The organism is Jannaschia sp. W003 (assembly GCF_025144335.1).
Taxonomy (GTDB): domain Bacteria; phylum Pseudomonadota; class Alphaproteobacteria; order Rhodobacterales; family Rhodobacteraceae; genus Jannaschia.
This window is the reverse complement of the sequence record NZ_CP083539.1, coordinates 1,509,543-2,406,274: the sequence shown is the minus strand read 5'-3', so window position 1 is coordinate 2,406,274 and position 896,732 is coordinate 1,509,543. Positions and strand designations below refer to the sequence as shown.

Genomic DNA, 896,732 nt, shown 5'->3' with positions numbered 1-896,732 from the left:
CGACGAAGCGATGGCGCTGCCCTCGGAGACGTCCAGCCGCATAGCCCGCAATACCCAGTTGATCCTGCAGGAGGAGACGGGCGTCACCAACGTCGTCGACCCCTTGGCGGGCTCCTACTACGTCGAGAAGCTGACCCACGACCTCGCCGAGAAGGCCTGGGCGCTGATCGAGGAGGTCGAGGCGATGGGCGGCATGACCGAGGCCGTGGCCTCCGGAATGCCCAAGCTGCGGATCGAGGAATCGGCCGCGCGCCGGCAGGCCGCCATCGACCGGGGCGACGAGGTAATCGTCGGCGTGAACAAGTACCGCCGCGAGACCGAGGACGCGATCGACATCCTCGCCATCGACAACGACCTCGTGCGCGAGGGGCAGGTGCGGCGGCTGGAGCGCATCCGCGCCGAGCGCGATGACGTGGCCTGTCGCGCGGCCCTCGACGCGCTGACCGAGGGCGCGAAGGGCGACGGCAACCTTCTCGAGCTGGCCGTGGACGCGGCCCGCGCCCGCGCCACGGTGGGCGAGATCTCGGACGCGATGGAGGCCGCGTTCGGCCGCCACCGGGCCGAGGTCCGCACGCTGTCGGGTGTCTACGGGTCCGCCTACGAGGGCGACGAGGGCTTCGCCGCGATCCAGCGCGACATCGAGGCGTTCGCCGAAGCCGAAGGACGCCGCCCGCGGATGTTGGTGGTCAAGATGGGCCAGGACGGGCACGACCGCGGCGCCAAGGTCATCGCCACCGCCTTCGCCGACCTCGGCTTCGACGTGGACGTCGGGCCGCTGTTCCAGACCCCCGAGGAGGCGGCGCAGGATGCCGTCGACAACGACGTCCATGTCGTCGGCATCTCCAGCCAGGCCGCCGGGCACCGTACGCTCGCGCCCAAGCTGATCGAGGCGCTGCGGGCGCAGGGCGCCGGCGAGATCCTCGTGATCTGCGGCGGCGTGATCCCGCAGCAGGACTACGACTTCCTTCGCGAGGCCGGGGTGGCGGCGATCTTCGGGCCGGGCACCAACATCCCCGAGGCGGCGCGTCGCATCCTTCGCCTGATCGGCGAGGCGCGCGGCTGAGGAGCCTTCGCCCTCCGCTTGCGCGCGGGCGCGGCGGGGGGCATGGAGGCCCCCGGAGGGACGTGCATGGGCCTGCCGCTGCGCCATCAGGGCATCTACTGGGGCATCGCCGCGGCGGTGTTCCTCGTGCTGCTGTGGTACCTGGGCGAGGTGATCCTGCCCTTCCTCGTGGGCGGCGCCATCGCCTACATCCTCGACCCATTGGCCGACCGCCTGGAGAAGCTCGGGTTGCCGCGCGTCGCGGCGACGGCCGTGATCACGCTGGTCGCGGTAATCATTCTCGCCGTGGCGCTGGTGCTCCTGATTCCAACGCTCGTCCGGGAGACGACCGCATTGGCGAAGGAGGCTCCGACCTACATCGACGCCCTGCGCGACTGGCTGACGCTGCGCTTCCCGGACCTCTTGGTCGAGGACGGCGCCGTGCGCCGCGGCCTCTCGGACCTGGGCGAGCTGGCCCGCGCCCGCGGCGGCGAGCTGGTCACCTCAGTGCTGGCCGGCCTCTTCGGCGTGGTCAACGCGCTCCTGTTCGTGGTCGTCGTCCCCGTGGTCGCCTTCTACCTCCTGCTCGACTGGGACCGCATGGTCGCGCGCATCGACGAGCTGCTGCCCCGCGACCACGTCGGCACCGTGCGCCGCCTCGCGCGCGAGATCGACGCGACGCTCGCCTCGTTCGTGCGCGGACAGCTCACCGTCTGTCTGATCCTCGGCACCTACTACTCCGTGCTGCTGATCCTCGTGGGCCTCCAGTTCGGGCTCGTGGTGGGGGCCGTCGCGGGCCTCATCACCTTCATTCCTTACGTCGGCGCCCTCGTGGGCGGCGCCCTCGCCATCGGGCTGGCCCTGTTCCAGTTCTGGGGCGAATGGCTGCAGATCGGCCTCGTGGCCCTGATCTTCGCCTCGGGCCAGTTCCTCGAGGGCAACATCCTGACGCCGAAGCTGGTGGGCGAGAGCGTCGGCCTCCATCCCGTGTGGCTCCTGTTCGCGCTGGCCGCCTTCGGGGCGATCTACGGCTTCGTAGGCCTGCTGGTCGCCGTGCCCGTGGCCGCATCGCTGGGCGTGATCGCGCGGTTCCTCGTCGCGGAGTACAAGACCAGCCAGCTCTATCTCGGCGCCCGCCCGCCGGCCGAGCCACGGGATCCGGTCGAGTGATGCAGCTCGCGCTGCCCATTCCGCACCAGGAGGCGCTCGGGCGCGACGACCTGATGGTCACCGAGGCCAACGCCGACGCCGTGGCGCTGCTGGACGGGTGGCAGAGCTGGCCCGACGCGCGGCTGGCCCTCGTCGGCGCGGAAGGGGCGGGCAAGACCCACCTCGCGCACATCTGGGCCGCCGAGACCGGCGCGCGGGTGATCGCCGCGCGTGACCTTGCGGCGCCCGACGCGCCCGCGATCGCGGAGGCCCCCGTGGCGGTGGAGGACGCCGACCGCGGCGTCGACGAGACCGCGCTGTTCCACCTGTGGAACGCCTGCGCCCGTTCCGGCGCGCCGCTGCTGCTGACGGGCCGCCGCGCGCCCGCCGAATGGGACGTGGCCCTGCCGGACCTGCGCTCGCGCCTCGCCTCGCTGACGCCCGCCCGCATCGGCGACCCGGACGACGCGATGCTGTCGATGCTGCTGGTCAAGCTTTTCGCGGACCGGCAGGTGGCCGTGCGCCCGGGGCTGATCGGCTGGCTCCTGCGCCGCATGGAGCGCTCGCACCGCGCCGCGCGCGAGGTGGTGGAGCGCCTCGACGCCGCCGCGCTGGCGGAGGGGCGCGCCGTGGACGAGCGTCTGGCCCGGGCCGTTCTGGACAACCCGGGGGCAGGGGCCTAGCGTCGCCCCCCATGCTCGACAAGTCCGCGCCCCCAGCCGATTTTCTCCGCGCCGCTCGCCCCGACCCGGTGGAGCTGGACGAGCCGCGCGTCGTGGGGCCCGGCCGCTTCTTCAACCGCGAGCTGAGCTGGCTGGCCTTCAACTGGCGCGTGCTGGAGGAGGCCGAGAACCCGCGCGTGCCGCTGCTGGAGCGATTGCGCTTCCTTTCGATCTCTGCGGCCAACCTCGACGAGTTCTACACCGTGCGCGTCGCCGGCCTGCGCGAGCTGGCCCGTGCCGGCAACACCACCCCCGCTGCCGACGGCCGCACGCCCGCCGAGCAGCTGGAGATGATCGACGAGAACGCCGCCCGCCTGCTCTCCCGGCAGCAGGAGGTCTGGAAGGCGCTTCGCTGCGAGATGGAGGCGGCCGACATCTGCCTGCTCGACCCCGGCGACCTTTCCGAGGCCGAGCGAGCGGCGATGGACGACCACTTCCTCCACTTCGTGTTCCCGGTGATCTCGCCCCTCGCCATCGACCCGGCGCATCCGTTCCCGTTCATCCCCAACGAGGGCTTCGCGCTGGCCATCGAGATGGAGCGCATCTCCGACGGGCGCACCCTGCGCGCGCTGCTGCCGATCCCGGCGCAGATCGACCGCTTCATCCGCCTGCCCGGCGGCGCGACCCGCTTCCTGCCCCTCGAGGCGCTGCTCCTGATGCAGGCCGGGCGCCTGTTCCCCGGCTACCGCCTGCGCGGCCACCTCGCGTTCCGGGTGCTTCGCGACAGCGACCTCGAGGTCGAGGAGGAGGCCGAGGACCTCGTGCGCGAGTTCGAGACCGCCTTGAAGCGCCGGCGCCGGGGCGAGATCGTGCGCATGAAGCTGACCGCGGATGCCCCGAAGGCGCTGCGGCGTACCATCCTAGAGGAGATCGGCGTCGACGAGTCCGAGGTGATCGAGGTGGACGGACTGATCGGCCTCGCCTCGCTCAAGGAGCTGGTTGTGGGTGACCGCAAGGACCTGCTCTGGCCCACCTTCACGCCCCGCGTGCCCGAGCGGGTGCAGGACTTCGACGGCGACATGTTCGCCGCCGTCCGCCAGAAGGACATGCTGCTCCACCACCCCTACGAGACCTTCGACATGGTGGTGCGCTTCCTGAACCAGGCCGCGACCGACCCGAACGTGGTGGCGATCAAGCAGACGCTCTACCGCACGTCGCGTGACAGCCCCATCGTGGCCGCGCTCTGCGAGGCGGCCGAGGCGGGCAAGCAGGTGACCGCCCTCGTGGAGCTGAAGGCCCGCTTCGACGAAGCCGCGAACATCCGCCAGTCCCGGCGGCTGGAGCGCTCGGGCGCGCACGTGGTCTACGGCTTCACCTCGCTCAAGACTCACGCCAAGATCTCCACCGTGGTGCGGCGCGAGGGCGACCGGCTGGTGACCTACTCCCACTTCGGGACGGGCAACTACCATCCCATCACCGCGCGCATCTACACCGACCTCAGCCTCTTCACCTGCTCGCCCGCGCTGGGGCGGGACGCGACCAAGGTGTTCAACTACATCTCGGGCTACGCGCCGCCCGAGGGGCTGGAGAACCTCGTGATCTCGCCGATGGCGCTGAAGGACCGGCTGCTGGAATCCATCGCGGCCGAGGCCGAGCACGCCCGCGCCGGGCGGCCGGCGGTGATCTGGGCCAAGATGAACGCCCTGATCGAGCCCGACATCATCGACGCGCTCTACGATGCTAGCCGCGCGGGCGTGCGGATCGACCTGGTGATCCGCGGCATCTGCGGCCTGCGCCCCGGCGTGCGGGGCCTGTCGGAGACGATCCGGGTCAAGAGCATCGTCGGCCGCTTCCTGGAGCACCCGCGCATCGTGTGCTTCGGCGGCGGCGGCGGGCTGCCGGGCAAGCGGGCCCGGGTCTACATATCCTCGGCGGACTGGATGGGACGCAACCTCAACCGCCGGGTCGAGACGCTGGTGGAGTGCGTGAACCCCACCGTAAAGGCGCAGATCGTGGACCAGATCATGTCCGCCAACATGGCCGACGTGGCCCAGAGCTGGGTGCTGCAGCCCGAGGGCGAATGGCACCGGGCGGCCGCGGCGGAGGAAGGCGAGGCGGAGCCGTTCTCGTGCCACCGGTTCTTCATGGAGAACCCCTCGCTCTCGGGGCGCGGCAGCGCCGGGGGCGGCGACGTGCCGGAGCTGGCGCACCGGCGTCGTTGACCGGGCGCGCCCCGCCGTGCCAAGCGGGTCGCATGGACGGAACCGCCTCTCCCGACGACGATCCCGAAGGCTACGGCCCCTTCGGCAAGCCCCTGTTCGACGGACCCGAGGCGCGCGCGTTGCGGCGCGTCGGCGTGATCGACGTCGGCTCAAACTCGGTGCGCCTCGTGGTGTTCGACGGCGCGGCGCGCTCGCCGGCGTACTTCTTCAACGAGAAGATCCTCTGCGGCCTCGGCGCGGGGCTGGCCGAGACCGGGCACCTGAACCCCGCGGGCCGCGAGCGCGCCTTCGCCGCCCTGCGCCGCTTCGCGATCCTGGCGCGCGGCATGGAGGTGAACTCTCTCACGGTGGTGGCCACCGCCGCCGTGCGCGAGGCCACGGACGGCGCCGCCTTCGCCGAGGAGGTGCGCGCGTCCACCGGCCTCAAGCTCTGGATCATCGACGGCGCCGAGGAGGCGCGGTTGTCGGGGCAGGGCGTGCTCCTGGGCTGGCCCGAGGCCGAGGGCGTGATGTGCGACATCGGCGGCTCCTCGATGGAGCTATCGGTGCTCCCCGGCGGCGGCGAGGTCGGCGCGGCCGTCTCGGGCAAGCTCGGCCCCCTCAAGCTTCAGAGCATCGCCTCGAAGTCGAAGCGCCACGCCGAGATCGAGCGCGGCGTGGCCGACATGGCCGAGCGATTGGGGCGCGACCGGACCGACCGGCTCTACCTCGTGGGCGGATCGTGGCGGGCCATCGCGCGGATCGACATGGAGCGGCGGGGCTACCCTCTGCACGTCCTGCACGAGTACACCATGACGCCGCGCGACCTGCGCGCCACGATCGAGCTCGTGGGCGCCTGCGAGGACATGACCGCGCTCGGCAAGGCCACGGGCACATCGGCCGCGCGCATGGCGCTGGTGCCGCTGGCCTCCGAGGTGCTGGCGCGGGTCGTGAAGCAGTTCCGCCCCAAGACCATCGCCGTGTCGTCCTACGGCATCCGCGAGGGGCTGCTCTACGAGCAGATGCCCGATGTGCTGCGCGCCCGCGATCCCCTGATCGAAAGCGCACGCTTCGCGGAGGCGAAGGACGCGCGCCTGCCGGGCTTCGGGCGCGTGCTCTACCGCTTCCTCAAGCCGATCTTCGCGCGGGCCAGCGAGCGGCGGCTGCGGCTGATCCGGGCGTGCTGCCTGCTCCACGACGTCTCCTGGCGCGCGCATCCCGACTACCGGGCCGAGGTCTGCTTCGACAACGCGACCCGCGCCAACCTCGGCGGGCTGACCCATTCCGAGCGCGTGTTCCTCGGGCTCGCGCTCCTCCACCGCTACAAGAACAAGCGCGAGGGTACCTCGTTCGAGCCGCTCGCGCCGCTGCTCGACGTGGAGGACACTGCCCAGGCCGAAGTGGTGGGCAAGGCGATGCGCTTCGGGGCGATGTTCTCGGCGCAGGATCCCGCGCTGATGGGCACGTTCCGGCTCTATCCGAAGAAGCAGGTGCTGGAGCTGACGCTCCCCAAGGGCGACGGCGAGGCGCTGTTCGGCGAGGTGGCCGAGGCGCGGCTCAGGTCGCTGGCCTCCTCGCTCGGGGCCGAGCCGGTGGTGCGGGTGCGCTGATGCCCCTGCAAGCGGGGCCGGCGACCATCGAGGACTGGGAGATCACGGAGCAGTTCGTGCGCAGCTCCGGCCCCGGCGGGCAGAACGTAAACAAGGTGAACACCGCCGTGGAGCTGCGCTTCGAGGCGGAGCGCTCGCCCAACCTCGCCGCGCCCGTAAAGACGCGTCTGCGCCGCCTCGCGGGGCGCCGCTGGACCGACGGCGGCGCGGTGGTGATCTTCGCGCAGGAGACCCGCAGCCAAGCGCGCAACCGCGAGATCGCCCGCGAGCGGCTGGCCGACCTGATCGCCCGCGCCCACGAGAAGCCCCGCCGCCGCATCGCCACCAAGCCCACGCGCGGGTCGGTGCGGCGGCGGCTCGACGGCAAGACCCGGCGCGGCGAGGTCAAGAAGCTGCGGGGCTCGGTCGACCCCTAGGGAAGCGCGGGCAGGGGCATCGCGTCCGGGTTCAGGGGCCGCAGGTGCCGCGCCACGGTTTCGCGGAACCACCGGTGGTCCGCGGCGCGCGTCATGCGCTTGTGCCAGTGCATCTTCAGCAGCGGCACCGGCAGCGGGACCGGCGCGCGGTAGCAGCGGAGGTCCAGGCGTGGCGCGACCCGCCGGGCGAGCTGCTCGGGCACGAGCGCCACGAGGTCGGTCTCCGCCACGATCCGCATCACGCCCGAGAAGAACGGCATGGTCATCACCACGCGGCGCCGTCTCCCCGCCGCCTCGAGCGCGTCGTCGCCCATGGCGCGCAGCTTGCCGTCGGGCGAGCACAACACGTGGCCGAGGTCGCAGAACAGATCGAGCGGGATCTCCCCCTCGGGGGCGACATGCGCACGCGCCAACCGCGCATGACCGGCGCGCGCGACCGCCACGAAGCCCGCATGGAACAGCGGCGCGCTCTCGACCCAGTCGGGCAGGTCCAGTGCGGGCAACAGCGCGAGGTCGAGCTGGTGGCGGTCCAGCATCTCCACCTGCAGGTCGGGCACGAGGTCGAGGTGCTGCACCCGAACCCCCGGCGCCTCCGCCAGCAGGGTCCGGGCGAGGGCGGGCATCAGCATCTCGGCGAAGAAGTCGATGCCCGAAAAGCGGAACACCGCGTCCGAGGTCGCAGGGTCGAACTCCGGCCCCCGCAACGCCAGCTCGAGCGCGCTGAGCGTCTCGTGGATCGGGCCGGCCAGGGTCTGCGCGTAGGCGGTGGGCACCATGCGCTGCCCCTGCCGCACGAACAGCGCGTCGCCGAGCGCGTGGCGCAGGCGTCCCAGCGCCGACGACACAGCGGGCTGCGACAGGCCCAGCCGCTCGCCGGCGCGCGTGGTCGAGCCCTCGCGCATCATGGCGTGGAAGACCCGCAGGAGGTTGAGGTCGAGGGTGTTGAAATTGACCATGCCGATACTTGGCATGACGGCAATCGATTGGGCAAATGCCCCTTGCGGTGGCACACTTTCCCCGTGCCGCCGCAGCGCGCGCGACGCTGGCAAGGGCCCGCGATGCGGCCTGCGCCGACCGGCGGTCGGATCGGCGAAGCAAGGGGGAATCGGATCATGAAGGACACGTTGGCACAGGGCGATGCGGTGGAGTGGCTGGGGGTCACCTACCGCACGATCCTCGACGCGGCGGACAGCGGGGGCGCGATGTCGATCGTGGACAGCGTCTCGCCGCCGGACAGCGGCCCGCCGCGGCACGTGCACGAGCGCGAGGACGAGGCGTTCGTGGTCCTGTCGGGCGAGATCGAGTGGTGGATGGAAGGCCGGCGCGGCAACGCGGGGCCGGGCGACACCGTCTTCGTGCCCCGCGGCTGCGAGCACACCTTCCGCGTGGTGGGCGACCTGCCGTGCCGCCACCTCGTGATCCTGACGCCGGGGGGCTTCGACGGGTTCTTCCGCGAAATGGCGGAGGGGGGCTACGCGATCCCCGAGGACATGGAGGCGATCGAGGCGAGCGCCACGCGCCACCACCTGCGCTTCACCGGCCCGCCCCTCGCGGCGGACGGCGCGGAGGGGGACGGGGCATGAGGATGGCCGCCTCCGACGCGCACGTCTACCTGCCGACGCGGGGCGCGGTGCGGGGCGCGGCCTTCGCCTTCTTCGGCTTCGGCGCGCTCTGCGTCACCGGGGGGATGCTGTGGGGCATCGCCATGGCCGCCACGGGGGACCATGCGGCGGCCGGCGCCCACGCGCATCTCAACCTCGTGGGATGGGTGACGATGGGACTGTTCGGCCTCTACTACGCGCTGACCCCGCCGGCGGCGGCCTCGCGGCTGGCCTGGGTGCACTTCGCCTTCGCCGCCTCGGGGGTGATCCTCTTGGTGCCGGGCATCTTCATGGCCGTGACGGGCCGGAGCGAGGGGCTGGCGATCGCCGGCAGCTTCGTGACGCTCGCCTCGATGCTCCTGTTCCTCTTCGTGCTGGCGCGGCACGGCTTCGGCCGGGGGGACTGACCGCGCCTCAGGCGGGGGGCGGGGGCAGCCGGTCGGCCACCACCGCGCCCCGCAGCCCCCGCGGCCGGTCCCGGCCGCGGGTGCTGTCGCGCCGGGTCTGCAGCTCGATCTCGGCGTTGACGATGCCGCCGACCGCGATGGCGAGCGCCGAGTAGTAGATCCACAGCATCAGCACCGCCGCTACCGAAAGCGTGCCGAAGGTGGCGCCGTAGAAGTCCGACCACTCCACGTAGGCCGAGAACGCAACCGACAGCCCGATCCACAGCAGCGTCGACAGGAGCGCGCCGGGCATGAGCCAGCGCCACTTGGCGGGCCGCCGGTTCGGGGCGCGCCGGTAAAGGAGCGCGAGGCCCGCGAACACGAACACCGCCAGGATCGGCCAGCGCAGCCAGAGCGTCAGCCGCTCCGTGCCCGAGCCGATCGGCAGCTCGGAGAGCACGAGGGGCAGGGCGGCCACGGTCAGCAGCACCACCGTCAGCCCGATCATGGAGAACATCGTCATGCCGACAGCTAGGCCGAAGCGGCGCAGGAAGCTGCGCGGCTCCTCCTCGTGGTAGGTGAGGTTCAGGAGGTCGATCACGGCATTCGTGCCGCGCGTGCCGGTCCACATCGCCACCGCGAGCGAGAACAGGAGGCCCACCGTCAGGCTCTGGGCGTCATTGCGGGCAAGGGCGGCAAGGCGGTTCACCAGCAGCTCGTACACGCCGCCGGGCATGATCGGCTCGAGCGCGCCGAGCTGGCTGTCGATCTCGGCCGCGTCGAACAGCAGGCCGTAGAGCAGCACGAAGATCGCCAGCACCGGGAAGATCGATAGGAAGCCGAAGAAGCCCACGCACCCGCAATTGGTCCACAGCTTGCCGTCGACGATGTCGATCCAGACGCGCCCCGCGATCTCGCGCCATCCCGTGGCGGGGATCGCGGCGGGCGTGGAGGCGTCGTGCCCGGTGCCCGGATCTTCGGCCGTGGGCGCGGTCTCCTCGCTCAGCGCGGGAACGTCGTCGTCGGTCTGGCTCATGCGCGTCCTCCCGCCGCGGCAACGCGCGAGCCTGCCCACGCGATCCCGCCCCCCTCCTGCCTGCCGCGGGTCGCCTTGCCCCCCTCCGGCCATGCCGCTATCGCGGGCGGCGACCCCTTCCGGAGCTGCCTGCGATGCGCCTCACCCGCTACTTCCTGCCCGTCCTCAAGGAGACGCCGGCCGAGGCGCAGATCGCGTCGCACCGGCTGATGCTCCGCGCGGGCATGATCAAGCAGTCCTCGGCGGGCATCTATTCGTGGCTTCCCCTGGGATGGAAGGTGCTGCGCCGGATCGAGCAGATCGTGCACGAGGAGCAGATGCGCGCGGGCCACCATCCGATGCTGATGCCCACGCTGCAGCCCGCCGACCTGTGGCGCGAGTCGGGCCGCTACGACGCCTACGGCCCCGAGATGCTGCGCATCCGCGACCGGGGCGACCGGGACATGCTCTATGGTCCCACCAACGAGGAGATGATCACCGACATCGTGCGCTCCCACGTTTCGAGCTACCGCGACCTGCCGCTGACGCTCTACCACATCCAGTGGAAGTTCCGCGACGAGGTGCGCCCCCGCTTCGGTGTGATGCGGGGCCGCGAGTTCCTGATGAAGGACGGCTACAACTTCGACCTCGACGAGGCCGGCGCGCGCCACGCCTACAACCGCCACCTCGTCAGCTACCTGCGCACCTACGAGCGCCTCGGGCTGCAGGCGATCCCCATGCGCGCCGACTCCGGCCCCATCGGCGGCGACGACACCCACGAGTTCCTCGTGCTCGCCGAGACCGGCGAGTCGGAGGTGTTCTACGACAGCGAGGTCACCGACATCCGCTTGGGCGCGCGCGAGATCGACTACGACGATGCGGATCAGTGCCGCGGCGTGCTCGAGGAGTTCACCTCGCGCTACGCGCGCACCGACGAGACCCACGACGAGGCGGTCTTCGCCGAAGTGCCCGAGGCGCGCCGCCGCACCGCGCGCGGCATCGAGGTGGGGCAGATCTTCTACTTCGGCACGAAGTACTCCGAGCCCATGGGCGCCACGGTGCAGGGCCCCGACGGCAAGCCCGTGCCGCTGCACATGGGAAGCCACGGCATCGGCGTGAGCCGCCTCGTGGGCGCGATCATCGAGGCGAGCCACGACGATAAGGGCATCGTCTGGCCCGAGGGCGTGACGCCGTTCCACGCAGGGATCGTGAACCTCAAGCAGGGCGACACGTCCACCGACTCCGCCTGCGAGGGCATCTACGCCCAGCTTCGCGCCGAGGGCCTCGACCCGCTCTACGACGACCGCAAGGAACGGGCGGGCGCGAAGTTCGCCACCATGGACCTGATCGGCCTGCCCTGGCGCGTCACCGTCGGCCCGCGCGGGTTGCAGGCGGGCAAGGTGGAGCTGACCTCCCGGCGGACGGGCGAGAGCGAGGAGATGTCGCCCGAGGCCGCGATCGCTCGGTTGAAGGCGGTTTATGGGGTGGGGGTGTAGGAGAGGCCCGGGCGTACAGTCGTCGCGTCGGTGGGCATCCATCCCCCCTGCTGTCCGCCCGGGAACGAGCAGCGGGCTGACATTCCAGTGACGAAAATTCGATGACCTACGTGATCACAGTTTCGTCCGTCAATCCGCGTGGTGGTTTCATCAAGGCGGGCAACGCTGAATGGATGAAGCATGTCGTGAGCCTCGATTTCGATATCTCCGATGTGATCCAGGGAAAGGAGAACAGGCTCCTCAGTCTGGACGACGTTCCGGAATACTTCGTTCTCAAGCGAGCGAGGACGGACCTTCCCGACATGTTCTGGGGATCGGCCCAGCTTATAATCGTATCGGAGAGGTACAGGGACATCATCGAGGACCTCGATCCGGGGGTTCACCAAATGTGGCCGATGGAAATCCGCCGCAGGCGAGCCGGCCCGGTTCCAGGCAAGTGGTTCGGTCTCAATGTTCGTGCGAGGGCGAAAACGATAGTGAAGGAGCGAAGCTCGGTGCAGGTCTCGCGGGGTGGTACGCAAGTGTTCGGAATCGTTACCCGTTCGATGACATTCATCGACCACATGAAGTTCAACCTCGCGGTCGACGAGACGATCGAGGTGGGTCACAACCTCTGGTGGGACAACACGTTGGACGAGGCCGCGTTGTTTTGCAGCGACGCGTTCCACGACGCCGTCGTCGAAGCCGGCTTGAAGTCCATTCCGTTCAAGAAGTGCGTGAGCTGACCGGCATCATGCGCGAGGCGCAGGATGGCCGAGGGCGCGCCGAGGGCTCATCTGCGGAACCCCGGCCCCGCCACGTGTCTCTCTTCTTGACCCCGCCCCGCAACCCCCGCACCTAGAGCCCCGAACCGCCGCCCGGAGGCCCCATGTTCAAGCCGTTCGAGTGGACCATCGCCTGGCGCTACCTGCGCGCACGGCGCTCCGAGGGCGGCATCAGCGTGATGACGTGGATCAGCCTCGTGGGCATCGCGCTGGCCGTCTTCGCCCTGATCGCCACGCTCGCGGTCCGCTCTGGCTTCCGCCACGAGTTCGTGGACACGATCATCGGCGCGAACCCCCACATCAGCGTGTTGGCGACGTCGCGCTTGGACGAGCGGGGCACCGTGGTCCGCACCATCGCCAACTACGACGAGGTGGCCGCGCGCGTCGCGACGGTGCCGGGCGTGCGCCACGCCGCCCCCGTCGTGGTGGGCGAGGTCATGGTGTCGGCCAACGGCCGCAACGCGGGCGTGCAGGTGCTGGGGATGCGCGAGGCGGACCTTCGCGCCGTGCCGCGGGTGGCCGAGCCCGAGGAGTCGCAGGGCTCGATCGACGCGTTCGAGCAGGGCATCGCCATCGGCGACGGCGTGGCGCGCAAGCTCGGGGTGCGGGCGGGCGACACCGTCCGCCTGATCTCGCCCGACGGGGTCAAGACGGCCTTCGGCACCTCGCCGCGGGTGAAGGCCTACCCGGTCACCTACGTGTTCAAGGTGGGCCGCTACGACATCGACGGGATTCGGGTCTACATGCCGTTCGCGGAGGCGCAGACCTACTTCAACCTCGCCGAGCAGGCCGAGGAGGTGCAGGTCCTGCTGGACGACCCCGAGGCCGTCGAGGAGATGCGTCCCGCACTCGCGGCGGCGGCGGGCGAGGACGTGCTGCTCTGGTCGTGGCGCGACAGCAACGGCGGCTACCTCCAGGCCCTGCAGATGGAGGACAACGTGATGTTCATCATCCTGTCCCTCCTCGTCATTATCGCCACGCTCAACATCACCTCGGGGCTGGTGATGCTGGTCAAGAACAAGGGCCGCGATATCGGGATCCTGCGCACCGTCGGCATGACCGAGGGCACCGTGCTGCGGGTGTTCTTCCTGTGCGGCGCCTCGATCGGCGTGGCCGGCACCGTGATCGGCGTGGTGATGGGCTGCCTCTTCGCGCTCTACATCGACCCGATCTTCGAGGCCGTGAACGCGCTCGCCGGGGGCGGGGTGTGGGACGAGTCCCAGCGGCTGCTCTCGCGCCTGCCCGCGCGGCTGGAGGCGGAGGACGTCCTTTCGGCGGTGGCGCTGTCGCTCGTGCTCAGCTTCGTGGTCACGATCTTCCCGGCCCGCCGTGCGGCGCGCATGAACCCCGTGGAGGCGCTGCGCTATGAGTGAGGCTCTGCGGCTGGAGGGGATCCGCAAGGGCTACGCCCTCGGCACCCCCGGCGAGATCCGGGTGCTGAACGGCGCCGACCTCGTGCTGCCGCGGGGCGAGGTCTGCGCGCTCGTGGCGCCCTCAGGGGCGGGCAAGTCGACTCTGCTGCACATCGCGGGTCTGCTCGACACGCCCGACGCGGGCCGCGTGGTGATCGGCGGCGAGGACATGGCCGGAAGCTCCGACCGGGCGCGGACGCGGGTGCGGCGGCGGCAGATCGGCTTCGTGTACCAGTTCCACCATCTGCTGCCCGAGTTCACCGCCGCCGAGAACATCGTGCTGCCCCAGCGCGCCGACGGCGTGTCCGCCGCGGCGGCGCGCGAGCGGGCGCTCGCGCTGCTCGGCACCGTGGGTCTCGCCCACCGCGCCGACCACCGCCCCGCCGAGATGTCGGGAGGCGAGCAGCAGCGCGCGGCGTTCTGCCGCGCGCTCGCCAACGCGCCCGCCCTGCTGCTGGCCGACGAGCCGACGGGCAACCTCGATCCCGGCACCTCGGACACGGTGTTCGCGGCGCTCATGCAGCTCGTGCGCGAGACCGGCATGGCGGCGCTGATCGCCACGCACAACCTGGAGCTGGCAGCCCGCATGGATCGGCAGCTCCGCCTCGAAGGCGGGCGGCTGGAAGACGTGGATCGCTAGGGCGCGGTCAGGTCGCGCCGAGATGGGCGACGATGCGCGCCATGGCCGGGCCCCGCAGGGCGTCGCGTTCCATCAGCACCTCGTGGCGCCCGCCCTCGACCTCGTGCAGCGCGCCGTCCGGCCAGCGCGCTATGCGGCGGCGCACGGCGGCGGGATCGACGATGCGCTCGTCGGTGCCGAGCAAGGCCAGCGCCGGCACGGGGGGCGAGGCCATGCCCCGCACCGTCAACATCTCGCGCAGGGCCGCGCGCAGCCACGACAGCGACGGCGGCCCGAGCGCCAGTTCGGGACGCGCGCGGAGCTGCCCCTTCATCCAGGCGAAGCGCCCCGGGTCGGTGGTCAGGAGGTTGCCGTGGAACGGTGCGCCGGCGGGATCGCCCGACTTGCCCGAGGCGGGTGCCAGCGCCTCGCCGTAGCCAAGGAAGTGGCCGGCGTGGCTCATGGCCCACGCCAGCGCGCGCATGTGGGGCGGCACGCCGAGGCCCCACATCGGGGCCGAGAAGGCCGCGCGCTCGAAGGGCATGCGGCGCAGGAGCGCTCGCAGGCCGATCATCCCGCCCATCGAATGGGCCAGCAGGTGGAACGGCTCGGGCATGCCTTCCGCGCGCAGGAGCGCCACGAAGGCGTCGGCGTCGCGCTGGTACTCGGCGAAGTCGCCGACGTGCCCGGCCAGCCGGTTCTGCGGCAGCCGCTCGGTCAGCCCCTGGCCGCGCCAGTCGATCGCGGCCGAGGCGAAGCCCTGGCCGTGTAGGTCGCGCGCGACCTCGGCGTACTTCTCGACGTACTCGGTGCGCCCCGGGAACAGCACCACCGTGCCGCGATGCCCCTCGGGCCAGAGCGCCGCCCGCAGGCGCACCCCGTCCGCGGCGTCGGTCCAGAGCGCGCGGACGCGGGGCCCGCGCGCCGGCTCGTGGAAGGGCGCGTCCGCGCTCACCCGAGCTGGGAGCCCAGCCGCATCGCCTGGCCCATGTCGCCATCGACCTTGAGCTTGCCCGACATGAAGGCGCCGGTGGGGTTCACGGAGCCGTCGAGGATGCCGCGGAACGTCTCCTCGTCGGCCGTGAGGGTGCACTCGGCCGACTCGTCGCCGGCGCGCACGCCCGCGTCGTCGACCATGATCGAGCCTTCGTCCTCGACCACGAACTTGACGGAGCCGTCGAACGACCCGATCTTTTCGCTAAGCTTGACGACGGCCTCGTCGATGATGTCGCTCATGATGTCCTCGCCGGTTGGTTCAGGAACGGTACATGATTGACCCACGCGTCACCCTCAAGGCCCTCGCGGTCGCCGCGCTCGCGTTTTACGCGACGTCTCCGAGCGCGCAGGAGCTGTCGGACGACCCCGAGGTGCTGCTCGATCAGCTCGCCGACGAGGCCGATCCCGCCGAGGGTGCGCGCCTCGCCGCCGAGGTGCTGGAGCGCTGGTCCCACTCCGGCTCCGCCGCCATGGACCTGCTGCTGCGCCGGGCCCAGGACGCTATGGCGGACGACGACTATGTGCGCGCCGTCGCGCACCTGACCGCGCTGACCGACCACGCGCCGGACTTCGCGGAGGGCTGGAACAAGCGGGCCGAGGCGTTCTTCATGATGGAGCAGTACGGCGCCGCGCTGACGGACATTGAGCAGGCGCTGATCCTCCAGCCGCGGCACTTCGGCGCCTGGGCGGGCCTCGGGATCATGCTCGACCGCATGGACCGTAAGGACGCGGCCCTGCGGGCCTTCCGCCGGGCCGAGGAGCTCTATCCCGCCGAGGAGAACGTGGCCGGCGCCGTGGAGCGGCTGGAGCTCGAGACCGGCGGGCGGACGCTCTGATTTGGCACGCATCGCGGCGGTCCTCGGGCCGACCAACACCGGCAAGACGCACTATGCCCTCGAACGGATGCTCGCGCACCGCACGGGGGTGATCGGCCTCCCGCTGCGCCTTCTGGCAAGAGAAGTGTACGACCGCATCGTCGCCGCGCGCGGCCCATCCGTGGTAGCGCTCGTCACCGGCGAAGAGAGGATCGTGCCGCCTCGCGCCGCCTACTGGGTCTGCACAGTGGAGGCGATGCCGCAAGGCCTCGGCACGGACTTCGCTGCCGTCGACGAGATCCAACTCTGCGCCGACCCGGACCGAGGGCACGTGTTCACGGATCGCCTGCTAAACATGCGCGGGCTGCACGAGACGCTGTTCATGGGCTCGGACACCATGCGCCCGGCGATCCGGCATCTGGTGCCGGAGGCGGAGTTCATCCGGCGCGAGCGGTTCTCGGAGCTCACTTACACCGGGCCGCGCAAGATCAGCCGCATGCCGGGGCGCACCGCGATCGTCGGCTTCTCGGTCGACAACGTCTACGCCATCGCTGAGCTTTTGCGCCGCCAGAAGGGCGGGGCCGCCGTGGTGATGGGCGCGCTTTCCCCCCGCACCCGCAACGCGCAGGTGGCGATGTACCAGAACGGCGACGTGGACTACCTGGTCGCTACCGACGCCATCGGCATGGGGCTGAACCTCGACATCCGCCACGTCGCCTTCTCGGCCACCTCGAAGTTCGACGGACGCCGGATGCGGCCCCTCATGCCGCACGAGCTGGCGCAGATCGCCGGGCGGGCGGGGCGCTACACCGAGCCGGGCACCTTCGGCGTCACGGGCGAGGCGTCCGCGCTCGACGAGGACGTGGCCGAGGCGATCTGCGAGCACCGCTTCAAGCCCATCGAGCGCCTGACCTGGCGCTCCGACCGGCTGGAGTTCGGCACGCCCGACGCGCTGATCCGCTCGCTGGAGGCGCCGGCGCCCGACGAGATGCTCCAGCGGGGGCGCGAGGCTGACGACCTCGCCGCGTTCCGCACGCTTACCGACTTCGAGGGGGTGCGCGCGCGGCTCGGCCACGCGCGCGACGTGCGCCTGCTGTGGGACGTGTGCCGCATCCCCGACTTCCAGGGCATCAGCCACGGCGAGCACACCAACCTGCTCGCGCGGATCTACGACTTCCTCCACGAGCGGGGGCGCGTGCCCGAGGACTGGTTCGCCCGGCAGGTGAAGCGCATCGACCGGACGCAGGGCGAGATCGACACGCTGTCGAAACGGCTGGCCTACATTCGCACCTGGACCTACGTCGCCCAGCGCAAGGGCTGGGTCGAGAACGATGCCCATTGGCGCGAGGCGACCCGCGCTGTAGAGGACCGGCTGTCGGATGCGCTCCACCGGGCGCTGATGGCCCGGTTCGTGGACCGCAGGACCAGCGTGCTCCTCAAGCGGTTGAAGATGAAGGAGGGCCTCGTGGCCGAGATCAGCAAGGACGGCACCGTCACGGTGGAGGGCGAGGCGCTTGGGCGGCTCGAGGGCTTCCGGTTCCAGCAGACCAAGGCCGCCACGCCCGACGAGGCGAAGACCGTGCGCCAGGCCGCCGAGGCCGCGTTGCGGCCCGAGCTGCACCTGCGCGCGGACCGCTTCTACAACGCCCCCGACACGGAGATGGACTTCACGGAGCAGGGCGGCCTCATGTGGGGCTCCGACGCCGTGGGCCGCATCGCCAAGGGCGCCGAGCCGCTCAAGCCCGGCGTGGTCGCCTTCGTGGACGACGAGGCCGGCCCGGAGGTCGCCGAGAAGGTGCGCCGCCGGCTCCAGCACTTCGTGGACCGCAAGCTGGCCGCCGCCTTCGAGCCGCTGGTCGCCATGGAGCGCGACGAGGCACTGACCGGCCTCGCCCGCGGCTTCGCGTTCCGCCTGCGAGAAGCGTTCGGGGTGCTGCCCCGCGCGCAGGTCTCGCAGGAGGTGCGAGAGCTGGACCAGGAGGCGCGCGCGCAGCTTCGCCGCCACGGCGTGCGCTTCGGCCAGTTCACGGTGTTCCTGCCCGCGCTGCTGAAGCCCGCGCCGACGCGCCTGCGGCTGGTGCTCTGGTCGTTGTGGGAGGGGCTCGAGGAGTTTCCCGAGGCGCCGCCGCCGGGCCTCGTGACCGTGCCCGAGGCCAAGGGCGCGCCCGCGGGCTACTACGCCATGGCCGGCTACCGCGACGCCGGCGCCCGCGCGATCCGCATCGACATGCTGGAGCGGCTGGCCGACATGATCCGCCAGGCCGACACCCGCGGCGGCTTCGAGGCCTCCGCCGACATGCTCTCGATCACGGGCATGACGCTGGAGCAGTTTGCGGGGCTGATGGAGGGGCTGGGCTACAACGCGGAGCGCGGCGAGCGACCCAAGGCGAAGCCCGCGGCGCAGGCGCAGGTGCCCGACCAGCCGGGCATGCCGGAGCCGGCCGCGCCGCCGCCGGGCGTGCCGGGCGACGTGCCCACCGAGACGCCCCCCGCCCCGCCGCAGGAGGCCCCGGGCGACGTGCCGCAGGAGCGGCCCGCCGAGGCCCCGCCCGCCGAGACGCCCCCGGACGTGCCCCAGGAGACGCCCGTGGAGGAGCCGCCCGCCGAGATGCGGGCTGAGGGCGCCGAGGCGGACGCGCTAGCCGAAGCTGAGGGCGAAGGCGCGGTCGCGGACGCCGCTGCCGAACCCGCGGAGACCGAGGTCTTCTACACCTTCGCCTGGGCGCCGAAGCGGCCCGCGCGCGGCAACCGCCGCGAGGGCGGGCGCGGCCGGCCCGAGGGCGCGGAGCGCAGCGCGGCCAAAGCCGGCGGCGGGCGCAAGGAAGGCGGCAAGCCGCGCGGCAAGGGCGGCCCCCGCCGCGATGCGAAGCCCGCCGGCCCGCGCGCCTTCGAGGCCCGGCCCGAGCGCAAGCCCGCGCGCATCGACCCCGACAACCCCTTCGCCGCGCTGGCGGCGCTGAAGGACCGCTGACGACGGTGTCGCGGCTGCGCGTCGACAAGTGGCTGTGGCACGCGCGGTTCTTCAAGACGCGCTCCCTCGCCGCCCGCATGGTGGGCGAGGGCGGCGTGCGCGTGAACGGCGCGCGGATCGAGAAGAGCAGCCACGCCGTGGGACCGGGCGACACGCTGACGTTCTCGCAGGGCCGCCAGGTGCGCGTGGTGGAGGTGGCCGCGCTCGGCACCCGGCGCGGGCCGGCCGAGGAGGCGCAGGCGCTGTTCGTCGACCATTCGCCCGCGCCGGTGCCCCGCGCCGGACCGCGTCCCACGGGACGCGAGCGGCGGCGTCTCGACGCGGACCGCCAGCCCTCGCTTGAACCTCCCGGGGGGCGGGACTAGGTGGGCCGCGCACACGCGAGGAACGCCCCATGACCTACGTCGTCACCGACAACTGCATCGCCTGCAAGTACACCGACTGCGTCGAGGTCTGCCCCGTGGACTGCTTCTACGAGGGCGAGAACATGCTGGTGATCCACCCCGACGAGTGCATCGACTGCGGCGTGTGCGAGCCCGAGTGCCCCGCGGACGCGATCCGGCCCGACACCGAGCCGGACATGGAGAAGTGGGTGGAGTTCAACCGCAAGTACTCCGAGGCCTGGCCGGTCATCATCACCAAGAAGGATCCGCTGCCCGAGGCCGAGGCGATGGACGGCAAGGACGGCAAGATGGAGCTGTTCTCGGAGGCGCCCGGCGAGGGGGGATGAAACCTTTCCGGCCCGGCGATGGTTACGTCAGGTAACTTGCGAATTGGCGATATGTCAGCGGTGGTGACGCTTTCTCGAATCCCGTTTTTCTGATATGAATGACGGAATCCGGCCGTGGTCGGAGCAACACTCACGGGCCCCGGGAGCACTCACCCAAGGGGCCGATACAGACGGCGCGAGGAAACCGGCGCCCGCCGATCGGCGGGGCAGCGATGAGGTTTCGCCGCGCGGCCCGGACGGGCCCCTGCGACGCGCCGCGAAACCAAGAGGCCCCGAATGTCCAAGAAGTCCGAATTCCACCCCGACGACTACGTCGTGTATCCCGCCCACGGTGTCGGACAGATCGTCTCGATCGAGAAGCAGGAGGTGGCGGGCTTCGAGCTCGAGATGTTCGTGATTACCTTCGTGAAGGACAAGATGACCCTTCGGGTGCCGACGAACAAGGCGACCGACGTGGGCATGCGCTCGCTCTCCTCGCCCGACGTGGTGACGAAGGCCATGACGACGCTGCGGGGCAAGGCCAAGGTGAAGCGGGCCATGTGGTCGCGCCGGGCCCAGGAATACGAGGCGAAGATCAACTCGGGCGACCTGATCGCCATCGCCGAGGTGGTGCGCGACCTGCACCGCAACGACGAGCAGCGCGAGCAGAGCTATTCTGAGCGCCAGCTCTACGAGGCCGCGCTCGATCGCCTGACCCGCGAGCTTGCCGCCGTGAACGACATGGACGAGGCGCGCGCGCTCGCCGCCGTGGACGAGATCCTCTCGGCCCGCGCCGCCTGAACGTCGGCCACGCCGCTTGATCGGGCGCCCCTCGGGGCGCCCGATCACGTTTTTATGCTACTCCCACCAGCGGTCGATCTTCGCGATGTCGTCGTCGCTCCATCCGAAGTGGTGGGCGAACTCGTGCACCGTGACGTGGCTGACCAGCTCCGCCAGCGTGACGTCGCCGCGGTCGATCCACTCGTCGAGGATCGGACGGCGGAACAGCAGCACCGCCGAGGGCGGGTCGGGCCAGTCGGCGCTGCGTTCGGTGAGCGACACGCCCTCGTAGACGCCCGTCAGGTCGTAGGGGTCCTCGATGTCCAGCTCCTCCAGCACGTCCTCGGCGGGCCACTCGTGCACCTCCAGCCGAACCTCGCGCGCGAGCGCGGCGAAGGGGGCGGGAAACGCGGCGCGGGCCGATTCGGCGAGCGCGGCGATGCGCTCCGCCGAGGGCGCCCTAGAGAAGGTCGCGGGGGCCATCGGGCGTCGCGAAGCGGGCCGCGAGCGCGGCGGCGGGGCCGGGCTCGACCGTGATGCGGGGGTCGGAGACGAGGGCGCCCAGGCGCGTGCGCAAGGCGTCGGCCTCGGGGTGGCGCAGGATCAGCCGTTCGAGCCGCAGGCCCGACGAGGGCAGGGCGGGCGGCGCGGTGTCCCACTGCATCAGCGCGGGAAAGCAGCCCCCGAAAGGCAGGCGCCCGTCGTCCGGCACCGCCATGCGCCAGCGGAAGGGGCCGCGCTCCAGCGCGAGGATGCGCCCGGCGTCGGGGTTCGCGGCGACGACCAACTCCAGGTCCTCGCAGCGCAGCACCCAGTTCGAGAGCCGGGGCTGCCCTTCGAAGTCGTCGAGCGCGAACCAGCGCGCGCGGCCAGGCGGCGCGGCCTCGGGATCGGGCGCGATCGCCTCGACGTAAAGCCCGTCCTCGAGCCCGAGGAGACGGTTGTGCGTGCCCATGACAGCGTGGCGCCCGCCGGGCCCCGGGGGCAGGCCGAGCGAGGCGGCGAGGTGCACCGCCCCCTCTTCCGTCGTTGCGGCGGCGACGGCGATGTGATCGAGGGAAGGCATGGGCGAGGGGGCTAATCTGCACGAGGCGAAGGCGCAAGCGCGGGCTCACTGCGCGGCCGCGCGCGAAGGGGTCGGACCGCGACAGCGGGCGGCGGCGGCGGTGCGTCTCTACGCCATGCTGCGCGAGCTGCGCGGCCGTACCATCGCAGGCTACCTTCCCATCGGCTCCGAGGTCAGCCCGCTGCAGTGCATGCGCGTGCTTGCGCGCGACAACACCATCTGCGTGCCCGTGGTGACCGCGAAGGGCGCGCCGCTGCGGTTCCGCCAGTGGTGGCCCGGATGCCCCACCGAGACGGGAACCTTCGGCGTGCCGGTCCCCACCGAGGGCGGCTGGCGCGTGCCGCAGATCCTGATCGTGCCGCTGCTGGGCTTCGACGCGGGATGCAACCGGCTGGGCTACGGTGGCGGCTTCTACGACCGCACGCTGCCGGGCCTCGGCGACGCGCCGGCCTTCGGGCTCGCCGTGGAGGCACAGCGCATGGTGCAGGTCCCGCGCGAGGCGACCGACGTGCGGCTTACGGGCGTGATGACCGAGGCGGGGCTTTATCGGCAGGGCGCGGTGGAGTAGGGCGCCCCGAAAGGAGCCCCCCGATGTCCGACCGCCCCGTCAAGATCGCCCCCTCGATCCTCGCCGCCGACTTCGCCTGCTTCGGCGCCGAATGCCGGGCCGCCGAGGCGCAGGGCGCCGACTGGATCCACGTGGACGTGATGGACGGGCATTTCGTGCCGAACATCAGTTTCGGCCCCGCGGTGGCAAAGGCGCTGCGGCCGCACATTGGCGGGGTCATGGACGTGCACCTGATGATCGCGCCGGTCGATCCCTACATCGAGGCCTTCGCGGACGCGGGCGCGGACTACCTGTCGGCGCATGTCGAGGCCGGCCCCCACGTGCACCGTACGATGCAGGCGATCCGGGGCGCGGGCATGAAGGCCGGGGTCGCGCTGAACCCCGGCACGCCCGCGGAGGCGGTGCTGCCGCTGCTGGACGACGTGGACCTCGTGGTCGTGATGACCGTGAACCCCGGCTTCGGCGGCCAGCGGTTCCTCCACGGGCAGCTCGGCAAGATCGCCGCGATCCGCGCCGCGATCGGTGACCGTCCGGTGCATTTGGAGGTGGATGGCGGGGTGGACCCCTCGACAGCGGGTGCGGTGGCCGCGGCCGGGGCGGACGTGCTAGTGGCCGGCTCGGCGGTGTTCGGCAAGGGCAGCGCCGACGCGCCCGAGGGCTACGGCGCGGCGATCCGCGCGATCCGCGAGGCAGCCGCGGGGCGCTAGAGTCGGCGGAACAGGTCGTCCTCGGAGCGCCACCAGCGCAGAAGCTGCGCGAGGGAGGGCGGTCCGCTCGCCTCGGCCAACTGGGCGATGTCCTCCCTCAGAAGCCCGGCCATGCGGCGCAGGGCGAGCGCTTCGCCGGTCGGTCCCCCCTCCTTCTCGAGCGTGTGGTCCACGGCCTCCGCGGCGCCGAGAAGCGCGGCCGCGAGATCCGCCGCGGGACGGTCCGGATCGCGTTCGGCGAGCGCGTGGATCGCCATCCGCATCTCCTCCGGGCGCGTCCGCATCACCTCGATCACGTCCGCCACAAGATCGTCACTCATTACCGCACCTCTCGCTGATCGGGGCATGGGTGGGGGACGGTTGTGAACAGCACGTGAACCGCGTGCGGCACCGGCGGGGAAATGTCGGAAAACCGGACGTTATACCGGCAATCGCGCCTTCGCGTCGTTCGAGGCGTAACAGGCCTCCAGCAAGGCGAGGTTGCGCAGGTAGCCTCGCGCGTCCGTCTCCAGCCGGGCGCCGTCCCGCAGGTGCGCGACGAGGTGCGACTGGAACGCGTGGACGCTGTCGCCCGCGAAGCCCGGCCATGCGCGAGGGGCGAGCAGCGTCTCCTCCTCGATCTCGCCGTGACGGCGCAGCGCGAGGCGGCCGTCGCCCGTGAGGTGGATCGTGGCCGCGTCGCCCTCGGCCATCGCCTCGCCGAAGGTGAGGCGGGGGTCGTCCGAGGCGTGGTCCACCAGCCGGTTGCCGTCGAGCACGCAGCGCAGACCGTTCCGGTGGTCGAGGATCACCAGACCTGCATCCTCGCCTCGGATCGCAGGGTTCAGACGGCGCAGGTCGGCGTAGACCCCGTCCGGCTCGCCGGCGAGGTAGCGGAAGGTGTCGAGGTAGTGGACGCCGGTCTCGTGCAGCAGGAAGCGCGGCATGGTGCGGAAGTAGGGCTGGCGCGCCCGGTAGGCGTCTGGTTCGCGCCCATCGCCCGGGCGCAGGCGCATGGTGATCTGCAAGGGGCGTCCGATGCGGCCCGCATCCAGCGCGGCGCGCAGGGCGCGGAACCAGGGCTGGAAGCGGAAGTTCTCGTGCACCGCGAGGGGGATGCTTGCCGCCTCGGCTTCGGCGGTAACGGCTGCGGCCTCCTCCAGCGAGGTACAGAACGGCTTTTGACAGATGACGAGGCGGGGGCGGGCCCGCAGGGCCTCGCGGATCGCCACCGCGTGGGTGTCGGGCGGCGTGGCGATGTCGACGACGTCGGGTGCCGTCTCCAGCAGGCCGGCGAGCGTCGGGTGGTTGGCGCCGCGCGCGGGGTCGGCATCGGCGGTCGCCGTTAGTGTCGCGCCCTCGATCCGCCCCCAGGCCTCGCGGTGGAACTGCGCGAAGTAGCCCAGCCCGAGGAGCCCGACGCGCAGGGTCACAGCCGCGCCATCACCGCGTCGGCGGCGGCCTCGGTCCCGAGCGGGCCGCCGAGGTCGCCCGTGGTCTCGCCGGCAGCGAGGCAGGCGTCCACGGCGGCCTCGATCCGCGCGGCGTCGGCGACGAGCGCGGCATCGCCATGGCGGCGGCCCAGCCAGTCCAGCATCATGCCCGCCGACAGGATCATGGCGAACGGGTTGGCGATGCCGCGCCCGGCGATGTCGGGGGCGGAGCCGTGGCAGGGCTGGAACACCGCATGGTCGTCGCCGATGTCGGCCGAGGGCGCCACGCCGAGCCCGCCCATCAGCCCCGCGCCGAGGTCGGACAGGATGTCGCCGAACATGTTCTCGGTGACCATCACGTCCCACTCCCAGGGCTTGGTGACCATCCAGAGGGCCATTGCGTCGACGTAGGCGTGATCGGCCCGCAGCGTAGGGTGCGCCACCGCCACCTCGTCGAAGATCGCGCGCCAGAAGGCGAAGGCGCGGAACACGTTGGCCTTGTCCACCGAGGTCACGCGGCCCGTCCCCCGCCCCGCGGCGCGCCGCTCCTCGCCCAGCGCGAAGGCGAAGCGGCAGACCTTCTCGGTGGTGGCGCGGGTGATGCGCAGCGTCTCCCCTGCCATGTCCGCCTCGACGCGGCCCGTCCCTTGCGTGTGGAACAGCCCCTCGGTCGACTCGCGCACGAGCACGAAGTCCACCCGCCGCCCCTCGGGCAGACGCAGGGGCGAGGGCATGCCGGGCACGATCCGCACGGGGCGCACGCCCGCGTAGAGGCCGAGCGCGATGCGGATGTCGATCTGCGGCGTCATCTCGGTGCCGTCGGCCCGGCGCACCGCCGGGTCGCCCAGCGCCGAGAGCAGGATCGCGTCCGCCTCGCGCGCCGTCTGCAGCGAGCGGTCCGGCAGGTCGGTGCCCTCGGCGAGATAGCTCGCCGCCCCCGCCGCGCAGGGCTCGAACCGGAAGTCGTGGCCGAGCCCGCGCAGGAGGCGGAGCGTCGGGGCAGTGATCTCGGGGCCGATCCCGTCGCCCTCGAACACCGCGATGCGATAGCGCTTGCCCATGCGTCCCCCCCGCGCGCACCCTGCACCGGGGCCACCGGGAGGGAAAGATGTTCGCCGTGACCGTCACGTTCGCCGTCGCCGAGGGAGGCATGCCGCGCTTTCTCCCACTGATGCGGGAGAACGCCCGGGCCTCGCGCGAGGAGCCGGGGTGCCTGCGCTTCGACGTGGCGACCGACCCGGAGCGTCCCGATACGGTGTTCCTGTGGGAGCTGTACCGCGACGAGGCCGCCTTCGACGCCCATCGCGGGACGGACCACTACGCGCGCTTCGCGGAGGTGGCCGCGCCGCTGGTGGCGTCGAAGCGGGTCGAGACATGGGCCGAGGTCGGCCCGTGACCTGGGAGGTCTTCGCCCTGCGCTACGGCGAGCGGGCGGGCCGCACCCGCGCCGACAGCTTCATCTTCGACGACGACCACGCCGCGCCCCACGACATCGACTACTTCCTGTGGCTCCTCCGGCGGGGCGAGGAGACGATCCTCGTGGACACCGGCTACGACGCCGCCGAAGCAGGCGCGCGGGGCCGCCCGATCCTGCGTGACCCGCGCGAGGCGCTGGCCCCCTTCGGCCTCGCTGCCGAGGACGTGCGGACGGTGATCTGCACGCACCTGCACTACGACCACGCCGGCGGGCTGCACCTGTTCCCGAACGCCGCGATCCACCTCCAGGTGACCGAGATGGCCTACGCCACCGGCCCCTGCATGTGCCACGACGCCCTGCGGATGCCGTTCACCGGCGACCACGTCTGCGAGGCGGTGCGTCGGCTCTTCGCGGGGCAGGTTCGGTTCCACGACGGCGACGCCGAGGTGGCCGAGGGCGTGACCGTGCACCGCATCGGCGGCCACTCGCGGGGACTGCAGGCGGTGCGGGTGCGCACCGAGGCGGGCTGGCTGGTGCTGGCGTCCGATGCGACGCACTTCTACGAGAACGTCGCCCTGCATAAGCCCTTCCCGATCGTGGTGGACGTGGCCGACATGCTGGCCGGCTTCGACACCCTGCGCCGCCTCGCATCGCGTCCGGAGCTGATCGTGCCGGGGCACGACCCGCTGGTCCGATCGTTGTTCCCTGCCCACGAGAACGCCCCCGAGACGTGGCAGCTGGACCGCGGGCCTCACAAGCCTTCGCCGTTCCCCTCCGGGGCGACATAAAGTTTCGTCAAGAATCGGCTTGGCAGGAACAGGGGTGAATCGGTAAGGAAACCTTACCAAGCGTGCCGGGAGAGCGCGCTGCGAGGCCTCCGGGCCAGCGATGACGACCAATCAGGGAGAACGAACCGCATGACACTCAAGGCAATCGCCCTCGGCTCCGCCGCCGCCCTCGTCGCCACCGGCGCGCAGGCACAGGAGATGTTCGAGATGACCTCGGCCTTCGGCAGGAACCTTCCCATCCTCGGAACCGCCGGCGTGGACTTCGTGAACAAGATCAACTCGATCTCCGAGGAGGTCGAGTTCGAGCAGTTCGATCCGGGCGAGCTCGTCCCGACCCTCGAGGCGCTGGATGCGGTGTCGAACGGCTCGGTCGACGCCGCCTACACCACCTCCGGCTACTGGCAGGGCAAGATCACCGCCGCCTCGCTGTTCGCGGCCGTGCCCTTCGGCCCCGAGGCCGGCGAGTTCCTGGGCTGGATGCTCTACGACGACGGCGCCGAGCTGTTCCAGCGCATGTACGACGAGAACGGCTACAACGTGCACGTCCTGCCCTGCGGGATCATCGCGCCCGAGACCTCGGGCTGGTTCAAGAACGAGATTAACTCGCTCGCGGACCTGGAAGGCCTGAACATGCGCTTCTTCGGCCTCGGCGCCGAAGTCATGCAGAAGCTGGGCGTGTCGACCTCGCTGCTCGCGGGCGGCGACATCTTCCCGGCCCTCGAGCGCGGCGCCATCGACGCGACCGAGTTCTCGATGCCCCGCATCGACGCGCGTCTGGGCTTCCACAACATCGCGAAGTTCAACTACTTCCCCGGCTGGCACCAGCCCGCCACGCTGTTCGAGCTGCTGGTCAACAAGGACCGCTGGGAGGAGCTGGACGAGCGCGCCCAGAAGCAGATCGAGGTCGCCTGCCTCGCCAACATCACCACCAACTTCGCCGAGGGTGAGGCCACCAACTTCACGGCCATGAAGGAGAACGTCGAGCAGAACGGCGTGACCATCAAGACGTGGTCGCCCGAGATCCTCGCCACCTTCGAGGAGACCTGGAACGAGGTCGCCATGGAGCTGGCCGAGGAGGACGCGTTCTTCAAGGAGGTCTGGGACGACCTCCAGGAGTACCGTGAGGGCTACAAGACCTGGGGCAACACGATCTACCTGCCGCGCCCGCGCGACTGATCCAAGCCCATAGCCGGGCGGCGCCGTGCCGCCCGGCCCACCCACGCGTGCGGCGCAGCGCTCCGCCGGAGGTTCCCCCATGTCACACGGCGCCCCCGAGGAGACCGTCCTCGCCGATCCCGCGCATCCCCAGACGCCGCTCGTCGCGATCTCCGACCCCGGCGAGGTCGGCCGGGCCGAGCACACGCGCGCCGACCGCTTCGTGATCCACGTCTCGAACGTCTTCGCCTGGCTGTTCCCGATCCTGATGATCGCGATCTGCTCGCAGGTCGTCCTGCGGGGCATGGGCAACAACCAGGCGTGGCTCGACGACGCGCAGTGGTGGCTCTACGGCGCCGCGGTGCTGGTGGGCGTGGCCTACGCGGTGACGACGAACTCCCACGTGCGCGTGGACATCTTCTACGACGGCTTCGCGCCCGCCAAGCAGCGGCGCACCGACATCTTCGGCCTCGCCTGGCTGTTCCTGCCCTTCATCATCATGTGCTGGGACGTGACGCTGGACTACGCCATCTCCTCGGTGATCGCGCGCGAGGGGTCGGACAGCCCCAACGGCCTGCACCGCCTCTACCTCCTCAAGGTCTTCATGAACCTCAGCTTCCTGCTGATCGCCTTCGCCACGTGGTCGGCCTACGTGCGGATGCTGTCGCGGCTCACCTGGCCGCACTGGTGGAAGCGCCTGCTCTTCGCGTTCCCCGCCGTGTGGTACGCGGTGCAGCTCGCCATCTGGTACGCCGCGCTCGGCATCGTCCTCGCCTTCGCCGACGCCGAGAACGCCCGCACCGCCGGCCGCCATCCGTTCTACGACGAGATCGAGCTGCTGCCGGGGCAGGAGGCCAAGTACACCGTGATCCTCGCCCTGTTCGTCACCCTCGCCATCATCGGCGTGGCCTACCTTCTGCGCGACAGGTCGCGCGACCATGACGCGGCGGAGACCGTCTGATGGGCATTCTTTCGGCCATCGGCCAGGTCCTCACCCTCAATGAGCTGGCCGTCGCGGCCATGTTCCTGGCCTTTATCTGGATGCTGTTCCGCGGCATCCCGGTCGCCTTCGCGCTGGTGGGCGTGAGCCTGATCTTCGCGCTGCTCGGAGAGATCTTCCTCGACCCCTACCGCCGCGCCTTCGACGACGTGATCGAGTTCGACCGCATCGGGCTGGAGTACCGCAAGTTCCTCGTGGTCTCGGGCCGCATTTTCGGCGGCATCGTCAAGAACCCGGTGCTCGTGGCGCTGCCGATGTTCATCTACATGGGCCTGATGCTGGACCAGTCCGGCGTGGCGCAGCGGATGATGCAGTCGATGCAGCGCCTGTTCGGCGGCCTGAAGGGCGGCCTGTCGCTGACGGTCCTGCTTATCGGCATCATCCTCGCCGCCTCCACCGGCGTGATCGGCGCCTCGGTCACGCTGCTGGGCGTCATGGCCCTGCCGCAGATGATGGACCAGAACTACTCGAAGCCCATCGCCACCGGCACGATCGCGAGCGCGGGTACGCTTGGCATCCTGATCCCGCCGTCGATCATGCTGGTCATCATGTCCGACCAGCTCGCGATCTCGCTGGGCGACCTGTTCATGGGGGCGCTGTTCCCCGGCCTGATCCTCGGCGCGCTCTACATCGTGTTCATCGTGCTTTACGGCCTCGTCTCGCCCGCCTCGATGCCCGCGCCCGCGCAGACCGATGCGGTGGGATGGGACGTGGTCAAGGACGTGGCGCTGGCCGTCGTGCCGCCGCTGTTCCTGATCCTGCTGGTCCTCGGCTCGATCTTCGCGGGCATCGCCACGCCGACCGAGGCGTCCGGCCTCGGCGCGTTCGGCGCCACGCTGCTGGCGATCCTGAACCGGCGGCTCACGTGGAAGGTGCTCAAGGAGGTGGGGCGGTCCACGCTGAACACCTCGGGCTACATCGTAGGCATCTTCCTCGCCGCCAACTTCTTCGCCTACGTGCTGCGCGCCTACGGCGGCGACGAGATCGTGGAGCACCACGTACTCGCGGCTTTCGACAACCCCTACGCCATCGTCGTGTTCATCCTCTTGATCGTGTTCCTTCTCGGCTTCCTGCTCGACTGGATCGAGATCACGATCATCATCATGCCCCTGATGCTGCCCATCATCAAAGGGCTGGAGCTGGCCGTGCCGGGCTTCGGGCAGGTGGCCGACCCGAGCGTCGTGTGGTTCGCGATACTGGTGGCCGTGACCCTGCAGACCTCGTTCCTGACTCCGCCCGTGGGCTTCGCGCTGTTCTACCTCAAGGGCGTGTGCCCGCCGGGGGTGACGCTGGCGCACATCTACCGCGGCGTGATCCCGTTCGTGATCCTGCAGCTGATCGGATTGGCCATCGTGTTCGTGTTCCCCGGGCTGGTCACCTGGCTGCCGTCGGTGGCCTACGGAAACTAGGTCGCAGGCGGCGGCCCTTGGCATCCGCTCCAGCGGATGCCACCTGCGGGGCGACATCCGGAGGTTCCTTTGATCCGTCTCGCCGCCGCCCTCGCACTCCTCGCCACGCCCGCCGCCGCGGACCTGCGGATCGACCACGCCATGCTGCGCGCCGCGCCCGCCGCGGTGGGCGGGGGCTACATGGTCATCCACAACGACGGCCCGGGGGACGACGTGCTGCTGGGGGCCGAGGCGGAGGTCGCCGAGGTCCAGCTTCATGCCATGACGATGGCGGACGGGGTGATGCGGATGGATGCGATCCCCGAGATCCCGTTGCCCGCCGGCGAGGCCGTGGCGCTCGCGCCCGGCGGCCTGCATTTGATGCTCGTGGGGCTGGAGGACGGCCTGCGCGAGGGCGATGTCCACGCCGTGACCTTGCACTTCCGCGACGCTGGCGAGCGGGTGGTGGAGATGCCGGTGCGCGTCTTCGCGGAGGTGCGGGCCGCCTTCGCAGACGTCATGGCCCCCATGCACGGCGAGGGGCACTGAGATGGCGTCCCGCGCCGTCACCCTTGCCGTGGGCGCCGCCGTCGCTGCGCTGGCGCTCGGCGCAGGCGTCGCGTTGCGGCAGGCGGTGGGGCCCACGGATCCGTCCTCCGTCGCCGGGGCGGAGCTGGGCGCCCCCTTCACGCTGGTGGACCACCGGGGCGCGCCGATCACCGAGGCCGCCTTTCAGGGCCAGCCTTCGCTCCTGTTCTTCGGCTTCACCCACTGCCCCGAGATCTGCCCGACCACGGTCTACGACATAGAGACGTGGCTCTCGGACCTCGGCGCCGACGACGTGCGGGCGTTCTTCGTCTCGGTCGACCCCGAGCGCGACACGCCCGAGGCGCTGGCCGACTACCTGGAGCCGCAGTCGGACCGCGTGACCGGCATCTCCGGCCCCCCGGAGGCGGTGTTCGACATGGCCCGAAGCTGGCGTGTCTACTGGAACCGGCGCCCTTTGGGCGAGGGCGACTACACGGTGGATCATTACACCGGCGTCTTCGTCCTCGACGACGAAGGGCGACTTGCCGACCTGATCGGCTACGGCGAGGACCCCGAGAGCGCGAAGCGCAAGATCGCGGGCGTCCTCTAGCGGCCCGGTTCCCCCCCGGCGGGAGGCTGCAGGTCGGGCAGGCTGGTCTGGCTCGACGGGTAGACGAGACCGGCTGAGATCACGAGCTTGGCCGCGTCCTCGACGCTCATGTCCAGCATCACCACGTCGTCCTCGGGCACGAACAGGAGGAAGCCCGAGGTGGGGTTCGGCGTGGTGGGCAGGAACACCGACAGCATCGGCTGTTGGGCGCGGGCGCGGATCTCGCCCTTCGCGGTGGTGGAAATGAAGCCGATCGCCCAGATGCCGCGGCGCGGATACTCGACGAGGCAGGCCTTCTCGAAGCTCTGCTGGTCCTGGGCGAGGATGGTCTCGGCGATCTGCTTGATGCCCGCGTAGATCGAGCGGACCACCGGCATCGTGGAGACGAGCTGCTCCGCCGAGCGCAGGATGGCGCGGCCGATGAAGCCCTTTGCCAAGGTCCCGACGAACACCGTGAACACGAGGAAGAACGCCACTCCGATGCCGCGGATGTCGACGTCCACGTCGAGGTTCTCGAGCAGCCAGATCTCGGGGTTGTAGCGCCGCGGCACGAAGGGCAGCACGAAGCCGTCGATCCACCCGATCACTGACCAGATCAGCCAGAAGGTCAGGCCGATCGGGGCGATCACGATCAGGCCCGTCAGGAAGTTGTTACGGATGCGCGCGAAGGGGCTCGTCCGCGGCGGGCGCGGAGGCGTGTCGTCACCAAGTTGCATGGGGGGCATCCGTCATGTCGCGCAGCACATACGTTCGCGAGGCACGGGCGACAACCCGCCGGGCCTCAGCCAGTCCACGCGCGGGCGGCGAGCACGACGCGCCAGCCGTCGGGATCGGCGTAGGTGCGGCCCGAGCGGTCCCAGTAGGGGTTCGACGCGGGGACGGGCACGTGGCCCGCCGCCTCCATGCGCGCGCAGGCGGCACGGTGCGCCTCCGGGTCGGGCAGGTAGAAGACGAGCAGGTTCTCCGGGCTCGGCGGCAGGGGCGGATGGTCCGGGTGGCGGGTGAACTCGAGGTGCCACGGGGCGCGCGGATGGCCGAGCACGGCGCCGTCGAAGCCGTCGTGATCGCGGAACTCGGCGAGCACCCGGAAGCCCAGCCCGTCGCGGTAGAACGGCACGAGCCGCGCGATGTCCGCTGTGGGGCGCGCCACCCGCAGGACCGGCGCGGCGGTCAGTAGGTGTCCCCCGACACGTAGGTCGCCGCCGCCTGCACCGCGCGCGACAGCGCCTCGGCGGCGCTGGCGCCTTCGGCTTCCGCGGCGACGTGGGCCGCCATGAAGGTATCGCCCGCGCCCGTCACGCGCGTGACCATCACCGCCGGCGGACGCTCCGACACCGTGCCGTCCGGCCCCGCGCAGGCGGCGAGGCGCGGGCCGTCGGTGACCACCGCGCGATGGAGGCCGCGGGCGCGCAAGGCCTCGGCGGCCTCGGCGGCATCGCCGGCCCCGCGGTGCAGCAGAAGCCCCGCCTCCTCGAGGTTCACGTAGAGCGTGGCCGACGGGTGCTCGAGGAACGGCAGGAGCCGCTCGGCCTTGCCGGGGCTGGCGGGCGCGACGCGCAGGTCGGCGGCGCGGAAGCGCGGGTCGGCGGCGATGCGGCCCAGCAGGTCCTCGGTCAGGTTGCCGTCGAGCGCGATCGGGCCGCGGAAGCCCAGCGCATCCAGGGGCGCGAGGATCTTGTCGCCCGCCCGCTCCAGGCTGTGCGCGTCGGCGACGGCGGCGATCAGGCCGTTGGCGCCCTCCACGGCCATGTAGACGTCCGTGGGCAGGTCCTCGGAGCGGTAGAGGGTGGAGGTCACGAGGCCCATCCGGTCCAGCGCCCCCACCAGGTCGTCGCCCGCGGGATCGCGGCCCACCACGGACAGGAGCGCGGGGCGCATCCCGTAGGCCCGCGCCGCCATGGCGATGTTGAGCGCCACGCCGCCGGGCAAGCGGCTGATGCGGCCCGGCACGTCCGAGCCGACCCGCATGTGCGCGTTGGAACGCCCGATCACGTCCCACAGGACCGAGCCGATGCAGAGCAGATCGGGTTCGCTCACGTCGTCCTCCTCGTCCTGCCGGGACTACCTTGGGGGTGCAGGGACGGCGCCCCCGCGGCTCAGCGTCCGCCGCCGCGGGCCATGAAGGCCAGCCGCTCGAACAGCGCCACGTCCTGCTCGTTCTTCAGCAGCGCGCCGTGGAGGTGCGGCAGGCCGTGCCGCGCGTCGGCGCGCAGATCCTCGGCCGTCAGGTCCTCGGCCAGGAGCAGCTTGAGCCAGTCCAGCACCTCGGAGGTGGAGGGCTTCTTCTTCACGCCCGCCTGCTCGCGGATCGCGTAGAAGCGCGTCAGCGCCTCGGCCAGCAGGTCCCGCTTGATGCCGGGATGGTGCACCTCGACGATCCGCTCCAGCGTCGGGCGGTCGGGAAAGCGGATGTAGTGGAAGAAGCAGCGGCGCAGGAAGGCGTCGGGCAGCTCCTTCTCGTTGTTGGAGGTGATGATGACCACGGGGCGGTGGCGCGCGCGCACGGTCTCGCCGGTCTCGTAGACATGGAACTCCATGCGATCGAGTTCCTGCAGGAGGTCGTTCGGGAACTCGATGTCGGCCTTGTCCACTTCGTCGATCAGCAGCACGACGCGCTCGCCCGCGTCGAAGGCCTGCCAGAGCTTGCCGCGGCGGATGTAGTTGCCGACGTCGGCGACCCGCTCGTCCCCCAGTTGACTGTCGCGCAGGCGCGACACCGCGTCGTACTCGTAGAGGCCCTGCTGCGCGCGGGTGGTGGACTTCACGCCCCACTCGATGAGGTCCATGCCGAGGCCGCTGGCCACTTGGCGCGCCAGCTCGGTCTTACCGGTGCCCGGCTCGCCCTTGACCAGCAAGGGCCGCTCGAGGGCGATCGCGGCGTTGACGGCGACTGCGAGGTCGTCGGTGGCGACATAGGCGTCGGTGCCTTCGAAGCGCATGATATCTCCGGGATCCGGGTGGGGAAGGGGCGGCGCGCGGCACCGTATCAGCCGCGCGCCGGGGCGCAACCGAGGGCGGCGCGGCGCGTGACAAGCCGCAACGTCTCGTGTAATCGCGCGGCAGTAAACCGTTGGCGGAACGCAGAAGCTGGAATCAACTGGCACCGTCGGCGGGCGAGGGAGCGCGACCATGAAAGTAGAGACATTCCTGCCGAACGACTACCAACCCGCGGAAGGCGAGCCGTTCATGAGCGAGCAGCAGCTCGAGTACTTCCGCCGGAAGCTCCTCGCGTGGAAGGCGGACCTTCTCGGCGACACGGCCCTGACCATCGAAGGACTCCAGGACGCGGCCCGCAACATCCCCGACGTGGCCGACCGCGCGTCCGAGGAGACCGACCGCGCGCTGGAGCTGCGCACCCGTGACCGCCAGCGCAAGCTGATCTCCAAGATCGACTCGGCCCTGCGCCGCATCGACGAGGGCGAGTACGGCTACTGCGAGGTGACCGGCGACCCGATCAGCCTCAAGCGTCTCGACGCCCGGCCGATCGCCACCATGAGCCTCGAGGCCCAGGAGCGTCACGAGCGCCGCGAGCGCGTCCACCGCGACGAGTGACGGACCGCAGATCCGCCGGCGCGGGGCAGGGCGACGCCGGAGGCGTCACCGTGCTCGGCGCCGGCATCGCTGGGCTGGCCTGCGCGCTTGCCCTGGCGCGGCAGGGCCGCCCGGTACGGGTGGTCGAGCAGGCGGCCCGACTCGCCGAGGTCGGCGCCGGCATCCAGATCGCCCCGAACGGCGCCCGCGTGCTCGACGCGCTCGGCGTCGACGTCCCCCACATCGCCTCCGAGGCGCTGCACCTCGTCGACGGTCCCTCGGGCCGCACGCTCCTGCGCGCGCCCCTTGGCCCCGGTTTCCGCCTCGTGCACCGCGCCGACCTCGTAGGCGCGCTGGCGGCGTCGGCCTCGGCGGCGGGCGTCCGGCTGGCGGCCGGGCGCCGGGTGCTGGCGATCCGTCCCGGCGCGCTGGTCACCGACCGCGGGCCGATCCCCGCCGCGGGGCGCATCGTCGGGGCCGACGGCGTCCACGGCGCCGCGCGCGCGCACGTCGCGCCGGAACACGCGCCGCGCTTCACGGGGCAGGTCGCGTGGCGCGCGTTGGTCCCTCTCGCCATGCCGTGGCCGCACGAGGCGCAGGTGCACGTGGGACGCGGCCGGCACATTGTGCTCTACCCCCTGCGCGACGGTCTGACGCTGAACGTCGTCGCCGTGGAGGAGCGCGCCGCGTGGGCCGCCGAAGGCTGGAGCCAGCGCGACGATCCCGCGAACCTCCGCCACGCGTTCCGCAGCTTCGCGGAGCCGGTGCGCGCGCTGCTCCAGCGGGTGGGCACGGTGTATCTTTGGGGGTTGATGGACCACGGCGCCACGGCGCGCTGGCACCGGGACGACGTCACGCTGATCGGAGACGCCGCGCACCCCACGCTGCCGTTCCTCGCGCAGGGGGCCAATCTCGCCTTGGAGGATGCCTGGACGCTGTCGCGTTCGCTCGACGACCCCGAAGGGTGGGAGCGGCGGCGGCGCCCGCGCGTCGAACGCGCGCTTGAGGCGGCCGCTGCGAACGCGCGCCGCTACCACCTCGCCGGTCCGCGCCGTCTCGCCGCCCACGCCGCTCTGCGCCTCGCGAACCGCACGGCGCCGGGGCTGCCGCTGCGCGGCTACCGCTGGCTCTACGACCACGACGCGACGCGCTAGGATCCGACGGATCTGCTCTGAACCATGATCGGCGGGGGGTGGTGGTGCTGCCGGAGAGATTCGAACTCTCGACCTCTCCCTTACCAAGGGAGTGCTCTACCCCTGAGCTACGGCAGCCACGGGCGCCGCGTAGCCCGTCGCGCGGGGGGGTGCAACCCCTTCGCTGGACGGGCGCGGGCCGAGTGCCTAGGTGTCGCGCGAACATTCAATCCGGTGGGGGAACGACGTGGCGCGCAAGGGCGGCGGCAAGGACGACGGCGACCGCGCGGCGCGGCTGAAGGCTGCGCTGAAGGCCAACATGGGACGGCGCAAGGCGCTGACCCGGGCCCGCGGCACCGTGCCGAACACCCATGGCCGCGCGCAGGGCGACACCGATCCGGACGGGACCGAACAGGAAGGCGACGAGCGATGACCGAGGACGCGCGATTCGAGGATGGGGCGGCCGACCGGCCCCTGCGGCTCTGGGCGGCGGATGCCGACGACCTGCGGGTGATCTCCGCGCTGTGTCAGGATGCGGTGCTGCCCGCCTCGGAGATGCGCTGGCTTGCGTCGGAGCGGCGCTTCGCGATGCTGGTGAACCGCTTCCGCTGGGAGGACCGCGCGGCGGAGCCGGAGCGGGTGCGCGCGCTGCTGGTGGCGAGCGACGTGCGCCGGGTGCGGGGACAGGGCGTGGTGCCCGGCGACGGCGACACGGTGTTGTCGCTGCTCGGGCTCGAGTGGGAGGCGGGCGAGGACGGCGCGGGCGCGCTAGTTCTCACCTTCGCCGGCGACGGGGTGGTGCGGGTCGAGGCCGACTGCCTGGACCTCCGGCTCCACGACGTCACGAAGCCCTACGTGGCCCCGTCTCGGCGTGCGCCGTCGCACGAGGCGTGAGCTTCAAACTACCGAGCCGCCGGGGCCCGGACGCCATCACTCAGATCGACGCCCAGTCGGTGAAGCGGACCGAGGGCCGCGGCTTGCGCTTGACGGGCGACTGCGGCGGGATCTGCGGGGTGGGCTTGGTGTGGGTCATTGGATCGCTCCGATGCGAGGTGCTCGCCCCTTAAACTCGCACGAAAGGAAGAGGTTCATTTGTTCGAATGTTGACCCAATCCGGGCGGACTGTGTCCCCGCGATGGCGCAGTGGCCGAATTGTCTCGAACGAGCCCTCTGATGCTGTATTTTTAGGCCTCGCAACTTGGCCTCCGTCAGGTCCGCGCGCGCCGGCGCAACGAGCGCCAGGCGAGCGCGACGAGGAAGGCCGCGGTCAGCACCACCACGATCGTCGCCGCAGGTGCCGAGTCGAGGGTGACCGACAGCCACAGCCCCGCGACGGTGCAGAGGAGCGCCGTGGCGACCGAGGCCAGCAGCATCGCCCCGAACGAGCGGGTCACGAGGAAGCCCACGGCGCCGGGCGTGATCAGCAGGGCGATCACGAGGATGATCCCCACGGCGCCAAGGGCGGCCACGACGGCGGCCGAGATCATCGCCAGAAGCGCGTTCGTCATCCAGCCCACGCGCAGGCCGACGGCGCGCGCCTGGATCAGGTCGAAGGCGTGGAGCAGGTAGTCGCGCCAGCGCAGTCCGATCACCAGCGACACGGAGGCGGCCACGGCGCCGGCAGTCCAGAGCTCGTGCGGCTCGACGCCGAGGAGGTTGCCGAACAGGATGTGCTCGAGGTGAATGTCGGACGGGGTCGCGGCGACCAGCACCAATCCGGCGGCGAACATGCCCGCGAAGACCACGCCCATCAGCGTGTCGCGCTTCACCCGGCTGTGGCGGTCGAGCCAGCCGGTCAGCAGGGCCGAGCCCATGCCCGCGGCGAAGGCGCCTGCGATCAGCGGCAGGCCGAGGATGTAGGCCAGCGCCACGCCGGGCAGCACGGCATGGGAGATGGCGTCGCCGATCAGGCTGTAGCCCTTGAGCACGAGGAACGGCGACAGGAGCGCGCAAGGAAGCGCGACCAGCAGCGCGGCGAGGGTGGCGTCGCGCAGGAACGGGAGCTGCCAGAGGAGCGCGAGCGTCTCCATCAGCGGCTCCGCGCCAGCAGGCCGTGGACCGGCGCGAACACGAAGGCGAGCGCGAAGACCAGCGTCTGCAGCACCACGATGACGCCGCCCGTGGCGCCGTCGACGAAGTAGCTCAGGTACGCACCCACGGCGCAGGTGATCGCGCCCATCGCCACGGCGATCACGATGAGGTGGCCGAAGCGGTCGGTCAGCAAGTAGGCGGTGGCGCCGGGCGTGACGACGAGGGCGACCACGAGGAACGCCCCCACGGTCTGCATCGCGGCCACGGTGGAGGCGGCGAGCAGGGTGAACAGCAGCGCGTCCCACAAGCGCGGGTTCAGCCCGATGGCGCGGGCGTGGCCGGGGTCGAAGGTCACGGCTAGGAAGTCCTTCCAGCGCCACGACAATATGGCCAGCGTGATGGCGGAGACGATCACCACCTGCAGGCGGTCGCCCGGCGTGATGGCGAGGATGTTGCCCAGCACGATGGTTTGCAAGTCCACCGACACGGGGGACAGCGAGGCCATGAAGAGGCCGACGCCGAAGAAGCCGGTGAAGATCACGCCGATCACGGTGTCGGCCTTGAGGCCGGACCGCTCGGTCAGGAGTAGCATGGCCGCGGCGGCCAGGCCGCCCGAGATGAAGGCACCGAGGGCGAAGGGCAGGCCGAGCATGTAGGCGCCGGCCACGCCGGGGACCACGGAGTGCGAAAGGGCGTCGCCGATCAGGCTCCAGCCGCGGAGCATCAGGAAGGCCGACAGGAACGCGCAGGTCGCGCCCACCAACGCGGACACCCAGACGGCGCTGCGCATATAGTCGTAGGCGAGGGGTTCCAGAAGCACGTTCAAGGTGTTGCGGACCGATCTTCAAGCCGCGCGGGTGCGTCACTCATCGCGGTCGCCGTAGATCACGAAGGGCCGCTCGTCGTCGGTCAGCACGGTGACGCGGCGGGCGTCGTCGTCGTCGTGGAGGTCGGCGCCGCCGAGGTCGTAGCGGCGCAGGACGCCGCCGAAGGCGCGCTTGAGGTTGGCGGCGGTGAACACTTCGTCGGTGGGGCCGGCGGCGAGCACGGTGCCCTTCACCAGCACCACGCGGTCGCAGAACTCGGGAACCGAGCCGAGGTTGTGAGTGGAGACGAGCATCACGCGACCTTCGTCGCGCATCTCCTTGAGAAGCTTGACGATCGCCTCCTCGGTCTTGACGTCGACGCCGGTGAAGGGCTCGTCGAGCAGGATCACCCGGCCCTCCTGTGCGAGCGCGCGGGCGAGGAAGACGCGCTTCTTCTGGCCGCCCGAGAGCTGGCCGATCTGGCGGCTCGCATAGTCCGTCATCGAGACGCGGGCGAGGGCGGCTGCGACGGCGCGGCGGTCGGCCTCGGAAGGGCGGCGCAGGAGGCCCATGCGGCCCTGGCGGCCCATCATCACCACGTCGCGGACGAGGACCGGAAAGCTCCAGTCCACCTCCTCAGCCTGGGGGACGTAGGCGACGAGGTTCTCCTTGAGCGCCTGTGCGACCGAGCGGCCGAGCATGGTGACGGAGCCCTCGCGCACCGGAAGGAAGCCCATCAACGCCTTGAAGAGCGTAGACTTTCCGGCGCCGTTCACGCCGACGAGGCCGGCGATGGTGCCGGTGGGCAGGGTGAAGGTGGCGTCGCGCAGCGCGGTGACGCCGCCGGGATAGGTGACCGTGAGGCCGCGGGCGTCGATGCCCTCGCTCATCGCGAGAGGCCCGCGAGGATGGTCTCGGAGGTGACGCGCAGGAGGTCGAGGTAGGTGGGCACGGGGCCATCCGCCTCGGACAGGGAGTCGACGTAGAGGACGCCCGCGTACTCGGCTTCGGTCTCGCGCGCGACCTGCATCGCGGCGTCCGGCGAGATGGTGGACTCGCTGAACACCGCCTTGATATCGTTCGATCTTACGGCGTCGATCACTGCGCGGACCTGCTGGGGGGTGCCCTGCACGTCGCTGTTGATGGGCCAGAGGAATAGCTCGCGCAGGCCGTAGTCTCGGGCGAGGTAGCTGAAGGCGCCCTCGGAGGTGACGAGCCAACGGTCCTCCTCGGGCAGGGCGCGGATGGCGTCGCGGAGGGGGCCGATGGTGGCGGCGATCTCGGCCTTGTAGGTCTCGGCGTTGGCACGGTAGGCCTCGGCGTTGTCGGGGTCGTGCTCGGCCAGCGCGGCGGCGATGTTGTCGACGTACACCAGCGCGTTGTCGAGACCCATCCAGGCGTGGGGGTTGGGGAGGCCGTCATAGGTGCCCCCCGTGATGGCGAGCGGCTCGATGCCTTCGGAAATAACGGCTTGGGGCACGTCCCGAAGGTTGCGGAAGAACTGCTCGAACCATAGCTCCAGGTTCAGGCCGTTCCACAGGACGAGGTCCGCGTCGCGCACGCCGAGGATGTCGCGGGGGGTGGGCTGGTAGCCGTGGACCTCGGCGCCGGGGCGGGTGATCGAGACAACCTCGGCGGCGTCGCCGGCGACGTTGCGGGCCATGTCGGCGATCACCGTGAAGGTGGTGGCGACCTTGAAGTCGGCCGCCGCGGCGGGCGTGGCGAGGCCGAGGGCGGCGGCGAGAATGACGGCGAGGCGCATGGATGCTCCGGTTGGGCTAGTTGCGAGCTAGTCGCAACTAGGGGCCTCGACAAGGGGGCGCCCCCCGTGCACCCCCCGTACACCCCCCGTGCATACCGAGAGGCGCCCCCGGTCAGTGCGAGGCGGTGCCCGAGAAGAGCTGCATGACCACGATCCCGGCCACGATCAGCGTCATCCCGGCGACCGCCCCGGCGTCGAGGCGCTGGCCGAAGGCGAACCAGCCGATGGCGGCGATGAACACGATGCCGAGGCCCGACCAGATCGCGTAGGCGATGCCCACGGGGATGACCCGGAGGGCGAGGGCGAGGAGGTAGAACGACGCGCCGTAGCCGACGACGACCAGGAGGGAAGGCCAGAGGCGGGTGAAGCCGTCGGAGGCCTTGAGCGCGGTGGTGCCGACGACTTCCGTGGCGATGGCGAGGACGAGCAGGAACCAGGGCATGGGCGGGACTCCGGAAGGCGCCCCCGGGTGGCAGGGATCGCGCCCCGGGTCCAGCGGGGCGCGGGCGGGGGGCGCCGTTGCGCGCTCAGTCCTCGTCCACCACCTCGAACAGCGAGGGCACCGCGGGGCAGGGCGTCAGGTCGTTGCCCACCACGTCCGAGAGGCGGGTCTGGTGCAGGAACACGTAGACGTGGGCCGAGAGCGACTCCCACAGGCGGTTGGTCATGGACTGCGCGCGGCTGCCCGACTGGGCGCCCGACATGGCGGCGCCCTTGTGCATGGCGCTGACGGTCTCGTCCACGGCGGCGAGGATGTCGGCGACCCGGATCTCGGAGGCGGGGCGGGCGAGGCGGTAGCCGCCGCCGGGGCCGCGCGCGCTCTCGACCAGGCCGGCGCGGCGGAGCTTGACGAAGAGCTGCTCGAGGTAGGGGAGCGAGACGTCCTGGCGGCGCGACACCTCGGCGAGGGGCACGCGGCCCTCGTGGGTGGCGAGGTCCACCAGGGCGACCATCGCGTAGCGTCCCTTGGTGCTGAGCTTCATGGCGCCCCCCATCGTTTCCCGGCCGCGCGTTGACGGGCCGCGGTGCCCCGGATACCTGTCCGCGCACGCGCGCAGCAAGGGGGCGACGATGCCAGAGGTGATCTTCCCGGGGCCCGAGGGCCGGCTCGAGGGGCGCTACCATCCCCAGAAGGTCAAGGACGCGCCGATCGCGATCATCCTGCACCCGCACCCGCAGTTCGGCGGGACCATGAACAACCGGGTCGTCTACAACCTTCACTACGCGTTCCAGGAGATCGGCTTCACGGTGCTGCGGTTCAACTTCCGCGGCGTGGGGCGCAGCCAGGGTGAGTACGACCAGGGCATCGGCGAGCTGTCGGACGCGGCCTCGGCGCTGGACTACCTGCAGTCCATGAACCCGAACTCGAAGCACTGCTGGGTGGCGGGCTTCAGCTTCGGGGCGTGGATCGGGATGCAGCTGCTGATGCGGCGCCCGGAGATCACCGGCTTCGTGTCGGTGTCGCCGCCCGCGGACCGCTACGACTTCAGCTTCCTCGCGCCGTGCCCGGCCTCGGGGCTGATGATCAACGGGCTGGCCGACCGCGTGGCGCCGCCCGCGGACACCCGCGCGCTGGTGTCGAAGCTGCACGAGCAGAAGGGCATCACCATCACCCACGAGGAGGTGGAGGGCGCGGGGCACTTCTTTGAGGACCCGCACATGGACCCGATGATCGAGAGCGTGAAGGGCTACGTGTCCCGCCGCCTCACCGAAACCTCGCGCTGACCCGTGTCGCGCCTCGCCGAGAAGCTTGCCGACCAGATCGCCGCCGAGGCGATCCGCCACGTGGAGCGGACCGGCGACGAGGACGTGATCTCGGTGCTGGCCCAGAGCATGGGCGACAGCTCGCAGACGCTGCAGGAGGCGTTCATCACCTCCGTGCGCGTGCAGCGCGCCGCGATCCGGGCGCAGCGCCTCCTGGCGCGGCGTGTGAAGGAGCACAGCGGCGGGGACGCGGCCGGCTAGGCGGCGGATGACGTTTCCGTGATCGTGGGGCGCGGCGGTGCAACTTCGCGCAGATCCTCCCGTGTCTGGGGGCGAGCAGGACGAACCTGCCGTTCAACAGGAGATTCTTCATGCGTACCCTTTCGCTCGCCCTCGCCGCCACCGCGCTGTCCGCCGGCGCGGCCTTCGCCGATGCCCACACCGCCATGACCCCGATGGTCGAGGCGATGGACCAGTCGGTGTCGAACGGCGTCGTGTCGGCCGACAAGATCGCCGCCACCGAGAACGGCTGGCTGGTGGTGCACCGCACCGACGCTGAGATGAAGCCCGGCCCGGTGGTCGGCTACGCGCCCCTGCGCGCGGGCGAGAACACCGACGTTGCCGCCATCCTGCAGGAGGACGTGGCCGCGGGCGACATGCTCATGCTGATGGTGCACACCGAGGCGATGGGCAACGAGACCGGCGTGTTCGAGTACACCCTTGGCGCCACCGAGGACGGCCCCTACAAGGTCGACGGCGAGCTGGTGATGACGGTCGTCACCGCCCAGTAGGCCCATGCGCCGGGCCGCCCTCAGGGGCGGCCCGCGTCGCGCACCAGAGCTGCCACGTCGAGAGGCGCGTTGCCCATCGCGAGCATCCCCCGCGCGTCCCGCGGCCAGTCGGCAGGCGGGCGGTCGCGGTAGAGCTCGATCCCGTTGCCATCGGGGTCGTCGAAGTAGACCGCCTCGCTGACGCCGTGGTCGGCGGCGCCGGTCAGTTCGATCCCCGCCTCCAGCACTCGGCGCACCGCCGCGCCCAGGGCGGCCCGGTCGGGGTAGAGGAAGGCCGCGTGGAAGAGGCCCGTGTGCCCGCGCGGCGGCGGCGTGCCCCCCAGCGAATCCCACGTGTTGAGCGCGACGTGGTGGTGGTAGCCGTCCCAGCCGAGGAACGCCGCGCCGGTGCCGAAGCGCTGCTGCTCCTCGAGCCCGAGGGCGTCGCGGTAGAAGGCGACCGCGCGATCCAGGTCCGAGACGCGCAGGTGGACGTGGCCGACGCGGGGGGCGGGGTGTGTGGGGTGCCGTTCCATGTCCGCGACCTGCGCCCGGCGGCGGCGCATCGCAATTCCGCACCGGCGCACGGGCGCGGTGCGCGCCTCGGTATGCCGCCGCATACCGCTGGCCCCCGCCGCCTGCCTGCGCTATGGGCGCCGCGAACCCATCCGGCGGAGGCCCAGCATGTCCAAGATCAAGGTAGAGAACCCGGTCGTCGAGCTCGACGGCGACGAGATGACCCGCATCATCTGGGACTTCATCAAGCAGAAGCTGATCCTGCCCTATCTCGACATCGACCTTCTCTACTACGACCTCGGCATCGAGGCGCGCGACGAGACCGACGACCAGATCACCGTCGATGCCGCCGAGAAGATCAAGGAGGTCGGCGTCGGCGTGAAGTGCGCCACGATCACCCCCGACGAGGCCCGCGTCGAGGAGTTCGGGCTCAAGCGCATGTACCGCTCGCCCAACGGCACCATCCGCAACATCCTGGGCGGCGTGATCTTCCGCGAGCCGATCATCTGCTCGAACGTGCCGCGCCTCGTGCCGGGCTGGACCCAGCCGATCATCGTCGGCCGCCACGCCTTCGGCGACCAGTATCGCGCCACCGACTTCCGTTTCCCGGGCAAGGGCAAGCTGACGATCAAGTTCGTGGGCGAGGACGGCGAGACCATCGAGCACGAGGTGTTCGACGCGCCGGGCGCCGGCGTCACCATGGCGATGTACAACCTGGACGACTCGATCCGCGACTTCGCGCGCGCCTCGCTGAACTACGGCCTGGCCCGGAACTACCCGGTCTACCTGTCCACCAAGAACACGATCCTGAAAGCCTACGACGGGCGCTTCAAGGACATCTTCCAGGAAATCTTCGAGGCCGAGTTCAAGGCCGAGTTCGACAAGCGCGGCCTGACCTACGAGCACCGCCTGATCGACGACATGGTGGCCGCCGCGATGAAGTGGTCGGGCGGCTACGTCTGGGCCTGCAAGAACTACGACGGCGACGTGCAGTCCGACACCGTGGCGCAGGGCTTCGGCTCGCTGGGCCTGATGACCTCGCAGCTGATGACGCCGGACGGCAAGATCGTCGAGGCCGAGGCCGCCCACGGCACGGTGACGCGCCACTACCGCCAGCATCAGGCGGGCAAGGAGACGTCGACCAACTCGATCGCCTCGATCTTCGCCTGGACCGGGGGCCTCAAGCACCGCGCCAAGCTGGACGGCAACGAGCGGCTGAAGACCTTCGCGGAGACGCTGGAGAAGGTGATCGTGGACACCGTGGAGTCGGGGCACATGACCAAGGACCTCGCGCTCCTCGTGGGGCCGGACCAGAAGTGGCTGACCACGATGGGCTTCCTGGAGAAGATCGACGAGAACCTGCAGGCGGCGCTCTAGGGCGAGCGGGGAGGGGGCTTTGCCCCCATCGCCTCCGGCGATTCCCCCAAGGTACTTTTGAATCGAAGATTTGGGGCGGGGCTGGATGGGCCTCGCCCTTGACGTTTAAGGGCGATGACGATGGTGGAACGCGTCTATCTGGACTGGAACGCCTCGGCGCCGCTGCGGCCCGAGGCGCGCGAGGCGATGATCGCGGCGATGGACGTGGTGGGGAACCCCTCGTCGGTCCACGCCGAGGGACGCGCGGCCAAGGCCATCGTCGAGCGGGCGCGGCGGCAGGTGGCGGCCGCCCTTGGCGCGGACGGGTCGGACGTGGTGTTCGTGTCGGGCGCGACCGAGGCGGCCGCGCTCGCCATGGCGGGGCGGGGGCTGCGTACCGCGCCCGTGGAGCACGAGGCGGTTGCGGCGTGGGGCGACGGGTCGCTCGCCGTGGCGCCGAGCGGGGCGGTGGCGGTCGATGATCCGGCCGCCAGCGCGGTGCAGGTCGCCAACTCCGAGACCGGCGTGGTGCAGCGGCTGCCCGAGGGGGTGGCCGTCAGCGACTGGACGCAAGGATTCGGCAAGCTGCCCCTCGCGTTCGACTGGTCGGGCAACCAGATGGCACTCGTGTCCTCGCACAAGATCGGCGGGCCGAAGGGCGTGGGCGCGCTGGTGCTGCGGCGCGGGCTCGAGGTCGAGGCGCACATCCGCGGCGGCGGGCAGGAGATGGGGCGGCGCTCGGGCACCGAGAACGTGGCCGCCATCGCCGGCTTCGGGGCGGCGGCCGAGGCGGCGGCGCGCGATCTGGCCGAGGGGGCCTGGGACGGGGTTGCCCAACTTAGAACTTTTCTAGAAACAGGTCTTGAGGGGGCGGATAGTCCGACTATTTTAGTCGGAAAGGAATCGCCCCGGCTGCCCAACACCCTCTGCCTCGTCACCCCCGGATGGCGCGGCGAGACCCAGGTGATGGCGCTGGACCTCGCGGGCTTCGCCGTCTCGGCGGGCTCTGCCTGCTCCAGCGGCAAGGTACGCGCCAGCGCGGTGCTGGGGGCGATGGGATACGGGCCCGGCGAGGCCGACTGCGCGATCCGCGTCAGTCTCGGGCCGGGCGTGACGGAACGGCAGGCGGAACGGTTCGTGGACACGTTCCGGCGCCTGCGATCGAGGAGACGGACATGACGGCTCTGGACGACGTGGTGAAGGACGGCGTGGACGCCGAGACCGTGGAGCAGGTGCGCGCCCTGTCGGGCACCTACAAGCACGGCTGGGACACCGAGATCGAGATGGAGTTCGCCCCCAAGGGGCTGAACGAGGACATCGTGCGCCTCATCTCCGAGAAGAACCACGAGCCCGAGTGGATGCTCGAGTGGCGCCTGGAGGCCTACCGCCGCTGGACGCGGATGGAGGAGCCCAAGTGGGCGATGGTCCAGTACCCGGCCATCGACTTCCAGGAGCAGTACTACTACGCGCGCCCCAAGAGCATGGCCGAGAAGCCCAAGTCGCTCGACGACGTCGATCCCAAGCTCCTGGAGACCTACAAGAAGCTGGGCATCCCGCTGAAGGAGCAGGCGATCCTGGCGGGCGTGGAGCCGGCGCCCGAGGACCGCAAGGTGGCCGTGGACGCGGTGTTCGACAGCGTCTCCGTGGGCACGACGTTCAAGGCCGAGCTGGCGAAGGCGGGCGTGATCTTCTGCTCGATCTCGGAGGCGATCCAGGAGCACCCGGAGCTGGTGCGCAAGTACCTCGGCTCGGTCATTCCGCAGTCCGACAACTACTACGCGACGCTGAACGCGGCCGTCTTCTCCGACGGCTCCTTCGTCTACATCCCCAAGGGCGTGCGCTGCCCGATGGAGCTGTCGACCTACTTCCGCATCAACGCCGAGAACACCGGCCAGTTCGAGCGCACGCTCATCATCGCCGACGAAGGCAGCTACGTGAGCTACCTCGAGGGTTGCACCGCGCCGCAGCGCGACACCGCGCAGCTGCATGCGGCCTGCGTCGAGCTGGTGGCCCTCGATGATGCGGAGATCAAGTACTCCACGGTGCAGAACTGGTATCCGGGCGACGAGAACGGGAAGGGCGGCATCTACAACTTCGTGACCAAGCGCGCGGACTGCCGCGGCGCCCGGTCCAAGGTGATGTGGACGCAAGTCGAGACCGGCTCGGCGGTGACCTGGAAGTACCCGTCGTGCATCCTGCGCGGCGAGGAGAGCCAGGGCGAGTTCTACTCGATCGCCATCGCCAACAACATGCAGCAGGCCGACACCGGCACGAAGATGATCCACCTCGGGAAGAACACCCGCAGCCGGATCGTCTCCAAGGGCATCTCGGCGGGGCGGGCGCAGAACACCTATCGCGGGCAGGTGTCGATGCACCCGCGGGCCAAGAACTCGCGCAACTACACCCAGTGCGATTCCTTGCTGATCGGCGGCCAGTGCGGGGCGCACACGGTTCCCTACATCGAGGTGCGCAACAACAGCTCCCGCGTGGAGCACGAAGCGACAACCTCCAAGGTGGACGACGACCAGCTCTTCTACTGCCGCCAGCGCGGCATGGACGAGGAGGAGGCCGTGGCGCTCGTGGTCAACGGGTTCTGCAAGGAGGTGCTGCAGGCGCTGCCCATGGAGTTCGCCATGGAGGCCCAGCAGCTGGTGGCGATCTCGCTGGAAGGCTCGGTGGGCTGAGGCCCGCCCCATAGGACAGGACGCGCCACCGGGCGCGGGAAGGATGACGACATGCTGAAGATCGAGAACCTCCACGTGAAGCTGGAGGAAGAGGACAAGCGCATCCTGCGCGGCGTCGACCTCACGGTCGAGGCGGGCAAGGTGCACGCCATCATGGGGCCGAACGGGTCGGGCAAGTCCACGCTCTCCTACGTGCTCGCAGGCCGCGACGGCTACGAGGTGACGGAAGGCTCCGCCACGCTCGAGGGCGAGGACATCCTCGATATGGAGCCCGAGGAGCGCGCCGCGGCCGGCCTGTTCCTGGCGTTCCAGTACCCGGTGGAGATCCCCGGCGTCGGCAACATGACGTTCCTGCGCACGGCCGTGAACGCCCAGCGCAAGGCGCGCGGCGAGGCCGAGCTGTCGGCGGGCGAGTTCCTGAAGGTGATCCGCGCCAAGGCGGCGGAGCTGAAGATCGACGCCGACATGCTCAAGCGGCCCGTCAACGTGGGCTTCTCGGGCGGCGAGAAGAAGCGCAACGAGATCCTGCAGATGGCGATGCTGGAGCCGCGCATGTGCATCCTCGACGAGACCGATTCGGGCCTCGACGTGGACGCCATGAAGCTGGTGGCCGAGGGCGTGAACGCCCTGCGCTCCGAGGGGCGCGCGTTCCTGGTGATCACCCACTACCAGCGGCTGCTCGACCACATCAAACCGGACGTGGTGCACATCATGGCCGAGGGCCGCATCGTGAAGACCGGCGGCCCGGAGCTGGCCTTGGAGGTCGAGCGGAACGGCTACGCGGGCATCATGGCGGAGACGGCCTGATGCTGCCGCGCAAGGTAGAGGCGACCGAGGCGCGGCTGGACGGCCTCGCCCTGCCCGAGGGCGGCGGATGGCTGCGGGCCGCGCGCGAGGATGCGCTGGCGCGGGTGCGGGCCGTGGGCCTGCCCGATCGCCGCGACGAGTACTGGCGCTACACCGACCCGGCGCCGTTCAACGCCGCCGCGCCCGGGGCGAACGGCGCCGCGGGCGAGGACGTGTTCGGCGGCGTGGACGCGCTGGTCGTGCGCGTGACCGCCGACGGTGCGTCGTGGGACGGCGCGCTGCCCGACGGGCTGGAGATCACGACGCTGACGGAGGCCGGCGCGGCCGACATCCACTGGGCGCGCGACCTCTACGGCGTGCTGGAGGCGGCCGGATCGCGGCCCGTGTCGCGGCCGCATGCGATGATGAACACGGCGTTCGCCACCGGCGGCGTGGTGATCCGCGCGACGGCGGAGGTCAAGCGGCCCGTGCACCTGCGCTACGAGGGCGCGGGCGACGCGGTGCTGCATCACGTCGTCAAGGTCGAGGCGGATGCCGCGCTCGTGCTGCTGGAAACCGGTTTTGCCGGCGCGCGCCACGCCACCGTGGCCGAGGTCGACGTGGCGGCGAACGGATCGTTCCACCACGTGCGGGTGCAGGGCCGCGGCGACGACCGCCATGCCCACACGCACCTGTTCGGGCGGCTGGGCGAGGGGGCGGCGTTCCGCTCGTTCACCCTGTCACAGAACGGGACCGTCATGCGCAACGAGGCCGTGCTGGACCTCGCGGGCGACGACGCGCTGGCCCATGTGGGCGGCGCGGCGATCGGCGAGGGCAAGTTCCACCACGACGACACCGTGTTCGTGACCCACGGCGCCCTACGCGGCGAGTCGCGGCAGGTGTTCAAGAAGGTGCTCCGCTCCGGCGCCACGGGCGTGTTCCAGGGCAAGATCCTGGTGAAGGAGGGCGCGCAGAAGACCGACGGCTACCAGATCAGCCAATCCTTGCTGCTGGACGACGACGCCCAGTTCCTGGCTAAGCCCGAGCTGGAGATCTACGCCGACGATGTCGCCTGCTCCCACGGCTCCACCACCGGGGCGATCGACGAGACCGCGCTGTTCTACCTGCGCTCGCGCGGCGTGCCGGAGAAGGAGGCGACCGACCTCCTCGTCCTCAGCTTCCTCGCGGAGGCCGTCGAGGAGATCGAGGAGGAGGACCTGCGCGAGCGGATCACCGAGACCCTCGCGGAGTGGCTGCGGGGCTGATGCCTGTCTCGCGCGACATGATCCGCGCCTGGGTCCGCCCCGGCGCGGTGATGCGCGAGCGGCTGGCCGAGCCGGTGCGCGAAGACCGGGCCTTCCTGTTCCTGCTCGCCGCCTGCGGTCTGGTGTTCGTGGCCCAGTGGCCCCGGCTGGCCCGGCAGGCCTATCTCGAGGGCGAGGCGCTGGAGCCGCTGATGGGCGCCGCGCTCATGGCCTGGGTCTTCATCGCCCCGCTGCTGTTCTACGGGCTGGCCGCCCTCTCGCATCTGGTGGCCAGGCTCGCGGGCGGGCGGGGCAGCTGGTACGGCGCACGCCTCGCCCTGTTCTGGTCGCTTCTATGCGTCGCACCCGTCTGGCTGCTGCACGGATTGACCGCGGGGTTCATAGGGCCATCTGCGGCACTGACGGGTGTGGGCCTGGCGCTGCTGGGCCTCTTCCTCTGGATTTGGATCGCATCGCTGGCCGTGGCCGAGCGGGGCATGGAGGCGGCATGATCGACGTTGACGCGGTGCGCGCGCAGTTCCCCATCCTCGCGCGCGAGGTGAACGGCAAGCCGCTGGTCTATCTCGACAACGGGGCGTCGGCGCAGAAGCCGCAGGCGGTGCTGGATGCCGTGATGCGCGGCTACGCCGAGGAGTACTCGAACGTCCACCGGGGGCTGCACACGCTGTCCACGCTCTCGACCGAGCGCTACGAGGCCGTGCGCGGGACCGTGGCGCGGTTCCTCGGCGCGCCGTCCGCGGATCACATCGTGTTCACCTCGGGCACCACGGAGGGCATCAACCTCGTTTCCTACGGCTGGGCGGCGCCGCGGATGGAGGCGGGCGACGAGATCGTGCTGTCGGTGGCCGAGCACCACGCCAACATCGTGCCCTGGCACTTCCTGCGCGAGCGGCAGGGCGTGAAGCTGGTCTGGGTCGACACCGAGGCCGACGGCGCGCTGCCGGCGGAGGCGGTGCTGGATGCGGTGACCGAGCGCACGAAGCTGATCGCGATCACCCACTGCTCCAACGTGCTGGGCACCGTGGTGGACGTGAAGGCCATCTGCGCGGGCGCGCGAGAGCGGGGCGTCCCGGTGCTGGTCGACGGGTCTCAGGCCGTGGTGCACATGCCCGTCGACGTCTCGGACATCGGCTGCGACTTCTACGCCTTCACCGGCCACAAGACCTACGGGCCGTCGGGCTCGGGCGCGATCTACATCCGGCCCGAGCGCATGGCCGAGATGCGCCCCTTCATGGGCGGCGGCGACATGATCCGCGAGGTGCACCGGGATGCCATCACCTGGAACGCGCCGCCGATGAAGTTCGAGGCCGGCACGCCCGGCATCGTCCAGACCATCGGCATGGGCGCGGGGCTGGAGTGGATGATGGACCTCGGCATGGACGCCATCGCCGCGCACGAGGCGGGGCTGCGGGACTACGCGACCGAGCGCCTGGGCGGGCTGAAGTGGCTTCAGGTGCAGGGCACGCGGCCCGGCAAGGCGGCGATCTTCTCGTTCACGCTGGAGGGGGCGGCGCACGCGCACGACATCTCCACGGTGCTCGACAAGCGCGGCGTGGCGGTGCGCGCGGGGCACCACTGCGCACAGCCGCTGATGGAGCACCTCGGGGTCACTGCGACCTGCCGGGCGAGTTTCGGCGTGTACAACACGCGGGCCGAGGTGGACGTGCTGGTCGACGCGCTGGAGCTTTGTCACGAGTTGTTCGCCTGACGGGCACCATCACTCGACGGTGACGCCCCGGCCTTGAGCCGGGGCCTCCGGCTGCCATTGGCGCTGCCGTTCCCGAGCGTTGCGCTCGTTCGACGTCGAGGCCCCGGGTCAGGCCCGGGGCGGGATTTCTTGGTTTCCCGCGGACCGCGTCGCCCCGGCCTTGCGCTGGGGTCTCTGGCTGACGTTGGTGCTGCCGTTCCGGAGCGGTAAGCACGCTCCGACGCGGTGGCCCCGGCGCGGGGCCGGGGCGCGGACGACGCTCGCCCTTGCCCGACAGGGGCGCATGGCGGACATGTCGGCCCAGGAGGCCCGCCATGCGACCGACCCGAGCGCCGATCCCCTTCGACCCCGATGCCGGCGCGCGGGGCGTGGCCGTCTGCGCGCCGCCGGACGACTGGGCCGAGGTAGTGCGCGGCGCGGCCGGCTCCGCCCCCTACCTCGCCGGGCTGATCGAGCGCGAGGCGGCGTGGCTGGAGGGCGCGTGGGACGCGGACCCCGGCGCGACGCTGGACGCGATCCTCGCGGAGGCCGCCACCGACGACGACGTCGGCCCCGCCCTGCGCCGGGCCAAGCGGCGCGCGGCTCTTCTCGTGGCGCTGTGCGACCTGGGCGGCGTGTGGACCACGATGCAGGCGACCGCCGCCCTCACGCGGCTGGCGGACGCCGCCCTCGACCGGGCGCTCGCCCACGCCTGCGCGCGCCAGAAGGGGCTGCCCGAGGATCACGGGCTGGTGGCCTTCGCGATGGGCAAGGGGGGCGCGTTCGAGCTGAACTACAGCAGCGACATCGACGTGATCCTGCTGTTCGACCAGTCGCGCCACGACCCCTCGGACTACGCCACCGTGCGCGCCGCGCTCCTGAAGGCGGCGCGGCGGGCGGTGGCGCTGATGCAGGACGTGACGGCGGATGGCTACGTCTTCCGCACCGACCTGCGTCTGCGGCCCGACCCGGCCTCGACCCCCATCGTCATGGCGATGGAGGCGGCCGAGCGCTACTACGAGGGCTTCGGGCGGGCCTGGGAGCGGGCTGCCTGGATCAAGGCCAGACCTTGCGCGGGCGACCTCCGGGCGGGCGAGGCGTTCCTGGAGACACTGCGGCCCTTCGTGTGGCGCCGGCATCTCGACTTCGCCGCCGTGGAGGACGCCCATGCCATGCGGCTCGGCATCCGCGCCCACAAGGAGATCCGCCAGGACTGGGCCGTGCCGGGGCACGACCTGAAGCTGGGGCAGGGCGGCATCCGCGAGATCGAGTTCTTCACCCAGACCCGCCAGATCATCGCCGGCGGGCGCGACCCGAGCTTGCGGGTCCGCGGCACGCTCGAGGGGCTGGAGCGGCTGGCCGCGGCGGGCTGGGTGCCGGACGACCATGCGGAGCGGCTGGCGGCGGCCTACGGGCGCCTGCGCGACGCCGAGCACCGGATTCAGATGGTGAACGACCAGCAGACCCACCGGATGCCGAACGATGCCGAGGGGCTGCGCCGGATCGCCTGCCTCGCGGGCGAGGACGTGGAGCCGTTCGTGGCGAACCTGCGCGAGACGCTGCGGGGCGTGGAGCGCATCGTCGATCCGTTCTTCGCCCCCTCGGAGCCGCGCGAGGCCGAGGCGATCCCCGAGGCCGAGGCCTTCGAGGAGCGGTGGCTCACCTATCCCGCGCTGCGCTCGGAGCGGGCGCGGGGGCACTTCGCGCGGCTGCGCCCGGCGCTGATGGCCGGGTTCGCGCGGGCCGCGAAGCCCGCCGAGGCGCTGCAGGCCTTCGACGGCTTCCTGCGGGGGCTGCCGGCGGGCGTGCAGCTCTTCGCGCTGTTCGAGGCGAACCCGCAGCTCGTGTCGCTCATCGCCGACATCTGCGCCACGGCGCCGTCGATGGCGCGCTACCTGTCGGACCACGCGGAGGTGATGGACGCGGTGCTGGACGGCTCGTTCTTCGCCGGGCTGGGGGCGTTCGAGGCGCCCCGGGCGGAGGGCGACTTCGAGACGCGGCTGGACACGCTGCGCCGCTGGCAGGCCGAGACGCACTTCCGCATCGGCGTGCATCTCCTGCGCCGGCTCGTCAGTCCCGACGACGCGGGCGCGGCCTATGCGCGGTTGGCCGAGGCGACGCTGAATGCCGCGTGGGAGGCCGCCGAGGCCGAGACCGCGCGGCGCTACGGGCGCGTGCCGGGGCAGCGGCTGGCGGCGATGGGCATGGGCTCGCTGGGCGCGGGGCGCCTGACCGCGGCGTCGGACCTCGACCTCGTGGTGCTCCACGACGGCGGCGAGGGGCCGTCCGACGGGCGCCGCGCGTTGGAGCCGGGGCAGTGGGCGGCGCGGTTCACGCAAGTGCTGATCACGGCGCTGAGCGCGCAGATGGGGGCGGGGCGGCTCTACGAGGTGGACATGCGCCTGCGGCCCTCGGGGCGGCAGGGCCCCGTCGCGGTGCCGCTGTCGGGCTTCCGCTCCTACCAGGCGAGCGAGGCCTGGGCGTGGGAGCACCTGGCGCTGACGCGCGCGCGCCCGGTGGCGGGCGATCCCGCCTTGCGCGAGGCGGCCGAGGCGGCGCGGTGCGAGGCGATCGAGGGGAGCCGGTTCGCGCCCGGGGAGGTGCTGGACCAGACCGCCGCGATGCTGGAGCGGCTGAAGACAGCGCGCCCCGGCGGCGGGCTCGACGTGCGCGGCGGCGCGGGCGGCATGCAGCGGATCGAGCTTGCGGCGCAGGCGCACGCGCTGCTGGCCCGCTGCTTCGAGCGCACGGCGGACGCGCAACTGGCGGTCGAGGGCTGGCTCCTGCCGGACGAGCGCGCGGCGCTGCGCGAGGCGCACCGGCTGCAGTGGGACGTGCTGTCGGTGATGCGGCTGGTGGGGGCGCGCGAGGCGCCGCCGGGGCGGGGCGCGGCGGACCTTCTGGCCGACACGGTGGGGATGCGGGGCGCCGAGGCGGTGGCCGAGGCCTGCGATGTCGCCGCCGGGCGCGCCGAGGACGCGATCCGGCGCGCGCTCGCGCGCGGGGCGGGGTAGAGGGCGCCATGGAACGCGATCCGCTCGATCCCAAGACCCTCGTCGCCGACGCCTACGCCATGCCGGGGCTGTCGGAGTCCGAGGCGCGCTCGATCTTCCTCGACTGGGCGCTCAGCGTCGACGACGCGCGCGCCGCGATCCCCGTGCTGCTGGAGCGCCACGGCGCGCCCGACCACCCCATGACCGCCGTGCTGCGCGAGGGGCTGGGCGAGGCGCGGCCCGCGCGCCGCGGCGGACGGGCCGCGCGGCGCAGCTAGGGCCGGGTCGGACGCTCCTCGCCCGGTGTCTGGCGGGTGCCGCGCTCGCGGTAGGGGGTGGTGCCGTACTGGGCGCGGTAGCACTTCGAGAAGTGCGACGGCGAGGTGAAGCCGCAGGCAAGCGCGACCTCGATGATGCTCAGATCGGTCTGCATCAGCAGGTTGCGCGCGCGGGCGAGGCGCAGCTCCATGTAGTAGCGCTTCGGGCTCCGGTTCAGGTAGCGGCGGAACAGGCGCTCGAGCTGGCGCGTGGACATGCCGACCCGCTCGGCGAGGATCGCGGGCGAGACCGGCTCTTCGATGTTCTCCTCCATGGCGCGGATCACCGTGCCGAGGCGCGGGTGGCGCACGCCGATGCGGGTGGGGATCGAGAGGCGCTGGCTGTCGCGGTCGGTGCGGATCGAGCTGTAGATCAGCTGGTCGGCCACGGCGGTGGCGAAGCCCTCGCCCATGTCGTCGGAGATCAGCTTGAGGAACAGGTCCACCGAGGCGGTGCCGCCCGCGGTGGTCATCCAGCGCCCGTCGATGGTGTAGATGCCGCCCGTGAGGTCGACGTCCGGGAAGGCCTCGGCGAATCCGTCCGCGTTCTCCCAGTGGATCGTGGCGCGGCGCCCGTCGATCAGGCCGGCCTCGGCCATCGGCCAGGCGGCGGTGCACAGGCCCGCGACGGGCCCGCCGCGGCGGGCCTCGCGGCGCAGCCAGGACAGGAGCGGCCGGCTCGTGGCGGCACGGATGTCGGTGCCGCCCACCACGACCAGCACGGCGTCGCGGCGCAGCTCGCCGAGGGGGCCGTCGAGCGCGACCTCGACGCCGCTGGAGCTGCGCGCCGCGCCGCCGCCCTCGCCCACCACGTCCCAGCTGTAGGGCGCCGCCTCGGCCATGTGGTTGGCGAGCCGCAGGGTGTCGACCGCGCAGGCGAAGCTCACGAGCGTGAAGTCCCGCATCAGGGCGAAGGTGAAGTGACGGCTCGGCTCGGGCATCGGTGGGCCTCCCACGGCCGGGAAACCGCGATTCCCCCACCCAATCAATCGGAATCTGCGCCCCCCAGCCTTTCCGCGCCCCTGCGGATGGGGTAGGGCGCCTCCCGCGAACCTCTGGAGGACGGATCATGGGCTGGACCAGGAGCGATTGGCGCGCGAAGCCGCGGGTGCAGATGCCCGAGTATCCCGATGCGGACGCGCTGGAGGCCACCGAGGCGCGTCTGCGCCGCTACCCGCCGCTGGTGTTCGCCGGCGAGGCGCGCACGCTGCGCTCGGAGCTGGCCGCCGCCGGCCGGGGCGAGGCGTTCCTCCTGCAGGGCGGCGACTGTGCCGAGAGCTTCGCGGAGTTCTCCGCCGACACCATCCGCGACACCTTCAAGGTGATGCTGCAGATGGCGATGGTGCTGACCTACGGCGCCAAGGTGCCGGTGGTGAAGGTGGGCCGCATGGCCGGCCAGTTCGCCAAGCCCCGCTCGGCGCCGACGGAGGTGAAGGACGGCGTCGAGCTGCCTTCCTACCGCGGCGACATCATAAACGAGCTGCCCTTCACGCCCGAGGCGCGCATCCCCGCGCCCGCGAAGATGCTGGAGGCCTACACCCAGGCCGCCGCCACGCTGAACCTCCTGCGCGCCTTCTCGAAGGGCGGCTTCGCGGATGTGCACCAGGTCCACGCCTGGACTCTGGGCTTCGCCGAGGGCGAGCGCGCGGCGCAGTACCGCGACATGGCCGGGCGCCTCCAGGACACGCTGGACTTCATGACCGCCGCGGGGCTCACGGCCGAGAACAACGCCGAGCTGGCGACGGTCGACTTTTACACCTCGCACGAGGCGCTGCTGCTGGAGTACGAGGAGGCGCTGTGCCGCCGCGACTCCCTTACCGGGCAGTGGCTGGCCGGGTCGGGGCACATGATCTGGATCGGCGACCGCACGCGCCAGCCGGATGGCGCTCACGTGGAGTTCGCGCGCGGCGTGCTGAACCCGATCGGGCTCAAGTGCGGCCCGTCGATGGAGGCGGACGACCTCAAGCGCCTGCTGGCCACGCTGAACCCCGACAACGAGATGGGCAGGCTGACGCTGATCGCGCGCTTCGGCGCCGGCAAGGTCGGCGACCACCTGCCGCGCCTCGTGCGCACGGTGCAGGAGGAGGGCGCCAACGTGGTGTGGTCGTGCGACCCGATGCACGGCAACGTCATCAAGTCGTCCACGGGCTACAAGACGCGGCCCTTCGACTCGATCCTGCGCGAGGTGCGCGAGTTCTTCGCGGTGCACCGCGCCGAGGGCACCGTGCCGGGCGGCGTCCACTTCGAGATGACGGGGCAGGACGTCACCGAGTGCACCGGCGGCGTGCGCGCCGTCACCGACGAGGACCTGAGCGACCGCTACCACACGGCCTGCGATCCGCGCCTCAACGCCTCGCAGTCGCTGGAGCTGGCGTTCCTCGTGGCCGAGGAGCTGCAGGGCCGCCGCGAGGAGGCGCGCGCCGTCTCCTGACGCGTGGCGGAGCCGTTCCGTCGGGCGTGGCGGATTTCGCCGCGTTGCGGCGGAACTTCGCCCAATGCCCGGACGTTGCCGCGCTTATGTCATGGATCGTAGCGCGGCGGCCTTGAAGGCGCCCCTATCCCCCCGCAGGCACGCGGTAGCCTGAAACGCGAAACAGTTCTCCGCCGAACGGGGGACGCCCGCGGAAGCGGGGGGATAGAGGGACGACCTGCCATGACGAACGCCGATAGCCTCGAAATCGCGATGCTGAACATGCTCAACGACCTGCGCCGCAAGAACGGCAAGGCGGAGCTGACGCTCGAGAAGAACCTCAACGAGGCCGCCGAGGACTACGCCGAGACGCTGCTGGCCCGGAACCACTGGAGCCACACCGGACCCGACGGCTCCTCCGCGCGCGACCGCGCCACCGCGGCGGGCTTCGACTTCGTGGCGCCCTCGACCGTGGGCGAGAACCTCGGCATCGCCGGCGCCGACGGCGACGCCGACCAGCTCGACGAGGTGCAGAAGGTGTTCGACGCGCTGGTGAACAGCCCATCGCACTACGAGAACATGCTCAAGGACAAGTACACGCATGTCGGCATCGGCATCGAGACCGGCACGCACACCATCCTCGGCGGTGCGCAGTCGATGCTCGGCGTGCAGCTGTTCGGCGGCACCGCGGGCTCCGTGGACGAGCAGATCCTCGGCGGCGGCGGCACCTCCCGGACGGAGACTGCCGACGCCGACGACGACGCGTCGCCGACGGCCGGAAGCGGCACGACCAATAGTGGCGCGACCGAGAAGGGCAACGCGGACGACCGCATCGTCACCGGCGACAAGGCGGACGTGATCCGCGCCGGCGGCGGCGACGACGTGGTCGACTCGGGGCGCGGCAACGACCGCGTCGAAGGCGGCGCGGGCGACGACCTGATCCGCTCCGGCGCCGGCCACGACAAGGTGCGCGGCGGCGACGGCGACGACCGGATCGTCACGTCGGACGGCAACGACCAGGTCTGGGGCGACGACGGAAACGACGTCATCAACGCGGGCGACGGCGACGACGTCGTGAACGCGGGCCGGGGCCGCGACCGGGTGGAGCTGCGCGACGGCGACGACGTGTTCCGCGACGTGTTCGAGCGCGGGCCCGACGGCGCCGACTGGGTCGACGGCGGGCGCGGCAACGACGTCATGCACGGCGGCGGCGGCAACGACGTGTTCCGCGGCAGCGACGGCAACGACCGGCTCAACGGCGGCCACGGCGACGACAAGCTGATCGGCGGCCGCGACGACGACACGCTGAACGGCGGGGCGGGCGACGACCGGCTCCACGGGCAGGCGGGCAACGACAAGATCGTGGGCGGCGCGGGCTTCGACCGGCTGCTGGGCTACAACGGCGACGACGTGCTGTGGGGCTACAACGGCCGCGACCTGATGAACGGCGGCGGCGGCGACGACATCCTCGCGGGCGGCTCGGGCAACGACGCCATGACCGGCAGCAAGGGCAACGACACGTTCATCTTCCGCAAGGGCTACGACCGGGACGTCGTCAACGACATGACCGACGGCGAGGACATCCTGAAGCTCGACGACAACCTGTGGGGCAACGCGAACCTCGGCATCTGGCAGGTCGTGGGCCGGTACGGCGAGATCACCGACGACGGGCTCCTGCTGGACTTCGGCGAGGACGAGCTGCTGCTGCGCGGCCTCGACCGGTTCCACCAGATCTCGGACCAGGTCGAGTTCGTTTGAGACCCTGCCCGCCGCCGCGTCGGATCGCGGCGGCGGGCATCACCTTCGGGATCGCACGCGCACGCCCGCGGCCCGAGGGCTACTTGACCACGCGCAGGTGCGGCGGGCCGGGACGGTAGGGCGCCTGCGCCTCGGCGGCCTCGGCGAGCACGGGGCGGCGCGCGGGCCGCGGGGCCAGCAGCGGCGCGACGTGGTCGCGCAGGATCGCGAAGCGGCGCGGCCCCTCCACCACCACCCGGTCCGGCACCAGCACCCCGAGCGCGCGGCACACCCGGCCCGACGCCTCGCACAGGGGCAGCACCAGCATTCGCGCGGCCAGCGGCCCCTCCGCGCCCGGCGAGATGAGGTCCAGCTCGAGCGAGGCCGATTCGGCGAAGGGGCGCTCGAACAGCCGCACGGCGCGGGCGCGCTGGTCGGTCTCGAAGAAGGCGCGCACGGGCAGGCCGCGCAGCTCCATCCCCATCACGCCGTTGGCGACGCGCCCCCCGAGGCGCACGCGCACCGTGCCGGGGCGCACCCGCTCCAGCATCACCGCGTGGCCGAGGATCGTCCGCATGGCCATCGGGTCGAGATCCGTGCGCAGGGGCAGGGCGCCGTCCTCGCGCATCGCGGACCAGAGCGCCCAGGCGCGGGCGAGGATCGGCGAGGCGGGCGCCGCGTCGCCGCCCGGCGCGCCCGGACCGCGGGAGGCGCCGAAGCTGCCCGCGCCGCCGTACCCTCCGTAGTCGAAGTCGCCCATGATCGCCCCCTCCGCATTCGGCCCGCGTGCGGACCCCGAACGGGAGCCGCGGTCGCAGGACCCGAAAGGTAGCCCTCGTCCGTTCGAAATGCCCGCAATTCCTTGACTGCTGGTTAACGTGTCTCTCGCCTTCCGGGCGAGCGCGGCCCCGCTTGCCGCCGCCGGGGCCAGGGGCTAGGCGGGGCCGGTGAAGTCCATGACGGGATACGCGGCGCTGGATGCGCCGGGGCGGCGCTGGGAGCTGCGGGGCGTGAACGGCCGCGGGCTGGACCTGCGCTTCCGCCTGCCCGACCGCCCCGCGGGGCTGGAGCCCGAGGCCCGCCGGCTGCTGCAGGCGCGCGTCGCACGGGGCAGCCTGACGCTCTCGCTGCGCCTCGGCGGCGACGAAGCCGCCGGGCCGCGCCTCGACCCTGCCGCGCTGGAAGCGGCGCTCGATGCCGTCGCCGCCGTGTCGGACCGCGCCGCGGCGCGTCATCTCGACCTCGTGGCCACCGACCCGGCCCGCATCCTCGCGCTGCCGGGCGTGTGGGGCGCGGGTGCCGCGGCGGAGGTGTCGCTCGGGGACCTGAAGGCCGAACTCGCCTCGCTGGTCGAGGCGTTCGACGCCGCGCGCGCGAAGGAGGGCGAGGCGCTGCGCACGATCCTCGCCGCGCAGGTGGACGCGATCGAGGCCCTCGTGGCACGGGCCGACGCGCTCGGCCCCGAGCGGGCCGAGGCCGCCGCCGCGGCGCTGCGCGAAGCGCTCGCGCGGCTCGGCGCGCAGGCGGACGGCGCGCGCATCGAGGCCGAGGTGGCCCTGCTGCTCGTGCGCGGCGACGTGGCCGAGGAGCTGGACCGCCTGCGCGTCCACGTGGCCGCCGCGCGCGACCTGCTGGACGCCGAAGGCCCCGTGGGCCGCCGCCTCGACTTCCTCGTGCAGGAGTTCGTGCGCGAGGCGAACACGCTCTGCTCGAAGTCCGCGCACGCAGGGCTCACTGCCGTGGGGCTTGAGATGAAGGCCGCCATCGACCGCCTGCGCGAGCAGGCCATGAACGTCGAATGAGCGCCGCCGCCGCCCGCCGCCGCGGCCTCGCCGTGATCCTCTCCAGCCCGTCCGGGGCCGGAAAGTCCACCATGGCGCGGCGCCTGATGGCCTGGGACCCGACGCTGACCTTCAGCGTCTCGGCCACTACGCGCCCGCCGCGCCCCGGCGAGGTGGAGGGCATCCACTACTACTTCCGCTCGCGCGACGAGTTCGGCCGCCTCGTGCTTGACGGCGAGATGCTGGAGCACGCCGAGGTGTTCGGGAACCACTACGGCTCGCCCCGCGCGCCCGTGGAGACGGCGCTCGGCGAGGGGCGGGACGTGATCTTCGACATCGACTGGCAGGGCGCCCAGCAGATCGCCAACTCCGCGCTGCGGGCCGACGTGATCTCGATCTTCATCCTGCCGCCCTCGATCCGGGAGCTGGAGCGCCGCCTGCGCGAGCGCGGGCAGGACAGCGACGACGTGATCCGGGGCCGCATGGAGAAGTCGGCCGTAGAGATCAGCCACTGGGCCGAGTACGACTACGTGCTGGTGAACGACGACGCCGACGCCTGCGAGGAGCGGCTGCGCACGATCCTGCGCGCCGAGCGCCTGCGCCGCGTCCGCCAGCCCTGGCTCACCGCCCACGTGGGCGGCCTGATGGAGGAGTTCGCGGCCCGATGATCTACTCGCTGGACGGCATCGCCCCCGAGATCGCCCCCGACGCCTGGGTGGCGCCCGACGCCAACGTGATCGGCCGGGTGCGGCTGGAGGCCGAGTCCTCGGTCTGGTTCGGCGCCACCCTGCGCGGCGACAACGAGCCGATCGTGGTCGGGCGCGGCTCGAACGTGCAGGAGAGCTGCGTCTTCCACACCGATCCGGGCTGCCCGCTCACGGTGGGCGCGGACGTCACCGTGGGCCACCGGGCCATCCTGCACGGCTGCACCGTCGAGGACGGCGCGCTGATCGGCATGGGGGCGACGGTGCTGAACGGCGCGGTTATCGGGGCGGGGGCGCTGATCGGGGCGAACGCGCTGATCCCGGAAGGAAAGGTGATCCCGCCGGGCGCGCTGGTCGTGGGCGCGCCGGGCAAGGTGGTGCGCCAGCTCGACGAGGCGGCGGTGGCGGCGCTGCTCGGCTCGGCGGCGGGCTACCGCGCGAAGGCGGCGGCGTTCCGCGCCGGCCTGCGTCCGATGGGCTAGACCACCAGCGCGAGGCGCCGCTCGTCGGCTTCCACCGAGACGGGTCGGCGCAGGGCGCGCGACTCGGCGGCGAGCAGGCCGAACTGCACCTCGGCGCCGCGCAGGTCCGCGGGCAGGGCGGCGCGGCCCAACGCCTCCCACAGCAGGTGGTCGATGCGCAGGCGCTCGGCCTCGGCCCGGATCGCCCAGGCCTCTGCGTCGCGCCGCACTTCGATGCGCCCGCCTCGGGGCATCGCCGTCTCGACGCACAGGAGGGCCAGCAGCGCCAGCCGCATCTCCGCGCGAGGGCGGTCGCCCGCGTCGCGCCATGCCGCCTCGATGCGCGTGTCCCCGTAGACCGACGTCAGCAGTGCCGACACCTCGCGCGCGGGCACCGGGCCGTCGCCGCCGCCCGCGCCGAAGGCGAGGCGGAACAGCCGCAGCCGAGCCAGGCCCGCGTCCACCGCGCCCCGCACCAGCGCCAGCTCCTCGCTTTCGCCGTGGGCCATCTCCAGCAGCTCCAGCCCGTTCGCCACGGCGCCCAGCGGTCCGGCGAGGTCGTGGCAGATGCGCGAGCCGAGCAGGGCGGCGAGGTCGGGCTGGCCGGCGGCATCGGATGCGCTAGGACGTGTGTCTGACATGGAGGCCTCCCCGTGGTGGATTCGCACGATCTCAACGCCTTTCTGGAGCCCGGAATGCTCGTGCGCCACCCCGGCGCCGAGGATTGGGGGCGCGGGCAGGTGCAGTCCAACATCGGCGGCAAGGTGACCGTGAACTTCGAGCATGCGGGCAAGCGCACCATCGACGGGAGGCACGTGCAGCTCGTGGTCGATCCGGGCTAACCGGCGCGGTTGCGCGGGGCGGGGGCGGGCGCTACTGCGCCGCCATGCTGCCGCACGCCCCGCACGTCGCCTCCGGCCCCGAGATCGCGGCCGCCGCCGCGCTGCGCCGCGCGGTGTTCGTGGACGAGCTGGGCGCCGATGCGGGTGCCGAGGCGGACCGCTTCGACGCCGAGGCCGAGCACATGGTGCTGCGCGGCGAAGGCGGCGCGGTGATCGCCACGCTGCGGCTGGCCGAGGGCGCGCGCTACACGGCCGGCGAGTTCGACATCTCGAAGCTGGAGCGCAGCGGCAGGCGCATGGGCGAGCTGGGACGCATGTGCGTGGCGCCCGCCTACCGGGGCGGGGCCGGTGCCGTGGCGCTGCTGGCGGCCGCGGTGGAGCGCCTGCGGGCGCGCGGAGTGGAACTGGTGGTGGGCACCGGCTCGCTGCCCGGCGCGGACCCCGAGGCGCACATGCCCGCCCTGCGCGCCCTGCGGGCCGCGGCCCTTGCGCCCGATGCCCTGCGCCCCCGCGCCCGCGGACCCGAGGCGGTGACGGTGGGCGAGGGCGGGCGGCCCGGCGACATGCGGCGGGTGCCGCCGATCCTCAAGAGCTACCTGCGCGCGGGCGCCTGGGTGGGCGAGGGGGCCTGGGTCGACCGCGCCATGGACTGCGTGGACGTGTGCCTCGTGCTCGACCTCGCGCGCCTGCGGCCGCCGGCGGCGCTGCGGCGCCTTGCGGAGCGCCCGCGGTGATCTCCTGGGACGCGGCGCCGCAGCTCGCGCCTCCGCAGCTCGGCGCGCGGGACTGGCTGCGGGTGCTGCGCCGGGGCGTGCCGCTGGCGCTCGTGCTGGCCGGTGGGCTCGCGGTGCTGCTGCTCCTGCGCGTGGCGGAGCGGCCCCTATGCGGTCTGCGCCGCCCGGTGACGCCCTACGTGACCCAGTTCGTGTGCCGCGCCGCGTTCCGCCTCCTCGGCCTGCCGCGCCGCGTGCGGGGCCGGGTGATGCGGCGCGACGGGATCTGCGTGGCGAACCACGCGTCGTGGCTCGACATCTTCGCGCTGAATGCGTCGAAGCGCATCTATTTCGTGTCGAAGCACGAGGTGGCGGGATGGCCCGCGATCGGCTGGTTGGCCCGCGCCACCGGCACCGTGTTCATCCGCCGCGACCCGCGCGAGGCGGCCCGGCAGGCCGCCCTGTTCGAGCGGCGCCTCCGCGCCGGCCACCGTCTCCTGTTCTTCCCCGAGGGCACCAGCACCGATGGCCTGCGCGTCCTCGCCTTCAAGCCCACGCTCTTCGCCGCGCTGTTCTCGGAGACTTTGCGCGAGCGGATGCACGTGCAGCCCGTCACGCTCGCCTACCACGCGCCCGCGGGCGCCGATCCGGCCTTCTACGGGTGGTGGGGCGAGGCGGGCTTCGCCGAGGCGGTCCTGCGGGTGCTGGCGCGGCGGCGGCAGGGGCACGTCGAGGTGATCTATCACGAGCCGATGCCGGTCGCGGCGTTCGAGGGGCGCAAGGCGCTCGCGCGGGCGGCCGAGGAGCGGGTGCGCGAGGGACTGCGCGAAGCCCTGGACGCGCGGGCGGGGGGAACGGCCGCGGACCGCGAGGTGCCCGAATTGTGCTAGGTTCGGGCCGCGAGGGGCAATGGACGGGCCGCGGGCGCGTCCGGAGTTGAACCGATGACCCGATACCCGAACCGACTGGCGGCGTGCCTCCTGGCTGCCGCCGCCGTCCTCCTGCTGGCCGGCTGCGGCGCCGCGATCCCCTCGCTGGAGGACCGCGCGGCGTTCATGCACTCCGACATGCACTTCGACACGAGCAAGTAGCTCACCGCAGCGGCGCGAGGATCTCCGCCAGCCGCGCCGCCGCGTCCTCGGCCGACCACACCTCCTCGCCGAGCGCGAGGAAGTCGGTGGCGTCGCGCAGGGATTCCACCGCGGCCGGGTCGAGGTTGCCCTCGGCCACCACCGGCACCTCCACCATCTCGGACCACCACGCGAAGAGATCGCGCCCCGCGGGCTCGCCCGCGCCAAGGCTCGCGCCCACGGGGCCGAACGCCACGTAGTCGGCTCCGTTCTCGCCGGCCACCATCCCGTCGTGGCGGGACGTGCCGCAGAACGCGCCGATGATCGGGTCGTCGCCCCAGTCGGCGCGCAGCTTGCGCAAGGATCGGGGGTCGGTGAGGTGCACGCCGTCCAGTCCCAGCGGCTCCACCAGCGCGGCGTGGTCGGCGATCACCAGCGGCACCTCGAACGGGTGCGCCACCTCGCGCACCATGTCGGCGGCGCGGGTGATGCGGTCGCGGTCCTGCGTGGCGAGAGCGAGGCGCAGGCAGGCCACGTCGTGAGCGTCGAGCACGGCGCGGAGGCGGCCTGCGAAGGCGGCGTCGATCTCGGGCGGCGTGACGAGGTAGATCCGGGGGGCGTCCATGGGGCGGGGGGTATCGCGCGCACCGTTGCGCCGCAAGCGCGGCGGCGCTAGGCGCGGCGGCCATGGACACTCCCGACTTCGTGCTCGTGCGCCCGCAGATGGGCGAGAACGTCGGCGCCGCCGCGCGCGCCATGCTGAACTTCGGGCTGGAGCGCATGCGCGTCGTCGCCCCCCGCGACGGCTGGCCGAACGAGCGCGCCGTGGCGCTGGCCTCCGGCGCGGGCCGGGTGCTGGACGCCGCCGTGGTCTCGGACACCACCGCGGACGCCGTGGCGGGGGCGCACTGGGTTCTGGCAACGACCGCACGCGACCGCGACCTGACCAAGCCGGTGTACGACCCCGAGGCGGCCATGCGCGAGGCGGCACGCCGCATCGCGGAAGGCCAGCGCGTGGCCGTCCTCTTCGGCCCCGAGCGCACGGGGCTGGAGAACGACGACGTGGCGCTCGCCAATGCCATCGTCTCGGTGCCGACCAACCCCGCCTTTCCGTCGCTGAACCTCGCGCAATGCGTGCTCCTGATGGGCTACGAATGGCGCCGCACCCGGGGCGTCGCCGCCCCCGCCGTCGAGATGGCCGGGACCGAGTGGGCCAGCGCGGCCGAGATGGCGGCGCTGGGGGACCACTTCGAGGAGCGGCTGGACGAGGCGGGCTTCTTCTTCCCGGCGGGCAAGGCGCCCGCGATGAAGCGCAACCTGCGCAACCTCTGGTCGCGGATGCCGCTGACGCGCGCCGACGTGCAGACCTTCCACGGCATGATGCGCCAGATGGTCCGCTGGGCCGGCCGCGACGCGGCGCCGCGCGACGCGGGGGATGCGCCCCCGCCGCGAAACCCTTAAGTCCTCCGCGACGGAGGTGGACATGGCGAAACGGGCGATCTTCGAGGATGTCGGTACCGGCGCGCGGGCCGAGGCGCGGGCGGGCGGCATCGACGCCGGCAGGCGCGGCGACCGGGGCGCGGTGCGCGTCTTCCTCGCGGTCCTCTTCGCGCTGGTGGTCGCCATGATCGCCGTGGGCGGCCTGACGCGCCTGACCGACTCCGGCCTCTCGATCACCGAATGGCGACCCGTCACCGGTGCACTGCCGCCCCTGTCGGCCGAGGCGTGGGAGGCGGAGTTCGCGCTCTACCGCGCGATCCCCGAGTACCAGCTCCAGAACCGCGGCATGACGCTGGCCGAGTTCCAGACCATCTACTGGTGGGAGTGGGGGCACCGGCAGCTCGGCCGCGTGATCGGCCTCGTGTGGCTGCTGGGATTCGTCGGTCTGCTGGCGACGAAGAAGATCCCGCCCGGCTGGACCGGACGCCTCGTGCTCCTGGGCGCGCTCGGCGGCCTCCAAGGGGCGATCGGCTGGTGGATGGTCTCCTCGGGGCTGGAGGGCACGATGCTCGACGTGGCGTCCTACCGCCTCGCCACGCATCTCGGGCTGGCCTTCGTGATCCTAGGGCTCATCGCGTGGTTCATGCTCGACCTGTCGCGCTCCGCCGCGGACCTCCTGCAGGCCCGCCGCTTGGCCGAGCCGCGCCTCGCGACGTGGGGCACGGTGCTGATCGCCGCGGTGCTGTTCCAAGTGATCTTGGGCGCGCTGGTCGCGGGGATCGACGCCGGGCGCAACTACACCGACTGGCCGCTGATGGCCGGGGGCCTGACGCCGCCAGACATGTGGGCGCTGGAGCCGTGGTGGCGCAACCTGTTCGAGAACGACGGCACGGTGCAGTTCTTCCACCGCCTCTGGGGCTACGCGCTGCTGGGGCTGGTGATTGCCGCCGCCGTCGCCGCGCGCCGCTCGGCCCACCGCAAGACGCGGCTGGCCTTCACCGCCGCGCTGCACATGACCGTGCTGCAGATCGTGCTCGGGGTCGTGACGGTGATGTACTCGTCCCCGTGGTACTTCGCGATCGTCCACCAGCTCGGCGCCGTGGTGCTGCTGGTGCTCGTGATCCGCGCGCGGCATCGTGCCGGCACACCGCTCCCCCAATCCGTGAGACAGCCATGAACGCGCCCACCCGCACCTCGCCCTACGACCAGCTCATGGCGTTTCAGCGCACCACCGAGGCGCTGGCGGCCGTGGCGGGCCGCACCGGCTGGGACCAGGAGACGGTGATGCCCCCCGGGGCCGCGCCCCAAAGGGCCGAAGAGATGGGCGCGCTGGAGGAGGTGCTGCACGCACGCCGCACCGACCCGCGCATCGGCGCGTGGCTGGAGGCCGCCGAGGCGCCTGACCTCGCCGCCGAGGCCAACCTGCGCGAGCTGCGCCGCTCGTTCGAGCGCAACCGTCGGGTCCCCGCCGCGCTCGCCTCCGAGATCGCCCGCGTCACGTCGTTGGCCCAGGGACAGTGGGCCCGCGCCCGCGCGAACGAGGACGCCGACGCCTTCCGCCCCGTGCTCTCAGAGGTCGTGCGCCTGCGCCGCGAGGAGGCCGCAGCCCTGTCCGAGGGCGATCCCTACGACGCGCTGGTGCAGGACTACGAGCCGGGCGGGAACGGCGCGCTGATGGCCGCCATGTTCGCCGAGATGCGCCCCCGGCTGGTGGAGCTGCGCCGCCGCGCCCTGGCCGCCGAGCCGGCGCCTCGGCTGGCGGGCCACTTCCCGAAGGACGCGCAACTGGCGCTCTCGCGCGAGATCGCCGAGCGGTTCGGATACGACTTCGGGCGCGGGCGGCTGGACCTTGCGGTGCACCCGTTCTCCTCCGGCTCCGGCCTCGACGTGCGGATCACCACGCGGGTGGACGAGGCCGATCCGTTCAGCTGCCTCTACTCCACGATCCACGAGGTCGGCCACGCCGCCTACGAGCAGGGCGTGGACCCCGCGCACCTGCTGACGCCGATCGGGCGTGGGGTGTCGATGGGCGTGCACGAGTCCCAATCGCGCTCCTACGAGAACCAGATGGGCCGGTCCGAGGCGTTCTGCGGCTGGCTGTTCGGACGGATGCGCGAGACGTTCGGCGACATCGGCGTCGGCAGCGAGCGGGACTTCTACCGCGCGGTGAACGCCGTGCGCGCCGGCTACATCCGCACCGAGGCGGACGAGGTGAACTACAACCTCCACGTCATGCTGCGCTTCGACCTGGAACGCGCGCTGATCCGAGGAGAGCTGGAGGTGGCCGACCTGGAAGCGGCCTGGAACGAGCGCTTCGCGGCGGACTTCGGCGTGGCGGTGGACAGGCCGTCCAACGGGTTCATGCAGGACGTGCACTGGTCGGTGGGGCTGATGGGCTACTTCCCGACCTACAGCTTGGGCAACCTCTACGCCGGCTGTCTTTTCAGTGCCTTGCGCGGCGATCTTCCCGGTCTCGACGCATCGCTGGCCGCGGGCGATCCGTCGCCTGCGACGAAGTGGTTGCGGGACCGTCTGCAGCGCTTCGGGGCGCTGCGGATGCCGGGGGACACGATCCGCGAGGCGACGGGCGCGGAGCCGTCGGCGGAGCCATTGTTGAGGTACCTCGAGGCGAAGTTCGGTGACCTCTATCCCTGAGGGGCCATTTCCTTCGGCAAGGAAATGGCGGGGGCAAACTCTTCGGAAGAGTTTGCGGGGTCAGGCGCGCATGCGCTCGCCGGTAGGGTCGTACATCGGGCGGAGCGACGCCTCCGCCGCCACGCGCGTTCCGGCGATCTCGATCTCCCACTGGCTGGCGACCAAGTCTGCGACCTTTTCCCCCGCGCAGGGCACGTAGCCCAGCCCCACGGCCGCCCCAAGGGCATGGCCGTAGCCGCCCGAGGTGAGGTGGCCGACCATCTCGCCGTCGCGCAGGATCGGCTCGGCGTGGTGCAGCTCGGGCTCCGGGTCGCGGAGGCGGAACTGAAGGAGGCGGCGGGCGGGGCCGCTCTCGCGCTTGGCGGCAACCGCATTCGCGCCGACGTAGTCGCCCGACTTGCGGCAGGCGAAGGCTAGGCCGGCCTCGACGACGTGGTCCTCGGGGGTGATGTCATGGCCCATGTGGCGGAACGCCTTCTCCATGCGCAGGGTGTCCATGGCGTGGAGGCCGACGAGGCGCAGCCCGTGCGGATCGCCTGCCGCCACGAGTGTCTCGAAGGCATGGGCGGCCATGTCGGCGGAGACGTAGACCTCGTAGCCCAACTCGCCTACGTAGGAAACGCGGTGAAGGCGCGCGAGGCCGAGGCCCAGCTCGACGTTCCGTGCCGTTCCAAAGGGTTGCGCGGCGTCGCTCATGTCGTCCGCGCAGGCATCGGCCAGCACCGCGCGGGCGTCCGGGCCCATCACGGCCATCACCGCCTCGCCGGCCGTGACGTCGGTGATCGTGACCGCCATGTTACCCGCGAGGCGGCGCAGGCGGGTCTCGTCGCGCAGGCGGGTGGCGGCGGGGGTGACCATGAGGAAGGCGGTCTCGGAGAGGCGGGTGACGGTGACGTCGGCCTCGATGCCGCCGCGGGCGTTGAGCATCTGGGTGTAGACGATGCGGCCCGCGGCGACGTCCATCTCGGCGCCGCAGGCGATGAGGAGGAGGCGCAGGGCGTCGCGGCCCTCGATGCGCAGCTTGCCGAAGCTGGACATGTCGTAGAGGCCGACGCCCTCGCGCACCGCCATGTGCTCCGCGCGGCGGTTCTCCCACCACGCGGGGCGGTGCCAGTCGTAGTCGTAGACAGCCGCTTGACCTTCGCGGGCGAACCAGTTGGCGCGCTCCCAGCCGGCCAGTTCGCCCATCACCGCGCCGCGGTCGAGCAGCTCGCGGTGGATCGGCGAGCGGCGCACGCCCCGGGCCGTCGCCTTCTGGCGGAACGGGAAGTGGTCCGCATAGAGCAGGCCCAGCGTCTCGCTCGCCCGCTCGCGCAGGTAGCGGCGGTTGCCCTGGAACGGCTCCATCCGGGCGACGTCGACGTCCACAAGGTCGAAGGGCATCTCGCCGCCCTCCATCCACTGCGAGAGCGCCAGCCCCGCACCCCCGGCGGACTGGATGCCGATGGAGTTGAAGCCCGCCGCGACCCAGACGTTGGCCGTGCCGGGGCACGGTCCGAGGTGGTACGCATCATCGGGGGTAAAGCTTTCGGGACCGTTAAAGAACGTGTGGATGCCGGCGGATTCCAGCATCGGCATGCGGGCGACGGCGCGTTCCAGGATCGGCTCGAAGTGGTCGAAGTCCTCGGGGAGCTGGTCGAACTCGAAGTCCTCGGGGATCGGACCCCACGGTTTCGCCACCGGCTCGAAGGCGCCGAGCAGCATCTTGCCCGCGTCTTCCTTGTAGTAGGCGCACTCGTCGGGGACGCGCAGGACGGGCAGCGTTCCAAGGTTCTCAATGGCTTCCGTGACGATGTAGAAGTGCTCGCAGGCTTGTAGGGGGACGTTGGCGCCGAGCATCCACCCGAGGTCGCGGGCCCACATGCCGCCGCAGTTGACGACGTGATCGCAGGCGATGGTGCCGGTGTCCTCACCCTGCCGCCACTCGACGTGGGTGACGCGGTCGCCCTGCCGCCGGACGCCGGTCAGGGCCGTGTTCTCAAACACTTGCGCGCCGTTCTGGCGCGCCCCCTTGGCCAGCGCGTGGGCGATGTTGGCGGGGTCGCCCTGACCGTCCTTCGGCAGCCAGACGGCGGCCTGCACGTCGTCGGTGCGCAGGTGTGGGTAGCAGGCCTTCACGTCGGCGGCGCCGATCTCCTCGACCTCCACGCCCCAGGCGCGGGCCATGCCGGCCTGGCGGCGGATTTCCTCGGCGCGGGCGGGGGTTAGCGCGACGGTGATGGAGCCGCAGCGACGGAAGCCGGTGGCGACGCCGGTCTCGGATTCGAGGGTGCCGTAGAGTTCCTGGCTGTACTTGGCCAGCCGCGTCATGGCGGGGGTCGCGCGGAGCTGGGCGATGAGGCCGGCGGCGTGCCATGTGGTGCCGGAGGTGAGGCGCTTTCGCTCCAGAAGTACCGGATTCCACCCGAGTTTCGCCAGATGATAGGCGACCGAGCAGCCAACGACGCCGCCGCCGATGACGACGACGCGGGCGGTGGTGGGAGGGGTCATCGGAGGGCCTCCAGAGCACTGGATTCAGGGGGGCGCCCCCCGTGCACCCCCCGTACACCCCCCGTGCATACGCAGGGGCACATCACGGCGGGGCGGGTCACGCGCGGATCCGGGCGAAGTCGGCGTCCCATGCGGGGCCGGCGAGGACGTTGGCGGGGACGGATTCGCCGAACACGTCGATGATGAGCGCCGTGCCCTCGTCCAGCCCGGCGGGGATCATGGCGAGGGCGAGGGCCATGCCGCTGCGGTGGCCCCAGCCGGCGGAGGTGACCTCGCCGACGATCGCGCCGCCCGCGCTGACGTTCGCCATGTAGAGGGGATCGAGGTCGCCCTCGTAGCGGAGCAAGGCGAGGCGGCGCTCCGGCTCGGGGCCGGGGTCGCGCATGAAGCGCGCGAGCCCGAGTTCGCGCAGGGTGTAGTCGGTGGACAGGTCCTGCTTCCACGCGAGCCAGCCCTTCTCGAGCCGCATGGAGTCGAGGGCGATCATGCCGAAGGGGCGGGCGCCCGCCGCGGACACGGCGTCCCAGAGGGCGGGGACGTGCTCGTTCGCGGCGTGGATCTCCCAGCCGAGGTCGCCGGCGAAGCTGACGCGGACGAGGTGGCAGGGCCGGCCCGCGACCGTCGCCGTGCCGTGGGTGAGCCAGGGCTTCGCGAGGTCGTAGTCGGTGGCGATGCGCTGAAGCAGGACGCGGGCCTCGGGGCCGGTGACGAGGAGGGTGTCGAAGGCATCCGTGTGGTCGGTGAGGGTGACGCCCTCGGGCATGTCCCGCGTCAGCCAGTCGCGGTCGTGGAGCTGGGCCACGGCGGCGGTGATGAGGGTAAAGTGGTCCGTGCCGTGGCGAATGACGCTCATCTCGGTCACGCAGCGGCCCCGGTGGTCGGCGAAGTAGGCGAGACCCACGCGGCCGGGCTTCGGCAGGCGGCCGGACATCTTCGATTCCAGCCACGCGGCGGCGCCCTCGCCATCGAGGTTGAAGCGCGAGAAGCCGCAGATGTCGATCACGCCCACGGAGTCCCGCACGGCGGCGCATTCCTCGGCCACGGCGTCCCACCACGGGCCCTTCCGATCAAAGGTTTCAGAGGCGGCTTCCGACGTGTCGTCGCCGGGGCGGGCGTACCAGAGGGCGCGCTCCCAGTCGCCGAAGCTGCCCATCTGGCCGCCGGCGGCGCGGATGCGGTCGTCCACGGGCGAGAGGCGCAGGTCGCGGCCCGCGGGCCAGGCGTGGCGGGGGTGGTGGATGGCGTATTCGTGGCGGTAGACCTGCAGGCCGCGCGCATTTACGGCGTCCTGGCCGAGGTGGCCTCCGTAGCGGCGGGGGTCGACGGCCCACATGTCCCACTCGGTGGCGCCCTCGGTGATCCACTCGGCCAGCACCTTTCCGGCGCCGCCCGCTTGGGCGATGCCGAAGGTGAAGACGCAGGCCTCGAAGGCGTTCGGCACGCCGGGCATGGGGCCGACCAGCGGCAGGCCGTCGGGGGCGTAGGGGATGGGGCCGTTGATGACCTTGCTGATGCCCGCCGAGGCCAGCAGGGGGACGCGGGCGCAGGCGTCCTCGATGTACGGCTCCAGCCGGTCGAGGTCGTCGGGGTAGAGCTGGAAGCTGAAGTCGTCGGGCATCGAGCCGTCCATCCACGCGCCCTGGCCGCCGCGCTCGTAGGGGCCGAGGTTCAGGCCGGCCTTCTCCTGGCGCAGGTAGTAGGAGACGTCGGGGTCGCGCAGGAGGGGGACCTTGCGGCCGTTCTCGTGCGTCCACCCCTCCAGCTCGGGAATCTCTTCGGTCAGCAGGTACTGGTGCTGGAGCACGCACATCGGGACACGGCGGGCGCCGAAGGGCTCGAACCACGCGCCGACGCGCTGGGCGTAGTAGCCGGCGGCATTGACGACGATCTCGCAGCGGACGTCGCCCTGCGTCGTCTCGACCACCCACTCGTCGCCTTCCCGGCGGATACCCGTCGCGGCCGAGTGGCGGCGGATGCGGGCGCCGAGGGCGCGGGCGCCGGTGGCGAAGGCCTGCGTCAGGCTGGCAGGATCGGCGTCGCCGTCGTGGGCGTCCCAGAAGCCGCCCCGGAGGTCGTGGGTCTCGATGAAGGGGTAAGCGTCTTCGATGTCGGCCACGCTCATCATCTCCACGGGCATGTCCTCGCGGCGGCCCCAACTGCGGACGTGCTCGAACTCGCGCATCCGGTCCTCGGTGTGGGCGAGGCGGACGGACCCGGTGACGTTGTAGGTGAAGGGGGTGCCGGTCTCCCGCTCCAGCCGGCGGTAGAGGTCGGCGGAGTAGCGCTGCATCTTCATCACGCCGAGGGAGCCCGCGAAGGTCGGGCAGTTGCCGGCGGCGTGCCATGTGCTGCCGGCGGTCAGCTCGTTGCGCTCGAGCAGGAGGGCGTCGGTCTGGCCCATCTTCGCGAGGTGCCACAGGGCCGAGCAGCCGACGGCGCCGCCCCCGATGATGACGATGCGGGCCTGATCTAGCATTGGCTGTCCTGCGAGTAGAGGGCGGGTGTGATGGTCCAGATGGCGACCGCCGGCTCCCGGTAGGGGTTGGCCCAGGTGAAGGGCTCGCCGCGGATGCGGGCGGTGTCGCCGGGGGCGAGCGAGAAGGGGGCGCCGCCGATGGTGAGGTCGAGGCGGCCCGAGACGAGGTGGGCGATCTCGGTGGTGGCGCGGGTGACGGGGTCGTCGCGCCAAGCACCGGGGGCGAAGGTGGAGTGGATCACCTCGAAGCCGTCGGTGAGGTCGGGGGAGAGGAGGTATTCGGTGAGGCCGAGGACGCGCTCGCCGAGGGGGCGGCGGTGGGCTGTTCGCACGATGCGGCCCCGTTCGGCCTCGGGGCCGCGGGGGGCGAGGAGGGACAGGGGGGCGTCCATGGCGCGGGCCAAGCTGGCGAGGTCGTCCGGGTCGGGGGTGGAGCGGCCGCGTTCGACCTGACTGAGCCAGCCGATGGAGCGGCCCACGCGGCCGGCGGCCTCGGCGAGGGTGAGGCCGCGGGTGCGGCGCAGGGCGCGGAGGTCGTCGCCGGTGGGCATGGGGTGTCCCGTGAAATCTGGGGGGAGATTTTCACGGTGGTGGGATTCGGTCAAGGCTCGGCTGGGTTGGAGCCTCGAAGCGGTTCACGGGATGACCCCGTTCGAACCGTGTGTTTGCCCCCGGACCTACGTCCGCTGGCAACGCCTCGCCGCGGTACCGCAACGACGATCGTAGGGGTTGCTGGTTGGATTCGATCCCGTCGGGCCCGGCCAACTTAGCCGAAGTACATTCGCCACAAGCGGCGCCCCGCATAGCCCATCGCCGTAAGGAAGAGCGACATGGCCAGGGCAAGTGCGGGAAGGTTCGGCAACCCGGCGTGCAGCAGGAGGTTGCGTCCGGGAATGACCAGTTGGTGCAGCACGTATATCGGCAGGGCCAAGCTGCCGGCGACGACGAGGAACTTAAGGGGCAGACGGACCGCGTGCGAGAGCCGTTCCCAGTACGGCAGGATCCGCATCCCGCCGCCGATGAGCGTCGCCGCGGCCGCGACGTAGAACATCAGGCCGGGTACTGAGGTGAAGGCCATACTATCTCGATCGCCAAGGTTGTCGAAGCCTCCCACCTGGCCCATCGCTAGGAAGCAGAGCGCCGCGGCGGACCCCCCTCCCAGCAGGAGGGTGCCGGACAATGCGCGGGTATCGTCCTGACGTGCGATCCAGTAGCCGATCGCGGCTCCCGCCGCCGCTACCATGGTCATCTTGAAGACGTTGTAACCACCTTGCCCTGCCATGAGGCGCGCGATCTCGAGAATGTCGAACTGATCACCGGGCAGGATGACCGCGGAGCCTTGCCACGCGATCCAGAACGCTGGAACCAGCGGCACGAGGACGATGCGCGGGTCGCGCAGCGCTGCCAGCGCCGGCAGCCAGTACCGAGCCGTGCCGAGGATGAAGGCATAGTAGGCCAGCACTCCGTAGAACGCGTTCGCGAACCTGCGCGTGCCGATCTGTTCGCCGGCCATGTATCCGTTCAGGAGATCGATGAAGGCGAGCAGTACGAGGCCGGTCGCAACGAGGCGGAACGAGGTCGCCATGCGCCGGAAGATTCCTTCGCGCCGCGCCGCGAAGTCCGGAAGCATGTAGAAGCCGACGCCGATGCCGAACACCGCGGCGAAGCCGGGTGTGCCTGCGCGATAGATCGTGGAGAACCAGCGTTCGACGAAATCTCCGACGCCGAGTGCGCCGAACAGGCCCGGACCCCAGTGCGAAACGAGCACGGAGAGGGCCATCACCCCGCGTGCGATCGAGACCGACCAGTTGCGCACGGTCCGATCCGGCAGGGTATCCGACGCGTGGGCTGGTGCGGCGGTTGCGGGATCGGCCCCCAAGGGTTCTTCGGAGAAGGGGACCACCCCTTCCAAGCCTGCGATCTCCCCGATCGTGCGGCCCTCGAGGGTCGCGCGCACCGATTTCCGCGACCACCTTTCGGCCTCCATCACCAGGCCGATCTGGACGGAGGACAGCGAGTCCCCCCCCGCATCGTAGTATGAGGATTCGGGCGAGAGCGGCACCGGTCCGAGCACACGCTGCCACACCGCCGCGACGCGCGCTTCGTCGTCGGTAAGGTCCGCGCCCGGAGTCACATCCGTGGCGACCGCGTCGCCTTGGATCTCTTCCCACAGGGCCGGCAGCGCCGCGCGCCGGATCTTGTCTGTTCCAGTGCGCGGCAGGGCGTCCACGGCCATGACGCGGAGGGCTCCGGGTGCTTCGATTCCTCTTCGCGCGAGCACCGTACGCGCTGCGGCCTCAATGACCGGGGCCAACTGTGCGGTGTCCTCCTCGTAGGCCAGCAGGACGACCTCGCCGCGCGCGGGATCGGAGAGGGCGGCGGCGGCGATGCGCCCCGCAGCCGCAGGTACGATTTCGGCGACCGCCCGTTCGATCATCTCGGCACCGACCTTGATGCCCGCCAGGTTGATCTGGTCGTCGAGGCGGCCGAGGTACCAGAGGTGGTCCTCGCGGATCTCGCCGCGATCGCGTGTGGCCAGCCAACCTTCTCCTTCGGTCAGCGGAACGACCGTGCCGCCCGGTCCGAGGCGTCCAAGGGCGATGTGGTCGCCGCGGATGTGCACGGCGCCGTCCTGCGCGATCTTCAGCGCGACCGATCCCGCCGCACGGCCCACCGAGTCCAGAAGCATCTCGGGCGCACGCGAGACGTCGAGGAAGGTCGAGCGCGAAGCCTCGGTCAGGCCGTAATGCTGGACGATCCGCGCGTTGGGGAAGAGTTCGCGCATCGCCGACTTGTCCGGGCCGGACATGTACTGGCTGCCGATCTCGATCCAGCGCATCTGCGAACCCGCGGCGCCGATCGCATCGCGGTTCGCGAGCACGAGCCGCCAAAGCGAGGGCACGGCCGAGGCGGCGTTGATCTCGCCGCGCGCGAGCATCCGGCCGATCTCCGCTGGGTCGAACCGTTCGGGCAGATAGATCTGGCCGCCCACCGCCGCCACGGCGCGCGCGCGCCCAAGGCCGAAGGAGTAGGTCACCGGAACGCCGACGTACTCGCGTACCTCCCCGGTCAGTTCCATGATGGCGTTGAGGCGTTCCACCACGTCGGCGAGATTGCGGTGGCTAAGCACGATGGCCTTCGGCGGGCCTTCGGTGCCCGAGGTGAAGACGATCTGCGCGGCGTCCGTCGCGTCGGACGGCTCGTGGGAGGGATGGCCCCATCCGAGGCGGGGCCGTTCGGGAAGCTCCAGCCGCTCGACCGAACCCACCATGCCGCGGAGCGACGTGTCGGGCCGCGAGATCGCGAAGACTTGCCGGCGCGCATAGGCTGCGAACGCCGCGTCGAGAAAGTCGTGCGAGCTCTGGGCGGCGATTTCGAGGACGCGGGTGCCACCCAGCTCGGTGACCGCGGAATCGGCGGGTGCGCGACGGGAGTCCTGACCGAAGCCATGGTCGTTGAGCATTCGGCAATCCTCCTGGACGCGTCGCGAGAGCGAAACCGGCATCGGCGGACTAGATCGCCTTTCTGTCCGCAACAAGGTACGGCTATGGTGATCTCTTTGCGCTGCGGGAGGAATTTGGCCGGCGGTGCCTAATGGCACACCGTCCGCGTGGCGCCGGGAAGGACGGCGCGGAGCGGGTGACATTGTCACGCGCAGCGCATTCCAAGGCCGTCCGTTCAAAGAGGTCTGCGCGAAAGCGGCGTCGCGCCTTACGCCGCCTGCCGGTCCAGATGCGCGCCGTAGTAGAGGCCCACCACGTGCTCGGCCTCGGCGAAGAACAGCCAGCGGGCGACGCCGACGCCGGCGATGTGGAGGAGGACGGCCACCGCCGCCGTCCAGTGGTGCAGGGTCAGCAGCATCATGGCCGCCGGGATCAGCGAGGCGAGGAGGATCGCAATGATCCGCAGCTTGGCGGCGTGGCGGCGGGCGACGGTGAAGACCATCTCGCGGGTCAGGTAGTTGTCGCCGGTGTGGGGCTTCTCGAACAGGGTGACGGTGCCGTCGAGGCGCGTCGCGGTGCGGATCGTGGTGCCGGCCTCGGCGAAGCGCCGGTCGCCCTTCCACCAATGCCAAACGTTTATCGCGCCGGCGAGGAGCAGGAGCACGCCCGCCAGCGTGGCCTGACCGGCGAGCAGCGCGCCGCCGGCGAGGCTGTAGGCGAGGAACATCGCCGGGGTCGCGGGCTGGTTCCAGCGCGGCACGGCGCGGAGCTGGGCGTAGATCATCGAGGTGGTGAACACGGTCAGCATCGAGAGCGCGGCGCCGAGCCAGCCCAAGGGGGCGACGTGCAGGTCGAGGAACACGAGGGCGGCGGCGTAGAGGCCCATGGTCAGCAGCGCGGCGATGGCGGCCCACATCTCGCGGCTGAGCCACGAGGTGCGCCACTCGCGGTAGGCCTTCCAGGCGTTGCGGGGGTTCTTGAGGTGGAAGGTGGCCGCCAGCAGGCCGCCCACGGCGAGGGCGTAGGCGACCAGGAAGAACACGAAGGCCACCCAGCCGCGCGGCGGGTCGGGCATGAGGCCGAGGAAGAACAGGAGGCCGAAGCCGGCGCCCGAGAGCGACGAGAAGAGGATGACGGAAGGCGCGGGGTGCATCTCAGATCCGCTCCAGCGCCCGGTCGAGCCAGCCGAGGAAGCCCGCCGGCTCGGCATCGCCGGTCTCGGCGTAGACGGGGGCCAGGAACGGGGCGAGGACGTCCTCGTCGCCCTCCATCACGGGGGCGCCGAGCGTGTCCTTGGGGCGCGGGGGGAGGTACTTGTTCACGGGGCGCGTGCCCTGCTCGGGCATGAGGTCGACGCCGCCGCGCGCCGCGACCAGCTTCGAGACGTCCGACTCCGCGTCGCCAAGGTCGCCGAAGTGGCGGGCGCCGGCGGGGCAGGTGCGGACGCAGGCGGGGACGCGGTCCACCTCCTCCAGCGTCTCATTGTAGATGCGGTCCACGCACAGGGTGCACTTCTTCATGACGCCGGCCAGCTCGTCGACCTCGCGCGCGCCGTAGGGGCAGGCCCAGGCGCACAGGCCGCAGCCCATGCAGGCGTCCTCGTTCACCAGCACGATGCCGTCCTCGGCGCGCTTGTAGGAGGCGCCCGTGGGGCAGACCGTGACGCAGGGCGCGTCCTCGCAGTGGAGGCAGGACTTCGGGAAGTGGACGGTCTGCGCGAGGCGCGGGGGGACGGCCTCGGCGAGGGTGGGGTCGGGCTGCACCTCGTAGGCGTGGATGCGGTTGAGGAAGGTGCCCTCGCTGTCGCCGTAGGCGTTCCGGTCGCTGAGGGGCGCGCCGTAGTTCTGCGTGTTCCAGCCTTTGCAGGCGATCACGCAGGCGTGGCAGCCGACGCAGGTGTCGAGGTCGATGACGAGGCCGAGCTTCTTCTGGGACGGCGGGGGCAGGGCGGTCATGGCTTGGTCCCGCATATGGGAAGCGCCGGGGGCTCCGCCCCCGGGCCCCCGAGGTATTTCGGGCAAAATGAGGGGCGCATCGGGGTCAGACCTTCCATGCGACGACCTCCGGACCTTTGCCCACCGGGCTGGCCTGCGGCGCGACGTGGGGCTGGCTGCGGGCGTCCGCGGGGGCGGGACAGTGGCGCACCTCGACCTTGAGGTCGAACCAGGCGGCCTGGCCGGTGATCGGATCGGAGTTCGACCAGCGCATCCCGTCGGCCCGGGGGGGCATCAGTTCGTGGATGAGGTGGTTCAGGAGGAACCCCTTGTTCACTTCCGGAGCGTCGTCGTGGAGCGCCCAGGCGCCCTTGCGCTTGCCGATGGCGTTCCAGGTCCAGACCGTGCGGGCGTTCAGGGCGGGCATGTGGGCCACGGGCACGACGATCTCGCCGTGGGGCGAGGCGACGCGGGCCCAGTCGCCTTCGCGGAACCCTTCGCGCTCCCAGATCGCGGTGGGGACGTAGAGCGGGTTGCGGCCGTGGATCTGGCGCAGCCAGGCGTTCTGGGTGCCCCAGGAGTGGTACATCGCCATGGGGCGCTGGGTCAGCGCCACGGTGTCGAAGCGCGCTTCGGTCCCGTGCGCCTCGGTCGGGTCCCACCAGATCGGCAGGGGGTCGAAGGTCTCGCGGATGCGCGCGCGCAGGTGGTCGGGCGGCTGGCGCTCCCCAAAGCCCTCGGCGGCGAGCTGGAAGCGGCGCAGGGGCTCGCACCATAGGGTGAAGAGGTAAGGGGTCGGCTTGTCGTAGAGGCCGATCCGCACGGCCCAGTCCTGATAGGCCTTGTTCCACGGCTTCATGAACTGCGCCTCGTCGGGGATGTCCGCGACCGCGAAGCCTCCGTTCTCGATGTAGCGGGCGAGCTGGTCCGGGTTCGGCGCCCCGCGCCCGGTCTGCGCGCCGTCCTCGCCGCGCCAGCCCATGAGGGGGCCGACGCCGGGGCGCCGCTCGTGGCGGACCATGTAGTCGGCGAAGTCCGCGAACTTCTGGCTGCCGTCGTCTTTGACGAAGCCAGGCAGGCCAAGGCGGGCGCCGATGTCGATCATCGCGGACTGGAAGCCCCGCACGTCGCGGTCCGGCTCGACCACGGGCCAGCGGATCGCGTCGGCGGCGGCCTCGGCCTCGCAGATGGGGCGGTCGAGGAGCGAGATGCAGTCGTGGCGCTCGAGATACGTGGTGTCGGGCAGCACGAGGTCGGCGTAGGCCACCATCTCCGACGAGTAGGCGTCGGAGTAGATGATGTTCGGGATCACGTAGGAGCCGTCGGGGTTCGTGTCGGCCAGCATCGCCATGGTGCCGGACGTGTTCATGGACGAGTTCCACGCCATGTTCGCCATGTAGAGGAACAGCGTGTCGATCCGGTAGGGATCGCCCGCGTGGGCATTCGAGATCACCATGTGCATCAGCCCGTGGGCCGACATGGGGTTCTCCCAGGAGAACGCCTTGTCGATGCGCGCGGGCGTGCCGTCCTCCATCAGGGCGAGGTCGTCGGGGCCATGCACGAAGCCGAGATGCGGGCCGTTCAGCGGCGCGCCGGGGTTGAAGCCCGCGTGGGGCTTCGGGTGCGCCGTGGCCGGCTTGGGATAGGGCGGCTTGAAGCGGAAGCCGCCGGGCGCCTCCACGCTGCCGATCAGCACCTGCAGCATGTGCAGCGCGCGGCAGGTCTGGAAGCCGTTGGCGTGGGCCGAGATGCCGCGCATGGCGTGGAAGCTGACGGGCCTGCCCTGCATCGTCTTGTGGACGCGGCCCCGGAAGTCGGTCCACTCGCGCTCCAGCTCGAAGGCCTCGTCGAAGGCCACGCGGGCGATCTCGGCGGCGAAGGCGCGGATGCGGGGGGCGGGGATGCCGACGCGCTCGGCCACCGCCTCGGGGGCATAGTCGGCGCGCAGATACTTGTGGGCCATGTGGTGGAACACGGTGCGGTGGGTGACGCCGCCGTCCTCCCACGCGCCGTTGAGGTCGGGGTCCACGCCGTCGCCGTCGAAGCAGCGGGGGCGCTGCTCCCGGCGGCACCAGACCAGCGCGTGGCCGTCGTCGTCCTTCAGCGGCAAGCCCTTCGTCGGCCCCTCGCGCGCGTCGATCAGCACGGGGGCGTCGGTGAAGTCGCGCAGGTAGGGCAGGTCCACGCGGCCCGCCTTCAGGAGGCAGTGGACCACCGAGAGGATGAACAGCCCGTCTGTGCCGGGGGTGACGCCGAACCAGTCGTCGGCCACCGCGTTGTAGCCCGAGCGCACCGGGTTCACGCCGACCACGCGGGCGCCGCGCGCCTTGATCCGCCCGATGCCCATCTTGAGGGGGTTCGAGTCGTGGTCCTCGGCCACGCCGAACAGCACGAACAGCTTGGTGCGGTCCCAGTCGGGCTGGCCGAACTCCCAGAAGGCGCCGCCGATGGTGTAGATGCCCGCCGCCGCCATGTTCACCGAGCAGAAGCCGCCGTGCGCCGCGTAGTTGGGCGTGCCGAAGGCCTGTGCCCACCACGAGGTGAAGCTCTGGGACTGGTCGCGCCCGGTGAAGAAGGCGAGCTTCGAGGGGTCGGTCTCACGGATCGGTTTCAGCAGGCCGACGGCGATCTCGTAGGCCTCGTCCCAGGTGATCTCCTCGAACTCGCCGGAGCCGCGGGGGCCGGTGCGCTTGAGGGGCGCGCGCAGGCGCGAGGGCGCGTTGTGCTGCATGATGCCCGCGGAGCCCTTCGCGCACAGCACGCCGCGGTTCACCGGGTGATCGCGGTTGCCGTCGATGTAGGCGACGCGCTCCACGCCCTCGGCGTCGCGCTTGACGTGCACGTCGATCCCGCAGCGGCAGGCGCACATGTAGCAGGTGGTCTTGCGCACCGCGTCGCCGGTCCGGGGGTGCAGGTCGATCTCGGGCTCGGTCATAGCGGTCCCCTTCCGGCGCCACGCATGTAAGCGCGCGGGTGCGCCGCCCGAAAGGGGGCGCGGCGGCGGGACGCGGCGCTCACCGGTCCTCCAGAGGCACCCACGGGCGCGCGTCCGGGCCGTCGTAGAGCGTCAGGGGCCGGATCAGGATGTTGCGGCGCCGCTGCTCGAGGCATTGCACGATCCAGCCGGGCATGCGGCCGATCGCGAAGATGGGCACGTAGAGGTCCATCGGGATGGAGTGGAGCTGGTAGATCACGCCAGAGTAGAAATCGACGTTCACGTTCAGCCCGTGGCGGCTGTAGGGCTTCATCGCCTCCACCACGGCCTGGAGGATCTCGTACCATTCCGGCGCGCCCATCTCCTCGCCCAGTTTCCGCACGCCCTCGCGCATGTGGCGGGCGCGGGGGTCCTCGGCGCGGTAGACGCGGTGGCCGAAGCCGGTGACGGGCTCGCGCGCGGCGCGCTTCGCCTTCACGTAGTCGGCTGCGTTCTCGGGCGCGCCGATCTCGCGCACCATCTTCATCACGTCCTCGGCGGCGCCGCCGTGGGCCGGGCCGGCGAGGGCCGCGAGCCCGGCGGTGATCGCGCCATGAAGGTCGGCGTCGGTCCCCACCACCACGCGGGCCGCGAATGCGGATGCGTTCGCCCCGTGCTCGGCGTGGAGGATGAGGTCCACGTCCGCGAGGCGCGCGGCGTCCTCGGACGGGCGCTCGCCCTTCAGCATCCACAGCCAGTTCGCGGCGTGGCCCAGCGCGGGGTCCGGCGCCACGGGGTCGCGACCGTTCCGGATCGCCTCGTGGGCGGCGATCAGCGTCGGCACCTGCGCCATGAGGCGCATGCCGTTGCGAAGGAAGCCTTCCTCGGATGCGTCGTCGGTGCCGTCCTCCAGCGCGGCAAGGGCCGAGACGGCGGTCCGCAGCACGTCCATCGGGTGCCCCGCCTTGCAGGTCGCGATCACGTCCAGCACGGCGTCCGGCACGGCGCGGCCCTGCCGCAACTCGGCGTCGAACGCCTCCAGCGCGTCGCGGTCCGGCAGGTCGCCGTGGATCAGCAGGTAGCAGACCTCCTCGAAGGTGGCGTGCTCGGCGAGGTCGTGGATGGTATGGCCGCGGTAGAGCAGCTCGCCCTTCGCGCCGTCGATGTGGCTGACGCCGGAGCGCTCGAAATAGATGCCCTTCAGCCCGCGGTTGATCTTGACGGTCTCGGTCATCTTGGGTCTCCCGGGGCGATGAGCGTGATGGACGAGGCGAGGGCTGCGGCCCGGAGGCGCGCGGCGCGCGTGGTGTTCCCCGAGCTGGCGGAGCCGCGGGTGGCCGAGGCGGCCGCGCGGCTGACCGCGGAAGGCCTGTGCCTGGCCGTGCCGCTGGCGGAGCCGAGCGAGGCACAGGTCGCCGCGCTGGTCGAGGCGCGCGGCATGGCCGAGGGCATGGCCCGGCGGCTCCTGCGCAAGCCGCTGATGCGCGCCGCGGCGATGGTCGCCGCCGGTGAGGCCGACGCGATGGTGGCCGGGGCCGACGCGCCCACGCGTCGAGTGATCGAGGCCGCCGCCATGGGCATCGGGCTGGCCGAGGGCATCGCGGCGCCCTCGTCGTTCTTCCTCATGCGCCTGCGCGACGGGCGCGAGATGATCTGGGCCGACTGCGCCGTGACCGTGGCGCCCGACGCGGAGGGACTGGCGGCCATCGCGCAGGCGTCGGCCGCCAGCGCGCGGCGCCTGCTGGGACGGGCCGAGGTGGCGCTGCTCAGCTTCTCCACCGGCACGTCCGGCACGGGGCCGAGCGTGGACGCCGTGCGCGCCGCCGCCGAGGCGACCGGCTTCGCCGGGCCGGTGCAGGCGGACGCCGCTCTCGACCCGGAGGTGGGCCGGCGCAAGGGCGTGGCGGTGGAGGCGGTCAACGTGCTGGTCTTCCCTTCGCTGGACGCGGGCAACATCGCCTACAAGCTGGCGCAGGAACTGGCGGGCGCGCAGGCGGTGGGCCCCGTGCTGCAGGGCTTCCGCCGCCCGGTCTGCGACCTGAGCCGGGGCGCGCGGGTGGACGACATCGTGGACGCCGCCGTGATCACCTGCGCGCTGGCCTGAGGCCCGGCCCCCCGGCGGATCACTCCGCGGCGATCCGCATGTCGTCCTTCGAGATGCCCGCCACGCGCACCGGCTTCTTCATGGCGTCGCGGCGGAAGGGCTCGCCCAGCTCCTGGTTCAGCAGCACCTCGATCAGCGTGGTCTCGCCGCGCTTCATCTGCGCGTCGATGGCCTCGGACAGCGCGTCGCGCAGTTCGTCCTGGGTCCGAACGCGCACGCCGCGCAGGCCGCAGGCCTCGGCGATCTTGCTGTAGTCCACCCCGTCGTCCAGCTCGGTGCCCACGAAGTTGTCGTCGAACCAGAGCGTGGAGTTCCGCTTCTCGGCGCCCCACTGGAAGTTGCGGAACACGATCTGGGTGATCGCGGGCCATTCCTCGCGCCCGATCGCGGTCAGCTCGTTCACCGCGATGCCGAACGCGCCGTCGCCGGCGAAGCCCACCACAGGCACGTCCGGCTGCCCGATCTTGGCGCCCACGATGGAGGGCAGGCCGTAGCCGCAGGGGCCGAAGAGGCCGGGAGCCAAGTATTTCCGGCCCGCGTCGAAGTCCGGGTAGGCGTTGCCGATGGCGCAGTTGTTGCCGATGTCGCTGCTGATGATCGCATCGCGCGGCAGGGCCGACTGGATTGCGCGCCACGCCATGCGGGGGCTCATCCAGTCGGGCTTGTCGGCGCGGGCGCGCTCGTTCCAGGTGGTGCCGGGATCGTCCTCCTCGTGGTCGAGCGAGGACAGCTCCTGCTTCCACCGGGACTTGGTGTCGGCGACGAGGCCGCGGCGGTCGTCGCGGCCCGCGTCCCCGGCGCCGTCCGCGAGGCTCTCGAGGATGCCCTCGGCGACCTGCGCCGCGTCCCCCACGATCCCCACGGCGACCTTCTTGGTCAGGCCGATGCGGTCGGGGTTCAGGTCGACCTGAATCACCTTGGCGTCCCGGGGCCAGTAGTCGATGCCGTAGCCGGGCAGGGTGCTGAAGGGGTTCAGACGGGTGCCGAGGGCCAGCACCACGTCGGCCTTCGCGATCAGCTCCATCGCCGCCTTCGAGCCGTTGTAGCCCAGGGGGCCGGCGAAGAGGGGGTGCGAGCCGGGGAAGGCGTCGTTGTGCTGGTAGCCGACGCAGACTGGCGCATCGAGCCGCTCGGCGAGGCGCCGGGAGGCGTCGATGCCGCCCTCGGACAGCACCACGCCGGCGCCGTTCAGGATGACCGGGAACTTGGCCGAGGACAGCAGCTCGGCGGCCTGGCGGATGGACTGGCGGCCCCCGGGCGAGCGCTCGAACTCGACCGGCTCCGGGATCTCGATGTCCACGACCTGGGTCCAGAAGTCGCGGGGGACGTTGATCTGGGCCGGGCCCGACAGGCGCTTGGCCTTGGCGATCACGCGCGCCAGCACCTCGGCGATGCGCGAGGGGTCGCGGACCTCCTCCTGGTAGGCGACCATGTCCTCGAACAGCTTCATCTGCTCGACTTCCTGGAAGCCACCCTGGCCGATCGTCTTGTTGGCGGCCTGCGGCGTCACCAGCAGCAGCGGCGTGTGGTTCCAGTAGGCGGTCTTCACGGCCGTCACGAAGTTGGTGATGCCCGGGCCGTTCTGGGCGATCATCATCGACATCTCGCCGGTGGCGCGGGTGTAGCCGTCGGCCATGAACCCCGCCGAGCCTTCGTGCGCGCAGTCCCAGAAGGTGATCCCGGCCGTGGGGAACAGGTCCGAGATCGGCATCATGGCCGAGCCGATGATGCCGAAGGCGTGGCGGATGCCGTGGCGCTGGAGGACTTTCACGAAGGCCTCCTCGGTGGTCATCTTCATGGCTGTCTCCCCTCGCCGGGCGTGCGCCGGCCGTGCCGCGTCTGCAGGAAATCGGGGCCCGGTCGCCGGCCCGCTTCCCCACGGTCTGCCGTCCTCTACCGGGGCGGTCAAGCGGCCGATAGGGCCAGCGCGGCGGGGCCGGTCGGTCCAGATCAGGCCATGCGCGCGGCGGTCTCGGCGATGCGGCGGATGCCCTCGGGGATGCGGTCCGGGCCGATGGCGCCGTAGCCCAGGCGGTAAAAGGGGCCGGGCGCGGGCGCGGCGCGGAAGGCGTCGGCCGGCTCGATCAGCACGGAGGCGGGGCGCAGGCGCTCGGCCAGGTCGCGCGCGCGCACGTGGATGGGGGCGCGCATCCACAGCGAGGAGCCGCCGAAGGCGCTGCTGCTCTCGGGGGCAAGGCCGCAGTCTGCGAGGGCCGAGACGGCGGCGGCGCGGCGCTCGCGCAGGGCGCGGGTCATGCGCGTGACCTGCGCGTCGTAGTGCCCCTCGGCCAGGAAATGCGCGGCGGCGCGCTGCAGGTGGCCCGGCGGGTGGCGCAGCACGAGGGAGCGCAGGCGCCGCAGCTCGGCCACCAGCGGCTCGGCGGCGGCGACGTAGCCGAGGCGCAGGCCCGGAAAGAGCGACTTCGCGAAGGAGCCGATGTAGATCACCCGCCCCGCGCGATCGAGCGACTTGAGCGCCGGCGAGGGCGGGGCGAGGAAGGCCAGCTCGAATTCGTAGTCGTCCTCGACCACGAGGAAGTTCTCGGCCTCGGCCCGCGCGAGGAGCGCGCGGCGCCGGGCGGTGGGCATGGTGACGGCGGTGGGGCAGTGGTGCGAGGGGGTGACGAAGAGCACGTCCGTGGCCGCGGGCACGGCCTCGGGCGGCAGGCCGTCCGCGTCCACGGCCACGGCGCGCAGGGAGCAGCGCGACAGCTCCAGGATCTCGCGCAGGGCGGGGTAGCCGGGGTCCTCCATCACGGCGAGGCGGCGCTGGGTCAGCAGCACCTGCGCCACCAGCCACAGGGCGTTCTGCGCGCCCATGGTCACGAGGATCTCGCCCGGCCCGGCGAGGATGCCCCGGCGCGGCAGGATGCGGGTGGCGATCTGCTCGACCAGCAGGGGGTCGTCGCGGCCGTAGCTGTCCTCGGTCATGGCGTTGAAGTCGCGCGCGCCCAAGGCCTGCAGCGCGCAGCGGCGCCAGTTGGCGTGGTCGAACAGGCGCGCGTCGGTCTGGCCGTAGATGAACGGGAAGCGGTAGCTGCGCCAGTCCGCGGGCCGCTCGGGGGCGCGGGGGGCGGGGAAGCGCGGGCCGAGGGCGCGGCTCCAGTCCACCCGCGCCTCGGGCGGCGGCGGGGACGCGGGGCGGGACGGCGCGGCGGCGGGACTCGGGGCGTCGCGGCTGACGAAGGTTCCTGAGCGGCCGCGCGCGTCGAGGTAGTCGCCCGCCACGAGGTCGGCATAGGCGAGCGTCACGGTGATCCGGCTGATCCCGAGGTGCCGCGCGAGGCCCCGGGTCGAGGGCATCCGGTCGCCGGGCCGGAAGCGCCCCGCGAGGATGCCGTCCACCACCAGCTCGCGCACCTGCCGCTGGAGCGTGCCCGGATGCGCGGGGTCTAGCGCGAAGGATTCGGCCGGGATGGGCATCGGGGCGAGGCTAGCGCCCGCGTCCGGGCGCCCGCAACGGCACGGGCGGGCCGGGGCCCGCCCGCCCGCGGGTCAGGCGAACACCCGGCCCAGCGCCTCGTCCACGGCGCCGGTGATGGCGTCGATGTCGGACTCGGTGGCGATGAGGGCGGGCGAGAACAGCAGGCAGTTGTTGAAGCCCGGGAGCGAGCGGTTCGAGGCCCCGAGGATCACGCCCTGCGCCATGCAGTCCGCGACCACCGCCTTGACCTGCGCCTCGGGCACCGGCTCGCGGGTGGTGCGGTCGGCGACCAGCTCGGCGCCCGCGAAGAGGCCTTTGCCGCGCACCTGGCCGATCACGCGGTGCTTCTCCGACAGTGCCTCCATGTTGGCGACGAGGCGCTCGCCCATTCGGACGGTGTTCTCCAGGAGGCCTTCGCGCTCGATGATCTCCATGTTCTTGAGGCCCGCGGTCGGCCCGGCGGTGCAGCCGCCGAAGGTGGACACGTCGCGGAAGTAGCCCATCGGGTCCGAAGGGTCGTCCTTGAACATCTCGAAGACCCGCTCCGAGGTGGCGAGGCAGGAGATGGCCGCGTAGCCCGAGGCCACGCCCTTCGCCATCGACACGAAGTCGGGCTCGATGCCGTAGTGCTGGTAGCCGAACCACTTGCCCGTCCGGCCCACGCCGCAGACGACCTCGTCGATGTGCAGGAGCAGGTCGTACTTGCGCACGATTTCCATCACCCGCTCCCAGTAGCCGGGCGGGGGCGTGATGACGCCGCCGCCGGCGGTGATCGGCTCGAGGCACAGCGCGCCCACGGTGTCGGGGCCCTCGGCGAGGATCACCTCCTCGATGGCGTCGGCGGCGCGGCGGCCGTAGGCCTCGCCCGAGAGGTCGCCCCAGCCCTGCGCCTCGGCGCGGTACTCCAGGCAGTGCGGCACGCGGACGAAGCCGGGCGTGAAGGGGCCGTACTGCGCGTTGCGCTCGTCCTGGCCACCGGCCGAGAGGTTGGCGATGGTGGTGCCGTGGTAGTCGCGCTCGCGGTAGAGGATCTTCCACTTGCGGCCGCCGTGCTGGCGGTGCGCGATCTGGCGCACCATCTTGAAGGCCTTCTCGTTCGCCTCGGACCCGGAGTTCGCGTAGTAGATGCGGCTCAATCCGGGCATCTTCTCGATCAGCCGCTCCGCGAAGAGCGAGCCGGGAATGGAGCCCATGGTCTGCGCGAAGTAGTTGAGCTGCACGAGCTGGTTGCGCACGGCGTCCGCGATCTCGGTGCGCCCGTAGCCGACGTTCACGGTCCACACGCCGCCCGAGGTGGCGTCGAGATGCTCCTTGCCGAGCCCGTCCCAGACCCGCATGCCCTTGCCCTCGACGATGATCCGCGGATCGGTCGTCTCCAGCGGCTTGTGGGGCAGGAGGTGGTGCCAGACGTGGCGGCGGTCGGCCTCCACCACGGCGCTCAGGTCGTTCTGCGTGAAATCCTTCATGGGTGTCCTCCCCGCGGGCGCGCCCGCGCGCGCCGCTCATGCCCTGCGCCTAGCACCGAAGCGGGGCGCGCCGATGATGCCAGCCGATCAATTGCCTTGAGTCCAGTCTGCCGGCGCCGTTGCGCGAACGGAAGGCGTCTTCCTAGGATTTCGCGGACCGGCCCTCCCCGCGGGGGCCTCCGGTCTGGACAGGGGGGGCCGCGCCGGTCACTCATGGACCCGAGGGGGGCGACCCCCCAACAACGACCCGGCCCGAGCCGGGCACCGGGAGCCGCGGCGGCCGCCGCCGGCTCCGATCCAACAAGGAGAGCCCCATGCTCAAGAGAACCTTCCTCGCCGCCTCCACGGCCCTCGCCGCGATCGCCGCCGCCCAGGCCGCCCACGCCGACGCCCACCTCGAGGAGCTGACCGTCGGCTACTTCCTGGAATGGCCCATGCCCTTCCTCGCCGCCAAGGCCGACGGCGCCTACGACGAGGCGCTCGGGATCCCCGTGAAGTGGGTCAGCTTCGAGACCGGCACCGCGATGTCCGCCGCCATGGCCTCGGGCGACGTGCACATCTCCGTCTCCCAGGGCGTGCCGCCCTTCGTGGTCGCCACCTCCGCGGGCCAGGACCTCGAGATCGTGGACGTGGCCGTGAGCTATTCGGAGAACGACAACTGCGTCGTGCGCTCCGACCTCGAGATCGACAAGGACACCGTGGCCGACCTCGCCGGCCAGAAGGTCGCCGTGCCGCTGGGCACCGCCGCCCATTACGGCTTCCTGCGCCAGATGGACCACTTCGGCGTGGACGTGGCCTCGCTCGACGTCGTCGACATGGACCCGCCGACCGGCGCCGCGGCCCTGAACCAGGGCGACGTGGGCATGGCCTGCGGCTGGGGCGGCGGCCTCGCGCGCATGAAGGAGGCCGGCAACACGCTGCTGACCGGCGCCGAGAAGGAGGAGCTGGGCATCCTGGTCTTCGACGTGACCTCGGCGCCCGCCGACTTCATCGCCGAGAACCCTGAGCTGATGGCCAAGTTCGTGAAGGTGACCGCGGACGCCAACGCCGAGTGGGCCGAGTCCCAGAGCGACGAGATGCTCGCCAAGATCGCGCAGGAGTCGGGCATGGAGCCCGAGGCCGCCGCGCAGTCGATGTCGACCTTCGAGTTCCCCACCATGGAGGAGCAGCTTTCCGAGAAGTGGCTCGGCGGCAACGCGGCCACCTTCATGAAGGGCGTCTCGGACGTGTTCGTGGAGGCGGGCTCGATCCCGTCCGCGCTCGACAGCTACGAGGACGCGGTGAACACCGGGCCGCTGAACGACGCCTCGAGCATGTGATCCGCTCCGCCGGGGGGCGACGCCGCCCCCCGGCACCCCATCCACCCGCGCGCCCCGCCCGCGGGGCGAGGAAGGGACCGCCATGACGACAGGCCCGGCAACCGGCCTCGCGATCGAGAACCTCTCGATGCGCTTCGACCTCCCCAACGGCTCCCACGTGCAGGCGCTCAAGGACGTCTCGCTGCAGTTGCAGGCGGGGGAGCTGATGTCGGTGCTGGGGCCCTCGGGCTGCGGCAAGACCACGCTCCTGAACATCGTGGCCGGCTTCCTGGCCCCCACCGAGGGACGCGTGATCCTGAACGGCCACGACGTGCGCGGCCCCGACGCCGAGCGCGGCATGGTGTTCCAGCAGGGCGCGCTGTTCGAGTGGATGAGCGTGCGTGAGAACGTGGAGTTCGGGCCCCGCATGCGCGGCACGCCCGTCGCCGAGCGCCGTGCCACCGCGGACCGCCTGCTGGAGATCACCGGGCTGGCGGACTTCAAGGACAAGGCGATCTACGAGCTGTCGGGCGGCATGCAGCAGCGCGTGGCCCTGGCCCGCTGCCTCGCCAACGACCCCGACGTGATCCTGATGGACGAGCCGCTCGGCGCGCTCGACGCGCTGACGCGCGAGAAGATGCAAGGCCTGGTGCTGGAGCTCTGGAAGGAGACCGGCAAGACCATCATCCTCATCACCCACTCCGTGGAGGAGGCGCTGCTGCTGGGCGAGCGTCTGCTCGTGATGGCCCCGCGGCCGGGGCGCATCCACCGCGAGTACCGTCTGCCCTTCGCCGAGGCCGGCGTCAGCGCCGACCTGCGCCAGGTCAAGAAGGACCCCGAGTTCGGGCGCGTTCGCGAGGAGATCCTCTCGATGATCTGGGAAATGGAAGAGGAGATCATGGGCCGGACGGAGGACGCCTGACATGACCGGACTGCTGATCGCCGCCGCCTACGTGGCCCTCTTCGTCGCCTCCATGCTCGTGGTGGGCGCCGCGACTGCGCGCTTCCGGCGGCGCGACTACACCTCGCTCAAGACCGTGACCTTCGGCGACGAGAGCGCCGTGCGCCCGAACCGCTGGGCCTCGGTGATCTCGGTGCTGGTGCTGTTCCTGATCTGGGCCGCCTTCACCGGCTCGGCCCTGTCGCCGCTGCACGTGCCCGGCCCGTTCCAGGGCGACGCGCGCTTCACCTACACCGCCGAAACCGCGGCCGGGGACCGCGACGACGCCGAGGTGGTGGTGCGCGTCCACGAGGTGGGCGCCGACGTCGAGACGCCGGTGGTCGAGCCGGGCGACGGCTTCGCCCTCAATGATGCGGACACGCTGGGCATCTACCGCTCCAAGATCCTGCGGGTGGAGCGCAACGACGCGGGCGGCGACGTCGACGGCTACCGCGTGGTCGCCGTGAACGGCGAGCCGATCGAGGCCAACGCCACGGTCCGCTTCCCCGAGGGCCGCGTGACCATGACCGAGCGTGGCTCGCTCAACTTCGTGCCCTTCCAGGGCTACCAGATGCAGCCCCTCTACCTGCCCAGCCCCGAGCGGGTGGTGCAGGCAGCCGTGGAGGTGGCCACCGACGGCTTCCGCAACTCGACGTTGTGGGAGCATCTGGGCTACTCGCTGTTCCGCGTGCTGGTGGGCTTCGCCCTCGGCGCCCTCGTCGGCATCCCGCTGGGCTACGCCATGGGCCTAAGCGACTGGTTCCGCGGCTGGTTCGACCCCATCGTCGAGTTCATGCGCCCGGTGCCTCCGCTGGCCCTGATCCCGCTGGTCATCATCTGGTTCGGCATCGACGAGACCGGCAAGATCGTCCTGCTGTTCCTGGCCGCCCTCTGGATCATGGCCATCGGCGCGCGCGCGGGCGTCTCGGGCGTGAACATCACCAAGGTCCACGCGGCCTACAGTCTTGGCGCCTCGAAGTGGCAGATCCTGCGCCACGTCATCATCCCCAACAGCCTGCCGGAGATCTTCACCGCCGCCCGCGTGGCGATGGGGGTCTGCTGGGGCACCGTGGTGGCCGCCGAGCTGGTGGCCGCGAACGTGGGCGCGGGAATGATGATTACCACCGCGTCGAAGTTCCAGCAGACCTATATCGTGGTCATGGGCATCATCCTGATCGGCGTGATCGGCTTCGGCATCGACATCCTGATGCGCAAGGCCGAGTCGGTGCTGGTCCCGTGGAAGGGCCGCAGCTAGCCCTCCAGCCAGAGCAGCAGCGCGAAGGCGGCGGCGCCGAGGAGGAGCGCGGAGAACCGGGACTCCCGCTCCTTCGGCAGCTCCTCCTTCAGCACGTTGAGGATCACGCTGCCGCCGAGGGCCGCCATCACCAGCGCGATCCACAGCTCGGGCACCTCGGTCGCCGCGCCGATGCCCCAGCCCAGCAGCACCGCCGCCGAGAGGATCGGCCGCCCGTGGCGCAGGTATCCGGCGCGGAACGCCTCAAGCAGGCCGAAGTCGGTGATGAGCAGGTGCAGCGCCATCGCCACGGCGTAGGTGACGAGCGGCAGCAGCCCGTGCTCGCCCGCGCCGCGATCCACCAGAAGGTAGCCGGTAACGAGGTTGTAGAGCGCGAAGCTGGCGAGGTGGACGCGGTACACGCCGGGGTGGGACTCGTGGTCCTTCTCGGCATCCGCGCGCAGTTCTCGCGACTGGACCGCCCGCTCCACACCGTAGAAGGCGAGCAGCGCGCCCAGCGACACGAGCCAGATGCCGAAGCCGCCCAGCGGGGCCTCGCCCGTCTCTTCGACCAACAGCTCGTGTCCCTCGGCGATCTCGGGCAGGAGATGGAGGAAAACGTAGGCGATCGACGCGCCGCCCGCGAAGCTGAGCCAGCGCGAGCGGGGGCGGTTCGACAGGAAGCGCAGCTGCGGCGTGATCCAGTGGACGAGGACGAGGGCGAGGGCGGCGAGGAGAGAGGGAAGCATGGGGCCGCAACGGCGCGGCCCGCCGAGGGTTCCGCCGTCAGGCCGTGCGGCGGCGCATCCAGACGAGCGACCCGGCGGCGAGCGCCAGGAACGGCACCATCGCGAGGTTCACGGCCGTCCACCCCGCCACCGTAGAGGCGGCCGCGTTCATCAGCCCGCCCGACGACAGCGAGGCGACGGTCACCATCCCCATCACCAGCGCGTCGTTCAGCCCCTGGACCGTGCCCCGCTCCTCGGGGGCGTGGTGGCGCGTGAGCATCGTGGTCGCGCCGATGAAGCCGAAGTTCCAGCCGAGCCCGAGCAGGATCAACGCGCCGTAGAAGTTCACGAGCTCCGTGCCGGCCAGCGCGAACAGCCCCGCGCCCGCGAGGAGGGCCAGCCCGGTGCCCACGATCCGCGCGGTGCCGAAGCGGGCAATCAGGTGGCCGGTGAAGAACGAGGGCGCGAACATCGCCAGCACGTGGGCGGACACGATGTCGGCGGCGTGCCCGGTGGCGAAGCCGCAACCAACGACGGCGAGGGGCGTGGATGTCATCACGAGGTTCATCAGCGCGTAGGCCACCATGGCGCACACGATCGACACCGCGATCGCCGGATCGCGCAGCAGTTCCCGCCGCGTGCGGCCCCGCCGCGCCCCCGGCTCGGGCCGGGGTGGGCGCGGGATGCGCAGCCCGAAGAACAGGAGCAGCCCCACGAGGTTCACCGCCACGGCGGCCACGTAGGTCAGCACGAAGGGGACGGCGGTCACGTCCGCCGTGGCCTTCACGAGCTGAGGTCCGATCAGCGCGCTCAGGAGGCCCCCGGCCATCACGTAGGAGATCGCCTTGGGCTTGAACGCGTCCGACGCGGTGTCGGCAGCGGCGAAGCGGTAGAAGCCCTGCGCGCTCATGTAGACGCCGATGCCGAACGACCCGAGCAGGAACGTGGCGAACGAGGCCCAGAGCAGGCCGAAGGCGCACAGGAGCGCCCCCGCCGCGCCCGCCAATGCGCCGATCACGAAGCCCGCGCGGCGCCCGAAGCGCTGCATCAGCGGACTGATCCACGGCGCGGTGGTCATCGACGCGAACACCGTGACCGAGATCGGCATCGTCGCCAGCAGCGGCGTGGGCGCCAGCGACATCCCGGCCAGCCCCCCGGCCACGAAATGCAGCGGCATCTGCGCCCCGAGGAACGCCTGCGCGGCCACCAGCACGGCGACGTTGCGCCGCGCGGCGCGGTCGTCCGGGGCATTGAGTGAATCGGGGATCGCCGTCATTCCCGAGGCTTACGGGGCCGCCGCGGCAGGGTCCAGCGCGGGCGCGGGCGCGATCAGATGCGCGAACGAGCCGAAGGCCGGCCCCTCGCGCAGCCCCATGGGCGCCAGCCGCGCGCCGGCCGCATCCGAGGCCTCCTCGAATAGCGGCACGCCCTCGGCACGCAGCGTGGTGGCGTAGTGGAACTCGTGCGCGGCCCAGCGGCCCTCCAGCGGGCCGTGCCGCGCGCGCAGAGCACGATAGCCGAGGTGGAGGCGGCGCTCGGCGAAGCTCGTCTCCAGCCGCAGGAGGCCCGCCATGCGGTGCGCGTGGCCCTCAGCGTCCGTCAGCGCGTCGCCCATCACCATGAAGCCCCCGCACTCGCCCCAGACCCGCCGGCCCCGCAGCGAGCCGAGGAAGTGACCCGCGGCGGCGATGCGTCCCGCATGGAGCTCGGGGTAGCCGCCGGGCAGGTAGACCAGCCCCGCCTCGGGCGCCGGCTCGTCGGCGAGGGGCGAGAAGACCGCGATCTCGGCGCCCGCCCGGCGCCAGCCTTCGAGCAGGTGCGGGTAGCTGAACGCGAAGGCCCGGTCGCGGGCCACGGCGATGCGCTGCGCGGGCGGCGCGAAGAGCGGCGGCGGGGCGTCGGGTAGGGGGCGGGCGAGGGCGAGCAGGTCATCGAGGTCGACCGCCTCCGCGACCGCTTGTCCGGCGCGGGCGAGGAGCGCGTCGAGATCGTCCCGCTCCTCGGCCTGCACCAGCCCGAGATGGCGCGAGGGCAGGGCGAGCGCCCGGTCGCGGCGGATCGCGCCCAGCACCGGCAGCGGGCAGGCCTCGCGCAGCATGGCTTCGTGACGGTCCGACCCGACGCGGTTCAGGATCACGCCCGCGACCTCCGTCCCGGGGTCGTGCGCCGCGAACCCCGCCACGAGGGGCGCCACCGACTGCGCCATGCGCGCGGCGTCGATCACCAGCACGACGGGGATGCCAAGCGCTTTCGCCACGTCCGCCGCCGAGCCGCGCCCGTCCGCGCTCGCGTCGAACAAGCCCATCGCGCCCTCGACCACCAGCGTGCCGGGCCCGGCGGCGAGGCCCCGCAGGGTGGCGGCGTCCATCGCCCAAGCGTCGAGGTTGGGGCAGGGGGCGCCGCTAGCCGCCTCGTGGAAGCGCGGGTCGATGTAGTCCGGCCCCGATTTGGCGCCGCGCACCGCCTCGCCCCGGTCGCGCAGGGCGCGCAGGAGGCCCAGCGTCACGGTGGTCTTGCCGGCGCCCGACGCGGGCGCGGCGATCAGGAGGCCGGGCATGGGTGGGGGCGCGGGAGGGGGCTTTGCCCCCGCGCTGCACACGTCCGGGGCTTCGCCCGTCCGCAGGCGGATCGGTCCACTGGACCGATCCCGAGAAGCCTGCGAACCCCCTCGGTATTTCCGGCAAGATGAGGGAGGGGGACGGTTCGCGTCACACGCCCCGGCCTCGAGCCGGGGTCTCGGCCATCGACATGCACCGTCGCCCGACCGGAAGCGCTACCCCTCACCTCGCCCCCCGTCACGCACTCTCCGCCGGCCGCCCGCGCCCGAGCGGATCGAGGTCGCGCGGCGCCTCCCCCGCCGCCTGCGCCTGCCAGTCCAGCACGTCCCGCAGCCGCACCACCCGCCCCACGCAGATGATCGCCGGGGGCGCGAGTCCCGCCGCCTCCCCATCCTCGACGCAACGCGCCAGCGTGGTCTCCACGGTGCGCTGTTCCGCGAGCGTGGCCGTCGACGTGATCGCCACCGGCTCGTCCGCCGCGCGGCCCCCGGCGACGAGCGCGTCGCGGATTGCCCCGAGGTGCTTCATCCCCATGTAGATCACGATCACCTGCGACCCGCGCGCGATCGCGCCCCAGTCCAGCGAGGCTGGCGCCTTGCCGGTGGCGTCGTGCCCCGTCACGAAGGTCACGGACTGGTTCACGTCGCGGTGCGTCACCGGGATGCCCGCATAGGCAAGCCCCGCGATGCCCGCGGTGATGCCCGGCACGATGCGGATCGGGACGCCGTGCTGCACCAGCGTCTGCGCTTCCTCCCCGCCGCGCCCGAACACGAAGGGATCGCCGCCCTTCAGCCGCAGCACCCGCCGCCCGGCCCGCGCCAGGGCCACCAGCCGCAGCGAGATGTCGCGCTGCTTGGGGGAAGGCTTGCCGCCGCGCTTGCCGGCGTAGATGCGCTCCGCCCCCGGCGCGGCCCATTCGAGCACCGCCTCCGAGACCAGCGCGTCGTACACCACCACGTCCGCCTGCCGCAGCGCGTGCAGCGCGTGGAGCGTCAGCAGCCCCGGATCGCCCGGGCCGGCCCCCACGAGCCAGACCCAGCCGGGCAGCATCTCGGGCCAGTCGAAGTGGGGCAGGTCGGTCATGTCCCGAGCCTTAACGGGGAGGCGCGGCGCGCGGAAGGGAGTTGGCGACCGTGCGCGCGCGTGGCACGACATGGGGCATGGAGACCAAGCCCCTCCGGCGCGGCTGGACCACCGGCGCCTGCGCGACCGCGGCCTGCGCCGCGGCGCTGGAAGGCCTGTGGGGCGAGGGCATCCCCGGGACGGTCTCGATCGTGCTCCCGCGCGGCGAGCGGCCCACCTTCGCGGTGGTGCACCCGCGCATCGGCGACGGCTGGGCCGAGGCCGGCATCGTCAAGGACGCCGGCGACGACCCCGACGTGACCCACGGCGCCGAGATCCGCGTGCGCGTCGCCCCCTCGGCGGGCGGCGTCGTGTTCCGCGCGGGCGAGGGCGTCGGCACGGTCACCAAGCCGGGCCTGCCGATCGCCGTGGGCGAGCCCGCCATCAACCCCGTGCCCCGTGCCATGCTGGACGAGGCGGTGGCCGCCGCCGCCGCCCGCCACGGGCGCGGCCCGGACGTGGAGATCACCGTCTCCGTCCCAGGCGGCGCCGCATTGGCGCTGAAGACCTGGAACCCCCGCCTCGGCATCGAGGGGGGGCTGTCGATCCTCGGCACCACGGGCATCGTGCGCCCCTTCTCCTGCGCCGCCTGGATCGCCTCAATCCACCGGGGCGTGGACGTGGCGCGCGCCTCCGGCCTCCTCCACGTGGCGGGCTGCACCGGCGCCACCTCGGAGCGGACCGTGCAGGCGCTCCACCGCCTGCCCGACGGGGCCATGCTCGACATGGGAGACTTCGCGGGCGGGCTGCTCAAGTATCTCGCCCGCAACCCCGTTCCATGGGTTACGATCGGGGGGGGGATCGGAAAGATGACGAAGCTCGCTCAAGGGGCGGCCGACCTGCACTCCGCGCGCAGCCGGGTGGACTTCGCGTGGTTGTCGCGGCTCGCGGGCACGGACCTGACGGGCTGCAACACCGCGCTGGAGGCGGCGGGCCGCGTGCCCGGCCTCGGCCAGCGCGTCGCCGAGGCGGCGCGGGCGGAGGTGGCCCGGCGCCTGCCGGACGCGCGGGTGGACGCCGTGGTGGTGGACCGGGCCGGAACGGTGCTCGGACATGCCTAGGCCCAACCGCCGCCGCGCGCTGGTACTCGCCGGCACGTGGGAGGCGCGCGAACTGCTCCTGCGCGTGCGCGACCGCGAGGTGGTGGGATCGCTGGCGGGGCTGACGCGCGCGCCCGCGCTGCCCGGCGAGATGCGCATCGGCGGCTTCGGCGGCGACGGGGGCTTCCGCGCCGCCCTCGCGGAGTTCTCCGCCGTGGTGGACGCGACCCATCCCTTCGCCGAGCGCATAACCGAGCGCGCCGCGCGCCTGTGCGCCGAGACCGGCACGCCCCACCTGCGCCTCACCCGCCCCCCCTGGGAGGCAGAGCCGCACTGGCATCACCACGCCACCCTCGCCGAGGCGGCCGAGGCCATGCCGGAAGGCGCGCAGGTGCTCGTGACCGCGGGCCCCGGCGGGCTGTCGCCCTTCCTCGGACGCGGCCTGCATCTCTGGTGCCGGCGCGTCGACCCGGCGCCGCCGATGGAGGGCGTGGAGTGGATCGTCGGCGGCCCCGCCGAGATGGCCGAGGAGGTCGCCACCATGCGCGAGCGGGGCATCACCCACCTCGTGGCCCGCAACTCCGGCGGCTCGGGCCGCTGCAAGCTCGCCGCGGCCCACCTCGTGGGTGCCGAGATCCACATCGTCGACCGCCCGGCCCCGCCCGCCGGGGGAGAGGAGACCCATGACATCGATGCCGCCGTCCGCTTCGTCGCCGCCCACGCGGATCATCGCGACGCTTGAGGACGTGAGGGAGGGCGCGGCGTGGCTGGCTGCGACCGAGCCGCGCTTCGCCCACGCGCTCGATCTCACCGGACCGCTGCCGCTGCGGCGGCGCCGCGACGGCTTCGCGGCGCTGCTCGCGGCGATCGTCTCGCAGCAGGTCTCGGTCGCCGCCGCGCGCGCGATCCTCGCCCGCTGCACCGCCGCCGGCATCACCGGCCCGCGCAAGGTGATGTGGGCCACGGACGAGGAGCTGCGCGCCTGCGGCCTGTCGCGCCAGAAGGTCCGCTACCTGCGCGAGCTGTCGCAGGCCGGCATCGACTGGAAGTCTTTGCGCACCGCGCCCACCGACGCCGTGGTCGAGGAGCTGATCCGCGTGCCCGGCATCGGCCGCTGGACCGCCGAGATCTACGCGATGTTCTCGCTGGGCCACGCGGACGTGTTCGCGCCCAACGACCTCGCCCTGCAGGAGGCGGCGCGCCTGCTGTTCGCCATGCCCCACCGCCCCAAGGAGCGCGAGATGCGCGCCATGGCCGAGGCATGGTCGCCCTGGCGCGCGGTTGCGGCACGCCTGCTGTGGTCCTACTACCACGTCGCCAAGAGCCGGGAAGGAACCCTATGACGCTGCGATACGAACGGCGGGGCCCCGATGCCCCCGAGCGACTGGTGATCTTCCTCCATGGCTACGGGGCCAACGGCGCCGACCTTATCGGGCTGGCCGACCCCCTGGCCGAGCACATGCCCGGCACGGCCTTCCTCGCCCCCGATGCGCCCGAGGCAAGCACCGCCAATCCCGCCGGCCTCCAGTGGTTCCCGATTCCCTGGATCGACGGGTCGAGCGAGGAGGAGGCCGCCGCCGGCATGGAGCGCGCCGTGGCCGACCTCGACGCCTTCCTCGACGAGACGCTGGCGCGCGAGGGCGTGGCCGCGAAGGACGTGGTGCTCGCCGGTTTCAGCCAGGGCTGCATGATGGCCCTCCACGTGGCCCCGCGCCGCGCCGAGGCCGTCGCGGGCGTCGTGGGCATCGCGGGCCGCCTGCTTGCGCCCGAGCGGCTCGCCGACGAGGTGCGGGTGCGCCCGCCGGTGCTGCTGGTCCACGGCGACATGGACGACGTGGTGCCGCCCCAGTCGCTGCCCGAGGCCGCCGAGGCGCTGGAGGCCGCGGGGTTCGAGCGCATCTACGCCCACGTCATGAAGGGCACCGGCCACGGCATCGCCCCCGATGGCCTTTCCGTGGCGCTGGCCTTCATGCGCGACGTGCTGAAGCTCGAGGGGTGACGCGACGTTCGCCAGGTTTCACGCGGACTTACGGGACGAGGACGCCGCTCGTTAACCATTCGTTAACCTTTTAGGCATAATCCCGGACCAAGGCACTCCTCGTTGATCCGATCCGTGCCATGGGGGTTTCAGGACCTTCGCCTCCGGTCCGGCGTGCGGCAGTCCCGCCGTACCGGGGGCACCCCACCTTCCACCGCGGACGACGCGATCGCTCCGGCCCTGTCGGAGCCGTGATCGGCCACGTCATCTGGAAGGTTGCACGGCTTCCGACGCGATATATAGTTTCCACCGAGGGCCCGCCGCATCGCAGATGCGCCCCTGGCCCCGGAGGATTGCGCGATGCCCGCCCCCAGCCCGTCCGGCGCCCCACGCAGCGGCGACTTCCGCTCCGCCTTCGTGCGCGAGGCGGCGGGCACGCGGCACTTCCCGGCGCTGGTGCTGAACGCCGACTACCGCCCGCTCAGCTACTACCCGCTGTCGCTCTGGCCCTGGCAGGAAGCGGTCAAGGCGGCCGTGCTCGACCGCGTGACCATCGTCGCCGAGTACGAGGAGGTGGTCCGCTCGCCGAGCATCGAGATCCGCATCCCCTCGGTGGTGGTGCTGCGCGACTACGTGGCGCCGCAGCGGACGGCGGCGTTCACGCGCTTCAACCTGTTCCTGCGCGACGAGTTCCGGTGCCAGTACTGCGGCTCGCGGGGCGACCTGACCTTCGACCACGTGATCCCCCGCGCCCGCGGCGGCATCACCTCGTGGGAGAACGTGGTCGCCGCCTGCGGGCGCTGCAACCTGCGCAAGGGCTCGAAGTCGCTGCGCCAGGTGGGCTTCACCCTGCGCCGCCCGCCGCGCCGCCCGTCGCCCGCGCAGCTCATGAACCTCGGGCGCAAGTTCCCGCCCGGGCATCTGCACGAGAGCTGGATGGACTTCCTCTACTGGGATGCCGAGCTGGACGCCTGACGCCGCCAGCCCCGCATCGCCGCCCACGCCGTCGCCAGGACGGCCAGTAGGCAGAGCGCGGCCTTCGACACGGTGCCCATCGTCCCCTCGATCAGCAGCGCGTGCGCCGCCGTGCCCCCGACCACTGCCGCGCCCAGCGCGAGGTGCGCCCGCCGCCACGTGGCAGGGCGCAGGCGTCGCCGACCCACCGCCACCACGGCGGCGGCGAAGGCGGCCCACATCGCGGCGACGCCCCAGGGCGAGAACGGCGTGGGCGAGCGCAGGAGCAGGGCGTCGACGACGTCCGGCGGGCTGGTGACCCATAGGCCGCCCACGTGCACGAGGATCGCCGCGATCAGCAGCACGCCCGCGGCGCGGTGCACCCGGCGCCCCCGCCGCGCGCCGAGGCCGGGCAGCGCCCCGGTGGCCAGCAACGGCTGCAGGAGGAGGCACGCCAGTCCCACCACGCCCGCGAGCCCCGCCGCGACGTAGACCGGCTCGCGCCAGGCCAGCAGCGGGCTGGTGGACGCGATCCAGAGGGGGACGGCGATCGCGGCGGCGAGCGCTCCCCAGATCAGGGCGGCACGCGCCACGATGCGCGGGTCAGGCAGGTTGAAGCACGAAGTCGACGTGCAGCGCCGTCTGGTCGGGGCGAGCCATGACGGGGCGCAGGAACACGGTCTCGAAGCCGCCGCCGCCGAAGGCCGCATCCTGTTCTGCGTCGAAGGCGAGATGGCCGTGGGGCTGGCCGAAGGCGGGCACGATCTGCGGCATGTCCATGCGGAAGCTGCCGTCCGCCGCCGTAAGGGTGGCGCCGTGGCTGCGGGCGTCGCGCTCGTGGCCCTCGGTGGTGTGGGCCCAGATCTGGATGCGCCGCCCCGGCAGCGGGGCGCCGTCGCCCGCACGGCGGACCGTGCCGGTCATCAGGAACCCGCCGGCCCCGATCCGCTCCACCACCGGGGCGCCGGGGCGGTAGTTGTTGGCGCCGCCGCGCATGGTCGGCGTGGGCGCGAGCGCGCCGTAGGCGGGCACGGCGAGGCCCGCGAGCGCGGCGGCTCCGGTGGCGAGGACGCTGCGGCGGGTGGCGGGGATCATGGCGAGGCTCCCTTGCGGCGGGGTGAGACCCCAGAGGTAGGGCACGGCCCCGGCCCCGTGAACCGTGCACACGAGAATGGGAACGCCTAGCCCACGTCCAGCTCCGGCTCGCCGCCCAGGCGGCGGGCGAGGGGCGCGACCGTCAGGCCCTGCACGATGATCGAGAAGAGGACCACCATGTAGCAGGCGGTCAGCATCAGCGGCTTCCACTCGTTCTCGGGCAGCGCCAGCACGAGGGCCACCGAGATCCCGCCCTTGAGGCCGCCCCAGGTCATGATCCGCGTCACGCCCTGCTCGAGGTTGGCCGAGAAGGGCTTCAGGATCGCCACCGGCACGGCCACGGCGGCGAAGCGCGCGACGAGGTGCAGCACGATCGCCCCCAGCCCGGCCACGAGATAGCTCGCGTCGAAGGCCACCGCGAAGACCTCGATGCCGATCAGGAGGAAGAGCACGGCGTTCAGGATCTCGTCGACGAGCGTCCAGAAGGTGTCCACGTGGGCGCGGGTCTCGGCGCTCATGCCGTGGCGCGTGCCTACGTCGCCGATCAGGAGGCCCGCCACCACCGCCATGATCGGCGCCGAGACGTGGAGCCAGAGCGAGAGCTGATAGCCCCCGAAGGCGAGCGCCAAGGTGATCAGGACCTCCAGCGGCGGGTCGTCGATGCGCCGCATGATGCGGAACGTCACGAAGCCGAGGGCGGCGCCCAGCAGCGCCCCGCCGAACGCCTCCTGCGCGAAGAGGAGCGCGGCGCCCGACAGGCCCGAGCCGTGGGCGTCGTCCGCCGGAAAGGCGATGCCGACGAGGACCAGGAACACCACGTAGCCTACGCCGTCGTTGAACAGCGACTCGCCGGCGATCTTGGTCTCCAGCGACTTCGGCAGCTTGGCCGCGCGCAGCACGCCCAGCACGGCCACGGGGTCGGTGGGCGAGATCAACGCGCCGAACACGAGGGCCACGAGGATCGGCGTGCCGGTGAGCCAAGAGAAGCCGACGCCCGCGATGGCGGTGGAGAGGCCGACGCCGATGGTCGCCATGAGGAGCACGAGCAGCCACTCGCGCCGCAGCGCCTCGACCTTCACGTGGAGCGCGCCGGCGAAGAGGAGGAGGCCGAGCATCCCCTCCAGCAGGGCGTCCGAGAACTCGATGCCGAGCACGACCTCCTCGATCGACTCCTCGACCGTGAGCCACGGGAACACGGCGTCCGCGCCGATGATCAGGAACGAGGCGACGAGGGCCACCACGAGGATGCCGATGGCCGAGGGCAGCTTGAGCACGAGGTGGTTCACGGCGCCGAAGAGGGCCGCGGCCACGAGCAGCAGCGAGGCGATGGCGAGGATGTCCATGGGGGCGTCCTAGGGTGTCGGGGCGCGGGCGGGCGCGGCCTCGGGGGCCGCACGCGCCTCGCGCCAGAGGATGTAGAGGCCGGTGGCGACCGTGACGGCGATGCCGAGGTTGGCGAGCGGGTCGGGCCAGTCCCCGAACAGCCACAGCCCCACCAGGGCCGCGACGGGGATCTCGACGTACTGCATGGGCGCGAGGGTGGCCGCGGGCGCGAAACGCAGCGACCACGTCATCATCAGATGCCCAAGGGTGCCGAGAAGGCCCATGAGGAGCAGGAGCGGCCAGTCGCCGCCCACGGGGGCGAGCGCGACGAGAGGGCCGCCGCCCAGCGCGTAGCCCGCCCCGAGGAGGGCGAGCGCGACGATACCCGCGTCGGCCTGCATCGCCACCGGGTCGGCCTCGCGGGCAAGCGCGCGGGTGGCGAGGATGAAGAGCGCGAAGACGACCGCGACGCCGAGCGGCAGCAGCACCGCCCAGCCGGCCTCGGCGAAGGTGGGCTGCATCACGAGGAGCGTGCCGCCGAAGCCCACCGCGCAGGCGAGCAGGCGGTGGGGACCGACGGTCTCGCCGAGGAGCACGTGGCCGAGGAGCAGGAGCACGAAGGGCATCACGAAGGCGATCGCGATGGCCTCGGCGAGGGGCAGGACGCGCAGGGCGGAGATCATCAGGAAGATGCCCGCGATCTGCAGCACGGCGCGCAGGGCAGTCAGCATCCAGCCCCGGCGCGACAGGGCGAGCGTGCGGCGCGTGGCGAGCGCGAGGGGGACCAGCACCGCCACCTGCGCGGCGAAGCGCGCGAGCACGAGCTGCAGGACGGGGAAGGTGCCGGCGAGGATCTTGGCGGCGGCGTCGGCGAGCGGGGCGGCCACGCAGAACCCCATCATCAGAGCCACGCCGAGGACCGGCCGGTCGGAGGGACGGAGGAGCGCGGTCATGGCACGGGGTTACGCGGGGCGCGGGCGGGGGGCAATGGCGAGGGCCGGTCCGCCTCCGGCGGACGGATCGGTCCGGTGGACCGATCCGAGGCCCGAGCGCGCCCCCGCACCGGCGGGGTCGCCGGTGGAAGCGCGACGGCAGCCTCGCCCCGGGCCCGACCCGGGGCCTCGGGGTGACGGTGGAGGTGGTGCTGCGGAGCGGGGACGGACGTCGGGGCGCCATATGCCATCGCCCCGTTCCGGAGGGCTGTTCCAACAGCGCCCGGAGGCCCCGGATCAGGTCCGGGGCGTGTCGCGCTTCGTTGCAGGCGACGCCCGTCGCTCGCTACGCCCCGGCCCCCGCGTCGGGGCCTCGGGGTGCGGTTGGCGGTGGCGTTGCGGAGCGGGGCGGAAGCGGCGCCACACGCCGTCGCCCCTCCACAGGAGGAAGCTCCGACGGCCCCCACAGGCCCCGGGCCAAGCCCGGGGCGCTCCCAGCCCAGCCCTCAGCGCAGGATCGACCGCCCCGCGTACCGCCCGCGCTCGCCCAGCATCTCCTCGATGCGGATCAGCTGGTTGTACTTCGCGAGCCGGTCCGAGCGGGCCAGCGAGCCGGTCTTGATCTGCCCGCAGTTGGTGGCGACGGCGAGGTCGGCGATGGTGGCGTCCTCGGTCTCGCCGGAGCGGTGCGACATCACGCAGGTCATGCGGTTGCGGTGGGCCATGTTCACGGCCTCCAGCGTCTCCGACAGGGTGCCGATCTGGTTGACCTTCACCAGCAGCGAGTTGGCCGCGTTCTTCTCGATGCCCTCGGCCAGCCGCGCGGGGTTGGTGACGAAGAGGTCGTCGCCCACGAGCTGCACCTTGCCGCCCAGCGCCTCGGTCAGGGCCACCCAGCCGTCCCAGTCGTCCTCGGACATGCCATCCTCGATCGACAGGATCGGGTAGTCGCGCACGAGCGCGGCGAGGTAGTCGACGTTCTCGTCGGGCGACAGGGTCTTGCCCTCGCCGGCGAGGTGGTAGGCGCCGTCGCGGTAGTACTCGGTCGCGGCGCAGTCGAGGGCGAGCCAGACGTCCTCGCCGGGCTCGTAGCCAGCGCGCTCCACGGCCTTGAGGCAGAAGTCGAGCGCCTCGCGGGTGGAGGGAAGCTCGGGTGCGAAGCCGCCCTCGTCGCCGAGACCCGTCGAGAGGCCCGCCTGCGTGAGGTCCTTCTTGAGGGTGTGGAAAATCTCGGAGCCCATGCGGACCGCCTCGGCGACGGAGTCCGCCGAGACCGGCATGATCATGAACTCCTGGATGTCGATCGGGTTGTCGGCGTGCTCGCCGCCGTTGATGATGTTCATCATCGGCACGGGCAGGGTGCGCGCCGCCGTGCCGCCGACGTAGCGGTAGAGCGGCAGGCCGGCGGCCTCGGCGGCGGCCTTGGCAGCGGCGAGGGAGACGCCGAGGATGGCGTTGGCGCCGAGGCGCGACTTGTTGGCCGAGCCGTCCAGCTCGATCATGCAGGCGTCGATGTCCTCCTGCTCGGTCGAGTCGAAGCCCACCAGCGCATCGGCGATCTCGCCGTTCACGGCGGCCACCGCCTCCAGAACGCCCTTGCCCTTGTAGCGGGCGGCATCGCCGTCGCGCTTCTCAACCGCCTCGTAGGCGCCGGTGGAGGCGCCCGAAGGCACGGCGGCGCGGCCCATGGTCCCGTCCTCCAGCGTCACGTCGACCTCCACGGTCGGGTTGCCGCGGCTGTCGAGGATCTCGCGGGCGTGGACGTCGGTGATGGTGAACATGGGGGAACTCTCCGGGTCAGGGTCGCGCGCCTCTTAGCGCGGCGGGTCACGTTGGGGAAGCGGGCGCCGCGCCCGGGCCTCGCGCAGGAGGGTGAAGACGCCGGCGCCGACCACGACGGCGATGCCTGCGAGGGTGAAGGCGTCGGGGCGCTCGCCGAAGAAGATCGCGGCGAGGACGAGGGCGAAGACCATGCGCGCATATCGGAACGAGGAGATCACCGCGATGTCGCCGGCGCGGGTGGCGCCGACGATGGCGACGTAGCCGGCCAGCCCGAACACGAGGCAGCCCGCCATGGTCAGGAGCTGGAGCGCGGTGGGCACCACGAGGGGCTGGGCGAGGGCGAGCTGCAGCAGGAGGCCCGCGGGCACGATCGCGGCGAAGGCGACCATGGACAGGAGCAGCCCCGAGAGCGCGTTGGGCAAGCCGCGCGTGGCGAGGTCGCGCACGGCGAGGCAGAGCATGCCGCCCACGGCCAGCAGCACCAAGGGATCGAAGCTGTCGGCGCCGGGGCGCAGGATCAGGAGCACCCCGCCGAAGCCCACCGCGATCGCGGTCCAGCGCCGCCAGCCCACCGTTTGCCCGAGGAACAGGGCGGCGCCCATCGCCACCACGAGCGGCGTCGCCTGGATAACGGCGGAGGCGGTGGCGAGCGGGATCAGAACGACGGCGGGCACGAAGAACGAGGCGCCCACGGCGTCGGCGGCGGAGCGCAGCAGCACGCGGGGGTGGCGCAGCTCGGGGACCCACAGCGGCTCGCCGCGCAGGGCGAGGATGAGGCCGAGGACGAGCGCGCCGCCGAGGCCCAGCATCCAGATGATCTGCGCCGGCGGCAGGGCGCCGCCCAGCGACTTGATGAGCGCGTCTTCGCAGGCGAAGCCGGCCATCGCGGCGGTCATCAGCGCGCAGCCGCGCAAGGTGGCCGCGCGCTCACCGGCTTCGGGATCGAGGGGGGCGCCGGCGGAGCCGGGGGGCAGCGCGCTCACGGGCGGCGCACGCCGAACAGCTCCAGCCGGTGGCCGCGCAGCTCGTAGCCGAGGCGGCGGGCGATGCGCTCCTGCAGGGCCTCGATCTCGGGGTCGCAGAACTCGATGACCTCGCCGGTCTGCACGTCGATCAGGTGGTCGTGGTGCTCGCGCTCGGCGTCCTCCCAGCGGGCACGCCCGTCGCCGAACTCGCGGCGCTCGAGGATGCCGGCCTCCTCGAACAGCTTCACGGTGCGGTAGACCGTGGCGACCGAGATCGCCGGATCGACCGCGGCGGCGCGGGCGTGGACGGTCTCGGTGTCGGGGTGGTCGTCGGCGGCCTCCAGCACCTCGGCGATCACGCGGCGCTGGCCGGTGAGGCGCATGCCGTGGCTCTCGGCGCGGGCGAGGATCGGGGGACGGGTCATGGCGCCCCAATACGGCGCGGGGGCCGTGGGCGGAAGGGCCGAAGCCGTCGTGCTCGTGGTCCGGGATCGGCGCCGCGTTCGAGGTCGAACGGACGGATCGGGCGGCCCGGACGGACGTCCGGGGTGTCCTCGGGGGCGTCATCCCCCCCTCGTTGCATGCGGTTCGGACGATGGGCCCCGTGCCAAGGGGGCCCCGCCATCTCCGTCATTCCGGTCGGGGCCGAGGCCCCTGCGCGCGAGGACGGGTTGTCCGGGGGAGCGGTTAACGGGGGGTGAATGGGCCGCCCCGGACTCGATCCGGGGCCTTCGCCATCCGCATTCGCATCGCTCAGCAGTTCCAGCGCCGACGGGTCCCGGAGGCCCCGGCTCAGGGCCGGGGCGGGGCGGGTGGCAGGTCCAGCGGCGCGGCGTCGGGCGCGGGCGGGTTGCGGAAGCCCATGCGCGCCCAGGCCACGAGGAGGCGGGCGTAGAAGCCGAGGGAGTGGGTGCGCAGGTTGGGCACGTCGTGGGGCAGGTCGCGATCCCCGGTCATGGTGCGGAACTCCGTGCGGGGGCGGGCGCTCTCGGTCCAGATTGCCGCGTAGAGGCTGAGCCAGTGGCCGCCGGGGAACTCCAGGAACACGGGCGTGCCGCAGCAGGTTGCCACCACGCGGCGGGTTCCGCCCTCGGCGAGGCGCAGGGCGCGCAGGTGTTCGGTGCCCCGCTCGAAGCGGACGCGGTCCTTGCGCTGCATGACGAAGGCGGTGCCGCCGCGGGCGTCCAGCACGGGCAAGGCGTCGGGAAGCGCCTCCAGCATCGCGCCGGCGCGGCGGCAGCTTGCGCAGTGGCACTCGACGGCGGCGATGGGCGGCCCCTCGACAGCGAGCGCGACCGCGCCGCACCGGCATCCTACCTGCGTCATTGTCACGTGCCGCAGAACGTCCGCTCCACCCGTTCCTCGGGGCGGGCGGGGTCGCGGAAGGGGCGGTTGGCGGCGGTCTCGGTCCAGGGGTCGCGCAGCACCTCGTGGAGGCGGTGGAAGGGCGCGAGGTCCCCCGCGTAGGCCGCCTGGATCGCCTCCTCGACGCGGTGGTTGCGCGGGATCACGGCAGGGTTCGCGCGGCGCATGGCCTCGCTGTCGGGGGCGAGGCCGCGCCAGCGGGCGAGCCAGTCCTCCAGCCGGGGCGGCGCGTCCACCACGTCGCCGTCCACGGCGAGGGCGCGGAATGTAAGGGTGAAGTCGAGGCGGTGCTCGGCCATGATCGCCAGCAGCTCCGATCCGAGCGCGGGGTCGTTGACGCCGATCTTGGCACCCAGCACCCGCCGCCACGCCGCGTCGAAGAGGTCCGCGAACCCCTCCAGCGTCTCGGTGGCCTCCCGCACCGCGGCCTCGCGCTCGCCCATCACCGGGAGGAGGGCCGTCGCGAGCTGGGCGAGGTTCCAAAGCGCGATGTCGGGCTGCTTCGACCACGCATAGCGGCCGAACTGGTCGATCGAGGAGAATACGGTGTCGGGGTGGTAGGCCTCCATGAAGGCGCAAGGCCCGTAGTCAATGGTCTCGCCGGAGACGGCCATGTTGTCGGTGTTCATGACGCCGTGGATGAAGCCGAGGCCCATCCACTGCGCGACGAGCTCCGCCTGCCGCTCCATCACCGCGCGCAGGAAGCCGAGCGGGCCGCCGGCCGTGGGATGGTGGCGGGCGGTGGCGTGGTCCAGCAGCAGCCGCACCGCCTCGGCGTCGTCGCGTGCGGCGAAGACCTGGAAGGTGCCGACGCGGATGTGGGAGGCCGCCACCCGCGTGAGGATGCCGCCCGCCACGTCGCCCTCCTGCCGCAGCACGGTCTCGCCCGTGGTGACGGCGGCCAGCGCCCGCGTCGTGGGCACACCGAGGGCGTGCATGGCCTCGGACACGAGGTACTCGCGGATCACCGGCCCCAGCGCGGAGCGGCCGTCGCCCATGCGGCTGTAGGGGGTGGGGCCGGAGCCCTTGAGCGCCACGTCCCAGCGCCGGTCGCCGTGCACGTGCTCGCCCAAGAGGATCGCGCGGCCGTCGCCGAGCTGGGGCGACCAGCCGCCGAACTGGTGGCCGGCGTAGAGCTGCGCCATCGGCTCGGCGCCCTCGGGCACGCGGTTGCCGGCGAACACATCCAGCGAGGCCTCCACCTCCGCCGGGTCGAGGCCCATCTCCGCGGCGAGCGCCCCGTTCCATGCGACCCAACCGGGATCGGCCACGGGCGCAGGGGCCATCTTGGTGCCGAATCGCTCGGGCAGGCGGGCGTAGGAGTTGTCGAAGCGGAACATCACTCGTCCTTCGCGATCAGGCCGAGGCCCCGCAGGTAGATGCCGATGCCGGCCTCCAGCAGGTCCTCGGGCGGGTAGGGCGCGTTGCTGCCCGGCTCGCCGCGCGCGAACAGCTCCACCACGCCGTGGCTCATGGCCCATATATGGGCCGTCACCATCGCGGCGGGAGGGCGGCGGCCCTCCGGAATGCGCTCCGACAGCGAGGCGGCCGCCCGGTCCAGCACCTCGCGGGAGCGGGCGTAGGCGCGCGCCAGCTCGGGCGTCGCGTTGCGGTTCAGGCCGGACTCGAACATCGCCGTGTAGTGCCCCCGGAAGCGGCGCGCGAAGGCGAGGTAGGCGCGGCCGGTCGCCTCGAACGAGGCCAGCGCGGAGGGCTGCCCCTCCTGCCAGGCGTGGGCCATGAGGTCGGCGAACATCGCGTGGCCCTGGAGCGCGCACTCGATGATGAGGTCCTCGCGCCCCTCGAAGTGGCGATAGACGGCGGCGGGCGTGACGCCGGCGGCGCGCGCGGCCTCGGAGAGGGTGAAGCCGGTGGGGCCCTTCTCCTCGATCAGGCTGAGGGCCGCATCCACCAGCGCCTGCCGGAGGTTGCCGTGATGGTAGCCCTGCTTAGGCACCATTCAGCCAGAGATCGGGGCCGCCGGCGATCTGCGGATCGGGCGCCGTCAGCGCGTCGTCGCGGCCCTCGTAGGGAACGGCCGAGAGCACGGTGCGGATCGCCTCGAGCCGGGCGCGGCGCTTGTCGTCCGAGCGCACGACGGTCCAGGGCGCGTAATGAAACGAGGCGCGCTCCAGCGTCTCGCCGATGGCGGCCGTGTACTCGTCCCACTTGGCCAGCCCCTCGACGTCGATGCGGCTCAGCTTCCACTGCTTGAGGGGGTCGCCCTCGCGGCGGAGCATGCGGCGCAGCTGCTCCACGCGGCCGACGTTCATCCACAGCTTCACGAGGATGATGCCGTCCTCGACCAGCAGGTGCTCGACCTCCGGGACTTGCGCGAAGAACGCCTCGCGCTGGGCGGGGGTGCAGAAGCCAAAGACATGCTCGACCACGGCGCGGTTGTACCAGGAACGGTCGAAGATCGCCATCTCGCCGGCGGTGGGCAGGTGCGCGAGGTAGCGTTGGAAGTACCACTGGCCGGCCTCGGTTTCGGTGGGCTTCGACAACGCCACGACGCGGGCCGAGCGGGCGGAGAGGTTGGCGGTGAGGCGGCGTATGGTCGATCCCTTGCCGGCCGCGTCGCGGCCCTCGAACACGACGGCGAGGCGAGCGCCGCTCTCCTGCATCCAGCGCTGGCACTTCACCAGCTCGACCTGAAGCGCATCCAGATCGCGCTCGTAGCGCTTCTTGGACAGCCATTCGGGGTAGGGGTAGCCCTCGGTCGCGATCTCCTTGCGGCCCGCCACGGCGAGGGCGCGGCGCACGGGCTCGGGGGCCTCGGTCTCGGCGTAGCGGGAGATGGCGCCGTCGAAGGGCTTGGTCATGGAAGGGCTCCGGAGGCTCGGGTTGCCGACAGCTAGCAGGCCGTGCGGCGGGCGGCGAGGGCGCTACTGCGCGGCCGCTGCGGCGCGCAGGCCCGCGCGGGCGGCGGCGCGGTCGATGGCCGCCACCGTCTCCTTGGGGCGGACGTGGTGGGGCATGTGGCCGACGCCTTCGAGCATGGTGAGATGCGCCGAGGGGACGGCTTCGGCTAAGGGCACGGCGTGGATCGAGGGCGGCACGATGGTGTCGCGGGCGCCGTGGACCATCTCGATAGGCAGGCGGAGCGCGTCGTAGCGCGGCTGTTGGGCGGCGATCTGCGGCTTCAGGTTGCGCAGATGGCGGGCGTTGGCGCGCATGGCGCCGAGGCGCAGGGCGAGCGCGCCGCCGACGTGGCGGGCGTAGCCCTCGGGCACCGGGTCGGGGTGGAAGATCGCAGCCACGGCGGTGCGCACGCGGCGGGCCGGGACCGTGGCGGCGAGCACGGGCGCGACCAGCCCGCCGCCGAGCGCGGAGCCGAGCGTGCCGTAGAGCGGGCCGATCGAGCCGGGCCAGACCCGCGTGACGGCGCCCAGCAGCACAAGCGCGGCGGGCGGCGACTGGAGCGCCCAGGCGAGGGCCACGGCGCCGCCGAAGGAGTGGCCGACGACGATGGGGTTCTCCGCGCCCAGTTGCGCGGCGGCGCGGCGCAGGAGGCTCGCCTGCTCCTCGATGGTCTCGGCGCGGCGGGAGAAGCCTCGCGCGTAGGCCGAATCGGTGCGGCCCGTGTGGCCGAGGCCGGGGCGGTCGAGGGCGATCACGCGGTAGCGCGCGGCGAGCAGGTCCACGAGGCGGAACGTGAAGTCGCGCAGGTTGCCCGACGCCCCGTGGATCAGCACCACGTCCGGCCCCCGTCCGCGCACCAGCGCGTGGACCGGCACGCCGCCGACGTCGATCACCTCGCCCTCGGGCGGGAAGCGCCGCTCGTGGTCCAGCGCGCGGCGGGCGGCGCGGCGCAAGCTCAGCGGCACGGCAAGGCTCAGCTTCGCCAGGATCACGAGCGCGGCCCAGAGCATGCTACCCTGCGCGCTCCACCCCGATCTCCGCGAGGTCGAAGGGCGTGGTCTGGTAGATCTGGTTGATCCAGTTGCCGTAGAGGAGGTGCGCGTGGCTGCGCCAGCGGTTCAGCGGCGGGCGCGCGGGGTCGTCGCCCGGGTAGTAGTTGCCCGGAACGTTGATCGGCACGCCCGCGGCCACGTCGCGGTCGTACTCGCGCTTGAGCGTGTCGGTGTCGTACTCGAAGTGGTTGAAGATGTGCAGCGCCCGGCGGGCCGGGTCCTCGACGAGGCAGGGGCCGGTCGCCTCGGAGCCGAGCAGCACGCGCATCCCCGCGGCCTCCAGCTCGGCGCGGCGCATCTCGGTCCAGCGCGAGACGGGGATCACGCACTCGTCGGAGAAGCCGCGCAGGTAGGGCGAGGCGGGCGCCTCGTTGGCGACCGGGAAGCAGCCGAACGCCTTGGCGTCCAGCTCGTGCTTGGGCACGCCCGCGAAGTGCCAGGCCATCGCCATGGCGCCCCAGCACACGGCGAAGGTGTGGTGCACGTTCGTCTGCGTCCAGTCCATCACCTCGCGCAGCTCGGGCCAGTAGGTGACGTCCTCGAAGGCGAGGTGCTCGATGGGCGCGCCGGTGATCAGCAGGCCGTCGAAGCGCTGGTCGCGGACCTCCGAGAAGGGGTGGTAGAAGCTCTCCATGTGCTCGGGCGCGGTGTGGCGCGACTGGTGCTCGCTCATGCGGATCAGCGTCAGGTCGATCTGCAGCGGCGTGGCGCCGATCAGCCGGGCGAACTGCGTCTCCGTGGCGATCTTCATGGGCATCAGGTTCAGGAGGCCGATCCGCAGCGGGCGGATGTCCTGGCGGGTCGCGTCGTCGTCGCTCATGACCATCACGCCCTCGCGCTCGAGGATGCGGTAGGCGGGCAGGTCGCGGTGCAGGGTGATGGGCATGGCCTAGCCCTCGGCGCGCCGGGCGAGGGCGCGGGCGACCATCTCCACGGCGTCGGCGGCGTCGCGGACGCCCGACACCTCGTTCACATCCACGGAGACGCCCCAGCGGGCGGCCATCGCGCCGTAGATCGGCTCGCGGCGGCGCATGGCGCGCTCGTAGGCGAAGGCGGCGAAGGCGTCGGGGTCGCCGTCCGTGCCGTGCTCGGCGGAGAACTCGGCCCAGAGCGCCTCGTTCACGGCGCGCGGGTAGCACATGGGCTTGGGGTCGGCGCGGAAGCGGCGGACGAGGCGGTCCACGTGGTCCTCGCCGCCGCGGATCCAGACCATGAGGGCGCTGTCGTGAAGCGTGTTCAGCACCGGGTCGGCGGGGTCGTCCGGGTCGACCACCTCGCAGATCGAGCCGCCCGTGTCGCACACGAAGTGGTCGTAGCCGTAGAGGTCGGCGGAGCGCTCCACGAAGAACGGCGTGTCGAGGAGGGCGCGGCGCTCGGCCTCGACGTGGAGGTCCTGCCGACGCAGGTACTCCGGGAAGGCTAGGCCGCCCCGCACAGGGTCGCCCGGCTTGCCGAGGAAGGCCGAGAGCGGCGAGAGGTTCTCGAAGCTCATGTTGGCGCCGATCCAGATGCCGTCGCCGCGTAGCAGGTCGCGCAGGAACGGGACCTTCATCGCCTCGCGCTTGAGGTTGTCGTTGATGAACTCGCCCATGTGGGCGGTGCCGATGCGGTAGTCCACGGAGTAGTGGAACCACTCGCCGGACGCGCGCAGGATGCGGGCGAGGTGGGTCTTGCCCAAGCCGGACATGCCGAAGAAGGCGACCCGCTTGCGGGGCGCGCGGCGCCAGTCCTCTGGGGTGCGGTAGAGCATGGGGCGCGGGTTAGCGGCGTGCGCGGGGAATCGCAACGCGGCGCAGAAGACGGCCGTCGAGCACGAGGAGGCCGAGGGCGAGGACCGCGAAGCCCCCGAGGGCGTGCGGCCCCAGCGTCTCGCCGCGCACCACGGCGCCCAGCACGATGGCGACGGGGGCCACCAGCAGCGTGACGAGCATGGTGTTGCCGGACCCGGCGACGGCGAGGACGCGGAAGTAGAGGAGGTAGGCGAAGGCGGTCGCCACGAGCGCGTAGTAGGCGATGGCGGCCCAGGTCGCTGGCGCCGCGGGCAGCGCGAGGCCTTCGGTCAGTGCGGCCACGGGCAGCATCACGAGGGTGGAGCCGGTCAGCATCCCGGCGGCGGCCACCTCGGGGGCGAGGCCGCGCAGGTGCAGCCGCGCCCAGACGCCGGCGAGCGCGTAGCCCACCGTGCCCGCCACCACGGCGAGTTGCGCGAGGGAGCGGAGATCCAGCGCGGCGAAGCTGCCGAAGCCGATGGCGGTGGCGACGCCGGCGAAGCCGATGGCGACGCCCGCAGCGCGGCGGGGCGTGAGGCGCTCGTCGGCGAGGAACAGGGCGGCGAGCAGCACGCCCCAGACGGCCGTGCCGGCGTTCAAGATCGAGACCAGCCCGGTCTCGATGCTCAGCTGCCCCCAAGCCATGAGCGTGAACGGCACGACGTTGTTCAGGACGCCCATCACCAGGAGCGCGCCCCAGACACTCAGGGCGCGGGGCACGGCGAGCCCGCGCCACAGCACCACGGCCCAGAGCGCCAGCGCCGCCGGGGCCACGCGCCAGGCCACGGAGGCGAGGAACCCGATCTCGTCGAGCGCCACGCGCACGGCGAGGAACGAGGCGCCCCAGACCAGGGCGAGGAGGCCGAGCTCGGCCCAGGCGCGGGGGGACATGTCGGGCATGGGGCGGGCCTACCGCGCGCCGCGCGCCGGGGCGACCCGGATCGTGCGGTCCAAGACGCGAAACGCCCCGCCGGTGAAGGCGGGGCGTTCCAAAGCCGTCGGGGGCCGGATCAGAACTCGTAGGTGAGCCGCAGGCCGACGCCGAGCGCGTCGTTGTCGCGGAACGCGGCCACGGGGCGGCCGGCGACGCCCGCGTCGGCATCGCCCAGCTTGGTGTAGTTGAGGCCGCCCGAGACGTTCATGTTGGCGGTGCTGTAGCGCCCGCCCAGCGACAGGCCGATCTGGCCGTCGTTCGGGCCCAGCGGCGAGACCGTCGAGGAGCCGTTGTCCTCCTCGTAGGTCACCGTGGCGAGGCCCACGAAGTCGGGCGTGAAGCGCCGCGCGACGCCCAGCGAGACGCGGTACACGTCGTCGATGTCGGCGAGGTCGGTGCCGAGGTTCGGCGGGATCACATCGAAGTCGTCCCAGTCGGCCCAGCGCAGACCGGCGATCAGCAGGGTCTGCTCGTTGATGCCGGTCTGGAAGTCGACGTTGATCGACTGCGGCGTGGAGAACGAGGTCTCGCCGACGATGGGCGCGCCGCCGCCGATGAAGCCGAAGCGCTCCACGGAGTTGCCGTCGTGGACGACCTCGGAGTGGTAGGTGACCGCGAGGCGCAGGGCGATCTCGGGGATCTCGTAGGCCGCGCCGAGGGTGAGGCCCGCGCCCCAGCTGTCCTCGATGTCGACGGAGTAGCCGCCACCCGCGACGAACGCGCCGGTCGGGCCGGCGATGGCGCCGAAGGTGCCCTGGGCCGTGGCCACGTCAGCACCGAAGCCGGCGGCGGTCAGCTGGCCGCCCAGCGCGGCGGCGCGGGGATCGCCGGTGGCGACGCCCGCGAAGGCGGTTCCGGCGCCGTCGCCGAGCGCGCCGAGGATCGCCTGCGCGGCGGCCTGGTTCGGGGCGCCGGGCGTGGCGGCGGCAGTGCCGACCGCGGTGCCGAGCGGACGGGCCGCGGCGCGCGCGCCGAGGGCGGCGGCATAGGCCTGGCCGTTCAGCTTCACGGTGCCGCCCGCGCGCTGGGCGCGCACGCCGCCGAACACGCTGACGTTCTCGTTGACCTCCATGCGGGCGATAAAGCTCAGGGCCTCGGCGCTGAGGTCCGCGGCGGTGCCGCCGAGGTTCGAGGTGCGCGGGTCGAAGTCGTAGTCGATGTCGGCGCCGAAGGGCTGGTCGGCGATCACCGAGTAGGTCACCCGCTCGTTCAGGCGGTTGGTGAAGCTCAGCTGGGTGGAGCTGTAGTTCTCGCCCACGTCGTAGGAGCCGCGGCCCGCGCCGAAGTCGGTGCCGGTGACGTCGGGCATGACGTAGTTGAAGGTCAGCGACACCGTGTCCTCGGGGTCGAAGATGCTGAGCACGCTCTGCTGGGAGCGGTCGAGCCCGCCGGCCTGGGCGCCGGTGGCGATCGCGGTGGTGGCGAGCAGCGCGGTTGCGATGCGGATCATGTGTGGTCTCTCCCTGTGGGCCCGTGGGGGCTGCGCGCCGGCCCTCTCCCGAGGCGGACGCGTCCGTGTGCCGCGATGGATGCCGAGCGCCCCGGAGGGGTCAAATCGGACCCTACGTCACGACCCGGGGGGAAACGCTTTCGCCGCATTCGGTTGCGCCGGCGCAACATTCCCCGCGGGCGCGCGGGCCGCGAGGCGCAGGTTGGCCCAGGACGCCCCGACGATCAGGGCCGCCCCGAAGGCGACTTCGGGCGCGAGCGATTCGCCGTAGGCGAGGGCGCCTACGGCGGCGATGACGGGCAGGCGCAGGAAGTCCACGGGCATCACCGTGGAGGCGGGCGCGAGGCCGAGCGCCTTGGTCAGGCACAGGTGCGCGCACAGCCCCGCCACGCCGATCGCCGCGAGCCAGGGCGCGGTGGCGGCGGTGGGCGGGGCGATCTGCCCGTCGTGGCCGGCCGCCACCAGCCCGAGCAAGAGCTGGATCGCGGTGAGCCAGAACAGGATCGACACGAGGCCGTCGGTGCGCGTCAGGCGCCGGGTCATCAGGTTGGTCAGCGCGAAGAACACCGCCGCGAGGCCCGCGAGCAGCAGCCCCGGCTCCACTGCGCCACCCCAGGGGCGGGCCACGGCGAGCACGCCCGCGAAGCCGAGGGCCGCCACCGCGTACTGCGCGGGGCGCACCCGCTCGCCCAGCAACGGCGGGGCCAGGAGCAGCACCCAGAGCGGCGAGGTGAACTCCATCGCGAAGACCTGCGCCAGCGGGATCATGGCGAGCGAGGCGAACCACAGATTCTGGCCGGTGAAGTGGGCGAAGTTGCGGACCGTGTGCAGGCCCAGCCGCTCGCGCCGCACGTCGCGGAGCGTGCCTGTCGCTGCCGCGGCGCCCACCACCAGCGCGAGGCCGAGCGCGGAGCGGTAGAGCATGATCTCGAACGTGTCGTGGGCGCCCGCGAGCTGCCGCCCCGCCACCGCCATCAGGGTGAACGAGACGATGGAGCCGATCATCCACAGCGCGGCGCGGGCGCCGGCGGTCATGGGCGCATCACTCCAGCGGCCGGATGCGGAGCTGGGTGATGCGGTTGGCCTCGCGGCCCGAGACCTCGAAGCGGAAGCCGTGGAAGCTGAACACCTGCCCCACGGTGGGGATTGTCTGCGCCTCGTGGATCACGAGCCCGGCGATGGTGTTCGCCTCCTCGTCGGGCAGCGACCAGTCGGTGGAGCGGTTCAGGTCGCGGATCGTCATCTGCCCGTCGACCACGTAGGCCCCCGTGGCATCGGGCTCGAGCTGGGGGGCATCGGGCTCGTCGTACTCGTCGGTGATCTCGCCCACGATCTCCTCGAGGATGTCCTCGAGCGTGATGAGGCCTTGGAGGGCTCCGTACTCGTCGACCACCAGCGCGAAGTGGGTGTGCTGGCGCAGGAACTGGCGGAGCTGGTCGTCGAGCGTGGTGGTCTCGGGGATGAAGTAGGGATCGCGCATCACCTCGGTAACGTCGAGCGAGGACAGCCGCGTCAGGTCGCCGCCGGAGCCGCGCACTAGCCCGTCGATGTGGCGCAGGAGATCCTTGGCGTGGACGACGCCGATGATGTTCTCGGGCTCGCCGCGGTAGACGGGCAGGCGGGTGTAGCGCGAGGCCAGGCACTGGTCGAGGATCGCGCCCGGCTCGGCCTCCACGTCCACCATCTCGATGCCCGAGCGGTGAAGCATGATCTCCTCGACGTAGCGCTCGCCGAGGTCGAGGGCGCCGAGCAGGCGGTCGCGGTCCTCCTTCTCGACGGAGCCCTCGGTGTGGCCCAGGGCGATGGCGCCCATGATCTCCTCGTGGGCGGACATGATCCGGCTCTCGGGGTCGATGTCTACGCCGAAGCCCCGCAGGATCAGGCGCACCAGCGCGCGCACCACGTCCACCACGGGCGCGAACAGGCGCACCACCACGACGATCGCGGGCGCGACGCGGCTGGCCGCCGTCTCGGGGTTCGAGATCGCGTAGGTCTTCGGCAGCACCTCGGAGAAGACGAGCACCAGCGCGGTCATCACCAGCGTGGCGATGGCCACGCCGCCCTCGCCGAAGAGGGCGGTGAAGAGCGCGGTCGCCAGCGAGGCCGACAGGATGTTGACGATGTTGTTGCCGAGCAGCACGGCGCCGATCAGGCGCTCGCTGTCCTCGGTCACGAGCAGCGCCTTGTCGGCGCCCTGCGCGCCCTTGTCGGCCTGCATCCGCAGCTTGGCGCGGCTGGCGGCGGTGAGCGCGGTCTCGGAGCCCGAGAAGAACGCGGAGGTCATCAGGAGGAAGAGGATGGCCCCGGCGATGCCCCAGGCGGTCCCCCATCCCATGGTTGCGGCGGCTGTTTCCATGCGGCGGGCTTAGTGCCGGGGCGGCGCGTCGGCAAGCGCGTCCACGCCCCTCGTTTCCGTTTCGCAGATACCTCGGGGGAGGCCGCAGGCCGGGGGCGGCGCCCCCTAGTCCCCCGCCATCGGATGATGCGTCATCACCAGCTCCCGCAGCCGGCTCTCCAGCACGTGGGTGTAGATCTCGGTGGTGCCTATGTCGGAGTGCCCGAGCATCGTCTGGATCGCGCGCAGGTCGGCGCCGCCCGCCAGCAGGTGCGTGGCGAAGGCGTGGCGCAGCACGTGGGGGCTGACCTTCGCGGGGTCGAGCCCGGCGGCGGCGGCCAGCGCCTTGACCCGGCCGTGGAACCAGATGCGCGTGAGGTGCGCCGCCTTGCCGTGAGACGGGAACAGGAAGGCCGAGGGCGGCGTGCCCCTGGCAGTGCGCGCCTGGGCCTCGGCGGCGTCGCGGACCCCGAGCCAGGCGACCAGCGCCTCGCGGGCCGGGGGCGAAAGGGGGACCATGCGCTCCTTGCCGCCCTTGCCGCGCACGAGCAGCATCCGCGGATCGCCCCGAGCCGCGGAGGCGGGCAGCGATACCAGCTCGCTCGCACGCATGCCGGTCGCATAGAGGAGCTGCATCAGGCAGGCGTCGCGCACCCGCTCGGCTTCGGTCCTGCCGAGGGTGCCGGCGGCGGCGAGCAGGGCGTCGACGTCTCCCTCGCTCATGGTCTTCGGCAGCGCCTTGCGGCGGGCCGGGCCGGTGACGCGGATCGCGGGGTCGTCGGCGCGCAGCCCCTCCTCGTAGGCGAAGCGGTAGAGGCCGCGCACGGCCGCCAGTCGGCGCGCGCGGGTGGAGGCGGCGAGCCCCTCGGCCTCGCAGGCCACGAGGAAGCCCTCCACGTCGGCGCGCCGCGCCGTCTCCACGTCGGCCTTGCCCCGGTGGGCGAGATGCGCGGCGTAGGCTTCCAGATCGCGGCGGTAGGCGAGCAGCGAGTTCAGCGCCGCGCCCCGCTCGGCGGCCTGCGCCTCGAGGAAGCGGTCGATCCACGCGGTCACAGCAGCAGCGCCTCGAGCGCGACGCGCCGGGCGAGTGAGGGCAGGCCGGCGGCCCGCAGCGTGGCGATCGCGTCCTCCAGCTCGTCCGGGGGCGTGTCGGTGCCGCCCCGGAGCGCGTCCGCGACGTCGAGCAGGGCCTCGCCCAGCCGTCCCTCGCGGGCCATCCGCTCCAGCCGCTCCGGGGTCGGGCGGGCGAAGCCGTCCGCGACCGCACGCTCGATCGGGGTCGTCGGGTCGACGGGCTCGCCGCGCGCCACGCCGGCGGCGAAGGGGTGCGTCTCTGCGGCCGCGTCGGCCACCGACTCGGCGCCGGGCGACAGGAGACCGAGCCGCGCCGCGTGGGGGTCACCCGGCAGCGCGCGGGCCGCGCGCTCGCCGAGCAGCGTGGCGAGAGGCAGGAGCAGGTCGGCCGCGCCGAGGCGCTCCACGGCGTCGGGCAGCGCGGCGGCGAGGGCCGCCCGGTCGCCGCCGAGAAGGGCGGCGTCGACGCGCTGCACCGCCTCGGCCCGGTCCCACACACCGCCCGAAGCCGAGGGCCGCCGTTCGGTGTAGAGCGCAAGCAGGCGGTTCGGGTCGAGCGCGCCGGCTCGCACGAGGCGCTCCGCGGCCTCGATCTGCGCCTTCCAGCCGACGTTGGGGCGCAGGTCCGCGAACGAGAAGGCCAGCGGCAGGCCCCGCGTGGCGGGCGTCTCGCCGATGCCGTCGAGCAGGCGGTAGGCGAGCGGGGTCATGGGACGCGGCGTGGGCGGGGGCGGCTCGCCCTCGAAGGATTCGGGGTCGAGGAAATGGGCTAGCAGCAGCTCGTCCGCGGGGGCGATGGCTCCGAGCGCGCGACCGGTGTCGAGCGTCAGCGCGGCGGCGGCCCAGTCGCCGGCGCGGGCGAGGCAGAACACGCGGGCCTGCAACGTGGGGGCGATGCCGGGGTTGGCCGCCATCGCCTCGCAGGCGCGGGTGTCGTCGCCGGTCAGCAGCGACACGTCGAACCAGCGCAGGAAGGCCCCGCGGTCCGCGGCACCCGCCCGCTCCAGGAAGGCCTGCGCGTCGTCCAGCGCGCCCCGGCGCAGCAGCGCGTCGATCCGCGCGAGGAACAGCGCGTCGGGATCGCCCGCGGCGCGGGGCGGGTCTAGCTCGGCCACGAGCAGCATCCGCACGAGTGCCTGCGCCGCCGGCAGCGCGTCCACCGGCGCCGCGGAGAGGCGCTCCGCGAGGCGCACGGGGTCGGACCCGGCGAAGAGGTCGCGCGGCAGGCCGAGCGCCTGCGCGGGGCGCAGCCCGACCGCATCGCGCCGCACCGTGCCGATCGGCATCACCGCGATCTCGCTGCCGGACACGGCGGTCGCCGCGGGCTCGCCGGCGGCGGGGGCCGCGCCGCTCGCCGCGGGCGGCACGGCGGCGGACGGCGCGCGCAGGCTGTCGGACAGCCACGGGATCGCCGAGCGCGGCGCGTCCCCGGCCGCCGGTGCCGCCACCGCCGAGGCGAGAAGCAGCAGCGCCGCGGCGCGGAGGTCAGCCCGCATCGATCTCGATGGTTCGGGTTACGGGGGCGCCCTGCGGCTCCAGCAGGTAGGAGTAGCCGAACAGCGCGACGACGGCGACCACCGCCAGGATCAGCAGGTACTTGAGCAAACGCAGCATGGAGGTCCCGTCTCGTGCAGATTCTCGGCCCGCGCGCGAGGGCGCCGGCGCGGCGCGACCTTGGCATCGGGGGCCGCAACAGGCAAGGAAGCGCCATGGTCGAGTTGGGCGAAGACGCGCCGGGCCTCCGCGCCCCGGTCGTTCTGGTGGGCATGATGGGTTGCGGCAAGACGGCGGTGGGCACAGCCCTGGCCCAGCGCCTCGGCGTGCCGTTCCGCGACACCGACGAGGCCATCGTCGCCGCCTCGCGCATGACCATCCCCGAGATCTTCGAGCGCGACGGCGAGCGCTTCTTCCGCGACCGCGAGACCGAGGTGCTGCGCCGTCTGCTGGCCGCGGGGCCGGGCGTCGTGTCCACGGGCGGCGGGGTGTTCCTGCGCCCCGAGAACCGCGCCGCCATCGCCGAGGCCGGTACCGCCGTGTGGCTGCGCGCCGAACTGGACCTTCTGTGGAGCCGGGTGCGCCACAAGACCACGCGGCCGCTGCTGATGACCGACGATCCGAGGGCGACGCTCGCTCGCCTCCTGCGCGAGCGCGGGCCGAGCTACGCCGAGGCGCCGCTGGTGGTCGACGCGGACCCGGCCTACACGGTCGCCGACATGGTCTCGCGGGTGATCGACACCCTGCGCGGGGCCGACCTGATCGCGGAGCGCGCATGACCCACGTCGTCCCGGTGCCCCTCGGGGACCGATCCTACGAGGTCCACGTGGGCGCGGGCCTGATCGCCCGTGCCGAGCCGCTGGTGGCGCCCCAGGCGCCGCGCGGCCGGGTGCTGGTGCTGACCGAGGAGCGGGTCGCGCCCCTCTGGCTGGACCGCCTGCGCGCGGGGCTGGGCGGGATCGAGGCGCCCGCGCTGGCGCTGCCGCCGGGCGAGGCGACCAAGGGCTGGGACGGGTACGCACGCGCGGTGGAATGGCTGCTGGATCAGCGCCCGGAGCGGGCCGACGTGGTGCTCGCCCTCGGTGGCGGCGTGATCGGCGACCTCGCCGGCTATGCGGCAGCAACGCTCCTGCGCGGCGTGCCGTTCGTGCAGGTGCCGACCACGCTGCTGGCGCAGGTCGACAGCTCCGTGGGCGGCAAGACCGGCATCAACACGCGCCACGGCAAGAACCTTGTGGGCGCGTTCCACCAGCCGCGGCTCGTGCTGTGCGACACGGGCGCGCTGGGTACGCTGCCGGACCGCGACTTCCGCGCGGGCTACGGCGAGGTGGCGAAGTACGGGCTGCTGGGGAACGAGGGGTTCTTCGCGTGGCTGGAACGGCACGGTCCGGGGCTGCGCGGCGACCCGGCGGCACTGTCCGAGGCGGTGCGCCGGTCGGTCGAGATGAAGGCCGCCATCGTCGCGCGCGACGAGCGCGAGGCGGGCGACCGGGCGCTGCTGAACCTCGGCCACACCTTCGCGCACGCGCTGGAGGCGGCCACGGGCTACTCGGACCGGCTGCTGCACGGCGAGGCGGTGGCGGTGGGCTGCGCGCTGGCCTTCGACCTGTCGGCACAACTGGGCATTTGTGCGCAGGAGGCGCCGGGGCGGGTTCGGGCGCACCTGGAGGCGATGGGCCTGCCCCGCGAGCTGCGCGACGTTCCGGGACTGCCGGGGCCGGAGGCGCTGCTGGACCTCATGGGGCAGGACAAGAAGGTGCGGGACGGCAAGCTCCGCTTCGTGCTGGTGCGCGGCGTGGGCGAGGCCTTCGTGACGGCGGACGTGCCACGCGAGGCCGTGCTGGCGGTGCTGGCGGCGTCTGGCGACGCGAAGTCTTGAGCCAAGACTTCGCTGCGGAGCCTTCGCGAAGGCTCCGTGGGGCGAACCCTTCGCGAAGGGTTCGCGGGCGTCAGACGACGCGGCGCAGCGGCTCGCGGTTGCAGAAGATGACGTACTGCCCCGCATTCTCCACCACCCCGAACCCGCGGCGCCGCATCTCCGCGAGGAACGGCGCGCGCCCGACCCGGCGATCGACGTCGCGCATCTTGCGCCGGATCACCGCGCCGTCTCGCGCGGCCCGGCTCTCGAACAGTTGCGCGAGCCACTGGGTCGCCGCGGGGCTGAGCAGGTATTCCGCATCCATCCGCGAATCATGAACCGGTGAGGGTTAATCCTCGGCTAACGCACGGAGCCGCTTGAGGACGGCGACCCGCAGCGCCGAGGCGAGGCCGGCGGAGACGCCGCGCTCGCGGTCGATGCGGGCGGCGAGGGCGTTGATCGACAGCCCCTCGTCGCGGGCCATCTCCTGCAGTTCGATCCAGAACGGCTCCTCGAGCGATACGCTGGTGCGGTGGCCGTGGAGCGTCAGGCTCCGCTTGCGGGGCCGGGCGGCGGTCACGGCTCGTCCCGCCGGTGGCCGTCGAGGCGGCGGCGGGCCGCCTCGGCCTCGGCCGCCTCGCGCGCCTTCTCGACCTTGGTGCGCCCGTGGCGCGCGGCGTTGGCGTCGGCCTCGGCGCGGCGGGCATCGCGGGCGCGCGCCTTGCGGGCCGCCCGCAGCGAGACGACCGTTCCGCTCACTTCGGGCCGATCATCAGCTCGGGGCGCACCACGCGGTCGAAGGTCTCCTCGTCCACGAAGCCGAGGGCAACGGCCTCCTCGCGCAGCGTCGTGCCGTTGCGGTGGGCGGTCTTGGCGACCTTGGTGGCGTTGTCGTAGCCGATGGTCGGGGCGAGCGCGGTGACCAGCATCAGGCTCTCCTTCATCAGCCGGTCGATGCGCTCCACGTTGGCCTGCGTGCCCACCACCATGTTGTCGGTGAAGCTGGCGGCGGCGTCGCCGAGAAGCTGCATGGACTGGAGCACGTTGTAGCTCATCATCGGATTGTAGACGTTGAGCTCGAAGTGGCCCTGGCTGCCGGCGAAGCCGACGGCGGCGTCGTTGCCCATGACGTGGGCGCAGACCATGGTTAGCGCCTCGGCCTGCGTGGGGTTCACCTTGCCCGGCATGATCGAGCTGCCCGGCTCGTTCTCGGGCAGGATCAGCTCGCCCAGACCCGAGCGGGGGCCGGAGCCGAGCAGGCGCATGTCGTTGGCGATCTTGAACAGCGAGGCCGCCACGGTCTTAAGCGCGCCCGAGAACATGACCATCGCGTCGTGGGCGGCGAGGGCCTCGAACTTGTTCGGCGCGGTCACGAAGGGCAGGCCGGTGATCGCGGCGATCTCGGCGGCGACCTTCTCGGCGAAGCCCTTGCGGGTGTTCAGACCCGTGCCCACGGCGGTGCCGCCCTGGGCCAGCTCGTAGATGTCGGGCAGGCAGGCCTCGACCCGCTCGATACCCTTGGCGACCTGGTGGGCGTAGCCACCGAACTCCTGGCCGAGGGTCAGCGGCGTGGCATCCTGGGTGTGGGTGCGGCCGATCTTGATGATGTCGGCGAACTCGGCCGACTTCGCCTCGAGGGCCTCGTGCAGCGTGCGAAGCCCCGGCAGCAGCACGTCGCGGGCGGTCATGCCGATGGCCACGTGCATCGCCGTGGGGAAGGTGTCGTTGGACGACTGGCCCATGTTGCAGTGGTCGTTCGGGTGCACGGTGTCCTTGGACCCGACGGTGCCGCCGAGGATCTGGATCGCGCGGTTCGCGATCACCTCGTTGGCGTTCATGTTCGACTGGGTGCCCGATCCGGTCTGCCAGACCACGAGCGGGAAGTGGTCGTCGAGGCGGCCCTCGAACACCTCGCGCGCCGCCTCGCGGATGGCGTTGGCGCGCTCCGCGTCGAGGTCGCCGAAGCCCTCGTTCACGGTGGCGGCGGCGAGCTTCACGGCGCCCAGCGCCCGCACGATCGCGACCGGCTGGCGCTCCCACCCGATCGGGAAGTTGCGGATGCTGCGCTGGGTCTGCGCGCCCCACAGGCGGTCCGCGGGGACCTCGAGGGGACCGAAGCTGTCGGTCTCGGTGCGGGTGTCGGTCATGGGCGCCTCCGTGTCACGGGCGGAGGCATAGCGGGGGCGGGAGGGCAGCGAAAGGCGTCTGTCGCCCGCTGCCTCAGTGCTTGCGGAACTTGTCGAGCGAGACGACCTCGGCCGACCCCGCGGGCGTGTCGGGCTCCGCCTCGACCTCGGCGAAGGGGGCCTCCTCCTCGAGGGTCGCGTCCTCGCGGGTCTCGAAGCGCAGGCCGAACTCGACGGAGGGGTCTACGAAGGTCACCAGCGCGCCCCAGGGCACGACCAGCGGCTCGGGGCTGTCGCCGAAGTTGAGCGTGACGGTGAAGCCGTCGTCGCGCACCTCGAGGCCCTGGAACCAGTGCTGGAGCACGATGGTCATCTCGTCGGGATAGCGCTCGCGCAGCCAGTCGGCGATGGCGACGCCGGGGTGGGTGGTGTCGAAGGTGATGAAGAAGTGGTGCTCGCCGGGCAGCCCCTCGCGGGCGACGCGGCGCAGGACGCGCGCGATCAGGCCGCGCATGGCGTCGTGCATCATCGTTCCGTAGTCGATGGCCGGCTCGTCGCTCGCGTCACTCACCGTCACACCCCCAAGACCGTCACGGAAACCATGATAGACCAGACGGGCCCGGGGCAGACAAGGCGGGATCGCCCCCACGGGAGCGGGGAATGGCCGGATGCCCGAATCGGTGGCGGAACGCGGGGGGAAAGGTGCAGGCTTCTGTTGCCAGGTGCCTGCGGACCCCGCCTTACGCTGCTAGGCGCAAGGGCTTAAGGTTTTGGTCTTGCGCACTGCTTACGCAGCGAGCGCGACCGGAGCTTTGTTGTCATTGGCAACTATAAAGCTTGAACCGATAACGGTGGTATCTCACCGGGCAAAAGCTAACCCCTTTAGACGTCCGTCGATCCTGTTTCGGCCCCAAGATCCCCCAATGAGGGTGTTTGGTGGAGCCGCCGGGTACCGCCCCCGGGTCCGATCCGCTTATTACGGGCGCGTTTATCACCATAGTCCCCGAAGGAACGAGACGAATGTAGGCCCCCGCGGGCCGACGATCAAGGGGCATGGGAGGGGGGGCGCCATGCGTACACCCCCCGTGCACCCCCCGTGCATACGCAGGGGCGCCGTCCGTACGATTGGTTAACGGCCGGAACGCGAAAAGGCCGCCCACGGGGGGCGGCCTTCCGCGGCGATCTCCGCCGGCTCAGAAGCCAGCCTTGATCCGCTCGAAGGTCTCCGACTGCTTCTGGCGGAGCTGGCCGTCCATGGGGAGCTGCGCGAGCACGGGGGCGTCGATCTCGCCGAGGCCGCCGGCAACGCGCTGCTCCTCGGTGATCTGCTCGGACATGGCGGCGGCATTCGAGGAGCCGTAGCCGGCCTCCATCAGCGGCACGGCCGAGGAGGGGGCCAGCATCGCGTTGACGTAGTCGTAGGCGAGGTCCTCGTCGCTGTCGGATTCCTTCATGTTGACGTAGCCGCAGAGCCAGAGCGAGGAGCCCTCGGCGGCCTCGCGCTCGAAGCCGATCGGGAAGCCCTCGTCGGCCATGGTCGGCAGGGTCTCGTTCCAAGCCCAGGCCACCTGCACCTCGCCCGAGGCGAGGAGCTGCGACAGCTCCGCCGGGTCGGTCCAGTAGGTGCGCAGGTTGGGGTGCACCTCGCGCAGCCAGTCGCTGGCGGCCTCGAACTGCTCGTCGGTGGCGTTCGTCCAGTCGGTGGTGCCGGTGGCGAGGTAGGCCAGCGCGTAGGCGTCGTCGACGTTGTCGGGCAGGGCGACGCGGCCCTGGTACTTCGGGTCCTTGAACACCTCGAGGGTGGCCACGTCCTCCTCGGGCACGTCGTCGGCGTTGTAGGCCGTCGCCGTCGATCCGTAGTCGGTGGGGATGAAGTAGACCTCGCCGCCGCCGGCCACGTCCGTGCCCGTCAGGTCGGTGTTCAGATCGCCGTAGGCGTCGATGCGGCTGGTGTCCCACGGCTCCACGAGGCCGGATTCCACGAACTTCGTGACCGAGCCCGCGCAGATGTGGGTGACGCCCGGGGCGCGGAAGCCGGAGGACAGCTTCTGGAACGCCTCCTCCTCGTCGCCGAAGAACGCAAAGTCGGGGCCCGACCCGTGCTTCTCGACGTAGTCGGCGTGGAAGGCGGCGTCCTCGAAGCCCGAGTAGTCGAACACGGTGAGGGTCTGGGCGCCGGCGGGCAGCGCGGCGGTGGCCGCGAGGAGGGCGGCGAGGCGGACGGTCATGGCGGTTTCCCTGTTGGTCGTTTCTTTGCAGGGGAAGCTAGGCGGGCGCCACGGGCGCCGCAAGGCGGCGGTGGTAGAGGGCGACCATCGCCGCCTCCTGCGCGCGCAAGGAGGCGCGGGCGGCGTCCGCGTCGCGCCGCCGCACGGCGTCCACCAGCGCGTGGTAATGGCGCAGCATCGCGTGGCGGTCGCGCAGGCGGTAGGTGATCATGTTCATCAGGGGCTGCATCGCCTCGATGGCGCCGGCGAGGTGGTAGCCGAGCACCGGGTTGCGGGCCGCATCGGCGAAGGCGCGGTGGAAGGCGACGTCGGCGGCGCAGAAGGCGCGGTCGTCGCAAGGAGCCTCGAGCGCGGCGACGCCCGATGCCAGCGCGGCGAGGTCGGCGTCGGTGCGGGCCGTGCAGGCGAGGTCGCAGCAGGCCGATTCCAGCGCGTAGCGTGCCTCGGCGGCGGTCTCGAAGTCGACGGCGTTCATGCTGAGGAGCAGGGTGGAGGTGGCGACGTGCGCCTCGACCGCGGCCTCGAAGGTGAGGCGGCTCACGAAGGCGCCCCCGGCGGCGCCGCGCCGGGTGCGGATCAGGTTGCGGGCCGCGAGGATCTTGAGCGCCTCGCGCACGGTCGCGCGCGAGCAGTCGTGAGCGGCGGCGAGGTCGGTCTCGGAGGGCAGGCGCTCGCCCTCGGCCAGTGCGCCCGAGGCGATCCGCTCGTGGAGCGCACCGGCGATGATCTGCGGAAGGGGATCGGGCATCGAAAACCATTTGTCAGACAATTCGCGCTCTGCCAGTAAACGGCGTGAGTGACGTTCGAGCAAGGCCGGGGAGGGGCGATGCGCGATCTGGGCCGAATGACCGCGCCGCACTGGTTGGCGCTCTACGGCGCGATCCTCGGGGCGTGGGCGGTGCTGTGGCTCTGGGCCGCGCCCGCCGCTCCGGATTTCGGCGCGCTGCTGGTCTCGCTCTGCCGCGCGACGCCCGAGGCCGCGGGCTGGGGCGGCGCCTTCGCGATGTGGGTGCTGATGGCCGCGGCGATGATGCTGCCCACCGCGCTGCCCGCCTTCGCCACCTACGACGAGATCGCCCACGCCCACAGGCTGGGCGGCGGGGCGACGTTGGTGGCGGGCTACGGCGCCGTGTGGCTGGGCTTCGCGGGGGTGGCGACGGCGGCGCAGATGCTCGCCGCTCCGGAGGCGTTCTCGCCCGCCTTCGCCGCCGCGATGCTGGTGCTGGCTGCCGCCTATCAGGTTTCGCCGCTGAAGGAGGCGTGCCTGAGCCGCTGCCGCATGCCGCTGACCTTCTTCATGGCGCACTGGAACGACGGCCCCTGGCGCATGGGGCTTCGCCTCGGCGCGGTGTGCCTGGGCTGCTGCTGGGCGCTGATGGCGCTCGCCCTCGTGGGCGGGGCCATGTCGCTCGGGTTCATGGCGCTGGCGACGGTGCTGATGACGCTGGAGAAACTGGGCCGGGGGACGCTGGTCCCTCGCGCCATCGCAATCGCCTGCCTCGCCGGGGCGGGCTTCCTGATCGGAGGTCTTTCGTGAGCAATCGCATTCCGGCGCCGGTGGTGTCGAGCCGCATGTCGCCCAGCCCGAAGGGGGGCATGACGCCCTGGGCCATCAAGGGCGAGCTGATCCTGAACTGCAACTGCACGGTGTTCTGCCCCTGCGTGGTCTCCCTGGGCAAGCACCCGCCCACGGAAGGCGTCTGCCAGGCGTGGTCGGGCGTGCGCATCGACGAGGGGCACTACGGCGACAGCGACCTTTCTGGTCTGAACGTCGGCCTCCTGCTGGAGATCCCCGGCATGATGGCGCGCGGCGGCTGGAAGGCCGCGGCCTTCATCGACGACCGCGCCGACCAGGCGGCCTACCTCGGGCTGATCGAGATCTTCTCGGGACGGGCCAAGGGGACGACGGGGCTGTTCAAGATCCTCGTCTCCGAGTTCATGGGCGCCGAGCGCCAGCCGATCACCTACGAGAACGAGGGCAAGACGCGCCGCCTGACCGTGGGCAAGAAGATCGCCGGCGAGGTGGTGCCCGTGAAGGGCAAGCGCGAGGGCGAGGACATCGTCGCCACCAACACCGAGTACTGGATGGGCCCCGACATCACCGTGGCGCAGGCCAACCGGGGGCGCGTGCGCGCTTATGGCCGCGTGTGGGACTTCGAGGGCCGCTCGGCCGAGATCTGCCAGATCGACTGGTCGGGGCCGGAGGTGCCGCGGTGAGCGAGGCGCTCGTCACGCCCGGCTGGGTGCGGATGATGGCCCGCTACAACGCGTGGCAGGACGAATGGCTGGTGCCCGCGGTGGAGGGCCTCGGCGAGGACGAGGCCCGGCGCGAGCGGGGCGCGTTCTTCGGCTCGATCCTCGGCACGGCGAGCCACCTGCTCTGGGCCGACGAGGTCTGGCTCGGCCGCTTCCGGGGCGCGCCGATCGAGGCGGGCGGCATCCCCGAGTCGGTTGGATGGACCGGCACGGTCGCGGACTGGGCGGCGCGGCGGCGGGACGCCGACGCGGGGCTCGTGGACTGGGCCGAGGGCCTGGAGAGCTGCGAGGGCGAGGTGCGCTGGTGGTCCGGCGTGATGGAGCGCGAGGTGAGCCGGCCGCGTTCGGTGCTGCTCACCCACCTGTTCAACCACCAGACCCACCACCGCGGGCAGATCCACGCCATGCTCACCGCGGCGGGCGTGCCGACCGGGACCACGGACCTGGCCTTCATGGCGGAGGCGGCATGAGCGCGCTGGCCCGGTCGAACCGGGTGCGCCGGACGTGGTGGACCTCGGCCGTGGATGCGGCCGGGTGCTCGGCCTACACGGTCTACAACCGCATGATGCTGCCGGCGGCCTTCGCAGGCACGGACGTGGACGCCGCGCACCTCAAGCGCGCGGTGCAGGTCTGGGACGTGGCCTGCGAGCGGCAGGTGGAGATCACCGGGCCGGACGCCGACACGCTGATGCAGATGCTGACGCCGCGCGACCTGTCGGCGATCAAGCCGGATCAGTGCATGTACGTGCCGATCTGCAACCGCTCGGGCGGCATGCTGAACGATCCCGTCGCGTTCAAGCCGCGCCCCGACACGTGGTGGGTCAGCCTCGCCGACGGCGAGCTGCGCCTGTGGATCGAGGGCATGGCCGAGGCGGGCGGCTACGGCGTGACGGTATTCGAGGCCGACGTGCAGCCCCTCGCCATCCAGGGGCCGAAGTCGGACGAGCTGGCGGCGCGGGTGTTCGGGGACGCGGTGCGCGACCTCAGGTTCTTCCGCTGGGGGCGGTTCCCGTTCCGCGGCACGGAGATGATCGTCAGCCGGTCGGGCTACTCCAAGCAGGGCGGCTTCGAGATCTACGTGGAGCGGCAGGAACTGGCCGCGCCCTTGTGGAACGCGCTGTTCGACGCAGGCGCCGACCTCGACGTGCGCGCGGGCTGCCCGAACCTCGTGGAGCGGATCGAGGGCGGCATGCTCAGCTACGGCAACGACATGAGCGACGTGGACACGCCGTTCGAGGTCGGGCTGGACAAGTACGTGCAGCGCTTCGACTGCATCGGAGGGGCGGCGCTGGAGGCGCACGTCTCGGACCGCCGCCTCATGGCGGTGGAGATGGAGGGGCCGGTGCCCGTGTGCGACCGGGCCTGGCCGATCACGGAAGGGGACACGCGCCTGGGCGTGGTGACCTCGGCCGCCTGGAGCCAGGAGTTCGGCTGCGGCGTCGCGATCGGCATGATCGACCGCCGCTGGGACGCCGGCACCGAGGTGGTGGTACACACGCAGGACGGGCCGAAGCGGGCGCGCTTGCGCGAGACATTCTGGAGGTAGCGACAATGGCGACGATCAGGGCCCTCGTGGTCGAGAAGGGCGAGGACGGCGAGACCGCGGCCTCCGTGCAGCGCATCGACGAGTCGCGGCTGCCCGAGACCGAGGTCACGGTGGCGGTCGAGCACTCCACGGTGAACTACAAGGACGGGCTGTGCATCGGCCCCGGCGGCGGTCTGGTGCGCAACTATCCCCACGTGCCGGGCATCGACTTCGCGGGCACCGTGGAGGCCTCCTCGGACGACCGCTACAAGGCGGGCGACAAGGTGGTGCTGACCGGCTGGCGCGTGGGCGAGGCGCACTGGGGCGGCTACGCCGAGAAGGCGCGCGTGCGCGCCGACTGGCTGGTGCCGCTGCCCGAGGGGCTGACGACGCGGCAGGCCATGGCGATCGGGACCGCCGGCTTCACGGCGATGCTCGCCGTCCAGGCGCTGGAGGACCATGGGCTCAAGGCCGACCCGATCCTGGTGACCGGCGCCGCGGGCGGCGTGGGCTCGGTGGCGGTGGCGCTGCTCGCGGCGATGGGCCACGACGTGGCCGCCGTGACGGGGCGCCCCGAGCAGGAGGAGTACCTGCGGAGCCTGGGCGCCACGCAGATCGTGCCGCGCGCCGATCTGGCGGAGACCGTGAAGCGCCCGCTCGAGTCCGAGTCCTGGGGCGGCTGCGTGGACGCCGTGGGCGGCGCGATGCTGGCCCGCGTGCTGGGGCAGATGCGGTATGGGGCGAGCGTCGCGGCCGTGGGCCTCGCCGGAGGGGCCAACCTGCCCGCCACCGTGGTGCCGTTCCTGCTGCGGGGCGTGAACCTCCTGGGGATCGACAGCGTGATGCAGCCCTACGAGTCGCGGGTCCGCGCGTGGACGCGCATCGCCGAGCTGCTGCCGATGGAGAAGCTGGAGGCGATGGTGGTGCCCGCCACCTTGGACGACCTGCCGCGGCTGGGCGCCGACATCCTGAAGGGCCAGGTGCGCGGGCGCGTCGTGGTGGACGTGAAGGGGTAGGGCGGGGCGGGGAGGGGGCTCTGCCCCCGCCGCCTCCGGCGGCGTCCCCCGAGATATTTGGGGCCAGAGGAAGGGCCGGTCGTCGGTCGTCGATGATGGAGCGCGGGTCGTCCCGCGCTCCGTCGCGTTTCAGGCCGCGCGCTGGCGGGTGCGCTGGCGCTTGAGGCGGTTCGGCTTGCCGTGGACGTTCGCGGGCTTCGCGTCGTCCTGCGGCTTGCGGCCCGCAGGCTTGGCGCCTTGCGGACGCCCGCCGCCGCCACCCTGGCCGCGGCGCTGACCGCCGCCCCCGCCGCCGCCGCGACGCCCACGCTTCTCGCCGGGGCCGGTGGGCGCGGTGCCCGAGGCCACGGGGATCTCGGTCTTCAGCACCTTCTCGATCTGGCGGAAGAGGTCGGCCTCCTCGGGCGAACACAGTGCGATGGCCTCGCCCTCGCGGCCCGCGCGGGCGGTGCGGCCGATGCGGTGCACGTAGTTGTCGGCCACCTCGGGCAGCTCGTAGTTCACCACGTAGGCGACCCCGGGGATGTCGATCCCGCGCGCGGCTACGTCCGTCGCCACGAGGATGTTCACGGAGCCGTCGCGGAACGCCTTGATGGCGCGGTCGCGCTGACCCTGGCTCTTGTTGCCGTGGATCGAGGCGGCGTTGAAGCCGTCGGCTACGAGCCCCTTCATCAGCTTCTCGGAGCCGTGCTTCGTGCGCCCGAACACGAGCGTCAGCGCGCCGGGATCGGCCGAGAGGATCTCGCGCAGCTTGGCGGGCTTGTCGGCCTTGTCGAGGAAGTGGATCGACTGCTCGACCTTGTCGGCGGCCTTGCCCGGGGGCGAGACCTGCACGCGCACCGGGTCGGAGAGGTAGGCGGAGGCCAGCTCCTCCATCTGCTTCGGCATGGTGGCCGAGAACAGCATGGTCTGGCGCGGCGTGCCGAGCTTGGGCGCGATGCGGCGCAGGGCGTGGATGAAGCCCATGTCGAGCATCTGGTCGGCCTCGTCGAGCACGAGGTGGCGGGCCGACGACAGGTCCACGGCGCGGCGGTCCATGAGGTCGATCAGGCGGCCCGGCGTGGCGACGAGGATGTCGCAGCCGCGGCTCATGCGCTCGATCTGCTTGTTGATGGACTGCCCGCCCACGACCGTGACGACGCGCACCTTGGTGCCGGCGGTCAGGCCGCGCAGGGAGTCGGCGATCTGGTTGATCAGCTCGCGCGTGGGCGCGAGGATCAGCGACTTCGCGCATTTCGGCGCGGGCTTGCCGGGCTGCGCCATCAGCGCGTCGATCAGCGGCAGGCCAAAGGCCAGCGTCTTGCCGGTGCCGGTCTGCGCGAGGCCGAGCACGTCGCGGCCCTGCATCGCCAGCGGGATCGCCTGCGCCTGGATCGGGGTGGGGGTCTCGAGCTTGGCGTCGCGCAGCGACTGCAGGATCGCGGGCGCGAGGCCCAGCTCTTCGAAGGTGGCGGTCAAATGGTATCCTTTCGGACGCACGGAGGTGCGCCGGATCGCGCCCGCACGGACGCTGGGGGGTTCGCGCAGACGCGGCGCGGCGGGCGGATCCCGGGGCGTCGGCCTTCGCGTCGGGAACCCTGCGTGATGGGGAACTCGGATGGGGACGCCGATGCACCCCTCGGGGTGCGGCTTGCTCACGCGGCAGCGCGGCGTCGGGGGGACAGGTGGGGGAACGCGGGTGGGTTGTCAAGCGCGGGGAAGGGGCGCCGGGGCGCTTGCCCCCGCCGGACGGTCCCGCTAGACCCGCCCGCGGACAGGTGGCCGAGTGGTCGAAGGCGCGCGCCTGGAAAGTGCGTAGGCGGGAGACCGTCTCGAGGGTTCGAATCCCTTCCTGTCCGCCACCCCCCCTTTTACCGCTTCCCCGCTGGACCTCGGCGCGCGATCGGGCATTCTCGGCTGCGATCGGGAACGCTGGGAGGCCCCACCATGAACCTCGCACGACTGGCCGCCGAGGCGGCGGAGCGCGGCGGCCCGGTGCGGGCGGGCCTCGTCGGAGCGGGCAAGTTCGGCTCGATGTTCCTGGCGCAGGTGCCGCACATCGCGGGGCTGGAGGTCACGGCCGTCGCCGACCTCGACCCCGCGCGCGCCCGCGAGGCGTGCCGCGCGGTGGGCTGGGACGAGGGGCGCATCGCCGCTTGCGCCTTCGAGGAGGACGGCGCGGCGCTGGCCGCGCGGGGCGACGTGGACGTGGTGATCGAGGCGACGGGCAACCCCCGCGCCGGCATCCGCCACGCCGAGGCCGCGATCGCCGCCGGCGTCCACGTGGTGATGGTGAACGTCGAGGCCGACGTGCTGGTGGGGCCGCTGCTTGCGAAGAAGGCGAAGCGGGCCGGCGTGGTCTACTCCATGGCCTACGGCGACCAGCCCGCGCTGGTGTCCGAGATGGTGGACTGGGCCCGCGCCACGGGGTTCCGCGTCGCCGCCGCGGGCAAGGGCACGAAGTACCTGCCGAGCTACCACGCGGTGACGCCCGACGACGTGTGGTCGCACTACGGGCTGATCCCGGCGGAGGCGAAGGCGGCGGGCATGAATCCGCAGATGTTCAACAGCTTCCTCGACGGCACCAAGAGCGCCATCGAGATGTGCGCCATCGCCAACGCCTGCGGGCTGGACGTGCCCTCGGCCGGCCTCGCCTTCCCGCCCTGCGGCGTCGACGACCTCGCCCGCGTGCTGCGCCCGCGCGAGGTGGGCGGCCAGCTCGAGGGGCGGGGCATCGCGGAGACCGTCTCCTCGCTGGAGCGCGACGGGCGGCCCGTCTTCCGCGACCTGCGCTGGGGCGTCTACGTGGTGCTGGAGGCGCCCACGGACTACGCCGCCGCGTGCTTCCGCCAGTACGGCCTGCCCACGGACGACACGGGGCGGTTCGCGGCGATGTACAAGCCGTTCCACCTGATCGGGCTGGAGCTGTCGGTCTCGGTGCTGTCGGCGGCGCTGCGCGGCGAGCCGACGGGGCAGGCGCGCGAGATGCGCGGCACGGTGGCGGCGGTGGCCAAGCGGGCCTTGCGCGCGGGCGAGGAGTTGGACGGCGAGGGCGGGTTCACCGTCTGGGGCAAGGCGCAGCGGGTTGCGGACGCGCGGGATGCGCTGCCGATCGGGCTGGCCCACCGGGTTCAACTGAAGCGCGACGTGGCCGAGGGGGCGGTGGTCACCTTCGCGGACGTGGAGCTGGACGACGACCCCGTGGCGGCGATGTACCGCGAGGCGGTGGGTGCCGGGGCTTGCGCGGACGGGCCGGGCGCGGGATGAGCCGGGCATGACATGCGCCTCCACCCCCAGCCCGCGGCGCGCGCCGTGACCGACGACGCCCCCCGCGGACCGCTCCACGGCGTGAAGGTGCTGGACCTCAGCCGCATCTTGGCCGGTCCCACCGCCACGCAGATGCTGGGCGACCTGGGCGCGAGCGTTCTGAAGATTGAGAACCCGGATACGGGCGGCGACGACACGCGCCAGTGGGGGCCGCCCTACGTGGAAGGCCCCGAGGGGCCGACCGACCTGTCGGGCTACTTCATGGCCGCGAACCGCAACAAGCGGTCGGTGGCGCTCGACATTGCCACCGCGGAGGGGCAGGCCGCCGTGCGCCGACTGGCGGGGTTGGCCGACATCCTGGTCGAGAACTTCAAGCCCGGGGGCCTGCGCAAGTACGGGCTGGACTGGGAGGCGATGCGGGCGGTGAATCCGCGCCTCGTCTACTGCTCGATCTCGGGCTTCGGGCAGACCGGGCCGAACAGCCACAAGCCTGGCTACGACCTGATGGCGCAGGGCTTCGGCGGAATCATGTCGCTGACCGGGGCGCCCGATGGGCTGCCGATGAAGGTGGGCGTGGGCATCGCGGACGTGATGTGCGGGATGTACGCGGCCATCGGCATCTTGGCCGCGCTGCGCCACGCGGAGGCGACCGGCGAGGGGCAGCAGATCGACCTGGCGCTGGTGGACGCGCAGGTGGCCTGGACCATCAACGAGGGCGTGAACACGCGCCTTTCCGGCGAGGCGCCGCTGCGCCGGGGCAACGACCACCCCAACATCGTGCCGTACGGCGTGTACGAGACCGCCGACGGCCACGTGATCGTCGCGGTGGGCAACGACGGGCAGTTCCGCCGCTTCGCCGCCGCGGTGGGGCAGGGGGCGCTGCCCGGAGACGAGCGCTTCGCCACCAACCCCGCCCGCATCCGCAACCGGGGCGCGCTGGCGGACGTGCTGGAGCCGGCGCTGCGGGCCATGACCACCGCCGCCGTCACCGAGGCGCTGGAGGCGGGGGGCGTGCCGGTGGGGCCGGTGCTCACCCTCCCGGAAGTCTTCGAGACCGAGCAGGTGCGGGCGAGGGACATGGCCGTGGACATGGAGTCGGACGGCCTGCGCCTGCCGCTCCTGGGCAACCCGCTGCGCTTCTCGGCGACCCCGGTGCGCTACCGCCTTCCGCCGCCGCGCTTCGGCGCCCACGGGGACGCGTTGGAGCGCGACGACCCGTTCGAGGACTGACGCGGCGTCACGTCTGCGTCAGGCAGGGGGGCGCGGGTCTGGAGCGCGAGGGCGGAGGGGCGCTAGGCGTGGAGGCGGACGCTCCCGGAGACGCCATGCCCGCCCTCGACGCCTTCCACCAGCCCGTCGCGCTGCCGCCCGAGGCGGTTCCGGCGTGGGATGCGACGCTGCGCGCCTTCCTCGCCCACGGGGCCTCCGCGCCCGACCACCTCGCGCGGCTGCGCGCGCTCGCGCCCGAGGCAGTCGGTCCCGAGCTGCTGCGGGGCCTGTTCCTCGCGCTGCTCGCGCGGCGCGAGACGGTGGCGGACGCCCGCGCGGCCCTGCGGCTCGCGGAGCCGCGCCTCCCGGCGGCGGGTGTGCGCGAGCGGACGCTCGCCGAAGCCCTGCGCCTGCTGCTCGCGGGCGAGCCCGGGGAGGCGGCCGCGGCCGTGGAGGCCCGGCTCGCCGTCGCCCCGGGCGACACGCTGCTGCTGAAGATCGGCCAGCTCATGCGGTTCCTGCGTGGCGACGCGGCGGGGATGCGCCGCTCGGCCGACTGCGCCGCCGCTGCCCACGAGGCGGGCCATCCGGGGCGGGGCTACGCGTTGGGCTGCGCGGCCTTCGCGCGCGAGGAGACGGGCGACTACGCCGGCGCGCGCATCGCGGGCCTCGGCGCCCTGCGCGCGGCGCCCGACGACGCCTGGGGCCTCCACGCGGTCGCGCACGTCCACGACATGAGCGGCGACGCCGACGGGGGGCTGCGCTGGCTCGACGGGCACCGCGCCGCATGGGCGCACTGCAACAATTTCCGCTTCCACGTCTGGTGGCACCGGGCGCTGATGCTGCTGGATCTCGGGCGCCATGCCGAGGCGCTGGCGCAGTACGACCGCGACGTGCGGCCCGAGCGGACCGACGACTACCGCGACATCGCCAACGCCACCTCGCTGCTGGTGCGGCTGGAGCTGGAAGGCGTGGACGTCGGCCGCCGCTGGGAGGAGCTTGCCGCTCTGGCCGAAGCGCGCTGCGCGGACGGCTGCCTCGCCTTCGCGGACCTCCACTACATGCTCGCCCTCGTGGGCGGGGCGCGCGCGGAGGCGGCGGACCGGCTCGCCGCGCGTCTCGCCGCCGCGCGGGGCGGCTCCGAGACCGCGGCGGTCATGGGGCATCCCGGCGCGGCCGTGGCGCGGGGCCTCGCGGCCTTCGGGGCAGGGCAATACGGCGCCGCCTTCGACGCGTTCGCCGCCGCGCGGCCGGCGCTGCCCGCGATCGGCGGCAGCCACGCCCAGCGCGACGTGTTCGACCGCCTCGCCGTGGAGGCGGGACTGCGGGCCGGGCGCTTGGACGAGACCGAGGCGCTGCTGCGCGAGCGCACCCGCCGGCGCGGCCACGCGGACGGCTACGCCGCGCGCCGGCACGCGGCGGTGGCACGGGCGCGTGCCGCTTGCATCCGCCGGGCCCGCGCGTGACCCTCGGGCCATGACCGCCGCAGCCCCCTTCGACACCTTCACCGCCCCGGCGGCGCGCCGCGGGGCGCCGGAGGCCGCGGCGCGCGACCCGCGCCTCGACGTGTTCCGCGGGCTGGCGATGTTCATCATCCTGCTCGCCCACACGCCAGGCAACGCGTGGACCCTGTGGATCCCGGCGCGGTTCGGGTTCTCGGACGCCACCGAGATCTTCGTGTTCTGCTCGGGCATGGCGTCGGCCATCGCCTTCGGGCGCTCGTTCGACCGGGCGGGCTGGGGAATGGGCACGGCGCGGGTGGGCTACCGCATCTGGCAGATCTACTGGTGCCACATCGCGATGTTCCTCGCGATCGCCACGCTGCTCGCCGCCGTGGACGCGAGCGGGCTGCGGCCCGGGACGGTCTACATCGGCACGCTGAACCTCTGGCGGTTCTTCAAGGACCCCGCGCCGCAACTCATCGGGCTGATGACGCTGCGATACGTCCCGAACTACTTCGACATCCTGCCCATGTACATGGCGGTGCTGGCGATGATGCCGGTGGCGATGCTGCTCGCGCGGGTCTCGCCCGCGCTGGCGATGGCGGCCTCGGTGGCGGTCTGGGCGCTGGCGCAGGAGGCGCTGCTGGTGCGCCTCGGGCTGGGGGCGTGGTACCTCGCCCTGCCGGCGGAGCCGTGGTCGGACCGGCCGTGGTTCTTCAATCCGTTCGGCTGGCAACTGGTGTTCTTCACCGGCTTCGCCTTCGCGCGGGGCTGGCTGCCCGCGCCGCCGGCGCGCGCGTGGCTGCTGGGCCTCGCCGCCGCGGTGGTGATCCTGTCCGCGCTCCTGTCGAACGCCGGCTTCCGGCTGTTCGAGATGGGGGCGGTGCAGGACGCCTACGTGGCCCTCACGGGCTGCGCCGAGAGCGGCTTCGGCGCCTGCAACCCGGTGTTCGACTGGCGCGCCGCGCACGGCGCGTGGTTCCACAAGACCGACTACGGCGTGCTGCGCCACGTGCACTTCCTCGCGCTGGCCTACCTCGCTTGGGCCGCGGCGGGCGAGGGGGGGCGCAGGCTGCACGCGACGGGGCGCGGAGCCGGGCTGTGGAACGGTCTGGTCGGCATGGTCCGCAAGGTGGGCCAGCAGAGCCTCGCGGTGTTCGTGTTCTCGATGGTGCTCGCGCGGGCGAGCGGTCTGGTGCTGGACGTGGTGGGGCGGGACGCGGGGACGTGGGCCGCGGTGAACCTCGCCGGCTTCGCGCTGCTCGTCGCGTGCGCGCACGTGGCGGCGTGGTTCAAGGCGCAGCCGTGGCGGGCCGCGCGATGACGGGTGCGATGCCGCCCGAGAGCCCGCTGCCCCACCCCCGGCAGGACTTCGCGGAGGCGTTCCGCGACGGGGCGGCCCCGGCGGAGGGCACGGGCGACGGGAACGTGACGCTCTGGCGCCTCGCCGTGTTCCTGCCCGCCGTCGCCGCGGCCGCCGCGGTGCTGTGGATCGCGCCCTCGCTGTTCGCGCCGGGCGGCGCGCGGGGGGCCGAGATCGCGATCTCCATGCTCATCGCGCTGGGGTTCTTCCCGATCGCGCTCGCCGTCTGCACGGCGCTGGGCGGCGCGGTCTCGATGCTGCGGCGGCCTGCGCCGAGGCGCGCAGCAGCCCCGGCGCGCGGCCTCGACGTGGCCCTTCTGGTGCCGGTCCACGGCGAGGCGGCCGCGGCGGTGTTCGGCCGCGCCGCCGCGATGCTCGAGGCGCTGCGCCGGCGTTCCGGCCCGCACCGCTTCGCGCTCTACGTGCTGTCGGACACGCCCGAGGGTGCCGCCGCCGACGCGGAGCGGGCGGCCTTCGCCGCCCTGCGCGCGGGCGGGCTCGGCCCCGTGTGGTACCGCCGCCGGGCGCGCAACGTGGACCGCAAGGTGGGCAACCTCGCCGACTGGCTGGTGCGGTGGGGCGGCGCGCACGACGCGATGGTGGTGCTCGACGCGGACAGCCTCATGGGGCCGCGGGCGCTGCGCGACCTTGCGGACGCGCTCGCCGCCGATCCCGCCGCGGGGCTGATCCAGAGCTGCCCGCGCATCTTGGGGGCGCGTACGCTCTTCGCCCGCTCGCAGCAGTTCGCGGGCGCGGTCCACGGGCGCGCGTTGGCCGAGGGGCTGGCGCGCTGGGCCGGGGCCGAGGGCACCTACTGGGGGCACAACGCCATCGTGCGCACGCACGCCTTCGCCCGCTCGGCGGGGCTGCCGCATCTGGGCGGCGCGCTGATCCTCAGCCACGACGTGGTCGAGGCGGGCCTCCTGCGCCGTGCGGGCTGGGCCGTGCGCGTCCTGCCCCGCGTCGCCGAGTCGTTCGAGGAGACGCCGCCCACGCTGGTCGACCACTGCCTGCGCGACCGGCGCTGGTGCCGGGGCAACATGCAGCACCTGCGCCTCGTCCACGCGCGGGGCTTCCGCACCGCGACGCGCGTCCACCTCCTGCAGGGGGCGATGGGCTACCTGCTGTCGCCCCTGTGGCTCGCGCTGCTGCTCCTGTGGACCGTGTCGGGCGCCGCCGCGCCGGCGGCGGGCGGGCATCTGGCGCTGATGACGGCGGTCTATGCCCTGCTCGCCGCGCCGCGCCTGATCGGGGCCACGGCGCTGCTGCTGTCGGGGACGCCGATGCGGCGCCTCGGGGGGGCCTGGCGCTTCGCGGGCTCGCTCCTGGCCGAGGCGGGACTCTCGATGCTGTTCGCGCCGATCCTGATGGTGCAGCATACCGAGGCCGTCGCGCGGGCCGCGCTGGGGCGGCGGCAGGACTGGCAGCCGAGCAGCGGTGCGCGGCGGAGCTTGGGCGCGCTCCTGCGCTTTCACCGCGCGGAGACCGTGCTGGGCGCCGCCGCGCTGGCGGGCATCGCGGCGGGCGCGGTGTCGCCGTGGCTCCTGCCGGTGGCGGTGCCGCTGGCGCTCGCGGTGCCGCTCTCGGCGCTGTCGGGCATGGTCTGGCCGCCCGCGGTGCTGCGCACGCCGCAGGACCTGCACGTGCCGCCCATCGCCGTGCGCGCGGCGTGGTGGGGCGAGGCGCTGCGCGTGCCCGCGGCGTCCGAGGCCGCCGCCTAGTCCGCCGCCCGCACGGGAAGGCCGCGCGCGAGCCAGCCCGGCCCCGCGGCCGATCCGAGCATCCCCTCGGGGACGTCGAGCACCGCGCCGAACCCCTCCGCATCCAGCAGCGCCGCCACGCGCGCCGAGCGCACGCCGCGCGCGCAGATCAGGGCGACGGGACGGCTCGGGTCGCCGCCCGCGGCCTGGAGCACCGCCGCAGCGAAGTCCGGGCGGCGCATGTCGATGGCCCAGGCGCCCTCGGGCACGCCGGTGCGGCGCCATTCGTCGGGGCGCCGGATGTCGACGAGTGTGAGCGTGCCGGCCCGGACCCGCTCCAGCGCCTCGGGGGCGGCGAGCGTGGGGCCGTCGAACGCGGCGCGGTGGAGGAACGCGCGGGCGGGCAGGGGCGCGGCGAGGGCGCCGAGGAGGATCGCGCGGCGGGTGAGGGGCATGGCGGCTCCTGTGCTGGCCCTTGCCCTACCGCACGCGGGCGCGGCCCCCAACTCACGACCCGGTGCGCGATCGTTGCGGATCGGCGCGCGTTGGGGCATTCCCCCGCTCTCGCTACGCCGAAGGCCCCCCGATGCCCCACGCCCCCGACCTCGACCGCAACGCCCGCCTATCCGTCGCGCCGATGATGGACTGGACCGACCGGCACTGCCGGGCGTTCCACCGCGTGCTGAGCCGCGAGGCGCTGCTTCATACCGAGATGGTGACCTCGGCCGCGCTGGTGCGGGGCGGGGCGACGCGCCTCCTCGACTTCGACGCCGCCGAGCATCCCGTGGCGCTGCAACTGGGCGGCTCCGACCCGGGTGAGCTGGCCGAAGCTGCCGCGATGGGGGCGGAGCGGGGCTATGCGGAGGTGAACCTCAACTGCGGGTGCCCGTCGGACCGGGTGCAGTCGGGCAGCTTCGGCGCGGTGCTCATGGAGCGGCCCGCGCTGGTGGCGGACTGCGTGCGGGCGATGCGCGAGGCCGTCGCCGTGCCCGTCACCGTCAAGTGCCGCATCGGCGTGGACGAGCAGGATCCCGAGGCGGTGCTGCCCGACTTCCTGGCCCGCATCGCGGATGCGGGGGTGGAGCGGGTCACGGTGCATGCGCGCAAGGCGTGGCTGCAAGGATTGAGCCCGAAGGAGAACCGCGAGGTCCCGCCCCTCGACCACCCGCTCGTCCACCGGATGAAGCGGCGCTTCCCGGCGCTGCACGTCTCGATCAATGGCGGCATCGCCACGCTGGACGACGTGGAGGCGCAGCTCGACCACGTGGACGGCGCGATGGTCGGGCGCGCGGCCTACCACGACCCGGCGGCGATCCTCCTGCGGGCCGACAGCCGCGTCTTCGGGCGCCCCAATCCCTGCGCCGCGCCCGAGGACGCCGCGCTCGCGATGATCCCCCACATCGAGCGGCACCTCGCCGCGGGGGGACGTCTGCACCAGGTCACGCGGCACATGCTGGGGCTGTTCGCCGGGCGGCCCGGGGCGCGCCTTTGGCGGCGGACGCTGAGCGAGGGCGGCGCGAAGCCGGGTGCCGGGGCGGCGGTGTTGCACGAGGCGCTGGCGCATGTCACGCGGGCGGCGGCCTGAGGGGGAACGCGCCATGCCAGAGATCTCCGCACTCGCTCCGCTGGTGCTGTTCCTGCTCCTCGTGGGCGCAGGCGCCGGCGTGCTGGCGGGCCTCCTGGGCGTGGGCGGCGGCATCGTGCTGGTGCCGGCCTTCTTCTACGTGTTCGCCGCGCTGGGCTACGAGAGCGCGCAACTCATGCAGATCTGCGTGGCGACCTCGCTCGCCACCATCGTGGTGACCTCGCTGCGCTCCGTGCGCTCGCACGCGCGGCGGGGTGCGGTGGACGGCGAGACGCTGCGCCGCTGGGGGCCGGGCATCGCGGTGGGCGCGCTGGTCGGCGTGCTGGTGGCGACGCGGCTGCGCTCCGACACCCTGACGGCGATCTTCGCGGTGCTGGCGCTGGTGGTCTCGGCCTACATGGGCTTCTCACGGGCGCACTGGCGGCTGGCGGAGCGGATGCCCGAGGGCTGGCGGGTGTGGCTGTATTCGCCGGCGACGGGCTTCCTGTCGGTGCTGATGGGGATCGGCGGCGGCTCGTTCGGGGTGCCGCTGATGACGCTGCACGGGGTGCCGATCCACCGGGCCGTCGCCACGGCGGCGGGGTTCGGGATGCTGATCGCCGCGCCCTCGGCGGCGCTGTTCCTCCTGATGCCCGTGGACGCGGTGCGCCCGCCCTTCACGGTGGGCTACGTGAACCTGCCGGCCTTCGCGGTGGTGATCGCCATGACGCTGCTGACCGCGCCCCTGGGGGCGAAGCTGGCCCATGCGATGGACCCCGCGCCGCTCAAGCGCGTGTTCGCGGCGTTCCTGTTCCTCGTCGCCCTCAACATGCTGCGCCGCGCGCTGCTCTAAGCGCGCCGCGCCCCGCGCCCGCCGCGGCGGACCTTGTGAAGGCCCGCCCGCTCGGGCAGCGCGTCCATCACCGCGCGCCGCGCCTCGGGGGTCATGCCGGACCACGCCGTGATCTCGTCGATCGTGCGGTGGCAGCCCACGCACAGGCGGGTCGCGGGGTGGATCGAGCACAGCTTGATGCAGGGCGAATCCACCTCCGTGCGGCTCCAGGTCTGGTCGGTCATGTCGCTCCCAAGTGGCGAAGGCGGTCCAGCGCGCCTTGGAGGATATAGCCGGCGGCGACCGAGTCGATGACCTCGGCGCGACGCTTTCGCGACGTGTCCGCCTCCAGGAGCGCGCGTTCGGCGGCCACGGTGCTGAGGCGCTCGTCCCAGAAGGCGATGGGGAGCGGCCCGCGCCGCGCCAGGTTGCGCGCGAACGCCTCCGTGGACTGGAGGCGCGGTCCGCCCGAGCCGTCCATGTTCAGCGGCAGGCCCAGCACCAGCCCCACGGCGGCGCGCTCGGCCACCAGCGCCTCGATGGCCTCGGCGTCGAGCGTGAACTTGCGGCGCTTCAAGGTCCGCAGCGGCGAGGCGACGGAGCGGGTGGCGTCGGAGATCGCGAGGCCGATGGTCTTGGTGCCGAGGTCCAGCCCCACGAGGGCGCCGAACGGGGGCAGGGCAACGGCGAACCCCTCGATGGTGTCGTGGATCACGGCGCGATGCCCGCCCGCTCGGCCGCCGCGCGCAGCACGTCGCGCGCGCCCGGATCGTCCGCGAACACCGTGCGCGCCTCGGCGTAGACCTCGGCGGCCGCGTCGCCGCGGCCCAGCACGCCGAGCGAGGTGATGAGCCGCGCCCAGTCCGCGGGCGGGCCGCCGTCCGAGGCGAGGCTGGCCGCGAGGCCGTCCACCATGCCGCCGATCATCTCCATGCGCGCCTCGGGGTCGAGGTCCGCCGCCGCCGTTACGTCCGCCTCGGACGGCCCGCGCGCCCCGGGGCGCGGCAGGTCGGCGAGCGGCGTCGGCTGGCCGGCGAGCTGGCTGATCTCCTCGATCTGCGCGTAGATCGGCTCCAGCCACGGGTCGCCCGGCGCGCTGTCGGCCACGAGGCGGCGCCACATGGGCCAGGCCCGGTCGGGCCGGCCCCCTTGCGCGAACATCAGGCCCGCGTGGTAGCGGGCCGATCCGTCGCGCGGGTCGAGGCGCAGCGCGGCGGCCAGCGCCCGCTCGGCCTCGAGCGAGACGAAGCCGCCCGCGGCGCCGATCATCAGCTCCGCCAGCAGCGCGTGGTCGGTCGCGGTCGCCGCGTCCCCGAGCAGCGCGATCACGCGCTCCTGCGCCCGCCACGCGGCGCGCAGGTCGCCGAGCCCCGCCTCGATCCGCACGCGCAAGCGCCAGCCCTCCAGATCGTCGGGCCGCTCCTCAAGCACGGCGCGGAGCTGCTCGGCGAGGCGCAGGGTCTCCGGGTCCGCGGCGGCGGGCGAGACGGGCACGGCGCTCTCGGCGACGGCCTGCGCGGGGCGGGCGGCGCGCCGCTCCTCGATGCGCGCGATGCGGTCCGCGAGGGGCAGGTCGGGATAGCCCGGCGCGCCGACCGCGAGGTAGGTGAGCATCGCCACGGCGACGACGATGCCGCCCGCGAGGAGCCCGCCCGCGACCGTGCGCCCGCCCCTCCGCGCGGCATGCGGGGCGGCGTCGGCGGCAAGGAGGCGGCGGGCGACCTCGGCCCGCGCGGCCTCGGCGGCCTCGGGGGCGAGCGTGCCGCGGGCCACGTCGCGCTCCAGCTCGCGGAGCTGGTCGCGGTAGACGACGACGTCGGCGGTGGCGGTCTCGGCCTCTGGCGGGGTCGCCAGCGCCCGCACGAGGAGCGCGACCACGGCGGCGGCGAGCAGTAAGGCGGCGATCCAGAACATCGACGGACTCCTGCGCCGAATGCGCGCAGCGCCGCAAGGGGTGCGCCCCGCCGCTTGCGGCGACGTGAACGCGCGCGCATGTCGCAATCGGCGCCCGCAGCGCCGCGCCGGAGGGATTCCCGGAACGGCCGGCGCCGCAGAAGGCGGGCGGAGGGGGAACTGCATGCGACGCTACTCGGTCTTCGCCATCGCCCGCGAGGCGGCGCGCTACCACCAGGGGTGGGAGCGGGCCTGGGCCAAGCGTGCGCCGAAGCGGCGCTACGACGTGGTGATCGTGGGCGCCGGCGGGCACGGGCTGGCCACGGCCTACTACCTCGGCAAGGAGCACGGCATCACGGATGTCGCGGTGATCGAGAAGGGCTGGCTGGGCGGCGGCAACACGGGCCGCAACACCACCATCATTCGCTCGAACTACCTCCAAGACCCGTCGGCCGCGATCTACGAGAAGGCGCGCAGCCTCTACGAGACGCTGAGTCAGGAGCTGAACTACAACGTCATGTTCAGCCCCCGCGGCGTGCTGATGCTGGCGCAGACCCACCACGAGGTGCGGGGCTACAAGCGTACGGCACACGCGAACGCGCTGCAGGGGGTCACGACCGAGTGGATCGGCCCGCAGCGGGTCAAGGAACTCTGCCCCATCATGAACATCGAGGGGCCGCGCTACCCGGTGCTAGGCGGCCTCTGGCAGGCGCGCGGCGGCACCGCGCGCCACGACGCGGTGGCGTGGGGCTACGCGCGCGCGTGCTCGGACATGGGCATGGACATCATCCAGCAGTGCGAGGTCACCGGCATCGACACCACCGGCGGCCGGGTGCGCGCCGTGGAGACGACGCAGGGGCGGATCGAGTGCGAGAAGCTCGGCGGCGTGGTGGCGGGGCACTCCTCGGTGCTGGCGGGCATGGCGGGCTTCCGGCTGCCGCTGGAGTCGGTGCCGCTGCAGGCGCTGGTCTCCGAGCCGATCAAGCCCTGCATGGACATCGTGGTGATGGCGAACACGGTGCACGGGTACCTCAGCCAGTCCGACAAGGGCGAGATGGTGATCGGCGGCGGCACCGACGGATACGCCGGCTACACCCAGCGCGGCAGCTTCCAGCACGTCGAGGAGACGCTGCGCGCGCTGGTCGAGACCTTCCCGATGCTCTCGCGCCTCAAGATGCTGCGCCAGTGGGGCGGGATCGTGGACGTCACGGGCGACCGCTCGCCGATCCTGTCGCGCACGCCCGTCGAAGGCATGTTCCTGAACTGCGGTTGGGGAACGGGCGGCTTCAAGGCGATCCCCGGCTCGGGCTTCGGCTTCGCGGAGCTGATGGCGACGGGGCATTCGCCGCTTACGGAGGCGTTCGGGCTGGAGCGGTTCCGCGAGGGGCGCTTCATCGACGAGAGCGTCGCGGCCGGAGTGGCGCACTGATGCGCGCGGACGCGGATGCGGGATCGCGATCGTTCCCCCCCGGTGGGGGGATGCGGAACGGAACGGCCGGCTGGTATGTTGGCCTCATCTCACCAAGCAGATGCGAGACCCCATGCTCCGACCCCGCCAGCGCCGGCCCCGCGGCCTCAACTTCCTTCTGGGAGGTTCGGTGGTCGCGATCGCGGTGGTGGTCTATCTCGCCGTCGGGGGAGAGATCGACCTCGGCGGCCTCGGCGCGCCGCAGGTCCGCATCGACGATCCCGCCATGCACGTCTTCCAACGCTGAGCCGGCGGCCTCCGCCGAGGGGGCCCCATGCTTCTGCTGACCTGTCCGTATTGCGGGCTCGCCGTCGAGGAGACGGAACTCGCGCCCGGCGGCGAGGCCCATCTGAAGCGCCACGGACCGGAGTCGTCCGACGACGACTTCGAGCAGTACCTTTTCCTGCGCGACAACCCGAAGGGTCCGCATCTCGAGCGGTGGCGCCACGCCTACGGCTGCGGCAAGTGGTTCCTCGCTGCGCGCGACACGGCGACGATGCGGGTCTTCGGTACCTACCCGGCGCAGACCGAAGCGCCCCCGGTTGAGATCCTGAACCGGATGCGGGGCGAGGCATGAGCGCGCGGCTCCGGACCGGCGGGCGGCGCATCGACCGCTCGAAGCCCTTGCGCTTCCGCTTCGACGGGCGGGAGGTGCGGGGCTACCACGGCGACACGCTGGCTTCGGCGCTGCTGGGGTCGGGGCAGTTGCTCATGGGCCGCTCGTTCAAGTACCACCGCCCGCGCTCCGTGGTGGGCAGCGGGCCGGAGGAGCCGAACGCGCTGCTGGGCGTGGGCGAGGGCGGGCGGTTCACGCCCAACGTGCGCGCCACCACCGAGCCCGCGCGCGACGGCGCCCTCGTGCGCTCGCAGAACGCCTGGCCCTCGCTGGAGCGCGACGTGGGCATCCTGAACGACCTCGGCGCGCGCTTCCTGCCGGCGGGCTTCTACTACAAGACGTTCATCCACCCGCGCCCCTTCTGGAAGCACGTGTTCGAGCCGGTGATCCGCCGCGCCGCGGGCCTCGGCGCCGCGCCCGACCGGGCCGACGCGGATCGCTACGAGCAGATCTACGCGTTCTGCGACGTGCTGGTGGTCGGCGGAGGCGTCGCGGGCCTTCTGGCGGCGCGCATCGCAGGCGAGCGGGGCGAGCGCGTGATCCTGTGCGAGCAGACGTCGCGCTGGGGCGGGCGGGCGCCCGTCGACGGCGCGCGGATCGACGGGCAGGCGGCGGATGCGTGGGTGAACGACACCGTGCAAGCGCTTGAGGGGATGGAGAACGTCACGCTCCTCCTCGATTGCCAGGGTGCCGGCGTCTACGACCACGGCTACGTGCTGCTGAACGAACGGCTGGAGGGGGACGGCCCCCGCGAGCGGCTCTGGCGCGTGCGGGCGGGCCGCACCGTGACGGCGACGGGGGCCATCGAGCGCCCCCTTGCCTTCGCCGGCAACGACCGGCCCGGCGTGATGCTGGCCTCGGCGGTGCGCGACTACGCGGTGGACTACGGCGTGGGCGTGGGCGAGCGGACGGTGATTGTGACCAACAACGACGACGCCTACCGCACCGCGCGCGTGCTGCGCGAGGCGGGTCTCCAAGTGCCGGCGATCCTCGACGTGCGCCAGAACCCCTCTGGGCCATTGGTGAACGAAGTCAAGGCGTTGGGGGTCAAGGTTCATGCGGGCCGCGGCGTCGCCCACGTGATCGGGCGCGACCGGGTGCGCGGCGTGGCCGTGTGCGACCAGGCGGGCGAGGGTGGCGCCGTCCTGCAGGAGATCCGCTGCGACTGCTTGGGCATGTCGGGCGGCTGGTCGCCGGTGGTGCACCTGTGGTCCCACTGCGGCGGCAAGCTGCTGTGGGACGAGGCGAACGCCATGTTCGTGCCCGACCCGGACCGCCCGCCCCGCGGCGCGGACGGCGAGGGCTTCGTGGTCGCCGTCGGCACGGCGGCGGGCGCGATGACCACCGCCGAGGTGCTGGAGAGCGCCGCCGATGCGATGGACGGCGAGGCGCCCGAGGCGGAGGACGAGCGCGAGGGCGCCATGACGCCCGCGTGGCTCGTGCCTGCTCGCGCGGGGCCCGCGCTGCGGATGAAGGCGTTCCTCGACTTCCAGAACGACGTGAAGGTCTCCGACGTGCGGCTCGCCGCGCAGGAGGGCTTCGAGAGCGTCGAGCACGCCAAGCGCTACACCACGCTCGGGATGGCGACCGACCAGGGCAAGCTGAGCAACATCAACGGTCTGGCGACGCTCGCGGATGCGCTTGATGCGCCTATCCCGCAGGTCGGCACCACCACCTTCCGCCCGCCCTGGACGCCCGTCACCATAGCCGCCCTGACCGGCGAGGCGAAGGGCGCGCTGTTCCAGCCCGTCCGCAAGACGCCGCTCCACCGCTGGCACGAGGCGAACGGCGCCCACTGGGAGCCGGTCGGCCAGTGGCGGCGCCCCTACTGCTACCCCCGCGGCGGCGAGAGCCCCGAGCAGGCGGTCGCGCGCGAGGTCCGGGCGACGCGCGGCAGCCTCGGCCTGCTCGACGCCTCGACGCTGGGCAAGATCCTCGTGAAGGGGCCCGATGCGGCCAAGTTCCTCGACCTCATGTACACCAACATGATGTCGACCCTGAAGCCGGGCCGCTGCCGCTACGGATTGATGTGCGACGAGAACGGCTTCCTCATGGACGACGGCGTGGTGGCGCGCCTCGGCGACGACAGCTTCCTGTGCCACACCACCACGGGCGGCGCCGACCGCATCCACGCGTGGATGGAGGACTGGCTCCAGTGCGAGTGGTGGAACCTGAAGGTCCACGCCGTGAACCTGACGGAGCAGTTCGCGCAAGTGGCCGTCGTGGGACCGAACGCCCGCAAGGTGCTGGAGAAGCTGGGCGGCATGGACGTGTCCGCCGGCACCCTCCCGTTCATGACGTGGGGCGCGGGCACGCTCGCCGGACACCGCGTCCGGGCGTTCCGCATCTCCTTCTCGGGCGAGCTGAGCTACGAGATCGCGGTCCCCGCGAACGAGGGCCGGGCGCTGTGGGACAAGCTGCTGGAGGCGGGCGCGGCGTTCGACGCCACGCCGTACGGCACCGAGGCGCTCCACGTGATGCGCGCCGAGAAGGGGTTCATCATGATCGGCGACGAGACCGACGGGACCGTGATCCCGCAGGACCTCGGGCTGGACTGGGCGATCTCGAAGAAGAAGGCCGACTTCCTCGGCAAGCGCGGCCAGCAGCGCACCCACCTCGCCGACCCCGACCGTTGGAAGCTGGTCGGGCTGCACACGCTCGACGGCTCGGTGCTGCCCGACGGCGCCTATGCGGTGGATGAGGGCGTCAATGCCAATGGACAGCGCAACGTGCAGGGCCGCGTCACCTCCACCTACCACTCGCCGACGCTGAACCGCGGAATCGCCATGGGCCTCGTGCGGCGCGGCCCTGAGCGGATGGGCGAGGTGCTGCGCTTCACTGGCGAGGGCGGTGGCGAGGTGGAGGCGCGCATCGTCTCGCCGGTGTTCTACGACCCCAAGGGGGAGAAGCAGGATGTCTGACGTCCGCATCGAGCGCCGCACCGGCGTCGGCATGGTGACCCTGCGCGGCGACCTCGGCCTGCTGTGCGGCGCGATCGGTTGCGCCGTGCCCGGGCAGCGGCTGTCGGTGCGCGAGAGCGGCGAGCACGTCCTGTGGATGTCGCCCGACGAACTGCTTCTGATCTGCGACGACGCGCCTGCAAGGGCCGCTGCACTGGCGAAGGCGCTCGCTGACGAGTTCGCCACCGTGGCAGACGTCTCGGACGCCCGCGCGGTGTTCGACGTGGAGGGCAGGGACGCCGCCGCGACCCTCGCCAAGCTGATGCCCGTGGACTTCGCGCGGCTCGACCCCGCGGAGGTGCGCCGCACCCGCATGGCGCAGGTGCCCGCGGCCCTCTGGCGCAAGGGCGAGGGCTGGCGCGTGGTATGCTTCCGCTCGGTCGCGGACTACGCCCACGCGCTGCTCCGCAACGCCGCCGACGCGCCCATGCCCCGCCTGCACGGGGCTTGACCGCCCGCCGCCCGGCGCGACATGGGAGGGCGGACACATCCCGAAAGGAGTCACGCCATGGCCTTCGAGCTTCCCGATCTGCCTTACGCCCACGACGCCCTCGCCTCCAAGGGCATGTCGAAGGAGACGCTGGAGTACCACCACGACCTCCACCACAAGGCCTACGTCGACAACGGCAACAAGCTGATCGCCGGCACCGAGTGGGAGGGCAAGTCTGTCGAGGAGATCGTGCGCGGCACCTACCAGAAGGGCGCGGTGGCCCAGAACGGGATCTTCAACAACGCCTCGCAGCATTGGAACCACGCCCAGTTCTGGGAGATGATGGGACCGAGCGGCGGGGCCATGCCGGGCGAGCTGGAGCGGGCGATCACCGAGAGCTTCGGCTCCGTGGACGACTTCAAGAAGGAGTTCGCCGCCGCCGGCGCCGGGCAGTTCGGCTCGGGCTGGGCGTGGCTCGTAAAGGACGAGGGTGGCGCGCTGAAGGTCACCAAGACCGAGAACGGCGTGAACCCGCTGTGCTTCGGCCAGACCGCGCTCCTGGGCTGCGACGTATGGGAGCACTCCTACTACATCGACTACCGCAACAAGCGCCCCGCCTACCTGCAGAACTTCCTCGACGAGCTGGTGAACTGGGAGAACGTTGCCTCGCGCATGTGAGGAACCGGTCGCAACCTTCTGATTCCGCTTGCCCGACGTCGGGCTGCCGGGGCCCCATGCGGGGCCCCGGCGCGTTTCGGAACCGCCTCCGGCGCGGGGCGTTGGCCCGGTGAACCAGCAAACGGAGGCACGACATGGCCGAGCGACACCGCTCCAACGACGGCACCCGCGAGACCGACCAGTTCATCGAGGACATGCCCGAGACCCCCAGCCACCAGGGCCGGGCCGGCGGCGACGTCGCGACCGAGGTGGGCACCCGCGATTCGCTGCTGCGCGCCACCACGCAAGGCACGCGCGGCGTGACCCGCGTGGGCAAGACCAACGAGGACCGCGACGAGGACGGCAATCACGGCGGGCCGCACGGGGGCTCGAAGGACTGATGGCCAAGCTGCGCAACGGAACCCTCGTCGTCGTCACCGACAGCGAGAAGGCCCTGTTCCTCGTGAACCGGACCGACGACGAGAACCCGAACCTCGAGGTCGTCTCGAAGCGCGAGGAGGACAATCCCCCCGACCGCGAGCAGTCCGCCAACCGCCGCGGCCGCGTGGGCGAGAGCGCCCAGCCGGGCAAGCACGCCTACGACGAGACCGACTTCCACGAGCTCCAGAAGGAGCGCTTCGCCTCCGATCTGGCCGACCGGCTGTACAAGATGGCGCACCGCGGCGAGTACGACCACCTCGTGCTGGTGGCCTCGCCGCAGGTGCTCGGGGTCGTGCGCGACGAAATGCACAAGGAGGTCTCGGACAAGCTGGTGGCGACGATCGACAAGACGCTGACCAACCATCCCTTGAGCGAGATCGAGAAGGTCGTCGTGGACAGCCTGCACGAGCAGGCCTGAATCCCGCGGACGTGGTATGGTGGGGGCGGCGTCCGGAAACGGGCGCCGCCCCCGCGCGTTTTTGCATCGACGTTTCCCCGCTGATAGCCTGACGCGCGGTCCGCCATCCGGCGGGATTCGCCACCCGAGCGGGAGGGCCGGTCATGGGACGCAAGACGAGCGCGGTTCTGGGCGGCGGCGCGGCCCTCGGCGTCGTCTTCGTCCTGCTGTTCGCCCACGGGGTCTGGAACGAGATGCGGAACGGCTCCGCCGCCGCGATCCGGCCCGAGGCCGGTGGTGGCGACGGGCGGGGGGACGTCGAGGGCAATTCGGGAGGCGTCGCGCGGATCACCGATCCTGCGCGTTCCACGGATGCGGCGTCGGGCGACGACGCCGTGACGGTGATCTCGGAACCGTCCGCCCAGTCGGCGGCCGTGGACGAGAACATGGTGATCCCTGAGGGCGTATCGCCCGATGCTGACCAAACCATCGCCGGTGCTCCTACGCCGACTGATTCCGACGCCGCGCAAACGTCGGTTCCTGCGCCCGAACCGGAAGCCGCGACGCCCGCTTTCGAGGCAACCGCCTCCGCCACTCCGCCGGAACCCGACGCCGCGCAGACGCCGTCCGCCACGCCCGAACCGCCCGCCGCCCCCGACGGCACCGCGCTCGCGAACCTCGCGCCGCTTCCCGGCGGCGCCCCGACCACGGCCGACCGCACCCCGGTCGCGCCCCCCGCCGATCCGCCCTCGGGACCGGCGCTCGACCTCGTTCGCGTGGACGCCGCGGGCGCCGCCGTGCTGGCCGGCCGCGCGCCCGCCGGCGGCACCGTGACGCTGCGGCTCGACGGCGCGGCGGTGGGGCGGGCGCAGGCGGACCTGTCCGGCAACTTCGTGGCCTTCCTCGACCTGCCGCCCTCGGAGGCGCCGCAGGTGCTTGCGATCGAGTCCGAGGACGCCGACGGCCGCTTCCTGCAGGGCGCGGAGAGCATCATCATCGCGCCCGCCGCACCCACTGCAGCCGTGATTCCCGAGGCCCCGGAGATCGACACCGCGGCGGACGGGGCCCTCGACGGCGCGCTGGATGGCGCGAAGTCGGCAGGCGTCCTGAACGACGCGCCGGAGCCGGTGCGTCCCGGCGAGGCGTTCGCATCGGCTCCGCTTCCGCAAGTCTCCCCCGAAGGCAGCGCGCGCGTCGACCCCTTGGTGGAACCGTCCTCGCGTCCCGACGTCCCCGGCGTTGACGCGAAGCCCGCCTTGCGCCCCGAACCGCCCCCCACAATCACCTCCGCCGCCCCGCTCGCGATCGATGCGCCCGGCGATCCGTCCGCCGGGTCACCCGCCGCATTGTCGGACGCTCCCCTTGGCGCCTCCCGCGAGGGCGCCCAGCCGCAGGCGCCGGACGCGCTGACCGCGGGCATTTCGCCGGGCGGGGACGGGTCATCCGCCGTCGAGCCGGACACTCCGATGTCGCCTTCCGCCGCGACCGCCGGGCCGGCGGAGCTGCGGCCTTCTGCTACAACCTCGCGCACGGACCCTCCGCCCGCCGCGCCCGGAGGCGACGCGCTGGCCTCCGCGGCCCCCGCGCCCCCCGCCGCGCCGCGCCTGTTCCGCGCCGGCCCGGCGGGCATCCGGCTGGAGACGGCCGCCGAACGTCCGCCCGAGGCGGCCGAGAGCCTCGGGCTCGACGCCATCGCCTACGACGAGGGCGGCGCGGTGCAGCTCGCCGGGCGGGGCGACGCGGGTACGGCGCTGCGGGTCTACCTCGACGGGCGCCCCGTGCGCGACGTGGCCGTGGGACCGGACGGGGCCTGGGCCTCGCCGCTGCCCAAGGTCGACGAGGGCGTCTATACCCTGCGGATCGACGCGCTCGGCGCCGACGGCACCGTGGTGGGCCGCCTCGAGACGCCGTTCGAGCGCACCGCCCCCGCGGTCGCCGCCGCCGCCCGCCGCGAGGGGCGCCGCGCGATCACCGTCCAGCCGGGCTACACGCTCTGGGCGCTGTCCGAGGGCTACTTCGGCGAGGGCACCCAGTACGTGCAGATCTACGAGGCCAACCGTGGCCTGATCCGCGACCCCGACCTCATCTACCCGGGACAGGTCTTCGCGCTTCCCCAGGTCGAGGGCGCCGAGCCGTCCGGCGCCGCGGAGGCCGCCGCCGACTGAGGTGGCGCCCGGGGCGCGGCGATCCTAGAAGGACCGGATGCCGAGCCAGATCACCCAGACCGAGCCGCCCGCGGGCAGCCTCGACATCATCCGCCGCGTGCTGCCCTACCTCTGGCCCGACGGCGAGGGGTGGGTGAAGCGCCGCGTGGTCTTCGCGCTGACGGCCCTCGTTCTGAGCAAGATCATCGCCGTGCTCACCCCGTTCCTCTACAAGGCCGCCGTGGACGGGCTGACGCCCGAGACCGCGACGCCCGCCTGGGCGCTCGGGGCGGGGGCCGTGGCGCTGACGGTCGCCTACGGCGGCGCGCGCGCCTTCAACATCGGGTTCCAGCAGCTCCGCGACGTCGCCTTCGCGCGGGTCGGCCAGCGGGCGCTGCGGCGTCTGGCCTCGCAGACCTTCAGCCACATGCACCGCCTGTCGATGCGCTACCACATCACCCGCAAGACCGGGGGTCTGAGCCGCATCATCGAGCGGGGCGTGAAGGGCGTCGACTTCCTCCTGCGCTTCCTCCTCTTCTCGATCGGCCCGCTCGTGCTGGAGCTGCTGCTGATCTCGGCGATCCTCTTCTTCGTGTTCGACGTCTGGTACCTCGTGATCGTGCTGGCGACGATCTTCGCGTACGTCGTCTTCACGTTCCGGGTCACCGAGTGGCGGGTCCGGATCCGCAAGGCGATGAACGACCAGGACACCGACGCTAACCAGAAGGCGATCGACAGCCTGCTGAACTTCGAGACCGTGAAGTACTTCGGCGCCGAGGCCCGCGAGGCGCGGCGCTACGACGGCGCGATGGAGGGCTACGAGGCGGCGGCGCTCAAGACCGCCTACTCCCTCGCGTTCCTCAACTTCGGGCAGGCGCTCATCATCACAGCCGGGCTGGTGGGCGTGATGGTTCTGGCCGCGATGGGGGTGCAGGCGGGCGAGCTGACGGTCGGGGACTTCGTGCTGGTCAACGCTTACATGATCCAGATCACCATGCCGCTGAACTTCCTCGGCACGGTGTACCGCGAGATCCGCCAGGCGCTCGTGGACATGGGCGAGATGTTCGGCCTGCTGGAGCAGCCCGAGGAGGTTCAGGACGCGCCGGACGCTAGGCCCCTCGCCGTGCCCGAGGGCCGCATCCTGTTCCGCGACGTGCGCTTCGGCTACGAGGCCGCGCGGCCCATCCTGCGGGGCGTGACCATCGAGGTCGGCGCGGGCGAGACGGTGGCCGTGGTGGGGCCGTCGGGTTCCGGCAAGTCCACGATCGGGCGCCTGCTGTTCCGCTTCTACGACGTGGACGCGGGCGCGGTGGAGATCGACGGGCAGGACGTGCGCTCGGTCACGCAGGACAGCCTCCATGCCTCGATCGGGGTGGTTCCGCAGGATACCGTGCTCTTCAACGACACCCTGCGCTACAACATCGCCTACGGGCGCCCCGACGCCTCGTTCGCCGAGATCGAGGAGGCCGCGCGCGCCGCCAAGATCGACGGCTTCATCCGCGACCTGCCGCAGGGCTACGAGACCGCCGTGGGCGAGCGGGGCCTGAAGCTGTCGGGCGGCGAGAAGCAGCGCGTGGGCATCGCGCGCACGCTGCTGAAGGACCCGCCGATCCTGCTTCTGGATGAGGCGACCAGCGCGCTCGACACCGAGACCGAGCGCGAGATCCAGGCCGAGCTGCGCGCCATGAGCCGCGGGCGCAGCGTCATCACCATCGCGCACCGCCTGTCCACGGTGGTGGACGCGGACCGGATCGTGGTGCTGGAGGCGGGCGAGATCGTCGAGCAGGGCACGCACGAGATGCTGCTGGCCCATCGCGGGCGCTACGCCTCGATGTGGTCGCAGCAGCAGCGCGAGGAGGAGGAAGCGGCGTGAGACAGGTCTCGCCCCGGCCTTGCGCCGGGGCCTCCGGCTGCCGTTCGCGCTTCGCTACGGAACGGAGCGCCGTCGTCTAACGGAGGCCCCGGCTTAGGGCCGGGGCGTCTTGGCGCAATCTACCCCGCCAGCTCCCGGAGGTGCGCCGCGCACCCGGTGAGAGCGGCGTAGTCGTCCTCCACGAGGCTCACCGCGAAGTTGCCCATGAAGCCGGCGAAGCGGCCCTTGTCGCGGAAGCCGTCGGCGAAGCCCATCTCGCGCAGGTGCGGACCCATGGCCCGCGCCACCCCACCCACGAGGAACACGCCCCCGAGCGGCAGGTGGATCAGGGCGAGGTTCCCGGCCACGGTGCCGAGCATCCCGCAGAACAGCCGCACGGCGGCCTCCGCGCGGGCGTCGCTGCCGAGGCGCGCCATGATCTCGGCGGCCCCGAACTCGTCGAAAGAGCCGGCCTCGGAAGCGAGCCAGTGATAGACCTGCTCCAGCCCCCGGCCCGACAGCACGTCCTCCACGGCGGCGAAGCCGTGGGCGGTGGACAGGAAGGTGGCGAGGCGCAGGTCGGCCTCGGTGCGGATCGGCAGGTTGGCGTGGCCCGCTTCGCAGGGCGGCACGAGCCGGCCCGTGGGCACGACGTGCACCGGCGCGGCGTTGAAGCCGGTGCCCACGCCGATCACGAGGCGCGCGGCGCCCTCGGGGGCGGGGCCCTCGACGATCGGGCGGACCTGGTCGGGATCGAGATGCCCCAGCGCGAAGCCCTGCGCCTGCAGGTCGTTGAGGATCGCCGCGCCGCGCGCGCCGGTGGCGTCGATCAGCCGGGCGGCGTCGATCGACCAGTCGAGGTTGGTCAGCTCGGCCCGACCGTCGCGCACGGGGCCGGCCACGGCGACGCAGGCGCCGTCGGGGGCGGGGCCGCCCTCCTCCTCGCGGTAGCGGCGCAGCACCGGGGCGAGGTTGGCGAAGTCGCGGTTGCGGTAGCGGCGCACCGTCTCGGGCAGCACGATGTTGCCGCGCGCCATGCCGACGCGGGTGTTCGTTCCGCCGACGTCGGCCACGAGGAAGAGTCTGGGATCGTCCATGCCGGGCCCCCTAGGCGCGCGCGAAGGCGCGGGCAAGCGCGTGGTAGCTGGCCTTCGGCGTGCGCTCCTGCGTCTCGAAGTCCACGTGGACGAGGCCGAAGCGCTTCTCGTAGCCGAAGGTCCACTCGTAGTTGTCCATGAGCGACCACGCCGTGTAGCCGGCCAGCGGCACGCCCGCGCGGATGGCATCGAGGCAGGCGTGGAGATGCGCGTCGGTGTAGGCGATGCGCTCGCGGTCGGGGCGGCCCGGCTGGTCGGCGTTGGCCAGCCCGTTCTCGGTGATGAACAGCGGCACGTCGCCGGTGAACTCGCCGTGGAGGCGCTTGAGGATGTAGGCGAGCCCCTCCGGGCAGATCTCCCACCCCATCGCGGTCTTCGGCAGCGGTCCCGGCACGGGCTGATAGCCCGGCCAGTCCCCGGCGCCTGCCGCGAGGCGCTGGCAGGTGTAGTAGTTGACCCCGAACCAGTCGAGCGGCTGGCGGATGGTGGCGAGGTCCGCCTCCCAGCCCTCCGGCATGTGCGGCGCGAAGCCCTCGAGCACGTCCTCGGGGTAGGTACCTTGCGTCATCGCCTGCACGAACCAGCGGTTGTAGATGCCGTCGTAGAGGCGCGCCGCAGCGCGGTCCGCATCCGTGTCCGAGGCCGGCAGCGCGTACTCGAAGTTGCAGGCCGCGCCCACGCCGCGCTGGCCCATCCCGTGAAGCACCTCGGCGGACAGCCCGTGGGCGAGGGCGACGTGGTGCATCGCCCGCACGCCCGCCTCCAGCGAGGCGTGCCCGGGGGCGTGGAAGCCGTGATAGTGCGACAGCCACGCGACGCACCAAGGCTCGTTGATCGGGGCGACCGCATGGAGCCGGTCGCCGATGCGCTCGGCCACCACGCGGGTGAACTCCGCGAAGCGCTCCGGCGTCTCGCGCACGAGCCAGCCGCCGCGCTGGTTCAGGGCCTCAGGCAGCTCCCAGTGGTAGAGCGTGCCCATGGGCGCGATGCCCCGCTCAAGCATCCCGTCCACGAGGCGGTCGTAGAAGTCGAGGCCTTCGGGGTTCACCGTCACGCCGTCGGGCATGACCCGCGCCCACGAGGTCGAGAAGCGGTAGGCGTCGAAGTTGCCGGCGGCGATGAGATCGAGGTCCTCCTCCCAGCGGTGGTAGTGGTCGCAGGCCACCGCCCCGTCCTCCTCGCGCGCCACCTTGCCGGGGATCGAGGCGAAGGTGTCCCAGTGCGTCGGCCCCGCGCCGCCGAAGGCATGGCCCTCGATCTGGTAGGCCGAGGTGGCGGTGGACAGTCGGAAGCCCTCGGGAAAGTCGGCGCGTCCGACCGAGAGCTCGGGCAGGGGGTTGGTGTCTTTCACGGGGTGCGCCCTCGGTTGCCTGTGCGGCGCCCCTTAACCCACTAATCGCCACGGGTGGAAAGGGCGCCGGCCCGCAGAGGCCCGGTCGAGGCGCCGAGCACGAGGTCGCAGTCCCACACCTCCTGCTCGAGCGGCGCGTCGGGCCGCGCGATCTGCGCGAGCAGGATCTCGGCGCAGCGGCGTCCCGCCTCCATGGCCGAGGAGCGGGTGGCGGTGAACACCGGCTCCGCCTCGCCGTTGCCGAAGTAGCCCAGCATGTCGTCGTGGGCGGCGATCGACACGTCGCGGCCCGGCAGGAGCCCGGCGGCGTGGGCGGCGCGGCGCACGCCCACCGCGGTGATCACCGAGCCGCAGACGAAGGCGGTGGGCGGGTCGGGCAGGGCGAGCAGCTCGGCTGCGAAGCGGTGCCCATTGCCTTCGGACATGGGCCCGGCGCGGACCAGCTCGGGGTCGGGTGCGAGGCCCGCGGCCCCGTGCGCCTCGGCCCAGCCCTCATGACGGCGGCGCGCGAACTCGAGCTGCGGCTCGCCGTTCACCAGCGCCACGCGCCGGTGCCCGAGGTCCAGGAGGAACGAGGTGAGGCGGCGGAAGGCGCGGCGGTTTGCGATGTCCACGAACGGGTAGTCCAGCGGCTCGCCTGGCACGCGGCCGTGGACCACGAAGGGCAGGCCGCAGGCGCGCAGGAACGGGACGCGCGTGTCGCCGACGCGGGGCGCATGGACGATCACCCCGTCCGCCGAGCGCGCCGAGACGATCTGGCGGTAGACCCGCAGCTCGTCCTCGTCGGGCACGAACGAGATCGCCATGTCGTAGCCGGCCGCCGAGTAAACCTCGCCCGCGCCGGCCATGAAGTCGCCGAACACCGGGTTGAGCATCTCGCGGCCCATCTGTGCGGGAATCACATGGCCGATGGTCATGGCGCGCCCGGTGGCCAGCGCCGCGGCGCGGCGGTCGGGGCGGTATCCCTGCTCGCGCGCGGCCTCCTGCACGAGGCGTCGGGTGCGGGGCGAGACCTCGGGGTAGCCGCCGAGCGCGCGGCTGACGGTGGTGGGCGAGAGGCCGAGGGTCTTGGAGAATTCGCGCAGATTCACCTGTCCGCCTTCCGTCCGCGTGCCGCCTCGCAACCGCTTTCGAGCACCCCGTCGCCACCCTTGGGTGACTCACCGGAAGCCTTCGTGGCAAGGGATTTCACCGCCGCGGCGCAGCATCGCGGTTGGACGATTGACAAGGGCCGGGGCGGTCGGGCTAGGTGCGGGGTGAAAGCGGTTTGGGTCCCGGGAGAGGGCCCCGCCACGTTCAGCAGGGGCGGCCCCGCCGCCCGCAAGGGAGAGATCATATGACCAACACGCGCACGCTGCTCGCGGCGAGCACTGCGATCGGGCTGGCCACCGCCGGCGCCGCCTTCGCCGACGCCCACGCCGACTTCCAGCCCGGCTCTGGCGACTTCGACTGGAGCGGCTACGAGGGCTTCGCCGAATCCACCGACCTCACGGGCCAGTCGCTCTCGATTACCGGCCCCTGGACCGGTGACGAGAAGGCCAAGTTCGACGCGATCGTCGCGCTCTTCGCCGAGGCCACCGGCGCCGACGCCGAGTATTCCGGCTCCGACAGCTTCGAGCAGGACATCGTGATCGCCGCCGAGGCGGGCTCCGCGCCCAACCTCGCCGTGTTCCCGCAGCCGGGCCTCGCCTCCGACATGGCCGCGCGCGGCCAGCTCAGCCCGCTGCCCGAGGGCACCGCGGACTTCGTCGCCGAGAACTTCGCCGCCGGCCAGTCCTGGGTCGACCTGGGCACCTACGAGGGCCAGGACGGCGAGGAGGACCTCTACGGAATGTTCTACCGCGTCGACCTCAAGTCGCTCGTCTGGTACGTGCCCGAGGCCTTCGAGGAGATGGACTACGAGGTCCCCGAGACGATGGAGGACCTCAAGGCCCTCACCGACCAGATCGTCGAGGACGGCGGCACCCCGTGGTGCATCGGCCTCGGCTCGGGCGCGGCCACCGGCTGGCCGGCGACCGACTGGGTCGAGGACATGATGCTCCGCACCCAGTCCCCCGAGACCTACGACGCCTGGGTCGAGAACGAGCTGCCCTTCGACAGCCCCGAGGTCGTCGCCGCGATCGAGGAGTTCGGCTACTTCGCACGCAACGAGGAGTACGTTTCGGGCGGCGGCGAGACCGTGGCGTCGACCGACTTCCGCGACAGCCCGAAGGGCCTCTTCGAGGTGCCGCCCGACTGCTACATGCACCGCCAGGCGTCGTTCATCCCGGCCTTCTTCCCGGAAGGCACCGAGGTGGGCGAGGACGTCGACTTCTTCTACTTCCCCGCCTACGCCGACAAGGACCTCGGCCAGCCGGTGCTGGGCGCGGGCACGCTGTTCTCGATCACCAACCCGTCGGACACGGCGAACGCGTTCATCGAGTTCCTGAAGCTGCCCATCGCCCACGAGATCTGGATGGCCCAAGGCGGGTTCCTCACGGCCCACGGCGGCGTGGACCCGGAACTGTATTCCGACGACGCGCTGCGCGGCCAGGCGGAGATCATCCAGAACGCCACCACATTCCGCTTCGACGGCTCGGATCTGATGCCCGGCGAGATCGGCGCGGGCGCGTTCTGGACCGGCATGGTGGACTACACCACCGGCGCGGACGCGCAGACCGTGGCGTCCGAGATCCAGCAGCGCTGGGACGCCATCAAGTGATCGGCTGACCCCGCCGGGGGCGCGCCCGCGCCCCCGGCACCGCGGCCCCGCGCGGGCCGCCGCACGACCCACGACACGCAACGCACCGGGGAGGGGAGCGCGCGATGCCGCCGATCGTACAGGGCCTGATCACGATCGTCCTCGGGGTGGGCGGATGCATCGCCTACTTCTGGGCGTCGAACCTCGTGCTCGACCGCTACATCTTCCCGCCCCGCGGGCCGAACGCCGGGCGCAACATCAACCGCGCCAACCAGATCCGCCCCTGGCTGTTCCTGTTCCCGGCCATCTTCGCGCTGGGGCTCTATCTCGCCTACCCGGTGGTGGGCTCGTTCATCCGCTCGCTCTACGACCGCTCGGGCAACACGTTCATCGGCCTGGGCAACTACCAGTGGCTCCTGGGCGAGGGCGAGTTCCGGCAGGCGGTGTTCAACAACATCCTCTGGGCGCTCTTCGTGCCCGCCGGCTCGACGTTCTTCGGACTGATCGCGGCGCAGCTCACCGACCGCCTGAGCTGGGGCAACATCGCGAAGTCGCTGATCTTCATGCCCATGGCCATCAGCTTCGTGGGCGCCTCGCTGATCTGGAAGTTCGTCTACGCCGTGGACCCCGAGATCGGCATCATCAACGCGTTCCGCGCCTGGGCCTTCGGGTCCGACCCGCTCGACCCGCTCCAGGTGTCGTTCTGGAACAACTTCTTCCTGATGTTCATTCTGATCTGGATCCAGACCGGCTTCGCCATGGTGATCCTCTCGGCCGCGCTGCGCGGCATCCCCGAGGAGACCGTGGAGGCGGCCATCGTCGATGGCGCCTCGCCGCTGCAGGTGTTCTTCCGCATCAAGGTGCCGCAGATCATGGGCACCATCGTCGTGGTCTGGACCACGATCACCATCCTCGTCCTCAAGGTGTTCGACATCGTCTACACGATGACCGGGGGCAACTTCGGCACCCAGATCCTGCCCTCCTACATGTTCGAGTTCATGTTCCGCGACGACGGGCGCGCCACCGCGGTGGCCTTCGTGATCATGCTGATCGTCTCGCCCGTGATGATCTGGAACATGGTCCAGACCCGCAAGGAGATGCGCTGACATGGACAACATCGCAGGTCAGAAGTCCTCGCTCGGGTGGGCCGTCAACATCGCCGTGGTCTTCATGGTGCTGGTATGGGTGATCCCCACGGTCGGCCTGCTGGTCTCCTCGTTCCGCGACCGCGACCAGATCAGCGCCTCGGGCTGGTGGATGGCGCCGTTCTCGGCCGAGCAGAGCTACCGCGCCCGCGCCGGCTCGGAGCCGACCTCCTCGGACGCCGGTCTCTACGTGGTCGAGGGCAACCTCTTCGACGAGTCCGACGCCACGGGCACCATCTCGGCCTTCGGCACCCGCGCCGTGGACCCGGGCGAGTTCGCCGTCGGCGAGACCGCCGCTTTGGGCGACGACGAGTCGCTCGTCGTGAACGCCGACGGCACCTACCGCTACGTGACCCCCGAGGAGCCGGGGCGCCGCGGCCAGCGAATCTACTTCTTGGCCGAGACGCCGCCCTCGTTCTCGCTCGACAACTACCGCACCGTGCTCGGGGCAGGGGGCATGGGGCAGGCCTTCATCAACACCCTCACGGTGACGATACCGGCGACCATCATCCCCATCCTCGTGGCGGCCTTCGCGGCCTACGCGCTGGCGTGGATGCAGTTCCCGCTGCGGGGCCTCCTGATCGCGCTCGTGGTCGGCCTCCTGGTGGTGCCGCTCCAGCTCGCGCTCGTGCCGCTCCTGAAGCTCCACACCGAGATCGGCATCGGCCGCTCCTTCGTGGGTGTCTGGCTGGCACACACCGGCTTCGGCCTGCCCTTGGCCATCTACCTGCTGCGCAACTACATGGTCGGCCTGCCGCGCGACATCATCGAGAGCGCCAAGGTCGACGGCGCCACCGACTTCCAGGTGTTCACGAAGATCGTGCTGCCGCTCAGCTTCCCGGCGCTCGCCTCGTTCGCGATCTTCCAGTTCCTGTGGACCTGGAACGACCTCCTCGTCGCCAAGGTGTTCCTGCCCGACGGCGACAGCGCGATGGTGATGACCCGCAAGATCGCGGACGACCTGCTCGGCTCGCGCGGCGGGGACTGGGGCATTCTTGCCGCAGCGGCATTCGCGTCCATCGCCGTGCCCCTTGTGGTCTTCTTCACGATGCAGCGGTACCTCGTCCGCGGCCTGCTCGCAGGCTCGGTCAAATGAGGCACACCGCATGACGGCATTGGCAGAGGGCGCGGAGCCCGCACCGGCGCAACTTCCCGAGACGGCGGGCAACCCCGAATGGTGGCGCGGCGGGATCATCTACCAGATCTACCCGCGCTCCTACCAGGACACGGACGGCGACGGCGTGGGCGACCTCGCCGGCATCACCGAGCGGCTTCCCTACGTCGCCGCGCTCGGCGTGGACGCCATCTGGATCAGCCCGTTCTTCACCTCGCCCATGAAGGACTTCGGCTACGACGTCTCGGACTACTGTGACGTGGACCCGATGTTCGGCTCGCTCGCGGACTTCGATGCACTGGTGGCCCGCGCCCATTCGCTGGGCGTGCGGGTGATGATCGACCTCGTGCTGTCGCACTCCTCGGACGAGCACTCCTGGTTCCAGGAATCGCGCTCCAGCCACACGAACCCCCGCGCCGACTGGTACGTCTGGGGCAACCCCAAGCCCGACGGCACGCCCCCCAACAACTGGCTGTCGATCTTCGGCGGCGGGGCGTGGGAATGGGACGTGCGGCGCCAGCAGTACTACATGCACAACTTCCTGGTCTCGCAGCCCGACCTGAACCTCCACCACCCGGACGTGCAGGACGCGCTGCTGGACGTGACGCGGTTCTGGCTCGACCGGGGCGTCGACGGCTTCCGCCTCGACACCATCAACTTCTACTTCGCTGACAAGGACCTGCGCGACAATCCGGCGCTGCCGCCCGAGCGGCGGAACGCCACCATCGCGCCCTCGGTGAACCCCTACAACCACCAGGAGCACATCTACTCCAAGAACCAGCCCGAGAACCTCGCGTTCCTGCGCCGCTTCCGCACGCTGCTCGACGAGTACGGCGCCTGCGCCGTGGGTGAGGTGGGCGACGCGCAGCTCGGCATGGAGCTGCTCGGCCAGTACACGCGCGAGGGGCAGGGGGTGCAGATGTGCTACGCCTTCGACTTCCTCTCCTACGATCGCCTGACCGCGGCGGGCGTGGTCGACGTGTTCCGCCGCCTGCGCGAGGCGGCGCCCGACGGCTGGGCCTGCTGGGCCTTCTCGAACCACGACGTGGCCCGCCACATCAGCCGCTGGAACCTCGACCTGCGCGGCGCGCGCTGCTTCGCCACGCTGATCCACGCGCTGCGCGGCTCGGTCTGCCTCTACCAAGGCGAGGAGCTGGGCCTCGTGGAGGCGCGCATCGCCTACGAGGACCTGCAGGATCCCTACGGCATCAAGTTCTGGCCCGAGTTCGCGGGCCGCGACGGCTGCCGCACGCCCATGGTGTGGGAGTCCGACAACCGCTCGGGCGGCTTCACCGACGGCAAGCCCTGGCTTCCGGTCGCCTCCGAGCACCTCGGGAATGCGGTGAACGTGCAGGAGATGCGCGCCGACGCGCTGCTGCACCACTACCGCGCGGTGATCGCGCTCCGCCGCGGCTCCGCGGTGCTCCAGCGCGGCGATCAGGTGGACGAGGCGGCCCACGGCGACGTGCTGACCTTCACCCGCGTGCTGGAGGGCGAGCGCATCTTCTGCGCCTTCAACCTCGGCGGCGAGACCACGACCGTGCCCGCGCCCGCCGGCGCCGGCTGGGCGCTGATCGACGGGATCGGATGCGAGAACCCGCAGGACGGCTCCGGGGGCATTCACCTCGGACCGTGGAGCTACACGATGCTGCGCCTCCGGGACGCGGCGCGACCGACATAGGGGGACTACGATGGCCAACCTGAAGCTCACCGACGTGGGCAAGGTCTACGGCGGCAAAGTCGAGGTGCTGAAGGACATCGACCTCGACATCTCGACCGGCGAGCTGATCGTCTTCGTCGGTCCCTCGGGCTGCGGCAAGTCCACGCTCCTGCGCATGATCGCGGGGCTGGAGCAGATCAGCTCGGGCACGCTCGAGATCGACGGAATGGTGGTCAACGACGTGCCGCCATCGCAGCGCGGCATCGCCATGGTGTTCCAGAGCTACGCGCTCTACCCGCACATGACCGTGCGCGACAACATGAGCTTCGCGCTCCAGATCGCCAAGAAGTCCAAGGAGGAGATCGACGAGCGGGTGAACGCCGCGGCGCGCAAGCTGCAGCTGACCGAGTACCTCGACCGCCTGCCGAAAGAGCTGTCGGGCGGCCAGCGCCAGCGCGTCGCCATCGGCCGCTCCATCGTGCGCGACCCCAAGGTCTACCTCTTCGACGAGCCGCTCTCGAACCTCGACGCCGCCCTGCGCGTCGCTACCCGGATCGAGATCGCCCAGCTCAAGGAGGCGATGCCCGACTCCACCATGATCTACGTCACCCACGACCAGGTCGAGGCGATGACGCTAGCCACCCGGATCGTGGTGCTCGATGCCCTCAAGGACAACGGCGGCAAGTACTCGATCGCCCAGGTCGGCACGCCGATGGAGCTTTACGAGACGCCGCGCAGCGAGTTCGTGGCCCGCTTCATCGGCTCGCCCGCCATGAACCTGTTCCGCGGCACGATCGTCGGCACCGGCGAGCGCACCGTGCTTCGCCTCGACCACGGCGGCACCGTGGAGTCGGCAGTGCCCTCGCGCCCGGAGGACGAGGGCGCCGAGGTCAAGGTCGGGGTGCGCCCCGAGGACGCCCAGCTCACCGACGGCGAAAGCTACGCCTTCGAGGGCGAGGTGGAGTACAGCGAATCGCTGGGCGAGGTGACGCTGATGTACTTCGAGTCCGAGCACGAGGGCGGCGAGCCGATCATCGCCAAGCTGCCCGGCATCCACCCCGACATGCGGGGCCGGCGCATGCGCATGACGGCCGATCCGCGCAAGGTCCACGTGTTCAGGAACGGAACGTCCCTCCTTTATCGCTGACCTGCCGCACCGCCGCCGCATTCCTCTCCCCAAAACGGGGGGGACGGAACAGGTGGAGGCGCCCATGTCGGACAGGATCGCCAAACCCGGCCGCGCCGCCCCGGTGGCGCTGCCGAACGTAGGCCCTTTGATGAAGGCCTATCGCGCGGTGGACTGGGTCATGCTCCGCATCCTCGGCCTGGGACTCGTGGCGCTCGCCTGGGCGATCCGCACGCTGGCCGACCCCGAGAAGTGCGCCGCGGTGCTGCACGGGATCACCCCGCAGACCGCGACCGTCGTCTACTTCGTCTGGGGCCTCCTCCTGGCCTTCCCGGTCCTCCTGCCGCGCGGGATCGCGAACCCCCACACCGTGCTGGCCGGCGCGCTCAAGGCGGCGCTGATCCTCGCCGCCACCGCCGCGCTCCTGCCGGCGCTCGACCTCCTGGTGGAGATGCAGGTGCCGCGCGACTACCGGAACGCGGTCGCGGGCGCGGTTCCTAACGTCGTGAAGGCGGTCGCGGGCCTTGCCGTGCTGTCCACGGTGGCGGTCGCCTTCTTCCGCCAGCTCGGCGCCGGCTCCCGCGGGGGCGCGGTGCCCGACAAGCGCGCGGCCGGCCCCACGGCCGAGGAGCTGCGCGAACTGCGCCGGTCCCGAATGGCCACCTGATCGGGCACTCTCCGCCTCGACAGCGGGATCGAACCGCGCGAAGACGCGTTCGACCCGAGAGGCCGCCGGGAGAGAACATGCCACGACACTCCGAGACCCGCGTGCTGCCCTACACGGCGGCGCAGATGTACGACCTCGTCGCGGACGTGGAGCGATACCCCGAGTTCCTGCCCTGGACCGGCGCCGCGCGCATCCGCTCGCGCAAGCCGCGCGGCGACGGGGAGGTGCTGCTCGCCGACCTCGTGATCTCGTTCAAGGTGTTCCGCGAGAGCTTCGGCAGCGAGGTGACGCTCCACCCCGACGAGCGCCGCATCGAGACGCGCTACATCGACGGCCCGTTCCGCCACCTCCAGTCCGAATGGCGCTTCGAGGACGTGGAAGGCGGATGCCGCGTCTCGTTCTGGGTCGACTTCGAGTTCCGCAACCGCATCCTCGGGCGCGTCATCGGCACCGTGTTCGACGAGGCCATGCGCCGTGTGGTCGCCGCCTTCGAGCGCCGCGCGCGCCAGCTTTACGGACCCGAGGCGGCGTGATCCTCCGCGCGCTCCTGGATGCGCCGGGCGGCGACCCCGAGGGGCGCGCGATGCTGCGCCTGTCGATCCTGGACTGGACCGCATGCGCCCTCGCCGGCGTGGCGGAGCCCTCGGCCCGCGCCGCCCGCGCGCTGGCCGATCCGGGCGCGGCGGCCCTCGTCGGCGGCGGCGCGGCCACGCCCGCCCGCGCGGCCCTCTTCAACGCCACCGCCGGGCACGCGCTCGATTACGACGACACCCACTTCGACCACGTGGGCCACGTCAGCACCGTGGTTCTGCCCGCCGCCCTCGCGCTGGCGGGCGACTGGGAAACGTTCGAGGCCGCCGCCCTCGCGGGTGCCGAGGGCGCCGTGCGGATGGGCGTCTGGCTCGGCCGCGCGCACTACGACGCTGGCTTCCACGGCACCGCTACCGCCGGCGCCTTCGGCGCCACCCTCGCGGCCGCCCGTTGCTTGGGGCTGGACCGGGAGCGCACCGCCCACGCGCTCGGCCTCTGCGCCACCCGCGCGTCGGGCCTGAAGTCGCAGTTCGGCACCGACGGCAAGCCGCTCAACGCCGGGCTGGCCGCCTCGGCAGGCGTGGACTGCGCCGCGCTCGCCGCCGCCGGGGCCGGCTCCGCGAGGGACGCGCTCGACGGCCCGCAGGGCTTCGGCGCGACCCACGCGGGCGAGGGGGCGCGGGTCCCCGACGCGCCACGCTTCCACCTTGTAAGCCACAAGCTCCACGCCTGCTGCCACGGCCTCCACGCCGCCTTGGAAGCCGTGCGCGCCCACGCGGGCCCCGTGGACGCGATCGAGGTCACCACCCACCCCCGCTGGCTCCGCGTCTGCGACCAGCGGTCCCCCGACACCGGCCTCGGCGCGAAGTTCTCGTACCGCCACGCGCTGGCCCTCGCCGCCCTCGGCCATGATACCGCCGACCCGGCGACCTTCTCGGACGCGCTCGCCCGCGACGCGGCGGCCGTCGCTCTGCGCGAACACGTCACCGTCGTCACCGACCCCGCGCTGCCCGACACCGCCGCCCGCGTCCGCGCGGGCGACCGCGTCACCGCGCACGACCTCGCCGAGCCGATGGACCGGGACGCCCTGCGCGCGCGGCTGATGGGCAAGGCCCGCCTTCTGATCGGAGACCTCGCCGACACCGTGCAGGCCGCGATCGACGCCCGCGACCTCGCCGCCTACCGCGCCGCCATCACCGCCTGAGCCAGCAGCCCCAGAGCATGGTCGCGCGCCGCCCGGCGCACCGCGTCGCGCCCCAGCGCGCCGAAGTCCACCGTCTCCGCCACAACCCCGTCCGCCGTGGCCAGCCCGAAGCACACCCGCCCCACGGGCTTCGCCTCGGTCCCGCCGTCCGGCCCGGCGATGCCGGTCACGCCAACCGCCACGTCGGCCCCCGAGCGGGCCCGCGCGCCCGCCGCCATCTCGCGCGCCACCGCCTCGGATACGGCGCCGTGCCGGTCCAGAGTGTCGCCCGACACCCCCAGCAGGAGCCGCTTGGCCTCGTTCGAGTAGGTCACGACGCCCCAATCGAACGCCGCCGAAGCGCCCGGCGGATCGGTCAGGGCCGCCGCCACCATGCCGCCGGTACAGCTCTCGGCGGTCGCCAGCTTCAGCCCCCGCGAGCGCGCCGCGAGCACGAGGTCGGCGGCGCTCAGATCCATGCGTGCGCCACGCCCGCCAGCACCACCACGCCCACGGCCGCCATCGCGCCCGCCACCGCGTCATCGAACAGCACCCCCGCCACGTCGTTGCGGCGGTCCAGCCAGCCCACGGGGCCGGGCTTCAGGATGTCGAACAGCCGGAACAGCGCGAACGCCGCGATCCAGCCGGGCCAGAGCGCCAGCACCGGCACGCCCGCTTGCGCCGCGCCCCAAGCAACAGGCAGCAGCGCGATCCACATGCCCAGCAGCTCGTCGATCACCACCATGCCGGGGTCGTGGTCCGCCATGCCCCGCGTCGTCTCGCGGATCGACCACCAGCCGAGCGGCACCACCAGCGCCGTCAGCACCGTGAACAGCACCGGCCCGCCCTGCATGGCGAGCCAGCCGAGGGGCAGGGCGGCCAGCGTCCCCCAGGTGCCCGGCGCGGGGCGCAGGAGGCCCGACCCGAACACCGTGGCGACCATGCGCGCGGCGGTCATCGGACCACCGTCGCGGTGGCCTGCGCCGCGATCCCCTCGCCGCGCCCGGCGAAGCCGAGCCGCTCGGTCGTGGTCGCCTTCACGCTTACGCGCGCCACGTCCATTCCGGCGATCTCCGCCACCCGCGCGCGCATCGCCTCGGCGTGCGGGCCGATCTTCGGATGCTCGCAGATCAGCGTCACGTCGAGCGCGGTGATGCGGAAGCCCCGCGCCTCGGCCAGCCGCGCGGCGTGACGGAGGAAGCGCGCGCTGTCGGCGTCCTTCCACGCGTCCTCCGAGGGCGGGAAGTGCCGCCCGATGTCGCCCTCGCCCATTGCCCCGTAGAGCGCGTCGCACAGCACGTGTAGCCCCACGTCGGCGTCGGAATGGCCCTGCAACCCGCGCCCGTGGGGCACCCGCACGCCGCACAAGGTGACGTGGTCGCCCGGCCCGAAGCGATGGACGTCGAAGCCGTTGCCCACCCGCACGTCCGGCCCCAGCAATCCTTCCGCCCGCGCGAAGTCCTCCGGCCCGGTGATCTTCATGTTCCGCTCGTCTCCCGGCACGATCCGCACCTCCATCCCGGCGGCGCGCGCCACCGCCACGTCGTCGGCCGCGTCCTCCGACGCCCCGGCATGGGCGGCGCGCAGCCGGTCCGTGCGGAACCCCTGCGGCGTCTGCGCCCGCCACAGCCCCTCGCGCGGGACGGCGGCCTCGACCGCCCCCGCACCGCGCCACAGCGCGTCCGTGACCGCAAGCCCCGGCGCCGCGGCCTCGGCGCCACCTTCCAGCGCCGCCACCACCCGCTCGATCACCGCACGGGGCAAGAGGGGCCGCGCGCCGTCGTGGATCAGCACGTAGGGCGTTTCGACCGCCGCCAGCCCCGCCGCGACGGACGCGGCGCGCGTGGCTCCGCCCTCGACGACGCGGGCGTCCGGGAACGCGGCCTCGGCCCGCACGCGCTCCTCGGGGTGGACGACCAGCACCACCGGCATCCCCCGGAACGCCGCGACCGCGTGCGCAAGCACCGTCCGCCCCCCGAGCATCCGCCACTGCTTCGGCGGCCCGCCCGCGCGGGTGCCGCGGCCGGCGGCGACGAGAAGGGCGGTACAGTCGATCATGGAACCTCGCGGGAACGCGCCGGGCCGGTCTACGCAGACCGGCGCCGGGCAGCAATCGGGCAGGGGGCTGGCGCACTGCTCAAAAATTAGGCAAACGCCGCCTCGCATCCGTGCAAGCCTCGCGATCCATCCCGTCCCGCTCCGGCCACACCTATGGTGCCCCCCATGACCGACGCCGCGCCCCTTCCGCTCGACTCCCGCCTGGCGGCGCTGGGACTGCGCGCGCCGGTGACGCTGGCGCCCATGGCGGGCATCACCGACCGGCCCTTCCGCGACCTCGTGCGCCGCTTCGGCGCCGGCCTGGTGGTGTCAGAGATGGTGGCGAGCCGCGAGATGGTGGAGGCCAAGCCCTCGGTCCGCGCCCGCGCCGAGCTGGGCGGCGGCGCCGAGGGCGCCGCGGTGCAGATCGCCGGCCGCGACGCGCACTGGATGGCCGAGGCGGCGCGCATGGTCGCGGGCGAGGGCGCGCGCGTCATCGACATCAACATGGGCTGCCCGGCCAAGAAGGTGACGGGCGGCCTGTCCGGCTCCGCGCTTCTGCGCGACCACGACCACGCGCTGCGGCTGATCGAGGCCGTGGTCGGGGCCGTCGACGTGCCCGTGACGCTCAAGACCCGCCTCGGCTGGGACGACGAAAGCCGCGACACCGCCGCGCTCGCCCGCCGGGCCGAGGCCGCCGGGGTGGCGATGCTGGCGATCCACGGCCGCACCCGCTGCCAGTTCTACCGCGGGAAGGCCGACTGGGCCGGGATCCGCCCAATCGTGGACGCCGTCTCGATCCCCGTGCTCGCCAACGGCGACGTCCGCGACCACGCCTCCGCCCGCGAGGCCCTGCGCCTCTCGGGCGCGGCGGGCGTGATGGTGGGCCGCGCCGCCGGGGGCGCCCCTTGGCTGCTGGCCGAGATCGCGGGCAGCCCCGCACCGGCCCCCACCGGCGCCGCGCTCGCCGCCCTCGCGGTCGAGCACCTCGACGCTTCCATGCGCTTCTACGGCGAAGCCTTGGGCGCCCGCGTCGCGCGCAAGCACCTCGGCTGGTACATGGACCGTGCCGCCACGCCCCCCGCCGTGCGCCGCCGCGTCCTCACCGCCGCGCCCCGCGACGCCGCCGCACTCCTGTGGGACGCCCTCGCGCCCGCCGAGGCGCGCGCCGCATGAGCCCCCACGCCGACGTCTGGAACGCGCTGCCCCTGCCGGCGGTGTCGCTGGACGCCGGCGGGCGCATCGAGACCGCCAACGCCGCCGCCGAGACCTTCCTGAACCGCGCCCAGCGCGCCCTCGCGGGGCGCGAGGCGGACGCCGCGCTCGGCGTGGAGGGCGGCCTCGGCACGGCCCTCGAAAGGGTCCGCCGCACCGAGGCGCCGCTCACGCTGCACGACGCCCGCATGGCGCCCCCCGGCGTGACCCCGCAGCGCTGCGACCTCCACGTGGCCCCGAACGACGACGGCTTCGTGGTCCTCATGGCCCCTGGCGACGTCTCGGGCCGGCTCTCCGGCACCCGCGACACCCGGGGCGCCGCGCGCTCCGCGGTGGGCATGGCCGAGATGCTGGCCCACGAGATCAAGAACCCGCTCGCCGGCATCACCGGGGCCGCCCAGCTCCTCGGCATGGGGCTGGAGGGCGAGGACCGCGAGCTCACGGACCTCATCGTCGCCGAGAGCCGCCGCATCGTCTCGCTGCTCGAGGAGGTGGAGCGCTTCGGCGACCTCTCGCCCCCCGACCTGCGGCCCGTGAACCTCCACGACGTGCTCGACCGCGCCCGCCGCTCCGCCGCCGTGGGCTTCGCCGCCCACATGGAGATCGAGGAGCGCTACGACCCTTCGCTGCCCTTCGCCTGGGCCGACCCCGACCGCCTCCTGCAGGTCGCGCTGAACCTCCTCAAGAACGCCGCCGAGGCCGGCGCGCAGGGCGGGCGCATCACGCTGCGCACCTACTACGACCCGGGCTACCGCGTCCGCCGCCCCGACCGCTGCGTGCCCGTGCCCCTGCAGGTCGAGATCGCCGACGACGGCCCCGGCATCCCCGAGGACATCCGCGCCACGATGTTCGAGCCCTTCGTGTCGGGCCGCGAGAACGGCACCGGCCTCGGGCTCGCCCTCGTGGCCAAGATCATGGCCGAACACGACGGCCTCGTCGCCCTCGAGAGCCGCCCCGGACGCACCGCCTTCCGCCTGTCGCTGCCCATGCCGCCGCGCACCCCGAACCCCTAGAGGCCCCCATGGACGGAACCATCCTCGTCGCCGACGACGACCGCACCATCCGCACCGTGCTGACCCAGGCGCTGACCCGCGCCGGCTGCAAGGTCCACGCCACCGCGTCGCTCGGCACGCTCATGCGCTGGGTCGACGAGGGCAAGGGCGACCTCGTGATCTCGGACGTGGTCATGCCCGACGGCAACGGGCTGGAGACGCTGCCGCAGATCGCGCAGCGGCGACCCGGCATGCCGGTGATCGTGATCTCGGCGCAGAACACCATCACCACCGCGATCCGCGCCGCCGAGGCCGAGGCCTACGACTACCTGCCCAAGCCCTTCGACCTGCCCGACCTGATGCGCCGCGCCGCCCGCGCCCTAGGCGAGAAGCGGCGCCCCGCCGCCGCCGCGCCCGCCGCGCAGCCCGCCGCCGAAGCGGCCCCCGCCGCCCCCGCGGCGGCGCCCGCGGACGACCTGCCCCTCGTGGGGCGCACGCCGCGGATGCAGGCGCTCTACCGGCTGGTGGCCCGCGTCATGAACACCGACCTCCCTCTGGTCGTCACCGGCGAGTCCGGCACCGGCAAGAGTCTCGTGGCCCGCGCCGTGCACGACTTCTCAGACCGGCGCGCGCAGCCGTTCACGGTGGTCTCCGCGCTCGACTTCGCCGCGCCCGGAACCGCCGCCGACCTCCTCGACCGGGCGCGGGGGGGCACCATCGTGGTGGACGAGGTGGCCGACCTCGACGCCGAGGCGCAGGGCCGCCTCGCGCGCCTGCTCGACGCCGCCTCGGGCGAGGGCGGCCCCCGCATCGTCGCCACCGCGCTCCACGATCCCGTGCCCACCCTCGATCGCCCGGGCGGGCTGCGCTCCGACCTCTGGTACCGCCTCGCCGGCGCCGTGCTGGAGATCCCCGCGCTGCGCGACCGGGTCGAGGACATCCCCCTCCTCGCGAACCACTTCCTGGCCCGCGCCGAGCGCGAGGGCGGCAGCCTTCGGCGCTTCTCGCCCGCGGCCATGGACCGGGTGCGCCGCCATCCCTGGCCCGGCAACGTGCGCCAGCTCGAGAACGCCGTGCGCCGCCTCGTCGCCACCTCGCCGGCCGAGGAGATCGCGCCCGCCGAGCTCGACCTCGCGGTCGGTCCCGCCGCGCCGCCGGGCCCGCAGGCCGAGGCGGCGGGCGATCTGGGCGAATCCGTCGCGCGCCACCTCCAGCGCCACTTCGCGCTGCACCCCGGCGGCCTGCCGCCGGCGGGCCTCTACGGCCGCGTCCTGCGCGAGATCGAGGTGCCGCTGATCGAGATCGCCCTCGACGCCACCGCGGGAAATCAGGCCCGCGCGGCCGATCTTCTTGGAATCAACCGCAATACCCTGCGCAAGAAGATCACCGACCTCGAAATCTCCGTGACACGGCGCCGCAAACTGATGTAGATCGGCCACAGGACGTTGCAGATCGGGCACAACCCCGGCGGGACCGACGTTCGGCGGATAGGCCGGCACCTGCCGGTGGCATTGGGACGAGGCAACATTTGCAGGCTCCGGACACGCCCGAAGCGCTGCCGCGCGGCTTCCTGTGGAGCGGCCGGCGGGGTCTACAGACCGGACTGACGCTCACCCTCGTGGCCGTCGGCCCGGTGCTCGTGATCGTCACCTTCCTCGCCCTGTCGGTGCGCGGCCCGGGGGCGAGCCAGGCCCTCCTGCGCGGAATCCTGCTCGCCGACCTCGTCTACATCGTCGCCATCGCCGGGCTGGTGATCCGCCGCGTGACCCGCATCATCGCCGCGCGCCGGGCCCGCTCCGCCGGCTCACAGCTCTACCTGCGCCTCACCTCCATCTTCACCGGCATCGCGATCATCCCCACGGTGCTGACGGCCGTGTTCGCCACCATCACCATCAACATCGGCCTCGAGGGCTGGTTCTCGGACCGGGTGCGCTCCGCGCTCGGCAATTCGGTCGCCGCCGCCGAGGCCTACGCGCAGGAGCACCGCGACGACCTCGCCGAGGACGCCCGCGCGCTCGCGGGCTATCTCGACATCGCCAAGCAGGCCTCGTTCTTCATGACCGACGGCGACCTGCGGCAGGTGCTGGCCCAGGGGCAGGAGCAGGTGCAGCGCGGGCTGGAGGAGGCGTTCGTGATCGACGGCGCCGGCGAGATCCGCGCCCGCGGCGAATCGAGCTACCTGTTCGACTTCGAGCCCGTCGACGAAGCCCAGCTCGACCGCGCCCGCGAGGGCGGCGTGGTGCTTATCGAGGACCAGGCGATCGACGAGTTCCGCGCCCTCGTGCGCCTCGACAGCTACATCGACCGCTACCTCTACATCACCCGCGACGTGGACGGCGGCATCCTCGAGCTGCTCGACGAGACCACCGCCACGGCCCAGCTCTACCATCAGCTCGAGCAGGACCGCGGGCGCCTCCTGTTCGAGTTCGGCCTCCTCTACCTCGGCTTCGCGATGATCCTGATCCTGGCCGCCACTTGGACCGGCTTGTGGGTGGCCGAGCGCCTCTCGCGCCCCGTGGGCCGACTCACGGGCGCCGCGCAGCGGGTCGGGCAGGGCGACCTCGACGTGCGCGTGCGCGAGGAGCAGGGCGACGACGAGATCGCCATGCTGGGCCGCATCTTCAACCAGATGACCCGCCAGCTGAAGGGCCAGCGCGATGCCCTGGTGGAGACCAACCAGCAGACCGAGCGCCGCCGCCGCCTGTTCGACAGCGTGCTCTCCTCGGTCACCGCCGGCGTGATCGGCCTCGACGAGGCGGGCCGCGTGGACTTCATGAACCGCTCCGCGCTGGAGCTGCTCAATATCGACGCGCCGCCCTACGGCCGCCCCCTGGCGGAGGTGGTGCCCGAGTACGGCGCGCTCCTGGAGCGCCTGCGCGGGCAGGGCGCCCAGACCCTGCAGGAGGAGATCCGCCTCCTGCGCCGCGGCGCCCTCGAGACCCTGCTCGTGCGCATCGCCACCCGCCACGGCTCCGACGGCGCCCCCGAGGGCTACGTGGTCGCCTTCGACGACGTCTCGGAGCTGGTCTCCGCGCAGCGCATGGCCGCCTGGGGCGACGTGGCCCGCCGCATCGCCCACGAGATCAAGAACCCGCTCACCCCCATCCAGCTCTCGGCCGAGCGCGTGAAACGCCGCTTCGGCCGCGAGCTGGGGGAGGAATCGGCCACCAAGCTCGCCGAGCTCACCGACGTGATCGTGCGCCAGACCAACGACCTGCGCCGCATCGTCGACGAGTTCTCGCGCTTCGCCCGCATGCCCGAGCCCGAGCGCCGCCGCCACGACCTCGGCGCGCTCCTGCGCGAGACCGTGACGCTCCAGCGTGCTGCGCTCGATCCGGTCGAGGTCGAGCTGGAGCTTCCCGAGGCGCCCGTCTGGGCGGAGTTCGACGCCACCATGATCGGCCAGGCGTTCACCAACCTCATCAAGAACGCCGGCGAGGCCATCGAGGCGCGGGGCGAGGGCGAGCACCCCCGCCGCGTCACCGTCTCGCTCGCCGAGGAGAACGGCACCGCCACGGTCCGCATCGCCGACACCGGCTGCGGGCTGCCGGAGGACCGGACGCGGCTCTTCGAGCCATACGTGACCACCAGGGCGAAGGGCACCGGACTGGGCCTCGCCATCGTCAAGAAGATCGCCGAGGAGCACGGCGGCACCCTCTCGCTCGAGGATGCCGCCCCGGACGCGACGGGACACCGGGGCGCGGAAGCCGTGATGCGGCTGCCCGCGACCCCAGAGGGAGCATGAAAATGGGCGACATCCTGATCACCGACGACGAGAGCGACATCCGCTCGCTGATCTCGGACATCCTCGAGGACGAGGGCTACCGCACGCGCACCGCCGGCACGGCGACCGAGTGCATGGACGCGCTGCGCGACGAGGAGCCGGCCGTCATGATCCTCGACATCTGGCTGAAGGACAGCGAGATGGACGGCATCGACATCCTGAAGGTCGCGCGCCGCGAGTATCCGGACGTGCCCGTCATCATCATCTCGGGCCACGGCAACATCGAGATCGCGGTCGCCGCCATCAAGCAGGGCGCCTACGACTACATCGAGAAGCCGTTCAACATCGACCAGCTCATGGTGGTGGTCGGCCGCGCCACCGAGACCGCGCGCCTGCGCCGCGAGAACTCCGAGCTGCGCCGCAAGGACGCCGCCTCGGCCGAGATGATCGGCCAGTCGCCCGGCTTCCGCACGCTCGTGTCGAACCTCAAGAAGGTCACCAACTCCAACGCCCGCGTCATGCTGTCGGGGCCCGCCGGGTCGGGCAAGGAGGTGGCCGCCCGCTGGATCCACGCGAACTCCAGCCGCGCCGGCGCGCCCTTCGTCACCGTCAGCAGCGCCTCGATCGAGCCCGAGCGCATGGAGGCCGTGCTGTTCGGCCGCGAGAGCCCCGAGCGCGGCATCGAGCAGGGCCTCCTGGAGCAGGCCCACGAGGGGGTGCTCTACTTCGACGAGGTGGCCGACATGCCCATGGCCACCCAAGGAAAGATCCTGCGGGTGTTGGTGGAGCAGGCGTTCCAGCGCGTGGGCGGCTCCGAGAAGGTGCGCGTGGACCTGCGCGTGCTCTCCTCCACGAACCGCGACCTGGAGGGCGAGATCCGCGCCGGCCGCTTCCGCGAGGAGCTCTTCCACCGCCTCAACGTCGTGCCCGTCGAGGTGCCCGCGCTCGAGGACCGGCGCGAGGACATTCCGGTGCTCGCGGACCACTTCATCAACGCGCTCAACAAGGCCCAAGGCTTGCCGCTCCGCCCCCTGGGCGACGAGACCCGCGCGCTGCTGCAGACCATGCGCTGGCCCGGCAACGTGCGCCAGCTGCGCAACATGATCGAGCGGGTGCTGATCCTGGGCGAGGGCACGGGGCCGATCGAGCCGTCGGAGCTGCCGAACCCCTCCGAGGGCGGCGGCGACACCGGCGACGTGACCTTGTCGGGCTCGCTCGCCTCGCTGCCTCTGCGCGAGGCGCGCGAGCTGTTCGAGCGCCAGTACCTGATGACGCAGATCAACCGCTTCGGCGGTAACATCTCGCGGACGGCCAGCTTCGTGGGCATGGAGCGCTCGGCGCTGCACAGAAAGCTCAAGAGCCTCGGCGTCGTCACCGCCTCGCGCGGCGGCGCGCGGGTGGCCCGGGTGGACACCTAGGGGGAGGGCGCCCCCGGGCGCTTCGGCCCCCACGGTCCGTCATCCCCGGGTCGGGCCCGGGGATGACGGGCCGGGCGGCGAACGCCCCTCAGACCGGCTCGGCGATCACCTCGCCCCGGGCCACGCACAGCCCCGTGGTGTCGAACGGGTGGCTCTGCAGCGCCCGCGCGGGACCGGTGCAGCGGGGTAGGGTGGTCAGACCGTAGCCCTTGGCCCCCATGCAGGCCCCGATCGCCTCGCCGCGCAGGGGCGCGTTGCGGTCCACCCGCGCCGTGGGGAAGCGCTCGTAGCCCAGCGGCCCGACGCGCGCGCCGATGCCGCCGCCCAGTCCCTGGCTGGCGCCGACGCAGACGCGGCCCGAGCACCGGCTCACGCCCACCGAGATCGTGGGCTGCACCGAGACCGGGACCGACCGCCGCGGCACGGCGCGCCGCGCCTCCTCGCGGCAGATCGCCACGTCCTCCAGCGCCTGCCGCGCCGAGACCGAGGGCTTGAGGTAGACCGGCACGGGCGGCCCGGCGGCGGGGGCGCCCGCGCAGGCGGCGAGGGCAAGAAGGGCGGGGAGGGTGGCGATGCGTCTCATGCCGCAACCCTAGCGACGGCGCGCCGCACTGCAAGATATCTCGCGCCGTCAGCGACTTGCGCCGGCCGCCCCCGGCGCGCTCCCCGTTCGATTGACCCCCCCGCGCCCCCGCTCTAGGAAAGCGGGTCGGGAAACGGCGCGGGGCGCGTGCATGAAGGTCATCATCTGCGGCGCGGGCCAGGTCGGCTGGCAGATCGCCCGCCACCTCTCGGGCGAGCGCAACGACGTCACCGTGGTCGACAACGACCCCGACCTCGTGCACCGCGCCACCGACACGCTCGACGTGCAGGGCATTACCGGCTTCGCCTCCTACCCGGACGTGCTGGAGCGGGCAGGCGCCGAGGACGCCGACATGCTGATCGCCGCCACCCATTCCGACGAGGTCAACATGGTCACCTGCCAGGTGGCCCACTCGGTGTTCACGGTGCCGCGCAAGATCGCGCGCCTGCGCGCCCAGAGCTACCTCGCCGCCATGCGCGCCGACCTCTACCGCCGCGACCACATGCCCATCGACGTGGTGATCTCGCCCGAGCGCGAGGTGGCCCAGGCCGCGCTGCGCCGGCTGCGCGCGCCCGAGGCCTTCGACGTCGAGAGCTTCATGGACGGGCAGGCCCAGCTCATCGGCCTCCTGCTCGGCGAGGACTGCCCCGTTCTCGACACGCCGCTGCGCCAGCTCTCGGAGCTGTTCTCGACCTTGCGCGCCGTCGTGGTCGGCGTGCGCCGCCGCGGCAAGCGCCTCTTCGCCCCCGAGCCGGGCGACCAGCTCTACGCGGGCGACCAGATCTACGTGATGTGCCACGAGGCCGACCTCGCCCGCACCCAGGAGATCTTCGGCAAGGACGTCCGCAAGCAGGAGCGCGTGGTCATCATCGGCGGCGGCAACGTCGGCCTCGCCGTGGCGCTGGCGCTGGAGGAGGCGCCCGACCGCATCCGCGCCAAGATGATCGAGAAGAACCGCCAGTCCGCCGAGCGCGCCGCCGAGGCGCTGGAGCGCACCATCGTGCTGTCGGGCGACGGCCTCGACATGGAGCTGCTGCGCGAGGCCTCGATCGACCGCGCGGATGCGGTGCTCTGCGTCACCGACGACGACAAGACCAACATGCTCGCCGCGGTGCGTGCCAAGGCGAGCGGATGCCCCAAGACCATCGCGCTCATCAACGACCCCACGCTGGTGCCATTGATGGAGCCTCTGCGCATCGACGCCTACATCAACCCCCGCCAGACCACGGTGTCCTCGATCCTGCGCCACGTGCGCCACGGCCGGGTGCGCAACGTCTACTCCGTGGGCGACGCCGAGGCCGAGATCATCGAGGCGCAGGTCATGGGCACCTCGCCCCTCTCGGGCCGCACCATCTCCGCCGTCGGCTTCCCCGAGGGCGCCCTCGTCGGCGCCATCCGCAAGCGCGGCGGCGCCGTCGAGAAGCCCACCGGCTCCACCCGCATCGAGGAGGGCGACACCGTGGTCATCTTCGCGCTCGCCGACGACGTCCCCGAGGTGGAGCGTCTCCTCCAGGTGCAGGTGGACTTCTTCTGACGTGGAGCGCCTCGAACGCCTCCCCCTCCTGGTCGCCCTCGCGGCGGTGCTCACGCTGTCCATGCCGGTGCCCGCGCTCCACGCCCTCGCGCGCGACGCCCACGAGGAGGCCCGCGCCTTCTTCTACTGGACGCTCATCTCCGGCGCCCTGATCGCCGCGGTCGCCCTCGCCACCATGCGCACCCGGCGCGGCAGCATCGCCCGCTCGCACCTCCTGGCCCTCGTCGGCACCTACGTCCTGCTGCCCGCCCTCGCGCTCCAGCCCATGCGGGAGGTGATCCGCGACACCTCCACCCTCAACCTCTACCTCGAGATGACCGCCGCCCTCACCACCACGGGCGGCACCCTCTACGACCCCGACCGCCTGTCGCCCACGCTCCACCTCTGGCGCGCCCTCGTCGCCTGGGAGGGCGGCCTCCTCGTCTGGGTCGGCGCCGCTGCCATCCTCGCGCCCATCCGCCTGGGCGGCTTCGAGGTCACGTGGTCGCCCCGCACCGGCCAGTCCGCGCGCCTCTCCTCGCTGATCCAGGAGGCGCTGCCGTCCCAGCGCATCGCCCGCTACGCCGCGCAGCTCACCCCCATCTACGCCGGCCTCACGCTCGCCTTATGGATGATGCTCGCGGCCAGCGGCATGGATCCCACCGAGGCCGCGATCCGCGCCATGTCCACGCTCTCCACCTCCGGCATCGTCGGCAACGACGAGCCCTTCGGCCCCTGGGGCGAGATCGCGGTCTTCGCGTTCCTCTTCTTCGCCGTCTCGCGTCTGACCTTCGCCACCGACCTGCACCGCGAGCAGGTGCAGCGTCTCGTGGCCGACCGCGAGCTGCGCCTCGCCGTCGCCATCGTGCTCGCCGTCCCGACGCTCCTGTTCCTGCGCCACTGGATCGGCGCCTTCGAGGTGCGCGGCGGCGAGAACCTCGCCGAGGCGGTCAAGGCCTACTGGGGCGCCACCTTCACCGTGCTCAGCTTCCTGACCACCACAGGCTTCGAGTCGGGCGGCTGGATCGAGGCCCGCGCCTGGTCCGGGCTCGAGACGCCCGCCGTGCTCCTCGTCGGCCTCGCCATGTTCGGCGGCGGCGTCGCCACGACCGCGGGCGGCGTGAAGCTCCTGCGCGTCTATGCCCTCTACGCCCACGGGCGCCGCGAGATGGCGCTCTTGGTCCACCCGCACTCGGTCGGCTCCCACGCGCCGCAGTCGGGCCACCTGCCGGCGCGCGGGGTCGAGGCGGCCTGGGTCTTCTTCATGCTCTTCGCCACGTCGATCGCCGTCGTCACGCTCCTGCTCGGGCTGACCGAGCTGGATTTCCGCGAATCCATCGTCCTCGCCTCCGCCGTGCTGACCTTGTGCGGCCCCCTCGCCACCATCGCGCTGGAGGGCGGCACCGCCGCCGTGTCCGACCCCGCCAAGGTGATCCTGTGCGCCGCGATGCTCGTGGGCCGGCTGGAGGCGCTGGCGCTGATCGCGCTGTTCAACCCCGATTTCTGGCGAAAGTAGGCGCAAGCGGGCACCATTCGGGCCGAAACGCGCGATTCGGCACTGGAAACCGTGCGGCCCCCCCCGCATAACGATCCGGACCAACGGGAAAGACGGCCCGGTCAAGGGCCGCACGCAAGGAACGACTCATGGCCTCGGACAAGCAGAACCTCCAGGACGCCTTCCTCAATCATGTCCGCAAGACGAAGGTGCCGGTCACGATCTTCCTCATCAACGGCGTGAAGCTTCAGGGCGTGATCACCTGGTTCGACAACTTTTGCGTGCTCCTGCGCCGCGACGGTCAGTCCCAGCTCGTCTACAAGCACGCCATCTCCACCGTGATGCCCTCGCAGCCCATCTCGCTCTACAACGGCGACGACGCTGCCTGAGGCCTTCGACACCGCGGCCCGGCCGACCCGCGCGCTGATCCTGCATCCCGACACGCGGGGCGCCGACCGCTCGGGCCGCGACCCGCGCCTGGCACTCGCCGAGGCCGTCAGCCTCGCCCACGCGCTTCCGGGGCTGGAGGTCGTGGGCGACGAGGTGGTGCGTCTGCCGCGCCCCCATCCCGGCCGCCTGTTCGGCTCCGGCAAGCTGGAAGAACTTGGCCGCCGCATCGAGGCGGACGAGGTCGAGCTGGTGCTGATCGACGGCAACGTCAGCCCCGTGCAGCAGCGCAACCTGGAGAAGGCCTGGAAGGTCAAGCTCCTGGACCGCACCTCGCTCATCCTCGAGATCTTCGCCGACCGCGCCGCCACCCGCGAGGGCGTGCTGCAGGTGGAGCTGGCCGCCCTCAGCTACCAGCGCACCCGCCTCGTGCGCGCCTGGACGCACCTGGAGCGCCAGCGCGGCGGCCTCGGCTTCGTGGGCGGCCCCGGCGAGACCCAGATCGAGGCCGACCGACGCGCCATCGACGAGCAGATCGTCCGCATCCGCAAGCAGCTCGAGAAGGTCACCCGCACCCGCGAGCTGCACCGCGCCGCGCGCGCCAAGGTGCCGTACCCCGTCGTGGCCTTCGTGGGCTACACCAACGCCGGCAAGTCCACGCTCTTCAACCGCCTCACCGGCGCCGAGGTCATGGCCGCGGACATGCTGTTCGCCACGCTCGATCCGACCATGCGCGCCGTGAAGCTGAACACCGGCGGCACCCGCGACGCCCTCGACGTGATCCTCTCGGACACGGTGGGCTTCATCTCGGACCTGCCCACCCAGCTCGTCGCCGCCTTCCGCGCCACCCTCGAGGAGGTGCTGGAGGCGGACCTGATCCTCCACGTCCGCGACATCTCGCATCCCGAAAGCGAGGCGCAGGCCCGCGACGTGGAGACGATCATGGAAGCGCTCGGCGTGGGCGCCGACGTGCCCAAGCTGGAGCTGTGGAACAAGCTCGACGCGCTCGCCCCCGAGGAGCGGGCCGTGGCCGAGAACCGCGCGGGACGCGACGATGCGGTGTACCTCGCCTCGGCCCTGACCGGCGAGGGGCTCGACGCCGTGCTCGCCGAGATCGCGGAGCGCCTGTCGGCCTCCATGGTCGAGGGCACCGTCGCGCTGCCCTTCGCGGCCGGCGCCGCGCGCGCATGGCTGCACGAGGCGGGCGTGGTCACGGGCGAGCGGCAGGGCGAGGAGGGCTTCGCGCTGCGCGTCCGCTGGACCGCCCGTCAGGCCGAGCACTTCGCCCGGCGATTCCCGGATGACACACCCGAGGCCGCGCGCGCCCCGGAGGCGTGACAGGGCAGGGGGCCGCGCGCTAGTCTCGCCGGCGTCGAAGGGGCACCAGACCCCGGACCGAGCAGACAGACACAGGTGACCCCATGACCGCACTCTCGCGTCGCCGCTTCCTCGCGGCCGCATCCGCCCCGCTGGCCCTCGCGGCCTGCGGCAACGGCGTCGGCTCCAACGGCGCGGGCCGCATCGACGCCCGCACCGACGCCGCCTTCTCCTTCATGTACCGGGAGCTTCCCGAGACGCGGACCCTCGCCGACAAGTCCGTGGGCGTGCTGATGCTGCCCCTCGTGACCGAGGCCGGCGTCGGCCTCGGCGGGGCCTTCGGCCGCGGTGCGCTGCGCGTCGACGACGCGACCGTCGACTACTACTCGGTGGCCAACGCCTCCGTTGGACTCCAGCTCGGGGCGCAGCAGTACAGCCACGCGCTGTTCTTCATGACCGAGCGCGCGCTGTCGGACTTCCGCACCTCGCGCGGCTGGGTGGCCGGCGCCGACCTGGAGTACGCGATGGCGTCCCGCACCGGCGCGCTGACCACCGACACGACCACGCTCCTGACCCCGGTGGTCGCCGTGGTGTTCGGCCAGGCCGGCCTGATCGCGGGCGCCACCATCGAGGGCCAGAAGTACACCCGCATCCTGCCCTAGGGGCGACGCGCGGTATGCACGGGGGGTGTACGGGGGGTGCACGGGAGGCGCCCCCCCGATTCCGCGCTTGCCGCCGCCGCCCCGATCCACTAGATCGCGCGCACTTCGCAGGCGGGGGCGGGCCGCTCCGGGGAGACATCCCGGACGGTCCACCGGTTGGGCACCATGCCCTTGATCCCCCGCCGAGGCTCAAACCGGAAAGGTAACCTACTGATGGCACTGCCCGAATTTTCGCTGCGCCAGCTCCTCGAGAGCGGCGTCCACTTCGGCCACCAGACCCAGCGCTGGAACCCCCGCATGGGGCCGTACATCTACGGCGCCAAGGGCGGCATCCACATCATGGACCTCACCCAGACGGTCCCGATGCTCGACCAGGCCCTCCAGGTCGTCCGCGACACCGTCGCCAAGGGCGGTCGCATCCTCTTCGTCGGCACCAAGCGCCAGGCCCAGAAGCCGATCGCCGACGCCGCCGAGCGCTGCGCCCAGTACTACATGAACCACCGTTGGCTGGGCGGCACGCTCACCAACTGGAAGACCGTGTCGAACTCGATCAACCGCCTGAAATCCATCGACGAAGCGATCGAGCAGGGCGGCGAGGGCCTCACCAAGAAGGAGCGGCTCGGCATGGAGCGCGACCAGCAGAAGCTGACCGCGACCCTGGGCGGCATCCGCGAAATGGGTGGACTGCCGGATCTGCTCTTCGTTATCGACGTCAACAAGGAAGACCTCGCCATCGCCGAGGCCAAGAAGCTCGGCATCCCGGTGGTGGCCGTGGTCGACACGAACTGCTCGCCCGACGGCGTTGACTACGTGATCCCGGGCAACGACGACGCGGCCCGCGCCATCGCGCTCTACTGCGACCTGATCGCCCGCGCGGCGCTCGACGGCATGAGCGCCCAGCTCGGCGCCGCCGGCGTCGACCTCGGCGAACTCGAGGAGGGCGTGGACGAGGGCGAGGCCGTCGAGCCCGCCGCCGAGGACGCCCCCGCCGCCGAAGAGGCGCCCGCCGAGGCGTAAGCCGCGGACGGCGAACGACAATCAGGGCGCGGGGCAGGGGCCCCGCGTCCGCGCACCCCATTTCAGGAGAGAGCAGATGGCAGTCACCGCAGCTCAGGTGAAGGAACTCCGCGACACGACCGGCGCGGGCATGATGGACGCCAAGAAGGCGCTGACCGAGACGGACGGCGACATGGATGCCGCCGTGGACTGGCTGCGCACCAAGGGTCTCGCCAAGGCCGCCAAGAAGTCGGGCCGCACCGCCGCCGAGGGCCTCGTGGCCGTCGCCGTCGACGGCGGCAAGGGCGTCGCCGTCGAGGTGAACTCCGAGACCGACTTCGTGGGCAAGAACGCCGAGTTCCAGTCCATGGTCGGCGACATCGCCCGCACCGCGCTGAAGGTCCCGGACCTCGGCGCCCTGACCGACGCCGAGATCGGCGGCCGCACCGTGGGCACCGTGATCACCGACGCCATCGCCAAGATCGGCGAGAACATGACCCTGCGCCGCATGGAGTCGCTCTCGGGCGGAAGCATCGTCACCTACGTGCATAACGCCGCCGCGACCGACATGGGCAAGATCGGCGTGCTGGTGGCCCTGTCCTCGGCCGACGAGGCCTTCGGCAAGCAGGTCGCCATGCACATTGCCGCCACCAACCCCGCCGCCCTCAACGAGGACGAGCTGGACGCGGCCGTGATCGAGAAGGAGCGTCAGGTCCAGATCGACATCGCCCGCGAGAGCGGCAAGCCCGAGCAGGTCATCGAGAAGATGATCGAGGGCCGCATGAAGAAGTACATGGCCGAGGTCACGCTGCTGAACCAGCAGTTCGTCGTGAACCCCGACGTGACCGTGGGCCAGGCGGCCAAGGACGCCGGCGTCGAGATCACCGGCTACGTGCGCCTGGAAGTGGGCGAGGGCATCGAGGTGGTGAAGGAGGACTTCGCCGCCGAGGTCGCCAAGACCGCCCGGGGCTGAATGCGAGGCGGCGCCGGGGAAAGACATCCCGGCGCCGCTCTCCGTGCCTGCCAGTACGCGGCGGCACAAGTCGCATCGCGGATGGGATGCGCGACGCGGCTCTCCGGTCCACGCCTCACGAGGCGCGGGCCAAGCTGTTCGCGACCGCGGGCGAAATGGCCCGCGCATCGCGCCGCCGGAATTCACCGGCCCGACCGGGAAGCGATCGCGTAAATATTCGGAACGACCCCCCGTCCGACTAGTCCAACGACGCAATTGCCGCCACTCACGAGACGTCTCCAAGGTGCACCCGCGGCCCCGATCGGGCCAGTGGGGAAAACCTTACCTCGACACGTGATCGGGGTGGTAGGTGAAGAACTGGTTGTGGGTGCTCATCTTTCGAATCGCCTGCGCCGTGGTCTCCACCCCCAGGGCCTCGCGTGCGAGGCGCAGGTGCTTCTCGACCGTGGCGGCGTTGATCTCCAGCAGCACCGCGGCATCCTGCACCGTCTTGCCGTCCGACACGAGCTCGAGCACCTCCCGCTGGCGCTTCGTCAGGCTGCGGACGTGGTCGCCGTGCGGAAGCGAGAGCAGCTTGAGATGCGCGACGCCCGCGACCAGTTCGATCTCCTCGCCATGACGCGCCCAGAGCGCGTCGATCTCGTCCTGGGACATGGTCGCGGACGACAGGCCGAGACCCGCGCCGGCGCGGGGCGATGAGCGCGGGAAGCTGATCGCGTAGCCCGCGACCACGCCGTGGCGCTGGTTGAACGCGACGACTTCCAGCTCGTCGGCGCTCAGCAGCCCCGCGCGCGCGTCCTCGGCGACCCGGCGCCAGGACGTGGTGCCGATCTCGTTCATGGCCCAGCGAACCAGCGGCGCCTTCTGGAACAGGCCCGCGCCGACGTACTCGTCGGTGTAGGAGGTCGGATAGTTCGTGAGGATCAGCGCGTCGCGGGCATCGCCGGCGCTGTGGAGCGTGAGGTAGTGCGAGGCCGCGTAGAGCATCCGGTCGAAGCCGAAGGCCGCCGTGTAGGCCTCGAGGCGCGACCACACCGCGTCGACCGTCTCGTCGGCGATGAGGCCGCGGAGCACTTCGGAGGGCAGGGTCACGGATCCTCCGCGAGCGCACGGATCGCGAGCTCGTATCCCGCCACCCCGAAACCCGCGATCACGCCCCGGCAGACGGGCGCGATCACGGAATGATGGCGGAAGGCCTCGCGCGCGTGGACGTTGGAGACGTGGACCTCCACGCAGGGCAGCGCGACGCCGGAGATCGCGTCGCGCAGGGCGATCGACGTGTGGGTGTAGGCGCCGGCGTTCAGCACGATTCCGGCATGGCGCCCGCGGGCGTCGTGGATCGCATCGACCAGCGCGCCTTCGTGGTTGGATTGGAGGCAGTCGATCGAGCTTCCCAGGCTCTCACCGAGCGCGCGGCATCGTCGCTCGACGTCCGCCAGCGTGTCCGCGCCATAGATCGCCGGCTCGCGCGTGCCGAGCAGGTTGAGGTTGGGGCCGTTCAGGACGAGGATGGATGGCATGAGGTCTCCCGCGTTCCGCCTAGCTAGGCAGCACGGGGGAACCGTGTCGATACCGGACCGGTGGGGTCAGGGGCGTAAAGGTGCGATAGGCAGGCGGACGAGCGACCTCGGCACCTTCCGGTTAGCCAATCGTTTACATAATCTGCCTTACAGGATGACGGTGGCCGCGAAGTGGTGGATGGGTCAGACCCCGTGCCCGCCGCTTTCTCACCACGAAACGCCACGCCGAAGTCCGCCCCGCTCTCCGGAACATATCGCAACCCAAAGGCGATTCACGTGGCAACTCGTCCGCCTCGCGATGTAAATCACTGGAAATACTCATATTTGCCTTTTGGGTATTCCAGCTTTGCGCTAACGATGGTTCGAGGGATGGCGCCGCATCATGCGGCCCGCCCGGTCATGGCACAGGGGTGGGCCGATGGCAGCATCGCAGATCGACGCGGCGCGGATCGGTCCGAAGTCCGGTACAGCCCGCGCGGAACGGACGGACATCCTTCTCGTGGGCCTCGGCCCGAGGGAACGCGAGACGGTTCCGTCGCGCCTGTTCGGAGCACTCGCACCAGGCGCGCGGAGCGTCGGGTTCGACGCCCTCGATCCGGAGCGGGTCCACGGCGCGATGGTGGTGCTGTCTCCGCTCGTCGCGCCGGAGTTCGATGCGTTCGAGCTGGCGGAACGCCTCGGTGCGCTCGGGTTCACCGGACGCTACGTGGCCTATGCCACGGACGTCGCGCACGAGGCGGTCATCCGCGCCGACGTGGCCGAGGTCGCCCCCAGCCTCGCGTTCGACCTCGTGGCGATGGGCCGCGGTCCCCGGCTCGCGACCTCCTAGGGGCGCACCGCGCCCCGGCCCTCGACCAGGTATTTGAAGCTGCAGAGCTGCTCGGCCCCGACGGGGCCGCGCGCATGCAGCTTGCCGGTCGCGATGCCGATCTCCGCGCCCATGCCGAACTCGCCGCCGTCGGCGAACTGGGTGGACGCGTTGTGCATCACGATGGCGCTGTCGACCCGCTCGAAGAAGCGCGCCACGGTGGCCGGGTCCTCGGCAAGGATGCAGTCGGTGTGGTCCGAGCCGTGGCGCCGGATGTGCGCGATGGCGCCGTCCACGTCGTCCACCACGCGCGCGGCGATGCGCATGTCGAGGAACTCGGTGCCCCAGTCGGCCTCGGTCGCAGCCACCGTGCCACGAAGCCCCTCGCCGGCCCGCACCTCGACGCCCGCTTCCACGAGCATGTCCACCAGGTCCTGTCCCAGCCCTTCGGCCACGTCGCGGTGGACGAGCAAGCACTCGGCGGCGCCGCAGATGCTCGTGCGGCGGGTCTTGGCATTCAGCACCACGCGGCGCGCGGTCTCCGGGTCGGCGGAGCGGTCCACGTAGACGTGGACGATGCCCTCGAGATGCGCGAAGACCGGCACCCGCGCCTCGCGCTGCACGAGGCCGACGAGCCCCTTGCCGCCGCGCGGCACGATCACGTCGATGTGGTCCGTGGCCGTCAGCATCGCCGCCACCGCGGAGCGGTCGCGAGTCGGCACGAGTTGGATGGCCGCCTCGGGGAGGTTCGCGCAGCGCAGCCCCTCGACCATCGCGCCGTGGATCGCGCGAGCGCTGTTGAGGCTCTCGGAGCCGCCGCGCAGGATCACCGCGTTGCCGGACTTGAGGCACAGCGCGCCGGCGTCGGCGGTGACGTTGGGCCGGCTCTCGTAGATCACGCCCACCACGCCGAGGGGCGTGCGCACGCGGCGGATCCGCAGGCCGTTGGGACGCCCCCACTCGTCCAGCACCGCGCCCACCGGGTCGGGCTGCTTGGCTATGGCGCGCAGACTGTCGACGATGCCGCGGATGCGGTCCTCGTCGAGGGCGAGGCGGTCGAGCATCGGACCCGAGACGCCCTTCCCGCGGGCGAACGCGAGGTCGCGGGCGTTGGCGTCCAGCACCTCCGCGCGGCGCGCCCAGAGCGCCTCCGACGCACCGATCAGGGCGGCATGCTTGCGTTCCGCCGAGGCGTGGGCGAGCGCGGCCGAAGCCTCGCGCGCGGCTTCGCCCATGGAACGGATCAGCGCATCGGCGTCGCCGTCGAAATCCTTCATGTCTCGGCCCTTCTCAGATCGCCATGTCGTCGCGGTGGATCAGCGCGGCGCGGCCCGGATAGCCGAGCACGCGCTCGATGTCACCGGAGCGGCAGCCGCGGATCGCGCGGGCCTCCTCGGCGGTGTAGCGGATCAGCCCCTGCCCCATCGCGCGCCCGTCCGGCCCCTCGATGGCCACCGGCTCGCCGCGCCCGAAGCGCCCGCCGACCCAGGTGACGCCCGCCGGCAGCAGCGACTTGCCGCCGCGCAGCGCCTCGACGGCGCCCGCATCCACGGCGACCGTGCCGCGCGGCTTCATCGCCCCGATCCAGCGCTTGCGCTGGGTCTGCGGGTCGCCCTTGGCGCGGAACCACGTGGCCCGCGCGCCGGCGTCCAGGGCCGCGAGCGGCCGGTCCACCGCACCCTGCGTGATCGCGAGCGCGCAGCCCGCCTCCATCGCCGTGCGCGCGGCCATCAGCTTCGTGACCATGCCGCCCTTCGACAGTCCGGAGACCCCCTCGCCCGCCATGGCGGCGATCTCGGGCGTGATCTCGACCACCTCCGGCAGGTGCTCGGCCGACGGGTCCAGCCCCGGGTTCGCGGTGTAGAGACCGTCCACGTCGGACAGGAGCACGCAGACGTCGGCGCCCGCCATCACGGCGACCTGCGCGGCCAGCCGGTCGTTGTCGCCGAAGCGGATTTCGTCGGTGGCCACGGTGTCGTTCTCGTTGACGACGGGCACCGCGCCGAGGGACAGCAGCGTCTCGAACGTCGCGCGCATGTTGAGGTAGCGGCGCCGGTCCTCGCCGTCGTCGAGGGTCAGCAGCACCTGCGCCGAATGGAGCGGCGCCAGCGCCTCGTCGTAGGCCCGCGCGAGGCGGATTTGGCCCACGGCGGCGGCGGCCTGCGCCTGTTCCAGCGACAGCGGCGGCACGAGCCCCAGCACGCCGCGTCCCAACGCGATCGAGCCCGAAGAGACGAGGATCACGTCCGCGCCCCGCGCCCGCAGGCTCCGCACGTCCTCGGCCAGCCCGCGCAGCCAGTCCGCCCGCAGCGCGCCCGTCGCGCGGTCCACCAGCAGCGCCGAGCCGATCTTGACGACGACCCGGCGCGCGTCGCTCAGAGCGGCGTCCACGCGGCGCCCTCGGGCTCGGCCGCCTCGGGGCGGATCATGCGCCGCAGGGCCCGCAGGACCTCGGTGACCCCCTGCCCCGTGGCGCCGGACATCTGCATGACCTCCGCGCCGCAAGCCTCGGACAACGCCTGCAAACGCACCGGCAGCTCGTCCTCCGCCACGGCGTCGGCCTTGTTGAGGACCGTCAGCCGCGGCTTGTCGACCAGCCCGCCGCCGTACATCTCCAGCTCCGTGATGACGGTGCGGTAGTCGCCCGCCACGTCCTCGGAGGTCCCGTCCACGAGGTGCAGGAGCGCGCCGCAGCGCTCCACATGGCCGAGGAAGCGGTCGCCGATCCCCCTGCCCTCGTGCGCGCCCTCGATCAGGCCAGGGATGTCGGCCACCACGAACTCGCCCCCGTCCACGCCCACGACTCCGAGGTTCGGGACCAGCGTCGTGAACGGGTAGTCCGCGATCTTGGGCCGGGCGTTCGATGTGGCCGCGAGGAAGGTGGACTTGCCGGCGTTGGGCAGGCCCAGCAGCCCGACGTCGGCGATCAGCTTGAGGCGCAGCCAGAGCGTGCGCTCCACGCCCGGCTGGCCGGGGTTGGAGCGGCGAGGCGCCTGGTTGGTCGACGTCTTGAAGTGAAGGTTGCCGAAGCCGCCGTTGCCGCCCTTCGCCAGTACCACGCGCTGGCCCACCTCGGTCATGTCGGCGACCACGGTCTCCTCGTCCTCGTCGAGGATCTCGGTGCCCACGGGCACGCGCAGCACGATGTCCTCGCCGCCCCGGCCGGTGCGCTGACGGCCCATGCCGCCCTGCCCGTTCCGGGCGAAGAAGTGCTGCTGGTAGCGGAAGTCGATCAGGGTGTTCAGCCCGTCCACGGCCTCGACCACCACGTCGCCGCCGCGCCCGCCGTCGCCGCCGTCGGGGCCGCCGTGCTCGATGTACTTCTCGCGACGGAACGAGATCGCCCCGTTCCCGCCCGCGCCCGAGCGGACGTACACCTTGGCCAGGTCCAGGAACTTCACGGGGCCGTCCTCTCGTGCATCTGCCGGATGTAGGTCCACATCGGCAGCACCGCGCCGCGCGCGACGCAGAACGCCTCGGCGTCGCCGATGTAGTCGAAGCCGGCGTTGGTCAGCACCCGCGCCGAGGCGGGGTTGTCCTGGAACACCTTGCCGAAGATCTGGGAGGCGCCGAGCGGGTTCGCCTCCATCAGCGCGCGCACCGCCTCCGTGGCGAGGCCCGTGTTCCACACGACGGGCGCGACCCAGTAGCCGATCTCGAGCTGCGCGCGGTCCATCGGGTCGAGCGTCACGAGGCCGATCAGGTCGCCGAGCCCGGCGCGGGTCGCGTCCATCGCCCACACGACCTCGTCCCGCTCCCCGGCGAGGGTGCGGGTGACGAAGTTGTCGGTCATGCCGGGCGGCAGCGGGTGCGGGATCGACGAGGTGCTGCCGGCTACGCGGATGTCGCCGGCATACAGCTCGATCGGCCCCATGTCGGAGCGGCGCAGCGGGCGCAGGGTGAGGCGGTCGGTCTCGATCACCGCCTGGGCGCCGCCGCCCGGGGGGTCGATGCGCACGGGGGACTTCTGAGGGGTCATGTCGCTCCTCCTGCGAACAAGACGATGAGGACGCTGGCGACCGTGAGGGCCGCGAGGGTCCACATGAGCCAGCGCTCGGCGGGCCGTCCGCGCAGGCGATGCGCAGCGAGGCTGCCGCCCCAGCACCACAGCGGATGCAGCACGAGCTGCGCGGCGAGCAGGATGGCGGCGATGGTCGCCGTCGCCTCCAGCGCGGGCGTTCCGGGCGCGGTGAAGGCGGTGAAGCCGCCCGTGATCATCGCCCAGGCCTTGGGGTTCAGCGGATGCACCACCAGCCCGGCCAGGAAGCCCGGCGCCTGCGCGCCCCGCGCCTCGCCCAGCCGCAGGTTGGCGACCCGCCACGCCAGCCAGACGATGTAGGCGGCGGAGACCCATTTCAGCACCTCGAAGGCCCACGGCGCGCGGCCCGCCAGCTCCATCAGTCCGAAGCCCACGGGCCAGATCACGAGCTGCTTTCCCAGCGCCACGCCCAGCACGAAGGGCAGCGCCGCGCGCAGGCCGTGGGCCGCGCCCGTGGCCATCAGCGCCATGTTGGCCGGGCCGGGCGTGCCGACCTGGCTCAGGGCGAAGGCCGCGAAGGGAAGCACGGCGACGCTCATGACGCGGGGGTGCGGTCTGCGCGCATGATGGGCTCCGGAACGACGAAGGGGCCGGCACGGCCGACCCCCCGGGGAAACGCTTCGAGGACCGGCCTACTCGGCGGCCTCGGCCACCGGCAGCACGTCGATGAAGGTGCGCCCCTTGAGGCCCTTGCGGAAGGTCACCGCGCCCTCGACCACGGCGAAGATCGTGTGATCCTTGCCCATGCCGACGCCGTTGCCCGGGTACCACTTGGTGCCGCGCTGGCGGACGATGATGTTGCCCGGGATGGCGGCCTGGCCACCGAACAGCTTGACCCCGAGACGGCGGCCGGCGGAGTCGCGGCCGTTGCGGCTGGAGCCGCCCGCTTTCTTGTGTGCCATGCGTCCTTACTCCTGCTCTGCGGCGAATTTCTTCGCCTGCTCGATCCAGCCGTCACGCTCGATGCGGCCCTTGAACGAAAGGCGATCGTCCATGTAGGCGATCTCCTCGGGGCCCCAGGCGACGATCTGGTCGAAGTGATAGACCCCGTTCTTGTGGAGAAGCCCCTCGAGCTTCGGACCCACGCCCGAGATCTTCTTGAGGTCGTCCGCCTTGCCGTCGCGCGGGGCGTCGAGAAGGTTCGCGGGGCGCGCGCCGGGGGCGGCGGCCTCGGCGATCTTGTCGGCGTCCGAGGCGGTCTCGGGCACGCCGAGGTCGGACATGCCGGCGGGCGCTGCGGCGCTGGCAGCGGCTTTCGGCGCGGAGCCGGCGCCCTTGGCGGCCTTCACGCCCGACCCGTCCGCGCCCGAGGCGAGGATCGAGGTCACGCGCAGCAGGGTCAGCTGCTGGCGGTGGCCCTTGGTGCGCTTCGACGAGTGCTTGCGGCGGCGCTTCACGAAGTGGATCAGCTTCTCGCCCTTGATCTGGTCGATCACGTCGGCCTGCACGGCCGCGCCGGCGACCAACGGTGCGCCCACGGTGAGCGTGTCGCCGCCCACCATCAGGACCTCGTTGAACTGGACCCGCTCGCCCGCGCTCGCAGCCAGCTTCTCGACCCGCAGGACGTCGCCTTCGGCGACACGGTACTGCTTGCCGCCCGTCTTCATGACAGCGAACATGCGCCATCTCCTTCGTGTTGTCGCGCCCTGCGGTCCCCCCGAAGGGGCGTTCGCGCCTCGCGGCACCTCGGACAGCGGCCCCGCATAGGGGCGTTGCGAATAAGCGAGGGCCGCAAGCGATGCCTGCGGCCCAGTGCGCGCGGATTCCCACGGCGGGCGAGGAATGTCAACCGGATGGGCGACCCTGCGCCCTCAGGCGTCCTCCGAGACGATGAAGCCCGCCGCGGCCAGCCCCAACTCGTAGGACGTGCGCTCGAACACGGCGCCGAACCCTGCGAAGAGCGCGGCGTTCGTGCGCCGCCCCACCGCCGAGGCCGCCCAGTCCACGTAGGACCGCAGCTCCTCCTCGCTGAGCGCCCCATAGGCCAGCGTCAGGTAGGCGTCGAGCCAGCGCGACGTCGTCTCGCGCACCTCGCCCTCCTGCTGCCAGACCATCGCGAGCAGCTCGCTCTCGGATAGGCGCCGGGTCATGGCGCCGCCGTCGCCCAGCCCGCGGTAGAAGGCGTAGTTGGCGTTCAGCCCGCCCGACACGTTGGCGCCCACGAGGTCGAGCCCGTCGATCAGTTGAGCGACAAGGGCCGACCGGGGGTCGTCCTTCGGCGCGGCGTCGGCGACGTTGAGCGCCTCGGCCTCGACCGCCCCGTCCAGCATGGCGCGCCGCGAGTCCACCTCGGCCCGCGCAACCTTCGCGCCCAGGGGCGATGCGTAGAAGCCCGCGGCCTCGCGCATCTCCGCCGCATCGAGCTCCGTCGCCAGCACGCCGGCCAGCATCCGCGAAAGGCGCTCCGGCGACTGGATGCGCGCGACCGCCCGGCTCCAGGCCCGTCCGCCGCGCCCGGGAAAGAGCGCGGCCTCCAGCCCCGCGCCGTGGCGCGCGCCCTCGGTCGCCACCACCGCCATGAGCGGCCCCAGCCGCGCGGCGTCCATCAACGCGTCCACCGCCGCGCTCTCGGCCGCCTCCACGCCCGCGCCCGGCCGCGGCGCGTCGGCCCAGGCGGCGCCGCCCATCAGGGTCGCGCCGCACAGGAACGCCAATAGAAGTCTCTGCTTGCCCGTCATCACTGCCACCTCGGAGTTTCTTGATTATGTGCAAGGAGTGAACACCGCGTTGCCGCCGGCGGGCAAGTCTTCGGGTCGCGCGCGCGCGATTCCCCGCGCAGGGTTCCGGTTCCATGCATTCGTTGCGGGCACCCCGCCGCACCCCCTTGCGCCCATCGCACGCCTTTGCGAGAAGCCGCGCCACGACCCCGCGCGGAGAGGTGCCGGAGTGGTCGAACGGGACGGTTTCGAAAACCGTTGTGGGTGCAAGCCTACCCAGGGTTCGAATCCCTGTCTCTCCGCCACTTTTCCCCCGCGCGACAACGAGATGATGCCGCTCCGCGGCGCCCGGAGGACCGATGCTCTACCGCCTGCTCGCCAACGCCGCCATCGTCGAGCCCGAGGACGGCGTCGCCGCGAAGCTCCGCCTCGCCGAATCCGAAGGTCGCCCCCTGCGCGTGAAGCTGGGCTTCGACCCCACCGCCCCGGACCTGCACCTCGGCCATGCGGTGGTGTTGCAGAAACTCCGCGACTTCCAGGAGGCCGGGCACCGCATCGTCGTGATCATCGGCGACTTCACCGCCTCGATCGGCGATCCCACGGGCCGCAACAAGCTGCGCCCGCCGCTCACCGCCGAGGAGATCGACGCCAACGCCGAGACCTACCTCGCCCAGCTCGGCAAGGTGGTGGACACGGACGACATCGAGGTGCGCCGCAACTCCGAATGGCACGGCAAGCTCGACCTCGCCGCCACGATCCGTCTCATGGCCTCGGTGACGGTCGCGCAGATCATGGCGCGCGACGACTTCCGCAACCGCTTCCAGGGCGGCCTGCCGATCCACCTGCACGAGCTGCTCTACCCGATCCTGCAGGGCTACGACTCGGTGATGATCGACGCCGACATTGAGCTCGGAGGCACCGACCAGCTCTTCAACAACCTCATGGGCCGCCACCTCCAGGAGGCCGCGGGCAAGCCCGGGCAGGCGGTGATGTGCATGCCGCTGCTGGTGGGCACCGACGGGTCCGACAAGATGTCGAAGTCGAAGGCGAACTACGTCGGCCTGACCGACGCGCCCGAGGACATGTTCGGCAAGCTCATGTCGATCTCGGACGCCATGCTGCCGAACTACCTCGACCTCACCACCACCTTCGACGCGGATGCGAAGCGCGAGATGCTTCGGGCGCTGGAGGCGGGCGAGAACCCGATGGCGCTGAAGAAGGCGCTGGCCGAGAACGTCACCGACCGCTTCCACGGCGCCGGCGCAGGGAGTGAGGCGCGCGGCCACTTCGAGCGCACCGTGCAGCGCAAGGCCCCCGCCGAGGAGGACCATGCGCCGCTCGCCGTCGCCGACCTGCCCGATGGGGCGACCCTTCTGGACCTCTGCGCCGCCGCCCTGCCCTCGCAGTCCCGCGGCGCGCTCAAGCGCCTGATCGCGGGCGGCGGCGTGCGGGTGGACGGCGACAAGGTCGAGGATCCGGGCGCGCCGGTGATTGCTGCGCCGGGGCGCAAGGTGTGGATCGGCAAGCGGGATCGGTTCGTCCTGAGCTAAGGGGATTTGGGGACTCCGCCCCCGGCCCTGCAAGCCTCCCCCGAGGTATTTCTCGAACAGAGACGGACGGGCGCTTGCGGGCGCCCCGCCTCCGGGCTACTCCGGCCCCACACGCGCCCATAGCTCAGCTGGATAGAGCGCTGCCCTCCGAAGGCAGAGGTCAGAGGTTCGAATCCTCTTGGGCGCGCCATTCCCACCCCGCGACGACGATTTCTGCATTGGACCCAATCGCTCGTCTGCATTCGGCGCGGCGCGGAATTCTTGCGCGCCCTTCGGATCACGCCCGGGATGGCGCCCCTCCAACCGAAAACGCCACCCGGACCTGTCGGTCCGTGTGGCGTTCGGGGGAGCCGGCGGCGGGATGCCGCCGCCGGCTGCGATCGTGATGAGTGGCGCCGGCTTCAGAAGCCGACGACGAGGGACACGCCGAGGGTGTTGTCGGCGTTGCGGAAGCCCGGCAGGGGATCGTCGTTGTACTCGGTGCGGTAGCTCACGCGGGTCGACAGGTTGTCGCTCACGCGGAAGTTCACGCCGAAGTCGTTGGTGACCAGGGTGTTGATGTCCGAGGTCAGCACGTCGGTGTCGTTGGTCAGCGAGACCGCGTCGGTCAGGCCGTAGAAGAAGCGCGACGACAGGATGCCGGCGCCTTCGGTCTCGTCGGTGCCGCTGGCGAGGTCGGTGTAGCGGATGCCGGGGCCGGCCTGCACGCGCCAGGCGGCTTGGGGCGTGTTCAGGATCCGGTAGCCGAGGCCGCCGCCCAGGAACGCGTCGCGCTCCACGGTGGCGAAGCCGTCGTACTCGAAGCGGCCCGTGCCGAAGGCGTAGAGGGCGGGCGTGAAGGCGCGGGTGCCCTCGTAGGTGGCGAAGAACTTCTCCTCGTTGCGCGTGCCGTTGGCTTCGCCGAACTCGGCGGCGAGGCCGAAGCTGTGCGAGAACTGGCCCACGCCGTAGGTCATGCGCGCCGCGGCCGAGAGCTCGCCGGTGTCGGTGTTGCCGTTGGCGCCCGAGAAGGTGAGCGCGGCCGAGCCGCGCAGGCCCTGGGGCACGCCGAGCGTCGAGAAGCGCTCCGCGTCCTGGCCCTCGGCGAGGTCGTCCTGCGCGTCCTCGGTGATGTCGTCGATGCGGTCGTCGAGCCGCTCCACGCCGGTGAGGTTGGTGGCCTGCGCGTGGGCCTGCGCGCCAAGAACGAGGGCGAGCGCGGCAGTGGTTGCGAACAGCGTCTTCATTGAAGCGGTCCCTTAAGGTGAGGATGGCCGCCGGTCGGATCATCCGTTCCAGCGCTTCCCGTCCGCTGCCACATAGGGCCGACCTTCCGGGAAGTGAATTTCAAAAGCGCGACGTTCTACCCGATATGCATTCATGTTTCATTTCAGCTCTGTAGTCTCCCCATTGGCCCCGTTCCCATTCCCCCCTTGCATGTCCTCCCATTCCAACTGGAATGCCATCGACACTTCGCCGGACATGCGTGCAAGAACCACTTCACGCGTGCTGCCGCAGCTGATCGACCGATGAAAAATGCGGCATCCAGTTTGACGCTGAGGCGTTCCGCATCGAACCCGGAGGTCGCTTCATCGAAGGACGCGCAACCCGCGGACCTCGGGTTCGCCATGCGCTGGGACGCAGTCTAACCGGGGCCGGGTCGTCCGGCCCTCGGCGCGCCGTCGCTAAGCCTCGATCCGCGCAAGGACCGAGCGTGCCGCCCGCAGACCGGGCGCCTCGCCGCCGCGGCCGAGCCGGTCCATCGTCATGTCCAACGCATCGCGCTGCGCCTCGCGCAAGCTCGGGACCGTGAGGAGGCGGGCGAGCGCGTCGCCCACCGGGCCGGGCTTGCAGGCGGCGCCGAGGAACTCCGGCACCGCGCGGGTCTCGCTGACCAGGTTCACCAGCGTCACCGTGTCCACGCGCAGGAGACGGCTCAAGACCACGCGGCTGAACCACGCCATGTCGTAGGCGATCACCATCGGCACGCGGTTCGCGGCCAGCTCCAGACTGACGGTGCCCGAGGCGGCCAGGGCGGCATCGGCGGCGGCGAAGGCGGCCCGGCGGCGCGAGGGGCGGTCGACGATCACGGGCTTCACAGGCCAGTCCGCCACCGCGTCGTCGATGCGCTCGCGCAGGTGCGGCAGCGTGGGGACCACGGGGCGGACGCCGTCGGGCAGCCGGCGCAGCGCCGTGCCGAAGACCGGGGCGAGCCGCGCGATCTCGCCGCCGCGCGAGCCGGGCAGCACGAGGGCGGTGCGGCCGTGGCGGGCGCGGAAGGCGGCCACCTCGTCCTCGCTCGCGCGCGGCTCGGCCACCACGGGATGGCCCACGAAGTCGCAGGTCATACCGGCCGCTTCCATGTAGGGAGGCTCGAAGGGTAGCAGGGCCAGCACGTGGTCGATGCTGCGCGCCATGCGTTCGGCCCGGCCCGGACGCCACGCCCAGACCGAAGGCGCGACGTAGTGGACGGTGCGGATCGCGGGGTTCGCGGCCCGCACCTTCGCGGCGACGCGCAGGCCGAAGTCGGGGCTGTCGATGGTGACCAGCGCGTCCGGTGCCGCGTCGAGCACGGCCCGCACCGTGCGGTCGCGCAGGGCGAACAGCTCCGGCAGGCGGGGCAACACCTCGGCCAACCCCATGACCGACAGGCGCTCCATGGGGAACAGGCTCCGCAGCCCCTGCGCGGCCATGGCGTTGCCGCCCACGCCGGCGATCTCGACCTCAGGAGCGAGCTGCTGCAACCCGGCCATCAGCGCGGCCCCGAGGCGGTCGCCCGAGGGCTCGCCGGCGACGAGGAAAAGCTTCACGGCGCGAAAGCGTGGAGGAAGAGACCGGCGGCAGCGGCGGCCTCGCCGGTGCCATGGAGGATCACCGTGCCGCCCCGCTCCACGGCGATGCCGCGCAGCCCCGCGGCGGTGGCCCGCCGCACCGTGTCGGGGCCGATCGCGGGAAGGTCGATGCGCCGGTCCTGCGCGGCCTTCGGCGCCTTCAGGAGCACGCCGCCCTCGGGCCGTCCGTAGGCCGAGGGTCGCTGCAGGCTTTCGAGCATCCAGTCCGTTCCCGGCTGCGCCTCCACGGCGAGCACCTGCCCGCCGGCCACCACCACCCCCTGCCCGATGTCGAGCGCCCCCAGCGCGGCGTGGACCTCGCGCGCCCTGGCGACGTCGCGGACGTCGCGGTCGGTGGGCGTGCCGATCTCCGGGACCTCCAGCAGCGACGGCGCCGCCTCCGCCAGCCCCGCGACGGCGATCCCGCGTTCCTCGAACACCGCGATCACCTCGCGCAAGGCTCCGTCGTCGCCCCGCGCCACGGCGGCGGCGATGCGGGGCACCAGCGGCATCGTGGCCGCGTCGAGCTTAGCGGGGTCGATCGGGGGCCGCGCGATGCGTCCGGCGAAGATGGCGCGACCGACGCCCTGCCCCGCCAGCTCCTCCAGCAGCGTGCCGAGGCGCTCGATCCGGAACGGCTCGGAGGCGATCCCCTCCGGCACATGCCCGTCGAGGTGCCGCGCGATCCACGGCGTTCCAGCCGCGTCCAGCGCCGCCGTCACCGCGCGGGGCAAGGCCCCTTCGCCCGCCACCAGCACGGTGCGCCTCACCGCGGCACCAGGAACGAGCGGTCCGAGGCCCCGGTGATGAACGCGACCATGCGCTGCACGTAGTCGCTGTCGCTCTCGTCGCCGAGGCGGCGGGCCCGCTCCAGGAACGTCCCCTCGCCCTGCTTGAGCGTCAGCAGCGCCACGCGCAGCGCCTGGATGTCGGCGCGCGCCACCCCCCGGCGCTTGAGCCCGACGAGGTTGAGGCCGTCCAGCTCCGCCCGCGGCCCCTGCACGAGGCCGTAGGGAACGACGTCGTTGGTCACCATCGACAGCGCGCCGATGATGGCCCCGGTGCCGATGCGCACGAACTGGTGGATGCCCGACAGGCCGCCGATGATCACGTCGTCCTCGACCACGCAGTGACCCGCCACGGCGGAGCTGTTCACCACGATCACCCGGTCGCCGATCTGGCAGTCGTGGGCCACGTGGCAGCCCGCCATGAACAGCCCGTCGTAGCCGATCCGGGTGACGCCGCCGCCGCCCTCGGTGCCGGGGTTGATGGTGACGTGCTCGCGGATGCGGTTGCGGGCGCCGATGCGCAGGGACGTGCGCTCGCCGCCGAACTTCAGGTCCTGCGGCACCTCGCCGACACAGGCGAAGGGATAGACGGTCGAGCCCTCTCCGATCCGCGTGTCGCCGGCGACGACCACATGGGACTTCAGCTCCACCCCTTCGGCCAGCTCCACCTCCGCGCCCACGACGCAGAACGGGCCGACGCGGGCGCCGGGGCCGATCCGCGCGCCCGCCTCGACCACCGCCGACGGGTGGACCTCGGCGGCGGGATCGACGGCCATCAGCCGCGCACGTCGATCATGGCGGTCAGCTCGGCCTCGGCGGCGACCTCGCCCTCGACGGTTGCCACGCCCTTCAGCTTCCAGACCTTGCCGCCGGGCCGCCCGCGCAGCACCTCGAGCCGCATCTCCACCACGTCGCCGGGCACGACCTTGCGGCGGAACTTGGCGCCGTCGATGCCCATGAAGTAGACCAGCGCGTCGCGCCCCTCGAGCTCGTCGCTCAGACCCACCAAGAGCGCCGCCGTCTGCGCCATCGCCTCGACGATGTAGACGCCGGGCATGATGGGCGTGCCGGGAAAGTGCCCCTGCAGATGCGGCTCGTTCATCGTCACGCACTTGATGCCGGTGGCCGATTTGTGAGCGACGATGTCGCGCACCTTGTCGATCAGCAGCAGCGGATAGCGGTGCGGGATGATCCGCTGGATCAGGTCGATGTCGGCTTCGGTGGAAATGGGCAAGGCAGGCTCCGTCCGGTTGCGCGCGCCCCTTCGCTAGCAAGCGCCGGGGGGGCGGTCCAGCGCGGTTCCTAGCGGTCCGGGTCCGTCCGCGCGCCCGTCTCCGGCGCCGTCTCCGCACCCGGCCGCGGCGTGGGGGCCGACGGTTCCAGCCCCGCGCCGTCGGCGAGGGCCGCGTCGATGCGCGCCAGCGCCTCCTCGGTGATGTCGACCTCGCCCGTGGCGGCGATCACCATGCGCCGGTCGAGGATCACCTGCGCCCCGACCTCGCGGGTGAACGCGGAGAGCACCGGCCCGATCTCCTCGAGGAAGACCTGCTGCGCCCGGTCCTGCTGGTCCTGGATCGCGCGCGCCTTCGCGTCCTGGGCCTCGCGGATGCCCTCGACGCGGCGGTCGAACGCGGTGGCGAGCTCGCGGAACACCTCGGCCGCCTCGGCGGGGCGGCGCTCGGTCAGCGCGCGCTCCTCGGCCTCCAGCATCGCCTCGATGCGGCGGTTCTCGGCGCCGAGCTGCGCGAGCGCAGCTTCCACGTCCGCGCGCACCCGCTGGCCGAACATGGAGCGGGCGTAGAGCGCGTCGCGGTCCAGCACCACCACCGGCAGCGCGGGCGCCACGGCGGGCGCCGGGGCCTCCTGGGCCTGTCCCGCCGTCGCCGCCATCACGGCGAGGGCCGCGAGGCGGGCAGCGGCGCGCATCAGAAGCGGGTCTGGATCGTGAGGTCGAAGTTCTGCTCGCGGTCGAAGTCGCGCTTGCGGATCGCCTCGGTGAAGTCGAAGCGCAGCGGCCCGATCGCCGTGTCCCACAGGATCGACACGCCCACGGAGGAGTTCAGAAAGAACCCGTCGTCCACGATGCCGACGCCGTCGCCCGAGACCGCCCCGCCGTCGGTGTCGTCCAGCCCCCAGACCGAGGCCGCGTCCACGAAGGCGGCACCGGAGATGCCGTACTCCTCGGGCAGGATGCCGATCGGGAACAGCGCCTCGGCGCGGGCCTGCACGAAGCGGTTGCCGCCCAAGGGGTCGGAGGGCGCGAAGGTGTCGCGCGGACCGATGCCGCCCGAGCGGAAGCCGCGGATCAGGTTGCCGGTGCCGAAGTAGCGGTTCGAGCGGGTGGACACGGTGTCCTCGAGCTGCACGAGGGCGCCGAAGCTCAGGGTGCCGCGCAGCGTCACCTCCTCGTTGAGGACCAGCTGCTCGCCCTGCGCGGTCACGGCGGACTTCACGAACTTCTCGTCGCCGCCGAGGCCCGCGACCTCCTGCTCCAGGGTCAGGCGGTAGCCGCGCGTCGGGTCGAGCCCGTCGCCGATGGTGTTGTAGACGTAGCGGTAGCCCACCGAGGAGGTGATGCGCTCCTCGTTGGCCTCGCGCGCGAGGATCGCCGAGACGTTCGCCAGCCCCTCGCCCGGCGAGATCACGCCGTCGCCGTTCACGTCGCTGCCCGGATCGTCGGAGATCAGCGTGGCGCGGTCGATGTTGTAGAACACGCCGAGCCGCGCGTACTCGCCCACCGGGAACTCCAGCCCGGGGCGGAAGCCCAGCTGCTCGAGCGCGAAGTTCTCGTCGTCGGGATCGGTCTCGCTGTAGTAGAGCGACGTCGACAGCGCGAGGTCGCGTCCGAGGAACGCGGGCTCCACGAAGGTGAGCTGCGAGTTGCCGGCGGTGCTGCCGACGTTGACGGCAAGGTTCAGCGACTGCCCGCGGCCGAGGAAGTTCGTCTCCGCGAAGGTCAGCGCAAGCGAGGCGCCGGCGTCGACCGAGAAGCTGAGGCCGAAGCCGAGGCTGCCGGTGGGCTGCTCCTCGACGTCGACGTCCACGATCACCTGATCGGCGGCCGAGCCGTCGCGCGCCTCGACGGAGGCGTCCGCGAAGTAGCCGAGCGCTCGGATGCGCTCCGCCGCGGCGCGGATCTCGCGGGGGTCGAAGGGATCGCCCTCGGCGATGCGGAACTGGCGGCGGATCACGCGGTCGAGGGTGGTGGCGTTGCCCTCGATGTCGATGCGCTCCACGAAGACGCGGGGCCCGCGCTCGATCACGAAGGCCACGTCGAGGGTGCGCGCCGCCTCGTTGCGGGTCACGCGCGGCACGACCCGCACGAAGTTCAGGCCCTTGCGCGTGGCCAGCCGCTCCAGCCGCTCGATGGTGCGCTCCACGGCCTGGGGGCTGTAGACGTCGCCGCGCTGCACCGGCACCTCGGCGCCGAACTCGGCCGCGTCCACGCCGCCGAGGTTGGTGGCCGCGCCGACCTGCCCGAAGCGGAACTGCTGCCCCTCGCGGATGCGGAACGTCAGGAAGAAGGCGTCGCGCGTGGGCGCGAGCTCGGGCGTGACCGACAGCACCTCCACGTCCACGTAGCCGCGGCTGAGGTAGAAGTCGCGCAGGAGCTGGCGGTCGAACTCCAGCCGCTCGGGCACCAGCGTGTCGGAGCCGATCACCGCGCGGAAGATGCCCGCTTGGGTGGTCTCGAGCACCCGGCGCAGGCGCCGGTCCGAGAAGGCGCGGTTGCCGACGATGCCCACGCGCTCGACCTCGGTGACGCGGCCCTCGGCCACCTCGAACACGAGATCCACGCGGTTGTCGCTGCGGCGGATGATCTTGGGCGACACGGTCGCCGCCAGACGACCGGCCTGCCCGTAGGCGGCGGCGATGGCGGCGGCGTCGGCCTCGGCCTGCGCGGGGTCGTAGACGCGGCGCGGCGTGGAGCGGACCAGCTCCAGGAGCTGGTCGTCCTTGATGCGCGCGTTGCCCTCGATGGCGATGCGGCTGATGGTCGGGAACTCGCGCACCACCACCACGAGGCGCTCGCCGCTCGGCACGATCTCGACGCTCTCGAACAGGCCCGAGGCCTGGAGGCGCTGGAACCCGTCGTTCAGGGGGCCCGCGCCGATCGGCTGGCCGGGCGTCACGCCGAGCGTGGAGATGACGGTCGCGTCGTCGATGCGCTGGTTGCCCTGCACGTCGAACGAGGTGAAGCGGAAGGTCTGTGCCTCGGCCGCGCCGGCGAACCAGAATGCCGTGGTGCCGGCCAGGGCGACCGCCCCGAGCGTGCCTGCCGCCGTCGCACCGAACCGGCACGCCCCTCGCGCGAAAACCTGCATGCCCCTGCCCCCCGGTGCCTCGTTTTGCCCGAGGGGTTAGCGGCTGGCAGGGGGGTTGTCAAAGCGCGGCACCGTTCCGTGCCGCGCGTCGGGGGCGTCCGTCAGAGGCCCTGGATCCAGCTCGCGCACAGGATCGCCGCGAGGATCGCGAAGACCGAGAGGAAGCGGTCGATGTTCATTCCGAGGAACAGGGAAAGTCCGCGGTATCCGTCCTGCATGTGGCGCATGGCCTCGCCTCCTTCTGAAGGTCCGTCGATGACACGAGGACTGAAGGGGGAATGGGGCGCGACTTGGGCGGGCGTGGGGCGCGTTCGGGGAGTCAGGCGGCGGCCCCGCGCCGGATCAGGGGCACATCACGTCGTTGAACAGCGCGAACAGCATCAGCGCCCCCATCAGCGCCACGCCGAGGGTCATCAGCACCCGCACCGCGTCGTCCGATGGCGGACGCCCGCGCACCGCCTCGTAGGCGTGGAACACGAGGTGGCCGCCGTCGAGCACCGGGATCGGGAAGAGGTTCAGCAGGCCCACCGCGGTGGAGAGCACGGCGATGAACCAGATGAAGTTCGACGCGCCCAGGGTGGCCGCGGCGCCGGACGTCTCGGCGATGCCGATCGGCCCCGACAGGTTGCAGGTGGAGATCGCGCCCGACACGATGTGCCCCAGCGCCGACAGCGACGAGCGCACGATGAACAGCGTCTGGCTGACGCCGTAGCTCAGGGCCTCGATCGGGCCGGCAGCCTCTGTGGGGCTCTCGAACACCAGCCCGCCAGACAGGCCCATCAGCCAGCGCGTCTCGAAGCCGCCGTCGGGCAAGGGCAGGTCCATGCGCCGCGGCACCACGGTGAGGGTCAGCTCGCGCGCCTCGGAGGGGCGCCAGACGCGCAGCTCCATGGGGCGCCCGTCGCCGGCGGCGGTGCGATCCTGCATGTCGCGGAAGGTCGTGATCGGCTCTCCGTCGATGGCGAGCACGTAGTCGCCGGGACGCATCCCCACCTCCCAGGCGGCGGAGCGCGGCTGCACCGACGCCGCCAGCGGCAGGAACGGCGCGGAAGCGTCCACCTCCAGCCGCTCGCCGTCGCGCAGAACCTCGTAGCGCACGGTCTCGGCATCGGTCAGCTCGCCGGCCAGGGTGTTCAGCTCCGTCAGGGACCCGACGGGCGTGCCGTCGATCGACACGACCTCGTCGCCCTCCTGGAGGAACTCCACGCCCGGCGGCAGCTCGGCCACGGCGCCGATCACCGGCGTCTCTATGGCGCGGCCCGAGGCCAGCACGAACGCCGCGAATACGAGGATCGAGAGAATGAAGTTGAAGACCGGCCCCGCCGCCACGGTCGCGGCGCGCTTCCAGAGCTTGGCGCCGGTCATGGTCGTCTCGCGCTCGGCGGCCGTCATCGCGGCGACTTGGCCGTCGGCGCCAACCGAGGCGGCGTTGGCGTCGCCGCGGAACTTCACGTAGCCGCCGAGGGGCAGCGCGGCGAGCTGCCAGCGCGTTCCGTGGCGGTCCATGCGCGACACGAGCACCGGGCCGAAGCCGATCGAGAACACCTCCGCCTTGATGCCGCACCAGCGGCCGACGATGTAATGGCCGTACTCGTGGATCGCCACGATCACGCTGAGCGCGGTAACGAAGGCCAGCAACGTCCAGAGAAGCCCCCCGAACTGGGCGATGCCGCCTAGGTCCATGCCGTATCCTCCGCAAGGCTTCGGGCGACCCGCCGGGCCTCCTCGTCGATCTCAAGCACCATATCGAGCCCTATCGTGTCCGCTTCAAGGCGGGGGTCCAGCCGCGTCATCACCCGCTCCACCAGCGGCGCCATGTCCGTGAAGCGGATCGCGCGGCCCAGGAACAGGTCCAGCGCCGCCTCCTTGGCCGCGTTGAACGCCGCCCCCGCCAGCCCGCCGCGGCGGATCACGTCGTAGGCCAGCGCGATCGCCGGGTAGCGCGCGGGATCCGGGGCGCTGAAATCGAGGCGCCCGAGGGCCGCGAGGTCGAGCCGCTCGACGGGCAGCATGCGCCGCTCGGGCCAGTGCAGGGCGTAGCCGATCGCGTGGCGCATGTCGGGCATCCCCATGTGCGCCATCACGCCCCCGTCGCGGAACTGCACGAGCGCGTGCACGATACTCTGGGGGTGGATCACCGCGTCGATCTCGTGCGCGCCGAGGTCGAACAGGGCGTGGGCCTCGATCAGCTCCATCGCCTTGTTGAACATCGACGCGGAGTCGACCGTGATCCGCTGGCCCATGTCCCAGTTCGGATGCCGCCCCGCCTCCTCGGGGGTGGCGTCGCGCAGCCGCTCCAGCGGCCATTCGCGCAGCCCCCCGCCCGACGCGGTGAGCGTGACCTTCTCCACGTCCGCCCGCCGCTCGCCCGCGAGGGCCTGGAAGACGGCGGAATGCTCGCTGTCCACGGGCAGGATCGTCGCACCGAACCGCGCAGCTTCGGCGCGCAGCAGCGGGCCGGCGCAGACGAGGCTCTCCTTGTTGGCGAGCGCCAGCGTGCCGCCGTGGCGCAGAGCGCGCAGTCCGGGCTCCAGCCCGGCGGCGCCGACGATGGCGCTCATGGTCCAGTCGGCGGGCCGGTCGGCGGCCTCCAGCACGGCAGTGCGCCCGGCGGCGGCCTCCACCCCCGACCCGGCGAGCGCGTCGCGCAGATCGCCCAGCCGCGCGTCGTCGGCCGTCACGGCCACCTGGGCCCGCAGGCGCCGGGCGTCGGCGGCGAGCTGCGCAACGTTCGACGCCCCCGTCATGGCCACGACGCGGTAGCTCTCGGGCTCGCGCGCCACGAGGTCGAGCGTCTGTAAGCCCACCGAGCCGGTGGCGCCGAACACGCTGAGGCGGCGGGTCAAAGGGCGGGCGCGGGCGGGAACGGCGTCATCGACGTGATGACCAGCAGCATCAGGGCGGCGCCGAGCATCGCATCGAAGCGGTCGAACAGGCCGCCGTGGCCCGGCAGGAGATTGGAGCTGTCCTTGACCCCGTGCCGCCGCTTCACGGCCGACTCCGCGATGTCGCCCATCTGCGCCATCATGGCGATCGCCACCGAGATGCCCACCGTGCCCCAGGGGGCGTCGAGCGCGAGCACCCAGATCACGCCGACGACCGCGGCGCCGATCCAGCCGGCGATGGTGCCCGACCAGGTCTTCTTGGGGCTCACGCGCGGCCAGAACTTCGGCCCGCCCAGCATCCGGCCCGCGAAGTAGCCCAAGACATCCGAGGCGACCACGATGGCGATCAGCCACAGCATCCAAGCCAACCCGAAGTTGGTCAGGTGCTCGATCAGCGAAAGGCCCGCGAGGATGATCCCGAGCGGCAGGAACACCATGAGGCGCCGGCTCTCGCGGATCACGGCGATGGCGAGCATCGGGGTCAGCATCAGCAGCGGCAGGCCGAGGCCCACCGGCACCAGCCCCGCGAGGAAGAGCGAGCCGCCCCCCGTCCCTGCCAGCAGCATGGCGCGGCGCGGCCCGGTGCGGACGATCGTCGCCAGCTCCCAGATCATCACGCCCACGCAGACCGAGATGAGGGCCGCGAACACCACGCCCCCCAGCCAGACAGCGACGCCGCCCACGATCAGCAGCAGGATCGCCGTGATCAGACGCGGCGCGAGGTCCTGGAACCTTCCCGCCACGGTCGGGGCGACGGGCGCCACGTGCTCGAACTCGAACAGCGGCGGCTCGTCCTCGGGCGCCACCGGCTCGGGCGTGTCGCGCCGTTCGCTCATGCGGAGAGGACGCCGCCGAAGCGCCGCTCGCGGCTCCCGTAGCGGCGCAGCACCGCGGCGAAGGCCGCGCGGTCGAAGTCGGGCCAGAGCGTGTCCACGAACTCGTACTCCGCATAGGCCGACTGCCACAGCAGGAAGTTCGAGATCCGCGCCTCGCCCGACGTGCGGATCACGAGGTCCGGGTCGGGCAGCACGCAGGTGTCGAGATAGCGCGGCAGCGTCTCGTCGCAGATCGCATCGGGGTCGAGCTTGCCGTCTGCTACGTCGTGCGCGAGGCGCTTCGTGGCCCGGGCCACCTCGTCGCGGCCGCCGTAGTTGAGCGCGATGGTGAGGTTGCAGCGCGTGTTGTGTGCGGTCATCGCCTCCAGCGAGTCCATGAGGCGGCGCAGCTTGGCATCCAGCCGCAGCCGGTCGCCGATGAAGCGCACCCGCGTGCCCTGCTCCAGCAGCGTCTGCGCCTCGGACTGGATGTAGCGGCGGAACAGGCTCATGAGGCCCGAGACCTCCTCTTGCGTGCGCTTCCAGTTCTCGGTCGAGAAGGCGAAGATGGTCAGGTAGTCGACGCCGAGGTCGGGGCAGGCCTCGACGATCTCGCGGACCCGCTTGGCGCCGGCGCGGTGGCCGAGGAGGCGCGGCCGCCCCCGCTGCTGCGCCCAGCGGCCGTTGCCGTCCATGATGACGGCGACGTGCCTCGGTCCGCCCTCGTGCGAGTTGCCTGACATGATCCGTTCCTCGTCCTCGTGCCCTCGCGGGCGCAGCGAGCCGAAGGCCCCGTGGGGGATGCCGGCTCCTTGATCGGGGCGCGCGGACGTGGCCGCCCTGCCCCGTGCGCCGGCCCGTCGGGCGGCGCCGCTCGTCGGTCGTCCCGCCCGCCGGTCGGCAGTCGCGGCCCCGAAGGCGCATCGGGATGCCGCGGACCGGCGGACATGCAATAACAGCGCGGCATCGCCCCGCCGCCTCCCGTCCGGTCGGACGGGCATAGCGGGTCAGACCTGCATGATCTCCGCCTGCTTCGTCTCCAGCGCGTCGTCGACCATCTTGATGTGCCGGTCGGTCATCTCCTGGACCTCCTGCTCCCAGAACTTGCGCTCGTCCTCGGGGAGGTCGGACTTCTTGATCCGGTCCATGCCGTCGCGGCGCACGTTGCGGATGCCGACGCGCGCGCTCTCGGCGTAGTGCCCGGCCACCTTCGTGAGCTCGCGGCGGCGCTCCTCGTTGAGCTCGGGGATCGGCAGCATGATGATCGTGCCGTTGGTCTGCGGGTTGATGCCCAGCCCGCTCTCGCGGATCGCCTTCTCGACCTTGCCGACCAGTCCCTTGTCCCAGACGTTGATCGTCACCATCCGCGGCTCTGGCACGTTGATGGTACCCACCTGGTTGATCGGCGTCTGCGCGCCGTAGGCGTCCACCGTGACCGGCTCGAGCATCGAGCCCGAGGCCCGCCCGGTGCGCAGCGAGCCGAACTCCTGTCGCAGGTTCGCCAGCGCGCCGTCCATGCGGCGCTGAAGGTCGTCGGTGTCGAGCTCGAACGCGTCGGCCATGGGGTCCTCCGGGGGGGCCTCGTTTCACGGCGTCCTAGCCATTCGCCTCTCCGAAGGCTAGGGGCTCGGCCCAGCGGCGCGGCGGGCGTGTCTCGGGGGACGCGCTTCGAAGCCGCCGCCCCCCGGAGACCACGCCGATGCTGCGCGCCCTTCTCGCCTTCACCTACCGCAAGCGCCTGCCCGCCCGCTTCGGCGGCGCCCGCGTGCGGGTCACGCCGCGCGCCGACGCGCGCCTCCTGCGGCGCGGGTGGGAGGGCATCGCCCGCGACCTCATGCTCGTGGCCGACCGGATGGTGCGCCCCGGGGACGCGGTGTGGGACATCGGCGCGAACCAGGGGATCTTCGCCTTCCTCGCCGCGTACCGGGCGGGCCCCGGCGGCGCGGTGCGCGCGCTGGAGGCCGATCCGGCCTATGCCGACATGGCGTTCCGCTCCGCCGCGGCCCTCGGCCCGTCATACGCGCCGGTCGAGGTGCTCTGCGCGGCGATCGCGGATGCCCCCGGGGTGCTGCTCTTCGCGGTGTCCTCGCGCGGGCACGCCCGCAGCCATCTCGTGGGCCACGGCGGCGGCGACGCGGCGCCCCCCGCCGCCGCGATCCGCTCGGTGGTCGCCGTGACGGGCGACGGTTTGCTCGCCCACTGGCCCGCGCCCGCCCTGGTCAAGATCGACGTCGAGGGCGCCGAGCTGGCGGCGCTCGAGGGTTGCGCCCGCCTCCTGCGCGACGTGCGCCCCGTGCTCTACGTCGAGGTCAGCGAGCGCAACGCCGACGCGGTCACCGCGCGCCTCCGTGCGGCCGGATACGCGCTGGGCGACCTTCAAGGCGACGGATCGGTGCGGCCCGCCCCACGCTGCACCTTCCACACCGTGGCGTGGCCCGAGGAGCGCGGCGACCCGGCCGCGCGCGCTCAGTCCGCGACCCGCGTGTAGGTGCCCTCGCCCGCGAGGATGCCGCGGAAGCCGCCCGGCTCGTCGAGCGAGAACACGATGATCGGCAGCTTGTTCTCGCGCGCCAGCGCGATCGCCGAGGCGTCCATGACCTTCAGGTGCTTGGTCAGCACCTCGTCGTAGCTCACCCGGTCGTAGCGCACCGCGTCGGCGTGCTGGACCGGGTCCTTGTCGTAGACCCCGTCCACCTTCGTGCCCTTGAAGATCGCCTCGCAGGACATCTCCGAGGCGCGCAGCGTGGCCGCGGTGTCGGTGGTGAAGTAGGGGTTCCCGGTGCCGGCCGCGAACACGACGATCCGCTTCTTCTCGAGGTGGCGCACGGCGCGGCGGCGGATGTAGGGCTCGCAGACCTGGTCCATCGGGATCGCCGAGATGACGCGGGTGTGCAACCCAAGGCTCTCCAAGGCGCCCTGCATCGCCAGCGCGTTCATCACCGTCGCCAGCATGCCCATATAGTCGGCCGTGGTGCGCTCCATCCCCTGCGCGGAGCCCTGGAGCCCGCGGAAGATGTTGCCGCCGCCGATCACCATGCAGACCTCGACGCCCAGCTCCTGCACCGAGGCGACTTCGCGTGCGATGCGCTCCACGGTGGGGGGATGCAGGCCGTAGCCCTGCGGGCCCATCAGGGCCTCGCCGCTGATCTTCAGCATCACGCGCCGGAAGGCCGGCCCTCCGTCGGCGCCTCGCGCCGCCTTCTCCCCGCCTGCCCGCATGTGCCCGCCCCCGTGCCGCCGTTGCGCCGCCGGGTGTAGGAGATTAGCCCGGAGCGCACAACCGCGCCGCACCGCGGCAAGAGGGGGATCGGCGCCGCCGCGCACCATGCTGGACTGGATCGACGATATCCCCCCCGATCGCCCCGTGCTGATCGCCGGACCCACGGCGAGCGGCAAGTCCGCGCTGGCCCTGCGGATCGCCCGGCGGGGGGGCACGATCGTGAACGCCGACGCGCTGCAGGTCTTCCGTGACTGGCGGGTCCTGACCGCCCGCCCCTCGCCCGAGGAGGAGCGTGCCGCGCCTCATGCGCTCTACGGCTACGTGCCTTGGGAGGCGCGCTTCTCGGTCGGCGACTGGCTGCGCGACGCCGCCGGGGTGCTTGCGGGCGGCACGCGCCCCATCGTGGTCGGCGGCACGGGGCTGGCGTTCCGCGCCCTCACGGAAGGGCTGGCCGAGATCCCCGCGACGCCCCCCGAGATCCGCGCCGAGGCCGAGGCGCGGCTCGCCGCCATCGGGCTGGAGGCGATGGGCCGGGAGCTGGACGCCGCCACCCGCGCGGGCCTCGACATGGCGAACCCCGCCCGCGTCCTGCGCGCGTGGGAGGTCGCGCGCCACACGGGCCGCCCGATCCGCGCGTGGCAGGCGGAGACCCCGCCGCCCCTCCTGCCCTTGAGGCGCTGCGCCGCGCTCGTGCTCGACGCCCCCGCCGCGTGGGTCGACCCGCGCATCGCCCGGCGCTTCGACCTTATGCTGGAGGCGGGCGCGCTGGACGAGGCGCGCCGCGTGCTGCCCCGCTGGGACCCGGCGCTGAACGCGGCCCGCGCCATCGGCGCGCCCGAGCTGGTCGCCCACCTGCGCGGCGAGATCACGCTGGAGGAGGCACGGACCCGCGCCGTGCTCGCCTCGCGCCGCTACGCCAAGCGCCAGCGCACGTGGTTCCGGCGCCGGATGCGCGACTGGACCCGGGTGGACGCCGAGACCCTCGGGTGACGCCACGGATGCCGCCGGCGTGACGATACCGGCGGTTGCGCCGCGCGCCACCGCTCCCCCCGAGGATGATTCTCCAATTTCGCGCGTCGGTTGCGTTCGGTCTCCGGTCGCCGCGCCCCCCAGAAGCGATGCCTTCCGCGCCCCGATCCGACGCCCCCATGTCGCTTTCGAACCGCCATGTGCCGATAAACCGCGTTGACGCCCCCCATCCCATCGGGTCCGATGCGGCCACCACGAGAGAGCGGGCAATGAACCCGTTCCGACGACCGCGCGGCCGAACCGTGCGGCGATCAACCGGGAGAACGCCATGAAAGACCTGCACAACGCCCCCCATCCGGGCGCCGTGATGTACGCCGAGGAGCATCTCGACGGCCAGATGGACCGCCGCGAGTTCCTCGCCCGCGCCACTGCCCTCGGGGTCTCGATCCCCGCCGCCTACGCGCTCATCGGCGCCGAGCCGGCCCGCGCCGACGCCCACGCCATGCCCCAGCAGGGCGGCACGCTTCGCATGCAGATGGAGGTCCGCGCCCTCAAGGACCCGCGCACCTTCGACTGGACGCAGATGAGCTACGTCGCCGGCGGCTGGCTGGAATCCCTTGTCGAGTACAACAACGACGGCACCTTCGGCGGCTGGCTGCTGGAGAGCTGGGACGTCTCGGACGACGCCACCGTCTACACCCTGCGCGTCCGTCCGGGCGTGAAGTGGTCGAACGGCGACGACTTCACCGCCGAGCACGTGGCCCACAACTTCCGCCGCTGGGCCGAGGCCGACGCCGAGGGCAACTCCATGGCCGCCCGCGTCACCTCGATCGTGGACCCCGAGACCAACATGGCCGCCGAGGGCGCCATCGAGGTGGTCGACGACATGACCGTGCGCCTCAACCTGCTGCAGCCCGACATCACGCTGATCCCGGGCATCGCCGACTATCCGGCCCACGTGCTGCACCCCGACCAGGATCCCGACGACCTCCTGGGCAACCAGATCGGCACCGGCCCCTACATGTCCGAGAGCCACGAGGTCGGCGTGAAGTCCGTGCTCGTCCGCCGTCCCGACTTCGAGTGGTGGGGCACCGCCGAGGGCAAGGGCGCCTATCTCGACCGCATCGAGTACCTCGACTACGGCACCGACCCGGCCGCCTGGATGGCCGCCGCCGAGGCCGAGGAGATCGACACGATGTTCGAGAACGTCGGCGAGTTCGTCGACATCTTCGACTCGATCGGCTGGGACCGCTCCGAGGTCGTCACCGGCTCCACCATCGTGATCCGGCCCAACCAGCTGGCCGAGGTCGACGGCAAGCGCCCCTACGAGGACGTGCGCGTCCGCCGCGCCCTCGCCATGGCCTGCGACAACGCCGTGCTGCTGGAGCTGGGCTACGCCGGCCAGGGCACACCCGCCGAGAACTGCCACGTCGGCCCCGTGCACCCCGAGTACGACGACTCGGTGGAGCGCATCCCGTTCGACCCCGCGGGCGCCAAGGCGCTGATGGAGGAGGCCGGCATGGCCGACTTCGAGCACGAGCTGATCTCGATCGACGACGACTGGCGCCGCAACACCACCGACGCCGTGGCCGCGCAGCTGCGCGACGCCGGCATCCCGGTGAAGCGCACGATCCTGCCGGGCTCCACGTTCTGGAACGACTGGGTGAAGTACCCCTTCTCGTCCACCAACTGGAACCACCGCCCCCTGGGCACCCAGGTGCTCGGCCTCGCCTACAAGTCGGGCGTGGCGTGGAACGAGTTCGGCTGGTCCAACGAGGAGTTCGACGCGCTGCTCGCCGAGGCAAACGCCATCGCCGACGCGGCGGCCCGCAAGGTGGTCATGTCCAAGATCCAGCGCATCGTGATCGACGAGGGCGTCACCATCCAGCCGTACTGGCGCTCGCTTTACCGCCACTCGCGCCCCGGCGTGGTGGGCGTGGACATGCACATCGCGTACCTGCCGCAGATGTACAAATGGGGCCTCGCCGAAGGCTGACCCCGCCCCGGGGGACGCGCGAGCCGCGTCCCCCACCCCGCCCCCGTCCGGGGGCTCTCGACTGACCGGAGGCGGCGCGAATGCTGGGCTTCATCGCACGACGGCTGGGGGTCATGATCCTCACGGCGCTGTGCCTCACCTTCATCGTGTTCTTCCTCACGAACCTCTTCCCGAACCTCGAGAAGCTGGCCAAGAACCAGGCCAACAACCGCATGTCCGACGAGCAGGTTGTCTCCTGGCTGGATGACCGCGGCTACCTCGACCCGATCCCGCTGAAGTACGCCCGCTGGCTGGGCGCCGCCCCGGCCTACCAGCGCGTCGAGGACGGCGCGGTGGTGTTCAGCCGCTGCGCCCGCCCCGGCGAGGATCCGGCCACCGCGCCCCGCTTCTGCGGCATCCTGCAGGGCGACTGGGGCTTCTCGACCGTGTTCAAGGACGACGTGCTCTCGATCCTGGGCACGCGCGGCTGGCAGACCGCCAAGCTCATGTTCTGGGTGACGCTCGTGATGGTGCCCGGCGCCCTCCTCCTCGGCGTGCTGGCCGGCATGCGCGAGGGCTCCAAGCTGGACCGCACCCTCTCCACGGTCTCGATCGCCACCACGGCCACGCCGGAATACGTCTCGGGCGTGATCTTCATCGCCGTGTTCGCCTCCTCGGCGGTGGGCCTGAAATGGTTCAAGGGCTCGGCCGCCTCGGCGATGGACGACATCACCTTCGCCAACTTCACGCTGCCCGTGCTGACCGTCGCCCTCTACGGCATGGGCTACATCGCCCGCATGACCCGCGCGTCCATGACCGAGGTGATGACCGCGCAGTACATCCGCACCGCCCGCCTCAAGGGGGTGAGCTTCGGCAACATCGTCCTGAAGCACGCGCTGCGGAACGCGCTGATCGCGCCCTTCACGGTGATCATGCTCCAGTTCCCCTGGCTCCTGAACGGCGTGGTGATCGTGGAGACGCTGTTCAACTTCAAGGGCATCGGCTGGACCCTCGTTCAGGCCGCCGGCAACAACGACGTGGACCTGCTGCTCGGCGTCTCGATCGTCTCGGTGGCGGTCGTGCTGGTCACGCAGCTGATCTCGGACGTGGGCTACGTCTACCTCAATCCCCGCATCAGGATGGCCTGACATGGAACAGCTGACCTGGACCGGCGCGATGGGCGAGGTGCTCGACCCCATCCTTGCTATCTCCGCCACCGCGCTCGGGGTGACCACGGTGCTCGCCATCGCCGCCTCGCTGGTGACGACCGGCCCCCGCGTCGTCATCAACCCCGACGGCACCGCCGCCATGGCCGAGGGCTTCCCCGGCCTTGTCACCCGCGCGCAGCGCTACTCGCTCTGGGCCGTGCTCGCCACGCTGGTCGCCTACGTCGTCACCGGCGTCGTGGTCGACTGGCAGGGCGGCGGCATCGTCGGCGGCATGTGCCGGCAGTTCCTGCCCGTGTGGCTCAGCCTCGTGGCCCTCTTCGCGGTGTCGATCTGGACCAAGCGGAGTACGGGCCTTTACGGCAAGCTCTTCGACTCGACCATCGGCATGATCGGCTTCGCGCTGGTGATGTTCTGGGTGTTCACCGCGTTCTGGTCGGGCGCCTTCGACCTGATCCTGACCCACGACCCGCTCTCCCAGGTCTCGGGCATGAAGAACGAGCCCCTCGGCTCCCCGGTCGCGGACGAGGGCTACCCCTACTACCTGCTCGGCGGCGACAACCTCGCGCGCGACGTGTTCGCGCGCATGGTGGTCGGCTCGGTCACGGTGATGCTGATCGCGCCCCTCGCGACTGTGTTCGCCTTCATGGTCGGCATCACGCTGGGGCTTCCGGCGGGCTACTACGGCGGGCGCTTCGACACGGTGCTGACGTTCCTCGCGAACCTGATCCTCGCCTTTCCGGTGATCCTTCTGTTCTTCCTCCTCGTCACCCCCGAGATCCGCCTTACCGGCCTGCCCTCCTACATGGCCGCCGTGCTCTTCGTGGCGCCGGTGGTGTTCGCCGCCGTGCTGATCTGGAGCCGCTACCGCACCCAGCCGCCCAAGGCCTACGCGTTGCTCGCGGTCGTCTGCACGCCCATGGGGCTGGCCTACCTGTCGGTCATCAACGCCCCCGACAGCCCGTTCGAGTGGCTGCCCCTCGACCTCTTCGACCTGCCGGGTGGCGCCGGCATCCTCACTGTCTTCGTGGCGGTGGTCTTCGTGAACTCGCCCACCGTGTTCCGCATCGTCCGGGGCCTCACGCTCGACATCAAGACCCGCGACTACGTGGCCGCCGCCCAGACCCGCGGCGAGACCCCGTGGTACATCATGCTGTGGGAGATCCTGCCCAACGCCCGAGGCCCGCTGATCGTCGATTTCTGCCTGCGAATCGGCTACACCACGATCCTGCTCGGAACCCTGGGCTTCTTCGGGCTCGGCCTGGAGTCGGAGAGCCCCAACTGGGGCAACACCATCAACGACGGCCGCCGCCTCCTCACCATCGCGCCCCATCCGGCCATCGTGCCCGCGCTGGCGCTGCTAAGTTTGGTGCTGGGGCTGAATCTGTTGGCGGACGGGTTGAGAGAAGAAAGTCTACGGGATTGATGGAAAATTTGCCTGTAATCGTAACGGCCGTCGCGAATTTCGTTGGCACCCTCGCTTCCGCTGGAGCAGCCTTCTTTTGGTTCAGGAGCGCTATGGTGAAACTACCTGCCGATGCCTTCCAAGTCCGTTTGGATGCCGATGGCGCTCCGGAGCGGGCTTGGGCCGAAGCAGTCGCGAGCAACAACAAAGTTGCAGCAATATTGTCCGCCCTAGCGGCAGCGGCATTTTCTATCGGTTCACTGGATATCTAGATGAAGATCGCCCCCGACCACGACGGCCCCATCCTCGAGATCGACCGCCTGTCGATCTCGTTCTTCACCCGCCTGCGCGAGATCCCCGCCGTGATGGACTTCTCCGTCTCGGTCCAGCCGGGCGAGGCGGTGGGCCTCGTGGGGGAATCGGGATGCGGCAAGTCCACGGTCGCCCTGGGCGTCATGCAGGACCTCGGCGTGAACGGCCGCGTCGTCGGCGGCTCGATCAAGTTCAAGGGCCGCGACCTCGCCGACCTCTCGGCCGAGGAGTTGCGCGACATCCGCGGCAACGAGATCGCCATGATCTACCAGGAGCCCATGGCCTCGCTGAACCCCGCCATGCGCGTGGGCCGGCAGCTCATGGAAGTGCCCATGCTCCACGACGGCGCCTCCGAGGAGGAGGCCCGCGCCATGGCCCTCCAGACCGTCACGGACGTGAAGCTCCCCGACCCCGCGCGCATCCTCGACAGCTACCCGCACCAGCTCTCGGGTGGGCAGCAGCAGCGCATCGTGATCGCAATGGCGCTGATGTCGAAGCCCTCGCTCCTCATCCTCGACGAGCCGACCACCGCGCTGGACGTCACGGTCGAGGCCGGCATCGTCGACCTCGTGAAGGATCTGGGCCGCAAGTACGGCACCGCGATGCTGTTCATCTCCCACAACCTCGGGCTGGTGCTGGAGACCTGCGACCGCATCTGCGTGATGTACTCGGGCGAGGCGGTCGAGGACGGCGAGATCGCCGAGGTCTTCGACCGCATGCGCCACCCCTACACCCAGGCGCTCTTCCGCTCGATCCCGCTGCCGGGCGCCTCCAAGACCGCGCGCCCCCTGGTCGCTATCCCCGGCAACTTCCCCCTGCCCCACGAGCGCCCGCCCGGCTGCAACTTCGGCCCCCGCTGCGAGTACTTCGTCGCCGGCCGCTGCGACCAGGGCAAGATCCCCATGGAGGAGGCGGGCCGCCCCGACCACCATTCCCGCTGCATCCGCTGGGACGAGATCGACTGGGCGCACCCGCCCGAGGTGGTCGACAAGCCCGCCGGCGCGCCCCCCGGCGCCACGGTCCTGCGCGTGTCCAACCTGCGCAAGTACTACGAGGTCGCCGCCAACGCCCTGTTCGGCGGCGGCGAGGCGCGCGTGGTCAAGGCCAACGAGGAGATCGATTTCGAGGCCCGCGAGTCCGAGACCCTCGCCATCGTGGGCGAATCGGGCTGCGGCAAGTCCACCCTCGCCAAGCTCCTGATGGGGCTGGAGACCGCATCCGACGGCACCATCCTGCTCGACAACGACGAGATCCAGGACAAGCCCATCGAGCAGCGCGGGCCGGGGCAGGTCTCGAAGATCCAGATGGTGTTCCAGAACCCCTTCGACACGCTCAACCCCTCAATGACCGTGGGCCGCCAGATCATTCGCGCGCTGGAGGTGTTCGGCGTGGGCAAGGACGACGCCGCGCGGCGCGAGCGGATGCTCCAGCTCCTCGACCTCGTGAAGCTGCCACGCGAGTTCGCGGGCCGCATGCCCCGCCAGCTGTCCGGGGGCCAGAAGCAGCGCGTCGGCATCGCCCGCGCCTTCGCCGGGGACGCCCGCATCGTGGTGGCCGATGAGCCGGTCTCGGCCCTCGACGTCTCGGTGCAGGCCGCCGTCACCGACCTCCTGATGGACATCCAGCGCGAGCACCGCACCACGCTCCTTTTCATCTCCCACGACCTCTCGATCGTGCGCTACCTGAGCGACCGCGTGATGGTCATGTACCTCGGCCACGTGGTCGAGCTGGGCACCACCGAGGAGGTGTTCTCGCCGCCCTACCACCCCTACACCGAGGCGCTGCTGTCCGCGGTCCCCATCGCCGACACCCACGTCGTGAAGAAGCACATCGTGCTGGAGGGCGACATTCCCTCGGCCATGGATCCGCCGCCCGGCTGCCCGTTCCAGACCCGCTGCCGCTGGAAGTCCCAGGTGCCCGGGGGCCTGTGCGAGCGCGAGGTGCCCCCGATGAAGAAGTTCGGCGGCCACGCCATCAAGTGCCACCTTTCCGACGAGGCGCTGCAGGGCATGGAGCCGGTGATCCAGATCGCCGCCGAATAGGCTGAACCCCCTCCCTCCGGGGCGCGTTGACCTCGGCACAACCCGGAGGGCGGCATGGCCGAACGCGACACCGAGACCGACTACAAGTGGGCGATCCCCGTGATGCGCGCGGGCTACGCCGGGCGCGGCGTCACCTACCTCGCCGTCGCGGGCCTGTCGCTCTGGGCGATCTGGCACGGCGGCGAGGCGCAGGGCACCGGCTCGGCGCTGCGCTCGCTCGGCGACAGCACGTGGGGCGTCGTCGTGCTGTGGCTCATCGCCATCGGGCTCGTCGCCTACGCCATCTGGCGCGGGCTCGATGCCATCAAGGACCTTGAGGACTACGGCACCGAGGCCAAGGGCCTCGTCGCGCGCGCCGGCATGGTCGTGACCGGCCTCGTCCACGGCGTCATCGCCGGCCTCGCCCTGTCGATCGTGTTCGGCCGCAGCGAGGAGGACGGCGGACGCGGCGGCGTCTCATCCGTGGTGGCCCGCGTGCTGGAGCTGCCCGGCGGGCGCTGGATCCTCGCCTTTGCCGCGCTCGCGACGATCGGCGCGGGCATCTACTACGTAATCAAGGGCTGGAAGGCGAAGTACCGCGAGAAGCTTGCCGCCAACCGCTTCACGGGCCGCTACGACTGGGCCCTGCGCGCGGGCGTGATCGCCAACGGGGTCATCATCCTCGTGGTCGGCGGCTTCCTCGGCGCCGCCGCCTGGGCCGGCACGCCCGAGAAGGCAGGCGGCATGGGCAAGGTGTTCGACTGGCTCGCCTCGCAGCCCTTCGGCAACGTGCTGGTGATCGTGCTCTGCCTCGGCCTGCTGGGCTTCGCGTTCTTCTGCTTCGTGAACGCCGCCTACCGGATCGTCGAGAAGGTGCCCCACGACGACCTCGAGAGCCTCGCCCGCCGCCGCAAGCGCGAGATGGAGGCGGCCTGACCGCCTACGCCACCCGCGCCGTCCAGAGCCGCACCTTGATGCCGCCGTGGTCCACCACCGGGCCCGGCGGCCCCCAGTCCAGCCCCGCGGCCTTCGCCAGCCCGGCCTCGCTCGTCACCATCGCCACGCGCCATCCCGTGAACCGCTCGCGCATCACCGCGCCGAACGCCGCGTGGAGCGGTTGCAGCCCCTTGCCCAGACGCCCCCCGTAGGGCGGATTGACGATCACCAGCCCCGGCGGCCCTTCGGGCGGCACCGCGTCCGACACCGCGGCCTCGCGGAACGCGCAGGACACCCCGGCCCGCTCCGCATTCGCGCGAGCCATCGCCACCGCGCCCGCATCGCGGTCCGACCCGTGCATCGTCACGGCCCGTCCCTCGGGCGCCTCGGCCCGCAGCGCGGCCCACCGCTCCGGGTCGTGCGAGGGCAACGCCTCGAACGCGAAGCTACGCTCCCGCCCCGGTCGCAGCCCCGCCGCCATCTCCGCCGCCTCGATCGGGAACGTCCCCGACCCGCACATCGGGTCGAGCACCACGCCCCCGTCCCACTCCGCCATCCGCAGGAACCCCGCCGCCAGCGTCTCGCGCAGGGGCGCACGGTTCACGGCCTGCTTGAAGCCCCGCCGGTGCAGCGGCTCGCCCGAGGTGTCCATCGAGATCGTCGCCTCGTCCCGCTCCACCCGGGCGAAGACGCGGAACGCGCCGTCGCGGTCCGCCACGTGCCCCGCCCGCTCCAGCGCCTCCGCCACCCGCCCCGCCACCGCGCCCGCATGCGCCGTGCGCGAGCGCGCCACCGAGGCGTCGACGCGCACCCGCGAGTGTGGCGGCAGGACGCTCCAGTCCACCTCGCGCAGCCCCGCATCCAGCGCCGGCCACCCGGCGGCCCGGAACTGCAAGATGCGCGCGAGGACCCGGTTCGCGATCCGGCTGCGCAGGTTCGCCCGCCGCACGGCCTCCCAACCGCCCCCGCACTCCACGCCCCCGGGCACGAGCTTCGGCCCCGGCACGCCGATCCCGCGCGCCTCCGCGAGGAGCTGCGGCTCGAGGCCGGGGGCGCAGGCGAGGAAGACGGAGACGGGTTGCATCGGGGTGCCCTACTGCGGGCGCGTCCCCGCGTCGAGCGCCGGGGCTCCGCCCCGGACCCCGAGGTATTTCGGGCAGGATGAGGGGAGGAACGGGAAAGGGGGGCCGCGAGGCCCCCCTTCCGGTCGTAAGATGCGTCTGGTGCTCAGCTACACCCGCTCGTCGACCCGCAGGTGTTGCACTTCATGCAGGTGCCGTTGCGGACCAGCGTGTAGTTGCCGCACTCGCCGCAGGCCTCGCCCTCGTAGCCCTGCATCTTGGCCTTCACGCGCGCGTCCATCGACACCGCCACCGTGGTCGACGTCTCGCTCGAGGTCTCGACCTCGACGGTCCGCGTCTCGCCGCCTGCCAGCTCAGCCGCCACGCGGTCGGCGCCGCCCCGCAGCGCCACCAGGTCGCGCGGCAGGCGCTTGCGCAGGTAGCCCGACGAGGTGACCTGACGGATCACCGCCAGCGACTTGTCGCCCGCCTCGCCCACCGGCGCCACGTTGCCGTCCGCCTCGGTGTGGAGGCTGTCGAACGTCGCGCCCTCGGGCTTCACGTGCGCCAGATCGGTGCGGTCCAGGTAGCTCACGGCCAGCTCGCGGAAGATGTAGTCGAGCACCGAGGTCGCGTTCTTGATCGAGTCGTTGCCCTGCACCATGCCCGCAGGCTCGAACTTGGTGAACGTGAACGCGTCCACGAACTCCTCGAGCGGCACCCCGTACTGGAGGCCCACCGAGACGGCGATGGCGAAGTTGTTCATCATCGCCCGGAAGCCAGCCCCCTCCTTGTGCATGTCGATGAAGATCTCGCCGAGCTGGCCGCCCTCGTACTCGCCGGTCCGCAGGTACACCTTGTGCCCGCCGACCACGGCCTTCTGGGTGTAGCCCTTGCGCCGCTCGGGCATCCGCTCGCGGCCGCGGGCGATCTCGCGCACCACGATCCGCTCCACGATCTTCTCGGCCAGCACCTCCGCCTTCTGCGCCGGCGTGCCGGTCTCCAGAACCTCGGCGGCCTCCTCGTCGTCCTCGACGAGGCTGGCTGCCAGCGGCTGGCTCAGCTTCGAGCCGTCGCGGTAGAGGGCGTTCGCCTTCACCCCCAGCGACCAGGACAGCTCGTAGGCCTTCTGGCAGTCCTCGATGGTGGCGTCGTTGGGCATGTTGATCGTCTTCGAGATCGCGCCCGAGATGAACGACTGGGCCGCCGCCATCATGCGGATGTGGCTGTCCACCGAGAGGTAGCGCCGGCCCTTCTTGCCGCAGGGATTGGCGCAGTCGAACACCACGAGGTGCTCCTCGCGCAGGTGCGGCGCGCCCTCCAGCGTCATGGTCCCGCAGACGTGGTCGTTGGCCGCCTCGATCTCGGCCTTCGTGAAGCCGAGGTGGCGCAGCAGGTCGAAGGACGGGTCCGCCAGCTTCGCCGCCGGGATGCCCAGCGTCTTGGTCAGGAACCCCTCGCCCAGCGTCCACTGGTTCATCACGAAGCGGATGTCGAACGCCGAGGGCAGGGCCTTCTCGATCGCGTCGATCTCGCGCTTGCCGAAGCCGTGGCCGATCAGCGCCGTGTGGTTGATTCCGGGCGCGTTGCCGAGGCTCCCGTGGCCCACCGCGTAGGCGATGATCTCGCCGATCTCCGCCTCGCCGTAGCCCAGCTTGGCGAGGGCCGCCGGAACCGACTGGTTGATGATCTTGAAGTAGCCGCCGCCCGCGAGCTTCTTGAACTTCACCAGCGCGAAGTCCGGCTCGATGCCCGTGGTGTCGCAGTCCATCACGAGGCCGATCGTGCCCGTCGGCGCGATCACGGTCGACTGCGCGTTGCGGTACCCGTGCTTCTCGCCCAAGGCGACTGCCCGGTTCCAGACGTCGCCCGCCAGCTTGGCCAGCGCCGCATCGGGGCAGTTGGCGACGTCCAGCGCAACCGGGTTCACGTTCAGCGCCTCGTAGCCGTCGATGCGCCCCTGCGCTGCCGCGCGGTGGTTGCGCATCACCCGCAGCATGTGGGCGGCGTTCTTCTCGTAGCCGGGGAACGGCCCCAACTCGCCCGCCATCTCGGCCGAGGTGGCGTAGCTGACGCCGGTCATGACAGCGGACAGCGCGCCGCAGAGCGCCCGACCCTCGTCGGAGTCGTATCCCAGCCCGAGGTTCATCAGCAGGCCGCCGATGTTGGCGTAGCCCAGTCCCAGCGTGCGGAAGTCGTAGGAGCGCTGCGCGATCTCCTTCGACGGGAACTGCGCCATCATCACGCTGATCTCCAGCGTCACGGTCCACAGGCGCGTGGCGTGGCAGTAGAGCTCGGCATCGAACTGGCCGTCCCGCAGGAAGGTCAGCAGGTTCATCGAGGCCAGGTTGCAGGCGGTGTCATCCAGGAACATGTACTCCGAGCACGGGTTCGAGCCCCGGATCGGCCCGTCCTCGGGGCAGGTGTGCCAGCTGTTCACGGTGTCGTGGAACTGGATGCCCGGATCGGCGCAGGCCCAGGCGGCATGGCCCACCTTCTCCCAGAGCGCGCGTGCGTTCACCGTCTGCGCCACCTTGCCGTCGACCCGGTTCAGGAGAGGCCAGTCGGCGTCCTTCTCGACCGCGTGGAGGAAAGCGTCCGTCACCCGCACCGAGTTGTTGGAGTTCTGGCCCGCGACCGTGTTGTAGGCCTCGGAGTCCCAGTCGGTGTCGTAGGTCGGGAACTCGATCGTCTCGTAGCCCTGCCGCGCGTACTGGAGCACGCGCATCACGTAGGCCTCGGGGATCCGGGCCTTCTTGGCGGTGCGGATGGCCTGCTTCAGCCCCTCGTTCACGGCCGGGTCCACGGCATCGTCCAGCGCGCCGTCCCAGGCGCGCACGGCGGCCATGACCTTGTTCAGCTCGGCTTCCATGGACTTGGAGCCGGCAACGAGGGCCGCGACCTTCTGCTCCTCGACCACCTTCCACTCGATGAACTTCTCGATGTCGGGGTGGTCCATGTCGACGATCACCATCTTCGCCGCGCGGCGCGTGGTGCCGCCCGACTTGATGGCGCCCGCCGCCCGGTCACCGATCTTGAGGAAGCCCATGAGGCCACTCGACTTGCCGCCGCCCGAGAGCTTCTCGCCCTCGCCGCGCAGCGCCGAGAAGTTGGTGCCCGTGCCCGAGCCGTACTTGAACAGCCGCGCCTCGCGGACCCACAGGTCCATGATGCCGCCGTCGTTCACCAGATCGTCCCCGACCGACTGGATGAAGCAGGCGTGGGGCTGCGGGTGCTCGTAGGAGGACGTCGAGCGGGTCAGCTCGCCCGTGAACGGGTCCACGTAGTGGTGGCCCTGCGCGGGGCCGTCGATGCCGTAGGCCCAATGGAGGCCGGTGTTGAACCACTGCGGCGAGTTCGGCGCGGCCATCTGGCGGGCGAGCATCGCGCGCATCTCGTCGTAGTAGGCGCGCGCGTCCTCCTCCGAGGAGAAGTAGCCGCCCTTCCAGCCCCAATAGGCCCAAGCGCCGGCGAGACGGTCGAAGACCTGCCGCGCCGAGGTCTCGCCGCCGAAGCGCTCCTCCTCGGGTAGCGCGGCCAGCGCCTTCTCGTCGGGCACCGAGCGCCAGAGGAACTCGGGAACGCCCTTCTCCTTCACTGCTTTCAGCTTCGCGGCGACGCCGGCCTTGCGGAAGTACTTCTGCGCGATCACGTCCGAGGCGACCTGGCTCCAGCCCTCGGGCACCTCGACGGCGTCGAGCTTGAACACGGTGGTCCCGTCCGGGTTGCGGATCTCCGAGGTGGTGGTGGTGAAGCCCAGGGCCCCGTAGGCGCCCTCCTCGGCGGTGGTCAGCTGGCGTTCGATCCGCATCGGTCTCTCCCGTATCCTTCCGGCCCCGCGGGGGCCCTCTGTCGCCCGGCCCCGCCCCCGCATCCGGGGTGCGGCGGCTTGCGGCGCGCCTCTGTCGTGACCCCGTGTCTGCCACCATATCTGGTGGTCCCCCCGGGTGCCGGCACAAACTGGAGCGCGGAAGCGGCCTTGGTCAACGATTCGGGAAAAGGAATCGGGGAGGAAATCTGTGGAGAACTTTCCGCGAATCGCGGATGCGCGGCGCCGGCCGGCGGACGCGCCCCGCGCGCGGCGGCGATTCCCCCAAGCGGGCTTGATCGCGGCGGGTTCCCCCCCCTGTGGACAGGTTCCGGGGAAGCTCTGCGGCGTCCGTGCCTTCGTGGCGCCACGATCACATGCGCCACGCCTTTCGCGAATCGGGGTGTCCACGACGCGCGAGGCCGCCCGGAGGCGGCCCTGATCGGAGGAATCGGCGGGGGGAGGTGGTCGGGGCGGCGAGACTCGAACTCGCGACCCCCTGTTCCCAAAACAGGTGCGCTACCAGGCTGCGCCACGCCCCGACCGTGCCCGCGCCCTAGCAGGCGCCCCGCCTATTGGGAAGCGTCCGCACAGGGCCAGGCGGCGGCGTCCTGCGGCATCACGGGCGAGCGCAGCTCGTCGCCCGCCTCGATCCCGAGCCGTTCCGCCATGCCGCCGTTGATCTCCAGCACGGCGCGCGCCGGATCGCCCGAGGGGATCGGCGTCTCGTCGCCCGGCACCGCCTCGGCGTGGACCTTGGTGACGGTCCCGCTCTCGTCCACGAAGATCATGTCGAGCGGGATCAGCGTGTTGCGCATCCAGAAGGCGACGGGCTGCTCGCGGTCGTAGACGAACAGCATGCCCGCCATGGACGGCATCGACTCGCGGAACATCAGCCCGCGCGCCTGGTCCTCCGGCGACAGCGCCAGCTCCGTCGCGAAGCTCGCCGTGCCGAAGTCGCCGCGCAGGTCCACGCGGTCGGCCCGGCACCCGCCGGCGGCCGCGGCCTGCGACAGCAGCCCGAGCAGCAGCCCCGCGAGCGCCGCGCCCCTCAGAGCGCCTGGGCGTATTCCCACCGCCGAACCTCCACCGCCAGCTTGCCCCGCGCGCCGTCCACGACCCGCAGGCAGATCGCCTCGCCGGGCACCAGGTCGGTCAGCCCGAAGCGCCGCAGCACCTCGGCATGGACGAAGATGTCGCCCGCCGCGCCGTAGACGTTCGCAAAGCCGAACCCCTTGGCCTTGTCGAACCACTTCACCCGCGCCGGCTCGTAGGGCACGTCCTCGGGAATCGCCTGCAGGTATTCCGGCACCTCGCCGTCCGGGCCGGCGGCCGGGTCGGGCTCAGGGGCGGTGATCGCCACCACCTCGACGGCCTGCCACCCGCGCGCATTGTGCGCCGCGCGCAGCTCGATGGCGCTGCGTTCCGCGACCGAGCTTTGACCGAAGTCCCGCAGCACGTTGGCATGGAGCAGGATGTCCCTGTCCACCTCGTCCGATACCACGAAGCCGAAGCCCCGCGTCTGGTCGAACCACTTGACCGTTCCGGCGACGGACCGGACCGTTTCTTGAACTTCGTTCACTGTTCTCCCCCGTGAGTGTCGGGCGGTAAGGATTGCGACGTCAGTAATGCGGCGCCGCGCGAGACGAGCATGCCCGCACGTTCGGGTTGCAGCAAGCGGATCGTTCTCGAACCGTCAACGACGGCGAGGATGCTCCATCAACGGTAGGTAGGAACTGCTTCCCTCAAGGAAACAGTCGCGCGACCGTCCAGCCGGAAATTCGTTCCCCGGTAATCGCGTCGTTTTCGCCACTTGCGCCGCCTTCGCGCACCCAGCGGAACCGGTCATGGAGCCGCGCCGCGCCGTCGGCCCAGAACTCGATCTCGGTGGGCCGGATGCGGAATCCACCCCAGAATGGCGGGCGCCCGGGATTCGGCCCCTGCGTCGCGGCGGCCTTCGCCACCGCGCCCATCAGCGCCGCCCGGCTGGCGAGGGGACGCGACTGCCGCGAGGCCCAGGCCCCCAGCCGCGAATCCAGTCCGCGCGAGCGGTAGTAGGCGTCGGCCTTCGCGTCCTCGACCCGTTCCACCCGGCCGCGCACCCGCACCTGACGGCGCAAGCTCTTCCAGTGCATCACGAAGGCCGCCTGCGGGTTGGCAGCCAGCTCCTGCCCCTTCGTGCCCTCGAAGTTGGTGTAGAACACGAACGCCCCATCCGGCCCCGGCTCGATCTCCTTGAGCAGCACCATCCTCACGTTCGGCATGCCGTCCGCGTCCGCGGTCGCCAGCGCGATGGCGTTCGGATCGTTCGGCTCGGTCCCCGCCGCCTCGTCCAGCCACGCCTGCGCCAGCGCGAACGGATCGCTCCCCGCGAAGATCCCCCCGCGCCCACCGGTATCGCCCATGCCGCACTCTCCCGCCGATGCCTGCCCGCGCCTTGTCGCACCGGGGCACTTCCCCTAACACCCCCCCTAACGCAAGCGGAGGGGCCGATGACTGGACTGATGGCGGGAAAGCGCGGCCTCATCATGGGGCTGGCCAACGACAAGTCGATCGCTTGGGGCATCGCCAAGGCCTGCCGCGAGCAGGGCGCCGAGCTGGCCTTCACCTACCAGGGTGAGGCCCTCAAGAAGCGCGTCGGCCCCCTCGCCGAGAAGGTCGGCTCCGACATCCTCGTGCCCTGCGACGTGGGCGATGGCGCCTCGATCGACGCGGCCTTCGACGCCCTGCGCGAGCGCTGGGACGGCCTCGACTTCATCGTCCACGCCATCGGCTTCTCCGACAAGTCCGAGCTGCGCGGCCGCTACCTCGACACGTCGCTCGACAACTTCCTGATGACCATGAACATCTCGGTCTACAGCTTCACCGCCGTGATGCAGCGCGCCGAGAAGATGATGTCGGCCGGCGGCTCGGCCCTGACTTTGTCGTACTACGGCGCCGAGAAGGTCATGCCGCACTACAACGTCATGGGACTCGCCAAGTCCGCGCTCGAGATCAGCGTGAAGTACCTGGCCGAGGATCTCGGCAAGGACGGCATCCGCGTCAACGCCATCTCGGCGGGCACCATCAAGACGCTGGCAGCTTCCGGCATCGGCGACTTCCGCTACATCCTGAAGTGGAACGAGAACAACAGCCCCCTGCGCCGCACCGTCACGCAGGAGGAGGTGGGCCGCTCGGCCATGTACCTCCTCTCCGACCTCTCCTCGGCCGTCACGGGCGAGATCCACCACGTCGACGCGGGCTACAACGTGGTCGGCATGAAGAACCCCGAGGCCCCGGACATGACGCTGGAGCGCCGCGGCGAATGATCGAGGGCGGCGCGACCCCGCTCGGCCTCGGCCACGTCGCCGCCTTCAACGTCGCCCTGTTCTTCGCCGTGGCCGCGCCCGGCCCGGCCTTCATCCTGTGCTCGCAGGCCGCCATGCGCGGCGGCCGCGCCGAGGGCGCCGCCGTGGGCGCGGGCCTCGCCGTGGTCGCGGGGCTCTGGACCCTCGCCGCCCTCGCCGGACTCGACGCCCTGTTCGCCGCCCTGCCCGCCCTCTACGACGCCATGCGCATCGGCGGCGCCGCCCTGATCCTCGTCTTCGCCGTGCTGATCTGGCGCGACGCGCCCCGCCCCGTGGAGACAACGGCGCCCGTGTCGGCGCGGCGCGCCTTCCTGCGCGGCGCGGCCCTGAACCTCGCCAATCCGAAGTCGATCCTCTTCTCGGCGGGTGTGCTGATCGTGATCTTCCCGCCCGCGCTGACGCCCGCGCAGATGGCCGCGATCACGCTGAACCACATCGCGCTCGAAATCGCCGTCTATTCCACTGTCGCCGCGATCCTCGCGCAGCCCGCGGTGCGCGAGCGGTACATCGGCTGGAAGCCCATCATCCAACGCGGCATGGCGGTGGTGCTGGCCGCCCTCGGCCTGCGCCTTCTCGCGACGACCTAGACCACCGGAGGACCACGATGGCGAACCCCCAACTGCCCCACGAGAAGGGCTTCCACATCAGCTGGGACCAGATCCACCGCGACAGCCGCGCGCTGGCCTGGCGCCTCGACGGGCGCGGCCCCATGGAGGACGGCGCGTGGAAGGCCATCGTCGCCATCACCCGCGGCGGCATGGCGCCTGCCATGATCATCGCGCGCGAGCTCGGCGTCCGCCTCGTGGATACCATCTCGATCAAGAGCTACGACCACCAGTCGCAGGGCGAGGCCCAGGTCCTTTCGCGCCCCGACCCCGACATGATGGGCGAGGACGGCACCGGCGTCCTGATCATCGACGACCTCGTGGACACCGGCAAGACGCTCGAGGTCTGCCGCAGCCTCTACCCGAAGGCTCACTTCGCCACGGTCTACGCCAAGCCCAAGGGCGAGCCGCTGGTCGACACCTTCATCACCGGGGTCAGCCAGGACACCTGGATCTTCTTTCCGTGGGACATGGCGCTCCAGTACGTGGAGCCCTACCGCGGCAAGGACTGAGCGCCCCGTTCGGCGGGCGTTTCCTGCTCTGGATCGGTCCAAGGTAGGGGTGCCTTCCGGTATGCACGGGGGGGTGAGCGGGCTTCCCGGAAACGATCCAGTGGATCGTTTCGCCCGCGAACGCGCGAAGCACCGGAGAAGACAGCGCCCAAGTTGATGACAGTCGCGTATGCACAGGGGGTGTACGGGGGGTGCACGGGGGGCGCCCCCTGCATCAGCGCACCGAACGGTGCCGAAGCCGCAGCCTTATCCCGTCCCGCGCACGGACCGTCAGATGCGCCACGGGCACCGGAGGCGGCCCCACCGCTCCCACCTCGAACGCCCCGACGATGCGGGCGAGCAGCAGCACCCCCTCCGCCATCGCGAAGCCCGCCCCCGTGCAGACCCGCGGCCCGGCGCTGAACGGCATGTAGGCCCGCCGCGCGCTCTCCTTGGCTGCCTCGGTCCCCCAGCGGTCCGGATCGAAGGCGTCGGGCGCGTCCCACAGGCGCTCGTGACGATGCAGATGCCAAGGTGACAGAACCACTTGCGCGCCGATCTTCGCGTGGCGGCCCCGGAACGTCTCCGCCCGCGTCGTCTCGCGCACCATCATCGGCACCGGCGGATAGAGCCGCAGCGTCTCGCGGAACACGTCGCGCGTGAACGCCAGTTCGGAAAGCCTTGAGAACGCGAAACCTTCCCAGTCCCGCGCGCCCTCCGCCGCCACCCGTGCCTGCGCCTCCGGGTGGGTGGCGAGCAGGTAGAGCGCCCACGCCAGCGCCGAGGCCGACGTCTCGTGCCCGGCCAGGAAGAAGATCGCCACCTGGTCGATCATCTCCTCGCGCCCGAACCGGTGCCCCGTCTGCGGGTCGTCGTAAGTCATTATCTTCGTTGCCAGATCGTCGGGCGCCACGCCGTCCGCGATCTCCCCCATCCGCCGATCCACGAGCGCCGCGATCGCCCCCCGGATCGCTCGCGCCGCCTCGCGCGTCGCCCTCTTGTGGAACCGCGGCATCCACCGCGGCCAGGGCAGCAGCGCGGCCACGTTCAGCAGCGGCGACGTGCGCTGGTAAGCCCGGAACTCCCGGAACACCGCCGCCGCCAGCCGGTCCTCGATGGGCACCGAGAACAGGGTCCGGAAGATCACGTCCGCGGCCGCATGGCTCGCCTCCGCCTCGATCTCCACCTCGCCCTCCCGCAGCCTTGCCACGCAGGCCTCCGCGGCCTCCAGCATGGCCGGGAACGCCTCGCGCAGGCGCCCCTTGCCAAAGGCCGGGTCGATGATCCGCCGCTGGCGCTTCCACTCCTCGCCGTTGGTCGTGAACACCGACCGACCGAGCAGCGGCGCCAGCCCCTCGCGCACCTTGTCCGACTTCGGAAAGTCGTCGGGCCGCTCCTTCAGCACGAGGTCGAGCAGCGCCGGATCGTTGGCCATGAACGAGTGGAAGAACGGCGTGCGGAACTCGGCCATCCACGCGCGGTAGAGGCGCGCGGGCTGGGCCCCGAGGATGTCCTCGCGGAACAGCCGCCCATAACGCAGGAGGCCCACCCGCTCGGGACGAGGCGCGGGCTTGGGCGGGATCACGCGGCCTGCGAGGTGTAGCGGTTGGCCGGCAAGGTCAGGCGCGAGGGGCTGTGGCTCCGCCCCGCAAAGCGCTCCGCCAGCCGCTCGGGCCCCGCGGTGATGCGGAAGTAGTCGTAGTCCGAGGGCGTGCCCGGCAGCGCGTCGAAGGCGCAGAGGTACTGGAAATGGAGGCGGAAGTAGCGCCGGCGCAGCGCGGCCCAGGTCTCGGGGCGTAGCGTCTGGGTGAAAGCGGCCGAGATCACCAGCGGCCAGCGGTGCCCCTCGGGGGCGACGCCCGACACGGCCACGGGATCGCACAGCGCGAAGGCGCAGCCGTCGCCGGGCGCGGTGACGTCGACCCACGGCACGACGTCCTGAGCGCCCATCACGTGAAGGTCGCGTCGCAACCTGTTGGCGTCGGGAAGAAAGCTGACCATGGGCACCACGTGCCCGAGCGACAGGAACGACACCCGCCCCGCCGGCAGCCCGGCCCGCACGAGGTCCGCCAGGATCGACACGCCCAGATGCGCGCCCGAGGAGTGGCCGACGACGAGTACCTCGTCCCACCCGGCGGTCGCCGCCTCGGCGATCCCCGCGCCGAACGCATCCATCCGCCGCTCCAGCTCCGGCGGGTTCGCCCCGCGCCAGCGCGCCGAGAAGGCGTAGTCGTGCATCAGGTAGTAGGCGAAGACCTTGTTGTCGTGCCGCTTGAACGTCCGCAGCACCGCCCACGCGGCCAGCAGCCCCGCACCGAGGCCGGCGGCCCGCGCGGTCCAGTAGCCGTCGAAGAGGCCGTAGCCGAACACGAACCGCTCCAGCGCCCACACCCCGAGCGCCGCCACGCCCGCGCCGACGGCCACGGCGACGATCGCCTGCAGGATCAGGAAGATCACCGGGTAAAGCGCTGCGATGACTGGACCTTTGCGCAGCCGCATGAGCCGGAACAGCGCGCCCGAAGCAATGTAGGTCCAGGCGGTACGGGCCAGTTGCGCGTAGGTCGCGGGGATCGAGGCGTCCATGCTGCCCGACACGATGTCGGACCAGACGAGCACCTCCATCTCGGTGTGCACCTCCGCCCCGTCGATCTCGGCCTCCACGTTCCACGAATACGGCCCCGCGCCCTTCGTCTGCGCGATCCGGTAGCCCGACAGCGCCGCCTGCGCGGCCCCTTCCTTGCGGTAGAGCTCGCGGTAGCGGCGCGGGTGGAACGGGTCGTAGCCCGGGATGTAGAACACCTTGCGGCGCTGGACGGGACGGGCTTGGACTGTCATGGCGCCGCGATCATGCCCGAGCGGTGCGGCGATATTAAGGACCGATATGAACGCGCAGGACGTGGACCTCGAAGTGGACGCCCTCGGGCTGCTCTGCCCCCTGCCCGTCCTGCGCCTGCGCAAGCGGATGGAGGGCGCGGCGCCGGGCGCCGTGGTCCGGCTGCTCGCGGACGATCCGGCCGCGCACGTGGACGTGCCGCACTTCTGCGCCGAGGCGGGTCACGGGTTCCTCGGGGCGGAGGGGACGACGTTTTTGGTACGGAAACGCGGGGGTTAGGAGCAGACGCCCCGGACTCGATCCGGGGCGTCTGGTTAGCGATGGCGCTGCAGGTTCGGAGCGCAGCACCCGTTAGCAGCAGAGGCCCTAGCTCGAGGCCGGGGCGTGTATCGCTAGCTGAGCCGGCTCACTCCGCCGCGTGGGCCATCTCGGGGCCGCCGGCGCGGATCGTCGCGAGCAGCACCTCGCGGCGCTTCTCGGCCTTGGCCGCGTTCGCCTGCTTCACCGGGCCGAAGCCGCGGATCGTCAAAGGCAACTCCGCCAGCGCCACGACGGCGTCGCGGGTGCGGTCCGAGACGAGGGGAAGCACCTCGGCCATGTCGCGCTCGTACTGCGCGATCAGGGCACGCTCCATGCGGCGCTCCCCGGTGCGGCCGAACGGGTCGACCGGGGTACCCCGCAAGACCTTGAGCCGGGCCAGCAGCGGGAAGCCGCGGCGGATCCACTCGCCGAAGGCCCGCTTGGCGGGGCGCCCGTCGGGCCCCTCCTTCGCGATCACAGGGGGCGCGAGGTGGTGGGTGAGCTTCAGGTCGCCGTCGAAGGCCGCCTCGACCTTGGCGCGGGTGGACTGCAGGAGGCGCGCGACCTCGTACTCGTCCTTGTAGGCCAGCAGCTTGTGGTAGCCGAGCGCCACCGCCTCGCGCAGCCGCCCGTCGGGCGCCTTCGCCACTAGATCGGTGTAGCGCCGGGCGTAGGCAGCGTTCTGGTAGTCGGTGAGGTGCCGCTCGCGGAAGGCGATGCGCTGCTCCAGCGTCTTCGGCATCTCCACCACTGCATCGCCGGCGAGCAGCTTGGCCGCGCGCTCCGGGTGGACCATGGCCCACCGGCCCAGCTCGAACGCTTCCTGGTTCTTGGCGACCGCGGCGCCGTTCAGCTCGACGGCCCGGAGGATCGCCTCGCGCGACAGGGGCACCACTCCTTGCTGCCAGGCGGCCCCGAGGATCGCCATGTTCGAGAAGATCGAGTCGCCCAGCACCTTTTCGGCCAGTCGCGACGCGTCGAACATGTGCAGCCGGTCGCGCAGGCGCGCCTCGAGCGACAGGCGAAGGCGGTCGGCGGGCAGCTTGAAGTCGGGGTTGCCGGTGAAGTCGCCGGTGACGATCTCGTGGGCGTTGACCACGGCGCCCGTGCGCCCCGTGGAGGTGAGGCCCAGCGTCTTGCGGCCCGCCGAGACCACGAGGTCGCCGCCGATCAGCGCGTCGGCCTCGCCGGTGGCCACCCGGATCGCGTTGATGTGCTCGGGCTTCTCGGCCAGGCGCAGGTGAAGTTGGACCGCTCCGCCCTTCTGGGCGAGGCCGGCCATCTCCATGAGGCCTGCCGCCTTGCCGTCGAGGTAGGCGGCCATGGCCGACACGGCGCCGATGGTCACGACGCCCGTGCCGCCGACGCCGGTGACGACCACGTTCCAGGTGCCGTCGATGGCGGGCAGCGCGGGCTCGGGCAGGCCGCCCGTGTCCACGTCCGCGAGTGCGACCTGCTTCTTCTTCGCGCCCTCCACGGACACGAACGAGGGGCAGAAGCCCTGCACGCAGCTGTAGTCCTTGTTGCAGGTGGACTGGTCCACGGCGCGCTTGGTGCCCAGCTCGGTGTCGACGGGGACCAGCGAGACGCAGTTGGACTGCACACCGCAGTCGCCGCATCCCTCGCACACGTCGGTGTCGATGAAGATGCGGCGGTCCGGGTCGGGGAACAGGCCGCGCTTGCGGCGGCGGCGCTTCTCGGCGGCGCAGGTCTGGATGTAGAGGATCGCCGACACGCCCTCGACCTGCTGCATCCGCTCCTGCACGGCGGGCATCTCGGCGCGCTCGTGCCACGTCAGGCCCGACGGGAAGAGCGTGCGGTCCACGTCCTCCTTCTCGTCGTAGACGACGGCCACTTCCTTGACGCCCATCGCCTTGAGTTCGTGCGCGATCTGCTGGGGCTGGAGGTCACCCTCGTTGTGCTGGCCGCCGGTCATGGCGACGGCGTCGTTGTAGAGGATCTTGTAGGTGATGTTGGTGCCGGCGGCGAGCGCGGCGCGGATCGCCAGGCTGCCGGAGTGGTTGTAGGTGCCCTCGCCGAGGTTCTGGAAGACGTGGCGACGCGTCGAGAACAGCGACTCGCCGATCCAGTTGACGCCTTCGGCGCCCATGTGGGTGTAGCCCTCGGTGTTCCGGTTCATCCACAGCGCCATGACGTGGCAGCCGATGCCGGCGCCGGCACGGGCGCCTTCGGGTACCTTGGTCGACGTGTTGTGCGGGCAGCCCGAGCAGAACCACGCGGTGCGGCCCGCGATTTCCTCGGCATTGTCGGCGCGGCGGGCCTCGCGCGTGCGGCGCAGGCCCTCCTCCATGCGGTCGGTGCTCATGCCCTCGCGGCCCAAGAGCTCGCCCAGCTTCACGGCGATGTCGGTGGGGTCGAGCGCGTAGTGCTGCGGGAACATGATCTCCCCGCGCTCGTCGTGGTAGCCGAGCACCCGGCGGCCGTGGCGGTCGTCGAAGATGGCCTCCTTGACCTGCACCTCGATCAGCTTGCGCTTCTCCTCGACCACCACGATGGTCTCGAGCCCCTCCGCCCACTCGTGCATGGACTCCATGTCCATGGGCCAGATCTGGGCGACCTTGTAAGTGGTGATGCCGAGGCGCTCGCAGGTCTCGTCGTCCAGCCCGAGCAGGTGCATGGCGTGGACGAGGTCGAGCCAGTTCTTGCCGTGGGACACGAGGCCGATCTTGGCGCCCGGCTTGCCGTGCATCCGCTTGTCCATGCGGTTGGCGCGGGCGAAGGCCTCGGCGGCCCACCGCTTGTGCTCCAAGAGGCGCTCCTCCTGGGGAATCCAGTGGTCGTTCAAGCGGATGTTGAGGCCGCCCTCGGGGATCTCGAAGTCGGCGGGCTCCACGAAGTCCATGCGGCCCGGGCGGCCGTCGACCACGGAGGTGACCTCGATGGTGTCCTTCATGGTCTTCAAGCCGACCCAGAGACCCGAATAGCGCGACAGGGCGTAGCCGTACTGGCCGAAATCGAGGATCTCCTGCACGCCCGCGGGGGACAGCACGGGCATGTGCACGTCGATCAGCGCCCAGTCGGACTGGTGGCAGGTGGTGGAGGACTCGCCGGTGTGGTCGTCGCCCATGGCCATGAGCACGCCGCCGTGGCGCGAGGTGCCGGCCATGTTGGCGTGGCGCATGGCGTCGCCCGAGCGGTCCACGCCGGGGCCCTTGCCGTACCACAGACCGAACACGCCGTCGTAGCGCCCCTCGCCCCGTAGCTCCGCCTGCTGCGCGCCCCAGTGCATGGTGACGCCGAGATCCTCGTTCAGCGCGGGGCGGAACTGGATGTCGTTCTCGGTCAGCAGCTTCTCGGACTTCGCCATGGTCAGGTCGACGGCGCCGAGGGGCGATCCGCGGTAGCCCGCCACCAGCCCGGCCGTGTTCAGCCCGGCGCGGCGGTCGCGCTCCTTCTGCATCAGCACGAGGCGCACGAGCGCCTGCGTGCCGTTGAGCAGCACGGTGTCCTTCCCGAGGTCGTAGCGATCGCCCAATGTCACGTCATGACGCATGGTTTCTTCCTCCCTGAACCGATAGTAGGTCAACCTTCCTGACCTTTGAAGCACCTTTCCGTTCACGTTTTGCGGCTAAGCGCCTATGCAGGCGGGACTCGGATCGCGGGAACGCCGAAGCGGCGCGTCCGGGCCGGAGGGAGGGACGACGTCATGGACTGGGACAAGCTGCGCATCTTCCATGCGGTGGCTGACAAGGGATCGCTCACCCATGCGGGCGAGGTGCTGCACCTGTCGCAGTCGGCGGTCTCGCGCCAGATCCGCGCCCTCGAGGACACGCTGAACGTCACGCTGTTCCACCGCCACGCGCGCGGCCTGATCCTGACGGAGCAGGGCGAGCTGCTGTTCGACGCCACGCAGTCCATGAACAAACGGCTCGACGCGGCCACCGCGCGCATCCGCGACAGCGAGGAGGAGGTGTTCGGCGACCTGCGGGTCACGACCACCATCGGCTTCGGCTCGATCTGGCTCGCGCCGCGCCTGCCCAAGCTCTACGCCAAGTACCCCGAGCTGAAGCTCGACCTCATGCTCGAGGAGCGGGTACTCGACCTGCCCATGCGCGAGGCGGACGTGGCCATCCGCATGAAGGAGCCGAGCCAGGCCGACCTGGTGCGAAAGCGGCTAATGGACATCCGCATGCAGCTCTTCGCAACGTCCGACTACCTCAAGGCGGCGGGCACCCCGCGGGGGCCGCAGGACCTCTCGCTGCACCGGCTGATCTGCCAGAACATCGGCGCCACCCAAGTCTCCGCTGGCGCCGCGCTGGTGCGCGAGCTGATGACCTACGAGATCCCGCGTCTGCTCACGGTGAACAACTACTTCGGCGTGCTTCAGGGCGTGCTGTCGGGCCTCGGAATCGGGGTGCTGCCCGACTACCTGCAGCAGGACTTTCCGGACCTCGTGCAGGTGCTGCCGGGGATCGAGTCGAACGAGGTGCCGGTATTCCTGGCCTTCCCCGAGGAGCTTCGCGGCTCGCGCCGGATCGAGGCGTTCCGGGACTTCGTGGTGGAGGAGGTGGTGGCCTACCGGCGGGCGCGGCGCGACGCCTAAGACACAGGCAAGCATGCGCACCCATGCATGTGCCGCATGGCGGCATTGCACCGAACGGTTCAGTTCTGCGCTTGCCGGAGCGGCCCCGCGCCCCTAATTTCGTCGGTGAAGCGGGCTTCGGCCCTCTTCACCTCCCTGTTGGACTCGGCCGGACCTCGCGTCCGGCCATTTTTCTTTCCGCTCCCGTCAGGTCGCCGGCTCCCCCGCCTCCGCTTCCGCCGCCGCCCGGATGCGGGCCACCATGGCGCGCACTCCGTTGGAGCGCTGCGACGACAGGTGATCGGCCAGCCCCAGCCGCGCCAGTTCCGCCGGCGCGTCCACCGCGGCCACGTGGCCCGCGGGCAGCCCCGCGTAGAGGGCGTGCAGCACCGCGATCAGGCCCCGCACGATCATGGCGTCGGACTCGCCCGCGAAGTCGAACCGGGCGTCCGCGCCCGTGCCATCCCAGCGGGGGTGGAGCCAGACCTGGCTCGCACAGCCCTCCACCTTCGTGGCGGGCACCTTCAGCGCTTCGTCGAGCGGCGGAAAGGCGCGGCCCATCTCGATCACATGGCGGTAGCGGTCCTCCCACTCGTCGAGGAACTCGAACGTCTCCACCAGGTCTTCGAAGGCCGGTTGCGCCATGGGTCTCCTTCCGCTCGCTGCGCCCGAGGTAGGGTGCGCGCGCGGCGAGGTCCAGCCCCCCGAGCGCGCAGGCTCGCTTTCCAAGGGGAACGCGATGGGCTAATGCGCGATCCGGCAGCACCGGGAGGGGTCATGCGCGTCATTTCAGCAATCGCCGCGGCGCTCGCGCTCGGGGCCTGCGCGTCTGGCGGCCCTGGCGGTGGCGGCATCGGCTCGAACATCGGCTGGCTGGGCGGCGACCGCTCGGTGCCGATCGCGGCGGGCGCGCCGCGGGCGAACCTCGCGGCGGAGATCGTGGGGCTCGACGCCGCGCCCACGCCGGGCGGGCTGATCGTCAGCGCCATCGCGCTGCCTCCGACCCAGGGCTACTACGACGCGCGCCTGGTGCGCCTGCCCTCGCCGGACGCCTCGACCTACCTGATGGAGTTCCAGCTTTCGGGCCCGCCCGGACCGCGGCCCGCGGGCACGCCCGCCTCGCGCGAGGTGCTGGGCGGCACGTTCCTGACGCCCGGCGACCTGCAGGGCATCACGCAGATCGCGGTGCAGGGCACGGCGAACCGGAGGGTCATCCGGCGACAGTAGCCCCGCGTCAGGCCTCCAGCTCGACGATCCGGACCGCGGATCCCTGCGCGGCGAGGGCGATGCGCCCCTCGCACAGGCGCAGCGCGTCGCGTCCGAACACCTCGGCCCGCCAGCCCCGGTTCCAGTCGCCGTCGCGCGCGCCCGCGGCGATGTCGTCGAGATCGGCGGCGTTGGCGATCAGCTTCTGCGCCACGCCCGCGCCCTCGGCCTTGGCCTTCAGCAGGACGCGCAGGAGGTCCGCGAGCGCCTGGTCGATCTGGTCGCGCGCCTTCGAGGCGGGCAGCTCCGGCAACGCCTCCTTCGGCACCTCGGAGCCGGTGCGCACGGCCTCGACGATGCCGTCCGCGATCGCACCCTTGCGGGCCTCGCGCAGCAGCAGGCGCGCCTTGCCCAGCTCGGCGTGGTCCTTGGGCCGCAGCGAGACCAGCTCCAGCAGCGCGTCGTCCTTGAAGATGCGCGAGCGCGGCACGTTGGTCTGCTGGGCATGCTCCTCGCGGAACGCGGCCAGCTCGCGCGCGACGGCCACGAACCGCGGGTTCGGATTGCGCATCTTCAGGCGGCGCCAGGCCTCGCGGGGCTCCGTCTCGTAGGTGGAGGGGTCGCGCAGCACGGCCATCTCCTCCTCGACCCACGGCGTGCGGCCCGACTGCTTCAACTGCCTAGCCAGCGCCTCGTAGATCACCCGCAGGTGTGTGACGTCCGCCAGAGCGTAGCGCTTCTGGGCGTCCGAGAGCGGGCGGCGCGACCAGTCCGTGAAGCGGCTCGACTTGTCGATCTGCGCCTTCGCCACCTTGCGGGCCAGCGTCTCGTAGCCGACCTGCTCGCCGAAGCCGCAGACCATCGCGGCGACCTGGGTGTCAAAGAGCGGCGCGGGAATCACCCCGCCCTCGCACCAGAAGATCTCCAGATCCTGGCGCGCGGCATGGAACACCTTGGTCACGCGCTCGTCGCGCAGCAGGTCGTAGAGCGGCGCGAGGTCGAGGCCGTCCACCAGCGGGTCCACCAGAACCGCGTCGACCTCCTCGCCGTCGCCCGGGAAGGCGAGCTGCACAAGGCAGAGTTTGGCGTAGTAGGTCCGCTCGCGCAGGAACTCGGTGTCGACCGTCACGTAGGGCGCAGTGGCGGCACGCTCGCAGAACTCGGCCAGAGCGGCGGTGTCGGTGAGCGTGATGATCTCTTGGGCGGAAATGGCGGGTCCCTCCGGTTGCGCGCCCCTTGCTAGCCCGGCGCCGGGGCGGGGAAAAGACCGTGCCTCAGAGGAGGAGCGGCTCGCGCTTCCCCTCGCAGACGCGGCGCAGCACCGCGGGGTAGAGGCGGTGCTCGGCCCGCAGGACGCGCGCGGCGAGGGTGGCGGGGGTGTCGTCCGCCTCCACCGGCACACGGGCCTGCCCGAGGATCGGTCCGGCGTCGAGCTCCGGCACCACCTCGTGGACGGTGCAGCCCGCCTCGCGGTCGCCGGCGGCGAGGGCGCGGGCGTGGGTGTCGAGGCCGCGGTACTTCGGCAGGAGCGAGGGGTGGATGTTGAGCATCGGCCAGCGCGCGACGAAGCCGGGCGTGAGGATCCGCATGAACCCGGCGAGGGCCACGAGGTCGGGGGCATGCTCTTCGATCCGCGCGCCGAGCTCCGCTTCGAACGCCTCGCGGGTGGGGTGGGCGCGGTGGTCCACGGCGGCGGTGGCAACACCGAGCGCCTCGGCGCGGGCGAGGCCTCCGGCGGCGGGATCGTTCGACGCCACGAGCACGGGGCGCGCGGGATGGTCGCCCTGCATCGACTCGATCAGTCGCACCATGTTGGAGCCCCCGCCCGAGACGAGGATCGCCACCCTCACCGGAGGGCGTTCCGGTAGCGGACCCCCTCGCCCGCCACGACCGTTCCGATCCGCTCCGGACGCTCGCCGGCCGCGGAGAGCGCGGCGCGCACGGCGTCCACCCGATCCGGCGCGACCGCGAGGATCATGCCGATGCCGCAGTTGAAGGCGCGCAGCATCTCGGCTTCCTCGACCCCGCCCGCGGCGCAGAGCCAGCCGAACACGGGATCGGGCGTCCAGGCGCCCAGGTCGACCTCGGCGCCGAGGCCGGCGGGCAGGACGCGGGGCAGGTTCTCGGTGATGCCGCCGCCCGTCACGTGGGCGAGCGCGTGCACGCCGCCCGCGCGGATCGCGTCCAGCGCGGCGCGCACGTAGAGCCGGGTCGGCCGCAGGAGCGCCTCGCCCAGCGTGCCGTCGGTGAAGGGGGCGGGGTCCGACCAAGCGAGCCCTGCCCGTTCGGCCACGCGGCGCACGAGGCTGAAGCCGTTGGAATGGACGCCGTCGGACATGAGGCCGAGCAGCACGTCGCCCTCGGCCACGCCCGCGGGCAGCACGGCGCCGCGCTCCACGGCCCCCACCGCGAAGCCGGCGAGGTCGAAGTCGCCGCGGGCGTACATGCCGGGCATCTCGGCGGTCTCCCCGCCGATCAGCGCGCAGCCAGCCCCGGCGCAGGCGCCCGCGATGCCCTCCACCACGCGCGCCGCCGTGTCGGTGTCCAGCGCGCCGGTGGCAAAGTAATCGAGGAAGAACAGCGGCTCGGCGCCTTGGCACACGAGGTCGTTCACGCACATCGCCACGAGGTCCTGCCCCACGCCGTCCACGGCCCCCGTGTCGATGGCGACGCGCAGCTTGGTGCCCACGCCGTCGGTGGCGGCCACGAGCACCGGATCGGCGTATCCGGCGGCGCGGGGGTCGAACAGGGCGCCGAAGCCACCCAGCCCCGCCATCGTGCCGGCGCGCTCGGTGCGCTTCGCGGCGGGCTTGATCCGCTCCACGAGCGCGTTGCCCGCCTCGATGTCCACGCCTGCCGCGCGGTAGGTCAGTCCATCGGTCACTCTCGCCTCCTCGCGCCCCGCCGTGGGCGGGGGGCTAGCGTGGCGGCGGCGCGGCGTCTAGCGCGCGCCGCGCAGCTGGCTCGAGGCTCCGTAGGTCACGAACAGGCGATTCACCCCGACGAGCGCGGCCCCGAAGATCGCGACCGAGCCCGTCAGCGCGACCACGGTCGTGCCCGTCGCCGGCACCGCGGCGCCGTAGGCCGTGGCGATCACGAGCCAGACGCCGAGGTTCACCAGCAGCACCGCGCCCGCGGCGCGCAGGGCGAAGCGCCAGGCGGCGGACGACGAGGGCACGGAGCCGTGGCGCGCGGCCCACCGCTGACCGGCGAGAAGCGCTGCGACGATGGGGGCGACAATGCTGGTCGCGGCGCCGGGCATCTGCACGCCCACGAGCGCGTCGAGCGCCCAGAGCGCGACGGCGATGCCGGCGGCGATCGCCACGTAAGCGACGCCGTAGAACGCGACGGACGGCTCCTCGGCGTCCGCGTCGTCGTGGAGGTGATCTGAAGGGGAGAGCGTATGGGAGTGGGGCACTTGACCGACGGGGTCCCTCTGGTATCGCCTCGGCCTCGGAGGGCCTGTAGCTCAACGGTTAGAGCAGAGCGCTCATAACGCTTTGGTTGCAGGTTCGAATCCTGCCGGGCCTACCATGCCGACACGGGTTTGCACGTCCCCCCTCCCCCACGGGACCGGCGGATGGCCGCCCTTCGCCCGGAACTGTCGCGCGCGAGACACGAATCCCCGTCGGGAGCGGCGGAACACTGCCGATTAGCGGGGGAGGACGACCTCGGCTTTCAGCCCACCCAAGGGAGAATCGCCCAGGCGGAGCGTGCCGCCGTGGGCGCGGGCGATGTCGCGCACGATGGCGAGGCCGAGGCCGACGTTGCCCTCGGTGCTGCCCCGTGCCGCGTCGAGGCGCGAGAAGGGCCGCATGGCCGCGTCGCGGTCGCCGTCCGGGATGCCGGGGCCGTCGTCCTCCACGGCGACGATCGCGGCTGCGGCGCCGGCCGACACCTCCACGCGCACCCGTCGGCCGTAGCGCAAAGCGTTGCCCACGAGGTTGGCGACCGCCCGCCGCAGCCCCTCGGGCAGCACCGGCATCACCACGCCTTCGGGACCGCTTACCGGCACCTCCGCCTCGGGCGCCGCCAAGGACACCGCCTCGCGCACCAGCGCGGTGAGGTCGTGCGGCGCCAGCGCGTCCGTGGCCCCGGCGCGGGCGAAGTCGAGGAAGGTGTCGATGATCCGCTCCATGGCCCGCACGTCGCCTGCCAGGGCCTCTGCCTCGGGCCCATCCATCATGCCCAGCTCCAGCTTCATGCGCGTGAGCGGCGTGCGCAGGTCGTGGCTGACCCCCGATAGCAGGAGCGTGCGCTGCTCGATGTGCCGCTCGATGCGCGCGCGCATGGCGAGGAACGCGGTGCCGGCCTGCCGCACCTCGGTGGAGCCGGAGGACCAGAAGTCCGCATGCTGCCCGCGCCCGAAGGCCTCGGCCGCCGCGGCGAGGCGGCGGATGGGGCGGATCTGTCCGCGCATGAACAGGACCGAGATCGCGGTCGCCACCAGCGCCACGGCGACCATCCACACGATCAGCTGGTGCGGGTTCGGCGCCGACACCGCGTCGCGCGGAAAGGCGAGCCCCGTGCCGTCCGCGAAGCCCAACCGGACCTCCTTGCGCGCCGCCACCGTATCCACTGCGGCGAGGTCGGGCAGCGCCTCGGCGAGGCGCGCGCGCATGACGCGCCCGCCGAGGTCCCAGATGCGGATGCGCGTCGCATCGGGGGCCTCGGCCTCGAAGATTCCCAACAGCGCGGCCAGTTCGGGGTGGGTGCGGACCAAAGCGACCTGTCGGGCCATCGTAGCGGTCATCGACGCGGTGACGTCCTCGACGTGGCGCTGTAGGAACAGCACGGCGACGGCGAGCTGGATCGTCAGCACCGGAACGATCAGGATCAGCGCCGCGCGGGCGTAGAAGCTGCGGGGCAGCCACCGGCGCGACTGCGCGCGGGTCTGGGGGGAGAACGCCATGGACGGGTCCTACGGCGCCGCGGAGCAGCTTGGAAGCACGGTGGTGCGCGTGCTGGCGCCCAACCCCTCGCCCATGACCCATCGCGGCACCTGCACCTACGTGCTGGGCGAGGGCGCGGGCCGTGCGGTGATCGACCCCGGACCGCCCGACGCGGCGCACATGGAGGCCGTGCTCGGCGCCTGCAGCGGGGCCCGGGTCGAGGCGATCCTCGTCACCCATGCCCATCTCGACCACTCGCCCGGCGCCGCTCTCCTCGCCGCGCGCACCGGCGCCCCGGTGCTGGGCTGGCGGTTCGACCGGGGCCGGTCGGAGACCATGCAGGCGCTCGCGGGGATCGGCGGGGGCGAGGGCGTGGACCGCGCCTTCGCCCCTGACCGCGAGCCGGCGGACGGGGAGCGGATCGAGGGCGACGGATGGGCAGTGCGCGCCCACTGGACCCCGGGCCACATGGCCAGCCACCTGAGCTTCGAGACCCCGGACGGCGACGTGCTGTCGGGCGACGTGGCGATGGGCTGGGCTTCCACGATGATCTCGCCGCCCGACGGCGACGTCGCGCAGTTCCTCGGCAGCATGGACCGGTTGGCGGCGCTGGGGGCGCGCCGCTTCCTGCCCGGACACGGGGAGCCGGTCGAGGCGCCGGCGGAGCGGTGCCGGGACCTGCGGGCGCACCGTCTCGCGCGCGAGGCGGCGATCCTCGCGGCGCTGGACGGGGGCACCACGATCCCGGACCTGGTCGCGCGGGTCTATGTGGACACGCCCCCCGCCCTCCATCCGGCGGCAGCACGCAACGTGCTCGCGCACCTGATCCGGCTGGCGGAGACGGGCGCCGCGACCGCCGATCGGCTCGCCCCCGACGGGCGGTTCCGGCGGGCGTGAAAAACCGCGCCCGCCCCCTTGCGCGGCCCGGAGGCCCCGGCTAAGTCCGCCCCCGGTGTTCCGGCGTAGCTCAGCGGTAGAGCAGTTGACTGTTAATCAATTGGTCGTAGGTTCGATCCCTACCGCCGGAGCCAAATCCCCCTTCCACACGTAGCGTGCGCCTAGTCAGGGGCCGGCGGCTCCGTGGTCTCGACGATCCAGTCCACCACCGCGCGCTGGGCTTCGCGCTCGTCCGCGCCCCGTTCGGTCGCCTCAGTGAAGATGCGGCGCTGGGCGTCGGCCGAGGTGCCCCGGGCGGCGATGTCGCGGCAGCGCTCGACTTCCCGGACGCATCCCGCGGCTTCGGCGTGGGGGCGCACCAGCTCCACGAGCTCGTCGACGAGCCCGGCGAAGGGCCGGGCCTCGCGGCGGCCCCAGTCGGCCATCTCGCAGTTCACGCCGGAGCGCATGGCCCGCCATTTGTTCTCGGCGAGCAGCAGGGTGCGGAAGCGGCGCCGACCCTCGTTGCGGCCCCGCAGGGCGCGCAGGTAGCCCACGATCGACTGGAACAGCGCCGCCACGCTCAGCGCGTCCTCCACGTCCGTGCACACGTCGCAGACGCGCATCTCCACGGTGGGGTGGCGGATCGAGGGGCGGATGTCCCACCAGATCTTGGAGGGGTCGTCGAGCATTCCCGTCGCGGCGAGATCCTCCACGAGGTCGGTCCAGTCGCTCCACCGCTCCAGGGGCTCGGGAAAGCCCGAACGCGGCAGGTCGCCGATGATCACGGGGCGGAACGCGCGCAGGCCGGTGTCGCGTCCCTCCCAGAAGGGCGAGGAGGCGCTGAGGGCCAGGAGGTGCGGCAGGAAGTAGGCGGCACCGTTCATCACCGCGATGCGCTCGTCCCGGTCCTTGATGCCCGCATGGACGTGCATCCCGCAGATCGCCATCCGCCGGACCAGGGCGCGGTGCTCGTGCGCGAGGATGCGGTAGCGCTCCATGTCGGTGCGCTCCTGGTCCGCCCAGCGTGACCAGGGATGAGTGGACGCGGCCATGAGGCGCATGCCATGGGCGCGGGCCGCTCCGGCCACCGTGCGGCGCAGGTGGACTAGCTCGGCCCGCGCCTCGTCGATCGTGGCGCAGACCCCGGTGCCGATCTCGACCTGCGCCTGGAGGAACTCGTGGGTGACCTTCTTGCCCAAGGCGTCCCGGCAGTCCTCCATGAACCCGTCCGGCGGACTGGCGGCGAGGGCGCCGGTGCCGGCGTCGACGAGGAGGTACTCCTCCTCGATGCCGATGGTGACCGGCGTCACTGGCACAGGCGGAAGCCACCCTGCCGCTCGACGATGTCGAAGTGCAGGTGATCGGCATGGGCCTCGTCGGTGCGCGGACCGAGCACGGTCGTGAACTCGAGGCAGCCCGAGGCGCGCACCGCATCCTGGAACGCCTCGGCCATGGTGCCGTCGCGCTCGCGCGGCTGCACCGCGACCGGATCGCCGTCGGCGAAGCGGAAGCCCATGATGTCGATCGCGTTGCCGAACGAATGCTCCGAAGGCTTGCCGTCGGGGGCGTTGTTGCGGCGGCGGCAGACGTAGGTCGAGCCGTGGTCGATCGCCGTGATCGCGCCGCGTCCCAGCCGTTCGGCGGCCGGCTCCGCGAAGTCGCGGGTCCACTCGGCCAGCGCCAGCGCGGCGGGGCAGCGCAAGGGGGCGGGCGGCGAGAAGGCGACGCCGGGGCGGACTGCCTCAAGCTGCACGGGGCGCAAGATGCCGCAGTCGGGATCGCCCTCCTCGATGATCGGCTCGGCTTCGGCGAACACCGCGCCCAGCGCGTCCAGCGCGGCGAGGCAGGCGGCATGATCGGCGTCTCCGAGCGCCAGAGCGTCGCGCACCCCCGCGCCCGCGGGACGCACCGCGTCGGGCGCGCCTTCGGGTTCGGGCACGACGGCGGGCGCAGAGGTCCCGGCGCCGACGTTTGCCGGTCGCTCCTCCGGTGCGGGCGAGGTCTCGATGGGGTTTTCCGCAGGATCGGCGGCGGTGCCCCCGTTGGTGAGGTCGGTCTCCTGCGCCCCGGCCGGCAAGGCCGCGGCGAGCAGGAGCGCGAGCGCGGCCGCTCTCATTCCATGAACTCGACCGTTGTGCCCACCTTCACGAGCTGCGCCAGCTCGCCCGCGTCCCAGTTCGTCAGGCGCACGCAGCCGTGACTCGCCGCCTCGAACAGCGAGGCCGGCTCGGCGGTGCCGTGCAGCCCGTAGGTCGGCTTGCTGAGGTCGATCCACATTGAGCCCACGGGGCCGTTCGGGCCGGGCGGCACGATGAGCACCTCGTCGTTGTCGCCTTGCGTGAAGTTCTCGTCGGGATCGTAGGTGTAGTTCGGGTCGGGCGCGATCGCGACCACCTCCACGGTGCCCGAAGGCGACGGCGTCTGCGCGGAACCCACCGTAACGGGGTAGTTCGCGATCATGTTGCCGTCGGCATCGAAGGCGGCGAGCCGCTGCACGTCCTTGCGGACCTCGATTCGCGCCACCTCGCCCTCCGCGGCGAGGTCGTCGCCCGGGGCCGCGACGAGGATCGTCTCGCCGGGCGCGAAGTCCGTGCCTTCGTTCAGGGCGACGAGGGTGTCCTCGTCCATGTGGAAGCGCTCGGCCAGCTTCTCGGAGACGCGCACATATCCCTGACTCTCCATTTTCGCCTTCTCGGCGTAGTCCTCGGGGATCGCGTCGACGAGGCCGGAAGCGTCCTCCTCGGTGATCGTGTAGTCCTGAAGCACCGCACCCGCCGAGGGGCCGCCGAGGGCCTCCCAGACTTCGGGGTCGAGCTGACCGTCGGGCTCCAGCCCTTCGCGTCGTTCGAAGGCCTCGATGGCGCTGACGGTCATGCCGCCGCCCCAGCCGTCGATCACGCCGGGGCTGACGCCGGCGCGGTCGAGCAGCACCTGCACGGTGAAGGCGAGGCCGGTCTGCTCCTCTGACAGCGCGCCGCCGTCGTATGAGGCCGAGCGGATCTCGTCGGGGGTAAGGGCGAGCGCGGGGGCGGTGGTGGCAAGGAGGATCGCGGTGGCGGTGCGGAGCATGGAGACCTCGGGTTGAGCGGTGGGGCGTCGATCCAACGCCCCTCCCCCCGGATCGTTGCACGGCTTGCGGAAGCCCCGCGCCGGAGCTAGACCGCGTCCGTCGGCGTGCGGGTATGGTGAAAAGGTATCACGAAAGCTTCCCAAGCTTCAGTTACGGGTTCGATTCCCGTTACCCGCTCCGACCCGTTCCCCCCATACGCAGAAGGCGACGCCTTGCGGCACCGCCCCCCGGCCGCAGCCTTCGCGGCGGCTACATCTGCTCCTTCTGCGCGCCGGACTTGGGCCGCGCCTTGCCGAGGTCGGGCACCTGCCCCATCGGCTCCGCTTTGTCCTTCGCGGTGTAGGTCCCGCGCCCGTCCATGGCCTTGCCGCCGTTGGTCCACACTCCCTGAGGCGTCTCCTCGTCGATCGAGGTGTTCAGGAAGTAATAGGAGTGCTCCATCGCCTCGTGGCTCTCGGGCGTGGAGTTCGGCACGGGCATGCAGGCCTCGATGCCGCCGAGGTCCTCGATCACGGCGAGCCACTGCTGCTGGTGCATGGTGTCGCGGGCGATCAGGAAGCTGAGCATGTCCTTCATGCCCTTGTCGTCGGTCATATTGTAGAGGCGCGAGGCCAGCACCCGGCCGCCGGACTCCGCGGTGGCGTTCGCCAGCATGTCGGCGCCGATGTTGCCGGTGGCGTAGACGTGGCTCATGTCGAAGGGAACGCCGTTGGCGTTCACCGGCATGGCCGAGAGGCCCGAGGACAGAACGTGGCGCGGGTTCATGCCGCCCATGATCGCGCCTACCACGGGGTCCGTGGCCGCCGCCTCCTGCGCGTCGAGCGGCGCGTTCTGGAGGTTCAGGGCCACCGCATGGCCGAGGAACTCGATGTGGCTCAACTCCTCGGTGGCGGTCATCATCAGCATGTCGCGGTACTTCGAGTCGCCGCGCGCGCCCATGGCCTGGAACATGTACTGCATGGCCACGCGGATCTCGCCCTCGACGCCGCCGATCGCCTGCTGGAGGTACTTGGCGAAGACCGGATCGGGATTGTCCACGCGGACTTCGTACTGCAGCTTGCCGGAATGGTAGAACATCGCATCGCCCTCGGTTGGTCTGACCGGGACGAAATGCACGCGGCCCCGCGCGGGTTGCGAGAACGGATCGAAATTTATTACCTTGTCAGAGTCTTACCGGGAACTAGCGCTGCTGCGCCCCCTACCCGTCGCCAAGCTCCGCGCCTGCGGCGTGCCCGAGCCCATCACCTTCGGACAGGCCGACCGGGTGCGGTTCCGCGAGCTGGACGTGCTCGATCACGTCAACAACGCCGTCTATCTCGGCTGGTTCGAGACCCTGCGCATAGCCTACCTGCGCGCCTACGGGATCGGCGACTACGAGCCGGACGGCGAGCGCCCCGCCCTGGTCCTCCGCTCGGTGTCCGTGGACTACCACAGACCGCTGCATCTGGAGGACGTGTACATCGTGACCGGGCGCACGGTGGCGTACCGGCGCACGTCGTGGACCATGGAGTACCGGGTGTACTCCGGGGGCCACCACTGCACGACCGGACACGCGGTGATCTGCCTGATGGCCCCCGACCATGCGACGCGGATGCCGCTGCCCGAAGCCTACGTGGCGACGTTCCGGGACCGCGACGGGGCCGAGCGGGAGGGGTAGACGTCCCCTCCCCGGCGGCCGGCGCCTAGTCGGCGCCGCGCCACGCGCGAAGCTGCGCGAGCAGGGTGCGGGTGCTGGCGTCCTTCGCAGAGGCGTCCTTGCCCTCGATCATGGGGGCCAGAGCTCCGGCCAGCTCCTTGCCTAGCTCCACGCCCCACTGGTCGAAGCTGTTGATCCCCAGCATCGCGCCTTCGACGAACACCCGGTGCTCGTAGAGCGCCACGACGGCGCCGAGCGTGAACGGGTCCATCCGCTCGTAGATCAGCATCGTGGAAGGGCGGTTGCCGGCGAAGACGCGGTGCGCAGCCTGCCGCTCCAGTTCCTCGCCCTCGAACTGGCCCGCGACCTTGCCGCGCGCCTCGTCGAGATCGCGGCCCCGCAGCAGCGCCTCGGACTGGGCGAGGCAGTTGGCGATCAAGAGGCGGTGGTGGTGGTCCAGCTCCGGCTCGTGACCCTTCGCGGCGACCATGAACTCGCAAGGCACCGGCGTCAGGCCCTGGTGGATGAGCTGGTAGAAGGCATGCTGCCCGTTGGTGCCCGGCTCGCCCCAGACCACGGGACCGGCGGGGCCTTCCAGGGCCTTGCCGTCCATCGTCACGCCCTTGCCGTTCGACTCCATCTCGAGCTGCTGCAGGTAGGCCGGCAGGCGGGCGAGGCGGTCGTCGTAGGGCAGCACGGCGCGGGTCGGGTAACCGCAAACCTGATGGTGCCAGATGCCCACGAGGGCCAGCAGCACCGGCATGTTGTGCTCGAGGGGCGCCTCGCGGAAGTGCTCGTCCATGGCGCGGGCGCCGGCGAGGAAGCGGTCGAACTGATCGGGACCGATGGCGAGCATCAGCGAGAGGCCGATCGGCCCCCACATGCTGTAGCGCCCGCCGACCCAGTCCTCGAAGCCGAACACCTGTGAGGGGTCGATGCCCCAGTCGGCCGTCTTGTCGGCCGCCGACGATAGGGCAGCGAACTGGGCCGCGGGGTCGTCCACCGAGGCGGCCATCAAGTCCCACGCGGTGCGGGCGTTGGTCATGGTCTCCTGGGTGGTGAAGGTCTTGGATGCGACGACGACGAGGGTGGTGGCCGGATCCAGCCCCTTGCGCGTCTCCGCCCAGTCGGCGCCGTCGACGTTGCTCACGAAGTGGCAGCGCGGCCCGTCGTGGAACGGCGCGAGCGCCTGCGCCGCCATGGCCGGCCCGAGGTCGGAGCCGCCGATGCCGATGTTGACCACGTCGGTGATCCGGCCCCCCTGCCCCATGAAGCGGCCCGAGCGCACGTCCTCCGCGAAGCCGCGCATTCGCGCGAGCGTCTCGCGCACGGGCGGCATCACGTCGGCGCCGTCGACCTCGACCGAGGCATCGTCGCCCGCGCGCAGCGCGGTGTGCAGCACGGCGCGGCCCTCGGTCTCGTTGATGCGCGCGCCGCCGAACATGGCGTCGCGCCGCTCCGGCACGCCGGCGGCCATGGCCAGCAGCGTGTCGAGCGCGCCGTCGTCGATCGCAGTCTTGGAGAAGTCGAAGTGGAGCCCCGCGGCCCGCGCCGTGAACCGCGCGAGGCGCGCGTCCGTCAGCAGGTCAGCGATGCGGGCACCCGCGTGGTTGCGCTTCAACGACGCGACCCCGTTCCAGAACTCCATGGCTTTCTCCTTCTCCAGCGGGGCTTCAGGGGGCCCAGTGCACCGTGGCGCCGCGCAGGAAGGCGGCTGCGGGGGCGTCCATCGGGTCCGAGGTGCGCGCCACGTCGAGCGCGCTGCGCTTGGCTTCGCCCATCACGAGGAAATGGGTGTCCAACGCGCCGGCCAGCACCGGCGCGGTCAGCGTGACCCGCGCCTCGGCCTTGCCGGGCGGGCGCGCGGCCATCAGCACCGGCGCGTCGTCGGCCATCGCGGCGGCGAGGTCGGCGGAGCCGGGGAACAGGCTCGCGGTGTGCATGTCCTCGCCCATGCCGAGCAGCAGCACCGAGATCGGCAGCCGCCCCTCGAAGCCGGGCAGGAGCGCAGGGATGCCCGCCTCGGGGTCGGGCGCGTCCACGTGCATCGGCACCCAGCGGGCCTTGGCGGCGAGATCGGTCAGCAGCGTGGCCTTCACCATCGCGGTGTTCGACAGCGGATCGCTCTCGGGCACCCAGCGCTCGTCGTTGAGGAACACGTCCACGCGGTCCCAGTCGAGGCGGGTGCCCGACAGTAGAGCGAACACCTCGCGCGGCGAGGAGCCGCCGGGCACGCAGAAGCTGGCGCGGTCGTGGGTGGAGAGGGCGCCGCGCAGCGACGAGGCCAGCGCGTCGGCCAGCCCCATGCCCAGCATCTCGCGGTCGGCGTACTCGATCAGCTCCACGGCTCAGTCCTCCAGCGAGCGCCAGGAGCGCCCGTCGCGGTGCATCAGCTTCATCGCCTCGTCGGGGCCGGTGGACCCTTGCGCGTACTGGAACGGCTTGTCGCCCTTCTCCTCCCAGCGCTCGATGATGGGGTCGGTCCAGGCCCAAGCCGCCTCCACCTCGTCGCCGCGCATGAACAGCGTCTGATTGCCGCGGATCACGTCCATGATCAGGCGCTCGTAGGCGTCGGGGATGTCCGAGCCGGTCGGCCCCAGCGCGTCGGCAAAGGTCATGTCGAGCGGCACCGTGGTCAGGCGCATGCCGCCCGGCCCCGGCTCCTTGATGGTCACGGCGAGGTCGATGCCCTCGTCGGGCTGGAGGCGGATCACCAGCGAGTTCGGCTCCTGGCCCTCCTCGCGGTCGAAGATCGAGTGGGGCGTGTGTTTGAACACCACCGCGATCTCCGAGAGCTGGCGCGACATGCGCTTGCCGGTGCGCAGGTAGAACGGGGTGTGCTTCCAGCGCCAGTTCGAGATGCCGACCTTCAGGGCGACGAAGCTCTCGGTGGTCGAATCGGCGTTCTCGGCGTCCTCGGGGTAGGACGGGTTCTCGCCGTTCGCCTTGTACTGCCCGCGCACCACGTCCTTCGCGGAGACGGGGTCAAGCGCGCGGATCACCTTCAGCTTCTCGTCGCGCAGGCGGTCCGGGTCGAAGTGGGCCGGCGGCTCCATCGCGGTGAGGCACAGGAGCTGCATGAGGTGGTTCTGCACCATGTCGCGCATGGCACCCGACGTGTCGTAGTAGCTGCCGCGCCCGGCCACGCCCATCGGCTCGGCCACGGTGATCTGCACATGGTCGATGTAGCGCTCGTTCCACAGCGGTTCGAACAGCACGTTCGCGAAGCGCACCGCCATGAGGTTCTGCACCGTCTCCTTCCCAAGGAAGTGGTCGATGCGGTAGATCTGATGTTCCTCGAAGGCGCATTCGAGGTCGTGGTTCAGCTTGCGCGCGGTCTCGAGATCGACGCCGAAGGGCTTCTCCACCACGAGGCGCGAGTCGTCGCAGGCGATGCCGTGGGCGCGCAGCTTCTCGGCGAGCGAGCCGAACAGCGAAGGCGCGACCGAGAAGTAGAACGCCTTGACGACATCGTCGCGGACCAGCTCCTTCAGCCGGTCCCAGCCGCCGTCGCCCTTGGCGTCCACGGCCACATAGGAGCACTGCCCGCAGAACCGGTCGATGGTCTCCGCGTCTCGCTTGCCTTCGGAGACGAACGCGTTGAGCGCGTCGCGCACAAGCTTGCGGAACTCGTCGTCGGACAACTCCGAGCGTGCGGCGCCGATCAGGCGCGCCTCGGCGGGCATCTGTCCCGCCAGGAAGCGGCGGTAGAGCGAGGGAATGATCTTGCGGGCGGCCAGGTCGCCGGTCGCGCCGAACAGCACGAGGTCGAAGGGGTCCACGGGGATCGTTCGGGATACCATGGCATCTCCAGTTCCGGGCCGGCTGGCCCTGCCGTTAGCGCTATCAGGCGCCGTGTAGCGGGCGCCCCCCGTGGTGTCTAGCACCCGCTACCCGAGGGGCAACCGACCCCGCCGGATGCGACACCTGCCCGCCGCCCACCGCAGCGGCGACGCCCGTGGTACGGGGGAACGACGTCGGCAGGCCGCGCATGACCCGCACGGCGAGGAAGCCGAAGGCCTGCGCTTCCAGCATGTCGCCGTCGAGTCCCACCGCCTCGACCGGCTCCACCGCACAGGGCACCGCGCCCGCGAGCGCGGCCATGATCGCCGGGTTGCGGCGCCCGCCACCTGTCACGAGCAGCCGTTCCGGCGTGGCGGGGCAATGCTCCAGCCCCCGCGCCACGGAGGCGGCGACGACGGCCACCCAGGTGGCGGCGGCGTGCGACGGGGGCAGCGCGTCGATCGGCGCGCCCGCGCGGCGGAAGGCATCGCGGTCCAGCGACTTCGGGGGGGCGCGGCGGAAGAACGGGTCTTCGAGCACGGCTTTCACCAGCGCGGCGTGCGCCTCGCCCTCGCGCGCAAGCTGCCCGTCGCGGTCGAAGGGCTCCCCCAGCCAGTCCATGCACAGGTCGTCGATGGGTGCGTTCGCGGGGCCGGTGTCGAAGGCCAGCATGGCGGCGCCAGGGTCGGGTTCCGCGGGATCGACCCAGGTGAGGTTGCCGACGCCGCCGAGGTTCAGGAAGGCGACCGGACGGCGGGCCGAGACGTGGCGGGCGCAGGCGTGGTGGAACACGGGCGCGAGGGGCGCGCCCTCGCCGCCCAGCCGCACGTCGGCGGTTCGGAAGTCCCAGACCACGGGCACGCCAAGCACCTCGGCCAGCACCGCGCCGTCGCCGGCCTGATGGGTGCGCCGACGCTCCGGCGCGTGGGCGAGGGTCTGGCCGTGGAAGCCCACGGCATCGGGGGTCTCGAAGCGCGTGAGCAGCCGGGCGTGCGCGGACTCGACCACCTCGGCGGCCTCGGCCACGCCCGCCTCGCCGGGCCAACAGCCGAGGGCCGCGCGCAGCACCTCTCGCTCCGCGGGCGCGTAGGGGCGGAAGTCCGAGGCGCCGAACGCGGCGATCCGCTCGCCGTCGGTCACGATCTCGGCGGCATCCACCCCGTCGAGCGAGGTTCCCGACATGGTGCCGAGGGCGCGGATCGGTTGCATGGCTTCTCCGGCGACGCGAGGGAACCGAGGCCCCTCCCCCCACGTTCCATAGGGAACCACACCGCCGCAAGGAAGACCGCCATGAGTGCCCCGAAGACGAACGTCGAGAAGCAGGAACGCCTCCATTCCGGACCGCTCATGATCATGGCGGCGTGCCTCGCGTTCGTGGCGGTGATCCTCGTGGCCTACTTTGTGTTCATAGTGGACGACGTCGAGGACGGTGCCACGGAGGTGGAGGGCGTGGTCGCCCCCGCTGTCACCGAGTAGCGCACCCACCATTCGCGCTGACCGAAGCCCCGGCCCCCGCGCCGGGGCTTTCGCGTTCGCGGCAACGCTAGTCCAGCATCCACGTCCCGTCGGGGTGGAATGCGTGGAACGCGAACGCGAAGGGCACGTCGTGCACCACGTCGGCGCCCGCGGCATCCCGCACGCGCACGAAGCCAACGTCGCGCCCCTCCGCGAGACGCCCCGCATCGAGTGGGGACGCAAGCCCCGCCTCCCACGCGATCTCAAGCCCCGCCTCGCGGATCGTGCCCGCGCGGCGCACGCGCTCGAGCGGCCAGGCGCGGTCGCCCACGGCGACGACGCGAGCGAGCGGCGGGATGCCGTGGGGCGGATCCTCGCCGCGATAGAGGAACGGGTCGCCCGACGTGTCGTAGCCGCGGTAGGGATTGCTCCCGTAGGGCCGCGCCGCCGCCGGCGCCTGCATGACCAGCCCGCCGGGCTCGCGCGCGAGGAAGGCCGAGAGCGGCTCCATCCACGCGGGCAGCGCCCGCAGCCGCGCGCCGGCATGGACCCCCGCGATCCCCTCGCCGGTCGCCTGCTGCCACCAGCTCTCGGTCTCGCGGTCGTACATGATCATGTCGGAGTTCCGCAGCCGTCCCGTCACGCCGAACCGCAGCACCTTGCCGTCCACGCGCCGGTCGAAGGCCAGGAAGGCGTTGCACAGCGGGCAGTAGGTCACCGCGACAGGGACCTCGCCGATGCGGTCGTTCGCGATCTCGTGCCACAGGAGGTAGCGCACCGGGTAGGCTCGCGCGGACTCGCCCGGGAGCGCAAGCGTCACAACCGGCTCGCGCGGGTCCAGCCCGGAGGCGCCCGGGCCGAAGGCGGGGTCGTCGAGCGCGGGGATGCCGTCGCGCGGGGGGCCGCCCGAGACGATCTCGGAGAGGTCCACGGTGCTGCGCGAGAAGTCGGCGCGGGGGAACTCGCGCGTCCAGTCCGCAGGCTGGGCGGAGACCAGCGCGGGCGCGAGGATCAGGAGTACGAGGAGGCGGAGCATGGGCGGAAGCCTAACGCCCCCGCCCCGCTCCGCCGAAGTGACATGGGCGTGAGATCAGTCCGCGACGACCCGCACCGCCTCCATGCGGTCGGGCGTACCCTCGATCGCGCCATTGCGCGCGGCCGAACCCTTCTTGATGGCGTCCACCACGTCCATGCCTTCGACCACCTGACCGACCACGGTGTACTGGCCGTCGAGGTGGGGTGCGGGCTCGAACACGATGAAGAATTGGGCGTTCGCCGAGTTCGGATCGCTGGAACGAGCCATCCCCACCACACCGCGCTCGAACGAGCGGTCCGAGAACTCCGCGTCGAGGTTCGGCAGCTCGGAGGAGCCGGTGCCCGCGAGCGCGAGGTCGCCGCCCTCGCGCCCGTGCTGGACGTCGCCGGTCTGGGCCATGAAGCCGGGAATCACGCGGTGGAACACGACGCCGTCGTAGGCACCGGACTCTGCAAGTTCCGTGATGCGCGCGACATGGTTGGGGGCCACGTCCTCGAACAGGTCCACCACCACGGTGCCGGACGCCTCGCCGGCGACGTCGATCTCGATCTCGGTGGCGAAGGCGGGCGCGGCGGCGAGCAGGGCCGCGGCGGAGGCGAAGAGGACGCTACGCATCGGCGGCCACCTTCATCGAGACGATCTTGTCGGGATTCGCGGGCGGCTCGCCCCGGGTGATGGTGTCGACGTGATCCATGCCGCCGATCACGCGGCCGTAGACCGTGTACTGGCGGTTCAGGAAGTGGTTGTCGGAGAAGTTGATGAAGAACTGCGAGTTCGCGCTGTCCGGGCTGGCCGAGCGGGCCGCGCCGATAGTGCCGCGGTCGTGGGGGATGCCGGAGAACTCGGCCTTGAGGTCGGGCTTTTCGGAGCCGCCGGTGCCGGCGCGGCGGGTGTCGCCGCCGCTCCTGCCGTGCTTCACGTCGCCGGTCTGGGCCATGAAGCCGTCGATGACGCGGTGGAAGACGACGTCGTCGTAGGCGCCCTCGCGGGCCAGTTCCTTCATGCGCTCGACGTGGCCGGGGGCGATGTCGGGCAGCAACTCGATGGTGACGGTGCCGCTCTCGAGCTCGAGCAGGATGGTGTTCTCGGGATCTTTGATCTCGGCCATGGGAGCCTCCGTGGTGTCGTTCAGCGGGACACCTAGGGTCTCGGGGGCCGGAGGGAAAGCGGAGGTGGGCGTGCGGCAGGCCGCGCGGGGGTCGAACCGCGCGGCCCGGCGCCGATCAGGCCATGCCGTTCCGACGGGGCGCGGCGCCCTCGAAGCGGCTGTGGCTCAGCGGTCCCGCCGCGCGCGCCACGGAGCCGGTGCCCCGCACGAGGGCGAAGGGCGCGGCGATCACCAGCAGGGTCACGCCAACGGTGAGGATGCTCCAGCCCGCCTCGCTGCCGAGCGCGGCGCCGACGATGGCGAGACCGCCGGCCAGCATCATCATCATGCGATTGCGGACGCCGCTGAGCAGGGCGAGCGCCACGTTGGTCATCCAGATCGCGTAGGCGAGCATGATGCCCTCGGGCAGCGACACGGCGCTGGCGATCGCCGGCCCCCCGCCGAGGTCGAGGATCGCGGCACAGGCCGCGGCGGCCTCGCTGCCCACGACGGCGGCGATCAGCATGCGTGTGCGTGCGTTCGTCTGTCGGTCTCGTGTCTCGGCCATCTGTCCTATCTCCGTGGCGACCCTTGCTTACACCCCGCATCGGGGGGGGAGACCGCGGCACCGATGGGGCGGCACTGCCCCGGGGTCGCCCCATTCGGGGCCGAACGGGGGCAGTGCGCGCTCCCCGGCGCCGGGCGTGGAGAAACGCGCGTTTCCACCACGGCCATAACGCCAGCATCACAAGGGGTTGATCGAAAACGATTGACGCGTCCACGAAGGGCGAGGGCATTCCGACGTCGGGCTGCCATTTTTTTGCAAACCCACCTTCAGATCCGACGTTCCAGCGAAAATTCCGCTGGGTCAACGCGTTGGCGGGCAAGTCGAGGGGGCCCGTCCCTCCCCCGATTCTACCGACGGGAGAGCGGCGCAGGCGATACGCAGCGCGTGGATGCGAATCTTCCCTCCCCCGCCGCAGGAACGCCGCGCTGGGTTTCGACTCCTGCGATGATCGGTGGGACCGCGGCCCAGCCGAGCCGGTCCCGGCAAGGCGCGCCTCAGTTGCTGGGCAGGAGGTCGGGCACGATCGTGACGATGCCCGGGAAGAGCCACAGCGCGCCCAGACCCAGGATCTGGATCAGCACGAAGGGGATCACGCCGCGGTAGATGTGGCCCGTGGTGACCTGCGCCGGGGCGACGCCTCGCAGGTAGAACAGCGCGAAGCCGAAGGGCGGCGTCAGGAACGAGGTCTGCAGGTTCACGGCCACCATGATCGTCACCCACTTCGGATCGAGCGTGCCGCCATAGATGACCGGGCCCACGATCGGGATCACGATGTAGATGATCTCCAGGAAGTCGAGCACGAAGCCGAGCACGAAGAGCACGAGCATCACGATCAGGAAGACCTGGATCTCGCTGTCGAAGCTCTTGAGGAACGTCTGAATGTAGTGCTCGCCGCCGAACGAGATCAGCACGAGGTTCAGGAGCTGCGAGCCGATAAGGATGGTGAACACCATCGACGTCACCTTGGCCGTCTCGCGCACGACGGGGCCCAGCACGCCGGTCCGCAGGAGCACCCAGCAGGCGTAGAGGAGGCCCAGGAAGGCGGCGTGGTAGGCGATCGTCGCGATCACGTTGGCGATTACGTCGGCGGCGGTGGTCGTCGCCAGCCCCATGCGCAGGTCGAAGTTGATGCCGAAGAGCAGCATCACCACGAGGGCGAGCGAGGCGAGCAGGATCGTCGCCCCGGTCCGGTTCTCGTCCTTCAGCTTGCGGTAGGCGGCGAGCATGATCGCGCCCGCCGCACCCAGCGCGGCGGCGGGCGTGGGGTTGGTGATGCCGCCGAGGATCGAGCCCAGCACGGCCACGATCAGCACGAGCGGCGGGAAGACCACGCGCAGCAGCTCGTTGCCCGCAAGGCGCTTGAGCGCGGGCCACAGGCCGAAGGCCACGATCACCATTGGGATCGCCATGAGCGCGAAGGTGGTGCCGGGCGAGGTCAGCGGCCCGATCAGCGTCACGTCGATCAGCAGCGCCAGCGCGACGCCGCCGGCGCCGACCAGCAGGGGCCGCGGGTCGGCCAGCGGGTTCACGCCGCGGGCGACGGCGAGCACGAGGCCGAGCCCGAGGAACAGGATCGCGATGCCGACGCCGATGGGGGCCGCGTCGGCCACGGCGAGGGTCCGGAGCTCGGCGATCTCCTCGGCGGTCAGCTCGCGGGCGAGCTGCTGCCCGCCCGAGGCGTCGATCGCGGCCTGCTGCTCGAGCGCGAGGTCCCAGGCGAACTGGCCGTGCAGCTCGATCATGGCGGCCTGGCAGGCGGGCGAGACGTTGGTGCGAAGGGACGCGGAGTCGCCGGCGGCCGAGAAGGACCCAACCGCAACGTCCTGCCCGCCGATCACGCCGGCGAAGCCGAGGGCGATGCCGCCCACCACGATGGCGGCCGGAACGGCGAGGAACCATACCAGCGCGTCGTTGCGGGTGGTCGGCGTGCCCCGGCCACCGTCCAGCGTCACCGGCGGAGCCTTCGACGGGTTCAGGAGGGCGAAGCCGAACGCGTAGGCACCATAGAGGAACGCCAGCAGGATGCCCGGCAGCAGGGCGGCCTGGAACAGCGTGCCCACGGAGACGACCGCCGGCTCGCCGAGGTAGGTCAGCGCGTCGGAGCACCCGACGGCGGCGGCGCGCTGCTCCTGCGCGGTGGAGTAGATGTCGCCCGCGAGCGTGCCGAGCAGCACGATCACGATCGACGGCGGGATGATCTGCCCCAGGGTACCCGACGCGGCGATCACGCCCGTCGCCAGCTCCGGCGAGTAGTTGTTGCGCAGCATGGTCGGCAGGGCCAGCAGGCCCATGGTTACCACGGTCGCGCCGACGATGCCGGTGGAGGCGGCCAGGAAGGCGCCCACAATCACGATCGAGACGGCGAGGCCGCCGGGCAGCGGGCCGAACACGCGGGCCATGGTCTGCAGCAGGTCGTCGGCGATGCGCGAGCGCTCCAGCGTAATGCCCATCATCACGAACATCAGCACGGCCAGCAGCGTCTCGATCGAGGCGCCGGCGATGACGCGCTCGTTCATGCGGTTGACGATGAAGCCGATGTTGCGGTCGAGCGCCTGCTCCCAGCCTTGCGGGAACAGGGACTCGGTGACGCGCGGCAGGTCGGGGTAGCGGAACTTGGATATGGCGTCACGGGCCACACCCTCGGCCACCAGCGCGCGGTACTCCGCGGAGCCCGCGTCGATGGCCTGGTGCACCAGGATTCCGGCCTCGTCGAGCCCGGCGATGACCGCGAACGAGATCACGCCCGCCCCGGCGATGGCGAAGGCCACCGGGAAGCCCGACATGATCCCGCCGAAGAGGCAGAGGAACACGATGATCAGGCCGATCTCGACCCCGTCCAGTCCGAAAAGCATCCGCGTCAGGTCCCCTGCGGTCTAGTCTCGCGCCCCCTCCCCCGGGGGCAGATACGGCGGGCCGGTCGGCCCGATCAGGCGGTGTGGGCCTTGCCCTCTTCGCCGACCTCGTCGCCCATCACGTCGCGGTCGAGGTAGCGGCCGGCCGACAGCTCGCCCTCGCGCCGCTCCAGCCAGGAGCGCCAGAAGAACACCATCGCCTGCCAGAAGGCGGTGGCGACAAAGAGCAGGATCAGCACCTTGAACAGGAAGTAGGCGTCGAAGCCGTTGGGGCTGAAGCCGATGGTCTCGACGTTCCAGCGCACGGCGCGGGCCTTCATCAGCAGCCGGTCCAGCGGGTCCGAGGCGGACGACGCCGGCGTGATCATGGAGCGCCAGAAGAAGTACCACGCGTAGAGCCAGATCAGCCCCAGCGCCGGCATCATGAAGACGAGCGAGCCGAACATGTCGATGCTGCGCTTCTTGCGGTGGCTCACGGCGCCGTAGACGAGATCGACGCGCACGTGGCCGCCCTGTATGAAGGTCCAAGCGACGCAAAGGCACACCACGATGGCGTTGTAGAGCTTCAGCTCCTCCGAGTACCACGACAGGTCGCGCGTGAACGCCGTGCCGAAGGGCCCGACGGTGATGTCGGAGACGCGGAAGATGCGCTGCAGGAACACGATCATGACCTGCTGCAGGACCATGATCAGGCCCGCCCAGGCGGCGATGCGGCCCACGAGGTTCAGCACGGTCTCGGACCCACGCACCACGCCCCACAGGAAGCGCGCCGACAAGGCGCCGGCGATCGTGATGGCGAGGAACACGAACAGGATCACGAAGGCCAGCTCGCTCGACGCCCCGTAGTACACGAAGCGCATGAGGCTCTCGTTGGCCTCGGGCGAATCCAGCCCCCCGGTCCAGAGCAGCCAGCTGTCCGGGTTCGCCACGGCCATGGCCACGCGCCAGGGCGCGAGCACGAGGTCGAGGAGGAAGGCTCCGATGGCATCGAGCATGAGGGGGTCCCCGCGGTCGGAAACGGGCGGCCCGCTCGGGGCCGCCCGGGTCGCGTGTCGGCCCGCCTGGCGGGCGGACCGGGCGGCGTCAGCCGCGGTTCAGGTAGGCGTCGCGCTGCACGCGGTAGGTGCCCTCGGACTTCTGGATCCACTCCGAGGATTTGCGCAGCGAGTCGTTGTAGCTCTCGCGGATGCGCGCGAACAGCTCGTCGTCCATGTACTGGTCGAGCGTCTCCTGCGAGGCGGCGCCCATGGCCGACCACACGGCGTCGGGAAACTCGCGCAGGGTGACGCCGGCCGACTGAAGGCGCTCCAGCGCGGCGCCGTTCTCGCTGAGGAACTGCGCGAGGTTCCACTGGTGCCCCTCGGCGGAAGCGATCTCGACGATCTTCTGGTGGGCGGGCGACAGCTCGTCGAACACGTCGCGGTTCACGGCCACCGACAGACCCGCGCCCGGCTCGTGGAAGCCGGCGGTGTAGTAGGTCTTGGTGATCTCCTGGAAGCCGGCCTTCTCGTCGGCCCAGGGGCCGATCCACTCGGTGCCGTCGATCGCGCCCGAGCTCAGGGCCTGGTACACTTCGGCGCCGGGGATGTTCTGCACGGAGGCGCCCATCTTGCCGAGCGCCTCGCCGCCGAGGCCGGGCATGCGGAACTTGAGGCCCTGGAAGTCCTCGGGGCCGTTGATCTCCTTCGAGAACCAGCCGCCGGCCTGGGCGCCGGTGTTGCCGCCGAGGAAGCTCTTGAGGCCGAAGATCTGGCCGAGCTCGTCGTGCAGCTCGTGGCCGCCCATGTGGTAGTACCAGTTGGCCAGCTCCTGCGCCGTCATGCCGAAGGGCACGGACGTGAAGAAGGCGTAGCCCGGATGCTGGCCGACGAAGTAGTAGTCGGCGCCGTGGTACATGTCGGCCTGGCCCGATGTGACCGCGTCGAACACCTCGAAGGCGCCGACCAGCTCGCCGGCGGCCTTCAGGTCGACCGTGAGGGTGCCGTCGGTCATGGCGGTGATGCTGTCGGCCACGTGCTGCGCGCTGTCGTGCACGCCGGCGAGGCCGCGGCCCCAGGTGGTGACCATCGTGAGGGTGCGGTTGCCCTGCGCGTAGGCCGGCGCGGCGAGCGCGGCGGCGCCCGCGGCGGCCCCGGCGCCGATAGTGGAATTGCGGAGGAACGAACGACGATCCATGTGTGGAACCTTCCCTGTTATCTTATGCAGGCCCCGCCTCTCCTCGGACGGACCCGGCACACCCGTTCCGGGCGTGGCGGCGACCGTAACGTCGCCCCCGCCGGTGTCAAACGCCTGTTGGCGCCAGCGGACTGTCAGCTTCCGAGAATCGCGCGCACGTAGCCGCGGGTCTCGCGGAAGGGCGGCACGCCGCCGTGGCGCTCCACCGCGCCGGGGCCGGCATTGTAGGCTGCGAGCGCCAGCCGCCACGACCCGAAGCGGCGGAACTGCTGCGCGAGGTAGCGCGCGCCGCCGTCGAGGTTCTGCAGGGGATCGTGCGGATCGACGCGCAGGAGCCGCGCGGTGCCCGGCATGAGCTGCGCCAGTCCCAGCGCGCCCTTGTGGCTGCGCGCGCGCGCGTTCCAGCCCGATTCCTGGCGCACGAGCCGGAGGAACAGGTCCTCGGGGACGCCGTGTCGCCGGGCGGCGGCGCGCGCCGGCTCCAGCCAGCGCGAGCGGGCGCCCCGGTAGCGCGGCACGGTCTCGGCACCGCTGGTGGAGCGGCCGGTCTCGAGCCCAGGGGTCACAGGCACGAGCCGCGTCGAGTTGCGGTACTGCCCGGACAGCCGTCCGTCGATCAGCGCGGTCTGGCGCGAGAAGCTGTCGCCGCGCGCGCGGGTGGAGAGGGTCTGCGCGTATGCCTCCGCGCCGAGCCCCAGCATCAGCGCCCCCGCGAGCGTCACTCGTCCGATCATCGCCGTCTCCGCTGTCCCGTGCGTCCGGGCGCGCCGTTGCCCGGCACTGCCGGCGCGCAGCCTACGCGGTCGGGTGCAATCTGCCAACTCGTGTCGGATTCGCCTCCGTTCCCCCTTCGTTCACGCGGCTCGAATGCCTATATCGGTCGGCGAAACGGGTCGCGCGTCCTGCGCGGGGGTGCGCGATGCGCCGCCCCGCGCTAGACGGGGCCGGGAATCGAGACGAGAGGGCAGCATGGCCGGAAGCGTGAACAAGGTGATCCTGATCGGCAATCTGGGGCGCGACCCCGAGACCCGGTCGTTCCAGAACGGCGGCAAGGTCTGCAACCTGCGGATCGCCACGTCGGAGACCTGGCGCGACAAGAACTCGGGCGAGCGCAAGGAGCGCACCGAGTGGCATTCGGTCGCCATCTTCTCGGAGCCGCTGGTGCGCGTCGCCGAGCAGTACCTCAAGAAGGGCTCCAAGGTGTACATCGAGGGCCAGCTCGAGACCCGCAAGTGGCAGGATCAGAGCGGCAACGACCGCTACAGCACCGAGGTGGTGCTGCGGCCCTACCGCTCGGAGCTGACCATGCTCGACGGCCGCGGCGAAGGCGGCGGCGGCGGAGGTGGTGGCTCCTACGGCGGCGGCGGCGGGGGTGGCGGCGGTTACCAGGACGATCGCGGCGGCGGGGGCGGCTACGGCGGCGGCGGGGGCGGCGGCGGCTACGGTGGGGGCGGCGGCAGCGGCGGCTCCGACATGGACGACGAGATCCCGTTCTGATCCGATCCGCGTATCGGGGCCGCCCCCGGGCGGCCCTTTCGATTCTTGCGCGGACGGCGCGGCGCCCCTAACGCTCGCCGCCATGAGCCGTCCGCACCCCCTGAACCCCGCCCTCGCCGCGACGATCCCGCCCCCGGTCATGGAGGCGCGGCGCTGGCTCGACGGCGTGGCGTTCCCCGAAGACCGCCCCCTCCTGAACCTCAGCCAGGCCGCGCCCGCCGATCCGCCCCCGGAAGGGCTGCGCCGCGAGATCGCGCGCCTCGCCGTGGACGTGCCCGAGGCACACCTCTACGGCCCCGTGCTCGGCCTGCCCGCGCTGCGCGAGCGTCTCGCTGCCGACTGGTCCGCGCACTACGGCGGCACGGCGCGCCCCGCGCAGGTGGCCATCACCGCCGGCTGCAACCAGGCCTTCGCCGCCGCCGTCTCGACGCTGGCCGCGCGGGGCGACAACGTCGTGGTGCCGACGCCCTACTACTTCAACCACGCGATGTGGCTGGCGATGGAGGGCATCGAGGCCCGCCTTCACGAGACCGGCCAGGACCTCCTGCCCGATCCCGAAGCCGTCGCCGCGGCGATCGACGACCGCACCCGCGCGATCCTGCTGGTCACGCCCAACAACCCCGGCGGCGTCGAGTACCCCGCCGCCCTCGTGGCCGCCTTCCGGGACCTCGCCCGCGCCTGCGGCATCGCCCTCATCCTAGACGAGACCTACCGCGACTTCCACGCTGCCGAGGGCGCGCCCCACGCGCTGCTGGAAGATCCGGACTGGGACCGTACGGTGATCCAGCTCTTCAGCTTCTCCAAGAGCTACCGCCTGACCGGCCACCGCGTGGGCGCGATCGTCGCCGCGGCGGACCGCTTGCGCGAGGCCGAGAAGTGGCTCGACACCGTCACCATATGCCCCGCGCAGCTCGGCCAGCACGCGGCCCTGTGGGGCATGGAGAACCTCGGCGACTGGCTCGCGGGCGAGCGGCGGGAGATCCTGGCCCGCCGGCGGGCGATGGACGCGGGCTTCCGCGACCTCGCCGAATGGGAGGTGCTGGGCTGCGGCGCCTACTTCGCCTACGTGCGCCACCCCTTCCCGGAGCGCTCCGACGCGCTGTGCCGCCGCCTCGTGCGCGACGCGGGCCTCCTGCTCCTGCCCGGCACCATGTTCGGCCCCCTGCGCGAGGCGGGCGGCTCGGGCCGCGCCGAGGCGACCTTGCGCATCGCCTACGCCAACGCCGACCTCGGCGGCATCGAGGAGCTGTTCCGCCGCCTCCGGGACGTCGCGCCGGCCTGACGCTCGCTTGCCCCTGCCCTGCCCCCGGCCTATCACGCCGCCGGACCACAAGGGGGGCGGCCCATGGCGCGCGAAAAGAAGAAGACAAACGCCATCGTCTGGGCGGTGCTCGGCCTCCTCGTGCTGTCGCTCGGCGGCTTCGGGATCTCGGGCTTCGGCGGCGGTACGCTGTCCGTGGGCGAGGTAGGCGACCGCGAGATCGACACCCAGGACTATGCCCGCGCCCTGCAGGCCGAGCAGCGCGCCTTCTCGGAGCGCGCGGGCACGAACCTGACCCTGCAGCAGCTCAAGCTCTTCGGCCGCGACCGGGCCGTGATGGACCGCCTGCTCGCCGACGCCGCGCTGGCCGAGGAGGCCGACGCCCTCGGCCTTTCGGTCGGCGACGCCGTCGTGGCCGAGCGCATCCGCGCCACGCCCTACTTCGGCGGCCTCTCGGGCGGCTTCGACCGCGAGGCCTACGCCTTCGCCCTGCGCCAGGCCGGCTTCGACGAGGCCGGGTACGAGGCCCGCATTCGCGACGAAGCCGCGCGGGAGATCCTGCAGGCCGCCGTGATCGGCGGCGTGGATGCCCCCGCGGGCTACGCCGAGACCATCGCCCGCTGGTTCGAGGAGCGCCGCGACGCCACCGTGGCGCAGGTGACGATGGACCAGCTCGACGCGGGGCCCGCCGCGCCGACCGACGCGGAACTGGAGGCGTTCCTCGCCGAGAACGCCGCCGACTTCGAGGTACCCGAGCGCCGCCGCATCACCTACGCCTGGGCCTCGCCCGACCTCCTGGCCGAGCGCATGCCCGTGGAGCGCGCCCAGCTCGAGGCCCTCTACGAGGCGCGCGCCGACGAGTACCGCCTGCCCCGCCGCGTGATCGCCGAGCGCCTCGCCTTTCCGGACGCCGAAGCCGCCGCTGCGGCGCGCGCGCGCATCGACGCGGGCGAGACCACCTTCGAGGCGCTGGTCGAGGCGCGCGGCCTTACGCTCGCCGACGTGGACCAGGGCGAGCTGGCCGCGGACGACCTCGACGCGCCGGTCGCGGAGGCCCTGTTCGCGCTGGACGAGCCCGGCCTCGTCGGCCCCGTCGACACCGAGCTCGGACCGTCGCTCTTCCGCGTGAACGCCGTGCTGGAGGAGCGCGTGACGCCGCTCGCCGACGTGGCCATCCCGCTCGCCCGCGAGGTCGGTCTGGACGAGGCCCGCCGCGCCATCGAGGCGCAGCGCGACGCGGTGGACGACCTGCTGGCGGGCGGCGCCACGCTCGAGGAGATCGCCGCCGAGACCGACCTGGAGCTGGGCACGGTCGCCTGGGACCCGTCGGTCAGCGAGGGCATCGCCGGCTACGAGGCGTTCCGCGAGGCCGCCTCCGCCGCCGAGGAGGGCGACTTTCCGGAACTGGTCGAGATGGCCGACGGCGGCGTGTTCGCGCTGCGGCTCGACGGCGTGGACCCCGCCGCCCTGCCCCCGCTCGCCGACATCCGCGCCGAGGTCGAGGCCGCCTGGCAGGAGGATAGCCTGCGCGCCCGCCTGCTCGCCCGCGCCGAGGAACTGGCCGAGCGCATCCGCGCCGGCGAGACCTCCGAGGCCCTCGGCCTGCGCGCCGAGAGCGTGACCGGGATAGAGCGCGACGGCGGCATCGCCGACGCGCCGCGCGATCTCGTGGACGCGATCTTCGATGCCGAGCCGGGCGAAGTCTTCGCCGCGCCCGCCGACGCGCAGCGCGCCTACCTCATCCGAGTGGACGGCAGCACCGTGCCCGAGGCGGACGATCCGGCGGCCGCCGAGACCCTGAATGCCATCCGCGCCCAGACCCGCGGCGAGCTGGCCGCCGACCTCTTCGCTCTCTACGGAACGGCCGCACAGGAGGCGGCGGGCTTCTCGGTGAACGGCGCCGCCGTGCAGGCGGTCGAGGCACAGCTCCTCGGCGGGAACTGAGGCGGTGATCGAGCCGGGCTTCCCCGCCTTCGAGGCCATCCACGCCGAGGGCCGCAACCAGGTCCTCTGGACCCGCCTGCCGGCGGACCTCGACACGCCCGTGAGCCTGATGATGAAGCTCGCCGAGGCGCAGCCCCATTCGTTCATGCTCGAATCGGTCACGGGCGGCGAGGTGCGGGGGCGCTACTCGATCGTGGGCATGCGCCCCGACCTCGTGTGGGAATGCCGCGGCGCCGCGTCCCGCGTGAACCGCGCCGCGCGCTGGGACCCCGACGCCTGGGAGGACGCAGGAAGCCCCCTTGATGCCATCCGCGCGCTGCTGGACGAGAGCCGCATCGACCTGCCCGAGGGGCTGCCGGCCGCGTCGGCGGGACTGTTCGGCTTCCTCGGCTACGACATGATCCGCCTCGTGGAGCGCCTGCCCACGCCCAATCCGGACGTGCTGGGCCTGCCCGACGCGGTGCTGATGCGCCCCTCGGTGGTGGCCGTTCTCGACGGCGTGAAGGGCGAGGTGACGCTGGTGGCGCCGGTCTGGGCCGCCGGAGGCCAGAGCGCCCGCGCCGCCTACGCGCAGGCCGCCGAGCGGCTCCAGGACGCGCTCGCCTCGCTGTCGCGCGCGCCCGCCGCGGCCCGCGACCTGGCCGAGCCGTTCGAACTGCCCGAGGGCCGCTCGAACTTCACGCCCCAAGGCTACCGCGCCGCCGTGGAGCGCGCGCGCGAGTACATCGCCGCAGGCGACATCTTCCAGTGCGTGCCCTCGCAGCGGTGGAGCTACGACTTCCCGCTGCCGCCCTTCTCGCTCTACCGCGCGCTGCGGCGCACGAACCCCTCGCCGTTCATGTTCTTCTTCGATTTCGGGGACTTCCAGGTCGTGGGGGCAAGCCCCGAGATCCTCGTGCGCGTGTTCGGGCAGGAGGTCACGATCCGCCCCATCGCCGGCACCCGCCCCCGCGGCGCCACGCCCAAGGAGGACCGCGCGCTGGAGGCCGACCTGCTCGGCGACCCCAAGGAGCGGGCCGAGCACCTGATGCTGCTGGACCTCGGGCGCAACGACGTGAGCCGGGTCGCGAAGTTCGGCACCGTGCGCCCCACGGAGCAGTTCGTGGTCGAGCGCTACAGCCACGTGATGCACATCGTCTCGAACGTCGTGGGCGAGCTAAGGGACGATCAGGACGCCCTGTCGGCCCTGCTGGCTGGGCTTCCGGCGGGCACCGTGTCGGGGGCGCCGAAGGTGCGGGCGATGGAGATCATCGACGAGCTGGAGCCCGAGAAGCGTGGCGTCTACGGCGGGGGAGTGGGCTACTTTTCCGCGGGTGGGGACATGGACATGTGCATCGCGCTGCGGACCGGCGTGGTGAAGGACGGCACGCTCTACGTGCAGTCGGGCGGCGGCGTGGTGCACGACTCGGACCCCGAGGCGGAGTTCCAGGAGACCGTGAACAAGGCCCGCGCGCTGGTCGCCGCGGCGCGCGAGGCGGGGCGGTTCGCGGGGGGCGGGAACCGCTGAGTTGGGGGGGTGCCGGGCGTGCACCCCCCGTACACCCCCCGTGCATATCGGGAGGCGCCAGTCGGGGGCTCTGCCCCCGCCGCCTGCGGCGGCTCCCCCGAGGTATTTCGGGCAGGATGAGGACTAGAGCCGGAGGCGCGTGAGCGTCCTGTCCAGCGCGTTCTTGAAGGCGGCCCGGTCGGCCTGGGTGTAGGGCTTGGGGCCGCCGCCCTGCTCGATGCCGCCGCGCAGGTCGGCCATGAGGTTGCGGGTGGCGGTGGTCTCGCCGATCGAGGAGGGCGTGAACTCGCGGCCCCTCGGGTCGATCACGGCGCCGCCCGCCTCGATGATGCGGCCCGCCAGCAGGATGTCGGCGGTCACGGTCACGGTGCCGGGGCGGGCCACGGCGGCGATGGCGTCGTCCGCGGCGTCGAAGCCGTCGCCGGCGGCGAAGAACGAGACCAGCGGGTGCTCGGGCAGGCGCAGGTAGCTGCCGGCCACGAACACGGCACGAAGGTTCCGGCGGATCGCCACGTCCACGATCTCGCGCTTCACGGGGCAGGCGTCGGCGTCCACGAGGATCATGCGAGGTGGCTTCCGTCGAAGGGGACCGCGAGGGGCCCGGTGTCGGTCTCGAAGGTGGCCGCCTCGGGGGAGAGGGTCACGCCCGTGATCTCGTGACGGCCCGGGAGGCGGAGGATCGCGTGGGGGATCGCGTGGCGGCCCGGCGGGAAGGCGGTGGGGACGTCCGCGCGCCACGTGCTCCCAAGCGCGGCGGCGAAGCCGTCGGCGCCGGCGCAGCGGGCATCCTCGATGCCCAGCACGCCGCGGCGGCCGTTCCACGGCGGCGCGGTGCGGCCGCCGTTGCTGATCCACAGGCAGGTCAGGGGGAGTTGCTCGGCGCGCTTGAGGGTGACGACGGTGTTGCCCTCCGCCTCGCGGGCCAGCGCCGTGAAGGCGAGGCCGGGCGGGTGGACGAGGGCGACGAAGTCCTCGCAAGGCTCGGCCGGGTAGTCGCGCCAGTCGCGGGGGCCTTGGGGCGTGTCCAGCGTCCAGCCGGTGGCGTGCTGGTCCGGGTGGTAGCGCGGCGCGTCGGCGCCCGCGAAGGTCAGCACCGCGACGGGGGGCGTGGTGGAGAGGCGCCCGCCCGCGGCCATCCCGAACATCGGGTGGTGCGCGAAGGTCGAGGACGCGTCGAGCGCGAGGACGTGGTGCTGGTAGAGCGCCGGGTGGCCATCCCGCAGGGCGAGGCGGGCGCGCACCCTGCCCCGCCCGAGGCGCCGCTCGGCCACCAGCGCGCCGGGGGCCGCGCGGACGGTGCGCCACGGGGCGTTCGCCGACAGCCCGTGTGGCGGGCCACCGTCCGCATCGTCGCGGCCGAAGGGGGCGCAGGCGAAGGTGCCACCGAGGCGGCGGTCCACGAGGGGGATCGCGGCGTCGGCCTGCACCGCAAAGTTCTCGCGCCACGGGGCGGCGTGGAGCACGGGGGCGCCGTCGATCCAGAGTTCGGGCAGGTGTCCGCAGCACGGCTCCCACGTGGCCCGCGCCCCGCGCGCGGCGAGGCGGATCACCGGGGCAGCGCCGCGAGGGCGGCGGCGAGCGCGGTGCCGTCGGCGCCCGCCGCCAGCACGTTGGCGCCTAGGGCGCGCCAGCGGTCCATCAGGTCCGGCGGGCCGAAGGCGCCGCAGGGGATGCCGGTCGCCGCGAGGCGCGCAATGGCGTCCTCGACGGCGGCGATCACCTCGGGGTGACGCGGCTCGGTGGCGAACCCCATGTCCGCGGCGAGGTCGGCGGGTCCGAGGAACACGCAGTCCACGCCCGGCACGGCGGCGATAGCCTCGAGATTGCCGAGCGCGCGGCGGCTCTCGGCCTGCACCCAGACGGAGGTGCGGGCGTTGGCCTCGGCGACGTAGCAGACGTCCCGTCCGTAGCCGGACGCCCGGGCGACGTAGGCGCCGTTGCCGCGGATGCCCTCGGGCGGATAGCGGGCGGCGCGCACGGCGGCCTCGGCCTGCGCGGCGTCGTCCACCATCGGGACGAGCACCGTGCGCGCGCCGAGGTCGAGGGCCTGCTTGACCAGCCACGCCTCGTTCGCGGGCACCCGGATCACGCCCTCGGTGCGCGACGCCGCAAGGCGCGTGCGGAGGTCGGACGGGTCCCACGGCCCGTGCTCGCCGTCGTGGACCAGGAAGTCGAAGCCGGCGGCGCCGGCGATCTCGGCGGCCACGGGGCCGGGCAGGACCTGCCATAGGCCCGTGAGGGCCTCGCGGGCCAGGATGCGGGATCGGAGCGTCATGGGGCGTGGGTGGCACCCGGCGCGCGCCCCCGCAAGCGGGGTTGGCCCGCCACGTCCGGCGCGCTAGCGTCGCGGCACGCGGGGCGGGATGACCCCGAACGGGAGGAATACGATGAAACTCTTCACCACCGCCGCCACGGCGGCGCTCACGCTCGCCTTCGCCGGCGAGGCCCTCGCTGTCGAGTGGAACGTCTCGGTCTGGGGCACGCGGCGCGCCTTCACCGAGCACGTCGAGAAGCTGGCCGAGCTGGTCGCCGAGAAGTCGGGCGGCGAGTTCACCATGAACGTCAGCTACGGCGGCCTGTCCAACAACCGCGAGAACCTCGACGGCATCTCGATCGGGGCCTTCGAGATGGCCCAGTTCTGCGCCGGCTACCACCGCGACAAGAACCGCGCGATCACCGTGCTGGAGCTGCCCTTCCTTGGCGTCGAGAACCTGGAGCAGGAGGTCGCGGTCGCCAACGCCGTCTACGCCCATCCGGCCGTGGCCGACGAGATGGCCCAGTGGAACGCGCGCATCCTGATGACCTCGCCCATGCCCCAGTACAACCTGGTCGGCACCGGCGAGCCGCGCGACACGGTCGAGTCCTTCGAGGGCATGCGGGTGCGCGCCACGGGCGGCATCGGCGAGGTGTTCTCGGCGGCCGGCGCGGTGCCGACCTCGGTGACGTCCTCGGAGGCCTACAATGCCATGGAATCGGGCGTCGTGGACTCGGTGGCCTTCGCGCAGCACGCGCACCTGAGCTTCGGCACCATCGACATCGCCGACTGGTGGACCGAGAACCTGAACCCCGGCACCGTGAACTGCCCCGTGGTGGTGAACGTCGACGCCTACGAGGCGCTGTCGGACGAGCACCGCGCGATCCTCGACGAGAGCGTCGCGGAGGCCATCGACCACTACCTCGCCAACTACGCCGAGCTGCTGGAAGGCTGGGAGGCGACCTTGCAGGAGAAGGGCGTCCAGAAGGTGACCGTGGCCGAGGAGGAGATCGCCAAGCTGCGCGAGAACGCCGCCCCGATCCACCAGGCCTGGATCGCCGACGCCGAGGCCAACGGGCTGCCGGGCCAGGAGCTCTACGACCTGACGGTCGAGGCCGTGGACGAGAACGCTCCCTCGAACTGACGCGTCCCTGACCCGCCGCGCCCCGGCCCCCGTGCCGGGGCGTGGCATGCCCGGAGGCCTCCCATGTCCACCCCGTCCAACGTGCGCGAGGATACCACGCGCCTGTCGCGCATCGACCGCGCGGTGCTGCGCGTGGAGGCCGCGCTGAACCTCGGCTCGGGCGTGGTGATCTTCGCGCTGGTGCTGCTGGCCATCGCCAACGTGCTCCTGCGCAAGCTCGCGAACATGCCGGTGCCCGGCTACATCGACTGGACCGAGCAGTTCATGGCCGTGTTCGCGTTCCTCGGGCTCGCCTACGTGCAGCGCGAGGGGGGGCACATCCGCATGGATCTCCTGGTGGGGAGCCTCAAGGGGCGGATCCTGTGGCTGTTCGAGTTCGTCTCCGTCCTGTTCATGCTCGTCGTCGTGGCGGCGCTGGTCTACGGGACGTGGTTCCACTTCGCGCGCTCGTTCGACTGGAACGCGCCGAACTTCTCGACCGATTCCTCGATCGACATCGCGCTGCCACTGTGGCCCTCGAAGCTGGCCGTTCCGGTCGCCTTCGCGCTGCTGTTCCTGCGGCTGCTCCTGCAGCTCTGGGCCTACGGGCGGGCGCTGCGCACGGGCGCGGCGGAGCCGGTCGCCGTTCCGCTGCCCGAGGACCCGGCGGAGCAGGCCTCCAAGGAGGCCCACGCCGTCGAGGGGGCGGACTGACATGGATTCCGTGATCGACATGAAGGCGCTGCTTCAGGACGTGGACGTGTTCACGACCTCGCTGTGGCTCTCGGGGCTGCTGCTGGTGCTCGTGCTGATCGGGGTGCGGGTGGCCTTCGCCGCGGCGTTCATCGGGTTCCTCGGGCTCTGCCTGTTCTTCATGCAGAAGCAGGGCTTCGACCGGGGGCTGGTCACGGCAATGAAGCTGGCGGGGCAGATCCCGCACTCGAAGTCGACCACCTACGCGCTGTCGCTGATCCCCACGTTCATCCTGATCGGCTACCTCGCCTACTACGCGGGACTGACGCGCTACCTGTTCGAGGCGGCCAAGCGCTGGATCGGCTGGACGCCGGGGGGCCTCGGGGTGGCCACCGTGTTCGCAACGGCGGGCTTCGCCGCCGTGTCGGGCGCCTCCGTGGCGACCTCAGCGGTGTTCGCGCGCATCGCCATCCCCGAGATGCTGCGCGAGGGCTACGACAAGCGCTTCGCCGCCGGCGTGGTGGCGGCGGGGGGCACGCTGGCCTCGCTGATCCCGCCCTCCGCGATCCTCGTGATCTACGCGATCATCGTGGAGCAGTCGGTGGGCAAGCTGCTGCTGGCGGGCTTCCTGCCTGGCATGGTCTCGGCGCTGATCTACGCCGCGCTCGTGATCGGGCTGGCGAAGCTGAACCCGAAGCTCGGGCCGCCCATCGGCGGCTTCACCTGGCGCGAGCGCTTCGCCTCGCTGCCCGGCGCGATGCCGATCCTCCTGGTCGTCTTCATCATCGTCTACTCGATCTACTTCGGCTGGGCGACGCCCACCGAGGCGGGCGCTCTGGGCGCGGGCGTGGTGCTGGCGATGGCCGTGTGGCGGGGCATGCGGTGGGGCCAGCTCAAGGGCGCGCTGATGGAGGCGGCGAAGCTCACGGTCATGATCTTCGCGATGATCTGGGGCGTGCTGATCTTCGTGCGCTACCTCGGCTTCGCCAAGCTGCCTTCGACCTTCGCGGCCTTCATCGCCGGGCTGGACTATCCGCCCTACGCGATCCTCCTCGTGATCCTGCTGGCCTACGTGGTGCTGGGCATGTTCATGGACGCGATCGGGATGCTGATCCTCACCCTGCCCGTGACCTACCCCGCCGTCATCGCCTTGAACGGGGCCACGGGCGACGAGGTGGGCAGTCTCGGCATGACCGAGACCGAGGTGGCGATCTGGTTCGGCATCATCGTGGTGAAGATGGCGGAGCTGTGTCTCATCACGCCGCCCATCGGGCTGAACTGCTTCGTGGTGGCGGGCGTCGCGCAGGACGCGAAGATGGATATCTCGGTGCAGGACGTGTTCCGCGGCGCCTCGCCGTTCTTCGTGGCCGACGTGGTGACGGTGGCCGTGCTCATCGCCTTCCCAGGAATCGTGCTGTGGCTGCCGGGCTTGCTGGGGTGATCCTGCGGGTGCTGGACGCCGGAAACGCGGACCGGCTGCTCGGCGCGGCGGTGTTCGACGAGCCGGTCGACGACGCGCAGTTGCAGGCCTTCGCGGAGGATCCGAACAGCTTGCTGGTGTTCGCCGAGGAGGCGGAGGCGGTGGTCGGCTTCGCGTCGGGCACCGTGCTCCTGCATCCCGACAAGCCGCCGATCCTGTTCGTGAACGAGGTGGGTACCCTGCCCGCCCATCGCCGCCGGGGCATCGGAGCGCAGCTCGTGCGGCGTCTGCTGGCCGAGGCCCGCTTCCGCGGGGTGACGCAAGCGTGGCTGGCGACCGAGGAGCACAACGAGGCGGCGCGCGGCCTCTACCGCGCGATCGGCGCGCGCGAGACCGGCGGGCTGGTGATGTACGACTGGGGGCTCGAGCACCCGTGACCCGCCCCCGCCTCGTGACGCCGGACGACGTGGAGACGCTGCGCGAGCGGCACCGCATCCGCATCTTCCCCGCCCCGGACGGCCCCGTGCGGATGCGCGGCACCGATGCGCGGTTCGAGGCCTCCACCCAGCACCCGCCCGAGGGGATGATGCCGTTGGGCGCCTACAGCTACTCGGCCAGCCTCGCTCCCGGCATCGCCAGCGTGGGTCGCTACTGCTCGATCGGCCGGGGCCTGCGGGTCATGGGATACGGCCACCCCGCCGCGTGGGCCTCGACCAGCCCGGTGTTCTACAAGCCCCGCCGCTTCCGCATTATGACGGGCGCGGCCCCCGGCCCGATGCCGGACTTCGCGGAGGACCCCGCGCCCGCCGTGATCGGCAACGACGTATGGGTCGCGGACGACGTGACGCTGTCGGGGGGCGTGCGCGTCGGCGACGGGGCGGTGCTGGCCTTCGGCGCGGTGGTGACGCGGGACGTGCCGCCCTACGCGGTGGTCGGCGGCGTGCCGGCGCGGGTGATCCGGATGCGCTGGGACGCGGCCACCTGCGCGCGCGCCGCCGCGCTCGCGTGGTGGCGTTTCGACGCACCGGGCCTCCAGCGCCTGCCGGTGGAGGACCCGGAGGCCTTCCTCGACGCGGTGGAGGCGGGGCAGGACGACCTCGCGGCCCTGCCGGAGCGGCGCATGACGCTGGCGGAGGCGCTTGCCACGTAACTTTCGGCAAGTCCCGCCCCCCATGCGCGAAACTTTTCTCGGGGCGGTTGACGTCGCCGGGCGGTCGGGTAGAACCGCACCCATCGTATCGGGGACAGTCATGGGCGCACTTCTCATCATCGTAACGAACGGGTGCATGGGCCGCTGAACGCGGACGCCACGTCGGCAACCATGCGCCCCCGGAGATCGCCCCTCCGGGGGTTTTTCGTGGGCGCGGCAGAGGGAACGGAACGGATGACCACCAAGCAGATGACCGGCGCGCAGATGGTCGTGCGCGCGCTGAAGGACCAGGGCGTGGACCGCGTCTTCGGGTATCCCGGCGGCGCGGTGCTGCCGATCTACGACGAGCTGTTCCAGCAGAACGACATCCGCCACCTCCTCGTGCGCCACGAGCAGGCGGCCGTCCATGCGGCCGAGGGCTACGCGCGCTCCACCGGCAAGATCGGCGTGGCGCTCGTCACCTCCGGCCCCGGCGCGACGAACGCGGTGACGGGCCTGACGGACGCCCTGATGGACTCGATCCCAATCGTGGTGCTGTCGGGCCAGGTGCCGACCTTCATGATCGGCTCCGACGCCTTCCAGGAGGCGGACACCGTGGGCATCACCCGGCCCTGCACCAAGCACAACTGGCTGGTGAAGGAGACCGACCGCCTGGCGCCCGTGCTGCACGAGGCGTTCCACGTCGCGCGCTCGGGCCGTCCCGGCCCGGTGCTGGTGGACATCCCCAAGGACGTGCAGTTCGCGTCGGGCGCCTACGTCGGCCCGAAACAGACCGAGGTCTCGCACTACCAGCCGAAGCTCAAGGGCGACCCCGAGGCCATCGAGCAGATGGTGGCCATGATCGAGACCGCCGAGCGGCCCGTGTTCTACACCGGCGGCGGCGTCATCAACTCCGGCCCGGCCGCGAGCCAGCTCCTGCGCGAGCTGGTGGAGGCGACGGGCTTCCCGATCACGTCGACGCTGATGGGGCTGGGCGCCTACCCCGCCTCGGGCCGGCACTGGCTGGGGATGCTGGGGATGCACGGCCTCTACGAGGCCAACATGGCGATGCACGGCTGCGACCTGATGCTGAACATCGGCGCGCGCTTCGACGACCGGATCACCGGGCGGATCGACGCGTTCAGCCCCCGCTCGCGCAAGGTCCACGTCGACATCGACCCCTCGTCGATCAACAAGGTCGTGAAGGCGGACGTGCCCATCCTGGGCGACGTGGGCCACGTGCTGGAGGACGTGCTGCGGGTCTGGAAGGCGCGGGGCCGCAAGGTGAACCGCGCCGCGCTGCAGTCGTGGACCGCGCAGGTGGAGCAGTGGCGCGAGGTCCGCTGCCTCGACTTCGAGCAGTCCGAGCAGACCATCAAGCCGCAGCACGCCATGCGGCGGCTCGAGGCGCTGACCAAGGACCACCCGGCCCGCTACATCACCACCGAGGTGGGGCAGCACCAGATGTGGGCGGCGCAGTACCTCGGCTTCGAGGCGCCGAACCGCTGGATGACGTCGGGGGGTCTCGGGACGATGGGCTACGGCTTCCCCGCCTCGATCGGCGTGCAGGTGGCGCACCCCGAGGCGCTGGTCATCAACGTGGCCGGCGAGGCGTCGTGGCTGATGAACATGCAGGAGATGGGCACGGCCATGCAGTACCGCCTGCCCGTGAAGCAGTTCATCCTCAACAACGAGCGGCTGGGCATGGTGCGCCAGTGGCAGGAGCTCCTGCACGGCGAGCGCTACTCGCAGTCGTGGTCCGAGGCGCTGCCCGACTTCGTGAAGCTGGCCGAGGCGTTCGGCGCCAAGGGTATCCGGGTCTCGGACCCGGCCGACCTCGACGAGGCGATCCGCGAGATGCTGGCGCACGACGGCCCCGTGGTCGTGGACTGCCTGGTGGAGAAGCACGAGAACTGCTTCCCGATGATCCCGTCGGGCAAGGCCCACAACGAGATGCTGATGGCCAACGCGGAGACGCAAGGCGCCATCACCTCCGTGGGCGCGGTGCTGGTCTAGCGGCCCGAAACGGAAAGGGGCGGCCCGGGGGCCGCCCCTCGTCGCGCGGGGAGTGGGATCAGCGTGCGATGACCTGGTTCACCTCGCCCTGCATGGTGGTGAACTCGGCCTCGTCGATGTCGCCCGACTCGTCCTGGTCGTAGAGCGTCAGGAAGCCTTCCTCGAACTCGGTGCTGGCCACGAGGCCGTCGGAGTCCTTGTCCCAGTCGGTGTAGGCGTAGGAGCCGAAGGTGGTGTCGGCAAGGATGGTCGGGTCGCCGAAGGCGGCCTGGTATTCCATCTCGGAGATGAAGCCGTCGGCGTCGGTGTCGAGGTCGGCCATCATCGGGTTGTCGTTGAACAGGCCGCGGAACTCGGCGCCGGTCAGCTTGCCGTCGCTGTTCACGTCGTAGCTCTTGAGCACCATCTGCGCGGCGGCGGGGGTGGCGAGGGCGATCGCAGTGGCACCGGCGGCGAGGATCTTGGCGAGGGTCATGTGCGTCTCCTAATTCGTTGCGGGGCGGGGATTTCCCCGGCCCGGACGCGCTCTCAACGGCGTGCACCGGGGGACCGGTTCCACGGCGGGCTTCCGCTTTCGGCGGCTTTCTGCGACACCGCGCCGACGCCACGCCCCCACGCCCCGGAGGAACGCCCCATGTCCGCACTGCGCCTGAAGAAGGGCTCGACCAGCCACTCGGCCTACAACCTGCGCCCGAACTTCTCGGACGTGCAGGAGCGGCACACCCTCGCGGTGCTCGTGGACAACGAGGCCGGCGTGCTCGCGCGGGTGATCGGGCTGTTCTCGGGGCGGGGCTACAACATCGAGAGCCTCACCGTGGCCGAGGTGGACCACGAGGGGCACACCAGCCGCATCACCGTGGTCACCGTCGGCACGCCGCAGGTGATCGAGCAGATCAAGGCGCAGCTCGGCCGCATCGTGCCCGTGCACGAGGTGCACGACCTCACGGTCGAGGGCCCGGTGGTGGAGCGCGAACTGGCGCTGTTCAAGGTGCAGGGCACCGGCGACAAGCGCATCGAGGCGCTGCGGCTGGCCGAGATCTTCCGCGCCAACGTCGTGGACTCGACGCTCGACAGCTTCGTGTTCGAGATCACCGGCGACGTGGGCAAGATCGACGCCTTCGCCGACCTGATGCGCCCCATCGGGCTGGTGGAGATGGCCCGCACAGGCGTGGCGGCGCTGGGCCGCGGCTCGGAGTAGCGCGCCGCCCGCGGCACGCGCCCCGTCGCTGGGGGGCGAGACGCCCCGCTCGGGGCGCGCCACGCTCGCCCCCGCATGCGGGGAGGGCGCGGCCATGGCGGACATCTCGGAACTGGATGCGGTCCGCCGCCCGATCGAGCGGGCCCGGGGCCTCGCGAACCGGCACTACGCGGACCCCGAGACCTGCCGCGCGGACGACGCCGCCCTGCTCCTCGGCGGCTGGGCGGGCCTCGCCGTGGCGTCCCAGGTGCCCTGCCCCGGCGACGCGCGGCCCATCGACTTCGCCGGCGTTCCGCTGCTGCTCCTGCGCGACCGGGAGGGCGCGGTGCGGGTGTTCCAGAACGTCTGCCGCCACCGCGGCATGATCCTCGTGGCCGAGCCGCGGCGCATCGAGGGCGCGATCCGCTGCCCCTACCACTCCTGGTGCTACGCCACCGACGGACGGCTGGTCGCGACGCCGCACGTGGGCGGCCCTGGCCGCAACAGCGACCGAGCCGTGGACCGCGCGGGCTTGGGCCTGATCGAGGTCCGCTCCCACGTCTGGCGCGACGTGGTGTTCGTAGACCTCGGCGGCGCGGCGCCCCCGTTCGGAACGGTGCACGCGGCGGCGGTCGCGCGCTGGGCCGAGCTGGACGCGGCCCTGCACCACGACGGGCGCGACTTCGTGCTGGAGGTGGCTTGCGACTGGAAGCTCGCGGTCGAGAACTACTGCGAGAGCTACCACCTGCCCTGGGTGCATCCCGGGCTGAACGCGTACTCCCGGCTGGAGGACCACTACCCGATCATGGGCGAGAACCATGCGGGACAGGGGACGACCGTGTACCGGCAGCTCCGCGAGGGGCGCGCGCGGATGCCCGACTTTCCCGGCCTCTCCAATCGCTGGAACACGGCGGCCGAGTACGTGGCGGTGTTTCCCAACGTCCTCTTGGGCGTGCACCGCGACCACGCCTTCGCGATCGTGCTGCGCCCGATGGGTCATGCGCGGACCGCGGAGCACGTGCACTTCTTCCACGCCGCGCCGGCGCCCGATCCGGGGCTGGCGGACCGGAACGCGGCGCAGTGGCGCGCGGTGTTCGAGGAGGACGTGTTCGTGGTCGAGGGCATGCAGCGGGGCCGCGCCGCCCCGGGCTTCGACGGCGGCCGCTTCAGCCCCGCGATGGACGGCCCCACCCACGCGTTCCACGCCTGGGTGGCGGACCGGCTGGCCGGGTGACCGACCCGGGCACGCTCGACGCGGCGATGCGGGCGGCCCATGCACGGGGCGACGGGCGCGCGCTGATCGGACTCTACGAGACGGCCGCGCGGCGGGACGCTTCGTCGGAGGCCTTCTTCCTCACGCAGGCCTGGGTCCACGCGCTGGAGGCGGGCGATCCGCGCGCGCCGGCGCTGGGGGAGCGGCTGCGCACGATGGGCCGCGCCTGAAGCTCAGTCGTCCGCCTCGTCGTCCGCGGCGCCGCGGAAGCCCTGGGCGACCACGAACTTCTCGGCCGAGTCGGCGCGGCTGGCGCCGGGCTTCACGTTCGCCACCTTGCTGAACCGCCGCTTCAGCTCGGCCTGAAGCCCCTGCTCCGCGCCCCCCGCCAGCACCTTGGCCACGAAGGTGCCGCCAGGGCGCAGCACGTCGAAGGCCAGCTCGGCGGCGGCCTCGCAGAGCGCCACGATCCGCAGGTGGTCGGTCTGGCGGTGGCCCGACGACGCGGCGGCCATGTCCGACATGACCACGTCGGCGGGCCCGTCGAGCCACGCCTTCACCTGCTCGTCAGCGCCCTCGGAGAGGAAGTCGAGCACGTGGATCTCGGCGCCCGGCACAGGCTCGACCTCCTGCAGGTCGAGGCCAACGATGCGGCCCTGCGGCCCCTTGCCCGTGCCGAGCGCGTTGATGCGGGGCACGGCGACCTGCAGCCAGCCGCCCGGCGCGCAGCCGAGGTCGACCACGCGGGCGCCGGGCTTCAGGAAGCCGAAGCGGTCGTCGAGCTCCATGATCTTGAAGGCGGCGCGGCCCCGGAAGCCCTCGGCGCGGGCGCGCTGGACGTAAGGATCGTTGAGCTGCCGCTCCAGCCAGAGCTTCGAGGACATGGTGCGCCCGCGCGCGGTCTTGACGCGCACGCGCAGGTCCCGGCGGCCGCGGCCGGAGGTGTTGGGGGTCTTCGCCATGGGCAGGGGGATACGCCGGGCGCGGGGCGGGCGGAAGGGGTGGCTCAGAAGGGGCCGTCCTCCAGGACGCCGTCGGCGGTCATCTGGGCGTAGAGCAGACCCTCGCGCAGGCCGCGGTCGGCGACGGAAAGGCGGTCCGTGGGCCAGACGCGCAGGAGGGCCTGGAGGATGGCGGCGCCCGACATGATGAGGGAGTGCCGGTCGCGGCCGATGCGGGGGTCGTTGCGCCGCCCCTCTGGACCTTGCGCGAGGTAGCCGCGGATCACGCGGTCGATCTGCGCGCCGGTCATGCGCAGGCCGTCCACCTTGTTGCGGTCGTAGCGGCGCAGGTTGAGGTGGGTGGCGGCCACGGTGGTGACGGTGCCCGAGGTGCCGATGATCTGGAAGCCGGGGTCGATGTGGCCTTCCGCGTCGGCGTAGGGCGAGAACTCGGCGAGGCATTCCTCGAAGTGCCAGGACATGAGAGCGAAGCGGGCCGCGTCGTCGGTCACGTCGCGGAACTGGTCCTTGAGGGTGGCGACGCCGAGGGGGATCGAGATCCAGTCCACCACACGCGCGCGGGGGAACGGGTCGTCCTCCTTGCCCGCGAAGCCGGCGTGGAGGCGCATGATCGCGCGCGCCTTTTCCAAGGGGGCCACGCGGGTGAGGTCGATCCAGACCAGCTCCGTGGAGCCGCCGCCGATGTCGACCACCATGACCTGCTCGGCCTTCTGGCTGACGAGAGGCGCGCAGGAGACCACGGCGAGGCGCGCCTCCTCCTCGGGCTCAATGATCTCGAGGTCCAGCTCCGCCTCGCGCGCCACCAGCGCGATGAACTCGGCGGCGTTCACGGCGCGGCGGCAGGCCTCGGTGGCGACGAGACGCATGCGCGAGACCTCGTGAGTCTCCAGCTTGCGGCGGCAGATCTTGAGCGCGCCGACGGTGCGGGCCATCGACGAGCGGCTGAGGCGGCCCGACTGCTCCAGCCCGTTGCCGAGCTGGACCGACTTGTGGAAGCTGTCGACGACGTGGAGCTGGTTGCCCTTGGGCTGCGCGATCAGCATCCGGCACGAGTTGGTGCCGAGGTCGAGCGCCGCATACAGCTCGGCCGGATCGGGGCGCGCGTCGGCCTGCGGTCGCACGAGCGCGGCACGGTGCGGGACCTCGCCGCGCAGGGTGCGCCGGTCCGGATGTTCGGGGGGCATGGTGCCTCCGGCTGACTGGTTGCATCGACCCTATGCGGCGGGGCGGCCCGTGGGCAAGCGGGCTTCAAGTCGTACATGAACATAATGCGGGTTCGCCGGCCTCGCAGGCCGGCCCGGCGCGCGGTAGGGCGTCGTCATCGGGCGTCGCGGTGCCGCAATCCGCGCCCGCACCGCCCCGGCCCTTCGGTATGGGCCGCCCGAGGGAGGCGCGCATGGGCAGGATCACGGTCGTCTACTGGCGGGACATCCCCGCGCAGGTCATCGCGGGCTCGGGCCGGCGCGCGGCCAAGGTGCCGCTGCCCGAGCGCTTCGAGCAGGCCATCGACCGCGCCGCGATGCGCTCCGGCGCCGCCGGCACGGACGACTACCTCGCCGAATGGCGCAAGGTGCCCGAGGGCGAGGCCGAAGGCGACGACCGCGCCGCCGCCGAGGCCCGCGCCGCTGCCCTCGAATCGGAATGGCCCGACAGTCGCCTGCGCGCGGCGGCGATGGCGGGCGGGCGCGAGGAGAGCTGACGATGGCGCTTTTGAACTTCCGCCGCCAGCCGGCGCAGCCCGAGGAGCGGAACGCCGCCCTCGCCGCGTTCCTGCAGGGCGCCTCGATCGAGGTGATGCCGCGCACCGCCGAGAAGGTGGAGGACTTCGCGGCCCTGCTGCCCGCGGGCACGCGCGTCTACGTGGCCCACATCGCCGGCACGCCCATCGAGGACATGGTGGCCACCGCGGCCCGCCTGCGCGCCGAGGGCATGGAGCCGATGCCGCACTTCCCGGCCCGCATCATCGCGGACCGCGCGACGCTCCTCGACTGGGTGGCGCGCTACCGGGGCGAGGCGGACGTGCGCGAGGCGCTGGTGCTCGCGGGCGGGGTCACGGACCCGGTGGGCGACTACTCCGATTCCATGCAGCTCCTCGGGTCCGGCGCCTTCGACGGCTTCCGCCGCCTCCACGTGGCCGGCCACCCCGAGGGCAACCGCGACATCGACCCCGACGGCGGCGTGCTGACGGTCTCGAACGCGCTCGCGTGGAAGCAGGCCTTCGCGGAGCGCACGGATGCCACGGTCGCCATCGCCACCCAGTTCGCCTTCGAGCCGGCGCCGGTGATCGAGTGGGCGCAGTCGCTGCACGCGGCCGGCATCACGCTGCCGATCCACATCGGCGCGGCCGGCCCTGCGAAGCTTCAGACGCTCATCAAGTTCGCGATCGCCTGCGGCGTCGGCCCCTCCCTGCGCGTGCTCCAGCGCCGCGCGGCCGATCTGACGAAGCTGGTGGTGCCCTTCGAGCCGACCGAGTTCCTAGGCGCGCTGGCCGAGCACAAGGCGGCCGACCCCGCCTTCGGGATCGAGAGCGTCCACATCTTCCCGCTGGGCGGGATCAAGGCGTCGGCCGAGTGGCTGCGCACCCATTCCGAGGATCCCGAATGACCCGCACCGTACTGGAATCGAAGTCGAAGACCGTGGTAATCGGCTTCGACGAGCCGTTCTGCGTGATCGGCGAGCGGATCAATCCCACGGGCCGCAAGAAGCTGGCCGCCGAATTGGAGGCGGGCGACTTCTCGACCGTGGAGCGCGACGCGGTGGAGCAGGTGGCCTGCGGGGCCATGGTGCTCGACGTGAACTCGGGCGCCGTGTTTACCAACAAGATGGCGGACGACCCGCGATACGCGGACAACAACTTCGTGGAGCCCATGCTGATGCCCCAGCTCATCGAGCGGGTGCAGGCGATGGTCGACGTGCCCCTGTGCATCGACAGCTCCGTGCCCGGCGCGCTGGAAGCGGGGCTGGAGGCGGCCAACGGGCGGCCCCTCCTGAACTCGGTCACGGGCGAGGAGGAGCGGCTCGAGGTCGTGCTGCCGCTGGTCAAGAAGTACAACGTTCCCGTGGTCGCCATCTCGAACGACGACACCGGGATATCCGAGGACCCGGACGTGCGGTTCGCCGTGGCGAAGAAGATCGTGGAGCGCGCCGCCGACTTCGGGATCTCCGCCCACGACATCGTGGTGGACCCGCTCGTCATGCCGATCGGCGCCATGGCGACGGCCGGGCAGCAGGTGTTCCAGCTCGTGCGGCGCCTGCGCGAAGAGCTGGGGGTGAACACCACCTGCGGCGCGTCCAACGTCTCGTTCGGCCTGCCCAACCGCCACGGCGTGAACGCGGCCTTCCTGCCCATGGCGATCGGCGCGGGCATGACCTCGGCAATCATGAACCCCGTGCGCGCCGTCGAGATGGAGGCGATCCACGCCGCCAACATGCTGATGAACCACGACCCGAACGGCGGCGCCTGGATCGGCTTCAGCCGCGTGATCGAGGCCGTGCGCGCGGGCGAGCCGTTCGCCGAAGCCGCCAAGGCCGCGCAGGCGTCCGGAGCGCGCTCCGGCGGGCGCCGCGGCGGGCGGCGGCGCGCGTGAGCCGCGGGTGACGGGGCGCGCACGGAGGGACGGATGAGCGATCCGCTCGTGGTCTTCACGCCCTCGGGCAAGCGCGGGCGCGTGCCGGCGGGCACGCCCGTGCTGGATGCCGCGCGAAAGCTCGGCGTCGACCTCGACTCGGTCTGCGGCGGGCGGGGCATCTGCTCGAAGTGCCAGGTGGCGCCGGGGCGCGGGGCCTTCCCGAAGCACGGTGTCACGGTCGCCGACGATGCGTTGTCGCCCGTGAACGCGGTCGAGCGGCGCTACGACGAGAAGCGCGGCCTCGCGCCCGGACGCCGCCTCGGCTGCCAGGCGCGGATCGAGGGCGACGTGGTGATCGACGTGCCGCCCGAGAGCCAGGTCCACCGGCAGGTGGTCCGCAAGGCCGCCTCGGACGCGCTGGTGGAGATGGACCCGGCCACGCGCCTCCACTTCGTCACCGTCGAGGAGCCGGACATGGACGCCCCCACGGGCGACCTGGAGCGCCTGCGCCGGGCGCTGCGGGACCAGTGGGCGCTGGAGGGGCTGCACGTCCCCCTGCCCGTCCTCGCCACGCTCCAGACCGTGCTCCGCAAGGGCGAATGGGGCGTCACGGTCGCGGTGAACCACGCCGAGGGGTCCGTCGCCGCCGTGTGGCCCGGCCTGCGGACCGCGGCGCCGCTGGGGCTGGCGATCGACCTCGGGTCCACCACGGTCGCGGCGCATCTGTGCGACCTCGGGGACGGGTCGGTCAAGGCGTCGGGCGGGATCATGAACCCGCAGATCCGCTTCGGCGAGGACCTGATGAGCCGGGTCAGCTACGCGATGATGAACGCGGGCGGCGCGGCGGAGATGACGGCGGCGGTGCGCGCCGCCCTGCAGGCGCTGGCGGCGGAGCTGTGCGCCGAGGCGGGCGTGATCCCCGGCGACGTGGTCGAGGCCGTCGTGGTCTGCAACCCGGTGATGCACCACCTGCTGCTCGGAATCGACCCGACCGAGCTGGGACAGGCGCCCTTCGCGCTGGCGACCTCGGACGCGCAGCACCTCGCCTGCGCCGAGCTGGGCCTCGCGCTGGCCCCCGGGGCGCGGCTCTACCTGCTGCCCTGCATCGCGGGCCACGTGGGTGCCGATGCCGCCGCCGTGGCGCTGGCCGAGGCGCCCGACCGGGCCGAGGCGATGACGCTGATCGTCGACGTGGGCACCAATGCCGAGCTGATTCTCGGCAACCGCGAACGCCTGCTCGCCTGCTCGTCGCCCACCGGGCCGGCCTTCGAGGGCGCCCAGATCAGCCACGGCCAGAGGGCGGCGCCGGGCGCCATCGAGCGGGTGCGGATCGACCCCGCGACCAAGGCGGCGCGCTTCCGGGTGATCGGCGACGAGCGGTGGTCCGACGAGCCGGGCTTCGACGTGGTGCCCACGGGCATCTGCGGATCGGGCATCATCGAGGCGGTGGCCGAGATGCGGATGGCCGGGCTGCTCGACGCCTCGGGCCTCGTCGGGTCGGCCGAGGCGACCGGAACGCCGCTCTGCGTGCCGCAAGGGCGCACGCACGCCTACCGCCTGTGGTCGGACGGCGAGCGCGAGATCCTCGTCACCCAGGGCGACGTGCGGGCGATCCAGCTCGCGAAGTCGGCGCTCTATGCGGGCGCGCGGCTGCTGATGGACGAGGCGGGCGTGGACGCCGTGGAGCGGGTGACGCTGGCCGGCGCCTTCGGGGCGCACATCTCGCCGCTCCACGCGACCGTGCTGGGCATGATCCCGGACGCGCCGCAGGGGGCGGTGACCTCGGCGGGCAACGCGGCCGGGCACGGCGCGCGGGTCGCCTTGTGCAACCGCGCCGCGCGGGACCGGGTGGAGGCGCTGGTGCGGCAAATCACGAAGGTCGAGACGGCCGTGGCGCCGCGCTTTCAGGAGCACTTCGTGGCCGCCAACGCGATCCCCCACGCGGTGGACGCCTTCCCGCACCTCGCGGGCGTGGTGACGCTGCCGGACGTACACTTCGGCGCGGGCGGCGGCGGCGGGCGGCGCAGGCCCCGGCGCTAGCGCAGCATGTGGCGCGCGTTCAGGACGCGCGCCGCGGCCGACACGATGCACAGCGCGCCGAAGGTCCACGCCAGGGGCGCGAACCAGTCCGGCACGAGGCAGACCAGCACGAGGAACAGGATCGTCTCGGTGCCCTCCAGAAGCCCGGCCGAGTAGTAGAGCGACTTGATGCCCTGCCGGTCGGTGGAGATGCCGCGCTTCTCGGCGACGATCGCGAAGCCGAGGAAGGCCGTGCCCGACAGGTAGAACGAGAACAGAAGGAACGCGGCCGCCACCGCGTCGGGCGGCATGCGCAGCGCGAAGGCCAGCGGGATCGCGCCGTAGAAGGCGAAGTCGCACCAGATGTCGAGGAAGCCGCCGAAGTCGGTACGCTCCGTCGCCCGCGCCACCGCGCCGTCGAGGCCATCCAGAAGGCGCGACAGCAGCAGCGGCACCACGGCCCAGAGCGGCGCGTCGGCCCAGATCAGCGCGGCGGCCAGCAGCCCGAGGGCGAGCCCCCCGAGCGTGATGCCGTCCGCCGTGACGCCCCTTGCGGCGAGGCCCCGGCCCGCGCGGTTCAGCGGCGGGTCGATCACGGGGCGGAGGTAGCTGTCGAGCATGGGGCGCTTCCACTGGGGTCGCACCGGCATGTCGCCCGCGGGCGCCCGCGGTCAACCCGTCCCACGGCAACGTGCGCGGCGCCTTCCCCTGCCCCGCCGCCCGCGCTATCCCGGCCGCGCCGGGGGTGTGGCCGAGCGGTCGAAGGCACCGGTCTTGAAAACCGGCGGGCGCGAAAGCGTCCCGTGGGTTCGAATCCCACCGCCCCCGCCACCCCTGCCCATTGGCGCCCTCCGGGCGACGTTCGGCCTACGACCATGGGATCGTTGCCCGGACGGGAACCTGTGCCTAGGCTGGCGGGGCTTCCGCACCGCGTCGGACCTGCTCCGCCGCGGGCGGGGCATTCTTGCGATGTGGGAGGACATCATGACTGCAATCCGGAACAACGGCGCCGCGCGTTGGCTCGCGCCGTGCGCCGCCGCCGCGCTGCTGGCGGCCTCGTCGGGGCTGGCGCTCGCCCAGGGCATGAACACCACCGCGCTCCAGCACGAGGCGGTGCTGGAGGGGCTCGAGAACCCGTGGGACATGGCGTTCCTCGACGACGGCACGATGTTCTTCACCGAGAAGTGCAAGGGCCTGTCGGTGCGGATGCCCGACGGCACCGTGAACGCGCTCTACGGCGTGGGGGAGACCGAGGGCTACCCGTCGAGCGGCGACGACCTGTTCTGCGAGGGGCAGGCCGGGATGATGGGGGTCGCGGTCGACCCGGACTTCGCGGACAACCGGCGCCTCTACGTGTACTCGACGTCGAACATGTCGGACCCGCACACCAACCGGCTGATGCGCTTCACGGTGGCCGACGACTTCTCGGGGGTCTCGGACCGGACCGACATCGTCGACGACGTGCCCTACAAGATGGCGGCCTCGGACCACCCGTTCGGCGGCCCCGGCGCGCACAACGGCGGGCGGGTGCGGTTCAACCCGGCGGACGGCTACCTGTACCTGACCACCGGCGACAACCACAACAGCGAGGTGCCGCAGAGCCCGACCATGATGGGCTCGAAGGTGCTGCGGATCGACACGGACGGCAACGCCGCGGCCGAAAACAGCCCGCCCGAGGGCTTCGACCAGCGCACCTACACCTACGGCCACCGCAACGTGCAGGGCATCGCCTTCAACGCGACGGGCACGCCGATCACCGCCGAGCACGGGCCGTGGCACTCGGACGAGATCACGGTGCTGGAGAACGGCGGCAACGCCGGCTGGGATCCGCGGCCGAACATGGCCGGGCGCGAGGACTGCCCGGACGACTACTGCGGCTACAGCCCGAACCAGGCGGAGGGCATGAACCGCTTCGAGCGGGCGGCCTACATGCCGATGACGGACTTCGACACCTACCCGGACGCGATGCCCCCGATCTGGAACAACAACGGCTGGTCGCAGGGCACCTCGTCGATCGACTTCCTGCGCGGCGAGCAGTGGGGCGACTGGCAGAACGCCGCGGTCGTGGGGATCATGGGCATCGGCTTCGGCGGCACGCCCATCGGGCAGCGGATCGACGTGATCCAGCTGAACGAGGACGAGACCGAGGTGGTCGACGTCACCGAGATGACGCTGCCCATGGACTCGGCCCGGTTCCGCTCGCTCGTGCTCGGGCCCGACGGCAGCCTCTACACCGCGGTGGACGAGGGCACGATCCACAAGCTCACGCCCGGCGGAAACTGAGCGCGGGCCGCGCCGCCTCCGGGCGGCGCGGCGCCGGGCGGCCCCGCGGGGCCGCCCTACCCGTCCGGCGCCACGAGCGCGGCGGGGATCTCGAAGCGCTGGTCGTCCACGCGGATGCGGTGCGCGCCCTGCACCTCCATCCAGTCGACGTCGGTGCCCACGCCCGACATCGTGGCATCGCCGCGCACGAAGCGCCCCGCCTCGAAGCTCAGGCGCCGGCGGAAGCCGCTGGGGAAGGTGACGACCACGGCCGCATCGCCCGCCGCGCCGCGTGCGACGGCCGCCTCGCACGGGACCATCGCCTCGCCGATCTCCTGCGCGCAGCGGACGGTGGCGTAGGCGTCGAAGTCGCCCGCCCGGGCGCGGCGGTCCGCGTCCTGCGCGGCGGCGGGCGCGGCGAGCGCGAGCGCCGCCGCGAGACCGGCGGCTGCGCGCATCTCAGCCCAGCTCGTCGACGATGTAGGCGGCGAGGCCGGCGATGTCGTCGTCCGTCAGCTCCTCGGCCACGCCGTACATCAGCGCCGAGTTCGGCCCCACCTTCTCGCCCGCCCGATAGGCTTCGAGCTTCTCGATGAGGTAGGCGGCATCGTGGCCCACGAGCTTCGGGAAGCTCGCCATGCCCTTGCCCGTCGGCCCGTGGCAGTTCTTGCAGACCTCGTCGTAGATCGCGGCGCCGACCTCCGGGTCGCCGGCGGCCGCCGTCTCGGTCGACGCCGCCTCGTCCGCGCCGCCCTCGGCCGCATCGGTCCCACCCGTGCCGTCGCCCGCGCCGGCTTGCGCCGCGACGAGCGACAGCATGGCGGCGGCCAGCAAAGCTCTGATTTCCATGTCTCGCTCCCTGAACTCCCGGGCTCGCGCCGGGACTGGGGTGGACGCTCGGCCATCGCCCCCCGTCCGGTCAAGCGGGACGAAGGGCCCACCCCGCCACGTAGACCTGCCGCACGGCGCGGTCGTCGCCCATCATGATCGTCGGGAACGCCGCCTCCCAGACGTCGCCCGCCCGCGCGGCGCGCTGGGCGATGGCGGGGGTGGAGGCGAGGTCGAGCACGGCGAGGTCGGCCTCGGTGCCCGGCTCCAGCGTGCCGATGCGGCCCTCGGCGTGGAGCGCGCGCGCGCTGCCTTCCGTTGCCAGCCACAGGAGCTGCGCGGGGTGGAGCGCGCTGCTGCGGAGCTGCGCCACCTCGTAGGCGGCCGCCATGGTGCGGAGCATCGAGAAGCTCGATCCGCCGCCGGTGTCGGTGGCGAGTCCCACGGTCATACGGCGCGCGAGCCCCATGTCGAACAGCCCCGAACCGATGAAGGTGTTCGAGGTCGGGCAGTGGATCGCCGCGGCGCCGACCTCGGCCAGCCGGTCGCGCTCGCGCTCCTGCAGGTGGATCGCGTGGCCGTAAAGGCCGCGGGCGCCCAGCAGGCCGTGGCGCTCGTAGGTGTCGAGGTAGTCGCGGGCGCCCGGGAACAGGTCCTTCACCCAGTGCACCTCGTCGTGCTGCTCGCTCAGGTGGGTCTGCATCAGGCAGTCCGGGTGCTCGCCCCAGAGCGCGCCGAGGGCGTCGAGCTGGTCGGGCGTGGAGGTGGGCGAGAAGCGCGGCGTGACCACGTAGCCCGCCCGGCCCTGCCCGTGCCAGCGCTCCAGCAGGCGCTTCGAGTCGTCGTAGGCGGACCGGGCCGTGTCGCGCAGGTCGTCCGGCGCGTTGCGGTCCATGCAGGTCTTGCCGCCCCAGACGCGCATGCCGCGCTCCGCGGCCGCCTTGAACCAGGCGTCCACCGATCCGGGGTGGATCGTGCAGAACGAGCAGAGCGACGTGGTGCCGTGGGCGAGCGCGAGGTCGAGGGTGCGGCCGGCGATCTCGGCGGCGAAACCGGGGTCGCCGAAGCGAGCCTCCTCTGGGAAGGTGTAAGTGTTCAGCCAGTCGATCAGGCGCTTGCCCCACGACGCCACGATGGCAGTCTGGGGATAGTGCATGTGGGCGTCCACGAAGCCCGGCAGGATCAGCGCGTCGCCGTGATCCTCGACCGCCGCCTCCGGATGGGCGGCGCGGATCGCGTCGGCGTCTCCGACCGCGAGGATGCGCCCGTCCCGCACGGCGACGGCGCCGCGGCGCTCGTGCCGGGCGGCCTCGGCGGGGGGCACCGCGAAGGGATCGGCGTGGAAGCGCAGGAGCTGTCCGAGGATGAGCGTGGTCATGCCTCCGGGCCTAGCGGGCCGCCGCCGCGCCGTCCAGAACACCGCTCGCGCTCGCGTCGCGCCCGCGCTAGGGCAGCGCCAGCAACCCCGCACCGGAGGCGCGCCATGTCCGACCCGCACGACGATCTCGACAGCGCCGAGGGGGCGCGGCCCGAGGAGGAGGAGCGCGAGGAGGAGCAGGAGCTGGACCAGCCCCGCATCCGGCTGATCGCCCGCGCCATCGAGGCCGAGGACGGCGCCGCGGTCGACGCGCTGCTGGAGCCGCTGCACGAGGCCGACATCGCGGACCTGCTGGAGCAGCTCGGCGACGTGCAGCGGCGGCGCCTCCTGCAGCTCTGGTCCGGCTCGATCGACGGCGAGATCCTCTCGGAGCTCGACGAGTCGATCCGCGAGGAGGTGCTCGACGACCTGCCCGACGCCGAGGTCGCCACCGCCGTGCGCGAGCTGGAGACCGACGACATCGTCGACCTCATCGAGAACCTCGAGGACAGCAGCCGCACCGGCGTGATCCTCGGCGCGCTCGACGAGGCGGACCGGTATGCCGTGGAGCAGGCGCTGGCCTTCCCGGAGTACTCCGCGGGCCGCCTGATGCAGCGCGAGGTGGTGACCGCGCCGTCGCACTGGACCGTGGGTCAGGCCATCGACCACCTGCGCGCCTCGCGTGACGTGCTGCCCGAGCAGTTCTACCACGTGATCCTGGTGGACCCGCGCTTCCGGCCCGTGGGCTACGTGACGCTCGGCAAGCTGCTGTCGTCGGACCGCGACACGGAGCTGAGCGAGATCGAGGAGGACTCGTTCCGCACCTTCGAGGCCACCGAGCCCGAGGGCGACGTGGCCTACGCCTTTTCGCAGTACCACCTGATCTCGGCCCCCGTGGTGGACGAGAACGACCGCCTGCTCGGCATCGTCACCATCGACGACGCGGTGCGGATTCTCGACGAGGAGGCCGAGGAGGACATCCTGCGCCTCGCCGGCGTGGACGCCGAGGAGAGCATCGCGAATCGCACCCGCGACGTGGTGCGGCGGCGCTTCCCGTGGCTTGCCGTGAACCTCGTGACGGCGGTGCTGGCCTCGCTTGTGATCGCGCAGTTCGAGGAGGTGCTCCAGCAGATCGTGGCGCTGGCCGTGCTGATGCCCATCGTCGCCTCCATGGGCGGCAACGCGGGCACCCAGTCGCTGACGGTGGCCGTGCGGGCGCTGGCGACGCGCGACCTGACGGGGGCGAACGTCTGGCGGGTGATCCGGCGCGAGGTGACGGCCGGGCTGGTGAACGGTCTGATCTTCGCTGTGATCATGGCGCTCGTGGGCTTGGCCTGGTTCGGCTCGCCCGTGCTGGGCGCGGTGATCGCGGTGGCGATGGTGATCAATCTTGTGGTGGCGGGACTGGCGGGCGTGGGCATTCCGGTGGTGCTGGAGAAGCTCGGCGTCGACCCGGCCCTGGCCTCGGGGGCCTTCGTGACCACGGTGACGGACGTGGTGGGCTTCTTCGCGTTCCTCGGGCTGGCGGCGGCTTGGATGCTCTAGGGCGCATCGCCCGCGCTCAGACCGCCGCTTCCTCCTCCGCGCCCGCGGCGGCCTCCCATGCCGGCACGGCGGCACCGCGGGGGGCGTAGGGCAGCGCAGTGGGGTGGATGCGCTCCGAGGCGTCCGCGCCCACGGTGCGCCGCCGCCGCGCGAGGAACCAGCCGCCGAAGCCGCGCCACGTGCCCACCGACGGCCCCGTGGGATCGGCCGGGAACCGCGAGGCCCAGTCCGGGGGCAGCGGCAGGCCGTTCGCCTCGAGCCGCCCGAGCATCCAGCGCAGGGGCACGTTGGCGAGGGGGCGGAAGCGCGGATCGCCCGAGGTCTGCCCGCCCACGTCCGCGTGGGCGCCGCGAAACCACACCTGCTCCACCGTGAGCGTGCGCGCGCCGTGGGTGCGCCAGAGGTCGGGGCGGAACGCCTGCCGCGTCTCGTTGAGCGCCAGCGCGTGGAAGCCCCGTTTCACGTGTCGCCCGAGGCGGTGCGAGCGGAAGGCGTGGACCTTGGGGAACAGGCGCCAGAGCACGGGCCAGCGGATGCCCACGGCGCGCACCGTGTCGAACACCGCCACGGCCTCGATCGCGGTTCCCAGGTGGCACAGGCGCGCCGCGAAGGAGCGGGCCTCGGCGCGGGTGGGATCGCCGCGGTAGTGCTCGTAGGCCCGGTCTAGCGTCCACGGGTTCAGCGCGTCGGCGCGCAGCAGGCCGACGCGGTCGATCATGCCCGCCAGCGCCCGCACCGCGTAGGCCCCGCGCGAGTAGCCCACGAGGTAGATGCGGTCGCCCGGCACGTAGCGCCGGGCGAGCGAGGCGTAGGCCCGCTTGATCTGGCGGTTGATCCCCACCCCGGCCATCAGTTCGGGCGCGCGGCGCCAGCCGAGCCACTGGAGGCCGGGCTCGTAGTAGAGGCTCGCGTCGTCGGCCGCAGAGAGCATCCTGTAGATCAGCCCGACCGAGGTCTCGTGCCCCGGCTCCAGCGACGACAGCGTGCCGTCGAGCAGGACCACGTGGACGGCGGACTCCGCATGAAGCTCCTCGCGGGGGGTGCGGGGGCGCAGCCAGGCGCGAAGGCGCCGCAGGGGATTGGCGCTAGCGGGCAGCGCCGTGGGCCCCGGCGGCCTGGATCATCGCCCAGACGCGGGCGGGCGTGAACGGCATGTCCGCGCGCACCACCCCGAGGGGCCGCAGCGCGTCGGCCGCCGCGTTGCCCACCGCGGCCATCGCGCCCACCGTCCCCGCCTCGCCGCAGCCCTTCATGCCCAGCACGTTGGCGGTGGAGGGCACCGGCTCGGAGTGGAACGCGATGTGCGGCACCGCGACGGCGCGGGGCATGCCGTAGTCCATGAACGAGGCGGTCAGCAGCTGGCCGTCGGCGTCGTGGACCACGTGCTCGCTGACGGCCTGCCCGATGCCCTGCGCCACGCCGCCGTGCACCTGCCCTTCGGCCAGCATGGGGTTCATGAGGTTCCCGAAGTCGTCGGCCACGGTGTAGCGCACCACATGGAGCGCGCCGGTCTCGCGGTCGATCTCCACCTCGCAGACGTGGCAGCCGTTGGGGAAGGAACGCGCGGGCAGCGTGGCCTTCTCGCGCACGCGCAGGAGGTCGTCGCGCCCCGCGGCGCGGGCGGCCTCGGCGGCCTCCATCACCGTCATGGTCCGGTTCGAGCCGGCGGCGCGGAAGCGGCCCTCGTCGAACGCGGCCTCCTCGACGCCGAGCCGCTCGGCCACGAAGGGCGCCATCGTGGCGACGACCTTCTGCGCCATGGCCCGGTTCGCGGAGCCCTGCGTCGTCACCGAGCGCGAGCCGCCCGTCCCGCCGCCCGTCGCGATGCGGTCGCTGTCGCCCTGCACCACGTCGATCAGTTCGGGGTCGATGCCGAGGTCGGTGGCCACGAACTGGCGGTAGACGGTCTCGTGCCCCTGCCCGTTCGACTGGGTGCCGACGTAGAGAACCGCGCGGCCCTCGGCGGTGAACTCGATCTCGGCGTGCTCGGTGGGGCTGCCGAGGATCGACTCGATGTAGCAGCAGACCCCAAGGCCCCGCAGGCGGCCCTCGGCCTCGCTGGCCGTGCGTCGCGCCTCGAAGCCCGCCACGTCGGCCTCGCGCAGGGCGCGGTCCATGACGCGCGCGAAGTCGCCCACGTCGTAGACCTCGCCCACCACGGTCTCGTAGGGGAACTGGTCGGGCCGAACGAAGCTGCGGCGGCGCAGGGCGAAGCGGTCGACGCCGAGCACGGCGGCGGCGTGGTCCATCGCCCGCTCCAGCACGTAGATCGCCTCGGGACGCCCGGCGCCGCGGTAGGCGTCGACCTGCGTGGTGTTGGTGTAGATGCCGGTGGAGCGCATGAACGCGGCCTGCACGTCGTAGCAGCCCGTCAGAACGCGGCTGAACAGGTCGGACTGGATGTTCTGCGAGTAGCCCGAGTTGTAGGCGCCCATGTTGGCGCGGTTCTCGCAGTGGTAGGCCACGAGGCGGTGATCGGCGTCGAAGCCCAGCCGCGCGGTGCACACGAGGTCGCGGCCCGCGTTGTCGGACAGCATCGCCTCGGAGCGGGTGCTCATCCAGCGCACGGGCGTGCCCAGCGTGCGTGCGGCATGGGCCACGAGCACCGTCTCGGGGTAGTCGGAGGCCTTCATCCCGAAGCCGCCGCCCACGTCGGGATTGGTGACGCGCACCAATTCCGGGTCCAGCCCGAGCCCCTTCGCGAGCGTGCGCTTGGGACCCCAGACCCCCTGTCCGTTCACGCAGACGTGGAGGCGCGCGCCGTCCCATTCGGCCCAGGCGCCGCGCGGCTCCAGCGAGGCGCAGATGATGCGGTTGTCGTCGACCTCCAGCTCGACCACGTGGGCCGCGCCGGCGAGCGCTGCCTCGACCGCGTCCTCGTCGCCCTTCTCCCAGACGTAGGAGATGTTGTCGGGGGCGTCCTCGTGCAGCACGGGGCCGCCGGGCGCGACGTCGGTCTTGGCGGGCAGATCCTCGACATCGAGCGTTACCGCCTCGGCGGCGTCGCGGGCCTGCGCGGCGGTGTCCGCCACCACCATCGCCACCGGCTCGCCCACGAAGCGCACGCGGTCCCGCGCCAGCAGCGGGCGGCCCGGATCGGCCCCGAGGGTGCCGTCGCGGGGGTTCTTCGCGCGCGTCTGGGCGAGGTCGTTGCGCACGCGCGCCGCCTCGATGCTCTGCGCCGTCAGCACCAGCCGCACGCCCGGCATCGCCTCGGCCGCCGAGACGTCCACGCCGCTCAGCACCCCGTGCGCCACGTCGGAGCGCACCACGCAGGCGTGGAGCGCCTCCGCCGGCGCGCCGTCGTCCACGTAGCGGCCCGCGCCGCGCAGGAAGCGGTCATCCTCGACCCGGCGGGTGCTCCGGCTCAGGCCGAACTTCGGGGCGGGGTGGTTCATGGGGGCGGCTCCGGACCAGGGTTCGGGCGGACCTTGGCGCCCCGCTCGGGCGAGGACAAGCGGACGGGGTGCCGCGCCCCCCTGCGCGCCCCGGTCTTGGCCTCCCCGCGCCCCTCGGCTATCCCGCCGGGCGACCCCGAGGAGGCCCCCATGGACAAGACCTTCGACGCCGCCGAGGCCGAACGGCGCATCACCCAGGCGTGGCTTGACGCGGGCGCCTTCCGCGCCGGCGCCGCCGCGCGCCGCTCCGAGACCTTCTCGATCGTGATCCCGCCGCCCAACGTGACCGGCTCGCTGCACATGGGCCACGCGTTCAACAACACCCTGCAGGACATCCTGGTGCGCTGGCACCGAATGCGCGGCTTCGACACGCTCTGGCAGCCGGGCACCGACCACGCGGGCATCGCCACGCAGATGGTGACCGAGCGCGACATGGCGGCCAACGGCGAGCCGACCCGGCAGGAGATGGGCCGCGACGCCTTCTTGGAACGCGTCTGGCAGCAAAAGGCGAAATCGCGCGGCACGATCATCGGCCAGCTCCAACGGCTCGGGGCGTCCTGCGACTGGGACCGCGAGGCCTTCACCATGGGCGGCGCGCCGGGCGACCCCGACCCGACCACACAGAACTTCCACGACGCAGTGATCCGCGTCTTCGTCGAGATGTACGAGCGGGGCCTGATCTACCGCGGCAAGCGGCTGGTGAACTGGGACCCGCACTTCGAGACCGCGATCTCCGACCTCGAGGTCGAGAGCCGCGAGGTTCCCGGCCACATGTGGCACTTCCGCTATCCGCTCGCCGGGGGCGCGACCTACGAGTACGTGGAGCGCGGCGAGGACGGCGAGGAGCTGTTCCGCGAGACCCGCGACTACATCGCCATCGCCACCACCCGGCCCGAGACGATGCTGGGCGACGGCGCCGTCGCCGTCCACCCGTCGGACGAACGCTATGCTGCGATCGTCGGCAAGCTCTGCGAAATCCCGGTGGGGCCCAAGGAGCACCGGCGCCTGATCCCGATCATCGCCGACGAGTACCCCGACCCCGCGTTCGGCTCGGGCGCAGTGAAGATCACCGGCGCGCACGACTTCAACGACTACGCGGTGGCGAAGCGCGGCGGCATCCCCTGCTACCGCCTCATGGACACGCAGGCGGCCATGCGCGACGACGGCGCGCCCTACGCCGAGGCTGCCGCCGTGGCGCAGCGGGTCGCGCGCGGCGAGCGCACGCTCACCGAGTCCGAGGTCGACGCGCTGAACCTCGTGCCCGACCACCTGCGCGGGCTGGACCGGCTGGAGGCGCGCCGGCGCGTGGTCGAGGAGATCACCGCCGAGGGCCTCGCCGTGATGGTGCCCGCCACCGACCCGCGCCTCGGCGCGGGCGCTGCCTCGGCGGGCGCGGACGTCACCGGCGAGCCGCCCCTCGCTCCCGAGGAGGGCGGCGAGGCGCGCACCGCGGCTCCCGCGCTGGTCCCCCTCGTCGAGCCCAAGCCCATCATGCAGCCCCACGGCGACCGCTCGGGCGTGGTGATCGAGCCGATGCTGACCGACCAGTGGTTCGTGGACACGGACCGGATCGTCGGCCCGGCCATCGACGCGGTGCGCGACGGCACGGTCCGCATCTTCCCCGAGGGCGACCGCAAGGTCTACTTCCACTGGCTGGAGAACATCGAGCCGTGGTGCATCTCGCGGCAGCTTTGGTGGGGGCACCGGATCCCGGTCTGGTACCATCCCGACCCCTCGGGCGGCGACGACTGGCTGCCGGTCTGCGCCGCCTCCGAGGCCGAAGCGCTGGAGCACATCCGCCTCGTCCACGGCGAGGACGCCGACATCCAGTTCGTGGACAGCGAGATCGACGCCGCCGAGATCCTCGCCCGCGACATCGAGGGAATGCATACCCGTACCGAGGGGCGCATCCGCCAGCCCGAGGCCCCCTTCGTTATCCCCGCCTGGCGCGACGCGGACGTGCTCGACACCTGGTTCTCGTCCGGTTTGTGGCCGCTGGGCACGCTCGGCTGGCCCGAGGACACCGAAGAGGTGCGGAAGTACTTCCCCACCAGCGTCCTCGTGACCGGCTTCGACATCCTGTTCTTCTGGGTCGCCCGGATGATGATGATGCAGCTCGCCGTGACCGACCCGGCGAAGCCGGTCGCCGAGCGGGTGCCCTTCCGCGACGTCTACGTCCACGCGCTGGTCCGCGACGAGAAGGGAAAGAAGATGGCGAAGTCGGTGGGCAACGTCGTCGACCCGCTCGACCTGATCGACGAGTTCGGTGCCGACGCGGTGCGCTTCACGTTGTCGTCCATGGCCGCCATGGGCCGCGACCTGAAGCTGTCGACGCAGCGGGTCGCGGGCTACCGCAACTTCGGCACCAAGCTGTGGAACGCCTGCCGTTTCGCGGAGATGAACGGCGCGCAGTTCGGCGCCTCCCGCCCCGCGCTGGGGGCCGATGCCGCGGCAACCAACCGCTGGATCGTGGGCGAGACCGCGCGCGCGCGCGCCGAGGTGGATGCCGCGCTGGAGGCCTACCGCTTCGACGACGCCTCGGCCGCCCTCTACCGCTTCGTGTGGAACGTGGTGTGCGACTGGTACGTGGAGCTGGCCAAGCCGCTGCTCGACGGCCCCCACGCCGAGGAGACGCGCGCGACGCTGGGCTGGGTGCTCGACCGCTGCATGGCGATGATGCACCCGTTCATGCCCTTCGTGACCGAGGAGCTGTGGCGCACGACGGCGGTGCGCCCGACCATGCTGGTCCACGCCCCCTGGCCCGACGACCTGCTGCCCGAGCGCGTGGTGGACGAGGGCGCCGAGGCCGAGATGCGCTGGGTCGTCGCCTTCGTGGAGGCGGTGCGCTCGGCGCGCGCGCAGATGAACGTGCCGGCGGGCATGCACGTGCCCGTGCTGCGGCTGGAGGAGGACGCGGCGGGCCGCGAAGCCTACGCGCGCAACGCGCCGCTGATTGAGCGGCTGGCGCGGATCGAGCCGGTCGCGGACGCCGATGCTCCGCCGAAGGGCTCGGCCTCGGTGACCGTGGGCGCGGCGCGCTACGCCCTGCCGCTGGAGGGCGTGATCGACGCGGGCGCCGAGAAGGCGCGGCTCGCGAAGTCGCTCGCGAAGCTTGAGAAGGAGATCAAGGGGCTGGCGGGACGCGCGCACAACCCGAAGTTCGCCGCCTCCGCGCCTCCCGAGGTGGTCGAGGAGACCCGCGCCAACCTCCGCGCCCGCGAGGAGGAGGCCGAGGCGCTGCGCCGCGCCCTCGCCTCCGTGTCGGAGATCGCCTGACGCCGGGTCACGCCTGCGTGGGCGGGGCTTCGGCGGGTCGCGGGGCGCGGCTAGGGTCGCGGGCAGGAGGACTGCCCATGATGACCCGACGCCGCGCCCTGCTTCTCGCCCTTGCCGCCCTGCCCGCCTCGCCCGCCCTCGCCCTGTTCCACGGCCCCTCGGGCGCCGTGTTCACGGACGGCGGGCTGGCGATCCGCGGCACCGATCCGGTGGCCTACTTCACGGAAGGGCGCCCCGTAGCGGGGGACCGCGGCATCACCTACGACTGGATGGGGGCGACCTGGGCCTTCGCGTCCGAGGCGAACCGCGACCGCTTCGCGGCCAACCCCGAAGCCTACGCGCCCCAGTACGGCGGCTTCTGCGCCTGGGCGGTGGCGGCCAAGGGGAGCCGCGCGACGACGCAGCCCGAGAACTGGGCGATCGTGGATGGGCGCCTGTTCCTGAACTACGACGACCGGGTGCAGGCGACGTGGAACGCGGACCGGCCCGGCTTCATCGCCGCAGCCGACCGCCGCTGGCCGGAGCTTCGGGACGAGTGAACAAGACACAGCCGACCGACGCCGACGTCGCGGCCTTCCTCGCCGCCCAGCCGGGGCGGCGGGCCGCCGAGGGTGCCGAGCTGGACGCGCTGTTCCGCGAGGCGACCGGCTTCCGGCCCCGCATGTGGGGCGACGCGATCGTCGGTTATGGGGCCTACGACTACCGCTACGCCTCGGGGCGCGAAGGAACGTGGCTCGCCACCGGCTTCTCGCCTCGCAAGGCGGCGATCAGCATCTACGTGATGCCGGGGTACGCGGACTTCGGACCGATCCTCGATCGGCTCGGGCCGCACCGGAAGGGCGTGTCGTGCCTCTACGTGACGCGGCTGGACCGGATCGACGTGGCGGTGCTGGGGGAGCTGATCCGTGCGGGCCTGCGCGATCTGGCGACGCATTGGCCCGTGCGGGCGGAGGCCTGAACGGCCCGTCTTCGTTCCGGAAATACCGCGGGGGAATCGCCGCCGGCGATGGGGGCAGAGCCCCCTCGGACTTCGCAAACGCGCATCGCGCGGCAACGGCGGCGCCAACGGAAGGCGGAGGCCCCGGCGCAGGGCCGGGGCGTCGCTTGGCGAGGCGGACGCGCCTCAGAGCATTAACTGGTAGCTCTCGGGCACCCAGCGGAAGCCGTCGTCACCGCCGCGCTCGACGAAGCCGATGGCCGGGAACGGCATGTGGTAGCCGATCATGGGAATGCGTTCGTCGGCGATCATGCCGAGCACGCGGCGCCGGGTCTCGGCCGCCATCTCCTTGTCCATGTCGAAGCGCACCTCCCAGTCGGGGTGGGCGAGCGACCAGACGTAGTGGTTGGTCATGTCGGCCGTGAGCATCGCCTGACGGTCGCCCGAGGACATGCGGTAGCCCATGTGCCCCGGCGTATGGCCGAACATCGCCTCCGCCGTCAGGCCCGGCGCCACCTCGGCGCCCTCGGAGATCAGCTCGAACTGGTCGGCGATGGGCGCGACCTTGGCGCTGAACGCGTCGTTCGGGTTCTCCTGCCAGGCGTTCATCTCGGTCTCGCCGGTCACGTAGGCGGCGTTCGCGAAGGTGGGGCCATCGTCGCCCATCAGCCCGCCGATGTGGTCGGGGTGCATGTGGGTGATGACGACCTTGGTGACGTCGCCGGGGGTCATGCCGGCGCCTTCCAGGGCGGCAACGATGCCTTCCGCGTTCAGGCCGGTGTCGAACAGCACCACCTCGTCCCCGGTCCGCACCACCGTGGGCTGGAAGAAGAACATCGAGGCGTCGGTGGGGATGAAGGCGTCCTGGCTGACGGAGGCGAAGGTGTCCGCGTCGACGTTCATGCCGAATGTCTCCTGCATGTCGCCCTCGGCCTTGTTGGTGCCGGCGAGCAGGACGGTGACGTTCAGGTCGCCCAGGGTGAAGCTGCGGTTGCGGGGCATGGGACCGGACATCGTGTGGGCGTCGGCGCGGGCGGCGCCGGGGCGGAGCGTGGCGGCCAGGGGCAGCGCGGCCCCGGCGGCGAGGGCCTGGCGGCGGGAAAGGGTCATGAACTGTCTCCTCGTTTGAGCGCGCGGAGACGGCCGCTTCACGGCGGCTCCCCACGGAGGCGCAACGGCCGAGGGCGCAGCTTGGTTGCGCCGGTCTGGACACGCGGGGGCGGCGCTGGCAGGGGACCGCCAACAGGAGCATTCCCATGACCGTCACCCGCTTCGCCCCCTCGCCCACCGGATACCTCCACGTGGGCAACCTGCGGGCCGCCCTCATGAACTGGATGATCGCGCGGAAAGAAGGCGGCACCTTCGTGCTCCGCCTCGACGACACCGACCCCGAGCGCAGCCGCGACGAGTATGCGGACGCCATCCGCGAAGACCTCCGCTGGCTGGGCCTCGACTGGGACCGCGAGGAGCGGCAGTCGCTCCGCCTCGATCGCTACGAGGCCGCCGCCGAATCCTTGCGCGCCTCGGGCCGGCTCTACGAGGCGTGGGAGACGCCGACCGAGCTGGACCTCAAGCGCAAGAAGCAGCTGAACATGGGCAAGCCACCCGTCTACGACCGCGCCGCCCTCGCCCTGGCCGAGGACGAGAAGGCCGCCCTGCGCGCCGAGCGCGGCGCCGGCGTTTGGCGCTTCCGCCTCGACCACGAGCGGATCGAGTGGGAGGACGGCATCCTCGGCCCCCTGTCGATCGACGCCGCGTCGGTCTCGGACCCGGTGCTGATCCGCGCCGACGGGCAGGTTCTCTACACCCTTGCCTCCGTGGTGGACGACACGGAGATGAGGATCACGGACGTGGTGCGCGGCTCGGACCACGTGACCAACACCGCGACGCAGATCCAGATCATGGCCGCGCTGGGCCACGGCCACCCACGCTTCGCCCACCATTCGCTGCTGACGGGGCCGCAGGGCGAGGCGCTGTCGAAACGGCTCGGCACGCTCGCCCTGCGCGACCTGCGCGCGCGCGGCGTGGAGCCGATGGCGGTGCTGTCGCTCATGGCGCGGCTCGGCTCGTCGCAGCCCGTGGAGCTGCGCGACGCCCCCGCCGAGCTGGCCGAGGCGTTCGAGCTGTCGCAGTTCGGCGCGGCGCCCACCAAGTTCGACGAGCGCGACCTCGTGGACCTCTCGGCAGGCGTGCTGCAGCGCACGCCCTTCGCCGCCGTCCGGGACGAGGTGCTGGCCCTCGGCGTGCCCGAGGCCGAGGCAGAGGCGTTCTGGACCGTGGTGCGCGACAACATCGAGCGCCGAGCCGAGATGGCCGACTGGTGGACCGTGGTGCGCGGCGAGGCCGAGCCCGTGGTGGCGGACGAGGACCGTGCCTTCGTGGACGAGGCCCTCGCGATGCTGCCCGCGCAGCCCTGGGACGGGGGCACCTGGAAGGCCTGGACCGGCGCGGTGAAGGCCGCGACGGGCCGCAAGGGCCGTGGCCTCTTCATGCCGCTCCGCCTCGCGCTCACGGGCTGCGAGCGCGGCCCCGACATGGGCGACCTGCTCGCGATCATGCACGGCGTTCCGGAGCGCTGACGCGCCAAGGCGCGCCTGAGCGAGCGCCGCTACCCCATCGGTGCGCGGTTCCCACATGTGGGAACCGGAAACGCCGTCGCAGCCGATGCGACGGCCGTTCTCACAAGCTGTTGTATCTCAAGAAGATTGGGTGGTGCCCGGGGGCGGAATCGAACCACCGACACGCGGATTTTCAATCCGCTGCTCTACCCCTGAGCTACCCGGGCACGGGTGCCTCCGGCGGTGCCGTCGGCGGGGTGGCGCGGTGTTAGGACAGGCCCGGTGGGGTGTCCAGACCGAAACGCCTCAGTTCGGGCGCGACCTGCGCTCCAGTTCCTCGGCCGCCTTCTCGGCCGCTTCGATCGCGTCCTCGGGATCGGCGGAAGGCACAGCGTAGGCCCCCGTCATCCAGCGGCCCAGGTCGACGTCGGCACAGCGCTTCGAGCAGAACGGACGGACGGCGGGGTCGGTCTCGCGGCGGCAGATAGGACAGGTCATGGCAGCTCCAGGGGACGGCGGGCCCGCTTGCGGGTCAACTCGTAATGTCCCAGCGGGGTCCATCCGATCAGCGAAGTCTCGACGGGGTCGCCCCGCAGCGCGCCACGCATCGCCGCCTCCCAGCCCTTGCGCTCGCCCTTCGCCATGGGTGCCAGGTCGAGCACGATCTGGCCACCCAGCCCGCGCAGGCGCAGCTGGCGCGGCAGCTCGCGCGCGGCGGCGAGGTTGGCGCGCAGGCCCGCGGCGGGCGAGGCATCGGCGGTGTTCACGTCCACGGCGATCAGCGCGCGCGTCGGCTCGATGAAGAGCATCGCGCCGCTGAGGGCGACTTCCGGGCCACGCAGCGCCTCCACCAGGTCGGCGGCGTCGTCCCAGTCCTCGCTGACGGAATCAACGTCGGACCAGTCGCGCCATGCAGCCTCGTGGGCGTCGGGGCCGTCGAGCAGCAGCTCCGCTTCGCGGCCGTCGTCGGCCAGCACCTGCGCCGCCGCCTCCCAGGTGGCGGCCACGTCGTCAGCCACGGCGTCCCCGTCGGTGCCCTCGGCGGCGGAGCGCAGGATCACGCCGGTGGTGCCGCGGTCTTCGGGCAGCGCGTCGTGGGCTGCCTCCAGCAGGCGGTCGCGCTCCTCCTCGTCGGCGATGGAGCGGGCGACGTTCAGGCCGGGCGCGCCGGGGGTCACGATGCAGAAGCGCGAGCGCAGGAGCACGCGGTCGGTGACCGGGACCGCCTTGCCCGGCTCGGCATGGCCCGAGACCTGCACCAGCATCGGCTCGCCGGGGCGGCGCCCCTTCGCGCCGCGCAGGAAACCCGTCAGCCCGCCGCCGAGGCGGACGAACATGCCGCCCTGCCCCTTCACGGGCCGGTCGCAGATGCCGCGGAAGATCGCGCCGGGCGCGGGCTCGCCCTCGGGGCCGTCGACCAGCAGGTCGTCGAGCCGCCCGTCGCGCAGGAGCGCCGCCGCCGCCCGGTCCCCGATCCGTCCCAGCACCACTTGCGTGCCCTTCATCGCCACACCTCAACGCCGGCCGCCTGTAGCAGGTTGGCCGTCTCGTGCAGCGGCAGGCCCACGACGCCCGAGAAGCTGCCTTGCATCCACGCCACGAAGGCCCCCGCCGGTCCCTGGATCGCGTAGGCCCCTGCCTTGCCCTGCCAGTCGCCGGTGCGGAGATACCCGTCGATCTCCGCGTCCGAGAGGCGCTTGAGCTTCACGGCCGACTCCACGACGCGGTGCCACGTCCGGTCGCCCCGGCGCACGCCTACGGCCGTGTAGACGCGATGGCGGCGGCCCGAGAGCTTGCCGAGGAAGTCGCGCGCCTCGGCCTCGCCCTCGGGCTTTCCGAGGATGCGCCGGCCCAGGGCCACGGTGGTGTCGGCGCACAGCACCACGTCGTCCGCCTCCGCCGCCACGGCCGCGAGCTTCTCGGCGGCGACGCGGACGCAGTAGGCGCGAGGCAGCTCGCCCCGGCGCGGCGTCTCGTCGACGTCGGGAGGGCGCACCGCGTCCGGCTCCAGCCCCAGCTGCGCGAGCAGCTCCAGCCGCCGGGGCGAGCCGGATCCCAGGACGAGCACCGCGCTACTTGAAGCGGTAGTTGATGCGGCCCTTCGTCAGGTCGTAGGGCGTCATCTCGACCTGGACGCGGTCGCCCGCGAGCACGCGAATGCGGTTCTTGCGCATCTTGCCTGCCGTGTGCGCGATGATCTCATGGCCGTTGTCGAGCTCGACCCGGAACGTCGCGTTGGGCAGGAGTTCCTTCACGACGCCGGGGAATTCGAGCATCTCTTCCTTGGCCATGGTCTCTCCTTGAATTGCGGCCCCTTCTCGGGGATGCGCCTAGATGGGCGGGAATCGCGAGTGATTCAAGGGCGGAAACGGCAGGGCGGCAGGCCCCCTGCGGCGCCCCGCGGGGGCGCGCTCCCGCCGACCGCCGGGACCGGGGACCGGATTTGTCCACAGGCCGTCCGGGGCAGTGTATGGTGGCACCCCGGGGATCGGTGGCCCTGCGACGCTTCGGAGCCCCGGGCAAACAGCCAGGGAGAAGACGATGGAGGCATCCAGAGTGACCGGCTACGCCCACGCGCTCTATCATGCGCATGGCGACGTTGCCGAAGCCGAGGCCGCGCAGAAGGCGCGCCGCTTCGCCGAGGCCGGACGGGCCAACGAGGCGGAGGACTGGCGCGCGGTGCGCATCGCGATCCGTCAGATGCGGGGCGCATTGCAGAGTTGAGGCAAAGGGAGCGCGGGGCACGCCGCCCCGCGCCCTCATGTGGGAAACCGCGCGCGCATCCGGTCCGCGATCTGGTCGCGCGCGGCACGGTAGGCGCGCAGCTTGGCCTCGCGCCCCTCGCCGAGGCCGGTGGGGTCCATAATCGGCCAGTACTCGACGGGCGTGTGGGCGTGGCGCGCCAGCTCCTGCGCCATGCGCTGCGAGGCGGGGCTCAGCGCCACGATCAGGTCGAACTGCTCCAGGTCGTCGCCCCAGGCGCGCATCTCCTCGAAGGAGCGCGCGCGGTGGCGCGACAGCTCCACGCCCACCTCCTCGCACACGGCGATGGCGAAGCCGTCGATCTCGAGGTCGTTCCGCACGCCGGCCGACTGCACGTAGATGTCGTGCCCGTGCAGCTGCTTCATCAGCCCTTCGGCCATAGGCGAGCGCACCGCGTTGTGGTCGCAGCAGAACAGCACCGACGTGGGAAGCGGGATCTCAGCCACCGTGGTGGAGCACGCAGACAAGCGTGAAGAGGCGCCGCGCGGTGTCGATGTCGACCTCGGCCTTGCCCTCGAGCCGCTCCTGCAGGAGGCGCGCTCCCTCGTTGTGGATGCCGCGCCGGGCCATGTCGATCGCCTCGATCTGGCTCGGCGGCAGCTTCTTCACGGCGTCGAAGTAGGCCGCGCAGATCTGCCAGTAGTCCTTGACCACCTGCCGGAACGGCCCGAGCGAGAGGATGATCTCGCCCGCCTCGCCGGCGCGTGCTGAGATGCCCATCACGAGGCGGCGGTCGCGGATGCCGAGGTGCAGGTCGTAGGGCCCCTCGGGCGCGCCATCGCGGGCGAGCGCGAAGCTGTTGTCCTCCAGCAGGTCGAACACGGCGACGGCGCGCTCCTGCTCGATCTCGGGCGTGGGCGGCGGCAGGTTGCCGTCGTCGATCTCGATGTGGGCGATGCGCGCGGTCATGGCGCCTCCTGGAGTTGTACGGCTTCCCACTCGGCGAAGGTGCGGCCATCGGGGGTGCGCCAGTCGATGCGGCCGTTGGCGGCTCGGCCATTCAGGATCGCGGCGGCTGCGGATGGACTGGAGAAGGCGTAGTCGGAGACGAAGATCGCCGCGCCCTCCTTCTGCGCGATGATGCCCTCGGACACGAGCTTCTCGTAGAGGGCCTGATAATTATGCTTCTTCACCGCCTTCGATGCCCAGGCCCCGCGCGGCTTCGACCCCGCAAGCACGACGAAATCGGACCCTTCCATGCGCGCCTGTCCCTCTACGTCGTGGGCCGGCGTGCGGAGATGAAATACGGCCCCGAGCTCCGGCATCTCGCGCTGCCTCTCGTGCACCCGCCGCCCCGTCCGCAGCAGGTCGATCCCGAGTGCCGGAAGCACCACCCCGACGTTGTCGAGGTACTCCTCCATGTTCGCCACCGCCGCCTCGCTCAGGCCCGGCGTGCCCGGCTGGTTGCCATTCTCCAACCGCGCGTTTCCCGCCTCGCGCGCCTTTTGCAGCAGGGCCGCCTCCAGCCAGCGCACGTGCGCCTTGTGGAGATGGTCGGCCGAGGTCGTCAGGATCACCGCCTCGTCCCACCAGTCGCGTGCGGCATCGTGCTGGCGGATCCGCTTTGCCACGTTCTCGGCCTCGCCCATGTAGGCGACGGGGCCGTCCTCGCCCTCGCCGCACAGCAGGTACACGCCGGTGTGCGCCGCCTCGCGCCGGGCCAGCCCGTCGACGAGGCGCAGGCGCGGGATGCGCAGCACGTGGCCGGTCCAGCCGAACAGCTCGGCCGTGGTCAAGCCGTCGGGCAGGCCGTCGACGAAGTAAAGTTCAAGGGACCGCCCGCGCGCCATGACGCCTGCTTACGGCGGCGGCGCGGCGGGGCCAAGGCGCGCTCAGCGGTTCAGGCGGTCGAGGCGGGCCTGTACGCTCAGGGCATGGGCCTCCAGGCTCTCGGAGGTGGCGAGGGTCACGGCGGCGGGGCCGATGGCGCGCAAGGATTCGGGGGTCATGGCGGCCAGCGTGGTGCGCTTGAGGAAGTCCATCACCGACAGGCCCGACGAGAACCGCGCCGAACGGGCCGTGGGCAGCACGTGGTTCGGGCCGCCCACGTAGTCGCCGATGGCCTCGGGCGTCCAGCGGCCGAGGAAGATCGCACCGGCGTGGCGGATGCGGGCGGCGAGCGCGTCGGGGTCGGCGACGCACAGTTCCAGGTGCTCGGGGGCGATGCGGTCCGAGACGGTGGCGGCCTCCTCGAGGTCGCGCACGGCGATCACAGCGCCGTGGTCGCGCCACGAGGGGCCGGCGATGGCGCGGCGGTCGAGCGTCTCCAGCCGGCGCTCCACGGCCTCGGCCACGGCACGCCCGAAGGCGGCGCCGGGGGTCACGAGGATCGACTGGGCGCTCGCGTCGTGCTCGGCCTGACTCAGGAGGTCCACGGCGATCCAGTCGGGGTCGTTGTCGGCATCGGCAATCACGAGGATCTCGGAGGGCCCCGCGATCATGTCGATGCCCACGCGCCCGAAGACGCGGCGCTTGGCGGCGGCCACGTAGGCGTTGCCGGGGCCGGTGACGACGTCCACGGGGGCGATTGTCTCGGTGCCGTAGGCCATGGCCGCGACGGCCTGCGCGCCTCCGATGCGATACACCTCGTCCACCCCGGCGAGGCGCGCGGCGAGCAGCACCAGCGGGTTCAGCACCCCGTCCGGGCAGGGCACGCACATCACCAGCCGCCCCACCCCGGCCGCGCGAGCGGGGACGGCATTCATCAGTACCGACGACGGGTAGCTGGCCAGCCCGCCGGGCACGTAGAGGCCGGCGGCGTCCACGGGCGTCCAGCGCCAGCCGAGGCGGGCGCCGGCCTCGTCGGTCCAGGAGGCATCCTCGGGCAACTGGCGGGCGTGGTAGGCGCGGATGCGGGCGGCGGCGAGTTCGAGGGCCTCGCGCTCGGGCGCGGGCACGGCGGCGACGGCGGCGTCGATCTCGGCTTCGGTGACGCGCATGGTGGCCGGCGTGAGGGCGAGACGGTCGAAGCGCTCGGTCATCGCGCAGACGGCGGCGTCGCCGCGCGCGCGCACGTCGGCGATGATGGCGGCGACGGCCTCGTCCACCTCGGGCGCGTCCTCGCGCTTGGCACCAAGGAGCGCTTGGAAGCGGGGCTCGAAGTCGGCGTCGGCGGTGGAGAGGAAGGTGGGCATGGCGCGGCTCCGGCGAGGGTCGCGCCCCCTTACCGGCGCCGCCCGCGGGCCTCAATGCGCCGGGACGCCGCCCCGTGGCGCGCCCTCCTCATCCTGCCCGAAATACCTCGGGGGAGGCGCGAAGCGCCGGGGGCAGGCCCCCCCTGCCCCGTCCTTCCCTAGTGCGCCGTCTCCTCCACCCCCTCTAAGGTGAAGAAGAACCCCTCGCCGTGCTCGCCGAACACCACGTCGTCGGGCACCGCCTCCGGCCCGGCCAGGAACACGTTGGCGCCGAAGGCCGCGTGTATCCGGCTGAGCCGCCGCATCCGTGCGCCGGTGATGTCGCCGTAGAACGCCCCGAAGGCCTCCGTGGCGCGCAGCGCAGCGATCTTCGCGCGGTGCGCTTCGACGCAGGCGCGGTGCTGCGCCTCGACGCCTGGCATGGCCAGCAGCCGCGCCATCTCGCGCTCCAGCGCGGGGACGTGGCGCAGCATAGAGCGACTCTCCTCGGCGTTGTTGTTCATGCGGAACCAGTAGCCGAGGCCCTGGTCGCGCTCGACGTGGTTCACGCGGCCCCGGTCGCGCTTCACGAGGAAGCTCTCGGCGTCGCGCACCGCGTAGTGGTTCAGCGCCACGAGGTCGTAGCCGTAGGTGTCCACCGTGGAGCGCCAGCCGTTGCGCAGCATCTCCTTGGGCATGGGCTGGCCCGACCCGTTGACCCAGCGGATCTCCTCCCACAGTTCGGGGCGCAGGCCCTTGGGGCGGTGCACGCCCATCTTGCGGTAGATGTCCATGTTGCGGAACAGCGTCTTGAAGCCCCACGCCTGGTGCGGCTTGCGGATCAGCTCGGGCGCGCAGCGGGTGAAGCGCGCGGGCGTCGGGACCTCATCGTAGGTGGCGAGGTCGGCGTTGCCGAAGAGGCGCCAGGTCATCGAGATCATGTTGGCGTCGCCGACGGCCGCGTAGAGGTCGCGCAGGTGGCCCGCTCCGACGCGCACGTCGATGAACTCGTCCACGTCCATGCAGACCGCCCAGCCGGCACGGTCCATGATGCCCTCGCGCTCGGCGGCGGCGAGCGCGGCGTGCTGGGGCTTGAAGCCCTCGTACTCCGGTTCGCGGAACGGGTTGGCACGGTGCTGGACGATGCCGTGGGACTGGAGGAGGTCGAGCAGCGCGTCGGTGCCGTCGGTGCAGTCGTTGGTGTAGACGAGGAAGTCGTCCACCCCGATGGCGCGGTGGTGGGCGAGCCATTCCAGAACGAACGGCCCCTCGTTCTTCATGCAGGTGACGATCGCGGTGCGCCCCGGCGCGGCGGCGGGCAGAGCGTCGGGGCGGGTCTCGGGCGCGGCGGGGGGCAGGACGGGCTTGTGGTCCCAGACCTCGGCAGCCATGGCGAGCAGCCCGTCGTCGGGGGTGAGCGAAGACTTCGGGGCCAGCGGCAGGTCCAGCGTCTCAGCGCGCATGGCCATGGCGCGGAGGAAGAACTGGGCAGCGGCCGGGTCCGCCGCCGCCCCGCCAACGCGCACGAGGCGCCAGGCGTCGGTGGCCTCGACGCGGGCAGGCACGCAGGCCCAGCGGCGGTTTCCGCCCTCGGCGTCGAAGCGGTCGCAGATGTGGTCGCCGAAGCGCGCGGGCTCACCCTTGCGCACGCGCCAGGGGTAGATGCGCCGCCCCAGCAGCGGCACCACGCCGGACGCCGCCGCGCGCGCCGCCGCGAAGGGCGCCGCGCCGGGGGCCAGCAGGTCGTGGCAGTCGAGCGAGCAGACCGCGGTGGCGCGGGCGAGGAAGCGCCAGCGCATCGCCTCGTAAACGCCGATCTGCGCGAGCGGCGCGGTCCACGGATCGTCGGCGGGCCGCTCCATCCGGTCCTTGCCGGGGGCGTCGGGCGCCTGGATCGGGTGCCGCTCCGAGGGGGCGTCCGCGCCGAGGGGGCCGCCCGCCTCCAGCACCACGACGCGGGCGAGGCCGGGGACCGCGAGGCCCGTCAGCGCCCCCTGCAGCGGCGGCTCGTTGGGGCGGCGGCGGTCGAGGATCAGTGCGGTTTCGGCGCCGAAGCGTTCGGCGTGGTAGCGCAGCCAATCCGCGACGGCCTCGGCGTCCTCGCCGTTGCGCGTGGCCATCAGCGCATCGGTGCCTGCGAAGAGATCGTGTTCTGGATCGGCCAGGGCCAGGTCGCCGGCTGCGCAGCGCAGCGGTCCCCCGCCGGGGGCGATGCCGGTGACGAACGGGCAGCCGCCGACGGTGCGCACCACGCCGCCCTGCAGGCCGCTCGCCTCCAGCCCCAGCGCGCGGGCGTCGGCGCCCTGCGCCATCACGATGCAGATCGCTCCCGGTACGCCGGCGTCGCTTAGGCGCACGGCCTCGAGGATGCGCTGGCCGCCCACGATTGCCGCGTCCATGCGGCGGTGGAGGATCTCGGTCATCGCGCGGTCTCCCGCAGCAGTTCGAGTAGGCGCCGGGTCTGCGGCGCGGGCGGCGCGGCGCTGGTGCGCGTCATCAGGAGGCGCCCGGCCAGCGTCACGCCCGCTTCGGTGGCGAGGATCGCGGCGGCGCGCTCCCGGTGCCACCGGCGGCCTCGCGCCTCGGCCTCGGCCACGCCGGGCAGCGCGCGCAAGGACGCGGCCTCGCGGTGCATGGCGGCCAGATGGGGGTCCATCGCGTGGTCCTCCACGGTGTTGAAGTTGCGCTCCACCCAATAGGTGAGGTCCACGGCCTTCGCGGCGCGGTTGGGCAGGCCCCGCTCGCGCTTCACCAGGAACTCCTCGACCGAACGCAGCGAGTAGTGGTTGAGCTGCGCGCGACGGCCCTGCGGGGGGCGGCCGCCGGTCCAGTCCACGATGCGCCCCGGCGCGGCCGCCAGATCGGGACGCTCGGTGCCGCAGGCGTCGTGGAAGCGGGGCGGCGCGCTCTGGCGGGGGCGGTGAATGCCGAAGCACTCGAACGGCCCGTCGAGTTGGAACAGCGTCTTGAAGAAGCTCGCGAGCAGCGGGTAGGCGACCGCCGGCGGCGCGGCGCGGCGGAAGCGCTCGGGGACGGGCGCATCGCTTGCGGTCATCCGCCCGGCCGATCCGAAAAGGCGCCACGGCAACGCGATCGCGTCGGCGCCGGGCATCCCCGCGATCAGCGCGGGCAGGCCGCCCTCGTCCACAGGGCAGACGTACTCGTCCACGTCGAGGTGGATCGCCCAGTCGCAGGCGGTGCGCAGGGGGTGGTCCCAGGCGGCGGCCATTGCGCGCCACTGGGGCGCAGGCTCGGTGCCGCGCACGGCGCCCTGCGGCACATGGACCACCCTGGCGGGGGCGAGCGCGTCGAGCAGCGCCTCGGTGCCGTCTGAGCAGTCATTGGTGTATACGAGGAAGTCGGTTACGCCCTGCGCGCGGTGGTGGGCGATCCAGTCCACCGCGTAGGGCGATTCGTCCCGCATGCACCCGAGCGCCAGGATCCGCACCGTTTCCACCTCCGCGGGCAATGGCGCCCGCCCCTTCCGATTGTGGCGCGTATCGCGGCGCCAGGGGCAGATCGTCAACGCATCGGCGCCGGAATCCGCCCGAATTGCGTGTAATCATGCATCCATCATCGGTAGTCTCGGGGGCGATTGCGTCACCAGCGTGACCCGGATCGGAGGTTGGCATGGCGGAGGACAGCGCGGGCGCGGACGGCGGCGGGACGACGACGGACCCGCTGATGCGGCGGCTCGTCGAGACGGCGCGGGACGGCGGATGGCTGCGCGACGTGGGCGACCGGCACATGGCGCATCACCGGCCCGGGGGCGCGACGCTGCTGGTCGGCTTCGAGGAGCTCGAGACCGCGCGCGAGCGCGACGAGCCCGCTCCTTGGACAGCGCGACTCGCGGCGAAGCGGGGCTACGCCACACTCACCATCCTCGCCGACGGGCGGACCTGGTACCGCGACCCGGCGCTGGAGGCGCTGTTCGACGAGCTGACCGACGAGGGGTTCTTCGACGAGTTCGACACGGTGATCTTCGCGGGCGGCGGCGCCGAGGGGTATGCGGCGTCGGCCTATTCGGTGGCCGCGCCCGGAGCCACGGTGTTCGCGGTGCAGCCCCTCGCCACTCTGGACCGCGCGCTCACCCCCTGGGAGCGGCGCTTCCGCTCGGCCTGGGCGCTGGCATGGGGCCCGCGCTATGCCTACGCACCCGATCTCGTCGGCGGCGCCGAGCGCGTCTACGTGGTGTCGGACCCGACCGAGACCTTCGACGCGATGCACGCGAGCCTGTTCCGCGGCCCTCACGTGATGCACTTGCCCGCGACCCATGCTGGCCCCGAGATCTGGCAGCGGTTGGAGACCATCGGCATCCTCGACCGGCTCGTGGCGGGCGCGGAGTCTGGCGCGCTGACGCCCCTGCGCTTCGCGCAGCTCTGGCGCGGGCGGCGACGCGATCGGGCCTGGCTCGGGGGGATGCTGCGCAAGCTGGACCGGCGCGGGCGGCCCTGGCTCACAGGCCTCTTCGCGCGCTACGTGGCCGACCGCCACGACAGCGCCCCCGCGCGCCGGCGCCTCGCGGATGCCCGTGCGCGCCTGTGCGAGGAGGGCCGCGCCCTGCCCGGCGAGGAGCCGCCCGCCGAGCCGGTGCGCGAGGCGGGCTAGGTGCCCGCCGCCCGCTCCAGCGCAGGGTAGCGGGCCCCGAGGGTGATGCCGCGCGCGGCGAAGGAGATCATCAGCGCGGCCCAGAGGCCGTGGTTGCCGAAGGGCGGCACGAGCACCAGCAGCGCGGCGAGGTAGACGGCTGCCGACACGACCATCATGTCGCGCATGTCGCGGGTGCGGGTCGCGCCGATGAACACGCCGTCGAACATCCACGACCACACGCCGACGAGGGGCGCCGCCACCATCCACGGCAGGTACGCCCGCGCCTCGGCCCGCACCGCCGGGTCGGTCGCCATGAGGTCCACGATGCCCCCGCCACCGGCCGCGAAGGCAAGCGCGAGAACCGCCACCGTGCCCGCACCCCAGCCGAAGCACATCGCCACGGCACGCCGCAGCCGCGCCCGGTCGCCTGCGCCGAAGTAGCGCCCGACCAGCGCCTCCACCGCGAAGGCGAAGCCGTCGAGGGCGTAGGCGGTGATGTAGAGGAACTGCAGCAGCACCTGGTTGGCGGCCAGCGTCACGTCGCCGAACGCACCACCGCGCAGGAGGAACGAGGTGAAGGTGGCCTGCAGCAGCACGGAGCGGATCATGATGTCGGTGTTCACGGCCAGCATCCGCCGCAGACGCGGACCCTCGAACACCCGCGCGGGGTCGCGCCAGGCCGGGTGGCGGAAGGCGTCGCGGCAGAACCACAGGGCGAGCGCGGCCCCGCCCCACTCGGCGAGGAAGGTGGCCGCGGCCACGCCCTCCACGCCCCAGCCGAGGCCGAGCACGAACCACAGGTCCAGCACGATGTTGGCGCCGTTCATGGCGAGCTGGATCGCCAGCACGGCCACGGTCCGCTCCTGCGCGATGAGCCAGCCCGTCAGCCCGTAGACCGCGATGGCGGCGGGCGCCGACCAGATGCGGATCTGCATGTAGCTCCGTGCGAGGCCCTCGACCTCCTCGGTCGCGGGCGAGACCCGGAACGCGCCCCAGAACAGCGCCGCCTGCCCCGCGATCAGCAGCAGGCCGGCGGCGGCGGCGATCAGCAGCGCGCGGGAGAGGAGCGCCGACATCTCGGCGGTCTCGCCCCGCCCGAGCGCCTGGGCGGCGAGGCCCGTGGTGCCCATGCGCAGGAAGCCGAACACCCAGTAGACGGAGGTGAGCACGATCGCCCCCACCCCCACGGCGGCGATCGGCGCCGCCTCGCCGAGCTGCCCCACCACGCCGGTGTCCACGGCGCCCAGGATCGGCACGGTGGCGTTGGACAGCACGATCGGCAGGGCGACCCGCAGGATGCGGCGGTGCGTGAGCGCCCCCCCGCCCGCCGCGGCGGCGTCAGTCACCGCGCGGCGGCATCACGAAGTGGCCGGTGCCTTGCGCGAACAGCCGCGCGCGGTTGTCCTGCCAGCCCTCCACGTGCACGGACGCGTAGCGCCGCCCCGAGCGGTTCACGCGCGCGCGGGCGTAGGCGTCGCGCGGGAGCCCCGAGCGCAGGTAGTCCACCGAGAAGTCCACGGTCTTGGGCAGGCGCGGCGGGCTGGAGGGATCGAGCGCCGCGGTGTCGAGGCGCCCCGCCTCCACGTCGTCCCAGATGATCGACCAGCCCAGCGTGACGATCGCCGTCACCTCGAGGAACGCCGCCGTCACCCCGCCGTGGATCGCCGGCAGCGCGGGGTTGCCGATGAGCTGGGGCGCGTAGTGCAGCACGCCGGTCAGCTCGTCGCCGCGGCGGTCGAAGGTGATGCCGAGGAAGCGGATGTAGGGCACCCCGTCCACCAGCGCAGCGAGCGCGCCGTCACGGCGGCGCTTGATGTCGCCCACCGGCTCGGGCGGGGGCCTCACCGTCGGCGCTCCACGGTGAAGGCGCCGTTGGCGACGGCCACCAGCCCCTCGGCGTCGGCGGCCTCGGCGCGCACGAAGGCGACCGAGCGGGTGATGTGGAAGCAGCGGGCGGTAGCGGTGATGCGGTCGCCCGGGCGCGCGGGGCGCATGTAGTCGATCCGCAGGTCGAGCGTGGCCGTGGCGAGGGTTGCCTCGGGGTGGCACATCACGGCGGCGCCGCCCGAGGTGTCCATGAGCGCGCTGACGGCGCCGCCGTGGATCACGCCCGTGCGCGCGTCGCCCACCAGCTCGGGCGCCCAGGGCATGGAGATCACCGCCTCGCCGTCGGCCACCCGCTCCATGCGCATCCCCAGTGCCACGCAGTGCGGAAGGGCGGCGACGAACGACCGGGCGACGTGGGCCTTCTGCTCTTCGGAATCCATGCCTCCTGCTGACCGAACCGGCGGCATCCGGCAAGGCCCCATCGCCGGCGTGGACAGGAGGCGCGCGGCCGTGGCAACGTGTCTTTCGGGAGAGCACGATGACGGACCGACTGGACTTCAAGGCGATGTGCGCGCGTTTCGACGTGACGCCGCGGACCTTGCGTCACTACGAGTACATCGAGTTGCTCGCCCCCGACCGCGAGGGGCGCGCGCGCTTCTACGGCCCGCGCGAGGTCGCGCGCATGAAGCTGATCCTGCGCGGGCGGAAGTTCGGCTTCGGGCTCGAGGAGATCCGCCAGTGGCTTGAGCTCTACGACGCCGACCCCGACGGGCGGGTCCAGATGCGCCGCTGGATCGAGATCGCCGACGCCCAGCTCGCCGAGCTCGCCGAGCGGCGCCGTCATCTCGAGGAGGCAATCGCCGAGCTTCGGACCCTGCGCGACGGGGTGGCCGAGGGGCTCGTGACCGCGGCAGCCGACTAGGGCGCCGGCGGGTTTCCGCGCCTTGTCCGATGGCCTACGTCCCGTGACGCCACGTCGCCCCTTGGATGACGCGGCGTCTCGCTTACGTCAACGTCACCCACCGTCCTACAAACCGCAGCGAGGCTTTTTCTCGGCGGCCCGGGACGACCACTCACACCGGAAGGCCCCGACATGTCGAAGGACACCATGACCATTCGCGAGATGTGCGATCTCTACGGCGTCACGCCGCGCACCTTGCGCTTCTACGAGGCGAAGGAGCTGCTGTTCCCGATCCGCCAGGGACAGCGCCGCCTGTTCACCCGCCGCGACCGAGCCCGCCTCAAGCTGATCCTGCGCGGCAAGCGCTTCGGCTTCTCGCTCGAGGAGATCCGGCAGCTGCTGGACCTCTACGACCTGGGCGACGGCCAGTTCACCCAGTTCGCCCGCACCCTGGAGATCGGCCGCGCGCGGCTGGCCACGATGGTGCGCCAGCGCGACGAGCTCAACGAGGCGATCGCCGACCTCCAGGAGCAGCTGCGCTGGGGCGACACGATGCTTCAACGGATGCAGCCGGACCGGAAGGCCGGCTGATCCCCACACCCCGCCCGCGATCCCGACCCGGAGGTTCCCGATGACGACCTACACCGCCCCCACGAAGGACATGCAGTTCGTGCTCCACGACACGCTCGGCGTCGCCGCGCAGGACGTGCCGGGCTACGCGGACCTCGACCGTGACTTCACTGGGGCGATCCTGGACGCGGCCGGCCAACTGGCGACGGACGTGCTGCATCCCCTCAACGCGGTCGGCGACCGCGAGGGATGCCGGCTCGAGAACGGCGTGGTGCGCACGCCCACGGGCTTCCGCGAGGCCTTCGACCAGGTGCGCGAGGGCGGCTGGACCGCCCTTGACGCCGACGAGGCCTACGGCGGCCAGGGACTGCCTTACGTGATGCAGACCGCGGTGGGCGAGATCCTGTCGTCGGCCAACATGGCCTTCAACATGTACCAGGGCCTGACCCACGGGGCCTACTCGGCGATCCACGTGCACGGCACCGAGGCGCAGAAGGCGAAGTGGCTTCCCAAGATGGTGTCCTGCGAGTGGACCGGCACCATGAACCTGACCGAGCCCCATGCCGGCACCGACCTCGGCATGATGCGCACCAAGGCCGTGCCGCAGGAGGACGGGACCTACCGCATCACCGGCCAGAAGATCTTCATCTCGGCGGGCGACCACGACATGGCCGAGAACATCGTCCACCTCGTGCTCGCCAAGATCCAGGGCGGCCCCGAGGGCATCAAGGGCGTGTCGCTGTTCATCGTGCCCAAGCGGCTGGTGGACGAGGACGGCAACGTGGGCGAGCGCAACGGCGTCTCGGTCGGCAAGATCGAGGAGAAGATGGGCATCCACGGCAACTCGACCTGCGTCATGAACTACGACGAGGCCGAGGGCTACCTGCTGGGGCAGGAGCACAAGGGCATGCGCGCCATGTTCACCATGATGAACGAGGCGCGGCTGGGCGTGGGCCTGCAGGGCTACGCGCAGGCCGAGGTCGCCTACCAGAACGCCCTCGCCTACGCGCTCGACCGTCTCCAGGGCCGCGACGTGACCGGCACCAAGAACCCCGACGGGCCGGCCGATCCGCTGATCGTGCACCCTGACATCCGCCGCAACCTCATGGACCAGAAGAGCTTCGTCGAGGGCGCCCGCGCGTTCACCTTCTGGGGCGCGAGCATGATCGACCGCGCGCACCGCAACGACGACAAGGCGGCGGACGGGCTGATCTCGCTGCTGACCCCGATCATCAAGGGCTTCCTGACCGACAAGGGCTACGAGAGCGCGACCAACGCCCAGCAGGTCTACGGCGGGCACGGCTACATCGAGGAATGGGGCATGTCGCAGTTCGTGCGCGACGCCCGCATCGCCATGATCTACGAGGGCGCGAACGGCGTGCAGGCGCTGGATCTCGTGGGCCGCAAGCTCGCGCAGGACGGCGGCAAGCATGTCATGGCGTTCTTCGAGATGGTGAAGGCGTTCTGCAAGGAGCACGGCGAGGACGAGGCCATGCGCGGCATCGTCGAGCCGCTCAAGGACGCGTCCAAGGACCTCCAGGCTGCCGGCATGTACTTCATGCAGGAGGGCATGAAGAACCCCAACGCCGCGCTGTCGGGCTCCTACGACTTCATGCACCTGTTCGGGCACGTCTGCCTCGGGCTGATGTGGGGCCGCATGGCCAAGGCGTCGCTCGATGCGCTGGCCCAGGACGGCGCGGACCGCGACTTCCACGAGGCCAAGGTCGCCACGGCGCGCTACTACATGGCGCGCCAGCTCCCGGCGACGAAGATGCACCTGGGGCGCATCCGGACCGGCGCCGAGACGGTGATGGCGCTCGACTCGACCGCGTTCTAACCTCGCGGGCGGGCGCCGGAGGGGCGCCCGCCGCTTGAGCCGGAGGCCCGATGCCCAGACCCCAGCGCCTGACCCGCCGCTTTCCCGCGCAGATGAGCGAGGCCGCCTACCGGCGCCTGCGCCGCTTCGCGGACGGCGCGGGCATCAGCGAGGGCGAGGCACTGAGCTTCCTGTTCGAGAACTTCGACAGCGTCACCGACGCCGAAAACCTGCCCCACCGGCTGCGCCTCCACCAGCAGATGCTGGCCGGGCGCGCGGCGCGCGGGGCGCCCGACGAATGACGCCGCAGCGGGCCCTGCCCCGCCGCCGCCACTGCCACCCTGGGGAGATCCGATGATCCAGCTGCATTGCTTCGGCGAGTCCGGAAACAGCTACAAGGCTGCGCTCGCGCTGGAGTTGGCGGGCGTCGCGTGGGAGCCGGTGAAGGTCGACTTCTTCGCGGGCGCCGCCCGGAACCCCGAGTTCCGCGCCCTCAACCCCATGGGCGAGGCGCCGGTGCTGGTGGAGGGCGAGACCCGCCTCACCCAGTCGGGCGCGATCCAGCAGTGGATCACCGACCGCACGGGCCGGTTCGGCGGCGACGAGGACGAGCGCTACGAGGTGCTGCGCTGGGTCTTGTGGGACAACCACAAGCTCTCGTCGCAGGCCGGCATGACCCGCTTCCTCATGAACTTCCTGCCCGAGGAGAAGCGCCCCCAAGAGGTGATCGCCTTCAGCCAGGGGCGCCTCAAGGCCGCCTACGAGACGCTGGACCGTCATCTCGAGGGCCGCGAGTGGATCGTCGGCAACGGCGTCACCAATGCCGACCTGAGCTGCTGCGGCTACCTCTTCTACCCCGAGCCCTTCGGCTTCACCCGCGCCGACTGGCCCCACATCGACGCTTGGCTGGAGCGCATCGCCGCCCTGCCCGGCTGGAAGCACCCCTACGACCTGATGCCCCGGGCCCTGCCCGGCGGCGAGAGCTGAGAGGCCATCTCATGACCGAAGCCTACATCTACGACGCCGTCCGCACCCCGCGCGGCAAAGGCCGCAAGGACGGCTCGCTCCACGAGGTCACCGCGGTGCGCCTGTCGGCGCAGGTGCTCGACGCGCTGGCCGAGCGGTCCGGCTTCGAGGGCCACGCCGTGGAAGACGTGATCTGGGGCAACGCCACGCAGGTCATGGAGCAGGGCGGCTGCCTCGCGCGGACCGCCGTGCTCGCCTCGAACCTCGACGAGCGCATCCCAGGACTGTCGATCAACCGCTTCTGCGCCAGCGGAATGGAGGCCGTGAACCTCGCCGCCAATCAGGTGCGCGGCGGCGCGGGCGACGGCTACATCGCCGGCGGCGTGGAGTGCATGAGCCGCGTGCCCATGGGATCCGACGGCGCCGCGGTCGCGGTCGATCCGTCGGTCGCCATGAACCAGTACTTCGTGCCCCAGGGCATCTCCGCGGACATCATCGCCACCGAGTACGGGTTCAGCCGCGACGACGCCGACCAGTTCGCGGTGGAATCCCAGCGCCGCGCCGCGAAGGCTTGGGAGGAGGGACGCTTCGACGGCTCCGTGATGACCGTGCGCGACGTGAACGGCCTCGCGATCCTAGACCGCGACGAGTACATCCGCCCCGGCACGGACATGCAGTCGCTCGGCGCGCTGAACCCCGCCTTCGAGGCGATGGGCACCACCATGCCCGGCTTCGATGCCGTGGCGCTGATGAAGTACCCCCATCTCGAGCGCATCCGCCACGTGCACACCGCCGGCAACTCGTCGGGCATCGTGGACGGCGCTGCCGGCGTGCTGGTCGGGTCCAAGGCGTTCGGCGAGCGCTGGGGCCTGAAGCCCCGCGCCCGCATCCGGGCCACCGCGAAGATCGGCACCGACCCGACCATCATGCTCACCGGTCCCGTGCCCGTGACCGAGAAGATCCTCGCCGACAGCGGCATGGCGATCGGCGACATCGACCTGTTCGAGGTCAACGAGGCGTTCTCGTCCGTGGTGCTGCGCTTCATGCAGGCCTTCGACGTGGACCACGACCGCCTGAACGTGAACGGCGGCGCGATCGCCATGGGCCACCCGCTGGGCGCCTCGGGCGCGATCATCATCGGCACGCTGCTCGACGAGCTGGAGCGCTCCGACAAGGAGGTCGGCCTCGCCACGCTATGCGTCGCCTCGGGCATGGGCGCGGCCACCGTGATCGAGCGGGTCTGAGCGGGTGGCGGACGCACGCGACATCTACCAGGCGCATCTCGACCGCACGTCCCAGATGCTCTGGGACCGGGACTACGACGCCCTCGTCGCGTGCATGCGCTACCCTCACGCGGTGCGCACGCCGGAACGGACCGCGATGGTCGCGGGGCCGGACGCCCTGCGCGCCTTCGCCGGCGACTTCCGCGACAACCTCGCCGCGCTCGGCGTCACCGCCTTCCTGCGCATCTGCGAGGAGGCCGCGATGCTGACGCCGGACACGCTCGCGGGCGTTCACACCACCTACGCCCTGCGCGGCGCGACGCCGGTGATCGAGCCGTTCCGTACGCGCCTGCGCCTCGAGCGCGTCGACGGGCAGTGGATCGGCGGCGACATCGAGACAGCGGCCCGCAACGCCGACATCCGCGTCAACGTCGCGCGCACCGAGACGGGCGCGGCGTGACGGGCGCTTCAGAACGGGGATGCGGGCGGGCGGCCCCCGGGCCATACCGGGCCGATGCCCCGCCGGCGGCGCTCCGCCGGCACGCCCCCTCCAGGAGAGACTGACCGATGCAGCAGGCCCCGAAGGCGATCTACCAGCAGATCCTCGACGAGAACTCGCGCTTCCTTTGGGAGCGGGACTTCGACTCCATGGCCGCGCAATGGGTGCTGCCGGCCGAGATCGGCGCCTACGACAAGGTGATCGAGGTCGAGACGCCCGCGGACCTCAAGGCCTTCGCCGCCGACTTCCGCGACAACCTCGATACGATGGGCGCGACCGCCTACTACCGCTACGGCCTCGGGGCCGACTACATCGACGGCGGATGCATCGTCGGCACGCACACGGTGTTCGCCATGCGCGGCGCCGAGGTCGTGATCGAACCCTTCGGCAGCGAGATGACGCTCCTGCTCCAGCCCGACGGGCTCTGGAAGGTGAAGGGCATCATCACCCAGGCCAACCTTTCCGACATCCGCTCCAGTCCGGGCAATCCCCGGATCGAGCAAGACTGACACCGAGCGCGGCGCCGCGGCGCGCGCGAAGCCCCCGTGGGAGACGAACGCATGAGTGACTTCACGATGGAGAAGGGCGACGACGGCGTCGCCGTGATTACCTGGGACGTGCCGGGCAAGAGCATGAACGTCATGTCGCTCGAGGCCTGGCCCCTGCTGGACGGGCTGATCGACGACGCGCTGGCGGACGGCGCCGTGCGCGGCATCGTCATCACCTCCGGCAAGGCGGGCAGCTTCGCAGGCGGCATGGACCTCAACGTGATCGCCACCATGAAGGAGCAGGCCGGCGACGACCCCGCTAAGGGGCTGTTCGACGGCATCATGGACTGCCACGCGATCCTGCGAAAGATCGAGCGCGCGGGCATGGACCCCAAGACGCTGAAGGGCGGCAAACCCATCGCCGCCGCCCTGCCCGGCACCGCGCTCGGCATCGGGCTTGAGCTGCCGCTCTCGACTCACCGCATCTTCTGCGCCGCGAACCCGAAGGCCAAGATCGGCCTGCCCGAGATCATGGTCGGCATCTTCCCCGGCCTGGGCGGCACTACGCGCCTCGTGCGCAAGATGGGCGCCATGACCGCCTCCCCGTTCCTCCTTGAGGGCAAGATGCTGGCACCCGACAAGGCCAAGTCCGCGGGCCTGATCGACGAGGTGGTGGAAGACCCCCTCGCCGCCGCCCGCGCCTGGGTGCTGGAGGCCAAGGACGCGGACCTCGTGAAGCCGTGGGACGCGAAGGGCTACAAGATGCCCGGCGGCGCGCCCTACCACCCCGCGGGCTTCATGACCTTCGTGGGCGCCTCCGCGATGGTGAACGGCAAGACCAAGGGCGTCTATCCGGCCGCCAAGAACCTGCTCTCGGCGGTCTACGAGGGCGCGCTGGTGCCCTTCGACACCGCCCTCAAGGTCGAGGCGCGCTGGTTCGTGCACACGCTGATGAACCCGTCGTCCGCGGCCATGATCCGCTCGCTCTTCATCAACAAGGAGGCGCTGGAGAAGGGCGCCAACCGGCCCGACGTGCCCGACCAGAAGGTCGCCAAGCTCGGCGTGCTGGGCGCGGGCATGATGGGCGCGGGCATCGCCTACGTGGCAGCCAACGCCGGCATCGAGGTGGTGCTGATCGACCGCGAGCAGGAGGCGGCCGACAAGGGCAAGAGCTACGGCGAGGGCATCCTCGACAAGGGCATCTCGCGCAAGAAGGTGACGGCGGAGAAGAAGGCCGAGGTGCTTGGCCGCGTCCATGCCACGACCGACATCGAGGCGCTGCGGGGCTGCGACCTCGTGGTCGAGGCGGTGTTCGAGGATGTGGGCGTCAAGGCCGAGATGACGCGAAAGGTCGAGGCCGTGGTGGGCGAGGACTGCATCTTCGCCACCAATACCTCGACGCTGCCGATCACCGAGTTGGCCAAGGCGTCGGAGCGGCCCGAGCAGTTCATCGGCATCCACTTCTTCTCGCCCGTCGACAAGATGCTGCTGGTGGAGATCATCCGCGGCAAGGCCACGGGCGACCGCGCGGTGGCCAAGGCGCTCGATTTCGTGCGCCAGATCCGCAAGACGCCGATCGTGGTGAACGACGCGCGGTTCTTCTACGCCAACCGCTGCATCATCCCCTACATCAACGAGGGTATCCGCATGGTCGCCGAGGGCGTCGAGCCCGCGCTGATCGAGAACGGCGCCAAGTTGCTGGGCATGCCGCTCGGCCCGCTGCAGCTGGTGGACGAGACCTCGATCGACCTCGGCGTGAAGATCGCGAAGGCGACGAAGGCGGCGATGGGCAACGAATACCCCGACGGCGCCGTGGACGAGGTGCTGTTCTGGATGGCCGACCAGGGACGCATGGGCCGCAAGACCGCCTCGGGCTTCTACGACTACGACGAGAAGGGGAAGCGCGGGGCGCTCTGGGAGGGGCTGCGCGCGCAGTATCCCGTCCGGGACGAGCAGCCAGACCTCCACGAGGTGCAGAACCGCCTGATGTTCGCGCAGGCGCTGGAGGCGGTGCGCGCGCTGGAGGACGGCGTGCTCATGGACATCCGCGAGGGCGACGTGGGCGCGATCCTCGGCTGGGGCTTCGCGCCGTGGTCGGGCGGCCCGTTCGGCTGGCTCGACATCGTGGGCGCGGCCTGGGCGGCGGACAAGACAGCGGAGCTGACCGAGAAGTTCGGCGCCCGCTTCGAGACGCCGCGCACCATCCGCGAGATGGCCGAGTCGGGCGACACCTTCTACGGCGGCGCGGCGGCGGCCGCGGCCGCCTGACCTTCCGGGCGCGCCCCCGCGAGGGCGCGCCCATTGTCCCCGGATGGCGGCAAATCACCACCTCGGGGCGCGGATCGTTTCACCGTTCCGCCGGATTCGATGGCCATGCCGGGGACAGTCGCGCCTCCGGAGACCCGTGCCATGACCCCTGCCCGCCTCGCCCTCGTCGCGCTCGCCATCGCCGCCACCGCCACGGCGGCCGCGGCGCTCGACTTCACGCGCATCCGCTCGGAGCGCGCGTTCCGCGACTTCGTGGCGGACCGCACGCTGGTGGACGAGTTCGGCGGAACGCTGGTCTTCGCGGCGAACGGCGGAGTGGGCGGCACCAAGGACCGGCACCGGGTGTCGGGCGGCTGGCGCTGGACCAACGAGGCGCTGTGCCACGCCACGCGCCTCGACGGCATCGTGGTCGAGCAGGATTGCAAGCACCTCTACATCCTCGGCGACATGGTGGTGATGCGCGCGAAGGAAGGACGCTCCAGCCAGGAGACGTGGCGCCTGCGCTAGCGGCGCGTCACCGAACCGGCCGGCCCGTGGCCGTGGCGAAGGCGGCCCGCGCCTCATCGCGCGGGGTCTCGGGCCGCACGGCGCGGGGGCCTTCGGGAAAGCTCTCGATCAACGCGCCCTCGGCCTGCACCAGCGCGTGCTCGGGCAGGTGCAGCTCGAAGTAGCGGATGTCGGCCATGGGACGGTCGCGGGCGATGCCGCCGATGCCCACGAGGTCGGCCACCCGCACGAACGCGCCGTCCTCGCCCGGCAAGAGCACCCGCATCCCCGGCGAGACCCGCATCGGCGTGTGGTTGCCCAGCGTGCCCACCGGAACGCGGATCGGCCAGAGCGCGGGGGCGTAGGCCCAGTCCGCCCGGGCCAGCACCACCCGTTCCACGGCGCGCAGGCTCATCACGTCGGAGCCGCTGCAGCAGATCCGGTCGCCGGCCTGCAACGTCTCCACGGCGCGCGGACCGTCGGGCGTGTCGATGCGCGTGGCGGCGTGGACCATCGGGCGCGTGTCGGGCTTGCCTGCCGCGGCCGGAGCGGGCTTGGCCGCGGCCTTCGGGGGGGCGGCGTCGGGCGCGACGGGAGGCGGCGCCGAGAAGATGCGTTTGCTCATGTAGTGTCCCGCTCCAGGCCCGGTCGTTCGGTCCTTCATGCCGCGCCGCGCCGCCGGACGTAAGCCGCGCCGCGCCGCGGCGGCGGGCGAGCGGGATCATGCCGAAGGGGGTGCGTAGCCGAAGCGCTCGCAGTCGTCGGCGCAGATGGCGGCGACCTGCGCGACGGTGTCGGGATCGTAGATCGCCGCCAGGTCGCGCGGACGGGTCGACACGTTAGCGCTGGGGACGTCGAGGCGGAAGCCGAGCAGCGCCTCGAAGGGCGCGAGATCGCCGGCCAGATGCTCCAGCCGCACGAAGATCGGGTCGCGCCCCCCGGCCACGTGGGAGCGGAGCGGGTTCGCCCGGAAGGCGGCGGCGGTCTGGGGGTGCAGCACGAAGTCGCGGAACGTCGCGCGCTTCGCCAGCGCCACCGCGGGATGGGAGAAGTCCTGGGCGCGGGCCCAGTGGTAGTAGCTCGCCATCCGGTCCCACGGGTCGCGCACCAGCGTCACGGGCCGCAGGGCATCCAGCACCCCGTCCGGCAGCAGCCCCCGGATGTCGGCGAGCGTGGAGTGCTTCCAGAGCCGCCCCGCCGTGCGTACGCTCCGGACGCGGCCTCGGCGCGCGCGGCCCTTCGGCGTGTCCGAGACGATGATGTCGTCCGCGTGCGCCCGCGCCTCCAGCGCCAGCGTCAGCGCGGTGCCCCCCGTCTTCGGCGCGTGCACGAAGACGTAGCCGCGGCCCGGCGAGACGATCACGGGGCCGCGGCCGGCGCTTCCGCGTCGCCCCCGCGAAGCGCGATTAGGCTGCCGGCGAAGGCGATCAGCGCCAGCCCCGCCAGTCCCAGCGGCCCTGTCGCCTGCCCCGCCACCAGCCAGCCGAACAGCGCCGAGAAGCCGAGCACCGAGAACTCGAACACGCTCGCCAGCGAGGCCTCGGCGAGCTGGTAGCCCCGCGCGAGCAGCGTGACCGCTACGAGGCTGCCCGCCGCCTGCACCGCGGTCCAGAACCACACCTCGCCCGTGGGCGGGACCCAGCCGCGGGTGAGGTAGCTCGTCCCCTCCCCCAGCACCCCGGCGACGACGATGCCCCCCGCGCCCCAGAGCGCCAGCCCCGCGAACACCCCCAGCGCGATGGCGAGGGGCTGCTCGGCGCCGCACCACTCGCGCGTGGCGATGGCGGCCACGGCGTAGAACGCCCCCGACGCGATCGGAACGAAGGTCAGCGGCCCGATCGTCGCCGGGTCGGGCGACAGCACCAGGAGCACGCCCGCGAAGCCGATCAGCGCGGCGACGACGCGCACGGGGCCGATCCGGAGGCCGAACAGCGTGACCGACAGCACGAGGATCCAGATCGGCGCCGAGAACAGCCCCGCCGCCGCCTGCGCCACGGGCAGGAAGCCGAGCGCGCCGAAGTAAATCACCATCGCGGTGGACATGAACAGCGAGCGCCCCGCCAGCCCGCGCCACGAATGCACCCGCAGGCGCGCGCCGCGCAGCCACAGCCACGCGCCGGCCATGGCGAACATCATCGCCGCGCGCAGCAGGTGGAAGGTCCAGAGCGAAGAGGTGCGCGCGATCACCTGCACGAACTGGTCGATCAACCCGATGATGGCCATGGCGGCGAGGATCGAGGCCGCCGAGGCGAGGGTCCGGTTCTGCATCGCGCGCCCTTGCCCTCCCTGCGCCCCGCGGCGACTATCGCCGCCTTGCGGGAAAGTGCAACGGGAGGCGCGCATGGGGTGGCTGGCGGACGAGACGGGGCTGGACCGGTGCGCGGCGAACTTCGTGCCCCTCACGCCGCTGTCGCACCTGAACCGCGCGGCCCGCGTCTGGCCGGACCGCGAGGCGTTGGTGCATGGCCCCCACCGCCGGACCTATGCCGAGTACCGCGAGCGCGTGACGCGCCAGGCCTCGATGCTCCAGCGCCTCGGGGTGCGGCCAGGCGACGTGGTGGCGACGCTCCTGCCCAACGTGCCCGCCCAGGTGGAGGCCAGCTTCGGCGTGCCTGCCGCGGGCGCGGTGCTGAACACCGTGAACGTCCGCCTCGACGTGGACACGGTGCGCTACATCCTCGGCCACGGCGGCGCGGTGGTGGTGCTGGTCGACAGCGCCTTCGTCGCGTTGGTCGAGGAGGCCATCGAGGACATGGAGGCGCCCCCGACGCTGGTGGAGGTGCCCGACGACGTGGCCGGCATCGAGGCCACCGGGCGCCATCCGCTCTACGAGGCGCTGCTGGCCGGGGCCGACGCAGACTTCGCCTGGGTCATGCCCGAGGACGAGTGGGAGAGCCTCGCGCTCAACTACACATCGGGCACCACGGGCCGCCCCAAGGGCGTCGTGTACCACCACCGGGGCGCCTACCTGATGACCATGGGCACCGTGGTCTCGTGGCGCCTGACGCTGCACCCGCGCATCCTGACCGTGGTGCCGCTGTTCCACTGCAACGGCTGGTGCCACGCCTGGATGATGCCCGTGCTCGGCGGCACGGTCGTGTGCCTGCGCGACGTCACCGCCGGGGCCGTGTTCGCGGCCGTGGCCGACGAGGGCGTGACCCACTTCGGCGGCGCGCCCATCGTGCTCAACGCCCTCGCCAACGCGCCCGCCTCCGAGCGGCGCCCCTTCGATCATGCGGTCGAGGTCTACACGGCGGGCGCGCCCCCGCCCGCCGCCACGCTCGCGCGCACGGAAGCCCTCGGGTTCAACGTCACCCACGTCTACGGCCTGACCGAGACCTACGGCCACGTGGTCGAGAACGTCTGGCAGGCGGACCGCTGGGACAGCGCGGCCCCCGAGGCGCGCGCGGCGCTCAAGGCCCGACAGGGCGTGGCCTACCCGATGATGGAGGGCGTGGACGTGTTCGGCGAGGACGGCGCGCCCGTTCCCGCCGACGGCGAGACGCAGGGCGAGGTGGCGATGCGCGGCAACGCGGTGATGAAGGGCTACCTCCGCAACCCCGAGGCCACCGCCGAGGCGTTCCGGGGCGGCTGGTTCCGCTCGGGGGACCTGGCCGTGAAGCACCCCGACGGCTACGTCGAGATCCGCGACCGGGCCAAGGACATCATCATCTCGGGTGGCGAGAACGTCAGCAGCGTCGAGGTCGAGGGCGCGCTGATGCACCACGACGCGGTCTCGCTCTGCGCCGTGGTGGCCCAGCCCGACGACAAATGGGGCGAGGTGCCGTGCGCCTTCGTGGAGCTGCGCGACGGGGCCGAGGCCTCCGAGGCCGAGCTGATCGCCTTCGCGCGCGCGCGCCTCGCGGGCTTCAAGACACCCAAGCGCGTCGTGTTCGGCCCCCTGCCCAAGACCTCCACCGGCAAGGTGCAGAAGTTCGAGCTCAGGGCGGGCCTGCGCCGGTGACCGCGATCGACGGGCTGGAGCGGCTCGAGACCACCGCGCTCTGGCGCCCCGCGCCGGATGCCGAGGCGCGCGCGGTCTACGTGTCCATCGGCGAGGCGGAGCTGCGGGTGTTCGGCGACGACGAGGCGGCGCTGTCGCACTGGTCGCTGCCCGCCATCCGGCGGCTCAACCCCGGCGTCGTTCCCGCGCGCTACGCGCCGGGCGGCTCGGCCGACGAGGAGCTGAGCATCGACGAGAGCGCGATGATCGACGCGCTGGAGCGGGTGCTGGCGGCGGTGGAGCGGGGGCGCCCCCATCCGGGCCGCCTGCGTTGGCTGCTGGTCGCCGCCGCTCTCGGGATCGGCGGGCTGGTAGCGGCGTTCTGGATGCCATCCGCCTTGCGCGAACGGGCGGCGGTCCTCCTGCCCCCCGTGCAGCGCGAGGAGATCGGCGACCGGCTGCTGACGGAGTTGTCCGCCCTGACCGGCCCCCCCTGCACCGGCGTGCTGGGCCAGGAGGCGCTCGACCGCCTGCGCGAGCGCATCCTGCCCACCACGCCCGTGCGCCTGCGGGTGGTGCGCGACCTGCCGATCCCCGCGCTCGCGCTGCCGGGGGACATCCTGCTGGTGTCCAACGAAACCCTGCTGGCGCAGGACGACCCGGCCATCGCCGCGGGTCACGTGCTGGCCACCCGCGTCAGCGCCGCGGCCGCGCCGCCCCTGGCAGCCTTCCTGGAGGGGATCGGGCTGCGGGGCATCGCCTCGTTGCTGACCTCGGGACAGGTGCCGCCCGTGGCCTATGCGCGGCACATCGAGTCGCTGCTGCTCGACCCGCCCGCGCTCGCGCCCGCGTCGGTGCTACGGCCGGCCTTCTCGCAGGCGCGGCTCGACTGGGCGCCCTGGGCGGCGGCGGTGGGTCTGGATGCGGGCTCGGGCGCGGGGCCCGGGGCGATGCCGCCGGCGCTCGACGACACGGACTGGCAGAGCCTTCGCGGCATCTGCGAGTAGGCTGCAGGCCGCCCCGCGGGGCGGCCCGAAGATGCGGTCAGTCGGCGACCACGATCACGCGGCGCAGGCGGCGCGGCACGCCGTTGGTCCAGACCGCCTGGGACTGCAGGTCGCCCTGCAGCGTGCGGGGGCCGCGCAGCGGGTTCAGCCGCCCGTCGCGCCATGCCATGCGGTAGCCCCGCGGCGGCGTCGCCGTGGAGAACGTCGTGCGGGCCGCGGGCACCACGACGGGTGCGGCGACCCCGCGGGACGAGCGGTCGGTGCGCAGGCCGGCGCACTGGAGGTCCGCCCCGAGCGCGCAGCCGGCGGCGCGCGGCGAGGGCGTCGTGGGATCGACGCGCAGCGCGTTGGCGGGGCGCGCGACGCGCACCACGGTCTGCTCGGTCAGCGGCAGCCGTCGCGCCACGGCGCCGTCCGGCGCGCGGCGCACCACGAAGCCCTGCCGCTGGAGCGCCACGATGCAGGCGCGCGAAGCGCGCGCGGCTCCGCCATCGTCCGCGCGGACGTCGCCGCAGGCCCGCGGCAGGCCGCTCGGGTCCACGGCGGGGCCGGCGGCCATCGCCTTCACCGCGGGGCGCCGCGCGACCGCCGCCTGGCGGCGAACGGCGCGGGCCGGTGCGGCTGCGGCGGCGACCGGCGTGGCCCGCGGCGCGTCGGGCGCAACCGCGGCCGCGGGCGCGCCGGGGCGCGAGGGCGCCGCGGAGGCGATGCGGCGCGGCGCGGCGGGCGCGGGCGCCCGGCGGATCACCGGCTCCGCCTCGGCGACAGCCGCCGCCGGAGGAGCCGCGGGACGCTCGGTCGCCACGACCGCGTCGGGCGCCGCTTCCGGCCGCGCACCGGCGAAGGTCGGCTCCCGTCCGCAGACCACGGAGCGGTCGCGGGCCACGCGCGGCACGTAGCGCACCGCGTCGCCCACGCCGGCGCGGATGAACACGCAGCCCTCGCTGTCGACGTACTCGCGTCCGTCGAAGCCGGCGGGCGGCGGCTCGGCCGGGCCGTCGGTGTTTCGGATGGTCCGGTCCTGCGCCGCGGCGCAGGTGGTCAGGGCCAGCAGCGCGCAGGCTGCGGCGGTCAGGGTTTCCCTGATCATCATTGGTTCTGCTCTCCTCAGGCCGTCCCCCCGGACGGTCGCGAGGACTGTGGCGCCCCGTCCCGGGCCTGTAAACCCTAGGGCAACCTGCGCCTACTTCGTGCCGAACATCCTGTCGCCCGCATCCCCCAGTCCGGGCACGATGTAGCCGTGCTCGTTCAGGCGCTCGTCGATCGCGGCTGTGACGATGGGCACGTCGGGATGGGCCTCCTCCATGCGCGCGATGCCCTCGGGCGCTGCGAGCAGGCACAGGAAGCGGATGTCGGTCGCACCGGCCTCCTTCAGCTTCGTGATGGCCGCCACCGAGGAGTTGCCCGTGGCCAGCATCGGGTCGACCGCGATCACCAGCCGCTCGCCCAAGTGGTCGGGCACCTTGAAGTAGTACTCCACCGGCTCCAGCGTCGTCTCGTCGCGGTAGAGGCCCACGAAGCCGACGCGGGCGCTCGGCACCAGCTCCAGGATGCCGTCGAGCAGCCCGTTGCCCGCGCGCAGGATCGACACCAGCGCCAGCTTGCGGCCCGCCAGCGTCGGCGCCTCCATCGGCGCGACGGGCGTCTCGATGTGCTTGGTCTCCATCGCGAGGTCGCGGGTGATCTCGTAGGCGAGCAGCTGCGAGATCTCGCGCAGGAGCTGGCGGAACACGGCGGTGGGGGTGTCCCGCTCGCGCATGATGGTCAGCTTGTGCTGGATCAGCGGGTGGGTGACGTGGGTGACGTGGCTCACGGGAAGGTCTCCAGCAGCTTGGCGCGGGTGGCGTCGTCGCAGAAGGCGGCCTCGGCCGAGATGCGGTTCAGGGCGCGGAAGTCGTCCTCGGTCCAGCCGAAGGCCTCGGCTAGCGCGTCGTACTCGCGCGTCATGGTGGTGCCGAAGAACGGCGGGTCGTCGGTGGAGACGGTCACCTTCACGCCCCTGTCCCGCAGGCGCTCGATGGGGTGGCGGCGCACGTCCTCGTAGAGCCCGAGGCGCACGTTCGACAGCGGGCAGACCTCCAGCACCACGCCGTCCTCGGCCAAGCGGTCGACGAGGGCCAGGTCCTCGATGCTGCGCACCCCGTGGCCGAGGCGCGAGGGGCGCAAGGCCAGCGCGTCGCGCACGCTCTCGGGGCCGCCGAACTCGCCGGCGTGGACGGTGATGCCCAGGCCCGCCTCGCGCGCGCAGTCGAACGCCCAGGCGAAGTCGGCGGCCTTCCCCATCCCCTCGTCGCCGCCCATGCCCCATCCCGTGACGAAGCGGCCCGCGGTCTCAGCGGCGCAGCGGGCGGTCTCCCTGGCGGCGTCGGGGCCGAAGTGGCGGATGCAGGTGACGATGCCGCGCATCTCGATCTCCGGCACGGCGGCGGCGGCCTCCTCGATGGCGGCGAGGTACTCGGCCCAGGCGCCCCGGTCGCGCCCGCCGCAGAAGTCGGGCGACAGGAACGCCTCGGTGTAGATCACCCCGTGGCTCGCGCTCTCCTCCAGCACGGCGCGGGTGAGGCGCGCGAACTCCTCGGGCCCGCGCAGCACCGAGGTGGCGCCCTCGTAGGTGCGCAGGAACTGCCGGAAGTCCTCGAAGCGGTAGTCGCCGCGCTCGTCGAACAGGGCGTCGAGCCGGGTGCCCTGCTCGGAGGCCAGACCGCGGATGAAGGCGGGCGGCGCGGCGCCCTCGAGGTGGAGGTGCAGCTCGGTCTTGGGGATCACAGGAAGCTCCGTCCGGGGCCGACGGCGGGCACGCCGAGATGGTCGCAGACCGAGGCGGCCACATCCGCGAAGGCGACCAGCCCCGCCTCGCCCGCGGGCGCGCCGGCGACGAGCACGGGCACACGCTCGCGCGTGTGGTCGGAGCCGCGGAAGGTCGGGTCGTTGCCGTGGTCGGCGGTGAGGATCAGCCGGTCGCCCTCGCGCATGGCGCCAAGTATCGCAGGCAGGCAGCCGTCGAACCACTCCAGATGCCCGGCGTAGCCGGCGGGGTCGCGGCGGTGGCCGAAGTCGCTGTCGAACTGCACGAAGTTGGCGAAGGTGAGCGAGCCGTCGGGCATGTCGCGGATCGCGTCCTCCAGGTGCCGCATAAGGGCGGCGTCCGGTCCTTTGGCCACCGTTTCGATGCCGCGCATGGAGAAGATGTCGCCGATCTTGCCGATGGCGTGGACCCGGCGCCCGGCCCCCTGCACCGCGTCGCAGAGCGTCGGCGCGGGCGGCATGATGGCGAAGTCCTTGCGGTTCGGCGTGCGTTCCCACGGCCCCTCGCCGATGAACGGGCGCGCGATGACGCGGCCCACGCGCATCTCGTGCAGCGTCGGCGCGAGGGCCTTGCAGAGGTCGAGGAGGCGTTGGAGGCCGAAGTGCTCCTCGTGAGCGGCGATCTGGAACACGCTGTCCACGGAGGTGTAGCAGATCGGCCAGCCGGTGCGGATGTGCGCCTCGGCCTCGTCCTCGATGATCAGGGTGCCGGACGCGTGACGGTTGCCGAGGATGCCGGCGGTCCCGGCCTCGCGGCAGACCAGCGCGACCAGCTCGGGCGGGAAGCACGGCTCGGTGTCCGGGAAGTAGGTCCATTCCCACGGCACCGGCAGGCCCGCCAGCTCCCAGTGGCCCGAGGGCGTGTCCTTGCCCCGGCTCACCTCGGTGGCGGCGCCCCAGAGCGCCTCCGGCTCGGCGTCCATCCCCGGCGTCCCGGCCCCCGAGGCGAGGCGCACGGCCGCCCCGAGGCCCAGCCGGTCCATGTTCGGCAGGCGCAGCGGTCCCTCGGGGCGCTCGGTGGCGCACCACTGGGCGACGTGGGCCAGCGTGTTGGCGCCCTCGTCTCCGAACTCGGCGGCGTCGGGGGCGCCGCCGCAGCCCACGGAGTCGAGCACGGCCAGGAAGACGCGGCTCATCGGATCACCTCGCGGATCAGCTCGGGGGCGGTGACGGCGCGGGTCGCCAGCTCGATCGCGTCGGCGACGCGGCCCGCGGCCTCCTCGGCCTCGTCGGGGTCGGCGGCGTGGACGCGGGCGATGGGCTGGCCTTCGGTCACCACGGCGCCGATCTGGGCGATGTGACTGATGCCGACCGTGGGGTCGATGCGGTCGTCCTCGCGCCGGCGCCCGCCGCCGAGGTCGACCACGATCTCGCCCAGTGCCCGGGTGTCGATGCTGCCGATCACGCCCGGCGCGTCGGCCCGCAGCTCGGCCACGACGGGGGCGGCCGGCAGGCGGTCGCGCCAGCGGTCGGGGAAGTCCGAGGGGCCGCCCTGGGCGTGCACCATGCGGCCGAAGCGCTCGGCGGCGGCGCCCGAGGCGAGGGCCGAGCCGATGCGCGCGGCGCCCTCCTCGCTGTCGGCGACGAGGCCGCAGAGCGCGAGGCACTCGCCCCCGAGAGCCTTCGTCAGCGCCACGAGGCGCGTGGACGGGCGCCCGCCGGGATCGGTCAGCGCCTCCATGGCGGCGATCACCTCGAGCGCGTTGCCGGCGGCGGTGGCGGCGGGCTGGCTCATGTCGGTCAGGATCGCGGAGGTCATCACCCCCGCCGCCTGCGCCGTCTCGGCGAGGTCGCGGGCGAGCGCGGCGGCCGCGGCGGGGTCGGGCATCAGCGCGCCGGAGCCGGTCTTCACGTCGAGCACGAGCGCCTCCAGCCCCTCGGCCAGCTTCTTCGACAGGATCGACGCGACGATCAGGTCGGTGCTCTCCACGGTGCCGGTCACGTCGCGCACGGCGTAGAGGCGGCGGTCGGCGGGGGCGATGTCCTCGGAGGCCGAGCAGATCACGCAGCCCACCTCGGCCACGATGCGCTGGAGCACGTCGGTCTGCAGGTCGGCGCGGAAGCCGGGGATCGCCGACAGCTTGTCGAGCGTGCCGCCGGTGTGCCCGAGCCCGCGTCCCGAGATCATCGGGACATAGACCCCGCAGGCGGCCAGCGCGGGCGCGAGCACGAGGCTTACGCAATCGCCCACCCCGCCCGTGGAATGCTTGTCGGCCACGGGGCCGTCCACGTCCCATTCCAGCACCTGGCCGGTGTCGCGCATGGCGCGGGTCAGGGCCGCGCGCGCGTCCGCCGTCAGAGGAGCGCGGCAGATGCCCATGGCGAAGGCGCCCGCCTGCGCGTCGGAGACCGAGCCGTCGGCGAGGCCGTCCGCGAACTCGGCCAGCGCCCGGCGCCCCGGCGCGCGCCCCTGCCGCAGGGCAGCGAGCGTGTCGCGGACGCTCACGCGCCCTCCATGTGCGCCGCGCCGAAGGCCCCCGGCAGCAGCGCCGCCACGGTGGTGCGCCGCTCGGCGCCGTCCACGGTGGCCAGCGTCACCGGCACGTCGCCGCCCGCGAACTCCGCCAGCTTCTGGCGGCAGCCGCCGCAGGGGGGCACGGGGTCGGGCGAGCCGGCGACAACGTAGGCCTCGGCGATCCGGCGCTCGCCAGCGGCGACCATCGCGGCGATGGCGCCGGCCTCGGCGCAGGTGCCCTCGGGGTAGGCGACGTTCTCGACGTTGCAGCCCAGGAAGACCGCGCCCGAGGTGGTGCGGATCGCGGCGCCGACGTGGAAGCCGCTGTAGGGTGCGTGGGCGTTCTCGCGCACGGCGAGCGCGGCGCGGCGCAGGTCTTCGGTGTCGCTCATCGCCGGTCCTCCATCCCCCGCTTGCTAGGCGCGCGGCCCGGCGGGGGCAAGGCGGGGCCTACTCGGCGGCCAGAGCCGGAGCCAGCCGCCCCGCGCGCCAGTCGCGGCAGGCCTGCCCGAAGGCCTCGAACAGGGGGCGCGAGACCGGATCGGCGGCGGCGTTCCACTCGGGGTGCCACTGAACGGCCAGCGCGAAGCCCGGGGCGCCGTCGACGTAGATCGCCTCGGGCGTCCCGTCGGGCGCGCGGCCGTCGATCACGACGCGGGCGCCGGCCTCGTCGATGCCCTGCCCGTGCAGCGTGTTCGTCATCACCCGGTCGCTGCCGAAGATGCGTGCGAAGGGGCCGCCGGGCGTCAGCGTCACCTCGTGACGCAGCGCGAACTTCTCCTCGAGCGTGCCGTCGGGCGGCATGCGGTGGTTGCTGCGCCCCGGCAGGTCGCGGATCTCGGGGTGGAGCGTCGAGCCCATCGCCACCGCGACCTCCTGGAAGCCCCGGCAGAGGCCAAGCACGGGCTGCCCCCGCTCGACGCAGGCGCGCACGAGGGGCAGCGCCACGCGGTCGCGGTTCCGGTCGAAGGCGCCGTGGGCGGGCGTGGCCTCGTGGCCGTACTCCTCGGGGTGGACGTTGGGCCGGCCGCCGGTGAGCAGGAAGCCGTCGAACGTGTCCAGCAGCTCGTCCAGCGGCGAGACGGCGGGATCGGCCGGGAAGCACAGCGCCATGCAGTCCGAGACCTGCGCCACCGCCTCGGTGTTCGACGCGCCGTTGGCGTGGGCCGGGTACTGGTCGTTCAGGAGGTAGGCATTCGAGATGATGCCGACGATGGGTCTGCGTGTCATGGCCCCGAGGAATAACGGCACCCGGCCCTCGCGGGAAGCCCGCCGGGGGTGCGCGGGCGCACAGGCGGGCCGCCGTGTGGCCGGGGGGCCTATGGCTCGCCGGTCAGGCCCGCCGCCTCGATCCCGGCCATGCCCGCCGCCTGGTCGTTGTCGGAGCTGTCGCCCGTGACGCCCACGGCGCCGATGACGTTGCCCTTCGCGTCCCGCACGAGGATGCCGCCGGGCACGGGGATCACCGCGCCGCCGAAGGCGCCGTTGGCGGCGGTCATGAAGTAGGCTTGCGCCTCGGCGCGGGCCATCTGCGCCTGCCCCGCCATGCCCAGCATCACGGCGCCGTAGGCCTTGCCGTGGGCGATCGCGTAGCGCCCGGGGCTGGCGCCGTCCTCGCGCTCGAAGGCGCGGGGGTGGCCACCGGCGTCGAGCACCACGACCGAGAGGGGCTTCAGATCCATCTCGCGCGCCTTGGCGAAGGCGTTCTTGATGATGGCGCGCGCGCGGCGCAGCGGGATGTCGGTCATGGGGTCCTCCGAGGGGCTTGGGGGCGTGTTACGAGTGGCGCGCGGGCGCGGCCAGCGTCACCAGCGGCGGGTGCGGGCGAAATACCGCTCGGCCTCGGGGCCGAAGGCGGCCCGCAGCGCCGCCTCCTCGCCGCGCACGAAGCGTTGCGTGATCACCGCGACGAAGGCACCCGCCAGCAGGAGCGCGGCGAGCGTGCCGAACATCGCAGCGAGGCCCAGCAGCACGAGGGCCATCGCCGAGTAGATCGGGTTGCGGTTCACGCGGTACGGGCCTTCGACGATCAGCGCGGTGGGCCGCTCGCGGGGCATGATCGGCGTGCGCTTGTGCCGGAACCACCACGCCGACCACGCGGCGAGGGCGAGGCCCGCGAGCGCCAGCGCCCCGCCCAGCGCGTCGAGCCACGCGGCGTCGACGCGCACCAGCGGCACGACGGCCGAGGCCGCCCACTGGGCGAGCGCCGTGCCCGCCGCCCAGACGGGCGGCAGGTCGGGGAAGCCGTGCAGATGGCTCACCGGGCGGCCTTGGCCTCCTGCCGGCGGCGGTGGAGTACCGGCTCGGTGTAGCCCGAGGGTTGCGCACGGCCCTCGAACACCAGATCGCAAGCGGCCTTGAAGGCGACGCCGTCGAAGTCCGGCGCCATGGCCCGGTAGGTCGGGTCGTCCGCGTTCTGGGCGTCCACCTTGGCCGCCATGCGCTTCATGGCCTCCATCGTCGTGTCCCGGTCGATCACGCCGTGGTGCAGCCAGTTGGCCAGCGCCTGGCTGGAGATGCGGCAGGTGGCGCGGTCCTCCATCAGGCCGACGTCGTGGATGTCGGGCACCTTGGAACAGCCCACGCCCGCGTCGACCCAGCGCACCACGTAGCCGAGGATGCCCTGGGCGTTGTTCTCGACCTCGGCGCGCACCTCCTCGTCCGACAGGTTGCGGCCCTCCATCACGGGGATGGTCAGGAGGTCGTCCAGCGTGCCCCGCGCGCCGCCGGCGGCCAGCTCGTCCTGCCGGGCCATCACGTCGACCTCGTGGTAGTGCGTGGCGTGGAGCGTGGCCGCGGTGGGCGACGGGACCCAGGCGCAGGTGGCACCCGATTGCGGGTGGCCGACCTTCTCGCGCAGCATAGCCTCCATGCGGTCGGGCATGGCCCACATGCCCTTGCCGATCTGCGCCCGGCCCTTCAGCCCGCACGCGAGACCGATGTCCACGTTGCGGTCCTCGTAGGCCTCGATCCAGGGGGTCGACTTCATCTCGCCCTTGGGCAGCATCGGCCCCGCCTCCATGGAGGTGTGGATCTCGTCGCCCGTCCGGTCGAGAAAACCGGTGTTGATGAACGCCACCCGCTCGCGCGCGGCGTGGATGCAGGCGGCGAGGTTGGCGGAGGTGCGGCGCTCCTCGTCCATGATGCCCAGCTTCACGGTGTTGCGCGGCAGGCCGAGCATGGCCTCCACGCGGTCGAAGATCTCGACCGCGAAGGCGACCTCCTCGGGGCCGTGCATCTTGGGCTTCACCACGTAGACGCTGCCGTGGTGGGAGTTGCGGGGGCCGTCCGTCTTGGCGATGTCGTGCATCGCGCAGAGCGTGGTGACGGCGGCGTCCATCAGGCCCTCGGGCACCTCGGCGCCGTCGAAGGTCACGGCGGGGTTGGTCATCAGGTGGCCGACGTTGCGCACCAGCATGAGGGCGCGGCCCTTCACGACGAGGACGCCGCCCCCCGGAGCGTTGAACTCCATGTCGGGGTTGAGCGCGCGGGTGAAGGTGCCGCCGCCCTTGGCCACCTCCTCGGTCAGGTCGCCGCGCATCAGGCCGAGCCAGTTGCCGTAGGCCAGAACCTTGTCCTCGGCGTCGACGCAGGCGACCGAGTCCTCGCAGTCCATGATGGCCGACACGGCGGATTCCAGATGCACGGCGTCCAGCCCCGCGGGGTCGTCCTTGCCGATGGCCCCATCGGGGGCGACCACGAGCACGATGCCGAGGCCGTTGTGGCGCAGGAGGATGCGGAGCGTGTCGCCGTCGCGGACCCAACCCTCGTAGGCCGCCGGGTCGCGCAGGGCGACGTCGCCCGAGGCGGTGCGCAGACGGAGGGCGCCGCCTTCCTCCGCGATGGCGGTGAGGTCGCGCCACGCCGCCCCGTCCAGCGGCACGGCGCGGTCGAGGAAGCCCTTGGCGCGGTCGATCACGCGCGCGCCGCGGGCGGCGTCGTAGCCCCGCCCCTCGGGCAGGTCGCCCAGCGCGTCGGTGCCGTAGAGCGCGTCGTAGAGGTTGCCCCAGCGGGCGTTGGCCGCGTTCAGCGCGTAGCGGGCGTTGGTGATCGGCACCACGAGCTGGGGGCCGGAAGTGGAGGCGATCTCGGGGTCGACGTTGGTGGTCTCTATGGTGAAGGCGGGGGCTTCCGAAACCAGGTATCCGATGCGCTCGAGGAACGCGCGGTAGGCGGCGCCGTCGCGCACGGGGCCGGGGTTCGCGCGGTGCCAGGCGTCGATCTGCGCCTGCAGGTCCGCGCGCTTGGCCAGCAACTCCGCGTTGCGCGGCGCGAGGTCGCGGACCAGCGCGGCGAAGCCCTCCCAGAAGCGGTCCGCCTCGACGCCGGTGCCCGGCAGGGCCCGGTCCTCGACGAAGCGGGCGAGTTCCTCGGCGACCTGCAGGCCGGCCTTGTCCACATGGCGCATCGGGGTCTCCCTCGGGGTTGGATCGCCCCGGCGTAGCGCGGGGCGCGGAGCGGGGCAATCGGGATTGGTCAGGTTTTCTTACCACGCTCCCGGCGGCAGCGGTCCGAGCAGTAGCGCACCTCGTCCCACACCGCGGCCCACTTGCGGCGCCAGGCGAAGGGGCGGCCGCAGGTGGCGCAGGTCTTGGCGGGGAGGTCGGCCTTTCGGCGCATGGGGGGCATGGGCGGGTCCGTGCATCGGTGCGGAGGCGGAACGCGCAACGGGGCGATTTGGTGCCGTGGTGCGGGGGGCGCCCCCCGTACACCCCCCGTACACCCCCCGTGCACCCCCCGTGCACACGAGCGTGCGCCGGCCGAGGGAGCGATCCGCTGCGGCGGGTGCCGCAAGCGCGGCCCCGCAGGCGCCCCCCGTTGCGCGCCCCCGGCGGCGGGCCTACCCATGCCGCCCAAAGGAGCCTCTCCATGCGCGACGCCGCCCCCGCCTCCCCGTCCGAGACCGTCTACTTGAAGGACTACGCCCCGCCCCCCGTCGCGGTGCGCCACGTCGCCCTGCGCTTCCGCCTCGACCCCGAGGCGACGCGGGTGGTCGCGCGGCTGGACTGCGAGCGGACCGGGGACGGCCCGATGGTGCTCGACGGCGAGGGGCTGAAGACGCTGCGGGTGGAGATCGACGGCGCCGCCCTGCCCTTCGCGGACCTCATCGACGGCCACCGCATGACGATCCCGGAGACCCCTGACCGCTTCGTGCTGGAGACCGAGGTCGAGATCGCGCCGGTCCGCAACAAGGCGCTGTCGGGGCTCTACATGTCGAACGGCATGTACTGCACCCAGTGCGAGGCCGAGGGCTTCCGCCGCATCACCTGGATGCTGGATCGCCCCGACGTCATGGCGACCTACGACGTGGAGATCGAGGCGGACCTGCCGGTCCGTCTCTCGAACGGCGACGAGGCGGGGCCGGGCCGGTGGCACGACCCGTGGCCGAAGCCGACCTACCTGTTCGCGCTGGTCGCCGGGAACCTGGTCGCCACCTCGGACCGGTTCACCACCATGGAGGGGCGCGACGTGGCGCTGAACGTCTGGGTGCGCCCGGGCGACGAGGGGCGCACGGGCTTCGCGATGGACGCCCTCAAGCGCTCGATGCTCTGGGACGAGCGGGTCTGGGGCCGGGCCTACGACCTGTCGGTGTTCAACGTCGTGGCCGTGGACGACTTCAACATGGGAGCGATGGAGAACAAGGGGCTCAACGTCTTCAACGCCTCCTACGTGCTGGCCTCGCCCGAGACCGCCACGGATACCGACTACGCCTTCGTGGAGCGCATCGTCGCGCACGAGTACTTCCACAACTGGACCGGCAATCGCATCACCTGTCGCGACTGGTTCCAGCTGTGCCTGAAGGAGGGGCTGACGGTCTATCGCGACCAGCAGTTCATGGCCGACACGCGCTCCGCCCCGGTGCAGCGGATCGGCGAGGTGCTGACGTTGCGCGCGCGCCAGTTCCGCGAGGATGCCGGCCCGCTGGCCCATCCGGTGCGGCCCGAGAGCTTCGTGGAGATCAACAACTTCTACACCGCCACCGTCTACGAGAAGGGCGCCGAGGTGATCCGCATGCTGCGCGTGCTGGTGGGCGACGCTGCGTTCGAGCGCGGCGCGCAGCTCTACTTCGAGCGCCACGACGGCGAGGCCTGCACGATCGAGGACTGGCTCGCCTGCTTCGAGGAGGCGTCGGGGCGGGACCTCGCGCAGTTCGCGCTGTGGTACAGCCAGGCCGGCACGCCGCGCGTCACGGTGCGCGAGAGCTTCGCGGACGGCACGTATCGCCTCGAGTTCGGACAGGCCGTGCCGCCGACGCCGGGCCAGACCGAGAAGCGTCCGATGGTGATCCCCCTCGCCTTCGGCCTCCTGTCCGAGGACGGGCGGGAGATCGCCCCGACCCAGGTCTTCGAGCTGACCGAAGCGACGGGTTCGTTGGAGATCGCCGTGGCCGAGCGCCCCGTGCCGTCGATGCTGCGGGGGTTCTCGGCGCCCGTGATCCTGGATGCCGGGCAGTCCGACGCCGACCGGCTGGTGCTGCTGGCCCATGACACCGATCCCTTCGCCCGCTGGGAGGCGGGGCGCGCGCTGTCCAAGGACCGTCTGGTGCGCCACGCCGCCGAGGGACGCGCCTTCGACGCGGGCTGGCTGGACGCTATGCACCGGGTCGCGACCGACGCGGAGGCGGACCCGGCCTTCCGCGCGCTCGCCCTGTCGCTGCCGAGCGAGGACGATCTGGCGCAGGCGGTGCACGAGGCGGGCGTGGTGCCCGACCCGGACCGCATCCGCGCCACCCGCGAGGCGGCGCAGCGCGCGCTGGCGGAGCGGCTCGGGGACGACCTCGACGCGTTGCGGGCGGCGTGCCGCGTGAAGGTGCCCTACTCGCCGGATGCGGCGGACGCGGGGCGGCGGAGCCTCGCGGGGGTGCTCCTGCGCCTCCGCACGCGGCTCGACGGCGGGGAGGCCGCGCGCGTGGCCTATGCCGAGGCCGACAACATGACCGACCGGATGGCGGCCTTCGCCTGCCTCCTGGAGGCGGGCGACCCGTCCGTGGCGGCGGCGTTCGAGGCGGACTGGCGCCACGACCGGCTGGTGATGGACAAGTGGTTCTCGGCGCAGGTCAGCCACGCCGCGCCCGACGTGGCCGTCGCGGTTGCCGAGACGCTGATCCGGCGACCGGACTTCGACCCGTCGAACCCGAACCGCTTCCGCGCCGTGATCGGGGCGCTGGCGGGCAACATGGCCGGGTTCCACCGCGCGGACGGGTCGGGCTACCGCTTCGTGGCGGAGCGGCTGGTCGAGATGGACGCGACGAACCCGCAGATGGCCGCGCGCCTGAGCAGCGCCTTCTCGACCCGGGCGCTGTGGGACGCGGACCGGCAGGCGATGATGCGCGACGCGCTGGAGCAGCTGGCCCGCGAGGCCGGAAGCCGCGACCTGCGCGAGATGGTCGGGCGGATGCTGGCCGATTGACGCGGCGTCGGGGGCGTGCAACGGCGCCTCGCGGTTGCACGGTGGGCGAAGTGCGGCAGGGTGTGGGCATCCAAGGGAGGATGCCCATGAAACTCGCCACCTTCGCCCTGTGCGTCGCCGCCACGCCGCTGGCCGCCCAGAACCGCATCGACGAGATCCGCCCCGACGCGCCGGAGCTCGCGCCGCACGGAAGCCTGCCCGTCGGCGTGCAGACGATGGAGTTCACCGACCCGGGACGCATCGACGTGGTGAACGCCACCGAGGCCGAGGCCCCGACCTACGACCGCACGCTGGTCGCCGAGGTCTGGTACCCGGCCGCCGAGGGCACCGAGGCGGGCGGCACCTACACCGCGCTGCTGCGCGACGGGGTGACGGAGGTCTCGCTGGAGGGGATCGCGGCGCGGGACGCCGCGCCGGCGGAAGGCTCGTATCCCCTCGTCCTGATCTCGCACGGCTACCCGGGCAACCGGTTCCTGCTGAGCCACCTCGGCGAGAACCTGGCATCCAAGGGCTACGTGGTGGCCTCGCTCGACCATCCGGATTCGACCTACGACGACCAGACCGCCTTTCCCTCGACGCTGGCGAACCGGCCCGTGGACCAGGCCTTCGCGGTGGACGCGCTGCAGGCACTGGAGGGGCCGGTGGGCGCGATCATCGACGACGACCGGGTGGGCGTGGTGGGCTACTCGATGGGCGGCTACGGGGCGCTGATCTACGCGGGCGGCGGGCTGTCGCAAGCTGCCGTGGACCGGCGCGAGCCGGCGGCGTTCAACGCGCCGGGCGACCTCTTGGCGCGCAACCTCGCGGGCAGCGAGAGCCACGCCGCGCTGGCGGACGAGGCCGTCCGGGCCGTGGTCGCCATCGGGCCATGGGGGCGCAACCGCGACTTCTGGGACGCCGAGGGGCTGGCGGGGGTCTCGAAGCCGCTGATGATCGTGGCCGGCTCGGTGGACGACGTGTCGGAGTACCCGGCGATGCGTTCGATCTTCGAGGAGACCACGGGCACGGACCGCCTACTGCTGACCTTCGAGAACGCCAACCACAACGCCGCCGCGCCGATGCCCGCGCCCGCCGAGAGCTACGAGGTGTCCGAGGCCTTGGGGCGCAAGACGTTCGACCACTACGGCGACGCGGTCTGGGACACGGTGCGGATGAACAACGTGCTGGCCCACTTCGTGACGGCGTTCATGGACACCCACGTGAAGGGCGAGGCGGACAAGGCCGCGTTCCTCGACGTGGCCGTGGAGGAGGCCGCGGAGGGCGTCGTGGACCGGGCCGAGGACGGATCCGAGAACGCCGGCCACACCTACTGGCCGGGATTCCCGGACCGGACGGCGGTGGGCCTGCGGCTGGAACGGCGCGCGGCCGGGGAGTAGGTCGCGGGCCGCGGAAACGGCGGCCGGGCGGCGGGCACGGGCTGCGCCGCGCGCCCGCCGGTGCGGTGCCCGGACGGGGGCGCGGGGGGCGCCCCCGCGTAATTTGTGCTAGCCTCGGGGGGTCTTGCGACATACCTCACCCGCACGGCAGGGGGTTTCCCTGCGACGGCCATGCGAAAGGAAGCGCCATGCGCGACCGTCTCGACCCGCTGATCGCCGAGCGCGCCCCCTGGTTGTTCCGCGGCGGACTGGCCGCCCGCTCCGCCTGGGTGGTTCTCGGCCGGCTGCTGGCCTACGAGCGCTCGGTCGAGATCGGCACGCACTACGTGGACCGCGCCGTGCCCGAGATCATGGCCGACCTCGCCCGCCGGATCGCGCGCCGCGTCCACGTCACGGGGCTGGAGAACGTGCCGGCGAGCGGCCCGGCCCTCGTGGTCTCGAACCACCCCACCGGCATCGCCGACGGCATCGTCATGCACGACCTGCTGCTGCGCCGGCGCTCCGACGCCTTCTACTACGCCAACAGCGACATCCTGCGGGTGCTGCCCCAGTTCCGCGACATCATCGTGCCCGTCGAGTGGCGCGAGAGCCTGCGCACCATGGCCAAGACGCGCGAGACCATGGCCCAGACGCGGGCCTTCCTCGACGCGGGGCGCCTCGGCGTGATCTTCCCGGCGGGGCGCCTGGCCAAGCGGCGGGGGCTGCGGCTGCACGAGCGGCCCTGGATGGCCTCGGCGGCGATGATCGCGCGCAAGAACGCCCTGCCGGTGATTCCCTGCCACATCCGGGCGCGCAACTCGGCGATGTTCTACGCCTTCGACGCGATCCACCCCACGTTGCGCGACATCACCCTGTTCCACGAGACGCTGAACAAGGACGTGCAGCCCTTCGAGATCTCGTTCGGGCGGCCCATCGACGGGGCGAGCCTGCCGAAGGGCGCAGAGGAGGGGATCGCGGTGCTTCGCGAGGCCACCCTGCGGCTCGGCGACGGGCGCGGCGGCGCGATCGACCTGCGGCGCCACCGCCCCGGCTCGCGGCCCCTGCCCGCCGGAGCCTAGAACACGAAGTGATCGCAGATCGGCCGGGGCGCCGCCGCCGGCGCGACGGGGCGCGCGCCCGCGTGGGCGGGCATCGGCGGCACGGGTGGCGTGGCGTCGTCGGACGAGGCGGCGACGGCGAGGGCGGCGGTGACGCGGTGCATCTCGATCGAGAACATGGGCGGACCTTCCGGGTTCGGGCGCCGGGCGGCGCGGTTGACCCGGGAAGGATGCCGCGCGCGGGGCGGCGGGATTGCGGCACGAGGCCGGTGAAGGTCGGCCCGCAAGATACTGTTTTAGATAATGTTTAGGTATCGGCGACGCGCGGCCCCGGAACGCGAAAGCGCCGCCCCCCTCGTCGGGGGACGGCGCTTTCGAATGGTGCGGTCGAGAAGACTCGAACTTCCACGGGAGTTACCCCACAGCGACCTCAACGCTGCGCGTCTACCAATTCCGCCACGACCGCACGGGTTGGTGCGGGCCTCTTAGCGAAGGGGGGTTTCGGCCTCAAGCGGGAATCTGCGCGCGCGGATCGCTTGCATTCCGGGGCCGTTCGGGCGCTATCGGGCCCCATGTCCCGCGCCCCCGAATGGATCACCGCCCCCGCCCCCGTGCCCTACCCCGAGGCGCTTGCGTTCATGGAGCGGCGGGTGGAGCGCATCCTCGAGGGCACGGCGCCCGAATGCCTGTGGCTGCTGGAGCATCCGCCGCTCTACACCGCCGGCACGTCGGCGCGCCCCGAGGACCTCCATGCGCCGGACCGCTTCCCGGTCTTTGAGGCGCGGCGCGGCGGGCAGTACACCTATCACGGGCCGGGGCAGCGCGTGGTCTACGCGATGCTGGACGTCGGGAATCGCGGCCGCGACGTGCGCCGCTTCGTGGAGACGCTGGAGGGCTGGGTGATCGCCGCGCTCGCGGAGTTCGGGCTGCGGGGGCACATCCGCGCTGGGCGCGTGGGCGTGTGGATCGAGCGGCCCGACCTCGCCCCCCTGCCCGACGGCACGCCGCGCGAGGACAAGATCGCCGCCATCGGCATCCGGCTTCGGCGCTGGGTCAGCTTCCACGGGATCAGCATCAACGTGGAGCCGGACCTCGGCCATTTCGACGGGATCGTGCCCTGCGGCATCCGCGGGCACGGCGTGACTTCGCTGGTGGACCTCGGCCTGCCGGTGGGCATGGCGGATCTGGACGCGGCCCTGCGGCGCACCGCGCCCTGGTAGGCGTTTGCGCGGGCGCAACGCCGCCTGCCGGGGCTCGCCCGGTTTCCGCCACGGATCGGCGCGCCTCGCGCCGCGGTTCACCGGCCCTCTCCTCCCATGGACACTCGCATCATCGCCCGCTTCCTTCGCGACCCCTCGGGCCGGGTCGACCTCGACTTCCTCAGCATGACCGGCGCCGTCGTGGCGCTGACGCTCGCCCTCCTCGGCCTCGCCGACGGCGCGCTGGAGCGCGGGGCCTCGGCCAACGCGGCGACCGCGGTGTCGCCGGTGGCCGCCGCGCCCGCCGAGTAGCGCCGCGCCCGATCACGCGCTCGCGCCTTGATAGGGGGCGCGCGTGCGCCATGTGGCCCGCGGACCCCATTCCCCGAGGCCCCCATGTTCGATTCCTCCCCGCCGCTGCCGGTCGCGATGCGCGGCCTCGCCACGGCGCTCGCCCCCCACGCGCTGCCCCAGGACGTGGTGGGCCGCCGCGCCGAGGAGGTGCTCGGGCCGCGCTACCCGCAGCTCAAGCGCCTGATGACCACCTTCGCCAGCGCCGGGATCGACGCGCGCCGCTCGGTGGTGCCGTTCGAGTGGTTCGACGACCGGAGCATCGGCTGGAAGGAGCGCAACGACGCCTACCTCTCGGGCTGCTCCGCGCTGTTCCGCGACGCGGCCCGCGCGGCCCTGGCCGAGGCCGGGTGGGAGGCGGACGCGGTGGACACGATCGTCACCGTCTCCTCCACCGGCGTCGCCACGCCGACGTTGGAGGCGCTCGTGGCCTCGGAGATGGGCTTTCGCGCCGACGTGCTGCGGGTGCCGGTGTTCGGGCTGGGCTGCGCGGGCGGGGCCTCGGGGCTGTCGGTCGCCGCGCAGCTGGCGCAGGGCGCGCCGGGCACGAAGGTGCTGCTGGTCGTGGTCGAGGCCTGCACCGTCTCGTTCCGCACCGACCGGCTGGAGAAGGCCGACATCATCGCCACCGTGCTCTTCGGCGACGGCGCCGCGGCGGCCTGCCTCGAGTGCGGCGAGGGCGCGGTGACCTGCGCGCCCGGCGCCCAGCACCGCTGGCCCGACACGCTGGGCATCATGGGCTGGGACGTGGACGACGAAGGGCTGGGCGTGGTCTTCGACCGCTCGATCCCCGACTTCGCCACGCGCCACATGGCGGGCGCCGTGGCGGCGTCCTTCGCGCGCATGGGCCGCAGCCGCGCCAGCGTCGACCGGCTGATCTGCCATCCCGGCGGGGCCAAGGTGATCCAGGCGCTCGAATCGTCGCTGGAGCTGGGACAGGGCGCGCTCGACATCGAGCGCGAGGTGCTGCGCGCCCACGGCAACATGAGCGCACCCACGGTGCTGTTCGTGCTCGACGCGGCGATCCGCGCCGGGCGCACGGGCCGGATGATGACGGCCGCGCTGGGCCCGGGCTTCACGGCGAGCTTCGCGCCGGTGGACGTGGCTGCATGACCACGGCGATCCTGTTCCTCGTGTTCCTCGCCGTACAGCGGCTGGCGGAGCTGATGATCGCCCGCCGCAACACCGCGCGCCTCCTGGAGCGCGGCGCCGTGGAGCACGGCGCGGCGCACTACCCGCTGATCGTGGCGATGCACGCGGCGTGGCTGGTGGCGATGGTGGTGCTGGGGTGGGACCAGCCGGTGCACCTGGGATGGCTGGCGGCCTTCGCGGTGCTGCAGGTGCTGCGGGCCTGGGTGCTGGCGACCCTGGGGCCGCGCTGGACCACGCGCATCGTGGTGCTGGACGAGCCCTTGGTGGCGCGGGGTCCGTTCCGGCTGATTCCCCATCCGAACTACGCGGTGGTGATCACCGAGATGTTCGTGGCGCCGATGGTGCTCGGACTCGGCTCGGTGGCGCTGTTCTTCGGGGTGATGAACATCCTCGTGCTGGCGCTGATCCGCATCCCGGCCGAGGCGAAGGCGCTGGCGCCGCTGCGCCGGCGGGACTGAGGCCGGGCGCCCCGCGCCCGCGCGGCCTGCGACGATTTTCCCGCGGCCCGTCCGTTGCCCCGCCCCGCCCCGGGCGATAGAACCTCGCGGGAACACCCAGGGCCGATCCGTGCCCGCCCACCAGCATCGGAGCACGCGAATGGCAGACGCCGCCATCTCGGGCCACGACCACCACGAGAAGCCAGGCTTCTTCACGCGGTGGTTCATGTCCACGAACCACAAGGACATCGGCATCCTCTACCTGATCGTCTCCGGCATCGCCGGATTCATCTCGGTGGCGATGACGGTGTACATGCGCCTCGAGCTCATGGAGCCCGGCGTCCAGTTCATGTGCCTCGAGGGCGCGCGCCTGTGGGCCGCCGAGCCGGGCACCTGCACCCCCAACGGCCACCTGTGGAACGTGCTGATCACGGGCCACGGCATCACCATGATGTTCTTCGTGGTCATCCCCGCGCTGTTCGGCGGCTTCGGCAACTACTTTATGCCGCTGCACATCGGCGCGCCGGACATGGCCTTCCCCCGCCTCAACAACCTGAGCTTCTGGCTGTTCTTCGCGGGCACCTCGCTGGCCGTGCTGTCGCTGTTCGTGCCGGGCGGCAACGGGCAGACCGGCTCGGGCATCGGCTGGGTGCTCTACCCGCCGCTGTCGACCTCCGAGGCGGGCATGTCCACGGACATCGCCATCTTCGCGGTGCACGTCTCGGGCGCCTCGTCGATCCTGGGCGCGATCAACATCATCACCACGTTCCTGAACATGCGCGCGCCGGGCATGACGCTGCACAAGGTGCCGCTGTTCGCCTGGTCGATCTTCGTGACCGCGTGGCTGATCCTTCTGGCCCTGCCCGTGCTGGCCGGCGCCATCACCATGCTGCTGACGGACCGCAACTTCGGGACCACGTTCTTCGACCCCTCGGGCGGCGGCGATCCCCTGCTCTACCAGCACATCCTGTGGTTCTTCGGGCACCCCGAGGTCTACATCGTGATCCTGCCGGCCTTCGGCATCATCTCGCACATCGTGTCGACCTTCTCGAAGAAGCCGATCTTCGGCTACCTGCCGATGGTCTACGCCATGGTCGCCATCGGCGCGCTGGGCTTCGTCGTGTGGGCGCACCACATGTACACCGTGGGCATGTCGCTGACGCAGCAGAGCTACTTCATGGTCGCCACCATGGTGATCGCGGTGCCGACGGGCGTGAAGATCTTCTCGTGGATCGCGACGATGTGGGGCGGCTCGGTGGAGTTCAAGACGCCGATGCTGTTCGCGATCGGCTTCATCTTCCTGTTCACCCTCGGCGGCGTGACCGGCATCGTGCTGAGCCAGGCCGGCATCGACCGCGCCTACCACGACACCTACTACGTGGTCGCGCACTTCCACTACGTGATGTCCCTGGGCGCCGTGTTCGGGATCTTCGCGGGGGTCTACTACTGGATCGGCAAGATGTCGGGCCGGCAGTACCCCGAGTGGGCGGGCAAGGTGCACTTCTGGATCTTCTTCATCGGTGCCAACCTCACCTTCTTCCCGCAGCACTTCCTGGGCCGCCAGGGCATGCCCCGGCGCTACATCGACTACCCGGACGCCTTCGCGCTGTGGCACGAGGTCTCGTCCTGGGGCGCGTTCCTGAGCTTCGCCTCGTTCCTCTTCTTCATCGGCATCGTGGCCTACACGCTCCTGCGCGGCCGCACCGTGGAAGAGCCGGCCTACTGGGGCGAGCACGCCGACACGCTGGAGTGGATCCTGCCGAACCCGCCGCCGGAGCACACCTTCGAGCAGCTTCCCACCCGCGAGGTCTGGGAGCGGCACGCGCACCACTGATGCCGTTCCGCGTCGAGCACAGAAGTCTGGAGGCCCCGGCATCGTCCGGGGCCTCCTCTTGCGTGCTGCGGCTCTCGCTGTGGCCGCACCAGTCGCTGCCGCCCGTGGGCTTCGTCTGGGCCATCGGCGTGGCGCTGGCGGTGATCTCCCTGCCGCTGCTGGCGCTGGTGGGCACGGCGGCGCTCTGGGGCATCCTGCCCTTCGCGCTGGGCGCCGTGGGCATCCTGTGGCTGGCGCTCAAGCGCTCGTGGCGCGACCGCCGGATCCTGGAGACCTTCGCGCTGACCCGCGAGCGGGCGAGCCTGCGCCGCGAGGCCGCGAACGAGGCAGCGCGCGAGTGGGAGGCGAACCCCTACTGGGTCCGCGTGGAGCTGCGCCACGAGGGCGGCCCCGTGGAGGATTACGTCACGCTGGAAGGCGGCCCGAGGGCCGTGGAGATCGGCGCGTTCCTGACCCCCTCCGAGCGGCGCGAGCTGGCAGCCGTGCTGCGCGAGGGGCTGCGGGCGGCGAAGGCCTAGTCGCCCGCGCCCGCCTCGGCGCGGCTCTTGCCGGCGACGTCGTGGGCCAGCACGCTGGCCATGAGGCCGTCGAGGGCGCCGTCGAGCACGCCGCCCGTGTCCGAGGTCTCGAAGCCGGTCCGCAGATCCTTCACCATCTGGTAGGGCTGCAGCACGTAGGAGCGGATCTGGTTGCCCCAGCCCGCCTCGCCCTTGGCCTCGTGGGCGGCGTTGATCTCGGCGTTCCGGCGGTCGAGTTCCAGCTGGTAGAGGCGCGACTTCAGCGCCTTCATGGCGATGTCGCGGTTCTGGTGCTGGGACTTCTCGGAGCTCGTCACCACGATGTTGGTGGGCAGGTGCGTGATCCGCACCGCCGAGTCGGTGGTGTTCACGTGCTGCCCGCCCGCGCCCGAGGAGCGGTAGGTGTCGATGCGGATGTCGTTCGGCTGGACGTCGATCTCGATGTTGTCGTCGACCACCGGGTAGACCCAGACCGAGCAGAAGCTGGTGTGGCGCCGGGCCGACGAGTCGTAGGGCGAGATGCGCACGAGGCGGTGGACGCCCGACTCGCTCTTGAGCCATCCGTAGGCGTTCTTGCCGCTGATCTTGTAGGCGGCGGACTTGATGCCCGCCTCCTCGCCGGGGCTCATGGACTGCAGCTCCACGTCGTAGCCGCGCTTCTCGGCCCAGCGGGTGTACATGCGCGCGAGCATCGCGGCCCAGTCGCAGGACTCGGTGCCGCCGGCGCCGGAGTTGATCTCGAGGAAGGTGTCGTTGCCGTCAGCCTCGCCGTCGAGCAGCGCCTCCAGCTCCTTCTCGGCCGCCACGGCGACCAGCTTGGCGATGGCCGCCTCGGCCTCGGCCACCACCTCCTTGTCGCCTTCCATGTCGCCGAGCTCGATCATCTCGACGTTGTCGGAGGTGTCGCGCTCCAGCGCCTCGATGCCCTCGATGGAGTCCATGAGCTGCTGGCGGTCGCGCATGAGGGTCTGCGCGCGGGCCGGATCGTCCCACAGGGTGGGATCCTCGATCATCGCGTTGAACTCCTCCAGCCGGTGCGGCGCCGTCTCCCAGTCGAGACGGCGCTTGAGCAGGTCCACCGACCGGGCGATCTTCTCGACGTTGGCTTGGACTTCCGCGCGCATGGGGTTCCTCCGAAGGGGTCGAACGGCACCTAAAGGCGCGGCGGGGCGGTCACAAGTCAGGCCGCCGCGATCGCGCGCTCCACCGCCTTCAGCGCCGCCTGCGCCTGCGCGATGTCCGCGCCGCCGCCCTGCGCCATCTCGGGCCGCCCGCCGCCGCCGCGCCCGCCCAAGGCTTCCACGGCGACCTTCACGAGGTCGGGGGCGGTGATGCGGCCCGTCAGGTCCTTGGTCACGCCCACGGCCACCGCCGGCTTGCCGCCCGTGTCCGCGATCAGCGCCACGATGCCCGAGCCGAGCGCCTGCTTCTGCGCGTCGATCATCGCGGCGAGGTCCTTGCCGGACACGCCCTCGACCACCTGAAGGACGGCCTGCATCCCGTTGATCTCGCGGGCGTCCGCGCCGCCGCCCATGGCCGCCTCGCGGCGCAGGCGCGCGACCTCGGCCTGGAGCGCCTTGCGCTCGTCCATCAGCGCGCGGACCCGGTCGCCCACCTCCTCGGGCGCGGCGCGGAACAGCCCGGCGAGCTGGCCCATCCGGTCGGCCTGCGCGCGCAGGTGGCGCATTGCCGCGTCTCCGGTCAGCGCCTCGACGCGGCGCACGCCCGAGGCGATGGCGCTGTCCCCGAGGGTCACGAACGCCCCGATCTCGCCGAGGCGCCGCACGTGGGTACCGCCGCACAGCTCGATCGAGTAGGTCGCGCCGTCCGCGCCCTTGCCCGAGCCCTCCTGCCGGCCCATCGACACCACGCGCACCTCGTCGCCGTACTTCTCGCCGAACAGCGCCTGCGCGCCCAGGGCGCGGGCGTCGTCGGGGGTCATGATGCGGGTGGAGATGCCGCCGTTCTGGCGGATCATCGCGTTCACCTCCGCCTCCACCGCGGCGAGCGTCTCGGCGGGCACCGCCTCGCCGTGGCTGAAGTCGAAGCGCAAGCGGTCGGGTGCGTTGAGCGAGCCGCGCTGCACCACGTGCGCGCCCAGGGCGGAGCGCAGCGCCTCGTTCAGGAGGTGCGTGGCGGAGTGGTTGGCGCGGATCGCCTGCCGGCGCGCGCGGTCGACTGCCAGCTCGGCGGCCTGCCCGGTGCGGACCTCGCCCTCCTCGACCTCGCACATGTGGACGAACACGCCGGCCACCTTGCGAGTGTCGGTGACGCGGGCGCGGCCGGTGTCGGTGCGCACCGTGCCGGTGTCGCCCACCTGCCCGCCCGCCTCGGCGTAGAACGGCGTCTGGTTCGCGACCAGCCCGACGCTTTCGCCCGCCTTCGCCGCGTCCACGCGCGCGCCGTCGCGCACGAGGGCCTGCACCTGCCCCTCGGCGGTCTCGTCGTCGTAGCCGAGGAACTCGGTGGTCCCCAGCGCGTCGGCGATCTCGAACCACACGGCCGCATCCGCCGTCTCGCCCGAGCCGGACCACGCCGCCCGCGCCCGCGCGCGCTGCTCCTCCATCGCCGCATCGAAGCCGGCGGTGTCGACCGTCCGGCCCTGCTCGCGCAGCGCGTCGGCGGTCAGGTCCAGGGGGAAGCCGTGGGTGTCGTAGAGCCGGAACGCCGCGTCGCCCGGCAGCGCCGCACCGCCGGGGAGCTTGGCCAGCTCGTCGTCCAGGAGCCGCAGGCCGCGGTCGAGGGTGCGGCGGAACCGCTCTTCCTCGCCGCGCAGGGTCTCCTCGACCAGCGCCTCGGCGCGGCGCAGCTCGGGGTAGGCCTGCCCCATCTCGCGCACGAGCGCCGGTACCAGCCGGTGCATCAGCGGGTCCTGCGCGCCGGCCTGGTGGGCGTGGCGCACGGCGCGGCGGATGATCCGGCGCAGCACGTAGCCGCGGCCCTCGTTCGACGGCATCACCCCGTCGGCGATCAGGAACGACGTGGAGCGCAGGTGGTCGGCGATCACCCGGTGGTGCATCCGGTCCGGCCCGTCGGGGTCGGTCGAGGTGGCGTGGGCCGACGCCTCGATCAGCGCGCGCATCAGGTCGGTGTCGTAGTTGTCGTGCTTGCCCTGCAGCAGCGCGCCGATCCGCTCCAGCCCCATGCCGGTGTCGATGGACTGCATGTCGAGCGGGCGCATGGTGCCGTCCGCGAACTGCTCGTTCTGCATGAACACGAGGTTCCAGATCTCGATGAACCGGTCGCCGTCCTCGTCCGGGGAGCCCGGGGGGCCGCCGGGGATGTGGTCGCCGTGATCGTAGAAGATCTCGGTGCAGGGGCCGCAGGGCCCCGTGGGCCCCATGCGCCAGAAGTTGTCGTCGGACGCGATGCGGATGATGCGCTCGTCGGGCAGGCCGGCAGCCTTCTTCCAGATCGCGGCGGCCTCGTCGTCGGTGTGGTAGACCGTGACGAGCAGGCGGCTCGGGTCGATGCCGAACTCCTTGGTGATCAGCTCCCAGGCGAAGGGGATCGCGTCGGATTTGAAGTAGTCGCCGAAGCTGAAGTTGCCGAGCATCTCGAAGAAGGTGTGGTGGCGCGCGGTGTAGCCGACGTTGTCGAGGTCGTTGTGCTTGCCGCCCGCACGCACGCACTTCTGGGAGGTGGTCGCGCGGTCGTAGGGCCGGCTCTCGACGCCGGTGAAGACGTTCTTGAACTGCACCATGCCGGAGTTCGTGAACATCAGCGTGGGGTCGTTGCGGGGCACCAGGGGCGAGCTGTCCACCACGGCGTGGCCCTGCCGCTCGAAGTATCCGAGGAAGGTCGAGCGGATGTCGTTCAGGCTGGGCATGGGGCGCGTCTCCGGAGGTGCGCGCGCGGGTCTAGCGGGGGGCGTGGGGGCTGTCCACCGCGGGCGGAAGGCCCCCGAACGCGAAGGGGGCCGCCCGAAGGCAGCCCCCTTTGGTCGTCCCATGGGACGCGATCACTCGTCGAGGATCTCGTCCTTCTCGGACTTCGTCATCTGGAAGTCGAGGCCGTGGGCGGCCCGGATCTTGTCCTCGATGTCGTCGGCGATGTGCCGGTTCTCCTTGAGGAACGTCTTGGCGTTCTCGCGGCCCTGGCCGATGCGCTCGTCGCCGTAGGAGAACCAGGCCCCCGACTTCTCGACCACGCCGGCCTTGACGCCGAGGTCCAGCAGCTCGCCGGTCTTGGAGATGCCCTCGCCGTACATGATGTCGAACTCGACCTGCTTGAACGGGGGCGCGACCTTGTTCTTGACCACCTTCACGCGGGTCTGGTTGCCCACCACCTCGTCGCGGTCCTTGATGGCGCCGATGCGGCGGATGTCGAGACGCACCGAGGAGTAGAACTTCAGCGCGTTGCCGCCCGTGGTCGTCTCGGGCGAGCCGAACATCACGCCGATCTTCATCCGGATCTGGTTGATGAAGATGACCATGCACTTCGAGCGGCTGATCGAGCCGGTCAGCTTGCGCATCGCCTGGCTCATGAGGCGGGCGTGGACGCCGACCGAGCTGTCGCCCATGTCGCCTTCCAGCTCGGACTTCGGGGTCAGGGCCGCGACCGAGTCGACCACCACCATGCTGACCGCGCCGGAGCGCACCAGCGTGTCGGTGATCTCGAGCGCCTGCTCGCCGGTGTCGGGCTGCGAGATCAGCAGCTCGTCGAGGTCGACGCCCAGCTTGCGCGCGTACTGCGGATCGAGCGCGTGCTCGGCGTCAACGAAGGCGCAGACGCCGCCCTTCTTCTGCTCCTCGGCGATGGCGTGGAGCGTGAGCGTGGTCTTGCCCGAGCTTTCGGGGCCGTAGATCTCGATGATGCGGCCCTTGGGCAGGCCGCCGATCCCGAGCGCGATGTCGAGGCCGAGCGAGCCGGTCGAGGTCGACTCGATGTCCTGCAGAGGGTTGTCGACCCCCAGCTTCATGATCGAGCCCTTGCCGAACTGGCGTTCGATCTGAGCGAGGGCGCTGTCGAGCGCCTTCTGCTTCTCCGCGGACTTCGCCGCAGCCTTCTTGTCGTCTGCGCGCTTGTCGCCCATGTCGAGTAGGTTCGCCGTTGCCATGGTTTCGGCCCTTGTTGCATGCTGCCGCAAGGGCGGCAACGTCGGTTTCGTTCTTGTCCCGTTCTGTTCTTCAGATATGGTACGAATGGAGAACATTTGCAAGGTTCCCGGCCCCCCGAGGGTGGCCGAAGGGGCGTTAATTTTCGGTTAGCGGGGCGGCATCTTGCTCATCTTCTGGAAGGCGCGGCTGGTGCTGCTGTCGATGCCCAAGACGGGCACCACGGCGCTGGAGGCGGCCTTCGGCCCGCATGCCGACGCCGCGATCCACAACCCGCCCGGGCTCAAGCACATGGGACCGGCGAAGTGGCGCCAGAGCCTCGCGCCGGTGTTCGAGCGCCGGGGCAAACGGCCCCTGGAGACGATGGCGCTGGTGCGCGAGCCGGTGGACTGGCTGGGCAGCTGGTGGCGTTATCGTGCCCGAGAGGGGCTGCGGGGGCAGCCGAACTCGACCGAGGGGGTTGGGTTCGACCCGTTCGTGGAGGGCTGGCTTTCGGACGCGCCGCCCCCGCACGCTGACGTGGGCCAACAGTCGCGGTTCCTGCGGGGCGGCGTGGATCACCTGTTCCGCTACGAGCGCTTCGACGCGGCCCTCGCCTTCCTGAACGCGCGGCTCGGGCTGGAGGTCGCGCCGGACCGGCTGAACGTCTCGCCCGAGGCAGAGGCCGCGCTGTCCCCCGCCCTGAATGCGCGGCTGCGGCGCGAGCGCGCCGAGGAGTTCGCGCTGTGGGACGGGGCGGGCTGAGGATCACGGCTCAACCCGCCCGGCGCGTCCCCTCGCCCACCGCCTTCTGCACCGTGCGGGTCAGCTCTGCGAGCGAGAAGGGCTTGGGCAGGAAGTAGGAGTTCGGCACCGGCGCCGCCGTCTCGGACATGGTGTCCTGGGTGTAGCCGGACACGAAGATGGTCCAGACGTCGGGCCGCCGCTCGCGCGCGCGGCGCACCCAGGTCGGCCCGTCGAGGCCCGGCATCATCACGTCGGTGACGAAGAGGTCCACGTCGAGCGTCTCGTCGTCGAGCCGCGCGAGCGCGTCCTCGGCGCAGGACGCCTCGAGCACCCGGTAGCCCTTGAGCCGCAGCGCGCGCGACGCGAAGGCCCGGACGGGCGCCTCGTCCTCCACGAGCAGTACGGTGCAGCCGGAGGGCGCGGCGGGCGAGTGATCCGAGGGATGTGACGCGGGCGCGGGTATCTCCCGGACGGGCGCGTCACCGTCGTCGCCCACGTCGAGGCGGCACGGCATCTCGTCGCCGTCGCTGGTCGGGTCCGCAACGGATGCCTCGCCCAGATCGACGGTGGCGGCGATCACCCGATCCAGGTCGACGGGCGTGTCGCCATCCTCGGCAACGGGCCGGCCGGTTTCCTCGCGGTCATCGGTTGCTGCGCCGTCGCGGCCCTCCTCCGGCGGGAGGTCGGGGGCTGAGGGCAGGCCTGCGACCGGGCGCGGCGCGGGGGCGGCGAAGTCCGCGGCGGGCTCGTCCTCCGGGATCGCGACCTCCGCGGGGAACGGCGCCACCGCGTCGCGGCCCGCCGGGAAGTAGAGGCTGAACGTCGCCCCTTCGCCCGGGGTGCTGTCGGCGAAGATGTAGCCGCCCGACTGCTTCATGATGCCGTAGGCCATGGAGAGGCCGAGGCCCGTGCCCTCGCCGGGGCGCTTCGTGGTGAAGAAGGGCTCGAAGATGCGGCCGATCTTCTCGGGCTCGATGCCGGCGCCGCCGTCCGAGACCGAGACCACCACGTACTGGCCCGGTGGGATGGTCACACGGTCGCGGGTCATGCCGGATTCGAGGTAGCGGCATTCGGTGGCGATGCGCACCTCGCCGCCCTCGGGCATGGCGTCGCGCGCGTTCACCACGAGGTTCATCACCACCTGCTCGAGCTGCCGGCGGTCGCCTCGGATCGGGATCAGGGCCGGGTCGTGGCTGACCACAAGGCGCACCCGCTCGCCGAGGAGGCGGTTCAGGAGGTGGGTCATGTCGCCGAGCGTGTCGCGCAGGTCGAGCTGCTGCATCTTGAGCGTCTGCTTGCGCGAGAAGGCTAGCAGCTGCCCCACCAGCGCCGCGGCGCGGTTGGCGTTCTGGTTGATCTGGCTGAGGTCCGCAAAGTCCGGATCGTCGTCGCCCCGGCGCAGAAGCAGGAGGTCGCAATGGCCCGAGATCGCGGTCAGCAGGTTGTTGAAGTCGTGCGCCACGCCGCCGGCGAGCTGGCCGATGGCCTGCATCTTCTGACTCTGAACGAACTGCGCCTCGATGGACTTCAGCTCGGTCGCGTCGTTGAGGAACGCGATGAGGCCCCGGTCGCCGGACTGGAGCGGCCGGCCGAGGGTGATCTGCAGGTACGCCTCGCCCGCGCCGGTCACGCGCACCACCTCCGGGCGGTAGAGGCCGCGGCCCTCGGCGCCGTCGGCGACCCATTCGCTGACCGACCGCCCCAACCCCTCGACCAGGGCGGCCAGCGGCGGATTGCCCTCGGTGGAGCGCGGCAGGAGCCGCAGCGCGAGGCGGTTCGCAGAAACGACGTGCCCCTTCTCGTCGATGTGCACGAGAGCGATGGGAAGCTGGTCGAGCACCGTCTCCACGCCCGCCTTCTCGCGCTGCGCGACGCCCTCCTCGACGGGAAGAACGAAGATTTCGCGGCGGTCCGCCACGGGCCGCGATGCGGCGATCCGGACCGGGCGGGCGCCGCCCTCGGCGCGCATCGCGTGGATGCCGCCGTCGCGCAGGGGCAGATCCTCGAACACGTCCTCTAGGCGCTTGGCGCGGCGGCCGATGGCCCGGCGCAGGGTCTCGTTCATGTAGAGGATGGTGCCGCTGGCGCTGGCGGTGAGCATGGGCAGGCCGATGCCGTCGCCCGTGCGCGCGGGGCGGTCGGCCATGTCCTCGACGCGCCAAAGCTCGCCGCCCGGGATCGCCCCGGCCGAGACGCGCACGTGGCCGCGCCGCGTGACCACGTCCTCGCGGGCGCGCCCGTCGCGGCGCAGCCCCTCGCGCACGCGGTGGACCACGGCGTCGGGGTTGGCGAACAGCGGCTCGAACACGCGGCTGAGGGCGTCGCCCCGCGCGGCGCCGAACCGGTCGGCGGCGGCGCGGTTCTGCAGCACCACGGCGCCGAAGGCATCGGTGCAGAAGGCGGGCGCGGCGTCGTGCTCCACGAAGACCATGATGTCGTCGAGGCGCCGCCGCTCGCGCCGGGCGCGCAGCAGGGCGGCGATGCGCAGGCCGCCGGCGAGGAGGATCAGCGCCGCGGCGACGGCACCGGCCGCGACACGGACGGCCATGTCGGGGGCGAGCATGGCGGCCACCGCGGCGAGGGCCGCCACGGCGAGCAGGTGACGCCCGCGCAGGCCGGACGTGCGCGCCCCGCCGGCCCCGGGCACGGCATCCCGCGTGTCTAGCTGCAAGTCGAGCAAGCTCACCTCCGACGCCGGTTCCCACCGCCCTACACGGCGAATCGTTAACCGAGGCTTAAGCGCATGCCCATCGCCTTGCGGCCCCGGCGGTCAGGATCGCGCGAGGAGCTGCAGCGACAGGCCGTCAGCCCCGTCGTCGGGAAGGCTGGCCCAGCGCGAGCGCTCGCGCAGCCCTTCGGCGGCGCCCCACCGCTCGCCGTCAAGCACGGAGCAGGTCACGAGCGCGACGTGGCCGCCCGGTCGGACCAGCGCCGCGGCGCGGGCGAGGATTGCGGTTTGAGTCGCTTTCAGCTCGGCGAGACGGTCGGAAGTGAGTCGCCAGCGCGCCTCGGGCTGACGGCGCCACGCCCCCGAGCCGCTGCACGGCACGTCGCAGAGCACGAGGTCGAAGGGGGAGTCGTCTTCGGGGCGTTCGGTGATCGTCACCTCGGCCCCTGCCCTCCCGGCCCGCGCGGGGAGGTCCCGCATACGTTCCGGGGCGGCGTCGTGGGCGGTGAGGGACAGCGGCATTCGGGCCGCCATGGCGAGCGCCTTGCCCCCGCCGCCCGCGCAGAGGTCGAGGACGCGCATCCCCGGCTCCAGCGGCAGACGGTCGACCACGGCCTGGCTCGCAGCGTCCTGCATCTCGAACAGGCCGGCGGCGAAGGCGTCCGAGGCCGCGAGGCCGCGGGCGGGCGCGGCGACCTCCACGGCGGAGGGCGACAGGGGGTGCGGGCGGACGTCGAAGCCGGTCTCGGCCAGCGCGGCGACGAGGTCGTCGCGCGAGGTGCGCGCGAGGTTGGCCCGCAGGTGGATCGGGGCGCGGTGGCGCAGGGCCTCGCAGACGGGTTCGATGCGGTCCCCCAGCGAGGCGTGGAGGTCGGGCAGCAGCCAGTCGGGCACGTCGAAGCGCACGCCCTCGGGCGCATCCTCCAGCGGCGGCGGCAGGGGCGCGTCCTCCAGCGGGGCCGGGCCGTAGCGGCTGCCGTCGAAGAGCGGCGCGGGGTCGGTGCCCTGCCCGCGCAGGAGGCCGGCGATGACCGCGCGACCGGTCATGGCCTCCGGGGGCACGTCGCCCAGCCCGCCGAGCCAGGCCGAGGAGCGCAGGCGCCGCAGGGCGTCGAACACGTGGTCGCGCACGGCGGCGCGGTCCTTGGACCCGGCGAAGCGCGAGCGGCGGCCCCATGCGGTCAGCTCGCGCTCGGCGGGGCCGCCGGGGAGCACGGCGTCCAGCACCTCGATCGCCGCCTGGAGGCGCGCCGCGGGGGTCATGCGCCGCGGTAGTTCGGGGCTTCGCGGGTGATCTGCACGTCGTGCACGTGGCTCTCGGACAGCCCCGCGTTCGAGATCCGCACGAAGCTGCAGTTCCGGCGCATCTCCTCGACGGTGGCGCAGCCGGTGTAGCCCATGGCCGCGCGCAGGCCGCCCACGAGCTGGTGGATCACGGTGCCGGCCGGGCCCTTGTAGGGCACCTGCCCCTCGATGCCCTCGGGCACCAGCTTGTCGGAGGCCGCGTCCTTCTGGAAGTAGCGGTCGGCCGAGCCCCCGGCCATGGCGGCGAGCGAGCCCATGCCGCGGTACGACTTGTAGGAGCGGCCCTGGTAGAGGATCACCTCGCCCGGGCTCTCGTCGGTGCCGGCGATCATGGAGCCGACCATGGCGCAGGAGGCGCCCGCGGCGATGGCCTTGGCGAAGTCGCCCGAGAACTTGATGCCGCCGTCGGCGATCACCGGCACGTCGCCCGCCGCCCCGGCCGCGTCCATGATGGCCGTGAGCTGCGGCACGCCCACGCCCGCGACGATGCGGGTGGTGCAGATCGAGCCCGGACCGATGCCGACCTTCACCGCGTCCGCGCCCGCGGCGATCAGGGCACGCGTGGCCTCGGCGGTGGCGACGTTGCCCGCCACCACCTGCACGTCGTTCGACAGGCGCTTGATGCGCTCCACGGCGATGCCGACGCCCTCGGAGTGGCCGTGGGCGGTGTCCACCACGATCAGGTCCACGCCGGCGGCGATCAGCGCCTCGGAGCGCTCGTATCCGGCATCGCCCACGGTGGTGGCGGCGGCGCAGCGAAGGCGCCCCAGCCCGTCCTTGCAGGCCTGCGGGTTCAGCACCGCCTGCTCGAGGTCCTTGATGGTCAGGAGGCCGGTGAGGCGACCTTCGGCGTTCACTACCAGCAGCTTCTCGATGCGGCGGGCATGCATAAGGCTGCGGGCCTCGGCGGTGTCCACGGGCTCGCGCAGGATGGCGAGGTCGTCGGAGGTCATCATCGCACGCACCGGCGTCGCGTCGTCGGTGGCGAAGCGCATGTCGCGGTTGGTGAGGATGCCGACCACGCGGCCCCCGTCCACCACCGGGAAGCCAGTGACGCGGTAACGCTCCTGCAGGGCCTTGGCGTCGGCGAGCGTCTCGTCGGGGCGCAGGGTCACGGGGTTGTAGACGATACCGCTCTCGAAGCGCTTCACGCGGCGCACCTCGCGCTGCTGGGCGTCGACGTCGAGGTTGCGATGGATCACGCCCATGCCGCCGGCCTGCGCCATGGCGATCGCCATGCGGCTTTCGGTGACGGTGTCCATGGCCGAGGACAGCAGCGGGATGTTCAGCGCGATCCGGCCCGTGACGCGGGTGCGCGTGTCGGCGCCGGCGGGCAGGACGCGGCTCTCGGCCGGGACCAGCAGCACGTCGTCGAAGGTGAGGGCCTCGCGAATCTCCATGGGGCGCGTCTCCGGGAGCGGTGTCGGTTGGCGCGTCGCTCTCTCACGGATCGCGGCGGAGCGGAAGGGCGCGGGCCGCGCGTCGCGTCAGCGCTTGCCGGCGCAGGCGCCGAACTTCTCGCGCAGGGCGTCGTTCACGGGCGGCGTCACGAAGGCCGACACGTCGCCGCCGAGGCGGGCGATCTCCTTGACCAGCTTCGAAGCGATCGCCTGGTGCTGGGCCTCGGCCATGAGGAACACCGTCTCGATGCGGTCGTCGAGCACGCGGTTCATGCCGACCATCTGGTACTCGTACTCGAAGTCCGCCACGGCGCGCAGGCCCCGCACGATCATTTGCGCCCCCACCTCGCGGGCGCAGTCGATCAGGAGGTTCTCGAAGGGATGCACCACGATCCGGGTGCCGGTCTGCTCGGACCAGCGCGCGGCCTCGGCCTCGACCATCGCCACGCGCCGCTCCAGCGAGAAGAGCGGGCCCTTGTCGCGGTTGATCGCGACGCCGATCACCAGCCGGTCCACGAGGCCGCAGGCGCGCTTGATGATGTCGATGTGCCCCTTCGTGATCGGATCGAAGGTGCCGGGATAGAGGGCTGTGCGCATCGGGACTCCTCGCCGCGTGGCTCAACGGCTCGCACGCGGCGCGCGGCGGTTCAAGCGCGCCGCCCGGCCCGCCACGCGAGGCTGCGGCGGTTCCACAGGCCGAGGTCGCCCTCGCCCCGCAGCGCCGCCTCGCCCATCTCGACCGCGCGGCGCAGGAGCGGCTCGTCGGCGTGGCGGTAGGCGGGCCGCTTCGGGATCGCGTCGTACCAGACGCCGCCCGCGGCCCCGTCGAGCAGGATGCGCTGGAAGCAGTGGTCGAAGCGCACCGGCCACCCGCGCGCGGCGGCGACCCCGGGCAGCGCGCGGCGCGTCAGGTCGAGCCAGCGCGCCTCGAGCGCGGCGCGGTCCCCGCCCCCGTTCAGTGCCCCGTCACCATCGCCTCGAGCGCGTCCTTCTCCATGGAGACCTCGGACAGCCGCGCCTTGACCACGTCGCCCAGCGAGATCAGCCCCACGAGCGTGCCGTCCTCCATCACAGGCATGTGGCGGAAGCGGCCTTCGGTCATGCGCTCGAGCACGCTCTCGGCGCTGTCGCCGGGGCGCGCGGTCTGCACGTCGCGGGTCATGAGTGTGGACACCTTGCCGGCGAGCACTTCGCCGCCCCGGCGCGCCAGCTCGCGCACCACGTCGCGCTCCGACAGGATGCCGTCGGCGGTGCTGCCGTCGGCGGACACCACAAGCGCGCCGATCCGGCGCTGCGCCAGCTCGGACACGGCGTCGGCGATCGAGACGTCGGGCGCGATGGTCAGCACGCCCTTCGTGCCCTTGGATTGCAGGATCTTGGTGACGAGCATCGGTGCCTCCATGGCGTCGTGGTCCGGTGATGCTCCGCGCGCGGGGGGCACGTGTCAAGGAATCGCGGTGGCGCCGGGTTCGCTCACGGCCATCGCGCGCAGGCAGCCGTCGGCGGTGAGCGCCGCGTAGAGGCGCGTCATGCCCTGCCACTCCGCCGCGCTGCGCGGGCGGGGCGCGTCGTAGACCCCGTTGACGATGGCGCGGAACAGGTCCGTAAGCGGCCCGGCCTGGGCGCTCTCCAGCGCCTCGCCGCGCACGATGCCCCGCCGGCGGCCGTCGGCGACCACGGCCGCGAAGGCGGCGAGGCCGCGGCAGGTCTCGGGCCCTCCGGCGAAGGTCGGCGCGGGATCGGGCAGCCCGGCCCGGGGCGCGGGCGCGCAGGCGCCGAGCGCCGCGAGGGCGGCGGCGAGGAGGAGGAAGCGCATGGGGAACGTCTCCGGTTGGGCTGGCACCCATCCTCGCTCCGCGATTGCACGAGGGCAATGGGATCGCGGGCGCGCGGGCCTCGCCCCCGCTTCCTCGCGACGTTAAGACACGCCCGAGGAACCAGGGAGGTCATCATGAACAGCATCGGTCACTACGTGGACGGCGCGCGCGCGGACGGCGCATCGGGGCGCACGGCAGACGTCTTCAACCCGGCGACGGGCGAGGTGCAGGCGCGCGTGGCGCTCGCCTCCGCGGCGGAGCTGGACCGCGCGGTCGAGATCGCCGCCGCCGCGCAGCCCGCCTGGGCTGCCACCAACCCGCAGCGCCGCGCCCGCGTGCTGATGCGCTTCGTGGACCTCCTGAACCGCGACATGGACAAGCTGGCCGAGGCCCTGAGCCGCGAGCACGGCAAGACCCTGCCCGATGCCGCCGGCGACGTGCAGCGGGGGCTGGAGGTGGTCGAGTTCTGCATCGGCGCCCCGCATCACCTGAAGGGCGAGTTCACCGACTCCGCCGGCCCGGGCATCGACATGTACTCCATGCGCCAGCCGCTCGGCGTCTGCGCGGGCATCACGCCGTTCAACTTCCCCGCCATGATCCCGATGTGGATGTTCGCGCCCGCGATCGCCTGCGGCAACGCCTTCATCCTCAAGCCCTCGGAGCGCGACCCTTCGGTGCCGATGATGCTGGCCGCCCTCATGGAGGAGGCGGGACTGCCCAAGGGCATCCTGCAGGTGGTGAACGGCGACAAGGAGGCCGTGGACGCGATCCTCGACCACCCCGTGATCCAGTCGGTGGGCTTCGTCGGCTCCACCCCGATCGCCGCCTACATCTACGAGCGGGCCGCCGCGAACGGCAAGCGCGCCCAGTGCTTCGGCGGCGCCAAGAACCACATGATCGTCATGCCCGACGCCGACATGGACCAGGCCGCCGACGCGCTGGTGGGCGCGGGCTTCGGCGCCGCCGGCGAGCGCTGCATGGCCATCTCGGTCGCGGTCCCCGTGGGCGACGAGACCGCCGACCGCCTGATCGCCAAGCTCGCCCCGCGCGTCGAGGCGCTGAAGGTCGGGCCCTACACCTCCGGGGGCGACGTGGACTTCGGCCCCGTGGTGACGGCCGCCGCCAAGGCCAACATCGAGCGGCTGGTGCAGTCCGGCATCGACGCCGGCGCCGAGCTGGTGGTCGACGGGCGCGGCCTGCGCGTGCAGGGCTACGAGGACGGGTTCTTCGTGGGGGCGCACCTGTTCGACCGCGTGACCCCGGACATGGAGATCTACACGAAGGAGATCTTCGGCCCCGTGCTCTCGACGGTGCGCGCCCAGAGCTACGAGGAGGCGCTGGCGCTCGCCACCGACCACGAATACGGCAACGGCACCGCCATCTTCACCCGCGACGGGGACGCCGCGCGCGACTTCGCCAAGCGCGTCGACGTGGGCATGGTCGGCGTGAACGTGCCGATCCCCGTGCCGCTGGCCTACCACACCTTCGGTGGCTGGAAGAAATCCATGTTCGGCGACCTGAACCAGCACGGGCCGGATAGCTTCCGCTTCTACACCCGCACCAAGACCGTGACCGCGCGCTGGCCCTCGGGCATCAAGGAAGGCGGCGAGTTCTCGATCCCCGTGATGGAGTGACACGCATGTCCGGCGCGGCGCGCGGATGCGTGACCGCGTCGGCACACCCCCGCCGACCGGAGGGGGACCTCACGCGCTGGTGACTGGAATCGGCGCCGGAGCGGTGGAATCTGGGGGCAGAGCGCGCCAAGCGTCCCCGAAGCAGCCACCGGAGTTCCGCCCGCATGATCCCGCAGTCCCGCCGCACCCTCCTCCTGGGCGCCGCCGCCGCGCTCGCGACCCCCTCGCTGGCCCTCGCGCAGGCCGACATCCGCGGCAGCGGCGCGACCCGCCGCAACATTTCGTCGTTCGAGCGCATCGAGTGGCGCGACCACTTCGACTCGCTCGGCGTGGCCACGATCATTGCCGACACCAACAGCCGCGCCCTCCACTACTGGAGCGGCGACGGCGCGGACTACCGCCTCTACCCCACCTCGGTGCCGCGCACCGACGAGCTGACCCGCCGCGGCTACACCCAGATCGTGCGCAAGAAGGTCGGCCCGACCTGGACGCCCACCGCCTCGATGCGCGCCGAGGATCCGAGCCTCCCTGAGTTCATGCCCGCCGGTGCCGGCAACCCGCTCGGCACCCACGCCATGTACCTCGACTGGCCGGCCTACCTGATCCACGGCACCCACGACACGCGTAAGATCGGCCGCCGCTCCTCGTCGGGCTGCATCGGCCTCTACAACGAGAAGATCGCGGAGCTGTTCGCGATCACGCCGATCGGCACACAGGTGAAGCTGCTCTGAGGGCCGGCTTCGCCCCCTTTCCCTAACGCTTCCGAAGGCCCGTCGCACCCCCGCGGCGGGCCTTCCGATTCCGCCCCATTCGGGGGTTGATCCCCTCACCCGCCCTCGCTATTCCGCGCCCCACGGGTGATTAGCTCAGTGGTAGAGCGCTTCGTTCACATCGAAGATGTCGGGGGTTCAAATCCCTCATCACCCACCACCCCCCGCCCCCAGTCGTGACGATATCGGTCCGCGATGGCCCGCGCGGTCAGGTGACCGGCTTGGGCATCCGGCCCTGACGCAGGGCGCGCACCGCCTCGGGGGTGTCGTGGACGTCGATGGGCTGCTTCGGCGTCATGTACCGCTCCAGCCCCCGCGGAACGGCGGGCTTGCCCCGCGCCACGCCGCCCCAGCGGTTCGGAACGGGCTCGGGGCCCTTCGCGAGCAGCAGGGCAAGCCAGAGCGGACCGATCACCGGCACGAGCATCAGCAGCAGCGACGTCGTGCCGCGGCCCGTGTCGTGGAGGCGCCGCGCCGCCGCGGCGAGGAATGCCAGCAGGGGCAGCACCGCCGCGGCCGCGACGTAGGGGGCCGGGGCGGGCAGCGGGACGTCGAGGAGCGGAAGCAGCGCGAAGGGGTCGGCGGTGGCGACCGCCTCGCCAATCGCGGCCTCCGAGCGCCTCGCGTACGCGATCAGCTGGCCGCGCATCAGATGGCCGCCGTAGGCGAGCGCCACGGTGCCGACCAGCACGAAGCCCCAGAACTCGGAGCGCGGGGCCCGCGTGGTCCAGCGGTGGGGGCGCGAAAGGCACAGGATGGTAGCGCGGATCGGTCCCATGGGCGGCCTCCGAGTGACGTGCCGCCTCCCCTGCCCCGCGATTCTGGCGATGCCGGGGCGATGTCGGGGCGTCAGGCGCGCAAGGAGGCCCTGTGTCGCGCGAGCCACTGGGCCGAGAGGATCAGCGGTGCGGCGGCCGCCTCCCCGCTCCGCACCATCTCCATCAGGGCGTCGAAGCTCAGGACGTGGACGCGGATGTCCTCGGATTCCGACGCCAGCCCGCCGAGCCCGCCGGCGTCGTTGGGCAGGTCGCAACGGGCCACGTAGCTCCAGATCACCTGGGCGAGGAAGCCCGGCGTCGGGTAGTAGCGCGCCACGAGATGCAGCGCGTCCGGCGCGACGCGCAGCCCCGCCTCCTCCCACGTCTCGCGGATCGCCGCCGCCTCGGCGGTCTCGCCCGCGTCCACGATGCCGGCCACCGGCTCCAGCAGCCAAGGTTGCGGATCGCCCAAGGCGACGGCGCCGGCGCGGACCTGCTCCACCAGCAGCACGCGGTCGCGGCGGGGGTCGTAGGGCAGCAGCGTGGCCGCGTCGGGCGAGATCACCACGTCGCGCTCCACCGTGTCCGACAGCCCTCCCCCGAAGCGCGGGAAGCGGAAGCGCATCGTCTCCATGGAGATGAAGCCGTCGTGGACCGGCTCGGCGCGAAGGTCGGCGAGGTCCGCGCGGCGCAGCTCGCCCCCGGCGGTGGCGGGACGGGCGCGCGCCGCGGCGGCGACCTGCGCGGAAGCGCGGGCCTGCAGGACGCCTCGCCGCGCGGCGAGGCTCGCCGCATCCTCGCGGCCCATCGCGCGCATCACCTCGGCGGCGGCGAGGCGGGTCCGCGCGCCGTGCTCGCGCCGCCAGCGGTCCAGCGACCACGGGCCGCCGCCGCCGTCCGCCCCGCGGTAGACCTCGGCCTCCACGGGGCCATCGGCGGCCTGCGCCGTCACCCGCTCCCGGTCGTAGCCGAAGCCGCCCTCGTACCAGTCGATGCGGGCCAGCGCTCCGGCATCCAGCGGCTCCGTCACGGCGCAGGCCGCACGGGCCGCCGGGTCGCGCAGGAGCACCGGCCAGTCGCCGTCCGGCGCGCGCGCCACGCGGCGGCCCTCCAGCGTGGCCGGCACCGTCCGCACGGGGCGGCCGGCGACGAAGTCGAGAAGTTCGGGCCAGAGCAGCGTCCCGAAGAGCGCGAGGCGCATCTAGCGCCAGACCCGTCCCGCGACGCCCGACAGCAGCCCCGCCACGGCGCCGCCGCCGAAGAGCATCACGAGCACGTACGGGTTCCAGGCGATTGCCGCATCCCTCATCACGAAGCCCATCCAGCCGCTGAACGCCTTGCCCGGGGAGTTGTAGGCGAGGTCCATGGATTCGAGGATCATCACGTAGAAGGCATGGAGGAACACGGCCAGCACCGCCAGCGACAACGCGCAGGCGAGACCCATGGTCAACCCGTTCACGAGGCGGTCCCCGCGGCCGCGGATGCCGGTGGCCTGCCGGCCGATCATGCGCCAGCCCATCACGAGGCCCATCGCGGCCAGGATCTCGCGGCCCCTGCCGATCGAGACGCCCTCGGGCAGGGCATAGCGGTGCACGGCCTCGGCGGTGAGCCAGGCGATGATGGCCATCGCCACGGCGGCGACGAGCTTGGCGGGGGTGGGCATGACGTCCTCCGGTCGAATCGCGCCCCCGGTGCTATCGGGCGAATGGGGCGCGACCGGGGCGACCGGAATCAGCGGTCGCGGAATTCCTGCATGGCCTCCAGCGCGCGGGCGCGGCCCTCGGCCATGCCCACCACGGGGGCCTCCGGATAGGGTTGGTCGGGGGACTGGCCCCAGCGCCGGGGGATCGCCTCGAACCACGCCAGCGCCTCCTCGGACGGCGCGTCCGCGCGCTCCGCCAGCCAGTGCCCGCGGTAGCGTCCGCCCCGGTCGAAGCGCTCGGCCTGGGTCTCGGGATTGAAGATGCGGAAGAACGGCGAGGCGTCGGGGCCGCAGCCGCCCACCCACTGCCAGTTCAGCGCGTTATTGGCCGGGTCCCAGTCGGTCAGGGCGTCCGCGAACCAGTCGCAGCCCACGCGCCAGTGGGTCAGCATGTGCTTGGTCAGGTAGCTCGCGGTCAGCAGGCGCCCGCGGTTGTGCATGGTGCCCGTGACGTACATCTCGCGCATGGCCGCATCCACGACCGGCACGCCGGTGATCCCGCGGCGCCACACCTCGGCGGCGTCGTTGTCGCCCCGCCACGGAAAGGCGTCCCACTCGGGCTTCCAGTTGCCCTTCGTGAGCTTCGGCGTGTGCCAGGCGAGGTGGTGCGCGAAGTCGCGCCAGAGCAGCTCCTTCGCGAAGGTGTCCCGCCCGGCGCCGGCAGGCGCCTCGGCGCGCACGGCGGCGAGGCACTCGCGCGCGGAGATCTCGCCGTAGGTGAGGTTCTCGCCCAGCTTCGAGGTGCCGTCCTCGGGCAGTTTGTCGCGCGCCTCGGCGTAGGCGCGGATGCGCCCCTCGACGAACTCGACCAGCCGCGCGCGCGCGGCCAGCTCGCCCACGCGGGCGTGGCGCTCCAACACCGCGCCGCCCCGGTTCATGGCGCCCCCGAGGTTCCAGTCCGCGAGGGCGTCCGACGGGGGCCACGTGTCGGGCGCGGGCAGCTGCTCCACGGGCGGCAGCGGCGGCTCGGGGTCGCGCGCGGCCACGTTGCGGTAGAACGGCGTGTAGACCTTGTAGAAGCCGCCCGAACCGGTGGCGACGTCCTCGGGGCGGAACACGATGTGGCCGTCGAAGACGTGGGCGTCCGCGCCGCGCCGCTCCAGCATCGCCAGCACGGCCTCGTCACGCGCGCGCTCGTCGTGGACGTAGAGGCGGCTCCAGACCACGTCGCCCGCGCCGGTCTCGTCGAGGAGCGTGGAGAGCGCCTCGGCGGCGGGGCCGCGGCGCAGAATGAGCCGGCTTCCGATGCCCTCCAGCCGCTCCGCGTGGGCCTCCAGCGACCGCCCGATGCGCCACTTCGAAGCCGCGCCCCAGTCCGCGACAACCTCGTCGAGCAGGAACACGGGGATCACGGGACGCCCCTGCCCGGCCGCCCAGTGCATCGCGGGATTGTCGGTGAGCCGCAGGTCGCGGCGGTGCCAGAGCAGGATCGGTGTCATGGGGGCGGACCTAGCGGCACCCCCGCCCGCGGCAACGATTCGGGCGGGGGCGCGCCGGCGCCCCCGCCCCCGGGGTCATTCGGCGGGCGCCGCGCGGCCCTCGCCCAGCATCACCTTCCGCTCGGTCCGCAGCCCGAGGAAGATCGACACGCACATCACCACGAGCACCACGCAGAACAGGAGGCCCGTGGAGATGACCATCGCCTGGAGGCTCTGCAGGCCCTGCGTGCCGGTCGCTCCAAGCAGCAGCACCGCGGCCACCGCGCCCTCGAAGATGCACCAGAAGATACGCTGGATGACGGGCGCATCGACCTTGCCGCCGGCAGTGATCGTGTCGATGACCAGCGAACCGGAGTCCGACGAGGTCACGAAGAACACCACCACGAGCACGATCGCCAGCGTCGAGGTGATCGCCGCGAGCGGCAGGTCCGCCAGCATCGCGTAGAGGGCGATCTCGGGCTTGTAGGACGCGATCACGTACTGGAACACGCCCGACTCCGCCCCGCCCGCGATCACCTGGCTGATGGCGGTGCCCCCGAAGGTGGCCATCCACAGCACGCAGACCAGCGAGGGGATCAGCAGCACGCAGGTCACGAACTCGCGCACCGTGCGGCCGCGGCTGACGCGGGCGATGAACATGCCCACGAAGGGCGACCAGGAGATCCACCACGCCCAGTAGAAGGTGGTCCAGCCGTGGAGGAACCCGGTGTCCTCGCGCCCGATCGGGTTCGAGAGCGGCACGATGTTGGCCGCATAGGCCCCCAGCCCGCCGAACACGTCCGCGACGATGTCGCCCGTGGGGCCCACGAGGAACACGAACAGGAGGAGGAGCGCCGCGAGCACCATGTTGATCTCGGACAGCACCTTCACGCCGCCGTCGAGACCGCGCACCACCGACACGAGGGCGATGGCCGTGATCGCCGCGATGATCAGCGCGAGCAGCACCGAGCTGTCGTTCGCGGTCTCGATGTTGCCCCACAGGAAGCCCGCGAAGTTGCGCGTGCCCTCCTCGGCCACTCCGGAGCCGAACACCTCCGTCAGGCCCGAGGCGACCTGCGTCGCGCCGATGCCGAGCGAAGTGGCGAGGCCGAACAGCGTGGCGAAGGCGGCGATGGTGTCGATGGCGTTGCCCCAGAAGCCCCAGATGCGCTCGCCCAGGAGCGGGTAGAAGGCGGAGCGCAGTGTCAGCGGCAAGCCCTTGTTGTAGCTGAAGAGCGCCAGCGCCAGCGCCACCACCGCATAGATCGCCCAGGGGTGCAGGCCCCAGTGGAAGATCGTGGCCGCCATGGCGCGGCTGCGCGCCGCCTCCACGGTGGCGGCGTCGGCCACCGTGCCGTCGACGATGCCGATGGCCCCGTTCAGCGGCTGGTCGTCCCAGGGTGTGCCGAAGTAGTAGACCGGCTCGAGCACCCCGAAGAACATCAGCCCGATTCCCATGCCGGCCGCGAACAGCATCGAGAACCACGCCGCGTAGGTGAAGTCGGGCCGCGCCTCGCTGCCGCCCAGCCGGACCGAGCCCCATGGGGTCACGATCAGAAGCAGCGAGAAGACGACGAACAGGTTGGCCGCCGACAGGAAGAACCAGTCGAACGAGCTCTTGGCGAAGTTGCGCATCGCCGTGAACGTGAGCTGCGACCATTCCGGCGCGACCAGCGCCACCACCACGAACACCAGCACCATCGCGGCCGAGACCACAAAGACCGGGTTGTGGATGTCGAGCGCGATGGGCCCCAGCCGGGGCTCGATGTTGTCCTGACCGACCTCGTAGTCCGTCTGGATCGGCGCGGCGCGGCCCTCGGGATCGGGGATCCCGTGGGCGTCCGGTTCGTCGGATGTCGTCGACATGGTCGTCCCCTCCGTGTCGTGGATGCGGTCCGCCGGGGACCGCGGATTCCCTGCACCCTAGCATGCCCGCTCCGGCGAGGGCCAACCGTGCCCCCGCGCCACCCCGCTGGCGCTTCGCGACACCGCGCGGCTATGGAGGGGCCATGCGCCCGCCCCCCGCCATCCTCGTGCTCGCCGCCGGCGCCTCCCGGCGGATGCGGGGTGGCGACAAGCTCCTGGAGACGGTGGACGGCGCGCCCTTGGTGCTGCGGGCCGCGCGGGCCGCGCTAGGCGTTGCCGCGGAGGTGATGGTCGCGCTGCCCGAGGGCGACCGGGACCGCTCGGCGTGGCTGGGCGACCTCGCCGTCCGGCGCCTCGCGGTGGCGGAGCGCAGCATGAGCGCCTCGATCCGCGCGGGCGTGGCCGCCTGCCGGAGCGACGCGCTGATGATCCACCTCGCCGACATGCCCGAGATCGGGGCCGGGGAGCTGTGGCAACTGTCGGAGGCGTGGCGCGCCTCGGACGCGCCGATCCTGCGCGCCGGGGCCGAGGACGGCACGCCCGGCCACCCGGCGGTCTTCGCCCGAAGCCTCTTCCCCGAGTTGCTCGCCTTGCGCGGCGACCGGGGCGCGCGGGCGGTGGTCGAGACGCACCCCTGCGCCGTCCATCCGCTGCCCGGTCGCGCGGCGCTCACGGACCTCGACACGCCCGAGGATTGGGCGCGCTGGCGCGCCACGGTTCGCGGGGCGCCCAAGCCTTAGGCGAAACCCGTTCCCCAGCGCCTCCCGTGCGGGCATCCGGCGGATCGACCCCGCTCCGCTGCAACGGCGCCTTCCGACCCCCGTCCCCGGCTGGCACCTGCCCCCGCAACCGAAGGGAGAACGCCATGGTCGGAGCCGACACCGCCTGGATCATCGTCGCCACGGCGCTGGTCCTGTTCATGACATTGCCGGGGCTCGCCCTGTTCTACGGCGGGCTCGTGCGCTCGCGGAACGTGCTCAGTGTGTTCATGCACTGCTACAGCATCGCCGCCCTGATGAGCGTGCTGTGGCTGGCACTGGGCTACTCCATCGCCTTCGGCGGCGAGGGGCCGTTCTGGGGCGGTCTGTCGAAGTCGTTCCTCGCCGGCGTCGACGCCGACGCGGTGGCCGGCACGATCCCCGAGATCCTGTTCTTCGCGTTCCAGATGACCTTCGCAATCATCACGCCCGCGCTGATCGTGGGCGCCTACGTCGAGCGGGTGGGTTTCGGCTTCGTGCTCGCCTTCTCGTCGCTCTGGATGCTGATCTGCTACGCGCCCGTGGTCCACTGGATCTGGGGGGGTGGCATGCTGGCCGGGGGGGAAGGCGCCCTGTTCGAGGCGCCCGTGCTCGACTTCGCGGGCGGCCTCGTGGTGCACGAGACGGCGGGCATTGCCGCCCTCCTGATCGCCGTGGTGCTGGGCCCGCGGTCGGATCGCACGAAGCCGCCGCACAACCCTGGCTTCGTGATGCTGGGAGCCTCGATGCTCTGGGTCGGCTGGTTCGGCTTCAACGGCGGCTCGCAGCTCGCCGCCGACGGGGGCGCCGCGATGGCGCTGACGGTCACGCACCTGTCGGCCGCCGCCGCCTCGCTGAGCTGGGCCGCGTGGGAGCGCATCCGCTTCGGCAAGGCGTCCCTCGTGGGCATCGTGACGGGCACCATCGCGGGCCTCGCCTCGATCACCCCCGCCTCGGGCTTCGTCGGCCCCGTGCAGGCCCTGATCATCGGCGGCGTCGCGGGCGTGCTGTGCCAGGAGGCCGTGGGCCTGATCCGCAACCGCCTGAAGATCGACGACACGCTCGACGTGTTTGCGGTGCACGGCGTGGGCGGGCTGTTCGGCACGGCGATGATCGCCGCCTTCGGGCTGGGCTCCTGGGCCTCGCAGCTCGGCGGCATGCTGGTGGTGGGCCTCTGGACGGTCGTGGTGACGCTGGTGCTGATCTACGCGGTGAAGCTGGTCTTCCCGCTGCGGGTCTCCAAGGAGATCGAGCAGGAGGGCCTCGACCTCGCCGTCCACGGCGAGCAGGCCTACCCCTCGCCGAGCTGACGGCCTTCGCACGGGCGCCGGTGCACGGCGCCTGTGCGCGATCGGCGGCTTGACCGATCCGCTCCGTTGCCCGACCCTCGCGGCGTCCAACCGGAGAGACGCCATGAAGACGATCATCGCCGCCACGCTCGCCCTCGGCTTCGCCGCCCCCGCCTTCGCCGAGAGCCACGAGGAGAAGGTGCCCCAGGCGGTCGAGGCGCGGCAGGGCGTGATGCAGGTGCAGGGCATGAGCCTCGGCGTGGTGGGCAACATGGCGCGCGGCAACGCGCCCTACGACGCCGCGGCGGCGCAGGCGGCGGCCGACGACCTGCTCGCCGTGAGCAACCTCACGATCCAGTCGCTCTGGCCCGAGGGCACGTCGAACGAGGAAGTACCGTCCAGCGACGCGCTGCCGGCGATTTGGACCGACTGGGAGGGCTTCGAGACCGCCTATGGCCAGCTCCAGCAGGCCGCGGCGAACCTCGCCGAGGTGGCGGGCGACGGGCCCGAGGCGCTCGGCGAGGCGGTGGGCATGCTCGGCCGGACCTGCGGCGGCTGCCATGACGACTACCGCCTGAAGCGCGAGTGATGCGCCGCGCCGCGCTCGGGCTGGGCGCGCTCGCGCTCCTCGCGGGCGCGGCGGGCCTCTGGATCACCCGCGCCGAGGGGCTGGGGGGGTCCGCGAAGGCGGCCATCGCCGCCGCGCCCGCCGACGCCGCGCTCGGCGAGCAGGTGTTCTGGGCCGCGGGCTGCGCCTCGTGTCACGCGGCCGAGGACGCCGAAGGGGAGGCGCGGCTGGTGCTGGAAGGCGGTCAGCGCTTCGCCTCGGACTTCGGCACCTTCGTCGCGCCCAACGTCTCGACCGATCCGGTCCACGGCATCGGGGCGTGGACCCCCGAGCAGTTCGCCGACGCCGTGCAGCGCGGCGTCTCGCCCGAGGGCGCACACTACTACCCCGCCTTCCCCTACACCGCCTACGCGCTGATGGAGCCTCCCGAGGTCGCGGCGCTCTGGGCGTTCTGGCAGACCCTGCCCGCCTCGGATGCGGCGTCGCAGCCCCACGAGGTCGGCTTCCCGTTCTCGATCCGCCGCGGCGTGGGGGCCTGGAAGATGCTCTACGCGGGCCGCGGCTACGTGGTGGAGGAGGAGAGCCGGGGCCGCCACCTCGTGGAGGCCATGGGCCACTGCGGCGAGTGCCACACGTCCCGCGATCCGATCGGCGGGCTGCGGCGCTCGGCCTGGCTGCAGGGCGCGCCGAATCCCGACGGCGAGGGGCGCGTGCCCGCCATCGCCGGGCTGGACTGGTCCGAGGCGGAGATCGCGAGTTACCTCGCCGACGGCTTCACGCCGGAGTTCGACGTGGCGGCGGGGTCGATGGCCTCGGTGGTGAAGAACCTCTCGCATCTTCCGGACGAGGACCGCCTCGCCATCGCGCGCTACGTCAAGGCGGTGCCGGCGGCCGTCGAGTGACCCCGCCCCGGCCTTGCGCCGGGGCCTCTGGACGAAACTGCGCGGAGGCCTTCGTGGTTGGCGCAACAGGCGAAGGACGTACCTATCCGCCAATCCCCAGAGCAACGCGCTGACCCCATACCGAGGCCTCGGCGCAGGGCCGGGGCGTAGAGCGCTACTCCGCCTCCACCAATGCCACCTCGACATCGCGCGTGCGGCGCCCCGACCGCACCCGCAGCGTGACCGCGTCGCCCACCGCGCGGCGGTCGAGCTGCGCGAGCAGCCCGTCCAGCCCCGCCACGGGCACGCCGTCCACCGCCTCGATCACGTCGCCGGGAATCACGCCGCGCGCGGTGACCTGCGCGGGCTCGATGCCCGCGCGGTCGGCCGGCCCGCCCGGCACCACGTCGAGCACCATAACGCCGGGCGCCTGCCCGCTCGCCCGCAACATCGCGTCGGCGCGCGGATCGCCCGAGATGCCGATGGCCGGCGGGCGGTAGCGCCCCCGTGCCACGAGCTGCGGCACCACCCGCGCGACCGCGTCCACGGGCACGGCGAACCCGATCCCGGCGCTGGCCCCCGAGGGCGAGTAGATCGCCGTGTTCACTCCGATCAGCCGTCCCGCGCTGTCGAGCAGCGGGCCGCCCGAGTTGCCGGGGTTGATCGCGGCATCGGTCTGGATCGCGCCGCGGATCGTGATGCCCGCCTCGCCCGGGACGTCGCGCCCAAGGGCCGAGACGACGCCCGTGGTCAGCGACTGGTCCAGCCCGAACGGGTTGCCGATGGCGAACACCTTCTGCCCAACGGCGAGGTCGGCGCTGGTCCCCACCGGCAGGGGCCGCAGGTCCAGCCCGTCGATCTTCAGGACGGCGAGGTCGTGGCGCCGGTCCTGCCCCACCAGCCGCGCCCGGAACGCACGCCCGTCGGCGAGCTGCACCGAGGCCGAGGTCGCGCCCTCGATCACGTGGGCGTTGGTGACCACGTGGCCCACCGCGTCCCAGATCAGCCCGGAGCCCGAGCCGCGCGGCACCTCGACCCCGCGCCCGAACATGCCGCGCGCCGTGGTGGAGATCGAGACCACCGAAGGCGAGGCCGCCTGGAACAGCGCGACGGTCGATCGCTCGTCGGCGGCCAGGTCGCCGCGGGGCGCCACGACCACCGGCTCGGGCGCCGGGCGCAGGGCGCGCTCGATCCGCGGCACGGCGAGCGATCCGAGGATCCCGCCCAGCGCGGCGAGGAGGACGATGGAGAGGGCGCGCACCTCAGGCCTTGGCCAGCGCCTTCTCGCGCGCCGCGCGCAGGCGCGCGAAGTCGTCGCCCGCGTGGTAGGACGAGCGCGTCAGCGGCGTGGCCGAAACCATCAGGAAGCCCTTGCCCCAGGCGGCCTTCTCGTAAGCGGCGAACTCCTCGGGCGTCACGAAGCGGTCCACCGCGTGGTGCTTCGGGGTGGGCTGGAGGTACTGGCCGATCGTCAGGAAGTCGATGTCGGCGGCGCGCATGTCGTCCATGACCTGGAGCACGGCCTGGCGGTCCTCGCCGAGCCCCACCATGATGCCCGACTTCGTGAACATCGAGGGGTCCAGTTCCTTCACGCGCTGCAGGAGGCGCAGGGAGTGGAAGTAGCGCGCGCCGGGGCGCACCTCGGGGTAGAGGCCGGGCACGGTCTCGAGGTTGTGGTTGAAGACATCCGGGCGGGCGGCGACGACCGTTTCCAGTGCGGACCGATCGCAACGGATGAAGTCAGGCGTCAGGATCTCGATGGTGGTGCCCGGCGCGCGGTGGCGCACGGCGCGGATGGTCTGGGCGAAGTGCTCGGCCCCGCCGTCGGTCACGTCGTCGCGGTCGACGCTTGTGATGACGACGTGGTTCAATCCGAGCTTCGCCACCGCGTCCGCCACGCGCCCCGGCTCGAAGGCGTCGAGCGGCTCGGGCGGCTTGCCGGTGGCGATGTTGCAGAAGGTGCAGGCGCGGGTGCAGACCTCGCCCATGATCATCATGGTGGCGTGGCCCTGGCTCCAGCACTCGCCAACGTTGGGGCAGCCGGCCTCCTCGCATACGGTGACCAGGCGGTTCTCGCGCATGATCTTCGCGGTGCGCTTGTAGCCCTCGCCCACCGGGGCCTTCACGCGGATCCACGACGGCTTCTTCGGCTGGGCGTTGTCGGGACGGCGCGCCTTCTCGGGGTGGCGCTGGGCCGGGATCTTCAGATCGCGCATGGGACCTCCGGGTGGTTGCGCAGCATCTAGGCGATCCGCACGCGCGGTTCCACCCCGCGCCTTGACGCGGGGTGGTCCATCGCAGGGCGGCCGGAGCGTCAGTTCAGCCCGACGCCGACGGAGGCCTTGGCCACGCCCGCGTCGACGTTGACCTCGGCGGGCTTGTCCTGCTGGGCGAGGCTCACGTCGACCATGCGGCCCGACGCCTGCCGGCCCGCCTGCACGTCCACGACCGGGTCGCTGCTGCGCCCGTCGCTGCCGCGTCCCGCACCGACCCGGGCGACCGATGTGCCCTTCGCCGTCGCCTGCACATCGGCCGAGGTGCCGGTACCGCGCGTGGCCGACGCGCTCACCCCGGTGCTCCGGGTTCCGCCGCCGGTGTCTGCCCGGATGCCCGCGGACACGCCGCTCCCGGTCCGGGCCGCACCGACCGAGACGCGGGTACCCTGCCGCGACGACGCGGTTCCACCGGTATCGCGGGTACCGCCGCCCGCGCTCGCTTGGACGCTCGCGTTCGTCCGACCGCTTGCGTTCGTCTGGCCGCCCGCGGAAGCGCTCGCAGTGCTCCGACCGCCCGCGGAAAAGCCCCCGCCGGACCGATCGTCGGACCGATCCGCGGCGAAGGTGCGCTGCCGGTCGCGCGCCGCGTCGTTGGAGCCGCGCGCGGCCTGCGTCACGGACCCGCCGCCCTGACCGGTTCCGCGACGGTTGCCCCGCGCCGGGGCAAGTTGAAGGTAGGTCGCCATGCGCTGCGCCGCCTCGCGGTCGCCGATGTTGGACAGCAGCCCCACGCAGCGGGCATGCGCCTCGACGCGGATGAAGCCCGGTCCGAGTTGCAGCGCCTGGTGGCACGTCATTCGGGTGATCCTCTGGGCCGAGGCCGGCGTGGCTGCGGCCAGACCGCAGGACGCGGCGAGCGCGAGGGCCAGGGGGGAAGCGGTGATGGAGCGAATGGACAGTTTCATGTCGAGGTCTCCTTCCAATGCGATGGCCGTTTTGACCGTCGTCGATTGAACGCTACGCCCCGAACGATGCGCCGTATCGCGGAAACAGTTCGCGCTATTGTCCACCGAGCTTCGCTGACGCAGGAACTCATTACTCCGTAATTCGCACTTAATGAGCGAGACTACGTTTCGACGTCCGCGGGACAGTCGGAACGCCCATGTTATGAACGCGATACGGACGACGCCGATCGAACGTCCACTCCCGAATGCGAATTGCCTTACTCGCTCGCGGTCGCAGCAACCGCGATTCCGCAACAGCGCCTGATGATTTGCGGCAGAAGCCCTTTCCAAATGCGGATTGGCTAAATTTCCCGCCGGGGCCACTCAAGTAGTTAACAAATAGTTAATGGAATGGGGCGGACCTGCGACGGTTTGATCGCCATTTCGTGGCCGGCGAATCGCCGGCGGCAATTGGCGCGTCAGCGTCCGGCCAGCGATCCGAAGAAGGCGAGCGCGTCGTCGACCAACCGGGTCCGCGTCGCCTCAGTGTCCTCGAACATGCAGTGCCGCGCCTCCGCGTAGCGGACCTCCTCGCAGGCGGGCATCGCCGTGCAGAGCGCCGAGGCGGCCTCGGTGCGCACGACCCGGTCCGCGCCGGCGGTGGCCATCAGGATCGGCGCGCCGATCTCGTCCGCTCGCGTCTCGAGCACGGCCTGCCCCCGGTAGGTGGCCGCCACCCAGCGCGCCGAAGGTCCGCCCACGCGGAGCGCCGGCTCCAACGCGAACAGCGCCTCGCGCAGATGCGCACGCCCGGCGTCGCGGGCGCAGTCGGTGCCCTCGGCCAGCACGGCTGCGTCGTCGAACATCGCCGCGTCGTTCCACTGCCCGCGCCCCGGCGCGTAGGTGTCGCCGAGCCCGAGCGCCGTGAACGTCCGCCCGATGCCGCGCGCGACCGGCGCGGGAAACGGCGCGGTCTCGACCTCCACCATCGGCGCGACCAGCGCGTAGCCCAGCACCCCGGGCTGGTGATCGAGCGCCGCGCGCAGGGCGACGTGGCCGCCCATCGAGTTGGCCAACACCCCTACGGGGCCGTCGAGCGTGGCGAGGAAGGCGGCGAGGTCGGCGGCGTGGGTGGCGAAGTCGTCGACCCACCCCATCTCGGGGTCGGGTCCGAAGCGCGGCGAGCGCCCCTGCCCCCGCGGCGTGATCGCGGCCACGTTCCAGCCCGCCGCCTGCAGGCGTGACAGCTCCGCGCCGTACATGTCCACCGGCGCCGAGTAGCCCGGCACGAACGCGATCGTGCCCTTGGCCTCGCCCGCGGCCGGGGCGCGCCCGACCTCCAGCGCGACGCCGGGTTCGGGCTCGAAGGTCGCCCACGTCCAGCCCTCGGGCATCGGCGCGAGGTGCGCGTCGAGATAGGCCCGCGCCGCCTCGGCCTGCGCGTCCGAGACGGGCACTGGCGCGCCGGACGGCCCCTGCGAGACCCGCAGACCCAGCCAGACGCCGACGACCAGCGCGAGCACGAAGGCGAGCAGCGTCTTCACCGGCGGGTCCAGCCCCAGAGGCACAGCAGCTCCATCGCTACGTGGGCGCCCGCGATCGCGGTAGCGCCCGTCGTGTCGTAGGGCGGCGAGACCTCGACCACGTCGCCGCCCACGAGGTTGATGCCCGCGACGTCGCGCAGGATCGCCGCCGCCTGCCCGCTCGACAGCCCGCCCCAGACGGGCGTGCCGGTGCCCGGCGCGAAGGCCGGGTCGAGGCAGTCGATGTCGAAGGTCAGGTACACGGGCCGTTCGCCCACCCGCTCGCGGATGCGCCGCGCCACCGCGCCGGGCGCGGCCTCGTGCACCTCGCGGGCGCTCACCGTCTCCACGCCCAGCGTGTCCTCGTTCACCGTGCGGATGCCGACCTGGATGCTGGTCGCGGGGTCGATCACACCGGACTTCACCGCCTTGTAGAACATCGTGCCGTGGTCGATGCGCTCCATGTCGTCGTCGGGCCAGGTGTCGCTGTGCGCGTCGAACTGCACGAGGCTCAGGGGGCCGTGCACCTCGGCGTGGGCCTGCAGGATGGGGAACGAGCAGTAGTGGTCGCCCCCGAGCGCGATGCAGGCGGCGCCTTGCGCGAGGATACCGCGCACGTGGGCACGCAAGGCTCCGGGGAACTCCGCCACCCGCGCGTAGTCGAACCCGCAGTCACCGTAGTCGGCGATGGCGAGCTGCTCCAGCGGCGAGTAGCCGTCCCAGCCCCAGGGCGGATCGAAGGGCTGAAGCGCGGAGGCCTCGCGGATCGCGCGCGGGCCGAAGCGCGCGCCGGGGCGGTGCGTCACGGCGCCGTCGAAGGGCACCCCGGTGATCGCCACGTCGTAGCCCGCGAGGTCCTTCGCGTAGCGCCGCCGGAACATCGAGGTCGCGCCACCGAAGGCGTTCTCGAAGTCGAGGCCCCGCGCCGCGCCCGTGAACGCCCGGTCCACCTGGTCGCGCGCATCCTGAAGCAGTGCCATGTGCCGCCCTCCCCGCTTCCCCTCTAGCGGCGAGCGCGCGAGGGGTCGACACCCCTCGGGGGTGGGTTACTTGGGGTCCATGGATACGCTCCGCGACCGCTTCGTCCACGCCATGAGCCGCTGCGCCGCCAGCGTCAGCGTGGTCACCACCGACGGGCCGGCGGGGCGCGCCGGGATCACCGTGTCCGCCATGACCAGCGTCAGCGCCGACGGCGGCACGCCGACCATGCTGGTGTGCATCAACAAGGGCGCGTCCGTGGCGACCCCGATCCTCGGCAACGGTTGCTTCGCGATCAACGTGCTGGAGGCGCACCAGCAGGACGTCGCGGACCGCTTCGCGGGGCGCACGGAGGCGGCGGACCGCTTCGAGGGCGTGGCGTGGGACGCGCTGGAGACCGGCGCGCCGGTGCTGCGGGGGCTGGCGGGCTTCGACTGCACGCTCCAGTCGGCGGACCTCGTGGGGACGCATCATGTGATGATCGGGGCGGTGCGAGCGGTTCGCGTCACCGAGGACGGGACGCCGCTGATCTACGGGATGCGGGGGTATCTGCGGGCGGAGCGGGCGTAAGGGGGCTCTGCCCCCCGCGCTACGCGCGTCCCCCCGAGGTATTTCCGAAACGAAGACTCAAGGGCGATTAAGGGCGGCGCGCCATCCGATGGACAGGCGCGTTCCAAGTGGTAGGTCCGCCGGCGCCGGATCGACCACGCTTGCCGGATCGCGAGCGATGCGGCGGAGGGCAGCCTCCGCTTCGGGCAGCACGAGGAAGACCGGGCGCGCCTCCTTCGGCACGCGGGCTGCGCGGAACCGGCCGAGGGCTGCCAGCCCCTCCTCCGCCAGCGCGGCGGCGTGCTCGGCCGGGTCTCCGTGTGGCAGCGGATGACGGCCGCGCTTCACCAGCTCAGGCACGGCGAGCAGCAGGTTCGCCGCCCCCTGCGCCCGGCCTGCGTCGCGCGCGGCGGCCTCGTCCTCCGCGCCGGCGAGGCGGGCGGCGGTCCAGAGCAGCGTGCCGGCGGTGCGGTCCACGTGGGCGAGCAGTTCGGCCACGTCCGCAGGCGGCTCGGCGTCGAGGTCGCGCTCGCGCGCCGCCACCGCGTCGTCGAGGGCGCGCGCGCCCTTCGGGTCTAGCACGGCGGCGAGCGGCGTGACGACCTCGTGCCGCCGCACAGGCTTGCCCTCGGCGATCTCGCCAAGCGCGTCGCGCCACCACTGGAGGCGCATGAGCGCTATCAGCTGCTCCTTCGTGACCCAAGGTGCCCGGGCGACCTCGAGGTTGAACGCGTAGAGCGGCAGCAGCATCCGCCGCAGCGCCACGGGGGCGGCCATCGCGGCGCGGAAGCGCGGCGGGTCGCCCCGCGCCACCAGTGCGGCGCAGGCGGCGATGTCGGCGTCGAGGCTCACAGCGGGCGCACCACGCGCAGGGCATAGCCCACCCGGTCCCGCAGCCGGCGCCATGCGGCGATCTCGCGCCGCTCCGCCTCCACGGCCTGCCGGATCGCGGGCGCGGCGCAGCGGGCGAGCGCGTCGCACCGCTCCTCGATCCCGCCGTAGTAGGCTTCCCAGCCGGCATCCGAGACGCGGCTGCGCGCGACCACGCCCCAGCCGGCGGCGTGGATCGCCGCATCCAGCGACGCCTCGTCGTGGACGTCGGACTGCCAGAACGCGCGGGTCTCCCGGTCCGGGGTGCCGAAGGTGACGGGCTCCGAGAAGGCCACCGCACCGACGGGCCGCAGGGCGGCGCTCCAGCGGCCCAGAATGGCGGGAACGCCTACGAAGTAGGCCGCGCCCGCGCACCAGACGAGGTCGAACGGGCCGAGGTCCACGGGGTCGGGCAGCGCCTCGTCCGGCCCCACCAGCGTGCCTTGCGTGACCGTGACGCGCTCGTCGCGGCGATGGCGGCGGGCGGCCTCGCCCACGAAGGGCAGATGCCGGTCGAAGGCCGTCACGGTGCCGTCCGGCGCCGCGGCCCGCAGCGCGGCGATGTCCGCGCCCGGCCCGCAGGCCGCGTCGCAGAGGGCGGCGTTCCGTTGCACACCTGCGGCGGCGCAGACCCAGGCCACGTCCGCCTCGGTGCCCGGCCCCTCGCGGTGAAGGCCAGCGTGGATCGCCCAGAAGCCCCCGGTCATGCCGCCGTCTCCGCGCAGAGCTTCCATCGGATCGCGTCGAGCAGCGCCTCGAACGAGGCGTCCACGATGTTGGCCGACACGCCGACGGTGCTCCAGCGGCGGCCTGCGGCGTCCTCGTGGTCGATGATGACGCGGGTCACGGCCTCGGTGCCGCCTTGCATGATGCGGACCCGGAAATCGACCAGCGCCATGTCGGCGATCCGGTCCTGGAACCGCCCGAGATCCTTCAGCAGCGCCTTCGACAGCGCGTTGACGGGGCCGGCGTCCGCGCCCGCTTCCATGCTGTCGGACACGCTCATGCGCTTCTCGCCGTCGACCTTGACCACCACCACGGCCTCGGACAGCGAGATCGTCTCGTCGCGCTTGTTCTTCCGCCGCTCCACGGTGACGCGGTAGCGCTTGACCTCGAAGAAGTCGGGAAGCTGACCGAGCAGGCGGCGGGCCAGCATCTCGAACGAGGCCTGTGCGCCGTCGTAGGTGTAGCCGCGGTCCTCGCGCGCCTTCACCTCCTCGAGGATGCGGCGGAGCTGGGCGTCGGTGCCCTGGAGGCCGGCGGAGGCCAAGCGCTCGCGCAGGTTCGACAAGCCGGCCTGGTTGGACATCGGCACGATGCGGGCGTTGCCGACCGCCTCGGGGGGGACGTGCTCGTAGAGGGTCGGGTCTTTGGCGACGGCGCTGGCGTGGAGGCCGGCCTTGTGGGCGAAGGCCGAGGCACCGACGAAGGGGGCTTCGCGGCGGGGCACGCGGTTGAGGATGTCGTCGAGGCGGCGCGAGGCGCGCAGGAGGCCCTCCAGCGCGCCCTCGGGGACGCCGGTCTTGAACCGCGAGACCCAGGGTTCCTTGAGCGAAAGCAAGGGGATGAGGGTCGTGAGGTTGGCGTTGCCGCAGCGCTCGCCGAGGCCGTTCAGGGTGCCCTGGATCTGGCGCGCGCCGGCCTCCACGGCGGCCAGCGAGCCGGCCACGGCCTGTCCGGTGTCGTCGTGGCAGTGGATGCCCAAGGAGTCGCCCGGAATGCCCGCCGCCACCAGCTTCGCCACCGTGGCGCCGATGCGGGCGGGCATGGCACCTCCATTGGTGTCGCAGAGCGCGACCCAGCGGGCGCCGGCCTCCAGCGCGGCGCGGACGCAGGCCTCGGCGTAGGCGGGATCGGCGTCGAAGCCGTCGAAGAAATGCTCGGCGTCGAAGATCGCCTCGCGGCCCTGCGCGACCACGTGGGCGACCGACTCGCGGATGTTGTCGAGGTTCTCGTCGTTCGTGATTCCAAGGGCTTGCGCGACGTGCTTCACGTGGGTCTTGCCCACGAGGCAGACCGCCGGGGTGCCCGCGTTCAGGACCGCGGCGAGCACCTCGTCGTTCGCCGCCGAGCGGCCCGCGCGCTTGGTCATGCCGAAGGCGGTGAGGGTCGCGCGGAGCGCGGGCGCGGTCTCGAAGAACTCGGAGTCGGTGGGGTTCGCGCCGGGCCAGCCGCCCTCGATGTGGTCCACGCCGAGGGCGTCGAGGAGCCGGGCGATCTCGCGCTTCTCGTGGGCCGAGAACTGGACGCCCTGCGTCTGCTGGCCGTCGCGGAGGGTGGTGTCGAAGAGGTGGATGCGGGCGGTCATCGGGACGCTCCGGAGGGCCGATTTCGGGGGGTGCCCCGCGTACACCCCCCGTGCTCCCCCTGTGCATACCGGGAGACGCCGGGGCGAGGGGCCAGCTCCTCGCGCTCCCCGAGGTATTTACGGCCAGAGGAAGGGGGGGTCACGCGACGCCCTCGAGCTTGGCGGGGTCGAAGCCGGGGCCGGCTTCCCAGCCCTTGCCCTTGCCGTCGGTGACGACGACGCCCGCCGCGACCAACGCGTCGCGGAGCGCGTCTGCGCGGGTCCAGTCCTTCGCGGCGCGGGCCTCGGCGCGGGCGGCGAGCGCAGCCTCGACCAGCGCGGCATCGTCCCGGCCCGTCTCGGTCCAGCCGCCCAGCGCGGGGGTGAGCAGGCCGAGCAGCTCGGCGGACGCGCGCAAGGTGGCGCCGTCGCCGGCCTTGGCGATGCGGTGCAGCTCGGCGAGGGCCTGCGGCGCGTTGAGGTCGTCGCGCAGCGCGTCGAGCACGGCGGCGTCGGGGGTGCCGCCGGGGGACGAGAGCGCGCGCCACTTGCGCAGGATCGCCTCGGCCTCGCGGGCCTTCTCGTCGGTCCAGTCCATGGGCTTGGCGTAGTGGGTCTGGAGGAACACGAAGCGGATCACCTCGCCCGGAACGCCGCGATCGAGCAGGTCGCGCACGGTGAAGAAGTTGCCCAGGGACTTGGACATCTTGCGGCCCTCGACCAGCAGCATCTCGTTGTGGAGCCAGTGGCGCGCGAAGCCCGTGCCGGGGTCGGCGCAGCAGCTCTGGGCGATCTCGTTCTCGTGGTGCGGGAACAGCAGGTCGTTGCCGCCGCCGTGGATGTCGAACTCCGTGCCCAGCAGCGCCTTCGCCATGGCCGAGCACTCGATGTGCCAGCCGGGGCGGCCCCGGCCCCAAGGGGAGTCCCAGCCGGGCTCGTCGTCCGCGCTCGGCTTCCAGAGCACGAAGTCCATCGCGTCGCGCTTGTAGGGCGCGACCTCGACGCGGGCGCCGGCAATCATGTCGTCGGTGGAGCGACCCGAGAGCCTGCCGTAGTCCGAGTAGGTGGCGACGGCGAAGAGCACGTGGCCCTCGGCCTCGTAGGCGTGGCCGCGGGCGATCAGCTCGGCGATCATGGCGGTCATGCCGGCGACGTGATCGGTGGCGCGGGGCATGTGGGTGGGGCGCAGGTTTCCGAGCGCGTCCATGTCCTCGAGGTACCAGGCGGTGGTCTCGCGGGTGATGGAGTCGATGGGGCGGCCGGTCTCGCGGGCGCGGGCGATGATCTTGTCGTCCACGTCGGTGAAGTTGCGCACGTAGGTGACGGCGTCCGCCCCGTGGTCGTGGCGCAGGAGGCGGAACAGCACGTCGAAGACGATCACGTTGCGCGCGTTGCCGAGATGCGCGCGGTCGTAGACCGTGGGGCCGCAGAGATAGAGGCGCACGTTCCGGGGATCGAGCGGCGCGAAGGGCTCGATGCTGCGTGTGGCGGTGTTGCGCAGGCGCATGGGGCGGCTCCCGGGAGTGTGCGGACCTCGGGAGCGGACGCGGGCACCCGGGGCCCGCCGAGCGTGTCAGCGGGCGGCGGTGATGCGGATGATGCAGCGCCGGTCCATGGGCGCGGGCGGTATCATGGGGGGCGCACGGCGTCTAGGGATCGGTCCAGTGGACCGATCCAGCCGTGCGCGGGCGAAGCCCCGGGAGGCGTGGGTCGGCGATAGGGAGCAGCGGCGCGGCGCCCCGGAGCTGCTCCGGGGCCTCGGGGTGCGGTCGCCGCTGCCGCTGCGAACGGAGCGCTGGTCGATGGCCGAGGCCCCGGCGCAAGGCCGGGGCGCCGCGCGCGATCTGGACCGTCCCGCCCCCCGTGCTATGCCGCCCCCGACCCATACGGAGACGCGCCCATGACCTTCCGAGAGCTGCACCGCCCCGGCGATCCGTTCGTGCTCGCCAACGCCTGGGACGTCGGGTCGGCGCGGATGCTGGCGGCGATGGGGGCGAAGGCGATCGCGACGACCTCGTCCGGATACGCCTTCACGCGCGGGCTACCCGACGGGGGCCGCGTGGGTCGCGAGGAGGCGGTGGCCCATGCGGCGGACCTTGCGGCCCACGTGGGCGTGCCGGTCAGCGCCGACCTGGAGGACGGCTACGGGCCGGAGCCGGCGGACGCGGGCGACACGGTGGGCGTGGCCGTCCGCGCAGGGCTGGACGGGTGCTGCATCGAGGACGTGGACGGGACCGGCACGCCTTACGGCTTCGCCGCCGCGGTGGCGCGGATCGAGGCCGCCGTGTCCGAGGTGCGGGGCGACTTCGTGCTCTGTGCGCGGGCCGACGGGGTGATGCATGGGGCGTATGACCTCGACGAGGCGATCCGGCGGCTGAACGCCTTCCGCGAGGCGGGGGCCGAGGTGGTCTACACGCCGGCCTGCGGCGACGCGGAGGCGCTCGGCCGGGTGGTGCGCGAGACGGGGGCGCCGGTGAACGCGCTGGCCGTGGGGGCGCTGGCGGGGCTGTCGCTGCGCGACTTCGCGGAGGTGGGCGTGGCGCGGGTGTCCGTGGGCTCGGGGCTGGCGCGCACGGTGCATGCGGCGATCCGCGACGCGGGCGGCGCGATGCTGGGGGGTGATTTCTCGGGGCTGTGGGGGGCCTCGGGGGCCGAGATCGACGCGATGCTGGAGCGGGGCGCATGAACCACGACGACCTGAACGGATGGGCAAAGCGGGCCGCGGACTGGGTGCGCGACTACCACGCGGGGCTGCGGGACCGGCCCGTGCGCGCGCAGGTGGCGCCGGGCGCGTTGCTGGCCGCCCTGCCCTCCGAGGCGCCCGAGGCGGCCGAGCCGATGGAGCGGATCTTCGCGGACTTCGAGCGGCTGATCCCCGGCGCGACGACGCACTGGCAGCATCCGCGCTTCTTCGCCTACTTCCCGGCCAACGCCTCGCCCGCCTCGATGCTAGCCGAGCAGCTGGCGAACGGGATCGCGGCGAACGGGATGATCTGGCAGGGCTCGCCCGCGGCGACCGAGCTGGAGCTGGCGATGATGGGCTGGCTGCGCGGGGCGCTGGGGTTGCCAGAGGGCTTCGCCGGTACGATCCACGACACGGCCACCACGGCGACGCTGTCGGCGGTTCTGACGATGCGCGAGCGCGCCCTAGCGTGGCGCGGGCTGGAGGACGGGCTGGCGGGGGGGCCGGTGCTGCGGCTTTACGCCTCTGCCCAGTGCCATTCGAGCATCGACAAGGCCGCGCGGCTGGCGGGGATCGGGCAGCGAAACCTCGTGAAGGTCGCCGTCGCGGACGATCTGTCGATGGACCCGGAGGCGCTGGGTCGCGCGATCGCCGAGGACCGGGCGGCGGGGCACGTGCCGTGCGGCGTGATCTTCTGCGCGGGCGGCACCGGGGTCGGCGCGTTCGACCGGATCGCGGACTGCCTGCCGCACTGCGAGGGGCTGCCGACGCACGTGGATGCGGCGTGGGCGGGCTCGGCGATGGTGTGCCCGGAGTTCCGGGGGCTGTGGGCGGGTGCGGAGCGGTGCGACTCGATCGTGTTCAACCCGCACAAGTGGATGGGCGCGCAGTTCGACTGCTCGGTGCAGTTCCTGCGCGACCCGGCGGCGCAGGTGAACACGCTCGGGCTGCGACCCGAGTACCTGCGCACGCTCGAGGGCGAGGACGTCACGAACTTCAACGAGTGGACCGTACCGCTGGGCCGCCGGTTCCGGGCGCTGAAGCTGTGGTTCGTGCTGCGGGCCTACGGGCTGGAGGGCGTGCGCGCGAAGGTGCGCGATCACGTGGCGTGGTCGGAAGCGCTGTGCGAGCGGCTGCGGGGGATGCCGGGCGTGGAGATCACGTCGGAGCCGCGGCTGTCGCTGTTCTCGTTCGCGCTGGGGGACGACGCGGCGACGGAGGCGTTGCTGACGGCCGTGAACCGCGAGGGGCGGGTGTACCTGACCCAGACGCGCCACGCGGGGCGGTTCGTGATCCGGGTGAGCGTGGGATCGTGGGACTGCACCGAAGCGGACGTGATGGAGGTGGCCGAGGCGGTGGAGCGCCTGCGGTAAGGCCCTCCCCCTCATCTTGCCGGAAATACCTCGGGGTCCGGGGCAGAGCCCCGGTTCCGAACGTCGCCCACAGACACCCGTGTCGCAAACGAGCGAGACGGGCGACGAACGGCATCTCACCATCCCCCTCATGGACGCAGTCTCGATCCGCACGGACCGGACGATCGGCGCCCGCCGGGGGCGGGCGGCGCGGGGGCGCCCTCGGGGGATCTGAGCCCTCCCCCTGCCCCCTCGGAGCCTGCCCCCATGTCCAGCCGATCCGGCGGCCGCGCCGCCCGCCACCTCGCCCGCCGCTCCGCCCTGCCCGAGGCCGTGCGCCCCGTGCGCCCGGGGCTCGAAGGAGGCCGCTACGCCCCGCTCACGGACGAAGAGGTGGAGCGGGTCCACCGCACCGCGCTGCGCGCGCTCGCCGAGATCGGGCTGGCCGACGCCCCGCCCTCGGGCGTGGAGGCGATGACGGCGGCGGGGGCGGAGCTGGGCGCGGACGGACGGCTTCGGTTCCCGAACGCGCTGGTGGAGGACATGCTGGGACGCGCCGCGCGGGGCATCACGCTGCACGGGCGCGCGCCTGAGCACGATCTGCTGCTGGAGGGGGCGCGCGTCCACTACGGCACGGCGGGGGCCGCCGTCCACTACGTGGACATGGAGACCGGCACCTACCGCGAGTCTCGGCTGGCGGACCTCCATGAGGCGGCGCGGCTGGCCGAAGGGCTCGACAACATTCACTTCTTCCAGCGGGTGATGGTGGCGCGGGACATGCCGTGCAACCGCTCGCTCGACCTCAACACGATCCACGCCTGCGTCACGGGCACGCGCAAGCACGTCGGGACCAGCTTCGCGGAGCCCGAGAGCGTGAGGCCGGCGCTGGACTACCTCCATGCGGTCGCGGGCGGCGAGGCGGCGTGGCGGGAGCGGCCCTTCGTGTCGAACTCGAACTGCTTCGTGGTGCCGCCCATGAAGTTCGCCACCGAGAGCTGCGAGACCATGGAGGCGTGCATCCGGGGCGGCATGCCGGTGCTGCTGCTGTCGGCCGGCCAGGCCGGGGCCACGGCGCCGGCGCCGCTGGCGGGCGCGGTGATGCAGGCGGTGGCGGAGTGCCTGGCGGGCGTCGTCTACGTGAACAGCGTGGCGCCCGGGCATTCGGCGGTGTTCGGGACGTGGCCCTTCGTGTCGGACCTTCGGACCGGGGCGATGTCGGGCGGCTCGGGCGAGCAGGCGCTGCTGACGGCGGCCTGCGCTCAGATGAGCCGCTTCTACGGGCTGCCGGGGGGCGCGGCGGCGGGCATGGCGGACGCCAAGCTGCCCGACATGCAGGCCGGCTGGGAGCAGGGCATGTCGGACGTGCTGGCCGGGCTGGCCGGGCTGAACATGGTGTACGAGAGCGCGGGCATGCACGGCTCGCTGATGGGGTTCTGCCCGGAGAGCCTCGTGCTCGGCGACGACATGATCGGGGCGGCGCTGCGCTGCGTTCGGGGCGTGGAGGTCGACGACGACGCGCTGTCGCTGGAGACGATGCGCGGCGTCTGTCTCGGGGGGCCGGGGCACTACCTCGGGACCGATGCCACGCTGTCGGTGATGCAAAGCGAGTACGTGTATCCGCGGGTGGCGGACCGGAGTTCCCCCAAGGAGTGGGAGGAGCGGCAGCGGCCCGCGCTGGTGGCGGGCGCGCGGGCGCGGATGGACGCGATCCTGGCGGGGCCGAACCCGGCGGCGCTGGCGCCGGACGTGGAGCGGGTGGTGCGGGGGATGTTTCCGGAGTTGGTTTAGGTGCTTCGCTACGGGGCGGGTGCCCTCTTGGTGGGCTGGGGCCCCGGCTCGGGGGCCGGGGCGTGCGTCGCGTAAGGGCGGGCGGAGTGCCCTGCCCTGCTCAGAACGGCCAGATCAGCGGGACCAGCAGCACCGTGACCGCGCCGCAGACGAGGTTCATGGGCACGCCGATGCGCAGGAAGTCCGAGAAGCGGTAGCCGCCGGCGCCGTACACCATCGTGTTGGTCTGGTAGCCGATCGGGGTCGCGAAGGAGGCCGAGGCGCCGAACATGACCGCCACCACGAAGGGGCGCGGGTCGAGGCCGAGCTGCGCGGCGAGCGCCGCCGCGATGGGGGCCAGGACGACCGCGACGGCGTTGTTGGTGGCGATCTCGGTGAGGATCGAGGTCAGCGCATAGACCGCCGCCAGGGCGGCCAGCGGGCCGACCGCGGCGAGCGCGGGGGCGAGCGCGTCCACGATCATCGTGAGCGCGCCCGAGCGGTCCAGCGTGCCGCCGAGCAGGAGCATGGAGACCACGAGCAGGAGCAGGCGGCCGTCGATGGCGCCGATGCCCTCGTCGGGGTCGATGCAGCCGGTGATGAGGACGATGGCGACGCCGACCACGGCGAGGGGCAGGATCGGCGCGAGGTTCAGGGCGGCGCCGATCACCACCCCGGCCAGCACGGCGAGCGCGATCGGCGCGCGCCCGCGCCGGAAGGGTCGCGCGTCGGTGGGGGCGAGGACCACGAGGCCCTCGGCGCGGGCGAGGGCTTCGATGCTCTCGGGGGGGCCGTCGAGCAGCACCACGTCGCCCGGCTCCAGCGCGTTGGGCGCGCCGGCGTCCATGCTGAGCGCCCCGCCGCGGCGGTGCACGGCCACGGGATGCACGCCGTGGAGGCGGCGCCAGCCGAGGTCGCTCAAGGCCCGGCCCACGGCCACGGAGGCGGGGCCGACCAGCACCTCCATGACGGCGTGGCGGCGGGCGTCGCGCATCTCGGCGCCGGGGATCAGGAGGCCGTCGGGGCGGCCCTCGCGCAGGCTCATGACCTCCTCGCCGGTGGTGCGCAGGACGACGCGGTCGCGCGGCTCGAGGCGCACGGTGGACAGCGCCTCGCGCAGGGAGCGGCCGGCGCGCACCACGTCGATCACGCGGCCGCCGCCGCGGCGGAACTCGGGCACTTCCCCGAGGGCGCTGCCCGCGAGGCGCGAGCCCTCGGGGATCTCCAGCTCCAGCGTCCAGGCCTTGCGGCCCGAGCGGGCGGCACGCTCGCCCACGCCTTCGCGATCCGGCAGGAGGCGCGGCGCGGCCAGGGCCAGGAAGCCGCCGCCGACGACGGCGAGGACGATGCCGAGGGGGGCGATCTCGAACAGGCCGAAGGGGGCCATCCCGAGGTCGCGCGCCACGCCGTCCACGAGGAGGTTGGTGGAGGTGCCGACCAGCGAGCAGGTGCCGCCCAGGATCACCACGTAGGAGAGCGGGATCAGGAAGCGCGAGGCGGGCGCGGCCAGCTCGCGCGCGATGGTGTAGACCACGGGGATCAGCACCATGACGACGGGCGTGTTGTTCATGAAGGCCGAGGCGGCGGCGGCAACGACGAAGAAGGCCGCGACGGTGGCCTTGGGGCGGGCGGAGGCCCCGCGCAGGAGGCGCAGGGACACGAAGTCGAGCACGCCGGTGCGCACGAGCGCGGCCGAGAGCACGAACATGGCGCCGATGGTGGCGGGCGCGGGGTTGGCGATGGCGGCGAGCAGCTCGTCGGTGCCCGCGAGGCCGAGGAGGAGCGCGGCGCCGGCGCCCGCGAGGGCCACCACCTCGGGGGGGCGCCGCTCCAGGATGAAGCCGGCGAACACCGCCAGCAGCAAGGCCAGGGCCACCCAGGGCGCGAGGGCGCCCAGATCGAACAGCATCCGCGTGACTCCAGAGGGCGCGCGCGCCGATTAGGGCGCGCGGCGCGCCGTTCGCAAGAGGCTAGCTGCGGGCCTCGCGGGCCAGCGTCTCGATGCCCGCCCAGTCGCCCGCGGCCACCTTGTCCGCCGGCGCGACCCAGGAGCCGCCGACGCAGACCACGTTGGGGAGCTTGAGGTAGTCGGCCTTGTTGGCGGGCGTCACGCCGCCCGTGGGGCAGAAGCGGATCTGGGGGATCGGGGCGCCGATGGACTTCACCGCGGGCGCGCCGCCGGCGGCCTCGGCGGGGAAGAACTTGAGCATGTCCCAGCCGCGCTCCAGCAGGCGCATGGCCTCGGAGGCGGTGGCGGCGCCGGGCAGCAGCGGCAGGTCCTCGTCGATGCAGGCCTGCAGCAGCGTGTCGGTGGCGCCGGGCGAGACGCCGAAGCGGGCGCCCGCGGCCTTGGCGGCACGCACGTCCTCGGGCGTCAGCAGGGTGCCGGCGCCGACGATGCCGCCCTCGACCTCGGCCATGGCGCGGATGCAGTCGAGTGCGGCGGGGGTGCGCAGCGTCACCTCCAGCGCGGGCAGCCCGCCGGCGACGAGCGCCTCGGCGAGGCTGCGGGCCTTGTCGGCGTCGTCGAGCACCAGCACCGGCACCACGGGGGCGCGGGTGCAGATGTCATGGGCGGCCTTGGACTGGTCTTGCGGGGTCATGGCGGTCTTCCGTGCGGTTGGGTGCGGCGAGGTTAGCGGGGGGCGGCCTAGACCACCACGCCTGCGCCCTGGTCGGCGGGGCCGGCGGTGGCGCGGAACACCTCGAAGAGCTCGCGGCCCACGCCGTAGGCGTTGGCTTCCGGGTCGTAAGGAGCGGGATCGCGCGCCTCGATGCCCTCCGCCACGACCTCGAGCACGCCCGATTCCGCGTCGACGCGCATCAGGTCGCCGTCGCGGACCTTGCCGATCAGGCCGCCGGCCACCGCCTCGGGAGCGACGTGGATCGCGGCGGGCACCTTTCCGGAGGCGCCCGACATGCGGCCGTCCGTGACGAGGGCGACCTTGTAGCCGCGGCCCTGGAGGATCGAGAGCGTCGGGGTCAGCGAGTGCAGCTCGGGCATGCCGTTGGCGCGGGGGCCCTGGTGGCGGACGACGACGACCACGTCGCGGTCCAGATCGCCCCGCTTGAAGGCGTCCTTCACGGCGTGCTGGTCGTCGAAGACAGCGGCGGGGGCCTCGATGACCCGGTGGGCGGCGTCCACGGCCGAGACCTTGATGACGCCGATGCCGAGGTTGCCGCGCAGCTCGCGCAGGCCGCCCGTGGGGGCGAAGGGATCGGCGGGGGTGCGGAGGATCTTGTCGTTCAGCGTCTCCTGCGGGCCGTCGGTCCACGACAGGCGGGCACCGTCGAGCTTCGGCTCCTGGGCGTAGGCGCCGAGGCCGCCGCCGGCGGCGGTGGCGACGTCCTCGTGGAGGAGCCCCGCGTCGAGCAGGCGCCCGATCATGAAGGGCAACCCCCCGGCGGCGTGGAAGTGGTTCACGTCCGCGAGGCCGTTCGGGTAAACCTTCGCCATGGTGGGCGTGATCGCGGAGACGGCGTCGAAGTCCTCGCAGGTCAGCACCACGCCCGAGGCGCGGGCCATAGCGACGAGGTGCAGCACGAGGTTCGTGGAGCCGCCCGTGGCCATGAGGCCGACGAGGCCGTTCACGTAGGCCCGCTCGTCGAGCACGTCGCACACGGGCGTGTAGGCGTTGCCGAGCGCGGTGATCTGGGTGGCGCGGGTGGCGGCCGCGTCCGTGAGGGCGTCGCGCAGGGGGGTGCCAGGGTTCACGAAGCTGGCGCCGGGCAGGTGGAGGCCCATGAACTCCATCAGCATCTGGTTGGAGTTGGCGGTGCCGTAGAAGGTGCAGGTGCCGGGGCCGTGGTAGGAGGCCATCTCCGCGCGCATCAGCTCCTCGCGGCCCACCTTGCCTTCGGCGAACTCGCGGCGGACGCGGGCCTTCTCCTCGTTGGGCAGGCCGGAGGTCATGGGGCCGGCGGGCACGAAGATGCCGGGCAGGTAGCCGAAGGTGGCAGCGGCGATCACCAACCCGGGCACGATCTTGTCGCAGATGCCGAGGTAGAGGGCCGCGTCGAAGGTGTCGTGGGAAAGGGCCACGCCGGCCGCGAGCGCGATCACGTCGCGGGAGAACAGCGACAGCTCCATGCCGGTCTGGCCTTGCGTCACGCCGTCGCACATGGCCGGCACGCCGCCCGCGACCTGCGCGGTGCAGCCCGCGGCGCGGACCGCCGCCTTGATGCGGTCGGGGTAGTCCTTGTAGGGCGCGTGCGCGCTCAGCATGTCGTTGTAGGCGGTCACGATGCCGACGTTGGCGACCCGGTCGGCGGCGAGGTCGCCCTTCTGGTCGCCCATCGCCGCATAGGCGTGGGCCTGGTTGCCGCACTGGAGGTGGGCGCGGCGGGGGCCCTTCTCGGCATGGGCGCGCATGCGGCGCAGGTAGCCGTCGCGGCGCTCGCGGGAGCGCTCGCGGATGCGGTCGGTGATCTCGTCGATGCGGGCGTCGAGGGGCATGGGGCGTCCTCCGTCATGGGTTGCCGGGGCAATGCCATGTTAGCGGTAACGGTTCAAGTGGGGCTGGGTTCGGGCGCCATGATCTCGCGCTCCCCGCCGTCCCGGACGGCCACGTAGAAGCACGAGCGGCGGTTGGTGTGGCAGGCGGGGCCGCGCTGATCGACGCGCAGGAGCAGGCAGTCGCGGTCGCAGTCGACGCGCATCTCCACGAGGCGCTGCACGTGGCCCGAGGTCTCGCCCTTGCGCCACGGGGCCTGGCGCGAGCGCGACCAGTAGCAGACGCGGCCCGTGGCCAGGGTCTCGGCGACGGCGTCGGCGTTCATCCACGCCATCATCAGCACCTCGCCCGTCTCGTGGTCCTGGGCGATGGCGGGAATCAGGCCGCGGTCGTCGTAACGCAGGGTGGAGGGATCGAAGGACATCGCGTCGCCTTTTCCTGTGGACCTCGCGCCGCTACGTAGCAGGCCGGCGGCACGGAAGGGAACGGCATGTCGGACGACCTGATCAAGCTCTACTCGGGGCGCATCCTGGCGCTCGCGGCCGACATGCCCGCGACGGAGCCTCTGGATGCCCCCGAGGCCACGGCCAAGGCGCGCTCGCCGCTGTGCGGGTCGACCGTGACGGTGTCGCTGGACCTCGACCCGCAGGGCCGGATCGCGCGCTACAGCCAGGACGTGAAGGCCTGCGCGCTGGGGCAGGCCTCGGCGGCGGTGTCGGGGGCGGCGATGGTGGGGCGGACGGAAGGCGAGGTGCGGCGGGCCCGCGACGAGCTGCGCGCGATGCTGCGCGAGGGCGGGCCGGTGCCTTCGGCCCCGTTCGACGGGCTGGAGGTGCTGGTCCCGGCGCGCGACTACCGAAACCGCCACGCGTCCATCCTCTTGGCGCTGGACGCCACCGTGGACGCGATGGAGCAGGTGATGGCGGCGCGGGCCGAGGCCTAGGGCCGCTCGTTCGCGCCCTGCCCCGCCATGATGCGCGGGCGCAGGCGCGCGATGCGGGCGCGGCGAGTCTCGGGCTTCTTGGCACCGCCGATCACGATTGCATGGCTGCGGCGGCGGCCGGGGGTCAGGGCCTCGAAGGCGGCCGCGAGTTCCGTGTCGGCTGCGAGGGCGTCGCTCAGTTCATCGGGCAGGTCGAGGGGACGGTCCTCGCGCGGGGCGCGGGTGCCCGCCTCGGCGTGGATCATGGCTTGGCGGAGGAGGGCAGTCACCGGGCCGGCCATCGCGGCAACGGCGCCGGCGTCCGCGAAGCGCACCGCGTCGGGGTGGCGGGCGTTCGGCCCCTTGCGCTCCAGCACCCCCGCGGGGTCGCGGAGCAGCGCGGCGTGGAAGAAAGTCAGCCGCGCGCCCTCGCGGTGGGCGCCGAGGATCGCGACGTTGCGGCCCGCGTGGGCGTAGCAGGGATGGCCCCACTTGGCGGCCTCCTCCAATCCCGCGTCGAGGCAGAGGCGGCGGGCCGCCGCGAGCGCGCCCGCGTGGCGGCGCGCGCCGCAGTCCGGCGTCGCGTGGCGGGCGCAGCGGCCGCAGCCGTCGGCGAAGAACTGAGCGACGTCGGTGATCATGGGCCAGGCTACCGCGCGGCGTCGCCCCCCGCAAAGAAAGACCGCCGCCCCCGCATGGCGGAGACGGCGGCAAGTGACGTCCCTTCGTGCGGTCCGGGGTGGACCACGGCGGCGCGCTCGGGGCAGCGAGCGCGGAAGCCTCGGGGCCGGTGGACGACCGGCCGTGGGGGACGCGGGCAGAAACGTGTGGCGCCGGGGCGGCGCCGGAATGGGTCAGGCCAGCAGCGCGGGCAAGTTCAGGAGGCCGAGCAGCAGCGTCACGAGCCAGACGCCGCCGAGCACGTCGAGCACCGCATCGTCGCGGCGGAGGATCTGGCGCAGGCGGGCCGCAGGGCGACGGGCGGGGCGTTCGGTGCGGAAGAAGGTGCGGGCCATTTGCGGCTCCTGTGCTGCTGCTCTCGTTGCCCTTCTGTTCCCATACCCTCCCCCTCCCTGTCCAGAACTTTCGGAGAACAGATGCGAACGATCCGTGTTCGTTCCGCCCTGCGGCGCGGACGCAACAGGTCGCGGTCAGCCCACCGAAAGGAGGCGGAGGGCGCGGTCCTGTTCGGTCAGCCACAGGAGGAGGCGCGCCGCCTCGCCGCGCGGGGACCGCAGCGTGGGGTCGGCGGCCAAGAGCGCGCGGGCGTCGGAGCTGGCGGTCTCCATCAGCCCCGCCTGCCCCTCCAGATCGGCGATGCGGAAGCGCGGCAGGCCCGACTGGGCGGTGCCGATCACGTCGCCGGCGCCGCGCAAGGCGAGGTCCTCCTCGGAGATGCGGAAGCCGTCCTCGGTCTCGCGCAGGATGCGCAGGCGGGCCTCGGCGGTCTTGCCCAAGGGAGGCTTGTAGAGGAGCAGGCAGGTCGAGGCCGCGGCCCCCCGCCCCACACGACCGCGGAGCTGGTGGAGCTGGGCCAGCCCGAAGGTCTCGGCCCGCTCGATCACCATGATCGAGGCGTTGGGCACGTTCACGCCCACCTCGATCACCGTGGTGGCCACCAGCACGCCGGTCTCGCCCCGGACGAAGCGCGCCATCGCGGCGTCCTTCTCGGCGGGCGGCATCTGGCCGTGGACTAGGCCGACGGCGCCCTCGCCCAAGGCCGCGCGGAGGCTCCGGAACCGCTCCTCGGCGGAGGTGACGTCCTGGGTCTCGGACTCCTCGACCAGCGGACAGACCCAGTAGGCCTGCCGCCCTTCGGCCACGGCGCGGCGCAGGCGCTCCGTCACGTCGCCCATGCGGCCCACGGGCACGGCGGAGGTCGTGACGGGGGTGCGGCCCGGCGGCTTCTCGTCGAGCACCGAGAGGTCCATGTCGCCGTACTGCGTCAACGCCAGCGAGCGCGGGATCGGCGTGGCCGTCATCACCAGCACGTCGGTCCGCTCGGACTTCTCGCCGAGCAGCAGGCGCTGGCGGACGCCGAAGCGGTGCTGCTCGTCGATCACCGCGAGGCGCAGGTCGTGGAAGGCCACGTCGCGCTGGAACACGGCGTGGGTGCCGACGAGGATCTGGATGTCGCCGCGGGCCACGGCGGCGAGCTTGGCCGCGCGCTCGGCGCCCTTGTCGCGGCCCGTCAGCAACTCAAGCACGGCGCCCGCCTCATCGGCGAGCGGGCGCAGGCCCTCGTGGTGCTGGCGCGCGAGGATCTCGGTGGGCGCCATCAGCACCCCCTGCCCGCCCGCCTCGGCCGCCGCGAGCAGCGCCATCAGAGCCACCAGCGTCTTGCCCGACCCGACGTCGCCCTGGAGCAGGCGGTTCATGCGGCGGTCGCGGCCCATGTCCGCGTCGATCTCGTCGATCGAGCGCATCTGCGCGCCGGTGGGCTGGAACGGCAGCGAGGCGAGCACGCGCCGGCGCATCCGTCCGTCGCCGCTGGTGGCGACGCCGGGGCGGGTGCGGGCGGTGGCGCGGGCCAGCGCGAGGGTGAGCTGGTGGGCGAACAGCTCGTCGTAGGCGAGGCGCTGGCGGGCCACCGACTGCGGCGACAGATCGCCGGGGCCCTCGGGCCCGTGGGCGCGGGCCAGCGCCTCGGCGAAGGCGAGCCAGTTCCGCTCGGCCACGAGGGGACCGTCGATCCATTCAGGAAGAGGTGGAAGCCGCGCGAGCGCGCCCTTCGCGGCCCGGATCATCAGCTTGTTCGTGATGCCTTGCGTCAGCGGATAGACCGGCTCGAAGGGCGGCACGGCCTCGCCCTCCCCCAGCACGTGGTCGGGGTGGGGCATCTGGGCCAAGCCGTCGTAGAGCTCGACCTTGCCCGACACGGTGCGCCGCTCGCCCACGGGCAGCAGCTCCTCGAGCGCCTTCGCGTGGCCGCGGAAGTAGACCAGGTGGAAGGTGGTGCGCGCGTCCTCGACCTCGACGCGGTGGGGCTGGCGGTTCGAGGGCGCGCGCATGTGGCGGCGCACGGTCACGGGCACGGTGACCACGCCCGGCAGCGCGGCGTCCTGCACCGAATCCACCGGCGCGCGGTCGATGCCCTTCTCGGGCAGGGTCAGCAGCAGATCCTTGGGCGTGGCGATCCGCAGGTTGGCGAGCAGCTTGGCGGTCTTCGGGCCGATGCCGGGCAGCGTCTCCAGCCCGGCGAAGAGCGGGAACAGCGGCTCGGGGCGGCCTGTGCTCACGCGCCCTCGATCAAGCTGAGCCAGCCGTCCTCGTCCAGCGTCTCGATGCCCAGCTCGGCCGCCTTCGCCCCCTTGGCGCCCGCGCCCGGGCCGGCGACCACGAGGTCGGTCTTGGCCGAGACCGAACCCGACACCTTGGCGCCCAAGGCCTCGGCGCGGGCCTTGGCCTCGGCGCGGGTCATCCGCTCCAGCGAGCCGGTGAAGACCACCGTGAGGCCGGCCACGGGGCTCGCGCGGACAGCCTCGGGGGCCTGGATGTCAAGCTCGGCCACGAGCGCCGCGATGGCGACGCGCTCGGCCTCGGCGCCCATGGCGTCACAGACGGCCGTGGCGAGGGTGGCGCCGATGCCGTCGATGCCCACCAGCTCGGCCCAGGCGGCGCGGGCCTCCGGGGGGGCGGATTCCATCGCCGCATCGCGGACCTTCTTGACGCTCGCGCGGCGGCCTTCGGCGGCGGCGGCGGCACGCTCCGCGCGCTCGGCCTCGTCGGCGGCGTGCCAGGCGCGGGCGGCCGGGGCGGCCGTGTCGACGCCGCGCGCGAAGCTCTCCCAGTCGCGGTAGTGGCGCGCGAGGTCGGAGGCCGCCACCTCGCCGAGGTGCCGGATGCCGAGGCCGAAGAGCACGCGCGCGAAGGGCTGGCGGCGGCCCTCACGGATCGCGGCGAAGAGGTTGCGCGCCGAGGTCTCGCCCCACCCTTCGAGGGCGGCGACGCTCTGCAGGCCCGAGCCGTAGCGCTCCTCCAGCCGGAAGATGTCGGCGGGGGCGGCGACCCAGCCGAGTTCGTGGAATCGCTCCACCTCCTTGTCGCCCAATCCTTCGATGTCGAGCGCGGGGCGGCTCACGAGGTGCTTGAGGCGCGCGACGCGCTGTGCCGGGCAAATGAGGCCGCCGGTGCAGCGGCGCACGCTCTCGCCCGGCGCGCGCGGCGCGGGGCTGCCGCATTCGGGGCATCGGTCGGGAAAGCGGTAGGGCTCGGCGCCCTCGGGGCGGGCCGTGACGTCCACGTCGCGCACCTTGGGGATCACGTCGCCGGCGCGGTAGATCTCCACCCGGTCGCCCACCCGCAGGTCGGCGCCGCCGCGGATCGGCGCGCCCGAGGCGTCGCGGCCTGCCACGTAATCCTCGTTGTGGAGCGTGGCATTGGAGACCACCACGCCGCCCACGGTCACCGGCTCCAGACGGGCGATCGGGGACAGCGAGCCAGTGCGACCGACGTTGATCTCGATCGCCGTGAGGCGCGTCCACGCGGTCTCGGCGGGGAACTTGTGGGCGATGGCCCAGCGCGGCGTGGTGGAGCGCGCGCCGAGGCGGGCCTGCCAGTCGAGGCGGTCGACCTTGTAGACGACGCCGTCGATGTCGTGGCCCAGCTCCGCCCGCTCGGCGGCGATGGCGCGGTAGTGGGCGAGGAGGTCGGCCACGGTTCCGCAGCGGGCGGTGCGCCCGTTGGTCTGGAAGCCGAAGGCGCGCAGGCGCTCCAGCGCCTCCCACTGGGTGGGGGCCAGCGGCTCCGACACCTCGCCCCAGGCGTAGGCGAAGAAGCGAAGCGGGCGCGCGGCGGTGATCGCCGGGTCGAGCTGGCGCAAGGAGCCCGCGGCGGCGTTGCGGGGGTTGGCGAAGACCTTGGCGCCCGCCTCGGCCTGCCGCGAGTTGAGGGCGGCGAAGTCGGGGTGGGACATGTAGACCTCGCCGCGCACCTCCAGTACCGCGGGCGCGCCCTCGATCCGCTCGGGGATGTCGCCGATGGTGCGGGCGTTGCGGGTCACGTCCTCGCCCACGGCGCCGTTGCCACGGGTGGCGGCATGGACGAGCGCGCCGCCCTCGTAGCGCAAGGAGAGCGACAGGCCGTCGATCTTGGGCTCGGCGGTGTAGGCGAGCGCGTCGTCCGCGGCGAGGCCGAGGTAGCGGCGGATCGAGGCGTCGAACTCGGCCACGTCGGCATCGTCGAAGGCGTTGCCGAGCGAGAGCATGCGCTGGGAGTGGGCGATCTTCGCGAAGCCCTCGGCGGGCGCGGCGCCGACCTGCGCGGTGGGCGAGTCGAGCACGATGAGATCGGGGAACCGGGCTTCGAGGTCTGCCAGACGGCGCTTCAGCGAGTCGTACGCGGCATCGTCGATCTCGGGCGCGTCCTCGGCGTGATAGGCCTCGTTGGCGCGCGCGACGGCGGCGGCGAGGCGTTCCATCTCCGCCGCGGCCTCGTCCGGTTGCATGTCCTCCGGCGCGGTCGCCGGCGTGTCGGGGTGCGCCTTGCTCATGGGCTTGGGTGTAGGGTCGCGGGGGGTGCGTTTCCAGCGATTCGCCCGGCGCGCGGGCGAAAGCGCGGGCGGCCATGCGGTCGGTGCGGCCCGATGCTTCCCGGCGTCACGAGGCGAAGCCGTCGATGAGTGGCGGTCCGTCGCGTTCCCCCGGGCCGCATTCGCCCCGTCCGGGACGGGGCGGCCGCGCGGTCAGGCGGTGGCCAGGTTCGCCGTGGTGCTGCGCTCGGGGTCGCGCAGAACGTAGCCCCGGCCCCAGACCGTCTCGATGTGGGTCTCGCCGCCCGTGGCCTCGCTGAGCTTCTTGCGCAGCTTGCAGATGAAGACGTCGATGATCTTCAGCTCCGGCTCGTCCATGCCGCCGTAGAGGTGGTTGAGGAACATCTCCTTCGTGAGCGTGGTGCCCTTCCGCAGACTCAGGAGCTCCAGCATCTGGTACTCCTTGCCCGTCAGGTGCACGGGCTGGTCGTCCACCTCCACCGACTTGGCATCGAGGTTCACGGCCACGCGGCCCGTGCGGATCACCGACTGCGAATGGCCCTTGGAGCGGCGCACGATGGCGTGGATGCGGGCGACCAGCTCGTCGCGGTGGAACGGCTTGGTCATGTAGTCGTCGGCGCCGAAGCCGAAGCCCTTGATCTTGCTCTCGGTGTCGTCCGAGCCCGACAGGATCAGGATCGGCGTCTCGATGCGGCTGAGGCGGAGCTGCCGCAGCACGTCGTGGCCGTTCATGTCCGGCAGGTTGAGGTCGAGGAGGATCAGGTCGTAGTCGTAGAGCTTCGCCAGGTCGATGCCCTCTTCGCCCATGTCCGTGCAGTAGACGTTGAGGTTGGCCGATCCGAGCATCATCTCGATGCTCTTCGAGGTCGTCGGATCGTCTTCTACCAGCAGGATGCGCATCGCTCTCTCCAGGTGATCAGAACTCGGATGCGAGATTACGCAGCCATTCGTTAAGACACCGTTACCTTGCGTCGCCCGGGGGCCCGGGAGCAAGGCGGAGGGACCGCGCGGGGACCCGTCGCCTACGGCACGCGGAACTGCTGCAACAGTGTGGTCTTGAGCCCGTCGGTCCCGTAGCGCGAGATCATCTCGCGCCAGGAGGCGTACTCTTCCTCGCTCAGCCCGTAGCGCTCCACCGCCTCGTCCATGGTGATGAGGCCGGACTCCACGCCCCGCACCACGGCTGCCTTGCGCCGGGCGACCCAGCGCGTGGTCCCGGGCGGCGGCAGGTCCGCCCGCGTCATCTGCGTGCCGTCGGGCAGCGTCACGACCCGCGGACCGGGCCCCTTCCTGAGGTACATCGCTCCCTCCTTGGTTGCGCGCCCCCCGGTTGGGCCACGCCGCGTTACCGCGAGGTGAAGGCGCGGGTTGAGAATACCGGGGATTTTCCTATATCTGCGGCCGATTCCCGGAGATGCCCCCATGCCCCTCGACGCCGAGCTGAACTCCCTCGGGCTGCCCAAGGCGCCCGCCGACACCCGCGTCGTGGTCGCCATGTCGGGAGGCGTCGACAGCTCCGTGGTGGCCGCCGAGCTCGCCGCCGAGGGCTACGACGTGGTGGGCGTAACGCTGCAGCTCTACGACCACGGCGCCGCGCTCGCCAAGAAGGGCGCCTGCTGCGCCGGGCGCGACATCCACGACGCGCGCCGCGTGGCCGAGGCGATGGGCTTCCCGCACTACGTGCTCGACTACGAGAACGCGTTCCGCGAGGCGGTGATCGACGAGTTCGCCGACAGCTACCTCGGCGGCGCGACCCCGGTGCCCTGCATCCGCTGCAACGAGCGGGTGAAGTTCCGCGACCTCCTGGAGACGGCGAAGGACCTCGACGCCGACTGCATGGCGACGGGCCACTACATCCAGCGCAAGATGGGCGCGCGGGGCCCCGAGCTGCACCGCGCCGCCGACCCCGTGCGCGACCAGAGCTACTTCCTGTTCTCCACCACGGCCGAGCAGCTCGCCTACCTGCGCTTCCCGCTCGGGCACCTGCCCGACAAGGGCGCGACGCGCGCGCTGGCCGCGCGGCATGGCCTGTCCGTGGCCGACAAGCCCGACAGCCAGGACATCTGCTTCGTGCCGAACGGCGACTACGCCTCGGTGATCGAGAAGTTGCGCCCCGGCGCGGGCGAGCCGGGCGAGATCGTCGACACCGCCGGCCGCGTCCTGGGCACCCATCGCGGCGTGATCCACTACACCGTCGGCCAGCGGAAGGGCCTCGGCATCGGCGGGCTTGCCGATCCCCTCTACGTGGTGAAGCTCGACCCGGACGCCCGCCGCGTCGTGGTCGGGCCGAAGGACGCGCTCGCCACCCGCATCGTGCCGGTGCGCGAGGTGAACTGGCTCGGCGACGCCCCCTTCGACAGCCGCCCCGCGTGGGAGCTTGGCGTCAAGGTCCGCTCCACCCGCGCCCCCGCCGAGGCGGTCGTCCGCCCCACCGGCCCCACCACCGCCGAGGTCGAGCTCGCCGCCCCCGAGGAGGGCGTGAGCCCGGGCCAGGCCTGCGTGTTCTACGGCGCGGACGGCAGCCGGGTGTTCGGCGGCGGGTGGATCTGGCGGGGGTGAGGGTTTTCGGTTCGGGGCGGACGTTCGTGCGCTGCGCGGCGAATGTCCGCTCCGGGCCCATCTCACCCAATGCCGCGCCAACCTCAGACGACTGCTATTTGCGACTGGCGGGGCAATGCAGGTCGCGCAATCTCTCGGATTTCACCCGGCTCGATTTTCGCGCAGCAAGAACCGCTGAACCTTCCCGCTCGGTGTCTTGGGCAAGGCGTCCACGAACGTGATCTCTCGCGGGTAGGCATGGGCGCCGAGCCTGTTCCGAACATGTAGCCGCAATTCCTCCGACAGATCATCCGTGGGCTCGCTCCCCTTGCCGAGCACCACGAACGCTTTGACGATATGCCCGCGCTCTGCATCCGGTTTGCCGACGACCGCGGACTCCAGCACTGCGGGATGCTCGATCAGGCTGCTTTCCACGTCGAAGGGACCGATGCGATACCCGGCAGATGAAATGATGTCGTCGGAACGACCGACGAAACTGAAATCACCCGCTTCATGCCGCTCCACGGTATCGCCCGTCAGGAAGTAGTCGCCGGTCCAATCCTCGCCTTCACGTCCCCAATAACCGAGAAAGGAAAACAGCGGCGACCGCGTCATGTCCACGGCCAGATTGCCGGGGCTTCCATCGGGGACCTCGGCCCCGTCCTCATCCAGAACGGCGAGGTGAAAGCCGGGCGTCGCCAGCCCCGCGCTGCCGGGCCGCACGTCATGATCGATACCGTGATGGTTCATCATGACCATGCCGACTTCCGTCTGCCCGTATTGGTCGTGCAGCGGGACCCCGAGTTCCTCCCGAAACCAGCGGATGACTTCGGCGTTCAAAGGCTCGCCCGCGCTGGAGGCGACGCGGAGTTGGCCCCTGAGCGCGTCGACCGTTTCATCGCCGGCCGCTTTCAGCAATCGGTAGACGGTCGGTGCAGCCGCGAAATTCGTGATGTTGTGCTCGCGGATGATCCTGCACGTCGCTTCGACGGAAAACCCTGCTTCCTGAAACGTAGTGGTATTGCCCAGCAACAGAGGGCCGATCGCCGAATAATAGAGCCCATAGGCCCATCCCGGATCGGCGATGTTCCAGAAGCGGTCGTCAGGGCGAAGATCGAGGCCATGGGTCATGTAACCTCGAAAAGCGCGCAGCGCCTTGAGCGGCACGCCGACCCCCTTCGGCGCGCCCGTCGTCCCGCTGGTGAACAGCATGAGGAACAAGTCGTCGCCGCGCAAACGGACCGGCGCGAACTCACTCGATTGCCCCTCCAGCGTCGCCCGGAAATCGAGGTCCGTTTCCCGGGGGTCTGAAATAGACACGACGGTCGGGCAGTTCTGGACGTCGTCCAGCTTGGGTCGGTTCGCAGCATCCGTCACGATCAGTTTCGCTTCTGATCCTGCGAGACGTTGCTCGATGGCCGAGGGGCCAAAAGCCGTAAACAGAGGCTGATACACGGCGCCTGCGCGCAGCGTACCCAGCATGGTCACCAAAAGCTCCGGCACCCGCGGCAGCAGGCAGGCGACGCGGTCGCCCGGTCCCACACCCTGTGCCTTGAGCACGTTGGCGAAACGGGCGGATTGTTCCTGGAGGTAGTCATACGAGACCGATCGCGACCCGCCATCCGACCCGATCCAGTTGAGGGCCGCACGACCGCTGCCGACATGTCGATCACAACACTCGATACAGGCATTCACACCATCCGAGAAACTGCCTTCGAAAGTGGTATCGATTTCCGCCAAATCGAAATCATCGCGTGCCGCAGCATAGGTTTGCCTGGTCGTCATGCTTCCCCCCCGACGGTATCGCCGCCACATCCCAAAGCGCGGCGATCCAGCAATCAGTATGCACTTGGGAGGTGCGGCGTAACTGCGACTGCCATGCGTTCACGATCACGTACCGGCCCATCCTAGCGCTCATTCAAGCATGCTTTCGGCGCACAGGATATAGCGGCGTGCAAACCTTGCAGCGGAAGTCTGCCCCTCCCGGAGAAACGGGCAATCATTATTTCGTGGAAGCAGACGTTTAACCTGCCCGCGACGAATTTCTCCTTTGTCCCGCAGAGCGGGCCTTCGCGTTCCTCGCGGCGAATGCCTCCCCCTTGACCCCCACCCCGCTCCGCCTCCCGCGGTCCGCTGCAACAGAGGTTAACGTCCCGGCCCCGTTCGACGCCCGTCTGCACGGGGGGTGTACGGGGGGTGCACGGGGGGCGCCCCCCTCCTGAACCCGGCCCCGGCGACTGTCCGAATCGCCCAACCCCCTGATCTCAAACGCCGAACCGCTTGCTATGTGAAAGTCGTTAACTTTTTCGCCCCCGCCCCTTGCAGGGCCCACCGGGCGCTCCCATCTCCCTTCATGTGAAGAGCATTCACATCGACCCGAACCGCAACCGAGGAGAGACCCATGCAATCCGCCCCCGCCTTCGCCGGACGCCCCGGCGCCTTCCTGTCCCGCGCCGAAAGCTGGCTCGACGCCCGCGGCCGGGGCGCCTGGATCGCCGCCATGGTGCTCGGCTTCATCCTGTTCTGGCCCGTCGGACTGGCCTTCGTGCTCTACATGACCATGAGCGGCAAGTGGTCGCTCGGCCGCGGCGCGGTCCGGTCCGTGAGCCGGATGGGCGGCACCGGAAACGCCGCCTTCGACAGCTACAAGGAGGCCACCTTGCGCCGTCTGGAAGACGAGCAGCGCGCCTTCGAGGAGTTCCTCCAGCGCCTGCGCGAGGCCAAGGACAAGGCCGAGTTCGACCAGTTCATGGACGAGCAGTCGAAGCCCCGCGGCGACGACGACGCGCGCGAAGTCGCCTGATCCCGAGGGCGCCCCATGCCGGGGCGCCCCCACCGCCACCCCGACACGGAGCCCTGCGATGACCCTTCTCGACCATCACACCGCCCTGCCCTCCCCTCACGACCAGCCGGAGTTCTACGAGGGCGTGGTGGTGAAGCGCGGTCTCGCCTGGGTGGTGGACGCGCTAATCATCACCCTCATGAGCCTGCTCGCCGGCATCCTGACGCTGGGCGTGGGCATCCTGATGTGGCCCTTCGTGGTGCTGGCCGTGGGTGGGCTCTACCGGGTGGCGACCCTGACGAGCCGCTCCGCCACGCTGGGCATGCGCCTGTTCGGCATCGAGCTGCGCGACGCGCGCGGCGAGCGGCTCGACGGCATGACCTCGGTGCTGCACGTCGGCGGCTACTACGCCTCGGTGAGCTTCATGCTCCTGCCCGCGCTGGCCTCCGTGGTGGCGATGCTGGCGACCGAGCGACGCCAGGGCCTGACCGACCTCGTGCTCGGCACCGCGGCCATCAACCGCCCCGACTGACGCCCCCGCCCCCCGCGGCGGCATGATCCGGCCGGCGCGCCCCCTCCCGCGGGGCGCGCCGATTTAGGCGTTGACGGGTGCGGCGGGCATGCACAAGTCTGGGTCCGATCCCTCGGACGCGACCGGAGACCCGATGCGACACAGCCTGCCGCTGACGCCGCAGTTCTACGTGACGGCGCCGCAGCCCTGCCCGTATCTCGACGGGCGGCGCGAGCGGAAGCTGTTCACGGCCCTCCAGGGATCGGGCGCCGCGGACTTGAACGACAAGCTGTCGAAGCAGGGCTTCCGACGCTCGCAGAACGTGCTCTACCGGCCCTCCTGCGCGGACTGCTCGGCCTGCCTGTCCGCGCGCATCGTGGTCGGGGCGCACGAGCCTGGGCGCACCCAGCGGCGGATCGCCGCCCGCAACCGCGGCCTGCGCCGCGAGGTGAACTCGCCGTGGGCCACCGACGAGCAGTACGCCCTGTTCCGCCGCTACCTCGAGGCCCGGCACGGCGACGGCGGCATGGCCGACATGGACGTGTTCGAGTTCGCCGCCATGGTCGAGGAGACCCCGATCCGAACCCGCGTGATCGAGTACTGGGACGACGAGGCCGAGGATGGCCCCGCCCTCGTGGGCGTGTGCCTGACGGACGTGCTCGATGACGGGCTGTCCATGGTCTACTCGTTCTACGACCCCGGAGCCGGGCGCCGCTCGCTCGGCACCTACGTGATCCTCGATCACATCGAGATCGCCCGCGCCGCGGGCCTGCCTTACGTCTACCTCGGCTACTGGGTGCCGGGCTCCCCGAAGATGGGCTACAAGGCGGCGTTCCGGGCGCTGGAGATCTACAAGAACCACCGCTGGAGCCCGATCGGCGATCCGGTGGAGCACGCCGCCGAGATCCATCCCCTGTCGGTCGCGCCGATCGCGGAGCAGGTCGCGCAGATCGAGCTGCCGGAGCTGCGCTAGGGGCCGGTCAGGGGGCCAGCAGGACCGCCGACAGCGGGGCCGGCTGCACCACCTCCGCCCGACGCCCCAGCGCCCAGGAGTAGAGGCCCGTCACCGTCTCGGGCCGGGTCCGTCCCACGACCACCACGGTGCCGTCCTCCTCGGCCTCGAAGGTCGCGCGGTCGAGGAACCGGGCGATCACCGACGACCGCTGGTCGTCGTCGTCCAGCACGCGGTAGGCGGTGGCGGCGGGCACGCCCGCCTGCTCCGCCGCGGCGACGTCCGCGCCCGGAGGCGCCAGGAGGCCGCGCCCGGCTTCGGCGAGCGCCGGCAGGGCGCTGCCCTCCCCCACCCGGCCGTCCGGCGCGTCGACGAGCGCCGTGGTCTCGGGGAGGGCGTCCCCCACGGCGCGCAGGGCGTCCGCATCGCCGCCGGGGGGCATCGCGCTGCCGAGAAGCGCGACCTCGTGGCCGGCCTCGCGGTAGACCGCTGCGCGCGCGGCGGCGTCGGGCAGCGCGGGGTCGATGGCGAAAGTCACGGGAAAGTCGAAGGCCGCGAGCGCCTCGGGCTCCACGCCCGTGCCGTCGTCCACGAGCACCACCGCGAAGAGGGGTCGCCCGTCGGCCCCGTCGAAGGCGCCGGCGTAGCGCTGGATCGCGGGGCGGTCCGGGTCGTCTTCGCCGGCGCCCTCGCCGGTTTCGCCACCGCCGCTGGCCGCCTCGACGGGCTCGGACGGCGTGGGGGCGGCGTCCGCCGTCCCTTCGACCGGCACGTCCGCGACCGCGCCAGCATCCGCCTCGGGGCGTGGACGCGGTGCGACGACGCTCGCGGTGCGCGCCGGCGCCGGTTCGGCGGAGGGCGGCGTCGGCTCGGGGTCCGCCGCGTCCGGGGCTTCGGGGCGCGCGGCGTCCGGGGCGGGCGCTTCGTCGGCGCGGACCGCGAACTCCTCGCCCCGTGCGCTGTCGGACGGCGCTGCGAGACCCGGAGCCGCGGTCGCGGGCGAGTCCGCAAGGCTGGCCGATGTGGAACTGACGGGCGCCACGTCCGCGGGGGCGGGATCGAGAGCGTCCGGTCGGTCGCCTGCCTCGACCGGCGCGTCGGCGGAGGTCGCGACCGGGCCTTCGCCTTCGGGCGCGGGGCCGACCGGGGCCGGCGCGAGCACGGCCACCTCGAACGACGCCACCGCCGGCGCGGAGGGCTCCGTCGTGTCTTCCTGCGGACCCGGCGCGGCGGCCGCGTCGGAGGCGGCGGGCGCGAGGGGGACCGTCGCGGCCACCGGGGCGGCGTCCGCCTCCGCGGCTGGCGCGGCGGGCACGTCCTCGGATGCGGAGGGCGCGGTACGGCCCGGCGTCTCCACGTTCGCCACGATCGCGGAACCGTCGCCGCCTGTTCGGGCAAAGGACGGCTCGGGGTCGGCTTCCGCGCCGATCCCGCCGGGTGCAGCCTGAAGGGCGACCGCGGTGTCGGCCGAGGGAGCGGCGGGCTCCGCGTCGTCGGGGCCCAACGCCACCGCTTCGGGTGCGTCCGTGCCCGCGCGCGGCGTGCCGTCGGCTTCGGCCTCCGCCTCGGGGTCGAGGATCGGCACGGTCCGCTGAACGACGTCGTCGGCGGTCTCGCCCGCGTCCGCGCCCGGGGCGTCCGCGCCGGGGCGCGCGAAGGTGGCGGGCATCCCGTCCGACGGCGCCGCGGCACGCAGCTCCGGCGCCTCGTCGCCGCCCCCGGGGGGCCGCACGCCTTCCAGCGCCGCCACCACGTCGGGCGCGCGGGCGCTGCGGTCGCCGCGGTTCGGCGCATCGGGGGCAACCGCGTCGCCCGCCGCCGGCGGCTCCGTGCCGAGGGTCGAGGGCGCGTCCGACCGGGGCAGGACCGCGGCGCCTTCGCCCGAGAGCTGGCCGAACTCGGCGGTGCGCGGGGTCTGCGGGTCGGTGCGCGGCGGCATCGCCGCTTCCGTGCCGCCGCGGGGCGGCGGCGGGGCGACGAGCGCCACCGCGCCCACGAGCAGCACGGCGAGTCCGGCGGCGCTGGCTCCGCCGAGTGCGATGCTTCTGATCATCATCCGGTGGTCCCCCGTCGCCAGACGTTCCGCGCGCGGGGGTGGTTGACCCCGCCCCGCGGGCCCGTCCATCTATAGCCCGGCCTCGCGCAGCGGAACCCCCCGGCTCGCATGGCCCGGATGGGGTGTGGCCGTGCTACTGCTGATCGACAACTACGACAGTTTCACCTGGAACCTTGTGCACTACGTCGCCGAAAGCGGCGTCGAGGTGCACGTGATCCGCAACGACGAGATGTCCGCCGCCGAGGCGCTGGCGCTGCGCCCCGCGGCGGTGCTGCTCAGCCCCGGCCCCTGCGACCCGGACCGCGCGGGCATCTGCCTCGACGCCGTGCACGCCTGCGCCGACGCGGGCACGCCGCTGCTGGGCGTCTGCCTCGGCCACCAGGCCATCGGTCAGGCGTTCGGGGGGCGGATCGTGCGGGCGCGCGAGATCGTCCACGGCAAGCTCGGCAGCCTGAGTCACGACGGCACCGGGGTCTTCGAGGGCCTGCCCGAGCGGTTCGAGGCCACGCGATACCACTCGCTCGTGGTGGACCCGGACACGCTTCCCGCGGACTTGCGCGTGAACGCCCGGCTCGACGACGGCACGATCATGGGCCTGCGCCACGAGAACCTGCCGATCCACGGCGTGCAGTTCCACCCCGAGAGCATCGCGTCGGCCCACGGCCACGCGATGATCCGCCGGTTCCTCGACCTCGCCGCGGCGCCCGCATGACCGACATCAAGCGCCTGATCGCCGCCGCCGCCGAGCGGCCCCTCGCCCGCGCCGAGGCCGAGGAGGCCTTCGCCGCCTTCTTCGAGGGCGACGCGACCCCGGCCCAGATCGCGGGCTTCCTCATGGCCCTGCGCGTGCGCGGCGAGACCGTCGAGGAGATCGCCGCCGCAGCCTCGGCCATGCGCGCACGCATGCGACGCGTGGAGGCCCCCGAGGGCGCCATCGACATCGTCGGCACCGGCGGCGACGGCAAGGGCACGCTCAACATCTCGACGGCCGCCGCCTTCGTGGTGGCGGGCTGCGGCGTGCCGGTGGCCAAGCACGGCAACCGCAACCTGTCGTCGAAGTCGGGCGCCGCCGACGTGCTGGGGCAGATGGGCATCGAGGTCATGCGCGACGCGGCCTTCGCCTCCCGCGCGCTGCGCGACTGCGGCATCTGCTTCATGATGGCGCCGATGCATCACCCCGCCACGAAGCACGTCATGCCCGTCCGCGGCGAGCTGGGCACCCGCACGGTGTTCAACGCCCTCGGCCCGCTCACCAACCCCGCCGGGGTGAAGCGGCAGCTCACGGGGGCCTACTCGCTCGCACTGATCCGGCCCATGGCCGAGGTGCTCCAGTCGCTCGGATCCGAGGCGGCCTGGCTGGTTCACGGGAGCGACGGCACCGACGAGATCTCGATCGCCGGACCCACGCATCTGGCGGAGCTGCGGGGCGGCGCCGTGACCGAGCGCACCATCCGCCCGGGTGACGCCGGCCTTCCCACCCACTCCTTCGAGAGCATCGTCGGCGGCGAGCCCGAGGCCAACGGCCTGGCCTTCCGCGCGCTGATGGACGGAAAGGCGAGTGCCTACCGGGACGCGGTGCTCTTGAACGCCGCCGCGGCCCTCGTGGTCGCGGGCCGGGTGGCGGAACTGGGCGACGGCGTGCAGATGGCGGCGAAGTCCATCGACGACGGCGCGGCGTGGGACAAGGTCCGCCGCCTCGCCGCCCTGAGCCGCGAGGAGGCCGACGCATGAGCACGATCCTCGAGCGCATCCGCGCCTACAAGCTGGAGGAGGTGGCCGCCCGCAAGGCCGCCCGCCCCCTCGCCGAGATCGAGAAGGCAGCCACGGCCGCTCCCCCCGTGCGCCCCTTCGAGGCCGCCCTGCGCGCCCGCGCCGCGGACGGCTACGCGCTTATCGCGGAAATCAAGAAGGCCAGCCCGTCAAAGGGTCTGATCCGGGCCGACTTCGACCCGCCCGCCCTCGCCCGCGCCTACGAGGCGGGCGGCGCGGCCTGCCTCTCGGTGCTGACCGACGCGCCCAGCTTCCAGGGTCACGAGGACTTCCTCGTCGCCGCCCGCGCCGCCACCGCGCTGCCGGTGATCCGCAAGGACTTCCTCTACGACCCGTGGCAGGTCGCGGAATCGCGCAGCCTCGGGGCCGACTGCATCCTCGTCATCATGGCCAGCGTGTCGGATGCGGAGGCCGAGGCGCTGGTCGCCGCCGCCCGCCGGTGGGGCATGGACGCGTTAATCGAGGTCCACGACGGCGCCGAGCTGACCCGCGCGCTGCGCCTCGACTCGGCGCTCGTCGGCGTGAACAACCGCAATCTCAACACCTTCGAGACCGATCTTCAGACGACGCGCGACCTCGCCGCCCGCATTCCCGCGGACCGCCTGCTCGTCGCTGAGAGCGGCCTCTCCACCCCGGCGGACCTCGCCGACATGGCCCGCCACGGCGCCCGGACCTTCCTGATCGGTGAGAGCCTCATGCGGCAGGCCGACGTCGAGGCCGCGACCCGTGCGTTGCTCGCCGACCCGGTGCCCGCATGACTCTCACGCACTTCGACGAGGGCGGCGCGGCGCACATGGTGGACGTGTCGGGCAAGGCCACCACCGACCGCGTGGCGACCGCGGAGGGCTGGATCCGCATGAAGCCCGAGACGCTCGCGCTAATCGAGGGGGGAACCGCGAAGAAGGGCGACGTGGTGGGCGTGGCGCGCCTCGCCGGCATCATGGCCGCGAAGCGCACCAGCGACCTGATCCCGCTGTGCCACCCCCTGCCCCTGTCGAAGGTCTCGCTCGACCTGCGCGCCGACCCCGCGCTGCCGGGCCTTCGCATCACCGCCACGGTGGGCACCGCCGGGCGCACCGGCGTGGAGATGGAGGCGCTCACGGCGGCCTCGGTCGCGTGCCTGACGGTCTACGACATGGTGAAGGCGGCGCAGAAGGACATGGAGATCGGCGGCATCCGCCTCCTCGCGAAGTCGGGCGGCAAGTCGGGCGACTGGACCGCGTCGTGATTCCGGTCGCCGAGGCGCGCGCGCGCTTGCTGGCGCTGGTCGCGCCGGTGGGTGCCGAGACCGTAGCCTTGCGCCGTGCGGCAGGCCGCGTGCTGGCCGAGGCGCTGGTCGCGCGCGACGCCGCCCCGCCCTTCGACGCCTCCGCCATGGACGGCTACGCCGTGCGCGGCACGCCCGCGGTCGGCGACGGCTTCGCGGTGGTGGGCGAAGCGGCGGCGGGCGCGCCGTGGACCGAAACGCTGGAGTACGGGGAGGCGGTCCGCATCTTCACCGGCGCCCCGATCCCCGCGGGCGCGACCCGCGTCGTGATCCAGGAGGACGTGCGCCGTGTGGACGCGCGCATCGTGGTGGAGGCCCCGCAGGACGAGGCCACCCACGTGCGCCCCGCGGGCGGCGACTTCGCGGCCGGATACCGCTTCGATCCGCGCCGTCCCCTCGGTCCCGCCGACGTGGCCCTCGCGGCGGCGATGGGGTTCGACGCAGTGCCTGTACGCCGCCGTCCCGTGGTCGCGGTCGCCATGACGGGCGACGAGCTGCGCCACCCCGGCGAGGCGCTGACGCCCGGCGCCATCCGCGCATCCAACGGCTACGGCATCGCCGCCATGCTCGAGGCGGCGGGCGCCGAGGCGCGGCTCCTGCCCATCGCCCGCGACCGGGCGGAGAGCCTGCGGGACGTGCTGGCACTCGGTGCGGATGCGGACCTCGTCGTCACGGTCGGGGGGGCGTCGGTGGGGGACCACGATCTCGTGGCGGAGGTGGCGGGCGATGCGGGCCTCGATCTCGCGTTCCACAAGGTGCGGATGCGCCCGGGCAAGCCGCTGCTGGCAGGGCGGCTGGGAAACGCGGCGCTGGTGGGGCTGCCCGGCAACCCGGTCTCGGCCCTGGTCTGCGCGATGCTCTTCGTCGTGCCGATGGTGGAGCGGATGCTCGGACTGGACCCCGGACCGCGCATCAGGCGCGCGCCGCTCGCCGCGCCGGTCGGCCCGAACGGCCCGCGCGAGCACTATGCGCGCGCCACGCTGACGCCGGACGGCCTGCGCATCGCGGAGCGGCAGGACTCCAGCCTCCTCACGGTGCTCGCCGAAGCGGACGCCCTCGCGATACGCCCCCCGGACGATCCCGCGCGCGGGGCCGGCGAGGTGCTCGACTACGTTCCGCTTCGGCTAGTCTGACCGGATCCCAACGCCTCCGTACGAGCCCTCGGAAGCGGCCGTCCCGCCTCGTTGACACGAAACGGGAACCAACCTAGAACGGTTGCGAACACGGGCAGGACGGGAACACGACATGCTGACGCGCAAGCAACGGGATTTGCTGGCCTTCATTCACAAGCGGATGCAACGGGACGGCGTGCCCCCCTCGTTCGACGAGATGAAGGTGGCGCTGGACCTGCGCTCGAAGTCGGGCATCCACCGCCTGATCACCGCGCTCGAGGAGCGGGGCTTCATCCGCCGCCTCGCCCACCGGGCCCGCGCCATCGAGATCGTGCGCCTGCCCGACGACCTCGCGGCGCAGGGCGGCGGGGGTTTCCAGCCCCGGGTGATCGACGGCGACCGCCCCGACACGGCGCAGCCCGATGCCGCCTTGCCGTCCCGCGCGCGGCCCGTGGCCGTCGATGCGGTGGAGCTGGCCGTGATGGGCCGCATCGCCGCCGGTGTGCCGATCGAGGCGATCTCCGAGGTCTCGCACCACGTGGCCGTGCCCGGTCAGATGGTGGACCGCGGCGGCTCGCACTTCGCGCTCGAGGTCAAGGGCGACTCGATGATCGACGCGGGCATCAACGACGGCGACGTGGTGGTGATCCGGGAGCAGGACGCGGCCGACGACGGCGACATCGTGGTCGCGCTCGTCGAGGATCAGGAGGCGACGCTCAAGCGCTTCCGCCGCCGCCGCGGGATGATCGAGCTGGAGGCGGCGAACCCCGCCTACGAGACCCGCATCCTGCCCCCCGACAGCGTGCGCGTGCAGGGCCGGCTCGTGGGCCTGATCCGCAGCTACTAGGCCGCATCGGCGGGGGCGCGAGGGAGGCGCCGCCGCCGTGCCGCCGTGCCGGGGAGGTTCGGCGCGGCGGCTCCAGCGCACGACCGTTAGTCGTTTGCGCCCCGACCCGGACCGTCCCAAAGCCGTCCGTGCCCGGTCCAGGGTCGGCGGCCCTGCGCGGCGCGGGCGCTCCGCTCCACCCACCCGCCGCCGCTGCGCGCGAACGACAACGCCCCGCTTCGGCGCAGCGCGTCGATGCCGATCACGCGGCAGGGGGCGGCGTCGGGCGTCGGCTGGTCCGTCACCACGATCCCAGTGCACCCGTCCATCGACGCCGCGAGCGCGCGCTTGCCCCGCGCCACCGTGATCGCGAGGGCGTTCGCATTCGGGGTGCGACCCGCGGCGAACTCCTGTCCCGCCCCGTCGCCGTCGTTCTCCAGCCAGGCGCCCGCGACGAAGCCGGCCCCGCGCGGATGACTCAGCGCGCGGCCCTGCGGACCCAGCACGCCCACGAGACGCCCGTCGTCGCTGACGAGGATCGCGGGCCGCTCGACCTCGACCCAGAGCCACGTCGCCGCGAGGGCCGGCAACAGTGCCACCGCCCGCCATCGACCCGCGGCGGCGGCGCACCAAGCCATCGCCGCGCCGACCAGCGGCAGAACGGCGGCGGGCGGCGCGGGTACGCGGCTCGCCGCCTCGGGCCACGCGGCGACGGAACGGGCCACGCCGAGGATCCAGTCGATCCCCGCCCCGGCCACGGCCAGCGCAGGCGCCTCGAGACCCAGCGGCCAGAGCACGAAGGCTGCCAGCATTGACGGCATCACCACCGCGCCCATGGCCGGCACCGCGAGCATGTTCGCCACCAGCCCGTAGTGCCCGACCCGTCCGAAATGCGCGGCCGCGATCGGCGCCGTCGCCAGCCCCGCGACGAGCGACGAAATCACCAGCGCCACGACCCATCCCAGCGCGCCCCGTCGCCAACGCGGGTCCGCGCCGCGCAGCCAGCCGAAGGCGAGCACCAGCGCGCCGGTCGCGGCGAAGCTCATCTGGAAGCCGGGGCCGACGAGGCTCTCGGGGCGCCAGAGCAGCACCGCGAGCGCGGCGATGGCGACGGAGCGCATCGACAGGGCGCGGCGCCCGGCCAGGATCGCGCCCAGCATCACGACGGCCATCACGAAGGCCCGCTGCGTGGCGATGCCGCCGCCCGAGATCGCGAGGTAGCCCGCCGCCACGGGGAGGGCCGCCAGCGCCGCCCAGGCGCGGGTCGGATGCCGCAGCGCCACCGCGGGCCAGAGCGCCAGCCCGCCCCGCACCAGCCAGAACACGCAACCGACCAGCAGTCCCATGTGGAGGCCCGAGATCGCCAGGAGGTGCGCGAGGTTCGAGACACGCAGAGCCTCGACAGCGTCCTCCGGCAGCCCCGAGCGGTCGCCGGTGGTGATCGCCGCCGCCACCGCTCCCGCGGGATGCGGCATGCGTGCGTGCAGACCTTCCGCGAGATGGCGGCGCAGGCGGGCGACCTGCGCACCCTCGCGGGCCTCCTCCGCCAGCAGGAGCGGCGCACGCCCGTAGCCCAGGGCGCCGAGGCCGAGGAACCAGACGTGGCGCTGGAAGTCGAAGCCCCCAGGCTCCACCGGGCCGGGGGGCGGACCGAGATGCACGGTGGTCATCACGCGCATGCCCGGCAGCGGCTCCAGCGCGCCCGGCTCCTGCAGCGAGATGCGCACGCGGCGCGGCGTTCGTGCCGGTTCCATCCGGTCGAGGCGCACCCGGTCGAGAGTCAGCCGCGGCGCCCCCGAACCGGACCGGTCGATGCCCACGATCCGCCCCTCCACGGGGCCGTAGTAGCGGAAGGCGAGGACCGGACTGGCCACGAGGTTCGTGCGCAGTTGCGCCGCCAGCGCGCCTGCCAGCACCGCCGCCGCGAGCAGCCATAGCAGCCCGACGCTCGCCCAGGCGAGCCGGGCCGAGACCGCGAGCATGGCGGCGCCGAGGAGCATGGCCCCCGCCACCGCCGGCGACGGCTCCATCGGCAGCCCGAAGTAGAGCGCCACGCCCCCGCCGAACGCCGCCGCGACCCACGGCAGCCGCCGGCCGCGCAGGGCGTGGAGGCGCACGGCGAGGCGGTCCGATGCCCCCCCCTCGGGGGGCGTGATGTCGCCGGAGAGGGCCGTCACGTCGCCTCCGCTATCGCGTTGTCCCCCCGGGTCCCCGCGCCTAGAACCCCCCCGACCCTCGGCGCCGCAGGGTTAAGAATTCGTTACACGCGACCCCGGAGCCGCCCCCATGACCGCCGAAGCCCCCGCCCGTCCCGTCGTCACCCGCATCGCCCCCTCGCCCACGGGCACGATGCACATCGGCACGGCACGCACGGCGCTCTTCAACCGGCTGTTCGCGCGCCGTCACGGGGGCCGGTTCCTGCTTCGGATCGAGGACACCGACCGCGCGCGCTCCACGCCCGAGAACACCGAGGCGATCCTGCGCGGCCTGCGCTGGCTGGGGCTGGACTGGGACGGCGACGCGGTGAGCCAAGCGGAGCGTGCGGACCGCCACGTCGCGGTGGCGCACGAAATGCTGGAGGCCGGGCACGCCTACCGCTGCTTCTCCACCCAGGATGAGATCGAGGCGTTCCGCGAGGCCGCGCGCGCGGACGGCCGCTCCACGCTGTTCCGCTCGCCCTGGCGCGACGCGGACCCCGCCACCTTTCCCGACGCGCCCTCCGTGGTGCGCCTGCGCGCGCCGCGCGAGGGCGAGACCGTGATCGAGGATGCCGTGCAGGGCCGGGTTGTGACGCGCAACGACCAGCTCGACGACATGGTGCTGCTGCGCGGCGACGGCACGCCCACCTACATGCTCGCCGTGGTGGTGGACGACCACGACATGGGCGTGACCCACGTGATCCGGGGCGACGACCACCTGAGTAACGCCGCACGGCAGGCGCAGATCTACCGCGCGATGGGCTGGGCGGAGCCGGTCTGGGCGCACATTCCGTTGATCCACGGCGCCGACGGCAAGAAGCTGTCGAAGCGCCACGGGGCGACGGGCGTCGAAGAGTACGCGGCGATGGGCTATCCTGCCCGCGCCCTGCGCAACTACCTCGCGCGCCTGGGCTGGAGCCACGGCGACGCGGAGTTCTTCACCGACGCCGAGGCCGAGGCCTGGTTCGACCTGGAGGGAATCGGGCGCGCCCCGGCGCGGCTCGACCTGAAGAAGCTGGAGAACCTCAGCGGCCAGCACATCGCGGCGATGGAAGCCGACGAGCTCGTCGCAGCAGTGCTCGACTGGGCCGAACGTGCAGGCGAGGCCCCGGTGGACGCGGAGCGCCTCGCCCGCGCGGCGCCGCTGGTGCGCGATGCAGCGCGTACCCTGCCGCAGGCGCTGGAGCGGGCGCGGTTCGCGATGATCGACCGCCCGGTGCAGCCCGACGAGAAGGCGGCCAAGGCGCTGGATGCCGCGGCTTGCGGAATGTTGCGCGAATTGACGCCGCACCTGCATAATGCTAGCTGGACGCGCGACGCGCTGGAGGCTGCGGTCGGAGAGGTCGCCGCGGCTCATGGGGTCGGGCTCGGCAAGCTGGCCGCCCCGCTGCGCGCGGCCCTCGCCGGACGGACCGCAACTCCCAGCGTCTTCGACATGATGACGGTGCTGGACCGCGACGAGACGCTGGCCCGCATCGAGGACGCCGCCGCCCGGGCCTGATCCCGGAGCCTGGCACCCGCGGCGCGCGAGGCGCGCCGGACGCAACGTTTCATGCGGTTTTCGCCGCGATCCGACCGGAAAGGACACCCATGGCCGAGACCGAGAACACCGCCAAGCTGCAGCTCCACGGCAAGGAATACGACCTGCCGGTGCTGCAGCCCTCCGCCGGCCCCGACGTGCTCGACATCCGCAAGCTCTACGGTCAGGCGGGCGTGTTCACCTACGATCCCGGCTTCACCTCCACCGCCGCCTGCGAGAGCGCGATCACCTACATTGACGGCGAGGAGGGGGTCCTGCTGCACCGCGGCTATCCGATCGATCAGCTGGCCGCGAAGTCGCACTATCTCGAGGTCTGCTACCTCCTCCTCTACGGCGAGCTGCCGTCGGCGACGCAGATCGAGGACTTCGAGACCCGCGTCACGATGCACACGATGCTGCACGAGCAGATGCAGTACTTCTTCCGCGGCTTCCGCCGCGACGCGCACCCCATGGCGGTCATGGTGGGCGTGGTCGGGGCGATGGCGGCCTTCTATCATGATAGCACTGACATCAACGATCCGTGGCAGCGCGAGGTCGCCTCGATCCGCCTGATCGCCAAGATGCCGACGATCGCGGCCTGGGCCTACAAGTACTCGGTGGGCCAGCCCTTCGTGTACCCGCGCAACGACCTCGATTACGCGGCCAACTTCCTGCACATGTGCCGCGCCGTGCCGGCCGAGCCCTACCACGTCGATCCGATCCTGGCGCGCGCCATGGACCGCATCTTCACGCTCCATGCGGACCACGAGCAGAACGCCTCGACCTCGACGGTGCGTCTCGCCTCGTCTTCGGGCGCCAACCCCTTCGCCTGCATCGCCGCCGGCATCGCCTGCCTCTGGGGGCCCGCCCACGGCGGCGCCAACCAGGCGTGCCTGGAGATGCTGCGCGAGATCGGCACCGTGGACCGGATCCCCGAGTTCATCGCCCGCGCGAAGGACAAGTCGGACCCGTTCCGCCTGATGGGCTTCGGCCACCGGGTCTACAAGAACTTCGACCCCCGCGCGACGGTGATGAAGGAAAGCGCCGACGAGGTGCTCGACCTGCTCGGCGTCGAAAACAACCCCACGCTTCAGGTCGCCAAGGAGCTGGAGCGACAGGCGCTCGAGGATCCGTACTTCGCCGACAAGAAGCTGTTCCCGAACGTGGATTTCTACTCGGGCATCATTCTCGAGGCGATGGGATTCCCCACCTCGATGTTCACGCCGATCTTCGCGCTGTCGCGCACGGTGGGCTGGATCTCGCAGTGGAAGGAGCAGCTGAGCGATCCGGCGCTCAAGATCGGGCGCCCGCGCCAGCTCTATACCGGCGCGACGCAGCGCGACTACGTCGAGGTCGAGGACCGATGAAACCTCGGAAGGCCCCGTCCCCGGACGGGGCCTTCCGCCTTCACGGACGGCTTCGGGCGAAACGCGCCGTTTCCCCACGCCCCCTTCCTCCGCCCCTCTGCACCGCGTATCGTGTTGATCTTGCGTGGGGGCGCGTTCCGGGGTGACCATGTCCGCATCCGATCCGCCCGGGGCCGCCTCGCGGTGCCCGTTCCTCGCCAAACTCTCCGAGATGCCGCGCCTCACCGAGGCGCGCTACGAGGATGGCCTCGGCGCGCTCTACGAGGGCGCCGACCCCATGGAGATCGCCCAGAAGGTTTTCGACCAGGAGGTGTCGACGCCCGAGCCGGGCGGCGCCAACGCCCTGTTCACCACCTGGGGTCAGTTCATCGACCACGACATGACGCTCGTCTCGGACCGGGGCGAGGAGATCATGGACTCCTCGGCCTTCCCGCACGGCGTCCACCGCTCCGAGTACCGCCACGACAGCGGGGCCGACGGTCCGCGCGAGTACGCCAACATCGTCACGCCCGAGATCGACGGCTCCATGATCTACGGCTCCACCGCGGGGCGGGCGGCGGACCTGCGTGCCTTCGAGGGCGGGCGCCTCGCCATGCGCGAGGGGGCCGACGGCGAGTACGACCTCCTGCCCTTAGCCGCCGACGACCAAGTGATGGCGGGGAACGAGGATGGCGAGGACGACGGCATCGCGCTGGCCGGCGACGTGCGTGCCTCCGAGAACCCCAACCTCCTGTCGCTCCACACCCTCTGGGCGCGCGAGCACAATCACTGGGCCGACCGCCTTGCCGCCGAGAACCCGGACTGGACCGATCAGGAACTCTACGAGGCGGCTCGGTCTGTGGTCGAGTACGAGATCCAGAAGATCACCTACGAGGAATGGCTGCCGCGCCTCCTCGGCGAGGCCGCGCCCGCCGACCTCGACCACGACCCGGACGTGGACACCAGCGTCTCGCTGGAGTTCTCCACCGCCGCCTTCCGCTTCGGCCACACCCTCGTCGCCTCCTCGCTGGAGCGGCGCGACGACGACGGAACCATGTCCGAGGGCGGGGCCGTCTCGCTGATGGACGCCTTCTTCGACCCCTCGCTGGTGAACGGGCACGGCATCGACGAGCTGCTGCGCGGCATGGGCGCCCAATCCGCCGAGGCGCTCGACGCCAAGGTGGTGGACGACCTCAACTTTTTCCTCACCACCCCCGAGGGCGTCGCGGGCTTCAGCCTGCCGGCGCTCAACCTCATGCGCTCCGCCGATCACGGGATGGGCTCCTACGTGGACGTGCGAGCGGCCCTGCTGGGCGATATCGACCCCGCGGCGCTGGACCCGACGGACTTCTCGGTCATCACCCCCGACGCGGAGCTGCAGGCGCAGCTCGCCTCGGTCTACGGCACCGTGCACGAGGTGGACCTCTGGGTCGGCGGGCTGGCCGAGGCGCCCGCGCCCGGCGCCATGACGGGTCCGCTCTTCACTCACATCATCGCCGGCCAGTTCTCGGCCGCCGCCCGGGGCGACGAGACCTTCGGGCAGCTCTCCGACCTCCTCGGCCCCGAGATCGCCGCCGAGGTCGAGGCGCAGACCCTCGCCGACGTGATCGTCCGCAACACTGAGATCGACCACTTCTCGGCCGACCCGTTCCAGGTGGCGCCCCCGGGCCTCGCAGACGCCTGCCCCAAGGGAACCGACGGCGCGGACCTCCTGGAGCTGATCTCGGCGCGCGCCTGCGCGGACGTCCACCTCGGGGGCGGCGACGACACGGTCACGGCGGTGGGAGGCACGCGCTTCGAAGGCGACCTCGTGCTCGGGCGCGGCGACGACGTGGCGCAGCTGTCGTCCGGCTCGGTCGCGGGCGCAATCCGCGGCGGCGGCGGGAACGACGCGATCAAGCTGTCGGGCACGGCGCGGGCGGGCGAGATCCGCGGCGGCGCGGGCGACGACGTCGTCGTCGTCTCCGGCAAGGCCGCCGTGGGGTGGGTCGACGCGGGCGACGGGCACGACACGGTGGCGGTGGGCGAACACGCCGCCGTGGACGCGGTCGACCTCGGCGCGGGCGACGACCTCGCCCTGCTGGACGGCCCCGGCGTCGGGACGATCCGGGGCGGCGCGGGCCGCGACACGCTCGCGGTGCGCGGTGGAACCATCCGCTACGACGACGGCTCTGCCACGGACGGAACCGTGGAGTGGCGCGGCGGGGGCGCGACCCGGTTCGAGAGCTTCGAGAAGGCCACCGCCGTGCCCTGCTTCACAGCAGGCACGCTGGTGGTCACGGCGCTCGGCAAGCTCCCCATCGAGACCCTGCGCCCCGGCGCGCGCGTCCTGACGCTGGACCACGGGTTGCAGCGCGTCCGATGGGTCGGCCGCACCGAGGTCGCCGCCGAGGGCCGCTTCGCCCCGATCCGCATCGACGCCGGGGCGCTGGGAAACACAAGGTCGCTCGCCGTCTCTCCTCAGCACCGGATGCTGCTGGCGTCGGCCCACGCCGCGCTGCTGTTCGGCGCCGAGGACGTTCTGGCGCCCGCGCTCGCCCTCGTGGGCCGGGCCGGGATCGCCCGCGCCGCGGGTGGAATCGTGACCTACGTCCACGTGCTGTTCGACCGCCACGAGATTGTGCTTGCGGAAGGCATCCCGTCCGAGAGCTTCCACCCCGGCGCGGCGGTGCTGTCGGGAATGAACGGGGCCGCGCGCGACGAGGTGCTGGCGCTGTTCCCCGCCCTGCGGACCCGGGGCTACGGCGCCCCGGCCCGGCCCGCCTTGCGGGCGCGCGAGGCGCGCCTGCTCGCACGCCTCGACTGAGCTACATCCGGCCCGAGTCGATGTAGTGCATATGGAGGCGTTGCAGCGCGATCCGCAGCACCACCTTGCCCGAGCGGGCCGCCCAGCCCATGCGCTTCTCGGCCGCCTCGATCCCCTCGAGGTAGCAGCATACCCGCAGGGCCACGTCGCCGAGGCCCGGTCCCAGCGCGCGAAGCGCCGCGGCCACCTGCGCGCGGGCGTCCGACGGCCCCTCGCAGGGCCCGCGGGCGCCGAAGTCGCCGCGCGTCCCGGCGGTGAGGAACCGCTCCCAGTTCTGCCCGAGCCGCGGCCCCATCTGCGCGGCCTCGAAGTCGCCGCGCAGCGTCTCGCCGGCGACGAGCAGGTCGCGCGGGAGGAAGGGCCGCCCGTCCCGGTCCTTGCGCCGCGCCAGCGCGCCCAGCGGCGATTCCGCGAGGTTCACCCGCAGCGTCTCGTCGCCCTCGGCGCCGGGGCGGGTGATCTCCGCGTAGTCGCCCTGCTGCGCCAGGAACGGCGAGTGCGCCTCCGCCATGCCCCGCGCCTCCGTGCGCCGGGCGCGGTGCTCGCCCAGCAGGCGGCGCAGCGCGGCGCGGCCCGCGTCGGTGATCCGGTAACGGGTGACCCGACCCGCCTGCGTGCACCGGACCCAGTCCTTGAGCACGAAGGCCTGCGCCACCGGCCGGGGCAGCGTGGCTATGCGCGCGGGATCCCCCGCACCACCCCCCCGCAGCACGGCGGCCTGCGGCATGCCCTGCGCGACGGCGAGGAACGCATCCCCCTCGCAGAGCCGGCGCAGGACGCGGCGCGCCTCGCGGTCCAGCGTCTCGTCGTCGAGCAGTTCGGCACGCGGGGGTAGCATGGACATCGAATGGGACCTCTCGGGTTGCAGGACTTCGGCGGCGCGCGCGAGGCGCTCGAGGGCGTCGTCCACGTTGGGATCGTCCCGCATCGCCTCGACGCGACGGACCTTGCGCATCACGGTCGCCGCCGAACACCCCCCCTCGTCGGCGACGTCGCGCAGCGGGCGACCGCCGCAGGCATGGGCGATGTAGAGGCGCGCGGCTTCGGGAACCCAGCGCGGCAGGACGGGGGATTCGGCGGTCGACGGGCGGGGCATGGAGAACGATTCCAGTTCGCGGAACAGCCCGGCCAAACAATCCCCGATTGGTTACCAGAATGTTAAATCGCCCGCTGCGCGAGCCGTTTGCTAACCGGGGGTTAACGGCGATCGGCCACCGCGCGCGCCTGCCCCGAATCCTGAAACACCAGCCCCGGCGCGCCCAGTCTCTGCGGCATCCACAGCCCCCGGGAGACCGCGATGCCGACCGACGAAGACACCCTTGCCCGCCTCCGCCGCCCTGCCATGATGGTGGCAGCAGCCCGCCACGGCGCGGCGCTCTACCGCCGTCGCCGCGACCTGCGCCGGATGCTGCGCGTCGCGATTCCGCCGACCCCCCGCCTCGCGCTGGAGCGGCTCGTGCCCATCGAGGCGGAGCTGGAGATGCGCCGCCGCACCCGGGCCAAGGGCTACAGCGTCGCGCGCCACGTCGACATCCTCGCGGCGCTCATGGCCGAGGCGGTGGCGCTGCGGACCGCCCGGGGCTGAGGCCACTCACCGCGCGCTACATCACGGCGTCGGGCAGCGATTCCTTGCGGCGCGCGACGAAGGCCAGCAGGCCCTCGCGCGTCGCGGGGTCCATGGGCGGTTCCTCGTAGGCCGCCAGCAGCTTCTCCTTGCGCGCGGTGGCGAGCGCCCGCGTGTCGCGCCCGCCTTCGTCGGCCCAGGTCTCGTAGGGCTTGTAGTCCAGCAGCTCCGAGCGCCAGAACGCCTCCTTGAAGCGTGCTTGGGTATGCGCGGCACCGAGGTAATGCCCGCCCGGTCCCACCTCGCGGATCGCGTCCAGCGCGTCAGGGTCGGCGGCGACGCCCGCGGCCATGCGGTGCAGGATGCCGAGCTGGTCGGCATCCATCACGAACTTGTCGAAGTCGGCGACGAGCCCGCCCTCGAGCCAGCCGCAGGCGTGGAGCATGAAGTTCACGCCCGCGAGCAGTCCTGCGTTCAGCGAGTTCGCCGTCTCGTAGGCCGCCTGTGCGTCGGGAAGCTTGGATCCGCAGAAGCTGCCGGCGGAGCGGTAGGGAAGGTTCATCCGCCGCGCGAGCTGCCCCGCCCCGTAGGTGATCTGCGCCGCCTCGGGCGTGCCGAAGGTGGGCGCGCCGCTTCCCATGTCGATCGAGGTCACGAAGGCGCCGAAGATCACCGGCGCCCCGGCGCGCACGAGCTGGCTGTAGGCCACGCCCGCCAGCACCTCGGCCAGCACCTGCACCAGCGTACCCGAGACGGTCACGGGCGCCATCGCGCCGCCCACGATGAAGGGCGAGACGATGCAGGCCTGGTTGGCGGCGGCATAGACCTCGAGAGCGCCCATCATCACCGAGTCGAAGGTCAGCGGCGAGTTGATGTTGATCAGCGAGATCATCGCCGTGCGGTCGTCCAGCCCGCCGAACAGGATGTCGGCCATGGCGACCGAATCGTCCGCCCGGCTCGGCTCGGTCACCGATCCCATGAACGGCTTGTCGGTCAGCGTCATGTGCGCGAGCAGCATGTCGAGGTGGCGCTTCGAGACGGGAACGTCCGTGGGCTCGCAGACCGTGCCGCCCGAATGGTGGAGCCAGCGGCACATGTGCCCGAGCTTCACGAAGGTCTCGAAGTCGGCCATCGTGGCATAGCGTCGTCCGCCCGCGTCGCGCACGAAAGGCGGGCCGTAGACCGGTGCGAGCACGAGGTTGCGCCCGCCGATCTCGACCGACTTCGCGGGGTTGCGGGCCACTTGCGTGAACGTGGACGGCGCCGTGCCGCAGAGCTTGCGGGCCAGGCCGCGCGGGATGCGGACCCGCTCGCCGCGCACGTCCGCGCCGGCCGCGCGCCAGCGGTCGAGGGCCGCAGGATTGTCCACGAATGCGACGCCGATCTCCGCAAGCACGGTCTCGGCTTCGTACTCGATGGTCTCTAGCGCCTCGTCGTCCAGGATCTCGAAGTCGGGGATGCGGCGGACGATGGTGGGCGCGGTCTCCACGTTCATCGTACCGCGCTCGGCCCGCCGCGCCGCGCCGCCGCCGCCGCGCTTCCTGCGCGCCTGTTCCATGCCGTGCCCTCCGGGGTTCCCTCGCCGTGGCGGATACCCCGCGCGCACCGCGCACGGATGCCCGGTTTGCGGCGCCCCGCGGCCGTTCCCGACATGGGCGCCGCTTGCGACCGCGCCCCCGCGCGGCTACCCCGCCCCCATGGAACACGCCCCCGGCACGCCCGACCCCGCCCAGCACCAGCGCCTGCTGATCGTCGACTTCGGCTCGCAGGTGACGCAGCTGATCGCCCGCCGCCTGCGCGAGCTGCGCGTCTACTGCGAGATCCACCCGTTCCATAAGGTGGATGCCGCCTTCCTGCGCGATTTCGCTCCGGAGGCGGTGATCCTGTCGGGCGGTCCGGCGTCGGTGCCCGACGAGGGCTCGCCCCGCCCGCCCGCCGAGTTGTTCGAGATGGGCGTGCCGGTGCTGGGCATCTGCTACGGGCAGCAGGTGATGCAGGCGATGCTGGGCGGTGAGGTGCGGCGCGGCGAGGGCACAGCCGAGTTCGGCCGCGCCTTCGTGGTCCGCGACCGCGAGACGCCGCTGCTGGAGGGCTGGTCGGAGCGCGAGCAGGTCTGGATGAGCCACGGCGACCACGTCAGCCGCCTCGCTCCGGGCTTCGAGGTAGTCGCCACCTCGCCCGGCGCCCCCCTCGCCGTCACCGCCGACGAGGCGCGCCGCTTCTATGCCGTGCAGTTCCACCCCGAAGTGCACCACACCCCCGGCGGCGCCACCCTTCTGGGCAACTTCGTGCGCCTCGCCGGCTTCCGCGGCGACTGGACCATGGGGGCCTACCGCGAGCAGGCGATCGAGGCGATCCGCGCGCAGGTGGGCGATGCCAAGGTGATCTGCGGCCTCTCGGGCGGCGTCGACAGCTCGGTCGCCGCGGTGCTGATCCACGAGGCCATCGGCGACCAGCTGACCTGCGTTTTCGTGGACCACGGCCTCCTGCGCGAGGGCGAGGCCGAGGAGGTCGTGGAGATGTTCCGCGACCACTACAACATGCCTTTGATCCACGCCGACGAGCAGGCGCTGTTCCTCGATGCCCTCGACGGCGTCTCGGACCCCGAGACCAAGCGCAAGACCATCGGGCGGCTCTTCATCGACGTGTTCCAGAAGCACGCGGGCGCGGTGGGCGGCGCCGAGTTCCTGGCGCAGGGCACGCTCTATCCGGACGTGATCGAGAGCGTCAGCTTCTCGGGCGGGCCCTCGGTGACGATCAAGTCGCACCACAACGTAGGTGGCCTGCCGGAAAAGATGGGACTGAAGCTGGTCGAGCCGCTGCGAGAGTTGTTCAAGGACGAGGTCCGCGCCCTGGGCCGCGAACTCGGCCTGCCCGCCAGCTTCATCGGCCGCCACCCCTTCCCCGGCCCCGGCCTCGCGATCCGCTGCCCCGGCGAGATCACCCGCGAGAAGCTGGCGATCCTGCGCCGGGCCGATGCGGTCTACATCGATCAGATCCGCCGCCACGGCCTCTACGACGAGATCTGGCAGGCCTTCGTTGCCATCCTACCAGTCCGCACCGTGGGCGTGATGGGCGACGGGCGTACCTACGACTTCGCCTGCGCCCTGCGCGCGGTCACATCGGTCGACGGCATGACCGCCGACTACTACCCCTTCACCCACGAGTTCCTCGGCGAGACGGCGACGCGGATCATCAACGAGGTGCCGGGGATCAACCGGGTGACCTACGACATCACGTCGAAGCCCCCGGGCACGATCGAATGGGAGTGACTTTGCGAAGGCAAAGTCACTCGGTGGCAGGGTGATGGTCGCGCAGCGACCGTCACGGCCACACCGCGCAGACGAGGGCGGTGGTTCATTCCCGCGCCACGCTTGGCGTTAAGGAGCACGCCCCGGCCCTGAGCCGGGACCTCCGGGTTCCGTCGACGCTCCGCTGCGGCATAGGGCACCAACCGACCCCCGAGGTTCCGGCGCATGGCCGGGGCGCGGTACCGCCGCCCTACAAGACAACCCGCGCGGGCCGCTCCGCAGCCACCGGCATCGCACGCCCGATCAGCCACGCCTCCGGCAGCACCACCGTCCCGTAGCCCAACCCCCGCGCCTCGCGGTCCAGCCGCGCCGCGCGGAATGCCTCGCGTGCCTCGCCGCCCAGCGCGGCGGCCTGCGCCAGCACCGCCGTCTCCTCCGCGAAGGCCCGCGCCTGCGCCTCGTCCAGCGCGCCGGGGGCGAGCCAGCCTTTCCACCGCGCCAGGGCCGGGTCGCCCTCCAACGCGCCGTCGAGCCACGCCACCAGCGCCTCCACCGCCGCGCGTTCCCTTGCGAGCACGCGCAAGAGGTCCAGCGCGATCACGTTGCCCGAGCCCTCCCAGATGGCGTTCAGCGGCGACTGGCGGAACAGGCGCGCCATCGGCCAGTCCTCGACGAAGCCGTTGCCGCCGTGCGCCTCCATCGCCTCCTGCACCACGCCGGCCTGCCGCTTGCAGACCCAGTACTTCGCAGCCGGCACCAGCGCGCGGGCGAGCGGGCTGACCGCGTCCACCTCGGCGGCGCAGCGCATCATGAGGGCCACCGCGGCCTCCACCTCGAGGCAAAGGTCGGCCAGCAGCGCGCGCATGGCCGGCTGGTCCACGAGCCGCCGCTGGAACGCCGTGCGGTGCGCCGCGTGGTGCAGCGCGCGCGTGACGGCCATGCGCATCCCCGCCGCCGATCCGGCCACGCAGTCGAGCCGTGTCGCCATCACCATCGGCATGATCGCGGCGACCCCCCGCCCCTCCTCGCCCACCAGCTCGGCCCGTGCGCCGTCGTACTCGATCTCGGCGGAGGCGTTCGAGCGGTCGCCCAACTTCGGCTTCAGCCGCTGGAGGCGGATGGCGTTCGCACCCTCGTCGGTCCAACGGGGCACCAGGAAGCATGACAGGCCCGCCTCGGTCTGCGCCAACGTCAGGAACGCGTCCGACATGGGCGCGGAGCAGAACCACTTGTGCCCATGAAGGCGCCACGTCGCCCCATCGGCCTCGGCGCGGGTGACGTTGGCCCGCACGTCCGAGCCCCCCTGCCGCTCGGTCATGGCCATGCCGATCGTCGCGGCCCGCTTGCCGTCCGCGGGGACCGCGCGGGGGTCGTAGGCGGGCTCGCAGGCGAGCGGCGCCCATGTCGCGGCGATCTGTGGTGCGGCGGGCAGCGCGGCCTGCGCGGCGTGGGTCATGGACATCGGGCACACCACGCCCGCGTCGGCCTGCGTCATCAGGTAGAGCAGCGCGGCGTGGGTGGCGTGGGTGCCGCCCTCCTCCCACGCGGCCGAGGCCACGCCGCCCTCCAGCCCCAGCGCCATGAGGTCGTGGTAGGCGGGGTGGAACTCGACCGCGTCGATGCGGCGGCCGAAGCGGTCGTGGGTGCGCAAGGTCGGTGGGTTCTCGTTGGCGAGGCGCGACCACTCTCGTGCCTCGCCCCGCCCCGCCCGGAGGCCGAAGGCGCGCAAGCGGTCTGCGTCGGCGCCTGCGGCGGCGATTCCGTCGCGGAGGGCGGCGTCGCCTGCCGCGAGGTCCACGTCGCCGAGGCGCGGGGGCTGGTTGAGGACTTCCATCACCGCCCCCGGAACAGGCCGCCCAGCACGCCGCGCACCAGCGCCCTTCCTGCGCGGCTGCCGACGGAGCGGGCCATGGACTTCGCGAAGGCCTCGCCGACCGAGTCGCCCCGGCGCCCCCGCGACGACGAGCGGCCCACCCGTTCGCCCGACCAGCGGCGCCCGGCACTGTGCTCACGCTTCGCCGCATCGGCCTCCCGCTCCTCCGCCGCCTCGGCCTGCTCCGCGGCCTCGGCCGCGGCCTCGGCACGGCGTGCGAGCACCTCGAACGCGCTGTCCCGGTCGCGCGGGGTCTCGTACTTGCCTGCCATCGGCGAGGCCGCGATCACGGCAGCCCGCTCGGCGTCCGTGATCGGGCCGAGCTGCGAAGCCGGGGGGCGGATCAGCGTGCGCTCGGCCACGCCGGGCACGCCCTTCCGCTCCAGGAGCGAGGTGACGGCCTCGCCCACGCCCACCTCGCGGATCGCGTCCTCGACGTCGAAGCGGGGGTTCTCGCGGTAGTTGCCCGCCGCCTGCCGCAGCGCGCGCTTGTCCTTGGCGGTGAAGGCGCGCAGGGCGTGCTGGATGCGGTTGCCAAGTTGGCCGAGCACGTCCTCGGGCACGTCCTCTGGGTTCTGGGTCACGAAGTAGACGCCCACGCCCTTGGAGCGGATCAGCCGCGCCACCTGCTCCACCTTATCGACCAGCGCCTTTGGGGCATCGTCGAACAGCAGGTGCGCCTCGTCGAAGAAGAACACCAGCCGGGGGCGGTCCGGATCGCCCACTTCGGGCAGCTCCTCGAACAGCTCCGACAGGAGCCAGAGCAGGAACGTGGCGTAGAGGCGCGGGCTGCCCATCAGCCGACCTGCGTCGAGGATGCCGATGCGGCCCCGCCCGTCGGGGTCGGTGCGCAGCATGTCCGCCAGTTCCAGCGCCGGCTCGCCGAACAGCCGCTCGCCGCCCTGCGTCTCGAGAACGAGGAGCGCGCGCTGGATCGCACCGACGCTGGCAGTCGAGACGTTGCCGTAGCGCGCCGAAAGGTCCTTCCGGCGCTCGTTCACTGCCACCAGCAGCGCCTGGAGGTCTTTCAGGTCCAGGAGCGCCAGCCCCTCCTCGTCGGCAAGGCGGAAGGCGATGTTGAGCACCCCCTCCTGCACGTCCGTCAGCTCAAGCAGGCGGGCGAGCAGGAGCGGCCCCATCTCGGAGACGGTGGTGCGGACGGGATGGCCCCGCTCGCCCCAGAGGTCCCAGAAGGTGACAGGCGCGGCACAGTAGGCGAGGTCGAGCCCGATGGTCGCCGCGCGCTCCGCGAAGGCGCCGTGGAGGGGGTGGGACGCGCTGCCCGGCACCGCCAACCCCGCGAGGTCGCCCTTCACGTCCGACAGGAAGACCGGCACGCCCGCCTCCGAGAAGCCCTGGGCGAGGACCTGAAGGGTCACCGTCTTGCCCGTGCCGGTCGCCCCGGCGACGAGGCCGTGGCGGTTGGCATAGCGCAGGAGCAGGTGCTGCGGCTCGGCGTGGTCCGCTCCGCCCCCGCCCACGAAGATCGCCCCGTCATCCATCGCCCGCCTCGTTCGCCGTTCGTTAACCTCCTCGTGGCATAGCAGGTGCCGGGTCCGGCGCACAGTTCGGGCGAACCGGTCCCATCCTCCCTGTCGACTGGCCGCGCGGGCTTCCCGCGCGGCTCTTTTCGCGCCGACCCGACGTGCCCTGCACCTGTCCCTCGCACGCGAAAAGTGAATTGACGTGCCGCCCCGCGTTGATAAAGTCGCGCCACAACAAGTCGGCCAGTCCGACGGGGAGAATACGAACACGAAAAAGGGCCCCGTCTGCGGGCCCTTTTTCCTGTCCGATCCCCCCCTGCCGTCCGTTCCCCCGCCATGCTATCGGACCGCCGATCCGCTCTCATGCAGCCATCTGGAGACATCGAATGACTGCCCTCACCCGCGTTCTCGCCGCATGCGCGCTCGGGCTGCTGCCCCTGCAGGCCACCGCGCAGGACACCAATGCCGACGAGACCCCGCCCGCGGCCGAGCAGCCCGCGCCCGTGGCCGAGCCCGGCACCACCGCCGAGACCGACGACACCCCCGCGCCCGCCGGGGACGATACGATGACGCCGGCCCCCGGCGGCGCGCTCGCCACGGGCGAGACGCTGGGTGCCGCGCCCGAGGCCGCGGGCGCGTCCGAGGAGCCGCCGATCTACGTGCGCGAGACGCATGGCGACTTCGAGGTCCGCTGCCTGCGCGCCGCCGATGGCCAGGAAGACCCGTGCCAACTGTTCCAACGGCTCGAGGACCAGCAGGGCAATCCGACCGCGGACGTGAACTTCTTCGACCTGCCGGACGGCGCCGAGCTGGCTGGCGGTGCCACGATCATCACGCCGCTGTCGACGCTGCTGACCGCCCAGGTGACCCTGTCGATCGACGGCGGGCAGGCGCGGCGCTACCCGTTCGCGTTCTGCGACGGTGGCGGCTGCTATGCCCGCCTCGGCTTCACCGCCGACGACATCGCGCGCTTCCGCCGCGGGGCCATGGCGCGGATCGTGGTGGTGCCCGCGCTCGCGCCCGACCAGCCGGCGGAGCTCGACCTGTCGCTGCGCGGGTTCACCGCGGGGTACTCAGCCGTCGAAGTGGACGGCTGACGCCGCCACCTCTCTGCGATGCGAACGCCCGCCCCTTCGGCGGGCGTTCCGCATTCAGGGGGCCCGGCGCAGGGCGAGAACGCTGTTGGCGCCGCCGAAGGCGAAGGCGTTGCTGAGGCAGGCCGCGACGTCCGCCTCGCGCGCTTCGTTCGGCACCACGTCCGCGAGGCAGTCCGGGTCCGCCACCTGCCAGTTCGCGGTGGGCGCGATCACGCCCTCGCGCAGGGCCATAAGGCAGGCGAGCAACTCGATCGCCCCGGTGGCGCCGATGCAGTGGCCGTGCATGGCCTTGGTGGACGACACGGGGGGCGGCGCAGCGCCGAACACGGCGCGGATCGCGGCGCTCTCGGTGCGGTCGTTTGCCGCCGTGCCGGTGCCGTGGGCGTTCACGTAGCCGACCCCCTCGGGCGCCAGCTCCGCGTCGCGCAGGGCCGCCCGCATGGCCCGTTCGGCGCCCGCCTGCGAGGGCTGCACGATGTCGTGGGCGTCCGAGTTCATGGACGCGCCTGCCAGCTCGGCCAGCACCTCCGCGCCCCGCGCCCGCGCCGCGTCCATCCGCTCCAGCACGAACACCGCCGCCCCCTCGCCCTGCACCATGCCCGAGCGGTTGGCCGAGAACGGGCGGCAGGTGTCGGCGCTCATCACGCGCAGGCCTTCCCACGCCTTCACGCCGCCGAAGCACAGCATCGCCTCGGCGCCGCCTGCCAGCACCACGTCCGCCTGCCCCGTCCGTATCAGCCACATGCCCTGCGCCAGCGCGTGGTTCGAGGAGGCGCAGGCGGTGGCTACGGTGAGGGACGGCCCCAGCAGGCCCCAACGCATCGACAGATGCGCGGCGGCGGCGCTGTTCATCAGCCGCGGCACGGTGAAGGGATGCACTCGGTCTCGCCGGGCCTCGTAGACCGCGCGGTAGGCATCGTCGGAGGTGGTCAGCCCCCCGCCGGAGTTGCCGAGCACCACCGCGCCCCGCTCGCCCAGCGCGCTGGCGTCGAGACCCGACTGGGCCACCGCCTCGGCGGCCGCGACGAGGGCGAACTGCGCGTAGCGGTCGAGGAGGCTCAGCGTACTCCGATCGAGATGGGCGGCGGGATCGAAGCCGCGCACCTGCGCGCCGACCGGCGCGGCGAGGCGCTCGGCGTCGCGGATCTCCAGCGGGCCGATGGCGGAGCGGCCCTCGCGCATGGCCCAAAGCGTCGCAGGCACGTCCGCTCCCAGCGCGTTCACCGTCCCCGCGCCGGTGATCGCGACCCGCGGCCACGCGGTCATGCGGATTGCTGCGCCCGGAGCTGCCGCACGGCCTCGACGATCCGGCCGACCGACGAGACGTCGAACTCGGACTTGCCCGGCTCGTTCGCGTTGAAGGGCACCGAGATGTCGAACGCCTCCTCGATCGCGAAGATCGCCTCGACCACGCCCATGGAGTCGATGCCGAGGTCGGCCAGCGATTGCGCGTCGGTCACCTCCTCGGGCGGGATCATGGCCAGCTCGGCCAGGATCGCGTGGACGCGGGCGCGGGTGTCATCCATCGGAGCGCCCCAGCTTCGCCACCGCCTCGCGCAACTGGCTGAGTTGCTCGGCCATGCGCGGCAGGCGGCGCACGGCGCGGTCCGCGGCCATGCGCTTGTCCATGTCGATGGCGGGGCTCCCGAGGATCACCTTGCCCGCGGGCACCCGCGTGAAGATGTTGGAGCCGCCGCCCGCGACCACGTCGTCGCCGATCTCGATGTTGTCGTTCACACCCACCTTGCCGGCCAGCACCACGCGGTCGCCGATGCGGGTGGAGCCGGCCACGCCGACATGGGCGCACAGCAGGCAGTCCTCGCCCACCTGTACGTTGTGGCCGAGCATCACGAGGTTGTCGATCTTGGTGCCCCGCCCGATGCGCGTGTCGGCCACGGTGCCCCGGTCTATGGTGCAGTTCGCACCCAGCTCCACGTCGTCGCCGATCTCCACGGCGCCGAGCGAGTGGATGCGGGTCCAGTGCTGCTCGCCCACGGCGCCGCGGTCGCCGAGCGTGCGGCGGGCACGCTCCACGCCGGACTCCTCGGGGGTGACGAAGCTGAAGCCGTCGCCGCCCACGCGCGCGCCTGCCTGCGCGATGAAGCGGTCGCCGATGCGGCAGCGGGCGCCGATCGAGACGTGGGGGTGCAGGAACGCGTCGTCGCCGATCCGCGCGTCCGCCTCCACGACCGCGAGCGGCCCGATCCGCGCGTTCCGCCCGATCCGCGCGCGCGGCCCGATCACGGCGCCCGCCCCGACCACGGCTCCCTCGCCCAGCGAGGCCGAGGGGTCGACCGTGGCGGCGGGGTGCACACCCGCGCCCCAGTCCGGCCCGGCGTCGAGCGCCCGCGTGATCCCCGCCATGGCGAGACGCGCGCGGGGCACCGTGACGGCACCCTCCAACCCGAACGATTCCCAGTCGGCCCCCTCCCAGAGGATCGCGGCGCGGGCGCGGCCATCGCGGAGCGCGTCGCCGTAGGCGGGCGACATGGCCAGCGCGAGGTCGTCCGGTCCGGCACGTCCCGGCTCGGCGGCGCGTGCGAAGCGCACCGAGCCGTCGCCCAGCACGGGGCGGCCCAGCAGCGCGGCGATCTCGCTCAGTGTCGGCATGGCGCCCCCCGGTGTCGCGGAGGCGTCTCTAGCTTCCCAGCCCGTCGGGGGCCACCCCGGCCGCGCGCAGGGCGTCCAGCACTGCCGCGTCGCGCCCATAGGGATCGGAGCGGTAGCGCATGGCGCCGTCCTCGCCGGCCCATGCGGTCCAGTACACCAGATGCACCCCGATCGGCGCCTCGAGGTTCACCCGCCGCTCGCGGCCCGTGGCGAGGATGCGCTCGAACGCGCCCTGCGGGTCGACCTCCTGGGGGGCGAGCAGGTGGTGGGCCAGCTCGAACGGCTTGCCCACGCGCACGCAGCCGTGGCTGAAGGTGCGCAGCTCGCGCCCGAACAGTGACTTGGCGGGGGTGTCGTGAAGGTAGATGTTCCACTTGTTCGGGAACATGAACTTGACCTTGCCGAGCGCGTTGCTCGGCCCCGGAGGCTGGCGCAGCGAGAACGGGAAGGTGCGCGCCGTGTACTGGCCGAAGTCCACGCGCCGGGGATCGACCGTGCGGCCCTGGTAGGTGACCTCCAGATGCCGCGCCCCGCCTCGCTTGAGCTGGGGCAGGTACTCGTTCGTCGCGATCGAGCGGGGCACGTACCACGACGGGTTCACCACCATGTGCGTCATGGTGTGGCTGAACTCCGGGGTCTGGCGGTCGGATTCGGGTGCGCCAACGACCACCACGGTGTCGAAGGTCACGGCACCGTCGTCGACCACGTAGGCGTGCTGCTCGGCCAGGTTCACGAGCACGTGCCGCGACTCCAGCGGCTTATTCATCCAGCGCTGCCGCTCGAGGTTCACGAGAACCTGCGCAAGGCGCGCGTTGGCGGTGCGGTTCACGACGGCCAGCGTGGCGGGCCCTGCGGCGCCGTCGATGGCGAGGCCGTGGTCGCTCTGGAAACGCCGCACGGCGGCTTCCATCACTCCGTCGAAGGTCGGGGAAAGGCCGCGCTCGAGGTATCCCATTCCCTCGAGGCGACCGCGCAGGGCGATCACGGCGGCACCGCCGTCGCCCCGGCGCAGGATGCCCACGGGCACCTGCGCGCCCCAGCCGCCCGCGGCGGCGGCCTGCTCGAGTCGCCGCTTCTCGCGCAGGAGGCGCGCATAACGGGGCGAAGTCGGCGCGAGGCCGCGCAGGAACGCGAGGGGGTCGGCGACGAACGCCTCGAGGTCCGCGCGCGCGTCGCGGCGGGGACGCTCCAGATGGATAAAGGGACTGGCGGCGCCCGGCTTCACGACGCCGCCGCCGAGGTCGCTCGCGAAGCGCAGGAGGCGCCGCGTCATGTCGACTTCCAGCGCGCCGAGCGACTCCGCATCGTGGGCGGCGTCGAAGGCGGCCCGGATCTCCACCGGATCGTAGCGCGCCGCCGGCAGCCCGTGCGCGCCGGCCTCGGCGATCGCCGCCAGAAACGCCATGCGCCGCGGTCCGGCCTCGTCGCCCAGCCAGATCGGCGCGAAGGCCCGCTCGCGGTAGAACGCGGCGACGCCTTCCTCGCCGGCCCCTGCCGCGGCCTCGGCCACCGCCATGCGGGTCGGCGACAGGAGCGGCGCCGCCACCGACGTCGCACCCGCAGGAACGGCCACCGCGAGGGCGAGGGCGACGAGCGAGGCTCGGACGTGAAGGGTCATCGGCGAGGTCTCCGAGAGGGGCGGGCGGCGCCCGTGTCCTGCTTATCGGTGAATAGGTTGGTGTCCATTCACGTTCCGTCAAAACCTCCGCGTTATGCAGCCCCGCAACAGGGCACGCCGCCCGGCATGCAGGCCGGGCGCGATCGGTTCCACCGCCCTCACGATTACGGCGGTAATCCGCCTAAAATATCGCAACCGTTTCGAGGTATGGGCGCATGGCCACATTCATGACACATCCGAGGCGCTACCTGGGGATCGGACACCTGAGGCCGCGGAGACGGCCCAAGTTCTATGGGGCAGACGTGAAACATACAGACAAGAACGATGCCGCGGGATGCATGTCCCGCAGGGGTCTCCTGACCGCCTTCGCCGCAGTCGCGGTCTCGGCGGCTCCGACATACTCCAAGGCCGCCGGCTTCCTTCGCGGGGCCGGTGACATTCGCCGGCTCAAGATGACGAACGCGCGGACCGGCGAGTCCCTCGACACGATCTACTGGATCGAGGGCACCTACCTGCGCGACGCGCTGGCCGAGGTGAACTTCTTCTTCCGCGACTGGCGGCGGAACGAGGTGATCGGCATCGACAACCGCACCCTCGACATTATCGCCGCCACGCATAAACTGCTCGACGCGAACGAGCCGTTCATGCTGCTGTCGGGATACCGCTCGCCGGCCACGAACCGGATGCTGCGGGCGCGCTCGGGGGGCGTGGCGAAGAACTCGCTCCACCTCAGCGGCAAGGCCGCCGACCTTCGCATCGACTCGCGTTCGGTCGGACAGGTCGCCCGGGCCGCCGCGTCCTGCGGCGCGGGCGGGGTCGGCAAGTACTCCGGCTCGAACTTCACCCACGTCGATTGCGGCAAGGTCCGCAACTGGGGCCGCTAGGCCCCGATCCGAAAAGGATCGCTGCGCCCCGCGTGGGCGCAGGCACGAGCAAGGGCGCGATGCCCGAGCCTTCCAAGCGTCCGTCCGGGTAGCATCGGGGCGCGGCAGGGGTTCAGGTTTCGCGCTCGGTTCGGAAGCGGTCCCGTGAACCGATGATCGGTTGGCTGATCGACCGGGTCCGGAACGCGCGTCGCTGACCGGCACGTCCGCATGAGATGTGCCAGCTACTCATGCCGAAGTTCAAACCGAATCGCGCCGCGGTTCGCAGCCGCTGTGCCTTGTGCCGAACCGGAAGATTTGCGCGTTTCGCCACCGTCGCTGTCGCTTCCGCCGCTGCTGCCCGCACGTGCCGGAACCGCGCGCCTACCCCTTCCGCGGAAACACGAAGCACCGGTCGCGCCGGATCGACAGCCACATCGGCGTGTCGGGCTTGGGCAGGAACACTGCCGGCACGGTTGCGGTCACGCTCTCGCCGCCGTGGTCGGTGCGGAACTCCACCAAGCTCTCCTTGCCCATGAAGCGCGCCCGCACGACGCGGGCGCGAGCCGGGGTGCCCTCGGTAGCGGTGGGCGCGGGGCCCCGCCCCTCGCGGTCGAAGTCGAGCCGCACGTGCTGGGGCCGGAACACGATGTCCACCTCGGTGCCGTCCGCGTAGCCGGGGGCGAGGAACTGGCCGAACGGCGTGTCGCACAGCGCGCCGCGCACCGTGCCGCCGAGGCAGTTCACGTCCGAGAAGAACGCCGCCGCCTCGCGGTCCGCGGGCTGGTTGTAGATGTTGTAGGGCGCTGCCCGCTGCACCACCCGCCCGTCCCGCATCAGCGCGATCTCGTCGGCCATGCGCATGGCCTCGTCGGGCTCGTGGGTGACGAGCAGAACCGCCGTGCCCTCCTCCTTCAGCAGTCCGAGGGTGGCGTCGCGGATGCCGTCGCGCAGGCGGTTGTCGAGGCCCGAGAACGGCTCGTCCATCAGCAGGATCGGCGGGCGCGGCGCGAGCGCCCGGATGAGCGCAACGCGCTGCTGCTCGCCGCCCGAGAGCTGGTGGGGATGCTTGCGCCCGTAGCCGCCGAGGCCCACGCGCTCCAGCAACTCCTCGACCCGGCGCGGGTCGCCGCGCAGGCCGAAGGCCACGTTGTCGGCGACGCTGAGATGCGGGAACAGCGCGAAGTCCTGGAACATCAGCCCCACGCCGCGTGTCTCGGGCGGATCGTGGCGGTGCGGGCCGGACACCTCGCGACCCATGAGGTGGACCGTTCCGGCATCCTGCCGGTCCACCCCGGCGATGATGCGCAGGGTGGTGGACTTGCCGCAGCCCGAGGGCCCGAGCAGGCAGGTCACCTGTCCCGCGCCCACCTCGAGGTCGATGCCGTCCACCACCCAGCGCCCGCCCAGGCGCCGGCGCAGTCCCTCGACCCGAAGGGGTGGCGCGTCCATCATCGCAATCCCGAGCAAAACCGTCGGGCGGTGCTAGCGCCCCCGCCCGGCGGCTTCAACCGCCCGGGGGCGCGCGATCAAAGCATGTCGCCGTGGCGCTTCTCGCCGCGCGCGTACAGCCAGATCAGGCCCGACAGGGCGACCACCAGCAGCGTCACCCCCACCGACAGCATGCCGCCCGAGATCGACCAGAGCGGCGGCGCGGCGAAGACGTGGGACCAGAGGGCCAGGACCACGATGCCGACCCAGCTCAGCCCGAGCATCCAAACCGCGGCGCGCACGTGCGCCACGAGGCACAGCGCCCCGACGAGCGCGAGCGTCGCGTGGGCGCCCCAGACGCCGTGGACCCAGCCGGGCAGCGTCGCGAGCCATTCCAGCTGCTGGGGCGGGTACATGTCGAGCCAGCCGGCCTGCAGCCCGTAGGAGACCATCGTGTACTCGGCCAGCGACAGGATGCCCCAGATCGTGGCGATCGCGCCCATCAGGTAGAAATGCCATCGGCGCATCGCGCCCTCCCCTCGTGGTTTCCGGAGTCCTTAGCACGCATGCCCCCACGGGAAAGGGGGCGCCGCGGCGCGCCCCCTGCCCCCGTGTCCGCGCGGTGCCGCTACTTCGCGAGCAGCTCCGCCTCCTGGCGCTTCAGCATCCGGCGCGCCGCGGTGTACTCGGCGCGGCCCCGTGCGGTGCGCAGCTCCGGGAAGACCGCGAAGATCTCCTCGGCCTGCGCCGTCCCGACGCCCTTGAGCGAGCCGTCGCCCGGCTGGAAGCTCTCGGTCCAGGCGCCGTCCGACAGGATCACCTCGTGATTGTCGAACATCACGTGGACGTAGGTGAGCGCCTCGGTGCCCATCCGCTCGATGCCCGGTCGGCCGACCAGATGCTTCGCCGCGACCAGGACCTCGCGCTCGTCGAAGTAGAGCATGGTCTCGTCGTTGGCGATCAGCACCCGGTGTTGGGGCGAGACGCGCATGTCCCGTTCGGGCAGGCCGTGGCCCAGGGCGCCCTGGCGGATCATGACGGGCCGCAACGCGCCGTTCGCCTCCAACTCCGCCGCCTCGAGGCGCTTGTGGCCGACCCAGCGGATCACTTGGATGCCGTTGTCGCGGGTGATGACCCGGTCGCCGACCTCCAGCGTCTCGACGGGGACCTCGCCGCGCGGCGTGGCGATCAGCGTGCCCGGGGTGAAGCAGGGGATGATCTTCTCGATCTCCTCGAACTTCGCCGTGCCGCCGTCGCGGAAGTGGATGATCCCGTCTTCCCGGTCCGCCGAGGTGTACTCGATCCGCGCCACGTTCGAGCCGGTGAGGTCGAGGATGTCGCAATCCTCCTCGCCCTCGCAGATGCCCGAGCCGCCGTCGATCATGTCGCCCGCGGTGGCGCCGAAGATCACGTCCTCGTCGTCGCCGGTGTCGATCATGTCGGCGCCGTCGCCGCCCGTGACCGTGTCGCGCCCGGTGCCGCCGAAGATCGTGTCGTCGCCGTCGCCGCCCTCGATGACGTCGTCGCCGAAGCCTCCGTGGATCTCGTCGTCGCCCGCGCCGCCCGACAGGTAGTCGTCGAAGGTGCCCTTCGCGGCGGAGCCGGAGCCCGACGCCTTGCCCGACCCGGACCCCGTGCCCGAGGCCTTGCCGGAGCCCGAACCCGAGCCGCTGCCGGACCCCGAGCCGGCATGCTTGCCGGAGCCGCTGCCGGACCCCGAGCCGCTGCCCGCGCCGCCGTGCTTGCCCGAGCCGCTTCCCGATCCCGAGCCTGACCCGGACCCGGCGTGCTTGTCGTCTTCGCAGTCCGGCTCCTCGGAGACGCCGCCCTTCTCGTTCGGCCCGTCGCCGTAGATGACGTCGTCGCCGTCCTGACCGCGGATGGTGTCGTTGCCGGTGCCGCCGATCAGCGTGTCGTCGCCGCCCCGGCCGCCGTCGATCACGTCGTCGCCGCGACCGCCGTAGACCTCGTCGTCGCCCATGCCGGCCCAGAGGTCGTCGTTGCCGTCGCCTCCCTCCACGCAGTCGTCGCCACCCGAGGCCTCGACCTTGTCGTCGCCGTCGCCGCCGCGGATCGTGTCGTTGTTGGCGTGCCCGAAGAGCATGTCGTTGCCCTTGCCGCCCTCGAGAACGTCGTTGCCGCGGCCGCCGTTCAGCACGTCGTCGCCGTCGCCGCCGTCGAGGGTGTCGTCGCCGAGACCGCCCATCAGGGTATCATTGCCCGCGCCGCCGATCAGTGTGTCGTTGCCGTCGTCGCCCTCGATCAGGTCGTCGCCGAGCTGGCCGTCGATGTAGTCGTCGCCCGCCCCGCCCGAGAGGTAGTCGTCGAAGGTGCCCTTCGTCGGCGCCGATCCGGAGCCGGAGCCCGACGCCTTGCCCGAGCCGGACCCCGTTCCCGACGCCTTGCCCGAACCCGAACCGCTGCCGGAGGCCTTGCCGGAGCCGCTGCCGGACCCCAAGCCGCTGCCGTCGTGCTTGCCCGACCCGGAGCCCGAGCCGCTGCCCGAACCGGACCCCGTGTCCTTGCCCGAGCCGCTCCCCGAACCGGCGTGCCCGCCGGAGCCGTCGCCCGCGTCGCCGTCCTTCGCGTTCGGCCCGTCGCCGAAGATCACGTCGTTGCCGTCCTGGCCCCGGATCGTGTCGTTGCCGTCGCCGCCAATCAGCGTGTCGTCGCCATCCGCGCCGCCGTCGATGACGTCGTCGCCACGGCCGCCATAGACCACGTCGTTGCCCTGCCCCGCCCAGAGGTCGTCGTCGCCGTCGCCCCCCTCCACGCAGTCGTCGCCGCCGGAGGCCTCGACCTTGTCGTCGCCGTCGCCGCCCCGGATCGTGTCGTTGTTGGCGTTGCCGAACAGCATGTCGTTGCCGGCGCCGCCCTCGAGCAGATCGTCGCCGCGCCCACCGTCGAGCACGTCGTCGCCGTCGCCGCCGTCGAGCGTGTCGTTGCCGAGGCCGCCCAAGATCGTGTCGTCGCCGCCGCCGCCGATCAGCGTGTCATCGCCGTCGTCGCCGCTGATGGAATCGGCGCCCGCACCGCCGAGGATGCTGTCGTCGTCCTCGCCGCCCTCGATCTCGTCGTCGCCGTCGCCGCCCTCGATCGTGTCGTTGCCCTTGCCGCCGTAGAGCTCGTCGTCGCCCGCGTCGCCGAAGATCAGGTCGGCGCTGCCCGCGGCGATGATCGTGTCGTCGCCGGCGCCGCCGTGGATCGTGTCTTCCTTGCGGTTGCCGTTGATCTTGTCGTCGCCGTCGCCGCCTTCGATCAGGTCGCGGCCCTCGTTGCCGTGGATCAGGTCGTCGCCCGCCCCGCCCAGGATGGTGTCGTCGCCCGCCCCGCCGAAGATCGTATCGTCGCCGTCCTCGCCGAGCAGCAGGTCGTTCCCGTTGCCGCCGTCGATGACGTCGTCGCCCGCGCCGCCGTACACGTCGTCGTCGCCCTCGCTTGCCAGCACGGTGTCGTTGCCCGCGCCGGCCTGCACGATGTCGTCGTCGGGCGCCTCGCCGTCGAGGATCGCGTCGCCGCCGTCGATGACCTCGCCGTCCTCGTCCACGAAGGTCCCGTCGATCAGGTCGTCGCCGTCGTCGCCGGTGATGATCCCGTCGGGACCGGCGCCCTCGGTCGAGAACACCAGGTCGTCCACCGCGCCCGAGCCGCCGAGCTTCACGACCATCCAGCAGATGCCGTCCTCGCCGATGTCGACGACCTTCTCGCCGTTGTCGGCCGTGCGAACGTCGATGGTGCGAACGAGGCAGCCCTTGGAGTCGTAGAGCTTGATCCAGGCCCCCTCCTCGACGTCGAGCACCGTGAGCTGCTCGACCGTGCTCGCCTCGTGGAACGCGAACACGAAGCCCGCGCCGTGGGCGTTGTCGTCGGGCGCCTGGCCCACGGTCTCCTGGGCGATCAGGATGCCGCCGCGACCGTCGTAGGCGAGGTCGGTGTCGCCGCCCGTCGGGTTCTCGGCATCGAAGATCGTGGCCGGATGGTCCTCGTCGGGCCGGAAGCTCTTGCGCAGGTCGGCGTTCCACACGGTCACGCCGTCCAGCTTGAAGAACCCGTCCTGGCGGTCGGCGTTGTCGACGTCGTCGAAGTCGATCACGGTCTGATGAGTCATGGCAGTGGCTCCCTATGCCGCGCCGTGGCGCGCGCGCCGCGCGGCATACCGGCAGGATTGGTCCTGGTACGTGTGTCGTGCCGGGGCGATCGACGCGGGACCGGTGCATCGCGCGGCCGTCCCGGGGCGGTCGCGCCCCGTGTGGCCGTGGTGTCGACGCATGGTCATCGTGTCGCTCTCCGGTTGGGTCCTCGACGTATCCGCGCCATCGCGAAGGCCGATGCCGCGTGGACCCGAACGGCGCACCCGCTCCGCCGGCGCGCCGAAGCGCGCCGCGAACGCTGGACATGTGAAGCTCCCCCCCAGGGCGCCGCGACCGGCGAGAGACCTCGCCGTCACACGTCGAACGATCCGCCCGACATGGAACGTCGAGCGTGAAGCTGTGCGGCCGCCCCCGTGGCCAGCAGACATCGCCCCCCAGTCAGGCGTGGCCCAGAATTAGCCCAAGTGATGCGACAGGAAAAGCACGCTCTGCGCTTCCACGGCCCGTGCGATGGCGCTCTTGCCTTGAAATCCGGCGCGGTTGGGATGGGGTCGTTTCCTCGCGGGGGACAGTTCCCGAAAGCCGGCGGTCGCGTAGTTGGCCCTCCCCCGCGCGTAAGGGTCTGTCGAACCGGTCCTCCGGCCCGCGCTCCGCCGTCGCTGGAAGGGCGCGCCTGTTTCCGAATGGGAAACCCAATTGCGGCACGTTAGGGGCGTCGCATGAACCCACTGTTTCTCTGGGGATTGAGAAGGAGGGTGCCGGATCGAACCTAGACGCCCCGCCACGCCGTCTTGACGGATCTAATCCAACGGGGGCGAAAGACAGATCCCACGCCGGGGTCCGAACATCGCTGAAGGTGGCGCGCGTACCCGTGGCCGGACTCGAACCGGCAAGGATTGCTCCGGCGGATTTTGAATCCGCTGCGTCTACCAATTCCGCCACACGGGCGCACGCCCCGCCGCCCTAAGGCGGGGGCGCGCGCCCGTCAACGGCGCCCGTGGCGGAACCGCGGCGGACTAGAGCGAGGCCGCGCCGAAGGTGTCGCAGGCGCGTAGGTCGCCCGTCTCCCAGCCCTGGCGGAACCAGCGCGCGCGCTGCTCCGAGGTGCCGTGGGTGAAGGTGTGCGGCGCGGGCACCCGGCCCGCACGGCGCTGGAGGTAGTCGTCGCCGATGCGCCGGGCCGCATCGATCGCCTCCTCGACGTCGCCGCGCTCCAAGGTGCCGAAGCGCTCGTTCGCGGCGCGCGCCCAGATCCCCGAGTAGCAGTCGGCCTGCAGCTCGAGGCGCACCGAGATCGCGTTGCTCTCCGCCTCGGAGACGTGGCGGCGCAGGGCGTTGGCCTCGGCCAGCGTGCCCAGCTCGCCCTGCACGTGGTGCGCCACCTCGTGGGCCACCACGTAGGCCGCCGCGAAGTCGTCCTGCGCGCCCATGCGCTCCTCGAGCGTGGTGAAGAACGCGGTGTCGAGGTAGATGCGCTCGTCGGCCGGGCAGTAGAACGGCCCCGTGGCGCCCGAGGCGCCGCCGCAGGGCGACGAGGTGACCTCGGAGTAGAGCACCAGCTGCGCGGGGTCGTAGGCCCCGTCGACCTGGCGCGCGAAGAGGTCGGCCCAGACCTCCTCGGTGTCGGCCAGCACCACGGACACGAACTCGCCCTCGGCGCGCTCGGCCTCGGACAGCGGGCGCGCGGGACCCGCGGGCTCCGAGGTGACCACTGTGCCGCCGCCGCCGCCGAGGAACGGCGTCACGTCGATCCCGAAGAACCAGCCGATCAGCAGCACGGCGATGAGGCCGAAGCCCCCGAGCCCGCCCGCGCCTGCGACGCGCATGCCGCCTCCGCGCCGTCCGCCCCGGCCCCGCCGGTCGATGATGTTCGCGCTTCCGCGCCGCCCTCTCCAACGCATGGTACGCCCTCCCCTTCAGGAGCAATCGCGCTTGACCCGGCCGGGGTTCCGTGGGACCGCCACCGCCCATGATCCGCCGCCTCTACGACTGGACCATCGGATGGGCCGCCCATCCGCGCGCCCTGTGGGTGCTGGCCGTGGTCAGCTTCCTGGAATCGTCGTTCTTTCCGATCCCCCCCGACGTGCTGTTGCTGCCGATGGTGCTGGCCCGCCCCTCGCGCGCCTGGGTGATCGCGGGCGTCTGCACCGCGGCCTCCGTGGCGGGGGCGCTCCTTGGCTACGCCATCGGCTACTTCGCCTACGAGGGGCTGGGTGCGCCGATGCTCGCCGCGCTCGGCAAGGCCGCCTACTTCGAGGAGTTCCAGCTGCGCTTCAACGAGTGGGGCGCCTGGGTGGTGCTGGCCGCGGGCGTCACGCCGTTCCCCTACAAGGTCATCACCATCCTGTCGGGCGCGACGGCGCTCAGCCTGCCGGTCTTCGTGGTCGCCAGCATCGTGGCGCGGGGGCTGCGCTTCTTCCTCGTCGCCGGTATCCTCTGGGCCGTGGGCGATCCGGCGCGCGCCTTCATCGAGCGCCGGCTCGGCCTCGTGTTCACCGCAGCCGTGGTGCTGCTGTTCGGCGGCCTCGCCGCGGTGCGCTTCCTGTGAGGGCCGGACGGATGAGATACGTCGCACTCGCCACCGCCGGGCACGCGGGCCTCCTGGGCGGCGCGTTCCTGTTCCAGCTCGCGGGCTTCGCGCCCTGCGCCATGTGCCTGTGGCAGCGCTGGCCCCACGCCGCCGCGATCCTGCTCGGCGTCGCCGCGCTGGCGGGCCTCTGGCCGCGCGCGATGGCCGCGCTGGCCGCCGCGGCCGCGCTCGTCACCGCCGGGATCGGGGCGTTCCACGCCGGCGTCGAGCAGGGCTGGTGGGAAGGTCCCTCCAGCTGTACCGGCGGCGGCGCGGGGCTGGGCGGCCTGTCGGGCGCCGACCTCTTGAGCACGGACGCCCCCGTCGCGCTGGTGATGTGCGACGAGATCGTTTGGCAGTTCGGCCTCACCATGGCCGGCTGGAACGCCGTGCTGTCGCTCGCGCTGGCGGCGGTGTGGCTGCTGGCCGTCCGCCGCCTCGCGGCCTGACCGCGGCGGGCCTTCGGGCCGTGTGATCCGCCCCTAGTGCACCGTGAACTCGCCGCGCACGTGGCGCCACTCGCCCGGCGCGATCAGCTTGCGATGCGTGAAGCGCACGGAATGCAGCGGGCCCTCGATCTCCTCGCCCCAGAACTCCACGAACTTCAGGAGCCTGGGGTGATCGGGCGCCACGTCGTAGTCCTGCCAGACGAACGTGTTCAGCACGTGCGGGTGGTCGGGCATGCGGTAGAACATCTCGGCCGTGGTCAGGCCGTAGCCCTTGAGCATCATCTCCATCTCGGTCATCGAATGCCTCGGTCTTTTGTTGTTGTGAGACCAGATTGCTCCCGTTCTCCCCGCGCTCAAAGAAAACAATTCGTTGGCACCCGGAGGGGGCGGCTGACAGGGTTGGACGGCGGGGTGGTGGAACCCATATGGAGTGGGTGCTAGACCTGCCCGAGACGAGATGTTGCGCGACCGCGCCGGAGACCCGATGACCGACACCCCCGAGATCCCCGACGACGTGCCGCCCCACCGCGAGCCGATGGCCCACGACGGCCCCCAGGTCTCGATCGTGGACGAGATGCGCACCTCGTTCATCGACTACGCCATGAGCGTCATCATCTCGCGCGCGATCCCCGACCTGCGCGACGGCCTCAAGCCCGTGCACCGGCGCATCCTCTACTCCATGCACGAGACCGGGAACACGTACGACAAGAGCTACCGCAAGTCGGCCCGGCCCGTGGGCGACGTGATGGGCAACTACCACCCCCACGGCGACTCGGCGATCTACGAGGCCCTGGTCCGCATGACCCAGGACTTCTCGATGTCGCTGCCCCTGCTCGACGGGCAGGGCAACTTCGGCTCCATGGACGGCGACAACGCCGCCGCCTTCCGCTACACCGAGGTCCGCATGGACCGGCCGGCCAGCTTCCTGCTGGCCGACATCGACAAGTCCACGGTCGACTTCGTGCCGAACTACGACGGCAAGGACACCGAGCCGTCGGTGCTGCCCGCGCGCTTCCCCAACATGCTGGTGAACGGCGCCGGCGGCATCGCGGTCGGCATGGCCACCAACATCCCGCCCCACAACCTCGGCGAGGTGATCGACGCCTGCCTGCTGCTGATCGAGGAGCCCGACGCCTCGGAGGAGGCGATCATGGAGGTGGTGCCCGGTCCGGACTTCCCCACCGGCGGCGTGATCCTGGGCCGCTCCGGCATCCGCAAGGCGTATCTGGAGGGGCGCGGCTCGGTCATCGTGCGCGCCAAGACCCGCGTCGAGGAGGCCGGCGGCCGCGCCTCGATCGTGGTCGACGAGATCCCCTACCAGGTGAACAAGGCGGTGATGGTGCAGCGCATCGCCGAGGCTGCCAAGGAGCGGCGCATCGAGGGCATCGCGGGCGTCGCCGACGAGTCCGACCGGGTCGGCGTGCGCGTGGTCGTGGACCTCAAGCGCGACGCCACGCCAGAGGTGGTGCTCAACCAGCTGTTCCGCTTCACGCCGATGCAGTCGAGCTTTCCCTGCAACATGCTCGCCCTGAACGGCGGGCGCCCCGAGCAGATGACGCTTCGCGGCTTCCTCACCGCCTTCCTCGACTTCCGCGAGGAGGTGGTGGCCCGCCGCACCGCGCACCTCCTGAACGAGGCGCGCGACCGCTCCCATGTGCTCTGCGGCCTCGCCGTCGCCGTCACCAACGTCGACGAGGTGGTCGCCACGATCCGCGCGTCCGCCGACGCCGCGGATGCGCGCGCCAAGCTGATGGAGCGCCGGTGGCCCGCGCGCGACATCGCCGCCTACATCGAGCTGATCGACGATCCCTCGCACCGCATGAACGAGGACGGCACCTACAACCTCTCGGAACGGCAGGTCCGCGCCATCCTCGAGCTGCGCCTCCAGCGCCTGACCCAGCTTGGCGTGAAGGAAGTGACCGACGAGCTCGAGGCGCTGGCTGCGAAGATCAAGGACTACCTCGACATCCTGTCCTCCCGCGCCCGCATCCTCGGCATCATCTCCGACGAGCTGCGCGAGGTGCGCCAGCTCTTCGCCGTGCCGCGCCGCACCGAGATCGCCGACTGGTCGGGCGACATGGAGGACGAGGATCTCATCGAGCGCGAGGAGATGGTCGTGACTATCACGGCCTCGGGCTACGCCAAGCGCACGCCGCTGGGCGAGTTCCGCTCGCAGCGCCGCGGCGGCAAGGGGCTGGGCGGCATGGCCACGAAGGAGGACGACGTGGTCACCACGCTGTTCGTGGCCAACACCCACACGCCGCTCCTGTTCTTCACGACCGACGGGATGGTCTACAAGATCAAGACCTGGCGCCTGCCCCAGGGCGGGCGCACCGCGAAGGGCAAGGCGCTGGTGAACCTCCTGCCCGTTGCGCCCGGCACCGGCATCGCCGCGGTGATGCCCGTGGACCGCGACGAGGCGCACTGGGACGAGCTGCAGGTGGTGTTCGCCACCGACCACGGGACCGTGCGCCGCAACGCCCTGTCGGACTTCGCCAACGTCATGCGCAACGGCAAGATCGCCATGAAGTTCGAGGGCGACAGCGAAGGCTGGAAGCTGATCGACGCGCGCATCGCCTCGCACGACGACGACGTTCTGCTGGTGACGCGCTCGGGCCGGGCGATCCGCTTCCCGGCGACGGACGTGCGCGTCTTCAATTCGCGCGCCTCGGTGGGCGTGCGCGGCATTCGGCTCGGCGAGGACGACGCCGTGGTCTCCATGGCCGTGCTGCGCCACTTCGAGGCCACCTCCGACGAGCGCGCCGCCTACCTCAAGATGCGCCGCGCCATGGCCGGGCTGGCGGACGACGCCGAGATCGAGGAAGGCGAGGAGGGCGACAGCAACGCCACCCTGCCCCAGGAGCGCTACGCCGAGATGTCGGCGGCCGAGGACCTCCTGGTCACCATCACCGAGGCCGGCGCGGGCAAGCTGTCCTCCAGCCACGACTACCCGGTGCGCGGGCGGGGCGGCATGGGCGTGGGCGCGCAGGACCGTGCGGCCCGCGGCGGCCCCATCGTGGCGGCCTTCCCGGTCGAGCCGGGCGACCAGATCATGCTGGCCACCTCCACCGGCCAGTCGATCCGCACGCCCGTGGACGAGATCAGCTTCCGCTCGCGCTCCGCGGGCGGCGTGAAGGTGTTCCAGACCCGCGCGGGCGAGCGCGTCGTGTCCGTCGCGCGCGTGGCCGATCCGGGTGACGCGACGGCGGATACCGGGCTCGGCCAGGATGCACAGGCGCCCGAGGGCAACGCCCCGTAGCCGCGGGGAACCGGGGGGGCGTATTTGCTTGCGCCCTGCCCACCTCACGGTCAGGTTGCGTACAAAAGCGCCGGTGCGGCGATAGCGATGGACCCACCGGGCAGCGGGCACCGCGCCCGGCCGAGGACGACTGATGGAAAACTGGGACGACCTTAAATTCGTGCTGGCGATGATGCGGCACGGCACGATGTCCGCCGCGGCGCGCTACCTCAACACCAACGTGGCCACGGTGTCGCGGCGGCTGGAGCGCATGGCGCTGTCGCTCGACACGCCCCTGTTCGAGAAGCGCGGCCAGAACTTCGTGGCCACCGAGGCGGCGCGTCGCCTCTCGGCCCTGGCCGAGGAGGTGGACCAGAAGCTGCGCGCCGAGCTGAGCTCGCTCCACGCCGGCGACTTCTCGGCGCCCGTGCCGCTGGAGCTGGCCGCCCCGCCCGCCGTCCACGCCCACTACCTCGTGCCGCGCCTCACCGCCCTGTCCGAGCACCTGCCCCACGTCCTGCTGACGCTGACCGACAAGGTGTTCGCGCAAGGCCTGGGCGAGGCCGACATCCAGATCCGCATCGGCCGCCCCGAGGGCGGGCGCCTCAAGGCGCGCAAGTTCCGCGACTACGCGCTGCGGGTCTTCCACGCCGAGGACAAGCCGCTGGGCAACGAGTGGATCGGCCTGAGCCACCGCTACCCCGATTCGGACTACCTCACCCGCATCCACCCCGCCGCGCAGCAGATGCCCCGCTACCGCGTCGAGGAGATGCCGATGCTCTACGAGGCGGTGCGCGCCACGGGCCTGCCGGGCCTCCTGCCCGACTTCATGGTGGTCGAGGGCGACGGGCTGGTGCAGGCCGACCTGCCCGACAACGGCCTGCCCGACGAGCTGTGGATCACCTACCACGAAACGCGCCACGGCGACGTGACCCTGCGCGCGGTGGTGGACTGGCTCTGCCGGACCAGCACCTGAAGCCCTTCCGCCGGCGCCCTCGGGCGCGTATCTGCGGGGGATGACAGAGACACTCCACATCGTGGGCGGCGGCATGGCCGGCGCCGAGGCCGCATGGCAGGCCGCCCGCATGGGCCGCCCCGTCGTGATCCACGAGATGCGCCCCCGTGTCGGCACCTTCGCGCACCGCACCGGCAACCTCGCCGAAATGGTCTGCTCCAATTCGCTGCGCTCCGACGACGACGAGCGCAACGCCGTGGGCCTCCTCCACTGGGAGATGCGGCAGGCGGGCGGCCTCATCATGGAGATGGCCGACCGCCACAAGCTGCCCGCGGGCGGCGCGCTGGCCGTGGACCGCGACGGCTTCTCGGAGGCCGTGACCGAGCGCCTGCGCGCGCACCCGCTGGTCGAGGTGGTGGACGAGGAGGTCGCCGCCCTGCCCGAGGCGGGGCACTGGATCGTGGCCACCGGTCCGCTGACCGGATCGCGCCTGGCCGAGAGCATCGCCGCCGAGACCGGCCGGGACTCGCTCGCCTTCTTCGATGCCATCGCACCCATCGTCCACGCCGATTCCGTGGACATGTCGGTGGCCTGGCGACAGTCGCGCTACGACAAGGGCGAGACCGAGGAAGAGCGCACCGCTTACGTCAACTGCCCCATGGATCGCGAGCGCTACGAGGCCTTCATCGACGCCCTGCTCGTCGCCGAGAAGGCGGAGTTCCACGAGGGCGAGACGGCGGGCTACTTCGACGGCTGCCTGCCGATCGAGGTCATGGCCGAGCGGGGCCGCGAAACCCTGCGCTTCGGTCCCATGAAGCCCGTGGGCCTGACCAATCCCCACGATCCGCAGCGCAAGGCCTACGCCGTGGTTCAGCTGCGCCGCGACAACGCGCTGGGCACGCTCCTGAACATCGTCGGCTTCCAGACCAAGATGAAGTACGGCGCGCAGAAGGCTGTTTTCTCGATGATTCCCGGGCTGGAGAACGCGGTGTTCGCGCGGCTCGGCGGCATCCACCGCAACACCTTCATCAACTCGCCGACGCTGCTCGACGCGCAGATGCGCCTGCGCTCGCGGCCGAACGTCCGCTTCGCCGGGCAGATCACCGGGGTGGAGGGCTACGTGGAATCGGCCGCGATGGGCTTGCTCGCGGGCCGCATGGCCGCCGCCGAGATGGCCGGCGGCGCTCTGCCCCCGGTGCCCGCGACCACGGCGATGGGCGCACTCGTGCACCACATCACCGGCGGCGCCGAGGCCAAGACGTTCCAGCCGATGAACGTGAACTTCGGACTGTTCCCGCCCGTGGAGGCAAAGGGGGGGCGCCGGGGCCGCAAGGACCGCTACCTCGCCTACACCGAGCGGGCCAAGGCGGACTGGTCCGCGTGGCTCGAGGGCATGCGGGCGGCGGCGTGACAGGCCTGCCCGAGAACCTCTGGTCCGAGGGCCGCTCCGAGGCCGAGCTGCGCGCGCTCTACGACGGCTGGGCCGACCGCTACGACGCCGACATGGCGGCGGGTGGCATGCTGGGGCCGGCGCGCAGCGCCGAGATGATGGCTCGGTTCGTCGACCCCAAGGCGCCCGTGCTGGACTTCGGTTGCGGCACGGGCGCGAGCGGCGCGGCGCTGTGGGCTGAGGGTTTCCGCAAGATCCACGGCGTCGACCTGAGCGCCGGCATGCTCGAGAAGGCGCGCGAGCGGGGGTGCTACGCCTCGCTCACGCTGTCGGAACCCGGCGCCCCCGTCACCGTGCCCGAAGGCGTACAAGGGGTGAACGCCTGCGGCTCGATCTCGGTCGGCGCGGCTCCGCCCCATGTCCTGACAGACCTCCTGCGCACCATGTCGCCGGGCGCGGTGCTGGTGGCGACGTTCAACCAGGACGCGCTGCGCAGTCGCGCCTACATGCACGCGCTGGCGGACGTGCAGGTGGACGGGCTCGCCGTGCTGGAGCGGGCCGAATGGGGTCCGCAGCTTCGCGATCTCGGCCGCTTCGCTACGGTGCTGGCGCTGCGCCGCGCGTGAGGACGCGCTTCGCGCCGTCGCCCACCGGGCCGCTGCACCTCGGGCACGCTTGGGCGGCCGTGGTGGCGGCGGAGCACGGGGCGATGCAGCTCAGGATCGAGGACATCGACCGCCAGCGATCGAAGCCCGAGTGGGAGCAAGCGATCCTCGATGACCTCGCCTGGCTAGGGATCGGATGGTACGGACCCTTGGTCCGCCAGTCGGACCGGATGGACGCCTACGCCGCCGCACTCGACCGCCTGTGGGCGGCGGGCCTGCTGTTCCCCTGCACCTGCAACCGGCGCGACATCCTCGCCGCCGCCTCGGCCCCGCAGGAGGGCGCGCCGCTGCTCGGCCCGGACGGCGTGGTCTATCCCGGGACGTGCCGGGGTGCGTCGCGCGAGGGCTCGAGGCCGGAGGGCGTGGCGCTGCGGCTGGACGCGCGTGCGGTGGGCAACCTCGCGTGGCACGACGAGCGCCTCGGGCCGGGCCGGATGGACGGCGCGGCGTTCCGGGCCGGGATCGGCGACGTGGTGGTGGCGCGGCGCGACTTCGGCACGAGCTACCACCTCGCCGTGGTGGTAGACGACGCGTGGCAGGGGATCGACCTCGTCACGCGGGGCGAGGACCTGGCGGAGGCGACCCCGATCCACGTGGCGCTGCAGGGGCTGCTGGGGTTGCCGGTGCCGCGCTACCTGCACCATGACCTCGTCCGCGACGGGGCCGGCCGGCGGTTGGCGAAGCGCGACGACGCGCAGAGCCTGGAGAGCTATCGGGCGGCGGGGTGGACGGCGGAGGGGCTGTTGGCTCGGTTGCGGGAAAGCCGGGTGGCGCCGGAGTGCGATCACGCCAAGCAGTGAATGCTATTGGCTCGCCGAGGCCCCGGATCAAGTCCGGGGCGTGTCACACATAGTCATGGTGCGCCCCGGCCTCGAGCCGGGGCCTCCGGGGGCCATTGGCGCCTAGACTCGGAGCAGCGCGACCGCTGCGGGCCAGAGCTCCGACACTGCGCCCCTCACCCCAGCGGCTGCGCCGTCTCCACCAGCCGCGCGAAGAAGCTCGCCCCGACCGGCGAGATCCGGTCGTTGTAGTCGTATTCCGGATGATGGAGCACCGGGCCGTCGCCGGCGCCGAGGAACAGGTAGGCGCCTGGACGGACGTTGAGCATGTACGAGAAGTCCTCGGCCCCCATCTCGCGGTTGCTCTCGGCCTCCACGGCATCGGCGCCCACGACGTCCGCCGCCACCTCGGCAGCGAAGGCGGCCTTCTCGGCGTCGTTCACGGTGGCCGGGTAGCCGCGCTCGTAGCGCAACGTGGCCTCGACGCCGTAGGCGGCTGCGGTGCCGGCGACAATCTCCTTCATCCGCCGCTCCACCATGTCCTGCACGGTGCCGTCGAACGTCCGCACCGTGCCGCCGAGGTAGGCCGTGCCGGGTATGATGTTGTCCGCCGTTCCAGTGTGGATCTGCGTCACCGACACCACGAGGTCGTCGAGCGCGTAGTTGTTGCGGCTGACGATGGTGGGCATGGCCGCCGCGATGGCGACGGCCGCGGGGATCGAGTCGCGAGTCTCGTGGGGCATGGCGCCGTGGCCGCCCACGCCGCGGATGTCCACGTGCCAGGAGTCCACCGCCGCCATGATCGGACCCGGCGTCGTGCGGAACGTGCCTTCGGGAAAGTTCGGCGCATTGTGGATGCCGTAGACCTCCTTGATGCCGAAGCGGTCCATGATGCCCTCGTCCACCATCACGGCGCCCCCGCCGCCGCCCTCCTCGGCGGGCTGGAAGATCAGCGCGACGCGGCCCCGGAAGCGGCGCGTCTCGGCCAGGTACTTCGCGGCGCCCAGCAGCATCGTCGTGTGCCCGTCGTGGCCGCAAGCGTGCATCTTGCCGGGGGTCTCGCTCGCGTGCTCGACGCCCGATGCCTCCTCAATCGGCAGCGCGTCCATGTCGGCGCGCAGCCCGATCGTGGGGCCGTCGCCCTGCCCCTCGATGATCGCCACGATGCCGGTCTCGGCGATGCCCTCGTGCACCTCGTCGACGCCGAAGCTCCGCAGCTTCTCGACCACGAAGGCCGCCGTGCGGGGCAGCGCGAACTGCAGCTCGGGGTTGCGGTGGAGCCAGCGGCGCCACTCGCGCATCTCGGATTCCATCGCGGCGATGGAGTTGATCACGGCCATGTTGTCCTCCCGGGCTGGCGCGGCGACAAGACGGCAAACCGGAGGGCGGCGCAATGGACGAGGCGAGGGACGGCAAGGGGTTGGCACGGCTCCGCGCGATCATGGCGCGGCTGCGCGACCCCGAGACGGGGTGCCCCTGGGACGTCGAGCAGGATTTCCGCTCCATCGCGCCCTACACGATCGAGGAGGCCCACGAGGTCGCCGACGCCATCGAGCGCGAGGCGTGGGACGAGCTGGAGGGCGAGCTGGGCGACCTGCTGCTGCAGGTCGTCTACCACGCGCAGATGGCCGAGGAGCGGGGGCTGTTCGGCTTCGACGCGGTGGTGGACAGGGTGGCGCAGAAGATGTGGGACCGTCATCCGCACGTGTTCGGCACGGAGAGCAACGCCAAGAGCGCCGAGCAGCAGGTCGCGGACTGGGAGGCGGCCAAAGCGCGCGAGCGGCGGGGCCGCACCCTCGACGGCGTGGCGCTGGGGCTGCCGGCGCTTATGCGCGCCGAGAAGCTGCAGAAGCGCGCCGCCCGCGTGGGCTTCGACTGGCCCGAGGCGGCGCAGGTGGTGGACAAGATCGCCGAGGAGGCGCGCGAGGTGGCCGAGGCCGAGACCCTCGCGCACCGCGAGGAGGAGGTGGGCGACCTCCTCTTCGCTTGCGCCAACCTCGCGCGGCATCTCGGCGTCGACCCGGAGGTCGCGCTGCGCCGGGCGAACGCGAAGTTTGAGCGGCGTTTCCGCAGCATAGAGGACGCACTCGCCGCGCGAGGCCGCACCCCGGCCGAGAGCGACCTGGCGGAGATGGACGCCCTGTGGGGCGAGGTGAAAACCCGCGAACGCGTTTCCGACTAAACTTATCGGGATTGACCATACCAAAAGAGTCGGAAATACCGCGGCCATCCGAACCAAGGAGGCCGCACATGCCGTCCCGCACCCTTCTCGCCGCCCTCGCCGCCACCGTCGCGGCCCCCGCCCTCGCCGGCGAGGTCAACGTCTACTCCTACCGTCAGCCCGAGCTGATCGCCCCGCTGGTGGAGGGCTTCGAGGCCGCCTCGGGCCACGACGTGAACATCGTCTACATCGACCAGGGCATCACCGAGCGCCTCGTCGCCGAGGGCCGCCGCTCGCCCGCCGACCTCGTGTTCACCGTGGACATCGCGCGGCTGACCGAGGCCAAGGAGGCGGGCGTCACGCAGGCCGTCGAGAGCGACGCCATCGCCGCCAACGTGCCCGAGGCCATGCGCGACCCCGAGGGCCACTGGGCCGGCGTCAGCGTCCGGGCCCGCGCCGTCTACGCCTCGAAGGAGCGCGTGGCCGACGGCGAGGTGACGACCTACGAGGACCTCGCCGACCCGAAGTGGCGGGGCCGCATCTGCACCCGCCCCGGCACCCACGACTACAACATTGCCCTGATCTCGGCGATGATCGAGCATCATGGGCCGGACGAGACCCGCACCTGGCTGGAGGGGCTGAAGGCGAACCTCGCCAAGGCGCCCGAGGGCAACGACCGCGCGCAGGTGAAATCGATCTGGGCCGGCGAGTGCGACATCTCGCTGGGCAATACCTACTACATGGGCGCGATGCTCGGCGATCCCGAGCAGCAGCCCTGGGCCGACTCCGTGCGGCTGGTGTTCCCGACCTTCGGCGAGGATGGCGGCACCCACGTGAACGTCTCCGGCGTGGCGATGACGCAGGGTGCGCCCAACCGCGACGTGGCGCTCGAGTTCATGGAGTACCTCACCTCCCCCGAGGCTCAGGAGATCTACGCCGAGGTGGTGAACGAGTATCCCGTGGCGCCCGGTGCGGCGCCGTCGGAGTTGGTCGCCGGCTGGGGCGACTTCACGCCCGACGCCACCAACCTCGTGGACATCGCGGCCCACCGCGCCGAGGCGCTGAAGCTGGTCGAGGAAGTGGACTACGACGCCGGTCCCGCCTCTTAAGGAGACGGCCGCGCTGGCGGAGCCTCCGCGCCCCGCGAACGGGCGGCCCGGCGGCGCGCGCTCTGGACTTTCCGGGGCGCGCGCCGTCCATCTCGGCCCATGACCCAGAAGATCATCATCGACACCGACCCGGGGCAGGACGACGCGGTCGCGATCCTGCTCGCCCTCGCCTCGCCCGAGCTGGAGGTGCTGGGCATCACCGCCGTGGCCGGCAACGTGCCGCTGGCGCTGACGGCGCGCAACGCCCGCGTGGTGTGCGAGCTGGCAGGGCGCACCGACGTGCCCGTCCTCGCCGGCTGCGACCGGCCCCTGCGCCGCCCGCTCGTCACTGCCGAGCACGTGCACGGCAAGACCGGCCTCGACGGCGCCGACCTGCCGGACCCTTCCATGCCTCTCGGGGACGCCCATGCGGTGGACTTCATCTTGGACGCCCTGCGCCGCGAGCCGCCGGGCACGGTGACGCTCTGCCCGCTGGGGCCGCTTACCAACGTCGCCGCCGCACTGGAGCGGGCCCCCGACATCGCGGAGCGCATCGCGCGCATCGTCTTGATGGGCGGCGCCTACTTCGAGGTCGGAAACATCACCCCGGCCGCGGAGTTCAACATCTACGTCGACCCCGAGGCGGCGGAGATCGTGTTCCGCTCGGGGGTGCCGATCACCGTGGTGCCGCTGGACTGCACCCACAAGGCGCTGACGAACCGTGCGCGCAACGACGCGTTCCGCGCGCTCAGCACCCCCGTGGGCAATGCCGTCGCGGGCTGGACCGGCTTCTTCGAGCGGTTCGACATGGAAAAGTACGGCTCCGAGGGCGCGCCGCTGCACGACCCCTGCGTCATCGCATGGCTGCTGCGGCCCGACCTGTTCTCGGGCCGCGAGGTGAACGTCGAGATCGAGACCGGCTCGGAGCTGACCCGCGGCATGACCGTCGCCGACTGGTGGGGCGTGACCGACCGCGCGCCCAACACGCTGTTCCTCGGAGACGTGGACGCGGACGGGTTCTTCGCGCTGCTGACGGAACGGTTGGGGCGGTTGTAGGACTCCCGACACGCCCGGACTCGATCCGGGGCCTCGGCTCGACAATCGCGCTTCGGCCCGCAATGGAAGCGCCGACGGTCGTCGGAGGCCCCGGCTCGGGGCCGGGGCGTCGCGGGTGGAGACTGCGCCGCCCTACCCCTCCCGCAGCCGCCCGAGGGTCCGCGCCCAGGACCGGATGCCCTTGTGGAAGCTCTCCACGTCGTACTTCTCGTTCGGCGAGTGGATCCTGTCGGTCTCCTTCGAGAAGCCGGCGAGCAGCGACTGCATGCCCAGCACATCCTGGAAGTGCCCCGCGATGGGGATCGAGCCGCCGCCGCCGATGAAGGCCGCCTCGATGCCCCATTCCTCGGTCAGCGCCTCGCGCGCCGCGACGAAGGCGGGGTGGCCCGTGTCCATCGCGGAGGCCGCGCCCGCCCCGTGGCCCTCGAAGCGCACCGTGCAGTCGGGCGGCATCTGCGCGCGCACCCAGTCTCGGAACGCATCGCGCACCTTCACGGGATCCTGCCCCGCCACCAACCGGAAGCTCACCTTCGCGCGCGCCTCCGAGGGCAGCACGGTCTTGAAGCCCGCGCCGGTGTAGCCCGAGACGATGCCGTTGATCTCGGCGGTGGGCCGCGCCCAGAGCTGCTCCAGCCCCGTGCGCCCCCGCTCGCCCGCGGGCGTGGACAGACCGACGCCGCCGAGAAAGCCCTCCGCCGAAAAGCCCAGCTGCTCCCAACTGTCCCGCCGCTCCGCGTCGATGTCCGCGACGCCGTCGTAGAAGCCGGGCACCTGCACCCGGCCCTCGTCGTCGTGCAGCGCGCCGAGCACCTTCGTGAGCGCCCGCGCCGGGTTCATGGCCAGCCCGCCGAACAGCCCCGAATGGAGGTCGCGGCTTGGCCCCTGCACGACGACCTCCTCGCCTACCAGTCCGCGCAGCGAGGTGACGATCGACGGCACCCGGTCCCCGAACATGCCGGTGTCGCAGATGAGTGCGATCTCGGCGCGCAGCTCTTCCGCGTTGGCTTCCAGGAACGGGACCAGCGAGGGCGAGCCCGATTCCTCCTCGCCCTCCAGCAGCACCGTGATCCGGCAGGGCAACGCGCCGGTCTCGGACTTCCACGCCCGGCAGGCCTCCAGGAAGGTCATCAACTGGCCCTTGTCGTCGGAGGCCCCCCGCGCCCGGATCACGGGGCCGGCGGGGGTCTCGTCGATCGCGGGGTCGAAGGGGTCGCGGTTCCACAGCTCCAGCGGGTCCACGGGCTGCACGTCGTAGTGGCCGTAGAACAGCACGTGCGGCCCACCCTCGCCGCCATGGGCCACCACCATCGGGTGCCCCGGCGTGGGGCGCTTCGAGGCGTCGAAGCCCAGGCCGGCAAGCTCCGCCACCAGCCAGTCGGCGGCAGAGTCGCAGGCCTCCGCGTAGGCCGGATCGGTGGAGATCGAGGGAATGCGGAGAAGCGCGAACAGCCGCTCTTGCGCGTCACCCAGTCCGGCGTCGATGCGGTCGAGGATGGCGGGCGTGGGATCGGACATGGCGGCCTCCTTGGGTCGGGGCGACGGTGCCGCGCCTGCCGGGCGGCGGCAAGGGTGCCGCGGAGGCCGCGGCGCGCGACAATCTGCATCTGTTCTAATTCGCGCGGAGCCTCTAGATGAAGGGGGCACCGATGGCAGCGGAAGGCGGACGGATGACGGATCACGACGGCGCGCTCGACCGGGCCCTGGACGCTCTGCACCGTGAAGGCCGGTACCGGACCTTCATCGACATCGAGCGGCGCCGCGGCCAGTTCCCCCGCGCGGTCTGGACCCGTCCGGACGGCACCGAGACCGAGATCACCGTGTGGTGCGGCAACGACTACCTCGGCATGGGCCAGCATCCGGCCGTGCTGGGCGCGATGCACGAGGCGGTGGACGCCGCGGGCGCGGGCTCGGGCGGCACGCGCAACATCTCGGGCACCACCGTCTACCACAAGCGGCTCGAGGCGGAGCTGGCGGACCTGCATCGCAAGGAGGCGGCGCTGCTGTTCACCTCCGCCTACATCGCCAACGACGCGACGCTGTCGACGCTGCCCAAGCTGTTTCCCGGCCTCATCATCTACTCCGACGCCCTGAACCACGCCTCCATGATCGAGGGCGTGCGGCGCAACGGCGGCGCCAAGCGCATCTTCCGCCACAACGACGTGGCCCACCTGCGCGAGCTGATGGCGGCCGACGACCCCGCGGCGCCCAAGCTTGTGGCCTTCGAGTCGCTCTATTCCATGGACGGGGACTTCGCCCCCATCGCCTCGATCTGCGTTGCGGCCGAGGAGTTCGGCGCGCTGACCTACATCGACGAGGTCCACGCCGTCGGCCTCTACGGCCCCCGCGGCGGCGGCATCACGGAGCGCGATCGGCTCGCCCACCGCATCGACATCGTGAACGGCACGCTCGCCAAGGCCTACGGCGTGATGGGCGGCTACATCGCCGCCTCCGCCAAGATGTGCGACGCGATCCGCTCCTACGCGCCGGGCTTCATCTTCACCACCTCGCTGCCGCCCGCCGTAGCCGCCGGCGCCGCCGCCTCGGTGGCCCACCTCAAGCGCGACCAGGGCTTGCGCGACCTCCACCAGGAACGGGCCGCCGTGCTGAAGCTGCGCCTTCGCGGCCTCGGCCTGCCGATCATCGACCACGGCAGCCACATCGTGCCCGTCCACGTGGGCGATCCGGTGAAGTGCAAGATGATCTCGGACCGCCTGCTGAGCGATCACGGCGTCTACGTGCAGCCCATCAACTTCCCCACCGTGCCGCGCGGCACGGAGCGCCTGCGGTTCACGCCCTCGCCGGTCCACACGCCCGGAATGGTCGATGGCCTCGTGCGCGCGATGGACGATCTGTGGTCGCGGTGCGCGCTTTCGCGTCAGCGAGCATCCGCCTGACCGCATCCCGATAATGCCGTGCATTGCGAGGGATTGGATGCTAGTTTAGCGCATAGGCAGGGGGAACGCGCCTGGGGAGGATGCGTTCTCATACGGGACACGGGGAATCGTCCGGGAGAGGCGTAACCCAACTATCAAGCGGGGCAGCGGTCCATGTTCGGCCGGAAGAACAAGGCTCTTTCAAGAGTCGAGCAACCCGACAGCGGGTACGACAGCTTCGACCTCAGGCTCGGCGACGAGATGCGCGGCGAACGCGCGACCCAGGGCAAGAGCCTGATGGACGTGCAGCGCGAGCTGCGCATCAAGGCGTCCTACATCGCTGCCATCGAGAACGCCGACCTCTCGGCCTTCGACAGCCTCAGCTTCGTGGCGGGCTACGTGCGCTCCTACGCGCGCTACCTCGAGATGGACCCCGAGATCGTGTTCGCGCGGTTCTGCGAGGAGTCGGGCTTCGGCGGCATCAAGGCCCTCAAGCCCATGGAATCCGAGGTCTCGCGCCGCACGGCCCTGACCTCGGCGCTGGTCGCGCCCGGCCCCGGCATGGCGCTGCAGCAGCGCAACGTCGCCGCGGTGGACCCGCTCGCCGGCACCGGCAACCCCTTCGCGCGCCGCGCCACGCCCGTGTTCGCCGGCTTCGAGCCCGGCGCGCTGGGCAGCCTCGCGGTGCTGCTGCTGCTCGTGGGCGGCATCGGCTACGGCGGCTGGACCGTGATGCAGGAGATCCAGCGCGTGCAGGTCGCGCCCGTGGAGCAGGAGCCGATCGTGGTCGCCGAGCTCGACCCGATCGCGGCCCAGCCCGCGGCCGACGAGGGCGAGACCGCGGCGCTGGCGAGCCGCGCCGAGGCGCTGACGCAGCTTTACCGGCCGCAGGCGCTGGAGGCTCCGATCCTGACGGCGCGCGACGCGCCGATCTCCACGATTCGCCCCGGCACCGTGGGCGCGCTGGCCTCGGCCACGCCCTCCGGCCTTGCCGGCCCCGATGCGGGCGCAGCTGCTGGCGATCCGCGCGAGACCGGGGCCAGCGGCACCGAGATCGCCATGGCCGTGGACGCCGCCCTGCTGGAAGCGGTCGCCGAGGTCGAGGCGACGCCGGACACGCCCCGCGTGCTGGCCGAGGAGCCCGACGCCGTGGTGCTGGTTGCCGTGCGCGACACATGGGTGCGCGTGCGCTCAGCCGACGGCTCGACCCTGTTCGAGAAGGTCATGAAGCCCGGCGAGACGTGGGAGGTGCCCGTCGCCGAGACGGCGCCGACCTTGCGCACCGGCAACTCCGGCGCGGTCTACATGTCGGTCGCGGGACAGACCTACGGCCCCGTGGCCCCCGGCCCGCAGGTCGTGTCGGGCGTGGCGCTCGCCTCCGCGCAGGTCACGGGCAGCTACGAGGTCGCGGACCTCACCGGCGACGCCGACCTCGCCCGCGTGGTGGCAGAGCTGCAGGAGCCTGCGCCCCTGCCCGGAGCCGCGCCCGCCGAATAGCGCCGCCACGGCGCACGATCCAGAACGCCCCGGCCCCCGTGCCGGGGCTTCGCACGTCCGGACCCCGGTTGCGCCGTCCCCTCGCCGCCCCTAGCTAGCCCCCCGAGGAGGCCCGCCCCATGTCGCTCCATGCCATCCGCCCCTGGCGGCAGATCGACCGCCGCCCGTCCCGCCGGATCATGGTGGGCGGCGTGCCCGTGGGCGGCGACGCGCCCATCTCCGTGCAGACCATGACGAACACGCTCACCACGGACGTGAAGGCGACCGTGGGGCAGGTGCAGCGCTGCGCCGAGGCCGGCGCCGACATCGTGCGGGTGTCGGTGCCCGACGAGGCGTCCTCGAAGGCGCTGCGCGAGATCGTGGCGGAAAGCCCCGTGCCCATCGTGGCCGACATCCACTTCCACTACCGCCGCGGCATCGAGGCCGCCGAGGCGGGCGCGGCCTGCCTGCGGATCAACCCCGGCAACATCGGCAGCGCGGACCGCGTGCGCGAGGTTATACAGGCTGCGCGCGACCACGGCTGCTCGATCCGCATCGGCGTGAACGCCGGCTCCCTGGAGCGTCACCTCCTGGAGAAGTACGGCGAGCCCTGCCCCGATGCGATGATCGAGAGCGGGCTCGACCACATCCGCATCCTCGAGGACAACGACTTCCGGGAGTACAAGATCTCCTGCAAGGCGTCCGACGTATTCATGGCCGCCGCAGCCTATCAGGGGCTGGCCGAGGCCACGGATGCCCCGATCCACCTCGGCATCACCGAGGCGGGCGGCCTGACCTCGGGCACCATCAAGTCCGCGATCGGACTCGGCAACCTCCTGTGGATGGGGATCGGAGACACGATCCGCGTCTCGCTGTCGGCCGATCCGGTCGAGGAGGTGAAGGTCGGCTTCGAGATCCTCAAGTCGCTGGGCCTGCGCCACCGGGGCGTGAACATCATCTCCTGCCCCTCCTGCGCGCGTCAGGGCTTCGACGTGATCAAGACCGTGGAGACGCTGGAGCGGCGGCTGGAGCACATCAAGACGCCGATGTCGCTGTCGATCATCGGCTGCGTGGTGAACGGCCCCGGAGAGGCGCTGATGACCGACGTGGGCTTCACCGGCGGCGGCAACGGCGCGGGCATGGTGTATCTGGCCGGCAAGCAGAGCCACAAACTCGGCAACGACGCGATGGTCGATCACATCGTCGAGCAGGTGGAGCGCCGTGCCGAGGCCATCGAGGCAGAGCGCGCGCGCGAGGCCGCCACCGCCGCCGAGTGACCCGCTTGCCCCCGCCGCCGGGCGCACATACCTCTGCGTCACACTCACGAGGAGACGCGACATGGCCATGAAGGCCCACGAGATCGAGGACCTGATCCGCGCGGCCTTTCCCGAGGCAAAGGTGACGATCACGGACCTCGCCGGGGACGGCAACCACTACGCCGCCGAGGTGGTCGACGAGAGCTTCCGCGGCCAGTCCCGCGTGGCGCAGCAGCGTGCCGTCTACGCGGCCCTGAAGGGCAAGATGGACGGCCCCGCAGGCGAGCTGCACGCCCTTGCCCTGACGACCCGGGCGCCGGCGTGAGCTGGCTCGCCGCCATGCTCGGGGGGGCGATCCTCCTGGTGCTCGTCGTGCGGGCCTGGTGGATCATGCGCGCCGAGGACGGCGAGCGCCCCCGCGGCGTCGATCCCGGCGCGGGCTACACCGAGCTGCGCAGCGAGTACTTCTCGGGCGTCGGCGGCGGCTCCGACCAGACCACGCGCGTCCCGCGGGACCCGCAGGAATACGCGAGGGCCTTCGTGCCCAGAAAGGACCGGACATGAGCGACGACGCGAACCAGCGCATCGAACAGACCGTGAAGGGCAGCGACGTTGTGCTGTTCATGAAGGGCACCAAGGCGATGCCCCAGTGCGGCTTCTCGGCCAAGGTGGCCGGGGTGCTCAACTACATGGGCGTGGACTACGCGGACGTGAACGTGCTGGCGGACGACGCGATCCGCCAGGGCATCAAGGACTACTCGGACTGGCCCACGATCCCCCAGCTCTACGTGAAGGGCGAGTTCGTGGGCGGCTGCGACATCATCACCGAGATGACGCTGTCGGGCGAGCTGGACGCCATGCTCGAAGCCAAGGGCGTCGCCTTCGACAAGGACGCCGCCGACAAGATCCGCGAAGCCAACGCGTGATCGCGGGCGGGCGGGGCACCGGCCCCGCCCGCCTTGCCGCGCCCTAGAACGGGGGCGTGGTGTGATCGGTGCTCAGGTGGGTGGTGATCCGCGTCGCCGCGGCCTCGACGCCGCTCGAGACGACGCCCATCACGGCGAGGCCGAGGCCGACCAGCGCGGCGGTCAGCACCACCCAGTCCACCGTGACGGCGCCTGCCTCGTCTCGCACGAACCGCGCGAGGCAGCCTTCGGTGCTCCATTCCATCAAGGTCGCTCCTGCTTGGTGACCCCTCGGGATTCGCTGCCGCGCGCGTCCGCGGCGGGCGCGGCTTGGGGCGGGACGATGACCTTCCGCCCGCATTCGCCGCGATTGGTTCAGTCCCGCCGCCCCTCCAAGTGCTTTCGCAGCTTCGACGGCGGCGCCTTCTTGCGGTTCTTCCACGGGTTCGCGTCGCCCTGCCCGCGCAGGTAGAGGCGGATCGGCGTGCCGGGCATGTCGAAGTCCTCGCGCAGGCCGTTCACAAGGTAGCGCTTGTAGGCCTCGGGCACCGCGTCGGGATGCGAGCACATCGCCACGAAGCCCGGCGGCCGGGTCTTGGCCTGGGTCATGTAGCGCAGCTTGATGCGGCGCCCCCCCGGCGCCGGCGGCGGGTGCGCGGACACCACGTCGCCGAGCCAGCGGTTCAGCGCGGCCGTGGGCACGCGCCGGTTCCAGACTTCGTGCGCCTTGACCACCGCGCGCTGCAGCCGGTCCAGCCCCCGCCCCGTCTTGGCCGAGACCGTGACCAGCGGCGCGCCGCGAAGCTGAGGCAGGAGGCGCTCGAACGCCTCCTTCAGGCCGGCCAGCTTCTCCTGCCGGTCCTCCTCCAGGTCCCACTTGTTGACGGCCACCACCACCGCGCGCCCCTCGCGCGAGGCGAGGTCGGCGATGCGCAGGTCCTGGCTCTCGAAGGGAATGGCCGCGTCCAGCAGCACGACCACCACCTCAGCGAACTTCACCGCGCGCAGGCCGTCCGAAACCGAGAGCTTCTCCAGCTTCTCCTGCACCTTCGCCTTGCGCCGCATGCCGGCCGTGTCGAACAGGCGCATCGGCACGCCGTCCCAGTCGAAGTTCAGCGCGATGGAATCGCGGGTGATGCCGGCCTCGGGGCCGGTCAGCAGGCGGTCCTCGCCGACGATGCGGTTGATGAGCGTGGACTTGCCAGCGTTGGGCCGGCCCACCACGGCGACCTGGAGGGGGCGCTTGCGGGTCGGGCGCCAGTCCTCGACGTCCTCGCCTTCGACGATCTCCACCCCCGCCTCGGCCTCGTCGTCCACGTGGCCGTCGATGAGGGGGCGGAGGGCGGCGGCGAGCTCGGCCATGCCCTCGCCATGCTCTGCCGAGAGGCGCAGCGGCTCGCCGAGGCCCAGCTCCCACGCCTCGATCAGCCCGGACTCGCCTGCCTGCCCTTCGGCCTTGTTGGCGGCCAGCAGAACGGTGCGGCCGCGACGGTGGAGGAGCTCGGCGAAGTCGCGGTCCACCGGGGTGAGGCCCGCGCGGGCGTCTACGAGGAACAGGGCGGCGTCGGTGGTGTCCACCGCCCGCTCGGTCAGGCGACGCATCCGGCCCTGGAGGCTGTCGTCGGTCGCGTCCTCGAGGCCAGCGGTGTCGACCACCGTGAAGCGCAGGTCGCCGAGGCGCGCGGGCGCCTCGCGCAGGTCGCGGGTCACGCCGGGCTGGTCGTCGACCAGGGCGAGCCGCTTGCCGACGAGGCGGTTGAACAGCGTGGACTTGCCGACGTTGGGGCGGCCGACGATGGCGAGCGTGAACATGGGGGCGGCCTCCGAGATCAGAGGCGCCCCCTAGCGCACTTAGCGGAAGGCGTGAAGCTGTCCCTCGCGTCCCACGACGTAGAGCGCGTCGCCGAAGGCGATGGGCCGCGACGCCGCGCCGCCGGGCACCGGCAACGCCGTGCGCAGCGCGCCCGACACCGGGTCGAAGCCCCGCAGCGCCCCGTCCGAAGACGCGACCCAGAGGCGCCCGCCGGCCAACACCGGGCCGTAGTGGGCGAAGATGCCCTCGCGCTTGGCCGCGCGCGCGTCCTTGTAGAACGGCAGGTCGGCCCGCCAAGTCACGTCGCCCGTGGCGGCGTCGAGGCGGATCAGCTGGCCCCTGTCGGTGACCTGGAACAGCGCACCACCCACGGCGGCGAGCGGGCTGACCGCGCCCTCGAGCGCGGTCCACAGCCGCTCGCCCGTGCCGAGGTCCAGCGCCACGGTGCGCCCCGCAGTGGTGCCCGCGAAGACGCGGCCGCCGCGGATCACGGGGTCGCCGGTGATGTCGCCGATGTCGCCGTAGGCCACGCCGCTGCGCTGCCCGATCACCGCCGAATCCCACAGGCGCAGGCCCGAATCCTGCAGCGCGGCCACGAGCTGTCCCGACCCGAAGGGGAACACCGCGAGGCGACCGTCGAGCGCCGGCGCCGGGGCCGCCGTGGTGACCGAGCCCGCGGGGATGCCCTGGGTCTCCCAGCGCACGCGCCCGTCGCCGGCGTCGATGGCCCAGGCGCGGCTGTCGCGGCTGGTCACGAACACCGTGCCGCCCACTGGCTTGGGCGTGGTGATCGGCGCGTCGAGGCGCTGCACCCAGCGAGTGCGCCCCGTGGCGGCGTCCAGCGCGTGAAGCTCGCCGAAGCCGGTCGAGGCGTAGAGCGTCCCGCCCACCACCGCGAGGCCCCCACCCGAGGCGTCCGAGGCCCGGTCCCAGCCGGGCACGAGGTCGCGGCTCCAGATCGCGGCGCCGCCCGTGGAGACGGCGGTGACGCGGGCGCGGGCATCCATCGCGAAGAGGCGCCCGCCGTCGCTCACGGGGTCGGCGGTGATGATCTGCCGGCGGCTATCGCCCTCGCCCACGGCGGCGCTCCAGCGCAGGGCGGGCGCGGCAGCGAGCGAGGCGTGGGGCGGGTCGTTGCGGGCGTCGAACACCCGCAGGGGCCAGGCGGCGAGGCGCTGGGGCGCAGGCAGCGCCAGCGGCGCCGCGCCCTCGGTGTCGGACGCGGCAACGGCCAGCACCGCGAGCCCGGCTTCGGGAACGACCGCCTCGCGCGCGCCCGGCAGGATCGGCTCGCGTTCGGCGCAGGCGCCGGCAGCGAGGATCAGCGCGGCGGCGGCGCCTGCGCGCATGGACGTCGGTGATGGCATCGCTCGCGCCCCCGTCAGGCCGGCTCGGTGGGCTGGGCGCCCAGCGCGACCATCAACTGCTGCGCCCGGGCGCGCAAGGCGGCGGAGGCCTCGGCGTCCTCGGCCAGCAGGCGCAAGAGCGTCACCGCCGTGCCCTCGTCGCCGGCCTCCAGCGCGCGGAGGGCCTGCATCTCCACCGCGATAGGGCGGTACGGCGCGCCGGGGGTGGCCAGCTCGGCGAGGATCTCGCCGTCGCGGATCACGTCGCTGGTGCCGCCCGCGAGGATCGCCTTGAGGAGGGCGAGGTGCCGGTGGCGCGGCGCGAGGCCCGGGGTCTCGGCCAGCTCGAGCAGGCGTGGCGCGGCCTCGGCGGCGTCCGCCCCGCCGCCCTCGGCGTCGGGCGCGGCCTCGGCGGCGGCGAGGAGCATCGCGCGCAGGAACGCCTGGCCCTCGCCGTCCGCATCAAGGGCGGCGAGCGCGGCAGCGCGCGCCTCGGCCGTGTCCGCGCCGACCGCGGCGATCACCCCGTCGCCGAACCGCTGGGCGGACGCCTCGGCGCGGCTGCGCTGCCACTCGGTCCAGGCCGCCCCCCCCACGAGCAGGATCACCGCGAGGATCGCCACCCAGCCCCAGCGCCGCATGAGCGCATAGAGGCGGTCGCGGCGGACCTCCTCGCTGACCTCGTCGATGAAGCTGTCGGTGTCGGACATCTCTCGCCCCTCGTTGTGCGCGCCACGGGTATCGCCCCCGGGGCCGGGGCGAAAGCCCCCCGGCGCGTTTGATGCCGCGCAAACGGGCACCGTGCGACCGATCCGCGCGCCGCGCCGCGGCGGGGGCCGCATGGTGACACGCAGGGGTTGTCGCCCCCGGCGCCAAATCATAATTCTGAACCGGTCCGTTCAGCGCGGTGCTGGCAGCGGACCCTGCCGTGCGAGACGCCCATGCGCCCGTTTTCCGTCTTTCTCGCGGTCGCCGTCTGCGTCGCGTTGTTCTTCCTCGTGCTGCAGCGCGAGGCCCTGCTCGATTGGGCCCGTGCGGTCACGGGCGACGGCGAAGAGACCGCCGTGGCGGCGTCCGTGGTCGCCGAGGCGCCGTCGTCGATCCTGGAGGAGGGCGCGGGCGAGGCGGCGCGCGCCGTCCACGTGGTCGCCCTGCGCTCGGTCGCGCGCGAGGTCGAGGACGCCGTGATGGTGCGCGGCCAGACCGCCCCGGCGCGCGAAGTCGTGGTGTCGTCCGAGACCTCGGGCACGATCGTCTCGGAGCCCCTGCGCAAGGGCACCTTCGTGGAAGCCGGCGAGACCCTGTGCGAACTGGACCCCGGCAGCCGCGTGGCGGCGGTCACCGAGGCAGAGGCCGGTCTCGCCGAGGCCCGCGCGCGTATCCCCGAGGCCGAGGCGCGCATCATGGAGGCCGAGGCGCGCCGCCCCGAGGCGGGCGCCCGCCTGCGCGAGGCCAAGGCCCGCCTTCCCGAGGTCCGCGCCCGCGTCACCGTGGCCGAGGCGGGCCGCGCCGATGCCAGAGCCCGCATCGCCGAGGCCGAGGCCCGGCTCGAGGAGGCCCGCATCAACCAAAACGCCGCCGCGCGCTTGAGCGAGGACGGCTTCGCCTCGCAGACCCGCGTCGCCAACGCCGACGCCGCCCTGCGCGCCGCCGAGGCCGGGGTCGCCGCCGCGCGCACCGGGCTCGAATCGGTGGAGGCCGACATCGAGAGCGCCCGCGCGGTGATCGAGGGTGCGCTCGCCCAGATCGAGAGCGCCGAAGCCGGGGTCGTGGCCGCCGAGGCCGGGGTCGAGAACGCCCGCGCCGGCCTGGCCGCCGCCGAAGCCGCGGTGCAGTCCGCCGAGGCTGCCGTGGAGAACGCCCGGCTCGACATCGCCAAGCTCGCCATCACGGCCCCCTTCGACGGCCTCTTGGAGACCGACACGGCCGAGCTGGGCGCCCTGCTGCAGCCCGGCTCGCCCTGCGCCACGGTCGTCCTGCTCGACCCGATCAAGCTTGTGGGCTTCCTGCCCGAGGCGCAGGTCGCCCGCGTGGAGGCCGGCGCCCCCGCCGGCGCGCGCCTCGCCTCGGGGCGCGAGGTCGCGGGCCGCGTCGCCTTCGTGTCGCGCTCTGCCGACGAGACCACCCGCACGTTCCGCACCGAGGTGACCGTGCCGAACCCCGACCTCCTGCTGCGCGGGGGCCAGACGGTCGAGATCGTGATCCGCACCGATCCCATCCGCGCCCATCAGCTTCCCGCCTCGGCGCTGACGCTGAACGATGCCGGCACCCTGGGCGTGCGCGTGATCGAGGACGGCCGCGCCGCCTTCGCGCCCGTCGACCTCGTGCGCGACTCGGCCGAGGGCGTGCTGGTCGCGGGTCTCGAGGACGAGGCGGACGTGATCGTGGTGGGGCAGGAATACGTGACCGACGGCGTGCCCGTGCAGGCGACCTTCCGCGGCGCCGCGGCGGAGCCGACCCAATGACCGGCATCATCGACTGGGCCGCCACGCGTGCGCGCATGGTGCTGGCCTTCGTGGTTCTCTCAGTGCTCGCGGGCACCTTCTCCTACGTGAACCTGCCGAAGGAGGGTGAGCCGGACATCGACATCCCCGGCATCTTCGTGTCGGTCCCCTTCCCCGGCATCAGCGCGTCCGACAGCGAGAAGCTGCTCGTGAAGCCGATGGAGACCCGCCTCAAGGAGCTGGACGGCCTAAAGAGCATGTCCGCCACCGCCTCCGAGAACTACGCCGGCATCTTCCTCGAGTTCGAGTTCGGCTGGGACAAGTCCGCCACCATCGCCGACGTGCGCGACAAGATGAACCAGGCCGAGACCGAGTTTCCGGACGGCGCCGAGCAGTACACCATCGACGAAATCAACTTCTCGGAGTTCCCGATCCTGATCGTCTCGCTCTCGGGACTGGCGCCCGAGCGCACGCTCCTGCGCCTCGCCAAGGACCTGCAGGACCGGCTGGAGGGCATGAGCGCGCTGCTGGAGGCCGGGCTAGCCGGGCACCGCGACGAGATGCTCGAGGTGCTGATCGACCCTCTCGCGCTCGAGAGCTACAACGTCACCGCCGGCGAGCTGATCGACACCGTCAACAACAACAACCTCCTGGTCGCCACCGGCTCGGTCGAGACGGCGAGCGGCGCGTTCCCGGTCAAGATCCCCGGCTCCTTCGAGGAGCCGCGCGACGTCTACGACCTCCCGGTGAAGCGCTCCGGCGACCGGGTGGTGACCTTGGGCGACCTGGCGGAGATCCGGCTGACCTTCGAGGACCGCGAGGGCACCGCGCGCTACAACGGCGAGACGACCGTCGCGCTGCAGGTGGTGAAGCGGAAGGGCTTCAACATCATCGACACGGCCGCCGCCGTCCGCGCCGAGGTGGCCGCCGAGGTGGCGACCTGGCCGCCGGAACTGCGCGAGGCCGTGGACGTGCAGGTGACGCTCGACCAGTCGCGCACCGTGAAGTCCATGGTCACGCAGCTCGAGGGGTCGGTGCTGACGGCCATCGCGCTGGTGATGATCGTGGTCCTCGCCACGCTGGGCACCCGGTCCGCCCTGCTGGTGGGCTTCGCGATCCCCACCTCGTTCCTCTTGTGCTTCGCGCTGCTCGCCGTGATGGGCATCACCATCTCCAACATCGTGATGTTCGGCCTGATCCTCGCCGTCGGCATGCTGGTGGACGGCGCCATCGTGGTGGTCGAGTACGCCGACCGACGCATCTCGGAAGGCTCCGGCCCGATGGCGGCCTACACCGAGGCGGCCAAGCGCATGTTCTGGCCCGTGGTCTCCTCCACCGCGACCACGCTCTGCGCGTTCCTGCCGATGCTGTTCTGGCCCGGCGTGCCCGGCGAATTCATGGGAATGCTGCCCGTCACGCTGATCTTCGTGCTGTCGGCCTCGCTCGTGGTGGCCCTCGTCTACCTGCCCGTGCTCGGCGGCGTGGCGGGGCGGCTGACGCGCCTCTTCGACACCGGCGCCGGCGCCCTGCGCGCCCACGTGCCCTGGATCGTGCGCGCCGTGCTGGCGGCCGCCTCGGCCTGGGCGCTGGCGGTGGCGATCCTCCAGACGCTGAACCCGTCCTACCTCCTGCCGATCCCTGCCTCCGAGGTCCGGTTCGTCCACTCGCTGCCCGGCGCCGTCGCCTTCGTGTTCGCATGCTTCGCTCTGGCGACCACGCTCGGCTCGATCCGCTGGCACCGCAAGCCGCGCCGGGTCGAGGCGGGCTATCGTCGCTCGCTCTTCGGCCGGGCCGTGCATCTGATGGTGGGCAACCCGATCGGCCCCCTCGTCGCGATCGGCATCGTCGGCTTCGCCGTGGTGACGACCTTCGGCATCTTCGGGCGCGAGAACAACGGAGTGGAGTTCTTCGTCGACAGCGAACTGGAGAACGCCAACATCTACGTGCGCGCGCGCGGCAACCTCTCGCTCGAGGAAAAGGATGCGCTGCTGCGCGAGGCCGAGGCCATCGTGCTGGCCACCCCCGGCATCCGCTCGGCCTTCGCCTTCGCCGGCGACGGCGGCCTGAGCACCGGCGGGCCCGCGGGCGGGGCCGGCGCACCCGGCGACACGATCGGCCAGGTCCAGATCGAGATGATCCCATGGGAGGAGCGGCCCACCGTCGAGGAGCCCTGGTTCAGCGTCGCCGGCCTCTTCACCGTGAACAAGACCGTGGTGGATCCGGCCTTCGACGGCGACCGCATCGCCGACGCCTTGCTCGCGCGCCTGCGCGAGATGCCGGGCGTGAAGGTCGACCTGTCCGCCCAGGATCGCGGCCCAGCGCAGGGCAAGCCGATCCACCTGCGCCTCCGGGGCAGCGACTGGGAGGCCCTGCGCGCCATCACCGCCGAGATGGCCGCGCTGTTCGAGGCCACCCCCGGCGTCGTCGACGTGGAGGACACCCTGCCCCTGCCCGGCATCGACTGGGAGATCGACGTCGACGTCGAGAAGGCGGGCCGCTTCGGCGCCGACGTGGCCACCGTGGGCGCCATGGTGCAGCTCGTGACGCGCGGCATCCTGCTGGACACCATGCGCGTCGACAGCTCAGACGAGGAGATCGAGATCCGCGTGCGCCTGCCCGAGGAGGACCGCGTGCTGTCCACCCTCGACAGCCTGAAGGTGCGGACCTCGGACGGACTGGTCCCCCTCGCGAACTTCATCGAGCGCCGCCCCGTGCCGCGCCTCGCCCAGATCGACCGCGAGGGCGGCGAGCGCTACTTCGACGTGAAGGCGGACGTGGCGCCGGGGCTGGTGAAGCTGGTGGACGGCGCGGGCGCGACGCAGGCCATCGTGCGCGAGGACGAGGCCGCCGGCTCCGACCTCGCCGCCCTGCCCCTCACCGCGACAGAACGGATCGAGGCGCTGACGCCGCTGATCGAGGAGCGCCTGCCCGCGAGCGTGAGCTATGAGTGGACCGGCGACCAGGAGGAGCAGGCCGAGAGCCAGGCGTTCCTGCAGACCGCCTTCATGGGCGCGCTGGGGCTGATGTTCATCATCCTGCTCGCGCAGTTCAATTCGGTCTACAACGCCGTGCTCGTGCTGCTGGCGGTGGTGCTGTCCACCACCGGCGTGCTGATCGGGATGCTGGTCATGGACCAGGCGTTCTCGATCATCATGACCGGCACCGGGATCGTGGCCTTGGCCGGGATCGTGGTGAACAACAACATCGTGCTGATCGACACCTTCCAGGAATACGCCCGCTACATGCCCCGGATCGAGGCGATCACCCGCACCGCCGAGGACCGCATCCGCCCCGTGCTCCTGACCACGCTCACGACCATGGCGGGCCTGATGCCGATGATGTTCGGCATCTCCGTGGACTTCCTGGCGGGCGGCTACTCGATCGGCTCGCCCACCTCGCTGTGGTGGATCCAGCTCGCGACGGCGGTGGTCTGGGGACTCGGGGTCGCGACCGTCCTGACGCTGCTGTTCACGCCGGCGATGCTGGCGGTGCGGGTCTGGCTGGCGGTCTACGCGCTGAAGCTCGCGGCGCTGCTGGGCTACGTCGGGATGGGCCGGGGCAGCCGGGTCGCCCGGGACCGGGCGCTGCGCCGCAAGGCCCGCCGCGTGCGCGCGCCGCTTCTGCTCTGGGCCGAGGAGGACGTGGCGGAGGCCGCTGCCGCCGCCGCGCCGGCACGCCTCGTGACCCCCGCCGCCGAGGAGACCGCCCCGCCGTCGCCGCCGCTCCGCGCCGCGGAATAGGCTGCATTCCGAAGGCGCGGCGACGAAGAAGGGGCCCCGAACCGGCGTTCGGGGCCCCTTCTCGTACCTTCAACCAAGCACTCCGATCGGGGCGGCGGTCCCTAGTAGAGCCCGCCCGAGGACAGCGATCCGAACGAGGCCCGCGGCGGCACCACCACGCGGCGGCCCGTGGAGGTCTGCACCTGCTTGGCCTCGACGCCGCCGCCGTCGCTGTCGTCGCTCTCGCCGCGGCCGAACAGCGGAAGGTCGCCCGCCATGGCGAAGCCGCCGTCGATCACCACCGAGCCCCCGGCGAAGCCGGCCATGAGCGACTCTCCGTCGCGGAAGTACTCCGAGACCACGTGCTCCCCGGTCGCGGAGTCGGGCAGGCGCGCGCCGGTATAGCGGTCGATCTTCACGAAGTGTCCGCCCGGGGGCACCTCGAAGTCGCCGCCGCCGTACTTCCGGATCGCCTCGGTCATGAAGCGCTGGAACACCGGGCCGCACATGCCGCCACCCGAGGCGCCCGAGCCCAGCGAGCGGGGCTGGTCGTGGCCGATGTAGCAGCCCGCCGCGATGGTCGAGGAGAAGCCCACGAACCACACGTCCTTGGCGTCGTTGGTGGTCCCGGTCTTGCCGGCGATGGGCACGGGCAGGTTCACCGTCTTGGAGGCGGTGCCGCGCTCCACCACGCCGCGCATCATCGAGGTCAGCTGGTAGGCGGTGATCGGGTCCATCACCCGGTCGCGGTTCGACACGATCCGCGGGCCGTAGCCGTCGCTGAGCGACGCAAACTGCTCGCAGTCGGTGCAGACCCGCTGGTCGTGCCGATAGACCGAGCGGCCGTAGCGGTCCTGGATGCGGTCCACGAGCGTGGGCTCCACCCGCTCGCCGCCGTTGGCGAACATCGCGTAGGCGGCCACCATCTTGAACAGCGTGGTCTCCTGCGACCCCAGCGAGTTGGCCAGAAGCTCGGGCATGTCGTCGTAGACGCCGAACCGCTCCGCGTACTCGGCCACCACGTTCATGCCCACGTCCTGCGCGAGGCGCACCGTCATCAGGTTGCGCGAGCGCTCGATACCGGTGCGCAGCGGCGAGGGGCCGTAGAACCGGTTGGACGCGTTCTTGGGCCGCCACACGGAGCCGTCGCCGGCCTCGATCTCGATCGGCGCGTCCACCACGATGGTGTTGGGCTGGTAGCCCGAGTCGAGCGCCGAGGCGTAGACGAAGGGCTTGAAGCTCGAGCCGGGCTGACGTGTGGCCTGCGTGGCGCGGTTGAACACCGAGTCCTGGTAGGAGAAGCCGCCCTGCATCGCGAGCACGCGGCCCGTGTTAACGTCCATCGCCATGAACCCGCCCTGCACCTCGGGGATCTGGCGCAGCGACCAGCCGTCTCCCTCGGGGCGCACGTGCACCACGTCGCCGGGCTCGAAGTTGGCGAAGAAGTCGCCCCGCATCCACTGGATGTCGGAGCGCGGGACGCCGGCCGATGCGGGCCCGTCCTCGACCCCCACCGTCAGAGTCTGGTCTGCCACGTCCAGCACCACCGCGGGGTGCCAGCGGCCGTCGAGATCGACGTCGCGGGCCACGTCGGCCTTCGACAGCGCCTCGCGCCAGAGCGCCTCGTCGCCGAGGGTCTCGGCGGGGATCGTCTCGTCGGTGCCGCGCCAGACGCCCCGCGAGCGGTCGTACTTCTCCAGCGCCTCGCGCAGGGCGAGCGCCGCCACCTCCTGCATCTCGGCGTCCACGGTGGCGCGCACCGAGAACCCTTCGGTGAAGAACGCCTCCTCGCCGAAGTCCTGCACGAGCCGGCGGCGGATCTCGTCGGTGAAGTAGTCGCGGTCAGGAAGCGAGGCGCGGAACGGCGGGTAGTGGCCGGACTGCACGGTCAGGAGCGGCTCGCGCTGCGCCTCCTCCATCTCGCCGCGAGTGATGTAGCCGTTCTCCCACATCTCGCGCAGCACGAAGTTGCGCCGCTCGATGGCGGTCTCGGCCTGGCGCACGGGATGGTAGTTGGACGGCGCCTTGGGCAGGATCGCGAGGTAGGCCGCCTCGCCGATGGTCAGCTCGTCGAGCGACTTGTTGAAGTAGGTCTGCGCGGCCGCGGCCACGCCGAAGCTGTTCTGCCCGAGGAAGATCTCGTTGAGGTAGAGCTCCAGGATGCCCTCCTTGTCGAGCGTCTCCTCGATGCGGCTGGCGAGGATGATCTCCTTCACCTTGCGCTCGGCGGAGCGGTCCGAGGACAGCAGGAAGTTCTTCATCACCTGCTGGGTGATGGTCGAGGCGCCGCGCAGGCGGCCGCCGCGGGCGGCATCCACGGCCGCCTTCACCATGCCCACAGGGTCGTAGCCGGCGTGGACGTAGAAGTTCTTGTCCTCGGCGGAGATGAACGCCTCCTTCACGAGGGCGGGTATCTCCTCGGCGGGGGCGAAGAGGCGGCGTTCCTGAGCGAACTCGTCGATCATGCGCCCCTCGCCCGAGTAGATGCGGCTGATCGTGGGGGGCGTGTACTGGGCGAGCTGCTCGTGGTTGGGCAGGTCGCGGCCGTACATCCACAGGATCGCGCCGATCGTGAGCGCCAGCGCGACCACGCCCAGCGTGACCGCCGAGAAGATGCCCCCGATCGTCGAGAGAATGAACATGAACACGCCCCAAACGGCGTTGCCTGCTGCCCGCACCATCGTTCCGTCCCACCATGTCTGGGGTTCCCGGCTCCCCCCTTAGCATCGGGGCGCGGCTGCCGGAAGCGCGCGCAACCGCGCACCGAGGAACGGGCGGCTCAGCGCCGCCGGCGCTCGGCCTCGGCGGCGTCGGCCACAGCCCAGGCGTCGATGCCCCGCGCGACGGCCGTGGCCATGCGCGCGCGCCAGTCGCGGCTCAGAAGGTTCTGCAGGTCGCGGGGGTCGGACATGAAGCCGAGCTCCAGGAGCACGGTGGGGATATCCGGCGTCTTGAGCACGGTGAACTCGGCCCCGAGGCGCGGGCGCTTGTGCAGGGCCAGCCCCGCCGCCCGCAGCGCCTGCACCAGCGAGCCGGCCAGCGTCTCGGCGCGCGGCGCTGTCTCGGCCCGGGCGAGGTCGATGAGGACGCTTGCGATCTCGTCGCCCCGGTCCTCCAGCTCCACGCCGAGGAGACGGTCGCCGCGGGCCTGCCGCTGCGCCAGCTCCGCCGTGATGGCGTCGCCGTCCTCGGGTGCGAGGGTGTAGACCGTGGCGCCCGACGCGCCGCCTCCCTCCACGGCGTCGGCATGGAGCGAGATCATCACGTCCGCACCCGCCGCCCGCGCCACGCTCGCGCGGCCCCGGAGCGAGACCAACTCGTCGGCCTCGCGGGTCAGCACCACATGATGGCCGGAGCGGCGCAGCACCTCGGCTAGCTCGCGCGCGAAGCGGAGCATCAGCCGCGCCTCGCGCGCCCCGCCACGCTCGGCGCCGGGATCGACGCCGCCGTGGCCCGGATCGAGCGCCACCACCAACGGGCCGCCCGGCGCCCGTTCGCGGGCACGCAAGGAAACCGTGGGCGCTCCGGATTCGGGGCGGACCACCGGCTCCACGTCGCGGTCGAGGCGCACGCGGATCACGGCGCCGCCTCCGTCCGTCTCCATGCCTGCCTCGGCCACGCCCATCGGCGCGGGCAGCGGCACCACGAGGCGCGTGCGCCCCGGCCCCACGCGGCCCCAGCGCGCGCCCTCGCCCAGCGCGTCCGCCTCCAGGCCCGAGAAGTCACCCTCGGACAGGTCCAACGTCAGGCGCGGCGGGTCGAGCCGCACCCCCACGCGCCACGGCACGGGCTGCGACAGCGCGAGGCGCAGCGTGGCCTCGTCCGCGTCCACCTCCACCGCGCTGCCGGCCGGGTCGACCACGGCGCGGGCCACGAAGTCCTGCGCCGCCGCCGGCAGGGCCATCGTTGCCAGGAGCGCGAGGAGCCGGATCACCACGCGTCTCCGAAGCGGCGCAAGCGCTCCAGCCCTTCGCAGATGTCCTCGGTGGCACGGGCGTAGGAAAAGCGCAGCGTGCCCGCGCCGCGCCCCGGGTCGAAGTCCAGCCCCGGAGTGACGGCGACGCCCGCCTCGTCGAGGATGCGCCCCGCCAGCGAGAGGCTGTCGTCCGTGCGGTGCGAGACGTCCGCGTAGACGTAGAACGCGCCGTCGGGCGGCGCGATGCGGTCGAAGCCCGCGTGGGGCAGCCCCTCCAGCATCAGGCGGCGGTTCTCGGCGTAGACCGCGCGGTTGGCTTGCAGCTCGCCCTCGGCGTCCATCGCGTGGAGCGCGGCGATCTGGCTGGCGTGGGGGGCGCAGATGAACATGTTCTGGGCCAGCCGCTCGTAGGTGCGTACGTGCGCCTCGGGCACGACCATCCAGCCGATGCGCCAGCCGGTCATGGAGAAGTACTTCGAGAACGAGTTGATGACGGTGACGTCGTCCGAGATCTCCAGCGCCGAGACGGCGCGGCCGCCGTACTGGATGCCGTGGTAGATCTCGTCCGACACGAAGTGGGCCCCGGCCTCGCGCGCGCCCTCGATCAGGGCGCGCAGGGCGTCCGTGTCCAGCATGGTGCCGGTGGGGTTCGCGGGGGACGCGACGATGACGCCGTCCAGCCCCGCCATGTCGGCGGCGCGCGGCTGGAAGCGGTCCTCGGAGCGGGTCTCGATACCCACCGGCTTCAGCGAAAGGGCGCGCAGGATCTGGCGGTACGAGGGGTAGCCCGGCAGGCCGAGGCCGACCTGGTCGCCCGCGTCGAAGAGTGCGGTGAAGGCCAATAGGAACGCCGCCGACGAGCCTGCGGTCACGACCACGCGGTGGGGGTCGAGGTCGACGCCGTACCACTCCGCGTAGAGGCGGGCGATGCGCGCCCGCAGCTCCGGCAGGCCGAGCGCCACGGTGTAACCGAGGCTGCCGCGCTCCATCTCCCGGGCGAGCGCCGCGCGGGCGGCGGCGGGCGCGGGCGTGCCGGGCTGGCCGACCTCCATGTGGATCACGGAGCGGCCTGCCGCCTCAGCGGCGCGAGCGCGCTCCATCACGTCCATGACGATGAAGGGGTCGACCGCCGACCGCCCCGAGACGCCCCTGCCGCTCATCCCGTGTCCTCCTGCCTGCGCGCGATCCATGCCGGGCGCGCCTCGGGCCGTCAACGGCGGGGGCGGAACGCGAAGCGCCCCGGCAGTGCCGGGGCGCGAATCGCGCGGATCGTCGCCGGCCTCAGCGGCCGAACGACCACCAGCCGCGCTTCTTGGGCTCCTCGGGCGCCTCGGCGGCCTCCGCGGGGGCCTCGGACGGAGTGTCCGCGGCCTCGGCGGGTGCCTGCTCCTCGGACGCTTCGGGCTCGGGTTCGGGCGCCGCCTCGGGCTGCGCCTCGCCGGACTGCTCCGACGCGGCGTCCGCCGCCTCGGCCGCATCAGCGACCTCGGGCGAGGCCGTCGGCGCCGGGGCCTTGGCGCGCGCACGCGGGCGCCGCTTGGGCTTGGCGTCGTCGGGCTTGGCTTCGTCGGCCGCCTCCGCCGCGGGGGCCTCCTCCGCAGCCGGAGCTTCGGAGGGCGTGGCATCCGCCGCCTGCGGCGCGTCGTCCTGCGCCGCAGAGCCGTCGTCCGACCCTTCGTCGCCGGAGGACTTGCCCCGGCTGCGGACGCGGGTGCGCGACTTGCTGCGCTTCGGCGCCTCTTCGTCCTGCGGGGCCGCCTCGGGCGCCTTGGCGTCGGCCTCGCCCTCGTCGCCCTGCCCGCCCGCGTCGTCCTCGTCCGAGCCGTTGTCGCCCGAGCCGCCGCCCTTGCCGCCGCGACGGCGCGAGCGCCGGCGACGCTTCTTCTTGGGCCGGCCCTCGCCGTCGTCCGAGCCGTCGGCGTCCTCGGCCCCGTCGTCGGAGCTTTCGGCGGCCTCAGCGGCGTCGTCCTCCGCGGCCTCGTCGGCGACGTCATCCTCGTCCTCGACCTCGCCGCCCTCGGGGGTCCAAGACGTGTCGAGCTGCACGACGTTCGCCAGCGCCTTCGGCACGACGCGCGTCGCGGTCTTGAACTTCTCGAGATGGAAGTCCGTGCCCGAGAGCGAGGGGTCGGCCTCGATGCGGACCGCCATGTCGTAGCGCGCCTCGATCGTGGCGAGGTGCTCGCGCTTCTCGTTCATCAAGTAGTTGGCCACCTTCACGGGCAGCTTCACCAGCACCTCGCGCGAGCGCTTGCGGGTGCCCTCCTCCTCCAGCGCGCGCAGCACCTGCAGCGCGATCGAGTCGTCGGAGCGGATCAGGCCCGTGCCGTGGCAGTGGGCGCAGGGCTGCGTGGTCGCCTCGAGCATACCCGGGCGCAGGCGCTGGCGCGACATCTCCAGAAGGCCGAAGCCCGAGATGCGGCCCACCTGGATGCGCGCGCGGTCGTTCTTCAGCGCATCCTTCAGGCGCTTCTCCACGGCGGCGTTGTTCTTGCGCTCGTCCATGTCGATGTAGTCGATCACGATGAGCCCGGCGAGGTCGCGCAGGCGCATCTGGCGGGCCACCTCGTCGGAGGCCTCGAGGTTGGTCTTGAGGGCGGTCTCCTCAATGGAGCCCTCCTTCGTGGCCTTGCCCGAGTTCACGTCCACGGCGACCAGCGCCTCGGTGATGCCGATCACGATGTAGCCGCCCGACTTCAGTTGCACGGTCGGGTTGAACATCGAGTCGAGGTAGTTCTCGACCCCGTGGCGCGCGAAGAGCGGCATCGGGTCGGCGTAGTGCCGCACGTTCTTGGCGTGGGACGGCATGATGAGCTTCATGTAGTCCTTGGCCTGCCGGTAGCCCTCGGCGCCTTCCACGATCACCTCGTCGATGTCGCGGCTGTAGAGGTCGCGGATCGAGCGGTGGATGAGGTTGCCTTCCTCGTAGATCGGCGCGGGCGCGATCGACCGGAGGGTCAGCTCGCGGATCTGCTCCCACTGGCGCAGGAGGTACTCGTAGTCGCGCTTGATCTCGGTCTTGGTGCGCTTGGCGCCTGCGGTGCGCACGATCAGGCCGGCGCCCGCGGGCACCTCGATCTCGGAGGCGATCTCCTTGAGCTTCTTGCGGTCCGCGGCGTTGGTGATCTTGCGGGAGATGCCGCCGCCGCGCGCGGTGTTGGGCATCAGCACGCAGTAGCGGCCCGCGAGGCTGAGGTAGGTGGTGAGGGCGGCGCCCTTGTTGCCGCGCTCCTCCTTGACGACCTGCACCAGCATGATCTGCCGGACCTTCACGACCTCCTGGATCTTGTAGCGGCGCGGGCGCGGCTTGGGGACGGGACGGACCTCCTCGGGCTCGTCGTCGTCGGCCACGGTCTCGACGCGGTCGTCCTTCTCGGCGGCCGAGCGCTTCGACGAGGAGGAGCGGCGGCGCGAGCGCTTGCGCGGCGCCGGGTCCTCCATCGGGCTGGCGTCGTCCGAGGCGTCGCCCGAGCCGTCGGCCAGCTCCACCACGTCCATGCCGGCGGGCGCGGCGGCCTCGGGGGCTCCTTCCGCGTCGACCTTGGGTGCTTCGTCTTCGGCGGCCGGCGCTTCGGGCGCGTCGCCCTCGCCCACGGTCTCGTCCTCGAGGCCGGCGCCTTCCGCGATGGTGCGGTCCGGGTCGTCGTTGCCGTCTTCGGGGGCGTCGTCCCCACCCTCGGGCGCCGTCTCGCGCTCGTCCGCGGCCTCGGCCGCCTCGCTCAGCTCGGCGCCGGTGCCGGACACGGCCTCGGGCACGTCGCCGCCGGGCAGCGCGGCCTCGGCGGGCTCGCCCGCGCCCTCGGGGACCTCGCCGCCCGCCTGCGCGTCGGGGCTTCCGTCCCCGGACGGCTTCTTCTTGCGGCGGCTGCGCGAGCGGGACTTGCGCTTGGGCTTGTCCTCGCCCCCCTCCTCGGCCGCGTCGGCGTCCGCGGCGGCCTCCGCGTCCTCCTCGATCTCGGCGGCGTCGGCGTCGTCCTCGGTCTCCTGCTGGCGCGCCTGCTGCGCGGCGTAGGCGCGCTCCTCGGCGAGCAGCGCGTCGCGGTCGGCCTTGGGGATCTGGTAGTAGTCGGGGTGGATCTCGCTGAAGGCGAGGAAGCCGTGCCGGTTGCCGCCGTAGTCGATGAACGCGGCCTGGAGCGAGGGCTCCACGCGCGTGACCTTGGCCAGGTAGATGTTGCCCGCAAGCTGACGCTTGTTCAGGCTCTCGAAGTCAAATTCCTCGACGCGGTTCCCATCCGCCACCACGACCCGGGTCTCTTCCGGGTGGGTGGCGTCGATCAGCATTTTCTTCGCCATGTGTTCCTTGCAGGCCGAACGCAGGCGACGCCCCGGGGGGCGCGAGCGTGCGGACCTGTCCAATTTTTGCGGACGCGGCAGTGGCATGCGCGAGACGGATCGCCCGCCTCCCGTCCAGCCTGTACTGCCCATGCGTCATCGCGCTTCACCTCGGCCCGTGGCGCGTGCCGCGAGCCCGTTCACGTGCCCGGCGGGCCGGGCGTGTCTTCCGGGGCGCGGAGCCCCAAAACGCTCCTCTCGGGCATGGCCACGTGCGAGGGCCGAACTGCGCGGAGGAGAATCCGAACCGGTCCCGACCCGCGAGCGTCCGCGGGCACGACCGTGCGGCACCTTAGGAACGAATCCGCTCGGGGCGCAATCGGAATCGCCCCCGCTCCGCCGCTCCGGCACGGTTGCGCGCCTCCTCGGAGCCGTGCAGGCACGAGGACGGACCCGCGAGGAGACGCCCCCATGACCCTTCCCGACACCATGAGCGGCGTGGTGCTGCTCGGCCATGGCGGCCCCGAGATGCTCCAGGGGCGCGACGATCTCCCGGTGCCGCGCCCCGCGCCCGGTGAGGTGTTGGTGCGGGTGGGCGCGGCGGCCGTGAACAACACCGACATCAACACCCGCGTGGGCTGGTACGCCCGCGCGGTGCGCGGTGCGACCGATGGGGCGGGCGCAGGCACCGTGGAGGCCGGCGGCTGGAGCGGCGCGCTGCGCTTCCCGCGCGTGCAGGGGGCGGACGGCTGCGGGCGCATCGCCGCCGTGGGCGAGGGCGTGGACCTGGACCGCATTGGCGAGCGCGTCGTCCTGCGCCCGATGCACCAGCCCCTCGGCGACCCCGATCCGATGGCACTGCACACCTTGGGCTCCGAGCGCGACGGCACCTTCGCCGAGTACGTCGCCGCGCCCGCCCGCGACGCCTACGCCGTACGGTCGGACATGACCGACGCGGAACTGGCGTCGTTTCCCTGCTCCTACTCCACCGCCGAGGGGATGCTCGCGCGTGCCGAGCTGGCGCAGGGTGAGAGGGTGCTCGTCACCGGCGCCTCGGGGGGCGTGGGCGCGGCGGCGGTGCAGCTCGCCGCGCTACGCGGGGCCGAGGTCGTCGCCGTCTCCTCGCCCGCGAAGGCGGACGCGGTGCGCGCGCTCGGGGCCACCGAGGTCGTGGGGCGGGACGCGGCCCTGCCCGAGGGCGGTTTCGACTGCGTGATCGACCTCGTGGGCGGCGCGCGCTGGCCGCTCCTGCTCGACGCGCTGCGCCGGGGCGGCCGCCTCGCCACCGCGGGCGCCATCGCCGGACCCGTGGTGGAGCTGGACCTCCGCACGCTCTACCTGCGCGACCTGACCCTCCTCGGCTGCACCCACCAGCCGCCGGAGGTGTTCGCCGCCCTCGTGGCCCACATCGAGTCGGGCCGCCTCGCCCCGGTGGTGGCCCGGACCTTCCCGCTGCGCGAGATCGCCGCGGCGCAGGAGGCCTTCGCCGCCAAGGCGCACGTGGGCAAAATCGCGCTGCGTGTCGCGGACTGACTAGGGTCCGGGACGCCTAGAGGTAGTTCGACCGGCTGAGCCCGTGCTTGGCCATCTTCTCGTTTAGCGTCCGGCGCGGCAGCGACAGCTCGTCCATCACCGACTGGATCGAGCCGCGGTGACGGCGCATGGCGTTGTCGATCAGCATCCGCTCGAAGGCCTCCACGTACTCCTTCAGCGGCTTGCCCTCGGTGGTGACCTGCGGCGTCTGCCCCTGCTCCTCGGTGTCGGCCATGAGCAGCGAGGAGATCGAGCCCGTGCCGCGCCGCTGCTGGAGCACGGCGCGCTCGGCGAGGTTGATGAGCTGGCGCACGTTGCCCGGCCAGGGCGCCTGCAGCAGCTGCGCGGCCTCTTGCGCGGTCAGCTGCGGGGGCGTCGCGCCATACTCGTCGCCGAAGGTCTCGGCGTAGTGGGTGAACAGCGTCAGCACGTCCTCGCCCCGCGCGCGCAGGGGCGGCAGGTTCAGGCGCATGGCGGCGAGGCGGTAGAACAGGTCGGTGCGAAGCGACTCCTCGCAGGAGCCCGAGGGGTCGGACGCGTTGGCGATGGCCACGATGCGCGTCTCGGCGGGCACGCCCTGGTCGTTGATGAAGGTCAGGAGGCGCGCCTGGAGCGTGTTGGGCAGGCTTTCGATGTCCTCGAGCACCAGCGTGCCGCCGCGGGCCTCCTCGACCAGCGGCAGGCCGTCCTGGCAGGGGCCGAAGAGCCGGGCCGACAGCTCCTCCTCGCCGAGGGCGGCGCAGCTCACGAGGCTGAAGGTCTTGCCCGCGCGGGGGCCGACGGCATGGAGCGCATGCGCCACGAGGGTCTTGCCGGTACCGGTCTCGCCGTCGATCAGCACGTGGGTGTCGGCCTGTCCGAGGTCGAGGATGTCCTCGCGCAGCCGCTCCATGGCGGGCGAGGTGCCGATCAGCTTGCGCATGAGCACGGTGCCGTCGGACAGCTCGCGCCGCAGGGCGCGGTTGTCCAAGGTGAGCTTGCGGGCCTGCGCGGCGCGCCGCGCGAGGTCGGTCAGGCGGTCGGGATTGAACGGCTTCTCCATGAAGTCGTAGGCGCCCAGCTGCATGGCCTCCACAGCCATGGGCACGTCGCCGTGGCCGGTGATCATGATCACGGGCAGCGAGCTGTCCGACGACATGAGCCGCTTGAGGAACGCCATGCCGTCCATGCCGGGCATTCGGATGTCCGAGATCACAATCCCGGGATAGTCGGCGCCGATCTGGCGCAGGGCGTCCTCGGCCGAGGCGAAGGTCTCGGTCTTGAACCCCGACAGCGCCAGCCACTGGCTGATCGACTGCCGCATGTCCTGCTCGTCGTCGACGATGGCGATGCGCATCTGTTCGGCCATGGGGCCTCCTGTTCGGCGGGCGGACCTACTCTGCCGCGTCCACCCGTTTGTCCACGCAAGGTAGCCGCACTTCGAAAACGGCGCCGCCCCGCGTCGAGTTTCGTGCCGTGAGGCGTCCGCCCATGTCCTTCACGATCCCGGACGAGATGGCCAGCCCCAGCCCCGTGCCCTCTCCGGGGGCCTTGGTCGTGTAGAACGGCTCGAACAGCTGTTCGCGGTCGGTGATGCCGTGGCCCGTGTCGCGCACCGTGAGCACAGCCTCGTCGCCATGCGATAACAACATCTCCAGCTCGCGCTCCTCGGCGCCGAGCATGGCGTCGAGGGCGTTGCGCACGAGGTTGATCACGACCTGCTCCAGCCGCAGACGGTCGGCCTCGATCCAGACGGGGTGGTTCGGAACGGCCTGGGTCAGGCGCACCTTGTGCTGGCGCAGCTGCGGCTCCATCAGCGCCAGGGCGGCGGCCACGGCATCGCGCATGTCGAAGCGCTCGAAGGCCTGGTCGCCCTTGCGCGCGTAGGACTTCAGCTGCCGCGTGATGGCGCCCATGCGCTCGATCAGGTCGTCGATGCGCTGGAAGCTCGACAGCGCCTCGTCGGGTCGCCGCCTCTGGAGCAGGAGCTTGGCGCCCGCGAGGTAGGTCTTCATCGCGGCCAGCGGCTGGTTCAGCTCGTGGGACACCGCGGCCGACATCTCGCCGAGCGCGGCCAGCTTCGAGGACTGTGCGAGGCTCTGCTCGGTGACCTTCAGCTCCTCCTCCACGCGCCGCCGCTCAGCGATCTCGGCCGACAGGCGGTCGTTGAGGGCGCGCAGGGCGGCCGACTCCCGCTGGAAGCCCAGCGAGCGCATCGTGGCGCGCCGGTTCAAGAGGTAGAAGCCCAACGCCAGAAGCAGCGCGAAGACGGTGATGATGAGGGCGAGCACGCCGTTCACCCGCTCGCGCACGCTCTCGTAGGAGGTGAACGACACCAGCCGCCAGCCGCGGAACGGCACCCGCGTCTCGAGCTGCATCAGCGCGGTGGACGAGAAGAACCCCTCGTCCACGCCCGGACCGAAGGCGCCCGCGGACTGGAGCGCCCGCTCCAGCGCGGTGGGCACCGACAGCGAGGCCAGCGCCTGGCCCAGCGCCTGGCCCCGCCAGCGCGGCTCGGTCGAGATGATGACGCGGCCCGAGGCGTCGGTCACCACCACGGCGGCGGTGGTGCCGCGCCAGCGCCGCTCGAACTGGGCGAGGTCGACCTCGACCTGGATCACCCCGAGCGAGGTCGCACCGTCGCGCACCTCGCGGCTGAAGCTGGCCTGATAGGCGCCTCCGGGGGTGGGGTTGAGGGTGAACACCGTATCCGATCCGCGGATCGCCTCGGCGAAGAACGGCGCGTCGCCGTAGCTCGCGCCCAGCTCGGCGCGGTCGGTGGCGGCCACCACGCGGCCCTCGGTGTCCATGAGGGTGAGCGCGGCGGAGCCGATTTCGTCGACGAACGAGATCAGCCGCTGCGAGGAGGCCGAGAAGTCGCGCGCCTGCAGCGCGGTGATCAGCGTGGGATCGCGGGCCAGCAGAAGCGGCACCACGGAGTTGCGCTGCAGCTCCGACAGGATCGCCCCGGCATAGAGCGACTGGCGCAGCTCGGCGCGCTGGCGCGTGGCCTCCACGAAGCGCTCCGTAAGGAAGGCGTTGGCGATCCAGACCACGGCCACCAGCACGGCGAGGCTGACGGCGATCATGACGCGGACGGTTCCCGGCAGGCCCGGGAAGAGCCGCTCCTGCGCGATCCTGCGCCCGGTGACGTCGCGCGTGAACATGGGGCGCGGATACCGCGCGGGGGGGTGTGGGTTCAAGCGCCGCGGTCGCGCAGGCGCTTCAGGCCGCGACCAGCGCCTCGGCCAGCCCCCGGAACATGACGGCACCATCGGTGTTGCCGTGCGCCGCCTCGACCGCGCGTTCGGGGTGCGGCATCATCCCCAGGACGCGGCGGTTCTTGCTCAGCACGCCCGCGATGTCGTCCACCGCGCCGTTGGGCGCGTCGAGGTAGCGGAACGCCACCCTACCCTCGCCGTCGAGGCGCCGCAGGGTGTCGCGGTCGGCGGTGTAGTTGCCGTCGTGATGGGCGATCGGGATGCGGATCGTCGCGCCCTTGGCATACCCGGCGGTGAACGCACTGTCAGCGGTCTCGACCCGCAGGGCCACGGTGTCGCAGATGTACTTCAGCGAGGCGTTGCGCAGCAGCGCGCCGGGCAGGAGGCCCATCTCGCACAGGATCTGGAAGCCGTTGCACGGGCCCAGCACGTAGCCGCCGCGCTCGGCGTGGGCGCGCAGGGCCTCGGACACGGGCGAGCGCGCGGCGATGGCGCCGCAGCGCAGGTAGTCGCCGTAGGAGAAGCCGCCCGGCACGCCCACCACGTCGGTGCCCGCGGGCAGCGCGGTCTCCTTGTGCCAGACCATCTCCACCGTGAAGCCCGCCTGCCGGAAGGCTACGGCGAGGTCGCGGTCGCAGTTCGACCCGGGGAAGACGAGGACGGCGGCTTTCATGGGCGGGCTCCTTGCTGGCGCCGCCCATAGCGCGGCGCAGGCGGGATGTGTAGCTGTCAGAGCGGGGCGCCGAGGCCCCGCAGGAGCGGCACGAAACCCGGGAACGAGGTGGCGATGGCGGCGCCGTCGTCGACAGTCACGGCGCGCTTGGCGGCCAGTCCGCACACGAGGAAGCTCATGGCGATGCGGTGGTCGAGATGCACCGCGACCGTGGCGCCGCCCTCGACGCCCCCTGCCCCGCGGCCGTCCACCTCCCACCAGTCGGCGCCGTCGCGCACCTGGACGCCGCAGGCCCGCAGCCCGGTGGCCATGGCGTCGATGCGGTCCGATTCCTTGACCCGCAGCTCCGAGACGCCGCGCATCACGGTGGTGCCTTCCGCGTTCGCCGCGACCACCGAGAGGATCGGGTACTCGTCGATCATCGAGGCCGCGCGGTGGGGCGGCACCTCGATGCCGCGAATCGCGGGCGAGAAGCGGGCGCGCAGGTCGGCGCAGGGCTCGCCGCCCTCCTCGCGCTCGTTCTCGTAGGTGAGGTCGGCACCCATCTCGCGCAGGGTCTCGAACAGGCCCGCGCGCGTGGGATTGAGGCCAATGTTCGGAACCAGCACGTCGGAGCCGGGCACGATCAGCGCGGCGCAGACCGGGAACGCGGCGGAGGACGGATCACGCGGGACTGCGACGTTCTGCGGACGCAGCTCGGGTCGACCCTCGAGGCGGATCACGTGGCCCTCGTTCGTCGCCTCCGTCTCCACGTGGGCGCCGAAGCCGCGCAGCATCCGCTCGGAGTGGTCGCGCGTCGCCTCGCGCTCGATCACGACGGTCTCGCCGGGGGCGTTGAGGCCTGCCAGCAGCACCGCAGACTTCACCTGCGCGCTGGGCACCGGAGTGGCATACCGAACCGGAACCGGGTCCGAAGCGCCCACCACGGTCATCGGCAGGCGCCCGCCCGACCGGCCGAAGCTGCGTGCGCCGAACAGCGACAACGGGTCGGTCACGCGGGCCATGGGGCGCGACCGCAGGCTCGCGTCGCCGGTGTAGGTAACCGCGAAGCCGTGGGTGGCCGCGGCGCCCATCAAGAGGCGCACGCCGGTGCCGGCGTTGCCGCAGTCGACGACGTCCTCGGGCTCCAGCAGCCCCCCGGTGCCGACGCCGTGGACGTGCCACGTCTCGCCGCGCTTTTCCACGGTGGCGCCGAAAGCCCGCATGGCGCGCGCGGTGGCCAGCACGTCCTCGCCCTCCAGGAGGCCGGTCACGCGGGTCTCGCCCACGGCCATGGCGCCGAGGATCAGCGCGCGGTGCGAGATCGACTTGTCGCCCGGTACGCGGGCCTCGCCGCGCAGGGGCTCCGAGGGGTGCGCGGTCAGCGGCGCGGGGGCGGCATCATGGGTCATGGCAGGGGCGCTCCTTGTCGCGGCGGCGACTAGCGCGCGGCGCGGGCGGGGTCCACCGCGCCCCTACCCGAACATCGGCACGTGGGGCGCGGCGTTCCGCGCCAGCACGCCCGCATGGCGGGGGTCGCGCAGCACCTCCACCTCCTGCGCGACGGGGCGGAAGCCGGTGCGGCGGTAGAAGTCCAGCGCACGGGGATGATCCAGCGTGCAGGTGTGAAGCCGGAGGCGGCGCAGGGGGCGCTCGAAGGCCAGGCGGAGGGCCTCGTTCATCAGCCACCGCGCGGCGCCGGTGCCCTGCAGGGCGGGGACCACGCCGAAGAAGGCCAGTTCGGCGTCGGGCGCCTCGCGGAAGTCCAGCTCCAGCAGGCCGGCCTCGCGGCCCTCGTGGTCCAGCGCGAACACGGCCACCGCCGGGTCGTCGAGGACTGCCCGCAGGTCCCCGTCCTCCATCGCGAGGCGCGACTGCCAGAGCCAGTCCTCGCCCACCCGGCGGAACAGGGCGCGGTACCAGTCCGACGCGGGCGACGGGACGGGGCGCAGCGCGAGCGGCAGCGAGGGCGCAGGGCGCGGCGCGGGCCGCGCGCGCAGCTCCAGGTGCGTGACGACGGTGGCCAGATCGCCGGGGGCGACGGGGTGGAGGCCTCGGGGGAGCGGTTCGGTCATGCGCCCCGCGTAGCGCGCCGGGCGGCCGGGCGCGAGGGCGTGCGCGGCGGGGCGGTGTCGCCCCCCTGCCCCGCCGCCGGGCGCAAACGCATTCCCCTCGCAGCGCAGCCCTTTTCCAAGCCTCGCCGCGCCTCTATAGCGCCGCGATGCGTCACGCCCGCACCCTGAAGGCATCGGCCTGGCTCTGGCCGGCCCTGCTCGTCCTCCTGGCGGCGGGCATCTGGATGCTGCCGTGGGAGGGCTGGGTGGTGCCGCTCCGCCAGTGGGTCGAGAGCCACGGGGCGATGGGCTGGGTGGTGTTCGTCCTTGCCTATGCCGGTGTCGTGGTGCTGCCCTTGCCGGCGGCGGCCATGAGCGTGGCGGGCGGTCTCGCCTTCGGCTGGTGGGGCGTGCCGCTGTCGCTTCTGGGTTCGCTCGTTGGATGCGTGCTGCCGTGGTGGGCCACGCGGCGCTGGCTGCGCGGGCCGATGCTGCGCCGCTTCGACGGTCCGCGCGTGGCCGCCGCCGACCGCGCGGTGCGCCGCAACGGCTTCCTCTTCGTGGCGCTGCTGAGGGTCACGCCGATCCTGCCGTTCACGCTGCAGAACTACCTCCTGGGCCTCACCGGCGTGCGCATCGGACCCTACCTCGCGGCCACCCTCGTGGGCCTCGCGCCGGGCACGCTGGCGATGGTGTGGGTGGGCGAGATGGGCGGACTGGCCGCCGCCGGGGCCGACCGCGCGAAGCTCGTGGTCGCGGCGGGGGGGCTGACGCTGCTGGGCCTCCTGATCCTCGTCATGATCCGCCGGGCACGCGTGGAGCTGCGACGGGCGGGCTTCGACGGGGCCTGAGGCGTGACAGCGCGCCGCTCCCCGGCGCGGAACCTTCGCGCGCGCCCGCGCTTGCCTTCCCGGAGGCGCGCCCATGACCCGCGAGACCGACATCACAAGCGATCGCGATCCGCATCAGACGCGCCACCGGCTCATGCTGATGGGGCTGATCTGGCTCGCGGTATACCCGACCGTCACGCTGATGACCTACCTCACGGGCGATCTCGAGGTGCCCACCTTCGTGCGCACGCTGATCACCACGGCGCTGACGGTGCCGCTGATCACGTACCTCGTGGTGCCCAACGCCAAGAGCCTCATCGCCCGCGCCGACTCCGACGCCTGACACCTTCCCGAAGCGAGAGACCCCACCATGGACCTGAAGATTTCCGGCCGCACGGCCGTGCTGAGCGGCGCCGCCGGCGACATGATCCTCGAGACCGCCAAGCTGCTCGAGGCCGAGGGCTGCAACCTCGTGCTCACCGACATCGACGAGGAGGAGCTGCGCGAGGCCGCCGCCAAGCTGGGCGACAAGGTCGTCACCGTGATCGCCGACCTCTCCGACCAGGCGGGCGCCGACAAGGTCGCGAAGGCCGTCGAGGACGCCGGCTGGGAGGCCGACATCCTGGTGCACGGCGCCGGCGTGACGGGCGCCAAGGGCGATCCGCTCGACGACATCACCGAGGAGGACTGGCACCACGCCTGGAACACCGACTTCATGACCGCGGTGCGGATGTCCAAGGCGTTCATCCCCGGCATGTGCAAGCGCGGCTGGGGCCGGGTGGTGTTCGTGACCTCCGAGAACGTGGCCCAGCCCTACCCCGACGAGGTGGTCTACAACGCCTCGAAGTCGGCCGTGCTGTCGTTCTCGAAGGGCATGAGCCAGGTCTACGCCCAGCAGGGCGTGCTGGTGAACTGCTGCGCGCCCGCCTTCATCGAGACCGACATGACCGACGGCATGATGGAGAAGCGCTCCGAGGAGCGGGGCGAGAGCTTCGACGAGGCGGTCGAGAGCTTCCTCGAGGAGGAGCGCCCGCACCTGTCGCTGAAGCGCCGGGGCCGCCCCGAGGAGGTCGCCTTCGTGCTGGCCTGCCTGTGCTCGGAGCGTGCGAGCTTCGTGAACGGCTCGAACTGGCGCGTCGATGGCGGCGCCGTGCAGTCCATGAACATCTAATGTTCGCGGGCGCGGTGGACCGGGCGGCGATCGTCGCCCGGGTCGAGGCTCACCCGATCGAGGGCGACGCGCATTCGATGCGCGCCGCCTTCCACGCGCTCGCCACGGACGGCGCGCCGGTGCCCGAGGCGTTGGACGGCATGGCTGTCCGCGTTGACGTGGCCGGTGCGGTGCTGGAGCCGGACGGTGCCACCGGTGCCCCCGTGCTGTGGCTCCACGGCGGCGGCTACGGCTTCGGCGCGCCGGAGACGCACCTGCGCCCCGCCGCACGGTTGGCGGCGCAGGCGGGCCGCCGCGTGGTCCTGCCCCGCTACCGCCTCGCGCCCGAGCACCGCTGGCCCGCCCAGCGAGACGACGCGATGACGGCGGTCGAGGCGCTCGGCACGGTCCCGGTGCTGGCCGGCGACAGCGCGGGTGGGCACCTCGCGCTCGTGCTCGCCCTGCGCCTCGCGCGCGCGGGCACGCCGCCCCCGGCCCTGCTGCTGTTCTCGCCCAACACCGACCGCTCAGGCCTGAACCGCGCGCGCGCCGCCACCAGCGCGATCGACCCGATGGTGGACGACGCCGGCGACACGGCTTTGGCGCGCGCCGCCTTCGGCGACTTCGACCCCGCCGACCCCGAGGTCTCGCCCCTGCTCGACGACCTGTCGCTCCTGCCGCCGACCTGGATCGAGGTGGGCCGGCCCGAGGTGCTGGAGGGCGACGCGGTGCTCCTGGCCGAACGGGCGGCGGCGGCGGGCGCGGACGTGACGTTGCACGTCGCCGAGGGGCTGCTTCACATGGGGCAGCTCTGGGCGCCGTGGTGGGACGAGGGGTGCGCCTCGCTGGACCGGGCGGCGGCGTTCCTGCGGGGGCGGACGGGGGACGCCGTCCCCCGGACCCCCTGAGGTATTTCTTACCAGAGGAAGGGGGTCAGCCCTTCCGGAACGGTGCGAGCTGATCCCAGTCGAACGCGACGCCGGTGCCGGGCTCGTCGGGTGCCACCGCCATGCCGTCCTCCATGACGAGGGGGCGTTCGGTGTAGCGGTCGATCGGGAAGGCGTGGACCTCCAGCAGCCCTGCATTGGGCTGCGCGCTCACCAAGCTCACGTGCAGCTCCTGCATGCCGTGCGAGCAGACCGGAAGGCCCTCGGCGCGGCACAGCTCGGCCACGCGCAGCCATCCGGTGATCCCGCCGCAGTTCGACGCATCCGGTTGCACGTAGTCGAGGCAGGCCCGATCCACGGCGCGCCCGAACTCCCACAGGGTGTGGAGGTTCTCGCCCATCGCAAGCGGGCAGCCCGTGGCGGCGGCGATGTCGGCGTAGCCCTCGATGTCGTCGGGGTCGGTCGGCTCCTCGAACCACAGGATGTCGTGGTCCATGAACTCGGGAGCGACGGCGATCGCCTCGTCCACGCTTAGCGCGTAGTTGGCGTCCACCATCAGCGCCACGTCCGGCCCGATCGCTCGGCGCACCGCAGCCACGCGGGCGGCGTCGTCGCCTTGGGGCCGGCCCACCTTGATCTTCACGCCGGTGAAGCCCGCGTCCACCGCAGCCTCCTGCGCGCGCACCAGCGCGGCTTCGTCGTAGCCCAGGTCGATGCCCCCCCGATAGGCGCGGCACCGGTCCGCGGTGCCGCCCGCCATGGCGAGCAGCGAGCGCCCCTCGCGCCGGCCCCGCAGGTCCCACAGCGCGATGTCCACGGCCGACACCGCGAAGGCAAGGATGCCGCCCCGGCCCACGTAGTGCATGTGCCAGTTCATCGCGTCGTGCATGGCTTCCGGCTCCGCCGACCGGCCCACGAGCCACGGTGCGAGGTCGTCGCGGATCAGGCTGAGGACCGCGCCGCCGCCGCGCCCGCCGGTGTAGGTGTAGCCCGTGCCCTCCAAGCCGTCGGTGTCGCGCACGGTGCAGGTCACGAGCTGGAAGTGGGTGTGGTCGCCGTGCTTGGCGTCCACCAGCAACTCGTCGAGCGGCACGGCATAGAGCCGCGCCTCGACGGAGGCGATGCGGGGGCCGGCGGCCCCGGCGGCGAAGCCCGCGTCAGCCACCGGCGCATTCCGGCACCGGCGTCTCGACCGTGCCGTCGTCCAGCCACCGCACGAGGTTGCGCACCGCGAGGTCGCCCATCGCGGCCCGCGTCTCGTGGGTGGCCGAGCCGACGTGCGGCAGCAGCACCACGCGCCCCTCGATGCGCTTGAGCGCGTCCGGGATCACCGGCTCCGCCTCGAACACGTCGAGGCCGGCCATGCCCAGGGCGCCCGACTCCAGGGCCGCCACCAGCGCCGCCTCGTCCACCACCGAGCCGCGGGCCACGTTCACGAGGCAGCCCTCGGGCCCCAGCGCGCGCAGGACCGCGGCGTTCACGAGGTTGCGCGTCGCCGCGCCGCCGGGGGTGATGACGACGAGCACGTCGACCGCCTCGGCCAGCGCCTCGGGGGTCTCGTGGAACTGCCAGGGGACGTCCTTGGGCGAGCGGGCCGTGTAGTGGATCTCTGCCCGGAAGGCGCCTGCCATCTCGGCGATGGTCTTGCCGATGCGCCCCAGCCCGAGGATGCCCACGCGGCGGTCCATGGGCGAGCGGGTGAGCGGAAAGCCCCCCTCCTCCCACGCACCGGAGCGGGCGTGCGCGTCGGCGGCCACGATCTGGCGGTAGCAGGCGAGCCAGAGCGCGATGGCGGTCACCGCCACCTCGTCGTTCAGCACGCCCGGCGTGTGGGCCACCAGCACGCCGCGCGCGGCGTAGGCGTCCGCGTCGATGGCGTCGTAGCCCACGCCGTAGGAGGAGATGACGCGCACGTTCGGCGTAGCCGCCGCCACGTCCTCGGGCACGCCCCAGTGCCCGTTGGTAAGGATCGCCTCGTACCGCGCGCCGTGCTCGGCGAGGAAGGCCGTGCGGTCCGCCTGCTCGAACAGCACGTCGATGGCGAAGCGCGCCTCCAGCGCCTCGCGCATGCGTTCGGTGATCTCGCCGATCTGCAGCAGCGGGGCCCTATCCATCGGCGCGCACGGTCTGGCGCTGGCGGCCGAGCTTCTCGATCTCCAGCTCCATCACGTCGCCGGCCTTCAGGTAGCGCGGCTCGGGCTTGATCCCCATGCCGACGCCCGGGGGCGTGCCGGTCGAGATGACGTCGCCTGGGTGCAGCGTGAACATCTGGCTCAGGTGCGAGACGATCTGCGCCACGGTGAAGATCATGGTCGAGGTCGAGCCGGTCTGCATCCGCTCGCCGTTCACGTCGAGATGCATGGCGAGGTCCTGCACGTCGCCCACCTCGTCCTTCGTGACCAGCCACGGCCCGGTGGGGCCGAAGGTGTCGCAGCTCTTGCCCTTGGTCCACTGCCCCGTGAGCTTGGTCTGGAAGTGCCGCTCGGACACGTCGTTGACGACGCAGTAGCCGGCGACATGGTCGAGGGCGTCGGCCTCGGAAACGTACTTCGCGGTCTCGCCGATCACCACGCCCAGCTCTACCTCCCAGTCGGTGTGGGTGGAGCCGCGGGGCATGACGACGTCGTCGTTCGGGCCGACGACCGCTGAGTTAGCCTTCATGAACAGGATCGGGTGCTCGGGGATCGCCGCGCCGGTCTCGGCGGCGTGGTCCGAGTAGTTGAGGCCGATGCACATGAACTTGCCGATGCCGCCCACGCAGGGGCCGTATCGCACTGGGCCTTCGACCTTGGGCAGCGCCATCTGATCGAGCTTCGACAGGATATCGAGCGACTTGGCACTCAGCACCTCGTGCGCGACGTCGGAGACCTCGCGGCTGAGGTCGCGCAGGTCGCCGTTGTGGTCGATCAGGCCGGGCTTCTCGTGGCCGGGCCTGCCGTAGCGGCAGAGTTTCATTGGCGTCTCCGTTGCGTGGCGTGGGTATCAGTGATTGTCGCGGGGCAGGATGCGGGCGGTGCCGCGGTACTTGTCGGCGCCGCGCAGTGTCATGCCCTCGGAGAGCTGGCCGACCCGCTCGCGGAAGATCTCCTGCCACGGGGTCTGGCTCTCGGGAACGTAGGCGCTCGCGTCGAAGGCGGCGCGGCGGCGCTCCCACTCCACCTCGTCCACCTGCGCGTCGGCGGTGCCGGCGCGCAGGTCGATGCGGATGCGGTCGCCGGTGCGCAGGAAGGCGAGCCCCCCGCCCGCCGCCGCCTCCGGGGACGCGTTAAGGATCGAGGGGCTGCCGGAGGTGCCCGATTGGCGCCCGTCGCCGATGCATGGCAACGCGTGGATGTCCTGCTTCAGGAGGTAGGCGGGGGGGCGCATGTTCACGACCTCGGCGGCGCCCGGGTAGCCGATGGGACCGGCGCCGCGCATCACCAGGATGCAGTGCGCGTCGATCCCGAGGGATTCGTCGTCGATGCGATCGTGGAAGTCCTCGGGGCCGTCGAACACGATCGCGCGGCCCTCGAAGGCCTCGGGATCCTCGGGGTCGCTGAGGTAGCGCTCGCGGAACTCGGGCGAGATCACTGAGGTCTTCATGATCGCGGAGTCGAACAGGTTGCCGCGCAGGTTCACGAAGCCCGCGTCGGCCAGCATGGGCTGCGCCACGGTGCGGATGACCTCGGGCAGCGCCGAGCGCACGCCCTCGCAGTTCGCGCCGAGGCTCCGCCCGTTGGCGGTCGGCGCATCCGGGTGCGGCAGGAGGCCCCCGGCCATCAGCTCGCCCACCACGGCTGGAACGCCGCCGGCGTGGAAGTAGTCCTCGCCGAGGTACTCGCCCGCAGGCTGGAGGTTCACGAGGAGCGGCACGTGGTGGCCGATGCGCTGCCAGTCGGCGGGCGTCAGCTCGATGCCGAGGTGCCGGGCGATGGCGTTGAGGTGCACGGGCGCGTTGGTGGACCCGCCGATGGCCGAGTTCACCACAACCGCGTTCTCGAACGCCTCCCGCGTCATGATGGCCGAGGGGCGCAGGTCCTCGCGCACCATTTCCACGATGCGCTGCCCGGTGTGGTAGGAGACGTGGCCCCGCTGGCGGTAGGGCGCGGGGATCGCGGCCGAGCCGGGAAGCTGCATGCCCAGCGCCTCGGCCAGGGAGTTCATCGTGGTCGCCGTGCCCATGGTGTTGCAGTAGCCCACCGAGGGCGTGGAGCTGGCGACGATCTCCATGAAGCCCGCATCATCGATCTCGCCCGCCGCGTGCATCTCGCGCGCCTTCCACACGATGGTGCCCGATCCAGTCCGCGCGCCCCGGAACCAGCCATTCAGCATCGGGCCGACCGAGAGCGCGATGGCGGGGATGTCCACGGTGGCGGCGGCCATCAGCAGGGCCGGCGTGGTCTTGTCGCAGCCGATGGTCAGCACCACGCCGTCGAGCGGGTACCCGTTCAGCGTCTCCACGAGGCTCAGGTAGGCGAGGTTGCGGTCGAGCGAGGCCGTGGGCCGCTTGCCGGTCTCCTGGATCGGGTGCACGGGCACTTGCAGCGGCACGCCGCCGGCGGCGACGATGCCGTCGCGCACCCGCTTCTCCAGCTCCAGGTGGTGGCGGTTGCACGGGGAGAGGTCCGAGCCGGTCTGGGCGATGGCGATGATCGGCTTGCCGCCCTGCAGCTCCTCGCGGGTAATACCGTAGTTCAGGTAGCGCTCGAGGTAGAGCGCGGTCATCTCGCGGTTCTCGGGGTTGTCGAACCACTTGCGCGAACGGAGCTGGGTCATGGGGCGGGCCTGTTAACTATCTGTTATGACTTGACTGCAGGCAAGTCGGGTCACTGCCCCGACCAGCCGCCGTCGATCACGTGGGGGTGGCCGGTGGTGAAGGCGCTCTCGTCCGAGCCGAGGTAGACCACGAGGGCCGCGATCTCGGCGGCCGAGGCGACGCGGCCCATGGGCTGGCGGGAGACGAACTGCTTCAGGGCCTCCTCCTTGGAACCGAGCTGCCGGCCCAGCGCCTCGACCCGGTCGTGCCAGGACGGGCTCTCGACGGTGCCGGGGCAGATGCAGTTGCAGCGGATGCCCCGCGCCACGAAGTCGACCGCGACCGACTTCGTCAGCCCGATCACCGCGGCCTTGGTGGCCCCGTAGATGAAGCGGTTCGGCGCGCCGATCACCGACGAGCACGCCGAGGACATGTTGACGATGGACCCGCCGCCCCGCTCCAGCATCCCCGGCAGGGCCGCGCGGATGGTGCGGAACATGGAGTGGACGTTTAGGTCGAAGCCGAAGGCGAAGTCGTCGTCCGAGGCCTCCAGCACCGAGCCGTGGTGCACGAAGCCCGCGCAGTTGAACAGGATGTCGGGGCGTGCGGCCTCGACCCCGGCGCGGACGCTGGCGTCGTCGCGGGCATCGAGCGCCATGCGGTGGCAGTCCAACCCCTCTAGGAGCCCCGCGTCGAGGTCGGTGGCCCAGACCTCCGCGCCTTCGCGCAGGAACGCCTCGGCGGTCGCCCGCCCGATCCCCTGCCCCGCCGCCGTGATCAGCGCGCGCTTGCCAGTCAGCCGTCCCGCCATGATGCTTCCCCCCGTCGCACCGAGGCGTAGGCCAAGACGCGGGGCGGCGCAAACCTCGCGGAGCACGCCATGACCGAGATCGCATTCCTGGGCACCGGGCTGATGGGCGCGCCCATGGTCCGCAACCTCCTGCTCGCGGGGCACGCGGTGCGGGCGTGGAACCGCTCCGCGCCGAAGGCGCAGGCGCTGGAGGCGGACGGGGCCACGGCCTGCGCCACCCCGGCCGAGGCGGTGCGCGGCGCGCCAGTCGTGGTCTCTATGTTGTCCGACGGTCCGGCCTCGGCCACGGTGCAGGACGCGATCGGAGATGCCTTCGCGGAGGGCGCGATCTGGGTCGAGATGGGCTCGATCCGGCCCGCGGAGGCGCGGGCGCACGCGGAACGCTTCGCCGCGCGCGGAATGGCCTACGTGGACGCGCCCGTGTCGGGTGGCACGAAGGGCGCCGAGGCGGGCACGTTGGCGATAATGGCGGGCGGCGACGCGGCGGCGTTCGAACGGGTCCGCCCGGTGCTGGAAGCGATGGGGCGGCCCGTCCACGTCGGTCCGGCAGGTGCGGGCCAGCTCGCCAAGCTCGCCAACCAGGCGATCGTCGCCTGCACCATCGGCGCCGTGGCCGAGGCCACGCTGCTTCTGGAGGAGGGCGGCGCCGATCCGGCGGCGGTGCGCGAGGCGCTGCGGGGGGGCTTCGCCGACTCCGTCATCCTTCAGCAGCACGGCGCGCGCATGGCGGGGCGCGACTTCGCGCCGGGCGGGCTGACGAAGTTCCAGGTCAAGGACCTCGACAACGTGGCCGAGGAGGCGGCGGCGCTCGGGCTGGAGCTTCCGGCGGTGGAGGCGGTGCGCCTGCGCTTCACGCACCTGCGCGACGTCATGGACGGGGGCGATCTGGATCACAGCGCGCTCTACCTGGAGCTGCGTTCGCGGAACGGGCGCCTCTAGCTGCGGGAATCCCTTGGCAGACGCCTCCCCTCCTGCGTAGGCTTTCACCGGACGGGCGGCGCGCCCCGGCAGGGAGGCCGGCGTGCGGAGATGCGCCCGCGCAAGGGAGGACTTCGATGACCAGAACCACCACGGCGCTCGCCGCCGCGGCCGCGCTGATGGGCGGCACGACGCTCGCCGCGCCCGCCTTCGCCGATGCCCACGCCACCAACCTGCGGATCCAGACGCACTACGCGCCGGAATCCACCTCGGGCGAGCTGATCCAAGGCTTCATCGAGAACGTCGAGACCATGTCCGACGGCGCGATCACCATCGAGATGTTCTGGTCGTCCTCCGTGGTCGGCTCCACGGAAGGCTTCGACGCCGCCGCCACCGGCATCCTCGACTGCGAGATGCACGGCGGCGCCTACCAGACCGGCAAGAACCCCGCGTTCCAGTTCGTGGGCGACATCATGGGCGGCTACGACACGCCCTATCAGCAGCTCTCGTGGCTCTACTACGGCGGCGGCCTCGAGGACGCGCAGGAACTCTACAACCAGTACGGCATGCAGCTCGTGGGCTGGTGGATCTACGGCCAGGAGAGCCTCGCCTCCACCGCGCCGATCTCCGGGCCGGAGGACCTGCAGAACTGGAAGTTCCGCTCGCCCCCCGGCATGGAGACCAAGATCTTCGAGAAGCTCGGCGCCTCGCCGATCGTGATGGACTTCACCGAGATCTTCACCGCGCTCGAGACCGGCATCATCGACGGCGCCGACGCGTCGAGCATCGCCAACAACAAGGGCCTCGGCCTCTACGACATCGCCAAGCACACCAACTACCCGGGCTTCCACTCGATGCCCTCGGACCACCTCGCGTGCAACAAGGCGGTGTGGGACGGCATGAGCGACGCCCAGCGCGCGATCCTGTCGACGGCGATGGAGAGCCTCGCGCTCAAGACCGCGCTCTTCACCGAGAAGGCCAACGCCGAGGCCGTGGCCGAGCTGACGGAAGCGGGCGTGACCATCTACGAGTGGTCGCCCGAGGACCTGCAGGCGTTCCGCGACGCCGCCCAGGCCACCTGGCCCGAGTTCGCCACCACCCCCGAGGCCGAGGCGCTCGTGCAGTCGCACCTCGACTACCTCGGCCAGCTCGGCCTCGTGTCGGCCAGCGAGTGACGATTGCGGCGCGGCCCCTCGCGGGCCGCGCCGACCCCTCTCCCCCGGACCGGGAGCGATCCGTGACCGCCCAGAACCCCACCCCCGTCGAGACCGCCGGCGACGCCGGGCCGCTGGTCTACAAGCCGACCGCGACCGAGGTGCTGGTGCCGCTCGGCTTCATCGCCGCCTGGGCCTGGATGATGTGGAACGGCCCCGCCTTCCTCATGGTGTTCAGCGAGCCCGGCCCCACCGTGGACGCCCTCGCCCGCCGCTACGCGCCGGCGAACCTGCTCGACTGGCTGAGCGTGGTGCTGGTGGTGGTGCTCTTCGTGCTCGGGGTGCGCACCGTGAAGCGCGCGCCGTCGGAGTGGCAGGACTGGGGCGCCTTCGACCGCGTCTCGGTGTTCATCGGGCGCGTGACCATGGGGCTGGTGGTGATCCTCGTCTCGGTGATGGTCTGGGAGGTGGTGCTACGCTACGTGTTCGAGGCGCCGACGCTCTGGGCCAACGAGCTGTCGCTCTGGCTCGCGGGCTTCGTGTTCCTGCTCTCGGGCCTCTACGCCATGCAGCAGCGCAGCCACATCCGCATCTTTCTGCTCTACGACGCCGTGCCGAAATGGCTCCAGCGCACGTTCGACGTGATTTCCACTGCGATGATCGTGATGTTCGCGCTGGCCCTGATCTACGGCGGCTGGGGCGAGGCCAGCCAGAAGTTCATGCGCTGGGAGACCTTCGGCACCGCCTTCGACCCGCCGCTGCCGGCGACGCTCAAGCCCATGGTGCTGCTGGTCGTCACCCTCGTGGCGGTGCAGGCCATCGCCAACCTCGTGCGCGACTGGAACCTGGAGCCGGTGATCCACACCGCCGCCGACGACATCGACCCCGAGGAGCTGGAGCGCCTGCGCCGCCAGGTCGGCTCGGACTGACGCGCGCGCGCCCCCGCGGCGCCGCTGCCTGAAGGAACGTATCCATGGACGTCGGAACGATCTCGCTCGTGCTCCTCCTGGGGCTGATGCTGCTCCTCGCCATCGGCATGCCGCTGGGCCTGGCCTCGGCCGCCCTCGCCGTGCTGGTGCTGGTGATGAAGTTCGAGCCCACGCTCCTCTGGGCGCCCTGGGAGTTCGGCGAGGGGCTGCTGACACGCTCCTTCGGGACCGGGCCGCTGAACATCCTCGCCCAGAAGATATACGGCCTGATCACGGGCTACGTGCTCATATCCATCCCGCTCTTCATCTTCATGGCGGCCCTCCTGGAGCGGTCCGGCATCGCCAAGGGCATGTACTCCTCGCTCGACGTCTGGCTGTCGAAGACCCGCGGCGGCATCGCCATCGTCACCTCGATCATGGCCGTCATCATGGCCGCCATGTCGGGCATCATCGGCGGCGAGGTGGTGCTGCTCGGGCTGATCGCCCTGCCGCAGATGCTGCGCCTCGGCTACGACCAGAACCTCGCCATCGGCACGATCTGCGCCTCGGGCTGCCTCGGCACCATGATCCCGCCCTCGATCGTGCTCATCATCTACGGGCTGATCACCGAGACCTCGATCAAGGCTCTGTTCACGGCCGCCTTCCTGCCCGGTTTCATGCTGGCCTCGTTCATCATCGTCTACATCGTGGTGCGCACCCAGGCGAACCCGGCCCTCGCCCCCCTGCCGCCGCCCGAGCCGGGCGAGCCAGAAGGGCGCGAGAAGGGGATGCTGTTCCTCGCCTTCCTCGCCCTCCTCGGCGCTGGCTTCTCGACGGCCCTGTTCCTGCGCGCCCTGTTCTTCACCGTGACGGGCCAGAACGCGGTGCTGGAGGGCGTCGATCCCATCGCCTACGGCCAGCCCGAGCATGCCTGGACCTTCGGCATCGCCGCCGCCGTGTTCCTCGCGCTGATCCTCCTCGTGTTCCGGCCCGCGCGCACCAAGCGGGCGTGGGGCATGGGCAAGGGCCTCGTGGCGCCCATCGTGGTGATCGGCGTGGTGCTCGGTTCCATCTACGGCGGCATCTCGGGGATCACCGAGGCCGCCGCCATGGGCGTGGTCGCGGTGTTCCTGATCTCCGTCTTCCGGGGCGAGGCCAGCGTGGAGCTGGTCTGGGACTCGCTGCTGCGCACCCTGAAGTCCACCGGCACGATCATCTGGGTCACCATCGGCGCCGCGGCCCTCGCGGGGGCCTACACCATCGCCGGGGGGCCGACCTACGTCGCCAACCTCATCGTCTCGGCGGACCTGCCCACCATGGGCATCCTCCTCGTGATGATGGTGATCCTCCTCTTCATGGGCGCGTTCATGGACTGGGTCGGGATCGTGCTGCTGATCATCCCCGTGTTCCTGCCCATCGTGCAGCGCCTGCCCATCGAGGAGATCGGCTACTTCGGCACGCTGGAGGCGCGCCACCTGTCGATATGGTTCGGGGTGCTGTTCTGCATGAACATGCAGGTCAGCTTCCTGTCGCCGCCCTTCGGCCCGGCCGCCTTCTACCTCAAGTCGGTGGCACCGCCGCACATCTCGCTGACGGACATCTTCAAGGGCTTCCTGCCGTTCATCTGCATACAGCTCTTGGCGCTCGCCGTGCTCCTGTTCTGGCCGCCCATCGTCGCGGTGCTGCTGGATTGAGCGCGGCGTGATCGGGGCGTAAGTCCCGGGCCGGGAGGAGACATCATGTCCGACACGATCCGACTGCGCCCCGAGGACGACGTCGCCGTCGCCGCCCGCGCCCTGGAGGCCGGCGTGGCGGTGGAGGGGACGCGCACCCTCGGCCTCGTGCCCTCGGGCCACAAGATCGCCCTGCGCGCGATCGCCGCCGGAGAGCCGGTGCGCAAGTACGGCCAGATCATCGGCTACGCCTCCGAGGCCATCCCCGCGGGCGCCCACGTCCACACGCACAACCTCGCGTTCCGCGGCACCGATCACGCCTACGAGTTCGGCACCGACCTGCGGCCCGCGCCAGCGCCGGAGATGCGGGACACCTTCATGGGCTACCGCCGCGCGTCGGGCGTCGTGGGCACGCGCAACTACGTGGCCGTGGTCACGTCGGTGAACTGCTCGGCCACCGCCGCGCGGCGCATCGCCGACGCCTTCGGCCCCGAGGAGCTGGCCGCCTTCCCGAACGTCGACGGCGTGGTGGCCTACGTGCACGGCACGGGCTGCGGCATGGCCGGCGACGGCGAGGGGTTCGAGGCACTCCAGCGGGTCATGTGGGGCTACGCCCGCCACCCCAACCACGCCGCGGTCCTGATGGTGGGGCTGGGCTGCGAGATGAACCAGATCGACTGGCTGCTGGAGGCCTACGGTCTGGAGCACTCGCCGACCTTCCAGACCATGAACATCCAGAACGTCGCCGGTCTGCGCCGCACGGTCGAGGCGGGCATCGCCAAGGTCCGCGCCATGCTGCCCGCCGCCGACGAGGCGCGGCGCGAGCCCTGCCCTGCCTCAGACCTCACCGTCGCCCTGCAATGCGGCGGCTCGGACGCGTGGTCCGGCATCACCGCCAACCCCGCCCTCGGCCACGCCTGCGACCTGCTCGTCGCCCAGGGCGGCACGGGCGTGCTGGCCGAGACGCCCGAGATCTACGGCGCCGAGCACCTCCTGACCCGCCGCGCCGCGAGCCCCGAGGTGGGCGAGCGTCTGGTCGGCCTCGTCGAGTGGTGGGAGGACTACACGGCGCGCAACCGCGGCTCGATGGACAACAACCCCTCGCCCGGCAACAAGCGCGGCGGGCTGACGACCATCCTCGAGAAGTCGCTCGGCGCCGCCGCCAAGGGCGGGACCACCCCCCTCGCGGGCGTCTACAAGTACGCCGAGCCGGTGCGGGCGCGTGGCTTCACCTTCATGGACTCGCCCGGCTACGACCCGGCCTCGGTCACGGGTCAGATCGCCGGGGGCTGCACGCTGGTGTGCTTCACCACGGGGCGCGGCTCGGCCTTCGGCTCGAAGCCCGCCCCCACGATCAAGGTCGCGACGAACTCCGAGCTCTACGCCCGGATGACCGAGGACATGGACGTGGACGCCGGCACGATCCTCTCCGGCGGCACCACGGTCGAGGCGAAGGGCCGCGAGATCTACGAGATGTTCCTGCGCGTCGCCTCGGGCGAGGCCACCAAGTCGGAGGCGCAGGGACTGGGCGACCACGAGTTCGTGCCCTGGCAGATCGGCGCGGTGATGTGAGCCGCACCCGCCTCGTCCTCGCCGGCACCGGCCTGATCGGCGCGCGTCACCTCGCGCACATCCGCGCCGACCCCGCGTTGGAGCTGGCGGCCGTGGTCGACCCCGCGCCCGCCGTGGCGGTGGACGTGCCCGTCTTTCCCTCGGTCGAGGCGGCGGACGTGGAAGCCGACGGCATCATCGTCGCCACGCCCACCGCCACCCACGCGCCGGTCGCGGTCGCCGCCGCCCGGCGGGGCTGGCACGCGCTGGTCGAGAAGCCGCTGGCCGGGACGCTCCGAGACGCCGACGCCATCGCCGACGCGCACGCCCGCGCCGGGACGCACCTGCTCGTGGGGCACCACCGCCGGTATCACCCCGCGGCCGAGCGGCTCCACGCGGTCGTCGCCTCGGGCGCCATCGGCACGCCGGTCGCCGCCTCGCTACTTTGGCTGATGTGCAAGCCCGACGACTACTTCGCGCCCGCGTGGCGGCACGGGCTCGACGGCAGCCCGATCCGCCAGAACCTTATCCACGACGTCGACCTCCTCCGCTGGCTGCTGGGCGAAGTCGAGGACGTCGCGGGCCTCGCCTCGAACGCCTGTCGTGGGACGGCCCGACCCGAATCGGGCGGCGCGGTGCTGCGCTTCCGTGGCGGGGCCGTGGCCACTATCGCCTACGCCGATACTGCAGCGTCCCCGTGGAGCTTCGAGGCGGCTACGGGCGAGAACCCCCACATACCGCAGAGCGGTGAGGACTGCCTGTTCGTCACCGGCACGGCGGGCGCCGTGGCCTTCCCGTCGCTGCGGGTCTTCACCGGCGCGGCCGACTGGACCGAGGCGCACGCGGTGCGCCGCGAGCCGGTGCCGGGGGGCGTCCCCCTCGCACGCCAGCTCAGCCATTTCGCCGACGTGATCCAAGGCCGCGCCGCGCCGCGCGTCACCGGCGCGGACGGGCGCGCCAACCTCGACGTGGTGCTGCGCATCGAGGACGCCGCCCTCGCCGACCTCGCGGAGCGCCCCGCGTGAACCCGCTGCGCTGCGGCCTGATCGGCGCCAACATCGGCCGCTCCCGCCTCGCTGCCGCCTTGGCGATCATGGCCGAGGCCCACGGGCGCCGCCTCGACTTCACCCCCATCGACACCGCCGGCGACGCGGCGTTCGACTTCCCCGCCGCCGTGGACGCGCTTCGCCGCGAGGGGTGGGACGGCGTCGCCGTGACCCATCCGTGGAAGACCCACGCCGCCGCCTTCGCGGGCGCGGCGATGGCGCCGGACGCCGCCGAACTGGGCGCCGCGAACCTTGTGCTGTTCCGCCCCCTCGCGGGGCACAACACCGACCACAGCGGCTTCCTCGCCGCATGGGGCGCGGTGATGGCCTGCGCTCCGGGGCGGGTCGCGATGGCCGGCGCGGGCGGGGTCGCGCGGGCCGTCGCCCCCGCCCTGCGCCGCCTCGGTGCCGAAGTGATCGTGTGGGACCGGGACGCAAACCGCGCCAAGGCGCTGGCGGCCGCGTTCGGGTTGCGCGCCGTGGACGCAGGCGATGCCGAGGCCGAGGCCTCGCGCGCCGACGGTCTGGTGAACTGCACTCCGCGCGGCATGGCGCCCGACGCAGGCTCCGCCTTCGACGCCGACTGGATCGGCCCGCAGGCTTGGGCCTTCGACGCGGTCTACACGCCGACCGACACCCCGTTCCTGCAAGCCTGCACCCGTCGCGGCCTCGCTTGCCTCACCGGCTTCGATCTGTTCCGTTTCATGGCGATGGACAGCTTCGCCGCCCTCGCCGGGCAGCGCCCCGATCCGGGGACCACGCTGCCCGCGCTGGACACGTTGCGCCCCGGGTAGGGGCAAGGGGGAATCATGGCCGACATCGGCTTCATCGGGTTGGGACTCATGGGCTCCGCCATGGCGCAGCGCCTCCTGGACCGGGGGCACGCGCTCACGGTGCTGGGCAACCGCAGCCGCGCCGGGGTCGAGGCGGCCACCGCGCGCGGCGCCACCGAGGTAGGCACCGCGCGCGAGCTGGCGGCGGCCTCGGACGTCGTGATGCTCTGCATGGGCACCTCGGAGCACGTGGAGGCGCGGATGCGCGGGGCCGACGGCGTGCTGGCCGGGCTGCGCCCCGGCGCGGTGGTGATCGACTTCGGCACCTCGCTGCCCGAGAGCACCCGCGCGCTGGCCGCCGAGACGGCCGAGGCGGGCGGCGCCTATCTCGACGCGCCGCTGGGCCGCACGCCGGCCCACGCCGCCGAGGGCAAGCTGAACATCATGGGCGCCGGCGACCGCGCGGCCTTCGACCGGGTGCGCCCGGTGCTCGACGATCTGGGCGAGAACGTCTTCCACCTCGGGGACTCGGGCGCGGGCCACACCATCAAGCTGGTCAACAACTTCTTCGGCATGACCGTCGCCAACGCCATGGCCGAGGCCTTCGCCACCGCCGACCGCGCGGGCGTGGACCGGCGCCAGCTCTTCGAGGTGATGGGCGCGGGGCCGCTGCGCTCGGGGATGATGGAGTTCGTGGCCGCCTATGCCGTTGAGGGCGACCCGGACCAACTCGCCTTCTCGATCCGCAACGCGGCCAAGGACGTGGGCTACTACCGGCGCATGTGCGAGGCGATGGGCACCGAGTCGCTGATGTCCGCCTGCCCCGCCCGCGCGCTGGACGCGGCCGTCGACGAGGGGCGGGGCGACGACATGGTCTCGCAGATGGTGGACTTCTACGCGGAGCGCGCGGACTGCTGATGCCCGCCCCCGTCAGCCCCCTCGCCCGGGCCCGCGTGGACAGCGCCGGCACCGGCATCGCGCTGATGCTGGCGGCGTGGGGGGTGTTCAGCCTCGTGGACACCTCGGTGAAGTGGCTGAGCCTCGCGGGCCTGCCGGCGCTGCAGCTCGCCTTCATGCGCTTCGCCACCCATCTCGTGCTGAGCACGGGGCCGATGCTGGGCGCCGACCACTCGGGCTGGACCGCGCCCCGCGCGCAGGCTTGGCCGATGCTGGCGCGCGGTGCGCTGCTCCTGGTCGCCACCTCCTGCAACTTCGTGGCCCTGCGCCACCTCGACCTCGCGGTGGTGGCCGCGATAACCTTCGCCTCGCCGATCGTGGTCTGCGCCCTGTCCGGCCCGCTCCTCGGCGAGCGCGTCGGCCCCTGGCGCTGGGGCGCCATCGCGGTGGGGTTCCTCGGGGTCCTGCTGGTGGTCCGCCCCTGGAGCGCGGCGTTCCACCCCGCGATGCTGCTGAGCTGCGTCGTGCCCGTGGCGCTGGCTTTCTTCTCGATCCTCACCCGGCGGCTCGCCGGCGAGGCCGCGCCGCGCACGATGCAGCTCTATGCGGGCGTGGTGGGCGCGGTGGGGCTGCTGCCCTTCGCGGTCGCGGCGTGGCAGACGCCGGGCACGCCGCTGGAGTGGGCGCTGATGGTCGCGGTCGGCGCCTTCGCATGGTTCGGGCACGACCTGTTCGGACGTGCGCACGGCTATGCGGACGCCTCGGTGCTGATGCCGTTCTCCTACTCGTTCCTGCTCTACATGGCGCTGACGGGGTGGATCGTGTTCGGAACGGTGCCCGACGGAGGCACAGTGGCGGGGGCGGTGGTGATCGCCGCCGCGGGCTTGGTGATCTGGTGGCGCGAGCGGTGACGTGCTGACCTTCGCCGCCGCCGTGTTCTTCCTGATCGCCACGCCCGGGCCGGGCGTGCTGAGCCTCGCCGGGGTCGGCTCGGCCTTCGGGGCGCGGCCGGGCCTGCGCTATCTCGCGGGACTGTTCCTCGGCACCAATGCCGTGGCGCTCGCGGTGATCACCGGCGTGGCGGCGCTGGTGCTGGCCTCGCCCGCCCTGCGCACCGTGCTCTTCGTCGCTTCCACCGCGTACCTCCTGTGGCTGGCATTCCGCATCGCCGCCGCCGGCAGCCGCATCGCCATCGTTCCGGCCACGCGGCCCCCCGGCGTGCGGGGCGGTCTGGCGCTGCAGGCGCTGAATCCCAAGGCCTACGTGGTGAACACGGCGTTCTTCTCCGGCTTCCCGCTGGCGATGGCGCCGGTGTGGGAGGTGGCGGCCAAGCTGCTGGTAGTGAACGCGATCTGGCTGCCGCTGCACGTCGCTTGGATGCTCGCCGGGATCGGCTTGCGGCGGCTCGACCTGGCACCGAAGGCGCAGCGGGCGATCAACGTCGCCATGGCCGCCGCAATGGTGGCGGTGGTGGCGCTGGCTGCGTGGAGCGCGGCCTAGCTCCGGAACATCGGCGGGCGCGCGTCGACCCAGGCGCCCTCCCGCGCCCCGCTCTCGGCGACCGCGTGGACGGCGGCCATGCTGCGCAGCCCGTCCTCGGCGGACGGCAGGAGGTCCGCCGCGGGATCGGGCGCGCGGCCCTCGCGCCGCGCCGCGATGGCCTCGGCAAGGTCGGCGTAGAGGTTGGCGAAGGCCAGCGGCATGCCCTCGGCGTGTCCCACCGTCACGCGGCAGGCGCGGTCGTGCTCGGGGCTGAGCCCCGCCTCGCCGCGCTCGATCGTCTGCGTGCGCCCGCCCAGCGGCGTCCAGCGGAGCTGGTCGGGCCGCTCCTGCGCCCAGGCGAGACCGCCGCGCTCGCCGAAGACCTGCAGCGTCAGCCCGTGCTGGCGGCCGAGCGCCACCGAAGAGGTCCACAGCCGCCCCACCGCGCCGCCGTCGAAGCGCAGGTTCACCTGCGCGTCGTCCTCCAGCGCCCGGCCCGGCACGCAGGCCACGGTGTCGGCCGACAGGCGCTCCACCTCCTGCCCGGTCACGAAGGAGGCCATGTGCAGCGCGTGGATGCCGCAGTCGGCGAACTGCGCCGACACCCCGGCCTGCGCCGGATCGTAGCGCCAGCGCACCCGCGGGTTGTCCATGTCGGCCGCGTCGGCGTGGTGCCCGTGGGCGAACTCGGCCACGGCGAGGCGCACGGCCCCGAGATCGCCCCGCGCCACCATCGCCCGCATGTGCCGCACGAGGGGATAGCCGGTGTAGCCGTAGTTCACCGCGAGGATGCGGCCCGTGTCGCGCGCGAGGCGCACGAGATCCTCGCCCTCCTCCACGGTCATCGTCATCGGCTTCTCGCACAGCACGTGGAAGCCGGCGGCGAGGAAGGCGCGGGCGATCTCGTGGTGGGTGCTGTTGGGCGTGGCCACGGTCACCAGCTCCACACGGTCCGCGCGGGCGCGCTCGCCCTCAAGCATCTCGCGCCAGTCGCCGTAGGCGCGGTCCTCGGCGATCCCCAACCGGCGGCCGTAGGCGCGCCCCGCCTCGGCGCGGTGGTCGAGCGCCCCGGCCTCCAGCCGGAACAGTCCGTCGAGCCGTGCTCCCAGCCGGTGCGCCGGGCCGATCTGGCTGCCCTCGCCGCCGCCGATCAGTCCCCATGCGAGCGGTGCCATCCCCGTTCCTCCTGCCTCAGACATCCGCCACCGCGGTCCACCGGCCCGAGTGCGCCGACCGGGCTGCGGCCTCGGCCACCTCGGCCACCGCCAGCCCGTCGCGGAACGTCGGGAACACCGGCTCGCCGGTCTCGATGGCCCGCAGGAAGTCGCGCGCCTCGATGATGATCTGGTCCTGATAGCCGGTCCCGTGCCCCGGTCCGAGGCAGAAGGCGCGGTAGTCGGGATGCTCGGGACCCGCGAGGATGCGGCGGAAGCCGCGTTCCGCCTCGGGGCCCTCGCGGCGGTAGAGCCACAGCGCGTTCTGGTCCTCGCCGTCGAAGCGGATCGCGCCGTCGCTGCCGTGGATCTCGTAGGCGTAGCCCATCTTGCGGCCCGTCGCGATGCGGCTGGAGAAGAGGTGCCCGCGCACGCCCGAGCGGAAGCGCAGCATGAGCTGGAGCTGGTCGTCGTTCGTGACCTCGCCGCCGGGACGGGTTTCGTGGACCCGCTCGATCTCGGCCATGACCTCGGCGATCGGCCCCATGAAGGCCAGCGCCGCGTTGATCGGGTGCGGTGCGAGGTCGCCCAGCGTGCCGTTGGCCATGCCCCGGCAGCGCCAGTCCAGCGGCGCATCGGGATCGGCGAGGAAGTCCTCGGCGTGCTCGCAGCGGAACCACGTGACCCGCCCGATCGCGCCCTCGGCCAGCAGTTGGCGCGCGTATTGCGTGGCGGGCGTGCGGACGTAGTTGAAGCCGGTCATGTTCGCCACGCCCGCCCGGTCGGCGGCGGCCACCATGGCGCGGGCGTTCTCCAGGGTGTCGGCCAGCGGCTTCTCGCAGAGCACCGGCTTGCCCAGGGCGAGCGCGGCCTCGGCGATGGCGCGGTGCGTTTCCTGCGGCGAGGCGACGATCACCGCCTCCACCGCCGGGTCCTCGACCAGCGCCCGCCAGTCGGCGGCGGCGCGCGCGAAGCCCAGGGCGCGGGCGTGGCGTGCGGCGCTCTCGGGGGTGGAGGCGGCCACCATCTCCAGCCGGGGGCGCAGCGCGGTGTCGAACACGGCGCCCACCGCGCTCATTGCGACCGCATGGGCCTTGCCCATGTAGCCCCCGCCGACGATGCCGATGCCGATGGCCGTCATGCCTGTCTCCCCGAAAGGCCGCGAGCGGCGTTGCGTCCGGCTGCGGAAGGGGTAGCCTCGCGACAGGCACCGGACAAGCGGGTTCGCGTGGATCGAGGGAGGGACGCGAAATGGCATATGCGGCGGGAGCGGCGGCATGAGCCTCGAGGGCATCGCGCGGCGCGCGTTCCTCGTGGTCGGCCGCGTGGGCATGGACCTGACGCCGATGCCTCCCGGCACGCCCACCGCCCAGGCGCGCGACATGTTCGTGTCCATGGGCGGCTCCAGCGCCAACATCGCCGCGGGGCTGGTCCGGCTGGGCTGCACGGCCTCGCTGGTTACGCGGGTGTCGGACGATGCGGTCGGGCGCTACTGCCTCGCGCAGCTCGACCGCTACGGCATCGGGCGCACGCACGTCGGGCTCGCGGGCGGCGAGGCGCGCACCTCGCTGGCCGTGGTGGAGGCGAAGGTCGAGGACCACCAGAGCGTGATCTACCGCAACGGCGCCGCCGACTTCGAGATGGACGTGGCCGAAGTCGAGGCGGTGGACCTTGCGCCCTTCGGCGCGCTCGTCACCGCCGGCACGGTGTTCGCCGCCGAGCCGTCGCGCTCGGCCGCCTTCCGCGCGCTGGAGCGTGCCCGCGACGCGGGGCTCACGGTGATCTTCGACGTGGACTACCGCCCCTACAGCTGGCCCTCGCCCGCGGTGGCCGAGGAGGTGCTCTCGCGCGCCGCCGCCCTCGCCGACATGGTGGTGGGCAACGACGAGGAGTTCGGCTTCATGGCCGGCGGCATCGAGCGGGGCCGCGACATGGCGCGCCGCTTGGCCGCAACCGGCGCCGTCGCGATCTACAAGCGCGGCCCCGAGGGCGCCGAGACCTATCGCGGCGACGAGTGCATGCGCACCGGCGTGTTCCCGGTCGAGGCGATGAAGCCCACGGGCGCGGGCGACAGCTTCCTCGCCGGGCTGCTGGCCGGGCTGGCCGACGGCCTCGCGTTCCGCGACGCCGTGCTGCAGGGCTCGGCCGCGGCCGCCATCGTGGTCACGCGCCCCGGCTGCGCGCCCGCGATGCCGGACCGGGCCGAGCTCGCGGCCTTCCTGCGCGACCACCCCACCCCCACGCCCTGAGAGGCCCGCCGATGCACATCGCACCCTTCGACAACCGCAACGCGCCGATCGTGGACGCAGGCGACGCGCTGGTCCCGCTCAACTACTTCAACATCGTGAAGCTGCGGCGGGGCGAGACGTTCGAGTACGCCGTGCCGGGCTACGAGACCTGCGTGGTGCCGGCCACCGGCACCGTCGACGTCGACGTGGAAGGCGCGCGACACGAGGCGGTGGGCGGGCGCGGCACGGACGTCTGGGACGGCGAGCCGGAAGGGGTCTACGTGCCCACCGGCGCGCGGGCGCGCCTGACGTGCGCGTCGGAGGCCGCGGAGGTCTTCGTGGCCGGCGCGCGCTTCGACCGGGTGCTGGAGCCGTTCGCGGTGCGCTCGGGCGAGATCGACCTCGTGCAGTACGGATCGGACGACACCAAGACCCATCGCAAGATCAAGCACATCCTCGGCCAGCGGCAGGCGGACCGGGTGGGGCGGCTGCTGGTGAGCGAGCTCTACACCGTGGGCGCGGGCGGCTGGTCGGGCTTTCCGAGCCACAAGCACGACACCGACCGCGGCGACGGCCCCGGGGGGACGATCGCGGAGACGCGCCACGACGAGACCTACAACTTCCGCTTCCGCCCGCCCCACGGCTCGGGGCTACAGATGCTCCAGCGCGAGGACGGCGCGCCGGGCGACGCCTACCACATCGTGGACGGCTCCACGGTCTGCATCGACAAGGGCTATCATCCCTGCTGCGTGCTGCCGGGCTACGAGATGTACTACTTCACGATCCTCGGCGGCCTGAGCCAGCGCCCCCTGGTGCAGCACTTCCAGCCCAGCCACGCCGACCAGCTCGAAACGATCCCGGGGATCAAGGACATGATCGCGAAATTCAAATGACGCTCGCCACGCTCAGCGACGTGCTCGCCCCTGCCTTTCGGGACGGCTACGCCGTGGCCGGCCTCGTCTGCCTCGGCTGGGAGGACGCCCGCGCCTACGTGGCCGCCGCCGAGGCCGAGGGCGTGCCGGTGATCCTGCAGGCCGGCCCCTCGTGCCGCGCGCACACGCCGCTGCCCGTGCTCGCGGCGATGTTCCGCACCCTAGCCGAGGGCGCATCGGTGCCCGTGGTGGCCCATCTCGACCACGGCAACGACGTCGCCGAGTGCCGCGCCGCGCTCGACTGCGGCTTCACCTCGGTGATGTTCGACGGCTCGCGCATGCCCTTCGCCGACAACGTCGCCGCCACCGCCGAGGTGGTGCGCATGGCGCACGCCGCGGGCGCCTCCTGCGAGGGCGAGATCGGCTTCGTGGGCTACGCGGGCGGCGAGGCGTCGCTCGGCACCGACCCGGACGAGGCGGCGCGCTTCGCGGAAGGGACGGGCGTCGACGCGCTCGCGGTCTCGGTGGGCAACGTGCACCTCCAGCGCAGCGCGGGCGCGGGTCTCGACGAGGCGCGCCTCGCAGCCATCGGCGCGGCGACGGCGGTGCCGCTGGTGATCCACGGCGGCTCGGGCGTGCCCGCGGCGCAGCGCACCGCGCTCGCGCGGGGGACCTCGGTGTGCAAGTTCAACGTCGGCACGGAGCTGCGGCAGGTGTTCGGCGAATCCCTGCGCGCGGCCGTCCTGCGCGATCCGGACCGCTTCGACCGCGTGGCGATCCTCAGCGAGACCCACGCACCGGTGGCCGAGGCCGCGCGCCGCGTGCTGGCGGCGCTCAAGCCGGCCTGACGGACGGGGCATGGCAGGAAGGGAACCGGAGGCGAGTACCGGAATCGAACCGGTGTGCACGGATTTGCAATCCGCTGCGTAACCACTCCGCCAACTCGCCGGCCGCCGGTGGTCGCGGTCTAGCCGAGGGGTGGGCGGCCCGCAAGCGTCCGCGCGGCGCGCCCCGCGCGGTGGGCGCGGCGTTGCGCGGCCCCCCCGAACGTGCAATCTGAATCGCGATCCCTCTCCGCCTCCCCGACCGCCGAGGACACGCCCATGGCCGATTCCGCCACCCTCCGCCGCATGATGGTCGACACGCAGGTGCGCCCCTCCGACGTCACGAAGTTCCCGATCATCGCCGCGATGCTCGACGTCCCGCGCGAGGCCTTCGTGCCCCGGGGGCGCGAGGCGGTGGCCTACGGCGAGACGTCGATCCCGCTGGGCGACGGGCGCGAGATCCTGGAGCCGCGCACGCTGGCGAAGCTGCTCGACGCGGTGGGCGTCGAGCGCGACGAGACTGTGCTGGTGGTGGGCGCGAACCTCGGCTACGCGACCGCCCTCCTCTCGCGCATGGCGACCTCCGTGGTGGCCGTGGAGGAGGACGAGGCCATGGCCGCCGACGCCGAGGCGGCGCTCGCCGCACTGGGCGCCGACAACGCCGTGGTGATGACCGGCCCGCTCGCCGCGGGGCTGCCAAAGGCGGCCCCCTTCGACGTGATCCTCGTCGAGGGCGGCGTCGAGGAGGTTCCGGCGGCGCTGCTGGACCAGCTCCGCGACGGCGGGCGGATCGCGGCGATCTTCGTGGACGGGCGCCTGGGACAGGCGCGCGTGGGCGTGCGGGCCGAGGGACGCATGGGTTGGCGCTACGCCTTCGACGCCGATGCCCCCGTCCTGCCCGGCTTCGCCCGCGAACGGAGCTTCGCGCTGTGAGGGGCCTGCGCGCCGGCGTGGCGGCCCTCGCCCTCGTGCTCGCCCCGCTCGCCGCGCCCGCCCAGTCGCTGTCGGACACGCTCGTGCTGGCCTACGACACCAGCGACCTGCTGTCCCAGCAGCGCAACCTGCTCGCCGCGCTCGACGAGGACGTGGCGCAGGCCGTGGCCGCGCTGCGCCCGACCTTGAGCTACTTCGCCAACGTCTCCGCGCGCGACGACACCGTGAACGGCACCAGCTCGACCGGCTCGCTGGGGCTGCTGCTGCAGTGGACGCTGATGGACGGGGGCCGCCGGGCCTTCCAGATCGGCGCCGCCAAGGAATCCGTTCTTGCCGCCCGCTGGCGCCTCCAGAACCTGGAGCAGCAGGTGCTGCTCGACGCCGTGACGGCCTATTTCGGCCTGCGCCTCGCCGTCCAGGTGGTGGACGTCTCGGAGAACAACTTGCGGCTCCTGACCCAGCAGCTTCGCGCCGCCCGCGACCGCTTCGAGGTCGGCGAGGTCACGCGCACCGACGTGGCGATCGCCCAGACGCGTCTGGCCGCCTCCGAATCGCAGCTCGCCGCCGCGAGGGGGCAGGTGGACATCGCACGCGAGCAGTACCGCCTCGCGACCGGCCACGCGCCCGAAGGCGTGCTGCCCGCGCCCCCGCCCACGCCCGAGCTTCCCCCCACGGTGGAGCGCACCCAGGCGCTGGCGGTGCAAATCCACCCGTCGATCAAGGCGCTGCAGCACGACATAGCCGCGGCCGAGCTGTTCGTGCAGCTCGCGCGCGCCCAGCGCCTGCCGACGATCGACCTGTCGGGACAGGCCCAGCGCAGCGAGCCGGACACCCAGAGCCTGTCGATCACGCTCGGCGCGCAGGGCCCGCTCTACACGGGCGGCAACCTCGCCTCGCTCGGTCGGCAGGCCCGGGCCAACGCGAATGCCGCCCGCGCCGGGCTCGCGCAGCAGGGCCGCGTGATCTCCGACGCCGTGGGCCGCGCCTTCGCGCAGCTGCAGATCGCGCGCGCGCAGATCATCGCCTCGGATCAGCAGGTCCGCTCGGCCCAGCTCGCCTTCGAGGGCTTCCGCGAGGAGGCCGCGCTCGGCGCGCGCACCACGCTCGACGTGCTGGATGCGGAGCAGGAGCTGCTCGATGCGCGCTTCGGCCTGATCGAAGCCCAGAGCAACGCGCAACTGGCGGTGTACCAGGTCCTCGCCGCCGCGGGGCTCCTGACGGTGGACCATCTCGGCCTCGCGGTGCAGCGCTTCGATCCGGACGTGTACTACAACGCCGTGCGGACCGCCCCCGCGACGGTGCCTAGGACCTCGGAGCGCGGCGGTCGCCTCGACCGCGTGCTGCGGCGTTTCGGTCGCAACTAGGCGGCCCCCGGCGCCTGCGGGTGGCCGGATGGTCCGGCGCTTGATATCGCTTCGAAGGGCGGGATCGATCGGAGGGCAATCCGGACCCGGCCGGGCCAGAAGCGGCGAAGCCGCCAGCCGGAGGACGCGTCATGGCAGAGACACAGAACATCGAGGACGTGCTGTCCTCCATCCGGCGCCTCGTGTCCGAGGAGGTCAGCGCCCAGGCCGGCCGCCACGGCCCCGCCCTCGCGGCGGTACCCGTCCGCCCCGCCCCCGCCGACCCACCGTCCGCCCCCGAGCCCGCACCTGCCGCGGATCGCCTCGTGCTGGCGCCGTCGCACCGCGTGGTGGAGCCCGAAGACCCGTTCCAGGCGATCCGCGCCCTCGCCCAGGAGGAGCGCGACGCCCGCGACGCCGAGGCCTTCGCCCCCGAGGCCGCGCCCGCCCCGCTGGTCGCCGACCTCGGCTCCGCACCGGACGATGCGGCGCCCTGGCGGGGCGGTCCGATGATCGAGGGGTACAGCGAGGACACCGACTTCGAGGCCGAGGACGCCGCGTCGTCGCGCGATGCGGTGGCGTCCGCGATCGCGGCGGCCGGCGTGCTCCAGGCCTTCGCCGCGGAAGAGACCGCGCTGCGCCGCGCGGACGCTCGGACGGGCGCGCCCGCCGCAGCTTCCGAGCCCGCCGCAGCGCCGGAGGAGGACGAAGCGCCAGCAGCCGGGGCGAAGCCCCCTGTCCCGCCTCCCACGGCGGTCGTCCCTGTTGCCCCCGCACCCGAAGCCGCCCGCCCCGCGCCGGTGACCGGCGACGCAAGCCCCGTGGATGACGACGACGGCGACGCGGTCATGGAGGCGGTGCTCGCCGGGGCTCTGTCCGACGACGACGACGAGGAGGACGACATGGCGGGAGGGCCGGACGAGGCCTCCGAAGGCGCCGTGGCCAAGGTCGCGATGATGCCCGCGCCCCGTTCCGCGCCGGCAAAGCCTGCCGAGGGCAAGGCACCCGCGCCCGAGGCCGGTGGCGACGGTGCGAATGCGGACGACGACATCCTCGCCGGAGGCATCGACGCGACCTTGCGCGCGGGCCCGGATGCCGACGCGCTGCGCGAGCTGGTGGCCGAGGTCGTGCGCCAGGAGCTGGCTGGCGCCCTGGGCGAGCGGATCACCCGCAACGTCCGCAAGCTGGTGCGCCGCGAGTTGCGATCCATGTTCGCGAGCGAGGAATTCGAGTAGCGTCCGGCGCGGTGGGCGTCGCGCATGGAAAAGGCCGCACCCCGGGAGGGGCGCGGCCTTTTTCGCCGGGTCGCCCCGGGGGGCGGCCGAAGCGGGTCAGGCAGCCTTGAGGGCCTCGGCGAGCTCGGCGGCCTGGCGGCGCTCGCTCTCCTCGCGGGACAGGGCCACGGAGGTCCGGACGCCACGGCTGACGAACTCCATGAGGCCGTTCACCACGCGCTCGTTGGGATCCACGCCGGCGCAGCTCAGCACTTCGCGGCCATCGCGCGACCGCGCCCAGCGGGCGATCTGCTCGGGGCCGTTGCCGTACTTCTTGTCGTCCGCGATGGCGTCATCGAGGGCGGCCAGCACGACGGCGGCGAAAAGCTTGCGGGCGCGCTGCCCCTGCTCGAAGTTGTAGGCCGTTGCGTCGACGGTATCGTTCATTCCACGCTCCTGATGTCGTTTCTCTCTCATCCCGTTGGCGGTGCCTAGCACGTCGGTCCGCACCGAGCCATGCAAATCGGGAATACCCCACTTGCGCTACTGCGTCGGCTTGGCGTGCGATCGCGCACGGAGGGCGCAGTTTTCCGCCGGTAACACCTCCCAACTCGCGACGGGCCCCTTTAGGTTCAATGTTGCGTCAATCTTTGGCCATATTTCGCCGTAACACCGCTTGCGCCGCGTGCGGATCACGGCTTGCACCCTGACGAAGCTGGCCTTTCCGCCCCGGAGCGCCGTGCCCGGCGCGCCCTCTCGTCCCCGTGACCGGTCCTCCTGCCCCATAGGGGCGGAGATGCGGCACGACGGGGGCGTGGACGGACCGTTTCCGGCCCTTGCCCGGCCTCGCCCCGCCGGTTACGCCCCGCACGCGATCGGCGAGGGAGGCACCATGCCCAAGATCAACGGCAACGAAATCCGCCCCGGCAACGTGCTGGAGCACGACGGGCACCTGTGGTCGGCGGTGAAGGTCGATCATGTGAAGCCCGGCAAGGGCGGCGCCTTCGCGCAGGTCGAGCTGCGCAACCTGCGCAACGGATCGAAGCTCAACGAGCGCTTCCGCTCCGCCGACAAGGTCGAGCGCGTGCGCCTCGAGCAGAAGGACCAGCAGTTCCTCTACGAGAGCGACGGAATGCTGCACTTCATGGACCAGGAGACCTACGACCAGGTCGCCCTGCCTGCCGACATCCTCGGCGACCGCCGCCCGTTCCTGCAGGACGGCATGATCGTGAAGATCGAGTACCATGAGGACGAGGCGCTGAACGCCACGCTGCCGCAGAAGGTCACCTGCACCATCGTGGAGACCGAGCCGGTGGTGAAGGGTCAGACCGCGGCCAACTCGTTCAAGCCCGCGCTGCTCGACAACGGCGTGCGCGTGATGGTGCCGCCGTTCGTGGGCCAGGACGAGGCGATCGTGGTGAACACCGAGACCATGGAGTACTCGGAGCGCGCCTGACGTGAACGCCGCCTGCTAACTCCTTGCGATCGGTCGATCGCGGTCGGACCCCGCTCGCCGGCGCCCCCATGCGTGCTTGCCGGCGGAGGCGATCGGGGAAATGAAACGCGCGGGGCCGCCCGCGCCCCCGGCTTCGGAGGCGCCCCCGGTGACACGCGCGATCATGCTCCAGGGCACCGGCAGCAACGTCGGCAAGAGCGTGCTCGTGGCCGGGCTCTGCCGGCACTTCGCGCGTCAGGGCCTGCGCGTGCGGCCCTTCAAGCCCCAGAACATGTCGAACAACGCCGCCGTGACCGCCGACGGCGGCGAGATCGGGCGCGCACAGGCCATGCAGGCCCTCGCCTGCGGGGTGGAGCCGCACACCGACATGAACCCCGTGCTCCTGAAGCCCGAGGGCGAGTGCGGCAGCCAGGTCGTGGTGAACGGCCGGCGCCGCGCCACCGTGCGCGCCCGCGACTACGTGGCCCTCAAGCCCGAGCTGCTTGCGGAGTGCCTCGCCGCATTCCGCCGCCTCTCCACTGCCTGCGACCTCGTGGTGATCGAAGGCGCCGGCAGCCCCGCCGAGATCAACCTGCGCGCCGGTGACATCGCCAACATGGGCTTCGCCGAGGCCGCCGATGTTCCCGTGGTGCTGGCCGGCGACATCGACCGGGGCGGCGTGATCGCGCAGGTCGTCGGCACCCACGCCGTGCTGCCCCCCGAAGACCGCGCGCGCATCCGCGCCTTCCTCGTCAACAAGTTCCGCGGCGACGTCTCGCTGTTCCACGACGGCGCCGCCGAGATCGCGCGTCGCACCGGCTGGCGGGATCTCGGGACGCTGCCGTGGTTCGCGGGCGCCCGCGCGCTTCCGGCCGAGGACATCCTCGACATCCGCTCCGAGCCCCGCGCCGGCGCCTTCCGCATCGCCGTGCCGCGGCTGGGGCGCATCGCCAACTTCGACGACCTCGACCCCCTCTCGGCCGACCCGGCGCTGTCGGTCGACGTGGTGGAGCCGGGCCGCCCCCTGCCCGTCTGCGACCTCGTGCTGATCCCCGGCACCAAGACCACGATCGCGGACCTCGAAGCGTTCCGCGCCGAGGGGTGGGACATCGACCTGCAGGCCCACGTGCGCCGGGGCGGTCACGTGCTGGGCATCTGCGGCGGCTACCAGATTCTGGGCCGCACCATAGCCGATCCCGATGGGCTGGAGGGGCCGCCGCGCACGGTCCCGGGCCTCGGGCTATTGGATGTCGAGACGACGATGCGCCCCCGCAAGCACCTCGCCTGCGTCGCCGCCGCGCACCCGGCGTCGGGCACGCGGCTGGAGGGTTACGAGATCCACCTCGGTGAGACCCGCGGCCCCGACACCGCACGCGGGTGGCTGGTGCGGGACGGCGAGCGGATCGGCGCCACCGACGTCTCGGGACGGGTGATGGGCTGCTACCTCCACGGGCTCTTCGCCTCGGACTCCTTCCGCATCGCTTTCCTAAGCGGCATGGGCGCCGCGCCCACGGCAATGGACCACGGCGCCGCGGTCGAGGCGGCGCTCGACGGATTGGCGGCGCACATGGAACAGGCGCTGGACCTCCGCGCGTTATGGAATATCGCCGCACCGACCAACTAGTTACCGGTCCGAACCACCCCACGGAGTTTCCCCACAATGCGCCGCACCCTTTCCGCCATCGCCGTGCTCCTCGCCTCGGCCACCACCGCCGCCGCCGCCTCCTGCGGCAACGACGCCTCGGGCTTCGAGCGCTGGAAGGGCGAGTTCGCCCAAGAGGCCCGCGCCGCCGGCGTCGGCCAGCGCGGGCTCGAGGCCCTCGCGAGCGCCCGCTACAGCCAGGGCACCATCAACGCCGACCGCAACCAGAAGGGCGTGCGCTACGCGCTCGACGACTTCATCCGCATCCGCCTGGGCAGCCTCGACGGCTTCGCCGCGCAGGCGACCCAGCGGCTGAACCAGAACCGCGGCTTCTTCCAGAGCCTTGAGGCCCGCTACGGCGTGCCCGCCGGCGTGCTGCTGGCGATCCACGGCATGGAGACGGGGTTCGGCCGCACCATGGGGTCCACGCCGGTGGTCTCCTCGATCGCCACCGTGGCCTACGACTGCCGCCGCTCGTCGTTCTTCACCCCCCACGCCATCGCCGCCCTCGCGATGGTGGACCGCGGGATGCTGAGCCCCTCCCAGGTGGGCGCGTTCCACGGCGAGTTGGGCCACACCCAGTTCCTGCCGGGCAACGCCCTGCGCTACGGCGTGGACGGCAACGGCGACGGGCGCGTGGACTTCTACAACATGGCCGACGCCATGGCCTCGACGGCCAACTTCTTGCGTCAGAAGGGCTGGCGCCCGGGCGAGAGTTTCCAGGAGGGGACGCGCAACTTTCGCGTGCTCAACGAGTGGAACGCGGCGACCGTGTACCAGCAGGCGATCGCGCTGGCGGGTGAGCGGATCCGGTAAGCGCCGCTCACCTCTGGAATCTGATGCGCCCCGGTCTCGTGCCGGGGCGTTTCGCGTTTTGGAGGTTGCGTGGGGGCCATGCCGCGGAGGTGTTGCGTCCCGCCCTCGGGCGTCGTGCCGAGAAGCGGGAACTTTCCTAACGGACAGTCCCGCGGCGCACGGGTGGGGATTTGGGCGGCGGACGCTTTCGCGGAGCGAAAGCGCCGCGGTGCGGGCGGCGGGAGTCGAACCCGCACGGGCAAAGCCCAGGGGATTTTAAGTCCCGTGTGTCTACCGTTCCACCACGCCCGCTCCGCGCGCCGGGATAGGCGGCAGCCCGGCGGGGGGCAAGGTCACAGGTCGGTCTGCGGCGGGCGCGGCTGGCCGGTCTCGGGATCGAGCAGGAGGAACTGCCGCTCCGAGAGCCAGGGGTTCAGCTCCGTCGCGGCGCGGATCGCCGCCTGCCCTTCCGCGATGCGCCCGAGCTGGATCAGCGCCAGCCCCTTGCCCGCGAGCGCGGCGACATGGCGGGGCCGTAGGGCGAGCGCGCGGTCGAGGTCCTGCAGCGAGCCCTCGAAGTCGCCGCCGAGGAAGCGCACGAAGGCCCGCTGGTTCCAGCCCTCGGCATAGTCCGGGCAGCGGTCGATCAGCGCGTCGAACGCCGTGCGGGCACCGTCTAGGTCGAAGGCCGAGCGCCGCTGCATGCCCTCGTCGAGCAGCTCCTGCGCCCGCGCGTCGGGCGCCGTGGCCCAGAGCGGCCACATGCGGTTGCCGATCATGCGGCCCTCGCGCTCCGTGGTCGCGGCCTGCGCCTCGGCGATCAGATCGTCCATCGCCGCCGTGATGTCGGGTGCGGGGGGACACGCCGCGAGGGCGGGCGCGGCGAGCAGGGCGATGAGGGCGGCGGGGGCGATCGGGTTCATGCCGGGGAATCTGGTGCGGTGCCCGGCGGTGTCAAAGCGGCCCCTTCCCTTCGCGGCGCGGGCCGCTAGGCTCGCCGCTTGCATACGCATGCAAGGAGCCTCCATGACCGACTTCCGCGCCCGCGCCGCAGACGGGCTGGCCGACCTCCTGCTCTGCCCCGAGGCGGACCTGGCCGAGCGAGCGGCCGCACTGGTCGCCCCGGACGCCGCGCTGCACGCGATGGCGCCGGTGGACGACCTCGCGGGGCGAGACGCCTGGGCGGAGGCGTTCGCCCTGCCCCTGCGTCGCGCCTTCGTCGGCGCCCACCGCCGGATGGAGATCGTGATCGGCGGCGAGAGCGTGCGCGAAGACGGGGGCCGGTGGATGGCGGGCGTGGGCCACGTGGTGGGCGACTTCCACGCGCCGCTCTGGGGCGTGGCACCGTCGGGGCAGCTGGCGTTCCTGCGCTTCGGCGAGTTCCACCGCATCGACGCGGAGGGGCGCATCGACCGCTCCCACGTGATCCTCGACCTGCCCGACCTCATGCGCCAAGCGGGCCGCGCGCCGTTCCCGCGGCTCGGCCCGGAGATGCTCTGGCCAGGCCCCGCGACTCATGACGGGGTGTGTCCCGAGAGGGGAGACGGCGCGGCGAGCCTCGCCGTCGTCGAGCGGATGCTGGGCGACCTTCATCACTACGACCCCGAGACGATGGCCTCCGCGGGCCAGACCGGCGAGGGCGGCGCTTGGGCCGACGACATGTTCTGGCACGGGCCGGGCGGCGTGGGCTCGAACTTCCGCTGGGAGGGCTTCGTGCGCGACCACCGCGCGCCCTTCGTGGGCGCCTTCCCTGACCGGCAGGGGGGCAACCACTACTGCCGGATCGGGGACGGGAACTATGCGGCCGTGTCGGGCTGGCCGTCGATGACCATGACGCACCGCGGCTACTACCTCGGCGTGCCTGCCACGAACCGCGCGCTGACCTTGCGGGTCATGGACTTCTACCGGATCGCCGGGGGCCGAATCGCAGAGAACTGGGTGCTGCTCGACTACGTCGACCTCGCCCGCCAGATGGGCCGAGACGTCCTCGCCTGAACGGAGCGGTAGCCCTTCCCCTCATCCTGCCGAAAATATCTCGGGGGTGCGGGGGCTGGCCCCCGCCACCCGACGGTAGCGCGTGAGCGCCACGTAATCCTTGCGCGGCCCCGTCACCCGCCACCGGCACGACCAGAATCCCCGGCCCCGGAAGTCATAGCCCAGCCGGTAGGTGTCGGGTGCGCAGGGGTGCAGCGCCTCGGCCCACGGCGTCGGCTCGAAGTCGTGGAACGGCCGCCCGTCAGAGAAGGCCACGTGGAGGCGCGGCCCATCGGCACGCCAGAGGGTGACGCGCTCGGCCCGGAGGCGCGCGCGCCCCTGCTCCAGCGTGCCCGTCTCGGTGCAGCGCAGCACCGGCCCCTCGGGCGCCCATGTGGCGGTGCCCCAGGCGCGGGCGCGGGTGCCGTCGGCGTGCCGAATGATGCGGGCGAACGACCACGCGCCGAGGAGAGCGGCGAGGCGTTCGGCGGCGGTCACGGGCGGGCGGAGTTGCGGCGCATGGGCGGGGACGCTAGGGCGCGCGCATCACGAGAGGAAGCCCCATGATCCCCCGCTACAGCCGCCCCGACATGGTCCGCATCTGGTCGCCCGAGACCAAGTTCCGCATCTGGTTCGAGATCGAGGCCCATGCCTGCGACGCCATGGCCGCGCTCGGCGTGATCCCCCGCGCCAACGCTGAGGCCGTCTGGAAGGCCAAGGACACGGAGTTCGACGTCGCCCGCATCGACGCCATCGAGGCCGAGACCCGCCACGACGTGATCGCCTTCCTGACCCATCTGGCCGAGATCGTGGGCAGCGACGAGGCACGCTTCGTGCATCAGGGCATGACCTCGTCGGACGTGCTCGACACCACGCTGAACGTGCAGCTGTGCCGCGCGGCGGACATCCTGATCGCCGACATGGAAGGATTGCTCGAAGCGCTGGAGCGGCGCGCGCGCGAGCACAAGGACACGGTGCGGATCGGCCGCTCCCACGGCATCCACGCCGAGCCCACCACCATGGGCCTGACCTTCGCGCGCTTCCACGCCGAAATGTCGCGCAACCTCCGCCGTCTGCGCGCCGCGCGCGAGGAGGTGGCGACGGGCGCGATCTCGGGCGCCGTGGGCACCTTCGCCAACATCGACCCCCGCGTCGAGGCGCACGTCTGCGAGAAGCTAGGGCTGGAGCCGGAGCCGATCTCCACGCAGGTGATCCCCCGCGACCGCCACGCCATGTTCTTCGCGACCTTGGGCGTGATCGCCTCGTCGGTCGAGAACGTCGCCACCGAGATCCGCCACATGCAGCGCACCGAGGTGCTGGAGGCGGAGGAGTTCTTCGCGAAGGGCCAGAAGGGCTCCTCGGCGATGCCCCACAAGCGCAACCCGGTGCTGACCGAGAACCTCACCGGCCTCGCCCGCATGGTGCGCGCGGCCGTCGTCCCGGCGATGGAGAACGTGGCGCTCTGGCATGAGCGGGACATCTCGCACTCCAGCGTGGAGCGAATGATCGGCCCCGATGCCACGATCACGCTCGACTTCGCGCTGCACCGCCTCACGGGCGTCATCGACAAGCTGGTGATCTACCCCGAGCGGATGATGGCCAACATGAACCGCTTCCGGGGCCTCGTGATGAGCCAGCGGGTGCTGCTCGCCCTCACCCAGGCCGGGGTCAGCCGCGAGGACGCCTACCGGCTCGTGCAGCGCAACGCGATGAAGGTCTGGGAGGAGGGCGCCGACTTCCAGACCGAGCTGCTGGCGGATGCGGACGTGCGCGCGGCCCTGTCGGAGGAGGAGATCGCCGAGAAGTTCGACCTCGGCTACCACACCAAGCACGTGGACACGATCTTCGCGCGGGTGTTCGGCGGGCGGGACGGCGCCTGACGGCGGCGCGGCGGGAAACGTGATTGGGCGGCCCCGTGCTGCCGCGCTATCCTCCTCGGGCACACAGAGGAGGATCGACCATGCTCAGACTTCTGATCGCCGCCGCCGCCGTGGCGCTGGCTCCCGGCCTCGCCGCCGCGGGTTGCAGCCACGACCGGCAGGCCAACATCACCTGCGCCCCCGGCTCGACCTACGACGAGGCCGCCGGCACCTGCGTGCCCGACGCCACCGGCTGACCCGAACCTCGGGCTTCCTTCTCCGCCGCCCGGACGCTATCCCGCGCCCGGAGGAGGAGCGACACATGGCCAAGGTCTTCATCGACGGCGAGGCGGGCACCACGGGCCTGCGCATCCGCGAGCGGCTCGAGGGGCGCGGCGACGTCTCCCTGATCAGCCTCGAGGAGGACCGCCGCAAGGACGCCGGCGCGCGCCGCGGCGCCTACGGCGAGGCGGACGTGGCGATCCTGTGCCTGCCCGACGATGCCGCGCGCGAGGCCGCCGCCTCCGCCGGGTGCCGCCTGATCGACGCCTCCACCGCCCACCGCACCGCGCCGGGCTGGGTCTATGGCATGCCCGAGCTTCCGGGCGCGCGCGAGCAGATCGCCGGGGCGCGCCGCGTCGCCAACGTCGGCTGCTACGCGACGGGCGCCATCGCCATCCTGCGCCCCCTCGTGGACGCGGGCATCGTTCCCGCCGACCATGGCTGCGTGCTGACCGGCGTGTCGGGCTACACCGGCGGCGGCAAGGCCGCGATCGCCGCGCACGAAAGCGGCGAGGCGCCGGACTTCTCGCTTTACGCGCTGCGCCAGGATCACAAGCACCTGCCCGAGGTCATGGCCCACTCCGGCCTGCGCCGGAAGCCGCTGTTCCAGCCCGCCGTGGCGAACTACGCGCAAGGCATGGTGGTGCAGCTGCACCTCCACGCCGACCTGCTGCCGGGCGAGATCGCCGGCCACGCCCGCATTGAGGCCTGCCTGCGCGACTTCTACCGCGGCGATCCCTTCGTGTCCGTGGTGCTGCCCTCGGACCGCATCGATCCCCAGCGGCTGAACGGCACCAACCGCATGGAGATCAGCGTGCAGGGCGACGGGCGCGGGCGCCTGACCATCGCCGCCGTCCTCGACAACCTCGGCAAGGGCGCTTCGGGCACCGCGGTGCAGAACCTGAACCTGATGATCGGCGCCGAGGAGACGGCGGGCCTCTGAGCCCTTCGTCCCCGGAACGTGATCGCGGGGGGCTGGACGCGCCGGCCCTTCGTGCTCCCTTGTAGCGGGATCACCAGCCTCGAGGTTCCCGTCATGCTCCGCTCCGCAGCCATCCTCCTCGCCGTCCTGCCCGCCGCGGCCTTCGCCGTCGGCTCCGAGACGACGAAGCCCACCGAGACCACCGTGGAGTGCCCCGAGGGCACCGTGTACGACGCCGAGCACGAGGGCTGCGTGAAGCTGCAGGACTCGCGATTGGGCGACGACGCCCGCATCGAGGCGGCGCGCGAGCTGGCCGAGTTCGGCCGCGCAGGCGAGGCGCTGGAGGTTCTGGCCGCCCTGAAGGACCCCGCCACCGCGGAGGCCCTGACGGTGCGCGGCTTCGCGACCCGGAAGGCGGGCGACTGGGATGCGGGCGTGGCGCTCTACCGCGCCGCGCTGGAGCTGGACCCGGATCACTGGCAGGCCCGCAGCTACCTCGGCCTCGGCCTCCTGGAGCGCGGCGACCGCGCCGGCGCGGACGAGCAGCTGAGGTTGATCCGGGCGTCGGGCGGGCGCGGGAGCTACCCCGAGGCGGCGCTGGACGAGGCGCTGGCGACGGGCCGTTCGACCTACTGACCCCGCGGCGGTAACGGTTTCCTAACGCGAGGCTGGCAAAGGGCGGCGACGCCCCTTGTCCCCACGGCCCCGCCCATGCCTCCACCGCCCGCCCTGCCCACGCTCTCGCGCACCCAGAAGGCGGCCGTGGTGGTGCACCTGCTGCTGTCCGAGGGCGCCGATCCCGGCGTCGCGGACCTGCCGCGCCCGGCGCTGCGGCGGCTGGTCCACGCCCTCGCCTCGCTCGGCCGCGTCCCGCCCGCCACCATGCGCGCCGTGGTGGCGGAGTTCGCGGGCGAGCTGGACGCCGCCGGCCTGCGCCTCCCCCGCTCCATGGGCGAGGCGCTGTCGCTGCTGGACGGGCGCATCGCACCCGACCTGCTGGCCGAAATGGCGTCCGAGGCGCCGGGCGGCGCGCCCCCCGACCTCGGCGCCGCCACGTGGGAGGCGCTGGCCACGATGCCCACCGAGGGGCTGATGCCGGTGCTGGACGGCGAGACGCCCGAGGTCTGCGCGATCCTCCTGAGCAAGCTGCCGCCCGAGCGCGCCGCCGCCCTCCTATCGGAGATGGAGGAGGAGCGGGCCGACGCGGTCACGGCGGCCTTCGCCGGCACCGAGGACGTCTCGCCCGAGGCGGTGGCGCGCATCGCGCTGTCGCTCGGCCACGTGGCGGGCGCCGTGCCGAGCAAGGGGTTCGCGCTGCCCCCGGTGGCGCGGGTGGGCGCGATCCTCAATGCCGCGCGCAGCGGCGCGCGCAACGCCCTGCTCGAGCGGCTCGACGGGCGCGCGCCGGAGTTCGCGGCGCAGGTGCGCGGCGCCGTCTTCTCGTGGGAGAACGTGCCCGACCGGCTGGAGTCGGGCGACGTCGCCAAGGTGCTGCGCGAGGTCGACAACGACGACCTCGTGGCCGCCATCGCCCCCGACCCCGAGGGCGCGATCGCTGCCTTCCTGCTCGGCGCAATCTCGGCCCGCCTCGCCGACCAGATCCGATCCGAGATCGAGGATCGCGGCGAGGTCGAGGCGGACGCGGTGGAGGAGGCGCAGGGCCGCATCGCCGCCGCGATCCGGGGACTGGAGGAGAAGGGCGAGATCGTGCTCCGGCCCACGGAGGCGCCTTAGCGTCGGGGCGATGCGGAGCCGGCTCGCCCGCGGCAGGGCACGTGCGGTCCTTCGGCTCGCGCCAATGGGCCGTGTCCACCGTCTCCCTCCGGCAGCCTACGCCCGGGTGCCGGACCGCGAGCCCCCCGCCGGTCCGCGATGCCGTGCCGCGGCGAGGCGGTCCCGAGACGTGCCCGCCCCGCGGTGGGCCGGCGCGCCCCCCGCCCTACATCCACGGGAACGCACGACGGAGTCCCCATGGTCCTCGAGTTCCACGACGACGGCATCTACTGCCCCGCCGGCCAGTTCCACATCGACCCGTGGAAGCCCGTCGACCGCGCGCTCATCACCCACGGGCACGCCGACCACTCGCGCCCCGGCCACGGGCGCTACCTCGCCACCCACGCGGCCTTGCCCGTGATGCGCCACCGCCTCGGGCCGATCGAGGCCGAGGGCATCGCCTACGGCGAGGTGCGCGAGATCGGCGGCGTGCGCGTCTCCTTCCACCCCGCCGGCCACGTCCCCGGCTCGGCCCAGATCCGCGTCGAGCACCGGGGCGAGGTCTGGTGCGTGTCGGGCGACTACAAGACCGGCGCCGACAAGCTGTCGGAGCCGTGGGAGCCGGTGCGCTGCCACGCCTTCATCACCGAATGCACCTTCGGCCTGCCCGTCTTCACCTGGGAGCCCGAGGCCGAGCTGGAGCGGCAACTGAACCAATGGTGGGCCGCCAACGCCGCCGAGGGGCGCTTCTCGGTGATCGGCTCCTACGCGCTCGGCAAGGCGCAGCGGGTGATGACCATGGCCGACCCCTCGATCGGCTCGATCCTGACCCACGGCGCGGTCGAGAACACTAACGCCGTGCTGCGGGCGCAGGGCGTGGCCCTGCCCGACACGGTGCGGGTCACGAAGGAGCTGGACCTCAAGGCCCACCCGGGCGCGCTGGTGATCGCGCCGCCTTCGGCGCTGGCAGGCGGCTGGATCCGCAAGTTCGGCAACGCCTCCACCGGCATCGCGTCGGGCTGGATGGCGCTGCGCGGGGTCCGGCGCAGGCGGGCGGCGGACCGGGGCTTCGTGATCTCGGACCACGCCGACTGGCCGGGGCTCAATGCGGCGATCCGCGAGACCGGGGCCACCCGCGTCTTCGCCACCCACGGCTACACGAGCGTCTTCCACCGCTGGCTGCGCGAGCAGGGATACGACGCGCACGTGGTCTCGACCGAGTACGAGGGCGAGGAGTTCGAGAGCGAGCTCGATGCCGCCGAGGACGCCGCATGAGCGACGCGACCCACTGGCGCGACCGCGCCCTCGCCCTGTCGTCGCGCTACGTGGCCAAGCCGCTGATGGCCGCGCCCCTGCCCTGGTCACTACACCGCGCGGCGATGGGCGCGCTGGCCGCGCTGCGCCAGCCCCTGCCCGGCGTCTCGGTCGAGACGGTGGAGTTGGCAGGCGTGCGGGCGCGTCGCTCGGTCGGACCGGAGGGCGGTCCGCGGCTGCTCTGGCTGCACGGGGGCGGCTTCGTGCTCGGCTCGCCCGAGAGCCACGCGCATCTGCTAGACACTTTGGCCCTCGCGGGTTTGGAGGTGACGGCGCCCGCCTACCGCCTCGCGCCCGAGCACCACTTCCCGGCGGCCTACGACGACTGCCTCGCCGCCGCTCGCGCCATGGCCGTGCGGGGCCCCTTCGCGATCGGCGGCGACAGCGCGGGCGCCTCGCTCGCCGCGAGCGTGCTGGCGCGGCTGCTGGCGGACGGCACGGCGCCCTGCTGCGCCGCCCTCATCGCCCCCGCTGCGGACTTCGACGAGACCCGCACCGAGCCCGAGGCCGCCGACGACCTGTTCCTGACCCGCCCCCTCATGCTGCGCATCGCGCAGGCCTACGCCGATGGGCACGACCCGCGCGACCCCCGCCTCTCCCCGGTCCACGCCGCGTATCCGGGCTGCCCGCCGGTGCTGATCCACTGCTCGCGCGGCGAGCTCCTGGAGGAGGACGCCGACCAGCTCGCGGAGCGGATGCGCGGTTTCGGCGCCGAGGTGACCGTCGACAAGGCGCGCGCCCTGCCCCACGCCTACCACATGGCCGCGGGCAGCGCGCCCGCCGCCGACCGCGCGCTCGCTGAGATCGCCGCCTTCGTTCGGGGCGCCTCGTGAAGCGCTTCGCCCGCCTGTTCACGGAGCTGGATCAGACCACCAAGACGCTGCGCAAGACCGCAGCGCTGGAGGGCTACTTCCGCGAGGCGCCCGATGACGACCGGCTCTGGACCATCGCGCTCCTGTCCGGGCGCCGGCCCAAGCGCACCGTCACCGCGAACCGCCTGGCGGAGTGGGGGGCCGAAGTCGCGGGCCTGCCGATGTGGCTGTTCGAGGAGAGCTACGACAAGGTCGGCGATCTGGCCGAGACCATCCACCTCGTGCTGCCCGAGCCGAGCGAGGAGAGCGACCGGAAACTGACCGAGTGGATCGAGACGATCCGCGCGCTCCAGACCGCGTCCGACGCCAAGAAGCGCGAGGCGGTGCTCGATGCCTGGCGGCGGCTGGGCGGGGCCGAGCGCTTCGTGTTCAACAAGCTGATCACCGGGGGCATGCGCGTCGGCGTCAGCCAGAAGCTGATGACGCGCGCGCTGGGTCAGGCCACGGGCATCGACGACGCGGAGCTAGCGCACCGGCTCATGGGCGACTGGTCGCCCGAGCGTACCAACTTCGACGCGCTGATCCTGCAGCCCGACCCGGAGGCCGACCTCAGCCGCCCCTACCCGTTCTGCCTCGCCCACGGGATCGAGGGCGACCCGGCCGCGCTGGGCCCCGCGGATGAGTGGCAGGCGGAGCGCAAGTGGGACGGCATCCGGGGCCAGCTGATCCTGCGCGGGGGCCAGCACTTCGTGTGGTCGCGCGGCGAGGAGCTGATGACCGACCGCTTCCCGGAGTTCGCCCGCGCCCGAGACTTCCTCGCCGACGGCACGGTGATCGACGGCGAGGTGCTGGCCTGGGACGCGGAGGCGGACCAGCCGATGCGGTTCAACGCCCTGCAGAAGCGGATCGGGCGCAAGACCGTGCCGAAGGCGCTGCTGAGCGAGGCGCCGGCGATCCTCTACGCGTACGACCTCCTGGAGGAGGGCGGCGAGGATCTGCGGGCGCAGCCCCTCGCGGAGCGGCGCGCGCGGCTGGAGGCGCTGGTCGGCCCCCTGCCACCGGAAGCCCCGGTGCGCCTGTCGGGCACGGTGCCGTTCTCGGACTGGGAGGAGCTGGGCGCGGTGCGGGCCGCGGCCCGCGACGCGCAAGCCGAGGGGTTGATGCTCAAGCGCCTCGCCTCGCCCTACCACGTGGGCCGCAAGCGCGGCGACTGGTGGAAGTGGAAGCTCGACCCGCTGACCATCGACGCGGTGATGGTCTACGCCCAGGCCGGCTCGGGGCGGCGTGCGAACCTTTACACCGACTTCACCTTCGCGGTCTGGAAAGGCAACGAGCTGGTGCCCTTCGCCAAGGCCTACTCGGGGCTGACGGACGCGGAGTTCCGGCGCATCACCGCCTGGGTGCGGCGCAACACGCTGGCCCGCTACGGCCCCGTGCGCCACGTCCCGGCGGAGCAGGTGTTCGAGATCGGCTTCGAGGGCATCCAGGCCTCGCCCCGCCACAAGTCCGGCGTGGCCCTGCGCTTTCCGCGGATGCTGCGCTGGCGCCACGACAAGCCGGTGCAGGAAGCGGACACCCACGCGCACCTGCTGGAGCTGCTGGAGCAGTACGGCTAGAGCCGCCCGCGCCCCCGTGAGAGGGTGGCGCCATGATCCCTCGCTCCGCCCCCCCGATCCCCGCCGGCACCCCGGCCCGGCCCCTGCCGCCGGGGGCCTGCGACACGCACATCCACATGCTGGGGAGCGACGCCGAGTTCCCGCCCTACGAGGGGCGGGTCGAGGGGCCGGCCGAGGGGTTGGGCTTCGTGGACTACCTCGCGGCCTACCGTGCCCAGGCCGGAGCGCTTGGGATCGAACGGACGGTGGTGGTGCAGTCGATCCTCTACGGCACCGACAACGCCGTCACCCTGCGCGCGGTCGAGGCGCTGGGCCGCGACGCTGCGCGCGCGGTCGTTCTGGTGCCGGACGGCGCGGGCGCGGAGACGCTCGATCCGCTGGCCGCGGCGGGGGCCGTGGGAGTGCGGCTGAACTACGTGCACGGCGGCGTGCTGGGCTGGGACGGGGTGGAGGCGATGGCGCCGCTGCTCGCCGAGCGGGGCATGCACGTGCAGATGCTGGCCATGGCGGAGCGACACATCGCGGAGCTGGCGCCCCGGATCGCGGCGCTGCCGGTTCCGGTGGTGCTCGACCACATGGCTTGGCCGGACGTGGCCGCGGGCGTAGACGCGCCGGGGTTCCGCGCCCTCTGCCGCCTTCTTGCCGAGGGGCACGCCTGGGTGAAGCTGTCAGCGCCGTTCCGGCTGGCCGCGGCGCCGTTCGAGGCGCTGGACGAGCACGTAGGCGCCCTGCTCCGTGCCAACCCCGAGCGGTGCCTGTGGGGGTCGGACTGGCCGCAGATCATGCTGGGCGGGGCCGAGCGATGCGGGGCGGGCGCGCTGCTGGATGCGTTCGATCTTGCCTGCCCGGACGACGCGACCCGCCGCATGGTGCTCTGCGAGAACCCCGCGCGCCTCTACGGGTTCTGAACCGCGCCCTCCAGTTCGGTGCGCAGCTCGCCGAGGCGGGAGAGGCAGATGCGCCCCGTGATCCGCACCGCCTCGTCCGGCCCGTCATGGGCCAGCGCGTTGAGGCGGCGGGCCACGGACTGGGTGGGGAGCGCGCCGATCGCGCCGGCGAGCGACAGCAGCACGTGAGTCTGGAAGCGCACCCCCTGACGGTCCGACGCCCGCAGGGCCGCGTCCAGCGCCGCCTCGGTGTCCGCGAGATCGCCGCGAAGCCGCGCGAGCACCTCGCCCACGTGATCGGGACCGGCCGCCATCATCAGCGAGGCCAGGGTCGCCGCCGACAGGGGCGGCGCGGCGTCCGGTTGCCAGTCGAGGCGCCCGCCCGCGGCCTCCACGATCCCGGCGAGCATGCGGCCGAACACGTCGATCTCCGGCAGGGGCTTGGGCAGCATCCCCTCGGCGCCGTCCTCTAGGAGCGCCTCGCGCATGGCGGGCGAGGCGTGCCCCGTGAGCGCCACGAGCGGCGTCGGCGGCGCCACCCCGCGGGCCTGGCGCAGACGCTCGGCGCGGATCACCTCGCGGCCGCCGAGCACCGGCATCTCCACGTCGATGAGGGCCAGGTCGAAGCGCTCGCGGGCCAGCCAGTTCAGCGCGGCCACGCCGTCGCCGGCCCGCTCCGATGTGGCGCCGAGCTGTCCCAGCATCCCCGCGACGAGGGACTGTACCGTCGCGCTGTCGTCGGCCACGAGGATGCGCCAGCCGGTCAGGTCGGCGGGCGCGGCTTCGGACACCGGCGCGAGCGCGAGCGCGGCGGGCAGCGTGAGCGCCACGGCGCCCCCGCCCCCGCTGCGGTTCCGGATCTCCAGCCGCCCGCCGATCCACTCGGCATGATCGGCCGCGATGTGCAGCCCCAGCCCCGTGCCGACCGAACCCGCGCCGGGACGCGCGGCACGGAACGGATCGTCAAGCACGTCTGCGGGAAAGCCTGGCCCGTCGTCCAGCACCTCGATCACGACGGTGCCGCCCTCGCCCGGCGCGGCGCGCAGCTCCACCGCGGCGCGGGCGTGGCGCAGGGCGTTGCCCATGGCGTTCGCGATGATGCGGCGCAAGGCGAGCGGCTCCACCGCGAGGAGCGCGGGAAGGAGCGCCTCCCGCGTAAGGGTCACGGCCACGCCCTGCGGCGCGCCCGCCCCGCGCCAGCGGCGCAGCTCGTCCTCGAGGATGCGGGCGAGGTCCGCGACCGCGTCTCCGCGCGCCGCTCCGCCCGCCCCGCCCCGCTCGCCCAGAAGCTCCTCGACGAGCCGCGCGAGGAGTTCGGTGGAGGCGCGCACCCGCTCGACCTGGGCGTGGGCGTCGGGCGTCAGCGCCTCGCCTTCCAGCAGGCGCAGCCCGCCGACCACGTCGGCGGTCGCGGCGCGCAGGTCGTGGGCCAGCAGGGCGACCGGGTCCACGCGCTCGGAATGCTCCGGCTCGCCCGACACCGGCGGCGCTAGGCCCCGTCGCGGGGGTAACCGAGCCGGCCGAGCGCCTCGCGGATCTCGTCGAGGATCGCGGGGTCGTCGATCGTGGCGGGGGCCTTGAAGTCGCGGCCGTCGGCGATGCGGCCCATGATCCCGCGCAGAATCTTGCCCGAACGCGTCTTGGGCAGGCGCGGCACCACGGCGGCGTCGCGGAACGCGGCCACAGGGCCGATCCGCTCGCGCACGAGCGCCACGCATTCGCGCGCCACGTCGGCCTCCGCGCGGTCTACGCCCTTGTTGAGGCACAGGAATCCCACCGGGGCCTGCCCCTTTAGCGGGTCGGCCGCGCCGATCACCGCGCACTCGGCCACATCCGGATGGTCGGCCAGGACCTCCTCCATGGCGCCCGTGCTCAGGCGGTGCCCGGCCACGTTGATGACGTCGTCGGTGCGGGCCATGATCCAGAGGTAGCCGTCCTCGTCGAGCATGCCCGCGTCGCCCGTCTCGTAGTAGCCGAAAAAGGTCTCGAGGTAGGACTTCCGGAACCGCGCGTCGGCGTTCCAAAGCGTCGGCAGCGTTCCCGGGGGCAGCGGCAGGCGGATGGCGATAGCGCCCAGCGTGCCGGGCGGCACGGGATGCCCGCCCTCGTCCAGCACCTCGACCCTGTAGCCGGGCATCGGCACGGACGGCGAGCCCGACTTCACCGTCAGGCGCTCCAGTCCGACGGGGTTGGCGGCGATGGCCCAGCCGGTCTCGGTCTGCCACCAGTGGTCGATCACGGGCTTGCCGCTCGCGCGCTCGACCCAGGCGACGGTGTCGGGGTCGGCCCGCTCTCCGGCGAGGAAGACCGTGCGCAGCTTCGAGAGGTCGAAGTCCTTCGCCAACGCGCCCTCCGGATCCTCGCGCTTCACGGCCCGGAAGGCGGTGGGCGCGGTGAAGAAGGCGGTGACGCCGTGGTCCGCGATCACCCGCCAGAAGGTGGAGGCGTCGGGCGTGCCCACGGGCTTGCCCTCGAAGACGACCGTGGTGCAGCCGTGGATCAGCGGTGCGTAGACGATGTAGGAATGACCCACGACCCAGCCCACGTCCGAGGCCGCCCAGAACACCTCGCCGGGGCGGGCGTCGTAGATGTTCGCCATCGACCAGTCGAGCGCCACGAGGTGCCCGGCCGTTGAACGCACCACGCCCTTCGGCGCGCCCGTGGTGCCCGAGGTGTAGAGCACGTAGGCCGGGTGGTCGCCGGGCACGGGGACGCAAGCGTGCGGCTCGACCCCCTCCTGTGCCGCCTCCCAGTCGAGGTGGCGGTCCGAGGGCGCGCCGCCCTGCGGCCGGCGGAACACGATCGACACCTCCGGCTCGTGGGCCGCCATGTCGAGCGCGCCGTCGAGCAGCGTCACGTAGTCCACCACGCGCGCGGGCTCGATGCCGCAGGAGGCGGCGATCACGGCCTTGGGCTTGGCGTCGTCGATGCGGGCGGCGAGTTCGGCGGAGGCGAAGCCGCCGAACACCACCGAATGGATCGCGCCGAGCCGGGCGCAGGCCAGCATCGCCACCACGGTCTCGGGGATCATGGGCATGTAGATCACCACCCGGTCGCCCAACCCCACGCCTCGCGCGGCCAGCGCGCCGGCGAGCCGGGCGGTGCGGTCGCGCATCTGCGCGTACGAGATGTGCTCGACGGTGCCGGTGACGGGGCTGTCGTGGATGATCGCGGTGCGCTCGCCGTGTCCCGCCTCAATGTGACGGTCGAGGGCGTTGTGGCAGGCGTTCACGTGGGCGTCGGCGAACCACTGGGGCAGCGGGCCGCCGGTGTCGTGCAGCGCCTTCGAGGGCGGCCGGTCCCAGTCAATCGCGCGGGCCGCGTTCATCCAGAACCCCTCGGGGTCGCGCGCCGCGCGCTCGTATTCCTCGCGATAGCCCATTGGCGCCTCCCTCGTGCCTGCCGCCACGTTAGACCGCCCGCGCGCGGCGAGGGCAAGCGGCGCGGCCTACCGCCGCGCGCGCCCCGTTGACGCCGCCCGCGTGGCGCCGCATCCATGGCGCATGGACCTGCGCCCCCTCTCCCCCGCCGTCTCCACCGCCCCGATGATCGAGCCCGCGGACATGGCGGCGCTGGCCGCCGAGGGCTTCACCACCGTGGTGTGCAACCGCCCCGACGCGGAGGTGCCGCCCACGCACCAGGCCGGCACCATGGAGCGGGCGGCGGCGGAGGCGGGGCTCCACTTCGTCTACAACCCCGTGACCACGCCCGGCATCACCGTGGACGCCGTGGACGAGCAGCGCGCCGCGATCGACGGGGCCGAGGGGCGGGTCATGCTCTACTGCCGGTCGGGCACCCGCTCGGCGATCCTCTGGGCGCTGGCCGAGGCGGGGCGCCAGCCCACGGGCGACATCCTCGCGGCCCTCGAGCGGGCGGGCTACCCGATGCCGCAGCTCGGCGCGCAGATCGACGCGCTGGCCGCGACGTGAGCGACGCCGCCGATCCGGGTCGCCGCTGGCACGACATGGGCGGCGATCTAGCCGGCCCCGTGCCGCGAGAGGACCACGACTTCGCGCTGTGGGAGAAGCGGGTAGACGCGCTGGTGATCCTGGCCGGGCTAGAGGGGGTGTTCACCGTGGACGGCCTGCGCCGGGTGCTCGAGGACATGGGCGAGGACGCCTTCGAGCGCATGAGCTACTACGAGCGCTGGGTCGCCTCCTTAAACCAGAACCTCCTGGAGCAGGGCCTCTACACCCCGTCCGAGCTAGGCGCCCGCATGGCCGAGGTCCGGGCGCGCGGCGAGACCTACGGCGAGGCGACAGCGGGTGGCTGAGTTCGCGCGCGGCGCGCGCGTCCGGGTGCGCCGGATGGCGCCGCCGGGCCACGTGCGCACGCCCCACTACCTGCGCGGCCATGCCGGCGAGGTGGAGCGCGTGCTGGGGCCCTTCGCCGACCCCGAGGCGCTGGCCTACGGGCGGCCGGGCGCGCGGCGGGCGCTCTACCGGGTGCGGTTCCGCGCCGTGGAGGTCTGGGGCCGGAGCGATGCCCCGGGCGACACGATCGAGGCCGAGATCTACGAGCACTGGCTGGAGCCGCTCTGATGCCCCACGATCATCACGACCACGAGGGACTCAGCCCCTCGGGCCATCCCTACCGGGCCGATCAGGACGGGCCGCTGACCTACTGGCAGACGATGGAGATCGCGATCCGCGAGCTGATGGTGGAGCGCGGGGTCACCACCCACGCCGCGATCCGCGCGCAGGTCGAGGCGATGGACGCCCGCTCGCCCGCGGGCGGAGCGCGCTTCGTCGCCCGCGTCTGGACCGACCCGGCGTTCCGCGAACGCGCGCTGCGCGACGGCTCGGCAGCCTGCGCGGAGATGGGGCTCGACGTCGGGCCGCTGCGGCTGATCGCGCTGGAGAACACGGACCGTCTGCACAACGTCGTCGTGTGCACCCTGTGCTCGTGCTACCCGCGCAACCTGCTCGGCCTGCCGCCCGACTGGTACAAGAGCCGCGCCTACCGCTCGCGCACCGTCCGCGAGCCGCGCGCCGTGCTCGCCGAGTTCGGCACCGTGCTGCCCGAGGGCGTGGAGGTGCGGGTCCACGATTCGACCGCCGACATGCGCTACGTGGTGGTGCCGCGCCGGCCCGCGGGGACGGAAGGCTGGGACGAGGCGCGGCTGGCTGAGCTGGTGACGCGCGACAGCATGATCGGGGTGGCGGAGGCGGCGGCGGCTTAGAAGGGGGCGCTAGGGTTCTTGGTCCCGGTCTTCTGCTGCGCTCCGCAGCGGTAGCCCCAGCGGCGGCCAGAGGCCCCGGCTCGAGGCCGGGGCGTGTCCATCTCCACCTCCCCGCTCCGGCCCTGCGCCGGGGCCTCGGCTGACAACCCGCGACGCGCTCCGCAGCGGCAGCGCGCACGGCGGCCTGACGCCCCGGAGCAGGTCCGCCGCGCGCCGCGCTTTGCCCTCCCGCCCCGCCCCGCTACCTCCCCTTCCATGATCGCCATCATATCCGTCCTCTCGATCCTCACCCTGTCGTTCCTCGTGGTCCGCATCGGGGCCATCGCGCTCGCCATGACCGGGGTCAGCGACGACGTGGCGCGGTTCCAGGCGCTATCGGCCTTCTCGGGCTCGGGCTTCACCACCGGCGAGAGCGAGAACGTGGTGAACGGGCCTGCGCGGCGGCGCGTGATCGCCTGGCTGATCCGCCTCGGCTCGGCGGGCATCGTCACGGTGATCTCGACGCTGATGCTCAGCTTCGTGGGCGAGAGCTATCCGACGTGGGAGAAGCTGGCGGTGCTGGCCGCGGGCCTCGCGCTCCTTATCGCGCTGGCCCGCTCGCAGAAGCTCGACCGCTGGATGCGCCCCGCCATCGAGCGGTTCCTGCGCGAGAGCGCCACGCTCGACCTGCGCGACTACGCGGGTCTCCTGCACCTGCGCGAGGACTGGCGCGTGGTGGAGGCCGAGGTCGGCCCCGCCTCGCCGCTCCTGCGCGGCACGCTGCGCGAACTGGGTCTCGCGGGGCACGGCATCCTCGTGCTCAGCGTCGAGCGCCAAGGGGGCGGCTTCGAGGGCGCGCCGGGGCCGGACACGCGGCTGCGCGTCGGCGACACCGCGATCCTCTACGGCCAGAGCGAGCCGCTCACGCGCGTCACCGCGACGCCGCAGGCGTCAGGCGATCCAGAGCCGCAGCACCCAGGCGACGGCGCCCAGCGCCAGCACCGAAGCGAGCCAGAGGCCGAAGAACCAGAGCAGCCGCCGCCCCATCAGTGATAGCCCGCGTCGGGGTCGATCTTGCCGCGGAACACCCAGTAGGCGTAGGCCGTGTAGGCTAGGATGATCGGGATCAGGAAGCCCGCGCCCACCAGCATGAACACCTGCGCGTTGCGCGGGGCCGCCGCCTCCCAGATCGTCACCTCGGTGGGCACGATGTAGGGGAACATCGACACGCCGAGGCCGCCGAAGCAAAGCACGAACAGCAGCAGCGAGAGCACGAAGGGCCGGTACTCGTGCCGGTGGATCGTCAGCGAGCGGAACATCAGCACCGCGACCGCCAGCACCGAGATGCCGACCGCGACCGCCGCCGCCAGCCCCCAGCCCGCGAACCAGCGGTTGTAGTAGCCCTCCTGCAGGAACGGCGTCCACAGCGACACGAGGCCGATGAAGCCCAAAGTGGCCAGCCCCAACGGCCACGCCCGGCGGCGCATCCGCTCCTGCAGCGGGCCTTCGGTCTTCATCACCAGCCACGTCGCGCCGAGCAGCATGTAGCCGCACATCACCGCCACCCCGACGGCGAGCGAGAACGGGGTGAGCCAGTCCCACCAGCCGCCCGCGTACTCGCGCGCCGCTTCGTCGATGGCGATCCCTTGCAGGAGCGCGCCCAGCGCGATGCCCTGCGCGAGGGCCGCCACCGCCGAGCCGCCCGTGAAGGCCCAGTCCCACACCCGCTCCCACCGCTTGGTGCGCCAGCGGAACTCGAAGGCGACGCCCCGGAAGATGAGGGCCAGCAGCATGGCGATCAGCGGCGCATACAGCGCCGGCAAGATCAGCGCGTAGGCCAGCGGGAAGGCGGCGAAGAGGCCGCCGCCGCCGAGTACCAGCCAGGTCTCGTTGCCGTCCCAGACGGGGGCGACCGAGTTCATCATCACGTCTCGGTCGCGCTTGGCGGCCTCCGCGGGGAACAGCATCCCCAAGCCGAGGTCGAACCCGTCGAGCACCACGTAGACCAGCACCGCGAAGGCGATCACGAAGGCCCAGATCACGGTCAGGTCGAACGACATCCCATCCACCAGCGGCATCGGCTCACTCCCCCGGAACGGGCATGCGGCGCCCCTGCTGCGCGGCCACCTCGGCCGCGGGCGTGGTGCCCGCGGTGCGGATCGGCCCGTCGATCGAGTCCTTCAGCCGGTCCTCGCCCACGTGCGGGTGGTGGCTCATCAGCCGCAGAATGTACCAAGTGCCCGCGCCGAACACCGCGAAGTACACCACAACGAAGGCGATCAGCGAAGTGGCCACGGCGGGCGCGTCCAGCGGCGCCACGCTGTCGGCGGTCCGCAGGAAGCCGTAGACCGTGTAGGGCTGGCGGCCCACCTCGGTGGTGATCCAGCCCGCGAGCACGGCCACGAGCCCCGAGGGCGTCATAAGCACGGCCGCCCGGTGCAGCCACGGGCTGTCGTAGAGCGTGCCGCGCCAGCGCGCCCAGAGCGACCACAGCCCCAGACCCAGCATCGCGAAGCCGATGGCGACCATGACGCGGAAGGACCAGAACACGATGGCCACGGGCGGCTGCTCGTCGTCGGGGATCGTGTCGAGGCCGGCGAGCGGCGCGTCGAGGTCGTGCTTGAGGATCAGCGACGACAGCTTCGGGATGCCCACCGCGTAGTCGAGCCGCTGCTCCGCATCGTTCGGGATGCCGAACAGGTAGAGCGGCGCGCCGTGCTCGTGGCTCTCGTAGTGGCCCTCCATGGCCATGACCTTGGCGGGCTGGTGCTCGAGGGTGTTGAGGCCGTGCGCGTCGCCGAGGCCGATCTGGATCGGGGCCACGATCGCGGCCATCCACATCGCCATCGAGAACATGGTGCGCGTGGCGGGGCTGACACCCTCGCCCCGGCGGCGCCGGCGCAGGAGGTGGAACGCGCCCACGCCGCCCACGATGAACGCCGTGGTCAGGTAGGCCGCCGTCACGGTGTGCGCGAGGCGGTAGGGGAACGAGGGGTTGAACACCACCTCCCAGAAGTTGGTGGCGACGAACTGGCCCGTGTCGGGGTCGATCTCGAAGCCCGCGGGGGTGTGCATCCACGAGTTCACCGACAGGATCCAGAAGGCCGAGAAGAACGTGCCCGCCGCCACCGCGGCGCAGGCCGCCATGTGCAGCGCGGGGCCGACCCGGTCGCGCCCGAACAGCATGATGCCGAGGAAGCCCGCCTCCAGGAAGAAGGCCGAAAGCACCTCGTAGGCCATGGGCGCGCCGATCACGGGGCCGGCCTTGTCCGAGAACACCGACCAGTTGGTGCCGAACTGGTAGCTCATCACGATGCCCGACACGACGCCCATGGCGAAGGCCAGCGCGAAGATCTTCACCCAGTAGCGGAACAGGTCGAGGTAGTGCTGCTTCTTGGTCCAAAGCCACAGCGCGTTGAGCACCGCGAGGTAGGATGCGAGCCCGATCGTGAAGGCCGGGAACAGGAAGTGGAACGAGACGGTGAAGGCGAACTGGATGCGTGCCAGGAGCACCGCGTCGAAGGACTCGAACATGACGGTATGACCTCTGTCTGCCTGCCATCCATATACGTCGCCGGGCCGGTCTCCGCGACCACGCCGCGGTGCGGCATAACGCGCGCGTCAACGTCCCGCATCATGGCCAACCGCAGCCTCGGAGGCTAGAGCCTCGCTCCGGAGGTGGCCCATGCCCGTGGAACTCGCATCGCTCGCCGCGCTCGCGGCCCTGCCCTTCGACGAGGTCATCGACGTGCGCTCGCCCGCGGAGTTCGCCGAGGACCACGTGCCCGGCGCCATCAGCCTGCCGGTGCTCTCGGACGCGGAACGGGCGAAGGTGGGTACCATCTACGTGCGCGAGGACCGCTTCCTCGCGCGCAAGGTCGGGGCCGCGCTGGTGGCGCGCAATGCCGCCGCGCACTTGGAGGGGCCGCTCGCGAGCCGGGGCGGCGGGTGGCGGCCCTTGGTGTACTGCTGGCGGGGCGGGCAGCGGTCGGGCTCGTTCGCATCCATCCTCCAGCAGGTCGGCTGGCGCGCGGACACCGTGGCGGGGGGCTACAAGGCGTACCGCGCGCTGGTCTCGCGCGCGCTCTACGAAGAGCAGGTGCCCCACCGCATCGTGCTGATCGATGGCGGCACGGGCACGGCGAAGACCCACCTCCTCGATGCGCTGGCTGAGGCGGGCGAGCAGGTGGTGGACCTGGAGGGGCTGGCGAACCACCGGGGCTCGAACTTCGGCGGGCTGGGGGAGCAGCCCGCGCAGAAGGGCTTCGAGAGCCGGCTCGCCGCGGAGCTGGTGGCGCTCGATCCCGCGCGCCCGGTGTTCCTGGAGGCCGAGTCGAACGCTATCGGGCGCATCCTCCTGCCGCCGTCGCTGTGGAAGGCCATGCGCGCGGCGCCCGTGGTGGTGATCGAGGCTCCCGTGGCGGCGCGCGCGGCGCATCTGACGCGGGCCTATCCTGACCTCGTGGAGGACGCCGCGCTGCTGCGCGAGCGGATCGACGCGCTGCGCCCCTACCAGCCCGCCGAGCGGATCGAGGCTTGGCACGCGCTGGCCCGCGAGGGGCGCTTCGCGGCGCTCGCCGAGGGGCTGATCGAGCACCACTACGACCGCCGCTACAAGCACGCGCTGCGGGGCGAGCGGGCACCGGTGGCGACGCTGCGGTTGGACGATCTGGATGCGGCGTCGCTGCGGGCAGCGGTGCCGCAGGTCGTGGCGGCGGCTGCCCGCGAGGCTACGCCCCGGACTTGATCCGGGGCCCCTGCCCTCCGCCAGCACTGCATTTTTGGTGCGAAGCATTTTTGGTGCGAAGCGCTTCCGGCAACCAGAGGCCCCGGCGCAAGGCCGGGGCGTGGCGCGCCTCACATCCCCCGCAACACCGCCGGTCCCTCGACCACCTGCCCGATCCGCGCCGCCGCCACGAACCCCGCTGCGCGCAGCCGCTCCACAAGCGCGTCCGCCTCGTCCTCGGGCACAGCCGCCAGCAGCCCCCCCGCCGTCTGCGGATCGTGCAGCATCCAGCCGCCCCGTCCCATCACCGGAGCCGCGGCGACGTTGGCGCCGTGGATGGTGGACGCGACGCCCGCCTCCGCCAGCGCAGCCGCGCCTCCATAGAGCGGCAGCGCATCCACCGCGATCTCCGCGCCCACGCCGCTCGCCTCGCAGATCCGCAGGAGGTGCCCGGCCAGACCGAACCCCGTCACGTCGGTCATCGCGTGCGCCCCGCCGAGGATCGCCGCCGCCTCGCCCTGCGGTCGGGCCATCGCCGCGAGACAGGCCGTCACCGCCGCGCCCGGCGCCCGGCCCGCCATCTCACCCGCGAGGATCACCCCCGTCCCGAGCGGCTTGGTCAGCACCAGCGCATCCCCTGCCCGCGCGCCGTCGTGGCCGATGGCCCGCCCCGCGAGGCCGGTGATCGAGAAGCCCACCGTCATCTCGGCCCCCATCGTTGTGTGCCCACCCACCAGCTCGGCCCCGGCGCCGCGGATCACCTCGGAGGCCGCCGCGAGCATCTCGCGCAGGGTCCGCTCGGCCAGCGCGTCGGTTATGCGCGGCAGCACGAGCTGCGCGAGCGCCGCCTGCGGCTCGGCGCCCATCGCCCAGACGTCGCCCAGCGCGTGGACCGCGGCGATGCGGGCCATCAGGGCGTGGTCGAGCGTGAAGGCGCGCAGGTGGTCCGTGGTCAGCACCTGCGAGCGCTCCCCGTGCACCAGCACCGCGGCGTCGTCGCCGGGGCGCGACAGCACGTCGGAGCGGGTGGGCGGGGGTAGGTCCGCAAGCGCCCTGCCCAGCGCGCCCGGCCCAACCTTCGAGCCACAGCCGCCGCAGAGCGGCTTGCCGCCCAGTGCCTCGGAAACGCCCGCCGCCGCGCCGCGCGGAACGGGGGGCGCTGGCATCGCGGGCAGGTCCGTGAGCTTCTCCATGAACCGGCGGTCGATGCGGTCCTTCCACCACCACGTCAGGCGCTCGGGCAGCGGGGGCGACCACCCGCCCCGCTCGGCGAGCGCGCGCCGCCCCCCGAGCGAGACGAGCTTCAGGTAGCGCCGCTGGGGCCGGAACCGTGCCGGCAGCGTCTCGCCCGCCAGCACTGCGCGAAGGTTGCGCTCCAGCACCGGGGCGGCGCGCACGGCGAAGACACCGGCCTTGGGACGGGGCGCATGGTCGAGATGCGCGCAGTCGCCGACCGCGAAGAGGTTCGGGTGGCCCTCGACCTGGAGCGTCGGGCCGACGCGCACGAAACCCTCGTGCGAGGGCAGCCCGCTCGCGGCGAGCCACCCGTGGGGCCGCGCGCCGCCCGCCCCGACGGTGAAGCGCGAGGGCACCGCGCCGTCCGCAAGCACCACGCGTTCGGCCTCCACCCGCTCGACGCGGGCGTTCGTGCGCAAGGTCACCCCGAGATCCTTCATCGCGGCCAGCAGGCACCGTCGCGCGCGATCCGCCACGCCGGTCAGCGCCGCCTCGGCTTCGAGCACCGTGATCCGCGCGCCCGGAAGCGCGTGCGTCATGGCCATCGCCAGCTCCACCCCGGCCACGCCGCCGCCGATCACCGCGGCGTCGCCTGCCCGCGCGCCGGACCGCGCCGCATCGCGATGCGCGCGCCAGGCCTCGGCAAAGCGTCCGAGGGGCTTGGCGCCCACGGCATGCTCCGCGAACCCCTCGAGGTCGGTCATCTCGCCGGTGATGCCGACGTCGAGTGAGGCGACGTCGAACGCGATCCAGCCCCGCCCCGCGACATGCGCGCGCCCCGCTTCGATCCGGTCCACCGCTCCGTCGATCAGCCGCGCCCCCGCGACGCGCGCCAGCCGCACGAGGTCGATGTCCAGATCGCCCCGCGCGTAGTGTCCCGCCACATGGCCGGGCAACATGCCCGTGTAGGGTGCCGTCGGTCCGGGGTTCACCACGGTGACGCGCACGCCCGGCTGGGGCGCCATGCCCCAGCGTCGCAGCACCAGCGCGTGGGCGTGGCCGCCGCCGATCAAGAGGAGGTCTCGGGTGAGGGGAACGTCGCCGTGCATCCCCGCCACCTAGGCCGTCCGGCGGCCCGGCGACAGGGGCGCGGTCCGCCCGCTCCCACACGAAGGCGTTGCCCGGAAGCCTCACGCGACCAACAGGCCGTTGACCCCTCATCTGAGGGGTGCGACCTTCGCGCCCATGTCAGAAGCCGCACACCACCTGCCGGAGACGATCGCCAAACTCACGTCGTTCGTGACGTTCCGCCTTTCGCGCACCCAAAGCAAGCTGACGGCGCACACCACCAACCTCCTGCGGGCCCATTCCGACATGACGGTGGCCGAGTGGCGCCTGATGCGCCTGCTCGACGCGGGCGGGCCGACCACGATGGCGACGCTCGCGCGGCAGGTGCAGATGGACAAGGGCCAGCTCAGCCGAAAGATCAAGGGACTCGCCGCCCGCGGTCTCGTGGAGCTCCGTCCCGACCCGCGCGACAGCCGCCGCCAGGTGCTGCGCATCACGCCCGAGGGCAGCGCGACGATCGAGCGACTGGTGCCGGTGATCCGCCGCCGCCAGGAGTTGCTGACCCGCGACATCTCGCCCGAGGACATGAAGGTGTTCATGCGCGTGCTCGCGCAGCTCGACGAAGCGTCGGATCACGGTGAGGTCCCGGACCCCGACGACCACTAGCGCGGCAGGTGCTCCGGCACCGCACCGAAGAAGCCCGACAGCGGCGACATTCCGGGCGCGGCCTCGCTCCAGCGGGCCCCGCGTCGCGCGAGGCGGGCGGCCACGCGGCGCGTGACGCCGACGCGGTCGGCGGCCAGCGCGCCACCGTGCGACCACCAGCCCCCCTCTCCCTTGCGCGCGAGGATCAGCGCCAGGCGCACGCAGGCGTGGAGCGCGCCCATCGCCGCGAATGCCCCCGCCGTGGCCGTGCGCTCCAGCCCGTGGGCGTCCGCGAGGCGCGTCACGGCGGCGCGCTCGACCTCGGGGCAGTCCGGCGTCCACTCGTCGCCGAACATCCACACGAGGTCGTCGACCGCGTTGCGGGCGCCGCAGTGCTCCCAGTCGATCCAGCGGATGCGCCCGTCGTCTCCGAGGATCGCGTTGCCGGTGCGCGCGTCCCACTTCACGAAGACCGGCGGGCCGGCGCGCAGTGCGGGGCGCGCCGCCCCGGCGTCGAAGCGCGGGGGCTCCATGCCGAGGGTGTCCGCTAGCCGCGCGGGCATCGACAGCAGCTCGTCGAGCCAGACGTCGCGGGTGCCGAGCGGCGGCACGCGCGAGGCGAGGCCGGCGCGCGCGCCCTCCTGCTGCATCGCCACGAGGCCCGTCGCGCCGCGGTCCATCAGCGTCTCGGCACCCGGCCCGTCGGCGGCGTCGATGGCGCCGCTGAGGCGGGGGCCCGGCACGTGCTCCTGCACGATCCAGCGGCCGCCGCGGTGGAGGAGGCCCGGCACCGCGCCGGTGGGCGCGAGCGCCCGAAGCACCCCGGCCTCGAGCCGCGCCCGGGCTTCGGAGCGGCGGCGCGAGATCACGTAGCGCCGCCCCCGCACCACGGCGATCATGGTCTTGCGGCCGATCCCGCCGGGGAACTCCAGCGCCTCGGGGGCGTGCCCGAGCGCCGCGCGGCAGGTCTCCTCGATCTCGTCGAACATCGCGCTTCCTCCGGCTGCGGGGGGCACATCGCACGTCCCCGGGGCGGGAGTATGGCCGCGGACGGGCGGCAAGGCCGCCCGCCCCCGAGGCTCAGGCCTGCACGGCCTCCATGAAGCGCTGGCGGATCACCACCGGGTCCTTGGTGATCACGGGCACCTTCACGTTGCCGCTCTCGCACTTCACCACGAGCACGGTCATGCGCCCCCCGTCGATCGCGCGCTGCAGCTCCGCGCCGGTGTCCTCGGCCCGGCACTCCACGACGTTCTCGCAGCCGCAGGCCTCGGCCACCTTTGCAAGCGAGGTCTTCTTGCCCGCGTAGGTCGGCTGGTCGCCGGTGGAGCCGTAGGAGCCGTTGTCGACGATCATCAGCACGAAGTTGTCGGCCACGTTGTTGGCGATGGTGGGCAGCGTGCCGAGGTTGGTCAGCACCGAGCCGTCGCCGTCGATGGCGATCACGGTCTTGGGCTGCGCCAAGGCCAGCCCGAGGCCGATCGAGGAGGCCAGCCCCATGGTGCCCAGCATGTAGAAGTTGGTGGGCTGGTCGTCGATCATGTGCAGCTCCTGGCTCGGGAGCCCGATGTTGCACACCACCAGGTGGTCGCGGAGGATGGGCGCGATCTCGCGCAGGATCTCGGAGCGGATCATATCAGTAGCCTCCCCAGAAGGTCGCGTCGGTCAGGATCGCGACCGGCTTGTTGCACATGAAGGTGTACTTGAGGATCGCGTCCAGCTCCTCGGCGTCGCTCTGCCGGTGGAAGTGGTAGGTCGGGATGTGGAGCTGCGCGAGCAGCGCCTTGGTGTGCACCGCCATCTCGGCCTGGCAGGCCACCGGCTCCTTCAGCTCGCCCCGGTAGGAGATCAGCATCGGCAGGGGCATGCGGTAGAACTGCGTGAGCGTCACCAGCGTGTTCACGGTTACGCCGAGCGCGGTGTTCTGCATGATGATGCAGGGGCGCTTGCCGCCCATCCACGCGCCGGCGCACAGCCCCATGCCCTCGTCCTCCTTGTTGGAGGGGACGTGGTGGATCTCGGGACGGGCCTCGCACTCGGCGATCACGCCGCCGAGCTGTTTGCACGGTACCGTGGTGACGAAGGCGATCTCGTTCGCCACGAGGTCATCGACGATTCTTTCTGATATGCTCACGGAGGTCTCCGGGGTTGGGGCAGGTGCGTCGTGTGGCGGCTCAGTCGCCGGCGGCCTCGTCGGGGGCGCAGGGACTGGCCCCGGCGCGGTCGGCTTTCTTGGGGATGACGGCGGTGTTCGCCGGTCCGGAATACTCGCGCATCGTGCCTCCCCTGCCCGTCCGGCCCGGTCCCTTCGCCCGCGACCCCACCCGTGTAGGCCCCTGCGCCCGCGGTGCAAGGGTGCAGGGGACGCGCCGTGGCGGCCGGGCGAGGGTGCGGGCCGTCAGCGCACGAGGCGGCGGAGGCCTGCCGCGGCGTTCGAGGCGGCGAACATCAGCGCGGCCACGCAGACCACCGTCGGACCCGTGGGGGTGTCCAGCGCGTAGGACGCCCGCAGCCCGCCCCAGGCCGCGGCCACGGCGGCGAGCGCGGCGAGCGCGGCCATGCGCTCGGGCGTGCCGCTGAAGGGGCGGACGGTGGCGGCGGGGATGATGAGGAGCGCGGTGATCAGCAGCGCGCCGACCACCTTGATCGCCACCGCCACCACCACCGCGAGCGCGAGGGTGAGCGCGAGCTGCTCGCGCCGCGGGTCGATGCCGGCGGCGCGCGCGAGGTCGGGGTCGAGCGTGGCCGTCAGGAGGGCCGACCATCGCCAGGCGATCAATCCCAGCACCAGCACCGCCCCGCCCCAGATCACCGCGAGGTCGGTGCGCGAGACCGCGAGGATGTCGCCGAAGAGGTAGGCCATGAGGTCGATCCGCACGCCGTCGAGGAACGACACGCCCACCAGCCCGAACGCCAGCGCCGAGTGCGCCATGACCCCCAGCAGCACGTCCGCCGAGTACCCCCGCCCCGCGAGCGCCGAGACCGTCGCGGCCATGCCCAGCGCCACCGCCAGCGCGCCCGCAAAGACCGGCAGCGAGAGCGCCAGCGACAGCGCCACGCCGAGGATCGCGGCGTGGGCTGTGGCATCCCCGAAGTAGGCCATGCGCCGCCAGACCACGAAGCAGCCGAGAGGCGCCGCGGCGAGGCCGGTGCCGACGCCGGCCAGCGCGGCGCGGGTCATGAAGTCGTCGAGGCTCATGCGCCCGGCTCCGGATGGTGGTGGTGGCCTTCGCCGTGGCTGTGGTCGTGGTGGTGGCGGTAGAGCGCGAGCGCCCCCTGCGTCCCCTCGCCGAAGAGCCGCCGGTAGTCGGGCGCCGCGGCCACGACCTCGGGCGTGCCCTCGCAGCATACGTGGCCGTTGAGGCAGATGACGCGGTCCGAGGCGCTCATGACCACGTGGAGGTCGTGGCTGATCATCAGCACGCCGCAGCCCGTAGCGGAGCGGACCTCCTCGATGCGTCGGTAGAAGGCCGCCGCGCCGGGCTGGTCCAGCCCCGCGGTGGCCTCGTCTAGGATCAGGAGGTCGGGCGCGCCCTGGATCGCGCGGGCCAGCAGCGCGCGCTGGAACTGCCCGCCCGACAGCGTCGCCATCTGTCGCCCCCCGATGCCCGGCACGCCGGCGCGCTCCAGCGCCTCGGCGGTGCAGGCGCGGTCGGGCCGGCCCGGCAGCGCGAGGAAGCGCTCCACGGTGATCGGCAACGTGGGATCGAGCACGAGGCGCTGGGGCACGTAGCCGATGCGCAAGTGGGGCGCCCGCTCGATCCGCCCAGCCGCGAGGCGCACCCCGCCCAGCAGAGCGGCCACCAGCGTGGACTTGCCCGAGCCGTTGGGGCCGACGATCGTGACGATCTCGCCAGCCTCCACCCGCAGGTCCACGTCGTGCAGCACGGTCGTGCCGCCGTGACGGACCGCCAGCCCTTCGGCGCGCACGAGGACGCGGGACGCGGCGCTCATGCCGAGCACGCGCAGGCGGGGCACAGGCCCTCGGCCTCGCGCACGGCCCGCTCCACGGTGAAGCCCGCCTGCCGTGCCACACGGCCGATCTCGCCCCCGGCGGGGTCGGAGCGCGCCTCCACGACGCGCTCGCAAGTCCGGCAGATCAGGAACACCGGGGCATGGGCGTCGGAGAGGTGCGAGCAGGCGATGAAGCGGTTCAGGCGCTCGATCCGGTGGGCGAAGCCATGGCGCGTGAGGAACTCCAGCGCCCGGTAGGCGGTGGGCGGCTGCGAGCCGATGCCCTCCGCGCGCAGCACGTCGAGGATCTCGTAGGCGCCCATCGCCTTGTGCTCGCGCAGCAGGATCTCGAGCACGCGGCGCCGCGCCTTCGTGAACTGGAGCTTGCGCGCGGCGCAGGCGTCCGCCGCGGCGGCGACGCCGTCGGCCACGCAGGTCCCGTGGTCGTGCTCGCGGAAGGCCCGGTCCGTCATCGTGGCCCCACTTGAAATGTTATATCATACGCCGTACCGGCAGTCCGTCCCCTACCGTCCGGAGCGGCCCGTGTCCATCGCCCTCGCCCGCCCCCTCCTCGCCCTCCTCCTCGCCGCCGGGGCCGCCGCCGCGGAGGTGCCGCAAGTGACGACCGACATCGCGCCGGTTCACGGCCTCGCCGCGCGGGTGATGGAGGGTCTCGGCACGCCGGCGCTGGTGGTCGGGGCCGGTGCCTCGCCCCACCACCACGCCCTGCGCCCCTCGGAGGCGCGGGCGCTGGAGGGCGCCGACGCGGTGTTCTGGATCGGCCCGGCGCTGGAGCCGTGGCTCGCGGGCGCGATCGGGACGCTCGCGGGGGACGCGGAGGTGGTCGAGCTGATGGACGTGCCGGGCGCCACCGTATTTGCGTTCCGCGAGGGCGCGGCGTTCGGCGCGCACGACCACGAGGGCGAAGACGACCACGGCACCCGCGATCCGCATCTTTGGCTCGACCCCGAGAACGGCAAGGTGTGGCTGGACGCGATCGCCGAGACCCTCGCCGCGCTCGACCCGTCGAACGCGGACGCCTACCGGAGCAACGCCGCCAGGGGACGCCTGGAGATCGACGCGGCCGTCGAGGACGCCCGCGCGATCCTGCCCAGGGACGCGCCGGACTTCGTCGTGTTCCACGACGCGTTCCACTACTTCGAGGATCGGTTCGACCTCGCGGCGGCCGGGGCCATCGCGGAGGGCGACGCGTCGGACCCCGCGCCGGCGCGCATCGAGGCGATCCGCGCGCTCGTGCGGGACCGCGGGGTCGCCTGCGTCTTCGCCGAGCCCCAGTTCGACCGGCGTGTCGCCGCGACCGTGCTGGAAGGCACCGGCGGAGCCGTCCATGTGATCGACCCGCTCGGAGCCGACATACCCCCCGGCCCGGACTTCTACCCCGCCCTGATCCGCGCGGTCGCCGCGCAGTTCGCGGCCTGCGCGGACTGACGCGAAGCGTCCGGTCCGGAGAGGCGTATCGAGTACCCCAAGCGCCGAACGCCATGCAAGTTCGGCCCCGTCGAGCCCATTGCAGCCCCCGGGGTGCCCCTCCCCCCGGACGAGTCTAGCGGCTCGCGCTTCCGGCGACCTGCAGCGCGCCCCCGCCGCGGAACCACCGCACCAAGGCGCGCCGTTCGGCCTCCTCCATGCCGGTGAGGTTCGCGGGTGGCATGGCGTGGCTCGCGCCGGCCTGCAGGTAGATCTCGCGGGCGTGGCGGGCGATGTCGGCGTCGGTCTCCAGCACCACGCCCTTCGGGGGCCACGCGATGCCGTCCCAGAACGGCTCGCGCGCATGGCACATGGAGCAGCGGCCCCGCACCGCGTTGGCGGCCGCCTTGAAGTGCGGCGAGGCGATCAGGGCCAGCTCCGAGCGGCTCGGCGCGCGCGCCTCGGCCTCTTCCAGCGCGCTGACGCGGAACATGGGCGCGGCGCCGATCCACATCACAAGCACGAAGATCACGGCCGCCGCGCCCCAGGTCCAGACCGGTCCGCGCCCCGTCGCGTGGAGGGTGTTGAAGTAGTGCCGCACCACGATGCCGATCAGGAACACCAGCGGGCCGATCAGCCACGCGAGCGGCACGGCGTAGGTCGCCGGGTAGTGGTTCGACAGCATCAGGAAGATCACCGGCAGGGTGAGGTAGTTGTTGTGCGTCGAGCGCAGCTTGGCGATGGCGCCGTACTTGGCGTCGGGCGTGCGCCCCGCCTTCAGGTCGGCCACCACGATGCGCTGGTTGGGCATGATCACGAAGAACACATTGCCGGTCATGATCGTGGCCGTCATGGCGCCGAGGTGCAGCTGCGCGGCGCGGCCCGTGAAGCACTGGTGCAGGAGCCAGGAGGACAGGACGATGCCAGCGAACAGCACCGCCATCACCAGCTCCGGCCGGTGACGGAGGGGCGAGCGGCACAGCGCGTCGTAGCCCAGCCAGCCGGCGGCGATGAACAGGGCGGACAGCCCGATCGCCTGCCACGTGGCGATGTCCAGCTTGGCGGGGTCCACGAGGAACAGCTCGGCGCCCAGCCAGTAGGTGATCACGAGGAGGCCCGCGCCGCTGACCCAGGTCATGTAGCTCTGCCACTTGTGCCAGGTCAGGTGCTCGGGGAGGCGATCGGGCGCCACGAGGTACTTCGTGGTGTGGTAGAATCCGCCGCCGTGCACCTCCCACTCCTCGCCCGACGCGCCCTCGGGCATGCCGGGGCGCTTTCGCAGTCCGAGGTCGAGCGCGATGAAGTAGAACGACGCCCCGATCCACGCCATCGCCGTGACGAGGTGCAGCCAGCGGACCGCGGCGCCCGCGAAGTCCGTGAAGATGGCGAGATCGTACATCGGCGTCCTCCGTGATCGGCCCCGTGATAGCCAACCATCCATTGTTCCGGTATCGCCGAAGACGCCGCAGCACCTTCGCCGGGACGCGCATAATGGCCTTGCTCGAGAATATCCGCCTCTTCGTCCGGGTCTACGAGCTTGGCTCCATGTCCGCGGCGGCGCGCGACCAGCGGGTGTCCCCGGCGGTGGCCTCTTCGCGCATCGCCGCGCTGGAGCAACACCTCGCGGTCCGGCTGTTCCAGCGCACCACGCGCTCACTGCGGCCCACGGAGCACGGCGAGGCCTTCTATGCCGGCGCACGCGAGGTGATCGAGGCGCTGGAGGCGGCGGAGGGCCGGGTCGCCGCCATCACCGGGAGCGTGCGCGGCCTGCTCGGCGTCGCCGCGCCGCTGGCCCTGGGGCGCCGGATCCTGGCGCCGCGCATCCCCGAGTTCGCGGACGCCCATCCGGAGGTCCGGCTCCGCCTGCGGCTCACGGACCGCAACGTCGACCTGACCGGCGAGGGGCTGGACCTCGCGGTCTTCCTCGGGACGCCCGAGGACTCGACGCTCAAGCTGCGCAAGATCTGCGACTGCCGCCGCGTTCTCGTCGCCTCGCCCGGCTACGTCGCCGCGCGGGGCATGCCGAAGACCGGCGCGGACCTCCTGGCGGGGCACGAGTGCCTGATCCTGCGCTTCCCGGGCGCGGCGGAGTTCCGCTGGCCGCTCGACACACCCGAAGGCACGAGGCGGTTCGCCGTGACGGGACGCCTCGACAGCGACGACGGCGCGGTGCTCACCAACTGGGCGCTGGCAGGCCGCGGCATCGCGCTGAAGCCACTGTTCGAAGTGGCCGCGCACTTGGCCTCCGGCGCGCTCGTGGAGGTGTGCGAAGCGGCGCGGCCCGCGCCGGTGCAGCTCGTCTGCCTGACGACCCACCGGCGGCTTCAGGATCCGAAGCGCAAGCTTTTCATGGACTGGGCCGTTCCCGTGCTCCGCGATGCGGTCGCGGCCGCCGAGGCGCACGGCCCGGCGGTTCAGGAGCCGCGGTAGGTCGAGTAGCCGAAAGGGCTGAGCAGGAGCGGCACGTGGTAGTGCGCGTCCTCGTCGATGCCGAAGCGGACCGGCACGTCGCCGAGGAACCGGCGGCGCTCCGGCGCGCGTGCGTCGAGCCACGCCGCGCAGCGGAACACGATCTCGTAGGTCCCGTGATCCGCGTCCGGCAGGATCGGCGCGTCGGTCCGCCCGTCGTCGTTGGTGACGGCGGAGGCGAGATGGACGCGCTCGTCGCCCTCGATCCGGAAGAGGTCGATCGTCATTCCCCCGGCCGGCGTCCCGCCCGCGGTGTCGAGGACATGGGTGGTGAGGCTGGCGGTCATGATGGTCCTCCGCGGGTTCGCTCCGGTCTACCGTATCCCACCTTGCGGGGCAGTCCGGCCGGGCGCGAGGCTGAATCTGCGATTCCTTGATAATCGCGCCGCGGTTTTCAGCCTAGAGAGGGTATGAGGGAATCGTCATGCCGCCACGCTACCCCCGCGACCTTTCGGGCCACGGCCCCGTCCCGCCCGAGGCCCGCTGGCCGGGCGGCGCGCGCGTCGCCCTGAGCCTCGTGCTGAACTACGAGGAGGGCGGCGAGAACAACATCCTCCACGGCGACGCGGCCTCCGAGGCGTTCCTGTCCGAGATCACCGGCGCGCAGCCTTGGCCGGGCATGCGCCACGCCAACATGGAATCGATCTACGAGTACGGCGCCCGGGCCGGGTTCTGGCGCCTTCACCGGATGCTGCGCGACCTGCCCGTGACCGTGTACGGCGTGGCCACCGCGCTGGCCCGGGGGCCGGCGCAGGTGCGCGCGATGCGGGAGGCGGACTGGGAAATCGCGTCGCATGGGCTGAAGTGGGTCGAGCACCGCGACATGCCCGAGGCGGAGGAGCGCGCCGCGATCGCCGAGGCGCTGCGCCTCCACGCGGAAGTGGTCGGCGAGGCGCCCGTGGGATGGTACTGCGGCCGCTCGTCCGAGAACACGATCCGGCTGGCCGCCGAGACCGGTGCCTTCGCCTACGTGTCAGACAGCTACGCCGACGATCTGCCCTACTGGGTTGAGGAGGCAGGCCGCGCGCAGCTCATCCTGCCCTACACGCTCGACGCCAACGACATGCGCTTCGCGATCCAGGCCGGCCACCCCGACGGCGCCTCGTGGGAGCGATACCTGCGCGACAGCTTCGACTGCCTCCACCGCGAGGGCGGGCGGATGATGTCGGTGGGGCTCCACTGCCGCCTCGCGGGCCGGCCCGGCCGCGCCGAGGCGCTGCGGCGCTTCCTCGATCACGTGCAGGAGAAGGGCGACGTCTGGATCGCCACCCGCGCCGAGATCGCCGCGCACTGGGCTGCCGAGCATCCCCACCGCCCCCGCCAGCGTCCGAGCGCCTTGGACCGGGACGCGTTCGTGTCCGCTTACGGCTCGATCTTCGAGCACTCGCCGTGGATCGCGGAGCGGGCGCACGCGCTGGAGCTGGGGCCGCACCACGACGACGCGGTCGGACTGCACAACGCGCTCGCGCGCATGTTCCGAAGCGCCTCCGAGGCTGAGCGGCTCGGCGTGCTGCGCGCGCACCCCGACCTCGCCGGCAAGCTCGCCGCCGCCGGGCGCCTAACGGCCGAAAGCACCGCCGAGCAGGCGGGCGCGGGGCTGGACCTCCTGACCGATTCGGAGCGCGGGTGGTTCGAGGAGCGGAACGCGGCCTATGTGGAGCGGCACGGCTTCCCGTTCATCGTCGCGGTGCGGGACCACGACAAGGCGGGCATCATGGAGATGATGGAGCGGCGCCTCGCCAACGACCGCGCCACGGAGTTCGCCGAGGCCTGCCGCCAGGTCGAGCGCATCGCCGAGCTGCGCCTCGCGGACCTGCTGCCGTGAGCCGCGAAATCGTCGCGCGTCCCCTTACGGCCGAGGCCTTCGCCCCGTTCGGCGACGTGCTGGAGATCGCGGGTGCGCCCGACAAGCTGATCAACGCCGGGCTGTGCGGCCGCTACCACGACCGTGCGCGGCTCGACTTCGGGGACGGGCGCGCCGGCGTCAGCCTGTTCGACGCCGAGCCGCGCGCCCTGCCCTACGCGCTGGACCTGCTGGAGCGGCACCCCGAGGGCAGCCAGTGCTTCGTTCCGATGCACCGTGCCGAATGGCTGGTCACCGTGGCCCCCGACGCGGGCGGACGCCCCGGCGCGCCGCTCGCCTTCCTTGCTTGCCCGGGTCAGGCGGTGAACCTTCATCGCGGCACCTGGCACGGCGTGCTGACGCCGCTCCACGCGCCGGGACTCTTCGCGGTGATCGACCGGATCGGCGCGGGCGCGAACCTGGAGGAGCACCATCTCGACGAGCCCTGGCGCGTGACGCGGGGGGCGTAGACCGATGCGGCCGGGCGGGGCCGCGAAGCCACCACGGAGGGGAAGACACGCCATGGCAGACCATTCGATCGGCACACCGGAGCAGCTCCGGGACCCGAACTACACGCCCGCACTGCACAAGGCAGTGCCGCTGGGGATCCAGCACGTGCTGGCGATGTTCGTCTCGAACGTCACGCCAGCCATCATCGTGGCGGGTGCCGCGGGCTTCGGCTTCGGCTCGAACAGCCCGGACTTTCCGGAGCTCCTCTACCTCATCCAGATGTCGATGCTGTTCGCCGGCGTCGCCACGCTTCTGCAGACCGTCACCATCGGCCCCGTGGGCGCGGCGCTGCCGATCGTGCAGGGCACGTCCTTCGCGTTCATCCCGATCATGATCCCGCTGGTCGCCGGCAAGGGGGTCGACGGGTTGGCCGCTTTGTTCGGCGGCGTCATCGTCGGCGGCCTGTTCCACGCCTTCATCGGCACCTTCGTGAAGCGCATCCGCTTCGCGCTGCCGCCCCTCGTGACCGGCCTCGTGGTGACCATGATCGGCCTGGCGCTGGTGAAGGTGGGCATCGAGTACGCCGCGGGCGGCGTGCCCGCCAAGGCCTCGAACAGCCCGGAATACGGCTCGGCCCTGAACTGGTCGGTGGCGGGCGTGGTGATCCTGGTGACCCTCGGCCTGAAGTTCTTCGCGCGCGGCATGCTGTCGGTCTCGGCGGTGCTGATCGGCATCGTGGCGGGTTACGTCTACAGCCTCGTGGTCGGGGTGCTGTCGCTCGACGCCGTCACGGGGTCGTGGGAGAGCGCCGCCGTCTTCGCGCTGCCGTCGCCGTTCCGCTACGGCTTCGAGTTCTCGGTCGCCGCCGTGATCGGCTTCTGCCTCATGGCCTTCGTGTCCGCGGTCGAGACCGTCGGCGACGTGTCGGGCATCACCAAGGGCGGCGCGGGCCGCGAGGCGACCGACCGCGAGATCCAGGGCGCGACCTACGCCGACGGTCTCGGGACCGCGGTCGCGGGCGTGTTCGGGGGCTTTCCGAACACCTCGTTCAGCCAGAACGTCGGCCTGATCGCCATGACCGGCGTGATGAGCCGCCACGTGGTCACCATCGGCGCGCTGTTCCTGATCCTGTGCGGGCTGGTGCCGAAGGTGGGCAGCGTGATCCGGACCGTGCCCATCGAGGTGCTGGGCGGCGGCGTGATCGTGATGTTCGGCATGGTGGTCGCGGCGGGCGTCTCGATGCTCGCGGACGTGATCTGGAACCGGCGCAACATGGTGATCTTCGCGATCGCCCTGTCGATCGGCCTCGGGCTGCAGCTCGAGGTGCTGAACGTCGCGCCGGGTGCGCCTAACGCGCTGCAGTTCCTGCCCGACACCCTGCGCGTGCTGGCCGCCTCGGGCATCCTGCCGGCCGCCTTCATCGCCATCGTGCTGAACCTCGTCCTGCCCGAGCACCTGGCCGCCGAGGGGTCCGACCAGGTCTCGGGCGGCCTGTCCGGGAACGGCACCGGGCTGCAGGGCAAGGAAGCAGCGTCCGCCGCCAACGTGTAGGCGACGCGCGCGGCCCCCGACCGGAGGCCGCGCCCATGCCCGGGCACTCAAGCCGGCAGGAAGCCCGGCATCCGGTTCACGTCCTTGTAGAGCAGGTAGCGGAACGGCCCCGGCCCGCCCGCGTAGCAGGCCTGGGGGCAGAAGGCGCGCAGCCACATGAAGTCGCCCGCCTCGACCTCGACCCAGTCGCGGTTCAGCGCATAGACCGCCTTACCCTCCAGCACGTAGAGCCCGTGCTCCATCACGTGGGTCTCGAGGAACGGGATCACCGCGCCGGGGGCCAGGGAGACGATGTTGACGTGCATGTCGTGGCGCAGGTCGCCGGGGTCCACGAAGCGGCGGGTGGTCCAGCCGCCGTCGGTGCCGGGCATCGCGATCGGCGCCTCGTCGCCCTCGTGCGCCACGAAGGCCTCCGGCGCGTCCAGCCCCTCCACGGCCTCGAAGCGCCTGCGCACCCACTGGAACGTGGCGCCCCTCTCGGAGCGGACGGTCCAGCGGCAGCCCGCCGGAAGGAAGGCGTAGCCCCCCTCCGGCAGCGCATGAGCCGTGCCCTCGACCGAGAGGGACAGCGCCCCCCGCGTCACGAAGACCACGCCCTCGGCGCCGGGGTCTTGCTCGGGCCGGTCCGATCCGCCGCCCGCCTCCAGCTCGACCGCGGCCTGGAAGAAGGTCTCCGCGAAGCCCGAGAGGGGACGCGCGAGCACCCACATCCGCATCCCCTCCCAACCAGGCAGGAACGAGGTCACGATGTCGGACTGCACGCCGCGCGGGATCACGGCGTAGCTCTCGGTGAAGCGCGCACGCCCCGAGAGGAGCTGCGACTGGGGCGGCAGGCCGCCGGGAGGGGATGCGAGCGATGTCATGCGCCGGAGCCTCGCATGCGGGGGCGGGCGTGCAAGCAGGGAATGGGCGAAGGTCCTGCGCCGCGAGGCGGACAATCACCCTTCGGCGGCGCTTGAGGCCGGATTCGCATTCCGAAGGCCGTCCGAGGTTCGCGCAGGCAGTGCGCCCGCGGGATGCGGAGCCGCGTCGGCGGCTCCGCCGGTGCGGCCCGGAGGGCAGGCGCGGTGTTACGGTTCCCGCCCCGAATTCCGGCAGCCGTCAGTCGTCGGGGATCAGCTCGTCGAACCGCGCCAGCAGGTCGAGGTACTCCGGGTCGTAGTCCCAGGACGGCAGGCTCTCGAGGAGCATCTGCGGCGAGAGCCAGGGATGCGCCGCCCGCCACTTGCGCCCGGCCGCGATCGCGCCCTCCCGGTCGCCCTTCAGCCACAGCGTCCCGAACAGGAGGCGGTAGGACCAGACCGCCTTGGGCGCGGCCCGCAGCCCCTTGTGGATGAGGGCGATCGCGCCATCGTAGTCCTTCTGCGCGCGCAGGCAGCAGGACCGTCCGAAGGCGATGTTGAAGAGGAACGGATCGAGCGGGCTGAGCATCTCCGCCCGGTCGAAGCACGCCAGCGCCTCGTCGGTCCGGCCCAGGAAGCAGGTGACCCAGCCGAGGCGGAGCCAGCCCCAGGCATTGTTCGGGTCGATGTCGAGCGCGCGCCGGGCGAGGTCCTCCGACAACGGGAAGTCGCGCAGCGCCAGCGCCGCCGTCGCGCTGAGCGCCGTCAGGGCGGGCGCATGGTCGTCGACCGCCGGAAGCGCGGCCTCGAAGTCCCGCCGGGCGGCCGCCCGCACCGGCACGGGGTCGCGGGCCCAGAGGTAGCTGCAGCGGTGCGACTGGCACCACGCCCGCTGGGCCAGCGCCGGCCCGTAGCCGGGCGCCTTCGACAGCGCCGCGTCGAGCAGGGCGATGGCGCGGTCGTTCTCGTCGCTGTCGTGCATCCAGAAGTGCGGCAGCGCGGTCAGGGTCAGCTCGTAGGCCGATCGCTCCCCCGGCGCGTGACGCCGGGCCCGCGCGATCTCGGCCGTCCGCAGGTTCGGCGCGAGCCGGCCGGCGACCTGGATCGCAATGCGGTCCTGCAGGTCGAACAGGTCGTCGAGCTCGTCGTCGAACCGCTCGGACCACAGCGTGTGGCCGTCCGCGCCGCGCACGAGCTGCACCGCGATGCGGACGCGGCGGCCCGCGCGCCGGACGCTGCCCTCGATCAGGTAGTCGACGCCGAGGAGCCGGGCGAGCTCGGGCACCGGAAGCTCCCGCCGCGGCGCGGCGCAGGCCGACTGCCGCGCGACGACGTGGAACGTCTTCACGCGGCTGAGCGCGCCGGTGATCTCCTCGACGATCGCGTCGGCGAACATGTCGCCCCGTTCGGCGCTCAGCTCCTCGAACGGCATGACCGCGAGCGCGGGCTGCTCGGGCGGGGGCGCCCCGTCGCCGGGCGCGTCGCTCGAAGGACCCTTTCCGGCCCGTTCGGCCCGCTCCATGCGCAGCCAGTCCTCGAACCCCTCGGACGGCAGGTCGAAGCCCTGCAGGAACTCCCCGCCCCCGTCCGCGTCGACGGCCACGAGCGCGGGATCGAGCCAGACCTCCAGCCGGTCCGCGGCGATCGCGCCGCCCGGAAACTGGCGCCGGAGCAGCGAAAGCTCCTGACGCAGCGAGGCGCGCGCCTGCGCCTCCGAGCGGTCCGACCAGAGGAGGTCGGCGATCAGGCCCCGTTCCGCGCGCAGACCCGGCTGGCAGGCCAGGTAGGCCAGCATCGCGCGGCCCCGCCGGCTCGGAGAGCCCGGGGCGGCGCCATCGCGGCGGGTGATGCGGAACGATCCCGTCAGATGCAGAACGAGCGACGTCATGGAACGAGGCTACGAGAAATTGCGGACGGCGGCGCGGTTTTTTGCGCGGGCCTGACGCCGCGCCGCTCGATCCCCCGCACCGCGTTGCGCTGCGTTTGCGGGCGCACGGCATGCTCCCTCCATCGCAGTCGATCCAAACGGAGGATTTGAACCATGGACAAGACCCTGATCGCACCCCGCCGCCCCTCGCTCCGCCGTCTCGTCGCCGGTCTGTTGGCAGCGGACGCCGAGGCCCAGCGGAACGCGCGCGACGCCGCCGCCCTCACGGAGATGCCCGCCGAGCGCCTCGCGGACATGGGGCTGCCGCCGCGCACCGAGGCGAACCGGCGCACCAGTGGCGAGCCGGGCGCGGTGCCGAAGGCCGCGCTCTGGTGAGACCGCGCGGGGGCCTGGGCCGCGGCGCCCCGGTGGCCCGGACGACGCCATCCCAAGGTCGCCCGGAATCGGTCCCATGGAATTCGTTCGGCAGCCTCCGCGAAGTGTCTGCCGAGCGAGCCAAGAGGGGCGAAGAGCCTCGTCGGCCAGACGACACGGCGGACAGGGCATCGCCTGCGGGAGCCGCCGTTCACCCGCCCCACCCGGGGTGGTCGCCCAGGTTCTCGATCAGGAAGTCCATGAACACCCGCGTCTTCGGGGTCAGGACGTTGCTGCGCGGATAGACCAGCCAGAGAACCGAGCGGTCGTTCATCCGCCATGCGGGCAGCACCCGGACGAGCCGCCTTGCGGCCAGTTCGTGGGCCACGCTCCACAGCGAGTTCGCCGAGATGCCGACGCCGGCGATCGTCGCCTCGCGCTGCGCGGCGCCGTCGTCGACGACCACGCGGCAGAGCATGCGGGAGGGGTCCATCGGGGCCGTCTCGCCGGCGGCATCGACCAGTTCGCGCCGCTCAACGCTGCCCCAGGCGATCAGCTCGTGACGCTCCAGATCCGCGGGGGTCTCGGGGGTGCCGTGCTCTGCCAGATAGGCGGGCGCGGCGCACAGGACGCGGACGTCGTCGGCCAGCTTGCGGCCCCGCAGGCTCGTGTCCGCCAGCGGCCCGCTGCGAAGGGCGAGGTCGAAGCTGCCCTCGATGGCGTCGAAGCGCGTGTCGGACAGGCGCAGGTCCAGCGTGAGGTCCGGATGGCGGCGCCGGAACGCGTGCAGCAGCGGCATGACGTGGAGCTGCGCGAAGCTGCTGGGGGCCGCGAAGCGCAGCGTGCCGCTCGGGCCCGCGCCGCCGCCGCCGAGGGCAACGCGCGCCGCGTCCGCTTGGGCGAGGATCTCGCGGGCATAAGGCAGGAAGTCCGAGCCCTCCAGCGAGAGCGACACCTTGCGCGTGGTGCGGTGCAGGAGCTCCACCCCCAGCTCGCCCTCGAGCTTCGCGAGCCGCGCGCTCGCCACCGCGGGGGCGAGGCCCAGCGCGCGCCCGGCGCCCGAGATGTTGCGCCGCTCGGCGGCCATCACGAAGAGGCGGAGGTTGTCGGTGTCCACGGCGATCATATCCCGGAGCCGAAAAGTGAACTCGGATGTGGGCGGGTTCATCGCCCGCGTGCAAGGGATAGGTTGCGGACAGTCCGGCGCCCCTCCCCCGCCGGACGCCGGGGAGCGGCGCCACCGCGCCGCACGCGCCGTTCCCCGGATGCACCACGCACGACGAGGACGCCGACCATGCTCGACCGCGACGACGCCCGCACCTTCGCGCCTCTCAACCGCGCCTTCGGCGCCGTGTTCCGGCCCGGGCGCCTGAGCGTCGGCCTCGTCGCGCCGCTGGAAGCCTACCCCCACCGCGCCGTTCCCACGTTGGCGCGCCACCTCGAACGGGCGCGGCTGGCCGACGAGCTGGGCTTCTCCGCGCTGTGGCTGCGCGACGTGCCGTTCGACGTGCCCTCGTTCGGCGACGCGGGGCAGGTGTTCGACCCGTTCGTCTATCTCGGCGCGCTGGCGGCCGCGACGCGGCGCATCGCGCTCGGGACGGCCAGCGTCGTGCTGCCGCTGCGCCACCCCGCCCACGTGGCCAAGGCCGCCGCATCAGTGGACGTCTTGTCGGGCGGGCGGCTGCTGCTCGGCGTCGCCTCGGGCGACCGGCCCGAGGAGTATCCGGCGCTCGGTATGGGCTTCGAGGACCGGGGCGATCGGTTCCGCGACGCGGTGGAGTACATTCGCGCGATGGCCGAGGACTTCCCCCGGGCCAGCACCGCGCACGGCACGCTGCGGGGCGGGATCGACATGCTGCCCAAACCCGCCGCGGGCCGCCTGCCCCTCCTGATCACCGGCGGCAGCCGGCAGCCCCCCGACTCGGTCGCGCGGAACGGCGACGGCTGGATGACCTATCCGCGCGACGCCGCCGCTCAGGGCCGCGTGGTGGACGACTACCGCCGCCGCGTCGCAGAGGCCGGGCTGCCCGACAAGCCGGTCATGCAGTCGCTCTACGTGGACCTCGTGGCGGAGGCCGATGCGCCCCCCGCGCCGATCCACCTCGGCTTCCGGTCGGGCACCGCCTATCTGCGGCGCTACCTTGCGGAGGTCCGCGACCTCGGCATCAACCACGTCGCGTTGAATCTGCGGTTCAACGGCGCGGACGTCGAGGAGACGATGCACCGTCTGGCCGGCGACGTCCTGCCCGACTTCCACGACTGAGGAGCTCCCATGGCCAAGACGATCCTGATCACCGGCGCGACGGACGGCATCGGCCTCCTGACCGCGAAGATGCTGGCCGAGCGGGGCCACGCGGTCCTGCTGCACGGCCGCAGCGCCGAGAAGCTGGAGGCCGCCGCCCGCGAGGTGGGCGGCGATCCCGAGACGTTCCGCGCCGACCTGTCGGACTTGGGCGCGGTGGTGTCCCTCGCCGCCGAGATCCGCGCGCGGCACGACCGGCTCGACGTGCTCGTGAACAACGCGGGCGTGCTCAAGACGCCCCATCCGCGCACGCCCGAGGGTCTCGACGTCCGCTTCGTGGTCAACACCCTCGCGCCCTGGCTGCTGACGCGGGAGCTGCTGCCGACCATCCCGAACGACGGCCGGGTCGTGAACCTGTCCTCCGCCGCGCAGGCGCCGGTGGACGTCGAGGCGATGCGGGGCTGCGGCGCGCTCGGCGACATGGCCGCCTACGCCCAGAGCAAGCTGGCGATCACGATCCAGACGCAGGCGCAGGCCCGTGCCCATCCCGACGGTCCTGTGTTCGTGGCGGTGAACCCCGGCTCGCTGCTGGCCTCGAAGATGGTGAAGGAGGGCTTCGGCGTCGCGGGCAACGACCTCGCGGTGGGCGCGAACATCCTCGTGCGCGCCGCGCTGGGGGACGAGTTCGCGGAGGCCTCGGGCCGCTACTTCGACAACGATGCGGGGCGCTTCGCGCCGCCCCACCCGGCGGCGAGTGAAGACGGCCACGTCGCCGCGGTGATGGACGCGATCCGCGAGCTGACGGGTGACGTAGCCGACTGATCGCTTCTCCCCGAGGCTATCTCCGCCCCCGGCGCCCCCGTGGCATCGGGGGTGGAACCGCGCCCGGCATCGGGGCACCGATTGCGCGAGATTTTCGAAAACTGAACTCCGATCCCAGCGGATTATCCTCCCGGCTCCGCCCCGGTATCTCCTCCCCAGCGCAACGCAACGGCAGGAGACACCGATGAAAGCCATGACCCTCACCGACTACGGCCCCGACGCGCCCTTCGCGGAAGCCGAGATGCCCCGCCCCGCCGCGGGCCCGGGCCAGGTCCTCGTCCGCGTCGCGGCCACGAGCGTGAACACCATCGACACGATGATCCGCGCGATGGGCACGGACCTTCCCCTCTCGCCCGCCCTGCCGGCCGTGCTGGGCATGGACTTCGCGGGCACCATCGAGGCGGTCGGGGACCGCGTGGAGGGCTTCGCAGTGGGCGACGAGGTCTACGGCTGCGCGGGCGGCCTGGCTGACCTCCAAGGCGCGCTGGCCGAGTTCATCCCCGCCGACGCGCGGCTCGTGGCGCATAAGCCCCGAACGCTGTCGATGCGCGAGGCGGCCGCCCTGCCCCTCGTGGGCATCACCGCGTGGGAGGGGCTGGACCGCGCGGGCGTCGCCGCGGGGAACAAAGTGCTCGTGCAGGGCGGCGCCGGAGGCGTGGGCCACGTCGCCGTGCAGCTGGCGCGCCACCGCGGGGCGGACGTGGTCGCGACCGGCACCGGCGACGACCAGCGCGCCGCGGTCGAGGGCTACGGCGCCGCCTTCGCCGACTTCCGCGCGGAGACGCCCGAGGACATCGCGGCGGCCCACACCGGCGGGCGCGGCTTCGACGTGGTGTTCGACACCGTGGGCGGCGCGAACCTCACCGGCTCCTTCGAGGCCGCGGCGCTGAACGCCCACGTGGTCACGACCGTCGCGCTCTTGGAGCTGGACCTCACGCCCGCGCACTTCCGGGGCCTGTCTCTGCACGTCGTGTTCATGCTCCTGCCGATGCTGCACGACGTCGGCCGCGAGACGCACGGGCGGATCCTCGCGGACCTCGCACGGCTAGTCGACGCGGGCGCGGTCGCCCCTTTGCTGGACGCCGAGCGCTTCACCATGGCGCAGGTGGGCGAGGCCCATGCGCGGCTCGGAAGCGGCCGGGCGCTCGGCAAGGTCGTTGTCGAGGCCTGACGCTCGGGGCCGGGCCCCGCGCCCGGCCCTCAGCTTTCCGGGCCGTAGCGGGCGAGGAACGTGTCCACGCATTCTTCGACCAGCGCGCCGGCCTCCGGACCCGACGACATGCCCAGCAAGAAGTCGGGCCAGACGAGGAAGTGCTTGGCCATCGCCAGAAGCTGCCCCGCGGCGAAGGCCGGATCGGCGCGCCGCAGGAGGCCCGCCTCCATCGCGTCGGCCACGAGGCCGGTGACGGGGCCGTCCTGCGCCGCCGCCCGCTCCGAGAAGGCGCGGGCGAGGCCCTGGTCGCGCAGGAGCTCCGACATCACGAGGCGGTTCAGCGCCATGTTCCCCTCGCGCGTGAGGTGCGCCACGTAGCCCCGCACGGCCTCGACCAGCTGCGCGCGCACGGGTGCATCGCGGCGCAGCTCCACCTTCGGCGCGGCGGCGATCTCGTCGAGCAGGATGTCGGTGATGGCGGCGAACAGCACCTCCTTGCTCTCGAAGTGCTTGTAGAGCGTGCGCTTCGAGACCTCGGCCAGATCGGCGATGCGGTTCACGCGGGCGGCCGGGAAGCCCTGCTCGCGGAACTCGACGATGGCCGCGTCGAGAATGTCCTTGCGCTTCCGGTCCGTCAGCTTCATCGCGCCTCTCCGCAGAAATGTAAACAGGGGGGTTTACACCCAATCCGGCTCCGCATAGGTAAACCCCACGGTTTACGATAGCAAGCGCGGCCGCCCCCGAAGGGCCGCCGCCCCAACCACGGGATACCCGCGATGACCACCTCCTTCGGCCCCGCCGGCTGGACGCCCGAGCGTCTCGGCGACCTTTCCGGCAAGACGTTCCTCGTGACCGGCGCCAACGCCGGCGCGGGCTTCGAGGCCGCGCGCATCCTCGTTCGCAAGGGCGCCGAGGTGGTGATGCTGAACCGCAGCGCCGAGAAGTCGGCGGCGGCCGTCGCGAAGCTCCGCGCGGAGTTCGGCGCGGGCGCCCCAGTGCGCCCTATTCGCATGGACCTTGCGTCGCAGGCCTCCGTGCGCACGGCGGCGGAGGAGGTTCTGCGGTCCACGCCCCGCATCGACGCGCTGATCTGCAACGCGGCCATCGCCCAGGTGCCCGAGCGGCGCCTCACCGAGGACGGCTTCGAGAGCCAGCTCGGCACCAACCACTTCGGCCACTTCCGCCTCTGCGGGATGCTGTTCGACCGGATCGACGCCTCCGGGGGCCGGATCGTCATGGTCGCCAGCCTCGGCTACAAGATGGGCCTGCGCCGCATCCGGTTCGAGGACCTGAACTGGGACCGGGACTACGCGGCCAACCCCGCCTACAGCCAGAGCAAGCTGGCGCAGATGATGTTCGCCTACGAATTGCAGGAGCGCGTGCGCGCCGCCGGCAAGCGCGTTGAGGTGCTCGTCTGCCACCCCGGCTCGTCGCGCACCTCGCTGATCGAGACCAGCGGCGGCCTGGGCACCCGCATCCTGTTCCGCCTCATGGCGATGTCCCCTCTCGTGCAGTCCGCCGAGCGGGGCGCCTACCCGGAAGTCATGTGCGCCACCGAGGACGGGCTGGAGCCGCGCGCCCTCTACGGCCCCACCGGACGCATGGAGTGGACCGGTCCCGTGGGCCGCGGCACGCTGGAGCCGCATGCCCACGACCCGGCCGAGATGCGCCGGCTGTGGGAGGTCTCGGAACGCGAGACCGGATTCCGGTGGTTGCTGGCCGCCGAAGCGGCTCCGGGAGAGCGGCGTCATGGATGAGGCGCGCCTCGACGTCGTGCGGACCGCCGCCGACTGGGCACGGGCGGAGATGCTGTCGTCGGCCGTCTTCGCGCTCGCGGGCGCGGCGTTCCTGCTCGCCGCCTTCGGGTTCTGGCAGGTGGGCCGCACGGAGATGGCGCGCGCCTACGTAGTCCCGATGATCGTGGCGGGCGCGCTGCTCCTCGTGCTCGGGGTGGGGCTGGTGCTGTCCGGGAGGGCCCGCCTCGCCGGCTTCCCGGCGGCCCACGCCGCCGACGCCGCGAGCGCCATCGCTGCCGAGATCGCGTTGGCCCACAGGGCGCTGAACAGCTACCGCGTCGCCGTGTTCCGGGTGTTCCCCGTCGTCGTCGCCGTCTGCGCCCTGCTGATCCCGCTGCTGAGCGGCCCCAACTGGCGCGCGAGCCTTGTCACCGCCATCGCCGCCGTCGTGGTGGCGATGCTGGTCGACACGAATGCCAATGCCCGCCTGGAGACGTATCGGGCGCAACTGGCGGATTCCCTGAGCGGCGCCGCGGGGCGCGGAGGGTGACCCTCCGCGTCCTGCTGTTCGGCGCGACCGGCACGGTCGGGGCCGGGGTCCTGCTGGAGTGCTTGGACCACCCCGGCATCGGCGAGGTCGTCTGCGTCGTGCGCCGCCCCTCCGGCCGGCGGCACCCGAAGCTGCACGAGGTGGTCCACCCGGATCTCGGCGACCTCGCGCCGCTGATGTCCGAGTTCGAGGATGTCGACGGCTGCCTCTGGGCCGTGGGCGTGCCCCAGCGCGGAGCCAGCGCTGAGGCCTACGCCCGCATCACCCACGACCACGCCGTCGCCGCCGCGAGGGCCCTGCACGCGCGCAGCCCCGACTGCCGCTTCGTGTTCGTCTCCGCAGCGGGCGCCGACGGGACGGAGCGCGCGCGCGACATCGCGGCGCGGACGAAGGGGCGGGCCGAGAACGCGATCCTCGGGATGGGCTTCGCTTGCGCCGTCGCGTTCCGGCCCGGCGCCATCGCGGTGCGGCGCGGGCTGCGCCACCGGGTGCCGCTGTATGGCTGGGCGGCCCTGCTTGCCCCCGCGATGCGCCCCTTCGGTCTGGCGACCTCCGCGGAGGAGATCGGCCGCGCTGCGGTGGCCGTGTTCCTCGGACAGGTCGGCGCGATGTCCGGGGAGCGGATCGGCTCGGCCCGCATCAACGCGCTCGCGCGGAGGGTGACGGGGACGCACCGGCCAGCGTGACGCCGCGACCGACGCACGTCAAACAGGTTTACATTCTTCGTCTGATCGTCAAAATCCGGTCGAGGCGAACCGCAGTGAGGTCCCGAAGTGAACGACACCGAACGCAAGCTGCTCGACGCCGCCCTGCGGGTGTTCTCGCGCTACGGGGTGAAGCGCACGAGCATGGGCGACCTGTGCGAGGAGGCCGGCGTGTCGCGCCAGACCTTCTACAACACCTTCCGCAACAAGGACGACATCCTGCGCGCCCTGATCCGCAGCTATTCCGAGACCGCGCTGGAGGAGATCGCCGCGGGCCTTGCGGACTGCGCCACGCTCGCCGATCGGCTCGACCTCGTGTTCGACCGCGCGGTCGTCTCGGGCTTCGACATGGTCGCGGCGATGCCGAACGCCGAGGACTTCGTGGACGGCGCCCATGCGAGCGCCCGCGAAGAGATCGACGCCGCGGGCGAGCGGTTCCGCGCCGTGATCGCCGAGCTTCTGCAGCCCCACGCGCCGTCCATCCGGGCGGCGGGGATCGCGGTCCCCGACCTCGCCGACTGCATGCAGCGCGCATCCAAGGCCGCGGCCCGCCACGCGTGCGACCGCGAGCACCTGCTCACGCAACTGGCCACCCTGCGACAGCTATGCGTCGCCGCCGCCGGCGACCCCGCCGTGGAACCGAGGAACACCGAGTGAACCACCCCATACCGTCGCCCCGCGGGGCATCACCCCGGATCGCCGCCGCCTTCGGCGGCGCCCTGCTTGCGCTCGCCCTGTTCGGCGGCCCCGCCGTCGCCGACGCCCCCGTCGTGAAGCTCGCCCCCGTCACTGCCGGTGACGGCGCGATCCGGCGGGTGTTCTTCGGCAAGGTCGTGGCGCGCGAGACCGTCGACCTCGCCTTCCAGGTCGGCGGGCAGATCGTGGAGCTGCCGGTCGAGGAAGGCGCGCCGGTGCCCGAGGGCGCCTTGGTTGCGCGCATGGACCTCGCGCCGTTCCGGCTCGCATTGGATGAGGCCGAGGCGCGCGCCGAGCAGGCGCGGCGCACCGAGGAGCGCTACCGCAAGCTCGTCGGCTCCGCGGTGGCGGAGACCAACCTCGAGGACGCGGCCACGGAGGCCACCCTGGCGGAGATCGCCCGCCGCGACGCCGAGCGCTCGCTGGGCAACGCCGAGCTGCACGCGCCCTTCGACGGCCTCGTCGCGGCGCGGCTGGTGCCGAACTTCTCGACCGTGGCGGCGGGCACCCCGGTGGTGCGCCTGCACGACATGTCCGACCTCAGGATCGAGATCGACGTGCCCGAGACCCTGTTCCAGCGCGCCGGACAGGCGGCGGACATCGGCCTCACCGCCCGCTTCCCCGCCAGCGACCGGAGCTTTCCGCTGGAGATCCGCGAGTTCAACGCCGAGACCGCCGCGGTCGGCCAGACCTATCGCCTGACCCTCGGCATGGCGCCGCCGGAGGGCCTCGTGGTCCTGCCGGGCGCCTCCGCCGAGGTGAGCGCGGAGCTGCGCACGGGCGGCGCGCGCATCGAGCTGCCCGCTTCGGCCATCGTGATCGCGAACGACCGCAGCACCCGCGCGATGGTCTTCGAGCCCGCGGGCGCCGAGACGGGCACGGTCCGCGCCGTCCCCGTGACGATCGCCGCCACCGACCGCGGCACCGTCGAGGTGACGGACGGGCTGGAGCCGGGACAGGAGGTCGTCGCGGTGGGCGCGGGCCGACTGGATGACGGCGCGGCGGTGCGCCGCTTCACCGGGTTCGGAGAATAGGCTGCATCATGGACATCGCGCGCTTCTCGATCGACCGCCCGGTCTACACCTGGATCGTCATGCTGATCTGCCTCCTGGGCGGCATCTGGGGCTTCGCCACCCTGGGCCGCCTCGAGGACCCGGCCTTCACCATCAAGACCGCCGTGGTGGTCACGCAGTACCCCGGCGCGTCGGCCGCCGAGGTGGCTCTCGAGGTGTCCGAGCCGCTGGAGTCGCAGATCCAGAAGATCGGCGAGGTGAAGGACATCCAGTCCATGAACCAGCCCGGCCTGTCCTGGATCACCGTCAACGTGAAGGACACCTACGACGGCTCCGAGCTGCCGCGCATCTGGACCGAGCTGCGCAACCGCGTGGCCGAGGCGCCGCTGCCCGCGGGCGCCGCACCGCCCTTCGTGAACGACGGCTTCGGCGACGTCTACGGCCTCTACTACGCGGTCACCGCGCCGGGCTTCGAGGACGCCGAGGTGAACGACCTCTCCACCTTCCTGCGGCGCGAGCTCTTGGCGGTGGAGGGCGTCGCCGACGTGGCGCTGGCCGGCGTGCCGGACGAGGTGATCTACGTGGAGCCCGATCCGGCCCTGACCACGACGCTGGGGATTCCCCCGGCGGCCATGGTCGGTGCGGTCGCCAGCGCCAACGAGATCGTCGACGGCGGCGCGCTGCGGGATGGTGGCGGGCGCACCCTGGTACAGCGGCCCGAGGGATCGGACAGCGTCAGCGAGATCGCCGCCCTGTCGGTCGGCGTGGCCGGACAGATCGTCAACCTCTCGGACTTCGCGCGCATCTTCCGCGGCCCCGACGCCGACCCGGACCTCGTCGTGCGCCATGACGGTGTTCCGGCGTTCACCCTGGGCGTGGCCGGCATCGCCACCGAGAACATCGTCGCGGTAGGCCAGCGCGTCGACGCGCGGCTCGACGTGCTGCGCGCCGACCTGCCGCTGGGCGTCTCCGTGCAGTCGATCTACCGCCAGCACGCGGTGGTCGAGGAGGCGTCGAACGCGTTCCTCGTGAACCTCGCCATGTCGGTGGGGATCGTGATCGCGGTGCTGGCGATCTTCATGGGCTGGCGGGCCGCGGTGGTCGTCGGCGCGACGCTGCTGCTCACGGTGGTCGGCACGCTCTTCTTCATGGCGCTGGCATCGATCGAGATGGAGCGCATTTCGCTCGGCGCGCTGATCATCGCCATGGGGATGCTGGTCGACAACGCCATCGTGGTCGCGGAGGGCATGCAGATCGCCATGCGCGGCGGCAAGACCTCGCGCGAGGCGGCCACCGAGGTGGCCAGCCGGACGCAGGTCCCGCTGCTCGGGGCCACGGTGATCGGGATCATGGCCTTCGCGGGGATCGGCCTTAGCCCCGACGCAACCGGCGAGTTCCTGTTCTCGCTCTTCGCCGTGATCGCGATCTCGCTACTGCTGTCATGGGTACTTGCCATCACGGCGACGCCGCTCCTTGGGCACTACTTCTTCCGGCAGGGCGCCGAGGGCGCGGGCGACAGCTACGACGGCGCGCTGTTCCGCGGCTACGCCGCCGTGCTGCGCGCCTCGCTGAAGCTGCGATGGCTCGTGATCGTGGCGCTGATCGGCGGGACCGCCGTGTGCTACGCGCTCTTCGGGCAGGTGCGGCAGCAGTTCTTCCCCGACAGCAACACGCCGCTCTACTTCGTCCACCTCAAGCTGCCGCAGGGCGCGTCGATCGGGCAGACCTCGGGCGACCTCGCGGTGCTCGAGGACTGGCTCGCCGGGCGCGAGGCGGTCGAGGCGGTGACGGCCTTCGCGGGGCAAGGCGCCTCGCGCTTCATGCTGACCTACCAGGCCGAGGACCCGAACCCGAGCTACGGGCATCTGATCGTCCGCGTGACCTCGCTGGAGGTGATCGAGGCCGAGATGGACGCGCTGGCGGCCTTCGCCGACATGGCCGTGCCCGAGGCCGAGGTGCGCGTGAAGCGGCTGGCCTTCGGCCCCGGCGGCGGCGCGCCGATCGAGGTGCGCTTCTCGGGGCGCGACCCGGACGTTCTGCGCGACCTTGCGGACGAGGCCATGGCGCGCATGGAGGCCGCCTCGCAGAGCGTCCTGGCCTTGCGCCACGACTGGCGCGAGCGCGAGCTTGTGCTGCGCCCGGTCTATGCCGGGGACCGCGCCCAGGACGCGGGCATCTCGCGCAGCCAGATCACCGAGGTGCTGCGCTACGCGACCGAAGGCATCGACGCCGGCACGTTCCGCGAGGGCGACCGCCAGATTCCCATCGTGATACGCGCGCAGCAGGACGCCGGCCTCGCGCTGACCGACCACGCTGTCTACTCCGAGACCGGCGGGACGCTCGTGCCGCTCGACCAGGTGATCGACGGGTTCCGCCTCGAGCCGCAGGACACGCTGCTGCAGCGCCGGGACCGGGCCGCGGTCATCACCGTCGGGGCCGACATCCCGCGCGGCGCCACCGCGGCCGAGGTGCAGGCCGAGGTACAGGACGCCATCGACGCGATGGCGCTGCCCGACGGCTACGCGATGGAATGGGGCGGCGAGCTGGAGAGCGCGTCCGAGGCGCAGGCCTCGCTGGGCCGGCAGCTCCCGGTCAGCCTCGTCGTGATGGTGCTGATCTCGGTGCTGCTGTTCAACGCCCTGCGCCAGCCGCTGGTGATCTGGCTGCTCGTGCCCATGGCTGTGAACGGCGTCAGCCTCGCGCTGCTGGGCACCGGCCTGCCCTTCACCTTCACCGCGCTGCTGGGCCTCCTGTCGCTGTCGGGCATGCTGATCAAGAACGGCATCGTGCTGGTCGAGGAGATCGACCTCACCCGCGAGGCCCGTCCCGACCTGCCTCTGGACGACGCCATCGTCGCCGCCTCGACCTCGCGCCTCCGGCCCGTGTTCCTGGCGGCGGCGACCACGATCCTGGGGATGCTGCCGCTGCTGTCGGACGCGTTCTTCCAGTCCATGGCCGCCACCATCATGGGCGGGCTCGCCTTCGCCTCGGTGCTGACCATGATCGCGGCGCCCGTGTTCTACCGCGTGCTGTTCGGCGGCGCGGCGCGGCCCGCCGCGGCGACCGTTCCCGCGTGATCCGCCGCCGCATTTTCGCTACCCTCCACCCCGGCACCAAGACGCCGGTCGCTCTCCCCTGCCCCGAACGAGGACCGTTCCGATGATCAGACCCCTCGCCTGCGCGCTCGTGCTCCTGTCCCCCGCCGCGGCCTTCGCCCAGACCGACGGCACGCCCGACGCCGCGCGCTCCGCCATCGAGGCGAGCGCCCTCGCCCTCGACACCGACGGCGACGGGCGCCTCGCTCCCGCCGAGATCGACGTGGCGGTGACGGAGATGTTCCCCAGCCTCGACGCCGACGGCTCCGGCGCCGTCGACCGCACCGAGTTCGAGGAATGGCCCTTCGGGTTCCACGACATGGCGGCCCACCGTGACCGGGCCGAAGCCTACCACGCGGTGTTCGGCCTGCTGTTCGACCTCTTCGACCGCGGCGGCGACGGACGGCTCGACCTGCCCGAGCTGCGCGAGGGAATGGCGGCCGCAGCGGCCTACGCCGACCGCGACGGCGACGGGGCCATGTCGCGCACCGAGTTCCTGCGCGGCTTCGTCCCCAACGTAGCCCTGCGCCACGCGATGCGGGACTAGAGCCCGCGCGTTCTCCGGCCCGGACGGCGACATGCGCGAGCCCCGTCCGGGCGCCGCAGCCGGACGAGCCTTCAGTGACGGAGGCCGAGCATACCAAAATCGAGTGGCTTCCGTCAGTCCGCGCCGCGCAGGTCGAAGGCCTCGCCGGGGAAATACTTGGCGAGCCGGATGTCGGCGGCGCGGGCGTGGCCCTCCATTCCCTCCAGACGGCTGATGCGCGCAGTGGCTTCGGCCACGTCGCGGCAACCCTCCCGGGTCGAGCGCTGCCACGTGACGATCTTCATGTACTTGTGCACCGAGAGCCCGCCGGTGTAGCGCGCCGCCCGGCTGGTTGGCAGGACGTGGTTGGTGCCCGACGCCTTGTCGCCGAAGCTCACGGTCGTCTCCTCACCGAGGAACAGCGAGCCGTAGCAGGTGAGTTTCTCCAGCCACCAGTCGAGGTCGGCGGCCTGCACGGTGAGATGCTCGGGCGCGTAGGCGTCGGAGGTCGCGGCCATCGCCTCGCGGTCGGGGCAGAGAATCACCTCGGCGTAGTCGCGCCATGCGGCGCGGGCGTTGTCGCGGTTGAGGTCCGGCAGCGCGTCGATCAGCGCGGGTACGCGGGCCATCACCGCCTCGGCGAGCGCGCGGTCGTCGGTCACCAGCCAGACGGGACTGTTGTAGCCATGCTCGGCCTGACTCACGAGGTCGACGGCCACCACCTCCGGGTCGGCCGTGGCATCGGCGAGGATCAGGCTGTCGGTGGGCCCCGCGAACATGTCGATGCCCACGCGACCGAACAGGATGCGCTTGGCCTCGGCCACGAACTGGTTGCCGGGCCCCACGAGGATGTCGGCCTTCGGCAGGCCGAACAGGCCGAACGTCATCGCGGCGATGCCCTGCACGCCGCCCATGGCGACGATCCTGTCCGCGCCGCACAGGTCGGCGGCGTAGACGATCGCCGGCGCAATGCCGATCCCGGGCCGCGGCGGCGAGCAGGCGAGGATGTTCCGCACGCCCGCCACCTTGGCGGTGGTCACGGTCATGATGGCGGAGGCGACGTGGCTGTAGCGCCCGCCGGGCGCGTAGCAGCCGGCGGTGGTAACGGGCATGGCCCGCTGCCCGGCGACGAGACCGGGCCGGATCTCCACCTCCACGTCGCGCAGCGTTCCGAGCTGGGCCTCGGCGAAGCGGCGCACGTTGTCGTGGGCAAAGGCGATGTCGCGCCTGAGCTGCTCGGGGACCTGCGCGCGCGCGGCCGCGATCTCCGCACGGCTCAGGATCACGTCGCCCTCGTAGCGGTCGAACTCCGCGGCGTAGCGCAGCGCGGCCGCGTCGCCGCCCGCCTCGATGTCGGCGAGGATCGCCTCGACGGTCTCGCGCACGTCGCCGGCGTCGGTGGCGGGGGTCTTGCAGGCGCGCTTAAGGTACGTGCGGGTCATGGGACGGCTCACTCGTGGATGGCGGTTCGGAAGGTCGCGGGGACCGCCGAGGCATAGGCGATCCCCAGGCCGACGATAAGCATGCACGGCCGGAAGGGCACCGCCCCGACGGCGATCCCGGGGACGCATCCGCCGGATGGAGCCGGATACCGTGAGGATGTCGCCACTAAGGGGTGTGACGAAACCCATGCCGCGCGGTGACCGTCGGGGGGGCGCTGCCGGTTCGCGTCCACGCGGATGAGGTCGGCCAAAGGCTCCGGAATAGGCGGGCGGACGAAGATGCCTGATGTCGACTCCACCGCGTAGCCTGCCGCTTGGGAGCCCTTAGACACGCAGGGAATCGCAAGCGCCTGTATGAGGACGGCGGGGACACGGCGACCGGCGGGATCACCCGGTTCGCTCCCTTGCTGCCGACCGGCATCGCGGGGACCGCGAGAAGCTTCCGAAGGATGAAGTCCGAGAGATTGATCACCCCCATGGCACTGCTGGGAGGGACACCGCGCCCAACGTCCTCCCGTAGGAGGCCGGCGGTACCCGGTGCTTCGCGTCGCGGTTCGTAAGCCTAAGATTCGCGTGACCCAGGGTGGGTTCGCAGCTTGCACTCGTTCAGGATGGCACGGCGCCGTTGAGTCTCGGTGCCGTGCAACCTCCCGGCAATCGGCTTCGACAACATCGCGCTCGCCGGGCGGATACCGATTTGGCGGGAGTGCACCTCTCGCGAGGCGAGACCGATTATGGACGGGCTCCCGGGTCTCGGGGGTCGGTCATGTCCGCGGGCACGAGGCCGCGCCGCACAGAACGGCGGAACAGCGCGACCACCTCAGGGCCGCAGTCGGCAAACCGACAGTCGAGAGTCGAGGACTTCGCGCACGATGCGGGACGTCAACGAATGCTCTCGTGGGTCACCTTGTTCGCTCCATCATCCGGAAAATTCAGGCGGGATTGCTCGCGTCCCGGGCCCGCCACCGGGCGCGCAGGACCAGGGCGAGGGCGCCCACCGCGGCCGCGGCCAGCACGAAGCCCAGCACGTTGCCCAGAAACGTGGCGACCTGCTCAAGCTGGGAGGCGAAGGCGTAGCCCAGCCCGGCGTAGGACAGGGCCCAGAGCGCCGCGCCGATCACGGCCACCGGCGTGAAGCGTCGCCACGCCAGCCAGCCCGCCCCGCTGAGGTAGCTCACATAGGGGCAGGTCGGACTGAGGACCGTGTGGCGGAGGAAGACCGCTGCCGCGCCGTGCCGGTCGAGGAGCGCCTCGCTGCGCGCGATCACCGGGCCGAGCCTCGGACCGCCCGCCACGCGCGCCAGGGCCGCGCGGCCGAAGCGGCGCGCTATGAGAAAGGCAATCTGGTCGCCAAGGACGAAGGCCGCGAGCGTGGTCAGGACGACCGCGGCGAAGCCGAGATCTCCCGCGGCGGCGAAGCTGCCCGCCGTGAGCACGAGCATCGAGGCCGGGAGCGGCACCGCGACCCCCGCCAGGGCGACGACCGCGAAGAGCAGCCACAGCCCGTAGTCGGGCACGAGGCCGAGCAGCGTGTCGATCACCGGTCGCCCCTCCGGTAGGCCTCGGCCGCGTCCCGCACCTGCGCGGTCACCTCTTCCATGGTCACGCCCATCTCCCGCGCGACACGCCCGAGCCGCTGTCCTCTCCCCGACTTGTCGTCCAGGCCCAGGGTGTCGAACACGAAGGGGCGCGGCAGGTCGTAGGTCAGCACGATGAAGCGCGGGGTCATCCAGGGCTTCAGGTCGACGTCCACATGGGCCGGGTCGTGGAAGTAGAAAAAGTCGAGCACGACTTGCGCCGCGAACCAGAGCGCGACCGCGAGCATCAGCAGCAGCACCGAGAGCAGGCCCCAGTTCTGGCAGGCGAAGGCGACGAGGCGGGCGGCCATGCTCAGACCGCTCAGGCTGCGCAGCGGGGCGGCTCTGCGCCCGCGAGGTGGCCGGGCGCAATGGCCGCGATGATTGGGCGGGCGGCGCTAGCCTTCATCCCGCGTCTCCTTCTCGTCCGCGCGCGCCAGCTCGGCCGCCGTCGCCTCGCGGGCCGCCGCGACTCCGCCCGGGCTGGGCGGGACCTTCGCGCCGAGGGCGAACTTCAGCTCGCGCGTGAGCTCCGTCAGCACGGCCGCCTTCTCCGGCCCGAGCTTCGCCTCGATCAGGTCGTCCATCTCGCGCCAGACCACACGCACCTCCTCCAGCAGCCGGGCCCCGTGGGGCGTCACGGAAATCAGGTCCACGCGCCCGTCCCGGGCGCTGCGGCGCCGCCGCACGAGGCCCGCGGCCTCCATCCGGTCGATCATCGTGCTCATCGAGCCGGAGGTGACGTCGAAGCTCTCGATCAGCGCCTTCTGCGAGACCTCGCCCATGCGGTCCAAGGCATCAAGGATACGCGCCTGCCGCGGCTTGATTCCCATCTGCGAGAGCATTGTCGCCAGACGCCGATCGAGCAGATCGGCGCTGTGGAGAAACGAGTGGAATCGGGCCGGGGGCATTTACGTGGAACCCTCCGTCGGTGATTGGCTTTGATCCAAGGTAGAACGCGACGCGGATCGGTCGATGCCCGGCCTAGCTGAGAGGTTTGCACGATGCATACGAGATGGACCACCGCCGCCGTCCTCGGCCTCGCCGGCGTCGCCGGCCCGGCGTCCGCCCAGGAGAACGACCCGCAGAGCCGGCTCGAGACGCTGGTCTCCCACTTCGCCGCCGGGGCCGTCGTCGGGGAGCCGTCGATCGTCGACTGCACCCTGAGCGACGGCACGGAGACGTCCTGCTTCGCGATCACGGTGATGGGCGCGCCCGAGGATCACGCGACCGGCCCCTGGTGCCCCACGAACGTCGCGCAGGACGGCCCGGACGCCGGCGGCATCTGGCTCGAGAACGACCGGGTCTACGAAGTGGACGGCCCGTTCATCGCCAATTTCGACGCGTACTACGACGATCCCGTCTAGCAGCTCTTCGACCCCGATACCGGCGAGATCCGCGTGACCGACACGCTGGAGGGATGCCGGGCGGCGGCGCGGCCCGACGTGGCGGAGGAGTACAACAACTACTGCGTCCAGTGCGAAGGCGACTACATGGAGAGCCCCGCGACCAAGACCTACGTCGTCCCGGTCGTGCCCGTGATGACGGGCGACCCCTCGCCGGTCACGGACGGCTTCGGCGCCGGGGTCGCCTTCAGCGGCGCGCGGATCGACGGGCCGGCCCCGCGCGACGCGATCCTCGACGCCCACACGCTCGCGCCGTTCGACGATTGCGGGGGGCACGTGAACCTCGGGATGGGGTATCACTACCACGCGCTGACCGGCTGCTCGACCGAGGTGGAGGCAGCCGTGGAGGCCCATGCGCCCATCGTGGGCATCGCGCTGGACGGGCACATGCTGCACGCGCGCTTCGACGCAGGTAGCTCCGAGCCGTCCGATCTCGACGCCTGCCGGGGTCAGGCGGTCGAGGGGCTGGGCTACCACTACCACGCAGGCGACCCGGCGGCGAACGCCGTTCTGCCCTGCCTCAGCGCGGCGGCGGGGTGCGCCAACGGCGGGACGGAGACGACCTGCGACGCGACCCTGGCCTTGGCCGCGCATGGCCGCAGGGGGCCGCGCGATGAGTGAGGCCGTCCGCATCGCCGTCTGCCTTGGTCTCTGCACCGGGGCCGTCCAGGCGCAGGAGCCGAGCATCACGGTCGGATCCGCCGAAACCGTCGTCCAGGACCTCTACACTTGCGACGGAGGGCGCCCCACCGACGTGGGCCGCATCACGGCCCGAGACGGGACCGAATGGACCGTGCCGGCCGAGACCGCCTTCGGCTCGGCCCCCGCGGCGCCCGACCTCTACAACGAATGCGCGGGGGTCACGCCGGCGGACGCAAGGGCTGTGGACCTCGCCGCCATCCCCGTGATCGACGCGGGTGGCGACGAGGCGTTCGTCGCCTACCTCTTCGGCGACGACGACTTCGAGTTGCACGCCAACGGCACGCTGCTCGGGGTCGACGCGGTGCCGTTCACCCCCTTCAACGCCTCGGTCGTGCGCTTCACCGCCCGGCGACCCGTGACCTTCGCCTTCATGATGGTCGACTGGGAGGAGAACCTCGGCCTCGGGTCCGAGGCCGGGCGCGGCGCCGCCTACAGCCCCGGCGACGGCGGCCTCGCGATGATGGTCACCAACGCGGACGGCGCCCCGGTCCTGCTGACCAACGGCGACTGGCGGGCGCAGACCTACTACGTCGCGCCCCTCACCGATCCCGCCTGCCTCAACCTCTCCGGCCCCGTGCGGGACAGCGCGGCCTGCGAGATCCCCCGCAGCGACGACGGCACCGGCCTCATGGCCGCCCACTGGCCGCTGCCCGAAGGCTGGACCGAGCCCGGCTTCGACGACGGCGACTGGCCCCGGGCTAGCGTCTACAGCGACGACACGGTGGGCGTGGACGGAAAGCCCGCCTTCACAGACTTCCCCGACCTCTTCGACCGCGACGGCGCGGACGCCCGGTTCATCTGGTCGTCCAACCTCGTGCTCGACAACCTCGTGCTGCTGCGCCGCACCCTCGACTGAAAGACAATCTCATGACCCGTTTCCCCCTCCTCGCCGTCCTGGCCCTCGTCCCCGGCGCGGCGCTCGCCAACGCGCCGCAGCTCCGGAACACGGGGCCCATCATCTACCTCGCCGACAATCTCGACGAGGCGGACGGCCTCGGCTACTGCATCGACACCGAGGACCGCGGGCAGACCGAGCGCGTGCATCTCCATTCCTGCAAGCCGGACGCGGACGACCCGACGGTCCGCGACGTGCTCTTCCGCTGGAACGAAGAGACCGGCCGGATCGAGCATGGGGAGTGCGCCGGGTTCTGCCTCTCCGCCGACGCGGATGCGGCGGCGACCGTGCTGAGCCTCGTGGAATGCTCCGACGATCCGGCGCAGCAGTTCGCGATCGACGGGGCGACCGGAGAGATCCATCCGGGCGGCGACGAGGCCTTGTGCCTCGCCGGCGCTGCGGAGAGCTCCTCCGCCGGTCCGTTCATGTCGCGGAGCCTCGGCATCGAGGCGTGCGACGCGGTCGACCCCGCCCTGAGGACGTTCGCCGTCCAGGGCTGACGGGACTGCCGGGCCGCGGGGCGCACTTCGCTTCGCGGCCCGCTAGTCGGCCGGTCGCCGCGCTCTGCCTGGGCCGAACCTCACGGGGCCGGGGCTCGATCGGCAGCAGGATCGCGTACGCTCCGGTCGTGGCTTTGCCCTCATATACCCTCGTAAGGCTGTGGGAGGGCGTTTGCCCAGCCGAGGCCGTGCCTTCTGGCCACCGCCGGCGCGGCTGGCCTTACGCATCCAGACCCAGAGCAGACCGTAGCGCTCGCGGGCGGGATAGACCCGCACGCGGGCCACATACGGGATGGTCCCCGAGCAAGGCACACGGGCAAAAGGTCGTCGGCGAGCTCCGCGTCCCGGGCCGCGACGTAACAGGCAATGCGCAGAAACTTGACGAACTCCGCCAATGGCTTCTCCAGCGCGTTGGTCCCGCCTCGCGCCTGCGCGTGATTTCACCCAGTGAAACACGGTCTCGACCGGCGGCTCTCGCGCGGCCTAACCATCGCCCCGTCATCGGGTATGCTGGCGCAGGACATCGCCGCGAACCAGGAGGTACGACATGAACGTTCAGGGCGAGACACGACTCGTTCAAGCTCCGGGCACGTCGACGACGCCGGGTTACATGCCCGGCTTCGGCAACGACTTCGAGACCGAGGCCCTGCCCGGCGCGCTTCCCGTGGGCATGAACTCGCCGCAGAAGGTGAACTACGGCCTTTACGGCGAGCAGCTGTCGGGCACGGCCTTCACCGACGTCCGGCCCGAGCGGACCTGGTGCTACCGCATCCGCCCGTCGGTCAAGCACTCGCGCCGCTATGCGAGGATCGACCTGCCCCGCTTCCGTTCGGCCCCCGACATCCACGCCGACGTCACCAGCCTCGGTCAGTACCGCTGGGACCCGATCCCCCATTCCGGCGAGGCGCTGACCTGGCTGACGGGGATGCGCACGATGACCACCGCCGGCGACGTGCACACGCAGGTGGGCATGGCCAGCCACGTCTATCTCGTGACCGAGTCGATGGTCGACGACTACTTCTTCTCCGCCGACAGCGAGATGCTGGTCGTGCCCCAGGAGGGCCGCCTGCGCTTCGCCACGGAGCTGGGTGTGATCGACCTCGAGCCCAAGGAGATCGCGATCCTGCCCCGCGGCCTGGTCTACCGGGTCGAGGTGCTGGAAGGACCGTGCCGCGGCTTCGTGTGCGAGAACTACGGCCAGAAGTTCGAGCTGCCCGGCCGCGGTCCCATCGGCGCCAACTGCATGGCCAACCCCCGCGACTTCAAGGCGCCCGTCGCCGCCTTCGAGGACCGCGAAATCCCCTCGACCGTGACCGTGAAGTGGTGCGGGCAGTTCCACCGCACCGAGATCGGCCAGAGCCCGCTCGACGTCGTGGCGTGGCACGGCAACTACGCGCCCCTCAAGTACGACCTGCGCACCTACTGCCCCGTGGGCGCGATCCTGTTCGACCATCCCGACCCGTCGATCTTCACGGTGCTGACGGCGCCTTCGGGGCAGGCCGGCACGGCGAACATCGACTTCGTGCTGTTCCGCGAGCGCTGGATGGTGATGGAGGACACGTTCCGCCCGCCCTGGTACCACAAGAACATCATGTCCGAGCTGATGGGCAACATCTACGGCCAGTACGACGCCAAGCCCCACGGCTTCGTGCCGGGGGGCATCTCGCTGCACAACATGATGCTGCCCCACGGCCCCGACCGCGAGGCGTTCGAGAAGGCGTCCAACGCCGAACTCGGGCCCGAGAAGCTGGGCGAGACGATGTCGTTCATGTTCGAGACCCGGTTCCCGCAGCAGCTCACGCGGTTCGCCGGCGAGGAGGCCCCGCTTCAGGACGATTACGTCGACTGCTGGGCGTCGCTGGAGAAGAAGTTCGACGGCACGCCGGGCCGGAAATGAGCCCCCCGGCGCCCTGCCCCCGTGGCGGGGCGCCGCTCCGCCGGGAGGCGCGTTCGCGGTGCTGACCCTCCACGCCTACTGGCGCTCGACCACCTCCTACCGGGTGCGCGCGGCGCTCGAACTCAAGGGGATTGCCTACCGCACCCGGCCGGTCGACCTCGTGGCGGGCGCGCAGCACAGCCCCGACTATCTGGACATCAACCCCTCCGCGGGCGTGCCGGCTCTCGTGCTGGGGGACGGCACGGTTCTCACGCAGTCGCTGGCGATCCTCGACTGGCTCGAGGAGACGCACCCCGCGCCGCCGCTCCTGCCCGAGAATCCGCTGATGCGCGCCCGGGTGCGCGCCGCAGCGCAGGTGATCGCGCTCGACGTGCATCCGGTGAACAACCTCCGGGTGGTCTCGCGGCTCCGGTCCGAGCACGGGCTCGACGCCGACGCGGCCCTCGCCTGGATGCGGCACTGGATGGCCGAGGGCTTCCGAGTCTACGACGCCCTGCTCCCCGCCCACGACGGCGCGTTCAGCTTCGGCGATGCACCCGACCTCGCTGACCTGTGCCTCGTCGCGCAACTCTACAACGCCCATCGCTGGGGCGTCGACCTCGCCGCCTTCCCGCGCCTCGTGCGGATCGAGGCGGCGGCGCTGCGCCTGCCCGCCTTCGAGGCCGCCCGCCCCGAGGCCCAACCCGACGCCATCTGCTGAAGGATGACCCCATGACTGCCCTTGTTCGATCCTGGGTCGAGACGGCCAACGATCCCGACGGTGCCTTCCCGCTCAACAACCTGCCCTTCGGGGTCTTCTCGAACGGCGATGCGCCGCGCTGCGCGGTCGCCATCGGGGACCGCGTGCTGGACCTCGCGGCGCTGCAGTCGGCGGGCCTCCTGCCCGACCACGGCTTCGACGAGCCGGCGCTCAACACCTTCATGGCCAAGGGCAAGGCGGTCTGGGGCGAGGTGCGCGACGCGCTGACCGACCTCCTGCGCGAGGGGAACGAGACCGGCGCCGTGCGCGCGGCGCTGCACGCCATGGACGCGGCCACGATGCACCTGCCGTTCCGGGTGGCCGAATACACCGACTTCTACGCGGGCCGGCAGCACGCGTTCAACGTGGGCTCGCTGTTCCGCGATCCCGCGAACGCCCTGCCACCCAACTGGCTGCACATTCCCATCGGCTACAACGGCCGCGCCTCGACGGTGGTCGTCTCCGGCACCGCGTTCCACCGGCCCAGGGGCCAGACGAAGGCGCCCGATGCCGACCGCCCGAGCTTCGGCCCCTGCCGGCGCCTCGACATCGAGCTGGAGATGGGCGCGGTGGTGGGCACCCCGTCGGAGATGGGGCGGCCCGTCACCGTGGACGAGGCGGACGACATGATCTTCGGCTACGTGCTGCTGAACGACTGGTCGGCGCGCGACATCCAGGCCTGGGAGTACCAGCCGCTGGGGCCGTTCCAGGCGAAGGCCTTCGCCACCACGATCGGCGCCTGGGTCGTCACCAAGGCCGCGCTCGAGCCGTTCCGCCGCCCGACCCCGCCGCGCGAGCGGGAGCTGCTGCCCTACATCCGCGACACTGGCCCCATGCTCTACGACATCGACCTCGCGGTGAGCATCGCCCCGGAAGGCGGCCCCGCCACGGAGATCTGCCGCACGAACTACGACACCCTATACTATTCCGCGCCCCAGCAGCTCGCCCATCACGCCTCGTCCGGCTGCGCCATGCGGACCGGGGACCTTCTGGGATCGGGAACGATCTCGGGGCCCGAGAAGGGCATGTTCGGCTCGCTGCTGGAGATGACCTGGGGTGGCAAGGAAGCGATCACCCTCGAAGGGGGCGAGACGCGCACCTTCGTCGAGGACGGGGACACGCTCGGGCTGCACGGCCACGCGCAGGGGGACGGCTACCGCATCGGCTTCGGCCCGTGCACCGGGACGTTACTGCCGGCCCGGGACGCCGGCGCGTAACGTCCGGGCGGGACGCCCCCCCCGGATCAGTCCGGCCCCGCGTAGGCCCGCCCGATGACCACCGCCGCCGCGCGCAGGCGCGGCAGGTGGTCGCGCGCGACGCTCTCGACGGATCGGTCCCGCGCGTTCCAGACGAGGTTGAGCGCGCCGATGCACTCGGCACCGGCCGACACCGGAACCGCGATGGCGGCCGGAAGCTCGCCGTAGTCCACGGCCCGGCCCCAGTGACCTTCCGCACGCGCGGCGTATCCCCGGGCGGCGATCTCCCGCAGCAGCTGCGGCAGCCGACGCAGCGCGGCCCTGTCCTCGCGCGGCAGTCGCTGGGTCAGCTCCCCCAGCGCCTCGGCCCGCGCTTCGCCGGAGAGCCCCGCGAGGAAGGCCGCCCCCAGGGCAGACAGCACCGGGGACGGGCGATAGCCGACGGCGTCGGGATGGACCGCATGGGCCCTGAACGCGCGCGTCGTGTCGACGATTTCGGTCCGCCCGCCCCCGATCCCGGCCGCGAGGTCGACGGCGAGGCCCGTCTCCTCGGACAGGCGCACGATCTCCGCCTTTCCGACCGCGACGAGGCGGTCGACGAGGTCCGGCATGCCGCCGGCCCGCGGAAACGCCGAGCCGATTTGGTAGGATCCATCGCCGCTCCTGCGGACGAGCCACCGGCGGTCCTCCAGCGTCGCGCAGATGCGCAGGAGCGTCGGCTTGGGAAGCCCCGTCCGCGCCGCGAGGCTCGCCAGCGAGCTGGTGCCGGACGCGTGGACGACCTCCAGCACCTGCAGCCCTCGCTCGATCGATCGGTTGCGCTTCATCTGCTGCGGCCTTTCACCCAGTGAAACGCTAGATCGACGCGGCGACGATCGTCCAATAGTTTCCGTTCGAGCACATGCAGACTCGTCCTCCGGGCCGGCGCGCAGCGCGACCGGTCGCACTTGGGAGGGTGTCATGCCGATGTCGGAACGTACGTCCATTCTCGAATACGCAGCTGCCGCGCTCTCGCTCGCGATCGTCGGCGTCGTCTTCTACGTCTCGATCTTCGGCGTCATCTCGGACTCCTACCTGCGGGTCGGGATGCTGCTCGCCGGCGGTCTGCTCATCGTCCTCTCCGGCGTCGCGCGTGCGGAAGGCCCCCTCGACCGCGTCGTCCTGGTCCTGACCGCGATCGCCCTCGCGGCGGGCGTCTTCCAGTACTTCCGGGCGGCCGAGGAGATCGAGACCGGCCTCTACTTCCTGACCCGGGCCGACATCTGGATGGGGCTCCTGGGCCTCGTGGCGGTGATCGAGCTGACCCGCCGTTCGGTCGGGCTGGTGATGGCCGTGGTCGCGGGCCTGGTGCTCGCCTACGGCGCCTTCGGCCATCTGGCGCCGGGCTTCCTGCGGCACGCGGGCATCTCCACCGAGGAGCTGATGACCGTGCTGTGGTTCTCGTTCGACGGCGTCTTCGGACGGCCCATGGCGACCGTGGTCTCGACCATCCTGATCTTCATCGTGTTCGGCGCGCTCCTGGAGCTTCTCGCCATCGACCGGGTCCTCGTGCGCCTTGCCATGGCCGCAACGGGGCGCATGCGCTCGGGCCCCGCCGCCGCGGCCACGGTGGCCAGCGGTCTCTTCGGGACGATCTCGGGCAGCGCGGTCGCCAACGTGGTCGGCACGGGCGTCATCACCATCCCGCTCATCAAGAAGCGCGGCTTCTCGGCGCGGTTCGCGGCGGCCGTCGAGTCGGCGGCGTCCAGCGGCGGGCAGATCACGCCGCCGATCATGGGGGCCGTGGCCTTCATCATGGCCGACGTCACCGGCCAGCCCTACCTGACCATCTGCGCGGCGGCGGCCGTGCCGGCCCTGCTCTACTACGGCGGGCTGTTCGTTGCGATCGCCAGCGCCGCGCGCGGCATGGACCTCGACGACGCGCCGCGCCCCAGCATCTCGTTCAACTGGCGCGAGCTGGTGCAGATGGGCATCTTCGTGCTGTCGCTGGCGGGCATCGTCACGATGATGGTCGGCGGCGCGTCGCCGGCCTACGCGGGCTTCGTGGGTGTGGCGCTGGCGGCCGTGCTGGGCTTCGCGATCCGGCCCGACCTCCTGCGCGACGGAGCGGCCTGGCTCCGGTTCGTCCGCTCCGCCGGGCTGATCTCGGCGCAGCTCGTGGTCATTGTCGGCGCCGTGGGCATCGTGATCGGCGTGCTGAACCTCACGGGCGTGGGCCTGCGCTTCGCCTCGCTCCTGTCCAGCCTCGCCGAGGACCAGCTGATCCTCTCGCTGATCCTCATGGCGCTCGCCTGCCTCCTGCTGGGCATGGGGATGCCGACCGTTCCGGCCTATCTCATCATCGTCCTGGTGATGGGCCCGACGCTCCAGCGCCTGGGCGTCCCGATCATCCACACCCATATGTTCGTGCTCTACTTCGGCGTGCTGTCGGCGATCACGCCGCCGGTGGCGCTGGCGGCCTTCGCGGCCGCGCCGATCGCGGGGGCCAGCCCCATGGGGACGGCGCTGGAGGCGTCGCGCCTGGCCCTGCCGGGCTTCGTGATCCCCTTCGCTTTCATCTACCAGCCGGCGCTTCTGCTGGGCACGGGCTTCGCCCTCGGCGACTCGCTCCAGTCGATCCTCTTTGTGCTGCTGGCGACCGTGCTGATCGCGCGGGCCTGCTACCCCGGCGCGGAAAGGGATTCATGGTGCCCGTCGGCTTGGCGCTGGCCGCCGCGCTCATCTTCTTCGGGCCGGTCGTTTCCTGGATCGCCGCCGTCGCCGCCATCGCGGTGATGTACGCCGACCGGCTCGACGTCGCCGCCCCCGGACAGACAACGTGATCACGCAAAGGGAGATACCGATCATGACCACCGAGATCATCAGCCGCCGTGGCCTGCTAGTCGGCACGGCCGCCGCCGCCGCCCTGGTCGCCATGCCGCGTGCCGCCGCCGCCAAGGAGCTGCTCCGCATGTCCACGCTGGGGCCGGGCACCAGCCCGAACCTGGTGATGACCACCTTCGCCAACATCATCAACCGCGAGATGCCGGACTACGAGATCCAGATCAACGCGACCGGCGCGGCCACCCGCCACGTGCTGGAGGTGGCGATGGGCCGGACCGCGTTCTGCATGTCCTCGCCCGCGCTCCACGCGCTGATGTCGAACCAGCGCGCGATGTTCGAGAAGATGGACCAGGCGCCCGAGCTGGCCGCGAAGCTCCGCGCGGTGCTGAACTTCCCGATGGGCGTCTATCACATCGCGGTCTACGACGGCTCCGGCATCACCTCGATGGCGGACGCGGCCGGCAAGCGGGTGTTCCTGGGCCCCCCGGGCAGCGCCGCCCATTCCACCATGGCGCGCCTGTTCGAGACCGTGACGGGCCTCAAGGCCGACGAGGACTACGAGGCCGTGAAGCTGGGCTGGGACGCCGCCGCCGCGTCGTTCCAGGACGGCAACCTCGACATCTACTGCAACCCAACCAACGCCCCGAGCCCGGTCCTCACCCAGATCGCGGTGACGAACGAGATCCGCTTCCTGGGCATTCCGGCCGACCAACTGGAGTCCGAGGGCATCCAGGCGCTCGCCGGCCGTCCCGGCTTCGGCCTCGGCACGCTGCCCGCGGGCATCTACGGCGACAACCAGGTCAACGACGAGGACACGACCACGCTGCGCGTCACCGTGGGCATCGTCACCAACGAGGATGCCGACGAGCAGATGATCTACGACATGACCCGCGCGTTCTTCGACGGCGTGGCGGAAATGCAGGACAGCGCCCCGTGGCTCGCGGCCGTGACGCCCGAGGGCGCGGTGGCCGATCTCAACATGCCGCTGCACCCAGGCGCCCTGCGCGCGCTCGAGGAGATGGGCGTCGCCATCCCCGACGTCGCCCGCGGCTGAGACCCGACTGGCCGGGGCGCCCGCGGCGCCCCGGTCCCTGCCCCCAAGTGCGAGGATACATGGCCCGCAACGTCCTGTTCATCATGTGCGACCAGCTGCGGTGGGACTACCTGTCCTGCACGGGCCATCCGCACCTGGCCACGCCCCACATCGACGCGCTGGCGGCCCGCGGCGTGCTGTTCGACCGGGCCTACGTCCAGTCTCCGATCTGCGGCCCCTCACGCATGTCCTTCTACACGGGCCGCTACGTCAGCTCCCACGGGTCCACCTGGAACAACATCCCCCTCAAGGTGGGCGAGATGACCCTGGGCGACCACCTGCGCCCCCTCGGCGTGCGGACCGCGCTCTGCGGCAAGACCCACATGACCGCGGATGTCGAGGGCATGAGGCGGCTTGGGCTGGCGCCGGATGGAGAGATCGGCGCGCTGGTCTCGGAATGCGGATTCGAGCCTTGGGAGCGCGAGGACGGTCTGCACCCCGACGGCCCGCGCTACCCGCGCAACGCGGCCTACGACGCCTTCATGAAGGAACGGGGCTGGCCCGACCCGAACCCCTGGGACAGCGTTGCCAACAGCGCCGAGGACGGCGACGGCAACCTACTTAGCGGCTGGTTCATGGACCACGCCGACAAGCCCGCCCGCGCGGCCGACGAGGAGAGCGAGACGCCCTGGATCACCGGCCGCGCGATGGAGTTCATCGACGAGGCCGGCGACGGGCCCTGGTGCCTGCACCTGAGCTACATCAAGCCCCACTGGCCCTACATCGTGCCCGCCCCCTTCCACGACATGTACGGCCCCGAGACCCACTTGCTCCCGGTGCGCGACGAGGCGGAGCGCGCCGATCCCCACCCCGTCTACGGCGCTTTCATGGAGGAGCGCGTCAGCCGCGCCTTCTGCGACGACGGCACGCGGACGCGGGTGCTCACGGCCTACATGGGGCTGATCAAGCAGATCGACGACCAGATCGGCCGGCTGATGGCCCATCTCGATGCCCGGGGCCTCGCGGACGAGACGATGATCGTCTTCACCTCCGACCACGGCGACTATCTGGGCGACCACTGGATGGGCGAGAAGGAGCTGTTCCACGACGCCTCCGCGCGCATCCCCCTGATCGTCGTCGATCCGACCGAGGCGGCCGACGCGACGCGCGGCCTGCGCTCCGACGCGCTGGTCGAGGCGATCGACCTGGCCCCCACCTTCCTGCGCTTCTTCGGCGGCGAGCCCGCGCCCCACATCCTCGAAGGCCATGCCCTCCAGCCGATCCTCCATGGCGCGGCGGACGCCGTGCGCGCGGTCGCGGTCTCGGAGTACGACTACTCCATGCGCGACGTCCGCCGCCGCCTGGGAGTGGACGTGGCCGACGCCAAGCTCACCATGCTGTTCGACGGGCGCTGGAAGTACGTCTTCGCGGAAGGGTTCCGGCCCATGCTCTTCGATCTGGAGACCGACCCTCGGGAGTTCGCGGACCTCGGCGCCGATCCCGCCCACGCGGACGAGGTCGCTCGCCTCGAGCGGATCTTCTTCGACTGGGCGCGCCGGACGGCGCAGCGCACCACCCGCTCGGACGCTTGGATCGCCGCGCGCGACACGCGGCTGGGCGAGGCGAAGGCAGGCATCCTCATCGGCTACCGGAACGAGGCGGAGCTGCGCGAGGTCCTGGCGGACGGCGCCCGGGACGGGGCTGGCGAGGGGACCTGAGCCTTGAAGCGCGCGCGCGCGATCCTCGCCCGGCTCTCCCCGGCGCGGCCGTGGCTGCACGACCGGTCGGGACGGTCGCTCCGGGCGGACGCCTTCGCCGGGCTGACCAACGCCACGATCGTCCTCCCGCAAGGCGTGGCCTTCGCCGTGATCGCGGGGCTGCCACCGGAGTTCGGCCTGTTCACCGCGATCGTCGTCACCGCGATCGCCGCGTTCTGGGGCTCGTCGAGGGTGATGGTCTCGGGGCCCACCACGGCCATTTCGGCCGTCGTCTTCGCCTCGCTGAGCGGTCTCGCCCCGCCCGGCAGCGAAGCCTACGTCGCGCTGGCGCTCACGCTGACCGTGCTCGTAGGCCTTCTGCAGCTGGGCGCCGGACTGGCCGGGCTCGGCAGCCTGATCGCCTTCATCTCCCACTCCGTCATCGTCGGCTTCACGGCCGCCGCCGCCGTGCTCATCGCGGTGTCGCAGCTGGGGCCCGCGCTCGGCCTCGCGAGCGGCGGGGGCGGCATGGTCGAGCGCCTCGCGGGCATCGCGTCTGGCATCGACGGGCTGGACGGGAATGCCGTGATCGTCTCCTCCGCGACGCTCGCCGCGATCGTCGCCGCCGCCCGCATCGACCGGCGCCTGCCGGGCTACGTCATCCATCGCGCTCGCCGTCGGCGCGCTCGCGGCGCACCTGCTCGGGGCCGAAGCCGCCGGCATGGGCATGTTCGAGCCCCTCGGGGCCGTGCTGCCGCGCTTCGCGGTGCCGGACCTCGGCCCCGAGACCCTCGGCACCCTCCTGCCCGCGGCGGTCGCGATGGCGTTCGTCGGACTGCTCGAGGCGATCTCGATCGGCAAGTCATACGCGATCCGGCGGCGGGAGAGCTACGATTCCAACCAGGAGATGGTCGGTCAGGGGCTCGCGAACCTCGCGGGCGGATTCGTGCAGTGCTACGCTGGGTCGGGCTCCTTCACGCGGTCGGGGCTGAACGCCGAGAGCGGGGCTGCGTCCCCCATGGCCGCGATCTTCGCGGCCGGCTTCCTGGCGGTCCTGCTCGTGCTCCTGGCGCCGTTCGTGCGCTTCGTTCCGGTGCCCGCCATGGCGGCGATCATCCTCTACGTCGCTTGGCGGCTCGTCGACCTGTCGGAGATCCGACACATCGTCACGACGAGCCGCTCCGAGACCGTCATCCTCGCCGTGACCTTCCTCGCCGGCGTCCTGTCGGGCCTCGACTTCGCGATCCTCGCGGGCGTCGTCACGTCGCTCGCGGTCTTCCTGAGCAAGAGCGCCCACCCCCTGGTGGCCGTGGGCGCCCCCGCCGTCGTGAACGGCCGCCGCGTGTTCATGAACGCGGCCGCGTTCGGCCTGCCGCAATGCCCGCAGATCCGCTTCGTTCGCATCGAAGGGCCGCTGTTCTTCGCCTCGACCGAGCACGTGGAGCGCGAGTTCCGGCGGCTGGAGGAGATCGACGGCGTCAAGACGTGGATCCTGAACCTCAAGGGCGTGGGCAAGATCGACCTCGCGGGCGCCGACTTCATCCTCGCCGAGACGCGCCGTGCCCGCGAGCACGGCGAGGACCTGCACCTGATCGCCGCGAACCCCCACGTCCTCGAGGTCCTGCGCCGCCTGGGGTGCCTCGACCTCCTGGGGCCCGGTCACGTCCACGCGAACAAGTCCGACGCGATCCGGCCCGCGGTGGCCCGCGCCTCGGACGAGATCTGCCGCGGATGCACGATCCGCTGCTTCATGGAATGCGCCGCGAAGGTGGGCGGGCAGGCCTCCGCCCCATCCGCCCGCGCGGCCCCGATCGCGCCGCAGACGGGCGGGAACGCGGTTCCATGACGGCATACGAATGGGAGGGGGATGGCCCTACCGCACGGGCCGCGAGTTCGCGCGTCCACGGTTCCCGTTCGGCCGAATGAAGAATGGGAGAATGGGACCGTCGAGGTGGATCTCGGCAACGGTGGACTCCATGATCTCCACCCGCCTGTTTCCCAACTAGCCGGTGATCACGGGTCCCCAGTAGAGGCCCTCTCGGATCACCACGCGCCAACGCTCGTACCTGCGTCGAGAACTCCTGCGCCCGATCCAGATCGGGTGCGCGGCCAACTTGCGGAAGTCCTCCTGCTCGAATGCTTCGCGAACTGCGCGAGGATCGCGCCTGCCGCTCGCGCGAATGTCCGGGAGGCACGAGTCTTCGGCCGTTCGCAGTCCCCGCCCTCGCGTGTACTTCAGCATCTTCGCGATGTGACCAAGATTTCGGTTGGCCGTCTGCCCTGCCAGGCCGACCTCCTCGTCGGAGAACCCCTGCCCTCGTTCGCGAGGTCTCGAAGAGATCGATTCCGAACCTTCGCGCTGCGTCCATCGACCTTCGGAATCGTGCCGGCACATCGACCTAGTATCCGCGGTTGGTCTGACGGAGCTCGCAATGGGTCGGTCACCGACTGCCTCGATGGATTGCACCACCCAAGGCTCGCCCGAAGCGGCGGCGTATCCGTCTCCCTGCCCCGGAAGTCCCGGTCGTTCCGGGTTCAGCGACCGCGAATACTCGGGAATGATCGGTCCTGTCGCCCTGATCCGGCCCATCGCATCACGCGCCTGCGCGGATAGGTAAGGCTGTTGCAGCAGGCGAATTTCCCGCTCTCCTAATGGACGTCAGCCGAACGCCCTCGTTGCTGAGGCCTCTACGCTACTTACTACATCCGAGTCGCCGTTCCAGCGCACCAGCTTCTCCACCTCCGCAGTTACCGGACCGACTTCCTCCATGCTGTCCCCCTCGCGCCGGAGCCTGCGGTCGTCCTTCGGGTAGAAGGATCGCCGCCATTCCCCCGTGCTGCGAGAACCTCGCATGCCGCACTTGGGCGACTCGCTCGAACGCCATGTGATGAGAGCCCCCACCGAACGACATCTGAAGACGTCTCGCGTTCGGAGACACACTCGCAGGAATCTCGGTGCTCGTTCCCGATACGCTCGCGGATTCCTGCGACGCGATAAGTACATCGCTCCACGACGTTGAACGTACGGAAGTCCCATCGCGGGCTCCCGTTGGGCCCCGATCTGGCCTCGCCTGCCGGACGCATCGCCGCGCGTACTGCACCCAAGGCCCGCAGCAGGGTACGCCGGGATGGCGGCACGCAATCTATTCGTTCGATAACGACGACTTAGAATGAGATTGGCTGGGGTGGTAGGATTCATTGTAAGTAACTAATTCTGCTGTGTTTTCAGGTTATCTGATGGATATGGGGGCGGTCAACTCGGGACAGAAATTTTTTCATGTATCACAGCCTGTGGTGCTGCTGGTTCGAACGTGAGTCTGGCCGCTGGGCGCAACCGAATGGGTTGCCGTCGAATGACGGAAAATCGGTTCCTGCCGACCTCAATCGACTGGGCCGATCGCGTCTGCGCCATGCGCCAGCCTCCTTCCAGAGCGCACCCCCTCACCGAAGCTGCCCTGCTGCCTCCTTGATCACTGCCTGCGCGTGGCGCACCCGCGCGGGCAGCGTCCGCCCGCGGCGCGCGGCGAGCCAGAGCTCGTGCCAGCGGCGCCGCGGCAGGCGGGCCACGGAGAGCTTCGCCCGGCCCGGATAGGCCTCCACCCCGCTGCGGGGGAGCAGCGTGTAGCCTATGCCCGCGGCCACCGGCGCGGGGATCTGGCCGATCTGGTTGACCGTCGCGCGCACCCGCAGGCGGTCGGCGCCCGCATAGGCATCGGGGAAGTTCAGCCGCAGCAGGTCGTCGGCGTAGGCGTAGCCGTCGGGATGGGCGACGAAGCCGCGCGCCTCAAGATCGGCGAGCGACGCCGGCGGGTCCGCGCCCGCGGGCAGCACGAGGCACAGCTCCTCGCGCCCGATGCGCCGCGCCTCCAGTCGCGGGTGATCGGGGTCCGCCCCCAGAACGCCGAGGTCGAAGCGCCCGTCGAGCAGCCCGGCCAGGGTCGCGGCCTGCGGCGCCGCCTCGACCTGGATGCTCAAGGCGGGCGCGGCGCGCATCCACGGCAGCAGCATCGGAAGGAGCAGCGATGCGAAGCTGCCCGAGCAGGCGATGCGCACCGAGCCTGCGTCCCGGTCGTCCCGTTCGATCGCCTCGCGCAGGCGCGCCTCCTCGGCCCGCCGCGCCAGCCCGAGCGCGAACACCGTCTCGCCCGCCGGCGTGAGCGCGAAGCCCTTGCCCTGCCGGCTGGTCAGCGCCTGCCCCACCTGCCCCTCGAGCTTGCGCAGGTGCTGGCTCACCCCCGGCTGGGTCATGTTCAGCCGCTCGGCCGTGCGGGTGAAGTGCCCGGTCTCGCGTTGAGTGCGGCAAACGCCGTTTCAGCAAGTATCTTCTCCAGCACGTCCTAAGGGTGCTTGGGTAAGGGCACGCGACTTCTACTCGTTGAAGCTTTCGGACCGATGACAGGACGCCAGGCCGGTATTGTCCTCAAGTCCCCTTGAGTAGATCGGGCTGTTCAGGTGCCGCGCTGCCAGATGCGAAGAGCGTCTCGATGATCTCTCTCGAAACCCGCCGCTTTTCCATTATTTGACGCAGCGGCTCGAGAAATCTCCGGTCCTCGACGTTCTTTGGCGACACATTCTTTTCGATCAGGCGAACAGCCGGAGGCGCAAAACTTACCATTTCTTCGAAAACCTCATTCGCCCTTCTCACGAGTTCTTCGGGCAGGTCGATATCTACGGAGGCTCTCCGCCATCGATCTATGTAGTCGGGTGGGGAAGCCTCCCAACGCGGGAGAAACTCCGCGACGAAACTTTCGCAAAAATCATCGCGATACCTTTTCAGCGCTTTGCGAACGGCCTTATGGTAACTTGCCACGATATTGGAGAAATCTTCGACAGCCGCTTCGAACTCGTCTCTATCTTCGCGGAGGATAACCCGGCCGAAGTTGTCGATCTGGAACGTATAGCGGTCCTCGATCTTCTTGCGCCTCGCTCGTAGCCATGCGTCATCGATCAACTCCTGCCGCGCATCTTCGCCCGAGCCTATCGTGACCTCGACGGCCCCGAGCTGTTCAATAGGGGCACGCAGCCGACTGGTGATCTGGTTCCGAAGTGCCGTGTTCCCGACGATCTGGAATTCGGGTGGCAGGGGCACTTGCTTCCGGCCGAGGGTGAAGTTCCTGATCTCGAATTCTACATAGACGACCCGCGACGAAAAAACCTGCATTCGTCGTGCGATGTCGAACTTCGCCGGGGGATTGCGGCCGAGATCGGCTTCCATGGCCACGACCTTGCAGGGATCGAGCGCGGTGTTGCCGATCTCACCCTGTGGTGCTCCAGAGGTCAGGTCGGCCCCGGCTGCGCAGGCCAACGCATTGGCGGCGTTCCCGCGGAGGATGATGGCGTTCGGCTTCTCCTCGGTCTCGGATCCAGCCTCAATGTTCTTGGAGACCGGGGCGAAGATCATCGTATCCTCGTCGGAGACGACGACGCCGATCCGCACCCCCGGCTGCTCTCGAAGGTCGAGGAGGTTCTCGCTCGCCGCCCGTCTAATTACCTTCAGCGCTTTTGTTTCGCCGAAGCCGAGGCGGTAGACCTCCGGGTCCGCGTCGACGATGACGCGAATGTCCAGTTGCCCGAGATCGCCGAACCGTTGGAGTAAGGCTTCTGCCACCTCCAGGGACAGGGCCGGCGCGACGACGACGAGCCGGCGCCGGGCAGCTTCGATCAACGCGACGACTTCGGCGTCCGTGGCCACAGTGAACGTGCGCGGTTCCGTCATGTGGAGGCCTTCCTTCGCCCGCGCTTCGGCTTCGGCGCGGCGGCGCGGGCTTCGCGGATGCGGGCGAGGAGGGCTTCGGCGGGTTCGTCATCGGGGTCCTGGGGGACGAGCTCTCCGCGGAACGCCCTGGCCAGCAGGCGTTCGTCGAGCCGGTCGAGGAGATGGGCGGCGCGACTGGCCTCCTTGGTCACGCGGTCGATGCGGGCGAAGGCGGCTTCGATGCGGCGAACGATTTCGGCTTGTTCCATCTTCGAGCATAGAGGGACAGGCATCCCCTTGACCTTAGAGAGGCTGAGAGTGTGTAGCCCCGAACTCGATGAAGCGACCGTTTCGATCGCGGTCCGCCCATTAGGCGACAGCATCCAATAGAGAAGAAATGCGCTGGAAACGGACGGCTTGGGCCGGACGCGGATCAAGTGGTTCTGGTGGAGACAGCCATCCACCTCGCCGGTCCAGACCGCCACTCGGCCGATTTGGTCCTGGCTTCCATTGCCTTCGACGACAAGTAGATCGCCTGCCTGCAACAGCGTGCGCTCGATATCCGCCTTGGTGCAGCCGATCTCGGTCACTTCGTCGAGACGCAGCTCGTTCGCGTAGACATTGGCAACGCGTAGGTAGGGTGCCTTCCGGGGCATGTCGGCTCGGGCACGGTTCTTGGTCAGGCCACCCGAAACCTCACAAATTGAACTCACAGCTCGCCAGCCCCACGCGCTCGGAATGTCACCCAGATCGGGCACCCGACCATCGATGCCGTCCCGATCGGTTGCGACCGGCGGCACCATTCGCGCCGCTCGCCATCGTTCTGTGATCGATCCTGCGAAGGCATTCCTTAGAACCGCCTGCTTGGCGCGGGTGGCGAGCTTGGCGGTGCGGGCGAGGTGGTCGCGCGCGGCGGCCGAGCGCGCCGAGAGCCGGTCCAGCTTCGCCACGATCCGTCGCTGCTCGGGGAGTGGGGGGAGACTAACCGGGAAATCTTCGATCATACCCTTCGTTAGTGCCTGGCGTGTCACGCCGTAATTTTCTGTAAAGATTCTGCTCTGAGCATCAGGCGACGCCAAGTATCGCGACAGAAAGCTGGGCACTACACCATCTACGGTGCGAATGATTGCAACGTGCTGGTTGACTCGGGCACCCTTGTAGCGCTCCGGAGCGATCGCAACCCGACCGATCGACGCTCCCGTAATGTTCAGCAGAACATCGGAAGTTTCGACTTCGACGTTATCGAGCTTGGCTGCCTGCTCATCGTCGATGTAGGCAATGCCCTCGTCCCTGACGCCATCAAAATGGATATTGAGTGATCTTAGAAGCGGCGTGCCGGAGAGCTTGTAGGCCTTTGCCCCCCCGCGTGGCGTCGCACCGCTGCCGATCTTCGATGTTAGTTCACCGATACGGGTCGAAGCCCAGCCTTCAGGTAGCTCACTCATTCCGCCGCCACCGCCACCGGCGCCTCGTCCTCTTCCCCGCCCTCCAGCTCCTCCACCAGCGCCTCGATCTCGCGCGTCGCCTCGCGCAGATGGCCGAGGATGGCCGCGGTGATGTCGTCGGGGTCGATCAGCCCGTCCTCGGCCTCCTCCTCGCCGTCGCGCAGCCAGGAGATGTCGAGGCTGTCGCCCCGTGCCGCGATGTCCTCGCGGGTGAAGCGGCGAAAGCGGCCTTCCTCGCCCTCGTCCTGCCGCTCGGCCTGCCCACGGGGATCATCGCCGAAGGCCGCCTCGAACGCGGCGAAGTCCTCGGCCCGCAGGGGCCGCGTCTTGCCGTAGGAGGGCGCGCCCGCGCGCATGTCGTAGACCCACGTCGCCTCCGTCCCACCCTTCTGCTCGCCATCCGCCCGGCGGGTGAAGAAGATGATGTTAGTCTTCACGCCCTGGGCGTAAAAGATACCGGTCGGCAGGCGCAGGATGGTGTGCAGGTCGCACCAGTCCATCAGCATCCGGCGCAAGGCTTTGCCGGTGCCGTCCTCGAAGAGCACGTTGTCGGGCACCACCACGGCTGCCCGTCCCCCGCGCTTCAGCGCGCGGATGATGTGTTCCACGAAGGCGAGCTGCTTGTTGGAGGTGCCGGCGGTGGTCGAGAAGTCCTCGCGCTGCGGCCGTCCGCCGCCCTTCTTCGTGCCGAAGGGCGGGTTCGACAGAACGAGGTCGGCCTTCGGCAGCGAGGCGCCCTCGCCGGTCATGGTGTCGAGCGACTTCGCATCGCCCTCGATGCCGTGGAGCATGAGGTTCATTAGGCAGAGGCGATGCGTGTCGGGCACGAGCTCGGCCAGGGTGTAGCAATCGCGGATCTGGCGAGTGGCGACGCCGTCGTCGAGGCCGAAGAACTCGTTGTTCTCCTCGAAGATCTTGCGGTGCGCCGCAACGACGAAGCCGCCGGTGCCCGCCGCCGGGTCCTGGATGCGCTCGCCCAGTTGCGGCTTGGCGAGCCGGACGATGCAGTCGATCAGAGGGCGGGGCGTGAAGTATTGGCCCGCCCCGGACTTCTTGTCCTCGGCGTTCTTCTGGAGGAGACCTTCGTAGAGGTCGCCGAGGCCTTCCTCGCGCGCGTCGAACCAGTCGAGACCGTCGATGCTGGTGGTCAGGCTCTTGAGGTTCGCCGGTTTGCGCAGACGGGTCTGGGCGTCGGTGAAGATGGCGAGGACGAGAGGGTCCTTCGGCGGCTTCGGCTCGCCGTGCTGGTCCTTCTCCAGCGGATTCCCGAGCGAAGTCAGGAGCTGCTTGTAGTGAGTGAGCTGCTCGAGGCCCTCGCGGTTTGCCAAGTCGGCCCACCGGTATTCGGGCGGAAGGCGATGCTCTTGCCCGGTCTCCTCCATCATCTTCAGGAAAAGCAGGTAGGTCAGCTCGGTGACGTATTCGGAGTAGGTGACCCCGTCGTCCCGCAGCACGTCGCACAGCTTCCAAAGCTTGGCGACGATGTTCTGTGTGGCGCTCATGCTGCGGTCTCCCATGTCTCTTTTCTGATTTCGTCGAGGATCGCCTCGAGCTCTCCGCCGAAGATTCTGTCGAGCCGGCGGAACCCGCCCTGCTGTGCGAAGGGCGGCTCGTCGAAGGCGTCCCGATCCACGACGATCCGCGACTTCATCTCATCACCGATGCGGTTGATCCACCGCCTCTGCGCGTCGTCGAGCCGGTGCCGTGCGCTGACCCGCCGGATCGCCCCGTCGACCCGCTCCGTGAACGGCACGAGGGGGTCGCCGAGGGCAGCCTGACGGATGAACCCGATGATGCTGGCCGCCACGTCCTCGCTGGTCTTGTCGCGCCAGGCGGTGCGCAGGCGGTTCTCGGTGAAGTGGGCACCGTCGAGTGCGAGCTTGAGCTCCCGCAGGCTGTTCCGGGTAAGGTCCCGGGGCCGTGTGAGGACGAGGTTGAGCGCAGCGATGTGGTTCTTGTTGTCCCTGACGAATGCCGTGAAGGCGTCGATGAAGTCGTCGGGTCTGTCGCCGTCCCCGTATCCCCTCCGCACGCGGATCACCTCGTCCTCGTGGTGTGCGATCGGAAGGATGGGAGGGGCGTTGCGCGCGCCCTCGAAGTCGAAGAATGCTCCCATCCCGGGCCGCTCCCTGGTCCACTCCCGAGCCTCCGAGGAAGGATGCTCCCGGAAGCGCCGAAGCGTCTCCTCGGGCGTCTCGCCGGCTTGCGCGGTGTATTGGTCCCGGATCTCCTCGTTCATCTTCCGGATCTTGCGCGAGAGCTTGACGATGATCTGATCGAGGATCTCATCACGGTGGCCTTCGTCCTCGCTGGCCTCGAACCCGGCGAAGAGGTCCTCGAACGACACCGACGGGTTCACCACCACGGGGCGCATCTCCGTCATGGACTGGAGATTGGGGTAGAGATCGACGGCGTCGAAGATCTGGAAGGCCTCCTTGCCGATCTCGTCGCACCGGCGCGTCGCGCGGCCGATCATCTGGTCGTAGAGGATGCGGGAGTTCACCCGGCGCAGGAAGACCAGGTTGGTGATCGCGGGCACGTCGATGCCGGTCGTCAGAAGGTCCACCGTCACGGCGATGCGGGGGTTCGCCTCGTTCTTGAACTTCAGGATCTGCCGAGACGGCTTGTCGATCGAGCCGGTGATCTTGAGGATCATCCCGTCCTCAATCTCCAGACCGTCGCGTCGGTAGGCCTCACGAAGGTGCTGGACGATCTCGTCAGCGTGCGGATCCGTGGCCGCGAAAATCAGCGTCTTACCACCGTTCGGGTCCAGGATATCGACGTGACGCGCGATCTCTTCCGCGACCACCCTGTTGAAATCTGGAGACAGGACCTTCCGGTTGAAGTGCTCGACGGAGAAGGCAAGGCGGTCGTCCAGCGTCGCGACGTCGATCGCTCCGGTGCGCGTGTCGAGCGCCTCTACCGTCTCTCCCGCCTCGAACGTGATGCCCGCGACGCTGAGCGCCGTGGTGATGAGGTGCGGGGGATCGTGGTCGATCAGCCAGCCGTCCACGACGGCCTCGCGGTAGCTGTATCGGTAGATCGGCTCACCGAAGATCTGAGCCGTGTGCAACGCTGGCGTAGCCGTCAGGCCGATCTTCACGGCGTCGAAATACTCGACGACCCGGCGATACTTGGAGACGTAGTCGTTCTCATCTCGGAAGGTCGCTTCCGCGGCGCTCATCTCGCGATCGAGAAGGTAGCCGCGGTGGCACTCGTCGATGAGGATGAGGTCATACTGATCCACGGGGGGGCGCGAGCCGGGATCGCGCTCGAGAACGCGCTTTACCAGGCTCTGCACCGTGCAAACGTGCACCTTGGCATCCCGGTCGATGTCCGCATCGCCGAGCTTTCGAAGGCCGAAGATGTCCGCGAAGGTGCTCGCGCCGATCATGCGGGTCGTCTCGAAGGCCGTCTCGGCCTGCTCGCCAAGGGCGCTGCGGTCCACCACGAAGCAGACACGGAGGAACCGCTTCGCCTCGAGGAGGCGGTAGATCATGGCGATGGCGAGCTTGGTCTTGCCCGTGCCGGTTGCCATGGCCACCAGCATCTCCCTGCGGTCCTTTGCCAAGCTGTCCTCCACGGCGCGGATCGCGGCTTCCTGATAGGGGCGCAGATCGAAGCCGAAGTTGAAGGGCTTGCCGGAGAGCTCTGCCTCGGCGGCTTCACGGTCGACCTGGAGCCTCTCCGTCAGGCCCTCCGGTGTGATCCACCCCTCCAGCGCTCTGGCTCCGTTCGTGGGCACTCGCGTGTCCCGGAACCAGATGCCGCTCTGGGTCTTCATCGCCGGGTAGTAACTCCGGCCATTGGAGGCGAAGAGAAAGGGGGCCTTGTGGTCGCCCCAAGGTCCACCGGCGAGCTCGAACTCACCAGTGACCTCGATGTCCTGGGAGTATCGGGTCGCCTGCACGTCCAGGGCTGACAGCACGTTGGTTCTTTCTCGTTTGGCCTCGACGACACCGACGAGCGTCTTTCCCACGAAGAGTGCGTAGTCCGCAGGGCCCGACGATGTCGGCCACTCGGCAATGGCGAGGTTCCGATTGCGCTCGGGCCTCGTGCCGGCGGAGTGCCGCAGCAGCTTGGTATCGGCCTCCCAGCCTGCCTGCCGCAGTTGCTCGTCGATCAGAAGGCGGGTGTCCGCCTCGTCGAACTCCATGTCGCGGGCCGAAGCGAACGCGGCTTGCACGAATGCCATGCGGGCCGGTTGGTCGAGCGCCTGGTTGGCCCGCCGCTCCGCATCGAGTGCCAGCTCCTCGAAGACGGTGCGTTCCTCCTCTGCGAGACGCGCGCGCTCCTCGGCATCGACAGCGTGCTGCCGCACGTCCTCCAGAGCCAATCGATGTCGCTCCGCTGCGCTGGCATGGACCTCGAGCTTCTTCTCGAGCTCGGCGATCTGCGACTGGAGTTCCTTATCCTCTTGCTGCCCCGAACTGGGTGGAACGAAAGGCATGGTGAGGTTCGCGGTGCGCGTGACTGTGGCCCGTAGCCAGACGCCGAGGCGATGGCAGATCTTGATGGATTCGAAGGCCGCGCGACGCTCACCGGAGTGCCCGTGCACCGCATCGTTTCCGGCGATCCGGAGGCGGTGGAGGAAGTCGAGCACCTCCGGCGGAGCCAAGTCATCGGCGCGGACCTTGCTCAGCATCGCCGCGAAGTTGTCGTCGGCATCGCGAGGCACCCCGGATCGTTCGGCAATGACGTGGGTCAGTTGCTCCGCATACTGGCGCGTCTTGATCAGCGCGGTGTTGGCGTCGTCGACGAAATACCGCTCGGCATGGGCCCCGAGGAGCGCCAGTGCCGGCTCGATCTCCTCGAGGTGTCCGAAATTAGGGCTGCTCATAAATTACACGACCTTAACCTACGACGCCCCACGGAGCGTTGGATGGAATGCTCTGGGGACGAGCCAATAGCGACGATCATGACGAAGATGCTTTGCGTCAATGTCGCCGGACGCAATGCTGGGGCAGCGGCGGTCGCCCAAGTAGGCGACCGCCACGCCTTGGCAAAACCGCTCGGCGGTCCAGCACGGGCCTCACCCCGCGAGCTCGCGATGCGGCCAGGTGCTGCCCCGCTCCGCCTCGATCTCCATGCGGAGGCGCTCGATCTCTGCATAGCGGTCCTGCCGCTCTCGGAATGCGTCCACCACGCGCACCTGCCTTTCCTGTGAGGGCAGCGGAACGCGGAACTCGGCCAAGTCCTTCGCAGCGATCGACAGCATCGCAGCACCACCCGCCAGGGAGCGAATGTGTTCCTGCACTGTTTCGTTGGTCAGGTATTCGAAGAGCACCTCCGGCCTGATGCGCGGCAGCGGGCGCAGGATGACGAGGGACTGTCCCGCGGTCCAAAACGGCTCGTCCTCACCGGGCACATCCTCAGGAATGATGCCGATGCGGCCGATGGTTCCCTTCGCGGAGAACACGAGATCCCCAGGCCGCAGGCGTTGGTTGCGCGCAGCCCTCATCCCCCCCTGGGCGAGCCGAATCTCCTTCGACGGTTCGGAGAGGAAGCCTGTCTCAGCGATGTCGCCGGGTCCTGCCTCCCGAATAATGTGCTCGCTGTTCTCATCCTTCGGGAGCGCGCGGGGACGGATGATCTCCGCAACTTCCTTCAGGAGACGCACATCTTCGTCCTCAAGAAATGAGGACAGAGTTTTGGCTGCTCTGGCCTGCAAGTATCTTTCGGGGGTCAGGACATGGTTCTGCTTGGCGACTTCTGCACGCGGGACGTCCCTTGCCCAAAGGGTGCGTTTATCGAGGGACGCCTTCCGGGCGTCGACCCAAGAGACGTCCTCGCGTGCTTCATACCGCCCGCGGGAAGCAAGCTTGGAGAAGTGCTCGTCGCTGAGGTTGATGAACCGCACGTCCCCGTCATGTTCACCCTCGGGCGTGAGAACGACCAGGGCGGACAGAACACGCGTGGTGGCATAGAACATGCCCGGTGGCACCCCGAACACGGCCGCCAGCCTGCCCGAGCTGATTACCTCCTCGCGTGCAGCGGCTTCAGCGCCGACCGTGCGAAAGAGCGCGCTGGGGGAAACGCCTAAGACCACCTGTGCGCCCGGGGCATGAACGAGAGCGTCAGCGAATGCGACGGGTTCGTGCTGCAGGCGACCGGTTTCCGACGCACCAATACGGTGCAAAGTGCTTTGCGGCAAAGCCTCGCGATCTCGGATGTCTGAGCCAAACGGAGACATGCAGACTTCCGCGTCGAACGGCCTATCGTCCGTTCTCAGGAAGGGATTCGCACAGACGACGTCGATCTCCACTTCGATCACCGCTGCGATCAGTCGAACGATGTCGCAAAGGGTTCCATTGGCACTAACGAACTGTGCGAACAGTGATCGCCCTGTGTCCTTGGCATTCAGGGCATCGCACAAGATCGGCATAGCCGAGTAATCGAAGCTTCCACGTAGAGATCCCGGTGTCTCCAGAAGACCTGCGATAAGCTTGGCGGGACCGAGTTCAAGAAAGCCGGCGCCGGAGCCACGTCCAAAGTGCTGGATGCCGAGCTTGGCGATGGCCACCAGTCGCTCCGCCGGGGGGGTTTGAAGGAGCTCCTGAGCAGCCGCGTGGAGGTGGGCGTGGGCCGGCTTCTCGCAGACGTCGCGCCAATCCCGTTCGAGACGTTCGTTAACCGAAACGTGGTGGTTCTGCTGAGCCGCCGCTTCCTGGAGGAGAAGAGTGAGGACGTGGGTTGGGTCGAACTCGCCGCAGAGGGCGTCGAAGAGGCTGAAGATAGATCTTATACTCATATCAGCTCCTGACTTTTTTTGCGGCAGACACTGAAAAGCTGTCCGTGCGGTAGGCGGTGACGAGGGTGCCGTTGCACATAACAGCGGTGATGCCCCCCTTCGTCGCGACAGCATCGAGTTCCTTGGCCTCGCTGCGAAGCTCATTCGCCCGCGAACAGGCATCCTTGGCACTCAGGATGATCTTGTCTCCCTCAGGCGCTCCATGCTCGAGCGCGAGGTTGAGATAAGCCTTCTTGATGCCGCGCTGGTTCAGTCTGGTATCTGCGTGTGTGGTGATCTCCACGATGTGTGCCTCCTTCTGCTTGGTGACCACCAAGTAGCGAAGTCTGATCTTTGTATCAAGTCATGATTTTAGTTTCACCGGAAGAATTTCACGTGAGCCGCTACAGAAGGGCGGTTCGTCATTGTAGGCGTAAGACACCCATAGCACCTGTTCGTTAAAGGCTACGGGTCTCTCTGCCGCGGATTCGGCCTGCGGTTCCGAGACAGGATCTGCCGCTCGCCCTCGTCGTAGCCCTCGAGCACGGCCTGGGCGTGCACCCGTTGCGGCCCCTCCGGCATCCGTTCCAGCGCCTTGCGGACGCGGTGGCGCTTTTGGTGCTGGACGTTCGGCAGGAGCATCTGGCCATCACGCAGAACCGCGCCCGTTACGATGACAGGGGTCCCAAAACGCGTCTCCTCCTTCGCATCTTTTGTGCGATGGCCGTGCCGGAAAAGGATCTGCTTGATCGACCAGATCGTCTCCGACCGAACCACGTCTCCGGAGACGGTCACGTCGTCGACGTAGACGGTCAGCCTGTTGCCCGCCTCGCGGGCGCGGGCGTCCACCTCATGCCACATGTCCCGGTAGGCGAGGTAGGCCAGGATCGGGCTTGCCGGACTGCCTTGGGGAAGTGCCCCCTGCCACGTCGTGAGCCAAGTGAGAACTGCGACCACGTCCGGCGGACACCCCATCACCGTGCCGAAGAACCACGCCACCTTCGAGGCGAGGCAGTTCGGGTAGAAGTCCTCGATGTCGAGAAGCCGGTGCGAGGTTGCGCCTCGGTGGGCCGCGGCGTTGTCGATGTTCGATCGTCCCCGCACCGGGGACATCAGGAAGTCGGGCGCCTTCACCCGCATCAAGAGTTCGCTGACGCGCTTTTGGATACGTTTCAGATCGTGGCGGGGAGCAAGGATCTCGCGCGTCCCGCCGTTCTTTTTCGGCTTCGACATCCGTCGGTAGAGGTCCGGCGCGGCGCGCAGCTCAGCATACTTGGCCGGGCTTGTCTGAAGAAGCTTGAACAGCTTCCTCTTCGAGCCGCAGCGGTAGAGTGCGCACTGGTCGAGATCGTAGCTCTGGCCGCGGCGGGACATCTCAGGGCGCTTCCCGGCGGCGCTCGACGATGCGCAGGAAGTCGAGAACCTTGTCGGCGATCACGCCGCGGGCCTTCTCGATCCGCCCCGCCGAAGGTCCTTCGCGCAGACTCTCGTCGAAGAACCAGATGGAGCTGATCGGCACGTCGAAAAGGTCGGCATACTTCGCGACGAGGTCCTGGCTGGGGGTCTTCTCGCCGCGCTCGATCCCCGACAGGTGCGACTGCGACACGCCGAGCTTCGCGGCGAGTTCCGTCTGCTTCATGTCGTGGAAGACCCGTATGAGCCTCAGCGCCTCTCCCAGCATGTCCTCCCTCCTTCTGACGTAGCACTTAGGATGCGCGGTTAGCCACCGAGCAGGCCGGACGGATGACCGAGATCATCCGCCATCTCCTCCGGACAGCCAGGCGATCAGCCGAAAGGCCTTGTCGATCACCCAGACGATCCGGAAGACCGCCCTCAGCAGGCGCCGGCCCCAACCCTTGCGGGCCTTCATGGGATCGGCGCGTGTCCCGCGCGGGAACGTCTCGTTGGTCTCTCGAGCCATGTGGCTTCCTCCGTCGGCCCCGAACGCGGAAGTGCGCCGGGGGCCATCTCCGCCGGAGGTTCGGAGAGACGTTCCCTTCATCCATTTATGCGGCCCCCCGGGCCATCCGGGGGGCCGCCCCCACCCGGGCGACCCTGGGGCCACTTCGGGGGCAGGCGGTAGAGGCGCCCGAAGGCTCCTCCGCGGACCGGCGAGCCGGTCCTGGTTGCGATGGCGTTGTTCCGGACTGTCGCCGAGGCTCCAGCGTCCCAACGATGCTCAGGTAGAAGCACCCAAGGGAGATTCAATAACTCCCCTGGAGATATTTGGCAGAGCGGGAAACAAACTATTCACGGGGGCCGCCCCCGACTGGGGGAAGTCAGCCCTCCACGTCAGTCGGCCTAAGCAATCCCCTTGCAGTTTCAAAATACTTACTATATACCTTCTATACGATAGAAAGCCTGTGGTAGATACTTATATGGAAGGAACATTCTATGTCGGAAGTCGTCATCATCTTCACTTGCAAGTCCCTGAAGGACATCCTCGCCATCGGGGGCACCGGTTGGTGGAGGGTCGATGCAGCCCGCGTCCGCCATGCAGGCCGCGTCGTTGTCGTCCACAATGCCCATGATGGCCGTAAGCCGGGCGACCCAGAGAAGCATGGGCACCCCTTTCTCTACGCGACCGTCCGGCAAGTGCGGCAGGACGACGATGGTCGCTGGTTGATCCAGTTCGACAAGTATGCGGAGACCGGAGGAGAGTTCCGGTGGCCCGGGTTCCGGAACCCGGTCGTATACATGGATGGGGACGAGCTGCTCCCTCAACTGGAGATCGGCGACTGGCAGGAAATGCCTGAGATCGCGTTCGAGGAAGCCCAGCGGACCCGCGAGCAGTGGGACGAGGAGCACGGACACAAAGGGACACCGGGCATGCCCAAGGAAGCCGGGGCTTTGCCCAAGACAGGAAGTAGCTTTGGAGAGGTGATCGCACGTCACCGCGGGCGCCTGGCCGAGGATCTGGGTGTCGATCCTGAGAAGGTCCGGATCGTCATCGAAGCGTGAACTCACCCCCTCTATCGGAGGACCCGGCGGGGGTCCTCCGCCTACCGATGACGTCGAACCGAGAGGACTTCTCGAGTGACCTGCATATTTTGGCATGCCAATATTGACACGCAATATTTGGCATGCCATATGATGCACACCAAACATTATCGGAGTGCAATCGATGCCCAAAGACGGTTCCCAGATCCTCGACCTGATGCGCCTATCCTCTCCGGAAGCCTTCGACGACGTGCCCCCCGAGGCTGTCGAGCAGGCCCGTCAGTTGCTCGGCCTCACACCATCCGAGATGGCAGGGCATCTCGACTGGTCGGCACGAAAGTATGCTCGCGTCCTCGAAGCCGCCCGCGAGAGAGGTGCTGTCGAGCGTGACGTGGCCTTGGCCGTGCGCGGCCTTCTCGAGGCCCTCAAAGACAGTGATCTCGTAGCTCCGCCGCGGCTCGAGGACGACGGCTCGTTCCTCGGAGGTCGTTCTTTCACGGAGATTTTCGAGAACCGTCGGAAAGAGGCCGGTGGGTGGAGTGCGGATGTCGCACCTCACCTCCTGTGGCTGCTTGCGGAGCGGGCCACCTCGGGGGCAGGACCGATCAGCTACGGAGAAGCAGCAACCATGCTCGAAGACCGAAAGCTGACACATCGTGTGTGGCCTCGGACGGCCTACGGCTCCCCCCTTGGGCTCATCTGCTGGTCACTGCTCGATCTCGGAAAGGCCACCGGCGAGCGCATACCCCTACTCTCGGTGATCGTGACCCGCTCGGGCGGGGACCCCTCGGACGGCATTGATGGCCTCATCGAACTGTTCTTAAAGCAGAACACGTCCAAGCCCGAGCGGAAGGAGCAGCTCGCCCGCCTGCGGAAGGACAGGAGCGCTCTCGTGCAGGAGATGCAGGCGGAGGTGTTCCGGTTCCCGCACTGGCCTGGCGTAGTCCGTGCTCTCTTGGGCCGTGACGCCGTGTAGATTAAACCGCTGCGGGCCACCCTTAGTGGCCCGCTACACAGGCCATGGGATTGCGGAACGCAAGCCGTTGTAGCTTCGGGTGATCGCGCGGACAGCCTCACCGGCGGCGCGCCGATCAAGCACCTTCTTCTGTTGGCGGGACGTGAGCTTCAGTCTCCGCCCCATTCTCTTCCCACGTGCCCGGGCCTGCTCGCGCCCCTCCATGGTGCGGGCACGGATCAACTCAAGCTCGGCCGGTCCGCCGAGCACGAGGAGAATGTCCGGAAAAGCACTCACAACAGTCGAACAGGGTCATCCAAACCTGGGATCGTGATCTGCGACAAACACCTGTTTGTCGGGGTAAGCGAATGGCCATCAGTTGGCTGCACTTCCGAGCTGGTAGACGGATGGACTATCCTGGGATTTGCCCGAATGCCCCTCGTGGCAGCAGTCGTAGGCCGCAAGCTACGGCCCCCCGCAAAACCGCAGGGATCTCGTCCATGGCGTCGCCTCCGACATGATGCGTCGCGTTAGTGGATTGCGTCTGTAGCAGCCCAGAGCCCCGTTGGACGGGCAACCTTTGTTCGAAGTTCTACCAAAGAGTTGCCTGCGGGATCGAGCCGGCCTTGCCGCTGTTCCGCCGGTTCGCTTCGGTGCGAGACGGCAGGCCCATGTCCGCGAGGCGGTCGGCGGGCATGTCCGCGAGGGTTGCGGCATCGCGCGCGTTCCGTCGGGCCTGGTCCTCTGCCGCCCACCAGGCGGCGAGGAACGCGCGGAGCGAGTGGCGGCGGGGAGTGTGTAGAGCGGTGTCCATCTTCAGATCCTCCGGTTGGAACAACTTCGATGGAGGAAGCTTGCCGTCTGCCCGTGAACGCAGCGCAAGGCGCCAGCCATGGACCGTGTGCTGCCGCGTCAGAACACCGTCAAAAACGCGCAGGGATTTGCAGAATCCTGTAAGTTCGACCCATGGCCGCCCTCGTTCTGCACCTGACGGGTCCGTTCCGCATCACCCGGAGCGACGGTGCGCCCCCATGCTCTCTCAGCCGGCGCGGCCGCGCGATGCTGGCCTTTCTGGCGTGCCAGCCGGGGATGCGTGCGGAGCGGGGCCTGATCGCCGACCTTCTTTGGTCGGACCGCTCCGAGGCGCAGGCCCGCGCCTCGCTGCGGCAGGAGCTCTCGGTGCTCCGGCGCCAGGTGCCCGAGGGCGTGATCGCGGCGGACCGGCTGGAAATTTGGCTCGACCCGGCGCTCGTGGTTGTCGAGGCGGACGCGGACGCGGAGTTCCTCCAGGGTTTCGATCTGCCCTCCGAGGGGTTCGAAGACTGGCTACGCATGGAGCGGGCCGAACGAAGCGGACAAGGGGCTCGCGGCGAAGCGGCGGGTGGCGGACCAGCCGCGTGCGCCGCCCTCGAGCAGCCTGCGCTTGCCGTCATGCCGTTCGAGGAACTCGGCGCCGACCGGGGTGACATGTTCGCTGATGGAATCGTGGAGGAGATCACCGGCGCACTCAGCCGCATCCGGACCTTCCACGTCGTGGCGCGTCAGTCCGCTTGGGCGACGCCATGGCGCGAGCGTTCCGCGCCCGAGCTCGCTCAGCTTCTTGGCGTCGACTACTTGATCGAGGGCAGCGTTCGGCGCGCCGGCCGCCGCGTCCGCATCGCGGTGCAACTCGTGCGAGCCGCCGACGGCCACACGCTGTGGTCCGAGCGGTTCGATGACGAGCTCGACGATCTCTTCGATCTGCAGGACCGCATCTCGGTCCAGGTCGCGGGGCGGTTGGCACCTAATCTCCGAACCGCCGAGATCGCGAGGGCTCGGCGGCACGCGCCGGGGGAGCGTTCGGCCTACGAGCTGACCCTCATCGCCCTCCCGCACTTCTGGGTGCATGACAGCGACGAGAACGACCGAGCCATCGCGCTGCTCGATGCCGCACTGTCGAAAGCGCCGAGCTTTGGGCCGGCGCGAGCACAGCGCGCGTGGTGCTTTGCGCATCGCTGCTGCTATCTCTGGATGCGCGACGCCGCATCGGCGCGAGCGGCAGCTCGGCGGGACTTCGACGAGGCCCTGCCCCTGGTCGACGACCACGCGCCTGCCCTGACGGCGCTGAGTGCCACGGCAGCGCTCGCGCTTCGCGACTTTGCCTCGTCGGAGGACCTTGCCCGGCGGGCGCTCGACATCGATCCGAACAACGCATGGGGCTGGCTTCGGCTTGGCTGGGTCCTCTGCTACCTCGGCCGGAACGACGAGGCGCTGGCATGTTTCGACCGCGCGGAGATGCTCAGCCCGCTCGATCCGTTCCTCTTCAACATAGCCTTTGGGCGTTCGGCCTGCCTACGCTCGATGAAGGATTACGACGGTGCGGTCGCCCAGATCCACAAGGGGATGCGCATGGCGCCGAAGGCCGTGTGGGCCTACCGCATGCTGTTCGGAACACTCTGGCTGCAGGGCGACCGGGAAGGCGCGATTGCGGCCGGACGGAAGTGGCGGGCGGCACATCCTTGGCTCTCTCGCGAGACGCTGCTCGAAGGCCTGCCATCGTGGGACCACGACCCAGAATACCTCGATCTTCTCACGCGGTTCGACGAGCTGATCCCCGACGGGTGACGCGGATCGCGCTATGGCCAAGCCCAACCTCGCGGCTGCGCATTCGATCACCAGGCATGATCAGTTCTGATGTTACCTCGTGGATCACCGGTAGCTGTCCGCACGTCTGACTTCGACGAGCGAGACGTAGGCTATCGCTTCGGGCTCCTTGTTCGGTGCCCGCCCCGAAAATCATGTGTTTATCGCAGTGCAGACGCAGGACGTCGGACCGACCGCCCTTCCCGATCGATCTGTTTACGACAAAGCCGTAAATATCTATGTCCACGAACATGTTCGTTGGAACGGTTTGTCGTGACAATGGGAGGGACGAGGACATGGCCCTCATCGGCTACGCGCGGATCTCGACCGCCTAAGGACGACAGGTCATGGACCGGCAGACCGACGCCTTGGATGGCGCCGGGTGCGAGCGCGTCTTCGAGGATCGCATGTCGGGCGCGAAGGACGCCGCTGACCGTCCGGGACTGACGGCCTGCCTCGACTACCTGCGCGAGGGCGACACGCTGATCGTGCTCGACCTCGACCGCCTGGGCCGCCTCGCCGTCGAGCTGGTCCGGCTGATCGACGGGCTGGCGGCGCGGGGGATCGGGTTCCGCGCCCTCAACTCCCCCGTGGACACCACCACGCCGGCAGGGCGGGCGTTCCTGCAGATCACCGCCGCCATCTCGGAGATGGAGCGCAACGTGATCCGCCAGCGCGTGCGCGAGGGGCTGGCCGCCGCCCGAGCGCGGGGACGCAAGGGCGGGCGCCCGCGGGTGATGACGCCCGACAAGCTGCGCTACGCGATGCACCTCATGGCCGACCGCGAGCGCTCGATCCCCTCGATCTGCGAGGAGCTGGGCGGCATGCGCCCCTCCACGCTCTACCACTACCTCGGTGCGGACGGCACGCTGAAGAAGCCGGGGCGGGGACTGCTGGGCGACGATCGTGCCTTGCCGACGCATGATGGTGCATGACGAACGGTCGGTCGATCCTTGCTCCCCGATGGGACGATGCGAACGCTTCCGGCAGGCGCCATGCTGGAGGACGCCCTGGGACCGTCACCGCGCCCCGTGCCCCGCGCGCAGCCAGTCGGCGGCCTCCGCGCCCAGTTCCGCCACGGCGCGCGCTTCGTAGCCCTGGGATAGCTCGTCGGGCAGCACACCTTGCCAGCGGCCGTTGGTGCCGCGGTGGATGAACCGCTGCGCACCGCCTTCCCAGAACGCGCCGCCGAGCGGCACCGAGGCGGCGGCGTTGCGCTTCATCCATTCGAACGAGCAGTGCTCGAGCATTCGCGGCCAAGCCGCCGGGTCGGGCTCGATCCCGAGGAAGCCGGCGATGCCGCGCATCTCGCCCTCGAGGTCGCGCTTGAGGTCGGCGAAGTGCACCAACCGCACGTTGGGCAGGGCGCGGATCGCCCACCAGGAGCGCACGTTCTCCCAGAACGGCCAGAGCGGATCGCCGTTCGCCTCAAGCCAGTGGCGGAAGTATTCGACCGGATCCTCGGGGGGCGGCCCGATGGGCGGGCCGACGCGGCCGGGCGTGTTGTTGAGCGCGTCATACCAGGCGGCGTTGGCGTGAAGGTGGTGGTTGTGCATCGACCACATCACGTCGCGCCCGTCGCGGCCGACGTAGACGTAGCGGGCCTCGGGTGAGAACACGAGCGCGTCGACCGGCAGGTGGGTCTTCAGGAAGCGGCGATGGGTCTGGGCCTCGACCTCCGGCAGCTTCACCGCCTTGGGCGGCACCCGCAGGTCGAGCCAGGGCGACATCTCGGCCACCGGCAGGTCCTCGGGGCCGTCGAACAGGAGCTGGGAGACGATCTGCTGCATCCAGGTCGTGCCCGACTTGGCGTAGGTGGCGATCACGATGTCGCCCTCGCGGAACGCGAGGTCGTTCCAGATCGTGCTGTCCATGTGGTGGTTGTGCATCTCGCGCGTCTTGCGCGGCCATGCGGGCTCGGCGTGGGCTTCGGCGGTTTCGGTGCTCATGGCGGGTCTCCTCGGAGGGGGCGGGCGCCCCGCCGCGCGGGCGGGGCGGCAGGCGGGCTCACTGACCCATCGTCATCCGCGGCGGGAAGGCGACGTGGCGGACCACGCGCATGGCGTCGCCCTCGCGGCGGCCGATCGAGACGTATTCGCCGGGAAGCGTGGCGCCGCCCATCTCCTCGGGCAAGGTGACGGTGTAGGTGCCGATCACGGTCTCGAAGCCGTCGCCGAGCGTCATCACCTCGTCCACCTCCACGTCGAAGGCGGTCATGTCCGGAAACTCGGCCAGCCAAGCGGCGATCTCCGCATGCCCCTCGAAGCGGCCTCCCGAGGCGGGCATCATCACGCCGTCCTCGGCGAAGACCGGGGCGAGAGCGGTGTCGTCGCCCCGGATCGCGATGTCGAAGGCGTCGATCACGGCCTGCACGGCGGGGTCGACGTGGGCGTCAGCCGCGGCGGGGACGGGCGGAAGCAGCATGAAGGCAGCGGCGGCGGCGAGGGCGAAGCGGGTCATGGCGGGTCCTTTCGGGTCGGGCGGCCCGCACCGCGCGGGTCCTGCCTCCAGCCTCGCCCGTCCCGTCACGCCGGCGTAGCCAGCGCAGCGACGAGCCGTTATGCAGGAATGCAGAAGGGTCGGGGGGACCTGCCGAGGTGTTCGACTGGAATGACATTCGCCTGTTCCTGGCGGTGGCTGCCGAGGGATCGACTCTCGCCGCGTCGCGCAAGCTCGGCCTCAACCAGACCACCGTGGGTCGCCGGGTGCAGGCGCTGGAGCAGGCCTTAAGGCTCACCCTCTTCGAGCGCGACACCCGCGGCTACCAGCTCACCCCGCAGGGCAGCGCGCTGCTCGACCTCGCCGGGCAGATGCAGGCCACCGCCGAGACCCTCGCCGTGCGCGCCGAGCGGCTGGCGCGCGACGTGGCGGGTTTGATCCGCATCACCGGGGCGGGCGAGGCCATGAACCAGTGGGGCTTTCCAGTGCTCGCGCGCTTCCGCAAAAAGTTTCCGGACGTGGAGTTCGAGGTGGACGTGAGCAAGGGGCGCGTGGACCTGGAGGCGGGCGAGGCCGACGTGGCCTTCCGCGCCACCGACGCGGTGGAGGGCGACACGCTGGTGGCGCGCAAGCTCGCGCGCATTCCCTGGGGCGTCTACTGCAACCGCGCCTACCATCGCGCCCGGGGCGCGCCGCGCTCGATCGAGGAGGCGGCGGGCCATCCGTTCCTCCTCTATGACCGCGGCCTCACCGACAAGATCGCGGCCGTGCGCTGGCTCGACGAGACGGTTCCGGCGGAGGATGTGGCGTTCCGGGTGAACTCTGTGGAAGGCATGGCCGGGTCGCTGCGCTCGGGCAGCTACCTCGGCCTGCTGCCGTGCGTGTCGGGCGATACCAATCCGGACCTCGTGCCATGCTTCCGTCACGAGGCGCTGGTCCACACGCTTTGGATCGTCGCCTCGCGCGAAGCCTACGCGCAGGCGCGGGTGCGGGCCTTCATGCGCTTCGTGGGCGACAACTTCCCCCACAGCGACCTCTGGGAGCCTCTGTAGCTGCGTCGTGCAGCGACGCAGAACCGCTCGGCGCCGCGCGCGATACCGGACGCGCCGGCCCCGCGGCAGGCTGGGGGCACCGGCAGGCCAGCGTGGCCCGCCACGACCCGAAGGAGACGACCATGACTCGCATCCTGCCCACCCTCGCCCTCGGCACCGCCCTCGCCCTGCCCGGCCTCGCCGCCGCCGACGCCGCGGCCCCGGTGCTCGCGATCATCAGCCACCCAGTCGAGGACTACGCCCGCTGGCGCGGCGTCTACGACGACTTCCGCGACGAGCAGGTCGCCGGCGGCGTCACCGGCGCCGAGGTGTTCCGCGACCCCGCCGATCCGAACCGCGTGGTGGTGGTGCACCGCTTCGCCTCGGTGGACGCGGCCGATGCCTTCCTCGGCTCCGAGACCCTGCGCGCCGCCATGGGCGACGCCGGCGTCGCCGCGCCGCCCGAGGTCACCATCGTCGAGGCCGCGGACTGACGCGGCGGTCGATGCATGCGCCGCACGGTGCGGCACGGTCAGTGCCCCACCGGGTGATGTAGAAGCGTCTGCTGGGGGCCACCTCGTCTACGAGGGCGCCTCCGGCAGCAACTCGACAGCCACCGCGCCGCGCACGGCGTCGAGCTCGGGCTTCGACAGACCCGTCACCGCCCTCGGTTTCCTGCCATCATGTGCCCTTAGGCCGGCCCGGGTGGATCGTGTATCATGCGAGCCCTCACACTACGGCTCCTGCAGCGTGCTGCTGACCAGCACGCTGGCCATATGTGCGACCGTAGCCCGAGCGGCCACGCGATCCGCGCCGGCGACGTCGAGCAGGGCGATCATCGCCTCGGTCCCGGTCGCCGCGGACAACTCGTGAACGAGCCGCTCGAGCGCCGCGTCGCCGATCCTGGTCCGCTCGTCCTCAAGTGCCGTGCGGAACATCGCGACGCGCCGCCCGCCGCGCGTCGGTCCAGAGCCGTCCGCACGCCAGCTATCGAGCCACCGGGAGAGGAACGCCCGAAACTCGGCCTCATGCTCGATCGACTGGTCGAAGAAAAATAGGGCCACCGCCAAGACCCGCTCCCGGGCGTCCGCGCAGCCCTGCACGATCTCCTCGTAGGGCTTCGTGCTGACATCGAGGCCGGCCTCCGCGGCCAGCACCGAGGGGTCGGAGAAATACCGGTAGGCGGTCGCGCGCGAAATGCCCGCCGCCTCCGCGGCGGCCGGGATCGTCAGCGTAGCCTGCTCGGAGAGCAGCCGTCGCGCGGCTGCCAGAAGAGCGTTCCGGGTGCGCGACTTCTGCGCGTGGCGTTCGAAGGACAAGCGGGCCCCTCCATTCAGGAGACTATTGTCTCATAAAGAGACCTGTGTATCATGAGCTGCATTCCACGTTGGTTCAAGGAGAGACCTGTGACCGGACAAGATACCTCCGCGGGGCCCCGCCGCTATGAGACGCTGGGCATCCTGATGACCTTCCATGCCTTCCCGGGCGAAGTTGCGGACAAATACTGCATGGTCGAATGTGTCGTGCCCCCGGGACTGGGGGCACCGCCCAACCACCATGCCGGCGAGACCGAGACCTTCTTCGTCATCGACGGCGAGGTGGAGTTCATGGTGGCGGGTGAGACCATCCACGCCACGGCCGGCGACAGCGTCCGGATCCCTGACGGTGCGGTTCACGCCTTCACGGCGACCGGCTCGGCCCCCGCACGCGTGATGATCGTGAATGCCCCCGGGCAGATGCACGAGGGCTTCTTCACCGAGCTCGGCAAGCCCATCCATGACGACCGGACCCAGCCCGCGCCCATGGACGGGCCCCCGGATGTCGCCCACGTGGTGCAGACCGCCAGGAAGTGGGGCATGAGCATCCCGGCCCCGGCGGAAGCCTGACCGGCCCGGCGCTCGCAGCCAGAGTAAGACAATGTTCCTCGAATAGCGGCAGGCATCCTCGCGCATCAGCGCGAGGGTGTCCTGCCCCGCTGCTTGCCCCCAAAGTGACTGTCTCGCGGATCTTTGCTGTTAACTGACCGTGCTCATAACCAGAGTCGTATGAGCGCCATTCACCAACGTATTGTGCCGCGGGCACGCCGCACCGGACATATGCAACAGCTAAGCCCCTGATCGCGCTCACGGGGCGAAGTGTTGCGAAAGTCAGGAATGATGCACCAAGCCCAAGAGTTGCCCGCCGCACGCTTATGCTACCGATGCGGCAAAGGCGGACACATCTCACCAGGAATGCCGGGGCAGCCACCAACCGTCATTCATGCGCTTCGCGGCGCACTGCCCTCCGCGCATGGGTTGGTCCCAGTATGGGTGATGGACGGTTCGGGCGCAGCTTCCAGATCGCACCCGTTCGGATGCGCGGTCTCGGGAAGCTTATCCAATTTTCCGCTCGACTGGTGGACAGGCGGCCAGGCCGTTCCTACATCGTCCGCATGCGCCTCTGGGTCCGCCTCGCTTCTCTGTGTCTCTCGCTCGTCCTTTTGGGCGGCGTTTTGATGCATGATGCCGCGAGCGCCCGGATGTCGATCGAGATGACGTCCGACGCCGTCGCCTTGCAGGCGGACGCCCCGTGCCCTGCGTGCGAAGCAGGCGCGGCCGAAGAGGTCGTGTGCACATTCGATTGCACAGCGCCCATGCTGATCGCAGTTGGCTCCGCGGAGCCCTCTCCGCGGTCGCTTGCTGCCACCCTCATCGATCGACCGGCCCATGCCACCTTCCAGGCACGGCGTCCGGGATTCGATCCTGCCCCCCCACGAACCACCTTCCTGAGCTGATCGGCCGCACCGCGTAGGTGACGGCCCGGCACTGCCATGTCCGTCGCATCGCGACGGGCCGGCGTCGAACGGACCCTCTCCTCTCAGGAATCTCCTCATGGCTACTCTTCCGGCACGCGCGCCTTCGCGTCGCCGCGTCCTGTCCGTCGGCTTGGCCGCACTGGGCGCCACGCTTGCCATCCCCACCCTTGCCCGGCCGGTCGCGGCAGACACGATCGATCCCGTCACCGCTCTCGCCTTCGACGGCTCCTCCGCCCTGGCCGCGTCCCCGCGCGGGTTGCTTCGCCGGGAGGGCGCCGCCTGGATCACCCTTGGGGGTGTCGAGCCGCCCTCTGCTCTCGCGGCGCATCCCGGTCGGCCCGGCACGCTCTTCGCCGGGCACGAGGACGGCACGTTACACCGAAGTCTGGATGGAGGCTCGAGTTGGACACGCGTCGGCGCGGGCTTGCCCCATGCGGCCATCCGCTCGCTCGCGGTGGGCGCCAGGACCCCGGACACCGTCTATGCCGCACTCGACGGAGATGGTGTGTGGCGCAGCGAAGACGCAGGCGCGACCTGGGCGTTCGTCATGGACCGCCCCTACCTCGACGGTGCGGAGCGTGACGTGCTCTCCCTCGTCTCCGTTGCGAGCGAGACCGGGATGGGAGGCATCTGGCTCTACGCCGGAACCGATGCCGGACTGACCCGTGTGCCCGACTGCTTCTGCCGATGGCAGGACGTCGCGGCGGGCGATGCGATGGACGCCCTCGTCGCTGGAAATGCCCCGCCGCCGCCCGCCGCACTTCCCGAAGGTGAGCCCGTGCGGATTCTCGCGCTCGCCCCCGACGATCCCGGACGCCTCTACGCGGCGCTGCCATCCGGATTGTGGTGGTCAGCGGATGCGGGAGTGAACTGGGAGCACGTGAGCCCCGAGCCTGCTGACACCCTCGCCGTCGATCCCACCGATCCGCAGCACGTGCTGACGGCCGGACCCGCCGGGCTTCGCGCCTCGCAGGACGGTGGACACACGTGGACGCCCTTCGACCTGAAAAAGGATACCTGACATGAAACGCACCATCTTCTCCGGCGTCGCCGTCGTTCTGGTCGCCGCTTCCGCCATCGGCTTTGCCACCCTCACGACTGCGGACCCCCGCGACGCGGCGAAGGCCCCGAGCGAAGCCGCCCTGCCCGCGGACCGGCAAATGACGATCTGGCGCGATCCCAACTGCGGCTGCTGCGACGCCTATGCCGACTACATGGAAGAGAACGGCTATCGCGTGACCCGGATCGACGATGTCGATTTCGACAAGCGTTCGATTGCGGTCGGTGTGCCCGAGGGGGGCCTCGGATGCCATCTGGCCGAAGTCGACGGCTACTACGTCAGCGGGTTGGTCCCGGCCGACATCGTCGCGCGTCTGACCTCAGAGCGTCCCGACATCGCGGGCATCACCCTGCCGGGTATGCCGATGAACGCCCCCGGCATGGCCGGCAAGAGCGGCACCCTGAAGATCTACGGCTTCTCGGACGCCGGCGTCACGGAGTTCTCCGATGAGTGATTGCTGGGATGCGATGACGTCGATGATGGGAAGCCCGATGATGGGCACCATGATGGTCGGGGCCGGGTTGGTCTTCGTGCTCGTGCTCGCGCTCGTCGTGCTGAGCCTGCTCGCCTTGGTCCGGTTCCTGAGGACCACGCGATGAGACGGGGGCCGAAACTCGCGGTCGCTGCCGGATCGCTCGCCGTCGCCGCACTTGCGGCGATGGCGCAGGGCACCACACGAGATGCCACGGGCGGCGCGTCAGAAGGCGCGGAGGAGGCCGCGGACCTTGCCGTGCTCGGGCGGCCCGTCACGCTGGGCATGATCGAGCTCGGTGCCGCGGTCTACGCCGAAAGTTGTGCAGCGTGTCATGGCGTGGAGCTCGAAGGCCAACCCGACTGGCGCCGGCGGATGGAGAACGGGCGCATGCCCGCCCCCCCGCACGACGGCACCGGCCACACTTGGCACCACGCCGACCGGGATCTCTTTCGGATCACCAAACTCGGCGTAGGCGGGGTGGTGCCGGGCTACGAGAGCGACATGCCCGCGTTCGAGGGACTGCTCTCCGACGACGAGATCACGGCCGTGCTGGCCTACATCAAGACGAGCTGGTCCGACCGGGAGCGCACCTTCCAAGCCGACGTCTCCGCACGCACCGAGGACGCGCGATGAGCGTGCAGGAGCCTTTGTCCCGCAGCACGCAGATCGCACGGCACAGCGCAATCGAAGTCGCTACCGATCGCCGGTTCCCGAAGCTGAGCCGACGCAACTGGCTTCTGGTCGCCCTCGCCGTGATCGGCGGCGGCATGGCCCTGAACTGGGGGTGGCTGACCGCGATCGGCGCCGCCCCCCTGATCCTGAGCTTGGCCCCCTGCGCCGCGATGTGCGCGGCGGGGCTGTGCATGCGCGGGGGATCTTCCGCCTGCGCCAGCAAGAACGATCCGGCAGCCAAGCCGGGCATTCCCACCGAATGAACCCCACCCGAAAGGATACGACATGACGACGATCTCGAAGCTGGCCGGCGCTGCCGTCCTCGCCCTCGCCCTGACCCCCGCCGCCCACGCGCAGGACACCCCCGCCACGGGCGAGGCGAAGGAGGGCGGTCACATGGACGGCGGCATGGCCGGCATGGGCTCCATGGCCGGAATGGAAGGCATGGAAGGCATGGAAGGCATGATGCCGATGATGATGAACCACATGAAGGCCTGCATGGAGATGATGAACTCCATGGAAGCCCACATGCAGGAGCATCGCGAGCAGGCCGACGAGGGCTGAACCGAGAACCCGCCCGGGCTCAGGCCCGGGCGGATCGAACGAAAGAACGGAGCGATGACTTCGGACCCATTCCCTTCCCGCCGCGCTACGTCGTCACATCCCGACTGGCTCGCCGTCTTGCGACGCTACTTCGCGTTCTCACTCGCCGGCCATCTGCTGTGGGAGATCGCGCACATTCCGCTCTACACGATCTGGACCGACGGAAGCGCCGGCGAGATCGCGTTCGCGGTCGTGCACTGCACGGGCGGCGACCTCATGATCGCCTTCAGCGCGCTTCTCCTTGCGCTCTTCGGGTTCGGAGATGCGGACTGGCCGCGCCGGACCTCGAGTCCGGTCCTCCTCGCCGCGGTGCTCATGGGCGTGGGCTACACGATCTTCAGCGAATGGCTGAACATCTCGGTGCGCGAGGCATGGGCCTATCGCGACATCATGCCGGTGATCCCGGTCATCGACGCCGGGCTGACCCCTTTCCTGCAATGGTTCGTCGTGCCTGTGGCGGCCTATTGGGCGGCGACGTCGCAATCACCCTTCCGAAGGATCGCCCGTGCTTGATGAGCGCGATCCGCCATCGCTCGCAGGACGAACGGCCCGCATGCCGGCCGCTCGACCCGCGAGCGTGAACCGAACGCCGGACGTGCGCGCATCCGAAATGCGGCTTCCGGCTGGAAGCCTAACAACCGGAGACTGAAGATGGATCACCAGCACCAGGAGGGCCACGCCCTGCCCGCAGATCGGACCGCGACCGATCCGGTTTGCGGCATGTCCGTCGAGGTCGAGACCGCACGGCACGTCGCCGAGCACGGAGGTGAGACGTTCTACTTCTGCTCGGCGGGATGCCGCGAGACGTTCGAGACCAGACCGGAGGTCTTCCTCGACCCGGCGCTGAAGGCCGCGCCCCCCGAACGCGCGGACGAGATCTACACCTGCCCGATGCACCCCGAGATCGAGCAGGTCGGGCCGGGCACCTGTCCGATCTGCGGCATGGCGCTGGAGCCGAAGGGCATTCCGATGACGGAAGGCCCGAGCGAAGAATACCTCGACTTCCGCCGCCGCTTCGTCGTGGGCGCGGCGCTGACCGTGCCGCTGGCGATCGTCGCCATGGGCCGGCACTTCGCGCCGAAGGCCTTCGCGATCATTTCCGCCCCCTGGCTCGACTGGATCGAGCTGCTTCTCGCGACCCCGGTGGTGCTCTGGTGCGCCCTGCCCTTCTTCGAGCGCGGCTGGGCCTCGATGCGGAGCCGCAACTTCAACATGTTCACGCTGATCGCGCTCGGCGTTGGCGTGGCCTACGTCTACTCGGTCGTGGCCACCGTCGCGCCCGGCCTCTTCCCGCCGCAGTTCCGCGGGCCGGAAGGCGAGGTCGGCGTCTACTTCGAGGCGGCCGCGGTGATCGTGACGCTGGTGCTGCTGGGCCAGCTTCTGGAGCTGCGCGCCCGAGAGCAGACGAGCGGCGCGATCCGCGCGCTCCTCGACCTGGCGCCCAAGACGGCGCGGCTGGTCGACGAGGCGGGCGAGCGCGACGTGCCCCTCGACATGGTCCGCTCCGGCGACTGCCTGCGCGTGCGGCCCGGCGAGGGCGTTCCGGTGGACGGCACCGTGGTCGAGGGCCGGTCCACGGTCGACGAGAGCATGATCACGGGCGAGCCGATCCCGGTCGAGAAGGCGGAGGGCGACCCGGTCACCGGCGGCGCGCTCAACCAGACCGGCAGCTTCGTGATGCGCGCCGAGAGGGTCGGCGCCGAGACGATGCTCAACCGGATCGTCGCCATGGTCGCCGAGGCGCAGCGCAGCCAGGCGCCGATCCAGAAGCTCGCCGACAAGGTGTCGGGATACTTCGTGCCGGCCGTGATCGGCGTCGCCATCCTGGCATTCGTGGTCTGGAGCCTCTTCGGCCCCGATCCGGCGATGGCTTTCGCGCTGGTCTCGGCGGTCACCGTGCTCATCATCGCCTGCCCCTGCGCGCTCGGCCTCGCCACGCCGATGTCGATCATGGTCGGCGTCGGCAAGGGCGCGGGCCATGGCGTGCTGATCAAGAACGCCGGGGCGCTGGAGCGCTTCGCCGCCGTCGACACGCTGGTCGTGGACAAGACCGGGACGCTGACCGAAGGCCGCCCCACCCTCGTCGAAGTCGTCGCCACGGACATGCCCGAGGAGGAGCTGCTCGGCCTCGTCGCGGCCCTCGAGGCGCAGTCCGAGCATCCTCTCGCCCGCGCGATCGTCGAGGGCGCCGAGGCGCGGGGCGTCGCCGTGCCCGGGGTTGAGGCCTTCGACAGCACCACCGGCAAGGGCATCTCGGGCCGCGTCGCGGGACGCGCCGTCGCGGCCGGGAACCGCGCGATGATGGAGGTGGCGGGCGCCGATGCGTCCGCGCTCTCGGAGCGGGCCGACGCGGCGCGCCGGAAGGGCCAGACCGCGATCCTCGTCGCCGTCGACGGGCGGGCCGCCGGCCTCGTCGCGGTGGCCGACCGCATCAAGGAGACGACGCCCGCGGCCATCGCGGCGCTGCACCGGGAGGACCTGCGGATCGTCATGCTCACGGGCGACAACGAGGTCACGGCGCGCGCCGTGGCCGCCGATCTCGGTATCGACGAGGTGATCGCCGAGGTGCTTCCCGCCGACAAGCAGGAGGCGGTCCGCCGCTTGCAGTCCGAGGGCCGCACCGTGGCGATGGCGGGCGACGGGGTGAACGACGCACCTGCCCTCGCGGCCGCCGACGTGGGGATCGCCATGGGCACCGGAGCCGACGTCGCCGTCGAGAGCGCGGGCGTGACCCTCGTGCGCGGCGACCTGATGGCGCTGGTGACGGCCCGTCGCCTGAGCCGGGCGACGGTCCGCAACATCAAGCAGAACCTGTTCTTCGCCTTCCTCTACAACGGACTCGGCGTGCCGGTCGCGGCGGGCGTCCTCTACCCGTTCACCGGGGTGATGCTCTCGCCGATCTTCGCCGCGGCGGCGATGAGCCTGTCCTCCGTCTCGGTGATCGGGAACGCCCTCAGGCTACGAGCAGCGCGCGTCGGGTTCAGATCCGACGAAAGTTGAAGACGTCCGCGGCGTCCCCTCTCACCGCTCAGCGCCGCGCCCCACGGGGCGCGGCCCGTCGATCCGCGGGACCGGGGGTCTACCCACCGCTCCAGTCGACCGGGTCTATGAACAACCCGAACCACGCCGACCACAGGCCCAGACCGACGAAGATCAGTCCCAGGAGCCAGCGACGCGGACGCAGCCAGTCCGCCAGCCCGTCGAACGGAGCAGCGAGGCGTGGTGCAACCGACAGGGGAAGGAGGGGCGCCGACAGGGTGAGCGCGAAGACCGACATCAACACGAAGCCCGACACCGGTGAGGCGCCGACGCTGGCGGCCCCGATCAGCCCGAAGAGGATCGGGGCCGCGCAGGCCGGGATGTTCAGTCCGAAGGCCAGCCCCTGCACGATCGGATCGGAGGCGAGCCGCCAGCGCTTTGGCGCGAGCCCGATGCGCCGCCGGAGCATATGGTCGCCGCCGAGCAGAATCGCCGCTCCGATGCCGATGTAGAGCGCGCCGAAGACGAGCCACATTCCGGTCTGAACGCCGATCAACGCCTGCCCGAGGAGGACGATCAGCCCACCGAAACCACCCATCACCAGTAGCCGCGCTGCGAGGAACGCCGTGACCGCCCGGAGGCGCTGCGCCGTGGAGCGGGTCTTCTGTCCGGCGAGGAACAGCATGTGCGCCCCGATCGTGCACGGCTCGACGAAGCCGAGCAGCCCGAGACCCGCGGCGAGCAGAAGGCTTCCGCCAGCGAGATCCATCATTCCTCCCTACACCTCCGGATCGGACGGCATCTATCGCCGCGAGGCGGCCGCATCCCCCGCCGCGAAGACGCGCGGGTTCGACGTCGACTGGAGCCACGGCTCGACCGTCACCCCACCCGGTTCGCGCTCGATGCCCCCGGCGGCGAGGTCGAGGTCGTCGATCGCCGGCACCCGTCCCGCGCCGTGAACCACGAGATCGGCGTCGATCGCATGGGGCTCGCCACCCGTCTCGTAAAGCACGCGGCTGCCACCATCGCCGGCCGCCTCCACTCGTTGGAGTGACGCCTCCGGCACGAACGCGATCCCCGCCGCGCGACTTCGCTCGATCAGCATGTCCACGAGATCGGGATCGAACGCCTTCAGGGGCCGTGCCCCGCGGTCCAGGATTGTCACTTCGGCGCCGGCGCGCGCGGCGATGTGGGCGAACTCGAACGAGATGTAGCCGCCCCCCGCGAACACGATGCTGCGCGGAAGCGCCGCGAGCTCGAGGAAGCCGGTGCTGTCGACGATCCGCTCCGCGCCGGAAATGTCCAGCGGACGCGCCTTGGCGCCGGCGGCGATCAGGGCGTGGCGGAAGCGGAACGGGCCGTGCCCCTCGATCTCCATCCGGTCCTCGCCCGTGAACCGGGCTTGGCCGTGCAAGGTTTGCACGCCCGCGTCCCGCAGGCCCGCCTCCATGCTCCCGGGCACCGGATCCGTAAAGGTCCGCTTGTGCGCCATCAGCGCAGACCAGTCGATCCGGGCGTCGCCCGCGACACCACGGCCGTCCATGCGACGGGCGGCCTCGACGGCCTCGGCGCCGGCGCGCAGCATCTTCTTCGGGTCGCAGCCACGTAGGGCGCAGGTGCCCCCGTAGGGCAGCGCGTCCACGATCGCGACCGACCAGCCGGCGCGAGCGCATTTCTTCGCAGCGTTGATGCCGGCCATGCCGGCGCCGATCACGACAAGGTCGAGCATGCTCTTCTACCTATTTGACTACGATGTTCGTGGCGGGACGAGGTCAGATCGGGGCCCGGGGGCCTGCGATGATGATCCCGGCACCCAGAAGACAGAAACCGGCGCCGATCAGATCCCAGCGATCCGGCCTGATTCCTTCGATGACCCAAAGCCAAGACAGCGAGGTCGCGATGTAGATCCCGCCGTAAGCTGCATACGCCCGACCAGCAGCGTTGCTGTCGATAAGCGTCAACAGGAAGGCGAAGACCGCCAGCGAAGCCAGGCCAAGCCCGATCCACCAGAACGGCGCGTCGAGCCGATACCAGGCCCAGAAGGCGAAGCACCCGGCGATCTCCGCGAGAGCGGCACCGACGTAGATGGCGAGGGTCAGCATATCTGTTCCATGATCTACGCATCCGGGTTTGCTACCCCGCGCAGCAGGACAGCGAGGCGACGTCCCGCTCGAAGGTCTGGGCGGCAAGCTTCAGCGCCTCGACCGTGGTGAGGTAGGGCATGATGGTCTCGCCGAGTTCCTCGTAGGTCATGCCCGCCCGCAGGGCCATCGCGGCGGTCTGGATGCTGTCGGCGCCCTCTGGTGCGAGGATCTGCGCGCCGAGCAGGCGCTTGGTCCCCGCGTCGGCCACCAGCTTGACGAGGCCCCTTGTGTCTCGCGCGGCCAGTGCCCGGGGCACCGCGTCGAGAGGCAGGACCGAGGTGACCACTTCGTGCCCGGCGGCACGGGCCTCGCGCTCGCTCATCCCGACGCCCGCCGCCTGCGGGTCCGAGAACACCACCCACGGCATCGCGCGGTTGTCGTAGCGCCGCGTCTCGCCCGACACCGCGTTGCGGGCCGCAAGTTTGGCACCGTAGGCGGCCATGTAGACGAAGGGGTCGCGCCCCGTGACGTCGCCCGCAGCCCAGACCTGCGGGTTGGCGGTGCGCATGTGGGCGTCGACCGCGATGCCGCCGTTCGCCTCCACCGCAATACCGGCGGCCTCGAGGTTCAAGCCGTCCGAGTTCGGCACGCGCCCCGTGGCCAGTAGCAGCCGCTCGGCGCGCAGCACGTCGCCGCCGGCGAGGTGCAGGGCGACGCCCCCGCCGTCCCGGGCGGCCCGCTCGTAGCCGGTCGCGCGCACGAGGCGGATACCGTCCTCTGCGAGATACCGCTCCAGCGCCGCGGCTACCTCGGGCTCCGCTTCCGGCAGCACGCCCCGGCGGCTGACCAGCGTGACCTCTACCCCGGCGCGGGCGAAGATCTGCGCCAGCTCCACACCGATGTAGCCTGCGCCCATCACCAGCATGGAAGCGGGCAGCGCGCGCAGCTCCAGCGCCGCCGTGCTGTCGAGCGCGCCCACGGCGTCCAGCCCCGGAAGGGCGGGCACGTGCGGGCGCGAGCCGGTGGCGAGGATCACCTTGCCGACAGCGAAGGGCACGCCGTCCACCTCGAGGCGTCCGCCCTCGCCGAACCGGGCATGCGCTTCGACGTAGTGGATGCCCTCGTGGCGCGGCAGCACGCCCGCATACTTCGCGGCGCGCAGCTCCTCGACCAGCGCCTGCTTGCGGTCCACCGTGGCGGCCCAGTCCACGATGCGGCCGCCGGCCTCGATCCCGCCGAAGCGGCCCGCCGTGCGGGCATGGTGCAGACTCTCCACGGCACGGATCAGCGCCTTCGAGGGCACGCAGCCGACGTTCACGCAGGTGCCGCCCAGCGTGCCGGCCCCGATCAGCGCGACCCGCGCGCCGGCCTCGGCCGCGGTGATCGCCGCCGAGAAGCCCGCCGATCCGGCGCCGATCACGGCGAGGTCATAGCGGCCGGGTTCTGGGGTGTGTGCGTCTCTCATGAGGTGCCCTCCGTGTGGGATCTGTTGCGGCGCCAGAGCGCGTAGAGGGTGATGGCGATGAACACCCCCAAGGCCGGCAGGAGCACGTAGTCGAGCCAGCCGAGCCAGGCGGACAGGCCCACCACCCCGAAGAGGACGACGAGCACCGGCGTGAAACAGCACAGCGCCACGATGACCGTTCCGACGATGCCCAGCTTGAGCAGACCGAAGTGATCGTCCTTCTCGGCGGAGTGCGGAGCCGGCGCGCTCACGAGCCGCTCTCCGGGACGAGCGCGGCGGCGTATCCGATGCCAGCGACGGCGGAGAGGATGGCCTCGGGATCGGTCGCCCCGTCGTCGTAGCGAAGCACATAGGTGCCGGTCCCGCCGGCGCCTTCGGCGAAGTCGACGATCTCGACCGTCTCGATGCGCCGCATCGTGGTCGCGACCACGTAGCCGCAGGATGGGCAGGTCAGTCCCGAGACGGCGATGCGCGCCGTCGCCTCCGCAGCGATGGCGCCGCCCGCCGACAGGATCAGCGCGGCGGCGGGAAGCAGTGTTTTCATGGCGGATGGCCTCATGGTCAGAACCTTAGGATGATGGGGGCGAGCAGCGGGAACGCGAGAGCGAGCAGGACGACGGCGGTGGCGATCCAGAGGAGCGCGCGCATCGCCGTGCGGCCCAACGGGCGCGCGCAGGTCCCGTCCCGGCAGGCCGCATCGGACGCCGGGCGGTAAGCGGACCAGAACCCGTAGCCGAGGGCCGCGGCGGCGAACGCGAAGGTCGCCCACTTCCAGGCGTAGAGCGCGCCGAGCTGGCCGATGAACACTCCGCCCACCCCGAGGCTCACGAGCGCGAGCGGCAGGATGCAGCACGAGGTCATCGCCAGCGCCCCGGCGACGCCGGCGCCGGTGGCGATCCATCCCCCCGGGTCGGTCCGCCCGCGGGGGGCTTCGGTGGTCCGTTCGGTCACTGCGCTGTCCCTCGTTGCGGCGTCGTGACGGGCAACGTAGGGTCTGTAGCAGCTACAGGATCAAGGGGCCTTTTCCATGGCGCGCGATCACGGAACGGCGAGCGACCTCCGGCGCTCCGATCTGGCCCGACGCACGGGCTGCAACCTCGAGACCATCCGCTACTACGAAGGCGTCGGCCTCATGCCCGATCCGCCCCGCAGCCCGGCCGGTCACCGCCGCTACGGGCCGCAGCACGTCGAGCGCCTGAGCTTCCTCATGCAGGCCCGCGCGCTCGGTTTCGCCCTCGAGGAGATCCGCGGCCTGCTGACGCTCGCCGGCCGGGGCGGCCACACCTGCGCCGAGGTCGAGCGGATGGGCCGCCACCACCTCGACGCGGTCCGCGCCAAGATCCGCGACCTCCAGGCGATCGAGGCCGTGCTGGCCGACACCGTCGCCCGGTGCACTGGCACGGCCGCGCCGGCCTGCCCCCTGCTCGACGTGCTGTCGGATGGGAGCGGGCCCGCGAGCTTAAGGGAGACGTCGCCGGAGTAGAGGCGGCGGACGTGCTTGGAGAAGCGAGCAGGCTGATCACGTCGTTAGGCATACCCATTCCGGACGACGACGCTTCTGCCCCCGCCGTTGGTGCAGGACTGAAGAATTTTGCACCACTCTTCGGCCGAGCAGCCCAGGGAACTTCGGTCTACTCGGCCGCTCAACAGAGGATGTAGCGCAGGTCGCGATGCCGATCCGAAACTTCCGCGCGAAGAATATGCGACGAAAAACGGCTTCCTATCCTTCCAGTATCCATGCTCGCCGAACTCGCTCGCTTGGTCCGGATCGTTCGTTCGATTGGCTCTGACGATGAATGACGACGACAGCTCGGTGTAGATGCGGACGGCCTCGCGGTAGGCACAGGCAACTGCGCACATATCCAGTGCCGGGATCGCGCGTTCGAATGGTTGCGACTGCACGGGACTGATAAGACCTCGAACGAAACGCCCCCGCCTGGCGCCGCAGCAAGCAGGACCCCCCGGACGCCCGACCTGGCCGCCCCCTCTTCGATCCGCTGGTCCTCCCGTGCGGCGCCACGCTGCGGAACCGGATTGCGAAGTCAGCGATGTCCGACTCCTTTGGCGATGGCGCCGGCCATCCGACCGCGGCGCAGGCGCGGCTTTATGAGCGCTGGGCCGAGGGGGGCGTCGGCCTGTCGATCGTCGGCGAGGTGCAGGCCCTTCCGGCGTTCGCCGAGAAGCCCGGGAACCTCGTGCTCGACCGGCACGCCAATCTCGATCGCTTCCGCGAGGTGGCGCGGCGCGGAACGGCCGGCGGAGCGCACTTCTGGCCTCAGATCGGACATGCCGGCGCGATGGCCTGTCCGCCGACCAGCACCCCCAAGGGGCCGAGCGCGCTCGACCTTCCAAGATTGCGGGCCGCCGCGCTGACCCCGGGCGAGATCGCGGCCCTGCCGGCGCAGATCGCGCAGATCGCGCAGACCGCGACGCTCGCCCGGGCGGCCGGCTTCACGGGCGTGCAGATCTACGCGGCGCGCGGGTTCCTCCTCAGTCAGTTCCTCTCGCCCCTCTTCAACCGGCGGGACGACGACTACGGCGGCCCCATCGAGAACCGCATGCGGCTCCTGCTGGAGGTCATCCACGCCGTGCGCGCGGCGATCGGCCCCGCCATGCCGATCGCCATTAAGATCAATGCTACGGACCAGTTTGAGGGCGGCCTCGGCGAGGACGACGTGCTCGCCGTCGTGGCTGCACTCGATTCCTGCGCGGTCGACCTGATCGACATCAGCGGCGGGACCTACTTTCCGGGCGCGAAGTCTGCCTCGGACAGCGGCGGCAAGGGGCCGTATTACCTCGAGTTCGCCCGGCGCGCGCAGGACGCGACGCGCACGCCGCTCATGGCGACCGGCGGGTTCAAGACCTTGGCGCAGGCGTCCGAGGCTGTCGCAAGCGGCGTGGTGGACGTGGTCGGCCTGGCTCGCGCCCTCGCGCTGGAGCCCGCCCTGCCCTCGCTCTGGCGCCGGGGCGAGCGCGCGGAGCCCGCGCTCCCCCGCTTCGATGCCCCGCCCGAAGGGGGCGTGACCGCATGGTTCACGATGTGCCTGACCGCCCTCGGCGCGGATCGTCCCTTTCCCGATCCTACGACACTGGACACGGTGATCGCGGCTTACGAGGCACGTGATGAGCGTCGCGCCGATATCTGGCGAAGGACGTTCGAATAATGCGGAACGCCGGGACACGGTCTTGTTCCGCGACTACGCCGATCTTGTGACAAGCCAACGGTCAGGTGGAGGATTGAGGGCGGTGATATAGCCGCCGCCCGCAGGCTGCCTGACGAATGATAGTCTCACACCTTTTTGGTGACCGAGCGGTTAGTGGGTCGGTCCGATCAGATGGGCTCGGTATAACTCATCTCTGCCAGTGCGGTCGCGGCGCACCCAGAGGAGAAGCGTTCCCACGACCAAGAGGTTCGCAAGGCCCGTTGCCGCGGCGATGCCGAACGCCACCTCGTGGCCGCCGGTCGCGTCGAAGAGCGCGCCGCCCAGGAAGCCGCCATTGGCGTGCCCGAACCAGCCGAACATGGTGACAACGCCGATCGCCATGCCCCGCCGTTCGGGTGCCGTCAGCGCCCCGATGGAGACCAGGACGCCCGTCATGACGCCAGCATAGCCGAACCCGTAGATGATCGCATAGCCGAGGAAGGCGCCGGCGTCCTCGAGCAGCACGAAGCCGTAGACCAGCGCCGCCATCCATGCGGTCGCGGTCATGTAGGCGGGCAGCGCGCCGATCACGTCGGCGAGCTTGCCGAAGGCGACCCGGCCGAGGATGGCGACGAGTAGCATGGCGAACACCACGCCGCCCGCCTCCTCGGCCGCGTGTCCGCGGTCCTGCACGAGCGGCACGAGGTGCATGAGCGGCACCGACATCGTGGTGCAGCACAGGACGATCGCGAGGCAGAGCGCGGGCACGACGACGTGAAAGGGCGGGTAGCCCGCCCTCGCCGTCGCGTTGCTCGCGCCGGAGGGCGGGGGCGGACGCAGCGTCAGGGCGAGGGGGACCAGCAGGACCAGCATCAGCACGCCCGTCGCGGCGAAGGTCGCGGCGGTCCCGATGCGCTCGATCGCGAGGGAGGAAGCGAACGGGACGCCGCCCTGCCCCAAGGCCTGACCGGCCGACACGACACCGATGGCGAGCCCCGCCCCGCCCGCCGCGAACCAGCGTCCGACATAGGCGATGACGGGCGGGAAAATCGCCGCCGCCCCAAAGAAGCCGGCCACGAACATGAACCCATAGAACTGCCACAAGGCGATGGCCAGCGCGGCGAGCAGGTAGCACGTGCCGACCACGATCGCCCCACCCAGCACCACGGGCCGCGTGCCGATCCGGTCGGCCAGCGCCCCCATGGGCAAGCCGCCGAGCGCGAGGCCCAGGATGCCCAGCGTGTTGATCAGCGCGATCTCGCCCCTCGACCAGCCATGCGCCGCCTCCAGCGGGACGACGAAAGCCGTCAGGCCGTTCACCATCGCCCCCATCGCCAGCGCGAGGATCAGAGCGCAGGCGAGAGCGAGCCTCCAGTGCCCGCGATGGGACGGCGCGCCGCCCGGCATCGCGGGCGCGCTCACGGCCGCGCCTCCAGGACCATGTTGAACGGCGTCTCGGTGGCGCGGCGGAAGCGCGTGAAGCCGGCGTCGCGGGCGATGGCGCCGATCCGGGCCTCACCGGCTTGCGCGCCGAGCGCCTCGCCCACCTCCTGGTCCAGGGAGGTGGGCACGCAGACCATGGTCGAGGCGGAGTAGAACAGCCGTCCGACGGCGTTCAGGTTGTCATTGAGCCGGTCGCCGGCGATCGGCTCCACGATCATCCAGACGCCGTCGTCCGCCAGCGTCTCGCGCACCCGCCGCGCCGCGCCGCGCGGATCACCCAGATCGTGCAAGCAGTCGAAATGGGTGACGAGGTCGTAGCCCCCAGCCGGGAAATCCGTGGCGGAGGCGACCTCGAACGTCACGCGGTCGGCGACGCCGTGGGCCTCCGCCTGCCGGCGCGCCTCCGCGATCGACCCCTCGTGAAAGTCGAACCCCTTGAAGCGCGCCTTGGGGAAGGCCTGGGCCATGAGAACCGTGGAATGGCCATGCCCGCAGCCCACGTCGGCCACCGTCCCGCCGCGGGACAGGCGCTCGGCGACGCCATCCAACGTCGGCAGCCACCGGCTCACAATGTTGTTCACGTAACCGGGCCGGAAGAACTTGCCCACTGCGCAGAACAGGCAGCCCGCCTGGTCGCCCCAGCCGACGCCCTCGCCGGTGCGGAACGCGTCGAGGACCATCGGCGTGTTGTCGTGCATCGCCGCCGCGAGGTCGAAAGCGCCGCGAAGGTTCACCGGGCTGTCGTCCCGGGCGAACACCATCGCCTGCTCGGGCGAGAGCGAGAAGCATTCGGACGTGTCGTCGTAGCTCACGTAGCCGGAGGCGGCCTGGGCGGACAGCCATTCGCGGGCGTAGCGCGGCGCGATCCCGGATCGCGCGGCGAACTCGTCCGCTCTCAAACCTCCGCCGTCGCGGAGATGCCCGTAGAGGCCGAGCTGGTCGCCGATGCGCACCAACGGCACCGAGAAAGCGCCTCCGAGATCGGCCAGCAGTTGGCCGATCAGGGCGTTGAGCCGATCCGGATCCGGGTCGGTGGACGCGGCCGCCAGCGTGGCGGCGCTCCGGGGCTCGGTCTTGTGATCGTTGCCCGAGGGCGCCTTCGGGTCGATGTTCGTTCCCGCCGTCGTCATGGCTTCCTCCCGTTCCGATCCAATTCCATGCTACCAGGATCGGTCCACCGGCACGGACGCGCATGAGGCGGATGTCCCGCCGTCGCCCGTCAGGCGCTGTCCAGGCGCCGCCCCCATGGGACGGACGTCCCACGAGGGCCGCGGATCAGCCCGGCGGCAGCCCGTCGCGGGCCATCGCGACGGCGGCGGCGCGCGTCGGGGCCCCGATCTTCTGCATCGCCTGGGAGACTTGGTTGCGCACCGTCTTGGCGCTCTTGGCCAACCGCGCGGCGATGGCGTCGTTGCCCAGACCCTCGGCCACGAGCCGAAGCACGGCGGCCTCGGCTGCGGTGAGGTCGGCGAAGCCGCCGCTCGCCCCTTGCGGCGTCAGCTCGGCCAGGAAGGCGCGCAACTCCGCGAGGAAGACGTCGAAGGCGGGCTCGCCCGCAAGTGGCACGTGGTTGCGCCCCTCGAGCGGCAGGAAGCGCGCTCGCGGCAGGAGCGTCGCGAAGCGACGCCCCTCCTCGAAGGGCACACGCGCGTCGCCGGTCATATGCGCCACCAGCGTCGGCACATCACACGCACGCGCGTCCTCGGTTACGTCGATGACCTGCAGCGCTTGAAGGATGCGCGCCGCGTCCTCAGGATGGGCCGATAAACGTTCGAGTTCCGTCCACCACTCGTGCTGAGTCGGGGTGCCGCCTGGGATAAAGAGCTCCGTGAACACCGCCCGAAAGGCCGCGTTGTCCCGCCCCCAGCCGAGCCGGACGAGGTTCACGAGTGTCTCCGCCTCCCGATCCGCCTCCGCGCCACCGCCCCGGGCTCGCAGCCCGCGCGCATAAGCCCCGAGCAGCACCAGCCCGGCCACGCGGTCCGGATGCCGTGCAGCGTAGCGCACCGCGATGGCCCCGCCCTGCGACATGCCCAGCAAGACGGGCCGCTCCAGCCCGAGCCCGTCGATCACTGCGGCGAGGTCGCCCACCATCCGGTCGAGCGACACGTCCGCCACGCCGCGGTCGGACAGACCGCAGCCCCGCTGGTCATAGCGCACGTAGGTCGCGATCCGCCCGACCTCCTCGAGCCACGGCGCCCAGACCGGCGAGGCGGCGTCGTGCTCGACATGGCTCAGCCAATGCGCCACGCGCACGATGGGGCTTCCATGCCCGTTCAGGGCAACGGCAAGCCCGACGCCATCGTCGGACCGAAGGAACCGCAGGTTCTGGCGGATGCGCATCATGCCAAATGCATAGCACAATGCCCGACCGACGTGCCCTATCGTTCGGGCGCGGTTGACCTAAGCCACGTTTCCCCCCCAGATTCGGGTAGAGTCTGTCCCGACGAAAGAGATGGACGGATGAGGAGATCGAGGTCCAACGAGGAGCGGATCATCGCGATGCCGAAGGAGCAGGGCGAGGCATGAGCCCGCCATCGGTTCGAGGCCATGCCGAGCGGCGTGGCGACCGCCGATGTCTGCCGGAACCACGGTGCCGGCTCAGCGACGTTCTGCGAATGGAAGGCCAAGCATGGCGGCCTGGAGGGCGAGCCTTGTCCGACACTGGTTCGAGGACACTGGTTCGAGGACAAGGGCGAGCGCGAAGAGGTCGGTCGTGGTCCATCTGCGCGAGGCGCACAGCGTGAACCAGCGGCGGGCATGCGCGGCGACGGGTTTCGACCGGTCGAGCATCCGGTATCGCAGCATCCGCCCCGACGACGCCGAGGCCAGGGATGCCATGAAGGCGGCGGGCCGTTGAGCGGCGTCGCTTCGGCTACCGGAGGATCCACGTGATGCTCGGCCGCCGGGGGATCACCATGAACCTTGAGACGCTCCGGCGGCCCTGCCGCGAGGAGGGGTTGCAGCTCAGGAAGCGCGGCGGTCGCAAGCGCGCGCTCGGCGCGCGCAGGCCGATGGTCGTGCTCGACGGGCCGAACCGGCGCTGGTCGATGGATTTCGTCGGCGACGCCTTCACGGACGGGCGGCGGTTCCGCCTTCTGGCCGTGGTCGACGACTCCAGCCGGGAATGCCTGGCCCTGGTGGCCGACACGTCGCTGTCGGGGGCACGGGTCGCCCGCGAGCGGGACGCGATCATCGCCGTCCGGGGCAGGCCCGCGACCGCGGTCTCGGAGAACGGAGCGGAGTTTACTTCTATGGCGATCCTGAACCCGGTGTTAGCGCACCGAGATCGCCTGGCGTCCGCCATGAGTTTCGGACCGATGGCGGCCACGTCGCGGACCATCGCGCCAGGCAAGTCCACCCGAGACACGCCTTCGTCGAGAGCTTCAAGGGGCGCCTGCGCGACGCGTTGCTGAACGAGACGCTGTTCAGCGATCTCCGCCAGGCGAGGGGCGCGATCCGGGCCTGGCGGGAGGACCACAACATCCGCCGCCCGCATTCGGCCTCGGGACATGTCCCGCCGGCCGAGTTCGCCGCGCAGATCAGACTGGACGACAAGGCCGCGTAGAGCGCAGACATCAACCCCAGGACTCTCCCCGCCGCTGGAGGAAAGTCAGGGCTCAAATCAGGTCTTATCGATGAGGATAAACTGCGATTCCACCTGATCCATTATTTGCAGTCCGTGGCTCGATGCGAGAAGCGGAAGCGCAAAACGAAGACTGAGCCGCGGAGTGGATGAGCGCGGCCGCGTAAGAGCGGGAGGATCCGGTGAAGAAGTATCCTTGGGCGACTGGCTCAGACATCCAGGGCGAACGCCTGTCTAAGTCCCTGCCGCCTGGCGAGAACATGCGCCGCATGCTTGCCGGGAAGAAGCCCCTCTCGCCCGAGAAGGTCTTCGGGAAGCTCTACTCTCTGCCCGAAGCCATCCAGGCCCTCGGGGTCGATCTCGCGACGATCGAGCGCTGGCGCGAAGACAGACAAATCGTCGTGTTAGATTCTGAAAAGCGCGGTCTCATCGTGCCTGTCGCTCAGTTCGAGGGCGGCAAGGTTCTGCCCGGTGTCGCGGACGTGCTTCGCATCGCGAGCGGGTCCGCAACCACCGCGTGGCTCTTCCTCAAGCGCCCGCACCACGCTTTCGACGGCCAGGCGCCTGTCGAGGCGCTGCGCGAAGGCCGGGTGCAAGAAGTCCTCGAGGCCGCCTCGCTGACCATCCGCTGAGCTCGTGTCCCCGCGGGGACGCATATCCGCGGCGTGCGAATGCTGCGATCATCAGGCGTGCGATCCGGACGACATCTCCGCAGTCTACGCCGCCGGTGCTTGGCGAAGCTCCACGTTCTGTCTTCAGGAGGCGGAAAGACCACTGCCTTCGCGAAAGCGGCACGGCGCGCGGCCGAGCCCGGAAAGTCCGTGGTCGCGATCGCGCACCGGCGCAATCGATGGCGCGTTCCACGCTTCGCTCGCGGCACCGCGCAATCCTCTGCGCGCAATTTCTGCCCACCAGCGGACGACCTGATCTCCTCGCCACCACAACGAGGAGTTCAGAATGACCCCAATCGCACTCGACGCCGCTCTCGCCGCCGCCGCTTTCGCCGGCTACGACCAACCCACCCTCGACGCCGGCCGCGAGGCGTGGCTGCGCAAGCGGCGTGTGCACCATCCCGCCGGGACCTGGGACAAGGCCGGCCGCTTCCAGATCGACGAGCACTGCCTCGCATGCGACCGCATCCGAGCGCCGTCGCGGGCCTGGCCGAAAACCCGGTGGAACCACGGCCACACGCCGAAGCACGTGGCCGCTCTGCACGGGGCGTGCGCGACCCGTGTGGGCCGGGTCATGCGGGTCCTCGATCTCTTCGCAGACCTGGGCCCTGATGCCTCGGCGCACGACCATGCCGCCGCGGAGATCGAGTCCGAGCGGATCCTGCGGCCGGGCAAGAGGACACGACGGACGGTCGAGGCAGCGTGAGTTCGATGCCGTTCGGGTTCGTCGGCATCGTCGCCTTGGACCCGTGGTCGCCCCTCAGATCGGGCGCATCCCCGCTGCCAGCCACCGGGCGAAGTCCGCCTCGCTCACCTCCCCCGCCGCCAGACCTTCCATCACTCGCACCCCCTCTATGGGGTCGGGACGGAAGGCATGGCCGTTGAGGCGCAGAAAGGTGAGGGCCGTCACGAAGGCGGTGCGCTTGTTGCCGTCCACGAACGCATGGGCCTTGGCAATTCCGAACGCGTAGGCCGCGGCGATCGCTGCCAAGCCCGCCGCATCGTCGTAGGCCGCGAGGTTCACGGCGCGCGCACAGCCCATCTCCAGAAGCCCCCGGTCGCGCAGGCCGGGCGCCCCGCCGTGGCGGGCGATCTGGCGGTCGTGGATCACGACGACGGCGGCGAGGGGCACCCAGATGGGCGCCGTCAAGCGAGCGCCTGCAGGAGGTCGCGGTTCTCGTCCATCACCACCTCGGCCGCGGCCAACGCCTCAGCCACGGAAGGGTCGTGGGCCATCACGCGAAGGGTGCCGTCGTCGCCGCGCACGACGAAGAGGGTGTCGCCCTCCTTGGCATCGAGCATCGCGAGCATCTCAGTGGTCAGCGTCATGACCGCGGAGTTGCCGACGCGGCGGATCTTGGTCTCGATCATCGCAAGTCCCTCATATACACCGACGTATATACGTAATGTTCGAGCGGAGACAAGTTGGTGGACCACCGGCCCGCAGGTCTGTGGCGACAGTCCCTGAGCTTCACTGGCCGGCCCCGTCGTGGTGCATGGCCACGTGAAAGATCACCGCGGGGGGAACGGGTCGGTTGAGCGGCAGTGCACGCAGCCACCGCAGTTGGCATCGAGAATGCAGGCCCCGCCCGAGACAACGTCGGAGGTCCATCCGGCAGAACGGGCGCGCGTCACGCCCGGAGCGGGCGCCAGAGCGTTCAGCTCGGGGCGCCCGACGGTGAGGGTCCCGATCTTGTCGAAGGCGACCACCCGGGCCTGTCCCAGCGCCTGCAGCGCGTCGCCGCGGCGGAACAGCACCCCCGTCTCGGCAGCGCGTCCGGTGCCCACCATGATCGACGTCGGCGTGGCAAGGCCCATGGCGCAGGGGCAGGCCACGATCAGCACCGACACGCCCGCGACCACCGCTTCCAGCGGCACTTCCTCGGTGCGCCCGTCCCGGACCCGCAGCGCGGTGCGCGGGCTAAGGTCAACCAACCGCACGATCGCAGTTCCGGTGCGGCCCTTGGCGCGCGCCTCGAGCCAGCGCCCAAGCAGGATCAGCGTCACGATCACCGCGGCCGCCTCGAAGTAGACGGCGCGCGTGCCCTCGGGGAACCGCCCTGGCAGGAGGAGAGCGACGGCGGAGTAGCCCCAGGCCGCCAGCGTGCCGAGCGCCACGAGGCTGTTCATGTCCGGCGAGGGCTACCCGCGATTTCGCGTAATGTGTCCTGCTTGCGGGACCACAACGCCCGGTCCGGATCTTCGCACAGCCCGAACTCGATCAGCGCGAACGACTCGTGGCGTTCCAAGCGTGGACGACGAAAGCGCGGCCGCCGAGGCGCGCGGCGACGAAGGAGTGGGCCAAAAACGCTGTGGCGTTCTCCGCAGGTTTGGCGAACGCCGGAGATATTGAACGCGCGCGGCCTCGATGCGCGATACAGGGCTTACACTTCTGCCGGGCCCCAAACCCGAAGGCCTCCACTGGTGGACGCTGGGCATCGCTTCTTCAGCGGATACCCTCTTCTCCCGAAGATCGAGCTTCGATCACCGATCTCGTGGAAGAGGTGCTTCCTGCAACCAACGATATGCTCCGCGGCAAGATCGACGTCATGCTCCGAGCGACCTCCAAGCGCAGCGCGTCAGACCGAGAATAGGAGCGCCGTTCTTATACCGAGGTCCAAGGAACACGGAGTTTGTGCTCCGATCGGGCAAGCCGCGACGTCCTCGGTAGCGTTCGCTACCAAACCGGTCGCGAGCGGTTCCAGCAATACCGCAGCCGCGAGCTGGCGGCGGGGCTAAATTAACTGCCAAGCCCGCCGATCAGAACCGCAGCGGCGGCGATGCATGCGATGGTCCGCGCGGTGTTGAGCCGCGTCCAGCGGGGGCCGTAGACCGTGGCCCACCAGTCGCGGCCCTCCGGCGTGGTCGCGTCTATGCCGGCAAGCCGGTCGTTCAGCGGCACGTTGCCCGCCGCCGTCACCGCGAAGCATCCGCCGACGTAGAGCGCAGCGGCCGCAACGAATCGCGTCGGATCTGGTGCGGCAAGCCAGCCGCCCACGGCCAGCAGGACCGAGACGGGCACCATACCGAGGAACAGCGCCATGAAAACGATGCGGAAGACCTCCCGGTTGATCGACTGCATCGCCTCGGCTCCACCGGGACTGCGCGCGAGCGCCCGCATGATGAAGTCTGAGAAGGCAAGGAAAACGCCACCGAGCGCAGAATAGGCCAGCACGGCGAACTGCGTGAGGACGAGAAGCCAAGGGTCCATATTTGCATCTCCTCACCCTGCAATCATGCCGCGCCGGCCAGGTCCCACGCGCCCGCGTGGGCGGCGTCGCGGGCGAAGAGAGCGAAGTCCCGCGCGGGGCGGCACAGTGCCCGCTCCACCCCATCGGAAATCTGCGCGTTGCGCCCATCCAGAGTCTCGCGTGCAATGGCAGTGAAGACATCGGCGACAACGGCGCCCGCACCTTGGGCGAGCCCCTCGTGAAACTGCTCGAAGCTGATGGGCACGTGGCGAACGGGACGACCCGTCGCAGCCGACAGCGTGTCGGCCATCTCCGAAAAAGTCATCAGGCGGGGGCCGGTCAGCTCGTAGAATCGGTTCTCGTCGCTGTCGAAGCGTAGCGCCTCGATCGCCACCTCGGCGATATCATCCACGTCGAGGATCGGCTCGGCCACATCTCCGCCGGGCATGGGCAGCACGCCCGCGAGGATCGGATCGCGAAGATACCCTTCCGAGAAGTTCTGCGCGAACCAAGCGCAGCGCAGCCGCGTGGTGGGCACTCCCGCCGCCAGCACCGCCTCTTCGCCCATCCGGGCGTGATGCTCGCCCCGGCCCGACAGGAGCACCAGCCGCTCGACGCCCGCCGCTCGGGCGGTCTCGGCCAAGGCGCCCACGGCCTCCACTGCGCCGGGAAAGGCGAGGTCGGGGAAGTAGCTGACATAGGCAGCCCGCGCACCGTCGAGCGCGAGCTTCCAGGTCTCGTGGTCCTCCCAGTCGAAGGGCGTGCCCCCCCCGCGGGAGGCGCGGCGCACGGGCAGGCCGTCGGCCTGGAGGCTGTCGGCGATGCGGCGGCCGGTCTTGCCGGTGGCGCCGATCACAAGGGTGGGTCGGGGATCGGTCATGGGGTTCTCCTTTCTTGCGTCGAGGTCGACGCGAAGAAGATGCCGTTCCTACCGGCCCCGCGGATTGACTCACCCCGCCCTTGGCTTGACGCGGGACGTCAAGCGCGGCGGGCGGCGCGGAAGGTTGCGGGCGTGACGCCGTTCCAGCGGCGAAACGCGCGGCTCAGCGCGCTTTGCTCGGAAAAGCCTGCGAGGAAGGCAATCTCGGTAAGGGCGTAGTCGGAGTTCACCAGCAACCCCTCCGCGAGGTCGCGGCGGACCCCATCCACCAGGTTGCGGAAGGACAGCCCCTCGGCGGCCAACGCCCGTTGCAACGAGCGTTCCGACCGGCCCATCGCCGCTGCAACTTTGGCCAGGACAGGGACGCCGTCGCTTAACGAGCGCTCGATTGTGCGGCGGACTGCCGAAGCGAGGTCGTCGCCCCCCGACCGTATTCGAGCCAGCGCGCGGTCAAGCTGAGCGTCAAGATATGCCGACAGGCCCGCGTCCCCCAGCCGGTTCGGTCGGTCGATCAGTTCCGCCGTCAGCAACAGACCGTCGCGGTCCGAACCCCATGTCACCGGGCAGCCATACCATATCGCATAGCCGCGGGACGGGCACGGCGAAGCATGGCGCAGGTGCACTTCGGTCGGCTGCACCGAGCCGGGCGCGACCTCGCGCATGATCGTTAACGCCGAGGCGAGCGTCGCTTCGTTGGACAGGCGCAGGCCCAGCCGCCGTGCGCCCGCACGGTGCAAAAGAAACCAGACGCCCGCGCCCTCGGGTCGAATTTCGATCTCCGCCACGGAGGTCAGCACCCTCCAGTAGCGCTGCGCACGGCGGAAGGAGTCGCGCAGGGTCGGCGCCGTCTTCCACGCCAGCCCGAACGCGCCATAGTCATCGCAGCGCATCGTTGCTCCCACGCGCAACGGCAAATCGGCCGCGTCGGGCAGGTCGTGCGCTATTCGCTCGAGCAGGCCGTAGTAGGCGTCCGCATCGATCATGGTGCCCACGTCGGCCGGCGCCTTGGGATCCAAGCCGACCGAGCGCAGATAGGCAGGTCCCGCCGCACCACCTACGGCGGCCACCACCTTGTGCACATAGACTGACGTCACGGATCCCACGCAGGGAAGTTTACCTCAGCTTGCCTATGCGGTCATGTGGTCGTCTCCGAAGCGATCTGGGAAGCTGCCACCGACGGCGGCCTGCGCCTGCGATACACGGCCGGCGAAGATGCTCGACAATCCATGGCCCCACGCTCGGCACAGGGCGACGCCGAGTTCATTGGGGGCATCAAAGCTCAGTTCGGCCTCGCGTAGGGTCGCACCCGGCGCGGCGCCGGGGCGCCATCGCAGGTATGCCCGGCACCGTGGAGAACGCCCGGCCTGCGCTCGAACCGCGTTTGCGCGGTCGGGCGCACCCTTGTCGGCGTTCCAAATAGGAACCCCGAGGCAACCCGCACTGGGAACTACGCAGGGCGGGGCCGGATTCCACAGCGTCACGGTCCCCGGTCTACGGTTCGAGACAACGCCGAGTTATTGGGCGTCGTCCACCTGCGACACAATCGGATTGTAAGGATAGAACTACGCGAAGGAAATTTGCCGTATACGCGTTCCAGACCGATAGTGGGCCATGCTTGCAGAGTGGGGCGTTCTACGTTCGATCTTAGGGTGAAACGGATGTGGAAGGACATCGCCGCAGCTATGGCACGGTTTAACTATCAATGAAACTTTCGCTCAGGATGCAGTAGCGGGCACGGGGAGCCGACGCTTGACGCATCGGCCTGTTACCATGAGCCATTGCGGATCGCGGGAATAACCCTACTCGTATTGCTCGCAACAGTCGTCAGGAACATCTCCAACTGAAGATCCCACCTTGGCGTAGCCATCCCCTTCGGAATTACGCAATCGCTTCAACTCCACAGCCGACTTTAGCCCGCGTCGAAGCATGTTCGTGTCCTCCCTCGTAATGTCTCCAGCTTGAAGTGGTAGGATCAGTTTCGTGCCCTCGATACGTATCCCAGCGCGGCGCATAAGGACTTCCAGTTCCCTGCGCTTTTCGCTGGTCAACGATTCAATTTTACCGATCATCGCAAACATGTTGCGCAGAGTGCCTTGCTCGAGGACGAATTCGGGTTGTGTCATTGCCTTACCTCTCTGCCGCCGCGTTGATCGCGGTCGTGGAAGGGGAATTTAGAGGTGCATGGCAGCCCCTGCTGCCAGGTTTCAACGATGGCACGGAGTCGTTGCCTTGAGGCCACACTGCTTGTGTCGAGGACATGTCGACAGAGTTTACCCAAGGTGCATGCAGACTTGCCGGCTTGTCCGCCGGAGAAGCGATCCGATCGCCATAGACTTAGAAGACGGCAGCGGGGGCATACACATATGAACGCCATCAGGCGGTCGCTTCCGACAGGGCGCGGTTCTTGCCCACTACCACCTCCGCGGCGACAGGGGTCTCGGCAAGCGATATGTCGCAGTCCATCACGGAACAGCATCGATACGAAGCGAACCAGTATCTACCCCTGGTTAATGAGCCGAGCGCAGATTTTACTACGTTATAGCGTAAAACCGGCCATGGTTGATATGGCTGTCAATCACCCGGTTTGGCCACCAAACGGCTTTGCCGGCGCGATCATACTCGGGCGCTCACCCGCCCTCATCGCCTGAGTTGGCCAGATCGTTTGGGTCATTCGGCCATGAGTTCGCCTGCTCGTCCCCCACGGCGGCATCCTTCGGCCACCGTGGGGTTAGCCCCCTCCAGCGCCGCTACGTCGCGAGCTTCCACTGCTTGCCCACGCAACACACCGCGCCGTCCTTCTCCATCTGCCCAAGCAGATCGCGAACATGGCGCTCCAAGGTTTCCTTTTTCCACGGCGCGCGGAACTCCGCCTCCGCGGGGATCAGGCTTGCGATCTGCGCCGGGGTCATGGGTCGCGACAAGGATGCTTGGAGGCAAACCCAGATCACCACGGAGAGGTCCTTGAAGCGCCACTCCTTGTCGGCCCCTGCCTTCTTCTCGGAATCTTCTTTAGAGGGATCAGGGCAACGCCACACGGCCCGGACGGTCGTCACCTCATCTCCTTCCTGATCCCGCCCGAGGACGACGGGCTCGAGGTCCATGGCAAGCTTGGTGTCGTCGGCGAGATCGCGTTGCTTCTCGGCCTTGATATGCGCCGTGCGCTTGCTGGGCTCTCGCTCGAGGATGAGGGTCGTATCCACCGCACCGTTCAGCGCCGAGCTTCCCCGCCCCCCGGCCCCGCCCGACTTTGCGGGGTGGTGCAGGGTGAGAACGTGGACGCGCAGCTCCTCGGCGATCCGTCGCAAGTTGGCGGCAACGAGGGCCATCGTTCCGGCGTGGTTCTCGTCGGCATCGGGCGACAACGCTGCGGCGAGCGTGTCGATGACGACGAGCTGCAGAGTCTCGCCGCCCTTCGCGACGTAGCCTTCTGCGAAGGCGATGAATTGCAGAACGCTCTGGGTGTCGTCGAGGTGCAGGTTGCCCCTCGCGATGTGGACGGGGATGTCCGCGCACACCTCGTCGCGCCAGGCTTCCAGTCGCCGCTCGGTGCTCGTGTAGGCCTCGCACGCCAGATACATCACGGCGCCTTGCCGGACGAACATCGGACCGACCGACGTGCCGTCAGCGACGCGAACCGCAATCGCCATCGCCGCGGTCGACTTGCCCTTCCCCGGCGCACCGACCAGCACCGACACCGTGCCGGCGCCGCCAAGGAGCCCCTTGACGGTGTAGCTGCTCTTCAAGCGTCGCTCTCGGCGCAGTGGCGCTTCCGCCTGGAAACCGTGCGCGCGGACCGGCGCAGGGTTGTTCCCCGCAGCCTCGATCCCGTCCATCGCCGTGTCTTCCGTCAGTATGTCAAACATGTCGTTGTCTCCTTTCTGACAGGGACATCGATCCTTCTCGCCGGACACCAAAACGAAAGTTCGGACGGCGGCACGGATGGACGGACGGCCCCCCTAAGGGGCCGTCCGTCCATCCGTGCCGCCGCTCTGCCGCCGGGGGCCGGCCAACGCATTTTTCCGTCGGCCATCGCGGGGACCTAACTCCCTTCCGACCAGAAGGAGATGGCCCATGGAGTTGAGAACCGAGACGCTTTCCCGCATCGCCCGCCACTGGGCGGTGCACCCTGACACCGCACGGCGGCTCCTGCGCGCGAGCGGCGCGCGCCCCCACGGCGGCGGGCGGCGATGGGAGTGGGACGACGTGTGGGCCGTGGAGGGGCTCTCCTCCGTCCATCCGATGGATCGCACTCGGCTGCGCGCGCCGCTCCTCACGGCCGCAGACTGCGCCGCGTCCGACCCCCTGGGCCGATCGCCGCGAACTTGGCGACGCCACCTCGCAGCGGGACGCCTGCCGACGGTGGCCCTCGCGCCCGGCCTTCGCCGGGTGCGCACGGGCGACTTCGAACACTGGCTCGAGAAGGTCTGACGGCCGCCATTCGCCCCGGGACGCGCGGGCGAATGGCGTCCGCTCGACGAACGGAGATCGACATGTCTAACGCAAAGTCCGCCCGGCGCGGTGCGCGCTCCATCCGCACGATGGACGACCTTCTGCAAGCACTGTCCGCCCTCGGCTACACCGAGACGACGGCGGCGCAGATCCGCCCCCAGATCAAACGGTGCCAGACGGTCTACCGGACGCCGCTGCACCGCATCCCTGCGGACCTCGATGACTTCGAGCGCCGCTGGGGTCGTGGACGGGACGCCAAGGGCGCCATCGCCGCCGGACTGCGCGATCAGGCACAGTTCCTGGAATGGCGCCGCCGTGTGCGGGCCGCTCTGGCAAAGGCCCACAAGCCGCGCGCCGCGGAGCCGACCGCGCGGCTCGCAGCGTGGGACGAGCTTCTTGCCTACGTCGCCGCGCATACCATGGGCAACGACGGGCATCTGCCGCCTCACCTGGACCTAAGCATCGGCGCGCTGGCACGTCACGCCTCGGCGCGCGGCATCGAACCTGTGGGAATGACCGACGACGCTGCGGTGCGGATCTTCGACGGCGCGCAGGGAAAGCTGAGGCGCACGCTTCGGTGCGGTCTCCGGTCGTTCGCGCGCCTCTGCGAGTGCGGACGCACGCGCGCGGACGTCGGACACCTGCTCCCCTCCGGGGCCCCTGCCCTGCCGCCCCCGGCGAAGCGCCGGACGGCGGCGTATGGCCGCGATGCACTGCGGCTGCGGCGTCTCTGGTCGCAGTTCGACGCACGCATGGCGCTGCGGCGCGAAACGCTCGGCGAGGACGAGGACGATGACGAGCGCGAAGGTCGTGGCCGCGATCGCTACGAAGACGCCGTTCGCGGCGCGATCGCGGCGCTCGACGCGAAAGGCTACCTCCCCGCCGAGCCAGAGCTAAACGATGTCCTGTCCATCCCCGGCCTCGCGGCCTACCACACCGCGTGGAAGGCACGGGTCGAATGCGGTGAGCTTCGAGAGGATGCCACGAGCTTCTCGCGCGACATGCAGCGGCTCATCTATTTCGCCCACGTCGGAGCGGACGAGAAGGAGCGTGAAGCGCTCACCAAGCTTCGAAAGAATTTTAAGAGGAAGGCGCCTTCCACGTGGCAGATGTCGCCCGCCCATCTGTCTTGGATCAAGCGCTACGGCCGCGATCCGGCGCAGCAGCGGGCGCTGCATCGGATGCCGTGGGCGCTCATGGGGGAGGCAACTCGCATCCTCGCGCGCTGGGACGCCGGCAAGCCGCTGAGACGCCGCGAGCGGATGCGAGCGCTCGATCTCGGCACGGCGGCCGCCATGTCGGCCGTCTTGTTCCTCGTCGCGCCCATTCGGAGGGGCAACCTGCGCAGTCTACGCATCCATGGCCCCGAGGCCGAGCTGAACCTCCTCGGCGCTGCGCCGCACCTCTCCATCGATGGCACGGCGGTCAAGAACCGGCGGCCGATCGAGATCGAGGGCGACGACGAGGCGATGCCGATCCTGCGCTGGTTCGTCGACGACGTTCGGGCGCGGCTGATCACGGACCATCCCTACGGCAAGCCCGCCCAGGACAGCGACTTCCTCTTCGCAGGTCCCCAGAGCCACGCCCCACTCGACGACACCACCCTCGCCGCACGGTTCGACGCCGGGGTTGCGGCGGTGGGGCTCGATCTGACGATCCACCTCGCACGGCACGTGTGTGCGTTCCACATCCTCGCACGCGATCCGAACGCCTGGGAAGAGGCTGCGCAGGTCCTCGGCGACCGAGCGAACACGGTGCGCAAATACTACGGCTGGCTCAACGAGCGCCGCGTCGGCGAAACGGGACGGTCTCATCTGCGGGCGGCGCGCCGCGAAGTGCATCGCCACCGCCGCGGCCAGCACTTCGAGGAGGGACGGAGCCATGGCTGATCCTGCACTCACGCCCGCGCAGACTGCCCTCATCGGGCGATGGAGGGATCACCTCGGCGGGAGCAGTGATCATGTGCCCCACCCGACCGTCGAGGACGCCCTTGCGTTCGGGCGCCTGTCGACGCTCGAACGCCTCCTGCGGGCGCTATGCACCGAAGAGCCGGATCACTGCGGCGTGGTCCGCCTTGCGGTGCGCGAGCTTCGGCAGCGCAAGACCCGCCCCGAACCAGGCGGCGGGCAACGGGGGCCGGCTCCCCGGCATTCGGTGCCCCTCGAAGCCCTGCCCGAGCCGTGGCGCCGAACGCTTCGCGAGATGGAAGCGGCGCGGGCGCTGGACGACGACGGTCTGTGGATCGAGGGCCGTGATCCGCCCGCTCCGCACGTGCTCCGAGGGATCGCCTACGTCCTGCGGGCCGTGGCGGCAAAGTGCGCCGAGCGAGACGTCCCCGTCAGGCTCGACAAGCGAGCCATCGGAGAGTGGAGGAATGCCGCGAAGGACCGGGGTTTGCGCCCGGCCAGCGTCGCACTGCAACTCCGTCATATCGAGCGGTTCCTCGCGTGGCAGGGGGATCATACGTCGTTGTGCGAGACAGTCGCGAGCTGGGCGCGGCAAGAGGGCGAGAAGGCCGCTTGCACGATCAGCGTAAAGGATCGACGCCTGCGTGCGCGTCCGCTCACGCTCGGCGCGGTCATCGAGAGCGCAGAGCATCTGGCGCGCGAGGGCGCATCCGCCCCGGCGGGCTCGCGCGCCGAGGCGATCGCACAACTTCACGCTGCGGCGCTCGCGCTCGCCGTGAACTGCCCCCTCCGGATCGGCGACCTGCACCGCCTGCGCGTGGGCCGCGAACTCGTGCGCGACGCGACCGGATGGTCGGTGAGCATCAGGACGTCCAAGACAGGCGCGGACTACGAGATGCCTTCGCTGTGGCCCGAGACGACGCCGTTCCTCGACGCGCTCGTGTACGCTTCGGCGGCGGGACGTGAGCTGTGGACGGGCTACGACGAACGGGAGGGAACGCCGATCTTCTCGCTCGACGGCGGCAAGACCGGTCTGCGCGCCGACTGGATCTCGAAGGTCTGGCGGCGCCACACCGGTCACGGCGCCCACATCGTCCGCACGCTCTGGCACGATCACGTCCGCGACGTGTCCGGCGACCGGGAGGTGTGGCTCGCCCTCGCGCTCTGCGGCCAGCGGTCGGAGCGCACGCGCCTTCACTACCAAACCCGCGCCTCCGTGCAGGCAAACCAGCGGCGAGGACGCGACGCCCTGCGCGCCGCGAGGAACGAAGCAAAAGAAGCCCTGGCGCCGCTACGACGGCACCGTTGAAAACGTCTGAGGATCGAGCACGCTTCAACAACGTATGATCTGCAGGGCGCCAGAATGTCGGCGCGCGCGGGCGGTCCGGGTGACGCCCGCACGCGCCGACCCTACCGGCGGCGTGGGAGCCGGGCAGTCAGACCGGAAGCCCAACCATGAGAAGAGCGCAACCTCGGCACATCCGTCGTCGCACGGCCAAGCCCCATCGCCATCAGGCCCCATACCCGAAGGTCAAGCCTCGCCGGCCTCGGCGACCGATGCGGCGGGAGGGGCGTCGATGAACAAGGTCACGAGCATACTCGCGCCGGAAGCAATCGACCTCGAATTCGCGCAGTTCGCTGCTGTGACGGACGCCCATGCTGAACAGATCGCGAATGTCGCTTCAGCCTACCCCCAAACGAGACTGATGTCGTTGCTGCGTCAGGCCCATCAGCTTCACCGCGGCACCGAAGAGATGCCGGACGCCGAGGTGATCGCCGAGGCCGCTCGCATCGCCTGGGACATTCGCGACTGCCTTGCGAGGATGCCCATCCGGAGGTTCGTCGGAGATGCCCACGGTCCGGGGACGGACGAGAACGCGATCTGCTATCTGGGTGCGACCTTCGAAACACGGGCCCGGAACCTCGACAACCTGCTTCGTTCGAGGGGGCGACGCCATGAGAGGTGCGCCGCATTGCCAGGCCGGTGATCGCGCCGAAGCTCGGACCGGTTCTGCCGGTCCGAGCGAAGGGCTGTCAGCCTCGACCCCTGATCGCGAAGCCCTCTCGCCGGACCTTACCGGATCGCAACCTTTCTCTGGCACCCGAGGGCATGCCGCATTTAACTCCGGTCGTGGTGCCCGACCTTAAGCCCTTCCCCGAACTCGGGATCGACACGGCTCCCCTCGTTCAGTCGATGCGGGCGGTGACGAACAGCTACAAGCATCTGTTCCTGCGCGCGTTGCTGGCACGGGTGCGCGCAGGCGATACCGAGCCATTGTTCCTCGACCTGCTCCGGGGAATGCTCGCCGAGGCGTGGTGGCCTGCATTCCACTATCGCCTCGCGCTTGGTTCCCAGGACATGGCGGTGAAACACCTCTCCACACTGATCGAAGATCCCACCGCGTTGCGGATGCGACCGGGGGATGTCCTCGACTACCTCGCTCATGTCCCGGCCACGCAGCTTTCAGAGGGACCTGCACGTTCCCTGCTCCGGTATGTTCCGACACGTCTTTTGCGCCCTTGGTTCGAGGGCGAGGTCGGCTCTCTGCCCGACGGGAAGCGCGATCGGGCGATCGCATACGCGTCACGCGCGCTTTTCGATGACAGGCGTCCGCTGTTTCGCATCGAGCCGGACCGCATCGTCGTGCATCCCGACTGGGTCGCGGCTATCGAGCGCTACGGACCCATCTTCGATGGGTGGTCAGACGCGGTCTGGCTCTCGTATCTTGAACGGCGGAACCCCCACGCAACGAGCCTTCTGGCAAAGGTTCGACCCGCATTCGAACGCGCGTCCCTCACCGAAGAGCGTCGGGTCTGGTCGGCCCACTTGCGCGGCGGAGGCACTTGCGTGTTCTCGCGGGCTTCGGTGACGCCCGACCTCTTCGCGGTCGATCACTTCCTGCCCCACGCCTTCACCGGACACGATCGGTTCTGGAACCTCTCCCCGATTGCGCCCGCCGTAAACGCGAGCAAGCGCGACGGGTTGCCCCCCGAAGCGGCCGTGGATGCCCTTGCCTGCCGTCACGCGGCACTCTGGCATGCTGCGGATCGCCTCGGTCGCCATCAGGCATCCCTGCGGCGGTGGCGCGACGACTATGCCGCCGACCTCGGGTTCGACCCCGTGGGAAGCGACGAGACGACGTTTCGCTCGGCCTTCCGCGAGACCTACACCCCGCTGTTCGGAATTGCCCGCCGAATGGGTTTTCCGGACTGGACCCCGGCAGGATCTTGAGAAGCTCCGCGGCGCGGTTTCCTGGATTGGCGGCCAGCCGAAAACGCCTTGCTGATTGAACACGCCTCTCACTCAAGCTCGGCGATACTGCGACGATCGCGTTCGTCGCACCGCCGCGCCTTCCCCGACCGATAGCCGCACGCCCTCCGCATTCGGTTCCAACGCCTCCAGTGCGCCATTGCGGAGGCGGCTCCGCTTCTTGGGCAAAGGTTTCGCCCTCTTCACGGATTTCGAAGGGGCCGAGGCGATTGGTTCGAACGCCGCACGTGTCGTCCGCTCGCTCGCGGTAGCGCCGTCAAGGTCGGGGACGGACTGCGGCAGTTCCTGGACTGTCTGTCCGACATTGGCCGAGATCACAACGCGCCCGGCAGTGCCAAAACCGTCTGACGACTGCGGCCTCACCTGGGCGATGGGTTCGCCCAGCTCGCGCGAAAGTCGAGCCACCAGAGGCTCGGCGTCGATCGCCTTCGCCTGAGCGGCAATGGCCTCGCACAAGTCCCGCTTGCGCCCCCGCGTGGGCAGTCGGATCGCATCGGCCGCAACCTTTGCCCGAACGGATTTCGGCATCGCCTGCGCGATCTCGCTCGGAGAGGCATCGTGGTCGAAGCGGCAGGTCGCGCGCTCGCCCTCGGTGTCGACGGTCACGGCCGCGACGCCTTCGTCGGCGAGTTCCACATCGATCGCGGTCTCGGGAATGCGATCGGAAAGCCCGCAGTGTCCGATCACCGGGAAGCCGTTCGCGGCGTCCCAGACGAGCGTCAGCTCATAGCGGGCCTTGTCGAGATCGCCCTTGAGCGAACGGGCATGGAAGGCAGTGTAGTGGCGATTGATGATCTTGCCGTTGCGGTGGCCCGCGATCGCCTGCCGGCGCCCTTCGGAGACATCGTTCGCCTCGAGCATCGTCTGCAGCGTCTTGCGCAGCGCGTAGAAGTCCTCGTCGTGATCGGCGATGCCGAGCCGGCGCCAGATCTGCAGGCGGATCTTGCCGAATGCATCGGCGAGACTGCGCTTCTCGGCCCGCGCGGCGATCTCGGGGAACAGCAGCGGGCCGTGATCGTCTGCGAGATCCCGCACCCACTCCACAAGGCCGAAGTCGAGAAGGAGCTGCGGCACGGGCACGACGCGGACACTGTCCTCGGTCTTTACCCGCTTCTCGGCGGTGGCGCCGATGCGGAGGCAGTAGACGCCGTTGCGGTGGATGAGGTCGTCGCGGCGCAGTTCGAGAACCTCGGTGACCCGCGTTCCGAGCGTGGCGACGATCAGCGGCACCCAGTAGAGCGCATCGCGAATGATCAGCGGGCCAGCCTTCCAGCGGCGGTGCGGCGAGGCGCAGCCCCGATAGATGGGCGAGTTGAACAGCGCCACGAGCCGCTCCTCGGACCACGGCTGACGCGCCTTCGGCTGCGTCTTGTGGATGTGCAGCGGATCGACCGGCATGGCCGCCTCGATGTGACGCTCGGCTTCGGCATAACCCGGCACCGGGGCGAGACCGGTCGCACCGAGGTCGGCCGCAGCCTTCCAGACGCGGTTCACGCTGTCGCGGTAGCGCTTGATCGTCTGGAACGTCAGGCGAGGCACGAGGCGCTCGGCGAGCAGCGCGCGCTTCTCGGCGTCCGAGCAATCCATGGCGGAAATCTCGGCGATGACCGCGGCATCCCTGGCGTCGGCGCGCGCGATCTCCTCGTCCTTCGTGACGACGTGGCCTGCCCCGCCATGCGCGCGACCATGGGCCTTTCCATGCGTCTTCGGAAGACGGATGGCCCAGCCGAGGAACGCGAGAAGCTGTTCCTTGTCGATGGCGCAGACCGGAACGTCGCCGAACCACGCGATGAGCAGATCGCCGGCGATCTTGATGTTCCCGTGCATGGAGCGGGTCGGGTAGAGCGCGTAGGTCCGCGCGATGGCCGTCGAGAGCGTCACAGGCGCCTGGGCGAACACGGCGACGGTCGCCTCGCTGAACCGCTCGACGACGGGCGTGCACGCAGCTTCCACGGCGGCGCCGTCCTCGACCTCGGCTTCGGCCTCCAGCAGGTCGCGGCGCACCTGCGCGGCCTGGCGGCCGAGCTCGGTGGGCAGGTCTTCGGGAAGCGCGACGCCGGCCCCGCGGGCGGCGGCGTCGAGCCACGGGCGCAGCGCATCGAAGCGATTGCGCCGTGCTGCACGGCCCAGCGACTGCGCTTCTGCCTTCAGCGTCTCGATGCGGGCGTCGATTTCGGCATCGGAGCGGCCCGCGGCCGCCTCCTGCTCATCGATCATGGCAGCGATAATCTGGCGCGCGCCCTCGCCGAGAAGGGCCTTGGCCTGGTTCGGGGTGATCTGTCCGTTCACGAGATCTCGCTCCGCTCGTGCAGCGTAGGACCGGACCAGGAGAGCCCGATGCATCGCTGAGACGGGGAGATCGGTGCGTAGCGAGAGGCGCAGAAATTTTTTCTGCAATTTTTTTTCGGCGGGCGCCGAGAGGCGGCGGGCGAAGTGGAACACGCGGCCGCGGCGCACGGTGTGGGGGCCGGCGGAGGCGGCACGCGGGCCGGGTGCGCGGAGGGCCTCGGCGGCGATCTCGCGGTGGGCGCGCAGCACGGCGAGGCGTGCGTCCTGTGTGCCACGCTGTATCACGGTTTGTATCACACCGCTGGACAAACCGGAAACATCGCCCCCGGAGGGAGAGGCTAACCCGTTGTTCGCACTGCGGTTTTCGGAGAAATTGGCTGGGGTGGTAGGATTCGAACCTACGGTACACGGTACCAAAAACCGCTGCCTTACCGCTTGGCTACACCCCAACCGTGCCGCGCGATCTAAGGGAGGGCGCGGGGGGTCGCAACCCGAAAATCGCCTCGCACGGCGGCGCACTCGGCGCTAGCTCCGGGGGCATGGGCACCGCACACCCTCCATGGGACGTCGTCGTCCTCGGCGCCGGCGCGGCCGGGCTCTACGCGGGCATCGAGGCGGCGCGGCGGGGGCGGCGGTGCCTCGTGATCGACGGGGCGCGCAAGCCGGGCGAGAAGATCCGCATCTCCGGCGGCGGGCGCTGCAACGTCACCAACCTGAACGTCGCCCGCGCCACGATCCCCGAGCGGTTCCTGTCGCGCAACCCGCGCTTCGCGCTCTCGGCGCTGTCGCGGCACACGGCGCGCGACTTCCTCGCGCGCTTCGAGGCTGCGGGCCTCTCGTGGACCGAGAAGGCGCTGGGGCAGCTCTTCTGCGCGACCTTCGCGCGCGACGTAGTCGCCTGGCTCGTTCGCGATCTCGCGGCGGCGGGCGCGACGCTGCGCCTCGGGACAGTGGTGCACGGCGTCGAGGGGGCCGGCCCGTTCACGGTGCGCACGGACGGCGGAGACATGGCCGCCGCCCGGGTGATCGTCGCGACCGGGGGCCTGTCGATCCCGAAGATGGGGGCCACCGACATCGGCTACCGCATCGCCCGCGCCCACGGGGTGCCCCTGACGGACACCCGCCCCGCGCTGGTGCCGCTCACCTTCGCGGGGGCGCCGCTGGAGGAGATGGCGGCGCTCGCGGGAACGGCCGTGGAGGGCGCGGTGGCCTGCGGGCGGGCCCGTTTCCGGGACGGGCTGCTCTTCACCCACCGGGGACTTTCGGGGCCGTCCGTGCTGCAGGCGTCCTCCTACTGGCGCGAGGGCGAGGCGGTCGCGATCGACCTCGCCGCGGGCGCGGAGGTCGGCGCCTCCCTCGCCGCCGAGCGCCGGCGCGCGGGCCGGGTCGCGCCCGCCACCGCCCTCGCCCGCCTCGTCCCCGAGCGGGTCGCGCGCGCCGCCGTGGCGCGGGCGGGCCTGCGGGGCACGCTGGCGGACCAGGGCAACGCGGCGCTCGCCCGCCTGAATGCCGCGGTGCACGACTGGCAGGTCGTCCCGCAGGGCACCGAGGGCTACCGCACCGCCGAGGTGACGCTGGGCGGCGTGGACACGGACGCGCTCGACCCCCGCACCATGGAGGCGCGCGCCGTGCCCGGCCTGCACTTCGTGGGCGAGGTGGTGGACGTGACGGGCTGGCTGGGCGGCTACAACTTCCAGTGGGCCTGGTCGTCGGGCTGGGTGGCGGGCCAGTCGGTCTAGTCCCGCGCCAGCCACGCCTCCGCCTCGTCGCGCTCATCAAGATCGAACGCCTTGATGTCGATGCCGGGGAACAGCGCGCCCTCGGCCTCGGCGACCCGTTGCAGCCAATCCGCGTCGGCGAGTACCGCGCAGCGGCGGAACTTGCCGAGCAGGCCGAACAGCTTGGGCAGGCGCCCCATCTCCACGCCGATCGCGCCGAAGGTCGGCATCGCGAAGTCGGTGATCGTGTAGAGCATCCGCCCGTTCCGCACGCCGTCCGACGCGGCGATGAGCGCGTCGAGACCCTGGCGCATCGCGTCCGCGTCGAGCGCGCCGCGCAGCTCGATGTCCACCCGGTCGGCGGACGGCTTGGTGACGGTCAGCATGGCATTCTCCCGGTTCTCCGCCTCGCTCGTAACGCTCCGGACCGGTGCGTGCCTTGACCCCGGTCAAGCGGCCCCGGTCAGGGCATCCCGTTGGTCGCGCCAATCTCGGGCAATCCTTCGATCTCCCCGAGGAGGCGCGCGTGGCTCTGGATCGCGAAGCGGTCCGTCATCCCGGCGATGTAGTCGCAGACGATGCGCGCGAGCTCGGTCTCGCTCTGCACGCCGGCGACGTCCTTGCGCCACTGCTTGGGCAGCTCCGAGGGGTCGGCCATGTAGGCCGGGAACAACTCGTCCACCACGCGCGTGACCCGTTCGCGCATCGCGACCACCGAGGGCGCGCGGTACATGCGGTGGAACAGGAAGCGCCGGATCACTTTCAGGTCGGACCACATCGCCGGCGAGAAGCGCGCCACCGGACGGCCGGCGCGGCGCACCGCCTCGGGCGAGCCGGGGGCGATCTCGGCCAGCGCCGTCTCGGCCTGGTCGATCACGTCCACCACCAGTCGCCCGAAGAAGCGGCGCAGCGCCTCGTGGCGGCGGCGGTAGAGGTCGAGATCCGGGTAGGCGGCGTCGACCTCGGCAAAGCAGGCGCCCAGGATCGGCAGCTCCGCCAACTCGGCCGTGGAGAACAGCTCGGCCCGCAGCCCGTCGTGGAGGTCGTGGTTGTTGTAGGCGATGTCGTCCGACAGGGCCGCGATCTGCGCCTCGGCGCTGGCGTGGGTCGACAGCTCCAGGTCGTGGCGCGCATCGTAGAGCGCGAGTGCGGCGGGCACCGGCGGCAGGACGGGGCCGTTGTGCTTCGCGATGCCCTCCAGCGTCTCCCAGGTGAGGTTCAGGCCGTCGAACTCGGCGTAGTGCCGCTCCAGCGAGGTGACGATGCGGATCGCCTGGGCGTTGTGGTCGAAGCCGCCGTAGGGGGCCATCAGCCGCTGCAGCGCCTCCTCGCCGGTGTGGCCGAAGGGCGGGTGCCCGAGGTCGTGGGCCAGCGCCACCGCCTCGGCCAGCTCCACGTTCAGGCCGAGATGCTTGGCGATGGTGCGCGCCACCTGCCCCACCTCGATCGAATGCGTGAGGCGGGTGCGGAAGTAGTCGCCCTCGTGCTCGATGAAGACCTGCGTCTTGTGCTTCAGGCGCCGGAACGCGCTGGCGTGGATGATCCGGTCGCGGTCGCGCTGGAACGGCGAGCGGTGGCGGCTCTCGGGTTCGGGGTGCAGCCGCCCCCGGCTCCGGGCGGGGTCGCAGGCGTAGGGCGCGATCGGTCTGACGTAGAGGTCCATCGGAACCATACATAGCGGACCGCGCCGCGATCCCCACCCCCCTCCGGCGCGGGGCGCGGCTTGCGCAGGCGCGGCCCCTGCCCCATCTGATGGGCAAGACCACGGAGGTTCCCATGCAGCTCCCGCCCCGCGTCACCCCCCGCGCCTTCGAGCGCCTGTCCGAGATCGGCGCCGCCCGCACCGGCAAGGCGCTGCGCGTCGCCGTAGAGGGCGGCGGCTGCTCGGGCTTCCAGTACGCGATCGAGCTCGATGCGCCGGCCGACGACGACCTCGCCCTCAGCGGCGAGGGCGAGACGGTGGTGATCGACCCGACCTCGCTGCCCTTCCTCGCCGGCGCCACCATCGACTTCACCGAGGAACTGGTGGGCGCGCGCTTCACCATCGACAACCCCAACGCGGCCTCCAGCTGCGGCTGCGGCGTCAGCTTCTCGATGTGAGGGTAAGGAGGGAACGAACGCCCTCCCTCATCTTGCCGGAAATACCTCGGGGTCCGGGGCAGAGCCCCGGCGGCCTCAATCCCTGACGAACGTCAGATAATGCGGCGCCCTGCCCTCGCGTACCGCCTTCGCCTCGTAGCGCGTGCGCGTCCAGTCCGCCCACGGCTCGCGCCAATCGCGGGGGCCCTCCGCGGTCCAGCGGAAGCCCGCGCGCGGCACCTCTTCCAGCGCCTGTCGCACGTAGTCCGGGATGTCGGTCGCGATCCGCAGCACGGCGCCGGGGCGCATGACCCGTGCCAGGGGCTCCAGATGCTCGGGCGTCACGAAGCGGCGGCGATGATGGCGCGCCTTGGGCCAGGGGTCGGGGTAGAGCAGGAACGCGCGCGCCACCGAAGCCTCGGGCAGCACGTCCATCAGGTCGCGCGCGTCGCCGGGGTGGATGCGCACGTTGTCCGCGCCCGCCTCGCGCAGCTTGCCCAGCAGCATGGCCACGCCATTCACGTAAGGCTCCGCGCCGATGATGCCGACGCCCGGGTTCGCGGCGGCCTGCGCCACCATGTGCTCGCCCCCGCCGAAGCCGATCTCCAGCCAGAGGTCGCGCCCGCCGAAGAGCGCATCGAGGTCGAGGGGCGTGCGTTCGGGGTTCGTGTCCCAGTCCACCGCGCCCGGCGACAGGGCGGCGAGGTCCTCGTCCAGGTACCGCTCGTGGCTCGCCTTCAGGTGCTTGCCCTTGCGGCGGCCGTAGAAGTTGCGGTGGGGGCGTTCGGTCACCCGCCCGGCGTCCGGCCCGCTCACCGGAACGCCGCGGGCTGGACCTCGCGGGCCATGTGGTCGAGCACGGCATTCACGAAGCCGGTCTCCTTGCCTTCCGGAAAGAAGGCGCGGGCGACCTCGATGTACTCCGAGATCACGACCTTGGGCGGGTTGGCCTTGGAGATCAGCTCGGCGCCGGCGGCGCGGAACAGGGCGCGCAGCACCGGGTCGATGCGGGCGATGGGCCACTTGGCGACCAGCGCGCGGTCGGTGGCCTGGTCGATCGCGGCCTGGTTGCTGACGGCGTCACCCAGCACGGAGCGGAAGTGGTCCACGTTGCCTTCCGCGAACTCCACGCCGTCCACGGTCATGCCGAAGCGGTGGTCCTCGAACTCCGAGCGGACCTTGTCCAGCGTCTGCCCCATGGCCTCCATCTGATAGAGGGCCTGCACCGCGTAGAGGCGGGCGGCGGAGCGCATCCGTCGGCGGAGGGCGCGGGCGTCGTCGGGATCGGTGTTCGGCATGGGGGCGGCAGGTAGGCCCGCGCGCATACGGGGTCAATGGGGCGCGGACGCCGGGGACCCGTGCGGCGGGGCGACATGCCGCCGCCCCCCTGCCCTCAGGCGACCGTCGGCCCCTTGCGCGCCGCGTCGTGCTGGAAGCTGCCGGGCTTGAAGCCGATGCCCTTCGACTCCTTCCGCAGCGTGCGCTGGAGGTGCACGAGGTGCAGCGCCGCAGCCGCCGCGCCGCCGGCCGTGTCGAGGCGCTCGGGATCGGCTCGCTCCTCGGCCTGCTCGCGGTTCTCGACGGTGATGATGCCGTTGCCGATGCACGCGCCGGCGAGCCCGAGCGTGGTGATGCCCCGCGCGCTCTCGTTCACCACCACGTCGTAGTGCGAGGTGCGCCCCCGGATCACGCAGCCCAGCGCCACGTAGCCGTCGTAGTCGGACTGCCGGTGGGCGATGGCGATGGCGGGGGCGATCTCGAGGCTCCCGGGCACCTCCACGGTCTCGTGCGCGGCGCCCGCGCTCTCGATCACCGCGCGCGCCGAAGCGAGCTGTGCCGTGGAGATGTCGCCGTAGTAGGGCGCGATGACGATGAGGATGCGCGGCGCCTCGTCGAAGCTGGGCAGGGGAAGGACGTTGTCGCTGTGGCCGGCCATGAGCTCACTCCTCGGGGATGGGACGGGTGCCGGTGATGCTCAGGCCATAGGCCTCCAGCCCCACCACGCGGGGGCGGCCGGAGTTGGTGACCAGCTCCATCTCGTGGATGCCCAGGGCTGCCAGGATCTGCGCCCCCAGCCCGTAGCGGCGCAGCTTCTCGGGGCTGGCGGCGTCCGTATCCAGCTTCATCTCGGTGTCGCGCAGCAGGACGACCACGCCGCGCCCCTCGTCGGCGATCACCTTCATGGCGCCTCGCAGGTCCGAGCGCCCGATGCCCAGCACGTCCTCCAGGGGATGCAGCGCATGCATCCGCACGAGCACCGGGCCGGGCGCCGCGAGGTCGCCCTTGGTCAGCACCACGTGCTCCGCGCCCTGGGTCTCGTCCGAGAACACCCGCATCAGCCAGTCGCCCCCGACCTTCGCGGTGACGGGCCGGGCGTCGGTCTGGTTCACGAGGTTGTCGTGGCGGCGGCGGTAGCTGATGAGGTCGCTGATCGTGCCGATCTTCAGCCCGTGCCGCTGCGCAAAGGCCACGAGGTCGGGCAGCCGCGCCATGGTGCCGTCCTCGTTCATGATCTCGCAGATCACGCCCGCCGGGATCAGGCCCGCGAGACGGGCGATGTCGGTGGCCGCCTCGGTGTGGCCCGCGCGGACCAGCACGCCGCCGGGCTGGGCACGCAGCGGGAACACGTGGCCGGGCGTGGCGATGTCGGCCGCCGTCTTGGAGCCGTCGATGGCCACCGCAATGGTGCGCGCGCGGTCGTGGGCCGAGATGCCGGTGGACACCCCCTCGCGCGCCTCGATCGACACCGTGAACGCCGTCTCGTGGCGCGAGGCGTTGTTGGTCGACATCAGCGGCAGGCCCAGCGCGTCGATGCGCTCGCCGGGCAGCGTCAGGCAGATCAGGCCGCGCCCGTGGGCGGCCATGAAGTTCACCGCATCGGGCGTGGCCATCTGCGCGGGGATCACGAGGTCGCCCTCGTTCTCGCGGTCCTCGTGATCGACCAGGATGAACATGCGCCCGTTGCGCGCGTCCTCGATGATCTCGTCCACGGGCGAGATCACGTCGGCGTAGTCCCGCTCCACGGGGCCGGGTTCCTCGAAGGGGATGGGTTCGGCCATGGGGTCTCTCCGCGCCAGTGTCCGGGGGGTGTCTAGCGGGGCCGCGGCGCGAGGGCCAGCCGAGGCCCCCGCGACGTCACGACGCGAAGTAGCCCTCGGCGTCCACGTAGCCCGCCGCCCGCGCCCCGGCGCACCAGGCGCGCTCGGCCGCCGTGGCGCCCACGATCAGCACCGCATCCGCGGGCAGCTTCCTCGCCCGCAGCGCGGCCGCCACCGCGCGCGCCGCGGCCCCCGGCGGCACGAGGAACGAGGGCGCGCGCTCGGCCCAGCCCAGCGGCGCAGGCGCGGCCACGGGCACCGGCGCATGGACCAGCACCGCGCAGTCCGCCGAGACGCCCGCCAGCTTGCGCGCGGCGCGCGCGTCCAGCTCGGCCCGGCGCAGCATGCCCAGCGCCGACGACGAGAACAGCAGCGCCACCACGTCGCGCCCCGTGGAGGCGCGCACGGAGGCGTAGGTGCGGAAGTCGAGCCCCAGCGCATCGGCGCGGCGCATCCGCGAGCGGATCACCTCGACGGGCAGCGCGCGCGACACGAGGGCGCGCCGCGCCCGGCGCCATTGGTGGAGGCGCCCCGCGTAGCCGTTCGGGTCGTGGTTCGAGTTGTGTCCGATGCCGGGGGTCATGGGCCGAGCGTGGCGCGCACCCGTGCCGAGAGCAAGAGGGGCCGTGCCGCCCCGGCCCCGCGTCCCACCCCTGCCCGGTTTCCGGGCATCAGCCGTCCGCCTCCAGCCAGCCGGTCGTCGCCGCGGCATCCCTGCGCGCGGCGTCCTCGTCCGCGAAGGCGCCCGACGGCACCCCGATGCGCCGCCAGCCGTGCCCGTCCTCGGGATCGCGGCGGCACTCGACCCAGGCCACGCCGCCCTCCGCCGCCACGAGGTCCACGCAGCGGGTCCCGTCCGCGCTCTCGAGCGAGCGGAGGACCCGCGCCCTCACCCCGCCTCGCGCAGCCGCGCCACGTAGCGGGCCATCGTGTCGACCTCGAGGTTCACCCGGTCGCCCGCGCCCCGCTCGCCGAAGGTCGTCACCTCGCGGGTGTGGGGGATGAGGTTCACGCCGAACTCCGCGCCCTCGACCTCGTTCACGGTCAGGGAGCAGCCCTGCAATGCGACGGAGCCCTTCGGCGCGATGAACTTGGCCAGCGCCTCGGGCGCGCGGAAGCGCAGGCGCATCGAGTCGCCCTCGGGCTGCGCCCCCACGATCTCGGCCACGCCGTCGACGTGGCCCGACACGATGTGCCCGCCCAGCTCGTCGCCCACGCGCAGGGCGCGCTCCAGGTTCACGCGGCGCCCCTCGGCCCAATCTCCGAGCGCGGTCTTCGACAGGCTCTCGGCGCTCACGTCCACGTCGAACCAGCCGCCCGCCCCGTCCGCGCCCCGGTCCACCACCGTCAGGCAGCAGCCGTCGCAGGCGATCGAGGCGCCCAGGTCGATGCCCGCGGGGTCGTAGGCGGTGCCGATCCGCACGCGCAGGTCACCGCGCATCTCGACGGCGCGGATCGTTCCGATGTCGGTGACGATGCCTGTGAACATGGGCGATCCTCCTGCGGGCGGGGCTAATCGGGGCGGATCGCCGCCGCAAGTGCCCCATGCCCGCCACATTCCCGCCCTTCCGCTGCCGCCGGGTGGCGGAATAGAGGACACTGACGCAAAAGGGATACCCGCGCCATGCCGCGCCGCTTCCTCTTCCTGCAAGGGCCGCACGGACCCTTCTTCCACCGTCTCGGCGCGCTCCTGCGCGCGGCGGGGTGCGAGGTGTGGCGCGTCGGGTTAAACCACGGCGACGCCGCCTTCTGGTTCCACCGCCCCTCCTACATTGCCTTCGAGGACGCGCCCGAGGCCTGGCCCGCGCGCTTCGAGGCGATCGTGGAGGAGAAGCGCATCACCGACGTGGTCCTCTACGGCGACACCCGCGCGATCCACGCCGACGCGGTGCGCGCCGCGAACGCGATGGGCCTGCGCGTCCACGTCTTCGAGGAGGGCTACCTGCGCCCCTGGTGGGTCTCCTACGAGCGCGGCGGCTCGAACGCCAACTCGCGCCTCATGCAGAAGTCCGTCCCTGACATGCGCCGCGCGCTCGCCGCGCTGGACCTCGATCTTCCGGACGCGCCGGCGCACTGGGGCGACATGCGCCACCACGTGTTCTACGGCGCGCTCTACCACTGGTTTGTGCTCTCGCGCGGGGCGCTTGGGCTCGGCTACCGGGGCTACCGGCCCCACCGCGACATCACCGTGGGGCGCGAGTTCCGCCTCTACCTGCGGCGCCTCGCCTTCATGCCCGCCACCGCCCTGCGCCGGCGCATCTCGCAGGGCCGCATCACCCGCGGCGGCTTCCCCTACCACCTGTGCCTCCTGCAGCTGGAGCACGACGCCAGCTTCCGCGCCCACTCGCCCTACCGCTCCATGACCGAGTTCCTGGAGGAGGTCGTGGGCGCCTTCGCGCGCGGCGCGCCGAGCCATCACCACCTGGTGTTCAAGGCCCACCCCCTCGAGGACGGCCGCGCCCCGGTGCAGGGCACCATCGAGCGCCTCGTCGCCCGGCACGGGCTGCGGGGGCGCGTGCACTACCTGCGCGGCGGCAAGCTCGCCGGCCTCCTGAACGAGGCCCGCTCCGCGGTCACCGTGAACTCGACGGCGGCCCAGCAGGCGCTGTGGCGCGGCCTGCCCGTGAAGGCCATGGGCGCCTCCGTCTACTCCAAGCCCGAATTCGTGTCCGACCAGCCGCTCGAGGCGTTCTTCCGCGACCCGGCCCGCCCCGACAGCCGCGCCTACCGCGACTACCGCCACTACCTCCTGGAGACGAGCCAGGTGGCGGGCGGCTTCTACTCCGCGCGCGGGCGCCGGCAGCTGCTGCGGCAGGTGGTGGACATGATGCTGAGCGATCTCGACCCCTACGACCGCCTCGACACCGGGCAACCCGCCCCGAGGCAGAACCTGAAACTGGTGTCCGGATAGGGCCACCGCGACGAAGGCCCGGGACGGGGGACGAACCCCCGCAGGAGGCACGAGGCAGAAAGGGCAGTGACGTGAGCAGAACCAAGAGCCGCGCGGCGAGGGCCGTCGCATTCACCGTGGTCGCCGGACTCCTCGCGGGCTGCGGAGGGGGCTTCCTGCCCCGCTCGGGGCCCAACAAGTCCGAGATCTACGCCGGCAGCGTCCTGCGCGAGGGCGACGCGTTCATCGTCTCCGTGAACCCGCGCGTGACGGCCGCCACCGCCGTGCTGCCCGCGCTGGGCTTCTCGTCGGCGTTCCAGAACGCCAACCCCATCGGGCCGGACACGATCCGCCCCGGCGACACGCTCGGCCTCATCATCTACGAGAACGTCGAGGACGGCCTGCTGACCAACGCAGGCGCCTCGGCCTCGCTGATCGACGAGGTGCAGGTCGACGCCGGCGGCTTCATCTTCGTGCCCTACGCGGGCCGCATCCGCGCGGCCGGAAACACCCCCGAGGCCCTGCGCCGCGTGATCACCGCGCGCCTCGACGAGCAGACCCCCGACCCGCAGGTGCTCGTGCGCCGCCTCGCCGGCGACGGCGCCACCGTCACGGTGGTCGGCGCCGCCGCGGCCCAGGGCGTCTACCCCATCGAGCGTCCCACCCGCACCCTCACCTCCATGATCGCCGCCGCGGGCGGAGTCGCCATCGACCCCACCGTCGCCAAGGTCTCGGTCAGCCGCGGCCAGCGCACCGAGTCGATCTTCTTCTCGGACCTGTTCCGCAACCCGCGCCTCGACATCGCCCTGCGCGACGGCGACCGCGTCTACATCGAGGACGACACCCGCGCCTTCACCGTGCTCGGCGCCACCGGCGCCCAGAACCGGCTGGAGTTCGAGACCGAGACCCTCTCGGCCATCGAGGCGCTCGCCCAGGTCGGCGGCCTGAACCCCTCGCTCGCCACGCCCACCGGCGTGTTCGTGTTCCGCAACGAGGCCGAGGCCATCGCCGAGGCCGTGATGGGCCGCGACGACCTGCAGGGCACCCAGCGCCTCGTCTACGTGCTCGACCTCACGGAGCCGAACGGCATGTTCGACGCCCGCGACTTCCTGATCCGCGACGGCGACACGGTCTACGTGACCGAGGCCCCCATCGTGGCCTTCAACCGCACCGTCTCGGCGGTGTTCGGCACCCTGGGCAACGCCACCGGCGCGGCCAACTCGGTCGCCACCCTCGCGGGCAACTGACCTTGCGCGCCGCCCCCGCCCGCGCGAGGGGCGGCGCATGACGGACACCCCCGACGTCCCCACCCTCCCGACGGTCGCCCGCTGCGTCTCGGGCGGCTTCCTCGCGCCCCGCATCCGCCGCATCGCCGCGCTCTCGGGCGTCTCCCTGCGCCCCGGCTGGCCGCGCGCCGGCGAGGCGGTGGCGATCTGGGGCCACGCGGGCACCTCGGCCCGCGCCGAGTGGGTGGCGCGCAAGGCCGGCGCCCCGGTCCTGCGCTTCGAGGACGCGCCGCTGCGCTCGCTCCACCCCGGCCGCATGGGCGAGCCGCCGCTGGGGCTGGTGATGGACACCCGCGCCGCGCCCTACGACGGCGGCCACCCGTCCGACCTCGAGCGCATCCTCGCCACCCACCCCTTCGACGACGGCGCCCTGATCGCCGGCGCGCGCGAGGCCATGGGCGCCTTCGCCCGCTCCGGCGTCACCAAGTACGCCGCGACGGTGGACGCGCCGCCGCCTGCCCCCGGCTACGTGCTCGTGATAGACCAGACCCGCGGCGACGCCTCGATCCGCCTCGGCGGCGCCTCCGAGACGACGTTCCGCGAGATGGTGCTGCTGGCGCGCGAGGAGCATCCCGGCACCCGCATCGTCGTCAAGACCCACCCCGAGACCGCGCGCGGCCTGCGCCCCGGCCACTACGGCCCCGCGGACGCCGTGCACGGCGCCGTGCTCGAGACGCGCCCCCTCGCCCCCGCCGCGCTCTTCGCGGGCGCGGTGGCGGTCTACACCGTGTCCTCGCAGATGGGCTTCGAGGCCATCGTCCACGGCCACCGCCCCGTCGTCTTCGGCCAGCCCTTCTACTGTGGCTGGGGCCTCACCGACGACCGCAACCCCGTGGACCGCCGCCAGCGGCGCCTGACCCGCGTGCAGCTCTTCGCGGGCGCGATGGTGCTCCATCCGCGCTGGTACGACCCCCACGCGGATGCCCTCTGCGGCCCCGCCGACATCATTCGCATCCTCGAGGCCCGCGCCCGCGCCTGGCGCGAGGACCGCGAGGGCTGGAGCGCCCCCGGCATGCGCCTGTGGAAGCGCGCGCACCTGCGCCGGTTCCTGTCGGGCAACGTCCGCTTCCGCCCCGACCGTCTGCGCCGCACCCTGGTCTGGGGCGACCGGCCCGCCGACGACCCGGACGCCGTGCGGATCGAGGACGGCTTCCTGCGCTCGCGCGGGCTGGGGGCCGAGCTGGTCCCGCCCCTCAGCCTCGTGCTCGACCCCGAAGGCATCTACTACGACCCCACCCGCCCCTCGGCGCTGGAGCGGGCCGTCATCAACGCCGCCGCCCGCCCGCCCCAGGCGCTGGACCGGGCGCGCCGCCTCCGCGAGGCGGTGGTGGCCCTCGGCGTCACCAAGTACAACCTCGACGCCTCGCCCCTGCCGGACCTCCCCGAAGGCCGCCGCATCGTTCTCGTACCAGGCCAGGTCGCGGATGATGCCAGCCTGCGCCACGGCGCCGGCCCCGTCCGCGACAACGCCGCCCTCCTGCGCGCCGCGCGCGAGGCGGACCCCGACGCCTTCATCGTCTACAAGCCCCACCCGGACGTCGAGGCAGGCCTGCGCGAGGGCGCCATCGACGCCGGCGACGCCGACCTCGTGGCCGCCCACGCCGCCCCGGTCCCGCTGATCGGGGCCGCCCACGCGGTCTGGACCATGACCTCGCTCCTAGGCTTCGAGGCGCTGATCCGCGGCGTGCCCGTGACCTGCCTCGGCGCGCCCTTCTACGCTGGCTGGGGCCTCACGGACGACCGCGGCCCCGTGCCCGCCCGCCGCCGCGCCGCGCGCCCCTCGCTCGACGCGCTGGTCCACGGGTCGCTCATCGCCTACCCCCGCTACTTCGACCCCGTGACGGGAACCGCCTGCCCCGCGGAGGTCGCCCTGCGCCGCTTGACCGAAGGCCGCGTCCCCCACCCCGGCCCCGCGAACCGCCTGCTGAGCAAGGCGCAAGGAGCGGTGGCCTCGCAGGCGTGGCTCTGGCGCTAGGCGACCCGCCCGAGCCAGCGATCCACCAGCGCCCGCTCCGCCGCCGAAAGCACCTGCGCCCGCGGATACTCCGGCGCGCCCCGGTCGTCGCGGACGGGGGCGTCCCAGCCCGAGGTGGTCTCGAAGAACCGCGCCACGCCCGCCTCGCCGAACTCGTCGCGGAACCCCTGCACCACCACGTCGAGGTAGCTCAGCAGGATCGGGTGCGCCCGCGTGGGCTTAGCGTGCAAGCCGTCGGGGATCTGGTAGATCGCCTCGCCCGAGGGCAGCACGACCTTGGCGTAGGCCGCCTCGCGCAGGTCCAGCGCTCCCCAGTCCCCGCCCGGCACGTCGGCCGCAAGCCCGTCGATCCGGGCCTCGGAATCGGGCACCGCCGTCAGGAACGCCACGTCGCGGATCGAGGTGTGCCGCCACGCCCGCCGCCAGCCCCGCACCGTCATCGGCGCGGCATTCGGGTAGTCGTGGGTGCGGCGGTTCACGAGGCTGCCGTAGCCGAAGAAGCGGGGCGTGGGTTCGGTCTCGTTCATGGCCGGAGGTCTCGCCGCCCGCGCGCCCGCACGCAACCTCTTGCGCGGGCGCCTGCCGTTTCGCTAAGGCTAAGGCGCGCGTCGCGGGAGAACCGTTCGATCGGTGCCGAAGGAGCAACCGCCCCGGTAAACTCTCAGGCAAATGGACCGTGCGCGCGGGACGACTCTGGAGAGTGGCGCCGCATGCGCCCGCCGAAGGGATAGCGATCTCAGGCGCAAGGGACAGAGGGGGCGCACCGGCGGATCGACCGCCCAGGGAGGTGCCCGTGTCCGAAACCGACTCCGAGCCGCGGCGCCTGCCGCTCCACGCGCTGCACGAGGAACTCGGCGGCCGCATGGTCCCCTTTGCGGGCTATGCCATGCCCGTGCAGTTCCGCGGCGTGATGCCCGAGCACCTCCACGTCCGCGAGCGGGCCGGCCTCTTCGACGTGAGCCACATGGGCCAAGTCGTCGTGCGCGGCGAGGGCGCGGCCACGGCGCTCGAACGCCTCCTGCCGGTCTCCGTGGAGGGCATCGCCGAGGGCCGCCAGCGCTACGCCCTGCTCACCTTACCGGATGGCGGCGTGGCCGACGACCTCATGGTCGCCAACCGCGGCGACCACATGCTGCTGGTCGTGAACGGCGCCATGAAGCACGCCGACATGGACATACTGCGCGCCGACCTCCCCGAGCACGAGGTCACGCTGCTGGAGGACCGCGCCCTGCTCGCCCTCCAGGGCCCCGAGGCCGAGGACGCGCTCGCCGCCCTCGTCCCGGACGTGCGCGCCATGCGCTTCATGGACGTCGCCACCCACCGCTGGCAGGACGCCGACCTCTGGATCAGCCGCTCGGGCTACACCGGCGAGGACGGCTTCGAGATCTCCGTGCCCCTTGCCCACGCCGAACCCCTCGCCCGCGCCCTCCTCGCCCATGACGCCGTGGAGCCCATCGGCCTCGGCGCCCGCGACAGCTTGCGGCTCGAGGCGGGCATGCCCCTCTACGGCCAGGACCTCACCCCCGAGATCACCCCCGTGGAGGCCGGCCTCGGCTGGGCCCTCCAGAAGGTCCGCCGCCGCGGCGGCGCCCGCGAGGGCGGCTTCCCCGGCGCGGACCGAATCCTCGCGGAACTGGAGAATGGCCCCGCCCGCACCCGCGTCGGCCTGCGCCCCGAGGGCCGCGCGCCGATGCGGCAGGGCACGATGCTCTACGCGGACCCGGAGGCCGCCGAGCCGGTCGGCACCGTCACCTCGGGCGGCTTCGGCCCCACCGTCGGCGCGCCCGTGGCGATGGGCTACGTCCCCGCCGGCACCACGGGCACGCTGTGGGGCGACGTGCGCGGCAAGCGCCTGCCGGTCGCGGTCGCGGACCTCCCCTTCCACCAGCCGCGTTACAAGCGGTGATCGACCCCAACAGGAGGCATTCATGATCAAGTACACCGAGGAGCACGAGTGGCTCGACAGCGACGGCGCGGTCGTCACCGTCGGCATCACGGAGCACGCCGCCACGCAGCTCGGCGACGTGGTGTTCATCGAGCTGCCCGAGGTGGGCCGCGAGGTGAAGAAGGGCGAGGAGATCGTGGTGATCGAGAGCGTCAAGGCCGCCTCCGACATCCAGAGCCCGCTCGACGGCGAGATCGTCGAGGTCAACGAGGCGCTGGCCGACAACCCCGGGCTCGTGAACGAAGACGCCGAGGCGGCCTGGTTCTTCCGCATGACCTCGCCCACCGCGGAGGACGAGATGGGGGCCATGATGGACGAGGATGCCTACAAGGAGTTCGTCGAAGACTGACTTCGCGGAGGCGAAGTCAGTCGGCGGGAAGGTGATGGTCGCGCCAGCGACCGTCACACCCGCACAGCGCAGACGAAGGCGCCCCCATCCCCCGCCCACACCACCCCGAGGCCCCGGCGCAAGGCCGGGGCGTCCAGCCCACCCCGAGACACCGCACTTCGGCCCCTGCCGGGCCGCCCCCAGCCCCGCCGGAGCCCCCCATGCCCCTCACCGACTACGACACCTACGACTTCGCCAACCGCCGCCACATCGGACCCTCGCCCGCGGAGATGGCCGAGATGCTGGAGGCCGTCGGCGCCGAATCCCTCGACGCCCTGATCGACGAGACGATCCCCAAGCGCATCCGCCAGGACGAACCCCTCCCCTGGCCCCAGATGACCGAGGCCGCGATCCTCGCCCGCATGCGCGAGCTGGCGGGCCGCAACCGCGTCACCACCGCGATGATCGGCCAGGGCTACCACGACACGGTCACGCCGCCGGCGATCCAGCGCAACATCCTCGAGAACCCGGCCTGGTACACCGCCTACACGCCGTACCAGCCCGAGATCGCGCAAGGCCGCCTCGAGGCGCTCCTCAACTTCCAGACCATGATCGCCGACCTCACCGGCCTGCCGGTCGCCAACGCGTCCCTGCTCGACGGGGCCACGGCCTGCGCCGAAGGCATGGTGATGGCCCAGCGCATGGCCAAGTCGAAGTCGATGCGCTTCTTCGTGGATGCGAACTGCCACCCCCAGAACATCGCCGTGATGCGCACCCGCGCCGAGCCCCTGGGCATCGAGATCGTGGTGGGCGAGCCGGACGAGCTGGACGCCTCGACGGTCTTCGGCGCCATCTTCCAGTACCCCGGCACCCACGGGGCCTTGCGCGACTTCACCCCTGAGATGGAGGAGTTGCACTCCAACAAGGCCCTCGGCATCGTCGCCTGCGACCTCCTCGCCCTCTGCCTCCTCAAGGAGCCGGGCGCGATGGGCGCCGACATCGCGGTGGGGTCCGCGCAGCGCTTCGGCGTGCCGCTCGGCTACGGCGGCCCCCACGCCGCCTTCTTCGCCTGCGCCGACGCGCTGAAGCGCTCCATGCCCGGCCGCCTCGTGGGCGTCTCCGTGGACGCGCTGGGCAACAAGGCCTACCGCCTCTCCTTGCAGACCCGCGAGCAGCACATCCGCCGCGAGAAGGCGACCAGCAACGTCTGTACCGCGCAGGCCCTGCTCGCCGTGATGGCCTCCTTCTACGCCGTGTTCCACGGGCCGAAGGGCCTCCACCACATCGCCACCCACGTCCACGCCCACGCCGTCGCCCTGCGCGACGCGCTGCGGGGCGCGGGCTTCGCGGTCTCGCCCGATGCCATCTTCGACACCCTCACCGTCGAGGTCGGCGCCATGCAGGGCGTGATCTGGCGCTCGGCCCGCGCGGAAGGAATCACCCTGCGCAAGGTCGGCGACACGGCCATCGGCATCGCCTGCGACGAGATGACCGACGAGGCGATCCTCGGCCGCCTCCTGCGTGCCTTCGGCATCGAGGGCGCCGCCGCCGCGACCCGCACCGACATCCCCGAGGCGCTCCGGCGGCAGTCCGACTACCTCACCCACCCGATCTTCCACATGAACCGGGCCGAGGCCGAGATGATGCGCTACATGCGCCGCCTCGCCGACCGCGACCTCGCCCTCGACCGCGCCATGATCCCGCTCGGCTCCTGCACCATGAAGCTGAACGCCGCCGTGGAGATGATGCCGGTCAGCTTCCCCGAGTTCTCGCGCCTCCACCCCTTCGCGCCCGCCGAGGATGCCGTGGGGTACAAGGAGATGATCGACGAGCTGGCCGATCGCCTCTGCGTCGTCACCGGCTACGACGCCATGTCGATGCAGCCCAACTCGGGCGCGCAAGGGGAGTACGCCGGCCTCCTGACCATCGCCGCCTATCACAAGGCCCGCGGCGAGGACCGGCGCATCTGCCTGATCCCCACCTCGGCCCACGGCACCAACCCCGCCTCGGCCCAGATGGCGGGCATGAAGGTCGTGGTGGTGAAGGCCGCAGAGAACGGCGACGTGGACCTCGAAGACTTCCGCGCCAAGGCCGAGGCGGCGGGCGACGACCTCGCGGCCTGCATGATCACCTATCCCTCCACCCACGGCGTGTTCGAGGACACGGTCCGCGACGTCTGCGAGATCACCCACCAGCACGGCGGGCAGGTCTACCTGGATGGCGCCAACCTCAACGCCCTCGTCGGCCTCGTGAAGCCCGGCGAGATCGGCGCCGACGTCTCCCACCTCAACCTTCACAAGACCTTCTGCATCCCCCACGGCGGCGGCGGCCCCGGCATGGGCCCCATCGGCGTGCGCGCCCACCTCGCCCCCTACCTGCCCGGCCACCCCGAGACCGGCGGCACCACGGGGCCCGTCTCGGCGGCCCCCTACGGCTCGGCCTCGATCCTGCCGATCTCCTACGCCTACGTGATGATGATGGGCGGCGCCGGGCTGACGCAGGCGACGAAGGTGGCCATCCTGTCGGCCAACTACATCGCCGCCCGACTCTCGGGCGCCTACGACGTGCTCTACAAGGGCCGGAACGGCCGCGTGGCGCACGAGTGCATCCTCGACACCCGGCCCTTCAAGGACCGCACAGGCGTGACGGTGGACGACGTGGCCAAGCGGCTCATCGACAACGGCTTCCACGCGCCCACCATGTCGTGGCCCGTCTCCGGCACCCTGATGGTGGAGCCCACCGAGTCCGAGCCCAAGCCCGAGCTCGACCGCTTCATCGCCGCCATGCTGAGCATCGCGGACGAGGTGCGCGCCATCGAGGACGGGGGCGACCCGGAGAACAACCCGCTCCGCAACGCCCCCCACACCATGGAGGACCTCGTGCGCGACTGGGACCGCCCGTACTCGCGCGAGGCCGCCTGCTTCCCACCGGGCGCCTTCCGGGTCGACAAGTACTGGCCGCCCGTGAACCGCGTCGACAACGTGGCCGGCGACCGCAACCTCGTGTGCACCTGCCCGCCCCTCGAGGACTACCTGGAGGCCGCCGAGTAGGCGGCGCCCGGCCCGCCCGCGCGGGCGTCCCCGCGGGGGCGCCCGCCGCCGCCGATGTGCCTCCGCGTATGCACGGGGGGTGTACGGGGGGTGCACGGGGGGCGCCCCCCTCGATTTGCCCCTCCGAGCCCGCTTGACGCCGCCGCGCGCCCCCGCCATATGCGGCCCCGTTGGGGCCATAGCTCAGTTGGTAGAGCGCGTCGTTCGCAATGACGAGGTCAGGGGTTCGACTCCCCTTGGCTCCACCACCCCACCCCCGCCGCGGATGCCCAAGCCCCTCTGAGGGTTCTCGTTGGTCACGAGGCGCCGTCACGCCCCGGACCCGATCCGGAACCTCCGCTCTCCATGCACGATCACGCCGCACCGGAAGGCAGGCGCACCTCCCCGCGACGCCACGACCGCATAGTGCAGCCCCCACTAAACCCTCCGCCGACTCACCTCCGCATGCTACCCTCCGCCCACCCCAGCGGAGCGCGCCCATGCCCGATCTCACCCTCCTCGTCGGCACCACCAAGGGCGCCTTCCTCGTCCACGGCGGCGCGGACCGCTCGGGCTGGGAGGTCACCGGCCCCCACTGCGGCGGCGCCCCCGTCAACCACCTCGCCGCCGACCCCGGGACGGGCACGATCTGGGCCGGAGGCGGCGGCGCCTTCGAGGGGGCGGCCGTCTGGCGCTCGGCGGACGGCGGCGTGTCGTGGGACGCCGCGCGCCTCACCCGCGGCCAGCGCGACGCTTGGGCCGAAGCCGACCCCGCCTTCGCCGCCATGATCGGCTGGACCCCCGAGCCGCGCCCCTTCGGCGAGGCGTTCGAGCAGGTCTGGTCGCTCCACCGCGCCCACAGGGTGCTGTGGGCAGGCACGAAGCCCGCCGGCCTCCTGCGCTCGGACGACGACGGGCGCACGTGGGAGCGGGTCGACGCCCTCACCGACCATCCTTCCGCGGACAGCTGGAGCCCCGGCGGTGCGGGGCTGGTGCTGCACACCATCGTCTCCGACCCGAATGACCCCCGGAAGCTCTGGGTCGGGATCTCGGCGGCGGGCGTCTTCGCCACCGAGGACGGCGGCGCGACGTGGGAGCGGCGCAACCGGCTGTCCAATGCGGACTGCGGCCACCACGACCACCCGGCGGCGCCGCGCGACGGCGAGACCGGCCACTGCGTCCACAACATGATGCGCGCACCGGGCGCGGGCGACGTGCTCTACCAGCAGAACCATCACGGCGTCTGGCGTTCCGGCGACGGCGGCCGCTCGTGGGACGACCGCACGCCGGGCCTGCCCTCCACCTTCGGGTTCCCGATCCGCGTCCACCCCCGCGACCCGGACACCGTCTGGACCCTGCCCCTCAACGGCGACATGGCGGGGCGCTTCCCGCCGGGTGCGGCCGCCGCCGTCTGGCGCTCCCACGACGGGGGACGGACATGGCAGGCGATGCGCGCGGGGCTGCCGCAGCGGGGCTGCTTCTTCACGGTGCTGCGCCAGGCGATGGCGGGCGACGCGCGGCCCGAGGCGGGGCTTTACTTCGGCACCAATTCGGGCTCGGTCTTCGCCTCGCTCGACGAGGGCGAGACGTGGGAGGAGATCGTGCGCCACCTGCCCACGGTGCTCGCCGTGGAGGTGCTGGACAGGGCCGACGCGACGGTGCCGGCGCAGTAGGCGGGGGAACCGGGGGATGCGGCCGCGCATTCCCCGACCATGACGCTCCGCCCCGCACTCCTCGCAGCCACCCTCCTCACGGCCCCCGCCGCGGCGCAGGAGACCGCGTCGCCGGCGCCCGACCCTTCGGACGAGACGACCGCCGCCCCGCCCACGGCCCGCGTGACCATCCGGCTCTCGGACCTGACGCTGGCGATCGGCGACGCCGAGATCGAGCTGGTGCTGGATCCCGAGCAGATGGACCGGCTGCTGGAGGCCCTCGCTTCCCCGCCCGCGGATTGACGCCGGGTCGCCCCTCCGTCATGTTGCGCCGCGCCGCAGCATGGAGGGCCCGATGGCCACCGTCCTAACCCTCGCCCAGCAGAAGGGCGGCTCGGGCAAGACCACGCTGACCGCCCATCTGGCTTGCGAGCTCGCCTCCCGGGGCCAGCGCGTGGCGCTGATCGACATCGACCCGCAGGGAAGCCTCGGCCGCTGGTTCATGCGCCGCTTCGACCGCGAGGACGGGCTGCGCGGCGACATCGCCTTCTCCACCGCCTCGGCCTGGGGCGTGAGCTTCGAGTGCCGCAAGCTCGGGGGCGACTACGACTTCATCCTGATCGACACCCCGCCCAAGATCGACGGCGACCTCAAGCCCGCGCTGCACGCGGCCGACCTCGTGATCGTGCCCGTCTCGGCCAGCCAGGTGGACCTCTGGGCCACCGAGGGCGTGCTCGACCTCGCTGCGCGCGAGGGCCAGCGTCCCCTCGCCGTCCTGAACCGCGCCCGCGCCGGCACGCGCCTGACGGCCGACATCCGCGCCGCCCTGGACGGGCTGGAGGCCGACGCGGCGCAGACCGTGCTCGCCCAGCGGGTCGCCTACGCCGAGGCCCTCGGCGCCGGTCAGGGCGTGTGCGAGTTTCCCGGCGCCCGCGCCGCCGCCGACGAGATCGCCGCCCTCGCCGACGAGGTGCTCGGGCGGCTCGACGCCCGCGGCCGCTAGCGGCCCGCCGCCTCCGCCATCGCGTCCAGCACCGCACGCTCCGAGAGGATCTCCGGCAGGGCGATGCCGTCCGGCGCACCCGGCCCGTACACGGCGTTGAACGGGATGCCGTAGCGGCCGTGGCGCTCGAGGAAGGCGGCGATGGCCGGGTCGGGGCGGGTCCAGTCGGCCCGCAGGGCGACGGCCGCGTCCAGGGCGTCCGCGACGGGCGCACGGTCGAGTACCAGCGCCTTGTTGGCCTTGCAGGTCAGGCACCAGTCGGCAGTCACGTCCACGAAGGCGACCGCGCCGCCGTCCACCGCCTCCTTCACGGCGGCCTCCGAGAAGGTCGCCCAGCGGCCATCGTCACCCTCCGACGCCTCCGACGCGGGCACGAGCACCGCCGCTAGGACCACCGCCGCCACCCCAAGCGCGCCCGCGCCGAGGGGCCGGCCCCAGAGGCGCAGGGCCAGCAGCATCGCCGCCGCCGCCGCCGCCACCACGCCCGCGACGCCCCACCCGGCGGCGGCGCCCAGCACGGTGACCAGCCACGCGGCGGCCACGAGCATCAGCACGCCCAGCACCGCCTTCAGCCCGTTCATCCACCGCCCCGGCCGGGGCAGCCGCCGCACCAGCGCGGGCCGCGCCGCGACCGCGAGGTAGGGCACGGCCAGCCCCAGCCCCATCGCAGCGAACACCGCCAGCGTCGTGCCTTCCCCCCGCGTCAGGGCGAAGGCCACGGCGGTGCCGATGAACGGCGCCGAGCAGGGGGTGGCCATCACCGCGGCGAAGGCCCCCGTGGCGAAGTCGCCCCAGCGCCCCGCGCCCGCCCGGCCCAGCGCGGTGGCCGCGCCCGAGGGCAGCGCGGGCGCGAAGAGGCCAAAGAGGTTGGCCGCGAAGAGCGCCATGAGCGCGATCATCACGGCCAGGAACACCGGCTGCTGGAACTGCACGCCCCAGCCCACCGCGACCCCAGCGCCCCGCGCCGCCGCCACGGCACCCGCGAGCAGCACGAAGAACGCCATCACCCCGGCGGCGGCGGCGAGGAAGCCCGCGCGCACCTCGCGCAGGTCGCGGTCGCGCGCTGCCAGTGCCGAGGCCAGCTTCAGCGACAGCACCGGCAGCACGCAGGGCATGAGGTTGAGGATCAGCCCGCCCAGCAGCGCGACGGCGAGGATGCCCCACAGCCCCGTCCCGCCCTCGGGCGGAAGGGGCGCGGCTGTGGCTAGCGCGGGCACCGGCAGCGTCGCGGCCGCGCCTTCCGCGACCAGTGTCAGCGCCAGCGGCCCCTCGCCCGCAGCCTCCACCGGCAGGCGGGCCCAGACGGTGCGTCCGTCGGGCGAGACCCGCGTCTCCGGCGCTCCGAAGGCCGCGCGGTCCTGCTCGGGGAACACTGAGAGAGCGCCGACCGGCGCGTCGGCCCGCGCGCGCAGCGTCAGGGCCGCGCCGTCGAGATGCACCGCCTCCAGCGCGAAGCCCTCCGCGCCCGGCACCCGCGCCGCCCACTCCGCCAGCGCGTCCGCCGACGCCCCGTCCACGCCCGCGCCCGGGGGGAGGTCGAGCCGCAACTCCACCGTCTCGGGGATGCAGAGCTCGGCGCAGACCAGCAGGTCGGCGCGGATCGCCAGCCGGGTCGACGCGCCCGGCTCCCGCAGGGTGACGGCGAGCGGGAAGGTGACCGCGCCCTCGTAGCCGTAGTTCTCGATGTCGAAGGCCCGGAAGCGCGTCGGCGCGGGGTAGAGCAGCTCCATCGCTTCGACGTTGCGGCTGCCCTCCCAGTCGATACTCGGCGGCAGGCCCACCGCGCCCGGCGTGCGCCAGTAGGTCTTCCACCCCGGCGCCAGCTCCAGCGCGAGGCCAGCCGAGAGCGTGCCGCCCGCCACCCCGTCCTCGGCCGTCACCAGCCGCGCCGAGACGTTGACGCCCTCGGCGGGGGGCGAGACCGCCGCCGCCGCCGGAAGGGCGGCGAGGAGGAGCGCGAAGAGGGGGGCGAGGATTCGGGCCATACCCCCGTTCCTCTATGCGCTCCGGGCCCGCGCCAGTAGGGCGGGCCCCCGCGGCCCACGCAGTCGTGAAGCCCCGCCCTGCTTGGCACGGGCTGTCGCGCGGGGCATGCAGGGCGCGACCCATTCCGGAGAGACCCCATGCGCCGCCTCCTTGCCGCCACCGCCGCCCTCGCCCTCCTGCCCCTTGCCGCCCCCGCGCAGGGGCGGACCGACGACGAGATCAAGGCCCTCGTGCTCGAGGCCATCCTCCAGAACCCCGAGGTGGTGATGCAGGCCGTGGCGATCCTGCAGCAGCGCGAGGCCGAGGCGGCGGAGGCGGCTGCCACCGCCGCGCTGGAGGGCAGCCGCACGGCGCTGGAGTCGGGCGAGAACGCCCCCGTGCTCGGCAACCCCGAGGGCGACGTCACCGTGGTGGAGTTCTTCGACTACAACTGCCCCTACTGTCGCCAGGCCGGCGACGAGGTGAAGGCGCTTCTGGCCGCCGACCCGAACGTCCGGCTGGTCTACCGGGAGTGGCCGATCCTCGGCGAGGGCTCGGTCGAGGCGGCGCGCGTCGCATTGGCCGCCCGCGCGCAGGACGGCTACCCGGCGCTGCACGAGGCGCTGATGGGCGCCTCCGGGCGGGTCGACGGGCGCGCGGCGCTGGAGATCGCCGAGGAGCTCGGCCTCGACATGGACCGCCTGCGCGCGGACATGGAGGCGCCCGAGGTGCAGGCCCACATCGACGAGACGATGGCGCTGGCGCAGGGCCTTGGCTTCAACGGCACGCCCTCGTTCGTGATCGGCGACCAGGTGGCGCCGGGCATGGTGTCGTCCGAAGGCCTCGCCGAGATGGTCGCGGCCGCGCGCGGCGAGGCGCCTGCGGCCGAGGGCGACGACGGCTGACGCCTCAGCGCACGGCGGCTTCTTCGGCCATCGCGCGCAGAGCGGCCATCGCATCAGCGGCCCGGTCCTCGGGAACGAACAGGTAGTCGTGGAAGAAGCCTGCCACGGGGTTCACGCCCATCCCCTCCGCCGCGAGACGGGCCGTGACGGCGGCGAGGAACCCGACCGCATCCAGCGCCGAATGCACGTTCAGCGTGATGCGGCGGCAGGGGAACGCTGTCTCCAGCCCCGCCGCCCGCGCCGCCTCGGGCGCGAGGACCAGGGTGGTACCCTCGGCCTCCTCGAAGCGCATGATGGACCGAACATCGGGCACCGGGCCGCGCACGGTGGCGAAGACGTAAGGCTGGGGGTCCAGCACCGGCCGCATGCCCGCAATCAACGTCCGAAGGTCGCGCTCGCCGCTCACCGGCGCACCGGGACCATGGTGCCGAGCGCGGTGGCCACGTGAGTATCGCCTGCATGGACGTCGGCCGCCACGGCCACCAGCCGCCGGCCGGGCCGGACGACCCGTCCCTCGGCCACCAGCCGCCCCGTGGCGGAGGCCAGCAGCGAGATCCGGAACTCCGAGGTGACGACCTCCATGCCCTCCTCCATCACCGTCCACGCCGCGTAGCCCGCCGCGGAGTCGGCGATTGCGAAGGTCAGCCCCGCATGGCCCGCGCCGTGCTGCTGAGAGGTGGCTTCGGAGACGTCCACCGCGATCCGCACCAGCCCCGGCTCCACGTGCGCGATCTGCGCGCCCAAGGTTCGCATCAGCCCCTGCCGCGCGAAGCTCGCCTCGACCTCGGCCCGGCCCTTCACGGCGCGAGGATCAGGCAGGTGGCGGTGCCAGACGCATAGACTTTGCCGTCCTCGGCACCCCGCAGGCTGCCGGAGGCCACGCCGGTGGTGCGGCCCGCATGGGTGACGGTGCCCTCGCACAGCACCTCGGTCCCGACGGCGAGGTTGCGCACGAGGTTCACCTTGTACTCCAGCGTCGTGTAGAGCCGCCCCGCCGGGATCGTGGTCTGCACGGCGCAGCTCATCGCGCTGTCGAGGAGCGTGCCGTACCAGCCGCCGTGCACCGTGCCGAGCGGGTTGAGGTGCGCGTCAGTGGGGGTGCCCCGGAACACCACGCGCCCCACCTCCACCGCGTCGAGACGGTAGTTCATGCCTCGCGCGATGGGCGGGTGCGGGCCGTCGCCGGCCAGGATCGCCTGCATGAACTGGAGGCCGGACACGCCGAGGGCGCGCTCGGCGGACCACAGCTCGGAAGGGGAGGATGCGAACATGGGCGCCACCCTAGCGGCGGCGCCCCCGCCCGCAAGTCAGGCCACAGCCGAGAGCGGCGCGGCGGGCACCCGGCCGAGGGCGGCGCAGACGTCGCGCGTCAGGTCGGGGCGGTTCAGGGTGTAGAAGTGCAGGTGTCCGCAGCCCTCCTCCACCAGCCGGTCGGCCAGCTCCGCGGCCTGCGCCACGGCGAAGAGGTCGGCGCGCCCGTCGCGCTCGGCCACGTCGAAGGCGATGGCCAGATCGTCCGGAATCACCGCGCCGCAGCGCGCGGCGAAGCTGCGCGTCTTGCCCCAGTTCTCGACCGGCAGCAGGCCCGGCACGATCGGGGCCGCGATGCCCGCAGCCGCGCAGCGGTCGCGGAAGCGCAGGAACACCTCCGGGTCGAAGAAGAACTGCGTGACGGCCTCGCACGCGCCCGCGTCGATCTTGCGCTTGAGCCATGCCACGTCCGCGTCCGCCGAACGCGCCTCTGGGTGCGGGTCCGGGTAGGCGCCCACGCGCACGCGGAAACCCCGGTCGGCCAGCGCGCCCACCAGTTCCACCGAGTCGCGGAAGCCGTCGGGGTGCGGCCGGAACGCGTCCGCGCCCTCGGGCGGATCGCCCCGCAGCGCCACGATGTCGGTCACGCCCGCGGCGCGGAAGCCCTCGGCCACCTCCAGCGTCTCCTCGCGGGAGGCGTCGACGCAAGTCAGGTGCCCGGCCGTCCGCAGCCCGAACTCGCCGCCGATGGCCGCCACCGCCTCGCGGGTCAGCTTTCGGGTCGAGCCGCCTGCGCCGTAGGTCACGGACACCCACTCGGGCGCGAGGGGGGCGAGCGCTCGCACGCTCTCCCAAAGGCGGAACGAGCCTTGCAGGGACTTGGGCGGGAAGAACTCGAAGCTGACGGCGGGCACGGACATGGGGCGCTCCTTCGGAGGGTTGAACGGCTTGTGCCATGCCTCGGTTTCGTGAGACAGGCTCATAATCCTCAACACGATCATGAACGGGACGCGCATTCCGTGAAGCTGCACCTCGAATTCCGCCATCTCCGCACCATCCGCGCCGTGCACGAGGCGGGCGGCCTCGCCCGTGCGGCCGATCGCCTCAACATCACCCAGTCGGCGCTGAGCCATCAGGTGAAGGGGCTGGAGGAGCAGATCGGCGTGCCGCTCTTCGTGCGCCGCTCCAAGCCGCTGAAGCTCTCGCCCGCCGGCCACCGCCTCCTGCGGCTGGCCGAGCAGGTGCTGCCGCAGCTCGAGGCCGTGGAGCAGGACTTCTCGGCCCTCCGCTCGGGCCGCACCGGGCGTCTGCACATCGCCATCGAGTGCCATGCCTGCTTCGAGTGGCTCTTCCCGGTGCTGGAGCAGTTCCGCCGCGCCTGGCCCGACGTGGACGTGGACATCCGCCCCGGGCTCCAGTTCCAGGCCCTGCCCGCGCTGGAGCGCGAGGAGGTGGACCTGGTGGTGTCCTCGGACCCCGAGGCGCTGCCGGGCGTCGAGTTCGCGCCCCTCTTCGACTACGAGCCGGTGTTCCTGGCCTCCTCCGCGCACCCGCTGGCCGGGAAACCTTACGTCGAGGCCGAGGACTTCCGCGACGAGTGCCTCATCACCTACCCCGTGGACCGCCCCCGCCTCGACGTGTTCTCGCAGCTGCTGATGCCCGCGGGCGTGGAGCCGGCCTCGGTGCGGCAGGTGGAGCTGACGGCGGTGATCCTGCTCCTAGTGGCCTCGAACCGCGGCGTGAGCGTCCTGCCCGACTGGGTGGTGCGCGAGGTGCGCTACAATTCCGATTACGTGACCCGGCCGCTCACGGAGGGGGGCGTGACGCGCCGCCTCTATGCCGCCGTGCGCGAGGTCGATGCTGCCAAACCCTTCATGGCCCACGTGCTGCGCCTGATGCGCTCCGAGCCGGTGAAGCTGCAGCGGCGCGCGACCGAGGGCGCGTGAGCACGGCCTTTCCCTCGCCCGGCCCCGCCTGTAGGGGGGCGCCCTGAACAGCGAGGGGCACCGGCCATGCAGGGCAGCGCGAACCTGAACGTCATGATCAAGGCCGCCCGCAAGGCGGGCCGCAGCCTCGTGAAGGACTTCCGCGAAGTCGAGAACCTTCAGGTCGGCACGAAGGGCCCCGGCGACTTCGTCAGCCGCGCCGACCGCGCCGCCGAGGACATCATCCGCGCGGAACTCATGGAGGCCCGCCCGAACTACGGCTGGCTCGGCGAGGAGTCCGGCGAGACGAAGGGCACCGACCCCACCCGCCGCTGGATCGTGGACCCGCTGGACGGCACCACGAACTACCTGCACGGCATGCCCCACTGGGCCGTTTCGATCGCGCTGGAGCACAAGGGCGAGGTCGTCTCGGGCGTGATCTACGACCCCGCCAAGGACGAGCTGTTCGTGGCCGAGAAGGGCGCCGGCGCGTGGCTCGGCGACCGCAACCGCCTGCGCGTCTCGGGCCGCACCGCGATGCACGAGGCGGTGTTCGCCACCGGCATCCCCTTCGCCGCCTCGAAGTACCTGCCCGCGACGCTCAGGGATCTCGGGCGCCTCTCGCCCGCCTGCGCCGGGGTGCGCCGCTGGGGCGCCGCCGCCCTGGACCTCGCCTACGTGGCCGCGGGCCGCTACGACGGCTACTGGGAGCGCGGGCTGCACCCCTGGGACATCGCCGCGGGCATCCTGATCGTGCGCGAGGCGGGCGGCTTCGTGCAGCCGATACGCGAGGGGCAGTCGCTCCTGGAGGACGGCCATCTCGTCGCCGGCAGCGGCGCGATCTTCGAGCGCTTCGCGGACGTGATCCGCACCCGCGACTAGGGCTGGCTGCGCCCCGAGGGCGCCTCGTCCCGGCGAATCCTCGGCATCGCCGCCGGGACGCTTAACCTGTCGGTCACCTTTCGTTCGCTATGCATCGCGCGCCGCGACGGAGGTTCGACGATGACCGATGCTCAGCCACCGATGCCCCCCGCGTCCGCGCCGCGACTGGCCGCGCGGCTCCGGACGCTGGCCCGCACCGACGCGGTCCTGCGGCCCGTGGGCGGCGCGGCCCCGCTGCTGGTCTGGCCCGCCTGCGCCGCAGCCGCCGTCGCGCTCCATGCCGCAGGGCACCCGATGGCGGGCATCCTCGCGGCCCTCGCGGCGCCGCCGGCGCAGGCCCTCGCCGCCCGCCTCCGCCGTCCCGCCGGAGAGCTCGCCGCCGCCGGCGCCGTGCTGACGCGCCCCGAGGCGGAAGCCGTGGCCGCCGCCCGCCTCGACCACGACGCCCGGACGGGGCGCGCCACCGCCGCGCTCCTCTTACAGATCACCGAACCGGTGCACTCCGCCGGCTGGACCGACGCCGAGGCGGAGCGTGCGATGATCCTCCTGCGCGACCGCGTCGCCGCCGCCCTGCGGGAGCGGGACGCGGTGTTCCGCCTCGGCGACCGCACGGTCGCCGCGGTGCTCCACCCCGCCCGGCGGGTCGACCTCGACGTGGTGCTCGGCGTGGCCGACCGGATGCAGGCGGCGGTGGCCGAGCCCTTGTCGATCGACGGCCGGGCATTCCACCTCGCCAGCCATGTCGGCATCTGCACGGGCGCCATGGCGCCCCGTCCCGACGGCGCGGCACTGTTGTCGGCCGCGTCCTGCGCGCTGCGCGAGGCGATCCGCCACGAGGCCGGCGCCGCGCGCGTCTTCACGCCCGAGCTGCGCCGCGAAGAGGAGACCGGGCACCGCCTCGCCCGCCAGGTCGGCCCGGCCCTCGAGAGCGGCGAGATCCGCGCCTGGTTCCAGCCCCAGGTGGACGCTCGCACCCGCCGCCTCGCCGGCATGGAGGCGCTGGTCCGCTGGCACCACCCGGACTTGGGCGTCCTGCCCCCAGCGCGCTTCCTTCCCGCCATCGGGGTCGCTGGCCTCGATGCAGCCCTGGGCGAGCGGGTGCTGCGCGATGCCCTCGCCGCGCTGGAGGCGTGGGACGACGCGGGCTTCGGGGTCGAACAGGTCGGCATCAACGTCTCCAAGGCGGAGCTGCGCGACCCCCACCTCGCCGACCGCTTCGTCTGGGAGATCGACCGCTGCGGCCTGCCTCCCGAGCGCATCGCGGTGGAGATCCTCGAGACCGTCACGGCGGAGGACGCGGACGACGTGGTCCTGCGCAACCTTCGGTCCCTGCGCGCGGCCGGCCTGCGCCTCGACCTCGACGACTTCGGGACCGGGGCGGCGGCGATCCGCCAGATCGCCCGCTTCGGCGCGCACCGCATCAAGATCGACCGCAGCTTCGTGGCCGGCATCGAGCGCGACCCCGAGACCCGGCGCATCGTCGCGGCGATCCTCGGCCTCGCCGCCGAGATGGGGATCGACACGCTCGCCGAGGGCGTGGAGACCGAGGCGCAGGCCGAGGTGCTGGCCGAGATGGGATGCCGGCAGCTTCAGGGATACGCGATCGCCCGGCCAATGCCGCTGGCCGCCACGCTCGCGTGGGCGCGCAATCGCAGCCCTGCGCGCCCCTGCCTCGCCGAGGTGCGCCCCCACGGCACGGCCTGAAACCGCAGGCGCGCCGGGGCGGGCCGGATATACGAGATGGCGAAGGCCCCCGCAGGCCCGATGCCGCCTCCGCCCCCATGCCGGATCGGGGGGTCGGGGTGCGGTCCGTCGCGTCCCGGCCCACCGCCCCCCGCCCCCGGCTGCCCTTGACCTCCGCCCGCCGCGCCTGTCAAACGCCGCCCGACCTCCCGACATCGTCAAGGGCCCGGCCGCATGGACGACCAGAACAAGAACCTCATCCTCGCGACCGTGCTCTCGGCGCTGGTGATCCTCGTGTGGATGGTCCTGTTCCCGCCCGAGCAGCGCTCGCCGGACGTCGCCGTGGACGACACCTCCGACGGCATCCCCGACGGCGGGCTCGCCACGCCGCCCTCGGCCGCCGCGCCCGACGCCGCGATCCCCGGCGCGCCCGCCATCGTGCCCACCACCGACACCCGCGACGCCGCCGTGGCCGCGTCGCCCCGCGTGCCCGTGGACACGCCGCGCCTCACCGGCTCCATCAGCTTGCGCGGCGGGCGCATCGACGACATTGCCCTCAAGGACTACCGCGAGACCCTCGACGAGGACTCGCCGATCGTCACGCTCCTCTCCCCCGCCGGCGGCCCGGAGGCCTACTACGCGCTCCACGGCTGGGTGCCCGCGGGCGACCTCGCCTTCGACGCCGTGCCCGCGCCCACGTCCGAATGGACGCTGGCGCAAGGGGGCACCCTCGCCCCCGGCGCGCCCGTGGTGCTGCAGTGGGACAACGGCGCGGGCCTGACCTTCCAGCGCACCATCTCCGTGGACGAGGACTACATGTTCACCGTCGAGCAGGCGGTGCTCAACGGGACCGACGCGCCCGTGCGTCTGGCGCCCTACGGTCTCGTGGCCCGCCACGGCGAGCCCGACACGGTGAACTTCTTCATCCTCCACGAGGGCGTGGTCGCGCGCGCCGACGGCGAGCTGACCGAGCTCGACTACGACGACATGACCGACCTCGACCCCGTCGCCGCGGAGGGCGGGCGCGTGGAGCGCGTCGAGGTGGCCGCCGACGGCTGGATCGGCTTCACCGACAAGTACTGGATGGCGACCCTGATCCCGCCCGTCGGCGCGCCCTTCGCGCAGGTGGTCAAGTACGTGGACCGCGCCGACATCTACCAGACCGAGCAGCGCCTGCCCGCCATCGAGATCGCCCCCGGCGCCACCGGCGCCTCCACCTCACGCCTCTTCGCGGGCGCCAAGGAGTGGGAGACGATCCGCCGTTACCAGAACGAGGAGGGCGTCGAGGGTTTCGTCGACTCCATCGACTGGGGCTGGTTCTACTTCCTCACCAAGCCGATCTTCATCGCCCTGCACTTCCTGAACGGCGCCATCGGCAACATGGGCATCGCGATCATCGTGCTGACCCTCGGGATCAAGGCCATCCTGCTGCCCCTAGCCTACAAGAGCTACGTCTCCATGGCGCGCATGAAGGAGCTTCAGCCCGAGATGGAGAAGCTCAAGGAGCGCGTGGGCGAGGATCGCCAGAAGCTCCAGCAGGGCATGATGGAGCTTTACAAGACCAACAAGGTGAACCCGGCCGCAGGCTGCCTGCCGATCCTGATGCAGATCCCGATCTTCTTCAGCCTCTACAAGGTGATCTTCGTCACCCTGGAGCTGCGGCACGCGCCGTTCTTCGGCCCCTTCCAGGACCTCTCGGCCCCCGACCCGACCTCGATCGCGAACCTCTTCGGGCTGCTACCCTTCGACGTGCCCGACCCCGGCTCGATCCTGGCGCTCGTGTTCATCGGCATCCTGCCGATCCTCTTGGGCATCTCCATGTGGCTGCAGCAGAAGCTGAACCCGGCCCCCACGGATGCGACGCAGGCGATGATCTTCGCGTGGCTGCCGTGGGTCTTCATGTTCATGCTCGGCGGCTTCGCCTCGGGCCTGATCGTCTACTGGATCGCCAACAACACGCTGACCTTCATTCAGCAGTACGCCATCATGCGCTCCCACGGCGCCAAGCCCGACCTCTTCGGCAACATCCGCCGCAGCTTCCGCCGCAAGCCCGAGGCGGCCAACGCCTCCAAGCCGCCGAGCGGAAAATGAGGGTCGCCAGCCTCTGGCGCCACCCGATCAAGTCGCACGGGCGCGAGCCCCTGCCCGCCTTCGAGGTCGAGGCGGGCGGCACCGTGCCCGGCGACCGCCGCTGGGCGGTGGCCCACGAGGCGGCGCAGGCCCCGGACGGAGCGTGGTCGCCCTGTACGAACTTTCATCGCTGCGCCAAGGCGCCCGCGCTCATGGCCATCGAGGCCGAGAGCCACGAGGACGGCACAGTCACCCTGCGCCATCCCAACCTCGCCGACTTGCGCTTCGACCCGGACGCGGAGGCGGACCGCTACCTTGCGTGGATCGCACCCACGGTGGAGCCGGGCCGCGCCGCGCCGGCCCGGATCGTGCGCGCCGGCGCGCGGGGCATGACCGACAGCGACTTCGCGTCGATCTCGCTCATGAACGCAGCCTCGCACCGGGCGGTGGAAGGGTGCGTGGGCCACGCCCTCTCGCCCCATCGCTGGCGCGGCAACGTCTGGTTCGAGGGCGAGGGTCCCTGGCAGGAGTGGGAGTGGGTGGGCCGCGAGGTCTCGATCGGCACCGCGCGCTTCCGCGTGGCCGAGCCGATCACCCGCTGCCGCGCCACCGAGGCGAACCCCGAGACCGGCCGCCGCGATGCCGCGACCCTGGACGCCCTCGCGCACTGGGGCCACCGCGACTTCGGCGTCTACCTCGAATGCGTGGCGCCCGGCCGGGTCGCGGTCGGCGACCGGGTGGCGGCGTGAATCTCCCGTTCCCCGAGGCGCCCGCGCCCGAGCCGATGGCCGAGGAGCGGGGCCGCCTGCTGTTCGCGGGCGAGGTGGACTTCCTCAAGGGCGTGGTGGCGATGGACGGCCTGCCGCCGGCCGACCGCCCCGAGATCTGCTTCGCGGGCCGCTCCAACGTGGGCAAGTCGACGCTGATCAACGCGCTCACGGGCCGCAAGGCGCTGGCGCGGGCCTCGAACACGCCAGGCCGCACGCAGGAGATCAATTTCTTCACGCTGGCCGACAGCCACTACCTCGTGGACCTGCCGGGCTACGGCTACGCCGAAGCGCCCGTGGCCGTGGTCGCCAAGTGGCAGGCGCTGCTCAAGGACTACCTCGCGGGGCGGGCCAGCTTGCGCCGCGCGTTCCTGCTGATCGACGGCCGCCACGGCGCCAAGCCCGTGGACGAGGAGATCATGTCGCTCCTCGACCGCGCGGCCGTGCCGTTCCAGGCCGTGCTAACCAAGGCCGACAAGGTGAAGGACCGCGACCGCGCCGCCGCGCTGGAGCGGACCCGCGCCGCGCTCGCCCGCCACCCGGCCGCCTTCCCCGAGCTGATCGTGACCTCGTCCGAGAAGGGCTGGGGATTGGCCACCTTGCGCGCCGCCATCGCCGGCATCGAGTAGCCGCCCCCGGAGAACCCGATGAGGAACCAGGACGTGACCCGCGACAACGCCGCTATCGCCCGAACCCTGAACGAGGCGCTCCCCTACCTGCGCCGCTACGACGACGCCACCGTGGTCATCAAGCTCGGCGGCCACGCTATGGGCTCCGACGAGGGCATGGCGAGCTTCGCGCGCGACGTGGTGCTGATGCGGACCGTGGGCATCAACCCCGTGGTGGTCCATGGCGGCGGTCCGATGATCAACGAGCTGCTGGCCCGCTTGGGCGTCGAGTCGCGGTTCGTGCGCGGCAAGCGCGTCACCGACGCCGAGACCCTGCGCGTGGTCGAGATGGTGCTGGGCGGCGAGGTCAACAAGCGCATCGTGCAGGCGATCAACACCGCCGGGGGCCGGGCCGTGGGCCTGACCGGCAAGGACGCCGACATGATCACCTGTCGGCAGGACGACCCGGAGCTTGGCTTCGTCGGCACCCCGTCGGAGGTGGACACGCGCCTCCTCCACTCCCTGTTCCGCGATGAGATGATCCCCGTGATCGCGCCCATCGGCACCGGCGAGAACGACGAGACCTACAACATCAACGGCGACACCGCCGCCGGCGCCATCGCGGGCGCACTCCACGCGGACCGCCTGCTGCTGCTGACGGACGTCTCCGGCGTGAAGGACGCGAGCGGGCAGGTCGTCACCGAGCTGACGGCGGCGGGCGTGCGCGAGATGACCGAGGCGGGCGTGATCGCCGGCGGCATGATCCCCAAGACCCAGACCGCGCTCGATGCGCTGGAGGCCGGGACGCGCGCGGTGGTCATCCTCGACGGCCGCGTGCCCAACGCCGTGCTTCTCGAGCTGTTCACCTCCCACGGCGCCGGCTCGCTGATCCGGTTGAAGTAAGGCTCGCAAGCCCCTCATCTTGCTGCAAGTACCTCGGGGGACGCGCGAAGCGCGGGGGGCGGAGCCCCCTACTCCATCCGTTTCCGCACCCCGTGCAGCCCCAGCCACACCAGCAGCACCACCGGCACCACCGCCCCGGCCAGCAGCATCTCCTTGGGCACCCCCAGCCGTCCCGCGACCGGGTAGAGGAGATACCCCACGAGGCTGACGGCGTAGTAGCTGATCGCCACCACCGACAGTCCCTCCACCGTGCGCTGGAGCCGCAGCGCCGCCTCGGCGCGCGCGTCCATGGAGCGCAGGAGCGCCGCGTTCTGGGCCGCCCGCTCGACGTTGACGCGGGTGGACAGGAGGTCGCCCGCGTTGCGCGCGCGCTCGGCCAGCGCCTCCAGCCGCGCTTGCGTCGAGCGACAGGTCCGCATGGCCGGGTCGAAGCGGCGCATCATGAACTCGGCCAGCGTCTGGCGCCCGCCCAGCCGCGTCTCGCGCAGCACCGAGACGCGCTGGTTCACGAGCGCCTCGTAGGCCTCCTGCGCGCCGAAGCGGAAGGCGGAGCGGGCCAGCATCGTCTCCAGCTCCGAGCCGATGGCGAGCAGGCCGTCGAGGGCGCCTTCGGTCTCGGCCTCGCCGGCGCGCAGGCTCTCGATCACCCCGGACAACGCGCCGTCGAGGCGGGTGGCCTCGGCGCCCAGCCGCCGCGCCTCGGGCAAGGCGAGCATGGCGAGGGTGCGGTAGACCTCGATCTCGCAGAGGCGCTGCACGATGCGCCCCACCCGCTGCGCGCCCGTGCCGTCCGCGGCGAACACCGCGATCCGCACGTGGCCGCCCGCGTCGATGCGGAAGTCGGACGCCACCGTCGCGCTGCCGCCGAGCACCTCCGCGGCGGCGAGGCTCTCGGGCACGAACCAGTCCGCGAGCTTGGCGGCGACCTCCGCCTCGGGTGCCGGCCCCTCCACGCGGATCAGCGCCGAGGCGATGCGGCAGCCCGGGGCGGCGGCGAGCCAGTCGGCGGGGAACGCGTCGAACGACGCGGGGTCGAAGGGTCGGTCGGCCACGCCGTCGGTGAACAGCGTGTAGGTCTCGAACTCGGTGTGGCTCTCCCACTTCAGCCGGTGGCGCCCGAGGGGGCCGAAGAAGTGGGTGGCATCCGGCGGCGGGTGGTCGGCGCCGAAGCGGTCGAGCAGGGCCAGGAGGTGCGCCCGCTCCGCTGCCCGGTCGCGCCCCGCCCCGTCCCGCTCGGGCGCGAGGGCGAGGAAGGCGGCGCGGCAGGGCGCCTCCAGCGTCGGGAAGGGCCGGGCGTGCAGCTCGTTGGCGAGCTGCTGGCGGAGCGGGTGGTCGCGCAGGCTCACGTGACGGCGGCGCGGGCGCGGTGCTCGGGCGTGTCCCACTCGCCGGTGCGGAGGATCTCGGCGAGGTGGCGCACGGCCCCGTCCACGTCCCCTTCCGAGGTGTAGAGCGGCGTGAACCCGAAGCGCAGGATGTCGGGCGCGCGGAAGTCGCCGATCACGCCGCGGGCGATCAGCGCCTGCATCACCGCGTAGCCCTCGGGGTGGCGGAAGCTGACCTGGCTGCCCCGGCGCGCGCCCTCGCGCGGCGAGGCGAGGGTCAGCGCCGGGCACGACGCCTCGACCCCGGCGATGAACCGGTCGCACAGGGCGATGGAGCGGGCGCGCAGGGCGTCCATGCCCACGGTGTCCCAGATGTCGAGAGCCGCCCCGAGGGCCGCCATTTGCAGCACCGGCGGCGTGCCCACGCGCATGCGCTCGATGCCCGCCCCGGGGCGGTATCCCTGCTCGAACGCGAAGGGCGCGGCATGACCCAGCCAGCCCGACAGCGCGGGTGAGACCTCGTCGACAAGGTCGGGACGCGCATGAATGAACGCGGGCGCCCCCGGCCCGGCGTTCAGGTACTTGTAGGTGCAGCCCACCGCGAAGTCGGCGCCGCCGCCCGCCACGTCGACGGGTAGCGCGCCCGCAGAGTGAGCGAGGTCCCAGATCGCCAGAGCCCCCGCCGCGTGGGCCTGCGCCGTGAGCTTCGGCATGTCGTGGCGGCGGCCCGTCCGGTAGTCCACCTCGGTCAGCATCAGCACTGCGAGGTCGTCGCCCGCGGCCTCGATGGCCTCGGCCACGCCCTCGGGTTCGGCGAGGCGCAACTCGTGCCCCTGCCCCAAAGCCTCGATCAGCCCCTCGGCCATGTAGAGGTCGGAGGGGAAGTTGCCGGTGTCCGACAGGATCACCCGGCGCCCCGGCCGCAGCGCGAGGGCGGCGGCCAGCGCCTGGTGCACCTTCACCGACAGCGTGTCGCCGATCACCGTGGTGCCCGGCGGCGCGCCGATCAGCCGCCCGATCCGGTCGCCGAGGGCGGCGGGCTGGGCCATCCAGCCGCAGCGGTTCCAGCCGCGGATGAGCTGCTGGCTCCACTCGTCCTGCACCCGCGCCATCGCAGCCCGCGCCGCCTTCGGCATCGGACCCAGCGAGTTGCCGTCGAGGTAGATCACCCCCTCGGACAGCTCGAACAGGGCGCGGGTGGCGTCCCAGTCCACTAGAACTCCCCCCCGGACACCTGCAGCGCCTGCCCGTTCACGCTGCGCGCGCCCTCGGAGCAGAGCCAGAGCGCGAGCGAGGCCACCTCGTCCGCCTCGATCAGCCGGCCGTGGGGGTTGGCGCCGAGGATCGCGGCGTTCGCCTGCGCCTCGGTCAGCCCGCGCGCCTGGAGGCTGGCGAGGTTGGTGGTGACGATGTCGGTATCGACGTAGGCGGGGCAGATCGCGTTCACGGTCAGGGGCTTCTGCACGAAGTCGGCCGCCAGCCCGCGCACCAGCCCGATCATGCCGTGCTTCGATGCGGTGTAGGCGGACGCGCCGCGCAGGCCCTTCAATCCGGCGATCGACGACACCGCGATGGCCCGGCCCCAGCCGGCCTCCAGCATGTCGGGCAGGCAGGCGCGGAACGTGTGGTAGGTGCCGTCGAGGTTCACCGCCATCATGCGGCGCCAGAACGCGGCGTCGGCGTCGCGCAAGCTGCGGCCCTCGGCGATCCCGGCGTTGGCGACGCAGATGTGCACGGGGCCGTTCGCCGCGCGCGCCTCGGCCACGCCGTCCGCGACCGACTGTTCCTCGGCCACGTCCATCGCGACCGGCGTGCAGCCCTCGACCGCCGCCAGCACCGCGCGGCGGCGGCCCGTGACGGTGACGGCCGCGCCCGCGTCGCGCAGGGCTTCCGCGATGGCGCGCCCGATCCCGGTGCCGCCGCCGGTCACCAGCGCGTGCCGTCCCTCCAGATCGCCCGTCATGGTCGCAAACTCCCTTCCAATGGTCGCCAAGGGCCTCCGTCGCCTTGCCGCCCCCCTCCCCCGAAGGTAACGAAAACTTCAGGGGAAGCTCTTGGGGAGAGATACGCATGAAGATCGGCGCACCGAAAGAGGTCCAGGAGGGCGAGCGGCGCGTCGCCGTCACGCCCGAGAGCGCGACGCAGCTTCGGAAGCTCGGCCACGAGGTCCACGTCGAGAGCGGCGCCGGCGTGCCCGCGGGCTTCACGGATGCCGCCTACGAGGCGGCGGGCGTCACGGTCGAGAAGACCGCGGCGCAACTCTTCAAGGCGGTGGACGTGGTGGCCAAGGTCCAGCCCCCCACCGAGGCCGAGACGAAGCGCCTGCGCCGCGGCCAGACGCTGATCTCGTTCTTCTACCCCGGCTCGAACGAGGCGCTGCTGGAACTCGCGAAGAGCAAGGGCGCCACCGTGATCGCCATGGACATGGTGCCCCGCATCTCCCGCGCGCAGAAGATGGACGCGCTGTCGTCCATGGCCAACATCGCCGGCTACCGCGCCGTCATTGAGGGGGCCAACAACTTCGGCCGCTTCCTGACGGGGCAGGTCACGGCGGCCGGCAAGGTGCCGCCCGCCAAGATCCTCGTGGTCGGCGCGGGCGTCGCGGGCCTCGCCGCCATCGGCACGGCCACGTCCCTGGGCGCGCAGGTCTACGCCTTCGACGTGCGTCCCGAGGTGGCCGAGCAGATCGAGTCGATGGGTGCCGAGTTCGTGTACCTCGAGTTCGAGGACAGCGAGCTGCCCGACGGGGCCGCCACGGGCGGCTACGCGCCCCCCTCGAGCCCCGAGTTCCAAGCCAAGCAGCTCGCCAAGTTCCGCGAGCTGGCGCCCGACATCGACATCGTCGTCACCACCGCGCTGATCCCGAACCGCCCCGCCCCGGTCCTTTGGACCGAGGACATGGTGCGCGCCATGAAGCCCGGCTCCGTGGTCGTCGACCTCGCCGCCGAGCGGGGCGGCAACTGCGAGCTGACGGTGAAGGACGAGAAGGTCGTCACCGAGAACGACGTGACGATCGTCGGCTACACCGACTTCCCCTCGCGCATGGGCACGCAGGCGAGCGTGCTCTACGGCAACAACGTGCGCCACATGATCGCCGACCTCACCCCCGGCAAGGACGGCGCGATCGTCCACGACATGGAGGACGACGTGATCCGCGGCGCCACCGTGACCCACGCCGGCGAGATCACCTGGCCGCCCCCACCGCCCAAGGTGCAGGCGATCGCGGCGGCCAAGCCGCGCGAGAAGGTCGTGATCCCCACCGCCGAGGAGAAGCGCGCGGCCGAGATCGAGGCGTTCCGCGCCGAGACAAAGCGGCAGGTCGGCCTGCTCGCGGGCGGCGGCGCGCTGATCCTGCTCGCGGGCCTCTTCACGCCGGCCAGCTTCATGCAGCACTTCATCGTCTTCGTGCTCGCCGTGTTCGTGGGCTTCCAGGTGATCTGGAACGTGGCCCACAGCCTGCACACGCCCCTGATGGCCGTGACCAACGCCATCTCCTCGATCATCATCCTGGGCGCGCTGATGCAGATCGGCTCGGGCTCGTGGCTGGTGGTGATCCTGGCGGCGCTGTCGGTGTTCATGGCCGGGATCAACATCTTCGGCGGCTTCATGGTCACCCGGCGCATGCTCGCCATGTTCCAGAAATCCTGAAGGGGGCCCGGCAATGGAATACGGATTCACCATCGCGGCCTACGTGGTCGCCGCCGTCCTCTTCGTCTTCTCGCTCGGCGGCCTGTCGGGCCAGGAGAGCGCCAAGCGCGCGGTCTGGTACGGCATCGCGGGCATGGCTCTGGCCGTGCTCGCCACGCTGATCGGGCCGGGCTCCGGCCTGTCGCTCCTGTCGATCGTGCTGATCGCGCTCGGCGGCGTGGTCGGCTGGCAGCTCGCCAACCGGGTGCAGATGACGCAGATGCCCGAGCTGGTCGCGGCGATGCACTCCCTCGTGGGCCTTGCGGCCGTGTTCGTGGGCTTCAACGCCCACGTCGAGATCGGCCGCGTGGCCGAGGCCTTCCAGGCCGCCGCCCTGCCCTTCCCGCGCGTGCCCCTCGAGACGCCCGAGGCGGCGCTGGCGTCGGCCGCCGTGGCGGACACGTTCCGGGGCTTCGCCGCCGTGGTCGCCAAGAAGATCCCCGTGGAGATCACGATCCTGCGGATCGAGCTGTTCCTCGGCGTGTTCATCGGCGCGATCACCTTCACCGGCTCCGTGGTGGCCTACGGCAAGCTGGCGGGACGCGTCTCGTCGGCCGCCAAGCAGCTGCCCGGCGGGCACATGCTGAACGCCGCCGCCGCCGCGATCTCGGTGCTGTGCCTGTTCTGGTACATCGCCTCGGGCGGGGCATTCCCGCTCCTCCTGATGACGTTGGCCGCGCTCTTCATCGGCTACCACCTCATCACCGGGATCGGCGGCGCCGACATGCCGGTCGTGGTGTCGATGCTCAACAGCTACTCGGGCTGGGCGGCAGCGGCGATCGGCTTCTCGCTCGGCAACGACCTCCTGATCGTGGTCGGCGCGCTGGTCGGCTCCTCGGGCGCGATCCTCTCCTACATCATGTGCAAGGCCATGAACCGCTCGTTCGTGTCCGTGATCCTGGGCGGCTTCGGCGGCGCGCAGGGCGAGCAGATGGCCGTGGAGGGCGAGCAGGTCGCCGTCGACGCCGACGGCGTGGCGGCAGCGCTGGAGGACGCCGACAGCGTGGTGATCGTGCCGGGCTACGGCATGGCCGTGGCGCAGGCGCAGCAATCCGTGTCCGAGCTGGTCCGCAAGCTGCGCGCCAAGGGCAAGGAGGTGCGCTTCGCCATCCACCCCGTCGCGGGCCGCCTGCCCGGCCACATGAACGTGCTCCTGGCCGAGGCGCGCGTGCCCTACGACATCGTGCTCGAGATGGACGAGATCAACGACGACTTCCCCTCGACGGACGTGGCCATCGTGATCGGTTCGAACGACATCGTGAACCCGGCCGCGCAGGACGACCCGAACTCGCCCATCGCGGGCATGCCGGTGCTGGAGGTGTGGAAGGCCAAGCAGGTTTTCGTGTCGAAGCGCGGCCAGGGCACGGGCTACTCGGGCATCGAGAACCCGCTCTTCTACAAGGAGAACACGCGGATGTTCTACGGCGACGCCAAGGCGAGCGTCGATGCGCTGAACGCCAAGCTCTGACGCCACCCGCGGACGGGAAAGGGCCGCCCCTCGGGGCGGCCCTTCGCGTTCGCGCCCGGGGGCGGGTCACATGTCGAGGAAGGTCTCGATCCGGTCGCGCGAGGGCTCCATGCCGTTCTCCTGGTCGCCGAACGCGGTGAGGTAGATCTCGGCGACCTGCGCGTCGGTGAGGGTCGAGGCGTCGACGTCGAAGCCGTTCACGTCGAGGTAGTTCTGCACCGAGGCGACGACCGAGTTCTCGCCCTGCGGCATCAGGCCGTTCTCGTCGAAGCCGACCGTGCCGTCGCCGTTCACGTCGCGCACCACGACGCGCCGCTCGAGGATGGCCCTGGCCGTCCCCTCGCCGTTCAGCGCGGCCTCGATCTTGCGGATCTTCTCGGATGCCATGTCCTCGCTTCCGGCGAAGTAAATCTCGATGACCTGCTCGTCGGTGAGGGCGTCGAAGTCGACGTCGAGGCCGAGTTCCGAAACCGTGCGCTGGGCGTCGGCGAGGAGGGTCGGCGAGACGCCGGTGTAGGCCTGCGCCCCGGTGGCGGCGAGCGCGAGGGCTAGGGCGGTGGCGGTGATCGCGGTACGCATGATGATCTCCTGTCTGGTCCCGGGGCCGATCGCCGGCGCGCCGGGCAGGACGGAGAACGGCGATCCCCCCCGCGCCGGTTTCGCATGCTGCGGTAGATTCCCCGTGACCGGCCGTGCGGACTTCGTGTGCCCCGGACGAACAGACGCCCCGGCCTTTTCAGACCGGGGCGCCGCTCAGACGGACACTTCCCGCACCGCACAACCACCAGGAAGCGCCCGGAGCCTCGCCGGACCGGCAGGCCGGTCCGTGTTCGAAGAGGCGCGGCGACGGCGGGAGGGGGCGGTGTCGAAGGGGCCCGGGCTCTCCGCCGCAGATGGTTCGCAAGGGCAACGGGCGCCCCGCGCGATTGTTCCCCGATGGATCGCATGCGGGGCACAATTGTGATCGCACCTCCGCCCGCCCGGACAGCGCACACCCTCCGGGCGAGCGGCTCGCCCTAGCCGGCCTCGAGCACGCCGCGGTCGATCTGGTCCTGCTCGATTGCCTCGAACAGGGCTTGGAAGTTGCCCTCGCCGAAGCCGTCGTCGCCCTTGCGCTGGATGAACTCGAAGAAGATCGGACCGATGCAGGTCTTGGAGAAGATCTGCAGCAGGATGCGCGTCTCGCCCCCGCCGACCACGCCCTCGCCGTCGATCAGGATGCCGTGGCGGGCCATCCGGTCGAGCGGCTCCTCGTGGCCATGCACGCGCTCCTTGGACAGCGGGTAGTAGGTCGCGGGCGGCGGCGGCATGAAGCGCACGCCGTTCGCGGCGATGGCGTCCACCGCATCGTAGATGTCGCGTGCGCCCACCGCGATGTGCTGGATGCCCTCGCCCTTGTAGCGCTTGAGGTACTCCACGATCTGCCCCGTCTCGCCCCGGTCCTCGTTGATCGGGATGCGGATCCGGCCGCAGGGAGAGGTCAGCGCGCGGCTGTGCAGGCCGGTATGCTTGCCCTTGATGTCGAAGAAGCGGATCTCGCGGAAGTTGAACAGGTCGCCGTAGAAGCGGAACCACACGTCCATGTTGCCGCGGTGGACGTTGTGGGTGAGGTGGTCGAGGTAGTGGAAGCCCACGCCCTCGGGGTTCGCCTCGGCATGCCAGTCGAACTCCGCGTTGTAGGGCGAGGCGTCGCGGTATTGGTCTACGAAGTAGATCAGCGAGCCGCCGATGCCGCGGATCGCCGGCACGTCCATCACCTTGCCGTCGCCCTCGTAGGGCTCCGCGCCCTTCGCCACGGCGTGGCGGAAGGCGTGGTCCGCGTCGGCCACCCGCCAGCCCATCGACGGCGCGCAGGGGCCGTGCTCGGCGACGAAGGCCGTGGCGTGACTGCCCGGCTCGGCGTTGATGAGATACGAGATGTCGCCCTGCTGCCAGAGCTCCACCGCCTTGCGCTTGTGGGTCGCCACGTGGGCGTAGCCTTGGGCGATGAAGATGTCGCGCAGGGCCTGCGGGTCTTCGTGGGCGAATTCTACGAACTCGAAGCCGTCGGTGCCGGCGGGGTTCGCCTCGGAAATATCGGAATACGGTGCGTCGTGGGGGAACGGTCCCATGGGTGCCTCCTGTTTGGGCCAAGGATACCACCACCGCGGGGCGCGTTCCGCGCTTATCCCGCCCCGATCGACCTTCCGTTCACGGGTTTCGCGTGCGAAACATCGCCCCCATGCGCGATCCCCGCACCTCCCTGAACGAGACCGACCGCCACCTCCTGCGGCTGATCCAGCGCGACGCGGGCCTGACGGCCGAGGCGCTGGGCCAAGCGCTGGGTCTCTCGGCGAGCCAGGCGGGCCGCCGCCGCGCGCGGCTGGAGGCCGAGGGCTACGTGCGCGCGACCGTGGCCCGCCTCGACCCGGCGCATCTCGGCCTGCGGGTGCAGGCTTTCGTGCAGGTCGCCATGGCCACCCACGAGCCGCGCGAGGCCCGCGCCTTCCTGCGCCTTCTCGAGGCGCGCGCAGAGGTCACCTCGGTCTGGACCCTGACCGGCGAGGCCGACTACCTGCTGCGCGTCTGGTGCGAGGACCTGCCGGCCCTCAACGCCCTGATCCACGGCACCCTCCTGTCCCACCCCGCGGTCAGCCGGGTGCGCAGCCAGATCGTGATGGACCAGCCGAAGCGCGACGCGCCCCTGCCCGTCTAGGCGGCATCGCGGGAACGTGGTCCCCGTCGGGGGATCGGTGCTGGCATGACGGGGGCCGCTCGCCTAATGCGGGTGCATGGAATCCGTGCTGCTCATGGCCGTCGTATATCTCGCCGCGGCGACGATCTGCGTGCCCGCGGCCGTGCGCCTCGGGCTCGGCTCGGTGCTGGGCTACCTCGTGGCCGGCGTGATGATCGGCCCGCTCACAGGCCTCGTCGGCTCCGAGACCGCGGACCTGCAGCACTTCGCCGAGTTCGGCGTCGTCATGATGCTGTTCCTGATCGGGCTGGAGCTGGACCCCGCCACGCTCTGGCGCTGGCGCGCGCGCCTCCTGGGCCTCGGCGGCGGTCAGGTCGTGCTGACCGCGCTTCTGGTGGGCGGCGCCGCGCTGGCGATGGGGCAGACCCTCGCCGTGGCGGCTGCGGCGGGCGCCGCGTTCTCGCTCTCGTCCACGGCGATCGTGATGCAGACCCTGCAGGAGAAGCGGCTCAACCAGACCCCGGGCGGGCGCCACGCCTTTTCGGTGCTGCTCAGCCAGGACATCGCGGTGATCCCGCTGCTCGCGCTCCTGCCGCTCTTCGCGCCGGGCTACCACGCCCCCGAGGAGCATGGCGGCCACGACGCCGCCGTGCCCGTGGGCGACGGGGCGTCGGCGCAGATGGCCGAGCAGGTCACCTCGTTCATCGACACCCTGCCGCCCTGGGGCGTGGCGCTCGCCACCATCGCCGCGGTCGCCTTCGTGATCCTGGGCGGGCGCTTCCTGACGCGGCCCGTCTTCGCCTGGGTCGGCCGCGCGCAGATCCGCGAGATGCTCACGGTGGTCTCGCTGCTGTTCGTGATAGGTGTCGCGGCACTGATGATGTTGGTGGGCCTGTCGCCGGCGCTCGGTACCTTTCTCGCGGGCGTGGTGCTTGCCAACTCCGAGTATCGGCACGAGCTGGAAGCCGACATCGAGCCGTTCAAGGGCCTCCTGCTCGGCCTCTTCTTCATCACCGTGGGCGCGGGTATCGATTTCGGCGTGCTGATGGGCGCGCCCTTCCTGGTGGCGGGGCTGGTGCTGGGACTGATCGCGCTGAAGGGCGCGGTGCTGTTCGGCCTGGGCTCGCTGTTCGGCCTGCGCGGGCGCGACCGCATCCTCTTCACGCTGTCCCTCGCCCAGGCCGGCGAGTTCGGCTTCGTGCTGGTCTCGCTGGCGCTGGCGCAAGGCTTGCTGACCCCGGCCCTCTCGGCGCTGTTCCTGCTGATCGTCGCGCTCTCGATGCTGCTGACGCCGATCCTGTTCATCCTCTACGACTGGTACGCCGCCCGCGCGCCCGGCCTGCCCGAGATCGAGCCCGACGAGATCGACGAGGAGGGCGAGGTCATTATCGCCGGCGTGGGCCGCTTCGGGCAGGTGGTGCACCGGATGCTGCAGGCGGCCGGCCTGCGCACGGTGGTGCTCGACCACGACATTGAGACGATCCAGCTCCTGCGCACCTTCGGGCTCAAGACCTACGTGGGCGACCCCACGCGCCCCGAGCTCCTGAAGGCCGCGGGGCTGAGCAAGGCCACGCTGCTGGTAATCGCGCTAGACGACCGGGCCGACGCGGTGCGGCTGGTGAAGACCGCGCGCTCGATCAACCCGGACATCCAGATCATCGCCCGTGCCTACGACCGCACCCACGCCTACGAGCTCTACCGCGCGGGCGCCGACGACATCGTGCGCGAGATGTTCGACAGCGCTCTGCGCGCAGGCCGCTACGTGCTCGAGCGCATGGGCTGGTCCGACGCCGAGGCCCTGCGCGCGCGCGACGCCTACTTCCGCCACGACCGGACCATGCTGCTGGACCTCGCGAGGCTCTGGAAGCCCGGGGTGCCGCTGTCGCAGAACGCCGAGTACGTGGAGCGCGCGAAGGCCTACAACAAGGACTTCGAGAACGCGCTGATGCAGCGCTTCGGCGAGGACGAGGAGGCCGCCGAGGAGGCACGCGCCGCCGGCGAGGCCGCCGACCGCGCCCGCGAGGAGGCCGCCGCCGAGCCGCGCCCCGAGCCGCCTAGCCGGCGCGCCGCAGGCTGACGCGCTCGGACCAGCTCGGCGCGTCGGTCCACGTCTCGCGCTGCGCGCCCTCCATCAACGCCTCGGTGTTGCGCATCACGTCGCCCAGCGCGAAGGCGACCATGGCGGCGTGCTCCAGCAGCTCGTCGCCGGCGCGGCGCGGGAGGTGGTCGTGGAGCGCCTGCGCGGCTTCGCGCATCCGCTCCATCTCGCGCACGGGCACTCGGCGGCCCCGGCCCAGCGCCTCGTAGACCCGGCCGGCAGCGTCGCGGAAATCCTCCAGCGGCCCTTCCAGCCCCGCCTCGGTCAGGTCGCGGGTGCGGGCCGTGGCGCGGTCCAGCAGCCACAGCGCGTTCCACGCCTCGGTCACCGCATCGACGCGCGCCTCGCGGCTGGCATGGTCCGCCATCTCCAGCGCGCCGAGGGCGTCACGGGCGTCCTGCAGCGTGCCGAGGATGCGGTGGCGCTCCGGCACGCCCTCCTCGGCGCCCTCGACCTTGGCCTTGCCCACCACCTCGGGCAGGGCACGGGCGAAGGCGCGCAGCGCCGAGGCAAGGTGGCGCTCGAAGCGGTCCTTGGCGGTGTCGGGCCAGATCAGGAGGGATGCCGCGATACCTATGGCTGCGCCCAGCGCGATGGCGATCAGCCGGTCCGTGGCCGAGACCCAGATGTTCATGTTGTCGGCCAGCGACAGGCCCACGGCGCAGATCACGCCATAGGCCCAGTCGGGGCGCAGCTTGGAGATGCCGTTGAGGATCAGGAGGCTGCCCGCGAGGGCGACGCCGGTGCTCCAGCCCGTGGGCAGGAGGATCAGCGCGGGCATCCCCACGGCGAGCCCGACGAAGGTGGCCGCGAAACGCGTGCGGATGGAGTTGAGCGTGCCGCCGATCGAGGGCTGGAGGATCAGGACCGCCGAGAGCACGCCCACGAAGGCTTCGGAGGTGCGGCCCAACGCCACCAGCACGAACCACATGGCGAGCGCGGCGGCCCCGGTCTGCACGGCGATGCGCAGCGCGTCGCGCAGCGCGGCTACGTCCATGTCGAGGCGGGCCGCGAGGCGGCGGGGGAGATCGCGAAGGGCCACGCCCCGCAACCCCCGGTGGCGCGATCCGTTCCCGCGGGGGCGCCTGGGGGAGCGCCCCGGCGTGCGCCTAGAGGCCCTTGGCGTGGTAGCTCGCGGCGATGCGGCCGATCGAGACGATGAAGGCCGCGGTGCGCAGGTCCTCGACGTCATCGCGGCCCTGCCAGACCTCGCGCATGGACTGATAGGCCTCGCGCATGGTGTCGTCGAGGCCGGAGCGGACCAGCTCCAGCTCGCCCGCGCCGCGCAGGTAGTCGCGCTTGAAGTTCTCGCTGAGGGTCCAGGCCACCTCGCGGTTCTTGGACAGGCGCTCCAGCTCGTCGACCAGCACCTGGTGGCGCGCCTCCTCGGCGCGGCGCTGCATGCGGCCGAAGCGGATGTGGGAGAGGTTCTTGACCCACTCGAAGTAGGAGACCGTCACGCCGCCCGCGTTGGCGTACATGTCGGGGATGATGACGGTGCCCTTCTGGCGCAGGATGCGGTCCGCATCGGACGTCACGGGGCCGTTCGCCGCCTCGATGATCAGTGGCGCCCGGATCATCCCCGCGTTGCCCTCGTGGATCACGCCCTCGAGGGCCGCGGGGACGAGGATATCGCACTCGGCTTCGAGAAGCTTGGCGCCGTCCGCCTCGTAGGTGGCGCCGGGGAAGTCCTTCACGCCGCCCGTCTCGCGGATGTGCGCCTGCACCGCCTCGGGATCGAGGCCGTCCTCGGAGTGGATCGCCCCATCGCGCTCGATGATCGCGGTGATGCGGCAGCCGTCCTCCTCGTGGAGGAACTTGGCGGCGTGGAAGCCCACGTTGCCGAGGCCCTGCACCACCACCCGCTTGCCGTCGAGCGTGCCCGAGAGCTTCGCCGCGGCGATGTCGTCCTTGTGGCGGAAGAACTCGCGCAGCGCGTACTGCACGCCCCGGCCCGTGGCCTCGACCCGGCCCTTGATGCCGCCGGCGTTGAGCGGCTTGCCGGTGACGCAGGCGCGGCCGTTGATGTCGGTAGTGTTCATGCGCTGGTACTGGTCGACGATCCACGCCATCTCGCGCTCGCCGGTGCCCATGTCGGGGGCGGGCACGTTCTGGGCGGGGTTGATCATGTCGCGCTTGATCAACTCGTAGGCGAAGCGGCGGGTGATCTGCTCGAGCTCGTGCTCGTCCCACTCGCGCGGGTCGATGCACAGGCCGCCCTTGGAGCCGCCGAAGGGCGTCTCCACAAGCGCGCACTTGTAGGTCATCAGCGCGGCCAGCGCCTCCACCTCGTCCTGGTTCACGGCGAGCGAGTAGCGGATGCCGCCCTTCACGGGCTCCATGTGCTCGGAGTGGACCGAGCGGTATCCGGTGAAGGTGTGGATCGCGCCGCGCAGGCGCACGCCGAAGCGCACCGTGTAGGTGGCGTTGCAGACGCGGATCTTCTTGGCCAGCCCCGGGGCCAGGTCCATGCGGGCCACGGCCCTGTCGTACATCGCGTTGACGGATGCGCTGAAGCCTGCGGCCATGGTGTCCTCCCGGGAGCGGCCGGCGCCCTTCGCGGCCCCGGCTTTGTTAGCGGTCCGTTCCTTAAAGTCCCGTTGCCGCCCGATTGTCCACCGGGGCGGGACGCCGCCCCATGCGCGCCCCCGCCCCGGCCCGGAATCGGCCCGATTCCGGTGGCATGTCTCCTCCCGACCCGCGCCGCCCATCCCGGACGGCAAGCGAATCGAGGAGCGACCCATGCCCCGCTGGATCGAGCGTCCCCTCCGCGCCGCCGACGCGTTCCGCCGCGACGAGAGCGGCGTTCTGACCATCTTCGGCGTCGGCGTGTTCATCCTGATGATGCTCGCCGGCGGCATCGCGCTGGACTTCATGCGCTTCGAGAACGAGCGGACCCGCCTGCAGCACACGCTCGACCGCGCCGTGCTCGCCGCCGCCTCGCTGAACCAGCAGCGCGACCGCCGCGAGGTGATCCAGGACTACTTCCGGGCCTCGGGCCTGGCCGGCTACGACCTGGAACTCGAGATCGACGAGTCGCTGGAGCACCGCGCGATCATGGCGCACACGTCGTCGCCGGTGCGCTCGCTGTTCCTGAACATGGTGGGCATCGACTCCATCGTCGCGCCCGCCTCCTCGGCCGCCGAGGAGCGCATCCGGAACCTCGAGGTGAGCCTCGTGCTCGACGTGTCGGGATCGATGGGCGACGACGGCAAGATCACGCGCCTGCGCTCCGCCGCGAAGGACTTCGTGGACTCGATGCTGACCGGCTCCGAGACCATGACCTCGGTGTCGATCGTGCCCTACAACGGCAAGGTCAACATCGGCTCGTCGATGGCGGACTACTTCGCCCTCGACCCGAGCGAACACACGCTGTCGAACTGCGCACGCTTCGACTCGGCCGACTTCCAGAGCTCCGGCATCGCGGCCGGGACCGTGTTGAAGCGCCTCGCGAACTTCGACGTGATGACCTACAGCTCCTGGGAGCGGACGGGCGGCATCGCGCGGCCGCACTGCCCCCACAACGACACCAATCGGATCGTGCCCTGGTCCAACAACGCCAGCGCCCTCAAGAGCTACATCGGCTCGCTGAACGCGGGCGGCTGGACCGCGATCGACATGGGCATGAAGTGGGGCACCGCGCTTCTCGATCCCTCGACGCGCTCCCGGCTCAACGCGATGGTCGGGGACGGCATCGTGCCCGTCGACTTCGTGGACCGGCCGGTGGACTATCGCACCGCAGGCGCGCTGAAGGTCGTGGTGATCATGACCGACGGGATGAACACCGATCAGTACGACCTGCGCGACGACCGCCGCGGCAACGCGCTCGCACCGATCTGGGCCTATCACAGCGTCTTCGACGACTACGACGGCGAGCGGCAGAGCTGGACCGCCGGCGCGATCATGACGGACCACCCCGACATGCGCTACTCGGCCCGGTTCGAGGAGATGGACAAGTACTACGACTGGAAGCGCGACGACCTGCGCTCCACCCCGGTGGGCGGCGACGACGCGGTCCAGCTGACGTGGCACGAGGCGAACTCGATCTTCGGGGTCCGCTACCTGCAGAGCGCGATCGCCCCTTGGGACGGGCGGGTCGACGACAAGACCATGAAGCAGGAGGACTACGACTACTGGCGACGCTTCACCGTCACCTCGCTGGCCGACAACGCGAAGGCCGACGCGAACCTCAGCGCGATCTGCGCCGCCGCCCGCAAGGAGGGCATCGTGGTCTACACGATCGCATACAAGGCCGAGAAGGAAGGCAAGGACGCGATGCTGGACTGCGCGGGATCGCCGATCTTCTACTACAACGTCGAGGACCTCAACATCGCCGAGGCCTTCCACAGCATCCAGGCCTCGATCCACTCGCTGAGGCTGACCCTGTGAGCGCGCCGGGCCCCGCGCGCGCCGCTCCGCTGGCCGGGAGGCTCGCCCGCGGCATCCGCCGCGGCGCGGCGCGCCTCGACCGCGCGATCGGGCTGACCGACGACCGGCGCGAGGACGGACAGGCCACGGTCGAGTTCGTGATCCTGTTCCCGATCTTCATGGCGCTGTTCCTGTCGGCCTTCGAGTCTTCGCTGATGCTGACGCGCCAGCTGATGCTCGAGCGCGCGCTCGACATCGTCATGCGCGACGTGCGCCTCGCCACCGGGACGGACAACGACCACGACGACCTGCGCACGAGCATCTGCGAGCGGGCGCCGATCCTGCCCCAGTGCGACAGCAACCTCGTGATTGAGATCACCGACATCAACCCGCCCGGCTACGACCTGCCCGCCGACGACGCGCCGTGCGTCGACCGCACCGTCGCGGTGCAGGCCTACAGCAACGACAGCCTCATCACCAAGGGCGCGCGCAACCAGCTGATGCTGGTCCGGGCCTGCTTCGCCGTGGATCCCGTGTTCCCGGGCACGGGCGTCGGGCTGGCGCTGCTGCGCTCGAACGACGGCGACGTCCAGCTGCTCGCCGCCACCGCCTTCGTCCAGGAGCCCTGAGCCGATGCGTCTTCCCCGCCCCGTCCGAGCCCTCGCCCGGTCCCTGCGCGACGAGCGCGGCTCGATCGCCGTCGAGGCGGTGATCATCCTGCCCGTGCTGGTGCTGTTCTACCTGGTCAGCTTCACGCTCTACAACGCGTACCACAAGCAGACCGTGGTCACGAAGGCGGGCTACACCCTCTCGGACCTCCTCTCGCGCCAGAACGCCCCCGTCACCGCGAACAACATCGACGGCATGCGCGACGTGTTCGCCTACATCACCCGCGACGGCGCGGACGCGCAGATCCGCGTGACCCACCTGACCCGCTACGTGGACACCACGGCGGGCCTTGACGAGTACCGGATCATCGACTCCTACGGCACCGGCGACGTCGGGCAGATGTCCCAGGCGCAGCTCGACCGCGACCTCCTGCGCGTGCCCAACCTCGCCAGCAACGAGCATGTCACGGTGATCGAGACCTTCTCGCCCTACACGCCGCCCTTCTTCATCGGGCTCGACTCTTACCAGATGGAATCCTTCGTGGTCTCGCGCCAACGCTCGGGAATGCCCATCGTCATGCGGGTGCCGCCCCTCGGGACCGGCAGCGGCGGCGAGGAGGAGGAAGCGTCCACCTGACCGGACCGCGTGGCGATCCGGCCGGCCGCGCAGTTCGTGCCCCCGCCCCGCTGGACTCCGGGCAGGGGCGACCCGATATTCCCCACATGCGCCTGCCCGACAGTTTCCTCGACGAGATCCGCGCACGGCTGAGCCTCAGCCAGGTCGTCGGCCGGCGCGTGACCTGGGATCTGCGCAAGAGCAACCAGGCCAAGGGCGACTGGTGGGCGCCCTGCCCCTTCCATCAGGAGAAGTCGCCGAGCTTCCACGTGGATGACCAGAAGGGGTTCTTCTACTGCTTCGGCTGCGGCGCGAAGGGCAACCTGTTCGGCTTCGTGCAGCAGCAGGAGAACGTGGGCTTCATGGAGGCGGTGGAGCTGCTCGCCCGCGAGGCCGGCATGGAGATGCCCCGCCGCGACCCGCGCGAGGCGCAGGCCGCCGACCGTCGCACGCAGCTCGCCGAGCTGTGCGAGGAGGCGCTGCGCTTCTTCCGCACCCAGCTCAAGACCGGGGCCGCCGCGGAGGCGCGGGACTATCTGCGCGGGCGGAGCCTGTCGCCCGACACGCTGGACCGCTTCGAGATCGGCTTCGCCCCGAACCGCCGCATGGCCCTGCGCGACCACCTGATGCAGCGCGGGGTCGCGCCCAACCTCATCGAGGCCGCCGGCCTCGCCACCCCCGCCTCCGAGGGCGATCCGCGCGACCGCTTCATCAACCGCATCACCTTCCCGATCCGCGACGGGCGTGGGCGCTGCATCGGCTTCGGCGGGCGGGCCATGAACCCCGACGCCAAGGCCAAGTACCTGAACTCCCCCGAGACCGAGCTCTTCGACAAGGGCGCCAACCTCTACAACCTCGCCCGCGCCCGCTCCGCCGCCGGCAAGGGGCAGACGGTGGTGGTGGCCGAGGGCTACATGGACGTGATCGCGTTGGCGCAGGCCGGCTTCGAGGCCGCCGTTGCGCCCCTCGGCACGGCCGTCACCGACCGGCAGCTCCGGCTCCTGTGGCGCGTGTCGCCCGAGCCGGTCGTGGCGCTCGACGGGGATGCGGCGGGCCAGCGCGCGGGGCTGCGGCTGGCCGACCTCGCCCTGCCCATGATCGCCGCCGGCCAGTCCCTGCGCTTCGCGATCCTGCCCGAGGGCCAGGACCCCGACGACCTGATCCGCGCCGGCGGGCCGGAGGCCATGCGCGCCGTGCTGGAGGGGGCGGTGCCGATGTCGGCGCTGCTCTGGCGGCGGGCCACCGAAGGCAAGGTGCTCGACAGCCCCGAGCGGCGCGCGGCCTTCGATGCCGAGCTGCGCGCCCTCGTGAGGCGCATCGAGGACCCGAACGTGCGGCGCCACTACGGCGAGGCCTTCGCGCGCCAGCGTGCCGACCTGTTCGGCCCCGAGATGCGGCAGGAGGCGCCCCGCGCCTTCGCGGGCGACCGCCCCTTCCGCCCTCGCGGCTCCGGCCGGCCGGGCGGCGGTCGCGGCGGCGGCGCGTGGCAGCCGCCCGCGCTGGCCACGGTCGCGGCGCGCGGCTCGGCGTTGGCGCAGGGCGCAGCCGACCCCGACCGGGTGCTCGAGCAGGTGGCGCTGGCGGGGCTCGTGCTCCACCCCGCGCTCCTCGAGGACTTCGCCGAGGCGTTGGAGCGCGGGCACTGGGCCGGCGAGGGCCACGGTCGCATCGCCCAGGCCCTCCTGGCGGTCGACCCGGTGGACGATCCGGCCGAGGCGCGCGCGGCTCTCGAGCGGGCGGGCTGCGGGCCGGCCCTTGAAGCGCTGCTCGCTCTGGCCCATGTGCGTGTCTCCCCGGCCGCCCGGCCCGGCGCAGGGGACGCGGACGCGGCGGCCTGCGTGCGCGACGCCTTCGCCCGGCTCGAGGCCCGGCGCGGGGTGGCGCGCGAGACGCTGGAGGCGATCGAGGACTTCGAGGACGGTGGCGACGAGGCGATCGTCTGGCGGCTGGGTCAGGCGCTGCGGCGCCGCGACGAGGCGACGCGGGCGCCGCGCGACGAGGAGACGGGTGGCGACGATGCCGCGGGTATGTCGGAATTCCTGCAGGGCCTTCTGGACGCGAAGGTCTGGGAGAAACAGAAACGGAAGTGATTCGGGGTGCGGCCCCGGGTGATTCGCGATAAGACGTCGCGGACAACCGTAACGAGAATCACTCCGAGCGAGGAGCGGCCGATGGCGAAGGACACGGACGAGCGGAAGGACGAAGGCGACGACCATTCGCTCGACATGAGCCAGGCGGCCGTGAAGCGGATGATCGGCGACGCCCGCGTGCGGGGGTACATCACCTACGACCAGCTCAATCAGGTTCTGCCGCCCGACCAGGTGTCGAGCGAGCAGATAGAGGACGTGATGTCGATGCTCTCGGAGATGGGCATCAACATCGTCGAGGCCGAGGAGGCCGAGGAAGAGGACAAGCCCGCCCAGTCCACCGCGGTGGTCGAGGCGAACAAGAACCGCGACCTCGCGGTCTCCACCGAGTCCGAGCAGAAGCTCGACCGGACCGACGACCCCGTGCGCATGTACCTGCGCGAGATGGGCTCCGTGGAGTTGCTGAGCCGCGAGGGCGAGATCGCCATCGCCAAGCGCATCGAGGCGGGGCGCAACACAATGATCGCCGGGCTCTGCGAGAGCCCGCTGACGTTCCAGGCCATCACGATCTGGCGCGACGAGCTGCTGTCCGAGGACATCCTGCTGCGCGACGTGATCGACCTCGAGACCACGTTCGGCAACCAGCTCGACGAGGACGACGACGCCCCCGTGGTCGGCGCCGCCCCGGCCAACGACAACCGTGCCGCCGCGGCGGGTGACGGCAAGGCCCAGGAGGTCGACGCCGACGGCAACCCAATCTCGGCCGACGACGACGACGAGGAGGACGACGGCGCCAACCTGTCGCTCGCCGCGATGGAGGCCGCGCTCAAGCCCCGCGTCCTTGAGACGCTGGACCGCATCGCCGACGACTACGTGACCCTGTCGGACATGCAGGACCAGCGCATCTCGGCGACCCTGAACGAGGACGACAGCTTCGGCGAGAAGGCCGAGGGCGCCTACCAGGAGCTGCGCTCCGAGATCGTTGAGCTGGTGAACTCGCTGCACCTCCACAACAACCGCATCGAGGCGCTGATCGACCAGCTCTACGGCATCAACCGCCGGATCATGTCGATCGACTCTGGGATGGTGAAGCTGGCCGACCAAGCCCGCATCAACCGCCGCGAGTTCGTCGACGCCTACCGCGGCTACGAGCTCGATCCCACCTGGATCGACCGCATGACGGAGCGCGACGGCCGCGGCTGGCAGATGCTCATGGAGCGCAGCCGCGACAAGATCGAGGAGCTGCGCGGCGACATGGCCCAGGTGGGCCAGTACGTGGGCGTCGGCATCGGCGAGTTCCGCCGCATCGTGCAGCAGGTCCAGAAGGGCGAGAAGGAGGCCCGGCAGGCCAAGAAGGAGATGGTCGAGGCCAACCTGCGCCTCGTGATCTCGATCGCCAAGAAGTACACGAACCGCGGCCTGCAGTTCCTGGACCTCATCCAGGAAGGCAACATCGGCCTGATGAAGGCCGTCGACAAGTTCGAGTACCGCCGCGGCTACAAGTTCTCGACCTACGCGACGTGGTGGATCCGACAGGCCATCACCCGCTCGATCGCCGACCAGGCGCGCACGATCCGCATCCCGGTCCACATGATCGAGACCATCAACAAGCTGGTGCGGACGGGGCGCCAGATGCTCCACGAGATCGGCCGCGAGCCGACCCCCGAGGAGCTGGCCGCCAAGCTGCAGATGCCGCTCGAGAAGGTCCGCAAGGTGATGAAGATCGCCAAGGAGCCGATCTCGCTCGAGACGCCGATCGGCGACGAGGAGGACTCGCAGCTCGGGGACTTCATCGAGGACAAGAACGCCGTGCTGCCGCTCGATTCGGCCATTCAGGAGAACCTGAAGGAGACGACGACGCGCGTCCTCGCCTCGCTGACCCCCCGCGAGGAGCGGGTGCTGCGCATGCGCTTCGGCATCGGCATGAACACCGACCACACCCTCGAGGAGGTCGGCCAGCAGTTCTCGGTCACGCGCGAGCGCATCCGCCAGATCGAGGCCAAGGCCCTGCGCAAGCTCAAGCACCCCTCGCGGTCGCGCAAGCTGCGGAGCTTCCTCGACCAGTAGGCCAAGGCTGCGAAGGCGGCGGATCGCTCCGCCGCCTTCCGCGCGATCGCTGCGACCGCGCGGCCCCTACCCCGCCGCTTCCCGTTGCAGCACGGCCCGCGTGGCCGGATGGTCCGCGCAGCGCGCGACCCAGGCGCGCACCGCCGCATGGTCCGGCACCGCGTCCGGGAACGCCGTGAACGGGCTCGACAGCAGCAGGTCGACGGCCGAGTAGTCCTCGCCCAGGAGGAACGGCCCCTCGGCCAGCGCCTCGACCAGCCGGTCCACCATCGCGTCGAAGTCGCGGAACGTGGCCCCGAGCGCGGGATGGTCGATCCCCGCGAAGCGGTGGACCAGCACGGGCTCCATCACGCCCGCATAGTAGAACAGCCAGCCGAGGAACCGGCCCCGCTGCGGATGGCCCGCGGGCCGCCCGAGACCGGCATCGGGGAACAGCTCCGTGAGATAGGCCACGATCGCGCCGCGCTCGCGCACGCTGTCCGCGCCGTTCACCAGGAACGGCACCTTCCCCTCGGGGTGGGGGTTGCGCGGGTCCGGACCGCCGGAGCCGTCCGCGCGGGCGACCGAGACCTCGACCACGTCGACGCGGTCGCGGACGCCCAGCGCCTCGATGAGCGCGAGGATCGAGGTCGAGCGGGAGTTGGGGGCATGGTAGAGCGTGAGCATCGGCGGGTCCTCCGGTTTGCGCGATGCCTCGCAATAGCCGCACCCTGCTGCCATATCCGGTCAGCATGGCCCGCCCCGACCGCCTCATGCGCCTGATGGACGCGCTGCGCCGGCTGCCTGCGCCTGTGACGGCCGAGCGCCTCGCGGCGCGGACGGGCGTGTCGCGCCGCCAGCTTTACCGCGACATCGCCACGCTGCGCGCCGGGGGCGCCCTGATCGACGGCGAGGCCGGGGTCGGGTACCGCCTGACCGAAGACCCCGCCCTGCCGCCGCAGAGCTTCTCGCGGCTGGAGATCGAGGCGCTGGTGCTCGCCGTGGGCGAGCTGCGCCTGACGGGCGACGCCGCGCTGGAGGAGGCGGGCCGCACGGCGCTGGCCCGCATCATCGCCACGCTTCCCGACGCGCAGTCCCGGCAGGCGATGCATACGGTGCTGCGGACCTTCCGCCCCCCGCCCGCCCCGGTCGAGACGTCGGTGGACATGGGGCTCCTGCGCCGGGCCTGCTGGGAGGAGCTGGCGCTCGACGTCGCCTACCGCGACCTGCGGGGGCGGCGGACGCGGCGCGAGGTCTGGCCCCTGGGGATCAGCTACGCGGCGGGCACGCTCAAGGTGCTGGTCTGGTGCCGCCTGCGCGAGGACTGGCGCCAGTTCCACGCCGCGGGAATCGAGGAGGCCCGGCCGACGGGGCGCAGCTTCCGCCCCCGCCGCGTCGCTCTGCTGCGCGACTACGCCGCCGCGCGGGCCTCCGGGGGCGCCGGGTAGGGGCGCGCCCTACCCCATGCCCGTCCGCACCGGGCTGCGCGCGGCGCGGCGGCGGTCGTCGTGCCAGCTTAGGCCAGCGGCGGTGCCCCAGGCCAGGATGTAGAGCGCGCCGAAGCCCAGCATCACCACGCCCGGCACCGGGCCGACCGCGGCGCGGGCCAGGAACGTCTCGATGCTGTCGGCGGCCACCGGATGGACGGTGATCTTGCCCACGTAGGCCACCGACTGGATCAGGAGGATCCAGAAGTAGTTGCGCCGGATGCGCCGCCCCACCGCCACCCACATCGAGACGTGGTAGTGCGGGCGCCAGTAGTCCTCGGCCAGGGTGCGGTGCCAGCCCTCCTCCATGCGCAGGTCGCCGTCGTGGAGCATCGGCGCGTAAAAGTGCGTCTCCATCCACCGCGCCCGCGCGCGCCAGACGTTGAAGTAGCGGTAGCGCCGGGCCTCCAGCATCAGGAAGAACACGATCAGCACGCCCACCAGCACGAGGGGCAGCGGCGAGGCCTCGGGCGAGGCGAAGGCGATCGACAGCGCGATGCCCAGGGTGACCACGGCCCAGTTGGTGGTGGTGTCCAGCCGCTGGCGCCAGAGCGTGGAGCGGTACACCTCGCCCCGATAGAGATGGGCCAGCGCCCCCATCTCGGCGCTGTCGAAGCGCGCCCGCTCGGTCCCCTCGGTCATCGCGGCCCTCCCCTGCCCGATCCTGCGCTCCGCGTGCGCGCCGTGGCAAGCCCGGCGCCCGCTTGGCCCCGCCCCGGCCGGGGTCTAGGATGCTCCCGACCCGCACGAGACCCGAGGTGCCGCCCCATGTCCCTTCTGTCCCGCCTGTTCGGCGGCCGCGCCAAGGAGGCTCCCGCCGCGCCGTCCGAGGAGTACCGCGGCTTCGCGATCCGCCCCGACCCCGCCAAGGCCGACGACGGCTGGCGCATCCGCGCGCTGGTCGAGAAGGACGGCCGCAGCCACGAACTGATCCGCGCCGACACCCTGCGCGACCGCGAGAGCGCCGCGGAGGCCTCGGTGCTGAAGGCCAAGCAGATGATCGACCAGTTGGGCGAGCGCATCTTCGACTGAGCGCGCCGCCGAGCCCCCGCTTGACGGCGGCGGAACGATTGCGGAACCCTCGGCGCATCAGCCGAGGGGATTCCTTTTGTCCGACAGCGTGTTCTTCGCCGCCCTTCTCGGGATGGGCGCCCTCCTGCTCGCCCTCGTGTGGCTCACCGCCTCGGCCCGCGCCGCCTGCGCCGGGCTGGGCCGCGACTTGGAGGCCATGCGCGCCGAGCGCGACGCCCACCGCGACCGCTGCGGCGCGCTGGAAGGTGAGGCGCGCGAGGCCCGCGACGCTCACGGGGCCGCCCGCGGCGACGTCTCGCGGCTGGAGCAGACAGAGCGGCACCTGCGCGAGGTGGTGGAGCGGCTGGAACGCGACGCGGGCGGCCTTGAGGCCACATTGGAGGCGGCGCGCGGCGAGGTGAAACGGCTGGAGGTGGCGAACGGGCGGCTTGAGGCCGACCTCGCGGCCCGCCGGCGCGCCCACGACGAGGAGGTGGCCCTCCTCAAGGAGATCCGCGACGACATGGCGAACCGGTTCAAGACGCTGGCCGACGCCACCTTGCGCGAGCATGGCGACCGCTTCGGCGCGCTGAACCAGGAGCGGATGGCCGCCCTTCTGAAGCCCATGCGCGAGCAGGTCGACCACTTCCAGCGCGAGCTGCGCGAGGCGCACACCGGCGCCGCCAAGGACCGCGAGCGCCTCAAGAGCGAGATCGACCAGCTCACCCGCCGCTCCGAGGAGGTCAGCCGCGAGGCCGTGGCGCTGACCAACGCGCTCAAGGGCGAGAAGCAGCGCCAGGGCGCTTGGGGCGAGATGATCTTGGAGCGGCTCCTGGAGGATTCGGGTCTGGAGAAGGGGCGCGAATACGAGACCCAGTTCTCGGTCACCGACGCCGACGGGGGCCGCCGGCGCCCCGACGTCGTGGTGCGCCTGCCCGGCGACAAGGCGGTGGTGATCGACGCCAAGGTCTCGCTGGTGGCCTACGAGGCGGCCGTGAACGCGGAAGGCGAGGAGGAGCGCGCCCGCCAGATGCGCGCCCACCTCGCCGCCACCCGCGCCCACATCGACGAACTGGCCCGGCGCGACTACGCCGCGCTGGTGAGCGGCTCGGTGGACTACGTGCTGATGTTCATGCCCGTGGAGGGCGCGCTGGCCGCCGCCCTCGCCGAGCAGCCCGACCTGACGGCCTACGCCATGAGCCGCCGCGTGGGCATCGCCACGCCCACGACGCTGATGATGGCGCTGCGCACGATCCAGCACGTCTGGGCGGTGGAGACGCGGCAGCGCAACGCCGAGGACATCGCCCGCCGGGCAGGGCTGCTGCACGACAAGATGGCCGGCGTGGTCGAGGCCTTCGAGAAGGTGGGCGACCATCTCGGGCGCGCCCAGAGCGAGCACGCCACCGCGCTGGAGCGGCTCTCGCGCGGCAACGGCAACGTGCTCGGGCAGTTCGACAAGCTGCGCCGCCTCGGCGCCCGCACCGGCAAGACGCTCGCGAAGGACTTCGACCCCGAGGACGACGAGGGCGAGGACGCCCCCCTCGCCCTCGCCCCCGAGCCCGCCGAGTGACCCAGACCACCTTCCACGTCCGCACCCCCGGCCCCGGTCTCGTAGAGATCACCGAGGAGGTCGCCCGCTGGCTGCCCCCGCGCGACGGCCTGCTGACCCTCTTCCTGCGCCACACCTCCGCGAGCTTGCTGATTCAGGAGAACGCGGACCCCGAGGTGCAGACTGACCTCCTCGCCTGGCTCTCGCGCCTCGTGCCGCCCTCGATCGACCCCTCGCTCGGCTATCTCACCCACACCTACGAGGGCCCCGATGACATGCCCGGCCACATCCGTGCGATGCTGCTTCCGGTCTCCCTGTCAATCCCGGTGGAGCGCGGCCGCATGCTGCTTGGCCGCTGGCAGGGCCTCTTCGTCTTCGAGCACCGCGACCGCCCCCACGACCGCGAGGTGGCCGCGCACTTCCTCGGGTAGCGCGGCGCCCCGCCCCACCTAGACACACAACCCGTGGGGCGGCACAAAGGCGTCGGCGCAAGCGGTGGGGACCGCGGGGGCGCCGGGGGACCGACCGATGCGCTGCCCGTTCTGCGGCAACATAGACACGCAGGTGAAGGACTCGCGTCCCGCCGAGGATCACGTCGCGATCCGGCGGCGGCGCCTCTGCCCCGCCTGCGGGGGCCGCTTCACCACCTACGAGCGGGTGCAGCTGCGCGACCTCGTGGTCATCAAGGCGTCCGGCAAGCGCGAGGAGTTCGACCGCGACAAGCTGGAGCGCTCGATCCGCATCTCCATGCAGAAGCGCCCCCTCGAGCCGGAGCGCATCGACCAGATGATCTCGGGCATCGTGCGGCGGCTCGAGTCGATGGGCGACACCGACGTGGGCTCCAAGCAGATCGGCGAGATCGTGATGGAGAGCCTCGCGCGCGTGGACACGGTCGCCTACGTGCGCTTCGCGAGCGTCTACAAGAACTTCCAGGCCGCCGACGACTTCGAGAGTTTCGTGGCCGAGCTGCGCCCCCCCGCCCCCGAGTGAGCGACCCCAACGACGCGCGCTGGATGGCCGCCGCCCTCGCGCTCGCCGCGCGGGGGCTGGGGCGGGTCTGGCCCAACCCGGCGGTGGGCTGCGTCGTCGTGCGGGACGGCCGTGTGGTCGGACGCGGGCGCACCGCCGACGGGGGCCGGCCCCATGCCGAGGCGGTGGCGCTGGCCGAGGCCGGGAGTGCCGCGCGCGGCGCCACCGCCTACGTCACGCTGGAGCCTTGCGCCCACCACGGCCGCACGCCCCCCTGCGCCGAGGCACTCGTGGCGGCGGGCGTCGCGCGCGTCGTGGTGGCGGCGGGCGACCCGGACGGGCGCGTGGACGGGCGCGGGCTGGCGATCCTTCGGGGGGCGGGGATCGAGGTGACCACGGGCGTGATGGAGGCCGAGGCCCGCGCGCTGCAGGCCGGGTTCCTCTCCCGCGTGGAGCGGGGCCGCCCCTTCCTCACCCTGAAGCTCGCCACCACCCTCGACGGGCGCATCGCCACGGCGTCGGGCGAGAGCCGTTGGATCACCGGTCCCGCCGCGCGCGCCCACGTCCACGCCCGCCGCGCCGCCTTTGATGCGGTAATGGTGGGCGCCGGCACCGCGCGGGCCGACGATCCGCAACTGACGGTGAGGGGCATGGGCGAGCGGCCCCAGCCGGTGCGGGTGGTGCTCGCGCGCGCGCTTGCGCTCGACCCCGCGCTCGGCCTCGTGCGGACCGCCCGCGAGGTGCCGACGTGGCTGGTCCATGCCACCGGCGACCCCGCCCCCTTCGAGGCGGCGGGCGCCGCCTGCATCCGCGTGCTCGAGACGGCGGGCCACATCGACCTCCCCGCCGCCCTCGCCGCCCTCGGTCAGCGCGGCCTTACGCGCGTCTACTGCGAGGGCGGCGGCACCCTCGCCGCGTCGCTCCTGCGCGCGGGCCTCGTGGACAGGCTCGAATGCTACACCGCCGGCGCCGCGATCGGCGCCGACGGCATCCCCGCCCTCGGCCCCATAGCCCTCGCCAAGCTCGCCGACGCCCCCCGCCTCCGCCTAGCGGAAACCCGCCCCCTCGGCCCCGACACCTTCACGGCATGGGAGCCCTAGCCCCCTTCCTCTGGCCCTAAATATCTCGGGGTTCGGGGCAGAGCCCCGACGGCCCGCCCTTATCGGATGGTCCGCCCCACCGCGTCCCCCCACACCGCGTAACGGGACGCCCGCTCCTCCTCCCCCATCACCGGCTCGAACCGCCGCTCCACCGCCCACTGCGCGGCGAAGGCCTCCATGTCCGGGCACACGCCCGCCCGCATGCCCGCCAGCCACGCGGCCCCGAGTGCCGTGGTCTCGGTGACCTCGGGCCGGTCCACGGGCGCGCCCAGCGCATCGGCGAGGAACTGCATCGTCCAGTCCGAGGCGGTCATACCCCCGTCCACCCGCAGCACGGTGTCGCCCAGACTCGCGACGTCGGCGCGCATGGCCTCCAGCAGGTCGCGCGTCTGCCACGCCACGCTCTCTAGGGCCGCGCGGGCCAGCTCGGCGGGGCCGGTGCCGCGGGTCAGGCCGAAGATCGCGCCGCGGGCGTCCGGCTCCCAGTGCGGGGCGCCGAGGCCGGTGAAGGCGGGCACGAGCGTCACGCGCTGGTTCGGGTCGGCGCGCTCCGCCAGCGTGCCCGCCTCGGAGGCCGAGCCGATCACCCCCAGCCCGTCGCGCAGCCACTGGACCACGGCGCCGGCCACGAAGATCGAGCCCTCCAGGGCGTAGGTGGGTTTGCCGTCCAACTGGTAGGCTATGGTGGACAGCAGCCGGTTCGAGGACGCCACCGGCGCGTCGCCGACGTTCAGCAGCGCGAAGCACCCGGTGCCGTAGGTCGACTTCAGCATGCCGGGCCGGAAGCACGCCTGCCCCACCGTGGCCGCCTGCTGGTCGCCCGCGACGCCGAGGATGGGGATGGACGGCCCGAGCACGTCCGTGGTGCCGAAGTCGGCGGCGCTGTCGCGCACCTCGGGCAGCATGTGCATCGGCACGTCCAAGAGGCGGCAGACGTCCTCGGACCAGCGCCCCTCGTGGATGTCGTAGAGCATGGTGCGGCAGGCGTTCGTGGCGTCGGTCGCGTGGACCGCGCCCCCGGTGAGCCGCCAGATCAGGTAGGAGTCGACGGTGCCGAACAGCAGCCGATCGGCCCGCGCCCGCGCGCCGTTCTCGAGGATCCAGCGCAGCTTGGTGGCCGAGAAGTAGGGGTCGAGCAGGAGGCCAGTGCGCTCGGTCACCATCGCCTCGTGGCCGGCCTCCTTCATCGCGCGGCAGTACTCGGCCGTCCGCCGGTCCTGCCAGACGATGGCGTTGTGCGCCGCCTTCCCGGTCTCGCGGTCCCAGACGACGGTGGTCTCGCGCTGGTTGGTGATGCCGATGGCGGCGATGTCGCGGGCGTCGATCCCGGCCTTCTCGACGGCGGCCTTCATCGTGGCCACGGTCGTGCGCCAGAGGTCCTCGGGGTCGTGCTCGACCCAGCCCGAGTCGGGGAAGTGCTGGGGGAACTCCTCCTGCGCGGTCGCCACGATCCGCAGCGAGGCGTCGAATACGATCGCCCGGCTGGAGGTGGTGCCTTGGTCGATGGCGAGGATGTGGGTCATGCGGCGCTCCCCCTTCGGCTGCGGAGGCTAGGGTTACGCAGGGGGGAAGCGAGGGGCCAGCCCCTCGGGCTCCCCGAGGTATTTTGGGCCAGAGGAAGGGGGGGGGGCGCCGCCTCGCCCCGGCCTTGCGCCGGGGCCTCGGGTCGCAGGCGGCGGAGGTCCTGGGATGAGAGCGCAACCGGCGATGTCAGCGCCCGGCCCCCGATCCCACCGCCGCGGCACGCCGAGGAGACGCGCGAGGCCGGGGCGAGCCCTACTTCACCTGCGTCCCCCCTACTCCACCCGCGCGACCAGCTCCGCCACGCGCGGGCCCAGCGCCTCGACGATCACCTGCACGCCCTCGGCGTTGGGATGGATGCCGTCGGGCTGCATGTAGCGCGCCCGCGCCTCGGCGGGCGTCAGCTCGGCCACGAGCGGCCCGAGGAAGCTCGCCTCGTGCAGCGCCCCGTGCGCCTCGGCGACCTCCGGGTACATCGCATCGAACGCCGCCTTGTAGTCGGGGCCGAAGTTGCCCGGCGCCTCCAGCCCGACCAGCAGCGCCTCGACGCCCGCGGCGTCGAGCTTCGTGAGGATGCCGTCCAAGTTCGCGCGGCTCGATGCGGGGTCGATCCCCCGCAGGAGGTCGTTGCCCCCCAGCGCCACGATCGCGGCATCGGGCTCCGAGGCCAGCGACCAGTCGACGCGCGCGAGGCCCCCGGCGGTGGTGTCGCCCGAGACGCCCGCGTTCTCGACCACGGCGTCCACGCCCTCGCGTTCCAGCCATGCCTGCAAGGCGGGCACGAAGCCCTCGCCTTGGGCGAGCCCGTAGCCGGCGGTCAGGCTGTCGCCCAGGGCGAGCACCCGAACCGGCTCGGCGGCGGCCGCTCCCGCCTTGAGGGCCACGAGGCAGACCCCATATGTGGCCCCACGCGCCATCGCACGGAGTCCCCCCATGGTCCTCGCCCTCCACGACGTCTCGCTGTCCCTCGACGGGAACGCGGGGCGGGTCGACATCCTGCACGGCATCACGCTCGATGTGGCGGCGCGCGAGACGGTGGGGCTGGTGGGACCTTCGGGCAGCGGCAAGTCGTCTCTCCTCATGGTGATGGGCGGGCTGGAGCGCGCCACGGGCGGCACCGTGCGCGCGCTCGACCACGACCTGACGGCGATGGACGAGGACGCGCTGGCCCGCTTCCGCCGGGAGCATATGGGGGTCGTGTTCCAGTCCTTCCACCTCATCCCGACCATGACCGCGCTGGAGAACGTGGCCACGCCTCTGGAGCTGGCGGGCGCGGCGGACGCCTTCGAGCGCGCCGAGGCGGAGCTGGAGGCCGTGGGCCTCGGGCACCGGATCGGCCACTACCCCTCCCAGATGTCGGGCGGCGAGCAGCAGCGCGTGGCCCTCGCCCGCGCCGCCGCGCCCCGTCCCCACGTGCTGCTGGCCGACGAGCCCACGGGCAACCTCGATGCGGCCACCGGCGAGCAGATCATGGATCTGCTGTTCGGCCTGCGGGACCGGCACGGGGCCACGCTGATCCTCGTGACCCACTCCCGCCAACTCGCGGAGCGGTGCGACCGTGTGGTGCGCCTCGTGGACGGGCGCTTGGATGCCGCGGTGCGCGAGGCGGCGGAATGACCGCCGCGGCCGATGTCATCCCGGCCACGGGGAGCCGCAGCGGCCGCGCCCGGCGCACCCTGCGCGATGCCGCCCGCATCGCGAAGCGCGAGTTGCGCGGCGGCCTCGCCGGCTTCCGCATCTTCCTCGCCTGCCTGGCCCTGGGCGTCGCCGCCATCGCCGCGGTCGGATCGGTGCGCGTGTCGATCACCGACGGCCTCGTGCGCGAGGGCCGCGCGATCCTCGGCGGCGATGCGGAGATCGAGTTCGCCTACCGCCTCGCCACGCCCGAGGAGCGCGCCGTGCTGGACGCCATCGGGACCGTGTCCGAGATCGTCGACTTCCGCTCGATGGCCGCCACGGGCGCGGGCGCGGACGCCGACCGCGCGCTCACGCAGGTGAAGGCGGTGGACGATCTCTACCCGCTCGTGGGCGCGGTGGAGCTGGAGCCGGCGATCCCGCTCGCCGAGGCCCTCGCCGGCGACCGGGTGGCGATCCATCCCGTGCTGGCCGACCGGCTGGCGCTGGAGGTCGGCGACCCGTTCTTCCTCGGCGCGAAGCGCTTTGAGGTCGGCGCGCTGATCCTGCGTGAACCGGATGCGGGCGCCGCGGGCTTCGGCCTCGGCCCGCGCACGCTGGTGCGCACCGAGGCGCTGGAGGGCACCGGGCTCCTCGCCGCAGGCTCGCTGTTCGAGGGCGAGTACCGCCTCGCCCTGCCCCTTGGCACGCCCGACGAGCGGCTCGACGCGGTGCGCGCCGAGGTGGAGGCCGCGACCGAGGGCACCGGCGCGCGCTGGCGCGACCGGCGCAACGCCTCGCCCTCGATCGCGCGCTTCGTGGACCGGATCGGCGCCTTCCTCGTGCTGGTCGGCCTCGCCGGCCTCGCCGTGGGCGGCGTGGGCGTGTCGGCCGCCGTGCGCGCCTATCTCGACCGCAAGATCCCCGTGATCGCCACGCTCAAGACCCTGGGCGCCGAGGGGCGCACCATCTTCGCCGCCTACTTCCTGCAGATCGGCGCGCTGGCCGCCCTCGGCATCGTGCTCGGGCTGATCCTCGGCGTCATCATTCCGCTCGTGGCCGCGCCCTTCATCGAGGCTTCGCTGCCCGTGCCCGTGGCCTTGGGCGTCCACCCCGCGCCCTTGGCCGAGGCCGCCCTCTACGGCGCCCTCACCGCCCTCATCTTCACGCTCTGGCCCCTCGCCCGCACCGAGCGGGTGCGTGCCGCGGCCCTGTTCCGCGACGCCTCCGGCCCGATCCGCGTCTGGCCGCGCCGGCGCTACCTCGTGGCCCTCGGGGTCTCGGCGGCGGCCCTCGTGGCGATCTCGGCGGCGCTGTCGGGCATCCCGACCCTCGCCCTGTGGTCCGCGGCGGGCATCCTCGTGGCACTGGCCGTGCTCGTTGCCGCCGCCTGGGGCGTGCGCCGCCTCGCAAAGCGCCTCGCCCGCGCGCGCTGGGTGCGGGGCCGCCCGGCGCTGCGCACGGCCCTCGGCTCCGTGGGCGGTCCGGGCGGCGAGGCGACGGCGGTGGTGCTGAGCCTCGGCCTTGGCCTCACCGTGCTTGCCGCCGTGGGGCAGATCGACGCCAACATGCGCGCCGCCATCGACCGCGACCTGCCCGAGGTCGCGCCCTCCTACTTCTTCGTGGATATCCAGCCCGACCAGATCGGCCCGTTCCTCGACACGGTGAACGCCGACCCGGCCGTCAGCCGCGTCGACACCGCGCCGATGCTGGGCGGCGTGATCCAGAGCATCGCCGGGCGCCCCGCGTCCGAGTTCGACCACTGGGTCACCCGCGGCGACCGCCGCATCAGCTTCGCCGGCGCCCTGCCCGAGGGCACCCGCGTCGTGGAGGGCGAATGGTGGGGCGAGGACTATGCGGGGCCGCCGCTGGTCAGCATGGCGCGCGAGGAGGCCGAGGAGCTTGGCGTCCGGGTCGGCGACGCGATCGCCATCAACGTGCTCGGCCGTGATGTCGAGGCCACCGTGGCCAACTTCCGCGAGGTGGACTTTTCGTCGGGCGGCATCGGCTTCGTCCTGGTGTTCGACGAGGGCGCGCTGGCGGGCGCGCCGCACACCTGGCTGTCCACCGTCTATGCCGAACCCGAGGCCGAGGCCCGCATCCTGCGCGCCGTGGCCGGGGACGCCCCCAACATCACCGCGATCCGCGTAGGCGATGCCATCGCGCTGGTCACCGAGGCGCTGTCGGCGCTCGCCGCCGCCACCTCCTGGGGCGCTGGCGCCACCTTGCTCACGGGCTTCGTGGTGCTGATCGGCGCCGCGGCGGCGGGCGAGCGGGCGCGCGTCTTCGAGGCGGCCGTACTCAAGACCCTGGGCGCGACGCGCGCGACCATCCTCGCCAGCTTCGCGCTGCGCTCCGCGATCCTCGGGGCGGCGGCGGGCATCGTGGCGATCCTCGGCGGCGCGCTGGCGGGCTGGGGCGTGATGCGCTTCGTGATGGACGCGCCCTACGCGTTCGAGCCGGTGTCCGCGACGCTGATCGTGGTGGGGGGCGCGCTAGCGACCCTGCTGGCCGGCCTCGCCTTCGCGTGGCGTCCCCTAGCCGCGCGCCCGGCGCAAGTGCTGCGCGGACGCGAGTGACGCGAATCGCTTGACCGGCGGGGGCGCTCGCGAAGAGGAGTGCCGCTGCTGCAGCAAACGGGGCTCGTTCCCGGCAAGGACGGTCCCTGCGCCTTCGTGAAGAAGGAGGCGCGCATGGGGGGCCGGGCCCGGTCTTCGTGCCGTCCGCCATGCCCCGAGGGGCGATCCGGTCATTCCGAGACGCGCTGGCTTCCGGGGTTCGTGCTCCGGGGGGCGCAGCGCATGGTGCTAGGCGATCCACGCCCCGGCCTTGCGCCGGGGCCTCCGCCAACCACCTGCACTGACACTGCGGAGTGAAGCGCCAACTGCAACCAGAGGCCCCGGATCAGGTCCGGAGGGTGGAACCCTTGCTGCGACCCGCGCCGCTCAAACCCCGAACGGCACCCACACCGTCTGCACTTCCGTCCCCGCGTCCAGCCACGGCCCGGCGTCGCGCGCCTCCCAGTCGCGGCCCGCGCCACCGTTCACCCAGGTCCGCTTCAGGTTGCCCGCCGCCTCGCGCTCGATCACGCTCGAGACGTCCGCCTCCGAGAAGCTCCACACCGCGTCCACGCCCATGTGCCCCGCGAGGTGGGGCGCCAGCTCCGCGTGGTCACCCGACAGGATGTTCACGACGCCCCCCGGCACGTCCGACGTGTCGAGCACCTGATAGAGGTCGGTCGCCGCCAGCGGCGCCGTCTCGGGCGCGACCAGCACCAGACGGTTGCCCAGCGCCATGGACGCTCCGACGATCTGCGCGATCCCGGCCAGCGGCGCCTCCTCGGGCGCGAAGGCGCCGACCACGCCCACGGGGCGGTTCAGGGCCAGCGCCAGCCCGCCTATGGGCACGCTCACCACGCGGCCGTCGTGCTTGTCGGCCCAGGCCGCCCAGCGGAACAGGTGGCGCACGGCGGTCTCGACCTCACGGCCACGCTCGCCACCCTGCTGCGACTTCAGCCGCGCAGCGAACTCATCGCGACGCGCGTGAAGGTTCTCGGCGAGGTAGTAGAGGATCTGCGCCCGCATGTGGCCCGTGCTGGACGCCCAGCCCGAGGCCCCGGCGGCGGCCTCCACGGCGTTGCGCACGTCCTTGCGGTTGGCGATCCCCACCTGCCCCACCGCGCCCTGCGGCCCGGCGACGGTGCGGGTGTAGCCGCCGTCGGGGCGGGCCTGCTTGCCGCCGACGTACATCTTGGCGGTGCGGTCGATGGGGTCGGCGAGCGCCCCCGCGGCCTCGAAGCGCTTCGCGGGCTTCAGCTTCGTCCCCGGCGCGGGGCGCAGGTAGGCCCCCAGCCCGGCCACGCCGCCCTCGCGGCCGAAACCACTCTCCTTCATGCCGCCGAAGGGGGCGGCCGCGTCGAGCATGTTGGCCCCGTTGACCCAGATCACCCCGGCGCGGATGCGCGGCGCGACGCCCAGCGCGTGGTCCACGTCCTGCGACCAGATCGAGCCGGCCAGCCCGTAGTTCGTGTCGTTTGCCAGCTGCACCGCCTCATCGGGCGTGCGGAAAGTGGTCATCGCCAGCACCGGGCCGAACACCTCCTCCTGCATGATCGGATCGGCGGAGTGGACGTTCTCGACCAGCACCGGCGGCAGGTAGCAGCCCTCGGGGGCCGTGCCGCGGTGCACGTCGCCGCCCGTGCGCGCCAGCATCGCCTCGACCCGCGCCTTGTGCTCGGCATGGACCATGGCGCCCATGTCCACCGCCTTGTCGAGCGGGTCGCCCACGCGGATGCGCGCCATGCGCGCCTTGAGCCGCGCGGCGAAGTCTTCGGCGATGCCCTCCTGCACCAGCGCGCGGGCGCCCGCGCAGCAGACCTGCCCGCCGTTGAACCAGATGGCGTCAACCAGCCCTTCGACGGCGCCGTCGATGTCGGCGTCCTCGAACACGACGTAAGGGCTCTTGCCGCCCAGCTCGAGCGTCAGGCCCATGCCGCGCCCGGCGGTCTCGCGGCGCAGGACGCGGCCCACCTCGGTGGAGCCGGTGAAGGCCAGCTTGTCGATCGGGGCCGCCGTCAGCGCCGCCCCCGTGGCGCCGTCGCCGGTCACGATGTTGACCACGCCCGGCGGCACGCCCGCTTCCTGGAGGATGTCGCAGAAGGCCAGCGCGGTGAGGGGCGTCCACTCGGCCGGTTTCAGTACCACCGCGTTGCCCATGGCGAGCGCCGGCGCGATCTTCCAGGCCAGCATCAGCAGCGGGAAGTTCCACGGCACGATCTGCCCGCACACGCCCCAGGGCTCGCGCCCCGGCACGATCTCGGAGCGCAGCTCGGCGTGGCCAGCGTGGTGGTAGAAGTGCCGCGCGGCCAGCGCCACGTCGATGTCGCGCGCCTCGCGAATCGGCTTGCCGGTGTCGAGCACCTCCAGCACGGCGAGCAGACGCGCGTGCTTCTGCAGCCCCCGCGCTATGGCGTAGAGGACGCGGGCACGGGCATGGTCGTCCAGCTTGGCCCACCCGGGCTGTGCCTTGCGCGCGGCCTTCACGGCGGCGGCCACGTCCGAAGCGGTGCCTTGCGTGACCTCGGCCAGAACCTCGCCCGTGGCGGGGTTCACGGTGGCGAAGCACTCGCCGGGGGCCAGCCGCTCGCCGTCCACGAAGTGCCCGAAGCGCCGCCCGTGGGCATCCAGCCAGGCGTCCGCCTCGCCCCGCCCCTCGGGCGCGGGTCCCCATTCCATCGTCTCGAAGATCTCGGCCACGGTCATCTCTCGCCTCCGGGGCGCGGGGCCCCTCTTCTTCGTTCCAGAAATACCTCGGGGAGCGAGGGGCTGGCCCCTCGCTCCCGCCCTCAAGCCACCGCGTGCCGGTAGCCCGCCGAGTACCGCCCCGTCACGTGATGCTCGAGCTGCCGCTCGATGTCGCCCAGCAGCGACGACGCCCCGAAGCGGAACAAGTCGGGGCGCAGCCAGCGGTCGCCAAGCTCCTCCTTGAGGAGCGCGAGGTAGGTGATCGCGTCCTTGGCCTTGGAGATGCCGCCCGCCGGCTTGTAGCCGACCTTGAAGCCCGTCCGCCGCTCGTGGTCGCGGATCGCGCGCATCATCACGAGGCTCACGGGCAGCGTGGCGTTCACGCTCTCCTTGCCCGTCGACGTCTTGATGAAGTCGGCGCCGCCCATCATGCAGACCGCTGACGCCTTGGCGACGTTGCGCAAGGAGCCAAGCTCGCCCGTCGCCAGGATCGCCTTCACGTGCGCCGCGCCGCAGGCCTCGCGCATCTGGCGCATCTCGTCGTAGAGGGCCTGCCAGTTCCCGGTCAGCACGTGGCGGCGCGAGATCACGATGTCGATCTCGGCGGCACCGGCGGCGACGCTCTCCTCGATCTCGCGCAGGCGCAGGTGGAGCGGCGTGAGGCCGGCCGGAAAGCCGGTCGAGACGGCAGCCACGGGGATGCGCCCCGCCACGGCGTCCACGGCCACGGGCACCATCTCGTGGTAGACGCAGACCGCGCCGCAGGTGAGATCGGGCAGGCCGAGCGCCTCTAGGAGGTCGCCGCGCACCGGGTTCAGCGCCTTGGCGCACAGGCGCCGCACCCGCTGGGGCGTGTCGTCGCCCGCGAGCGTGGTGAGGTCGATCAGCGACACGGCCCGCGCCAGCCACGCGGCCTGCCACTGCTTCTTCACCGACCGGCGCGCGGGGATCGTCGTGGCGCGGCGCTCCGTGGCGGGGGTGTTGACGCGGATGCCCTCGAGGAGGCCGGCGTCGAAGGCCGTTCCGGGATTGCGGGCGAGGTCGGATGTCACGCGGGTCGCACTCCTGCGATCGTTTCGGAATCGCGGACGGCGCGGGGGCCGTTGCGGGCGGGGGCCGTTGCGGGGCGGGAAAGTCGTTGCATGCCCCCCATGCGAGTGCAACCTTGACCCGACCGCCGCGCCCGCGACGTCCGACGCCGGAGCCCGCCCTGTCCGCCGAACCCTCCCCACGTATCGAGCACCGCCCCGGATCGGTAGGATGGATGAAGGCCACCGTGCTGGCCGTCACCGGCCGCCGCGTCCTGCGCGCCACCGCGCCGGGCGGGCGCGGGCGCGGGTCGGTGCGCGTGGAGCTGGAGGACGGCACCACCGCGATCGCCACCCGCCGCGGCGATCCGGCCCGCGCCGAGACGGAGGCCGCGCTCCTTCAGGTGCTTGGCGAGGACGGGGCGCCGGTGCCGCGGGTGCTGGGCTTCGCGGACGGCCTGCTGGTGCAGTCCGACGCGGGGCGCGAGCGGCTGAGCTGGCGCATGGCGCGCGCCGACGCGTCCGAGGCTGCGGCGCTCGCCCGCGGCGCGGTCGGCGCGCTGGAGCAGTGCCGCGCCGCGATGGAGGCGCGCCCCGACCTGCTCGACCGCCTGCCCGGCCTCGGGACGCGCGCCGGCTGGGCCGAGGAGTACGCCGCCCGCCCAGTGTTCCTGTCGGGCGACCTCGGGATCGCCCCGCCCGCCTGCGACAGCGAGGTCCTCGCGCGCGCCGTCTCGCACGGATCGGAGCGCTTCACGCGCTGGGACGCGCGGCTCGGCAACGCCGCGGTGCAGCCCGACGGCTCGGTGGTCTGGTACGACTGGGACCTGTTCGGCCGCCGCGCCGGCGTGGAGGACCTCGCATGGCTGGTGGCCGACCCGGAGTGGGCGCTCGACCTCCCGGCCACCGAGGCGGTGCTCGGCGAGGTGCCCGGGCTCGATGCGGGGCGCATGGCGCTCCTGCGCCGGATGGCGGTCCTGGTGGCCGCCGACCGCGTCGCGGTGATGCGACGCGCCGTCGCCGCGCGGGGATGGGCCGACGCCGAGGACGACGTGATCCGCCGCGACCGCGCCTCCACCACGCCCGAGCGGCTGGAGCGGTTCTGCGCGCGCATGGCCGCGTTCGCGCAGGCCGACGAGCTGGTGGCCGGCTTCGCGCCGTGGTTTCCCGCCGCCGCCGGGGCGATGCGCCGCGTCTGGCCTCAGCTGTAGTTGAGCCACCAGATCAGCGCCACGATCACCGCCATGGGGATCGCGTAGACCCCGACGAGGAGCCGGCGGCGGGTGCGCCGCCCGTGGGTCTCGAGGCCGTTCGTCACGTAGCGCTCGCGCGGCAGCGGGGGGCGCTCGCGCTCCCACTCCGCCTCCAGCCGGTCGCGCTCGCCCCAGCGCAGGTAGAGGAGGAGGCTCCAGAACACGACGGTCTGAATCACGAGCACCACGGCGAGGATGCGGACGAGGAGGAGCATGGGCGGGCCTTTCGCGGAACGCCCCGAAGGTAGGGGCAACGGGCGCCGCGCGCCATGCGGGCGCTAGTCGCCGCCTCGCATGTCGCGGTCCTCGGCGCCCGGCTCGGCCCACGCTCCCGGCCCCCAGCGACGCGGCAGCCCCGCGAGCGACAGCACCAGCACCGGCCCCCACAGGAGGGCCGCGCGCGCCGAGAGCACCGCGAAGTGCGCGGGCGCCTCGGACCACACCACCCCGGCCGCGTCGCCGTAGAGCGCCGCGAACAGCGCCACGCCCGCAGCGAAGAGGATCGCGCCGCAGATCGCGCCGTTCATCACCAGCCCCCGCATGGAGCGCGGCAGCCACCGCGCGGCGAGACGCGGCAGCAGCCACGCCAGCGCGCCCAGGGCGAAGAGCGGCACGAGGACGCCCGCGATCATGGAGAGACCGGTTTCACGGGGTGCGAATGCGCTCCCACGGCGGAGGTTCCCGGCCCCGGGTTGCCCTCCGCCCCGCCCGGCGCGACGGTGCGCCCCGAAGGGAGGCCCCATGGACCGTCTGCTGCAAGAGATCGAGGCTCGCGAGGACGAATGCGCCGCGCTCGCGCAGGCGCTCGTGCGGGTGCCGACCCTGAACCCCCCGGGCCGCCACTACCGCGACGTCTGCGAGCTGCTGGGCGAGCGGATGCGCGGCAAAGGCTGGGACGTCGCGATGGTCCGCGCGGAAGGCGCCCTGGGCGACTCCTACCGCCACCCCCGCTGGAACGTAGTCTGCCGCCGCGAGGGCACGCGCCCCGGCGAATGCGTGCACTTCAACTCCCACCACGACGTGGTGGCCGTGGGCGAGGGCTGGACCCGCGACCCCTTCGGCGGCGAGATCGCCGATGGCCGGGTCTGGGGCCGGGGCGCCTGCGACATGAAGGGCGGACTGGCCGCGTCCGTCGTCGCCGCCGAGGCCTTCGCGGACCTCCACCCGGACTTCCGCGGCGCCGTCGAGATCTCCGCCACCGCCGACGAGGAGTCGGGCGGCTACGGCGGCGTGGCGTATTTGGCTGAGCAGGGCTGGTTCGCACCCGAGCGCGTGCAGCACGTCATCATCCCCGAGCCGCTCGACCCCGGGCGCATCTGCCTCGGGCACCGCGGCGTCTGGTGGGCCGAGATCGAGACGCAGGGGCACATCGCCCACGGCTCCATGCCCTTCCTCGGCGACTGCGCCGTGCGCCACATGGGCGCCGTGCTGCAGGAGATCGAGGAGACGCTGCTGCCCGTGCTCGCTGGCCGCCGCACGGCCCTTCCCGTGGTGCCCGAGGGCGCGCGCGCCGCCACCCTGAACCTCAACGCGATCCACGGCGGCGAGCCGGTGCAGGAGGCGGACTACACCGGCCTGCCGTCGGCCTGCGTGCCCGACCGCTGCGTGCTGACCATCGACCGCCGGTTCCTCGCCGAGGAGAGCATCGCGGACGTAAAGGCTGAGGTCCGCGCCCTGCTGGAGCGCGTCCGGGCCCGCCGCCCGAGCTTCCGCTACGAGGTGCGCGACCTCTTCGAGGTGCTGCCCTCCACCACCCCCGAGGACGCCCCCGTGGTGCGCGCGGTGCAGGACGCCGTGCGCGACGTCATGGGCCGCGAGGCCGGTTTCGTGGTCTCGCCGGGCACCTACGACCAGAAGCACATCGACCGCATCGGACGCCTGCGGAACTGCATCGCCTACGGCCCCGGCCATCTGGAGCTGGCGCACCAGCCCGACGAGTGGGTGGGCGTGCGGGACATGCGCGAGGCCGCACAGGTCATGGGGCATGCGCTACACCGGCTTCTGACCTAGGCGCACCACCCCCCGGCCTCGCGCCGGGGCCTCCGCCTTCCACCGGCGCCCCCATTCCGAAGCGCGGCACAACCTTCGAACCGAGGCCCCGGCGCAAGGCCGGGGCGCGGGCGGAGCGCCCCCCTGCTGGCCCCGCCCCGCCCGCGCCCTACCCTCTCGCCATGCTCCCCGAACCCGCGATTCCCGACCTCATGCGCCGCCTCGCGGAGGCCTACCCCGACGCCACCGCCCCCGACACCAAGGGGGGCCGCGACCCGTTCCGATCCGTGGTCACCTGCATGCTCTCGGCCCAGAGCCTCGACCGCAACACCGCGGCGGCCGCCCGCAACCTCTTCGCGCTGGCCACCACGCCCGAGGGCATCCTGGCCCTGGACGACGCCGCCATCGCGCAGGCCATCCGCCCCTGCGGCCTCTACAACGTGAAGACCCGCAACCTGCGCCGGATGTGCCGCTACCTGCTCGACGAACTGGACGGCCGCGTCCCCCGCGACCGCGCCGGGCTGATGAGCCTGCCCGGCGTGGGCCGCAAGTGCGCCGACATCGTGCAGCACTTCACCTTCGGCGAGGCCGTCGTGGCCGTCGACACCCACGTCCACCGCGTCTGCAACCGCATGGGGCTGGCGGAGGGAAAGACCGAGGCAAAGACCGCCGCCTCGCTGGAGGCGCGCCTGCCCGCCGACTGGCGCATGCAGGCCCACGTGATCCTCTTGGCCCACGGCAAGCGCACCTGCCGGGCGCGCGCCCCGAAGTGCGGGACGTGCACGGTGAACGAGCTGTGCGAGGCGTTCCTCGCAGGCGAGATGGCTGTCGCGGAGCCGGGAGACGAGGCGACCCCGCCCCGGCCCTGAGCCGGGGCCTCCGCGGGCGACATGCGACACCGCTCGACCCGAGGCGCGACGCACGCCACTAGCGCCGCCCCGCTCCGCGACCTCGGAACCAACCGCACCCTGAGGCCCCGGCGCGGGGCCGGGGCGTGACCCGCCTCCTATCCCCCGCTTGTCCCCCCTCGCGCGCCGTGCCTAACCTCGCCCCACCAAGGGAGGACCCCAATGCTCATCCGTCTCGCCGCAGCCTTCGCCCTGACCGCCACCACCGCGCTCGCCCAGCAGACCGACATCACCCTCGGCATGGTGCTCGAGCCCCCCAACCTCGACCCCACCGCCGGCGCCGCCGCCGCGATCGACGAGGTGGTCTACGCCAACGTCTTCGAGGGCCTCACCCGCTTCGGCCCCGACGGCTCGGTGCAGCCCGCGCTGGCCGAGAGCTGGGAGACATCGGAGGACGGCCTCGTCTGGACCTTCAAGCTCCGCGAAGGCGTCACCTTCCACGACGGCACCGCGATGGACGCCGAGGACGTGGTGTTCTCGATGGACCGCGCCCGCGCCGAGGACTCCGTGAACGCCCAGAAGGCCCTGTTCGACGGCATCGAGAGCGTCGAGGCCGTGGACTCCGCCACGGTCCGCATCACCCTCGCCGCGCCGAACGGTAACCTGCCCTTCAACCTCGCCTGGGGCGACGCCGTGATCGTGGCGCCCGAGAGCGCGGAGGCCAACGCCACGAACCCCGTGGGCACCGGCCCGTTCCGGTTCCGGGACTGGGTGCAGGGCGACCGCGTGGAGCTGGAGCGCAACCCGGACTACTGGGGCGAGGCCCCGGCGCTGGAGACGGCGACGTTCAAATTCATCTCCGACCCCAACGCCGCCTTCGCCGCGATGCAGGCCGGCGACGTGGACGCGTTCCCGAACTTCCCCGCGCCCGAGACCCTGTCGCAGTTCGAGGCCGATCCGCGCTTCTCGGTGATCGTGGGGTCGACCGAAGGCGAGACGATCCTCGGCATGAACAACGACACGGTGGACGCAAACTTGCGCGCCGCGATCACCCACGCCATCGACCGGCAGGCCATCATCGACGGCGCGATGTTCGGCTACGGCACGCCCATCGGCACCCACTTCGCGCCCCACAACCCCGACTACGTGGACCTGACGGCCGAGAGCGCCTTCGACCCCGAGATGGCGAAGGCCAAGCTCGCGGAATCGGGCTACGACGGGCGCCCCCTGCGGCTGATGCTGCCGCCGCCCTCCTATGCCCGGCGCGGCGGCGAGATCATCGCAAGCCAACTGCGGGACGTCGGGATCGAGACAGAGATGCAGAACCTCGAATGGGCGCAGTGGCTGGAGCAGGTGTTCAAGGGCCGCGACTTCGACCTGACCATCGTCAGCCACACCGAGCCGGCCGACATCAACATCTACGCCCGGCCGGACTACTACTTCGGCTACGACAACCCCGAGTTCCAGGCGCTGATCGAGGAGCTGGCCACCACCACCTCGCCCGAGACCCGCTCGGCCCTGAACCAGCGCGCGCAGGAGATGATCGCCGCCGACGACGTGAACGCGTATCTCTTCCAGCTCGCCAAGACCGGGGTGGCGGACGCGCGCATCGAAGGGCTGTGGGAGAACGCGCCCACGCAGGCCAACGACCTGACGGGGGTGCGCTGGCGGGAGTGATGCCACGCTGGGGTGAGTAAGCGGCACGCCCCGGCCTCGCGCCGGGGCCTCCGCCGACTGCCGGCGCTCCGACCGGCAACAGGGGCAAGCGCATGCGACACGAGGCCCCGGCGCGAGGCCGGAGCGCCCTAACCCAGCGTCCGCTCCACCACCTGCCCCAGCGCCTCGGGGTGGGTGAAGGGGATCATGTGGCCGGCGCCCTCGATTACCTGCGTCTCCGCACGGGGCATGCGCGCGGCGAGGCCGTCCAGGATGTGCTTCATCACGGCGGGCGAGCAGTCGCCGCGCACCAGCGCGACGGGGCGGTCCGGCAGGCGGGCGAGGACGGCGCCGTCGTCGTGAAGCAGCGCCGGGACCGTGGCGGCGAAGAGCGGCATGCGCGCCTCCATGTAGGCGCGGGATGCGGCGGGCATCGCATTCAATGGCCCGCCGCCCCAGTCGCCGTGGAAGCTCCGCAGCGCCCCGGCCCGGTCCCCCCGCGCGAGCGCCGCGTGCACCGCGTCCGGGTCGTGACCGAGGCCGCGCTCCGGCTCGGGGGCGGCGGCGAACAGCACCGGCTCGACCAAGACGGCGCGGCGGATGCGCCCCGGATGATCGGCCATGATCCGCAGCGCCACGCAGGCGCCGAAGCTGTGGCCGACGAAGTCGATCGGACCCTCGGGCGCGTGGGCGAGAGCGTGGGCCACACTCTGCGCCATGAGGTCGCCCGCCGCGTCGGGCGCCGCGCCGTGCCCCGGCAGGTCCACCCGCACGAGCGGGCGCGCCAGACGGGCGGCGAGGGGGCGCCACGCGGCGCCCGAGGCCAGCAGGCAGTGGAGCGCGAGGACCGGGACGGCGTCCCCGGTGCTCAAATCTCGCCCTTCAGGTGCAGGCGCAGGTCCTCCAGCCGGTCCTGCCCCCAGAACACCTCCTCGCCCACCACGTAAAAGGGCGCGCCGAACACGTTGGCGGCCACGGCGTCCTCGAGGTTGCGGCCGTACTCCTCGGCCGCCTCCAGCATGCCGACGTCCGCCAGCGCGCCGTCGAAGCCGCTCCGCTCCAGCACCTCGCGGATCACGCCGTCGTCGGCGATGTCGCGCTCCTCGGCCCAGCAGGCGCGGGCCAGACCGTGGGCCAGCGCCCCGAGGTCGCCGCCGCCGCCGGCGCGCTGGGCGCCGATGATCGCGAAGGCCGCCGGCGCGGGGTTGGTGGGCCAGTGCGCGGGCTTGAGGTTGATCGGCAGCCCGAGCTTGGCGCCGAGGCGCCGCATCTCCTGCAGGCGGTAGGCCTGGCGGGCCGGGTGGCGGTCCTTCGGGGGCGTGCCGCCGGTGCGGCCGAACAGCTGCACCACGTCGAGCGGGCGGTAGCGAATTTCGGCGCCGGTCTCGGCGGCGATCTCCTCGAGGCGGGTGCCCGCGAGGTAGGTGAAGGGCGAGAGCGGGGTGAAGAAGTAGTCGATCGCGGTCATGGAGCGCCTTCCTGCGGGTTTGCCGCACCGCTACCGCGGTGGTAGGCCCGGCGCAAACCCGACTCGGAGACGCGCGATGCCCCACTCAGCCCCCGACCCGAAGCTGATCTCCGGAAACGCGAACCGCCCCCTCGCCGAGCAGATCGCGCGGCGCATCTCCCTGCACCGGGGCACGCGCCAGGGGCTGCTGGACGCCCGCGTGGAGCGGTTCAATGACGGCGAGGTCTTCGTGGAGGTGTTCGAGAACGTCCGCGGCGAGGACATGTTCGTGATCCAGCCCACGTCGAACCCGGCCAACGACAACCTGATGGAGCTCTTGATCATCTGCGACGCGCTGCGCCGCTCCTCGGCCTCGCGCATCACCGCGGTCGTGCCCTACTTCGGCTACGCCCGCCAGGACCGCCGCAGCCGCGCGCGCACGCCGATCTCGGCCAAGCTGGTGGCCAACATGATCGCCACCGCCGGCATCGAGCGGGTGCTGACGATGGATCTGCATGCCGCGCAGATCCAGGGCTTCTTCGACATCCCCGTGGACAACCTCTACGCCTCGCCTGTGTTCGCGCTCGACATCGTGCACAACTTCGGCTCGACGCGCGACGTCGTGGTGGTCTCGCCGGACGTGGGCGGCGTGGCGCGGGCGCGCGAGCTGGCCAAGCGCATCGACGCGCCCCTCAGCATCGTCGACAAGCGCCGCGAGAAGGCCGGCGAGGTCTCGGAGATGACCGTGATCGGCGAGGTCGCGGGCAAGAAGTGCGTGATCGTGGACGACATCTGCGACACCGCCGGAACGCTGTGCAAGGCGGCCGACGTGCTGATGGACGCGGGCGCCACCGAGGTCCACGCCTACATCACCCACGGCGTGCTGTCGGGCCCCGCCGTCGACCGGATCACCCGCTCCAACCTCAAGAGCCTCGTGATCACCGACTCGATCCAGCCCACCGAGGCGGTGCGCGGCTGCCCCAACATCCGCATCGTGCCCATGGCGCCGATGCTGGCCCAGGCGATCCTACACATCTGGAACGGTACCTCGGTATCCTCGCTGTTCGACAGCGCCACGCTCGAGCCGATCTACGAGAGCTTCTACCCCAACGGCCTCTCGCCCGCCGCCTGACCGCGGGGGGGACGGGACGCGGGTCGCGCGGCGGGGGGGCGCCCCGCCGCGGCGGCGGACCTATACATTCCCGCGGGAACCGCGTAGCGGGCGCGCCTTGCCCGCCGCGGGCCCGTCGGAAGGACCCCTCGCCATGAAACGCATCCTCGCGGACGCCCTCGCCGAGCGCGGCTACGACACGCTGACCCCCGTGCAGGAGGCCGTGACCGACCCCGCCCTCGAGGGCGCGGACCTCCTGGTCTCGGCGCAGACCGGATCGGGCAAGACCCTCGGTTTCGGCCTCGCAATCGCCCCCACCCTGCTGGGCGACGCCGAGACGTGGGACGCGGCGGGCGCCCCGCTCGCCCTCGTGGTCGCGCCCACGCGCGAGTTGGCGATGCAGGTGAAGCGCGAGCTGGCCTGGCTCTATGCGGGGGCGGTGCTGGCCTCCACCGTGGGCGGCATGGACATGCGCGACGAGCGTCGGGCGCTCGCCCGCGGCGCCCACGTCGTGGTCGCCACGCCGGGCCGCCTGCGCGACCACATCGGGCGCGGCACGATCGACCTGTCCGCGGTGCGCGCCGTGGTGCTCGACGAGGCCGACGAGATGCTGGACCTCGGCTTCCGCGAGGACCTGGAGTTCATCCTCGGCCAGTGCCCCGAGGGGCGCCGCACGCTGATGTTCTCGGCCACCGTGCCGCCCGCCATCGCGGGGCTCGCCGAGAGCTACCAGCGCGACGCGCGGCGCATCTCGGTGCGCGCCGCCGAGCGCCAGCACGCGGACATCGCCTACCGCGCCCACGAGGTGCGGCCCGGCGAGGTGGAGGGCGCCATCATCAACACGCTGCGTCTCCACGACGCGACGGGCGCGATCGTGTTCTGCAACACCCGCGCCACCGTGGGCCGGCTATCGGCCCGGCTCCAGAACCGGGGCTTCCCGGTGGTGGCCCTGTCGGGCGAGCTGTCGCAGGCCGAGCGCAGCCATGCGCTGCAGGCGATGCGCGACGGGCGCGCGCGGGTCTGCGTGGCGACGGACGTGGCGGCGCGGGGCATCGACCTGCCCGGGCTCGATCTCGTGATCCACGCCGAGCTGCCCACCGGCTCGGACACGCTGCTGCACCGCTCGGGGCGCACGGGGCGCGCGGGGCGCAAGGGCGCCGCGGTGCTGATCGTGCCGCCCGCCGCCCGTCGCAAGGCGCAGCGGCTGCTGGGCTGGGCCAAGCTTGAGGCGGAGTGGATGCCGGCGCCTTCCGCGGACGCGGTGCGCGAGGCCGACCGCGAGCGTCTCCTGGCCGATCCCGCCTGGTGGGACGAGGAGGGCATCGACGCCGAGGCCGCCGCGGAGCTGGCCGCGCGCTTCTCGCCCGAGCAGCTCGCCCGCTTCGTCCTGCGCCAGCGCGCCGAGCGCCTCTCGGCGCCCGAGGACATCTCCGAGGTGGTCGCCGCCGCGCCGCGGCAGGCCGCCGACTTCGGGCCGGCGCGCTGGTTCGAGATCGACGCGGGCCGCGACGCGGGGCTGGAGCCCAAGCGCATCCTCGCCAAGGCCTGCAAGGCGGGCGGCGTGACCGGCGCCGACGTGGGCGCGATCCGCATCGGCCCCCGCGCCTCTTGGGTCCAGGTGCGCGAGGACGCCGCCGACGCCTTCGAGCGCAACGCCGCGGGCACGCTCGGCGACGGCCTGTCGATCCAGCCCTCCGAAGCGCCCCCGGCCCAGGCGCCGCGCGGCAAGCCCGGCGGCGGCGACGGCGGCAAGCCCGCGGGGGGCCCGCGTCCGAAGGCGGGCGGTCCGAAGGGCGGGAAGCCCCACCGCAAGGGCCCGAAGCCCGGCGGGTTCGCGCGCCCGAAGGGCAAGCGCGAGGGGTGAGCGACGGGGGGCGTCAGCCCCCCGTCGGCCGAGCCGTGCGACATCGCGCTGGCGGGCCGGAACGCCCACGCGGCATCAGTCGCGCGGGGCGCACCCGCGGCGGAACTTCAGATGAGGGGAGTGGCGCGCTGGGGAGGATTCGAACCCCCGACCCCTTGATTCGTAGTCAAGTACTCTATCCAACTGAGCTACCAGCGCACGCGGCCCGGATACGCGGGGCGCGCCGGGGGCGCAAGGCCCCCGGGCGGGAAAATCGTCAGACGCCCAGCGCCGTCTCGCCGCGCGGCAGGGTCACGCGGAACACGGTGCCCTCGGGCCCCGTGCGAGCCAGCTCCAGCGTGCCGCCGTGGCCGCGCACCAGCTCGGCGGCGATGGGAAGGCCGAGGCCCGTGCCGCCCTTGCGCACCCCGCCCCGGAACGCCTCGAACAGGTTCTCGCGCGCCTTGGGCGGCAGGCCCGGCCCGTCGTCGCGGACCTCGATCACCCAGGCCCGGGGCGTTTCGGCGGCCACCGCGCGGATGGTCCCGCCCCGCCCCGCCGCCTGCATCGCCTGGCGCGCGTTGCGCACGAGGTTGCCGACCACGCGGTAGAGCTGCTCGCGGTCGGCGCGCACGGTGAGCTGCGGCGGCGCCTCGGCCTCGATGCGGATCCCCTGCCCCTCGCGCACCGCCAGCGCCTCGGCCTCGCAGACCTCGCGCAGGAAGGGCAGCGCAGGGACCGGCTCCAGGCGGGGCGAGGCCTCCTCGGCGCGGCCGAAGGCGAGCGTGCCTTCGGTCAGGCTGGCGGCACGGGCCAGCGAGGCGACGAGCTTCGGGGCCACGCGCTTCACGGTGGGATCCTCGACCCGCTCCAGCCGGTCGCCGAGCAGCGTGGCGGTGGTGAGGATGTTGCGCAGGTCGTGGGCGATCTTCGCGACGGCGGCGCCCAGTTGCGCCAGCCGCTCCTTCTGGCGCAGCGACTGCGAGAGCTGCTGCTCGAGGTCGCGCAGGGAGGTCTCGGCCTCGTGCAGCTCGCGGATGCGCGAGGTGGGCTCGATCATGCGGCGCGCGTCCTCGGGGGCGGCGGCGTAGCGGTTCATCTGCGCCACCAGCCGCTTGATCGGCAGCACCATCAGGCTGCGCACCGCGAGGAACAGGAAGGCGGCGGTGATCGCCGAGATCGCGGCCGAGAGCACGAGGATGTTGAGCCCGTAGTCCAGCATCGCCCGGTGGAGGGGCCGGGTGTCGAGGGCGATCTCGATCTGGAGCCCGCCGCCCAAGGCCGGCTCGCCGATCACCCGGATCACATCCGGGCCGGGATCAACGAAGCGCGCCAGCGCCTCGCCCATCAGGGACAGCGTCGAGACGTCGCGCAGGTCGACGGTGCGCGAGACCGCGGCGGGCATCTCCGAGGAGAGGACGAGCTGGCGCAGCTCGTCGCGGCGCAGCACGACGTTGAGTACGCCCGCGTTCTGCAGCAGCTCGTGCTCCAGCTCGGGGTCCACCATGCCCCCGGTGCCGAGCAGGGCGAGCGAGGCGATCTGCGCGCGCTCCATGCGTTCGGTAAGGTAGTCGAGGCGGAACCGCGCGATCGACGGCACGAAGATCAGCACCTCGGCCAGCATGACGAAGAGGATCGTGAGGACGAGGAAGCGCCCGGAGAGGCTGGAGAACATGGGGCCGCCGCGGTTGAGGTCGCGCGGAGCGTCGCCCGCGCCCCACCGGAGGGTCAAGGCGCGGGAGGCGGGCGGGGTTCCCTCCGGGGCTCAGGGCAGGTGGCGCTGCACCAGCCGCACGGCGCGCTTCACGAGCTCGCTCTCGAACAGGCGCGGCACGTAGTACTGCCCCGCCGCGCGCTTCGAGACCTCGCCGAGGGTGGGATAGGGCGCGACCATGCCGGCCACGTCGCCGACCTTCATGCCGTTCGCCAGCGCCAGCGCCCAGACCCCGATCAGCTCGCCCGCATGCGGCCCGACGATGCCCGCACCCACCGGCTTGCCGCGGTGGACCACGACCTTGATCAGGCCTTCCGTGCGCCGCTCGGCGATGGCGCGGTCGTTCTCGTCGAAGCGGAAGCGAAGCACCTCCACGTCGCCGTGCCGCTCGCGCGCCTCCGCTTCCGTCAGGCCGACCTGCGCCAGCTCGGGGTCGGTGTAGGTTGCCCAGGGGATGTGGTGCTGCCTGGCCTTGGCGGGCAGGCCGAACAGGATGGGCCGCAGCACGGTGGCGCCGTGGTAGCCGGCGACGTGGGTGAACTGGAGGCGGCCCGCCACGTCGCCCACCGCGTAGACATGGCGGTTCGAGGTGCGAAGGTCGTCGCCCACGGTGACGGTGCGGTCGTGGGCGATGCCCGCCGCATCGAGATTCAATCGCTCGATGTTGGCCTTGCGCCCCACAGCCATCAGGAGGTGCGTGCCGGTGACGTCGCCGCCCGAGGTGTGCACAGTGATCGCCCCGGCCTCGCCCGAGACGCGCTCGGCCTTGACCCCTTCCATGATCTGGACGCCCTCGCCGCGCACGGCGTCCAGAACGACGGCGGCCAGCTCCGGGTCGTCCTTGCCCATGGCCCGCTCGCCCTCGATCACGGTGACGCGGCAGCCGAGGCGGCGGTGGGCCTGGGCCATCTCCATGCCGATGGGGCCGCCGCCGACGATCACGAGGTGGTCGGGCCGCTCCATGAGGTCGAACAGCGTCTCGTTGGTCAGGTACGGCACGTCCACCAGCCCCGGGATCGGCGGCACGAGGGGCGACGATCCGGTGGCGATCACGATGCGCCGCGCGGTGATGCGCCAGTCGCCCGCCTCGACGGTGCGCTCGCCGGTGAAGCGGCCCATCTCGCGGATCACGCGGACCCCAAGGCCCTCGAACCGCTCTTGGCTGTCGACGGGGGCGATGCGGGCGATGGTCTCGTGGACGTGCCGCTTGGCGGCGGCGTAGTCGATCTCGGGCTCCACGGGGGCGACGCCGAAGGCCCCGCCGGTGCGCATGGCATGGGCGTGCTTGGCCGCGGCCAAGAGCGCCTTGGAGGGCACGCAGCCGAAGTTCAGGCAGTCGCCGCCCATGCGGTGCCCTTCGAGCAGGGTCACGTCGGCGCCCATCTGGCTGGCCCCGTAGGCCACCGACAGCCCGCCCGAGCCGGCGCCGATGACAAGGACGTCCGTGTTCAGATCGTTCATTTGGAACTCTTGAGGTGCTTGACCGCGACGGGGACCAACGCCAGCGCGGCGAGGCCGAGGATGGGGCCGAGGATGTGCGGCTCGAACACGATGCCGAGGTCGGGCGTCTCGCCGCGGGCGAAGACCTCGCCGAGGCCGGCGCCGACCCAGGTGTAGACGAGGGAGCCGGGCAGGATGCCGAAGAAGGTGGTCCAGGCGTACTTGGGCGTGCCCACGCCCACGAAGGCGGGCACGAGGTTGGCCACGAAGAACGGCACGGCCGGCACGAGGCGCATGATCAGGAGGTACGAGGTCTCGTCCTCGCGGATGCCGTCCTTGAGGCGCTTCACGGCGCCGTCGGAGGCGTCCATGCGCGCGGCCAGCCGGTCGCCCAGCCCGTGCTTGGCGGCGAGGAAGATCAGCAGCGCGCCGATGGTGGCGGAGACGGCGTTAAGGGCCGTGCCCGCCACGACCCCGAACAGGAACCCGCCCGTGAGCGTGGCGATGGCCGCGCCGGGCAGGCTGAGCGCCACGATCGCCACGTAGGCGGCGGCGAATGCGGCGGCGGCGAGCGCGTAGTTGGCGTCGCGGAAGCCGATCAGCGCCTCGCGGTTGGCGGCGAGCGCCTCGAAGCTGAGGTAGTCGCGCAAGAACACCGCGCCGGTGATGGCGGCGGCGGCGATCAGCGCGAGGGGAAGGTAGCGCGCGAGCCCGGAACGGCTCGGCGAGGTGGCTTCGGTCATCGGCACGGGGCTCCGGGATTCGGGGGCGTCACGGCAACAAAGCGCGCGGGGTGCCCCTGCGATACCCGGGGTGCCGGAGGCGTGAGGGGGCGTGACGGCGGGGCCACGAATCCGGGCCGATTGTTACGGACCCTGCCTCCGCGTGTTACGGCCACCGCCGCCCCACATGTCACGACCCCCCGCCCCCGCCCCGCCGGGGCGCCACCGTTGACACCGTCCCGGGCCTGCCGTAGGGGGCGGCTTCCAGATTCACGAGGCCCGCCGACGCGCGGGAGGCCCCACGGGGCCCGACGCCACGGAGAGAGACCATGAAGCGCACGTTCCAGCCCTCGAACCTCGTCCGCAAGCACCGCCACGGGTTCCGCGCGCGCATGGCCACCAAGGCCGGCCGCAAGATCCTGAACGCGCGCCGCGCCCGCGGCCGCAAGTCGCTCTCGGCCTGATTCCCGAAGACCCAACGACCGTGGCGCCGGAGGTTCCGCCTCCGGCGCCGCTTCGCGTTCTGAAGGCGCGCCGGCAGTTCCTGGACTGCGCCCGAGGCGCCCGGGTGCCCGCCGGATCGATGCTGCTGCAGGCCCGCGACCGGGGCGACGGCGATGCAGGGATAGGCGTCGGCTTCACCTGCTCGAAGAAGGTCGGCAACGCCGTGGCCCGCAACCGCGCCAAGCGGCGCCTGCGCGAGGCGGCGCGCGTCGTGCTGGGCGGCCTGGGCCGCCCCGGCTGGGACTACGTACTGGTGGGGCGCCGGGACGCGACCGCCCTGCGGCCCTGGGACGACCTCTTGGACGACCTGCGCCGCGCCGTGCGCCGCGCCCACCGATGACCCCCCTCGCCCGCCTCCTCGCCCTGCCCGTCCGCGCCTACCGCGTGGTGGGCAGCCCGTGGGTGGGGCACAACTGCCGGTTCCAGCCCACCTGCTCGGCCTACGCGCTCGAGGCGCTGGAGCGGCACGGGGCGCTGCGGGGCGGTTGGCTCGCGCTGCGCCGCATCGGGCGCTGCCGCCCGTGGGGCGGGTCGGGCTACGACCCGGTGCCGTGAGCGTTCAGGCCGAGTGCGCGCCGTCCGCAAGCGAGCGCACGTAAGAGAGCACGTCCTCGACGCTGTCGCCCCGCCCGATCCGGTCCACGATGGCCGAGCCGACCACGCAGCCGTCGGCCACGGCGGCGATGTCGCGCGCGGCCTCGGGGGTCTTGATGCCGAAGCCCACGATCACGGGCAGCGCGGTGCCCTCCTTGATCCGGGCCACCTCGGGAGCGACCTTCGCGGCGCTCGCCTCGCCCGCGCCGGTGATCCCGGTGATCGAGACGTAGTAGACGAATCCGGAGGTGTTCCGCAGCACCACCGGCAGGCGCGCCCGGTCGGTGGTGGGCGTGGCGAGGCGGATGAAGTCGATGTCCTTCGCCAGGGCGGGCAGGCACAGCTCCTCGTCCTCCTCGGGCGGCAGGTCGACCACGATCAGGCCGTCCACGCCGGCCTCCACGGCCTCGGCGAGGAAGCGATCCACCCCGCGCGAATAGATGGGGTTGTAGTAGCCCATCAGGACCACCGGCGTCTCGTCGTCGTCGCGGCGCAGGGCGCGCACGGTGTCCAGCGTGGCCGAGAGCGTCATGCCCCCCTCCAGCGCGCGCTGGCCGGCAAGCTGGATCGTGGGGCCGTCCGCCATCGGGTCGGTGAAGGGGATCCCCAGCTCGATCACGTCGACCCCGGCGCTGGGCAGGCCGCGCACGATCTCGGTGGCGGTGGCCGCATCGGGGTCGCCCGCCATGACGTAGGCCACGAAGGCCTTGCGGCCCTCGGCCTCCAGCTTGCGGAAACGTGCGGCGATGCGGCTCATGTGCGGTCCCTCCCGTGCGGGGGCGGCGTAGCCCGCCGGGGGGCGCGGCGCAACGGGGCCGCCCCCCTACCCCGCCGCGGTGATCATCCAGTGCGTGCCGAAGCGGTCGCGCACCATGCCGAAGCCCGGCGCGAAGAAGGTCGGCCCCCAGGGCACCGCGGGCGCGCCGCCGTCCGCCTCCAGCGCCTCGAATAGGGCCGCGCCCGTTGCCAAGTCCGCCACCGTGCGCGCGATGCTGACCGCCTTCTGCGGATCGCCCTCCACCGCGAAGGTGAAGTCGGACCCCATCAGCGTCCACCCCTCGCCGCGCAGCTCCGCGTGGAGCACGCGGGCGGCGTCCTCCGGCCCCGCGAAGGGCAGCGGCTCGGGGGCGTCGCCGTAGCGCTGCAGGGACAGGGTGCCGCCGAACACCCCCTCGTAGAAGCGGAACGCCTCGGCGCAGGTGCCGCGGAAATGCAGGTAGGGGGTCACGGGATTTGCCTCGCCGGGGTATGGTCGGCGCCTCCTTACGCCCCTATCTGGGGGCCATGAACTATCTTCTCGCCCTCCTCGTGCCGCCGCTCTCGATCCTGCTCGCGGGCCGGCCCATCGTCGCCGTGATCTCGTTCCTGGTCTGGGTGCCCGCGATCATCATCTCGGGCGGCCTCGGCCACCCGGCCTTCATCGTGCTGGCCTGGATCATCATCTTCGAGCGCAACCGCGACCGCGCCGAGCGGCGCTGAAGCTTGCCTCCCGCGGCGCGGGCGCGTAGGCGCGGCGCCGATCCAAGGAGGACGCCATGGGCTTTCGCATGGGCATCGTGGGGCTGCCGAACGTCGGCAAGTCCACGCTCTTCAACGCGCTGACGAAGACGGCCGCCGCGCAGGCCGCCAACTTCCCGTTCTGCACCATCGAGCCCAACGTGGGCGACGTGGCGGTGCCCGACGCCCGGCTCCACCGCCTGGCGGAGATGGCGAAGTCGAAGCAAACCATTCCCGCCCGCATGACCTTCGTGGACATCGCCGGGCTGGTGAAGGGGGCGAGCAAGGGCGAGGGCCTCGGCAACCAGTTCCTCGCCAACATCCGCGAGACCGACGCCATCGCCCACGTGCTGCGCTGCTTCGAGGACGGCGACGTGACCCACGTCGAGGGCCGCGTCGACCCCGTGGCCGACGCCGAGACCATCGAGACCGAGCTGATGATCGCCGACCTCGAGTCGGTCGAGCGGCGGCTCCAGAACATCGTCCGCAAGGTACGCGGCGGCGACAAGGAGGCCGTGGCCCAGCAGCGCCTGCTCGAGGCCGCGCGCACGGCCCTGGAGGACGGGCGCCCGGCGCGCACGGTCGAGGTGGGGGACGAGGACGCCAAGCTCTGGCGTGGGCTGCAGCTCCTGACCCAGAAGCCCATCCTCTACGTCTGCAACGTGGGCGAGGACGATGCCGCCACCGGCAACGCCCATTCCGAGGCGGTCGCCCGCATGGCCGCCGAGCAGGGCGCCGGCACGGTGGTCATCTCGGCCGCCATCGAGGAGCAGATCGCCCAGCTCGATGACGCCGAGCAGGCCGAGTTCCTGGCCGAGATGGGGCTGGAGGAGGCGGGCCTCGACCGCCTGATCCGCGCCGGCTACGAGCTGCTGCACCTCGAGACCTACTTCACCGTCGGCCCCAAGGAGGCGCGCGCCTGGACCATCCCGGCCGGCACCACCGCGCCGCAGGCCGCGGGCGTGATCCACGGCGACTTCGAGCGCGGCTTCATCCGCGCCGAGACCATCGCTTACGACGACTTCGTCTCGCTGGGCGGCGAGAAGGAGGCCAAGGAGGCCGGCAGGATGCGCGCCGAGGGCAAGACCTACCGCGTGCGCGACGGCGACGTGCTGCACTTCCTGCACAACGTCTGACGTCCCTGCCCCGGACACGGCGCGGCCCCGGATTGCGACCTTTCCGTCACACGGGGACCGCGACCGGCGGAGCCTCGCCAAAGCGTGTGTGGCGCGGGGTCGCGGATCGGCGCGTAATTCCCTAAATCCCCTGCGATACATGTTTACCGCAAGATCACGGAGTTCGCCGATGCATCGCCGCGCCTTCATCGCCTCGGGCCTCACCGCCCTCCTCGCCGCCGACGCCGCCCGCGCCGTGTCTCCGCGGGGGCCGGCCTTCGATCCGGTGGTGGTGCGCACCCGCGCCGACGTGATGCCCGGCGAGCTGCACGTGCTGCCCTCGGCCTACATGCTCTACTGGACGATGCCCGGCGGCACGGCCATGCGCTACCGCTGCGGCGTGGGCCGCCCCGGCCTCTACGAGTCGGGCGAGTTCTTCGTGGGCGCCAAGAAGGAGTGGCCGTCCTGGACGCCCACGCCCGAGATGATCGAGCGCGACCCGGCCGCCTACAAGCAGTACGAGGACGGCATGCCCGGCGGCGTGGACAACCCGCTCGGCGCGCGCGCCCTCTACCTGTTCGAGCCGGGCCGCGGCGACACCTTCCTGCGCATCCATGGCACCAACGCGCCGAACACGATCGGCTCGGCCGTGTCGAACGGCTGCGCGCGCATCATCAACGACGAGATCGTCGACCTCTACGAGCGCGTGCCCCTGAAGGCCCGCGTGGTGCTGCACCCCAAGACCATCTGATCCCCGCGCCGGCGGCGCGGATAGGGGCGCGGCCTGCGAGGGCCGCGCCCCGTTCCGTTTCCCGATGGGGTGTCCTCGGCGTCATCCGCCCTTGCGGCGCCCGACGCCCTCCTGATAGGCCGGTCCGCGGAGACGTGGCCGAGTGGTCGAAGGCGCTCCCCTGCTAAGGGAGTAACGGGCAACCGTTCGAGGGTTCGAATCCCTTCGTCTCCGCCACCCCCACCTTTTCCGGGATGCCATCCGATACGGTTGGATGGCGCAAGGCCCCGCCACACAACGCTTTCACCCTATTTGACGTTGTTCTAGCTTTCGTTCGCTTCCGTCCGTATGCTTTCCTTGTGTGGTATGGAATGTGGTACAGGCGATGGCGGCGCTGGGCGGGAAGCTGACGAAACGACTGGTCGAGAACCTCGGGCCGGGGCGGCACGGGGACGGCGCGGGCCTCTATCTTGTTGTGGACCCTTCGGGCGCGCGGCGCTGGATCGTGCGAGTGACCGTGAAGGGCCAGCGGAACACCAGGGGCGCGCCCCTCCGCACCGATTTCGGGCTGGGCGGCGCCGACGTGGTAAACCTCAACCAGGCGCGGGAACGGGCGCTGGAGTACCGGCGCATGGCGAAGTCGGGGCTGCACCCCCGGTTCCATGCCAAGCGCGAGGTGCCAACGTTCGAGGAACTGAGCCGACAGGTTCATCTGGACCGCCTGCCGACGTGGAAGAACCCGAAGCACGGGGCGCAGTGGATCAACACGCTGCGGGACTACGCCTTTCCGAAGATCGGTAGGATGCCGGTGGACGCCATCGGGCAGCCCGAGGTGCTGATGTGCCTGTCGCCGGTCTGGACGGCGAAGCACGAGACCGCCAAGCGGCTCGCCCAGCGCATCAAGACGGTTCTGGACGTGGCGAAGTCTGCGGGCTTCCGCGACGGCGAGAACCCGGTGACGGGCGTACGCGAGGCGGAGGTTCTGCCGAAGGTGAAAGCACGGCCCGAGCATCACGATGCGATGCCGTGGCGCGACGTGCCCGCCTTCTACGCGGAGCTGGAAACGCGCAGCGCGACCGCGGCGAAGGCGCTTCAATTCACGATCCTGACGGCCTGCCGCACGTCCGAGGTGCTGGGGATGCGCTGGGCGGAGGTGGACGCAGAGGCGCGCCTGTGGACCGTCCCGGCGGAGCGCATGAAGGGCGGGGTGCAGCATCGGGTGCCCCTCACGGACGAGATGATCCGCCTGCTGGAGCCGCTGCGGGCGCTGGGGTTCGACTACGTTTTCGAGGGGCAGCGGCGGCACCGTCCCCTGTCCAACATGGCGATGCTGATGCTGCTGCGGCGCATGGGGCGGGGCCAGTACACGGTGCACGGGTTCCGAAGCACGTTCCGCGACTGGGCGGCGGAGGAAGCGGGCGCGCCGCACGAGGTAGCGGAGGCGGCACTAGCCCATCAGGTCGGGTCCGAGGTGCAACGGGCCTATGCGCGGTCCGATCTACTGGAGCGGCGGCGGGAGCTGATGGAACGCTGGGGAATCGCTATCGCGCAGTAAGCGCTGGGCGTGGTTACGCGAGGTGCAACACAGACCGAAACCGTAACCGATTCGTTCTCGTTAGCCGCTTCCCGACTTCGGTCCACGTGCCTTAGTCCCCCGAAGGCAATGGTTTTCTTCCGCCTTTCGGCAATCCGGAAGGGCCGTTGATAGTTTTGCCACAGGCAACCGGGGTGGGGCGGCACCCGAGGTTGTGCGCGTAAGGGCGACGAACCAGACTCACAGCCATTGCAACCAACCCCATGAAAGGGAATGCAGATGGCAGACATCTTCGACGCCGATAAGGTGTTCTTCCCCGAGGACCCCGAACTGCGCGTTCTCGGCAGCGTGGAAAAGCTCGCCCAGTGGCGGCACCGCAGCCGCGGCCCGGCCTTCATCCGCATCGGGCGCCGCATCGGCTACCACGGCACGGACCTGAACGCCTACCTCTCCGCCCAGCGCGTCGATCCCAGCGGGGACGCCGCATGATGGAAAGTCCCAACACCGTGCAGGGTGTCGGGACCTTCCGCGCAGCATCGAATGCCACTGTGGTAGGTGCCTTCGATGCCAGACGCGGGGCCATCCCGGCAACCCCAATCAGTACCCGTCCCATCACTGGGACGCAGCGCTCCCACGCCAGAGCGGGGTGGCGCCATGTCTGACCTGTGGTTCTCCAACCCAACGCAGATCGCCTGGACGTGTCACGCTCTCGCGCGTGGCCGCACCATCAGCACCTTGGACGAGATCGGGGAGGTGAGGGGCTGGCGCCTCGGGGCCATCGTTCACCGCCTCCGCTCCGAGTACGGCTGGCCCATCCTCACGGAACACCGGGGACCGGACCGCATCGGGCACTATCGCCTGCGCGAGCCGTGCGATGTGCTGGCGTTGCGTTTCCCACCTTCCGCCTCCGACGTGCGGGCGGGGGTGGAAGCCCGGCAGTGCTGTAGCTCCGGCGGCGCCCATGAGTAGCAGGCGCAGGGACTCGAAGAAGGGGGATGGGCAGTTTGCCTATCTCCCGTACGGAATGCTGAAATCCGATGCTTGGCGCAGCCTCTCGGGCGCGGCGGTGCGTGTCCTGCTGGAGTTGCACACCCGGTTCAATGGCTCGAACAACGGGCGCCTGTTCCTCTCGCATATGGAAGCGGCGAAGGCGCTGGGCATGGGCAAGGCGACGGTGCAGCGGGCGTTCAAAGACTTGGAGTGCAGGGGATTCATCGTGCTGATGAACCCGGGCAGTTGGTACCATCGGAAGGCGCACGAATGGCGGCTGACTTTCAAGCCGATGCAGCAGGCGAAGGGGCGCGAACCGCCCTCGAACGAATGGCGAGGATGGCGGGCGGAAAACGCAGAGCACGGTTCCAGAACGGACCAGACGGGGGGCACGACGGTTCCATTCCAGAACCGTGAGCACCGGCATGGTTCCGAACTGGAACCCGTCAGGCGCGAAGCCGCCGGGGGCTAGGGTTCTGGATCGGAACACTGATAGTTACCACTCCCTGCGGAGATCGGGGCATGGGGGCGGGAACGGTGCGCACGGTCCGTGCCCCCATCGTGACGCAACCGCCCAGCGCGCCGCAGCGCCGGTTGTGGCGCCATCGGGGGACCGTACGGCCATCCCCGGGTCCGCGGGGAACCGCCTTGGCCCCCTCCGGGGCTTCGTTGGCCCCCTTTGGGTACTGTGAACAGAGCCGGGGGGCTGACCCGTCTGTGGCCCCCTCAATACTAGCCCCCCGCATCCGGCGAGTTGACCCCATGCCCGAGCCGCACCCGAACACCGTCTGGGCGGAGCAAGTCCGCGAAGGCCCTGCCCCCGCGTGGCGGGTGACGTTCTGCGCCTTCATGGCCGGGAACCTCCGCCACCGCAAAGCGCGCGCCGTCCGCATCCTGCGGAACGTCCAGCGGGGCGGCTGGTGCTGCCCGTGGTGCGGCGATCCCGTGCCATTGCACCGCCGGGCAGATGCGGTGTTCTGCCGGGAGGGGTGCCGCAAGGCATCGGCTCGGGCACGGCGCGCGAGGCGTCGGGGGACGCAGGGCGGGGAACACGGCGGGCCTTCCCCTACTCTCACGGGGATCTAGGATCGCCCCCCATGTCCCCGCTGGAAACCTACCGTTGGCGGCGCAGCGGCCCCGAACGATGGGTGCTGTTCGCATCGCCGGGCGGCTTCGAGGCGGCCGTGACGCGCGAGGTGCCCGGCCGTCCGTTCGGCTGGCCCGGCGAGGGGGATTGGCACTGGCACCTTGCCCTGTCGAGCCGGAAGGGACGCAGCCCCACGGCGGAGCTGGCCCGCGATGCGGTCAAGCAGGTGATGCGCAACGAAGGGCTAGGTCCGTTCGCCTGGTATCAGCCCGGCAACCGCTGACGGTTAGGCGGCGATCCCACGCCGTGCATGACAAGCAAACCTCGGCCCCGCCCTCACGGACTGGCGCCCCCTCGGGGGGGGGCCGCACCCTTCGAGCGGGGTAGCGAAGTCGCGTCCCAAACCTCGGAGACTAGGGAGGCCGCAGGGGCCGCGCGACCGCCTTTCCTGATGCTGGATACACGGTCCCTGTCCCTAGGGGGGCGGTCACGCGGACTTCACTTAAGTTGTCTTTGCGTTGCGTCGGCGTGGGATAGGTCTCGAATCGTATCAGGAGGTACATCATGCGTTACTTCATCACGTTCGTCGCCGCGCTCGCCCTCGCCGGACCGGCAGTTGCGGGACACAAGGCTGGCACGCCCCCGGGCCAAGCAGCTCAGAACGGCGGAGACGTGAACGGCAATGGGCGGACCAACGGGCAGGACTACGCTCCGGGTCAGACCGCCCGCACCGATCCTTCGGACGAGAACGGCGACGGCCGGTCGAACGGCAAGGACTTCGCGCCGGGCCAGTACAAGGACTGAGGTTCGCGCTAGTCGAACCGTTTGCGGGACGGGCCATCGCTCGTCCCGTTTCCGTTTGACTGGCAGCAGGGCGTGCGGCGGCCTCGCACATTGATCCCAAGCAAATCGGTTGCCCCCCCAGCGGTGCCCTTTCCGGTGCGTTCAGTGGATCACTTTGGCCCGTCCTGGTGCCGCCCTTTCCATCCATCGGAAAGCCCCCGCCCGAAGGTTGGGCCGTCATGGCAACACCTTGGCGCTGTAGCGCGGTTCAGGCCGCTGAGGCGACGGTTGCCGTCCGCGCCGCGCCCGCCCTTTCCTGCTTTCAGGAAAGGGCGCCCCTCGCGCGCGCGTATCGCTCCGAAAACCCTCCGGCGGAGGGCGTCCCCGCGGCCTTGCGCGCGCGAGGCGAAACTTGCGTTAGCCCATCCCCTGCGCGGGACCATCGGTTCGCCCTCGAGCTGGTCCCGGGGTTTCGAGGCCCCCCTTAGTGAGGCGGACAGAAGGGCCGATGCTGTCATGCTTCCAATCCCCGCAGGGCGTCTTTGTAGTTCGCCGTACACTCCTTTGCTCTTACCTTCGTTGTCTGCCTTCCAAAGGATCCACTGGCACGGCGGTTGGGCCGGGACAGGACCACCTTCGGCCGGACCTACGGCGGCCGCGACTGGGGCATACCGGCGACGGTTCACTGCGAATTACTGTCCGCCCGAAGCGCCGTTCTTGCCGCCGCCGGCACCCATGAGTGAATTGTTCTGAAACACGGCGACGGGGCTGGAACGCCCCGATTGACCCGGAACCCCTGGGGGGGTCGGGGACCCATGTGCGGCCCCCGCGGGCGGCGCCCCGGGTGACTGGGGCGCCGCTCTTTTCGCATCCGCCCTCTGGACATGCGGGTCCTCAGCGCTTGACCCCGCATCCCCTTGCGGCAACGCTCCCCCCACGCCCCGCATCCCGCGGCGGCGGTCCAACGGGAGCATGTCCATGGCCGGACCCTCGCAGCGCCTCACGAACCGAACCATGGCCTTCGTGCTCGCGGGGGGACGGGGCAGCCGCCTCCACGAGCTGACCGACCGGCGCGCCAAGCCGGCGGTGTTCTTCGGCGGCAAGACCCGGATCGTGGACTTCGCGCTCTCGAACGCGCTGAACTCCGGCATCCGCAAGATGGCGATCGCCACCCAGTACAAGGCGCACAGCCTCATCCGCCACTGCCAGCGCGGCTGGAGCTTCTTCCGCGCCGAGCGCAACGAGTACCTCGACGTGCTGCCCGCCTCGCAGCGCACCAGCGAGACCGACTGGTACAAGGGCACCGCCGACGCCGTGTTCCAGAACATCGACATCGTCGACAGCTACGACGTGGACCACGTGGTGATCCTGGCCGGCGACCACATCTACAAGATGGACTACGAGGTGATGGTCCGGCAGCACGTCGAGACCGGCGCCGACGTGACCGTGGGCTGCCTCACGGTGCCGCGCATGGAGGCCACCGCCTTCGGCGTCATGCACATCGACGACCAGGACCGCATCACCGAGTTCCTCGAGAAGCCCGCCGACCCGCCGGGCACCCCGGGCGACCCTTCGGTGGCCCTGGCCTCCATGGGCATCTACGTGTTCCGCTGGGACTTCCTGCGCGACCTGCTGCGCCGCGACGCCGAGGACCCGGACAGCAAGCACGACTTCGGCGGCGACCTGATCCCGGACATCGTGGCGAACGGCAAGGCCGTGGCCCACCGCTTCGAGGATAGCTGCGTGCGCCACGCCGAGGACGCCCCCGCCTACTGGCGCGACGTCGGCACCGTGGACGCCTACTGGCGCGCCAACATCGACCTGACCGACTTCGCGCCCGACCTCGACCTGTGGGACCGCAACTGGCCGATCTGGACCTACTCCGAGTCCGTGCCCCCCGCGAAGTTCATCCACGACGAGGAGGCGCGGCGCGGCCTCGCCATCTCCTCGATGGTCTCGGGCGGCTGCATCATCTCCGGGACGGAGGTGCGCGAGTCGCTGCTGTTCACGGGGGTGCACACCAACTCCTACGCCGCGCTGCGCCGCGTGGTGGCCCTGCCCGACGTGGTGGTGGGCCGCTCGGCGCGCGTCACCGACGCAGTGCTCGACCGGGGCGTGCAGATCCCCGAGGGCATGGTGATCGGCGAGGATCCGGACGAGGACGCGAAGTGGTTCCGCCGGACGGATGCGGGCGTGGTCCTGGTGACGCAGCCCATGCTCGACCGCCGCGCCGCCGGATAGCGCGGTGCAGGTCCTCTCGGTCGCATCCGAGTGCGCCCCGCTGGTGAAGACCGGCGGGCTGGCGGACGTGGCGGGCGCGCTGCCCGGCGCGCTCGCCCCCTTGGGCATCCGCATGCGCACCCTCGTGCCCGGCTATCCGGCGGTGACGGCTGCCGCCGGCGAGGGGCGGGCCACCTGGCACGGCGACCTCTTCGGCGGCCCGGCGCGCGTGCTCGAGAGCGGGGCCGCGGGGCTCGACCTCCTGGTCCTCGACGCGCCGCACCTGTTCGCGCGTGAAGGCTCGATCTACCTCGGGCCGGACGGGCGGGACTGGCCCGACAACCCCGAGCGCTTCGCGGCCCTGTCGTGGACCGCCGCCGCGATCGCCGGGCGCGGGCTGGACGGCTGGCGCCCCGACATCCTCCACGGCCACGACTGGCAGGCGGGCCTCGCGCCCGTCTACCTGCGCGAGGGGCACCCCGGGGCCGGGGTCGGCACGGTGCTGACCATCCACAACGTCGCCTTCCAGGGCCTCGCGGACGCGGACCGCCTGGGCTCGCTGCGCCTGCCGGCCTCGGGCATGACCGCGGAGGGCTTCGAGTACTGGGGCCGGATCTCGGCGCTGAAGGCCGGGCTGGTCTGGTCGGACCGCATCACCACCGTCAGCCCCACCTACGCCGCCGAGCTGATGCGGCCCGAGTTCGGCATGGGTCTCGACGGCCTCCTGCGCGCCCGCGCCCGCGACCTCGTGGGCATCCTCAACGGGGTCGACACCGAGGAATGGGCGCCGCCCTACAGGCTGCCCTCGGGCAAGCGCCGCCACACCGAGGCGCTGCGCGCCGAGATGGGCCTGCCCGACGCCCCGGGACCGCTCTGCGTGGTCGTCTCGCGGCTCACGGCGCAGAAGGGTCTCGACCTCCTGCTCGAGGCCCTGCCCGCCCTCCTGGAGGGCGGCGGCCAGCTGGCCCTGCTCGGCTCCGGCGACCCGGCGCTGGAGCACGCCTTCCGCGAGGCCGCCGAGCGGCACCGGGACGTGGCGGTGCGGATCGGCTACGACGAGGGACTGGCCCGGCGCCTCGTCACCGGCGGCGAGGCGATCCTGGTGCCGTCCCGCTTCGAGCCCTGCGGCCTGACGCAGCTCTACGGCCTGCGCTTCGGCACCATTCCCGTCGTAGCGCTGACGGGGGGGCTGGCGGACACCGTGATCCCGGCCACGCTCGCGGGGCTGTGGGCCAGGGCGGCCACGGGGATCCAGGTGCACCCCGTCACCGCGGACGCCCTCGCGCGCGCGCTGCGCCAGCTCTGCGCGCTGCACGGCGACGCGGAGACGTGGAAGGGGATGCAGCGCCGCGCCATGTGCCATCCCGTGGGCTGGGAGCGTTCCGCGGGGGACTACGCGGCACTCTACAAGGCGCTAACGGGTTAAGCTCCGCCTTCGATCGCTCCCACATTCGAAAAATCTTAATGGCTCAGGGAACAGGGATCTCACACTTCGGCGAGAATGGCGCGGCGGGGTCGCGGTCCGGCCCCTCAGCTGCGCGCATAGACGTCCTCGTAGCGCACGATGTCGTCCTCGCCGAGGTAGATGCCCGTCTGCACCTCGATCAGCACCATCGGCACCTTGCCGGGGTTCTCCATGCGGTGCACGGCGCCGAGCGGGATGTAGACGGACTGGTTCTCGGTCACGAGGCGCACGTCCTCGCCCACGGTCACCTGCGCGGTGCCCTCGACCACGATCCAGTGCTCGGAGCGATGGTGGTGCGACTGCAGGCTCAGGGCGGCGCCCGGGTGCACCACGATGCGCTTAACCTGGAAGCGGTCGGCGGTGGCGAGGCACTCGAACCAGCCCCAGGGGCGGTGGTCCTTCGGGAAGGTCACGGCCTGGGCCGCGCCCTTCGCCTTCAGGGCGGCCACCACGCGCTTCACGTCCTGGGCGCGGCCCGCGTCCGCCACTAGCACCGCGTCGGGCAGGGCCACGGCGATCACGTTCCTGAGCCCCAGCCCCACCAGCTCCAGCCCCTCGTCCTCGGAGCGCAGCAGCGTGTCGCGGCACTCGATCGCGGTGGCCGGACCGGCGGTGGCGACCCCGTCGGCGTCGCGCGCCGCCTCGCGCCAGACCGCGTCCCAGCCGCCCAGGTCGGACCAGCCGCCCGCGAAGGGCACCACCGAGAGGTTTCCGGCCCGCTCCATCACCGCGTAATCGATTGAGATGTCGGGCAGCGCGGCCCAGGGTCCGGGCGCGAGGCGCAGGAAGCCCAGGTCCGCGCGCGCCTCCTCTACCGCGGCGCGCACCGGCGCCAGCAGCTCGGGCGCGTGGGCCTCGAAGGCCTCCAACATGGTGCGCGCGGTGAACAGGAAGATGCCGGCGTTCCACAGGAAGGCGCCCGAGGCGAGCATCGTCTCGGCGGCCGCAGCATTCGGCTTCTCCACGAAGCGCACCAGCGGCACCGGATCGGCGCCCTGCGGCGCGGCCGCGAGCTCGAGGTAGCCGTAGCCGGTCTCGGCGCGGTCGGGGTGGATGCCGAAGGTGACGATCCGCCCGGCCCGCGCGGCCGGCGCGCCCGCTTCGACCGCGGCGCGGAACGCCGCGGCGTCGGGCACCACGTGGTCGGAGGGCGCCACCAGCATCAGCGCGTCCGGGTCCGCGGCGGCGACGTGCAGCGCGGCGGCCAGCACCGCGGGCGCGGTGTTGCGCCCCTCGGGCTCGATCAGCACGGCGCCGGGGTCGATCCCGGCCTCGGCGAGCTGCTCGGTGACGATGAAGCGGAAGTCCGAGTTCGTGATCACCACCGGCGCGGCGTAGCCCGGCCCCGCGAGGCGGGCCGCGGAGGCCTGGAACAGCGTGGTGTCGCCCACGAGGGGCACGAACTGCTTGGGGTAGCTGCGCCGCGAGAGCGGCCAGAGCCGCGTGCCGGAGCCGCCGCATAGGAGAACGGGATGGATGGGGGACAAGGTCGGCACACTCGCGATGGCTGCCGCGGAAGCCTCGCATCCGCGGCGCGCGGGCGCAACTGCCGGCACGGGGAACCGCGCCCCTCCGTGGGCCGTGCGGTGCCGTTCCGCATCACCGCCGCGGGCCCGCGCGGCGCGGGCCTCGCCCCTTCCGGGGGGCCGCGCTAGGAGGCTCCGGGCCTGGGGATCGACAGGCGGCGCTCGGGGGTATGCGCGATGCGGATAGCGATGATCGGGACGGGGTATGTGGGTCTGGTGTCGGGGGTGTGTTTCTCGGACTTCGGCCTGCGGTCGGTCTTCGGCGGCGGACTGTGGCGCGCCCCCCGCCGGCACGGCCGTTGCCGCAGGCGGGGCCGTCCCGCCCAGAGGAGGCCCGCCGACGGGCGAGATCGGTGTTTGAGGTTCCATTGAGCAACCGGTAGGGAAACGAAGGCTCGAAGGGGCGAACGCGGTGCGGCCGCAGTGCTGCCGCGGCGCCGGAAACAGGACTCCGAAGGAACCGTATCGTGTCACCCAGCCAACCGCCCCGGCAAAGCTCCGACGCGAACCGCGCGCTGATCGAACGGGCGCGCGGGCTGCGCAAGCAGGCGCGTTGGGAGGCGGCGCTGGAGGTGCTCGCGGAGGGGCCGTCCGGGTACGCCACGGTGCGGCTGGAGTCGGCGCGGAACCTTCTGGCACTGCAACGCAGCGCGGAAGCCCTGGCGCTCTTGGGGGCCCACCCCATGCGCGAGCCGGAACGGCAACTCGCGCGGCTGGCGGGCGTGCTGCAGGGCGAAGGGTCGCTCGAAGCCGGCGACGTGAAGCTGGCCCGCGCGCATCTGCGGGCCATGGAGGCGCAAGGCATCACCGGCTTCGGGCGCGAGATGCTGCTGCGCGCCCTCTATGCGGCGGCGCCGGACGCGTTCGACGTCGCGCGGCGGCTGGTGGACGGGTGGCCCGAAGAGGCCGAGGCGCTGCTTCCACGCTTCGAGGGCGCCGCCGCCACGCGGGCGGCGCTCTGGCTGCGGGTCGCCCGGAGGCGGCGCGGGGCAGGCGATCTGGCCGGCGCCTCGCGCGGCTTCGCCGCCGCCCTGCAGCACGAGGACGCACCGGAGGCGCGGCTCGCGGCAGCCGAGGTGCTTCTGCGGCGGAACCGCGGCGCGGAGGCCTTGGCACTTCTGAAGGCCCTGGACACGGGCGGGAGCGGATCCGTGCGGGTCGGGATCGCCCGCGCCCGGGCCCACGAGGCGGCGCGGGACTTTCCGGGCGCGCTCCGGTGCTGGCGCATGGTGCTGGACCTCGATCCGGCGAACCTCGCGGCTCTACGCGGCGCCGCCCGCGCGCTTCAGACCGACAAGAACCTCGCGGGGGCCTTCGCCACGGCGCGCCGGGCCATGCGGCACCCGGAGGCCGACTTCTCCGACGTGCGGCGCGTCGCGCGCCTGTTGCGCGTCATGAACCGCAACGCCGTGCTTGACCGGTTCCTCGCCCGCGCCGCGCATCGCCACGGCGAGGGACGGCTCGGGGCGCACGCCTTCGCGTGGCTCCTGCTGGCGAGCGATCTGCCCGGCCGGGCGGAGGCGGTGCTGCGGGCCGCGGGCGACCTCGAGACGGGCAGCGCCGAGGATCGTGCGCTCTATCTGCGGTGTCTGATCGCCCGGCTCGACTACATCGCCGCCGCGGCCTTCCTGGCGGCCCATCCGGACGCGGGCGCGGCCCTCTCGCATCGCGACCGCGGGCGCGTGGCGACGGCGGAGGCGCTCGCCCGCGACTGGGACGAGACCGACAACGACGCGCTGCACGGCCGCATCATCGCGCGCATGCTCGACCTTGGGCGCGACCCGCGGTTCGGCTACGACCCCGAGCCGGGCAAGATGCTGCTGACCTGCTCCTCGCTCGGCCTCGGCGGGGCAGAGCGGCAGACGGTCAACCTCGCGCAGGCCCTCGCGGGGGGCATGGGCGGCGTCGCGCGGACGGCGCTCCTGGTGACCGCGCGCCGCGACACCTCCTATGCGCTGAGGAACGGAGCCGGATCGAGGCTGGACGTCCACTACATGCGTGAGGTCGATGCCGTATGCGACGGCGACGCGCTGTCTGAATCATCGCCGTTCGAGGAGTTGCAGCGCCTCGAGGATCTGCTCGACCTCGGCGGCACCACCGCGCTGATGCGGGCATTCCGGCAGCTGCGCCCCGAGATGCTGAGCTACCGGGTCGGTCCCGTCGCGCAGACCGTGATCGCCAGCGTGATCGCCGGCGTTCCGCGCACCCTGATTCGGTTCGGCAGCATGACGCGCCGGCACCAGTCCAACGGCTCGGAGCTGTTCGACCTGCGCGAGCGGATCGTGACCCGGGTCTGCCGCGCGGCGGCACCGCGCGGGGCGATCACCTTCGCCTCGAACAGCCGCATGGCCTGCGACGAGTGGGCCGATCAGATCGGCCTAGATCCGGCGCGCATGCGGCTGATCCGCAACGGTCTCGACGAGGCCGGTCTCGGCGATCCCGCGCCCGAGCGGGCCGTGGAGGTGCGCCGTGCGCTCGGGATTCCCGCAGACGCCTTCGTGGTCGGCGGCGTGTTCCGCTTCGAGCCGGTGAAGGATCCGATGCTCTGGATCGAGACGGTCGCCCGCGTCGCCAGCGCCCTGCCCGACTGCCACTTCCTCCTGGTCGGCCATGGCCCCCTTCGGGAAGCGATGCTGCGCCGGGCCGAGGAGGGGGGCTTCGCCTACCGCCTCCACATGCCGGGCGCGGTGTTCTCGGGGCTGCGCGCCTACTACGGGGCGATGAACGCGTTTCTCCTGACCTCGCACACCGAGAGCCTGCCCAACGTGGTGATTGAAGCGCAGATCTCCGGGGTGCCGGTGGTGGTCACGAACGCGGGCGGCGTGCGCGAGGGGATCGCCACGGACGAGAGCGGGCGCGTGGCCGAGGGCCGCTCGCCCGACGAGCTGGCCGCATTGGTGCAGGGCTACCACGACGACCCGGCGCTGCGCGCGCGCGTGGCGCGCGAGGCCCCGGAGGTCATCCGCGAGCGCTTCTCCGTAGCGCAGATGGTGCGCTCAACACTCGCCTGCTTCGATCCGCATCCCAGGGCCGAGGCCACCGCACCCACCCGGCTCCGCCACGCTTCGAGGCCGCGGATGGCGCGGACCTTCTAGCCATCGTCCCAGAATGGAACCAGCTCCGCGCCCTGACCTGTCCCGCCCGCTGGCGTCATGGCCACGCCCCGACTGGCCGACCTTCGCAACGCCTCTTCCGCCGACCGCGCCCGGGAGGCCGGCTTCGATGCCTCTCAAGACATCGGAAGACTCGGGGTCCGACGCGTCCCACGCGTGCGCCCGCGCGGGGTAAGGCAGCGGGACTTTGCCTGCCTCACGCGCGCGGGGCGGCCTTGATTGCACGTCCCTCCACACTCGAGCGCGGTTCTGATAACACCGCCCCATCCAGCAGTCAGCCGGTCGTTAGTCAGAAAGATCCCCATGCCGCTTCTGACAATTCCCGCCGCCGAGGCGATCGCCACGCGCAAGGCCAATCCCGTCTCAGAATGGCCTGAACGGGGGGACGGCAACCGGGTCGAGCCTTTCTGCGCCCCGACCTTCGACGCCCCCTTCCGCATTCGCCCCGGGGATTCCGTCTTCACCATCGGCTCGTGCTTTGCGCGCAACGTCGAGCAGGAAATGGCCCGCGCCAATATCCGCCTGCCCACGCGCGAAGTGATGGCGCGTCCCGAGTTCGTCAATCTCGAAGCCGCCTCGCTCAACAACTACGGCACACCCTCGATCTGGAACGAGCTGGCCTGGAGCTTCGGGGAAGAGGCGTTCGACCCCGACGCCCACCTCGTCGAGGTGATGCCGAACCGCTGGGTCGACCTGCATCTGAACCCCGCGATCCGCCCCGAGACTCGCGAGGTCGTCCTCAGACGCCGCGAGGCGATCTTCGAGACCTACCGCGCCTCCGCCACCTGCAAGATGATCGTCCTAACGCTAGGCTACGTGGAGGTCTGGAAGGATACGTGGACCGGGTCGTACCTGAATGCGGTCCCGCGCCCGTCCCTGATCCGACGCGACCCCAAGCGCTACGAACTGGCCGTGCTCGACGCCGCCGAGGCGACCGATTACCTGATGCGGGCACTCGACATCCTGCGCCGCCATGGGCGGCCCGACATGCGCGTGGTGCTGACCGTCTCGCCAGTCCCGTTGAGCCAGACACACCGCGATGAGGACGTCATCACCGCCAACGCCTATTCGAAATCGGTGCTGCGCGTGGCCGCCGAGACGGCGGTCGTACGACACGATTTCGTCACCTATTTCCCGTCCTACGAATCGGTCACCCATTCCGATCGCCAGCTCGCCTGGCAAGATGATTTGCACCATGTGAATCAAGGCATCGTACGCTTCAACGTCCAGCGTATGATGGACGCGTTCCTCGATGGCCCTGAGGGCGACGGCGACGGCAACGACGCCCAAGCGCCCGACGAGACCGAGGCGCTAGGCCGCGTACGAGAGCTCGAGGCGCACGACCATCCCCGCTCGGGCGAAATGCTGGCCGAACTCGCGGCCCGCTTCGCGCACGCCCCCGAGATCGTCGCGGCCCACGCGCGGTGGCTTTGCGGGCGCGGACGCTACGAAGAGGCGCTGCGCGTCGCGAGCGTGCCTAGTGACGGGCAGGCCAATGCATCGCTGACGCGCGCTCGCTCCATGGCCCTCGTGAACCTCGCACGCCCCGCGGAGGCGGCAGAGCTGCTCGGTGCCCTAGTCCAGACTCTTGATCTGCCCACCCGTCCGCTTCTCGAGCAGTGGATCTCGGCCGCGCTCGCGTCGGACGAAGAAAAGGCGATCACCACGGCGCTGCATCACTTCATCACGCGCTTTCCCGTTTATTCGGCCCGCGCACGCATGAAGGTGGGGCTGTGGTATCTGGGACAGGGCAAGATCCACCGTGCACGCACCCTTCTCAAGGATGCGGTGAACGCCAATCCCGATTTCGCCGGGGCCCATCTGGCGCTCGGGGAGCTGGAACTGTCGCGGGGATACGATGCGGCGGCGCGCAGGGCTCTAACGGTCGCGACGCCCGGCACGCCCTCCGAAATCCGCCGAGCAGAGGCGCTGCGCGCCAGGCTGCGCGATCCCTACGAAATCACGTGAGCTTGCTTCCGCGCCTATCATGGCGATAGGAGCGCATTTCGACACCGATATTCGAAAGAAGACACATTTGAGCGACCCAGAGAAAATAGGCCTTCTCTACAGACTTGGGATTGCCGTCGGGGCCATGATGCGCGCCCTCGCGCCGGCCGGCCAGCGCGCGCCGACGCCTTCCCTGGGTCAGGCCCCCCGCAATCAGGCGCCGGAGCAGCACCCCGGCGCTGGCGTATCTCCCGCACCTGCTAGCCGCACCCGCGCCAGCCCGGTGCCCGCCGCGCAGGCCTCTTGGGATGTCGTGCGGCCCTTACAAGCCGATACCCCGGCCCCTTCGCTGCCCGCTCCGGTTGCGCCCCCGACCATCGCGCCATTCGTTGCGCTGCTGCAAGAGCGCGACCCTCTGGCCCTCGAGCGGATCGAGGCCGAGCATGCACAGCGGCCTAAAGCGCCCAAGATCGCAAGCCTCGCGGCCGAAGCCCGCGCCGTATCGGGCGGCATGGGCGAGGTGGCCGAGCTGCTGCATGCCTGCCTGCCACAGATCGATGATGCTGTCTTCCTGCGCGGGCAGATCACCCGCCTGAGGCGCAACGAGCATTATGCCCATACCGACGAAGCGCAGATCTGCATCCTCGACAGGCTTTGCCAGATCGACGCGAACAACGACAGATGGCTCCAGTCCCTCTATCGCGTGGAAGCACGTGCTTGTGCGCGCGAACGCCCCGACAACATGACCCGACCCTCGGCACCGACCGCCCCGCCCGAGGGAGGTACCCCTTCGACGACGCGCCACCGTGGAGAAATCGATCATGGGTGATCTTCTGTCCGGACCGGGACGCGCGATGGCACCGATCACTGACGTGGCCTATGAGGTTCTTTCGCTGACCGGCGCCGACATCGCGCGCGTGTCCGCGCGCCGCCCCCCCGACCGCGCGAATGCCTACGCTTTGCTAGCGGCATGCGCGCGCGACGTCGAGTGGCGTGCGGATCTCGCGCAGGCACTGGACGGCCTTCCGCCGGACGAGCGCCGGCGCTGTGGCGCGGAATGGTTCGGCGCTGCTCTCGAGAGCCGGCGCCTGGGCGATCCGGACGCGTGGCGCCTCGATCTGCTGCGCGCCGCGTCGCGGGCGCATCCGAGACCGTGGATCTTGATCGCCCTGTCGGATGTCGAGACCGACGACGCCTCCGCCGCGCGCGCGCTCATGCGCGCGGCGGACCTCATGGACCCGGCGGCTTCCGTCGAGCCGCTGGGCAGGGCCGCGACGCGCTTTCTCGCCGCCGGACGCTTCGAAGACGCCTTGGCGACCCTGTCCACCGCGCTCGGGCGCCGCCCGGATCACCGGCTGTCCGCGAACCGCATGATCCGGCTGCTGATCCGCGAGCGCCGTCCCGAGGCGGCGGCGCGGGCGCTCGATCGACTCGGCGGCGCGCTGCTCGAATCCGACGTTCACCTGCATCGCTCCGTCATCGAGGAGATGACCCGCGGCCCCGAGGCGGCCGTTGCCTATCTGGACGCTCACGCGCAGGCGCATCGCGCCGAGAGGGTCTACGCCGTGCGCCGCTGCACGCTTCTGCGCAGGCTCGGGCGCTCCGACGATGCCCTCGAGGAGTTGTCGCGCTTCGTATCGGCGGGACACGACGTGACGCCGCCGGTGGTCGACATGCTGATCGACCTCGCCGGCATTTGCAGGATCGATCCGGCCGAACGCCTCGGAATTTCGGGGAGGGCCGTCGATCTTGGCGTGGCCCCCAGAAGGATCCTGCCGCTCAAACATCGGGCGCTGGAGGATCAGGGACTGCACGCCCAGGCGCTTGATCTGGCCCGCGAGGCGATCGAGGCCGACCCCGCGGACATCGCGGCCTACGCGATGGCCGTGTCCTCGGCGCGCCATATGCTCGACGACGCGACCGTCTCGGACCTCATCGACGCAGCGCTGCGCAATTGCCCCGATACCCCCGCGCACCGTGCTGACATTGCCATGCTCCTACTGAGCGCGGAAGAGAACCAGCGCGCGCGCGAGATAGCCGTGCAAGTGATCGCTCAGGACCCCGGCAACACCGTCGCGTCGCGTGCCCTTCTGCGCACCCTGACGCGGCTCGGCGATCTGCGCGAGATCCAGCGCCGGGTAGAGCCGCTCACCGCACTGGTGCCCGAAAGCGCTTCGCTCGTCGAAGGCGTCATCCGTCTAGGCGCGGCGCGCGCGCTCGGCGGCACCAACATGCCGGACGATCACGAGAGCTGTGCACGCCTGCTCGCACCGCTGCTCGCGTCCGGCCCCATCGCCAGCGCCCGCCCGGACGCGCCACGCGACGGCGGCGTCGTGCATGTCACGGGCCAGCTTGGCGTGGGCGGCGCGGAGCGCCAGTGCCTGTGGACTGCCGAAGGCATGATGCGGCGCGCCACGCTCGGCCCCGTCTCGATCCTCGCCGTGCGCCGCAGGGCCGACCATTCCATCGAGGAGGACGTGACCGCCTCGGGCGTGCCGCTGCGATATCTCGAGGACGCCATCGCTGCATCGGACGTGCGCACCGCGCTCGCCCGCATGCCCGATCTCGAAGCCACCGCGCGCGCCCTGGCGGTACTGCCCCCCGCGCAGGCTTCGACGATCGTCGGTCTGCTGGTCGACTTCGTCGAGACCCGCCCCCACACCGTCCACGGCTGGCAGGATGCCGGCGCTCTGGCGGCTGTGGCGGGCGTCCTCGCCGGGGTGCCGCGCATAGTTATCGGTGGGCGGCGCACGATGTCCAAGCACAACATCCCACGCCTCGCGGAGATCCGCGCCCTCTACAGGCTGGTCCTGCCGCGCCCTGACGTCACGTTGCTGTGTAACAGCCACGACGGCGCGCGCAGCTTCGAGCGCTGGCTCGACCTGCCGCGCGAAACAGCGAAGGTCGCCTTCAACGGATACGACTTCGACGCGATGGACCGGCGCGCCGCAACCCGCGACCCCCGCGACATCCGCCGCGAACACGACCTGACGGGACGGCCGGTTGTGGGCCTCGTGGCGCGCATGCACCCGATGAAGCGGTGGCATGTCTGGCTCGACGTCCTGTCCCGATTGCCGCGCGATCTCGACGTCGTGGGGCTTGCGGTGGGTGACGGAGTGTTGCGCGACGAGATCGAATCGCAGGCCAGGTATATGGGGCTGCACGAGCGCATCCGGTTCGTGGGACGGCAAATGCCCCCCGAGCCGTGGTTCCGCGCGCTCGACCTTCTGGTCTTCGTCTCGGGTTGGGGCGAGGGCCTGCCCAACACGATCATCGAAGCCCAGGCGCTCGGGGTCCCGGTGGTGACCGTCGATGTCGGCGGCGCGGCCGACACGGTCGTCGACGGCGTCACGGGACGCGTAGTGGACGTGGCGGGCCTGTCCGACGACGACGTGGCCGCCGCCGTCGCGCAGGCCGCCATCCCCATCCTGGAGCAACCGGACCTGCGGTCCCGGATGGCGTCGCAGGCCTGCGACGCCGCCCGAGCGACCTTCTCGATCGGCGCGGTGATCTCCGAGATCGAGACCCATTACGAGAGGATGGCGCCGCTGGCCGCCATCGACACGACGGAACGGGCATCATGAGCGGGCTCTTCGCCACTATCGGCCCAGATCCCTTGGGGCACGGAGACGACGACGCGAGCGCGGGCGCGCGGCGCCATATCCGGGCATCCCTGGACGCCATGCGCCACCGCGGCGCCGACGGCGTTGGGGTGCATATCCACGACCGCACCGCGTTGGGCGTCGTGCGGCTCGCTACCATAGGCACGGCTCCCCAGCCGGCTGTCCGCGACGATCTCGGCGCGGTCGCGATCCTCGATGGCACAATCCTGAACTGGCGGGAGCTGCGCGCCGAACTGTCCGCCGCCGGACAGACCTTCCGAACCGATGGCGACGCAGAGGTCGCGGCCGTGGGATACCGCGTCTGGGGCGCGCGGGCGTTGGCCCGGAAGGTGCGCGGTGGCGCGACCTTCGTGATCCACGACATGACGGCGAACCGCTTGGTCGTCGTGCGCGACCGCTTTGGCGAACGGCAGCTGTTCATGACCCGCGACAGTGACGGCCGCGTCCTCGTCGCCACGGAGGCGAAGGCGATCCTGAACTGGCCCGGCACCCGCCGCGATGCCGACATGCGCAACGTCCATGCGTTCTTCACCTTCCGCTACGCACCTAATATGCAAAGCTGCTTTGCGGGCGTCGAGCGGCTGCACCCGGCCGTCGTCACCACCTTCGAGGCCGACGGCTCCATGCACCGCGACGTCTACTGGACACGCGCGCAACCCGACCCCGCCGCCCCCCAGCCAACGCCCGAAGACGCGTGCGACGCGGCGATCGCGGGCCTCGACGAGGCCTTGAGATACAACTCCATCTCCGATCGCCCCGTCGGCGCCTTCCTGTCGGGCGGCGTCGATTCGACCGCCATCGTGGCACGCCTCGCCGAGGTGTCGGGCACGCCCATCCGGACTTTCTGTGCAGGCTTCGGCATCGACCGGTTCGACGAAACCGAAGACGCGCGCCGCCATGCGGAACTCTACGGCGTACGCCACTCCACGCATATCATGGGCGAAGAGCTCATAGACACGCTCGACGACCTGATCTGGACCTACAACGAGCCGTTCTCCGACAACTCTTCGCTGGTGACGACGGCGCTGTCGCGCGTGGCGGGCACCGAAGTGCGCTCGATCCTGGGCGGCGACGGGGCCGAGCAGACCTTCCTGGGTGCAGCCCGCTATCTGGAGACGCATGAGATGCGCGAGGCGCTCGCACGCGGCGAGTCGGTGCCCGTGCCCGTGCCGCTCTCATCGGGCGCGCTCGGTTCGCCCCTGCCGCGCGACTTCATGTTGCGCCGCTCGGCCGTCTTCACCGAAAGCCTCAAGCGGCAGGGATACGGTATGGCCCTTTCGGCCTACCTGCCCAGCCCGGCCATCGACCGGGTGGGAACGGCCATCGAGGAGGCTCACATCTGGGACACCGCGGAGGTGGCTGCGGGTATCGAGATGCACGGTATCCTGTCCAACAACTTCCTCGTGAAGGTCGACGTGGCTGCGGCGCTGGGCGGGACGGAGGCGCGCTCCCCGTTCATCGACCACGTCTATTCGGACGCGATGACGTCGCTCGGCGTCGAGGCCCGCCTGCGCGGATCGGATGGGCGGCGCGGCCTGAAGGCCATGCTCAAGCACGCTCTCGAGCCGTACCTGCCCGCGAACACCCTTTACGGCGAGAACCGGGGGTTCGGCGTGCCCATCGGCGAATGGATGCGCACCAGCCGGACCCGCCAGTTGTTCGAGGATGTCCTGCGGTCGCAGGCCTTCCGTGAACGCGGGCTATTCCGGCAGAGTTTCGTCAACGCGCTGCTGCGCGAGCATCTTGACGAGGAGCGCAACCACACGTCGCGACTGTGGATGATCCTCAACATGGAGCTGTGGTTCCAGAAGTTCATCGACGGCCCCACGACGCGTCGGAACGCTTGAAGGCCCGCACCACCCCGCGATCACGACGGCCCGCCGAGCTGCGAGCCGCCACTGCCACTGCGAGGACACCGCCAAACCGGAAGAACGGCACCGTCATGCGCGACGGCTACCAGATCGAGATACTCCCTTCGGCGCGATCCGCCCCACCGCGGAGCATTGACGCACCCATGCTGGACATTTGTGCGGCGAGACGGACGTCACAGGCATCCGAGCGCACCCGCTGCTGGTTGATCGCGGCCAGCACGAGCGGATGGACGGCCACCTCCGCTACCAACCCGCACGCGCCCAATTGGCACCCATGATCCGGCTCGACCAAGGCGACTTGGCGATCGGGTCGAAAAGCTGGCACTCTAACGGGATCTTTCGCGCCTCAGCGTACGTGGGACATCTGCGACAGCGACGCGCTTTTGCCGATGAAGTCGACGCGCCACATCGTCCAAGCGTGGAATGCCTCCACCGAAGTGGTCCGTTCACGGGGACGGAATGATCTCATCGTGGGGGCAGGGAATGGCTGGGAAGCGAGAGAAGCCCGGGGACATCGTCTTGAAGCTGCGCCGAGTGGAGGTGCTGCAAGGCCGACGGCAGTCGGGCGCGGTCCGCCCGAGTTCATCACGTCCGACAATGGCCCCGGATTTGCCACGTCGAAAGTCCGTGACTGGATCGAAGCCGTGGGCGCGAAGACCGCCCATATCGAGCCGGGCCCCATTGGGAGGACGGCAACTGCGGGCGCTCCAACGCCTGCTTCCGCGACGAGCGGCTTGACGGGGAGGTCTTCTACTCGCTCCGCGACTCGCAGCTCCTCGTCGAGCGATGGTGCTGTTACTACAATACCGTCCGGGCCCACGACGCCCTGAGCTGCAGGCCACCGGCGACGGAGGGCATTGTGCCTGTCGACCGGCGCTTAACGAAACGCTAACGATCGACTCGGACCACTCGATTGGGGCAGCTCGCCATTACAGAAAGATGGTCGTCCTTCCCAAAGATTCGCGCTAGCTCCGCGCCGGCACAAACGGGGGGATCGCCATGCGGATAGCGATGATCGGGACGGGGTATGTGGGTCTGGTGTCGGGGGTGTGTTTCTCGGACTTCGGGCACGAGGTGGTGTGCGTGGACACCTCCGAGGAGAAGATCGCGCGTCTGCGGGGCGGCGCGGTTCCGATCTTCGAGCCGGGTCTCGAGGCGCTCATGGCGCGCAACGTCGAGGCGGGCCGGCTGAGCTTCACCACCGACCTCGCGGCCGCCGTGGCGGGGGCCGAGGCGGTGTTCATCGCCGTGGGCACGCCCACGCGCCGGGGCGACGGCCACGCCGACCTGCGCTTCGTGGAGGCGGCCGCGCGCGCCGTGGCCGGGGCGCTCACGGGCTACGCGGTGGTGGTCACGAAGTCGACCGTGCCCGTGGGCACCAACCGCCGGGTGGCGGCGTGGATGCGCGAGGCCGCGCCGGAGGCGGCCTTCGACGTGGCCTCGAACCCCGAGTTCCTGCGCGAGGGCGCGGCCATCGACGACTTCATGCGCCCCGACCGCGTGGTGGTGGGCGTGGAGTCCGAGCGCGCCGCCGGGGTGATGCAGGCGATCTACCGGCCCCTCTACCTGCGCGACTTTCCGGTCATGGTCACCGACCTCGAGTCGGCCGAGATGATCAAGTACGCCGCGAACGCCTTCCTGGCCGCCAAGATCACCTTCGTGAACGAGATCGCGGCCCTGTGCGAGCGCGCCGGCGCCGACATCAAGCAGGTCAGCCGCGGCATCGGGCTCGACGGGCGCATCGGCAACAAGTTCCTCCACGCCGGCCCCGGCTACGGCGGCTCGTGCTTTCCCAAGGACACCTCGGCCCTGGCGCGGATCGGCCAGGAGCACGGCGTGCCGATGCGCATCACCGAGACCGTGATGGCCGTGAACGAGGCCACCAAGCACCGCATGGTCGAGAAGCTGCGCGACCTGCTCGACGGCTCGTTCAACGGCCGCGCGGTGGCGGTGCTGGGGGTGACGTTCAAGCCCAACACCGACGACATGCGCGACGCGCCCTCGCTCACGGTGGTGCCCGCGCTGGTGGGGGGGGGCGCCAGCGTGCGCGTGGTCGACCCCCAGGGCCGCCGCGAGGGCGAGGCGCTGCTGCCCGGCGCCACCTGGCACGAGGACCCCTACGAGGCCGCCGCGGAGGCCGACCTCGTGGTGATCCTCACCGAGTGGAACGAGTTCCGCGCCCTCGACCTCGCCCGCATCGCCCGCGCCATGCGAACCCCCCGCCTCGCCGACCTGCGAAACGTCTACAGCCCCCGCGACGCCGAAGCCGCAGGCTTCGAACGCGCCGCATTCGTCGGGCGAAAGGGAATCGGGGAGGAGGCCTAAGCCCCCTCCCCCCGCCCCTCAGAACCCGGCCAGGTCGCGCCCCTCCGCGTCGGTAAGGCCGAGGAAGGCGTCCATGTCCATCGGCGCCACGGCCGGGTTCGCGTGCTGCGCCGGACCCTCGATCCCCGCGCCGCAGAGATTGCCGCCCTCGCTCGCGAAGGTCGGCACGATGCCCGTCCCGCCCGCGCCCCACGGCCCGGGATCGGCCAGAACGACGGTGCACGTGGGGCCTTCGGACAGCATCGTGCACCCGCCCATCCGCACGGCGCCGCCCGGCGCCGCTACGTGGAGCAGCGCGATCGGGTCCGGCGACGCGGCCAGCACGACCTCGACGCCGCGCAGGGCCACGCGGTCGTCGGCCTTGATCGACCCCATCGCCCGACGGAACAAGCTCGTGCGCAACGTACCGCAGACGCGGTAAGTGCCTCTTCCAGCGTTCGCGAAGAGCACGTTTGTTTCTAACAGTCCATCCGCCGTGCCCCCCTCCACCGCTCTGTCGAACGTGGGGACGCAGTAGATTAATTCGCGGATAAGGCCGCCCCACACTTCACTCTTCCGACACCATTTCTCTAGCCGGGGTACGAAGGTAGGCATGGTTCGGAGAGCAGAACAAAACGAGAAACGTTTCGCATGCGAAACGTTTCTCGTTTTGTTCCAATATCTGTTGGAAGGGCCATTCCTCCCCCGGAATGGCTATCACGGGGTAGTGCCGTCGCCACGTTTACCGTGGTAAGGGCGCGAGCGCTCCGAGGGTCTCCAGATCCCGCTCTCTGGCTTCAGCCCGCCGAAGAAGGATCATGTGTAATGTTCCTCCGCCGTCTCCTTCGCGGCCGCGACGCCCGCCCCCCGGCGTTCCGCGACGGCACGCCCGTGCCGGACCGGTGCGTCTACGCCGTAGGCGACCTTCACGGGCGCGCCGACCTGCTGGAGCTGATGCTCGACCGGATCGCCGCCGACGTCGACGAAGGCAGGCGCGCCGATGCGGCGCTGATCTTCCTCGGCGACTACGTGGACCGCGGCGAGCGCGCCGCCGCGGTGGTGTCGCGCCTGCGCGGCCTGCAGCGCGCCGAGCCCGGCCGGGTCGTGGCGCTGATGGGCAACCACGAGCGGATGATGCTCGACTTCCTGGAGGACCCGGTGCAGCGCGGCCGGCGCTGGCTGCGCCACGGCGGCGTGCAGACCCTGGCGAGCTACGGCGTCTTGGGGGCCGCCGAGGACTCGGGCCCCGCCGTCCTGCGCCGCGCCGCCGAAGCCCTGCGCGCGGCGATGCCCGCCGGCGAGGCGGCTTGGCTCGCGGCGCTGCCGGCGCTGTGGCGCTCGGGCGACCTGGTCTGCGTCCATGCCGGCGCCGACCCCGCCGCGCCCCCAGAGGCGCAGCCCGCCGAGACCCTGATCTGGGGGCACCCCCGCTTCGAGGCCGCGCCGCGCGGTGACGGCGTCTGGGTGGTGCACGGCCACACCGTGGTCGACGCCCCGCGCGTCGAGAGGGGGCGCATCGCCGTGGACACCGGCGCGTGGTTCTCGGGGCGCCTCGCGGCGGCGCGCATCGATGCGGACGGCATCGCGATGATCGAGGCTACCGGCGGCTAATGCCGTCAGCGCTAGTTTCTCGGTGAGACAAAGGAGAAGACAATTTTCGTCGTCTGTTAGCGCGAGGGGAGAGAGTGACTAACCTCCCGCGAACATCGCGCCAAGCAGCAGCAGTGGAAGCAGGCCAAGCAGCATACCGAGCCCGCCGCCATCATCGTCGACAAGGACCTCGTCGTCCTCGACCTCCTCTTCGTCTGGCGGGAACGCTGCCGGGGCATCGGACGAGATCGCATCCAGAATGTTGTCGCTGCTCCCGTCGCCCCCCTGGATGGCGGCGACTTCATCGGCGCCGAGCACCGCGGGCTCGACCCCGTCGATGCGCGCCGCAATCTGCTTGAAGTCTTCGGTGGCCACGAAGTCGCGTATCTCGACCTGCATGATCTCGCCTGGATCGAGCACCACGCTGAGGATCCCGTCCTCGTAGACATCGCCCTGAGTCAGTTCCTCGACCTGCGCAGCCGACTTCGAGCTTCCAGGATTGCTTCCTTCCGTCACGCCGAGGACCAAGGCGTTCACCTCGCCCCCCGACCTCACCATGCTCGAGATGTCGATCTCGGTCGCGATCATCCCGTCCGCATCCGAGGCGATGTAGAGAATGATCTCCCCTGCGCCGTAGAAGCCGTGGACGTGGCAATCGTCGTCGACGAGCTCCGTGACGTTCTCCTTCTTAGGCGTGAAGTCGAGCATCATCTTGCCGGGAAGCGTCTCCATCATCATCTGGAACATCTCGCCCGCGGGGGAGAGGCCGTCATGGGCTGCGCCCTCGCTCAGCGCCGTGGTGGTCTTGTGCAGGAGCGGCCAGACGTGGGCCTGCTCGACCCCGGCGGACATCATCGCCTCGACGACGTTCAGCATTTCGTGGGCCTGGTGGAGCCCGTAGTCGTCGTCCGGCGACAACCGCGTGCTCTTGGCGCTCGAGTTCCACTCCGTGACGTGGATGCTCTTGCCTCCCTCGTCGAGGTCCCAGGTCTTCTTGAGCTGGTCGAGGCCGAAGTGGCGGTCGGTGGGGTTCACCTGGCCTTCGGAGTAGAGATGCGAGACCAAGCCATCGAGGATGTCATACTCCCGCGGGTTGAACTCGTCACGGATGAGCTGGTCGTTCACGAGGCGCCAGTTCACCGAGCCGCTGTTCAGCTTGAACTCGTCTCCGAACTCGCGGTCGTAGCGCTCGCCGAGCAGCTCGAGGATCTCGTCCGGACTGGCGTCCTCCGGCATGCCCTCCGAGAGGTTGGAGTAGGAGAAGTTGGTTCCGGCCTGGGCGATGATGTCGACGTCGAAGTCGCCGCCGTGCTCGTTCTCGAGGCTCTTCAGCTCGCCGCCGACGATCCGCGTCATGGCCGAGGAGAGGCGACCGTATTCCACGGCCGTCATCTCGCCGGCGCCCCAGTATTCGTTGCCGATCTCGAAGGCGTCGATCTCGACCTTGCCGTAGCGCCCCGTCATCACGTCCCGGACGAACCCCCGCAGGTCTTCGACCGGGATGTCGATGAACCGGTCGCCGTTCTTGTCCGCACTCTCGGACAGGAACTGGCGGGTCGGCAGCACCATGGTGACCGACTTGCCGGTGTCCGCCGCGTAGGCGAAGAAGTCCGAGATTGGAACGAGCTCGACCGGCTCGTCCCTGTCGTCGAGGGCGGCCGTGTTGTTCGGATCCGTGATGCGGAAATACTTCTCGGTCAGCGATCCGCCCGGATAGCGCAGAGAGTGGATGCCCAAGTCTTCGACTGCGGCTTTCTGTTCGAGATCGGCCTGCGTGCCCCCTCGCGTGGCGAGGAAGTTCCCGCCAAACAGATCAGTTGTCGCTTCGAAGCCATCGGCGTCATGGGGGGCAAGGCGGATCATTACGACCTCCGGTTAGGGACGTCGCGGGGATACGGTTAATTCGTTGTGCGTGAATTAAACCTCGGCTTTCAATGATTTGAATAAGGCCTTGGTTTTCCGAAAACTCGACACAGGTCGTGATGTTGCGAGTGCGTTGTTAACAACTGTGCGGAAGGGTAATGACCTGCTCGAAGCGCTGCGTCATGAATGACGGTCCGCCCTTAGAGACCGGCAGCGCCGAAGCAAAGCTGTGTTTGGTCCGGCACTGCCGATCTTCAGATCTCTACGACCGCGAGAGAATTTCCCTTACTTCCTGCTGTTGGATGGCGACCGGCAGGTAGCGGGGCCTGTCGGGCAGCGGGTGATGAGGGAGCATCATCGGATACCACTCCTTCTCCTCATCCCGCATGATCGCGTCGACGCCGTCGCTGAACTCGCAGCCGTCCGGGCAGGGGGTAAAACGCGCTTCACCCTTCTCCCATCGGAACTCGCAGACAAGACCCAGCGACTTGCACGTCAGACACATCGTTCTCTCCTCGGCATTCAAATCGGAAGACTTGGCGAAGGATGGTTACCGAAGCGTTACTGTCTCGAACTCTCTCCAACTTTGCCCGACTTAGATGCTTTCTTGACGACGTGTTTGCTTAATGCCTTGTTCACCGTTTCTTGTCAGAGGTGCCGTTGGCTGAGCATCCCACTAAACTTATCAAACCACCGAAAATACCAATAGATGAAGCAACTATTTTGGCGCTACCGCAGTGCTGCGAACCTCCGGCGGGAAACTGTCGGGGGTATTCGCGGTTGCGAAGTCGATTTCCCGGAACACAACGTGGCGAATGGGTCCGGAAGAGACGCCCCTTCCCCCCATCTAATGGAAATGACAGCCGTCTTTCCAACGGAGGGGTCCCATGAGGTTCTCTCCGCCCTGCCGGCGCCAAGGCCGGGCGCAGTTGCAGGGGCCGCTTTGCCTCCGCCGAGATTACGCTCGAACCTCGCGGATGCCATAGCCGCCGGCGCTTCGAAGCCGGGTTCGTGGTCGCTCCCTGCGCGCTGTCCGACGGGCGCAGAAGCCTCCACGTTCGTAGCCGGATCCGCCGCCTGCACCGCAACTGAAGAGACGACAACGACCGCGATGATGGAATGCGTGACGGTCCAGCGCGTCGTCACCGCGGAGGAACGCCGGGACGAGTGGTATTCCGGTTTCGCCCATGGAGACGACGAGCACTTCTGGGATTACGGCCCGTGCATACGCGAACTCCCTTCGAACACCCTCGAAATCATCGAAGGAATCGTAGGTGTCGAGGATGCCGCTGACCCCCTCCTTGCACTCGTGGAGGCGGCCGAGGGGGATGGTGGGGTCTGGGCCGAGACCTGGCGCGAGACGTTCGAGAAGAACGCCGAGTCTGCCGGCGAGGTATGGCCGATTGCCCGGCGTATCGATGCGGCTGGGCTCTACGGTGTGCACGGAGTGACGCCAGCAACCATGCCGCTGAACGAGCGGGCAGCATGGCTCGAAGATTTGGTGAATGAGGTAGTCGCCTACGCGGATGCCTCGGGTCTCGCGCTCGAAGACAACGCCGTAGCGCGTATCGTCCGCATCGCCCGCTCCCGCCGTGCGCTCGACACCGGCACTGGCGTGGTGGACGTGGGCTCGCTCGCCATCCTCGGTGGGGTCTCCGAGGAGCGGGTGCGGAACCTGATGTCCAGCGCCTCGCCCACGCTCGAAGGCGGTTTCGAGGGGGGCGCGACGGCGGCGAGCGCACTTGCCTGGCTTCAGAAGCGCCCTGACTTTCGCAACTCGATCTGGAATCACCGAGAGGCAGCTCCTCAGGAGAGCGCACCCCTCGACCCGGAGGCGATCATATTCGTGCCCATGGCGCGGGATGGAAGCATATTCCACCCGCACCTGTGGCGACACGAATGGTATTGGATCGGCGGAAAGCGCGAGGAACGACGCTTCAGACGTTTCGACGATGCGCTGGCCGCCCTCAACGCGATGCCAGTGCCACGCTGGCGGCGACCGAACGAGCAGGGGGATTGGGAAACAGTTGCCGGCGTCGCTTGGCAGCGCATCGACCTGTCCGCCGACGACGACGCATGAGCTCCCCGATCGTGAGTACCTCATGGATCTGTCGGCTTCCGGTCTCCGCCCTCCTCGGAACGCTGCTCAGCTTGACGCCCGCGCGCACCCACGAGGCCCCGCGGAATCGCCGCGGCCTGCATGGCATGCAAACCCCAATCGAGTCTAAGCAGACTGGCGCTCGTTTAGGGGCCGCGCGACGGCCTTTCCTGAAGCTGGATACACGGTCCCTGTCCGTGGGGGGCTTCGCACAGTGACCCCAAGCAAATCGGTCAGCTCCAAGCGGTGCCACTCCCGGTGCGTCCAGTGGAAAGCCCTGGTCCGCCATGGCACTGCCCTTTCCTTCCATCGGAAAGCCCCGCCCGAAGGAGTGGCCGTCATGGCAACCCCCTTGCGCCGCGGCGACGGCTCAGGTCGCTGCAGCGACGGTTGCCGCCCGCGCCGCGCTCGCCCCTTTTTTGCTTTCAGGAAAGGCCGCCCCGCGCGCGCGTATCGCTCCGAAAACCCTCCGGCGGAGGGTACCCCTACGGCGCCCTTGCGCGTGCGCGAGGCGAAACCTGCGGTAGCGCATCTCCAGCGCGAAGGCATCGGTTCGCCCTCTGGCTGGTCCTGGGGTATCGAGGCCGCCCGTCACCGCACTCATCGAAATGACGCGGCGCAGAAGCGGGAAAGCTCGGGCAATCCTGCAAGCCCGCTACGCGGCCCCGCGCCGCACGTTCCCTCCCTCCCATACCCATCGGACGCGCCCCACTTAGGGCGTTCCCTGTTGCCCGAGGGGTGGGCAGGACACTGGCGAGGGTGGGCACTCACACGCCCCCGCTGGCGAGCCTGGTGCGTAGCCATTCGCGTTCGGGGGAGTGCCCCTCGCCACGCCTGCCAGCGCGGGAGGGGCCTGCCTGTATGCGGGGCGACCCCGCAGAGGAAGCGTAGGGGGGAAGAACGCTGAGTGTCTAGCGGCGGGATGCGAAACAGTGGTGAGAATGCACGCGCCCCGTTGAGCGACCGGTTACACTGCTGCGATACTCGTTCGTCCGGGCTTCGAACAACCATCAAGGGATGCGTCTGATACACTGCGTGGTATGATGTGTGGTACGAATTTCCGCGGCTTGAAAAGTTTCATTTGATATCAAGGTGATATTAGGGTTGTTCGGCACCCTTCGTCTCCGCCACCCCCACCCATCGTTCGTGTCCGGCGCCGCCGATGCCGACGGGCGTGGGGGTCCCGATCCCTCTACAGACCGAGCACCCCCGTCGCGCCGACGGTCAGGCCGGGACCGGCTCGCCCTCGCGGCGGGCGCGGCCCTGCTGGAGATAGGCGATAAGCCCGAGCAGCAGCAGCGCGGGCAGGAAGAACAGCTCCTTGGGGAGGCGGTCCGCCTCGACCTCGATGCCGGTGACCACCCAGTCAAAGTCCACGCCCATCTGCTCGGCCACGCCGCCGAAGGCCAGGAGGTCCACGATCACCTCCCCGTCGCGCTCCACGAGGTCGAGGCCGGCGCTCCGGGACAGGCGGTCGAAGCCGCTGCCGCCGGCCTCTCCAAGGGGCAGCAGGAAGTTCGAGGACACCTCGCTGCCGTCGAGCGTCACGCCCTCCAGCCCGACGCGCAGCTCGGCCCCGGCGGGGGCGGCCTCCGCGATCGCGAACACCTCCTCGGCGGGGCGCTGCTGGAACGGCGGCTCGATCCGGTCGAGCCAGAAGCCCGGGCGGAACAGCGTGAAGGCGATCAGCAGCAGCGCCACCGTCTCCCAGATGCGGTTGCGGGTCACGAACCAGTTCATGGTGGCCGCCGTGAACACCAGGATGCCGACCGTAGAGACGGCGAACACGATGATGCCCTGCCACCATGTCACGTCGATCAGCAGCAGGTCGGTGTTGAAGATGAACACGAACGGCAGGACCACGGTGCGCAAGGAGTAGAAGAACGCCGTGAAGCCGGTCTTGATGGCGTCGCCCCCGGATACTGCGGCGGCGGCGAAGCTGGCCAGCCCCACGGGCGGCGTTACGTCGGCCATGATCCCGAAGTAGAACACGAACAGGTGCACCGCGATCAGCGGCACGATCAGGCCGGACTGGGCGCCCAGTTCCACCACCACGGCGACCATGAGCGAGGAGACCACGATGTAGTTCGCCGTGGTCGGCAGCCCCATCCCGAGGATCAGCGAGAGCACGGCGACCAGGATCAGCATGAGGATCAGGTTGCCGCCCGACAGGAACTCCACGAAGTCGGCCATGACCTGCCCGATCCCGGTCAGCGACACGGTGCCCACGATGATGCCCGCGGTGGCGGTGGCGAGGCCGATGCCGATCATGTTGCGCGCGCCGTCGATCATGCCGGCGATCAGGTCGATCACGCCCTCGCGGGCGCGCCCCAGCAGCTCGCCGTCGCCGCGGAACAGGGCCTTGAGGGGCTTCTGGGTGACGAGGATGAAGAACAAGAGGAACGTGGCCCAGAACGCCGAGAGGCCCGGCGACTTCCGCTCGATCATCAGGAAGTAGACCAGCACCACGATGGGCAGCAGGTAGTAGAGGCCGGTCTTGTAGATTTCGCCCAGGTCGGGGAGCTCCACGATCTCGGCCTCGGGGTCGTCGGGATGCAGGTCGTCGGTCTGCGCGGCCAGCCAGACGAGCGCGACGTAGACCACCCCGACGAGGACCGCGAGCAGCCAGCCCGCGCCCTCGGGCACGGCGGCGGTGATCCAGCGGACGGGGTACTGGGTGGCGTAGCACAGGATGGCGAAGCCGGCGAAAAACAGCACCATGCCCATGATCGTGCGCCAGGTGCTGACCACCTTGTCGCCGATGGTGGGCATGCGCTGCTTCACCGCCTCAAGGTGCACGATGTAGACCAGCGCGATGTAGGAGATGACGGCTGGCAGGAAGGCGTGGGTGATGACCTCGAAGTAGGAGATGCCCACGTACTCCACCATCAGGAAGGCCGCGGCCCCCATGACGGGGGGCATGATCTGGCCGTTCACCGAGGAGGCGACCTCGACCGATCCGGCCTTCTCGGCCGAGAAGCCCACGCGCTTCATGAGCGGGATCGTGAAGGTGCCCGTGGTGACCACGTTGGCGATCGAGGAGCCGGAGATGAGGCCCGTGGCGGCCGATCCCACCACGGCGGCCTTGGCGGGCCCGCCCTTCAGGTGGCCCAGCGCGCCGAACGCCATCTTGATGAAGTAGTTGCCGGCGCCGGCCTTGTCCAAGAGGGCGCCGAACAGCACGAACAGGAACACGAACTTCGTGGAGACGCCGAGCGCGATGCCGAACACCCCCTCGGAGGTGATCCACATGTGGCTCATAGCCTTGCGCAAGGATGCGCCCGCCCAGCGAATCTGGTCGGGCACCACGTCGGACGAGCCGAAGAAGACGTAGAACAGGAACACCAGCGCCAGGATCACCATCACGGGGCCCAGCGTTCGGTAGGCGGCGATGAAGAGCAGCGTCAGGCCCGCGAGGGCGGCGAGCGCGTCGGCGTCGTCGGCCAGCCCGCCGTTGCCCACGATCTTGTCGTAGAAAAAGTAGCCGTAGAGCGCGAGGAACGCGCCCGCGAGCCCCAGGGCCCAGTCGTAGAGCGGCACCCGGTCGCGCGGGGCGCCGCGCCAGAGCGGGTAGACCATGGCGGCCAGGAACACGGCGTAGGCGAGGTGGATCTGGCGGCTGTTGTTGATGAGGTCGCCCGGCAGCACCCATGGCGCCACCGGCGAAGCCAGCAGCACCTGGAAGATCGACCAGCTCAGGGCCACCGCGGCCACGAAGAGGCCCACGGCCCCGGCAGGGTTGCGCCCGCCCGCGTCGTTCGCGGAGACCAGCTCCTGCAGCTCGTCGTCCCTCAGTGCCTTGCCCGCCATCGCCCCGCTCCTCCCCAGGTTAGGTGCCCGGGGCGCAGGTGCGCTCCGGGCGGTCGTTCAGGCCCGGATCACTCCAGGAGGCCGGCCTCGCGGTAGTAGCGCTCGGCGCCCGGGTGCAGCGGGGCCGAGAGGCCCGCGCTCACCATCTCGGCGGGGTCGAGGTCGGCGAAGGCGGGGTGGAGGCGGCGGAAGTCGTCCATGTTCTCGAACACCGACTTCACCAGCGTGTAGACTACCTCGTCGCTCACGTCGGCCGAGGTCACGAAGGTCGCGCCCACGCCGAAGGTCGCGGTGTCCTCGTCGTTGCCGCGGTACATGCCGCCCGGGATGGTGGCGGTGCGGTAGAACGGGTTCTCCTCGACCAGCGCCTCGACCTCCGGGCCGGCGACCTCGACCAGCACCGAGTCGCAGGCCGTGGTGGCCTCCTGGATCGAGCCCGAGGGGTGGCCCACGGTGTAGACCATCGCGTCGATCTGGTTGTCGCACAAGGCGGCGGACTGCTCGGCGGCCTTCATCTCGGTGGCGAGCGCGAAGTCGTCGGTGGTCCAGCCCTTGGCCTCCATCAGCACCTCCATGGTGCCGCGCTGGCCCGAGCCGGGGTTGCCGATGTTGACGCGCTTGCCCTTGAGGTCGTCGAAGCTCTCGATCCCGGCTTCGGCGCGGGCCACCACGGTGAAGGGCTCGGGGTGGACCGAGAACACCGCGCGCAGGCCCTCGAACGGCCCCGCCTCCTCGAACTGCGAGGAGCCGTTGTAGGCGTGGTACTGCCAGTCGGACTGGGCGACGCCGAACTCCAGCTCGCCCTCGCGGATGGTGTTGATGTTGTAGACCGAGCCGCCCGTGGACTCGACCGAGCAGCGCAGCCCGTGCTCGGCGCGGCCCGCGTTCACGAGGCGGCAGATGGCGCCGCCGGTGGGGTAGTACACGCCGGTCACGCCGCCGGTGCCGATGGTGAAGAACTGCTGGTCCTGCGCCGCGGCGCCCGAGGCGGCCATCACGGCCGCGCCCGCCAGACCGAGGAACGATTTCGCGTAGGTCATCCGGTTTCTCCTCCTTGCCGGCCCTCGTGGGGCCAGTGCGGGGCGCCTCGTGGTCCCGGGCGCCCTTCCATGCCGGAGCGTTTCGCGTCCCGGCCGCGGAGTCCACCCCTCCGTGCCCCGCGGGCGCCTTCACAGAGGCGCGCGGCGGGCGGATCGCCCCTCGCGCGGGCCGGCGTGCATGCTATCGGTGCACCGTCCCGCCCGGAGGCCCCTCGCCATGTCCCACGTCTTCCCGCGCCACTGCCACGCCGCGCCCCCCACGGCGGTGGCGGGCGACGGCTGCTACCTCGTCGACGCGGAAGGACGCCGCTACCTCGACGGCTCGGGCGGCGCCGCCGTCTCGTGCCTCGGGCATTCCAACGCGCGCGTGGCGGAGGCGATCAAGGCGCAGGTGGACCGGCTGGCCTTCGCGCATACCGGCTTCTTCACGTCCGATCCCGCCGAGGCGCTCGCCGACCGCCTGATCGCCAGGGCGCCCGGCGATCTGGACCGGGTCTACCTCGTGTCGGGCGGGTCCGAGGCGGTGGAGGCGGCGATCAAGCTCGCGCGGCAGTTCCACCTCGAGAACGGCGAGCCCGAGCGGCGCCACCTGGTCGCCCGGCGCCAAAGCTACCACGGCAACACCCTCGGCGCGCTGGCGGCGGGCGGCAACGCATGGCGCCGCGAGCAGTTCGCGCCGCTCCTGATCGACGTCAGCCACGTCGCGCCCTGCTACGCCTACGCCGAGCGCGAGGAGGGCGAGAGCGAGACCGACTACGCCGCCCGCGCCGCGCAGGCCGTGGAGGACGAGTTCCTGCGGCTTGGCCCCGAAACGGTGATGGCCTTCATCGCCGAGCCGGTGGTGGGCGCGACCCTGGGCGCGGTGCCGGCGGTGGGCGACTATTTCGCCCGCGTGCGCGCGACCTGCGACCGGCACGGCGTGCTCCTGATCCTCGACGAGGTGATGTGCGGCATGGGGCGCACGGGGCACCTCTTCGCCTGCGAGGCGGACGGGGTCGCGCCCGACATCCTGTGCATCGCCAAGGGGCTGGGCGCGGGCTACCAGCCCATCGGCGCCATGCTCTGCACGAAGGCCATATACGAGCGCATCGCCGCCGGCACGGGCTTCTTCCAGCACGGCCACACCTATCTCGGCCACCCGGTCGCCGCCGCCGCCGCGCTGGCGGTGGTGGACGAGCTGGAGGAGCACGCGCTGGTGGAGCGCGTCCACGCCCTCGGCCCGCGCTTCCTGGCGATGCTGCGCGAGCGCTTCGCCCAGCACCCCCACGTGGGCGACATCCGCGGGCGCGGGCTGTTCCAGGGGCTGGAGTTCGTGGCCGACCGCGCCGCGCGGGCGCCCTTCGACCCCGCGCGGGGCATCGCGGGCAAGCTGAAGCGGGCGGCCTTCGCGGAAGGGCTGATCTGCTACCCCATGCCCGGCACCCGCGACGGGCGCCGCGGCGACCACGTGCTTCTGGCCCCGCCCTTCATCGCCACCGAGGCGCAGCTGGAGGAGCTGTGCGACAAGCTCGGCCGGGCGCTGGCGGCGATGCTGCCGTAGGCTTCACATGCCGGTGGGCTACAACGGCGGCGCCTCGACCGTCGTTGTCTATGGCACGCCGGTCCGCCGCCCGCTGCGGGGGCGCCGCGGGCCGCGGCTTCGGGACGTCCGAGGGCACGATCCTGCCCGCGCCCGCGGTGCCCGGCGCCTAGACCGTTCCGCCGAGCGAGCCCTCGAGCTGCGCCATCTCCTGCCCGCCGGCCATGAGGTCCTGCAGCGCCTCGGGCGTGATCTCGCCGCGCCGGGCGGTGCCCAGCGTCTTGCCGCGGTTGAGCACCGTGAAGCGGTCGCCCACCGCCAGCGCGTGGCGCACGTTGTGGGAGATGAACACCACGCCGATGCCCTGCTTGCGCACCTTGTCGATGGTGGCGAGCACGTTCGAGGTCTGGCGCACTCCCAAGGCGGAAGTCGGTTCGTCGAGGATCAGCACCTTGGCGCCGAAGTGCACCGCGCGGGCGATGGCCACGGTCTGCCGCTCGCCGCCCGAGAGCGTGCCGACCGCCTGGTCGGGTGCGCGCAAGGATATGCCCATGGAGCGCATCGCCTCCATGGTGGTCCGGTTCATGCCGTCCGTGTCCATGCGCTTGAACGGCCCGCGCCCGGTGGTCGGCTCGCGGCCCATGAAGAAATTGCGGGTCACGCTCATCAGCGGGATCATCGCGAGGTCCTGGAACACGGTGGCGATGCCCGCCTCCATGGCGTCGCGGGGCGAGGCGAAGTCCATGTGCCGGCCCTCGAACAGGATCTCGCCCTTCGTGGGCTTGTGGACGCCCGACATGGTCTTGATGAAGGTCGACTTGCCCGCGCCGTTGTCGCCCAGGAGGCAATGGCACTCGCCGGGGCGCACGTCGAACGAGACGCCGGCCAGCGCGATGATGTTGCCGAAGTGCTTCTCGATGTCGCGCATTTGGACGATGGGCGCGGCATCCGGCGCGTCGCCGTGGTGGAAGGTGCTGTCCTGGGTCATCACCGCTCTCCCGTGACGCGCTTGCGGATCGCGTTGTTGAAGAGGACCGCGATCAGGAGCATCCCGCCCAGGAACACCTGGAACCAGTCCTGGTCGAAGTCGGTGTAGGTCAGCCCGATCACCACCATGCCGAAGATGATCGCCCCGAAGAACGCGCCGATCGCCGAGCCGTAGCCGCCCGTCAGCAGGCACCCTCCGATCACGGCGGCGATGATAGCCTCGAACTCCTTCTGGAAGCCCCGGCGCGAGTCCGTCGAGCCGGCGTCCATCACCGTGACGATGGCCACGAGGGCGGCGCAAGAGGCGGTGACCATGAAGAGCGCGATCTTCACCCGCCGCACCGGCACGCCCGAGTTGGTGGCGGCGTTCGCGTCGCCCCCGGCGGCGAAGATCCAGTTGCCCGCGGGCGTGCGCAGCAGCACCCAGGTGGCCGCGAAGGCGAGGAGGACGAACCAGACGATCTCGATCGGCAGGCCCGGCACCTTGGGGGCGCCGTTGTTGAAGGTCTCGACCCAGCCTGCCTCGGCGGCCCAGGCGAAGAACGGCCCGAAGGCGTCGCCTGAGAAGAACGGCGCGAGCCAGTCCCCTTCCGTCGCCTCGCGCACGCCGCGAAGCTGCGTGGAGCCGCCCGTCGCCATCTTGAGGCCGACGAGCGACAGGCCGCGCAGGATGAACAGGAAGGCCAGGGTGACGATGAAGCTCGGCAGGCCGGACTTGATCACGATCAGGCCGTTCAGCGAGCCGACCGCGGCGGCGAAGGCGAAGGTCAGCGGGATGGCGAGGATCAGCGGCAGGCCGAAGGTCACGGTGGCGGCCGCGAAGAACAGCCCTGCGAAGGCCACCATGGAGCCGATCGAGAGGTCGAACTCGCCGCCGATCATCAGGAGCGCCGCGCCGATGGCGAGGATGCCGAGCTGCGCGGCGGGGGTCATGAAGTTGATCACGCCCGAGAGCGTGAACATCGCCGGGTCGGCGGTCACGAGGAAGAAGAGCGTCACCAGCACCACGCCGGCGATGGCGCCGAGCTCGGGGCGCTTCATCACGCGGGCGCCGAACCCCTCCTTCTTCAGCCGCTCGTCGGCCGCGGGTGGCGGCATGGCGGTCCCATCGGTCATCGTCGTCTCCCCCTGCTCCCGACCGAGAAGGGGGCCGCGGCGCGACGCGGCGCCGCGACCCCCGGTGTCATGCGCACGCGGCCCGGTGGGCCGCCGCGGCCATCAGCGGATGCCCTGCGCGGACAGCTCGATCGCCTGGCCGGCCTTGTCCTGGGTGACGAGGTTCGGGCCCGAGGCCACGTCGCCGCCCGGCATCAGGCCGTAGTTCGCGTTGTTGGCCAGGAACACCACCGGCAGGTAGCCCTGCAGGAACTGCTGCTGGTCGATCGCGAAGGCGGCCTCGCCGTCGACGATGCTCTGCAGGAAGTTGGCCGACAGGTCGAACGTGGCGACCATCACGTCGCGGCCCGAGGCGTTCGCGGCCGCGACCGCCGGCTCGCCGGCGAGCGAGGCGCCCAGCGCCATCACGGTGTCGACGTCCTCGTTGGAGGCCAGCGCGGCGGAGACCTTGGATTCGATCTCGGCGGGGTCGTTGCCCGTGGGCACGACCTCGACCGCGCCGCCGAAGCCCTCGGCGAAGCCCTCGCAGCGCAGGTCGAGCGCCACGTTGCCGACCTCGTGGTTGACGCAGATCGCGCTGGTGCCGCCCATCTCGGCCAGCTTCTCGCCGGCAGCCACGCCCGCGTCGCGCTCGGACTGGCCGACGTGCAGCGCAGCCCCGAGATCGCCCGCCACGTCGGAGCCGGAGTTCATGGAGATCACGGGGATGCCCGCGGCCACGGCCCGCTCGATCGACGGTCCCAGCGCGTCGCCGTCGGGGATCGAGACCACCAGCCCGTCGGGCTCCTGGTTCACGGCCGCGTCGATGAGCTGGCTCATGGCCACCATGTCGAAGGTCTCGGGCGCGCGGTAGTCGACGTTGGCGCCGGTATGCTCGGCGGCGAGGTCGACGCCGTTCTTGACCACCGACCAGAACGGGTCGTTGGCCTGCCCGTGGCTGACCACGATGATGTCCTGCGCGAGCGCGGGCGCGGCGATGCCCATCGCCGCCACGGCCGCGGCCGCCTTGAAGAGCTTGGTCATGTTACCTCCCAAAGGTATCGCGGGGGCCGTTCCCCCCATGGACACGCCCGGCCTCCACCAATCGCGCCCGCTCCGCCGACTCTCCCTGAGCCGATGGAACATCCATTCCGTAAGGTCCGGGGCGCCGTCCTGTCAACCGTCGCGGCGCGCCGCGCCGGCCGCCACTGCGAGCGTTGCCGCGATCGTCATCGAGGCGGCCATGGAGCGGAAGCCGGCCACCTCCGCCTCGGCGGCCACCACCAGCTCGGCTGCGTGGGGCGCGAGGGGACAGGCTTCGGAGTCCGTCAGGCCGTAGACCGTCACGCCGCGCGCCGCCGCCGCTGCCGCCAGCGCCACCGTCTCCTCGGAGAACGGCGCGAAGGTCACGGCCAGCAGCACGTCGCCCGGCACCATCGTGGCCGCGGCATCGAGCTTGCCCGCGCCGGTGTGCAGCGCCGCCGGGATGTCGAGCCGCCCGAGCAGGTAGGCCATCGCGCCCACCAGCGCGAAGGCCCGCCGGAACCCGGCCAGGTGGACGACCCGCGCGCGCCCCATGCCCCGCGCCATGCGGTCCAACGCCTCGCTGATATCCGTGTCCGACAACGCCACGAGCGAGCGGTGCCCGGCCTCCGCGAAGTCCGCCAGCAGGCGCCCCGTGGCGACCGCGCCGCCCTCGCGCAGCGCGGCGATGCGGGTGTCGTAGTCGGGGCGGAAGCTTGCGACGCCGGCGCGCAGCAGGTCCTGCATGGCGGAGTATCCGGGGAAGCCCAGCGCCTGGCAGAACCGCACGTAGACCGACGGCGCCACACCCGCCGCGCCGGCCATCTGCGACACCGTGGAGACGGCCACGAGGTGCAGGTGCCGGCGTGTGTACTCGGCGCACTGGCGCAGCCGCCGCGGCAGCCGCTCCGCGTCGCCGTCGAGGCGCGCGATCAGCGCCGCGACGGTCTCCGGCGCCGCGTTGGTGGGCTCCCCGTCCACGCCGTTCCCTCCGGTGACTGCGGGCGCACCATAGCCGCGGCGGGACGGAATGGAACGGACATTCCGCCGGACCGCGCCGGGCTGCGCCTCCGCGCACGACTGCGATCCCTCGTCCTTGCCGCCCGCCCCGCCGCCGCTAAGTCCCTGAGAACGCGGCAAGGAAGCGAGCCAGATGCACGACGGATCGAGCCCCATCGGAGACTCCGCCCCCTGGCCCGCGCTGCGCGAGGCCGCCGCGGCCGAGGACCGCGGGGCCCCGATCGCCGCGTCGGTGGACCGCCTGCTCGCCTCCGGAGAGCTCGATGCCGAGGAGCCGCGCGCCCTCGCCGCCGCTCTCGTGGCGGTGGCCGAGTGCAACCTGCCCCTCGCCCGCCTTGCCGAGGGCCACGTCAACGCCATCCGCCTCGTGCGCCACTTCGGCGGCACGGTCCGTCCCGGCCTCCACGGCGTCTGGGGCGCCGACGCGGACGCGCCCTGCACCGAGCAGGACGGCCGCCTGCGGGGCACCAAGCGCTTCGCATCGGGCCTCGGCACCGTGGCCCGCGCGCTCGTCACGGTCGGCGAGGGCGACACGGTGCGCCTCGCCGCCATCGACGCCTCGGACCCCGCGCGCCACCGCCCCGCCGCCTGGGACATGCTCGGCATGCGCGCCACCGTGTCGGGCGAGATCGTACTCGACGGGCTGCGGCCGGAGTGGCTGGGCGGCCCCGGCGACTACCTCGGCGAGCCGCGCTTCGTGGGGGGCGTCTGGCGCATCGCCGCGCTGCAATTGGGCGGCACGCTCGGGCTCCTGGGCGCCGCGCGCGACCGGCTGGCCGCGATGGGCCGCATGGACGCCGACGCGCAGGTCGCCCGCCTCGCGCCCCTCGTCGCCCGCGCCATGGCCGCCTTCGGGCTGGTGGAGCGCGCCGCCGAGACCGAGATGTGCCCCGGGGGCACCAATGACCCGGACCGCGCCGTGATGCTCTCGATCCAGGCGCGGCTCCTGACCGAGGACCTCGCGCAGGACGCCGTGGCCGCCACCGAGCGCGCCATCGGCCTGCAGCACTTCGCCGCCGGCTGCGAGACCGGCCGCCGCGCCCGCGACCTCGCCACCTACTGCCGCCAGGCCGCCCGCGACGCCTTCGAGCAGCGCGCGGGCCGCATCGCGCTCGGGCGCGGCCCCCTCTCGGAGCTGTGGCATGGATGAGCTGCACGTCGCGCCCGCGCCGGTGCTGGTGCTCGCCCCCCACGCGGACGACGAGTCCCTCGGCTGCGGTCTCCTCCTCTCGGAGATCTGGCGTGGTGGCGGCGCGGCGCACGTGGCCTGCTTGACCGACGGGGCCGCCTCGCACCCGAACTCGCGCAGCCATCCCCCCGCGCGCATGGCCCGCCTGCGCGAGGAGGAGATGGCCCGCGCCGTGGGCCTGCTCGGCGGCACGCCGGGCGACGTCACCTTCCTGGGCCTCCCCGACGCCGCCCTCCACCGCGTCCACGGACCGGGCGCCGACCTCGCGCGCGACGTGACCGCGCTGGTGGACCGCCTCGACGCGGGAACCCTCGTCGCCCCCTCGCCGCTCGACCCCCACTGCGACCACGAAGCCGGCGCCCTCGCCGCCCGTGCCGTCGCGGCCGGGCGCCCGGGCCTGCGCCTCCTGTTCTACCCCGTGTGGTCGCGCTGGACCGCCCCGGGCCGCGTGGCGCCCGTCCCCGCGGGCACCCGCCCCTTCCGCTGGAGCCGGGGCCGCCGCCACGACAAGCGCGCAGCCATCTACGCCCACGCCAGCCAGATGGGCCGCGTGGTGCGCGACGACCCCGACGGCTTCGCGATGCCCGAGGGCTTCGCCGAGGCCTTCGTGGACGCCCCCGAGACCTTCTTCGAGGTGCGCCCGTGAGCGCCGTCGACGCCCGCGCCCTGGAAGGCATCTACGCCGGCGGCGACGACCCGTGGGACTTCCGCACCTCGGCCTACGAGCAGCGCAAGTTCGAGGCCACCGCCGCCGCCCTGCCCCGCACGCGCTACCGCTCGGGGCTGGAGGTGGGCTGCGGCAACGGCGAGCTGGCCCGCCACCTCGCGCCCCGCTGCGACCGCTACGCCGGCCTCGACGCCGTGGACAGCGCGCTGGAGGCGGCGCGCCGCGCCGTGCCGGGGGCCGCGTTCCACCGGGGCTTCCTGCCGTGTGAGCTGCCGGACGGGGACCACGACCTCGTGGTCCTGTCCGAGGTGCTCTACTTCCTCGACGCCGGCGGCATCGACGCGCTGGCCGCGCAGATCGACCGGCGCTGGCCCGCCGCGGACGTGGTGTGCGTCACGTGGCGCGGGCCCTCGGGCAACCCGCTCGAGGGCGAGGCCGCGCTGGCGCTGTTCCTCGCCGCCGTCGAGGGGCGGACGGCCGCCACCGCCCGGCTGGAGCGCGGCTTCCGCATCGATGTGCTCTCGCCCTGCGCGGCGGACGGCTGGAGGGCGGCCGGGTGATCGCGGCCGTCGTCCCCGCCCGCGACGAGGCGGAGCGCATCGGCGCCGCCGTCGCCGCCCTGCGCCACGAGGGCGCCCGCGTCCTCGTGGTCGCCAACGCCTGCACCGACGACACCGCCGAGGTCGCGCGCCGCGGGGGCGCCGCGGTGTTGGAGACCCCCGCCCTGCCCGGCGGCGTGGGCGAGGCCCGCGCCGTGGGCTGCGCGGCGGCGCTGCAGCGGTGGCCGGCGGCCTCGATGCTCGCGACCTCGGACGCGGACTGCCGGGTGGCGCCGGGCGCCCTCGCCGCGCTCGCCCGCGCCCTGATCCTCGCCGATGCCGCCGCCGGCCGCGTGGTGCCCGACCCGCTAGAATTCGCCGCCCTGCCCGACGCGGTGCGCCGCCACGGGGACCTCGAGGACCTGCGCGACGCGCTGCTGGCCGAGATCGGCGCCCGCGCCGTGCCCGTGCCCCATGACCCGGCCCCGCGCCACGGCCAGGCCCCCGGCGCGCTGCTCGCCTTCCGCCCTGCCGCCTACCGCGCCGTGGGCGGCTTCGCGCCCCTGCGCTGCTCCGAGGACCGCGACATCGTGCGGCGGCTGTGCGTAGCGGGACTGCGCGTGGCCCATCCGTGGGACGCCGTAGTGCTGGCCTCGTGCCGCCTGGAGGGGCGCGCCCCGGGCGGCATGGCCGACACGATCGCCCACCGCGCCGCCTCGGACCTCGCGCCCGAGACCGCGCGGCTAGAGGTGCAATGCACCCGCCTCGCGCGCTTCGCCGAGGCCCTGCGCGCCGAGGGCCCCCGGGCGGCGGAGCGCTTGGCCGCGCTCGTGGCCGACCCGGTGCCCTCGGCCCTGGTCGCCTAGCCCAGCCGCAGCACCGCCGCCGCGCCGGCCGGGAGGCGGACCGGGCCATCCAACTCCACCTCGTGCGTGGCAAGCAGCACCTCGGCCACCGTGCCCACCTCCGCCGCGGCCGTCTCGCCCCCGAGGTTCATCGCCACCGCGACGCGTTCGTCGCCCTCGACCCGCACCGTCACCAGCACCGATCCATGCGCCTCGACCCGCTCGTAGCGGCCCCGGCTCAGCGCGGGATGGGCCCGCCGCAGCCGCAGGAGCGCGCGATGCAGCTCCAGCATCGAGCCGTCGCAGCCCGCCTGCCCCGCCACCGTGTCCTCGGCCCCGTGCGCGCCGACGGGAAGCCACGGCTCCACGCCCTCGGCGCAGAAGCCGGCGTTCGGGGCGATATCCCAGCGCATCGGCGTGCGGCACGGGTCGCGCCCCTCGCCCAGGCCCGGCATGTTGCGCTCCCACGGGTCGCGCACGCGGTCGGGCGGGATGGCGACGTCCTCTGTCCCCAACTCGTCGCCGTAGTAGAGCGTCGGCGTGCCCCGCAGCGCCGCCAGCAGCAGCACGGCGGCCAGCTTCGCGCGCTCCGGGCCGATGCGGGTGGCGATGCGGCTCTGGTCGTGGTTGCCCAGCACCCAGTTCGGCCAGCCGCCCGGGGGCAGGTGCGACTCGTACTCGCGGATCAGCGCGGCCAGCGGCGCCGCCTTCCACGTGGTCGAGATCAGCGCGAAGTTGAACGGCAGGTGCACGCCCGAGCCGTTGTCGCCGTAGTAGGCCACGAGCCGCTCGTACGGCAGGTAGATCTCGCCCACGAGCAGGCGATGGCCCATCTCCTCGGCGAGCCGACGCATCGGCTCCACCACCAGCGGCATGATTTCGGGCTGGTCGGTGGAGTGGACCGGGATCACCGCGTCGAAGGGCGGCTGGGTCTCGGGGTCGTAGTCGGGGTTCTCGGGGTCGTCGCGGAAGGCGGCGTCCTTGATGCAGTGGTAGAGCACGTCGATGCGGAAGCCGTCGACGCCCCGCTCGAACCAGAAGCGCATGGCACCGAGCATGGCCTCGCGCACCAATGGGTTGCGCCAGTTCAGGTCGGGCTGCTCGGGCAGGAACTTGTGCAGGTAGTACTGCCCCGTCGCCTCGTCCCACGCCCAAGCCGGCCCGCCCGAGCTGCTCTGCCAGTTGTTCGGCACGCCGCCGTCCGGCGCGGGGTCGCGCCAGATGTACCAGTCGCGCTTAGAGTTCTCGCGCGACGACCGCGACTCCGTGAACCAGGGATGCCGGTCCGAGGAGTGGTTCGGCACGAAGTCGAGCAGCATCTTCAGCCCCAGCCCGTGCGCCTCGGCCAGCACGGCGTCGAAGTCGTCGAGCGTGCCGAACAGCGGGTCGATGCCGGTGTAGTCGGCCACGTCGTAGCCGAAGTCGGCCATGGGCGAGGGGTAGATCGGACTGATCCACACCGCGTCCGCGCCGAGCTCGGCGACGTGGGCGAGGCGCTGGCGGATGCCGGGCAGGTCGCCCACGCCGTCGCCGTCGGTGTCCTGGAAGCTGCGGGGGTAGATCTGGTAGATGACGGCCTCGCGCCACCAGCCTTCGTCGCGGTCGGTCATGGGGTCTCCTTCGTGGCTGCGACGGGAGGGGGCTCTGCCCGTCCGCAGGCGGATCGGTCCGCCGGACCGATCCCGGGAAGCCTGCGGACCCCCCGAGGTATCTTCGGCAAGATGAGGGAGGGTCAGCGGCGTTCGCCGCCCTCGCGGAACCAGCGGAAGCCGTGGGGCTCCAGCGCGACCGGGGCGCCGGGCGCGGGAGCCTCGCAGTCCTCGCTCGACAGGAGGACCACGAGGGGCTTCTCGGCCTCCACAGCGATCTCGGCACCTTCGCCGCCCAAGTCGTGGAGCGTGACCACGGACTCGCCCTGCCACGTGCAACGCAGGGCGAGCACCGCGTCCGGTGACGGAAGGATCTCCCACGAGCCCCACCCGATCTCCGGGCAGGCGCGGCGCACGCGGACCATGCGGCCCACCGTCTCCAGCAGCGAGTCCGAATGCCCCCGCTGCGCAGCCACGTTCGCCTCGGGGTAGCCGCAGGGCCCCTCCTCGGCCACGGGACGGACCAGATCGCCATCGGTCGTGCTGAAGCCCGCGTTCGGGGCGTCGGCCCACTGCATCGGCGTGCGGACCGGCGAGCGCTCCGAGAGGTCCAGCCGCTCGCCCATGCCGATCTCGTCGCCGTACCACATCACCGGTGCCCCCGGCAGCGCGTAGAGCAGCGCATGCGCCAGCTTCAGGCGCGCCGCGTCCCCGCCCAGCATCGGCGCCAGCCGCCGCCGCACCCCGCGCCCGTAGACGCGCATGCTCTCCTCGGGGGCGAGGGCCTCGAAGCACTCCTCGCGCTCGGCCTCGCTCAACTTGTCGAGGCTCAGCTCGTCGTGGTTGCGAAGGAACACCGCCCACTGGGCGTGCACCGGCATCGGCGAGGGCCGCGAGCGCAGCGCCTCGCGCACCGGCTCGGCCGAGCCGCGGACCAATCCCAGCCACATCCGCTGGTTCAGGGGGAAGTCGAACACCATGTGCATGCGCTCGTCGGTGTCGAACTCGCGGCCGCCGAAGTACTCGGGCACCTGCGCGCGCTCCACGTTGGCCTCGGCCAGCAGGATCGCGCCCGCCCGCCGCCAGGCGAGGAAGTCGCGCATCTCCGACAGGAGCAGCTCCGGCTCTCGTTCGGGTTCTTCCTTCAGGCCCTTGTACTCGATCAGGAACGGCACCGCGTCGACGCGGAAGCCCTCGACCCCCAGCTCCAGCCAGTAGCCCATGATGCGCATGATCTCCTCGCGCACGGCGGGGTTGGCGATGTTGAGGTCGGCCTGGTGGGCGTAGAAGCGGTGCATGTACCACGCGCCCGCCGCCTCGTCGAAGGTCCAGACCGCCTCCTGCACGCCGGGGAAGATGATGCCCTCGGCGATGTCCTCGGGCTTCTCCTCGGACCAGACGTACCAGTCGCGGAACGGGCTGTCCTTCGACGAGCGCGCCGACTGGAACCACGGATGGTCCGTGGAGGTGTGGTTGCACACGAGGTCCACGAGCAGCTTCATGCCCCGCTCGCGCGCCGCCCGCGCGAACTCCACGAAGCCGCCCGGATTCCCGAGCCGCGGGTCGACCCCGTAGAAGTCGCTCACGTCGTAGCCGTTGTCGCGGTTCGGCGTGGGGTAGAACGGGTTGAGCCAGATCGCCGTGACGCCTAGCGTCTCGAGGTGGTCGAGCCGGTCCGTCAGTCCGTCAAAGTCCCCCACCCCGTCGCCGTTCCGGTCCATGAAAGTCTCGACGTCGAGACAGTAGATCACCGCGTTCTTGTACCAAAGGTCGAGCATGGGGCCTCCGTCCATTGCGCAGACACATAGCGGACGGGGCGGAACTGGCGAGCGGTCCCCGGCGCTAATGCCCCGAGACCGCGGGGGATCCATGCCTGAACACCGAGAGACCGTCGTCATCACCGGCGCCGACGGCGCCATCGGCACCGCGCTGGCAGAGCGGCTCGCGGGCCGGTACCGCATCGTCGGCCTGACCCACGAGGGCGGCGACGGCACCGTGCCGTGCGACGTGACCGATGACGCCAGCGTCCGCCGCGCCGTCGAGACGGTGGCGCAGCGCTCCGGCGGGCGGGTGGCCTCCGTGGTCCACCTCGCGGGCTACTACGACTTCACCGGCGAGGACGACCCGCTCTACCACGAGGTCAACGAGGCCGGCACGCGCCGCCTCCTGCGCGCCCTGAGCGCCGGGCCGGTGGAGGTGGAGCAGTTCCTCTACGCCGGCACCATGCTCGTCCACGAGGCCGGCGCGCCGGGCGAGCGCATCGACGAGAGCGCCCCCGAGGACCCCTCCTGGGCCTATCCCGAGTCGAAGGCGCGCACGGAACGGATCATCTGCGAGGAGGCCGGCACGATCCGCCCCCTCTTCCTCCACCTCGCGGGCCTCTACGACGAGGAGACGGCGGTCCCGACGCTCTCTCACCAGATCGCCCGCGTCTACGAGCGCGAGATCAAGAGCCACGTTTACGCCGGCGATGCCGAGGCCGGGCAGGCCTTCGTGCACCAAGACGACATGCTCGCCGCCTTCGAGGCCGCCATCGAGCGGCGCGCGGCGCTCGATCCGAACGAGGTGATCCTCGTCGGCGAGCCGGATGCGGTCAGCTACGAGGAACTGCAGGAACGTCTCGGCCGTCTGATCCACGGCGAGGACCACTGGCAGACCCTCGCCGCCCCGAAGCCGCTGGCCAAGGTCGGCGCCGCACTGGAGACCGCGGCCGAGCCGGCGATCCCCGACGCCTTCGACCAGGGGCAGAAGCCGTTCATCCGGCCCTTCATGATCGACCTCGCCTCGGACCACTACGCGCTCGACGTCTCGAAGGCCCGCCGCCTGCTCGGCTGGCGCCCCCGCCGCCGCATCCGCGACGCGCTGCCGGAGCTGGTGGCGGCGCTGAAGCGCGACCCGATGGCGTGGTACGAGGCCAACCACATCACGCCCCCGGTCTGGCTGGAGTCGGCCGCCGAGCGCGTGGACGACGTGGAGGCCCTGCGGGCGGGCGCCGAGGCCGACTACCGCCGCGACCACCGCCAGTTCCTCTGGGCGCATTGCACCAACGCCGCGCTCGGCGCGTGGCTCGTGGTCTCGCCGCCGATGCTGGGGCTCGACCCCGCGCTCGGCTGGACCAACGTCGTCCTCGGCCTCCTCCTGATCGGCGCGGGCCTCGCGTCCTGCTCCTGGCGCCTGCCCTGGGGGCGCTGGGCGGCGGCGGGCCTCGGCGTGCTCGTCCTCTTCGCGCCCCTCGTCTGGCACCCCGGCACCGGCACGGGCTGGCTACAGGGGGTGCTGGTCGGCCTCGCTGCCATGAGCCTCGCCGTCGCCACGCCCCCCGCCATCGGCGTCTCGCCCGTGGCGCGGCGCACGGGGCCGACCATCCCGCCGGGCTGGGACTACTCGCCCTCGGACTGGTTCCAGCGCATCCCCGTGATCGCGCTGGCGCTGGTGGGCCTCGGCTTCTCCTACTACCTCACCGCCTACCAGATCGAGGCGATCCCCGGCGTCTGGGATCCGTTCTTCCCCGCCTCCGAGGGCCGCGACCCGAGCTTGAACGGCACCGAGGACATCGTGACCTCGTCGGTCTCCGAGGCCTGGCCCGTGCCGGACGCGGGCATCGGAGCGCTGACCTACGCGCTGGAGATCGTGGTGGGCCTCGTGGGCACGGCGCGGCGCTGGCGGACCATGCCGTGGCTGGTGGTGCTGTTCGGGATGATGATCGTCCCCTTGGGCGTGGTCTCGATCGGCTTCATCATCATCCAGCCCATCGTGATCGGCACCTACTCCACGCTCGCCCTGATCGGAGCAGCGGCGATGGTGCTGCAGATCCCCTTCTCGCTCGACGAGCTGGTGGCCACGGGGCAGTTCCTCGTGCGCCGCCACCGCGCGGGGCGCCCGTGGCTGCGGGTGTTCTTCACCGGCGACACCGACGAGGGCGCAGACGACATGCGCGACGACGACTTCGCGCGGCCGCCGGGGGTGATCGTGCGCGACATGCTCACGGGGGGCATGACGGTGCCGTGGACGCTGGCGGCCTCGGTCGGGGTCGGCATCGCGCTGATGGTCTCGCCGCTCTGGCTGGGCTGGCAGGAGGGCTCGCTCGCGCCCCACGCGCACGTGGTGGGCGCGCTGGCGATCGTGGTGGCGGTGTCGGCGATGGCGCCGGTGGCGCGACTGGCGCGGCTGGCGAACGTCGCCCTCGCGGCGTGGCTGGTCTGGGCGCCGTTCCAGGTGGACGCCGCGCTGCTGCCGGCGGCCTTCGCGTGGGCCTGCGCGGTGGCGCTGGCGGCGCTCGCGATCCCGCGCGGGGATGTGGGCGGACAGCGCTACGGCTCGTGGGACCGGTGGATTCGGTAAGCGCGGAGCGGGGCGCGATGCCAGCCGCGGAATGCGTCGCATTCGCGGAAGTTGCCGACTGGCAAAAACAAGTTAACGCAGCGCCACGCCCCGGCCTCGCGCCGGGGCCCCTGGTTGCCGCAAGCGCTCCCGTTGCGGAGCGAAGCGCGGGTCGAAGGCAGAGGCCCCGGCTCAAGGCCGGGGCGCGGCGCGCCCTCCCCTCACCGAAGGAAGAACAGCAGCACCAGCCCCGCCGCGTAGGTCGTCACCACCGCCCAGCTGTCGATCCCGAGCCGCCCCACCGTCTCGTCGCGCCGCTCGATCAGGCCGGCCACGTAGAACAGCGTCACCACCACGCCCAAGGCTGCGGCCACCTGAGAGAACACCCCCACCTCGTTCAGCACCGGCGGCCCGTCGTAGGCGAGGTCCACCGCGAAGATCAGCGCGAAGTCGAAGATGTTGGTGCCGAAGATGTCGCCGAACGCCATCGAGTAGCGCCTGCGCCGCACCGCCGCCGTGAGCGTCGAGATCTCGGGCAGCGAGGTCACGAGGCCCAGCAGGGTCACCCCGATGAAGGCGCCGCCCAGCCCCGACTGCTCGGCCACCGCCTCGGCGGCCTGCGAGACCACGACGCCCGCCGCGAGGATCACCGCGGCGCAGATGCTCGTCCACCTGACGGCCTCGCGCAGGCCGACGTCGCGCGGGTCCGCCTCGGGGCCGAGGTCGGGCATGCGCTTGGCCTCCCAGCCCGGCGGATGCGAGCTCTCCTCGCGCGAGATGAACCACATGAACAGGATCGAAGCGACGAACAGCCCGAGGCTCCACGCCCCCGCCCCGAACACGGCCACGTCCCCCACCGACACGGCGGCGATGGCGACCGAGAACAGCAGCGCCCCGAACACGCCCTGCAGCAGCACGATGGGGTGGCCGATCATAAAGCTCAGCGCCCGCCCGCCGAGCACCCAGTCGCCGATGGCGAGCACAAGCACCTGAAGGGCGATCGAGCCGAACAGGTTGTTCACAGCGATGTCGGCGTTGCCGCCGAAGCCCGCCGAGAGCGACACGCCGATCTCGGGAAGCGAGGTGATCCCGCCTAGCAGCAGCATCCCGACGAAGGCCGAGCCCATCCCGGTGATGCGCGCGATGTCGTCGGCGTAGCCCGCGAGCCGCGTGCCGGCCCACCACACGGCGGCGCCGCCTGCGGCGATGATCGCGAGGTTCACCAACATCGGGAGTGCGGCGAAGTCGGGCATTCAGCGGTCCTCCGGATCAAACCCCCGCGGCGGAAGCGCGGCGTAGTAGGCGGCGAGCGCGGCGATCTCGCCGTCCGACAGGTCCCGCGCGGCCGCGGTCATCAGGTGCGACCGGGCGCCGCCGCCGCGCGCGCCGTCGCGCCAGAGGCGGAGCTGGGCGGCGAGGTAGCCCTCGTGCTGGCCGTTCAGGGCCGGGAACTCGGCCCGGGCCGGGCGCGTCGCGGCATCGCCGTGGCACGAGGCGCAGGACGGGTCGTCGAGCGTGCCCCGCTTGGCCAGCGCCTCGCCCGCCTCGGCGAGCGCGGGGTCGGGTCCGGGGCCGGAGGGCCCCACGGGCAGGGCGCCGAAGCGCGCGGCCATCGCGCCGAGGTCTGCCTCGGAGACTTCCGTGGCGGCGTGCTGCATGTAGCCCGAGCGGCGCAGGCCGGTGCGGTAAGCCTCCAGCGACATCGCCAAGTAGGACGCGCCGAGGATGTCGAGGCGCGGCACGTACGGCCCAAGCCGCCCCACTCCGTCGGTGCCGTGGCAGCCGGCGCAGTAGCCCCACGTTCCCTCCGCCGGCGCCTCGGTAAGCGCGGCGTAACCCTCCGCGTCCATGTCGCGCACCGCCTCCAGGAAGGCGACCGCCGACCACGGCTCGTCGGCGCGGTGGCCGGGCCAGGCGGGCATGCCGCTCATCTTCACGCCCTCGCGCAGGATCCAGTGCAGGTGCCGGGGCGCCCAGTTCTCGACCGCTCGCGTGACGTGCGGCGGCTCGGGGCGCATGGCCTCCTGCGTCGCCGTCCGCCGCTCGCCGGGCGCGGCGTGGCACTGGCGGCAGGCGGCGTCGAAGTGGCGCGCGCCGAGGCCGATGCGGGCGCCCGCCATGAGGTCCGCCGGGATGGCAGCCTCGGGCGGCGCTCGCAGGCGCACGGCCTGCCGGTAGGTCGTGTGCAGCGCCCAACGCGTAGGCGGCAGGTGCGGCGCGTCGGCGGAGACGTTGTAGAGCCCGAACGCCACCGTGGCACCGCCCGCGAGGCCGGCCAGCATGGCGAGGATCGCCAGCACCTCCAGCCGGGGGTGCCGGTGCAGCCATCCGAGGGCGCGGCGCAGGCGGGTCATGCCGGCTCCAGGGCGCGGCGCGCGAGCAAGAGGCCGCCCGCGAGGTAGCATGGGGTGACGGTGGCCAACATCAGCATCGCTCCCACCGCCTGCGCGTCGAGGGTGGCGCCGGGGTAGAGGACGCGAGGGGCGAGCAGGATCGCGGCGCCGAGCATGGTCATGTGGACCATCGTTCCGAGCAGCGCGGCGGTTCCCGCCAGCGGGCGTGCCGTGTAGGCGCTCCACCAGACGAGGAGGCCCGCGCCGAGGAACGTCGCCTGCTCCAGCGCGCGCAAGGCCGGCGAGGCCATCGTTGCCGCGTGCGCCCCCGGCAGGTGCCAGCCCCACGCGGCGGCGAACTCGAGCCCGGCGGCCAATGCCACGGGCGGTGCCCAGGTGCCGGGCAGCGCGAGGGCCACGAGGGCGGGCACGACCGAGACCAGGGCGGCGTGGCGCAGCATGTGGGCCTCGAAGCCGTGGAAGGGGGCGAGCCAGAGCGCGAGCGCGATAGCGGCGCCGAGAGTGGCGAGGGCTACACGCATGTGCGGATCACCAAGACGGGCAGCGCGGTGTAGATCACCCCGACGAAGGAGATCACGGCCAGCAGCAGCGCGGCGTGGCCGAGGAACTCGTGGCGGCCCTCCTCCTCCTCGACCAGATCGACGGCCACCTCGCGCAGGCCCCGCTGGGCGGTGGCGTTCCACTGCCCGAACGCGCGCCAGCCGGTCCAGGCGATGAGCGCGAGGGCCACCAATCCGAACAGCGCCACGGCGATGCGGAAGCCGCCGATGGGCTCCAGCTCGCTGCCGAACTTGGCGCAGTAGACGGCCACGGCGGCGTAGGAGCCGGCGAAGTGGACGGCCCAGATGGTCGGGGCAATGGCGATACGGAACAGCGAGCCGGTCTCGGCGGTGAACTCCTCGCCCTCCTCGTGGGGGCCGGGGCTTTGGCGCGCGCTCACAGGAGCCTCGGGGCGATGCCCAGCACGGCCGCCGTCACCAGCACGGTGAGGGCGGCGAAGTGCCAGAAGAGCGTGACGTTGCGCAGGTCGGCGTCGTGGCTGGGCGTCATCTTCCCGAAGACCGAGCCGGCGAGGCAGTAGAGCTGCATGACCGCGCCCAGCAGGAGGTGGGCGACCAGCCAGACCGCCAGCGCCCAGAGGATCGCCGGGTAGACGTGGGCGACGGGGTCGAGGGGCCAGACGGCGAGCACGGCGGCGCCGGCGGCGAGGAGGGTCGCGACGGGGGCCGCGACGAGGGCGGCGCGGGCGTGGGCGACGCGCCCCGCCGCGTTCCACTCGCGCGCGGCCACGGTCAGCGCCCAGGAGGCAGCCCCGAGGACGGCCGAGGCGGCCACGGCCCAGGGGACGGCATGGAGGGCGCCCTCGGGCGGGAAGTCGGGGCGCGCGGTCCAGAAGAAGAAGAACCCGAAGACGAGCGAGGCGAAGGCCGTCGCGTCCCCGAGCATGGTGATCCAGACGCCCCACCAGCCCACCGCGTCGGGGCCGGAAGCGTAGGTGGGCAGGCGCAGGCCGAGGCCGGCGTCCTTGGTCTCGGCCTCGGGCACCTGCGCGGTGGAGGTCCAGAGCCAGTAGATGACGCAGGCCCCCGCAAGCACGCCGCAGACCGCCGCCAGCACGTAGATCTTGAACACCGGCAGGATGAACGCGCCTCCGGTGAAGGCGGCGGCCCAGAGCGTGATCCAGGCCGGCCCCGTGACGCGCTGCACCTGGATGGGCCGCGCGTCGATCACGGAGGTCACCAGCGTCTCGCGCTTCATCTCGGCGGCATCCGGCAGGTAGTAGCGGCCCGCGTCGATGCGGGCGAGCATCTCGGGCTGCTCCCAGAGCGGGTAGCGGGTGTGGACGTAAGGAATGGAGCGGATGCCCCAGGCCTCGTCGGGCACGTCGTGGGTCCACTCGAGCGTGCCCGCGCCCCAGGGGTTGCGCTCGATCTGCGGCTGGTCGGACTTCGGGCGCAGCACGTCCCAGACGAACACAAGGAAGCCCGCCGCCGTCAGGTAGGCGCCGGCGGTGCTGACGAGGTTCACCCAGTCCCAGCCCATGCCCGCGGGGTAGGTCCAGACGCGGCGCGGCATGCCGGCCAGCCCGGTCCAGTGCATGGGCAGGAAGGTGACGTTCATGCCCACGAACAGGAGCCAGAAGGACCAGCGGCCCAGACGCTCGGACAGCATCCGCTTCGCGAAGAACGGGAAGAAGTAATAGACCCCCGCCACCACCGGGAAGATCATGCCGCCGAACAGCGTGTAGTGGAGGTGCGCCACCACGAAGTAGCTGTCGTGCACGGCCCAGTCGAAGGGGGCCAGCGCCACCATCACGCCCGTCAGCCCGCCCAGCGTGAAGATCGCGATGGCGCCCGCGAGCCAGAGCATCGGCAGCGTCGGGCGCACGTGGCCCACCATCAGCGTGGCCAGGAACGCGAAGAGCTGCACGCCGGTTGGGATCACCACCGCCTCGGAGGCAGCCGAGAAGAAGCCGAGGGAGATCGCGGGTAGGCCCGTCGTGAACATGTGGTGGACCCAGAGCCCGAAGCTCAGGAAGCCGGTGCCCACGGCCGAGAGGACGATCCACGAGTAGCCGACGATGGGGGTGCGCGCGACCGTGGGGATCACCATCGCGGCGATGGCGATCGAGGGCAGCATGACGATGTAGACCTCCGGGTGGCCGAAGATCCAGAACAGGTGCTGCCAGAGCAGCGGATCGCCGCCCCGCTCGGGGTCGAAGAACGGCCAGTCCTGCGAGCGCTGGAGCTCGAACAGGAAGTCGCCGGCGATGAGGGGCGGGAAGGCGAACAGGATCATGCCGCCCACCACCAGCACGTACCACGCGTAGAGCGGCATGAGGTTCACGCGCATGCCGGGGGGGCGGCACTTCAGGGTGCCCACGATCAGCTCGACGGCGGCGGCGATGGAGGCGACCTCGATGAACGACAGGCCCAGCAGCCAGATGTCGGAGCCGATGCCGAGGTCCTCGGTCGCCAGCGGCGGGTACATGAACCAGCCCGCCTTCGGGGCCGCGTCGAAGAGGAGCGAGCCGAGGACGAACACGCCGCCGATCAGGAAGCACCAGTAGCCGTAGGCCGACAGCCGCGGGAACGGCATGTCGCGCGCGCCGAGGAAGGCCGGCAGGATCAGGATCGAGATCGCCTCGAAGATCGGCACGGCGAAGAGGAACATCATCGCCGAGCCGTGCATCGTGAAGAACTGGTTGTAGCGGTCGGCGTCGAGGAGGCTGAGCTCGGGAAAGCTTAGCTGCGCGCGCATCGCCAGCGCCAACACGCCGGCGACGAGCATGAAGGCGAGGGCTGTGAGCGTGTACCACACGCCCACCTCGGTGTTGTTCACCGCCGACCAGTAGCGCCAGCCGGGAGGCTGCTTCCACACCTCGCGCAGGCGCGCCTTCTGGGCCTCCTGCAGCTCGGGGGGCACGGGCTGCTCAAGCAGGGCCTCGGGGGGCGGGAACGGCCCCGTGGGGGCGCGGGCGGCGATCGCCTCCTCGCGGGGGGTGCGGGGGCGGTGGGCGGCGGAGGGGTGGTCGGTGGCGGCGGTCACTGGAGGCCCTCCATGTAGGCGGCGAGCGCGGCGAGGTCGGACGCGGGAATGTGCGGGTAGGACGGCATCCGCACGCCGGGCTTCACGCGGTCGGTGTGAACGATCCAGCGGGCGAAGCCGGCCTCGTCGTTGGGCAGGAGGGCCGACAGGGACACGCGGGAGCCGACGTGGGTGAGGTCCGGCCCCACCCTGCCCCGCGCCTCGGTGCCGCGGATCGCATGGCAGGCGCCGCACCCTTCCGCGCGGAACACCTCGGCGCCGCGGCGGGCCTCGACGCCCTCGGGCGGACGGGCCGGAGCGGCCTCGGCCGCCAGCCACGCGGCGAAGTCATCGGGCTCCATCACCACGGTCTCGAAGGCCATCTGCGCGTGGGCCTCACCGCAGAACTCGGCGCACTGGCCACGGTACGTGCCCGGCTCGGTGGGGCGGTAGGAGGTGCGGTTCACGCGGCCCGGAATCAGGTCCATCTTGCCGCCAAGCGCGGGAACCCAGAAGCTGTGGATCACGCGCCCGGCGGTCAGCACGATCTCGGAGCGGGCGCCCGCGGGCAGGCGCACCTCGTTGGCGGAGACCACGGTGCCCTCCGGGGTCTCGTAATGGACGCGCCACCACCACTGCTCGCCCTGCACGTGGACCCGCAGGGCATCGCCCGGCGCGCGCATGTCGGGCATCAGGCCGAGGCCGAAGGTCAGGAGTGCGGCCAGCACGATCGCCGGAAACACCACGCCGCCGCCGACGATGATGCCCTCGGCCCACGCCCGGCTGAGCTTCCGCTGGCCGATGCGGGTGACGTAGAAGAACGCGCCGTTCAGCAGCAGCCACAGCACCACGGCGCCGCCCAGCATCCACCACCAGAGCGTGGCCAGCACCGCGGCGTCCTCGCCCGCCGGGGCGAGCACGGACTGGCGCCCCCCGCAGGCGGCGAGGAGGAGCGGGAGGAGGATCGGTGCGAGGCGGATGGCGGGCTCCCGGCGCGGCGCCGCGCGGCGGGCGCAGGCACGCCCGAGGGTAACGGGCGGCGGGGCGGGCACAAGGGAGGGACGGCGGAACCCGCCTTCGTTTCAGGGGGATGCGCCCCCGCCGCCAGCTTAGTGCAGCGCGCCGGTGGGGGTGCCCTCGTCCTCGCGGGGGGCGAACACGAGCTGCCACATGGTGCCCTGGTCCACCTGGCGCACGATCTCGCCCTGGATCTGGGCGGCGAGCGACTGGAGGATGCGGGTGCCGTGGCCGTTCTCCTCGGTGCCCAGCCCCATCTCGACGCCCACGCCGTCGTCGCGCACCACCGCCTCGAGCTTCTCGACGCCGTTCTTGCGCAGGGCGATGGAGATGCGCCCCGAGCCTCGCGGAAAGGCGTGCTTGAGGGCGTTGGTGACCAGCTCGTTGATGATCAGCGCCAGCGGCGTCGCGTCCGAGATATGGAGGCGCACCGGGATCAACTCGCGCTCGATGTCTATGGTGCCGGGGGTCAGGGCCTTCTCCAGCTCGCGGCAGATGTGCTCGATCAGCTCGTCGGCGCGCACGAAGTCGGTCTCGTGGTGGCGGTCGAGCAGGTCGTGCACGGCGCCGATGGCGAGGATGCGGCGCTCCATCTCCTCGAGCTGGCCGATGGCCTCGGGATCGCGCAGGCGGCTGCGGTTGAGGCGCAGGAGGCCGGACAGGAGCGACAGGTTGTTCTTGACCCGGTGGATCAGCTCGCGGCGCAGGTGGCGCTCGCTCTCCAGCAGGCCCGTCAGCAGCGCCTCGGTGCGCGAGCCTTCGGCGAGGCGCAGGTTGAGGTGGCGGATCAGGCGGCGGTGGTCCTCGAACGAGCGCTCGCGCATGAGGTCGGTGGTCACCAGCACCTGGAGCGAGCGGTCGTCGCCGACGCCGGCCATGAAGGCGCGGGCGCGCATGTGGATGCGCAGGCCGGCGTGGCGCCCCGAGGCGCGGGTCAGCGTGAAGGGCTGCCAGGTCGACGACCCCGCAATGCGGCGCACCAGCGCGCGGGTGCTCTCGTCGCCCTCCTGCCAGAGGCCGAGGAAGGTGCCCAGGTCGCTGCCGTCGCCCATCGGCGCGTCGATCAGCGCGCGCGCCTCGGCGTTCGCGTAGGCGATCGCGCCGGTGACGTCGACGACCAGCACCTCGCGGTCGAGGAGGTCGAGCGCCTTCTGTCCCACTGCGGGCGTCACGGCGTCGGGCGGGGACTCTGCGAACACGTCCTACTCGGCCGCCTGCGCAGGATCGGCGGGGACCCGGAAGTACTCGCGCTCGTCGGGGCGCACCCCCTCGCGGGGCACGAGGTGCACCACGATCATGCAGCGCGGGTCGCCGCGGGCGATGGTGGCGTCGAGCTGCACGCGCGCGTACCCGAGGTTGTCGGCCGCGATCCGGCCGAACACGTTCGACGTCATCATGCACAGCGAGGGCCGGCCGTGCACGTCGTCGCCGAAGGGGCAGCGGGTGTTGCCCAGCACGATCTGATCATGCGCAACCGACTCGACGTAGAAGCCGCCGTCGATGCGTCGCTTGAGATCCACGAAGACCTCGGCGACGGTCTTGAGGTCGAAGTCCTCGGGGCCCATCTCGGCATGATAGGCGGCGTTGATCCAGTCGCCCATGGCCGCGCCGACGGCGGCCACGTAGCCCGAGGCCTCGCGCACGCCGACGATGGCCTCGATGGTGCCCGCCAGCTCGCGCAGCATGCGGCGGAAGAAGACGTCGCGGTCGAGCGCGATCTCCACCGCGGCCACCTCGCCCTTGTCGATTTCTGGTCCGCCCTGCACCGCACGCTCCCATTCGCCCTGCGCGAGTGTTGCGCAACCATAAGGTTAGAGAAAGGCAGGCGTTTCGACAACCGGGGGGGAAACACATACATTCCCGCACAGGCGCCTTCGCGCCACCGTTCCCCGTCCCCTACCCCATCGCCGCGTCCACCTCGGCCCGCGTGGGCATGGACGCGGCCGCGCCCGGCCGGGTGACGCTGATGCCCGCCACGGCGTTGCCGAAGCGCACCGCGTCCAGCGGCGCGCGCCCCTCGGCGAGGGCGGCCACGAAGCCGCCGTTGAAGGCATCCCCGGCGCCCGTGGTCTCGCGTACCGGGCCGGCGGCGCGGGCGGGGACCAGCTCCGACGCGCCCCGGGCGTTGTAGAGGGCGCCGCGCGCGCCCAAGGTGAGGATCGCGGCCCGGGCCACGCCCATCTCCAGGAGGCGCGCGCCGGCGCGGCGGGCATCGGCCTCGGAGGCGACGCCGATGCCGCAGAGCGCCTCGGCCTCGGTCTCGTTGGGGGTGACGTAGTCGCAAAGGCCAAGCATGCCCGCGGGCAGCGCCGCCGCCGGGGCGGGGTTCAGGACGGTCACCGCCCCGCCCTCGCGGGCGATCTCCAGAGCGCGCCGGGCCGCCTCCACGGGCTGCTCCAGTTGGGTCAGCACGATGCCCGCGCCGCGGACGAGGTCGCGGTGGGCCTCCACGAACGCCGCATCGACCCCCGCCGCCGCGCCCGGCGCCACCACGATGGCGTTGTCGCCCGAGGCGTCGTCCACGAGGATGCAGGCCGACCCCGTCGCCTCCTCCACCCGCTCTGCGGCGGAGCGCACGCCCGCCTCGGCCCAGACCCGCTCCGCCATGTCGCCGAAGGCGTCGCGCCCGATCCGGGTGAGCATGGTCACGTCGGCGCCCGCGCGCCCCGCGGCCACCGCCTGGTTGGACCCCTTGCCGCCCGGGCCCAACGCGAAGGCGCCGCCGAGCACGGTCTCGCCCATGCGCGGCAGGCGGGGCGTGCGGTAGGTGGCGTCGGCCACGAAGATGCCCAGCACGAGGACCCTCACGCCACCGCCTCCGCCACGGCCCGGCCCAGCGCGGCGTGGCCCTCGGCGGTCAGGTGCACGCCGTCGAGCGGGTCCACCGCGGCGTGGCGGCCCGCGTCGAGGAAGCCGCAGCCAAGCCGCGCGGCCTCGGCCTCCAGCGCGGGCGCGATGGCGCGGGACCGGGCGCGGCCGCCCTGGAACATCTCGGCCAGCACGCCCCGCTCCTCCACCGGTGCGGGCGCGACCAGGAGCACCGCGGGCGCGGCGCCGCCCGGTCCGGCGTCCGAGGCCTGCACCACCTGCGCCAGCCGCCCCGCCCCCGCCGCGATGTCCCAGCCGCGCATCGAGAAGCGCGCCTTGCAGTCGTTGGTGCCCAACATGATCACCACGACCGCAAGAGGCCGGTGCGACTCCAGAAGGGCGGGCAGCGCGCGCGCGCCGTTCTTGTGGGGCCCTTCGATGGGGTCGTCGTGCACCGTGGTGCGGCCCGGATGCCCCTCGGCGATCACCTCGCGGTCTAGGAGCCCGGCGGCGATCGCGGGCCAGCGCTGGGCGCGCGGCAGGCGGTCGAGCTGGCCCAGCCGCGCAAGCGCCACGGTGCCGTGGGTGTTGCTGTCCCCGAAGGCCAGGATGGTGCCGTCGCGCATAGGTGTCTCCCCGGGCGGGGACGCTAGCGCGGGGCGCAGGGGGAGTCACGCTTGCGCGCGCCGCGCCCGCCCCCTACGCCTCGGCCCATGCTGCCCCACGACATCCAGGCCGCCGCGATGGCGATGCTCCACCACCGCACCGCGCGGCTCCGCGACGGCGATCCCGTGGCCGAGCCGCTGGTGACCACCTCCACCTTCCGGCTCGGGGACCAGCCCCCGCCCGATGCGATCTACGGCCGATACGGCACGCCCAACGTGGAGGCCTGCGAGGCCCGGCTCGGGCATCTGGAGGGCGCGCCCTGCACGCTCTTCGCCGCCGGCATGGGCGCGATCGCGGGCGTGATGCTGGCCGCTCTGAAGTCAGGCGACCGGGTGGTGCTGCCGTCCGACGGCTACTTCCACAGCCGCGTGGTGGCGGGCGACATCCTCGCGCCCTTCGGCGTCGAGGCGGTGGAGGTGCCGACGCGGGAGATGGCGGAGGCCGACCTCGCCGGCGCCGCGCTGGTGCTGATCGAGACACCGTCGAACCCGGGGCTCGACCTCCTCGACATCGAGGCGCTCGCCGCGCGCGCCCATGCGGCGGGGGCGCGGCTGGCGGTCGACAACACCTTCTGCACCGGCCTCCTGCAGCGCCCCCTCGACCTCGGCGCCGACATCGTGGTGGCCGCCGACACGAAGGCCGCCGGGGGGCATTCCGACCTGATCCTCGGCCACGCCGCCACCCGCGACGAGGCGCTGACGGAGCGCCTGCGCGCCGTGCGCAAGTTCGCGGGCATGATCCCCGGCCCGTTCGAGGCGTGGATGCTCTCGCGCAGCCTGGAGACGCTGGAGCTGCGGATGGAGCGCATGTGCGCTAACGCCGCCGCATTGGCGGACGCGCTGGCCGGGGCGGGCGTGGCGGTGCGCTGGCCGGGGCGGCCCGACCACCCCGACCATGCGCTGGCGGCGCGGCAGATGCGGGCGCCGGGCCTCGTGCTGGGCGCCGACTTCGGCGGGCGCGCGGCGGCGGACCGGTTCATCGAGGGCGCGGGCATCCTCGCGGCGACCTCGTTCGGCGGCACCCACACCTCGGCCGACCGGCGCGCGCGCTGGGGCGACGCGGTGCCCGAGGGCTTCCTGCGCCTTTCCGCCGGCATCGAGCCGACCGCGCCGCTGCTGGAGGCGGCCCGGCGCGGGCTGGCGGCGCTCTAGGCCGCCGCGCGCGGCAGGGGGTCGCAAACGGGCGAGACGGCCTCCGGGCGGGCGCCGACGCTGGGCGGGCCGCAACCGGAGCCCGCGCCATGCCCCTGCCCTACACGCCGGACTTCGAGCCCTGGCCCATCCGCCACCTGCCCGTCGCCGCGGCGATCCACGGCGACGCCATCGCCGTCGCGTGGGACGACGGCCTGAGCACCGAGCACTTCCCCCGCCTCCTGCGCGAGAACTCGCCCGATCCGGGCACCATCCACCCGCTCTCGCGCGAGATGCTGGTCTCGCCCGCCGCGATCCCCGCGGACCTGCGCGCGCTCGCGGTGCGGGTCGCGGCGGAGGGCGTGCTGGAGATCGACTGGTCGGACCGGAACGAGCCGTCGCGCTACCATCCCGGCTGGCTGCGCGGCACCGCCTGGACCGGCACGCCGCGCCCCGATCCGGTGCCGGCGCCCGAGACCTGGGACGCGGGCGCGATGCCCGAGGCGCCCGCCTTCGACGGCGCGCGGGCGCTGGACGACAATGCGGCCTTCCTCGCCTGGCTGGAGGCGCTGGCCCGGCATGGCGTCGCCAGCCTCACCGGGCTCCCCGAGCGCGACGGCCTCCTGCTGGAGATCGCCGAGCGCATCGGCGTGGTGCGGGCCTCGAACTTCGGCAAGGTGTTCACGCTGGCCATCAAGGACGACCCGGACTCGAATGCCTATACAAGCCACGGCCTGCCGCCCCACACCGACCTCGCCAGCCGCGAGTGCCCGCCGGGCCTGCAGTTCCTCCACTGCCGCGCCAACACCACCACGGGGGGCCTGGGCACCTACGTCGACGGCTACCGCCTGGCCGAGGACATCCGGCGCGACGACAAGCTGCTGTGGGACGCGCTGACCACCGTGCCCTGGACCTTCGCGAACCGCTCGCGCGAGCACGACCACCGCGCCACCGGGCCGGTGATCGCCCTGGACGGCGCCGGGGCGGTCACGGAGATCCGCTACACCGTGTGGCTGCGCGCCCCGCTCTGCGCGCCGCTCGAGGACCAGCGCCGGGCCTACAACGCGGTGCGCGCCTTCGCGGAGCGGGCCGAGGACCCGCGCTACCTGCTGGAGGTGCGCTACCGGGCGGGCGACCTCTTCGCGTTCGACAACCGCCGGGTGCTGCACGGTCGGACGGGCTACGACGCCAAGGGCGGCGAGCGGTTCATCGAGGGCGTCTACTCGGACCGCGACGAGCTGCGCTCGCGCATCCGGGTGCTGCGGCGCTCGGTGGGCGATTGACGCGCGCGCGGGCATGCGGGACGTCTCGCCCATGACCGAGCTCGCCCCCCGCCCCTGGCACCCCGGCGCCGTGCAGGCGCGCATCCGCGCCCTGCCGCTGCCTGCCGATCCGCGCGCCGAGATCGAGCGGCTCGCGGCCGAGAACCGGCGCATCCACGACCGCGACTGCCTGAACCTCAACCCCGCCGCCAACGTCATGAACCCCCGCGCCGAGGCGCTGCTGGCGGCGGGGCTGGGCTCGCGCCCCTCGCTGGGCTTGCCGGGCGCGAAGTACGAGACCGGGCTGGAGGCGATCGAGGCGATCGAGGTGGTCGCGGCCCGCCTCGCCTGCGCCGTGTTCGGCGCCCGCCACGCCGAGGTGCGCGTGCCCTCGGGGGCGATGGCCAACCTCTTCGCCTTCACCGCGCTGGCCGCGCCGGGCGACGCGATCGTCGCGCCGCCCGCCGCGATCGGCGGCCACGTCACCCACCACGCGCCGGGCTGCGCGGGTCTGCGGGGCCTGCGGGTGGTCGAGGCCCCCGTCGATGCCGCCCGCTACACCGTGGACGTGGACGCGCTGGCGAAGCTCGCGCGCGAGGTGCGCCCGCGGATCATCACGCTCGGACAGTCGCTGAACCTCCATCCCCACCCCGTGGCGAAGGTCCGCGAGATCGCCGACGCGGTTGGCGCGGTACTGGTGTTCGACGCGGCCCACCTCTGCGGCCCCATTGCCGGGGGCGCCTGGCCGAACCCGCTCGCCGAGGGCGCGCACGTGATCACCATGAGCACCTACAAGTCGCTCGGCGGCCCCGCGGGCGGGCTGATCGTCACCGACGACGACCGCATCGCCGAGGCGCTGGAGCGGGTGGCGTTCCCGGGCATGACCGCCAACTTCGACGCAGGCCGCGTGGCCGCCCTCGGGGTGGCGCTGGAGGACTGGCGCGAGTTCGGCGCCGACTACGCGCGCGAGATGACGGCCGCCGCCCGCGCTCTCTCGGACGCGCTGCGGGCCGAGGGGCTGCCGGTGCACGGCGAGACCCGGAGCCACCAGTTCGCGCTGGAGCCCCCCGGGGGCGGTCAGGCGATGGCGCAGCGGCTGCGCGCCTCGGGCCTCCTCGCCAGCGGCATCGGCCTGCCGCTGGATCCGGTCGCGGGCGACATGAACGGCCTGCGGATGGGCATGCCCGAGGCGGTGCGGCGGGGTATGCGCGCCGCGCACATGCCGGAGCTGGCCGCGCTCGTCGCCCGCGCCTGGCGGGGCGAGACGGTGGCGGACGCGGTGCGGGCGTTCCGCGCGCCGTTCCAGCGCGTCGACTTCGCCGGCTGACGGGGCCGCTGGACGCGCGGCGCCGCCCCGCGTAGCGGGCGACATGGACTTCGACGCGGTGATCTTCGACCTCGACGGCACGCTGGTGGACAGCCTGCCCACGATCCGGCGCGGCTTCGACGCGGTGGCGGACGCGCTGGGGCTGCCGCGCCCCGACCGCGCCGCCGCGCAGGGCTTCGTGGGTGGCGGCGTGCCCGAGGCGATGCGGCGGATGCTCGGCTGGGCCGGCGCCGACCCCGCGCTCCACGCCCGTGCCGTGACGGTGATGATGGACCGCTACGGCGAGGCGCCGCCCGAGGCGAACCGTCCCTACGACGGCGCGCGCGAGACCGTGGCGGCGCTGGCCGCGCGCATGCCCGTCGGCCTGTGCACCAACAAGCCCGCCGGTCCGACGCGGGCGCTGCTGGACGCCCTCGCCCTCGGGCCGTTCGGCGCGGTGGTCTGCGGCGGCGACCTCGCGGAGCGCAAGCCCCACCCCGCGCCGCTGCGGGAGACGGCGCGGCGGCTCGGCGCGCGGCGCGCCCTCTATGTCGGCGACAGCGAGATCGACCACGCCGCCGCGGCGGCGGCCGGCATGCGCTTCGCGTTCTTCGAGGGCGGGTACCTCAACGCCCCCCTTGGCGCGCCGGAGCCGGTGCTGCGGTTCGGGGACTGGGCCGCCCTGCGCGCATCGCTGGGGGTCTGACGGCCCGCCCCGTTTGCAACGATTTCCCCCTCGTGACATAGGGATATCAAGCAAGGACGCCGGCACGGACCGGTTCGAGTGGACGCAGATGAAGAGAACGCGGCAGCAGATCGCGGCGCTCCCCCTCCGCTGGAAGGGTGGAGAGGTGGAAGTGCTCATGATCACCTCGCGCGACACGGGGCGCTGGGTCGTGCCCAAGGGCTGGCCCATGCGCAAGACCGAGCCCTGGGCGGCGGCGGCGATCGAGGCGCTGGAGGAAGCGGGTGCCAAGGGGCGCATGGCCCGCGAGGTGTTCGGCACCTACGCCTACGGCAAGCGCCTGAAGGGCGGCGACGTGGTGCCCTGCCTCGTGCGCGTCTATCCGATGATCGTCGAGAAGCTGAAGCGCGACTGGAAGGAGCGCTCCGAGCGGACCCGCCGGTGGTTCCCCGTCGCCGAGGCCGCCGGGCTGGTGGACGAGCCCGAGCTGGCCGAGCTGCTGATGTCGCTGGAGAGCAAGCCCACCAAGACGCCGGTGGCCGGCCCCCTGCTGCGCCGCGCCGCCTCCTGAGCGGGGGGACGCGGTCGCACGAAAAAGGCGGCCCGGGGGCCGCCATTCATGTCGTGAAGGGGAAGTGCGGGTCAGCGCCGCCGGCGGGGATCGTCGCGCACCGGGATCGGGATCCGGTCGGGCTGCGGCGCGAGCTGGCCCATCACCTCGTTCAAGCCCTCCTTGAGAGCGTCGATCAACGTCTCGATGGGTCCGCGCGTCTTCGCCATGCCTGCTCTCCTCCTGCCCGCTTCAACGTGGATCGGTGGTCCGGTGGCTTCAAGGGTGGAACGCGCGACACGGCAAAAAGTTGCCGTGTGCGAACGGCCTAGAGGGCGGCGCGCAGGGCGTCGGCGAGGTCGGTGCGCTCCCAGGAGAAGCCGCCGTCGGAGTCGGGCGCCCGGCCGAAGTGCCCGTAGGCCGCGGTGCGCTGGTAGATCGGACGGTTCAGCCCGAGGTGCTCGCGGATGCCGCGGGGCGTGAGGTCCATGACCTTCGCGACGGCGCGCTCGATCGCGCCCTCGTCGGCCTCGCCCGTGCCTTGGGTATTGACGTAGATCGACAGCGGGCGCGCCACGCCGATGGCGTAGGAGAGCTGCAGCGTGCAGCGCCGCGCCAGACCGGCCGCGACGATGTTCTTGGCGAGGTAGCGCGCGGCGTAGGCGGCCGAGCGGTCCACCTTGGTCGGGTCCTTGCCCGAGAAGGCCCCGCCGCCGTGGGGCGCGGCGCCGCCGTAGGTGTCGACGATGATCTTGCGGCCCGTGAGGCCGGCGTCGCCGTCGGGGCCGCCGATCACGAACTTGCCGGTGGGGTTCACCCACCACGTCGTGCCCGCGCCGATCCAGCCGTCGGGCAACACCTCGCGGACGTAGGGCTCTACCACGGCGCGCACGTCCGCCGAGGTCATGTCCGGGTCCATGTGCTGGGTCGACAGCACGATCGACTCGAGCCCCACGGGCAGCCCGTCCTCGTAGCGCACGGTGAGCTGGGTCTTGGCGTCGGGGCCGAGGCTCGGCTCCCGCCCGGACTTGCGCACCTCGGCCAGCCGCCGGAGGATCGCGTGGGCGTAGAGGATGGGCGCGGGCATCAGCTCGGGCGTCTCGTCCACGGCGAATCCGAACATGATGCCCTGGTCGCCCGCGCCCTCGTCCTTGCCGGCGGCGGCATCGACGCCCTGGGCGATGTGGGCGGACTGCTCGTGCAGGAGGTTGGTGACCTCGACGGTCTCGTGGTGGAACTTGTCCTGCTCGTAGCCGATGTCGCGGATGCACTCGCGGGCGATGGCCTCGATGCGGCCCATGAAGTCGCGCAGCGTCGCGCGGTCGCTCAGCCCGACCTCGCCGCCGATCACCACGCGGTCGGTGGTGGCGAAGGTCTCGGCCGCGACGCGCGCCTCGGGCTCCTCGGCGATGAGGGCATCGAGCACGGCGTCGCTGATGCGGTCGCAGACCTTGTCGGGATGGCCCTCGGACACGGATTCCGAGGTGAAGAGGTAGTTCTGGCGACCGGTCATGGGGGAAGCGCTCCGATAGGGTAAGCCCTGCCCCGTCAGGAAGCCGTTGGGGCCGGCGCGCGACGCCTAGGAGAGAACGGGAGGCTCTTCAAGGCGTGTGGCGGAACCGAAGGGCCGCGAGACCTGCGAGAAGGGCCAGAAGCACCAGGAGGGGGGCCAGATCGCCCGTGCGCGCATAGGGCGTGGGCGGCAGCGCGGGGGGCAGCGCCGCGTCGAGGGCGCCCGCCTCGTTCAGGGCGAGGCTCGACATCACCGTGCCGCGCGCGTCGATCGCCGCCGAGATGCCGGTGTTGGCGGCGCGCAGCAGCGGCAGGCCGCTCTCGGCGGCGCGCATCCGGGCCAGGGCGAGGTGCTGGCGCGGGCCGGCGTCGGGGCCGAACCAGGCGTCGTTGGTGATCTGCAGCAGCAGTTCGGGGCGTGCCACGCGGCGCAGGTACTGCGGGAAGATCGCCTCGTAGCAGATCATCGGCATGGCGCGGCCCACGCCCGGCAGGTCGAAGACGACCGGCCCCTCGCCCGCGCCGTAGCCCCCGGCGAGGTTCGCAGCGAGCGGGCCGAAGCCGAACGCGGCGAAGAGGCGCGGCAGGGGTAGGTACTCGCCGAAGGGCACGAGGTGGTGCTTGTCGTAGACGAGGTCCACCTCGCCGCGCAGGCCGGTCAGCAGGATCAGGGCGTTGCGCGGGTCGCCCTCGGGGCCGTAGCGCTGGGCGCCCACCACGGCCGGGGCGCCGCCCGCGGCGCGGGCGATGGCGGGGCGCAGGCCGCCCGCGCGCTCCAGCAGCATGGGCAGCGCGGTCTCGGGCCACACAACCGCATCGGCGCGTCCCGGGCCGGCGGTCAGCTCCAGGCTGCGGCGCCAGAACAGGTTCACGAAGGCCGGGTCCCACTTCTGCGCCTGGGGCGCGTTGGGCTGCACGAGGCGCACCACGGGGGCGTCCGCGGCGGGGGGCGGCGCGGGCGGCAGCGTGGCGGCGAGCACGAAGGGCAGCGCCCAGAGCGCCAGCCCCGCCGCCAGCGCCACGGGGCGGAAGGCGGCGACCAGCGCGCCGCCCAGCACGACGGCGATGCCGAGGCCCTGCGCCCCCGCGAAGGCGGCGGCGGGCAACGCGGCGGAGCCGATCAGCGCGTGGCCCGGCAGCGCCCAGGGAAAGCCGGTGAAGAGCCAGGAGCGGGCCATCTCGCCCAGCATGATGCCCGCGCCGATGCCCAGCGCGCGCGCGGCGGTGCCGCGCCCCGCGAGCAGCGCGCCGAGGCCTGCGCCGAGGGCCGGGAAGAACGCCAGCCCCACGGCGGTGATGACGACCGTGAGAGGCGCGAGCGGCGTCAGCTCCGAGGGAACGACGAGGAACGGCTCCACGATCCAGTGGAGCGCCACCGTCAGCTCCACGGAAACCATCAGCCAGACGGCGAGGAACGGCACGCGCCCGCGCGCGGCCACGGCGACGACCAGGGCCCAGGCGGGCAGCGCCAGCCACCACAGGTTCCACGGGGCCTGCCCGAGCGCCGCCATCGCGCCCGCGACCGCGAGCAGCACCGCGCCCGCGGCGCGGTCGCGCAGGGGGTGGCGCGCGGCCTGCTCGCGCACGTCCCACGCGATGGGGTCCGGCCCCTCGCCGTAGGTGCCGTGCGGCGGTGGTGCGGCGGCGGCGGCGGTGCGGCGCTGCGCCTCGGTCCAGCGGCGGGTCACGCCGTCTCTTGATCCGGCAGGCGGACGCGCAGGCGCTTGATGCGGCGGGGGTCGGCGTCGACCACCTCGATCTCGGTGCCGTCGGGATGCTCGATCACCTCGCCGCGGGCGGGCACGCGGCCGGCGAGCATGAAGACGAGGCCGCCGAGGGTGTCCATCTCCTCCTCGTCGCCGTCCTCCGAGAGCTTGCGGCCGATCTCGTCCTCGAAGTCCTCGAGCGGCGTGCGCGCGAGGGCCAGGTAGGTGCCCGGCCGCTCCTCGCGCCAGAAGCGCCCCTCCTCGACGTCGTGCTCGTCCTCGATCTCGCCGATCACCTGCTCGATCAGGTCCTCCAGCGTCACCAGCCCGTCGACGCCGCCGTACTCGTCGATCACCAGCGCCATGTGGGTGCGCTGGGTCTGCATCTTGGTGAGCAGCACGCCGATCGGCATGGAGGGCGGCGCGTAGATCAGCGGGCGCAGGAGCGGGCGCAGGTCGAGCGGCTTCTCGCGGTCGCCGTTGAAGCCGTGGTTGAGGGCCAGGTCCTTGAGGTGGATCATGCCCAGCGGCTCGTCGAGCGTGGTCTCGAACACCGGCAGACGGGTGTTGCCCGAGGAGCGGAACTTGGCCACGAGGTCGGGCAGCGCGATGTCCACGGGCACGGCCACGACCTCGGCGCGGGGCACGAGCACGTCGTCGAGGCGCTTCAGGCGCAGGTTCATCAGGCCCGGCGCGGGGCGCGGCTCCGCCGCCGGCGCGGGGGCCGGTTCGGGGGGCGTCATGCCGAGGAGGCGGGAGAGGAAACCGGGACGCGATGCGTCCTCGGCGTCGTCGGGTTCAGTGGTCTGCGCGCCTTGCGCCGCGCCAGACGAGCCGTCGATGTCCATCGGACCTAGGTCACTCCGTCAGGTTGAGGGGGCGCCTTGCGGCATTTCCCGCGACGCTTCTAGCACATAGGGGTCGGGGAGTCCCAGATCCGCGAGAATCCGCACCTCTTCGGCTTCCATCCGCGCGGCATCGCCATCCCGTTCGTGATCGAAGCCCAGGAGGTGCAGCGTGGCGTGGACCAGAAGGTGCGCGACGTAGTCGGCGAAGGGCTTGCCCTGCTCGGCCGCCTCGCGGGCGCAGGTCTCGAAGGCGATCGCCACGTCGCCAAGCTCCGGATCCTCGGGGGGCGCGGGCGCGCCGCCGTCGCTCGCGGCGCCGCGCTCGGCGGAGGGCCAGCTCAGGACGTTGGTGGGGCGGGGCTTGCCGCGGAAGTCGCCGTTAAGGGCGGCGATGCGCGCGTCGTCGCACAGCAGCACCGCGACCTCGGCTCCCCCGAGGCCGGGCGCGCAGCGGGCCAGCGCCGCCGCGACGGCGCGCCGGGCGAGCGGCGCGACCGCCTCCGCGTCCCACGCGCCGCCCTCGTGGATCACGTCGATGTCGTGGGCGTCCGTCACCGGCGCGCGCGCTCCGCCTCGGCGGCCTCGCGGCGGGTGTCGTCGGCCTCGTAGGCCTCGATGATCGCGGCCACGAGCGGGTGGCGCACCACGTCCGTCGCGGTGAAGTAGTTGAACGAGATGCCCCCCGTCCCCGCCAGGATGCGCTCCGCGTCGCGCAGGCCCGACTGCACGCCGCGCGGCAAGTCCACCTGCGAGCGGTCGCCGGTGATGGCCATGCGGCTCCCCTGCCCCAGGCGGGTGAGGAACATCTTCATCTGCATGGTGGTGGCGTTCTGGGCCTCGTCTAGGATCACGAAGGCGTTCGACAGCGTGCGCCCGCGCATGAAGGCCAGCGGCGCGATCTCGACCCGCTTCTCCTCGCGCAGCTTCTGAAGCTGCTTGCCCGGCAGGAAGTCGGCCAGCGCGTCGTAGAGGGGCTGCATGTAGGGATCGACCTTCTCGTCCTGCGTGCCCGGCAGGAAGCCGAGCTTCTCGCCGGCCTCCACCGCGGGGCGCGTCAGGATGATGCGGTCCACCTCGCCGGTGATGAACTTCGACACGGCGACGGCGACGGCGATGTAGGTCTTGCCCGTTCCGGCAGGGCCGATGCCGAAGGTCAGCTCGTTCTCCAGCAGCGCCCGCGTGTAGGCCTTCTGGGCCTCGGTGCGCGGCTCCATGGTCTTCTTGCGGGTGCGGATCTCGAGGGCGGGGCCGGGAAACATCTCGCGCTGGTCGCCGTCGCGGGCGCCCTCGGCATCGGGCTCCGCGCGCAGGCGGATCAGCGCGTCGATGGCGCCCATGTCCACGGAGCGCCCGCCCTCGAGGCGGGCGTAGAGCGCGCGCAGCACGCGCTCGGCGGCCTCGGCGTCCTCGCCGGAGACCGAGAGCGCGTTGCCGCGATGGGAGATCGCGACGCCCATGAGCTGCTCGATCTGCGCCAGGTGGGCCCCGTGGGGGCCGACCAGCTCGATCAGGAGGCGGTTGTCGGGAAAGTCGATCGCGGGTGCGGTGGGGGCGTCTGCCAAGCGGCTCTCCGGTCGGGCGCTGGAATGGAACTCCTAGGTGGGCGGCGCGCGGCCCCGACGCAACCCGTGCCCCGAACGCGCGAGCGGCCGCGGCGGTTGCCCGCCGCGGCCGCTCCGGTGCGGGGATGCCGCCTCACAGCGGGTCGTTGACGTCCTGGCCGCCGCGGAACGGCCCGGTCACGTAGGTCGGCGGCGCGGCGCCCGAGCAGACGGGCCTGCCGTTCGGCTGCAGCCGCTGCGACAGGTAGCCCTCGACGCCGTCGTCGATCATCCAGTGGTCGCACCCGTTGGGATCGACCCAGATGCCGGCCTTGAGGTCCTTCAGCGAGGACTGGCCGATGAGCTGGCGATCCTCGGACTTGTCGGGGTTGTTGACCTGGGCGCAGGCCGAGAGCGTGGCGGCCGCGAGGCCGAGGAGGATGATGCGCTTCATGTCCGTCTCCCTCAACGGCTGCGGTTGCAGACGGGCGTGCCGTCGCGGCGGACGTGGGGGGTCATGTAGCCCTCCATGCCGTCGTCCATGACCCAGTGCTCGCAGCCGTCCGGGTCGATCCAGATGCCGGGGATGTAGCGCTCGGCGAGGATGCGGCGCTCGGTGCCGGCGCCGTTGCGACCGCGGACCCAGCCGCCCTGCCCGTTCGCGCCGACGGTGTAGGTGTAGACGTTGCCCGCGCCGTCGACGCCCACGTCGCCGGCGTTCTGTGCGGCGGCCGGGACGCCGAGCGCGGCGGCGGTGAGGAGGGCGGCGGCGGCGCCCCGGAGGATGGCGTGGAACGTCACGGGTCACGTCCTTTCATGCTGACAGGCGCCCGGCCGTCGCCGGCGCCCGGTGGGGGACGCGGCGGCGGCCGCTCGGCGGCAGATTACCGCAACCGATGGGCGGGCAAAGCGGCAAAAGCATGACGCCCCCGCGTCGGCGCGCGGGAAATCCCCCGCGCACGGGGCGACTGTCGCCACCCCGTGCCCGATCAGAGCAGGTCGCCCCCGAGGGAATGGGTCGCCGCCTCGCGGATCCGCACCCGCGCCACCGTGCCGATCGCCGCGTCGGGTGCGTCGACGTGGACCGCGTGGAGGTGCTCGGACTTGCCGACGAGCTGTCCGGGGCGCCGGCCGCGCTTCTCGAACAGCACCGTCGTCTCGCGCCCCACCATGGCGCGCTGCGCCTCGGCCTGCTGCGCCTCGAGGAGGGCCTGCAGCCGGTGGAGCCGTTCGGTGGCGAGCGCCGCGGGCACCGCCTCGCGCTCCGCGGCGGGCGTGCCGGGGCGGGCCGAGTAGCGGAACGCGTAGGCCTGCGCGTAGCCCACCCGCTCCACCAGCCGCAGCGTGTCCTCGAAGTCGGCCGCGGTCTCGCCGGGAAAGCCGACGATGAAGTCGCCCGAGAAGGCGAGGTCCGGGCGCGCGGCCCGCAGGCGGTCCACCACGGCGAGGTAGTCCCCGGCGGTGTGGCGGCGGTTCATCGACCGGAGGATGCGGTCCGAGCCGGACTGCACGGGCAGGTGCAGGTAGGGCATGAGCTTGGCGCAGGCGCCGTGGGCGGCGATCAGGTCGCCCGTCATGTCGTTCGGGTGCGAGGTGGTGTAGCGGATGCGCAGGAGGCCCTCGATCTCCGCAAGCGCCCCAACGAGGTCGGCGAGGCTCCAGGTCCGCCCCCCGGGGCCCTCGCCGTGGTAGCCGTTCACGTTCTGCCCGAGCAGGGTGATCTCGCGCACGCCCCGGTCCACCAGCGCGCGAGCCTCGTCGAGGAGGCGCGCGGTGGGGCGGCTCACCTCGGCGCCGCGGGTGTAGGGCACCACGCAGAAGGCGCAGAACTTGTCGCAGCCCTCCTGCACCGTGAGGAACGCCGTGGGCCGCGCGGCCGGGCCGCGGGCGCGGGCAAGGTGCTCGAACTTGTCTTCGTCGGGCATCTCGGTGTCGATCGCCCGCTCGCCCGCCTCGGCGCGGGCCACGAGCGCGGGCAGCCGGTGGTAGGTCTGCGGCCCGACCACGAGGTCGACGGCCGGCTGACGCGCCACGATTTCGGCGCCCTCGGCCTGGGCCACGCAGCCCGCGACGCCGATCTTCAAGTCGGGGTTCGCGGCCTTCAACGGCTTCAGGCGGCCCAGCTCGGAGTACATCTTCTCCGAGGCCTTCTCGCGGATGTGGCAGGTGTTCAGCAGGATCAGGTCGGCGTCCTCGGGGCGGTCCGTGGCGACCCAGCCCTCGGCGCCCATGGCCTCGGCCATGCGCTCGCTGTCGTAGACGTTCATCTGGCAGCCCCAGGTCTTCACGTGGAGCTTCTTCGGCGCGGCGCCCATGGCACATCCCCTGTCCGGACTGCGCGCCGACCTACCCCAGCGGCGGGGTCCGCGCAACGCGGGGGCGGCTTGCGCGGCCGGGGGCGGGCGGGCAGATGTCGGCGCATGGAGTTCGCCTCGACCGACGACCTCGCCGCCCGTGCGCGCGGCCTCGGGCCGAGCCCGGCGATGATGCTGCTGTGCGAGGACGCCGCCGAGATCGAGGCGAGCCTCGCGCACCACCTGCGGGCCGGCTTCGCCTCGGTGGTGCTGGCCCTGCCGCCGGGGGTGGAGCCGGGCTTCGCGCTGCCCGAACGCGCCCATGCGCTCCGGCTGGAGCGGCGCCCGCCGGAGCTGGCCGAGACCTGCGTGAACGCCCTGATCGCGGGCGCGGCGCCCGGCACGTGGCTGGCCTACGCCTACAACGCGGAGTTCCTCTTCCACCCCTTCTCGGAGACCCGCCGCATCGGCGAGGCGCTGGCCTTCTGCGCCGAGGAGCGGCGCGACGCGCTGCTCGCCTACGTGGTGGACCTTTACGCCGACGGGCCGCCCCGCGAGACCGGGGGCGTGGACATGGAGGCGCCGTGGATGGACGAGACGGGCTACTACGCCCTGGAGCGGCGTGCGGAGGGCGAGCTCCTGGACCGGCAGCTCGACTTCTTCGGCGGCCTGCGCTGGCGCTTCGAGGAGCACGTGCCGGCGGCGCGGCGGCGCATCGACCGGATCGCGCTGTTCCGGGCGCGGCCGGGGCTGCGGCTCCTGCCCGACCACCGGCTCTCGGTCGAGGAGATGAACACCTACGCCTGCCCGTGGCACCACTCCATGACCGCGGCGGTGGCCTCGTTCCGGGCCGCCAAGGCGCTGGCCTCGAACCCCGAGTCGCGCGAGGCGATCGCGCGCTTCCGCTGGGACGGCTCGGTGCGCTTCGAGTGGCGCGCGCAGCAGCTCATGGACCTCGGGCTGATGGAGCCGGGCCAGTGGTTCTAGGGCGGCGCGGGCTTGCCCGGCCGCCCCGGGGGGCGCAGGCTCCGGGGAGCACGCCATGTCCGAGGAGCGAAGCCATGATCGTCCTGCGACCGTCCGCGACCGCCGCGGCGCTGCTGGCCCTCGCCGCCTGCGCGGCCCCGCCCGCCGCCCCGCCGCCCGCCTTCTCGCCACCCGAGGCCTCAGGCCTCGTGGGCGTGCGGCCCTATCCGGGTCCGGCGGACGTGTGCCAGGTGATCGGGGAGAGCGCGCGGACGGTCGAGTACCTCGACCACACCGAGATCCTCGTGGGCTGCCCGACGGTCGAGACGGGCGCGATCGCAGACCGGCTGGCCGAGGGCGGCGCGCAGGTCGCGGTGGTCGGCGAGTGGACGCTGATCTCGATCCCGCAGGGCTGACACGGAAAAGGCGCGCCCGTGTGGGCGCGCCCCGGTCGGCTAACGGTGCGGGCGATCAGGCGTCGGCCGTCTCGTCCTTCTTGCCCTTCGCGGCCTTGCCCTCGATGGCGCGGGCGTCGGCGTCGCCGGCGATCTCGATGCGGCGCGGCTTGAGCGCCTCGGGCACCTGACGCTCCAGCTCGACATGCAGCATGCCGTGCTCGTGCCGGGCGCCGGTCACCTGGACGTGGTCGGCCAGCTGGAAGGTCTTCTCGAAGGCCCGCGTGGCGATGCCGCGGTGCAGGTAGGTGCGCTCGCCCTCTTCGGGGGCCTTGCGCGCCGAGACCACGAGCGCGTTCTGGCGCGCCTCGATCTCCAGCTCGTCGGGCCGGAAGCCCGCGACGGCGATGGAGATGCGGTAGGCGTCCTCGCCGGTCTTCTCGATGTTGTAGGGGGGGTAGCCGTTCGTGGCCTCGGTGGAGGCGGCGCGGTCCAGAAGGTCGGCCATGCGGTCGAAGCCGACGGTGGCGCGGTAGAGCGGCGTGAAGTCGTAGGTACGCATCGGTGCATCCTCATTCAAAGCGATACATTTGGAGGCCCCCTCCGGCTCGGACGGAGGCCCGGGGTCGTCGTGCCGGACCCTCGCGAGGCGCCCGGCGAGAGGGGATGTGGGGAGGCGTCCGGGGATTTCAAGACCCCCCCGCGGGGGTGCGTTTCGGGCGGAATCGGGGGGTGTCCCCCGTGCACCCCGCGTGCACCCCCCGTGCATACGGTGAGCACCGATCCGGCACGGCCGGACGGATCGGTCCGGTGGACCGATCCGAGGTGCGAACGCCCGGAGCGCAAGCGAAGGGCTGGTGCCGGGTGGGGGCTCTGCCCCCGTCGCCTTCGGCGCCGCCCCCGAGGTATTTCTGGCAAGATGAGGATGGGTGACGAAGGCGGCATCACATGCGAGACACCTCCCATGAAGACCGGATTCCTCCACGACGAGCGCTGCCTCTGGCATGGCGGCGGCAACTACGCGCAGATGGCCCCCGTGGGCGGGCTGGTGCAGCCCATCGCCGGCGGCGGAGGCCTGCCCGAGGACCCCGAGACCAAGCGGCGGCTGGTGAACCTCCTGCGCGTCGCGGGCACGATGGAGGGGCTGGCCGAGGGCTCGGCCGCTCCCCTCGAGCGGGAGGACCTGCTGCGGGTCCACCCGGCGGGCTACCTCGACCGCTTCAAGGCGCTCAGCGACGCGGGCGGCGGCGAGATCGGGCTGCGCGCGCCGTTCGGGCCGGGGGGCTACGAGATCGCCGCCCTCTCCGCCGGGCTGGTCGCCGACGCGCTGGAGCGGGTCGCGCGCGGCGAGCTTCGCAACGCCTACGCCCTCGCCCGCCCGCCCGGGCATCATGCCACGGCCGACTGGCCCAACGGCTTCTGCCTCCTCGCCAACATCGCGCTGGCCGTCGAGCGGGCCCGCGCCCGCGGCCTCGTGGAGCGGGTCGCCGTGCTCGACTGGGACGTGCACCATGGCAACGGGACCGAGGCGATCTACGCCACCGACGCGGCGGTGCTGACGGTCTCGATCCACCAGGACCGGAACTACCCGCTCGACACCGGCGCCTTCCGCACCGACGCGGTCGCCAACCTCAACGTCCCCCTGCCCCCCGGCGCGGGCCACCGCACCTACCTCGAGGCGATGGAGCGGCTCGTCCTGCCTGCGATCCGCGCGCATGAGCCGGACGCGATCGTGGTGGCCTGCGGGCTGGACGCGGCGGTGCTCGACCCGCTGGGCCGGATGATGGCGACGGCCGAGACGTTCCGGGAGATGACCGCGCAGGTGATGGCGTTGGCCGAGGACGTTTGCGGCGCGCGCCTCGTGGCGGCCCACGAAGGCGGGTATTCGGAGGTCTACGTGCCGTTCTGCGCCCATGCGGTGGTGGCCGAGATGGCGGGCCTGCCGCACGTCGAGGACCCGTTCGCGGCGACGTTCCGTGTGCGGCAGCCGGGGGCCGCGTTCGAGCGGTTCGCGAGTGGGCTGATCGGGGAGATGGCGAGGACCGGTCCGGCGTAGCCGGCGATCGGTCCAGTGGACCGATCGAGGTCCGAGCGGGCGGAGCCCGAGGGGGTAGCGGCGCGGGGCGAGGTCTCGGTTTGGCCGACCGATACGCTTCCGCATTCAGTGGCGGCGAAGTCGGTCCATCCCGGCGCTGCGCCGGGACCTTCGGGTGGTGTTGGCGCCGGTGGTGGACGTTGCGCACGAAGGGGCGAGGCCATCGCCCGTTGCAGACAGAGGCCCCGGATCAGGTCCGGGGCGGGGTCTCGGGGGCCCGCGCGTCCCGGCCCTGCGCCGGGACCTCGGGGCGACGTTGGCGCTGATGGCGGGCGTGGAACGCAACGGGGCGAGGCCGTCGCCTGCCGCGAGCAGAGGCCCCGGCACAGGGCCGGGGCGTGGCGGCGCCGCTACGAAACCAACACCGTCCCCACCATCCCGGCCCCGTGGTGGGGGTCGCAGAAGTAGCGGTAGGTGCCGGGCACGGTGAAGGTGTGCCGGTAGACGCCGCCCGCGGGGATCTCGCCGGAGTCGAAGGCCTCGGCGCCCGCGGGGAGCGCGACGTCGGCCGCCTCGGCGGGCGTAGAGGGACGGGTCGATACGGTGTGCGCGAAGGCCGACACGTTGCGGAACTCCACCGTTTCTCCGGCGCGGATGCGGACGGGGTCGGGCGCGAAGCGCAGGACGGGCTGCATGTCCACGGTCGCGGCCACGCCCGCGGGCACGGCGCCGTCGACGGCGGGGCCGGAGGTGGCGCAGGCGGCGACGAGCGCCAGGGGGGCGAGGGCCGCGATGAGACGCTTCATGGGGTGGCCTTCCTGACAGGTTGCGTGGGCTCAACCGTCCCGTGCGCGCTCCGTTCCGCCCCCGGGGGCCGCGCGCGCAACCGTGATCGCGCATCCGCCGGGCCGGGCGTCCGCCCCTGTCGATTGACACCCCCCGCGCCCGGAGGCATCCCCGGCGCACGCCAGACGAAGGGAGACGGAATGAACAAGGTCTACGGCACCGCCGCGGAGGCTCTGGACGGGCTGCTCCGGGACGGGATGTTCATCGCCGCGGGGGGCTTCGGCCTGTGCGGCATCCCCGAGCTGCTGCTCGCCGCCATCAAGGAGGCCGGCACGAAGGACCTTACCTTCGCGTCCAACAACGCGGGCGTGGACGACTTCGGCATCGGCATCCTCCTGCAGACCCGGCAGGTGCGGAAGATGATCTCGTCCTACGTGGGCGAGAACGCCGAGTTCATGCGCCAGTACCTGAGCGGCGAGCTGGAGCTGGAGTTCAACCCGCAAGGCACCCTGGCCGAGCGCATGCGCGCCGGCGGCGCGGGCATCCCGGGCTTCTACACCAAGACCGGCGTCGGCACCGTGGTGGCCGAGGGCAAGCCGCACATGGACTTCGACGGGCAGAGCTACGTCATGGAGCGCGGCATCGTGGCCGACCTCGCCATCGTGAAGGCCTGGAAGGCCGATGCGACCGGCAACGCCGTGTTCCGCAAGACCGCGCGCAATTTCAACGTGCCCGCCGCGACCTGCGGCAAGGTCTGCGTCATGGAAGTCGAGGAGATCGTGGAGACCGGCTCGCTCGATCCCGACCACATCCACCTGCCCGGCATCTACGTGCACCGCATCATCGAGGGCACCCACGAGAAGCGCATCGAGCAGCGCACCGTTCGCCAGAGGGAGACCGCCTGATGCCCTGGACCCGCGACCAGATGGCGGCGCGCGCCGCCGAGGAACTGGAAGACGGCATGTACGTGAACCTCGGCATTGGGATCCCGACGCTGGTGGCGAACTACGTCGGCGACAAGGACATCACGCTCCAGTCCGAGAACGGAATGCTGGGCATGGGCCCGTTCCCGTTCGAGGGCGACGAGGACCCCGACCTCATCAACGCCGGCAAGCAGACCATCACCGAGCTGCGCCGCACCGCCTACTTCGACTCGGCGACCTCGTTCGCCATGATCCGGGGCGGCAAGATCGCGGCCGCGATCCTGGGCGCGATGGAGGTGGCCGAGAACGGGGATCTCGCGAACTGGATGATCCCCGGCAAGCTCGTGAAGGGCATGGGCGGGGCGATGGACCTAGTCGCGGGCGTGGGCCGGGTGATCGTGGTGATGGACCATGCCAACAAGCACGGCGAGTCGAAGGTGCTGAAGGCCTGCACCCTGCCGCTGACCGGCGCGGGCGTGGTGGACCGGATCATCACCAACCTCGGCGTGCTCGACGTGGTCGAGGGCGGCCTGCGGATCGTGGAGCTGGCCGACGGCGTCACCGAGGAGGAGCTGCGGAGCCTCACCGAGGCGACGCTGGTCGATTGAGCGGGGGCTTTCCCGCGGCGGGCGACCCGCTGGCGCTGGCCGACTGGCGGCGGCGGGTTGCGGACCTCTACGCGCGGGTGCGCGGCGCGGAGCCGCGCGCCGGCTGGGACGACTGGCGCGCCACCCGCGCGGCGTTGTTCGCGGGGCACCCGTGCTCGCCGCTGGACGCGGGCCGGCGGGACGTGCCGGTGCGGCATTTCCCCTATGACCCCGCGCTGCGATTCGCGGCGGCGCTCGATCCGCTGGAGGGCGCCGAGGAGGCCGTGGACCTCGGGGCCGACGGACGCATGGTGCGGCGGGCGCTGGGGCGCACGCGGGGGCTGGCGGAGGCCTTGGGCGCGGAGCTGACGGTCTGGTGGATCGGCGGCTACGGCGGCGGGCTGTTCGTGCCGTTCCGGGACGCGACCAACGGCGCCGAGACCTATGGCGGCGGGCGCTACGTGCTCGATGCGGTGAAGGGTGCGGACCTCGGGTGCGAGGACGGGCGGCTCGTGCTCGACTTCAACTTCGCCTACCAGCCGAGCTGCGCGTGGGGGCCGTGGACCTGCCCGCTGGCACCGCCCGAGAACCAACTGCCCGAACGGGTAAGTGGCGGCGAACGGACCGACTAAGCTTCCTCATCTTGCCGGAAATACCTCGGGGGAGGCGCCGAAGGCGGCGGGGGCGGAGCCCCCTCCCCCTACCGGCTCGCCAACTCCGTGTGGAACACGCACCCGTCGCCCGGCATCACCGGGGGCGTGATGCACAGGCTGCGCGCCACGCTCCAGGCGGCCATGACCTTGGGCACGTAGGCGCGGGTCTCCTTGTAGGGCGGCACGCCCTTGTGGCGGCGCACGGCGCCCTCGCCGGCGTTGTAGCCCGCGAGCGCGAGCACGGGGTCGCCGAACTCGCCCACGAGCCAATCGAGATAGGCCACGCCGCCGCGGATGTTCTCGCCCGGGTCGGTGATGTCGCGCACGCCGAAGCGCTTCGCGGTGTCGGGGATGAGCTGCATCAGGCCGCGGGCGCCGGCGTGGCTGACGGCGTCGACGCGGCCGGCCGATTCCACGGAGATCAGGGCCAGCACCAGGGCGGGCGAGACGCGCTTGCCGGCGGAGTGGCGCAGGATGTCGCCGCCGTGGCGCGAGACGATGCGGCGCAGGGTCTCGAGGCGCGGGGCGCGCACGCCCGAGGCGGCGGGGGGCCGCGCGGCCACGCGGGTGGCGGCGGTGAAGCGGCCGGGCGCGGGCGCGATGTCGGGGCTCACGGCGCTCCAGAACCAGCTCTGGGAGCCGGCGGCGGTGGCGACCGCGGGGCTGGTGCGCAGGGCCACCGCGCCGGGCGCGTCGGGCTTGGCGGGGCGCGGGGCGCGCAGGTCGCCTGCCCCGGCCTCGATCGCCGCGGCGGTGGCGGCCGCGGCGCGCGCGGCGGCGGCGGCGGCGGTGGCGGCCTGGACGGCGCGCGCCGTGGGCGGTGCGATCTGGATCGTGATGCGCCGCGCCGTGGAGCCTGCCGCGGGGGGGCGCACGCGCTTGAAGGTGAACTCGGCGGAAGCGGGCGCGGGCGCGAGCGGGACGAGGAGCGCGCCCGCGAGCGCGAGGGAGATGATGTGCTTCATGGAAACTGCCCGATCGTTTCTGGTTTTCGCGCAAGGTGGCACGGGGCGGCGCGTTCTGTCGCCGCGGGGGCCGGGATTCGCGGCGGCGGTGTTGCCCGCACTCCGCTCCGGCCCGCAAAGGGCCCCGTTCCGGGGCGTCCGCCCCCCTCGCGACGCGGGCCGGACACAGGCTGGTGCGCGAATGCCCCTTAAGAAACGGTGAAATGGAGACTGTCCTCAATTCGCACGGAATCCGCCCCGTTTCCGCCCCATTCCGGCGCGAGACATGAACTCGCCGGACGGGACATGGACGCGATGGCAGACCGCGGGGACCGACACCGGCCAACACCAAGAGCACCGACGAAGTCGGGCATGGAACGCGACGATCGAGCAGGCCCGCGCAGGGTCTCCGCACGGCAGGCGGAGTCAGGCACGAAGACGGGTGGACGTCGCCGAGACCATCCCCTGGGCACCCCCAGGCCGAGGGACAGGGGGCCGCGCTGGCAGGCGCGGCCCTTTCCCGTTCCGCCCCCTTCCCCCCTGCGCCCCTCCCGGCCCGCCGGGCCGCGTGCGCGCCGTTTCCTCGGGGGTCGGCAAATCATCCCGGAAGCGGCCCGCGTTCACCAAATTCCTGCCCAGATTGGCCGACATATCCTCCTCATCGAACGGCAGACGCCTCGATGCCGAAACCGGACCCAGATGCTACTCAACCAAAGGACTGCCCCCATGCTGAACGCCATCAAGACCTTCTCCGCCGACGAATCCGGCGCCGTCACCGTCGACTGGGTGGTCCTGACCGCCGCGCTCGTGGGCCTCGGCCTCGCCGTGATGGGTGTCGTCTCCGGCGGCGTCGAGAACCTCTCGAACAACATCCAGGGCACGCTGAACTGCGACATGACCGGCTCGAGCTTCGCCGAGCTGAAGGCCGGCGGCACCGGCAGTTGCTGATCCGCCCAGCCTGACGACCCCAGGGGGGGCCGCGGAGCGATCCGCGGCCCCCTTCTTCGTTCGACTCCGCCGCGCGGCACCGCGGTGTTTCCACCGCCCCTCCCCCGAATCGCCGCAATGGGGGGCCATTGGGGAAACGATCCGGGCCCCCGCGCCCGACATCCAACCAAGGACATAGCCATGCGCGCGATCTTCCTTCTCGCCCTGCTCGCCGGCCTCGGCCTCGCGGGCTTCGCCATCATGCAGGCCCAGGACCGCTTCGGGCAGTACCGCGCCGCGCTCGACGAGACGCGCTCGGCGATCGTCGACGTCCAGGACGTCTACGTGGTGAAGCGCCAGATGCGCTACGGCGACGTCCTGCGTCCCCGCGACGTGCGCGCCACGCCCTGGCCCGCGGCGGCCCTGCCCACCGGCGCCTTCAAGAGCCTCGAGGAGATCTTCCCCGAGGGCGAGGAGGGCGAGCGCACCGTGCTGCGAGTGATGGAGCGCGGCGAGCCGCTCCTGACGGCCAAGGTCACCGAGCCGGGCGCCGACGCGGGCGTGGCCGCCACGCTGACGCCCGGCATGCGCGCCTTCGCGCTGCAGGTGGACGTGATGTCGGGCGTGTCGGGCTTCCTGCGCCCGGGCGACCGCGTGGACGTCTACTGGACCGGCTCGGGCGGCGACACCGGCGGGCTGACCCGCCTGATCCACGCCTCGCTGCCGCTCCTCGCCATCGACCAGCAGACCGACGACCAGCGCTCGGGCCCCACGATCGCGCGCACCGTCACGGTGGAGGCCCCCCCGGCCGTGGTCGCCAAGCTCGCCCAGGCCCAGGCCACGGGCAAGCTGACCCTGGCCCTGGTCGGCGTGCAGGACGAGACGACCTCGGACACCGTGGAGGCGACGCTCGACGCCATCATCGGGCCGGCCGAGCAGGTGCAGCGCCGCCGGACCTGCTCGCAGCGCCTGCGCAAGGGCTCCGAGGTGCAGATGATCCCGGTCCCCTGCCCCGAGGACGGCGCCGCCGGCTGGGACGCCATGCCCCCCGCCGGCGAGCCGGGCGCGCTGGTGGCCACGGCCCCCATGCCCGCGTTCGGCAACGACGGCTGAGCGTGCGCCGCGGCGGGCACCGGAGACGGCGGGCCTGGGCCCGCCGCTTTCGCGTTCCGGCGCCGCGCGGCGGCGCCCGTCCTGTGGCAAATGCCCAACAGGCGGGCACGGGCGGGCGCGCCGCGCCGCCACGGCGCTTGCCCGGTGCCGCCCCCCGTCCCATCCTGCCAGCGGCTCGGACCCGATCCTCCGCAGCCGTCGCAATCGGGCGCCAGACCCGAGCCGGCCGCCTCCGCGCGGCACGGCGCAACGACGAAAGAGCAGTTCGAAGCGAGAGGCAGGCACGATGACATTCAAGAAGGTCCTCCGGGCATTTCTGCTCGGAGCGGTGCTGGGTGCCGTCCCGGTCGCCCCCGCGATCGCGCAGGCGCTGAAGCTGGCCCAGGGCCAGTCCCAGTCGGCGCTCCGCGTCCCCCTCAACCGCGCGATCGTGCTCGAGAGCGAGGTGCCCTTCGCCGAGCTCAGCGTCGCGAACCCCGCGATCGCCGACATCGCCACGCTTTCGGAGCGCACGATCTACGTGCTGGGCAAGACGCCCGGCCGCACCACCCTCACGCTGCTGGGCGTGGACGGGCGGCTGCTGGCCAACGTGGAGGTGCACGTCACCCCCGACATCGCGGAGTTCAAGGAGCGCCTTGGCGAGCTGCTGCCCGGCGAGGGCATCGAGGTGCGCACCGCCAACGACGGCATCGTGCTGTCGGGCACGGTCAGCTCCTCGCAGCGCCTGAGCCAGGCCTTGGAGATCGCCGAGCGCTACGCCCCCGAGCGGGTGCTCAACCTCATGGTGGTGGGCGGCTCGCAGCAGGTCATGCTGAAGGTGCGATTCGCGGAGATGTCGCGCTCGGTCACGAAGGCGCTGGGCGCCAACCTCTCGGCCAGCGGCACCGGCTTCAACGGCGACGTCACGCTGGGCGCCTCCGGCGGCACCGGGGTCGGCAACGCGGCCGGCACCTACACGCTGGGCTTCCCGGGCGGCACGGTGGCGGTGAACCTCACGCTCGAGGCGCTGGAGAACAAGGGCCTCGTGCGCACCCTCGCCGAGCCCAACCTTACCTCGCTCTCGGGCCAGCCGGCGCGCTTCCTCGCGGGCGGCGAGATCCCGCTCCCGCAGATCGACGACGAGGGCAACGTGGGCGTCGACTTCCGCCCCTTCGGCGTGGAGCTGACCTTCACCCCCACGGTGGTGACCTCGGACATCATCAACCTGCAGCTCGACGCCTCGGTGTCGGACCTCGACGAGGCCAACGCCGTGAACATCAACGGCGCGCTGGTGCCGGGGCTGACGCGGCGCCAGACCACCACCACGGTGGAGCTGCGCGACGGCCAGACCTTCGCGATCGGGGGCCTGCTGCAGGACAACTTCACCGATTCGGCCACGCAGGTGCCCTTCCTCGGCGACCTTCCCGTGGTCGGCGCCCTGTTCCGCTCCGCGCAGTACCAGCGCCAGCAGTCGGAGCTGGTGGTCGTGATCACGGCCCACCTCGTGTCGCCCACCACCGGCGAGGCGGTCACGCTGCCCACCGACCGCATCCGCCCCCCGACCGAGAACGAGCTGTTCGTGTTCGGCCGCATCTCGGGCGAGACCGGCGCCCCGGCGCGCGCGTCCACCCGCGGTCCGGCGGCCGAGCACGACTTCTCGGGCAACTACGGCTACGTCCTGGAGTGATGGCGATGAACACCCCCCTCCTCCGCCGCGCGGCGCCCCTCGCCGCCCTCGCCCTGCTCGCCGCGTGCAGCGATCCCACCGGCGGGCGCGCGCCCGTGGCCGCGTCCTTCGACGACGGCGCGTTCGGCGCCGCGACCCGCGGCAACCACGCCGCGCAGATCGGCGCCGGCGCGGCCCTCACCGCGCTGGATGCCAAGTTCGCCGGCTCGGTGCCGGCGACCATCACCTTCGCCTTCAACAGCGCCGCGCTCGATGCGACCGCGCGCGCCGTGCTTGACCAGCAGGCGGACTTCATGCGCCAGTTCCCCGAGGTGCGCTTCTCGGTCTACGGGCACACCGACCTCGTGGGCTCCGACAGCTACAACCAGGCGCTCGGCCAGCGCCGCGCCGAGGCCGCGGTGGCCTATCTCGGACGCCGCGGCGTCGACCTCTCGCGCCTCGAGGCCCTCGTGTCCCTCGGCGAGACCCGGCCGGTGGTGCCCACCACCACGCCGGAGCGCGCGAACCGCCGCACCGTGACGCGGGTGGGCGGCTTCGTCGACGGCGACGGGCTGGTGCTCGACGGCAAGTACGCCAACCTCGTGTACCGCGCCTACGTGGCGAGCGCCGTGCCCGCGGCCCCGCCCGCCTGACGCCCCTCCCTTCCCGCGCCGCGCACGTCCACGGCCCCCCGCCCCGATATCCGGGCGGGGGGCCGTGTCCGTTCGGGCACCGTTCCCCGCCGCCGTGGCCCGGGGGCCGACATTTTCACGCTCCGGGTCCCATTGTTGCCCTGATTGTCGACCAACGAGGCGGGAACGAGGGCCACCGTGCCCCTTTCCACGCCGGCCCCGCGCGACGTCTCGCGGGCCGGCCCCGCCGCCCCCGGGCGCCGGGCCAGACAGGAAACAGGTGACAGGCCATGGACGATCACGCCCTGCAACCGGAACCCGCCCCGCTCGAGGCGGTGACGATCTCGCGCGACGTGCAGGAGTTCGACCTCCTCATCGAGGACATGGAGGCGGAACTGGGCGAGGCTTGGGGCGACCTGACCTTCGAGGAGGCCGCCGAGTTCCTCCGCCAGGACGAGGCCCGGCGCCTCAGCTTCGTGGTGGTCGCGGTGGACCACGCCGACGAGGGCGACATGGCGCGCATCGCCGCGGTGGTGAAGCAGGCCAAGCGCGCGGGGCTGCAGGTGATCCTGGTGGCCGACGGGCTCGGTCCGATGGTGCTGCACGAGCTGCTGCGCGCCGGGGCCGACGACTTCGCGCCCTATCCGCTGCCCGAGCACGCCCTCGCCGAGGCCATCTCCCACGTCCGCTCGCCGCGCGCCGAGGTCTCGCCGGCCATGGCCGCCGCGGCCGAGGAGGCCGGCCTCGAGACCGCCGCGCCGCCCGCCGCGCGCGAGGACGCCTCGGCCGCCCGCGTCTTCGCCTTCCAGGGCGTCGCCGGCGGCGCGGGCGCCTCGACGATCGCCGTCAACCTCGCCTGGGAGATGGCCACCGCCCGCAAGGGCGAGGGCCCCTCGGTCTGCCTGATCGACCTCGGGCTCCAGTTCGGATCGGTGGCGACCTACACGGACCTCTCGCGCAAGGACAACATCTACGAGATCCTGTCCGACACCGACGCCATGGACGAGCAGGCGTTCCGCCAGTCGCTGCAGCTCGTGCGCGACAAGGTCTGGGTGTTCACCGCGCCCGCCGAGCTGCTGCCCCTCGACCTGATCGGGCCCGACGACGTGCGCGCGCTGCTCGCGCTCGCGCGAAAGTGCTTCGACGTGGTGGTGATCGACGCGCCCGCGGCGCTGACGCAGTGGACCGACACGGTGATCTCGGAGTCGGACCGCTTCTTCTTCGTCTCCACGCTGGAGGTGCGCGCGGCGCAGAACGCCATGCGCCTGATCCGCCTGATGAAGAGCGAGGGCATCGACATGAGCCCCGTGGGCTGGGTCCTGAACCGCGCGCCGGGCCGGGGCGATTTGGCCTCGCGGGGCCGCGCCGACAAGCTGGCCGAGATGCTCGACGTGCGCTTCGACGCGGTGCTGCCCGACGGCGGCAAGGCCGTGACCGAGGCCAACGACCAGGCCCAGCCGCTCGCCGCGGCCGCCCCCAAGGCGCCCGTGCGCCGCGAGATCGCCGCCCTCGCGGGCCGCCTCGCCGCCGCCGGCGCGCTCAACGCGGCCACGCCCGCACCCAAGGGCCGCAAGGTCTTCGGCATCAAGTTCGGCTGAGGAATACCCGATGTTCTCGCGCTACAAGAAGTCCGCGATCGAGGGCGCCAGCCCCGTGGAGCCCGCCGCCGCGGCCCCCGCCGCGAAGCCCGCGCCCGCCGCCGCGGCCGACGCCCCCGCCGCCCCCGCGGCGAAGGCCCCCGCCGCGCGCCGCGACGCCGGCGAGGCGCCCGCGAAGGCCAAGGCGCCCGGCGCCGACCTCAAGCGCCGCGAGCGCATCGAGGAGCTGAAGACCGAGATGCACCACCGGCTTCTCGACAACCTCAACCTCGGCGCCCTCGAGAAGGCCGACGCCACCGCCCTGCGCGCGGAGATCACCGCGATCACCTCCGAGGAGCTGGGCAACATGGGCGTGATCCTCGGGCGCGAGGACCGAGACATCCTGAACACCGAGCTGTTCGACGAGGTGATGGGCCTCGGCCCCCTCGAGCCGCTGCTGCGCGACGACAGCGTCAACGACATCCTCGTGAACGGCCCGCACAACATCTACATCGAGCGCGCCGGCAAGCTGCAGAAGTCGGACATCCGCTTCAAGGACGAGCGGCACCTCCTGCGCATCATCGACAAGATCGTCTCGGCCGTGGGCCGGCGCGTCGACGAGTCCAATCCTTACGTCGACGCGCGCCTCAAGGACGGCTCGCGCTTCAACGCCATGGTGCCCCCGGTGGCCGTGGACGGCTCGCTGGTCTCGATCCGCAAGTTCAAGAAGGAGAAGCTCGGGGTCGACGACCTCGTGAGCTTCGGCGCCTTCACCGAGGAGATGGCCGCCTACCTGCAGGCCGCCGGCGCCTGCCGCCTCAACGTCATCGTCTCGGGCGGCACCGGCTCGGGCAAGACCACCACGCTCAACGCGCTGTCGAGCTTCATCGGCCACGCCGAGCGCGTGCTCACCATCGAGGACACCGCGGAGCTGCAGCTCCAGCAGGACCACGTGGGCCGCATGGAGAGCCGCCCCCCCAACGTGGAGGGAAAGGGCGCGGTCACCCAGCGCGACTGCCTGCGCAACGCCCTGCGGATGCGCCCCGACCGCATCATCGTCGGCGAGACCCGCGGCGAGGAGGTGATCGACATGCTCCAGGCCATGAACACCGGCCACGACGGCTCCATGACCACGATCCACGCGAACTCCGCGCGCGACGCCGTGAGCCGTCTCGAGAACATGATCGCCATGGCCGGCATCGAGATGCCCATCAAGGCGGTGCGCGCCCAGATCGCCTCGGCGGTGAACCTGATCGTGCAGGCGAGCCGCCTGCAGGACGGCTCGCGGCGCATGGTCTCGATCACGGAAGTGACGGGCATGGAGGGCGAGGTGATCACCATGCAGGAGATTTTCCGCTACGAGCGCCTCGGGCTGGAGAAGGACGGCACGATCATCGGCCGCTTCACCGCCACCGGCATCCGCTCGCACTACGCGGACCGCTTCAAGGCCTGGGGCTACGACCTGCCCGGCTCGATCTACGAACCCGCCGCGGCGAAGGGCTGAACCGATGGAAATCAGTGCGGAACCGCTCATCTACCTCGCGATCTTCGCGTCGGTCTACCTGTGCATCGGCGCGATCTACATGCTGGTCTTCGGCCAGTCGATCAAGCTGAACAACCGGGTCAACCGGCGCCTGTCGCTCCTGGAGAAGGGCGCCACCAAGGACACGGTGATGGCCCAGCTCCGCAAGGAGATGAGCCAGCACGACGGCGCCAAGTCGATCCCGCTCTACTCCTTGATCGCCGAGAAGGCGCAGAAGGCCAACCTCGCCTTCACGCCCGGCATGCTGATCGGGATCATGGGCCTGCTGACGGTGGTGTCCTTCGGGATGCTCTCGGTGTTCACTTCGGCCAACACGGCGATGACGGCGGTGCTGTCGGTCGTGTTCGGGGTGGGCTCGGTCTACATGTGGGTCGGCAAGGCCGCCAAGAAGCGCCTCGGCATGATGGAGGAGCAGCTTCCTGACGCGATCGAGCTGATCGTGCGCTCCTTGCGCGTGGGCCACCCCCTCAACTCCGCGATCGGCATCGTCGCCAAGGAGGTCGCCGACCCGCTGGGCACCGAGATGGGCTTCATCGCCGACGAGGCCGCCTACGGGCGCGACGTCTCCGAGGCGCTGCGCAGCCTCGCCGAGCGCACGGGGCTGCAGGACATGCGCTTCCTGGCCGTGGCCGTCGCCATCCAGCAGAAGTCGGGCGGCAACCTCGCCGAGATCCTGGAAGGCCTCAGCCGCGTGGTGCGCGCGCGCTTCAAGCTGTTCCGCAAGGTCAAGGCGATCACCGCCGAGGCCCGCTGGTCGGGCATCTTCCTGTCGTCGTTCCCGATTCTCGCGCTGGTGGCGATCAACGTCATGAAGCCGGACTACTACGAGGACGTGATCGACACCCCCTACTTCATCCCCGCCGCGGCGGTGGTCGTGATCTTCCTGCTCGTGAACATCGTCTACATGCGCATGATGGTCAACATCAAGGTCTGAGGGTTTTCAATGGCTTACTTCGACATGGTGGTGGAAGCGCTGCTCGGGCCCGACGGCATGATGTACGTGGCGGGGGCGGCCGGCCTCCTGCTGATCGTGCTCTCGCTGCCCATGGTGATGCGCAAGCGCGTCGACCCGCTCGACCGCCTGCGCGAGGACCGGGGCTCCGAGAGCCACGAGGAGAACGTGGAGCGGCTGTCGAAGCACGGCGCCTCGAACGAGTTCCTCACGAAGTACGCCGCCTACCTCGAGCCCGAGGACGAGGACGAGCTGTCCAAGACCCGCATGATGCTGGTGCGCGCCGGCTACGGCGGGCGCGACGCGGTGCGCACGCTCAACGCGGCGCAGATGGTGCTCGGCCTCGGCCTGCTGACCATCGGCGTGTTCTACGTGCTGGTGCTGGCGCCGGGCATGAGCCCGGTGAACATGTTCCTCTACTCCGTGGTGCCCGGCCTCGTGGGCTACTACGCGCCGAAGTACTGGCTGCAGAAGCGCGTGGCCAAGCGCCAGGAGGAGATCCAGGACGGCTTTCCTGACAGCCTCGACCTGCTGCTCGTGTGCGTCGAGGCGGGCCAGTCGCTCGACCAGTCGATCATCCGCATGGCCACCGAGATCGAGCCCTCCTACCCCGCCCTCGCCCAGGAGTTCCTGCTGGTCTCCCACGAGATGAAGGCCGGCAAGGACAAGGGCGACGTGCTTCGCGCCATGGCCGAGCGCTGCGACCTGCAGGACATCACCTCCTTCGTGACCGTGCTGATCCAGTCCCAGAGCTTCGGCACCTCGATCGCCGACGCCCTGCGCGTCTACGCCGCCGAGATGCGCGACAAGCGCGTGATGCGCGCCGAGGAGAAGGCCAACGTGCTGCCCACGAAGCTGACCGTGGGCACGATGATGTTCTGCGTGCCGCCCCTCCTGATCATCCTGATCGGGCCGTCGATCTTCGGCATCTCGCAGTCGCTCGGCGGCGGCGGGGGGAGCTTCTGATGCCCCGCCGCGCCCTGCCCCTCCTCCTCGGCACGCTCCTCCTCGCCGCGTGCCAGCCCGGCGGCCCCGTGGGCCGCGCCGCCACGGGCGATCTGCTCGCGCCGCCGGGCGCCGACGCCTCCGCCGCGGGCGTCGACCCCGCGCTGGTGGGCGACCGGCTGATGGCGGCCGGCGAGTTCGACCTCGCCCACGCCTCCTACACCCGCGCCGCCGCGACCGGCCCCGCGGGGCTGACGCCGGCGCTGATGCGCTCCATGGCCGGGGCCGACCTCGCCATGGGTCGCCTCGGCGCCGCCGAGGCGCTCCTGCGCGACGCCGTCGAGGCCGACCCCGGGGATGCCGCCGCCTGGAACGACCTCGGCGTGGTGCTGATGGAGCGCGGCGAGGCCGGCGAGGCGGCCGAGAGCTTCCGCCGCGCCTTCGCGCTCGATCCCGACAGGCCACAGATCCTCGACAATCTTCGCCTCGCGCTCGATCGGCGCGAGGCCCTCCGCTACGCTTTGCAGGACGAAGGGGAAGACGCCTTCACCCTCACGCGGCGCCGGGACGGCGTGTACCGGATCGACGTCGCGCAATGAAAAGAACCGAAGGCACGAGCAGAACAAGGACGCCAAAGATGCGCCAGACCATCCTGACGGGCCTCCTCCTCGGAGGCAGCCTCGCCCTGTCCGCCTGCACCGGCGGCGTGGGCGGCGACGTGAACAAGGCCCTCTCCGGCCTCGACGAGGAGGGCGGCATCCGCGAGGTGATGCTCTCCGTGGCCGAGCCCGGCGAGGCGGTCGCCTACTTCCAGAACCGCCTCGGCAAGGACCCCGGCAACGCCGAGCACGCCCGCGACCTCGCCCGCAGCCTCGTGCGCGCCGGACGCTCCACCGAAGCCGTGCTGGCGTGGCGCAAGGTACTGGCCCACGAGGACGCCGGGCCCGAGGACCAGGTGGAGCTGGCCGACGCGCTGATCCGCACCTCGGAGTGGCGCGAGGCCAAGACCACGCTCGACGGCGTGCCGCCCTCGCACCGGACCTTCCAGCGCTACCGCCTCGAGGCGATGGTGGCCGACTCGACCCGCGACTGGACCCGCGCCGACAGCTTCTACGAGACCGCCGTGGACCTGACGACCCGCCCCGCGGGCGTGCTGAACAACTGGGGCTACTCGAAGCTCACCCGCGGCGACGCCCCGGGCGCCGAGCGCCTGTTCACCGAGGCGATCACCCACGACGCAGGCCTCTTCACCGCCAAGAACAACCTCGTTCTCGCCCGCGCCACGCGCCGCGTCTACGCGCTGCCCGCGGTGCCCGTCAGCCAGGAGGAGCGCGCGCAGCTCCTGCACACCGCGGCCCTGGCGGCGATCAAGCAGGGTGACGCCGACATCGGACGCAACCTCCTGGAGGACGCGATCGACACCCATCCGCGCCACTTCGAGCCCGCCGTGCGCGCGCTCGAGGCGCTGAACCTTTGAAGGAATGACCGCCATGGAGATCGCCGTCGCCGCGCCGCAGATGCAGGGGATCGTGCTGGGGCTCCTGTCCCTGCCGATCTGCCTGTGGGTCGCCTACACCGACCTGTCGGTGATGAAGATCCGCAACGAGGCGGTGCTGGCGCTGCTGGCGCTCTTCGCGGTGGGCGGCTTCTTCGTGCTGCCCCTCGAGGACTGGGCGTGGCGCTGGACGCACTTCGCCGTGGTGCTGCTGGCGGGCTTCGCGTTCTCGTCCCTGCGGATGCTGGGCGCGGGCGACGCCAAGTTCATGGCCGCCATGGCGCCCTTCGTGGCCCTGCCCGACGCCAACCTCGTGCTCCTGCTGATGTCGGGCCTCCTGCTGCTGACCTTCGCGCTGCACCGCGCGGCGGGCGCCTTGGAGCCGGTGCGCGCCATTACCCCCGGCTGGGAGTCCTGGAAGCGCCCCGAGGAGGGCCGCAAGACGCGCTTCCCCATGGGCATCACCCTGGCCGCCACCCATCTCGCCTATCACGGCCTCGCCGCCGCGAACGGCCTCTAGGAGGGCCCGCCCCATGAACATGCACGTCGATCCCGCCCTCTCGGGGGGCGTCCCCGCCCCCGCCCCGCCGCGCACCCTGGCCGACACCGGCCTGTCGGGCGTTATGCTGCGGGACATCCTGCTCAAGACCATGTTCCGCAAGGCCGTGGAGACCGCGCGCGAGATCGGCGAGGCGATCCACCTGTCGGTGCCCCTCACGCAGCAGCTGGTGGACCAGTGCCGCGACGCAGGGCTGCTGCAGAGCACCGGCACCATGCACGCGGGCGCGTCGGGCGAGATGGGCTTCCAGCTCACCGACGGCGGCAAGGCCCGCGCCGCCGACGCGCTGGCCCAGTCCGAGTACTACGGCGCCCTGCCCGTGCCCCTGGAGCGCTACAAGCAGCAGGTCCATGCCCAGTCGGTACGCAACATCCGCATCACCCGCGAGAGCCTCACCCGCTCCATGGGCCACCTGATCCTGCCGCCGGGCCTGATCGACCAGCTCGGGCCGGCCGTGGGCTCGGGCCGCTCGGTGCTGATGTACGGCCCCCCCGGCAACGGGAAGTCCTCGATCGCGGAAGGCATCCGCGCCGCCCTCGGCGACCAGATCTGGATCCCCCAGGCGATCGAGTACGCGGGCCAGGTCATCACCGTGTTCGACCCGATCGTCCATACGGCCGTGCCCCGCCGCCAGGAGGAGGGGAGCCTGCGCCGCTCGGGCCTGCGCGTGGACGAGCGCTACGTGCTCTGCCAGCGCCCCACGGTGATGACCGGCGGCGAGCTGTCGCTGTCGATGCTGGACCTGAACTACAACGCGGTGGCCCGCACCTATCAGGCCTCGCTCCAGCTGAAGTCCTCGGGCGGCGTGTTCATCGTCGACGACCTCGGACGTCAGGAGGAGCCGCCCCAGGCCCTGATCAACCGCTGGATCGTGCCGATGGAGATGGGCTACGACATCCTCGCCCTGCAGTCGGGCGAGAAGTTCGAGGTGCCCTTCGACACGCTCGTGGTGTTCTCCACCAACTTCCACCCCAACAAGATCTTCGACGTGGCCGCGCTGCGCCGGATCTTCTTCAAGGTGATCATCGACGGGCCGAGCCAGGCGGACTTCCTGAAGATCTTCGCGATGGTGGCGAAGAAGAAGAAGATGAAGCTCTCGGAAGGCGCCCTCGTGCACCTGCTGAAGACCAAGTACCCCACCATCAAGAACGTCTACGCGAACTACCACGCGCCGTTCCTGATCGACCAGATGATCGCCGTGTGCGACTTCGAGGGCATCCCCTACGAGATGACCCCCGAGCTGGTGGACCGTGCCTGGGAGAACCTGTTCGTGAAGGAGGGCGACATCGTCCACTGACCCCCGTGGCCCGGACGCCGCACCCGCCCGGGGCGCGGCACCTTCGGGTCCCACTCGGGCCACAATCCGCCCCGATCCTGTGCGCGAGGCCGCGACGCCGCGCAGCAGACGAGGGGCATCCCATGACCACAGACATCTCCACCGACCGGCCCGCCCGGGGCCGTCTGGGGCCGCTGCCGCTGGCAGCGGTCCTCTTGGCCGCCGCGGGCCTCGTGGCCGCGACGCTCGCCGGGCGCGAGGACGCCCACGGCAGCCTCGACCGCAGCATGCTCTCCGACGTGCAGTCCGTGGGCTTCGACGCCCGCGCGCTCGACGGCGCGCTCGCGCGCGCCTGCGCCGTGACGGGCTGCGACGGCGCCGACCTCGCCGCGATCTACGGCGCCGGCGTGGACGCCATGGACGACGCGGCGCTCGCGGAGGCTCTCGCCCTCGCCCGCGTCGTCGCCCGCTCCAGCGCCGAGGCGCTCGGCCGCGCCGGCGATGGCGGCGCCCGCGCCGCGCGCCTGCGCGCCCAGGCCGAGGCCGACGCCGCGGTCGCCCGCTTCCACGAGGCCGAGGCCGCCCGCCGCTCCGCCGCGCTCGCAGGATAGCCCGAAAGCTTTCCACGGGACGCCACGAGATCGCCCCCTTCCCCAACGACAACCCGCATCATCGGAACAGCGAAGCGATCCCCCAGGAGGTCATCATGCAGAATTTCATCAAAGACGAATCCGGCGCCGTCACCGTCGACTGGGTGGTCCTGACCGCCGCGCTGGTCGGCCTCGGCCTCGCCGTGATGGGCGTCGTCGCGACCGGCGTCGAGACCACCTCCACCAACATCGACAGCCAGATGACGAGCGGCACCGTGATCCGCACCTCGTTCACCGGCAACGAGATGGGCGCCTACGCCGCGGCCTGCGGCTCGGCCGACTGCTCCGGCTTCGCCTCGGGCGACCAGATCAAGGCGATGAGCAACGCCGATCTGTTCGACGCGCAGGACGAGTACAGCCGTGCGGGCCTCGCGACCCGCGACGACGTCGATGCGACATACGGCGAGAGCTACACCCGCGGCGAGGACGGCTCCTGGGGCTTCAACGACTCCGACGGCAACTACGTGAGGGACGACGGCGCCACCACGAGCTACGAGTCCGACTACGCCCAGGCGAGCGCGAACGACAGCTACGGCTCGGCGCTGCAGGCGGAATCGAACGCCCGCCCGACCTACGCGGCCGACACCGCCCCGACCGACGGCTGACCGCCGCACCACCGCACGACGCCAAGGGCGGCCCTCCGGGGTCGCCCTTTCTCCGTCCCGGCCCTATCTCCGTCGGATGGATCTTCCCCCCGCCCTCGAGCGCTGGCTCGCCGACCGCCACTGGTCGCTCCACCCCCACCAGCGCGCGATGCTGGACCGCGCCGCGGAGCCGTCGCTCCTGCTGATCGCCCCCACCGGCGGCGGCAAGACCTTGGCCGGCTTCCTGCCCACCCTGGCCGAGATCACCGAGCACGGCCACGAGGGGCTCCACACCCTCTATGTCTCGCCCCTCAAGGCCCTCGCCAACGACATCCGCCGCAACCTGCGCATCCCCATCGAGGAGGCGGGCCTGCCCGTGCGCGTCGAGGACCGCACCGGCGACACCTCGCAGTCGGTCCGCAAGCGCCAGCGCGCCGACCCGCCGCATATCCTCCTGACCACGCCCGAGAGCCTGGCGCTCATGTGCTCCTACCCCGACGCCGAGCGCACCTTCCGGGGCCTGCGCCGGGTGATCGTCGACGAGATCCACGCATTGGCCGAGAACAAGCGCGGCGATCAGCTCATGCTCGCCCTCTCGCGCCTCCAGGCCCTCGCGCCCGGCCTGCGGCGCGTGGGCCTGTCGGCCACCGTGGACGACCCCGGGGTCATCGCCCACTACCTCGCGCGCCACCCCGACCCCTGCCCCGTGCTCCACGCCGATCCCGGCCCGCCGCCCGACGTGGCCATCCTGGAGACCGAGGAGTCGCCCCCCTGGGCCGGCGCCGGGGGCCGCTACGCGATCCCGTCCATCCTAAAGGCGGTGCGCGCCCACCGCACCACGCTGATCTTCCACAACACCCGCGCGCAGGCCGAGCTGTTCTTCCACGCCCTCTGGCTCGCCAACGAGGACGACCTGCCGATCGGCATCCACCATGGGGCATTGGCCCGCGAGCAGCGGGTGCGGGTGGAGCAGGCCATGGCCGAAGGCTCCCTGCGCGCCATCGTCGCCACCTCCTCGCTCGACCTCGGCATCGACTGGGGCGACGTGGACCTCGTGATCCAGGTCGGCGCGCCCAAGAAGGTCAAGCAGCTCGTCCAGCGCATCGGCCGCGCCAACCACCGCTACAATGCGCCCTCGAAGGCCCGGCTGGTGCCCGCCAACCGCTTCGAGGTGATCGAGTGCCGCGCAGCCCTGGAGGCGGTGCGCGACGGCCAGCTCGACGGCGACCTGCGCCTCGACGGCCCGCGCGACGTGCTCTGCCAGCACATCGCCCTCGTGGCCTGCGCGGGCGACTTCGAGGCGGACGCCCTCTTCGCCGAGGTCCGCACCGTCGGCCCCTACTCCGGCCTCTCGCGCGGGGAGTTCGACGAGTGCCTCGAGTTCGTGGCCACCGGCGGCTACGCCCTGCGTGCCTACGACCGCTACCAGCGCCTCAAGGAGCGCGAGCCCGGAGTCTGGGGCCTGCGCGACCCCCGGGCCGCGCGCCAGATCCGCATGAACCTCGGGACGATCATCGACACCGACACCCTCAAGGTCCGGTTCCGGGGGCGCGGGGGCCTTCCCTTGGGCGAGGTCGAGGAGGGCTTCGCCACCACGCTCACCAAGGGCGACACCTTCCTCATGGGCGGGCAGGTCGTGCGCTACGAGAACATGCGCGAGATGACCGTGGAGGTCTCGCCGAACCCCTCCAAGGAGCCGCGGATCGCCACCTACATCGGCTACAAGTGGACCACCTCGGTCCAGCTCGCCGAGCGCATCCAGCGCATCCTCTCGGACCCCGCCCATTGGACGGACCTGCCCGGGCACACCCGCTTCTGGCTCGGCCTTCAGCAGGAGAACTCCCAGCTTCCCCAGCCCGGCCGCCTCCTGGTCGAGCACTTCCCCCGCGACGGGCGCCACCATGTCGCCTTCTACGGCTTCGCGGGCCGCAACGCGCACCAGACGCTGGCCCTCCTGATAACCAAGGGCATGGAAGAGCGCGGCCTTGACCCGCTCGGCTTCGTGGCCACCGACTACGCCGCGATGATCTGGGGCCTGAAGCCCGTGGGCGACATCCGCCCCTTCCTGCGCCACGAGGGGGTCCACGACGCGCTGGAGAGCTGGCTGCGCGGGAATGCGGTGATGAAGCGTACCTTCCGCTCGGCCGCCATCATCGCCGGCCTGATCGACCGCAACTACCCGGGCAAGCGCACCTCCGGGCGGCAGGCGACCTTCTCGTCGGACATCCTCTACGACACGCTGCACCGCTACGACCCCGAGCACCTGATGCTGAAGATCACCGAGGAGGAGGCGATGCGCGGGCACATCGACTTCGCCCGGGTGGAGCTGCTGCTGGACACCGTGGGCGACCGGATCGACCAGATCGCCCTGGATCGCGTGTCCCCCCTCGCGGCGCCCCTGTTCCTGGAGCGGGGCCGCGTGCCCATCAAGGGCGTCGCCGAGGCGCGGCTGATCGAGGAGGAGGCCGAGCGGCTGATGGCCGAGGCGGGGCTGGAGTACGAATGAGCCCCTTGCGAACGAATCGGGACCGTGGTTCCTCGGGGGCTTCGGAGGACGCCATGCGCCGAGAGCATTACTTCACCTTCGCCGGCGAGCGGCTCGTCGCCCGCCCCTCAGGCGCGCTCTGGTGGCCCGCCGCGGGCGTGCTGACCGTCAGCGACCTGCACCTCGGCAAGTCCGAGCGCATGGCGCGGCGCGGTGGCCCGCTCCTGCCGCCCTACGAGGTGATCGACACGCTCACGCGGCTCGAGGCCGACATCGCCGAGACCGACCCGCAGGCCGTGATCTCTCTGGGCGACAGCTTCGACGACATGGCCGCCGTGGACGCGATGGTGCCCGACGCCCGCGACTGGATCGCGCGACTGATGCGGGGCCGCGACTGGACCTGGATCACCGGCAACCACGACCCGGCGCCGACGGGCCTCGGGGGACATGCCGCCGAGGGGCTGGAGTGCGGCCCCTTGCGCTTCGTGCACATCGCCACCGAGGGCGGCCGCCACGAGGTCTCGGGCCACTACCACCCCAAGGCGAGCCTGCGGGTGCGGGGCCGGGCCGTGTCGCGCCCCTGCTTCCTGCGCGACGAGCGCCGCTTGGTGATGCCCGCCTACGGCACCTACACCGGCGGCCTGCGTTCGCGCGACGCGGCCCTGACGGCCCTCATGGCCCCCGGCGCGCGCGCGATCCTGGCCGGCACGCCGATGGTCGAGATCCCGATGCCGCGATGAGGCGCGCCCTCGCCGCCCTCGCCCTCGTGGCCGCCTGCGCGGCCCCGCCGCCGCCCGCCCCCGAACCCGTGTTCCGGGACGCGTCCGTGGCGGTGGCCTCGAAGGCCGCGCTCGACCCCGCCCGCCTCGCGGGGCGCTGGCACGGCGCGGCGTGGTTTCCGGACGGGTTCCGCGCAGGCTGCGCCGGGCTGACGTTGGACTACGCCCCCCTCCCCGGCGGCGCGATGTCCCGTAGCGAACGATGCCTTGGCGCGGACGGCGCACCGCTGCGCGCGCGGGGCGGGGTGGCGCGCCCGGACGGGCCGGGGCGGCTCCGGCTCGAGGGGCCGGACGGCGCCGAGCCGCTCTGGGTGCTGTGGACCGACGAGGCGTACCGTGTGGCCGTCGTGGCACACCCCGGCGGCCGCGGCGGCGCGATCCTCGCGCGGGGCTTGCCTTTGCGCGCCGATCTGGGTCGCGCCGCCGCGACGGTGCTGGACTTCAACGGCTTCCGCACCATGGCACTGACGGGGCCTGTGGAAAGTTTTTCTCGCGCCGGCTCAACGCCTTGATCCCTGTCAAGGCAGAAAGTCGGCGGTGGGGGGGAACAAAATCATGGACCGGGGAATCGCCGCCCTGTTAGTAACCCTGCAACGGTCGAGCAGGCCGTAAAAACAAGAACGATAACAACGGCGAAGAATGGGCAGGTATGTCTGGTACAGGCGTCCCGGCGTATGTGATTTCCTGTGTTCAGACTCGGGTGGACGGCCAGCGGCCCTCCACCCGTTCCCCCATTCCCGAAGGCTCCGTCTGGCGATGGTTCGGCCCCGTGCTGCGCCTCGATCGAACGTCCCAGGCCCTGTCGCTCCCCCTCCCCGAGGAACAACGCATCCTGCGCGTCCGCGCCCGCGGCGGCGTGCGCAAGCTCGGGCGCGCCCGAGGCGTCTCGCCCTGGGCCCCCGCCGCGATCGACGACGGCGAGACCCTGCCCGGCCTCGTGCTCGGCGACGGCCGGCGCCGCTGGGTCGCCCGCCCCGTCGCCCGCGCCAATGGCGAGGGGCTGCTCCTGTTCGAGGGCGACATGCCCCCCGCGGGCCGCGACCTGCGCGTGCTGCAGGGCATCGACGCCCCCCGCCGCGGCACCGAATCGCGCGCCACCATCTGCTTCACGCCCGGCACCCTGATCGACACGCCGGACGGCCCCCGCGCCGTGGAGTCGCTCGAGCCGGGCGACCGGGTCCACACCCGCGACGACGGTGCCCAGCCGATCCTGTGGACCGGCCTGCGCCACGTCACCGGCGCCCGGATGTTCGCCTTCCCCGAGCTGCGCCCCGTGCGCATCCGCGCCGGCGCCCTGGGGGGCGGCGCGCCGCGCCCCGACCTCGTGGTCTCGCCCGACCACCGCGTGCTCCTGCGCGGCCCGAAGTGCCGGGCACTGTGGGGCGAGGACGAGGTGCTCGTGCGCGCCCGCGACCTGCGCGACGACCGCGCGGTGCTGCTCGACCACGGCGCCACCGAGGCAACTTATGTCCACCTCATGCTCGCCCGCCACCAGATCCTGCGCGCCAACGGCGTCGACACCGAGAGCTTCCACCCCGGCGAGGCGGAGCTGGCGCATCTGGACCCCATGGAGCGCGCCGACCTCCTGAGCGTGGCCCCCGGCGCGGACCGCGACCCGGCCGCTTACGGCCCGCCCGCCCGGCGCTGCCTCAGCCGCGCCGAGCACGCGATCCTGCGCCACGAGGCCCCGGCGCACCTGTGCTGACCCCCGCCGCTTGACCTCGCCCGCCGCCCCCGCTACGGGGCGGCCTTCATGGTGTTGGCGGCCCCCGCGAGGGGATGCCTGTCGCCCGGACCGGCCCCCTCGGGACGCCGGCGACGGAAAGGACAACGCCCTTCCGGCCCTCTCAGCGAGGCGCGCGCTCCTCGGCCCCACCGGCCGCAGGCCGCGGGACAAGCTGAGGAGGCCATCAAAGAAGGAGATCAGACGGTGACCAAACGCACCTCTGCCAAGTACAAGCTCGACCGCCGCATGGGCGAGAACATCTGGGGCCGCCCGAAGTCCCCGGTGAACCGCCGCGAGTACGGCCCCGGCCAGCACGGCCAGCGCCGCAAGGGCAAGATGTCCGACTTCGGCCTGCAGCTGCGCGCCAAGCAGAAGCTCAAGGGCTACTACGGCGACCTGACCGAGAAGCAGTTCCGCCGCATCTTCGCCGAGGCCGAGCGGGTCCGCGGCGACACCGGCGAGAACCTGATCGGCCTGCTGGAGCGCCGCCTCGACGCGGTCGTCTACCGCGCCAAGTTCGTGCCCACGATCTTCGCCGCCCGCCAGTTCGTGAACCACGGCCACGTCACCGTGAACGGCCAGCGCGTGAACATCCCCTCCTACCGGGTGAAGGAAGGCGACGTGATCGCCGTCCGCGACAAGAGCAAGCAGCTCGCGGTCGTGCTCGAGGCCACGCAGCTCGCCGAGCGCGACGTGCCCGACTACATCGACGCCGACCACAACAAGATGGCCGCCTCGTTCGTGCGGATGCCGTCGCTCGCCGACGTGCCCTACCCGGTGATGATGGAGCCCAACCTCGTCATCGAATACTACGCCCAGAACTGACCCGGCGAAGCCGGGGTCTCCTCCGGCACCCGCGCCGACACACGAAGGGCCGCCCCACCACCGGGGCGGCCCTTCGCGCATCTACGCCTCGGCGCCCCGCGCGTGGTGCAACTCGGCGATGGTGTGCCGCTCGGCCCAGGCCTCCAGCGTCGGGATCGGCTCGTCGAGTGCCGTCTCGCGGTCCAGGTGCGGCAGGTCCGCCAGCAGGAACACGGTTCGCCGCCATGCGGTCCCGCCCCGCGCCTCGGCGTCGCGGGCGTGGTCGAGCAGCGCGGAGGGCAGCTGCCGCTCCACCCGCGGCTCGCCGTACCACAGCGCGAACGGCGCCGCATGAAGCCCCGCCACCAGCTCCGCCAGCCGCTCCGAGGCGTCGCCGGCCCGCAGCGCGCCCACGTTCTGGAGCGCCGCGAAGGCCCGGCCCTTGTCGACGGTCTGGCGGACCGAGAGGAGGAAGCTGACCGACAGCGTCAGGACGACCATTCCGTTCACCCCCACCAGCACGCCCAGGAGCGACCACGGCAGCCCGCCCAGCTCCGTGCGCGCGCCGCCCAGTGTGCTTAGGAGGTGGCCCACGTGGGCGGCGTAGCTCAGCGGCTCGGGCTCGGCGCCCGTGACGGTCATCTCCACCGATCCGGCGCCCGCGGCGAACATCAGCGACCAGCCCAGCCACGTGCCCACGATCCAGAACAGGGCGACGGCGGTCATGACGGCGACGCCCGAAATCGCGGTGATCGACGGCCGCGCCCCCAGCTTCGCGATCCGCCGCAGGGCGCCGAACACGAACCGCCCGATCCAGCCCGTGACCGTGAACCGCGTGGTCGCCCCGATGGTCACCGCCACGAGGTCCAGCGACACGAAGAACCAGATCGCGAGCCCGAGGGCGAAGAGGGTGGTGGAGGCGATCATGGGGAGCTTTCGACCGGAGGCTGCGTCCTGTCCGAATCCCGCCGACGCCCCATCCGTTCCACCGCGCCGCCGTTTGCGTCCCCGCGCGCGCCGTGCCAGATGCCCGCGCGAGAGGGAGGGCCACCATGACCGACGCCGCCGCGCACCCCGTCCACGCCACCATCGAGGGCGCCGTCGTGATGATCGGCTTCGGCTCGATCGGCCGCGGCACGCTGCCCCTGATCCAGCGCCATTTCCGCTACGACCCCGAGCGCTTCCTCGTGATCGACCCCGACCCCGAGGCCTGCGCCGAGCTGGCTCGCCGGGGCATCGCGCACCGTCAGGTGGCGCTGACGCCCGAGAACTACCGCGCGGTCCTCGACGAGGCGATCACCCCCGGCGCGGGCTTCGTGGTGAACCTCAGCGTCGACACCTCGTCGCTCGACCTCATGCGCCACTGCCGCGCGCGCGGCGTGCCCTACATAGACACGGTGGTGGAGCCCTGGGCCGGCTTCTACTTCGACACCGAGAGCAACGCCGAGCGCACCAACTACGCGCTGCGCCAGGCCGTGCGCGACGAGAAGGCCGCGAACCCCGGCGGCACCACCGCCGTGAGCTGTTGCGGCGCCAACCCCGGCATGGTCTCGTGGTTCGTGAAGGCCGCGCTCCTGCGTCTGGCCGAGGACACCGGCGCGGACGCCGCCGCCCCCACGGACCGCGAAGGCTGGGCCGTGCTCATGCAGAGCCTCGGCGTCAAGGGCGTGCACATCGCCGAGCGCGACACCCAGGCCCGCGCCGCCCCCCGCCCCCGCGGCGTGTTCGTGAACACCTGGAGCGTCGAGGGCTTCATCGCCGAGGGCTTCCAGCCCGCCGAGCTCGGCTGGGGCACCCACGAGACCTGGTTCCCCGAGAACGGCCACCGCCACGACACGGGATGCCGGGCCTCGATCTGGCTCGACCGCCCCGGCGCCATCACCCGCGTCCATTCGTGGTGCCCCACCCCCGGCCCGCAGTTCGGCTTCCTCGTGACCCACAACGAGGCGATCAGCATCGCCGACTACTACACGGTGGGCGACGCCGAGGCGCCCGAGTACCGCCCCACCTGCCACTACGCCTACCACCCCTGCGACGACGCCGTACTCTCCTTGCACGAGATGTTCGGCTCCGGCCGCCAGCAGACCGAGCACCACATCCTCTCCGAGGACGAGATCGTGGAAGGCATCGACGAGCTGGGCGTCCTGCTGTTCGGCCACGCGCGCAACGCGCTCTGGTACGGCTCGCGCCTGTCCAACGAAGAGACGCGCCGCCTCGCCCCCGATCAGAACGCCACCGGCCTGCAGGTCACCTCGGCCGTGCTCGCCGGCATGGTCTGGGCACTGGAGAATCCGAACGCGGGCATCGTCGAGACCGACGAGATGGACCACGCCCGCTGCCTCGAGATCCAGACGCCCTACCTCGGCCCCGTCGAGGCGCACTACACCGACTGGACGCCTCTCCAGGACCGCTGGCAGCACTTCCCCGAGGACATCGACGAGTCCGACCCCTGGCAGTTCCGCAACGTGCTCGCCACCTGAGACCGTGGACCGCCTGCTCGACTGGCTGGAGGGGCGCGGCCTCGACCGCCTGAAGGCCCACGACGCGATCCGCCGCGCGGTGCAGTCCGCCGCCGGCGCGGTGCTGGCGTGGCTGGCGATACGCGCGCTGCCCCTGGAGGGCGAGTTCGTCGGCATCCTCGCCGCCGTGCTGATCGTGCAGCCGTCGGCCCAGGGAACCTGGAAGGCGGCGCGGGCGCGTTTCCTCGCCACGGTGCTGGGGTGCGCGGTGGGCCTCGCCTTCCTGCTCGCCCTCCCCGCGGGCTGGGGCACCGCCGTGGGCCTCGCCGCGGCGATGGCGGCCACCACCTTCGCGGCCACGTTCCGCCCCGACTGGAGCTACGGCATCGTCGCCGCCGTGGCGCTGGCGACCACGGAAGGCCAGTCGTTGCTCTGGGCCGCGGGCGACCGCATCGCCTCGATCGCGCTCGGCGCCGTGATCGGCGCCGCCGTGGTGCGATTCCTCTGGCACGACGGCGCCCGCCACCGCTTCAACCGCCACCTCCACGCCGTGCTGGAGGCTCTCGCCCGCGCCGCCGACGAGGCGACCCACAAGGCCGCGCTCTCGGACGCCGCCACCGGCATCGACGCCGAGGCGCATCTGCGTCGCCGCCTCACCCTCGCCCACGAGGCGGCGGATACGCTCGGGCGCGACGCCGACCGCCTGCGCGAACGCCTGAAGGCCTGCGAGGAGATGCAGAGCGCGATCCGCTTCCTCGACCGCGCCGCCGCCGCGCCGGGCGATCTGTGGAACGGCGAGGCCCTGGGCGGTACGCTGGAGGGCTTCAGCCGCGCCGTGGCGCGCGAGCTTCTCGCCCTGTCCGAGACGCCGGACTCCGTGCGCCCCGAGCGTGCCGTGACCGAGGCGCAGGAGGCTGTGACCGCGCGCATCGATGGCGGCGAGGTCTGCGACCGGCGCACCGCCACCGTGCTGGCCTTCGCGATGGACGAGGTGGACCGCGCGCTGGGCGACCTGCGCCGCGCGCTGCAGAGGGGCTAGCGCTTGCGCGCCCGGCGCGCGTGGCGGTTCACGTGCTCGGCCACCACCTTGGGCGCGTGCTCGCCCAGCGCCTCGGCGGGGATCGGGAGGTGGAAGACGGGGCCGAGCCGCAAGACCAGCGCGCCGCCCACCGCCGAAAGGCGCACGCCCCGCGACCAAGGGCCCTCGATCCGCCAGCCGTCGCCCTCGGCCGACCAGCCGTGGTCCGAGAAGCGCGCCTGCAACGTGCCCCGGAACGCCGGCGAGCGCCGCGCCCGGTCCGCGCGCAGGCGGGCCGAGCGGCGCTCCAGCCCGAGGAGCGCCACGATCACCACGCCGACCGGCGCCACGGCGAGGAGCGGCGCGAGATCCAGCCGCTCCGCCACCGCCGCCCACACCAGCAGCGCCACCAGCGCCGCCCCCCAGGCGAGGTCGGCGCGGCCCGAGCGGTCGGCCCGGTCCAGCGCCCGCAGGAGGCCCGGCAGGTCGCGCGCGCGCAGGCGGTCGGTGCGCTCGATCGGCGCCCCGTTGCGGGCGCCCGCGATCCAGCGCTCGATCCGGTGCGCCGCGTCCGCCGGAATCAGCGGGCTGAGCGCGCCGTGGCTGACCGCCAGCGGCGCGCCGCCCCCGGTCCGCATCGCCACGTGCCGCCGCGCCCGCACGACGCGCGCCACGGCGGCCCAGCGCCCCTCGCTCGTGGCCGCGGGTCCCCGCCAGGTGTAGCCCTCGGGGTCGAGCCGCAGCCGCGCCGGGCCGCGCAAGAGCGGCCCGCGCGCCGCCGCGAGCAGGCGCGCCCGGTGCGCGAGGGGATAGAGCGCGAAGCCCGCCGCCAGAGCGCCCGCGGGCGCCCAGTCCAGCCACTCGGCGCGGGGCCAGGCCCATTGCGCCGCCGCGGCCGCCGCGAACAGCGCGGCGTGCGCCGCGAAGGCCGCGCCCCCGCCCTCGCGCCAGGCGATGCGCCGCGCGGTGCGGTGCAGGTCGTGGCCGCGCAGGTCGAAGCGGTAGCGGAGCGTCTCCATCCGCCCCCCTTGCCGCGCGCGCGCGCCGGGGGCCAGCCCGCAGGCGGGCCGCGCACTTTGTTATCGCATATCGGCCCGTGCATCCCTGCACATCCGGGGGGCGCGGCGCGCCTGATGGACAGGCGGCGCCCCCTGCCCTACCTCCCGGCCATGCCGTTCCCGATCGCCCGCGCCGACGCCCTGCCCCCGTGGCGCCGCCCCGAGGCGCTGCTGATGCTCATGGCCTTCGCCATGCCGGTGGCCTTCGCGACGTGGTCGGCGCTGCTGAACAACTTTACCGTGGAGCGGGCCGGCTTCGACGGCGCGGCGATCGGCTGGCTCCACACGGTGCGCGAGATCCCCGGCTTCCTCGCCGTGGGCGTGATCGCCGTGATCCTCTTCGTGCGCGAGCAGACCTTGGCGCTGGTCTCGCTCGTCCTCCTCGGCGTCGCCACCGCGCTCACCGCGCAGTTCCCGTCGCTGGGCGGCCTGCTGTTCATCACGCTCCTCAGCTCCATAGGCTTCCACTACTACGAGACCGTGAACCAGAGCCTCCAGCTCCAGTGGCTCCCGAAGGACCGGGCGCCGCGGATGCTGGGCGTGCTCCTGTCCATCGGCTCGGGCGCGACCCTCCTCGCCTACGGCGCAATCGTGGTCACCTGGCGGGCCTTCGACCTCAGCTACGATCTGGTCTACTGGCTCTCGGGCGGCTTCACCGCCGCTGTCGCCGCGCTGGCGTTCTTCCTCTATCCCTCGTTCGAGAGCCCCCACCCGCAGGTGAAGCGCATGGTGCTGCGCCGGCGCTACTGGCTCTACTACGCGCTGCAGTTCATGTCGGGCGCCCGGCGTCAGATCTTCGTGGTCTTCGCCGGCTTCATGATGGTGGAGCGCTACGGGCTCGCCGTGCACGAGGTGACGGCCCTCTTCATGGGCACGCTCCTGGTAAACATGATCTCCGCCCCCCTCGTGGGCCGCGCCGTGGGCCACTTCGGCGAGCGGTCCGCGCTCGTCATCGAGTACGCGGGCCTCGGGACGATCTTCGTGCTCTACGCCGGGCTCTACCACTTCGACTGGGGGGTGGGCGTGGCGGCGGCACTCTACGTGGCGAACCACGTGTTCTTCTCGCTGGCCCTCGCCATAAAGACCTACTTCCAGAAGATCGCCGCCCCCGGCGACATCGCCCCCACGGCCGCGGTCGCCTTCACAATCAACCACATCGCGGCCGTGTTCCTGCCTGCGCTGCTGGGCTACCTGTGGCTGAGCTCGCCCACGCTGGTGTTCGTGGCCGCCGCCGCCATGGCCGCCGTGTCGCTGATGCTCTCCACGCTGGTCCCCCGTCACCCCGAGCCGGGCCGCGAGACCACGCTCGCCCGCATGCTCCCCGCCCCGGCGGAGTGACCCCGCCACGCCCCGGCCTTGCGCCGGGGCCTCTGGTCTCAGGTGGCGCTGCACGATGATTGGAGCGCCCCGCGAGCGGCACGCGGAGGCCCCAGCGCGAGGCCGGGGCGGAGCCGATTACCCGTCCCGCTCCCGCCCCAGCGCGTCCAGCAGCCGCTGGCGTGCCGCCGGCAGGGGGCGGTTGCCGAGGGACGGGGCCAGCCGCTCCGCCAGGAAGAACCCCGTCAGCCGCAGCGCCGCGAGCACGCCCTCAAGCGTCGCCGGCCCGCCGAGCAGCATGTCGGGCAGCGGCAGCAGCCGGTCGGCCCATTCCCCCGCGCCCGCGCGGCTAACCGCGCGCCCCGTGCGGGGCGACACGAAGGCCAGGTCGTTGGCCCCGCCGCCCGCGGCGCAGGCCGAGAGGTCGAGGCGCATGCCGCCCACCTCCAGCAGCGCCATCTCCCAGGCCACGTAGTCGGGCAGCCAGCCCTCGCCCGAGACGATCGCGTCCGCCAGCGTCTCGGTGCGCGCCTGGAACTCCGGCAGCGCCTCGCGCTCGGGCAGCACGAAGGCCGCGAGCGCGCAGAGCGACGACAATGCGGACAGCCGCAGCGGGTCGCCCAGCACGGCCCCGGCGCGGGCGCGCACAGGCTCCACCGCGAAGCCGCCCATGTGGTCCTCGAGCCGCGCCCGCCAGCGCGCCGAGAGCTGGTTGCCCGGCTGGAGCATCGGCGCCACCTTGCGCGAGCGCCCCCCGTGCACGACGCCGGCGTGGCGCCCGTGCCCGCGGGTGAACAGCTCCAGGATGGCCGCGGTCTCGCCGTGGGGCCGCACGGCGAGCACGATCCCCTCGTCGCGCCACTCCACCTCAGTCCAACCCCTTGTCGCCGAGCATGTGCCGCCCCCGCCGGTCCTCCACCTCCAGCACCCAGAGGTCCGGGTCGAAGCCCCTCTGGCGGCGGGCGGCGGCGTCGCACTCGGCCTCGTCGCCCTCGGTCAGCACCATCCACCGCCGCTCGCCCGACTCGAGGTCGAAGGTGCGGTGGTGCAGCGAGGCCTTCCCGTCCATCGTCGCGCACTTCACCAGCACCGCCCCCGCGGTCTCGTCGCCCCGCGCGACGACGGTGCAGGGAATGCCCTCCTGCTCCAGCCGGCGGCGGTAGGCGGAGATCCAGAAGGAGGCGGTCAAACGGGGGCTCAAGGCACATTCCTCATCTTGCCATAAGTACCTCGGGGGAGCGCGAAGCGCGGGGGCGGAGCCCCCATCATCCGTCTCTGAAATCCAGTCCGATCGCCTCGTACCGCTCCGACTCCTCCAGCCAGTTCGGCCGCACCCGCACATGGAGGAACAGGTGCACCTTCTGGCCGAGGAACTCCGCGAGCTCCTCGCGCGCGGCCTTGCCCACCGCCTTGGCGGTCTCGCCCTTGTGGCCCAGCACGATGCCCTTGTGCCCGTCGCGCATCACGAAGATCGCCTGCTCGATCCGCACCGACCCGTCGGGCCGCTCCTCCCAGGCCTCGGTCTCGACCGTGAGCTGGTAGGGCAGCTCCTGGTGGAGGCGCAGGGTGAGCTTCTCGCGGGTGATCTCGGCGGCGATCATGCGGACCGGCAGGTCGGCGATCTGGTCCTCGGGGTAGAGCAGCGGCCCCTCGGGCATGGCGGCGGCCAGCTTCGCCTTCAGCGCCGGCACGCCGTGCCCGCGCTCGGCCGAGATCATGAAGGTCTCGGCGAAGGGATGGGACTCGTTCAGCTCGGCCGAAAGCGCCAGCAGCGCCTCGGCCTTCACCCGGTCGATCTTGTTGATGGCGAGCCAGACGGGCGCCTGGGGCGGCGCCTCGGCCAGCCGGTCGAGGATCGCGCGCACGCCTTCGGTCAGCCCGCGGTGCGCCTCGACCATCAAGACCACCACGTCGGCGTCGGACGCCCCGCCCCAGGCGGCGGCGACCATGGCGCGGTCGAGCCGGCGGCGCGGGCGGAACAGGCCCGGCGTGTCCACGATCACGATCTGGGCCGGGCCTTCCATCGCCACGCCGCGGATGCGGGCACGCGTGGTCTGCACCTTGTGGGTGACGATCGAGACCTTGGCGCCCACGAGGGCGTTGGTGAGGGTCGACTTGCCCGCGTTGGGCTCGCCGATCAGGGCCGCGAATCCGGCGCGCGTGGGAGTGTCCTGCATGCGGTGCATGTAGGGATTCGGCGCGCGGATTGAAACTGCCGGGGCTTCGCCCGTTCGCGGGCGGATCGGTCCACCGGACCGATCCCGGGAAGCCCGCGAACCCCCCGGGTATTTCCCGCCAGAGGAAGGACGACACCCGCCCCGGCCCTGAGCCGGGGCCTCCGGGCGCAAGAGGCGCTAGCTCACCGGAGCGTGGAGGAACCTTCGCCCCCGAGCGCCCTCACTCGTCCACCATCCCCAGCAGCGCCTTCGCCGCGGCCTGCTCCGCCGCCCGCTTGGCGGCCGCCTCGCCGGTCGCCTCGCGCCCGTCGCCGAGCGAGGCGCGGATCACGAAGGTGGGGGCGTGGTCGGGGCCGGAGCGGTCCACGACCTCGTAGCGCGGGGGCGCCATGCCGCGACCCTGCGCCCATTCCTGCAGCGTGGTCTTGGGGTCCCGCGCGTCGTCCTCCACGGCGTCGATGCGCCCGCCCCAGAGCGCCAGCACAACCTCGCGCGCCTTCTGGAACCCGGCGTCCATGTAGACGCCCGCGATCAGCGCCTCGACCCCGTCGCCCAGCAGCGCCTCCTTGCGGCGCCCGCCGGTCATGCGCTCGGACTTGCCCAGGCGCAGCACCGCGCCGAGATCGATCTCGCGGGCGATGGCCGCGCAGGTCTCCTTGCGGACCAGCGCGTTGAAGCGGGGGGCGAGCTGGCCCTCGGGCGCCTCGCGGTCGCCCTCCATCAGCGCCTCGGCCATCACGAGGCCGAGCACGCGGTCGCCCAGGAACTCCATGCGCTCGTTCGAAGGGCGCTGGTCCGAGGAGAACGAGGCGTGGGTGACGGCGCGCACCAGGAGCTCGGGCTGCGCGAACCGATGCCCCAGCCGGTCCTGGAAGGCCTCCAGCTCGCGCGACAGCTTCACACGATGCGCTCGAAGAAGCGGTCGAGCCTCCAGGTCCAGACGTAAATCATACGCGCGCCCGCGGACGAGAACACCACCCGGTCGGCGCGGCCGATCAGGTTCTCGAACGGCACGAAGCCCACGCCCCCGATGGCGCGCGGCACGCGGCTGTCCGAGGAGTTGTCGCGGTTGTCGCCCATGAAGAAGTACTCGCCCGCCGGCACCGTGAAGAGCGGCGTGGTGTCGGTCGAGGTGCGGCCGATGTCGAGCACGTGGTGCGACTCGCCGTTCGGGAAGGTCTCGAGGTAGCGGTCCTTCAGGCAGTCGCCGCCGAGGCCCACGGGGTCGTTGGTGCAGCGCGGCACGAGCTGCTGCGGCCCCTGGGGCAGCTTGGCCTCCACGAAGGGCTCCAGCGGCTCCATCTCGACCGGCGCGCCGTTGATGTGCAGCACGCCGCTCCGCATCTGGATCGTGTCGCCGGGCAGGCCCACGAGGCGCTTGATGAAGTCCTGGCCGTTGGCGGGGTGGCGGAACACGATCACGTCGCCGCGCTCGGGCTGGCTCCCCAGGATGCGCCCCGAGATCGGGCACATCGAGAACGGGCAGGAATGGCGCGAGTAGCCGTAGGCCATCTTGTTCACGAACAGGAAGTCGCCGATCAGCAGCGTGTCCTTCATGGAGCCCGACGGGATCCAGAACGGCTGGAAGAACAGCGTGCGGAAGATGCCCGCGATCACCAGCGCCCAGAAGATCGTCTTGAGGGTCTCCCAGAACCCCTCCTGCTTCTCCGCCTTGGCCACCATGCGTCCCGTCCCCCGTTTGCCCCGCCGCACTGCCCCGCGCCCGCGCCGGTGTCAACGCGGCCCCCGCGCGCGCGCCGGGCGGGGGGCGGGGCAGGCGCGTTAACCATTTATAGTGCAATTACAGAGGCTTGATCCCGCAGGGAAAACCCCGGGATTGCCGGGTGGCAACTTTTTCGGGGGCCGCGCGGGCGGCGATCAGCCGTAGGGGATCGCCTCGATGATGACCACGGCCTGCGCCCAGGGGTGGTCGTCGGTCAGGGTGACGTGGATGCGCGCCTCGTGGCCCTCGGGGCACATGCGCTCCAGCCGCTCGGCGGCCCAGCCGGTGACGTGCATGACGGGCTGCCCGGTGTGGAGGTTGCTGACGCTCATGTCCTTCCAGGCGATGCCCATCCGCAACCCCGTGCCCAGCGCCTTCGAGCAGGCCTCCTTGGCGGCCCAGCGCTTGGCGTAGGTGGCGGCCTGGTCGGGGCGCCGCTCGGCCTTGCGCCGCTCGCGGTCCGTGAACACGCGGTCGCGGAAGCGGTCGCCGAAGCGGTCGAGCACCCCCTGGATGCGCTCGATGTTGGCGAGGTCGGTGCCGATGCCGAGGATCACGCAGCCGCCCCCCGCCGGGCGAGCGAGACCGCCGCGTCGCGCAGCATCGCCAGCCCCGCCAGGCCGAAGAGCACGGCGGCTACCCCGTCGATCCCGCGGCGCGCCCGCCCGTAGGCGCGGCGCAGGGGCGCGCGCGAGAAGGCCAGCGCGTAGGCCACGTAGATCGCGACGGTCAGCGCCATCGCCAGCGGCACCAGCAGCCAGCCGGTCCACGGCGCGTCCGGCGCGGTGCCGACCGCGATCGTGGCGGACCAGGCCAGCACGGCCTTCGGGTTCGAGAGATTGAGAAGCAGGCCCGCGCGGAAGCCCGCGCGCAGGGGCGGCGCCGGGGACGTGTCGGGGCGCAGCGCCGAGCGCCCTGCCCCCCAAGCTAGCCAGAGGAGGAACAGGCCGGCGAATAGCTTGAACGCGAGCAAGGCGGAGGGCGCGGCCAACAGCACGGCGCCCAGTCCGGCGGCCGCCACGACGCCCCAGACGCCCAGCGCCAGCGCGAGGCCCAGCGTCAGAGGCAGCGACGCCGCGAAGCCCCGCGCCATGGCCGTGGAGACCACGGCCAGCCCCGCGGGGCCGGGCGAGGCGCAGACCACCGCGAAGGTCGCGAGGCCGATCAGCAGCGCGTCCGCGCCTCCCACCTCAGGCCCCGCCCCGCGCGGCATTCATGCGGCGGCGCATCTCGCGGATCGCGTCCTCCAGCCCGCGGAACAGCGCCTCGGCCATGAGGAAGTGACCGATGTTCAGCTCCACCACCTCCGGCAGCGCGGCCACGGGGCCGACGCTGTCGTAGGTCAGGCCGTGGCCCGCGTGGACCTCCAGCCCAGCGGCGTGGGCGGTGCGGGCGGCCTTGCGGATGCGGTCCATCTCGGCGTTTGCATCCGCGGTGCGCCCCTCGGCCACGGCGTCGCAGTAGGCGCCGGTATGCAGCTCCACCACGGCGGCGCCGATGCGGGCGGCGGCCTCGATCTGCGCCGGGTCGGGGGCCACGAACAGCGACACGCGGCTGCCTGCCTCGCGCAGGGGGGCCACGTAGTCGGCGAGGCGCGCGGCGTCGCCCGCCACCTCCAGCCCGCCTTCCGTAGTGCGCTCCTCGCGGCGTTCGGGAACAAGGCACACGGCGTGGGGGCGGTGGCGCAGGGCGATGGCCTGCATCTCCGTGGTGGCGGCCATCTCGAAGTTGAGGGGGACCGAGAGCGCCTCCACCAGCGCCTCGATGTCGGCGTCGCGGATGTGGCGGCGATCCTCGCGCAGGTGGGCGGTGATGCCGTCGGCGCCGGCGCGCTCGGCCAGCTTGGCGGCGCGCACCGGGTCGGGCACCGCGCCGCCGCGCGCGTTGCGCACCGTCGCCACGTGGTCGATGTTCACGCCGAGCCGAAGCCGATCCATCCCAAAGCCCTCCGTTTGCGCCTTCGTAGGACGCGCGCGACGCACGGGCCACCCCCGTCTCCACCGCGGGGCCGGCCGCTCAGTCCGCCGGCATGCGCCCCGCGGCCTTCTTGGCGGCGGCCTTCTCGGCGGCGCGCGCGCGGATCGCGTCGAGCTTGGCCTTGATCAGGCCGCGGCGGCGCTTCTGGTAGGCAGTGATGAGCGGCATCGCCAGGGTGTAGGCGGCCAGCCCCGCAAACACGCCGGGCACCAGCCCGCCCACGAGCCAGGGCCAGAACACGTCGTTCCAGAACACCCGCAGGGCGGACCAGTCCACGGCCTCGCCGCGCAGCGCGTGCCAGGCGTTCCAGAACATGTCGTCGCCCGCGCCCGCAAGCTTCGAGAACAGGTTCTCGTCCACGGCCCCGCGCAGCTCGGTGCCCAGCATCCAGTGGCCGAGATTCAGCGACACCACGGCGATCGGCACGTAGGTGAGCGGGTTGCCGAAGAAGGTGCCCAGGAGGGCGGCCATGACGTTGCCGCGCACGATCCAGGCGAGCGCGGCGGCGATCACGAAGTGGAAGCCGTAGAAGGGCGTGAAGGTCACGAACACGCCCACGCAGATGCCGCGGCTGATCTTCTGGGGCGTGTCGGGCAGCCGGCGGAGACGGTGCTTGACGTAGAGCGCCGCGCGCCGCCAGCCGCCGCGCGGCCACACCGCGTGGAGCAGGGACTGCCAGAGGGGCAATCGGTCGCGGCGCTTGAACATCGCTCCTCCTTCCGGCCTCGCGGCGTGATCCCGTGCCCGCGCGCGGTCCGGGGATCAGACCGGCTGGGCGGTGCGCTGCGCCGCCGCGACGGCGGCCGCCGTCTCCCGGTGGCGGGCAGCGCGGGCGACGTCGCTGTCGCTGTCGACCGCCATGAGGACCGCATGCAGGTGTTCCGCATCGCGCACGTCCATGTCGAGAAGCAGGCGGAAGAAGTCCGGTTTCCGGTCGATGAAGCGCAGGTCGGAGATATTGGCGTTCTGCTCGCCGATCAACGTGCAGATCCGCCCCAGAACGCCCGCGTCGTTCGAGATCGTGAGGTCGACCGTGACCGCATGGGAGGCGGCGTGATGGCCGGGCGCCCACTGCAGGTCGATCCAGCGCTCGGGCTGGTCCTCGAACTCCACCATGCGGGGGCAGTCGATGGCGTGGACCTGAACGCCGCGGCCCCGGTTGGCGATGCCGACGATGCGCTCGCCGGGCACGGGCTGGCAGCAGGGCGCGCGGTCGTAGTGGGCGCGGGGGTCGACGCCGACGATGGCCCGGGCCGGGTCGACGTCCGGCACGGGGCTGCCGTGGGCCAGCTCGGGATAGAGCGTCTCGACCACCCGCCGCGCGGTGAGCTGCGAGGCGCCGATCGCGGCTAGCAGGTCCTCGTCGTCGTCGTAGCCCAGCGCGTCGGCGGCGGTGCGCAGCGCCTTCTCGGTGGCGCGCTTGCCCATGTGGGCGAAGGCGGCGCGCGCCAGCTCGCGCCCCAGCCGCACGTGGCCCACGCGGCGCTCCGCCTTCAGGGCGCGGCGGATCGCGGACTTGGCGCGCCCGGTGGTGGCGATGTCGATCCAGGTGGCCTGCGGCGTCTGGGCGGCGGCGGTGACGACCTCCACCGACTGGCCGTTCTTGAGCCGGGTCCAGAGCGGCACGCGGATGCCGTCGATCTTGGCGGCCACGGTGCGGTGCCCGAGGTTGGTGTGGATGGCGTAGGCGAAGTCGATGGGCGTGGCGCCGCGGGGCAGCTTCACCACCTCGCCCTTGGGCGTGAAGCAGAACACCTGGTCGGTGTACATCTCGAGCTTCACCGCCTCCAGGAACTCGGCGTGGTCGGCCGATTCCTCGAAGCGCTCGGTCATCTGCCGCAGCCAGACGGCGGGGTCGACCGCGAAGCGGTTCGCAGTGCGCACGCCATCGCGGTAGCTCCAGTGGGCGGCCACGCCGCGCTCGGCCACCTCATGCATCTCGCGGGTGCGGATCTGCACCTCGACGCGCTTGCCGTCGCGGCCCAGCACGGTGGTGTGGATCGAGCGGTAGCCGTTGGACTTGGGCTGCGAGATGTAGTCCTTGAAGCGCCCCGGCACGAGCGTCCACCGCTGGTGCACGGCGCCGAGAGCTGCGTAGCAGTCGGCCGCGGAGTGGGTGACGATGCGGAAGCCGTAGATGTCGGACAGGCGGCTGAAGCCGATGCCCTTCTCCTCCATCTTGCGCCAGATCGAGAAGGCGCGCTTGGCGCGGCCCTGCACCTCGGCCTCGATGCCGGCCTTCCACAGCTCGTGCTCGATGTCGGCGGTGATGCGGCGGATAACGTCGCCCGACTCGCGCTGGAGGCGCACGAAGCGGCGCAGGATCGAGTTGCGCCCGTCGGGATTGAGGACGGCGAAGGCGAGGTCCTCGAGCTCCTCGCGCATCCACTGCATGCCCATGCGCCCCGCGAGGGGGGCGTAGATGTCCATGGTCTCGCGCGCCTTCACCACCTGCTTCTCGGGCGGCACGTGCTTGATGGTGCGCATGTTGTGGAGCCGGTCGGCCAGCTTCACCAGGATCACCCGCAGGTCCTCGGCCATGGCCATGAACAGCTTGCGGAAGTTCTCGGCCTGGCGCGTCTCGGCGGAGTTGAGCTCGATCTTGGTGAGCTTGGTGACGCCGTCGACCAGTCGCGCGATGTCGGTGCCGAAGCGCCGCTCCACCTCGTCGTAGGAGGCGCGGGTGTCCTCGATGGTGTCGTGCAGCAGCGCGCAGGCGATGGTGGCGTCGTCGAGGTGCTGCTCGGTCAGGAGCCCGGCCACCTCGACGGGGTGCATGAAGTAGGGCTCGCCCGAGCGGCGCACCTGCCCGCGGTGCATCTCCTCGGCATAGGCGTAGGCCCGGCGGATCAGGTCGCCGTCGGAGCGCGGGTTGTAGGCCCGCACGAGGGCGGCGAGGTCGTCCGCCGAGATCATCGACGCGCCGGGGGCATCAGCGCTCGCCCTGGGCCTCCATGAGGGCGCGCAGGAGCTTCTCCTCGCTCATGTCGTCCTGGGAGGGCGTGTCCTTCTCGACGCCCTTCAGGAGGGTCATCGAGTCGTCCTCGGGCTCGTCGACCTCGATCTGGGTCTGGTTCGACTCGATCATGCGCTCGCGCAGGTCGTCGGCGGACTGGGTCTCGTCGGCGATCTCGCGCAGGGCCACGACCGGGTTCTTGTCGTTGTCGCGGTCCACGGTCGCGGGCGAGCCGGTGGCGATCTCGCGGGCGCGGTGGGCCGCCAGGAGCACGAGCTCGAAGCGGTTGGGAACCTTGTCGACGCAATCCTCGACCGTCACGCGGGCCATGGCGACACCTCATCGTTGGGAAGCCGCGTCCTTACGGGCCGAGGCGCCGATTGGCAAGTGGGGGCTTGACAGGACCGCGCCGGCGCACCGGGCGGGCGGGGCCGAGCGGCGCGAGGTGCAGCCGCTCCGCGAGGGGCAGCGCGGCGGCGAGCGCGCGCGCGGTGCGCCCCGTCACGGGGTCGCGCCAGCGCGGCGCCACCTCGGCGAGGGGCAGGAGCACGAAGGCCCGCTCCCCGAGGCGCGGGTGGGGCAGCACGAGGCCGCCCGGCACCGCGCGCCGCCGTGCCCCGTCCAGGCGGCGCCATCGGGCCTGCGCGGCCGCGTCGGGCCGCACGAGCCGCCCGGCCGCCACGAGGTCGAGGTCGATCAGCCGCGCACCCCAGCGCTCGCGGCGCACCCGGCCCATCGCCGCCTCGATCCCGTGGAGCTGCGCGAGCGCCCGTTCGGGCGGCACGAGGCGGGGCAGCACGGCCACGGCGTTCACGAAGTCCGCGCCGCCCGCGCCCGGCGGCCAGGGCGGCGTGCGCCAGGGCTGCGAGACGCGCAGGCCCGGCCCCCACAGACGGCGCAGCCGGGCGGCGGCCCGCAGCACGGCGGCGCGATTCGCCGCACGCACGTGGCCGGCATTGGCACCGATCGACACGGCCGTTACGGTGCCCGCTTCGACGCGACCCCCATTCATGCGGCGCGAATCATTAGCCACGTCCTCCAGCCCGCTGCGGACCTCGCCTCCGCTCGCGCGCCCCGCCACGCAAGGGATTTTCATCATGTTCTACCGCGACGAGCGATTGGCGCTCTTCATCGACGGATCGAACCTCTACGCCACCGCCAAGGCGCTCGGCTTCGACATCGACTACAAGCTCCTGCGCCAGGAGTTCATGCGCCGCGGCAAGCTGCTGCGGGCCTTCTACTACACCGCGCTGCTGGAGAACGACGAGTACTCGCCGATCCGCCCCCTGGTGGACTGGCTGCAGTACAACGGCTTCACGCTGGTGACGAAGCCCGCGAAGGAGTTCACCGACGCGCAAGGCCGCCGCAAGGTGAAGGGCAACATGGACATCGACCTGGCCGTCGACGCCATGGAGATCTCGGACCACGTGGACCACGTGGTGCTGTTCACCGGCGACGGCGACTTTCGCCCGCTGGTGCAGGGGCTGCAGCGCCGGGGCACGCGGGTGTCCGTGTGCTCCACCATCCGCTCGCAGCAGCCGATGATCGCCGACGACCTGCGGCGCCAGGCCGACAACTTCATCGAGCTCGACGATCTGCGCGACGTGCTCGGCCGCCCGCCCCGCGACGCTGCCGCCGCCGCCCCGCGCGAGGGCACGCAGCCGGCGGCGGCGCGCACCCAGCCCCCCTCCTCCTCGGCCGCGGGCTGAGGGGCAGCCCCTAGCGCGGGGGCCGCGCCCGGAACGCGGGCAGGCGCCATCCGAGCCGGATCGCGCCCGCCCGCAGGGCGAGGGTCACGGCGACGCAGACCGCCAGCGGCCCCGGCGCCGCCAGCCCCGCCTCGCGCGCCGCCACCGCCGCGGCGCCGCCCGCGAGGGCCGCGGTGGCGTAGAGCTCGCCCGCGCGCAGCACGAGCGGCACCTCGTTCGCCACCACGTCGCGCACGAGGCCGCCCACGCAGCCCGTCACCACCCCCATCGTCACCTGCACCCAGAGCGCCGCCCCCTGCCCGTCCGCGGCGGCGATGCCGGCGGCGGCGGCCACCGACAGGGCCACGGCGTCGAGCCAGATCAGCGTCGCGATCCGCGAGGCGAGCAGGTGGTGGAGGAAGAACACGGCCGCCGCCGCCCCGGCCGCCACCACGAGGGGCGCCGGCTCGGCCAGCCAGAACACGGGGCGGTCCAGCAGGAGGTCGCGCGCGGTGCCGCCGCCCACGGCCGTCAGCGTCGCCATGAACGCGAAGCCCACCGGGTCGAGTTGCGCGCGCGCCGCCGCGAGCGCCCCCGTCACCGCGAAGACCAGCACCGCGAGGAGGTCGAGGGCCTCGGGCGGCGTCACCGCCCCCGGCCGCCGCCGCTGCCGCGCTTCGGCTTGAACGGCGCCATGCCGGCTCGGGCCAGCGCGTCGGCGCGCTCGTTCTCGGGATGGCCGGCGTGGCCCTTGACCCACTTCCACTCCACCGTGTGCCGCGCCTGCGCCTCGTCGAGGCGGCGCCAGAGGTCCTCGTTCTTCACGGGCTTCTTCGTGGAGGTCTTCCAGCCGTTGCGCTTCCAGCCGTGCAGCCAGGAGGTGATGCCGCCCTTCACGTAGGCCGAATCGGTCACCACCGTGAGCGTCGAGGGCCGCTCCAGCGCCTCGAGGGCCGCGATCGCGGCCATCAGCTCCATGCGGTTGTTGGTAGTGTCCGCCTCGCCGCCCTTCAGCTCGCGCTCGCGCAGCACGGCGCCCCCGTCGCGGGCGACGAGGAGCGCGCCCCAGCCCCCGGGGCCGGGATTCCCGGAGCAGGCGCCGTCGGTATAGGCGAGGAGGTCAGGCATGACAGGGCACCCGTGGTTCGGAAGGGTCAGAGCGCCACCGGCAGGAGCAGGAGCACCACGCCGGCGGTGAGGAGGACGCGCAGGGTCATCCACCACGGCGGTGCGAGCGCGTGGCGCCAGAACAGCCAGTCGAGGCCGAGGAGGCCGACGAAGCCGGCGATCAGGGCCACGGCGGCGGCCTCGGCGCCGCCGCCGGTGGTGAAGAAGGCCCAGAGGGCCGGGAGCGTGGAGAGCGCGTAGCCGGTGGCGGCGACGCGGGCGTCCTCGGCCTTCGCTGCGAAGCCCCAGAGCACGCCCGACATGAAGGCGAGGATGATCGCGCCGTAGAACAGGCCCACGTAAGGTCCGACGAAGCGCGGGCCGACCCAGGCCGCGGTCTGCAGCGCGAGCCACGGCGACCACATCGTCAGCACGCCCCACAGGAACGGCAGCAGGCCGGCGAGGCCGAGCAGGAGCGGCGCGCGGGGGACGGGGGCGAACATGGGCGCGCTTGTGCCCCGCCGGGGCGCCGGGTGGAAGCGGGATCGTGGCGGCAGCGGTCAGGCCCGCTCCAGCGCCAGCCGCGCGGCAAGGGCTGCGAACACGCCGGCGAAGGCGCGGTTCAGCCAGGCCACGGCGCGGCGCGAGGCGAGGACGCGGGCGCGCAAGGTCGCGGCGAAGAGGCCGTAGAGGATGAACACCGCGAAGGTGAGGCCCATGAACACGGAGCCCAGCAACGCCATCTCGGCGGTGGCGCGGGCGGGGTCGCCGCTCAGGAAGGGCGGCAGGAGGGCGAGGAAGAAGATCGAGAGCTTCGGGTTGAGGATGTTGATCGCGGCGCCCCGTCCGGCGATGGCGAGAAGGCCACGGCCCTCGGCGCCCTCGGGGCGCACGGCGAGCGCGCCGGTCTGGCGCAGCGCACCCCAGGCCATCCAGAGGAGGTAGGCGACGCCGGCCCACTTCACCGTGGCGAACAGGAGCGCCGAGGCGTGGAGGATCGCCGCCAGCCCGAGGGTGGCGGCGGCGAGGTGGGGCACGATGCCCACCGTGCAGCCCGCGGCGGCGGCCACCGCGGCCCGGCGCCCCCGCCCGAGGCCCAGCGCGAGGGTGTAGACCACGCCGGTGCCGGGCGCGACGACCACCACGAGGGCGGTCACGAGGAACTGGAGGGAGATCATGGGGCGGGCCTCGCGGGTGGGACGCGGGCACCGTGGCGCGGCGGGCGGCGTGCGTCCAGCCGGGCGTGGGCCTCAGGCCGGCTCGCGCAGGACGCGGGGGACCTTGAACTCCACGGTCTCGCGGGCGGTGACGATCTCCTCGACCGCCACATCGTAGCGGGCGCGGAAGGCGTCCACGACCTCGTCGATGAGGACCTCGGGGGCCGACGCGCCGGCGGTGATGCCTACGGACGCGGCCCCCTCCAGCGCGCGCCAGTCGATGTCGGCGGCGCGCTGCACGAGCTGAGCGTAGCGGCAGCCCTCGCGGGCGCCGACCTCGACCAGCCGCTTCGAGTTCGAGGAGTTGGGCGCGCCCACCACCAAGAGCGCGTCGATGCGCGGCGCCATGGCCTTCACGGCCTCCTGGCGGTTGGTGGTGGCGTAGCAGATGTCCTCCTTGTGCGGCCCGACGATCGCCGGGAAGCGCCGCTGGAGGGCGGCCACGATCTCGGCGGTGTCATCTACCGAGAGAGTGGTCTGGGTGATGAAGGCCAGGCGCCCGGGGTCGCGGGGGGCAAGCGCGTCCACCCCCTCGACGGTCTCGACCAGCAGCACCTCGCCCGGGGGGAGCTGGCCCATGGTGCCCACGGTCTCGGGGTGGCCGGCGTGGCCGATCATCACCATCTGCAGGCCGTTCTCGTGGTGGCGGGCGGCCTCGATGTGGACCTTGGAGACCAGCGGGCAGGTGGCGTCCACGAACACCATCTCGCGCGCGGCGGCGGCGGCGGGCACCGATTTGGGCACGCCGTGGGCCGAGAAGATCACGGGGCGGTCCGGGGGGCACTCGTCGAGCTCTTCCACGAACACGGCGCCCTTGGCGCGGAGGCCGTCGACGACGTAGGCGTTGTGGACGATCTCATGGCGCACGTAGACCGGGGCGCCCCACTTCTCGAGCGCCATCTCCACGATCTTGATGGCCCGGTCCACGCCCGCGCAGAAGCCGCGCGGCGCGGCGAGGAGGAGCGTGAGGGGCGGCTTGGGGGCGTCGGTCATCGGCGTGTCTCCGTCTGCGCCCCACCTATGGGTCGAGGCGCTTCGGGTCCAGTGGGGGGGGGCGCCGCCCCCCGCGCTTCGCGCTCCCCCCGAGGTATTTGGGGCAAGGCGAGGATACCCCCTCATCTTGCCGGAAATACCTCGGGGGAGGCCCGCAGGGCCGGGGGCGGAGCCCCCTCCCCTACCGCCGCCAGTGCGTCGGCACGATCACCAGTGCGCCCACCGACGCCAGAATCGCGTTCCAGCCCTGCGCGCGGAAACCCACCCCGAACATGATCGACACGAAGTAGAACAGGAACGCCCCGCCCACGCAGATCACGATACTCTGGAGGATGCCGTTGTGGGTGAAGCCGGTCTTCTCGGAGAGGTAGCCGACGATGCCGGCGATCACGACCGTGCCCATGAGGGTCGGGAACATCAGCCGTCCTCCAGCATCGCGCCCGCATCGAGGCGCGCGCCGCGGCGCCAGTCGCCGGCGGCCATGGGCGCCTTGCCGGCGGGCTGAACCTCCAGGATCTCGACCGCGCCGGTGCCGGCGGCGACGCGGAGGCCCTCGGCGCCGATCACGGTGCCGGGCGCGCCCTCGCCCGCCACCGCGCGCGCGCGCAGAAGGCGCAGGCGCGCGCCGCCGCGCTCGGCGAAGGCGGCGGGGCTGGGGGACAAGCCGTTGACGTGGCGCGCCACGGCGGCGGCGTCGCCGTCCCAGTGGACGCGGGCCTCGGCCTTGTCGATCTTGGCGGCATAGGTGACGCCCGCTTCGGGCTGGGGCACGGGCGAGAGGCTCGGCAGCTTGGCCAGCGCCCGCACGGCGAGGCGGGCGCCCATCTCCGCGAGGCGGCCCGCGAGGTCGCCGGCGGTGTCGGTCTCGCCGATCTCGGTGTCCTCGCGCAGGAGCACGGGGCCGGTGTCGAGGCCCTGCTCCATCTGCATGATGCAAACCCCGGTGCGCGCGTCGCCGGCCATGACCGCCCGCTGGATCGGCGCCGCCCCGCGCCAGCGCGGCAGGAGCGAGGCGTGGACGTTGAGGCAGCCGTGTGCGGGGGCCTCGAGCACGGGCACGGGCAGGATCAGCCCGTAGGCGACGACCACGGCGGCCTCGGCGTCCAGGGCGGCGAAGGCGGCCTGCTCGGCCGCGTCGCGCAACGTCTTCGGCGTGCGGACCTCGACGCCCAGCGCTTCCGCCCGCGCCTGCACCGCCGAGGGGCGCGGGCGCTTGCCGCGGCCCGCGGGGCGCGCGGGCTGGGAATAGACGGCAACGACCTCGTGGCCCGCCTCGACGAGGGCATCGAGGACGGGGACCGCGAAGTCCGGCGTGCCCATGAAGATCAGGCGCACTTGCGGGCCTTGCGGAGCAGCATGTCGCGCCGGGTGCGGCTGAGGCGGTCGAAGAACATGCGTCCCTCCAGGTGGTCGATCTGGTGCTGGATCGACGTGGCCTCCAGCATCACGAAGTCGCGCTCGGTGCGCGCGCCGGTCTCGTCGAGGTAGCGGACCGTCACGGCGCGGGGGCGCGCGACCAGGGCCGAGACGCCCGGCAGGCAGGGCGACGCCTCCTCGTGGGGGCGCAGCTCGGCGCTGCTGGCGACGATCTCGGGATCGGCGAGGCGGATCGCGCCCCGGCCGGCGTCGACCACGGCGAGGCGGATCATCTCGCCGATCTGCGGCGCGGCGAGGCCGACGCCCGGCATGGCGCGCATGACCTCGATCATCTCGTCCCAGAGCGTGCGGTGGGCATCGGTGACCTCGCCCACGGGGGCGGCGGCGCGGCGCAGGCGCGGATCGGGCCAGCGCAGGATCGGGCGAGTCACGGCTGGGCCTCGTGGTCGAGGATCAGGACACCGTCCAAGTGGTCGATCTCGTGCTGGGCGCAGCGCGCGGCGAAGCCGTCCAGCACCGCCTCGCGGCGCAGGCCGCCCGCCCCGTCGAAGGCGATGCGGCAGGCCACGGGGCGCCGGACGCGGCGGGGGGTGTCCGGGATCGACAGGCACCCCTCCTCGGCCACGTCGGTCTCGTCCGAAACCCACACCACGGCGGGGTTCACGAACACCCGCGGGTCGGGCAGCCCCTCCTTCCACGAGGCGTCCATCACGAAGAGGCGCAGGGATTCGCCCACCTGCGGCCCGGCGAGGCCGCGGCCGGGCGCGGCGTACATCGCATCCAGCATGGCGCGGGCAAGCGCGGTCGCGTCGCCGGTGACGGGCGCGCACGGCTCCCGGAGCACCGGGTCGGGATGGAGGCGGATGCGCAGGGACGCGGCGGCGGCGGGGGCGGTCATGGGGGGCCGTATAGCGGCGCGAAGGCCAAGGCGCCACGGGGCGGCGCTACAGCGCCTCGCGCGCCCGCTCGCGCTTCAGCTTCACCATGCGCCGGGTGATCATCTGCCGCCGCATGGCGCCGATGTGGTCGATGAAGAGCCGCCCATCCAGGTGGTCGATCTCGTGCTGCACGCAGGTCGCCCAGAGGCCCTCCATGTCCTCCTGCCGCTCGGCGCCGCCCTCGTCGAGCCAGCGCACCGTCACCGCGGCGGGGCGGGTCACGTCGGCGAACTGGTCGGGGATCGACAGGCACCCCTCCTCGTAGGTCGAGGTGTCGTCCGAGGCGGCCACGATCTCGGGGTTGAACATCACGAGGGGGCGCGGCGCGGCGTCGTCCGCCTTGTCGCAGTCGAGCACGATCAGGCGCTCCAGCACGCCGACCTGCGGCGCGGCCAGCCCGATGCCGGGCGCGGCGTACATGGTCTCGAGCATGTCGGCGGCCAGCGCGCGGCGGGCGTCCGAGAGGTCGGGCACCGGCTCGCAGAGCTTCTTGAGGCGCGGATCGGGGTGAAGGAGGATGGGCCGCTTCATGCGCCAGCCCCTTACGCGGGCGCGCGAAACCGTGCAACTGCGTGAGCGTCCGGGGGCGCCTTGCCCCCGCCCGCGGCGCCGCTAGGGTCGCGCCCGAGGAGGAGCCCGCATGCCCCAGGACCACGCCGCCGACCCCCGCTTCGACGCGCCCATCGACCGGCGCGGCACCAACTGCATGAAGTGGGACGGGATGGAGGCGCTCTACGGCGTCCCGCCCTCGGACGGCATCGCCATGTGGGTCGCCGACATGGACTTCCGCCCGCCGCAGGTGGTCTCGGACGCGGTGGCGCGGCTGCACGAGCACGGCGTCTACGGCTACCCCGGCGCCGACGACGCGCACCGCGAGGCGGTCGCCTGGTGGATGCGCGAGCGGCACGGCTGGGCGCTGCGGCCCGAGTGGATCTTCACCACCCACGGGCTGGTGAACGGCACCGGCGTCTGCGTCGACGCCTTCACGCTGCCGGGCGACGGGGTGGTGCTGTTCACGCCCGTCTACCACGCCTTCGCGCGCGTGATCCGCGCCGCCGGGCGCCAGGTGGTGGAATGCGAGCTGCCCCTCGAGGACGGGCGCTACGTCTGCGACTTCGACGCCTGGGACGCGGAGGTGGCCGGATCGGGCGCGTCGATGATGATCCTGTGCTCGCCCCACAACCCCAACGGACGGGTGTGGTCGCGCGCGGAGCTGGAGGGCTTCGCCGCCTTCGCCCGCCGCCACGGGCTGGTGCTGGTGTCCGACGAGATCCACCACGACCTCGTCTATCCCGGCCACACCCACGTGCCGATGGCCAACGTGACGGGCCCCGAGGGGCTGGTGACCATGACGGCCACCACCAAGACCTTCAACATCGCCGGCGCCCACACCGGCAACGTCACCATTGAGGACCCAGGGCTCCGCCAGCGCTTCGCGCGGCGGAAGGGGGCGCTGGGGCTCTCGCCCTCGCTGTTCGGTCTGGAGATGGCCCGCGCGGCCTACTCGCCCGAGGGCGCCGAGTGGGTGGACGCGCTGATGCGCTACCTCGACCGCAACCGGCGGATCTTCGACGAGGGCGTCAACGCGATCCCCGGCGTGGGCTCGGTGGCGCTGGAGGCGACCTACCTGAGCTGGGTGGACTTCGGCGGCACCGGCATGAGCCACGAGGAGGTGGCGCGCCGCGTCGAGGGCGACGCGCGCATCGCCGCCAACCACGGCCCGACCTTCGGGCGCGGGGGCGAGAGCTTCCTGCGCTTCAACATCGCCACGACGCGGGCGAACGTGGAGCGGGCGGTGGAGCGGCTGCAGGCGGCGTTCTCGGATTTGCAGTGAGGGTTGGGGGGCTCCGCCCCCGCGCTTCGCACGTCCGGGGCTTCGCCCGTCCGCAGGCGGATCGGTCCACTGGACCGATCCCGGGAAGCCTGCAGACCCCCTCGGTATTTCCCTAGCGGCGACGAGGGTGCGGGTTTGAATGGGGACCGTCGCGTAACCCGTTGTCCGCCCGAGGAACCGTGCCCCCGGGGGACCGCGTTCGGACCCCGACAGCAACTCGGAAGGACGCACCATGCCGACGATCACCGACGCGAGGATCCTGATCCTCGCCACCGACGGCTTCGAGCAGTCGGAGCTGATGAAGCCCCTCGAGGACCTGCGCGCGAAGGGCGCCACGGTCCACGTCGCCACCCCCGGCGGCGGCTCGCTCAAGGGCTGGGACGGCGACGACTGGGGCAAGTCGCTTCAAGCGGACAAGGACCTCGCCGAGGTGGGCCCGGGCGACTACGACGCGCTCGTGCTGCCCGGCGGGCAGATCAACCCCGACCTCCTGCGCGTCGAGGACGCCGCGATCGCGCTGGTGAAGGGCTTCGCCGAGTCCGGCAAGCCCGTCGCCGCCGTGTGCCATGCGCCGTGGCTGCTGATCGAGGCGGGCCTCGCGTCGGGCCGCCGGATGACCTGCTACAAGAGCATCCGCACCGACCTTCGCAACGCCGGCGCCGACGTGGTCGACGAGCCGGTGGTGGTGGACGGCGGGTTCATCACCTCGCGCAACCCGGACGATCTGGACGCCTTCGTAGGCGCCATCGTGGACGCGGTCGAGGCCGCCGGGAGCCGCGCCGCCGCGTAAGGGATTCTTCACCCCCGCATGGCATTGGGCGGGGCCATGAGAGCCCCGCCCGAGCCCGACGTCGCCGACCCCATCGCCTTCGCCGCCGCGGCGCGCGACCGGGGCGTGATCGGCATGGTCCGCGAGGCGCTGGACCGCGGCCGCGTCATGCTGGCCTTCCAGCCCGTGGTCTCCGCCGCCACCGGCGCGGTGGCCTTCCACGAGGGGCTGGTCCGCGTACTCGATCCCACGGGCCGCATCATTCCCGCAGCGCAGTTCGTTGCCGTCGTCGAGGCGCAGGAGCTTGGGCGCCTTGTGGACTGCGCCGCGCTGCGCTGCGGCCTCGGCGCCCTGCGCCGCAACCCCGGCCTGCGCCTGTCGGTCAACATGTCGGCCCGCTCCATCGGCTACCCGCGCTGGACCGCCACGCTGAACCGCGGCCTCAAGGCCGACCCCTCCGCCGGAGAGCGCCTCATCCTGGAGATCAACGAGGACAGCGCCATGCGCGTCCCCGAACTGGTGGGCGGCCTGATCTCCGACCTGAGGGGGCGCGGCGTTAGCTTCGCGCTCGACGACTTCGGCGCCGGCCGCTCGGAGCTGCGCCACCTCGCGGGCCTCCTGTTCGACATCGTGAAGATCGACGGTGCCTTCGTGCGCGGCTGCGACACGGACGCCGACAGCCGGTGCATGCTCGAGGGGATCGCCGCCCTCGGCCGCAGCCTCGGCATGGCGACGGTGGCCGAGCGGGTCGAGACCCGGGCCGAGGCGGACTTCGCGGCGCGCGCCGGCGTGGACTGCCTGCAGGGCTACCTCTACGGCGCGCCCGAGGTCCGGCCGGTCTGGCTGCGCGGCGGCCCGGGCGAGGACCGCGCGAGCGCCTGAGGGTCGGGCGCGCCCTCCCCGCCCTCCCGGTCCCCTCCGCCGCACCGCGCCCCGACCCGGCGCGTCCCCCCCTTCCGCTTTGCATCGCCCCGCCCCGCGGAGTAGACGGGCCGGGACGAGACACTTGTCAGACCCCCAGGGAGACCCTTCCATGACCAACGTCGTCATCGCCTCCGCCGCCCGCACGCCGGTCGGCAGCTTCCTCGGCTCCTTCGCCAACACCCCCGCCCACGACCTCGGCACCGCCGTGATCCGGGCCGTGGTGGAGCGCGCCGGGATCGACGCGTCCGAGGTCTCCGAGACGATCCTGGGTCAGGTGCTGACGGCCGCGCAGGGCCAGAACCCCGCCCGCCAAGCCGCGATCAACGCCGGCCTCCCGCAGGAGGCCTCGGCCTGGGGCATCAACCAGGTCTGCGGCTCCGGCCTGCGCGCCGTCGCCCTCGGCGCCCAGCACATCCAGCTCGGCGACGCCGCCATCGTGGTCGCCGGCGGGCAGGAGAGCATGTCGCTCGCCCCCCACGCGCAGTCCATGCGCCAGGGCCAGAAGATGGGCGACATCAAGATGGTCGACACCATGATCCGCGACGGCCTCTGGGACGCCTTCAACGGCTACCACATGGGCCAGACCGCCGAGAACGTCGCCGAGAAGTGGCAGATCAGCCGCGACCAGCAGGACGAGTTCGCCGTGGCCTCCCAGAACAAGGCCGAGGCCGCCCAAAAGGCGGGCAAGTTCGACGAGGAGATCGTCGCCTACACCATCAAGGGCCGCAAGGGCGACACCGTGGTCGACAAGGACGAGTACATCCGCCACGGCGCCACGATGGAGGCCATGCAGAAGCTGCGCCCGGCCTTCACCAAGGACGGCTCGGTCACCGCCGCCAACGCCTCCGGCCTCAACGACGGCGCCGCCGCGACCCTCCTCATGAGCGCCGACGAGGCCGAGCGCCGGGGCATCGAGCCGCTGGCCCGCATCGCCTCCTACGCCACCGCCGGACTGGATCCGCAGTACATGGGCGTTGGCCCCATCTACGCCTCGCGCAAGGCGCTCGAGAAGGCTGGCTGGTCGGTGGACGACCTCGATCTGGTCGAGGCCAACGAGGCCTTCGCCGCGCAGGCCTGCGCCGTGAACAAGGACATGGGCTGGGATCCGTCGATCGTGAACGTGAACGGCGGCGCCATCGCCATCGGCCACCCCATCGGCGCCTCGGGCTGCCGCGTCCTGAACACCCTCCTGCACGAGATGAAGCGCCGCGACGCCAAGCGCGGCCTCGCCACCCTGTGCATCGGCGGCGGCATGGGCGTCGCCCTCTGCGTCGAGCGTCCCTGACGGTTGCGGGCAGGGCCCGACCGGCCCCGCCCCGACGCGCCCCGATGGCCGCACCCCGCCCCACCCCGAACACCGCCCCGGCCCCCGCGCCGGGGGCGGCGATCCGTCTGCACGGGGGGTGCACGGGGGGTGCACGCGGGGCGTACGCGTTAACGCTCAAGGACAGCTTGAGCGAATGAGCGCCGCGGACCGCACCCCTCTTCCCTACGAGCAGCTCGTCTTCTCGGGCGGCGGCCTGCGGTGTTTCTGGCACGGCGGCTGGATGGAGGCGGTGGGCGAGCGGTTCGCGCTGCGCCCCGAGCGCGTCACGGGCGTGTCGGGCGGGGCGCTCTCGGCGTCGTCCTGGATCGCGGACCGCGAGGCGTTTCTGTTCAAGCGCTTCAGCCGCGCGCTCCGGCGCAACGACGCGAACGTCGCCCTGGATGAGATCGACGGCGAGGACGGGCGCTCGCCGCACCAGCGGGTCTACGAGAGCATCGTCGAGGACGTGATCGACGCCGAGGCGCAGCGGCGCATCGCCGAAGGCCCCGCGTTCCAGATCTCGGTCTCGACCACCGGCGACGCCGCGGGCGCCTCGGCGCGCGCCCTGGCCGCCGGCGCGATCTACCAGATGGAGCAGGTCGTGGCGCCCACCCCGCGCCCGCGCCTGTCGTCCGCGGCGGGCGTCGAGCAGCGCCTGATCGACGCCCGCGCCGCCGCCCGCGAGGGGCGGCTGGCCGAGCTGGTCCGCATGGCCGCAACCGTTCCCCCCGCCTTCCGCCCCGACGCGTGGGACGGCGAGCCGGTCTACGACGGCGGCATGGTCGACAAGGCCCCCCTGCCCGACCCCGACCGGGGCCGGACCCTGGTGCTCCTGACCAAGCGCTTCCGCTCGCTCCCCGACGAGGCGCGCGTCGACTACGTCCAGCCCTCGGAATCGGTGCTGACCGGCTCGAAGCTCGACTTCACCGACCCCGCGCTCCTGCAGGAGGCGTGGGAGCAGGGACGCGCCGACGGCGAGGCCTGGCGCGACGACCCCGAACGGCACACGCATTAACTAGGAGGAGACCCACCATGGCACGGATCGCACTGGTCACCGGAGGCTCGCGCGGCATCGGCGCGGCCATCTCGAAGGCGCTCAAGGCGCAGGGCTGCGAGGTCGCCGCGACCTACGCCGGCAACGACGAGCGGGCGAAGCAGTTCACCGACGAGACCGGCATCAAGACCTACAAGTGGGACGTGGCCGACTACGAGGCCTGCAAGGCGGGCATCGCCGAGGTCGAGGGCGACCTCGGCCCCGTGGACATCCTGGTCAACAACGCCGGCATCACCCGCGACGCGCCGTTCCACAAGATGACGCCCGACCACTGGAAGCAGGTTATCGACACCAACCTGAACGGCGTCTTCAACATGACGCACAACGTCTGGGGCGGCATGCGCGAGCGCAAGTTCGGGCGCATCGTGACCATCTCGTCGATCAACGGCCAGAAGGGGCAGTTCGCCCAGGTGAACTACGCCGCCACCAAGGCCGGCGACATCGGCTTCACCAAGGCGCTGGCCCAGGAGGGCGCGCGCGCCGGCATCACCGTGAACGTGGTGGCCCCGGGCTACATCAACACCGACATGATGAGCACGATTCCCGAGAAGGTCATGGACCAGATCGTGGGCGGGATCCCCGTGGGCCGCCTCGGCGAGGCCGACGAGATCGCCCGCTGCGTGGCGTTCCTCGCGTCCGACGATTCGGGCTTCATCACCGGCTCGACGATCTCGGCGAACGGCGGGCAGTACATGAGCTGAGGGGTGGCCCTTGGTTGAGCTTGTAAGGCCCCCTCGCGGGGGCCTTCTTCGTTTGGGGGGCTTTGCCCCCAGCCCTTCGGGCCTCCCCCAAGGTATTTCGGAAACGAAGACATGAGGGTCGGTCCTAGAGCCGCGCCCCTTGGCGGCCCAGCCCGGTGCCCGGGGCACGGAAGCGCAGGAGGGAGCGGAAGGCGCGGGCACGCTCGGCATGGGCGCGGGCGATGGCCTCGTCGTAGGTGCGGCTGTGGCGGGTCTCGATCATCGGGCATTCCTTCGGTTCATGATCGTTCGCTGTGACCCGAAGATGCGCCCTACAACGCTTGCGCTCAAACGAGACTTTCGCGCGCCTCGCGCAAGATATATTTATGCGACCATGTCCGACCGCCTCCCCCCGCTCACCGCCCTGCGCGCCTTCGACGCCGCCGCGCGGCACCTGTCGTTCCAGGACGCCGCAGCCGAGCTATCGGTCACGCCTGCCGCCCTATCCTTCCAGATCAAGACGCTCGAGACGCATCTCGGCGCGCCCCTGTTCCGCCGCCTTCACCGCCAAGTGGAGCTGACCGAGGCGGGACGCGCGCTCGCCCCCCACGCGCGCGAGGGGTTCGCGGCGCTGCGGACGGGCTGGCGGGCGGCGGCGCGCAGTCTCGGAAGCGGGGAGCTCACGGTCACGGCGGGGCCGGCCTTCACCGCCCGCTGGCTGGCGCCGCGCATGTTCGCCTTCGCGCAGGACCACCCGGAGGTGGAGCTGCGCTTCGCGGCCACGCTGCGCCTCTTGGACGCCGCGCGCGACGAGGTGGACGTGGCGATCCGCTTCGGCCGCCGCCCCGAGGGGGGCGACCCGGGCCTGCGCGAGGTGCTGGCGGTGCGCGAGTGGATGATGCCGATGATGCCGCCCGCCCTCGCCGCCCGCTTCCCCGATGCCGCGAGCCTGCGGGACGCGCCGCTGATCCATCAGGACGAGCGGACCCTGCCCGCACCCCTGCCCGACTGGCCCGCGTGGTTCCGCGCCGCGGGACTTGCGCCGCCCGAGGCGCAGGGGCCGCGCTTCAGCCAGGCGGACCACGCGCTGGATGCCGCCGAGGCGGGGGCTGGCGTGGTGCTGGGACGCGCGGTGCTGGCCGACGGGGCGCTTCGGGCGGGCCGGCTGGTGGCGCCCTTCGGACCCGTTCTCGCGCCGCCCGAGACGTTCCGCGTGCTCTGCGCGCCGGGGGCGGAGGGGCGGCCCGCGGTGCGGGCGTTCCTCGGGTGGCTGGAGGAGGCGGTGGCGGACACCGGCTGCTGGTGCGAGGGGCGCGCCGTGGTCGCCTGAGACGCGAAGGCCCGCCCCCGGGGTCGGGAACGGGCCGGGCGTGCGGTCACGCGGCGCGCTGGCGGCGCGTCAGTGGACCGAGTGGCTGAGCCGCTCGATCTGCTGCTTGATCGCCAGCTTGCGCTTCTTCAGGTCGGCGAGGGTCAGGCTGTCGGAGCCGGGCGCGCGCGCCTCGCTCTCCACCTGTCGCGAAAGGGCCTCGTGCTTGCGGCGCAGCTCCTGAAGGTGCGTGTCCAGCGACATGGGCGTTCTCCTCTGCTGATGTTGGCCCACCGAGATGAGCATGGCCGGGGGCGGCCTGTCACGGAGAACTCCCGCCGCGCTGCGGAAAGTTGCAGCGGATTGTCGCTAACGAAGGCGGATCGCCGCCGCATCGCGCATCACCGCGGCGGCGGCCGGCGTGTAGACGTCGGCGCCGTCGCGGTGGGCCGCGCCGCGGTGGATCACGAGGGGCGGCAGGAGGCGCAGGGGCGCGCGGCGGTCCTTCTGCCCGCTCACCACGACGCGCCCCGCCTCGCGCCCCTCGCGCGCCGCCACGGGCAGCACGGCAAGCGCGCCGAGCCGGGGCGCCAGGGCGACGAGGAGGTCGGCGAGCCGGTCCGCGCGGGCGATCACGGTCACCGTGCCGCGCGGCCCGGCGCGGCGGATGGCGGCGTCGCACCACGCCGCCAGCGTGCCGCCCTCGGGCTCGCGCAGCGCCGCCTCGCGGGCCGGGTCGCGGGCCGGCAGGCCGCCCCGCGCGGCGAAGTAAGGCGGGTTCAGGATCACGTGGTCGAAGCTGCGCGCGCGCAAGGCGGCCGGCATGTCCAGCACGTCGCCCTCGGTCACGTCGCAGCCGTTGGCGCGGGCCATCGCGGCGGCCTCCGCGTCGCGCTCCAGCCCGTGGACCTCCGCTCCGGGCACCCGCGCGGCCACGCAGAGCATCGCCGCGCCCGCGCCGCAGCCGAGGTCGAGCACCGTGTCGCCCGGCCCCGCCGGGCAGGCGGCGGCGAGCAGCACCGCGTCTGAGCCTGCGCGGAAGCCCCCGCGCGCGGGCTGCCGGAGCAGCACCCGTCCGCCGAGCAGGGCGTCGCGGGTCATTCCGTGACGGAGAGGTCGTTGTCGCGCATCACGGCGGCGGCCATGAAGTGGTCGCGCTCGGCCACCATCAGCCGGCGGGGCAGGATTCCGATCGAGCCTTCGAGGACCGAGATGTTGGCGTCCAGAACGAACGAGGCTATACCCTCGCCGTCCAGCAGGGCCGAGGCGAAGGCGATCACCGTCGGGTCGTTGGTCCGCAAGAGCTCCCGCATGGGCGCACAGCTATGGGCACACCGCCCCGATGTCGAGAACGCCCGGAAGGCTCCCCTTTGACAGACCTCGCCCCCCCCGCGCCGCACGAGCGGCTGGCCTCGGCCTGCGCCCCCGAGATGGAGCGGGTGAACGCGCTGATCCGCCGGCGCATGGCCTCGGAGCACGCGCCCCGCATCCCCGAGGTCACGGCCCATCTGGTCGAGGCCGGTGGCAAGCGGGTGCGCCCCCTGCTCACCGTCGCGAGCGCCAAGCTGTGCGGCTACGCAGGTGAGGATCACGTGAAGCTGGCTGCGACGGTCGAGTTCATCCACACCGCCACGCTGCTCCACGACGACGTGGTGGACGAGAGCCGCGAGCGCCGGGGCCGGCCCACCGCCAACCTCCTGTGGGACAACCAGTCGAGCGTGCTGGTGGGCGACTACCTGTTCGCGCGCGCCTTCCAGCTGATGGTCGAGACCGGCTCGCTCCGGGTGCTCGACATCCTGTCGGGCGCCGCGGCCACGATCGCCGAGGGTGAGGTGCTGCAGCTCTCGGCCGCGCGCAACCTCGGGACCGACGAGGCGACCTACCTCAAGGTCGTGCGCGGCAAGACCGCAGCCCTGTTCGAGGCCGCCGCTGAGGTGGGCGGCGTGATCGCGGGCGTGCCCGAGCCGCAGGTGGCCGCGCTTGCCGAGTTCGGCGACGCGCTGGGGGTGAGCTTCCAGATCGTCGATGATTGGCTGGACTACGGCGGCGCCGGGGACGGCATCGGCAAGCGGCTGGGCGACGACTTCCGCGAGGGCAAGGTGACGCTTCCCGTGATCCGCGCGTTGGCCGGCGCCGACGAGGCGGAGCGGGCGTTCTGGCAGGGCGCGATCGAGCGGGGGCGCGCGGACGACTTCGCGCGGGCGCAGGCGATCCTGGCCCGGCACGGTGCGCTCGAAGCCACGCGGCTCGAGGCGCTGCGCTGGCGCGACCGGGCGGTGGCGGCGCTGGAGCGGGTGCCGGAGCATCCGATCCGGGAGATGCTGGCGGATCTGGCAGACTACGTGGTGGCGCGGGCGAACTAGGGGCGCGTCGCATCGCCCCGGCCTTGCGCCGGGGTCTCTGGGGGCCGGTAGCGCTTCGGGGGCGGAGTGGGTTGCGCGTTCGACGCCATGACCCCGGCGCAAGGCCGGGGCGGGGCCAACGGAAGCGGTGCCCCCCTACGCCAGAGTGCAGGCCTCGACCCACCAGCCGGGGCGCCGGAGGGCTTCGGCGGCGGCCTCGGCGGCGCGGCGGGTGGGCCAGAGGCCGAAGCAGGTCGCGCCGGAGCCGGACATGCGCGCGAGCGTGGCGCCTGCAGCGCGCAGGGCGTCGAGCCCCTCCCCCACGGCGGGCGCGGTAGCGCGAGCCGGGGCTTGCAGGTCGTTGCGGCAGCCTGCAAGCCAGCGCACCAATCCCTCCGCGTCCACGTCCGGCACCGCGCCCATCGCACTCCCGTCGCGCCGCTCCAGCGCCGCGAACACCGCGCCCGTGGGCACGGGCACGCCGGGGTTCACCAGCACCGCGTGGAGGGGGGGCATCGCGACCGGCTCGACCCGCTCGCCCGCCCCGCGCATCCGGGCGGCGCGGGCGGGCATGCAGACCGGAAGATCGGCGCCGAGGGCCATGAGGGTGTCCACGTCCAGCACGGCGCCCACGGCGCGCAGGGCGGCAGCGGCGTCGGACGATCCGCCGCCGATGCCGGCCGGGTGCGGCAGGTTCTTGCGCAGCGCAACCGCGCGGGGCGCGCCGGCGGCGCGGAGGGCGCGCAGCACGAGGTTGGTGCCGTCCGTAGGCACGCCGGCGGCGAAGGGTCCGTCCACCCGCAGCCCGTCGCCGGGGGCGAGGCACAGCCGGTCGCCCACGTCCGCGAAGGCGACGAGGCTGTCGAGCTCGTGGCGCCCGTCGAAGCGCCGCCCCGTCACGTGGAGCGCGAGGTTGACCTTCGCGGGCGCGAAGGCCCCCGCATCGCCTTCGGTCACTCGTCGGCGGCCTCGATCGGCCCGGCGCCGCCCTCCTCCTCGAGCACGCGGTCCAGCCCGACCTCGAGCTTGCGGCGGATGCGCTCCACCTCCTCCTCGCTCTCGGGCTCGAGGCTCAGGGCCCGGCGCCACTGGAAGCTGGCCTCGCGCTCGCGGCCCACCGTCCAGAGCACGTCGCCGAGGTGGTCGTTGATGAGCGGGTCGAGCGGCTGGAGTTGCACCGCGCGCTCCATCGGCGCCACGGCCTCGTCGTAGCGGCCCAGCCGGTAGAGCACCCAGCCCAGCGAGTCGGTGATGTAGCCGTCGTCGGGGCGCGCGGCGACGGCCTGCTCGATCATCCCGAGCGCCTCGTCGAGCTTGATGCGCTCCTCCACGAGGCTGTAGCCGAGGTAGTTCAGCACCAGCGGGTGGCCGGGGCGCAGCTCCAGCGCGCGGCGGAAGTCGGCCTCGGCCTGCTCGAAGCGGCCCGTCCGCTCGTAGCCGATGCCGCGGGCGTAGTGGAGGAACCAGTCGCGCTCGTCGATCGGCTCGCTGAGCTCGATGGCGCGGTCGTAGGCGTCCACGGCGCCGCGGTGGCGGTCGAGGCGGCGCAGCATGTCGCCCAGCGCGGTCCAGACCGCCGGCTCGGCGGGGAAGGTGCGCGAGAGGCCCTGCAGCACCTCGACGGCGGCATCCTCCTTGCCGGAGTTCAGCAGCACCTCGGCGCGGGCGATCTCGGCGCCGAAGAAGGCGGGATGGTCGGCCGGCACCTTGCCGAGCGCGGCGTTGGCGAGGGCGTGCTGGCTCTGGTCCTCGAGCAGCTCGCCGGTGAGGATCAGCGCGTCCACGTGGTCGGGGCGCAGCGCCGTGGCGGCGCGGGCGTTGATGAGCGTGAAGGTCGCGGGCGACTCGCCGGCCAGGAGGGCGGCGAGGGTGTAGTAGCTCTCGGCCATGCCCGCGCGGGCGTCCGGCACGGCGGTCCACTCGAGCGCCTCGCCGCGCTCCAGCCGCGCGAGGCGGTTCGCGAGCTCGGGGCCGCCGCCGGCGGCGAGCGCGTCGCGCAGGATGGTCTCGGCCTCGTCGCCCCGATCCAGCAGCGAGAGCACCTCGGCGCGGGCCAGGATGCCGCGCGCGTCGAGCTGGAGCGGTCCCGCCTCCTCTCCCGACAGAAGCGCCTCGGCGCCGGCGAGGTCGCCGCGCGCAGCGCGGGCGTAGGCGCGGTGGAGGTGGGCGAATGGCGCGAAGCTGCCGCTTTCGGCGAGGGTCTCGAAGGCGGTCTCGGCGGCGGCGGCGTCGCCGCGCGCGGCGGCGATCCATCCGCGCAGGAGGCCGTCGAGCAGCGCGCCGCCCACGCCCGCGTCCTCGATCAGCGCCTCGGCCCCGTCCCAGTCGCCCTCGACGAGCCGCTCGACCAGCTGGGCGGCGGCGCCGAAGCGAGAGGCGGCTTCCATCTCCGCGAGGCGTCCGGCGGCCTCGGCGGCCCGGTCGAAGCGGCCCAGCGCGCCGTAGATGATCACGGCGCTCTCGAGCACCTGCGCGGGCAGCTCCTCGCGGCGCATGAGGCGCGCGTAGTAGTCGCCCGCGGCGGCGTAGTCGTTGCCGAACCCAGCGATGCGGGCGGCGAGGTAGGGTCCGGCCAGGTCCTGCGCCTGCGCGGCGGGCGCGGCGAGCAGGGAGGCCGCGAGCAGGATCGCGCGGAGTGTCATGGATGTCCCTCGGAATACGGCCTTTGCGGCTTTGCGGCACGGTAGGGCGGGGGCCCGGTGAAGACAACGCGGGGGGCACAGGCCTCACGGGGGTGTGCGCGGGAGGATGCCGAAAACGCGCGCGGATCAGGCACGATTTGCGGTGAAGCAGCGCCCCGCATCTCCGTTGGAGGAATACCGAGGGGGTTCGCAGGCACCTTGGGATCGGTCCGGTGGACCGATCCGCCTGCGGACGGGCGGAGCCCCGGACGGTGCGGATCAACGGGGGCGGAGCCCCCTGCCCGGTTACAGGCTGCGAGCGGCTTGCATAGGGAGTGCCTAGCGGCGCCTTGCGCTTGCGCGCTCGGTTCCTCGTTCGGATCGGTCCACTGGACCGATCCGCCCCGCCGCCGGCCATGCCGGCGGCGGGGACACTCGTCACATGTTAGGATAGTTCGGCCCGTCCCCGCCCTGCGGCGGCGTCCAGACGATGTTCTGCGCCGGGTCCTTGATGTCGCAGGTCTTGCAGTGGACGCAGTTCTGGAAGTTGATCACGAACTTCGCGTCGTCCCCCTCGCCCACGAACTCGTAGACGCCCGCCGGGCAGTAGCGCGTCGACGGGCCCGCGTAGATCTTCAGGTCCACCTCCACGGGCTTGGCCGGGTCGCGCAGCTTGAGGTGCGCGGGCTGGCTCTCTTCGTGGTTGGTGAAGCTGTAGGCCACGTTGGTGAGGCGGTCGAAGCTGAGCTTGCCGTCGGGCTTGGGGTACTCGATCGGCTTGTGCTTCGCGGCCGGCTCGGTGGACTCGGCGTCGGACTTGCCGTGGCGGGTGGTGAAGGGCGACCAGCCCACGAGGTTGTTCATCCACATGGATGCCCCGCCAACGGTCATCGAGGCCACCAGCCCGTAGTTCGACCACAGCGGCTTCACGTTGCGTACCCGCTTGAGGTCCTTGCCGATGGGGCCTGTCCGCACCTCGGTGTCGTAGCTCTCCAACACGTCGCCCGCGCGGCCCGCCTCGATGGCCTCGTGGGCGGCCTCGGCCGCGGCCTTGCCCGACAGCATGGCGTTGTGGTTGCCCTTGATGCGGGGGACGTTGACCATGCCGGCCGCGCAGCCCAGCAGCGCGCCGCCCGGGAAGGCCGTCTTCGGCAGCGACTGCCAGCCGCCTTCCGTGATCGCGCGCGCGCCGTAGGCCACGCGCTTCCCGCCCTCCAGCAGCTCCGCGATCATCGGGTGATGCTTGAACTGCTGGAAGCTGAGGTAGGGGTTCACGTAAGGATTCTTGTAGTTCAGGTGCACCACGAAGCCGACGTAGACCTGGTTGTTCCCGAGGTGGTACACGAACGATCCGCCGCCCGCGTTGGAGCCTAGCGGCCAGCCCATCGTGTGCAGGACCTTGCCGGGCTGGGACTTCGCGGGGTCGATCTCCCACAGCTCCTTCATGCCGATGCCGTACTTCTGCGGCTCGGCGTCGGCATCGAGCCCGAAGCGCTCGATCACCTGCTTCGAGAGCGAGCCGCGCACGCCCTCGCCCAGCATCACGTAACGCCCATGCAGCTCCATGCCCGGCTCGTAGCCGTCGCCCTTGGTGCCGTCGGCGTTCAGGCCGAACTCGCCGGCCACGACGCCCCGCACGCGGTCGCCGTCCATGACCAGCTCGGAGCAGGCCATGCCGGGGAAGATCTCGACGCCCAAGGCCTCCGCCTGCTCGGCCATCCAGCGGCAGACGTTGCCCATGCTCACCACGTAGTTGCCGTGGTTGTTCATCAGCGGCGGCATGGCGACGTTGGGGATGCGGACCTTGCCCTCCTCGCCCAACACGTAAAAGTGGTCCGATGTGACCGGGGTGTCGAGCGGGGCGCCCTTTTCCTTCCAATCCGGGATCAGCGCGTCGAGGCCGACGGGGTCGAGCACCGCGCCCGACAGGATGTGCGCGCCCACCTCGGAGCCCTTTTCGAGCACCACCACAGAGCGCTCGGGGTCGAGCTGCTTGAGACGGATCGCCGCCGAGAGGCCGGCGGGACCGGCACCGACGATGACCACGTCGTACTCCATGGCTTCGCGTTCGATGGCCTCGGACATGGGATGCTCTCCGGAATTGCTGCGTTTGCGAACGTTGCGCAGAGGTATGGGAACCGCGGGAACGCGCGTCAATCGGGGCGGGGCGGTGTGACGCGGGGTTCCGGGGGTGATGGGCGCGTGGCGGCCGGGCGGCGTTCCGGGAAGCGCGCCGCTCGGGGAAGGTCGGGGGGCGTGCGGCTTGCGGTCCGCGAGCCGCACGCGCTTCCACCCCCCCGCCCGTTCCTCTAGCGTCGCCCCATGCTCCGCGCCCTCGCCCGCCGCGCCGTCTCGCTCGCGCTCAGCCTCGTGGCCGCGAGCGTGGTGATCTTCGCGATGCTGCAGGCGGTGCCGGGCGATCCGGCGGCGTTCATGTTGGGCCTCAACGCGCGCCCCGAGACCGTGGCTGCCCTGCGCGCCGAGCTGGGCCTCGAGGGCGGGTTGGTGGAGCGTTACGCCTCTTGGGTCGCGGGCATGGTGCGGGGCGACTTCGGCACCTCCTACACCTATCGCGTGCCGGTGGCCGACCTCGTGGCCGACCGGATCGGGGTAAGCGCACCGCTCGCCCTCTACGCCCTCGTCCTGACGGTCGCGGTGGCGATCCCGGTGGGCCTCTTGGCGGCGGCCTCGCGGGGCGGGCCGGCGGACTGGGGGGTGATGGGGGCGACGCAGCTCGGGATCGCGGTGCCGAACTTCTGGTTCGCGATGCTGCTCGTGCTCCTCTTCGCGGTCACCCTGCGCTGGGTCGGCGCCGGGGGCTTTCCGGGTTGGGACGATCCCGTGGCCGCGATGGGGGCGCTGACACTGCCAGCGGTGTCGCTCGCCCTGCCCCAGGCGTCGATCCTGGCGCGCGTGCTGCGCGGCGCGGTGCTGGACACGCTGGAGCAGGACTACGTGCGCACGGCGCGGGCGAAGGGCCTGAGCCGCCGCGCCGTGGTGGTGCGCCACGCGCTGCGCAACGCCATGATCCCGGTGCTGACGATCCTCGGGCTCCAGTTCTCGTTCCTGCTGGCGGGCGCCATCGTGATCGAGAACGTGTTCTTCCTGCCGGGGCTGGGGCGGCTGATCTTCCAGGGCATCACCCAGCGCGACCTCGTGGTGGTGCAGTCGGTGACGATGCTGCTCGTGGCCGCCGTGATCCTGGTGACGTTCCTCGTGGAGGTCGCTTATGCGGCCGCCGACCCCCGGCTACGGCGCCGGTGAGGGGGATGCGTATGAGTTGGGGCGTGCGGGTCGGCGCGGTGCTGACGGCGCTGGTGGCGGCAGCCGCGCTCCTGAGCCTCGTCTGGGTGCCCCACGACACCGCCGCCCTGAACATCGCCGCGCGCGGGCTCGCGCCGTCCTGGAGCCATCCGCTCGGCACCGATCACTTCGGGCGCGACATGGTGTCGATGCTGATGGAGGGCGCGCGTACCTCGATCGCAGTGGCGCTGGTGGCGGTGGGCATCGGGGTGGGCCTCGGCGTACCGCTGGGCCTGTGGGCCGCCGCCAAGCGGGGCTCCTGGGTGGACGAGGCGATCATGCGGGGCAACGACCTCGTGTTCGCGTTCCCGTCGCTGGTGATCGCGATCCTGATCACCGCCGTGTTCGGCCCCTCGGCGCTGAACGCGATCCTGGCGATCGGCATCTTCAACGTGCCCGTGTTCGCGCGCGTGGCCCGGGGTGGCGCCCTGCCCCTCTGGACGCTGGACTACGTCGCCGCCGCGCGAGTGGCCGGCAAGGGGCGTCTGCGAATCTCGGCCGAGCACATCCTGCCCAACGTCGCGAGCCTCCTCGTCGTGCAGGCCACTATCCAGTTCTCCCTGGGAATCCTCGCCGAGGCGGCTCTGAGCTACGTCGGCCTCGGCGCCCAGCCGCCCACCGCGTCCTGGGGCCGGATGCTGAGCGATGCGCAGACCATGATCTACGTGGCACCGGAGCTGGCGGTCCTGCCGGGGCTGGCCATCGTGGTGACGGTGCTGGGTCTGAACCTGCTCGGCGATGGGCTGCGCGACGCGCTCGACCCGCGGCTGCGGCGGGTGCGGATGTGAAGGCGTCGGCTTCGGTGCGCCTTCGCTGCGGCCCCGTCCCGCCCGGCGGGAACCGCCGGGCAGCGGCCGTCCGCCCCCATGGGCGGCCGCTTCGCGACCACCCGCGGACGCCCCCTGCCCTCGCCGCATCGCGGGGCGCGTCCATGCCGCGCGCGCCTCGGTGACCGGCCCCCTGCTCGCCATCGACGGCCTCGACGTCGCGATCCACGGCGCGCCCGTGCTGCGCGGCGTCTCCCTGGAGGTGCGGCAGGGCGAAATCCTCGGGCTGGTGGGCGAGAGCGGGTCGGGCAAGTCCGTCACAGCCCTCGCCGCCATGGGTCTGCTGCCGAAGGGCGCCGCCGCTAGGGGTCGCATCCCGCTAGAGGGGCGCGACCTGCTCGCCTTGCGCGAGCGGGACTGGCTCGGGGTCCGGGGCGCGCGGATCGGGATGATCTTCCAGGAGCCGATGACCGCCTTGAACCCCGTGCACACGATCGGCGCGCAGGTGGCCGAGGGGCTGCGCCTCGCGGGCACGCCGCGCGCGGAGGCCCGGCGCGTCGCCCGCGCGCGCCTCGACCGGGTGGGGCTGGAGCGGATCGGGCTGGACCGCTTCCCGCACGAGCTGTCGGGCGGGCAGCGCCAGCGGGTCTGCATCGCCATGGCCATCGCCCGCCGCCCCGCCCTCCTAATCGCCGACGAGCCGACCACGGCGCTGGATGTCACCACGCAGGCGAAGGTCCTGGACCTCCTCCGCGACCTCGTGCGCGAGGAGGGCATGGGGATGCTGCTGATCACCCACGACCTCGGCGTGGTGGCCGAGACCGCGGACCGTGTGGCCGTCATGCGCCGGGGCGAGGTGGTGGAGCGGGGCGCCACCGAGGCGCTGTTCCGCACCCACCGCCACCCCTATACCCGCCAGCTCGTCGACGCGTCCCGCCCTTCGCCGCGCGCCGCGCGTCCGCAGGCGCCCGAACGGATGCTGGAGGCGCACGGGCTGGTGCGGCGCTACGGCGAGACGGTTGCCGTGGACGGGGTCAGCTTCGCGTTGCACCGGGGCGAGGCGCTGGGGCTGGTGGGCGAGAGCGGGTGCGGCAAGAGCACCCTCACGCGGATGCTGCTGGGACTGGAGGCACCGGATGCGGGCACCGTGAGCCTCCGGGGCCGGCCCGCGGGCGCGGCGATGGACCGGAGGCAGCGGGCCGACGTCTCCGTGGTGTTCCAGGACCCCTACGGCTCGTTCGACCCGCGCTGGACCGTGGCGCGGCTGGTGGCCGAGCCGTTCCACCTCACCGGGCGCCCCCCGGACTGGCGGGCGAAGGTGGGCGCGGCGCTGGAGGCGGTGGGGCTGGCGGCCTCGGACGCCGCCAAGCTGCCCCACGAGTTCTCGGGCGGGCAGCGCCAGCGCATCGCCATCGCCCGCGCGCTGGTCACCGATCCGGCCGTGCTGGTGCTGGACGAGGCCGTGAGCGCGCTCGACGTGCGGGTGCGGGCGCAGGTCCTGGGCCTCCTGCGCGCGCTGCAGGAGCGGCTGGGCCTGAGCTACCTGTTCATCTCCCACGACCTCACGGTGGTGCGCAGCCTCTGCGACCGGGTGCTGGTGATGCGGGCGGGGCGGATCGTGGAGGAGGGGCGCGCCGCCCTCGAGGCGCCGAAGCATCCCTACACGCGGACCCTGCTCGCGGCGGCGCCGCGCATCCCCGAGGGGTGGGTGGCCGAAGACGCGCCCCTGTCCTGAGCCTTCGGGTGCCGCCGGCGCAAGGCCGGTGCGACGCTCCGCCCCTCTGGCCCCTCGTCGCACCGCCCCTTACGCATCCCCCGAGGAGGACCGACCGATGAACTTCGACACCGCCCTGTGGTTCGACCCCGCCGAGATGCTGATCGGGGGCCGCTGGATCCGCGCGCACGACACGATGGCGCTGGAGAACCCGTCCACGGGCGAGGCGATCGGCGAGATCGCCCGCGGCGGCTCGGCCGAGATCGACGCCGCCGTGGCCGCCGCCCACGAGGCGATGCGCGGGCCGTGGGGGCGGACGCCAGCCTTCGAGCGGGGCCGCGTCCTCGCCCGGCTGGGGCGTCTGGTCGAGGAGCGGGTGGACGTGCTGGCGCTGCTGGAGGCGACCGACGTGGGCAAGCCGCTCGGTCAGGCGCGGGCCGACGCGGTGGCGCTCGCGCGCTACTGCGAGTTCTACGGCGGCGCCGCCGACAAGGTGCACGGACAGACGATCCCCTATCTCGACGGCTACACCGTCTACACCCTGCGCCAGCCGCACGGGGTCACGGGACACATCGTGCCGTGGAACTACCCCATGCAGATCATCGGCCGCTCGGTCGGCGCCGCGCTCGCCATGGGCAACGCCTGCGTCCTGAAGCCCGCCGAGGAGGCGTGCCTGACCGCGCTGGCCTTTGCGCGGCTGGCCGAGGAGGCGGGGCTGCCGCCCGGCGCGCTGAACGTCGTTCCGGGCACCGGCCCCGAGGCGGGCGCCGCCCTCGCTGGCCATCCCGGCGTCCATCACGTCAGCTTCACCGGCTCCGTGGCCGCAGGGACCGCCGTCCAGACGGCGGCGGCGGCCAACGCGGTGCCGGTGACGCTGGAGCTGGGGGGCAAGTCGCCGCAGATCGTGTTCGAGGACGCGGACCTGGACGACGCCCTGCCCTTCCTCGTCAATGCCGGCATCCAGAACGCCGGCCAGACCTGCTCGGCCGGCTCGCGCGTGCTGGTGCACCGCAGCCGCCACGACGAGGTGGTCGCGCGCATGGCCGAGCGCATCGCGGCGCTGCGGGTGGGGCCGGCAGTCGAGGACCTCGACGTCGGCCCGCTGATCTCGGCGCGCCAGCGCGGCATCGTGGAGGGGTTCCTCGCCCGCGCGGACGGTCTTGAGGTGGCGGCCACGGGGCGGATCGTGACCGATGCCGCCGGGCACTACGTCGCGCCGCACCTGCTCACGGGCGTGGCGCCGGGCCACGACCTCGCACAGTCCGAGATCTTCGGCCCCGTGCAGGTGGTGATCCCCTTCGAGGGCGAGGAGGAGGCCGTCGCGGTCGCCAACGGCACCGACTACGGGCTGGTGGCCGGCGTCTGGACCCGCGACGGCGCGCGCCAGATGCGCATGGCCCGCGACCTGCGCGCGGGGCAGGTGTTCCTGAACAACTACGGCGCCGGCGGCGGCGTGGAGCTGCCCTTCGGCGGCGTGGGCCGCTCGGGCCACGGGCGCGAGAAGGGCTTCGAGGCGCTCTACGGGTTCAGCCAGCTCAAGACGGTGGCGGCGCGGCATGGTTGATCCGTGGCCCTGGGCCTCGCTCGCGGCCGGGGCGGCGATGCTCTGGAACGCCGCGACCTACGGGGTATTCGCCCGCGACAAGCGCGCCGCGGTCGCGGGGGCGCGGCGCGTGCCCGAGCGCACGCTCCTGCTGATGGCCCTCCTGGGCGGGTCGCCGGGCGCCAAGCTGGCGCAGCGGCGCCTGCGCCACAAGACGCGCAAGGAGCCGTTCCGCACGGTGCTGAACGGGATCATGCTCGCGCAGGCCGGCGCGCTGCTGCTCGTGGTCCCCGGGGTCCGCGCCGCGATCGGTCGGATCGCGGCGGCGGCGTGGGACGTCGCGGGCGCAGGCCTTGCCTGAGGCGGCCGCGTCCCGAGGGGCTTAGGACCCGTAGAAGAACTCCTCGCGCACGATCCTGCCCCCGTCGACGTGGTAGACGGCGACCTCCTTCATGTCGAAGGTCTCGCCGCTCCCCTTGTTGCGGGCGCGCATCTCGAAGATCACGGCGAAGCGGTCGTCGCCGTGGGGGAACGGGTCGGACACCGTGGCGTCCAGCGTCTCGAAGGTGCTGTCCCACCACTGGTGCTTGCCACGGATGCCGTCGAGCCCGTGCACCTCGCGTCCCTGCCCCTGGTCCACCGCCTCGACGCTGACCGCGTCCTCCGCGTAGAGCTTGTCGAGGTTCTCCTCGGTGCGATTCTCGCGGCAGCCGGCCACCAGCTCGCGCGCCACATCCATCAAAGCCATCGCCCACTCCCCCGATTCGGAATGCTGCAGCGTAGCACGGCGCCCGCCGTTGCGGGGGCGGGAGTGCGTCCGTATATGCCCGCCATGCTGGACACCCCCACCAACCGCCCGCCCCTGCCCCCGGAGATCGGCCGCCGCCGGACCTTCGCGATCATCTCGCACCCCGACGCGGGCAAGACGACGCTGACCGAGAAGTTCCTGCTCTTCGGCGGCGCGATCCAGATGGCGGGACAGGTGCGCGCCAAGGGCGAGGCGCGGCGCACGCGCTCGGACTTCATGGCGATGGAGAAGGACCGGGGCATCTCTGTCTCGGCCTCGGCCATGTCGTTCGACTTCGCGCGAGGGCAGGACGAGTACCGCTTCAACCTCGTGGACACGCCGGGCCACTCGGACTTCTCCGAGGACACATACCGCACGCTGACGGCCGTGGACGCCGCCGTGATGGTGATCGACGGCGCCAAGGGCGTCGAGAGCCAGACCCAGAAGCTGTTCGAGGTCTGCCGCCTGCGCGACCTGCCGATCCTGACGTTCTGCAACAAGATGGACCGCGAGAGCCGCGACACCTTCGAGATCATCGACGAGATCCAGGAGAACCTGGCCATCGACGTGACGCCTGCCTCCTGGCCCATCGGCCGGGGGCGCGAGTTCGTGGGCTGCTACGACCTGCTGCACGACCGGCTGGAACTGATGGACCGCGCCGACCGCAACCGCGTCGCCGAGACCGTGGCGATCGAGGGGCTGGACGACCCGAGGCTCGCCGAGCACGTCCCCGCCGAGCTGCTCGACAACTTGCGCGAGGAGTTGGAGATGGCGCGCGGGCTGATGCCCGCCTTCGACCGCGTCGCCTTCCTGGAAGGCTCGCTGACGCCGATCTGGTTCGGCTCGGCGATCAACAGCTTCGGCGTGCGCGAGCTGATGACCGGCATCGCCGAGTTCGGCCCCGCGCCCCAGCCCCAGCGCGCCGAGCCGCGGCAGGTCTCGCCCGAGGAGACCAAGGTCGCGGGCTTCGTGTTCAAGGTGCAGGCCAACATGGACCCCAAGCACCGCGACCGCGTGGCCTTCGTGCGCCTCGCCTCCGGACACTTCGAGCGGGGCATGAAGCTGACGCACGTGCGATCCAAGAAGCCCATGGCGATCTCCAGCCCGGTGCTGTTCCTAGCCGCCGACCGCGAGTTGGCCGAGGAGGCCTGGGCCGGCGACATCATCGGCATTCCGAACCACGGGCAGCTGCGCATCGGTGACGCGCTGACCGAGGGCGAGGCGCTGAAGTTCACGGGCATCCCCTCGTTCGCGCCAGAGCTCCTGCAGTCGGTGCGCGCGGGCGATCCCATGAAGGCCAAGCACCTCGACAAGGCGCTGATGCAGTTCGCGGAGGAAGGCGCCGCCAAGGTGTTCAAGCCGGCGATCGGCTCGGGACACGTGGTGGGCGTGGTGGGCGCGCTCCAGTTCGAGGTGCTCGCCAGCCGGATCGAGCTGGAATACGGCCTGCCCGTGCGCTTCGAGGGCTCGCAGTTCACCTCGGCGCGCTGGGTCCACGGGCCCGACGCGGCGGTGGACGCGTTGGTGGCCAAGAACAAGCAGCACATCGCCCACGACAACGACGGCGACGTGGTGTTCCTGACCCGCCTCCAGTGGGACATCGACCGCGTGGTGCGCGACTTTCCGGAGATCACCCTGTCGGCGACGAAGGAGCTGATGGTGTGAGAAGTACCCCCATACAAGTTTCAGCTACATCGCCGGTCCATCTCATTTCACTTCTCAATGAGATTTCCCCTGATACTCATGGAGACCGACGCTTTCGGAAAGCATCTCGGGAATTCTGGATCATAGCCAAAGCGATCTCCAAGGTCAGAAATCTTCTACCAGACAGCAGTTTGCTGCTTCAGCATAGCGATCGCCCAGATTTTTGGCTCCAGAGTGATAATGCAAGCATTGCGATCGAAGTCACGAGTTTAATCCCAGAGATTTATGCGCAGGCGCTAGAGATATTGGGGGATACAGATCAACCCTACTCTGTTAACGGCCTCTTTATGGCTGGCGACTACCTCGGTAAATCCCTTCATCCTAAAAAGCGTGACAGACGTGAGGAAGTGAAGGAGTTGGTTGCTCGGGCGCTAGATTTCAAAGATCGTCCTTCATACGGAAATGATTGGGAAGAACGAATTACAAGGATGGTAGAGGCTAGGGTTCAAGAGAAGCTGACCAGAGCCCACAACTACCCCGACATTACGAATGCAACAGAGCGCTGGCTCGTCATCTATGATCGCGCTTCCCCAGCGGGAACAAATCTGAAACGTGCGGTTGCGGATTATCAGGCACGCAACCGCAGTTGCACACTTTTTGATACTGTTCTGTTTCTCACAAATGGGGAACTGTTTCGGCTACATTGACACCACTCTGGAGGTGGGTCCGTTCTGTTTGTCGCTTTTGCTCAAACCGTTAGAGGAATAGGACTGGTCGACCAGGATGCTCAAGATGGCCCCGGTGGAGCAGGCGTCGTTCGCGCTGCGGGGGCTGGGGGACTACTTAGCGAACGCGGTGCGGATCGAGCCGTCCGAGGGTCCGGGCGGGGTGCGGTGGTGGAGCGACTGGGCGTCCACCGCAAGGACGCTGCCGTAGCGAAGGCCCGCGGGTTCGCTCCCGCGGGCCTTCTGTTCGGGCGCTCCGTGAGTGGTCGCCGCGGATTCTGGTGCGCCCCGGGGGGGCGCGTGTTCGGGGGGACGTCGCTGCGCGGTGGTGGCGGCGAAGGCCACGTGCCTCCCCGCGACGTATCCTGACCCGAGGCACGGCGCGCCCTGCCCCGAGTTGCGGGGCCGGCGAAATTAACCGACGCTGGCCCCATGCCCCACCCCAACCGCGTCCACCCCGACGGTCGCTTCCGCGCCGACCCCGAGCCAGGCACCCTCATGGGCAATCGTGGCATCCTCCTCGACGACCGGGGCGAGGCGCTGCCCAAGCGCTGGGCGCACAAGGCGTGGGTGTGCTGCGCGCTGGAGTTCGGGGGGCGCCACCGCAAGTTGCGGCAGCCGGGGCGCTACACGGAGCTGTTCTTCCTCGACGAGGCGGTGGCGCTCGCGGCGGGACATCGGCCCTGCGGCACCTGCCGGCGCGCGGCCTTCGCGCGGTGGCGGGCGCTGTGGGACGAGGTGCACGGCGTGGCGGCGGTCCCGGCGATGGACGCCGTGCTGCACGAGGCGCGGGCCGAGCCGGGGGGCCGCCGCATGCGCCGGGGCCGGACGGACGACGTGGGCGCGTTGCCCGACGGTGCCTTCGCTGTCTGGGACGGCGCGCCGCATCTCGTCCACGGGGGCGCCCTGCGCCGCTTCGCGGCGGGCGGCTACGGGGCGCCGCGGCCCCTGCCCCATGGCCCCGCCGAGGTGCTGACGCCCGCGCCTACGCTCGCCCTGCTGCGGGCCGGATACGCCCCCGCGCTGCACCCCTCCGCCGCCTGACCCGCCTCTCGCGCGCGGAACCCGCGGCGATCCGTCACGTTTTCCCCTCGCAACCACGGGGAGGCGGCCATGTCCGGAAGCGGCCCGATCGAGGAGCCGGTCGACCAGATCGAGGACGTCGCCACGGACGCCGAGCGCATCTCCGTGGGCGACGTGCTCGATGCGCTCGGCGAGCAGGGCTTCGGACCCATCCTCCTCGTCTCCAGCCTCGCCATGCTGCTGCCTGTGGGCATGCTGCCGGGGATGCCCGCGGTGGTGGGCCTGATACTCGTGCTGACGGGCTGGCAGCTTCTGAAGGGCGGAGACGGGGTGCGGCTGCCGGGTTGGATCTCGCGCCGGACCTTCAGCGCCGAGCCGGTGCATCGCAGCCTGGAGCGCGCGCATCGCTGGACGCGCAAGGCCGACCGCCTCGTGGGGCCGCGCTGGACCGAGTGGGCGCGGCACCGCTACGCCCAGTGGGGCGGCGCGATCCTGACGATGCTATGCGGCGCGGTGATGATCGTGCTCGGCGCCGTGCCGGGACTTCCGGCGGCGCTGGCGCTGCCCGTGGCGCTGTTCGGTCTGGGCCTGACGGCCGACAACGGCGTGCTGGTGGCGCTGGCGGGCGTGCTGGTGATCCCGGTGATCGCGCTGATGCTGTGGCTCTCGCCGGTGCCGCTGCCCTGGGTCGGCGGCGGCTAGGCCGGCGCGCCCCGAGGGGCACGCCGGCGCGGGGCGTCAGGCGATCGTGACGTCCATGGTGATGTCCGCGTTCAGCAGCTTCGAGATCGGGCAGTTCTGCTTGGCCCCCTCGGCGGCCTCGCGCAGGGTCGACTCGTCGGCGCCGGGCGCCTTGATCGTGACGTCGAGGTGCGAGGCGGTGACCGCGAAGCCCCCGTCCTTCTCCTCGAGCTTCACGGCGGCCTTCGTATCGATCGCCTCGGCGGTCACGTCGTGCTGGCCGAGCACCATCGACAGCGCCATCGAGAAGCACGAGGCGTGGGCCGCCGCGATCATCTCCTCGGGGTTGGTGCCGGGCTTGTCCTCGAAGCGGGTGTTGAACCCGTAGGGGTTGTCCTTCAGCGCGCCCGAGCCGGTCGAGACGGTGCCCTTGCCCTCCTTGAGGGTTCCGGTCCAGTGGGCGCTGCCGCGTTTCGTGATGGCCATGGGTGGCCTCCTTTCGGTGTTCCTGTGCGGGCCGGCGAGCCGGCCATCGTTCGCGGGGGCGCAACGAACGCCGGCGGGGCGGCGTTCCCGCGCTGCACGCGCAGCATCGGTGCGCGGGTGCGGCGTCGCGGTGCGCGCCGTCCCATTGAACGGCCGCCGCCGGCTCCCCACTTCCTCCACGATCCGCCGCGTTGACCCGGCGCCGCGGGGTTGATAGCGGTTCCGCGCCTGTGAAGGCGCGGGCCCCGGGGCCATCCGCCCCCCTCCCGATCACGGACGCCCGGAACCCAAGCGTCCAGAAACCCCGGCGAAGCGGCAATGGGGCCGCACGCCAAGAGGACGCCGATGACGAAATTCTCCGACCTGGGCCTCAGCCCGAAGGTGCTCAAGGCCGTGGAGGCCGCGGGCTACGACACCCCCACCCCGATCCAGGCGGACGCGATCCCGCCCGCGCTCGAGGGCCGCGACGTCTTGGGCATCGCCCAGACCGGCACCGGCAAGACGGCCAGCTTCACGCTGCCGATGATTACCAAGCTCTCCAAGGGCCGCGCCCGCGCGCGGATGCCCCGCAGCCTCGTGCTCGCGCCCACGCGCGAGCTGGCCGCGCAGGTGGCCGAGAACTTCGACACCTACGCGGAAGGCTCGAAGCTGACCAAGGCGCTGCTGATCGGCGGCGTCAGCTTCAAGGAGCAGGAGCAGCTGATCGACCGCGGCGTCGACGTGCTGATCGCCACGCCCGGCCGCCTGATCGACCACTTCGAGCGCGGCAAGCTGCTGCTGACGGGCGTGCAGATCATGGTCGTCGACGAGGCCGACCGGATGCTCGACATGGGGTTCATCCCCGACATCGAGCGCATCTTCGAGATGACGCCCTTCACCCGCCAGACGCTGTTCTTCTCGGCCACCATGGCGCCCGAGATCGAGCGGATCACCAACACGTTCCTCTCGAACCCGGTGAAGATCGAGGTGGAGCGCCAGAACACCACCTCCAAGACCATCACTCAGGTGCTCGTGCGCGGCGACTCGCGCCGCCGGGACGTCGCCTTCAAGGACAAGCGCGCGATCCTGCGCGCGCTGATCGAGCGCGATGGCGAGGCCTGCAAGAACGCGATCGTGTTCTGCAACCGAAAGGTCGACGTGGACGTGGTGGCGAAGTCCATGAAGCAGCATGGGCTCGATGCCGCGCCGATCCACGGCGACCTCGACCAGTCCCAGCGCACGCGCACCCTCGACGGGTTCCGCGACGGGAGCCTGCGCTTCCTCGTGGCCTCCGACGTGGCGGCGCGCGGGCTCGACATTCCGGACGTGTCCCACGTGTTCAACTTCGACGTCCCCTCCCACGCCGAGGACTACGTCCACCGCATCGGCCGCACGGGCCGCGCGGGCAAGCTGGGAACGGCCTACACGATCGCGGTGCCGGCCGACGAGAAGTACCTCGACGCCATCGAGAAGCTGATCGGCCATCCGATCCCGGCGGGCGACAACCCGCTCGGCGGCGGCACCGGCGGCGATGCGGCGGAGGCCGAGGCCCCGGCGCGCGACGAGAAGCCCAAGACGCGGTCCCGCTCGCGCTCGCGCGGCAAGCCCCGCGACGAGGCGCCCGCCCAGGCCACGGCCGAAGCGGTCGAGGTCCCCGCCCCCGCCGAGGCGGCGCCCGCGGAGGCCGAGGCGCCCCGCGAGGAGGCCCCGCGCGAGCAACGCAGCAGCTCCGGGCGCGGCGGACGCTCGCGCGGCGGACGGGTACGCACGGGCGGCGGCGACGACCGTGGCGGCGCGCGCGTCGTGGGCCTCGGCGACCACGTGCCGGGGTTCATCGAGATGAGCTTCGCGGAACGGCGCGAGACCGAGGGCGTTCGCGGCTAGAGCTGCGGGTCATCCGCCGAAGACGAGAAAGGGCGCGCCGCCGGGCGCGCCCTTCTTCGTTCGGGAGGTTGCCCCGGCTCGCGCCGGGGCCTCGTCGCCTACTCCGAGGCCAGCCGGGTGATCAGCACCGTCACCTCGGGGCGCTTGCCGATCTCCTCCTGGGCGACCTGGTGCACGGCCTTCTTGATCAGCGCCTCCAGCGCGTCATCGTCGCCCGCGGTGCGGGTGTCGACGCGGCCCAGTCGCTGGCCGAGCTCGCGCTCCATCTCCTCGGCGAGGTCGCGCCCGGCGCGGCCCGATTCGGGCAGGCCGCGCAGGCTCACCCAGGCCTCCTCCATGATCTGGTCGTCGTCCTCGACCATCACGGCGACCACGGCGTGGCCGTTCAGCGCCATGCGGATGCGGTCGCGCACCACGCCGTCGAACTGGCCCACCAGCGTGGAGCCGTCGAGGTAGGTGCGCCCCGTCTCCACCCGGTCGATCACCGTGGGCTTGTTGCCCGCGAGATCGAGCATGGTGCCGTTCGGCGCCACAACGCCCTCGCGCCCGAGGCTGCGCGCGAGGCGCGCGTGCTCGCGCAGGTGGCGGTGCTCGCCGTGCATCGGGATCACCGATGCGGGATCCACGAGCGCGTGCATCGTCTCGAGGTCGGGGCGGTTGGCGTGGCCCGAGACGTGGAACAGGCCGTCGTCGTCGGTGACCACGTCGACGCCCATCTCCGAGAAGGCGTTCATAATCCGCGCCACCTCCTTCTCGTTGCCGGGAATGGTCTTGGACGAGAACAGGAACGTGTCGCCCTCGCGCATCTCCATGCCGAAGTACTTGCCCTGGCTCAGCTGCGCCGAGGCCGCGCGCCGCTCGCCCTGGCTGCCGGTGACGATCAGCATCAGGTTCTCGCGCGGGAGGCTGGCGGCGTCCTCGGGCGAGACGGTCTTGGGGAAGTCCGTGAGGATGCCCTCCTCGACGGCGGCCTCGGTCATGCGGCGCATGGCGCGGCCCATGAGGCAGATCGAGCGGCCCGCCGCCTCGCCGGCCCGCGCGAGCGAGACCAGGCGCGCGACATTGGAGGCGAAGGTGGTGGCGACGAACATGCCCTTCGATCCGGCGACCAGCTCGCGGATGTTGGGGCCGACGAGGCTCTCGGAGCGGCCCTCGTGCTTGTTGAACACGTTGGTCGAGTCGCACACTAGCGCGCGCACGCCGCCCTTGGCGACCTCGCGGAAGCTGTCGGCGTCGAAGGCCTCGCCCAAGACGGGCACGAGGTCGATCTTGAAGTCGCCCGTGTGGACAATGCGGCCCGCGGGCGTGTCGATCACCAGCGCCGACGACTCGGGGATCGAGTGCGAGATCGGCAGGAAGCCGACCTTGAACGGCCCCGCCTCGACCTGCGCGGGCCAGGGCTCGGAGACGACCACAGCGCGCTCGTCGTGGCCCTGCTCCTTGAGCTTGCGGCGGGCGTGGTTGGCGGTGAAGCGGCGGCAGTGCACGGCGGGGCCGCCGAGGCGCCCGTGGAGGTGGCCGATCCCGCCCACGTGGTCCTCGTGGGCGTGGGTCACGAACACCGCCTCCAGGCGGTCGAGCTTGTCCATCAGCCACGAGACGTCGGGAAGGATGATGTCGACGCCGGGGGTGGTGTCCATGTCCGGGAAGGCGATGCCCAGATCCACGAGGATCAGGCGTTCCTTCCCCTCGGGGCCGTAGCCGTAGACGTAGGCGTTCATTCCGATCTCGCCGGCGCCTCCGAGTGGTAGGTAGATGAGGCGGTCTCTGCTCATGGATTGTCCTTGTTGAATCGGTGGATGACGGTCAGGCCGTGCATCGTGAGGTCACCCTCGAGGTGGTCGAAGAGGTCTTCGGATTGCTGGAAGAGGGGCGCGAGCCCGCCGGTGGAGACAACGGTCATGGACCGGTCCCGTTCCGCGCGGATGCGGGCGGTGATCTCCTTCACCAGCCCGACGTAGCCCCAGAAGATGCCCGACTGCATGCAGGCCACCGTGTTCGTGCCCACCACGCGCTGCGGGTGGGTGATGTCGACGTGCGGCAGCGCGGCGGCCGCCATGTGCAGCGCCTCCAGCGAAAGGTTCACGCCGGGGGCGATGACGCCGCCCACGTAGGCCCCGTCGGTGTCCACTACGTCGAAAGTCGTGGCGGTGCCGAAGTCGACGATGATGAGGTCGCCGCCGTGGCGGTCGAAGCCGCCGGCGCTGTTGACCAGCCGGTCGGGGCCGACGGTGGTGCCCTCGTCCACCCGCGGAGGCACCGGCAGGCGGCACTCGGGCTTGCCGACCACGAGGGGGCGGGTGCCGAAGTAGCGGTCGCACAGGACGCGCAGGTTGAACACGACCCGGGGCACCGTGGAGGACACGATGCAGTCCGTGATCGTCACCTCCAGGTCGTGGAGGCGCATCATGGTGCGCAGCCAGGTGTAGTACTCGTCGGCGGTGCGCTGATGCTGGGTGGCCATGCGCCACTCGGCCGCGAAGCGCGTCCCGTCCCAGAGCGCGAAAACGGTGTTGGTGTTGCCGCAGTCGATCGTCAGGAGCATGGGCGGCCTCCGAAGAACACGTCGCCCGCCGGGATCGCGCGGCGGCCGCCGGGCGTGCGCATCACGAAGTGGCCGGCCGCATCGACGTCCTCGAAGGTGCCGGGCACGGTCTCGGCGGGCAGGCGCGCGGTGGCCGGGGCGCCGAGGCCGTGGGCGCGGGCCAGCCAGTCGCGGCGCAGGGGCGCGAAGCCCTCGGCGATCAGGCGCGCCTCCTCGGCCGCGAAGCGGGGGGCGAGCGCGTCCAGCAGGGCCTCGGGGGCGACGCGTCCGTCCAGGGACGCGGGCGGCAGCGCGCCGGGCTCCAGCGCGGACGTGTCGGGTGCGGCGGCGAGGTTCACGCCGACGCCAAGCACCACGAGCTCCGGATCGGGCGCCTCGAGGAGGATGCCGGCGAGCTTGGCGCCTCCGAGCAGCACGTCGTTGGGCCACTTGAGCGCCAACCCCTCCACGCCGAACGCCTCCAGCGCGTCGAGGAGGGCCAGCGAGGCAGCGAAGGAGCGCAGGGCGTGGTCGGCGGGCGTGCCGGGCGGGCGCCAGGCCAGCGAGGCGGCGAAGTTGCCCAGCGGCATGGCCCAGGGGCGCCCCCGGCGGCCCCGCGCCGCGGTCTGCGCGTGGGCCAGCACCCAGAGCGGTGCGGAGGCGGCACGGAGGCGCGCCTCCTCGGAGGTGGAGCCGACCGTGCCCAGAACGATGCGGCCGACGCCCTCGGGCCAGCTCAAGCGCGGCAACGCATCACGGCACCAGCGTCAGGGCGGCGGCGGCGGCCACGCCCTCGAGGCCGAACATGTTGACGACGCCGAGCACCATGATCGCGGCCGCGGCCACCAGCGTGACCCACGGCAGGGTCCGCATCCCTGCGTCGAGGGGCGCGTCCTCCTCGCCGAAGTACATGTAGAACACGATGCGCAGGTAGTAGAACGCGCCGATGACGCTGGCGATCACGCCGAGGATGGCGAGCCAGGTGAGACCCGCGTTCACCGCAGCCTGCAGCACGTAGAGTTTGGCGAAGAAGCCCACGAGGGGCGGAATGCCGGCAAGGCTGAACATCAGCACCAGGAGGGCCAGCGCGCGGCCCGGATGGCGGTCCGATAGCCGGTTGAGCGAGGCGATGTCGGTGGTCTCGCGCCCGTCGCGGGTCATCGACAAGATGAAGGCGAAGGTGCCGAGGTTCATGACGACGTAGATCGCCATGTAGAGCAGCATCGCCTGCACACCCGCGGCCGTGCCGGCGGCGAGGCCCATCAGCGCGTAGCCCATGTGGGCGATCGAGGAGTAGGCCATGAGGCGCTTGATGTCGCGCTGGCCGATCGCGGCGATGGCGCCGAGGAACATCGAGATCACCGACAACACCACGACGATCTGCTGCCAGTCGGCCACGGCGCCGCCAAAGGCGCCGTAGGTGACGCGGGCGAACATCGCCATGGCGGCGACCTTGGGGGCGGTGGCCATGAGCGAGGTGATCGGCGTGGGCGCGCCCTCGTAGACGTCCGGGGTCCACATGTGGAACGGCGCGGCCGAGATCTTGAAGGCGAGGCCGGCCAGCAGGAACACGAGGCCGAACAGGAGGCCGAGGGCGAGGTGCCCGTCGATGGCGGCGGCGATCACGGTGCGGAAGTTGGTGGAGCCGGTGTAGCCGTAGACGAGGCTGATGCCGTAGAGCAGCAGGCCCGACGACAGGGCGCCGAGCACGAAGTACTTGAGGCCCGCCTCGGTGGAGCGCGCGGAGTCGCGGCGCAGGGCGGCCAGCACGTAGAGCGACAGCGACTGCAGCTCGAGGCCCATGTAGAGGGTCAGGAGGTCGTTCGAGGCCACCATCACCATCATGCCGACGACGGCGAGGGTGACGATCAGGGGGTACTCGAACTTCAGCAGCGCGTGGCGCTCCATCCAGTCGGTGGACATCAGCAGCACGACGGCAGCGGAGAGAAGGATGGTGACCTGCGCGAAGCGGGCGAAGCCGTCCTTCAGGACCATGCCGCCGAAGCCGAGGCCGTTGGCATCGGTCACGCCGATCCAGAAGGCGACCACCACCAGCACGGCGGCGGTCATCCAGGTCAGCGGCTTGGCCATGGCGTCCTTGCCGCCGTAGACGCCGGCGAGCAGCGAGCCCATGGCCCAGACGGCGAGCACGATCTCGGGAAGGACGGTGGAGAGGTCGGCGGACATCGCGGATTCCTAGTGGTCGGCCGCGGCGACGGCGGTGTGGAGGTCGAGGTTGGCCGTGGCCACGTCGTAGCGCGCGACCAGCTCGGCCACCGAGGGGCCGATGACGTCGGTGACGAGGCTGGGATAGACCCCGAGCAGGATTGTGAAGAAGATCAGCGGCGCAAAGATCGCGCGCTCGCGGCCCGTCATGTCGGTAATCGAGCGCAGGGATTCTTTGATCAGGTCCCCGAACACCACCCGGCGGTAGAGCCACAGCGCGTAGCCCGCCGACAGGATCACGCCGGTGCAGGCGATCACGCCGATGATGGTGGAGACTTGGAACACGCCCATGAGGGTGAGGAACTCGCCCACGAACCCGGAGGTGCCCGGCAGGCCGACGTTGGCCAGCGTGAAGAGCATGAAGACGGCGGCATAGGCCGGCATCCGGTTCACGAGCCCGCCATAGGCGGCGATGTCGCGGGTGTGCATCCGGTCGTAGATCACGCCCACGCACAGGAAGAGCGCGCCGGAGATGAAGCCGTGGCTGATCATCTGAAAGATCGCGCCGTCGATGCCCTGCCGGTTGGCGGCGAAGATGCCCATGGTCACGAAGCCCATGTGGGCAACCGAGGAGTAGGCGATCAGCTTCTTCATGTCCTCCTGCATCAGCGCCACCAGCGAGGTGTAGACGATGGCGATCACGGACAGCCACAGCACGAGGGGGCCGAGGATCTCGGAGCCCACGGGGAACATCGGCAGGGAGAAGCGCAGGAAGCCGTAGCCGCCCATCTTCAGGAGGATCGCGGCCAGCACCACGGAGCCGGCGGTGGGCGCCTGCACGTGGGCATCGGGCAGCCAGGTGTGCACGGGCCACATGGGCATCTTCACCGCGAACGACGCGAAGAAGGCGAGCCAGAGCAGCGTCTGCATGCCGCCCGGGATGGTGATCCCGAGGACCGAGAGCGTGTCGAAGGCGAAGCGGTGCTCCAGCAACGCGGGGATGTCGGTGGTGCCGGCGTCCACGTACATGGCGATCATGGCGACCAGCATCAGCACCGAGCCGAGCAGGGTGTAGAGGAAGAACTTGAAGGATGCGTAGATGCGCTCCTTGCCGCCCCAGATGCCGATGATCAGGAACATCGGGATCAGGCCCGCCTCGAAGAAGAGGTAGAACAGGATCAGGTCGAGCGCCGAGAACACGCCGAGCATCAGCGTCTCGAGCACCAGGAGCGCGACCATGTAGTCCTTCACCCGGTGGGTCACGGTCCAGCAGGACGCGATCACCAGCGGCATGAGGAAGGTGGTCAGCATCACGAACAGGATCGAGATGCCGTCCACGCCCATCTTGTAGCGCAAACCGAGCAGCCACTCGCGGTCCTCCAGGAACTGGAAGCCGGTGTCGGCCGGGTCGAACCCGGTCAGGAGGAAGATCGAGACCAGGAACGTGAAGCCGGTCGCGCCGAGGGCGAGCCACTTGGCGTTGCGCTGCGCCGCCTCGTCGTCGCCGCGCAGGAACAGGGCCAGGATCGCCGCGGCGATCAGCGGCGTGAAGGTGATGATCGAGAGAAGGTTGTCCATGGGGGCTTCAGTTCGCGGCGGCCAGCGTCATCCAGGTGATCAGGGCGACGAGCCCCAGCACCATCGTGAAGGCGTAGGTGAAGATGTAACCCGACTGGGCGCGATTGAGCCACTTGGTGGCGGTGGGCACGGCGCCCATGGCGAGGCCGTTGATGGTCCCGTCGATGACGTCGCCGTCGCCGCGCTTCCACAGGAAGCGGCCCAGGAACTTGGCGGGGTTCACGAAGACGTACTGGTAGATTTCGTCGAAGTACCACTTGTTGAGCAGGAACCGGTAGAGCGGCGGAACGGTGCGCGCCCAGGCCCCCGGCAGCGCGGTGCTGCGCAGGTAGAACAGCCAAGCCGTGCCCAGCCCCAGCAGCATCGCCACGAAGGGCGAAACCTTGACCCACTTCGGCACCTCGTGGGCCTCGTGGATCACGTGGTTCTCGGGGCCGATGAAGATCGCGCCCTCGCCCGGCTCCTGCAGGGGACGGTCGGCGGCGTGGTCGTCGGCGACGGCGGCGACGGCGGTGCCCTCGTCCGTGGCGACGATCGCGGCCTCGGCCTCATCGTCGCCGTGCCCGTCCTCGACCAGCGGCGCGCCGTGCTCCACCGCGGCGTGGGTGGAGATGCCGAACCACGCGTCGACGCTGGACTGCGAGCCGAAGAACGGCCCGTACCAGACCATGCCGGCCAGCACCGAGCCCACGGCCAGCACGCCGAGGGGCGCGGTCATCACCAGCGGGCTCTCGTGGGCGTGCTCGTGGGTGTGCCGGTCGCCGCGCGGCTTGCCGAAGAAGGTGAGGAACATCAGGCGCCACGAGTAGAACGAGGTGAGTGCGGCGGCCACGACCAGCAGCCAGAACACGATCCCGCCCTGCGTGCCCGCGAAGGCCGACTCGATCACGGCGTCCTTAGACAGGAAGCCCGCGAAGCCGATGTGGGTCAGCGGGATGCCGACGCCGGTGATGGCGAGGGTGCCGATCATCATCGCCCAGAAGGTATAGGGGATCTTCGTGCGCAGGCCGCCGTAGTTCCGCATGTCCTGCTCGTGGTGCATCGCGTGGATCACCGAGCCGGCGCCGAGGAACAGCATCGCCTTGAAGAAGGCGTGGGTGAAGAGGTGGAACATGGCGACCGAGTACGCGCCCACGCCGGCGGCCACGAACATGTAGCCGAGCTGCGACATGGTGGAGTAGGCGATCACGCGCTTGATGTCGTTCTGCACCAGCCCGATCGTGGCGGCCACGAAGGCGGTCAGCGCGCCCATGACGGCGACGAAGGCCATGGCGTTCGGCGCGAACTCCAGCACCGGCGACATGCGGCAGACCAGGAACACGCCCGCGGTCACCATGGTGGCGGCGTGGATCAGGGCCGAGACGGGGGTCGGGCCTTCCATGGCGTCAGGCAGCCAGGTGTGGAGGCCCAGCTGCGCGGACTTGCCGGCGGCGCCGATGAACAGGAGCACGGCGACGAGCTCGGCGGCGTTGAAGGTGCCGCCTATGAACTCGAGGTTGATGTCGGCGATCAGGGGCGCGGCGGCGAAGATGTCGCGGAACTGGATCGAGTCGACCAGGAAGAACAGCGCGAAGATGCCCAGGAGGAAGCCGAAGTCGCCCACGCGGTTGACGATGAACGCCTTCATGGCGGCGGCGCCTGCGCTCGGCTTGCGCCAGTAGAAGCCGATCAAGAGGTAGGAGGCGACGCCCACGCCCTCCCAGCCGAAGAAGAGCTGGAGCAGGTTGTCGGCCGTGATCAGCGTCAGCATCGCGAAGGTGAAGAAGCTGAGGTAGGCGAAGAAGCGCGGCTTGTAGGTCTCGCCCTCGCGCCACTGGGGGTCGTGGTCCATGTAGCCGAAGCTGTAGAGGTGCACGAGCGCCGAGACGGTGGTGACCACCACCAGCATGATCGAGACCAGCCGGTCGAGGCGGATCGACCAGTCGGTGGCGAGCGTGCCGCTCTCGATCCAGCGCATGAGGTTGACGTGGCGGATCTCGGCGGGGTCGTGGCTCAGGAATACGACCCACGACAGGAGCATTGCGAGGAACAGCAGGCCGGTCGCGGTGAAGAGCGCAGCGCGCTCGCCGATGAAGCGCCAGCCGAAGCCGCAGATCAGCGCGCCCACGAGGGGCGCGAGGAGGATGATCGTCAGCATGTCAGCCCCTCAGCCGGTTCACGTCTTCGACGTCGATGGTGCCGCGGTTGCGGAAGAAGCACACGAGGATGGCCAGCCCGATGGCGGCCTCGGCGGCGGCCACGGTCAGCACGAACAGCGTGAACACCTGCCCCGAGATGTCGGCCAGGAAGGCCGAAAAGGCGACGAAGTTGATGTTCACGGCGAGCAGGATCAGCTCGACGCTCATCAGGATGATGATGACGTTCTTGCGGTTCAAGAAGATGCCGAAGACGCCGATCACGAAGAGCGCGGCGGCGACCGTCAGGTAGTGCTCGAGTCCGATCATGTGTCCCTCGCGTGGGTCTGCTGCCCCGTTTGGCCGCGGCCTACAGGAAGCTGAAGCCGCCGAAAACCAGGATGATCAGCACGACGATGATGATGATGAGGGTGGTGCGGGACATGGGTCGTCCTCCTGTCGGGCGGCCCCGGGATGGGACCGCGGATGGGTCGGCTCAGAGCCCCTGCCCCGGCTTCACGTCGGTGGTGCGCATGGCCTTGGCCGGATCGCGCCAGATCTGCTGCAGGATGTCCTGGCGCTTGACGTCCTTGCGGTGCCGCAGCGTGAGGGCGATGGCGCCGATCATGGCGACCAGCAGGATCAGGCCCGCGAGCTGGAAGGCCAGCAGGTAGTCGTCGTAGAGCACCAGCCCGATGGCCGCGGTGTTTTGCTCGGCAAGCGGCACCAGCGTGGCGATGCCGTCGGCAACCACGACGCCCTCGGCCGATTCCCACACGCCGTAGGCGATGGTGAGCTGCATCAGGAGCACCAGCCCGATCAGGCCCGCCAGCGGCACGTAGCGCGCCATCTCGGCCTTCAGCTCGGCGAAGTCGATGTCGAGCATCATCACCACGAACAGGAACAGCACCGCCACCGCGCCCACGTAGACGATCACCAGCAGCATGGCGACGAACTCGGCGCCCAGCAGCACGAAGAGGCCGGCAGTGGAGAGGAAAGTGAGGATCAGCCACAGCACCGAGTGGACCGGGTTGCGGGACACGACGGTCATCAGCCCGCCCAGGATCACGAGGGCGGCGAACAGGTAGAAGGCGAAGTCGGCGACGGTCATTTCTTCTCCAGAACCTCGTTGGCGAGGGTCATGGCCTTGTTCATGGCGGGCAGGCCGCCGAACAGGCCCATGAGGCCGATGGTCTCGGCGACCTCCTGCGGGGTGGCGCCCTGCTCCACGGCCTGGCGGACCGTGATGCGGATCTGGCTCTCGGCCTGCGCGCCCAGCACGGTGAGGCCGGCGAGGGTCAGCAGCATCTTCGTCTTGGCGTCGAGCCCTTCGGGGTTCATGCCCTTGCCGGCGAACTGCTCGACCATGTCGCCGGGCATGGTGGGCCAGAGCTTCTCGAAGCCCTGGGGCGTGAAGTGCTCCAGCGCGGGGTTCATGGTCTTCGCCATGTCCTGCATCTGCGCCATCCACTGGGCGAAGGGGTTGGGCGCGTCGGTCATTCCGTGTCCCCTTCGAGCGCTTCCACCCGCTCCTCGACCTGATGGATGTAGCCCGCGATCGAGGTCAGGATCACGCCTTGCCCGCCGATGAGGGACCGCAGGTCCTTCAGTTCGCGCTTCACCTCGCTGCGGAACGCGGCGCGCTCCTCGCGCGAGGCGTGTTGCTCGTCGCGGATCTCCCGAAGCTGGGTCAGGATGAGGTTCTCGACATTCTCGCTCATCGGTAGGGCGCGTCCAGCTCGATGTTCTTGGCGATCAGCGCTTCCCAGCGATCGCCGTTCGCGAGCAGCTTCTCCTTGTCGTAGAACAGCTCCTCGCGGGTCTCGGTGGCGAACTCGAAGTTGGGGCCCTCGACCACGGCGTCCACGGGGCAGGCCTCCTGGCAGAAGCCGCAGTAGATGCACTTGGTCATGTCGATGTCGTAGCGCGTGGTGCGGCGCGAGCCGTCCTCGCGCGGCTCGGCGTCGATGGTGATCGCCTGGGCAGGGCAGATCGCCTCGCACAGCTTGCAGGCGATGCACCGCTCCTCGCCGTTGGGATACCGGCGCAGGGCGTGCTCGCCGCGGAAGCGGGGCGAGAGCGGACCCTTCTCGTGGGGATAGTTCACGGTCGCCTTGGGCGCGAAGAAGTACTTGAAGCCCAGCCGGAACCCTTCCCAGATGTCGGCAAGCAGCGCGTACTTCGCGGCGCGGGTCCAGTCCACTTGCGTCATCTCAGATCACTCCCGGGATTTCCCACCGCGCCCAGAAGGCGCCGGCGACCTGGAACTTGGCCAGGAAGGCCACGATCACCACCCAGGCCAGCGACAGGGGCAGGAACACCTTCCAGCCCAGCCGCATCAGCTGGTCGTAGCGGTAGCGCGGCACGATCGCCTTCACCATGGCGAAGAGGAAGAAGAAGAACGCCATCTTCAGCACCATCCAGAAGGCGCCGTCGGGCAGGAACGGGACCGGCGACAGCCAGCCGCCGAAGAACAAGAGCGAGGTCAGCGCGCACATCAGGAAGATCGCGATGTACTCGCCTGCCATGAACAGCAGGAACGGCGTCGACGAGTACTCCACCTGGTAGCCTGCCACGAGCTCGGACTCGGCCTCGGGCAGGTCGAAGGGCGGGCGGTTGGTCTCGGCCAGGGTGGAGATGAAGAACAGGAACACCATCGGGAAGTGCGGCAGCCAGTACCAGCCGAAGAAGCCCCAGCCGTTGTCCTGCGCGCGCACGATGTCGCCGAAGTTGAGCGATCCGGTCGAGAGGATCACGCCGATGATGATCAGGCCGATCGACACCTCGTAGGAGATCATCTGCGCCGCGGACCGCAAGGAGCCGAGGAAGGGATACTTCGAGTTCGATGCCCAGCCGCCCATGATCACGCCGTACACCTCGAGCGAGGACACGGCGAAGACGTAGAGGATGGCGACGTTGATGTCGGCCAGCACCCAGCCATCCGAGAACGGGATCACCGCCCAGGCGATCATGGCGAGCACGAAGGAGACGAGGGGCGCGAGCAAGAACACCGTGCGGTCGGCGCCGGCGGGGATCACGATCTCCTTGACCACGTACTTCAGCGCGTCGGCCACCGTCTGCAGCAGGCCGAACGGGCCGACCACGTTGGGGCCGCGGCGCATCTGCACGGCGGCCCAGATCTTGCGGTCGCCGTACACCAGGAACAGCAGCGAGATCATCACGAAGCCCAGCACGGCGAGGCACTGGACCAGGATGGTCAGCGCGATCCCGAGGGGGCTGAGGAGGAATTCGGACATGTCGTTCCCTTGCTTCGCGTCGTCTTCGGCGCGCGGTCAGACCGTGGGGATGCCGCGACGACGGCACTCCGCGACGCGATCCTCGGCCTCGATGGTCCTGAGCCCGCGCGGCAGGTCCGGCGAGACGGTGTAAACAGCATCCGCGCGCCGGACGCCACCCCGTTCGCCCTCCCCCGACGGCGCCGTGCGCACGTGCCGCGCGTAGCGGAAGCCGCGGATCAGGGCGTACTGCGCGGCGGCGCAGTCGGCATAGGCGCGCAGGTCCGCGAGATCGCGCGCGCCGGCCATCGCCACGCGCAGACGCACGAGGTCGGGGGCGAGCAGAGCCGTCTCCACGCCCCGGTACTCGGGGCGGAACAGCGTGACCTCGATCGCGGCCTCGGGCGGCGGGGGCGCGGCGGCGGCGCAGGCCGCCAGCAGCGGCCCGGCCAGGAGCGCCGGGGGCGCGCGGCGCACGGCTACTCGGCGGCGAGCGAGGCGGCGTCGCGGCCCGAGGCGATGCGCGAGAGCTCGGCCATGAGCTGCGAGGCCCGCGCGACCGGGTTCGTGAGGTAGAAGTCGCGTGGCGTTCGCGCGAAGTCCCCCTCGGCCATCGCGGCGTCGGACGGTGCGGCCTCGAAGCGGTTCTCGGCCACGGCGTCGATCTCGGCCAGCACAGGGGCGTGCTCGACCAGCAGGCGGCGGCAGGCGGCGAGGCTGTCGAAGGGCAGCTGGTGCCCCGCCTCGGCCGAGAGCGCGCGCAGGATCGCCCAGTTCTCCTTGGCCTCGCCCGGCGCGAACGAGGCGCGAAGGGCCAGCTGCGGGCGCCCTTCGGTGTTCACGAAGAGGCCCTGCTCCTCGGTCCAGGCGGCGGCGGGCAGGATCACGTCGGCGCGGTGCGCGCCGCGGTCGCCGTGGGAGCCCTGGTAGATCACGAATGGCCCGGCGGGGACGTCCACCTCGTCGGCGCCGAGGTTGAAGACCACGTCGCCCGCGAGCGCCTCGGCGATGCCGCCCTCGCAGTGGGCGCCCGCGTCCATGGCGCCGACGCGCCCGGCGGCGGTGTGGAGGATCAGGAGGCCCGAGTTGGAGTTCTCGGCCACGCGGCGCGCGGCGGCCAGCACGGCGGCGCCGTCATCGCCCGCGAGCGCGCCCATGCCCACGATCACCAGCGAGGGCGTCTCCCGGGTCTCGTCCGACACCTCGTGGTCGAGCAGCCCGGCGAGGGCCGCGCGGTCCGTGCCGACGTGGGCGTAGGGGAAGGTCATCTCCACGGCCTCGCCCACCAGACCGACGTCGGCGCCGGCGAGCCAGGCCTTGCGGATGCGCGCGTTCAGCACGGGCGCGTCCACGGCCGGGTCGGCGCCGACCACGAGGATGTTGCGGGCCGCGTCGATGTCCTCGATGGCGGCCGTTCCGGCGTAGGAGGCCCGCTCGGGGCCGATCTTGGCGCCGTCGGTGCGGCACTCGGTCACGCCGCCCAGGGAGTCCATGAGCATGCGCAGCGCGAAGGCCGCCTCGGTGGGGGCCAGGTCGCCGACGATGCCGGCGGGCTTCGCGGCGCCTTTCAGCGCGGCGGCGGCGGCGCCGATCGCCTCGGGCCAGGTGGCGGGGCGCAGCTTGCCGTTTTCGCGGATGTAGGGGCGGTCGAGGCGCTGGCGGCGCAGGCCGTCCCACACGAAGCGGGTCTTGTCGTCGAGCCACTCCTCGTTGGTGCCGTCGTGGTTGCGAGGCAGGATGCGCATGACCTCGCGCCCCTTGGTGTCCACGCGGATCGAGGCGCCGAGCGCGTCCATCACGCCCACGGTCTCGGTCTTGGTCAGCTCCCAGGGGCGTGCGGTGAAGGCATACGGCTTCGAGACCAGCGCGCCCACGGGGCACAGGTCGATGATGTTGCCCTGCAGGTTCGATTTCAGGGTCTCGCCGAGGTACGAGGTGATCTCGCTGTCCTCGCCGCGGCCCACCTGCCCCATCTGGGTGATTCCGGCCACCTCGGTGGTGAAGCGCACGCAGCGGGTGCACGAGATGCAGCGCGTCATGTGCGTCTCGACCAGCGGCCCGAGGTCGAGGTCCACGGCGGCGCGCTTGGGCTCGCGGTAGCGCGAGAAGTCCACGCCGTAGGCCATGGCCTGGTCCTGCAGGTCGCACTCGCCGCCCTGGTCGCAGATCGGGCAGTCGAGGGGATGGTTGATGAGCAGGAACTCCATCACCCCCTCGCGGGCCTTCTTGACCATGGGCGAGTTGGTGCGGACCTGGGGCGGCTGGCCCTCGGGTCCGGGGCGCAGGTCGCGCACCTGCATGGCGCAGGAGGCGGCGGGCTTGGGCGGGCCGCCGACCACCTCCACGAGGCACATGCGGCAGTTGCCGGCGATGCTCAGGCGCTCGTGATAGCAGAAGCGCGGGATCTCGATGCCCGCCTGCTCGCAGGCCTGGATCAGGGTGGTGGCCCCGTCGACCTCGACCTCCTGGCCGTCGATCACGATCTTCCTCAGGTCGCCCATGCGCTCGCCCCGTCTCTTTGCTTGCGCGGGGTTCTAGCCCCTGCCCGCGCCGAGGGCCAGCGGCGAGGTTGTCGCGCCCCGCCCTATCGCGGGTCGAGGAGCTGGCCCACCGCGCTGCCCCGCGCCGCCTCGGCC

At 71.9% G+C, this 896,732-nt stretch carries 853 protein-coding genes, 19 tRNA genes, 1 other RNA gene, 5 pseudogenes and 2 riboswitches (2 of these 880 cut by a window edge); of the genes and pseudogenes, 445 read left to right on the top strand and 433 right to left on the bottom strand.

From position 1 onward, the window contains the following. From scpA to arfB, 6 genes are all read left to right on the top strand, one after another. On the top strand, window positions 1–1,063 hold the end of the coding sequence (scpA, locus tag K3554_RS11785) for a methylmalonyl-CoA mutase (protein WP_259940473.1). Its footprint begins 1,082 nt before the window's first position; 1,063 of the gene's 2,145 nt are visible here — the last part of the coding sequence; its start codon lies beyond the left edge, outside the window; the stop codon is at window positions 1,061–1,063. Window positions 1,064–1,129: 66 nt separating this feature from the next. Continuing rightward, complete coding sequence (locus tag K3554_RS11780; protein ID WP_259940471.1) at window positions 1,130–2,212, top strand: AI-2E family transporter; 1,083 nt, start codon at window positions 1,130–1,132, stop codon at window positions 2,210–2,212. Beyond that, window positions 2,212–2,874 carry a chromosomal replication initiator DnaA gene (locus K3554_RS11775; RefSeq protein WP_259945920.1) on the top strand — a complete coding sequence of 221 codons (663 nt, stop codon included), beginning with the start codon at window positions 2,212–2,214 and terminating at the stop codon, window positions 2,872–2,874. Before K3554_RS11780 ends, K3554_RS11775 begins: the two co-directional genes overlap by 1 nt. An 11-nt stretch (window positions 2,875–2,885) precedes the next feature. Continuing rightward, window positions 2,886–5,075: an RNA degradosome polyphosphate kinase gene (locus tag K3554_RS11770; RefSeq protein WP_259940469.1), complete on the top strand. Its 2,190-nt coding sequence runs from the start codon at window positions 2,886–2,888 to the stop codon at window positions 5,073–5,075. A 32-nt stretch (window positions 5,076–5,107) separates the two neighbouring features. Further along, entirely contained in the window at window positions 5,108–6,664 is a 1,557-nt protein-coding gene (locus tag K3554_RS11765; protein WP_259940467.1) for a Ppx/GppA family phosphatase, read from the top strand. Beyond that, window positions 6,664–7,080, top strand: a complete 417-nt coding sequence (gene arfB, locus K3554_RS11760) for an alternative ribosome rescue aminoacyl-tRNA hydrolase ArfB (RefSeq protein ID WP_259940462.1) — start codon at window positions 6,664–6,666, stop codon at window positions 7,078–7,080. Before K3554_RS11765 ends, arfB begins: the two co-directional genes overlap by 1 nt. On the opposite strand, the gene K3554_RS11755 is transcribed toward arfB, so the two are convergent. After that, window positions 7,077–8,036, bottom strand: a complete 960-nt coding sequence (locus tag K3554_RS11755) for a LysR family transcriptional regulator (protein ID WP_259940460.1) — start codon at window positions 8,034–8,036, stop codon at window positions 7,077–7,079. The two genes, arfB and K3554_RS11755, sit on opposite strands and share 4 nt — an antisense overlap. 156 nt (window positions 8,037–8,192) lie before the next feature. Here K3554_RS11755 and K3554_RS11750 point away from each other — a divergent pair, with 156 nt between their 5' ends. Together K3554_RS11750 and K3554_RS11745 are read left to right on the top strand one after the other, a co-directional pair. Next, on the top strand, window positions 8,193–8,663 hold the full coding sequence (locus tag K3554_RS11750) for a cupin domain-containing protein (protein WP_259940458.1): 471 nt from the start codon (window positions 8,193–8,195) through the stop codon (window positions 8,661–8,663). After that, window positions 8,660–9,088 carry a hypothetical protein gene (locus K3554_RS11745; protein ID WP_259940455.1) on the top strand — a complete coding sequence of 143 codons (429 nt, stop codon included), beginning with the start codon at window positions 8,660–8,662 and terminating at the stop codon, window positions 9,086–9,088. Before K3554_RS11750 ends, K3554_RS11745 begins: the two co-directional genes overlap by 4 nt. Window positions 9,089–9,095: 7 nt before the next feature. Here K3554_RS11745 and K3554_RS11740 read toward each other — a convergent pair whose 3' ends face one another. After that, window positions 9,096–10,103 (bottom strand): YihY/virulence factor BrkB family protein, encoded by a 1,008-nt coding sequence (locus K3554_RS11740; RefSeq protein ID WP_259940453.1) that lies wholly within the window; start codon window positions 10,101–10,103, stop codon window positions 9,096–9,098. A gap of 134 nt (window positions 10,104–10,237) precedes the next feature. On the opposite strand from K3554_RS11740, the gene proS reads away from it, so the two are divergent. The 4 genes from proS (at window position 10,238) to K3554_RS11720 (ending at window position 14,394) form a co-directional block, all read left to right on the top strand. Beyond that, complete coding sequence (proS, locus tag K3554_RS11735) at window positions 10,238–11,578, top strand: proline--tRNA ligase (RefSeq protein ID WP_259940452.1); 1,341 nt, start codon at window positions 10,238–10,240, stop codon at window positions 11,576–11,578. Window positions 11,579–11,679: 101 nt separating this feature from the next. After that, a complete protein-coding gene (locus tag K3554_RS11730; protein ID WP_259940451.1) occupies window positions 11,680–12,303 on the top strand; it encodes an imm11 family protein in 624 nt (207 codons plus the stop codon). 143 nt (window positions 12,304–12,446) lie between these two features. Beyond that, window positions 12,447–13,715, top strand: a complete 1,269-nt coding sequence (locus tag K3554_RS11725) for a lipoprotein-releasing ABC transporter permease subunit (protein WP_259940450.1) — start codon at window positions 12,447–12,449, stop codon at window positions 13,713–13,715. Further along, window positions 13,708–14,394, top strand: a complete 687-nt coding sequence (locus K3554_RS11720; protein WP_259940449.1) for an ABC transporter ATP-binding protein — start codon at window positions 13,708–13,710, stop codon at window positions 14,392–14,394. The genes K3554_RS11725 and K3554_RS11720 overlap by 8 nt, the downstream gene beginning before the upstream one ends. Window positions 14,395–14,401: 7 nt before the next feature. Here the strand turns inward: K3554_RS11720 and K3554_RS11715 are convergent, their stop codons facing one another. Beyond that, on the bottom strand, window positions 14,402–15,328 hold the full coding sequence (locus tag K3554_RS11715) for an alpha/beta fold hydrolase (RefSeq protein WP_259940447.1): 927 nt from the start codon (window positions 15,326–15,328) through the stop codon (window positions 14,402–14,404). Beyond that, window positions 15,325–15,609: an SCP2 sterol-binding domain-containing protein gene (locus K3554_RS11710; RefSeq protein WP_259940445.1), complete on the bottom strand. Its 285-nt coding sequence runs from the start codon at window positions 15,607–15,609 to the stop codon at window positions 15,325–15,327. Before K3554_RS11710 ends, K3554_RS11715 begins: the two co-directional genes overlap by 4 nt. A 32-nt stretch (window positions 15,610–15,641) precedes the next feature. On the opposite strand from K3554_RS11710, the gene K3554_RS11705 reads away from it, so the two are divergent. The 5 genes from K3554_RS11705 to K3554_RS11685 all read left to right on the top strand — a co-directional run bounded on the left by K3554_RS11705 (window position 15,642) and on the right by K3554_RS11685 (window position 20,665). Then, window positions 15,642–16,205, top strand: a complete 564-nt coding sequence (locus tag K3554_RS11705) for a hypothetical protein (protein WP_259940443.1) — start codon at window positions 15,642–15,644, stop codon at window positions 16,203–16,205. 67 nt (window positions 16,206–16,272) lie between these two features. Continuing rightward, the gene (locus K3554_RS11700) at window positions 16,273–19,155 is read left to right on the top strand and encodes a helicase-related protein (RefSeq protein ID WP_259945919.1); all 2,883 of its coding nucleotides are present in this window, start codon (window positions 16,273–16,275) and stop codon (window positions 19,153–19,155) included. Between the two features lie 14 nt (window positions 19,156–19,169). Continuing rightward, window positions 19,170–19,520 carry an RNA-binding S4 domain-containing protein gene (locus K3554_RS11695; RefSeq protein ID WP_259945918.1) on the top strand — a complete coding sequence of 117 codons (351 nt, stop codon included), beginning with the start codon at window positions 19,170–19,172 and terminating at the stop codon, window positions 19,518–19,520. A gap of 29 nt (window positions 19,521–19,549) precedes the next feature. Continuing rightward, the gene (gene fdxA / locus K3554_RS11690) at window positions 19,550–19,885 is read left to right on the top strand and encodes a ferredoxin FdxA (protein ID WP_259940441.1); all 336 of its coding nucleotides are present in this window, start codon (window positions 19,550–19,552) and stop codon (window positions 19,883–19,885) included. Between the two features lie 276 nt (window positions 19,886–20,161). Next, window positions 20,162–20,665, top strand: a complete 504-nt coding sequence (locus tag K3554_RS11685; RefSeq protein WP_259940439.1) for a CarD family transcriptional regulator — start codon at window positions 20,162–20,164, stop codon at window positions 20,663–20,665. 57 nt (window positions 20,666–20,722) lie between these two features. Here the strand turns inward: K3554_RS11685 and K3554_RS11680 are convergent, their stop codons facing one another. Together K3554_RS11680 and K3554_RS11675 are read right to left on the bottom strand one after the other, a co-directional pair. Continuing rightward, the gene (locus tag K3554_RS11680; RefSeq protein ID WP_259940438.1) at window positions 20,723–21,127 is read right to left on the bottom strand and encodes a metallopeptidase family protein; all 405 of its coding nucleotides are present in this window, start codon (window positions 21,125–21,127) and stop codon (window positions 20,723–20,725) included. Further along, window positions 21,105–21,710, bottom strand: coding sequence for a VOC family protein (locus K3554_RS11675; RefSeq protein WP_259940436.1), 606 nt, complete (start codon window positions 21,708–21,710; stop codon window positions 21,105–21,107). The genes K3554_RS11680 and K3554_RS11675 overlap by 23 nt, the downstream gene beginning before the upstream one ends. Here K3554_RS11675 and K3554_RS11670 point away from each other — a divergent pair. Continuing rightward, the gene (locus K3554_RS11670; RefSeq protein ID WP_259940435.1) at window positions 21,709–22,278 is read left to right on the top strand and encodes a 5-formyltetrahydrofolate cyclo-ligase; all 570 of its coding nucleotides are present in this window, start codon (window positions 21,709–21,711) and stop codon (window positions 22,276–22,278) included. The two genes, K3554_RS11675 and K3554_RS11670, sit on opposite strands and share 2 nt — an antisense overlap. 23 nt (window positions 22,279–22,301) lie before the next feature. Beyond that, window positions 22,302–22,985 (top strand): ribulose-phosphate 3-epimerase, encoded by a 684-nt coding sequence (gene rpe / locus K3554_RS11665; RefSeq protein WP_259940433.1) that lies wholly within the window; start codon window positions 22,302–22,304, stop codon window positions 22,983–22,985. On the opposite strand, the gene K3554_RS11660 is transcribed toward rpe, so the two are convergent. From K3554_RS11660 to K3554_RS11650, 3 genes are all read right to left on the bottom strand, one after another. After that, window positions 22,982–23,305, bottom strand: coding sequence for a hypothetical protein (locus tag K3554_RS11660; protein ID WP_259940431.1), 324 nt, complete (start codon window positions 23,303–23,305; stop codon window positions 22,982–22,984). The two genes, rpe and K3554_RS11660, sit on opposite strands and share 4 nt — an antisense overlap. A gap of 99 nt (window positions 23,306–23,404) precedes the next feature. Beyond that, entirely contained in the window at window positions 23,405–24,397 is a 993-nt protein-coding gene (locus tag K3554_RS11655) for a Gfo/Idh/MocA family protein (protein WP_259940429.1), read from the bottom strand. After that, complete coding sequence (locus K3554_RS11650) at window positions 24,394–25,458, bottom strand: isocitrate/isopropylmalate dehydrogenase family protein (protein ID WP_259940428.1); 1,065 nt, start codon at window positions 25,456–25,458, stop codon at window positions 24,394–24,396. The genes K3554_RS11655 and K3554_RS11650 overlap by 4 nt, the downstream gene beginning before the upstream one ends. Before the next feature lie 47 nt (window positions 25,459–25,505). Between K3554_RS11650 and K3554_RS11645 the strand changes: the two genes are divergently transcribed. From K3554_RS11645 to K3554_RS11615, 7 genes are all read left to right on the top strand, one after another. Continuing rightward, complete coding sequence (locus tag K3554_RS11645; protein ID WP_259940425.1) at window positions 25,506–25,793, top strand: putative quinol monooxygenase; 288 nt, start codon at window positions 25,506–25,508, stop codon at window positions 25,791–25,793. Further along, window positions 25,790–26,602, top strand: a complete 813-nt coding sequence (locus tag K3554_RS11640) for an N-acyl homoserine lactonase family protein (RefSeq protein WP_259940420.1) — start codon at window positions 25,790–25,792, stop codon at window positions 26,600–26,602. Before K3554_RS11645 ends, K3554_RS11640 begins: the two co-directional genes overlap by 4 nt. A gap of 129 nt (window positions 26,603–26,731) precedes the next feature. Next, window positions 26,732–27,778, top strand: coding sequence for a TRAP transporter substrate-binding protein (locus tag K3554_RS11635; protein WP_259940417.1), 1,047 nt, complete (start codon window positions 26,732–26,734; stop codon window positions 27,776–27,778). Between the two features lie 79 nt (window positions 27,779–27,857). After that, the gene (locus K3554_RS11630; RefSeq protein ID WP_259940414.1) at window positions 27,858–28,718 is read left to right on the top strand and encodes a TRAP transporter small permease subunit; all 861 of its coding nucleotides are present in this window, start codon (window positions 27,858–27,860) and stop codon (window positions 28,716–28,718) included. Beyond that, the gene (locus K3554_RS11625; protein ID WP_259940413.1) at window positions 28,718–30,166 is read left to right on the top strand and encodes a TRAP transporter large permease subunit; all 1,449 of its coding nucleotides are present in this window, start codon (window positions 28,718–28,720) and stop codon (window positions 30,164–30,166) included. The genes K3554_RS11630 and K3554_RS11625 overlap by 1 nt, the downstream gene beginning before the upstream one ends. Before the next feature lie 69 nt (window positions 30,167–30,235). After that, complete coding sequence (locus K3554_RS11620) at window positions 30,236–30,694, top strand: copper chaperone PCu(A)C (RefSeq protein ID WP_259940411.1); 459 nt, start codon at window positions 30,236–30,238, stop codon at window positions 30,692–30,694. Window position 30,695: 1 nt separating this feature from the next. Further along, window positions 30,696–31,283, top strand: coding sequence for an SCO family protein (locus tag K3554_RS11615; RefSeq protein WP_259940409.1), 588 nt, complete (start codon window positions 30,696–30,698; stop codon window positions 31,281–31,283). Here K3554_RS11615 and K3554_RS11610 read toward each other — a convergent pair. The 4 genes from K3554_RS11610 to K3554_RS11595 form a co-directional block, all read right to left on the bottom strand. Beyond that, window positions 31,280–31,999, bottom strand: coding sequence for a DUF502 domain-containing protein (locus tag K3554_RS11610; protein ID WP_259940407.1), 720 nt, complete (start codon window positions 31,997–31,999; stop codon window positions 31,280–31,282). The genes K3554_RS11615 and K3554_RS11610 overlap by 4 nt on opposite strands. Window positions 32,000–32,064: 65 nt before the next feature. Beyond that, complete coding sequence (locus K3554_RS11605) at window positions 32,065–32,433, bottom strand: VOC family protein (RefSeq protein WP_259940406.1); 369 nt, start codon at window positions 32,431–32,433, stop codon at window positions 32,065–32,067. A gap of 20 nt (window positions 32,434–32,453) precedes the next feature. Then, complete coding sequence (locus K3554_RS11600) at window positions 32,454–33,320, bottom strand: PfkB family carbohydrate kinase (protein ID WP_259940404.1); 867 nt, start codon at window positions 33,318–33,320, stop codon at window positions 32,454–32,456. Between the two features lie 59 nt (window positions 33,321–33,379). Beyond that, a complete protein-coding gene (locus K3554_RS11595) occupies window positions 33,380–34,222 on the bottom strand; it encodes a MoxR family ATPase (protein WP_259940403.1) in 843 nt (280 codons plus the stop codon). A gap of 190 nt (window positions 34,223–34,412) precedes the next feature. Here K3554_RS11595 and dksA point away from each other — a divergent pair, with 190 nt between their 5' ends. Both dksA and K3554_RS11585 read left to right on the top strand, forming a co-directional pair. Beyond that, a complete protein-coding gene (gene dksA / locus K3554_RS11590) occupies window positions 34,413–34,835 on the top strand; it encodes an RNA polymerase-binding protein DksA (protein ID WP_259940401.1) in 423 nt (140 codons plus the stop codon). Next, entirely contained in the window at window positions 34,832–35,968 is a 1,137-nt protein-coding gene (locus tag K3554_RS11585) for an FAD-dependent monooxygenase (protein WP_259940399.1), read from the top strand. The genes dksA and K3554_RS11585 overlap by 4 nt, the downstream gene beginning before the upstream one ends. A gap of 42 nt (window positions 35,969–36,010) precedes the next feature. Here K3554_RS11585 and K3554_RS11580 read toward each other — a convergent pair. Then, a tRNA-Thr gene (locus K3554_RS11580) sits at window positions 36,011–36,085 on the bottom strand. 109 nt (window positions 36,086–36,194) lie between these two features. Between K3554_RS11580 and K3554_RS11575 the strand changes: the two genes are divergently transcribed. Next, window positions 36,195–36,380, top strand: a complete 186-nt coding sequence (locus tag K3554_RS11575) for a hypothetical protein (protein ID WP_259940397.1) — start codon at window positions 36,195–36,197, stop codon at window positions 36,378–36,380. Next, the gene (locus K3554_RS11570) at window positions 36,377–36,841 is read left to right on the top strand and encodes a DUF2948 family protein (RefSeq protein WP_259940396.1); all 465 of its coding nucleotides are present in this window, start codon (window positions 36,377–36,379) and stop codon (window positions 36,839–36,841) included. The genes K3554_RS11575 and K3554_RS11570 overlap by 4 nt, the downstream gene beginning before the upstream one ends. Window positions 36,842–37,155: 314 nt before the next feature. Here K3554_RS11570 and K3554_RS11565 read toward each other — a convergent pair whose 3' ends face one another. The 6 genes from K3554_RS11565 to K3554_RS11540 form a co-directional block, all read right to left on the bottom strand. Beyond that, window positions 37,156–37,977: a metal ABC transporter permease gene (locus tag K3554_RS11565; RefSeq protein ID WP_259940394.1), complete on the bottom strand. Its 822-nt coding sequence runs from the start codon at window positions 37,975–37,977 to the stop codon at window positions 37,156–37,158. After that, window positions 37,977–38,804 (bottom strand): metal ABC transporter permease, encoded by an 828-nt coding sequence (locus tag K3554_RS11560; RefSeq protein ID WP_259940392.1) that lies wholly within the window; start codon window positions 38,802–38,804, stop codon window positions 37,977–37,979. The genes K3554_RS11565 and K3554_RS11560 overlap by 1 nt, the downstream gene beginning before the upstream one ends. A 36-nt stretch (window positions 38,805–38,840) precedes the next feature. After that, entirely contained in the window at window positions 38,841–39,674 is an 834-nt protein-coding gene (locus K3554_RS11555) for a manganese/iron ABC transporter ATP-binding protein (RefSeq protein ID WP_259940389.1), read from the bottom strand. Continuing rightward, window positions 39,671–40,546: a metal ABC transporter substrate-binding protein gene (locus K3554_RS11550; protein WP_259940386.1), complete on the bottom strand. Its 876-nt coding sequence runs from the start codon at window positions 40,544–40,546 to the stop codon at window positions 39,671–39,673. Before K3554_RS11550 ends, K3554_RS11555 begins: the two co-directional genes overlap by 4 nt. Window positions 40,547–40,658: 112 nt before the next feature. After that, a complete protein-coding gene (locus K3554_RS11545; protein WP_259940383.1) occupies window positions 40,659–40,988 on the bottom strand; it encodes a multidrug efflux SMR transporter in 330 nt (109 codons plus the stop codon). Between the two features lie 85 nt (window positions 40,989–41,073). After that, the gene (locus K3554_RS11540; protein WP_259940380.1) at window positions 41,074–41,529 is read right to left on the bottom strand and encodes an Rrf2 family transcriptional regulator; all 456 of its coding nucleotides are present in this window, start codon (window positions 41,527–41,529) and stop codon (window positions 41,074–41,076) included. 88 nt (window positions 41,530–41,617) lie between these two features. Here K3554_RS11540 and K3554_RS11535 point away from each other — a divergent pair, with 88 nt between their 5' ends. The 3 genes from K3554_RS11535 (at window position 41,618) to K3554_RS11525 (ending at window position 43,041) form a co-directional block, all read left to right on the top strand. Beyond that, window positions 41,618–42,271, top strand: a complete 654-nt coding sequence (locus tag K3554_RS11535) for an alpha/beta hydrolase (protein ID WP_259940377.1) — start codon at window positions 41,618–41,620, stop codon at window positions 42,269–42,271. Between the two features lie 3 nt (window positions 42,272–42,274). After that, complete coding sequence (locus K3554_RS11530) at window positions 42,275–42,511, top strand: hypothetical protein (protein WP_259940374.1); 237 nt, start codon at window positions 42,275–42,277, stop codon at window positions 42,509–42,511. Between the two features lie 110 nt (window positions 42,512–42,621). Further along, window positions 42,622–43,041: a hypothetical protein gene (locus K3554_RS11525; RefSeq protein ID WP_259940371.1), complete on the top strand. Its 420-nt coding sequence runs from the start codon at window positions 42,622–42,624 to the stop codon at window positions 43,039–43,041. Between the two features lie 20 nt (window positions 43,042–43,061). Here K3554_RS11525 and K3554_RS11520 read toward each other — a convergent pair whose 3' ends face one another. Next, window positions 43,062–43,556, bottom strand: coding sequence for a VOC family protein (locus tag K3554_RS11520; protein ID WP_259940370.1), 495 nt, complete (start codon window positions 43,554–43,556; stop codon window positions 43,062–43,064). Window positions 43,557–43,704: 148 nt separating this feature from the next. Between K3554_RS11520 and K3554_RS11515 the strand changes: the two genes are divergently transcribed. The 9 genes from K3554_RS11515 to K3554_RS11475 all read left to right on the top strand — a co-directional run bounded on the left by K3554_RS11515 (window position 43,705) and on the right by K3554_RS11475 (window position 54,585). Beyond that, window positions 43,705–44,913: an NADP-dependent isocitrate dehydrogenase gene (locus K3554_RS11515; protein ID WP_259940367.1), complete on the top strand. Its 1,209-nt coding sequence runs from the start codon at window positions 43,705–43,707 to the stop codon at window positions 44,911–44,913. Between the two features lie 120 nt (window positions 44,914–45,033). After that, complete coding sequence (locus K3554_RS11510) at window positions 45,034–46,071, top strand: cysteine desulfurase family protein (protein WP_259945916.1); 1,038 nt, start codon at window positions 45,034–45,036, stop codon at window positions 46,069–46,071. After that, window positions 46,068–47,576 (top strand): Fe-S cluster assembly protein SufB, encoded by a 1,509-nt coding sequence (gene sufB, locus K3554_RS11505; RefSeq protein WP_259940364.1) that lies wholly within the window; start codon window positions 46,068–46,070, stop codon window positions 47,574–47,576. The genes K3554_RS11510 and sufB overlap by 4 nt, the downstream gene beginning before the upstream one ends. 51 nt (window positions 47,577–47,627) lie before the next feature. Then, window positions 47,628–48,383: a Fe-S cluster assembly ATPase SufC gene (sufC, locus tag K3554_RS11500; protein WP_259940362.1), complete on the top strand. Its 756-nt coding sequence runs from the start codon at window positions 47,628–47,630 to the stop codon at window positions 48,381–48,383. Further along, window positions 48,383–49,627, top strand: a complete 1,245-nt coding sequence (locus tag K3554_RS11495; RefSeq protein ID WP_409197313.1) for a SufD family Fe-S cluster assembly protein — start codon at window positions 48,383–48,385, stop codon at window positions 49,625–49,627. Before sufC ends, K3554_RS11495 begins: the two co-directional genes overlap by 1 nt. Further along, window positions 49,627–50,118, top strand: coding sequence for a YIP1 family protein (locus K3554_RS11490; RefSeq protein ID WP_259940359.1), 492 nt, complete (start codon window positions 49,627–49,629; stop codon window positions 50,116–50,118). Before K3554_RS11495 ends, K3554_RS11490 begins: the two co-directional genes overlap by 1 nt. Continuing rightward, window positions 50,115–51,335: a cysteine desulfurase gene (locus tag K3554_RS11485; RefSeq protein ID WP_259940357.1), complete on the top strand. Its 1,221-nt coding sequence runs from the start codon at window positions 50,115–50,117 to the stop codon at window positions 51,333–51,335. Before K3554_RS11490 ends, K3554_RS11485 begins: the two co-directional genes overlap by 4 nt. 314 nt (window positions 51,336–51,649) lie before the next feature. Beyond that, window positions 51,650–54,328 carry a glutamine-synthetase adenylyltransferase gene (locus K3554_RS11480; protein WP_259940356.1) on the top strand — a complete coding sequence of 893 codons (2,679 nt, stop codon included), beginning with the start codon at window positions 51,650–51,652 and terminating at the stop codon, window positions 54,326–54,328. An 8-nt stretch (window positions 54,329–54,336) separates the two neighbouring features. Further along, on the top strand, window positions 54,337–54,585 hold the full coding sequence (locus tag K3554_RS11475; protein WP_259940354.1) for a hypothetical protein: 249 nt from the start codon (window positions 54,337–54,339) through the stop codon (window positions 54,583–54,585). Here K3554_RS11475 and K3554_RS11470 read toward each other — a convergent pair. After that, window positions 54,582–55,565, bottom strand: coding sequence for a GlxA family transcriptional regulator (locus K3554_RS11470; RefSeq protein ID WP_259940352.1), 984 nt, complete (start codon window positions 55,563–55,565; stop codon window positions 54,582–54,584). The genes K3554_RS11475 and K3554_RS11470 overlap by 4 nt on opposite strands. A gap of 128 nt (window positions 55,566–55,693) precedes the next feature. Here K3554_RS11470 and K3554_RS11465 point away from each other — a divergent pair, with 128 nt between their 5' ends. Both K3554_RS11465 and K3554_RS11460 read left to right on the top strand, forming a co-directional pair. Then, window positions 55,694–57,055, top strand: a complete 1,362-nt coding sequence (locus K3554_RS11465; RefSeq protein ID WP_409197312.1) for a class II 3-deoxy-7-phosphoheptulonate synthase — start codon at window positions 55,694–55,696, stop codon at window positions 57,053–57,055. A gap of 222 nt (window positions 57,056–57,277) precedes the next feature. Next, window positions 57,278–58,792, top strand: a complete 1,515-nt coding sequence (locus K3554_RS11460) for a CAP domain-containing protein (protein ID WP_259940350.1) — start codon at window positions 57,278–57,280, stop codon at window positions 58,790–58,792. Between the two features lie 79 nt (window positions 58,793–58,871). Here K3554_RS11460 and K3554_RS11455 read toward each other — a convergent pair whose 3' ends face one another. After that, entirely contained in the window at window positions 58,872–59,531 is a 660-nt protein-coding gene (locus K3554_RS11455) for a PAS domain-containing protein (protein ID WP_259940348.1), read from the bottom strand. Window positions 59,532–59,727: 196 nt separating this feature from the next. Between K3554_RS11455 and K3554_RS11450 the strand changes: the two genes are divergently transcribed. Genes K3554_RS11450 through K3554_RS11440 form a run of 3 tightly spaced genes read left to right on the top strand, consistent with a single transcriptional unit; the run spans window position 59,728 to window position 61,738 of the window. Next, window positions 59,728–60,573 carry a YicC/YloC family endoribonuclease gene (locus K3554_RS11450; RefSeq protein WP_259945907.1) on the top strand — a complete coding sequence of 282 codons (846 nt, stop codon included), beginning with the start codon at window positions 59,728–59,730 and terminating at the stop codon, window positions 60,571–60,573. Then, a complete protein-coding gene (gmk, locus tag K3554_RS11445) occupies window positions 60,570–61,220 on the top strand; it encodes a guanylate kinase (RefSeq protein ID WP_259940346.1) in 651 nt (216 codons plus the stop codon). The genes K3554_RS11450 and gmk overlap by 4 nt, the downstream gene beginning before the upstream one ends. After that, on the top strand, window positions 61,217–61,738 hold the full coding sequence (locus tag K3554_RS11440) for a gamma carbonic anhydrase family protein (RefSeq protein ID WP_259940344.1): 522 nt from the start codon (window positions 61,217–61,219) through the stop codon (window positions 61,736–61,738). The genes gmk and K3554_RS11440 overlap by 4 nt, the downstream gene beginning before the upstream one ends. Here K3554_RS11440 and K3554_RS11435 read toward each other — a convergent pair. Then, on the bottom strand, window positions 61,735–62,358 hold the full coding sequence (locus K3554_RS11435) for a histidine phosphotransferase family protein (RefSeq protein ID WP_259940343.1): 624 nt from the start codon (window positions 62,356–62,358) through the stop codon (window positions 61,735–61,737). The genes K3554_RS11440 and K3554_RS11435 overlap by 4 nt on opposite strands. A 54-nt stretch (window positions 62,359–62,412) precedes the next feature. Here K3554_RS11435 and K3554_RS11430 point away from each other — a divergent pair, with 54 nt between their 5' ends. From K3554_RS11430 to K3554_RS11415, 4 genes are read left to right on the top strand one after another with little or no spacing between them, the layout of a single operon-like run. Beyond that, entirely contained in the window at window positions 62,413–62,559 is a 147-nt protein-coding gene (locus K3554_RS11430) for a DUF3553 domain-containing protein (protein ID WP_259945904.1), read from the top strand. A gap of 44 nt (window positions 62,560–62,603) precedes the next feature. Then, window positions 62,604–63,293: a GNAT family N-acetyltransferase gene (locus K3554_RS11425; RefSeq protein WP_259940342.1), complete on the top strand. Its 690-nt coding sequence runs from the start codon at window positions 62,604–62,606 to the stop codon at window positions 63,291–63,293. Then, on the top strand, window positions 63,290–64,162 hold the full coding sequence (locus tag K3554_RS11420; protein WP_259940340.1) for a 1-acyl-sn-glycerol-3-phosphate acyltransferase: 873 nt from the start codon (window positions 63,290–63,292) through the stop codon (window positions 64,160–64,162). Before K3554_RS11425 ends, K3554_RS11420 begins: the two co-directional genes overlap by 4 nt. A gap of 54 nt (window positions 64,163–64,216) precedes the next feature. Beyond that, a complete protein-coding gene (locus tag K3554_RS11415; protein ID WP_259940338.1) occupies window positions 64,217–64,363 on the top strand; it encodes a hypothetical protein in 147 nt (48 codons plus the stop codon). Window position 64,364: 1 nt separating this feature from the next. Here the strand turns inward: K3554_RS11415 and K3554_RS11410 are convergent, their stop codons facing one another. After that, window positions 64,365–64,967, bottom strand: coding sequence for a thiamine phosphate synthase (locus K3554_RS11410; RefSeq protein ID WP_259940336.1), 603 nt, complete (start codon window positions 64,965–64,967; stop codon window positions 64,365–64,367). A gap of 62 nt (window positions 64,968–65,029) precedes the next feature. Between K3554_RS11410 and K3554_RS11405 the strand changes: the two genes are divergently transcribed. Genes K3554_RS11405 through K3554_RS11395 form a run of 3 tightly spaced genes read left to right on the top strand, consistent with a single transcriptional unit; the run spans window position 65,030 to window position 68,437 of the window. Further along, window positions 65,030–65,803, top strand: a complete 774-nt coding sequence (locus K3554_RS11405) for an RNA methyltransferase (protein ID WP_259940334.1) — start codon at window positions 65,030–65,032, stop codon at window positions 65,801–65,803. A 22-nt stretch (window positions 65,804–65,825) separates the two neighbouring features. Continuing rightward, window positions 65,826–66,959, top strand: coding sequence for a heme A synthase (ctaA, locus tag K3554_RS11400; RefSeq protein WP_259940332.1), 1,134 nt, complete (start codon window positions 65,826–65,828; stop codon window positions 66,957–66,959). Then, entirely contained in the window at window positions 66,956–68,437 is a 1,482-nt protein-coding gene (locus K3554_RS11395; RefSeq protein ID WP_259940330.1) for a carboxypeptidase M32, read from the top strand. The genes ctaA and K3554_RS11395 overlap by 4 nt, the downstream gene beginning before the upstream one ends. A gap of 60 nt (window positions 68,438–68,497) precedes the next feature. Here K3554_RS11395 and K3554_RS11390 read toward each other — a convergent pair whose 3' ends face one another. The 8 genes from K3554_RS11390 to K3554_RS11355 all read right to left on the bottom strand — a co-directional run bounded on the left by K3554_RS11390 (window position 68,498) and on the right by K3554_RS11355 (window position 82,928). Beyond that, window positions 68,498–70,927 carry an FAD-dependent oxidoreductase gene (locus K3554_RS11390; RefSeq protein WP_259940328.1) on the bottom strand — a complete coding sequence of 810 codons (2,430 nt, stop codon included), beginning with the start codon at window positions 70,925–70,927 and terminating at the stop codon, window positions 68,498–68,500. Window positions 70,928–71,024: 97 nt separating this feature from the next. After that, window positions 71,025–73,403, bottom strand: a complete 2,379-nt coding sequence (locus tag K3554_RS11385; protein WP_259940327.1) for an FAD-dependent oxidoreductase — start codon at window positions 73,401–73,403, stop codon at window positions 71,025–71,027. Beyond that, entirely contained in the window at window positions 73,397–73,954 is a 558-nt protein-coding gene (locus K3554_RS11380) for a helix-turn-helix domain-containing protein (RefSeq protein WP_259940326.1), read from the bottom strand. The genes K3554_RS11385 and K3554_RS11380 overlap by 7 nt, the downstream gene beginning before the upstream one ends. Before the next feature lie 215 nt (window positions 73,955–74,169). Continuing rightward, a complete protein-coding gene (locus K3554_RS11375) occupies window positions 74,170–76,866 on the bottom strand; it encodes an AMP-binding protein (RefSeq protein WP_259940324.1) in 2,697 nt (898 codons plus the stop codon). Between the two features lie 248 nt (window positions 76,867–77,114). Then, on the bottom strand, window positions 77,115–77,999 hold the full coding sequence (locus K3554_RS11370) for a DmsC/YnfH family molybdoenzyme membrane anchor subunit (protein ID WP_259940322.1): 885 nt from the start codon (window positions 77,997–77,999) through the stop codon (window positions 77,115–77,117). A gap of 1 nt (window position 78,000) precedes the next feature. Next, complete coding sequence (locus K3554_RS11365; RefSeq protein ID WP_259940320.1) at window positions 78,001–78,801, bottom strand: 4Fe-4S dicluster domain-containing protein; 801 nt, start codon at window positions 78,799–78,801, stop codon at window positions 78,001–78,003. An 85-nt stretch (window positions 78,802–78,886) separates the two neighbouring features. Continuing rightward, complete coding sequence (locus tag K3554_RS11360) at window positions 78,887–81,715, bottom strand: molybdopterin oxidoreductase family protein (RefSeq protein WP_259940318.1); 2,829 nt, start codon at window positions 81,713–81,715, stop codon at window positions 78,887–78,889. Window positions 81,716–81,794: 79 nt separating this feature from the next. Continuing rightward, window positions 81,795–82,928, bottom strand: coding sequence for a citrate/2-methylcitrate synthase (locus tag K3554_RS11355; protein ID WP_259940316.1), 1,134 nt, complete (start codon window positions 82,926–82,928; stop codon window positions 81,795–81,797). A gap of 18 nt (window positions 82,929–82,946) precedes the next feature. On the opposite strand from K3554_RS11355, the gene K3554_RS11350 reads away from it, so the two are divergent. Next, window positions 82,947–83,798: a phosphate acyltransferase gene (locus tag K3554_RS11350; RefSeq protein ID WP_259940313.1), complete on the top strand. Its 852-nt coding sequence runs from the start codon at window positions 82,947–82,949 to the stop codon at window positions 83,796–83,798. Window positions 83,799–83,817: 19 nt separating this feature from the next. On the opposite strand, the gene xsc is transcribed toward K3554_RS11350, so the two are convergent. The 3 genes from xsc to K3554_RS11335 form a co-directional block, all read right to left on the bottom strand. Then, window positions 83,818–85,596, bottom strand: a complete 1,779-nt coding sequence (gene xsc / locus K3554_RS11345) for a sulfoacetaldehyde acetyltransferase (protein ID WP_259940310.1) — start codon at window positions 85,594–85,596, stop codon at window positions 83,818–83,820. Window positions 85,597–85,748: 152 nt separating this feature from the next. Continuing rightward, the gene (locus K3554_RS11340; RefSeq protein ID WP_259940308.1) at window positions 85,749–87,221 is read right to left on the bottom strand and encodes a PLP-dependent aminotransferase family protein; all 1,473 of its coding nucleotides are present in this window, start codon (window positions 87,219–87,221) and stop codon (window positions 85,749–85,751) included. Between the two features lie 72 nt (window positions 87,222–87,293). Then, entirely contained in the window at window positions 87,294–88,688 is a 1,395-nt protein-coding gene (locus tag K3554_RS11335) for an aspartate aminotransferase family protein (RefSeq protein ID WP_259940306.1), read from the bottom strand. A 314-nt stretch (window positions 88,689–89,002) separates the two neighbouring features. Here K3554_RS11335 and K3554_RS11330 point away from each other — a divergent pair, with 314 nt between their 5' ends. The 3 genes from K3554_RS11330 to K3554_RS11320 all read left to right on the top strand — a co-directional run bounded on the left by K3554_RS11330 (window position 89,003) and on the right by K3554_RS11320 (window position 92,181). Next, entirely contained in the window at window positions 89,003–90,007 is a 1,005-nt protein-coding gene (locus tag K3554_RS11330) for an ABC transporter substrate-binding protein (protein ID WP_259940304.1), read from the top strand. Between the two features lie 82 nt (window positions 90,008–90,089). Then, window positions 90,090–90,908 (top strand): ABC transporter ATP-binding protein, encoded by an 819-nt coding sequence (locus tag K3554_RS11325; protein ID WP_259940302.1) that lies wholly within the window; start codon window positions 90,090–90,092, stop codon window positions 90,906–90,908. 10 nt (window positions 90,909–90,918) lie between these two features. Next, complete coding sequence (locus tag K3554_RS11320) at window positions 90,919–92,181, top strand: ABC transporter permease (protein ID WP_409197353.1); 1,263 nt, start codon at window positions 90,919–90,921, stop codon at window positions 92,179–92,181. Here the strand turns inward: K3554_RS11320 and K3554_RS11315 are convergent. The 4 genes from K3554_RS11315 to cobA form a co-directional block, all read right to left on the bottom strand. Continuing rightward, window positions 92,178–92,909 carry a hypothetical protein gene (locus K3554_RS11315; RefSeq protein WP_259940298.1) on the bottom strand — a complete coding sequence of 244 codons (732 nt, stop codon included), beginning with the start codon at window positions 92,907–92,909 and terminating at the stop codon, window positions 92,178–92,180. The two genes, K3554_RS11320 and K3554_RS11315, sit on opposite strands and share 4 nt — an antisense overlap. Window positions 92,910–92,946: 37 nt before the next feature. After that, window positions 92,947–94,164, bottom strand: a complete 1,218-nt coding sequence (locus K3554_RS11310) for an MFS transporter (protein ID WP_259940297.1) — start codon at window positions 94,162–94,164, stop codon at window positions 92,947–92,949. Window positions 94,165–94,173: 9 nt separating this feature from the next. Continuing rightward, window positions 94,174–95,445: a cobyrinate a,c-diamide synthase gene (locus tag K3554_RS11305; protein WP_259940295.1), complete on the bottom strand. Its 1,272-nt coding sequence runs from the start codon at window positions 95,443–95,445 to the stop codon at window positions 94,174–94,176. A 238-nt stretch (window positions 95,446–95,683) separates the two neighbouring features. Further along, a complete protein-coding gene (gene cobA / locus K3554_RS11300) occupies window positions 95,684–96,529 on the bottom strand; it encodes a uroporphyrinogen-III C-methyltransferase (protein WP_259940292.1) in 846 nt (281 codons plus the stop codon). A 77-nt stretch (window positions 96,530–96,606) separates the two neighbouring features. Between cobA and K3554_RS11295 the strand changes: the two genes are divergently transcribed. The 5 genes from K3554_RS11295 to K3554_RS11275 all read left to right on the top strand — a co-directional run bounded on the left by K3554_RS11295 (window position 96,607) and on the right by K3554_RS11275 (window position 100,561). After that, window positions 96,607–97,629 (top strand): cobalt-precorrin-5B (C(1))-methyltransferase, encoded by a 1,023-nt coding sequence (locus K3554_RS11295; RefSeq protein WP_259940291.1) that lies wholly within the window; start codon window positions 96,607–96,609, stop codon window positions 97,627–97,629. Beyond that, window positions 97,622–98,350, top strand: a complete 729-nt coding sequence (locus tag K3554_RS11290; RefSeq protein WP_259940287.1) for a precorrin-6A/cobalt-precorrin-6A reductase — start codon at window positions 97,622–97,624, stop codon at window positions 98,348–98,350. The genes K3554_RS11295 and K3554_RS11290 overlap by 8 nt, the downstream gene beginning before the upstream one ends. Beyond that, a complete protein-coding gene (locus tag K3554_RS11285) occupies window positions 98,292–98,951 on the top strand; it encodes a DNA-3-methyladenine glycosylase (protein WP_259940285.1) in 660 nt (219 codons plus the stop codon). Before K3554_RS11290 ends, K3554_RS11285 begins: the two co-directional genes overlap by 59 nt. Beyond that, on the top strand, window positions 98,948–99,607 hold the full coding sequence (locus K3554_RS11280; RefSeq protein ID WP_259940282.1) for an alpha/beta hydrolase: 660 nt from the start codon (window positions 98,948–98,950) through the stop codon (window positions 99,605–99,607). The genes K3554_RS11285 and K3554_RS11280 overlap by 4 nt, the downstream gene beginning before the upstream one ends. Window positions 99,608–99,946: 339 nt before the next feature. After that, window positions 99,947–100,561, top strand: a complete 615-nt coding sequence (locus K3554_RS11275) for an HNH endonuclease (protein WP_259940279.1) — start codon at window positions 99,947–99,949, stop codon at window positions 100,559–100,561. Here K3554_RS11275 and K3554_RS11270 read toward each other — a convergent pair. The 21 genes from K3554_RS11270 to K3554_RS11170 all read right to left on the bottom strand — a co-directional run bounded on the left by K3554_RS11270 (window position 100,534) and on the right by K3554_RS11170 (window position 121,092). Beyond that, window positions 100,534–101,133, bottom strand: coding sequence for a ferric reductase-like transmembrane domain-containing protein (locus K3554_RS11270; protein WP_259940276.1), 600 nt, complete (start codon window positions 101,131–101,133; stop codon window positions 100,534–100,536). The genes K3554_RS11275 and K3554_RS11270 overlap by 28 nt on opposite strands. Window positions 101,134–101,143: 10 nt before the next feature. Then, window positions 101,144–101,635, bottom strand: coding sequence for a Twin-arginine translocation pathway signal (locus K3554_RS11265; RefSeq protein ID WP_259940273.1), 492 nt, complete (start codon window positions 101,633–101,635; stop codon window positions 101,144–101,146). A gap of 86 nt (window positions 101,636–101,721) precedes the next feature. After that, window positions 101,722–102,978, bottom strand: a complete 1,257-nt coding sequence (locus K3554_RS11260; RefSeq protein WP_259940270.1) for a sodium:proton antiporter — start codon at window positions 102,976–102,978, stop codon at window positions 101,722–101,724. A gap of 9 nt (window positions 102,979–102,987) precedes the next feature. Then, a complete protein-coding gene (locus tag K3554_RS11255) occupies window positions 102,988–103,911 on the bottom strand; it encodes a DMT family transporter (RefSeq protein ID WP_259940267.1) in 924 nt (307 codons plus the stop codon). A 485-nt stretch (window positions 103,912–104,396) separates the two neighbouring features. After that, complete coding sequence (gene eno, locus K3554_RS11250; protein ID WP_259940265.1) at window positions 104,397–105,671, bottom strand: phosphopyruvate hydratase; 1,275 nt, start codon at window positions 105,669–105,671, stop codon at window positions 104,397–104,399. A gap of 33 nt (window positions 105,672–105,704) precedes the next feature. Then, window positions 105,705–106,655 carry a DMT family transporter gene (locus tag K3554_RS11245; RefSeq protein ID WP_259940263.1) on the bottom strand — a complete coding sequence of 317 codons (951 nt, stop codon included), beginning with the start codon at window positions 106,653–106,655 and terminating at the stop codon, window positions 105,705–105,707. Beyond that, entirely contained in the window at window positions 106,652–107,062 is a 411-nt protein-coding gene (locus tag K3554_RS11240; RefSeq protein ID WP_259940261.1) for a Fur family transcriptional regulator, read from the bottom strand. The genes K3554_RS11245 and K3554_RS11240 overlap by 4 nt, the downstream gene beginning before the upstream one ends. A gap of 367 nt (window positions 107,063–107,429) precedes the next feature. Next, the gene (locus K3554_RS11235) at window positions 107,430–107,963 is read right to left on the bottom strand and encodes a GFA family protein (protein ID WP_259940259.1); all 534 of its coding nucleotides are present in this window, start codon (window positions 107,961–107,963) and stop codon (window positions 107,430–107,432) included. Between the two features lie 2 nt (window positions 107,964–107,965). Beyond that, a complete protein-coding gene (locus K3554_RS11230; protein ID WP_259940256.1) occupies window positions 107,966–109,342 on the bottom strand; it encodes a YdiU family protein in 1,377 nt (458 codons plus the stop codon). Further along, window positions 109,342–109,959, bottom strand: a complete 618-nt coding sequence (locus tag K3554_RS11225; RefSeq protein WP_259945901.1) for a TetR/AcrR family transcriptional regulator — start codon at window positions 109,957–109,959, stop codon at window positions 109,342–109,344. The genes K3554_RS11230 and K3554_RS11225 overlap by 1 nt, the downstream gene beginning before the upstream one ends. Further along, complete coding sequence (gene ppk2 / locus K3554_RS11220; RefSeq protein WP_259940254.1) at window positions 109,952–110,824, bottom strand: polyphosphate kinase 2; 873 nt, start codon at window positions 110,822–110,824, stop codon at window positions 109,952–109,954. Before ppk2 ends, K3554_RS11225 begins: the two co-directional genes overlap by 8 nt. Window positions 110,825–110,887: 63 nt before the next feature. Then, window positions 110,888–111,874, bottom strand: coding sequence for an alpha/beta fold hydrolase (locus K3554_RS11215; protein ID WP_259940251.1), 987 nt, complete (start codon window positions 111,872–111,874; stop codon window positions 110,888–110,890). Between the two features lies 1 nt (window position 111,875). After that, on the bottom strand, window positions 111,876–112,802 hold the full coding sequence (metA, locus tag K3554_RS11210; protein WP_259940249.1) for a homoserine O-succinyltransferase: 927 nt from the start codon (window positions 112,800–112,802) through the stop codon (window positions 111,876–111,878). Window positions 112,803–112,805: 3 nt separating this feature from the next. Beyond that, entirely contained in the window at window positions 112,806–113,666 is an 861-nt protein-coding gene (locus tag K3554_RS11205; protein ID WP_259940246.1) for an ATPase, read from the bottom strand. 10 nt (window positions 113,667–113,676) lie between these two features. Further along, window positions 113,677–114,585, bottom strand: coding sequence for a DMT family transporter (locus tag K3554_RS11200; RefSeq protein ID WP_259940243.1), 909 nt, complete (start codon window positions 114,583–114,585; stop codon window positions 113,677–113,679). Between the two features lie 110 nt (window positions 114,586–114,695). Continuing rightward, window positions 114,696–116,069: an outer membrane protein transport protein gene (locus K3554_RS11195; protein ID WP_259940241.1), complete on the bottom strand. Its 1,374-nt coding sequence runs from the start codon at window positions 116,067–116,069 to the stop codon at window positions 114,696–114,698. A gap of 117 nt (window positions 116,070–116,186) precedes the next feature. Then, a complete protein-coding gene (locus K3554_RS11190) occupies window positions 116,187–117,104 on the bottom strand; it encodes a DMT family transporter (protein ID WP_259940239.1) in 918 nt (305 codons plus the stop codon). Window positions 117,105–117,111: 7 nt separating this feature from the next. Beyond that, window positions 117,112–118,425: an HlyC/CorC family transporter gene (locus K3554_RS11185; protein WP_259940236.1), complete on the bottom strand. Its 1,314-nt coding sequence runs from the start codon at window positions 118,423–118,425 to the stop codon at window positions 117,112–117,114. Window positions 118,426–118,530: 105 nt separating this feature from the next. Next, on the bottom strand, window positions 118,531–119,457 hold the full coding sequence (locus K3554_RS11180; protein ID WP_259940234.1) for a site-specific tyrosine recombinase XerD: 927 nt from the start codon (window positions 119,455–119,457) through the stop codon (window positions 118,531–118,533). Further along, entirely contained in the window at window positions 119,454–120,974 is a 1,521-nt protein-coding gene (locus K3554_RS11175) for a hypothetical protein (protein WP_259940233.1), read from the bottom strand. Before K3554_RS11175 ends, K3554_RS11180 begins: the two co-directional genes overlap by 4 nt. Beyond that, window positions 120,964–121,092 (bottom strand): hypothetical protein, encoded by a 129-nt coding sequence (locus tag K3554_RS11170; RefSeq protein WP_259940231.1) that lies wholly within the window; start codon window positions 121,090–121,092, stop codon window positions 120,964–120,966. Before K3554_RS11170 ends, K3554_RS11175 begins: the two co-directional genes overlap by 11 nt. A 95-nt stretch (window positions 121,093–121,187) precedes the next feature. On the opposite strand from K3554_RS11170, the gene K3554_RS11165 reads away from it, so the two are divergent. Beyond that, window positions 121,188–121,751 (top strand): shikimate kinase, encoded by a 564-nt coding sequence (locus K3554_RS11165; protein ID WP_259940228.1) that lies wholly within the window; start codon window positions 121,188–121,190, stop codon window positions 121,749–121,751. Further along, complete coding sequence (gene aroB, locus K3554_RS11160) at window positions 121,748–122,851, top strand: 3-dehydroquinate synthase (protein WP_259940225.1); 1,104 nt, start codon at window positions 121,748–121,750, stop codon at window positions 122,849–122,851. Before K3554_RS11165 ends, aroB begins: the two co-directional genes overlap by 4 nt. A gap of 70 nt (window positions 122,852–122,921) precedes the next feature. Here aroB and K3554_RS11155 read toward each other — a convergent pair whose 3' ends face one another. The 8 genes from K3554_RS11155 to K3554_RS11120 all read right to left on the bottom strand — a co-directional run bounded on the left by K3554_RS11155 (window position 122,922) and on the right by K3554_RS11120 (window position 127,932). Beyond that, window positions 122,922–123,155: an N-(5'-phosphoribosyl)anthranilate isomerase gene (locus tag K3554_RS11155; protein ID WP_259940223.1), complete on the bottom strand. Its 234-nt coding sequence runs from the start codon at window positions 123,153–123,155 to the stop codon at window positions 122,922–122,924. Window positions 123,156–123,179: 24 nt separating this feature from the next. Further along, window positions 123,180–123,410, bottom strand: a complete 231-nt coding sequence (locus K3554_RS11150; protein WP_259940222.1) for a ribbon-helix-helix domain-containing protein — start codon at window positions 123,408–123,410, stop codon at window positions 123,180–123,182. Next, window positions 123,407–123,589 carry a DUF4169 family protein gene (locus K3554_RS11145; protein WP_259940220.1) on the bottom strand — a complete coding sequence of 61 codons (183 nt, stop codon included), beginning with the start codon at window positions 123,587–123,589 and terminating at the stop codon, window positions 123,407–123,409. The genes K3554_RS11150 and K3554_RS11145 overlap by 4 nt, the downstream gene beginning before the upstream one ends. Beyond that, on the bottom strand, window positions 123,586–124,977 hold the full coding sequence (gene fumC / locus K3554_RS11140) for a class II fumarate hydratase (RefSeq protein WP_259940219.1): 1,392 nt from the start codon (window positions 124,975–124,977) through the stop codon (window positions 123,586–123,588). The genes K3554_RS11145 and fumC overlap by 4 nt, the downstream gene beginning before the upstream one ends. A gap of 73 nt (window positions 124,978–125,050) precedes the next feature. After that, window positions 125,051–125,485, bottom strand: a complete 435-nt coding sequence (locus tag K3554_RS11135) for an SspB family protein (protein ID WP_259945898.1) — start codon at window positions 125,483–125,485, stop codon at window positions 125,051–125,053. A gap of 172 nt (window positions 125,486–125,657) precedes the next feature. Further along, window positions 125,658–126,008: a transfer-messenger RNA gene (gene ssrA, locus K3554_RS11130) on the bottom strand. A 141-nt stretch (window positions 126,009–126,149) separates the two neighbouring features. After that, window positions 126,150–127,184: an ABC transporter substrate-binding protein gene (locus K3554_RS11125; RefSeq protein ID WP_259940217.1), complete on the bottom strand. Its 1,035-nt coding sequence runs from the start codon at window positions 127,182–127,184 to the stop codon at window positions 126,150–126,152. A gap of 37 nt (window positions 127,185–127,221) precedes the next feature. Beyond that, window positions 127,222–127,932, bottom strand: coding sequence for a FadR/GntR family transcriptional regulator (locus tag K3554_RS11120; protein WP_259940215.1), 711 nt, complete (start codon window positions 127,930–127,932; stop codon window positions 127,222–127,224). Window positions 127,933–128,010: 78 nt separating this feature from the next. On the opposite strand from K3554_RS11120, the gene K3554_RS11115 reads away from it, so the two are divergent. From K3554_RS11115 to acuI, 5 genes are read left to right on the top strand one after another with little or no spacing between them, the layout of a single operon-like run. Further along, window positions 128,011–128,721, top strand: coding sequence for a DUF2182 domain-containing protein (locus K3554_RS11115; protein ID WP_259940213.1), 711 nt, complete (start codon window positions 128,011–128,013; stop codon window positions 128,719–128,721). Window positions 128,722–128,756: 35 nt separating this feature from the next. After that, window positions 128,757–129,401: a DUF1326 domain-containing protein gene (locus K3554_RS11110; RefSeq protein ID WP_259945897.1), complete on the top strand. Its 645-nt coding sequence runs from the start codon at window positions 128,757–128,759 to the stop codon at window positions 129,399–129,401. Continuing rightward, a complete protein-coding gene (locus K3554_RS11105) occupies window positions 129,398–129,910 on the top strand; it encodes a DinB family protein (protein WP_259940211.1) in 513 nt (170 codons plus the stop codon). Before K3554_RS11110 ends, K3554_RS11105 begins: the two co-directional genes overlap by 4 nt. Further along, window positions 129,907–130,986: a dimethylsulfoniopropionate demethylase gene (locus tag K3554_RS11100; protein ID WP_259940210.1), complete on the top strand. Its 1,080-nt coding sequence runs from the start codon at window positions 129,907–129,909 to the stop codon at window positions 130,984–130,986. Before K3554_RS11105 ends, K3554_RS11100 begins: the two co-directional genes overlap by 4 nt. 5 nt (window positions 130,987–130,991) lie before the next feature. After that, entirely contained in the window at window positions 130,992–131,981 is a 990-nt protein-coding gene (gene acuI / locus K3554_RS11095; protein ID WP_259940208.1) for an acryloyl-CoA reductase, read from the top strand. A 129-nt stretch (window positions 131,982–132,110) separates the two neighbouring features. Here acuI and K3554_RS11090 read toward each other — a convergent pair whose 3' ends face one another. Then, window positions 132,111–133,439 carry a DEAD/DEAH box helicase gene (locus K3554_RS11090; RefSeq protein ID WP_259940207.1) on the bottom strand — a complete coding sequence of 443 codons (1,329 nt, stop codon included), beginning with the start codon at window positions 133,437–133,439 and terminating at the stop codon, window positions 132,111–132,113. A 293-nt stretch (window positions 133,440–133,732) separates the two neighbouring features. On the opposite strand from K3554_RS11090, the gene K3554_RS11085 reads away from it, so the two are divergent. The 6 genes from K3554_RS11085 to mdoH all read left to right on the top strand — a co-directional run bounded on the left by K3554_RS11085 (window position 133,733) and on the right by mdoH (window position 140,962). Beyond that, window positions 133,733–133,822, top strand: a tRNA-Ser gene (locus K3554_RS11085). Window positions 133,823–133,907: 85 nt separating this feature from the next. Further along, window positions 133,908–135,227 carry an NAD(P)H-dependent oxidoreductase gene (locus K3554_RS11080; RefSeq protein WP_259940205.1) on the top strand — a complete coding sequence of 440 codons (1,320 nt, stop codon included), beginning with the start codon at window positions 133,908–133,910 and terminating at the stop codon, window positions 135,225–135,227. A 12-nt stretch (window positions 135,228–135,239) separates the two neighbouring features. Then, window positions 135,240–136,457 carry a CaiB/BaiF CoA-transferase family protein gene (locus tag K3554_RS11075; protein WP_259940203.1) on the top strand — a complete coding sequence of 406 codons (1,218 nt, stop codon included), beginning with the start codon at window positions 135,240–135,242 and terminating at the stop codon, window positions 136,455–136,457. 95 nt (window positions 136,458–136,552) lie between these two features. Beyond that, the gene (locus K3554_RS11070; protein ID WP_259940201.1) at window positions 136,553–137,902 is read left to right on the top strand and encodes a tetratricopeptide repeat protein; all 1,350 of its coding nucleotides are present in this window, start codon (window positions 136,553–136,555) and stop codon (window positions 137,900–137,902) included. Between the two features lie 10 nt (window positions 137,903–137,912). Beyond that, entirely contained in the window at window positions 137,913–139,202 is a 1,290-nt protein-coding gene (locus K3554_RS11065) for an OpgC family protein (RefSeq protein WP_259940198.1), read from the top strand. Beyond that, window positions 139,166–140,962 (top strand): glucans biosynthesis glucosyltransferase MdoH, encoded by a 1,797-nt coding sequence (gene mdoH / locus K3554_RS11060; RefSeq protein WP_259940197.1) that lies wholly within the window; start codon window positions 139,166–139,168, stop codon window positions 140,960–140,962. The genes K3554_RS11065 and mdoH overlap by 37 nt, the downstream gene beginning before the upstream one ends. Here mdoH and K3554_RS11055 read toward each other — a convergent pair. Then, the gene (locus K3554_RS11055) at window positions 140,959–141,396 is read right to left on the bottom strand and encodes a rhodanese-like domain-containing protein (RefSeq protein WP_259940195.1); all 438 of its coding nucleotides are present in this window, start codon (window positions 141,394–141,396) and stop codon (window positions 140,959–140,961) included. The two genes, mdoH and K3554_RS11055, sit on opposite strands and share 4 nt — an antisense overlap. 131 nt (window positions 141,397–141,527) lie before the next feature. Between K3554_RS11055 and dusA the strand changes: the two genes are divergently transcribed. Beyond that, the gene (gene dusA / locus K3554_RS11050) at window positions 141,528–142,526 is read left to right on the top strand and encodes a tRNA dihydrouridine(20/20a) synthase DusA (RefSeq protein WP_259940193.1); all 999 of its coding nucleotides are present in this window, start codon (window positions 141,528–141,530) and stop codon (window positions 142,524–142,526) included. Window positions 142,527–142,539: 13 nt separating this feature from the next. Next, a complete protein-coding gene (locus K3554_RS11045; protein ID WP_259940192.1) occupies window positions 142,540–143,358 on the top strand; it encodes a sulfite exporter TauE/SafE family protein in 819 nt (272 codons plus the stop codon). On the opposite strand, the gene K3554_RS11040 is transcribed toward K3554_RS11045, so the two are convergent. From K3554_RS11040 to ccmI, 3 genes are read right to left on the bottom strand one after another with little or no spacing between them, the layout of a single operon-like run. Next, window positions 143,355–143,582 (bottom strand): DUF1289 domain-containing protein, encoded by a 228-nt coding sequence (locus K3554_RS11040; protein ID WP_259940189.1) that lies wholly within the window; start codon window positions 143,580–143,582, stop codon window positions 143,355–143,357. The two genes, K3554_RS11045 and K3554_RS11040, sit on opposite strands and share 4 nt — an antisense overlap. Next, on the bottom strand, window positions 143,579–144,052 hold the full coding sequence (gene ruvX / locus K3554_RS11035; RefSeq protein ID WP_259940187.1) for a Holliday junction resolvase RuvX: 474 nt from the start codon (window positions 144,050–144,052) through the stop codon (window positions 143,579–143,581). Before ruvX ends, K3554_RS11040 begins: the two co-directional genes overlap by 4 nt. Continuing rightward, complete coding sequence (gene ccmI, locus K3554_RS11030) at window positions 144,049–145,251, bottom strand: c-type cytochrome biogenesis protein CcmI (RefSeq protein ID WP_259940186.1); 1,203 nt, start codon at window positions 145,249–145,251, stop codon at window positions 144,049–144,051. The genes ruvX and ccmI overlap by 4 nt, the downstream gene beginning before the upstream one ends. A 163-nt stretch (window positions 145,252–145,414) precedes the next feature. Here ccmI and K3554_RS11025 point away from each other — a divergent pair, with 163 nt between their 5' ends. The 10 genes from K3554_RS11025 to K3554_RS10980 all read left to right on the top strand — a co-directional run bounded on the left by K3554_RS11025 (window position 145,415) and on the right by K3554_RS10980 (window position 156,216). Continuing rightward, window positions 145,415–146,659, top strand: a complete 1,245-nt coding sequence (locus K3554_RS11025; RefSeq protein WP_259940185.1) for a sarcosine oxidase subunit beta family protein — start codon at window positions 145,415–145,417, stop codon at window positions 146,657–146,659. A gap of 112 nt (window positions 146,660–146,771) precedes the next feature. Next, complete coding sequence (locus K3554_RS11020; protein WP_259940182.1) at window positions 146,772–146,945, top strand: hypothetical protein; 174 nt, start codon at window positions 146,772–146,774, stop codon at window positions 146,943–146,945. Between the two features lie 27 nt (window positions 146,946–146,972). Continuing rightward, window positions 146,973–147,275, top strand: coding sequence for a sarcosine oxidase subunit delta (locus K3554_RS11015; protein ID WP_259940181.1), 303 nt, complete (start codon window positions 146,973–146,975; stop codon window positions 147,273–147,275). Further along, on the top strand, window positions 147,272–150,235 hold the full coding sequence (locus K3554_RS11010) for a sarcosine oxidase subunit alpha family protein (protein ID WP_259940179.1): 2,964 nt from the start codon (window positions 147,272–147,274) through the stop codon (window positions 150,233–150,235). The genes K3554_RS11015 and K3554_RS11010 overlap by 4 nt, the downstream gene beginning before the upstream one ends. Continuing rightward, window positions 150,228–150,725: a sarcosine oxidase subunit gamma gene (locus tag K3554_RS11005; protein ID WP_259940177.1), complete on the top strand. Its 498-nt coding sequence runs from the start codon at window positions 150,228–150,230 to the stop codon at window positions 150,723–150,725. Before K3554_RS11010 ends, K3554_RS11005 begins: the two co-directional genes overlap by 8 nt. 57 nt (window positions 150,726–150,782) lie before the next feature. Beyond that, complete coding sequence (locus K3554_RS11000; protein ID WP_259940176.1) at window positions 150,783–151,382, top strand: superoxide dismutase; 600 nt, start codon at window positions 150,783–150,785, stop codon at window positions 151,380–151,382. A gap of 134 nt (window positions 151,383–151,516) precedes the next feature. Beyond that, window positions 151,517–151,762, top strand: coding sequence for a hypothetical protein (locus K3554_RS10995; protein ID WP_259940174.1), 246 nt, complete (start codon window positions 151,517–151,519; stop codon window positions 151,760–151,762). Beyond that, window positions 151,762–152,220 carry a host attachment family protein gene (locus K3554_RS10990; protein ID WP_259940172.1) on the top strand — a complete coding sequence of 153 codons (459 nt, stop codon included), beginning with the start codon at window positions 151,762–151,764 and terminating at the stop codon, window positions 152,218–152,220. Before K3554_RS10995 ends, K3554_RS10990 begins: the two co-directional genes overlap by 1 nt. 143 nt (window positions 152,221–152,363) lie before the next feature. Further along, complete coding sequence (locus K3554_RS10985) at window positions 152,364–154,364, top strand: LysM peptidoglycan-binding domain-containing protein (protein WP_259940170.1); 2,001 nt, start codon at window positions 152,364–152,366, stop codon at window positions 154,362–154,364. Window positions 154,365–154,401: 37 nt separating this feature from the next. Further along, the gene (locus tag K3554_RS10980; protein WP_259940168.1) at window positions 154,402–156,216 is read left to right on the top strand and encodes an ABC transporter ATP-binding protein/permease; all 1,815 of its coding nucleotides are present in this window, start codon (window positions 154,402–154,404) and stop codon (window positions 156,214–156,216) included. A 119-nt stretch (window positions 156,217–156,335) separates the two neighbouring features. On the opposite strand, the gene K3554_RS10975 is transcribed toward K3554_RS10980, so the two are convergent. The 3 genes from K3554_RS10975 to K3554_RS10965 are packed head-to-tail and all read right to left on the bottom strand — an operon-like array spanning window position 156,336 to window position 159,734. After that, window positions 156,336–157,292 (bottom strand): glucokinase, encoded by a 957-nt coding sequence (locus tag K3554_RS10975; protein WP_259940166.1) that lies wholly within the window; start codon window positions 157,290–157,292, stop codon window positions 156,336–156,338. A gap of 10 nt (window positions 157,293–157,302) precedes the next feature. Then, window positions 157,303–158,643, bottom strand: a complete 1,341-nt coding sequence (locus K3554_RS10970) for a GH1 family beta-glucosidase (protein WP_259940164.1) — start codon at window positions 158,641–158,643, stop codon at window positions 157,303–157,305. 41 nt (window positions 158,644–158,684) lie between these two features. Further along, on the bottom strand, window positions 158,685–159,734 hold the full coding sequence (locus K3554_RS10965) for a substrate-binding domain-containing protein (protein WP_259940163.1): 1,050 nt from the start codon (window positions 159,732–159,734) through the stop codon (window positions 158,685–158,687). Between the two features lie 245 nt (window positions 159,735–159,979). Between K3554_RS10965 and K3554_RS10960 the strand changes: the two genes are divergently transcribed. The 8 genes from K3554_RS10960 (at window position 159,980) to K3554_RS10925 (ending at window position 168,770) form a co-directional block, all read left to right on the top strand. Then, on the top strand, window positions 159,980–161,344 hold the full coding sequence (locus tag K3554_RS10960; RefSeq protein WP_259940161.1) for an ABC transporter substrate-binding protein: 1,365 nt from the start codon (window positions 159,980–159,982) through the stop codon (window positions 161,342–161,344). 104 nt (window positions 161,345–161,448) lie between these two features. Beyond that, window positions 161,449–162,429: a carbohydrate ABC transporter permease gene (locus tag K3554_RS10955; protein ID WP_259940159.1), complete on the top strand. Its 981-nt coding sequence runs from the start codon at window positions 161,449–161,451 to the stop codon at window positions 162,427–162,429. A gap of 1 nt (window position 162,430) precedes the next feature. Further along, complete coding sequence (locus K3554_RS10950) at window positions 162,431–163,564, top strand: carbohydrate ABC transporter permease (RefSeq protein WP_259940157.1); 1,134 nt, start codon at window positions 162,431–162,433, stop codon at window positions 163,562–163,564. Window positions 163,565–163,574: 10 nt separating this feature from the next. Continuing rightward, on the top strand, window positions 163,575–165,263 hold the full coding sequence (locus tag K3554_RS10945; RefSeq protein WP_259940156.1) for an alpha-glucosidase: 1,689 nt from the start codon (window positions 163,575–163,577) through the stop codon (window positions 165,261–165,263). Between the two features lie 10 nt (window positions 165,264–165,273). After that, on the top strand, window positions 165,274–166,389 hold the full coding sequence (locus K3554_RS10940) for an ABC transporter ATP-binding protein (RefSeq protein ID WP_259940155.1): 1,116 nt from the start codon (window positions 165,274–165,276) through the stop codon (window positions 166,387–166,389). A 64-nt stretch (window positions 166,390–166,453) separates the two neighbouring features. Further along, window positions 166,454–167,035 carry a hypothetical protein gene (locus tag K3554_RS10935; RefSeq protein WP_259940154.1) on the top strand — a complete coding sequence of 194 codons (582 nt, stop codon included), beginning with the start codon at window positions 166,454–166,456 and terminating at the stop codon, window positions 167,033–167,035. 77 nt (window positions 167,036–167,112) lie between these two features. Further along, complete coding sequence (locus K3554_RS10930; RefSeq protein WP_259940152.1) at window positions 167,113–167,568, top strand: type II toxin-antitoxin system RatA family toxin; 456 nt, start codon at window positions 167,113–167,115, stop codon at window positions 167,566–167,568. After that, entirely contained in the window at window positions 167,565–168,770 is a 1,206-nt protein-coding gene (locus tag K3554_RS10925) for an MmgE/PrpD family protein (protein ID WP_259940150.1), read from the top strand. Before K3554_RS10930 ends, K3554_RS10925 begins: the two co-directional genes overlap by 4 nt. Here K3554_RS10925 and K3554_RS10920 read toward each other — a convergent pair. From K3554_RS10920 to K3554_RS10910, 3 genes are read right to left on the bottom strand one after another with little or no spacing between them, the layout of a single operon-like run. Beyond that, the gene (locus K3554_RS10920) at window positions 168,746–169,222 is read right to left on the bottom strand and encodes a CinA family protein (protein ID WP_409197352.1); all 477 of its coding nucleotides are present in this window, start codon (window positions 169,220–169,222) and stop codon (window positions 168,746–168,748) included. The two genes, K3554_RS10925 and K3554_RS10920, sit on opposite strands and share 25 nt — an antisense overlap. Beyond that, complete coding sequence (locus tag K3554_RS10915; RefSeq protein ID WP_259940146.1) at window positions 169,219–169,707, bottom strand: phosphatidylglycerophosphatase A; 489 nt, start codon at window positions 169,705–169,707, stop codon at window positions 169,219–169,221. The genes K3554_RS10920 and K3554_RS10915 overlap by 4 nt, the downstream gene beginning before the upstream one ends. Next, the gene (locus K3554_RS10910; protein WP_409197351.1) at window positions 169,704–170,804 is read right to left on the bottom strand and encodes a bifunctional 2-C-methyl-D-erythritol 4-phosphate cytidylyltransferase/2-C-methyl-D-erythritol 2,4-cyclodiphosphate synthase; all 1,101 of its coding nucleotides are present in this window, start codon (window positions 170,802–170,804) and stop codon (window positions 169,704–169,706) included. The genes K3554_RS10915 and K3554_RS10910 overlap by 4 nt, the downstream gene beginning before the upstream one ends. Before the next feature lie 168 nt (window positions 170,805–170,972). On the opposite strand from K3554_RS10910, the gene dusB reads away from it, so the two are divergent. The 5 genes from dusB to K3554_RS10885 all read left to right on the top strand — a co-directional run bounded on the left by dusB (window position 170,973) and on the right by K3554_RS10885 (window position 178,135). After that, window positions 170,973–171,962, top strand: coding sequence for a tRNA dihydrouridine synthase DusB (gene dusB, locus K3554_RS10905; RefSeq protein ID WP_259940142.1), 990 nt, complete (start codon window positions 170,973–170,975; stop codon window positions 171,960–171,962). Next, window positions 171,959–173,014: a nitrogen regulation protein NR(II) gene (locus K3554_RS10900; protein ID WP_259940140.1), complete on the top strand. Its 1,056-nt coding sequence runs from the start codon at window positions 171,959–171,961 to the stop codon at window positions 173,012–173,014. Before dusB ends, K3554_RS10900 begins: the two co-directional genes overlap by 4 nt. A gap of 8 nt (window positions 173,015–173,022) precedes the next feature. Then, window positions 173,023–174,423: a sigma-54 dependent transcriptional regulator gene (locus K3554_RS10895; RefSeq protein ID WP_259940139.1), complete on the top strand. Its 1,401-nt coding sequence runs from the start codon at window positions 173,023–173,025 to the stop codon at window positions 174,421–174,423. 98 nt (window positions 174,424–174,521) lie between these two features. Continuing rightward, window positions 174,522–176,738 carry an ATP-binding protein gene (locus K3554_RS10890; protein WP_409197311.1) on the top strand — a complete coding sequence of 739 codons (2,217 nt, stop codon included), beginning with the start codon at window positions 174,522–174,524 and terminating at the stop codon, window positions 176,736–176,738. A 2-nt stretch (window positions 176,739–176,740) separates the two neighbouring features. After that, window positions 176,741–178,135 carry a sigma-54 dependent transcriptional regulator gene (locus tag K3554_RS10885; RefSeq protein ID WP_259940138.1) on the top strand — a complete coding sequence of 465 codons (1,395 nt, stop codon included), beginning with the start codon at window positions 176,741–176,743 and terminating at the stop codon, window positions 178,133–178,135. An 88-nt stretch (window positions 178,136–178,223) separates the two neighbouring features. Here K3554_RS10885 and K3554_RS10880 read toward each other — a convergent pair whose 3' ends face one another. Then, window positions 178,224–178,718: a hypothetical protein gene (locus K3554_RS10880; RefSeq protein WP_259940137.1), complete on the bottom strand. Its 495-nt coding sequence runs from the start codon at window positions 178,716–178,718 to the stop codon at window positions 178,224–178,226. Window positions 178,719–178,869: 151 nt separating this feature from the next. Between K3554_RS10880 and trkA the strand changes: the two genes are divergently transcribed. From trkA to tsf, 7 genes are all read left to right on the top strand, one after another. Beyond that, window positions 178,870–180,252 (top strand): Trk system potassium transporter TrkA, encoded by a 1,383-nt coding sequence (gene trkA, locus K3554_RS10875; RefSeq protein ID WP_259940135.1) that lies wholly within the window; start codon window positions 178,870–178,872, stop codon window positions 180,250–180,252. Between the two features lies 1 nt (window position 180,253). Then, window positions 180,254–181,747 carry a potassium transporter TrkG gene (locus K3554_RS10870; RefSeq protein ID WP_259940133.1) on the top strand — a complete coding sequence of 498 codons (1,494 nt, stop codon included), beginning with the start codon at window positions 180,254–180,256 and terminating at the stop codon, window positions 181,745–181,747. A gap of 128 nt (window positions 181,748–181,875) precedes the next feature. Beyond that, window positions 181,876–182,115 carry an RNA chaperone Hfq gene (gene hfq, locus K3554_RS10865; RefSeq protein WP_259940132.1) on the top strand — a complete coding sequence of 80 codons (240 nt, stop codon included), beginning with the start codon at window positions 181,876–181,878 and terminating at the stop codon, window positions 182,113–182,115. 37 nt (window positions 182,116–182,152) lie between these two features. Beyond that, complete coding sequence (hflX, locus tag K3554_RS10860; protein WP_259945895.1) at window positions 182,153–183,451, top strand: GTPase HflX; 1,299 nt, start codon at window positions 182,153–182,155, stop codon at window positions 183,449–183,451. Window positions 183,452–183,534: 83 nt separating this feature from the next. Next, window positions 183,535–184,092, top strand: coding sequence for a YSC84-related protein (locus tag K3554_RS10855; protein ID WP_259940131.1), 558 nt, complete (start codon window positions 183,535–183,537; stop codon window positions 184,090–184,092). Between the two features lie 213 nt (window positions 184,093–184,305). After that, the gene (gene rpsB, locus K3554_RS10850; protein WP_259940127.1) at window positions 184,306–185,109 is read left to right on the top strand and encodes a 30S ribosomal protein S2; all 804 of its coding nucleotides are present in this window, start codon (window positions 184,306–184,308) and stop codon (window positions 185,107–185,109) included. 76 nt (window positions 185,110–185,185) lie between these two features. Next, window positions 185,186–186,061 (top strand): translation elongation factor Ts, encoded by an 876-nt coding sequence (gene tsf, locus K3554_RS10845; RefSeq protein WP_259940126.1) that lies wholly within the window; start codon window positions 185,186–185,188, stop codon window positions 186,059–186,061. Between the two features lie 321 nt (window positions 186,062–186,382). On the opposite strand, the gene K3554_RS10840 is transcribed toward tsf, so the two are convergent. Next, window positions 186,383–187,153 (bottom strand): LuxR family transcriptional regulator, encoded by a 771-nt coding sequence (locus tag K3554_RS10840; protein WP_259940122.1) that lies wholly within the window; start codon window positions 187,151–187,153, stop codon window positions 186,383–186,385. Continuing rightward, window positions 187,150–187,581: a type II 3-dehydroquinate dehydratase gene (gene aroQ / locus K3554_RS10835; RefSeq protein WP_259940120.1), complete on the bottom strand. Its 432-nt coding sequence runs from the start codon at window positions 187,579–187,581 to the stop codon at window positions 187,150–187,152. The genes K3554_RS10840 and aroQ overlap by 4 nt, the downstream gene beginning before the upstream one ends. 418 nt (window positions 187,582–187,999) lie before the next feature. Here aroQ and K3554_RS10830 point away from each other — a divergent pair, with 418 nt between their 5' ends. Next, complete coding sequence (locus tag K3554_RS10830; RefSeq protein WP_259940117.1) at window positions 188,000–188,410, top strand: hypothetical protein; 411 nt, start codon at window positions 188,000–188,002, stop codon at window positions 188,408–188,410. Here K3554_RS10830 and K3554_RS10825 read toward each other — a convergent pair. From K3554_RS10825 to K3554_RS10790, 8 genes are all read right to left on the bottom strand, one after another. Further along, entirely contained in the window at window positions 188,407–189,666 is a 1,260-nt protein-coding gene (locus K3554_RS10825; RefSeq protein ID WP_259940115.1) for a glutamate-5-semialdehyde dehydrogenase, read from the bottom strand. The genes K3554_RS10830 and K3554_RS10825 overlap by 4 nt on opposite strands. A gap of 13 nt (window positions 189,667–189,679) precedes the next feature. Then, window positions 189,680–190,780, bottom strand: coding sequence for a glutamate 5-kinase (proB, locus tag K3554_RS10820; RefSeq protein ID WP_259940111.1), 1,101 nt, complete (start codon window positions 190,778–190,780; stop codon window positions 189,680–189,682). Further along, entirely contained in the window at window positions 190,765–191,790 is a 1,026-nt protein-coding gene (gene obgE, locus K3554_RS10815; protein ID WP_259940109.1) for a GTPase ObgE, read from the bottom strand. The genes proB and obgE overlap by 16 nt, the downstream gene beginning before the upstream one ends. Continuing rightward, window positions 191,787–192,368 carry a GNAT family N-acetyltransferase gene (locus tag K3554_RS10810; protein ID WP_259940107.1) on the bottom strand — a complete coding sequence of 194 codons (582 nt, stop codon included), beginning with the start codon at window positions 192,366–192,368 and terminating at the stop codon, window positions 191,787–191,789. Before K3554_RS10810 ends, obgE begins: the two co-directional genes overlap by 4 nt. Further along, window positions 192,365–192,967, bottom strand: a complete 603-nt coding sequence (locus tag K3554_RS10805) for a LysE family translocator (RefSeq protein WP_259940105.1) — start codon at window positions 192,965–192,967, stop codon at window positions 192,365–192,367. Before K3554_RS10805 ends, K3554_RS10810 begins: the two co-directional genes overlap by 4 nt. A 93-nt stretch (window positions 192,968–193,060) precedes the next feature. Continuing rightward, the gene (gene rpmA, locus K3554_RS10800; RefSeq protein ID WP_259940104.1) at window positions 193,061–193,330 is read right to left on the bottom strand and encodes a 50S ribosomal protein L27; all 270 of its coding nucleotides are present in this window, start codon (window positions 193,328–193,330) and stop codon (window positions 193,061–193,063) included. Between the two features lie 6 nt (window positions 193,331–193,336). Then, window positions 193,337–194,047 (bottom strand): 50S ribosomal protein L21, encoded by a 711-nt coding sequence (locus K3554_RS10795; protein ID WP_259940102.1) that lies wholly within the window; start codon window positions 194,045–194,047, stop codon window positions 193,337–193,339. A gap of 192 nt (window positions 194,048–194,239) precedes the next feature. Further along, window positions 194,240–195,106 carry a DUF2059 domain-containing protein gene (locus K3554_RS10790; protein ID WP_259940100.1) on the bottom strand — a complete coding sequence of 289 codons (867 nt, stop codon included), beginning with the start codon at window positions 195,104–195,106 and terminating at the stop codon, window positions 194,240–194,242. Between the two features lie 194 nt (window positions 195,107–195,300). On the opposite strand from K3554_RS10790, the gene K3554_RS10785 reads away from it, so the two are divergent. The 3 genes from K3554_RS10785 to K3554_RS10775 all read left to right on the top strand — a co-directional run bounded on the left by K3554_RS10785 (window position 195,301) and on the right by K3554_RS10775 (window position 196,825). Next, window positions 195,301–195,390, top strand: a tRNA-Ser gene (locus tag K3554_RS10785). A 54-nt stretch (window positions 195,391–195,444) separates the two neighbouring features. Next, complete coding sequence (tyrS, locus tag K3554_RS10780) at window positions 195,445–196,635, top strand: tyrosine--tRNA ligase (protein ID WP_259940098.1); 1,191 nt, start codon at window positions 195,445–195,447, stop codon at window positions 196,633–196,635. 113 nt (window positions 196,636–196,748) lie between these two features. After that, window positions 196,749–196,825, top strand: a tRNA-Arg gene (locus K3554_RS10775). A gap of 211 nt (window positions 196,826–197,036) precedes the next feature. Here K3554_RS10775 and K3554_RS10770 read toward each other — a convergent pair. From K3554_RS10770 to frr, 13 genes are all read right to left on the bottom strand, one after another. Continuing rightward, a complete protein-coding gene (locus K3554_RS10770) occupies window positions 197,037–197,861 on the bottom strand; it encodes a YdiY family protein (protein WP_259940096.1) in 825 nt (274 codons plus the stop codon). A gap of 438 nt (window positions 197,862–198,299) precedes the next feature. Then, on the bottom strand, window positions 198,300–199,424 hold the full coding sequence (gene lpxB, locus K3554_RS10765; RefSeq protein WP_259940093.1) for a lipid-A-disaccharide synthase: 1,125 nt from the start codon (window positions 199,422–199,424) through the stop codon (window positions 198,300–198,302). Further along, window positions 199,421–200,215: an LpxI family protein gene (locus K3554_RS10760; RefSeq protein ID WP_259940091.1), complete on the bottom strand. Its 795-nt coding sequence runs from the start codon at window positions 200,213–200,215 to the stop codon at window positions 199,421–199,423. The genes lpxB and K3554_RS10760 overlap by 4 nt, the downstream gene beginning before the upstream one ends. Beyond that, complete coding sequence (gene lpxA, locus K3554_RS10755) at window positions 200,212–201,009, bottom strand: acyl-ACP--UDP-N-acetylglucosamine O-acyltransferase (RefSeq protein WP_259940090.1); 798 nt, start codon at window positions 201,007–201,009, stop codon at window positions 200,212–200,214. The genes K3554_RS10760 and lpxA overlap by 4 nt, the downstream gene beginning before the upstream one ends. Further along, complete coding sequence (gene fabZ, locus K3554_RS10750) at window positions 201,009–201,467, bottom strand: 3-hydroxyacyl-ACP dehydratase FabZ (RefSeq protein WP_409197310.1); 459 nt, start codon at window positions 201,465–201,467, stop codon at window positions 201,009–201,011. Before fabZ ends, lpxA begins: the two co-directional genes overlap by 1 nt. Before the next feature lie 68 nt (window positions 201,468–201,535). Further along, window positions 201,536–202,159: an OmpH family outer membrane protein gene (locus K3554_RS10745; RefSeq protein WP_259940089.1), complete on the bottom strand. Its 624-nt coding sequence runs from the start codon at window positions 202,157–202,159 to the stop codon at window positions 201,536–201,538. Continuing rightward, window positions 202,159–204,558 carry an outer membrane protein assembly factor BamA gene (bamA, locus tag K3554_RS10740; RefSeq protein WP_259940088.1) on the bottom strand — a complete coding sequence of 800 codons (2,400 nt, stop codon included), beginning with the start codon at window positions 204,556–204,558 and terminating at the stop codon, window positions 202,159–202,161. Before bamA ends, K3554_RS10745 begins: the two co-directional genes overlap by 1 nt. 101 nt (window positions 204,559–204,659) lie before the next feature. After that, window positions 204,660–204,785 carry a hypothetical protein gene (locus K3554_RS10735; protein ID WP_259940086.1) on the bottom strand — a complete coding sequence of 42 codons (126 nt, stop codon included), beginning with the start codon at window positions 204,783–204,785 and terminating at the stop codon, window positions 204,660–204,662. Window positions 204,786–204,900: 115 nt separating this feature from the next. Further along, complete coding sequence (gene rseP / locus K3554_RS10730) at window positions 204,901–206,241, bottom strand: RIP metalloprotease RseP (protein WP_259940084.1); 1,341 nt, start codon at window positions 206,239–206,241, stop codon at window positions 204,901–204,903. Next, window positions 206,232–207,404, bottom strand: a complete 1,173-nt coding sequence (dxr, locus tag K3554_RS10725; RefSeq protein WP_259940082.1) for a 1-deoxy-D-xylulose-5-phosphate reductoisomerase — start codon at window positions 207,402–207,404, stop codon at window positions 206,232–206,234. Before dxr ends, rseP begins: the two co-directional genes overlap by 10 nt. Next, window positions 207,401–208,279 (bottom strand): phosphatidate cytidylyltransferase, encoded by an 879-nt coding sequence (locus tag K3554_RS10720; protein WP_259940079.1) that lies wholly within the window; start codon window positions 208,277–208,279, stop codon window positions 207,401–207,403. The genes dxr and K3554_RS10720 overlap by 4 nt, the downstream gene beginning before the upstream one ends. Continuing rightward, window positions 208,276–209,001, bottom strand: a complete 726-nt coding sequence (uppS, locus tag K3554_RS10715; RefSeq protein ID WP_259940076.1) for a polyprenyl diphosphate synthase — start codon at window positions 208,999–209,001, stop codon at window positions 208,276–208,278. The genes K3554_RS10720 and uppS overlap by 4 nt, the downstream gene beginning before the upstream one ends. Before the next feature lie 264 nt (window positions 209,002–209,265). Next, on the bottom strand, window positions 209,266–209,820 hold the full coding sequence (gene frr / locus K3554_RS10710) for a ribosome recycling factor (protein WP_259940073.1): 555 nt from the start codon (window positions 209,818–209,820) through the stop codon (window positions 209,266–209,268). Window positions 209,821–209,957: 137 nt separating this feature from the next. Between frr and K3554_RS10705 the strand changes: the two genes are divergently transcribed. Then, window positions 209,958–210,746, top strand: coding sequence for an FkbM family methyltransferase (locus tag K3554_RS10705; RefSeq protein WP_259940072.1), 789 nt, complete (start codon window positions 209,958–209,960; stop codon window positions 210,744–210,746). Here K3554_RS10705 and pyrH read toward each other — a convergent pair. Next, entirely contained in the window at window positions 210,725–211,414 is a 690-nt protein-coding gene (gene pyrH, locus K3554_RS10700) for a UMP kinase (protein ID WP_259940070.1), read from the bottom strand. The genes K3554_RS10705 and pyrH overlap by 22 nt on opposite strands. A gap of 169 nt (window positions 211,415–211,583) precedes the next feature. Between pyrH and miaA the strand changes: the two genes are divergently transcribed. From miaA to K3554_RS10670, 6 genes are all read left to right on the top strand, one after another. Next, window positions 211,584–212,468 (top strand): tRNA (adenosine(37)-N6)-dimethylallyltransferase MiaA, encoded by an 885-nt coding sequence (gene miaA, locus K3554_RS10695; RefSeq protein ID WP_259940068.1) that lies wholly within the window; start codon window positions 211,584–211,586, stop codon window positions 212,466–212,468. 307 nt (window positions 212,469–212,775) lie between these two features. Continuing rightward, window positions 212,776–214,443, top strand: coding sequence for an ABC transporter substrate-binding protein (locus K3554_RS10690; RefSeq protein WP_259940066.1), 1,668 nt, complete (start codon window positions 212,776–212,778; stop codon window positions 214,441–214,443). Between the two features lie 80 nt (window positions 214,444–214,523). Further along, entirely contained in the window at window positions 214,524–215,570 is a 1,047-nt protein-coding gene (locus K3554_RS10685) for an ABC transporter permease (RefSeq protein WP_259940063.1), read from the top strand. 1 nt (window position 215,571) lies between these two features. Continuing rightward, the gene (locus K3554_RS10680) at window positions 215,572–217,014 is read left to right on the top strand and encodes an ABC transporter permease (RefSeq protein WP_259940060.1); all 1,443 of its coding nucleotides are present in this window, start codon (window positions 215,572–215,574) and stop codon (window positions 217,012–217,014) included. Between the two features lie 251 nt (window positions 217,015–217,265). Then, complete coding sequence (locus K3554_RS10675; RefSeq protein WP_259940058.1) at window positions 217,266–219,347, top strand: ABC transporter ATP-binding protein; 2,082 nt, start codon at window positions 217,266–217,268, stop codon at window positions 219,345–219,347. Window positions 219,348–219,401: 54 nt separating this feature from the next. Next, a complete protein-coding gene (locus K3554_RS10670) occupies window positions 219,402–220,262 on the top strand; it encodes a DUF1206 domain-containing protein (RefSeq protein ID WP_259940055.1) in 861 nt (286 codons plus the stop codon). A 4-nt stretch (window positions 220,263–220,266) separates the two neighbouring features. Here K3554_RS10670 and K3554_RS10665 read toward each other — a convergent pair whose 3' ends face one another. From K3554_RS10665 to pdxH, 6 genes are all read right to left on the bottom strand, one after another. Further along, window positions 220,267–221,346, bottom strand: a complete 1,080-nt coding sequence (locus K3554_RS10665; RefSeq protein ID WP_259940053.1) for a class I SAM-dependent RNA methyltransferase — start codon at window positions 221,344–221,346, stop codon at window positions 220,267–220,269. Window positions 221,347–221,489: 143 nt separating this feature from the next. Then, window positions 221,490–225,134 (bottom strand): vitamin B12-dependent ribonucleotide reductase, encoded by a 3,645-nt coding sequence (locus tag K3554_RS10660; protein WP_259940050.1) that lies wholly within the window; start codon window positions 225,132–225,134, stop codon window positions 221,490–221,492. Window positions 225,135–225,596: 462 nt separating this feature from the next. Then, window positions 225,597–225,673, bottom strand: a tRNA-Pro gene (locus K3554_RS10655). A 30-nt stretch (window positions 225,674–225,703) separates the two neighbouring features. After that, complete coding sequence (locus tag K3554_RS10650; RefSeq protein WP_259940049.1) at window positions 225,704–226,207, bottom strand: DUF192 domain-containing protein; 504 nt, start codon at window positions 226,205–226,207, stop codon at window positions 225,704–225,706. Continuing rightward, the gene (locus tag K3554_RS10645; RefSeq protein ID WP_259940047.1) at window positions 226,183–226,713 is read right to left on the bottom strand and encodes a cold-shock protein; all 531 of its coding nucleotides are present in this window, start codon (window positions 226,711–226,713) and stop codon (window positions 226,183–226,185) included. The genes K3554_RS10650 and K3554_RS10645 overlap by 25 nt, the downstream gene beginning before the upstream one ends. 163 nt (window positions 226,714–226,876) lie before the next feature. After that, window positions 226,877–227,536 carry a pyridoxamine 5'-phosphate oxidase gene (gene pdxH, locus K3554_RS10640; protein WP_259940044.1) on the bottom strand — a complete coding sequence of 220 codons (660 nt, stop codon included), beginning with the start codon at window positions 227,534–227,536 and terminating at the stop codon, window positions 226,877–226,879. Window positions 227,537–227,623: 87 nt separating this feature from the next. Between pdxH and fabI the strand changes: the two genes are divergently transcribed. Genes fabI through gpt form a run of 3 tightly spaced genes read left to right on the top strand, consistent with a single transcriptional unit; the run spans window position 227,624 to window position 229,595 of the window. After that, a complete protein-coding gene (gene fabI / locus K3554_RS10635; protein WP_259940041.1) occupies window positions 227,624–228,439 on the top strand; it encodes an enoyl-ACP reductase FabI in 816 nt (271 codons plus the stop codon). Then, window positions 228,436–229,065: a LysE family translocator gene (locus tag K3554_RS10630; RefSeq protein WP_259940039.1), complete on the top strand. Its 630-nt coding sequence runs from the start codon at window positions 228,436–228,438 to the stop codon at window positions 229,063–229,065. Before fabI ends, K3554_RS10630 begins: the two co-directional genes overlap by 4 nt. Before the next feature lie 17 nt (window positions 229,066–229,082). Further along, on the top strand, window positions 229,083–229,595 hold the full coding sequence (gene gpt / locus K3554_RS10625) for a xanthine phosphoribosyltransferase (RefSeq protein ID WP_259940037.1): 513 nt from the start codon (window positions 229,083–229,085) through the stop codon (window positions 229,593–229,595). Window positions 229,596–229,809: 214 nt separating this feature from the next. Here the strand turns inward: gpt and K3554_RS10620 are convergent, their stop codons facing one another. Continuing rightward, a complete protein-coding gene (locus K3554_RS10620) occupies window positions 229,810–231,159 on the bottom strand; it encodes a cytochrome P450 (RefSeq protein WP_259940034.1) in 1,350 nt (449 codons plus the stop codon). Next, window positions 231,156–232,409 (bottom strand): hypothetical protein, encoded by a 1,254-nt coding sequence (locus K3554_RS10615; protein ID WP_259940031.1) that lies wholly within the window; start codon window positions 232,407–232,409, stop codon window positions 231,156–231,158. The genes K3554_RS10620 and K3554_RS10615 overlap by 4 nt, the downstream gene beginning before the upstream one ends. A 46-nt stretch (window positions 232,410–232,455) precedes the next feature. Here K3554_RS10615 and K3554_RS10610 point away from each other — a divergent pair, with 46 nt between their 5' ends. Beyond that, entirely contained in the window at window positions 232,456–232,686 is a 231-nt protein-coding gene (locus K3554_RS10610; RefSeq protein ID WP_259940029.1) for a sulfurtransferase TusA family protein, read from the top strand. A gap of 127 nt (window positions 232,687–232,813) precedes the next feature. Here the strand turns inward: K3554_RS10610 and K3554_RS10605 are convergent, their stop codons facing one another. Further along, window positions 232,814–236,221 carry an indolepyruvate ferredoxin oxidoreductase family protein gene (locus K3554_RS10605; RefSeq protein WP_259940027.1) on the bottom strand — a complete coding sequence of 1,136 codons (3,408 nt, stop codon included), beginning with the start codon at window positions 236,219–236,221 and terminating at the stop codon, window positions 232,814–232,816. Between the two features lie 153 nt (window positions 236,222–236,374). On the opposite strand from K3554_RS10605, the gene K3554_RS10600 reads away from it, so the two are divergent. Beyond that, window positions 236,375–237,271, top strand: coding sequence for a LysR family transcriptional regulator (locus K3554_RS10600; RefSeq protein ID WP_259940025.1), 897 nt, complete (start codon window positions 236,375–236,377; stop codon window positions 237,269–237,271). A 186-nt stretch (window positions 237,272–237,457) separates the two neighbouring features. Here the strand turns inward: K3554_RS10600 and K3554_RS10595 are convergent, their stop codons facing one another. Then, window positions 237,458–237,895 carry a SufE family protein gene (locus K3554_RS10595; RefSeq protein ID WP_259940023.1) on the bottom strand — a complete coding sequence of 146 codons (438 nt, stop codon included), beginning with the start codon at window positions 237,893–237,895 and terminating at the stop codon, window positions 237,458–237,460. A gap of 132 nt (window positions 237,896–238,027) precedes the next feature. Here K3554_RS10595 and K3554_RS10590 point away from each other — a divergent pair, with 132 nt between their 5' ends. Continuing rightward, window positions 238,028–238,477, top strand: coding sequence for a hypothetical protein (locus K3554_RS10590; protein WP_259940021.1), 450 nt, complete (start codon window positions 238,028–238,030; stop codon window positions 238,475–238,477). A 7-nt stretch (window positions 238,478–238,484) separates the two neighbouring features. Here K3554_RS10590 and rnd read toward each other — a convergent pair whose 3' ends face one another. The 4 genes from rnd to K3554_RS10570 all read right to left on the bottom strand — a co-directional run bounded on the left by rnd (window position 238,485) and on the right by K3554_RS10570 (window position 241,874). Further along, window positions 238,485–239,651 carry a ribonuclease D gene (rnd, locus tag K3554_RS10585; protein ID WP_259945891.1) on the bottom strand — a complete coding sequence of 389 codons (1,167 nt, stop codon included), beginning with the start codon at window positions 239,649–239,651 and terminating at the stop codon, window positions 238,485–238,487. Between the two features lie 79 nt (window positions 239,652–239,730). Then, window positions 239,731–240,267 (bottom strand): phosphoribosylglycinamide formyltransferase, encoded by a 537-nt coding sequence (gene purN / locus K3554_RS10580; RefSeq protein ID WP_259945889.1) that lies wholly within the window; start codon window positions 240,265–240,267, stop codon window positions 239,731–239,733. 35 nt (window positions 240,268–240,302) lie between these two features. Continuing rightward, window positions 240,303–241,340 carry a phosphoribosylformylglycinamidine cyclo-ligase gene (purM, locus tag K3554_RS10575; RefSeq protein WP_259940019.1) on the bottom strand — a complete coding sequence of 346 codons (1,038 nt, stop codon included), beginning with the start codon at window positions 241,338–241,340 and terminating at the stop codon, window positions 240,303–240,305. Window positions 241,341–241,397: 57 nt separating this feature from the next. Continuing rightward, complete coding sequence (locus K3554_RS10570) at window positions 241,398–241,874, bottom strand: ABZJ_00895 family protein (protein WP_259940017.1); 477 nt, start codon at window positions 241,872–241,874, stop codon at window positions 241,398–241,400. 40 nt (window positions 241,875–241,914) lie between these two features. On the opposite strand from K3554_RS10570, the gene K3554_RS10565 reads away from it, so the two are divergent. Continuing rightward, window positions 241,915–241,990 (top strand) — tRNA-Ile (locus K3554_RS10565). A 118-nt stretch (window positions 241,991–242,108) separates the two neighbouring features. On the opposite strand, the gene K3554_RS10560 is transcribed toward K3554_RS10565, so the two are convergent. Then, window positions 242,109–243,368 carry an ATP-binding protein gene (locus K3554_RS10560; RefSeq protein WP_259940015.1) on the bottom strand — a complete coding sequence of 420 codons (1,260 nt, stop codon included), beginning with the start codon at window positions 243,366–243,368 and terminating at the stop codon, window positions 242,109–242,111. Between K3554_RS10560 and K3554_RS10555 the strand changes: the two genes are divergently transcribed. Together K3554_RS10555 and K3554_RS10550 are read left to right on the top strand one after the other, a co-directional pair. Next, window positions 243,367–244,245 carry an MBL fold metallo-hydrolase gene (locus K3554_RS10555; protein ID WP_259940013.1) on the top strand — a complete coding sequence of 293 codons (879 nt, stop codon included), beginning with the start codon at window positions 243,367–243,369 and terminating at the stop codon, window positions 244,243–244,245. The two genes, K3554_RS10560 and K3554_RS10555, sit on opposite strands and share 2 nt — an antisense overlap. 59 nt (window positions 244,246–244,304) lie before the next feature. Next, a tRNA-Asn gene (locus tag K3554_RS10550) sits at window positions 244,305–244,379 on the top strand. Between the two features lie 27 nt (window positions 244,380–244,406). Here K3554_RS10550 and K3554_RS10545 read toward each other — a convergent pair. From K3554_RS10545 to K3554_RS10535, 3 genes are read right to left on the bottom strand one after another with little or no spacing between them, the layout of a single operon-like run. Then, window positions 244,407–245,537: a carboxylate-amine ligase gene (locus K3554_RS10545; protein ID WP_259940010.1), complete on the bottom strand. Its 1,131-nt coding sequence runs from the start codon at window positions 245,535–245,537 to the stop codon at window positions 244,407–244,409. Further along, window positions 245,534–246,343 carry an extensin family protein gene (locus K3554_RS10540; RefSeq protein ID WP_259940007.1) on the bottom strand — a complete coding sequence of 270 codons (810 nt, stop codon included), beginning with the start codon at window positions 246,341–246,343 and terminating at the stop codon, window positions 245,534–245,536. The genes K3554_RS10545 and K3554_RS10540 overlap by 4 nt, the downstream gene beginning before the upstream one ends. Next, entirely contained in the window at window positions 246,340–247,296 is a 957-nt protein-coding gene (locus K3554_RS10535; RefSeq protein ID WP_259940005.1) for a L,D-transpeptidase, read from the bottom strand. Before K3554_RS10535 ends, K3554_RS10540 begins: the two co-directional genes overlap by 4 nt. Before the next feature lie 107 nt (window positions 247,297–247,403). Between K3554_RS10535 and K3554_RS10530 the strand changes: the two genes are divergently transcribed. Then, window positions 247,404–247,474: transfer RNA gene (locus K3554_RS10530), tRNA-Gly, on the top strand. Between the two features lie 72 nt (window positions 247,475–247,546). Here K3554_RS10530 and K3554_RS10525 read toward each other — a convergent pair. Then, complete coding sequence (locus tag K3554_RS10525; protein ID WP_259940003.1) at window positions 247,547–248,374, bottom strand: manganese catalase family protein; 828 nt, start codon at window positions 248,372–248,374, stop codon at window positions 247,547–247,549. A gap of 82 nt (window positions 248,375–248,456) precedes the next feature. Here K3554_RS10525 and K3554_RS10520 point away from each other — a divergent pair, with 82 nt between their 5' ends. After that, window positions 248,457–248,954 carry a thioesterase family protein gene (locus tag K3554_RS10520; RefSeq protein WP_259940002.1) on the top strand — a complete coding sequence of 166 codons (498 nt, stop codon included), beginning with the start codon at window positions 248,457–248,459 and terminating at the stop codon, window positions 248,952–248,954. 25 nt (window positions 248,955–248,979) lie between these two features. Here the strand turns inward: K3554_RS10520 and pgi are convergent, their stop codons facing one another. From pgi to K3554_RS10500, 4 genes are read right to left on the bottom strand one after another with little or no spacing between them, the layout of a single operon-like run. Continuing rightward, entirely contained in the window at window positions 248,980–250,581 is a 1,602-nt protein-coding gene (gene pgi, locus K3554_RS10515) for a glucose-6-phosphate isomerase (RefSeq protein ID WP_259940001.1), read from the bottom strand. A 25-nt stretch (window positions 250,582–250,606) separates the two neighbouring features. Next, window positions 250,607–251,278, bottom strand: coding sequence for a 6-phosphogluconolactonase (pgl, locus tag K3554_RS10510; protein WP_259940000.1), 672 nt, complete (start codon window positions 251,276–251,278; stop codon window positions 250,607–250,609). A gap of 3 nt (window positions 251,279–251,281) precedes the next feature. Further along, window positions 251,282–252,736 carry a glucose-6-phosphate dehydrogenase gene (gene zwf, locus K3554_RS10505; protein ID WP_259939999.1) on the bottom strand — a complete coding sequence of 485 codons (1,455 nt, stop codon included), beginning with the start codon at window positions 252,734–252,736 and terminating at the stop codon, window positions 251,282–251,284. Between the two features lie 43 nt (window positions 252,737–252,779). After that, complete coding sequence (locus K3554_RS10500) at window positions 252,780–253,925, bottom strand: anhydro-N-acetylmuramic acid kinase (RefSeq protein ID WP_259939997.1); 1,146 nt, start codon at window positions 253,923–253,925, stop codon at window positions 252,780–252,782. A gap of 81 nt (window positions 253,926–254,006) precedes the next feature. On the opposite strand from K3554_RS10500, the gene K3554_RS10495 reads away from it, so the two are divergent. Continuing rightward, window positions 254,007–254,192 (top strand): hypothetical protein, encoded by a 186-nt coding sequence (locus K3554_RS10495; protein ID WP_259939996.1) that lies wholly within the window; start codon window positions 254,007–254,009, stop codon window positions 254,190–254,192. A 67-nt stretch (window positions 254,193–254,259) separates the two neighbouring features. Here K3554_RS10495 and K3554_RS10490 read toward each other — a convergent pair whose 3' ends face one another. The 8 genes from K3554_RS10490 to K3554_RS10455 form a co-directional block, all read right to left on the bottom strand. Next, window positions 254,260–255,207 carry a DUF3179 domain-containing protein gene (locus tag K3554_RS10490; protein ID WP_259939994.1) on the bottom strand — a complete coding sequence of 316 codons (948 nt, stop codon included), beginning with the start codon at window positions 255,205–255,207 and terminating at the stop codon, window positions 254,260–254,262. A gap of 54 nt (window positions 255,208–255,261) precedes the next feature. After that, on the bottom strand, window positions 255,262–255,822 hold the full coding sequence (locus K3554_RS10485; RefSeq protein WP_259939992.1) for a peptidylprolyl isomerase: 561 nt from the start codon (window positions 255,820–255,822) through the stop codon (window positions 255,262–255,264). Beyond that, window positions 255,815–256,315: a peptidylprolyl isomerase gene (locus K3554_RS10480; RefSeq protein ID WP_259939991.1), complete on the bottom strand. Its 501-nt coding sequence runs from the start codon at window positions 256,313–256,315 to the stop codon at window positions 255,815–255,817. The genes K3554_RS10485 and K3554_RS10480 overlap by 8 nt, the downstream gene beginning before the upstream one ends. Window positions 256,316–256,430: 115 nt before the next feature. Further along, window positions 256,431–256,820, bottom strand: coding sequence for a hypothetical protein (locus K3554_RS10475; protein ID WP_259939988.1), 390 nt, complete (start codon window positions 256,818–256,820; stop codon window positions 256,431–256,433). Between the two features lie 536 nt (window positions 256,821–257,356). Then, window positions 257,357–259,714, bottom strand: coding sequence for a TRAP transporter large permease subunit (locus tag K3554_RS10470; RefSeq protein WP_259939985.1), 2,358 nt, complete (start codon window positions 259,712–259,714; stop codon window positions 257,357–257,359). Window positions 259,715–259,788: 74 nt separating this feature from the next. Beyond that, window positions 259,789–260,709 carry a TRAP transporter small permease subunit gene (locus K3554_RS10465; protein WP_259939982.1) on the bottom strand — a complete coding sequence of 307 codons (921 nt, stop codon included), beginning with the start codon at window positions 260,707–260,709 and terminating at the stop codon, window positions 259,789–259,791. An 88-nt stretch (window positions 260,710–260,797) separates the two neighbouring features. Next, entirely contained in the window at window positions 260,798–261,889 is a 1,092-nt protein-coding gene (locus K3554_RS10460; protein WP_259939980.1) for a TRAP transporter substrate-binding protein, read from the bottom strand. Window positions 261,890–262,023: 134 nt separating this feature from the next. Then, window positions 262,024–262,623, bottom strand: coding sequence for a lytic transglycosylase domain-containing protein (locus tag K3554_RS10455; RefSeq protein ID WP_259939978.1), 600 nt, complete (start codon window positions 262,621–262,623; stop codon window positions 262,024–262,026). A gap of 235 nt (window positions 262,624–262,858) precedes the next feature. Between K3554_RS10455 and ssb the strand changes: the two genes are divergently transcribed. The 4 genes from ssb to trpE all read left to right on the top strand — a co-directional run bounded on the left by ssb (window position 262,859) and on the right by trpE (window position 268,098). After that, window positions 262,859–263,386: a single-stranded DNA-binding protein gene (gene ssb, locus K3554_RS10450; protein ID WP_259939975.1), complete on the top strand. Its 528-nt coding sequence runs from the start codon at window positions 262,859–262,861 to the stop codon at window positions 263,384–263,386. Between the two features lie 82 nt (window positions 263,387–263,468). Continuing rightward, a complete protein-coding gene (locus tag K3554_RS10445; RefSeq protein ID WP_259939973.1) occupies window positions 263,469–264,668 on the top strand; it encodes an aminotransferase in 1,200 nt (399 codons plus the stop codon). 63 nt (window positions 264,669–264,731) lie between these two features. Beyond that, window positions 264,732–266,591, top strand: coding sequence for a peptidylprolyl isomerase (locus tag K3554_RS10440; RefSeq protein WP_259939970.1), 1,860 nt, complete (start codon window positions 264,732–264,734; stop codon window positions 266,589–266,591). A 4-nt stretch (window positions 266,592–266,595) separates the two neighbouring features. After that, complete coding sequence (gene trpE / locus K3554_RS10435; RefSeq protein ID WP_259939967.1) at window positions 266,596–268,098, top strand: anthranilate synthase component I; 1,503 nt, start codon at window positions 266,596–266,598, stop codon at window positions 268,096–268,098. A gap of 123 nt (window positions 268,099–268,221) precedes the next feature. Here the strand turns inward: trpE and K3554_RS10430 are convergent, their stop codons facing one another. The 3 genes from K3554_RS10430 to K3554_RS10420 are packed head-to-tail and all read right to left on the bottom strand — an operon-like array spanning window position 268,222 to window position 270,373. Next, window positions 268,222–268,662: a YaiI/YqxD family protein gene (locus tag K3554_RS10430; protein WP_259939965.1), complete on the bottom strand. Its 441-nt coding sequence runs from the start codon at window positions 268,660–268,662 to the stop codon at window positions 268,222–268,224. Next, window positions 268,659–269,648: a hypothetical protein gene (locus K3554_RS10425; RefSeq protein WP_259939963.1), complete on the bottom strand. Its 990-nt coding sequence runs from the start codon at window positions 269,646–269,648 to the stop codon at window positions 268,659–268,661. Before K3554_RS10425 ends, K3554_RS10430 begins: the two co-directional genes overlap by 4 nt. After that, on the bottom strand, window positions 269,645–270,373 hold the full coding sequence (locus K3554_RS10420) for an HpcH/HpaI aldolase/citrate lyase family protein (RefSeq protein ID WP_259939962.1): 729 nt from the start codon (window positions 270,371–270,373) through the stop codon (window positions 269,645–269,647). Before K3554_RS10420 ends, K3554_RS10425 begins: the two co-directional genes overlap by 4 nt. A 112-nt stretch (window positions 270,374–270,485) precedes the next feature. On the opposite strand from K3554_RS10420, the gene K3554_RS10415 reads away from it, so the two are divergent. The 6 genes from K3554_RS10415 (at window position 270,486) to K3554_RS10390 (ending at window position 276,733) form a co-directional block, all read left to right on the top strand. Further along, window positions 270,486–271,496 (top strand): C4-dicarboxylate TRAP transporter substrate-binding protein, encoded by a 1,011-nt coding sequence (locus K3554_RS10415; RefSeq protein WP_259939960.1) that lies wholly within the window; start codon window positions 270,486–270,488, stop codon window positions 271,494–271,496. 63 nt (window positions 271,497–271,559) lie between these two features. Then, window positions 271,560–272,189 carry a TRAP transporter small permease subunit gene (locus K3554_RS10410; RefSeq protein WP_259939958.1) on the top strand — a complete coding sequence of 210 codons (630 nt, stop codon included), beginning with the start codon at window positions 271,560–271,562 and terminating at the stop codon, window positions 272,187–272,189. A 40-nt stretch (window positions 272,190–272,229) separates the two neighbouring features. Further along, a complete protein-coding gene (locus K3554_RS10405) occupies window positions 272,230–273,609 on the top strand; it encodes a TRAP transporter large permease (protein WP_409197350.1) in 1,380 nt (459 codons plus the stop codon). Continuing rightward, a complete protein-coding gene (locus K3554_RS10400; RefSeq protein ID WP_259939954.1) occupies window positions 273,585–274,025 on the top strand; it encodes a GNAT family N-acetyltransferase in 441 nt (146 codons plus the stop codon). The genes K3554_RS10405 and K3554_RS10400 overlap by 25 nt, the downstream gene beginning before the upstream one ends. Then, complete coding sequence (locus tag K3554_RS16840) at window positions 274,022–274,738, top strand: CatB-related O-acetyltransferase (RefSeq protein ID WP_311200326.1); 717 nt, start codon at window positions 274,022–274,024, stop codon at window positions 274,736–274,738. The genes K3554_RS10400 and K3554_RS16840 overlap by 4 nt, the downstream gene beginning before the upstream one ends. 234 nt (window positions 274,739–274,972) lie before the next feature. Next, window positions 274,973–276,733 (top strand): acetolactate synthase 3 large subunit, encoded by a 1,761-nt coding sequence (locus K3554_RS10390; protein ID WP_259939952.1) that lies wholly within the window; start codon window positions 274,973–274,975, stop codon window positions 276,731–276,733. A gap of 58 nt (window positions 276,734–276,791) precedes the next feature. Here the strand turns inward: K3554_RS10390 and K3554_RS10385 are convergent, their stop codons facing one another. Beyond that, complete coding sequence (locus K3554_RS10385) at window positions 276,792–277,208, bottom strand: hypothetical protein (RefSeq protein WP_259939950.1); 417 nt, start codon at window positions 277,206–277,208, stop codon at window positions 276,792–276,794. Window positions 277,209–277,367: 159 nt separating this feature from the next. Here K3554_RS10385 and ilvN point away from each other — a divergent pair, with 159 nt between their 5' ends. The 3 genes from ilvN (at window position 277,368) to K3554_RS10370 (ending at window position 279,353) form a co-directional block, all read left to right on the top strand. Continuing rightward, window positions 277,368–277,931, top strand: a complete 564-nt coding sequence (gene ilvN, locus K3554_RS10380; RefSeq protein WP_259939949.1) for an acetolactate synthase small subunit — start codon at window positions 277,368–277,370, stop codon at window positions 277,929–277,931. A 94-nt stretch (window positions 277,932–278,025) separates the two neighbouring features. Further along, window positions 278,026–279,144: an aromatic ring-hydroxylating dioxygenase subunit alpha gene (locus tag K3554_RS10375; protein ID WP_259939946.1), complete on the top strand. Its 1,119-nt coding sequence runs from the start codon at window positions 278,026–278,028 to the stop codon at window positions 279,142–279,144. Continuing rightward, a complete protein-coding gene (locus tag K3554_RS10370) occupies window positions 279,141–279,353 on the top strand; it encodes a hypothetical protein (RefSeq protein ID WP_259939943.1) in 213 nt (70 codons plus the stop codon). The genes K3554_RS10375 and K3554_RS10370 overlap by 4 nt, the downstream gene beginning before the upstream one ends. Window positions 279,354–279,356: 3 nt before the next feature. Here K3554_RS10370 and K3554_RS10365 read toward each other — a convergent pair whose 3' ends face one another. Next, on the bottom strand, window positions 279,357–280,085 hold the full coding sequence (locus tag K3554_RS10365; RefSeq protein ID WP_259939941.1) for an RlmE family RNA methyltransferase: 729 nt from the start codon (window positions 280,083–280,085) through the stop codon (window positions 279,357–279,359). 44 nt (window positions 280,086–280,129) lie between these two features. After that, window positions 280,130–281,269, bottom strand: coding sequence for a Ppx/GppA phosphatase family protein (locus K3554_RS10360; protein ID WP_259939939.1), 1,140 nt, complete (start codon window positions 281,267–281,269; stop codon window positions 280,130–280,132). 212 nt (window positions 281,270–281,481) lie between these two features. Between K3554_RS10360 and K3554_RS10355 the strand changes: the two genes are divergently transcribed. From K3554_RS10355 to K3554_RS10340, 4 genes are read left to right on the top strand one after another with little or no spacing between them, the layout of a single operon-like run. Continuing rightward, window positions 281,482–281,784 (top strand): virulence factor, encoded by a 303-nt coding sequence (locus tag K3554_RS10355; RefSeq protein ID WP_259939938.1) that lies wholly within the window; start codon window positions 281,482–281,484, stop codon window positions 281,782–281,784. 2 nt (window positions 281,785–281,786) lie between these two features. After that, window positions 281,787–282,689 carry a methylenetetrahydrofolate reductase gene (locus K3554_RS10350; RefSeq protein WP_259939937.1) on the top strand — a complete coding sequence of 301 codons (903 nt, stop codon included), beginning with the start codon at window positions 281,787–281,789 and terminating at the stop codon, window positions 282,687–282,689. Further along, window positions 282,686–283,672: a methyltetrahydrofolate cobalamin methyltransferase gene (locus K3554_RS10345; RefSeq protein ID WP_259939934.1), complete on the top strand. Its 987-nt coding sequence runs from the start codon at window positions 282,686–282,688 to the stop codon at window positions 283,670–283,672. Before K3554_RS10350 ends, K3554_RS10345 begins: the two co-directional genes overlap by 4 nt. A 33-nt stretch (window positions 283,673–283,705) precedes the next feature. After that, entirely contained in the window at window positions 283,706–285,694 is a 1,989-nt protein-coding gene (locus tag K3554_RS10340) for an ASKHA domain-containing protein (protein ID WP_259939932.1), read from the top strand. Here K3554_RS10340 and K3554_RS10335 read toward each other — a convergent pair. After that, a complete protein-coding gene (locus K3554_RS10335; RefSeq protein WP_259945886.1) occupies window positions 285,691–286,293 on the bottom strand; it encodes a CDP-alcohol phosphatidyltransferase family protein in 603 nt (200 codons plus the stop codon). The genes K3554_RS10340 and K3554_RS10335 overlap by 4 nt on opposite strands. Before the next feature lie 121 nt (window positions 286,294–286,414). On the opposite strand from K3554_RS10335, the gene K3554_RS10330 reads away from it, so the two are divergent. Together K3554_RS10330 and K3554_RS10325 are read left to right on the top strand one after the other, a co-directional pair. Further along, a tRNA-Ser gene (locus K3554_RS10330) sits at window positions 286,415–286,504 on the top strand. A gap of 153 nt (window positions 286,505–286,657) precedes the next feature. Next, a complete protein-coding gene (locus tag K3554_RS10325; protein WP_259939931.1) occupies window positions 286,658–287,956 on the top strand; it encodes a sorbosone dehydrogenase family protein in 1,299 nt (432 codons plus the stop codon). Window positions 287,957–288,012: 56 nt separating this feature from the next. Here the strand turns inward: K3554_RS10325 and K3554_RS10320 are convergent, their stop codons facing one another. The 3 genes from K3554_RS10320 to guaD all read right to left on the bottom strand — a co-directional run bounded on the left by K3554_RS10320 (window position 288,013) and on the right by guaD (window position 290,141). Further along, window positions 288,013–288,393, bottom strand: a complete 381-nt coding sequence (locus tag K3554_RS10320) for a hypothetical protein (RefSeq protein ID WP_259939930.1) — start codon at window positions 288,391–288,393, stop codon at window positions 288,013–288,015. 1 nt (window position 288,394) lies between these two features. Continuing rightward, window positions 288,395–288,784, bottom strand: coding sequence for a c-type cytochrome (locus K3554_RS10315; RefSeq protein ID WP_259939928.1), 390 nt, complete (start codon window positions 288,782–288,784; stop codon window positions 288,395–288,397). A 70-nt stretch (window positions 288,785–288,854) separates the two neighbouring features. Beyond that, window positions 288,855–290,141 (bottom strand): guanine deaminase, encoded by a 1,287-nt coding sequence (gene guaD / locus K3554_RS10310; protein WP_259939926.1) that lies wholly within the window; start codon window positions 290,139–290,141, stop codon window positions 288,855–288,857. A 105-nt stretch (window positions 290,142–290,246) separates the two neighbouring features. Between guaD and mgtE the strand changes: the two genes are divergently transcribed. Further along, window positions 290,247–291,665: a magnesium transporter gene (gene mgtE / locus K3554_RS10305; protein WP_259939925.1), complete on the top strand. Its 1,419-nt coding sequence runs from the start codon at window positions 290,247–290,249 to the stop codon at window positions 291,663–291,665. A 16-nt stretch (window positions 291,666–291,681) separates the two neighbouring features. Here the strand turns inward: mgtE and K3554_RS10300 are convergent, their stop codons facing one another. Both K3554_RS10300 and K3554_RS10295 read right to left on the bottom strand, forming a co-directional pair. Continuing rightward, window positions 291,682–292,668 carry a DUF2235 domain-containing protein gene (locus tag K3554_RS10300; protein ID WP_259939924.1) on the bottom strand — a complete coding sequence of 329 codons (987 nt, stop codon included), beginning with the start codon at window positions 292,666–292,668 and terminating at the stop codon, window positions 291,682–291,684. A gap of 82 nt (window positions 292,669–292,750) precedes the next feature. Continuing rightward, on the bottom strand, window positions 292,751–295,063 hold the full coding sequence (locus tag K3554_RS10295; protein WP_259939922.1) for a xanthine dehydrogenase family protein molybdopterin-binding subunit: 2,313 nt from the start codon (window positions 295,061–295,063) through the stop codon (window positions 292,751–292,753). A gap of 150 nt (window positions 295,064–295,213) precedes the next feature. Between K3554_RS10295 and K3554_RS10290 the strand changes: the two genes are divergently transcribed. The 3 genes from K3554_RS10290 (at window position 295,214) to K3554_RS10280 (ending at window position 299,297) form a co-directional block, all read left to right on the top strand. After that, complete coding sequence (locus K3554_RS10290) at window positions 295,214–298,339, top strand: valine--tRNA ligase (RefSeq protein WP_259939919.1); 3,126 nt, start codon at window positions 295,214–295,216, stop codon at window positions 298,337–298,339. A gap of 77 nt (window positions 298,340–298,416) precedes the next feature. Beyond that, the gene (locus tag K3554_RS10285; RefSeq protein WP_259939917.1) at window positions 298,417–298,878 is read left to right on the top strand and encodes a YHS domain-containing (seleno)protein; all 462 of its coding nucleotides are present in this window, start codon (window positions 298,417–298,419) and stop codon (window positions 298,876–298,878) included. Next, a complete protein-coding gene (locus K3554_RS10280; protein WP_259939914.1) occupies window positions 298,875–299,297 on the top strand; it encodes a DUF1801 domain-containing protein in 423 nt (140 codons plus the stop codon). The genes K3554_RS10285 and K3554_RS10280 overlap by 4 nt, the downstream gene beginning before the upstream one ends. Window positions 299,298–299,462: 165 nt before the next feature. On the opposite strand, the gene K3554_RS10275 is transcribed toward K3554_RS10280, so the two are convergent. Beyond that, window positions 299,463–300,386: an MBL fold metallo-hydrolase gene (locus tag K3554_RS10275; RefSeq protein ID WP_259939911.1), complete on the bottom strand. Its 924-nt coding sequence runs from the start codon at window positions 300,384–300,386 to the stop codon at window positions 299,463–299,465. Between the two features lie 146 nt (window positions 300,387–300,532). Between K3554_RS10275 and gltX (K3554_RS10270) the strand changes: the two genes are divergently transcribed. Further along, window positions 300,533–301,855, top strand: a complete 1,323-nt coding sequence (gene gltX / locus K3554_RS10270; RefSeq protein WP_259939909.1) for a glutamate--tRNA ligase — start codon at window positions 300,533–300,535, stop codon at window positions 301,853–301,855. A gap of 131 nt (window positions 301,856–301,986) precedes the next feature. On the opposite strand, the gene K3554_RS10265 is transcribed toward gltX (K3554_RS10270), so the two are convergent. The 5 genes from K3554_RS10265 to infA all read right to left on the bottom strand — a co-directional run bounded on the left by K3554_RS10265 (window position 301,987) and on the right by infA (window position 304,125). Continuing rightward, window positions 301,987–302,061: transfer RNA gene (locus K3554_RS10265), tRNA-Phe, on the bottom strand. Between the two features lie 79 nt (window positions 302,062–302,140). After that, window positions 302,141–302,332 carry a DNA gyrase inhibitor YacG gene (locus K3554_RS10260; protein ID WP_259939906.1) on the bottom strand — a complete coding sequence of 64 codons (192 nt, stop codon included), beginning with the start codon at window positions 302,330–302,332 and terminating at the stop codon, window positions 302,141–302,143. Next, window positions 302,329–303,339 (bottom strand): ribonuclease E/G, encoded by a 1,011-nt coding sequence (locus K3554_RS10255; protein WP_259939902.1) that lies wholly within the window; start codon window positions 303,337–303,339, stop codon window positions 302,329–302,331. Before K3554_RS10255 ends, K3554_RS10260 begins: the two co-directional genes overlap by 4 nt. After that, on the bottom strand, window positions 303,336–303,902 hold the full coding sequence (locus tag K3554_RS10250) for a nucleoside triphosphate pyrophosphatase (protein WP_259939900.1): 567 nt from the start codon (window positions 303,900–303,902) through the stop codon (window positions 303,336–303,338). Before K3554_RS10250 ends, K3554_RS10255 begins: the two co-directional genes overlap by 4 nt. 4 nt (window positions 303,903–303,906) lie before the next feature. Continuing rightward, the gene (infA, locus tag K3554_RS10245) at window positions 303,907–304,125 is read right to left on the bottom strand and encodes a translation initiation factor IF-1 (protein ID WP_043918791.1); all 219 of its coding nucleotides are present in this window, start codon (window positions 304,123–304,125) and stop codon (window positions 303,907–303,909) included. Window positions 304,126–304,390: 265 nt separating this feature from the next. On the opposite strand from infA, the gene K3554_RS10240 reads away from it, so the two are divergent. Further along, window positions 304,391–304,558: a hypothetical protein gene (locus K3554_RS10240; protein WP_409197309.1), complete on the top strand. Its 168-nt coding sequence runs from the start codon at window positions 304,391–304,393 to the stop codon at window positions 304,556–304,558. Window positions 304,559–304,593: 35 nt separating this feature from the next. Here K3554_RS10240 and K3554_RS10235 read toward each other — a convergent pair whose 3' ends face one another. The 6 genes from K3554_RS10235 to K3554_RS10210 all read right to left on the bottom strand — a co-directional run bounded on the left by K3554_RS10235 (window position 304,594) and on the right by K3554_RS10210 (window position 311,134). Then, complete coding sequence (locus K3554_RS10235; protein ID WP_409197349.1) at window positions 304,594–304,977, bottom strand: low molecular weight phosphatase family protein; 384 nt, start codon at window positions 304,975–304,977, stop codon at window positions 304,594–304,596. Between the two features lie 58 nt (window positions 304,978–305,035). Beyond that, the gene (locus K3554_RS10230; RefSeq protein ID WP_259939894.1) at window positions 305,036–305,506 is read right to left on the bottom strand and encodes a UPF0262 family protein; all 471 of its coding nucleotides are present in this window, start codon (window positions 305,504–305,506) and stop codon (window positions 305,036–305,038) included. After that, the gene (locus K3554_RS10225; RefSeq protein ID WP_259939893.1) at window positions 305,503–306,387 is read right to left on the bottom strand and encodes a GIY-YIG nuclease family protein; all 885 of its coding nucleotides are present in this window, start codon (window positions 306,385–306,387) and stop codon (window positions 305,503–305,505) included. Before K3554_RS10225 ends, K3554_RS10230 begins: the two co-directional genes overlap by 4 nt. Window positions 306,388–306,429: 42 nt before the next feature. Next, window positions 306,430–307,731, bottom strand: coding sequence for a histidinol dehydrogenase (hisD, locus tag K3554_RS10220; RefSeq protein ID WP_259939892.1), 1,302 nt, complete (start codon window positions 307,729–307,731; stop codon window positions 306,430–306,432). A gap of 158 nt (window positions 307,732–307,889) precedes the next feature. Further along, on the bottom strand, window positions 307,890–310,133 hold the full coding sequence (locus K3554_RS10215) for a glycosyltransferase family 2 protein (protein WP_259939890.1): 2,244 nt from the start codon (window positions 310,131–310,133) through the stop codon (window positions 307,890–307,892). After that, window positions 310,130–311,134: a glycosyltransferase family 2 protein gene (locus K3554_RS10210; RefSeq protein ID WP_259939888.1), complete on the bottom strand. Its 1,005-nt coding sequence runs from the start codon at window positions 311,132–311,134 to the stop codon at window positions 310,130–310,132. Before K3554_RS10210 ends, K3554_RS10215 begins: the two co-directional genes overlap by 4 nt. 206 nt (window positions 311,135–311,340) lie before the next feature. Here K3554_RS10210 and K3554_RS10205 point away from each other — a divergent pair, with 206 nt between their 5' ends. Then, the gene (locus K3554_RS10205; protein ID WP_259939883.1) at window positions 311,341–312,318 is read left to right on the top strand and encodes a phosphoadenosine phosphosulfate reductase; all 978 of its coding nucleotides are present in this window, start codon (window positions 311,341–311,343) and stop codon (window positions 312,316–312,318) included. On the opposite strand, the gene K3554_RS10200 is transcribed toward K3554_RS10205, so the two are convergent. The 3 genes from K3554_RS10200 to K3554_RS10190 are packed head-to-tail and all read right to left on the bottom strand — an operon-like array spanning window position 312,315 to window position 314,567. After that, window positions 312,315–313,646, bottom strand: a complete 1,332-nt coding sequence (locus K3554_RS10200; protein WP_259939880.1) for an MATE family efflux transporter — start codon at window positions 313,644–313,646, stop codon at window positions 312,315–312,317. The two genes, K3554_RS10205 and K3554_RS10200, sit on opposite strands and share 4 nt — an antisense overlap. Beyond that, window positions 313,639–314,145, bottom strand: coding sequence for a PaaI family thioesterase (locus K3554_RS10195; protein WP_259939878.1), 507 nt, complete (start codon window positions 314,143–314,145; stop codon window positions 313,639–313,641). Before K3554_RS10195 ends, K3554_RS10200 begins: the two co-directional genes overlap by 8 nt. Beyond that, window positions 314,142–314,567 (bottom strand): PaaI family thioesterase, encoded by a 426-nt coding sequence (locus K3554_RS10190; protein WP_259939875.1) that lies wholly within the window; start codon window positions 314,565–314,567, stop codon window positions 314,142–314,144. The genes K3554_RS10195 and K3554_RS10190 overlap by 4 nt, the downstream gene beginning before the upstream one ends. A 98-nt stretch (window positions 314,568–314,665) precedes the next feature. On the opposite strand from K3554_RS10190, the gene K3554_RS10185 reads away from it, so the two are divergent. The 10 genes from K3554_RS10185 to K3554_RS10140 all read left to right on the top strand — a co-directional run bounded on the left by K3554_RS10185 (window position 314,666) and on the right by K3554_RS10140 (window position 323,365). Then, the gene (locus K3554_RS10185; RefSeq protein ID WP_259939873.1) at window positions 314,666–315,049 is read left to right on the top strand and encodes a MerR family DNA-binding transcriptional regulator; all 384 of its coding nucleotides are present in this window, start codon (window positions 314,666–314,668) and stop codon (window positions 315,047–315,049) included. A gap of 171 nt (window positions 315,050–315,220) precedes the next feature. Continuing rightward, complete coding sequence (locus tag K3554_RS10180) at window positions 315,221–315,619, top strand: MerR family DNA-binding transcriptional regulator (RefSeq protein WP_259939872.1); 399 nt, start codon at window positions 315,221–315,223, stop codon at window positions 315,617–315,619. Window positions 315,620–315,659: 40 nt separating this feature from the next. Continuing rightward, window positions 315,660–317,435: an acyl-CoA dehydrogenase gene (locus K3554_RS10175; RefSeq protein ID WP_259939870.1), complete on the top strand. Its 1,776-nt coding sequence runs from the start codon at window positions 315,660–315,662 to the stop codon at window positions 317,433–317,435. Between the two features lie 50 nt (window positions 317,436–317,485). Continuing rightward, window positions 317,486–317,716: a hypothetical protein gene (locus tag K3554_RS10170; protein ID WP_259939868.1), complete on the top strand. Its 231-nt coding sequence runs from the start codon at window positions 317,486–317,488 to the stop codon at window positions 317,714–317,716. Between the two features lie 52 nt (window positions 317,717–317,768). Then, window positions 317,769–318,401, top strand: coding sequence for a glutathione S-transferase family protein (locus K3554_RS10165; RefSeq protein WP_259939866.1), 633 nt, complete (start codon window positions 317,769–317,771; stop codon window positions 318,399–318,401). Between the two features lie 11 nt (window positions 318,402–318,412). Continuing rightward, window positions 318,413–319,624 (top strand): acetyl-CoA C-acetyltransferase, encoded by a 1,212-nt coding sequence (locus K3554_RS10160; protein WP_259939865.1) that lies wholly within the window; start codon window positions 318,413–318,415, stop codon window positions 319,622–319,624. A gap of 4 nt (window positions 319,625–319,628) precedes the next feature. After that, window positions 319,629–320,063, top strand: coding sequence for a hypothetical protein (locus tag K3554_RS10155; protein WP_259939864.1), 435 nt, complete (start codon window positions 319,629–319,631; stop codon window positions 320,061–320,063). Window positions 320,064–320,170: 107 nt separating this feature from the next. Then, window positions 320,171–320,611, top strand: a complete 441-nt coding sequence (locus tag K3554_RS10150; RefSeq protein ID WP_259939863.1) for a hypothetical protein — start codon at window positions 320,171–320,173, stop codon at window positions 320,609–320,611. Window positions 320,612–320,662: 51 nt separating this feature from the next. Next, complete coding sequence (locus K3554_RS10145; protein ID WP_259939862.1) at window positions 320,663–322,858, top strand: 3-hydroxyacyl-CoA dehydrogenase NAD-binding domain-containing protein; 2,196 nt, start codon at window positions 320,663–320,665, stop codon at window positions 322,856–322,858. A 141-nt stretch (window positions 322,859–322,999) separates the two neighbouring features. Next, the gene (locus K3554_RS10140) at window positions 323,000–323,365 is read left to right on the top strand and encodes a hypothetical protein (protein ID WP_259939860.1); all 366 of its coding nucleotides are present in this window, start codon (window positions 323,000–323,002) and stop codon (window positions 323,363–323,365) included. Between the two features lie 7 nt (window positions 323,366–323,372). Here K3554_RS10140 and K3554_RS10135 read toward each other — a convergent pair whose 3' ends face one another. The 3 genes from K3554_RS10135 to K3554_RS10125 form a co-directional block, all read right to left on the bottom strand. Further along, window positions 323,373–323,969 carry a Hint domain-containing protein gene (locus tag K3554_RS10135; RefSeq protein ID WP_259939859.1) on the bottom strand — a complete coding sequence of 199 codons (597 nt, stop codon included), beginning with the start codon at window positions 323,967–323,969 and terminating at the stop codon, window positions 323,373–323,375. A 96-nt stretch (window positions 323,970–324,065) separates the two neighbouring features. Further along, on the bottom strand, window positions 324,066–324,707 hold the full coding sequence (locus K3554_RS10130; protein ID WP_259939857.1) for a sulfotransferase family protein: 642 nt from the start codon (window positions 324,705–324,707) through the stop codon (window positions 324,066–324,068). Further along, entirely contained in the window at window positions 324,704–325,612 is a 909-nt protein-coding gene (locus K3554_RS10125) for a DMT family transporter (protein ID WP_259939855.1), read from the bottom strand. Before K3554_RS10125 ends, K3554_RS10130 begins: the two co-directional genes overlap by 4 nt. Window positions 325,613–325,685: 73 nt before the next feature. On the opposite strand from K3554_RS10125, the gene K3554_RS10120 reads away from it, so the two are divergent. Together K3554_RS10120 and K3554_RS10115 are read left to right on the top strand one after the other, a co-directional pair. Continuing rightward, window positions 325,686–327,308 carry an AMP-binding protein gene (locus K3554_RS10120; protein WP_259939853.1) on the top strand — a complete coding sequence of 541 codons (1,623 nt, stop codon included), beginning with the start codon at window positions 325,686–325,688 and terminating at the stop codon, window positions 327,306–327,308. Beyond that, the gene (locus K3554_RS10115) at window positions 327,305–328,294 is read left to right on the top strand and encodes a hypothetical protein (RefSeq protein WP_259939852.1); all 990 of its coding nucleotides are present in this window, start codon (window positions 327,305–327,307) and stop codon (window positions 328,292–328,294) included. Before K3554_RS10120 ends, K3554_RS10115 begins: the two co-directional genes overlap by 4 nt. 37 nt (window positions 328,295–328,331) lie before the next feature. Here the strand turns inward: K3554_RS10115 and K3554_RS10110 are convergent, their stop codons facing one another. The 11 genes from K3554_RS10110 to K3554_RS10060 form a co-directional block, all read right to left on the bottom strand. After that, on the bottom strand, window positions 328,332–329,387 hold the full coding sequence (locus tag K3554_RS10110; protein WP_259939849.1) for a hypothetical protein: 1,056 nt from the start codon (window positions 329,385–329,387) through the stop codon (window positions 328,332–328,334). Window positions 329,388–329,477: 90 nt separating this feature from the next. Beyond that, window positions 329,478–330,053, bottom strand: a complete 576-nt coding sequence (gene upp / locus K3554_RS10105; RefSeq protein WP_259945884.1) for a uracil phosphoribosyltransferase — start codon at window positions 330,051–330,053, stop codon at window positions 329,478–329,480. Window positions 330,054–330,103: 50 nt separating this feature from the next. Continuing rightward, complete coding sequence (locus tag K3554_RS10100; RefSeq protein ID WP_259939847.1) at window positions 330,104–331,060, bottom strand: adenosine deaminase; 957 nt, start codon at window positions 331,058–331,060, stop codon at window positions 330,104–330,106. Then, the gene (locus K3554_RS10095; protein WP_259939844.1) at window positions 331,057–332,235 is read right to left on the bottom strand and encodes a phosphopentomutase; all 1,179 of its coding nucleotides are present in this window, start codon (window positions 332,233–332,235) and stop codon (window positions 331,057–331,059) included. The genes K3554_RS10100 and K3554_RS10095 overlap by 4 nt, the downstream gene beginning before the upstream one ends. Next, a complete protein-coding gene (locus K3554_RS10090; protein WP_409197308.1) occupies window positions 332,232–333,545 on the bottom strand; it encodes a thymidine phosphorylase in 1,314 nt (437 codons plus the stop codon). Before K3554_RS10090 ends, K3554_RS10095 begins: the two co-directional genes overlap by 4 nt. Next, window positions 333,542–333,946, bottom strand: coding sequence for a cytidine deaminase (locus K3554_RS10085; RefSeq protein WP_259939843.1), 405 nt, complete (start codon window positions 333,944–333,946; stop codon window positions 333,542–333,544). Before K3554_RS10085 ends, K3554_RS10090 begins: the two co-directional genes overlap by 4 nt. Before the next feature lie 58 nt (window positions 333,947–334,004). After that, window positions 334,005–334,784, bottom strand: a complete 780-nt coding sequence (locus K3554_RS10080; RefSeq protein WP_259939840.1) for a gamma-glutamyl-gamma-aminobutyrate hydrolase family protein — start codon at window positions 334,782–334,784, stop codon at window positions 334,005–334,007. An 89-nt stretch (window positions 334,785–334,873) separates the two neighbouring features. After that, complete coding sequence (locus K3554_RS10075) at window positions 334,874–335,302, bottom strand: heme-binding protein (RefSeq protein WP_259939838.1); 429 nt, start codon at window positions 335,300–335,302, stop codon at window positions 334,874–334,876. Between the two features lie 57 nt (window positions 335,303–335,359). Next, window positions 335,360–335,815 carry an isoprenylcysteine carboxylmethyltransferase family protein gene (locus K3554_RS10070; RefSeq protein WP_259939837.1) on the bottom strand — a complete coding sequence of 152 codons (456 nt, stop codon included), beginning with the start codon at window positions 335,813–335,815 and terminating at the stop codon, window positions 335,360–335,362. Continuing rightward, window positions 335,812–337,962: a malate synthase G gene (locus K3554_RS10065; protein ID WP_259939835.1), complete on the bottom strand. Its 2,151-nt coding sequence runs from the start codon at window positions 337,960–337,962 to the stop codon at window positions 335,812–335,814. The genes K3554_RS10070 and K3554_RS10065 overlap by 4 nt, the downstream gene beginning before the upstream one ends. A gap of 68 nt (window positions 337,963–338,030) precedes the next feature. Beyond that, a complete protein-coding gene (locus K3554_RS10060; protein ID WP_259939814.1) occupies window positions 338,031–338,183 on the bottom strand; it encodes a DUF2256 domain-containing protein in 153 nt (50 codons plus the stop codon). A gap of 240 nt (window positions 338,184–338,423) precedes the next feature. Here K3554_RS10060 and pepN point away from each other — a divergent pair, with 240 nt between their 5' ends. The 3 genes from pepN (at window position 338,424) to K3554_RS10045 (ending at window position 343,398) form a co-directional block, all read left to right on the top strand. Next, window positions 338,424–340,964 (top strand): aminopeptidase N, encoded by a 2,541-nt coding sequence (gene pepN, locus K3554_RS10055; protein WP_259939812.1) that lies wholly within the window; start codon window positions 338,424–338,426, stop codon window positions 340,962–340,964. 86 nt (window positions 340,965–341,050) lie between these two features. After that, the gene (locus K3554_RS10050; RefSeq protein WP_259939811.1) at window positions 341,051–342,340 is read left to right on the top strand and encodes an alpha/beta fold hydrolase; all 1,290 of its coding nucleotides are present in this window, start codon (window positions 341,051–341,053) and stop codon (window positions 342,338–342,340) included. Window positions 342,341–342,528: 188 nt separating this feature from the next. Beyond that, entirely contained in the window at window positions 342,529–343,398 is an 870-nt protein-coding gene (locus K3554_RS10045) for a 1-acyl-sn-glycerol-3-phosphate acyltransferase (protein WP_259939810.1), read from the top strand. On the opposite strand, the gene K3554_RS10040 is transcribed toward K3554_RS10045, so the two are convergent. Then, window positions 343,395–343,556 (bottom strand): hypothetical protein, encoded by a 162-nt coding sequence (locus tag K3554_RS10040; RefSeq protein ID WP_259939809.1) that lies wholly within the window; start codon window positions 343,554–343,556, stop codon window positions 343,395–343,397. The genes K3554_RS10045 and K3554_RS10040 overlap by 4 nt on opposite strands. Before the next feature lie 200 nt (window positions 343,557–343,756). Continuing rightward, window positions 343,757–343,843: transfer RNA gene (locus K3554_RS10035), tRNA-Leu, on the bottom strand. 106 nt (window positions 343,844–343,949) lie between these two features. On the opposite strand from K3554_RS10035, the gene lipB reads away from it, so the two are divergent. The 6 genes from lipB to K3554_RS10005 all read left to right on the top strand — a co-directional run bounded on the left by lipB (window position 343,950) and on the right by K3554_RS10005 (window position 348,868). Beyond that, a complete protein-coding gene (gene lipB, locus K3554_RS10030; protein ID WP_259939803.1) occupies window positions 343,950–344,597 on the top strand; it encodes a lipoyl(octanoyl) transferase LipB in 648 nt (215 codons plus the stop codon). A 96-nt stretch (window positions 344,598–344,693) separates the two neighbouring features. Beyond that, on the top strand, window positions 344,694–344,888 hold the full coding sequence (locus K3554_RS10025; protein WP_259939800.1) for a hypothetical protein: 195 nt from the start codon (window positions 344,694–344,696) through the stop codon (window positions 344,886–344,888). 84 nt (window positions 344,889–344,972) lie between these two features. Next, the gene (locus tag K3554_RS10020; RefSeq protein WP_259939798.1) at window positions 344,973–346,040 is read left to right on the top strand and encodes a type III polyketide synthase; all 1,068 of its coding nucleotides are present in this window, start codon (window positions 344,973–344,975) and stop codon (window positions 346,038–346,040) included. Beyond that, the gene (locus tag K3554_RS10015; protein WP_259939796.1) at window positions 346,037–346,537 is read left to right on the top strand and encodes an isoprenylcysteine carboxyl methyltransferase family protein; all 501 of its coding nucleotides are present in this window, start codon (window positions 346,037–346,039) and stop codon (window positions 346,535–346,537) included. The genes K3554_RS10020 and K3554_RS10015 overlap by 4 nt, the downstream gene beginning before the upstream one ends. A gap of 139 nt (window positions 346,538–346,676) precedes the next feature. Beyond that, complete coding sequence (gene ctaD, locus K3554_RS10010) at window positions 346,677–348,350, top strand: cytochrome c oxidase subunit I (protein ID WP_259939794.1); 1,674 nt, start codon at window positions 346,677–346,679, stop codon at window positions 348,348–348,350. A gap of 62 nt (window positions 348,351–348,412) precedes the next feature. Continuing rightward, window positions 348,413–348,868: a DUF2244 domain-containing protein gene (locus K3554_RS10005; RefSeq protein WP_259939793.1), complete on the top strand. Its 456-nt coding sequence runs from the start codon at window positions 348,413–348,415 to the stop codon at window positions 348,866–348,868. Here K3554_RS10005 and prfB read toward each other — a convergent pair. From prfB to recA, 3 genes are all read right to left on the bottom strand, one after another. After that, complete coding sequence (gene prfB / locus K3554_RS10000) at window positions 348,865–349,992, bottom strand: peptide chain release factor 2 (RefSeq protein WP_259939791.1); 1,128 nt, start codon at window positions 349,990–349,992, stop codon at window positions 348,865–348,867. The genes K3554_RS10005 and prfB overlap by 4 nt on opposite strands. A gap of 56 nt (window positions 349,993–350,048) precedes the next feature. Further along, the gene (gene alaS / locus K3554_RS09995; RefSeq protein WP_259939789.1) at window positions 350,049–352,697 is read right to left on the bottom strand and encodes an alanine--tRNA ligase; all 2,649 of its coding nucleotides are present in this window, start codon (window positions 352,695–352,697) and stop codon (window positions 350,049–350,051) included. Between the two features lie 132 nt (window positions 352,698–352,829). Continuing rightward, on the bottom strand, window positions 352,830–353,927 hold the full coding sequence (gene recA, locus K3554_RS09990; RefSeq protein ID WP_311200323.1) for a recombinase RecA: 1,098 nt from the start codon (window positions 353,925–353,927) through the stop codon (window positions 352,830–352,832). A 163-nt stretch (window positions 353,928–354,090) separates the two neighbouring features. Here recA and K3554_RS09985 point away from each other — a divergent pair, with 163 nt between their 5' ends. Then, entirely contained in the window at window positions 354,091–354,669 is a 579-nt protein-coding gene (locus K3554_RS09985; RefSeq protein ID WP_259939787.1) for a gamma-glutamyl kinase, read from the top strand. A gap of 10 nt (window positions 354,670–354,679) precedes the next feature. Here K3554_RS09985 and K3554_RS09980 read toward each other — a convergent pair whose 3' ends face one another. The 7 genes from K3554_RS09980 to K3554_RS09950 all read right to left on the bottom strand — a co-directional run bounded on the left by K3554_RS09980 (window position 354,680) and on the right by K3554_RS09950 (window position 361,840). Beyond that, complete coding sequence (locus K3554_RS09980) at window positions 354,680–357,331, bottom strand: ATP-binding protein (protein ID WP_259939785.1); 2,652 nt, start codon at window positions 357,329–357,331, stop codon at window positions 354,680–354,682. A gap of 90 nt (window positions 357,332–357,421) precedes the next feature. Next, a complete protein-coding gene (locus K3554_RS09975; protein WP_259939783.1) occupies window positions 357,422–358,582 on the bottom strand; it encodes an RsmB/NOP family class I SAM-dependent RNA methyltransferase in 1,161 nt (386 codons plus the stop codon). Beyond that, on the bottom strand, window positions 358,579–360,024 hold the full coding sequence (gene guaB / locus K3554_RS09970; RefSeq protein ID WP_259939780.1) for an IMP dehydrogenase: 1,446 nt from the start codon (window positions 360,022–360,024) through the stop codon (window positions 358,579–358,581). The genes K3554_RS09975 and guaB overlap by 4 nt, the downstream gene beginning before the upstream one ends. Window positions 360,025–360,111: 87 nt before the next feature. Continuing rightward, window positions 360,112–360,621: a pantetheine-phosphate adenylyltransferase gene (gene coaD, locus K3554_RS09965; RefSeq protein WP_259939779.1), complete on the bottom strand. Its 510-nt coding sequence runs from the start codon at window positions 360,619–360,621 to the stop codon at window positions 360,112–360,114. Between the two features lie 50 nt (window positions 360,622–360,671). Next, entirely contained in the window at window positions 360,672–360,887 is a 216-nt protein-coding gene (locus tag K3554_RS09960; RefSeq protein WP_259939778.1) for a hypothetical protein, read from the bottom strand. 92 nt (window positions 360,888–360,979) lie between these two features. Then, window positions 360,980–361,414 carry a CBS domain-containing protein gene (locus K3554_RS09955; protein WP_259939777.1) on the bottom strand — a complete coding sequence of 145 codons (435 nt, stop codon included), beginning with the start codon at window positions 361,412–361,414 and terminating at the stop codon, window positions 360,980–360,982. 54 nt (window positions 361,415–361,468) lie between these two features. Then, window positions 361,469–361,840: a hypothetical protein gene (locus K3554_RS09950; protein ID WP_259939776.1), complete on the bottom strand. Its 372-nt coding sequence runs from the start codon at window positions 361,838–361,840 to the stop codon at window positions 361,469–361,471. A gap of 135 nt (window positions 361,841–361,975) precedes the next feature. Here K3554_RS09950 and K3554_RS09945 point away from each other — a divergent pair, with 135 nt between their 5' ends. The 3 genes from K3554_RS09945 to K3554_RS09935 all read left to right on the top strand — a co-directional run bounded on the left by K3554_RS09945 (window position 361,976) and on the right by K3554_RS09935 (window position 364,405). Further along, window positions 361,976–363,475 carry a CoA-acylating methylmalonate-semialdehyde dehydrogenase gene (locus tag K3554_RS09945; RefSeq protein WP_259939775.1) on the top strand — a complete coding sequence of 500 codons (1,500 nt, stop codon included), beginning with the start codon at window positions 361,976–361,978 and terminating at the stop codon, window positions 363,473–363,475. 164 nt (window positions 363,476–363,639) lie between these two features. Then, window positions 363,640–364,206, top strand: coding sequence for a L,D-transpeptidase (locus K3554_RS09940; RefSeq protein ID WP_259939773.1), 567 nt, complete (start codon window positions 363,640–363,642; stop codon window positions 364,204–364,206). Window positions 364,207–364,330: 124 nt separating this feature from the next. After that, window positions 364,331–364,405 (top strand) — tRNA-Val (locus K3554_RS09935). A 48-nt stretch (window positions 364,406–364,453) separates the two neighbouring features. Here K3554_RS09935 and K3554_RS09930 read toward each other — a convergent pair. The 5 genes from K3554_RS09930 to K3554_RS09910 form a co-directional block, all read right to left on the bottom strand. Beyond that, window positions 364,454–365,023 carry a DUF805 domain-containing protein gene (locus K3554_RS09930; protein ID WP_259939772.1) on the bottom strand — a complete coding sequence of 190 codons (570 nt, stop codon included), beginning with the start codon at window positions 365,021–365,023 and terminating at the stop codon, window positions 364,454–364,456. A 71-nt stretch (window positions 365,024–365,094) separates the two neighbouring features. After that, window positions 365,095–366,204 carry an NUDIX domain-containing protein gene (locus K3554_RS09925; protein ID WP_259939771.1) on the bottom strand — a complete coding sequence of 370 codons (1,110 nt, stop codon included), beginning with the start codon at window positions 366,202–366,204 and terminating at the stop codon, window positions 365,095–365,097. Further along, entirely contained in the window at window positions 366,205–366,666 is a 462-nt protein-coding gene (locus tag K3554_RS09920) for a TrgA family protein (protein WP_259939770.1), read from the bottom strand. 68 nt (window positions 366,667–366,734) lie between these two features. Then, window positions 366,735–368,144: a deoxyribodipyrimidine photo-lyase gene (locus K3554_RS09915; protein ID WP_259939769.1), complete on the bottom strand. Its 1,410-nt coding sequence runs from the start codon at window positions 368,142–368,144 to the stop codon at window positions 366,735–366,737. A gap of 75 nt (window positions 368,145–368,219) precedes the next feature. After that, the gene (locus K3554_RS09910) at window positions 368,220–369,989 is read right to left on the bottom strand and encodes a BCCT family transporter (protein ID WP_259939768.1); all 1,770 of its coding nucleotides are present in this window, start codon (window positions 369,987–369,989) and stop codon (window positions 368,220–368,222) included. A 143-nt stretch (window positions 369,990–370,132) separates the two neighbouring features. Here K3554_RS09910 and K3554_RS09905 point away from each other — a divergent pair, with 143 nt between their 5' ends. The 4 genes from K3554_RS09905 (at window position 370,133) to K3554_RS09890 (ending at window position 373,485) form a co-directional block, all read left to right on the top strand. Continuing rightward, window positions 370,133–370,729: an NTP transferase domain-containing protein gene (locus tag K3554_RS09905; protein ID WP_259939766.1), complete on the top strand. Its 597-nt coding sequence runs from the start codon at window positions 370,133–370,135 to the stop codon at window positions 370,727–370,729. A 125-nt stretch (window positions 370,730–370,854) separates the two neighbouring features. Then, window positions 370,855–372,036 (top strand): ammonium transporter, encoded by a 1,182-nt coding sequence (locus K3554_RS09900; protein WP_259939764.1) that lies wholly within the window; start codon window positions 370,855–370,857, stop codon window positions 372,034–372,036. 103 nt (window positions 372,037–372,139) lie between these two features. Then, a complete protein-coding gene (locus tag K3554_RS09895) occupies window positions 372,140–372,604 on the top strand; it encodes a cytochrome c (protein WP_259939762.1) in 465 nt (154 codons plus the stop codon). Beyond that, window positions 372,604–373,485 carry a cytochrome c gene (locus K3554_RS09890; protein WP_259939759.1) on the top strand — a complete coding sequence of 294 codons (882 nt, stop codon included), beginning with the start codon at window positions 372,604–372,606 and terminating at the stop codon, window positions 373,483–373,485. The genes K3554_RS09895 and K3554_RS09890 overlap by 1 nt, the downstream gene beginning before the upstream one ends. 154 nt (window positions 373,486–373,639) lie before the next feature. Here K3554_RS09890 and K3554_RS09885 read toward each other — a convergent pair whose 3' ends face one another. The 5 genes from K3554_RS09885 to speB form a co-directional block, all read right to left on the bottom strand. After that, entirely contained in the window at window positions 373,640–374,665 is a 1,026-nt protein-coding gene (locus tag K3554_RS09885) for a S1C family serine protease (RefSeq protein WP_409197348.1), read from the bottom strand. A gap of 61 nt (window positions 374,666–374,726) precedes the next feature. Next, window positions 374,727–375,680 carry a lipoyl synthase gene (gene lipA, locus K3554_RS09880; RefSeq protein WP_259939756.1) on the bottom strand — a complete coding sequence of 318 codons (954 nt, stop codon included), beginning with the start codon at window positions 375,678–375,680 and terminating at the stop codon, window positions 374,727–374,729. Between the two features lie 98 nt (window positions 375,681–375,778). Beyond that, window positions 375,779–376,645, bottom strand: a complete 867-nt coding sequence (locus K3554_RS09875) for a hypothetical protein (protein WP_259939753.1) — start codon at window positions 376,643–376,645, stop codon at window positions 375,779–375,781. A 458-nt stretch (window positions 376,646–377,103) separates the two neighbouring features. Continuing rightward, complete coding sequence (locus K3554_RS09870; RefSeq protein ID WP_259939750.1) at window positions 377,104–378,168, bottom strand: lysophospholipase; 1,065 nt, start codon at window positions 378,166–378,168, stop codon at window positions 377,104–377,106. Further along, a complete protein-coding gene (speB, locus tag K3554_RS09865) occupies window positions 378,165–379,127 on the bottom strand; it encodes an agmatinase (protein ID WP_259939747.1) in 963 nt (320 codons plus the stop codon). The genes K3554_RS09870 and speB overlap by 4 nt, the downstream gene beginning before the upstream one ends. Window positions 379,128–379,206: 79 nt before the next feature. Between speB and K3554_RS09860 the strand changes: the two genes are divergently transcribed. Continuing rightward, window positions 379,207–379,695: a flavin reductase family protein gene (locus K3554_RS09860; protein ID WP_259939744.1), complete on the top strand. Its 489-nt coding sequence runs from the start codon at window positions 379,207–379,209 to the stop codon at window positions 379,693–379,695. Between the two features lie 57 nt (window positions 379,696–379,752). On the opposite strand, the gene K3554_RS09855 is transcribed toward K3554_RS09860, so the two are convergent. The 4 genes from K3554_RS09855 to cysS all read right to left on the bottom strand — a co-directional run bounded on the left by K3554_RS09855 (window position 379,753) and on the right by cysS (window position 384,338). Further along, on the bottom strand, window positions 379,753–380,526 hold the full coding sequence (locus tag K3554_RS09855) for a squalene/phytoene synthase family protein (protein WP_259939741.1): 774 nt from the start codon (window positions 380,524–380,526) through the stop codon (window positions 379,753–379,755). After that, window positions 380,523–381,251, bottom strand: a complete 729-nt coding sequence (locus K3554_RS09850) for a class I SAM-dependent methyltransferase (protein WP_259939738.1) — start codon at window positions 381,249–381,251, stop codon at window positions 380,523–380,525. Before K3554_RS09850 ends, K3554_RS09855 begins: the two co-directional genes overlap by 4 nt. Then, window positions 381,248–382,852, bottom strand: a complete 1,605-nt coding sequence (gene cimA, locus K3554_RS09845; protein WP_259939734.1) for a citramalate synthase — start codon at window positions 382,850–382,852, stop codon at window positions 381,248–381,250. The genes K3554_RS09850 and cimA overlap by 4 nt, the downstream gene beginning before the upstream one ends. 139 nt (window positions 382,853–382,991) lie before the next feature. After that, entirely contained in the window at window positions 382,992–384,338 is a 1,347-nt protein-coding gene (gene cysS / locus K3554_RS09840) for a cysteine--tRNA ligase (RefSeq protein ID WP_259939730.1), read from the bottom strand. Window positions 384,339–384,731: 393 nt separating this feature from the next. Here cysS and K3554_RS09835 point away from each other — a divergent pair, with 393 nt between their 5' ends. The 3 genes from K3554_RS09835 (at window position 384,732) to K3554_RS09825 (ending at window position 388,654) form a co-directional block, all read left to right on the top strand. Continuing rightward, the gene (locus tag K3554_RS09835; protein WP_259939728.1) at window positions 384,732–385,517 is read left to right on the top strand and encodes an isocitrate lyase/phosphoenolpyruvate mutase family protein; all 786 of its coding nucleotides are present in this window, start codon (window positions 384,732–384,734) and stop codon (window positions 385,515–385,517) included. Then, window positions 385,514–386,887 (top strand): pyridoxal-dependent decarboxylase, encoded by a 1,374-nt coding sequence (locus K3554_RS09830; protein WP_259939727.1) that lies wholly within the window; start codon window positions 385,514–385,516, stop codon window positions 386,885–386,887. The genes K3554_RS09835 and K3554_RS09830 overlap by 4 nt, the downstream gene beginning before the upstream one ends. A 246-nt stretch (window positions 386,888–387,133) precedes the next feature. Continuing rightward, a complete protein-coding gene (locus K3554_RS09825) occupies window positions 387,134–388,654 on the top strand; it encodes a trimethylamine methyltransferase family protein (protein WP_259939725.1) in 1,521 nt (506 codons plus the stop codon). Window positions 388,655–388,754: 100 nt separating this feature from the next. Here the strand turns inward: K3554_RS09825 and K3554_RS09820 are convergent, their stop codons facing one another. The 4 genes from K3554_RS09820 to hisI all read right to left on the bottom strand — a co-directional run bounded on the left by K3554_RS09820 (window position 388,755) and on the right by hisI (window position 393,511). Next, window positions 388,755–390,542, bottom strand: a complete 1,788-nt coding sequence (locus tag K3554_RS09820) for an SLC13 family permease (RefSeq protein ID WP_259939723.1) — start codon at window positions 390,540–390,542, stop codon at window positions 388,755–388,757. Window positions 390,543–390,603: 61 nt separating this feature from the next. Then, window positions 390,604–391,236: a bifunctional 4-hydroxy-2-oxoglutarate aldolase/2-dehydro-3-deoxy-phosphogluconate aldolase gene (eda, locus tag K3554_RS09815; protein ID WP_259939720.1), complete on the bottom strand. Its 633-nt coding sequence runs from the start codon at window positions 391,234–391,236 to the stop codon at window positions 390,604–390,606. A 47-nt stretch (window positions 391,237–391,283) separates the two neighbouring features. Beyond that, complete coding sequence (gene edd, locus K3554_RS09810; RefSeq protein WP_259939717.1) at window positions 391,284–393,089, bottom strand: phosphogluconate dehydratase; 1,806 nt, start codon at window positions 393,087–393,089, stop codon at window positions 391,284–391,286. A gap of 53 nt (window positions 393,090–393,142) precedes the next feature. After that, complete coding sequence (hisI, locus tag K3554_RS09805; protein WP_259939714.1) at window positions 393,143–393,511, bottom strand: phosphoribosyl-AMP cyclohydrolase; 369 nt, start codon at window positions 393,509–393,511, stop codon at window positions 393,143–393,145. A 66-nt stretch (window positions 393,512–393,577) separates the two neighbouring features. Between hisI and K3554_RS09800 the strand changes: the two genes are divergently transcribed. Beyond that, window positions 393,578–394,030 (top strand): iron-sulfur cluster assembly scaffold protein, encoded by a 453-nt coding sequence (locus K3554_RS09800; protein ID WP_259939711.1) that lies wholly within the window; start codon window positions 393,578–393,580, stop codon window positions 394,028–394,030. Here the strand turns inward: K3554_RS09800 and K3554_RS09795 are convergent. The 6 genes from K3554_RS09795 to K3554_RS09770 form a co-directional block, all read right to left on the bottom strand. Next, window positions 394,027–394,650, bottom strand: coding sequence for a YdeI family protein (locus K3554_RS09795; protein WP_259939709.1), 624 nt, complete (start codon window positions 394,648–394,650; stop codon window positions 394,027–394,029). The two genes, K3554_RS09800 and K3554_RS09795, sit on opposite strands and share 4 nt — an antisense overlap. Before the next feature lie 213 nt (window positions 394,651–394,863). Continuing rightward, the gene (locus K3554_RS09790) at window positions 394,864–395,025 is read right to left on the bottom strand and encodes a hypothetical protein (RefSeq protein ID WP_259939707.1); all 162 of its coding nucleotides are present in this window, start codon (window positions 395,023–395,025) and stop codon (window positions 394,864–394,866) included. A 135-nt stretch (window positions 395,026–395,160) separates the two neighbouring features. Beyond that, complete coding sequence (recG, locus tag K3554_RS09785) at window positions 395,161–397,248, bottom strand: ATP-dependent DNA helicase RecG (RefSeq protein WP_259939705.1); 2,088 nt, start codon at window positions 397,246–397,248, stop codon at window positions 395,161–395,163. Then, window positions 397,245–399,500 (bottom strand): NAD-dependent DNA ligase LigA, encoded by a 2,256-nt coding sequence (gene ligA / locus K3554_RS09780; RefSeq protein ID WP_409197307.1) that lies wholly within the window; start codon window positions 399,498–399,500, stop codon window positions 397,245–397,247. Before ligA ends, recG begins: the two co-directional genes overlap by 4 nt. 192 nt (window positions 399,501–399,692) lie before the next feature. Continuing rightward, window positions 399,693–400,400 carry a response regulator transcription factor CtrA gene (ctrA, locus tag K3554_RS09775; RefSeq protein WP_259939703.1) on the bottom strand — a complete coding sequence of 236 codons (708 nt, stop codon included), beginning with the start codon at window positions 400,398–400,400 and terminating at the stop codon, window positions 399,693–399,695. Between the two features lie 122 nt (window positions 400,401–400,522). Then, window positions 400,523–400,801, bottom strand: a complete 279-nt coding sequence (locus K3554_RS09770) for a DUF1153 domain-containing protein (protein WP_259939701.1) — start codon at window positions 400,799–400,801, stop codon at window positions 400,523–400,525. A gap of 121 nt (window positions 400,802–400,922) precedes the next feature. On the opposite strand from K3554_RS09770, the gene mnmA reads away from it, so the two are divergent. Further along, window positions 400,923–402,059 (top strand): tRNA 2-thiouridine(34) synthase MnmA, encoded by a 1,137-nt coding sequence (mnmA, locus tag K3554_RS09765; protein ID WP_259939700.1) that lies wholly within the window; start codon window positions 400,923–400,925, stop codon window positions 402,057–402,059. 141 nt (window positions 402,060–402,200) lie between these two features. Here the strand turns inward: mnmA and K3554_RS09760 are convergent, their stop codons facing one another. Beyond that, complete coding sequence (locus K3554_RS09760; protein ID WP_259939698.1) at window positions 402,201–403,823, bottom strand: AMP-binding protein; 1,623 nt, start codon at window positions 403,821–403,823, stop codon at window positions 402,201–402,203. Between the two features lie 616 nt (window positions 403,824–404,439). Between K3554_RS09760 and K3554_RS09755 the strand changes: the two genes are divergently transcribed. The 3 genes from K3554_RS09755 (at window position 404,440) to K3554_RS09745 (ending at window position 406,304) form a co-directional block, all read left to right on the top strand. Beyond that, complete coding sequence (locus K3554_RS09755) at window positions 404,440–404,841, top strand: DUF2852 domain-containing protein (RefSeq protein WP_259939696.1); 402 nt, start codon at window positions 404,440–404,442, stop codon at window positions 404,839–404,841. A 58-nt stretch (window positions 404,842–404,899) separates the two neighbouring features. Beyond that, a complete protein-coding gene (locus tag K3554_RS09750; RefSeq protein WP_259939695.1) occupies window positions 404,900–405,352 on the top strand; it encodes an RDD family protein in 453 nt (150 codons plus the stop codon). A gap of 133 nt (window positions 405,353–405,485) precedes the next feature. Then, complete coding sequence (locus tag K3554_RS09745; protein WP_259939693.1) at window positions 405,486–406,304, top strand: arginyltransferase; 819 nt, start codon at window positions 405,486–405,488, stop codon at window positions 406,302–406,304. 7 nt (window positions 406,305–406,311) lie between these two features. On the opposite strand, the gene K3554_RS09740 is transcribed toward K3554_RS09745, so the two are convergent. Then, on the bottom strand, window positions 406,312–408,339 hold the full coding sequence (locus K3554_RS09740) for a divergent polysaccharide deacetylase family protein (protein ID WP_259939691.1): 2,028 nt from the start codon (window positions 408,337–408,339) through the stop codon (window positions 406,312–406,314). Window positions 408,340–408,469: 130 nt separating this feature from the next. Between K3554_RS09740 and K3554_RS09735 the strand changes: the two genes are divergently transcribed. The 6 genes from K3554_RS09735 to lexA all read left to right on the top strand — a co-directional run bounded on the left by K3554_RS09735 (window position 408,470) and on the right by lexA (window position 413,335). Beyond that, window positions 408,470–409,051 carry an aminodeoxychorismate/anthranilate synthase component II gene (locus tag K3554_RS09735; RefSeq protein WP_259939688.1) on the top strand — a complete coding sequence of 194 codons (582 nt, stop codon included), beginning with the start codon at window positions 408,470–408,472 and terminating at the stop codon, window positions 409,049–409,051. Beyond that, window positions 409,048–410,070: an anthranilate phosphoribosyltransferase gene (gene trpD / locus K3554_RS09730; RefSeq protein WP_259939686.1), complete on the top strand. Its 1,023-nt coding sequence runs from the start codon at window positions 409,048–409,050 to the stop codon at window positions 410,068–410,070. The genes K3554_RS09735 and trpD overlap by 4 nt, the downstream gene beginning before the upstream one ends. Continuing rightward, complete coding sequence (gene trpC, locus K3554_RS09725; protein WP_259939683.1) at window positions 410,067–410,867, top strand: indole-3-glycerol phosphate synthase TrpC; 801 nt, start codon at window positions 410,067–410,069, stop codon at window positions 410,865–410,867. Before trpD ends, trpC begins: the two co-directional genes overlap by 4 nt. After that, window positions 410,864–411,337: a cyclic pyranopterin monophosphate synthase MoaC gene (moaC, locus tag K3554_RS09720; protein ID WP_259939680.1), complete on the top strand. Its 474-nt coding sequence runs from the start codon at window positions 410,864–410,866 to the stop codon at window positions 411,335–411,337. Before trpC ends, moaC begins: the two co-directional genes overlap by 4 nt. Further along, complete coding sequence (locus K3554_RS09715) at window positions 411,334–412,509, top strand: molybdopterin molybdotransferase MoeA (RefSeq protein WP_259939677.1); 1,176 nt, start codon at window positions 411,334–411,336, stop codon at window positions 412,507–412,509. Before moaC ends, K3554_RS09715 begins: the two co-directional genes overlap by 4 nt. Before the next feature lie 112 nt (window positions 412,510–412,621). Continuing rightward, window positions 412,622–413,335, top strand: coding sequence for a transcriptional repressor LexA (lexA, locus tag K3554_RS09710; protein ID WP_259939674.1), 714 nt, complete (start codon window positions 412,622–412,624; stop codon window positions 413,333–413,335). Window positions 413,336–413,421: 86 nt separating this feature from the next. Here lexA and K3554_RS09705 read toward each other — a convergent pair whose 3' ends face one another. After that, window positions 413,422–415,491, bottom strand: a complete 2,070-nt coding sequence (locus K3554_RS09705; protein ID WP_259939669.1) for a ComEC/Rec2 family competence protein — start codon at window positions 415,489–415,491, stop codon at window positions 413,422–413,424. A gap of 109 nt (window positions 415,492–415,600) precedes the next feature. On the opposite strand from K3554_RS09705, the gene gltX (K3554_RS09700) reads away from it, so the two are divergent. The 3 genes from gltX (K3554_RS09700) to K3554_RS09690 all read left to right on the top strand — a co-directional run bounded on the left by gltX (K3554_RS09700) (window position 415,601) and on the right by K3554_RS09690 (window position 421,183). Next, window positions 415,601–417,013, top strand: a complete 1,413-nt coding sequence (gene gltX / locus K3554_RS09700; RefSeq protein WP_259939667.1) for a glutamate--tRNA ligase — start codon at window positions 415,601–415,603, stop codon at window positions 417,011–417,013. An 89-nt stretch (window positions 417,014–417,102) separates the two neighbouring features. Continuing rightward, the gene (gltA, locus tag K3554_RS09695) at window positions 417,103–418,398 is read left to right on the top strand and encodes a citrate synthase (RefSeq protein WP_259939666.1); all 1,296 of its coding nucleotides are present in this window, start codon (window positions 417,103–417,105) and stop codon (window positions 418,396–418,398) included. 148 nt (window positions 418,399–418,546) lie between these two features. Beyond that, window positions 418,547–421,183, top strand: a complete 2,637-nt coding sequence (locus tag K3554_RS09690; RefSeq protein ID WP_259939664.1) for a peroxidase family protein — start codon at window positions 418,547–418,549, stop codon at window positions 421,181–421,183. A gap of 1 nt (window position 421,184) precedes the next feature. Here the strand turns inward: K3554_RS09690 and K3554_RS09685 are convergent, their stop codons facing one another. After that, entirely contained in the window at window positions 421,185–422,279 is a 1,095-nt protein-coding gene (locus K3554_RS09685; RefSeq protein ID WP_259939663.1) for a DUF6456 domain-containing protein, read from the bottom strand. 201 nt (window positions 422,280–422,480) lie between these two features. On the opposite strand from K3554_RS09685, the gene K3554_RS09680 reads away from it, so the two are divergent. Then, window positions 422,481–422,768 (top strand): DUF6477 family protein, encoded by a 288-nt coding sequence (locus tag K3554_RS09680; protein ID WP_259939660.1) that lies wholly within the window; start codon window positions 422,481–422,483, stop codon window positions 422,766–422,768. A gap of 16 nt (window positions 422,769–422,784) precedes the next feature. On the opposite strand, the gene K3554_RS09675 is transcribed toward K3554_RS09680, so the two are convergent. Further along, window positions 422,785–424,305 (bottom strand): trimethylamine methyltransferase family protein, encoded by a 1,521-nt coding sequence (locus K3554_RS09675; RefSeq protein ID WP_259939657.1) that lies wholly within the window; start codon window positions 424,303–424,305, stop codon window positions 422,785–422,787. Window positions 424,306–424,444: 139 nt separating this feature from the next. On the opposite strand from K3554_RS09675, the gene guaA reads away from it, so the two are divergent. Next, window positions 424,445–426,019: a glutamine-hydrolyzing GMP synthase gene (gene guaA, locus K3554_RS09670; RefSeq protein WP_259939654.1), complete on the top strand. Its 1,575-nt coding sequence runs from the start codon at window positions 424,445–424,447 to the stop codon at window positions 426,017–426,019. A gap of 229 nt (window positions 426,020–426,248) precedes the next feature. Here guaA and K3554_RS09665 read toward each other — a convergent pair whose 3' ends face one another. Both K3554_RS09665 and K3554_RS09660 read right to left on the bottom strand, forming a co-directional pair. Then, window positions 426,249–427,832 carry an acyl-CoA dehydrogenase family protein gene (locus K3554_RS09665; RefSeq protein WP_259939651.1) on the bottom strand — a complete coding sequence of 528 codons (1,584 nt, stop codon included), beginning with the start codon at window positions 427,830–427,832 and terminating at the stop codon, window positions 426,249–426,251. Next, entirely contained in the window at window positions 427,832–429,373 is a 1,542-nt protein-coding gene (locus K3554_RS09660) for a DUF853 domain-containing protein (RefSeq protein WP_259939648.1), read from the bottom strand. Before K3554_RS09660 ends, K3554_RS09665 begins: the two co-directional genes overlap by 1 nt. A gap of 368 nt (window positions 429,374–429,741) precedes the next feature. Between K3554_RS09660 and K3554_RS09655 the strand changes: the two genes are divergently transcribed. Next, the gene (locus K3554_RS09655) at window positions 429,742–430,452 is read left to right on the top strand and encodes an invasion associated locus B family protein (RefSeq protein WP_259939645.1); all 711 of its coding nucleotides are present in this window, start codon (window positions 429,742–429,744) and stop codon (window positions 430,450–430,452) included. 54 nt (window positions 430,453–430,506) lie between these two features. On the opposite strand, the gene K3554_RS09650 is transcribed toward K3554_RS09655, so the two are convergent. The 4 genes from K3554_RS09650 to K3554_RS09635 are packed head-to-tail and all read right to left on the bottom strand — an operon-like array spanning window position 430,507 to window position 434,680. Further along, a complete protein-coding gene (locus K3554_RS09650) occupies window positions 430,507–431,718 on the bottom strand; it encodes a beta-ketoacyl synthase (RefSeq protein WP_259939644.1) in 1,212 nt (403 codons plus the stop codon). Next, entirely contained in the window at window positions 431,715–431,978 is a 264-nt protein-coding gene (locus tag K3554_RS09645; protein WP_259939640.1) for an acyl carrier protein, read from the bottom strand. Before K3554_RS09645 ends, K3554_RS09650 begins: the two co-directional genes overlap by 4 nt. Beyond that, complete coding sequence (gene lpxD, locus K3554_RS09640; RefSeq protein WP_259939638.1) at window positions 431,971–433,062, bottom strand: UDP-3-O-(3-hydroxymyristoyl)glucosamine N-acyltransferase; 1,092 nt, start codon at window positions 433,060–433,062, stop codon at window positions 431,971–431,973. Before lpxD ends, K3554_RS09645 begins: the two co-directional genes overlap by 8 nt. Before the next feature lie 28 nt (window positions 433,063–433,090). Next, entirely contained in the window at window positions 433,091–434,680 is a 1,590-nt protein-coding gene (locus K3554_RS09635) for a murein L,D-transpeptidase (protein WP_259939637.1), read from the bottom strand. Window positions 434,681–435,018: 338 nt separating this feature from the next. Here K3554_RS09635 and K3554_RS09630 point away from each other — a divergent pair, with 338 nt between their 5' ends. Further along, window positions 435,019–435,564 carry a DUF882 domain-containing protein gene (locus K3554_RS09630; RefSeq protein WP_259939636.1) on the top strand — a complete coding sequence of 182 codons (546 nt, stop codon included), beginning with the start codon at window positions 435,019–435,021 and terminating at the stop codon, window positions 435,562–435,564. Window positions 435,565–435,927: 363 nt separating this feature from the next. On the opposite strand, the gene K3554_RS09625 is transcribed toward K3554_RS09630, so the two are convergent. The 5 genes from K3554_RS09625 to K3554_RS09600 form a co-directional block, all read right to left on the bottom strand. Then, window positions 435,928–436,995 carry an ABC transporter ATP-binding protein gene (locus K3554_RS09625; RefSeq protein WP_259939635.1) on the bottom strand — a complete coding sequence of 356 codons (1,068 nt, stop codon included), beginning with the start codon at window positions 436,993–436,995 and terminating at the stop codon, window positions 435,928–435,930. Between the two features lie 77 nt (window positions 436,996–437,072). Beyond that, the gene (locus K3554_RS09620) at window positions 437,073–437,501 is read right to left on the bottom strand and encodes a hypothetical protein (RefSeq protein WP_259939632.1); all 429 of its coding nucleotides are present in this window, start codon (window positions 437,499–437,501) and stop codon (window positions 437,073–437,075) included. A 101-nt stretch (window positions 437,502–437,602) separates the two neighbouring features. Further along, window positions 437,603–441,082 carry a Hint domain-containing protein gene (locus tag K3554_RS09615; RefSeq protein WP_311200321.1) on the bottom strand — a complete coding sequence of 1,160 codons (3,480 nt, stop codon included), beginning with the start codon at window positions 441,080–441,082 and terminating at the stop codon, window positions 437,603–437,605. A gap of 849 nt (window positions 441,083–441,931) precedes the next feature. Then, window positions 441,932–442,013 (bottom strand) — tRNA-Leu (locus tag K3554_RS09605). Window positions 442,014–442,081: 68 nt separating this feature from the next. After that, complete coding sequence (locus K3554_RS09600; protein ID WP_259939630.1) at window positions 442,082–442,966, bottom strand: neutral zinc metallopeptidase; 885 nt, start codon at window positions 442,964–442,966, stop codon at window positions 442,082–442,084. A 68-nt stretch (window positions 442,967–443,034) separates the two neighbouring features. Here K3554_RS09600 and K3554_RS09595 point away from each other — a divergent pair, with 68 nt between their 5' ends. Both K3554_RS09595 and K3554_RS09590 read left to right on the top strand, forming a co-directional pair. Then, entirely contained in the window at window positions 443,035–443,613 is a 579-nt protein-coding gene (locus tag K3554_RS09595) for a YqaA family protein (protein ID WP_259939628.1), read from the top strand. A gap of 11 nt (window positions 443,614–443,624) precedes the next feature. Continuing rightward, window positions 443,625–444,083, top strand: a complete 459-nt coding sequence (locus K3554_RS09590) for a disulfide bond formation protein B (RefSeq protein ID WP_259939626.1) — start codon at window positions 443,625–443,627, stop codon at window positions 444,081–444,083. 33 nt (window positions 444,084–444,116) lie between these two features. Here K3554_RS09590 and K3554_RS09585 read toward each other — a convergent pair whose 3' ends face one another. Next, entirely contained in the window at window positions 444,117–444,380 is a 264-nt protein-coding gene (locus K3554_RS09585) for an usg protein (RefSeq protein WP_259939623.1), read from the bottom strand. Window positions 444,381–444,567: 187 nt separating this feature from the next. Between K3554_RS09585 and gyrA the strand changes: the two genes are divergently transcribed. The 5 genes from gyrA (at window position 444,568) to gluQRS (ending at window position 451,131) form a co-directional block, all read left to right on the top strand. Next, window positions 444,568–447,342, top strand: coding sequence for a DNA gyrase subunit A (gyrA, locus tag K3554_RS09580; RefSeq protein ID WP_259939621.1), 2,775 nt, complete (start codon window positions 444,568–444,570; stop codon window positions 447,340–447,342). 133 nt (window positions 447,343–447,475) lie between these two features. Further along, window positions 447,476–448,297: a LysR family transcriptional regulator gene (locus K3554_RS09575; RefSeq protein ID WP_259939618.1), complete on the top strand. Its 822-nt coding sequence runs from the start codon at window positions 447,476–447,478 to the stop codon at window positions 448,295–448,297. Window positions 448,298–448,337: 40 nt separating this feature from the next. Continuing rightward, window positions 448,338–449,687 carry a methylenetetrahydrofolate--tRNA-(uracil(54)-C(5))-methyltransferase (FADH(2)-oxidizing) TrmFO gene (trmFO, locus tag K3554_RS09570; protein WP_259939616.1) on the top strand — a complete coding sequence of 450 codons (1,350 nt, stop codon included), beginning with the start codon at window positions 448,338–448,340 and terminating at the stop codon, window positions 449,685–449,687. After that, window positions 449,684–450,292, top strand: coding sequence for a class I SAM-dependent methyltransferase (locus tag K3554_RS09565; RefSeq protein ID WP_259939613.1), 609 nt, complete (start codon window positions 449,684–449,686; stop codon window positions 450,290–450,292). Before trmFO ends, K3554_RS09565 begins: the two co-directional genes overlap by 4 nt. Continuing rightward, the gene (gene gluQRS, locus K3554_RS09560; protein ID WP_259939610.1) at window positions 450,289–451,131 is read left to right on the top strand and encodes a tRNA glutamyl-Q(34) synthetase GluQRS; all 843 of its coding nucleotides are present in this window, start codon (window positions 450,289–450,291) and stop codon (window positions 451,129–451,131) included. Before K3554_RS09565 ends, gluQRS begins: the two co-directional genes overlap by 4 nt. Before the next feature lie 155 nt (window positions 451,132–451,286). On the opposite strand, the gene K3554_RS09555 is transcribed toward gluQRS, so the two are convergent. Beyond that, the gene (locus tag K3554_RS09555) at window positions 451,287–452,450 is read right to left on the bottom strand and encodes an amidohydrolase (RefSeq protein WP_259939608.1); all 1,164 of its coding nucleotides are present in this window, start codon (window positions 452,448–452,450) and stop codon (window positions 451,287–451,289) included. A gap of 53 nt (window positions 452,451–452,503) precedes the next feature. Here K3554_RS09555 and mazG point away from each other — a divergent pair, with 53 nt between their 5' ends. From mazG to K3554_RS09540, 3 genes are all read left to right on the top strand, one after another. Next, a complete protein-coding gene (gene mazG, locus K3554_RS09550) occupies window positions 452,504–453,292 on the top strand; it encodes a nucleoside triphosphate pyrophosphohydrolase (protein ID WP_259939607.1) in 789 nt (262 codons plus the stop codon). A 68-nt stretch (window positions 453,293–453,360) separates the two neighbouring features. Further along, on the top strand, window positions 453,361–454,380 hold the full coding sequence (locus K3554_RS09545; RefSeq protein ID WP_259939604.1) for an extracellular solute-binding protein: 1,020 nt from the start codon (window positions 453,361–453,363) through the stop codon (window positions 454,378–454,380). A gap of 99 nt (window positions 454,381–454,479) precedes the next feature. Next, window positions 454,480–455,415 (top strand): nucleoside hydrolase, encoded by a 936-nt coding sequence (locus K3554_RS09540; RefSeq protein ID WP_259939601.1) that lies wholly within the window; start codon window positions 454,480–454,482, stop codon window positions 455,413–455,415. 132 nt (window positions 455,416–455,547) lie between these two features. Here K3554_RS09540 and K3554_RS09535 read toward each other — a convergent pair whose 3' ends face one another. Next, window positions 455,548–456,930, bottom strand: a complete 1,383-nt coding sequence (locus tag K3554_RS09535) for a M20/M25/M40 family metallo-hydrolase (RefSeq protein WP_259939598.1) — start codon at window positions 456,928–456,930, stop codon at window positions 455,548–455,550. Window positions 456,931–457,082: 152 nt separating this feature from the next. Between K3554_RS09535 and hemA the strand changes: the two genes are divergently transcribed. The 6 genes from hemA to grxD all read left to right on the top strand — a co-directional run bounded on the left by hemA (window position 457,083) and on the right by grxD (window position 461,946). Further along, window positions 457,083–458,309: a 5-aminolevulinate synthase gene (gene hemA / locus K3554_RS09530; RefSeq protein ID WP_259939595.1), complete on the top strand. Its 1,227-nt coding sequence runs from the start codon at window positions 457,083–457,085 to the stop codon at window positions 458,307–458,309. A gap of 153 nt (window positions 458,310–458,462) precedes the next feature. Continuing rightward, entirely contained in the window at window positions 458,463–459,785 is a 1,323-nt protein-coding gene (locus tag K3554_RS09525) for a helix-turn-helix domain-containing protein (RefSeq protein ID WP_259939593.1), read from the top strand. Between the two features lie 119 nt (window positions 459,786–459,904). Next, window positions 459,905–461,041, top strand: a complete 1,137-nt coding sequence (gene ispG / locus K3554_RS09520; protein ID WP_259939590.1) for a flavodoxin-dependent (E)-4-hydroxy-3-methylbut-2-enyl-diphosphate synthase — start codon at window positions 459,905–459,907, stop codon at window positions 461,039–461,041. A gap of 61 nt (window positions 461,042–461,102) precedes the next feature. After that, complete coding sequence (locus K3554_RS09515; protein ID WP_259939587.1) at window positions 461,103–461,345, top strand: BolA family transcriptional regulator; 243 nt, start codon at window positions 461,103–461,105, stop codon at window positions 461,343–461,345. Next, on the top strand, window positions 461,342–461,584 hold the full coding sequence (locus K3554_RS09510; protein ID WP_259939585.1) for a hypothetical protein: 243 nt from the start codon (window positions 461,342–461,344) through the stop codon (window positions 461,582–461,584). Before K3554_RS09515 ends, K3554_RS09510 begins: the two co-directional genes overlap by 4 nt. After that, entirely contained in the window at window positions 461,581–461,946 is a 366-nt protein-coding gene (gene grxD / locus K3554_RS09505) for a Grx4 family monothiol glutaredoxin (protein WP_259939583.1), read from the top strand. Before K3554_RS09510 ends, grxD begins: the two co-directional genes overlap by 4 nt. Before the next feature lie 43 nt (window positions 461,947–461,989). Here the strand turns inward: grxD and K3554_RS09500 are convergent, their stop codons facing one another. The 4 genes from K3554_RS09500 to K3554_RS09485 all read right to left on the bottom strand — a co-directional run bounded on the left by K3554_RS09500 (window position 461,990) and on the right by K3554_RS09485 (window position 465,794). Next, a complete protein-coding gene (locus K3554_RS09500) occupies window positions 461,990–462,190 on the bottom strand; it encodes a Flp family type IVb pilin (protein WP_259939581.1) in 201 nt (66 codons plus the stop codon). 110 nt (window positions 462,191–462,300) lie between these two features. Next, window positions 462,301–463,737, bottom strand: a complete 1,437-nt coding sequence (gene der / locus K3554_RS09495) for a ribosome biogenesis GTPase Der (protein ID WP_259939578.1) — start codon at window positions 463,735–463,737, stop codon at window positions 462,301–462,303. 39 nt (window positions 463,738–463,776) lie between these two features. Continuing rightward, the gene (locus tag K3554_RS09490) at window positions 463,777–465,087 is read right to left on the bottom strand and encodes a PQQ-binding-like beta-propeller repeat protein (protein WP_259939576.1); all 1,311 of its coding nucleotides are present in this window, start codon (window positions 465,085–465,087) and stop codon (window positions 463,777–463,779) included. Between the two features lie 32 nt (window positions 465,088–465,119). Beyond that, entirely contained in the window at window positions 465,120–465,794 is a 675-nt protein-coding gene (locus K3554_RS09485; RefSeq protein WP_259939575.1) for a hypothetical protein, read from the bottom strand. Window positions 465,795–466,025: 231 nt separating this feature from the next. On the opposite strand from K3554_RS09485, the gene K3554_RS09480 reads away from it, so the two are divergent. Together K3554_RS09480 and K3554_RS09475 are read left to right on the top strand one after the other, a co-directional pair. Beyond that, window positions 466,026–467,549, top strand: coding sequence for an efflux RND transporter periplasmic adaptor subunit (locus K3554_RS09480; protein ID WP_259939574.1), 1,524 nt, complete (start codon window positions 466,026–466,028; stop codon window positions 467,547–467,549). Beyond that, window positions 467,546–471,268 (top strand): efflux RND transporter permease subunit, encoded by a 3,723-nt coding sequence (locus tag K3554_RS09475; protein ID WP_259939572.1) that lies wholly within the window; start codon window positions 467,546–467,548, stop codon window positions 471,266–471,268. The genes K3554_RS09480 and K3554_RS09475 overlap by 4 nt, the downstream gene beginning before the upstream one ends. Before the next feature lie 101 nt (window positions 471,269–471,369). On the opposite strand, the gene K3554_RS09470 is transcribed toward K3554_RS09475, so the two are convergent. From K3554_RS09470 to K3554_RS09455, 4 genes are all read right to left on the bottom strand, one after another. Then, window positions 471,370–473,895, bottom strand: a complete 2,526-nt coding sequence (locus K3554_RS09470; RefSeq protein WP_259939570.1) for a penicillin-binding protein 1A — start codon at window positions 473,893–473,895, stop codon at window positions 471,370–471,372. Window positions 473,896–474,026: 131 nt separating this feature from the next. Beyond that, window positions 474,027–475,181, bottom strand: coding sequence for an N-acetylmuramoyl-L-alanine amidase (locus K3554_RS09465; RefSeq protein ID WP_311200320.1), 1,155 nt, complete (start codon window positions 475,179–475,181; stop codon window positions 474,027–474,029). After that, window positions 475,178–476,323, bottom strand: coding sequence for a pyridoxal phosphate-dependent aminotransferase (locus tag K3554_RS09460; RefSeq protein WP_259939567.1), 1,146 nt, complete (start codon window positions 476,321–476,323; stop codon window positions 475,178–475,180). The genes K3554_RS09465 and K3554_RS09460 overlap by 4 nt, the downstream gene beginning before the upstream one ends. 121 nt (window positions 476,324–476,444) lie before the next feature. Next, a complete protein-coding gene (locus tag K3554_RS09455) occupies window positions 476,445–479,459 on the bottom strand; it encodes an Rne/Rng family ribonuclease (protein WP_259939565.1) in 3,015 nt (1,004 codons plus the stop codon). A 450-nt stretch (window positions 479,460–479,909) separates the two neighbouring features. Between K3554_RS09455 and K3554_RS09450 the strand changes: the two genes are divergently transcribed. Next, on the top strand, window positions 479,910–480,971 hold the full coding sequence (locus K3554_RS09450; RefSeq protein ID WP_259939563.1) for a zinc-binding dehydrogenase: 1,062 nt from the start codon (window positions 479,910–479,912) through the stop codon (window positions 480,969–480,971). A 16-nt stretch (window positions 480,972–480,987) separates the two neighbouring features. Here the strand turns inward: K3554_RS09450 and K3554_RS09445 are convergent, their stop codons facing one another. The 5 genes from K3554_RS09445 to K3554_RS09425 all read right to left on the bottom strand — a co-directional run bounded on the left by K3554_RS09445 (window position 480,988) and on the right by K3554_RS09425 (window position 486,898). Continuing rightward, window positions 480,988–482,319, bottom strand: coding sequence for a sigma-54 dependent transcriptional regulator (locus tag K3554_RS09445; RefSeq protein ID WP_259939561.1), 1,332 nt, complete (start codon window positions 482,317–482,319; stop codon window positions 480,988–480,990). Window positions 482,320–482,344: 25 nt separating this feature from the next. Further along, window positions 482,345–484,117: a sensor histidine kinase gene (locus K3554_RS09440; RefSeq protein ID WP_409197306.1), complete on the bottom strand. Its 1,773-nt coding sequence runs from the start codon at window positions 484,115–484,117 to the stop codon at window positions 482,345–482,347. Window positions 484,118–484,175: 58 nt separating this feature from the next. Further along, entirely contained in the window at window positions 484,176–484,844 is a 669-nt protein-coding gene (purQ, locus tag K3554_RS09435; RefSeq protein ID WP_259939559.1) for a phosphoribosylformylglycinamidine synthase subunit PurQ, read from the bottom strand. Between the two features lie 56 nt (window positions 484,845–484,900). After that, entirely contained in the window at window positions 484,901–486,235 is a 1,335-nt protein-coding gene (gene aroA / locus K3554_RS09430) for a 3-phosphoshikimate 1-carboxyvinyltransferase (RefSeq protein WP_259939558.1), read from the bottom strand. Between the two features lie 63 nt (window positions 486,236–486,298). Then, window positions 486,299–486,898 carry a GNAT family N-acetyltransferase gene (locus tag K3554_RS09425; RefSeq protein WP_259939557.1) on the bottom strand — a complete coding sequence of 200 codons (600 nt, stop codon included), beginning with the start codon at window positions 486,896–486,898 and terminating at the stop codon, window positions 486,299–486,301. Window positions 486,899–487,044: 146 nt separating this feature from the next. Between K3554_RS09425 and K3554_RS09420 the strand changes: the two genes are divergently transcribed. The 4 genes from K3554_RS09420 to K3554_RS09405 all read left to right on the top strand — a co-directional run bounded on the left by K3554_RS09420 (window position 487,045) and on the right by K3554_RS09405 (window position 489,765). Beyond that, entirely contained in the window at window positions 487,045–487,728 is a 684-nt protein-coding gene (locus tag K3554_RS09420) for a TVP38/TMEM64 family protein (protein ID WP_259939555.1), read from the top strand. Window positions 487,729–487,801: 73 nt separating this feature from the next. Further along, on the top strand, window positions 487,802–488,050 hold the full coding sequence (locus K3554_RS09415) for a hypothetical protein (RefSeq protein WP_259939554.1): 249 nt from the start codon (window positions 487,802–487,804) through the stop codon (window positions 488,048–488,050). A 27-nt stretch (window positions 488,051–488,077) separates the two neighbouring features. Further along, complete coding sequence (locus K3554_RS09410; RefSeq protein ID WP_259939552.1) at window positions 488,078–488,878, top strand: SDR family NAD(P)-dependent oxidoreductase; 801 nt, start codon at window positions 488,078–488,080, stop codon at window positions 488,876–488,878. Then, window positions 488,878–489,765, top strand: coding sequence for an alpha/beta hydrolase (locus K3554_RS09405; protein WP_259939551.1), 888 nt, complete (start codon window positions 488,878–488,880; stop codon window positions 489,763–489,765). Before K3554_RS09410 ends, K3554_RS09405 begins: the two co-directional genes overlap by 1 nt. Window positions 489,766–489,790: 25 nt before the next feature. Here the strand turns inward: K3554_RS09405 and K3554_RS09400 are convergent, their stop codons facing one another. The 5 genes from K3554_RS09400 to K3554_RS09380 are packed head-to-tail and all read right to left on the bottom strand — an operon-like array spanning window position 489,791 to window position 495,290. After that, a complete protein-coding gene (locus K3554_RS09400; protein WP_259939548.1) occupies window positions 489,791–490,909 on the bottom strand; it encodes a mandelate racemase/muconate lactonizing enzyme family protein in 1,119 nt (372 codons plus the stop codon). Further along, the gene (locus K3554_RS09395; protein ID WP_259939545.1) at window positions 490,902–491,858 is read right to left on the bottom strand and encodes a 2-hydroxyacid dehydrogenase; all 957 of its coding nucleotides are present in this window, start codon (window positions 491,856–491,858) and stop codon (window positions 490,902–490,904) included. The genes K3554_RS09400 and K3554_RS09395 overlap by 8 nt, the downstream gene beginning before the upstream one ends. Beyond that, entirely contained in the window at window positions 491,851–492,699 is an 849-nt protein-coding gene (locus K3554_RS09390) for a fumarylacetoacetate hydrolase family protein (protein WP_259939542.1), read from the bottom strand. Before K3554_RS09390 ends, K3554_RS09395 begins: the two co-directional genes overlap by 8 nt. A gap of 27 nt (window positions 492,700–492,726) precedes the next feature. Continuing rightward, complete coding sequence (locus K3554_RS09385; protein ID WP_259939539.1) at window positions 492,727–494,499, bottom strand: IlvD/Edd family dehydratase; 1,773 nt, start codon at window positions 494,497–494,499, stop codon at window positions 492,727–492,729. Window positions 494,500–494,549: 50 nt separating this feature from the next. After that, window positions 494,550–495,290 carry an SDR family oxidoreductase gene (locus K3554_RS09380; RefSeq protein ID WP_259939536.1) on the bottom strand — a complete coding sequence of 247 codons (741 nt, stop codon included), beginning with the start codon at window positions 495,288–495,290 and terminating at the stop codon, window positions 494,550–494,552. Window positions 495,291–495,359: 69 nt separating this feature from the next. Between K3554_RS09380 and K3554_RS09375 the strand changes: the two genes are divergently transcribed. From K3554_RS09375 to K3554_RS09330, 10 genes are all read left to right on the top strand, one after another. Then, entirely contained in the window at window positions 495,360–496,229 is an 870-nt protein-coding gene (locus K3554_RS09375; protein WP_259939534.1) for an NAD(P)-dependent oxidoreductase, read from the top strand. A 116-nt stretch (window positions 496,230–496,345) separates the two neighbouring features. Beyond that, a complete protein-coding gene (locus K3554_RS09370; protein ID WP_409197305.1) occupies window positions 496,346–497,383 on the top strand; it encodes a TRAP transporter substrate-binding protein in 1,038 nt (345 codons plus the stop codon). Window positions 497,384–497,445: 62 nt separating this feature from the next. Next, the gene (locus K3554_RS09365) at window positions 497,446–498,291 is read left to right on the top strand and encodes a TRAP transporter small permease subunit (protein WP_259939530.1); all 846 of its coding nucleotides are present in this window, start codon (window positions 497,446–497,448) and stop codon (window positions 498,289–498,291) included. 44 nt (window positions 498,292–498,335) lie between these two features. Beyond that, window positions 498,336–499,964, top strand: a complete 1,629-nt coding sequence (locus tag K3554_RS09360) for a TRAP transporter large permease subunit (protein WP_259939529.1) — start codon at window positions 498,336–498,338, stop codon at window positions 499,962–499,964. Window positions 499,965–500,009: 45 nt separating this feature from the next. Beyond that, window positions 500,010–501,515: a UxaA family hydrolase gene (locus K3554_RS09355; RefSeq protein ID WP_259939526.1), complete on the top strand. Its 1,506-nt coding sequence runs from the start codon at window positions 500,010–500,012 to the stop codon at window positions 501,513–501,515. After that, a complete protein-coding gene (locus tag K3554_RS09350) occupies window positions 501,512–502,519 on the top strand; it encodes a Gfo/Idh/MocA family protein (RefSeq protein ID WP_259939523.1) in 1,008 nt (335 codons plus the stop codon). The genes K3554_RS09355 and K3554_RS09350 overlap by 4 nt, the downstream gene beginning before the upstream one ends. Further along, window positions 502,516–503,334, top strand: a complete 819-nt coding sequence (locus tag K3554_RS09345; protein WP_259939521.1) for a shikimate dehydrogenase — start codon at window positions 502,516–502,518, stop codon at window positions 503,332–503,334. The genes K3554_RS09350 and K3554_RS09345 overlap by 4 nt, the downstream gene beginning before the upstream one ends. Window positions 503,335–503,349: 15 nt before the next feature. Beyond that, window positions 503,350–504,231 (top strand): NAD(P)-dependent oxidoreductase, encoded by an 882-nt coding sequence (locus K3554_RS09340; protein ID WP_259939519.1) that lies wholly within the window; start codon window positions 503,350–503,352, stop codon window positions 504,229–504,231. Further along, window positions 504,231–505,121 (top strand): DMT family transporter, encoded by an 891-nt coding sequence (locus K3554_RS09335; protein ID WP_259939516.1) that lies wholly within the window; start codon window positions 504,231–504,233, stop codon window positions 505,119–505,121. The genes K3554_RS09340 and K3554_RS09335 overlap by 1 nt, the downstream gene beginning before the upstream one ends. A gap of 1 nt (window position 505,122) precedes the next feature. Then, window positions 505,123–505,710 carry a LysE family translocator gene (locus K3554_RS09330; protein ID WP_259939513.1) on the top strand — a complete coding sequence of 196 codons (588 nt, stop codon included), beginning with the start codon at window positions 505,123–505,125 and terminating at the stop codon, window positions 505,708–505,710. Here the strand turns inward: K3554_RS09330 and K3554_RS09325 are convergent. Then, the gene (locus K3554_RS09325) at window positions 505,707–506,867 is read right to left on the bottom strand and encodes a Gfo/Idh/MocA family protein (RefSeq protein ID WP_259939510.1); all 1,161 of its coding nucleotides are present in this window, start codon (window positions 506,865–506,867) and stop codon (window positions 505,707–505,709) included. The genes K3554_RS09330 and K3554_RS09325 overlap by 4 nt on opposite strands. Before the next feature lie 16 nt (window positions 506,868–506,883). Further along, the gene (locus tag K3554_RS09320; protein ID WP_259939509.1) at window positions 506,884–507,987 is read right to left on the bottom strand and encodes a Gfo/Idh/MocA family protein; all 1,104 of its coding nucleotides are present in this window, start codon (window positions 507,985–507,987) and stop codon (window positions 506,884–506,886) included. A gap of 136 nt (window positions 507,988–508,123) precedes the next feature. Here K3554_RS09320 and iolC point away from each other — a divergent pair, with 136 nt between their 5' ends. From iolC to K3554_RS09305, 3 genes are read left to right on the top strand one after another with little or no spacing between them, the layout of a single operon-like run. Then, window positions 508,124–509,095: a 5-dehydro-2-deoxygluconokinase gene (gene iolC, locus K3554_RS09315; protein ID WP_259939507.1), complete on the top strand. Its 972-nt coding sequence runs from the start codon at window positions 508,124–508,126 to the stop codon at window positions 509,093–509,095. Window positions 509,096–509,106: 11 nt separating this feature from the next. Beyond that, window positions 509,107–509,967 carry a 5-deoxy-glucuronate isomerase gene (locus K3554_RS09310; RefSeq protein ID WP_259939504.1) on the top strand — a complete coding sequence of 287 codons (861 nt, stop codon included), beginning with the start codon at window positions 509,107–509,109 and terminating at the stop codon, window positions 509,965–509,967. Further along, a complete protein-coding gene (locus tag K3554_RS09305; RefSeq protein ID WP_259939502.1) occupies window positions 509,964–510,794 on the top strand; it encodes a class II fructose-bisphosphate aldolase in 831 nt (276 codons plus the stop codon). Before K3554_RS09310 ends, K3554_RS09305 begins: the two co-directional genes overlap by 4 nt. A gap of 29 nt (window positions 510,795–510,823) precedes the next feature. Here K3554_RS09305 and K3554_RS09300 read toward each other — a convergent pair. Beyond that, a tRNA-Cys gene (locus tag K3554_RS09300) sits at window positions 510,824–510,894 on the bottom strand. Between the two features lie 155 nt (window positions 510,895–511,049). Here K3554_RS09300 and K3554_RS09295 point away from each other — a divergent pair. From K3554_RS09295 to K3554_RS09285, 3 genes are all read left to right on the top strand, one after another. Beyond that, window positions 511,050–511,703 (top strand): protein-L-isoaspartate O-methyltransferase, encoded by a 654-nt coding sequence (locus K3554_RS09295; RefSeq protein WP_259939499.1) that lies wholly within the window; start codon window positions 511,050–511,052, stop codon window positions 511,701–511,703. Beyond that, window positions 511,700–513,067: a TolC family outer membrane protein gene (locus tag K3554_RS09290; protein ID WP_259939497.1), complete on the top strand. Its 1,368-nt coding sequence runs from the start codon at window positions 511,700–511,702 to the stop codon at window positions 513,065–513,067. The genes K3554_RS09295 and K3554_RS09290 overlap by 4 nt, the downstream gene beginning before the upstream one ends. 131 nt (window positions 513,068–513,198) lie before the next feature. After that, complete coding sequence (locus K3554_RS09285) at window positions 513,199–514,281, top strand: hypothetical protein (RefSeq protein WP_259939496.1); 1,083 nt, start codon at window positions 513,199–513,201, stop codon at window positions 514,279–514,281. 96 nt (window positions 514,282–514,377) lie between these two features. Here the strand turns inward: K3554_RS09285 and K3554_RS09280 are convergent, their stop codons facing one another. Further along, complete coding sequence (locus K3554_RS09280; protein ID WP_259939495.1) at window positions 514,378–514,707, bottom strand: DUF6280 family protein; 330 nt, start codon at window positions 514,705–514,707, stop codon at window positions 514,378–514,380. Between the two features lie 445 nt (window positions 514,708–515,152). Between K3554_RS09280 and efp the strand changes: the two genes are divergently transcribed. The 3 genes from efp (at window position 515,153) to K3554_RS09265 (ending at window position 518,153) form a co-directional block, all read left to right on the top strand. Next, window positions 515,153–515,716: an elongation factor P gene (efp, locus tag K3554_RS09275; RefSeq protein WP_259939494.1), complete on the top strand. Its 564-nt coding sequence runs from the start codon at window positions 515,153–515,155 to the stop codon at window positions 515,714–515,716. Window positions 515,717–515,864: 148 nt separating this feature from the next. Then, complete coding sequence (locus K3554_RS09270; RefSeq protein WP_259939493.1) at window positions 515,865–517,319, top strand: cobyric acid synthase; 1,455 nt, start codon at window positions 515,865–515,867, stop codon at window positions 517,317–517,319. 36 nt (window positions 517,320–517,355) lie between these two features. Next, a complete protein-coding gene (locus K3554_RS09265; RefSeq protein ID WP_259939492.1) occupies window positions 517,356–518,153 on the top strand; it encodes a lytic transglycosylase domain-containing protein in 798 nt (265 codons plus the stop codon). Between the two features lie 209 nt (window positions 518,154–518,362). Here K3554_RS09265 and K3554_RS09260 read toward each other — a convergent pair. After that, window positions 518,363–518,444 (bottom strand) — tRNA-Leu (locus K3554_RS09260). A gap of 41 nt (window positions 518,445–518,485) precedes the next feature. After that, entirely contained in the window at window positions 518,486–519,055 is a 570-nt protein-coding gene (locus K3554_RS09255) for a hypothetical protein (protein WP_259939491.1), read from the bottom strand. A gap of 103 nt (window positions 519,056–519,158) precedes the next feature. Here K3554_RS09255 and K3554_RS09250 point away from each other — a divergent pair, with 103 nt between their 5' ends. Next, on the top strand, window positions 519,159–520,127 hold the full coding sequence (locus K3554_RS09250) for an ester cyclase (RefSeq protein WP_259939490.1): 969 nt from the start codon (window positions 519,159–519,161) through the stop codon (window positions 520,125–520,127). 21 nt (window positions 520,128–520,148) lie between these two features. Here K3554_RS09250 and K3554_RS09245 read toward each other — a convergent pair whose 3' ends face one another. Then, complete coding sequence (locus tag K3554_RS09245; RefSeq protein WP_259939489.1) at window positions 520,149–520,604, bottom strand: DUF6314 family protein; 456 nt, start codon at window positions 520,602–520,604, stop codon at window positions 520,149–520,151. Window positions 520,605–520,669: 65 nt separating this feature from the next. Between K3554_RS09245 and purB the strand changes: the two genes are divergently transcribed. From purB to K3554_RS09200, 9 genes are all read left to right on the top strand, one after another. Then, window positions 520,670–521,986, top strand: a complete 1,317-nt coding sequence (purB, locus tag K3554_RS09240) for an adenylosuccinate lyase (protein ID WP_259939487.1) — start codon at window positions 520,670–520,672, stop codon at window positions 521,984–521,986. 80 nt (window positions 521,987–522,066) lie between these two features. After that, the gene (locus K3554_RS09235; RefSeq protein WP_259939485.1) at window positions 522,067–522,222 is read left to right on the top strand and encodes a hypothetical protein; all 156 of its coding nucleotides are present in this window, start codon (window positions 522,067–522,069) and stop codon (window positions 522,220–522,222) included. A 65-nt stretch (window positions 522,223–522,287) separates the two neighbouring features. Further along, on the top strand, window positions 522,288–523,190 hold the full coding sequence (gene argC, locus K3554_RS09230; protein WP_259939483.1) for an N-acetyl-gamma-glutamyl-phosphate reductase: 903 nt from the start codon (window positions 522,288–522,290) through the stop codon (window positions 523,188–523,190). A gap of 93 nt (window positions 523,191–523,283) precedes the next feature. Continuing rightward, entirely contained in the window at window positions 523,284–523,805 is a 522-nt protein-coding gene (locus K3554_RS09225; RefSeq protein WP_259939481.1) for a hypothetical protein, read from the top strand. A gap of 75 nt (window positions 523,806–523,880) precedes the next feature. Continuing rightward, complete coding sequence (locus tag K3554_RS09220; protein WP_259939479.1) at window positions 523,881–524,903, top strand: FliG C-terminal domain-containing protein; 1,023 nt, start codon at window positions 523,881–523,883, stop codon at window positions 524,901–524,903. A 237-nt stretch (window positions 524,904–525,140) separates the two neighbouring features. Beyond that, on the top strand, window positions 525,141–526,157 hold the full coding sequence (locus K3554_RS09215) for a ligase-associated DNA damage response exonuclease (RefSeq protein ID WP_259939476.1): 1,017 nt from the start codon (window positions 525,141–525,143) through the stop codon (window positions 526,155–526,157). Continuing rightward, complete coding sequence (locus K3554_RS09210) at window positions 526,154–527,029, top strand: alpha/beta hydrolase (RefSeq protein WP_259939473.1); 876 nt, start codon at window positions 526,154–526,156, stop codon at window positions 527,027–527,029. The genes K3554_RS09215 and K3554_RS09210 overlap by 4 nt, the downstream gene beginning before the upstream one ends. Further along, a complete protein-coding gene (locus K3554_RS09205) occupies window positions 527,026–528,624 on the top strand; it encodes an ATP-dependent DNA ligase (protein WP_259939471.1) in 1,599 nt (532 codons plus the stop codon). Before K3554_RS09210 ends, K3554_RS09205 begins: the two co-directional genes overlap by 4 nt. A 32-nt stretch (window positions 528,625–528,656) precedes the next feature. Beyond that, window positions 528,657–529,532: an amidohydrolase gene (locus K3554_RS09200; RefSeq protein WP_259939469.1), complete on the top strand. Its 876-nt coding sequence runs from the start codon at window positions 528,657–528,659 to the stop codon at window positions 529,530–529,532. On the opposite strand, the gene K3554_RS09195 is transcribed toward K3554_RS09200, so the two are convergent. Both K3554_RS09195 and K3554_RS09190 read right to left on the bottom strand, forming a co-directional pair. Continuing rightward, a complete protein-coding gene (locus K3554_RS09195) occupies window positions 529,520–530,992 on the bottom strand; it encodes a hybrid sensor histidine kinase/response regulator (protein ID WP_259939464.1) in 1,473 nt (490 codons plus the stop codon). The genes K3554_RS09200 and K3554_RS09195 overlap by 13 nt on opposite strands. A gap of 8 nt (window positions 530,993–531,000) precedes the next feature. Further along, window positions 531,001–532,893 (bottom strand): AMP-binding protein, encoded by a 1,893-nt coding sequence (locus K3554_RS09190; protein WP_259939461.1) that lies wholly within the window; start codon window positions 532,891–532,893, stop codon window positions 531,001–531,003. 121 nt (window positions 532,894–533,014) lie between these two features. On the opposite strand from K3554_RS09190, the gene K3554_RS09185 reads away from it, so the two are divergent. From K3554_RS09185 to K3554_RS09170, 5 genes and pseudogenes are all read left to right on the top strand, one after another. Then, the gene (locus K3554_RS09185; RefSeq protein WP_259939458.1) at window positions 533,015–533,440 is read left to right on the top strand and encodes a TIGR01244 family sulfur transferase; all 426 of its coding nucleotides are present in this window, start codon (window positions 533,015–533,017) and stop codon (window positions 533,438–533,440) included. A 35-nt stretch (window positions 533,441–533,475) separates the two neighbouring features. Further along, window positions 533,476–533,784, top strand: a complete 309-nt coding sequence (locus tag K3554_RS16865) for a ScnB-like protein (RefSeq protein WP_409197347.1) — start codon at window positions 533,476–533,478, stop codon at window positions 533,782–533,784. Then, the gene (locus K3554_RS16860; protein ID WP_409197304.1) at window positions 533,777–534,052 is read left to right on the top strand and encodes an SH3-like domain-containing protein; all 276 of its coding nucleotides are present in this window, start codon (window positions 533,777–533,779) and stop codon (window positions 534,050–534,052) included. The genes K3554_RS16865 and K3554_RS16860 overlap by 8 nt, the downstream gene beginning before the upstream one ends. Then, window positions 534,052–534,693, top strand: coding sequence for a nitrile hydratase subunit alpha (locus K3554_RS09175; RefSeq protein ID WP_259939454.1), 642 nt, complete (start codon window positions 534,052–534,054; stop codon window positions 534,691–534,693). The genes K3554_RS16860 and K3554_RS09175 overlap by 1 nt, the downstream gene beginning before the upstream one ends. Window positions 534,694–534,948: 255 nt before the next feature. Further along, window positions 534,949–535,545 (top strand): annotated as a pseudogene (locus tag K3554_RS09170) (hypothetical protein); the annotation flags it as partial. A 78-nt stretch (window positions 535,546–535,623) separates the two neighbouring features. Here the strand turns inward: K3554_RS09170 and K3554_RS16855 are convergent. The 3 genes from K3554_RS16855 to K3554_RS09160 are packed head-to-tail and all read right to left on the bottom strand — an operon-like array spanning window position 535,624 to window position 538,206. Then, window positions 535,624–535,719: a DUF2474 family protein gene (locus tag K3554_RS16855; RefSeq protein WP_409197346.1), complete on the bottom strand. Its 96-nt coding sequence runs from the start codon at window positions 535,717–535,719 to the stop codon at window positions 535,624–535,626. Beyond that, window positions 535,719–536,750 carry a cytochrome d ubiquinol oxidase subunit II gene (gene cydB / locus K3554_RS09165; protein ID WP_311200319.1) on the bottom strand — a complete coding sequence of 344 codons (1,032 nt, stop codon included), beginning with the start codon at window positions 536,748–536,750 and terminating at the stop codon, window positions 535,719–535,721. Before cydB ends, K3554_RS16855 begins: the two co-directional genes overlap by 1 nt. Before the next feature lie 4 nt (window positions 536,751–536,754). Next, window positions 536,755–538,206, bottom strand: coding sequence for a cytochrome ubiquinol oxidase subunit I (locus K3554_RS09160; protein WP_259939447.1), 1,452 nt, complete (start codon window positions 538,204–538,206; stop codon window positions 536,755–536,757). A gap of 151 nt (window positions 538,207–538,357) precedes the next feature. Here K3554_RS09160 and mnmH point away from each other — a divergent pair, with 151 nt between their 5' ends. Next, window positions 538,358–539,419 carry a tRNA 2-selenouridine(34) synthase MnmH gene (gene mnmH / locus K3554_RS09155; RefSeq protein WP_259939445.1) on the top strand — a complete coding sequence of 354 codons (1,062 nt, stop codon included), beginning with the start codon at window positions 538,358–538,360 and terminating at the stop codon, window positions 539,417–539,419. A 110-nt stretch (window positions 539,420–539,529) separates the two neighbouring features. Here mnmH and selD read toward each other — a convergent pair whose 3' ends face one another. Continuing rightward, window positions 539,530–541,683 (bottom strand): selenide, water dikinase SelD, encoded by a 2,154-nt coding sequence (gene selD / locus K3554_RS09150; protein WP_259939443.1) that lies wholly within the window; start codon window positions 541,681–541,683, stop codon window positions 539,530–539,532. Window positions 541,684–541,819: 136 nt separating this feature from the next. On the opposite strand from selD, the gene K3554_RS09145 reads away from it, so the two are divergent. After that, window positions 541,820–542,308: a MarR family winged helix-turn-helix transcriptional regulator gene (locus tag K3554_RS09145; protein ID WP_259939441.1), complete on the top strand. Its 489-nt coding sequence runs from the start codon at window positions 541,820–541,822 to the stop codon at window positions 542,306–542,308. On the opposite strand, the gene K3554_RS09140 is transcribed toward K3554_RS09145, so the two are convergent. From K3554_RS09140 to K3554_RS09115, 6 genes are all read right to left on the bottom strand, one after another. Beyond that, window positions 542,305–543,276: a phosphotransferase family protein gene (locus K3554_RS09140; protein WP_259939438.1), complete on the bottom strand. Its 972-nt coding sequence runs from the start codon at window positions 543,274–543,276 to the stop codon at window positions 542,305–542,307. The genes K3554_RS09145 and K3554_RS09140 overlap by 4 nt on opposite strands. 91 nt (window positions 543,277–543,367) lie before the next feature. Further along, entirely contained in the window at window positions 543,368–543,922 is a 555-nt protein-coding gene (gene comE, locus K3554_RS09135; RefSeq protein ID WP_259939435.1) for a sulfopyruvate decarboxylase subunit beta, read from the bottom strand. A 1-nt stretch (window position 543,923) separates the two neighbouring features. Further along, window positions 543,924–544,421, bottom strand: a complete 498-nt coding sequence (locus K3554_RS09130) for a sulfopyruvate decarboxylase subunit alpha (protein WP_259939432.1) — start codon at window positions 544,419–544,421, stop codon at window positions 543,924–543,926. A gap of 264 nt (window positions 544,422–544,685) precedes the next feature. Continuing rightward, on the bottom strand, window positions 544,686–545,486 hold the full coding sequence (locus tag K3554_RS09125) for a metal ABC transporter permease (protein ID WP_259939430.1): 801 nt from the start codon (window positions 545,484–545,486) through the stop codon (window positions 544,686–544,688). Next, complete coding sequence (locus K3554_RS09120) at window positions 545,483–546,241, bottom strand: metal ABC transporter ATP-binding protein (RefSeq protein WP_259939427.1); 759 nt, start codon at window positions 546,239–546,241, stop codon at window positions 545,483–545,485. The genes K3554_RS09125 and K3554_RS09120 overlap by 4 nt, the downstream gene beginning before the upstream one ends. Then, window positions 546,238–546,714, bottom strand: a complete 477-nt coding sequence (locus K3554_RS09115; protein ID WP_259939424.1) for a Fur family transcriptional regulator — start codon at window positions 546,712–546,714, stop codon at window positions 546,238–546,240. The genes K3554_RS09120 and K3554_RS09115 overlap by 4 nt, the downstream gene beginning before the upstream one ends. 70 nt (window positions 546,715–546,784) lie before the next feature. Between K3554_RS09115 and K3554_RS09110 the strand changes: the two genes are divergently transcribed. Next, window positions 546,785–547,690 (top strand): zinc ABC transporter substrate-binding protein, encoded by a 906-nt coding sequence (locus tag K3554_RS09110; protein ID WP_259939423.1) that lies wholly within the window; start codon window positions 546,785–546,787, stop codon window positions 547,688–547,690. 115 nt (window positions 547,691–547,805) lie between these two features. Here the strand turns inward: K3554_RS09110 and K3554_RS09105 are convergent, their stop codons facing one another. Next, complete coding sequence (locus K3554_RS09105; RefSeq protein ID WP_259939421.1) at window positions 547,806–549,068, bottom strand: urate hydroxylase PuuD; 1,263 nt, start codon at window positions 549,066–549,068, stop codon at window positions 547,806–547,808. A 92-nt stretch (window positions 549,069–549,160) separates the two neighbouring features. On the opposite strand from K3554_RS09105, the gene K3554_RS09100 reads away from it, so the two are divergent. Next, window positions 549,161–550,099 (top strand): LysR family transcriptional regulator, encoded by a 939-nt coding sequence (locus tag K3554_RS09100; RefSeq protein ID WP_259939419.1) that lies wholly within the window; start codon window positions 549,161–549,163, stop codon window positions 550,097–550,099. Here K3554_RS09100 and uraH read toward each other — a convergent pair. Next, window positions 550,084–550,425 carry a hydroxyisourate hydrolase gene (gene uraH / locus K3554_RS09095; RefSeq protein ID WP_259939418.1) on the bottom strand — a complete coding sequence of 114 codons (342 nt, stop codon included), beginning with the start codon at window positions 550,423–550,425 and terminating at the stop codon, window positions 550,084–550,086. The genes K3554_RS09100 and uraH overlap by 16 nt on opposite strands. A gap of 137 nt (window positions 550,426–550,562) precedes the next feature. Here uraH and puuE point away from each other — a divergent pair, with 137 nt between their 5' ends. The 3 genes from puuE to K3554_RS09080 are packed head-to-tail and all read left to right on the top strand — an operon-like array spanning window position 550,563 to window position 553,982. Beyond that, entirely contained in the window at window positions 550,563–551,963 is a 1,401-nt protein-coding gene (puuE, locus tag K3554_RS09090; protein ID WP_259939417.1) for an allantoinase PuuE, read from the top strand. Beyond that, a complete protein-coding gene (locus K3554_RS09085; protein ID WP_259939416.1) occupies window positions 551,960–552,451 on the top strand; it encodes an ureidoglycolate lyase in 492 nt (163 codons plus the stop codon). Before puuE ends, K3554_RS09085 begins: the two co-directional genes overlap by 4 nt. 52 nt (window positions 552,452–552,503) lie before the next feature. Continuing rightward, a complete protein-coding gene (locus K3554_RS09080; protein ID WP_259939415.1) occupies window positions 552,504–553,982 on the top strand; it encodes a uracil-xanthine permease family protein in 1,479 nt (492 codons plus the stop codon). Between the two features lie 47 nt (window positions 553,983–554,029). Here the strand turns inward: K3554_RS09080 and K3554_RS09075 are convergent, their stop codons facing one another. Together K3554_RS09075 and K3554_RS09070 are read right to left on the bottom strand one after the other, a co-directional pair. Next, a complete protein-coding gene (locus tag K3554_RS09075; RefSeq protein ID WP_259939414.1) occupies window positions 554,030–554,845 on the bottom strand; it encodes a bifunctional allantoicase/(S)-ureidoglycine aminohydrolase in 816 nt (271 codons plus the stop codon). Between the two features lie 238 nt (window positions 554,846–555,083). After that, window positions 555,084–556,712, bottom strand: a complete 1,629-nt coding sequence (locus K3554_RS09070) for a tetratricopeptide repeat protein (protein WP_259939412.1) — start codon at window positions 556,710–556,712, stop codon at window positions 555,084–555,086. A gap of 153 nt (window positions 556,713–556,865) precedes the next feature. Here K3554_RS09070 and K3554_RS09065 point away from each other — a divergent pair, with 153 nt between their 5' ends. Further along, a complete protein-coding gene (locus K3554_RS09065; protein ID WP_259939410.1) occupies window positions 556,866–557,087 on the top strand; it encodes a hypothetical protein in 222 nt (73 codons plus the stop codon). A 190-nt stretch (window positions 557,088–557,277) separates the two neighbouring features. Here K3554_RS09065 and K3554_RS09060 read toward each other — a convergent pair whose 3' ends face one another. Then, window positions 557,278–558,183, bottom strand: coding sequence for a LysR family transcriptional regulator (locus K3554_RS09060; RefSeq protein WP_259939407.1), 906 nt, complete (start codon window positions 558,181–558,183; stop codon window positions 557,278–557,280). A gap of 177 nt (window positions 558,184–558,360) precedes the next feature. Here K3554_RS09060 and K3554_RS09055 point away from each other — a divergent pair, with 177 nt between their 5' ends. The 3 genes from K3554_RS09055 to K3554_RS09045 all read left to right on the top strand — a co-directional run bounded on the left by K3554_RS09055 (window position 558,361) and on the right by K3554_RS09045 (window position 561,301). Beyond that, window positions 558,361–559,329 carry an LLM class oxidoreductase gene (locus K3554_RS09055; protein WP_259939406.1) on the top strand — a complete coding sequence of 323 codons (969 nt, stop codon included), beginning with the start codon at window positions 558,361–558,363 and terminating at the stop codon, window positions 559,327–559,329. A 9-nt stretch (window positions 559,330–559,338) separates the two neighbouring features. Continuing rightward, the gene (locus K3554_RS09050; RefSeq protein WP_259939405.1) at window positions 559,339–560,130 is read left to right on the top strand and encodes an SDR family NAD(P)-dependent oxidoreductase; all 792 of its coding nucleotides are present in this window, start codon (window positions 559,339–559,341) and stop codon (window positions 560,128–560,130) included. Between the two features lie 184 nt (window positions 560,131–560,314). Next, on the top strand, window positions 560,315–561,301 hold the full coding sequence (locus K3554_RS09045; RefSeq protein WP_259939404.1) for a zinc-dependent alcohol dehydrogenase family protein: 987 nt from the start codon (window positions 560,315–560,317) through the stop codon (window positions 561,299–561,301). A gap of 29 nt (window positions 561,302–561,330) precedes the next feature. Here K3554_RS09045 and K3554_RS09040 read toward each other — a convergent pair whose 3' ends face one another. Then, complete coding sequence (locus tag K3554_RS09040; protein WP_259939403.1) at window positions 561,331–561,927, bottom strand: TetR/AcrR family transcriptional regulator; 597 nt, start codon at window positions 561,925–561,927, stop codon at window positions 561,331–561,333. 132 nt (window positions 561,928–562,059) lie between these two features. Here K3554_RS09040 and K3554_RS09035 point away from each other — a divergent pair, with 132 nt between their 5' ends. From K3554_RS09035 to K3554_RS09005, 7 genes are all read left to right on the top strand, one after another. Then, window positions 562,060–563,040: an SDR family oxidoreductase gene (locus tag K3554_RS09035; RefSeq protein ID WP_259939401.1), complete on the top strand. Its 981-nt coding sequence runs from the start codon at window positions 562,060–562,062 to the stop codon at window positions 563,038–563,040. Then, complete coding sequence (locus tag K3554_RS09030) at window positions 563,033–563,569, top strand: hypothetical protein (protein WP_259939400.1); 537 nt, start codon at window positions 563,033–563,035, stop codon at window positions 563,567–563,569. Before K3554_RS09035 ends, K3554_RS09030 begins: the two co-directional genes overlap by 8 nt. After that, on the top strand, window positions 563,566–564,255 hold the full coding sequence (locus K3554_RS09025; RefSeq protein ID WP_259939399.1) for an NAD(P)H-binding protein: 690 nt from the start codon (window positions 563,566–563,568) through the stop codon (window positions 564,253–564,255). Before K3554_RS09030 ends, K3554_RS09025 begins: the two co-directional genes overlap by 4 nt. Before the next feature lie 87 nt (window positions 564,256–564,342). Next, window positions 564,343–564,930, top strand: a complete 588-nt coding sequence (locus tag K3554_RS09020; RefSeq protein ID WP_259939398.1) for a TetR/AcrR family transcriptional regulator — start codon at window positions 564,343–564,345, stop codon at window positions 564,928–564,930. Next, a complete protein-coding gene (locus K3554_RS09015) occupies window positions 564,927–566,003 on the top strand; it encodes an efflux RND transporter periplasmic adaptor subunit (protein WP_259939397.1) in 1,077 nt (358 codons plus the stop codon). Before K3554_RS09020 ends, K3554_RS09015 begins: the two co-directional genes overlap by 4 nt. Window positions 566,004–566,011: 8 nt before the next feature. Beyond that, complete coding sequence (locus K3554_RS09010) at window positions 566,012–569,059, top strand: efflux RND transporter permease subunit (RefSeq protein ID WP_259939396.1); 3,048 nt, start codon at window positions 566,012–566,014, stop codon at window positions 569,057–569,059. An 82-nt stretch (window positions 569,060–569,141) separates the two neighbouring features. Next, window positions 569,142–569,624, top strand: coding sequence for an EF-hand domain-containing protein (locus K3554_RS09005; RefSeq protein WP_259939395.1), 483 nt, complete (start codon window positions 569,142–569,144; stop codon window positions 569,622–569,624). 113 nt (window positions 569,625–569,737) lie between these two features. On the opposite strand, the gene hisD (K3554_RS09000) is transcribed toward K3554_RS09005, so the two are convergent. From hisD (K3554_RS09000) to K3554_RS08985, 4 genes are all read right to left on the bottom strand, one after another. Beyond that, window positions 569,738–571,045, bottom strand: coding sequence for a histidinol dehydrogenase (gene hisD, locus K3554_RS09000; RefSeq protein ID WP_259939394.1), 1,308 nt, complete (start codon window positions 571,043–571,045; stop codon window positions 569,738–569,740). Window positions 571,046–571,977: 932 nt separating this feature from the next. Then, window positions 571,978–572,586, bottom strand: coding sequence for a DedA family protein (locus K3554_RS08995; RefSeq protein ID WP_259939393.1), 609 nt, complete (start codon window positions 572,584–572,586; stop codon window positions 571,978–571,980). Continuing rightward, complete coding sequence (locus K3554_RS08990; RefSeq protein WP_259939390.1) at window positions 572,583–572,933, bottom strand: hypothetical protein; 351 nt, start codon at window positions 572,931–572,933, stop codon at window positions 572,583–572,585. The genes K3554_RS08995 and K3554_RS08990 overlap by 4 nt, the downstream gene beginning before the upstream one ends. Before the next feature lie 87 nt (window positions 572,934–573,020). Next, window positions 573,021–573,455 (bottom strand): MarR family winged helix-turn-helix transcriptional regulator, encoded by a 435-nt coding sequence (locus K3554_RS08985; protein ID WP_259939386.1) that lies wholly within the window; start codon window positions 573,453–573,455, stop codon window positions 573,021–573,023. 171 nt (window positions 573,456–573,626) lie between these two features. Here K3554_RS08985 and K3554_RS08980 point away from each other — a divergent pair, with 171 nt between their 5' ends. The 7 genes from K3554_RS08980 to fahA all read left to right on the top strand — a co-directional run bounded on the left by K3554_RS08980 (window position 573,627) and on the right by fahA (window position 579,978). After that, window positions 573,627–573,989, top strand: a complete 363-nt coding sequence (locus K3554_RS08980) for a hypothetical protein (protein ID WP_259939383.1) — start codon at window positions 573,627–573,629, stop codon at window positions 573,987–573,989. Between the two features lie 33 nt (window positions 573,990–574,022). Next, window positions 574,023–574,649 carry a YHYH protein gene (locus K3554_RS08975; protein WP_259939382.1) on the top strand — a complete coding sequence of 209 codons (627 nt, stop codon included), beginning with the start codon at window positions 574,023–574,025 and terminating at the stop codon, window positions 574,647–574,649. Next, window positions 574,642–575,586, top strand: coding sequence for a hypothetical protein (locus tag K3554_RS08970; RefSeq protein ID WP_259939380.1), 945 nt, complete (start codon window positions 574,642–574,644; stop codon window positions 575,584–575,586). The genes K3554_RS08975 and K3554_RS08970 overlap by 8 nt, the downstream gene beginning before the upstream one ends. A gap of 11 nt (window positions 575,587–575,597) precedes the next feature. Next, complete coding sequence (locus tag K3554_RS08965; RefSeq protein WP_259939377.1) at window positions 575,598–576,125, top strand: RICIN domain-containing protein; 528 nt, start codon at window positions 575,598–575,600, stop codon at window positions 576,123–576,125. Window positions 576,126–576,672: 547 nt separating this feature from the next. Then, window positions 576,673–578,022, top strand: coding sequence for a homogentisate 1,2-dioxygenase (hmgA, locus tag K3554_RS08960; protein WP_259939375.1), 1,350 nt, complete (start codon window positions 576,673–576,675; stop codon window positions 578,020–578,022). Window positions 578,023–578,080: 58 nt separating this feature from the next. Then, entirely contained in the window at window positions 578,081–578,722 is a 642-nt protein-coding gene (maiA, locus tag K3554_RS08955; protein WP_259939374.1) for a maleylacetoacetate isomerase, read from the top strand. Between the two features lie 11 nt (window positions 578,723–578,733). Next, complete coding sequence (fahA, locus tag K3554_RS08950; protein WP_259939370.1) at window positions 578,734–579,978, top strand: fumarylacetoacetase; 1,245 nt, start codon at window positions 578,734–578,736, stop codon at window positions 579,976–579,978. Window positions 579,979–580,004: 26 nt separating this feature from the next. On the opposite strand, the gene K3554_RS08945 is transcribed toward fahA, so the two are convergent. Continuing rightward, window positions 580,005–580,784, bottom strand: a complete 780-nt coding sequence (locus K3554_RS08945) for an IclR family transcriptional regulator (RefSeq protein WP_259939368.1) — start codon at window positions 580,782–580,784, stop codon at window positions 580,005–580,007. Window positions 580,785–580,917: 133 nt separating this feature from the next. Here K3554_RS08945 and K3554_RS08940 point away from each other — a divergent pair, with 133 nt between their 5' ends. The 5 genes and pseudogenes from K3554_RS08940 (at window position 580,918) to K3554_RS08920 (ending at window position 587,356) form a co-directional block, all read left to right on the top strand. Then, the gene (locus K3554_RS08940) at window positions 580,918–582,732 is read left to right on the top strand and encodes a TRAP transporter fused permease subunit (protein ID WP_259939365.1); all 1,815 of its coding nucleotides are present in this window, start codon (window positions 580,918–580,920) and stop codon (window positions 582,730–582,732) included. Window positions 582,733–582,802: 70 nt separating this feature from the next. Further along, the gene (locus K3554_RS08935) at window positions 582,803–583,834 is read left to right on the top strand and encodes a TAXI family TRAP transporter solute-binding subunit (RefSeq protein ID WP_259939362.1); all 1,032 of its coding nucleotides are present in this window, start codon (window positions 582,803–582,805) and stop codon (window positions 583,832–583,834) included. 59 nt (window positions 583,835–583,893) lie between these two features. Beyond that, window positions 583,894–585,531 (top strand): sulfatase-like hydrolase/transferase, encoded by a 1,638-nt coding sequence (locus K3554_RS08930; protein ID WP_259939358.1) that lies wholly within the window; start codon window positions 583,894–583,896, stop codon window positions 585,529–585,531. Window positions 585,532–585,666: 135 nt separating this feature from the next. Further along, window positions 585,667–586,098: pseudogene (locus K3554_RS08925) on the top strand (SulP family inorganic anion transporter); the annotation flags it as partial. A 133-nt stretch (window positions 586,099–586,231) separates the two neighbouring features. Next, window positions 586,232–587,356, top strand: a complete 1,125-nt coding sequence (locus tag K3554_RS08920) for a SulP family inorganic anion transporter (RefSeq protein WP_259939356.1) — start codon at window positions 586,232–586,234, stop codon at window positions 587,354–587,356. A 1,595-nt stretch (window positions 587,357–588,951) separates the two neighbouring features. On the opposite strand, the gene K3554_RS08915 is transcribed toward K3554_RS08920, so the two are convergent. The 6 genes from K3554_RS08915 to K3554_RS08890 all read right to left on the bottom strand — a co-directional run bounded on the left by K3554_RS08915 (window position 588,952) and on the right by K3554_RS08890 (window position 599,173). Beyond that, on the bottom strand, window positions 588,952–589,758 hold the full coding sequence (locus tag K3554_RS08915) for a LysR family transcriptional regulator (protein WP_259939353.1): 807 nt from the start codon (window positions 589,756–589,758) through the stop codon (window positions 588,952–588,954). A 172-nt stretch (window positions 589,759–589,930) separates the two neighbouring features. After that, entirely contained in the window at window positions 589,931–591,226 is a 1,296-nt protein-coding gene (locus K3554_RS08910; protein WP_259939351.1) for a hypothetical protein, read from the bottom strand. After that, a complete protein-coding gene (locus tag K3554_RS08905) occupies window positions 591,223–592,650 on the bottom strand; it encodes a restriction endonuclease subunit S (RefSeq protein WP_259939347.1) in 1,428 nt (475 codons plus the stop codon). Before K3554_RS08905 ends, K3554_RS08910 begins: the two co-directional genes overlap by 4 nt. Continuing rightward, window positions 592,647–594,152, bottom strand: a complete 1,506-nt coding sequence (locus K3554_RS08900; protein ID WP_259939343.1) for a type I restriction-modification system subunit M — start codon at window positions 594,150–594,152, stop codon at window positions 592,647–592,649. The genes K3554_RS08905 and K3554_RS08900 overlap by 4 nt, the downstream gene beginning before the upstream one ends. Further along, complete coding sequence (gene hsdR, locus K3554_RS08895) at window positions 594,149–597,490, bottom strand: type I restriction-modification system endonuclease (protein ID WP_259939341.1); 3,342 nt, start codon at window positions 597,488–597,490, stop codon at window positions 594,149–594,151. The genes K3554_RS08900 and hsdR overlap by 4 nt, the downstream gene beginning before the upstream one ends. Before the next feature lie 192 nt (window positions 597,491–597,682). Next, window positions 597,683–599,173 (bottom strand): type I restriction-modification system subunit M/S, encoded by a 1,491-nt coding sequence (locus K3554_RS08890; RefSeq protein WP_259939339.1) that lies wholly within the window; start codon window positions 599,171–599,173, stop codon window positions 597,683–597,685. A gap of 21 nt (window positions 599,174–599,194) precedes the next feature. On the opposite strand from K3554_RS08890, the gene K3554_RS08885 reads away from it, so the two are divergent. Then, complete coding sequence (locus K3554_RS08885) at window positions 599,195–599,413, top strand: hypothetical protein (RefSeq protein WP_259939337.1); 219 nt, start codon at window positions 599,195–599,197, stop codon at window positions 599,411–599,413. Here the strand turns inward: K3554_RS08885 and K3554_RS08880 are convergent. The 4 genes from K3554_RS08880 to K3554_RS08865 form a co-directional block, all read right to left on the bottom strand. Next, window positions 599,403–599,684, bottom strand: coding sequence for a hypothetical protein (locus K3554_RS08880; RefSeq protein WP_259939335.1), 282 nt, complete (start codon window positions 599,682–599,684; stop codon window positions 599,403–599,405). The genes K3554_RS08885 and K3554_RS08880 overlap by 11 nt on opposite strands. Window positions 599,685–599,845: 161 nt before the next feature. Beyond that, on the bottom strand, window positions 599,846–600,754 hold the full coding sequence (locus K3554_RS08875) for a reverse transcriptase family protein (RefSeq protein WP_259939334.1): 909 nt from the start codon (window positions 600,752–600,754) through the stop codon (window positions 599,846–599,848). Between the two features lies 1 nt (window position 600,755). Then, window positions 600,756–601,061: a helix-turn-helix transcriptional regulator gene (locus K3554_RS08870; RefSeq protein WP_259939333.1), complete on the bottom strand. Its 306-nt coding sequence runs from the start codon at window positions 601,059–601,061 to the stop codon at window positions 600,756–600,758. Window positions 601,062–601,133: 72 nt separating this feature from the next. Further along, window positions 601,134–601,301 carry a hypothetical protein gene (locus K3554_RS08865; RefSeq protein WP_259939331.1) on the bottom strand — a complete coding sequence of 56 codons (168 nt, stop codon included), beginning with the start codon at window positions 601,299–601,301 and terminating at the stop codon, window positions 601,134–601,136. Between the two features lie 473 nt (window positions 601,302–601,774). On the opposite strand from K3554_RS08865, the gene K3554_RS08860 reads away from it, so the two are divergent. From K3554_RS08860 to K3554_RS08845, 4 genes are all read left to right on the top strand, one after another. Next, the gene (locus tag K3554_RS08860) at window positions 601,775–602,341 is read left to right on the top strand and encodes a hypothetical protein (RefSeq protein ID WP_259939330.1); all 567 of its coding nucleotides are present in this window, start codon (window positions 601,775–601,777) and stop codon (window positions 602,339–602,341) included. A gap of 163 nt (window positions 602,342–602,504) precedes the next feature. Then, window positions 602,505–603,296: a hypothetical protein gene (locus K3554_RS08855; protein WP_259939327.1), complete on the top strand. Its 792-nt coding sequence runs from the start codon at window positions 602,505–602,507 to the stop codon at window positions 603,294–603,296. 945 nt (window positions 603,297–604,241) lie between these two features. Then, entirely contained in the window at window positions 604,242–605,879 is a 1,638-nt protein-coding gene (locus tag K3554_RS08850; protein WP_259939325.1) for a tetratricopeptide repeat protein, read from the top strand. Between the two features lie 365 nt (window positions 605,880–606,244). Further along, window positions 606,245–606,832, top strand: coding sequence for a recombinase family protein (locus K3554_RS08845; protein ID WP_259939322.1), 588 nt, complete (start codon window positions 606,245–606,247; stop codon window positions 606,830–606,832). Window positions 606,833–606,916: 84 nt separating this feature from the next. Here K3554_RS08845 and K3554_RS08840 read toward each other — a convergent pair whose 3' ends face one another. Both K3554_RS08840 and K3554_RS08835 read right to left on the bottom strand, forming a co-directional pair. Beyond that, window positions 606,917–607,846, bottom strand: a complete 930-nt coding sequence (locus K3554_RS08840) for a sulfotransferase domain-containing protein (RefSeq protein WP_259939318.1) — start codon at window positions 607,844–607,846, stop codon at window positions 606,917–606,919. Window positions 607,847–607,904: 58 nt separating this feature from the next. Beyond that, window positions 607,905–608,357 (bottom strand): nuclear transport factor 2 family protein, encoded by a 453-nt coding sequence (locus K3554_RS08835; RefSeq protein ID WP_259939315.1) that lies wholly within the window; start codon window positions 608,355–608,357, stop codon window positions 607,905–607,907. Between the two features lie 137 nt (window positions 608,358–608,494). Here K3554_RS08835 and K3554_RS08830 point away from each other — a divergent pair, with 137 nt between their 5' ends. Together K3554_RS08830 and K3554_RS08825 are read left to right on the top strand one after the other, a co-directional pair. Beyond that, entirely contained in the window at window positions 608,495–609,388 is an 894-nt protein-coding gene (locus tag K3554_RS08830; protein ID WP_259939313.1) for a LysR family transcriptional regulator, read from the top strand. A 122-nt stretch (window positions 609,389–609,510) separates the two neighbouring features. Next, the gene (locus tag K3554_RS08825; protein WP_259939311.1) at window positions 609,511–609,861 is read left to right on the top strand and encodes a putative quinol monooxygenase; all 351 of its coding nucleotides are present in this window, start codon (window positions 609,511–609,513) and stop codon (window positions 609,859–609,861) included. A 240-nt stretch (window positions 609,862–610,101) separates the two neighbouring features. Here K3554_RS08825 and K3554_RS08820 read toward each other — a convergent pair whose 3' ends face one another. Further along, a complete protein-coding gene (locus K3554_RS08820) occupies window positions 610,102–610,686 on the bottom strand; it encodes a TetR family transcriptional regulator (protein ID WP_259939308.1) in 585 nt (194 codons plus the stop codon). Window positions 610,687–610,773: 87 nt separating this feature from the next. Between K3554_RS08820 and K3554_RS08815 the strand changes: the two genes are divergently transcribed. The 9 genes from K3554_RS08815 to K3554_RS08775 all read left to right on the top strand — a co-directional run bounded on the left by K3554_RS08815 (window position 610,774) and on the right by K3554_RS08775 (window position 617,971). After that, window positions 610,774–611,253 carry a cupin domain-containing protein gene (locus K3554_RS08815; protein ID WP_259939303.1) on the top strand — a complete coding sequence of 160 codons (480 nt, stop codon included), beginning with the start codon at window positions 610,774–610,776 and terminating at the stop codon, window positions 611,251–611,253. 1,038 nt (window positions 611,254–612,291) lie between these two features. Next, a complete protein-coding gene (locus K3554_RS08810; protein ID WP_311200318.1) occupies window positions 612,292–613,182 on the top strand; it encodes an exo-alpha-sialidase in 891 nt (296 codons plus the stop codon). Between the two features lies 1 nt (window position 613,183). Further along, window positions 613,184–613,675, top strand: a complete 492-nt coding sequence (locus K3554_RS08805; RefSeq protein ID WP_259939298.1) for a DUF411 domain-containing protein — start codon at window positions 613,184–613,186, stop codon at window positions 613,673–613,675. Then, window positions 613,668–613,820, top strand: coding sequence for a hypothetical protein (locus tag K3554_RS08800; RefSeq protein ID WP_259939296.1), 153 nt, complete (start codon window positions 613,668–613,670; stop codon window positions 613,818–613,820). Before K3554_RS08805 ends, K3554_RS08800 begins: the two co-directional genes overlap by 8 nt. Next, window positions 613,817–614,329 (top strand): cytochrome c, encoded by a 513-nt coding sequence (locus tag K3554_RS08795; RefSeq protein ID WP_259939293.1) that lies wholly within the window; start codon window positions 613,817–613,819, stop codon window positions 614,327–614,329. Before K3554_RS08800 ends, K3554_RS08795 begins: the two co-directional genes overlap by 4 nt. Beyond that, the gene (locus K3554_RS08790) at window positions 614,326–614,631 is read left to right on the top strand and encodes a hypothetical protein (RefSeq protein ID WP_259939291.1); all 306 of its coding nucleotides are present in this window, start codon (window positions 614,326–614,328) and stop codon (window positions 614,629–614,631) included. Before K3554_RS08795 ends, K3554_RS08790 begins: the two co-directional genes overlap by 4 nt. Window positions 614,632–614,653: 22 nt before the next feature. Beyond that, window positions 614,654–614,932, top strand: coding sequence for a hypothetical protein (locus K3554_RS08785; protein WP_259939289.1), 279 nt, complete (start codon window positions 614,654–614,656; stop codon window positions 614,930–614,932). A gap of 54 nt (window positions 614,933–614,986) precedes the next feature. Then, window positions 614,987–615,484: a hypothetical protein gene (locus tag K3554_RS08780; RefSeq protein WP_259939288.1), complete on the top strand. Its 498-nt coding sequence runs from the start codon at window positions 614,987–614,989 to the stop codon at window positions 615,482–615,484. Between the two features lie 207 nt (window positions 615,485–615,691). Further along, window positions 615,692–617,971 carry a heavy metal translocating P-type ATPase gene (locus tag K3554_RS08775; protein WP_259945863.1) on the top strand — a complete coding sequence of 760 codons (2,280 nt, stop codon included), beginning with the start codon at window positions 615,692–615,694 and terminating at the stop codon, window positions 617,969–617,971. A 79-nt stretch (window positions 617,972–618,050) separates the two neighbouring features. On the opposite strand, the gene K3554_RS08770 is transcribed toward K3554_RS08775, so the two are convergent. Genes K3554_RS08770 through K3554_RS08740 form a run of 7 tightly spaced genes read right to left on the bottom strand, consistent with a single transcriptional unit; the run spans window position 618,051 to window position 622,450 of the window. After that, complete coding sequence (locus tag K3554_RS08770; RefSeq protein ID WP_259939286.1) at window positions 618,051–618,722, bottom strand: cytochrome c biogenesis protein CcdA; 672 nt, start codon at window positions 618,720–618,722, stop codon at window positions 618,051–618,053. Between the two features lie 30 nt (window positions 618,723–618,752). Further along, window positions 618,753–619,664, bottom strand: a complete 912-nt coding sequence (locus K3554_RS08765) for an NAD(P)/FAD-dependent oxidoreductase (protein ID WP_259939284.1) — start codon at window positions 619,662–619,664, stop codon at window positions 618,753–618,755. Between the two features lie 58 nt (window positions 619,665–619,722). Next, window positions 619,723–620,052: a YnfA family protein gene (locus tag K3554_RS08760; RefSeq protein WP_259939282.1), complete on the bottom strand. Its 330-nt coding sequence runs from the start codon at window positions 620,050–620,052 to the stop codon at window positions 619,723–619,725. 31 nt (window positions 620,053–620,083) lie between these two features. Then, on the bottom strand, window positions 620,084–621,499 hold the full coding sequence (merA, locus tag K3554_RS08755; RefSeq protein WP_259939280.1) for a mercury(II) reductase: 1,416 nt from the start codon (window positions 621,497–621,499) through the stop codon (window positions 620,084–620,086). Further along, on the bottom strand, window positions 621,496–621,750 hold the full coding sequence (gene merF, locus K3554_RS08750; RefSeq protein ID WP_259939278.1) for a mercury resistance system transport protein MerF: 255 nt from the start codon (window positions 621,748–621,750) through the stop codon (window positions 621,496–621,498). The genes merA and merF overlap by 4 nt, the downstream gene beginning before the upstream one ends. After that, window positions 621,747–622,043 (bottom strand): heavy-metal-associated domain-containing protein, encoded by a 297-nt coding sequence (locus tag K3554_RS08745; protein WP_259939275.1) that lies wholly within the window; start codon window positions 622,041–622,043, stop codon window positions 621,747–621,749. The genes merF and K3554_RS08745 overlap by 4 nt, the downstream gene beginning before the upstream one ends. A gap of 17 nt (window positions 622,044–622,060) precedes the next feature. Beyond that, entirely contained in the window at window positions 622,061–622,450 is a 390-nt protein-coding gene (locus K3554_RS08740; protein ID WP_259939272.1) for a mercuric transporter MerT family protein, read from the bottom strand. A 76-nt stretch (window positions 622,451–622,526) separates the two neighbouring features. Here K3554_RS08740 and K3554_RS08735 point away from each other — a divergent pair, with 76 nt between their 5' ends. Beyond that, the gene (locus K3554_RS08735; RefSeq protein ID WP_259939269.1) at window positions 622,527–622,982 is read left to right on the top strand and encodes a helix-turn-helix domain-containing protein; all 456 of its coding nucleotides are present in this window, start codon (window positions 622,527–622,529) and stop codon (window positions 622,980–622,982) included. Between the two features lie 514 nt (window positions 622,983–623,496). Next, window positions 623,497–624,663 (top strand): oxidoreductase, encoded by a 1,167-nt coding sequence (locus K3554_RS08730; RefSeq protein WP_259945860.1) that lies wholly within the window; start codon window positions 623,497–623,499, stop codon window positions 624,661–624,663. A gap of 150 nt (window positions 624,664–624,813) precedes the next feature. On the opposite strand, the gene K3554_RS08725 is transcribed toward K3554_RS08730, so the two are convergent. From K3554_RS08725 to K3554_RS08715, 3 genes are all read right to left on the bottom strand, one after another. Next, window positions 624,814–626,064 (bottom strand): MFS transporter, encoded by a 1,251-nt coding sequence (locus K3554_RS08725; RefSeq protein WP_259939267.1) that lies wholly within the window; start codon window positions 626,062–626,064, stop codon window positions 624,814–624,816. After that, window positions 626,061–627,215, bottom strand: coding sequence for a class I SAM-dependent methyltransferase (locus K3554_RS08720; protein ID WP_259939264.1), 1,155 nt, complete (start codon window positions 627,213–627,215; stop codon window positions 626,061–626,063). The genes K3554_RS08725 and K3554_RS08720 overlap by 4 nt, the downstream gene beginning before the upstream one ends. Window positions 627,216–627,360: 145 nt before the next feature. Continuing rightward, on the bottom strand, window positions 627,361–628,341 hold the full coding sequence (locus K3554_RS08715; protein ID WP_259939261.1) for an alpha/beta fold hydrolase: 981 nt from the start codon (window positions 628,339–628,341) through the stop codon (window positions 627,361–627,363). A gap of 294 nt (window positions 628,342–628,635) precedes the next feature. Between K3554_RS08715 and K3554_RS08710 the strand changes: the two are divergent. From K3554_RS08710 to K3554_RS08700, 3 genes and pseudogenes are all read left to right on the top strand, one after another. Continuing rightward, a pseudogene (locus K3554_RS08710) lies at window positions 628,636–629,653 on the top strand (IS3 family transposase). Between the two features lie 200 nt (window positions 629,654–629,853). Next, on the top strand, window positions 629,854–630,303 hold the full coding sequence (locus K3554_RS08705; protein ID WP_259939259.1) for a hypothetical protein: 450 nt from the start codon (window positions 629,854–629,856) through the stop codon (window positions 630,301–630,303). A gap of 325 nt (window positions 630,304–630,628) precedes the next feature. Next, on the top strand, window positions 630,629–631,048 hold the full coding sequence (locus K3554_RS08700) for a hypothetical protein (protein ID WP_259939257.1): 420 nt from the start codon (window positions 630,629–630,631) through the stop codon (window positions 631,046–631,048). Between the two features lie 54 nt (window positions 631,049–631,102). On the opposite strand, the gene K3554_RS08695 is transcribed toward K3554_RS08700, so the two are convergent. The 8 genes and pseudogenes from K3554_RS08695 to K3554_RS08660 form a co-directional block, all read right to left on the bottom strand. Next, window positions 631,103–631,492, bottom strand: coding sequence for a type II toxin-antitoxin system death-on-curing family toxin (locus tag K3554_RS08695; protein WP_259939254.1), 390 nt, complete (start codon window positions 631,490–631,492; stop codon window positions 631,103–631,105). Further along, a complete protein-coding gene (locus K3554_RS08690; RefSeq protein WP_259939251.1) occupies window positions 631,489–631,713 on the bottom strand; it encodes a transcriptional regulator/antitoxin MazE in 225 nt (74 codons plus the stop codon). Before K3554_RS08690 ends, K3554_RS08695 begins: the two co-directional genes overlap by 4 nt. A 255-nt stretch (window positions 631,714–631,968) precedes the next feature. Continuing rightward, a pseudogene (locus tag K3554_RS08685) lies at window positions 631,969–632,481 on the bottom strand (hypothetical protein); the annotation flags it as partial. Between the two features lie 601 nt (window positions 632,482–633,082). Continuing rightward, window positions 633,083–633,553, bottom strand: coding sequence for a DUF1772 domain-containing protein (locus K3554_RS08680; RefSeq protein ID WP_259939248.1), 471 nt, complete (start codon window positions 633,551–633,553; stop codon window positions 633,083–633,085). A gap of 23 nt (window positions 633,554–633,576) precedes the next feature. After that, window positions 633,577–634,413, bottom strand: a complete 837-nt coding sequence (locus K3554_RS08675) for an NmrA family transcriptional regulator (RefSeq protein WP_259939245.1) — start codon at window positions 634,411–634,413, stop codon at window positions 633,577–633,579. 98 nt (window positions 634,414–634,511) lie between these two features. After that, entirely contained in the window at window positions 634,512–635,507 is a 996-nt protein-coding gene (locus K3554_RS08670) for an AraC family transcriptional regulator (RefSeq protein ID WP_259939242.1), read from the bottom strand. Window positions 635,508–636,212: 705 nt separating this feature from the next. Next, entirely contained in the window at window positions 636,213–636,536 is a 324-nt protein-coding gene (locus K3554_RS08665; protein ID WP_259939240.1) for a hypothetical protein, read from the bottom strand. Window positions 636,537–637,160: 624 nt separating this feature from the next. After that, entirely contained in the window at window positions 637,161–638,276 is a 1,116-nt protein-coding gene (locus K3554_RS08660; protein ID WP_259939238.1) for a helicase RepA family protein, read from the bottom strand. Window positions 638,277–638,484: 208 nt separating this feature from the next. On the opposite strand from K3554_RS08660, the gene K3554_RS08655 reads away from it, so the two are divergent. From K3554_RS08655 to K3554_RS08635, 5 genes are all read left to right on the top strand, one after another. Further along, the gene (locus K3554_RS08655; protein WP_259939236.1) at window positions 638,485–638,841 is read left to right on the top strand and encodes a hypothetical protein; all 357 of its coding nucleotides are present in this window, start codon (window positions 638,485–638,487) and stop codon (window positions 638,839–638,841) included. Between the two features lie 110 nt (window positions 638,842–638,951). Continuing rightward, on the top strand, window positions 638,952–640,751 hold the full coding sequence (locus K3554_RS08650; RefSeq protein WP_259939233.1) for a hypothetical protein: 1,800 nt from the start codon (window positions 638,952–638,954) through the stop codon (window positions 640,749–640,751). After that, complete coding sequence (locus K3554_RS08645) at window positions 640,744–642,078, top strand: hypothetical protein (protein WP_259939230.1); 1,335 nt, start codon at window positions 640,744–640,746, stop codon at window positions 642,076–642,078. The genes K3554_RS08650 and K3554_RS08645 overlap by 8 nt, the downstream gene beginning before the upstream one ends. A gap of 268 nt (window positions 642,079–642,346) precedes the next feature. After that, on the top strand, window positions 642,347–642,757 hold the full coding sequence (locus K3554_RS08640; protein ID WP_259939227.1) for a hypothetical protein: 411 nt from the start codon (window positions 642,347–642,349) through the stop codon (window positions 642,755–642,757). 143 nt (window positions 642,758–642,900) lie between these two features. Continuing rightward, window positions 642,901–644,001: an HNH endonuclease domain-containing protein gene (locus K3554_RS08635; protein WP_259939225.1), complete on the top strand. Its 1,101-nt coding sequence runs from the start codon at window positions 642,901–642,903 to the stop codon at window positions 643,999–644,001. 72 nt (window positions 644,002–644,073) lie between these two features. Here K3554_RS08635 and K3554_RS08630 read toward each other — a convergent pair whose 3' ends face one another. Together K3554_RS08630 and K3554_RS08625 are read right to left on the bottom strand one after the other, a co-directional pair. Beyond that, a complete protein-coding gene (locus tag K3554_RS08630; RefSeq protein ID WP_259939223.1) occupies window positions 644,074–646,578 on the bottom strand; it encodes a site-specific integrase in 2,505 nt (834 codons plus the stop codon). Between the two features lie 125 nt (window positions 646,579–646,703). Beyond that, window positions 646,704–646,778: transfer RNA gene (locus K3554_RS08625), tRNA-Gln, on the bottom strand. 90 nt (window positions 646,779–646,868) lie between these two features. Between K3554_RS08625 and K3554_RS08620 the strand changes: the two genes are divergently transcribed. Continuing rightward, window positions 646,869–648,068 carry an NAD(P)/FAD-dependent oxidoreductase gene (locus tag K3554_RS08620; protein WP_259939222.1) on the top strand — a complete coding sequence of 400 codons (1,200 nt, stop codon included), beginning with the start codon at window positions 646,869–646,871 and terminating at the stop codon, window positions 648,066–648,068. Here the strand turns inward: K3554_RS08620 and K3554_RS08615 are convergent. Both K3554_RS08615 and K3554_RS08610 read right to left on the bottom strand, forming a co-directional pair. Further along, window positions 648,065–648,433, bottom strand: coding sequence for an STAS/SEC14 domain-containing protein (locus tag K3554_RS08615; RefSeq protein WP_259939221.1), 369 nt, complete (start codon window positions 648,431–648,433; stop codon window positions 648,065–648,067). The two genes, K3554_RS08620 and K3554_RS08615, sit on opposite strands and share 4 nt — an antisense overlap. Window positions 648,434–648,510: 77 nt before the next feature. Next, window positions 648,511–649,710 carry a deoxyguanosinetriphosphate triphosphohydrolase gene (locus K3554_RS08610; RefSeq protein ID WP_259939219.1) on the bottom strand — a complete coding sequence of 400 codons (1,200 nt, stop codon included), beginning with the start codon at window positions 649,708–649,710 and terminating at the stop codon, window positions 648,511–648,513. 113 nt (window positions 649,711–649,823) lie between these two features. Here K3554_RS08610 and K3554_RS08605 point away from each other — a divergent pair, with 113 nt between their 5' ends. Beyond that, window positions 649,824–650,147 (top strand): iron-sulfur cluster assembly accessory protein, encoded by a 324-nt coding sequence (locus K3554_RS08605; RefSeq protein ID WP_259945859.1) that lies wholly within the window; start codon window positions 649,824–649,826, stop codon window positions 650,145–650,147. Window positions 650,148–650,222: 75 nt separating this feature from the next. Here K3554_RS08605 and K3554_RS08600 read toward each other — a convergent pair whose 3' ends face one another. The 7 genes from K3554_RS08600 to K3554_RS08570 form a co-directional block, all read right to left on the bottom strand. Then, complete coding sequence (locus K3554_RS08600) at window positions 650,223–650,918, bottom strand: tRNA (guanosine(46)-N(7))-methyltransferase TrmB (RefSeq protein WP_259939217.1); 696 nt, start codon at window positions 650,916–650,918, stop codon at window positions 650,223–650,225. A 20-nt stretch (window positions 650,919–650,938) separates the two neighbouring features. Next, window positions 650,939–651,424 (bottom strand): transcription antitermination factor NusB, encoded by a 486-nt coding sequence (nusB, locus tag K3554_RS08595; protein ID WP_259939216.1) that lies wholly within the window; start codon window positions 651,422–651,424, stop codon window positions 650,939–650,941. Between the two features lie 95 nt (window positions 651,425–651,519). Then, a complete protein-coding gene (locus K3554_RS08590) occupies window positions 651,520–652,062 on the bottom strand; it encodes a 6,7-dimethyl-8-ribityllumazine synthase (RefSeq protein WP_259939215.1) in 543 nt (180 codons plus the stop codon). 4 nt (window positions 652,063–652,066) lie between these two features. Beyond that, the gene (gene ribB, locus K3554_RS08585) at window positions 652,067–653,185 is read right to left on the bottom strand and encodes a 3,4-dihydroxy-2-butanone-4-phosphate synthase (protein WP_259939214.1); all 1,119 of its coding nucleotides are present in this window, start codon (window positions 653,183–653,185) and stop codon (window positions 652,067–652,069) included. Between the two features lie 76 nt (window positions 653,186–653,261). Then, a complete protein-coding gene (locus tag K3554_RS08580) occupies window positions 653,262–653,807 on the bottom strand; it encodes a hypothetical protein (protein ID WP_259939212.1) in 546 nt (181 codons plus the stop codon). Between the two features lie 88 nt (window positions 653,808–653,895). After that, window positions 653,896–654,117 (bottom strand): hypothetical protein, encoded by a 222-nt coding sequence (locus K3554_RS08575; RefSeq protein WP_259939210.1) that lies wholly within the window; start codon window positions 654,115–654,117, stop codon window positions 653,896–653,898. Next, window positions 654,114–654,713, bottom strand: coding sequence for a riboflavin synthase (locus K3554_RS08570; RefSeq protein WP_259939208.1), 600 nt, complete (start codon window positions 654,711–654,713; stop codon window positions 654,114–654,116). The genes K3554_RS08575 and K3554_RS08570 overlap by 4 nt, the downstream gene beginning before the upstream one ends. 135 nt (window positions 654,714–654,848) lie before the next feature. On the opposite strand from K3554_RS08570, the gene K3554_RS08565 reads away from it, so the two are divergent. The 3 genes from K3554_RS08565 (at window position 654,849) to K3554_RS08555 (ending at window position 659,375) form a co-directional block, all read left to right on the top strand. Further along, entirely contained in the window at window positions 654,849–656,135 is a 1,287-nt protein-coding gene (locus tag K3554_RS08565; protein WP_259939206.1) for a capsule biosynthesis protein, read from the top strand. Window positions 656,136–656,206: 71 nt separating this feature from the next. Next, complete coding sequence (locus tag K3554_RS08560) at window positions 656,207–657,361, top strand: polysaccharide biosynthesis/export family protein (protein WP_259939204.1); 1,155 nt, start codon at window positions 656,207–656,209, stop codon at window positions 657,359–657,361. A gap of 37 nt (window positions 657,362–657,398) precedes the next feature. Then, window positions 657,399–659,375: a capsular polysaccharide biosynthesis protein gene (locus K3554_RS08555; protein WP_259939202.1), complete on the top strand. Its 1,977-nt coding sequence runs from the start codon at window positions 657,399–657,401 to the stop codon at window positions 659,373–659,375. Here K3554_RS08555 and K3554_RS08550 read toward each other — a convergent pair. Next, window positions 659,372–659,902 carry a gamma-glutamylcyclotransferase family protein gene (locus K3554_RS08550; RefSeq protein WP_259939200.1) on the bottom strand — a complete coding sequence of 177 codons (531 nt, stop codon included), beginning with the start codon at window positions 659,900–659,902 and terminating at the stop codon, window positions 659,372–659,374. The two genes, K3554_RS08555 and K3554_RS08550, sit on opposite strands and share 4 nt — an antisense overlap. Window positions 659,903–659,976: 74 nt before the next feature. Continuing rightward, a riboswitch (glycine riboswitch) is annotated at window positions 659,977–660,062 on the top strand. A 175-nt stretch (window positions 660,063–660,237) separates the two neighbouring features. Here K3554_RS08550 and gcvT point away from each other — a divergent pair. The 7 genes from gcvT (at window position 660,238) to parA (ending at window position 667,332) form a co-directional block, all read left to right on the top strand. Beyond that, window positions 660,238–661,281, top strand: a complete 1,044-nt coding sequence (gene gcvT / locus K3554_RS08545) for a glycine cleavage system aminomethyltransferase GcvT (protein WP_259945858.1) — start codon at window positions 660,238–660,240, stop codon at window positions 661,279–661,281. A gap of 25 nt (window positions 661,282–661,306) precedes the next feature. Continuing rightward, window positions 661,307–661,669, top strand: a complete 363-nt coding sequence (gene gcvH / locus K3554_RS08540) for a glycine cleavage system protein GcvH (protein WP_259945856.1) — start codon at window positions 661,307–661,309, stop codon at window positions 661,667–661,669. 200 nt (window positions 661,670–661,869) lie between these two features. Beyond that, window positions 661,870–664,698 carry an aminomethyl-transferring glycine dehydrogenase gene (gcvP, locus tag K3554_RS08535; RefSeq protein ID WP_259939198.1) on the top strand — a complete coding sequence of 943 codons (2,829 nt, stop codon included), beginning with the start codon at window positions 661,870–661,872 and terminating at the stop codon, window positions 664,696–664,698. Window positions 664,699–664,870: 172 nt separating this feature from the next. Then, window positions 664,871–664,946, top strand: a tRNA-Ala gene (locus K3554_RS08530). Window positions 664,947–665,177: 231 nt separating this feature from the next. Continuing rightward, the gene (locus tag K3554_RS08525) at window positions 665,178–666,350 is read left to right on the top strand and encodes a sialidase family protein (RefSeq protein WP_259939196.1); all 1,173 of its coding nucleotides are present in this window, start codon (window positions 665,178–665,180) and stop codon (window positions 666,348–666,350) included. A 39-nt stretch (window positions 666,351–666,389) separates the two neighbouring features. Continuing rightward, the gene (locus tag K3554_RS08520; protein ID WP_259939194.1) at window positions 666,390–666,632 is read left to right on the top strand and encodes a hypothetical protein; all 243 of its coding nucleotides are present in this window, start codon (window positions 666,390–666,392) and stop codon (window positions 666,630–666,632) included. 52 nt (window positions 666,633–666,684) lie between these two features. Further along, on the top strand, window positions 666,685–667,332 hold the full coding sequence (gene parA / locus K3554_RS08515) for a ParA family partition ATPase (RefSeq protein ID WP_259939192.1): 648 nt from the start codon (window positions 666,685–666,687) through the stop codon (window positions 667,330–667,332). Here parA and K3554_RS08510 read toward each other — a convergent pair. After that, entirely contained in the window at window positions 667,329–669,317 is a 1,989-nt protein-coding gene (locus tag K3554_RS08510) for a protein-disulfide reductase DsbD (protein ID WP_259939190.1), read from the bottom strand. The two genes, parA and K3554_RS08510, sit on opposite strands and share 4 nt — an antisense overlap. A gap of 138 nt (window positions 669,318–669,455) precedes the next feature. On the opposite strand from K3554_RS08510, the gene K3554_RS08505 reads away from it, so the two are divergent. Beyond that, a complete protein-coding gene (locus tag K3554_RS08505; RefSeq protein WP_259939188.1) occupies window positions 669,456–670,202 on the top strand; it encodes a DsbA family protein in 747 nt (248 codons plus the stop codon). 4 nt (window positions 670,203–670,206) lie between these two features. On the opposite strand, the gene K3554_RS08500 is transcribed toward K3554_RS08505, so the two are convergent. Genes K3554_RS08500 through K3554_RS08485 form a run of 4 tightly spaced genes read right to left on the bottom strand, consistent with a single transcriptional unit; the run spans window position 670,207 to window position 672,373 of the window. Beyond that, window positions 670,207–670,569 carry an ACT domain-containing protein gene (locus tag K3554_RS08500; protein WP_259939187.1) on the bottom strand — a complete coding sequence of 121 codons (363 nt, stop codon included), beginning with the start codon at window positions 670,567–670,569 and terminating at the stop codon, window positions 670,207–670,209. A 35-nt stretch (window positions 670,570–670,604) separates the two neighbouring features. Further along, window positions 670,605–671,003: a PaaI family thioesterase gene (locus K3554_RS08495; protein WP_409197303.1), complete on the bottom strand. Its 399-nt coding sequence runs from the start codon at window positions 671,001–671,003 to the stop codon at window positions 670,605–670,607. Continuing rightward, window positions 671,000–671,473, bottom strand: coding sequence for a PaaI family thioesterase (locus tag K3554_RS08490; protein ID WP_259939185.1), 474 nt, complete (start codon window positions 671,471–671,473; stop codon window positions 671,000–671,002). Before K3554_RS08490 ends, K3554_RS08495 begins: the two co-directional genes overlap by 4 nt. Before the next feature lie 36 nt (window positions 671,474–671,509). Continuing rightward, a complete protein-coding gene (locus K3554_RS08485) occupies window positions 671,510–672,373 on the bottom strand; it encodes a methylenetetrahydrofolate reductase (RefSeq protein ID WP_259939183.1) in 864 nt (287 codons plus the stop codon). A gap of 105 nt (window positions 672,374–672,478) precedes the next feature. Between K3554_RS08485 and K3554_RS08480 the strand changes: the two genes are divergently transcribed. The 7 genes from K3554_RS08480 (at window position 672,479) to argB (ending at window position 680,291) form a co-directional block, all read left to right on the top strand. Beyond that, window positions 672,479–673,399, top strand: a complete 921-nt coding sequence (locus K3554_RS08480; protein WP_259945850.1) for a LysR family transcriptional regulator — start codon at window positions 672,479–672,481, stop codon at window positions 673,397–673,399. Window positions 673,400–673,465: 66 nt separating this feature from the next. After that, window positions 673,466–674,260, top strand: a complete 795-nt coding sequence (locus K3554_RS08475; RefSeq protein WP_259939181.1) for an inositol monophosphatase family protein — start codon at window positions 673,466–673,468, stop codon at window positions 674,258–674,260. Window positions 674,261–674,380: 120 nt separating this feature from the next. Continuing rightward, on the top strand, window positions 674,381–675,964 hold the full coding sequence (locus tag K3554_RS08470; RefSeq protein WP_259939179.1) for a GGDEF domain-containing phosphodiesterase: 1,584 nt from the start codon (window positions 674,381–674,383) through the stop codon (window positions 675,962–675,964). A gap of 213 nt (window positions 675,965–676,177) precedes the next feature. After that, the gene (yidC, locus tag K3554_RS08465; protein WP_259939177.1) at window positions 676,178–678,034 is read left to right on the top strand and encodes a membrane protein insertase YidC; all 1,857 of its coding nucleotides are present in this window, start codon (window positions 676,178–676,180) and stop codon (window positions 678,032–678,034) included. Beyond that, window positions 678,031–678,762 (top strand): MOSC domain-containing protein, encoded by a 732-nt coding sequence (locus K3554_RS08460; protein ID WP_259939174.1) that lies wholly within the window; start codon window positions 678,031–678,033, stop codon window positions 678,760–678,762. Before yidC ends, K3554_RS08460 begins: the two co-directional genes overlap by 4 nt. Then, window positions 678,759–679,409, top strand: coding sequence for a ribosome biogenesis GTP-binding protein YihA/YsxC (gene yihA / locus K3554_RS08455; protein WP_259939172.1), 651 nt, complete (start codon window positions 678,759–678,761; stop codon window positions 679,407–679,409). The genes K3554_RS08460 and yihA overlap by 4 nt, the downstream gene beginning before the upstream one ends. Window positions 679,410–679,427: 18 nt before the next feature. Beyond that, window positions 679,428–680,291, top strand: a complete 864-nt coding sequence (argB, locus tag K3554_RS08450; protein WP_259939169.1) for an acetylglutamate kinase — start codon at window positions 679,428–679,430, stop codon at window positions 680,289–680,291. 68 nt (window positions 680,292–680,359) lie between these two features. Here the strand turns inward: argB and K3554_RS08445 are convergent, their stop codons facing one another. Genes K3554_RS08445 through K3554_RS08435 form a run of 3 tightly spaced genes read right to left on the bottom strand, consistent with a single transcriptional unit; the run spans window position 680,360 to window position 683,579 of the window. Continuing rightward, window positions 680,360–681,637: a DUF3422 family protein gene (locus tag K3554_RS08445; protein WP_259939168.1), complete on the bottom strand. Its 1,278-nt coding sequence runs from the start codon at window positions 681,635–681,637 to the stop codon at window positions 680,360–680,362. Next, window positions 681,634–682,830: a kynureninase gene (gene kynU / locus K3554_RS08440; RefSeq protein WP_259939167.1), complete on the bottom strand. Its 1,197-nt coding sequence runs from the start codon at window positions 682,828–682,830 to the stop codon at window positions 681,634–681,636. The genes K3554_RS08445 and kynU overlap by 4 nt, the downstream gene beginning before the upstream one ends. Next, entirely contained in the window at window positions 682,830–683,579 is a 750-nt protein-coding gene (locus K3554_RS08435; RefSeq protein WP_259939165.1) for an SDR family NAD(P)-dependent oxidoreductase, read from the bottom strand. Before K3554_RS08435 ends, kynU begins: the two co-directional genes overlap by 1 nt. A 107-nt stretch (window positions 683,580–683,686) precedes the next feature. Here K3554_RS08435 and K3554_RS08430 point away from each other — a divergent pair, with 107 nt between their 5' ends. Continuing rightward, complete coding sequence (locus tag K3554_RS08430; protein WP_259939163.1) at window positions 683,687–685,264, top strand: Re/Si-specific NAD(P)(+) transhydrogenase subunit alpha; 1,578 nt, start codon at window positions 683,687–683,689, stop codon at window positions 685,262–685,264. Window positions 685,265–685,277: 13 nt separating this feature from the next. Beyond that, the gene (locus tag K3554_RS08425; RefSeq protein WP_259939160.1) at window positions 685,278–686,771 is read left to right on the top strand and encodes an NAD(P)(+) transhydrogenase (Re/Si-specific) subunit beta; all 1,494 of its coding nucleotides are present in this window, start codon (window positions 685,278–685,280) and stop codon (window positions 686,769–686,771) included. Window positions 686,772–686,837: 66 nt separating this feature from the next. On the opposite strand, the gene K3554_RS08420 is transcribed toward K3554_RS08425, so the two are convergent. Continuing rightward, complete coding sequence (locus tag K3554_RS08420; protein ID WP_259939158.1) at window positions 686,838–687,350, bottom strand: hypothetical protein; 513 nt, start codon at window positions 687,348–687,350, stop codon at window positions 686,838–686,840. A 437-nt stretch (window positions 687,351–687,787) separates the two neighbouring features. Next, a complete protein-coding gene (gene hppD / locus K3554_RS08415) occupies window positions 687,788–688,882 on the bottom strand; it encodes a 4-hydroxyphenylpyruvate dioxygenase (RefSeq protein ID WP_259939156.1) in 1,095 nt (364 codons plus the stop codon). 110 nt (window positions 688,883–688,992) lie between these two features. On the opposite strand from hppD, the gene K3554_RS08410 reads away from it, so the two are divergent. Both K3554_RS08410 and K3554_RS08405 read left to right on the top strand, forming a co-directional pair. Continuing rightward, a complete protein-coding gene (locus K3554_RS08410) occupies window positions 688,993–689,466 on the top strand; it encodes an Lrp/AsnC family transcriptional regulator (protein ID WP_259939154.1) in 474 nt (157 codons plus the stop codon). A gap of 76 nt (window positions 689,467–689,542) precedes the next feature. Further along, the gene (locus K3554_RS08405) at window positions 689,543–691,522 is read left to right on the top strand and encodes a monovalent cation:proton antiporter-2 (CPA2) family protein (RefSeq protein WP_259939152.1); all 1,980 of its coding nucleotides are present in this window, start codon (window positions 689,543–689,545) and stop codon (window positions 691,520–691,522) included. On the opposite strand, the gene K3554_RS08400 is transcribed toward K3554_RS08405, so the two are convergent. Together K3554_RS08400 and K3554_RS08395 are read right to left on the bottom strand one after the other, a co-directional pair. Beyond that, on the bottom strand, window positions 691,500–692,585 hold the full coding sequence (locus tag K3554_RS08400) for an FUSC family protein (protein ID WP_259939150.1): 1,086 nt from the start codon (window positions 692,583–692,585) through the stop codon (window positions 691,500–691,502). The two genes, K3554_RS08405 and K3554_RS08400, sit on opposite strands and share 23 nt — an antisense overlap. A 67-nt stretch (window positions 692,586–692,652) precedes the next feature. After that, entirely contained in the window at window positions 692,653–694,071 is a 1,419-nt protein-coding gene (locus tag K3554_RS08395) for a Glu/Leu/Phe/Val dehydrogenase (protein WP_259939149.1), read from the bottom strand. A gap of 214 nt (window positions 694,072–694,285) precedes the next feature. Between K3554_RS08395 and K3554_RS08390 the strand changes: the two genes are divergently transcribed. From K3554_RS08390 to rpoD, 5 genes are all read left to right on the top strand, one after another. Beyond that, the gene (locus K3554_RS08390) at window positions 694,286–695,932 is read left to right on the top strand and encodes a pilus assembly protein (RefSeq protein ID WP_259939148.1); all 1,647 of its coding nucleotides are present in this window, start codon (window positions 694,286–694,288) and stop codon (window positions 695,930–695,932) included. Beyond that, window positions 695,929–696,540 (top strand): TadE/TadG family type IV pilus assembly protein, encoded by a 612-nt coding sequence (locus K3554_RS08385; RefSeq protein WP_259939147.1) that lies wholly within the window; start codon window positions 695,929–695,931, stop codon window positions 696,538–696,540. Before K3554_RS08390 ends, K3554_RS08385 begins: the two co-directional genes overlap by 4 nt. Before the next feature lie 4 nt (window positions 696,541–696,544). Next, window positions 696,545–697,156: a TadE/TadG family type IV pilus assembly protein gene (locus K3554_RS08380; protein ID WP_259939146.1), complete on the top strand. Its 612-nt coding sequence runs from the start codon at window positions 696,545–696,547 to the stop codon at window positions 697,154–697,156. Window positions 697,157–697,242: 86 nt separating this feature from the next. After that, window positions 697,243–699,225 (top strand): DNA primase, encoded by a 1,983-nt coding sequence (gene dnaG / locus K3554_RS08375; protein WP_259939145.1) that lies wholly within the window; start codon window positions 697,243–697,245, stop codon window positions 699,223–699,225. An 81-nt stretch (window positions 699,226–699,306) separates the two neighbouring features. Beyond that, a complete protein-coding gene (rpoD, locus tag K3554_RS08370) occupies window positions 699,307–701,289 on the top strand; it encodes an RNA polymerase sigma factor RpoD (protein ID WP_259939144.1) in 1,983 nt (660 codons plus the stop codon). Window positions 701,290–701,355: 66 nt separating this feature from the next. On the opposite strand, the gene K3554_RS08365 is transcribed toward rpoD, so the two are convergent. Further along, complete coding sequence (locus K3554_RS08365; RefSeq protein WP_259939143.1) at window positions 701,356–701,955, bottom strand: glutathione S-transferase family protein; 600 nt, start codon at window positions 701,953–701,955, stop codon at window positions 701,356–701,358. Between the two features lie 65 nt (window positions 701,956–702,020). On the opposite strand from K3554_RS08365, the gene K3554_RS08360 reads away from it, so the two are divergent. Continuing rightward, a complete protein-coding gene (locus K3554_RS08360) occupies window positions 702,021–702,716 on the top strand; it encodes a YafY family protein (protein WP_259939141.1) in 696 nt (231 codons plus the stop codon). Window positions 702,717–702,725: 9 nt separating this feature from the next. Here K3554_RS08360 and K3554_RS08355 read toward each other — a convergent pair whose 3' ends face one another. Then, window positions 702,726–703,397 carry a DUF2270 domain-containing protein gene (locus K3554_RS08355; RefSeq protein ID WP_259939140.1) on the bottom strand — a complete coding sequence of 224 codons (672 nt, stop codon included), beginning with the start codon at window positions 703,395–703,397 and terminating at the stop codon, window positions 702,726–702,728. A 126-nt stretch (window positions 703,398–703,523) separates the two neighbouring features. On the opposite strand from K3554_RS08355, the gene K3554_RS08350 reads away from it, so the two are divergent. The 5 genes from K3554_RS08350 to ribD all read left to right on the top strand — a co-directional run bounded on the left by K3554_RS08350 (window position 703,524) and on the right by ribD (window position 707,384). Then, on the top strand, window positions 703,524–703,787 hold the full coding sequence (locus K3554_RS08350) for an HlyU family transcriptional regulator (protein ID WP_259939139.1): 264 nt from the start codon (window positions 703,524–703,526) through the stop codon (window positions 703,785–703,787). 76 nt (window positions 703,788–703,863) lie between these two features. After that, window positions 703,864–705,336: a DNA recombination protein RmuC gene (gene rmuC / locus K3554_RS08345; RefSeq protein ID WP_259939138.1), complete on the top strand. Its 1,473-nt coding sequence runs from the start codon at window positions 703,864–703,866 to the stop codon at window positions 705,334–705,336. Beyond that, window positions 705,333–705,746 (top strand): secondary thiamine-phosphate synthase enzyme YjbQ, encoded by a 414-nt coding sequence (locus tag K3554_RS08340; protein ID WP_259939137.1) that lies wholly within the window; start codon window positions 705,333–705,335, stop codon window positions 705,744–705,746. Before rmuC ends, K3554_RS08340 begins: the two co-directional genes overlap by 4 nt. 97 nt (window positions 705,747–705,843) lie before the next feature. Further along, window positions 705,844–706,305 carry a transcriptional regulator NrdR gene (nrdR, locus tag K3554_RS08335; protein ID WP_259939136.1) on the top strand — a complete coding sequence of 154 codons (462 nt, stop codon included), beginning with the start codon at window positions 705,844–705,846 and terminating at the stop codon, window positions 706,303–706,305. Then, on the top strand, window positions 706,302–707,384 hold the full coding sequence (gene ribD, locus K3554_RS08330) for a bifunctional diaminohydroxyphosphoribosylaminopyrimidine deaminase/5-amino-6-(5-phosphoribosylamino)uracil reductase RibD (RefSeq protein ID WP_259939135.1): 1,083 nt from the start codon (window positions 706,302–706,304) through the stop codon (window positions 707,382–707,384). Before nrdR ends, ribD begins: the two co-directional genes overlap by 4 nt. A 59-nt stretch (window positions 707,385–707,443) precedes the next feature. Here the strand turns inward: ribD and glpK are convergent, their stop codons facing one another. Further along, window positions 707,444–708,907: a glycerol kinase GlpK gene (gene glpK / locus K3554_RS08325; RefSeq protein WP_259939134.1), complete on the bottom strand. Its 1,464-nt coding sequence runs from the start codon at window positions 708,905–708,907 to the stop codon at window positions 707,444–707,446. Window positions 708,908–709,180: 273 nt separating this feature from the next. Further along, window positions 709,181–709,822 carry an arylesterase gene (locus tag K3554_RS08320; protein ID WP_259939133.1) on the bottom strand — a complete coding sequence of 214 codons (642 nt, stop codon included), beginning with the start codon at window positions 709,820–709,822 and terminating at the stop codon, window positions 709,181–709,183. Between the two features lie 16 nt (window positions 709,823–709,838). Between K3554_RS08320 and K3554_RS08315 the strand changes: the two genes are divergently transcribed. Both K3554_RS08315 and K3554_RS08310 read left to right on the top strand, forming a co-directional pair. Beyond that, the gene (locus K3554_RS08315) at window positions 709,839–710,522 is read left to right on the top strand and encodes an ABC transporter ATP-binding protein (RefSeq protein WP_259939131.1); all 684 of its coding nucleotides are present in this window, start codon (window positions 709,839–709,841) and stop codon (window positions 710,520–710,522) included. Between the two features lie 59 nt (window positions 710,523–710,581). Then, entirely contained in the window at window positions 710,582–713,098 is a 2,517-nt protein-coding gene (locus K3554_RS08310) for an ABC transporter permease (protein ID WP_259945847.1), read from the top strand. Window positions 713,099–713,464: 366 nt separating this feature from the next. On the opposite strand, the gene K3554_RS08305 is transcribed toward K3554_RS08310, so the two are convergent. Next, a complete protein-coding gene (locus K3554_RS08305) occupies window positions 713,465–715,780 on the bottom strand; it encodes an aldehyde dehydrogenase family protein (RefSeq protein WP_259939129.1) in 2,316 nt (771 codons plus the stop codon). Between the two features lie 83 nt (window positions 715,781–715,863). Beyond that, on the bottom strand, window positions 715,864–716,814 hold the full coding sequence (gene deoC, locus K3554_RS08300; RefSeq protein WP_259939127.1) for a deoxyribose-phosphate aldolase: 951 nt from the start codon (window positions 716,812–716,814) through the stop codon (window positions 715,864–715,866). Between the two features lie 212 nt (window positions 716,815–717,026). Between deoC and K3554_RS08295 the strand changes: the two genes are divergently transcribed. Next, the gene (locus K3554_RS08295; protein WP_259939126.1) at window positions 717,027–718,001 is read left to right on the top strand and encodes a hypothetical protein; all 975 of its coding nucleotides are present in this window, start codon (window positions 717,027–717,029) and stop codon (window positions 717,999–718,001) included. On the opposite strand, the gene K3554_RS08290 is transcribed toward K3554_RS08295, so the two are convergent. Continuing rightward, a complete protein-coding gene (locus tag K3554_RS08290; RefSeq protein ID WP_259939125.1) occupies window positions 717,992–718,258 on the bottom strand; it encodes a hypothetical protein in 267 nt (88 codons plus the stop codon). The genes K3554_RS08295 and K3554_RS08290 overlap by 10 nt on opposite strands. Window positions 718,259–718,321: 63 nt before the next feature. After that, on the bottom strand, window positions 718,322–718,675 hold the full coding sequence (locus tag K3554_RS08285; RefSeq protein ID WP_259939124.1) for a hypothetical protein: 354 nt from the start codon (window positions 718,673–718,675) through the stop codon (window positions 718,322–718,324). A 109-nt stretch (window positions 718,676–718,784) separates the two neighbouring features. Here K3554_RS08285 and K3554_RS08280 point away from each other — a divergent pair, with 109 nt between their 5' ends. The 3 genes from K3554_RS08280 to K3554_RS08270 all read left to right on the top strand — a co-directional run bounded on the left by K3554_RS08280 (window position 718,785) and on the right by K3554_RS08270 (window position 722,557). Beyond that, window positions 718,785–720,053, top strand: coding sequence for an acetylornithine deacetylase/succinyl-diaminopimelate desuccinylase family protein (locus tag K3554_RS08280; RefSeq protein WP_259939122.1), 1,269 nt, complete (start codon window positions 718,785–718,787; stop codon window positions 720,051–720,053). 161 nt (window positions 720,054–720,214) lie between these two features. Next, on the top strand, window positions 720,215–720,901 hold the full coding sequence (gene nth / locus K3554_RS08275; RefSeq protein WP_259939121.1) for an endonuclease III: 687 nt from the start codon (window positions 720,215–720,217) through the stop codon (window positions 720,899–720,901). A gap of 201 nt (window positions 720,902–721,102) precedes the next feature. Next, entirely contained in the window at window positions 721,103–722,557 is a 1,455-nt protein-coding gene (locus K3554_RS08270; RefSeq protein ID WP_259939119.1) for an ABC transporter substrate-binding protein, read from the top strand. 128 nt (window positions 722,558–722,685) lie between these two features. Here K3554_RS08270 and K3554_RS08265 read toward each other — a convergent pair whose 3' ends face one another. Both K3554_RS08265 and K3554_RS08260 read right to left on the bottom strand, forming a co-directional pair. Further along, entirely contained in the window at window positions 722,686–723,408 is a 723-nt protein-coding gene (locus K3554_RS08265) for an alpha/beta fold hydrolase (protein WP_259939117.1), read from the bottom strand. After that, window positions 723,405–724,004 (bottom strand): 2-hydroxychromene-2-carboxylate isomerase, encoded by a 600-nt coding sequence (locus tag K3554_RS08260; protein ID WP_259939115.1) that lies wholly within the window; start codon window positions 724,002–724,004, stop codon window positions 723,405–723,407. The genes K3554_RS08265 and K3554_RS08260 overlap by 4 nt, the downstream gene beginning before the upstream one ends. A 76-nt stretch (window positions 724,005–724,080) precedes the next feature. On the opposite strand from K3554_RS08260, the gene K3554_RS08255 reads away from it, so the two are divergent. Both K3554_RS08255 and K3554_RS08250 read left to right on the top strand, forming a co-directional pair. Beyond that, the gene (locus tag K3554_RS08255; RefSeq protein WP_259939113.1) at window positions 724,081–725,115 is read left to right on the top strand and encodes a ribose-phosphate pyrophosphokinase; all 1,035 of its coding nucleotides are present in this window, start codon (window positions 724,081–724,083) and stop codon (window positions 725,113–725,115) included. 133 nt (window positions 725,116–725,248) lie between these two features. Then, the gene (locus K3554_RS08250; RefSeq protein WP_311200317.1) at window positions 725,249–726,958 is read left to right on the top strand and encodes a DEAD/DEAH box helicase; all 1,710 of its coding nucleotides are present in this window, start codon (window positions 725,249–725,251) and stop codon (window positions 726,956–726,958) included. Between the two features lie 121 nt (window positions 726,959–727,079). Here K3554_RS08250 and K3554_RS08245 read toward each other — a convergent pair. The 4 genes from K3554_RS08245 to K3554_RS08230 form a co-directional block, all read right to left on the bottom strand. Next, window positions 727,080–727,156, bottom strand: a tRNA-Arg gene (locus tag K3554_RS08245). A gap of 58 nt (window positions 727,157–727,214) precedes the next feature. Continuing rightward, window positions 727,215–728,612, bottom strand: coding sequence for a sensor histidine kinase (locus K3554_RS08240; RefSeq protein ID WP_259945845.1), 1,398 nt, complete (start codon window positions 728,610–728,612; stop codon window positions 727,215–727,217). Window positions 728,613–728,702: 90 nt separating this feature from the next. Further along, complete coding sequence (locus K3554_RS08235) at window positions 728,703–730,112, bottom strand: NAD(P)/FAD-dependent oxidoreductase (protein ID WP_259939110.1); 1,410 nt, start codon at window positions 730,110–730,112, stop codon at window positions 728,703–728,705. Beyond that, on the bottom strand, window positions 730,109–730,834 hold the full coding sequence (locus tag K3554_RS08230; protein ID WP_259939108.1) for a TVP38/TMEM64 family protein: 726 nt from the start codon (window positions 730,832–730,834) through the stop codon (window positions 730,109–730,111). Before K3554_RS08230 ends, K3554_RS08235 begins: the two co-directional genes overlap by 4 nt. A gap of 308 nt (window positions 730,835–731,142) precedes the next feature. Between K3554_RS08230 and rpmH the strand changes: the two genes are divergently transcribed. From rpmH to yidD, 3 genes are all read left to right on the top strand, one after another. Next, window positions 731,143–731,277 (top strand): 50S ribosomal protein L34, encoded by a 135-nt coding sequence (gene rpmH / locus K3554_RS08225; RefSeq protein ID WP_104020418.1) that lies wholly within the window; start codon window positions 731,143–731,145, stop codon window positions 731,275–731,277. Window positions 731,278–731,381: 104 nt separating this feature from the next. After that, entirely contained in the window at window positions 731,382–731,657 is a 276-nt protein-coding gene (rnpA, locus tag K3554_RS08220) for a ribonuclease P protein component (RefSeq protein ID WP_409197302.1), read from the top strand. Further along, entirely contained in the window at window positions 731,654–731,872 is a 219-nt protein-coding gene (gene yidD / locus K3554_RS08215) for a membrane protein insertion efficiency factor YidD (RefSeq protein ID WP_259939105.1), read from the top strand. Before rnpA ends, yidD begins: the two co-directional genes overlap by 4 nt. Before the next feature lie 4 nt (window positions 731,873–731,876). Here the strand turns inward: yidD and trpA are convergent, their stop codons facing one another. Then, window positions 731,877–732,668: a tryptophan synthase subunit alpha gene (gene trpA, locus K3554_RS08210; RefSeq protein ID WP_259939102.1), complete on the bottom strand. Its 792-nt coding sequence runs from the start codon at window positions 732,666–732,668 to the stop codon at window positions 731,877–731,879. A gap of 66 nt (window positions 732,669–732,734) precedes the next feature. Beyond that, entirely contained in the window at window positions 732,735–733,139 is a 405-nt protein-coding gene (locus tag K3554_RS08205; protein WP_259939101.1) for a VOC family protein, read from the bottom strand. 56 nt (window positions 733,140–733,195) lie between these two features. Here K3554_RS08205 and K3554_RS08200 point away from each other — a divergent pair, with 56 nt between their 5' ends. The 11 genes from K3554_RS08200 (at window position 733,196) to glgA (ending at window position 743,293) form a co-directional block, all read left to right on the top strand. Beyond that, window positions 733,196–733,390 (top strand): hypothetical protein, encoded by a 195-nt coding sequence (locus K3554_RS08200; RefSeq protein WP_259939100.1) that lies wholly within the window; start codon window positions 733,196–733,198, stop codon window positions 733,388–733,390. Between the two features lie 56 nt (window positions 733,391–733,446). After that, window positions 733,447–734,544, top strand: a complete 1,098-nt coding sequence (ychF, locus tag K3554_RS08195; protein ID WP_259939099.1) for a redox-regulated ATPase YchF — start codon at window positions 733,447–733,449, stop codon at window positions 734,542–734,544. A gap of 169 nt (window positions 734,545–734,713) precedes the next feature. Then, window positions 734,714–735,274, top strand: coding sequence for a L,D-transpeptidase (locus K3554_RS08190; protein WP_259939097.1), 561 nt, complete (start codon window positions 734,714–734,716; stop codon window positions 735,272–735,274). 128 nt (window positions 735,275–735,402) lie between these two features. After that, a tRNA-Ser gene (locus tag K3554_RS08185) sits at window positions 735,403–735,490 on the top strand. A 136-nt stretch (window positions 735,491–735,626) separates the two neighbouring features. Then, on the top strand, window positions 735,627–736,808 hold the full coding sequence (locus K3554_RS08180; protein WP_259939096.1) for a site-specific integrase: 1,182 nt from the start codon (window positions 735,627–735,629) through the stop codon (window positions 736,806–736,808). Between the two features lie 258 nt (window positions 736,809–737,066). Next, entirely contained in the window at window positions 737,067–737,276 is a 210-nt protein-coding gene (locus K3554_RS08175; RefSeq protein WP_259939095.1) for a MerR family transcriptional regulator, read from the top strand. Window positions 737,277–737,811: 535 nt separating this feature from the next. Beyond that, window positions 737,812–738,249, top strand: coding sequence for a helix-turn-helix domain-containing protein (locus tag K3554_RS08170; protein WP_259939094.1), 438 nt, complete (start codon window positions 737,812–737,814; stop codon window positions 738,247–738,249). Between the two features lie 625 nt (window positions 738,250–738,874). Next, complete coding sequence (locus K3554_RS08165; protein WP_259939092.1) at window positions 738,875–739,147, top strand: hypothetical protein; 273 nt, start codon at window positions 738,875–738,877, stop codon at window positions 739,145–739,147. Between the two features lie 281 nt (window positions 739,148–739,428). Next, window positions 739,429–739,668 (top strand): hypothetical protein, encoded by a 240-nt coding sequence (locus K3554_RS08160; protein WP_259939090.1) that lies wholly within the window; start codon window positions 739,429–739,431, stop codon window positions 739,666–739,668. Window positions 739,669–740,625: 957 nt separating this feature from the next. Then, window positions 740,626–741,888 (top strand): glucose-1-phosphate adenylyltransferase, encoded by a 1,263-nt coding sequence (gene glgC / locus K3554_RS08155; protein WP_259939089.1) that lies wholly within the window; start codon window positions 740,626–740,628, stop codon window positions 741,886–741,888. Between the two features lie 4 nt (window positions 741,889–741,892). Next, window positions 741,893–743,293, top strand: a complete 1,401-nt coding sequence (gene glgA / locus K3554_RS08150; protein ID WP_259939087.1) for a glycogen synthase GlgA — start codon at window positions 741,893–741,895, stop codon at window positions 743,291–743,293. Window positions 743,294–743,397: 104 nt separating this feature from the next. Here the strand turns inward: glgA and K3554_RS08145 are convergent, their stop codons facing one another. Continuing rightward, window positions 743,398–744,819, bottom strand: a complete 1,422-nt coding sequence (locus K3554_RS08145) for a mannose-1-phosphate guanylyltransferase/mannose-6-phosphate isomerase (protein ID WP_259939085.1) — start codon at window positions 744,817–744,819, stop codon at window positions 743,398–743,400. A gap of 506 nt (window positions 744,820–745,325) precedes the next feature. Between K3554_RS08145 and K3554_RS08135 the strand changes: the two genes are divergently transcribed. From K3554_RS08135 to K3554_RS08105, 7 genes are all read left to right on the top strand, one after another. Next, on the top strand, window positions 745,326–747,953 hold the full coding sequence (locus tag K3554_RS08135) for a glycosyltransferase (RefSeq protein WP_259939082.1): 2,628 nt from the start codon (window positions 745,326–745,328) through the stop codon (window positions 747,951–747,953). A 321-nt stretch (window positions 747,954–748,274) separates the two neighbouring features. Next, window positions 748,275–749,939, top strand: a complete 1,665-nt coding sequence (locus K3554_RS08130; protein ID WP_259939079.1) for a GSCFA domain-containing protein — start codon at window positions 748,275–748,277, stop codon at window positions 749,937–749,939. 19 nt (window positions 749,940–749,958) lie between these two features. After that, window positions 749,959–750,747 (top strand): hypothetical protein, encoded by a 789-nt coding sequence (locus K3554_RS08125; RefSeq protein ID WP_259939076.1) that lies wholly within the window; start codon window positions 749,959–749,961, stop codon window positions 750,745–750,747. Further along, window positions 750,740–753,502 (top strand): glycosyltransferase, encoded by a 2,763-nt coding sequence (locus tag K3554_RS08120; RefSeq protein WP_259939073.1) that lies wholly within the window; start codon window positions 750,740–750,742, stop codon window positions 753,500–753,502. The genes K3554_RS08125 and K3554_RS08120 overlap by 8 nt, the downstream gene beginning before the upstream one ends. Beyond that, window positions 753,499–755,388: an asparagine synthetase B gene (locus K3554_RS08115; protein WP_259939071.1), complete on the top strand. Its 1,890-nt coding sequence runs from the start codon at window positions 753,499–753,501 to the stop codon at window positions 755,386–755,388. The genes K3554_RS08120 and K3554_RS08115 overlap by 4 nt, the downstream gene beginning before the upstream one ends. Before the next feature lie 655 nt (window positions 755,389–756,043). After that, complete coding sequence (locus K3554_RS08110) at window positions 756,044–756,304, top strand: integrase core domain-containing protein (protein ID WP_409197345.1); 261 nt, start codon at window positions 756,044–756,046, stop codon at window positions 756,302–756,304. Window positions 756,305–756,411: 107 nt separating this feature from the next. Then, entirely contained in the window at window positions 756,412–757,737 is a 1,326-nt protein-coding gene (locus K3554_RS08105) for a UDP-glucose/GDP-mannose dehydrogenase family protein (RefSeq protein WP_259939069.1), read from the top strand. An 18-nt stretch (window positions 757,738–757,755) separates the two neighbouring features. Here the strand turns inward: K3554_RS08105 and K3554_RS08100 are convergent, their stop codons facing one another. Next, window positions 757,756–758,112, bottom strand: a complete 357-nt coding sequence (locus K3554_RS08100) for a hypothetical protein (RefSeq protein ID WP_259939068.1) — start codon at window positions 758,110–758,112, stop codon at window positions 757,756–757,758. Between the two features lie 429 nt (window positions 758,113–758,541). Between K3554_RS08100 and K3554_RS08095 the strand changes: the two genes are divergently transcribed. Continuing rightward, entirely contained in the window at window positions 758,542–759,327 is a 786-nt protein-coding gene (locus K3554_RS08095; protein WP_259939067.1) for a metallophosphoesterase, read from the top strand. A 78-nt stretch (window positions 759,328–759,405) separates the two neighbouring features. On the opposite strand, the gene K3554_RS08090 is transcribed toward K3554_RS08095, so the two are convergent. Beyond that, the gene (locus K3554_RS08090; RefSeq protein WP_259939066.1) at window positions 759,406–761,043 is read right to left on the bottom strand and encodes a hypothetical protein; all 1,638 of its coding nucleotides are present in this window, start codon (window positions 761,041–761,043) and stop codon (window positions 759,406–759,408) included. A gap of 388 nt (window positions 761,044–761,431) precedes the next feature. Next, window positions 761,432–761,674 (bottom strand): hypothetical protein, encoded by a 243-nt coding sequence (locus K3554_RS08085; protein ID WP_259939065.1) that lies wholly within the window; start codon window positions 761,672–761,674, stop codon window positions 761,432–761,434. Between the two features lie 618 nt (window positions 761,675–762,292). On the opposite strand from K3554_RS08085, the gene K3554_RS08080 reads away from it, so the two are divergent. Next, window positions 762,293–763,249, top strand: coding sequence for a hypothetical protein (locus K3554_RS08080; RefSeq protein ID WP_259939064.1), 957 nt, complete (start codon window positions 762,293–762,295; stop codon window positions 763,247–763,249). Between the two features lie 1,242 nt (window positions 763,250–764,491). Here K3554_RS08080 and K3554_RS08075 read toward each other — a convergent pair. After that, the gene (locus K3554_RS08075; protein ID WP_259939063.1) at window positions 764,492–767,077 is read right to left on the bottom strand and encodes a TRAP transporter permease; all 2,586 of its coding nucleotides are present in this window, start codon (window positions 767,075–767,077) and stop codon (window positions 764,492–764,494) included. 68 nt (window positions 767,078–767,145) lie between these two features. Beyond that, complete coding sequence (locus K3554_RS08070) at window positions 767,146–768,072, bottom strand: TAXI family TRAP transporter solute-binding subunit (protein WP_259945839.1); 927 nt, start codon at window positions 768,070–768,072, stop codon at window positions 767,146–767,148. A 262-nt stretch (window positions 768,073–768,334) separates the two neighbouring features. Here K3554_RS08070 and K3554_RS08065 point away from each other — a divergent pair, with 262 nt between their 5' ends. Further along, entirely contained in the window at window positions 768,335–769,657 is a 1,323-nt protein-coding gene (locus tag K3554_RS08065; protein WP_259939061.1) for an aspartate aminotransferase family protein, read from the top strand. Between the two features lie 148 nt (window positions 769,658–769,805). Here the strand turns inward: K3554_RS08065 and K3554_RS08060 are convergent, their stop codons facing one another. The 4 genes from K3554_RS08060 to K3554_RS08045 form a co-directional block, all read right to left on the bottom strand. Then, entirely contained in the window at window positions 769,806–770,624 is an 819-nt protein-coding gene (locus tag K3554_RS08060) for an ATP-binding cassette domain-containing protein (RefSeq protein WP_259939059.1), read from the bottom strand. Next, window positions 770,624–771,721 carry an ABC transporter permease gene (locus K3554_RS08055; protein WP_259945837.1) on the bottom strand — a complete coding sequence of 366 codons (1,098 nt, stop codon included), beginning with the start codon at window positions 771,719–771,721 and terminating at the stop codon, window positions 770,624–770,626. The genes K3554_RS08060 and K3554_RS08055 overlap by 1 nt, the downstream gene beginning before the upstream one ends. A 120-nt stretch (window positions 771,722–771,841) precedes the next feature. Beyond that, window positions 771,842–772,762, bottom strand: coding sequence for a sugar ABC transporter substrate-binding protein (locus tag K3554_RS08050; RefSeq protein WP_259939056.1), 921 nt, complete (start codon window positions 772,760–772,762; stop codon window positions 771,842–771,844). Between the two features lie 132 nt (window positions 772,763–772,894). Next, window positions 772,895–773,722: a MurR/RpiR family transcriptional regulator gene (locus tag K3554_RS08045; protein WP_259939053.1), complete on the bottom strand. Its 828-nt coding sequence runs from the start codon at window positions 773,720–773,722 to the stop codon at window positions 772,895–772,897. 172 nt (window positions 773,723–773,894) lie between these two features. Between K3554_RS08045 and K3554_RS08040 the strand changes: the two genes are divergently transcribed. From K3554_RS08040 to K3554_RS08025, 4 genes are read left to right on the top strand one after another with little or no spacing between them, the layout of a single operon-like run. Then, complete coding sequence (locus K3554_RS08040) at window positions 773,895–774,911, top strand: acyl-CoA dehydrogenase (protein ID WP_259939049.1); 1,017 nt, start codon at window positions 773,895–773,897, stop codon at window positions 774,909–774,911. Then, window positions 774,904–775,596 carry a PIG-L deacetylase family protein gene (locus K3554_RS08035; protein WP_259939046.1) on the top strand — a complete coding sequence of 231 codons (693 nt, stop codon included), beginning with the start codon at window positions 774,904–774,906 and terminating at the stop codon, window positions 775,594–775,596. The genes K3554_RS08040 and K3554_RS08035 overlap by 8 nt, the downstream gene beginning before the upstream one ends. Then, on the top strand, window positions 775,593–776,177 hold the full coding sequence (locus K3554_RS08030; RefSeq protein WP_259939043.1) for a nodulation S family protein: 585 nt from the start codon (window positions 775,593–775,595) through the stop codon (window positions 776,175–776,177). Before K3554_RS08035 ends, K3554_RS08030 begins: the two co-directional genes overlap by 4 nt. After that, on the top strand, window positions 776,174–777,022 hold the full coding sequence (locus tag K3554_RS08025) for a glycosyltransferase family 2 protein (protein ID WP_259939040.1): 849 nt from the start codon (window positions 776,174–776,176) through the stop codon (window positions 777,020–777,022). The genes K3554_RS08030 and K3554_RS08025 overlap by 4 nt, the downstream gene beginning before the upstream one ends. Here K3554_RS08025 and K3554_RS08020 read toward each other — a convergent pair. Next, complete coding sequence (locus K3554_RS08020; protein ID WP_259939038.1) at window positions 777,019–778,611, bottom strand: alpha-amylase family glycosyl hydrolase; 1,593 nt, start codon at window positions 778,609–778,611, stop codon at window positions 777,019–777,021. The genes K3554_RS08025 and K3554_RS08020 overlap by 4 nt on opposite strands. A 122-nt stretch (window positions 778,612–778,733) precedes the next feature. Then, window positions 778,734–780,368 carry an alpha-amylase family protein gene (locus tag K3554_RS08015; protein WP_259939036.1) on the bottom strand — a complete coding sequence of 545 codons (1,635 nt, stop codon included), beginning with the start codon at window positions 780,366–780,368 and terminating at the stop codon, window positions 778,734–778,736. Between the two features lie 91 nt (window positions 780,369–780,459). Here K3554_RS08015 and K3554_RS08010 point away from each other — a divergent pair, with 91 nt between their 5' ends. Then, window positions 780,460–782,931: an NAD-dependent epimerase/dehydratase family protein gene (locus tag K3554_RS08010; protein WP_259945713.1), complete on the top strand. Its 2,472-nt coding sequence runs from the start codon at window positions 780,460–780,462 to the stop codon at window positions 782,929–782,931. 200 nt (window positions 782,932–783,131) lie between these two features. On the opposite strand, the gene K3554_RS08005 is transcribed toward K3554_RS08010, so the two are convergent. The 10 genes from K3554_RS08005 to K3554_RS07960 all read right to left on the bottom strand — a co-directional run bounded on the left by K3554_RS08005 (window position 783,132) and on the right by K3554_RS07960 (window position 793,243). Next, window positions 783,132–784,163, bottom strand: a complete 1,032-nt coding sequence (locus K3554_RS08005; protein ID WP_259945710.1) for a sodium:calcium antiporter — start codon at window positions 784,161–784,163, stop codon at window positions 783,132–783,134. Next, a complete protein-coding gene (locus tag K3554_RS08000; protein ID WP_259945709.1) occupies window positions 784,164–785,264 on the bottom strand; it encodes a c-type cytochrome in 1,101 nt (366 codons plus the stop codon). It lies immediately after the preceding gene. Next, the gene (locus K3554_RS07995; protein WP_259945708.1) at window positions 785,261–785,785 is read right to left on the bottom strand and encodes a cytochrome c oxidase assembly protein; all 525 of its coding nucleotides are present in this window, start codon (window positions 785,783–785,785) and stop codon (window positions 785,261–785,263) included. The genes K3554_RS08000 and K3554_RS07995 overlap by 4 nt, the downstream gene beginning before the upstream one ends. Beyond that, complete coding sequence (locus K3554_RS07990) at window positions 785,776–786,204, bottom strand: hypothetical protein (RefSeq protein ID WP_259945706.1); 429 nt, start codon at window positions 786,202–786,204, stop codon at window positions 785,776–785,778. The genes K3554_RS07995 and K3554_RS07990 overlap by 10 nt, the downstream gene beginning before the upstream one ends. Then, on the bottom strand, window positions 786,201–788,750 hold the full coding sequence (gene ctaD / locus K3554_RS07985; RefSeq protein ID WP_259945835.1) for a cytochrome c oxidase subunit I: 2,550 nt from the start codon (window positions 788,748–788,750) through the stop codon (window positions 786,201–786,203). The genes K3554_RS07990 and ctaD (K3554_RS07985) overlap by 4 nt, the downstream gene beginning before the upstream one ends. A gap of 59 nt (window positions 788,751–788,809) precedes the next feature. Beyond that, entirely contained in the window at window positions 788,810–789,712 is a 903-nt protein-coding gene (gene coxB / locus K3554_RS07980; protein ID WP_259945704.1) for a cytochrome c oxidase subunit II, read from the bottom strand. A 189-nt stretch (window positions 789,713–789,901) separates the two neighbouring features. Next, the gene (locus K3554_RS07975; protein WP_259945702.1) at window positions 789,902–791,008 is read right to left on the bottom strand and encodes a sensor histidine kinase; all 1,107 of its coding nucleotides are present in this window, start codon (window positions 791,006–791,008) and stop codon (window positions 789,902–789,904) included. A 3-nt stretch (window positions 791,009–791,011) separates the two neighbouring features. Next, on the bottom strand, window positions 791,012–791,575 hold the full coding sequence (locus K3554_RS07970) for a methanogen output domain 1-containing protein (protein WP_259945701.1): 564 nt from the start codon (window positions 791,573–791,575) through the stop codon (window positions 791,012–791,014). A gap of 130 nt (window positions 791,576–791,705) precedes the next feature. Next, entirely contained in the window at window positions 791,706–792,617 is a 912-nt protein-coding gene (locus K3554_RS07965; RefSeq protein WP_259945699.1) for a ribokinase, read from the bottom strand. Further along, the gene (locus K3554_RS07960; protein ID WP_259945697.1) at window positions 792,614–793,243 is read right to left on the bottom strand and encodes an SGNH/GDSL hydrolase family protein; all 630 of its coding nucleotides are present in this window, start codon (window positions 793,241–793,243) and stop codon (window positions 792,614–792,616) included. The genes K3554_RS07965 and K3554_RS07960 overlap by 4 nt, the downstream gene beginning before the upstream one ends. Window positions 793,244–793,330: 87 nt before the next feature. On the opposite strand from K3554_RS07960, the gene K3554_RS07955 reads away from it, so the two are divergent. From K3554_RS07955 to K3554_RS07935, 5 genes are all read left to right on the top strand, one after another. Next, window positions 793,331–794,434 (top strand): cystathionine gamma-lyase, encoded by a 1,104-nt coding sequence (locus K3554_RS07955; protein ID WP_259945694.1) that lies wholly within the window; start codon window positions 793,331–793,333, stop codon window positions 794,432–794,434. Window positions 794,435–794,523: 89 nt separating this feature from the next. Further along, the gene (locus K3554_RS07950) at window positions 794,524–795,696 is read left to right on the top strand and encodes a TauD/TfdA family dioxygenase (RefSeq protein WP_259945691.1); all 1,173 of its coding nucleotides are present in this window, start codon (window positions 794,524–794,526) and stop codon (window positions 795,694–795,696) included. A gap of 31 nt (window positions 795,697–795,727) precedes the next feature. Further along, the gene (gene glyA, locus K3554_RS07945) at window positions 795,728–797,002 is read left to right on the top strand and encodes a serine hydroxymethyltransferase (RefSeq protein ID WP_259945690.1); all 1,275 of its coding nucleotides are present in this window, start codon (window positions 795,728–795,730) and stop codon (window positions 797,000–797,002) included. 43 nt (window positions 797,003–797,045) lie between these two features. Beyond that, window positions 797,046–797,687: an HAD-IA family hydrolase gene (locus tag K3554_RS07940; protein WP_259945688.1), complete on the top strand. Its 642-nt coding sequence runs from the start codon at window positions 797,046–797,048 to the stop codon at window positions 797,685–797,687. Between the two features lie 88 nt (window positions 797,688–797,775). After that, window positions 797,776–798,237: an NUDIX hydrolase gene (locus K3554_RS07935; protein WP_259945687.1), complete on the top strand. Its 462-nt coding sequence runs from the start codon at window positions 797,776–797,778 to the stop codon at window positions 798,235–798,237. Between the two features lie 71 nt (window positions 798,238–798,308). Here K3554_RS07935 and K3554_RS07930 read toward each other — a convergent pair whose 3' ends face one another. From K3554_RS07930 to miaB, 9 genes and pseudogenes are all read right to left on the bottom strand, one after another. Next, a complete protein-coding gene (locus K3554_RS07930; protein WP_259945685.1) occupies window positions 798,309–798,446 on the bottom strand; it encodes a hypothetical protein in 138 nt (45 codons plus the stop codon). Window positions 798,447–798,544: 98 nt separating this feature from the next. Then, window positions 798,545–799,729 (bottom strand): methionine adenosyltransferase, encoded by a 1,185-nt coding sequence (metK, locus tag K3554_RS07925; RefSeq protein ID WP_259945683.1) that lies wholly within the window; start codon window positions 799,727–799,729, stop codon window positions 798,545–798,547. Window positions 799,730–799,737: 8 nt separating this feature from the next. Then, window positions 799,738–799,787, bottom strand: a riboswitch (SAM-SAH riboswitch). A 30-nt stretch (window positions 799,788–799,817) separates the two neighbouring features. Next, on the bottom strand, window positions 799,818–801,416 hold the full coding sequence (gene lnt, locus K3554_RS07920) for an apolipoprotein N-acyltransferase (RefSeq protein ID WP_259945681.1): 1,599 nt from the start codon (window positions 801,414–801,416) through the stop codon (window positions 799,818–799,820). Continuing rightward, a complete protein-coding gene (locus tag K3554_RS07915) occupies window positions 801,413–802,282 on the bottom strand; it encodes a transporter associated domain-containing protein (protein WP_259945679.1) in 870 nt (289 codons plus the stop codon). The genes lnt and K3554_RS07915 overlap by 4 nt, the downstream gene beginning before the upstream one ends. 18 nt (window positions 802,283–802,300) lie before the next feature. Then, the gene (gene ybeY, locus K3554_RS07910; RefSeq protein WP_259945677.1) at window positions 802,301–802,837 is read right to left on the bottom strand and encodes an rRNA maturation RNase YbeY; all 537 of its coding nucleotides are present in this window, start codon (window positions 802,835–802,837) and stop codon (window positions 802,301–802,303) included. Beyond that, window positions 802,834–803,844 carry a PhoH family protein gene (locus K3554_RS07905; RefSeq protein ID WP_259945675.1) on the bottom strand — a complete coding sequence of 337 codons (1,011 nt, stop codon included), beginning with the start codon at window positions 803,842–803,844 and terminating at the stop codon, window positions 802,834–802,836. Before K3554_RS07905 ends, ybeY begins: the two co-directional genes overlap by 4 nt. A 133-nt stretch (window positions 803,845–803,977) precedes the next feature. Next, window positions 803,978–804,277 carry a hypothetical protein gene (locus K3554_RS07900; protein ID WP_259945671.1) on the bottom strand — a complete coding sequence of 100 codons (300 nt, stop codon included), beginning with the start codon at window positions 804,275–804,277 and terminating at the stop codon, window positions 803,978–803,980. Window positions 804,278–804,297: 20 nt separating this feature from the next. Continuing rightward, window positions 804,298–804,624, bottom strand: a pseudogene (locus tag K3554_RS16850) (hypothetical protein); the annotation flags it as partial. 188 nt (window positions 804,625–804,812) lie between these two features. After that, window positions 804,813–806,138 carry a tRNA (N6-isopentenyl adenosine(37)-C2)-methylthiotransferase MiaB gene (gene miaB, locus K3554_RS07890; protein WP_259945669.1) on the bottom strand — a complete coding sequence of 442 codons (1,326 nt, stop codon included), beginning with the start codon at window positions 806,136–806,138 and terminating at the stop codon, window positions 804,813–804,815. Between the two features lie 105 nt (window positions 806,139–806,243). Here miaB and K3554_RS07885 point away from each other — a divergent pair, with 105 nt between their 5' ends. Beyond that, entirely contained in the window at window positions 806,244–807,104 is an 861-nt protein-coding gene (locus tag K3554_RS07885; RefSeq protein ID WP_259945666.1) for a hypothetical protein, read from the top strand. A gap of 74 nt (window positions 807,105–807,178) precedes the next feature. Continuing rightward, complete coding sequence (locus tag K3554_RS07880; RefSeq protein ID WP_259945664.1) at window positions 807,179–807,499, top strand: hypothetical protein; 321 nt, start codon at window positions 807,179–807,181, stop codon at window positions 807,497–807,499. A gap of 55 nt (window positions 807,500–807,554) precedes the next feature. On the opposite strand, the gene K3554_RS07875 is transcribed toward K3554_RS07880, so the two are convergent. Then, entirely contained in the window at window positions 807,555–808,040 is a 486-nt protein-coding gene (locus tag K3554_RS07875; RefSeq protein ID WP_259945662.1) for an Hsp20 family protein, read from the bottom strand. A 402-nt stretch (window positions 808,041–808,442) separates the two neighbouring features. Here K3554_RS07875 and K3554_RS07870 point away from each other — a divergent pair, with 402 nt between their 5' ends. Continuing rightward, a complete protein-coding gene (locus tag K3554_RS07870) occupies window positions 808,443–809,534 on the top strand; it encodes a class II histone deacetylase (protein WP_259945660.1) in 1,092 nt (363 codons plus the stop codon). Between the two features lie 389 nt (window positions 809,535–809,923). On the opposite strand, the gene K3554_RS07865 is transcribed toward K3554_RS07870, so the two are convergent. Beyond that, window positions 809,924–810,319: a plastocyanin/azurin family copper-binding protein gene (locus K3554_RS07865; protein ID WP_259945658.1), complete on the bottom strand. Its 396-nt coding sequence runs from the start codon at window positions 810,317–810,319 to the stop codon at window positions 809,924–809,926. A 180-nt stretch (window positions 810,320–810,499) separates the two neighbouring features. Here K3554_RS07865 and K3554_RS07860 point away from each other — a divergent pair, with 180 nt between their 5' ends. Genes K3554_RS07860 through K3554_RS07850 form a run of 3 tightly spaced genes read left to right on the top strand, consistent with a single transcriptional unit; the run spans window position 810,500 to window position 812,441 of the window. Beyond that, on the top strand, window positions 810,500–811,204 hold the full coding sequence (locus K3554_RS07860; protein WP_259945657.1) for a CoA transferase subunit A: 705 nt from the start codon (window positions 810,500–810,502) through the stop codon (window positions 811,202–811,204). Continuing rightward, a complete protein-coding gene (locus tag K3554_RS07855) occupies window positions 811,204–811,830 on the top strand; it encodes a CoA transferase subunit B (RefSeq protein ID WP_259945655.1) in 627 nt (208 codons plus the stop codon). The genes K3554_RS07860 and K3554_RS07855 overlap by 1 nt, the downstream gene beginning before the upstream one ends. Continuing rightward, complete coding sequence (locus K3554_RS07850) at window positions 811,827–812,441, top strand: DUF1684 domain-containing protein (RefSeq protein ID WP_259945654.1); 615 nt, start codon at window positions 811,827–811,829, stop codon at window positions 812,439–812,441. Before K3554_RS07855 ends, K3554_RS07850 begins: the two co-directional genes overlap by 4 nt. Window positions 812,442–812,509: 68 nt before the next feature. On the opposite strand, the gene K3554_RS07845 is transcribed toward K3554_RS07850, so the two are convergent. Next, window positions 812,510–813,427 carry a lytic transglycosylase domain-containing protein gene (locus K3554_RS07845; protein ID WP_259945651.1) on the bottom strand — a complete coding sequence of 306 codons (918 nt, stop codon included), beginning with the start codon at window positions 813,425–813,427 and terminating at the stop codon, window positions 812,510–812,512. Between the two features lie 705 nt (window positions 813,428–814,132). Between K3554_RS07845 and K3554_RS07840 the strand changes: the two genes are divergently transcribed. The 19 genes from K3554_RS07840 (at window position 814,133) to rpsD (ending at window position 833,119) form a co-directional block, all read left to right on the top strand. Further along, the gene (locus K3554_RS07840; RefSeq protein ID WP_259945648.1) at window positions 814,133–814,354 is read left to right on the top strand and encodes a Flp family type IVb pilin; all 222 of its coding nucleotides are present in this window, start codon (window positions 814,133–814,135) and stop codon (window positions 814,352–814,354) included. 180 nt (window positions 814,355–814,534) lie between these two features. After that, on the top strand, window positions 814,535–815,446 hold the full coding sequence (cpaB, locus tag K3554_RS07835) for a Flp pilus assembly protein CpaB (RefSeq protein ID WP_259945646.1): 912 nt from the start codon (window positions 814,535–814,537) through the stop codon (window positions 815,444–815,446). 286 nt (window positions 815,447–815,732) lie between these two features. After that, the gene (locus K3554_RS07830) at window positions 815,733–817,112 is read left to right on the top strand and encodes a type II and III secretion system protein family protein (RefSeq protein ID WP_259945644.1); all 1,380 of its coding nucleotides are present in this window, start codon (window positions 815,733–815,735) and stop codon (window positions 817,110–817,112) included. A 5-nt stretch (window positions 817,113–817,117) separates the two neighbouring features. Next, entirely contained in the window at window positions 817,118–817,744 is a 627-nt protein-coding gene (locus tag K3554_RS07825) for an OmpA family protein (protein ID WP_259945643.1), read from the top strand. Window positions 817,745–818,013: 269 nt separating this feature from the next. Continuing rightward, window positions 818,014–819,321 carry an AAA family ATPase gene (locus K3554_RS07820; RefSeq protein WP_259945641.1) on the top strand — a complete coding sequence of 436 codons (1,308 nt, stop codon included), beginning with the start codon at window positions 818,014–818,016 and terminating at the stop codon, window positions 819,319–819,321. Window positions 819,322–819,331: 10 nt separating this feature from the next. Then, window positions 819,332–820,804: a CpaF family protein gene (locus K3554_RS07815; RefSeq protein WP_259945638.1), complete on the top strand. Its 1,473-nt coding sequence runs from the start codon at window positions 819,332–819,334 to the stop codon at window positions 820,802–820,804. 4 nt (window positions 820,805–820,808) lie between these two features. Continuing rightward, the gene (locus tag K3554_RS07810) at window positions 820,809–821,777 is read left to right on the top strand and encodes a type II secretion system F family protein (protein ID WP_259945635.1); all 969 of its coding nucleotides are present in this window, start codon (window positions 820,809–820,811) and stop codon (window positions 821,775–821,777) included. A gap of 9 nt (window positions 821,778–821,786) precedes the next feature. Next, entirely contained in the window at window positions 821,787–822,761 is a 975-nt protein-coding gene (locus tag K3554_RS07805; protein ID WP_259945632.1) for a type II secretion system F family protein, read from the top strand. Further along, on the top strand, window positions 822,761–823,339 hold the full coding sequence (locus tag K3554_RS07800; RefSeq protein ID WP_259945631.1) for a tetratricopeptide repeat protein: 579 nt from the start codon (window positions 822,761–822,763) through the stop codon (window positions 823,337–823,339). Before K3554_RS07805 ends, K3554_RS07800 begins: the two co-directional genes overlap by 1 nt. Before the next feature lie 38 nt (window positions 823,340–823,377). Next, window positions 823,378–824,217: a lipopolysaccharide assembly protein LapB gene (locus K3554_RS07795; protein WP_259945627.1), complete on the top strand. Its 840-nt coding sequence runs from the start codon at window positions 823,378–823,380 to the stop codon at window positions 824,215–824,217. Between the two features lie 13 nt (window positions 824,218–824,230). Beyond that, a complete protein-coding gene (locus K3554_RS07790; RefSeq protein ID WP_259945624.1) occupies window positions 824,231–824,755 on the top strand; it encodes a prepilin peptidase in 525 nt (174 codons plus the stop codon). 13 nt (window positions 824,756–824,768) lie between these two features. Then, window positions 824,769–826,091: an ATPase gene (locus K3554_RS07785; protein WP_259945621.1), complete on the top strand. Its 1,323-nt coding sequence runs from the start codon at window positions 824,769–824,771 to the stop codon at window positions 826,089–826,091. A 122-nt stretch (window positions 826,092–826,213) separates the two neighbouring features. Further along, a complete protein-coding gene (locus tag K3554_RS07780; protein ID WP_259945619.1) occupies window positions 826,214–826,681 on the top strand; it encodes a hypothetical protein in 468 nt (155 codons plus the stop codon). Between the two features lie 95 nt (window positions 826,682–826,776). Then, window positions 826,777–827,325, top strand: a complete 549-nt coding sequence (locus tag K3554_RS07775) for a Flp family type IVb pilin (RefSeq protein ID WP_259946009.1) — start codon at window positions 826,777–826,779, stop codon at window positions 827,323–827,325. 76 nt (window positions 827,326–827,401) lie between these two features. After that, entirely contained in the window at window positions 827,402–829,810 is a 2,409-nt protein-coding gene (locus tag K3554_RS07770) for a ligase-associated DNA damage response DEXH box helicase (RefSeq protein WP_259945616.1), read from the top strand. 53 nt (window positions 829,811–829,863) lie between these two features. Continuing rightward, complete coding sequence (gene pdeM, locus K3554_RS07765; protein WP_259945613.1) at window positions 829,864–830,529, top strand: ligase-associated DNA damage response endonuclease PdeM; 666 nt, start codon at window positions 829,864–829,866, stop codon at window positions 830,527–830,529. Beyond that, a complete protein-coding gene (locus tag K3554_RS07760) occupies window positions 830,526–831,080 on the top strand; it encodes a lipocalin family protein (protein ID WP_259945610.1) in 555 nt (184 codons plus the stop codon). Before pdeM ends, K3554_RS07760 begins: the two co-directional genes overlap by 4 nt. A 257-nt stretch (window positions 831,081–831,337) precedes the next feature. Next, window positions 831,338–832,273: a Hint domain-containing protein gene (locus K3554_RS07755; RefSeq protein WP_259945608.1), complete on the top strand. Its 936-nt coding sequence runs from the start codon at window positions 831,338–831,340 to the stop codon at window positions 832,271–832,273. Between the two features lie 225 nt (window positions 832,274–832,498). After that, window positions 832,499–833,119 carry a 30S ribosomal protein S4 gene (gene rpsD / locus K3554_RS07750; protein WP_259945606.1) on the top strand — a complete coding sequence of 207 codons (621 nt, stop codon included), beginning with the start codon at window positions 832,499–832,501 and terminating at the stop codon, window positions 833,117–833,119. 81 nt (window positions 833,120–833,200) lie between these two features. On the opposite strand, the gene K3554_RS07745 is transcribed toward rpsD, so the two are convergent. Further along, window positions 833,201–834,025, bottom strand: coding sequence for a hypothetical protein (locus K3554_RS07745; protein WP_259945604.1), 825 nt, complete (start codon window positions 834,023–834,025; stop codon window positions 833,201–833,203). A gap of 125 nt (window positions 834,026–834,150) precedes the next feature. On the opposite strand from K3554_RS07745, the gene K3554_RS07740 reads away from it, so the two are divergent. Next, window positions 834,151–835,578, top strand: coding sequence for a homospermidine synthase (locus K3554_RS07740; RefSeq protein ID WP_259945602.1), 1,428 nt, complete (start codon window positions 834,151–834,153; stop codon window positions 835,576–835,578). Window positions 835,579–835,582: 4 nt separating this feature from the next. Beyond that, window positions 835,583–836,596: an FUSC family protein gene (locus K3554_RS07735; RefSeq protein ID WP_259945600.1), complete on the top strand. Its 1,014-nt coding sequence runs from the start codon at window positions 835,583–835,585 to the stop codon at window positions 836,594–836,596. Here K3554_RS07735 and K3554_RS07730 read toward each other — a convergent pair. Further along, a complete protein-coding gene (locus K3554_RS07730) occupies window positions 836,593–837,594 on the bottom strand; it encodes a hypothetical protein (protein ID WP_259945598.1) in 1,002 nt (333 codons plus the stop codon). The two genes, K3554_RS07735 and K3554_RS07730, sit on opposite strands and share 4 nt — an antisense overlap. A 150-nt stretch (window positions 837,595–837,744) precedes the next feature. Between K3554_RS07730 and K3554_RS07725 the strand changes: the two genes are divergently transcribed. Next, complete coding sequence (locus K3554_RS07725) at window positions 837,745–838,971, top strand: MFS transporter (RefSeq protein ID WP_259945595.1); 1,227 nt, start codon at window positions 837,745–837,747, stop codon at window positions 838,969–838,971. A gap of 117 nt (window positions 838,972–839,088) precedes the next feature. On the opposite strand, the gene recO is transcribed toward K3554_RS07725, so the two are convergent. From recO to folK, 12 genes are all read right to left on the bottom strand, one after another. Beyond that, entirely contained in the window at window positions 839,089–839,817 is a 729-nt protein-coding gene (recO, locus tag K3554_RS07720; protein WP_259945594.1) for a DNA repair protein RecO, read from the bottom strand. A 1-nt stretch (window position 839,818) separates the two neighbouring features. Beyond that, a complete protein-coding gene (locus K3554_RS07715; RefSeq protein ID WP_259945593.1) occupies window positions 839,819–840,139 on the bottom strand; it encodes a DUF1491 family protein in 321 nt (106 codons plus the stop codon). A 76-nt stretch (window positions 840,140–840,215) separates the two neighbouring features. Then, the gene (gene era, locus K3554_RS07710; RefSeq protein ID WP_259945591.1) at window positions 840,216–841,127 is read right to left on the bottom strand and encodes a GTPase Era; all 912 of its coding nucleotides are present in this window, start codon (window positions 841,125–841,127) and stop codon (window positions 840,216–840,218) included. Window positions 841,128–841,347: 220 nt separating this feature from the next. After that, window positions 841,348–842,028, bottom strand: coding sequence for a ribonuclease III (gene rnc, locus K3554_RS07705; RefSeq protein WP_259945589.1), 681 nt, complete (start codon window positions 842,026–842,028; stop codon window positions 841,348–841,350). Continuing rightward, window positions 842,025–842,810: a signal peptidase I gene (gene lepB, locus K3554_RS07700; protein ID WP_259945586.1), complete on the bottom strand. Its 786-nt coding sequence runs from the start codon at window positions 842,808–842,810 to the stop codon at window positions 842,025–842,027. The genes rnc and lepB overlap by 4 nt, the downstream gene beginning before the upstream one ends. 195 nt (window positions 842,811–843,005) lie before the next feature. After that, window positions 843,006–843,407: a holo-ACP synthase gene (gene acpS, locus K3554_RS07695; RefSeq protein WP_259945583.1), complete on the bottom strand. Its 402-nt coding sequence runs from the start codon at window positions 843,405–843,407 to the stop codon at window positions 843,006–843,008. Next, complete coding sequence (locus K3554_RS07690) at window positions 843,404–844,039, bottom strand: LysE family translocator (RefSeq protein WP_259945580.1); 636 nt, start codon at window positions 844,037–844,039, stop codon at window positions 843,404–843,406. Before K3554_RS07690 ends, acpS begins: the two co-directional genes overlap by 4 nt. Before the next feature lies 1 nt (window position 844,040). Beyond that, window positions 844,041–844,787: a pyridoxine 5'-phosphate synthase gene (locus K3554_RS07685; protein ID WP_259945578.1), complete on the bottom strand. Its 747-nt coding sequence runs from the start codon at window positions 844,785–844,787 to the stop codon at window positions 844,041–844,043. Window positions 844,788–844,866: 79 nt separating this feature from the next. Further along, the gene (locus tag K3554_RS07680) at window positions 844,867–845,535 is read right to left on the bottom strand and encodes a DUF2062 domain-containing protein (RefSeq protein ID WP_259945576.1); all 669 of its coding nucleotides are present in this window, start codon (window positions 845,533–845,535) and stop codon (window positions 844,867–844,869) included. A gap of 54 nt (window positions 845,536–845,589) precedes the next feature. After that, window positions 845,590–847,743 (bottom strand): bifunctional (p)ppGpp synthetase/guanosine-3',5'-bis(diphosphate) 3'-pyrophosphohydrolase, encoded by a 2,154-nt coding sequence (locus K3554_RS07675; protein WP_259945575.1) that lies wholly within the window; start codon window positions 847,741–847,743, stop codon window positions 845,590–845,592. Window positions 847,744–847,759: 16 nt separating this feature from the next. After that, window positions 847,760–848,113 (bottom strand): DNA-directed RNA polymerase subunit omega, encoded by a 354-nt coding sequence (gene rpoZ / locus K3554_RS07670; RefSeq protein ID WP_259945574.1) that lies wholly within the window; start codon window positions 848,111–848,113, stop codon window positions 847,760–847,762. A gap of 31 nt (window positions 848,114–848,144) precedes the next feature. Beyond that, window positions 848,145–848,705 (bottom strand): 2-amino-4-hydroxy-6-hydroxymethyldihydropteridine diphosphokinase, encoded by a 561-nt coding sequence (folK, locus tag K3554_RS07665; RefSeq protein ID WP_259945572.1) that lies wholly within the window; start codon window positions 848,703–848,705, stop codon window positions 848,145–848,147. A gap of 175 nt (window positions 848,706–848,880) precedes the next feature. On the opposite strand from folK, the gene K3554_RS07660 reads away from it, so the two are divergent. Further along, window positions 848,881–849,492: an NYN domain-containing protein gene (locus K3554_RS07660; protein WP_259945568.1), complete on the top strand. Its 612-nt coding sequence runs from the start codon at window positions 848,881–848,883 to the stop codon at window positions 849,490–849,492. A gap of 10 nt (window positions 849,493–849,502) precedes the next feature. Here the strand turns inward: K3554_RS07660 and K3554_RS07655 are convergent, their stop codons facing one another. The 10 genes from K3554_RS07655 to def (K3554_RS07610) form a co-directional block, all read right to left on the bottom strand. Further along, window positions 849,503–850,120, bottom strand: coding sequence for a trimeric intracellular cation channel family protein (locus K3554_RS07655; protein ID WP_259945565.1), 618 nt, complete (start codon window positions 850,118–850,120; stop codon window positions 849,503–849,505). Further along, a complete protein-coding gene (rnhA, locus tag K3554_RS07650; RefSeq protein WP_259945563.1) occupies window positions 850,117–850,599 on the bottom strand; it encodes a ribonuclease HI in 483 nt (160 codons plus the stop codon). The genes K3554_RS07655 and rnhA overlap by 4 nt, the downstream gene beginning before the upstream one ends. A 26-nt stretch (window positions 850,600–850,625) precedes the next feature. After that, entirely contained in the window at window positions 850,626–851,081 is a 456-nt protein-coding gene (locus K3554_RS07645) for a DUF3429 domain-containing protein (protein ID WP_259945561.1), read from the bottom strand. A 57-nt stretch (window positions 851,082–851,138) separates the two neighbouring features. Beyond that, on the bottom strand, window positions 851,139–851,756 hold the full coding sequence (locus K3554_RS07640) for a LysE family translocator (protein ID WP_259945559.1): 618 nt from the start codon (window positions 851,754–851,756) through the stop codon (window positions 851,139–851,141). Window positions 851,757–851,828: 72 nt separating this feature from the next. Next, window positions 851,829–852,788, bottom strand: a complete 960-nt coding sequence (ispH, locus tag K3554_RS07635) for a 4-hydroxy-3-methylbut-2-enyl diphosphate reductase (protein ID WP_259945557.1) — start codon at window positions 852,786–852,788, stop codon at window positions 851,829–851,831. A 181-nt stretch (window positions 852,789–852,969) separates the two neighbouring features. Next, entirely contained in the window at window positions 852,970–853,206 is a 237-nt protein-coding gene (locus K3554_RS07630; protein WP_259945555.1) for a hypothetical protein, read from the bottom strand. Continuing rightward, entirely contained in the window at window positions 853,206–854,123 is a 918-nt protein-coding gene (fmt, locus tag K3554_RS07625; RefSeq protein WP_259945553.1) for a methionyl-tRNA formyltransferase, read from the bottom strand. Before fmt ends, K3554_RS07630 begins: the two co-directional genes overlap by 1 nt. Beyond that, on the bottom strand, window positions 854,114–854,596 hold the full coding sequence (def, locus tag K3554_RS07620; protein WP_259945551.1) for a peptide deformylase: 483 nt from the start codon (window positions 854,594–854,596) through the stop codon (window positions 854,114–854,116). The genes fmt and def (K3554_RS07620) overlap by 10 nt, the downstream gene beginning before the upstream one ends. Then, complete coding sequence (locus K3554_RS07615; RefSeq protein WP_259945549.1) at window positions 854,593–855,063, bottom strand: peptide deformylase; 471 nt, start codon at window positions 855,061–855,063, stop codon at window positions 854,593–854,595. The genes def (K3554_RS07620) and K3554_RS07615 overlap by 4 nt, the downstream gene beginning before the upstream one ends. A 46-nt stretch (window positions 855,064–855,109) precedes the next feature. Continuing rightward, on the bottom strand, window positions 855,110–855,634 hold the full coding sequence (def, locus tag K3554_RS07610; RefSeq protein ID WP_259945546.1) for a peptide deformylase: 525 nt from the start codon (window positions 855,632–855,634) through the stop codon (window positions 855,110–855,112). A gap of 109 nt (window positions 855,635–855,743) precedes the next feature. Here def (K3554_RS07610) and K3554_RS07605 point away from each other — a divergent pair, with 109 nt between their 5' ends. The 6 genes from K3554_RS07605 to phbB all read left to right on the top strand — a co-directional run bounded on the left by K3554_RS07605 (window position 855,744) and on the right by phbB (window position 861,691). After that, window positions 855,744–856,937: a MalY/PatB family protein gene (locus K3554_RS07605; protein ID WP_259945544.1), complete on the top strand. Its 1,194-nt coding sequence runs from the start codon at window positions 855,744–855,746 to the stop codon at window positions 856,935–856,937. Window positions 856,938–857,169: 232 nt separating this feature from the next. Then, complete coding sequence (locus tag K3554_RS07600; RefSeq protein ID WP_259945542.1) at window positions 857,170–857,727, top strand: type 1 glutamine amidotransferase domain-containing protein; 558 nt, start codon at window positions 857,170–857,172, stop codon at window positions 857,725–857,727. Window positions 857,728–857,763: 36 nt separating this feature from the next. Then, window positions 857,764–858,588 (top strand): EAL domain-containing protein, encoded by an 825-nt coding sequence (locus K3554_RS07595; RefSeq protein WP_259945540.1) that lies wholly within the window; start codon window positions 857,764–857,766, stop codon window positions 858,586–858,588. A 151-nt stretch (window positions 858,589–858,739) separates the two neighbouring features. After that, window positions 858,740–859,915, top strand: a complete 1,176-nt coding sequence (locus tag K3554_RS07590; RefSeq protein ID WP_259945538.1) for an acetyl-CoA C-acetyltransferase — start codon at window positions 858,740–858,742, stop codon at window positions 859,913–859,915. A 175-nt stretch (window positions 859,916–860,090) separates the two neighbouring features. Continuing rightward, entirely contained in the window at window positions 860,091–860,951 is an 861-nt protein-coding gene (locus K3554_RS07585) for a patatin-like phospholipase family protein (RefSeq protein ID WP_259945536.1), read from the top strand. 17 nt (window positions 860,952–860,968) lie between these two features. Beyond that, window positions 860,969–861,691 carry an acetoacetyl-CoA reductase gene (gene phbB / locus K3554_RS07580; protein ID WP_259945535.1) on the top strand — a complete coding sequence of 241 codons (723 nt, stop codon included), beginning with the start codon at window positions 860,969–860,971 and terminating at the stop codon, window positions 861,689–861,691. 124 nt (window positions 861,692–861,815) lie between these two features. On the opposite strand, the gene K3554_RS07575 is transcribed toward phbB, so the two are convergent. Continuing rightward, entirely contained in the window at window positions 861,816–861,953 is a 138-nt protein-coding gene (locus K3554_RS07575; RefSeq protein WP_259945534.1) for a hypothetical protein, read from the bottom strand. Window positions 861,954–862,064: 111 nt separating this feature from the next. Here K3554_RS07575 and gcvA point away from each other — a divergent pair, with 111 nt between their 5' ends. Further along, window positions 862,065–863,000, top strand: coding sequence for a transcriptional regulator GcvA (gene gcvA / locus K3554_RS07570; protein WP_259945532.1), 936 nt, complete (start codon window positions 862,065–862,067; stop codon window positions 862,998–863,000). Between the two features lie 69 nt (window positions 863,001–863,069). Here gcvA and K3554_RS07565 read toward each other — a convergent pair whose 3' ends face one another. The 3 genes from K3554_RS07565 to K3554_RS07555 all read right to left on the bottom strand — a co-directional run bounded on the left by K3554_RS07565 (window position 863,070) and on the right by K3554_RS07555 (window position 864,292). Beyond that, the gene (locus tag K3554_RS07565; RefSeq protein WP_259945531.1) at window positions 863,070–863,243 is read right to left on the bottom strand and encodes a YdcH family protein; all 174 of its coding nucleotides are present in this window, start codon (window positions 863,241–863,243) and stop codon (window positions 863,070–863,072) included. A 105-nt stretch (window positions 863,244–863,348) separates the two neighbouring features. Then, window positions 863,349–864,080, bottom strand: coding sequence for a tRNA1(Val) (adenine(37)-N6)-methyltransferase (locus K3554_RS07560; RefSeq protein WP_259945528.1), 732 nt, complete (start codon window positions 864,078–864,080; stop codon window positions 863,349–863,351). Continuing rightward, on the bottom strand, window positions 864,077–864,292 hold the full coding sequence (locus K3554_RS07555) for a DUF2007 domain-containing protein (RefSeq protein ID WP_259945526.1): 216 nt from the start codon (window positions 864,290–864,292) through the stop codon (window positions 864,077–864,079). Before K3554_RS07555 ends, K3554_RS07560 begins: the two co-directional genes overlap by 4 nt. Window positions 864,293–864,409: 117 nt before the next feature. On the opposite strand from K3554_RS07555, the gene K3554_RS07550 reads away from it, so the two are divergent. Continuing rightward, window positions 864,410–865,342 (top strand): polyprenyl synthetase family protein, encoded by a 933-nt coding sequence (locus K3554_RS07550; protein WP_259945832.1) that lies wholly within the window; start codon window positions 864,410–864,412, stop codon window positions 865,340–865,342. 135 nt (window positions 865,343–865,477) lie between these two features. On the opposite strand, the gene K3554_RS07545 is transcribed toward K3554_RS07550, so the two are convergent. The 3 genes from K3554_RS07545 to K3554_RS07535 form a co-directional block, all read right to left on the bottom strand. Then, window positions 865,478–866,278 carry a 4-(cytidine 5'-diphospho)-2-C-methyl-D-erythritol kinase gene (locus K3554_RS07545; RefSeq protein WP_259945525.1) on the bottom strand — a complete coding sequence of 267 codons (801 nt, stop codon included), beginning with the start codon at window positions 866,276–866,278 and terminating at the stop codon, window positions 865,478–865,480. Next, window positions 866,275–867,963: a tetratricopeptide repeat protein gene (locus K3554_RS07540; protein WP_259945523.1), complete on the bottom strand. Its 1,689-nt coding sequence runs from the start codon at window positions 867,961–867,963 to the stop codon at window positions 866,275–866,277. Before K3554_RS07540 ends, K3554_RS07545 begins: the two co-directional genes overlap by 4 nt. Before the next feature lie 417 nt (window positions 867,964–868,380). Further along, window positions 868,381–870,027 (bottom strand): electron transfer flavoprotein-ubiquinone oxidoreductase, encoded by a 1,647-nt coding sequence (locus tag K3554_RS07535; protein ID WP_259945522.1) that lies wholly within the window; start codon window positions 870,025–870,027, stop codon window positions 868,381–868,383. Window positions 870,028–870,264: 237 nt separating this feature from the next. On the opposite strand from K3554_RS07535, the gene K3554_RS07530 reads away from it, so the two are divergent. The 5 genes from K3554_RS07530 (at window position 870,265) to K3554_RS07510 (ending at window position 875,630) form a co-directional block, all read left to right on the top strand. Then, window positions 870,265–871,206, top strand: coding sequence for an ABC transporter permease (locus tag K3554_RS07530; protein ID WP_259945520.1), 942 nt, complete (start codon window positions 870,265–870,267; stop codon window positions 871,204–871,206). Between the two features lie 11 nt (window positions 871,207–871,217). Next, on the top strand, window positions 871,218–872,033 hold the full coding sequence (locus K3554_RS07525; protein WP_259945519.1) for an ABC transporter permease: 816 nt from the start codon (window positions 871,218–871,220) through the stop codon (window positions 872,031–872,033). A 160-nt stretch (window positions 872,034–872,193) separates the two neighbouring features. Beyond that, window positions 872,194–873,747 carry a dipeptide ABC transporter ATP-binding protein gene (locus tag K3554_RS07520; RefSeq protein WP_259945516.1) on the top strand — a complete coding sequence of 518 codons (1,554 nt, stop codon included), beginning with the start codon at window positions 872,194–872,196 and terminating at the stop codon, window positions 873,745–873,747. A gap of 97 nt (window positions 873,748–873,844) precedes the next feature. Further along, window positions 873,845–875,290, top strand: a complete 1,446-nt coding sequence (locus K3554_RS07515; RefSeq protein WP_259945513.1) for an aldehyde dehydrogenase family protein — start codon at window positions 873,845–873,847, stop codon at window positions 875,288–875,290. Then, complete coding sequence (locus K3554_RS07510) at window positions 875,283–875,630, top strand: DUF1294 domain-containing protein (RefSeq protein WP_259945511.1); 348 nt, start codon at window positions 875,283–875,285, stop codon at window positions 875,628–875,630. Before K3554_RS07515 ends, K3554_RS07510 begins: the two co-directional genes overlap by 8 nt. A 21-nt stretch (window positions 875,631–875,651) precedes the next feature. On the opposite strand, the gene K3554_RS07505 is transcribed toward K3554_RS07510, so the two are convergent. After that, entirely contained in the window at window positions 875,652–876,017 is a 366-nt protein-coding gene (locus K3554_RS07505) for a nuclear transport factor 2 family protein (protein ID WP_259945509.1), read from the bottom strand. An 84-nt stretch (window positions 876,018–876,101) separates the two neighbouring features. Here K3554_RS07505 and K3554_RS07500 point away from each other — a divergent pair, with 84 nt between their 5' ends. The 4 genes from K3554_RS07500 (at window position 876,102) to K3554_RS07485 (ending at window position 880,150) form a co-directional block, all read left to right on the top strand. Then, entirely contained in the window at window positions 876,102–877,721 is a 1,620-nt protein-coding gene (locus K3554_RS07500; protein WP_259945507.1) for a peptide chain release factor 3, read from the top strand. Further along, entirely contained in the window at window positions 877,718–878,407 is a 690-nt protein-coding gene (locus tag K3554_RS07495; protein WP_259945505.1) for a hypothetical protein, read from the top strand. Before K3554_RS07500 ends, K3554_RS07495 begins: the two co-directional genes overlap by 4 nt. A gap of 450 nt (window positions 878,408–878,857) precedes the next feature. Then, a complete protein-coding gene (locus K3554_RS07490) occupies window positions 878,858–879,469 on the top strand; it encodes a hypothetical protein (RefSeq protein ID WP_259945503.1) in 612 nt (203 codons plus the stop codon). A 69-nt stretch (window positions 879,470–879,538) separates the two neighbouring features. Beyond that, a complete protein-coding gene (locus tag K3554_RS07485) occupies window positions 879,539–880,150 on the top strand; it encodes an exopolysaccharide biosynthesis protein (protein WP_259945501.1) in 612 nt (203 codons plus the stop codon). Window positions 880,151–880,186: 36 nt separating this feature from the next. Here the strand turns inward: K3554_RS07485 and K3554_RS07480 are convergent, their stop codons facing one another. Then, on the bottom strand, window positions 880,187–880,615 hold the full coding sequence (locus K3554_RS07480; protein ID WP_259945500.1) for an OsmC family protein: 429 nt from the start codon (window positions 880,613–880,615) through the stop codon (window positions 880,187–880,189). A gap of 345 nt (window positions 880,616–880,960) precedes the next feature. Here K3554_RS07480 and K3554_RS07475 point away from each other — a divergent pair, with 345 nt between their 5' ends. After that, window positions 880,961–882,478, top strand: a complete 1,518-nt coding sequence (locus tag K3554_RS07475; protein WP_259945499.1) for a DEAD/DEAH box helicase — start codon at window positions 880,961–880,963, stop codon at window positions 882,476–882,478. Window positions 882,479–882,576: 98 nt separating this feature from the next. Here K3554_RS07475 and K3554_RS07470 read toward each other — a convergent pair whose 3' ends face one another. From K3554_RS07470 to K3554_RS07400, 15 genes are all read right to left on the bottom strand, one after another. Then, window positions 882,577–884,253, bottom strand: coding sequence for a ribonuclease J (locus K3554_RS07470; protein ID WP_259945498.1), 1,677 nt, complete (start codon window positions 884,251–884,253; stop codon window positions 882,577–882,579). Then, the gene (locus K3554_RS07465) at window positions 884,250–885,023 is read right to left on the bottom strand and encodes a type III pantothenate kinase (protein ID WP_259945497.1); all 774 of its coding nucleotides are present in this window, start codon (window positions 885,021–885,023) and stop codon (window positions 884,250–884,252) included. The genes K3554_RS07470 and K3554_RS07465 overlap by 4 nt, the downstream gene beginning before the upstream one ends. Then, the gene (locus K3554_RS07460; RefSeq protein WP_259945496.1) at window positions 885,014–885,742 is read right to left on the bottom strand and encodes a biotin--[acetyl-CoA-carboxylase] ligase; all 729 of its coding nucleotides are present in this window, start codon (window positions 885,740–885,742) and stop codon (window positions 885,014–885,016) included. Before K3554_RS07460 ends, K3554_RS07465 begins: the two co-directional genes overlap by 10 nt. Window positions 885,743–885,755: 13 nt before the next feature. Further along, window positions 885,756–887,189 (bottom strand): NADH-quinone oxidoreductase subunit NuoN, encoded by a 1,434-nt coding sequence (gene nuoN, locus K3554_RS07455; protein WP_259945495.1) that lies wholly within the window; start codon window positions 887,187–887,189, stop codon window positions 885,756–885,758. 9 nt (window positions 887,190–887,198) lie between these two features. After that, window positions 887,199–888,746, bottom strand: coding sequence for an NADH-quinone oxidoreductase subunit M (locus tag K3554_RS07450; protein ID WP_259945493.1), 1,548 nt, complete (start codon window positions 888,744–888,746; stop codon window positions 887,199–887,201). Window positions 888,747–888,753: 7 nt separating this feature from the next. Then, entirely contained in the window at window positions 888,754–890,883 is a 2,130-nt protein-coding gene (gene nuoL, locus K3554_RS07445) for an NADH-quinone oxidoreductase subunit L (protein ID WP_259945491.1), read from the bottom strand. A 1-nt stretch (window position 890,884) separates the two neighbouring features. Continuing rightward, window positions 890,885–891,190, bottom strand: coding sequence for an NADH-quinone oxidoreductase subunit NuoK (gene nuoK, locus K3554_RS07440; RefSeq protein WP_259945489.1), 306 nt, complete (start codon window positions 891,188–891,190; stop codon window positions 890,885–890,887). 166 nt (window positions 891,191–891,356) lie between these two features. Continuing rightward, window positions 891,357–891,971 (bottom strand): NADH-quinone oxidoreductase subunit J, encoded by a 615-nt coding sequence (locus tag K3554_RS07435; protein ID WP_259945487.1) that lies wholly within the window; start codon window positions 891,969–891,971, stop codon window positions 891,357–891,359. After that, window positions 891,968–892,360: a carboxymuconolactone decarboxylase family protein gene (locus K3554_RS07430; protein WP_259945485.1), complete on the bottom strand. Its 393-nt coding sequence runs from the start codon at window positions 892,358–892,360 to the stop codon at window positions 891,968–891,970. The genes K3554_RS07435 and K3554_RS07430 overlap by 4 nt, the downstream gene beginning before the upstream one ends. Continuing rightward, window positions 892,357–892,581: a hypothetical protein gene (locus K3554_RS07425; RefSeq protein ID WP_259945483.1), complete on the bottom strand. Its 225-nt coding sequence runs from the start codon at window positions 892,579–892,581 to the stop codon at window positions 892,357–892,359. The genes K3554_RS07430 and K3554_RS07425 overlap by 4 nt, the downstream gene beginning before the upstream one ends. Next, window positions 892,578–893,072, bottom strand: coding sequence for an NADH-quinone oxidoreductase subunit NuoI (gene nuoI, locus K3554_RS07420; RefSeq protein ID WP_259945482.1), 495 nt, complete (start codon window positions 893,070–893,072; stop codon window positions 892,578–892,580). The genes K3554_RS07425 and nuoI overlap by 4 nt, the downstream gene beginning before the upstream one ends. Window position 893,073: 1 nt before the next feature. Continuing rightward, window positions 893,074–894,117 (bottom strand): NADH-quinone oxidoreductase subunit NuoH, encoded by a 1,044-nt coding sequence (nuoH, locus tag K3554_RS07415; RefSeq protein ID WP_259945481.1) that lies wholly within the window; start codon window positions 894,115–894,117, stop codon window positions 893,074–893,076. A 36-nt stretch (window positions 894,118–894,153) separates the two neighbouring features. Beyond that, complete coding sequence (locus tag K3554_RS07410) at window positions 894,154–894,573, bottom strand: hypothetical protein (protein WP_409197341.1); 420 nt, start codon at window positions 894,571–894,573, stop codon at window positions 894,154–894,156. Between the two features lie 2 nt (window positions 894,574–894,575). Continuing rightward, on the bottom strand, window positions 894,576–896,597 hold the full coding sequence (gene nuoG / locus K3554_RS07405) for an NADH-quinone oxidoreductase subunit NuoG (protein WP_259945480.1): 2,022 nt from the start codon (window positions 896,595–896,597) through the stop codon (window positions 894,576–894,578). Window positions 896,598–896,680: 83 nt separating this feature from the next. Continuing rightward, window positions 896,681–896,732, bottom strand: the 3' portion of a protein-coding gene (locus K3554_RS07400) for a DUF5333 domain-containing protein (RefSeq protein ID WP_259945479.1). Its footprint extends 344 nt past the window's final position; only the last 52 of its 396 coding nucleotides appear in the window; the start codon falls outside the window, past its right edge — the gene reads right to left on this strand; it ends in the stop codon at window positions 896,681–896,683.

Coding starts and splice junctions, on each gene's coding strand:
- K3554_RS11780 (WP_259940471.1), top strand. CDS start 1,130: ATGGGCCTGCCGCTGCGCCATCAGGGCATCTACTGGGGCATCGCCGCG.
- K3554_RS11775 (WP_259945920.1), top strand. CDS start 2,212: ATGCAGCTCGCGCTGCCCATTCCGCACCAGGAGGCGCTCGGGCGCGAC.
- K3554_RS11770 (WP_259940469.1), top strand. CDS start 2,886: ATGCTCGACAAGTCCGCGCCCCCAGCCGATTTTCTCCGCGCCGCTCGC.
- K3554_RS11765 (WP_259940467.1), top strand. CDS start 5,108: ATGGACGGAACCGCCTCTCCCGACGACGATCCCGAAGGCTACGGCCCC.
- arfB (WP_259940462.1), top strand. CDS start 6,664: ATGCCCCTGCAAGCGGGGCCGGCGACCATCGAGGACTGGGAGATCACG.
- K3554_RS11755 (WP_259940460.1), bottom strand. CDS start 8,036: ATGGTCAATTTCAACACCCTCGACCTCAACCTCCTGCGGGTCTTCCAC.
- K3554_RS11750 (WP_259940458.1), top strand. CDS start 8,193: ATGAAGGACACGTTGGCACAGGGCGATGCGGTGGAGTGGCTGGGGGTC.
- K3554_RS11745 (WP_259940455.1), top strand. CDS start 8,660: ATGAGGATGGCCGCCTCCGACGCGCACGTCTACCTGCCGACGCGGGGC.
- K3554_RS11740 (WP_259940453.1), bottom strand. CDS start 10,103: ATGAGCCAGACCGACGACGACGTTCCCGCGCTGAGCGAGGAGACCGCG.
- proS (WP_259940452.1), top strand. CDS start 10,238: ATGCGCCTCACCCGCTACTTCCTGCCCGTCCTCAAGGAGACGCCGGCC.
- K3554_RS11730 (WP_259940451.1), top strand. CDS start 11,680: ATGACCTACGTGATCACAGTTTCGTCCGTCAATCCGCGTGGTGGTTTC.
- K3554_RS11725 (WP_259940450.1), top strand. CDS start 12,447: ATGTTCAAGCCGTTCGAGTGGACCATCGCCTGGCGCTACCTGCGCGCA.
- K3554_RS11720 (WP_259940449.1), top strand. CDS start 13,708: ATGAGTGAGGCTCTGCGGCTGGAGGGGATCCGCAAGGGCTACGCCCTC.
- K3554_RS11710 (WP_259940445.1), bottom strand. CDS start 15,609: ATGAGCGACATCATCGACGAGGCCGTCGTCAAGCTTAGCGAAAAGATC.
- K3554_RS11705 (WP_259940443.1), top strand. CDS start 15,642: ATGATTGACCCACGCGTCACCCTCAAGGCCCTCGCGGTCGCCGCGCTC.
- K3554_RS11700 (WP_259945919.1), top strand. CDS start 16,273: ATGCTCGCGCACCGCACGGGGGTGATCGGCCTCCCGCTGCGCCTTCTG.
- fdxA (WP_259940441.1), top strand. CDS start 19,550: ATGACCTACGTCGTCACCGACAACTGCATCGCCTGCAAGTACACCGAC.
- K3554_RS11685 (WP_259940439.1), top strand. CDS start 20,162: ATGTCCAAGAAGTCCGAATTCCACCCCGACGACTACGTCGTGTATCCC.
- K3554_RS11680 (WP_259940438.1), bottom strand. CDS start 21,127: ATGGCCCCCGCGACCTTCTCTAGGGCGCCCTCGGCGGAGCGCATCGCC.
- K3554_RS11670 (WP_259940435.1), top strand. CDS start 21,709: ATGGGCGAGGGGGCTAATCTGCACGAGGCGAAGGCGCAAGCGCGGGCT.
- K3554_RS11675 (WP_259940436.1), bottom strand. CDS start 21,710: ATGCCTTCCCTCGATCACATCGCCGTCGCCGCCGCAACGACGGAAGAG.
- rpe (WP_259940433.1), top strand. CDS start 22,302: ATGTCCGACCGCCCCGTCAAGATCGCCCCCTCGATCCTCGCCGCCGAC.
- K3554_RS11660 (WP_259940431.1), bottom strand. CDS start 23,305: ATGAGTGACGATCTTGTGGCGGACGTGATCGAGGTGATGCGGACGCGC.
- K3554_RS11650 (WP_259940428.1), bottom strand. CDS start 25,458: ATGGGCAAGCGCTATCGCATCGCGGTGTTCGAGGGCGACGGGATCGGC.
- K3554_RS11645 (WP_259940425.1), top strand. CDS start 25,506: ATGTTCGCCGTGACCGTCACGTTCGCCGTCGCCGAGGGAGGCATGCCG.
- K3554_RS11635 (WP_259940417.1), top strand. CDS start 26,732: ATGACACTCAAGGCAATCGCCCTCGGCTCCGCCGCCGCCCTCGTCGCC.
- K3554_RS11630 (WP_259940414.1), top strand. CDS start 27,858: ATGTCACACGGCGCCCCCGAGGAGACCGTCCTCGCCGATCCCGCGCAT.
- K3554_RS11625 (WP_259940413.1), top strand. CDS start 28,718: ATGGGCATTCTTTCGGCCATCGGCCAGGTCCTCACCCTCAATGAGCTG.
- K3554_RS11615 (WP_259940409.1), top strand. CDS start 30,696: ATGGCGTCCCGCGCCGTCACCCTTGCCGTGGGCGCCGCCGTCGCTGCG.
- K3554_RS11610 (WP_259940407.1), bottom strand. CDS start 31,999: ATGCAACTTGGTGACGACACGCCTCCGCGCCCGCCGCGGACGAGCCCC.
- K3554_RS11595 (WP_259940403.1), bottom strand. CDS start 34,222: ATGCGCTTCGAAGGCACCGACGCCTATGTCGCCACCGACGACCTCGCA.
- dksA (WP_259940401.1), top strand. CDS start 34,413: ATGAAAGTAGAGACATTCCTGCCGAACGACTACCAACCCGCGGAAGGC.
- K3554_RS11570 (WP_259940396.1), top strand. CDS start 36,377: ATGACCGAGGACGCGCGATTCGAGGATGGGGCGGCCGACCGGCCCCTG.
- K3554_RS11565 (WP_259940394.1), bottom strand. CDS start 37,977: ATGGAGACGCTCGCGCTCCTCTGGCAGCTCCCGTTCCTGCGCGACGCC.
- K3554_RS11555 (WP_259940389.1), bottom strand. CDS start 39,674: ATGAGCGAGGGCATCGACGCCCGCGGCCTCACGGTCACCTATCCCGGC.
- K3554_RS11550 (WP_259940386.1), bottom strand. CDS start 40,546: ATGCGCCTCGCCGTCATTCTCGCCGCCGCCCTCGGCCTCGCCACGCCC.
- K3554_RS11545 (WP_259940383.1), bottom strand. CDS start 40,988: ATGCCCTGGTTCCTGCTCGTCCTCGCCATCGCCACGGAAGTCGTCGGC.
- K3554_RS11540 (WP_259940380.1), bottom strand. CDS start 41,529: ATGAAGCTCAGCACCAAGGGACGCTACGCGATGGTCGCCCTGGTGGAC.
- K3554_RS11535 (WP_259940377.1), top strand. CDS start 41,618: ATGCCAGAGGTGATCTTCCCGGGGCCCGAGGGCCGGCTCGAGGGGCGC.
- K3554_RS11525 (WP_259940371.1), top strand. CDS start 42,622: ATGCGTACCCTTTCGCTCGCCCTCGCCGCCACCGCGCTGTCCGCCGGC.
- K3554_RS11520 (WP_259940370.1), bottom strand. CDS start 43,556: ATGGAACGGCACCCCACACACCCCGCCCCCCGCGTCGGCCACGTCCAC.
- K3554_RS11515 (WP_259940367.1), top strand. CDS start 43,705: ATGTCCAAGATCAAGGTAGAGAACCCGGTCGTCGAGCTCGACGGCGAC.
- K3554_RS11510 (WP_259945916.1), top strand. CDS start 45,034: ATGGTGGAACGCGTCTATCTGGACTGGAACGCCTCGGCGCCGCTGCGG.
- sufB (WP_259940364.1), top strand. CDS start 46,068: ATGACGGCTCTGGACGACGTGGTGAAGGACGGCGTGGACGCCGAGACC.
- sufC (WP_259940362.1), top strand. CDS start 47,628: ATGCTGAAGATCGAGAACCTCCACGTGAAGCTGGAGGAAGAGGACAAG.
- K3554_RS11495 (WP_409197313.1), top strand. CDS start 48,383: ATGCTGCCGCGCAAGGTAGAGGCGACCGAGGCGCGGCTGGACGGCCTC.
- K3554_RS11490 (WP_259940359.1), top strand. CDS start 49,627: ATGCCTGTCTCGCGCGACATGATCCGCGCCTGGGTCCGCCCCGGCGCG.
- K3554_RS11485 (WP_259940357.1), top strand. CDS start 50,115: ATGATCGACGTTGACGCGGTGCGCGCGCAGTTCCCCATCCTCGCGCGC.
- K3554_RS11480 (WP_259940356.1), top strand. CDS start 51,650: ATGCGACCGACCCGAGCGCCGATCCCCTTCGACCCCGATGCCGGCGCG.
- K3554_RS11475 (WP_259940354.1), top strand. CDS start 54,337: ATGGAACGCGATCCGCTCGATCCCAAGACCCTCGTCGCCGACGCCTAC.
- K3554_RS11470 (WP_259940352.1), bottom strand. CDS start 55,565: ATGCCCGAGCCGAGCCGTCACTTCACCTTCGCCCTGATGCGGGACTTC.
- K3554_RS11465 (WP_409197312.1), top strand. CDS start 55,694: ATGGGCTGGACCAGGAGCGATTGGCGCGCGAAGCCGCGGGTGCAGATG.
- K3554_RS11460 (WP_259940350.1), top strand. CDS start 57,278: ATGACGAACGCCGATAGCCTCGAAATCGCGATGCTGAACATGCTCAAC.
- K3554_RS11455 (WP_259940348.1), bottom strand. CDS start 59,531: ATGGGCGACTTCGACTACGGAGGGTACGGCGGCGCGGGCAGCTTCGGC.
- K3554_RS11450 (WP_259945907.1), top strand. CDS start 59,728: ATGACGGGATACGCGGCGCTGGATGCGCCGGGGCGGCGCTGGGAGCTG.
- gmk (WP_259940346.1), top strand. CDS start 60,570: ATGAGCGCCGCCGCCGCCCGCCGCCGCGGCCTCGCCGTGATCCTCTCC.
- K3554_RS11440 (WP_259940344.1), top strand. CDS start 61,217: ATGATCTACTCGCTGGACGGCATCGCCCCCGAGATCGCCCCCGACGCC.
- K3554_RS11435 (WP_259940343.1), bottom strand. CDS start 62,358: ATGTCAGACACACGTCCTAGCGCATCCGATGCCGCCGGCCAGCCCGAC.
- K3554_RS11430 (WP_259945904.1), top strand. CDS start 62,413: ATGCTCGTGCGCCACCCCGGCGCCGAGGATTGGGGGCGCGGGCAGGTG.
- K3554_RS11425 (WP_259940342.1), top strand. CDS start 62,604: ATGCTGCCGCACGCCCCGCACGTCGCCTCCGGCCCCGAGATCGCGGCC.
- K3554_RS11415 (WP_259940338.1), top strand. CDS start 64,217: ATGACCCGATACCCGAACCGACTGGCGGCGTGCCTCCTGGCTGCCGCC.
- K3554_RS11410 (WP_259940336.1), bottom strand. CDS start 64,967: ATGGACGCCCCCCGGATCTACCTCGTCACGCCGCCCGAGATCGACGCC.
- K3554_RS11405 (WP_259940334.1), top strand. CDS start 65,030: ATGGACACTCCCGACTTCGTGCTCGTGCGCCCGCAGATGGGCGAGAAC.
- ctaA (WP_259940332.1), top strand. CDS start 65,826: ATGGCGAAACGGGCGATCTTCGAGGATGTCGGTACCGGCGCGCGGGCC.
- K3554_RS11395 (WP_259940330.1), top strand. CDS start 66,956: ATGAACGCGCCCACCCGCACCTCGCCCTACGACCAGCTCATGGCGTTT.
- K3554_RS11390 (WP_259940328.1), bottom strand. CDS start 70,927: ATGACCCCTCCCACCACCGCCCGCGTCGTCGTCATCGGCGGCGGCGTC.
- K3554_RS11385 (WP_259940327.1), bottom strand. CDS start 73,403: ATGCTAGATCAGGCCCGCATCGTCATCATCGGGGGCGGCGCCGTCGGC.
- K3554_RS11380 (WP_259940326.1), bottom strand. CDS start 73,954: ATGCCCACCGGCGACGACCTCCGCGCCCTGCGCCGCACCCGCGGCCTC.
- K3554_RS11375 (WP_259940324.1), bottom strand. CDS start 76,866: ATGCTCAACGACCATGGCTTCGGTCAGGACTCCCGTCGCGCACCCGCC.
- K3554_RS11370 (WP_259940322.1), bottom strand. CDS start 77,999: ATGCACCCCGCGCCTTCCGTCATCCTCTTCTCGTCGCTCTCGGGCGCC.
- K3554_RS11365 (WP_259940320.1), bottom strand. CDS start 78,801: ATGACCGCCCTGCCCCCGCCGTCCCAGAAGAAGCTCGGCCTCGTCATC.
- K3554_RS11360 (WP_259940318.1), bottom strand. CDS start 81,715: ATGACCGAGCCCGAGATCGACCTGCACCCCCGGACCGGCGACGCGGTG.
- K3554_RS11355 (WP_259940316.1), bottom strand. CDS start 82,928: ATGACCGAGACCGTCAAGATCAACCGCGGGCTGAAGGGCATCTATTTC.
- K3554_RS11350 (WP_259940313.1), top strand. CDS start 82,947: ATGAGCGTGATGGACGAGGCGAGGGCTGCGGCCCGGAGGCGCGCGGCG.
- xsc (WP_259940310.1), bottom strand. CDS start 85,596: ATGAAGATGACCACCGAGGAGGCCTTCGTGAAAGTCCTCCAGCGCCAC.
- K3554_RS11340 (WP_259940308.1), bottom strand. CDS start 87,221: ATGCCCATCCCGGCCGAATCCTTCGCGCTAGACCCCGCGCATCCGGGC.
- K3554_RS11335 (WP_259940306.1), bottom strand. CDS start 88,688: ATGAAGGATTTCACGCAGAACGACCTGAGCGCCGTGGTGGAGGCCGAC.
- K3554_RS11330 (WP_259940304.1), top strand. CDS start 89,003: ATGCTCAAGAGAACCTTCCTCGCCGCCTCCACGGCCCTCGCCGCGATC.
- K3554_RS11325 (WP_259940302.1), top strand. CDS start 90,090: ATGACGACAGGCCCGGCAACCGGCCTCGCGATCGAGAACCTCTCGATG.
- K3554_RS11315 (WP_259940298.1), bottom strand. CDS start 92,909: ATGCTTCCCTCTCTCCTCGCCGCCCTCGCCCTCGTCCTCGTCCACTGG.
- K3554_RS11310 (WP_259940297.1), bottom strand. CDS start 94,164: ATGACGGCGATCCCCGATTCACTCAATGCCCCGGACGACCGCGCCGCG.
- K3554_RS11305 (WP_259940295.1), bottom strand. CDS start 95,445: ATGCCCGGCCTCCTGATCGCCGCGCCCGCGTCGGGCGCCGGCAAGACC.
- cobA (WP_259940292.1), bottom strand. CDS start 96,529: ATGACCGACCTGCCCCACTTCGACTGGCCCGAGATGCTGCCCGGCTGG.
- K3554_RS11295 (WP_259940291.1), top strand. CDS start 96,607: ATGGAGACCAAGCCCCTCCGGCGCGGCTGGACCACCGGCGCCTGCGCG.
- K3554_RS11290 (WP_259940287.1), top strand. CDS start 97,622: ATGCCTAGGCCCAACCGCCGCCGCGCGCTGGTACTCGCCGGCACGTGG.
- K3554_RS11285 (WP_259940285.1), top strand. CDS start 98,292: ATGACATCGATGCCGCCGTCCGCTTCGTCGCCGCCCACGCGGATCATC.
- K3554_RS11280 (WP_259940282.1), top strand. CDS start 98,948: ATGACGCTGCGATACGAACGGCGGGGCCCCGATGCCCCCGAGCGACTG.
- K3554_RS11275 (WP_259940279.1), top strand. CDS start 99,947: ATGCCCGCCCCCAGCCCGTCCGGCGCCCCACGCAGCGGCGACTTCCGC.
- K3554_RS11265 (WP_259940273.1), bottom strand. CDS start 101,635: ATGATCCCCGCCACCCGCCGCAGCGTCCTCGCCACCGGAGCCGCCGCG.
- K3554_RS11260 (WP_259940270.1), bottom strand. CDS start 102,978: ATGGACATCCTCGCCATCGCCTCGCTGCTGCTCGTGGCCGCGGCCCTC.
- K3554_RS11255 (WP_259940267.1), bottom strand. CDS start 103,911: ATGACCGCGCTCCTCCGTCCCTCCGACCGGCCGGTCCTCGGCGTGGCT.
- eno (WP_259940265.1), bottom strand. CDS start 105,671: ATGTTCACCATCACCGACGTCCACGCCCGCGAGATCCTCGACAGCCGC.
- K3554_RS11240 (WP_259940261.1), bottom strand. CDS start 107,062: ATGACCCGTCCCCCGATCCTCGCCCGCGCCGAGAGCCACGGCATGCGC.
- K3554_RS11235 (WP_259940259.1), bottom strand. CDS start 107,963: ATGACGCAGGTAGGATGCCGGTGCGGCGCGGTCGCGCTCGCTGTCGAG.
- K3554_RS11230 (WP_259940256.1), bottom strand. CDS start 109,342: ATGTTCCGCTTCGACAACTCCTACGCCCGCCTGCCCGAGCGATTCGGC.
- ppk2 (WP_259940254.1), bottom strand. CDS start 110,824: ATGACCAAGCCCTTCGACGGCGCCATCTCCCGCTACGCCGAGACCGAG.
- K3554_RS11215 (WP_259940251.1), bottom strand. CDS start 111,874: ATGCTCTGGGCCGCGCTCGTGATCCTGGCGAAGCTGAGCCTTGCCGTG.
- metA (WP_259940249.1), bottom strand. CDS start 112,802: ATGCCCATCACCCTGCACCGCGACCTGCCCGCCTACCGCATCCTCGAG.
- K3554_RS11205 (WP_259940246.1), bottom strand. CDS start 113,666: ATGCTCTACCGCACCCCAGAGGACTGGCGCCGCGCGCCCCGCAAGCGG.
- K3554_RS11200 (WP_259940243.1), bottom strand. CDS start 114,585: ATGCCCGACATGTCCCCCCGCGCCTGGGCCGAGCTCGGCCTCCTCGCC.
- K3554_RS11195 (WP_259940241.1), bottom strand. CDS start 116,069: ATGATCCGCATCGCAACCGCGCTGCTCGCCACCACCGCGATCGCCACC.
- K3554_RS11190 (WP_259940239.1), bottom strand. CDS start 117,104: ATGACCGCCGGCGCCCGCGCCGCGCTGTGGATGATCGGCTCCATCGTC.
- K3554_RS11185 (WP_259940236.1), bottom strand. CDS start 118,425: ATGGAAACAGCCGCCGCAACCATGGGATGGGGGACCGCCTGGGGCATC.
- K3554_RS11175 (WP_259940233.1), bottom strand. CDS start 120,974: ATGCGGGCTGACCTCCGCGCCGCGGCGCTGCTGCTTCTCGCCTCGGCG.
- K3554_RS11170 (WP_259940231.1), bottom strand. CDS start 121,092: ATGCTGCGTTTGCTCAAGTACCTGCTGATCCTGGCGGTGGTCGCCGTC.
- K3554_RS11165 (WP_259940228.1), top strand. CDS start 121,188: ATGGTCGAGTTGGGCGAAGACGCGCCGGGCCTCCGCGCCCCGGTCGTT.
- aroB (WP_259940225.1), top strand. CDS start 121,748: ATGACCCACGTCGTCCCGGTGCCCCTCGGGGACCGATCCTACGAGGTC.
- K3554_RS11155 (WP_259940223.1), bottom strand. CDS start 123,155: ATGGATGCGGAATACCTGCTCAGCCCCGCGGCGACCCAGTGGCTCGCG.
- fumC (WP_259940219.1), bottom strand. CDS start 124,977: ATGACCGACACCCGCACCGAGACCGACAGCTTCGGTCCCCTCGAGGTC.
- K3554_RS11135 (WP_259945898.1), bottom strand. CDS start 125,485: ATGATGCACGACGCCATGCGCGGCCTGATCGCGCGCGTCCTGCGCCGC.
- K3554_RS11125 (WP_259940217.1), bottom strand. CDS start 127,184: ATGACCGTCCGCCTCGCCGCCCTCCTCGCGGCCACCGCCGCGCTGCCC.
- K3554_RS11120 (WP_259940215.1), bottom strand. CDS start 127,932: ATGCCCGATCCCCTTCCGCAGATCATCGCCGGTGCGCTCCACGAGCGG.
- K3554_RS11115 (WP_259940213.1), top strand. CDS start 128,011: ATGCGCGATCTGGGCCGAATGACCGCGCCGCACTGGTTGGCGCTCTAC.
- K3554_RS11110 (WP_259945897.1), top strand. CDS start 128,757: ATGTCGCCCAGCCCGAAGGGGGGCATGACGCCCTGGGCCATCAAGGGC.
- K3554_RS11100 (WP_259940210.1), top strand. CDS start 129,907: ATGAGCGCGCTGGCCCGGTCGAACCGGGTGCGCCGGACGTGGTGGACC.
- acuI (WP_259940208.1), top strand. CDS start 130,992: ATGGCGACGATCAGGGCCCTCGTGGTCGAGAAGGGCGAGGACGGCGAG.
- K3554_RS11080 (WP_259940205.1), top strand. CDS start 133,908: ATGAACCTCGCACGACTGGCCGCCGAGGCGGCGGAGCGCGGCGGCCCG.
- K3554_RS11075 (WP_259940203.1), top strand. CDS start 135,240: ATGCGCCTCCACCCCCAGCCCGCGGCGCGCGCCGTGACCGACGACGCC.
- K3554_RS11070 (WP_259940201.1), top strand. CDS start 136,553: ATGCCCGCCCTCGACGCCTTCCACCAGCCCGTCGCGCTGCCGCCCGAG.
- K3554_RS11065 (WP_259940198.1), top strand. CDS start 137,913: ATGACCGCCGCAGCCCCCTTCGACACCTTCACCGCCCCGGCGGCGCGC.
- K3554_RS11055 (WP_259940195.1), bottom strand. CDS start 141,396: ATGCCCCTCACCCGCCGCGCGATCCTCCTCGGCGCCCTCGCCGCGCCC.
- dusA (WP_259940193.1), top strand. CDS start 141,528: ATGCCCCACGCCCCCGACCTCGACCGCAACGCCCGCCTATCCGTCGCG.
- K3554_RS11045 (WP_259940192.1), top strand. CDS start 142,540: ATGCCAGAGATCTCCGCACTCGCTCCGCTGGTGCTGTTCCTGCTCCTC.
- K3554_RS11040 (WP_259940189.1), bottom strand. CDS start 143,582: ATGACCGACCAGACCTGGAGCCGCACGGAGGTGGATTCGCCCTGCATC.
- ccmI (WP_259940186.1), bottom strand. CDS start 145,251: ATGTTCTGGATCGCCGCCTTACTGCTCGCCGCCGCCGTGGTCGCGCTC.
- K3554_RS11025 (WP_259940185.1), top strand. CDS start 145,415: ATGCGACGCTACTCGGTCTTCGCCATCGCCCGCGAGGCGGCGCGCTAC.
- K3554_RS11020 (WP_259940182.1), top strand. CDS start 146,772: ATGCTCCGACCCCGCCAGCGCCGGCCCCGCGGCCTCAACTTCCTTCTG.
- K3554_RS11015 (WP_259940181.1), top strand. CDS start 146,973: ATGCTTCTGCTGACCTGTCCGTATTGCGGGCTCGCCGTCGAGGAGACG.
- K3554_RS11010 (WP_259940179.1), top strand. CDS start 147,272: ATGAGCGCGCGGCTCCGGACCGGCGGGCGGCGCATCGACCGCTCGAAG.
- K3554_RS11005 (WP_259940177.1), top strand. CDS start 150,228: ATGTCTGACGTCCGCATCGAGCGCCGCACCGGCGTCGGCATGGTGACC.
- K3554_RS11000 (WP_259940176.1), top strand. CDS start 150,783: ATGGCCTTCGAGCTTCCCGATCTGCCTTACGCCCACGACGCCCTCGCC.
- K3554_RS10995 (WP_259940174.1), top strand. CDS start 151,517: ATGGCCGAGCGACACCGCTCCAACGACGGCACCCGCGAGACCGACCAG.
- K3554_RS10990 (WP_259940172.1), top strand. CDS start 151,762: ATGGCCAAGCTGCGCAACGGAACCCTCGTCGTCGTCACCGACAGCGAG.
- K3554_RS10985 (WP_259940170.1), top strand. CDS start 152,364: ATGGGACGCAAGACGAGCGCGGTTCTGGGCGGCGGCGCGGCCCTCGGC.
- K3554_RS10980 (WP_259940168.1), top strand. CDS start 154,402: ATGCCGAGCCAGATCACCCAGACCGAGCCGCCCGCGGGCAGCCTCGAC.
- K3554_RS10975 (WP_259940166.1), bottom strand. CDS start 157,292: ATGGACGATCCCAGACTCTTCCTCGTGGCCGACGTCGGCGGAACGAAC.
- K3554_RS10960 (WP_259940161.1), top strand. CDS start 159,980: ATGACCAACACGCGCACGCTGCTCGCGGCGAGCACTGCGATCGGGCTG.
- K3554_RS10955 (WP_259940159.1), top strand. CDS start 161,449: ATGCCGCCGATCGTACAGGGCCTGATCACGATCGTCCTCGGGGTGGGC.
- K3554_RS10950 (WP_259940157.1), top strand. CDS start 162,431: ATGGACAACATCGCAGGTCAGAAGTCCTCGCTCGGGTGGGCCGTCAAC.
- K3554_RS10945 (WP_259940156.1), top strand. CDS start 163,575: ATGACGGCATTGGCAGAGGGCGCGGAGCCCGCACCGGCGCAACTTCCC.
- K3554_RS10940 (WP_259940155.1), top strand. CDS start 165,274: ATGGCCAACCTGAAGCTCACCGACGTGGGCAAGGTCTACGGCGGCAAA.
- K3554_RS10935 (WP_259940154.1), top strand. CDS start 166,454: ATGTCGGACAGGATCGCCAAACCCGGCCGCGCCGCCCCGGTGGCGCTG.
- K3554_RS10930 (WP_259940152.1), top strand. CDS start 167,113: ATGCCACGACACTCCGAGACCCGCGTGCTGCCCTACACGGCGGCGCAG.
- K3554_RS10915 (WP_259940146.1), bottom strand. CDS start 169,707: ATGACCGCCGCGCGCATGGTCGCCACGGTGTTCGGGTCGGGCCTCCTG.
- dusB (WP_259940142.1), top strand. CDS start 170,973: ATGACCGACGCCGCGCCCCTTCCGCTCGACTCCCGCCTGGCGGCGCTG.
- K3554_RS10900 (WP_259940140.1), top strand. CDS start 171,959: ATGAGCCCCCACGCCGACGTCTGGAACGCGCTGCCCCTGCCGGCGGTG.
- K3554_RS10895 (WP_259940139.1), top strand. CDS start 173,023: ATGGACGGAACCATCCTCGTCGCCGACGACGACCGCACCATCCGCACC.
- K3554_RS10885 (WP_259940138.1), top strand. CDS start 176,741: ATGGGCGACATCCTGATCACCGACGACGAGAGCGACATCCGCTCGCTG.
- K3554_RS10880 (WP_259940137.1), bottom strand. CDS start 178,718: ATGAGACGCATCGCCACCCTCCCCGCCCTTCTTGCCCTCGCCGCCTGC.
- trkA (WP_259940135.1), top strand. CDS start 178,870: ATGAAGGTCATCATCTGCGGCGCGGGCCAGGTCGGCTGGCAGATCGCC.
- hfq (WP_259940132.1), top strand. CDS start 181,876: ATGGCCTCGGACAAGCAGAACCTCCAGGACGCCTTCCTCAATCATGTC.
- K3554_RS10855 (WP_259940131.1), top strand. CDS start 183,535: ATGACCGCACTCTCGCGTCGCCGCTTCCTCGCGGCCGCATCCGCCCCG.
- rpsB (WP_259940127.1), top strand. CDS start 184,306: ATGGCACTGCCCGAATTTTCGCTGCGCCAGCTCCTCGAGAGCGGCGTC.
- tsf (WP_259940126.1), top strand. CDS start 185,186: ATGGCAGTCACCGCAGCTCAGGTGAAGGAACTCCGCGACACGACCGGC.
- aroQ (WP_259940120.1), bottom strand. CDS start 187,581: ATGCCATCCATCCTCGTCCTGAACGGCCCCAACCTCAACCTGCTCGGC.
- K3554_RS10830 (WP_259940117.1), top strand. CDS start 188,000: ATGGCAGCATCGCAGATCGACGCGGCGCGGATCGGTCCGAAGTCCGGT.
- K3554_RS10825 (WP_259940115.1), bottom strand. CDS start 189,666: ATGAAGGATTTCGACGGCGACGCCGATGCGCTGATCCGTTCCATGGGC.
- K3554_RS10810 (WP_259940107.1), bottom strand. CDS start 192,368: ATGACCCCTCAGAAGTCCCCCGTGCGCATCGACCCCCCGGGCGGCGGC.
- K3554_RS10805 (WP_259940105.1), bottom strand. CDS start 192,967: ATGAGCGTCGCCGTGCTTCCCTTCGCGGCCTTCGCCCTGAGCCAGGTC.
- rpmA (WP_259940104.1), bottom strand. CDS start 193,330: ATGGCACACAAGAAAGCGGGCGGCTCCAGCCGCAACGGCCGCGACTCC.
- K3554_RS10795 (WP_259940102.1), bottom strand. CDS start 194,047: ATGTTCGCTGTCATGAAGACGGGCGGCAAGCAGTACCGTGTCGCCGAA.
- K3554_RS10790 (WP_259940100.1), bottom strand. CDS start 195,106: ATGACGGGCAAGCAGAGACTTCTATTGGCGTTCCTGTGCGGCGCGACC.
- tyrS (WP_259940098.1), top strand. CDS start 195,445: ATGCTCTACCGCCTGCTCGCCAACGCCGCCATCGTCGAGCCCGAGGAC.
- K3554_RS10770 (WP_259940096.1), bottom strand. CDS start 197,861: ATGAAGACGCTGTTCGCAACCACTGCCGCGCTCGCCCTCGTTCTTGGC.
- lpxA (WP_259940090.1), bottom strand. CDS start 201,009: ATGGCCGTCGATCCCGCCGCCGAGGTCCACCCGTCGGCGGTGGTCGAG.
- K3554_RS10745 (WP_259940089.1), bottom strand. CDS start 202,159: ATGCGCGCCGCTGCCCGCCTCGCGGCCCTCGCCGTGATGGCGGCGACG.
- bamA (WP_259940088.1), bottom strand. CDS start 204,558: ATGCAGGTTTTCGCGCGAGGGGCGTGCCGGTTCGGTGCGACGGCGGCA.
- K3554_RS10735 (WP_259940086.1), bottom strand. CDS start 204,785: ATGCGCCACATGCAGGACGGATACCGCGGACTTTCCCTGTTCCTCGGA.
- rseP (WP_259940084.1), bottom strand. CDS start 206,241: ATGGACCTAGGCGGCATCGCCCAGTTCGGGGGGCTTCTCTGGACGTTG.
- K3554_RS10720 (WP_259940079.1), bottom strand. CDS start 208,279: ATGAGCGAACGGCGCGACACGCCCGAGCCGGTGGCGCCCGAGGACGAG.
- uppS (WP_259940076.1), bottom strand. CDS start 209,001: ATGTCAGGCAACTCGCACGAGGGCGGACCGAGGCACGTCGCCGTCATC.
- frr (WP_259940073.1), bottom strand. CDS start 209,820: ATGGCCGACGCGTTCGAGCTCGACACCGACGACCTTCAGCGCCGCATG.
- K3554_RS10705 (WP_259940072.1), top strand. CDS start 209,958: ATGCTGCGCGCCCTTCTCGCCTTCACCTACCGCAAGCGCCTGCCCGCC.
- pyrH (WP_259940070.1), bottom strand. CDS start 211,414: ATGCTGAAGATCAGCGGCGAGGCCCTGATGGGCCCGCAGGGCTACGGC.
- miaA (WP_259940068.1), top strand. CDS start 211,584: ATGCTGGACTGGATCGACGATATCCCCCCCGATCGCCCCGTGCTGATC.
- K3554_RS10690 (WP_259940066.1), top strand. CDS start 212,776: ATGAAAGACCTGCACAACGCCCCCCATCCGGGCGCCGTGATGTACGCC.
- K3554_RS10685 (WP_259940063.1), top strand. CDS start 214,524: ATGCTGGGCTTCATCGCACGACGGCTGGGGGTCATGATCCTCACGGCG.
- K3554_RS10680 (WP_259940060.1), top strand. CDS start 215,572: ATGGAACAGCTGACCTGGACCGGCGCGATGGGCGAGGTGCTCGACCCC.
- K3554_RS10675 (WP_259940058.1), top strand. CDS start 217,266: ATGAAGATCGCCCCCGACCACGACGGCCCCATCCTCGAGATCGACCGC.
- K3554_RS10670 (WP_259940055.1), top strand. CDS start 219,402: ATGGCCGAACGCGACACCGAGACCGACTACAAGTGGGCGATCCCCGTG.
- K3554_RS10665 (WP_259940053.1), bottom strand. CDS start 221,346: ATGCAACCCGTCTCCGTCTTCCTCGCCTGCGCCCCCGGCCTCGAGCCG.
- K3554_RS10660 (WP_259940050.1), bottom strand. CDS start 225,134: ATGCGGATCGAACGCCAGCTGACCACCGCCGAGGAGGGCGCCTACGGG.
- pdxH (WP_259940044.1), bottom strand. CDS start 227,536: ATGGGCGATACCGGTGGGCGCGGGGGGATCTTCGCGGGGAGCGATCCG.
- fabI (WP_259940041.1), top strand. CDS start 227,624: ATGACTGGACTGATGGCGGGAAAGCGCGGCCTCATCATGGGGCTGGCC.
- K3554_RS10630 (WP_259940039.1), top strand. CDS start 228,436: ATGATCGAGGGCGGCGCGACCCCGCTCGGCCTCGGCCACGTCGCCGCC.
- gpt (WP_259940037.1), top strand. CDS start 229,083: ATGGCGAACCCCCAACTGCCCCACGAGAAGGGCTTCCACATCAGCTGG.
- K3554_RS10615 (WP_259940031.1), bottom strand. CDS start 232,409: ATGACAGTCCAAGCCCGTCCCGTCCAGCGCCGCAAGGTGTTCTACATC.
- K3554_RS10610 (WP_259940029.1), top strand. CDS start 232,456: ATGAACGCGCAGGACGTGGACCTCGAAGTGGACGCCCTCGGGCTGCTC.
- K3554_RS10605 (WP_259940027.1), bottom strand. CDS start 236,221: ATGCGTCATGACGTGACATTGGGCGATCGCTACGACCTCGGGAAGGAC.
- K3554_RS10600 (WP_259940025.1), top strand. CDS start 236,375: ATGGACTGGGACAAGCTGCGCATCTTCCATGCGGTGGCTGACAAGGGA.
- K3554_RS10595 (WP_259940023.1), bottom strand. CDS start 237,895: ATGGCGCAACCGGCCTTCGAAGACCTGGTGGAGACGTTCGAGTTCCTC.
- K3554_RS10590 (WP_259940021.1), top strand. CDS start 238,028: ATGCGCGTCATTTCAGCAATCGCCGCGGCGCTCGCGCTCGGGGCCTGC.
- purN (WP_259945889.1), bottom strand. CDS start 240,267: ATGGTGCGACTGATCGAGTCGATGCAGGGCGACCATCCCGCGCGCCCC.
- K3554_RS10555 (WP_259940013.1), top strand. CDS start 243,367: ATGGACGGGTCCTACGGCGCCGCGGAGCAGCTTGGAAGCACGGTGGTG.
- K3554_RS10560 (WP_259940015.1), bottom strand. CDS start 243,368: ATGGCGTTCTCCCCCCAGACCCGCGCGCAGTCGCGCCGGTGGCTGCCC.
- K3554_RS10540 (WP_259940007.1), bottom strand. CDS start 246,343: ATGAGAGCGGCCGCGCTCGCGCTCCTGCTCGCCGCGGCCTTGCCGGCC.
- K3554_RS10535 (WP_259940005.1), bottom strand. CDS start 247,296: ATGCTCCGCACCGCCACCGCGATCCTCCTTGCCACCACCGCCCCCGCG.
- K3554_RS10525 (WP_259940003.1), bottom strand. CDS start 248,374: ATGTTCTACCATTCCGGCAAGCTGCAGTACGAAGTCCGCGTGGACAAT.
- pgi (WP_259940001.1), bottom strand. CDS start 250,581: ATGGAGTTCTGGAACGGGGTCGCGTCGTTGAAGCGCAACCACGCGGGT.
- zwf (WP_259939999.1), bottom strand. CDS start 252,736: ATGGTATCCCGAACGATCCCCGTGGACCCCTTCGACCTCGTGCTGTTC.
- K3554_RS10500 (WP_259939997.1), bottom strand. CDS start 253,925: ATGCAACCGATCCGCGCCCTCGGCACCATGTCGGGAACCTCGCTCGAC.
- K3554_RS10495 (WP_259939996.1), top strand. CDS start 254,007: ATGAGTGCCCCGAAGACGAACGTCGAGAAGCAGGAACGCCTCCATTCC.
- K3554_RS10490 (WP_259939994.1), bottom strand. CDS start 255,207: ATGCTCCGCCTCCTCGTACTCCTGATCCTCGCGCCCGCGCTGGTCTCC.
- K3554_RS10485 (WP_259939992.1), bottom strand. CDS start 255,822: ATGCGTAGCGTCCTCTTCGCCTCCGCCGCGGCCCTGCTCGCCGCCGCG.
- K3554_RS10480 (WP_259939991.1), bottom strand. CDS start 256,315: ATGGCCGAGATCAAAGATCCCGAGAACACCATCCTGCTCGAGCTCGAG.
- K3554_RS10475 (WP_259939988.1), bottom strand. CDS start 256,820: ATGCTGATCGCCGCCGTCGTGGGCAGCGAGGCCGCCGCGGCCTGTGCC.
- K3554_RS10470 (WP_259939985.1), bottom strand. CDS start 259,714: ATGCTTTTCGGACTGGACGGGGTCGAGATCGGCCTGATCATCGTGTTC.
- K3554_RS10465 (WP_259939982.1), bottom strand. CDS start 260,709: ATGCTCGATGCCATCGGAGCCTTCCTCCTCGACCTCGTGCTCGCGCCC.
- K3554_RS10460 (WP_259939980.1), bottom strand. CDS start 261,889: ATGGATCGTCGTTCGTTCCTCCGCAATTCCACTATCGGCGCCGGGGCC.
- K3554_RS10455 (WP_259939978.1), bottom strand. CDS start 262,623: ATGATCGGACGAGTGACGCTCGCGGGGGCGCTGATGCTGGGGCTCGGC.
- ssb (WP_259939975.1), top strand. CDS start 262,859: ATGGCCGGAAGCGTGAACAAGGTGATCCTGATCGGCAATCTGGGGCGC.
- K3554_RS10445 (WP_259939973.1), top strand. CDS start 263,469: ATGAGCCGTCCGCACCCCCTGAACCCCGCCCTCGCCGCGACGATCCCG.
- K3554_RS10440 (WP_259939970.1), top strand. CDS start 264,732: ATGGCGCGCGAAAAGAAGAAGACAAACGCCATCGTCTGGGCGGTGCTC.
- K3554_RS10430 (WP_259939965.1), bottom strand. CDS start 268,662: ATGATCCTCGTGGACGCCGACGCCTGCCCCGTGAAGCGCGAGATCGTG.
- K3554_RS10420 (WP_259939962.1), bottom strand. CDS start 270,373: ATGACGCTCCGATCCCGCATCCTGGCCCGCGAGGCCCTCACGGGCCTA.
- K3554_RS10415 (WP_259939960.1), top strand. CDS start 270,486: ATGAAACTCTTCACCACCGCCGCCACGGCGGCGCTCACGCTCGCCTTC.
- K3554_RS10410 (WP_259939958.1), top strand. CDS start 271,560: ATGTCCACCCCGTCCAACGTGCGCGAGGATACCACGCGCCTGTCGCGC.
- K3554_RS10390 (WP_259939952.1), top strand. CDS start 274,973: ATGACCACCAAGCAGATGACCGGCGCGCAGATGGTCGTGCGCGCGCTG.
- K3554_RS10385 (WP_259939950.1), bottom strand. CDS start 277,208: ATGACCCTCGCCAAGATCCTCGCCGCCGGTGCCACTGCGATCGCCCTC.
- ilvN (WP_259939949.1), top strand. CDS start 277,368: ATGTCCGCACTGCGCCTGAAGAAGGGCTCGACCAGCCACTCGGCCTAC.
- K3554_RS10375 (WP_259939946.1), top strand. CDS start 278,026: ATGGCGGACATCTCGGAACTGGATGCGGTCCGCCGCCCGATCGAGCGG.
- K3554_RS10365 (WP_259939941.1), bottom strand. CDS start 280,085: ATGGCGAAGACCCCCAACACCTCCGGCCGCGGCCGCCGGGACCTGCGC.
- K3554_RS10360 (WP_259939939.1), bottom strand. CDS start 281,269: ATGCCCCCCGAACATCCGGACCGGCGCACCCTGCGCGGCGAGGTCCCG.
- K3554_RS10355 (WP_259939938.1), top strand. CDS start 281,482: ATGGGCAGGATCACGGTCGTCTACTGGCGGGACATCCCCGCGCAGGTC.
- K3554_RS10350 (WP_259939937.1), top strand. CDS start 281,787: ATGGCGCTTTTGAACTTCCGCCGCCAGCCGGCGCAGCCCGAGGAGCGG.
- K3554_RS10345 (WP_259939934.1), top strand. CDS start 282,686: ATGACCCGCACCGTACTGGAATCGAAGTCGAAGACCGTGGTAATCGGC.
- K3554_RS10340 (WP_259939932.1), top strand. CDS start 283,706: ATGAGCGATCCGCTCGTGGTCTTCACGCCCTCGGGCAAGCGCGGGCGC.
- K3554_RS10335 (WP_259945886.1), bottom strand. CDS start 286,293: ATGCTCGACAGCTACCTCCGCCCCGTGATCGACCCGCCGCTGAACCGC.
- K3554_RS10325 (WP_259939931.1), top strand. CDS start 286,658: ATGACTGCAATCCGGAACAACGGCGCCGCGCGTTGGCTCGCGCCGTGC.
- K3554_RS10320 (WP_259939930.1), bottom strand. CDS start 288,393: ATGCGCGCAGCCGCCGGTCTCGCGGCGGCGCTCGCGCTCGCCGCGCCC.
- K3554_RS10315 (WP_259939928.1), bottom strand. CDS start 288,784: ATGGAAATCAGAGCTTTGCTGGCCGCCGCCATGCTGTCGCTCGTCGCG.
- guaD (WP_259939926.1), bottom strand. CDS start 290,141: ATGACCACGCTCATCCTCGGACAGCTCCTGCGCTTCCACGCCGATCCC.
- mgtE (WP_259939925.1), top strand. CDS start 290,247: ATGTCCGACCCGCACGACGATCTCGACAGCGCCGAGGGGGCGCGGCCC.
- K3554_RS10295 (WP_259939922.1), bottom strand. CDS start 295,063: ATGAACCACCCCGCCCCGAAGTTCGGCCTGAGCCGGAGCACCCGCCGG.
- K3554_RS10290 (WP_259939919.1), top strand. CDS start 295,214: ATGGACAAGACCTTCGACGCCGCCGAGGCCGAACGGCGCATCACCCAG.
- K3554_RS10285 (WP_259939917.1), top strand. CDS start 298,417: ATGATGACCCGACGCCGCGCCCTGCTTCTCGCCCTTGCCGCCCTGCCC.
- K3554_RS10275 (WP_259939911.1), bottom strand. CDS start 300,386: ATGACCCTTTCCCGCCGCCAGGCCCTCGCCGCCGGGGCCGCGCTGCCC.
- gltX (WP_259939909.1), top strand. CDS start 300,533: ATGACCGTCACCCGCTTCGCCCCCTCGCCCACCGGATACCTCCACGTG.
- K3554_RS10260 (WP_259939906.1), bottom strand. CDS start 302,332: ATGACCTGTCCTATCTGCCGCCGCGAGACCGACCCCGCCGTCCGTCCG.
- K3554_RS10255 (WP_259939902.1), bottom strand. CDS start 303,339: ATGAAGGGCACGCAAGTGGTGCTGGGACGGATCGGGGACCGGGCGGCG.
- infA (WP_043918791.1), bottom strand. CDS start 304,125: ATGGCCAAGGAAGAGATGCTCGAATTCCCCGGCGTCGTGAAGGAACTC.
- K3554_RS10235 (WP_409197349.1), bottom strand. CDS start 304,977: ATGGCCGAAGGGCTGATGAAGCAGCTGCACGGGCACGACATCTACGTG.
- K3554_RS10230 (WP_259939894.1), bottom strand. CDS start 305,506: ATGACCGCGCGCATCGCCCACATCGAGATCGACGACGGCAACCTGCCG.
- K3554_RS10225 (WP_259939893.1), bottom strand. CDS start 306,387: ATGGCGCGCGGGCGGTCCCTTGAACTTTACTTCGTCGACGGCCTGCCC.
- hisD (WP_259939892.1), bottom strand. CDS start 307,731: ATGCCCACCTTCCTCTCCACCGCCGACGCCGACTTCGAGCCCCGCTTC.
- K3554_RS10215 (WP_259939890.1), bottom strand. CDS start 310,133: ATGACCGAGATCCTCCACCGCCGCATGGACGCGGCAATCGTGGGCGGC.
- K3554_RS10210 (WP_259939888.1), bottom strand. CDS start 311,134: ATGCGGGACGAATCGCCCTACGCGGTGGACTGGATCGCCCACCACCGC.
- K3554_RS10205 (WP_259939883.1), top strand. CDS start 311,341: ATGGCGGAGGACAGCGCGGGCGCGGACGGCGGCGGGACGACGACGGAC.
- K3554_RS10190 (WP_259939875.1), bottom strand. CDS start 314,567: ATGGATTCCGAAGAGCAGAAGGCCCACGTCGCCCGGTCGTTCGTCGCC.
- K3554_RS10185 (WP_259939873.1), top strand. CDS start 314,666: ATGACGGACCGACTGGACTTCAAGGCGATGTGCGCGCGTTTCGACGTG.
- K3554_RS10180 (WP_259939872.1), top strand. CDS start 315,221: ATGTCGAAGGACACCATGACCATTCGCGAGATGTGCGATCTCTACGGC.
- K3554_RS10175 (WP_259939870.1), top strand. CDS start 315,660: ATGACGACCTACACCGCCCCCACGAAGGACATGCAGTTCGTGCTCCAC.
- K3554_RS10170 (WP_259939868.1), top strand. CDS start 317,486: ATGCCCAGACCCCAGCGCCTGACCCGCCGCTTTCCCGCGCAGATGAGC.
- K3554_RS10165 (WP_259939866.1), top strand. CDS start 317,769: ATGATCCAGCTGCATTGCTTCGGCGAGTCCGGAAACAGCTACAAGGCT.
- K3554_RS10160 (WP_259939865.1), top strand. CDS start 318,413: ATGACCGAAGCCTACATCTACGACGCCGTCCGCACCCCGCGCGGCAAA.
- K3554_RS10150 (WP_259939863.1), top strand. CDS start 320,171: ATGCAGCAGGCCCCGAAGGCGATCTACCAGCAGATCCTCGACGAGAAC.
- K3554_RS10145 (WP_259939862.1), top strand. CDS start 320,663: ATGAGTGACTTCACGATGGAGAAGGGCGACGACGGCGTCGCCGTGATT.
- K3554_RS10140 (WP_259939860.1), top strand. CDS start 323,000: ATGACCCCTGCCCGCCTCGCCCTCGTCGCGCTCGCCATCGCCGCCACC.
- K3554_RS10135 (WP_259939859.1), bottom strand. CDS start 323,969: ATGAGCAAACGCATCTTCTCGGCGCCGCCTCCCGTCGCGCCCGACGCC.
- K3554_RS10125 (WP_259939855.1), bottom strand. CDS start 325,612: ATGCAGAACCGGACCCTCGCCTCGGCGGCCTCGATCCTCGCCGCCATG.
- K3554_RS10120 (WP_259939853.1), top strand. CDS start 325,686: ATGGGGTGGCTGGCGGACGAGACGGGGCTGGACCGGTGCGCGGCGAAC.
- K3554_RS10110 (WP_259939849.1), bottom strand. CDS start 329,387: ATGATGATCAGGGAAACCCTGACCGCCGCAGCCTGCGCGCTGCTGGCC.
- upp (WP_259945884.1), bottom strand. CDS start 330,053: ATGCGCGAGCGGGACACCCCCACCGCCGTGTTCCGCCAGCTCCTGCGC.
- K3554_RS10095 (WP_259939844.1), bottom strand. CDS start 332,235: ATGAGCCGCGTCTTCCTGGCCGTGCTCGACTCCGTGGGCTGCGGCGGC.
- K3554_RS10085 (WP_259939843.1), bottom strand. CDS start 333,946: ATGAGCGACACCGAAGACCTGCGCCGCGCCGCGCTCGCCGTGCGCGAG.
- K3554_RS10080 (WP_259939840.1), bottom strand. CDS start 334,784: ATGACACGCAGACCCATCGTCGGCATCATCTCGAATGCCTACCTCCTG.
- K3554_RS10075 (WP_259939838.1), bottom strand. CDS start 335,302: ATGACCGACATCCCGCTGCGCCGCGCGCGCGCCATCATCAAGAACGCC.
- K3554_RS10065 (WP_259939835.1), bottom strand. CDS start 337,962: ATGCGCCATGTGGACAAGGCCGGCCTGCAGGTCGCCGAGGAACTCGCC.
- K3554_RS10060 (WP_259939814.1), bottom strand. CDS start 338,183: ATGCCCCCCATGCGCCGAAAGGCCGACCTCCCCGCCAAGACCTGCGCC.
- pepN (WP_259939812.1), top strand. CDS start 338,424: ATGCGCGACGCCGCCCCCGCCTCCCCGTCCGAGACCGTCTACTTGAAG.
- K3554_RS10050 (WP_259939811.1), top strand. CDS start 341,051: ATGAAACTCGCCACCTTCGCCCTGTGCGTCGCCGCCACGCCGCTGGCC.
- K3554_RS10045 (WP_259939810.1), top strand. CDS start 342,529: ATGCGCGACCGTCTCGACCCGCTGATCGCCGAGCGCGCCCCCTGGTTG.
- K3554_RS10040 (WP_259939809.1), bottom strand. CDS start 343,556: ATGTTCTCGATCGAGATGCACCGCGTCACCGCCGCCCTCGCCGTCGCC.
- lipB (WP_259939803.1), top strand. CDS start 343,950: ATGTCCCGCGCCCCCGAATGGATCACCGCCCCCGCCCCCGTGCCCTAC.
- K3554_RS10025 (WP_259939800.1), top strand. CDS start 344,694: ATGGACACTCGCATCATCGCCCGCTTCCTTCGCGACCCCTCGGGCCGG.
- K3554_RS10020 (WP_259939798.1), top strand. CDS start 344,973: ATGTTCGATTCCTCCCCGCCGCTGCCGGTCGCGATGCGCGGCCTCGCC.
- K3554_RS10015 (WP_259939796.1), top strand. CDS start 346,037: ATGACCACGGCGATCCTGTTCCTCGTGTTCCTCGCCGTACAGCGGCTG.
- ctaD (WP_259939794.1), top strand. CDS start 346,677: ATGGCAGACGCCGCCATCTCGGGCCACGACCACCACGAGAAGCCAGGC.
- prfB (WP_259939791.1), bottom strand. CDS start 349,992: ATGCGCGCGGAAGTCCAAGCCAACGTCGAGAAGATCGCCCGGTCGGTG.
- alaS (WP_259939789.1), bottom strand. CDS start 352,697: ATGCCCAGCCTGAACGACATCCGCTCGACCTTCCTCGGATACTTCGAG.
- recA (WP_311200323.1), bottom strand. CDS start 353,927: ATGGCAACGGCGAACCTACTCGACATGGGCGACAAGCGCGCAGACGAC.
- K3554_RS09975 (WP_259939783.1), bottom strand. CDS start 358,582: ATGACCCCCGCGGCGCGCCTCCAGGCGGCGATCGAGGTGCTGGACGCC.
- guaB (WP_259939780.1), bottom strand. CDS start 360,024: ATGGAGATTCGCGAGGCCCTCACCTTCGACGACGTGCTGCTGGTCCCG.
- coaD (WP_259939779.1), bottom strand. CDS start 360,621: ATGCGCACAGCCCTCTATCCCGGCACCTTCGATCCGATCACGAAGGGG.
- K3554_RS09955 (WP_259939777.1), bottom strand. CDS start 361,414: ATGCTCGTCACCAAGATCCTGCAATCCAAGGGCACGAAGGGCGTGCTG.
- K3554_RS09950 (WP_259939776.1), bottom strand. CDS start 361,840: ATGCGCTTCCTCCTCCTCGCCGCCGCCCTCGCGGCGCTCGGCGCCTGC.
- K3554_RS09945 (WP_259939775.1), top strand. CDS start 361,976: ATGAACAGCATCGGTCACTACGTGGACGGCGCGCGCGCGGACGGCGCA.
- K3554_RS09940 (WP_259939773.1), top strand. CDS start 363,640: ATGATCCCGCAGTCCCGCCGCACCCTCCTCCTGGGCGCCGCCGCCGCG.
- K3554_RS09930 (WP_259939772.1), bottom strand. CDS start 365,023: ATGGGACCGATCCGCGCTACCATCCTGTGCCTTTCGCGCCCCCACCGC.
- K3554_RS09925 (WP_259939771.1), bottom strand. CDS start 366,204: ATGCGCCTCGCGCTCTTCGGGACGCTGCTCTGGCCCGAACTTCTCGAC.
- K3554_RS09920 (WP_259939770.1), bottom strand. CDS start 366,666: ATGCCCACCCCCGCCAAGCTCGTCGCCGCCGTGGCGATGGCCATCATC.
- K3554_RS09915 (WP_259939769.1), bottom strand. CDS start 368,144: ATGACACCGATCCTGCTCTGGCACCGCCGCGACCTGCGGCTCACCGAC.
- K3554_RS09910 (WP_259939768.1), bottom strand. CDS start 369,989: ATGTCGACGACATCCGACGAACCGGACGCCCACGGGATCCCCGATCCC.
- K3554_RS09905 (WP_259939766.1), top strand. CDS start 370,133: ATGCGCCCGCCCCCCGCCATCCTCGTGCTCGCCGCCGGCGCCTCCCGG.
- K3554_RS09900 (WP_259939764.1), top strand. CDS start 370,855: ATGGTCGGAGCCGACACCGCCTGGATCATCGTCGCCACGGCGCTGGTC.
- K3554_RS09895 (WP_259939762.1), top strand. CDS start 372,140: ATGAAGACGATCATCGCCGCCACGCTCGCCCTCGGCTTCGCCGCCCCC.
- K3554_RS09890 (WP_259939759.1), top strand. CDS start 372,604: ATGCGCCGCGCCGCGCTCGGGCTGGGCGCGCTCGCGCTCCTCGCGGGC.
- lipA (WP_259939756.1), bottom strand. CDS start 375,680: ATGCGCGATCTGAAGATCCCGGCCCAGCGCCACCCCGAGAAGGCGCGC.
- K3554_RS09875 (WP_259939753.1), bottom strand. CDS start 376,645: ATGAAACTGTCCATTCGCTCCATCACCGCTTCCCCCCTGGCCCTCGCG.
- speB (WP_259939747.1), bottom strand. CDS start 379,127: ATGGCACTGCTTCAGGATGCGCGCGACCAGGTGGACCGGGCGTTCACG.
- K3554_RS09860 (WP_259939744.1), top strand. CDS start 379,207: ATGGATACGCTCCGCGACCGCTTCGTCCACGCCATGAGCCGCTGCGCC.
- K3554_RS09850 (WP_259939738.1), bottom strand. CDS start 381,251: ATGACCGGGGGCTTCTGGGCGATCCACGCTGGCCTTCACCGCGAGGGG.
- cimA (WP_259939734.1), bottom strand. CDS start 382,852: ATGACCGCCCGCATCCACCTCTTCGACACCACCCTCCGCGACGGCCAG.
- cysS (WP_259939730.1), bottom strand. CDS start 384,338: ATGCGCCTGCGCAACACCGCCACACGCAGCATCGAGCCCTTCGCGCCG.
- K3554_RS09835 (WP_259939728.1), top strand. CDS start 384,732: ATGACCTTCCGAGAGCTGCACCGCCCCGGCGATCCGTTCGTGCTCGCC.
- K3554_RS09830 (WP_259939727.1), top strand. CDS start 385,514: ATGAACCACGACGACCTGAACGGATGGGCAAAGCGGGCCGCGGACTGG.
- K3554_RS09825 (WP_259939725.1), top strand. CDS start 387,134: ATGTCCAGCCGATCCGGCGGCCGCGCCGCCCGCCACCTCGCCCGCCGC.
- K3554_RS09820 (WP_259939723.1), bottom strand. CDS start 390,542: ATGCTGTTCGATCTGGGCGCCCTCGCGCCCTGGGTGGCCCTGGCCTTG.
- eda (WP_259939720.1), bottom strand. CDS start 391,236: ATGACCCCGCAAGACCAGTCCAAGGCCGCCCATGACATCTGCACCCGC.
- edd (WP_259939717.1), bottom strand. CDS start 393,089: ATGCCCCTCGACGCCCGCATCGACGAGATCACCGACCGCATCCGCGAG.
- hisI (WP_259939714.1), bottom strand. CDS start 393,511: ATGTCCTTCGATCCCTCCACCCTGCGTTACGACGACCGCGGCCTGATT.
- K3554_RS09800 (WP_259939711.1), top strand. CDS start 393,578: ATGTCGGACGACCTGATCAAGCTCTACTCGGGGCGCATCCTGGCGCTC.
- K3554_RS09795 (WP_259939709.1), bottom strand. CDS start 394,650: ATGATCACCGACGTCGCTCAGTTCTTCGCCGACGGCTGCGGCCGCTGC.
- K3554_RS09790 (WP_259939707.1), bottom strand. CDS start 395,025: ATGGCCCGCACCTTCTTCCGCACCGAACGCCCCGCCCGTCGCCCTGCG.
- ligA (WP_409197307.1), bottom strand. CDS start 399,500: ATGAGCAAGGCGCACCCCGACACGCCGGCGACCGCGCCGGAGGACATG.
- ctrA (WP_259939703.1), bottom strand. CDS start 400,400: ATGCGCATCCTGCTGGTAGAAGACGATCCGACGACCTCGAAGAGCATC.
- K3554_RS09770 (WP_259939701.1), bottom strand. CDS start 400,801: ATGTACCTCAGGAAGGGGCCCGGTCCGCGGGTCGTGACGCTGCCCGAC.
- mnmA (WP_259939700.1), top strand. CDS start 400,923: ATGCCCCTCGACGCCGAGCTGAACTCCCTCGGGCTGCCCAAGGCGCCC.
- K3554_RS09760 (WP_259939698.1), bottom strand. CDS start 403,823: ATGACGACCAGGCAAACCTATGCTGCGGCACGCGATGATTTCGATTTG.
- K3554_RS09755 (WP_259939696.1), top strand. CDS start 404,440: ATGCAATCCGCCCCCGCCTTCGCCGGACGCCCCGGCGCCTTCCTGTCC.
- K3554_RS09750 (WP_259939695.1), top strand. CDS start 404,900: ATGACCCTTCTCGACCATCACACCGCCCTGCCCTCCCCTCACGACCAG.
- K3554_RS09745 (WP_259939693.1), top strand. CDS start 405,486: ATGCGACACAGCCTGCCGCTGACGCCGCAGTTCTACGTGACGGCGCCG.
- K3554_RS09740 (WP_259939691.1), bottom strand. CDS start 408,339: ATGATGATCAGAAGCATCGCACTCGGCGGAGCCAGCGCCGCCGGACTC.
- trpD (WP_259939686.1), top strand. CDS start 409,048: ATGACCGACATCAAGCGCCTGATCGCCGCCGCCGCCGAGCGGCCCCTC.
- trpC (WP_259939683.1), top strand. CDS start 410,067: ATGAGCACGATCCTCGAGCGCATCCGCGCCTACAAGCTGGAGGAGGTG.
- moaC (WP_259939680.1), top strand. CDS start 410,864: ATGACTCTCACGCACTTCGACGAGGGCGGCGCGGCGCACATGGTGGAC.
- lexA (WP_259939674.1), top strand. CDS start 412,622: ATGCTGACGCGCAAGCAACGGGATTTGCTGGCCTTCATTCACAAGCGG.
- gltX (WP_259939667.1), top strand. CDS start 415,601: ATGACCGCCGAAGCCCCCGCCCGTCCCGTCGTCACCCGCATCGCCCCC.
- gltA (WP_259939666.1), top strand. CDS start 417,103: ATGGCCGAGACCGAGAACACCGCCAAGCTGCAGCTCCACGGCAAGGAA.
- K3554_RS09690 (WP_259939664.1), top strand. CDS start 418,547: ATGTCCGCATCCGATCCGCCCGGGGCCGCCTCGCGGTGCCCGTTCCTC.
- K3554_RS09685 (WP_259939663.1), bottom strand. CDS start 422,279: ATGCCCCGCCCGTCGACCGCCGAATCCCCCGTCCTGCCGCGCTGGGTT.
- K3554_RS09680 (WP_259939660.1), top strand. CDS start 422,481: ATGCCGACCGACGAAGACACCCTTGCCCGCCTCCGCCGCCCTGCCATG.
- K3554_RS09675 (WP_259939657.1), bottom strand. CDS start 424,305: ATGGAACAGGCGCGCAGGAAGCGCGGCGGCGGCGGCGCGGCGCGGCGG.
- guaA (WP_259939654.1), top strand. CDS start 424,445: ATGGAACACGCCCCCGGCACGCCCGACCCCGCCCAGCACCAGCGCCTG.
- K3554_RS09665 (WP_259939651.1), bottom strand. CDS start 427,832: ATGGAAGTCCTCAACCAGCCCCCGCGCCTCGGCGACGTGGACCTCGCG.
- K3554_RS09660 (WP_259939648.1), bottom strand. CDS start 429,373: ATGGATGACGGGGCGATCTTCGTGGGCGGGGGCGGAGCGGACCACGCC.
- K3554_RS09655 (WP_259939645.1), top strand. CDS start 429,742: ATGACTGCCCTCACCCGCGTTCTCGCCGCATGCGCGCTCGGGCTGCTG.
- K3554_RS09650 (WP_259939644.1), bottom strand. CDS start 431,718: ATGACCGCGTGGCCGCGGGTCGCGATCACCGGCGCGGGGACGGTGAAC.
- K3554_RS09645 (WP_259939640.1), bottom strand. CDS start 431,978: ATGGATGACACCCGCGCCCGCGTCCACGCGATCCTGGCCGAGCTGGCC.
- lpxD (WP_259939638.1), bottom strand. CDS start 433,062: ATGCCGACACTGAGCGAGATCGCCGCGCTGCTGGGCCGCCCCGTGCTG.
- K3554_RS09635 (WP_259939637.1), bottom strand. CDS start 434,680: ATGACCCTTCACGTCCGAGCCTCGCTCGTCGCCCTCGCCCTCGCGGTG.
- K3554_RS09630 (WP_259939636.1), top strand. CDS start 435,019: ATGTCCCGCAGGGGTCTCCTGACCGCCTTCGCCGCAGTCGCGGTCTCG.
- K3554_RS09625 (WP_259939635.1), bottom strand. CDS start 436,995: ATGGACGCGCCACCCCTTCGGGTCGAGGGACTGCGCCGGCGCCTGGGC.
- K3554_RS09620 (WP_259939632.1), bottom strand. CDS start 437,501: ATGCGCCGATGGCATTTCTACCTGATGGGCGCGATCGCCACGATCTGG.
- K3554_RS09615 (WP_311200321.1), bottom strand. CDS start 441,082: ATGACTCATCAGACCGTGATCGACTTCGACGACGTCGACAACGCCGAC.
- K3554_RS09600 (WP_259939630.1), bottom strand. CDS start 442,966: ATGCGTTGGAGAGGGCGGCGCGGAAGCGCGAACATCATCGACCGGCGG.
- K3554_RS09595 (WP_259939628.1), top strand. CDS start 443,035: ATGATCCGCCGCCTCTACGACTGGACCATCGGATGGGCCGCCCATCCG.
- K3554_RS09590 (WP_259939626.1), top strand. CDS start 443,625: ATGAGATACGTCGCACTCGCCACCGCCGGGCACGCGGGCCTCCTGGGC.
- K3554_RS09585 (WP_259939623.1), bottom strand. CDS start 444,380: ATGACCGAGATGGAGATGATGCTCAAGGGCTACGGCCTGACCACGGCC.
- gyrA (WP_259939621.1), top strand. CDS start 444,568: ATGACCGACACCCCCGAGATCCCCGACGACGTGCCGCCCCACCGCGAG.
- K3554_RS09575 (WP_259939618.1), top strand. CDS start 447,476: ATGGAAAACTGGGACGACCTTAAATTCGTGCTGGCGATGATGCGGCAC.
- trmFO (WP_259939616.1), top strand. CDS start 448,338: ATGACAGAGACACTCCACATCGTGGGCGGCGGCATGGCCGGCGCCGAG.
- K3554_RS09555 (WP_259939608.1), bottom strand. CDS start 452,450: ATGGCCGTGATCAACTCCATCGCCGCGATGGAATCCGAGATGCGCGAG.
- mazG (WP_259939607.1), top strand. CDS start 452,504: ATGGACGAGGCGAGGGACGGCAAGGGGTTGGCACGGCTCCGCGCGATC.
- K3554_RS09545 (WP_259939604.1), top strand. CDS start 453,361: ATGCCGTCCCGCACCCTTCTCGCCGCCCTCGCCGCCACCGTCGCGGCC.
- K3554_RS09540 (WP_259939601.1), top strand. CDS start 454,480: ATGACCCAGAAGATCATCATCGACACCGACCCGGGGCAGGACGACGCG.
- K3554_RS09535 (WP_259939598.1), bottom strand. CDS start 456,930: ATGTCCGATCCCACGCCCGCCATCCTCGACCGCATCGACGCCGGACTG.
- hemA (WP_259939595.1), top strand. CDS start 457,083: ATGACGGATCACGACGGCGCGCTCGACCGGGCCCTGGACGCTCTGCAC.
- K3554_RS09525 (WP_259939593.1), top strand. CDS start 458,463: ATGTTCGGCCGGAAGAACAAGGCTCTTTCAAGAGTCGAGCAACCCGAC.
- ispG (WP_259939590.1), top strand. CDS start 459,905: ATGTCGCTCCATGCCATCCGCCCCTGGCGGCAGATCGACCGCCGCCCG.
- K3554_RS09515 (WP_259939587.1), top strand. CDS start 461,103: ATGGCCATGAAGGCCCACGAGATCGAGGACCTGATCCGCGCGGCCTTT.
- grxD (WP_259939583.1), top strand. CDS start 461,581: ATGAGCGACGACGCGAACCAGCGCATCGAACAGACCGTGAAGGGCAGC.
- K3554_RS09500 (WP_259939581.1), bottom strand. CDS start 462,190: ATGGAATGGAGCACCGAAGGCTGCCTCGCGCGGTTCGTGCGAGACGAG.
- der (WP_259939578.1), bottom strand. CDS start 463,737: ATGTTCACGCTCGCCATCGTCGGCCGCCCCAACGTCGGCAAGTCCACG.
- K3554_RS09490 (WP_259939576.1), bottom strand. CDS start 465,087: ATGCGCGCAGGCGCCGCCGCCGCGCTGATCCTCGCTGCCGGCGCCTGC.
- K3554_RS09485 (WP_259939575.1), bottom strand. CDS start 465,794: ATGTCCGACACCGACAGCTTCATCGACGAGGTCAGCGAGGAGGTCCGC.
- K3554_RS09480 (WP_259939574.1), top strand. CDS start 466,026: ATGCGCCCGTTTTCCGTCTTTCTCGCGGTCGCCGTCTGCGTCGCGTTG.
- K3554_RS09475 (WP_259939572.1), top strand. CDS start 467,546: ATGACCGGCATCATCGACTGGGCCGCCACGCGTGCGCGCATGGTGCTG.
- K3554_RS09460 (WP_259939567.1), bottom strand. CDS start 476,323: ATGAGCGGCAGGGGCGTCTCGGGGCGGTCGGCGGTCGACCCCTTCATC.
- K3554_RS09455 (WP_259939565.1), bottom strand. CDS start 479,459: ATGGCGAAGAAAATGCTGATCGACGCCACCCACCCGGAAGAGACCCGG.
- K3554_RS09450 (WP_259939563.1), top strand. CDS start 479,910: ATGACCCTTCCCGACACCATGAGCGGCGTGGTGCTGCTCGGCCATGGC.
- K3554_RS09445 (WP_259939561.1), bottom strand. CDS start 482,319: ATGGCCGAACAGATGCGCATCGCCATCGTCGACGACGAGCAGGACATG.
- K3554_RS09440 (WP_409197306.1), bottom strand. CDS start 484,117: ATGTTCACGCGCGACGTCACCGGGCGCAGGATCGCGCAGGAGCGGCTC.
- purQ (WP_259939559.1), bottom strand. CDS start 484,844: ATGAAAGCCGCCGTCCTCGTCTTCCCCGGGTCGAACTGCGACCGCGAC.
- aroA (WP_259939558.1), bottom strand. CDS start 486,235: ATGACCCATGATGCCGCCCCCGCGCCGCTGACCGCGCACCCCTCGGAG.
- K3554_RS09425 (WP_259939557.1), bottom strand. CDS start 486,898: ATGACCGAACCGCTCCCCCGAGGCCTCCACCCCGTCGCCCCCGGCGAT.
- K3554_RS09420 (WP_259939555.1), top strand. CDS start 487,045: ATGCGTCACGCCCGCACCCTGAAGGCATCGGCCTGGCTCTGGCCGGCC.
- K3554_RS09415 (WP_259939554.1), top strand. CDS start 487,802: ATGACCCGCGAGACCGACATCACAAGCGATCGCGATCCGCATCAGACG.
- K3554_RS09410 (WP_259939552.1), top strand. CDS start 488,078: ATGGACCTGAAGATTTCCGGCCGCACGGCCGTGCTGAGCGGCGCCGCC.
- K3554_RS09405 (WP_259939551.1), top strand. CDS start 488,878: ATGTTCGCGGGCGCGGTGGACCGGGCGGCGATCGTCGCCCGGGTCGAG.
- K3554_RS09395 (WP_259939545.1), bottom strand. CDS start 491,858: ATGGATAGGGCCCCGCTGCTGCAGATCGGCGAGATCACCGAACGCATG.
- K3554_RS09390 (WP_259939542.1), bottom strand. CDS start 492,699: ATGAAACTCTGCCGCTACGGCAGGCCCGGCCACGAGAAGCCCGGCCTG.
- K3554_RS09385 (WP_259939539.1), bottom strand. CDS start 494,499: ATGACCCAGCTCCGTTCGCGCAAGTGGTTCGACAACCCCGAGAACCGC.
- K3554_RS09380 (WP_259939536.1), bottom strand. CDS start 495,290: ATGGCGGGACGGCTGACTGGCAAGCGCGCGCTGATCACGGCGGCGGGG.
- K3554_RS09375 (WP_259939534.1), top strand. CDS start 495,360: ATGACCGAGATCGCATTCCTGGGCACCGGGCTGATGGGCGCGCCCATG.
- K3554_RS09370 (WP_409197305.1), top strand. CDS start 496,346: ATGACCAGAACCACCACGGCGCTCGCCGCCGCGGCCGCGCTGATGGGC.
- K3554_RS09360 (WP_259939529.1), top strand. CDS start 498,336: ATGGACGTCGGAACGATCTCGCTCGTGCTCCTCCTGGGGCTGATGCTG.
- K3554_RS09355 (WP_259939526.1), top strand. CDS start 500,010: ATGTCCGACACGATCCGACTGCGCCCCGAGGACGACGTCGCCGTCGCC.
- K3554_RS09340 (WP_259939519.1), top strand. CDS start 503,350: ATGGCCGACATCGGCTTCATCGGGTTGGGACTCATGGGCTCCGCCATG.
- K3554_RS09335 (WP_259939516.1), top strand. CDS start 504,231: ATGCCCGCCCCCGTCAGCCCCCTCGCCCGGGCCCGCGTGGACAGCGCC.
- K3554_RS09325 (WP_259939510.1), bottom strand. CDS start 506,867: ATGGCACCGCTCGCATGGGGACTGATCGGCGGCGGCGAGGGCAGCCAG.
- K3554_RS09320 (WP_259939509.1), bottom strand. CDS start 507,987: ATGACGGCCATCGGCATCGGCATCGTCGGCGGGGGCTACATGGGCAAG.
- iolC (WP_259939507.1), top strand. CDS start 508,124: ATGAGCCTCGAGGGCATCGCGCGGCGCGCGTTCCTCGTGGTCGGCCGC.
- K3554_RS09310 (WP_259939504.1), top strand. CDS start 509,107: ATGCACATCGCACCCTTCGACAACCGCAACGCGCCGATCGTGGACGCA.
- K3554_RS09305 (WP_259939502.1), top strand. CDS start 509,964: ATGACGCTCGCCACGCTCAGCGACGTGCTCGCCCCTGCCTTTCGGGAC.
- K3554_RS09295 (WP_259939499.1), top strand. CDS start 511,050: ATGGCCGATTCCGCCACCCTCCGCCGCATGATGGTCGACACGCAGGTG.
- K3554_RS09285 (WP_259939496.1), top strand. CDS start 513,199: ATGGCAGAGACACAGAACATCGAGGACGTGCTGTCCTCCATCCGGCGC.
- K3554_RS09280 (WP_259939495.1), bottom strand. CDS start 514,707: ATGAACGATACCGTCGACGCAACGGCCTACAACTTCGAGCAGGGGCAG.
- efp (WP_259939494.1), top strand. CDS start 515,153: ATGCCCAAGATCAACGGCAACGAAATCCGCCCCGGCAACGTGCTGGAG.
- K3554_RS09265 (WP_259939492.1), top strand. CDS start 517,356: ATGCGCCGCACCCTTTCCGCCATCGCCGTGCTCCTCGCCTCGGCCACC.
- K3554_RS09255 (WP_259939491.1), bottom strand. CDS start 519,055: ATGAACCCGATCGCCCCCGCCGCCCTCATCGCCCTGCTCGCCGCGCCC.
- K3554_RS09250 (WP_259939490.1), top strand. CDS start 519,159: ATGACCGACTTCCGCGCCCGCGCCGCAGACGGGCTGGCCGACCTCCTG.
- purB (WP_259939487.1), top strand. CDS start 520,670: ATGATCCCCCGCTACAGCCGCCCCGACATGGTCCGCATCTGGTCGCCC.
- K3554_RS09235 (WP_259939485.1), top strand. CDS start 522,067: ATGCTCAGACTTCTGATCGCCGCCGCCGCCGTGGCGCTGGCTCCCGGC.
- argC (WP_259939483.1), top strand. CDS start 522,288: ATGGCCAAGGTCTTCATCGACGGCGAGGCGGGCACCACGGGCCTGCGC.
- K3554_RS09225 (WP_259939481.1), top strand. CDS start 523,284: ATGCTCCGCTCCGCAGCCATCCTCCTCGCCGTCCTGCCCGCCGCGGCC.
- K3554_RS09220 (WP_259939479.1), top strand. CDS start 523,881: ATGCCTCCACCGCCCGCCCTGCCCACGCTCTCGCGCACCCAGAAGGCG.
- K3554_RS09215 (WP_259939476.1), top strand. CDS start 525,141: ATGGTCCTCGAGTTCCACGACGACGGCATCTACTGCCCCGCCGGCCAG.
- K3554_RS09210 (WP_259939473.1), top strand. CDS start 526,154: ATGAGCGACGCGACCCACTGGCGCGACCGCGCCCTCGCCCTGTCGTCG.
- K3554_RS09200 (WP_259939469.1), top strand. CDS start 528,657: ATGATCCCTCGCTCCGCCCCCCCGATCCCCGCCGGCACCCCGGCCCGG.
- K3554_RS09190 (WP_259939461.1), bottom strand. CDS start 532,893: ATGGGCTATCGCGAGGAATACGAGCGCGCGGCGCGCGACCCCGAGGGG.
- K3554_RS09185 (WP_259939458.1), top strand. CDS start 533,015: ATGGACCTGCGCCCCCTCTCCCCCGCCGTCTCCACCGCCCCGATGATC.
- K3554_RS16865 (WP_409197347.1), top strand. CDS start 533,476: ATGGGCGGCGATCTAGCCGGCCCCGTGCCGCGAGAGGACCACGACTTC.
- K3554_RS09175 (WP_259939454.1), top strand. CDS start 534,052: ATGCCCCACGATCATCACGACCACGAGGGACTCAGCCCCTCGGGCCAT.
- K3554_RS16855 (WP_409197346.1), bottom strand. CDS start 535,719: ATGGGGCGGCGGCTGCTCTGGTTCTTCGGCCTCTGGCTCGCTTCGGTG.
- cydB (WP_311200319.1), bottom strand. CDS start 536,750: ATGCCGCTGGTGGATGGGATGTCGTTCGACCTGACCGTGATCTGGGCC.
- K3554_RS09160 (WP_259939447.1), bottom strand. CDS start 538,206: ATGTTCGAGTCCTTCGACGCGGTGCTCCTGGCACGCATCCAGTTCGCC.
- mnmH (WP_259939445.1), top strand. CDS start 538,358: ATGCCCGTGGAACTCGCATCGCTCGCCGCGCTCGCGGCCCTGCCCTTC.
- selD (WP_259939443.1), bottom strand. CDS start 541,683: ATGCACGGCGACGTTCCCCTCACCCGAGACCTCCTCTTGATCGGCGGC.
- K3554_RS09145 (WP_259939441.1), top strand. CDS start 541,820: ATGTCAGAAGCCGCACACCACCTGCCGGAGACGATCGCCAAACTCACG.
- K3554_RS09140 (WP_259939438.1), bottom strand. CDS start 543,276: ATGTTCGACGAGATCGAGGAGACCTGCCGCGCGGCGCTCGGGCACGCC.
- comE (WP_259939435.1), bottom strand. CDS start 543,922: ATGATCCGCTCCGAGATCCTGCGCGAGATCGCGCCCATCCTCCGCGAC.
- K3554_RS09125 (WP_259939430.1), bottom strand. CDS start 545,486: ATGAGCCTCGACGACTTCATGACCCGCGCCGCGCTGGCCGGCGTCGGC.
- K3554_RS09120 (WP_259939427.1), bottom strand. CDS start 546,241: ATGAGCGCCGCGTCCCGCGTCCTCGTGCGCGCCGAAGGGCTGGCGGTC.
- K3554_RS09115 (WP_259939424.1), bottom strand. CDS start 546,714: ATGACGGACCGGGCCTTCCGCGAGCACGACCACGGGACCTGCGTGGCC.
- K3554_RS09105 (WP_259939421.1), bottom strand. CDS start 549,068: ATGTACGATCTCGCCATCTTCACGGACTTCGCGGGCGCCGCGGTCCGC.
- K3554_RS09100 (WP_259939419.1), top strand. CDS start 549,161: ATGGCCTTGCTCGAGAATATCCGCCTCTTCGTCCGGGTCTACGAGCTT.
- uraH (WP_259939418.1), bottom strand. CDS start 550,425: ATGACCGCCAGCCTCACCACCCATGTCCTCGACACCGCGGGCGGGACG.
- puuE (WP_259939417.1), top strand. CDS start 550,563: ATGCCGCCACGCTACCCCCGCGACCTTTCGGGCCACGGCCCCGTCCCG.
- K3554_RS09080 (WP_259939415.1), top strand. CDS start 552,504: ATGGCAGACCATTCGATCGGCACACCGGAGCAGCTCCGGGACCCGAAC.
- K3554_RS09075 (WP_259939414.1), bottom strand. CDS start 554,845: ATGACATCGCTCGCATCCCCTCCCGGCGGCCTGCCGCCCCAGTCGCAG.
- K3554_RS09070 (WP_259939412.1), bottom strand. CDS start 556,712: ATGACGTCGCTCGTTCTGCATCTGACGGGATCGTTCCGCATCACCCGC.
- K3554_RS09065 (WP_259939410.1), top strand. CDS start 556,866: ATGGACAAGACCCTGATCGCACCCCGCCGCCCCTCGCTCCGCCGTCTC.
- K3554_RS09055 (WP_259939406.1), top strand. CDS start 558,361: ATGCTCGACCGCGACGACGCCCGCACCTTCGCGCCTCTCAACCGCGCC.
- K3554_RS09050 (WP_259939405.1), top strand. CDS start 559,339: ATGGCCAAGACGATCCTGATCACCGGCGCGACGGACGGCATCGGCCTC.
- K3554_RS09045 (WP_259939404.1), top strand. CDS start 560,315: ATGAAAGCCATGACCCTCACCGACTACGGCCCCGACGCGCCCTTCGCG.
- K3554_RS09040 (WP_259939403.1), bottom strand. CDS start 561,927: ATGAAGCTGACGGACCGGAAGCGCAAGGACATTCTCGACGCGGCCATC.
- K3554_RS09035 (WP_259939401.1), top strand. CDS start 562,060: ATGACCACCTCCTTCGGCCCCGCCGGCTGGACGCCCGAGCGTCTCGGC.
- K3554_RS09030 (WP_259939400.1), top strand. CDS start 563,033: ATGGATGAGGCGCGCCTCGACGTCGTGCGGACCGCCGCCGACTGGGCA.
- K3554_RS09010 (WP_259939396.1), top strand. CDS start 566,012: ATGGACATCGCGCGCTTCTCGATCGACCGCCCGGTCTACACCTGGATC.
- K3554_RS09005 (WP_259939395.1), top strand. CDS start 569,142: ATGATCAGACCCCTCGCCTGCGCGCTCGTGCTCCTGTCCCCCGCCGCG.
- hisD (WP_259939394.1), bottom strand. CDS start 571,045: ATGACCCGCACGTACCTTAAGCGCGCCTGCAAGACCCCCGCCACCGAC.
- K3554_RS08990 (WP_259939390.1), bottom strand. CDS start 572,933: ATGGCCGCCCGCCTCGTCGCCTTCGCCTGCCAGAACTGGGGCCTGCTC.
- K3554_RS08985 (WP_259939386.1), bottom strand. CDS start 573,455: ATGGGAATCAAGCCGCGGCAGGCGCGTATCCTTGATGCCTTGGACCGC.
- K3554_RS08980 (WP_259939383.1), top strand. CDS start 573,627: ATGCATACGAGATGGACCACCGCCGCCGTCCTCGGCCTCGCCGGCGTC.
- K3554_RS08970 (WP_259939380.1), top strand. CDS start 574,642: ATGAGTGAGGCCGTCCGCATCGCCGTCTGCCTTGGTCTCTGCACCGGG.
- K3554_RS08965 (WP_259939377.1), top strand. CDS start 575,598: ATGACCCGTTTCCCCCTCCTCGCCGTCCTGGCCCTCGTCCCCGGCGCG.
- hmgA (WP_259939375.1), top strand. CDS start 576,673: ATGAACGTTCAGGGCGAGACACGACTCGTTCAAGCTCCGGGCACGTCG.
- fahA (WP_259939370.1), top strand. CDS start 578,734: ATGACTGCCCTTGTTCGATCCTGGGTCGAGACGGCCAACGATCCCGAC.
- K3554_RS08945 (WP_259939368.1), bottom strand. CDS start 580,784: ATGAAGCGCAACCGATCGATCGAGCGAGGGCTGCAGGTGCTGGAGGTC.
- K3554_RS08940 (WP_259939365.1), top strand. CDS start 580,918: ATGCCGATGTCGGAACGTACGTCCATTCTCGAATACGCAGCTGCCGCG.
- K3554_RS08935 (WP_259939362.1), top strand. CDS start 582,803: ATGACCACCGAGATCATCAGCCGCCGTGGCCTGCTAGTCGGCACGGCC.
- K3554_RS08930 (WP_259939358.1), top strand. CDS start 583,894: ATGGCCCGCAACGTCCTGTTCATCATGTGCGACCAGCTGCGGTGGGAC.
- K3554_RS08920 (WP_259939356.1), top strand. CDS start 586,232: ATGGGCATGTTCGAGCCCCTCGGGGCCGTGCTGCCGCGCTTCGCGGTG.
- K3554_RS08915 (WP_259939353.1), bottom strand. CDS start 589,758: ATGACCCAGCCGGGGGTGAGCCAGCACCTGCGCAAGCTCGAGGGGCAG.
- K3554_RS08910 (WP_259939351.1), bottom strand. CDS start 591,226: ATGACGGAACCGCGCACGTTCACTGTGGCCACGGACGCCGAAGTCGTC.
- K3554_RS08905 (WP_259939347.1), bottom strand. CDS start 592,650: ATGAGTGAGCTACCTGAAGGCTGGGCTTCGACCCGTATCGGTGAACTA.
- K3554_RS08900 (WP_259939343.1), bottom strand. CDS start 594,152: ATGAGCGCCACACAGAACATCGTCGCCAAGCTTTGGAAGCTGTGCGAC.
- hsdR (WP_259939341.1), bottom strand. CDS start 597,490: ATGAGCAGCCCTAATTTCGGACACCTCGAGGAGATCGAGCCGGCACTG.
- K3554_RS08875 (WP_259939334.1), bottom strand. CDS start 600,754: ATGTCCCGCCGCGGCCAGAGCTACGATCTCGACCAGTGCGCACTCTAC.
- K3554_RS08870 (WP_259939333.1), bottom strand. CDS start 601,061: ATGCTGGGAGAGGCGCTGAGGCTCATACGGGTCTTCCACGACATGAAG.
- K3554_RS08865 (WP_259939331.1), bottom strand. CDS start 601,301: ATGGCTCGAGAGACCAACGAGACGTTCCCGCGCGGGACACGCGCCGAT.
- K3554_RS08860 (WP_259939330.1), top strand. CDS start 601,775: ATGTCGGAAGTCGTCATCATCTTCACTTGCAAGTCCCTGAAGGACATC.
- K3554_RS08855 (WP_259939327.1), top strand. CDS start 602,505: ATGCCCAAAGACGGTTCCCAGATCCTCGACCTGATGCGCCTATCCTCT.
- K3554_RS08850 (WP_259939325.1), top strand. CDS start 604,242: ATGGCCGCCCTCGTTCTGCACCTGACGGGTCCGTTCCGCATCACCCGG.
- K3554_RS08845 (WP_259939322.1), top strand. CDS start 606,245: ATGGACCGGCAGACCGACGCCTTGGATGGCGCCGGGTGCGAGCGCGTC.
- K3554_RS08840 (WP_259939318.1), bottom strand. CDS start 607,846: ATGAGCACCGAAACCGCCGAAGCCCACGCCGAGCCCGCATGGCCGCGC.
- K3554_RS08835 (WP_259939315.1), bottom strand. CDS start 608,357: ATGACCCGCTTCGCCCTCGCCGCCGCCGCTGCCTTCATGCTGCTTCCG.
- K3554_RS08825 (WP_259939311.1), top strand. CDS start 609,511: ATGACTCGCATCCTGCCCACCCTCGCCCTCGGCACCGCCCTCGCCCTG.
- K3554_RS08805 (WP_259939298.1), top strand. CDS start 613,184: ATGAAACGCACCATCTTCTCCGGCGTCGCCGTCGTTCTGGTCGCCGCT.
- K3554_RS08800 (WP_259939296.1), top strand. CDS start 613,668: ATGAGTGATTGCTGGGATGCGATGACGTCGATGATGGGAAGCCCGATG.
- K3554_RS08795 (WP_259939293.1), top strand. CDS start 613,817: ATGAGACGGGGGCCGAAACTCGCGGTCGCTGCCGGATCGCTCGCCGTC.
- K3554_RS08790 (WP_259939291.1), top strand. CDS start 614,326: ATGAGCGTGCAGGAGCCTTTGTCCCGCAGCACGCAGATCGCACGGCAC.
- K3554_RS08785 (WP_259939289.1), top strand. CDS start 614,654: ATGACGACGATCTCGAAGCTGGCCGGCGCTGCCGTCCTCGCCCTCGCC.
- K3554_RS08780 (WP_259939288.1), top strand. CDS start 614,987: ATGACTTCGGACCCATTCCCTTCCCGCCGCGCTACGTCGTCACATCCC.
- K3554_RS08775 (WP_259945863.1), top strand. CDS start 615,692: ATGTCCGTCGAGGTCGAGACCGCACGGCACGTCGCCGAGCACGGAGGT.
- K3554_RS08770 (WP_259939286.1), bottom strand. CDS start 618,722: ATGATGGATCTCGCTGGCGGAAGCCTTCTGCTCGCCGCGGGTCTCGGG.
- K3554_RS08760 (WP_259939282.1), bottom strand. CDS start 620,052: ATGCTGACCCTCGCCATCTACGTCGGTGCCGCTCTCGCGGAGATCGCC.
- merA (WP_259939280.1), bottom strand. CDS start 621,499: ATGAGAGACGCACACACCCCAGAACCCGGCCGCTATGACCTCGCCGTG.
- K3554_RS08745 (WP_259939275.1), bottom strand. CDS start 622,043: ATGAAAACACTGCTTCCCGCCGCCGCGCTGATCCTGTCGGCGGGCGGC.
- K3554_RS08735 (WP_259939269.1), top strand. CDS start 622,527: ATGGCGCGCGATCACGGAACGGCGAGCGACCTCCGGCGCTCCGATCTG.
- K3554_RS08720 (WP_259939264.1), bottom strand. CDS start 627,215: ATGACGACGGCGGGAACGAACATCGACCCGAAGGCGCCCTCGGGCAAC.
- K3554_RS08700 (WP_259939257.1), top strand. CDS start 630,629: ATGACCCCAATCGCACTCGACGCCGCTCTCGCCGCCGCCGCTTTCGCC.
- K3554_RS08690 (WP_259939251.1), bottom strand. CDS start 631,713: ATGATCGAGACCAAGATCCGCCGCGTCGGCAACTCCGCGGTCATGACG.
- K3554_RS08680 (WP_259939248.1), bottom strand. CDS start 633,553: ATGGACCCTTGGCTTCTCGTCCTCACGCAGTTCGCCGTGCTGGCCTAT.
- K3554_RS08675 (WP_259939245.1), bottom strand. CDS start 634,413: ATGACCGATCCCCGACCCACCCTTGTGATCGGCGCCACCGGCAAGACC.
- K3554_RS08665 (WP_259939240.1), bottom strand. CDS start 636,536: ATGACACAACCCGAATTCGTCCTCGAGCAAGGCACTCTGCGCAACATG.
- K3554_RS08660 (WP_259939238.1), bottom strand. CDS start 638,276: ATGTTTGACATACTGACGGAAGACACGGCGATGGACGGGATCGAGGCT.
- K3554_RS08655 (WP_259939236.1), top strand. CDS start 638,485: ATGGAGTTGAGAACCGAGACGCTTTCCCGCATCGCCCGCCACTGGGCG.
- K3554_RS08650 (WP_259939233.1), top strand. CDS start 638,952: ATGGACGACCTTCTGCAAGCACTGTCCGCCCTCGGCTACACCGAGACG.
- K3554_RS08645 (WP_259939230.1), top strand. CDS start 640,744: ATGGCTGATCCTGCACTCACGCCCGCGCAGACTGCCCTCATCGGGCGA.
- K3554_RS08640 (WP_259939227.1), top strand. CDS start 642,347: ATGAACAAGGTCACGAGCATACTCGCGCCGGAAGCAATCGACCTCGAA.
- K3554_RS08620 (WP_259939222.1), top strand. CDS start 646,869: ATGGGCACCGCACACCCTCCATGGGACGTCGTCGTCCTCGGCGCCGGC.
- K3554_RS08615 (WP_259939221.1), bottom strand. CDS start 648,433: ATGCTGACCGTCACCAAGCCGTCCGCCGACCGGGTGGACATCGAGCTG.
- K3554_RS08610 (WP_259939219.1), bottom strand. CDS start 649,710: ATGGACCTCTACGTCAGACCGATCGCGCCCTACGCCTGCGACCCCGCC.
- K3554_RS08605 (WP_259945859.1), top strand. CDS start 649,824: ATGCAGCTCCCGCCCCGCGTCACCCCCCGCGCCTTCGAGCGCCTGTCC.
- nusB (WP_259939216.1), bottom strand. CDS start 651,424: ATGCCGAACACCGATCCCGACGACGCCCGCGCCCTCCGCCGACGGATG.
- K3554_RS08590 (WP_259939215.1), bottom strand. CDS start 652,062: ATGGCCGGCCACAGCGACAACGTCCTTCCCCTGCCCAGCTTCGACGAG.
- ribB (WP_259939214.1), bottom strand. CDS start 653,185: ATGGCCGAACCCATCCCCTTCGAGGAACCCGGCCCCGTGGAGCGGGAC.
- K3554_RS08580 (WP_259939212.1), bottom strand. CDS start 653,807: ATGACCCCCGGCATCGGACACAACTCGAACCACGACCCGAACGGCTAC.
- K3554_RS08570 (WP_259939208.1), bottom strand. CDS start 654,713: ATGTTCACAGGCATCGTCACCGACATCGGAACGATCCGCGCCGTCGAG.
- K3554_RS08565 (WP_259939206.1), top strand. CDS start 654,849: ATGCCGCGCCGCTTCCTCTTCCTGCAAGGGCCGCACGGACCCTTCTTC.
- K3554_RS08555 (WP_259939202.1), top strand. CDS start 657,399: ATGACGGACACCCCCGACGTCCCCACCCTCCCGACGGTCGCCCGCTGC.
- K3554_RS08550 (WP_259939200.1), bottom strand. CDS start 659,902: ATGAACGAGACCGAACCCACGCCCCGCTTCTTCGGCTACGGCAGCCTC.
- gcvT (WP_259945858.1), top strand. CDS start 660,238: ATGGTCCCCTTTGCGGGCTATGCCATGCCCGTGCAGTTCCGCGGCGTG.
- gcvP (WP_259939198.1), top strand. CDS start 661,870: ATGCCCCTCACCGACTACGACACCTACGACTTCGCCAACCGCCGCCAC.
- K3554_RS08525 (WP_259939196.1), top strand. CDS start 665,178: ATGCCCGATCTCACCCTCCTCGTCGGCACCACCAAGGGCGCCTTCCTC.
- K3554_RS08520 (WP_259939194.1), top strand. CDS start 666,390: ATGACGCTCCGCCCCGCACTCCTCGCAGCCACCCTCCTCACGGCCCCC.
- parA (WP_259939192.1), top strand. CDS start 666,685: ATGGCCACCGTCCTAACCCTCGCCCAGCAGAAGGGCGGCTCGGGCAAG.
- K3554_RS08510 (WP_259939190.1), bottom strand. CDS start 669,317: ATGGCCCGAATCCTCGCCCCCCTCTTCGCGCTCCTCCTCGCCGCCCTT.
- K3554_RS08505 (WP_259939188.1), top strand. CDS start 669,456: ATGCGCCGCCTCCTTGCCGCCACCGCCGCCCTCGCCCTCCTGCCCCTT.
- K3554_RS08500 (WP_259939187.1), bottom strand. CDS start 670,569: ATGCGGCCGGTGCTGGACCCCCAGCCTTACGTCTTCGCCACCGTGCGC.
- K3554_RS08490 (WP_259939185.1), bottom strand. CDS start 671,473: ATGTTCGCATCCTCCCCTTCCGAGCTGTGGTCCGCCGAGCGCGCCCTC.
- K3554_RS08485 (WP_259939183.1), bottom strand. CDS start 672,373: ATGTCCGTGCCCGCCGTCAGCTTCGAGTTCTTCCCGCCCAAGTCCCTG.
- K3554_RS08475 (WP_259939181.1), top strand. CDS start 673,466: ATGCAGGGCAGCGCGAACCTGAACGTCATGATCAAGGCCGCCCGCAAG.
- K3554_RS08470 (WP_259939179.1), top strand. CDS start 674,381: ATGACCGATGCTCAGCCACCGATGCCCCCCGCGTCCGCGCCGCGACTG.
- yidC (WP_259939177.1), top strand. CDS start 676,178: ATGGACGACCAGAACAAGAACCTCATCCTCGCGACCGTGCTCTCGGCG.
- K3554_RS08460 (WP_259939174.1), top strand. CDS start 678,031: ATGAGGGTCGCCAGCCTCTGGCGCCACCCGATCAAGTCGCACGGGCGC.
- argB (WP_259939169.1), top strand. CDS start 679,428: ATGAGGAACCAGGACGTGACCCGCGACAACGCCGCTATCGCCCGAACC.
- K3554_RS08435 (WP_259939165.1), bottom strand. CDS start 683,579: ATGACGGGCGATCTGGAGGGACGGCACGCGCTGGTGACCGGCGGCGGC.
- K3554_RS08430 (WP_259939163.1), top strand. CDS start 683,687: ATGAAGATCGGCGCACCGAAAGAGGTCCAGGAGGGCGAGCGGCGCGTC.
- K3554_RS08425 (WP_259939160.1), top strand. CDS start 685,278: ATGGAATACGGATTCACCATCGCGGCCTACGTGGTCGCCGCCGTCCTC.
- K3554_RS08420 (WP_259939158.1), bottom strand. CDS start 687,350: ATGCGTACCGCGATCACCGCCACCGCCCTAGCCCTCGCGCTCGCCGCC.
- hppD (WP_259939156.1), bottom strand. CDS start 688,882: ATGGGACCGTTCCCCCACGACGCACCGTATTCCGATATTTCCGAGGCG.
- K3554_RS08410 (WP_259939154.1), top strand. CDS start 688,993: ATGCGCGATCCCCGCACCTCCCTGAACGAGACCGACCGCCACCTCCTG.
- K3554_RS08405 (WP_259939152.1), top strand. CDS start 689,543: ATGGAATCCGTGCTGCTCATGGCCGTCGTATATCTCGCCGCGGCGACG.
- K3554_RS08395 (WP_259939149.1), bottom strand. CDS start 694,071: ATGGCCGCAGGCTTCAGCGCATCCGTCAACGCGATGTACGACAGGGCC.
- K3554_RS08390 (WP_259939148.1), top strand. CDS start 694,286: ATGCCCCGCTGGATCGAGCGTCCCCTCCGCGCCGCCGACGCGTTCCGC.
- K3554_RS08380 (WP_259939146.1), top strand. CDS start 696,545: ATGCGTCTTCCCCGCCCCGTCCGAGCCCTCGCCCGGTCCCTGCGCGAC.
- dnaG (WP_259939145.1), top strand. CDS start 697,243: ATGCGCCTGCCCGACAGTTTCCTCGACGAGATCCGCGCACGGCTGAGC.
- rpoD (WP_259939144.1), top strand. CDS start 699,307: ATGGCGAAGGACACGGACGAGCGGAAGGACGAAGGCGACGACCATTCG.
- K3554_RS08365 (WP_259939143.1), bottom strand. CDS start 701,955: ATGCTCACGCTCTACCATGCCCCCAACTCCCGCTCGACCTCGATCCTC.
- K3554_RS08360 (WP_259939141.1), top strand. CDS start 702,021: ATGGCCCGCCCCGACCGCCTCATGCGCCTGATGGACGCGCTGCGCCGG.
- K3554_RS08355 (WP_259939140.1), bottom strand. CDS start 703,397: ATGACCGAGGGGACCGAGCGGGCGCGCTTCGACAGCGCCGAGATGGGG.
- K3554_RS08350 (WP_259939139.1), top strand. CDS start 703,524: ATGTCCCTTCTGTCCCGCCTGTTCGGCGGCCGCGCCAAGGAGGCTCCC.
- nrdR (WP_259939136.1), top strand. CDS start 705,844: ATGCGCTGCCCGTTCTGCGGCAACATAGACACGCAGGTGAAGGACTCG.
- glpK (WP_259939134.1), bottom strand. CDS start 708,907: ATGACCCACATCCTCGCCATCGACCAAGGCACCACCTCCAGCCGGGCG.
- K3554_RS08320 (WP_259939133.1), bottom strand. CDS start 709,822: ATGGCGCGTGGGGCCACATATGGGGTCTGCCTCGTGGCCCTCAAGGCG.
- K3554_RS08315 (WP_259939131.1), top strand. CDS start 709,839: ATGGTCCTCGCCCTCCACGACGTCTCGCTGTCCCTCGACGGGAACGCG.
- K3554_RS08305 (WP_259939129.1), bottom strand. CDS start 715,780: ATGACCGTGGCCGAGATCTTCGAGACGATGGAATGGGGACCCGCGCCC.
- K3554_RS08295 (WP_259939126.1), top strand. CDS start 717,027: ATGAAGGCCACCGTGCTGGCCGTCACCGGCCGCCGCGTCCTGCGCGCC.
- K3554_RS08290 (WP_259939125.1), bottom strand. CDS start 718,258: ATGCTCCTCCTCGTCCGCATCCTCGCCGTGGTGCTCGTGATTCAGACC.
- K3554_RS08285 (WP_259939124.1), bottom strand. CDS start 718,675: ATGATCGCGGGCGTCCTCGTGCCGCTCTTCGCCCTGGGCGCGCTGGCG.
- K3554_RS08280 (WP_259939122.1), top strand. CDS start 718,785: ATGGACCGTCTGCTGCAAGAGATCGAGGCTCGCGAGGACGAATGCGCC.
- nth (WP_259939121.1), top strand. CDS start 720,215: ATGCTCCCCGAACCCGCGATTCCCGACCTCATGCGCCGCCTCGCGGAG.
- K3554_RS08270 (WP_259939119.1), top strand. CDS start 721,103: ATGCTCATCCGTCTCGCCGCAGCCTTCGCCCTGACCGCCACCACCGCG.
- K3554_RS08260 (WP_259939115.1), bottom strand. CDS start 724,004: ATGACCGCGATCGACTACTTCTTCACCCCGCTCTCGCCCTTCACCTAC.
- K3554_RS08255 (WP_259939113.1), top strand. CDS start 724,081: ATGCCCCACTCAGCCCCCGACCCGAAGCTGATCTCCGGAAACGCGAAC.
- K3554_RS08250 (WP_311200317.1), top strand. CDS start 725,249: ATGAAACGCATCCTCGCGGACGCCCTCGCCGAGCGCGGCTACGACACG.
- K3554_RS08240 (WP_259945845.1), bottom strand. CDS start 728,612: ATGTTCTCCAGCCTCTCCGGGCGCTTCCTCGTCCTCACGATCCTCTTC.
- K3554_RS08235 (WP_259939110.1), bottom strand. CDS start 730,112: ATGAACGATCTGAACACGGACGTCCTTGTCATCGGCGCCGGCTCGGGC.
- K3554_RS08230 (WP_259939108.1), bottom strand. CDS start 730,834: ATGACCGAAGCCACCTCGCCGAGCCGTTCCGGGCTCGCGCGCTACCTT.
- rpmH (WP_104020418.1), top strand. CDS start 731,143: ATGAAGCGCACGTTCCAGCCCTCGAACCTCGTCCGCAAGCACCGCCAC.
- yidD (WP_259939105.1), top strand. CDS start 731,654: ATGACCCCCCTCGCCCGCCTCCTCGCCCTGCCCGTCCGCGCCTACCGC.
- trpA (WP_259939102.1), bottom strand. CDS start 732,668: ATGAGCCGCATCGCCGCACGTTTCCGCAAGCTGGAGGCCGAGGGCCGC.
- K3554_RS08200 (WP_259939100.1), top strand. CDS start 733,196: ATGAACTATCTTCTCGCCCTCCTCGTGCCGCCGCTCTCGATCCTGCTC.
- ychF (WP_259939099.1), top strand. CDS start 733,447: ATGGGCTTTCGCATGGGCATCGTGGGGCTGCCGAACGTCGGCAAGTCC.
- K3554_RS08190 (WP_259939097.1), top strand. CDS start 734,714: ATGCATCGCCGCGCCTTCATCGCCTCGGGCCTCACCGCCCTCCTCGCC.
- K3554_RS08175 (WP_259939095.1), top strand. CDS start 737,067: ATGGCAGACATCTTCGACGCCGATAAGGTGTTCTTCCCCGAGGACCCC.
- K3554_RS08170 (WP_259939094.1), top strand. CDS start 737,812: ATGCTGAAATCCGATGCTTGGCGCAGCCTCTCGGGCGCGGCGGTGCGT.
- K3554_RS08165 (WP_259939092.1), top strand. CDS start 738,875: ATGTCCCCGCTGGAAACCTACCGTTGGCGGCGCAGCGGCCCCGAACGA.
- K3554_RS08160 (WP_259939090.1), top strand. CDS start 739,429: ATGCGTTACTTCATCACGTTCGTCGCCGCGCTCGCCCTCGCCGGACCG.
- glgC (WP_259939089.1), top strand. CDS start 740,626: ATGGCCGGACCCTCGCAGCGCCTCACGAACCGAACCATGGCCTTCGTG.
- K3554_RS08130 (WP_259939079.1), top strand. CDS start 748,275: ATGCCGCTTCTGACAATTCCCGCCGCCGAGGCGATCGCCACGCGCAAG.
- K3554_RS08125 (WP_259939076.1), top strand. CDS start 749,959: ATGGCGATAGGAGCGCATTTCGACACCGATATTCGAAAGAAGACACAT.
- K3554_RS08120 (WP_259939073.1), top strand. CDS start 750,740: ATGGGTGATCTTCTGTCCGGACCGGGACGCGCGATGGCACCGATCACT.
- K3554_RS08115 (WP_259939071.1), top strand. CDS start 753,499: ATGAGCGGGCTCTTCGCCACTATCGGCCCAGATCCCTTGGGGCACGGA.
- K3554_RS08105 (WP_259939069.1), top strand. CDS start 756,412: ATGCGGATAGCGATGATCGGGACGGGGTATGTGGGTCTGGTGTCGGGG.
- K3554_RS08100 (WP_259939068.1), bottom strand. CDS start 758,112: ATGGGGTCGATCAAGGCCGACGACCGCGTGGCCCTGCGCGGCGTCGAG.
- K3554_RS08095 (WP_259939067.1), top strand. CDS start 758,542: ATGTTCCTCCGCCGTCTCCTTCGCGGCCGCGACGCCCGCCCCCCGGCG.
- K3554_RS08085 (WP_259939065.1), bottom strand. CDS start 761,674: ATGTGTCTGACGTGCAAGTCGCTGGGTCTTGTCTGCGAGTTCCGATGG.
- K3554_RS08075 (WP_259939063.1), bottom strand. CDS start 767,077: ATGGCGGGCAAGGCACTGAGGGACGACGAGCTGCAGGAGCTGGTCTCC.
- K3554_RS08070 (WP_259945839.1), bottom strand. CDS start 768,072: ATGGCCGCCTCGGGCGCCGCGGCGCAGGACCAGCAGTTCTTCACCATC.
- K3554_RS08065 (WP_259939061.1), top strand. CDS start 768,335: ATGTCCCACGTCTTCCCGCGCCACTGCCACGCCGCGCCCCCCACGGCG.
- K3554_RS08060 (WP_259939059.1), bottom strand. CDS start 770,624: ATGACCCAGGACAGCACCTTCCACCACGGCGACGCGCCGGATGCCGCG.
- K3554_RS08055 (WP_259945837.1), bottom strand. CDS start 771,721: ATGCCGCCACCCGCGGCCGACGAGCGGCTGAAGAAGGAGGGGTTCGGC.
- K3554_RS08050 (WP_259939056.1), bottom strand. CDS start 772,762: ATGACCAAGCTCTTCAAGGCGGCCGCGGCCGTGGCGGCGATGGGCATC.
- K3554_RS08040 (WP_259939049.1), top strand. CDS start 773,895: ATGCACGACGGATCGAGCCCCATCGGAGACTCCGCCCCCTGGCCCGCG.
- K3554_RS08035 (WP_259939046.1), top strand. CDS start 774,904: ATGGATGAGCTGCACGTCGCGCCCGCGCCGGTGCTGGTGCTCGCCCCC.
- K3554_RS08020 (WP_259939038.1), bottom strand. CDS start 778,611: ATGACCGACCGCGACGAAGGCTGGTGGCGCGAGGCCGTCATCTACCAG.
- K3554_RS08015 (WP_259939036.1), bottom strand. CDS start 780,368: ATGCTCGACCTTTGGTACAAGAACGCGGTGATCTACTGTCTCGACGTC.
- K3554_RS08010 (WP_259945713.1), top strand. CDS start 780,460: ATGCCTGAACACCGAGAGACCGTCGTCATCACCGGCGCCGACGGCGCC.
- K3554_RS08005 (WP_259945710.1), bottom strand. CDS start 784,163: ATGCCCGACTTCGCCGCACTCCCGATGTTGGTGAACCTCGCGATCATC.
- K3554_RS08000 (WP_259945709.1), bottom strand. CDS start 785,264: ATGACCCGCCTGCGCCGCGCCCTCGGATGGCTGCACCGGCACCCCCGG.
- K3554_RS07995 (WP_259945708.1), bottom strand. CDS start 785,785: ATGCGTGTAGCCCTCGCCACTCTCGGCGCCGCTATCGCGCTCGCGCTC.
- K3554_RS07960 (WP_259945697.1), bottom strand. CDS start 793,243: ATGCGCGACGGCACCATCCTGGCCTTCGGGGACAGCAACACCCACGGC.
- K3554_RS07955 (WP_259945694.1), top strand. CDS start 793,331: ATGCTGCCCCACGACATCCAGGCCGCCGCGATGGCGATGCTCCACCAC.
- K3554_RS07950 (WP_259945691.1), top strand. CDS start 794,524: ATGCCCCTGCCCTACACGCCGGACTTCGAGCCCTGGCCCATCCGCCAC.
- glyA (WP_259945690.1), top strand. CDS start 795,728: ATGACCGAGCTCGCCCCCCGCCCCTGGCACCCCGGCGCCGTGCAGGCG.
- K3554_RS07940 (WP_259945688.1), top strand. CDS start 797,046: ATGGACTTCGACGCGGTGATCTTCGACCTCGACGGCACGCTGGTGGAC.
- K3554_RS07935 (WP_259945687.1), top strand. CDS start 797,776: ATGAAGAGAACGCGGCAGCAGATCGCGGCGCTCCCCCTCCGCTGGAAG.
- K3554_RS07930 (WP_259945685.1), bottom strand. CDS start 798,446: ATGGCGAAGACGCGCGGACCCATCGAGACGTTGATCGACGCTCTCAAG.
- metK (WP_259945683.1), bottom strand. CDS start 799,729: ATGACCGGTCGCCAGAACTACCTCTTCACCTCGGAATCCGTGTCCGAG.
- K3554_RS07915 (WP_259945679.1), bottom strand. CDS start 802,282: ATGGACATCGACGGCTCGTCTGGCGCGGCGCAAGGCGCGCAGACCACT.
- K3554_RS07900 (WP_259945671.1), bottom strand. CDS start 804,277: ATGAAGCGCATCATCCTCCTCGGCCTCGCGGCCGCCACGCTCTCGGCC.
- miaB (WP_259945669.1), bottom strand. CDS start 806,138: ATGGGCGCCGCGCCGAAGAAGCTCCACGTGAAGACCTGGGGCTGCCAG.
- K3554_RS07885 (WP_259945666.1), top strand. CDS start 806,244: ATGGAGTTCGCCTCGACCGACGACCTCGCCGCCCGTGCGCGCGGCCTC.
- K3554_RS07880 (WP_259945664.1), top strand. CDS start 807,179: ATGATCGTCCTGCGACCGTCCGCGACCGCCGCGGCGCTGCTGGCCCTC.
- K3554_RS07875 (WP_259945662.1), bottom strand. CDS start 808,040: ATGCGTACCTACGACTTCACGCCGCTCTACCGCGCCACCGTCGGCTTC.
- K3554_RS07870 (WP_259945660.1), top strand. CDS start 808,443: ATGAAGACCGGATTCCTCCACGACGAGCGCTGCCTCTGGCATGGCGGC.
- K3554_RS07865 (WP_259945658.1), bottom strand. CDS start 810,319: ATGAAGCGTCTCATCGCGGCCCTCGCCCCCCTGGCGCTCGTCGCCGCC.
- K3554_RS07860 (WP_259945657.1), top strand. CDS start 810,500: ATGAACAAGGTCTACGGCACCGCCGCGGAGGCTCTGGACGGGCTGCTC.
- K3554_RS07855 (WP_259945655.1), top strand. CDS start 811,204: ATGCCCTGGACCCGCGACCAGATGGCGGCGCGCGCCGCCGAGGAACTG.
- K3554_RS07845 (WP_259945651.1), bottom strand. CDS start 813,427: ATGAAGCACATCATCTCCCTCGCGCTCGCGGGCGCGCTCCTCGTCCCG.
- K3554_RS07840 (WP_259945648.1), top strand. CDS start 814,133: ATGCTGAACGCCATCAAGACCTTCTCCGCCGACGAATCCGGCGCCGTC.
- cpaB (WP_259945646.1), top strand. CDS start 814,535: ATGCGCGCGATCTTCCTTCTCGCCCTGCTCGCCGGCCTCGGCCTCGCG.
- K3554_RS07830 (WP_259945644.1), top strand. CDS start 815,733: ATGACATTCAAGAAGGTCCTCCGGGCATTTCTGCTCGGAGCGGTGCTG.
- K3554_RS07825 (WP_259945643.1), top strand. CDS start 817,118: ATGAACACCCCCCTCCTCCGCCGCGCGGCGCCCCTCGCCGCCCTCGCC.
- K3554_RS07820 (WP_259945641.1), top strand. CDS start 818,014: ATGGACGATCACGCCCTGCAACCGGAACCCGCCCCGCTCGAGGCGGTG.
- K3554_RS07815 (WP_259945638.1), top strand. CDS start 819,332: ATGTTCTCGCGCTACAAGAAGTCCGCGATCGAGGGCGCCAGCCCCGTG.
- K3554_RS07810 (WP_259945635.1), top strand. CDS start 820,809: ATGGAAATCAGTGCGGAACCGCTCATCTACCTCGCGATCTTCGCGTCG.
- K3554_RS07805 (WP_259945632.1), top strand. CDS start 821,787: ATGGCTTACTTCGACATGGTGGTGGAAGCGCTGCTCGGGCCCGACGGC.
- K3554_RS07800 (WP_259945631.1), top strand. CDS start 822,761: ATGCCCCGCCGCGCCCTGCCCCTCCTCCTCGGCACGCTCCTCCTCGCC.
- K3554_RS07795 (WP_259945627.1), top strand. CDS start 823,378: ATGCGCCAGACCATCCTGACGGGCCTCCTCCTCGGAGGCAGCCTCGCC.
- K3554_RS07790 (WP_259945624.1), top strand. CDS start 824,231: ATGGAGATCGCCGTCGCCGCGCCGCAGATGCAGGGGATCGTGCTGGGG.
- K3554_RS07785 (WP_259945621.1), top strand. CDS start 824,769: ATGAACATGCACGTCGATCCCGCCCTCTCGGGGGGCGTCCCCGCCCCC.
- K3554_RS07780 (WP_259945619.1), top strand. CDS start 826,214: ATGACCACAGACATCTCCACCGACCGGCCCGCCCGGGGCCGTCTGGGG.
- K3554_RS07775 (WP_259946009.1), top strand. CDS start 826,777: ATGCAGAATTTCATCAAAGACGAATCCGGCGCCGTCACCGTCGACTGG.
- K3554_RS07770 (WP_259945616.1), top strand. CDS start 827,402: ATGGATCTTCCCCCCGCCCTCGAGCGCTGGCTCGCCGACCGCCACTGG.
- pdeM (WP_259945613.1), top strand. CDS start 829,864: ATGCGCCGAGAGCATTACTTCACCTTCGCCGGCGAGCGGCTCGTCGCC.
- K3554_RS07760 (WP_259945610.1), top strand. CDS start 830,526: ATGAGGCGCGCCCTCGCCGCCCTCGCCCTCGTGGCCGCCTGCGCGGCC.
- K3554_RS07745 (WP_259945604.1), bottom strand. CDS start 834,025: ATGATCGCCTCCACCACCCTCTTCGCCCTCGGGCTCGCGATCTGGTTC.
- K3554_RS07740 (WP_259945602.1), top strand. CDS start 834,151: ATGACCGACGCCGCCGCGCACCCCGTCCACGCCACCATCGAGGGCGCC.
- K3554_RS07730 (WP_259945598.1), bottom strand. CDS start 837,594: ATGGAGACGCTCCGCTACCGCTTCGACCTGCGCGGCCACGACCTGCAC.
- K3554_RS07725 (WP_259945595.1), top strand. CDS start 837,745: ATGCCGTTCCCGATCGCCCGCGCCGACGCCCTGCCCCCGTGGCGCCGC.
- era (WP_259945591.1), bottom strand. CDS start 841,127: ATGCAGGACACTCCCACGCGCGCCGGATTCGCGGCCCTGATCGGCGAG.
- lepB (WP_259945586.1), bottom strand. CDS start 842,810: ATGGTGGCCAAGGCGGAGAAGCAGGAGGGGTTCTGGGAGACCCTCAAG.
- K3554_RS07685 (WP_259945578.1), bottom strand. CDS start 844,787: ATGGATCGGCTTCGGCTCGGCGTGAACATCGACCACGTGGCGACGGTG.
- K3554_RS07680 (WP_259945576.1), bottom strand. CDS start 845,535: ATGTTCAAGCGCCGCGACCGATTGCCCCTCTGGCAGTCCCTGCTCCAC.
- K3554_RS07675 (WP_259945575.1), bottom strand. CDS start 847,743: ATGATCTCGGCGGACGACCTCGCCGCCCTCGTGCGGGCCTACAACCCG.
- rpoZ (WP_259945574.1), bottom strand. CDS start 848,113: ATGGCCCGCGTGACGGTCGAGGATTGCGTCGACAAGGTTCCCAACCGC.
- K3554_RS07660 (WP_259945568.1), top strand. CDS start 848,881: ATGTTCTACCGCGACGAGCGATTGGCGCTCTTCATCGACGGATCGAAC.
- rnhA (WP_259945563.1), bottom strand. CDS start 850,599: ATGCCTGACCTCCTCGCCTATACCGACGGCGCCTGCTCCGGGAATCCC.
- K3554_RS07645 (WP_259945561.1), bottom strand. CDS start 851,081: ATGTTCGCCCCCGTCCCCCGCGCGCCGCTCCTGCTCGGCCTCGCCGGC.
- K3554_RS07640 (WP_259945559.1), bottom strand. CDS start 851,756: ATGATCTCCCTCCAGTTCCTCGTGACCGCCCTCGTGGTGGTCGTCGCG.
- ispH (WP_259945557.1), bottom strand. CDS start 852,788: ATGACCGACGCCCCCAAGCCGCCCCTCACGCTCCTCCTCGCCGCGCCG.
- K3554_RS07630 (WP_259945555.1), bottom strand. CDS start 853,206: ATGTTCCCGACCCTCATGGGCACGGTCGTGATCGCCGGCATCGTCGGC.
- K3554_RS07615 (WP_259945549.1), bottom strand. CDS start 855,063: ATGACCGCCCCCGCCGCCGCCGCGTCCCTGCGCATCCGCCTCCATCCC.
- def (WP_259945546.1), bottom strand. CDS start 855,634: ATGAAGCGGCCCATCCTCCTTCACCCCGATCCGCGCCTCAAGAAGCTC.
- K3554_RS07605 (WP_259945544.1), top strand. CDS start 855,744: ATGCCCCAGGACCACGCCGCCGACCCCCGCTTCGACGCGCCCATCGAC.
- K3554_RS07600 (WP_259945542.1), top strand. CDS start 857,170: ATGCCGACGATCACCGACGCGAGGATCCTGATCCTCGCCACCGACGGC.
- K3554_RS07595 (WP_259945540.1), top strand. CDS start 857,764: ATGAGAGCCCCGCCCGAGCCCGACGTCGCCGACCCCATCGCCTTCGCC.
- K3554_RS07590 (WP_259945538.1), top strand. CDS start 858,740: ATGACCAACGTCGTCATCGCCTCCGCCGCCCGCACGCCGGTCGGCAGC.
- K3554_RS07585 (WP_259945536.1), top strand. CDS start 860,091: ATGAGCGCCGCGGACCGCACCCCTCTTCCCTACGAGCAGCTCGTCTTC.
- phbB (WP_259945535.1), top strand. CDS start 860,969: ATGGCACGGATCGCACTGGTCACCGGAGGCTCGCGCGGCATCGGCGCG.
- K3554_RS07575 (WP_259945534.1), bottom strand. CDS start 861,953: ATGATCGAGACCCGCCACAGCCGCACCTACGACGAGGCCATCGCCCGC.
- gcvA (WP_259945532.1), top strand. CDS start 862,065: ATGTCCGACCGCCTCCCCCCGCTCACCGCCCTGCGCGCCTTCGACGCC.
- K3554_RS07565 (WP_259945531.1), bottom strand. CDS start 863,243: ATGTCGCTGGACACGCACCTTCAGGAGCTGCGCCGCAAGCACGAGGCC.
- K3554_RS07560 (WP_259945528.1), bottom strand. CDS start 864,080: ATGACCCGCGACGCCCTGCTCGGCGGACGGGTGCTGCTCCGGCAGCCC.
- K3554_RS07555 (WP_259945526.1), bottom strand. CDS start 864,292: ATGCGGGAGCTCTTGCGGACCAACGACCCGACGGTGATCGCCTTCGCC.
- K3554_RS07550 (WP_259945832.1), top strand. CDS start 864,410: ATGGAGCGGGTGAACGCGCTGATCCGCCGGCGCATGGCCTCGGAGCAC.
- K3554_RS07540 (WP_259945523.1), bottom strand. CDS start 867,963: ATGACACTCCGCGCGATCCTGCTCGCGGCCTCCCTGCTCGCCGCGCCC.
- K3554_RS07535 (WP_259945522.1), bottom strand. CDS start 870,027: ATGTCCGAGGCCATCGAACGCGAAGCCATGGAGTACGACGTGGTCATC.
- K3554_RS07530 (WP_259945520.1), top strand. CDS start 870,265: ATGCTCCGCGCCCTCGCCCGCCGCGCCGTCTCGCTCGCGCTCAGCCTC.
- K3554_RS07525 (WP_259945519.1), top strand. CDS start 871,218: ATGAGTTGGGGCGTGCGGGTCGGCGCGGTGCTGACGGCGCTGGTGGCG.
- K3554_RS07515 (WP_259945513.1), top strand. CDS start 873,845: ATGAACTTCGACACCGCCCTGTGGTTCGACCCCGCCGAGATGCTGATC.
- K3554_RS07510 (WP_259945511.1), top strand. CDS start 875,283: ATGGTTGATCCGTGGCCCTGGGCCTCGCTCGCGGCCGGGGCGGCGATG.
- K3554_RS07505 (WP_259945509.1), bottom strand. CDS start 876,017: ATGGCTTTGATGGATGTGGCGCGCGAGCTGGTGGCCGGCTGCCGCGAG.
- K3554_RS07500 (WP_259945507.1), top strand. CDS start 876,102: ATGCTGGACACCCCCACCAACCGCCCGCCCCTGCCCCCGGAGATCGGC.
- K3554_RS07490 (WP_259945503.1), top strand. CDS start 878,858: ATGCCCCACCCCAACCGCGTCCACCCCGACGGTCGCTTCCGCGCCGAC.
- K3554_RS07485 (WP_259945501.1), top strand. CDS start 879,539: ATGTCCGGAAGCGGCCCGATCGAGGAGCCGGTCGACCAGATCGAGGAC.
- K3554_RS07480 (WP_259945500.1), bottom strand. CDS start 880,615: ATGGCCATCACGAAACGCGGCAGCGCCCACTGGACCGGAACCCTCAAG.
- K3554_RS07475 (WP_259945499.1), top strand. CDS start 880,961: ATGACGAAATTCTCCGACCTGGGCCTCAGCCCGAAGGTGCTCAAGGCC.
- K3554_RS07470 (WP_259945498.1), bottom strand. CDS start 884,253: ATGAGCAGAGACCGCCTCATCTACCTACCACTCGGAGGCGCCGGCGAG.
- K3554_RS07465 (WP_259945497.1), bottom strand. CDS start 885,023: ATGCTCCTGACGATCGACTGCGGCAACACCAACACCGTTTTCGCGCTC.
- nuoN (WP_259945495.1), bottom strand. CDS start 887,189: ATGTCCGCCGACCTCTCCACCGTCCTTCCCGAGATCGTGCTCGCCGTC.
- K3554_RS07450 (WP_259945493.1), bottom strand. CDS start 888,746: ATGGACAACCTTCTCTCGATCATCACCTTCACGCCGCTGATCGCCGCG.
- nuoL (WP_259945491.1), bottom strand. CDS start 890,883: ATGCTGACGATCATCCTCCTCGCGCCCCTCGTGGGCGCGCTGATCTGC.
- nuoK (WP_259945489.1), bottom strand. CDS start 891,190: ATGATCGGACTCGAGCACTACCTGACGGTCGCCGCCGCGCTCTTCGTG.
- K3554_RS07435 (WP_259945487.1), bottom strand. CDS start 891,971: ATGACCGTCGCCGACTTCGCCTTCTACCTGTTCGCCGCCCTCGTGATC.
- K3554_RS07430 (WP_259945485.1), bottom strand. CDS start 892,360: ATGACCGACGCGCCCAACCCCTTCGCCCAGTGGATGGCGCAGATGCAG.
- K3554_RS07425 (WP_259945483.1), bottom strand. CDS start 892,581: ATGAGCGAGAATGTCGAGAACCTCATCCTGACCCAGCTTCGGGAGATC.
- nuoI (WP_259945482.1), bottom strand. CDS start 893,072: ATGACGCAAGTGGACTGGACCCGCGCCGCGAAGTACGCGCTGCTTGCC.
- nuoH (WP_259945481.1), bottom strand. CDS start 894,117: ATGTCCGAATTCCTCCTCAGCCCCCTCGGGATCGCGCTGACCATCCTG.
- nuoG (WP_259945480.1), bottom strand. CDS start 896,597: ATGGGCGACCTGAGGAAGATCGTGATCGACGGCCAGGAGGTCGAGGTC.